The sequence below is a fragment of the Sorangium sp. So ce131 genome, from assembly GCF_051519095.1.
GTDB lineage: Bacteria > Myxococcota_A > Polyangia > Polyangiales > Polyangiaceae > Sorangium.
Genome location: NZ_CP150455.1, coordinates 7,655,010 through 8,577,755 on the forward strand (window position 1 = coordinate 7,655,010; position 922,746 = coordinate 8,577,755).

629 protein-coding genes, 1 tRNA gene and 2 pseudogenes (2 of these 632 running past the window's edge) are annotated in these 922,746 nt (G+C 72.0%); 287 read left to right on the forward strand and 345 right to left on the reverse strand.

Translation table 11 applies throughout. The annotated features are described in order from the left end of the window. The 5 genes in view from WMF43_RS27875 to WMF43_RS27895 are tightly spaced (at most 58 nt apart) and all read left to right on the forward strand, a layout consistent with a single transcriptional unit that may run on beyond the window. Positions 1-68, forward strand: partial view of an NAD-dependent epimerase/dehydratase family protein gene (locus WMF43_RS27875; RefSeq protein WP_437669084.1) — the end only. The gene continues 976 nt to the left of window position 1, outside the view; only the last 68 of its 1,044 coding nucleotides appear in the window; its start codon lies beyond the left edge, outside the window; it ends in the stop codon at positions 66-68. A gap of 58 nt (positions 69-126) precedes the next feature. Continuing rightward, positions 127-2,013, forward strand: a complete 1,887-nt coding sequence (locus WMF43_RS27880) for an FAD-binding oxidoreductase (RefSeq protein ID WP_437669085.1) — start codon at positions 127-129, stop codon at positions 2,011-2,013. Between the two features lie 38 nt (positions 2,014-2,051). Next, positions 2,052-2,213 carry a hypothetical protein gene (locus WMF43_RS27885; protein ID WP_437684096.1) on the forward strand — a complete coding sequence of 54 codons (162 nt, stop codon included), beginning with the start codon at positions 2,052-2,054 and terminating at the stop codon, positions 2,211-2,213. Then, entirely contained in the window at positions 2,159-2,836 is a 678-nt protein-coding gene (locus WMF43_RS27890) for a cytochrome c peroxidase (protein WP_437669087.1), read from the forward strand. Before WMF43_RS27885 ends, WMF43_RS27890 begins: the two co-directional genes overlap by 55 nt. Continuing rightward, positions 2,827-3,081 (forward strand): hypothetical protein, encoded by a 255-nt coding sequence (locus tag WMF43_RS27895; RefSeq protein WP_437669089.1) that lies wholly within the window; start codon positions 2,827-2,829, stop codon positions 3,079-3,081. The genes WMF43_RS27890 and WMF43_RS27895 overlap by 10 nt, the downstream gene beginning before the upstream one ends. Before the next feature lie 524 nt (positions 3,082-3,605). Here WMF43_RS27895 and WMF43_RS27900 read toward each other — a convergent pair. From WMF43_RS27900 to WMF43_RS27910, 3 genes are all read right to left on the reverse strand, one after another. Beyond that, positions 3,606-4,058, reverse strand: coding sequence for a MauE/DoxX family redox-associated membrane protein (locus tag WMF43_RS27900; RefSeq protein ID WP_437669091.1), 453 nt, complete (start codon positions 4,056-4,058; stop codon positions 3,606-3,608). Next, entirely contained in the window at positions 4,055-4,591 is a 537-nt protein-coding gene (locus WMF43_RS27905) for a rhodanese-like domain-containing protein (RefSeq protein ID WP_437669093.1), read from the reverse strand. Before WMF43_RS27905 ends, WMF43_RS27900 begins: the two co-directional genes overlap by 4 nt. Positions 4,592-4,778: 187 nt before the next feature. Further along, complete coding sequence (locus tag WMF43_RS27910) at positions 4,779-6,122, reverse strand: PAS domain-containing protein (RefSeq protein WP_437669095.1); 1,344 nt, start codon at positions 6,120-6,122, stop codon at positions 4,779-4,781. 265 nt (positions 6,123-6,387) lie between these two features. Between WMF43_RS27910 and WMF43_RS27915 the strand changes: the two genes are divergently transcribed. Further along, on the forward strand, positions 6,388-7,248 hold the full coding sequence (locus tag WMF43_RS27915; protein ID WP_437669097.1) for a 3'(2'),5'-bisphosphate nucleotidase CysQ family protein: 861 nt from the start codon (positions 6,388-6,390) through the stop codon (positions 7,246-7,248). A gap of 331 nt (positions 7,249-7,579) precedes the next feature. Here WMF43_RS27915 and WMF43_RS27920 read toward each other — a convergent pair whose 3' ends face one another. Then, on the reverse strand, positions 7,580-7,771 hold the full coding sequence (locus tag WMF43_RS27920) for a hypothetical protein (RefSeq protein ID WP_437669099.1): 192 nt from the start codon (positions 7,769-7,771) through the stop codon (positions 7,580-7,582). Between WMF43_RS27920 and WMF43_RS27925 the strand changes: the two genes are divergently transcribed. From WMF43_RS27925 to WMF43_RS27935, 3 genes are all read left to right on the forward strand, one after another. Next, positions 7,772-8,587 (forward strand): STAS domain-containing protein, encoded by an 816-nt coding sequence (locus tag WMF43_RS27925; protein ID WP_437669101.1) that lies wholly within the window; start codon positions 7,772-7,774, stop codon positions 8,585-8,587. 138 nt (positions 8,588-8,725) lie between these two features. Continuing rightward, positions 8,726-9,124 carry a hotdog domain-containing protein gene (locus WMF43_RS27930; protein ID WP_437669103.1) on the forward strand — a complete coding sequence of 133 codons (399 nt, stop codon included), beginning with the start codon at positions 8,726-8,728 and terminating at the stop codon, positions 9,122-9,124. Beyond that, complete coding sequence (locus tag WMF43_RS27935) at positions 9,121-10,113, forward strand: alpha/beta hydrolase family protein (RefSeq protein WP_437669105.1); 993 nt, start codon at positions 9,121-9,123, stop codon at positions 10,111-10,113. Before WMF43_RS27930 ends, WMF43_RS27935 begins: the two co-directional genes overlap by 4 nt. A 121-nt stretch (positions 10,114-10,234) precedes the next feature. Here WMF43_RS27935 and WMF43_RS27940 read toward each other — a convergent pair whose 3' ends face one another. Next, the gene (locus WMF43_RS27940; RefSeq protein WP_437669107.1) at positions 10,235-12,133 is read right to left on the reverse strand and encodes a hypothetical protein; all 1,899 of its coding nucleotides are present in this window, start codon (positions 12,131-12,133) and stop codon (positions 10,235-10,237) included. Positions 12,134-12,329: 196 nt separating this feature from the next. Between WMF43_RS27940 and WMF43_RS27945 the strand changes: the two genes are divergently transcribed. Beyond that, on the forward strand, positions 12,330-13,661 hold the full coding sequence (locus WMF43_RS27945) for a hypothetical protein (RefSeq protein WP_437669109.1): 1,332 nt from the start codon (positions 12,330-12,332) through the stop codon (positions 13,659-13,661). 1 nt (position 13,662) lies between these two features. Here WMF43_RS27945 and WMF43_RS27950 read toward each other — a convergent pair whose 3' ends face one another. After that, entirely contained in the window at positions 13,663-13,824 is a 162-nt protein-coding gene (locus tag WMF43_RS27950; RefSeq protein ID WP_437669111.1) for a hypothetical protein, read from the reverse strand. Positions 13,825-13,931: 107 nt separating this feature from the next. On the opposite strand from WMF43_RS27950, the gene WMF43_RS27955 reads away from it, so the two are divergent. Together WMF43_RS27955 and WMF43_RS27960 are read left to right on the forward strand one after the other, a co-directional pair. Continuing rightward, positions 13,932-14,195, forward strand: a complete 264-nt coding sequence (locus WMF43_RS27955) for a hypothetical protein (protein WP_437669113.1) — start codon at positions 13,932-13,934, stop codon at positions 14,193-14,195. Positions 14,196-14,437: 242 nt separating this feature from the next. After that, positions 14,438-15,298, forward strand: coding sequence for a class I SAM-dependent methyltransferase (locus tag WMF43_RS27960; protein WP_437669115.1), 861 nt, complete (start codon positions 14,438-14,440; stop codon positions 15,296-15,298). A 186-nt stretch (positions 15,299-15,484) separates the two neighbouring features. Here the strand turns inward: WMF43_RS27960 and WMF43_RS27965 are convergent, their stop codons facing one another. The 4 genes from WMF43_RS27965 to WMF43_RS27980 form a co-directional block, all read right to left on the reverse strand. Then, complete coding sequence (locus WMF43_RS27965; RefSeq protein WP_437669116.1) at positions 15,485-16,426, reverse strand: serine/threonine-protein kinase; 942 nt, start codon at positions 16,424-16,426, stop codon at positions 15,485-15,487. A 658-nt stretch (positions 16,427-17,084) separates the two neighbouring features. Continuing rightward, complete coding sequence (locus WMF43_RS27970) at positions 17,085-18,188, reverse strand: DUF3089 domain-containing protein (RefSeq protein ID WP_437669118.1); 1,104 nt, start codon at positions 18,186-18,188, stop codon at positions 17,085-17,087. A gap of 123 nt (positions 18,189-18,311) precedes the next feature. Continuing rightward, the gene (locus WMF43_RS27975; RefSeq protein WP_437669119.1) at positions 18,312-18,533 is read right to left on the reverse strand and encodes a DNA-binding protein; all 222 of its coding nucleotides are present in this window, start codon (positions 18,531-18,533) and stop codon (positions 18,312-18,314) included. Positions 18,534-18,700: 167 nt separating this feature from the next. Beyond that, positions 18,701-19,594, reverse strand: coding sequence for a glycoside hydrolase family 5 protein (locus WMF43_RS27980; protein WP_437669121.1), 894 nt, complete (start codon positions 19,592-19,594; stop codon positions 18,701-18,703). Positions 19,595-19,607: 13 nt separating this feature from the next. Here WMF43_RS27980 and WMF43_RS27985 point away from each other — a divergent pair, with 13 nt between their 5' ends. Then, entirely contained in the window at positions 19,608-20,297 is a 690-nt protein-coding gene (locus WMF43_RS27985) for a hypothetical protein (RefSeq protein WP_437669123.1), read from the forward strand. A 177-nt stretch (positions 20,298-20,474) separates the two neighbouring features. Here the strand turns inward: WMF43_RS27985 and WMF43_RS27990 are convergent, their stop codons facing one another. From WMF43_RS27990 to WMF43_RS28000, 3 genes are all read right to left on the reverse strand, one after another. Then, positions 20,475-21,887, reverse strand: coding sequence for a B12-binding domain-containing radical SAM protein (locus WMF43_RS27990; protein WP_437669125.1), 1,413 nt, complete (start codon positions 21,885-21,887; stop codon positions 20,475-20,477). 233 nt (positions 21,888-22,120) lie between these two features. Further along, complete coding sequence (locus WMF43_RS27995; RefSeq protein ID WP_437669127.1) at positions 22,121-22,732, reverse strand: GNAT family N-acetyltransferase; 612 nt, start codon at positions 22,730-22,732, stop codon at positions 22,121-22,123. A 250-nt stretch (positions 22,733-22,982) separates the two neighbouring features. Then, positions 22,983-24,197 (reverse strand): C10 family peptidase, encoded by a 1,215-nt coding sequence (locus WMF43_RS28000; protein ID WP_437669129.1) that lies wholly within the window; start codon positions 24,195-24,197, stop codon positions 22,983-22,985. Between the two features lie 467 nt (positions 24,198-24,664). Between WMF43_RS28000 and WMF43_RS28005 the strand changes: the two genes are divergently transcribed. Then, complete coding sequence (locus WMF43_RS28005; RefSeq protein ID WP_437669131.1) at positions 24,665-26,269, forward strand: ferritin-like domain-containing protein; 1,605 nt, start codon at positions 24,665-24,667, stop codon at positions 26,267-26,269. On the opposite strand, the gene WMF43_RS28010 is transcribed toward WMF43_RS28005, so the two are convergent. Together WMF43_RS28010 and WMF43_RS28015 are read right to left on the reverse strand one after the other, a co-directional pair. Continuing rightward, a complete protein-coding gene (locus WMF43_RS28010; RefSeq protein WP_437669133.1) occupies positions 26,230-27,729 on the reverse strand; it encodes a hypothetical protein in 1,500 nt (499 codons plus the stop codon). The two genes, WMF43_RS28005 and WMF43_RS28010, sit on opposite strands and share 40 nt — an antisense overlap. Before the next feature lie 28 nt (positions 27,730-27,757). Next, positions 27,758-28,930 carry a hypothetical protein gene (locus WMF43_RS28015; protein ID WP_437669134.1) on the reverse strand — a complete coding sequence of 391 codons (1,173 nt, stop codon included), beginning with the start codon at positions 28,928-28,930 and terminating at the stop codon, positions 27,758-27,760. Between the two features lie 298 nt (positions 28,931-29,228). Between WMF43_RS28015 and WMF43_RS28020 the strand changes: the two genes are divergently transcribed. Both WMF43_RS28020 and WMF43_RS28025 read left to right on the forward strand, forming a co-directional pair. Continuing rightward, a complete protein-coding gene (locus WMF43_RS28020; protein WP_437669136.1) occupies positions 29,229-30,017 on the forward strand; it encodes a hypothetical protein in 789 nt (262 codons plus the stop codon). Positions 30,018-30,025: 8 nt separating this feature from the next. Then, positions 30,026-31,060, forward strand: a complete 1,035-nt coding sequence (locus WMF43_RS28025; RefSeq protein ID WP_437669138.1) for a DUF7309 domain-containing protein — start codon at positions 30,026-30,028, stop codon at positions 31,058-31,060. 12 nt (positions 31,061-31,072) lie between these two features. On the opposite strand, the gene WMF43_RS28030 is transcribed toward WMF43_RS28025, so the two are convergent. Beyond that, the gene (locus WMF43_RS28030; protein WP_437669140.1) at positions 31,073-31,609 is read right to left on the reverse strand and encodes an FHA domain-containing protein; all 537 of its coding nucleotides are present in this window, start codon (positions 31,607-31,609) and stop codon (positions 31,073-31,075) included. A 499-nt stretch (positions 31,610-32,108) separates the two neighbouring features. Here WMF43_RS28030 and WMF43_RS28035 point away from each other — a divergent pair, with 499 nt between their 5' ends. The 4 genes from WMF43_RS28035 to WMF43_RS28050 all read left to right on the forward strand — a co-directional run bounded on the left by WMF43_RS28035 (position 32,109) and on the right by WMF43_RS28050 (position 45,225). Further along, positions 32,109-34,286 carry a thrombospondin type 3 repeat-containing protein gene (locus WMF43_RS28035; RefSeq protein ID WP_437669142.1) on the forward strand — a complete coding sequence of 726 codons (2,178 nt, stop codon included), beginning with the start codon at positions 32,109-32,111 and terminating at the stop codon, positions 34,284-34,286. Positions 34,287-34,554: 268 nt separating this feature from the next. Then, complete coding sequence (locus WMF43_RS28040) at positions 34,555-41,556, forward strand: thrombospondin type 3 repeat-containing protein (RefSeq protein ID WP_437669144.1); 7,002 nt, start codon at positions 34,555-34,557, stop codon at positions 41,554-41,556. A gap of 164 nt (positions 41,557-41,720) precedes the next feature. Further along, entirely contained in the window at positions 41,721-43,844 is a 2,124-nt protein-coding gene (locus WMF43_RS28045; protein ID WP_437669146.1) for a glycoside hydrolase family 52 protein, read from the forward strand. A 496-nt stretch (positions 43,845-44,340) separates the two neighbouring features. Continuing rightward, on the forward strand, positions 44,341-45,225 hold the full coding sequence (locus WMF43_RS28050; protein ID WP_437669148.1) for a hypothetical protein: 885 nt from the start codon (positions 44,341-44,343) through the stop codon (positions 45,223-45,225). A gap of 128 nt (positions 45,226-45,353) precedes the next feature. Here the strand turns inward: WMF43_RS28050 and WMF43_RS28055 are convergent, their stop codons facing one another. The 3 genes from WMF43_RS28055 to WMF43_RS28065 all read right to left on the reverse strand — a co-directional run bounded on the left by WMF43_RS28055 (position 45,354) and on the right by WMF43_RS28065 (position 49,475). After that, positions 45,354-46,406 (reverse strand): hypothetical protein, encoded by a 1,053-nt coding sequence (locus tag WMF43_RS28055; protein WP_437669150.1) that lies wholly within the window; start codon positions 46,404-46,406, stop codon positions 45,354-45,356. Positions 46,407-46,509: 103 nt separating this feature from the next. Beyond that, complete coding sequence (locus tag WMF43_RS28060) at positions 46,510-47,964, reverse strand: serine/threonine-protein kinase (RefSeq protein WP_437669152.1); 1,455 nt, start codon at positions 47,962-47,964, stop codon at positions 46,510-46,512. Between the two features lie 449 nt (positions 47,965-48,413). Then, positions 48,414-49,475 carry an STAS domain-containing protein gene (locus WMF43_RS28065; RefSeq protein WP_437669154.1) on the reverse strand — a complete coding sequence of 354 codons (1,062 nt, stop codon included), beginning with the start codon at positions 49,473-49,475 and terminating at the stop codon, positions 48,414-48,416. Positions 49,476-49,695: 220 nt separating this feature from the next. Here WMF43_RS28065 and WMF43_RS28070 point away from each other — a divergent pair, with 220 nt between their 5' ends. From WMF43_RS28070 to WMF43_RS28080, 3 genes are all read left to right on the forward strand, one after another. Beyond that, positions 49,696-50,733, forward strand: coding sequence for an NAD-dependent epimerase/dehydratase family protein (locus WMF43_RS28070; RefSeq protein ID WP_437669156.1), 1,038 nt, complete (start codon positions 49,696-49,698; stop codon positions 50,731-50,733). A gap of 306 nt (positions 50,734-51,039) precedes the next feature. Continuing rightward, positions 51,040-52,320: an ABC transporter substrate-binding protein gene (locus WMF43_RS28075; RefSeq protein WP_437669158.1), complete on the forward strand. Its 1,281-nt coding sequence runs from the start codon at positions 51,040-51,042 to the stop codon at positions 52,318-52,320. 73 nt (positions 52,321-52,393) lie between these two features. After that, entirely contained in the window at positions 52,394-53,518 is a 1,125-nt protein-coding gene (locus WMF43_RS28080; RefSeq protein ID WP_437669160.1) for a substrate-binding domain-containing protein, read from the forward strand. Between the two features lie 111 nt (positions 53,519-53,629). On the opposite strand, the gene WMF43_RS28085 is transcribed toward WMF43_RS28080, so the two are convergent. After that, positions 53,630-57,589: a protein kinase domain-containing protein gene (locus WMF43_RS28085; RefSeq protein WP_437669162.1), complete on the reverse strand. Its 3,960-nt coding sequence runs from the start codon at positions 57,587-57,589 to the stop codon at positions 53,630-53,632. A gap of 607 nt (positions 57,590-58,196) precedes the next feature. On the opposite strand from WMF43_RS28085, the gene WMF43_RS28090 reads away from it, so the two are divergent. From WMF43_RS28090 to WMF43_RS28100, 3 genes are all read left to right on the forward strand, one after another. Then, positions 58,197-58,949, forward strand: a complete 753-nt coding sequence (locus WMF43_RS28090; RefSeq protein WP_437669164.1) for a class I SAM-dependent DNA methyltransferase — start codon at positions 58,197-58,199, stop codon at positions 58,947-58,949. A gap of 75 nt (positions 58,950-59,024) precedes the next feature. Further along, a complete protein-coding gene (locus WMF43_RS28095; protein ID WP_437669165.1) occupies positions 59,025-59,666 on the forward strand; it encodes a TetR/AcrR family transcriptional regulator in 642 nt (213 codons plus the stop codon). A gap of 236 nt (positions 59,667-59,902) precedes the next feature. Continuing rightward, a complete protein-coding gene (locus tag WMF43_RS28100) occupies positions 59,903-62,851 on the forward strand; it encodes a phosphoenolpyruvate synthase (protein ID WP_437669167.1) in 2,949 nt (982 codons plus the stop codon). A gap of 50 nt (positions 62,852-62,901) precedes the next feature. Here WMF43_RS28100 and WMF43_RS28105 read toward each other — a convergent pair whose 3' ends face one another. Further along, entirely contained in the window at positions 62,902-63,921 is a 1,020-nt protein-coding gene (locus WMF43_RS28105; RefSeq protein WP_437669169.1) for a DUF2891 domain-containing protein, read from the reverse strand. Between the two features lie 57 nt (positions 63,922-63,978). On the opposite strand from WMF43_RS28105, the gene WMF43_RS28110 reads away from it, so the two are divergent. Further along, on the forward strand, positions 63,979-67,251 hold the full coding sequence (locus WMF43_RS28110; RefSeq protein ID WP_437669171.1) for a protein kinase domain-containing protein: 3,273 nt from the start codon (positions 63,979-63,981) through the stop codon (positions 67,249-67,251). Between the two features lie 135 nt (positions 67,252-67,386). Here WMF43_RS28110 and WMF43_RS28115 read toward each other — a convergent pair whose 3' ends face one another. After that, on the reverse strand, positions 67,387-67,719 hold the full coding sequence (locus tag WMF43_RS28115; RefSeq protein ID WP_437669173.1) for a hypothetical protein: 333 nt from the start codon (positions 67,717-67,719) through the stop codon (positions 67,387-67,389). A 500-nt stretch (positions 67,720-68,219) separates the two neighbouring features. After that, on the reverse strand, positions 68,220-69,668 hold the full coding sequence (locus WMF43_RS28120) for an amidase (RefSeq protein WP_437669175.1): 1,449 nt from the start codon (positions 69,666-69,668) through the stop codon (positions 68,220-68,222). Positions 69,669-71,078: 1,410 nt separating this feature from the next. Between WMF43_RS28120 and WMF43_RS28125 the strand changes: the two genes are divergently transcribed. The 5 genes from WMF43_RS28125 (at position 71,079) to WMF43_RS28145 (ending at position 77,514) form a co-directional block, all read left to right on the forward strand. Continuing rightward, positions 71,079-73,229, forward strand: coding sequence for an ABC transporter substrate-binding protein (locus WMF43_RS28125; protein WP_437669176.1), 2,151 nt, complete (start codon positions 71,079-71,081; stop codon positions 73,227-73,229). Continuing rightward, positions 73,226-74,194: a branched-chain amino acid ABC transporter permease gene (locus WMF43_RS28130; RefSeq protein WP_437669178.1), complete on the forward strand. Its 969-nt coding sequence runs from the start codon at positions 73,226-73,228 to the stop codon at positions 74,192-74,194. Before WMF43_RS28125 ends, WMF43_RS28130 begins: the two co-directional genes overlap by 4 nt. Then, entirely contained in the window at positions 74,194-74,964 is a 771-nt protein-coding gene (locus tag WMF43_RS28135; protein ID WP_437669179.1) for an ABC transporter ATP-binding protein, read from the forward strand. The genes WMF43_RS28130 and WMF43_RS28135 overlap by 1 nt, the downstream gene beginning before the upstream one ends. After that, a complete protein-coding gene (locus WMF43_RS28140; RefSeq protein ID WP_437669181.1) occupies positions 74,939-75,652 on the forward strand; it encodes an ABC transporter ATP-binding protein in 714 nt (237 codons plus the stop codon). The genes WMF43_RS28135 and WMF43_RS28140 overlap by 26 nt, the downstream gene beginning before the upstream one ends. 491 nt (positions 75,653-76,143) lie before the next feature. Further along, positions 76,144-77,514: an RsiV family protein gene (locus WMF43_RS28145; RefSeq protein WP_437669183.1), complete on the forward strand. Its 1,371-nt coding sequence runs from the start codon at positions 76,144-76,146 to the stop codon at positions 77,512-77,514. 53 nt (positions 77,515-77,567) lie between these two features. Here WMF43_RS28145 and WMF43_RS28150 read toward each other — a convergent pair whose 3' ends face one another. The 3 genes from WMF43_RS28150 to WMF43_RS28160 all read right to left on the reverse strand — a co-directional run bounded on the left by WMF43_RS28150 (position 77,568) and on the right by WMF43_RS28160 (position 80,447). After that, positions 77,568-78,179 carry a TetR/AcrR family transcriptional regulator gene (locus tag WMF43_RS28150; RefSeq protein WP_437669184.1) on the reverse strand — a complete coding sequence of 204 codons (612 nt, stop codon included), beginning with the start codon at positions 78,177-78,179 and terminating at the stop codon, positions 77,568-77,570. A gap of 6 nt (positions 78,180-78,185) precedes the next feature. Then, positions 78,186-78,998, reverse strand: a complete 813-nt coding sequence (locus tag WMF43_RS28155) for a DUF3995 domain-containing protein (protein WP_437669186.1) — start codon at positions 78,996-78,998, stop codon at positions 78,186-78,188. Between the two features lie 198 nt (positions 78,999-79,196). Then, positions 79,197-80,447: an NAD(P)/FAD-dependent oxidoreductase gene (locus tag WMF43_RS28160; RefSeq protein ID WP_437684098.1), complete on the reverse strand. Its 1,251-nt coding sequence runs from the start codon at positions 80,445-80,447 to the stop codon at positions 79,197-79,199. Positions 80,448-80,577: 130 nt separating this feature from the next. Here WMF43_RS28160 and WMF43_RS28165 point away from each other — a divergent pair, with 130 nt between their 5' ends. After that, the gene (locus WMF43_RS28165; RefSeq protein ID WP_437669187.1) at positions 80,578-81,609 is read left to right on the forward strand and encodes a hypothetical protein; all 1,032 of its coding nucleotides are present in this window, start codon (positions 80,578-80,580) and stop codon (positions 81,607-81,609) included. Between the two features lie 310 nt (positions 81,610-81,919). On the opposite strand, the gene WMF43_RS28170 is transcribed toward WMF43_RS28165, so the two are convergent. Continuing rightward, positions 81,920-82,861, reverse strand: coding sequence for a GYF domain-containing protein (locus WMF43_RS28170; protein WP_437669189.1), 942 nt, complete (start codon positions 82,859-82,861; stop codon positions 81,920-81,922). Positions 82,862-83,403: 542 nt separating this feature from the next. Between WMF43_RS28170 and WMF43_RS28175 the strand changes: the two genes are divergently transcribed. Both WMF43_RS28175 and WMF43_RS28180 read left to right on the forward strand, forming a co-directional pair. Next, positions 83,404-84,201: a hypothetical protein gene (locus WMF43_RS28175; RefSeq protein ID WP_437669191.1), complete on the forward strand. Its 798-nt coding sequence runs from the start codon at positions 83,404-83,406 to the stop codon at positions 84,199-84,201. A gap of 268 nt (positions 84,202-84,469) precedes the next feature. Further along, a complete protein-coding gene (locus WMF43_RS28180) occupies positions 84,470-85,039 on the forward strand; it encodes an NADPH-dependent FMN reductase (RefSeq protein ID WP_437669193.1) in 570 nt (189 codons plus the stop codon). Positions 85,040-85,052: 13 nt separating this feature from the next. Here the strand turns inward: WMF43_RS28180 and WMF43_RS28185 are convergent, their stop codons facing one another. The 10 genes from WMF43_RS28185 to WMF43_RS28230 all read right to left on the reverse strand — a co-directional run bounded on the left by WMF43_RS28185 (position 85,053) and on the right by WMF43_RS28230 (position 98,190). Then, a complete protein-coding gene (locus WMF43_RS28185; protein WP_437669195.1) occupies positions 85,053-86,552 on the reverse strand; it encodes a M14 family metallopeptidase in 1,500 nt (499 codons plus the stop codon). A gap of 190 nt (positions 86,553-86,742) precedes the next feature. Beyond that, entirely contained in the window at positions 86,743-87,678 is a 936-nt protein-coding gene (locus tag WMF43_RS28190; protein ID WP_437669197.1) for a fibro-slime domain-containing protein, read from the reverse strand. Positions 87,679-88,051: 373 nt separating this feature from the next. Continuing rightward, positions 88,052-89,275, reverse strand: a complete 1,224-nt coding sequence (locus WMF43_RS28195) for an ATP-grasp domain-containing protein (protein WP_437669199.1) — start codon at positions 89,273-89,275, stop codon at positions 88,052-88,054. 7 nt (positions 89,276-89,282) lie between these two features. Next, positions 89,283-90,509: an MFS transporter gene (locus WMF43_RS28200; RefSeq protein ID WP_437669201.1), complete on the reverse strand. Its 1,227-nt coding sequence runs from the start codon at positions 90,507-90,509 to the stop codon at positions 89,283-89,285. Beyond that, entirely contained in the window at positions 90,506-91,549 is a 1,044-nt protein-coding gene (locus WMF43_RS28205) for a methyltransferase (RefSeq protein WP_437669203.1), read from the reverse strand. The genes WMF43_RS28200 and WMF43_RS28205 overlap by 4 nt, the downstream gene beginning before the upstream one ends. Then, the gene (locus tag WMF43_RS28210; protein WP_437669204.1) at positions 91,550-93,616 is read right to left on the reverse strand and encodes an aminotransferase class I/II-fold pyridoxal phosphate-dependent enzyme; all 2,067 of its coding nucleotides are present in this window, start codon (positions 93,614-93,616) and stop codon (positions 91,550-91,552) included. Next, positions 93,613-94,680 (reverse strand): cupin domain-containing protein, encoded by a 1,068-nt coding sequence (locus tag WMF43_RS28215; RefSeq protein WP_437669206.1) that lies wholly within the window; start codon positions 94,678-94,680, stop codon positions 93,613-93,615. Before WMF43_RS28215 ends, WMF43_RS28210 begins: the two co-directional genes overlap by 4 nt. Next, the gene (locus WMF43_RS28220) at positions 94,673-96,010 is read right to left on the reverse strand and encodes an FAD-dependent oxidoreductase (protein WP_437669208.1); all 1,338 of its coding nucleotides are present in this window, start codon (positions 96,008-96,010) and stop codon (positions 94,673-94,675) included. The genes WMF43_RS28215 and WMF43_RS28220 overlap by 8 nt, the downstream gene beginning before the upstream one ends. 758 nt (positions 96,011-96,768) lie before the next feature. Further along, positions 96,769-97,161: a VOC family protein gene (locus WMF43_RS28225; protein ID WP_437684100.1), complete on the reverse strand. Its 393-nt coding sequence runs from the start codon at positions 97,159-97,161 to the stop codon at positions 96,769-96,771. A gap of 315 nt (positions 97,162-97,476) precedes the next feature. Next, positions 97,477-98,190 (reverse strand): SDR family NAD(P)-dependent oxidoreductase, encoded by a 714-nt coding sequence (locus WMF43_RS28230; RefSeq protein ID WP_437669210.1) that lies wholly within the window; start codon positions 98,188-98,190, stop codon positions 97,477-97,479. A gap of 306 nt (positions 98,191-98,496) precedes the next feature. Between WMF43_RS28230 and WMF43_RS28235 the strand changes: the two genes are divergently transcribed. The 3 genes from WMF43_RS28235 to WMF43_RS28245 are packed head-to-tail and all read left to right on the forward strand — an operon-like array spanning position 98,497 to position 101,168. Beyond that, a complete protein-coding gene (locus WMF43_RS28235; RefSeq protein ID WP_437669212.1) occupies positions 98,497-99,540 on the forward strand; it encodes a sulfonate ABC transporter substrate-binding protein in 1,044 nt (347 codons plus the stop codon). Further along, positions 99,537-100,346, forward strand: coding sequence for an ABC transporter permease subunit (locus WMF43_RS28240; RefSeq protein WP_437669214.1), 810 nt, complete (start codon positions 99,537-99,539; stop codon positions 100,344-100,346). The genes WMF43_RS28235 and WMF43_RS28240 overlap by 4 nt, the downstream gene beginning before the upstream one ends. 3 nt (positions 100,347-100,349) lie before the next feature. Next, positions 100,350-101,168 (forward strand): ABC transporter ATP-binding protein, encoded by an 819-nt coding sequence (locus WMF43_RS28245; protein WP_437669216.1) that lies wholly within the window; start codon positions 100,350-100,352, stop codon positions 101,166-101,168. 93 nt (positions 101,169-101,261) lie between these two features. Here WMF43_RS28245 and WMF43_RS28250 read toward each other — a convergent pair whose 3' ends face one another. The 5 genes from WMF43_RS28250 to WMF43_RS28270 form a co-directional block, all read right to left on the reverse strand. Further along, positions 101,262-101,696, reverse strand: coding sequence for a beta-lactamase hydrolase domain-containing protein (locus WMF43_RS28250; RefSeq protein WP_437669218.1), 435 nt, complete (start codon positions 101,694-101,696; stop codon positions 101,262-101,264). A gap of 133 nt (positions 101,697-101,829) precedes the next feature. Further along, the gene (locus WMF43_RS28255) at positions 101,830-103,242 is read right to left on the reverse strand and encodes a heme-binding domain-containing protein (RefSeq protein WP_437669220.1); all 1,413 of its coding nucleotides are present in this window, start codon (positions 103,240-103,242) and stop codon (positions 101,830-101,832) included. An 833-nt stretch (positions 103,243-104,075) separates the two neighbouring features. Next, a complete protein-coding gene (locus WMF43_RS28260) occupies positions 104,076-105,527 on the reverse strand; it encodes a glycoside hydrolase family 26 protein (RefSeq protein ID WP_437669222.1) in 1,452 nt (483 codons plus the stop codon). Between the two features lie 460 nt (positions 105,528-105,987). Beyond that, positions 105,988-106,701: a zf-TFIIB domain-containing protein gene (locus tag WMF43_RS28265; RefSeq protein WP_437669224.1), complete on the reverse strand. Its 714-nt coding sequence runs from the start codon at positions 106,699-106,701 to the stop codon at positions 105,988-105,990. Positions 106,702-106,807: 106 nt separating this feature from the next. Then, positions 106,808-107,293, reverse strand: coding sequence for a hypothetical protein (locus WMF43_RS28270; RefSeq protein WP_437669226.1), 486 nt, complete (start codon positions 107,291-107,293; stop codon positions 106,808-106,810). Positions 107,294-108,153: 860 nt separating this feature from the next. Between WMF43_RS28270 and WMF43_RS28275 the strand changes: the two genes are divergently transcribed. Continuing rightward, positions 108,154-109,896 (forward strand): DUF1592 domain-containing protein, encoded by a 1,743-nt coding sequence (locus WMF43_RS28275; protein ID WP_437669228.1) that lies wholly within the window; start codon positions 108,154-108,156, stop codon positions 109,894-109,896. Between the two features lie 4 nt (positions 109,897-109,900). Then, on the forward strand, positions 109,901-111,373 hold the full coding sequence (locus WMF43_RS28280; protein ID WP_437669230.1) for a DUF1552 domain-containing protein: 1,473 nt from the start codon (positions 109,901-109,903) through the stop codon (positions 111,371-111,373). A 6-nt stretch (positions 111,374-111,379) separates the two neighbouring features. Here WMF43_RS28280 and WMF43_RS28285 read toward each other — a convergent pair whose 3' ends face one another. From WMF43_RS28285 to WMF43_RS28300, 4 genes are read right to left on the reverse strand one after another with little or no spacing between them, the layout of a single operon-like run. After that, positions 111,380-112,582, reverse strand: coding sequence for an ABC transporter permease (locus WMF43_RS28285; RefSeq protein ID WP_437669232.1), 1,203 nt, complete (start codon positions 112,580-112,582; stop codon positions 111,380-111,382). Then, positions 112,576-113,307 carry an ABC transporter ATP-binding protein gene (locus WMF43_RS28290; RefSeq protein ID WP_437669234.1) on the reverse strand — a complete coding sequence of 244 codons (732 nt, stop codon included), beginning with the start codon at positions 113,305-113,307 and terminating at the stop codon, positions 112,576-112,578. Before WMF43_RS28290 ends, WMF43_RS28285 begins: the two co-directional genes overlap by 7 nt. A gap of 1 nt (position 113,308) precedes the next feature. Further along, positions 113,309-114,565, reverse strand: a complete 1,257-nt coding sequence (locus WMF43_RS28295) for an efflux RND transporter periplasmic adaptor subunit (protein WP_437669235.1) — start codon at positions 114,563-114,565, stop codon at positions 113,309-113,311. Further along, the gene (locus tag WMF43_RS28300) at positions 114,562-116,073 is read right to left on the reverse strand and encodes a TolC family protein (protein WP_437669237.1); all 1,512 of its coding nucleotides are present in this window, start codon (positions 116,071-116,073) and stop codon (positions 114,562-114,564) included. Before WMF43_RS28300 ends, WMF43_RS28295 begins: the two co-directional genes overlap by 4 nt. A 115-nt stretch (positions 116,074-116,188) precedes the next feature. Between WMF43_RS28300 and WMF43_RS28305 the strand changes: the two genes are divergently transcribed. From WMF43_RS28305 to WMF43_RS28335, 7 genes are all read left to right on the forward strand, one after another. Next, the gene (locus WMF43_RS28305) at positions 116,189-116,899 is read left to right on the forward strand and encodes a response regulator transcription factor (RefSeq protein ID WP_437669239.1); all 711 of its coding nucleotides are present in this window, start codon (positions 116,189-116,191) and stop codon (positions 116,897-116,899) included. Beyond that, entirely contained in the window at positions 116,896-118,251 is a 1,356-nt protein-coding gene (locus tag WMF43_RS28310; RefSeq protein ID WP_437669241.1) for an ATP-binding protein, read from the forward strand. Before WMF43_RS28305 ends, WMF43_RS28310 begins: the two co-directional genes overlap by 4 nt. Before the next feature lie 121 nt (positions 118,252-118,372). Then, a complete protein-coding gene (locus tag WMF43_RS28315) occupies positions 118,373-119,602 on the forward strand; it encodes an AAA family ATPase (protein WP_437669243.1) in 1,230 nt (409 codons plus the stop codon). Then, a complete protein-coding gene (locus WMF43_RS28320) occupies positions 119,599-120,351 on the forward strand; it encodes a hypothetical protein (RefSeq protein WP_437669245.1) in 753 nt (250 codons plus the stop codon). The genes WMF43_RS28315 and WMF43_RS28320 overlap by 4 nt, the downstream gene beginning before the upstream one ends. Positions 120,352-120,426: 75 nt before the next feature. Beyond that, positions 120,427-123,324, forward strand: coding sequence for a Kelch repeat-containing protein (locus tag WMF43_RS28325; RefSeq protein ID WP_437669246.1), 2,898 nt, complete (start codon positions 120,427-120,429; stop codon positions 123,322-123,324). 41 nt (positions 123,325-123,365) lie between these two features. Next, the gene (locus tag WMF43_RS28330) at positions 123,366-125,243 is read left to right on the forward strand and encodes a CotH kinase family protein (RefSeq protein ID WP_437669248.1); all 1,878 of its coding nucleotides are present in this window, start codon (positions 123,366-123,368) and stop codon (positions 125,241-125,243) included. Between the two features lie 140 nt (positions 125,244-125,383). Further along, on the forward strand, positions 125,384-125,665 hold the full coding sequence (locus tag WMF43_RS28335) for a pyrimidine/purine nucleoside phosphorylase (RefSeq protein WP_437669250.1): 282 nt from the start codon (positions 125,384-125,386) through the stop codon (positions 125,663-125,665). Between the two features lie 120 nt (positions 125,666-125,785). Here WMF43_RS28335 and WMF43_RS28340 read toward each other — a convergent pair whose 3' ends face one another. Next, positions 125,786-126,412: a hypothetical protein gene (locus WMF43_RS28340; RefSeq protein WP_437669252.1), complete on the reverse strand. Its 627-nt coding sequence runs from the start codon at positions 126,410-126,412 to the stop codon at positions 125,786-125,788. A 107-nt stretch (positions 126,413-126,519) separates the two neighbouring features. On the opposite strand from WMF43_RS28340, the gene WMF43_RS28345 reads away from it, so the two are divergent. Then, positions 126,520-127,599, forward strand: coding sequence for a hypothetical protein (locus WMF43_RS28345; protein ID WP_437669254.1), 1,080 nt, complete (start codon positions 126,520-126,522; stop codon positions 127,597-127,599). A 91-nt stretch (positions 127,600-127,690) separates the two neighbouring features. Here WMF43_RS28345 and WMF43_RS28350 read toward each other — a convergent pair whose 3' ends face one another. Both WMF43_RS28350 and WMF43_RS28355 read right to left on the reverse strand, forming a co-directional pair. Next, complete coding sequence (locus tag WMF43_RS28350) at positions 127,691-128,263, reverse strand: hypothetical protein (protein WP_437669256.1); 573 nt, start codon at positions 128,261-128,263, stop codon at positions 127,691-127,693. A gap of 144 nt (positions 128,264-128,407) precedes the next feature. After that, complete coding sequence (locus WMF43_RS28355) at positions 128,408-129,859, reverse strand: hypothetical protein (RefSeq protein ID WP_437669258.1); 1,452 nt, start codon at positions 129,857-129,859, stop codon at positions 128,408-128,410. A 179-nt stretch (positions 129,860-130,038) separates the two neighbouring features. On the opposite strand from WMF43_RS28355, the gene WMF43_RS28360 reads away from it, so the two are divergent. Continuing rightward, positions 130,039-130,659, forward strand: a complete 621-nt coding sequence (locus WMF43_RS28360) for a hypothetical protein (protein ID WP_437669259.1) — start codon at positions 130,039-130,041, stop codon at positions 130,657-130,659. A gap of 442 nt (positions 130,660-131,101) precedes the next feature. Beyond that, a complete protein-coding gene (locus tag WMF43_RS28365; RefSeq protein WP_437669261.1) occupies positions 131,102-132,217 on the forward strand; it encodes a lipase family protein in 1,116 nt (371 codons plus the stop codon). Positions 132,218-132,711: 494 nt separating this feature from the next. Here the strand turns inward: WMF43_RS28365 and WMF43_RS28370 are convergent, their stop codons facing one another. Then, the gene (locus WMF43_RS28370) at positions 132,712-136,587 is read right to left on the reverse strand and encodes a serine/threonine-protein kinase (RefSeq protein ID WP_437669263.1); all 3,876 of its coding nucleotides are present in this window, start codon (positions 136,585-136,587) and stop codon (positions 132,712-132,714) included. Between the two features lie 517 nt (positions 136,588-137,104). Here WMF43_RS28370 and WMF43_RS28375 point away from each other — a divergent pair. The 5 genes from WMF43_RS28375 to WMF43_RS28395 all read left to right on the forward strand — a co-directional run bounded on the left by WMF43_RS28375 (position 137,105) and on the right by WMF43_RS28395 (position 144,564). Then, entirely contained in the window at positions 137,105-137,995 is an 891-nt protein-coding gene (locus WMF43_RS28375) for a serine/threonine-protein kinase (protein WP_437669265.1), read from the forward strand. Between the two features lie 864 nt (positions 137,996-138,859). Next, positions 138,860-140,023 (forward strand): CgeB family protein, encoded by a 1,164-nt coding sequence (locus tag WMF43_RS28380; RefSeq protein ID WP_437669267.1) that lies wholly within the window; start codon positions 138,860-138,862, stop codon positions 140,021-140,023. A 128-nt stretch (positions 140,024-140,151) separates the two neighbouring features. Continuing rightward, positions 140,152-141,333, forward strand: coding sequence for a 23S rRNA (adenine(2503)-C(2))-methyltransferase RlmN (gene rlmN, locus WMF43_RS28385; RefSeq protein ID WP_437669269.1), 1,182 nt, complete (start codon positions 140,152-140,154; stop codon positions 141,331-141,333). A 52-nt stretch (positions 141,334-141,385) separates the two neighbouring features. Further along, entirely contained in the window at positions 141,386-142,789 is a 1,404-nt protein-coding gene (locus WMF43_RS28390) for an acetyl-CoA carboxylase biotin carboxylase subunit (RefSeq protein ID WP_437669271.1), read from the forward strand. Continuing rightward, a complete protein-coding gene (locus WMF43_RS28395; RefSeq protein WP_437669273.1) occupies positions 142,786-144,564 on the forward strand; it encodes a phospho-sugar mutase in 1,779 nt (592 codons plus the stop codon). Before WMF43_RS28390 ends, WMF43_RS28395 begins: the two co-directional genes overlap by 4 nt. 50 nt (positions 144,565-144,614) lie before the next feature. Here WMF43_RS28395 and WMF43_RS28400 read toward each other — a convergent pair whose 3' ends face one another. After that, on the reverse strand, positions 144,615-145,391 hold the full coding sequence (locus WMF43_RS28400; protein ID WP_437669275.1) for a chlorite dismutase family protein: 777 nt from the start codon (positions 145,389-145,391) through the stop codon (positions 144,615-144,617). A 422-nt stretch (positions 145,392-145,813) separates the two neighbouring features. On the opposite strand from WMF43_RS28400, the gene WMF43_RS28405 reads away from it, so the two are divergent. Then, entirely contained in the window at positions 145,814-146,413 is a 600-nt protein-coding gene (locus WMF43_RS28405) for a hypothetical protein (RefSeq protein ID WP_437669277.1), read from the forward strand. Between the two features lie 394 nt (positions 146,414-146,807). Next, on the forward strand, positions 146,808-147,473 hold the full coding sequence (locus WMF43_RS28410; protein ID WP_437669279.1) for a TenA family transcriptional regulator: 666 nt from the start codon (positions 146,808-146,810) through the stop codon (positions 147,471-147,473). A 396-nt stretch (positions 147,474-147,869) separates the two neighbouring features. On the opposite strand, the gene WMF43_RS28415 is transcribed toward WMF43_RS28410, so the two are convergent. The 5 genes from WMF43_RS28415 to WMF43_RS28435 all read right to left on the reverse strand — a co-directional run bounded on the left by WMF43_RS28415 (position 147,870) and on the right by WMF43_RS28435 (position 153,804). After that, positions 147,870-148,253, reverse strand: a complete 384-nt coding sequence (locus WMF43_RS28415) for a response regulator transcription factor (RefSeq protein WP_437669281.1) — start codon at positions 148,251-148,253, stop codon at positions 147,870-147,872. A 389-nt stretch (positions 148,254-148,642) separates the two neighbouring features. Then, positions 148,643-150,253 (reverse strand): 3-dehydroquinate synthase, encoded by a 1,611-nt coding sequence (gene aroB, locus WMF43_RS28420; RefSeq protein WP_437669283.1) that lies wholly within the window; start codon positions 150,251-150,253, stop codon positions 148,643-148,645. A 5-nt stretch (positions 150,254-150,258) separates the two neighbouring features. Beyond that, positions 150,259-151,443, reverse strand: a complete 1,185-nt coding sequence (gene aroC, locus WMF43_RS28425) for a chorismate synthase (protein WP_437669285.1) — start codon at positions 151,441-151,443, stop codon at positions 150,259-150,261. Positions 151,444-151,495: 52 nt separating this feature from the next. After that, positions 151,496-152,419 (reverse strand): glutamate racemase, encoded by a 924-nt coding sequence (gene murI, locus WMF43_RS28430; RefSeq protein ID WP_437669286.1) that lies wholly within the window; start codon positions 152,417-152,419, stop codon positions 151,496-151,498. After that, the gene (locus WMF43_RS28435) at positions 152,416-153,804 is read right to left on the reverse strand and encodes a homoserine dehydrogenase (protein WP_437669288.1); all 1,389 of its coding nucleotides are present in this window, start codon (positions 153,802-153,804) and stop codon (positions 152,416-152,418) included. The genes murI and WMF43_RS28435 overlap by 4 nt, the downstream gene beginning before the upstream one ends. Positions 153,805-153,860: 56 nt before the next feature. Here WMF43_RS28435 and WMF43_RS28440 point away from each other — a divergent pair, with 56 nt between their 5' ends. Together WMF43_RS28440 and WMF43_RS28445 are read left to right on the forward strand one after the other, a co-directional pair. Continuing rightward, positions 153,861-155,813 (forward strand): type VI secretion system contractile sheath domain-containing protein, encoded by a 1,953-nt coding sequence (locus tag WMF43_RS28440; protein ID WP_437669289.1) that lies wholly within the window; start codon positions 153,861-153,863, stop codon positions 155,811-155,813. A gap of 309 nt (positions 155,814-156,122) precedes the next feature. Further along, positions 156,123-156,950: a class I SAM-dependent methyltransferase gene (locus WMF43_RS28445; RefSeq protein ID WP_437669291.1), complete on the forward strand. Its 828-nt coding sequence runs from the start codon at positions 156,123-156,125 to the stop codon at positions 156,948-156,950. A gap of 243 nt (positions 156,951-157,193) precedes the next feature. Here WMF43_RS28445 and WMF43_RS28450 read toward each other — a convergent pair whose 3' ends face one another. From WMF43_RS28450 to WMF43_RS28465, 4 genes are all read right to left on the reverse strand, one after another. Next, complete coding sequence (locus WMF43_RS28450; protein WP_437669293.1) at positions 157,194-157,571, reverse strand: DUF4180 domain-containing protein; 378 nt, start codon at positions 157,569-157,571, stop codon at positions 157,194-157,196. A gap of 45 nt (positions 157,572-157,616) precedes the next feature. Next, the gene (locus WMF43_RS28455; RefSeq protein ID WP_437669295.1) at positions 157,617-159,191 is read right to left on the reverse strand and encodes a DUF2330 domain-containing protein; all 1,575 of its coding nucleotides are present in this window, start codon (positions 159,189-159,191) and stop codon (positions 157,617-157,619) included. Positions 159,192-159,403: 212 nt separating this feature from the next. Next, on the reverse strand, positions 159,404-159,529 hold the full coding sequence (locus WMF43_RS28460; RefSeq protein WP_437669297.1) for a hypothetical protein: 126 nt from the start codon (positions 159,527-159,529) through the stop codon (positions 159,404-159,406). Between the two features lie 167 nt (positions 159,530-159,696). Then, the gene (locus WMF43_RS28465; RefSeq protein ID WP_437669299.1) at positions 159,697-160,269 is read right to left on the reverse strand and encodes a TetR/AcrR family transcriptional regulator; all 573 of its coding nucleotides are present in this window, start codon (positions 160,267-160,269) and stop codon (positions 159,697-159,699) included. Between the two features lie 320 nt (positions 160,270-160,589). On the opposite strand from WMF43_RS28465, the gene WMF43_RS28470 reads away from it, so the two are divergent. After that, positions 160,590-161,795, forward strand: coding sequence for an acyl-CoA dehydrogenase family protein (locus WMF43_RS28470; RefSeq protein WP_437669301.1), 1,206 nt, complete (start codon positions 160,590-160,592; stop codon positions 161,793-161,795). A 60-nt stretch (positions 161,796-161,855) separates the two neighbouring features. Here the strand turns inward: WMF43_RS28470 and WMF43_RS28475 are convergent, their stop codons facing one another. Next, a complete protein-coding gene (locus tag WMF43_RS28475; RefSeq protein ID WP_437669303.1) occupies positions 161,856-163,706 on the reverse strand; it encodes a hybrid sensor histidine kinase/response regulator in 1,851 nt (616 codons plus the stop codon). A 328-nt stretch (positions 163,707-164,034) separates the two neighbouring features. Here WMF43_RS28475 and leuA point away from each other — a divergent pair, with 328 nt between their 5' ends. Then, the gene (gene leuA / locus WMF43_RS28480) at positions 164,035-165,765 is read left to right on the forward strand and encodes a 2-isopropylmalate synthase (RefSeq protein ID WP_437669304.1); all 1,731 of its coding nucleotides are present in this window, start codon (positions 164,035-164,037) and stop codon (positions 165,763-165,765) included. Positions 165,766-165,790: 25 nt separating this feature from the next. Here the strand turns inward: leuA and WMF43_RS28485 are convergent, their stop codons facing one another. After that, positions 165,791-168,073 carry a hypothetical protein gene (locus WMF43_RS28485; protein WP_437669306.1) on the reverse strand — a complete coding sequence of 761 codons (2,283 nt, stop codon included), beginning with the start codon at positions 168,071-168,073 and terminating at the stop codon, positions 165,791-165,793. A 384-nt stretch (positions 168,074-168,457) separates the two neighbouring features. Between WMF43_RS28485 and WMF43_RS28490 the strand changes: the two genes are divergently transcribed. The 3 genes from WMF43_RS28490 to WMF43_RS28500 are packed head-to-tail and all read left to right on the forward strand — an operon-like array spanning position 168,458 to position 172,003. Then, the gene (locus tag WMF43_RS28490; protein WP_437669308.1) at positions 168,458-170,200 is read left to right on the forward strand and encodes a protein kinase domain-containing protein; all 1,743 of its coding nucleotides are present in this window, start codon (positions 168,458-168,460) and stop codon (positions 170,198-170,200) included. Positions 170,201-170,204: 4 nt separating this feature from the next. Then, positions 170,205-171,110: a hypothetical protein gene (locus WMF43_RS28495; RefSeq protein WP_437669310.1), complete on the forward strand. Its 906-nt coding sequence runs from the start codon at positions 170,205-170,207 to the stop codon at positions 171,108-171,110. Beyond that, complete coding sequence (locus WMF43_RS28500; RefSeq protein WP_437669312.1) at positions 171,110-172,003, forward strand: formylglycine-generating enzyme family protein; 894 nt, start codon at positions 171,110-171,112, stop codon at positions 172,001-172,003. The genes WMF43_RS28495 and WMF43_RS28500 overlap by 1 nt, the downstream gene beginning before the upstream one ends. Before the next feature lie 28 nt (positions 172,004-172,031). On the opposite strand, the gene WMF43_RS28505 is transcribed toward WMF43_RS28500, so the two are convergent. Then, positions 172,032-173,975: a M2 family metallopeptidase gene (locus WMF43_RS28505; RefSeq protein ID WP_437669314.1), complete on the reverse strand. Its 1,944-nt coding sequence runs from the start codon at positions 173,973-173,975 to the stop codon at positions 172,032-172,034. Positions 173,976-174,456: 481 nt separating this feature from the next. Next, positions 174,457-175,929: a sigma 54-interacting transcriptional regulator gene (locus tag WMF43_RS28510; protein ID WP_437669316.1), complete on the reverse strand. Its 1,473-nt coding sequence runs from the start codon at positions 175,927-175,929 to the stop codon at positions 174,457-174,459. Positions 175,930-176,237: 308 nt separating this feature from the next. On the opposite strand from WMF43_RS28510, the gene WMF43_RS28515 reads away from it, so the two are divergent. Beyond that, positions 176,238-177,659 carry an endo alpha-1,4 polygalactosaminidase gene (locus WMF43_RS28515; protein ID WP_437669318.1) on the forward strand — a complete coding sequence of 474 codons (1,422 nt, stop codon included), beginning with the start codon at positions 176,238-176,240 and terminating at the stop codon, positions 177,657-177,659. A gap of 46 nt (positions 177,660-177,705) precedes the next feature. Here WMF43_RS28515 and WMF43_RS28520 read toward each other — a convergent pair whose 3' ends face one another. Then, entirely contained in the window at positions 177,706-179,529 is a 1,824-nt protein-coding gene (locus tag WMF43_RS28520) for a hypothetical protein (RefSeq protein ID WP_437669320.1), read from the reverse strand. A 90-nt stretch (positions 179,530-179,619) separates the two neighbouring features. Here WMF43_RS28520 and WMF43_RS28525 point away from each other — a divergent pair, with 90 nt between their 5' ends. The 8 genes from WMF43_RS28525 to WMF43_RS28560 all read left to right on the forward strand — a co-directional run bounded on the left by WMF43_RS28525 (position 179,620) and on the right by WMF43_RS28560 (position 188,046). Further along, on the forward strand, positions 179,620-179,964 hold the full coding sequence (locus WMF43_RS28525) for a hypothetical protein (RefSeq protein ID WP_437669322.1): 345 nt from the start codon (positions 179,620-179,622) through the stop codon (positions 179,962-179,964). 2 nt (positions 179,965-179,966) lie between these two features. Next, complete coding sequence (locus tag WMF43_RS28530; RefSeq protein WP_437669324.1) at positions 179,967-181,037, forward strand: winged helix DNA-binding domain-containing protein; 1,071 nt, start codon at positions 179,967-179,969, stop codon at positions 181,035-181,037. A 302-nt stretch (positions 181,038-181,339) separates the two neighbouring features. Then, entirely contained in the window at positions 181,340-182,959 is a 1,620-nt protein-coding gene (locus tag WMF43_RS28535) for an ATP-binding protein (RefSeq protein WP_437669326.1), read from the forward strand. Continuing rightward, a complete protein-coding gene (locus WMF43_RS28540) occupies positions 182,956-183,909 on the forward strand; it encodes a response regulator (RefSeq protein WP_437669328.1) in 954 nt (317 codons plus the stop codon). Before WMF43_RS28535 ends, WMF43_RS28540 begins: the two co-directional genes overlap by 4 nt. A gap of 53 nt (positions 183,910-183,962) precedes the next feature. Next, complete coding sequence (locus WMF43_RS28545) at positions 183,963-184,823, forward strand: aminoglycoside N(3)-acetyltransferase (protein ID WP_437669329.1); 861 nt, start codon at positions 183,963-183,965, stop codon at positions 184,821-184,823. Between the two features lie 128 nt (positions 184,824-184,951). After that, positions 184,952-186,205 carry a YcaO-like family protein gene (locus WMF43_RS28550; RefSeq protein ID WP_437669331.1) on the forward strand — a complete coding sequence of 418 codons (1,254 nt, stop codon included), beginning with the start codon at positions 184,952-184,954 and terminating at the stop codon, positions 186,203-186,205. Then, positions 186,202-187,557, forward strand: a complete 1,356-nt coding sequence (locus tag WMF43_RS28555; protein WP_437669332.1) for a TfuA-like protein — start codon at positions 186,202-186,204, stop codon at positions 187,555-187,557. Before WMF43_RS28550 ends, WMF43_RS28555 begins: the two co-directional genes overlap by 4 nt. 120 nt (positions 187,558-187,677) lie before the next feature. Continuing rightward, a complete protein-coding gene (locus tag WMF43_RS28560) occupies positions 187,678-188,046 on the forward strand; it encodes a hypothetical protein (RefSeq protein WP_437669334.1) in 369 nt (122 codons plus the stop codon). Positions 188,047-188,135: 89 nt separating this feature from the next. Here WMF43_RS28560 and WMF43_RS28565 read toward each other — a convergent pair whose 3' ends face one another. Then, positions 188,136-188,489 (reverse strand): hypothetical protein, encoded by a 354-nt coding sequence (locus WMF43_RS28565; protein WP_437669335.1) that lies wholly within the window; start codon positions 188,487-188,489, stop codon positions 188,136-188,138. 544 nt (positions 188,490-189,033) lie between these two features. On the opposite strand from WMF43_RS28565, the gene WMF43_RS28570 reads away from it, so the two are divergent. Beyond that, on the forward strand, positions 189,034-189,996 hold the full coding sequence (locus WMF43_RS28570) for a hypothetical protein (protein WP_437669337.1): 963 nt from the start codon (positions 189,034-189,036) through the stop codon (positions 189,994-189,996). 136 nt (positions 189,997-190,132) lie between these two features. On the opposite strand, the gene WMF43_RS28575 is transcribed toward WMF43_RS28570, so the two are convergent. Further along, positions 190,133-190,615, reverse strand: a complete 483-nt coding sequence (locus tag WMF43_RS28575) for an SRPBCC domain-containing protein (RefSeq protein WP_437669339.1) — start codon at positions 190,613-190,615, stop codon at positions 190,133-190,135. Between the two features lie 148 nt (positions 190,616-190,763). On the opposite strand from WMF43_RS28575, the gene WMF43_RS28580 reads away from it, so the two are divergent. Both WMF43_RS28580 and WMF43_RS28585 read left to right on the forward strand, forming a co-directional pair. Continuing rightward, positions 190,764-191,087 (forward strand): ArsR/SmtB family transcription factor, encoded by a 324-nt coding sequence (locus WMF43_RS28580; RefSeq protein WP_437669341.1) that lies wholly within the window; start codon positions 190,764-190,766, stop codon positions 191,085-191,087. A gap of 338 nt (positions 191,088-191,425) precedes the next feature. After that, a complete protein-coding gene (locus WMF43_RS28585; RefSeq protein ID WP_437669343.1) occupies positions 191,426-192,265 on the forward strand; it encodes a hypothetical protein in 840 nt (279 codons plus the stop codon). 36 nt (positions 192,266-192,301) lie between these two features. On the opposite strand, the gene trpS is transcribed toward WMF43_RS28585, so the two are convergent. The 3 genes from trpS to WMF43_RS28600 form a co-directional block, all read right to left on the reverse strand. After that, complete coding sequence (gene trpS, locus WMF43_RS28590; RefSeq protein ID WP_437669345.1) at positions 192,302-193,378, reverse strand: tryptophan--tRNA ligase; 1,077 nt, start codon at positions 193,376-193,378, stop codon at positions 192,302-192,304. Positions 193,379-193,525: 147 nt separating this feature from the next. Beyond that, on the reverse strand, positions 193,526-194,446 hold the full coding sequence (locus WMF43_RS28595) for an aminoglycoside phosphotransferase family protein (RefSeq protein ID WP_437669346.1): 921 nt from the start codon (positions 194,444-194,446) through the stop codon (positions 193,526-193,528). Between the two features lie 67 nt (positions 194,447-194,513). Beyond that, positions 194,514-195,341: a TetR/AcrR family transcriptional regulator gene (locus tag WMF43_RS28600; RefSeq protein ID WP_437669348.1), complete on the reverse strand. Its 828-nt coding sequence runs from the start codon at positions 195,339-195,341 to the stop codon at positions 194,514-194,516. Between the two features lie 208 nt (positions 195,342-195,549). Here WMF43_RS28600 and WMF43_RS28605 point away from each other — a divergent pair, with 208 nt between their 5' ends. The 10 genes from WMF43_RS28605 to WMF43_RS28650 all read left to right on the forward strand — a co-directional run bounded on the left by WMF43_RS28605 (position 195,550) and on the right by WMF43_RS28650 (position 207,002). Then, the gene (locus WMF43_RS28605; protein ID WP_437669350.1) at positions 195,550-196,410 is read left to right on the forward strand and encodes an urea amidolyase associated protein UAAP1; all 861 of its coding nucleotides are present in this window, start codon (positions 195,550-195,552) and stop codon (positions 196,408-196,410) included. After that, on the forward strand, positions 196,407-197,078 hold the full coding sequence (locus WMF43_RS28610) for an urea amidolyase associated protein UAAP2 (protein ID WP_437669352.1): 672 nt from the start codon (positions 196,407-196,409) through the stop codon (positions 197,076-197,078). Before WMF43_RS28605 ends, WMF43_RS28610 begins: the two co-directional genes overlap by 4 nt. Continuing rightward, on the forward strand, positions 197,075-200,824 hold the full coding sequence (gene uca / locus WMF43_RS28615; protein WP_437669354.1) for an urea carboxylase: 3,750 nt from the start codon (positions 197,075-197,077) through the stop codon (positions 200,822-200,824). Before WMF43_RS28610 ends, uca begins: the two co-directional genes overlap by 4 nt. Positions 200,825-200,924: 100 nt before the next feature. Continuing rightward, on the forward strand, positions 200,925-202,490 hold the full coding sequence (locus WMF43_RS28620; protein ID WP_437684102.1) for an amino acid permease: 1,566 nt from the start codon (positions 200,925-200,927) through the stop codon (positions 202,488-202,490). Positions 202,491-202,729: 239 nt separating this feature from the next. Continuing rightward, complete coding sequence (locus WMF43_RS28625; protein WP_437669356.1) at positions 202,730-203,191, forward strand: hypothetical protein; 462 nt, start codon at positions 202,730-202,732, stop codon at positions 203,189-203,191. A 79-nt stretch (positions 203,192-203,270) separates the two neighbouring features. Then, on the forward strand, positions 203,271-203,933 hold the full coding sequence (locus WMF43_RS28630) for a hypothetical protein (protein ID WP_437669358.1): 663 nt from the start codon (positions 203,271-203,273) through the stop codon (positions 203,931-203,933). A 108-nt stretch (positions 203,934-204,041) separates the two neighbouring features. After that, positions 204,042-205,061, forward strand: coding sequence for an STAS domain-containing protein (locus WMF43_RS28635; protein ID WP_437669360.1), 1,020 nt, complete (start codon positions 204,042-204,044; stop codon positions 205,059-205,061). Between the two features lie 87 nt (positions 205,062-205,148). After that, positions 205,149-206,168, forward strand: a complete 1,020-nt coding sequence (locus WMF43_RS28640) for an STAS domain-containing protein (RefSeq protein WP_437669362.1) — start codon at positions 205,149-205,151, stop codon at positions 206,166-206,168. A 161-nt stretch (positions 206,169-206,329) separates the two neighbouring features. Then, on the forward strand, positions 206,330-206,554 hold the full coding sequence (locus tag WMF43_RS28645) for a hypothetical protein (protein ID WP_437669363.1): 225 nt from the start codon (positions 206,330-206,332) through the stop codon (positions 206,552-206,554). Continuing rightward, positions 206,526-207,002 carry a DUF6036 family nucleotidyltransferase gene (locus tag WMF43_RS28650; RefSeq protein WP_437669365.1) on the forward strand — a complete coding sequence of 159 codons (477 nt, stop codon included), beginning with the start codon at positions 206,526-206,528 and terminating at the stop codon, positions 207,000-207,002. The genes WMF43_RS28645 and WMF43_RS28650 overlap by 29 nt, the downstream gene beginning before the upstream one ends. 266 nt (positions 207,003-207,268) lie before the next feature. Here the strand turns inward: WMF43_RS28650 and WMF43_RS28655 are convergent, their stop codons facing one another. The 3 genes from WMF43_RS28655 to WMF43_RS28665 form a co-directional block, all read right to left on the reverse strand. Further along, positions 207,269-208,216, reverse strand: a complete 948-nt coding sequence (locus WMF43_RS28655; protein WP_437669366.1) for an STAS domain-containing protein — start codon at positions 208,214-208,216, stop codon at positions 207,269-207,271. Between the two features lie 291 nt (positions 208,217-208,507). Then, positions 208,508-209,200 (reverse strand): hypothetical protein, encoded by a 693-nt coding sequence (locus WMF43_RS28660; RefSeq protein ID WP_437669368.1) that lies wholly within the window; start codon positions 209,198-209,200, stop codon positions 208,508-208,510. Positions 209,201-209,448: 248 nt separating this feature from the next. After that, positions 209,449-210,366: a pirin family protein gene (locus WMF43_RS28665; RefSeq protein ID WP_437669370.1), complete on the reverse strand. Its 918-nt coding sequence runs from the start codon at positions 210,364-210,366 to the stop codon at positions 209,449-209,451. A 183-nt stretch (positions 210,367-210,549) separates the two neighbouring features. On the opposite strand from WMF43_RS28665, the gene WMF43_RS28670 reads away from it, so the two are divergent. After that, positions 210,550-212,046, forward strand: coding sequence for a monooxygenase (locus tag WMF43_RS28670; RefSeq protein WP_437684104.1), 1,497 nt, complete (start codon positions 210,550-210,552; stop codon positions 212,044-212,046). Positions 212,047-212,284: 238 nt separating this feature from the next. On the opposite strand, the gene WMF43_RS28675 is transcribed toward WMF43_RS28670, so the two are convergent. The 6 genes from WMF43_RS28675 to WMF43_RS28700 form a co-directional block, all read right to left on the reverse strand. Then, a complete protein-coding gene (locus WMF43_RS28675; protein ID WP_437669372.1) occupies positions 212,285-212,680 on the reverse strand; it encodes a hypothetical protein in 396 nt (131 codons plus the stop codon). A gap of 206 nt (positions 212,681-212,886) precedes the next feature. Next, a complete protein-coding gene (locus WMF43_RS28680) occupies positions 212,887-213,621 on the reverse strand; it encodes a hypothetical protein (protein ID WP_437669374.1) in 735 nt (244 codons plus the stop codon). A 77-nt stretch (positions 213,622-213,698) separates the two neighbouring features. Next, on the reverse strand, positions 213,699-213,953 hold the full coding sequence (locus WMF43_RS28685) for a hypothetical protein (RefSeq protein WP_437669376.1): 255 nt from the start codon (positions 213,951-213,953) through the stop codon (positions 213,699-213,701). 4 nt (positions 213,954-213,957) lie between these two features. Continuing rightward, positions 213,958-214,545, reverse strand: a complete 588-nt coding sequence (locus tag WMF43_RS28690; RefSeq protein WP_437669378.1) for an RNA polymerase sigma factor — start codon at positions 214,543-214,545, stop codon at positions 213,958-213,960. An 8-nt stretch (positions 214,546-214,553) separates the two neighbouring features. Further along, on the reverse strand, positions 214,554-214,766 hold the full coding sequence (locus WMF43_RS28695; RefSeq protein WP_437669380.1) for a YgaP family membrane protein: 213 nt from the start codon (positions 214,764-214,766) through the stop codon (positions 214,554-214,556). Between the two features lie 101 nt (positions 214,767-214,867). After that, on the reverse strand, positions 214,868-216,340 hold the full coding sequence (locus WMF43_RS28700) for an endo-1,4-beta-xylanase (protein ID WP_437669382.1): 1,473 nt from the start codon (positions 216,338-216,340) through the stop codon (positions 214,868-214,870). A 199-nt stretch (positions 216,341-216,539) separates the two neighbouring features. Between WMF43_RS28700 and WMF43_RS28705 the strand changes: the two genes are divergently transcribed. Further along, the gene (locus WMF43_RS28705; RefSeq protein ID WP_437669384.1) at positions 216,540-216,875 is read left to right on the forward strand and encodes a carboxymuconolactone decarboxylase family protein; all 336 of its coding nucleotides are present in this window, start codon (positions 216,540-216,542) and stop codon (positions 216,873-216,875) included. A gap of 247 nt (positions 216,876-217,122) precedes the next feature. Here the strand turns inward: WMF43_RS28705 and WMF43_RS28710 are convergent, their stop codons facing one another. Further along, positions 217,123-218,157 (reverse strand): SUMF1/EgtB/PvdO family nonheme iron enzyme, encoded by a 1,035-nt coding sequence (locus WMF43_RS28710; RefSeq protein ID WP_437669385.1) that lies wholly within the window; start codon positions 218,155-218,157, stop codon positions 217,123-217,125. Between the two features lie 595 nt (positions 218,158-218,752). Here WMF43_RS28710 and WMF43_RS28715 point away from each other — a divergent pair. Then, positions 218,753-219,733: a cytochrome P450 gene (locus WMF43_RS28715; protein WP_437669386.1), complete on the forward strand. Its 981-nt coding sequence runs from the start codon at positions 218,753-218,755 to the stop codon at positions 219,731-219,733. A 58-nt stretch (positions 219,734-219,791) separates the two neighbouring features. Here the strand turns inward: WMF43_RS28715 and WMF43_RS28720 are convergent, their stop codons facing one another. From WMF43_RS28720 to WMF43_RS28740, 5 genes are all read right to left on the reverse strand, one after another. Then, complete coding sequence (locus WMF43_RS28720) at positions 219,792-220,019, reverse strand: hypothetical protein (RefSeq protein WP_437669388.1); 228 nt, start codon at positions 220,017-220,019, stop codon at positions 219,792-219,794. A 224-nt stretch (positions 220,020-220,243) separates the two neighbouring features. Beyond that, entirely contained in the window at positions 220,244-220,477 is a 234-nt protein-coding gene (locus tag WMF43_RS28725) for a hypothetical protein (protein ID WP_437669389.1), read from the reverse strand. Positions 220,478-220,536: 59 nt separating this feature from the next. After that, positions 220,537-220,938 (reverse strand): group II truncated hemoglobin, encoded by a 402-nt coding sequence (locus WMF43_RS28730; RefSeq protein WP_437669391.1) that lies wholly within the window; start codon positions 220,936-220,938, stop codon positions 220,537-220,539. 135 nt (positions 220,939-221,073) lie between these two features. Continuing rightward, entirely contained in the window at positions 221,074-222,102 is a 1,029-nt protein-coding gene (locus WMF43_RS28735) for an S-adenosylmethionine:tRNA ribosyltransferase-isomerase (RefSeq protein ID WP_437669393.1), read from the reverse strand. Continuing rightward, the gene (locus WMF43_RS28740; RefSeq protein ID WP_437669395.1) at positions 222,099-222,941 is read right to left on the reverse strand and encodes an SDR family NAD(P)-dependent oxidoreductase; all 843 of its coding nucleotides are present in this window, start codon (positions 222,939-222,941) and stop codon (positions 222,099-222,101) included. Before WMF43_RS28740 ends, WMF43_RS28735 begins: the two co-directional genes overlap by 4 nt. Positions 222,942-223,030: 89 nt before the next feature. Between WMF43_RS28740 and WMF43_RS28745 the strand changes: the two genes are divergently transcribed. After that, complete coding sequence (locus WMF43_RS28745; RefSeq protein WP_437669397.1) at positions 223,031-223,591, forward strand: helix-turn-helix domain-containing protein; 561 nt, start codon at positions 223,031-223,033, stop codon at positions 223,589-223,591. 69 nt (positions 223,592-223,660) lie between these two features. Here the strand turns inward: WMF43_RS28745 and WMF43_RS28750 are convergent, their stop codons facing one another. Then, complete coding sequence (locus WMF43_RS28750) at positions 223,661-224,752, reverse strand: hypothetical protein (RefSeq protein WP_437669398.1); 1,092 nt, start codon at positions 224,750-224,752, stop codon at positions 223,661-223,663. Between the two features lie 142 nt (positions 224,753-224,894). Further along, positions 224,895-225,398: a DUF3291 domain-containing protein gene (locus WMF43_RS28755; protein ID WP_437669400.1), complete on the reverse strand. Its 504-nt coding sequence runs from the start codon at positions 225,396-225,398 to the stop codon at positions 224,895-224,897. 370 nt (positions 225,399-225,768) lie between these two features. Between WMF43_RS28755 and WMF43_RS28760 the strand changes: the two genes are divergently transcribed. Then, positions 225,769-226,185, forward strand: a complete 417-nt coding sequence (locus WMF43_RS28760; RefSeq protein ID WP_437669402.1) for a nuclear transport factor 2 family protein — start codon at positions 225,769-225,771, stop codon at positions 226,183-226,185. A gap of 224 nt (positions 226,186-226,409) precedes the next feature. Here the strand turns inward: WMF43_RS28760 and WMF43_RS28765 are convergent, their stop codons facing one another. The 20 genes from WMF43_RS28765 to WMF43_RS28860 all read right to left on the reverse strand — a co-directional run bounded on the left by WMF43_RS28765 (position 226,410) and on the right by WMF43_RS28860 (position 269,067). Further along, complete coding sequence (locus tag WMF43_RS28765; RefSeq protein ID WP_437669404.1) at positions 226,410-230,600, reverse strand: AAA family ATPase; 4,191 nt, start codon at positions 230,598-230,600, stop codon at positions 226,410-226,412. A 179-nt stretch (positions 230,601-230,779) separates the two neighbouring features. Further along, positions 230,780-231,178 (reverse strand): nuclear transport factor 2 family protein, encoded by a 399-nt coding sequence (locus WMF43_RS28770; protein ID WP_437669406.1) that lies wholly within the window; start codon positions 231,176-231,178, stop codon positions 230,780-230,782. A gap of 105 nt (positions 231,179-231,283) precedes the next feature. Continuing rightward, entirely contained in the window at positions 231,284-236,704 is a 5,421-nt protein-coding gene (locus WMF43_RS28775) for a type I polyketide synthase (protein WP_437669408.1), read from the reverse strand. After that, the gene (locus WMF43_RS28780; RefSeq protein WP_437669410.1) at positions 236,691-241,898 is read right to left on the reverse strand and encodes an amino acid adenylation domain-containing protein; all 5,208 of its coding nucleotides are present in this window, start codon (positions 241,896-241,898) and stop codon (positions 236,691-236,693) included. Before WMF43_RS28780 ends, WMF43_RS28775 begins: the two co-directional genes overlap by 14 nt. A 915-nt stretch (positions 241,899-242,813) precedes the next feature. After that, entirely contained in the window at positions 242,814-244,994 is a 2,181-nt protein-coding gene (locus tag WMF43_RS28785) for a family 1 glycosylhydrolase (protein WP_437669412.1), read from the reverse strand. 5 nt (positions 244,995-244,999) lie between these two features. After that, entirely contained in the window at positions 245,000-246,118 is a 1,119-nt protein-coding gene (galK, locus tag WMF43_RS28790) for a galactokinase (RefSeq protein ID WP_437669414.1), read from the reverse strand. Then, positions 246,115-248,040, reverse strand: a complete 1,926-nt coding sequence (locus tag WMF43_RS28795) for a glycoside hydrolase family 2 protein (protein ID WP_437669415.1) — start codon at positions 248,038-248,040, stop codon at positions 246,115-246,117. The genes galK and WMF43_RS28795 overlap by 4 nt, the downstream gene beginning before the upstream one ends. A 14-nt stretch (positions 248,041-248,054) precedes the next feature. After that, positions 248,055-249,179, reverse strand: a complete 1,125-nt coding sequence (glf, locus tag WMF43_RS28800) for a UDP-galactopyranose mutase (RefSeq protein ID WP_437669416.1) — start codon at positions 249,177-249,179, stop codon at positions 248,055-248,057. Next, complete coding sequence (locus tag WMF43_RS28805) at positions 249,164-250,318, reverse strand: glycosyltransferase family 1 protein (RefSeq protein ID WP_437669418.1); 1,155 nt, start codon at positions 250,316-250,318, stop codon at positions 249,164-249,166. The genes glf and WMF43_RS28805 overlap by 16 nt, the downstream gene beginning before the upstream one ends. A 961-nt stretch (positions 250,319-251,279) precedes the next feature. After that, positions 251,280-251,870, reverse strand: a complete 591-nt coding sequence (locus tag WMF43_RS28810) for a TIGR00730 family Rossman fold protein (protein WP_437669419.1) — start codon at positions 251,868-251,870, stop codon at positions 251,280-251,282. Between the two features lie 134 nt (positions 251,871-252,004). Next, the gene (gene tssC / locus WMF43_RS28815; RefSeq protein ID WP_437669421.1) at positions 252,005-253,489 is read right to left on the reverse strand and encodes a type VI secretion system contractile sheath large subunit; all 1,485 of its coding nucleotides are present in this window, start codon (positions 253,487-253,489) and stop codon (positions 252,005-252,007) included. Positions 253,490-253,492: 3 nt separating this feature from the next. Then, complete coding sequence (gene tssB, locus WMF43_RS28820; protein WP_437669423.1) at positions 253,493-253,984, reverse strand: type VI secretion system contractile sheath small subunit; 492 nt, start codon at positions 253,982-253,984, stop codon at positions 253,493-253,495. Positions 253,985-254,093: 109 nt separating this feature from the next. Further along, complete coding sequence (tssA, locus tag WMF43_RS28825; protein WP_437669425.1) at positions 254,094-255,776, reverse strand: type VI secretion system protein TssA; 1,683 nt, start codon at positions 255,774-255,776, stop codon at positions 254,094-254,096. Positions 255,777-255,942: 166 nt separating this feature from the next. Beyond that, a complete protein-coding gene (tagF, locus tag WMF43_RS28830) occupies positions 255,943-256,938 on the reverse strand; it encodes a type VI secretion system-associated protein TagF (protein WP_437669427.1) in 996 nt (331 codons plus the stop codon). 697 nt (positions 256,939-257,635) lie between these two features. Beyond that, the gene (gene tssM / locus WMF43_RS28835) at positions 257,636-261,349 is read right to left on the reverse strand and encodes a type VI secretion system membrane subunit TssM (RefSeq protein WP_437669429.1); all 3,714 of its coding nucleotides are present in this window, start codon (positions 261,347-261,349) and stop codon (positions 257,636-257,638) included. A 43-nt stretch (positions 261,350-261,392) separates the two neighbouring features. Continuing rightward, a complete protein-coding gene (locus WMF43_RS28840) occupies positions 261,393-262,070 on the reverse strand; it encodes a DotU family type IV/VI secretion system protein (RefSeq protein ID WP_437669431.1) in 678 nt (225 codons plus the stop codon). 34 nt (positions 262,071-262,104) lie between these two features. Continuing rightward, complete coding sequence (tssK, locus tag WMF43_RS28845; RefSeq protein WP_437669433.1) at positions 262,105-263,463, reverse strand: type VI secretion system baseplate subunit TssK; 1,359 nt, start codon at positions 263,461-263,463, stop codon at positions 262,105-262,107. A 151-nt stretch (positions 263,464-263,614) separates the two neighbouring features. After that, entirely contained in the window at positions 263,615-264,388 is a 774-nt protein-coding gene (gene tssJ / locus WMF43_RS28850) for a type VI secretion system lipoprotein TssJ (protein WP_437669435.1), read from the reverse strand. Between the two features lie 64 nt (positions 264,389-264,452). Beyond that, entirely contained in the window at positions 264,453-267,158 is a 2,706-nt protein-coding gene (tssH, locus tag WMF43_RS28855; protein WP_437669437.1) for a type VI secretion system ATPase TssH, read from the reverse strand. Between the two features lie 25 nt (positions 267,159-267,183). After that, a complete protein-coding gene (locus tag WMF43_RS28860; protein WP_437669439.1) occupies positions 267,184-269,067 on the reverse strand; it encodes a transglycosylase SLT domain-containing protein in 1,884 nt (627 codons plus the stop codon). A gap of 169 nt (positions 269,068-269,236) precedes the next feature. Here WMF43_RS28860 and WMF43_RS28865 point away from each other — a divergent pair, with 169 nt between their 5' ends. Together WMF43_RS28865 and WMF43_RS28870 are read left to right on the forward strand one after the other, a co-directional pair. Further along, positions 269,237-270,526, forward strand: coding sequence for a type VI secretion system-associated FHA domain protein (locus tag WMF43_RS28865; RefSeq protein WP_437669440.1), 1,290 nt, complete (start codon positions 269,237-269,239; stop codon positions 270,524-270,526). A 91-nt stretch (positions 270,527-270,617) separates the two neighbouring features. Continuing rightward, positions 270,618-271,313, forward strand: a complete 696-nt coding sequence (locus WMF43_RS28870; RefSeq protein WP_437669442.1) for a hypothetical protein — start codon at positions 270,618-270,620, stop codon at positions 271,311-271,313. 334 nt (positions 271,314-271,647) lie between these two features. On the opposite strand, the gene WMF43_RS28875 is transcribed toward WMF43_RS28870, so the two are convergent. After that, the gene (locus WMF43_RS28875; protein WP_437669444.1) at positions 271,648-272,565 is read right to left on the reverse strand and encodes a hypothetical protein; all 918 of its coding nucleotides are present in this window, start codon (positions 272,563-272,565) and stop codon (positions 271,648-271,650) included. A gap of 511 nt (positions 272,566-273,076) precedes the next feature. On the opposite strand from WMF43_RS28875, the gene tssD (WMF43_RS28880) reads away from it, so the two are divergent. The 5 genes from tssD (WMF43_RS28880) (at position 273,077) to tssG (ending at position 277,767) form a co-directional block, all read left to right on the forward strand. Further along, positions 273,077-273,601, forward strand: a complete 525-nt coding sequence (tssD, locus tag WMF43_RS28880; RefSeq protein WP_437669446.1) for a type VI secretion system tube protein TssD — start codon at positions 273,077-273,079, stop codon at positions 273,599-273,601. Between the two features lie 271 nt (positions 273,602-273,872). Next, positions 273,873-274,358: a type VI secretion system tube protein TssD gene (tssD, locus tag WMF43_RS28885; RefSeq protein ID WP_437669448.1), complete on the forward strand. Its 486-nt coding sequence runs from the start codon at positions 273,873-273,875 to the stop codon at positions 274,356-274,358. Positions 274,359-274,404: 46 nt separating this feature from the next. Beyond that, on the forward strand, positions 274,405-274,827 hold the full coding sequence (gene tssE / locus WMF43_RS28890; protein WP_437669450.1) for a type VI secretion system baseplate subunit TssE: 423 nt from the start codon (positions 274,405-274,407) through the stop codon (positions 274,825-274,827). A gap of 73 nt (positions 274,828-274,900) precedes the next feature. Continuing rightward, on the forward strand, positions 274,901-276,670 hold the full coding sequence (gene tssF / locus WMF43_RS28895) for a type VI secretion system baseplate subunit TssF (RefSeq protein WP_437669452.1): 1,770 nt from the start codon (positions 274,901-274,903) through the stop codon (positions 276,668-276,670). Next, on the forward strand, positions 276,634-277,767 hold the full coding sequence (tssG, locus tag WMF43_RS28900) for a type VI secretion system baseplate subunit TssG (protein ID WP_437669454.1): 1,134 nt from the start codon (positions 276,634-276,636) through the stop codon (positions 277,765-277,767). The genes tssF and tssG overlap by 37 nt, the downstream gene beginning before the upstream one ends. 105 nt (positions 277,768-277,872) lie before the next feature. Here the strand turns inward: tssG and WMF43_RS28905 are convergent, their stop codons facing one another. Then, complete coding sequence (locus WMF43_RS28905; protein WP_437669456.1) at positions 277,873-278,592, reverse strand: hypothetical protein; 720 nt, start codon at positions 278,590-278,592, stop codon at positions 277,873-277,875. Between the two features lie 148 nt (positions 278,593-278,740). Between WMF43_RS28905 and WMF43_RS28910 the strand changes: the two genes are divergently transcribed. Next, positions 278,741-279,448 (forward strand): hypothetical protein, encoded by a 708-nt coding sequence (locus WMF43_RS28910; protein WP_437669458.1) that lies wholly within the window; start codon positions 278,741-278,743, stop codon positions 279,446-279,448. Between the two features lie 103 nt (positions 279,449-279,551). Continuing rightward, a complete protein-coding gene (locus WMF43_RS28915) occupies positions 279,552-280,589 on the forward strand; it encodes a hypothetical protein (RefSeq protein WP_437669460.1) in 1,038 nt (345 codons plus the stop codon). A 30-nt stretch (positions 280,590-280,619) separates the two neighbouring features. Here the strand turns inward: WMF43_RS28915 and WMF43_RS28920 are convergent, their stop codons facing one another. Together WMF43_RS28920 and lon are read right to left on the reverse strand one after the other, a co-directional pair. Continuing rightward, positions 280,620-281,735, reverse strand: a complete 1,116-nt coding sequence (locus tag WMF43_RS28920; protein ID WP_437669462.1) for an FHA domain-containing protein — start codon at positions 281,733-281,735, stop codon at positions 280,620-280,622. A 340-nt stretch (positions 281,736-282,075) separates the two neighbouring features. Beyond that, positions 282,076-284,529 (reverse strand): endopeptidase La, encoded by a 2,454-nt coding sequence (lon, locus tag WMF43_RS28925; RefSeq protein WP_437669464.1) that lies wholly within the window; start codon positions 284,527-284,529, stop codon positions 282,076-282,078. 386 nt (positions 284,530-284,915) lie between these two features. On the opposite strand from lon, the gene WMF43_RS28930 reads away from it, so the two are divergent. After that, positions 284,916-285,722, forward strand: a complete 807-nt coding sequence (locus tag WMF43_RS28930; RefSeq protein WP_437669466.1) for a formylglycine-generating enzyme family protein — start codon at positions 284,916-284,918, stop codon at positions 285,720-285,722. A 64-nt stretch (positions 285,723-285,786) separates the two neighbouring features. Beyond that, complete coding sequence (gene fmt, locus WMF43_RS28935) at positions 285,787-286,725, forward strand: methionyl-tRNA formyltransferase (protein ID WP_437669468.1); 939 nt, start codon at positions 285,787-285,789, stop codon at positions 286,723-286,725. A gap of 19 nt (positions 286,726-286,744) precedes the next feature. On the opposite strand, the gene WMF43_RS28940 is transcribed toward fmt, so the two are convergent. The 3 genes from WMF43_RS28940 to deoC all read right to left on the reverse strand — a co-directional run bounded on the left by WMF43_RS28940 (position 286,745) and on the right by deoC (position 290,332). Further along, positions 286,745-287,713: an aldehyde dehydrogenase family protein gene (locus WMF43_RS28940; RefSeq protein ID WP_437669469.1), complete on the reverse strand. Its 969-nt coding sequence runs from the start codon at positions 287,711-287,713 to the stop codon at positions 286,745-286,747. After that, positions 287,713-289,275, reverse strand: coding sequence for an aldehyde dehydrogenase family protein (locus tag WMF43_RS28945; RefSeq protein ID WP_437669471.1), 1,563 nt, complete (start codon positions 289,273-289,275; stop codon positions 287,713-287,715). The genes WMF43_RS28940 and WMF43_RS28945 overlap by 1 nt, the downstream gene beginning before the upstream one ends. A 103-nt stretch (positions 289,276-289,378) precedes the next feature. After that, positions 289,379-290,332: a deoxyribose-phosphate aldolase gene (gene deoC / locus WMF43_RS28950; protein ID WP_437669472.1), complete on the reverse strand. Its 954-nt coding sequence runs from the start codon at positions 290,330-290,332 to the stop codon at positions 289,379-289,381. 107 nt (positions 290,333-290,439) lie between these two features. On the opposite strand from deoC, the gene WMF43_RS28955 reads away from it, so the two are divergent. From WMF43_RS28955 to WMF43_RS28980, 6 genes are all read left to right on the forward strand, one after another. Beyond that, positions 290,440-291,204 carry a peroxiredoxin gene (locus WMF43_RS28955; protein WP_437669474.1) on the forward strand — a complete coding sequence of 255 codons (765 nt, stop codon included), beginning with the start codon at positions 290,440-290,442 and terminating at the stop codon, positions 291,202-291,204. 201 nt (positions 291,205-291,405) lie between these two features. Next, on the forward strand, positions 291,406-292,329 hold the full coding sequence (locus tag WMF43_RS28960; protein ID WP_437669475.1) for an alpha/beta fold hydrolase: 924 nt from the start codon (positions 291,406-291,408) through the stop codon (positions 292,327-292,329). 94 nt (positions 292,330-292,423) lie between these two features. Further along, positions 292,424-292,495: transfer RNA gene (locus WMF43_RS28965), tRNA-Thr, on the forward strand. Positions 292,496-292,919: 424 nt separating this feature from the next. Continuing rightward, a complete protein-coding gene (locus tag WMF43_RS28970) occupies positions 292,920-293,288 on the forward strand; it encodes a Uma2 family endonuclease (RefSeq protein ID WP_437684106.1) in 369 nt (122 codons plus the stop codon). A gap of 341 nt (positions 293,289-293,629) precedes the next feature. After that, positions 293,630-294,589: a nucleotidyltransferase domain-containing protein gene (locus tag WMF43_RS28975; RefSeq protein ID WP_437669477.1), complete on the forward strand. Its 960-nt coding sequence runs from the start codon at positions 293,630-293,632 to the stop codon at positions 294,587-294,589. Then, positions 294,586-295,254, forward strand: a complete 669-nt coding sequence (locus WMF43_RS28980) for a hypothetical protein (RefSeq protein WP_437669479.1) — start codon at positions 294,586-294,588, stop codon at positions 295,252-295,254. The genes WMF43_RS28975 and WMF43_RS28980 overlap by 4 nt, the downstream gene beginning before the upstream one ends. Here the strand turns inward: WMF43_RS28980 and WMF43_RS28985 are convergent. The 3 genes from WMF43_RS28985 to WMF43_RS28995 form a co-directional block, all read right to left on the reverse strand. After that, the gene (locus WMF43_RS28985; protein ID WP_437669481.1) at positions 295,185-296,447 is read right to left on the reverse strand and encodes a sigma 54-interacting transcriptional regulator; all 1,263 of its coding nucleotides are present in this window, start codon (positions 296,445-296,447) and stop codon (positions 295,185-295,187) included. The genes WMF43_RS28980 and WMF43_RS28985 overlap by 70 nt on opposite strands. 3 nt (positions 296,448-296,450) lie before the next feature. Next, the gene (locus tag WMF43_RS28990; protein ID WP_437669483.1) at positions 296,451-296,654 is read right to left on the reverse strand and encodes a hypothetical protein; all 204 of its coding nucleotides are present in this window, start codon (positions 296,652-296,654) and stop codon (positions 296,451-296,453) included. 315 nt (positions 296,655-296,969) lie between these two features. Continuing rightward, the gene (locus tag WMF43_RS28995) at positions 296,970-298,532 is read right to left on the reverse strand and encodes a serine/threonine-protein kinase (RefSeq protein WP_437669485.1); all 1,563 of its coding nucleotides are present in this window, start codon (positions 298,530-298,532) and stop codon (positions 296,970-296,972) included. A gap of 179 nt (positions 298,533-298,711) precedes the next feature. Between WMF43_RS28995 and WMF43_RS29000 the strand changes: the two genes are divergently transcribed. Both WMF43_RS29000 and WMF43_RS29005 read left to right on the forward strand, forming a co-directional pair. Next, positions 298,712-299,020, forward strand: coding sequence for a hypothetical protein (locus tag WMF43_RS29000; RefSeq protein ID WP_437669487.1), 309 nt, complete (start codon positions 298,712-298,714; stop codon positions 299,018-299,020). Further along, the gene (locus WMF43_RS29005) at positions 299,017-299,751 is read left to right on the forward strand and encodes a sigma-70 family RNA polymerase sigma factor (protein WP_437669489.1); all 735 of its coding nucleotides are present in this window, start codon (positions 299,017-299,019) and stop codon (positions 299,749-299,751) included. The genes WMF43_RS29000 and WMF43_RS29005 overlap by 4 nt, the downstream gene beginning before the upstream one ends. A 146-nt stretch (positions 299,752-299,897) precedes the next feature. Here the strand turns inward: WMF43_RS29005 and WMF43_RS29010 are convergent, their stop codons facing one another. From WMF43_RS29010 to WMF43_RS29025, 4 genes are all read right to left on the reverse strand, one after another. Then, positions 299,898-300,980, reverse strand: a complete 1,083-nt coding sequence (locus WMF43_RS29010) for an AAA family ATPase (RefSeq protein ID WP_437669491.1) — start codon at positions 300,978-300,980, stop codon at positions 299,898-299,900. A gap of 210 nt (positions 300,981-301,190) precedes the next feature. Further along, on the reverse strand, positions 301,191-302,141 hold the full coding sequence (locus WMF43_RS29015) for a hypothetical protein (RefSeq protein ID WP_437669492.1): 951 nt from the start codon (positions 302,139-302,141) through the stop codon (positions 301,191-301,193). Between the two features lie 505 nt (positions 302,142-302,646). Beyond that, entirely contained in the window at positions 302,647-304,815 is a 2,169-nt protein-coding gene (locus WMF43_RS29020) for a hypothetical protein (protein WP_437669494.1), read from the reverse strand. Beyond that, a complete protein-coding gene (locus WMF43_RS29025; protein ID WP_437669496.1) occupies positions 304,812-305,840 on the reverse strand; it encodes a PEGA domain-containing protein in 1,029 nt (342 codons plus the stop codon). Before WMF43_RS29025 ends, WMF43_RS29020 begins: the two co-directional genes overlap by 4 nt. Positions 305,841-305,977: 137 nt before the next feature. On the opposite strand from WMF43_RS29025, the gene WMF43_RS29030 reads away from it, so the two are divergent. Both WMF43_RS29030 and WMF43_RS29035 read left to right on the forward strand, forming a co-directional pair. Then, entirely contained in the window at positions 305,978-307,744 is a 1,767-nt protein-coding gene (locus WMF43_RS29030; protein ID WP_437669498.1) for an OmpA family protein, read from the forward strand. Next, a complete protein-coding gene (locus tag WMF43_RS29035; protein WP_437669500.1) occupies positions 307,741-311,028 on the forward strand; it encodes a Kelch repeat-containing protein in 3,288 nt (1,095 codons plus the stop codon). The genes WMF43_RS29030 and WMF43_RS29035 overlap by 4 nt, the downstream gene beginning before the upstream one ends. Here WMF43_RS29035 and WMF43_RS29040 read toward each other — a convergent pair. The 4 genes from WMF43_RS29040 to WMF43_RS29055 all read right to left on the reverse strand — a co-directional run bounded on the left by WMF43_RS29040 (position 310,945) and on the right by WMF43_RS29055 (position 318,552). Next, the gene (locus WMF43_RS29040) at positions 310,945-311,859 is read right to left on the reverse strand and encodes a hypothetical protein (protein ID WP_437669502.1); all 915 of its coding nucleotides are present in this window, start codon (positions 311,857-311,859) and stop codon (positions 310,945-310,947) included. The genes WMF43_RS29035 and WMF43_RS29040 overlap by 84 nt on opposite strands. Then, a complete protein-coding gene (locus tag WMF43_RS29045) occupies positions 311,856-312,914 on the reverse strand; it encodes a PEGA domain-containing protein (protein WP_437684108.1) in 1,059 nt (352 codons plus the stop codon). Before WMF43_RS29045 ends, WMF43_RS29040 begins: the two co-directional genes overlap by 4 nt. Further along, positions 312,914-314,629 carry a protein kinase domain-containing protein gene (locus WMF43_RS29050; RefSeq protein ID WP_437669504.1) on the reverse strand — a complete coding sequence of 572 codons (1,716 nt, stop codon included), beginning with the start codon at positions 314,627-314,629 and terminating at the stop codon, positions 312,914-312,916. Before WMF43_RS29050 ends, WMF43_RS29045 begins: the two co-directional genes overlap by 1 nt. A gap of 293 nt (positions 314,630-314,922) precedes the next feature. Continuing rightward, on the reverse strand, positions 314,923-318,552 hold the full coding sequence (locus WMF43_RS29055) for an FG-GAP repeat protein (protein ID WP_437669506.1): 3,630 nt from the start codon (positions 318,550-318,552) through the stop codon (positions 314,923-314,925). 418 nt (positions 318,553-318,970) lie between these two features. On the opposite strand from WMF43_RS29055, the gene WMF43_RS29060 reads away from it, so the two are divergent. Then, positions 318,971-321,895: a DNRLRE domain-containing protein gene (locus WMF43_RS29060; protein ID WP_437669507.1), complete on the forward strand. Its 2,925-nt coding sequence runs from the start codon at positions 318,971-318,973 to the stop codon at positions 321,893-321,895. Between the two features lie 91 nt (positions 321,896-321,986). Here the strand turns inward: WMF43_RS29060 and WMF43_RS29065 are convergent, their stop codons facing one another. From WMF43_RS29065 to WMF43_RS29080, 4 genes are all read right to left on the reverse strand, one after another. Continuing rightward, positions 321,987-326,402 carry a kelch repeat-containing protein gene (locus WMF43_RS29065; protein WP_437669509.1) on the reverse strand — a complete coding sequence of 1,472 codons (4,416 nt, stop codon included), beginning with the start codon at positions 326,400-326,402 and terminating at the stop codon, positions 321,987-321,989. A gap of 184 nt (positions 326,403-326,586) precedes the next feature. Continuing rightward, entirely contained in the window at positions 326,587-327,402 is an 816-nt protein-coding gene (locus tag WMF43_RS29070; protein ID WP_437669511.1) for a hypothetical protein, read from the reverse strand. Between the two features lie 3 nt (positions 327,403-327,405). Continuing rightward, a complete protein-coding gene (locus tag WMF43_RS29075; protein ID WP_437669513.1) occupies positions 327,406-329,688 on the reverse strand; it encodes a LysM peptidoglycan-binding domain-containing protein in 2,283 nt (760 codons plus the stop codon). Positions 329,689-329,835: 147 nt separating this feature from the next. Continuing rightward, positions 329,836-329,961: a hypothetical protein gene (locus WMF43_RS29080; protein WP_437669515.1), complete on the reverse strand. Its 126-nt coding sequence runs from the start codon at positions 329,959-329,961 to the stop codon at positions 329,836-329,838. A gap of 241 nt (positions 329,962-330,202) precedes the next feature. Here WMF43_RS29080 and WMF43_RS29085 point away from each other — a divergent pair, with 241 nt between their 5' ends. From WMF43_RS29085 to WMF43_RS29110, 6 genes are read left to right on the forward strand one after another with little or no spacing between them, the layout of a single operon-like run. Continuing rightward, entirely contained in the window at positions 330,203-331,285 is a 1,083-nt protein-coding gene (locus tag WMF43_RS29085) for a DUF2169 family type VI secretion system accessory protein (RefSeq protein WP_437669517.1), read from the forward strand. Positions 331,286-331,310: 25 nt separating this feature from the next. Continuing rightward, the gene (locus WMF43_RS29090) at positions 331,311-331,781 is read left to right on the forward strand and encodes a DUF4150 domain-containing protein (protein WP_437669519.1); all 471 of its coding nucleotides are present in this window, start codon (positions 331,311-331,313) and stop codon (positions 331,779-331,781) included. 18 nt (positions 331,782-331,799) lie between these two features. Then, positions 331,800-332,888 carry a hypothetical protein gene (locus WMF43_RS29095; RefSeq protein ID WP_437669521.1) on the forward strand — a complete coding sequence of 363 codons (1,089 nt, stop codon included), beginning with the start codon at positions 331,800-331,802 and terminating at the stop codon, positions 332,886-332,888. 1 nt (position 332,889) lies between these two features. Beyond that, positions 332,890-333,612 carry an AHH domain-containing protein gene (locus tag WMF43_RS29100; protein WP_437669523.1) on the forward strand — a complete coding sequence of 241 codons (723 nt, stop codon included), beginning with the start codon at positions 332,890-332,892 and terminating at the stop codon, positions 333,610-333,612. A 9-nt stretch (positions 333,613-333,621) separates the two neighbouring features. Then, positions 333,622-334,251 carry an imm11 family protein gene (locus WMF43_RS29105; RefSeq protein WP_437669525.1) on the forward strand — a complete coding sequence of 210 codons (630 nt, stop codon included), beginning with the start codon at positions 333,622-333,624 and terminating at the stop codon, positions 334,249-334,251. Positions 334,252-334,269: 18 nt separating this feature from the next. Continuing rightward, positions 334,270-335,037: a hypothetical protein gene (locus WMF43_RS29110; protein WP_437669527.1), complete on the forward strand. Its 768-nt coding sequence runs from the start codon at positions 334,270-334,272 to the stop codon at positions 335,035-335,037. A 34-nt stretch (positions 335,038-335,071) separates the two neighbouring features. Here the strand turns inward: WMF43_RS29110 and WMF43_RS29115 are convergent, their stop codons facing one another. The 5 genes from WMF43_RS29115 to WMF43_RS29135 all read right to left on the reverse strand — a co-directional run bounded on the left by WMF43_RS29115 (position 335,072) and on the right by WMF43_RS29135 (position 342,341). Continuing rightward, positions 335,072-336,331, reverse strand: coding sequence for a TIGR02270 family protein (locus WMF43_RS29115; protein WP_437669528.1), 1,260 nt, complete (start codon positions 336,329-336,331; stop codon positions 335,072-335,074). After that, positions 336,328-336,786 (reverse strand): DUF6484 domain-containing protein, encoded by a 459-nt coding sequence (locus WMF43_RS29120; RefSeq protein ID WP_437684110.1) that lies wholly within the window; start codon positions 336,784-336,786, stop codon positions 336,328-336,330. Before WMF43_RS29120 ends, WMF43_RS29115 begins: the two co-directional genes overlap by 4 nt. 249 nt (positions 336,787-337,035) lie before the next feature. After that, complete coding sequence (locus tag WMF43_RS29125) at positions 337,036-339,174, reverse strand: type VI secretion system Vgr family protein (RefSeq protein WP_437669530.1); 2,139 nt, start codon at positions 339,172-339,174, stop codon at positions 337,036-337,038. A gap of 188 nt (positions 339,175-339,362) precedes the next feature. Next, positions 339,363-341,264, reverse strand: a complete 1,902-nt coding sequence (locus WMF43_RS29130; protein WP_437669532.1) for a DUF2169 domain-containing protein — start codon at positions 341,262-341,264, stop codon at positions 339,363-339,365. A 45-nt stretch (positions 341,265-341,309) separates the two neighbouring features. Beyond that, positions 341,310-342,341, reverse strand: a complete 1,032-nt coding sequence (locus WMF43_RS29135; protein ID WP_437669534.1) for a synaptic vesicle VAT-1 family membrane protein — start codon at positions 342,339-342,341, stop codon at positions 341,310-341,312. Positions 342,342-342,794: 453 nt separating this feature from the next. Between WMF43_RS29135 and WMF43_RS29140 the strand changes: the two genes are divergently transcribed. Next, the gene (locus WMF43_RS29140; protein WP_437669536.1) at positions 342,795-347,882 is read left to right on the forward strand and encodes an nSTAND1 domain-containing NTPase; all 5,088 of its coding nucleotides are present in this window, start codon (positions 342,795-342,797) and stop codon (positions 347,880-347,882) included. Positions 347,883-347,975: 93 nt separating this feature from the next. Next, a complete protein-coding gene (locus WMF43_RS29145) occupies positions 347,976-350,027 on the forward strand; it encodes a B12-binding domain-containing radical SAM protein (protein WP_437669537.1) in 2,052 nt (683 codons plus the stop codon). Positions 350,028-350,042: 15 nt separating this feature from the next. Here the strand turns inward: WMF43_RS29145 and WMF43_RS29150 are convergent, their stop codons facing one another. Beyond that, on the reverse strand, positions 350,043-350,405 hold the full coding sequence (locus tag WMF43_RS29150; RefSeq protein WP_437669539.1) for a VOC family protein: 363 nt from the start codon (positions 350,403-350,405) through the stop codon (positions 350,043-350,045). Positions 350,406-350,752: 347 nt separating this feature from the next. Between WMF43_RS29150 and WMF43_RS29155 the strand changes: the two genes are divergently transcribed. Next, positions 350,753-351,337, forward strand: coding sequence for a Uma2 family endonuclease (locus WMF43_RS29155; protein ID WP_437669541.1), 585 nt, complete (start codon positions 350,753-350,755; stop codon positions 351,335-351,337). 214 nt (positions 351,338-351,551) lie between these two features. Here WMF43_RS29155 and WMF43_RS29160 read toward each other — a convergent pair whose 3' ends face one another. Continuing rightward, positions 351,552-352,865, reverse strand: coding sequence for a DUF362 domain-containing protein (locus WMF43_RS29160; RefSeq protein WP_437669543.1), 1,314 nt, complete (start codon positions 352,863-352,865; stop codon positions 351,552-351,554). 398 nt (positions 352,866-353,263) lie between these two features. On the opposite strand from WMF43_RS29160, the gene WMF43_RS29165 reads away from it, so the two are divergent. From WMF43_RS29165 to WMF43_RS29175, 3 genes are all read left to right on the forward strand, one after another. Continuing rightward, the gene (locus tag WMF43_RS29165; RefSeq protein WP_437684111.1) at positions 353,264-353,428 is read left to right on the forward strand and encodes a DUF1328 family protein; all 165 of its coding nucleotides are present in this window, start codon (positions 353,264-353,266) and stop codon (positions 353,426-353,428) included. 28 nt (positions 353,429-353,456) lie between these two features. Then, the gene (locus WMF43_RS29170; protein WP_437669545.1) at positions 353,457-353,759 is read left to right on the forward strand and encodes a hypothetical protein; all 303 of its coding nucleotides are present in this window, start codon (positions 353,457-353,459) and stop codon (positions 353,757-353,759) included. 297 nt (positions 353,760-354,056) lie between these two features. Beyond that, a complete protein-coding gene (locus WMF43_RS29175) occupies positions 354,057-358,979 on the forward strand; it encodes a translocation/assembly module TamB domain-containing protein (RefSeq protein WP_437669547.1) in 4,923 nt (1,640 codons plus the stop codon). Between the two features lie 86 nt (positions 358,980-359,065). On the opposite strand, the gene WMF43_RS29180 is transcribed toward WMF43_RS29175, so the two are convergent. From WMF43_RS29180 to WMF43_RS29200, 5 genes are all read right to left on the reverse strand, one after another. Further along, complete coding sequence (locus WMF43_RS29180; protein ID WP_437684113.1) at positions 359,066-359,788, reverse strand: hypothetical protein; 723 nt, start codon at positions 359,786-359,788, stop codon at positions 359,066-359,068. A gap of 432 nt (positions 359,789-360,220) precedes the next feature. Continuing rightward, positions 360,221-362,074 carry a hypothetical protein gene (locus tag WMF43_RS29185; protein WP_437669548.1) on the reverse strand — a complete coding sequence of 618 codons (1,854 nt, stop codon included), beginning with the start codon at positions 362,072-362,074 and terminating at the stop codon, positions 360,221-360,223. 463 nt (positions 362,075-362,537) lie between these two features. Continuing rightward, on the reverse strand, positions 362,538-363,728 hold the full coding sequence (locus WMF43_RS29190) for a hypothetical protein (protein WP_437669550.1): 1,191 nt from the start codon (positions 363,726-363,728) through the stop codon (positions 362,538-362,540). After that, a complete protein-coding gene (locus tag WMF43_RS29195; RefSeq protein WP_437669552.1) occupies positions 363,725-364,465 on the reverse strand; it encodes an RNA polymerase sigma factor in 741 nt (246 codons plus the stop codon). The genes WMF43_RS29190 and WMF43_RS29195 overlap by 4 nt, the downstream gene beginning before the upstream one ends. Beyond that, positions 364,465-365,550, reverse strand: a complete 1,086-nt coding sequence (locus WMF43_RS29200) for a hypothetical protein (protein ID WP_437669554.1) — start codon at positions 365,548-365,550, stop codon at positions 364,465-364,467. Before WMF43_RS29200 ends, WMF43_RS29195 begins: the two co-directional genes overlap by 1 nt. A 74-nt stretch (positions 365,551-365,624) precedes the next feature. On the opposite strand from WMF43_RS29200, the gene WMF43_RS29205 reads away from it, so the two are divergent. Then, the gene (locus tag WMF43_RS29205; protein WP_437669556.1) at positions 365,625-366,002 is read left to right on the forward strand and encodes a hypothetical protein; all 378 of its coding nucleotides are present in this window, start codon (positions 365,625-365,627) and stop codon (positions 366,000-366,002) included. A 40-nt stretch (positions 366,003-366,042) separates the two neighbouring features. Here WMF43_RS29205 and WMF43_RS29210 read toward each other — a convergent pair whose 3' ends face one another. From WMF43_RS29210 to WMF43_RS29230, 5 genes are all read right to left on the reverse strand, one after another. Continuing rightward, positions 366,043-366,624, reverse strand: coding sequence for a hypothetical protein (locus WMF43_RS29210; RefSeq protein ID WP_437669558.1), 582 nt, complete (start codon positions 366,622-366,624; stop codon positions 366,043-366,045). Beyond that, positions 366,608-367,630, reverse strand: a complete 1,023-nt coding sequence (locus WMF43_RS29215; RefSeq protein ID WP_437669560.1) for an AAA family ATPase — start codon at positions 367,628-367,630, stop codon at positions 366,608-366,610. Before WMF43_RS29215 ends, WMF43_RS29210 begins: the two co-directional genes overlap by 17 nt. A gap of 145 nt (positions 367,631-367,775) precedes the next feature. Continuing rightward, positions 367,776-368,654 carry a carbohydrate ABC transporter permease gene (locus tag WMF43_RS29220; protein ID WP_437669564.1) on the reverse strand — a complete coding sequence of 293 codons (879 nt, stop codon included), beginning with the start codon at positions 368,652-368,654 and terminating at the stop codon, positions 367,776-367,778. 1 nt (position 368,655) lies between these two features. Then, a complete protein-coding gene (locus WMF43_RS29225) occupies positions 368,656-369,579 on the reverse strand; it encodes a carbohydrate ABC transporter permease (RefSeq protein ID WP_437684114.1) in 924 nt (307 codons plus the stop codon). A 138-nt stretch (positions 369,580-369,717) separates the two neighbouring features. Beyond that, positions 369,718-371,127 carry an ABC transporter substrate-binding protein gene (locus WMF43_RS29230; RefSeq protein WP_437669566.1) on the reverse strand — a complete coding sequence of 470 codons (1,410 nt, stop codon included), beginning with the start codon at positions 371,125-371,127 and terminating at the stop codon, positions 369,718-369,720. Between the two features lie 927 nt (positions 371,128-372,054). On the opposite strand from WMF43_RS29230, the gene WMF43_RS29235 reads away from it, so the two are divergent. The 3 genes from WMF43_RS29235 to WMF43_RS29245 all read left to right on the forward strand — a co-directional run bounded on the left by WMF43_RS29235 (position 372,055) and on the right by WMF43_RS29245 (position 377,853). After that, positions 372,055-373,335, forward strand: a complete 1,281-nt coding sequence (locus WMF43_RS29235; RefSeq protein WP_437669568.1) for an isochorismate synthase — start codon at positions 372,055-372,057, stop codon at positions 373,333-373,335. 100 nt (positions 373,336-373,435) lie between these two features. Then, entirely contained in the window at positions 373,436-375,583 is a 2,148-nt protein-coding gene (pabB, locus tag WMF43_RS29240; RefSeq protein WP_437669570.1) for an aminodeoxychorismate synthase component I, read from the forward strand. A 104-nt stretch (positions 375,584-375,687) separates the two neighbouring features. Further along, on the forward strand, positions 375,688-377,853 hold the full coding sequence (locus WMF43_RS29245; RefSeq protein ID WP_437669571.1) for an anthranilate synthase component I: 2,166 nt from the start codon (positions 375,688-375,690) through the stop codon (positions 377,851-377,853). Positions 377,854-378,138: 285 nt separating this feature from the next. Here WMF43_RS29245 and WMF43_RS29250 read toward each other — a convergent pair whose 3' ends face one another. Further along, positions 378,139-378,966, reverse strand: coding sequence for a GNAT family N-acetyltransferase (locus WMF43_RS29250; RefSeq protein WP_437669573.1), 828 nt, complete (start codon positions 378,964-378,966; stop codon positions 378,139-378,141). A gap of 218 nt (positions 378,967-379,184) precedes the next feature. Between WMF43_RS29250 and argG the strand changes: the two genes are divergently transcribed. Then, complete coding sequence (argG, locus tag WMF43_RS29255; RefSeq protein WP_437669575.1) at positions 379,185-380,537, forward strand: argininosuccinate synthase; 1,353 nt, start codon at positions 379,185-379,187, stop codon at positions 380,535-380,537. A 122-nt stretch (positions 380,538-380,659) separates the two neighbouring features. Beyond that, a complete protein-coding gene (locus tag WMF43_RS29260; RefSeq protein ID WP_437669577.1) occupies positions 380,660-381,022 on the forward strand; it encodes a phage holin family protein in 363 nt (120 codons plus the stop codon). Between the two features lie 99 nt (positions 381,023-381,121). On the opposite strand, the gene WMF43_RS29265 is transcribed toward WMF43_RS29260, so the two are convergent. Next, positions 381,122-382,108: an aldo/keto reductase gene (locus tag WMF43_RS29265; protein WP_437669579.1), complete on the reverse strand. Its 987-nt coding sequence runs from the start codon at positions 382,106-382,108 to the stop codon at positions 381,122-381,124. 68 nt (positions 382,109-382,176) lie between these two features. Then, positions 382,177-383,874 (reverse strand): MutS-related protein, encoded by a 1,698-nt coding sequence (locus WMF43_RS29270; RefSeq protein WP_437669581.1) that lies wholly within the window; start codon positions 383,872-383,874, stop codon positions 382,177-382,179. Between the two features lie 221 nt (positions 383,875-384,095). Here WMF43_RS29270 and WMF43_RS29275 point away from each other — a divergent pair, with 221 nt between their 5' ends. Next, positions 384,096-385,010 (forward strand): BON domain-containing protein, encoded by a 915-nt coding sequence (locus WMF43_RS29275; protein ID WP_437669583.1) that lies wholly within the window; start codon positions 384,096-384,098, stop codon positions 385,008-385,010. Between the two features lie 117 nt (positions 385,011-385,127). On the opposite strand, the gene WMF43_RS29280 is transcribed toward WMF43_RS29275, so the two are convergent. The 6 genes from WMF43_RS29280 to WMF43_RS29305 all read right to left on the reverse strand — a co-directional run bounded on the left by WMF43_RS29280 (position 385,128) and on the right by WMF43_RS29305 (position 392,163). Continuing rightward, complete coding sequence (locus WMF43_RS29280) at positions 385,128-386,774, reverse strand: protein kinase domain-containing protein (protein WP_437669585.1); 1,647 nt, start codon at positions 386,772-386,774, stop codon at positions 385,128-385,130. 370 nt (positions 386,775-387,144) lie between these two features. Next, positions 387,145-387,933, reverse strand: coding sequence for a class I SAM-dependent methyltransferase (locus tag WMF43_RS29285; protein ID WP_437669587.1), 789 nt, complete (start codon positions 387,931-387,933; stop codon positions 387,145-387,147). Between the two features lie 212 nt (positions 387,934-388,145). Continuing rightward, positions 388,146-389,207 carry a 3-oxoacyl-ACP synthase III family protein gene (locus WMF43_RS29290; protein ID WP_437669589.1) on the reverse strand — a complete coding sequence of 354 codons (1,062 nt, stop codon included), beginning with the start codon at positions 389,205-389,207 and terminating at the stop codon, positions 388,146-388,148. 295 nt (positions 389,208-389,502) lie between these two features. Continuing rightward, entirely contained in the window at positions 389,503-390,150 is a 648-nt protein-coding gene (locus WMF43_RS29295) for an endonuclease III domain-containing protein (protein ID WP_437669591.1), read from the reverse strand. A gap of 34 nt (positions 390,151-390,184) precedes the next feature. Further along, positions 390,185-390,928, reverse strand: coding sequence for a c-type cytochrome (locus tag WMF43_RS29300; protein ID WP_437669593.1), 744 nt, complete (start codon positions 390,926-390,928; stop codon positions 390,185-390,187). After that, the gene (locus tag WMF43_RS29305) at positions 390,925-392,163 is read right to left on the reverse strand and encodes a YncE family protein (protein WP_437669595.1); all 1,239 of its coding nucleotides are present in this window, start codon (positions 392,161-392,163) and stop codon (positions 390,925-390,927) included. The genes WMF43_RS29300 and WMF43_RS29305 overlap by 4 nt, the downstream gene beginning before the upstream one ends. A gap of 260 nt (positions 392,164-392,423) precedes the next feature. Here WMF43_RS29305 and WMF43_RS29310 point away from each other — a divergent pair, with 260 nt between their 5' ends. After that, on the forward strand, positions 392,424-394,061 hold the full coding sequence (locus WMF43_RS29310; RefSeq protein WP_437669597.1) for a metallophosphoesterase: 1,638 nt from the start codon (positions 392,424-392,426) through the stop codon (positions 394,059-394,061). A 27-nt stretch (positions 394,062-394,088) separates the two neighbouring features. On the opposite strand, the gene WMF43_RS29315 is transcribed toward WMF43_RS29310, so the two are convergent. Further along, a complete protein-coding gene (locus tag WMF43_RS29315) occupies positions 394,089-394,826 on the reverse strand; it encodes a 4'-phosphopantetheinyl transferase family protein (RefSeq protein WP_437669599.1) in 738 nt (245 codons plus the stop codon). Then, a complete protein-coding gene (locus WMF43_RS29320; RefSeq protein ID WP_437669601.1) occupies positions 394,827-395,684 on the reverse strand; it encodes a metallophosphoesterase family protein in 858 nt (285 codons plus the stop codon). Between the two features lie 344 nt (positions 395,685-396,028). Between WMF43_RS29320 and gltB the strand changes: the two genes are divergently transcribed. From gltB to WMF43_RS29340, 4 genes are all read left to right on the forward strand, one after another. Continuing rightward, complete coding sequence (gene gltB, locus WMF43_RS29325; protein ID WP_437669603.1) at positions 396,029-400,636, forward strand: glutamate synthase large subunit; 4,608 nt, start codon at positions 396,029-396,031, stop codon at positions 400,634-400,636. Beyond that, positions 400,629-402,071, forward strand: a complete 1,443-nt coding sequence (locus WMF43_RS29330; protein ID WP_437669605.1) for a glutamate synthase subunit beta — start codon at positions 400,629-400,631, stop codon at positions 402,069-402,071. Before gltB ends, WMF43_RS29330 begins: the two co-directional genes overlap by 8 nt. Positions 402,072-402,078: 7 nt before the next feature. Further along, positions 402,079-403,074: an MDR/zinc-dependent alcohol dehydrogenase-like family protein gene (locus tag WMF43_RS29335; RefSeq protein WP_437669607.1), complete on the forward strand. Its 996-nt coding sequence runs from the start codon at positions 402,079-402,081 to the stop codon at positions 403,072-403,074. 102 nt (positions 403,075-403,176) lie between these two features. Next, complete coding sequence (locus WMF43_RS29340) at positions 403,177-403,584, forward strand: hypothetical protein (protein ID WP_437669608.1); 408 nt, start codon at positions 403,177-403,179, stop codon at positions 403,582-403,584. 216 nt (positions 403,585-403,800) lie between these two features. On the opposite strand, the gene WMF43_RS29345 is transcribed toward WMF43_RS29340, so the two are convergent. Together WMF43_RS29345 and WMF43_RS29350 are read right to left on the reverse strand one after the other, a co-directional pair. After that, positions 403,801-405,111 carry a GRAS family protein gene (locus WMF43_RS29345; RefSeq protein WP_437669609.1) on the reverse strand — a complete coding sequence of 437 codons (1,311 nt, stop codon included), beginning with the start codon at positions 405,109-405,111 and terminating at the stop codon, positions 403,801-403,803. A 946-nt stretch (positions 405,112-406,057) separates the two neighbouring features. Continuing rightward, positions 406,058-407,440 (reverse strand): sigma 54-interacting transcriptional regulator, encoded by a 1,383-nt coding sequence (locus WMF43_RS29350; protein ID WP_437669611.1) that lies wholly within the window; start codon positions 407,438-407,440, stop codon positions 406,058-406,060. Between the two features lie 209 nt (positions 407,441-407,649). On the opposite strand from WMF43_RS29350, the gene WMF43_RS29355 reads away from it, so the two are divergent. Further along, positions 407,650-408,297, forward strand: a complete 648-nt coding sequence (locus WMF43_RS29355) for a hypothetical protein (RefSeq protein ID WP_437669613.1) — start codon at positions 407,650-407,652, stop codon at positions 408,295-408,297. A gap of 125 nt (positions 408,298-408,422) precedes the next feature. On the opposite strand, the gene WMF43_RS29360 is transcribed toward WMF43_RS29355, so the two are convergent. From WMF43_RS29360 to WMF43_RS29390, 7 genes are all read right to left on the reverse strand, one after another. After that, the gene (locus WMF43_RS29360; protein WP_437669615.1) at positions 408,423-409,826 is read right to left on the reverse strand and encodes a hypothetical protein; all 1,404 of its coding nucleotides are present in this window, start codon (positions 409,824-409,826) and stop codon (positions 408,423-408,425) included. Positions 409,827-409,907: 81 nt separating this feature from the next. After that, complete coding sequence (locus WMF43_RS29365; RefSeq protein ID WP_437669616.1) at positions 409,908-412,835, reverse strand: TonB-dependent receptor domain-containing protein; 2,928 nt, start codon at positions 412,833-412,835, stop codon at positions 409,908-409,910. Between the two features lie 219 nt (positions 412,836-413,054). Next, entirely contained in the window at positions 413,055-413,495 is a 441-nt protein-coding gene (locus tag WMF43_RS29370) for an ExbD/TolR family protein (protein WP_437669618.1), read from the reverse strand. A gap of 4 nt (positions 413,496-413,499) precedes the next feature. After that, positions 413,500-413,958 carry an ExbD/TolR family protein gene (locus WMF43_RS29375; protein ID WP_437669619.1) on the reverse strand — a complete coding sequence of 153 codons (459 nt, stop codon included), beginning with the start codon at positions 413,956-413,958 and terminating at the stop codon, positions 413,500-413,502. Further along, positions 413,912-414,619 (reverse strand): MotA/TolQ/ExbB proton channel family protein, encoded by a 708-nt coding sequence (locus WMF43_RS29380; protein WP_437669621.1) that lies wholly within the window; start codon positions 414,617-414,619, stop codon positions 413,912-413,914. Before WMF43_RS29380 ends, WMF43_RS29375 begins: the two co-directional genes overlap by 47 nt. A gap of 58 nt (positions 414,620-414,677) precedes the next feature. After that, a complete protein-coding gene (locus WMF43_RS29385) occupies positions 414,678-415,454 on the reverse strand; it encodes an energy transducer TonB (RefSeq protein WP_437669623.1) in 777 nt (258 codons plus the stop codon). A 175-nt stretch (positions 415,455-415,629) separates the two neighbouring features. Then, positions 415,630-416,337, reverse strand: a complete 708-nt coding sequence (locus tag WMF43_RS29390) for a response regulator (RefSeq protein ID WP_437669624.1) — start codon at positions 416,335-416,337, stop codon at positions 415,630-415,632. A 344-nt stretch (positions 416,338-416,681) separates the two neighbouring features. On the opposite strand from WMF43_RS29390, the gene WMF43_RS29395 reads away from it, so the two are divergent. Then, on the forward strand, positions 416,682-417,251 hold the full coding sequence (locus WMF43_RS29395) for a serine O-acetyltransferase (RefSeq protein WP_437669626.1): 570 nt from the start codon (positions 416,682-416,684) through the stop codon (positions 417,249-417,251). A gap of 237 nt (positions 417,252-417,488) precedes the next feature. On the opposite strand, the gene WMF43_RS29400 is transcribed toward WMF43_RS29395, so the two are convergent. The 8 genes from WMF43_RS29400 to WMF43_RS29435 all read right to left on the reverse strand — a co-directional run bounded on the left by WMF43_RS29400 (position 417,489) and on the right by WMF43_RS29435 (position 427,855). Next, positions 417,489-418,664, reverse strand: coding sequence for a PrsW family intramembrane metalloprotease (locus tag WMF43_RS29400; protein ID WP_437669627.1), 1,176 nt, complete (start codon positions 418,662-418,664; stop codon positions 417,489-417,491). A 797-nt stretch (positions 418,665-419,461) separates the two neighbouring features. Beyond that, the gene (locus WMF43_RS29405) at positions 419,462-420,151 is read right to left on the reverse strand and encodes a LolA family protein (RefSeq protein WP_437669629.1); all 690 of its coding nucleotides are present in this window, start codon (positions 420,149-420,151) and stop codon (positions 419,462-419,464) included. 283 nt (positions 420,152-420,434) lie between these two features. Next, positions 420,435-420,974, reverse strand: a complete 540-nt coding sequence (ruvC, locus tag WMF43_RS29410) for a crossover junction endodeoxyribonuclease RuvC (RefSeq protein ID WP_437669631.1) — start codon at positions 420,972-420,974, stop codon at positions 420,435-420,437. 4 nt (positions 420,975-420,978) lie between these two features. Continuing rightward, positions 420,979-422,478, reverse strand: coding sequence for an FAD-binding oxidoreductase (locus WMF43_RS29415; protein WP_437669632.1), 1,500 nt, complete (start codon positions 422,476-422,478; stop codon positions 420,979-420,981). 56 nt (positions 422,479-422,534) lie between these two features. Then, complete coding sequence (locus WMF43_RS29420) at positions 422,535-424,733, reverse strand: hypothetical protein (protein WP_437669634.1); 2,199 nt, start codon at positions 424,731-424,733, stop codon at positions 422,535-422,537. A 38-nt stretch (positions 424,734-424,771) separates the two neighbouring features. Next, complete coding sequence (locus tag WMF43_RS29425) at positions 424,772-424,972, reverse strand: hypothetical protein (protein ID WP_437669636.1); 201 nt, start codon at positions 424,970-424,972, stop codon at positions 424,772-424,774. 142 nt (positions 424,973-425,114) lie between these two features. Next, complete coding sequence (locus tag WMF43_RS29430) at positions 425,115-426,275, reverse strand: hypothetical protein (protein WP_437669638.1); 1,161 nt, start codon at positions 426,273-426,275, stop codon at positions 425,115-425,117. A 29-nt stretch (positions 426,276-426,304) separates the two neighbouring features. Beyond that, positions 426,305-427,855, reverse strand: a complete 1,551-nt coding sequence (locus WMF43_RS29435; RefSeq protein WP_437669640.1) for a serine/threonine-protein kinase — start codon at positions 427,853-427,855, stop codon at positions 426,305-426,307. Between the two features lie 288 nt (positions 427,856-428,143). Between WMF43_RS29435 and pdxH the strand changes: the two genes are divergently transcribed. Continuing rightward, the gene (gene pdxH, locus WMF43_RS29440; protein ID WP_437669642.1) at positions 428,144-428,731 is read left to right on the forward strand and encodes a pyridoxamine 5'-phosphate oxidase; all 588 of its coding nucleotides are present in this window, start codon (positions 428,144-428,146) and stop codon (positions 428,729-428,731) included. A 14-nt stretch (positions 428,732-428,745) separates the two neighbouring features. On the opposite strand, the gene WMF43_RS29445 is transcribed toward pdxH, so the two are convergent. Further along, positions 428,746-429,099 (reverse strand): HNH endonuclease, encoded by a 354-nt coding sequence (locus WMF43_RS29445; protein WP_437669644.1) that lies wholly within the window; start codon positions 429,097-429,099, stop codon positions 428,746-428,748. 115 nt (positions 429,100-429,214) lie between these two features. Between WMF43_RS29445 and WMF43_RS29450 the strand changes: the two genes are divergently transcribed. Further along, positions 429,215-429,628: a secondary thiamine-phosphate synthase enzyme YjbQ gene (locus WMF43_RS29450; protein ID WP_437669646.1), complete on the forward strand. Its 414-nt coding sequence runs from the start codon at positions 429,215-429,217 to the stop codon at positions 429,626-429,628. A gap of 30 nt (positions 429,629-429,658) precedes the next feature. Here WMF43_RS29450 and WMF43_RS29455 read toward each other — a convergent pair whose 3' ends face one another. Beyond that, on the reverse strand, positions 429,659-430,117 hold the full coding sequence (locus tag WMF43_RS29455; protein ID WP_437669648.1) for a globin domain-containing protein: 459 nt from the start codon (positions 430,115-430,117) through the stop codon (positions 429,659-429,661). Between the two features lie 329 nt (positions 430,118-430,446). Between WMF43_RS29455 and WMF43_RS29460 the strand changes: the two genes are divergently transcribed. Next, positions 430,447-432,030, forward strand: coding sequence for a sigma 54-interacting transcriptional regulator (locus tag WMF43_RS29460; RefSeq protein ID WP_437669649.1), 1,584 nt, complete (start codon positions 430,447-430,449; stop codon positions 432,028-432,030). Positions 432,031-432,087: 57 nt separating this feature from the next. On the opposite strand, the gene thpR is transcribed toward WMF43_RS29460, so the two are convergent. Together thpR and WMF43_RS29470 are read right to left on the reverse strand one after the other, a co-directional pair. Continuing rightward, the gene (gene thpR / locus WMF43_RS29465) at positions 432,088-432,675 is read right to left on the reverse strand and encodes an RNA 2',3'-cyclic phosphodiesterase (RefSeq protein ID WP_437669651.1); all 588 of its coding nucleotides are present in this window, start codon (positions 432,673-432,675) and stop codon (positions 432,088-432,090) included. A 26-nt stretch (positions 432,676-432,701) separates the two neighbouring features. Further along, positions 432,702-434,672, reverse strand: a complete 1,971-nt coding sequence (locus tag WMF43_RS29470) for a M2 family metallopeptidase (protein WP_437669653.1) — start codon at positions 434,670-434,672, stop codon at positions 432,702-432,704. Positions 434,673-434,956: 284 nt separating this feature from the next. Between WMF43_RS29470 and WMF43_RS29475 the strand changes: the two genes are divergently transcribed. Further along, the gene (locus WMF43_RS29475; protein ID WP_437669655.1) at positions 434,957-435,997 is read left to right on the forward strand and encodes a phosphatase domain-containing protein; all 1,041 of its coding nucleotides are present in this window, start codon (positions 434,957-434,959) and stop codon (positions 435,995-435,997) included. 107 nt (positions 435,998-436,104) lie between these two features. Here WMF43_RS29475 and WMF43_RS29480 read toward each other — a convergent pair whose 3' ends face one another. The 6 genes from WMF43_RS29480 to WMF43_RS29505 form a co-directional block, all read right to left on the reverse strand. Then, positions 436,105-436,938, reverse strand: a complete 834-nt coding sequence (locus WMF43_RS29480; protein WP_437669657.1) for a glutathione S-transferase family protein — start codon at positions 436,936-436,938, stop codon at positions 436,105-436,107. 41 nt (positions 436,939-436,979) lie between these two features. After that, positions 436,980-438,449 carry an alpha-amylase family glycosyl hydrolase gene (locus WMF43_RS29485; protein WP_437669659.1) on the reverse strand — a complete coding sequence of 490 codons (1,470 nt, stop codon included), beginning with the start codon at positions 438,447-438,449 and terminating at the stop codon, positions 436,980-436,982. Positions 438,450-438,648: 199 nt separating this feature from the next. Further along, entirely contained in the window at positions 438,649-439,587 is a 939-nt protein-coding gene (locus WMF43_RS29490) for an MYXO-CTERM sorting domain-containing protein (RefSeq protein ID WP_437669661.1), read from the reverse strand. Positions 439,588-439,756: 169 nt separating this feature from the next. Beyond that, a complete protein-coding gene (locus WMF43_RS29495; protein WP_437669663.1) occupies positions 439,757-440,362 on the reverse strand; it encodes a hypothetical protein in 606 nt (201 codons plus the stop codon). Positions 440,363-440,421: 59 nt separating this feature from the next. Beyond that, entirely contained in the window at positions 440,422-443,625 is a 3,204-nt protein-coding gene (locus WMF43_RS29500) for a hypothetical protein (protein ID WP_437669665.1), read from the reverse strand. A gap of 20 nt (positions 443,626-443,645) precedes the next feature. Beyond that, a complete protein-coding gene (locus tag WMF43_RS29505; protein WP_437669667.1) occupies positions 443,646-446,978 on the reverse strand; it encodes a hypothetical protein in 3,333 nt (1,110 codons plus the stop codon). Between the two features lie 1,251 nt (positions 446,979-448,229). Here WMF43_RS29505 and WMF43_RS29510 point away from each other — a divergent pair. The 4 genes and pseudogenes from WMF43_RS29510 to WMF43_RS29525 form a co-directional block, all read left to right on the forward strand. Then, a pseudogene (locus WMF43_RS29510) lies at positions 448,230-448,571 on the forward strand (hypothetical protein); the annotation flags it as partial. 67 nt (positions 448,572-448,638) lie between these two features. Continuing rightward, a complete protein-coding gene (locus tag WMF43_RS29515; protein WP_437669669.1) occupies positions 448,639-451,041 on the forward strand; it encodes an RHS repeat domain-containing protein in 2,403 nt (800 codons plus the stop codon). Positions 451,042-451,069: 28 nt separating this feature from the next. Next, positions 451,070-451,396, forward strand: a complete 327-nt coding sequence (locus WMF43_RS29520) for a DUF6968 family protein (RefSeq protein WP_437669671.1) — start codon at positions 451,070-451,072, stop codon at positions 451,394-451,396. A 956-nt stretch (positions 451,397-452,352) separates the two neighbouring features. Beyond that, positions 452,353-453,183: a hypothetical protein gene (locus WMF43_RS29525; RefSeq protein ID WP_437669673.1), complete on the forward strand. Its 831-nt coding sequence runs from the start codon at positions 452,353-452,355 to the stop codon at positions 453,181-453,183. Positions 453,184-453,332: 149 nt separating this feature from the next. On the opposite strand, the gene WMF43_RS29530 is transcribed toward WMF43_RS29525, so the two are convergent. Beyond that, positions 453,333-456,629 carry a hypothetical protein gene (locus WMF43_RS29530; RefSeq protein ID WP_437669675.1) on the reverse strand — a complete coding sequence of 1,099 codons (3,297 nt, stop codon included), beginning with the start codon at positions 456,627-456,629 and terminating at the stop codon, positions 453,333-453,335. A 38-nt stretch (positions 456,630-456,667) separates the two neighbouring features. On the opposite strand from WMF43_RS29530, the gene mug reads away from it, so the two are divergent. After that, positions 456,668-457,237: a G/U mismatch-specific DNA glycosylase gene (gene mug / locus WMF43_RS29535; protein WP_437669676.1), complete on the forward strand. Its 570-nt coding sequence runs from the start codon at positions 456,668-456,670 to the stop codon at positions 457,235-457,237. Between the two features lie 171 nt (positions 457,238-457,408). Here mug and WMF43_RS29540 read toward each other — a convergent pair whose 3' ends face one another. Then, positions 457,409-457,927 carry a hypothetical protein gene (locus WMF43_RS29540; protein ID WP_437669678.1) on the reverse strand — a complete coding sequence of 173 codons (519 nt, stop codon included), beginning with the start codon at positions 457,925-457,927 and terminating at the stop codon, positions 457,409-457,411. Positions 457,928-458,186: 259 nt separating this feature from the next. On the opposite strand from WMF43_RS29540, the gene WMF43_RS29545 reads away from it, so the two are divergent. From WMF43_RS29545 to WMF43_RS29560, 4 genes are all read left to right on the forward strand, one after another. Further along, positions 458,187-460,730: a PAS domain S-box protein gene (locus tag WMF43_RS29545; protein WP_437669680.1), complete on the forward strand. Its 2,544-nt coding sequence runs from the start codon at positions 458,187-458,189 to the stop codon at positions 460,728-460,730. 212 nt (positions 460,731-460,942) lie between these two features. Beyond that, positions 460,943-461,521, forward strand: a complete 579-nt coding sequence (locus WMF43_RS29550) for an OmpA family protein (RefSeq protein WP_437684116.1) — start codon at positions 460,943-460,945, stop codon at positions 461,519-461,521. 374 nt (positions 461,522-461,895) lie between these two features. After that, a complete protein-coding gene (locus tag WMF43_RS29555; RefSeq protein ID WP_437669682.1) occupies positions 461,896-462,393 on the forward strand; it encodes a YtxH domain-containing protein in 498 nt (165 codons plus the stop codon). A gap of 10 nt (positions 462,394-462,403) precedes the next feature. After that, a complete protein-coding gene (locus WMF43_RS29560) occupies positions 462,404-462,952 on the forward strand; it encodes a hypothetical protein (RefSeq protein ID WP_437669684.1) in 549 nt (182 codons plus the stop codon). 581 nt (positions 462,953-463,533) lie between these two features. On the opposite strand, the gene WMF43_RS29565 is transcribed toward WMF43_RS29560, so the two are convergent. Next, a complete protein-coding gene (locus WMF43_RS29565; RefSeq protein WP_437669686.1) occupies positions 463,534-464,655 on the reverse strand; it encodes a CBS domain-containing protein in 1,122 nt (373 codons plus the stop codon). 407 nt (positions 464,656-465,062) lie between these two features. Next, a complete protein-coding gene (locus WMF43_RS29570) occupies positions 465,063-466,373 on the reverse strand; it encodes a mechanosensitive ion channel domain-containing protein (RefSeq protein WP_437669688.1) in 1,311 nt (436 codons plus the stop codon). A gap of 1,471 nt (positions 466,374-467,844) precedes the next feature. Here WMF43_RS29570 and WMF43_RS29575 point away from each other — a divergent pair. From WMF43_RS29575 to WMF43_RS29585, 3 genes are all read left to right on the forward strand, one after another. After that, on the forward strand, positions 467,845-473,709 hold the full coding sequence (locus tag WMF43_RS29575) for a HAMP domain-containing protein (protein WP_437669690.1): 5,865 nt from the start codon (positions 467,845-467,847) through the stop codon (positions 473,707-473,709). A gap of 296 nt (positions 473,710-474,005) precedes the next feature. Then, entirely contained in the window at positions 474,006-474,446 is a 441-nt protein-coding gene (locus tag WMF43_RS29580) for a hypothetical protein (RefSeq protein ID WP_437669691.1), read from the forward strand. A gap of 198 nt (positions 474,447-474,644) precedes the next feature. Continuing rightward, positions 474,645-476,492: a serine/threonine-protein kinase gene (locus WMF43_RS29585; protein WP_437669693.1), complete on the forward strand. Its 1,848-nt coding sequence runs from the start codon at positions 474,645-474,647 to the stop codon at positions 476,490-476,492. A 399-nt stretch (positions 476,493-476,891) separates the two neighbouring features. Here the strand turns inward: WMF43_RS29585 and WMF43_RS29590 are convergent, their stop codons facing one another. The 5 genes from WMF43_RS29590 to WMF43_RS29610 all read right to left on the reverse strand — a co-directional run bounded on the left by WMF43_RS29590 (position 476,892) and on the right by WMF43_RS29610 (position 484,422). Further along, positions 476,892-478,022 carry a phospholipase D-like domain-containing protein gene (locus tag WMF43_RS29590; protein ID WP_437669695.1) on the reverse strand — a complete coding sequence of 377 codons (1,131 nt, stop codon included), beginning with the start codon at positions 478,020-478,022 and terminating at the stop codon, positions 476,892-476,894. A gap of 376 nt (positions 478,023-478,398) precedes the next feature. Further along, a complete protein-coding gene (trmFO, locus tag WMF43_RS29595) occupies positions 478,399-479,814 on the reverse strand; it encodes a methylenetetrahydrofolate--tRNA-(uracil(54)-C(5))-methyltransferase (FADH(2)-oxidizing) TrmFO (RefSeq protein WP_437669697.1) in 1,416 nt (471 codons plus the stop codon). Positions 479,815-479,857: 43 nt separating this feature from the next. Continuing rightward, on the reverse strand, positions 479,858-482,467 hold the full coding sequence (gene topA / locus WMF43_RS29600) for a type I DNA topoisomerase (RefSeq protein WP_437669699.1): 2,610 nt from the start codon (positions 482,465-482,467) through the stop codon (positions 479,858-479,860). 127 nt (positions 482,468-482,594) lie between these two features. After that, a complete protein-coding gene (locus WMF43_RS29605; RefSeq protein WP_437669700.1) occupies positions 482,595-483,572 on the reverse strand; it encodes a DNA-processing protein DprA in 978 nt (325 codons plus the stop codon). Between the two features lie 82 nt (positions 483,573-483,654). Next, positions 483,655-484,422 carry a hypothetical protein gene (locus tag WMF43_RS29610; RefSeq protein WP_437669702.1) on the reverse strand — a complete coding sequence of 256 codons (768 nt, stop codon included), beginning with the start codon at positions 484,420-484,422 and terminating at the stop codon, positions 483,655-483,657. Positions 484,423-484,501: 79 nt separating this feature from the next. Between WMF43_RS29610 and WMF43_RS29615 the strand changes: the two genes are divergently transcribed. Both WMF43_RS29615 and WMF43_RS29620 read left to right on the forward strand, forming a co-directional pair. Beyond that, positions 484,502-485,506 carry a hypothetical protein gene (locus WMF43_RS29615; RefSeq protein WP_437669704.1) on the forward strand — a complete coding sequence of 335 codons (1,005 nt, stop codon included), beginning with the start codon at positions 484,502-484,504 and terminating at the stop codon, positions 485,504-485,506. After that, entirely contained in the window at positions 485,503-486,309 is an 807-nt protein-coding gene (locus WMF43_RS29620; RefSeq protein WP_437669705.1) for a glycerophosphodiester phosphodiesterase, read from the forward strand. Before WMF43_RS29615 ends, WMF43_RS29620 begins: the two co-directional genes overlap by 4 nt. A gap of 9 nt (positions 486,310-486,318) precedes the next feature. Here WMF43_RS29620 and WMF43_RS29625 read toward each other — a convergent pair whose 3' ends face one another. The 3 genes from WMF43_RS29625 to WMF43_RS29635 all read right to left on the reverse strand — a co-directional run bounded on the left by WMF43_RS29625 (position 486,319) and on the right by WMF43_RS29635 (position 490,927). Beyond that, positions 486,319-487,815, reverse strand: coding sequence for a serine/threonine-protein kinase (locus tag WMF43_RS29625; RefSeq protein ID WP_437669707.1), 1,497 nt, complete (start codon positions 487,813-487,815; stop codon positions 486,319-486,321). 152 nt (positions 487,816-487,967) lie between these two features. After that, positions 487,968-488,855 carry a LolA family protein gene (locus WMF43_RS29630; protein WP_437669709.1) on the reverse strand — a complete coding sequence of 296 codons (888 nt, stop codon included), beginning with the start codon at positions 488,853-488,855 and terminating at the stop codon, positions 487,968-487,970. 206 nt (positions 488,856-489,061) lie between these two features. Further along, positions 489,062-490,927, reverse strand: coding sequence for an HTH domain-containing protein (locus WMF43_RS29635; RefSeq protein ID WP_437669711.1), 1,866 nt, complete (start codon positions 490,925-490,927; stop codon positions 489,062-489,064). A gap of 646 nt (positions 490,928-491,573) precedes the next feature. Here WMF43_RS29635 and WMF43_RS29640 point away from each other — a divergent pair. Then, entirely contained in the window at positions 491,574-491,969 is a 396-nt protein-coding gene (locus WMF43_RS29640; RefSeq protein WP_437669713.1) for a hypothetical protein, read from the forward strand. Between the two features lie 198 nt (positions 491,970-492,167). Here the strand turns inward: WMF43_RS29640 and alaS are convergent, their stop codons facing one another. From alaS to WMF43_RS29655, 3 genes are all read right to left on the reverse strand, one after another. Then, positions 492,168-494,915: an alanine--tRNA ligase gene (gene alaS / locus WMF43_RS29645; RefSeq protein WP_437684118.1), complete on the reverse strand. Its 2,748-nt coding sequence runs from the start codon at positions 494,913-494,915 to the stop codon at positions 492,168-492,170. Between the two features lie 160 nt (positions 494,916-495,075). Continuing rightward, positions 495,076-495,915 carry a HEAT repeat domain-containing protein gene (locus tag WMF43_RS29650; RefSeq protein WP_437669715.1) on the reverse strand — a complete coding sequence of 280 codons (840 nt, stop codon included), beginning with the start codon at positions 495,913-495,915 and terminating at the stop codon, positions 495,076-495,078. A gap of 243 nt (positions 495,916-496,158) precedes the next feature. Further along, a complete protein-coding gene (locus WMF43_RS29655; protein WP_437669717.1) occupies positions 496,159-498,429 on the reverse strand; it encodes a TIGR04551 family protein in 2,271 nt (756 codons plus the stop codon). A gap of 560 nt (positions 498,430-498,989) precedes the next feature. On the opposite strand from WMF43_RS29655, the gene WMF43_RS29660 reads away from it, so the two are divergent. Then, positions 498,990-501,089 carry an OmpA family protein gene (locus tag WMF43_RS29660; RefSeq protein WP_437669719.1) on the forward strand — a complete coding sequence of 700 codons (2,100 nt, stop codon included), beginning with the start codon at positions 498,990-498,992 and terminating at the stop codon, positions 501,087-501,089. Between the two features lie 135 nt (positions 501,090-501,224). Continuing rightward, positions 501,225-502,016 (forward strand): OmpA family protein, encoded by a 792-nt coding sequence (locus WMF43_RS29665; RefSeq protein WP_437669721.1) that lies wholly within the window; start codon positions 501,225-501,227, stop codon positions 502,014-502,016. Positions 502,017-502,754: 738 nt separating this feature from the next. Here the strand turns inward: WMF43_RS29665 and valS are convergent. The 3 genes from valS to WMF43_RS29680 all read right to left on the reverse strand — a co-directional run bounded on the left by valS (position 502,755) and on the right by WMF43_RS29680 (position 507,371). Beyond that, positions 502,755-505,445: a valine--tRNA ligase gene (gene valS, locus WMF43_RS29670; protein WP_437669723.1), complete on the reverse strand. Its 2,691-nt coding sequence runs from the start codon at positions 505,443-505,445 to the stop codon at positions 502,755-502,757. Positions 505,446-505,562: 117 nt separating this feature from the next. Next, the gene (locus WMF43_RS29675) at positions 505,563-506,081 is read right to left on the reverse strand and encodes a chemotaxis protein CheD (RefSeq protein WP_437669725.1); all 519 of its coding nucleotides are present in this window, start codon (positions 506,079-506,081) and stop codon (positions 505,563-505,565) included. A 555-nt stretch (positions 506,082-506,636) separates the two neighbouring features. Beyond that, positions 506,637-507,371 carry a ferredoxin--NADP reductase gene (locus WMF43_RS29680; protein WP_437669727.1) on the reverse strand — a complete coding sequence of 245 codons (735 nt, stop codon included), beginning with the start codon at positions 507,369-507,371 and terminating at the stop codon, positions 506,637-506,639. Between the two features lie 1,407 nt (positions 507,372-508,778). Between WMF43_RS29680 and WMF43_RS29685 the strand changes: the two genes are divergently transcribed. The 7 genes from WMF43_RS29685 to WMF43_RS29715 all read left to right on the forward strand — a co-directional run bounded on the left by WMF43_RS29685 (position 508,779) and on the right by WMF43_RS29715 (position 522,319). Next, on the forward strand, positions 508,779-510,011 hold the full coding sequence (locus WMF43_RS29685) for a cytochrome P450 (protein WP_437669729.1): 1,233 nt from the start codon (positions 508,779-508,781) through the stop codon (positions 510,009-510,011). 43 nt (positions 510,012-510,054) lie between these two features. Beyond that, complete coding sequence (locus WMF43_RS29690; RefSeq protein WP_437669730.1) at positions 510,055-511,587, forward strand: hypothetical protein; 1,533 nt, start codon at positions 510,055-510,057, stop codon at positions 511,585-511,587. Positions 511,588-511,713: 126 nt separating this feature from the next. Next, a complete protein-coding gene (locus tag WMF43_RS29695) occupies positions 511,714-512,580 on the forward strand; it encodes a methyltransferase domain-containing protein (protein ID WP_437669732.1) in 867 nt (288 codons plus the stop codon). Then, positions 512,577-513,995, forward strand: coding sequence for a cytochrome P450 (locus WMF43_RS29700; RefSeq protein WP_437669734.1), 1,419 nt, complete (start codon positions 512,577-512,579; stop codon positions 513,993-513,995). The genes WMF43_RS29695 and WMF43_RS29700 overlap by 4 nt, the downstream gene beginning before the upstream one ends. 373 nt (positions 513,996-514,368) lie before the next feature. Then, positions 514,369-514,779 carry a homocitrate synthase gene (locus WMF43_RS29705; protein WP_437669736.1) on the forward strand — a complete coding sequence of 137 codons (411 nt, stop codon included), beginning with the start codon at positions 514,369-514,371 and terminating at the stop codon, positions 514,777-514,779. Positions 514,780-514,803: 24 nt separating this feature from the next. Next, entirely contained in the window at positions 514,804-515,910 is a 1,107-nt protein-coding gene (locus WMF43_RS29710) for a methyltransferase (RefSeq protein WP_437669737.1), read from the forward strand. A 4-nt stretch (positions 515,911-515,914) separates the two neighbouring features. After that, positions 515,915-522,319 carry an SDR family NAD(P)-dependent oxidoreductase gene (locus WMF43_RS29715; RefSeq protein WP_437669739.1) on the forward strand — a complete coding sequence of 2,135 codons (6,405 nt, stop codon included), beginning with the start codon at positions 515,915-515,917 and terminating at the stop codon, positions 522,317-522,319. A gap of 20 nt (positions 522,320-522,339) precedes the next feature. On the opposite strand, the gene WMF43_RS29720 is transcribed toward WMF43_RS29715, so the two are convergent. Continuing rightward, on the reverse strand, positions 522,340-523,320 hold the full coding sequence (locus tag WMF43_RS29720; RefSeq protein WP_437669741.1) for an aldo/keto reductase: 981 nt from the start codon (positions 523,318-523,320) through the stop codon (positions 522,340-522,342). Between the two features lie 49 nt (positions 523,321-523,369). Here WMF43_RS29720 and WMF43_RS29725 point away from each other — a divergent pair, with 49 nt between their 5' ends. Then, positions 523,370-523,981: a TetR/AcrR family transcriptional regulator gene (locus WMF43_RS29725; protein WP_437669743.1), complete on the forward strand. Its 612-nt coding sequence runs from the start codon at positions 523,370-523,372 to the stop codon at positions 523,979-523,981. A 206-nt stretch (positions 523,982-524,187) separates the two neighbouring features. Here the strand turns inward: WMF43_RS29725 and WMF43_RS29730 are convergent, their stop codons facing one another. The 3 genes from WMF43_RS29730 to WMF43_RS29740 form a co-directional block, all read right to left on the reverse strand. Beyond that, positions 524,188-524,799 carry a cytochrome c-type biogenesis protein CcmH gene (locus WMF43_RS29730; protein ID WP_437669745.1) on the reverse strand — a complete coding sequence of 204 codons (612 nt, stop codon included), beginning with the start codon at positions 524,797-524,799 and terminating at the stop codon, positions 524,188-524,190. A gap of 208 nt (positions 524,800-525,007) precedes the next feature. Continuing rightward, the gene (locus tag WMF43_RS29735; protein WP_437669746.1) at positions 525,008-525,412 is read right to left on the reverse strand and encodes a hypothetical protein; all 405 of its coding nucleotides are present in this window, start codon (positions 525,410-525,412) and stop codon (positions 525,008-525,010) included. 345 nt (positions 525,413-525,757) lie between these two features. Further along, positions 525,758-526,162 (reverse strand): VOC family protein, encoded by a 405-nt coding sequence (locus WMF43_RS29740; RefSeq protein ID WP_437669748.1) that lies wholly within the window; start codon positions 526,160-526,162, stop codon positions 525,758-525,760. 525 nt (positions 526,163-526,687) lie between these two features. Here WMF43_RS29740 and WMF43_RS29745 point away from each other — a divergent pair. Next, a complete protein-coding gene (locus WMF43_RS29745) occupies positions 526,688-527,572 on the forward strand; it encodes an alpha/beta fold hydrolase (RefSeq protein ID WP_437669750.1) in 885 nt (294 codons plus the stop codon). 111 nt (positions 527,573-527,683) lie between these two features. On the opposite strand, the gene WMF43_RS29750 is transcribed toward WMF43_RS29745, so the two are convergent. The 4 genes from WMF43_RS29750 to WMF43_RS29765 all read right to left on the reverse strand — a co-directional run bounded on the left by WMF43_RS29750 (position 527,684) and on the right by WMF43_RS29765 (position 530,650). Further along, positions 527,684-528,040, reverse strand: coding sequence for a hypothetical protein (locus WMF43_RS29750; protein ID WP_437669752.1), 357 nt, complete (start codon positions 528,038-528,040; stop codon positions 527,684-527,686). A 3-nt stretch (positions 528,041-528,043) separates the two neighbouring features. Continuing rightward, the gene (locus WMF43_RS29755) at positions 528,044-528,292 is read right to left on the reverse strand and encodes a hypothetical protein (RefSeq protein WP_437669754.1); all 249 of its coding nucleotides are present in this window, start codon (positions 528,290-528,292) and stop codon (positions 528,044-528,046) included. A gap of 447 nt (positions 528,293-528,739) precedes the next feature. Then, positions 528,740-529,513 carry an acyl-CoA desaturase gene (locus WMF43_RS29760; RefSeq protein ID WP_437669756.1) on the reverse strand — a complete coding sequence of 258 codons (774 nt, stop codon included), beginning with the start codon at positions 529,511-529,513 and terminating at the stop codon, positions 528,740-528,742. A gap of 318 nt (positions 529,514-529,831) precedes the next feature. Next, entirely contained in the window at positions 529,832-530,650 is an 819-nt protein-coding gene (locus tag WMF43_RS29765; protein ID WP_437669758.1) for a TetR/AcrR family transcriptional regulator, read from the reverse strand. A gap of 518 nt (positions 530,651-531,168) precedes the next feature. Between WMF43_RS29765 and WMF43_RS29770 the strand changes: the two genes are divergently transcribed. The 7 genes from WMF43_RS29770 to WMF43_RS29800 all read left to right on the forward strand — a co-directional run bounded on the left by WMF43_RS29770 (position 531,169) and on the right by WMF43_RS29800 (position 540,122). Further along, positions 531,169-532,422: a YkgJ family cysteine cluster protein gene (locus WMF43_RS29770; RefSeq protein ID WP_437669759.1), complete on the forward strand. Its 1,254-nt coding sequence runs from the start codon at positions 531,169-531,171 to the stop codon at positions 532,420-532,422. A 604-nt stretch (positions 532,423-533,026) separates the two neighbouring features. Next, entirely contained in the window at positions 533,027-533,944 is a 918-nt protein-coding gene (locus tag WMF43_RS29775) for an SMP-30/gluconolactonase/LRE family protein (RefSeq protein ID WP_437669761.1), read from the forward strand. A 132-nt stretch (positions 533,945-534,076) separates the two neighbouring features. Next, complete coding sequence (locus WMF43_RS29780) at positions 534,077-535,093, forward strand: helix-turn-helix transcriptional regulator (protein WP_437669763.1); 1,017 nt, start codon at positions 534,077-534,079, stop codon at positions 535,091-535,093. Between the two features lie 206 nt (positions 535,094-535,299). After that, positions 535,300-536,955 (forward strand): sensor histidine kinase, encoded by a 1,656-nt coding sequence (locus tag WMF43_RS29785; protein WP_437669764.1) that lies wholly within the window; start codon positions 535,300-535,302, stop codon positions 536,953-536,955. A gap of 49 nt (positions 536,956-537,004) precedes the next feature. Then, a complete protein-coding gene (locus tag WMF43_RS29790) occupies positions 537,005-538,267 on the forward strand; it encodes a hypothetical protein (protein ID WP_437669765.1) in 1,263 nt (420 codons plus the stop codon). Next, the gene (locus tag WMF43_RS29795; protein ID WP_437669766.1) at positions 538,264-539,370 is read left to right on the forward strand and encodes a glycosyltransferase family 2 protein; all 1,107 of its coding nucleotides are present in this window, start codon (positions 538,264-538,266) and stop codon (positions 539,368-539,370) included. Before WMF43_RS29790 ends, WMF43_RS29795 begins: the two co-directional genes overlap by 4 nt. Before the next feature lie 281 nt (positions 539,371-539,651). Then, positions 539,652-540,122, forward strand: coding sequence for an energy transducer TonB (locus WMF43_RS29800; protein ID WP_437669768.1), 471 nt, complete (start codon positions 539,652-539,654; stop codon positions 540,120-540,122). A gap of 181 nt (positions 540,123-540,303) precedes the next feature. On the opposite strand, the gene WMF43_RS29805 is transcribed toward WMF43_RS29800, so the two are convergent. The 5 genes from WMF43_RS29805 to WMF43_RS29825 form a co-directional block, all read right to left on the reverse strand. Continuing rightward, positions 540,304-540,909 carry a hypothetical protein gene (locus tag WMF43_RS29805; protein WP_437669769.1) on the reverse strand — a complete coding sequence of 202 codons (606 nt, stop codon included), beginning with the start codon at positions 540,907-540,909 and terminating at the stop codon, positions 540,304-540,306. Positions 540,910-541,075: 166 nt separating this feature from the next. Beyond that, positions 541,076-542,482: an AAA family ATPase gene (locus WMF43_RS29810; protein ID WP_437669773.1), complete on the reverse strand. Its 1,407-nt coding sequence runs from the start codon at positions 542,480-542,482 to the stop codon at positions 541,076-541,078. A gap of 197 nt (positions 542,483-542,679) precedes the next feature. Then, complete coding sequence (locus WMF43_RS29815; protein WP_437669775.1) at positions 542,680-544,563, reverse strand: hypothetical protein; 1,884 nt, start codon at positions 544,561-544,563, stop codon at positions 542,680-542,682. Then, positions 544,550-545,527, reverse strand: a complete 978-nt coding sequence (locus tag WMF43_RS29820) for a S8 family peptidase (RefSeq protein WP_437669777.1) — start codon at positions 545,525-545,527, stop codon at positions 544,550-544,552. Before WMF43_RS29820 ends, WMF43_RS29815 begins: the two co-directional genes overlap by 14 nt. Beyond that, positions 545,524-546,435 (reverse strand): hypothetical protein, encoded by a 912-nt coding sequence (locus WMF43_RS29825; RefSeq protein ID WP_437669779.1) that lies wholly within the window; start codon positions 546,433-546,435, stop codon positions 545,524-545,526. The genes WMF43_RS29820 and WMF43_RS29825 overlap by 4 nt, the downstream gene beginning before the upstream one ends. A 220-nt stretch (positions 546,436-546,655) precedes the next feature. On the opposite strand from WMF43_RS29825, the gene WMF43_RS29830 reads away from it, so the two are divergent. The 5 genes from WMF43_RS29830 to WMF43_RS29850 all read left to right on the forward strand — a co-directional run bounded on the left by WMF43_RS29830 (position 546,656) and on the right by WMF43_RS29850 (position 551,304). After that, complete coding sequence (locus WMF43_RS29830; RefSeq protein WP_437669780.1) at positions 546,656-547,261, forward strand: hypothetical protein; 606 nt, start codon at positions 546,656-546,658, stop codon at positions 547,259-547,261. Positions 547,262-547,951: 690 nt separating this feature from the next. Then, positions 547,952-548,383, forward strand: a complete 432-nt coding sequence (locus WMF43_RS29835) for a YsnF/AvaK domain-containing protein (RefSeq protein WP_437669782.1) — start codon at positions 547,952-547,954, stop codon at positions 548,381-548,383. 110 nt (positions 548,384-548,493) lie between these two features. Next, positions 548,494-549,270 carry a YsnF/AvaK domain-containing protein gene (locus WMF43_RS29840; protein ID WP_437669783.1) on the forward strand — a complete coding sequence of 259 codons (777 nt, stop codon included), beginning with the start codon at positions 548,494-548,496 and terminating at the stop codon, positions 549,268-549,270. Positions 549,271-549,593: 323 nt separating this feature from the next. Then, positions 549,594-550,715 carry a Nif11 family protein gene (locus WMF43_RS29845; RefSeq protein ID WP_437669785.1) on the forward strand — a complete coding sequence of 374 codons (1,122 nt, stop codon included), beginning with the start codon at positions 549,594-549,596 and terminating at the stop codon, positions 550,713-550,715. Position 550,716: 1 nt separating this feature from the next. Further along, positions 550,717-551,304: a hypothetical protein gene (locus WMF43_RS29850; RefSeq protein ID WP_437669787.1), complete on the forward strand. Its 588-nt coding sequence runs from the start codon at positions 550,717-550,719 to the stop codon at positions 551,302-551,304. Here the strand turns inward: WMF43_RS29850 and WMF43_RS29855 are convergent. Then, on the reverse strand, positions 551,256-553,310 hold the full coding sequence (locus WMF43_RS29855) for an ATP-binding cassette domain-containing protein (protein WP_437669789.1): 2,055 nt from the start codon (positions 553,308-553,310) through the stop codon (positions 551,256-551,258). The two genes, WMF43_RS29850 and WMF43_RS29855, sit on opposite strands and share 49 nt — an antisense overlap. 69 nt (positions 553,311-553,379) lie before the next feature. Between WMF43_RS29855 and WMF43_RS29860 the strand changes: the two genes are divergently transcribed. Continuing rightward, the gene (locus tag WMF43_RS29860; RefSeq protein ID WP_437669791.1) at positions 553,380-554,051 is read left to right on the forward strand and encodes a hypothetical protein; all 672 of its coding nucleotides are present in this window, start codon (positions 553,380-553,382) and stop codon (positions 554,049-554,051) included. 81 nt (positions 554,052-554,132) lie between these two features. On the opposite strand, the gene WMF43_RS29865 is transcribed toward WMF43_RS29860, so the two are convergent. From WMF43_RS29865 to WMF43_RS29915, 11 genes are all read right to left on the reverse strand, one after another. Beyond that, positions 554,133-555,416 (reverse strand): pyruvate kinase, encoded by a 1,284-nt coding sequence (locus WMF43_RS29865; protein WP_437669793.1) that lies wholly within the window; start codon positions 555,414-555,416, stop codon positions 554,133-554,135. Between the two features lie 58 nt (positions 555,417-555,474). After that, complete coding sequence (locus tag WMF43_RS29870) at positions 555,475-557,955, reverse strand: SpoIIE family protein phosphatase (RefSeq protein WP_437669795.1); 2,481 nt, start codon at positions 557,953-557,955, stop codon at positions 555,475-555,477. Positions 557,956-557,973: 18 nt separating this feature from the next. Then, the gene (locus tag WMF43_RS29875) at positions 557,974-558,351 is read right to left on the reverse strand and encodes a hypothetical protein (protein ID WP_437669797.1); all 378 of its coding nucleotides are present in this window, start codon (positions 558,349-558,351) and stop codon (positions 557,974-557,976) included. 258 nt (positions 558,352-558,609) lie between these two features. After that, positions 558,610-561,090 (reverse strand): SpoIIE family protein phosphatase, encoded by a 2,481-nt coding sequence (locus tag WMF43_RS29880; RefSeq protein ID WP_437669799.1) that lies wholly within the window; start codon positions 561,088-561,090, stop codon positions 558,610-558,612. Positions 561,091-561,106: 16 nt separating this feature from the next. Further along, entirely contained in the window at positions 561,107-561,484 is a 378-nt protein-coding gene (locus WMF43_RS29885; protein ID WP_437669801.1) for a hypothetical protein, read from the reverse strand. After that, complete coding sequence (locus WMF43_RS29890; protein ID WP_437684119.1) at positions 561,465-561,920, reverse strand: hypothetical protein; 456 nt, start codon at positions 561,918-561,920, stop codon at positions 561,465-561,467. Before WMF43_RS29890 ends, WMF43_RS29885 begins: the two co-directional genes overlap by 20 nt. A 284-nt stretch (positions 561,921-562,204) precedes the next feature. Beyond that, positions 562,205-564,688, reverse strand: a complete 2,484-nt coding sequence (locus WMF43_RS29895; protein WP_437669802.1) for a SpoIIE family protein phosphatase — start codon at positions 564,686-564,688, stop codon at positions 562,205-562,207. A 17-nt stretch (positions 564,689-564,705) separates the two neighbouring features. After that, the gene (locus WMF43_RS29900) at positions 564,706-565,083 is read right to left on the reverse strand and encodes a hypothetical protein (RefSeq protein ID WP_437669804.1); all 378 of its coding nucleotides are present in this window, start codon (positions 565,081-565,083) and stop codon (positions 564,706-564,708) included. Beyond that, positions 565,064-565,588 carry a hypothetical protein gene (locus WMF43_RS29905; RefSeq protein ID WP_437669806.1) on the reverse strand — a complete coding sequence of 175 codons (525 nt, stop codon included), beginning with the start codon at positions 565,586-565,588 and terminating at the stop codon, positions 565,064-565,066. Before WMF43_RS29905 ends, WMF43_RS29900 begins: the two co-directional genes overlap by 20 nt. 798 nt (positions 565,589-566,386) lie before the next feature. Next, the gene (locus WMF43_RS29910) at positions 566,387-566,842 is read right to left on the reverse strand and encodes a hypothetical protein (protein ID WP_437669808.1); all 456 of its coding nucleotides are present in this window, start codon (positions 566,840-566,842) and stop codon (positions 566,387-566,389) included. Between the two features lie 42 nt (positions 566,843-566,884). After that, complete coding sequence (locus WMF43_RS29915; protein WP_437669810.1) at positions 566,885-571,720, reverse strand: nSTAND1 domain-containing NTPase; 4,836 nt, start codon at positions 571,718-571,720, stop codon at positions 566,885-566,887. 172 nt (positions 571,721-571,892) lie between these two features. Between WMF43_RS29915 and WMF43_RS29920 the strand changes: the two genes are divergently transcribed. Next, on the forward strand, positions 571,893-572,477 hold the full coding sequence (locus tag WMF43_RS29920; RefSeq protein ID WP_437669812.1) for a Uma2 family endonuclease: 585 nt from the start codon (positions 571,893-571,895) through the stop codon (positions 572,475-572,477). A gap of 132 nt (positions 572,478-572,609) precedes the next feature. Here the strand turns inward: WMF43_RS29920 and WMF43_RS29925 are convergent, their stop codons facing one another. The 7 genes from WMF43_RS29925 to WMF43_RS29955 all read right to left on the reverse strand — a co-directional run bounded on the left by WMF43_RS29925 (position 572,610) and on the right by WMF43_RS29955 (position 581,912). After that, the gene (locus WMF43_RS29925; RefSeq protein ID WP_437669813.1) at positions 572,610-572,924 is read right to left on the reverse strand and encodes a hypothetical protein; all 315 of its coding nucleotides are present in this window, start codon (positions 572,922-572,924) and stop codon (positions 572,610-572,612) included. A 284-nt stretch (positions 572,925-573,208) separates the two neighbouring features. Beyond that, complete coding sequence (locus WMF43_RS29930; RefSeq protein ID WP_437669815.1) at positions 573,209-573,709, reverse strand: GxxExxY protein; 501 nt, start codon at positions 573,707-573,709, stop codon at positions 573,209-573,211. A 183-nt stretch (positions 573,710-573,892) separates the two neighbouring features. Further along, positions 573,893-575,161, reverse strand: coding sequence for a lactonase family protein (locus WMF43_RS29935; protein ID WP_437669817.1), 1,269 nt, complete (start codon positions 575,159-575,161; stop codon positions 573,893-573,895). A gap of 488 nt (positions 575,162-575,649) precedes the next feature. Then, positions 575,650-578,178 carry a hypothetical protein gene (locus WMF43_RS29940; protein ID WP_437669819.1) on the reverse strand — a complete coding sequence of 843 codons (2,529 nt, stop codon included), beginning with the start codon at positions 578,176-578,178 and terminating at the stop codon, positions 575,650-575,652. Between the two features lie 200 nt (positions 578,179-578,378). Then, positions 578,379-579,677 carry a hypothetical protein gene (locus WMF43_RS29945; protein ID WP_437669820.1) on the reverse strand — a complete coding sequence of 433 codons (1,299 nt, stop codon included), beginning with the start codon at positions 579,675-579,677 and terminating at the stop codon, positions 578,379-578,381. A gap of 216 nt (positions 579,678-579,893) precedes the next feature. After that, a complete protein-coding gene (locus WMF43_RS29950; RefSeq protein ID WP_437669822.1) occupies positions 579,894-580,562 on the reverse strand; it encodes a hypothetical protein in 669 nt (222 codons plus the stop codon). A 9-nt stretch (positions 580,563-580,571) separates the two neighbouring features. Beyond that, positions 580,572-581,912, reverse strand: a complete 1,341-nt coding sequence (locus WMF43_RS29955; protein ID WP_437669824.1) for an eCIS core domain-containing protein — start codon at positions 581,910-581,912, stop codon at positions 580,572-580,574. A 75-nt stretch (positions 581,913-581,987) separates the two neighbouring features. Here WMF43_RS29955 and WMF43_RS29960 point away from each other — a divergent pair, with 75 nt between their 5' ends. From WMF43_RS29960 to WMF43_RS29970, 3 genes are read left to right on the forward strand one after another with little or no spacing between them, the layout of a single operon-like run. Continuing rightward, positions 581,988-582,986 carry an ABC transporter ATP-binding protein gene (locus tag WMF43_RS29960; RefSeq protein WP_437669826.1) on the forward strand — a complete coding sequence of 333 codons (999 nt, stop codon included), beginning with the start codon at positions 581,988-581,990 and terminating at the stop codon, positions 582,984-582,986. After that, positions 582,983-583,795: an ABC transporter permease gene (locus tag WMF43_RS29965; RefSeq protein WP_437669827.1), complete on the forward strand. Its 813-nt coding sequence runs from the start codon at positions 582,983-582,985 to the stop codon at positions 583,793-583,795. Before WMF43_RS29960 ends, WMF43_RS29965 begins: the two co-directional genes overlap by 4 nt. Then, on the forward strand, positions 583,795-584,601 hold the full coding sequence (locus tag WMF43_RS29970; RefSeq protein WP_437669829.1) for an ABC transporter permease: 807 nt from the start codon (positions 583,795-583,797) through the stop codon (positions 584,599-584,601). Before WMF43_RS29965 ends, WMF43_RS29970 begins: the two co-directional genes overlap by 1 nt. Positions 584,602-584,605: 4 nt before the next feature. Here the strand turns inward: WMF43_RS29970 and WMF43_RS29975 are convergent, their stop codons facing one another. The 3 genes from WMF43_RS29975 to WMF43_RS29985 form a co-directional block, all read right to left on the reverse strand. Further along, positions 584,606-586,318: an amidase gene (locus WMF43_RS29975; protein ID WP_437669831.1), complete on the reverse strand. Its 1,713-nt coding sequence runs from the start codon at positions 586,316-586,318 to the stop codon at positions 584,606-584,608. A gap of 202 nt (positions 586,319-586,520) precedes the next feature. Then, positions 586,521-589,172, reverse strand: coding sequence for a class III lanthionine synthetase LanKC (lanKC, locus tag WMF43_RS29980; RefSeq protein WP_437669833.1), 2,652 nt, complete (start codon positions 589,170-589,172; stop codon positions 586,521-586,523). Between the two features lie 215 nt (positions 589,173-589,387). After that, a complete protein-coding gene (locus tag WMF43_RS29985; RefSeq protein WP_437669835.1) occupies positions 589,388-589,552 on the reverse strand; it encodes a SapB/AmfS family lanthipeptide in 165 nt (54 codons plus the stop codon). Positions 589,553-590,008: 456 nt separating this feature from the next. Between WMF43_RS29985 and WMF43_RS29990 the strand changes: the two genes are divergently transcribed. The 5 genes from WMF43_RS29990 to WMF43_RS30010 all read left to right on the forward strand — a co-directional run bounded on the left by WMF43_RS29990 (position 590,009) and on the right by WMF43_RS30010 (position 596,554). Next, entirely contained in the window at positions 590,009-591,559 is a 1,551-nt protein-coding gene (locus tag WMF43_RS29990; protein WP_437669837.1) for an outer membrane protein assembly factor BamB family protein, read from the forward strand. A gap of 269 nt (positions 591,560-591,828) precedes the next feature. After that, positions 591,829-592,257: a PaaI family thioesterase gene (locus tag WMF43_RS29995; protein WP_437684121.1), complete on the forward strand. Its 429-nt coding sequence runs from the start codon at positions 591,829-591,831 to the stop codon at positions 592,255-592,257. A gap of 318 nt (positions 592,258-592,575) precedes the next feature. Then, the gene (locus tag WMF43_RS30000) at positions 592,576-592,890 is read left to right on the forward strand and encodes a hypothetical protein (RefSeq protein ID WP_437669839.1); all 315 of its coding nucleotides are present in this window, start codon (positions 592,576-592,578) and stop codon (positions 592,888-592,890) included. Continuing rightward, positions 592,887-594,299, forward strand: a complete 1,413-nt coding sequence (locus WMF43_RS30005; RefSeq protein ID WP_437669841.1) for a hypothetical protein — start codon at positions 592,887-592,889, stop codon at positions 594,297-594,299. The genes WMF43_RS30000 and WMF43_RS30005 overlap by 4 nt, the downstream gene beginning before the upstream one ends. Further along, positions 594,296-596,554, forward strand: a complete 2,259-nt coding sequence (locus tag WMF43_RS30010; RefSeq protein WP_437669843.1) for a hypothetical protein — start codon at positions 594,296-594,298, stop codon at positions 596,552-596,554. The genes WMF43_RS30005 and WMF43_RS30010 overlap by 4 nt, the downstream gene beginning before the upstream one ends. Positions 596,555-596,613: 59 nt before the next feature. On the opposite strand, the gene WMF43_RS30015 is transcribed toward WMF43_RS30010, so the two are convergent. Next, positions 596,614-597,978 (reverse strand): RNA polymerase sigma factor, encoded by a 1,365-nt coding sequence (locus tag WMF43_RS30015; RefSeq protein ID WP_437669845.1) that lies wholly within the window; start codon positions 597,976-597,978, stop codon positions 596,614-596,616. A 1,176-nt stretch (positions 597,979-599,154) separates the two neighbouring features. On the opposite strand from WMF43_RS30015, the gene WMF43_RS30020 reads away from it, so the two are divergent. From WMF43_RS30020 to WMF43_RS30030, 3 genes are all read left to right on the forward strand, one after another. Beyond that, entirely contained in the window at positions 599,155-599,667 is a 513-nt protein-coding gene (locus WMF43_RS30020; RefSeq protein WP_437669846.1) for a hotdog fold domain-containing protein, read from the forward strand. Positions 599,668-599,824: 157 nt separating this feature from the next. Continuing rightward, the gene (locus WMF43_RS30025) at positions 599,825-601,315 is read left to right on the forward strand and encodes a hypothetical protein (protein WP_437669848.1); all 1,491 of its coding nucleotides are present in this window, start codon (positions 599,825-599,827) and stop codon (positions 601,313-601,315) included. A 135-nt stretch (positions 601,316-601,450) separates the two neighbouring features. Beyond that, on the forward strand, positions 601,451-603,124 hold the full coding sequence (locus tag WMF43_RS30030) for a glycoside hydrolase family 1 protein (RefSeq protein WP_437669850.1): 1,674 nt from the start codon (positions 601,451-601,453) through the stop codon (positions 603,122-603,124). A 382-nt stretch (positions 603,125-603,506) separates the two neighbouring features. Here WMF43_RS30030 and WMF43_RS30035 read toward each other — a convergent pair whose 3' ends face one another. Continuing rightward, positions 603,507-604,391 carry a hypothetical protein gene (locus tag WMF43_RS30035; protein WP_437669852.1) on the reverse strand — a complete coding sequence of 295 codons (885 nt, stop codon included), beginning with the start codon at positions 604,389-604,391 and terminating at the stop codon, positions 603,507-603,509. A 621-nt stretch (positions 604,392-605,012) separates the two neighbouring features. Further along, positions 605,013-606,323 carry a DUF5690 family protein gene (locus WMF43_RS30040; protein WP_437669854.1) on the reverse strand — a complete coding sequence of 437 codons (1,311 nt, stop codon included), beginning with the start codon at positions 606,321-606,323 and terminating at the stop codon, positions 605,013-605,015. Positions 606,324-606,506: 183 nt separating this feature from the next. Between WMF43_RS30040 and WMF43_RS30045 the strand changes: the two genes are divergently transcribed. After that, on the forward strand, positions 606,507-607,013 hold the full coding sequence (locus WMF43_RS30045; protein WP_437669856.1) for a hypothetical protein: 507 nt from the start codon (positions 606,507-606,509) through the stop codon (positions 607,011-607,013). Positions 607,014-607,077: 64 nt separating this feature from the next. On the opposite strand, the gene WMF43_RS30050 is transcribed toward WMF43_RS30045, so the two are convergent. The 4 genes from WMF43_RS30050 to WMF43_RS30065 form a co-directional block, all read right to left on the reverse strand. Further along, positions 607,078-607,860, reverse strand: coding sequence for a methyltransferase domain-containing protein (locus WMF43_RS30050; RefSeq protein ID WP_437669858.1), 783 nt, complete (start codon positions 607,858-607,860; stop codon positions 607,078-607,080). 67 nt (positions 607,861-607,927) lie between these two features. Next, positions 607,928-608,923 carry an NAD(P)-dependent alcohol dehydrogenase gene (locus WMF43_RS30055; protein WP_437669860.1) on the reverse strand — a complete coding sequence of 332 codons (996 nt, stop codon included), beginning with the start codon at positions 608,921-608,923 and terminating at the stop codon, positions 607,928-607,930. A 96-nt stretch (positions 608,924-609,019) separates the two neighbouring features. Then, positions 609,020-609,250: a helix-turn-helix transcriptional regulator gene (locus WMF43_RS30060; protein WP_437669862.1), complete on the reverse strand. Its 231-nt coding sequence runs from the start codon at positions 609,248-609,250 to the stop codon at positions 609,020-609,022. Between the two features lie 4 nt (positions 609,251-609,254). Then, positions 609,255-609,686 (reverse strand): hypothetical protein, encoded by a 432-nt coding sequence (locus tag WMF43_RS30065; protein WP_437669864.1) that lies wholly within the window; start codon positions 609,684-609,686, stop codon positions 609,255-609,257. 377 nt (positions 609,687-610,063) lie between these two features. Here WMF43_RS30065 and WMF43_RS30070 point away from each other — a divergent pair, with 377 nt between their 5' ends. Beyond that, positions 610,064-610,930, forward strand: a complete 867-nt coding sequence (locus WMF43_RS30070; RefSeq protein WP_437669866.1) for a DMT family transporter — start codon at positions 610,064-610,066, stop codon at positions 610,928-610,930. 529 nt (positions 610,931-611,459) lie between these two features. Here the strand turns inward: WMF43_RS30070 and WMF43_RS30075 are convergent. Beyond that, positions 611,460-612,827 (reverse strand): hypothetical protein, encoded by a 1,368-nt coding sequence (locus WMF43_RS30075; protein ID WP_437684273.1) that lies wholly within the window; start codon positions 612,825-612,827, stop codon positions 611,460-611,462. On the opposite strand from WMF43_RS30075, the gene WMF43_RS30080 reads away from it, so the two are divergent. The 3 genes from WMF43_RS30080 (at position 612,816) to WMF43_RS30090 (ending at position 616,681) form a co-directional block, all read left to right on the forward strand. After that, a complete protein-coding gene (locus WMF43_RS30080; protein ID WP_437684123.1) occupies positions 612,816-613,160 on the forward strand; it encodes a BON domain-containing protein in 345 nt (114 codons plus the stop codon). The genes WMF43_RS30075 and WMF43_RS30080 overlap by 12 nt on opposite strands. A 196-nt stretch (positions 613,161-613,356) precedes the next feature. Beyond that, a complete protein-coding gene (locus WMF43_RS30085) occupies positions 613,357-614,244 on the forward strand; it encodes a glycine zipper family protein (protein ID WP_437669868.1) in 888 nt (295 codons plus the stop codon). A gap of 283 nt (positions 614,245-614,527) precedes the next feature. Continuing rightward, positions 614,528-616,681: a hypothetical protein gene (locus tag WMF43_RS30090; protein ID WP_437684124.1), complete on the forward strand. Its 2,154-nt coding sequence runs from the start codon at positions 614,528-614,530 to the stop codon at positions 616,679-616,681. A 50-nt stretch (positions 616,682-616,731) separates the two neighbouring features. On the opposite strand, the gene WMF43_RS30095 is transcribed toward WMF43_RS30090, so the two are convergent. After that, complete coding sequence (locus tag WMF43_RS30095; protein ID WP_437669870.1) at positions 616,732-618,123, reverse strand: hypothetical protein; 1,392 nt, start codon at positions 618,121-618,123, stop codon at positions 616,732-616,734. 296 nt (positions 618,124-618,419) lie between these two features. Here WMF43_RS30095 and WMF43_RS30100 point away from each other — a divergent pair, with 296 nt between their 5' ends. Continuing rightward, on the forward strand, positions 618,420-622,028 hold the full coding sequence (locus WMF43_RS30100) for a hypothetical protein (protein WP_437669872.1): 3,609 nt from the start codon (positions 618,420-618,422) through the stop codon (positions 622,026-622,028). Between the two features lie 425 nt (positions 622,029-622,453). Next, positions 622,454-623,794 carry a PAS domain-containing protein gene (locus tag WMF43_RS30105; protein ID WP_437669874.1) on the forward strand — a complete coding sequence of 447 codons (1,341 nt, stop codon included), beginning with the start codon at positions 622,454-622,456 and terminating at the stop codon, positions 623,792-623,794. 206 nt (positions 623,795-624,000) lie between these two features. Here WMF43_RS30105 and WMF43_RS30110 read toward each other — a convergent pair whose 3' ends face one another. After that, positions 624,001-626,940, reverse strand: coding sequence for a DUF4215 domain-containing protein (locus WMF43_RS30110; RefSeq protein ID WP_437669876.1), 2,940 nt, complete (start codon positions 626,938-626,940; stop codon positions 624,001-624,003). Positions 626,941-627,461: 521 nt separating this feature from the next. On the opposite strand from WMF43_RS30110, the gene WMF43_RS30115 reads away from it, so the two are divergent. From WMF43_RS30115 to WMF43_RS30125, 3 genes are all read left to right on the forward strand, one after another. Then, positions 627,462-632,807 carry a DNA repair ATPase gene (locus WMF43_RS30115; RefSeq protein ID WP_437669878.1) on the forward strand — a complete coding sequence of 1,782 codons (5,346 nt, stop codon included), beginning with the start codon at positions 627,462-627,464 and terminating at the stop codon, positions 632,805-632,807. A gap of 246 nt (positions 632,808-633,053) precedes the next feature. Further along, positions 633,054-634,262, forward strand: a complete 1,209-nt coding sequence (locus tag WMF43_RS30120; protein WP_437669880.1) for an FIST signal transduction protein — start codon at positions 633,054-633,056, stop codon at positions 634,260-634,262. Beyond that, entirely contained in the window at positions 634,259-635,155 is an 897-nt protein-coding gene (locus WMF43_RS30125; protein ID WP_437669882.1) for a hypothetical protein, read from the forward strand. The genes WMF43_RS30120 and WMF43_RS30125 overlap by 4 nt, the downstream gene beginning before the upstream one ends. 26 nt (positions 635,156-635,181) lie before the next feature. On the opposite strand, the gene WMF43_RS30130 is transcribed toward WMF43_RS30125, so the two are convergent. Together WMF43_RS30130 and WMF43_RS30135 are read right to left on the reverse strand one after the other, a co-directional pair. After that, positions 635,182-635,748 carry a GNAT family N-acetyltransferase gene (locus WMF43_RS30130; protein WP_437669884.1) on the reverse strand — a complete coding sequence of 189 codons (567 nt, stop codon included), beginning with the start codon at positions 635,746-635,748 and terminating at the stop codon, positions 635,182-635,184. A gap of 46 nt (positions 635,749-635,794) precedes the next feature. Continuing rightward, positions 635,795-636,961: a mechanosensitive ion channel family protein gene (locus tag WMF43_RS30135; protein WP_437669886.1), complete on the reverse strand. Its 1,167-nt coding sequence runs from the start codon at positions 636,959-636,961 to the stop codon at positions 635,795-635,797. Between the two features lie 427 nt (positions 636,962-637,388). Between WMF43_RS30135 and WMF43_RS30140 the strand changes: the two genes are divergently transcribed. The 4 genes from WMF43_RS30140 to WMF43_RS30155 all read left to right on the forward strand — a co-directional run bounded on the left by WMF43_RS30140 (position 637,389) and on the right by WMF43_RS30155 (position 641,905). Next, positions 637,389-638,315, forward strand: coding sequence for a hypothetical protein (locus tag WMF43_RS30140; RefSeq protein ID WP_437669888.1), 927 nt, complete (start codon positions 637,389-637,391; stop codon positions 638,313-638,315). 500 nt (positions 638,316-638,815) lie between these two features. Then, a complete protein-coding gene (locus tag WMF43_RS30145) occupies positions 638,816-639,706 on the forward strand; it encodes a hypothetical protein (protein ID WP_437669890.1) in 891 nt (296 codons plus the stop codon). A 769-nt stretch (positions 639,707-640,475) separates the two neighbouring features. Beyond that, the gene (locus WMF43_RS30150; protein WP_437669891.1) at positions 640,476-641,348 is read left to right on the forward strand and encodes a hypothetical protein; all 873 of its coding nucleotides are present in this window, start codon (positions 640,476-640,478) and stop codon (positions 641,346-641,348) included. Between the two features lie 110 nt (positions 641,349-641,458). Then, positions 641,459-641,905, forward strand: a complete 447-nt coding sequence (locus tag WMF43_RS30155) for a CoA-binding protein (protein WP_437669893.1) — start codon at positions 641,459-641,461, stop codon at positions 641,903-641,905. 12 nt (positions 641,906-641,917) lie between these two features. Here the strand turns inward: WMF43_RS30155 and WMF43_RS30160 are convergent, their stop codons facing one another. Beyond that, positions 641,918-642,340, reverse strand: a complete 423-nt coding sequence (locus WMF43_RS30160) for a cupin domain-containing protein (protein WP_437669895.1) — start codon at positions 642,338-642,340, stop codon at positions 641,918-641,920. A 399-nt stretch (positions 642,341-642,739) separates the two neighbouring features. Between WMF43_RS30160 and WMF43_RS30165 the strand changes: the two genes are divergently transcribed. From WMF43_RS30165 to WMF43_RS30175, 3 genes are all read left to right on the forward strand, one after another. Beyond that, positions 642,740-643,918, forward strand: coding sequence for a PA0069 family radical SAM protein (locus WMF43_RS30165; protein WP_437669897.1), 1,179 nt, complete (start codon positions 642,740-642,742; stop codon positions 643,916-643,918). A gap of 128 nt (positions 643,919-644,046) precedes the next feature. After that, a complete protein-coding gene (locus WMF43_RS30170; RefSeq protein WP_437669899.1) occupies positions 644,047-644,826 on the forward strand; it encodes a HAMP domain-containing protein in 780 nt (259 codons plus the stop codon). A 31-nt stretch (positions 644,827-644,857) separates the two neighbouring features. Then, positions 644,858-645,316, forward strand: coding sequence for a TerB family tellurite resistance protein (locus WMF43_RS30175; RefSeq protein WP_104983451.1), 459 nt, complete (start codon positions 644,858-644,860; stop codon positions 645,314-645,316). 21 nt (positions 645,317-645,337) lie between these two features. Here the strand turns inward: WMF43_RS30175 and WMF43_RS30180 are convergent, their stop codons facing one another. Then, entirely contained in the window at positions 645,338-646,894 is a 1,557-nt protein-coding gene (locus tag WMF43_RS30180) for an NFACT RNA binding domain-containing protein (RefSeq protein WP_437669901.1), read from the reverse strand. A gap of 23 nt (positions 646,895-646,917) precedes the next feature. Further along, the gene (locus tag WMF43_RS30185) at positions 646,918-647,370 is read right to left on the reverse strand and encodes a hypothetical protein (protein ID WP_437669903.1); all 453 of its coding nucleotides are present in this window, start codon (positions 647,368-647,370) and stop codon (positions 646,918-646,920) included. A gap of 125 nt (positions 647,371-647,495) precedes the next feature. Between WMF43_RS30185 and WMF43_RS30190 the strand changes: the two genes are divergently transcribed. Beyond that, positions 647,496-648,245 carry a formylglycine-generating enzyme family protein gene (locus WMF43_RS30190; RefSeq protein ID WP_437669905.1) on the forward strand — a complete coding sequence of 250 codons (750 nt, stop codon included), beginning with the start codon at positions 647,496-647,498 and terminating at the stop codon, positions 648,243-648,245. A gap of 68 nt (positions 648,246-648,313) precedes the next feature. Here WMF43_RS30190 and WMF43_RS30195 read toward each other — a convergent pair whose 3' ends face one another. Continuing rightward, positions 648,314-648,955: a hypothetical protein gene (locus tag WMF43_RS30195; protein ID WP_437669907.1), complete on the reverse strand. Its 642-nt coding sequence runs from the start codon at positions 648,953-648,955 to the stop codon at positions 648,314-648,316. A 291-nt stretch (positions 648,956-649,246) separates the two neighbouring features. Here WMF43_RS30195 and WMF43_RS30200 point away from each other — a divergent pair, with 291 nt between their 5' ends. Further along, a complete protein-coding gene (locus WMF43_RS30200; RefSeq protein ID WP_437669908.1) occupies positions 649,247-649,699 on the forward strand; it encodes a GNAT family N-acetyltransferase in 453 nt (150 codons plus the stop codon). Between the two features lie 36 nt (positions 649,700-649,735). Here the strand turns inward: WMF43_RS30200 and WMF43_RS30205 are convergent, their stop codons facing one another. From WMF43_RS30205 to WMF43_RS30215, 3 genes are all read right to left on the reverse strand, one after another. Continuing rightward, complete coding sequence (locus tag WMF43_RS30205; protein WP_437669910.1) at positions 649,736-655,633, reverse strand: nSTAND1 domain-containing NTPase; 5,898 nt, start codon at positions 655,631-655,633, stop codon at positions 649,736-649,738. A gap of 578 nt (positions 655,634-656,211) precedes the next feature. Then, a complete protein-coding gene (locus WMF43_RS30210; RefSeq protein ID WP_437669912.1) occupies positions 656,212-656,466 on the reverse strand; it encodes an addiction module protein in 255 nt (84 codons plus the stop codon). 127 nt (positions 656,467-656,593) lie between these two features. Continuing rightward, positions 656,594-656,944: an AgmX/PglI C-terminal domain-containing protein gene (locus WMF43_RS30215; RefSeq protein ID WP_437669914.1), complete on the reverse strand. Its 351-nt coding sequence runs from the start codon at positions 656,942-656,944 to the stop codon at positions 656,594-656,596. A 566-nt stretch (positions 656,945-657,510) separates the two neighbouring features. On the opposite strand from WMF43_RS30215, the gene WMF43_RS30220 reads away from it, so the two are divergent. After that, entirely contained in the window at positions 657,511-661,692 is a 4,182-nt protein-coding gene (locus WMF43_RS30220) for a serine/threonine-protein kinase (protein ID WP_437669915.1), read from the forward strand. A 51-nt stretch (positions 661,693-661,743) separates the two neighbouring features. Here the strand turns inward: WMF43_RS30220 and WMF43_RS30225 are convergent, their stop codons facing one another. The 13 genes from WMF43_RS30225 to WMF43_RS30285 form a co-directional block, all read right to left on the reverse strand. After that, positions 661,744-663,120 carry a DUF5939 domain-containing protein gene (locus WMF43_RS30225; protein ID WP_437669917.1) on the reverse strand — a complete coding sequence of 459 codons (1,377 nt, stop codon included), beginning with the start codon at positions 663,118-663,120 and terminating at the stop codon, positions 661,744-661,746. Positions 663,121-663,248: 128 nt separating this feature from the next. Beyond that, the gene (locus WMF43_RS30230; protein ID WP_437669919.1) at positions 663,249-667,634 is read right to left on the reverse strand and encodes an amino acid adenylation domain-containing protein; all 4,386 of its coding nucleotides are present in this window, start codon (positions 667,632-667,634) and stop codon (positions 663,249-663,251) included. Further along, positions 667,631-669,262: an MBL fold metallo-hydrolase gene (locus WMF43_RS30235; RefSeq protein WP_437669921.1), complete on the reverse strand. Its 1,632-nt coding sequence runs from the start codon at positions 669,260-669,262 to the stop codon at positions 667,631-667,633. The genes WMF43_RS30230 and WMF43_RS30235 overlap by 4 nt, the downstream gene beginning before the upstream one ends. 57 nt (positions 669,263-669,319) lie before the next feature. Next, positions 669,320-678,538: an amino acid adenylation domain-containing protein gene (locus tag WMF43_RS30240; protein ID WP_437669923.1), complete on the reverse strand. Its 9,219-nt coding sequence runs from the start codon at positions 678,536-678,538 to the stop codon at positions 669,320-669,322. Beyond that, positions 678,535-687,711 (reverse strand): amino acid adenylation domain-containing protein, encoded by a 9,177-nt coding sequence (locus WMF43_RS30245; protein ID WP_437669925.1) that lies wholly within the window; start codon positions 687,709-687,711, stop codon positions 678,535-678,537. The genes WMF43_RS30240 and WMF43_RS30245 overlap by 4 nt, the downstream gene beginning before the upstream one ends. A gap of 78 nt (positions 687,712-687,789) precedes the next feature. Continuing rightward, positions 687,790-689,400: an MBL fold metallo-hydrolase gene (locus WMF43_RS30250; RefSeq protein WP_437669927.1), complete on the reverse strand. Its 1,611-nt coding sequence runs from the start codon at positions 689,398-689,400 to the stop codon at positions 687,790-687,792. 479 nt (positions 689,401-689,879) lie between these two features. Beyond that, complete coding sequence (locus WMF43_RS30255) at positions 689,880-690,686, reverse strand: hypothetical protein (RefSeq protein WP_437669929.1); 807 nt, start codon at positions 690,684-690,686, stop codon at positions 689,880-689,882. Next, positions 690,686-691,693 (reverse strand): hypothetical protein, encoded by a 1,008-nt coding sequence (locus WMF43_RS30260; RefSeq protein ID WP_437669931.1) that lies wholly within the window; start codon positions 691,691-691,693, stop codon positions 690,686-690,688. The genes WMF43_RS30255 and WMF43_RS30260 overlap by 1 nt, the downstream gene beginning before the upstream one ends. Beyond that, the gene (locus tag WMF43_RS30265) at positions 691,683-693,185 is read right to left on the reverse strand and encodes a serine/threonine-protein kinase (protein WP_437669932.1); all 1,503 of its coding nucleotides are present in this window, start codon (positions 693,183-693,185) and stop codon (positions 691,683-691,685) included. The genes WMF43_RS30260 and WMF43_RS30265 overlap by 11 nt, the downstream gene beginning before the upstream one ends. A gap of 392 nt (positions 693,186-693,577) precedes the next feature. Then, on the reverse strand, positions 693,578-694,204 hold the full coding sequence (locus WMF43_RS30270; protein WP_437669934.1) for a DJ-1/PfpI family protein: 627 nt from the start codon (positions 694,202-694,204) through the stop codon (positions 693,578-693,580). Between the two features lie 66 nt (positions 694,205-694,270). Continuing rightward, complete coding sequence (locus WMF43_RS30275; protein ID WP_437669936.1) at positions 694,271-695,530, reverse strand: dicarboxylate/amino acid:cation symporter; 1,260 nt, start codon at positions 695,528-695,530, stop codon at positions 694,271-694,273. A 92-nt stretch (positions 695,531-695,622) separates the two neighbouring features. Then, on the reverse strand, positions 695,623-699,507 hold the full coding sequence (locus tag WMF43_RS30280; RefSeq protein ID WP_437669938.1) for an ATP-binding protein: 3,885 nt from the start codon (positions 699,505-699,507) through the stop codon (positions 695,623-695,625). A 213-nt stretch (positions 699,508-699,720) separates the two neighbouring features. Continuing rightward, positions 699,721-700,266 (reverse strand): ester cyclase, encoded by a 546-nt coding sequence (locus WMF43_RS30285; protein ID WP_437669940.1) that lies wholly within the window; start codon positions 700,264-700,266, stop codon positions 699,721-699,723. A gap of 180 nt (positions 700,267-700,446) precedes the next feature. Here WMF43_RS30285 and WMF43_RS30290 point away from each other — a divergent pair, with 180 nt between their 5' ends. Continuing rightward, positions 700,447-701,460, forward strand: coding sequence for a LysR family transcriptional regulator (locus WMF43_RS30290; protein WP_437669942.1), 1,014 nt, complete (start codon positions 700,447-700,449; stop codon positions 701,458-701,460). 124 nt (positions 701,461-701,584) lie between these two features. Then, on the forward strand, positions 701,585-702,556 hold the full coding sequence (locus WMF43_RS30295) for an aldo/keto reductase (protein ID WP_437669944.1): 972 nt from the start codon (positions 701,585-701,587) through the stop codon (positions 702,554-702,556). Between the two features lie 86 nt (positions 702,557-702,642). Here WMF43_RS30295 and WMF43_RS30300 read toward each other — a convergent pair whose 3' ends face one another. Genes WMF43_RS30300 through WMF43_RS30310 form a run of 3 tightly spaced genes read right to left on the reverse strand, consistent with a single transcriptional unit; the run spans position 702,643 to position 705,943 of the window. Beyond that, positions 702,643-703,530, reverse strand: a complete 888-nt coding sequence (locus WMF43_RS30300) for a carbohydrate ABC transporter permease (protein WP_437669945.1) — start codon at positions 703,528-703,530, stop codon at positions 702,643-702,645. Then, on the reverse strand, positions 703,527-704,570 hold the full coding sequence (locus WMF43_RS30305; protein ID WP_437669947.1) for a carbohydrate ABC transporter permease: 1,044 nt from the start codon (positions 704,568-704,570) through the stop codon (positions 703,527-703,529). Before WMF43_RS30305 ends, WMF43_RS30300 begins: the two co-directional genes overlap by 4 nt. After that, positions 704,567-705,943 carry an ABC transporter substrate-binding protein gene (locus WMF43_RS30310; RefSeq protein WP_437669949.1) on the reverse strand — a complete coding sequence of 459 codons (1,377 nt, stop codon included), beginning with the start codon at positions 705,941-705,943 and terminating at the stop codon, positions 704,567-704,569. Before WMF43_RS30310 ends, WMF43_RS30305 begins: the two co-directional genes overlap by 4 nt. Before the next feature lie 484 nt (positions 705,944-706,427). On the opposite strand from WMF43_RS30310, the gene WMF43_RS30315 reads away from it, so the two are divergent. From WMF43_RS30315 to WMF43_RS30325, 3 genes are all read left to right on the forward strand, one after another. Continuing rightward, positions 706,428-707,669, forward strand: coding sequence for an HlyD family secretion protein (locus WMF43_RS30315; RefSeq protein WP_437669950.1), 1,242 nt, complete (start codon positions 706,428-706,430; stop codon positions 707,667-707,669). 14 nt (positions 707,670-707,683) lie between these two features. Then, positions 707,684-709,267 (forward strand): DHA2 family efflux MFS transporter permease subunit, encoded by a 1,584-nt coding sequence (locus tag WMF43_RS30320; RefSeq protein WP_437669952.1) that lies wholly within the window; start codon positions 707,684-707,686, stop codon positions 709,265-709,267. Positions 709,268-709,634: 367 nt separating this feature from the next. After that, a complete protein-coding gene (locus WMF43_RS30325; protein WP_437669954.1) occupies positions 709,635-710,276 on the forward strand; it encodes a hypothetical protein in 642 nt (213 codons plus the stop codon). Positions 710,277-710,299: 23 nt separating this feature from the next. On the opposite strand, the gene WMF43_RS30330 is transcribed toward WMF43_RS30325, so the two are convergent. The 4 genes from WMF43_RS30330 to WMF43_RS30345 form a co-directional block, all read right to left on the reverse strand. After that, positions 710,300-711,211 (reverse strand): SDR family oxidoreductase, encoded by a 912-nt coding sequence (locus WMF43_RS30330; RefSeq protein WP_437669956.1) that lies wholly within the window; start codon positions 711,209-711,211, stop codon positions 710,300-710,302. A gap of 82 nt (positions 711,212-711,293) precedes the next feature. Next, positions 711,294-712,244 (reverse strand): AraC family transcriptional regulator N-terminal domain-containing protein, encoded by a 951-nt coding sequence (locus WMF43_RS30335; RefSeq protein WP_437669958.1) that lies wholly within the window; start codon positions 712,242-712,244, stop codon positions 711,294-711,296. 99 nt (positions 712,245-712,343) lie between these two features. Further along, positions 712,344-714,797 (reverse strand): substrate-binding domain-containing protein, encoded by a 2,454-nt coding sequence (locus WMF43_RS30340; RefSeq protein ID WP_437669960.1) that lies wholly within the window; start codon positions 714,795-714,797, stop codon positions 712,344-712,346. An 87-nt stretch (positions 714,798-714,884) separates the two neighbouring features. Continuing rightward, positions 714,885-715,892 carry a LysR substrate-binding domain-containing protein gene (locus WMF43_RS30345; RefSeq protein WP_437669962.1) on the reverse strand — a complete coding sequence of 336 codons (1,008 nt, stop codon included), beginning with the start codon at positions 715,890-715,892 and terminating at the stop codon, positions 714,885-714,887. A 254-nt stretch (positions 715,893-716,146) separates the two neighbouring features. On the opposite strand from WMF43_RS30345, the gene WMF43_RS30350 reads away from it, so the two are divergent. Both WMF43_RS30350 and WMF43_RS30355 read left to right on the forward strand, forming a co-directional pair. Then, positions 716,147-717,076, forward strand: a complete 930-nt coding sequence (locus WMF43_RS30350; RefSeq protein WP_437669964.1) for an arylamine N-acetyltransferase family protein — start codon at positions 716,147-716,149, stop codon at positions 717,074-717,076. A gap of 131 nt (positions 717,077-717,207) precedes the next feature. Continuing rightward, positions 717,208-718,047, forward strand: coding sequence for a hypothetical protein (locus WMF43_RS30355; RefSeq protein ID WP_437669966.1), 840 nt, complete (start codon positions 717,208-717,210; stop codon positions 718,045-718,047). Positions 718,048-718,211: 164 nt separating this feature from the next. Here the strand turns inward: WMF43_RS30355 and WMF43_RS30360 are convergent, their stop codons facing one another. The 5 genes from WMF43_RS30360 to miaB form a co-directional block, all read right to left on the reverse strand. After that, entirely contained in the window at positions 718,212-718,976 is a 765-nt protein-coding gene (locus tag WMF43_RS30360) for a hypothetical protein (protein WP_437669968.1), read from the reverse strand. A 65-nt stretch (positions 718,977-719,041) separates the two neighbouring features. Continuing rightward, positions 719,042-720,469: a VanW family protein gene (locus tag WMF43_RS30365; RefSeq protein ID WP_437669970.1), complete on the reverse strand. Its 1,428-nt coding sequence runs from the start codon at positions 720,467-720,469 to the stop codon at positions 719,042-719,044. Positions 720,470-720,702: 233 nt separating this feature from the next. Beyond that, entirely contained in the window at positions 720,703-720,903 is a 201-nt protein-coding gene (thiS, locus tag WMF43_RS30370) for a sulfur carrier protein ThiS (RefSeq protein ID WP_437669972.1), read from the reverse strand. Beyond that, a complete protein-coding gene (locus WMF43_RS30375) occupies positions 720,900-721,487 on the reverse strand; it encodes a gamma carbonic anhydrase family protein (protein ID WP_437669974.1) in 588 nt (195 codons plus the stop codon). The genes thiS and WMF43_RS30375 overlap by 4 nt, the downstream gene beginning before the upstream one ends. A 1-nt stretch (position 721,488) precedes the next feature. Then, positions 721,489-723,018, reverse strand: coding sequence for a tRNA (N6-isopentenyl adenosine(37)-C2)-methylthiotransferase MiaB (gene miaB / locus WMF43_RS30380; protein ID WP_437669976.1), 1,530 nt, complete (start codon positions 723,016-723,018; stop codon positions 721,489-721,491). Positions 723,019-723,331: 313 nt separating this feature from the next. Between miaB and WMF43_RS30385 the strand changes: the two genes are divergently transcribed. The 3 genes from WMF43_RS30385 to WMF43_RS30395 all read left to right on the forward strand — a co-directional run bounded on the left by WMF43_RS30385 (position 723,332) and on the right by WMF43_RS30395 (position 727,091). Further along, positions 723,332-725,167, forward strand: coding sequence for an AMP-dependent synthetase/ligase (locus tag WMF43_RS30385; protein WP_437669978.1), 1,836 nt, complete (start codon positions 723,332-723,334; stop codon positions 725,165-725,167). 136 nt (positions 725,168-725,303) lie between these two features. After that, positions 725,304-726,266, forward strand: a complete 963-nt coding sequence (gene pip, locus WMF43_RS30390) for a prolyl aminopeptidase (RefSeq protein ID WP_437669980.1) — start codon at positions 725,304-725,306, stop codon at positions 726,264-726,266. Positions 726,267-726,590: 324 nt separating this feature from the next. Continuing rightward, the gene (locus WMF43_RS30395; RefSeq protein ID WP_437669982.1) at positions 726,591-727,091 is read left to right on the forward strand and encodes a host attachment protein; all 501 of its coding nucleotides are present in this window, start codon (positions 726,591-726,593) and stop codon (positions 727,089-727,091) included. 6 nt (positions 727,092-727,097) lie between these two features. On the opposite strand, the gene WMF43_RS30400 is transcribed toward WMF43_RS30395, so the two are convergent. Both WMF43_RS30400 and WMF43_RS30405 read right to left on the reverse strand, forming a co-directional pair. Then, complete coding sequence (locus WMF43_RS30400; RefSeq protein WP_437669984.1) at positions 727,098-728,606, reverse strand: OmpP1/FadL family transporter; 1,509 nt, start codon at positions 728,604-728,606, stop codon at positions 727,098-727,100. 5 nt (positions 728,607-728,611) lie between these two features. Next, the gene (locus WMF43_RS30405; protein WP_437669986.1) at positions 728,612-732,421 is read right to left on the reverse strand and encodes a hypothetical protein; all 3,810 of its coding nucleotides are present in this window, start codon (positions 732,419-732,421) and stop codon (positions 728,612-728,614) included. 304 nt (positions 732,422-732,725) lie between these two features. Here WMF43_RS30405 and glmU point away from each other — a divergent pair, with 304 nt between their 5' ends. Next, positions 732,726-734,087, forward strand: coding sequence for a bifunctional UDP-N-acetylglucosamine diphosphorylase/glucosamine-1-phosphate N-acetyltransferase GlmU (glmU, locus tag WMF43_RS30410; protein ID WP_437669988.1), 1,362 nt, complete (start codon positions 732,726-732,728; stop codon positions 734,085-734,087). 92 nt (positions 734,088-734,179) lie between these two features. Here the strand turns inward: glmU and ribA are convergent, their stop codons facing one another. The 12 genes from ribA to WMF43_RS30470 form a co-directional block, all read right to left on the reverse strand. Further along, entirely contained in the window at positions 734,180-734,866 is a 687-nt protein-coding gene (gene ribA, locus WMF43_RS30415) for a GTP cyclohydrolase II (RefSeq protein ID WP_437669990.1), read from the reverse strand. 224 nt (positions 734,867-735,090) lie between these two features. After that, positions 735,091-735,600, reverse strand: a complete 510-nt coding sequence (locus WMF43_RS30420) for a sirohydrochlorin chelatase (protein WP_437669991.1) — start codon at positions 735,598-735,600, stop codon at positions 735,091-735,093. Positions 735,601-735,641: 41 nt separating this feature from the next. Beyond that, the gene (locus WMF43_RS30425) at positions 735,642-737,444 is read right to left on the reverse strand and encodes an acyl-CoA dehydrogenase (RefSeq protein ID WP_437669993.1); all 1,803 of its coding nucleotides are present in this window, start codon (positions 737,442-737,444) and stop codon (positions 735,642-735,644) included. A 109-nt stretch (positions 737,445-737,553) separates the two neighbouring features. Then, on the reverse strand, positions 737,554-737,787 hold the full coding sequence (locus WMF43_RS30430) for a hypothetical protein (protein ID WP_437669995.1): 234 nt from the start codon (positions 737,785-737,787) through the stop codon (positions 737,554-737,556). A gap of 182 nt (positions 737,788-737,969) precedes the next feature. Further along, positions 737,970-738,923, reverse strand: coding sequence for a hypothetical protein (locus WMF43_RS30435; protein ID WP_437669996.1), 954 nt, complete (start codon positions 738,921-738,923; stop codon positions 737,970-737,972). A 204-nt stretch (positions 738,924-739,127) separates the two neighbouring features. Then, positions 739,128-739,316 carry a hypothetical protein gene (locus tag WMF43_RS30440; protein WP_437669998.1) on the reverse strand — a complete coding sequence of 63 codons (189 nt, stop codon included), beginning with the start codon at positions 739,314-739,316 and terminating at the stop codon, positions 739,128-739,130. Positions 739,317-739,464: 148 nt separating this feature from the next. Next, entirely contained in the window at positions 739,465-742,785 is a 3,321-nt protein-coding gene (locus tag WMF43_RS30445; protein ID WP_437670000.1) for an efflux RND transporter permease subunit, read from the reverse strand. Next, complete coding sequence (locus tag WMF43_RS30450) at positions 742,782-744,185, reverse strand: efflux RND transporter periplasmic adaptor subunit (RefSeq protein WP_437670002.1); 1,404 nt, start codon at positions 744,183-744,185, stop codon at positions 742,782-742,784. Before WMF43_RS30450 ends, WMF43_RS30445 begins: the two co-directional genes overlap by 4 nt. Positions 744,186-745,198: 1,013 nt before the next feature. Then, entirely contained in the window at positions 745,199-746,062 is an 864-nt protein-coding gene (locus WMF43_RS30455; protein ID WP_437670004.1) for a hypothetical protein, read from the reverse strand. 11 nt (positions 746,063-746,073) lie between these two features. Beyond that, entirely contained in the window at positions 746,074-747,087 is a 1,014-nt protein-coding gene (locus WMF43_RS30460) for a hypothetical protein (protein WP_437670006.1), read from the reverse strand. Positions 747,088-747,317: 230 nt separating this feature from the next. Then, on the reverse strand, positions 747,318-748,130 hold the full coding sequence (locus WMF43_RS30465) for a hypothetical protein (protein ID WP_437670008.1): 813 nt from the start codon (positions 748,128-748,130) through the stop codon (positions 747,318-747,320). Between the two features lie 594 nt (positions 748,131-748,724). Then, complete coding sequence (locus WMF43_RS30470; RefSeq protein ID WP_437670010.1) at positions 748,725-749,525, reverse strand: hypothetical protein; 801 nt, start codon at positions 749,523-749,525, stop codon at positions 748,725-748,727. A gap of 534 nt (positions 749,526-750,059) precedes the next feature. On the opposite strand from WMF43_RS30470, the gene WMF43_RS30475 reads away from it, so the two are divergent. Beyond that, positions 750,060-750,749, forward strand: a complete 690-nt coding sequence (locus WMF43_RS30475; protein WP_437670011.1) for an HAD family hydrolase — start codon at positions 750,060-750,062, stop codon at positions 750,747-750,749. Between the two features lie 36 nt (positions 750,750-750,785). Here the strand turns inward: WMF43_RS30475 and holA are convergent, their stop codons facing one another. The 3 genes from holA to WMF43_RS30490 all read right to left on the reverse strand — a co-directional run bounded on the left by holA (position 750,786) and on the right by WMF43_RS30490 (position 753,449). Continuing rightward, positions 750,786-751,841, reverse strand: coding sequence for a DNA polymerase III subunit delta (holA, locus tag WMF43_RS30480; protein WP_437670013.1), 1,056 nt, complete (start codon positions 751,839-751,841; stop codon positions 750,786-750,788). A gap of 156 nt (positions 751,842-751,997) precedes the next feature. Then, positions 751,998-752,834, reverse strand: a complete 837-nt coding sequence (locus WMF43_RS30485; RefSeq protein WP_437670015.1) for a hypothetical protein — start codon at positions 752,832-752,834, stop codon at positions 751,998-752,000. A gap of 93 nt (positions 752,835-752,927) precedes the next feature. Beyond that, the gene (locus tag WMF43_RS30490; RefSeq protein WP_437670017.1) at positions 752,928-753,449 is read right to left on the reverse strand and encodes a hypothetical protein; all 522 of its coding nucleotides are present in this window, start codon (positions 753,447-753,449) and stop codon (positions 752,928-752,930) included. 189 nt (positions 753,450-753,638) lie between these two features. Here WMF43_RS30490 and WMF43_RS30495 point away from each other — a divergent pair, with 189 nt between their 5' ends. After that, entirely contained in the window at positions 753,639-754,988 is a 1,350-nt protein-coding gene (locus tag WMF43_RS30495; protein ID WP_437670019.1) for an SLC13 family permease, read from the forward strand. 607 nt (positions 754,989-755,595) lie between these two features. Then, positions 755,596-756,351 carry an SDR family oxidoreductase gene (locus WMF43_RS30500; protein WP_437670021.1) on the forward strand — a complete coding sequence of 252 codons (756 nt, stop codon included), beginning with the start codon at positions 755,596-755,598 and terminating at the stop codon, positions 756,349-756,351. A 66-nt stretch (positions 756,352-756,417) separates the two neighbouring features. On the opposite strand, the gene WMF43_RS30505 is transcribed toward WMF43_RS30500, so the two are convergent. Next, on the reverse strand, positions 756,418-756,741 hold the full coding sequence (locus WMF43_RS30505; protein WP_437670022.1) for an ArsR/SmtB family transcription factor: 324 nt from the start codon (positions 756,739-756,741) through the stop codon (positions 756,418-756,420). A 197-nt stretch (positions 756,742-756,938) separates the two neighbouring features. On the opposite strand from WMF43_RS30505, the gene WMF43_RS30510 reads away from it, so the two are divergent. Next, positions 756,939-757,580 carry a glutathione S-transferase family protein gene (locus tag WMF43_RS30510; RefSeq protein WP_437670024.1) on the forward strand — a complete coding sequence of 214 codons (642 nt, stop codon included), beginning with the start codon at positions 756,939-756,941 and terminating at the stop codon, positions 757,578-757,580. A 43-nt stretch (positions 757,581-757,623) separates the two neighbouring features. Here the strand turns inward: WMF43_RS30510 and WMF43_RS30515 are convergent, their stop codons facing one another. Then, the gene (locus WMF43_RS30515) at positions 757,624-758,472 is read right to left on the reverse strand and encodes a CPBP family glutamic-type intramembrane protease (protein WP_437670026.1); all 849 of its coding nucleotides are present in this window, start codon (positions 758,470-758,472) and stop codon (positions 757,624-757,626) included. A gap of 85 nt (positions 758,473-758,557) precedes the next feature. Beyond that, positions 758,558-759,823 (reverse strand): NAD(P)H-dependent flavin oxidoreductase, encoded by a 1,266-nt coding sequence (locus tag WMF43_RS30520; RefSeq protein ID WP_437670028.1) that lies wholly within the window; start codon positions 759,821-759,823, stop codon positions 758,558-758,560. Positions 759,824-759,986: 163 nt separating this feature from the next. Here WMF43_RS30520 and WMF43_RS30525 point away from each other — a divergent pair, with 163 nt between their 5' ends. Then, positions 759,987-760,781: an iron-containing redox enzyme family protein gene (locus tag WMF43_RS30525; protein WP_437670030.1), complete on the forward strand. Its 795-nt coding sequence runs from the start codon at positions 759,987-759,989 to the stop codon at positions 760,779-760,781. 499 nt (positions 760,782-761,280) lie between these two features. Here the strand turns inward: WMF43_RS30525 and WMF43_RS30530 are convergent, their stop codons facing one another. From WMF43_RS30530 to WMF43_RS30550, 5 genes are all read right to left on the reverse strand, one after another. Further along, on the reverse strand, positions 761,281-762,231 hold the full coding sequence (locus WMF43_RS30530; protein WP_437670032.1) for an OmpA family protein: 951 nt from the start codon (positions 762,229-762,231) through the stop codon (positions 761,281-761,283). A 16-nt stretch (positions 762,232-762,247) separates the two neighbouring features. Next, positions 762,248-762,592, reverse strand: coding sequence for a DUF4398 domain-containing protein (locus WMF43_RS30535; RefSeq protein ID WP_437670034.1), 345 nt, complete (start codon positions 762,590-762,592; stop codon positions 762,248-762,250). 110 nt (positions 762,593-762,702) lie between these two features. Continuing rightward, positions 762,703-764,784: a DEAD/DEAH box helicase gene (locus tag WMF43_RS30540; protein ID WP_437670036.1), complete on the reverse strand. Its 2,082-nt coding sequence runs from the start codon at positions 764,782-764,784 to the stop codon at positions 762,703-762,705. Between the two features lie 232 nt (positions 764,785-765,016). Next, on the reverse strand, positions 765,017-766,951 hold the full coding sequence (locus tag WMF43_RS30545) for a glycoside hydrolase family 9 protein (RefSeq protein WP_437670038.1): 1,935 nt from the start codon (positions 766,949-766,951) through the stop codon (positions 765,017-765,019). Positions 766,952-767,387: 436 nt separating this feature from the next. Then, positions 767,388-768,287, reverse strand: coding sequence for a 1,4-dihydroxy-2-naphthoyl-CoA synthase (locus WMF43_RS30550; protein WP_437670040.1), 900 nt, complete (start codon positions 768,285-768,287; stop codon positions 767,388-767,390). Between the two features lie 135 nt (positions 768,288-768,422). Between WMF43_RS30550 and WMF43_RS30555 the strand changes: the two genes are divergently transcribed. The 4 genes from WMF43_RS30555 (at position 768,423) to WMF43_RS30570 (ending at position 772,959) form a co-directional block, all read left to right on the forward strand. Next, positions 768,423-769,499 carry a fibrinogen-like YCDxxxxGGGW domain-containing protein gene (locus WMF43_RS30555; RefSeq protein WP_437670042.1) on the forward strand — a complete coding sequence of 359 codons (1,077 nt, stop codon included), beginning with the start codon at positions 768,423-768,425 and terminating at the stop codon, positions 769,497-769,499. Between the two features lie 102 nt (positions 769,500-769,601). Next, the gene (locus tag WMF43_RS30560) at positions 769,602-770,177 is read left to right on the forward strand and encodes a hypothetical protein (protein ID WP_437670044.1); all 576 of its coding nucleotides are present in this window, start codon (positions 769,602-769,604) and stop codon (positions 770,175-770,177) included. A gap of 14 nt (positions 770,178-770,191) precedes the next feature. Continuing rightward, the gene (locus WMF43_RS30565; RefSeq protein ID WP_437670045.1) at positions 770,192-770,839 is read left to right on the forward strand and encodes a hypothetical protein; all 648 of its coding nucleotides are present in this window, start codon (positions 770,192-770,194) and stop codon (positions 770,837-770,839) included. 98 nt (positions 770,840-770,937) lie between these two features. Continuing rightward, entirely contained in the window at positions 770,938-772,959 is a 2,022-nt protein-coding gene (locus WMF43_RS30570; RefSeq protein WP_437670047.1) for a protein kinase domain-containing protein, read from the forward strand. Positions 772,960-772,993: 34 nt separating this feature from the next. On the opposite strand, the gene WMF43_RS30575 is transcribed toward WMF43_RS30570, so the two are convergent. Then, positions 772,994-773,917 (reverse strand): hypothetical protein, encoded by a 924-nt coding sequence (locus WMF43_RS30575; protein WP_437670049.1) that lies wholly within the window; start codon positions 773,915-773,917, stop codon positions 772,994-772,996. 186 nt (positions 773,918-774,103) lie between these two features. Then, complete coding sequence (locus WMF43_RS30580) at positions 774,104-778,099, reverse strand: protein kinase domain-containing protein (protein ID WP_437670051.1); 3,996 nt, start codon at positions 778,097-778,099, stop codon at positions 774,104-774,106. An 86-nt stretch (positions 778,100-778,185) separates the two neighbouring features. Between WMF43_RS30580 and WMF43_RS30585 the strand changes: the two genes are divergently transcribed. After that, entirely contained in the window at positions 778,186-779,757 is a 1,572-nt protein-coding gene (locus tag WMF43_RS30585; RefSeq protein WP_437670053.1) for a serine/threonine-protein kinase, read from the forward strand. A 97-nt stretch (positions 779,758-779,854) separates the two neighbouring features. On the opposite strand, the gene WMF43_RS30590 is transcribed toward WMF43_RS30585, so the two are convergent. Next, positions 779,855-780,928 carry a class I SAM-dependent methyltransferase gene (locus WMF43_RS30590; protein WP_437670055.1) on the reverse strand — a complete coding sequence of 358 codons (1,074 nt, stop codon included), beginning with the start codon at positions 780,926-780,928 and terminating at the stop codon, positions 779,855-779,857. A gap of 380 nt (positions 780,929-781,308) precedes the next feature. Between WMF43_RS30590 and cysS the strand changes: the two genes are divergently transcribed. From cysS to WMF43_RS30610, 4 genes are all read left to right on the forward strand, one after another. After that, entirely contained in the window at positions 781,309-782,847 is a 1,539-nt protein-coding gene (gene cysS, locus WMF43_RS30595; RefSeq protein WP_437670057.1) for a cysteine--tRNA ligase, read from the forward strand. 696 nt (positions 782,848-783,543) lie between these two features. After that, entirely contained in the window at positions 783,544-786,090 is a 2,547-nt protein-coding gene (locus WMF43_RS30600; protein ID WP_437670059.1) for a LamG-like jellyroll fold domain-containing protein, read from the forward strand. Positions 786,091-786,545: 455 nt separating this feature from the next. Beyond that, the gene (locus WMF43_RS30605) at positions 786,546-787,877 is read left to right on the forward strand and encodes a DUF1552 domain-containing protein (protein ID WP_437670061.1); all 1,332 of its coding nucleotides are present in this window, start codon (positions 786,546-786,548) and stop codon (positions 787,875-787,877) included. Continuing rightward, complete coding sequence (locus tag WMF43_RS30610; protein ID WP_437670063.1) at positions 787,874-789,505, forward strand: DUF1592 domain-containing protein; 1,632 nt, start codon at positions 787,874-787,876, stop codon at positions 789,503-789,505. Before WMF43_RS30605 ends, WMF43_RS30610 begins: the two co-directional genes overlap by 4 nt. A 149-nt stretch (positions 789,506-789,654) precedes the next feature. Here WMF43_RS30610 and WMF43_RS30615 read toward each other — a convergent pair whose 3' ends face one another. Then, positions 789,655-790,242, reverse strand: coding sequence for a hypothetical protein (locus WMF43_RS30615; protein ID WP_437670065.1), 588 nt, complete (start codon positions 790,240-790,242; stop codon positions 789,655-789,657). A 612-nt stretch (positions 790,243-790,854) separates the two neighbouring features. Between WMF43_RS30615 and WMF43_RS30620 the strand changes: the two genes are divergently transcribed. Then, positions 790,855-796,341 (forward strand): AAA family ATPase, encoded by a 5,487-nt coding sequence (locus WMF43_RS30620; RefSeq protein ID WP_437670067.1) that lies wholly within the window; start codon positions 790,855-790,857, stop codon positions 796,339-796,341. A gap of 20 nt (positions 796,342-796,361) precedes the next feature. Here the strand turns inward: WMF43_RS30620 and WMF43_RS30625 are convergent, their stop codons facing one another. The 3 genes from WMF43_RS30625 to WMF43_RS30635 all read right to left on the reverse strand — a co-directional run bounded on the left by WMF43_RS30625 (position 796,362) and on the right by WMF43_RS30635 (position 799,989). Continuing rightward, positions 796,362-797,435: a type IV pilus twitching motility protein PilT gene (locus tag WMF43_RS30625; protein ID WP_437670069.1), complete on the reverse strand. Its 1,074-nt coding sequence runs from the start codon at positions 797,433-797,435 to the stop codon at positions 796,362-796,364. Between the two features lies 1 nt (position 797,436). After that, positions 797,437-799,227: a type IV pilus twitching motility protein PilT gene (locus tag WMF43_RS30630; protein WP_437670070.1), complete on the reverse strand. Its 1,791-nt coding sequence runs from the start codon at positions 799,225-799,227 to the stop codon at positions 797,437-797,439. A 285-nt stretch (positions 799,228-799,512) separates the two neighbouring features. Beyond that, positions 799,513-799,989 carry a hypothetical protein gene (locus WMF43_RS30635; protein WP_437670072.1) on the reverse strand — a complete coding sequence of 159 codons (477 nt, stop codon included), beginning with the start codon at positions 799,987-799,989 and terminating at the stop codon, positions 799,513-799,515. Positions 799,990-800,894: 905 nt separating this feature from the next. Between WMF43_RS30635 and WMF43_RS30640 the strand changes: the two genes are divergently transcribed. The 6 genes from WMF43_RS30640 to WMF43_RS30665 all read left to right on the forward strand — a co-directional run bounded on the left by WMF43_RS30640 (position 800,895) and on the right by WMF43_RS30665 (position 808,471). Then, positions 800,895-801,671 (forward strand): class I SAM-dependent methyltransferase, encoded by a 777-nt coding sequence (locus tag WMF43_RS30640; protein WP_437670074.1) that lies wholly within the window; start codon positions 800,895-800,897, stop codon positions 801,669-801,671. A 54-nt stretch (positions 801,672-801,725) separates the two neighbouring features. Continuing rightward, positions 801,726-801,959, forward strand: a complete 234-nt coding sequence (locus WMF43_RS30645) for a hypothetical protein (RefSeq protein ID WP_437670076.1) — start codon at positions 801,726-801,728, stop codon at positions 801,957-801,959. 149 nt (positions 801,960-802,108) lie between these two features. Further along, a complete protein-coding gene (gene ilvD / locus WMF43_RS30650; RefSeq protein WP_437670078.1) occupies positions 802,109-803,986 on the forward strand; it encodes a dihydroxy-acid dehydratase in 1,878 nt (625 codons plus the stop codon). A gap of 206 nt (positions 803,987-804,192) precedes the next feature. Beyond that, positions 804,193-805,548 carry a formylglycine-generating enzyme family protein gene (locus tag WMF43_RS30655; protein WP_437670080.1) on the forward strand — a complete coding sequence of 452 codons (1,356 nt, stop codon included), beginning with the start codon at positions 804,193-804,195 and terminating at the stop codon, positions 805,546-805,548. Between the two features lie 132 nt (positions 805,549-805,680). Further along, on the forward strand, positions 805,681-806,745 hold the full coding sequence (locus WMF43_RS30660) for an FAD-dependent oxidoreductase (protein WP_437670082.1): 1,065 nt from the start codon (positions 805,681-805,683) through the stop codon (positions 806,743-806,745). Positions 806,746-807,448: 703 nt separating this feature from the next. Continuing rightward, the gene (locus tag WMF43_RS30665; RefSeq protein WP_437670084.1) at positions 807,449-808,471 is read left to right on the forward strand and encodes a fatty acid desaturase; all 1,023 of its coding nucleotides are present in this window, start codon (positions 807,449-807,451) and stop codon (positions 808,469-808,471) included. Between the two features lie 43 nt (positions 808,472-808,514). On the opposite strand, the gene WMF43_RS30670 is transcribed toward WMF43_RS30665, so the two are convergent. The 5 genes from WMF43_RS30670 to WMF43_RS30690 are packed head-to-tail and all read right to left on the reverse strand — an operon-like array spanning position 808,515 to position 813,367. After that, on the reverse strand, positions 808,515-810,119 hold the full coding sequence (locus WMF43_RS30670) for a hypothetical protein (protein ID WP_437670086.1): 1,605 nt from the start codon (positions 810,117-810,119) through the stop codon (positions 808,515-808,517). Then, complete coding sequence (locus tag WMF43_RS30675) at positions 810,068-810,295, reverse strand: hypothetical protein (protein ID WP_437670087.1); 228 nt, start codon at positions 810,293-810,295, stop codon at positions 810,068-810,070. Before WMF43_RS30675 ends, WMF43_RS30670 begins: the two co-directional genes overlap by 52 nt. Before the next feature lies 1 nt (position 810,296). Beyond that, complete coding sequence (floA, locus tag WMF43_RS30680; RefSeq protein ID WP_437670089.1) at positions 810,297-811,289, reverse strand: flotillin-like protein FloA; 993 nt, start codon at positions 811,287-811,289, stop codon at positions 810,297-810,299. Between the two features lie 48 nt (positions 811,290-811,337). Continuing rightward, the gene (locus WMF43_RS30685) at positions 811,338-811,808 is read right to left on the reverse strand and encodes an NfeD family protein (protein WP_437670091.1); all 471 of its coding nucleotides are present in this window, start codon (positions 811,806-811,808) and stop codon (positions 811,338-811,340) included. Beyond that, on the reverse strand, positions 811,805-813,367 hold the full coding sequence (locus WMF43_RS30690) for an NfeD family protein (protein WP_437670093.1): 1,563 nt from the start codon (positions 813,365-813,367) through the stop codon (positions 811,805-811,807). Before WMF43_RS30690 ends, WMF43_RS30685 begins: the two co-directional genes overlap by 4 nt. A 597-nt stretch (positions 813,368-813,964) precedes the next feature. Between WMF43_RS30690 and WMF43_RS30695 the strand changes: the two genes are divergently transcribed. After that, positions 813,965-816,040 (forward strand): hypothetical protein, encoded by a 2,076-nt coding sequence (locus WMF43_RS30695; RefSeq protein ID WP_437670095.1) that lies wholly within the window; start codon positions 813,965-813,967, stop codon positions 816,038-816,040. A gap of 281 nt (positions 816,041-816,321) precedes the next feature. Continuing rightward, complete coding sequence (locus WMF43_RS30700; RefSeq protein WP_437670097.1) at positions 816,322-818,739, forward strand: thrombospondin type 3 repeat-containing protein; 2,418 nt, start codon at positions 816,322-816,324, stop codon at positions 818,737-818,739. Between the two features lie 28 nt (positions 818,740-818,767). On the opposite strand, the gene WMF43_RS30705 is transcribed toward WMF43_RS30700, so the two are convergent. Further along, positions 818,768-822,784: a protein kinase domain-containing protein gene (locus WMF43_RS30705; protein ID WP_437670100.1), complete on the reverse strand. Its 4,017-nt coding sequence runs from the start codon at positions 822,782-822,784 to the stop codon at positions 818,768-818,770. A gap of 8 nt (positions 822,785-822,792) precedes the next feature. Continuing rightward, positions 822,793-823,518 carry a hypothetical protein gene (locus WMF43_RS30710; protein ID WP_437670102.1) on the reverse strand — a complete coding sequence of 242 codons (726 nt, stop codon included), beginning with the start codon at positions 823,516-823,518 and terminating at the stop codon, positions 822,793-822,795. A 350-nt stretch (positions 823,519-823,868) separates the two neighbouring features. On the opposite strand from WMF43_RS30710, the gene WMF43_RS30715 reads away from it, so the two are divergent. Then, positions 823,869-825,269: a serine/threonine-protein kinase gene (locus WMF43_RS30715; protein WP_437670104.1), complete on the forward strand. Its 1,401-nt coding sequence runs from the start codon at positions 823,869-823,871 to the stop codon at positions 825,267-825,269. Between the two features lie 119 nt (positions 825,270-825,388). Here WMF43_RS30715 and WMF43_RS30720 read toward each other — a convergent pair whose 3' ends face one another. The 4 genes from WMF43_RS30720 to WMF43_RS30735 all read right to left on the reverse strand — a co-directional run bounded on the left by WMF43_RS30720 (position 825,389) and on the right by WMF43_RS30735 (position 828,296). Then, on the reverse strand, positions 825,389-825,928 hold the full coding sequence (locus tag WMF43_RS30720; RefSeq protein ID WP_437670105.1) for a carboxymuconolactone decarboxylase family protein: 540 nt from the start codon (positions 825,926-825,928) through the stop codon (positions 825,389-825,391). Positions 825,929-826,003: 75 nt separating this feature from the next. Continuing rightward, the gene (locus tag WMF43_RS30725; protein ID WP_437670106.1) at positions 826,004-826,468 is read right to left on the reverse strand and encodes a MarR family winged helix-turn-helix transcriptional regulator; all 465 of its coding nucleotides are present in this window, start codon (positions 826,466-826,468) and stop codon (positions 826,004-826,006) included. Positions 826,469-826,501: 33 nt separating this feature from the next. Next, on the reverse strand, positions 826,502-827,428 hold the full coding sequence (gene yddG / locus WMF43_RS30730) for an aromatic amino acid exporter YddG (protein WP_437670108.1): 927 nt from the start codon (positions 827,426-827,428) through the stop codon (positions 826,502-826,504). Positions 827,429-827,513: 85 nt separating this feature from the next. Further along, complete coding sequence (locus tag WMF43_RS30735; protein WP_437670110.1) at positions 827,514-828,296, reverse strand: helix-turn-helix domain-containing protein; 783 nt, start codon at positions 828,294-828,296, stop codon at positions 827,514-827,516. Positions 828,297-828,467: 171 nt separating this feature from the next. Between WMF43_RS30735 and WMF43_RS30740 the strand changes: the two genes are divergently transcribed. The 11 genes from WMF43_RS30740 (at position 828,468) to WMF43_RS30790 (ending at position 844,290) form a co-directional block, all read left to right on the forward strand. Continuing rightward, on the forward strand, positions 828,468-829,937 hold the full coding sequence (locus tag WMF43_RS30740) for a serine/threonine-protein kinase (RefSeq protein ID WP_437670112.1): 1,470 nt from the start codon (positions 828,468-828,470) through the stop codon (positions 829,935-829,937). A 62-nt stretch (positions 829,938-829,999) separates the two neighbouring features. Further along, positions 830,000-831,061 carry a tetratricopeptide repeat protein gene (locus tag WMF43_RS30745; RefSeq protein WP_437670114.1) on the forward strand — a complete coding sequence of 354 codons (1,062 nt, stop codon included), beginning with the start codon at positions 830,000-830,002 and terminating at the stop codon, positions 831,059-831,061. Between the two features lies 1 nt (position 831,062). After that, entirely contained in the window at positions 831,063-832,397 is a 1,335-nt protein-coding gene (locus WMF43_RS30750; RefSeq protein ID WP_437670116.1) for a hypothetical protein, read from the forward strand. Between the two features lie 400 nt (positions 832,398-832,797). Next, positions 832,798-834,339: a hypothetical protein gene (locus WMF43_RS30755; protein WP_437670118.1), complete on the forward strand. Its 1,542-nt coding sequence runs from the start codon at positions 832,798-832,800 to the stop codon at positions 834,337-834,339. A gap of 211 nt (positions 834,340-834,550) precedes the next feature. Beyond that, complete coding sequence (locus WMF43_RS30760) at positions 834,551-835,378, forward strand: TIGR02452 family protein (protein WP_437670120.1); 828 nt, start codon at positions 834,551-834,553, stop codon at positions 835,376-835,378. 90 nt (positions 835,379-835,468) lie between these two features. After that, on the forward strand, positions 835,469-836,191 hold the full coding sequence (locus WMF43_RS30765; protein ID WP_437670121.1) for an MBL fold metallo-hydrolase: 723 nt from the start codon (positions 835,469-835,471) through the stop codon (positions 836,189-836,191). Positions 836,192-836,493: 302 nt separating this feature from the next. After that, the gene (locus WMF43_RS30770; RefSeq protein WP_437670123.1) at positions 836,494-837,462 is read left to right on the forward strand and encodes a rhamnogalacturonan acetylesterase; all 969 of its coding nucleotides are present in this window, start codon (positions 836,494-836,496) and stop codon (positions 837,460-837,462) included. Between the two features lie 359 nt (positions 837,463-837,821). After that, positions 837,822-838,502 (forward strand): hypothetical protein, encoded by a 681-nt coding sequence (locus tag WMF43_RS30775; protein ID WP_437670125.1) that lies wholly within the window; start codon positions 837,822-837,824, stop codon positions 838,500-838,502. Between the two features lie 453 nt (positions 838,503-838,955). Then, complete coding sequence (locus tag WMF43_RS30780) at positions 838,956-839,990, forward strand: aspartate-semialdehyde dehydrogenase (protein ID WP_437670127.1); 1,035 nt, start codon at positions 838,956-838,958, stop codon at positions 839,988-839,990. Between the two features lie 103 nt (positions 839,991-840,093). Further along, positions 840,094-840,468 (forward strand): DUF4406 domain-containing protein, encoded by a 375-nt coding sequence (locus WMF43_RS30785; RefSeq protein ID WP_437670129.1) that lies wholly within the window; start codon positions 840,094-840,096, stop codon positions 840,466-840,468. Positions 840,469-840,597: 129 nt separating this feature from the next. After that, a complete protein-coding gene (locus WMF43_RS30790; protein WP_437670131.1) occupies positions 840,598-844,290 on the forward strand; it encodes a GAF domain-containing protein in 3,693 nt (1,230 codons plus the stop codon). A 323-nt stretch (positions 844,291-844,613) separates the two neighbouring features. Here WMF43_RS30790 and WMF43_RS30795 read toward each other — a convergent pair whose 3' ends face one another. The 3 genes from WMF43_RS30795 to WMF43_RS30805 form a co-directional block, all read right to left on the reverse strand. Continuing rightward, positions 844,614-845,207 (reverse strand): ferritin-like domain-containing protein, encoded by a 594-nt coding sequence (locus WMF43_RS30795; protein WP_437670133.1) that lies wholly within the window; start codon positions 845,205-845,207, stop codon positions 844,614-844,616. 454 nt (positions 845,208-845,661) lie between these two features. Next, complete coding sequence (locus WMF43_RS30800) at positions 845,662-852,144, reverse strand: DNRLRE domain-containing protein (RefSeq protein ID WP_437670135.1); 6,483 nt, start codon at positions 852,142-852,144, stop codon at positions 845,662-845,664. A gap of 639 nt (positions 852,145-852,783) precedes the next feature. After that, the gene (locus WMF43_RS30805; protein ID WP_437670136.1) at positions 852,784-853,224 is read right to left on the reverse strand and encodes a hypothetical protein; all 441 of its coding nucleotides are present in this window, start codon (positions 853,222-853,224) and stop codon (positions 852,784-852,786) included. Between the two features lie 1,105 nt (positions 853,225-854,329). Between WMF43_RS30805 and WMF43_RS30810 the strand changes: the two genes are divergently transcribed. Continuing rightward, positions 854,330-856,357, forward strand: a complete 2,028-nt coding sequence (locus tag WMF43_RS30810; protein WP_437670138.1) for a hypothetical protein — start codon at positions 854,330-854,332, stop codon at positions 856,355-856,357. Positions 856,358-856,498: 141 nt separating this feature from the next. Here the strand turns inward: WMF43_RS30810 and WMF43_RS30815 are convergent, their stop codons facing one another. Continuing rightward, positions 856,499-857,143, reverse strand: coding sequence for a glutathione S-transferase family protein (locus WMF43_RS30815; protein WP_437670140.1), 645 nt, complete (start codon positions 857,141-857,143; stop codon positions 856,499-856,501). A 184-nt stretch (positions 857,144-857,327) separates the two neighbouring features. On the opposite strand from WMF43_RS30815, the gene WMF43_RS30820 reads away from it, so the two are divergent. The 4 genes from WMF43_RS30820 to WMF43_RS30835 all read left to right on the forward strand — a co-directional run bounded on the left by WMF43_RS30820 (position 857,328) and on the right by WMF43_RS30835 (position 865,623). Beyond that, positions 857,328-857,999 carry a TetR/AcrR family transcriptional regulator gene (locus WMF43_RS30820; protein ID WP_437670142.1) on the forward strand — a complete coding sequence of 224 codons (672 nt, stop codon included), beginning with the start codon at positions 857,328-857,330 and terminating at the stop codon, positions 857,997-857,999. 181 nt (positions 858,000-858,180) lie between these two features. Continuing rightward, positions 858,181-858,903, forward strand: a complete 723-nt coding sequence (locus tag WMF43_RS30825) for an SAM-dependent methyltransferase (RefSeq protein WP_437670144.1) — start codon at positions 858,181-858,183, stop codon at positions 858,901-858,903. A 144-nt stretch (positions 858,904-859,047) separates the two neighbouring features. After that, positions 859,048-863,073, forward strand: a complete 4,026-nt coding sequence (locus WMF43_RS30830; protein WP_437670146.1) for a serine/threonine-protein kinase — start codon at positions 859,048-859,050, stop codon at positions 863,071-863,073. 375 nt (positions 863,074-863,448) lie between these two features. Then, a complete protein-coding gene (locus tag WMF43_RS30835) occupies positions 863,449-865,623 on the forward strand; it encodes a cytochrome-c peroxidase (RefSeq protein ID WP_437670148.1) in 2,175 nt (724 codons plus the stop codon). A 402-nt stretch (positions 865,624-866,025) separates the two neighbouring features. On the opposite strand, the gene WMF43_RS30840 is transcribed toward WMF43_RS30835, so the two are convergent. Then, positions 866,026-866,676 (reverse strand): glycoside hydrolase family 11 protein, encoded by a 651-nt coding sequence (locus tag WMF43_RS30840; RefSeq protein WP_437670150.1) that lies wholly within the window; start codon positions 866,674-866,676, stop codon positions 866,026-866,028. A 37-nt stretch (positions 866,677-866,713) separates the two neighbouring features. Here WMF43_RS30840 and WMF43_RS30845 point away from each other — a divergent pair, with 37 nt between their 5' ends. Then, entirely contained in the window at positions 866,714-866,962 is a 249-nt protein-coding gene (locus WMF43_RS30845) for a hypothetical protein (RefSeq protein WP_437670152.1), read from the forward strand. 1,043 nt (positions 866,963-868,005) lie between these two features. Here the strand turns inward: WMF43_RS30845 and WMF43_RS30850 are convergent. Further along, positions 868,006-868,761: a class I SAM-dependent methyltransferase gene (locus WMF43_RS30850; RefSeq protein WP_437670154.1), complete on the reverse strand. Its 756-nt coding sequence runs from the start codon at positions 868,759-868,761 to the stop codon at positions 868,006-868,008. 232 nt (positions 868,762-868,993) lie between these two features. Here WMF43_RS30850 and WMF43_RS30855 point away from each other — a divergent pair, with 232 nt between their 5' ends. The 4 genes from WMF43_RS30855 (at position 868,994) to WMF43_RS30870 (ending at position 878,539) form a co-directional block, all read left to right on the forward strand. Then, entirely contained in the window at positions 868,994-869,617 is a 624-nt protein-coding gene (locus WMF43_RS30855) for a phosphatase PAP2 family protein (RefSeq protein ID WP_437670156.1), read from the forward strand. A gap of 90 nt (positions 869,618-869,707) precedes the next feature. Further along, the gene (locus WMF43_RS30860; RefSeq protein ID WP_437670158.1) at positions 869,708-871,003 is read left to right on the forward strand and encodes a Gfo/Idh/MocA family protein; all 1,296 of its coding nucleotides are present in this window, start codon (positions 869,708-869,710) and stop codon (positions 871,001-871,003) included. 440 nt (positions 871,004-871,443) lie between these two features. Next, positions 871,444-872,430, forward strand: a complete 987-nt coding sequence (locus tag WMF43_RS30865; RefSeq protein WP_437670160.1) for a response regulator — start codon at positions 871,444-871,446, stop codon at positions 872,428-872,430. 124 nt (positions 872,431-872,554) lie between these two features. Continuing rightward, positions 872,555-878,539, forward strand: coding sequence for an AAA family ATPase (locus WMF43_RS30870; protein ID WP_437670161.1), 5,985 nt, complete (start codon positions 872,555-872,557; stop codon positions 878,537-878,539). A gap of 15 nt (positions 878,540-878,554) precedes the next feature. Here WMF43_RS30870 and WMF43_RS30875 read toward each other — a convergent pair whose 3' ends face one another. Next, positions 878,555-881,344: a DUF2961 domain-containing protein gene (locus WMF43_RS30875; protein WP_437670163.1), complete on the reverse strand. Its 2,790-nt coding sequence runs from the start codon at positions 881,342-881,344 to the stop codon at positions 878,555-878,557. A gap of 121 nt (positions 881,345-881,465) precedes the next feature. On the opposite strand from WMF43_RS30875, the gene WMF43_RS30880 reads away from it, so the two are divergent. Beyond that, positions 881,466-883,013 (forward strand): ADP-ribosylglycohydrolase family protein, encoded by a 1,548-nt coding sequence (locus WMF43_RS30880; RefSeq protein WP_437670165.1) that lies wholly within the window; start codon positions 881,466-881,468, stop codon positions 883,011-883,013. A 34-nt stretch (positions 883,014-883,047) separates the two neighbouring features. Here the strand turns inward: WMF43_RS30880 and WMF43_RS30885 are convergent. The 4 genes and pseudogenes from WMF43_RS30885 to WMF43_RS30900 all read right to left on the reverse strand — a co-directional run. After that, positions 883,048-883,926 (reverse strand): annotated as a pseudogene (locus WMF43_RS30885) (ABC transporter permease); the annotation flags it as partial. A 14-nt stretch (positions 883,927-883,940) separates the two neighbouring features. Further along, positions 883,941-885,443 carry a sugar ABC transporter ATP-binding protein gene (locus WMF43_RS30890; RefSeq protein WP_437684125.1) on the reverse strand — a complete coding sequence of 501 codons (1,503 nt, stop codon included), beginning with the start codon at positions 885,441-885,443 and terminating at the stop codon, positions 883,941-883,943. Positions 885,444-885,475: 32 nt separating this feature from the next. Beyond that, a complete protein-coding gene (locus WMF43_RS30895) occupies positions 885,476-886,495 on the reverse strand; it encodes a sugar-binding protein (RefSeq protein WP_437670166.1) in 1,020 nt (339 codons plus the stop codon). A gap of 19 nt (positions 886,496-886,514) precedes the next feature. Further along, positions 886,515-887,573 carry a Gfo/Idh/MocA family protein gene (locus WMF43_RS30900; RefSeq protein WP_437670168.1) on the reverse strand — a complete coding sequence of 353 codons (1,059 nt, stop codon included), beginning with the start codon at positions 887,571-887,573 and terminating at the stop codon, positions 886,515-886,517. 843 nt (positions 887,574-888,416) lie between these two features. Here WMF43_RS30900 and WMF43_RS30905 point away from each other — a divergent pair. The 3 genes from WMF43_RS30905 to WMF43_RS30915 are packed head-to-tail and all read left to right on the forward strand — an operon-like array spanning position 888,417 to position 892,473. Next, positions 888,417-890,054, forward strand: a complete 1,638-nt coding sequence (locus tag WMF43_RS30905; protein WP_437670170.1) for a DUF1592 domain-containing protein — start codon at positions 888,417-888,419, stop codon at positions 890,052-890,054. A 35-nt stretch (positions 890,055-890,089) separates the two neighbouring features. Beyond that, positions 890,090-891,436 (forward strand): DUF1552 domain-containing protein, encoded by a 1,347-nt coding sequence (locus WMF43_RS30910; protein WP_437684126.1) that lies wholly within the window; start codon positions 890,090-890,092, stop codon positions 891,434-891,436. 44 nt (positions 891,437-891,480) lie between these two features. Continuing rightward, the gene (locus WMF43_RS30915; RefSeq protein WP_437670172.1) at positions 891,481-892,473 is read left to right on the forward strand and encodes an NAD-dependent epimerase/dehydratase family protein; all 993 of its coding nucleotides are present in this window, start codon (positions 891,481-891,483) and stop codon (positions 892,471-892,473) included. A gap of 482 nt (positions 892,474-892,955) precedes the next feature. Here WMF43_RS30915 and WMF43_RS30920 read toward each other — a convergent pair whose 3' ends face one another. From WMF43_RS30920 to WMF43_RS30950, 7 genes are all read right to left on the reverse strand, one after another. Next, the gene (locus WMF43_RS30920) at positions 892,956-894,392 is read right to left on the reverse strand and encodes a DUF1552 domain-containing protein (RefSeq protein WP_437670174.1); all 1,437 of its coding nucleotides are present in this window, start codon (positions 894,390-894,392) and stop codon (positions 892,956-892,958) included. 2 nt (positions 894,393-894,394) lie between these two features. Beyond that, the gene (locus WMF43_RS30925) at positions 894,395-896,119 is read right to left on the reverse strand and encodes a DUF1592 domain-containing protein (protein WP_437670176.1); all 1,725 of its coding nucleotides are present in this window, start codon (positions 896,117-896,119) and stop codon (positions 894,395-894,397) included. Positions 896,120-896,347: 228 nt separating this feature from the next. After that, on the reverse strand, positions 896,348-897,163 hold the full coding sequence (locus tag WMF43_RS30930) for an SGNH/GDSL hydrolase family protein (protein WP_437670178.1): 816 nt from the start codon (positions 897,161-897,163) through the stop codon (positions 896,348-896,350). A gap of 325 nt (positions 897,164-897,488) precedes the next feature. Beyond that, a complete protein-coding gene (locus WMF43_RS30935) occupies positions 897,489-898,826 on the reverse strand; it encodes a DUF1552 domain-containing protein (RefSeq protein WP_437670180.1) in 1,338 nt (445 codons plus the stop codon). A gap of 58 nt (positions 898,827-898,884) precedes the next feature. Beyond that, complete coding sequence (locus WMF43_RS30940; protein WP_437670182.1) at positions 898,885-900,387, reverse strand: DUF1592 domain-containing protein; 1,503 nt, start codon at positions 900,385-900,387, stop codon at positions 898,885-898,887. A gap of 560 nt (positions 900,388-900,947) precedes the next feature. Next, positions 900,948-902,003, reverse strand: coding sequence for a LacI family DNA-binding transcriptional regulator (locus WMF43_RS30945; protein WP_437670184.1), 1,056 nt, complete (start codon positions 902,001-902,003; stop codon positions 900,948-900,950). A gap of 272 nt (positions 902,004-902,275) precedes the next feature. Continuing rightward, complete coding sequence (locus tag WMF43_RS30950) at positions 902,276-903,991, reverse strand: glycoside hydrolase family 43 protein (RefSeq protein ID WP_437670186.1); 1,716 nt, start codon at positions 903,989-903,991, stop codon at positions 902,276-902,278. A 477-nt stretch (positions 903,992-904,468) separates the two neighbouring features. On the opposite strand from WMF43_RS30950, the gene WMF43_RS30955 reads away from it, so the two are divergent. The 11 genes from WMF43_RS30955 (at position 904,469) to WMF43_RS31005 (ending at position 917,154) form a co-directional block, all read left to right on the forward strand. Then, complete coding sequence (locus WMF43_RS30955; protein WP_437670188.1) at positions 904,469-906,145, forward strand: ribulokinase; 1,677 nt, start codon at positions 904,469-904,471, stop codon at positions 906,143-906,145. After that, positions 906,145-907,665 carry an L-arabinose isomerase gene (gene araA / locus WMF43_RS30960; protein WP_437670190.1) on the forward strand — a complete coding sequence of 507 codons (1,521 nt, stop codon included), beginning with the start codon at positions 906,145-906,147 and terminating at the stop codon, positions 907,663-907,665. Before WMF43_RS30955 ends, araA begins: the two co-directional genes overlap by 1 nt. Positions 907,666-907,675: 10 nt before the next feature. After that, positions 907,676-908,374 (forward strand): L-ribulose-5-phosphate 4-epimerase, encoded by a 699-nt coding sequence (locus WMF43_RS30965; RefSeq protein WP_437670192.1) that lies wholly within the window; start codon positions 907,676-907,678, stop codon positions 908,372-908,374. Positions 908,375-908,485: 111 nt separating this feature from the next. Then, positions 908,486-909,424 (forward strand): ABC transporter substrate-binding protein, encoded by a 939-nt coding sequence (locus tag WMF43_RS30970; RefSeq protein ID WP_437684127.1) that lies wholly within the window; start codon positions 908,486-908,488, stop codon positions 909,422-909,424. Between the two features lie 65 nt (positions 909,425-909,489). After that, entirely contained in the window at positions 909,490-911,013 is a 1,524-nt protein-coding gene (locus tag WMF43_RS30975; RefSeq protein WP_437670194.1) for a sugar ABC transporter ATP-binding protein, read from the forward strand. 59 nt (positions 911,014-911,072) lie between these two features. Then, a complete protein-coding gene (locus tag WMF43_RS30980; RefSeq protein WP_437684129.1) occupies positions 911,073-912,068 on the forward strand; it encodes an ABC transporter permease in 996 nt (331 codons plus the stop codon). Continuing rightward, on the forward strand, positions 912,065-913,057 hold the full coding sequence (gene yjfF / locus WMF43_RS30985; protein WP_437670196.1) for a galactofuranose ABC transporter, permease protein YjfF: 993 nt from the start codon (positions 912,065-912,067) through the stop codon (positions 913,055-913,057). The genes WMF43_RS30980 and yjfF overlap by 4 nt, the downstream gene beginning before the upstream one ends. 298 nt (positions 913,058-913,355) lie before the next feature. Continuing rightward, a complete protein-coding gene (locus tag WMF43_RS30990) occupies positions 913,356-914,327 on the forward strand; it encodes a hypothetical protein (protein ID WP_437670198.1) in 972 nt (323 codons plus the stop codon). Between the two features lie 293 nt (positions 914,328-914,620). Then, on the forward strand, positions 914,621-915,388 hold the full coding sequence (locus WMF43_RS30995) for a hypothetical protein (protein WP_437670200.1): 768 nt from the start codon (positions 914,621-914,623) through the stop codon (positions 915,386-915,388). Positions 915,389-915,718: 330 nt separating this feature from the next. Beyond that, the gene (locus WMF43_RS31000; protein WP_437670201.1) at positions 915,719-916,498 is read left to right on the forward strand and encodes an endonuclease/exonuclease/phosphatase family protein; all 780 of its coding nucleotides are present in this window, start codon (positions 915,719-915,721) and stop codon (positions 916,496-916,498) included. Continuing rightward, entirely contained in the window at positions 916,474-917,154 is a 681-nt protein-coding gene (locus WMF43_RS31005) for a hypothetical protein (protein ID WP_437670203.1), read from the forward strand. Before WMF43_RS31000 ends, WMF43_RS31005 begins: the two co-directional genes overlap by 25 nt. Positions 917,155-917,273: 119 nt before the next feature. Here WMF43_RS31005 and WMF43_RS31010 read toward each other — a convergent pair whose 3' ends face one another. The 3 genes from WMF43_RS31010 to WMF43_RS31020 all read right to left on the reverse strand — a co-directional run bounded on the left by WMF43_RS31010 (position 917,274) and on the right by WMF43_RS31020 (position 921,166). Then, positions 917,274-918,617: a hypothetical protein gene (locus WMF43_RS31010; RefSeq protein ID WP_437670205.1), complete on the reverse strand. Its 1,344-nt coding sequence runs from the start codon at positions 918,615-918,617 to the stop codon at positions 917,274-917,276. 424 nt (positions 918,618-919,041) lie between these two features. After that, complete coding sequence (locus WMF43_RS31015; RefSeq protein ID WP_437670207.1) at positions 919,042-920,130, reverse strand: cellulose binding domain-containing protein; 1,089 nt, start codon at positions 920,128-920,130, stop codon at positions 919,042-919,044. 298 nt (positions 920,131-920,428) lie between these two features. Continuing rightward, positions 920,429-921,166: a hypothetical protein gene (locus WMF43_RS31020; protein WP_437670209.1), complete on the reverse strand. Its 738-nt coding sequence runs from the start codon at positions 921,164-921,166 to the stop codon at positions 920,429-920,431. Between the two features lie 528 nt (positions 921,167-921,694). Between WMF43_RS31020 and WMF43_RS31025 the strand changes: the two genes are divergently transcribed. Together WMF43_RS31025 and WMF43_RS31030 are read left to right on the forward strand one after the other, a co-directional pair. Next, complete coding sequence (locus WMF43_RS31025) at positions 921,695-922,090, forward strand: hypothetical protein (protein WP_437670210.1); 396 nt, start codon at positions 921,695-921,697, stop codon at positions 922,088-922,090. A 460-nt stretch (positions 922,091-922,550) separates the two neighbouring features. Beyond that, positions 922,551-922,746 carry the start of a GFA family protein gene (locus WMF43_RS31030; protein ID WP_437670212.1) on the forward strand. The gene runs 200 nt beyond the window's last position, so 196 of the gene's 396 nt are visible here — the first part of the coding sequence; it begins with the start codon at positions 922,551-922,553; the stop codon falls past the right edge of the window.

Below are 922,746 nucleotides of genomic sequence, written 5' to 3' on the forward strand. Positions count from 1 at the left end.
GTTCGGGCGTGACCCATCGCGTGCCCTGGAAGCAGGGCGCCATCGGCCTGTTGAAGGCGTTCTTCTGACCCCGTTGGGCCGGGAAAGCGGAGATTCCGACCGGCGTGCAGAGACCGAGGTGATGACATGGATCAGGAGCGAGGGTTGCGGTCGCGCATCGAGCGCGCAGGAGCGAACGTCGCGAGCCGGTTGGGCTGGGTTGCGCGGGGTGGTGGCGGCGGGACGCCGGCGACCGCCGCGCCGCTCGGTGACGAGGAGGAGGCGCTCGACGGCTGGGGCTTCAAGGACACACGCTTCGTCGTGAAGCCCGACGGCCACGTGACGCTCACGGGACGCCGCTACAACATCAGCGGACTCGATCTACCGAAGTTGCTGCCGTGGCTGTCGGGCATTCTTCAGGCTCCGCTCGCCTACGACAACCGCAACGTGCCGCGCTATCCGCCCGCGGTTCCCGCCGCGCGGCGCGACGAGGCGCTGCTCACGGCGCTCCGCGGCTTCCTCCGCGACGATCAGGTGAGTGACGACCCGCTGGTCCGGCTGCGGCATGGCCACGGCCACACCGGGGCAGAGATCTGGGCGATTCGCTACGGTCGGCTCCCCCGCGTACCCGATCTCGTCGTTTTCCCCGAGGCCCACGCCGAGGTGGAGCGCCTCGTCGAGGTGGCGCACGCGCGCGGGGCCTGCCTCGTCCCCTTCGGCGGCGGTACCAACGTCACCGACGCGCTGCGCTTGCCCGTCGACGAAGCGCGCGTCGTCGTCGTGCTGGACATGCGCCGTATGAACAAGCTGCGCTGGGTGGACCCGGTGAACCGCACGGCATGCATCGAGGCGGGCGCCACCGGCCGGCATATCGCCGCCGAGCTGGCCAAGCACGGGCTGACGCTCGGACACGAGCCCGACAGCGCGGAGTTCTCGACGCTCGGCGGGTGGATCGCCACGAACGCCAGCGGGATGAAGAAGAACCGCTACGGCAATATCGAGGACATCGTGCTCGATGTCACGGCAGTAACGACTCGAGGCGTGATCGCACGCCCCGCCGTGGGCCCGCGTGAGAGCGTCGGCGTCAACCCGAAGACCTTCCTGTTCGGGAGCGAGGGTAACATCGGCGTCATCACCAGCGCGGTGGTCAAGGTCTGGCCCCTGCCCGAGGTGCAGCGCTACGCGAGCGTGATCTTCCCGGACCTCGATCACGGCTTCCAGTTCCTCTACGACCTGCAACAGAGCGGCGCCGTTCCTGCGAGCGTGCGCGTGATGGACAACACCCAGTTTCATTTCGGACAGGCACTGAAGCCGGCCTCGAAGGGCCTCGCCGCGAAGCTCAAGAGCCAAGCAGAGGCGCTCGTGGTGACGCGGATCAAGGGCTTCGATCCGCACAAGATGTGCGTGGCGACGGTGGTCTTCGAAGGCACGGCCGCGGAGGTCGCCTTTCAGGAGCGAACGCTCCGGGCCATCGCGGCGCGCCATGGTGGCCTCCAGGGAGGCGCCGCCAACGGGGAGCGTGGCTACCAGCTCACTTTCGGCATCGCGTACATCCGCGATCTGGCGTTCGAGCACTGGGCCATCGCGGAGAGCTTCGAGACGAGCGTTCCATGGTCGCGCGCGCTCGAGCTCTACGAGCGGGTCAAGCGCCGCGTGGAGCTCGAGCACGAGCGCCGCCGGCTACCCGGACGCCCCTTTTTCACCGGTCGGCTCACGCAGATCTATTCGACGGGCGTCGCGATGTACTTCTATCTCGGTTTCTACGCGAAGGGCGTCGCCGATCCCGTTGCGGAGTATGCCGCCCTCGAGCATGCGGCGCGTGAGGAGATCCTCGCCTCCGGCGGCACGCTCTCGCACCACCACGGCGTGGGGAAGATCCGGCAGGGCTTCCTCGACGAGGTGTACTCCGAGGGCGCGCGGACGGCCATCCGCGAGGTCAAGCGCGCGCTCGATCCGGACAATCTCTTCGGCGCGTCGAACCACGGCGTGCGCGGCGCGGTCGCGCTCGCCGGCGAGACGGAGCAGGCGCCGTGACCGGGCATAGGCTCGACTTGCTCGAGCGCGAGGCGCGCGTGCTGCCTGGCCATCAGCTCTGGGTGGATCCGGACTGCGGGCTCAAGACCCGCGGCTGGGAGGCGCGTTCCTGTTCTTCGACCAGCGCCTCTCGGGCAACGGGAACATGGCGTGCGCCTCGTGTCACGAGCGCGACAGGGGGCTTGCCGACGGCAAGGTGATCCCGACCGGCTCGACGGGGGACGCGATTCCGCGCAACGCGATGGGGCTGGCCAACGTCGCCTGGTTCCCGCTGCTCACGTGGGGCAACCCCACGCTGTCGTCGCTCGAGGAGCAGGCGCTCGTCCCGATGTTCGGCGAGAGCCCGGTCGAGCTCGGGATCACCGGTGCCGAGGACGTCGTCCTCGGCCGGCTCCGCGGCGATGAGGCGTACAAAGCCGCGTTCGTCGCCGCGTTCCCCGGCGAGAGCGAGCCGATCACGCTCGACACCGTCGTGAAGGCGATCGCGACGTTCGAGAGGACGCTCATCTCCGGGCGCTCCGCGTACGATCGTTATACGTACGGCGGAGAGGCGGGCGCGATGTCCGAGGCCGCGTTGCGCGGAATGGACCTCTTCTTCTCCGAGCGGCTCGAGTGCTATCACTGCCACAGCGGGATCAACTTCACGACTGCCTTCCGGAGCGCCGAAATGAAGCAGGAGGAGATGGATTTCCACAACACCGGCCTCTACAACCTCGGCCCGGACGGGAGTTATCCGCCCGGCGGAGAGGGGTGTTCGAGTTCACCGGCGACCCGGCGGACAAAGGGGAATACCGCGTTCCTTCGCTGCGCAACGTGGAGCTGACGGCGCCCTATATGCACGACGGGAGCGTGGCCACCCTGGAGGAGGTCGTCGACCACTACGCCGCAGGAGGCAGGACCATCGACGACGGGCCGTTCGCGGGTGTGGGCAGCAAGAACCCGAACAAGAGCCCGCTCATGAGGGGTTTCACCATCACGCCAGAGGAGAAGGCGGATGTCGTAGCCTTCATGAAGAGCTTGACCGATCCGGAGTTCGCGGCCGTGGTGGATGGTGCGCAGGCGCCGTAGCCGGTCGATCGCGGGTCCGTCGCGAGCGCGCGGCCGCGGGACTGCGCGTCGCGCGTCGAACAGAGCGCATGAGAGCGTGTCCTCGCGTCCAGGCGCGGGGACGCGAGCTCGTCCAGCACGCCGGCGTCGAGGCTCTGGAGCGCGAGCCACGGCACCGAAAGGAGTGGTGGAGCGAAGAGTTCGAACAGCGGTGCAAGGGCATCGCGCAGCACAGGCGAGCCTGCGAGCGCCGGGGGGAACAGCCGAGCAGGGTGCGCACCGCGTCCATGCCGACGCGCCCCCACGGGGTCGACGCGAAGCGATCAACCCCGCGAACGTTCGACCGGGGCGGCTGCATGTTCCGACGAGCCGAAATGGTCACGCCCCGACAGCGACGGCGCGGGGAGCGCAGCGACGATCAGGGACGGCGATGCAACCGTTCCTGCGCACACACGCCGCGCACGTCCGTGTGCTCTTCACGCCGGCGCCCGCTTCGCGGCTCGATCAAACCGCGGAACGTCGCTCAACCTGGTGGGTGGGCTCGATCAACCTGGGTGGGGTCGCGCCCGCTCTGCCTGCGGGCCCGCGGGCGGCTCCCCCGCCAGCCGGAAGAGCAGCACCCCGGCCGCGACCAGGACCACGTCGCGCAACACCGTCAGCACCGTCACTGGCCCCGAATCCTCGCCGAAGCAGCCGCAGGTGACGTCCACCCCGCGCGCGACCACGGTGATCACCGCCACCGTGAAGACCAGCAGGAGCAGCGTGGAGGCCAGCGCGCCGGCGCGGAGCCAGGGGCGCGGGCCGGCGATCAGGGCGAGGCCCACGGCGACCTCCACGGTCGGGAGCGTGGCCGCGAGCAGCGGGGCGAGCTGAGGGAACAGCTGGTAGTTGTGGATCTCGATCGCGAACGACGCGGGATCGAGGAACTTCAGCGCCCCGGCCGCGAGGAACATGCCGCCCAGGCCGAGGCGAAGCAGCCAGAGAAGCGCGGTCTTCACGGGGTCGCCTCCTGGGAGCTGGCGCTCGCGCAGTGGCGGCATGGCCCCGAGGCGCAGGCCAGGCCCTCCTGCTCCCAGGCCGCGAACCCGCCGTGCAGGACGCGAATCTCGGCCTGGAGGCCGCGGCGGCGCAGCGTCGCGGCGACCTCGTCGGCCTCCTCGGTCGACTCGCCGTAGACCACGACCGTCTGCGCGTGCCCGAGCCCCTTGAGCGCCACCTCGGCGCCGCTCGCGGTGGCGTCGCAGGGCAGGTGGATGGCGCCGGCCACGTGCCCGGCCGCGAAGCGCTCGGCCGTGCGGGTATCGGCGAAGACGATGCCCGGCTGACCGCAGAGGCCCGAGGCCGCGAGCGGGGTCATCTGGACCACGGGCGCGTCCTGCTCCGGCGCCGAGGTGCAGGTGGTCGGAGGCTCGAAGCTGACGAGGGCCACGCCCGCCGGCCGCGCGGCGTTGACGCCGAGGCCCAGCGCGGCGCCTCCGAGGAGCAGCGCCGCCGCCCGCAGGAGCAGAGGTCGATCGAGCTGCCGGGACATCGTCCCGCGAAGCTAGCGCGGAAGGGGCAGGGAAGCGAGCCACGCAGGCCCCCGCGCTCGTCGGGCGGGAGATACGCGCGGTTGTTGACGTATGCGCCGCAGCAGAGATCCGCGCGCGTGAGCTGCGCGCGGCAATCCAGGAGGTACCGGCGCGCTTCGCGCGCTTCGCGCCGAAGAGCGCAGGCCGCTACGAGCCGGGCTGACGGCGCCCATCACCTCGGCTCAACGACGCGCCCCGCCGCGCGGAGAGGGCGTACGCCACGCCTTGCTCCAGCGTCCCCTGCGTGACGATCCCTCCGAGATCCGCCCCCAGCTCGACGAGCGCCTGCGCCACGCTCGGCCGGATCCCGGTGAGGACCACCTCGGCCCCGAGCAGCCTCACGCTCCGCGCCGTCCGGAGCAGCGCGTCCGTCACCGAGGGCCCTGCCTGCGGGACGCCGGTCACGTCGAGGATCGCGATCCTGGCTTGCTGGCGCGAGATGCCGTCGAGCAGGGTCTCGATCACCTGCGCCGCGCGCTCGCGGCTCACTTCCCCGACGAGGGGCATCACCAGCACCCCGCTCGCGATGGGCAAGAGCGGCGTGGAGAGCGCGCGGAGGGTCTCGTCCTGGATCCGGAGCATGTCCTCCTGGAGCTTCCGGGCCTGCTCCTCCGCGCGCACGCGCTCGGTGATCTCCGTGCCCATCCCGCAGGTGCCCACGACCCCGCCCTCCTCGTCGCGGAGCGCGAACGTGGTCCCGAGATAGACGTGCATCCCGTCGGCCGCCGGGAGGCGGACCTCCGTGCTGACGGGCACCGCGGAGGCGACCGCGTCGGCGTCGATGCCCCGGAGCTCGTCCGCGACCAGCGCGGGCACGACGTCGTCCAGGGTCTTCCCCAGGATCTCGTCCCGGGGCTTGCCCACGAACTCCTCGAGCTTCCGGTTCACGATCCTGTGGCGGCCCTCTCTGTCCTTCACGTAGATGAGCAGCGGCGCGTTCTCGATCACCGCCTCCAGCAGCGCGGCGCTCTGGCGGAGCTTCGCCTCGGCCTCCACCTGCGCCGTGACATCCACGCTCACCGCCGCGACCAGCCGCACGCCGCTCTCGTCGCGGATCGGCACGTACGTCGCCTGCGACCACACCCGCCGGCTCGGCCCCGGGTGCATCGGGCTCGGGACGGTCTCGTAGAAGGTCGGCGGCATCTTCGCCTCTTCCCCGGAGAGCGCCTTCTGGAAGCTCCCGGCGTACCCCCTCGCCACCGCCTGCTGGTCGGCGAGGACACTGAATTTGCCCGCGATGCGCTCGCGCGTCGTCCCGAAGCGCGCGCACTCCGCGTCGTTGAGCGCGATGATCGTGCCGTCGGACCGGTATACGGTGAGCGGGACGGGCAGCGCGTCGAAGATGGCCTGGTACGAGACGCCTTCCAGCCTGGGCTCGGGCGCGCGCTGCGCCCGCGCTTCTTCGAGGCTCCGCTCGAGCTCCGCGACCCGCGCCCGGAGCCGCGCGATCTCCGCCTCCCACGCCCCGTCCCCTTGCGTGCTGGTGCTCACGTGCGTCCCCCCTCGCGTTGGCTCAGCACCTTACCAGGGCCCTGGCGCAGGATCGCAACAGCCGTCACGGGACGTGAGCCACGCCCCCATCGTAACGCGCGGCAGCGCCGACTCAGCGCACGGCCGCGCCGGGCGGAGCGCCCTCGCCCGCGGTGGCGCTGCTGGTCGACCTCCCGCAGCAGCGCCAGCCGCCGCGACAGGGCGTTAGCGAGGTGGCCGACAGCCTGCTTGGTGCCGGCGACCGGGTGCGCTAACCGGTCTGCCCATGTCCAGCTCACGCGACGCGACCACCGCGCCGTACGCCCGCGAGCTCGAGGTCGCGACCGCGGCCGCGCGGGCCGCCGGGGAGGTGATCCTCGGGCTCTACGGGCGCGCCGCGGTCTCCGAGAAAGCCGACGGGACGGTGGTGACGCAGGCTGACTACGCCTCCGACGCGGCCATCCGCGCCGCGCTCTCGTCGGCCTTCCCCGGCGACGCCCTCCTGACCGAGGAGGGCGCGGACGAGCCGGCGCGCCGGGCGAACGACCGGTGCTGGATCGTCGACCCGATCGACGGGACCGCGCAGTTCGTCGCCCGCACCGGCGATTTCGACGTCTTCATCGCGCTCGCCGTCGGCGGCGCTCCGGTGGTCGCCGCCTCCTACCAGCCGACGACGGGGATCCTCCTGAGCGCCGTCGCCGGGAGCGGCGCCTGGATCGAGCAGCCGGAGCAAACGCGCCGCCCGCTCCGCCTCTCCCTCGGCCCCGGGCGGCCCGTCGTCGCCACCAAGGGCTGGCTCGGCGCGCCGGAGAACCTCGCGCGCCTCGAGCGCGTCGCCTCGCGGCTCCAGGCGGCGGATGTCGTCGTCGCGACCCGGAGCCTCTGCGCCCGCGCGCTGCTGCCCGGCGCAGCCTCCGTCGACGTGATCGCCGGCGTCCCCGCCGGAGGCCGCCGCCTCGGCGCCTGGGAGTGGGACCTCGCCGCCGTCGACCTGATCGTCCGGGAAGCCGGCGGCGCCGTGACCGACCTCGCCGGGCGCCCGCTCCGCTACAATCAGCCCACGCCGCGGTTCGATGCCGGCGTGCTCCTCAGCCGATCTCCCGCCCTGCACGAGCAGCTCCTCTGCGCGCTCGCCCAGGAGCCATGAGCTCGGCGAGCCCAGGGAGGCGGCGCCTGCGTCGCGGTCACCGCACTCGAGCGGCGCTCGCTTAGCCCTGGGCCCATGGACTGAGCCTCCACGCGTCTGCGCTCATTCATCACCTCGCCCGACCCGGGCTCGTCGAGGTGCTCATTCATCACCTCGACCGACCCGGGCTCGTTGAGGCGAACACGGCCCGCAAACAACCCTGCGAGCGACGCCGCGGTCCTCGCACCGGTCGAATCGGAACACGCCTGTGCCGCGCAGCTCCGGTCACCATGAACGGACGGTTTTTGATATACAGAACACAATGGGACCCGGGGATGGCACGGATTGTAGTTTAGATCACAAAACCATCGTTACTGAGAGAGATCTGGTCAGCGAGAACGAGCGCCTGCGGCAGCGCGTCGAGGAGCTCGAGCGAGCCGCCGCGGAGCGGGATCACCTCCTTTCGGCGCTGCGCCAGCGCGAGGAGCGCGCCGAGGAGGAGCGGGATCACCTCCGGGCGGCGCTGCTCCGGCGCGAGGAGCATGTGCGCCTCTTCGTCACGTACACGCCTGCCGCCGTGGCCATGCTCGATCGAGACATGCGCTACATCCTGGCGAGTCACCGGTGGCTGATCGACTACGGCCTGAGCGACCGAGAGATCATCGGCCGGAGCCATTACGAGATCTTCCCCGATATCCCCGAGGGGTGGAGGGAGGTCCACCGGCGCTGCCTCGCGGGGGCGTCCGAGGGGCGCGAGGAGGATCCGTTCCCGCGGAGCGACGGGAGCGTCGACTGGGTGCGGTGGAAGATCTACCCCTGGCACACGACGAGCGGCGAGATCGGCGGGATCATCCTGTTCACGGAGGTGATCACCGAGCGAAAGCGGCTCGAGGAGACGCTCCGGAAGCAGGCGAAGACGCTCCAGGAGCTGTCGACGCCCATCGTGCCCCTCAGCCAGGCGGTCCTCGTGCTGCCGCTGGTCGGCGTGGTGGACTCGGTGCGGGCCCAGCAGATGATGCAGCACCTCCTGGACAAGGTGGTCGAGCGGCAGGCGCGGGTGGCGATCATCGACATCACGGGCGTGCCGCACATCGACACGCACTCGGCCGCCGCCCTCGTGCAGGTGGCGCGCGCGGTCCGGCTGCTCGGGGCGCAGGTCGTCCTGACGGGCATCCGGCCCGAGGTGTCCCGGGCCATCGTCGGCCTGGGCATCGACCTCGCCGGCATCGTCACCCGCCGCGATCTCCAGAGCGGGATCGCGTTCGCGGCCGCGACGGCCCCGGAAGCCGCGCCGTCCCCTGCCCTGGCGCGCGCCCCTGAATCGAACGGCACCACGAGGCGCGTCGAGGAGCTGGCGTAGCGCCCGAAGGAGCCGCTCCGCGCCCTCCGCGTCCGCCGGCGCCGCGACGACGCCGCGCGCCGCTGGACCGGCGACGATGGTAAACCGACGTCCGACAGGGGCTCGGCCTCACGAGACCCAGGGCAGGAGGATGGCGGCATGAAGCGTGAGCGTCCCTTTCAGGTCGGCGAGGTGTCGGTGGTCGAGCGCCGCTTCACGGACGAGGACGTCCTCGAGTTCCAGCGCATCTCCGGCGACGCCGGCCGCCACCACGCCCGGCCGGACGCGCAGGGCCGGCGCGTGGTGCACGGCCTGCTCACGGCGACGCTCCCCACCCGGCTCGGCGGCGACATCGATTTCCTCGCGCGGAAGATGCAGTTCGAGTTCCTGAGGCCCGTCTTCACCGGGGACACCATCCGCTGCGAGATGACCATCACCGAGGTCGTGCCGGAGGCGGGGCGCGTGCGCCTCTCGGCGAGCGGCGGCTGCTGGAACCAGGACGGCAAGGAGGTGCTGCGCTTCCAGACCCGAGGCGTGGTGCTGGACGAGGGGGCGTGATCGCGGTGCGACGCGCGCGACCCGTCCACTGGCTCGATCACGCGCACGCCGTCCTGTCCCGCCGCCGCCGGCTGTTCGAGGCCGGCTGGGGGGACGAGGAGGTGATCGCCGAGGTCCCGGCCATCGCGCGGTTCTCGGAGCCGCCGCGCGCCGCGGCGGTCGCGTGGGCGGCGCCGCGGCGCGAGGGGCCCGTCGTCGTGACCGACGGCTCCTTCACGGCCGCGCTCCCGCGCCTGCCGCCCTGCGCGCGCACGGCCTTCGTGCGCCGCATCGCGCCCGCGGCGCCCGAGCGGGGCCGCCGCCGGCCGGTCTACGTGGCGCTGGCGGCGTCGGGCGAGGAGGGCTTCGCGTCGCGGACGCGGCTCTTCCGGCCGCTCGCCGCCCGCGACGGCATCGAGGTCATCCTCCTGGAGAACGCGATGTACGGCCTGCGCCGGCCCGAGGGCCAGCGCGCCACGGCGATCCGCACCGTGGCCGAGCACCTGTTGATGAACCTCGCGACGGTCGAGGAGACCCGCGCGCTCATCGAGCACCTCGCCGGCCATGGATACGAGCGCATCGGCGTGGCCGGCTTCAGCATGGGCGGGACCTCGGCGGCGCTGGCGGCGGCGGTGACGGCGCGCCCGCTCGCGGTCGCCGTCTTCGGCGTGGGGCGCAGCGCCGTGCCGGTGTTCACCGAGGGGATGTTGTCCGTCAGCGTCGAGCTCGAGGCGCTCGGCGGGCCCTCGGCGGCGCGGGCGCGGCTCGGCGCCCTGTTCGGCGTCGCCGACCTCGACCGCCACCCGGCGCCGCGGCGGCCCGACGCCGCCGTGATCGTCGGCGGGCGCCGCGACGGCTACGTGTTCCCCGAGCAGGTCGAGGCGCTCCACGCGCACTGGAGGGCGAGCGAGCTCCGGTGGCTCGACACCGGGCACGCCGGCGTGGTCGTCTACGAGGGGGAGGCGCTCCGCCGCGCGGCGCGCGACGCGATGGAACGGCTCGCCCCGTAGCGGCGGCGCGGCGCCGATCGCCCTCGCGCCGCCCTCGGGCCGCCTCCGGCGAGCCGCGACCCCGAGACCGGCGCCCCCGAGACCGGCGCCCCCGAGCGCGCTACCCGGCCCCCCGAGCGCCCTACCCGGCCCCCCGCGCCGCGGCGGCCGTGACGAGGCGCCGCCAGTGCTCGATGCTCAGCAGGTTGCACAGGCCCTCCAGGTGCCGCCGGTGCGCCCGGTGCTCGTCGAGCAAGCGCGCGACGGCGTCGTGCCCGAGCAGCTCCACGGCGATGCTGTCGCGCGAGAGGAGCACGTCGCGCGCGTAGTCGTGCAGCGGCCCGGCGATCGCGTCGGCGCGCAGCGCGTCGACCGAGCGCTGCTCCCGGACGGCGCGCGCGCGCCACGCCGCCGCCGCGCGCCAGAGCTCCCCCGACACATAGAGCAGGTCGCGCGCCACCTTCCGCGCGAGCCCAGGCCCCTGGAGCGGGAGCAGGGCGTTGTTGTTCACCAGGATCGTCCGCGCCTCCGGCAGAAAGCGGCGCACGGCGGCGTCGTGGACGGCGGCGTAGGTGCCTATCGGCGACGGCAGCCCGTAGGCCAGCCGCACGACCGCCGGGCTCGCGTAGGGAGTCCAGGACTTCCACCAGGTGAAGCGCGACGTGATCGCGCCCCAGCGTCCATAACGCTCGAAGAGGTAGAACTGGTCGAGCACGTCGTGCACGTCGGGCGAGCGCCGGAACATCACCTCGACGGCCGTCTGCACGCGCTCGTGGACGGCGGCGGCCGCGTCGGGCGAGCGCCAGGGCAAGGCGCTCAGCCGCCGCCACTTCCGGACGAACCAGGACGCGATGTCGCCCGCGCTGGCCCGGGCGACGCGCCGGTACTGGCCGGGACGCCCGTAATAGTAACCCCGCAAGATCTCGCCGCCGCCGCCGTCGACGCTCAGGGGGCGCCCCTCGTCCCACGCGGGGTACCGGTCGATGGCGCGTTTCGCGCTCGAGTCGCCGTTCATGTGGAACGCGATGAGGCTCGAGTAGCGCCCGAAATCGTCGCAGACCGGCGGCTCCAGCGCGCGAGGCTCGTGGCGTACGCCCGCGAGCTTGGCGATGCGCCGGGCCACGCGCACGTCGAGGCAGTCGGGCGCGCCGGAGGTCCTCGCGACGATGCGCTCTGCCGGCAGGACCGACGCGAGCAAGGAGAAGGACGCGCGGCTGTCCAGGCCCGCCGTCAGGTCGGCGTTGACCGTATCGTACTCGGCCGCGACGGCGCCCGTGTTCGCGCGCAGGATGTCGACGATCTGCTCGATCCGGCCCTTGACGGCGGCCGTGTCGCGGGCGTCGATGCGGCCCTCGAACAGCCCGAGCGGCGCGGCGAGCCGCTCGAGGCGGCCGCCCTGGAACCGCAGCCAGTGCGCCGGATCACACGGCTCGACGCGCGTGAGCAGGGGGCGCCCGCCGATCGACCAATCGGCGGCGACGATCGAGCACGACGAGCCCCGGTCGATCTCGACGGGGCACGCCCCGGTGGCCGCGAGCGCCACGTCGTGCGCGGAGACGTACAGCGCGCCGCCGGCATGCAGGGTGCGCAACGTCCGGCGGCCGAGCAGATCCGACACCACCGCGACCGTGCGCTCCGCGCGATCGACGACGATCGCGGAGAAGTTGCCGTCGAGCGCGGCGACGGCGTCCCCGCCGCCCGACGTCCAGGCGCTCAGGACGGCCTTCGCGGCCGACGCGCTGGCGCGGCGCTGCAGATCGCCGAAGATCAGGACGGCGTGCGTATCCGTGACCTCCTGTCCGAGCAGGCCGAGCCTCGGCATCGGCTCCGGCAGGAGGAGCGACCAGCCGCCGCCCACCTCGGGCAGCACCGTCGTCGCGATCTGAACGGAAGGGCCCACGGTGGGCATCAGCTCCCGCACGATGAGCGCCGTCCGTCGAAGGAAGGCGCCTGGATCCTGCCCGTCTGCGCCCGGCAAGTTGAAGGCAGCGATGAAGGAGTACACGGGCGCCAGGAAGAGCGATCCCCCGCGAGATGTCAAGGCGGCGACAGGATCCATGACATTGTGACGCGCGCGCTGAGGCCAAACGAGGATGCAAGCGACGAGGACGCAAGCTGGGGGACGGAAGCCGGGCGCGCGAGATGGCGAATCGTCGCGCCCGGGCCGAGCAGCGCCGCGTGATCCGTTTGACAAATAGGCGCGGAATGGCCTTTCGCGCTGGGGCTTTTACCAGCCGATGACGGACAACGAAGGTCGCCCTCGCGGCAAGCTGAAGCGTCTTGGGTTCGGGCTCGCGGCGGCTGCCGCGCTGTTCGGTCTGTTCCGGGTCGGGGCGGCGGCCTGGGGTCAGTCCCGCCTCCGCGATTACCGCGATGCGGCCGAGGCCGAATGGGACGCCGCGCGCGCGCAGATCCGCGAGGGGTCGGGGCCCGCCGGCGAGGGCGCCGCGGGCGACGGCTGCGTGGCGAGTTACGCGAGGACACCGAACGTCCAGCACGGCATCTACAACACCCTCATGAAGCAAGCGCTGGACGCCGGGCCCGGCGCGCCGCTCTCCCCCAAGCTCGTCGCCGAGATCGAGCGGCACCGTCCGGAGATGGACGCCTTCCGGCAGGCGGCGCGGTGCTCCCATTATGAGCTGGCCGACGACGTCGCGTGGGTCGACTATGCTCCGGTGCATCCGATCCTGTTCACGAGCCGCATGGTCGTGATCGAGGGATACGGGCTCGCGGCCAAGGGGGATGTGCGCGGCGCCCTCGACCGGTACCTGACCGTGGCCAAGGTCGGCGAGGACATGTCCGCCGGGTTGACGATCGCCAACCTCGTCGGCAGCGACGCCGCGCAGCACGCCTACCTCGGGATCGCCGCGCTCGCCGCCGGCGCGCCCCGGCTCTCCGAGGCGGAGCTCGCCGCGGTCGACCGCGAGCTCGAAGGGCGGGGGCGCCACCTTCCGCTGCTCTCCGAGGCGCTCCACAACGAGCGTTTGCGGCTCCGGAAGGAGGCGATGAGCCCGAGCGTGCTGGAACCGCTGCCCGAGCATGTCCCTCCTCCCGAGCCGTCGACGGGCGTCGCCGCGCTCGGCTTGCTCTTCCCGACCGAAGCCGTGCTCGGCCATGTGCTCCCCCTGCTGGACGTGCGGCTGCGCCGCGCCGAGCAGATCGCGCGCGACGCGGAGCGCGATCCTGCCGCGGCCGCGCGATTCCAGGAGGTCGCCACCGACCCGCTCGCGATCGAGGCCACGGGGCTCGCCTTCGTCCTGGACCCCGAGCAGCTCCAGCGCCTCGCGAGGCGCCATTGCCGTCTGCGGGCGTCGTACCTCCTCGCGCGCGCGGCCATCGCCGCAGAGCGGGCGCACGCGGACGGCCGTTATCCCGAGGCGCTCCCGGCCGTCGCGCAGGATCCTTGTGGGACAGGCCCTCTCGTGTACAGCCGGAGCCCGGACGGCAGGGGGTATACGCTGTCCAGCGTCGGCGAGAACGGCAAGGCAGACGGTCCGCGCGAGGGCGGCGGCGCGACCGGCGACAACGACGATCTCGTCGTCACCAGGCACCGAGGAGACGTGATGTAGTCTACCGCCGCGACGCGGCGTTGCTGGGCTCGCCGTCCGGCGGGTGCGCCCCGTAGCGCGCGTGGATCTCGGTCGCGAGCCGTCGGACGACGGCGGTCGCGTCGCCGCGGACGTGCAGCTCGAGGCCGGGCAGCAGGACGACGTGATCCCACCGCTCCGGCAATTTCCCCGGCTTGACCCGAGCGCCGCGGGCGCCATGTAGTCCAGGAACGGGCGCCTGGATCGACGGGTGCCCACCTTCGATGCTGTACCCTGCGGTGGAGGAAGCACATGGACGAGCGGAAGATCCAGGAGATCAAGAAAGAGGCCGCGCGTCAGGCGGCGGTGGGCGCCTCGGGCGGGATGGAGCGGGGTGACGAGTACGAGGAGCCGAGCGACATGCCCAAGCCCCCGGTCGCGGAGGAGGCCTCGACGGCGGCGCAGGAGGACGGCGAGCGGCAACCGAACGGGACCGGGAGCGTGCCCGCGACGTCGAGAGAGGCCGGTCGCGATGGCGGACCGGTCAAGGGCGCGCCGGCCGTGAAGCAGCGCTGAACGCGCCCGGGCGAGCGCATCGCCGGAGGTCGACGGCCATCGGCCTGGTGGCCCGCGTGTCGTGGCTTCGTGTCGTGGGCGCGGGCGCCTCGCGCCGTGCACGCTGGTTCAGATCCGTGCACGCTGGTTGAGATCACGCTCCTCATCCACGAGAATCGGCCGCCCGCACGGCGGTCGCCCCGCGGTGAGCGTCGCGCATCGCCGCGGCGCGGGCCGCGCGCGCACCGAAAGGAGCAGGAACGATGATCGAAGCTGCTGGCCCGAACGCCGACCAGATCCGTTACTGGAACGAAGTCGCCGGCCCCAAATGGGTGGTCCTCCACGACATCATCTCGGCGCAGATCCGGCCTCTGGGCCTGCTCGCCATGGATCGCGCCGGGCTCGCCCCCGGCGAGCGCGTCCTCGACATCGGCTGTGGCATCGGCGAGACCACGCTGGAGATCGGCCGGCGCGTCGGCCCGGACGGGTCCGCCGTCGGCGTCGACATCTCGGCGCCGATGCTGGGCAGCGCGCGCGAGGCGGCGCGGGCTGCGGGCGCCGCGAACGTGACGTTCTTGAACGCCGACGCGCAGACCGCGGCGCTGCCCGGTCCGTTCGATGTCCTCTATTCGCGCTTCGGCGTCATGTTCTTCGCCGAGCCCCAGGCCGCCTTCGCGAACCTGCGCGCGGCGCTGCGGGAGGGCGGCCGGCTCGCGTTCGTCTGCTGGCGGTCGCTCCAGGAGAACCCCTGGCTGCGCGTGCCCGCCACGGCCGCGGCCAAACACATCCCGCTGCCGCAGCCCGACCCGCACGCGCCGGGCCCCTTCGCGTTCGCGGACGCCGCGCGCGTGCGGGACCTCCTCTCGCGCGCGGGGTTCGTCCGGGTCCACCACGAGCCGGTCGACCGGGAGCTCTCGGTGGCAGGCGGCAGATCGCTCGACGAGACCGTGGAGTTCCTCCTGCAGATGGGTCCGACGGCCTCGGCGCTGCGGGAGGCGCAGCCCGAGCCGGCGCTCCTCGATCGCGTGCGGGCCGAGGTGCGCGAGGCCATCGCGCCCCACCAGGGCCCCGAGGGCGTGCGCATGGCAGGCGCGGTGTGGGTCGTGACGGCGGCCGTGGACTGACCCTAGTTCCGTGCCTGGCGAGGCTGGCCAGGGATCCCGAGAGATTTCAACGCAAAGGCGCAAAGGCGCAAAGGCGCAAACCAGAATTTCTTCTGTATTTTTGGGCCCTAGCGCCCATCTTCCTCTTGGCGCCTTGGCGCCTTGGCGCCTCATTGCTCGCTCGAGCAACGTGATCGGTGCTCTCGCTCAACGTGGCTCGGGCCGCGCTCTCGACGGGCGTGTCGGCTTGCCGCTCCGCGGGCGTGGGCTCGCCGCGCGCCCCCGCCCGCGGACCGGCGGCCGCCAGGCGACCTTGGCCGTCGCCAGGAAGGCCCGGGCGAGCGCCTCGGCCGTCTGAAACCTCAGCGCGGGATCGATCTGAAACGCGCGCTCGAAGAAGCCGTCCAGCTCAACGGGCAGACCCGGCGCGATCTGCGAGATCCGGGGTACCCGGCCGCCCGAGAGCAGCGTCATCTGCTCGCCCACGGTCTGGAAGGGGAGCCGCCCCGAGAGCGCCTGGTACGCCACGAGGCCGAGCGACCAGAGGTCGGCGCGGTGATCCAGCGCGTCGCCGTCGAGCTGCTCCGGGCTGATGTACTGGAGCGTGCCGAGGAGCTCGCCCGACGTCGAGGTCGCTCCTGGGCCGATCTCCTTCACAATGCCGAGATCCAGGATCTTGATCCTCTCCTCTTCATCCTCGCAGGAGATGAAGAGATTCGACGGCTTGATATCCCGATGCACGAGCCCGATCGCGTGCGCCTCCCGCAGCGCGAGGGCGATCTGTCGCAAAAAGACGGCCATTTCCTGCATGGAGAGCGGCCCGCACCGACGGATCCGCGCATCGAGGTCTTCCCCGCGCAGGAGCTCCATCACGATGAACGGCGTCCCGGCGTCGAGGTCGAAGTCCATGATCTGCACGACGAAATCCGTCTCCGAGCCGAGCTTGGCCGTCGCCCTCGCCTCGCGCGCGAACCTCGCGCGGGCCCGCGCGTCGTAGGCATACCTGTCCGACATCAACTTCAGGGCTACCGGGCGCTTCAGCTTGAGATCCAGAGCTCTCCAGATGGTCCCCATGCCGCCTGCCGAGATCCATCGTTCGGCCCTGTAGCGGCCCGCAAGCAATTTTGGAATGGCGCTGTCATGGATCATAATGTCTCTCTCCTGAGTTGACGGGTGGCCTGAGCCGGTACGTGCGTTACGACGAGCCCGCGCGTGCCTACGCGGCAGGCGCAAGGAAGGCAGAGCCGCCCCTGCGCAGCGCGAGTGTTCCGTTCCTGATGAGCTCGACGCGCCTCAGCGAACGCGCAGCTCCTCACGGGGAGGCGGCGATGCCGCTCCCGGCGTGGAGCGCGCGTGTGGGCCAGGTATGGTCTGAGACGATGGAGACAGGATGTCTACGCCGCGCCGCCCGCTGGAAACTTCGGTGGGGGCGAGTCGGCGGTCATGAACGACATTTGCAAAGCATGTGCCTCGATGCGCGCGCCCCGGCCGAGGCCACCCTTTCTGCGTACGTGGGATCCTTATCCCACCGGGGAGCTTCTCCCGTCGCCGTTCGGCGGGATGCTGGTGCCAGCGCAGCGCTGGGGTGATTCGTCACATCGTGGCAAAACCCTCGTGGCAGATTCGCCCAGTGTGCGGACACGGGTCCGACGGAGCGGCGCAGATCGCGCACCTTTTCGGCGGGTTCTTCGGATAACGCAGGATCCCGACGAGCAACGGTGAGCCGCGCTACGCGGTCCTCGAGGGTGCGCGATCTCGCGTGGTCGCACCGCACGATTTCCACCTGGGCGCGGGGCTGCTCACGCGCTCACGTGGATCCCGAGAGGAACGCGGCGACCCGCGACGCGGCGTTCTCCCTGAGGTTCATGAAGAAGAGCTGGAACTCGATCGCGTGGTAGTTCCCGTCGCCGAGCACGTGATCGAGGACGCGGCTCGGGAGGTCCCGGGGGGCAGCGCCCACGTCGTGGAGGAGGAGCGTGCCGCCCACGCACTGGGCGCCCGCGAACCCGGCGCGCGGCGCCTTGTCGTCGCTCTCGAGGAACACCGCGCCGAGGTTCAGCGCCGCGGGCGCGAGCGCTCCGTCCGTCCGCCACGACAGCGGGTTCGTGCAGAGCCGCTCGCGGGGGTCCGGCCGGTGCATCTCGAAATCGCTCGGCACGTACCCCTCGCCGCGCGCGTTCCACGCGACCACGCAGCGGACGTCATCGGCCGCTCCGCACGCCGGGATGTCGGGCGCGCGCTCGCGCAGCCCGTCGGCGCTGACCGCGCCGCCGATGAGGTAGGCCGCCACGAGCTGGTCCCGGAGCGCGGTGCCGGAGATCGCGTCGTACAGCAGCCGCTCCGCCATCACGGCCCCCTGGCTGTGGGCGGCGAGGAGAAACGGACGGCCGGCGCCGCGCCTCGCGTTGAAGGCGTCGAAGGCCCGCCTGACGTCGCCGTACGCCACCTCGATCGCGCGGTCTCCGTCGGCGGAGGGGCGCGTGAACGCCATGCCGTTCGCCTGCCGGTACCGCGGCGCGTACACCGCGCAGCAGCCGTTGAACGGCGTCGCCTGGATGCCCGTCGCGCCCCGATCGGTCGCCTCGTTGGTCGCCGCGTCCTCCGTGCCGGCGTTCCAGCCGCTGCCCACGTAGGACGTCGAGTGCACGTAAAACACGTCGGCTGCCGCGCGGCGCTGGTCCACGGCCGGCGCGCCGGTCGGCGACGGGTCCCCGGCGTCGTCCCGCTCCGGCAGCGCGCTCCAGCTCCGGGGATCCGCGTAGTCCGGCGCGGGCGGCAGCCCTGCCGCGTCGAAGCGCCCCCCTGGCGTCATCGCCAGCCGGACCAGCGCGCCGACGTTCAGCCACGCGATCGCCCCGATCGCGACGACCCCCAGACCGCCCCACAGCGCCCCTCGCACGGACTTCCTCATGATTGCGCCCCCCTCCCCCGCTCCGCGGCACGAACCCGAACGCCAGCGTGTCCCCATCGTCACATGGCATGCCTGCTCGGCCATTGACCGAAGCGCCCGGAGGGACCATGCGCTCCGCTGTATCTACTCGTCCTCTGCGAGCGACTTCCCCTGCGCGCCCAGGGCAGCCTTGAGGATCCCGACCGCCTTCGGCCCCACGCCATGGATCGCCAGCAGCGCGGCCTCCGTGAACCGCGTGAGCTGCTCCAGGCGGGAGACGCCGACGGCGGCGAGCGCCCGCGTCGCTGGCTTCCCGATGCCCTTCGGCAGCGCGGGCTCTGGTTGTTCCTTCGTTCTGCTCGGCATGCGCGTCCCCTCGGGTCCGTCGCCGCCGGCCGCGCTGGCGTCACGCTCCGGCGGCCCTCGCCCTCTTCAGACCGCGCACCAGGTTGCCAAGGCGGCGGCCGCCGTACAAGGCGGCACGCCGCCCAGCGCGCGAGATCGGGGAGCAGCGCCGGGGGGCGCCGTGCGTCTCAGGGCGCCTGCAGCTTCTCTTTGACCCACCGCCCCGATTCGGTCAGCTGGCCGTCCGACCAGGGGCCGCCCGAGCTCGCCCCTTCCCTGAGCGCGGCGCAGCTCTCGGGCTTGTCGACGATCGACCAGTTGAGCCAGCTGATGTTGTTGCTGCTCAGGAAGTTGAGCCAGGTCTGCGCCTCGCCGAGGTTCAGCGCGCCGTCCCCGCTGGCGGTGCAGGTGCCCCACTCGGTCACGAACAGCGGGAGGCCCGCGGCCAGCGCGTTCCGCGCCTTGGTGCGCAGCGACTCCTGGTGCGTGGCGGCGTAGAAGTGCAGCGTGTAGGCGATGTTCGAATAACTCCTGATCGGGTTCCTGGCGGCCACGTCCACGTCCTGCGACCACGTCGGCGTCCCGACGATCACGAGGTTCTCGGAGCCGGCGCGGCGGATCTCTCCGATCAACTCCTCCGCGTACGCCTTCACCTGATCCCAGCTCTCGTGGTCCGGCTCGTTGAAGATCTCGAAGATCACGCCGGGCTGGCCGCCGTACTCCGCCGCCATCTCCCGGAAGAAGCGCTTCGCCGCCTCCTTGTTGGCGATCGCCTCGTGATCGTGCCAGTCCACGATCACGTAGATCCCCCGGGCGATGGCGGCGTCGACGATCGTCTTGACCTTGCGCTTCTCCGCGTCCGGGTTGCGGACGTAGCCGACCCCCGAGGTGTTGACGGCCATCGCGGCGCGGATGATGCTCACATCCCAGCCGTCCACGAGCGTGTTGACGGCGGAGGTGTTGTAGAACTTCTCTCCCTCCCAGACGCTCCAGAACAGGCTCATGCCCCTGAGCTGGAGCTCTGCCCCGTGCTCGTCGACGACCCGGTTGCCCGTCACCTGCAGGCGGCCATGCTCCTCCACGGGCGTCCCCCCCGTGGCTCCCCCGGCCCCGGTCGAGGTCGTCGCGCTCGAGCTGCTGGCCACGGCCGACACCGATACGTCGCTGCCGCCGCTGCCGCTCGCGCCGCCGGTGCCGCTCGCGCCGCCGCTGCCGCTCGCGCCGCTTGCGGTGGAGCTCACGGCCGACGCCGATACGTCGCTGCCGCCGGTGCCGCTCGCGCCGCCGCTGCCGCTCGCACCGCTCGCGGTGGAGCTCACGGCCGACGTCGATGCGTCGCCGCCCGTCCCGCTCGCGGTGGAGCTCACGGTCGACGTCGATGCGTCGCCGCCGCCGTCACCGCCCGTCCCGCTCGCGGTGGAGCTCACGGCCGACGTCGACGCCTCGCTGCCGCCCGCGCCGCCGCTGCCGCCCGCGCCGCCGCTGCCGCCCGCGCCGCCGCTGCCGCCCGCGCCGCCGCTGCCGCCCGCGCCACCTGCGCCGCCGCTGCCGCCCGCGCCGCCGTCACCGCCGCTCCCCGACGACGCCGAGGTGGATATCGCGGCTGAGGTCGACGTGCCGCCGCTCGCCTGGGACGTCGACGTGGACGGGTTCGCGTCGCCGCCGCCCGACGACGAATCCCCGGGCGAGCCATCACATCCGAGCAGCATCATCGCCGGCAACGCGAGGTGCATGAAGACGCGCGACCACCGCGACCGAGCAAAGGACTCCGTAGTCAAGCCGTGACCCATCGTGCTCTCCAAGTGAAGCTCCCGGTCGATGCGCCTGGCATCGCCCAAGGGGAGTCAAGTTCAGGCATCGTGTGAATGTGAAGAAGAAGGCGGGTCCGCTGCATAGCAGGCCCGGCGCGGAGGGTGAAGGAGAAACTCGGGGGGTCAGCTTTGCTGGCGCGCGGGGGCAGGTTTACGGACGCTCTGCGACCTCCGCCCGCTTAAGGCCGAGGCGCGAGAGCCGGGCCGGGGCGTCCCCGGGCGCGGGGTGCCGGATCGCCCCTCGCGGCTCGAGCGGCGGCGCGGCCGGCTCGTTGCCGGTGACCTGCTTCAGGCCGTAAAAGCCGTTCATCGTCGCCGACAGCATCATCGCGCCGCGGCTCAGGGACCGCGCGCCGCGCGCGAGGCGCTCGAGCACCGCCGCGGGGCTGAAGGCGCGATTCCACATCTGCCGGTGGGCGGCGAGGAGCTGCTCCGGGGACATGCGCGCCGGCCGGAAGGCGACCCCGTAGCCGCTGTAATGGGGCCAGTCGCGCTCTTCCAGGATCCGCCCGTCCCGCAGGTGCTCGTCGTACAGCGGCGTGCCCCGGAACGGCGTGAGGATGCTCAGGAACGGCACGTCGACGCCGATCTCGTTCAGCCGACCGGCCGTGGCGGCGATGACCTCCGGCGTCTGATCGTCGAAGCCGGAGATGAAGCCTGCCATCACGCAGATCCCGCGATCGTGCAGCTTGCGGATGGCCTCGCGGTACTCGCGCACGCGGTTCTGGCGCTTGTCGACGCTCTTCAGATCGGCCTCGTCGAGGCTCTCGATGCCGAGGAAGATGCCGATGCAGCCGGACCGCTCCATCGCGTCGAGTAGCTCCCGGTCCTTGACGATATCGATCGAAGCCTGCGTGAGCCACCAGCGGTCGAGCCCGGCGAGCTCGCGCAGGAGCTCCTTGGCCCAGCGGCGGTGGACGAGCAGGTTGTCGTCCCAGAACCAGGCGACCTTCTCCTGCCAGAAGTGGGGGAAATGCGTGGTGGCGATGTCGCGGATCACCTCGTCGACGGGGCGCACGCGGAAGCCGGGGTTGAGGTCGGGCACCGTGCAGAAGCTGCACGTGAACGGGCAGCCGCGCGTCGCCTGGAGCACGCGGGGGACGAGGAAGCGGCGCTCGAGCAGATCGTAGCGAGGGGTCGGCAGCCCGGCGAGCGAGGTCGGCTCGCCGTGGTAGACGCGCCGGTGTGTGCCTCGCGCGAGATCGCGCAGGACCGTGGGCCAGACGGCCTCGGCCTCCCCGGTGACCACCACGTCCACGTGCTCCAGCGCCTCTTCGATCCAGTACGAAACGTGCGGCCCGCCAGCGACGACGCGCACGCCGAGCGCGCGGTACTGATCGGCGAGCGTGTAGGCGCGCCGCGCGAAGCCGGAGAAGAACGAGAGCGCGACCACGTCCGGCGCGGCGTCGACGGGGACGGGGCGCACCTGCTCGTGGAAGAGCTCGACCTCGTGCTCCGGCGGGGTGATCGCCGCGAGGTGGATCCCGGTGACCGGAGGGACGAAGTGGAAGTGGTGCCCCCTGCGATAACGGGGGACGTAACTCACGACAATCCTCACCTTCATGAGCACCTCCTCGGGGTGATGCGCCTCCTCGGACCGGCCCGCGAGATGACGACGTGGGTCCGCGGGCGGACGGAGTCCGATGAGGCGCGCTCAGCGTAACGGAAGGCGGCCCACGCGGATTCCAGGAGCGGGAGGAGCTATCGTGGAGGGACGGTGATGCGCGCGTGCGGGAGCCGAGGAAGCGAACGTCCCGGGAGCCAGAGGCTCCCTGCCGGGATAACGACGCCGACGGCTCAACGTGCGGGCGTCGGCTCGCGAGCTTTCGAGAGCTGATGGTTGAGGTGGCTGCGCACCGTCGGCCACTCCGAAGCGATGATGCTGTACACGCACGTGTCGCGCAGCGTGCCGTCAGACGCGCGACGATGGCTGCGCAAGACGCCATCGAGCTTCGCGCCCAGGCGCTCGATCGCGCGCCGGCTCTGCTGGTTGAAGAAATGCGTCCGGAACTCCACCGCGATGCACTCCAGCGCCTCGAACGCGTGTTGCAACAGCAGCAGCTTGCATTCGGTGTTGAGCGCGGTGCGCTGCACGCTCTTGCGGTACCACGTCGAGCCGATCTCCACGCGTCGATTGGCTGCGTCGATGTCCATGTACGTGGTCATGCCGACCGCGCGGCCGCTCCGCGCATCGATCACGACGAACGGCAGCATCGAACCGGAGCGCTGAAGGGACAACCGACGCTCGATCTCGTCGCGCATGCCTTCAGGGCGCGGGATGTAGGTGTACCAAAGATCCCACAGCTCGCCGTCGCGCACGGCGTCGACGAGATCATCGTGGTAAGCGTGAGCAAGCGGCTCGAGCGCTGCATGGCGCCCGCGCAAGGTGACGGGTTCCGGCCAGAGCATGCAATGTCCTTCTTGGATGGGGCGGGTACATTTTACCCGAGGGGGCTGCTTGTCAAGTTACCCGCCGGGAGTCGAGAGAGGGCGTCCCGTCGTCGTCGGTCGTGCTCATGCTGGATCACTCCTCGGGGCTCTCCCGCGTTGAGGTGAAGCTGGCCTGTATGAACTGCACGTAATGAGCGCGCATGCGCTCGAACTCCTCGATGACCCTGGGCGCTTTGAACCAGTACATCATCCTGCCGCCGCGACCGGATCACGGGGCGATGCCGACGATCAACTCCTGGTGATAATTGTAGTTCGCACCGCCAGGGTTCAGCCTGTAGGGGTGATACCAGCCATCGTAGCTGCTGGCCCCTTCGCCCTTCCAGCCCCAGTTGACGTGCAGGTACTGATACAAGTAACGGGTCTCGCAGTAATAGTTCTCCTCGTACCCGTCCACGACCCACGCGTGGCCGCCGCAGGTCGGGAATCCCAAGAAGTCACAGTCTCTGGTGCCGGACATGATCACCGGTCTGTTGGCGTCGATCTCTTGCTTCACCGTCGAGAAGCTGAAATCGACGAGCCGCGCAGAGGTGGAGTACCCTAGATCCTCCAGCGCGTCGTCGACGTCCGACATGGAGGCTCCCGAGCCGCTCGCGCCGTAATGCATGCCCACGCGATCGCCGACGCTCCGCAGCAAGCGGGAGGTCTCCGCGGAGCCACTGGAGTCGGGCATGGCCGCCCAGTCGTAGCCGCCAGGATATCGATGGTACTTCATGATCTGCCCCATGGCCACCGCCACGCACCCCGCCCAGGCGCGGCCGCACGGCCCGCCGCTGGCTGTCGGAGCCTCGTCGTTGTAACCGCAGCCCTGGTGCCACCGTGTCTGGACGTTCAACAACTTCGAATACTCGTAATAGTCCGTGCACCCAGGACCGCCGCCGACGACGAGCCCCTGGGTGACGTCATCGGTGAGGCGCTCAGGCGGCTCGTGAGACGACGGAGCCGCGAGCGTCCCGCTCCTGAGGCCGCGGGTGCTCTCCCTGGCGTGGTCCATCCACTCGGCCACCCCTCCGGGCAGCGCCGCCTCCCTGAGCGCTGCCATGTCGAACGCGCCCTCCTCTGCGTAAGCGAGGATCGGGGGTTGCCGCCTGTCCGCGGACACGACGGCAAAGCCGCCTTCCGTGAAGTTGAAGACGTAGAGCACGGGCACGTCGCCGTCGCGCTCCACATGGCTCTCGGCAACCTGCCGACCCCGGCTCGCAGCGGCCTTTCTGGCGAGGAACCCCGCCGCCAAGCCGCTGGCCTCCTCCATCGGGATCAGGTCGGGGTCGGCGCCGAGGACCTCGTCGCGCGCCGTCGTGTCCTCGCCATCCTCACGGTCGCCAAGCTCGACCAGCTCGATCGGCTCGGCCGCGCAGCCCACGTGCAGGAGCACGAGGGCCGTCAGGGAGTAAAGAAATGACCTTCGCTGTCCAACGTTGCGCATGTTCATGATGCTTCCCCTCGAATCCGCTCGATATCCATCGAGCTCTCCGGAGCTCTATCGAGTCGTTCGATTCGTGGCTTCAGCAACGCATGTGCCATACGGCATTGACCGGCTGCGCAATCGCCGTTCGTCGCCGTCGCGGTCCGCGAGAGCGGCGTCTCCGCACGGCCCCGCTCCGCCCGCGCCTCGCGCGGTCGCAGGTGGCCTCCGTCGTCGTCTGCTGGAGCGGACCCGGTCCGCGGCGACGGAGTCCGCTCCAGCGGACTCGGCTGCCCTCTGCCGCGGCGGTGAGCCGGGCTGACCAGGGCGCGACGCCCCCGCCCAATCACGGTATCTCCTCCGCGCCGCTGGTCTCGAGGGCGAGGGCGCAGCACCAGGTCCACGTCGTCCACCCGTGGCGCCGGCGACGAGGTGACGTGGCGACGGGAGCGTGGATCCGGGCTAGGATCTCCGCGCGAGGTGAATCCATGCGCTTGCTCGTCTCGATCGACTCTTGGACTGCGAGGCTCCTCTCGGTGCTGGCGATCACGCCGGTCATGGGCTGCGACGTCGAGGTGACGGACGGCGGCCCGGGTGGAGGCTCGGGCAGCACCACCACCTCCTCTTCCGCCTCCGGAGGGGGCACGGGCTCCGGAGGAAGCACGGGGACCGGCTCCTCCGAGGCGTTCGATTTCTTCTGCGACGATCCCGAGCCCGTCGTCATCGCGGGCCAGAACACGGGGTACGTGCGCTGCGCCGGCGGCTGGCTGCACCGCGCGGAGGTCGTCGCCTGCCCGAGCCCGCTCCCGCGCGCCGAGTCGTGCGAGGACCCGCTCGGCGGCGAGGGGAATTGCAAGAGCGACGCGGACTGCACCGACCAGCCGAACGGCTACTGCGCCACCTCCACCGGAGGCGAGGTGCTCCCGGGGTGCTTCTGCCACTACGGGTGTACGACCGACGCGGACTGCGGCGCGGGGCAGATCTGCCTGTGCGGCGATCCCGTCGGGCAATGCGTGATCTCCTCGTGCACCAGCGACGACGACTGCGGCCGCCTGCTCTGCTCCAGCTACGTCCTGAACCCCGGCTGCGACGGGATCGGCTTCGCCTGCCAGACGCCCGCCGACGAGTGCGCCGTCGACGCGGACTGCCCCGGCGACGAGCAATGCTCGCTGGAGGGCCTGCGCCACACCTGCACGGAGCCGCTCTGCGTGATCGGCCGGCCGTTCCTCGTGGACGGCGTCGAGCGCACCGCCGGGACCGCGGCGCGCGGCGACTGGCGCGCGCCGGCGGCCGCGCTCCCGGGGTCGCCTCGCCAGGACGTGCTCTCGGACACGCAGCGCGCCGCGCTCGCCGCCCACTGGACACGCGCCGCGCTCCTCGAGCACGCATCCATCGCCGCGTTCGCCCGCTTCGCCCTCCAGCTGCTCTCGCTCGGCGCGCCGCCGGAGCTCGTCGCCGCCGCGCAGGCCGCCATGGGCGACGAGACCGAGCACGCGCGCCTCTGCTTCGCGCTGGCGAGCGCGTTCGCCGGCCGCGACGTCGGCCCGGGGCCGCTCTCCATCGACGGCGCGCTCGGCGGCGCAGACCCGCGCGCCATCCTCGTGACCGCCGTCCGCGAGGGGTGCATCGGCGAGACCGTCGCCGCGATCGAGGCGGCCGAGGCCGCCCTCCACGCGACCGATCCCGCGGTCCGGAGCGCCCTCGAGAAGATCGCCGAGGACGAGACGCGCCACGCCGAGCTCGCGTTCCGGTTCGCCGCCTGGATGATCGACCGCGATCCGGCCCTCGCGGGCGTCGTCGCCGACGAGCTCGCCGCCGCCGCGCAGCGCGCCCCCGCCGCGCCCGACGCGCCTGACGACGATCGCGGCGACGCCGCCGGCACGCTCGGCTTCGGCGTGCTCTCGCCACGGCAGCGGCGCGAGATCCGCGAGCGCGCGCTCGCCCAGGTCGTCGCGCCGTGCGCGCGGGCGCTGCTCGCGCGCGCGCCGCTGCCCGGCGATCTCCGCGGCCCGCGATCGGCCGCCGGGGGCGACGCGCCCCGGCCCGGCGCGCCTCAGCGCGACGAGATCGAGAGCTTCGCGACGAAGAGCTGACCTTTCTCGCGCTCCACCGTGCAGTTCAGGAGCTTGAACGTTGCGCTGGAGGAGCCCGCGACGAACACGTCGGTCCCGAAGACGGCGAGCGCCTGGATCTCCTGGTCTCCCGGGCCGCTGAACCCGCCGAGCCACTCCAGCTCGCCGTCCTCGCCCCGGAAGCGCGCAAGGAAGGAGTCCTCGCCCCCGGCCTCGCCGCGCAGCGGCGGGACGTCCCCGCCGAGCCCCAGCCGCTCCTGGAACTGCCCGGCGACGACGACCTCATCGACCTGATCGGCGGCGCCGGAGTCGACGGTCTGCGCCCAGCGCACCGCGCCGCCATCGACGTGGTGCGCCCACCTCACCGCGCCCGCCTCGTCCAGCGAGACAAGGAACCCGTCTATTCCATCACCACTGGAAATAGGCTGCCCTTCGGCGCCGCCGAGGTCGATCTCTCCCTCGAACGAGCCGACCAGGTAACTGCCGGCGCCGTGCGGCGCGACGGACGCGACGCGCTGATCGCCCGGGAGCGACGCGTAGTGCTGGACCCGGAGCTGCGCGCCCTCGCCGACGGAGGCATCGCAGATCCAGGCGGACGGAAACGCGGCCACGAAGGCGTCGGTCCCCTGCGCCGGCCCCCCGCCGGGCGGCAGAAGCTCCTGGGACCCCGGGAACCCGAGCCGGACCCGGCCCTCGAACCCGGAGGCGACGAACGCCTCGCCGGAGAGCACCCGCAGCGCGAACGGCTCGAAGCGCGCGCCCATGAGGCCCGGGAAGACGGCGTCGCAGGGGCCCTCCAGCGTCTGCGCGTCGTAGCTGGACAGGCCCAGGTTCGCCCCGCCCTGGAGCGACGTCAGGACGACGACGCGGTTGCCGTCCACGGCGACGCCGCCCGCGTGGTCCAGCTCGCCGGAGCCGCGCGTCACGCAGGTCGCGACCCCGCCGGGATCGTTCTTGTCGATCCTCGCCAGGAACGTCTCCTCGGCGCCCGCCTCGTCGGGCAACCCGCAGCCTCCGCCGAAGGACAGGCTGCCCGTGAAATCGCCCGCCACGTACACGGCGGCGCCGCCCAGCGCGATCGAGGTGGCCCGATGGACGTGGGTCCCGCTGTCGTTCTGGGCGTTCCCGAAGCGCTTGCTCCAGAGGTGGTTCCCGTCCCGCGCCAGGTGCGCGACGAAGACGTCCTCGCTGTCGCCCCCGGCCCTGAGCTCCTCGCCCCCGGCGACGTCGATGTCGCCCTTGAAGCCGCCCGAAAGCCACAACGTGCCGTCGCGATCGGCCGCGATCCCGCCGAGCCGGGTGTCGGCGTCGCCGAAGGACATCGCCCACTGGCACGTGTAGCCGGGGCCGCTGAACGCGCCCTCGCCGGTCTCCTCCTCGCCGATGTACTGAAGGCCGGCGATCTCGGCGCAGCCCGCGCCGCTCGCCACGACAAGGGCGCTCGCCAGCGAGAGCCGCGCGCAGCGCCGTTCGAACCTCATCTGCATCACGACACCCCGAGGACGGTGATCAGAACACCCCAAGGACCGATCCGCCGAAGACCCCCGGCGCGATCTCGACGCGAGCGCTCGCGCGCGGAGCGGCCTCCGGCAACGTCAGCCAGAGGACGGCGGTGCCGGCGAGCGCCGCGCCCGCGGCGATGAACGAGAAATCGGAGACGGTCGAGTAGGACATCGCCCTGCTGGACAGGTCGTGGACCCGCTGCGGACAGCCCCGGTAACGCGCCGGGTTGTCGCAGCCCGCCGACGCGTCCTCCACCTTGTCCCAGGTGGTGATCGCGAGCACCCCGAACGTGGTCCCGAGCGCGACGCCCGCCAGCGTGAGCCCGCCCGTGACCCACATCAGGTTGCGGTGGATCGGATCCGGCCGCGATCGGTCCGGCGCCGGCCAGCGCCGCCGGACGCTGCCGGACGCTGCCGGCGCGGGCTCCGGCGCCCCCTCGCTGGCGCCCTCGGCCGGCGCGAGCGCTGCGATCTCGACCGCGACGCGCTCGCCCGGCCGGCTCACCTCGACCTCGCGCGTGAAGGTGCGCCTGCCGGGCGCGGTCGCGGTGACCAGGCGCCTCCCCGGCGCGACCGGCTGGGGCTCGCCGAGGCGCCGCGCCGGGTCGCCGTCGATCGTCACCTCGAACCCCGGCAGCTCCTTCACCTCGCCCGACACGCTGATCGTGAGCGCCGGGAGCCGCTCGGCCACCGCCGCCGAGCGCGCGCGCGCCTCCGCGCCCCGCTTCGCGTCGCCGCCCGCCGCCTCGGCCGCGGCGACGTCGGTGTAGAGGGCCCACGCGCTCGCGAGGCGGCCCGTGCTCTCGTGGCACCGCGCGAGCTCGAGCTTCGTCCCGGCCGACGGGACCAGCCGATCGCTCTCCTCGAGCTTCGGACAGGCCGCCTCGGGGCGACCGCTCGCCAAGAGCTCCTGCGCCTGCCGGCGCAGCAGGTCGGCGTCGGCGCGCACCGCGGGGGTCGGCCGGACCGGAGCCGCAGAGGTCGGCCGGACCGGAGCCGCAGAGGTCGGCTGGGCCGGGGCCGCGGGGGTCGGCTGGGCCCGGACCGCGACCGCCGGCGCCGAGGCGGCCAGCGCGCCGAGGAGCCCGAGCGCGGCGCGCCCGAGGCGCCGCCGCGCCGCGGGGCGGGCGCTGCGCGGCGCGGGAGAGCGGCAGGATCCTCTGCTGGTCTCTTCAGGCATCGAGTCCCCTGGACGGTCGGCGAGCAGCAGCGGTGTCACGCCCCGCGCTGGACCGCGACGACCGATAACAGGGCACCGCGGGGATCGCCAGGCGAAAGGCGCCGCGCCGGAGCCGCTGCCCGCAGGGCGGACGCCGGCGCCGGCCGCGGCCGGCCATGTCCACCCCGCTCCACCCCGCTCCACCCCGCGAGGCGCGCGAGACGTGTTTGCCGCGGGCCGACTCCCCTCTATCCTGGCGCGCGGACGCGGCGCGCTGGCGCGCCGCGGCGACGGGAGCCGGAAGAGAGGGCGCGCCCGCATGATCAAGTCCACCACCCCGCCCAGGAAGCCTTCGCCGAAGAGGCCCGCGGCGCCGCCCCGGGCGGCCGCCGCGTTCAACCGGATCGCGCCCGAGCTCGGGGAGCTGAGCGCCGCCGCGCTCGCGCCGATCGCGATCGACCTGCCGCGCGCGGTCGCGCTGGTGCTCGGCGCGCTGCCGGGCCTCACGGCGCTGCGCCCGGCGATCGTGAAGCAGCTGCCCGAGCACAAGATCGCGCTGCTCGACAAGCTGGAGCTCTACGCGCTCGCCGCCTGGTACGCGCACCTGCTCGCGCTGCCCGAGTCGGGCCCGGGCCACGAGGTGAAGCCGCTGCTCGACGAGGCGGTCGCGCTGCGCGCGAGCCTGCTCGACGACGCCGACGATCTCGCCCGGCGCGGGCTGTTCGATAAGGACGCCGTCGACGACATCCGCGCCGGCGAGGGCCACGTCGACACCGCGAACGATCTCGTCGCCCTGTCGGCGCTGTTCAACCACAACTGGCCGGAGATCGCGGGCAGGACGGGGGCGACCGAGGACGAGGTGAAGCGCGCCGGAGAGCTCGGGCCGAAGCTGCTCGCGGCGCTCGGCGTGCGCCAGCACCACGGCGCAGACCCGGGCTCCGACGCCGTCGCCGCCGACCGCCGCGCGCGCGCCGTGGCGCTGTTCGTGCGCGCCTACGAGCAGACGCGGCGCGCGGTGACCTACCTGCGCTGGGACGAGGGCGACGCCGAGCTCATCGCCCCGTCGCTGCAAAAGAAAGAGCGGAACGGCCGCCCGGCGAGCGAGTAGAGTCCCCCATGCCCGCCCCGAAGAAGAAGAAGCGGCCCACCAAGAGCGCGCCTGCCAGGCCCCGCCCGGACGAGGCGTGGATCGGCGGCTTCTTCTCCCTCCGCACCTTCGTCCACGAGGGCGACGAGGCGTACCGGCCCGAGGCGGTCGTCTGGATGACCGAGCGGGGCGCCGTCCTCGGCTGCGTCGCGCTCCGCCCGGGCGACGCCGTGGCGGGCGCGGTCGACAGCTTCGAGGCCGCCGCCCGCGAGCCCATGGAGGGCGAGCCGCGCCTGCCCCGGCGCGTGCGCGTGGCGTCGCCCGCGCTCGCCGACGCGCTCCGCGCGCGGATCGACCCGGCGATCGAGGTGCGCGTCGCGCCGACGCCGGAGATCGACGCCGTGGCCGAGGACCTGGAGGCGCACCTCGGCGAGCGGGACGGCCGGCCGCCGCCGAGCTTCCTCGGGGGCGGCATCGAGGCGGATGCCATGGCGTCGTTCTTCCGCGCGGCGGCCGCGCTCTACCGGGCGGCGCCGTGGAAGGCCGTGCCGAGCGACGCCGACGTCATGGCCCTGTCGATGCCGTCGCTCGGCGCGCGCGACCTCGCGCTCTGCGTCGTCGGGCAGGCCGGCCAGGGCCACGGCGTGCTCCTCTTCGAGGGCGCGCGGGGGTTCGAGCTCTACCTCGAGGAGATCGAGAAGCTTGAGGGCAAGCCCCCCGCGTCGCTGCCGGCGGGCTTCTTCTCGCTGAGCTTCGACCGCGCGGACGACCTGCACCCCGCCCTGCGCGCCGAGGTCGCCGAGCAGCGGTGGGAGCTGGCCGGGCCGGACGCCTACCCCACGCTCGCGATGGTCGACGAGGACCTCATCGGCCGCAAGCCGACGCCGCGGGAGCTCACGGCCTCCGAGGCGCTCGCGCTCGGCCTCGTCGAGCTGATGAAGCGGCGCAAGGAGCTCGCGAAGGCCTTCCGCGGCGGCGACCCGGTGGAGGTGAGCTGCGTCGTCTCGACCCACGCCGGCCCGGTGGAGGTGCTGTTCCGCGCGCCCCACCCGGGGCGCAGCTGACCGGGCGCGCCCTCAGCGGGCGACGAGCCGGTAGAGATCGCCGCTCAGGAGGAACTCGCAGACGACGTTGCCGAAGCGGAGGACGTCGCCGCTGCGGAGGGCCACGCCGTCCGAGAGCGGCTCGAGCGGCCGGTCGTTCAGGAACGTGCCGTTGGTGCTCTTCCGCGCGTGGATCATCGCCGTGGTCGCGCCCTGGACCGAGATGTGGGCGTGGACCTTGGACACGGACGGGTCGCGGAGGACGATATCGCTGTTCAGCGCGCGTCCGACGAGGATGCGATCCTGCCAGGGGCTCTCCGGGCGCTTGATCACCGGCAAGAGCTCGCACTGGCGCGAGGCCGCGTTCATGGCGGACGAGATCCGATGGCGGCTCGCCGACGTGTGGACGCTCGCGCCGGGCGAGGTGCCGGCGAAGACGGTCTTGAACGACGGCGGGGGTTGATCCTCGGGGCCGAGCTCCCGGACCAGCCAGGTGTGGGGGTATCTCCGCTCGAACGCCGCCTGGGAGATCGCCCGGCACTGCGCGGACAGGGTCGCGAAGGTCAACATGACGTGGTCTTCTCGTGGTCTGGGCCGTTCCGCTCGAGCGCGGCGGGCCCGGCCGAGCGGCGCTGCGCCGGCGCGACGGGGACCCGATAGGCCCTTATACCTCAATCCATCACGAGATCGCCGTCGGCCATGGCGTCCCGAGGACGGAACATCGCGGCGCCGCGCCGACCACACCGTCGTCGCGCGTCACACCCGGCGCTCGTCCCCCCCGGCGCGCGGCGACAGCGGACGTCTCGCGGCGACGCCGGCGCACGGGGCGCGCACGGGGCGCGCACGGGGCGCGCACGGGGCGCGCACGGGGCGGCGAGCGCGCGACAGCAGCGCGAGGGGCGCGAGGATCGAAATCGCGCACATGGCACGACGTGGGCGCTTTCCGATTGACGCGCCGAGTCGACCATGCGCAATGAAATCATCGCACCCGAGGAGATCTCATGACCTGGGCTTGCCATCGCGGGCCTCGAGATGGGGTCTGCCGCCAGGTGTGAACTCAGGAGGGACCATGTTTGGTCGCGGCAAGGCGGGACTCGCGCCGCTCTTCGGCGTGCTCGCGGTTCTTTGTCGTCTGGAGCCGGCGCACGCGGCGCCGGAGTCTGTCACGTTCACGATCGGCCACATCAACTGCGAGCCCGTCGGCGGATTTGCGCTGTTCGTGGGCGGCGCGCACATCGGCACGGTGCCGAGCACGAACGCGTGCGTCTGCAACGACACGCCCCTCGTCGCCACGTACACCGATCCCGCGGTGCTCGCGCTGCTCGACCCGTCGCAGTGCGTCGACTTCCGCGTCGAGGCGGCCGGCGGGGCGGAGATCGGGTGGGCGTACGTGCGGGTCGACGTCGATTCGCCGGAGGGCGCGGAGACGGCCTGTCTCTTCGACGCGCGGGCCTGGGCCTCTGGCGGCGACCGCTGCGGCGCGCAGAACGTGTGCGAGGGGTACACCTTCCTGCCGGCGGTCGGCGGGGCCGACACCGACGGCGACGGGGTCGCGTGGGGGATCGGCAGCGGCTGCGACAGCTGCGGTCACGACGCGAACCCCGGGCAGGAGGACGGCGACGGCGACGGGGTCGGGGACGCCTGCGACAACTGCCCCGACGTGCACAACCCCGATCAGCGCGACAGGAACCATAACGGCCGCGGCGACGCGTGTGAATGCCTGGCCCCCGGGGTGACGGACCAGGACGGCGACGGCGTCTGCGACCTCGCGGACAACTGCTGGTACGCCGTCAATCCCGGGCAAGGAGACGGCGACGCCGACGGCGTGGGCGACGCTTGCGACACGTGCGTGGGCGAAGGCGCCTGGGACTACGACGGCGACGGCCTCTGCGACGGCGAGGACAACTGCAGCTCTAGCGGCAACCCGGCGCAGGAGGACAGCGACGGCGACGGCTACGGCGACGCCTGCGACCGGTGCGTCGGCGCCGGCGACGGGGACTACGACGGCGACGGCCTCTGCGACCGGGACGACAGCTGCTTCGGTACCCCGAACCCGGGTCAGGAGGACAGAGACGCCGACGGCGTGGGCGACGCCTGCGACAGCTGCCCGGACACGCAGAACCCCGACGAGCGGGACAGCGACGGAAACGGCGTCGGCGACGCGTGCGACGTGTGCTGGGCGACGGGCCGCGAGGACTACGACGGCGACCGCGCCTGCGACGAGAGTGACAATTGCGTCCCCCTCCACAACCCGGGTCAGGAGGACGCCGACGCCGACGGCTACGGCGACGCCTGCGACATCTGCCCGAGCGTGCCGAACACCGATCAGAGCGGGATCGACTACAACTGGAACGGCGCGCCCGACGCCTGCGAGCCCTGCATGGTCGCGGGCCGGGGGGACTACGACGGCGACGGCGTCTGCGACGACGTGGACAACTGCTTCTTCACGCCGAACCCGTGGCAGGACGACGGGGACGGCGACGGGATCGGCACACATTGCGATTACTGCGTGGGCCCCGGCGACTGGGACTACGGGGACGGCGACGGCCTCTGCGGCGAACTCGACAACTGCGGCGGCGCCTTCAACCCCGGGCAGGAGGACCGCGACGCCGACGGCCTCGGCGACGCCTGCGACAACTGCCCGGGCGTGGCGAACTACGACCAGACCGACAGCGACCTCGACGGCGTCGGCGATGCGTGCGACGAGCCCCCCTGCGGCGACACGTGCGAGCCGGTGTGCGTGACCCTCCAGCGCGGCCTCTCCGGCGACGTCGCCGACGCGACCGTCTGGGCGGCCTACCCGGATTACAACCAGGGTGAGCAGACGTACGCCCACTCGGGGCTCAGCCAGGGCTTCGTCAAACAGGCGCTGTTCCGCTTCGCGCTCGACGCCATCCCGCCCGGCGCGACGGTCACGTCCGCCTCGTTTACGGCGTTCGCCACGAGCTCGGGGGCGCAGACCATCCGCGCGCACCGCGTCACCGCCCCCTGGGACGAGGCGACGGTCACCTGGAGGCGCTTCGCCGGCAGCTACGCTCCGGGGATCGAGGCGGCCATGACCGGAATCCCCTACGGCGCGAGCACCCTGGACCTCACCGCCCTCGTCCAGGCGTGGGTGGACGGCGCGCATCCCAACCACGGCTTCCTCCTCGAAGAGGACGCCGGCGCGCGCACCGCCTACCGCACCAGCGAGCACCCCGTCGCGAGCGATCGCCCCCGGCTCGCGGTCTGCTTCACCCCGTACTGAGCCTCTCCCTCCGCCACGCCCCGAGCCGCCGCGGCGCTCCCCTCCGCGACGCCGGGGCCAGGCTGGCCGCGAGCGTCGGAATCGTGCGCGAGATCATCGAGAGTCGACTCAGATCCCATACATAACGCAGCCTCCCTTCTTTCCCGTTGACGCCGGAGAGGCGCCCAGGCACACGGGACAATTACACTCGAGGAGATCCTCGACCTGGGCTCGGCGTCGCCAGCCATCCGGGTGAGGTCTGCCGCGGGATGTGAACCCAGGAGAGAACATGCTCGTTCGCGGCAAAGCCGGCCTCGCGCCGCTTTTTGGCCTGCTCACGGTGCTTTTGTGCCTCAAACCGGCCCACGCGGCGCCGGAGGCCGTCACGTTCACGATCAACCACGCGGACTGCGCGTATCCGCCCGGCGGCTTCGCGCTGTACGTGGGCGGGACGTACATCGACACGGCGCCGAGCACCAACGAGTGCGTGTGCAACGAGACGCCCCTCGTCGCGAGGTACACGGATCCCGCGGTGCTCGCGCTGCTCGACCCGTCGCAGTGCAACGACGTCCGCGTGGAGGCGGTCGACGGCGCCGAGGTCGCGTGGGGGTTCGTCCGGGTCGACGTCGAGGCGCCGGAGGGCGCGCAGACGGCCTGCGTCTTCGACGCGCGGCCGGGGGGCCCGGGCCAGCTCTGCGCCGACCGCGACCTGTGTGTCGAAGAGGGGTTCAGCTTCGAGGCCTCCGTGGGCGAGGCCGACCTCGACGGCGACGGGATCGTGGCGGGCGTCGGCGGCGGGTGCGACAACTGTAGCGGCGCAGCGAACGCCGGGCAGGAGGACAGCGACGGCGACGGCCGCGGCGACGCCTGCGACAACTGCCCGGGCACGCCCAACCCCGACCAGCGCGACAGCGACCGTGACGGCGTGGGCGACGCCTGCGACGCCTGCGCGAGCGGCGCCGACTGGGACCGCGACGGCCGCTGCGACGGGAGCGACAACTGCATTTACAACGTGAACCCCGGCCAGGAGGACGCCGACGCAGACGGCGTGGGCGACGCCTGCGACCCGTGCTTCGGCGCAGGCCCCTGGGACTGGGACCGCGACGGCCGCTGCGACGGGAGCGACAACTGCACGTACTATTACAACCCAGGGCAGGAGGACGCCGACGCCGACGGCTTCGGCGACCTCTGTGACGGCTGCGCCGGCGAGGGCGCCTGGGACCAGGACAACGACGGGCTCTGCGACGACGAGGACAACTGCTACTACAGCCACAATCCGGGGCAGGAGGACGGCGACGCCGACGGCTTCGGCGACGCCTGCGACAACTGCCCTGAGGCGCACAACCCCGACCAGAGCGACCTCAATTACAACCGCATCGGCGACCTCTGCGATGCCTGCTGGGCGTCGGGCGGATCGGACTACGACGGCGACGGCGTCTGCAACGAGAGCGACAGCTGCCCTGACGCCCGCAACCCGGGGCAGGAGGACGCCGACGGCGACCGCATCGGCGACGTGTGCGACAACTGCCCGGGCGCGTACAACCCCGACCAGAGCGACAGCAACTGGAACCTGACGGGCGACGCCTGCGACGCCTGCTGGGCGTCGGGCGGCTGGGATTACGACGGCGACGGCGTCTGCGACGACAGCGACAACTGCGATCACGATCGCAACCCGCAGCAGGAGGACGGCGACGCCGACGGCCGCGGGGACCGCTGCGACACCTGCGTCGGCCCTGGCGTCTGGGATCAGGACGGCGACGGCGTCTGCGACGAGGGCGACAATTGCTATTACAGCCACAACCCGGGCCAGGAGGACGTCGACGCGGACGGCTTCGGCGACGTGTGTGACGGCTGCCCCGGCCAGGGCACCTGGGACTCCGACGGCGACGGCCTCTGCGATGAGGTCGACAACTGTTATTACAACCACAACCCGGGCCAGGAGGACAGCGACGCCGACGGGTCCGGGGACGCGTGTGACCCGTGCAGGGGCCCAGGAACCTGGGACTACGACGGCGACCACCTCTGCGACGAGAGAGACAACTGCTACGACGTCTATAACCCCACGCAGGACGACGCGGACGCGGACGGCTACGGCGACGCGTGCGACAGCTGCTCGGGCGCAGGCGCCGGGGACTACGACGGCGACGGCCACTGCGACGAGGGCGACAACTGCACCTACAGCGAAAACCCCGGGCAGGAGGACACCGACGCCGATGGAATCGGCGATGCCTGCGACCACTGCGTGGGCCCGGGCGGCTGGGACGACGACCGCGACGGCCTCTGCGACCAGCGCGACAACTGCCCGGATTCGACCAACCCGGGACAGGAGGACACCGACGCCGATGGGGTCGGCGACGCGTGCGACAACTGCCGGAGCGTGCCCAACCCGGACCAGCACGACAGCAACTACAACGGGCGCGGCAACGCCTGCGACACGTGCTGGACCGAGGGTTACGCCGACGACGACGGCGACGGCGCCTGCAACTACGCGGACAACTGCTATCCCGCCTACAACCCGGGCCAGGAGGACGGCGACGCGGACGGCGCCGGCGACGCCTGCGACAACTGCGCGCATGTCGCGAACCCGGACCAGCGCGACAGCGACCACAACGGCATCGGCGACGCCTGCGACGCCTGCTGGCTCTCCGGCGACTGGGACTACGACGGCGACGGGATCTGCGACAGCGCCGACAACTGCTCCTTCGTCTACAACCCGGGCCAGGAGGACGCCGACGCGGACGCCATCGGCGACGCCTGCGACACCTGCGCCGGCGCCGGCGCCGACGACTACGAGGGCGACGGCCGCTGCGATCTCGAGGACAACTGCTATTACATCCCCAACCCGGGCCAGGAAGACGCCGACGCCGACGGCTTCGGCGACGCCTGCGATACCTGCGCGGGCGCGGGCGCGTGGGACTACGACGGCGACGGCGCCTGCGATCTCGCGGACAGCTGCGTTTACGTCCCCAACCCGGGCCAGGAGGACACCGACGCGGACGGGATCGGCGACGCCTGCGACAACTGCGCGGACCTCGCGAACCCGGACCAAGTCGACAGCAACAACAACGGCGTCGGCGACGCCTGCGACGCCTGCTGGAACGCTGGCGACTGGGACTACGACAACGACGGCGCGTGCACCTCGGCGGACAACTGCGCCTTCGTCCCCAACCCCGGCCAGGAGGACCGCGACGCCGACGGCCTCGGCGACGCCTGCGACAACTGCCCGAGCGCGGCCAACCCGGACCAGAGCGACAGCAACTACAACGGGATCGGCGACGCCTGCGACCGCTGCTGGGCGTCGGGCGGCTGGGACTACGACAGCGACGGCCGCTGCGACGACGAGGACAACTGCCTTTACAGTCCCAACCCGGGACAGGAGGACGCCGACGCCGACGAGCTCGGCGACGCCTGCGACCCCTGCGCGGGGAACACGAACTGGGATGAGGACGGCGACGGCCTCTGCGCGGACCGGGACAACTGCTATTACGTTCCCAACCCGGGCCAGGAAGACGCCGACGCCGACGGCTCCGGCGACGCGTGCGATTTCTGCGCAGGCAACGGCGAATCGGACTACGACGGCGACGCGCGCTGCGACCTCGAGGACAACTGCGCCTACGCCGCCAACCCGGACCAGGCGGACGCGGACGCCGACGGGTTCGGCGACGCCTGCGATGCGTGCCTGGGCGCCGGCTTCAGGGACCATGACAACGACGGCCTCTGCGACCTCGAGGACAACTGCGCCTACACCGTCAACCCGGACCAGGCGGACGCGGACGCCGACGGCGCAGGCGACACCTGCGACAACTGCCCCGGCGCGGTGAACCCCGACCAGTTCGACAGCGACTACAACGGCATCGGCGACGCCTGCGACGCCTGCTGGGCCGCCGGCGACTGGGACCAGGACGCCGACGGCCTCTGCGGCGCCGCGGACAATTGCGCTTACTACACCAACCCGGGCCAGGAGGACGGCGACGGCGACGGCGTGGGCGATCTCTGCGACAACTGCCCGAGCGCGGCCAACCCGGACCAGCGCGACAGCGACTACAACGGCCTCGGCGACGCCTGCGACGCCTGCTCGGCCGCTGGCATCGGCGATTATGACCGCGATGGCCGCTGCGACGATATCGACAACTGCCTTTACAATCCCAACCCGGGCCAGGAGGACAGCGACGCGGACGGCCGCGGCGACGCCTGCGACCCCTGCGCGGGGCACTCGCCGTGGGACGACGACGGCGACGGCCTCTGCGAGGACAGGGACAACTGCACCTACGGCTACAACCCGGGCCAGGAAGACGGCGACGGCGACGGCATCGGCGACCGCTGCGACGAATGCCCGGGGCCCGGCGCCTGGGACCACGACGGCGACGGCCTTTGCGACCTCGAGGACAACTGCGGCGGCGCCGCCAACGTGGACCAGGCGGACGCCGACGCCGACGGGTACGGCGACGCTTGTGATGACTGCGTGGGCGCCGGCCCCTGGGACTACGACGGCGACGGCCTCTGCGACCTCGAGGACAACTGCTCTTACGCCGTCAACCCGGACCAGGCGGACGCGGACACCGACGGCCTCGGCGACGCCTGCGACAACTGCCCGGGCGCGGAGAATGCTGACCAGCTCGACAGCGACTACAACGGCATCGGCGACGCCTGCGACGCCTGCTGGGCCGCCGGCGACTGGGACCAGGACGGCGACGCCCTCTGCGGCGCCGCGGACAACTGCGCTTACGTCACCAACCCGGGCCAGGTGGACGGCGACGCGGACGGCGTAGGCGACGCCTGCGACAACTGCCCGACCGCGGCCAACCCGGACCAGCGCGACAGCAACTACAACGGCATCGGCGACGCCTGCGACGCCTGCTGGGCCGCCGGCGGCGGCGATTACGACCGCGATGGCCGCTGCGACGACATCGACAACTGCATTTACAATCCCAACGCGGGCCAGGAGGACAGCGACGCCGACGGGTACGGCGACGCCTGCGACCCCTGCGTGGGCGCATGGAACTGGGACTCCGACAGCGACGGCCTCTGCGAGGACGCGGACAACTGCGTCTACGACCACAACCCGGGCCAGGAGGACAGCGACGCCGACGGCACAGGCGATCTCTGCGACTACTGCTGGGGGGCGGGCGGCTGGGACCACGACGGCGACGCGATCTGTAGCGACGTGGACAACTGCCACGACGTCTCCAACCCGGATCAGGTGGACAGCGACGCCGACGGCCTCGGCGACGCCTGCGACAACTGCCCGGACGCGCCCAACCTGGTTCAGCTCGACAGCAATTACGACGGCATCGGCGATGCCTGCGACGTCTGCTGGGCCACGGGGATCGCCGACTCCGACCACGACGGCCACTGCGACGTCAGCGACAACTGCCGCTACGACCCCAACCGGGGCCAGGAGGACCGCGACGCCGACGGCGTCGGCGACGTCTGCGACTACTGCTCGGGCGCCGGGTACTGGGACTCCGACGGCGACGGCCTCTGCAATGGGGAGGACAACTGCGTTTACTTCGTCAATCCCGGGCAGGAAGACGGCGACGCCGACGGCGCGGGCGACCTCTGCGACAGCTGCGCAACGACGCCGAACCCCGACCAGAGCGACAGCGATCACAACGGCGTCGGCGACGCCTGCGACCCGTGCTTCCTGACGGGCACGGGGGACTCCGACTGGGACACCGTCTGCGACCCGGAGGACAACTGCGCCTACGACGCCAACCCGGACCAGCGGGACACCGACAGCGACGGCGCCGGCGACGTGTGCGACGCGTCCTGCGGCGCGATCATCGACAACGGCACGGTCCAGCTGGGCGTGAACTGCGAGGGCCACCTCAACGTGCCGTTCGCGGGCGACCCGCTCCGGATCGGCACCATGGGCCTGCGCTACATGCCCACGGGCAACGCCGGCCTCGGCGCGTGGTCGCTCTCCGAGGGCTGGGGCGCGGGCGACGCCGCGACCTGGCTCTCCGGCTACGCGAACCGCGGCGTCGACGGCGCGCCGTACACGCTCCAGCGCGTCGGCTTCTCGGCGACGCCGGACAGCGCGGTCTCCACCGTCCAGATCGGCGGCGCGCTCCGCGTCACCCACGATTACCGCCCGTCCGCCGCGACCCCCGCGCTCTACGAGATCGTGGTGACCATCGAGAACACCGGCGAGAGCGCCGCCGACCTGCGGTATCGCCGCGTGATGGACTGGAGCCTCTCTCCCGCCCTCTCGCGGGAGCTCGTCACGATCGATCCGGGCGGCGTCCCCGAGCTCTTCCGGACCGACGCCGGCAGCTGGAGCAGCGCCGATCCCTTCCGCTTCACCGGCTCGCGCCCCGGCCCGGTGACGGACGCGGGCCCCGCCGACCTCGGCGCGCTGTTCGACTTCGACTTCGGCGCGCTCGAGCCCGGCGACGCCCACGTCTTCCGGGTGTTCTACGGCGCGGCCGGGAGCGAGGCCGACGCGCTCGCCGCGCTCGCGGCGGTCGGCGCCGAGGCGTACTCGCTCGCTCAGCCGGACGCGCCCGGAGGAGCGGACCTCGGCGCGCCGAACACGTTCGTCTTCGCCTACGCGAGCGGCGCCGCCGCCCCCGCCTGCGGCGACGGCGCGCTCGACCCCGGCGAGGCCTGCGACGACGGCAACCTCGTCGACGGCGACGGCTGCACCGCGACGTGTGTTGCGTGCGCGGACGCCGACGCGGACGGCGCCTGCGACGACGCCGACAACTGCCCCGAGGACAGTAACCCCGCCCAGGAGGACAGCGACGCGGACGGCGCGGGCGACGCCTGCGATCCGGTGTGCCTCACCTTCCAGCGCGGCCTCTCCGGCGAGGTCGCCGACACGAGCGTCTGGGCGGCCTACCCGCGGTACAACGAGGGCGACATGGCGTACGTCCACTCGGGCAGCAGCGGCGGATTCACCAAACACGCGCTGTTCCGGTTCGCGCTCGACGCCATCCCGCCCGGCGCCACGGTGACGTCGGCCTCGTTCACGACCACGGCCGTGAGCTCGGGCGCGCAGACCATCCGCGCGCACCGCATCACCGCTGCGTGGGACGAGGCGAAGGTCACCTGGAGGAGCTTCGCCGGGAGCTACGCGCCGGAGGTCGAGGCGACCATGATCGGCGTCCCGCACGGCGCGAGCACCCTGGACCTCACCGCCCTCGTCCAGGCGTGGGTGGACGGCGCGTATCCCAACCACGGCTTCCTCCTCGAAGAGGACGCCGCCGCGCGCACCGCCTACCGCACCAGCGAGCACCACGCCGAGGGCGATCGTCCCCGGCTCGCGGTCTGCTTCACGCCGTACTGAGCCCCTCCCCTCCACCACCGGCGGCCGGCCCCTCCACGCGCCGGCCGCCGCCGATCCCATCGCGCGCCGCGCGAAACGGACACCCCCGCGGCAACTCCCATTTTTCGGCCGCCCCCGCCGCTCCGCAGGCGCGCTTCGCGCGGCGACTACGGTATGTTTCCGCCGTGAACCCCTCCTACAATGTCCAGCACGCGCCGGTCGGCGCCTTTGCCTCCTTCACGCTCGGCAGCTTCAACCGCCGGGGCGGCTTCGCCTCGCAGGTGGGCCGCCCGGGCGACTCGAACCTCTACATCGGCTACCGCGAGGGCGACGGCGACCTCTTCTGCCTGCCCTACTTCGAGGCGGCCAGCGGCCCGGAGGTCCCCTTCGGGGTCACCTTGACGCGCGACACGCGGATGCGCCGCGTCTTCGGCGAGCAGGACATCCGCCGCGAGCTCGGCTGGGCGAGCGACACCATCCGCGCCGGCAAGCTCACCCTCACCCTCTTCTCGCCGTTCGGCCCCATCCCGGACCCGCGCACCGCGCCGCCCGCCGAGGTCGCCGCGCGCTGCTGTCCGGCGGTCTTCGCGCGCCTCGAGCTCGACAACACCGGCGGCGCCGAGCCCATGACCGGCCTCTTCGCGCTCGACGCGGCGAGCCTGCGCGACCTCGAGGCGACGACCGACGGTCGCCTCGTCGGCGTCGCGCACGGCCGGCGCTGGGGCCTCGCCTGCCGCCCGGAGCCCGGCGTCACTGCCTTCCAGGCCTTCGCGCCCGAGCACGCGTTCGACGGCAGCCAGGACCGGCTGTTCCGCCTCGGCAAGAGCGGCGGCCTGCGCGTCGAGGTCCCCCCGGGCGCCCGCCGCGAGCTGTGGATCGCGCTCGGCTTCCACGACGCCGGGACCATCACCACCGGAATCGAGGCGCGCTACGCCTACACCCGCTACCACCGCAGCCTCGAGGACGTGCTCTCCTTCGCGCTCGACCACCGCGAGGCGCTCGTCCGCGAGGCCCTCGCGCGGGATGAGGAGCTCGCGCGCGCGCCGCTCAGCCCCGCCCAGAAATGGCTGCTCGCGCAGGCCACGCACGGCTACTTCGGGTCCACCGAGTGGCTCGACACCGCGCTCGACGACGCCTCGCCGCCCGCGCCGCTCTGGGTCGTGAACGAGGGCGAGTACGAGATGATGAACACCTTCGATCTCGCGATCGATCACCTCTTCTTCGAGCTGCGTTACGCGCCCTGGGCCGTGCGCAACATCCTCGACCTCTACGTCGACCGCTACAGCTACCGCGACCAGGTGAAGCGCCCCGGCGCGCAGGGCGAGCTCCTGCCCGGCGGCGTGTCGTTCACGCACGACATGGGCGTCGGAAACCACTTCTCGCCCGCGAGCTACTCCAGCTACGAGCGCCCGAACCTCGACGCCCTCTGCTTCAGCTACATGACGCACGAGCAGCTCACCAACTGGATCTGCTGCGCCGGCGTGTACGTCGCGCGCACCGGCGACAAGGGCTTCCTCGAGCGCCACAAGGGCCTCTTCGCCGAGCTGCTCGAGAGCCTGCTCCACCGCGACGCCCCGGAGCCCGGCGCGCGGGGCGGCGTGATGGCGCTCGACAGCAGCCGCTGCGGCGCCGGCGCGGAGATCACGACCTACGACTCGCTGGATCACTCGCTCGGGCGCGCGCGCGGCAACCTCTACCTCGCCGGCAAGACGTGGGCGTCCTACGTGGTCCTCGCGCACCTGCTCGAGCGGTGCGGCGACTCCCCCCGCGCCGCCGAGGCCGCGGCGGCGAGCCTGCGGTCGGCGCGCGCCATCACCTCCGCCTTCGACGAGGCGTCGGGGTACATCCCCGCCCTGCTCGACGGGAGCTGCCCGAGCGCGATCATCCCCGCGATCGAGGGCCTCTTGTACCCGCACGCCATGGGCCTGCTCGAGGGCCTCCTTGCGCAGGGCGAGCACGCCGAGCTCGTGCGCGTGCTCCGCCGCCACCTGCAGGCGGTGCTGAAGCCCGGGCTGTGCCTGTTCCCCGAGGGCGGCTGGAAGCTGTCGAGCAGCAGCGACAACTCCTGGGCGAGCAAGATCGCGCTCTGCCAGCATGTCGCGCGCGCGATCCTGAAGGCCGATCTCCCCGACGAGGACCGCCACGAGGAGGCCCACGTCCGCTGGCAGATCGAGGGCTCCGGCTACTGGGCCTTCTCCGACCAGATGCAGCGCGGCGTGCCCGTCGGCAGCCGCTTCTACCCGCGCGGCGTGACCGCCGTCCTCTGGCTGGACGAGGCCCCCGGAGGGATCGCGAAGCCGAGCCGCTAGAGGCTCGGTTTCGCGTGCCAGAAACCCCGCCACAAAAACCGGTCGATGACGAGCGGCCGCCGGAAACAGTAGCGTTCATCCCCGAGGGCGACCGCGCGGCTCAGGGTGCTGGCGAGCGAGGCGACCACCGCAGCAGCCCGACGCGCTGGCTCGGTCACGGCGAGCTCCCTGAAGCCCGGGGCTTGGTCCAACCGGCGAGCGTGGGCTGCGAATCGGCGCATCGAGCGCCATTTTGCGGCGGTTGTGGGCCCAGGATGGCGTCAGCCCTACATGGGCCCATGATCCGCCGAGAACCATGCATGCGTGTGCGCTTCTATGGCGTCTCCGTACAATGTTTTTTCTGCATTCGAAACGCCGTCCGCGCAGGTGTCCGGGAGGCAGCGAGCCCGGCCGGCAGCTCCGCGCAGCAACGCCCTTCCCTTTGACGAACTGGTTTCATAAGCTGCACGTGAGAGTATCCGGAGAATTTCGCTCCATGACGTTGAAAGGTACGCGAATGGCCATTCGACATGCCAGTGTGTGCGTCATCGCGATGTCCTGGATCGGGTGTGCACAGATCTTCGGATTCGACAAGGAGTACCTGGTCGTCGAGGATCAAGGAATCGGAGGCGCCGGCACCGGTGGCGCCGGCAGCTCCGGAACCGGGGGAGCCGGAGGCGCCGGAGGCGGGGGCGCAGGAGGTGCAGGCGCAGGCGCCGGGGGCGCCGGGGGCGCCGGAGGCGGCGGCGCCGGAGGCGGATGTGTCGTCGAGATGCCGGCGGGCGAGGCGCCGACCCCGCCGCTCTTGATCGACGATATGGAGGATGGAGACATCAACATCATCCCCATCGAGGACGACGTGAACCCTCGGAGAGGGTACTGGTACGCGGCCAATGACATGAACGGCGAGCAGCTCCCCCGGGCCGACGACTTCTACACGAGCGAGATCGAGCTCCCGCGCGGCGACAGCACGTTGGCCGTGAACTCCGAGGCGGACGTCGGATTCTCGCTATGGGGAGCCCTCTTCGGCTTTCGACTGAACGCCGTCGAGGCCGGGACGGAAGGCGTCTACGACGCCTCCAGGTTCCGTGGAATCGCGTTCTGGGCCTACGCCGAGAGCGGCTCTTACACGAGGATGATCGTGGACGTCGCCGACGTGCAGACATGGAAAGACGGCGGCATCTGCGGCACCAACGGCGTGTGCGATGACCATTTCCGCACGATCGTCGTGCTGACGCCCTGCTGGAAGTACTACGAGATCCCGTTCGCGAACCTCAAGCAGACAGGATGGGGCGAGAAGTTCGACGCGGTGGACGTGACGCAGCTCTGGGCGATCCAGTTTCGCTTCAACTCCAAGCAGAACTTCAACGTCTGGGTCGACGACGTCGCGTTTTACGAGTGAGCGGCTCCCTCGTGGTCGTGCCTCCGCCCGCCGACGCAGGCGTTACCGCCCGGACACGCTGACCCCTGAGGCGCCAGCCGGGCTTCCAGCCGGGCGAGCGGCGCGCCCAGGAATCCGGAGGACGTACCTCACCAGGGGCTGCTCACCACGATGGAACCGCCGGTCGGCCCCGCGAGCAGCGACCAGCTCACCGCGCTCGCCGGCGGGCGGGACGGGGACGGCTCCGTCAGGAAGAGCACCACGGCCGTGCCGGCCAGCACCGCCCCGGCGCTGAAGCCTATCGTGCTCACCAGCCCCAGGTCCTTCGCGCGAGCCCCGGCGTCCTTCCCGACCGGGCTGCACGCCGCCACATCATCGCCGAGATCGGAACACTCCTCGTCCGCCAAGCGGCTCGCGTCGAGCGCCATCCACCCCGTTACCGACCCGACGACCAGCCCGGTCACGGCGAGCCCGCCCGCGACGTAGGTCACCACACGCCGGCCGCTTGGCCCCGCATCCGGCGCCGCCAGCGCAGGGCCGCTCACCCGATGTCCAGATGGCAAGCCAGCCTCCCTGGGCAGCAGCACATCCGCCTTTGGCGGCACATCCGCCCGCCTCTCGGGCGGCGGCTCCTCGACCGGAGGTTTCACCTCGATCTCGATCGTCTTCGACTCGGACCTGCCGATCGTGAACCGCGCCTCGGTCAACGGCCCTCCCGGCGCCTGCGCCGTCACGACGTGTTCTCCCGGATCGACGGGGAGCGCGATGCCGAGCGAAGGTTGCGCCAGGGTGAGGCCGTTGCGCTGCACGACCGTGCCCGCCGGGGCGTCCTTCGGCAGCGACAGCGTGAGCTGCGGCACCTGCGGCGCGAGCGTGTCGCGCTGCTCGCGCGCGATCTTGTAGCGCTTCTGGTGCTTGAACTGCTCAGCCTCCGGCATGCGGGAGTACATCGCCAGGTAGTCGTTGTAGCGCGCGACCGCCGTCGCGATGCGGCCCCACTTGGCCTCACACTCGGCGAGCGTGAACAGCCGCCCCGGGCGAGGATCGAGGCGATGGCTCTCGGTGAGGGCAGGACAGCCTGTAATGTATCGACCTGCCAGCATGTCGGCGAGACCACGGTTGAAGAGCGACTCGGCCGCGGCCACGGCGTCGGATTGTGCGCTGGCCGGAGCGGCGATGGCGGTGCTCAGCAATCCGCTCATGATGGCCCAGGACCAGGAATGGCGCATTCGCAGAAAGAAATACCATGTCTGGTATGGTGTCCCAGGAAAAAAGTCAGGAGGCCCGCTGCCCTTGTCGCTGCGCTCAGTCCGGCGCGTAGAGCGGCTCCTCCGGCCACGTGGATGACGAGGACGCCGGCTGCACGGGCGGCGAGCGCCTGCGCGCGGCGCTGGGCTTCGGCGCCACGCGCTGCGGCGTCGCGCTGGGCTGCGGCACCGCGCCATTGGATAGAAGCGCCGCCGGCGCGCTCGCGCTCGCGGCGACAGCCGCCGCGGTGAGCGCCGCATGGTCGACGTCCACGCGCGGCGCGGAGGCCTTGGGGGCAGGCGCCATGAGGTCGAACGCGATGGGCGCCGCCGACGGCGCGGCGCGGGCGGCTACCGCCGGCGAGGGCGCCGCCTGCGCGGGCCCGGTCGTACCGAGGGCGGGACCGCCATCGCCCAGCGAGGAGAAGGCAAAGGCACCTCCGCCGAGCAGGGCGAGCGCTGCGGCCGCGATCACGGAGCGGTACCTCGGCATCGCGGGCGCGACCTGGGTCTCCGCGCCCGTGCTCGGCTCATCGGCCACCGGCGCCGCCGTCGTCAGCCCCTGGCTACCACGCCCGATTGGCGTCTCCGTCGCCGAGACGAAAGCCGACGGCCTCGCCGTCACGGGGGCCACGTGGAAGACCTCGGCGAGCGCCTCGACCGCGGCCGAGGCGGAGGTGAAGCGCGCCTCGGGCTCGCGCGCGGTCGCCTTCGCGAACCACGGGTCGAACGCCGGGGGCAATTGCACCCCCTCGCTCGCCGCGCGTGCACACGCGGGCTCCTGCGGGCCGAATATCGCGGTCGCCGCGAACGCGAGCGTGTTGCTGAACTCCCGCATGTCGTTCAGCCAGTACGCCTTGCCGACGAGGAGCGTGTACGCGACCATCCCGAGGGCGAAGATGTCCACCGCCTTGGAGATCGATCTGCCGCTGAACTGCTCGGGCGCCATGTAGAGCGGCGTCCCGAGGGCCGCGGTGGTCGCCGCGCCGAGCGCGGTCTCGGCGACGAGCTTGGCAATGCCGAAGTCGAGCACCTTGATCCGGAGCTCGTCATCGTCATCGCTCTGTGCGAGGAAGAGGTTGGACGGCTTGATGTCGCGGTGGACGACCCCGGCGGCGTGAGTCTTGTCGAGGGCGACCGCGGTCTGGCGCAGGTAGGCGACGGTCTCTTCCGGCGACAGGCGCCCGGCGCGGCGGATACGCGTGCTGAGCTCCTCGCCGCGGAGCAGCTCCATCACGAGGAACGGCATGCCGGTCTCCGCGTCGATCCCGGCGTCGAACACCTCGACGATGTGCTCGGTCGCGATGCGCGCAGCGATGCGCGCCTCCAGCTTGAACCGGGCCTGGAACGCGGGGTTCTCGGCGAGGTGCGGGTGCATCACCTTGAGCGCCCGCCGGCGTTCGGTCTCGACGTGCACGACCTCGTAGACGGTGCCCATCGCGCCGGTCGCGATGCCACACACGACGCGGTACCGACCGTCGAACAGCGTTCCTTGGATGAAACCTAGCGACATGGATCCACCGCGTCGAACGAGCGTACACCACGAGGAGGAAGGGGTGCACTCTGGAACTGAGGGCGGCGACGCATCTTACATCGATTACATCGACCGACCCGGTAGGGATCGTTCGCTCGACCTGCATCCATGATCTGGGCCATCGAGTTCGAATTCGATGCGGGGCGAGCGTTCAATCTCAGGATCGAATCGACGGGCTGAGGCCGCGATGCGCGGCGGTAGAGGGGCTATATCGGCTTACATTGGAGCCCATTCGGAGGCGTACGACGTCAACCTCGTCTTCGCCGTCGGGGAGAACCTCGCGCTCGATCAGCGAATACTGAAGCTGCAAGGCCACACGCGCGCCCTCGGGTCTCCGGCCCGCGCCTAGAGGTCGCGCCGACCATGGCCGGACCTCTGGCGGGCGGCGCTAGGCCGCCGAGGCGCAGCGACGCTCCCCGGCGCGCCGATCAGCGCCGCCGGCGCGCGGGCTCCCGCTTGGTCAAGCCGACGGCCTGCCGCAGCGCGTCCGCGAGCGTCTGGTAGGTCCGCACGCCCGAGAGCGAGATCCCGAGCTCCACCATCGTCCGCGCCAGCTCGGGTGACAGCCCGACCACGGCGCACTCGGCGCCCAGCAGCCGCAGCGACGTGACGATCGTCGCGATCTGCCCGGTCGCGGCCTCGTCCACCTCGGACAGGCCGGTCAGATCGAGCAGGACGTGGGTCGCGGCCATCGAGGTCACGCGGTGGAGCAGCTCCTCGCAGATGGGCTCTGCCCGCTCCCGCGACAACACGCCGGCGAGCGGCACCGCGAGCACGCCGTTCCAGACCTGGATGATGGGCGCGGACAGCGCGCGGATCAGCCGCTCTTTCTGCTCGACCTCCTCGTCCTTGCGCCGGAGCTCCTGGGCGGCCTCCGCCATGTGTTGCCGCAGCTCCTGCTGCCGCGCCCGCAGGCGGACGAGCCTCAGCCGGTCGAGCTCGTCGTCGATCGTCCGGTCCGAGGGGTGGACGCGGAACTCCACGGCGGGCCCCGCGCCCCCCGTGTCGATGATCTCGTCGGCCCAGCAGCGCCGCGCGAACGCCTGGTTGAAGAGCCCGATCACCTTGCCCTGCAGGAACGGGCACCCCCAGCTCAGGCGGCCTTCCCCCTGCATGCGGAGCTCCCAGGGGTTCCGGATCCGCACGGTCGCCACGCCCGCCGCGCGATCGAAGGCCGGCAGCTCGAACGCGCCCCACCCGGCCGCGCTGATCGCGCGCCCCCACGCGAGGAGGCCGTGCTCGATCGCGTCGCCCGACTTCGCCACCATGCCCTGGTAATCCTCCTCGGTGCCCAGGCTCGACGAGCGCGCCACGAGGAGCCGGAAGAGATCGACGCCGACCTCCTCCACGAGGGGCGAGAGCATGTGGAAGAGCGAGGGGTTCGTCCAGAAGAGCGCGGAGGACAGCCCTCCGAAGAGCAGATCGCCGTCGTCGAGGCGCCACTCCACCGGAACGTCCTGAACCGTCAGCGTCGGGCGAGGATCGGACATGCTCGCCGAGCTTCGCACGAAAGCCGGGCCGCGCGCGACCGCTCACCGCGGACGAGCGAGGTGTGCCGAGCCCCGCCGGACGGCCTCTACCGAGAGGTCGCCGAGCCGCCGGAGGCGCGCCGCGCTTGACAGGGGAGAGCCGCTCTGGACATGAAGCCGGACGGGCTCGTCCCTGCGCGACGGCGAGCGTCGGACCAGCGCATTCGATCGAGGTGCTTGCATGCGAGTTCTTATCATCGGCGGGACGGGGCTCATCTCGACGGCCATCGTCGAGCAGCTCCTTCAGCGCGGCGATCACGTCACGCTTTTCAACCGGGGAGTGACGGAGCGGCGCTTCGAGGGGGACGTCGACGTCATCGTCGGCGACCGGTGGAAGTACGCCGAGTTCGAGCGCGAGATGCAGCGGCGCACGTTCGACGCGGTGATCGACATGGTGGCGTTCGCGCCCGAGAACGCCGACTCGCTGCTCAGGGCGTTCTCGGGCCGCGCGGGCCACCTCGTCGTCTGCTCGACCGTGTGCGTCTACGGCGGGCCCCTCACGCGCACGCCGGCGACCGACGACGAGCCGCACCGCCCCGTGACGAAGTACGGCCAGAGCAAGTCGCGCATCGAGTCGACGCTGCTCGCGGCGAACGGCCAGGGCGGGCTGAAGACGACGATCCTGCGGCCGTCGTTCACGACGGGCGAAGGGCACACGGCCCTCGGGGCGCTCTACTTCGACGACTCGATGGCCGACCGCGCGCGGCGCGGGCTCCCGCTCATCGTGCACGACGGGGGCGCGGCGCCGTGGGCCATCGCGCACGTCTCGGATGTGGCCCGGGGCTTCGTCAACGCGCTCGGCAACGAGAAGGCTTATGGCCAGGCCTATCACCTCACGAGCGACGAGCACACCACCTGGGCCGGCGTCTTCGCCGCGCTGGAGGAGGCCGCCGGCGGCAAGGCCCCCGTGGTCTCGATCCCGACCGACTGGCTCTACGAGGTCGCCCCGCGCCGCATGGTCGGCGTGAAGTTCATCTATCAGTACGGATCCACGTTCGACAACAGCAAGGCGGCGCGCGACCTCGGCTTCCGGACCACCGTCCCCCTGGTCGAGACCTTCCGGCGCCAGATCGCCTGGTCGGAGCGCGCCGGGAAGTACCGGAGAGCGGAGGAAGAGCCGCTGCAGGACGCCCTGCTCGACGCGTTCTCGAAGGGCGAGAAGCCGGCGCCCGGGAAGGTCCACGACTTCAACCCGTGGGGCAACGAGCCCGAGTCATGAAGCGCCGTCGGGCGCGCCAGGGCGAAACAGCGGAGCATGCCTGACGCGGCGTGACGGCGCGAAGCGGCGCTCGTCGAGCGGCCACACAGGCGCACATGTTCCGCGGTTATCGGGCCGCATACGGCGCTATGGTGTCGTATGCGGCCGCATACGGCCGCATACGTCCACATGAGGCCACGTCAGCCAATGACCGTGGATCCCTGACTCCATCGCTCGCCCATTCCTTCGTGTCCTCTTGACATGGCGGGCCATCGTATGGTCGGTTTAACCTAGACCACCATGCGCTGCACGGAGACCGGGCTGCTTTTGGGACTCGCATCCCTGCTCTCGGCATCTTGCTCGTCCACGGCGCCCGAGCACCCCGGGGACGCGGTCCTCATTGGGGGCCTCCTGCCCTTCTCCGGGAGCGAGTCGGCCATCGGCCGCAACCTCGAGCAGGCGATGCTGCTCGCGATCGAGGACGTGAACGCCGCGGGTGGGCTCGACGGGCGGCCGTTCGACCTCGTGCTCCGAGACAGCCACTCGAGCTGGGACCGTGGGCTGAACCAGCTGCTCGCGCTGGTGTACAGGGATCAGGTATCTTACCTGATCGGCCCCGAGGAGAACGATCTCTCCCGCGAGATCACGCGGGACGTGAAGGAGTTCGATCTCTTCCACATGCTGCCGGGTTACGCCGCCCCCTCCGTGACGCGCAACGAGACGAAGGGGGGCTGGATACGGCTCGCCCCTCCCCCGTTCGCCATCGGCTGCGCGCTGGCGAAATTCGCCTTCCGCGAGGACATCGAGACGGTGAACAGCCTCGCCGCGCTGGACGACTACAACGGCAGCGTCAACAACGAGTTCACGACGCACTTCGCGGCGCTCGGGGGCAGGGTCCTCCCCTCGGTGAGGTTCACGCCGGGCGAGCACACGTACACGACCAAGATCAAGTCCACCTTCGAGACGGGCGCCGACCGCACGCTGCTGGCCGCCTACCCCGCGACCGCATCGACGATCGTGACCGAGTGGACCGTCTCCGGGCGCCCCGGCACCTGGCTGCTCGGCCCGGCGCTGCGCACCGAGGTCCTCCTCGCCAACATCCCTCCAGGCTCGCTCGACGGGCACATCGGGATCGCGCCCTCGCTCAGCCTGCGGGGCGAGTGCCGCGTCGTGGACGAGGCCGAGGACGTGGTCGAGTGCGCGACCGGGAACGCCGCCGCCTTCGCCCGGCACTTCTCCCGCCGGTGGAACGGGGAAGCGCCCTTCCCCGCGGCCCACTTCTATTACGACGGCGTCGTCCTCATCGCGATGGGCCTCGCGTACGCCCAGGCGACGGCCGAGGCGGCGCCCCCGTCCGGACACGCGCTGCAGAGGACCATCCGCGAGCTCAACAGCCAGGGCCACGAGGCCGCCTCATGGACGGACCTGGAGGCGTCGATGGTCAAGCTCCGCGCGGGGATCCCTCTCCGGTACGTCGGGGCCGCCGCCGAGTACGAGTTCGACGAGTACGGGGCAAACAGGCACGATTACATGCAGAGGTGGACCATCCGCGAGGGCGCCTTCGTCGACCTCGCCCCGGTCTCGGTCACGTGCCGGACCGTGCAATGAGCTCGGAGCGAGCGCTTTCTTCACGCAGGAGCACCGCGCACGATCGAACGAACGACGGACGAGGAGGGACTTCATGACGAGGATTGCACGATGGGGGACGACGGCTTTCGGCCTTATGCTGATGACGGCGGCGTGCGGTTCGAGCCAGCCTCACGAGGGCGAGGATTCCACGCCAATACGACGGCACCCGATTCCGCAGAACGAATTCATCCCGGAGGAGATCGAGGCGACGGTCGACAGGCTCATCGTCGAGATCAACGAGAGCTCGCCCGAGCCGATGCAGATGACCGTCGTGCTGAAGGCCGCCGTCGGCTTCTGGCAGCCGGTCGTCAAGGCTGCGAACCAGGCCATGGGCGAGCTCGGGGTCACGGGGAGCGTGCTCGGGTCCCTCACGCCGTCGGGCGATACGGACGAGGCGGAGCAGAACCAGGTCCGGCAGGTCGAACAGGCGGTCGCGGACGGCGCGGAGGGGATCGGCATCGCGGCCTTCGGCGAGAGCCAGACGGCCGCCGTCGACGAGGCGATCGCGAAGGGCGTCCACGTGGTGACGCTCGACACCGACGTCCCGGCCTCGAAGCGCGCGATCTACGTCGGGACCCTCGACGAGGCTTCCGGGGTCACCGCAGGGAAGACTCTGCTCGCGATGCTGCCGGCGCCGCCGGGCACGGTGATCATCCACGGCAACACCGACCCGGCGTGGAGCAACGGGATGGATCGAACGCGGGGGGCCCAGGGCGTGTTCGAGGCGGCCGGTTACGACGTCCTGGTGCGTCACGCGATCTGGAGCTCCACGAGCGAGGCCGAGGACCTCGAGTGGATGACGGCCCAGCTCGATTCCGCGGAGCCGCCCGCCGTGGGGATGATCGGCCTGTTCGACATCTCGTACCGGTGCGCGATGGCCGCGGAGGCCGCGGGCAAGGACCTCCCCATCGTCGCCTTCGACTTCAATCCGACGACCGTCGACTACATGCGCAAGGGGCTCATCAAGGCCACACACACCCAGCGTCAGTACTACCAGGGTTATCTCGTGCCCTACATCCTCTACGGCATCGAGAACATCGGCCTCGACGCGACCAAGGCGATCCTCGCTCCGCACATGGTCGACGATAATCGCGTCAACACCGGCCTCGACGTGGTCCCCGCGGACAAGATCGACGCCTACAACGACTTCCTCGACGTGATCGGCTCGAATCAGTAGCGGTGTCGCGACTGGATTCGTGGCTCCGGGCTCCGCGAGACGTGAGGCCCCCGGCGAGCCCTCACGCCCAGACCAGAGGCGCCCTCGAGCGACGCGGCGCCCGCCGGCGCCTCACGCCACCGCCGCCCCGTCGCCCTCGCCCAGCCACACGCGGGCGAGCGCGAGCGTGCGGGCGTGCTCGGGGACGTTCTCCAGGAAGCTCGCCCGCCACGCCGGGTTCGTGATCCGCGCCGCGCGCGAGAGCAGCCGCTCGCGGGCGTTCGCGATCGCGGAGCGCGCCTCCTCGCGCGCGCCGCACGCCTCGAGGGCCTCCGCGTGCGCCAGGTAGATCAGCGACTCCCCCTCCTCGAGGTGGCCGAGCGACGCGGCGAGCGCGGAGGCGGCCTCGTCGGCCCGGCGCGCGGCCTCGAGGGCCTCGGCGGCGCGCCCCCCGGCGAGCAGCACCCGCGCGAGCGTGGCCTCCGCGCAGGGGATGAGCGGCGGAAAATCCGCGAGGATCTCGCAGCCGCGGCGCGCTTCCTGCTCGGCGCGGGCGATGTCCCCCGCGAGCATCGACACCTCCGCGAGGTACACGTAGGTGCCGCCTTCCAGCCGCCGGTCGCCGGCGGCCGCGAACGTGCGGAACGCGTCGTCGAGCTGCGCGCGCGCCTCGCCGAGCTCGCCGAGCAGGTAGAGCGTGCGGCCGAGGTTCTCCTTCGCGAACGCCATCAGGTACGTGAGGCCGAGCCGCTCCGCGTCGGCCAGCGCGGCGCGGAGCAGGCGCGCGGCGTCGGCGTACGCGCCGAGCTCGTTGCAGTAGTGGCCCGCGTTGATGCGCACGCCGCAGGCGCCGCGCACGTCGCCCGCCGACTCGTAGCAGCGCTCCGACACCTCGCAGAGCTCGCGGGCGGTGCCGACATCCCCGGAGAGGACGGCGCGCTGCACGCGCAGCCGCAGGATGGGCGCGGTCACGGTCGGGTCGTGCCGGAAGCGCGCGAACGACGCGTCGATCCGGGACACCAGCGCCTCGGTGTCCTCGGTCTCGCCGATCTTGTAGAGCAGGACCTGCGCCGCCTGGGCCATCGCGATGAGCTCGGGCCCGCTCACCGCCGGCTCCGACCACCGCGCGCACATCGCCCTGGCGAGCGCGACGACGGTCTCTGCGTGCCCCATCATCGCGCACGCCCAGAACGCCACGCACGCCGCGCGGCACCACCACGCGCCCCCCTCGGGCAGCGCCGGCATCGCCGCGAGCGCGTGCTGCTCGGCCGCCGCGCCCGCGCCGAGGACCCGGAGCGCCTCCGAGAGGAGCGTCTCGATCTCGCCGAGCGCCTCGCCGGCCGCGCCGCAGGCGATCGCGCGCTCGGCGCGCTCGACCGCCGCCTTGCAGTCGCTCGCGCCGAGCGCCTGCTCGGCCGCCCGCCGGTAGCAGCCGATCGCGCGCTCGAGCTCGCCCCCGCGCTCGAAGTGCGTGGCGAGGACCACGGCGTCGGTCTCGCCGGCCTGGGCGAGCCACGCGCCCGCGAGGCGGTGGCCGAGCAGCCGGTCCTCCTCGGTCAGCATCTCGTAGGCCGCGTCGCGCACGAGCGCGTGCCGGAACGCGTACGCCACCTCGCCCTGGAACGTCGGCTCGTGCAGGCGTGTGATGAGCTCGCTGCGCTCGAGCTCCGCGAGCCAGACGTCGAGGTGCGCCTCGTCCCCCTCGGCGCCGAGCAGCGCGCCCGCCGCGCCCCGCCAGAACACGCCCCCGAACACGCTGCCCGCGCGCAGCACCCGCCGCGCCTCCGGCGCGAGCCCCTCCAGGCGCGCCTGCATCATCGCGAGCACCGTCCCCGGGACGCCGTCCCGGTGGCCGTCCGCCGCGGCGCGGACGAGCTCCTCCAGGAAGAACGCGTTGCCCCCGGCGCGCTCCACGATCTGCGCGACGGCCTCGGCGTCGATCGCGCCGAGCGCCTCGCCGACGAGCTTCTCGCACGTCCGCCGCGACAGCCCCGCGAGCCTGAGGTCCGTCAGCGCCCGCTTGCTCCACAGATCCGGGAACACCTGCCGCACCTCGGGGCGCGCGAGCGCGAGCACCATGAGCCGCTCGCCCTCGAGCAGCCGGAGCGCCGCGTCCACGTAGTCGACCGTCGGCCGATCGCCCCAGTGGAGGTCCTCCAGCACGAGCAGGACCGGCCGCGCCCGGCACTCGGCGCGCGCGAGCTCCACCCACGCCGCCTGCATCTGGTCGCCCATGACCTTCGCGTCCTGCCGCGCCGCCCGGAGCAGCACGCTCGCCTCGGGCGGGAACGGCGTGCCCGCCATCTCGCCCAGGAACTCGGTGACCTGGCGCCGGAGCGGCTCCGCGACGTGCTCCGCCACGCGCGCCGCGAGCTTCTGCTGCCGCGCCTCGAGCGGCTCGCCGTCGAGCAGCCGCGCCGCGCGCCGGACGACCTGGCCCAGCATGCCGAACGGCGCGCCCGCCCGCATCGAATCGCCGCGCGCGATCCAGACCTCGAAGCCGTCCCCGCCGCGCGCGGCCAGGCGGCGCGTGAGCTCGTGGCGCAGGCGCGACTTGCCGACGCCCGCCTCCGCGGTGACCAGCACCGCGCGGGCCTCGGACTCCGCGGCGCACTCGTCGAACGTCGACTGCAGGAGGAGCAGCTCGCGGTCCCGCCCCACGCACCGCGTCGGCTTGCCGAGCAGCTTGCGGGCATCGTCCGCGGGCTCGAGCTCGCCGACGAGCGCGAGCGCGGAGCGGTCGAGCGACACCTCGAAGCGATCGCCCAGGAGGTCCGCGGTCATCCGGTCGAGCAGGACGGGGGCCGCGCCGTCCGCGCGGCCGGCCGCGCTCCCCGCGAGCAGCGCGCCCGCGCGATCGATGACCTGCCCCATCGGCTGCGTCCGCTCGAGCTCGTCCCACCCGGTCGAGAGCGCCACGCGCGCGCCGGGCAGGAGGTCGCGGAGGGCGAGCGCGCAGCGCGCGGCGCTGAGGGCGAGGTCCGTCGGCGAGCCCGCGCTGGTGAGCACGGCCGCGAGGGTGCCGTCCCGCAAGAGCTCCAGGTGCGCGCCGTGGCGGACGGCGACCTGCCGGAGCGCGTGCGACGTGTCGTAGAGCGCGCCGAGCAGCGGGGCGTCGCTGAGCGAGGCGGTGATCGCGGCCGAGTCGGCGCGCGTGAGGGCGTGTTTGCCGCCGCCCGCGCCGGGCGCGAGCGCGAGGATGACGCTGACGAGGCGCCGCTCGCGGCGCGTCAGGCCGACCGACACGGGCGGGCTCGGGGTCGCCTCCGCGACGAGCGACGCGAGCGCGCGCAGCTTCCCGAGGGCCGCGATCGTGTCGGGGCGCCCGTCGGGCCGCTTCGCGAGCAGCCGCGTCACGAAGGCGTCGAGCTCCGGCGGGAGCCCTGGCGCGAGCGCGCTCGGGCGGGGGGCTTCCTCGAAGACCACCCTGGCCAGCACGGCGAGCGGGTGCGCCGCGGTGAAGGGCGGCCGGCCGGTCAGGCAGGTGAACAGGACGCAGCCGAGCGAGTAGATGTCCGCGCGGGCGTCGACCTCGCCGTCGCCGATCACCTGCTCCGGCGCCATGAACGACGGCGTGCCCACCGTCGCCCCGGTGCGCGTCAGCGACGACGTCGCGTCCTCGAGGCGCGCGAGGCCCAGGTCGACGATCGTCGCCCGCTCGAGGTCGCCGCCCGGCAGGAAGATGTTCTGGGGCTTGATGTCGCGGTGGATGATGCCCTGCGCGTGCGCGAACGCGAGCCCCTCGGCCACCCGGGTCGCGACCTTGAGCGCGGCGGCGGGCTCCAGCCGTCCGCGCGCGATCCGCGCGCCGAGGTCCTCGCCCTCGAGCCAGTCCATGACGAGGTAGAGCTCTCCGTCCGGCGTGAGCCCGTGGGCGACGTACCGGACGATGCACGGGTGCGAGAGGGCGGCCAGCACGCGCGCCTCTCGCGCGAACCGGCTGCGTTTGTCCTCGGTCGGCTCCCGGAGCACCTTGATGGCCACCGGCGCGCCGCTCACGGCGTCGCGCGCGCGGTAGACCGCGCCGAGGCCGCCCTTCCCGGTCTGCCGCTCGATCGTATAACGCGCCCCCAGACGCTCCCCCGGTGTCATGGCGCCTCGAGTATCTCATGGAATTCCGTCGTGCACGCCAGCGCCGATTGACGCCGGCGGCCGTGAGGTCAGGCGGCGGCATGTGCGCAATGCGCGCTCCCGCGCGGGCGGGGCGCGGGAGGCGCGAGGGGCGCGAGAGGCGCGGGAGGCCGCGTCGGCAGGTGTTGGCCCGCGGCCGCGCGCGCGGGGCAACACCGCAATAGCAATCAAGTTTTCTCGAAAAGCACCAATACCGCCAAGACACGAAATGCCAGTCGCAAGGTCTTGAAGACGCGACCGCTTCGAACAGCGGCCGCACGCAAGGCGCGTATCGGTGGGCTCATCTCCGCCACGGGACGACAGGAGCGCAAAGCGTCGCCGTCGTGACGACGCCGTACGGAGAGCGCGCATCGCACCCCTTGCGCGCCGACATGTCGGCGACCCGCTCGCCCCTCGACGAGCGAGAACGGGTTGGCGAACAACGCAGCCCTTCCTGTACGCTGTGGACGAATGGGCACGTGCGTCCTGAACGAGAATGGGTCCACCGGAGGTCGGCGTTCCTCGTGCGGAGCGGCTCGTGCCCTGAACGCGGCCGGTGGCGACCGGACGCGCCAGCTGGGAGGTTCTGATGTCGAGTCAGTATGACAGCTTTGCACATACCTACCGCAGGCTCGGGGCGATCGACGTCCGTCGCTACGTGGATCAGTTCTCTTTCATGAAGGTGCTCGGCGACATCGAGGGCAAATCGATCCTCGACGTCGGCTGCGGCACGGGCGTCATCACGAGGGTGCTCAAGCAGCGGGGCGCGCGCAGGGTCGTCGGGCTGGACATCTCGGAAGGCATGCTGGAGGCCGCGCGCTGCGAGGAGGGGAAGAGCCCGCTCGGCGTGGAGTACGTGCAGCGCGACCTCATCGACGCGGGCGCGGTTGGCCCGTTCGACATCGTGACGGCCTGCTTCGTCCTCCCGCACGCCGCGTCGCCCGAGCAGCTCTTCGCGATGTGCAAGGGCGTCTCGGAGGCGCTTTCCCCGGGCGGGAGGTTCGTCGCCCTCCAGCCGAACGACGGGTTCGCGGTGAACGACCCCGAGTTCTACCGGGCTTACGGGCTCCGCGCCTCCGTCGAGGGGCGCCTCGAGGACGCGGCGCCGATGACGGTGAACGTGTCGAGCGGCGACATCGAGATCACGATCCTGACGCAGTACTGGACCCGGGCCGGCTACGAGGCCGCGCTGCGGCGCGCGGGGCTCGTGGACATCCAGTGGCGCTCGCCGGAGGTGTCTCCGGAAGGGATCGCGGCGCACGGGGAGCAGTTCTGGAGCAACTACCGCGCTCGCCCTTACGCGATGCTGCTCGAGTGCACGAAGGCGCCGGCGCCGAGATGAGGCGCGCGCCCCTTGACACCCCCGCCGGGCGCCCTATGTAAACGGTACGGTTTCGTTTACTCAGGAGCGGGCGCCATGGCGAGCATCGAGCAGCGCAAGGCGGCGAAGCAGGCGCAGATCAGGGCGGCGGCGCGGCGGCTGTTCCTCGAGCGCGGCGTGGGCGCGACGAGCACCGACGCGCTCGCGGCGGAGGCCGGCGTCTCGAAGCGGACGCTCTACGTCTACTATCCGAGCAAGGAGCTGCTCCTGCAGAGCGTCATCGAGGAGCTCCTCGCCGCATCGGGGCCGCGGGGGCTCGCCCCGGGCGCGCCCCTGCCCGAGGGCGCGCAGGCGTTCCGCGAGGCGCTCGCGGGCTTCCTGCGCGCGGTGCTCGCCACCATGATGCAGCCCGATTACCTCGGCCTGGTCCGGGTGATCGTCGCCGAGATCCCCCGGATGCCCGAGCTCGGGGTGATGGTCCGCGAGACGGTGCCGACGCGCATCCTGGGCGGCCTCAGGCGGCTGCTCGAGCACGGCCAGGCGCGCGGGCTCGTGTCGTTCCCGAGCGTGGACACGGCGGCGCGCATGGCGATCGGCGGGCTGCTCACGCACGTGCTCATGGACGGGCTGCTCGTCGGGGACGGCCCGCCGCGGCCGCCGCCGCCCGAGCGCGTCGACGAGATCGTGAGCCTGCTCATGCAGGCCAGCCTGACCGGCCCACCAGCGCAGCAGCGCTGAGCGGCGCGAGCAGGCCAGTCGGTCGAGACCAGCGCGGCGGCGCATCGACGGGCCCGAGCAGGCCAGTCGGCAGCGACCAGCATCGCAGCGCGGAGAGGAGCCCTATCGCGCGGGGTGAAGACGTCTTCGCCCTATCGAGCCAGCCGTCGTCTTCTTCCTCGCTCGCCGCTCGCCGCGCGCAATTCGAGGTCGGGATCGGCGCCGGGTGACCGGCGTCAGGTGCAATGGAGGAGATCATGAATGCAGCAGCTTCGATTCCCGTGGAACACCCCGCGACGCCCGGCTCCGGCCAGGAGGGCGCTCCCTGGACCCTGCCCTTCGCGCAGGTGCGGGCGCGCGACCTGCCGCAGGTCGGCGGCAAGGGGGCCAACCTCGGCGAGCTGGCGAGCGCCGGGTTCCCGGTGCCGGCCGGGTTCTGCGTCACGACCGGCGCGTACGCCCGCTTCCTCGAGGCCTCCGGGGACGCCGCGTGGCTCTGGGCGCAGCTCGACGGGCTCGATCCGCACGATCTCCCCCGCGTCCAGGCGGCGGGCGCGCGCGTGCGCGGCCGGCTCCTCGAGGTCGCCGTCCCGGCCGAGATCGAGGCCGCGATCCTCCGCGCCTGGGAGGCGGCCGGCGCCGCGCACGCCTACGCGGTGCGCTCCTCGGCGACGGCCGAGGATCTGCCCGGCGCCTCCTTCGCCGGCCAGCAGGACACCTTCCTGAACGTGCGCGGCCGGGACGCGCTCCTCCGAGCGGTGCGGGCCTGCTGGGCGTCGCTCTTCACCGACCGGGCGATCCTCTACCGCATCCAGAACGGCTTCTCGCACCGCGCGGTGCAGCTCTCGGTCGTGGTCCAGCGCATGGTGATGCCGGACGTCTCCGGCATCCTGTTCACCGCCGATCCGGTGACCGGCCACCGCCACCGGCTGACCATCGAGGCGAGCTTCGGGCTCGGCGAGGCGCTGGTCTCCGGCCTGGTCACCCCGGACCGCTACCAGCTCGACAAGCGGCGCCCGGGCGAGGTCGAGATCGCCGTCGCGGACAAGCAGCGCGCGATCCGGCCGCTGCCGGAGGGCGGCACGCGCGAGGAGCCGCTCGAGGGGCCCGCGCGCCGCGCCCGCGCGCTCGACGACGCGCAGATCCAGGCGCTCGCGCGCCTCGGGGCGGCGATCGAGCGGCACTACGGCGCGCCGCAGGACATCGAGTGGTGCCTCGAGGGCGGCGCGTTCAGCGTCGTCCAGTCGCGGCCGATCACGTCGCTCTACCCGCTCCCGCGGCCCGCGCCCGGCGACGATCGGCTGCGCGTGTACGTCTGCTTCAGCCAGCTGCAGGTCATGACCGACCCGATGCCGCCGCTCGCGGTGGCGGTCTGGCGGCGCCTGTTCCCCTTCGGCAAGCAGGGTGATCCCGCCGCCCCGAACCCGCACATGCTCGAGGCGGGCGGGCGGCTCTACATCGACGTGACGCCGCTCTTGCTCCACCCCGTCGCGGGCAAGGTGCTGCCGCGGCTCCTGTCGGCCGGCGACGCGCTCGCCGCCCGCGCGCTCGGCGAGGTGGCGGCGCGGCCGGAGCTCCGCGCCGAGGCCCGGCGCCCCGGGGCCGCGGCCGGCGCGTTCGCCGTGCTGCGCTGGGCGGCGCCCGTCGCCGGCGGGGTGGCCGGCTGGCTGCTGTTCCGCCGGCCGGAGGCGGCGCGCGCGCGGATGGAGGCGCTGGTCGACCGGGCGGTCCGGGACGCGGCCGACCGGCTCGCCGCGGCGCCCGCGGGGCCGGCGCGGCTGCGGCGCGCGTTCGGCGAGGTGCTGGGGGGCGCGCTGCCGCCGTTCTTCCGGCGGGGCGTGCCGATGGTCGCCGCGGGCATCCTGGCCTTCACGGCGCTGCGGCGGCTCGTGGGGGAGCGGGCCCGGCCCGGCGATCTCGAGGCGCTCGGCCGCGGCCTCGTGGGCAACGTGACCACGGAGATGGACCACGCCGTCGGCGACCTCGCGGACGTGGCCCGGCCCTACCCCGCGCTGGCCGAGGCGCTGCGCGCGGCGGCCGCCGGGGCGCCGCTCGGCGCGGCGGCCGCCGGGGCGCCGCTCGGCGCGGCGGCCGCCGGGGCGCCGCTCGGCGCGGCGGCCGCCGGGGCGCCGCTCGAGGGGCTCCGCGCGCTGGACGGCGGGCCGGGCTTCCTCCGGGCCCTCGAGGACTTCCTCGGGCGGTACGGGATGCGCGGCCCCGGGGAGATCGACCTCAGCCGGAGGCGCTACCGGGACGACCCGCGCCTGATCCTGCAGGCGGTGGCCGGCAACCTCACGCAAGGCGAGGTCGGCGAGCACCGGCGGCGGCATGTGCGGCTCGGCGAGCTGGGCGAGGAGGCGGCGGCGCGGCTCGTCGCGGCGGCCCGGGAAGGGCGGTTCGGGGCCGTGCGCGCGCGGGCCGCGGCGCGGCTGGTCCGGATCGCGCGGCACCAGATGGCGCTGCGGGAGCACCCGAAGTACCTGATGATCCAGCTGCTCGACCTGGTCCGGCGCGAGGTGAAGGCCGCGGGCGAGGAGCTCGTCCGCGCCGGGCGGCTGGATGGGGTGGACGACGTGTTCCTGCTCGGCGAGGAGGAGCTGCTCGCGGCGCTGGAGGACCCCGGGGTGGACCTGAGGGGGCCTGTCGCGCGGGCGCGCGCGGAGCTCTCGCGGTTCGAGCGGCTCGCCCCGCCCAAGGTGATGACGTCCGAGGGCGAGTGCCCGGCGGCGACCCACGACGCGGCCGGCCTCCCGGACGGCGCGATCGTGGGGACCGCGGCCTCGGCGGGCGTCGTGGAGGGGCGCGCCCGCGTGGTGCTGGATCCGGCGCGCGAGACGCTGCTGCGCGGGGAGATCCTGGTGGCGCCGTTCACGGATCCGGGCTGGACGCCGCTGTTCATCAACGCCGCGGGGCTCGTCATGGAGGTCGGCGGGATGATGACGCACGGCTCGGTGGTGGCGCGGGAGTACGGGATCCCCGCGGTGGTGAGCGCGGCCGGGGCGACGCAGAGGATCCGGACCGGGCAGCGGGTGCGGGTGAACGGGGAGCTCGGGTATGTGGAGATCCTCGCGGAGAGCGGGAGACGCCGCGCGAGGAGGGGGCGTCATGAGCGCGAATGCCCCTCTCTCCTCTTCTTGTGTCCTCGCGGCGTGACGTCGCGGCGTCGCGTCAGGCGGGCTCTCCGGAAGGTGGCCAGTCCCCCATGACGGCGAGGGTCAACGCGGTGAAGCGGCGAGGGCGCATGAACGGCTCGCCGTCACGGCGCGCCCGCGCCGAGCGCGAGGAGGGCGAAGCTCGCGAGCCAGTGCTCGCCCATGTAGTCGCCGGCGACGTGCGGCAGGCTCGCGTCGAGGTGCCGCTCCGCCGCGTCGAGGGCGCGGGCGCGCACGGGGTCTCCCGCGGGCAGCGCCGCCGCGAGCGAGCGCCAGCAAAAGGCGCGGCTCAGGTTCAGCCCGTCGAGGTGGGCGATCTTGCCGTCGCTCCGGTCGCTGACGATCGCGGGGTCGAACAGGGTCGCGGGCTCGCCCTGCGCCGCGCGCGGCAGGAACCGCGCGAACCAGCCGCGGAACTCCGGTCCTGGCAGGGCCCGGCGCATGCACTCGGCCTCGACGAGCGCGGGAGAGAGGAAGTCGTCCTGCGACGGCTCCCACGCCTGGCAGTCCACGTCGCGGCCGTACCACGCCCGCGCGGCCTCGGCGCAGCCCGAGGACAGCCGCGCGTCGCCCTTCACCTCGGCGTACTCCAGCGCGAGCGCGAGCGCGAAGGCGGTGTTCGTGTGCGCGCCGGCGCGGACCGGGTACGTCGCCCTCTGCAGGAACTCGAGGAGCACCTCGGCGAACGCGCCGCCGAGCGGCGCCAGCGCGGCCGACCACCGGCGGCCTTCCTCGGTGTCGTACCGCGCTAGCTCGGCCGCGAGCATCAGGAGCCACGCCCAGCCATAAGGGCGCTCGAAGCCGCGGCTCGACGGCCGCCGGAGATAGGCCAGCTCGGCGGCGACGTTGTCGCCCGTGAGCTGCGCCGACAGGAGCCCGCGGATCGACGCGGCGCCGGGCGCGCCGGGGAAGAGGCGATGGACCCTCGCGAGCAGCCAGTACCCGTGCACGCACGAGTGCCAGTCGAAGCTGCCGTAGAAGAGGGGGTGCAGGTCGCGCGGGCCCCTCACGTCCGCGGGCCCTTCCATCACGTGATCCAGCTTGTTCGGGTACTCCCGCGTCACGTGCCCGAGCGCGATGACGGCGAACCGTGCGGCGATCTCGGCGGTCAAGGCGTGCGCCATGGGCTTTTGTATACGCCCAGGTTCTCCTGACGCACAGGGACTGGTAGGCTGAACGACATGTCAGACAAGGGTGCCCGCCCGTCGGACGATCCCTGGGTGTCCTCCGCTGGCGAGCGCGGATCGCCCGGGTCCCGGAGCCACCTTGGCGAGGGGGATGTCGTCGGCGAGCGCTGGCGGCTCGAGGAGCTCCTCAAGAAAGGGGGCATGGGCCGGGTCTTCCGGGCGACCGACACGCACCTCGGCGCGCAGGTCGCGCTCAAGCTGATGGATCCGGCGATCGTCGGGACGGAGAAGGCGCGGGCCCGCTTCCTCCGCGAGGCGCAGACCGCCGCGCGGCTGCGGGGCCCGAACGTGGTCCAGATCCTCGACCAGAACATCGACGCGGCCACGCGGGCGCCGTTCATCGTGATGGAGCTCCTCCGCGGCGAGGACCTGGCCGACCGGCTCGCCCGCGGCCCCCTCTCCTACGCCGAGACGGTCGCGATCCTCGGCGACGTCTGCAGCGCGATCGGCAAGGCCCACGCCTCGAACGTCATCCACCGCGACCTCAAGCCGGCCAACATCTTCCTCGTCGACGACGAGGAGCGCCCGCTCTGCAAGCTGCTCGACTTCGGGGTCGTCAAGCTCGGGGATCTCGGGCTCGACCCGAAGGGGACGCCGCAGACCGACGCTGGCTCCACGCTGGGCACCGTGAGCTACATGGCCCCGGAGCAGCTCGCGAACGCCCGCGAGGTCGATCTGCGCGCCGACCTGTGGTCGATCGGCGTCATCGCCTACGAGTGCCTGACCGGGCGCCGGCCCTTCCGCGGCGACTCGCTCTTCGAGCTGGTCCACCAGATCTGCAACGTCACCCCGCTCGCGCCCTCGCGCCTCTCCGACGTTCCGGGCGGCTTCGACGCCTGGTTCGCCCGCGCGACGCACCGCGACCGCGACCGCCGCTTCGCCTCGGCCCGCGAGCTGCTCGAGGCGCTCCGGGCCCTCGCCGGGCGCCCGCCGGAGCCGGTCGTCGACAAGCCCCTCGAGATCCAGCCCGAGGCCACGCACCACCAGAGCTGGGCCTCGGACGCCAACCAGATCGACATCGGCGCCCTCAAGGACCTGACGTTCAAGAACGCCGTGGTCCGCGAGTTCCTCGACAGCGCCAACAAGCATTTCGTCTCGGGGAGCAAGGGGCTCGGCAAGACCCTCTTGCTCACGTACAAGCGCTCGGTCCTCAGCGACATCTACCTGGCGGCGACCGGCCGCGACCGCCGCCACGCCGCCGTGCAGTTCATCCCGGAGGGCCGGCCTTACCTCGACCTGATGGGCGACCTGGCCAGCGTCGACCAGACCCGATCCGACCTCATGTCGGGGCTCTACGAGTGCAAGCGGCTCTGGAGCTTCAGCTTCCGCCTGTCGATCGTCTCGTACCACCCCTCCCTCGTCGGCGATCCCGAGGACCTCGCGCCGCTCCCCCGGGGCCTGCGCGGGTTCCTCGAGGGCCGGCCGGTCGAGCCGACGATGGTGGTGAAGGAGCTCCTGTCGCTGACCGTCCGCCAGATCAACCAGGTCATCGACGCGATGGAGGGCCCGCTCGAGCGGCGGCTGCGCTCGCTGCACAGCGGCACGTACATCTTCGTGGACAAGCTCGATCAGGCGCTCCGGCGCCTGCCGCGGGCCGCCTGGATCCACATGCAAGCGGGGATGATCGAGGCCGCGTGGGACCTGATGAACGCCAACCGGCACGTCAAGATCTTCGCCGCGATCCGCGAGGAGGCGTTCTCCGCCTACGAGTCCGACATCAAGACGAACCTCTTCGGCGCGACGTCGACGCTGCGCTACGCCAAACACGAGCTCTTCGAGCTGCTCGAGAAGCTCACCTATTATTACGAGCGGCTGCCGCTCCGCGAGTTCATCCACCTCGACGTGGTGAGCACCGGGCGCTCGGCGCGCGGCGAGCGGGCCGTCGACTTCCTCTACCGCCACACGCTCGGGCGGCCGCGCGACCTCGTGATCCTCGCCTCGGAGATCTCGCGCAACCGCCGGGCCCTCGACGAGCGGACGTTCACGCGGATCGTGCAGGACACCAGCGCCGGCCTCCTCGTCGCCAACATCTTCGACGAGATGCGGGTCTTCCTCGAGGTGCTCTGCCACCGCGACAAGCGCGATCAGTTCCTCGGCCTGCTCCCTTGCGACGTGCTCACGTACGACGAGGTGGTCGAGGTCTGGTGCCGCTTTCACGGGGTCGATCGCGCGTATTTCGACGCGCACGGCCGGACCTCCGACGACGTCTACCACCCTTTCCGCGAGCTCTTCGAGTGCGGCCTGCTCGGCGTCCTCGGCGGCGATCGGGCGGCCGGGGGCCAGGTCCAGCGCTTCCGCCAACCGCACGACGCGGTGATCGGCTCGCGCCACGAGCTGCCGCGCTCGCGGTATTACCTCCTCCACCCCTCCCTCCGCGCGCTGATCGAGCCGCTCCCCGGCGGCGGCCGGTTCAACGCGATCCGGCACGTCGTCATCGGCCACGGGGAGCCCTGGCCCCGGCACGCGGACCTCGTGGTCGACGTCCAGCGCGAGCTCTTCCGTCGTCCGGACGCCGACGAGGAGATCGCCGAGGCGGTGTTCTCGCTGCTCGATCGCCTGGCGGCCGACGTCGCCGACGGCGAGGCGGTCGACGCCGCGCGGCGGGCGATCGCCGCTTCCCCGGCCTTCGCGCGCCTCAGCGCCGAGCTCGAGCGGATCCACTGGGACGAGCTCCACCTCGCGCTGCTCGATCTCTTCCCTGCCGCGCGGCGGGTCGAGCCGGAGCTGACGAACCGGGTCGAGGTGGCGATGCTGCTCATCGACATCGTCCGGTCGACGCGCATGATCCGCGACCTCGGCGACACCGGCTTCGTCGACCACCTCCAGCGGCTCCGCGGCGCGCTCCGCAGCTCGGCGAACCTCCGCCTGCTGAAGGGCGTCGGCGACGGCTACCTCGCGGTCTATCCCACGGTGGCCCGCGCGCTCGAGGCGGCCCGCACGCTGCGCCTCGCGGTCGACGATCCCGCGCAGCTGCGCATCGTCATCCACTGGGGTCCGGTGCGCATGAGCGATCACGACGTCATCGGCACGGAGGTCCACCGGCTCTTCCGGATCGAGGCGGTCACCGACGACGACCGCGCGGAGGAGCCGGGCGCCGATCGCGCGAGCGCGACGCTGCCGAACCCTGGCCTGGTGACGCTCTCGCGGTCGGCGATCGCCGCGTTGCCCGAGGCCGCGCGCGCGGGCTTCCGCCGCGCGGGGGCGTTCCGGCTCAAGGGGTTCGACGACCCCGAGCCCATCTGGGTGGAGGCGGGCGGCGGCGCGTGAGGGCTCACCTCCAGGGCTCGCGAGCGGCGAGCCCCGTGGAGGACCTCCGTCGTACCGCGGTGGGGTGTTCGCGGCGCGCGGCGCGGGCTTCGCGCCGCGCCGGCTAACCGCGCCGGGATATCCCGGCGGCCTGCATCACTCGAACTCGGTCCAGAGCGCGCAACGCTCGATCTCGGCGCCGAACTGCTCGCATATCTCCCCGCAGAGATCGGTCCCTTCTCGGCAGCATCCGCTGCCCGAGCACCCCTCGGCCACCCCTGCTTCCCCGTTGGTGCACACGTAGTTCCAGGAAGGGCACTCGGACGCGATTTCGCACGTGACACCGCTCGTGCAGTCGCCGCACCCGCTCGCGCCGACCCCCACGCCGAGATAGGTCACGAGCGCGACGAACACCGCTGCCGCCGAGAACCTCGCGATCTTCGACGCCGCACCTCCCCGCGCGGCCGTCGCCCGCGCCTCCCACGACAACGGATGGCGCGGCGCGACTGCCCTCTCCCGATGGCGCGAGTCGTCTCCACCGAGAGCGCCCCCGTCGCCCGCCCTTTCAGTCTCCGCACACGCCTTGTTGGTATTCGCTGGTTGTCTCATGCCGGTACAATTCCGACCAGCGGCGCGCATTTCTCACCCGTTCAACATCGCCCGGCATCGCGAGCTCGCGTGGTGCTCACCGGCACTCCAGCTCATGCACACATCATACCACAACGCCACGAGCACAAGGGGCGGCCGGGACCTTGACGATCGGGGCAGTGCAGCGGGCGCCGCGCCTGGCGGTCGAGGCAGGGAGGAGATCGCGGTCGAACCGCGCCGCGGCGCGGCTGCGTCGTGCACGCCGCGGCGCGGGTGCGTAATGCGCGCTGCGGCGCGGCCGGGTCGTGGTGGCTGCTCCGGCGCTCCGCCGGGCGTGATGCTCGGCGGCGGGCGCCGGTCTCGCTCCCGTGTCGCTCCGGGAGCGACCTGCCGTGCGCCGGCTACGGCGTCAGCTCGGCTTCGATCCGGTGATGGGTCGCCTGCTCGTAGTCGTAAGCGAGCCCCAGCAACGCGGCCTCGCTCCAGCGAGGACCGATGAAGATCAAGCTGAAGGGGGCTCCATCGCTGTACTGACCAGCAGGCACGACGACCCCGGGCAAAGCTGCGATGTTGATCGCAGACTCCGCGGTCGCCGGATAGGTGCCATCGCCGATCAGCGCGGGGATCGTGTCATAGGTCTGCGGGAACACCAGGACGTCAAGATCGTTGTCCTCCATGACGGAGTTGAAGGTGTTCAGGTACTGGTCCCGCAGCGACCAGAAGCCGGACAGGTCGGGCGCGTCGTCGGGGTGGCTCAGCGAGGACGCCAGCACGGGGAGCTTGTCGACGTACCAGGCCAGCGGACCGCCGTTCTGCGCGAACGGGGAGACCCCTGTGATGGCCGAGAGCCCGTCGATCGAGCCCACCACCACCCCCTGGTACGTCACCCCCTTCAGGTACTGCTGGAAGTCGTAGGCGACCGACTCGGTCCCCCGCATGTCGTAGGGCTCGCCGGCCAGAGCCAGATCGGCGAACCCCCTCCCGATGAAGGGATCTTCGACGACGGTCGCGCCTTCGATCTCGAGCTCCTCGACGGCCGCGTCGTAAAGCGCCTGCGTCTCCGGGGACAGGGCGTTGAGGCGCCAGCCCTGGCCGTACAACCCGATCCGCTTCCCGCAGAGGGCGGTCTTGCTCAGCTGGCTCGTGTAACCGTTCGGGGGCAGCTTCCCGATGGCGGCGCTCGTCTTGGGGTCGTCCGGGCTATAGCCCGCGAGGACATCCATCAACACGGCGGCGTCATGAACGGTCTTCGCGATGGGGCCGACCACGTCCCTCGTGCTGGCCGCCAGCGGCACGATGCCCGTCGTGGGGACGAGGGCGAACGTCGTCTTGATGCCGACGAGGCTCTGCGCGCCGGCGGGGTTCTGGATCGATCCCCCCGTCTCCTCCGCGAGGCCCAGCACGGCGAAGTTCGCGGCCACGGCCGTGGCCGAGCCGCTGCTGCTCGCCCCTGGCACCAGGCCCCTGTCCACGGCATTGTACGTGGGGCCAGCCCAGCTGCTGTTCGCCCGGGTGCCGTCGTCGCTGAACGCCGGGATGTTGGTCTTCCCGAGGATGATCGCCCCCGCGTTGATGAGCCGAGCGACGACGACCGAGTTCTTGATCGGGAACAGATCGATGCCGCCCGCCGCCTGGGAGCTGAGCGGCGCCCAGCCAGCCGTCGTCGGCAAGCCGACGTAGTCCATGGACTCCTTGATGACGACGGGGATCCCCGCCAGGGGGCCGAGGACCTCGCCGTTCCTTCGCCTCCTGTCGATCTCGCGCGCCTCCGCGAGCGCGTTGGGGTTCATGGATGTAAAGGCGTTGTAGGACGCCTCGTACTCGTCGATCCTGGCGAGGTACGCCTGCACGAGGGCCTCTGCCGTGAATCGACGGGTCCTGTACGCCCTCTGGATCCCCGAAACCGTGAGCTCGCTTACATCTATATCGTAAGGGCCGAGGGGACCGGCCGCGCCGTGGCTGGTGCCGGGGGCGCCGAGAACGGCTCCGACGAGGATGGCCGTAGCCCACCGGATGCCCAAACGAGTATTGTCTTTCACGTGAATGGCTCCTTCTCGCTCCAGGATATGGGCCGTGCGTCGGTTGAATCTCCGCCGTCGTGATCGGACTCGGGGCCTCGAGATCACAGCTCGCGAGGACCACGAATCAGCGCTCGGCTAGACAAGGAATCGGCGCGCTCCACGCGACGGAGGCTCGAAGATGGCGCCCGTCACGCCCGACGACCCGCACCGCCGCCGCGACGCGGGCGATGCGATACCATCGAGCGAGCCCGTTGATTCCTCTGAACGTCATCGCGATATCCGCCGCGAACGAAATTTTCTTTGCGGATCGTAATGACGCTGCGCGGGGGTTGTCCTCCGCGACCGTTGTACTAGCCGAGCAGTAGAAGCACACGCATAGGCAATGCGCGTCGTTCGGGTTTGACCCGATGAAAGTCGAAGTTTTGTTAGATCTGGGCGATACTTTGAATGTTATAGCAAAGCGGGCTCCGATGCAAGTTTGCCTACCACACTTTTGGATGGGCCAGAGTTCTTTCTCCCTCCCTGAGCGCCCGCGGCAATCCTGCCTCCCTGACACGCACCTTGCAACGCCGCCCGCGCGGCGGTGCCGCGCCGGTGGCGGCGGAGTTGCATAGTCGCCTCCCGTTCATCGCCCTGGGCGCGACGGCGAGGCGCGGCGGCACCTCGCTGACGCCGCTCCGGGCGGCGTCGACCTGCCTCCTCCCTCTTCCCTTCCTCCTCCCCTCCTCCCCTCCTCCCCTCCTCCCCTCCTCCCCTCCTCCCCTCCTCCCCTCCTCCCCTCCTCCCCTCCTCCCCTCCTCCCCTCCTCCAGATAGCAAGAGCCGATCCACGGCTGGGTCCGCCGACGCCTCCTATCGATCACGTCCCTCACTCGTATCGATCCGCGTGCCGCAGTACGCACCGACGTCTCCGGGGGACGCTCGCGCGTTCGCCCACCGCCGTGACCTCCGGCCGGTGAGCCGACGTCGGCGGCAGCCAAAGGAGACAAACACACACATCACCATACCATCCCGGCATGCTCGGCAGCGGCATGAGGCGCTGGTGCCCCCGTACTGGCAGGCCCCGATGCCCGCGTCGGAAGCGGGCGCGCGAGACCTGCTAGGGTCTTGCGCGCGCGACGTCTGGCGAGACGAGGGAAGCAGAGCGAGCCGGGGATGCCAAGAAGAGCCGGCGCGACCGCCGCGCGCGACCGCGGGCGGCGCCTCCTCGGCGGCGGCGCTCCCCGTGTAGGATGCCGCCATGCGGAAGCTCGTGGTGTTCCTCTTGACGCTGATGTCGATCGCGTGGGGCGCGCCCTCGCCTGCGCGAGGGCAGCCTGCGCAGGGCACGGCCGCGGCCCCGTCGAGGACGGCCATCCTCGGGTTCACGGCGTCGCTGACGGGCAACGTCAACGTCGAGTCGACCCGCCAGACCAACGGCATCAGGATGTGGGTGGACGATGTCAACAAGGCCGGCGGCATCCGGCTGGCCGACGGCAGCGCCGTCGCGCTCGACATCAGGTTCTATGATGACGAGAGCAACAAGGATCGCGTCCAGCAGCTCTACACCCGGCTGATCAACGAAGATAAGGCCGACTTCCTCATCAGCCCGTACAGCAGCGGCCTGACGGACGCCGCGGCCGTCATCGCGGAGCAGTACGGCCGCGTCATGATCACGACGGGCGCCTCGTCGGACTCGACGCACGAGAAGGGCTACACGCTCGCCTTCATGACGTACACGCCCGCGAGCCGTTACCTGGCCGGCGCCTTCGATCTCCTGGCCAGCCTGGACGCCTCCGCGAAGAAGGTCGCGATCGTCCACGAGCGCGACAAGTTCTCCACGGACGTGGCCACGGCGGCCAGGGACTACGGCGCGAGCAAGGGCTACGAGGTCGTCCTCTTCGAGGGCTACGCCACCGGCACGACGGACTTCGCGCCGTTCATCAACAGGATGCCTGGTGACGTCGACGCCATCATGGGCGGCGGCCACTTCGCCGACAGCAGCACCTTCGCGAGGCAGCTCTCGGAGAAGGGCATCCGGGCGAAGTTCATCGCGCTCCTGGTCGCGCCGCCGGAGCCGAGGTTCGGGGAGCTGGGCGGGGCGGCGCTCGGCGTGATCGGGCCGAGCCAGTGGGAGCCCGGCGTGAGGTACAGCGCCGAGGCCGCCAGGGCGGCGAACCTCGCCTGGTACGGGCCGCCCGTGAGCGATTTCGTCGCGCGGTACACAGCGCGCTTCGGCGACACGCCGTCCTACCACAGCGCGGGCGGGTACGCGGCGGGGCTGGTCCTGGAGCAGGCGATCGCGCGGGCCGGCTCGCTGGACACGGCGAAGGTCAAGGCGGCGCTCGACGGCACGGACATGCTGACCTTCTTCGGCCACACGAAATACGACACCAGCGCGAAGCGGCACGGGCGCCAGATCGGCCACGAGATGGTGTACATCCAGTGGCAGAAGGATGAGCAAGGCAAGCTGGTCAAGCGGGTCGTCTGGCCGGAAGACGCCAGGGCGGCGGAGCCGCTGTACCCCGCGCGCGCGCAGGCGGGCGCCGGGGTCAATCAGCTGCTCACGTCGGTCGTGGACGGGCTCATGCTCGGGTTCGTGTACGGCATCGCGGCCATGGGGATGACCCTCATCTGGGGGATCATGCGGGTCATCAACCTGAGCCACGGGGCCATCATCGCCCTCGGGATGTTCGCGAGCTATTTCCTGTTCACGCACCTCGGGCTGAACCCCTATGTCGGGCTGCTCGCGGTGGCCGGCGCGGGCCTCCTGCTCGGCCTCTTGATCTACCCCGTGGCCGTGCACCGGGTCATCCACGCGCCACACCACCTGACGACGCTCCTGGCCACGTTCGCCGTCAACATGATCTTCATCGGGCTGGGCACGGCCTTCCTGACCACCACCCCGCGCAACATCGACTATTCCCTCGGCACCGCGCGGCTCGGCCCGGTGGCGCTCCCCGGCACGCGCCTCATGGCGGCGCTCATGGCCGTCCTGGTCGCGTCGGCCCTCACCTTGTTCCTCCGCCGGACGCGGCTCGGCATGGCGATCCGCGCGGTCGCGAGCAACCGCGCGTCGGCGGAGCTGATGGGGATCCCGTCCTCCCGCGTGCTCGGGCTCAGCTTCGGGCTCGGGACGATGCTCGCGGCGGTCGCCGGAGGGCTCATCGCCACCTTCTTCCCGTTCACCATCCTGAGCGGCGAGTCGTACCAGCTGAAATCGTTCGTCATCGGCGTCCTCGGGGGCCTCGGCAACCCCATCGGGGCGCTCGCCGGCGGGCTCCTCCTGGGCATGCTGGAGGGGCTCATCCCCATCTTCCTCCCCGTGAGCTGGGTGCCCGTCGTGGAGTTCGCCCTGTTCGTCCTCGTGCTGCTGGTCCGCCCGAGCGGCCTATTTGGAGCCCGCACATGAGCGCCTACCGACACCCTGCCTTCTGGCTGACGCCCCTCCTGGTGCTGGTCGCGGGCGTCGTCCCGCTCGCGACGCGCGACGACACGCTGCGCGAGACGATGTTCACCCTGCTGACGTTCATCGCGCTCGCCTCCAGCCTGAACCTGCTGCTCGGCTATGCGGGGTACGTGAGCTTCGGCCACATCGTGTTCTTCGGGCTGGGCGGGTACACCGGCTTTTATCTCCTGAGCCAGCGGGGGCTCTCGCTCTACCTCGCGATGCTCGCCGGAGGCCTCGCCGCCTCGGCGCTCGCCGGCGTGCTCGGCGCGGCCATCCTGCGCCTGCGGGGCGCCTACTTCGCCCTGGCCACGATCGGCATCAACGAGGCGGCGCGGGCCTTCGTGAACAACTTCTCCCCCTTCGGCGGCGCGACGGGCATGTCGATCAACTTCTCCGTCTACGGCGAGTACGGCGGCCCGGCCAGCGCGCTGTGGCTGACGTACGCCCTGCTCCTCGCGGTGGCGATCTCGGTGGTGGTCGTGAGCCTGCTGGTGAAGGGCTCGCGGTTCGGGCTCGGCTTGCTCAGCATCCGCGAGGACGAGGACGCGGCGCTCGTGATGGGCGTGAACACGCCGCGGCTGAAGACGCTCGCCTACGTGCTCTCGGCGTTCTTCCCGGGCGTCGTCGGCACGCTCTACTTCTTCAAGAACGGCAATGTCGAGCCGGGCGACGCCTTCCGGCTGCACATGTCGATCGAGGCGCTGGTCATGGTGATGCTCGGCGGCGCGGGGACGGCGCTCGGACCGGTCCTGGGGGCGGCCACGTACGACCGGCTGCGCAGCTTCCTGCTCACGAGCCCCCTCTTCAAGGATCTCCACCTGGCCTTCGCCGGGGTCGTGCTCCTGCTCATCGTCCTCTTCGTGCCCTCCGGGGTCGTCGGCTGGCTGCGCGCCCGGCTGCCGCGCGCGCGGGGGGTGCTCGAGTGATGCTCGCGGTGCAAGGGATCGAGAAGCGCTTCGGCGGCCTCCTGGCGCTGAGCGACGTCGCCTTCGCCGTCGAGGAGGGGGAGATCCTCGGCCTGATCGGGCCGAACGGCGCGGGCAAGACGACGCTCTTCAACGTGATCAGCGGCGTGCACGCGCCGGAGAAGGGCCGCGTCGTCTTTCGCGGACAGGACATCACCGGGCGGCCGCCGTACCGCGTGGCGCAGCTCGGGCTGGCGCGCACCTTCCAGATCGTGCGGCCGCTCCACGATCTCACGGTGCGCGACAACGTGATCCTCGGCGCCTGTTACGGCCGCGAGCGCCACGGGCGCGCCGCGGCGGCCCGGGTCGCGGACGAGGTGCTCGCCCTCGTGGGCCTCGCCGAGCGGGCCTCGCAGCTCTCCGGCAGCCTGAATGTGGCGCAGAAGAAGCGCCTGGAGCTGGCCCGCGCGCTCGCGGCCCGGCCCTACCTGCTCCTGCTCGACGAGGTGCTCGCGGGCCTGAACCCCGCCGAGGTGGCCAGGATGATCGACACGCTCCGCCACATCCGCGGTCAGGGGGTCACGATCCTGATGATAGAGCACCTCATGCAGGCGATGATGAGCCTCTCCGACCGGATCGTGGTGCTGGACTATGGCAAGCTCATCGCCCGGGGGACGCCGCGGGAGGTGGCCGAGGATCCGCAGGTGATCGAGGCGTACCTGGGCGACCCGAAGCTCGCGCAGGATCTGCTGGAAGGAGGCTCGGATGGCGACCGCGCTCGACGTGACTGACGTGGCCTCGGGCTACGGAGAGGTGCAGGTGCTGTGGGGGGTGAGCCTGCGCCTCGAGCCGGGGAAGCTGACGGCGCTCGTTGGGTCGAACGGGGCCGGCAAGACGACGCTCCTGCGCGCGGTGACGGGGCTGCTCCCGGCGTGGCGCGGCTCGGTGGTCTTCGCGGGCCGCGACGTGACGCGCCTGCCCGCGCACGCCCGCGCCGGCGAGGGGCTGGTGCTGGTGCCGGAGGGGCGGCAGCTGTTCGCCGACATGACGGTGCACGAGAACCTGGAGATGGGGGCCTTCTCGAGGCGCGCGCAGCCGCGGAAGCGGCGCAACCTGGAGCGCGTGTTCGAGATGTTCCCGCGCCTCGCGGACCGCCGCCGCCAGAAGGCGGGCACGCTGAGCGGCGGCGAGCAGCAGATGGTCGCCGTGGCCCGCGGGCTGATGGCGGAGCCGGAGGTGCTGATGCTCGACGAGCTGTCGCTCGGGCTCGCGCCGCGGCTGGTGCTCGATCTGTTCGAGTCGCTGCGACGGCTGAAGCGGGAGGGGCTGACGATGCTCCTCGTGGAGCAGAACGTGGCGATGGCCATGGCGGTGAGCGACTACGCGTATGTGCTGGCGGAGGGGCGTATCCACCTGGAAGGGGAGGCGCGGGAGCTGGCGAAGAGGGAGGAAGTGCGGAAGGCTTATCTGGGGGTGTGAGCGGCGGGGGCCCAAGGGCTTGAGGTTTTGCCGGGCGGCGCGGCCCTCGGAGAGGGTGCTCGTGGCGCGGGGTGGGGGCCCCGCCGAACTCGTCGAGCAGAGTGCACCTCCGGCGGAGCCGGAGGCACACTCTGCTCGACTCAGACATCGGCCCATCCCCCACCCCGCGCCACGAGCACCCTCTCCGAGGGCCTACGGTCTTGGTGGAGCCTCGGTGAACCTGGGCGATACGGCGCTGGGATGGGGGAACGGCCGGTGCTACGGTGGCCTTTTGGATGAATTGCCACGTAGCTCGGGCCGGGATCGGGTGTGTCTTGTTGATGGCCGCATGCGCTCCGGCGAGCGTCCCGCGGCGGCACGAGGCGGAGCAGCGGCGCCCGGTCGCGCCGCGCTCGGCGGCGACCGCGAGGAGCGGCGCCGAGCACGGCGCGGCCAGCCCGGCTTCAACCGGGGTCGCTGCGGGCCAGGCCGCTCCGAGCGCGAGCGGTGCCGTGGAGCCCAGCGCAACCCCCTCGCCAACCGTCGAGCCGGGCGCGCCCTCATCGCCAGCCGTCGGGCCCGGCACGCCCTCGTCGCCCTACGCAGGGCTTCGTTATGCCGTCTACGAAGGCACCCTGGGCGATGGGGCACCGTTCGATCTCGTGCTCGAGTGGACAGGCGCGCAAGGCAACGCGCGGTTCGGGTATACCCCGCGAGGGAGCAGCGCGAAGCGCGTGGAGCTCCGGTTCGAGGGCGCGTTTTCCGGGGACCGGGGCGCCCTCTCGAGCGCCGGACCGCGACCCTCCCGCCTTTCGCTCAGCGTCCAGCCGGACGGGGTGGTCTCAGGCGCCTTCGAAAAGGAGGGGGAGCTGACCCTCGCGTTGAACGGACGGCAGCGGCGGCCTTTCCGGGGAGCGCTCAAGCACGAGGCGGCGCTGGCCGGCACGCTCGGCAAGAGCCGGATCCTCTGGTTCAAGCTGAAGAAGGACGGAGCGGCGGTCACCGGCCTCTACCGGTACGGGAACGCGTCGCAGGACCTGCTGCTCTCAGGGAGCGTGACGGAGAACGGCGATTTCGTGCTCGAGGAGCGCAACGAGGCTGGCGCGCTGACGGGCAAGCTGAAAGGCGTGTTCGTCAGCCCTGCCCGGGTGCTCGGGACGTGGTGGAGCCCCGATGAGTCGAAGACGCTCTCGTTCGATTTCCCCTCGCCGTCCAGCTTCGTCGACATCGTACGCGTCGGCGGCACCGTCCGCATCTATCCGGTGCGCCGCTCGGCGGACCTGGAGGAATGCTCCTATTCGACCGTGGTCCCGCAGCTCGCAGGGACGGGGAAGAACGCGCTGGAGCGCTCGGCCAACCGCGCGCTGGACGAGCTCGGCCGAGGTGCCTTGTCGGACGACTGGTGCGACGGCGCCGCCGCGATGGCGCAGGCGGGCCTCGGCTCCTGGTCCGGAAACCGGACCTACTCGGTCACCGGGGTGCGGCGCGGGCACGTGGGGCTGAGGTTCAGTGAAAGCAGCTATCAGGGCGGCGCGCACGACTACCACGAGAGCGACTGCGTCGTCCTCGACACCACCTCCGGCCGCGTCTTCCGGCTGTACCAGCACATCAAGCCCGCGGCCCGCGCGCAGCTCGACACCCTCGTCGCCCAGGCGCTCGACCGGGATCCGAACGTCCAGCGCGCGCGCGCGAACGGCTTCCCCGTCGAGCGAGGCAAGATCTCGGAGGGGACCGACCTCTGCGTCAATGATCAAGGGCTCGCCGTCCACTTCGGCGATTACGAGCTGGCCAGCTACGCCGCCGGGACGTTCACCGTGCAGCTCCAGGCGGCGGACGTTTACCCGCTGTTCGACAAGGCCGTCGCAGATGTCCTGTTCCGCTGACCGGGGTGAGCTCGAGCGCCCCGCCGCAGCGCCGCTGGGCGCGAGCCCAGGACCTAGGAGCGCGTACGCGCGCGGGTCTTTCGTGCAGGCCCCCGGCCGCGTGACGCGCTCGCGGGTTCCTGGTCCGCTGCGAGCAGCTCGAGAGCGCGCTCGTGGGCGAGCTCGAGCGCGCTCTGGCTCTCGGCCGGCAGGTCGGAGAAGAGCTGCTGTGCGCCGATGAAGGCGGCGTACTCCAGCCGCGCGAGCAGCAAGGCGGCGTCGCGCGCGCGCCCCTCGGCGACAAACAGGGACGCCAGGTAGTCGACGCGGCGCGCGTCGACCCGCCGGAGCACGGCCGCGGCGCGCTCGTCGCGGAGCGCCCACGCCCGCACGGCGATCTCGAGCCGGCCGTCCAGCGATTTCACGACCTCCCCGAGCCGCTGCCGCCTCTGCTCCGGGGCTCCGCCGCCCTCGGCGTGGTCGATGGGCGCCGACGTCTGCCGCTCCTCCCAGCGCGCGAGGAGCGCGTCCAGGAACGCCGCGATGTCCTGGAAGTGATGATAGAAAGAGCCCTTGGTTCGACCGAGCCTCGCGCAGAGGCTCTCGATCGTCAGCGCGCCCTCGCCGCCGTCGCGGAGCAGATCGAGCCCCTGATCCAGCCAGTCGTTCCTCGAGGTGCGCGCCATGGGGGGTCAGTCGAGCGTGGCGCCCGCGACCATGGCCGCGAGGGCGAGCGAGAGCGGCGAATAAACGAGGCGGTTCATGCGATGGTACGGCAGCGCGCGGGTGGCTGGCCGCAGGCGAGCCTCGAAGAAGCCGCCGAGGCCCCGCGCCCCGAGCACCAGCGCGGCGGCCCACGCGCCGAGCCGGAGCAGGGCGGCCGGCGCGCCGCGGCCGTACCGCTGCCCCAGCACGAGCGCGGCGGACGACAGGAGGAGGAACGCGACGAGCAGGCACAGGCCGAGCGACGGGAAGCGGCTCCCCTTCGGCAAGCCGACCACGATCTCCACCTTGTCGTGCCGCGCGTCCCCGGGCCAGGCGCCGCCGAGACCCCAGTAGACGTGCAGCGCCGCGAGCGCCGTGAGGATCCCGCCCGACATCCAGGCGAACAGGTCCCCCGCTCGGACCACAACGCCAGCCGCCCGGAGGGCGCACACGAGCGCGAGCGGGAAAAAGAGCACCCACTGCGGCATCGCGAACGGCGTCCCGAACCGGGAGACGCCGAGGACCAGCGCGATGCCCCCGAACAGGACGCTGAGCGCGGCGACGGCGAAAGGCACGATCAGCGCGGCCTCCCCTCCCCTCGCCCACGCGAACGCCAGCCCGGCGGCCATGAGCGCGAGCGTCGCGGTGACGCCGTGCCAGCAAAGCTCGTGCGTGGCGGTCACGAGCCGATCCACCCGCGCGCGATGCAGCGGAGGAAGAACCTCAGGACCACCGACGAATGCATGAATCGCGGCGGTGACGCCGGCGATGACCGTTGCGCTCGAGAGAAGCGAATCCATGAGCACCCTCACCTTCGAAACAAACCATACGGTATGGTTTGTTTCTGGCAAGCTCTGGTGGAGCCGAGCGCCGGGGTGGGGACGAGGCGCACCTGGGTGGGGGACGAGACGCACCTGGGCATCCGCCATCATGGCGCGGCGCTCGGATCGAGCGCGTGGCCGTTCGACCGGGGGACCGAGGCCCCGCCCGCGGCCCGCTCAGCCGCCCAGCGAGGCGAGCGGCACGGTCTCGTCGGCGAGGACCGCCGGATCGATCACCGCCTTGGCCGCGACCAGCTTCTTCGCCGCGAGGAAGTCCGGCGGCCGCCCGATCACATCGGCCGCGAGCAGGTGCCCGCCGGCCAGGTAGAACGCCGCGAACGCCCTGGCCTCCATCGACCCCCGGATCACGCACCGGTCGTACCCTGCCGACAGCCCCACCATCTGCAGCCGCATGCCGTACTGCTCCGACCAGAACCACGGCACGGCCGGCGACGGCGCGGGCTTGCCGAGCAACGTCGCGGCCGCCACGCGCGCGTGCTCCATCGCGTTCGGCACCGACTCCAGCCGGATGCGCCGCCCCGCGTACGCGCTCGGCTGGTTCGCGCAGTCGCCCACCGCGAGCACCGCGGGGTCCGACGTGCGCGCCAGCTCGTCCACCACGATCCCGTCGTGCACCGGGAGCCCGGCCGCGGCGGCCAGCTCGGTGTTCGGGACGAGCCCGATCCCCACGAGCACCACGTCCGCCGCGATGTGCTCCTCCTCGCCGCCCTCGCCCGTCGCCACCACGACCTCGCGCACGGCTTGGCCGGAGGGGTCCACCACGAGCTCCTTCACGACGGCCGACATCCTGAACGTCACCCCGCGCGCGCGGTGCACCCCCTCGATGAACCCCGACACCTCCGGCCCGGTCACGCGCGACAGCACCCGCGGCGCCACGTCGATCACGGTCACCTTCATTCCGAGCTCCACGGCGGCGGCCGCCACCTCCAGCCCGACGTAGCCGGCGCCGATGAGCACGAGGTGCCGCCCGGCCACGAGGTGCGCCCGCAGCGCGTCCACGTCGGGGATCGAGCGCAGGTAGAGCAGGTTCCCGAGCTGCCCCTCGTCCACCCCTGGCAGGCCGAGCCGCCGCGCGCGCCCCCCCGTGGCGAGCACCAGCTTGTCGTAGCGCAGGCGGCTCCCGTCCGAGAGCGCCACCTCCTGCGCCGCGCGATCGATGGCGTCCACCCGCGTGCGCAGCCGGAGCTCGATCGCGGACCGCTCGTACGTCGCCTCCGGCTTGAGGTAGAGCTGCGCGAGCTGCAGCTTCCCGAGCAGGAACCCCTTCGAGAGCGGGGGCCGCTGGTAGGGCGGGTGCGCCTCGTCTCCCACGAGCACGATCCGCCCCTCGTAGCCTTGCTGCCGAAGCGAGCTGGCCACCTCCCCGCCCGCCTGCCCCGCCCCCACGATGACGACCGTCTCTTTCACGTTCACCACTCCTGCTCCGGTGTGCAGCCCGCGCGCACGCGCCGATGGTAGACAAGAAGAGCGCAGAACCACAGGGTAGAGTGCGTCCGCTGCCGCGGCCTGGCGGGGCGCGGCGGAGAGGTGAGGACCGATGAGCGGCGCTGCGCAGAGCCGGAAGATCATGCGGTGGCTCGCCGCGCTCGCGATCGTGCCCTGCGCGTGCTCCGGCGGGGCGTACGCTCCGAGGAGCAGGCCCGCGCCCGTGCACGCCGGCGCCGCGGCCGGCGACGCGCAGCCCGGCCCCGCGCCGCCGCCGGCCCCGGCCGCCGGCCCGCCCGCCGCCGCGGCGACGAGCGCGCAGGCCGCGGCGGCGACCGCGCAGGCCACCGCGGCGAGCGCGCAGGCCACCGCGACGAGCGCGCAGGCCACCGCGGCGAGCGCGCAGGCCACCGCGGCGAGCGCGCAGGCCGCCGCGACGCCGTGGCCTCCGGCGCGCCCTCCGGCCATCGAGACGGACTGGTGCATCCCGGGCGTCGACGCGCTCGACGAGGAGACCTGTTATGTGCTGCCGGACGCGCCGACCCGCACGCTGCTCATCTACCTTCACGGGATCGTCCCGCCGACGAAGGAGAGCCAGCAGAAGACCAACTTCGAGACGGTCGTGGTGCGCGCTTCCCGGCGCGCGGGCGTCGCCGCCCTGATGCCGCGCGGCAAGGTGGGCCTCGCGCCGAAGGGGTTCGCGCGCTGGTGGGGCTGGCCGACGGGCGGGGCCGCGTACCGCGAGCATGCCGCCGGGTTCGTCGCGGCGTTCGCGGAGAAGCGGCGCAAGCTGGAGCAGCTCGCCGGCGTCTCGTTCTCGCGGGTGTACGTCGCCGGCTCCTCGTCCGGTGCGTTCTTCGCCGCGGCGCTCGCGCTCGGCGGCGACATCGAGGCGGACGGGTTCGGCGCGATGTCCGGCGGCGGAGGCCGCGCGACCCCCGAGCTCCCGAGGCTCGCCCCCCGGCCGTTCTACATCGGGTTCGGCACCCATGACGCCGTGGGCGGCTCGGCCCGCGCCCTCGCCGACGTCCTGCGCGGCGCAGGGTGGCCCGTCCGCGTCGCCGAGCACCCTGTGGGCCACGGCGCCAAGGAGATCTACCTCGACGAGGCATTCGCCTTCTGGCGGGAGCACGAGGCGCGATAAGAGGTCGTCAGAGCGCGCGGTCATCTCCGCACCCAGGCTCGCCGCGAGCCCACGCGCGCCGGAGCGCCGGGCGCGGGCGCCTCATTGCGAGAGATCCACGCACGATACACCCGTCGGAATGCTGACACGATATGCCCGTCGGAATGCTGACAACCACGCGCCGGATTGCGACGCTTCGAACGGTTGCCGTCCTGCCGGACGCCCTGTCCGAGCGGCTCGCCCGCCCCTCGGCGATCGCAGCGCGCGCTCCACGCCGCCGCTGACCGGAGCCGTGGCGCGCCGCGCGGCGCACGGCCGCGCGCGCCCCGATCTACCGCGTTTTCCCCGAGGACAACCCGAGCTTCTCCAGCGAGCGCGGGGTGCCGAACCCGGGCCCGCCGAGCGCGGACTCGAGCTTCTGGTAGGCGCGGTCCTGCCCCGCGGAGTGCGCCGCGTCGCGGAGCACGTCATTGCGGTAGAGCGTCACCGCCAGCCCCGCCAGGACCGAGAGCGCGAGCATCCAGCGCTGCGCTCGCCCCGCGCCGCCCGCGCGAGGCGCTGCGCCGGCCAGCCCGTGCCGCGCCGGGACCGCCGCGGGCAGCGCCGGGCTGACCAGGGCGGCCGCGCCCACCGCCGGCGGGTCGAGCGCCGCAGCCCGCGAGAGGGGTGCGGAATCGTTCATCGCCCAGAGCGGGGCGCCGGACGACAGGGGGGATGCGACCGGCGTCGGGTGATCGTCCTCCACGGGCTGCGCCGCCGGGACGGCCGCCGCCACCGGACGGCTCGCGCTCGCCGGGCTCTGGGACCGCGTCGACTCGGGCTCGAGCCCGGCCACCACCCCCAGCGTCTGCCAATCGACCATCCCCTGCCGCCAGATCTTGGTCGACTCGTCGATAACATTGAGGCGAAACAGATCGTCGAGCTGGTCCAGCGTGAGCACCTTCACGTCATCAGGAGCGATCGCGACGTGCCAGAGGCCCTCGCGCTCGTCGTTCGCCGGAGCGGGCGGCGCCTCGCGCCTGGCCGACGCGGGCTGCGGTGCCTCGCGCCTGGCGGACGCGGGCTGCACATCACGCCTGGTCGAAGCGGGCTGCACATCACGCCTGGTCGAAGCGGGCTGCGCGTCGCGCCCGGTCGAAGCGGGCTGCGCAGCGGCCCGCGCCGATTCCGTCGGGGCCGGCTCGAGCAAGGTCAGGTCGCCGATCGGCTGCCATTCGGTCATGCCGGGCCGCCAGATCTTGGTCGACTTGTTGATGACGTTGAGACGACGCAAATCCGAGATCTTCTCTGCCGTAAGCACCTTGATGTCGTCCGGCGTGACCGCGACATGCCAAAGGCTCTTGCTCTCGTCGTTCGCCGCGGGCGCCGGCGCAGCGCGCGTGGGAGCGGGCGGCGCGGTGCGCGGGGGCGGCGGCGGCGGCGCGCCGCGCCTGGTCGGAGGCGGCGGCGCAGTGCGCGGAGGCGGCGGCGCCGTGCGCGGGGGCGGCGCAGGCGCGGCAGCGCGCACGGCCGGAGCAGGCGCGGCGGCGCGCGGGGCCGGAGAGGGCGGCGCGCCGCGCGGGGCCGGAACAGGCGGTGCTGCGCGCCTCGTCGGAGGCGGCGGTGCAGCGCGCGTGGCCGTGGCGGACGGCGATTTCATACAAACGTCCTCCCTTCGATTTCGAGGATGCCACGACACCGTCGCACCTGTACACACCGACATGGCGCGCCCCGCTCTTTCGAGGCAGTGCGGATTTTTCCAGACTTCCGCCGCCGCGCCGTGGTGCTGGCGAGATTTCCGCGGGGCCGGTACGCTCGCGCGCCACGGAGCGAAGCATGGAGGCATTGAGCATGGGTGACGAGGCGATCACGTCCGGCAAAAGCGCTCGGTCCCCCGGCTTCTGGCGCTGGTCCCGGGTGCTCCCGGCGCTCCTCCTCGTCGGGAGCGCGACGTTCGTCGCCGCGTATTACGTGCCGCTCCGCCGCGCTCACCTGCTCCTGATCGCGGAGCAGCAGACCTCCAGTCAAAAGGCCAAGGAGCTCGAACAGACGCTGAGCCAGGTGCGCGGAGAGCTCGACGCAAAGACGGCGCAGGTCGAGAAGCTCGAGGCGGAGCGGCGGCAGATCGAGGCCGCGCGGAGGTCGGGGCTCGACCGGGTCGAGCAGCTCAAGACCGAGCTTTCAGGGAAGCTCGACAAGCAGATCAAGAAGGGAGTCGCAGCGATCGCCGTCGCGGACGGACAGGCCGTGGTCGCGCTGCCGGAGAGCGCGGTGTTCGCTCCCTACAAGCTCGACGTGAGCCCGCAGGGGCAGCTGCTCTTGTGCCATGTCGCGAGCGCCCTCTCCGCCGGCAACGAGGCGCCGATCCGCGTCGGCGCGGTCAGCGGTCCGCCGGACCAGACGCCGCCCGTCCTGCTGCGCGACCATCCGACGCCCTGGTCGCTGTCCGCGGCGCGCGCGGCGAGCGTCGCGCAGGTCCTCGAGGAGAAGTGCGCGGTGAAAGGCGCGCGGCTCTCCGCGGTCGGGCACGCCGGGAACGACCCCGCGGGCGCCGCGCTCGCGGAGAGCAAGCTGCCCGCAGGGCGGGTCGAGCTCGCCGTCGCGCTGCCGAGCGCACCGGCCGACGCGAAGTGAGCCCGCGGCCGCGCGGCGCGACGCCCGCGCGGGACGGCAGCGGGAGGCCGGCGCCAGAGCCGCCCCCGTGACGACGGATTGGCCTTTGTCCAATCCGTTGGCGTGGCCTCTGACAGGATGGACACCGCGGTTTACCCTGGAATCAACTGATTCAGGCGAGCATCGGCAGCGCAGGCGCCGCGCGGCTTCCAGGCTCCATCCGGGCCGCGGGGCCGCTCGCCTGAGCTTCCAGGGCAGGGCGCGCCGGTCGTTGCTGGAGGACGGCACCATGAAGACAGCGATAGTGCTCGGTAGCGTGAGGGCGGGAAGGCAGTCGCACAAGGTAGCCTATTACCTGGAGAAGAAGCTCCGGGAGAGGGGCGTCTCGACGGATCTGATCGATCTGGCGGAGGACCCGTTGCCGGTGCTCGACGAGCGCGCGGGCCGTCACCCGCAGGTCCAGGCGAAGGTCGAGAGCCTGAGCGCGCGCCTCCGCGCCGCGGACGCGCTGCTGTTCGTGACGCCGGAGTATCACGGGAGCTTCTCGGGCGCGCTGAAGAACGCGCTGGATTACTTCTGGGAGGAGTTCAACAAGAAGCCGATCGGCGTGGTCGCGGCCTCCGCCGGGAAGATGGGGGGCATCAACGCGTCGACGCAGCTGCAGCACGTGGTCCTGAGCCTCGGGGCGTTCGCGCTGCCCACGAAGCTGCTCGTCCCGGAGGTTCAGGGGGTGTTCGACGACGCGCTCCAGATCAAGAGCGAGGGCGTCGCGAAGCTGACCACCAGGTTCCTCGACGAGTTCCTCTGGTTCGCCGGCGCCATCGTCCAGGCGAAGCGCGCCGCGTCGGCCGCGGCGTGACGCGGCGGAGCGCTCACCGGAGCCGCCACGCCGGGTGCTCGTCCCCGACCTCGGGCGCCGGCACGAGGCCGTTCTCGACCGCGCCGTCGTCGCTCTCGGGCTCGCACAGGTACACCGCGATCGCGCCCAGCGGCTGATCGGTGTCGACCCGGGACCACCCCTCGGGGGCGCGCCGGGTCTCCTCGCGCCACCGCACCGCCACCTCGCCGACGCGCGCCGCCTCGAGGATCGCGCGGCCGCCCTCGGCGCCGAGCGACGTCACCCGCGCGACCTCGACGTCGTGCGCGCCCTCGGCCGGCCCGACGCGCAGCCCGTGCAGGCGCAGGTGCTCGGCGATGGCCGGCGGCACGAGGTAGGCCCGCGGGCGGTCGACCACCGCCGTCCCGACGAACCGCGCGTGGTGCGGGACCCGCACCGTGACGGGCGCGCCGTCGAACGTCCGCGGGCTGCGCGTGAGGATGTCGACGGGGGTCCTGGTCGGCTCCAGGCGGTAGCGCACGGCGACGCGATCCGGCGGCCGGGAGCTCGCGGCGACGACCTCCCGGACGGCATCGGCGTGCGCGGCGGCCCAGGAGAGGGTCTCGATCTGCCACGCCGACGCGGTCTGCACGCGCTCCTCGAAGGGCAGATAGCTGTAACACTCGAGCAGCAGATCGAGCCGGCCCGTCAGCCCGCGGTAGTTCGAGCCGAAGCGCGGGTGGTGAGGATAGGTCATCCACCCGAGGCCAACCGGCGCGGCCGGATCGACGTCGCTGCCCGCCTCGAGAACGCGCTCGTCCTCGACGAAGTTGCCGTACCAGCCGCTCTCGAAGCCGCGCTTCCGGACCGCGGCGATCACGTCGGGGACCAGCCGGTCGCGCGCCATCGCGATCGGCTCGGCGCGGCCGGACTCGACGGTGTGCGGCACGTCGACGGTCATGTGGAACCGGTGCACCGAGCCGTTCGTCGCGTGGTTGTCGATCGTGAGATCGGGCGCCCAGGGGATGCACACGCGCTGCTGGAGCAGGCGCATCTCGGGGGCGGCCTGGCGGAGGTAGTCGCGGTTCAGGTTGATGCCCTGGCTCTGGGTGCGGGTGCCGACGACGGGCCCCGGCTGGCCGGTGAGCTTCTTCAGGTCGAGGCGGCGGTTCTGCGGGTCGAGCGCGTCGTTGCCGTCGGGGTTGAAGAGCGGAGCCACGAGCAGCACGAGCGTGTCCAGCCAGTCGGGGTGCCGGCCGTCGAGCAGGTCGCGGACGAGCGCGAGGCTGGCCTCCTTGCCCTCCACCTCGCCCGGGTGAATGCCGTCGAGCATCAGCACGACAGGCCGCCGGGCGCGGCGGGCCTCGGCCGGCGTGCGCACGCCGTCCTTCGACAGCACGAGCAGCGGCAGCTCCCGGCCGCCCGGGCTCGCCCCGAAGGTCGTGAGGTGGAGGCGCGGGTCGCCGCGGTCCGCGAGCGCGCGGACGAACCGCATCACGTCGGCGTGCAGGGAGGTCTCGCGGAACCCGGTGGCTTCAGCGCGGGTGAGCAGCATGGAGCACGTTGTACCTCGGGGGCTGGCCGGCGCGAGAGGGGACCGGCGCGGCGGCGGCGCGCTCCCTCGAGGTGTGCTGTGCGGAGGGGCGCGCGGCGCGCTCCAGGCGGGCTGTGCGGAGGGGCGCGCGGCGCGCTCGCGGCTGCCTGTGCGGAGGGGCCGGGAGGGCGATTCGCCTCCCGGGAGGGCCTCACCTCGGCACTTCGACGGGCGTGAAGCAGGAGATGTTCGTCTCGATGTGGAAGTTCGAGCCCTCGGTGTGGCGCTCCGCGTGGAAGATGTCCATCGAGTAGGTCCGGCCCACGGAGATGCCCAGATCGGCGGCCTGGGCGTCGAAGTCGATGACGCCCGTCTCGGGGCCGTGCATGGCGCCGAGGTCGAGCGCGAGCTTGCCGTTGATGAAGATCCACATGTCGTCGTCGCCGATGAACGTGAACCGCTGGCCCCGCGAGTAGCCGAACTTCAGGTGGATCTCGGTGGTGAAGAGGAAGTTCTGGTTCTGCCCGTTGGGCGGGGTGATCCCGAACCCCTCCTGCGGCGTGAGCGGGAAGAAGCTCGTGCTGTCGAAGACGTACTGCCCCGGCTGGGTCGGAGACTCCTGCAGGACGAGCTCCTTCTCGAACGTCATGTTCACCCCGTCCACGTCCCGGTACCACTGGTCGAAGGTCATCGCGTTCATGATGACGGGCTGGGTGACCGTCCCGTCCCTGCAGCCGAGCGGAGTCTGCAGATCCGGGTAGCAGCCCGTCGTATCGAGGAACTGCGGCTTCAAGTCGCCGTCGAGCGTCGGCTTCACCAGGCCGCGGCGGACCCCGTCGCCCCTGAAATCCATCTCGAAGTCGGGGTGTGACTCCTTGAAGTCGCGGTAGATGACCTTGAGGGTGCTGTTGCACTCGCTCCCGCTGCCGCCGCCGCCGCCGGCGCCGATGTCGCCGGGATCGCCGATGTCGCCGGGATCGCCGATGTCGCCGGGATCGCCGACGTCCCCGGCGGTGCCGCTCGACGGCGACCCGTTGCCGGCGCCGGAGGTGGGGTTGTTGTTGTTGTCGTCGGGGGCGCCAGAGGAGCACGCCAGTGCGGCGAACACGAACGAGAGGGAGAGAAGGGCTAAGGGCCGAGGGTTCATCGAGCACGCTCCTGAAGGACGGGAAGAGTGGGATAACCAACCACACGGGCTCGGGGTTGTCAACGTATCCCGTGGTATTCGCTGCATTCTGACGCGATCGCTCGGACGGGAGATGCCTTGTGCGAGAGGGTGGGACAAGAAGACACCTGCCCGGAAGTCAAGGCCTCCCACGGAGACGCCGCGTACAGCCATGCTGTCAGGTTGTGCTGTGGGCGCGCTCGCCTCGCCGGATTCGGGGACGAACGCCCGATCACAGCGGCTTGGCGCCATGCGCAACAGCCATTTGGCGCTACGCGCAACAGCCATGGAGAGCAAGCGAGTCCCGTAGTGGACGCGCGGCGGCAGCTGGGATGGTGAGCAGGCCAGTCGCCCGTCAGCCGTGCGCCGGGTCTCCGGCGCTCAGCACGAGCCGCACCACGTCCCGGGCGCGCTCTGCCCGGCCGAGCGCTTCCTCGCGGTCGGCGCCGATCGCGCCCGCCATCACACGCCGGTTCGGGTACGAAGGGTGTGGGTCGACCCAGGCCCCCGGCGCGACGAAGACCTCGACGTACGCCACGCCGGGCATGCGGCGCGCCTCCTCGACCCCCTCGACGCGCTCGACGCGCCCGGAGCCCGGAGGCAGCGAGAAGCGCACGGCCGCCGCCCTCGGGAACGCCGGCTCCTCGGGGATCTCGCCGAGCACCGACTCGCCCAGCGCCTGCCGCACGACCAGCCCGATGTAGTCGACGTCCGTGGCCAGGCGCACGAGCTCCGCGATCGAGTCGCCCCCGACCCGGGTGTGCGTCTCGATGAGCCGCGGCCCCTGCGCCGTGTACTTGAGCTCCGTGTGGGTCGGGCCGTCGTGGATCTCGAGCGCCGTGAGCGCCGCCCGGACGTAGGCGCGGATCTCCGCGTCGCGCTGCGGGGGGATGGGCGCGGGCACGATGTAGCCGGTCTCGACGAAGCTCTCGTCGTCGTGCCAGAGCTTGCCGGTGACGGCGAGGACGCGGTGGACTCCCCCCTCGGAGAGGGCCTCGACGCTGTACTCCTCGCCCTCGAGGAAGCGCTCGACCACGTACCGCGGCGCGCCCGGGCGCGCGACGATCTCTCCGTGGATCCGGCGGAGGTCGCGCTCGCTCCGCGCCTTGTGGATGGAGATGCTGCCCTGTCCGTCGATCGGCTTGACGATGAGCGGGAAGCCGACGCGGGACGCGAAGGCGAGCAGCCGATCGAGGCCCTCGACCGTCTCGGACTCCACCTCCTCGAACCCGACCGCCCGGAGGTGATCGCGCATGCGCCGCTTGTCGCGCGCGCGCGCGACGATCTCCGGCGCGTGGAGGAAGGGCCGCCCGAGCGCGCGCGCGACGCTCGCGGCGGTGAGCTGCTCCTCGTCGTGGAGGCACACGACGCGATCGAGCGGATCGACGGCGTCGATCGCCCGCGCGCAGCCGGCGATCGCCTCGTCGGGCTCGTCGTCCCGGACGACGAGCACCCGCACGTACGCCGCCGCGAGATCGGGCGCGGCCGCCTTGGAGCGCCGGACGACGTGCGTGACGCGGGCGCGCTTCAGGACCGCAGGGTGCATGGGGCGAGGGCCCCCGATCAGGAGGATGTGCATGGATCGGTTACTCCGTGGCGGGCCGGTCCTTGGGCGGACCGAGGACGAGGAAGCCGAGCGCGAGGGCGGGGCCGAGCGCGAGGGCGACGTGCCAGGGGAGCGCCGGATCGCGCTCGTACAGGGCCGTGCCCGCGATCGGCGCGAGGATGAACGCCGCCGAGAACGTCGCGAAGAACGCCCCCATGTAGCGGCCGGGATCACCCGCGGGCGCGAAGGCCGCCGTCGCGGCCGTCCCGGTGGTGAGCACCAGCATCTCCCCGAGCGTCCAGACGAGGACCAGGACGCCGGCGCCAAAGAGCCCCTGGCACCACGGCGAGAGGCCGAAGCCGAGCGCGACGAGGAGCGCGCCCGCCGCGAGCACGCGGCCCGCGTCGAACCGCTCGGTCGCGTGCACGACCCACATCTCGGCCACGACGCACACGAGCGCGTTCAGCGAGAGGAGCAGCCCGACGCCGCCCGTGTCGAGGCCGAGATCGGTCTTCAGGAACAAGAGGTACGTCGCGTTGACCTGGAAGAAGATCAACATCATGACCCCGAAGACGAGCAGGAACGCGCCGAGCCGCGCGTAGCGCAGCGGCGGCGTGGCCGCGCGGGCGGCGGCGCCCTGCGTCGACGCGGCCTCGACCCGCTCGCGGCCCGCGAACGCGGCCAGGAGCCCGGCCGCGAGCAGGCACGTGGCGCCGTCGATGAGGAACAGGAGCCGGAAGTCCAGCGCCGCCAGCGCGCCGCCCAGCGCGGGGCCGATCGACATCCCGAGGTTCACGGCGGTGCGGTTCAGGGCGAAGGCGCGGCGCCGCGTCGCGGGCTCGGTCCAGGCGGCGAGCGCGGCCGCGTTCGCCGGCCGGAAGACCTCCGTCGCGAAGCTGAGCAGCCCGAGCACGACGAGGAGCACGAGCGTGCCCGAGGCCGCCGCGAGGAGCGCGAGCAGCGCCGCGCTCGCGCAGAGCGACGCGATCTGCACCCGGACCGCCCCGAGGCGGCGGAGCAAGGCGCCGCCGAGCAGGTTGCCGGGGATCGCGCCGACCCCGTAGACGGCCAGCACCTTGCCCGCGTCCGCCGGGGTGTAGCCCCGCTGCTCGGTCAGGTAGAGGACGAGCAGCGGCACGACCATCGTCCCCGCGCGGTTGACGAGCACGACCGCCGCGAGCAGCCAGACGCGCAAGGGGAGGCCGCGGTAGGGCGCGAGGGCGCGCTGCCAGCCGCGCGGGACCGGGGCGGGCTGCTCGTCCGTCATACGCCGGGCTTGGTCGCGACGAGCAGCGTGTGGTCGAGGTAGCGCGCGTCGTGCCGGCGCAGCTGCCCGAACCCGGCGCCCTTCAGCCAGCGCTCGTGCTGGGACGCCGGGTAGGCCATCCCGTGCCCCGAGGCGACCGCGACGAAGTAGATCGACGACTTCGCCGCCTGCAGCCCGCCCGACTCGTCGTCCGCGCAGGTGAGCGTCCACGCGAAGAGGCGGCCCCCGGGCGGCAGCCGCTCGCACGCCTTCGTGTAGAGGAACTGGACCCGCTCCTCCGAGAAGATCTCGACCACGTGCGACAGGAGGACGGCGTCCCCCTCCGGCCACGGGTCGCGGAACATGTCGGCCTCGACGCAGCGGATCCGCGCGGCGAGCCCGGCCGCCTCGACGTTCTTTCGCGCGATCGCGCAGACCGAGGGGATGTCGACGAGCGTGACCGACAGCCCTGGGAACCGCCGGCAGAGGCGCACCGCGTTGGTGCCGTCCCCCCCGCCGACGTCGACCAGCACGCGCGCCGCGGCGAGCTCCTCGGCCTCGATCATCGCCGGCGCGAGGCGGGTGTACGCCGCCATCGCGGTCTGGAACAGCCGCTCGGAGGCGGGGTTCGCCGCGAGCCGCTGGTAGAGCGTGTCCCCGGGGCCGGGGAAGGCGTCGAGCCCGGCGTTGCGGCCCTGGCGCAGCGACTCGGCGAGGTGGTGGCAGCCGACCTGCTGGACCTCATGGTTGAACGCGACGAACGACGCCATCGAGTGCGGCGCGTCGCTGCGCAGGTACGACTCGGCGAGCGCCGTGTTCGTGTACGCGCCGCCCGCGTCCCGCTGGACGACGCCGATCGCGCTGCAGGCGAGCAGGAGGACCCGCGCGCCGTGGGGTGAGACGTCGAGCCCGGCGGCGACGTCCTCGACCGTGGCGCCCGGGCGGCGGGAGAGGAGGTCGAAGAGGCGGAGCTCGCACGCGGCGGCGAGCGCGGTGCTGTGCACCCACCCGTTCATCAGGCCGCAGAGCGCAGTCCAGTCCTGGGGAGAGATCGTGTCCATCTAGAGCTCCTGGGTGTCGATGGTCGCCAGATCGGCGAGCAAATCAAGGAGGCGCTGGCTCGCCTCGGGGCGCGCGACCGAGATCCGGAAGGAGCCCGGGACCACGTGGCCCGCCTCGGCGACGCGGATGTTCTCGCGCGCGAGCAGGGCGCGCATCCTGGCCGGGTCGTGCGGCAGCACGAGGAGGAAGTTCGCCTCGGAAGGGAACACGCGCGCGATCGCCGGGCTCGCCTCGAGCGCGGCGCGCATCCGCTCGCGCTCCCGCCGCACCGCGCGCCACGAGTCGTACACGGGCCCCATGTCGGCGAGCCGCTCGGCGACGGCCGCCTGCGCGGGCGACGAGAACCCGAACGGCACCTGGACGCGCTCGAGCGCGCGCACGATCGCGCGATCGGCCAGGGTGACCCCGCACCGCGCCCCCGCGAGCCCGAACGCCTTCGAGAGCGTGCGCACGAGCACGAGGTTCGAGTGCACGGCGAGGGCGCCCAGGGACGACGGCCGCTCGCTGAACTCGACGTACGCCTCGTCGACGACCACGAGCCCCGGCGCGGCCGCGGCGAGCTCCCGCACCTGCTCGGGCGCGAGCCGGGACCCGACGGGGTTGCTGGGATCACACAGGAAGACGAGCTTCGGGCGGGCGCGCACGATGGCGGCGACGTCGAGCTCGTTCAGCGCGGGCCCGCGCAGCGGGACGGCGGCGACCTCCATCCGGAGCAGCCGCGCCCAGTGGGCGTACGCCTCGAACGTGGGCGGCGTCGTGCAGACCACGTCGCCCGCGTCGGCGAAGGCGAGCAGGAGCAGGAGGACCGCGTCCACCCCCCCGCTCGTGAACAGGACGTTCTCCGGGGACAGCTGCGGGAGCTCCGCGGCGCCCCGCGCGCGGTCGACCTCCGCCGTGATCTCGAGGTACCGCCGCTTCAGCTCGGGCTGGTCGACGTCCGGGTACCGCGCGCCCCCCCCGAGCCACGCGTTCGTGTTGCTCGAGAGGTCGACCTCGTCGAGGCGCGGCCGGTGGCGCTCGCGGAGCGGCCCGGGGATGGGCGCCGAGCGGACCGTGGGGCGCGCGTGGCGCGACGGCGCGTCGTCGACTGGCACCGGCGCCGGCGTGGCGCCGCCGAGCGCCGCGAGCTCGCGCCGCGCGGCCTCGTCGCTGCTCCAGATCCAGTGATCGAGCGGGAGGAACAGGTCCGCGCCGAGCCGCCGCTTCTGGTCGACGCCGCCCCGGCCCAGGTGGACCCAGTCCATCCGGAGCCGCCGCGCCTCGTGGTAGAGGCGGTAGAACGTCGAGACGTACAGGTTGTGCTGGGCGGCCTCGTGGCCGCGCCGGATCGCCTGCGACATGTAGTAGATCCCCTCGCCCGTCTCGCTCACGAGCAGGAGCCCCGCGACGACGACCGCGCCGTCGCGGCGGTCCGCGCGGAACAGGAGGCGCAGCCGCGGCGCGAGCGCCGACTCGAGCAGCCGCTCGATCGACGCGCGCCCGTACGGGTTGTGGTCGCTCCCGTGCCGCCGCGCGTGATCCTCGTGCAGCGCGACGAGCGCCTCGAGGTGCGCGCGGCGGTCGCGCAGGTCGCCGGCGCGCAGGAGCTCCCAGGTGACCTCGGCCTCGCAGGCGCGCTCGCGCCGGCGCAGGTCGCGGAGCTGCCGCGCGCCGATGCGGGCCCGCAGCAGCGCGTCGACCTCGTCTGGGTCGTCGACGTCGGTGGCGCCCGCCAGCCGGACGACGCACTCGTGCCCCGCGGGCACGCTGGAGAACCCGGCCTCACGGAGGGCCCGCGGGTCCTCGCCGCGGCGCACGTGCGGGACGAGGACCTGCGCCGCGGCCGCGGCCGCGGCCGCCTCGCGCAGCGCCGCGAGGCGCCCCGCGGACGGCGCCGGGGTCGAGAAATTCAGCACCGCGCCGGCGCCGATCAGCGTCGGCAGCGCGAGCACGCGCGACGCCGCCCGCGGGACCGGGTAGCCGCCCGCGACGTGGGGGAGCCGCCCCAGCTCGACCACGGGCCGGGGCGGATCCAGGCCGCGGAGGAATACGTCCCGCAGCGCCTCGATGTCGCGGCGCGACCTCACGACGCCTCGGCCGCGCGCCGGATGAGGACCACCATGCGGTCGAGCATCGCCTCGAGCATGTCCCACCCGTCGCGCACGATCGCGCCCAGCCGCTCCTGCGCCTCCGGCGCGAGGTCCCGGAGGAGCTCCTCGCCGAGCTCGGCGTGCCCGTCGTCCGCCTCGCCGTGGACGCTGAAGTACGGGGCGAGGTGGACCTCGCCCTGGAACGCCCGCGCGGCCTCGCTATGGAACGCGTGGGCGCTCACCTCGAGGACGAGGTGGACGAGCGCCGCCTTCTCGGCGTTGTCGCGCGTGAGCATCTGCGCCACGAACCACTCCCCGGTCGCCTCCACGATGGCGTCGCGGCAGCGCGGCCCCGCCCCGAGCGCCGGCACCAGCATGCGATCGTGGCCGATCTCCTCCTGGAGGTGGCGCGAGAACCCTTCGGCGAAGGACGGCTCGACGCAGGTCGCCTGGCGCAGCAGCATCAGCCGCTGGAAGGTCGCCGACCACCGCTGCAAGAGGTCGAGGAACACCGCCCGGGCCTCTGGGCTCCGCAGGAGGCCGCCGCGGAGGAGCTGGAAGTACGGCGTGTTCACGTGCGCCTCGAGGCGGCGCCGGCTGTAGGCGACGAGCTCCGAGAGCGGGTCCGCGGCGGAGGGAGGCCGCACCATCGGCGCCTCGGCGCGCTCGTAGAGGCCGGACTGCTCGAACTGGACCGAGAGGGCGACGATGCCGCTCGGCTCGGAGCCCGAGAACCCGTGGGAGCGCCCCGCCGGCACGAGCACGATGTCGCCTGCCGCGAGGGGGCGCTCGAGCTCGCCGAGCAGGCGCCCCTCGCCCTGGCAGACGATGATCATGGAGGGGATCGGGTGCACGTGCGGCGCGAGGCTCTTGCCGGGGTCGAGCCGGGTCCACGCGACGGCGAGCCGGGCGTTCTCGGGGATGAAGCCGGCCATCGCGGCGTGCCGGCGGAAGTCGCGGTGCTCGCCGAGATCGAACACCGCACCTTCGACCTCGACCGTCGTGATGGCAGGGATGTCGTGTCGCGCGATGACGCGCACACCGGTCGTATCGTCAACCATGAGAGGACCTCTTTGCTGGCGCCGCCCTGCGGAGCCACCGGATGCAAGTGATCGCGCCCGCGAGGACCCGCTCGGCCAGGGTGAGCCCGAGCGCGCCGCGGAGCGCCGCCTGTCGCTGGATGATCCGCCGCGCCTCGGCGTAGGGAAGGTCGCTGTGCGCCACGAGCGCGTACTCGTGGCGCCATAACGAGGGAGCCAGACGCTCCAGCGCGGTGTTGATGAGGTGCCGCCCGTGCTGGCGGGCGGAGGCCGCGTGCTCCTTCAGGTACTCGAAGTGGCCGATCGAGAGCTCGTCGAGCGCGTCGGCGTTGGGCTTCTGCGCGGCGTGGTACTCCGCGAACGCGCGGCGCCGGTCGGACGGGTGGCGCCGCAGCGCCGTCGCGAGCGCGAGCGCGTCCTCCAGCGCCGCGTTCATCCCCTGTCCGAAGAACGGATACACCGCGTGCCCTGCGTCGCCGACGAGGACCAGCCGATCGCCGCTGCACCACGTCGAGACGCGCGTCCTCAGCAGCGCGCTGTACCTGGCGCGCCGCGCCGAGTCGCGCAGGCTGCCGCTCGCCCGGTGGAGGTGGGGGAAATCGGCGAGCAAGGCCGGCTCGATCGCCTCCGCGCCGACGGCCTTGTCCACGATGAAGCAGCACGAGAAGGAGCCGTCGACGTTCGGGATCGCCACGAGCGCCGAGCTCCGTCCAGGCCAGACGTGCAGGGACCGTGGGGAGAGGTCGAGTCGCCGCCCGTCCTCCTGGCTGATGGTGAGCTCCGCATACCCGTGGGAGAACGCCTGTTGCTCGACGACCACCGTCTCCCTTTCGCCGATCGCGTCGCGCACCCACGAGTGGATGCCGTCCGCGCCGACGATGAAGGAGGGCGAGAGGCGCGCGGGGGCGCCGTCCTGCCGGAGAAAACGGAGCTCGCCGGCCGGGCTCAGCGCGTCGAGGGCGACGTTGAACTCCACCTCGACTCCCCGGCTCGCGAGCGCCCGCTCGAGCAGCGCCACGATGAGGTCGCGCCGCTTGAGGGCGTGAAGCACCTGCGATGCGCTCCCGTAAGGCTGGGCCACCTCCCCGCCGCCCGGGAGGTGGACGACGCGCGACGCCATCCGCACCGAGGCGGCGAGCGCCCGCTCGGCGAGACCCAGCCGCTCGAGGACGCGGAGCCCGCGGCCGGACAGGGTGAAGTTGATCGTGCGTCCTTCCTCGTAGGCCACGCGGGGATCCGGTCGTCTCTCGAGCACGCGGACCCCGATCCCCTGCTCGGAGAGCAGGATGGCCAGCGCCAGCCCGGAGATCCCGCCGCCCACGATGACGGCGCGAGGCGGCGGAGACGCCACGTCGTCTTCTTCTAGGGGTCTTGAAGAGGTCTGCATAGCAATGGGGCAGCGCCGCTCGGCGCATACCGGCCGCGGAGCGCGCTGCTCGACCCGAGGGCCCGGGCCGACGCAAGAAATCAGCGGGTTCGGCGTGGATCACGGCGCATTCCGTGACCAGCCAAGCTCCGGCGCGGCGCGGCGCGCAGGCAGCCGGTGCTATCGAGTCCCCGCCAGGTCAGGCCATATTTGATTTGGCCCGGGAGAAGTCAAGTCGACGACAGCTTTTTGTACGCGTCGCGACCATGCCATTCTGGCGCGACCTGATGCAATCACGTCTGTTTCATGCGGAATGCGCACACCCTTGAAATGCCATCAATTCACCATCACCCGTTCAATTTGACGTGGCTGCACGGGAGGTGTCCGGCCGAGGGCTCGACGGCTCGGAGCCACTGCATGCGTCCGCTCGGCTGCCCCCGCGCCGCGGCGCCGCTTCCTCCGCCGTCGCGGCGCCGCCCGGGCGCGCAGCGCTGGACGCACACGAGGGCGCGTCGCCCCCGTGGCGGTGCAGCGACGCCGCGTTATCGGCTGGGCGGCGCCGGGGTGCACGTCCCTGGATGTCGGGAGAGCTGGGTGGTTGGCAACGCCGGTCCGTCGCGCTCTGCGCGGACCGGCGGCCCGTGAGGAGGTCGGGCGCCCTCGCGGCCGACGTCGACCAGCGGCCGCTCGATCGGAGCGGCGCTGGGCCTCCCGCGGCTGCGCAGGCGGGCGAGGCGGGTCGCCTACGCGGGGCCGTGGTAGACGGCCTCGACGTTGTGGCCGTCGGGATCGAGGACGAACGCGCCGTAGTAGTTCGGGTGGTAGATCTCGCGGATCCCCGGAGGACCGAAGTCCTTCGCGCCCGCGGCGAGCGCCGCCTGGTAGAAGGCGTCCACTTCCTCGCGGCTCCGCGCGGTGAACGCCAGGTGCACCGGCGAGATGATCGCGAGCTGCTCGGACTTCTGGTAACTCCCCGGGCCCTTGGCGATCCAGAAGTCCGGCTTGTTGTCCCGGCCGAACCCGCCGGCCACGCCGTACTCCATGAGCAGCTTGACCCCGAGCGGCGCGAGCGCTTTCTCGTAAAAGGCCTTCGAGCGTTCGTAGTCGGACACGTTCAACGATACGTGATCGAGCAGGGTCATTCCGAGATCCTCCGTGGCCGGCCCCATCGCACGGCGGCGCTGCGAGGGCAACGCACTGGAGGTGCGCCCCGCGGCGAGCCCTCCTTCGGCCTCGCCTGCGGCGCCCCTGAAGCGCCAGCCCTCGCAGAGATCGTCGTCCCGGTCACATGCCCAGCTCCTACATCGGCCGGCGACATGACTCCAATTCTTCGTCAGCATGCACCCCATGCAGAGGATGCATATCGGCTCGTTCGGATCCTGCGGGGGGTGGCGCGCGGCGCGCGTCAATCGCGCCCCCCCGGGGGGAGGCGCTGCGGGGCGGAGGGAGGGTCAGCTCGCGGCGGAGGCGGGGCGCGCGTAGTCCTGCGCGCGGAAGAACACCCCGTGGACCTCGCCGTCGACCAAGGCCGGGACGAGCGCGCCGGGGAGGACCGACTCCACGGCGTTCGGCGCCCGCGGGCCGCCGAGGTCGGTGCGCAGCCAGCCGGGATCGAGGAGGTTCATCAGGACGCCTGTGCCGCGCAGCGAGGGGACCGAGTCGCGCACGAACTTGTCGAGCGCGGCCTTGGACGCGGCGTAGGCCATCAGCTCGGGCTGGTCCTGGATGCCGGAGGTCACCTGGATGATGCGGCCCCAGCCGCGCTTCAGCATCCCGGGCAGCAGCCGGTACGTGATCCGGATCGGGCTGATGACGTTCACCTCGAAGCTCAGCCGGTAGTCCTCGGCCGGCGTCTCGAGGTGCGACGCGCGGAAGGGCGTCATGATGGCGGCGTTGTTGTAGAGGATGTCGATCCCGCCCGACGCGGCGAGCGCCTCGTCCACCAGGCGGTCGACCGCCGCCTGATCCGACAGCTCGCCCGAGACGGCGCTCACCCGGATCCCCCGGCCGGCGAGCTCCGCTTCGAGCTCCCGCGTGTGCGCCGCGTCACGGCTGTGCAGGACGAGGTTGCAGCCATGCTCGGCCAGGCCGCGCGCGATCTGCTTGCCGATGCCCCGGCTCGCGCCGGTGATGAGCGCCCATTTTCCTCGGATGTCACAGGTCATGGCCGCGCCTTATGGCAGAGCGCTCGCGGTCCAGCATCAGGAAAGCGACCTTCCGCGCCCGGCTGGACTGCTGCTCCAGAAGCAATTGCTGCTGATCAAGTGCTGCTGGAGCAGCAGCCCCCGACGACCTCTACCGAGAAAGCGCCCCAGCAAACGCATGGAAGGACGATCAGGACTCCTGCGTGGCACGGGGACTGCCTGTTCCCTGAATTTGCATCCATGGGGGGGAATTGTTCGTCGTGTGCAGCATAACTGGAATCCACCAACGCTGTACCCACGAACCGGACGACGCCCAGGAGACCCCCCATGATCAGGCTCACCTCCCCCACGATGCTCCGCGCCGGGCTGCTTGGATGCGTCGCCCTGGCGTGCGCCCTGTCCGGCTGCGACAACCGCGGCGCTGAGCCGGGCGCCGCGGCGACGGCGAGCGACGCGGGGGCTGCGGCGCCCGCAGAGGACCGGCGCGCGGCGGTGGTGGTCCGCCTTGGTTACCAGAAGATCGGCACCCCGTATCTCCTCAAGGACCGCGCGGACAGCCTGAAGAAGGCGCTCGGGGCGAAGAACGCCAGCGCCGAATGGGTCGAGTTCCACGCCGGGCCCCCGCTGCTCGAGGCGATGCGCGCCGGCGCCGTGGACATCGGTCACGTCGGCGAGACGCCCCCTGTCTTCGCGCAGGCAGGCGGGGTGCCGCTCGTCTATGTCGCCACCGACCCGCCGGCCCCGAAGGCCGAGGCGATCATCGTCCCGAAGGACTCGCCGATCACCACCGTCGCGGGCCTGAAGGGCAAGCGCGTCGCCGTCAACCGCGGCTCCAACGTGCATTACCTGCTCGTCCGGGCCATCGAGAAGGCGGGGCTGACGCTGGACGACATCCAGGTCTCGTTCCTCGCCCCGGCGGACGCGCGGAGCGCGTTCGAGAGCGGCAAGGTCGACGCGTGGGTGATCTGGGATCCGTTCCTCGCCGCCGCGGAGATCGCGGGCGCGCGCACCCTCCAGAGCGGCGAGGGGCTGGTCGACAACCACCTTTTCTACGTCGCCCGGCGGGAGTTCGCCGAGAAGCAGCCGGAGCTCCTGCGGACGGTGCTCGACGAGTACCAGAGCCTGAGCCAGTGGGAGGGCGAGCACGTGGAGGAGACCTCGAAGATCCTCGCGGCGTCGTCGGGCGTCGGGTACGAGGCGTTCCTCATCGCCGAGCGCCGGCGCGCCTTCGGCCTGCTGCCGATCACGCCCGAGATCCTGAGCAAGCAGCAGGAGATCGCCGATACGCTCCACCGGCTCACGGTCATCCCGCGCCAGATCCGCGTGGAAGACGCGTTCCTGCCGGCGGCCGCCTACGGAGGCGTGCGATGACGGCCGGCGCGGCAGAGGCCCGCCGCGCGGCGGGCGCGCTCGGCCGGAGCCTAGCCCCCTGGATCGCGCCGATCGTGCTGGTGGTCCTCTGGGAGGCCCTGTCCCGGCTCGGCGCGATCCCGAAGACCCTGCTCCCGTCGCCCTCGGAGGTGGTGCTGGCCGCGATCCACGCCACGGCGAGCGGCGAGCTGCCGGCGCACCTCGGCGTCAGCGCGCTGCGCGCGCTCGGCGGGCTCGCGATCGGCGCCGGCATCGGGCTCATCCTGGGCCTGGCCACCGGGCTCTCGCGCCCGCTCCAGCTCGTGGTCGACGGGCCTATCCAGATGCTCCGGGCGATCCCCGCCCTCGCGCTCGTGCCGCTCGTCATCCTGTGGTTCGGGCTGGGCGAGACGGCCAAGCTCTTCATCGTCGCGGTGACGGTGCTCTTCCCCGTCTACCTGAACACGTTCCACGGCGTGCGCAGCGTGGACCCGCACATCATCGAGATGGCGCGCGTCTACGACGTCCGCGGGTTCGCGCTCTACCGCGAGGTCATCCTCCCCGGCGCGCTGCCGTCGATCCTGGTGGGCCTCCGCTTCGCGGTCGGGCTCGCGTGGCTCGTGCTGATCGTCGCCGAGACGATCGGCGCCACCCAGGGCCTCGGCTACGTCGCGATGAACGCGCGCGAGTTCATGCAGATGGATCTGCTCGTGCTCACGATCGTGCTCTGGGCGATCCTCGGCAAGCTGGCCGATTCCCTGGCGCGGTGGGCCGAGCGCCGCCTGCTCCCCTGGCAGCCTCGATTGCAACGAATGGATGCGAGGTGAACCATGAGCGTACCGGACGATCCCAGGAATGGCGCGCGGGTCCTGCTCGAGCGGCTGGAGAAGCGGTTCGACGACAGGCCCGTGCTCGCGGGCATTGAGCTCGACATCCGTCCTGGCGAGTTCCTGACCATCGTCGGGCGGAGCGGCTCGGGCAAGAGCACCCTGCTCCGCATCCTGTGTGGCCTCGAGTCGCCCACGGCCGGCTCGGCGCGCATCGCGACGGAGGAGGGCAACGCGGGCGCCGCGGCCGTGCGCGTCGTCTTCCAGGAGCCCCGGCTGATGCCGTGGCGAACCGTCCTCCAGAACGTCTGCATCGGCCTGCCCAAGGAGCGCCACGAGCGCGCGCGCGACGTGCTCGACCGCGTCGGCCTGCTCGACCGGCAGGACGAGTACCCCGGCGTGCTCTCGGGCGGCCAGCGACAGCGGGTCGCCCTGGCGCGCGCGCTCGTGCACGAGCCCAGGGTCCTGCTCCTCGACGAGCCGTTCGGCGCGCTCGACGCGCTCACGCGGATCGGGGTGCAGCGCCTCGTCGAGTCGCTGTGGATCCAGCACCGCTTCACGGCCATCCTGGTGACCCACGACGTCCAGGAGGCGGTCCTGCTCGGGGATCGCGTGCTCGTGTTCGACGAGGGCCGCGTCGTCGAGAGCGTCGCCGTGGACCTGCCGCGGCCTCGCCCGCGGGAGCTCCCGGAGGTCGGCCGCATCACCGGCGCGCTCCTCGAGGCGATCTTCGCGTCGGGCGACGGCCCACAGACGCCCCTCCCCTCCCGCGAGGACTTCGCTGCGCCCCTGTCGACGCCGCTCCTCGCCGGCGCCGAGTGAGGGCGAACGAGACGCACGTCCCACGTTCATCAAGCGCGTGGACACGATGACGCCGATCGCCCCGGACCTTGGAGCGATCGCTGCGCGCCGGGCTCACTTGCCTCGGGCCAGCCTCTCGAGGAGCAGCTTGAGGTGCGGCTGCTCCGGTTTCACCCCCGCCTCGCGCGCCCGCTCTTCCAGGCGATGCCGGTCCGCCTTTTCGCGCTCGGCCCAGGCGGCGAGCGCCAGCCCACCCGCCCTGGCGCCCGCCGCGCAATGGAAGAGCACGGGCTGCGGCAGATCGTTCGTCTGCTCGACGACACGGTCGAGGATCTCCTCCGTCGCCTCCACCGGGCTCACCGGCAGGTTGAGGTAACGAAGGCCGGCGGCCTCCACGCGCGCCTGCTCGTCGCGCACGAACCCCTGCTCCGACGGGGAGCGCAGGTTGACGACGGACTTGAACGGCGCGAGACCCGCGCTCGTCAGCTCGTCCTCCCCGGGTTGGTCGCTCGCCGCCAGCGCATCGGAGATCCATTTCACGTTGCTCATCGCCTCGTCCTTTCCGCCGCGTTCACGGCGCGCGCACACGGACCGTCACCGTCCGCACCTCACTCGTCGACATGTCGTCATGTCGTCATGTCGTTATCGGAGCAATGGGTGTGCCCTCCCCGAGGAACCCCTCCTATTTCGCGGCGACCTCGTCCTGGATGACGTAGTTCTCGTTCTCGAAGCGCAGCGCGTCGTTCGCGTGCTGCTGGAAGTCCTTCGCCAGCGTCAGGAGCTCCGCCCGGTGCTGCTCGTCCTTGATGCCGCCGAGCGGCGGCATCTCGTTGTCTTGCAGGATGCGCAGGATCCGGTTGCGCCCCGCCAGCGCCTGGTTCGGGAAGTTGAAGAGCTCGAGGATGCGCATCCCGGCGGCGTTCTCGGGATCGTGGCAGGCGAGGCAATTGTGCTTCCGGAACGCCTCCGAGAGCCTCCGGTAGGACCTGTCGAGGTCCTGCACGTGCGGGTTCTCTCTCGAGAAGAGGTTCTGGTAGAGCGTGAAATGGGGTTCCTCGCCGCCGTCTTTGCCGCGCCAGGTCCACTCGTGATCCCACTCCCTGTGCACCCGCGGCCGGCTCTCGTCGCTCTCGGCGGATCTCAGGGCGCCGATCACCCGGTCTTGCTTCATGACCAGGAGCAGCTCGACCGTGGTCTGGTACGCGTCCCATTTCGCCGGCTGATGCCAGAACGGATACGGGAACGAGCCGGGGTCGAGCTTGTTGCGGAAGTGGTACGGGAGGTGGATGATCGTGAGCCCCCCGATCTTCTCGACCCGGTAGTTGCTCTCGAACGAGAAGATCGACATGTAGACCGTCCGCCAGACGAGCGGGTTCATGAAGGTCGCGCTCGTGTGCTCGAAGCCGAAGTCCCCCTCGTATTTCTGCCGGGACCACAAGAACGGCTCCTTCATCGCGTCGCGCAGGACGTCGAAGCCCTTCAGCCGCTCCGCGCAGAGGTCGCGCGCCTCCTCGTCGTCCGGCGCCGCCGGCGGGCAGGCGGCGATGATCCCCTTCGCGATGACGTGCGGCAGCTCTTCGGAGGGAATGCCGGCGATGGAGGGGCGGACCTCCTGCGTGCCCGAGCGCTCCAGGGAGATCGAGGTCTCCGCTGCCCACCGCAGGATGAGCTCCCGCTCCGCGCTGCTGAGCGCGTGCCCGAGGTGGAGCGTCTTGTAGGCGAGCGGCGGCATGGCGTTCGCCTCGACCGCGTGCTGAATTTTGAAGATGAACTCCAGCGCCGAGCTGCGGCGGCGGTAGGGGAAGTCGTTCGCCACGTCGAAATTCACCCGCGCCCGCTGGATCTTCTCGTCCACGTAGGGCTGCGAGACGTAGCTGACGAGCGGGACGTGATAGAAGAAGGGCCGCTCCTCGGTCGCGCTGTGGCAGGCGAAGCACTTGGCCTTGACGATGGGCTGGACCTGCTCCCGGTACCGTTGCGCCATCACCTCGAGGCTGTCCACCGACGCCGAGTCCGGGAGCTCCTCCGCCTGGAGGAAATTGAGATACCGGTCCCATACACCCAGCGTCCCGAGCAGGACCAGCAAAGAGAGCACAACCGTCGTGACTCTTCGACGAAACAAACGTCGCATGGCTCAGCCTCCAGCGTGAGGGGTGTCGGCGGTGCCTTCCTGCGCAGGCGCGGGCCTTCGCAGAGAGGACGCTGGCCGGTCGTCGGACCGAGTCTCCAAGGGCATGCGCGCCGTGGACGCGCCGACAGGCGCTGGGCACCTGCGCGGCGCCCGCGCTCGACCGAGCGCCATCGCCCCGCGCGACCGCTGCGCGCGCGGGGATTACGATTTCAATTTCCACTGGTGCGCAGCGCTCGATTGCGCGGACAGGCACGCCCGGACGCCCGGCCAAGGCAAAGCCGGCGGCACCTGGACACGGCAGGAGGGCCGCCCAGGCGGGCGTCCGCTTCGCCTCACCGAGCGAGGCGGGCGTCCCGGCCGCAACCGAGCGCCTCGCACGCGGATCGCGGGATCAATCCACGGATGCAGCCATGGAGCCGTGTCAGCTCACACGTCCACATGTAATACAAACCACTTCTTACGTCTGTTATAACGGATTATAGCCTCACCAGGTTAGGCTCATCAAGCGATTTTTGTACGCTTGTCGACGATTACGACGCGCCTCAATCGTCCGTTATAACGGACGACCGGGTACATCCCAAGGGGTGTGCGGGTGGCCGCCGCGGCCAAGGAGGGGCGGATCTATGGAGATGAACGGCGAGCCGCGGGCGGTCGAGGCCGCTCGCCTGGCGATCGAGAGCATCGCGGCGCCGGGCAGCCCGCACGGATCACGGGCTGGCCGACGCGGGTCGGGGGAGCGTCCTGTCGCAGCGGCACGTCATGCCGGGTGCTGCGCCCTTCGCCGGTTGCGCGGGTCTTCAGTCGTGGGGCTGGTTCACGTAGGGGTCGCTGCCCGCGGCCGCGTAGCCCGCCACGGCCTCCGGGCTCGAGTCCACGCTCAGGCGGCAGGCGCTCCTGAGGGTCACGTTCGAGCTGTAGATCTGCACCGCCTTGATGTCGGGGTACCGCTTCAGGGCGTCGACGAAGGTGCGCAGCCACTGGCCCTTGCGCGCCGGGTCCGCCGGATCCTCGTGGCTGGAGAACTCGCTCAGGATGTACGGTTTGTCGCCGTGCCACGCCATCTGCGCCGGCTGGTGCATCCAGTCGTAGTGGCTCCCGATCGTCGTCGCGGGGTCCTTCCATCCGGTGCCGTTGCAGGCGTAGAAGTTGTAGGGATCGTACCCGAGCCAGTCGACGTAGCTGTCGCCGGGGTACAGGCCGGGCAGGCGGCTGCGCGTCCCGCTCCAGCCCATGGGCGTCCAGACCCACACGACGTTGGTCACGCCCGCCGCGCGGAACCTGTCGACGACGCGCCGGTACGCCGCGACGTAATCGGCGTCCGGCCCGTCCGCGCTGTGGACATCCACGTTGTCCATCTCGTGGTCGAAGGCGATCATGATCTTGCCGGGCGCGTTCTTGACCCGCTGCGCGGCCGCGTCGATGACGGCGTCCTGCGAGCCGTTCGCGATCTCGGTCCACGTGACGTTCTGGCCCGCGGAGTACCGGCGCGACTCCCATGACAGGTGGACGACGTAACCGTTATTCAACTGCTCCGTCTCGTGCGCGTCGGGGAAGACGCCGTTGTCGCTCGTGCCCCAGTCGTGGTAGCGGTACACGAGATCGAGCTTGCGGCCAGCCTTCGCCTCGAGGTCCTCGATCGCAGCGCCCCAGTCCCACCCGAAGTTCCTCGCGGGCGCGTACCCTCCCCACCAGGCGCCGTTCCTCGGCACGAGCTTGTCCGACACGGCGGGCTCTCCTCCCGAGGGCTCGTCGTCGCCCGGCGGGGTGACGTCGATCCAGACGACCGAGGAGACGAGGGACCCGCTCGCGGCGGTGTTCTGGAAGACGAGCTCTGTCCGGAGCTGGTTGGCGTTCGCCACGTGGAGCCCGCCGAACGTGTCGCTCAGGTTCTGCTGGCTCGCGCTCAGCGCGCGCGCCGGCCCGGCCCCGATCAGCGTCGCGCCGTCGTAGAGGTTCACGCGGATGGTCCCCGCGCCGCCATTGATGGCCCAGGCTTGGTAGTTGACGACGACCTCGCTCGCGCCGCCCGCCGGCGCGCCCGAGTAGCCGAGCAGCAAGGAGGCGTTCGTGGCCCCCGGCGCGCTCCGCGCGAACGTGCTGCCGCCGTCGCTCGACGAGAACGAGGTGCCGTCGTCGACCAGCTTGTAGATGGGCGCCGTACCGCCGCCGCCCCAGACGTTGTTCAGCGCGACATCGCTCGTCGGCACCAGGCTGGCCGACGACGAGACGCCGGATACGTGGTCGTCCAACAATTCTGAGCCGGCGAGATCTCCCGATGCACAACCGGCAATCAGGAGAGGCGCGGCGCACAGGGTCAGACGTCCAAGGGTCCGGGCGAAGCGAGAAGTTGAGTCCATCATAAGGGACCACAGAAAGCACACATGAGTTGAAGGGCAAGCATTTAGCTGCTTTTCGCCCTTCGTGCAGCGACGCTACACGCTTGAACTTCGACGGTGCACTCTGTGCGACGCCGCGTTCACTCTCGCTTCCGCGGGGCTCGTCGAGCGACACGCATGCTGAGTTGTGAACTAGTGTTAAGGTCCGGGTAAGTTACGGCTCACCTCTCGCTTCCGCGGGGCTCATCACGCGACACGCACGCTGAGTTGTGAACTAGTGTTAAGGTCCAGGTAAGTTATGTAATCCGGCGCCGGCGGCGCCCCCGGCCGCGCGCGGCCCGCTCGCCCGCGCCCGACGTCCCGGGCCACCGGCTCAGCGGGTGATCTCCCAGAGGAGATCGAGCAGCTCGCGCACCGCGGTCCGCCGGGATTCCCAGCGGGAGGCCGGCGCCATGGCGCTCGCCCGCCGGGCGGCGTCCTTGGCGAGCGCCGCCTGCCGGCGCGAGCGCTCGTCGTCCTCGGCCTGCTGCTGCCGCGCCCTCGCCGTTCCGCCGGTCTCGGCGAAGGCGAGGAGCTGGGGGAGCTCGCCGCGGTCGAACCAGGTGCCGTGTTGCCTGCAGATATCGACGATGACGCCGCTCTTGCCGGCGAAATTCTTGCGGTTCATCAGCTGGCGGCAGACCGGGCAGCGGACATAACGCACGCGGACATCGAGGGCCCCCGCGCGCGGCGGCGGGCGCGGCGCGCTCCGGCCGTAGATCTCGCGGTGCGAGAGGAGGTCGCGGAGCAGCGCATGATCGACGAGCTGTCCGCCGCACCGGCCGCAGTCGCGCAGCAGGCCTGTCGCGGCGCGGAACGCGGAGAACGGCTCGTCGCAGTCGAGGCAGCGGAGCGGGTCGGGCTCGGCGATCGGCTCCAGGCCGAGCTCGTGGTCGCAGCCGGCGCAGCGCTCCGCGTCGGGCGGGTTCACCTGGTAGCAGCCGCCGCAGCGCACTGCGGCGCTCGCGCCGGGGCACCGGGGGCAGCCGCGCTCCGCTGCGTCGAGCGCGAGGCCGCAGCCCGGACAAGCCATCCCGCCGGCGAGCATGGCTCATGGTAGAGGAGCGGAGCGCTCGCGGGAAGACGCCGCGCCTGGGCGGATTGCTGCAGGGCGCCGGCGCGCGGCCGCTCCGTGGGAGCTGCGCGACGTTCCGTCAGCGTGTCCTGACGAGCCGCGGCGCGGAAGGACGGGAGCTGTGCGAGCGCCTGAGCTGCGTGGAGCTGCCGCGGTTCAGCCGGGTGGCGAGCTCCTCGGTGAGGTAGGTCATCGCGACGTCCTCCTCGTGGAAGACGGCTACATGGTCGTTCTGCTCCTCACGTAGGAGCCGGTTCACCTGCAGCGCGCCGACCGCGGTCCGCACCACGATGGCGGCGCAGGCGAACTCCTGGACGACCATGGCGCGGGTGCGCCTCGTCGCCGCCTCGAACGCCGGATCGTTGTTCATGGGCACGCGGCGGAGGTCGACCAGGTGGCCGAGGTTCCCGCGGACGAGCGACTCGTAGATCTGGAGCGCCTCGGTGTGGAAGCGGATGAAATCCTCGGGCGAAGGATACGGGCGCTCAGAACGGGTGGTCCGGACGATGTGGAGGGCCGGGTCGGCGACGACCGTCAGGTACTCGTTCTGCAGCAGGACCGTCATGCCCAAGACAGGATAGCTGGAAACGAGCAGCGGGGCGACGTGTGCCGCGGCGATCGTCGCCGTGCGGGCGCGGTTTTCAGGCGAGCTGAGCAGCGTGGGTTTTGGACAGCAGCACACATGTACGCCTGCGATGCCCGGCCCGCACATGGGCGAAGGGCGGCCGTTCACCTGCACGATCGGCGCACAGACGGTCCTGACCGTAAGGCCGGTCCTGATGGCCAGGGTCCGGCAACGGCGACCGGCGGCGCTGGTCGGGGCCACAGGGCCAGTCGCCGTTGCCCCGGAGGGCCATGAAACCGCAAGCCCCTAGGTGACCATGCCATTCAACATCCCAAGCGCGCTGTCGTAGAAATCGGCGCTGGTAAAGGTCGGGCCACCCTTGCCGTCATACCGCTCGCGTCACTCAAGGCAATGACGGCATCGACATGCACGGGATGCATGAACACCATGACTCCTACGAGTTGGCTCGCGCGCACGAAATGGCTAGGTATCCACCCCAGGGACGAGCCCCAGCTCGGCGGTCGCTCGACGCCGTTCGTCGGGCTGCCGAGCGCGGCGCGCACGAGGTGCGGATCTGGGACGACATCTCGTCCTCGGCCATCACCTTCCACACATGGAACATTCCCGGCAGGACGACCTTGGCGACTCCTCGGTTACCCCTCCGCGACGAGGCGGCGCGCCGCTGAGCCGCCGAAGAAGCTCGATGACGACCCAGGCGCCTCCGGACGAGTCGCGGCCACGGATTATATCACTAAAGATGTAACAATTTGACAAATACAGAGACTTTGCTTTGATCTATTGATCTGCTGGCGGGGAGCGGCCTCCTTGCTCTTCCTTATGATCGCGCGAGGACTGAAGCCATGAAGCGGAAGAAGGGTTTGAAATCCCTCGAAGTTCTCGACCTCTGCGCCTCGTCGACGCGACGAGGGACGGCGCTCCTCGGCGCGGTCGTCCTCGCGGCGTCCGGCCTGACCCAGGGCTGCGTCGGCCGCCTCGGCGACGACCGCGACGGGTCCTCGAGCCAGAGCGGGCTGGTCGACGTCGCTCCAGCGGGGATGCGACGGATGACACCGCAGCAGTTCACGAGCTCGATGCGCGACCTGTTCGGCGATCCTGCGCTCGAGCTCGATCTCGACCCGGACGCGGGAGAGGTCGCCTCGCTCCTCGCCGTGGACAAGCTCAACGCCGCGGCGGAGGTGATCGTCGCTCGACGCCCGTCGTGGGGTAAACCGGTGTTCCCGTGCGACACGAGCGGCGCGGAGGACGAAGCGTGCGTGGACAGCTTCGTGCGGACGTTCGGGCGTCGCGCCTTCCGGCACACGCTCGACGAGGCCGAGGTCGCGATGCTCAAGGGCCAGTACGCCGAGGCGCGGAAGGAGCAATCGTTCGAGGACGCCCTCCTCGTCGTGCTCAAGATCATGATCCAGTCGCCCAGCGTCTACTACTTCGTCGAGCTCGGCCGCGAAGGGGACGGGGGCGAGGCGCTCGCCTCCGGCGTCCGCCCGCTGACGGGCTGGGAGCGCGCGGCGCGCCTGTCGTATTTCCTCTGGAACACGACGCCGGACGACGCGCTGCTCGACGCCGCGGAGTCCGGCGCGCTCGATACGGCGGAGGGCGTGCGCGAGCACGCGGAGCGGCTGCTCTCCGACGACCGCGCCCGAGCCACGGCGAGGCGCTTCTTCGTCGATTGGCTCGAGCTCGACGGCACGAAACAACACGACTCGCTCGAGAAGGCGCCGAAGAGCCCCACGATCTACCCCGAGGATTCACCCGCGCTGCGCGCCGCCATGCGCGCCGAGATCGAGGCCCTCGCCGAGCGCGTGCTCTTCGAGGGGGACGGCCGCTTCGAGACGCTGCTCACGACGACGGACGCGTACGTGAACGGGCCCCTCGCCGCGCTCTACGGGGTCAAGGGCCCCGCGGACGACAGCACGTTCTCCTGGGTGTCGCTCCCGCGCGATCAGCGCGCGGGGATCTTCACGAGGGCGGCCTTCCTGAGCGTGTTCGGCAGCATCGAGGTCAAATCGCCGATCCGCCGCGGCGCGTACATCCTGGAGCAGGTGCTCTGCAGCTCCCTCGGCCCTCCGCCTCCCAACGCGAGCGACGTGCCGGTCAAAGGCGGCGCCGTCGAGGAGAACGGCCAGCTGGTGCGCAGGACGATCCGCCAGGATGTCGAGGCCAAGACGTCGAGCGGCGTCTGCGCGACCTGCCATACGGCCATCAACCCCATCGGCTTCGCGTTCGAGCACTACGACGCGCTCGGGCGCTGGCAGCCGCAGGAGGAGGGCGAGGACGCGACCGGCCCGTACACGCTCGACATCGAGGCGCGCGGCAGGCTCCCTGCGATCGGTCCGGACGCGGAGAGCGTGGAGGTCGACGGCGCCGTCGAGATGTCGGCGGCCATCGCGGCGAGCGCCGCGGCGCGCGCTTGCCTCACGAAGCACTTCTTCCAGACGGCGCTCCGACGCGTCCCGATCGACCAGGATCTCGCCTCGATCGAGGCGGCCACGCCGACGCCCGAGAGCGGCGGCAGCCTGCGTGACCTCATCCTCGCCCTCACGACGAGCAACGCCTTCTTGCACCTGCGCCGAGCCGGGGAGTGAACCTATGAAACGCGCCGCCCTCAACCGAAGGAATTTCCTCCGAACCGCGACCGGCCTGTGCATCGCGCTCCCGTTCCTCGAGGCGACGCACGGGGACGTGTGGGCCGCGGACGGCAGGGCCAGACGGTTCATCGTGTTCTTCAGCCACGGCGGTACGATCTCGTCTCGCCACGCGTCGGGGGCGAAAGGGGATCCCTGGAAGCCGGGCGCCTGGAGCATGCTCGACCTCTGGGCTCCCGGCGACGAGGGGCCGGCGCTCGAGGTCCTCGGCGAAGAGATGGCGCCGCTCGAAGCCCACAAAGGTGACATCACCCTGCTCCGCGGCGTCGACGACGCCGCCTCGGTGGCCCAGGCTGATTACGGCGGGCACCACGGCTGCGCCAACGCGACCGTGCTCACCTGCGCCGACACGACCTCAGGCGGCGACGACGCCAAGGCGCTCGGCCCGTCGATCGATCAGGTGATCGCCCAGCGGCTCGCTGGCGAGAGCCCGACGCCGTTCGCGTCCATCGATCTCATGGTCGACGGACACAACTACGGAGAGCCGCTGTACAGCGCGGCAGGGCAGCAGGTCTCCACCGAGGCGGACCCGACGAGCGCCTTCGACCGGCTCTTCAAGGACGTCACGGACTCCCCAGCGGGTCCGACGCCCGAGCAGCTCCGGATACGCGCCCAGCGGAAGAGCGTGCTCGACGGCGTGAGCGAACACCTCGCGGCCTTGAAGGGGCGTGTGAGCGCGGCCGACAGGCACCTGCTCGACGCGCACGCCGAGCACATCCGGAGCCTCGAGAAGAAGCTTGAAGGCGTCGCCAACCTGGCGGCCTGCACGAAGCCGAGCGTCAGCGGCGCGCCCGTGTACCAGGGATACGGATCCTACACGGAGGGAGGGATAAAGGACGTCGCTCCCCTGATGGTCGACATCCTCCTGCACGCGTTCCGCTGCGGCCTCACGCAGGTCGCGACCTTCCAGATCGCCGACGTCCTGACGAGCTGGTTGCCTCAGCCCTACACGACCGATCTCGGCCACAGCCTCGGCCACGCTGGCCTCGATGTCGGCCCGAGCGGCGCGGAGCCCGACAAGCTCGAGGATTGGCGCGCGACGATCCTCGCGAACCGCAACTGGCGCATGGAGATCCTCGCGCGCCTGCTCGACGGGCTGAAGAGCACCCCCGAGGGCGACGGCACGATGCTCGACAACAGCATCGTGCTCTTCACGAGCGAGTTCGGGTGCGGTGGTGGGCACTCGCCCCGCGACATCCCGGTCCTGCTCGCTGGAAAGGCGGGCGGCAGGTGGCCGGGCGGCCGGCACGTCAACTACAACAAGCGCGCGAGCGCGGATCCCGCCCAATCCGACTACGAGACCGACGTCTCGTTGCACAACGTCTACACATCGATCCTGCGCGCCTTCGGCCACGAAGACGCGCACTTCGGGAACGACGCCGCGTACAAGAAGGGTCCCCTGGCGGATCTGCCGTAGAGCGGCTCACTCGAACCGCAGCGCCTCCACCGGATCCAGCCGCGCCGCGCGCCGCGCCGGCCCCACGCCGAACGTGACCCCGATGAGCACGGAGACCCCGAGCGCCAGCCCGATCGCGTACGGCGGAACGATGGTGGCCCACTGCCCGAACTGCGACAGCAGCACCGCCGCCCCGTACCCGAGCCCCACCCCGGCCACCCCGCCCGCGAGCGACACGACCACCGCCTCTACCAGGAACTGCCGCAAGATGTCCCGGCGACGCGCCCCCACCGCCATGCGCACGCCGATCTCGCGGGTCCGCTCCCGCACCGAGACCAGCATGATGTTCATGATGCCGATGCCGCCCACGATCAGCGACACCGCCGCCACGCTGCCGAGCAGCGTCGTGAACGTGCCCGTGATCTGCCCCATCGTCTCGAGCATCTCGGCCTGCGAGCGCACCTCGAAATCGCTCGGCTGATCCGCGCCCAGCCGGTGGCGCAGCCGGAGCAGCTGCTCCAGCTGCGCGATCACCTGGGCCGAGCGATCCTCGCTCGCGAGCTGCAGCGAGATCGTCGAGAGGTGGTCCTGTCCGAACAGGACGGACTCGTGCGTGGACAGGGGCACGAACACCCCGTCGTCCGGCGAGCCCATGCCAGAGCCCTTCTCCGCGAGCACCCCGACCACGCGGAACGCGTTCCCGTTGATCTGGAGCCGCGTGCCGAGCGGCGAGACGCCCGGGTAGAGCTGCCGCGCGACGTTCGCGCCGATCAGCACAACCCGCGCGCGCTGCTGCACGTCGAGATCCGTGAACGGGACGCCGCTCCCCGTCCCGATCGAGCGCACCTCCAGGTACGCCGGCGTGATCCCGGTGACGGACGCGTTCAGGTTGCTCGCCATGTACCGGAGCTGCGCGCTCCCGCTCCGCTCGGGCGCGACCGCCGCCACGCCGTCGAGCGCGCGCAGCGCCTCGGCGTCGCCCTCGGTCAACGTCTTCACCGTGCCGGACCGGACGCCGCCCGCGGACGCCGACCCCGGACGGACCATGAGCAGGTTCGCGCCGAGCGACCGGATCCGCCCCTCGACGCTGCTGCGCGCGCCCTCCCCGATCCCGAGCACGGCGACCACCGCGGCCGTCCCGATGATCATGCCGAGCATCGTCAGCAACGTGCGCAGGCGGTTGCTCGCGAGCGAGCGCCACGCGCTCTTCGCGGTCTCCTTGATCAGCATGTCGCCTCCATCTCGCTCGCGTGGAACGCCGCCACCACCGCGCTCGCCGGGCCGTCGGCCACGATGCGGCCGTCCTTCATGTGGATCGCGCGCGCGAGCGAGCGCGCCACGCCGAGGTCGTGGGTCACCATCACGAGCGTCGTCCCGTCCGCGTTCAGCGAGAGCAGGAGCTCGAGCACGTCGCGCCCGGTGCGGCTGTCGAGCGCGCCCGTCGGCTCGTCGCACAGCAGCATCGACGGCCGCGTCACGATCGCCCGCGCGATCGCCACGCGCTGCCGCTGCCCGCCCGAGAGCTCGGACGGCAGGTGCCGCGCGCGCGCGGCGAGCCCGACCCGCTCGAGCGCGTGCTCCGCCAGCCCGCGGCTGTCCTTCACCGCCCCGTAGAGCAGCGGCAGCTCGACGTTCTCCACCGCGGTCATCCGCGGCAGCAGGTTGAAGCTCTGGAACACGAACCCGATGTGGCGGTTCCGGAGCGCCGCGAGCTCGTCGTCGTCGAGCTCCGCGACGTCGCGCCCCCCGAGCCGGTACGTGCCCTCGGTGGGCCGGTCGAGGCACCCGAGGATGTTCAAGAGGCTCGACTTCCCGCACCCGGACGGCCCGATGATCGCCACCGACTCGCCCCGGCGCACCTCGAACCCGATGCGGTCGACCGCCCGCACCGCGAGGTCCGCGCGATCGGCGTGGTAGACTTTGGAAAGACAGCTTACGAAGACCGGGACGTCCATCTCAGCGCCCTCCCCCCGGGCGCCCCATGCCCATGCCCATGCCGCGCATGGGGTTCTGCCCGCCGCCCGGCCGCTGGCCTTGCCCCTGCCCCTGCCCGGCGGGGGGGGCCGGGGCGGGCGCGCTCGCGAGCACGTCGTCGCCCTCGGTCAGCCCGTCGAGCACGACCATCTGCGAGCCGTCCGTCGCCCCGGTCTGGATCGGCCGCTCCTCGCCGCTCGCGAGCCGCACGAACCGCCGCTTGCCCGCGGACTGCACGGCGAGCAGCGGCACGAGGAGCACGTCCTTCTGCTCCGCGGTCACGATCTCGACGTCCGCGCTCATCCCCGAGCGGAGCAGCGAGGCGTCCTTGTCCTTGACCACGATCTCGACGTCGAACGTGACCACGCTGGACACCTCCTTGCCGAGGGGGCTCACCCGGTCGACCACGCCCTGGAACACCCGGTCCCCGTAGGCGTCGACGCGGATGTCGACCCGCTGGCCCACGGCGACGCGGCCGATCTGCGCCTCGTCGATGGCGCCGACGATGCGCAGGTTCGACAGGTCGGCGAGCGTCATCACCGCGCTGCCGCCGCTCACGTTGGTGAGCGCCGACGAGACGAGCGTGCCCTTCTCCACCGCCACGTCGAGCACCGTGCCCGCGATCGGCGCGTAGATCTGCGTCTCCTTGAGGCGCGTCTCCGCGTCCTGCACCGCGAGCTCGGCGGCCTTCAGCTGCGCCTCGGCCGAGCCCAGCTGCGCCCGTCGCAGCGTCGTGTTGGCGCCCGCGATCTTCGTCGCGTGCGCCGCCGTGCGGGCGGCGTCGGTCGAGCCGAGGCCGAGCTCGGCGCTCTTCTCGGCGACCTCCTGGCTCACCTCGACGTTCTTGCGGTCCAGCTCCGCGACCGAGAGCGACGCCCGCGCCGCCGCGAGATCGGCCTTCACGCGGTCGCGCGCCACGCGCGCCTCGGCGAGGTCGCGCTCGGCGTCCGTCGGATCCAGGCGGACCAGGAGCTGCCCGGCCGCGACCGTGTCGCCCTCATCGACGAGCACCTCGATCACCTGGCCCGAGGCGCGCGACTTCACCTCGACCTGGACGTCGGGCTCGATCTTCCCGGACGCGGCGGCGGTCTCGGTCAGGCTCCCGCGCCGGACCTCGACGGTGGGGCCGGCGGGCGCCTTCGACGGCTCCTGGTACCAGGCGTACCCGCCGATGGCGAACGTCGCGATGGCCGCCGCGGCCACGCCGGAGATCACGTAGCGTTTCCTCTTCCCGTTCATGACGACCTCCTGGAGAGCACCGAAGCGAAGCGATCGAGGAGCGCGCCCGCGGCGTGCTCGAGCTGGAAGCGCGACGCGAGCTCCGTCACGACGGCCCGCAGCCTCCGGAGCTCCGCCTCGCGCAGCGTCTGCTCGGCCTGCACCACGTCCGACGACGTCGCGATCCCGAGCTTGAGCCGCTGCCGCTCCGCCTCGGCGAGCTCGCCGGCCATGCGCGCCGCCTCCGCGGCGAGCGCGACCTGATCCGCGGCGGCCACGAGGCTCACGCGGAGCGAGCTCATCTGCGCCGCGATCGCGTCGGCGCGCGCCTGGTAGCGGGCCTCGGCGGCCGCGAGCTGCGTGCGCGCGCGGGCCGCGTCCGCGGACGCCCGGCCGCCGCCGAACGGCAGCTCGAGGTCGAGCCCGCCGAGCACGCCGAACGCCGGGCGCCCGCCCTGGAGCGCCAGCCCCGTCGCGGGCTCGTTCACCCACAGGGTCCCTACGGACGCGGTCGCGAACAGGTCGAGGCGGACCTGGTCGGCGTCCTCCGCGGCGCGGAGCCGCGCGCGCTGCGCCTCGAGGTCGGCGCGCAGGGCGGCGAGCTCCTGGGAGCGCTCGGTCATGGCGCGCGTCAGCGCGGCGGCGGTGGGCACGGGCCCGAGCGAGGGCGGCTCGCCGGTCGGGGCGAGCGAGGCGGCCTGCTCGGGCGACATGCCGAGCGCGCGCCCGAGCTCGATCGCCTTCGCCGCCCGGTTCGCGCGCGCCTGCGAGAGCGCGTCGGCGATCGACGCGGCCGTGGTCGAGAACTGGAGGACGTCCACCCGCGTGCCGGTGCCGACGACCTCGGCGCGCGCCTTCGCGTCCGCGAGCTGCCGCTGCGCGGCCGCGAGCGCCTGCTCCTGCACCGCGATCGCCTGCTCCGCGTACCAGAGCTCCCAGTAGGCGCCGAGCACGTCGAGCGCGGTCTGGCTCGCCGCGAGGTCGCGGTCCCGCTCCGCGGCGACCGCCGACGCCTCCGCCGCCGCGATGGGCGCGAGCTGGGCGTCGGTCCCGGCGCCGCGGAGGAGCGGCTGCCGCGCGGAGACGTGCGCCTCCGCGTCGTAGTTCGGCCCGAAGGTGCCGTTCGCGATCGGGCTCCCGGTGATGGAGCGCCACGACGTGCCCGTCGACGCGCCCACCTCGAGGGCGGTCCCGACGTCGGTGGTGTACTGGAGGGCCACGCTCGACGTGACGGACTTGTCGACCGTGCGGTTGGCGTCGGCGTCCGTGCCGCCGAGCGTCTCCGCGTAGCGCCCCGTCACCGAGGCCGACAGCACCGGCTTGCGCGCGCCTTGCTCGGCGAGGACGGTCTGCCGCGCGGCGGCGACCTCGAGCAGGGCCGCGCGCAGGGTCGGGTTCTGGGAGGCCGCGCGGCCGACGGCCTGTTCCGCGGAGAGCGTCTCGGCGCGCGCCGCGCTGCTCAACGAGCACGCGGCGGCCAGCGCGAGCGCAGCCAGCCACGGCATGGGAACGGAGCGAGTAAGCGTCATGGACCGCAAGCTAGGGGGCGTCGTCTCAAGAGGTGTCCGGTTCGTGTAAGGATTCGTAAAGACGCTTTTGACCAGCCCTTACACGGCGCCGCGACGCCGGCGCTACAGTCCCGGCATGGCGGATCCCCCTCAGATCCTGGTCATCGACGACGACGCCGAGCTCTGCGAGCTCCTGGCCGAGCTCCTCGGCCAGGAGGGGTACGCGGTCGAGAGCGCGCGCGACGCGATCACGGGGCTCGCGCGCGCGCAGGAGAAGCCGTTCACGCTGGTGGTGCTCGACGTGATGCTGCCCGGGCTCAACGGCTTCGAGGTCCTCACGCGGCTCCGGCAGACCTCCCGGGTCCCGGTCCTGATGCTCACGGCGCGGGGGGAGGACGTGGACCGCATCGTGGGCCTCGAGATGGGCGCCGACGACTACCTGCCGAAGCCGTTCAACCCGCGCGAGCTCGTGGCCCGCGTGCGGGCGCTCCACCGGCGCGCGGCGCCGCCGGCGGGGGCCGGCGCGGCGGACGCCCAGCAGGCGCTCTCGGTCGACGATCTCGAGGTCTTCCCCGCCGCGCGGCGCGTCCGCGTCCGCGGCGAGGAGGTCAAGCTCACGACGGCCGAGTACGACCTGCTCGAGGTGCTGGTGCGGCAGGCGGGCACGGTGGTCTCGCGCGAGGAGCTCGCGCGGCGCGTGCTCGGGCGAAGGCTCGCGGCGTACGACCGCGGCATCGACATGCACGTCTCGAACCTCCGGCGCAAGCTCGGCCCGGGTCCGGGCGGCGGCGAGCGCATCAAGACGGTCCGCAACGCGGGGTACATCCTCGCCCGGGAGCGGGCGTGAAGAGCCTCTTCCTGCGCTTGCTCGTCTCGCTGTGGCTCGCGATGGCGCTGCTCGTCGGCCTGTTCGCGGTGATCCACGGCTGGGCGTTCGCGTCGGAGCCGGGCGCGCTGCGCCGCCGCCTGGGCACGCGGACGCTCGAGCTCCGCGCCGAGCGCGCGATCCTCTGCGCGCGGGACGGCCTCTCCGGGTGCGAGCAGGCGCTCGCGCCGCTCGACGTGCGGGATCAGCGCGTGGCGGTCTACCGGGACGGCGAGCTCGCGATGGGCGAGCCGATCGAGGGCGCCCTCGACGCGGCGGAGCGGGCGCGGAGCGCGGCGGACCGCATCGCCGTCGAGGTCGTGGCCGACCGGGAGGTCACGGCGGTCGTCCTGCGCCGCGACCCGTCGCTGGTCGCGGTCGGGACGAGCCCGGTCCGGTCGCCGTGGGTGTTCTTCATCATGCCGGACACGTTGCCGCAGCGGCTGATCGCGATCGTCGGCGTGACCGGCCTCGTCGCGGTGCTGCTCGCGCGTTACCTGTCGCGGCCGATCCGGGTGCTGCGCGGCGCGACGCAGCGGATGGCGGCGGGCGACCTGTCGGTGCGGGTGTCGCAGCGGCTCACGGGGGCCGACGGCGAGACGCTCGCGCTCGGGCGCGACATGGACCGGATGGCCGAGCGCATCGAGGAGCTGCTCGAGACGCAGCGCCGGCTGCTCCGCGACGTCTCGCACGAGCTCCGGTCGCCGCTCGCGCGCCTCAACATCGCGCTGGAGCTCGTGCGCCGGCGCTCGCCGCCGGACGTGGAGCCGGCGTTCGACCGGATCGAGCGGGAGACGGATCGGCTGAACGGGATGATCGGCGAGCTGCTCACCCTGAGCCGGCTGGAGTCCGGCCGGGGCATGGAGCGCACGGAGCGGGTCGACCTCACGGCCCTGGTGGAGCAGATCGTCGAGGACGCCGCGTTCGAGGCCGAGCAGCAGGGCTGCTCGGTGGAGCTCGGCGCGCGCGACGCCTGCGCGCTGGACGGGAACGAGGAGCTGCTCCGCCGCGCCATCGAGAACGTGCTGCGCAACGCCGTGCGCTTCACCGAGCCGGGCACCGCGGTCCGCGTGGACCTCGAGTGCCGAGGCGGCCTCGCCGAGCTGCGCGTGCGCGACCGCGGGCCGGGCGTCCCGGAGGGGGCGCTCGCGGACATCTTCAAGCCGTTCTACCGGGTCGACGACCACCGCGCGCGCGGCGCGGGCGGCACGGGGATCGGGCTCGCGATCACGCAGCGGGCGGTGCTGCTGCACGGCGGCGAGGTCGAGGCGAGAAACGCGGAGGGGGGCGGGCTGCTGGTGACGCTGCGGCTGCCGGGCGGCGCGGAGGGTTGAGGGTCTTTCCGGAGCTCCGGCGGGAGCCTCGGTCGGATCCGGGGTCGTACGCTCGTCCGGTCCGCCGGCGCTGGGTTATATAGCCCGTGACGCGCGCGGCGCGCGGCAGGCGGCGACGACCATGATCCAGCAGGTCTCCTTCACCAACTTCAAGTCCCTGCGCAGGGTGGACGTTCACCTCGGGCGTTTCATGGTCATCGTCGGGCCGAACGGCTCCGGAAAGACGAGCCTCCTCGACGGCCTGCACTACCTCGCGCAGGCGACCCGAAGGCCGCTTGCGCGGATCATGCAAGGCGTATATGCGCCTCCCAACCTGAAGAGCCGGCGCAGCTCGGGGCCCATGAGGCTCGCGGCCACCGGCACCTTCCATGATGTGACCGCGCAGGTAGAGATCGCCGTCGACTGCGAGGACGACACGAACGGCAGCTCCGGCTGGCGCGGCATCGTCGGGCGACGCTGGGGTGATGCCTTCGAGAAGACCTCCGACACAAAGGAGGGAGTGCGGGTGCTCGGCGAGCCGGGCCCCCTGAGGCCGGAGTCACAACAACCACCACGTCAACAAGGCGCGTCGCAGGCTCACGTCCGCCGCGAAATGGCGGAGCTCGCCAGAGAGCTCGGCTCGGCGCGCAAGCTGCGGCTGGACGTCGCGACGCTCGCAGAGCCTTCATACAGCGAGGAGGAGACGCCCCGCCTTGAGCCGGACGGTGGCGGGCTCGCGTCGGTCCTGGCAGACGCCGCGGGGCGCACCCCGGAGGTATTTCAGTCGATCCAGGAGGCTGCGCGCAACGTCATCCCGACCCTGGAGCGGATCCGCACGCGCCGCGCAAAGGTCCAGAGAGTCGAGCACCAAGAGGTCCGCATCGGGGACGACGAGCCGATCCAGCACGCCGTGGATCGCTCCTACTGGGGCCAACAGCTCTTGCTCGACTTTATGGGTGCTCCGGACGTCCCCGCACCACTCGCGAGCGAGGGCACCCTGCTCGTCATCGGCCTGCTGACAGCGTTGTGGATGGAGCCAAGACCCCGATTGCTGCTCCTCGACGATATCGACAAGGCGCTTCACCCACGCGCGCAGGAGGACCTGATCGCGCAGATCCGGAAGGTCCTGGAGATGGTCCCTGATCTCCAGATCATCGCCACCAGCCACTCGCCTTACCTGCTGGATCATTTCGATGCGCAGGACGTCCTCCTCACCGCGCTCTTGCCCGACGGCTCCACGGCCTGCGCCCGGCTGGCCGACCACCCCGATTTCGACCGGTGGAAGAGCACGACGCGCTCCGGCGAGCTCTGGAGCTTCGTCGGCGAGGACTGGGTCGCGAAGCAGGCGATCGCTCCGCTGGAGCGAGGATGAGCGCGGCGCCGCTCCGCATCGGGGTGATCGTCGAAGGGCCCGATGACGCGAGGACGGTCCCTGGTCTCGTCGACCGGGTCCTCCTCGACGCGGTGCCCGCCCTGGCGGGCAAACTCGACGAGGCGCGAACGTTCCGTGGAATCGACGCGAGCGCGCCGTTCGTCACGTGGAGCGCGGTCGACGAGGAGGTCCGCCGGCACCCCGTGCCGCGGAGGCATGGACATTTCGGCGGAAGGCCGGCCATCGAGGACGCGCGCACAGCCGTGCTCGCGCTCCGCTGCTTCGTCGCGCAGGAGCCGCAGCCGGCCGCCGTGCTGATGGTGCGCGACAGCGACGGCAAACCACAGGAGCGCAGGCGAGGGCTGGAGCAGGCGCGAGAGGATTTCCCCTGGCCCTTCCAGGTGCTGCTCGGCGTGGCTCATCCGATGCGAGAGTGCTGGGTGCTCGCCGGCTTCATCCCGCAGACCAAGGAGGAAACGGCGTCGCTTGCCGACCTCCGGAGGGAGCTCGGGTTCGATCCATCCGCCCGCTCGGACGAGCTCGACGCGTCGAGCAAGACGGCGAAGAGGAGCCCGAAGCGTGTTCTCGGCATCTTGCTCCGCGGCGATGGCGAGCGCGAGGCGCGATGCTGGACGGCGACGGATCTTGGTCATCTGCGCGGGCGAGGAAAAGACAACGGTCTCGCCGCGTTCCTGGGTGAGGTCGAGGCTCGCCTCGCGCCGCTCTTCTCGGACCGACCCCCTCGCTGAGAGCGAGGATGAGGATTACAGACGATAACCTCGCAGCGGGCCCTGAGCTGGGATTGAATGCCGAGAGGACATCCGATGAAGCCCCTCGCCGCGGCCCTCCTCCTCACCCTCGGCTCCAGCGGCTGCGCCGGCCACGGCGACGAGCCCGCGCCCGCCAGCGCGCTGCGGCAGCGCTTTCCGGATCACGCGGCGCTGGTGCTCGAGCAAGACCAGGCGTTCGTCGTCGCCGGAGGCGGTTTTGCGCCGGCCGCGTCGATCGCGTCGGCCGCGCGCGGCGGCTGGGCCGGCGTCGACGTCGCCCTGCCCCGCGACGGCCGGGAGCCGGTGCGCCTGCGCGGCCTCGGCGGCGTCGAGGTGCGGGTGCGCGAGCTCGGCGCCCTCGGCGAGGGCGCGCTCGCGGGACGGGCCGTGGCGTACCCGCGGCAGGGCGGCACGTCGTTCTGGACCGCGGTGCCGGGCGGCGCGGAGGAGTGGCTGCACCTCGAGGCGGGCGCGGTCCGCGCCGGCGAGCCGGCAGCGGCGTGGGAGGTCGAGGGAGCGATCGTGCGGCAGCGCGACCACGGCGTCGAGGTGGTCGACGCGGCCGGCGTGGTGCGGCTCTCGGTGACGGCCCCCAGGGCGTACGCGGCCGGCGGGCGGCCGATCGCCGCGCGGCTCGCCGGGAGCGGGGCGCGGATCGAGCTCCACGTGGACGCGGCCGGGGAGGCGGTGCTGATCGATCCGCTGTGGTTGAGCACGCCGTCGATGCGGGTCGGCCGCGCCGCCCACACCATGACGATGCTCGACAGCGGCAAGGTGCTCGTGGCGGGCGGCTTCGGCAACACCTCCCCCAACAACCTGGCGCACACCGAGCTGTACGACCCGGCCGCGAGCTCCTGGTCCGAGGCCGCCCCGTTGAGCACCGGCCGCGCGTTCCACACCGCGACGCTGCTCGACAGCGGCCGCGTGCTCGTGGCGGGCGGCGACATGCGCGAGGTCCACCCGCCGCGGGCCGCGGCGCTGTACGACCCGGCCACGAACTCCTGGTCGGACGCCGGCGAGATCGGCGCCCTCCGCGCAAGGCACACCGCGGCGCTGCTCGACGACGGCCGCGTGCTCGTGGCGGGCGGCGAGGACGACGAGGACCACGCGCTGCCGACCGCGGAGCTGTACGACCCGGCCACGGACACCTGGTCGCCGGCCGCCCCGATGAGCCAGGCCCGCCTGGAGCACGCCATGATCCGGCTCGAGAGCGGCGAGGTGCTCGTGGCGGGCGGCCTGGATGAACGCGGCGCCGCGCTGGACACGGCGGAGCTGTACGATCCGGCCAAGGATGCCTGGTCGAACACCGCACCGATGAGGCAGGCCCGCGCGGCCCACACCATGACGCTGCTCGGGAGCGGCAGGGTGCTCGCGGCGGGCGGCCAAGGCACGGTCGACTCGACGGTCGCGGAGCTGTACGAACCCGAGACGAGGACCTGGCGCGTCGACAGCGAGATGATCCAGGCCCGCTCGAACCACACCGCGACGCTGCTCGGGAGCGGCCAGGTGCTCGTGGCGGGCGGCGCCCACTTGCTCCTGGGTCGCCTCGCGAGCGCGGAGCTGTACGACCCCGAGACGAGGACCTGGTCGCCGACCGAGCCGATGAGCACGAGCCGCGCAGGTCACACCGCGGCGCTGCTCCGGAGCGGCCGGGTGCTCGTGGCGGGCGGCGCCAGCGCGCCCTTCGGCTACGTGGCGCGCGCGGAGCTGTACCTGGAGCCCCTCGGCAGCGCCTGCGCCGCGGGGGACAGCTGCGCGAGCGGCTTCTGCGCCGACGGCGTCTGCTGCGACGCCGCCTGCGACGCCGGCCCCTGCGACGCCTGCTCGCGCGCGGCCGGCGCCGCGGCCGACGGCGCCTGCGCCCCGCTCACCGGCCCCGCCTGCGACGACGACAACCCCTGCACCGACGCCGACGCCTGCCGCGACGGCGCCTGCGCCGGCGCCCCGCTCACCGGCCCCGCCTGCGACGACGACAACCCCTGCACCGACGCCGACGCCTGCCGCGACGGCGCCTGCGCCGGCGCCCCGCTCACCGGCCCCGCCTGCGACGACGACAACCCCTGCACCGACGCCGACGCCTGCCGCGACGGCGCCTGCGCCGGCGCCCCGCTCACCGGCCCCGCCTGCGACGACGGCGACGCTTGCACCCGGACCGATCTCTGCCAGGCCGGCGCCTGCCTCGGCGCCGACCCGGTGATCTGCGCGGCGCCGGGCCCGTGCCAGACCGCGGGGCAGTGCGACCCGTCGACGGGCGCGTGCGTGAGCGGATCGGTGGACTTCGGCACGCCGTGCGACGACGGCGACGCCTGCACCCGCCAGGACTGGTGCGACGACGGCGTCTGCGTGGGCGGCGACCTCCTGGGTTGCCCGGCGCCGGACCCGTGCCACGAGCGCGGCACCTGCGATCCAGCCAGCGGCGCCTGCTCCGCCCCGGCGCCGAAGGCCGACGGGGCGGCGTGCGACGACGGCAACACCTGCACCCGGACCGACACCTGCCAGGCCGGCGCCTGCGTGGGCGCGGATCCCGTGGTCTGTGAGGCGATGGACGATTGCCACGCCCCGGGCGTCTGCAATCCCGAGACGCGCCAGTGCTCCACCCCGACCAAGCCGGACGGCGCGCCCTGCCAGGGCGGCGCTTGCTTCGGCGGCGCTTGTTTCAAGGGGAGCTCGCCGGGCGGGAGCACGGGCGCCGAAGGCGGCGGCGGAGACCCGAGCGGCGGCGACAGCGCGCGCGACGAGCCCGGATCCGGGTGCAGCGTGGGGCCGAGCCCGACCCCGGCGCCGGTGATGCCGTGGGTTATGCTCGGCTTCCTGCGCTGGCTCCACCGACGCACAAGGGAGCACGTTGGACGAGGGGCGCGGACTCGCTGCGGCGTAGGCTCACCGCGAGACCATCTCGGGATGTTTCGCGGCAGCGGCCGCGATGTTTCTCGACACGTGGTGACTCCATGAGGCGTGCAAGGAGCGAACGCCCCATGTAAAAGAGGAGGAACGTGACAAATTCATTGGCACCTTCCTGGAGCTGGGCCGGGCCGCTCGCGATATCCTTTGCGCTGCTCGCAGCATGCGGCGATTCCTCGGCGGAGCCCCAGCCGAGCGGCGGCGGCGGCGGCGCTGGCGGGGCGGGCGGCCGCGCCAGCACCGGCGGACCTGACGGAGCCGGCGCGTCCGGCGGTCTGGGCGGCGCGGGCGGCGCGGGCGGCGGCACCGGCGGATCCGGCGGCGAGCCGCCCCCGGCCATGGATCCCGCAGAGCCGCTCTTCGCAGGAACGGACATCCCGCGGTTCGAGATCACGTTATCGCGGGGGTCGATCGCTCAGCTCAACGCCGATCCCTACGAGTACGTCCCCGGCGAGCTCAAGGTGACGCTCGCCGGCGAGGAGATCGCGCTCTCCACGGTCGGCGTGCGGCTCAAGGGCGAGCGCGGCTCGTTCCGGACCCTGGACGAGAAGGCTGCCTTCTTGTTGAAATTCGATGAGTTCACCGACGATCAGACCCTGCTCGGCCTGGAGAAGCTCGCGCTCAACAACATGGTCCAGGACCGGAGCATGCTCCACGAGCGCCTCGCCTACACGCTGTTCCGCGCGATGGACGTGCCCGCGTCGCGCGCGGCCCACGCGACGGTCTGGGTGAACGGCTCGCTCTACGGCCTGTATACGGCCGTGGAGGCCGCGGACAACCCTCGCTTCCTGGATCGATGGTTCGGCGACCACGAAGGCAATCTCTACGAGGGGGCTTACGGGAGCGATCTCGACGCCTCGCTCATCGAGACCTTCGATCAGGACAACGGCGACGATGTCGGCTTCGCCGACCTCTACGAGCTCGCGGACGCGCTCGACGGCGTGACGAGCCCGGACGCGTTCCTCGACGAGGCGTCGCAGCGCATCGACATGGATCGTTACCTCGCGTTCGCGGCCACCGAGACGTTCCTCGGCCACTGGGACGGTTATGCTTGGTATCGCAACAACTACTTCATCGCGCGGCGCCCGGACGACGGCCGCTGGACCTTCCTGCCGTGGGGCCTCGACCAGACCTTCGAGGACGATCTCTACCCCTTCGGCGGCGAGGGGCGCCTCCAGCAGATGTGCACCGCCTCGCCGCCGTGCCGGCAGGCGCTCGCGCAGGCGTTCGAGCGCGTGCTCGAGCGCGTGTCGGAGCTCGACCTGGCGAGCGACGCCGAGGCGCTGCGCGCCTCGATCTGGGCCGACGTGCTCGAGGACCCGCACCGGGACGTCGGCCCCGATGTCGTCGGCGCATACATCGACGCCACCATCGCTTTCCTGAACGACCGCCCCGCCAGCCTGCGGACGTCGCTCGCCTGCGTGGACCCGTCGGCGGTCGACGTGGACGGCGACCTCTCGCCCGGCTGCGAGGAAGAGGGCGACTGCAACGACGACGATCCGTCGGTGTACCCGGGCGCCCCCGAGCTGTGTGATTTCGTCGACAACGACTGCGACGGGAGGGTCGACGACGATCCGTCGTGCCCGCAATGTGTCCCGCAGCCGCATCCGGACGGCGGCTCCCTGGCGTTCTGCTTCGCGGCGGCGACATGGGAGGACGCCGAGCTCGACTGCGTGGCGCAGGGCGGACACCTCGTGTCGATCCACGACTCCGCGGAGCAGACGCTCGTCTTCTCGGCCGCCAGCGCGGTCCAGGAGGACAGCTGGTGGATCGGGCTCACCGACGCGGCGTCCGAGGGGGACTTCGTGTGGGCCGACGGCACGCCGTACGAGTACGAGGGCTGGGCCGGCGGCGAGCCGAACAACGCCGGCGACGGCGAGCACTGCGCGCAGATGGCGAGCTGGGCCGACGGCCACTGGAACGACATGCCTTGTGAGTACGCGCTGCCTTACGTCTGCAGGCTCCCGTAACATACGAGTCGTTCCGGCGGAGCTGCACAGGAGCTTCGCGAAGCTGCTCTTCTCCACGTGCGCCTCGCGGCCGCGGCTCCGGCGCGTCTCTGGGCATGTCTCTGCTAGCCTCACGGGGCGTGACGCGGTAGGAGGGCGCCATGCTCCAGCACAACAGCTACTTCAACGGCAACGTCCAGAGCGTCGGCTTCGAGCGCAACGGGCGCCGGCAGACGGTGGGCGTCATCGACGCCGGCGAGTTCCACTTCTCGACCGAGGCGCCCGAGCGGATGACCGTGGTGACAGGCGAGCTCACGATCCGCCTCGACGGCGCCCAGGAGTGGCGCGTGTACCCGGCGGGGACCTCGTTCGAGGTGCCGGGCAAGAGCGGCTTCGACGTCAGGGCCTCTCGGCCGGCCGGGTACCTCTGCGAGTCCCTCTGAGCGCCCCGGCGGCGCCCGGCGCTCCTCCGGCGGTGGCGCCCGGCGCCGCTGCAGCCGGCGCCGCTGCGCCCGGCGCCGCGTCGCTCCCGGGGCGCGCCCCGGCGCACGAGGCCGGCCGGCTCAGCCCTCCACGCGGGTGAACGTGTACCACCACCCCGTCGCCAGCGCGACGAGCAGCAGGAAACGCAGGATCTGGAACGGCAGCCCGAAGGTGCTCGGGCGGGCGCCGGGGATCTCCATGAGCCGGTCGCACACGACCACGTTCCCGATCCTGCCCAGGTGGGCGAAGATCTCGCGCACCTGACCGGCGCGGCGCGCGTCCGTGAGCGCGCCCAGGAGCGCCGGGCTCATCTTCACCGGCAGGACGTGGCCGCCGACGGCGAGCTTCGCGCCGCGCGGCCCGTCGACCACCTCGGCGCGCACGAAGCCGCGGACCTCGCCGCGCATCGCCGCGTCGACGGGCACGAGCGGCGGCGGATCGCGCGGCCGATCGAGGCCGGGGATGAGGCGCAGGCACACCCCCCGCCCGCCCACGCCGAGCATGCCCGCGAACCAGGCGACGCCGCCGCCGACCTGGCCCACGCCGAGCACCGAGAACGAGACCTGGCCGATCGCGACCACGCCCACCGCGATCTGCCCGATCGCGATGAACCCGCGCGCGAACTGGCCGAACGCCAGGATGCCGTGCGCGAACTGCCCCACGCTGAGGACGCCGAGCTCGGACGGGTCGGTCGAGACGAGCTTCACCTCCGCGAGCGTACCACGCTGCGCGCCCGCGCCGGCGCGCCATCCGGCCGAGCCGCCCCCCGGAAAGGGCGCCACGGCGCGCGCGGCCCGCAGTAGGATGGCCGTTCATGGCAAGCGTGGCGCCGGCGTGGAGCGGGATGTCGCCCGGAGGGGTGCAGGTGTGCGGCGGGTGCGGCGTGGTCGCCCCGACGCGGGGCGCGACGTGCGCGGTGTGCCGCCGGCCGCTCGCCACCTCCCGCGCCGCCGCGCCCCGCTCCGGGGACGTCACCTGGGTGGCGCTGCGCTGCGCGATCACGTGCCGCGCCTGCGGCTTCCTCTCGCCGCTCGCGGGCATCGAGCTCGACCAGGGCGTCGACTGCGCGCAGTGCGGCTCGTTCCAGCGGTTCGACAAGGGCGACTGGGGCGGGGCGCTCTCGTTCGCGCACGCCGTCGGCGACCTCGCCGGCCCCGAGCCCGAGGGCCGCTTCCCGAGCGCCGACGTGTGGATCGGCGACCAGAACCCGCACCGCGCGGTCGGCGAGACGTTGACCTTCGCCGAGGACGACGCCGGCGCGATGCACGTCCAGGCGGCGCCCGGCCACCCCGTGTGCCCGCGCTGCGCCGCGCTGCTCGAGCTCCACGTCGCGGGCGCGCGGGTCGCCACGCGCTGCCCTCGCTGCGCCGCGACCGCGCAGTACGAGCTGCCCGCCGAGGCGCTGCACTACGCGGGCGCGCTGCGCGCGGTCGTGGCCGCGGAGCAGCGGATCGACCGCGCCGTGGTCCGCGTGCAGCACACCCAGGCCGGCCTGCTGGCGCTCACCTGCCCGCAGTGCGGGGCGGGCGTGCGGCCCACCGACGCGCAGACGGTCGAGTGCGCCTACTGCCGGACGATCGCGTTCTTGCCCGACCGCGCGCGCCCGCGGGCGGGCGATCGCATCGCGGAGCCCATCGTGTTCTGGGTGGCCTTCCAGGGCAGCTCGCCGAAGCGCGCCGCCCTGGAGCAGCCGGCCGCGCCCGCGGGGTCGGCCGGCGCCGCGGCGCTCGGCCTGCTCTCGCGCGGCCTGCGCCCCCTGCCCGGCATCGAGCTCGCGCCCGTGCGGCCCGGCCTCGACGTGCGGCAGCTCGGCCTGACCACGGCGCTGGCGCTGCTCGCGCTCGCCCTCGGGTTCACCCTCCTGGCGCTCGGCGTCGAGGCGCGGCTCTTCTGACCGCCGCGGCTCTTCTGACCGCCGCGGCTCTTCTGACCGCCGCGGCGAACGCGGAGCGCGGCGCGGCGCGGCTGGCCGCGGCGAGCGCCGGTCATCCGGCTTGCCAGTCGTCGCCGTGGAACTGGGGGAATGACACCTTGCACACGCCCGGCGGGATGCCCTGGAGGAGGGCCTTCCCCTTCTCGTCGAGCAGCCCCTCGCGGACCGACTGATCGGGCAGCTCGATGCGGTATTTCTTGAACGGGACGGGCTGCGGCGGGTTCCCGTCGTCCATGAGCTGGATCGAGACCCAGCTCTTGTCCTCCTCGGCCGGGGGCTCGGGTCCGCCGGACCCGGGGACCTCGGGCGTCGTCAGGATGGGCGCCCCGCCGGAGGTGAACGGCGTGCGGTAGGCGTAGAGGCTCCCCTCGGCGAGCGCCTCCCGCAGCCGCGCGCGGAGCCTGCTCGCGTCGAGCCCGGCGCCCGTGGACACGGGGTGCCCGAGCGCCTCGCCGATCTCCGCGAGCATGAGACGGTTCCCGGCGTCGTCGGAGAACCACGACGCCACGAGCCACGCCGCCTCGAGCGCCGGGAGCACGCTGGCCCCCTCGGGCGGCGGCGCATCGAAGCGCCGCGCGATCCACACCTTCTCAGGGAAGCAGCCGAGGTGCCAGCGATGGTGCATCGTGGAGCGAGCTCGTTCCGGATCCCGATCGCACCATGGCGTGCCGGACGCGTCAACGGCGCGGCCGGCGCGAGTCCATGGCGCGGCCGGCGCGGGTCCGTGGTGCGGCCCGCGCGGGTCCGTGGCGCGGCCCGCGCGAGACGGTCAGTGGAGCGCGGCTCTCTGCTCGGAGAGCTCGTGAAGGAGCATCATCCGGAACACGATCATGTCGCACGTGCTGACGAGGCGCGAGAGCGCCGGAGGGAGCACCTCGTCGGGCACGTCGTGGTCCAAGAGCTCGTCGTCCATCACGTCGTCCTCGTCGTCCTCGTCGTCCTCGTCGTCCTCGGGCGGCTCCTCTGCGTCGTCCTCCCCGGCGTGGAGCTCGTCCTTTTCGGGCAGGCGCGCGAACAAGGTCTCGCTCTCGGCGACGCGCTGGAACATCGCCGCGATCCTCGCGCGCTCGCTGCTCGACCCGGCGCTCCCTTCCTCGGGGATCGCGTGGACGTGCCCGTACATCGCGCCGAAGACCCTGCCCCACAGGTGCTGCTCGAGCGGCCTTCTCCGCGGCGCGTCGCGCTCGGCGCGCGCCAGCTCGCACGCGCGCTGGCCGATGGCGACGAGCTCCTCGGGATCCACGTCGAGGTGCCACCCCGCGGCCACGTCGGCCAGGAGCGAGATCGTCCGCCCGTCGAAGCGCGGCGCCTCGGCCGAGGGGGCCCCGTGCGCCTCGCGGAACAGGCGCACCGACTCGGGGTGCGTCGCGATCACCGCGACCATGAGCTCGGTCATGGCCTCCTCGATGAAGGGCGACATGCTCGTGCGGAAGGGGCCGATCGCCTTCTCGATGAGCCTGCCGCCCACCGGGGCGACCGCGCGGTGGCGCGCGACGGCCGCCTCCGCGTCGCTCCGCGGGCCGAGCGGCGCCGCCTCGATGCGGGCGATCAGCGCGCGCCGCATCCGGTCGATGCGCTCGTGCGGCTCGATGCGCCCCGCCAGCGCGCCGCGCGCGCGGAGGTGCTCGCTGTACGCGGCCGAGTCGCGCAGGCGCTCGTTCAGCCCGGCGAGCAGCCACGGCGCGCGGTGCACCCAGAAGCGGCGCGTGCGCTCCGGGTCGAGGGCGCAGCTCCGGAGCGGATCGGCGACCAGCGCGCCGGCCTTTCGCAGGAGGTCGAGCGCCTTGTGTCGGTCCTCCCGGGCGAGCAGCCGCTCGGCGCGGGTGAGCGGGACGGCGCGCAGCGCGTGCCGGGGAGCGCCGCCGGAGAGGCCGAGATCCAGCGTGCCCTCCCCGGGCGGCAGGAAGAGCACCGCCTCGAACGGCGAGCCCGTCATGGCGTGAGGCACGAGATCGAGGGGCCGATACGCCGCGGCCGCGCCGGCGAGCGCCTCGACGGCGCAATCGAACGGGGCGAACGGCACGGCCGAGGCGAGCACGATCTCGTGACCGGCCGCGCCCATCGACGCGTACACGACGGGTCGCGCCCCCGTCCAGAACCGCAGCACCACGAACGGAGAGGCCCCGTCGTCCTCCCGCCACACCTCGCGGAAATTGAAGAGCTCCCCGAAGTGCGCGCCGTAAACCTCCCGCGTGACATCCGAGCTCCTCGCCGACGGCATGCGCGCGAGTCTAGCCCGTCGGAACGCTCTTGGGTGCAGCAGACAGCACGCCTCGACACCACGCGACGCGGCGCGAAGGCTCGTGATCTTTTGTGAACCAAACGAGAGAATTTTCTCAGCAAATCAACAATGCAGCAGGACTGCGCCACGGCGGAGGGAACAATGCAGCAGGACTGCTCGTGATCCACACCTACCGCCAGGCGGACGCCGCCGGCGCGTTCAGGACCGAGACCAAGGTCCCCGCGGGCGTGGACAGGCAGGCGGCGGAGGTGGAAGCCCGCATGCAGAAGGTCTGCGAGCATTACTTCGACGACGACCCGGAGCTCGGGCCTGTGGTCCGGCGGCTCAGCCCCGGGACAGGCCACCTCGATCGCGCCAACGATCTCCTCGGCTACGCGGAGATCTACGAGGCGCAGGCCGACGTCATGTCGAAGGATCCGAAGCACTACCGGGCGACCGACGTCGCCGACGCCCGGCGGCTCGCGGGGGAGATCATGTCCGCCCTCGCGCTCGTGATGACGCCGAGGGCGCGCGCGTCGTACGAGCTCCTCCAGCGCGCGTGGACGCTGCTCGTGGCGCTCTATTTCGAGGTGCAGACCGTCGGCCTGTGCCTCCTGCGCTACGACCCGCAGCGGAATGAGCGTTTCCCGTCGCTCTACGCGGCGGGGCGCGCGGGCCGGCCGAGGAGGCGGAAGGACGGCGGCGCGACCGGCGCGGCGGCCGCCTGCAGGCGGCGAGGTCCCTTGCGGCGGCGGCGCGGAGGAGAGAGACGACGGCTGAGCGCCCTGGACGCGCTCTGAAGGGCCTCCGACCTGGTCGGAATGGCCCGAAGACGCCGCACACACCGGAATCCAGCGTGTGCGGCGTCTCCCCCAACCGGGCACTATCCCATCAACGAAGGAAGCTCGCGAGGCAGGCAGCGCCGGCGAGACGGCGCGCTCACGAGGCCAGCAGCGCCGGCGAAGGAGGCCGCGCCCGTGAGGCGCGCGCAGCGCCTCCAGCAGCTGCTGCGCCGCCGTTGCACGGCAGCTGCGGCACCGCGGGTGCAACTCCACCGAAAGGCACGTCGGCTCTGGCTCGATCCGGCGCTGGCGCAGGCGGCATCGAGCGCTGGAAGGACAGCGATCCATCCGTCGCCGTCGCAGGCCAGACCGCGGTGAGGCGCGAGAGAAGAGGTGGAGCATGATCATCCAGGGTGTCCGTATCGCGAGACCGGAGCAGGGAGAACACGAGACCGACGTCATGGAGGCACCCCGAAGCCTCCGGGGGATCTCTGCCTGCAGTGAAATCAACATCCCCAATTACATGCTGAATGTAAGGGAGGGAGTCCACGACCGCAACATCGCCAATCTCCTCGGCATAGCGTCCGCGTGGTCGTACTCCGACATCGACACCTTCGCCAGGCTGATACACCGCCGCGGGGTCGCGGAGTACAACGAGACCGTCGGCGTCACCAACGCGAACCCTGCGCTCTTCGTGGACACGACGGCGTACCTGGTCCAGAGCCGCGACAAGAAGCTCGCGATCCTCGTCTTCCGCGGCACCGGGCTGCAGAACACCGTCAACTGGCTGACGGACGCGAGCGCCCGGCCGGATGCCTTCTTCACCGCCGGGCACGTCCATGGCGGCTTCTACCGCGCCGCCCTGGTGCTCTGGCCGACGCTCTCGTCGCTGCTGCTGTCCGCGCTGAAGGGTGAATCGATCTGCAGTGTTGCCAGGCGGGAGAGGGCCGAGGTGAAGGATTGCGTCGGGGCGTCTCGCCCTTGCGGCGAGGCGGAGCAGGCGGACGCCGCGCTCGCGGAAGGAGCGGAGGCGCTGCGCGGTCGCGGCCAGGGTTGCCCATCGGGAGAGGAGGGAGGGATCGAGGCGCTCTACATCACCGGTCACAGCCTGGGCGGCGCCCTCGCGGTCGTCGCCGCGGCGCTGCTCCACGTCGATCCCACGCTGGACGGCCTCCGGCAGAAGCTGCGCGGCGTCTACACGTACGGGCAGCCGATGGTCGGCTTCAGCGATTTCACCGCGCGCTTCGAGGAGGAGTTCGGGAAAAAGCTCTTCCGCCACGTTTACGGCAAGGACATCGTGCCGTGTCTGCCGCCGCGCACGACAGGGCATTTCGTACATTTCGGCAGGGAGTACGGGGCGGGCGACGGGGGCTGGATGTACCGGAGCAAGTCGGTGAGCCAGGTGAGGACGTTCCTCGGCAGCACGCTGGTCGGCGTCCTGGCGTGGACCCAGACGCAGCTCTCCGGGCTGCCTCTCCTCAAGTGGTTGCCCACGCGTTATTCCTGGGGCGATCACTCCCCGCTGAACTACCTGCGCACCTCGCAGGAAGTGCTCGCCGGGTCCGAGTTCAGGTGAACCGGGCGCCGCCCTCCCCTCAGGCGGCGGTCCCCGGGACGCGCAGGCGCGCGTCGAGCACGACATGATCACGCTCGGACGCTGCATGTGTGTTGCTGTGTTAGCTTTCTCGAATTTCTCGACAATCAATGCACATGCCTACGCAGATCCAGAAGCTCGCGAGCAGTGCAAGCGCGAACTGCTTAGATACGGAGCTCGGCTCACTTGCGACACGAGGCGTCCTGGACTTTGAGGGCGCTCCAGACCGCTGGCGACTCATCCCCAAGGACCTATTCTGCCTCCAGTAGGCACGTTCGGGCCGCCGCCGGGGTGCCCATCCTGGGCGCCTGAAGGTGCTTCTACCTGGAGGAGATGAGCCCCTCGCGCTCCAGGAAAGACGATAACAACGAGCATGCGCACGCGCGCGAAGAGGAAAGACGGAGGACGGGAGACGGGCCTCGTGAATCGTTATCGTCCCCCGACCAACGCGCCCTCCGCTCCCCCTCCCCGGCGAGCTACGCCCGCTTCAGCCACGTCCTCTCCAGCTCCAGCGTCGCGACGTTGTCCGGCTCGTTCCCCAAAAACCGCGCCCGCCAGACCGGATCGCTGATCTTCCTCGCCCGGGCCAGCAAGCTCTCCCTCGCCGACGCGATCGCCATCCTCGCCTCCCGCTCGTGACCACAAGCCTCGAGCGCCTCGGCATGGACGAGGCGGACCAGCGATTCCCCCGTCTCCGCGCCCATCGACTCGAGCAGGCAAAACGCCTCCGTCGTCGCCGCCAGCGCGTCCTGCGGGTGCTTCGCGTCGAGCAACACGCGCCCGAGGACGGCGTACGCGAACGCGCGCAGCGGCGGAGCCCCGTACAGGATCGCCACCGCCGCGCGCGCCTCGCGCTCGGCCCCGGCAATGTCGCCCGACAAGAGCAGGATCCGCGCGAGGTACGTCCGCGACGCGCCCTCCATGCGCGCATCGCCGAGCTCCTGCGACGTCGCGATCGCCTCCTCCTCTACCCTCCGCGCCTCCTCGATCTGACCGCACCCCGCGAGCACCGGGCCCAGGTTGTGGAGCACCCCGAGCCGCGCGTCCGACAGGCCCATCCGCTCGGCGTCCGCGAGCGCCGCGCGCAGCGCCGCCTCGGCGCCCTCGAAGCCGCCGAGCTCCGCGTAGCAGAAGCCCAGGTTGTTCCTCGCCCAGCACGCGTTGCGGCGATCGCCCGCCTGCTCGAACGCCGCGAGCGCCCCCTCGAAGCCCGCGAGGCAAGCCCCGGGATCGCCGCTCGCCATCGCCCGGTACGCGCGCGCCTGGTGCAGCTGCGCCAGCACCTCGGCCTCCTGCGCGCTCTCCTCGGCCTCCTGCTCGATCGCGTCGAGCAGCTCGTCCGCGAGCTGGTACCTGCCCCCGAACACGAGGCGCCCCGCCCCGGCGCACAAACACACGCTGCGCGCGGGGCGCGCGGCCGCCGACAGCGGCTCGGTCGCCTGCGCCATGTGCAGCCAGCGCTCCACCTGGTCGTGGTTGCTGCGCTTCGACGCCGCGATCACGAGCTGCGTCAGCGCCGAGAACCAGGCCGCCGAGCCCGGCGTCAGCCGATCCAGCGCCTCCGCGCCCCGCCGCTCCGCCAGCGCGAACTCGCCGCGCCAGAGGTGCGCCTCCGCCTGGCACAGCCGCAGCGCCCCCGCCGTCGTCTTCACCGCGCCGCACGCGATGCCCCGCTCCACGCGATCGATCGCCGCGCCGAGGTCGTTGCCGAGCAGCGCCTGCTCGGCCGCCCGCAAGTACGACGTCGCCGCCCGCGCCGGCTCGCCGCCGCGCTCGAAATGCTCGGCCAGCGCCATCGGATCCGCCGCGCCGGCCCGCTCGAGCCAGCTCCCGGCCAGCCGGTGGCCGAGGCGGCGATCGCTCTCGGTCAACATCCCGTACGCGGCCTCGCGCACGAGCGCGTGCCGGAACCGGTACTCGACCGCGTCCTGCGCCCCCTCCACCGCGCGCCGCACGATGAGCTCCCGCGCCTCGAGCTCGTCGAGCAGCGGCTCGACCTCCGCCCGGCCGACCAGCGCCGCGACCCCGTTCCGCGAGAACGTCTCGCCGAAGATCGCCCCGGCCCGGAGCAGCCGCCGCGCCCCGACGTCGAGCGCGTCGAGCTCCGCCTGCACCATCGCCAGCACCGTCTCCGGCAGGTCCGCGCCCTTGCCCGCCGCCGCCGCGCGGATCTGCTCCTCCAGGTAGAACGCGTTGCCGTCCGCCCGCTCCACCAGCGTCGCTACGAGCGCCGCGCTCCCGGCGTCGCCGAGCACCTGCCGCACGAGGCGCTCGCTCGACCGGCGCGAGATGCCCGCGAGCCGCAGCTTGTGCCCGCGCCGCTCGTCCCACAGCTTCGGGAAGATCTCGTGCACCTCGGGCCGGCCGAGCGCCATCACCATGAACGGCCGGTCCTTCAGGTTGCGGAGCGCGCCGTCCACCATCGTGACCGTCGGCAGATCGCCCCAGTGCAGGTCCTCGAGCACGAGCAGGACCGGCTGCACCGCGCACTCGGCCCGCAGGAAGTCCTCCCACGCGAGCCGCAGCTGGTCGCCCATGAGCATCGGGTTGCGGCGCGCCGCCCGCAGCTGCACGTCGTCGTCCGGGAACGGCGCGCCGACCAGCTCGCCGAGGAACGTCGCCACCCGCCCCGCGTCGAGCGCCGGGTGCCGCTCGACCCGCGCCCGCACCTTGCGCCGCCGCTCCTCGATCGGGTCGCCGTCGAGCAGGCCCATCGCCCGCCGCAGCGCGTGCGCGAGCAGCCCGAACGCCGACCCGGCGCTCATCGGGTCCACCTGCCCGAGCCACACCTCCACGGGCTCGCCGCCGTTCCGGATCCCGCGCACGAGCTCGTGGCGCAGCCGCGACTTGCCGATGCCCGCCGGCCCCGTCACGAGCACCACGCTCGGGGTCGACTCCTCGATGCAGCGCGCGAGCTCGTCCCGGATCAACGCGAGCTCGCGCTCGCGCCCGACGCACGGCGTGACCCGGCCGAGCAGGTGGGGCACCGCGTCCGGCTCCTCGCGCGCGCCGTGCAGCCAGCGCCCGCCGTCGTCGTCGGACGTCACCTCGAACCGCGCCCCGAGCAGCCCCGCCGTCACCTCGTCGATGCGCACCGCCGCGCGGGACGGGGCGCGGCTCATCGGGAGCAGCTGGACCACGCGGTCGATCAGGTCGCCGATCGGGAGGCGCGAGGCGATCTCCGCCCGGCCCGTGACGACCGCGACCGGCACGCCGCCGAGCAGCGCCTGCATGGCGAGCGCGCAGCGGGCCGCCTGCGCCGCGAGGTCGGTCGTCGCGCCGGCGCCGGAGAGCACGACGAGCGGCAGCCGCGCCTCGATGAGCTCGAGCTGGCCCCGGTGGCGCGCCGCCAGGGCCGAGAGCGCCTGCGCGCGCTCCTGCTGGTCGACCTCGGCCTCGCCCGCGCCCCCATCGCGCGCGAGCACGAGGCACATCACCTTGCGCTCGCCGGTCGTGAGCTCCGGCGGGCGGACGGCCGAGACGGGCGGGATGGAGGCGCTCACCGCGCTGATCGGGCCGGTCGGCCCGGGGAGGCCCACGAGCGCGGCGAGCTCGGCGGCGACCGCGCTGCCGTCGCTCGGCCGCCCCTCGGGCGCCTTCGACAACATCCGCATGACCAGCTCGTCGAGCGCCTCGGGCACCTCGTCGGAGAGCCACCGGAGCGACGGGGGCTCCTCGATCAGCACCTTGACGAGCACGGCGAGCCCGCGCGCCCCGCGGAACGGCGCGCGCCCCGAGATGCACTTGTAGAGCACGCAGCCGAGCGCGAAGACGTCGGCCCGCGCGTCGACGTGCGCCTCGCCGCGGGCCTGCTCCGGGGCCATGTAGCCGGGCGTGCCGAGGATGGCCCCCGGCATGGTGAGCTCCTGATCCAGGCCGGACATGCGCACCACGCCGAAATCGATGAGCGTGACGCGCTCGATCGCCCCGTCGACGAGCAGCAGGTTGCTCGGCTTGAGGTCGCGGTGGACGACGCCGAGCCGGTGCACTCTCCCGAGGGTGATCGCGACGCGGTGGACGAGCCGGAGGCTCTCGTCGAGCGAGAACGCCTGGCGGGCGAGGCGCTGGGAGAGCGTCTCGCCCGTGAGCCACTCCATGGCGAGGTAGGGGTGGCCGAGGTCGGTGAGGCCGTGCGCGATGTAACGCACCACCCCCGGCAGCCGCAGCGTCGCGAGCGCCTGCGCCTCGCGCGCGAGGCGGCCGGAGTCCTGGGAGCCGGCGTTCTGGAGCACCTTGAGGGCCACGATCTCGCCGGTCTTGAGGTCGTGCGAGCGAAAGACGTGGCCCATGCCGCCGGCGCCCGCGAGCTCCACGATCTCGAACCGGCCGTCGATGACGTTTCCCGCGCGCATTGCCCCTGCTGCCGTACCCCCGAGGACGCCGTCCGTCCTAAGTGGGAGCTACGCGAAGTTCACCTGGATGGCCAGCGGTTCGGGGTGGAGGCGTGTCGCGCGAGGTGGGGCGCTGTCGAGTCTCCCACCCCCTCATGCAATCACCGCCGAGCGCCGCGCTTTAGTCGCTATCGTCGCCATAGAGCGCCGAGAGGGGCAACTCTACAGCGTCGAAAGGGCCCGCGCGCGGGTTCTCCCGCGCCGCGCGCCGCGACGCCGGCTGGTACAGGGTTGCTTCCGCCGGCCGCCCTGGCGCCGCGGAGCGACGCCGCCTTTCGTCCAGGCGGCCTCTGGCGCAGCGGCCGGGCCGCCGGCGGCGCGGGCGGCGCGCGGGGGCCAGGGCCGCTTCTTCGCACGCTCGCGCCGCTTCCTCCGCCACGCCCTCATGGTAAATGACCAGAACTGGGGAGTGGGGGGAGGCGACCGGAACGCGCTGGACCCCTTTTTGTCAAGCGAAGGGAGGCCGCTCTTGTCAATCGTGCCTGGAACCATCCTGCTCCAACGCTACCGCGTGCTGCGGCACCTCCGCCGCGAGGGGCTCGGCGACGTGTTCTGCGCCGAGGACACGAGCGCCGGCCGACGCGTGGCGGTGAAGGTGCTCGGCGAGCTCGAGGAGCGCGTGGACCCGTTGAAGGTGCTCGGCGCCCCGGAGCGGATGTCCCTGGCCGAGGCCGCGGCGCGCTTCCGGCGCGAGGCGATCGCGTGCGCGCGGCTGCGCGGCCCCCACACGCTCCCGTCGATCGGCGGCGGCGACGATCCGGAGCGCGGCCGCGTGATCGTGTTCGAGCTGCGCGAGGGGGAGCTCCTCGTCGATCGCCTCGCCCGGCGGGGGTCGATCCCGCTCGCCGCCCTGCACCCGCTGGTCGAGCAGCTCTGGCTGGCGATCGCCGAGCTCCACGACATTGGCATCCTCCACCGCAACATCTGCTCCGCGAACGTGCTGCTCGATCGGGGCCCCGAGGGCGAGCGGCTGACGCTGCTCGATCTCGGCTCGTGCAGGTTGCCTTCCGCGGACGGCGACGAGGAGCCGCCCCTGAGCGGCCGCAAGCTCGGCGACGTCAGGTACGTGCCGCCCGAGCAGATCGCGAGCGCGAAGGCGGTGGATCACCGGGCCGACATCTACGCGGCCACGACGGTGGTCTTTCAGGCGCTCACCGGCGAGCTGCCCTACGCCGCGCGCAACCTCATGATGCTCGCCGACCTCAAGGCGAGGACGGCGCCGCGCCGCCTCGGCAACTTGATGCCGCCGCCCGTCGACCGCGAGGTCGAGGTCTTCGTGAACCGCGGTCTGGCCCACAACCCGGACCGCCGCTTCGCGAGCATCGCCGAGGTGATCGAGGGCTGGCAGGCGCTCCGCCCCGCGACCTGAACGTCACGGCCGCTCTCGCGCGGCCCCTCGCCGCTCGAGCCTGGACGACCCAGGCCCCCGCCATTTGCTCGAGTGCGCCGATTTCTCGGCGATCTTCCCCGCGATCACGGAATACCCGCCGAGCCCGCCGAGCCCGCCGGCCACCGCGCCTCGCCGAGCCCGCCGGCCACCGCGCCTCGCCGAACCCGCCGGCCGCGCGGCTCGCCGAGCCCGCCGGCCGCGCGCCTCTCTCCTTGAGGACCCCCGCCGCCTCGGGCCGCCATTCCCGCGGCTGCCGCCGCCTGCCGGGCCCGCTGCGCGACGTCTCACGACAAAAGCTGCTCCGGCGTTCCCGAGCAGGGTCTGCCCGCTGCGCTTCGTTCGGAGCCGCTCGCAGGCGGCTGGATCCACGCCGCGCCCCCATTGCGACGACATCTCTAACTTTCTCGTCCACGCTCCCGATTAGTCCGTTCCGGAATCGCTGCCCGGTTTGCTGCACAATCGACGGTCGCGCGCTGTGCTTTCCGCAGGAGCACCTCGGACTCTCGGCGCCGTTTGCGCTTTACCACTCTTTCTCATCATGAGATCAGCCCGGGCATTACGACCTGGGTTCTGGCGAAGAATACGCACCTTCAGTCCAGAAACAGCATCTCACAGGATTGCAGAGCGAGAGCACGCATGTTAATCCGGGTTCGTTCGCTCGCCCGCCGCCGCGCCCGCTCGCGCGGCGCCAGGGCCACCGGAGCGACGTGCTGATCCGACCTGCGCGGGCGCAGGAGAGGCCACGATGGGCCTCCCCGGCGCCGCCGCGGAGCGCCGCGGGACCGGGCTCGTCCGGGCTCAGCACGTCTCCCGGGATCCTTCAACCCTCGCTGCCACCACGTTATGACGACACCTACCTACCGTTACGTCTTTCTCGGGCTCTCCATCACGTCTTCGTGGGGCAATGGCCACGCCACGACGTACCGGGCCCTCCTCCGGGCGCTCGCGTCCCGCGGCCACCAGGTGCTCTTTCTGGAGCGGAACCTCCCCCTCTATGAGCAGCACCGCGACATGCCCAACCCGCCTTACGGCCGGACCGAGTTGTACTCGAGCATTCCCGAGCTCCGTGATCGATTCTCACGCGCGGTGCGCGAAGCCGATCTCGTGATCGTCGGCTCCTTCGTGCCGGAGGGGGCGATCGTGGGGGCGTGGCTCACCGAGGAGGCGCGCGGCAAGGCTGCGTTTTACGACCTCGACACGCCGCTCACGCTCGGCCGGCTGGCGCACGGCGACCACGCGTACCTCACGCCGGCGCTGATCCCGCGGTACGACCTCTATCTCTCGGCGACCGGGGGGCCGACGCTGGAGCGGCTCGAGCGCGGCCACGGCGCGTTGCGGGCGCGCGCGCTCTACTGCGCGGCCGACACCGACGTCTATTATCCGCAGCCGGCGCCGATGCGCTGGGACCTCGGCTATCTCGGCACCTACAGCGACGACCGGCAGGCGGCCGTCGAGCGGCTGCTCCTGGAGCCGGCGCGGCGCATGCGCCGGGGGCGTTTCACGGTGGCGGGCGCGCAATACCCGTCGTCGCTCACGTGGCCTGAGAACGTCTCCCGGACGGAGCACCTGCCGCCGGACGAGCACCGGATCTTCTACAACGCCCAGCGGTTCACGCTGAACCTGACCCGCCGGGCGATGGTCGAGTCCGGGTGGTCGCCGAGCGCGCGCCTGTTCGAGGCGGCCGCGTGTGGGACGCCGGTCCTGAGCGACGCCTGGCCCGGGATCGAGACGTTCTTCCAGCCTGGCGAGGAGCTCCTCCTCGTCCGGTCGCCGGAGGACGTGCTCCGGAAGCTCCGGGAGATGAAGGAGGACCGGCGCCTCACGGTGGGCCAGCGCGCGCGCCAGCGCGTCTTCGCCGAGCACACCGCGATGCACCGGGCCGAGGCGTTCGAGCGGTACACACGCGAGGTGCTCGACGCCGCGAGCCGCGCCCGGGCGGCGCGCCGCGAGCGCGACGGGCAGCCCCCGTCGATGCGCCTGGAGAGCCAAGAGAGCCAGAGCGGCTGACGCAGCGGCCGAGCCGAGGCGGAGGGCCGAGGGCCGAGTCGGAGCGCGGCGGCGACGGGGTGACGCCGCGCGCGCGGCCGCGCTCGTGCTCCCTTGCCGCTCGGCGCGGCGCGCATTACGCCACGGAGGTGCGATCCGCCCCGCTTCACCCCGTCGCTCGCCTGCCTGAAGAGTGGTCGGCCTCCCTGGCCGCCCGCGGCGAGCGGTCGTTCGCGGCCAAGCAGGTCTTCCACTGGATCCACCGCCGCGGCGTCCTGGATCCGGGGGCGATGACGAACCTGTCGGCGCGGCTGCGCGAGCACCTCGCCGCGGAGGGGCTCGGCGACGTGGTGACGCCCGAGCGGGTCCACCGCTCCGAGGACGGCACGCGCAAGCTGCTCCTGCGCCTCCGCGACGGCGCGACGATCGAGACCGTGCTGCTCCCGGCGGTGTCGGGCGCCGGCTCGCGGGCGCAGCTCGACGCCGACGCGGCGGCGGCCGACCTGGACGACGACGAGGACGACGCGGCCGAGGAGAACGCCCCGGAGGGCAACGCGGCGCCGCACGTCCGTGTCACCCAGTGCATCTCCACCCAGGTCGGCTGCGCGATGGGGTGCACCTTCTGCGCGAGCGGCGTGGCGGGGCTCAAGCGCCACCTCGGGCCCGAGGAGATCGCGGGCCAGGTGCTGCTCGGGCGCGCGATGCTCGACGAGGGCGAGGAGCTCCGCAACGTCGTCTACATGGGCATGGGCGAGCCGCTCCACAACTACGAGGCGACGGCGCGCTCGCTGCGCCTGCTCACGCACCCCGAGGGGATCAACCTCTCGACGCGGCGGGTCACGGTGTCGACGTCCGGCCTCGTCCCGGAGATCGCGCGGCTCGGCGCGGACTTCGGCGGGCAGATCGCGCTCGCGATCTCGCTGCACGCGTCGGACAACGAGACCCGCTCCCGGCTGATGCCGATCAACCGCAAGCACCCGCTGGACGAGCTGATCGAGGCGCTGCGCGCCTACCCGCTGCCGCGGCGCCGGCGCATCACCATCGAGTACACGCTCGTCGCCGGCCAGAACGACGATCCGGCGGAGGCGCGCCGGCTGGCGAAGCTCCTCCGGGGGCTCCCGGTGAAGATCAACCTCATCCCGATGAACCCGATCGAGGCCTCCTCGCTGGGTCCGCCCGGCCTGGAGCGCGTGGCGGCTTTCCAGGACGTGCTCACGCAGGCGGGTTACTCGTGCTTCGTGCGGCGTCGGCGCGGGGATGATGTGTCCGCCGCGTGCGGGCAGCTCGTGCTGCTCGGGGCCAAGCCCAAGGTGCGGCGAGCTCTGGCTTGACGGCGCGCGCCGGTCCCTTGACGCCCCGCCACGCGGGGGCGTAGCTGTCGGCGTGCTGAAAAAGATCCTCGTCGCCAACCGTGGAGAGATCGCCTGCCGCGTGCTCCGGACCTGCAAACGGCTCGGGATCGCGACGGTCGCCGTGTACTCGGACGCCGACGCGGGCGCGCCGCACGTGACGCTGGCCGATGAGGCCGTGCGCATCGGGCCGCCTCCGGTCCGGGACAGCTACCTCGTCGTGCACGCGATCGTCGAGGCCGCGCGCGCGACGGGCGCCGACGGCGTCCACCCCGGCTACGGGCTGCTCAGCGAGAACCAGGCCTTCGCCGAGGCCGTGCTGGCCGCGGGCGTCACGTTCATCGGCCCGCCGCCCTCCGTGCTCCACGTCTTCGGCGACAAGATCCTCGCGCGCGACGCCGCGCGCGCGGCGGACGTCTTCCCTCCGCCGGGCACCGGCGGCCCGGTCGATCCCGCCGACGTCGAGGCGGCCCAGCGCGCCGCCGAGAGCATCGGCTACCCGCTGCTCGTCAAGGCCGCGGGCGGCGGCGGCGGCATCGGCATGCAGGTCGTCGCCGACCCGGTGAAGCTCCCGCGCGCGCTGACCGCGTGCTCCGACCGCGGCCGCTCCGCGTTCGGCGACGCGCGCGTGTACCTCGAGCGGTACATCGAGCGCCCGCGCCACATCGAGGTGCAGGTGCTGTGCGACGGCAAGGGCGGCGCGGTCGCGCTCGGCGAGCGCGAGTGCAGCGCCCAGCGCCGGCACCAGAAGATCATCGAGGAGACGCCGTCGCCCGCGTCGTTCTTCCAGGGGGACGCCGGCGACGCCCGCAGGAAGGCGCTCCACGAGAGCGCGCTGCGCGTCGTGACCGGCGCGGGCTACGTCGGCGCCGGCACCGTCGAGTTCGTCGCCGCGGAGAGCGGCGAGCTCTTCTTCCTCGAGGTCAACGCGCGGCTCCAGGTCGAGCACTGCGTCACCGAGATGTGCACCGGGCTCGACCTGGTCGAGCACCAGATCCGCATCGCGTCGGGCGAGCCGCTCGCGCCGGAGGTCCTCGGCCACACGTACCGCGGCCACTCCATCGAGGCGCGCCTCTACGCGGAGGATCCCGCGAAGAAGTTCGCCCCGCAGCCGGGCCGCATCGCCGCGCTCCGCTGGCCCGACGCGGGCGACGACCTGCGGATCGAGACCGGCGTCGCCGAGGGGCTCGAGGTGACGCCGTTCTACGACCCGCTGCTCGCCAAGATCGTCGCCCACGGGCCCACGCGCGAGGCGGCGATCGCCCGGCTCGATCGGGCGCTCGCCGAGACGACGATCGAGCTCGCCGGCCCGGCCGGCCCGGCCGCGACGAACCTCGCGTTCCTGCGCCAGATCCTCGGGCACGGCGACTTCCGGGGCGGACAGTACGACACGCACTTCGCCGAGGCGCTCGCCGCGGGGAGGAAGGCGGCGTCGTGAGCCACGACTTCGTCCTCGAGCCCGCCGAGCGGTGGCTCGCCCACGACCCGGATCCGGAGACCCAGGGCGAGCTGCGCCGCCTCATCGACGCGGCCAGGGCGGGCGAGGAGGGCGTCCGCGCCGAGCTGGCCGAGCGCTTCGCCGGTCCGCTCGAGTTCGGCACGGCCGGCCTGCGCGGCGTGCTCGGCGCCGGCGAGAGCCGGATGAACCGCGCCGTCATCCTCCGGACGACCGCCGGCCTCGCCCGCTACCTGCTGAGCACGCTGGGCGACAAGGCGCGCAGCGCCGGCGTCGTCATCGGGTACGACGCCCGCCGGAGGAGCCGCGAGTTCGCGGAGGACACCGCGTGTACGCTCGCCGCCGCCGGGATCCCGAGCCACCTCTCGCCGGTCCCCTGCCCCACCCCGATCGCCGCGTTCGCGGTCGGCCACCTCGGTGCGGCCGCGGGCGTGATGGTGACGGCGAGCCACAACCCGCCCGAATACAACGGCTACAAGGTCTACTGGGACAACGGCGCGCAGATCGTCCCGCCCCACGACACGGGCATCGCGACGGCGATCGACGCGTCCCCGCCGGCGGATCAGGTCCCCCGCATGCCCTTCGACGAGGCGCGCGCGAAGGGCCTCGTCCGCGACTTCCCCGAGGCGCTCGAGCCGGCGTACCTCCGCGCCATCCGCGGCCTCGCCGTGCGCGACGACGGGGATCGCGACTTGCGCATCGTGTACACGCCGCTGCACGGCGTGGGCGGCCGGCTCGTCCGCGCGGCGCTCGAGCAGGCCGGGTTCACGCGGGTGACGACCGTGCCCGAGCAGGCTGAGCCGGACGGCGCCTTCCCCACGGTCTCCTTCCCGAACCCCGAGGAGAAGGGCGCCATGGACCTGGCGCTCGCCCTCGCGAAAAAGGAGGGGGCCGACCTCGTCCTCGCCAACGATCCCGACGTCGACCGGCTCGCGGTGGCGGTGCGGCGCCCGGACGGCGAGTACGTGCAGCTCACGGGCAACCAGGTCGGCGTGCTCCTCGGCCATTACCTGCTCACCGAGGGGAAGGCCCCCGAGGGCGAGGGTGGTCGCCGCCTGGTCCTCTCGTCGTGCGTCTCGACGCCGATGCTCGGCGTCATCGCCGCGGCGCTCGGGGTGCATTACGAGGAGACGTTGACCGGGTTCAAGTGGATCGCGAACCGGGCGATGGACATCGAGCGCTCGACCGGCGCCCGCTTCGTGTTCGGCTTCGAGGAGGCGCTCGGTTACACGATCGGCTCGGTCGTGCGCGACAAGGACGGCATCGGGGCCGCGGCGTTGCTGGCCGAGCTCGCGGCGGTGCGCAAGGCCGAGGGCAAGACGCTGCTCGACGCGCTCCAGGAGCTCGCGCGCAGCTATGGCCTCTATGTGAGCGGGCAGCGCGCCTACACGCTGCGCGGGGTCGACGGCGTCGAGAAGATCGCCGCCATCATGGCCGCGCTGCGGCAGAGCCCGCCGGCCGAGATCGGCGGCGTGCCGGTCGTGGCGTGGCGCGATTTCGAGGCGCGCACGCGCACGGTGCGCGACGGCGGGACCGCGCCGCTCGTCCTGCCCGCGAGCAACGTGCTCGTGTACGAGCTCGAGGGCGGCAGCCGGATCATCGCGCGCCCGAGCGGCACCGAGCCGAAGATCAAGTTCTACGTCGACGTGCGCGAGGAGGTCGCGGCGGGCGAGCCGCTCGACGCCGCCGAGGCGCGCGCGGCGGCGCGGCTCGACGCGCTCGCGAGGGCGTTCTCCGGCCTGGCCGGGATGGGCTGACGGGCGCCGGGGTCCCTCCCGCGGCGGCTCCAGCGGCCGGCGCGGCGGGCTCAGCGGCCGGGGTTGCGGAAGGCGGCGCGGCCGACGAAGAAGGGGCCCATCTGGCTGATGAACTCCGAGGTCTGGCGCGTCTTCCGCATGGTCTGCACGATGTGCGAGAGCGGGTGGAGCTCCTTGCCGACGAGCCCGATCACGAACTCGTTGTCGCGGGCGTCGAGGCCGTGGCACGCGAGGCGGATGTCGTGCGCGAGGTCCTGCGCGCCGTAGGCCCGGCCGATGGTGCCGTGCTCGCGCAGGATGCTGCCCTGCTCGCGTCCGTCGAGCTTTGAGAACGCGCCGCTGCGGCGGAGCGGATACCACACGGCCCACGACCACGCGGGGTTGAGCACGGTCTCGGGCGGGCGCCGGAGCATCCAGTACTCGAGCTCCTGCTCGTAGCCGGTCGAGTACGTGCGCCCCAGCATCGTGAAATCGGGGCGAAGCTCCAGCGCCCGGAGCTCGGCGCGGTTGAGCGCCGGCCGGACCGTCTGGACGAAGAAGGCGGGGTCCTCGGCCCAGGTGAGCACCGCGATCCCGCGCGGATCGCTCACGTCCTCGTACACCACCGCCGCGGCGCCGTGCTCGGTGAGGGCCCGGCCGACCGCGTTCGTCAGCGCCGCCGGCTCCTCGGCGGAGGGACATCGGAACACGAGCAGCTGCATGAACAGCCGCCGGTCCATGACCTGCGGCCGCCCTTCGCGCGGCGCCCCCCGCTCGGCAACGTCGATGTGCGGCAGCTCGGGCTCCGCGTGGCCGGCGGCCGGCCGCCCCGTCGTGGATTCACTCATGGCGTAGGGGTACCGAGGTTCGGAGGGGACGGCAACAGCGAGGCGCGACGTGCAGACGCCGGTGACGGCGCAAAATTCCGTCATGAAGGCGATGTCTGTCGTCACCCGGATTACGGGAGGCCCTTCCTAGAGTCAGGAAATACCTGAATTCGCGTCGAGGAGCTCCTTCCCCAGGGGGGCGAAAAGAGAGCTGGATAACCAGCTGGGATTGTAAAGCCTGCTGGATATGTCGCGCGCCTGCTCGCGCGTAATCATCTCTTGCCATCCAGGCGAACTCACGCTCCCCTGCAAAGTACAACCACGACTCCTGGAGTCGCCTCGACGATGCGCCCCCGGGCAGGGCTTCCCGCCCGGGGTCGCACGCGCCGCGCCCGCGATCGGGCGCGGCCTCGCCGGGGCCTTGCCGCCGTAGGTTCGCCGCGATGAAGACGTACGACACGAAGAGCAAGATCCCCGCCGGACGGTGCAAAGGAACGTTGCTGGTCAACCTCCGGTCGTTCGTCACGACCAACCGCGACGCCGGCGCCTGGGAGCGGCTGGTGACGTCGCTTCCCAAGTCAGACCGGGACGTACTCTATCAACCGCTGCTCGCGAGCAGCTGGTATCCGATCGGCGTCTGGAACCGGGCGCTGCGAACGCACGTGCGGTCCGCCAATGACCAGGCGGCGGAGGTCAAGAAGTTTGCTCGCTTCGTGGCGGATCGCGACCTCAATACGGTGTTGAAGTTCGCGCTCTCGATTGCAATGCCCGACACGATCGTGGCCCGCACCGGGATGATCTGGTCACGCTACTTTGACGCCGGGCAGGTCGTGCCGCGGATGGTGAAGCCGCGCGAGTGGGTGCTGACGATCACGGGCCCGACCGGGGACGACGAGGGGCCGTCGGCGATGAACTGCGGAGATGGCGTCTGCGGCTGGGTCGAGCAGGCGCTGCTCCTGTGCGGCGCGTCGACGCCCAAGGTGACGCACCAGCGGTGCCGGTTCCGCGGCGCGACCGAGTGCCTCTCCGAAGTCGTGTGGTGACGGACGCGGGCGCCGTGAGAGGAAGAGCACAACACGCGGCGCGCTGAAGCGCCGGGACGCCCCCGTTTGCCTATTGACTTGAGGGTTCTCTCCGATCAAGACTAGGTGCAGGCGGGACACATGTACACGAAGCCTCCAAGGGTGAGGTCAACGTGCTGGCCTATCCTCCTTGTGCGCTCGGAGGCCAGCATCCTGTCCGCGCCGCGACCCGTCTTCTGACGGCCGCCTGGCCGGTCAGCCTGACGGATGCAGGCGGGCATTGACCGGCGGCAGTCACGAGGGAGACCGCACCAGCCGAACCCCAGGGAAATACATGCTGTCACCTCGCTCACAGCGGCATAAGGAAGTCAAGGACAGCCTTAAGGCCACGCCACACCCGGTCTGGGTCGAGGACATGCTCGAGTCGCTGGCCGACCAGTGGAAGGCAGCGGTGTACACGCCTCCGGTCGCGCGGACGATGACGGAGCCTATCGATGAGGCGACCTGGGGCGTGCTCCTCCGGGAGTTCTTCTGCGTGGTCGAGGCGTTCCCGAAGTACATGGGGCTCAGCCTGGCCAAGACGACGTACGGGCAGTCGCCGCGGGATTTCCTCGTGCGGGACTGGCTGATCGGCAACATCCGAGTCGAGGCGCTGCACGTGCGCTGGTACCTCGACTGGGCGGCGGGGCACGGCATCAGCGCCGCGGAGATCACCGGGCACCGGCCGAGCCCCGAGGTCGCGTCGCTGTTCGAGTGGCTCTGGTCGGTGTCGTACCGGGGCTCCCTCGCGGAGGCGGTCGGTGCGGTCAATTACGCGATCGAGGGGATCACGGGGGAGTGGTCCCGCGTGGTGCTGCCGGGGTTCACCAAGCTCTACGGCGAGGGGAGCAAGTCGCTGACGTGGCTCGCGGCGCACGCGAACTACGATGATGCGCACCCGCGCGAGGCGCTCGAGATCGTGAAGCTCGCGACCACGTCGGCGGACGAGATCCGGCGGGTCCATTCGAGCATCTCGCGGTCGCTGGAGCTGTTCGAGCGGGCGTTCAAGGCCGCCACCTTGACGGCGCGCAACGGGAGCTAGGGGCCTCGCGGCGGCGGCTGCGACAACGCAGCGCGGCGGCGGGGGGAGGGCGTGCCGAGCGGACGCGCCAGCGGGTGGGGCCGCGCTCGCCGGCGTGGCGCGGGCGGGCGCTCGCCAATCGGCAAGACTGGAGGCGGAGCGCTTGCGCATGAGAACACCGCCCGGCATGTCTCCCTTCGGGCCATGCCAGCTGAGACGTTATGGTGCGCGCCACACAAGGCGCGCCTGGGACGTGGAGCTAACTGAAGCCTTATGGCACCTCAGGTCGGTGCTCGGCGCGCCCGCCCGCGCCACGCCGGCGAGCGCGGCCCCACCCGCTGGCGCTGACGGTGGGAGGCGGCGACGACGGCGAGCGCGGGGGGAGGCGCCGGTGGGATGGAAGGAGCGACTGAACGGCTAGCGGCCGTAGACGGCCTTGCGGACCTTCTTCTTGAGATCGTCGAGGACGAAGGGCTTTGTGATGTAGTGACGGGCGCCAGCCTGGATGCCAGCGACGATATCCATCGGATCGGACTTCGCTGTCAGGAAGATGATGGGCACCCGACGCATCGGCTCGTTCTCGCGCAGGCGCTTCGTCATGCTCACGCCGTCGAGCTTCGGCATCATGATGTCCACAATCACCAGATCAGGACGGGGCTCCTGCTGAGCCAGCGCAAGGCCGTCAACGCCGTTCGTCGCGATCACGGTGTCGAACTCGTCGCTGAGAAAACGGGCGATCATCGCCGCCGTGTCCTCCTCATCCTCCACCACCAGGACCCGTTTTTTTGTCGCGGTCACCATCTGCGCCGGGAAGAATAGCGCGAAGCGGACGGGGCGGCGGAAACAGGGCGCTTTTCCGATTCATTGGAACCACACTGGATTTGTCCACCGTCGCCACAATTTCGGGCGGGCCCGGCAAGGAACACGCACGAGAACACGACGGACCATCGACACCAGGGCGCCTGACACGAACAGCGCTGTCTCAGGCACACCGCGCGAGTCCACGACAGGAGGGCATTGCCCAACCTCCCGAGCCACTCAGCGAGGGAAACCCAGTGGAAACGACCCGAGCAGCGCGCGAGAGACACGGGGGATGCGCTGTCGGAGCGCCACATGACACGTCGTCGGGAGAATCCCGGCGTGACTACGATGGTCGCTGCAGGAAGCAGGGGAACGGACGGTGGCGGAGCTCAGGCCGCGGCCGTCGCAGCACGCTCGAGCAGCGCGGCCAGACGATCCAAGGGCATCGGCTCCGCGAAGGTGCTGCCGATGTCGCGGAGCAGGATGGTGCGGACGGATGAGCCGCGGCGCTTCTTGTCGAGGGACAGGAAACGAAGCGCGGCGGAGACCGGCTCGTCCTCGATCCGGGTGGGGAGGCCCAACCGGGCGAGCAGGCGGACCACCCGGTCGGCAGCGGCGCGGTCGGTCGCGCCGAGCTCGCAACCGACCCGCAGCATCGCCACCATGCCGAGGGACACCGCCTCGCCGTGGGCCAGGCGGACGAAGCCGCCCTCGGCCTCAAGGGCGTGCCCGAGCGTGTGGCCGAAGTTCAAGAGGGCACGGTCGCCCGACTCGCGCTCGTCACGGGCGACAATGGCCGCCTTCACGGCGACCGAACGGCGGATGACCTCGGTGAGCAGGACGGGATCACGCGCGAGGACGCGGTCCGCCTCGCGCTCGAGCAGCACGTGCAGGTCCGGGTCGCCGATACACGCCGACTTCACCACCTCGGCGAGGCCGCTCCGGAAGGCGCGATCGGTCTCGGTCGCGAGCGCCGCCGGGCTCGCGACGACCGCGGACGGCTGGTGGAACGTGCCGACAGCGTTCTTCGCAGGGCCGAGATCGACCCCCGTCTTGCCGCCCACCGAGGCGTCGACCATCGACAGGAGCGTCGTCGGCGCCGCGATCCAACGGACGCCGCGGAGGAGCGTGGACGCGGTGAAGCCGCCGATGTCGGTCACCACACCGCCGCCGTGCGCGAGCACCAGCGCGTCGCGGTCGGCGCCGGCGTCGATCATCGCCGTGAGCGCCGCCTCGACCGCCGCGAGCCGCTTGTGCTCCTCGCCCGGCCGGAGCACCGTCACCGCGGCGGCCGGCTTGCCCTGCGCGGCGAGCGCGGCGAGCAGCGGCGCGCCCCAGAGGCGGCTCACGTTCTCGTCCGTGACGACGAAGACCGACGAGGGGGCGAGCGCAGCCACGGCGTCGGCCACGGACGCCGGGCCGTCGGGCGCGAAGCGCACCGCGTAGCTCTTGTCGCCGAGCGGCACGAACAGCGGACGATCCGCGTAGACCCGGAGCACCCGCGCGGCGACCTCCTCCGGCGAGACGCCGTCCGTCACCACCCGCGCGTGCGCCTGCGCGTAGACAGCGGACCGCGCGGACAGGAGCTCGCGGATCCGCGCCTCCCGATCGGGGGCGCCGTCGAGCAACGGGCGGGCGCCGCTCGCCGTGCGCGCGGCGATGGTGCGCGGGGTCGCGCCGAGCGCGACGACACAGCCGCGCTCGATCGCCTCGCCGCGGAGCGCCGGGTCGACCAGGGCGCCGCCGCCGAGGGCGATGACGCGCGGGCCCGGCGCCGCGAGCAGACGGCGCAGGACCGCCGCCTCCAGGGCGCGGAAGCCGGCCTCGCCGCGCGAGGCGAAGAGCGACGGGACGCTCTCGCCGGCCTCCTCCACGATCGCGTCGTCGAGGTCGAGGAACGGGAGGCCCGCGCGCTGCGCGGCGAGGCGGCCCACGGTGGACTTCCCGGTCCCCATGAAGCCGGTGAGCAGGAGCGGAGGTGCTTCGGAGCGGAGTTCCATGATCATCAGTAAGAGCGGACCTGCTGGAGGTAGCCGTCGATGTTGCGCGCGATCTCGGAGAGGCTGTCGCCGCCGAACTTCTCGAGCAGGGCGCCGGCGAGCGTGATCGCCACCATCGCCTCCCCGACGACCGAGGCGGCCGCGACGGCGCAGACGTCGCTCCGCTCGAAGGCGGCGTCGAACTGCTCCTTGGTCCTCACGTCGACCGAGGGGAGCGCGCGCTTCAGCGTGGCGATGGGCTTCATGGCCGCCCGGCAGACGAGCGGCATGCCGTTCGTGATGCCGCCCTCGAGGCCGCCGGCGCGGTTCGACGGCCGGGTGAACGCGTGGGCGCCCTCGTCGTACCCGATCGGGTCGTGCACCGAGGAGCCCGGGACGCGCGCGGCCTCGAAGCCGATGCCGATCTCGACGCCCTTGATCGCCTGGATGCTCATCAGCGCCTGCGCGAGCCGGCCGTCGAGCTTGCGATCCCACTGCACGTGGCTGCCGAGCCCGGGCGGCAGGCCGGTGGCGATCACCTCGAAGACGCCGCCGAGCGTGTCGCCCCGGTGCGCGGCCTCGCGGATCGCGTCGCGCATGGCCTGCGCGGCCTCGGCGTCGGCGCACGCGAGGTCCGAGGCGCGGGCGCGCTCGCGCAGCTCGGAGAGCGAGAGCTCGCCGCCGCCCGACGCGGCGGAGACCTGCGCCGCGACCGGGCCGATGGAGAGGACGTGGGCGAAGACCTCGACGCCGACCGACCTGAGGAGCTTGCGGCACACGCCGCCCACGGCGACCCGCGCCGCCGTCTCGCGCGCGCTCGCGCGCTCCAGCACGTCGCGCAGGTCCCGCCGGCCGTACTTCAGGCCGCCGGCGAGATCCGCGTGGCCCGGCCGCGGGCGGGTCAGCGCCTCGGGCGGCTCAGGGAACGGCTCGGGGCCCATCCGCCCGGCCCAGCTCGCGTGATCGCGGTTCTCGATCACCATGGCGATGGGGCCGCCGAGCGTCTCGCCGCCGCGCACACCGGCGACGAGGCGGACGCGATCGGTCTCGATCTTCATCCGCCCGCCGCGCCCGTAGCCGCGCTGGCGTCGCGCCAGATCCTCGTCGACGTCCTCCGCGAGGAGCGGCATGCCCGCCGGGATGCCCTCGACGGTCGCCACGAGCTCCGGGCCGTGCGACTCGCCGGCCGAAAGCCACCTGAGCTGCGTCATCGTGTGGAAAACCTCCGCTGCGCCCGGACCCCCGGGCCGAAACCGTTGCCTCTTACAGGTCGATCTGCTCGACGTCGATACCACGGGGAGGCGCCTGGCCGCCGTCCGTTCCACCGTGGGCCGGGGAGCGGCTCTCGCCGTCCGCTCCAACATGGGTCGGGGAGCGGCGTTCGCCGTCCCCTCCGATGGCCTCGCCCAGGAACCGGGACGCCACCGCCGCGAAGCTCTTCGGGAGATCGGTGACGAGCAACGCGAGGCTGCCCGCCCCGGCGCGGGACGTCGCGAGCCCGCGCTCGGCCAGGAACGACGCGACGTCCTCCGCCGTGGCCGACGCGCTGTCGACGATCGGGATCGGGCCGCCCGCGAGCGCCGCGGCCTCGGCCTCGATCGGGGCGCGAAGGAGCGGGAAATGCGTGCAGCCGAGCACGATCGAGCGGGCGCCGGCGCCGATCAGCGGCTCGAGGTACCGCCGCGCGACGAGCCGCGGGACCTCGCCCTCGAGCCAGCCCTCCTCCGCCAGCGAGACGAGCAGCGGGGCCGCCTGGCCGGCGACCTCCGTGCGCGTGCTCAGCGACGCCACCGCGCGCGGATAGGCGCCGGACGCGATCGTCCCCGCCGTGCCGAGCACGCCGATCGTCGCGCCGCGCGACGCGGCGACCCCGGCGCGCGCGCCGGGCAGGATCACCCCGAGGACGGGCAGATCGAGCTCGACCCGGAGCATGTCGATCGCGACGGCGCTCACCGTGTTGCACGCGACGACGATCGCCTTCACGCCGCGGCCGATCAGCACGCGCGCGCAGCCGAGCGCGTAGCGGACCACCGTCTCGGGGGAGCGGGTGCCGTACGGGACCCGCGCCGTGTCGCCGAGATAGACGATGTCCTCCGCCGGGCAGCGCCGGCGCAGCGCGCGCACCACCGTCAGCCCGCCGAGCCCCGAGTCGAAGACGCCGAGCGGCGCGTCGGCGTGGGACGTCACGTCCCCTCGATGCGGAAGAGGCGCACCGGCTCGCGCAGGAACTGCTCGCGCGCGATCGCGTCGAGCGCGCTCCGCACGAGCCCCTCCCGCGCGTCGTGCGTGATGAGCACCACGTCGACCGCGGCGTCGCCGGCCGCGCCCGCCAGGGTGGGGCCCTGCTGCACGATCTGCTCGATGCTGACACCCGCGTCGCCGAGCGCGCCGGCGAGGCGGCCCATCACGCCGGGGCGATCCTCGACCGCGAAGCGCAGGTAGTAGCGGGAGACGATCTCGGCGAGCGGGCGGACCGGACGCGGCTTGATCGACATGCCGCGGCCCTGCATGCCCGCGACGCCCGACGCGATCGACCGCGCGACGTCGAGGATGTCGGAGACAACGCTGACCGCCGTCGGCAGGTCGCCGGCGCCGCGGCCGTAGACGAGCGACGGGCCGACGGCGCGCCCCTCGAGCAGCACGGCGTTGAGCACGCCGGAGACGTTGGCGAGCACGCTCTGCTTCGGGATCAACGTCGGGTGCACGCGCAGCTCGATCGACGAGCCGAGGTCGCGGCCGATCGCGAGGTGCTTGATGGTGTAGCCGAAGCGATCGGCGTAACGGTGGTCGGCCTCCTCGATGCTGCGGATCCCGGAGGTGTGCACGTCGTTGCTGTCGACCTGCGCCCCGAAGGCGAGCATCGCGAGCACGATCAGCTTGTGGGCGGCGTCGTGGCCGTCGACGTCGAGCGTCGGGTCGGCCTCGGCGTAGCCGAGCGCCTGCGCCTCGCGCAGGGCGGCGTCGAACGAAACGCCCGTGTCGCGCATCTGCGTGAGGATGTAGTTGCAGGTGCCGTTCAGGATCGCCGTGACGCGCTCGACCCAGTCGCTCGCGAACGCGTCCCGGAGCGTCCGGATGATGGGGATGCCGCCGCCGACCGCCCCCTCGAACGCGAGGTCGACCTGGCGCGCCGCGGCCCGCGCGAGGAGCGCCGGGCCGTGGGCGGCGAGGAGGAGCTTGTTCGCGGTGACGACGCCCTTGCCGCGGTCGATGGCGCGCTCGATCAGCGCGCGCGCGGGGGTGTCGCCGCCCATCACCTCGACCACGAGGTCGATGGCGGGGTCGTCGACCACCTCCTCCGGCCGCGTGGTGAGCAGCGTGCGATCCAGGGCCGAGACGCGCTCCTTCTCGAGGTCGCGCACGACCACGCGCTTGACGACGAGCGGCACGCCGGCGCGCTCGGCCAGGTAGCCGGCGTTCTCGGCGAGCAGGCGGAGGACGCCGCCGCCGACCGTCCCGCAGCCGAGGAGGCCGATCTGGATGGGGGCACCGCCGCGGAGGCGCCTGCGATCGCTGGCGGCGTGGGGTTCAGGGTTCAAGTTCAAGGGAGAACCGCCTTCCGTCTTCTGCATGCGCGCGGAGCTTAGCGCTTCTCGCGCCGCGTGGTGACGCCTATGCTTCGCGGGCGATGGCGGAAACGATCAAGGGCGTTCTGGGCGAGAAGTTCGGGCTCAACGTGGGCGACGACGCGGGCCCGGCGGAGCGGGGGCCGCTGCTGCCGCTCCGGGTGCTCGTGGTCGCCGATCTCACCCCGCGCGATCCGCACAACGCCGGGGCGAGCCCGCCGGCGGGCTCGATCCGGGTGGACGCAAGCCGGTTCGATCACCTGTTCACGGTGCTCCGGCCGCGGATCGCGATCGACGTGCCGAGCGTGCTCGCGGGGGGCCGGCCGGCGCGCGTCGACCTCTCGCCCGCCGGCCTGAAGAGCTTCCGGCCCGACGCGCTCTGCGCCGAGGTCCCCCTCCTGCGCTCGCTGCTCGACGGCCGCCGCGTCCTGGACCGGCTCCGCGACGGGTCCGCCACGGCCGAGCAGGCGCGCGTCGAGCTGGATCGGCTCTGGGGCGGCTCGCCGCTCGTGCGGGACATCCTCGGGCTGCTCCCGGACCGCGAGGGCGCCTCGCCCGCCCAGCCCGCGGCGCCCGCGGCGGCGGCAGCAGGGCGCCCCGCGGCGCCGGCGCCGGCGGCCGGCGCCGACGTGGACGCGCTGCTCTCGCTGGTCGACCTCGGCGGGGGCGACGCCGCGGCCGCGGCGCCGGCGGCGCCGGGCGGCCCCGGGCAGCAGCCCGCGGAGGAGAGGCGCGCGGACGCAGGGCGGTTCTCGCAGCTCATCGCGACCGTGGCGGCGAGCGCGCGCCCCCGCGCGGGGCAGCCCGCGCGCCCCGCCGAGGCGATCGCGCAGATCGAGCGTGCGATCGGCGCGCAGATCGGCGCCATCCTGCAGCACCCCGAGGTGCGGCGGCTGGAGGCGGCGTGGCGCGGCCTGAGCCTGCTCGTCGACCGCGCGAAGGCGGCGCCCGGGGTCAGGATCGAGGTCGTCAGCGCGCGGCCGGACGAGGCGGCCGGCGCGCTCGCGCGGGCGCTCGCGCAGACGGCGAGCACCGAGCCGCCGGCGTCGGTCGCGATCGTGGACGTCGCCATCGACGGCAGCGCCGCCTCGCTCGCGCGGCTCGAGGAGATCGCGCGCGTCGCCGAGGCGCACGCGCTGCCCGCCGTGGTCAGCGGCGAGGCGGGGCTGCTCGGGGTCGAGGATCTCCGCGGCGTCGAGCGGCTCGACAACAAGGGCGCGCTGTTCCGGGCGCCGCACCGGGCGCCGTGGCGCGCCGCCGCGGCGCGGCCCCCGATGCGCTGGGTCGCGATCGCCATGAACCGTGCGCTCGGGCGGCTGCCCTACGACAAGTCGACCTCGCGCGTCCGGGAGGCGGCGATCGTCGAGCAGCCGAGCGACGAGGGCGGCCGCGTGTGGCTCTCGCCCGTGTACCTGGTCGGCGCGCTCGTCGCGGGGAGTTTCCGCGAGACGGGGTGGCCGTGCCGCATCGCCGGCGCCAAGGGCGGCGGCGTGCTCGGGGATCTCCCGGTGCACGAGGTGCAGGGCGCGTACGAGGGCGAGGAGGGCGTCGCGATCCCGACCGAGGCGTTCGTGTCGACGGACACCCAGCGCGAGCTCGCGAAGAGCGGCGTGCTCCTCCTGGCGGCGGCCCCGAACAGCGACGCGGTGTACGTCCTCGCCGCACCGACGGCCTACGTCCCGCCCGAGAAGCTCACGTACGAGGGCTCCACCGCCGAGCCGGAGGAGCGCCTCGAGCGCGTCTCGCTCGTCGATCAGCTCTTCGTCGCGCGCGTCGTCCAGTTCCTGCGCGCGCTCACGACGAAGCTGCCCGCGGACAGCGACCCGGCGGAGGTCCAGCCGGTGGTCGAGGGGGCGCTGTGGACGTTGTTCGAGGGCGCGCCGCCCGCCAGCATCGAGCTCGCGGCGAAGGCGAGCCGCGGCGAGGGCGGAACGCAGGTCGCCGTCACGGTCCGCCCGCGCCGCTTCCTCGGCGTCGGGCTCGACGAGGTGTCGCTCGAGGTGCCGCTCGGCTGAGGCCGCGACGCGGCGGAGCGGCGGAGCGCGACCGAGGTGCCCGTCGGCCGGGGTCGCGCAGCGGCGGAACAGGCCGGCTTCCGCGGAGTTGACGCCGCGGGGCCGCGGTAGCATGGATGCGGCTCATGCAGGTACGCGTCGCGATCCTGATGGCTGTCCTGGCCTCCCTGCTGACGACCTGTGTGAAGCCGGCCCCGCAGGCGGCGCCTGCGGCGGCTTGCGGCTGCCGCAAGAAGTAGCGGCCGCGCCGGCGCGGGCTCGACAGGGTGTAATGCCGCCGGCCCCGGCGCGTCGGCCATGGCAAGCGCCATGAGCCACCTCGATCCCAACAAGACACGCACCGCGGCCACCTACTCCGCCGCCGCGGATCACTTCGACGCCCCGCCGCTCGCGTTCTGGGCCCGCACCGGCAGGAGGACGGTGGACCGCGTTCCCCTCCGGCCCGGCCACCGCGTGCTCGACGTGTGCTGCGGCAGCGGCGCCTCGGCGATCCCCGCCGCCGGCGTCGTTGGTCCCACCGGGTCCGTGCTCGCCGTGGACCTGGCCGAGCCCCTGCTCGAGCGCGGCCGCGCCAGGGCGCGCGCCCTCGGCCTCTCGAACATCGAGTTCCGCTGCGCCGATTTCGAGGCGCTCGGGCTCGCGCCCGGCGAGCTCGACGCCGTCGTGTGCGTGTTCGGCATCTTCTTCGCGGAGGACATGCCCGCCGCCGTACGCCGGCTCTGGCGGTGGCTCAGGCCGGGCGGATCCCTCGCCATCACCACCTGGGGTCCCGACGTCCTCGAGCCGGGCAACAGCGCGTTCTGGAACGCCATCCAGGCGCACCGCCCGGGGCTCTACAAGACCTTCCGCCCCTGGGAGCGCATCGACAGCCCGCCCGCGCTGCGCGCCATGCTCGCGGCGGCCGGCGTGAACGACGTCTCCATCGAGAGCGACGCGTGGCAGCAGCCCCTCGCCTCCCCCGACGACTGGTGGACGATCGCCCTCGGCTCAGGCTACCGCAGCACCATCGACCAGCTGGACGCGCCGGGGCTCGAGGCCGTCCGGCGCGACACGCTCGCTCCGCTGCGCGCGCGGGGGGCGCTCGCGGCCCAGGTCAACACGATCTGCGCGGTCGCGGAGAAGCCGGCGCGGGCGTGAGCGTCGTGCCCCGGGCAGGGGCTCTGCGCTGCCTGGCGCCCAGGGAGGGTGATCGCCCCGCGGCTAGCTCCGTGCCTCACGGGTTTGGCCAGGGATCCTGAGAGATTTCAACGCAAAGGCGCAAAGGCGCAAAGGCGCAAAGGCGCAAACCAGAATTTTCTCTGTATTTTTGTGCATTGCGCCCTCGTGTTGAAGTTCCTCTTCTCTCGCCGTGATCCCTGCCAGGACTTCTGACAGGCCGAACTAGCCGGCGTCGGACGATTGGCGGAGCCATTCGATGGCAGCGACACGCGTCTCGAACACCCCGAAGTGCTTACCGCGGCGCTCCTCGGCCAGCATCTCACCGAAGCGGCTGCTGAAGCCGGCATCCCCCGGCGGGCACACCACGGCGAGGCGAATCCGGTAGTTTCTCAGCTTTTGCAGGATCTCGCCTGCCTCTCCAGAGCTGAGGTCGAAGAAGGAGGCCGTGAGGTTCGCCGGGTAGAGGAGCGCAGCATCCAGCCGGTCCGAGAAGCAGGCCTCGATCACTCGATTGGCATCTTGGACGCTCGACATGAGCCTCTGGTCCGGCTGGCCCTCCACGAACTTGACACCACGCTCGTCGACTCCCGTCAGCTCCATCACTTCCCTCGATTTGAAATGTCCTTGTTCCGAACCCGTCTGTTCCTAGGAGCGCGCGCGGCGACGGCGGCGCGCGGCGCGGCGGCCGAGGCCGAGGACCAGCGCGGCGCAGGCGGCGCCCGTCTCGAAGCCGCGCGACCGGCCGCCCTGCGAAGGGCGGGGCGGCGCGGCGAGCGCGGCCGTGCCGCCGGCGCCTTGCGCGGCGCTGCCGCCGGAGCCCTGCGCGGCGCTGCCGCCGGAGCCCTGCGCGGCGCCGGGAATACACGCCACGTCCCCGTTCTCGCCCTTCTCGACGAAGAGGTGGTTGCTCACCTCCCCCGTCGCCGGCGGCGTGAGCATGCCGCCCGGCGCGAGCTCCAGGTCGTTCGCGAGCGCCTCGACCGGGAGCCGGGCGTCGAGCCGGGTGAGCCAGACGTCGGCCGGGTGCAGGCCGACCAGCGCCACGCCGAGGTCGTCCAGCGCCTCGCCGCACGTGAACACACGGGCGTCGACCTCGCCCGGCCCGAGCTCGGCGCAGGGCGCGTCGTCGGCCGGACAGAGATCCACCACCTCGTCCTTGGCGAGCGCGGCCTCCTCGAAGGACGTTGACGAGCACACCTCCGCGACGTCGCCGTTCGCGTGAGCGCGGGTGAAATACAGGTCGGCGATCGTGTCCACCAGCACGCCGTCCGGGCCGGCGAGCTCGTGACCCTGCCGCGGCGTGAGCAGCGTGGCGCCGAGCGCGTAACCCGTGAGCCACGGCGCCTCTCCGCCTTCCGGGGAGAGCTTCGCGGCCCGGACGTCCGGGTAATCCGAGCGGCGTTCGACGAATTCCCAGGTCACCTCGGCAGGATCGAGCTCCGCGCCCGGGAAGCCCTGCACGCCCACGCGGCCCTCGGCGACGACGAACACCGAGAGCGCGACGGTGTCCTTCACGCCCACGGAGAGCATGCGCAGCGGGAAGGTGGTGACCAGGCCCGGCGTGACGACGCGCAGCGGCTTCATCTGGTCCACGCCGGCGGTCGGCCGGAGGCGAACGGCGATGAAGTCGAAGCCCGCCGCGACGTAATCGTCGAGGATGGGCCGCGCGCCCTCGGGGATCCCGAAGCCGTGCTCGGTGAGCCACACGTCGAGCGCGCCCTCGGCGTCGGTCGATAGCGTGTACGTCTCGTAAGGTCCGACGGCGCGGCTGTGAACCACCGTCACTTGCTCGGGATCGGGGGTCCTGTACTCCGGAAACTTGAGGATGAACGTGCCCGACATCCCGACGTCCCTGCAGGCGCAGCTGGAGGGCTCATCCCCGCCGCAGTCGAGAGGCGGCGGGTGGACCACAGGGGTGGTCGCGGCGTCGAGGGCCTCAATCCAGGCGTCGGCGCCGATCTCGAGGCGAGCGCCGGGCTTGACGGGCAGGACCCAGGCGAACTCGGAGGGGTCGCCGTCGTACTGGACCTGATCCCAGAGCACGGTCTGCGTGCTCGACATCGAGATCACGACGCGATGCCCGGTCACGCGCGTCAGCTCCGCCTCGGAAGGCCGCGTGAAGAACCCTCCCCCGCACGCGTGCGCGTCGTTCGAGGGGGCTCCAAGGACGGCGAGCGCGAGGGCGATCCCGCCCGCGACAAGGGAACGACGAGGCGACATGAGCACCTTTCCGCGCAGAGGCGCGCTGGGACAAGCGGCGTCGCCGCGCCCCGCGAGCGGACCGCGGCCGGCACATTGGAGACCCGCCGGGCGCGCGCGTCGAGCGCCGCGTCGCGGCGGAGCAAAGAGCACCCCGAGCCGCGGCCCGCTCCGGCGCCGCGGACCCGGAGCGCCCCGCATGCCGCGCGCGGCGCGGCGTGCGCTCCGACGGATCAGAAGCGGCCCGCGAGCCCGAGCCCGGCGCTGTTCCTGCCGAACGTCATCGGCACCGGGACCGCGAACGGCCTCGCGAGATCGTCGCGGACCAGGACCTTCTTCGGGACGGCGAGGCCGGGCACGAGCAAGGCTGCGCCCGTGATCTGGATCGGTCCTGTCCTCTGATCTGCTTTCGCTCGCCATCTCGCACGCGTGTTCTCCTCGCGCTCGCAGGCACCCCAGCTGTAATTGTACACGAGGCGCTCTCGATGGAAGCGCTCGCCGGACACAGCCGCGCCCGCGGCGCGCGCTAACGCGACGGGCGGCTCGGCTTGAGCAGGCCGTCGAGCAGGCGCGCGTGGGCGTCGTCGACCACCTGCCGGAGCTCCAGCGGCCCGGCCTTGGCGAGGGACCCGGACGTCGCGAGGCCCGCGAGGCCGTGGTGCATCGCCCAGATGGGGACCGCGAGCGCCATCGGATCGCCGGGCGGGAACGCGCCCGCGCGCTGCGCCTCGCCGACGAAGTCGAGGAGCATCCCGAGGTTCCGCGACGTGGCCGCCTGCACCCGCGGGTCGTCCCGGTCGACCTCGCTGGAGTAGATGACGTGGAACGGCGCCGGGTGCTCCAGCGCGAAACGGACGTAGGCGAGGCCGGCGCCGAGGAAGCGCGCCCGGAGGTCGCTCCCGGCCGCGTCGAGGGCGGCCGCGATCTGCGCCCCGAGCGCCGCGCCCGCCTCGATCGCGAGCTCCGTCATGAGGGCGCGCTTGTCCGCGAAGTGACGGTAGGGAGCGGTGTGAGACACGCCGATGCGCCGCGCGACCTCGCGCAGCGTGAAGCCCGCGTTCCCCTGCTCCTCGATCAGCGCGAGTGCCTCCTCCAGCACGGCGCGCCGGAGGTCCCCGTGGTGGTACGGCCGGCTCTGGGGGCGCGGCGCGGCGACAGGAGGGGTGCGCGCGCGCGGGCGGCGGCGCTTCGAGGGGGAAGCCACAGCGCTGCCGCGCACGATACCACGAAGGCCCCCGGCCGGCGGCCAGGCCACGCGCGCCCCGCGCGAGGGCGGGCGCGCGTGGCCTGGCGCGGGCCGGACGGCCCGGTGGAGCAAAAATGTAGACGGTGGAAACTTCGCGGTGTCGCGGGTGTCTTCCTCGACGCGCGGCCGACCTGAGCAGGCGGGCGCGCGGCACAACCCGAAAGGAGCCCCGCATGTCCGAGCCCCGTCGATCCCCAGAGCGCGAGCGCCTGCTCGCGGCCGTGGAGCGCGTCAGTCCCGTCGCGATCGCCCACGCCGAAGCGTCGGAGCGGCTACGCACGCTGGCGCCCGCCGTCGTGGACGCGCTGCACTCGAGCGGCCTGCTCGCGACGGTCGCGCCGCGCGCGCTCGGCGGCGCCGAGAGCGATCCGCTGACGCAGCTCGAGGTCTTCGAGGCGATGGCGCGCGCGGACACCTCGGCGGGGTGGTCGCTGATCATCAGCGCGGGGATCGCCGCGCTCGCGGGGGCCTACCTGCCGGACGAGGGCGTCCGGCAGGTGTTCGCGGGGCCCTTCCCCACGTTCGCCGGGCTCCAGGTCCCGAGCGGGGTCGCGCGGCGCGTCGCGGGCGGCTACGTGGTCGAGGGGCGCTGGGCCTTCGGCAGCGGCGTGCGGCACGCGCGCTGGGTGTTCAGCGGCGCCGTCGTGGCGCCGGAGGACGGCGCCCCTCCGGAGGGGCCGCCCGAGATGATCAGCGTCGCCGTGCCGCGCGAGCAGGTGGTGATCGAGGACACGTGGGACGTCGCCGGCCTGCGCGGCAGCGGGAGCGAGCACTACCGCATCGAGGGCGTGTTCGTGCCCGAGGCGCTGACCTGCGCCTTCCCGAACGCCCCCCGGCGCCGCGGCGGCGCGCTCTACGAGATCCCCCTGGTGGCGCTGCTCGCGCCCTGCCACGCCGGCTTCGCGCTCGGCGTCGCGCGGCGCGCGCTCGACGAGATCACGGCGGCGGCGCCGCGCCGCATCAAGGCCTGGCCGCGGCTCCCGCTGGGCAGCCACGCGGCCTTCCACATGGACCTCGGGCGCGCGGAGGCGAAGCTCGCCGCGGCGCGCGCCTACGCCTTCGACGCGCTCGGGCAGACGTGGGACCACACGCGCGCCGGCGAGCCGCTCACGCTCGAGCACTGGGCCACGATCCGGCTCGTCCAGACCTACACGACCGACGTCGCCGCCGAGGTCGCGAGCTTCGCCTACCGCGCCGGCGGCGGGAGCGCGCTCTACGCGGCGAGCCCGCTGCAGCGCTGCTTCCGCGACATCCACGCGGCGACGCAGCACATCGGCGCGACGGACGACGCCTACGAGTTCGCGGGGCTCGCGCGGCTCGGCACGGCCGAGCTTCACCCGCTGCTCGCCCCGCGGCCGGCCGCGCCGGGCGGCGCCTAGGACCGCCGCCCGCGCCGGGCGGCGCCTAGGACCGCCGGCCGCGCCAGGCCACCACGGCGCTCACTCCGGGACGGCGCGCGCCGCGACGGGCGCGGACGGCAGCTCGGCGAGCAGCCGCTCCAGCGTCGCCGGCGTCACCGGCTTCGTCACGTGGGCGTCGAACCCCGCGGCGTGCGCGCGCCTGCGGTCGTCCTCCTGGCCGTACCCGGTGAGCGCGACGATCGACGTCCCCGTCATGCCGCCCTCGGCGCGGAGCGCCCGGACCACGCCGTAGCCGTTCAGGACGCCGGGCAGGCCGATGTCGCAGAGGATCACGTCGGGCGCCGAGAGGCGCGCGGCGGTCACGCCGTCCGCGCCGCTGTGGGCCACCGACACGGCGTGGCCGCGGCGCTCGAGCAAGAGGCGCAGGCTGTCGGCCGCGTCGACGTTGTCCTCGATGATCAGGATGCGCCGCGCGCCGCCGCCCCCGCGCGCGGCGACCGCCGGCCCCGGCGCGCCCTCGCCCCGCTCGACCGGCGAGCCCAGCGGCAGCGTGATCGTGATCGCCGCGCCGCGGCCGACGCCCGCGCTCGCGGCGCGCGCGCTGCCGCCGTGGAGCTCGACCACCCCCTTGACCAGCGCGAGCCCGAGGCCCAGGCCGCCGCGGCTCGCGCCGGGGCCCTGCTCGGCCTGCGCGAACGGCTCGAAGATGCGCTCCAGGATGGCCGGCTCCATGCCGATGCCGGTGTCCGCGACCTCGACGGAGACGGCGCCGCGCCCGTCGGGCGCGCGCTGGGGCGCGACCGAGACGCGCACCACGCCGCCTTCGTCCGTGAACTTCCTCGCGTTCTGGAGCAGGTTCCCGAGCGCCTGCGTGAGCCGCGTCGCGTCCGCGTGCAGCCACACCGGCGCGTCCGGCAGCGCGAGCTCGAGGCGCACGCCGCGCGCCTCGAGCAGCGGCCGGTAGTCGAGCGCCGCGGCGCGGACGAGCTCGACCAGGTCGAGGCGCGCGAAGGACAGCGCGATCTTGCCGCGCGAGATGCGGGAGATGTCGAGCAGGTCGTCGACGAGGCGCGTCATGTGCCCGACCTGGCGCTCCATGATCGTCCGCGCGCGCTCGACGATCGACCCCTGCGGGCCCGCCACCTTGAGCAGCTCCACCGCGTTCAGCAGCGGCGCGAGCGGGTTGCGCAGCTCGTGGGCGAGCATCGCCAGGAACTCGTCCTTGCGCCGGTCGGCCTCCCGGAGCGCGTCCTGGGTCTGCTTGAGCTCGGCGACGAGCGCGGTGAGCTGGCGCTCGCGCCCGCGGAGCGCCTCCTCGGACGCCCGGCGGTGCGCGATCTCCTGCTCCGCGACCTCGTGCCAGCGCACCCGCTCGATCGCGAGCGCGCATTGCTGGGCGATCGAGACGAGGAACGCGTGATCGTCCGCGTCGAGCTCGCGCGACGCAGGGAAGCAGAAGCCGAGCGAGCCGACCGTCTTCTCCTCGACGATCAGCGGGAACGCGACCACCGCGCCGCCGTGCTCCACGCCGTGCACGGCGGCGAGCACCGGGTAGCGCGCGTTGCGCTCCTCGCGCGTCCGCACGACGACGGGCGCGCCGAGGCGCGCGGCCTCGGCGACCGGCACCGGCGAGTCGACCGGATACTCGGCCCACGCCGCCTCGGTGTCCGTCGGGACGCCCTTGAAGCCGAGGTTGCGGAGCGCGGCGCCGTCGGCCGAGAGCACCGCGACCACGCCCACCTCGGCCTCGAGCGCCGGCATCCCCTGATCGATGATCGTGCCCGCGATCTCCGAGAGCGTGCGCGCCCCGGCGAGCGCCGCGGTGATGCTCTGCAGGCGCAGGAGCCGCTCGACGACGCGCTCGTGGCGGCGCGCGGCCGCCTCGGAGACGGGCCCTGCGGCGGTGGGCTGCCCATCGGTGGATCGCATCGAGGTCGTGACCGACGCAGAGCGTAGCGCAGACCGGCGCGCGAGCATGCCGTTCCGTCGCGGCTGCGCATTACCATTGATGCTCGGGCCCTGCCGTCCCGCGTCGCGCCCCTCTGGACAAACAAGCGGACGTCCGCTAGAGTCCGCCGCGATGTTCGTCCCTCGCGCGCGCTCGCTATGCCCCTGCCTAGGCCTCTGGCCTAGGGGGCTTTGCGCGCGCTGCTGACGACGTCGTCCCTCGCAGCTTGCCCCCTCGGTTCATGATCCCGATGGGGGTTTCGCATCGTCGTCGCGACGACTCCCATCTTTGCTTCCGGGAGTCTTCGTCATGTCCACGATGCCTGTCCACAAATACAAGCCGTTTCAACCCATCCATTTGCCCGATCGGCGCTGGCCCAGCCGCGTGGTCGAGCGGGCGCCGCGCTGGTGCAGCGTGGACCTCCGCGACGGCAATCAAGCCCTGGTCGAGCCCATGGGCCCCGAGCGCAAGCTGCGGATGTGGCGCGAGCTCTTGCGCATGGGCTTCAAGGAAGTCGAGGTAGGTTTTCCCAGCGCGTCGCAGCCCGATTTCGATTTCGTGCGCCGGATCATCGACCAGCAGCTCATCCCGGACGACGTGACGATCCAGGTGCTCACGCAGGCGCGCCCCGAGCTGATCGAGCGCACCTTCGAGGCCATCCGCGGGGCGCGCCGCGCCGTCGTGCACCTGTACAATTCCACCTCCACGCTCCAGCGGCGCGTGGTGTTCGGCCTGGATCGGGCCGGGATCGTGGAGATCGCCGTGCGCGGCGCCCGCCTCGTGAAGGCGCTCGCGGGGCGCATGCCCGAGACCGAGGTCGTGCTCGAGTACTCCCCCGAGAGCTTCACGGGCACCGAGCTCGATTTCGCCAAGGAGATCTGCGAGGCGGTGATGGACGTGTGGGGGCCGACCCCGGAGCGGCAGATGATCGTGAACCTGCCGGCGACGGTCGAGATGGCCACGCCCAACGTGTACGCGGATCAGATCGAGTGGATGCACCGGAACCTGAAGCAGCGCGACTGCATCGTGCTGAGCGTGCACCCGCACAACGACCGCGGCACCGCCGTGGCGGCGGCGGAGCTCGCGGTGATGGCGGGCGCCGACCGCGTCGAGGGCACGCTGTTCGGGAACGGGGAGCGCACGGGGAACGTCGACCTGATCACGCTGGCGCTCAACCTGCTCTCGCAGGGCGTCGATCCAGAGCTCGAGATCCGTGACATCGAGGCGCTCAAGGAGATGGCCGAGCATTGCAATCGCCTGCCGGTCCACCCGCGCCACCCGTACGCCGGAGAGCTCGTGTACACCGCGTTCTCGGGGTCGCACCAGGACGCGATCAAGAAGGGCTGGCAGGCGCTGCGCGAGGGCGGGAGCGCGCTGTGGGAGGTCCCCTACCTGCCCATCGATCCGCAGGACGTCGGCCGCAGCTACGAGGCGGTGATCCGCGTGAACAGCCAGTCCGGCAAGAGCGGGGTGGCCTACGTGCTCGAGCAGGACTACGGCTACGCGCTGCCGAAGGGGCTCGCGGTCGAGCTGAGCCAGGCCGTGCAGCGCGAGGCGGAGCGCACCGAAGGCGAGGTGCCGAAGGCCGAGATCCTCGCGATCTTCGAGCGCGAGTACGTGAACCAGGGCGCCCCGGTGCGCGTGGTCGGGTACAGGAGCACGAGCGAGGGCGCGGACGAGCGGCACGAGTTCCAGGTGGAGATCGACGGCGAGGCGCGGGCGCTCGGCGCCCGGGGCGGCGGGCCCATCGACGCGTTCGCGCGCGCGCTCTCGCGCGAGGCCGGGGTCGCGCTCGCGGTCGAGGACTACGCAGAGCACGCGCGCGGGAGCGGCGCGTCCGCGGAGGCGGCGGCCTATGTGGCGGTCTCGATCGGGGGCGAGCGGAGCTTCGGGGTGGGGACACACCGCAGCATCGTCATGGCGTCGCTCGCGGCGGTCGCGTGCGCGGTGAACCGGGCGCAGCGGGCGGGATCGGGGAGGGCGCGCTTTCGGCGGAGCGAGCGGCGGGCCTCTCCCGGGGGCCTCCCCTCGTCGATGTGAGCCCGGACGACGCTGCGAGGCCGGATCAGGTCCTCAGCACGACGACGGAGTAGCTCTCCGATGGAGTCGGCGTGATGGAGCCGGAGGAGCTGTTCGTGAAGGTGACGGCCAGCTCCCCCGGCCCGCCCACCCTCCACCCGACGACGTGAAGCCCATCCTGAGGCAACGGCTTGGAGACGGAGAGGACGGCGTCCGCGGCGGACAAGCCGGGGACGGCGAGGGTCGCTTCCGCCGTGCTGTTCGGCCCGACGGCGCCGGGGGATGACGACATGACGCCGGTGTGGACCGCGAGCTGCTTGACCAGCGCGCCTTCGGGGCCGATGCGCAGGCCTCCGGCGAGATCGATCGGCTTTCCGTGCCGCGCGCCGTAGGTGCCCTCGGCGCGGGGCTCGAGCGCCGCGACCTGGGGGTTCAATCGCTTCGTCGGCAGGTACGGGGTGTCCTCGTCCGACACCTGGAGCGCGGAGACGTACACGGTTCCGTGGATCGGGCCCTTGTAGCTCGGGTAGATGCGGAAGCGCGTGAACGCGGCGTCGGGGTTCAGCCCGGCGAAGCAATGAGCGTAGTACTCCCACCGGTCCGTGAGGTTGAAGGTCTTGAACTCGTGCAGCCCGCCGGGGACGTCGTGGAGGGTCACCGTCAAGTCCGACGCCGTGCCCGCCTTCGCCCAGAAGCTCACGACGACCTGCTTGCCGAGGTTGGTCCTGTCGATGAGCGCGAAGATGTTGATGGCGCCGTTCGCCCCGGGCCCCGAGTTGCGCTCGAGCTTGAAGGCGTTGGCGTTCGTCGGGCCGAGCCCCGCCGGCGTGACCGAGACCTGATCCGGCCCGGTCCCGACGCCGCTCCACACGTCGCCGCTGAGCCCCTCGGAGTCCGGGAGCCGATTCCTGAGCTCCGCAGCCTCGTGACGGACGGGGCGCCAGCGCTGGCGGGCGTCGATCGACGCGAGCGGGTCCTCGACGACAGCGAAGCCGCGGCCGCCCTTCGTGAAGACGACGGGCGGACGCGGGGGGGAATCCGCGGTGCTCACATAGTACACGCGGTTGCCCACGAAGACGTTGTTGTTGGGCTTCTCCGCGATCGAGGAGAGCTCCTGGCGGTCGTGCACGAGGGTGGCGAAGCCGGAGAAGTAGTTGTCCGACACGGACGACTGGCCGAGCGGGGTCAAGAGCTCGATGCACGTCTGCTCGCCGCCCAGGCCGATGAAGGTGTTCCCCTCGACGCGGATGTTCTCGGCCACCTTCGACGTGCGCGCCCCCGTGGTTTCGTCCAGGGCCTCGACGCGGATCTTCACGCGGCCCGCGTTCTCGCCCTCTCCGCCGAACTTGTTGTGGCGTATCAGGATGTAGCCGTCGCCGTCCACCTTGGGGGAGATGTGGATGTCGGGGCCCGTCGGCGCGACCCCCCGGTTCGAGTGCCAGTTGAGCTCGAAATCGTTCTCGTGGATGCTGGTCGCCGAGGAGCCTGCGGCGTAGATCCTGGGCTTGTCCTGGACGGTGACCGCATCGGTCGCGCGGTTCGCGGCGCACCACTGGAACTGGTTCGCGTAGACCTCCAGCTCCGAGTAACGATCGAACTTGATGTCGCCCACGTTGTAGGTGAAATTGTTGAAGCAGATCGTGACGAAGTAGGTCGAGCGGCCGAGCTGGAAGGCGTAGCTGCCGAATCCGGTGATGATGTTGTTGAGGAACTGGTACTGCCCGCCCGCGAACAGGTTCTTGGGGTCGGCGAGCGAGTCGGGCGTCACGAAGCATCGCGACGAGTCCACCGTCGGATCCACGTCAGGGTCGAGGGGCTTCGACGGCGACAGGATGCGGCTGCGGCCTCCTTTGAGGATCATGCCCTCGCAGCGGAAGAACCTGCAATGCACGGCCATGCTCTTGCCATCGAAGAGCGTGCCGTCCACGGCCGCGATGAGGGTGGATTGCCCCCGCATCCCCTCGATCCAGAGCTCGGCGCGGATGGAGAACGCGACCGCGGCCTCGCAGTCGATGGTGACGGCGCCGAAGAGGATGTGCACGGGGCGGTGGACGTCGACGGTCTCGCCGATCACCTGGGAGCCCGTGAGCGCCCGGCAGTCGATGACGCCCCCCTCCGGGAGCTCGCCGATGGCATGCGCGATCTTCTCTCCCAGGTCATCGCCCGGGGTGGCGTGGCTGACCATGTAGACCCGGTTCACGGGGCCGGTGAACGTCGACGCGCCGATGGCGTCGAGCCTCTGGATGAAGGCGTGATTCCACCGCTGCGCGGGCGAGCCGATGTCCAGGTCCGCTGAGCCCGGCAACACGGTGTCGGTAAAGGTCGGCATGTCAGTTCATTCCTTGAAGTGAAGGGTGGATTCCGATCGTCGTCCGGGCCGGCGGAGGATGCCGCGATCCGGAGATGCTCCGGCGAGCGCGGGCAGGGCCGCTCCACGGCGGGCCGGGCTCGTCGCTCGCTTGAGGTCGATGACAGTGCAGGCGCCGAGCCAACGTGGTTCAGCGCGGCCGCGACAGCGCAGCTCCCGCGGCGATACGGCACGTCGGACGCCGAGCGCGCTGGCACGTCGGCACGTCGACAGGCTGGCACGCTGGCACGGCCGGTCTCAGGGATCGCGCGGCGCGGAGGGCGACGCGCGGCGCGCTGCGGAGGCCGCCCGGAGGTGATGACAGGACGCCACGCGCGCGTGGGCGCCGTGTATCATCCGCCGCTCATGAACCCCGAGGCCCCGCAGCCCAGGCGGATCGGTCGATACCTGATCGACGGGCCGATCGCGTCCGGCGGGATGGCGTCCGTGCACCTCGGCCGGCTCGTCGGCGAGGCGGGGTTCTCGCGGACCGTGGCCATCAAGCGGCTGCACCCCGAGCTCGCCGCGGCGCCCGAGATCGCCGAGAGCCTGCTCGACGAGGCCCGCATCGTCGCGCGCATCCAGCACCCGAACGTGGTCGCCACCGTCGACCTCCTGCTCGACGGCGAGGAGGTGTTCCTGGTCATGGAGTACGTGCGCGGCGAGTCGCTCGCGCGGCTGCTCCGGGCCGCGCGCGCGCGCGGCGAGCCGGCGCCGGTCCCCGTCGTGGCGAGCATCACCTGCGGCGTGCTCCACGGGCTGCACGCGGCCCACGAGGCGCGCAGCGAGTCCGGCGAGCCGCTCGGCATCGTGCACCGCGATGTCTCGCCCGAGAACGTGCTGGTCGGCGCCGACGGGACCGCGCGGCTGCTCGACTTCGGCATCGCCAAGGCGCGCGGGCGGCTCAGCACCACCCGCGGCGGGCAGCTCAAAGGCAAGCTGCCGTACATGTCACCCGAGCAGGTGCTCTGCGCGGACGTGACGCGCAGGACCGACGTGTTCGCGGCGGGCGTCGTCCTGTGGGAGGCGCTCGCGGGGCAGCGGCTGTTCGACGGCGCCGACGAGGCGGCGATCGTCGCGGCCGTGCTGGAGCGGCCCATCCCGCCGCCGAGCTCGGTCGCGGCGCACGTGCCGCCCGCGCTCGATGCGATCGTGCTGCGGGCGCTCGAGCGGAACGCGGAAGGCCGCTATGCGACGGCCCGGGACCTCGCGATCGCCGTCGAGGATGCCGTCCCGCTCGCGTCGCCCCGCGCGCTGGGCGAGTGGGTGGAGCGGCTCGCCGGCGAGGTGCTCGCGAGGCGGGACGCGCGGGTCGCGGCGATCGAGAGCGCGTCGGCGGCGGGCCCGAGCGGCCCCGGGGGGCCGGTCCGCGCCGGCGCAGCGACGCGCGACGGCGGGCGCGCGGCGGCGCCGAGCGAGGCGGGGGCCTTGGAGGCGGCGCCGGGGGCGCGGGAGACCGCGCCGGGGGCGCGGGAGACCGCGCCGGGGACGCGGGAGACCACGCCCGCGAGACCGGCCGGCGCCCGCCAGCTGGTGGCGCTCGCGACGGACACGCCCGAGTCCGGGATGCCCAGCGGAATCGCCGTCGTGCCCGCTGCGCGCGGCGGGGAGGCTCGCACGGTGAGAGCGCCGACTCGCCCGCTGCTCGCGCTCAGCTTGGGCGCGCTGCTCCTCGGGAGCGCGGTCGCGCTCGCGGCGCACTGGTCTCGGCGCAGCCCGACCGGACCGGAGGACGCGGCGCGCTCCGCGGCCAGCGTGGCTCCGGCGCCCGCGTCCAGCACCGCCCCGGCGCCTGTGGCCAGCACCGCCCCGGCGCAGCCCGCGCCCAGCGAGGCGTCGAGCGCGCCGGCCGCAGCCCCTGCGCCAGCCGCTTCTACCGCGACGCCTGAGCCGAGCGGCCCCGCGGCGCCAGCCGCCGAACGCACCGCGCGCGCGACGCCGGACGCGCCCGCGACGCGCGCCCCCGCCCCCGCGAGGCGCACCCCTGCCCCCGCGAAGCGCACCTCCACGCCGGCCACGCGCGCCTCGGGCGCCGCGGCGAACCGCTGCACCCCGCCCTATACCGTGGACCGCGCCGGCATCCGCCGGCTCAAACCCGAGTGCCTGTAATCCGATGAACGCCCGTTCGCCCGCGCGCGCGCGCCGCGCCCTCACGCTCGCCCTCACCGCCGCGCTCGCGCTCGCCGGCACGCGCGCCCACGCCGACAAGCAGGCCTGCGCCGCCGCCTACGAGCGCGCGCAGGACCTCCGCCGCGAAGGCAGGCTCCTCGACGCCCGGGAGGCGCTCATCACCTGCTCGCAGCCGAGCTGCCCGGCGGCGGCCGTGGCCGACTGCGGGCCGTGGCTCGCCGAGGTGGAGCAGAGCCTGCCGTCCGTGGTCATCGCCGCGAGGGACGCGCGCGGGCGAGAGCGGCTCGACGTGCGCGTGCTCGTGGACGGGCGCCTCGTCGCCCCGGCGCTCGACGGCAAGGCGGTGCCGGTCGATCCGGGCGCACACACGTTCCGCTACGAGCCGGCGGGCGGCCCCGCCGTCGAGGAGCACGTCGTGATCCGCGAGGGCGAGAAGAACCGCAGGCTGACCGTGACCCTGGGCGCGCCGCCGGCCGGGGCCGACGCGCGCGCGCCGCAGCCCGAGCGGCGCGAGAGCCCTGCCGCGAGCCGCTCGTCCGACGCGCCGGCGAGCTCGGTCCCCGCCCTCGTGTGGGTCTTCGGCGGCGCCGGCGTGGCGGGGCTCGCCGTGTTCGCCGCCGCCGGCGCGATGTCGCTGGGCGCCGAGGCCGATCTGCGCGCCTCGTGCGCGCCGCGCTGCGCGGAGGGCGACGTGAGCGCCATCCGGGTGCAGCACGCCGTGGCCGACGTCGGCCTCGGCGTGGGCGTCCTCTCGCTGGGCGCCGCGGCGTGGCTCTACTTCACCCGGCCCGCCGCGGCGGCGCCGCCGAAGGCCCGCTCGGGGGCGCCGCGGCCGGTGGTCCGGCCGTTCATCGCCGGAGCCGCCGCGGGCGTCGAGGGGACCTTCTGATGGGCCTCCGCGCGACGCTCCGCGCCGCGGCCGCCGCGGCGGGCCTCGGCGCCGCGACCGCGGCCGCAGCCGCCCTCGTCTCGGCGTGCACGCTGCTGCGCCCGCTCGACGGCCTCACCTGCGAGCCCGGAGCCGGAAACGCCTCGTGCCTGTACGGCGATGCCTGCGAGGCCGACGCCGACTGCGCGACGGCCTCCTGCGCGGCGTCCACCTGCCAGTGTCCCGCCGGCATGGTGACGATCCAGAGCACGTTCTGTATCGACCAGACCGAGGTGTCGAACGCCGCCTACCGGCGCTTCCTGGAGACGGGGCCGGACGTCGCGGCGCAGGAGCCGTTCTGCGCGTTCAACGACAGCTTCGCGTTCGACGAGACCGTCGACGAGCCCGGGGACATGGTGCCCCCCGACTGCCTTACCCGCCGCAGAGACGACGACTACCCGGCCACTTGCGTCGACTGGTGCGACGCGCACGCGTACTGCAAGAGCCTCGGAAAGCGCCTCTGCGGCAAGATCCACGGCGGAGCGCTGCCGTACGGCGGCGACACGGACGGGGCGCAAGGCGAGTGGTACGAGGCCTGCAGCAAGGGCGGGACCCGCGCTTACTCCACCGGGGAGCTCGATCTGCAGTGCAACGGCGATGGCCAGGAGCCGGTGGCGGTCAACGCCGGCGCCGCGTGCGAGGGCGGGTATCACGGGCTGCTCTACATGAGCGGCAACGTCCGCGAGTGGGAAGACTCGTGCTCGGGGGACGTCGGCCCCGAAGACGACTGCACGACGCGCGGCGGATCGTTCGACAGCGGCGACTCGCCCGAGCAGCTCCAGTGCAGCGCGCGCGAAGGGAGCAAGCGCGCCGACACCTACCACGGGATCGGGTTCCGCTGCTGCAGCGGGTAGCGCCGGCCGCGCGCCGCGCAGAGGGCGCCTACCACCCGCACGTCCTGCCGCGGTTCTGCGCGTCGAGCCAGGACTTGAGCGGAGCGAAGTAGTCGAGCATCGCCGCCGCGTCCATCTGCCGTGATCCCGTCACCACCTCGAGCGCCGCCGGCCACGGGCGGCTCCGCCCCATTTCCATCATCCGCCGGAGCCGCTCGCCGGCCTTCTCGCTGCCGTAGATCGTGCAGCGGTGGAGCGGCCCCTTGTACCCGGCCTCCTCGCAGAGCGCGCGGTGGAGCTGGAACTGGAGGACGTGCGCGAAGAAGTACCGGATATAGGGGACGCTCGCCGCAACATGGTACTTCGCGCCGGGATCGAAGTCCGACTCGGAGCGGGGCACCGGCGGCGCGACGCCCTGATACCTCGTCCGTAGCTCCCACCAGGCCTGGTTGTACTCGGGCGGCGCGATGTCCCCGGAGAAGACGCCCCAGCGCCACCTGTCGACCAGGACCGCGAACGGCAGGAAGGCCACCTTGGCGAGCGCGTCGCGGAGGAGGAGCGAGAGATCGCTCGACGCGGGCGGCAGCTCGGCCACGAGCCCGATCCGATGGAGATACTCCGACGTGACCGACAGCCCGATCGTGTCGCCGAGGGCCTCGTGGAACGCGGGGTTCGGGCTGTCGCGGTAGAGGAGCGGCAGGCGGCGGTACGCCCGCTGGTAGAAGCTGTGGCCGAGCTCGTGGTGGATGGTGTGGAAATCCTCGGCCGTGATGTCGATGCACATCTTGATGCGCAGATCCTCCTCGTCGTCGATGTCCCACGCGCTCGCGTGACACACGACGTCGCGATCCCTCGGCTTGACGAAGAGCGACCGCTGCCAGAAGGTGGCCGGGAGCGGCTCGAACCCGAGCGAGACGAAGAAGCGCTCGCCGGTCCTCACCATCTCGACCGGCGTGAGCCCCTTGGCTCGGAGCGCCGCGTCGAGATCGTAGATGGGCGCGGCCCCCTGGGGCGCGACGAGATCGTAGACGTTGCTCCAGTCCTGCGCCCACATGTCGCCGAGCAGATCGGCCCGGATGGGACGCGCGCCGGGCACGACGCCCTCGCCATACCGCGCGGCGAGCCGGCCGCGCACGTAACAGTGGAGCGCGTCGTAGAGCGGCTTGACCTGCTCCCAGAGGCGATCCACCTCCCGCGGCAGGGCGCCCTGCGGCAGCTCGTATTTGGCGCGCCAGGCGTCGCCCGTGTCCTCGAACCCGAGATCGCGCGCGCCCTCGTTCGCGAGCTCCACGAGCCGCGTGAAATCGGCGCGCATGGGCGCGGACACCGTGCGCCAGCCGACCCACGCCCGCTTCAGCTCCTCGGGATCGCGGCTCTTCGCGATGATCCTGCTCAGCGCCTCGAGATCGAGGCACTCGCCGCTCGCCGGGCAGTACTTGCCCGCTCCATAAGCGGCCTCGAGCCTCGACGCGATGGTCGTGAGCTCCTTCGTCCTCGCCGGATCGGCGGGAGCGTACAGCGTGAGGGAGGTGCGCAGGAGATCGAGCCGCCGGCGGACGTCATAGGGCACATCGAGACTGCGGTACCGGTCCGCCTGCTTCGCGTAGTCGGTCTGCGCCGCGAGCAGCTCCGCGGCCGCCGCGGCCGCGAGGATCTGGGTATCCTCGGTGATGTACGTCGACGCCACCCACGCCGCCTGGTTGCTGTGGGTGCTGAGCTCATGGAGGCTCGACTCCGCCGCGTCGAGGAATCGCTTGGCCTCCTCCGGCGTCGGCGGCGGAGCAGGCTGCGGCTCCGCGGGCGTCGCGGGAGGGACGGGCCGCGGCTCCGCGGGCGTCGCGGGGGGGACGGGCCGCGGCTCCGCGGGCGTCGCGGGGGGCACGGGCCGCGGCTCCGCGGGCGTCGCGGGAGGAGCAGGCTCGGAGCAGGCCGCCATGAGCGCGAGAGCGCCGCAGGGCAAGGCGATGACGAACATCGGAACCGTGCGCACCATTTCCGCCGCTCCTCGATCGCGGGCATCTCCGGGGCGCAAAGATCCCTCCACCCCGGACGCGCAGGCGGCGCGGGGTGCGCTTCGGCGCCGCGATCCTGGTGGGGCTCTAAGGCCGCTCGCCGGCTTCAGCAATCCTCAAGGGCACATGGCAGCGAGGGGCTGACATGCGGCGAAGTCCGCGCATTTCACGTCATCGCGCCCGCGTGGAGGATCCATCTTCCTGGATACGGCGGGTCGCGCGAGAACCCCCTGATGCCTGGATGATGTTCCATCCGAGAGACATGGACCAGCCGCGCGCGCCTGAACCGCCGTCCGGCAGAATTCCAATGCGAATTGAACCGCTGTTACCGCCCCCCACGCGCAGAGCGCGATCGAGCAAAGCGGTTGCGCGACCGTTTTGACAGCGAGGATGGTCAATGGACAGGCGAGGACGGTCGCGCTCCGCGTATCGCGCTCGGCACCCCGAGCGCATCCCCCACGCTCACCGCCGGATGCCGTACTTCTCGAGCTTGTAGAGCAGCGCGCGCCGCGAGATGCCGAGCCGCTTCGCCGCGCGCGTCTGGTTGTTCCCCTCGGCGGCGAGCGCCTCCTCGATGCTCTTCTTCTCGAGCTCGGCCAGGCGCGCCGGCATCGGCCCGCCCTCCGCCAGCGCGCCGGACGCGCCCACGCTCGCCGGCGCGCCCGCGCTCACCGGCGCGCCCGCGCTCACCGGCGCGCCCGCGCTCACCGGCGCGCCCGCGCTCGGCGGGGCCGCGTCGCCCCCGGTCACGGACGCCGGGAGGTGCTCGACCTCGACCACGCCGCCCTCGGCCAGCACGACCGCGTGCTCGACCGCGTTGCGCAGCTCGCGCACGTTGCCGGGCCACGCGTGCGCCTCGAGCACCCGCATCGCGGCCGGCGCGAAGCGCGGCGCCCGCTCGCCCATGCGCTCGGCGACCTGGCGCGCGAAGCGGTGCACGAGCAGCGCGATCTCGGCGCGCCGCTCGCGCAGCGGCGGGACACGGAGGACGAACGTGCTGATGCGGTAATAGAGATCCTGCCGGAACCGCCCGGCGGCCACCTCGGCCTGGAGATCCCGGTGCGTGGCGCAGACGACGCGCACGTCGAGATCGATCTCCTGCGTGCCGCCGATGCGCGCCACGCGGCGGCTCTCCAGAACGCGCAGCAGCTTGGCCTGCATGGCGAGCGGCATCTCGCCGATCTCGTCGAGCAGCAGCGTGCCGCGCTGCGCGGCCTCGAAATAGCCGATCTTGCGGCGGTCCGCGCCGGTGAACGCGGCCCGCTCGTGGCCGAAGAGCTCGCTCTCGAGCAGCGCCTCGGGCAGCGCCGCGCAGCTGAGCCGCACGAACGGGCCCGCGGCGCGCGGGCTCTGGCGGTGGATCTGCTCGGAGACGACCTCCTTCCCAGCGCCCGTCTCGCCGAGGACGAGCACCGTGGTCTGGGCGCGGGCGAGGCGCTGCACCACCTGGAAGACCTTCACCATCGCCTCGTCCGCCACGATGAAGTCGGCGTCCGAGGAGGCGCCCGCCCCGGCCTCCAGCGCGGCGTCCGGAGCCGCCTGGGCCGACGGCGGCGCGGCGATGGCGACGACGATCTCGGCCGGGCCGACGCGGATCACGTCGCCGCCGGCGAGGGCCCGCTCGGCGCCGCGCACGACGGCGCCGTTCGCGGACGTGCCGTTGCGGCTCCCGAGGTCGACGAGCGCGACGAGGTCGCCGCGCCGCTCAATGCGGGCGTGGTGGCGCGACACGCGGGCGTCGTCGACGCAGACCGCGGACTCCGGCGCGCGCCCGATCGCGATCGCGTCGCCGTCGGTGAGGTCGATTACCCGCGCTGCCCCGTCGCCGGGCCGGACGATCAGCGAGACCTGGCCGTGGGGCGCCCCCTGGCCGGGCGAGCTCTCGGCGGCGTCGAGCTCGGTCGCGATCTCGGCCGGGGCGGCGGGCAGCTCCACGCCCGATCGAGGGGCTGCGTGTCGAGGATCTCGCTCCGCCATGCCGTCCGAGGGTTGCGCAGTGTACGACCTTTGCGCAACCCCCGCGAACGCCGCCGCGCGGATCCGCGCCGATCCGCGCGGCGGCGGCGCTGGCGCCCGCCTTGCAATACCTGCTCGGCGCGCACGCGGACGACGCGGGGCCGCCCTCGCGGCGAGCCGTCCCCGAGAGCCGTCGCGGACCGAGCGCCTTCGGGCGCGTCGCCCCGCGTGCGCGGACCTTCACGCACTTATGAGCGAGCTCGGGAACGAGCTCAGGAGGAGAGATCATGCCTTATTTCGGCCGCCCGACGTCCCCCCTCGCGCGCTGCAGCGCCCTCCCCCATGCCCTTGCCGGCCTGACCATGGCGTTCGCCGCGGGCGGGTGCCGCATCGACGTGGACCCGGGGGCGGAGGTCGCCTCGTCGAGCGGCGACGCGCTCGCGGGCGAGATCGCGATGACGTGCTCGAAGCTGACGTTGAGCCGGGGCCGCATCGGCGCCGGCCAGACGGCCGCGGCGCTGGCGGAGGGCGGCCTCACGGGCGAGCAGGACGAGTGGGACAGGTACGTGGAGTTCGCGCCGCGCTCGAGCGCGACGTGCGAGTACACGCTGCCCGCGGGCACCACGGCGGCCCAGCTCGCGTCGCTCTCGCTGGGCGTCAACTACCTCGGCCCGGCGAAGTCCGCGATGCGCTGGACCTTCGAGGCGTGGGACGCGGCCGCGGGCGCGTGGGTCGTGGTCGGCGACAACACGTTCGCGCGCAGCTGGACCTGGACGAACGCGACGCTGAACCTGCCGGCGCCGTACGGGCGGTTCGTGTCGGGCGGGGCGCTCAAGATCCGGTACGCGACGAGCAGCTCCGCGGACAGCTCGGCTCTGGATCAGCTGATCCTCAAGGGAACGACCACCGGCGGCGGGACCACCGGCGGCGGGACGACCGGTGGGGGGACCACCGGCGGCGGCTCCACGGGCGGCGGGACCACCGGCGGCGGCTCCACTGGCGGCGTCTGGACCCCCGCCCCGGGCACGACGTGGCAATGGCAGCTCACGGGCACCATCGACACGAGCCTGGACGTCGCGATGTACGATATCGACCTCTTCGACGCCCCGCAGGCGACGATCGACGCGCTGCACACGGCCGGGAAGAAGGTGGTCTGCTACTTCAGCGGCGGGAGCTACGAGGAGTGGCGCAGCGACGCCTCGAGGTTCCCCGCCGCGGCGCTCGGCAGGGCGCTCGACGGCTGGCCGGGCGAGCGGTGGCTCGACACCCGAAGCGCCGAGGTGCGCGAGATCATGAAGGCCCGGCTGGATCTCGCGAAGCAGAAGCGCTGCGACGGCGTGGAGCCGGACAACGTCGACGGCTACGACAATCGCCCTGGCTTCCCGCTGACCGCGGCGACGCAGCTCGACTACAACCGCTTCCTCGCCGCCGAGGCCCACGCGCGCGGCCTGTCGATCGGGCTGAAGAACGACCTCGCGCAGGTGAGGGACCTCGTGGGGAGCTTCGACTGGGCGCTCAACGAGGAGTGCTACGCGTACGACGAGTGCGACATGCTCACGCCGTTCATCCGCGCCGGCAAGGCGGTCTTCCACGCGGAGTACGTCGATGCGTCGCAGGCGAGCGCCGTCTGTGCGGCCACGAAGCCGCTCGGCCTGTCGACGGTGATCAAGCAGCTCGACCTCGACGCGTGGCGCGTCGGCTGCCCCTGACCGACGCGCGAGCGGCGGCGCGGGCTCCCCTCGGCGCGGGCCCCCCTCAGAGCGAGAGCAGGTACGCCGCGATCACCGCCGACCGCGAGCCCTCTCGCTCGGCGAGGAACGCGCCGACCTCCTCGGCGAGGCCAGCGCGCCGGCCGAGCTCCCCGAGCGCCCGGAGCCGGGCGTTCGCCACCTCGACCGCGGGAAGGTGGGTCGCCGTCGCCCCCGCGGCCGCCTTGCCCGCGCGGAGGGACTCCATCCACGCGCGCAGGATCGCGGCCGCCGCCTCCGGCCGCGCGTCCGGGGCCCCGGAGGTGTGCCACGCGACCACGCGCTCGAAGGCGGGCTGGAGCATGCTCCACCGCGCGGCGGCCGCCCTGCCGGTCGGGATCGGCGCGGCGGCGGCCTGCGCGAGCCACGCGCGCAGGTCCGCGTGGCGCTCGACCCAGCCGAGGTTCCGCGCGAGCGCGCGCGCGGCCACCTCGCCCACGGGCTCCTCGTCCGCCGGCCAGCCCATCGCCGGGCCGCGCTCGTCGCCGCTCCGGTCGCGCGCGCCGATCTGCTCGGGCGCCGCGGACAGCAGCCGGAGGAGGAGCTTCACCCGCCGCGCCTCGTCCACCCCGCTGAGCCGGAGCGCCACGCCCAGGCGGCAGAGGGTCTCGGTGCTCACCCGGATGTGGTCGCCGTCGAACGCCGGGGCGACGAGCGCGTCGAAGCGCCGCGGCGCCTCGTCCGGCGGGAGCCACTGGCCGAGCTCCTCGATCACGCGGCAGCGGGGCGCGTAGAAACGCAGGGAAGCGAGCTCGCCGTCGAGGTCGCGCACCCGCGCGAGCGCGTCCGCCGCCGGCACCTTCCCGCCCGCGGGCTCGGCGTCGAGCCAGTCCCGCCACACGGAGAAGGGGTCGCGCCGGGGCGGCGGCAGGGCGGCCTCGGAGGCCGGCGGCAGGGCGGCCTCGGAGGCCGACGCCTGCGGCGCCTCCAGGTCGTGGAGCGCCCCGCGCGCCACCTCGGCGAGGTCTCGCGCCGCGCCGGGGATCCCCTGCGCGATCGGGAGCTCGCCGCGACGGGCGACGATGTCGCCCACGAGCGCGCGGGCCTCGGGACCGGCCCCGAGGCCCGCCGCGTACGTCCCCACGTCGGCGAGCCGGAGGAGCACGAGCTCCAGCGAGGCGCGGTCCGCCGGGCCCGAGAGCCGCCGCGCGAGGTCGGGCAGCCACGCGCGCAGGAGCGACGGCCCCTCGCCGCCCTGCGCGCGCGCGGGGTCGCCCCGCAGCGCCTCCCGGAACAGCGCGGCGGCGCCGCCGTGCACGAGGATCAGCGCGCGGGCGTCGCCGCCCGCGCGGAGCCGGTCGAGCACGAGCCGCCGGGCCTCCGGGTCGTTGTTCACCGCCCACGCCGCGGGGATGCCCGCGAGGGCGAGGTGCCTGACGAGCGATCGCGGCGGGGGCGCTCCCGGCTCGTCGGGGCCGCGCTGGTACGGGGTGATGCTCTGCTCGCTCCGCGCGACGAGCGGCAGGAGGAGCCGGACGTCGTGCACGGTGCGGAGGCGCGCGACGAGGAGGCGCGAGAACACGAGCGGAGCGCCGCGGAGCGCCGCCGCGTTCTCGTCGTGCAGCTCCGCGCCGCAGCGCGGGGCGAGGGCGAGGTCGCCCACGCTCGGGAAGAGCGCCGGGAGGGCCTCGAGGATCCGGGCGCGCACGAGCGGCGGCGCCCGCTCGGCGCGCTCCCGCTCGCGCCGCGTCAGCGCGAACAGCTCGTCCCGCGCCGGCCGGCCCACCCTCGGAACGGGGCCGGTGAAGCAGCGCGGGGCGCTCGGGGGCGCGCTGGCGGCGCAGGCGCACAGCGCGAGGGCGAGGGCGGCCAGGGCGGCGAGGCGTCTCACGTCGCCCCTTGTACCAGCAGCGAAGCCGCGGTTCCTCCGCGAGGGCGACGGCTTGACGGGCGGCCCCGCCCGGTCGAAAGCTGTCCCTGCGTGTCGCGTTTCTTCAACACGGCCGGCCCGAACGAGCCCGAGCGCCACTACACCGTGCCCGTGCTCTCCCGCCTGCCCCGCGATCGGGCGCGGGCGGATGGACCTTTGCGTGCGGTACCGGGGGAGACGCTGGCCATCGAGATCAAGGTGTGGCGCCCCAGGGAGGCGGATCCGCTCGACGAGGGCCTGAGGCAGATCGACGGCTACCTGGCCGGCCTGGGCCTCTCGACCGGGTGGCTCGTGCTCTTCGACCGCCGGCCGGACGCACCGCCGCTCCCGGAGCGCCTCGGCGCGGCGCCGGCGACCACGCCGGGAGGACGGCAGGTGACGGTGATCAGGGCCTGACGGTGCCTCCCCTCGATATCGCCCGCCAGCGGCTCCACAACGAGCGCCTCGTGGGGCCCCCGTGCGAGAGGCCCGAGGACGTGGTTCAATGGTTATGCGCGGTGCAGGCCCAGGATTACGCCGGGGCGAAATGGGCCATCGCGCAGCGGACCACGGGCGTCACGGAGGCCGATCTCGATCGGCTGTTCAACGACGGCAAGATCCTCCGTACCCATCTCCTGCGGCCGACGTGGCACATCGTGATGCCCCGGGACATCCGCTGGATGCTGGCGCTCACGGCCCCGCGCGTGAACGCCGCGAACGCCGCCATGTATCGAAAGCTCGAGCTCGACGACGCCGCGTTTGCCAGGAGCAGCGACGCGCTCGCCAGGGCATTGCAGGGCGGCGCCCAGCTGACGCGCACCGAGATCGCGCGGGTGTACGAGGCGGCGGGCATTACCGCGAGCGGCCTCAGGCTCGCCTACCTGCTGATGCGCGCCGAGCTGGACGGCCTGCTCTGCAGCGGCGCCCTGCGCGGCAAGCAGTTCACCTATGCGCTGCTCGACGAGCGGGTCCCGCGGACGAGGGCGCTCGGCCGCGACGAAGCGCTGGCCGAGCTCACGCGACGCTACTTCGCGAGCCACGGGCCGGCGCTGGCGAAGGACTTCGCCTGGTGGTCGGGGCTCACGATGGCCGAGGTCAAGGCCGGGATCGAGATGGCAGGGACGCACCTGGAACACGAGGCGATCGACGGCAAGGCGTACTGGCGCGCGAGCGGACCGGCGATGACCCCGGGGCTCAAGGCGCCGCTGGTTCACCTGCTACCCAACTACGACGAGTACGTGATCGCCTACAAGGACCACAGCGCGACGCTCGACCCCGCGCGGCTGAGCGCATCCAGCGGCGCGCTCATGGCGCACCTCGTGGTCCTCGACGGGCTGGTCGTCGGCGGCTGGCGCCGCAACGTCAAAGGGAAGACCGTCGCCATCACCCTGAATATCCCGGTGCGGCTCAAGAAGAGGGAGCACGCCGCGCTGCAGCTGGCCATCGAGCAGTACAGCCGGTTCCTCGGGATGCCTGTCACCGTCTCGTGACGCCCGCGGGTCCGGAGAGAGCATCGGAGGCAGGGGTCTTGCCGGCCCTGAAGGATGCCGAGGATCGACGCGGGGCGCCGAGCAAACCCGCGGGAAAGGCGCGGGGCCGGCGAGTGCACGCTCCGCCGCGTCGAAGCGAGGCCCCGGGGGTATGACGTCTCCGGAGCCCCTCGCCCACAGAGGCACCGCGACCGCTTCCACCCCCAGGCCGGGCCGCCGCTTCGGCGGTCCAGCTGGCCGTCCGAGCTGGTATATGGCTTGTCGAGGTTGACACCGGTGAGCGTGCGGCATGATGTAGCCGCATGGGCTTCCTGGAGCGGCTTCGAGCCTACCTGGAGCGTGTCGAGCGCGCCCCGGAGGGCGTCCCTGCCTTCCGCGCCGATCTCGCCGCGCACCGGAGGCACTTCGCCACCTGCTACGATCGCGACGTCGAAGAACGCCCCGAGCGCCTCCGCCAGCAATCCCCGGAGATGCAGCAGAAGATCTGGCAGGAAGAGGAGAGGCAGATCGAGGAACTGAGGGAGTCGTTGCCCGCCTTCGTGGAAGAGGTCGCCGATCAGATCCTGGAAACGCTGGCGCCCGACGCGTCGTCGGAGGAGCTCACCCGTCTGGTCAATGTCGCGATCAGCTGGCAGCTCCATGTGGCGAATGCATCCACCGGCTCACGAGGTCTCGATGAAGAGATCGGACGGCTGGCGGATACAGCACGATCGCAGCAGAGGCAGCGAAGATCGCGCGATGGATGGCAATCTCCCGTCCGGTACGCATTCGAGATCAGGGCTACACGCAGACAGAAAGAGCGTCATGTCCTCACCAGGATCGGCGGTGCCTTCCTTGAGCTGCCGGGCAGCGACGCCGTCCGCTGGCTCCTCGCGCTGGAAGCAGCCCAGTCGCTTGGCCCAGCCGACGAGTGGCGAGCCTCGCCCGAGGTCGCGGCGCAGCTGCTCAAAGAACCAGAGCGCGAGATCGACCTGAACGAACTTCTACATGGCGACTGGAATTACTCTCTGTCCAGCATCCGCCGCCTTGGTGCCATGCGGCTGCTTCGTTATGAAGGCCAGGATCCAAGCCTTGGCAGGATGGGCTGGTCGTACGCCGTGTTCGAGCAAGCCCGGCCGCTCCTCGAGGAGATCGCCGAGCAACGCCCGACGCCGTTCGCCGTCCTGGCTAACGCGCTCCTGCGCGATGAGGTCGCGCATACGCTCGACAGCGCGCGGCCGGACTCGGAGCGCGCGATGCGCGAGAGCGCGGCAAGCGCGACGGCGCTACAAGCTCGCATGGTGGTCCACGAGATCAGAAACGCGCTCGTTCCGGCGCACAGCGCCCTGTCGCGGCTCGTTCGAGACCTCGGGGACGCGGCGCACGTCGAGCCGCTACGCCGGCATCGGGACCGCGTGGATGCAGGTATCCAGCGCGCCCTCGCGTTCGCTGAGGAGATGCTCCGGGTCGCGAACCTCGGCGTCGAGGCGGAGGCGCCCTTCGACGCCGCCGCCGCGGTGCGCGACGCCATCGCCGGCGTGTCCGCCGAGCTGAACGGCAGCCTCCGCTACGTCCCCCCCGATGGAACGCCCTCAGCGGTTGGCCCTCGCGCGCGGTTCGTGCTCGCCGTTACGAACCTCCTCCGTAACGCCGCCCAAGCCATCGCGGGGCGGGAGAGCATCGTCGAGGTCTCGATGCAGGTGGAAGAGCACCGGATCGTGCTGCGGGTGGACGACAGCGGCCCGGGCGTTCCGCCGGAGCAGCGCCGCGCGATCTTCGAGCCCGGGGTCGCGCTGAGGCCCGGCGGCAGCGGACAGGGGCTGGCGCTGGTGCGGCAGGTGCTCGAGGGAGAGATGCATGGCACCGTAACCTGCGGAGACAGCCCGCTCGGCGGCGCCCGATTCGAGATCGTGATACCAGCCAGGGACATGAGGGATAGATGAACGGCTACGGGCGCATCCTGATCGTCGATGACGATCCGGGCTTCCTGGAGACCTACGACGATGTGCTCTCCTCCGAGGGCTACACGGTCGAGACCGCCAAGAGCCACGCAGAAGCGCTGCGACGGCTGGATGAGCCGGGCTGGAGCGTGATCCTGGTCGATCAGAAGCTCCAGGGTCCCGGCGGTCCTGACACCGGCCTCGACCTCATCGCCGAGTCGCGCCGCGGCGCGCCCGGGGCCAAGGTCCTCCTGTCGACCGCGTACGCCTCCAAGGAGGCCGTCGAGCGCGCCTTCCGCGAGGGGGCCTACGACTACCTCGAGAAGACGCCGGTGTTCGAGGCGCTGCTCCGGGTGAAGGTGCGCAACGCCATGGAGGCCGTGCGGGAGCGCTGGCTCGGCTCGCTGGACGCGGACGAGACGGAGCAGGCCATCCAGGAGACGTGGGCATCCGCTCAGGCCGAGCGCGATCGGAGCCGCCGGGGCCTCTTGCTCGAGCGGCTGATCGCGCTGCTCCTCAAGAGCATCCCCGGGTTCGAGCGGCTCGACAGCCGGCTCAGAAACGAGGTCGAGGAGCTCGATATCCTGATGCAGAACAGCTCCGCCGACCCCTTCTGGCAGAAGGAGTCGCCGTACATCCTCGTGGAGTGCAAGAACTGGTCGAAGCACGTCGGGACGAAGGAGCTGCGCGACCTCTGGGGCAAGATGGAGGGGCGATACCGTCGCTGCCGGCTCGCCCTGCTCGTCGCGCCCGGCGGCCTCGCGAGCACGGTGCGCACGCTCCAGCTCCGGAAGGCGGAGAAGGACATGCTGGTGGTGCTGATCGGCCCCGGGGATCTCGACGAGCTGGTCCGGCGCAGGGACAGGAGCGACGCGCTGAAAGACATGCACCGCCGCGCCGTGGTCGCCGCGTTCGAGCGCAAGGACGACGAGGACCCCTCGGCGGGAGGCTGACTCGATGCTCCGGTGTTGATCCTCGCGGCGTGGAATGCAATCACCGGGCCGCCATGAGCGAAGATCAGATCATCCGGACGTACCCAGACGTACCCGTCACCATCCCGTCGCTGGTCGAGGATCTCACCGCGCTGGGCGTTCGCCCCGGCATGACCTTGCTGGTCCACTCATCGCTGAGCAAGCTCGGCTGGGTCTCGGGCGGGCCGGTCGCGGTGATCCTGGCGCTCGAAGAGGTCCTGTCGCCCGAGGGCACGCTGGTGATGCCGACCCAATCGACCGGCCTGTCCGACCCGGCGCTCTGGCAGGAGCCGCCCGTGCCGGAGTCGTGGTGGGAGCCGATCCGGAGGACCATGCCGGCCTACGACCCGGACCTCACGCCGACACGGCTGATGGGCGCCGTCGCCGAGACGTTCCGCAAGCAGAAGGGCGTGCGCCGCAGCGCGCACCCGCACACGTCGTTCGCCGCCTGGGGCCGGCACGCCGAGGCGGTGACGGCGAACCATCCGCTCTCGCCCGCCCTCGGCGACGGATCGCCGCTTTCGCGCATCTACGATCTCGACGGCTGGGTGCTGCTGCTCGGCGTCGGCCACCTCAACAACACCTCGCTCCACCTCTCCGAGCACCGCTCCGACTTCGCGGGCAAGCGGCGCACGGTGCACCACGCGCCCCTCCTGGTCGACGGGGTGCGCCAGTGGGTCGCCTTCGAGGACCTCGCGACCGACAGCGCCGACTTCGACCGCGCCGGCGCGGATTTCGCGAGGGATACCGGCCTGGAACGCCGCGGCCGCGCCGGCGCCGCCACGGCCCTGCTGATGCCGCAACGCGCGCTCGTGGACTACGGGGTCGAATGGCTGAAACGAAACCGCAGGGAGGACCACGGCGACGCCGCAGGCGCGCCTCCCGCAGGGCAATGACGGCGCGCCGGCCCTGGAGCGACCCCGGATGCGCGTACGCTTGCTTGACGCCCCTCAGATGGCGAGACGTGCGCGCCGGCGCGAGCGATCCGAGGGCCGAGTCGTCGTGAATCTGCGTTGGAGGCGACATGCATCTCCGGTTCGATCCGAGCGCGATGGACACCCCGGTCCCCAAAGGCTACTTCGCCGGCACTCACCGCCAGGTAGAGCCCGAGGAGACGCTGCGCCGGGTGCGCCGCCTGATGCCCGTCATGGGCATCACCCGCGTCGCCAACGTGACCGGCCTCGACAACATCGGTATTCCGGTCGTGATGGTCTGCAGGCCGAACTCCCGCTCGCTGTCCGTGTCGCAGGGCAAGGGGCTGGACCTCCCGGCGGCCCAGGCGTCCGGCCTCATGGAGTCGGTCGAGTCCTACCACGCGGAGCGGATCGACCTGCCGCTCAAGCTGGCCTCGTATGAGGAGCTCCGCTACACCCACCGCGTCGCCGAGGTCGAGGCGCTCCCGCGCATCGCCGGCGCTCAGTTCCACGCCGACCTGCCGATCCTCTGGGTCGAGGGGATTGACCTGCTCCAGCGCGAGCCGGCGTGGGTGCCGTTCGAGGTGGTGCACACGAACTACACGGTCGCGATGCACCGGACCATGGTCGGCTTCGTCGCGAGCTCGAACGGCCTCGCCTCCGGCAACGGCGCGCTGGAGGCGATCAGCCACGGCCTGTGCGAGGCGGTGGAGCGCGACGCGACGACCCTGTGGCGGCAGCGCAGCCCGGCGTCGCGCGCGGCCACCCGGATCGAGCTCGACAGCATCCCGGAGGGGGCCTGTCGCGCGGTGCTGGACAGGTACGAGCGCGCGGACGTCGCGGTCGGCGTCTGGGAGATCACGTCGGACATCGGCATCCCCGCCTTCCTGTGCAAGATCTGCGACCGGCACGACAACCCCCTGCGGAGGCTCGGCGTCACCGAGGGCATGGGCTGCCACCCCGCGCGGGAGATCGCGCTCCTGCGCGCGTTGACCGAGGCGGCCCAGAGCCGGCTGACCCAGATCGCCGGCTCGCGCGACGACCGCTACCCCAGCCAGTACGTGCGGCAGCGCGACCCGAACGTCACCGCGGCTGCCCGTGAAGAGCTCGGGCGCCCCGGCCCGCGGCGCCCCTTCGCCGAGGGCCCGACCTTTCACGCCGACACCTTCAACGCCGACGTCGCCTGGGAGCTCGATCGTCTGCGCGCCGCGGGGGTGACGCGGGCGATCGCGATCGAGCTGACCCGACCGGAGCTCGGGATCCCGGTCGTGCGCGTGGTGGTGCCCGGCCTGGAGCCGCTGTCCGGCGACCGCAGCTATGTGCCCGGCGCGCGCGCCCGGGCGCAGCGGGGGCAGGCCGGATGACGGTCCACCTCTTCCTCGGACCGACCCTGGCCGCCGCCGACGCCGCCGAGGTGCTGGACGCGGTGATCCTGCCGCCGGTGGCCCACGGCGACGTCTACCGCGCGGCGCAGCGGGGCGCGACCGTGATCGGCATCGTCGACGGCTACTTCGAGGGCGTGCCGGCGGTCTGGCACAAGGAGATCCTGTGGGCGATGCGCGAAGGGGTCCACGTGTTCGGCAGCGCCAGCATGGGCGCGCTGCGCGCGGCGGAGCTGTCGCCGTTCGGCATGGAGGGCGTCGGCGCGGTGTTCGAGGCCTTCCAGCGGGCCGAGCTGGAGGACGACGACGAGGTCGCCGTCGCGCACGCGCCGGCCGCCTACGGCTACCGCGCGCTCTCGGCGGCGATGGTCAACATCCGCGCGACGCTCGCGGCGGCGGCGGCGCGCGGGATCCTCCGGCCGGCGACCCACGCCGCGCTGCTGCGGATCGCGAAGCAGCTGTTCTATCCGGACCGCAGCTACCCGCGGCTGCTCTCGGAGGCCTCCGCCCAGGGGCTCGACCCGGACGAGCTGTCGGCCCTGAAGCGCTTCCTTCCGGGAGGCCAGGTCGATCAGAAGCGCGCGGACGCGCTCGCGATGCTGCGCGCGATCAGGGCGAGGCTCGAGGCCGGGCTCACGCCGAAGCAGGTGCGTTACCACTTCGAGGCCACGATCTTCTGGGACTCGCTGCGCCAGGCCGCCGCGCCGCTCGGCGAGCCGCTCGCCGAGCCGGGGGAAGGCTCGTGGATGCAGAGCGCGCTGCTCGACGAGGCGCGGCTTCACCCCGTGGCCTATGCGCTGGCGCGCAAGGGCGCGCTGACGCGGCTGCTCTCGAGGGCGCTCTCGGACGAGCAGACGCCGCGCCCGCTCGACGAGGAGGTCGACGCGACCATCCTGAGCTTTCGTCGCGCGCGCGGGCTGCTGACCGCCGAGGCGATGGAGGGCTGGCTCCGCGCGAACGGCCTCAGCGCCGAGGAGTTCGCGCGCCTCATGGAGAGCGAGGCCCAGGTCGCGGCGGTGCAGCGCTGGGCGGCGCCGCACCTCAGCGCGCACGTCGTGGACCAGCTGCGCCTCGACGACCTCTATGTGTGGTGCTGGGCGCGCGCCCGCGAGAAGCAGCGCTTGCTGGAGGAGGCCGGCCTCGCCGACCCGGATCTGGCCGCGGCGCCGCTGTCGCGGGGAGAGCTGCTCGCGTGGTACATCGAGCGGCGCGGCGAGGGCGCCGCGCCCCGGGACCTCGCGGAGGCCGCGCTCCAGGCCGGGTTCCGCGACGAGCCGATGTTCCTGCGCGCGCTGCTCCGCGAGTACCACTATGTCCGGCTGCGCGAGCGCTAGTTCCGCCTGTGGCGCTTGTGGAGCGCCTGGCGCTGTCCTAGAATTGTCGATGGTGGCCTAACTCCCGTGTTGGCCGCTTCTCGGCGACGTCGACGAGCCGTCCTAAGGAGGACCTGATTCATGGCGGAGCAACAAGCAGCAAAGACGCTCTCGGTTGACGCGGAGGCCCAAGAGCCGGTGTCCGACGCGCGCCCGCGAGTGCACGAGGGCAAAGAGCACGTATCGGGCACGCTCTTCCGCGGCGCGGACGGCGATCTCTACTTCATCCCGGATCATCGGCTGCCGCTCTTCCGTGTCTTCGACACGTCGAAGGCCCGCGTCGAGCCGCTGCTCGGCGAGGAGCCGAACAGGCCCGCGGCGGACCGCTCGTCCGCGCGGCTGAAGGCGGTCTACGCGACCATCGAGATCGACGATCCCAGGAACGCGGACGGCTCGCCCGCCGAGACGGACGGCATCATCTCCGCGTCGGTGCGCCCCGAGACCGATTGACACGCTCGCGGCAGGGCATGGATCGGCGGCGCCGCCGCGCTGCGGCGCGAGCGGCCTCCAGCGCGCCGCGCGCTCTCGCGCGTTGCGCCTCACTCGCAGTCGATCCGTGCAAACAAGCTCCTGCCCTCGTGGTCCGTCCACCGATGGACGAGGATGCCACAAGCGCCTAGCTCCTCGAGCGCCCAGGCGGCGACCTTCCTCTTGCTGTAGGTAGCTGACCAGTACGTGGAGCGGCGGAGACCCCTGTCCCTGCAGAACTGATCCGCGACCTCCTGGGCGGAGTCGTCCCCGCAAGCGTCAGCGCCGCTGTACCGCGGCGAGGCGTAGCAGCGCTCGATCCTGCGCCCATCGTGGACGGGCGGAGAGAACGTCCTGGCAGCGTCTGCGGCGCTCGCGCCGACAAGCCCACTGCCCCAGAGGATGAGCGAGATCAGCGGTTTCATGCGGGCTACACTGCACGATGATTGCGTGGACGGACGGAGACCCAGAGCTCGCGCCGACCGTTCGGAGCACTTGCAGGGCGTGTACCGATCTCATTCTGAGACGGTCGTGCACAACGTCGTGAAGACACCGTCCCCACGACGCGCTCGCCACGTGGGGTGATCGGCAGGTTGCCCCAGGATTTCCGGGTCTTCCGGATCAGGCCCACACGAAGCGGCGGACACAAGGGACGCTCGGCGGCCACCTCGGTTTGCGTTGCAGCACCACGCGATTGTTGCAGATGGACTCCGGCTGGGGCAGAGGTGACCACCTCGCTCGCCTCGCGGGATGACGTGACGGTCCGCGGCGTTCACCACGCGCTCCGCCTGCTGCTCAGTCTGCCGTCAGGACCGGAGACGTGCGCGAGCGGTTATGGCCCTGCGTCCTGCGCAGGGCGCAAAACATCACCCTCACAGGATACGCTCAGCACGCCGGCGGTCGATGTTGCAGGGGACCGTGCTACACGAACGGGTAGGGCACGACGCCCCGAAGGAGAAGGAGTTCGGCATGGATCTCAGGGCATGGTGCGCGGGGCTCTGCGCAGGGATGATTGGTCTCGCGGGGTGCGGCGGGACCTCGGGCGAAGGCCAGAGCAGCGGCTCGCCGGGCGCCTCAGGCTCGGACGGCGCGGGAGGCCAGGGGCAGGGGGATGACATCTTCGGGCAGGGGGGTGACCCCCTCGGCCTCGGGTCCGGCGGAGCGGACAGCGGCGGGACAGGGACCGACGGCCCGAACAGCTCGGGGTGCGAGCACATCGACATTGTGTTCGCGCTCGACAACTCCCAGAGCATGAGCGAGGAACAGGAATCGATGCGCGAGGTCGTGTTCCCGGCCTTCGCGGAGGCGCTGCTCCAGATGGACGGTATCAAGGACTTCCGCGCGGGCGTGCTCGACGCCTGCCCCCGTCCCGCGAATTTTCACACACGCGGCGCCGCGGGCGAGTGCTCGTTCCAGAGCGGAAAGCCGTGGATGGAGAGCTCGAGCACCGAGATCACGCGCGAGTTCCAGTGCGCCGCAGACCTCTACGGCGACGACGTCGAGTGCAGCGGCGACAGCGACGACGAGCAGCCCGCGTCGGCCGCCGCCGCCGCGCTGGAACCGCCGTTCTCGACCGGCGAGAACGCCGGGTTCCTCCGCGACGATGCGCTGCTCGTGGTGGTGGCGATCACCGACGAGGACGAGCAGCCCGTCCCGCGCCAGCAGCCGCAAGCGATCCACGATCGGCTCGTCGCCGCGAAGGGCGACGCAAAGAACGTCGTGTTCCTCGGCATCGGCGGGAAGACCGATTGCCAGGGTGCTTACGGGAGCGCGGATGAGGCCGAGAACATGCAGCGGCTCGTGGACACGTTCGCCTCCGACGGCCGTGGCTTCTTCTGGGACCTGTGCGAAGGTCGCCTCGAGAACGGCCTCACGAACGCCCTCACGGCCATCGAAGAGGCGTGCACCGAGTTCGTGCCCATCCCGCGGTGACGCGCGGCGCCTCGGCCTCGAGGCGCTCCGGCAGCTTCGACAACCTCCGGCGCGGTGCTCGGCGCCGGCGCCGAGGCGGTGACGAGGCCAGCCGTGCGGCCCTGCGCCGGCTGCACGATGACGTGCAGCCTCCGGCTCAGAACGAGCCCTCGCGCAGGTTGATGCCGTGCTCGATGTACGCCTTCAGACAGCAGGCCATGTGCATCCAGCCCTGGCAGTTCCCGTAGGAGGCCTGCAATCCCTCCGCGGTCTGCTTCCAGCCCGACTCGGCGATACGGACGAGCGTAGCGCTCGGGCCCAGGGCCTCGAAATGCATCTCCACCTTCGTGTTGTAGGGGAGCTCCTTCACCGGTTTCCCGTCGCTGTCATGGTCGGGCTCGCCGGCCGCCCACTCGAAGGTGATGAGCTTGTCGGGGATGACCTGCTTGACGTAGACAGGGAAGGGCTTGCCTCCATCGAAGTCGGCGAAAGCCCACATGACGGTCGTCCCTTCGTCGAGCGGCCCGCTCGCGCCGCCCGTCGTGAAGTACCCGCTTAGCTTCTTCGGGTTGTAGACCGCATCGAAGACTTCGTGAACGGGCTTCTGAATCTTCGTCTGCACCTGAAATTTGAGCTCCATGCTGCCTCCTCTTCGCGGCGACGCCTCGACTGCGCCGACGCGCCGACGACGCACCGGCGCGCCGACACACCGACACGGACGCACCGCCCGCATCGGCCACCTACACGCTCCCGTTGACCGTCGTCGCATCATGTTATATTCTTATAACATGTCAAGCGCTGATCCGGATGACCTCGTCTTCAAGGCGCTGGCAGACGGTCGGAGGCGAGAGATCCTGGACCTGCTCGCGGACGGGCCGAAGACCACGGGCGAGCTCTGCGCCCACTTCGCCGACTGGGATCGCTGCACGGTGATGCAGCACCTGGGCGTGCTGGAGAAGGCCGAGCTGGTGATCGTCAAACGTGAGGGGCGCCACCGCTGGAACTACCTGAACGTGCTCCCCATCAAGCGAATCCACGACCGGTGGATCAGCCGCTACGCGTCGGTCGCGGTCGATCTCCTCGAGCGGCTGAAGCGCGATCTGGAGACGTGAAGCGGGAGGCCCGGCGCGTGCAATCTGGCGCGGCCGCACAGGAGTGGCACGTGGCACGCTGGCACGTGGCACGTACGTCCCACCGTGCAGCCACGCTGCACGTGTCGGTTGACGTCGAGGGCCCTTCGCGTTCCGACACCCTATGGAAAGCTAATTATTTCAACATCTTACTGAGCTTCCCGGAGCTTTCAGCGGGGGTCCAAGCCGCCGAGGGCTCCCGGGCCGCCGTGGGCTCAGTTACTGCACCGAAGCGCCGAGAAGCCCGTCCGGCGGCCCCGTCGATGGCCATCGGCGCGGCGGCGAGGCGGGCTTAACATTTGCCCGGGAGAAGTCCCGGATTGGAGTCGACAGGACCGATGATGAAGAGCACGTTCGTGATGATCTTTCCGCTGACGCTCGTGACAGCCTGCGGGGCGACGGGGGCGCCGGACGACCAGGAGGACGCCCCGGAGATCGCCGCGTCGCAGGAGGCGATCTTCGCCTCGCCCGATTTCACCGCTCGGTACCTCGACTGCGCCGAGTTCGCCGGTGTGGGGCTCGCCCCCTTCGCTTCCGTGGCGCCGCTCGTGCCGGACGACTACACCGTGATCGAGGCCGTTCCCGGAATGGCCATCGTGGTCGCGCAGTCGGCGGACTGCGCCGAGATCAGCGTGAATGGTCACCTCGCCCAGCCGGGCGTCTTCGCGCAGCTCGGGGTCGGCGTCGTTCCTCCGACGGGCGCTGGCGATCGCAGCTTCTACCAGATCGCGTTCGCGACCACCCACCCGATCCTCGCCGCTCGCCTCCGCCTGCTCGGCGTGAACGCGCGCTACACGCCTTTCATGTCGTACGAGATCACGAACACCTCGGGCACCCAGGCCGACCTGGCCATCTCCGTACCGCGCCCCGTCGGCCTCGCGTTCGACCTGGAAGGGCCCATCACCCTGCCTGATCCGTCAGCGCCGTCGAGCCCGCTCACCACGTTCAACTACTGGCATCAATCCGCGGGGCACGGGAACATCCTCCAGGAGAACGCCGTCACCGGCATCCGCCTGGGAGAGGGGAGCGGGGTGACGCTCACGGCCGTGGGCGACGATCTCGAGGCGATCCTCGGCAGCTCGACGCTGAGCTTCCCGTTCTTCTCGCACCCCGAGATCTTCGACGAAGCCGCGCTGACGGTCCAGACCGACGCTTTCTGACGCGCGCGGACATCCGCCTCTTCGCCGCGACGATCCTCAGATCTTCATGTTCATCACGTCGCGGACCTCGTCGAGGGTCGCGGCGGCGAACTTCCTCGCCTCCTCGACGCCCTTCCTGAGCACGGCGTGGATATAGTCTGGATTCGCCTCGAGCTCGGCGCGGCGCGCGCGGTGGGGCGCGAGGTAGGAGTTCAGGCTCTCGGTGAGCATCGACTTCAGCTTGCCTCCCCCGCCGTCGCCGATCTCGTCGGCGATCGCCTGCGGCTCCTTCCCGGTGGAGAGGGAGATGAGGGTCAGGAGGTTCGCGACCTCGGGCCGGTTCACGGGATCCCACGTGATGACGCGCTCGGAGTCCGTCTTCGCCCTCTTGATGAGGGCGGCGGTCTCGTCGGGGGTGGCGCTCAGCATGACCGCGTTGTTCCGGCTCTTGCTCATCTTCTGCGAGCCGTCGAGCCCGAGGACGACCGGGGTCTTGCTCAGGAGCGGCTGGGGCTCGGGGAACACGGCCTTCTTCGCGGCGAAGCGCTCGTTGAAGCGGCGCGCGATCGTGCGGGTGAGCTCGAGGTGCGGGAGCTGGTCCTTGCCGACGGGCACGACGTTCCCCTTGCAGAAAAGGATGTCCGCGGCCTGGTGCACGGGATAGGTGTACATCCCGGCGTTGATGCGGCTGAGGCCCGCGGCCTGGATCTCTTCCTTGACGGTCGGGTTGCGGTCGAGCTCGGCGTTCGTCACCAGGGTGAGGAACGGCAGCAGGAGCTGGTTGAGCTCGGGCACGTGGCTGTGAGGAAAGATGACGGTCTTTCCGTCCTCGGGATCGATCCCCGCGGCGAGGTAGTCGATCGTCAGCTGCTTGATGTTCTCGGCGATGTTCTCGAAGGTGTCGCGGTCGGTGAGGACCTGGTAGTCGGCGATCAGGATGAAGGTGTGGACGCCGAGCCTGTGGAGGCGCACGCGGTTCAGCAGGGAGCCGAACAGATGGCCGATGTGGAGTTTGCCCGTCGGGCGGTCGCCGGTCATCACCCGGTACTTGCCCGGATTCGCGGTGAGGTCGGCCTCGAGCTTGGCGCTGCGCTCAAGGGCAGCCTCGTAACTTCCTGCGTAGATCTCGTCCATGAGGTGTCTCCTGCGACGGCGGCACTATACGGAAAAACGCCGCCTTTGTCACCGGACGGCGGCCAGAAGCAGACGTCCTGCTCCCGGAGCTCCATCACCGTGCCTTCGCCCGAGGGGCGGAAGGAGGGAAAAACAAGACGATTGGCTCTAACCCGCCGATCGCTCGATCGCGCGCGCCAGCGCCACCGCCTCCGCCCCGCTCAGGCCATACGCGCGGCGCGTCGTGCTCGCCGCTTGCGCGAGGCGCGCGACGAGCCAGCTCCGGACCCTCTCTGCGCTCACGCCGAGCAGCGCTGCGAATCGGGAGACGGTACCCCAGGGATCGGCGGACAAACGCGGCACACAGTTCAACAGGTGCTGAGTGGCGTCGTAGGCGGCGTCGCCGATGTACGGCTTCGGGTCGATGACGAGCCAGGGCTCGCGGCGGGCGGCGAGCACGTTGCCCGCGTGCAGATCCGTCGCGAGCAGCACCTCGCCGCCGCGCGGCAGCGAGAGCTCGCGCAAGAGCTCGAGGCCCGCGCGGCCAAAGCCGCGATCGGGCCAAGTGTGCTCGCGCGCGCGCGCGGCGTCCGCCCAGTAACGGGTCATGTCGCGCAGCGGACGAAACGGGTGTGGCGGCGGCGGCGCGCGCCAGAGCCGGCGCAGGCAGCGCGCGATGACCTCATCCTGCACGGGCTCGGGCTGCGTCGAGAGCGGGGTGCCAGGCTCGCAGCGCTCGATCAGCATCGCGCCCGAGGCGCGATCCGACTCGAGCACTCGCACGCTGGGATCGCCATCCCAGAACAGTAGGCCCTCGATCTCGTGCTCGGACTCGGGCTCCGGCAAGCCGATCTTCAGCGCGGCTCTCTCGCCGCCGCTCCGGTGGACGAGCGCGACGAACGAGCAGGTGGCGTCCGTCCCGCCCGGGCTCGCGTCGAGCGCGAGCGACCAGCGCCGCACGAGCTCGGCGACGAGCGCCGGCAGCGCCGCGAGCCAGGCTCGACCGTGGCTCGACTGCTGGCACGTCGCCAAAAGCCGCGGCGCGAGCGCGAGCGGCGGCGCGCCGGATCCTGGCTCACGCGTGGTCATGGAGCGGCCCTCGCCGCCGCGGCCCCAGAGCAGGTCATTGCACGTCGCAGGCTCCCTCTCCGCCGGTTCATTCCGCCCTCTGCCCATGTTCGCCCGCCGCGATCACCTTGCGCCGCAGGGCCGCGAGCCTCGACGGCCGCGCCAGCAGCCCGCCCACGGTCTGGTCCGCCACGAGCTCCGCGATCTGCTCCGGCCGGTAGCCCGCGGCCGCCGGATCCCCTCCGGCGAGCGGCTTCACGCCGCGGGCCCCCGACGGCCGATACCAGTTCTGCACGCTCTCGTCCTGCGCCAGCACCGTGAGCGCGCACAGGTAGGCGTCCACCTCGCGGAACGTCCCCTCCCCTACCCCGCGCCCGATGATCGCGGCCACGGCCTCGGTCAACGCGCGCCGCTCGGCCCAGTACGTCGCGAACGCGCCCGGATCCCGATCGCTGAAGCGGTGGATCTCGGTGATCTCCAGCGGGAAGCCGCACACCGTCTGCACGTCGAAGCGCACGAATCGCCAGAGCTGCACGTCCGCCGCGCCGCCGCTCGCCTCGATCCGCCGCACGTAGCCGAGCGGCAGCCGGTTCACCTGCTGCAGGATCTCCGCGACGATCGGCTCCTTGCCCCGGAACCAGTAGTACAGCGACGACTGGCGCAGGCCCGCCGCCCGCGCGATCTCGAGCATCGAGACCTCGACGACCCCACGCTCCGCGAACAGCCGCCCCGCCGCCGCGAGGATCTGCTCGCGCGGCGCGAGATCGCTCGGCTGCGGCGCCTTGCGCGGCCGGCCCATGCGGCGCGGCCGGCCCTCGGCGCCCTGCCCGGCGTCCGCGCGCGGCCCGGCGCCCGACGTGACCTCCGCGCCCGACCCGAGCTTGTGGCGCCGAGGAGGAGAACTCGCTGTCTTCACATCGTCTCTCATCTTGCGCGCATCCCGAGGAGCACCGCCGCACGACCTCGCGGCCCGGTGCGCGCCCACGGCGCGCTCGCCTCCCTGTACCCGCGCGCGCGAAAAAACGCTCGCACCTTGCATTTCATCGCCTGGAAACAGACCAGAAACCCGGCCCCCGGATAGTCGTCCTCGCAGTTTCGATTGTCTATCGAAAGTGAGGCGGGCGATGTCGGAAACGGCTACAACGTACGCGGCGCGCGCGCATGCGCGCGCCCAGGAAGGCAGCGTCGTCGAGACGCAACCCACGGTGCCGAGCACGTCGCTGAGCGACCCGCCGGCCGGCGTGGAGGCGCGCGACGTCCTGTGGGAGGAGACGATCGGCGCCGGCGGCTACGCCGCGCGCGTGTTGCCCGCGGGCAGCCGGCTCCGGATCGTCGATCTCGAGGGCGACACCTGCGTCGCGCTGGTGCTCCACCGCGCCGACCGGCCCATCGAGCGGCTCTGCATCCCGGACACGGTGAAGCTCCAGTGGCAGGCCTATCCCGGCCCGGGTTACCTGCTGCTCTCGGACATGGGGCGCGTCCTCGCCTCCATGGTCGAAGACACCGCCGGACGCCACGACACCTTCTGCGGCACCTCGCTCCCGGGCGAGGTCGAGGCCCGCTACGGCAGCGACGCCCACGGCGGCGCCCTCCGCTCCGGCCGCGAGCGGCTCCTGCTCGCCCTCGCCAAACACGGCCTCGGCGAGCGCGACCTGCCCCCGCCCGTCAACCTCTTCAAGGGCGTCCGCATCGAGCCCGACGGCGCGATCACCTTCCTGCCGGACGCCTCGCGGCCCGGCGCCCACGTGCTCCTGCGCGCCGAGCTCGACCTGCTCGTCAGCGTCGCCGCCGTCCCGCACCGCCTCGACCCGCGCCCCGCGTACCGCGCCGGCAAGGTCCGCCTCACCGCCTGGCGCGGCCGACCGGCGGACACGGACGACCCCGCGCGCAACGCCACGCCGGAGGCGCGCCGCGCCTTCGAGAACACCGCCGAGGAGCTCGCGCTCGGCCTCTCGTCCCTCGCCTTCCGGGGAGGTGCGCGATGACGCCCGCCGCGCCCCGTAAGGCCGTCGCCGCCCTGCGCGACCCCGCGCTCGCGGGCCTCGCCGGCGCGCTCGTCTCCGACGAGGTCGTCCCGGCGCGCGCGCCCTGGGCCAAGATCGTCCGCGCCGGCGAGATCCTCCGCGTCGTCGACCTCGAGGGCAACCAGGCCGTCGACTTCCTCGCCTACGTGCTCGCCGACACCGCCGAGCGCTACAGCGCCGCCGACACGATCGTGGCGCAGCGGAACATCTTCCTCACCACCGGCGCCCGGCTGCGATCGAACCGCGGCCGCGTGATGATGACGATCGTCGACGACAGCTGCGGCCGGCACGACACCTCGGGCGGCGCCTGCTCCTGCGAGTCGAACACGGTGCGCTACGGCCACCACACGAAGCACCAGCACGCGTGCGTCGAGAACTTCCTCATGGCCGCCGCGCCGTACGGCCTCGGCAAGCGCGACCTCGTCGGCAACATCAACTGGTTCATGAACGTCCCCGTCGAGGCCGACGGGACGCTCGGCATCGTCGACGGCCTGTCCGCGCCGGGCAAACACGTCGACCTGCGCGCCGAGCTCGACCTGCTCGTGCTCGTCTCGAACTGCCCGCAGATCAACAACCCCTGCAACGCGTTCAACCCGACGCCGATCCGCATGGTGGTGGTGCGGCCATGAGCGCGCCGTCCGCCCCGCCGTTCCGGCGCGTCCTCGTCGCCAACCGCGGCGAGATCGCCTGCCGGATCCTCCGCACCCTGCGCCGCCTCGGGATCGAGTCCGTCGCCGTGTTCTCCGACGCCGACCGCGCGGCGCAGCACGTGCGGCTCGCCGACCACGCCGTCCGCCTCGGCGGCCAGACGCCCGCGGAGAGTTACCTGCGCGTCGACGCGGTGGTCGACGCGGTCGTCCGCTCGGGCGCCGACGCCGTGCACCCGGGCTACGGATTCCTGAGCGAAAACGAAGATTTCGCGCGCGCCGTCGAGGCGGCGGGCGCGGCCTTCATCGGGCCGACGCCGGCGCAGATGGAGGCCTTCGGGAGCAAGCACCGGGCGCGGGAGATCGCCGTCGAGGCCGGGGTGCCGCTCCTGCCGGGCACGGGCGTGCTCCGGGACGCGGCGCACGCGGCCGCCGAGGCGGCGGCCATCGGCTACCCCGTGCTGCTCAAGGCGAGCGCCGGCGGCGGCGGCATCGGCATGGCCCGCTGCGACGCGCCGGAGGAGGTCCCGGCCGCGTTCGAGCGCGTGGAGCGCCTCGCGCGCGCGAACTTCGGCTCGGGCGACGTCTTCCTCGAGCGCTTCCTCGCCGCGCCCCGGCACGTGGAGGTCCAGATCGCCGGCGACGGGCGCGGCAACGTGCTCGTGCTCGGCGACCGCGACTGCTCGGTGCAGCGGCGCAACCAGAAGGTCATCGAGGAGGCGCCCGCGCCCGACCTGCCCGCCCGGCTGCGCGCGGCGCTCGCGGCGTCGGCCCGCGCGCTCGCCGCCAGGGTCGCCTACCGCAACGTGGGAACCGTCGAGTTCCTCGTCGATCCGGCCCGCGGCGAGCACTACTTCCTCGAGGTCAACACGCGCCTCCAGGTCGAGCACGGCGTCACCGAGCTGTGCGCGGGCGTCGACCTCGTGGAGTGGATGCTGCGCATCGCCGCGGGCGACGCCGCGTTCTTCGCGGGCGGGGATCCGCCGCTGTCGGGGCACGCGATCGAGGCGCGGCTCTACGCCGAGGACCCGGCGCGGGGCTTCCTGCCGAGCGCGGGGCTGCTCACCGAGGTGCGGTATCCGGACGGCGGGGGCGCGCGGCCCTTGCGGATCGACGGGTGGGTCGAGACGGGCACCGAGGTCTCGGCGCACTACGACCCGCTGCTCGCGAAGCTGCTCGTGCACGGCCCGGACCGGGCCGCGGCGGTGAGGGCGCTGCGCGAGGCCGTGGGGGAGACGCGGCTCGCCGGGATCGAGACGAACCGCGAGTGGGTCGCGGCCGCGCTCGACCACCCCGACTTCCGCGGGGTGCGGCACCACACGGGCACGTTCGCGGCGCTGCCGTTCCGCCCGCCGACGATCGAGGTGACCGCGGCGCCGGGCGCGGTGACCGTGCAGGACTGGCCGGGGCGGCTCGGCCTGTGGTCGGTCGGCGTTCCGCCGAGCGGCCCCATGGACGACCTGTCCTTCCGGCTCGGCAACCGCGTCGTGGGCAACCCGGCCGGCGCCGCGGGGCTCGAGTGCGAGGTGCACGGGCCCACGCTGGTGTTCCACCGGCGCGCGGTCGTCTGCGCGGCGGGCGCGGCGATGCGCGTGCTCGTCGACGGCGTCGAGGTCCCGCCGTGGACGCCGGTCGAGGTCGCGCCGGGCGCGACGTTGACCTGCGGGCCGGTGCGGGGGCCGGGCGCGCGCGCGTACCTGCTCTTCCGCGGGGGCCTCGACGTGCCGGCGCACCTCGGCAGCCGCGCGACGTTCACGCTCGGCGGCTTCGGCGGCCACGCCGGCCGGCCGCTGCGCCCCGGCGACGTGCTGCGCCTCGGCGAGGAGGTCGACCCCGCGCTCGATCCCGCGGCGCTGCCGCGCGAGGCGCAGCCGGAGATCGGCGCGTCGTGGGAGCTCGGCGTGCTCGACGGGCCGCACGGGGCGCCGGATTTCCTCACGCGCGAGGGGATCGAGGCGTTCTACGCGGCGGAGTGGGAGGTGCACTACCACTCGGCCCGCACCGGCGTCCGCCTCGTCGGGCCCGCGCCGACGTGGGCGCGCACCGACGGCGGCGAGGCCGGGCTGCACCCGTCGAACTTGCACGACAACGCCTACGCGGTCGGCGCGGTCGACCTGACCGGCGACATGCCGGTCCTCCTCGGCCCGGACGGCCCGAGCCTCGGCGGGTTCGTGTGTCCGCTCGTGGTGGCCGCGGCCGAGCGGTGGAAGCTCGGCCAGCTGCGCGCGGGCGACAAGGTGCGGTTCCGGTCGATCATGCCCGCGGAGGCCGACGCGCTGGCGCGGCGGTGCGAGGCGCTCGTCGCGCGGCGCGGCCTCGCGGCGGCGAACGGGGCCACCGCGGCGAACGGGGCTGCCAACGGCGCCTCCGCCAACGGCGCCTCCGCCAACGGCGCCTCCGCCAACGGCGCCGCCGCACACGGGGCTACCGGAAGCGGCACCGCCGCGCCGCGCGGCGAGCCCGTGCTGGGGCGCGTGCCGGAGCGCGACGGGCGACCCGCGGTGGTCTTCCGGCAGAGCGGCGACCGCTACGTGCTCGTGGAGTTCGGCCCGCCCGTGCTCGACATCGACCTGCGCGTGCGCGCGCACCTGCTCATGACGCGGCTCGAGGAGCTGCGCGTGCCCGGCGTGGTCGACCTGACGCCCGGCATCCGCTCGCTCCAGGTGCACGTCGACGGCGCGCGGCTCACCGTGGCGAAGGCGATCGACCTGCTCCGCGAGGTCGAGGCCGACCTGCCCGCCCCGGAGGAGGTCCGGATCCCGAGCCGCATCGTCCACATGCCGCTCAGCTGGGACGACCCGGCGACGCGCGAGGCGATCGCCCGCTACCAGCGCGCGGTCCGTGACGACGCGCCCTGGTGCCCGAGCAACCTGGAGTTCATCCGCCGGGTCAACGGGCTGCCGGACATCGCGGCCGTGCAGGAGATCTTCCTCGCGGCGAGCTACCTCGTGCTCGGCCTCGGCGACGTGTACCTCGGCGCGCCCGTCGCGACGCCGATCGACCCGCGGCACCGGCTGGTCACGACGAAGTACAACCCGGCGCGCACCTGGACGCCCGAGAACGCGGTCGGCATCGGCGGCGCGTACCTGTGCGTCTACGGCATGGAGGGGCCGGGCGGGTACCAGTTCCTCGGCCGCACCGTGCCGGTGTGGAGCCGCCACCGGCCGTTCCGCCAGACGACGCGCGAGCGCCCGTGGCTGCTCAGGTTCTTCGACCAGCTCCGCTTCCACCTCGTGTCGCCGGAGGAGCTGCTCGAGCTCCGGGCCGACATGGTGGCCGGCCGCGGCGAGGTGCACATCGAGGAGGCGACGTTCGACCTCGGAGCGCACCACCACTTCCTCTCCGAGAACGCGGCGGGCATCCGCGTGGCGCAGGCGCGGCAGCGGGCCGCGTTCGACGCCGAGCGCGCGCGGTGGGAGGCCGACGGCGAGTTCGACCGGGTGCGCCGCGCGGGCGCGCGGCTCGAGGGCGCAGGGGCGGCGGTGGAGGGCAGCCTCCCGGCCGGGCTCTCGCCGGTCACGGCGCCGCTCACGGCGAGCGTGTGGAAGGTCGACGTGGAGCCCGGGGAGCGCGTCGAGGCCGGGCAGCGCGTCGCCGTGCTCGAGGCGATGAAGATGGAGTTCGCCGTGGTGGCCGAGGTGGCCGGCGCGGTCGACTGGATCGGCTGCAGGCCGGGCCAGATGGTCAGCGCGGGCCAGGCGCTCGTGGGGGTGTCGGCCGATGTGTAGCGCGATCGCGACGGGGGCGCCGGGCGGCCGCGGGGCGCCGCGGCGCGGCGCGAGGGACGAGGGCGGCGGCGAAGGCGGCGGGAGCGAAAGGAGCGCGGGCATGGCGCAGGTGGACGTTGGATCGAGCGAGGCGGCCGCGGCGGCGGCGGACCGGAGCGACGCCGAGGACCTCGCGCGCCTCGGCTACCGGCAGGAGCTGAAGCGGGATCTCGGCAGCCTCTCGGCCTTCGCGGCGGGCTTCTCGTACGTGTCGATCCTCACGACGGTCTTCCAGCTGTTCGTGATCGGCTACGCGTTCGGCGGCGCGCGGTTCTTCTGGACGTGGCCCGTGGTGTTCCTGGGCCAGCTCGCGGTCGCGCTCAACCTCGCCGAGGTGGGCTCGAACTACCCCGTGGCCGGCTCGGTGTACCAGTGGGGCCGCCGCGTCTGGTCGGGCTACCCGGGGTGGCTCGCGGGGTGGCTCAAGCTCGTCGGCGACGTCGTGAGCGTCGCGGCGGCGGCGATCGCGCTGCAGGCGATCTTGCCGAGCCTCTGGGGCGGCTTCCAGCTGCTCGGCGGCGACCCGTCGCTCACGTCGCGCGACGGCGCGGCGAACGCGGTGCTGCTCGGCGCCGGGCTCGTCGTGCTCACGACCGCGATCAACATGGCCGGCGTGAAGGTCATGGCCTGCGTGAACGACCTCGGCGTGCTGGCGGAGCTCGGCGGGGTGGTCCTCCTGATCGGGGCGCTGCTGCTGCACGCGGTGCGCGGCCCGGAGGTGGTGCTGGCGCCGGTCTACGGGCCGCCGTCCTCGCTGGGCACGGGCGTGGCGGGCCTGCTCGCGGCCGCGCTGATGCCCGCCTACGTGCTGTACGGGTTCGACTCGGCCGGGTCGCTGGCCGAGGAGACGCGGAGCCCGCGGCGGATCATCCCGCGGGCGATCCTGAAGGCGATCGTGGCGTCCGGGGTGGGCGGCGCGCTGCTCATCGTGGCGGCGCTCATGGCGGCGCCGAGCCTCACGGACGGCCGGCTGTCGACCGAGGGCCTCTCGTACGTGGTCGTGGGCGCGCTCGGCCCGACGCTCGGCAAGGTGTTCCTGGCCGACGTGGCGCTGGCGGTGTGCGTCTGCACGCTGGCGATCCAGACCGGCGCCTCGCGGCTGGCCTTCTCGATGGCGCGGGACGGCGCGCTGCCCGGCGCGGCGGCGCTGTCGCGGGTGTCGCCGCGCACGAGGACGCCCGTCGCGCCGGCGATCGCGGTGGGCGCGCTCGCGTGCGGCATGCTCGTCGTGAACTACGGCGAGGCGCAGCTGTTCGTGCTGATCACCGAGTCGGCCGTGCTCCTCGTGAACCTCTCGTACCTGCTCGTGACGTCGGGCATGCTCGTCCGCAGGCTGGGCGGCTGGCCGGGGCGCGCCTCTGCCCGCGGCGAGGTGTTCTCGCTCGGGCGGGCCGGGATCGCGCTGAACGCCGCGGCCGTGCTCTGGGGGATCGCGCTCATCGCCAACATCGCATGGCCGCGGCACGGCGGCGGGTCCTCGTGGATGCAGTACTTCCCGGCGCTGAGCGTGATCGGCACCGTGGCCCTGGGGCTCGCGCTGCACGCCGCGACGCAGCGGCCGCGCGGCGAGCGGGAGGGGCGCGAGGTCCCGGCGCAGGGGGCGAGCTCGGCGTCGATCCCGCTGTGAGGCGCTCCGCCGCGGCGCGTGTTCCAGCCGCGGCGCGTGTTCCGGTGCGGCGCGCGCGCCGATGTCCCCGCGGCGTCGCACCGGACGAGGGCGGCGGCGGGAGATTGCCCCCGTGCTGTCGCAGCGCACGCGGCGAATCCCGTGAAAACAGGCGATCTCCCGCCCGGCACGGCGCGTGCTGAATGGCGCAACGTCGCGATCACGCGATGAATCGAATCGCCATTCAGAAGGAGATCCCCATGAACCGTATCGTGAAGAGCGCCCTCATCGCCGCCTCCGCCGTCGCCCTGGCCGCCGTGGCGCTGCCCGCCTCGGCCCGCAGCACCGTCGCGTTCATCGGGCGCGCCCAGAACCCGGCGGACGCAGGCTGCTTCGGCGAGTGGTATGGCAGCATGGTCAACAACTGCAGCAGCGAGAAGCTCCTCATTCTGCCGCTCGTGATGGATCCGGGGCCGTTCAACAACTGGGCGAACGTCACCGTGACCGCGTATGGGACGAACTCGGCCAGCAATGTGAGGTGCGCGACGATCGGCGTCGACCGGGCCACGGGCGGCATCTGGGGAGATGCATACAGGAACCTGCCCGCCTTCGGGTCGCGGCAGGACATCGTGCTTCCCGGCACCTTCTACAACCCCGACAGCACCGCCTACGCCGCCTGCTTCGTCGGTCCTGGCGGTCAGGTGAACCAGGTCCGTTACTGAGGTCGATCGACCGCGCCTTTCCGTGGGAGCCGGGGGGCTCCCGCGGAAAGGCGCTGTTTGCCGCGCAACGGAGGTATCCATGAAGAGGATCTGGCAGGGCGCGTTCGCCGCGGCGGCGATCGGCGCAGCGACGATGTTCGTGCTCGAGCGAGGGCGCCAGCAGGAAGAGATCGCGCGCATGCGCGACGACATGGGCGCGCTGTCGCGCGACCTCGACGAGGCGCGGAGCGAGGCGGCCAGCGCCGCCGCCGTGCGGCGCCTCGCGCGCCGGATCGAGGCGGCCGAGCGGACGTCTCCCGCGCCCCCGCCGGCGCCTGAGGAGCGAGCCGCCGCGCCGACGCAGCCCGGCGATGAGCCCGAGGGGCCCGCGGCCGCCGAGCAGCGGACCGCCACCATGGCCGAGGTGAGCGAGCGGCTTCAGGACGTGTTCGCGGGGGAAGGGATCGACGCGCAGTGGACCGCCGCCGCGCGCGAGACGGCGCGCGACAAGCTGAGCGCCGCGCTCCCCGACAGCTCGTCCCTGCGCTCGCTCGAGTGCCGCAGCTCGATGTGCCGCATCGAGACGGAGCACGCGGATCTCGAGCAGTTCCAGCGGTTCGTTCAGGGCGCATTCATGGATCCGCAGAAGAAGCCGTGGAACGGTGGTTTCTTCGCGATGCCTGTCAGCGATCCGTCCGATGGAAAGGTCGTCGTCGTGTCCTACCTCGCGCGGGAGGGCGAGCCGCTGCCGATGTCTCTCTGATGCTCGCGCCGGTGGTGCTGTGGTTCGCCGGCGGCGCGAGCGGGCGGGTGGACGAGGAGCCCTCCGGCGGCTGGACGGCGCTGCGTGTTTCGGGCGAGACTCCACCGTATGGGACGAGAGGAGGACGAGGATCGGGCCGAGCTTCTCCGCAAGCTGGAGGCGCTGGAGCGCGAGGTCGGGTCGCTCCGGGACGACGCGCGCCGGTGGCGCGCGCTGATGAAGGCGCGCGACATCAGCGTGAGCCTCTACCGCCCCGACGGGAGGCCACGCGACGTCAACCCAGGGTGGGAGAAGCTCTGGCAAGCGCCTGCAGCCGCTTTCCTGGCGTCCTCCTTCAACGCGCTGGAGGACCAGGAGACCGAGAGGAGCGGCGCCATGCGCTACATCGAGCGGCTCTTCCGCGGCGAGGAGGTCGCGCTCCCGCCGATGTTCTACGACACCCGCAAGGTCGAGGTGGTGGCGGACAAGGCGGGCGTGGCGCACTGGATTTGCTGCTACGGGGTGCCGGTGCGCGACGCCGACGAGCGCCCGAGGGAGCTCGTGATGTTCCACTTCTCCGTTCCGGAGGGGGCCACGATCCAGCGCAAGTACGAGGCGCTGTTCGAGGAGCAGCAAGCGCTCCGCGCGTCCCTGGAGGCGCGGAACCTGGAGCTGGAGCGGACCGTGCAGCTCATCGAGGCGCAGCGCGACGCGATCCAGGCCATGAGCATTCCGGTCATCCGCGTCGGCGACGGCGTGCTCTGCGTTCCGCTCGTCGGCATGATCGACGACGCGCGGGCCGGCCAGCTCCTCGAGCGCCTGCTGGAGGCCATCGCCGCCCAGCAGGCCGCGGAGGTGCTCGTCGACATCACCGGCGTGCCCGCGCTCGACGCCCAGGCCGCAGCGCAGCTGCTCAAGGCCGCCTCCGCCGCCCGCCTGCTCGGCGCCGCGTGCACCATCGTCGGCGTCTCGCCCTCCATGGCGCAGACCCTGGTCGAGCTCGGCGTCGACCTCGGCGCCCTCACCACCGCCGCCACGCTCGCCGAGGGCCTCGCCCAGGCCCTCGCGCGGCGCGACGCCAAGGCGCGGGCGAGCCGGCGCCCGGGGCGCCGCGGTTCACCCGGAAGGGCCGGAGAGACGCCCCTGTGATCGCTCGTTTTTGACCACGCGCGCAGCGAGCACGCGTGTCCTCCCATGGCTGGACGGCGCTGCGCGTCTCGGGCGAGACTCCGTCGCATGGGGAACGAGGGGGACGAGGAGCGGGCAGAGCTTCGCCGCAGGCTGGAGGCGCTGGAGCGCGAGGCCGGAGCGCTCCGCGAGGACGCCCATCGGTGGCGCACGGTGATGAGGGCGCGCGACATCAGCGTGTGCCTTTACCATCCCGACGGGAGGCCACGCGACGTCAACCCCGGGTGGGAGAGGCTCTGGCAGGTGCCGGCCGCCGCTTTCCTGAGGTCGAGCTTCAACCAGCTAGAGGACCGGGAGACCGAGAGAAACGGCATGAAGCCCTACGTGGAGCGGCTCTTCCGCGGCGAGGAGCTCGCGCTCCCCCCGAACTTCTACGACACCCGAAAGGTCGACGAGGTCTCGGAGAAAGGGGGCGTGGCGCACTGGGTCTGCGCCTACGGGGTGCCGGTGCGCGACGCCGAGGGGCGCCTCCTGGAGATCATGATGTTCAGCTTCTCCGTTCCGGAGGGGGCCACGATTCAGCGCAAGTACGAGGCGCTGTTCGAGGAGCAGCAAGCGCTCCGCGCGTCGCTGGAAGCGCGGAACCTGGAGCTGGAGCGGACCGTGCGGCTCATCGAGGCGCAGCGCGACGCGATCCAGGCCATGAGCATTCCGGTCATCCGCGTCGGCGACGGCGTGCTCTGCGTTCCGCTCGTCGGCATGATCGACGACGCGCGGGCAGGCCAGCTCCTCGAGCGCCTGCTGGAGGCCATCGCCGCCCAGCAGGCCGCGGAGGTGCTCGTCGACATCACCGGCGTGCCCGCGCTCGACGCCCAGGCCGCAGCGCAGCTGCTCAAGGCCGCCTCCGCCGCCCGCCTGCTCGGCGCCGCGTGCACCATCGTCGGCGTCTCGCCCTCCATGGCGCAGACCCTGGTCGAGCTCGGCGTCGACCTCGGCGCCCTCACCACCGCCGCAACGCTCGCCGAGGGCCTCGCCCAGGCCCTCGCGCGGCGCGACGCCAAGGCGCGGGCGAGCCGGCGCCCGGGGCGCCGCGCTCCGCCCGGAGGAGCCGGAGAGGCGCCGCCGTGAAGGCGCAGCGCGGAGCCACGCGAACTCTGCCGTCCGAAGCGGGACGACTGCGACGGGCGTACGTAGTCAGGGTGACGCCCGACGGTCGTCCTGGGGACGCATGCTCGCTCGCTGTCGTCAAGTGTTGCCGCCATGGTAGAGTGGGTCAGGAGCCCGATCCGATGCGTGACCGCCAAGCCGAACCGACAGAGGCTGACACGTTCGACGCCGAGAAGAGCTGGGACCAGCGGATCCTTGAAAGAATCCCTTCCGGGGTTGATCCATCGCTCATTGCCGAGAACCTCCGATTGACTCCCACAGAAAGGGTCGAGCGGATGCGGAAGGCGCTGGAATTCATCGAAGAGGCAAAGGCAGCCCATGGTCACCGACTTCCGGCGCATCGTTGAGGCGCTCACCGGCGAGCGCGTCGACTTCGTGATCATCGGCGGGCTCGCGCTGGTGATCCAAGGCTCGAGCCGCACGACCAACGATATCGATCTCTGCTACTCGCGCACCCGCGAGAACTTGCGTCACCTCGCGCACGCGCTGGCCCCATTCCATCCGACGCTCCGCGGATTTCCTCCTGAGCTGCCCTTCTTCTGGGACGAGCAGACGCTGTGGAGCGGGCTCAACTTCACACTGAGCACAGATATAGGCGCGGTGGACCTGCTGGGCGAAGTGCCCGGAGTAGGTAGCTTTGACGACGTGGTGCAGGGCTCGGAGGAAATCCAGCTCTACGGGGCTGCGGTGCGAATCTTGGGGCTTGACGCACTTGAACGCGCAAAGCGCGCGGCCGGTCGGGCCAAAGATCTGCTCGATCTCGGTGAGATCGCCGCCATCCGCGCACGCCGGTAGTCTCCAGGAAGTGGCGATGAATACGACCCGCGCTGGCCGCACCCTGGTGCTCGTGAAACTAGTCACTTCATCGATGATATTTACGGTCTTGATGCCCGTCAGAGCGATACCTCGCGCCGGCTGCGGGCCGCCGCTCAGCGGGGGTGCGCGACTTCGCCCAGGATCGTCCTCGAAGCCACCTCTGCCGCGAGCACAGCGCGGCGCCGGCTCACCGCAGGCGCTTCTCCGCTCCCAGCGACCCCTCGCTCTGGCGAGGTCCCGCGCAATCACCGCGCCCGCACGCCGCCCTGCATCGCGTACGCGATCCCGGCTTGCAGCGTTCCGCGGGTCACGATGTCGGGCAGGTCGGAGCCGAGATCGACGAGGCACCGCGCGACCTCCGGGCGGATCCCCGTCAGCACCACCTTCGCCCCGAGCAGCCGCACCGCGCTCGCCGCCTGGAGGATCCCCTGGGTGGCCTCCGCGTCCATCCCCGGGACGCCGGTGATGTCCAGGATGGCGACCCTCGCCTGGCGCCGTGTCAGCTCGTCCAGCAGCGCGCCCGTGGCCTGCTGCATCCGGGCCCGGTCGATCGCTCCGATGAGCGGCATGACGATGACGTCGTCGCTGATGGGGATCACCGGCGTGGACAGCTGCACCAGCATGGTCATCTGCGCGCGGATCGTCTCTTCCTTGCTCTGGCGCAGCGCTTCCTCGGCCCGCTTGCGATCCGTGATGTCCAGGAGCGACACGAAACAGCGCTCCCACGTCTGCTCGGCGCCCGCGCTCATCGCGAGCCGGAGCGTGACGGTCCTCAGCTCACCGTCGAGCGTGGAGATGAAGGACTCTTCCTCGAAGGACGTCGCCCCGTTCCCCAGGGCGACGAGCTCGCGGCGGAAGGTCGCCACCGCGGCCTCGACGAAGATGACCGACAGCCCGGCGAGGATCTGCTCCTTGCTCGCGGCGCGGCAAAGCTCCAGCGTGGCCTTGTTCACGTCGAGGATCTTCACCAACCCGATGCCCGTGAAGACGTCGTCGATATGGGCTCGGAAGTGCGCGTCCAGATCGGTGACGCCCGACGCGATGATCCGGTCGAGGTGCTGCCTGACCGCAGACCAGTCCTCCTCCCAGAGGGAGATCGGGGAGCTCTCGAAGATACCCCGGTAGCGCGCCTCGCTCCTCTCGAGCTCCTCGACCCGCCGGCGCAGCTGCGTCAGCTCGTCACTCGTATTCATTGGTGTCATGCGCGATCGGCTGGCTCCCGGAGCACAAGCGCTCAGGATCAGGATGCCACGCCGGCCCCCTCACCGTCACCGTCACACATCGACGGGCCGCTACTCCGCCTCCGACGGAACTGCGCTGCTCCTGGTCAGGCGGCCAACCAGATCAAGGTATGAATCGAACCGGGAAAGGAATCGCCCCTACCCCGCGAACTCATCTCGGTTGGCGCCCGGCGCGCCAGGCGAATACGAAGCACCGACCACAGTCAGAGCGCGACGACCACAATCAAAGCGCGCCAACCACAGTCAGCCCACCGACCGCTGCCGTCCTCGCCGGACGAGGGCGACGTCCTCGAAGCCTCGTTCGCTCCGTCGCTCGCCCGCGCGGCGCGCCGGTCGCCTCGCGCTCGACCAGCGAGCCGCGCTGGCCGTGCTCGCCGAAACCGCCATGGCCCGGAGCGCGCGCATCTCGATATCATCGGCGATCCGCTCTTCCAGGAAGCGCATCGGCGATCCCGGCATTCGCGCGCTCGCCCACAGCAGCGCCGCCGCCTCCGTCGATGATGCTGCGGCGCGTGCGCCCGCCCAGCGCGCCGCGAGCTCCGCGACGCAGAGCCCAGGGTGCCTGCACACCTGGGACCCGGCGACGAGCGCGGCATCGAGCGCGCCCGCGAGCCGGCGCGCCGCGCGGGCGCTCGTCATCACGCGGTCGATGAGCACGCGCAACACCTCGCCGGAGAGCTCCTCGGCGGCCTCACCGCAGTCCTCTCTTCCCACCAGGACGCCGATCTCCTCGCGGGAGAGCGCGAGCGCCGCGATCATCCGGAGGACACGCGGCGAGCAGTGCCACGGCCGCGGGCCGGCGAGCCCGAGCGGGCTCCTCGCGCGCGCGAGCGAGCCCGCCCGCTCCGCGCCGCGCCGCGGCTCGTCGTTCTCCCAACGCTGGAGAGCCGCCGGGCGGCCGCGACCGAGCAATCCCGGCGCCGCCGGCTCCCTCACGACCACCTCCCCCCTCTGCACCCGACGCCGGGAAATACGCGCCGACCAGCGCCTCGACCCGCCACCTGCCGCCCGAAATCGCGGGCCACCAGCCCACCCGCGGAACCCGCCAGATCCCACGCCGAATTGAAAATGATTTTCATTTTCTAAATATGTAGGACAGCGCCGCGGTGCAGGTCAAGCCGTTTCGTGAACAGCCCCCGCTCGATGGAGGTGGACGGAACGCCGCGTCGGCGCCGGCGGCGCCCTCAGGCGTCAGGGAACGGGATGAACTCGACCTCGTCGCCCGGGACCTTGGGGAAGCGCCCGGCCTTCCAGTCCTGCTTCGCGCGCTCGATGCGCTCCCGTGAGCTCGAGACGAAGTTCCACACGACGTGGCGTTCGCCGTCGAGCGGGGCGCCGCCGAGCAGCATCACGCGGCTCCGGGAGAGCGCGTGCAGCACCGCCGGCGCTCCGGCGCGGAACACGAGCATCGCCCCCTCCTCGAACCGCTGGCCGTCGCAGCCGACGGCCCCTTCGATCACGTAGGCCGCGCACGACGTGTGGCCGTCGGGCAGCGGGAGCGCCGCGCCCGGGTCGAGCTCGGCGTGCACGTAGAGCGTCGGCGACAGGACGCCGACCGGCGAGCGCGCGCCGTACGCCTCCCCCGCGATCACGCGCAGCGACGCGCCGGGCCGGGTGACCACGGGGATCGTGGCCGCGGGGTGGTGCTCGAAGCGGGGAGCGTGCTCCTCGTGCTCCACCGGCAGCGCGATCCAGCACTGGACGCCGTGGAGGCGCGTCTCCTCCGCCAGCCGAGCCGGGTCGCCGCGCTCGGAGTGGACGATGCCGCGCCCGGCGACCATCCAGTTGACGTCGCCAGGGCGGATCAGCTGCGCGGTGCCGAGGCTGTCGCGGTGGAGGATCTCCCCCTCGAACAGGTAGGTCAGCGTCGCGAGCCCGATGTGCGGGTGAGGGCGCACCGAGATCCCCTCCCCTGCAGCGAAGCTCGCCGGACCCATGTGATCGAAGAAGACGAAGGGGCCGACGAGGCGGCGGCGGATCGACGGCAGCACGCGGCGCACGGTGAAGCCGCCCAGGTCGCGGGGGCGCGCGTCGATGACGAGCTCGATCGCGTCCGCGGGCGAGTCCACACACGCAGGTTCATGGTCAGGGTAGCGGCTCATCGAAGTCTCCTTTGCAGGGCGGGGCCGGACCGCGGGGACCCACGCTCGATGCGCGACTCTACCCGCTCCAGCGGGGATGCCATGGCGCTTCGAGCCCGCACGACGGGCCGCCGCCTTGACTCTAACACCGTTCGATTTACTCTAACGGTGTTCAAGTTCTTGGCCCTGGAGGTCTCAATGGCGGTGGACGCTGACGTGCTCGTCGTGGGCGGAGGTCCGGTCGGTCTGATGCTGGCGTGCGAGCTCGCGCTCGCGGGGGTCCGGGTGTGTGTGCTGGAGCAGCTCGCGGCGCCGACCGAGCAGTCGCGCGCGCTCACGCTGCACCCTAGGAGCCTCGAGATCTTCGATCAACGCGGGATCATCGATCGTTTCCTGCGCCGCGGAGCGCCGGTCCCGGCTGGGCACTTCGCGCTGCTCGAGCCGCGGCTCGACTTCTCGCGCCTCGACACGCGGCACCCGTACACGCTGTTCCTGCCCCAGGTGCAGACGGAAGAGCTCCTGGAGGAGCGGGCGCGCGAGCTGGGGGCCGAGATCCTGCGCGGGCACGCGGTCGTCGAGGTCGCGGAGAGCGAGGGAGGCGTCGCGCTGTGGATCCAGGGCCCCGAGGGGCGGCTCCGCGGGCGCGCGCGTTACGTCGTGGGCTGCGACGGGGCCGCGAGCGTGGTGCGGCGCGCGATCGGCGTCGGCTTCCCGGGGAGCGACGCGACGCTGACGGCTCTCCTCGGCGACGTCGAGATCGCGGAGGGCGCAGGCAGGCCAGCTCCCCGCACGGGCCCCCACGGCGCAGTGCTGGCGGCGCCGCTCGGCGGCGGGCTCTACCGCTTCGTCGTGTTCGATCCGCTGCGGATGCACGCGAGCAAGTCCGAGCCGGTCACGCTCGACGAGCTGCGGACCTCCGTGCAGCGGATCCTCGGGACGGACTTCGGGATGCGCCGCGCGCGCTGGCTGTCCCGCTTCGGCAACGCGACGCGGCTGGCCGAGCGCTACCGCGTCGGGCGCGTGTTCCTCGCGGGTGACGCCGCGCACATGCATTTCCCGGCCGGCGGGCAGGGGCTCAACGTGGGGCTGCAGGACGCGACGAACCTCGGCTGGAAGCTCGCCGCCGCGGTCAAGGGCTGGGCGCCGCCCCACCTGCTGGACAGCTACCATGACGAGCGCCACCCCGTCGGCCAGGCGCTCCTGCGCAACACCGAGGCGCAGACCAGGCTGCTCGACGTGTCAGGGCCCGGCCTCTCGCTCCGGGGCGTGATGAGCGAGCTGCTCTCCATGGATGTGGTGAACAGGCACCTCGCCGGGCAGATCAGCGCGCTCGACGTCGCGTATCCGCCCGCCGAGGGCGCGGCGGCGCACGCCCTGTCCGGCCGGAGGGCGCCCGACCGCGGGCTCGAGACGGCGCGCGGCGCGACGCGCCTGTACGAGCTGCTCCACGCGGGCCGGTACGTGCTGCTCGACCTGGTCGGCGACGCGCGGATCGAGGCCGCGGTCGGGGCGCGGCGGGATCGCGTCGAGCTCGTCCGCGCGACGGTCGCCGACCGGGAGAGCGAGCTCGCCGGCGTCGAGGCGCTCCTCGTGAGGCCGGACGGCCATGTCGCCTGGGCGAGCGACGCGGCGCGGCGCGCGTGGCGCATGGCCGACCTCGGGGACGCGCTCGAGCGCTGGTGCGGGCGCGCGCGGCCGTGAGCTCGGAATAGGCATCGCCGGCGCTCGGCAGGGCGCGACGATGGCGCCGGCCGACGGTCCTGCCGGAGCGCGGCGCCCTCGGCGGCGGAGCGGCGACCGCGGCGCACGCGCGCGGCTCACGGCCCGCGTCACCGGCAGGATAACGCTCTCCTTCACGGCACCTCGGTGTTCGGGCGGCCGCCCTCGCGCTCCCCCTGCGCGAGCCCCGCTCAGGAGCCGAGCGCTGCGCGAGCCCCGCTCAGGAGCCGAGCGGCGCGCCGCAGCGCTCGCACTGCTTGGCGCGGTACGGGTGCTTCGCCTGGCAGTTCAGGCAGAGCTTCGGCAGGAAGTAGAGGATCGCGAGGCCGACGCAGGTGAACAGGCCGAGGAGGCCAAGGGCGCCGTTCCGGCCGCGCATCTTCGCGTAGTTCACGAGGGCGATGATGAACAGGACCGCCCCGCCGGCCGAGAGGAGCACGTTCTCCGTCGTGCGGCCGATCGACTGCAGCACGAGCCCCGGCAACCCGAACGCGAAGCTCATCGTGTTGAGGCGCTTCAGCTGCCGCTGGATCTCGGCGCGCCGCTCCGGGCTGATCTGCTCGCCGGGCGCGGGGCGATGCTCGGTGGGTGCGGTCGGAGGTGCATACGGGTTCATGCGATCTTCCTTCTCGGTGCGCGTTCCGGCGTGGTCTCGCGGCGCGCCGCAGGGCGACGCTCTCAGGCTATGCGCCCTCCCCGAGGCGGAACAGCGGGATCCGCCCCGCGCCAGGCCTCACCCCCCGAGAGGACCAGCTCGCCTCGACGCGCACACACGGCGCGATCCACCTCCGGCGGCGCGCGCAGCCCGCGCGCAGCGGGCGCTCAGAATGCCACGCGCAGCCCCACGCCCAGGGCCCCTGCGCCGCCCGGCGCGGCGACGGCGCCCGGACCGACGAGGAGGCGCGCCGCGGCGGCAGGCTCGCCGGACTCGGGGCCTTTCCGCACCCTCTGCTTGCCGATCACGTAGAGCGGCAGGCCGACGGCGACCGCGGCGCCCCCGACGAGCGCTGTTGCGACCGCTTCATCGTATCCGTCGCGGCGCTCGTCTGCGCCCACGGGGCGATCGTGCGTCGCCGCGATCAGGACAACGCCGCTGACCAGGGCGACCCCTCCGAGGATGGCGACGCCGAGCCCGGAGAACATCAGGACGGCGCTGCGCCGCTCCGTCGTCCGCTCCATGAACTCGCCGAGCTCCTCCTCGGTCGCCTCGAGATCCAGCTCGAGCCTGCGCCTCCTGGCCCCATTTCTCTCCTCGTCGGAGCCGGCCTGATCGAGCAGGCGCAGCTGGCGCTCGATCCCGGCGATGCGGGCCTCGTACGCGGCGAGCGCCTCCTCCCACGTCGCCCCCGGCGGGAGCCCCGGCGCGGCGTAGGGCGCGGCCGGCGCGGCCGGCGACGGGAGCGGCGCCGCAGGCTCCCCCGCCGTCTGCGCGGCCGCCGTCGACGCGAGGGCGACGGCGCCGAAGGCCAGCCCCCACGCCGCGAGCCAGCCGCGCGCCCTCGGGCGGCGCGCCGGCCGCGGCGGTGGAGGTGCGGGATGGGGATGACCTCGTTCCATGGAGTCCGGGGCAGGGCCTAGCAGAGGTTCCTGCTCACGGGAACGCTCCGGGCGCCGCGCGTCGGGCCGCGGGCGCCTCAAGGTCGATTCGGCGCGCAGCTGCCATCCTCGCAGCTCCCCTCGGCGCGCCGCCCGCGCGCCCTGGCGAGGACGGTCTGGATCAGCCCGAGCGTCCAGCACGTCGGGCAGCCGCGCAGCGCCGCGAGCGCGACGGCGACCAGCGCGATCGCCGCCCACGGGGACGCTGGCGCGAGGTGCACCGCGAGCGCGAGGGCCCCGAAGCCGATCGCCCCGCGCGCGAGGTGCGCCGCGACGCTCCTGCTCGCGAGCATCCCCCTACCCTCCCCGCGCGGCCGGCGGCGCGTCCCGCCGGAGGATCTCCGTGCGCACGGCCTGCCGCGCCCGGTGGAGCCGGCTCTTCATGGCCGCCTCGCTGAGCCCCAGCGTCGCGCAGACCTCCTCGCCCGTCAGCCCCTCGACGTCGCGCAGCACGAGCACCTCCCGGTAGGGCGGCTCCAGGCCGGCGATCGCCTCGTGCACGGCCCGCACGAGCCGCCAGCGCTCGAGCGCCGCCTGGGGGTCGAGCTCGGCGAGCGCGTGGACGACGTCGGCGTCGGCGTCGTCCACGCGCTCGCCGAGGCGCGCGCGCTCCCGCGCGAACGGGCGCAGCATGCGCAAGCACAGGTTCCGCACCACCGTCATCAGCCAGGAGAGCACCCCCGGGTGGCTCGCGACGTCGGGCCGGCGGGCGAGCTTCGTGAAGGCCTCCTGGACCGCGTCGTCCGCGTCGGAGGCGTCGCGGCACACGCGCAGCCCGAAGCGGTACACGCGGTCGTGGTAGGCGCGGACGAGCAGCTCCAGCGCGCCGTCGTCGCCGCGCGCCGCGGCCGCGAGCACGGTGTCGTGGGGGGTCGACGCTTCCATGCAGCGCCTCAGCCGCGAGGGGCAGGGCAGCTCGACCTGCCCAGGAGAGTGTACCCGAGGCACGTGCCCGCGAGGGCCGTGAACATCACGTAGACGCCCGGCAGGCCGAACGCGGCGAGGCGCGCCGCGAGCGGCAGCGGCGCCGCCCAGGCGCACGCAAAGAGGGCGAGCGCGCCCAGGCCACGGAACAGGCGATCCATCTTCCCGACGTTACATTTCATGAGCTCCTCCGTCCTGTCACCCGGGAGAAGCCCCGGCGCGGGACGGAGGATTCAGGAAATCGTCACCGGAGCGCCGCCCGCGCGGACGGCGCAGCGGCCCGTCAGCGGCGGCCGAGGTAGTTCATGAGCCAGGTCATGGCCGGCCGCATGGCGCCGCTCGGCTGCTGGAGGCCGGTGTTGGCCCTCCAGGTGGCGCCCACGATGTACCCCCAGAGCGTGATGCCTTTGACCTCGGGGTGGTTCCAGAACATCGTGAACTGACTCTCCATCACCCTGCGCTGCTCTTCGTCGTTCGCGATGCCGATGTCGTACTCGGTGATGTACACGGGCTTGCCCAGCGAGGCGAGCCTGTCGATGAACCCCTTCACGGTGGGAGTGCTCAGCTTGTAGGCGTCGTGGGCCTGCGCGCCGAGGGCGTCGACCGGGGCGCCCGCGTTGATCACCGCCCTCGCGATCCTCATGAAGTTGTTGTGATCGCCCTCGTACTCGATGTTGTTGTAGTCGTTGAGGATCAGGACCGCGCCCGGGCAGTACTCGCGCGCCCACTTGAACGAGTTGACGATCCAGTCGTAGCCGCTGCCGCCGTCGCCGCCGATGCCGTCCTTGTACGAGGGCGTGGTGTGGGGCGGCGGCTCGTTCACGACGTCGATGTACTTCACCTGGGGGTAGCGCGCGCAGAACGACCGCATCCAGTCCTTCACGGCGGCTTGCTGATCCGCCCTGGAGAGGCTCGCTATCCAGCTCGGTTGCTGGCTGCCCCACACGAAGGTGTGCCCCTTGAACGGGATGTTGTTCGTCTGCGCGTACCTGTAGATCGCGTCGAGCTTGCTCCAGTCTTTCACGCCGCGGGACCTCTCGACGTCGCCCCACTTGCCCTCGTTCTCGGGCGTGATCTGGTTCCAGTACCTCGCGAAGCCGTCGCGCACCGCGCCGTTCGTCGTGATGTTGCCCACGAACTTGGCGCCCGTCGAGGTCCCGCCGCCGGAGCCGCCCCCGCCGCCCGAACCACCAGCGCCGCCGGCGCCGCCTGAGCCCCCCGCGCCGCCCGAACCGCCAGCGCCACCCGCACCACCGGCGCCGCCCGCGCCGCTGCTCGACGAGGAGCTCGAGGACGAGCTCGAGCTGCTGCTGGAGGAAGAGCTCGCGCTGGTGCTCGATCCGCCGCTGCCGGTGACCGAGACGAGCGTGGGCCTGCCGGTGCCGTTCGCGCAGAAACCAAAGCTCGTCGCGTCGCGCGGGGCCAGCCCTCCGTTGTAGGACTCGTTGGTGGCGCTGAGCTGCCCGCCCGACGGCGAGGTGCGCGCGTTCCACGCGCTGCTCACCGTCGATCCGTTCAGCCCGACGACCACGCCCCAGCCGGTGGTCCGGGCGGCGCTCGCGTTCGTGATCGTCACGTTCGCGCAGTACCCACTGCCCCACTGCGACTGGATCGCGAGCTCCGCCGTGAGCGCGGAGTCCGGGCTGCTCAGCTCGGACTCCAGGGAGTCGCTGTACTCCTCTTCAAGCGACCCGACGGTGCAGGCGACCAGGCAGCATGCGAACGAAGCGGACAAGCACCCAAGCAAGCGAGTCATGCGCATCGTAATTCTCCATGGCGGACCGTCCGAGCCGCGGGATTTGCTCAAGATGGATAAGTGAATCAGAAGGATACCCGCGCGCTCCGCCGCTCTACGGGTTTGAGTCGACGAGATTCCCGGACAGCAGCTTTTTGATCACGATCCTGTCCGCTCGTTTGCGCCGATCGCGCGCCCTGCGATCGTTCCTACAGCAACGTTGCAATCTCTGGCTCGCGGCATAACATCCGCTCCGCAACGCTGCGATCCCATTCGCCAGGAGAAGGACCGTGAGCCACGCTGTGTTCGACGCCCGGGCCTCGACCTGCGGACTCGGCTGCTGACCGCCGTCGCCGCCCTGGCGGCCGTGGGCGACTCGGAGGTGCCGCTCGGCAACCACATCCGCTACGCGCTCAACGTCGGTTGCACGCGCGAGGAGATCGTCGAGACGGTCATGCAGGTATCGGTCTACGCGGGGTTCCCGCGCGCGGTGAAGGGGCTCGCCGTGGTCGAAAAGGTCCTCGCGGAGCGGGGCGGCGAGCGCGGCTCCCGGTGAGCTCGATCGGGTGGAGTCGCCGCCGGCGCCTTGCAGCGCGCCGGCGCCGTCGGGCGCTGCTGCGCTCGCGTACAGTTGCCCGCAGCTGCGGTCAGGGCGCCGAGGGCTGCATCACGCACCCGGGGGGCCGCGCCGCCTGCCGGGGAGGAGCGCGGCCCTCACCCACGGGACGGGCGAGGCGCGCACCCTCTTCGGGCCGCCCCTCGCCCGTGCGTCCCGGGGGGTGTTTGTCGCGGGTCCGCCGCGTTCACTCCACGGCCTGCGGCTCGGCGTCCGCGCAGCAGCGGAAGCCGACCTCGTAGCCGTAGTCGTCTTCCTTGTGAAAGGTCGTCATCGGACGGCACTGGCTCCGGATGGGACCCCACCATCCGCCCTTGAGCCCGCTGCGGTAGGGGGCCTTCTGGTCGGTGCGCACCACCCACTCGTTGACGTTGCCGTTCAGGTCGAAGACGCCCGCCCACGAGGCGCACGCCGCGCGCGCGCCGGCCGGCTCGCGGCCGTCCAGGCGCGCCAGCTCGGCGGCGCACCGCTCGTTCTGCTGGCACGCTTCGTAGTGGAGCAGCCGCTGCGAGTGGTCGGGAAAACGGTAGTCCCGGTCCTGGTTGCACGTCTCGGCGTCCCGCTCGTAGCCGTAAGCGTAAGGCAGCTGCTCGGGGCCCTCGCAGGCGAAGTTGAACTCGGCCTCGGTGCACAGCCGCTTGCCCTGCGCCGCGCAGAGATCCGCGGCCTGCTCCCACGAGGTCAACGTGCGCGGCAGCTCGCCCGGCACGTTCGGGTACTCGTAACGGTCCATGCAGAAGGAGAGATTCTCGTTCTTCTTGGCGACGCACCGCGACGGCTCACGGAAACGCAGGCACCGGGCGGCCACACCCGGCTCGCCGTGGCGTTTCGTCCACTCGGGGTGGTATTCGAGGCATTCTTGCACCACCGCGGGGCAATACTCACCCTCCACCCTCACCATCCCGCCGGGGCAGCCATCGGTCCGTCCAGGCAGAGCGGCCGCCGCCTCGCTCGCCGTGGGCTCGGCCAGCGGCCCGTCGGTGTCCGTCTGCAGCGGCCCATCGGTCGCCGGCTGCGCCTCCGCCTGCGCCGGCTGCGTCTCTGCCTGCGCCGGCGGCGTCTCCGCCTGCGGAGGCGCGGCCTGCGAAGCGCCGGACATCTCCGCCGACAGATCGCGAATCTCGACGCTTCGAGCGTCGCCCCCCTCCGTGTCCGAGTGACTGCCGCAGCCGTAGGCCGCGACGCCGAGCAGTGTCAGTACTGTGAAGCCCAGGGTTCGCACGTCTACCTCTTCCCACTCTTGGCTACACCAGCGCACATGCGCGGGCCAAGATCGAGGCTGTACCGGGCTCGCCTTCATTTCCCTGCGAGCGTCGGCAGCCGGCTGTAGAGATTGCAAAATCTCGGCCTGATATCGGGCGCGGAGATCTCGGGCCACATGGCTTCTCCGCCTGGTGTCGGCCCGCCGCGTGGCCGTCCCGTCGGCCGGAATGGCCGGCCAGCGCACGGCCATCTGGGCCACCATCCGGGCCGCGACATGCGCGCCCTACCTCGTGTTGCGCGCGGGCCTCGCTTGGATGTCTCGACGTCTCAACCGGTTGCCGCGGCCACGGCCACGGCCACGGCGGCGGCTTCCCTCACCGGGCGGAGCCCCTGCGCGCGCGGTCACACGGCCGACGAAGTCGCGCCCGCATACCACATAGAGGAGGAGGTGAGCAAAACGCGGGCTGCAGGCGCGCCGACGATGACGCGCGCCGGGCGCGCCGGCGCCGCGCGGGTGCTGCTGTTCCTCGTCGAGGCGAGGCGTGGCGCGGCGCGGCGCGGCGCGGCGCGGCGATGGACTCGCGCGCGCCACGCGCCAGACGCAGGAGGATCCCATGACCGAGCACCTTGGCATCGATCTCACGAGCGAGCGCTTCTTCGCCGACCCGTTCCCCACGTTCGAGCGGCTCCGCGCCGAGGCGCCGATCTACTTCTTCGAGCCGACGCGGTGCTTCCTCCTCAGCGCCCAGGCCGACATCGAGGCCATGGTGAAGCGGGACGAGGGCGAGGTGGACGTCGTCTCGGGCCTCGCCGAGGTCGTCGCCATCACCACGATCGCCGACATGTTCTCGATCCCCGACGCCGATCGGCCGATGTTCATGCGCTGGTCGACCGACATCGTGAAGCCCACGGGCGGTAACCTCACCTCGGACGAGGTGAAGAGGACGGTGAAGCAGAGCACGAGCGACATGGCCGATTACATGGCGCGCCTCGTGGAGGAGCGCCGGAAGGCGCCGCGCGACGACGTGGCGAGCCGGTTCATCGCGGCGGAAGAGGAGAGCCCGGATCTCCAGGGGGAGGCGGCGGTGCAATGCTTCCAGATGGTCGGGGCCGGGTTCGTCACGTCCATGAACCAGATCGCGAACACGGTGGTCGCGCTCCTCAAGCACCCGGAGGAGCTCGCCAGGCTCCGCCGAGATCCGGGGCTTCTGCGGGGCGCCATCGAGGAGGGCTTGCGCTGCGAGCCCGCGATCCTCTCGATCAACCGCCTGTGCGCCGAGGACACGGAGATCCGCGGCGTCAAGATCGCGAAGGGGGAGTTCGTGTTCGCGATGACCGCGGCGGTGGGCTGTGATCCCGAGCTGTTCCCGGAGCCGAGCCGCTTCGATATCACCCGCCAGCCGAACCGGCACATGACCTTCGGGAGCGGCGTCCACTACTGCCCGGGGGCTCCGCTCCTCCGCATCGAGGCCGAGGAGGCGCTCCGCGGGCTGCTCTCCCTGCCGCGGTGGGAGCTCGCCGAGGAGAGGCTGAGCTACGCGGGATCCAATTTCCAGGACCGGGGTCCGCAGTCGCTGCGCGTTCGCTTCTCGTGAGCGGTCAACGAAGGACGTTCACGTAGCGAACGTCGCGGGGCTCCCCGGGCGTCCGACGTCAGCGGCGACAGCAGATGCCGCCTTCGATGCCGAATTCCACGTTCCCGAGGAGCTCCTCGCCCGCGGGGCAGCCGTCGCGCTGGCTGCTGCCGTCGCCGGGGTCGGGGATCGTGTAGCCGCCAGCGTCCTCGCAGTCCTCGGGAGAGAGCGCGTCGGAGGAGTCCCCGCAGGCGCCGAGCAACAGACCACAGGCGAGCGACAAGATAACGAATCGAAGAGCGCGCATTGAAAAACCTCCATCGAAGCCGCGACCAACCGTACCTTGGAGCGCGCGGAATGCCTATTGGACAGCAGCTTTTCGATGGCGCCGGCCCGGTCTGCGCGGTGTAGGTCGGCGCGGACGACGCGCCGCTCGGCGCTCAAGCGCCGAAGACAGGTCGCTGAAGGCACGGGCGGAGAGCCCGAAGGCTTCCACCTAGGTTCGGCCCTCCGCTGAGCGGATCGGACAGGCTATTTGCCGGAGTCCTCGTCCTCGCCGAGCGCGCCGCCGATCAGACCGCCCGTGGCGCCGATCGCCGCGCCGGCACCACCTCCGAGCAGGCCGCCGGCCAACGCTCCTTTGGCAGCGCCGCCGGCCGGGTCGCCCTCGGTCGACTCCTTCGCCTGGTCCTCCCCCGCGGCGGGCGCCGCCTTGTCGCGCCCGGGGATCGTCCTTGCCGGCTCGTCCTTCTTCGGTGTTTTCATGCTGAAGTTTTCAGCAAGACCCGCGCCAAGCCGGGTACGATCCGGGGCTCGCACCTGGATCAGCCCGGTCGATTGCGCATGAAGTCCGCCACCTCGCCGAGGCGCTGGTCGAGGAAGGCGCGGAGGGGCTCGGGCACGTCGAGCTCAGCCATGGCCGCACGCATGCAGCGCATCCAGGCGTCGCGCATCGCCACATCGACCGGGACGCGGGCGTGGCGCATGCGCAGCCGCGGGTGGCCGTGCGCCGCGATGTAGTCCTGCGGGCCGCCCAGCCAGCCGATCAGGAAGAGGGCGAACCGGTCGCGGCTCTCGCGGCAGACCTGGCCGCCCTCGTCGCAGACGTGGAGGCGCGCGAGCGCCGGCTCGTCGCGGGCCATGAGGTCATAGAAACGCTCGACCAGCCGGCGCACCGCCGGCTCGCCGCCCAGCAACGTGAAAGGGGTCTCGTGCGGTTCGACCATGGACAGCGCCATCCTCTACCGGATCCGCCCCGTCGCCGCACCCTGCTTCCGGGCGCCGCCGGACGGGGGCAGGCGGCGCGTCACGGCGGTTCCTCCTTGCCTCCCGCCCCCGTGATTCCATTCACCTCCAGGCGCTCAGCTGAGGACAAGGTACGAGTCGCCGAACTCGTGGCAGAGATACCCGGCCTGCTCGGCGTGGGCGTTAGCGCGGTGGAGCAGCTCTGCCGGCGCGAACGCCTCGAGCAGCCGGAAATGGCTCTCCGTCGGGTCGTGCACGCCGGTCAGGAGCCCGTCGACCACCCTGGGACGGAAGCCGGGGCGCAGGACGAGATCCGTCACGCCCGGGCCCGCGCGGAGCTCGCCCCCGTGCTGGGCGGCGCAGCCCTCGAGGGCGCGCGTGACCGTGGTGCCCACCGCGACGACCCGGCGGCCTGCCGCCTTGGCCTCGCGCACCGCCGACACCGTCTCTTCCGGGATGTCGAAGCGCTCCGGCAACGGGAGCAGGGCGTCCAGGGCCGGATCGCCGGTCGACGAGATCCCGGCGGCGTGCGTGAGCGAGGCGACGCGGACGCCGCGGCGGATCAGGTCGAGCAAGAGGCTCCACACGAGCGGACGGCCGGCCGAGGGGAGCTCGGCGCAGAGCGGGCGGCTCGCGTAGCGCGTCTGCGCGTGCCAGATCTCGAGCGGGGCCGCGACGTACGCGTACTGGATCGGGCGCCCACGCCGGTAGAGCGCCGACCAGAGCGACGCGCCGCGCTCGCGGAAGGCGATCTCGACGAGGCGCGGCGAGGCCGCCGAGACGCGCTCGACCGCGGCCGAGAGATCGTCGCCGAAGCGCACCACGTCGCCCGGGCCGAGGGCGGGCGGCGCCGGGCGGTCCTCGGTGCGCGTGCGCCAGTCGCCGGCGCCGAAGAGGAGCGCCGCGTAGCGGCCCTCGTCGGCCAGCTCGCCGATGAGGCGCACCTCCACCGGCGCGCCGCCCTCGGTCGCGCCGCGGAGCGAGGCCGGCAGGGTGGCGCCGTCGTTGACGACCAGGAGATCGCCCGGCTGGAGCAGCGCGGGCAGGTCTGCGATGCGCCCGTCGCGGAGGCGCCCGAGGCGCGGATCCACGTGCAGGAGCCGCTCCTCGAGGGGGTTGTCGCGCGGCCAGGTGGCGGGGCTCATGGCGCCTCCGGGAGGCGCGAGGCCTCGACGCGGGCGCCGCTCGGCACCTCGCCGGCGCGGGCGACGAGCGCGACGATCCGGCGCGCGACGTCCGCGGGATCGGCGAGCGCGCTGGGATCCGCCTCGGGGATGGCCTCGGCGTGCATCCTCGTGTTCATCTCGCCGGGATCCACCGAGTAGAACGAGACGCCCGTGCCCTCGAGCTCGGCGGCCCAGGTGCGGGAGAGGTGATCGAGCGCCGCCTTGGAGAGGCCGTAAGCGCCCCACCGCGGATAAGCGTTCACCGCCGCGTCCGAGCTGATGTGGACGACGACCCCGCGCCGCCGGAGCGCCATCGCGCCGGCGATCACCTTGGTGAGGCGGAAGGGGCCGACCACGTTGACCTCGAGCACCCGGCCGAGATCCTCGCACTCGGTGTCGAGCAGGATCGGCAGCGGCGTCCTGCCGAGCGTGCTCGCGTTGTGGACGAGCAGATCGATGGGCCCCACGAGCGCCGCCGCCGCGCCGGCGATGGCGTACGTCTGGCCCTTGTCGCCGATGTCCGCCGCGAGCGCGTGCGCGACGCCGCCCTGCGCGTTGATCTCGGCGGCCACCGCCTCGAGCGGCGCGCGCTCGCGCGCGACCAGGACCACCTGCGCGCCCCTCCGGGCGAGCTCCTTCGCGAGCGCCGCGCCGAGCCCCCGGCTCGCCCCCGTCACGAGCGCCGCGCGCGGCGCGAACGGCGCGGCGTGGACGTCGCGCGCGGCGTGGACGTCGCGCGCGGCGTGGACGTCGCGCGGCGCCGCCGGGATGTCGCCGGCCTGGATGAGCGTCTCGCTTCCGGTCGATTCGTTGTTCATCGTGATTCCTCCTCGAGCACACCCTAACGCGCGCCCGCTCATGTGTTGGACAGGTCTCCAACGCATTGGAATCGTGCTAATGTCCGGGCATGGACCAGGATGTGGCGCTCTCAGGGAGGCTCGCGAAGAACATCAAGCAGCTGCGCGAGGCCCGCGGGCTGACGCAGCAGCAGCTGGCCAAGCTCGCCGGCGTGCCCCGGGCGACCTGGGCGCACCTCGAGTCCGGCGCGGCGAACCCGACGCTCGGCGTCCTGCACCGCGCGGCCGCGGCGCTCCAGGTCTCGATCGAGGAGATGCTCGCCGCGCCCCGCGCCGCCTGCCAGCTCTACGCGCGCGACGGGCTGCCCACGCGCTCCCCAGGGCAGGCGCTGGTGCGCAAGCTGCTCCCGGACCCGATCCCGGGCATGGAGATGGATCGCATCGAGATCCCGCCGGGCGGCAGGATGACGGGGGTCCCGCACACCCCCGGGACACGCGAGTACCTGACGTGCGAGACAGGCACGCTCGAGCTCGTGGTCAGCGGCGAGCGGTTCTCGCTGGGTGCGGGCGACGTCGCGGTGTTCCGCGGGGACCAGCGCCACTCGTACCACAACCCCGGCAAGCAGCCGGCGGTCGGCTACTCGGTCGTGGTGCTGGCGCGGGTGGTCTGAGCGGCACCGCCGGCAGCGCGATTCAGCACCTCCGGCAGCGCGCCTCAGGGCCCTCCGACGGAGCCCGACTCAGCGCTTCCGTCGCCCGACCAGCGCGGCCCAGGCGAGCAGCGCGAGCGCCGCGCCCCCGAGGGCCCCACCTCCGGCCGCGCCGTCGCTGCCGGCCGCCCGGCAGCTGCAGCCACGCACGATCGTGTCGTCGTCCAGGCTGCCGCCGTCGTCGCCAGCTCCGCCGTCACCTTCGCCTTCGCCGTCGCCGCTGTCGCCCTCCCCGCCGCCGCCGCCGTCTCCACCGGCGCCGGCCCCCTCCCCTGGAGCGCACGTCCCTCCGGGATAACGATCCGCGGACGTCCACTCCGGCTCGTCCGGAGGGCTCGCTTCGATCGGCCCAGCTCCCTCCGGATCCGTTCGGTAGTTGCACGGCTTGCAGGCGTGCACCGCCCCGCTCGCGGCGTTCCCGGCCGCGTCGGTCGCCTGGATCCTGAAGCACAGCGCCTCCGGGGCGTCGGTGCCGCCGAGCACGTCTCTGGTCGCGCGGAGGTTCATCTCGACCGGCGAGGCCTCCACGAGCTGGTTCCACGAGAACGCGAGCTCCGTGAACGTGTCGTCCCGGAACCCCTCGACCTTGTAGATCACGGGGCTCTCTCCAGCGCCCGCGGCCTCCCCCGCGGCCGTGATCCACCAGCTGATGCTGCTGGGCGACTCGCAATTGTTCGGCGCGTGGGCAGCGTGTTGGTAGACGTCGAACGAAAGCGCCGCGGGCGCCGGTGGAGCGGTCGTGTCGGGGTCGCCGGCCGTGAGCTCGATCCTCGTCACCCCGCACGACGGCTCTGGCGCGCAGAAGTCGCCCTCGATCACGATCCCCTGCCCCTTGCCGGGCGTCGGCTCGATCCGCCCGGCGAGCGTGTACCCGGCCAGGACGTCCGGCACGGCCACGAGGCGCGCGGGCTCGCCGTCCACCGTCACGGACACCCCCTCCAGCGAGATGTCGTACCCCTCGAAGAAGATCGCCGCGTTCGCAGGGTACGTCGCACCGCTCTCCGGCAAGGTGCCCTGGAGACCCGACGACGAGGCGCCGCACGCGTCCGCGCTGGACTCGAGGGCGATCAACGAGGCTGCGGCGGCAAGCAGACCAGCAGTCCAGCAAGTCAATCTCATCATCGGCGCGAGCATACCGAGGACCCCCCGGGGACACGCCGAGGAGATCCGCCGGAAGCTTGCTCTGCCGCCCGCGCGCGACGACGCGACGATCTCGGCCCGCGCGCCGGGCATGTCCAGGACGAGGCGCGCCGCGAGCGCCCGTTCAGCCGGCCGGACAGCGCAGCGCCTCGTCGCCGGGGACGGGGGCGGCCAGCACGTCCGGCGCGGAGAACAGGTGGCGGAAGGTGAACGCGCGGGGCGTCGGTCCGTGCCGGCGGAGGTGCTCGAGCCGCTCCTCGGCCTCGGCGACGGTCGGGGTGTGCCCGGCCGGGACCCACCACAGCGCGGTGATGGCCTCCCGCATCGGGACGAACCACTCCCGCCTGCGGCGCATCACGGCGGCGTGCTCGGGATTGCGGAAGACGAAGTCGGACAGGGCCTCCGCAGACTCCCACACCGACATGTTGACGAGGATCCGATCGTCGCCGAACGCCCGCACCGCGGTGGCGTTGCCGCCGTATTCCTTCAGCCGCCACACGAACCCGGGCGCGGCGTCGGCAAGCGCGTTGACAGGGTCGAGCGCGGACACGAAATCGGCAAGCAACGCCGAGTCCAGCGGCTCCAGGGGCAAGGCGATGTTGACCTGAGCGAGGTGGTGAGGCGGCATCCAGCCGAGATTATCACCTCCCCTCGGGTCGGGCACGAGGCGGCCCAGAGGCGTTCACATCCTGCCGCGTGGGCGCGTGGACCGGATCAGGGCGCCGGGAGCTGGCCCTCGGCGGCGCCCGCCTCGTGTCTTCCGGGCTCTCGGCCGTGAACCGGCCGCAGCGCGCAGGCCCTGACGGCGCGGCTCGGTCCGCCCGCGGGCGACCCGCCGGCACACGGGCGAGCGGGCTGCACAGGGACGCCGGGGTCGCGCGTCGCCCCGGCCCGTCGTATTCTCGGCCGAGATCAGGCGTCGTCTCGACGCGGGAGCAGCCAGTCGTATGGAGTCCTCGGAAAGACAACCGGCGAGCCCCGAAGGTTCGGTTCGCCAGATGCTCATCGATTTCGCCCGCGCCTTCGCACAAGGCGATCTCGACGCGCTAGGCGGAATGTTCGTTCACGATGACGCGCTGATCTTCTACGGCACGCACGACAAGCTGCATTTCACCCGGTGGGCCGACGTCGAGCGCTCCTTCCGGCGACAGAGCGAGGTCCTGAAGGCTCTCGAGTGCAGGATCACCGGTGACATCCACGTGCGCCTCCTGGCCGGTGGGGCGGCAGCGTGCGCCGGGACGGCCGGCTTCGGCATCCACACCGAGATGGCCGGCGTGCGCTTCGACCTGCCCGCCCTCCGTCTGACCTGCACGGTGGAGCGCCATGAATCCCGCTGGCGTTTCGTGCAGATCCACCTCTCCGTGTCGGACAACCCGTTCCTCGCCCGCGTGGGCCACGTCCTCGAGGGCGCCTAAACCTCGCCCCCGACTCCACCCGACCGCAGGCCCCCAGCGAGGGTGGCCGCCGCGCGGCGCGGGGGACGGGCTGTTGTTTGAGCCCAGATGACGTCGTGTCTCCGGAGTGCGCAGCACGGAGGGGACACGACGTCCAAGGCGAGTTCAGCCCGTCCCCCGCGCCGCGCGGCGGCCACCCTCGCTGGGGGCCGCCCAGCTCGGCAGGCCCCCCGAGCTTCACGAGCTCACGAGATCACGTCGGCCGACTCCGCCAGATCCCGCAGCGCCTTCTCGCTCCGGCGCAGCGCCTCCTCGGTCCGCTGGCGCCTGTCCACCTCCTGCTCCAGCTCGCCGCGGAGCACGGTGTTCTGCAGCGCGAGCGCCGCCAGGAACTCGAGGAGCGACAGCCGGCGCAGGATGAACGCGCCGTGCACCAGCCGGTTCTCCAGGTACAGGAGCCCGCCCACCTCGCCGGGGCTCTTCATGAGCGGCATGCAGAGCACGGACTTCGGCCGCTCCCGCACGAGGTACTCGTCCGTCGCGAAGGCGCTGCTCGCCGCCACGTCGCTGAGCAGCACCCGCTCCCGCGTCCGCTCCACGTAGTTGACGATCGACGCCGGAACGCGGGTCGCGACCGGCGCCGTGCTCCGCTCGAACACGCGGATGCTGGTCCCTTCGCGGTCCACCACGGCCTCGGCGGCGAGCCGCAGCCCGTCCCCGGTGAGGAGCAGACAGCAACGCTCCGCCCCCTCGTGCTCGACGACGAGCCGCATGAGCGACTCCATCATCTCCTTCGGGGTCATGTCGCTCGACAACGTCCGCGAGACCTTCACGGCGGTCTGCGCGTCGATCGCCTCCGCGGCCATCGCGATGACGCTGCTGCCGGTGGCGCGGTGCTGCTCCTGATCCAGGACGAGCGCGTGCCGCTGCTCCAGCTGCCTCACCTTGGCGCTCGCGCCCCAGCGGGAGTACGCCGCCACCGCCTCCCTCAGGTAAAGCCCGGGCAGGCCGGTGTAGCCGCGATCCAGGTAGAAGCGCGCGGCGAGCTCGCTCGCGATGGCCTCCTGGTGGATGAAGCGGCTCTCCCTGAAGGCCACGATCGCGCGGTCGTAGAGCGCCGCCGCGTCCAGGTGCCTGCCCTCGACCCGCGCGATCTCCGCGGACACGAGCGCGTGTTTGCCGGCGAAGTTCCCGGGGCAGCTCTCGGCCCACACGCCCAGGCGCTGCTCGTGGCTCGCGAGCGAAGCCCGCAGCGCGGCCTGCGCCTCCTCCGGGGCGAGCGCCGCATAGGACGCCCTGGCGAGCGCCGCGTAATACTCATGCTCGGCGGACAGGATCATGCCGTTCCCGCCCGAGATGTTGCGCTCCGCGGCGTCGGCGGCCGCGGCCGCAGCCTCGTAGTCGCCCGAGAGGAGGTGCTGCGCGGTCTTCATCACGTAAAGGACCAGCCGCACGCTCGGGAAGCTCTCCTTCTCGAGGCGCTCCGCGAACGCCTGCTCGTCGAAGTCGTCCCCGCTCAGCGTGCCGAGCTGGCGCGTGAAGCCCTGGAGCGCCTGGGCGAAGCGCTGCATGCTCGTCACCGCGTCCACGATGAACATGATCTTCGCCTTGGTCGCGAAGTCCACCGCGCTCACGGTGACCTTGTACGTCTCCTCCAGCGGGTCGCCCCGCACGATCTGGGCGAGCGCGAGCTGGAGGTAGTTGAAGCTCCCCCACGTGAGGTTGCCGACGTCGTTCGAGGCCTGGATGCCGACGCGGGAGTAGCTCACATAGGCGTCGACGTGGCGGGTCCACACGGAGATGACGGACGCGAGCATGTTCGTCACCTGAGGCTTGTACTCGACGGCGCCGAGCGCCTCCGTGAGGTCGTACCCCACCTTCCCGATCCGGTCGCCGTCCCGGTACGCGTTGAGCCTCACGCACAGCGCCTTGCCCAGGCTCGCATACCCGATGCCGGAGGCGTTCGCGTTGCCGTGGCGCAGGCTGAGCCGGACCATGTGGCAGACGAGCAGATCGTTGAGGTTCGGGTCCGTATAGAACGACGAGGCGTACATGACCGCCATCACGCTCATGGCGGTGATGATCGACGGCTCCGTCATCCTCGGCTGGGCGAGGATCTGCTCGGCGGTGTGCTCGCGGAGCGCGTCGCGCAGGCGCGCGAGCTCCTCGAGCACCTCCGCGTCGGTCGGGTGAGGCTGGATCTCGATGCCGAGGAGCGAGAGGCACACGAGCCCCACGGCGACGCAGTGATCGTGCGCGGAGCGGGCCGTGTGGTTCTGCATCAGGACGGAGTAGACCGCCGCCTTGTCGAGCCGGGTCCGCGCGCGCTCGAGCAGGAGCGAGCACAGCCGGATCGACGTCTCGAACTCCCCGTTGACGCACGCGCTCTCGGCGCGCTCGAGGTGGAGTGCGAAGGCGAGCGTGTCGTCGTCCTCCGCCCAGTCGTCCTCTCCGATGAGCGACGCGCCGGCGGAGAAGTAGCTGACCGCCGATCCGTAGGCGCCGGAGGCCCTCGCCTTCCTGCCGGCGCGGAGGTTCAGGCCGGCCACCCTGCGCCGCTCGCCCGGATCGCGCACGAGCGACGAGCCGATGTTGAGCTGGTTCGTGATCTCGAACAGCCGATCCTCCAGCGAGTCCTCGGGCGTCTGCACGAGGAGCAGGCGGCCGATGCGGAGGTGCGTCTCGGCGCGCTTCTCCTCGGGGATGAGCAGGTAAGCGGCCTGCTGCACGCGGTCGTGGAGGAACTTGTACGTCTGGTCCCGGCTCGCCACGAGCCCATCGCGGATCGCCGGGGCGATGGTGGCGTGGGTCGTCTGCGGCGACTCGCCGTAGAGGTCCGAGAGCACCTCGGCGTCGATGCGCGTCCCGAGGCACGCGGCGATGGTGAGGACGCGCTGCGCCTCGGCGTCGAGCCGCCGGAGGCGGCTCAGCACCAGGTCGACGACGTTCTCGGTCAGGTTCTGCGCGGCGATCGCCTCGATGTCCCAGTACCAGACGGCGCTGTCGGTATCGAGCCGGACCAGCTTCTCGCGATAGAGCTCCATCAGGAACTGGCCCACGAAGAACGGGTTGCCGCCCGTCTTCTGGACGAGGAGCCGGGTGAGCGGCGCCGCGTGCTCGTCGTCGCAGCGGAAGGTGTCCATGACGAGCTGGAGGACGTTCTCGTGGGGCAGCGGCTCGAGGCTGATCGTCGAGATGCGCGCGCCGGCCGCGCGGATCTGCTGGAGCGCGCCCGTGAGCGGGTGCGAGGGGCTCACCTCGTTGTCGCGGTAGGCGCCGATGATGAGGAGGTGGCGCTTCTCGGGCACGGCGACGATATCGCGGAGGAGCCGCAGGCTCGCCGGGTCCGCCCACTGGAGGTCGTCCACGAACAGCACGAGCGGGTGCCGCTTGCGGGCGACCGCCCCGAGGAAGGCGTGGAACACGCGGACGAGCCGGTTGCGCGCCTCGGCCGGCGCGAGCGGCGGCACCGGCGGCTGCTCGCCGATGACGAGGGCGAGCTGGGGGATGATGTCGGTGATGAGCGCGCCCTCCTCGCCGAGCGCGTCCCGCAGCCGGTACTGCCACGCCGCGAGGGCCTGCGGGCTCTCCGTCAGGATCTGCCGGACGAGCTCGCCGAACGCCTGGGCGATGGTGCGGTACGGGATGTCGCGCTGGAGCTGCTCGAACTTGCCGGAGATGAAGGCCCCGCGCTCGCGCACGATGGGCTCCTGCACCTCCCGCACGAGGGACGTCTTCCCGATGCCCGAGTAGCCGGCGACGAGCACGAGCTCGGCGGTGCCCGTCGCGACCACGCGCTCGAACGCCTCGAGCAGGAGCGCGCGCTCGCGCTTCCGACCGTAGAGCTTCGTCGGGAGCTGGAGCCGGTCCGGGATGTCCGACGTCCCGAGCGGGAAGATGTCGATCATCCCGAGCTCCTCCAGCTCGGTGAGGCACATCTGGAGGTCCGACCAGAGCCCGAGGGCGGTCTGGTAACGATCCTCCGGCGCCTTCGCGAGGAGCTTCATGACGATCGCGGCGACGACCCCGTGGACGTTCGGGACCACCTCCGAGAGCGGCACCGGGGGCCTCGCGATGTGGGCGTGCGCCCACCCCGGCGCGTCCTCGGCCTCGTGAGGCCGCTTGCCGGACAGGATCTCGTACAGCGTGACGCCGAGCGAGTACAGATCGGCGCGCTCGTCGATCGGCCAGTCGACACGCCCCGTCCGCTCGGGGGCGACGTACGGCAGCGAGAGCGGGTTGATCTTCGTATGGTCGGAGAGGCCCATGTCGCCGCGCGACGCGCCGAGGCCGCCCTGGAGCGCAACCTCCCCGGTCTCCGGGTGCGTCGAGATGTTCGCTGGGCGAATATCCAGATGCAGAATGCCCGATCGATGAAGTTTCGACAGCGCCGCTGCGATCTGGACCGCGTGCGCCAGGAATTGACGAAGATCCATAGGAACCCTGGTGATCGTGAACGAGACGATCCTAGGTGGACGGTACTAGAAGCAAGATCCCTGTCAATCGCTCCTCCGGCTTTTCGGGCGCGGGGCTCGGTCGCGGGAGCGCGCAGGGCGGCGCGGCGCGACGCCGCCGGAGCGGCGGTGTCGCCCGGGGGCGCCGCGGGGGCGTGGATTCAAGAGGCGTCCGAAATCTTCGTCGTGTGGTGCACGATCGACTTCCACACGCCCCCCTGGTTCTCCCAGACGGAGCAGCAGTGGATGGTGTTATCGAGCTTGACATCTCCCTTGAGCTCGGCAGTGGATCGGTAGATCCCGCTCACGACGGCGACGCCGTCGCCGAGGATGCGCACGTCGAACCGCCGGATCTCCTGCGTGTACGACAAGATGCGACCGACGAGCTCGAGGTACTCGTCCTTGCCGCGCTGCACGCCGCTGTAATCCACGTACCGCCAGCCTTCGGCCAGGTGGCGGTCCATGAAGCTGTAGTCCTTGACCGCCCCTACCGCCTTCGTCCACGCCTGGAAGAGCGCGATGAGCTCCTCTCGCGCCTGCTCCGCGTTGATCTTCGACATTCTCCACCTCCGCCGCGCGCCCGTGCCGCGCCGGCGCTCCGCCTCGTGCGCCGAGGACTCGCCCTCGCCTCGCCCCGCCAGGGTAAAGAGCCAGACGGCTTCACGTCAACAAGAGCCCTGATGTCCCGCGGCCGACAGGACGGCGCGCAGGCGGTCGCCCATGACTTGCACGTTCGGCAGCAAATTCATGGTGATGTGATTGCCGGGGACCTCGTGCACCGTGAGCTCGCCCTGGATCAAATCGCGCCATCCTCGGGACGGCTTGTCCACCGTCATCTCGTCGCGCTCGCTCGCTTGGAAGAAGAGCACGTCGCCCGGGTAAGGGCGGGCGGCATAACTCAGCATCGCCTGCATGTTGGTGGTGACGATCTTGCGGAAGGTGGCGAGCTCCTGGAGCGCCAGCTTCGGGAACATCCGGGAGACGCCCTTCTTGCGCCGGAGCACGTGGAGCAGCTGCTCGTCGGGGGAGAGGTGCCGCAGCTCCTCCGCGGGGACGGGGGGGCTCGCCTCGCCGCTGATCAGGTAGGCGAGGCGCTCGGGGCTGTCGAGATCCTCGGGGAACACCGCGGTGGGCGCGGGCGTGTCGATCATCATGAGCAGCGCGACGCGCTCGCCGCCGGAGAGGAGCTGGTGCGCCATCTCGAAGGCGACGATGCCGCCGAAGGACGACCCGCCGAGCACGTAAGGGCCCTCCGGCTGGATGTGCCGCCGCACCGCCTCGAGGTAACGCGCCGCCATCTCCTCGACGCGGGTCAGCGGCGGCGCCTTGCCCTCGATGCCCTGCGCCTGGAGCCCGTACACGGGCTGCGCCGGGTCGAGGCAGGTGGCGAGATCATGGTAGAAGTAGACGTGCCCTCCGACGGGGTGCATCAGGAAGAGCGGCCGCTCGGTGCCCGGCTTGATGCGCACGAGCGACGCGGGCAAGAAGCGCGCGGGGGAGCGCCGCGACAGCGACGTGGAGGAGGGTGAGTCGGACTGCGCGATGAGCTCGGCCAGCGCCGCCACCGTCGGCGCGTTGAGCAGGCTGTGGCCGGGCAGATCCATGTTCACGACGCTGCGCAGCCGGGAGATCAGCTGGACGGCGAGGAGCGAGTCCCCGCCGAGCGCGAAGAAGTCGTCGTGGACGCCGATCTGCTCGATGCCGAACAGCTTCTCCCAGGTCTCGGCGACGGCGCGCTCCAGCGGGTCGCGCGGGGCCACGTAGGCCGTGTTGAGGTCGGGCCGGGGGTGCACCGACCTCGGCATGCTCTCGGACTCGATCTCCCGCGAGGGCGGCGCGACCGAGCTGCTCGAGGGCTTCTGCTTCGACTGCGCGTCCCGCTTCAGGACGAGGACGTGGGGCGTGGGGCTCGTGAGGACGCGCATGAAGGCGTCGAGCGCCTCGTCGCGCGAGAGGCCCTCCTCCGCGGAGGGCGCGCGCTCGGGCGCCTCGCCGCGCGCGGCGTCCTGCCGCTGCCACGGGTCCCACTCGATCGCGATCGTGAGCGGGCCGTTGCCGGCGGCCCGCCGCTGCGCGAAGGCGTCGAGGAACGCGGTCGCGGCGGCCTGGCTCGAGAGGCCGGCGCCGCGCACGCTCGCCGTCCGCGCGGCGCACAGCGCGACGAAATCGGGCCGGACGGCCCGGACCGCCTCGTCGAGCACGAGCGCGCCCTGGAGCTTCGGGGCGAGGATCGCCGCGCTCTCCTCCCGCGTCATGCGCGGGAAGGGCACGGCGCGGTGGACGCCGGCCGCGTGGATCACGCCGTCGATCCGGCCGAAGCGCTGGAGGGCCTCGGCCACGACGCGCTGCATGTCGTCGAGGCGCGTGACGTCCGCCGTCGCGAGGAGCACCTCGGCGCCCAGCCGCTCCATCTCGAGCACCGCGGCGATCCGGCGCCGCCGCTCGTCGCGGGGGGCGCCCGCGGCGGTGAGGCCCTCCCAGGCCTCCCGCGGCGGCAGCGCCGTCCGGCCCGCGAGGACGAGCTTCGCGCGCGCGACCCTCGCGAGGTGCTCGGCGAGCGCGGAGCCGACGACGCCGAGCCCGCCGGCGATCAGGTAGACGCCGCCCTCGCGGAGGCGCGGCGGCAGGCCCTCGGCGCGATCCATGCGCGCGGGCTCGAAGATCCGGACCCAGCGCTCGCCGTTCCGGTAGGCGATGACGGGCTCGGTCTGCCCCAGCGAGACCTCCGCGAGGAGCTGATCGATGAGCCGGCCCTCCTGGAGCGTCCGCGGCTCCGGCAGGTCGATGTCGATGCTGATGCACGAGATGTTCGGGTACGCCCTGGGGATGGCCTCGCACGGGCCGAGCAGCGCGGCCTTCTCCGGGCAGAGCACGGCCGGGTCGGTCACCTTCTGCATGTGGCTCGTCACGACGCCGAGCCGCACCTCGTCGCGGATGCCCGCGTCGCCGATGCCCTGGGCCAGCGCGACGAGGCTCGCGAACCCGAGCCGCTGGGCCGCCTCGAGGCGGGCCGCGTCGAGCGGCGCGCGCGGCGGCGTGGTCACGCCCCAGAGGAACATGATCCGCGACGGGGACACGCCCGCCGCGCGGAGCGCGCCGAAGAGGGCCGCGTAGTCCGCGCGGCTCGCGGGGTCGACGGTGAACTCGCCCTCGCCCGTCGCGGCGAAGCCGTCGCCCGGCCGCACCGTGACGACCTTGTGGCCGTCCCGGCGGAGCCGCATCTCCATCCGCGCCCCGAGCCCGTAGCTGTCCGCGAAGACGAGGCAGCACCGGCGCCCGAGCGGTCCGGCCGAGGACTTCATGGACCCGGACAGGACCGAGCGCTTCCAGGCCAGGAGGTGGATCAGGCCGGCGGGCTCGGGCGCGCTGCGCTGCGGCCGGCGCGCGGAGCTCGCGGCGGCGGGCGCCGGCGGGTCGATCCAGTACCGCTTCCGCTCGAACGGGTAGGTCGGCAGGGGCACGCGGCGGCGGGGCTCGTGGGTGTAGAAGCCCGACCACTCGACCGGGACGCCGGAGAGCCAGAGCTGGCCCAGCGTCTCCAGCAGGAAGCCGATGTCGGACTGGTGGTGGTGGACGTGCCGGATCGACGAGAGCATCACCCGGCGGGCGCCGCGGGCGGGGTGCTGCTTGGCCAGCGTCGAGAGCACCCGCCCCGGGCCGACCTCGAGCAGCGCGCGCGACGGATCGGCGAGCACCTCGCCGAGGCCCGCCATGAAGCGCACCGGCTCGCGCACGTGCCTCGCCCAGTACTCGGGGCTCTGCGCGTCGGCCGCGGACAGCCAGGAGCCGGTGACGTTCGACGCGATCGGGATCTTCGGGGCGCTCGGGCGCGCGCGGGCCACGACCGCGGTGAACGCGGCGAGCATCGGCTCCATCATGCGGGAGTGGAACGCGTGCGAGGTCTGCAGGCGCTGGCACTCGATCCCGCGCTCCTCGAAGAGCCGATCCGACAGCGCCTCGACGGCGTCCTCGGGCCCGGACACGACGCACGCGGACGGGCCGTTGACGGCCGCGAGCGAGAGCGCGCCGCCGTCGAGCAGCGCCTGCACCTCCTCCTCGGGCAGCGGGACCGCGAGCATCGCGCCGGGCGGCATGCCCTGCATCAGCTTGCCCCGCCGGGCGACGATCCGGAGCGCGTCCTCCAGCGCGAAGACGCCCGCGAGGCAGGCCGCGACGTACTCGCCGAGGCTGTGGCCGATCATCGCCGCGGGCCGGACGCCCCACTCCATCCAGAGCGTGGCGAGCGCGTACTCGATCACGAAGAGCGCCGGCTGCGCGTAGCGCGTCTGCTTGAGCAGCGCCGCGGCCTCGGCCTCCCGCTCCGGGGGCGGGTAGAGCAGGTCGCGGAGATCCAGCCCGAGCTCCGGCTGGAGCATGGCCGCGCAGAGATCGACGCCGGCGCAGAACGTGGGCTCCCGCTCGTAGAGCTCCCGCGCCATGCCGGCGTACTGCGTGCCCTGCCCCGGGAACATGAACACGACCGGGCGGTCGACCGCCTCCTCGACGTGCGCGAGGACCCGCCGCTCCCCGAGCGTCGACAGGAGGGACACCGCCTCCTCGGCGTCGTTGCAGACGAGCATGCGGCGGTGCGGGAACGTCTTGCGGCCGACCTGGAGCGTGAAGGCGACGTCCGGCAGGCTGACGTCGGGGTGCGCCTTGAGGTAGCCGACGAGGTTCTCGGTGACCGTGTCGAGCGCGGTCCTCGTTCGCGCGGACAGGAGCAGCAGCTGCCACGACCGCCCGCCCGGCGCCGCGGCGGCGTACGGCGCCTCCTCGAGGATGGCGTGGGCGTTGGTGCCGCCGATGCCGAACGCGCTCACGCCGGCGCGGCGGGGCCCGTCGCCGGGCTCCCAGTCGGCGAGCGCCGCATTGACGTGGAAGGGGCTGCTCGCGAAGTCGATCTCCGGGTTCGGCGTCTTGAAGTGCAAGGTGGGCGGGATCTGCCGGTGGCGGAGCGCCTGGACGACCTTGAGCAGGCCGGTGATGCCCGCCGCGACGTCGAGGTGCCCGACGTTCGGCTTGGCCGAGCCGAGCGCGCACCAGCCCTTGCGCTGGCCGCGGGAGCGGGCGCGGAACGCCCGGGTGAGCGCCGCGACCTCGATGGGATCCCCGAGGCGCGTGCCCGTGCCGTGGGCCTCGACGTAGGAGATCGTCTCGGGATCGGTGTTCGCCATCGCGAGCGCCTGCGCGATGACCTGCGCCTGCCCCTCGACGCCCGGCGCGGTGAAGCCGATCTTGCCCGAGCCGTCGTTGTTGACGGCCGAGCCGCGGATCACCGCCTCGATGTGATCGCCGCTGTCGAGGGCGTCCTCGAGCCGGCGCAGCACGACCACGCCGGCGCCGTTGCCGATGACCGTCCCCTGCGCCTCGGCGTCGAACGCGCGGCAGCGCCCGTCGGGCGAGAGGATCATGCCGTGCCGGTAGAGGTAACCCGACCGCGTCGGGACGTTGACCGCCACGCCGCCGGCCAGCGCGATGTCGCACTGGTACGTGAGCAGCGCCTGACAGGCCATGTGGACGGCCACGAGCGAGGTCGAACAGGCCGTCTGGACCGCCACGCTCGGCCCCCGGAGGTTCAGCTTGTAGGCCGTCCGTGTGCACAGGAAGTCCTTGTCGTTGGCGACGTAAACCTGGTAGTCCATCGCGTTCCTGAGCTCGTGATTCGGATACAGGTTGCTCAGGAAATACGTGTCGTGCCCGCTCGCGCCCGCGTAGACGCCGATGGATCCCTTGAACGCCTCGGGGTTGTACCCGGCGTGCTCCAGCGCCTCCCAGACGCACTCCAGGAAGAGGCGGTGTTGCGGGTCCAGGATCTCGGCCTCTCTCGGGGTCATCCCGAAGAAGGCGGCGTCGAACCACTCCACGTCCTCGAGCACGGCCCGCGCGCGGACGTAGCTCGGGTCCGAGGCCACCTCCGGGGGCACGCCCGCCGCGGCGAGGTCCTGGTCCGAGAGCGCGGCGATCGACTCGACGCCGTCGCGCAGGTTCTGCCAGAAGGCGTCGACGCTCCTCGCGCCCGGGAAGCGGCCGGCCATCCCGATGATCGCGATCTGGTCCTCGGGGACGGGTTGATCAAGCGGATCCATGCTGCCTGCTCTTCGCTGCCAGCTTCTTGCGCTTCAGGATCTCTCGCTGCTTCATCGCGCGCGCGTCGGCCTCCGAGATCTCGTTCCTCTCGCCCCCTGCTCCGCCGCCGCTCGCGAGGAACGCGGCGAGGGCGGTGATGGTCGGGCGCGCGAACAGGTCGACGATGGAGAGGTCGCTGCCGAAGGCGTCCCGGATGCGCTCGTGGAGGCGCATCAGGAGCAGCGAGTGGCCTCCCAGGTCGAAGAAGTTGTCGTGCACGCTCACGCGCTCGAGGCCGAGCACGTCCTGCCAGAGCGCGGCGAGCCGCTCCTCGAGCGAGCCCCGCGGCGCCACGATCGGCGCGCCGGCGGGGCGGAGCTCGTCGGGGGCCGGCAGGGCCTCCCGGTCCACCTTGCCGTTGCCCGTCAGCGGCAGCGCGTCGAGCAGCACAATGGCCGACGGGTGCATGTAGTCGGGCAGCCGCTGCTGGACGAAATCGCGGAGCGCGCGCTCGATCCCGCCCGGCGGATCGACGTCGGAGGGGCGCGCCCTCTGCCCGGGCCGCCGGGACGAGGGCTCCGCCCTGCCGCCGTGCGGGACGACGTACGCGACGAGGCGCTTGTCGCCCGAGCGATCCGGGCGCGCCGCCACGACGACCTCGCGCACGCCCGGGTGCGCGCCGAGGACCACCTCGATCTCGCCGAGCTCGATGCGGTAACCGCGGACCTTCACCTGATGATCGATGCGGCCGAGGAACTCGAGCTGTCCGTCGGACATCAGGCGGACGCGATCGCCGGTCCGGTACAGTCGCCCTCCCGACGCGCAGCCCGTGGGATCCGGGATGAACCGCTCCTCCGTCAGGTCGGGCCGGCCGAAGTAGCCGCGCGCGAGGCCCTCGCCGCCGATGTACAGCTCCCCGGGGACGCCCGCCGGGACCTCGTTCCGGTGCTCGTCGAGCACGTGCGCGCTCGTCCCCGGGATCGGGCGGCCGATGGGCACCGTGTGGCCGACCGGGCCGGTCACCGTGGCGCAGCAGGCGAAGGTCGTGGACTCCGTCGGTCCATAACCGTTGATGATGCGGCACCCGGGCAGCTCGGCGAGCGCGCGATTGACGTGCTGGGGCGACAGGACATCTCCCCCGGCCAGGATCTGGCGCACGCCGCGCAGGTCCGCGACGCGCTCGTCCACGAGGAGGTGGAAGACGCCCGCCGTGAGCCACACCGTCGTGACGCCGTGCTCGCGGATCACCCGGAGCAGCCCCTCGATGGATGGCGGCGTGGGGGGCATGACGACCAGCCGGCCGCCGTTGAGGAGCGCGCCCCAGATCTCGAACGTCGCGGCGTCGAACGAGACGGACGCCAGCTGCAGAAAGACCTCCTCCGGCGCGAAGCTCGCGTACGTCGTGCCCTTGACGAGCCGGGCGATGCCCCGGTGGGGCACGGCCACCCCCTTCGGCCGGCCGGTGGAGCCCGACGTGTACATGACGTAGGCGAGCTGGTCCGGCGACGCCGGCAGGGCCGGGTTGTCGTCGCGCGCCCGGCCGATCTCCTCCCACCCCTCGTCCAGGCAGAGGACACGCGCGCGGCCCCCCGGCAGCACCTCGCCGACGCGGGCCTGGGTCAACATCACCCGCGCCTGGGTCTGCTCCAGCATGAACGCGAGGCGCTCGGTGGGGTAGGTCGGATCCAGGGGCACGAAGGCGAGGCCCGCCTTCAGCACGCCGAGGAGCGCGACGATCATCTCGATCGATCGGTACATACACACGGCCACCCGGTCCTCGGGCGCGACGCCGCGCTCGCCGGGCGCGCGCGTCGCCCCGGACGCCGGCGCCTCGCGCTCGCCGAGGCCGAGCAGGGTGTGCGCGAGCTGGTTGGCCCTCCGGTTCAGCTCCCGGTACGTAAGCGACGTTACATTCCCTGCGCCGTCGTCGAAGACGACGGCGACGGCCTCGGGGGAGCGCTCGACCTGCGCCTCGAAGAGGTGGTGGACGCAGGCGTCCGAGCCGGGTCCGGGCGGCGCGACGGCGAGGGCGCGGAGCTCACGCTGCTCCGCGGGCGTGAGCAGCGGCAGCCGGGAGAGGCGCTGATCGACGTCGCGCGCGGCGCCTGCGAGCAGCGCCTCGTAGTGGCCCGCCATCCGCTCGATGGTGCGCGCGTCGAACAGCGCGGTGCTGTACTCGATCCGCCCGATGATGCCGTCCTCGCGCTCGTCGAGCTCCAGCATCAGGTCGAACTTGGAGGCGCCCGTGTCCACGTCGAGCTGGCTCAGGCTCCAGCCCGGATCGATCGCCGGCACGGGCGGCTCCAGCACGAAGGCGACCTGGAACAGCGGGTTCTGGCCCGGGACGCGCTTCGGCTGGAGCGCCTGCACGAGCGTGGCGAACGGTACGTCCTGGTGCGAGAGCGCGGCCTGGCTCACCGCCCGCACGCGGCCGAGCAGCTCCCGGAACGTGGGGTCTGCGCGCAGGTCGGTCCGCAGCACGAGGGTGTTCAGGAAGAAGCCGAGCAGGTCCTCGGTCTCCGGCGGGTGGCGGCACGAGGCGGACGTGCCCACGACGATCTCGTCCTGCTGCGCGTACCGGTGGAGCAGCACCTTGAAGGCCGAGAGCAGGACCACGAAGAGCGTGACGCCTTCCTCCCGGGCCAGCGCCTTCAGCCGCCGGGTGAGCTCCCGCGGCAGCGCGATACAGTGGCGGGCGCCCGCGAGGTCCGCCGCGGCCGGGCGCGGCCTGTCCGTCGGCAGCTCCAGGGTGGGCAGGTCGGCGAGCTGCCGCCTCCAGTAGTCGATCTGCGGCTGCAGGGCGCCGCTCAGCTGCTGTTCCCGCTGCCAGACCGCGACGTCGGCGTACTGGATCGCGAGCTCGGGCAGCGGCGACGGCTTGCCCGCGGCGAACGCCTGGTAGAGCGCGTGGAGCTCCCTCGGGAGCACGTCGAAGATGGAGATCCCATCCATCAGGATGTGGTGCACCACCACGAACAGCACGTGATCGGCCTCGTCGAGGCGGACCAGCGTGGCCCGGAGGAGCGGGCCGCGGGCGAGGTCGAAGGGGCGCCGGGCCTCGTCCGTGGCGAGCGCGACGGCGCGCTCCCACCGCGCTTCGGACGATGGCGCCGGCAGCTCCGAGAGCTCCACGCGCCGCAGGTCGAGCGGCGCCGGGGGCTGGATCTGCTGCACGGGCTCGCCGCCGACGACGGCGAAGGTGCTCCGCAGGATCTCGTGGCGCCGGAGCAGCTCGTCGAGGGCGCGCCCCAGGGCGTCCGCGTCGAGGGGGCCGGTGAGGCGGAGGGAGAACGGCTCGTTGTAGAACAGCGCGCCCGGGTGGAGCGAGGCGTGGAGCCAGATCTGCCGCTGCCCGTGCGAGAGGGGGATGGGCCGGTCGCGCCGCGCCGGCCGGAGGGGCGCGGGGGCGCGGTGCCGCTGCCGGGGGAGCGACTCCACGACCCCGGCCAGGGCCGCGACGGTGGTCGCGTCGAACAGGCTCTGGAGGGGGAGCTCGACGCCGAGCGCGGCGCGCAGCCGGGACAGCACCCGCCCGGCGAGCAGCGAGTGCGCCCCGAGGTCGAAGACGTCCTCGTGGATGCCGACCCGCTCGAGCCCGAGCACCTCGGCCCACGCCGCGGCGATCGTCGCCTCGATCCGGTTGCGCGGGGCGACGAGCTCTCCGGCGCGATCGGACCGGACGGCGTCCGGCGCGGGCAGCGCCGCGCGGTCCACCTTCCCGCTCGGGTTGAGCGGCAGCGCGTCGAGGAGCACGAACGCCGAGGGGATCATGGGCTCGGGCAGGATCTTGCCGAGGAAGCTCCGCAGCGCGGGCACGACGGTCCGGGGGTCCGGCGGCGCGGCCTCCGGGTCGGGGCGCGCGACGACGTAGGCGACGAGGCGGCCGTCGCGGGCCGCGGCCACCGCCGCGCGGACGTCGGGGTGGCGCCCGAGCGCGGCCTCGACCTCGCCGAGCTCGACGCGGTGGCCGCGGATCTTCACCTGGTGGTCGACGCGCCCGAGGAACACGAGGTCCCCGCCGGGCAGGCGGCGCACGAGATCTCCCGTCCGGTAGAGCCGGTCCTCGGGGGCGGCGCCGAACGGATCGGGGACGAACCGGGCCGCCGTGAGCCCGGGCTGGCCCAGGTAGCCCCGGGCCAGCCCGGGTCCGCCGAGGTAGAGCTCGCCGGGCTCGCCGTCCGGGACCGGCCGCATCGCCGCGTCGAGCACGAGGCAGCGCGTGTTCCTGATCGGCTGGCCGATGGAGGGGGGCTCGCCGCCGTCGCGCCCCGCGTCGAGCCCCTCGGCCATGGTGGCGCACACGGTGTACTCGGTGGGGCCGTAGGCGTTGATGAACCTGCGCCCCTCGGCCCAGCGCGCGGCGAGATCGGCCGGGCAGGCCTCGCCGGCGACGATCAGGGTCCGGAGCGCGGGCAGCGAGCGCTCCGCGCCCTCGGGGAAGGCCGCGAGCGCGGAGGGCGGGAAGGTGGCGATCGACACCTCCTCGGCGCGCATCCGCTCGAGCAGCGCGGGCCCGGGGATCCGCTCGGCCGGCGACCCCATCACCAGGGTGCCTCCCCGGGCGAGCGCCATCACGATCTCCCACACCGACGCGTCGAAGCTGAGGGACGCGAACTGGAGCACCCGGCTGCCCGGCCCCACGTCGAAGCGCTCGGCCAGCGCGCGGGCGAGGTTCGTGAGCCCCCGGTGCACGATCTGGGTGCCCTTGGGCCGTCCCGTCGACCCCGACGTGTAGATGACGTACGCGAGGTCGTCAGGGCCCGCGGCGCACGGCGGGTCCTCGTCGCCCGAGCCCGCGAACACGTCGCGATCGCCGTCCAGGAGGATCGCGCGCGCCCCGTGGCGCGGCAGCGACGGCAGCAGCCGCGCCTGGGTGAGCAGGACGGTCGCCCCCGCGTCATCGAGCATGAACGCGACCCGCTCCCGCGGGTACGAGGGGTCGATCGGGACGTAGGCGCCGCCGGCCTTGAGCACCGCGAGCAGCCCGATGAGCGCCTCCGGGGAGCGCTCCGCGGCGAGCGCGACGAGGACGTCGGGCCCGACGCCCAGGCCCCGCAGGTGGTGCGCGAGCTGGTTCGCGCGGCGATTCAGCTCCTGGTAGGTGAGCCGCTCGGCGCCGGAGGACACGGCCACGGCCCCGGGCGTGCGCCCGACCTGGAGCTCGAACGAGCGATGGAAACACAAGTCCGCAGAGCTGCAATCGTGATGGGTCATGTCGTATACCGTGGCAGATGCCTCGAGGAGGACGGGAGATCAGCCGCCGTGTGCGAGCCTCAGCGTCGGCCCGAGGACGTCGCGCGCCTCCCGTGCAGACCCGTCGCGAGAGCGCTGGAGTGGCGTCGTGGACGGCGTCCGGCGACACGGCCGCCGCCTCGATGTTTCGTGGGCGTAACCGCCGCCGTCACCGCCCCGTGACACGCCGGTATCCACGCCTCGAAGGGCGCGTCGTTCAACGCCGTCGCGGGTTGGCGGTTTACAATCCAAGGCTACTCGCAGATCATCTGATTACACACAATCAGGGAATGAAGGTCAAGCGGGACGTTATTTTTGACCCATGGAGCGGCGCGTGGTCGTGGCTGTTTTTCGCGCTGCGCCATGGCCGTTCGTCCGGGCCGGCAGTCCGGCGCCGCGCCGCGCGGGTGTCGCGCGTCGGTTCGTAGGGAGCGCCTCAGGGCCGTTCAATGTGGAGGGATGTCTCGAGCCGGCCGCGGTCACCACACGCCGGCTCCTGGTGCCCGCGCATATCTCACCGGACCGCGCGCGCCCTCCCCCTCACCGCGCGAGGCGACAGCCAACGACGTTATCGATTCGTTATCGAATCCCCCTCAGCCATCGAATCGGACAAGGCCGCTTCGAGCAGGCGAGTCCCCCTTCCCCACCTGGTTCCGCGACGCCCTCCCGCCCAGGGGGCCGCCCCGCTCGGCACGGCCTCCCGCGCCCGCAGGGTCGATCGAGCCCCCGCGCCCTAGTTCCGCCTGTCAGCAGCCTTGGCAGGGATCACGGCGAGAGAAGAGAGGATTCAACGCAAAGGCGCAAAGGCGCAAAGGCGCAAACCAGAATTTCTCTGTATTTTTGCGCCTTGCGTTAAAATCTCTCGGGATCCCTGGCCGAGACGTGTGAGGCCCGGAGCTAGCCCGCCGCCAGCACGGCGTCCGCCCGGTGCTTCACGTAGTGCTCCAGCGCCTCCGGGAGCGTCGGCAAGGTCGCGCGCCGGCGGCTGTGGAGCCCCCCCTGGCGCGGCAGGTTGGCCCGAAGCCCGAGGCTCTGCGCCGGACAGGCATGCACCGCCCAGGAGGGCAGGCCGAACGCGTCGCACATCATCTTCGCCCACGAGGCGAAGCTGAGCACCCCGTCGTTCGCCAGGTGCCACACCCCCTCGGCCTGGTCGATCGCGAGATCCAGGCAGGTGTGCGCCAGGTGCGGCAGGTAGGTGGGCGACACGAACAGGTCGTCGGCCGCGTGGAAGAGCTCCCCGCGCTGCACCACCGCGAGCGCGAGCGCGGCGAAGCTGCGCGCCTCGCACGGCCCGAAGAGGCTGCCCGTGCGGACCACGAGCGCGCTCGGCAACACGTCGAGCACGCTCCGCTCCGCCTGCGCCTGCGCCTCGCCGTACGCGTTGATGGGCGCCACCGGATCATCCTCGACGTACGGATCCGATTTGCTCCCGTCGAACACGAAGGACGACGAGAACATGAGCAGCCGCGACGCATGGCGCCGGCACGCCGCCGCCAGCAGGGTCGGCCCGACCACGTTCGCGCGGCGGCACGCCTCGACCTCGTCCTCGGCCTCGTGCACGCGTGTGTAACGCGCGGCGTTGATCACCAGCCACGGGCGGACCTCCGCGATCGCGCGCTCGAGGACCGCCTCGTCGGCGATGTCGAGCTCGCTGCGCGTCATCGCCCGCACGTGGATCCCGCGCTCCTCGCATGCGCGCACCAGCGCCGCGCCGAGCGACCCGCCAGCGCCGGTGATCAGGATCGGGCGCTCGCGCGGGCGGCAGATCGTCCGGGTCGACGAGCGCGGCGCACCGTAGAGCAGCCGCTCGTCGCGCCGCCACCAGCCCGGGGCCGCGGCGAGCGGGTGCTCGGAGCGGCCGGTGAACGCGAGCTCCTTGGCCACGGCCGCCAGCGCCGTCGGCCGCGGCGCGGGGCCGCGCACGTCGAAGACCCCGGGCTCGTAGTGGCCGCGCGCCTGCGTGACGAGGCTGTCCCAGTCGCACGCGCCGAAGGCGGACCACAACGTGATCGCCCTGACGTCGGCGCCCTCCGCCCGGGCGGCGTGCGCCGCCTCCCAGGCCTCGACCAGCCAGCGGATCTGCTCCTCGGGCGTGCACCCGAGGTGGACCTCGGTGACGGCGATCGGCGTCTCGTACCGCTGCCACACCTCGCGCAGCACGTGGTGGTGACCGAAGATCCCTTCCTCGCGGACGCGCACCGCCTCCACGTCCGCGTACCTGTGGCGCCCGTTCCCGCCGTGCGTCCACGCGGGGTAGTGCTCGAGGCGGTGATCGAGGAACCTGTCGCTCGTCAGGTAATAGTTCACGCCGATCACGTCCGCCGGGCACGGCTCGGCCTCGATCCGCGCGAGCTCGGCCGCGGGGACGCCGTGGTCGAGGAAGTAGCGGCGGAGCGGGTGCGCGCGGCCCACGCGCCCGGCCAGGAGATCCAGGCTGAGCCAGCGCCGCTGGTTCTCGAACTCGGCCTGGTAGGCGAGCTCGGGCGTGCTGTCGACCGCGCCGAAGTCCTCCGTCTGCACGAGGCGCGCGTCCGGGCGCACCCGCCGGATCGCGCGCATCGCGGCCGCGGTGGCGCGCGTCTCCACGAGCAGCGCGCGGAGGAACGACGCGTCGTCGCGGCGGTGCGGGTACCAGTGCCCGTACAGCGCGCTGAAGCGCGCCGTCGTGAGCGGCTCGTTGACCGGCGTGAAATCGCGCACCCAGGGGTAACGCTCCGCCACGGCGCCGGCGAACTCCTCGAGCCCGCTCACGAAGCTGTCGTCCATCAAGCTGGTCCCGAGCGGCCCGCTCCCGTGGTGGACCAGCCCGACGATCACGTCGATGCCGAGCTCCTTCAGCCGGTGCAGCCGCTCGTCGGCCCAGGAGAAATCCGCGCTCCCGACGCCCCGGGGTGCGGTGCGCTCCCACAGGACGGGGTACCTGACGGCCTTGACGCCGAGCTCGGCGAGCCGATCGAGATCCGTGATGCGCGCGTAGTGCCCCGTGCGCTCGAGCTGATCCAGGTGCTGGTCCCCGACGCGGTTGACCGTACACTCCACCCCGCCCCAAAGCTCGATCCCGGAGTGTTCTCTCATGAGCTCTACCCTCCTACGAGCAGCGTGGCCCGGCGGCCCGGCGTGCGCGCGTAGTCGGCCACGACGGCCTGCCCTACCTTCGCCGCGCTGCCGCGCTTCACTAGGGCCACGATCGAGCCGCCGAACCCCCCTCCGGTCAACCTGGCGCCGTAGACGTCCGGCTGCGCCCGCGCGCTCTCCACGAGCGCGTCGACGGCCGGCACCGACACCTCGAAATCGTCGCGCATCGAGCGGTGCGACGCGTCGAAGAGCCGCCCGAGCTGGGCCAGATCCCCCGCGCGCAGCGCCGCCACCGCGGCGAGCACGCGCGCGTTCTCCGTGACGACGTGGCGCGCGCGGCGGTCGAGCGGCGCCGGGAGCGACGCGATGCGCGGCTCGACCGACGCGTCCACGTCGCGGAGCTGCGGCACGCCGAGCAGCTCGGCCGCGCGCTCGCACTCCGCGCGCCGCGTCTTGTAGTCGCCGCTCGCGTGCTGGTGCGCGACCCCGGAGTTCACGACGAGCAGCTCGGCCTCCGCGGGCAGGGGGATCCGCTCGAACGCGAGCGTCCTCGTGTCGAGGAAGAGCGCCGTGTTCTCGTCGGCCAGGCTCGCGGCCATCTGGTCCATCATCCCGACGGGCGCCCCCACGAAGTCGAACTCGGCCGCGTGCGCGATCCGGGCGATCTCCACGTCGTCGATGGAGAGGCCGACCAGCGCGCGCAGCGCGCGCGCGAGCGCCACGAGCAGCGACGCGCTCGACGACAGGCCGCTGCCGAGCGGCACCGTCGACTCGATCCGCGCGTCGAAGCCGGGCAGCGAGGCGCCCCGGGCGCGGAGCACCGCGGTGATCCCCTGCACGTAGTCGAGCCACAGCCCCCGCCGCGCCTCCTCCCCGGCGCGGTAGGAGAGCCGGGCTCCGCCGTTCACGTCGCCCACGTTGAGCGTCGCGACCTCGATGAGCCCGTCGTCTCGAGGCGCCACCTCGACGCGCGTCTTCTGCGGGATCGCCGTCGGCAGGACGTAACCGCCGCTGTAGTCCGTGTGCTCGCCGATCAGGTTCACGCGCCCGGGCGCCTCGGCCCGGAGCTTCGCCGGGCGTCCGAAGATGGCCTCGAACGCCTGCCCCTCGCCGGTCGTGGTCATCGCGGCGCACCCATGTCCACGAGCCCCGGCATGTCCGCCAGCTCGGGCATGTCCGCGAGCCCGGCGTCGCTGAGCGACGACGGCGTCGCGTTCGGTCCGACGAACGGCAGCCCCTGCGTCGCCGCCGCCATCTGGTGCAGCGGGAACTTGGGCGTCCGATCGGCGTAGAGCAGCCCGTTCGCCTCCTGGTACGTGTCGGCGAACTGCGTGTAACAGAAGCCCGCGAGGAGCTCGAGGGAGTTGATCACCTTCATCAGCCGAGTGTAGCGCTCCGCGAACTCGTCCGAGGTCCGGCACGCGGAGTACCCCCACGTCCCGTCGCTGCCGGGCGCGACCGCGATCCCGCCGAACTCCGACAGCACGATCGCCGTCTCGTGGCTGACGGACGGGTCGAGCACGAGGGCGCGGCCGCCGGGGCGCTCCCGCTTCAAGAGCTTCGGCACCACGTCGTGCGCGAAGTAGCGGCGGGCGATCCGCTCGGGAGAAGGATCGTAGTCGTGGATCCCGATGATGTCGGTCGCGACGCTCTCCCAGCCGTCGTTGCCGATGACGGGCCGCGTCGAGTCCATCGATCTCGTGAGGTGGTAGAGCGCCTGCACGTAGTGGCGCTCGTGGGGGTTGTCCGGCAGGTTCGGGACGCCCCACGACTCGTTGAACGGCACCCACGCGACGATGCACGGGTGGCTGATGTCCCGCCGGATCGCCTCCAGCCACTGCGTGGTCAGGCGGGCGATCGACTTGCGCGTGTGGCGGTAGGCGCTCGGCATCTCCTCCCAGACGAGGAGGCCGAGCTTGTCGGCCCAGTAGAGGTACCGCGGATCCTCGATCTTCTGGTGCTTGCGCGCGCCGTTGAAGCCCATCTGCTTCGTGAGCTCGACGTCGCGGCGGAGCGCTTCGTCGTCGGGCGCGGTGATCCCCGTGTCCTGCCAGTAGCCCTGGTCGAGCACCAGCCGGAGGACGTACGCCCGCCCGTTCAGGAGGAAGCGATCCCCGCGCACGGCGACCGAGCGCAGCGCCGTGTAGCTCTTCACCCGATCGATCGCCATCCCCGCCTGGTCGTAGAGGACGACGTCGGCCTCGATCAGCGTCGGGCGCTCGGGGCACCAGAGGAGCTCGTTGCGGAAGTCGTCGATGCCCGGATCGGAGAGCGAGATGCGCCGGTGCACCTCGCCGGCGACGACGGTGTACTGGTCGTTCGCGATCGTCATGTCGCCGACGCGCAGCCGCACCCCGACGCGCGCGCCCTCCACCGGCGCGTTCGCGACCCGGACCTCGACCGCGATCTCCCAGCGCTCGAGGTTGGGCGTCCACCGCAGGTACTCGACGTGCATCCGGGGCACGCGCTCGAGCCACACCGTCTGCCAGATCCCCGTCGTCCGGGGGTACCAGATGGAGTGCGGCTCGAGCTTCCAGTCCTGCTTGCCGCGGGGCTTGGCGAGGTCCGCCGGATCGTCCTGGGCCTGCACCACGATCGTGACGCTGCCGCGCCCCCGCACGTGCTCGGTGATGTCCAGATAAAAGGGCGTGTAGCCGCCCTCGTGCTCGCCCGCGAAGCTGCCGTCGACCCACACCCTGGCCACGTAGTCCACGGCCCCGAAGTGCAGGAGGAGCCGCTCGGACGCGCCGAGCTCCGGCACGTCGACCCGCCTGCGGTACCAGCACGCCTTGTAGAAGCTGGCGTCGCCGATCCCGCTCCGCGGCGTCTCCGGGGCGAAGGGCACCTCGATCGTCTTGTCGAAGCGCGCGTCGCTCGGGGAGCACCACTCCCCCTTGGGATCGAAGGCAAACTCCCACGGCCCGTTCAGCGACGTCCAGTCTTGTCGCCGGAGCAGGGGCCGGGGGTAACCCTGGGCGTTGCTGCCGTCCGCGGACGGCGGCACCGACCCAGGGATGCCGATCTGTGCGAGGTGCGAGCGGGGCATGGCTGTCTCAGGCATCAGGCAGCGACGGTCACGGTGGTGGAGTCGAGCTGGGATTCGCGGATGTGGTCGAAGGTCGCGAGGGCCTGGCCCACGACCTGATCCATGTTGTAGTACCGGTACGTCGCCAGGCGCCCGACGAAATGCACGTTCGGCGTCGCGTCGGCAAGCGCTTTGTAGCGCCGGTAGAGCTCCGCGTTCTCGGGGCGCGGCACCGGGTAGTAGGGGTCGCCCTCGGCCTGCGGATACTCGTACACGACGCTCGTCTTCGGGTGCTGCTGCCCGGTCAGGTACTTGAACTCCGTGATCCGCGTGTACGCGTGCTCGTTCGGGTAGTTCACGACCGCGCCCGGCTGGAACACCTCCTTGTCGTGCGTCTCGAACTTGAACTCGAGCGAGCGGTAAGGGAGCTTCCCGTAGCGGTAGTCGAAGAACGCGTCGACGGGCCCGGTGTAGATCATCTCCTTGAAGCTCACCTCTCCCATGATGTCCCGGTAGTCGGTGTTCGTGAGGACCCGGATCTTCTTGTGATCCAGCATGTTCTCGAACATCCGGGTGTAGCCGTGGAGCGGCATCGCCTGGAACTCGTCCGTGAAGTAGCGCGCGTCGTAGTTCGTGCGCGCCGGCACGCGCGAGGCGACCGAGGCGTCGAGCTCCGACGGGTCGAGCCCCCACTGCTTGCGCGTGTAGTTGCGGAAGAACTTCTCGTAGAGCTCGCGCCCCACCTTGCTGACGACGGCGTCCTCGCTCGTCTTGCAGTGCTTGATCGGCTCGGCCACGCGCGCGAAGAACGCCTCGACCTCGGCGGGCGAGTAGCTCGTGCCGTAGAGCGCGTTCACCGTGTCGACGTTGATCGGGAACGGGACGAGCTTGTCGTCCACGGACGCGAGCACGCGGTGCTCGTACGGCCGCCACTGCGTGAACTGGGAGAGGTAACGGAAGATGCGCGGCGACGCCGTGTGGAAGATGTGAGGCCCGTACTTGTGGATGAGGATCCCCGCCTCATTGTAGTAGTCGTACGCGTTCCCTCCGATGTGGGGCCGCTTGTCGCACAGGAGAACGGACTTGTTCATCTGCGACGCGAGGCGCTCCGCGAGCACGCCGCCTGCAAACCCAGCTCCTACGATCAGATAGTCGAACACGGTACGTTCCCTTCCGTCCGGATGGCCGCCGAACGCTTCGTTTGGAGTGCATCGTTGATGAGCTTCGACATCGAGCGCCACGTCTTGTCCCAGGACGTCGCGCTCACCATCTCGTCGGCGATCGCGAGGCGCGCCGCCTTCGGCTCCGCCAGCGCCGCGTCGACGGCGGCCGCGAACGTGGTCGCGTCGGCGATGTGCACCGCCTTCCTCTCGCCGTAGGGCGTCACCACGTCGCGGATCGCGGTCGAGACGACCGGCTTGCCCGCCGCGAGGTACTCGAGCGTCTTCGTGGGGCTGATGAACCGCGTCGACTCGTTGAGCGCGAACGGCATGATCGCGACGTCCCAGCCCGCGAGGTAGGCCGGCAGGTCCTTGTAGGACTTCTGGCCGAGCCAGTGGATGTTCGGCCGCCGGGGCAGCGTGGCCGGGTCGATCTTCACGACCGGCCCGAGCATCACGATCTGGAAGTCGGGCCGCTCCTCGGCCAGGCGGGCGATCAGATCGAGGTCCATGCGCTCGTCGATCACGCCGAAGAACCCGAGGCGAGGCCGCGCGACGCCGCGCTGGTCCTCCGGGTCCTCGATCCCCTCGCGGGCCCGCCCGAAGTGCGCCGCGTCGACGCTGCTCGGGAACGCGTGCACGGACGGGTGCTGGGCGCGCTTCGCCTCGTAGAGGCTCTGGCCGCCGGTGAACACGAGGTCGGCGCGGGAGAAGAGCTCGCGCTCGCGCTCGCGGAGCGCCGGCGGCGCGCCGCGGAAGGCGGAGAGCTCATCCATGCAGTCGTACACGATGACCGAGGGCTCCACGTCCGCGGCGATCGGCAGCGACATCGGCGTGTAGAACCAGAGGATCGGCTGCCGGATGTCCTGCTCCCGCACGAGCGAGCCGATGAGCCGGCGCTGGTGCGCGAGCGACGCCTCCTGATCGGTGCCGGTGGTGAGGTGAGGGACCACGATGGTCAGGTTGGCCTCTATGTGCTTCGTCTCGAGCCTTGGGGGCGCATCGTCGAACACGGGCTCCTCGACGAAGTAGACCCGCTTCTCCCGCGCGAAGCGGCTCATCAGGTGGTTGGGCCGCTGGAAGACGAAGTTCCAGCGTAGGTGCGACAGACAGATGAGATCGGGCCCGGCCTGCTTCATCTTCACTCCAATGGGGGGATGCAAACCTGTTCGTGGCGTCTGTGGAGGCGGTCGAGCTCTTAGCAAGACGCGGGCCGACGCCGGGATGCAGCCATCGACGCGGGGCTCACGAGCGAGCGTGAACGCGGCCCACGAACCGCGCGGCAATCCGCTACACGCGTTCAACGAAGCGTGAAACAGCGGGAGGATCTGTGCTGAGCTCCGCACGGCGGCCGCCAACGGACGAACCTGCCACAGTGGGGCAAAATGCGCCGAAGCCAGGATTTTCCTGCTGTGTGCCAGTCGTTCGGCAACACGCTTCGGCGCAGCCCGACGAGGCTCTCGCGGTGCGATCACGTCGCCCTCGCCGCCCGTGGAAGCGCTCATCCGGACGGTGATCGCCGCGCGATCTCCATGTGTTTAAGGGCGCAGCCTCAAGCGCGGCAGCGCGATGGATGAGCTGCTGTGTGGCAGGTGCGCGCGTGCGTCCGGCGAGGGAAACAGGCCGCCTCGGCGACATGGATCTACAGAGCTCCCCGAGTCAAAACTAGGACATTCCTTAAGGAAACCACCGCAGAGAGGCGCGATTTTTGGCTGCTTCGCGCGAGGCGCTTGACGGTGGACCGCGCGCCATGGTCAAAGTCGGGTGGAGAGCGAGTAATAGCTGACGAGCGTTTGGGGCTCGCTTCGCGGCGGGCGAGCGCCAAAGCTGCACATGCAGGTCATGCCCTGTACAAAGCTGCGTGTGCTCACCCGCCGCGAACCCAGGATTCGGGCAAGGGTGCTCTTGCATCACCCGTCGAGCAAGGGTGCTCTTGTATCGCCCATGCATCGGAAGGCGTGGGCCGACATCCCTGTTGAGGAGCCCTGAAAAGCGCCCTGAAGCTGGACAGCGGCTCTCCGAGGCAGCGCCGGCGAGCCCGGACGGCGCCGTGTCAGCCGACGGCCGCCGCCGCGGCGCCCTCGCGCCGCGCCCGGGCGCTCAGGTCTCGCCGGGCGTCATCCACTTGGCCTCGACCACGGGGCGCCACGCGGCGAGCCGGTCCACGAGCGTCGCCGCGTCGTCGGAGACCTGGAGCATGGCGCGGTGGCCGGGCCGCAGGAACTGCTCGGCCACGATGTGATCGAGGAAGGCGATCAGCGGTCGGTAGAACCCTTGCACGTCGAGCAGCCCGACCGGCTTCTCCTGCGACCCGAGCTGCGTCCACGTCCAGACCTCGAACATCTCTTCGAGCGTGCCGATCCCGCCCGGCATCGCGATGAACGCGTCGGAGAGCGCCGCCATCCTCGCCTTGCGCTCGTGCATCGTGTCGACGAGCACGAGCTCCGTCAGGCCGTGGTGATCGAGCTCCCGCTGCTTGAGGAAGTGCGGGATCACGCCGATCACCTCGCCGCCGCGCGCGCGCGCCGCGTCCGCGACCGCGCCCATGAGGCCCACCCGGCCCCCGCCGTAGACGAGCCCGATGCCGCGCTCGGCGAGCAGCTCCCCGAGCCGCACGGCCGCCTCGCGGTACGCCGGCGACGCGCCCGCGCTCGACCCGCAGTACACGCAAATCCTGGAGAGATTCCTCATGCCCCGAGGCTACGCCGGCGGGCGAGCCCGTTCCAGCGGGCGAGCGGAGGCGGCGGCGGGGCCCTGCCCGGCGCTCGCGTCCGGGCGCGCGGCGCTGCGCGTGCCGCGCGCCGCGCAGCGCCCGGCGCGGGCCGCTACTCCTTGTCGAGCTTGCCGACGAGGCTCAGCGTGAAGAAGGCGCCCATGTACTTGAAGTGCGGGCGCACCTGCATGTCGACCTTGTACCAGCCGGCGTTGCCCGGCACCTCGGTCACGATGATCTGCGCCTTGCGGAGCGGCCTGCGCCCGCGGGTCGCCGCGGAGACGACGTCCTGATCGGCGACGTACTGGCCGATCCAGTCGTTCAGCTCCTTCTCGAGGTCGGCGCGCTCCTTCCACGTCCCGATCTGCTCGCGCTGCAGCACCTTCAGGTAGTGCGCGATGCGGCACATGATGAACATGTACGGCAGCTGCGTCCCGAGCCGGTAGTTCATCTCGGCCGCCCTGCCCTCCTCGCTCTGCCCGTAGTACTTGGGCTTCTGCGCGGAGTTCGCCGAGAAGAAGCAGGCGTTGTCCGAGTCCTTGCGGAACGTGAGGCCGATGAAGCCCTCCTCGGAGAGCTCGAACTCGCGCCGCTCCGTGAGCATGATCTCGGTCGGGATCTTCGTCTGGATCTCGCCCATCGCCTCGTACTGGTGGAGCGGCAGGTTCTCCACCGAGCCGCCCGCCTGCGGGCCGATGATGTTCGGACACCAGCGGTACTTGGCGAAGCTGTCGGCGAGCCGGGTGGCGAAGGCGTACGTCGCGTTGCCCCAGCAGTACCCGTCGTGTTTGCCGACCACGTCCTCTTCGTAGTTGAACGCCTTCACCGGGACGGTGTTGGCGCCGAAGGGCAGCCGGAGCAGGAAGCGCGGCATCACGAGCCCGACGTAGCGCGAGTCCTCGGTCTCGCGGAACGCGTTCCACTTCGTGTACTGCGGCCCCTCGAAGAGCGCCTTCAGGTCCTTCAGGTTGGGCAGCCCCATGAAGTCCTTGAGGCCGAAGAACTGCGGGCCGGCCGCCGCGATGAACGGCGCGTGCGACATCGCCGCGACGGCGGCGCACTTCTGGAGCAGCGCGATGTCCTGGGGGCCGGGGCCGAAGTCGTAGTTCGCGATGATCGCGCCGACCGGCTTGCCGCCGAACTGGCCGAACTCCGCCGAGTAGACGAGCTTGTACAGGCCGCTCTTCGGCACCTCGGGGGCGTCCTCGAAATCGGCGAGGAGGTCCTCCTTGGAGCAGTTGAGCATCTCGACCTTGACGTTCTCGCGGAAGTCGCAGCGGTCGATCAGGAACTTCAGGCCGCGCCAGGCGGACTCGAGCTTCTGGAATGTCGGGTGGTGGAGGATCTCGTCGATCTGTCGCGAGAGCTTGATGTCGATCTCCGCGATCAGCGCGTCGACGAAGGCCTTGTCGACCTTCTCGCCCTCGCGCCGCGGGGCGACGAGCTCCGAGATGAAGGCCTGCACGCCCCGCTTCGCGATCTCATACCCCTCGTCGCCGGGCGTCATCTTCGTCTCGGCGAGGATCTCGTCGAGCAGGGACCCTCCCTCGAGCGTCTGGACGCCTGCGCTCCCGGCGGCCCGTGTCTCTGTCGCCATCGCTCACTCCCCTTCCTTGTCGAGCCCGAGCTCGCGCACGATCTTGTTGCGCTGGGCCGGGTCGCTCAGGATCTGCTGAATCTTGCTGCGGAACGCCTTCTCGTTCCCGAGCGGCCCCTTGAGGGCCGTCAGCGCGGCGCGCAGGTCGAGCAGCTTCTTGAGCTCCGGCACCTGGTTCGCGATCGCCTCGGGCTCCATGTCGCTCAGCCGGCGGAACTTGAGGTTGACCGTGAGCTCGCTGTTCTCCTGCTCGGAGAGGACGTCCTTGACGTTGAAGGTGAGCGCGAGCTTCTGCTCGCTCATGACCTTCTGGAAGTTGTCCTTGTCCACGTTGATGGGCTTGCGGTCCTCGAGGGGCCGCGGATCCGGCCGCTGCGTGTAGTCGCCGAGCATCAGGAGCTTCAGCGGCAGCTCGACGTCCTCCTTCGCGTTCCCCGTGGCCGGCTTGTACGTGATGTTCACGCGCTCCTTCGGCGCGACCGATCCCTCTTTCATCGCAGGCTCCTTTCCCCGTCGGCAGCGGGCGGAGCGCCCGCAGGCCGCACGAGCATAGACCAAAACGCCCGCCTACCGGGCAACCTTCTCGGAGCGACGCGCATCCGCCTCAGACCCCCAGCGAAAGCTTCAAGGCGAGCGCGGCGTCCAGCTGGCAGACGCGCTCGAAGCAGAGCGCCTCCTTGGCCCTGGCCTCGGGGGTGGCCTCGAAGCTCTGGTGAAGCACACGGTAGCATGTGTGGAGCGCGGCGTAGACCTCCGCGCAGAGATCCGGCTGCCACGTGGTGAGTCGGTGGTGGTCGATGATCTGCTCCAGCGCCTCGAGCTGCGCGCGCGCCGAGACGAACTGGGACAGCTCCATGTTGATCTTGGCCATGGCGAGCCTCACGCGGAAGCGGTCCAGCGCCGACGGAGCTGCGGCCGCGGCCTTGTCGAGGAGCGTCATCGCCTGGATGGGCTGCTGGTTCACGAGGAGCCCGCGGGCCTCGGAGAGGGGCTTGTCGAGGTAGCTCGCCGGCTGCGCCGCGGCGCCGGCGCCGTTTCCCCCGGCGCCGCCGAGGGCGGGCTTCACCTCGCTCGAGATCCAGGCCTGCGTCGCGTCGTCCGCGAGCGGCGTGCCGTCGTTGAACTTGAGGCCCGGCAGCAGCGGCGCGCGCAGCAGCAGGACGCTCAGCTCGAGGAGCACCGCCTGCCGGGCCTCGGCGTAGTCCTCGCCGAGCTGCGCGAGCGCGTTCGCCACGTGCCGGTGTGGATCGAGCCAGAGGGGGTAGCTCTGCGCGTACTCGTCGGCGATCGGCAGCAGATCGGCGAACGCCCCCTGGCGCGTGAGCGCCGGCAGCGCCCGCAGCGCGTGTTCGGGCGGCGGCGCGATGACGGTCACGCCGCCCTGGGCCCAGGCGCCCGGATCGCTGAGGATCTGGACCCAGAGCCCGACCCGGAGGATGCGGTACGCGGCCGCGCGCTTCGGATCCGCCGCCCGGAGCACGCTGCCCGCGCGCGCGATCAGCGGCGCACAGTCGCCGAGGGCGGTGATCGCGGCGTTCTCGTCGACGATCGCCTCGAAGCTGGGCGCCGGGTTCGCCGTGACGACGACCGGCGGCGGGGCGGGCGCCGGCGTGACGATGACCGCCGTGGCCGCCGGCGCCTGCACCAGCGCCGTCTCGACCTTCGGCGGGTCCGCCTTGGGCGGGGGAGGAGGTGGCGGCGGTGGCGGCGGCGGCGCCTCTGCGGGCAGGCTTGCGACGAGGCTGCGGATCGCGCCTCGTAGCTGGCCGAACCCGGCGTAGGCGTCGCCGAGCTTGCCGCTGAGGTCGGCGTCCACGGCGCGGCACAGCTGGTCGATGGCGTTCACCACGTCGCGGTCCGCGGCGGTGGGCGTGAGGCCGCTGAGCGCCCCTGCCGCGATGTCTCCGAACCAGGCGCACAGGTTGCCGCGCGCCTTGGGCCGCTTGAGCGCGGGGTACATCGTGTCCCAGAACGCGTTGTTCAGCTCCTGCACGACCACGAGCCCGTCGAGCAGGCCGGGCAGCTTGTCGAGCTGCGCCTTCGACGCCGCGTAGTAGAGCGCGACGCGGAAGTCCTTCGACTTCTCGCTCAGGAGCTCTTCGGCGCCGCTCGCGACGCGCGCCCAGTCGACCTTGCCGCCCGAGAGCGACTGCAGCTTGTCGGTTTCGTTCTTGAGGGCATCGAACGCCTCGTCGTAGGTGACGTCGACGCCGACGCCGCCGTTGATCGGCGCGAACAGCGCCTCGACCCGCGCTTTGGATTGCTGGATGGCGTCTTCAGCGGCCATGGGGCGCGAAGAATATCAAGACGTCTCGGGCGTGGACGGCGAATCGGACGGCAAATCGCACGGCAAATCGGACGGCAAATCGCACGGCGAATCGGACGGCGACGACGCGGCGAGCCGGGGCGACGGCGCATGCGGCGGGTGGGGGATCGTGTGCTCGGGCACGGGCTCAGCCGAGGGCTTCCAGGAAGCTGTCGAGCGACAGGTCGGTCCGGGCGACGAGGGCATCGAGCTCCGGCCCGAGCGCGTGTCGGGAAACGTGCTCTTCGACCGGCGGGGGTCCGCAGAGGTCGGCGATGTGCTCGGCCTGGGTGGTGGGGGCGATCATTTCGCGGAACGAGCCCACGTGGGGGGGTCCGAGGTGGAGGAGCAGGGTGCGCTGGGGCGTCCAGAACGCATTCATCAGCGTGCGTCCCCATTTGGACAGGCGGAGGGTCATGTCCATCCACACGGCGGCGGCGTAGGCGTCGCCGGCGCCGAGCGGCAGTCGGAGCGCGAGCCCGGTTTTCGGGAGCTCGTGGCCGCGGAACGGCATGACCGAGTCGAGGATGTTCTGGACGACCCAGAAGCGGCTTGCGTCGGTGCCGAATCCGGCGTCCCAGAGCGCCTTCATGGGCTGGGTCTTGAGCCATGCGCGGTAGCCGGCGGTGGACGCCTCGGGGTCGTCGAGCGACGGCGGCGAGATCTGCGCGACGCGCTGCAGGAAGGCGTCGACGGGCATGGTGCGGCCGTTCGCGGCGAGGTCGTGGGCGGCGGCGAGGAGCGGGAAGAGGGCGATGGGGAGCGCGGGCCCGGCGGAGACGAGCTGGTCGTAGTCGTAGGAGCCGAACACGATGATCGGGTAGAGCCGGCCGGCGTTGTCGCCGCTTGCGGCCCATGCGCCCACGAGCCCGCGCGCGGGCGGCTCGTCGCCTTTGGCTTCGCCGTGGAAGACGAAGAGGCCGAGCGCCGTCTGGTAGTAGGCGTCGAAGTGGGGTCCCATGGCGCGCCGGGCGAAGTCGATGGACGCGCCGAGCCATCGGTCGAAGGCGGCGAGCTCGTCTCCACCTGCGTTCAGCCGGATGAAATCGCCCGTTGCGGGCAGCTTGCCGAAACAGCCGATCTGCGGCGGAGCGGCAGGGCCCTTCTTGCGGCGCCAGAACATGACCGGCAGCAAGTGAACCACGAACCGCGGACCGAGCGCTACCACCTTGCCGGCGGCGGCGCGGGGGCCTTGCCGGTCGCGGGGGGCGCCGGCGGGGAGGGGGTGCCCTGCGCGCGGGGGCGGCGGGGGCCCCTCCCGCGAACTCGCGCCTTGTGGTGGCTATGGCATCGGGAACGGATGCGCCGAGATCATGAGCGACCCGCTTCGCTGCGGGCCGGCGCTCGGGTTCGCGGGGCCCTACCCCGCCGCCCCCGCGCGCAGGGCACCCCCTCCCCGCCGGCGCCGTTCCAGATCAGCGGGACCGAGAGGGGCGCTCTTCAGGACGACGGCTCTTGAGGAGAGCCCTTCCAGGGGCAGGCGGCGCGTCGAAAGGAAGGAGCCCTTCCGAAGGAGGACGGCTCTTCGGAGGGCGGGAGCCCTTCCAAGGGCGGACGACGTTTCGGTGCGGCCTTTAGGCTTGGCGTCCGCCGTCGTGTAGACCGTCCTTCTTTCCGCCCGCATTCACAAAGAGGCGGCGGGGGAGGGGGTGTCGTGCGGGGGGCCGGCGGGGTAGGGCCCCGCGAACCCGAGCGCCGGCCCGCAGCGAAGTGTGGCCGTCTAGCCTAGGCCCCTCCGTCCCCGACGCCATAGCCACCACAAGGCGCGAGTTCGCGGGAGGGGGCCCCCGCCGGCCCCCCGCACGACACCCCCTCCCCCGCCGCCTCCGTTGCTGATTTGCTCACCCCTTACCGAAGCGATCCCCGATGCTGGGAGGGCAGTTCATCGCCCGGAAGAAGCTCGTCGGAAACGGATGGTTCCCGCGCGTCGGCCGCACCTCCATGGTGACCGTCACCGGCGGCGCGGTCATCTGCCATGTCACGGTGAACATCTCGTCGTTGTCCTTCTGGGCGGTCGTCGTCCCGGCCTCGAACAGCCGGAAGATCCCCCACGGCCCTTCGCGCACGAGCTCCTCGTCGAGCCCCCCCGCCCCGCGCACCTGGATCCTGGCCCCCTTCGCCCCTTCTCCCGGCCAGTTGAAGGTGTGCCAGAACTCCTTCTCGTTGCGATAGAGCCTCTTCTGCCCGTCGACCTCGAAGGTCACCTCGCTCACGATCGGGCTGACCGTCTTCATGTTGATGTGGAAGACGACCTTGGGCTCCGCGCCCCCGCCGAAGAGCGCGTCCGTGATCTCGTCCGCGCGCCGCAGGCAGTTGTAGAGGTTCGGGTTGAACGGCGTGAACGGCTTCGCCGCCTGCGGCTGCCCCGCGAGGTGCGCCTTCGGGTAGTACTCGTGCCCGACCTGGTAGTGGAAGCCCTTGAGGTACGACTCGTAGAAGCCCCAGAGCACCCCTTCCTTCGGCTTGAAGAAGGCCATCGCGTCCTCGATCGAGGCGTCGCGCGACGAGGCGAGGTTGAACGGATACCGGTCCTTGATCTTGTCGCGGTAGTGCGGCCAGACCTCGACCTCCCAGATCCCGCTCGCCGCGCCGCCCGCGCGCCGCACGACCGCCTTGTACGCCTGCCGGAGCGGGTTCATGAGCAGCGGGGTCATCAGCCGCTGTCCGGTCTCGTCCATCGAGAGCAGGAGCCCCTCGGCCTCCTTCACGGCGTTCTGGAACGCCTCGGTCGCCTTCGACGTGTCCGTGTCCGGCGGCCCGTCCTCGACCACGCCCATCTCCCCGGCGAGCCCCTCGAGCAGCCCGACGTACCGGTTCAGCGGGGGCGCCGCCGGCGGCGGCTGCCCCTCCGCCGCCGGCGCCGGCACCCCGAAGTTGACCATCGACTCGAACTTCTTGGGCACCGGATCGTAGTGCTCCGGCCGCTTGCCGGCGACGAGCTTGTCGAGCTGCGTGCCCGTCTTTTGCTCGGCCTTCCGCTGGAGCATGCTCTTCGCCTGGTCGATCAGGCCGCCGTCCGCGGTCAGCACGCTCGGCTTCTCGTCCCGCGCGAACTGCGTCTCGTCCGAGAGCCGCTGGAGCAGCCGCCGGTACGGCCAGTCGGGCGTCGAGAGGATCCTGAACTCCTGGATCGCCTGCCGGTTCGTCGCCGGCACGTCGACCTGCACGTCGCGGAAGAACGCCTCCCAGTGCGCGATGTACGCGTTGTCGTAGTCCTGCCGGACGCGGTCGAGCTCCTTCTGGATCCGGTCGCCCTGCCGCTTCTCCTCCTCGGACAGCGGGAGCACCCAGAGCTCGCGCTCGAGCGTCTTCCTCCCCTCCTTGAGCGACTCGAGCACCTGCGCGTGCCCCTTCGCCGTGTAGGGCCCCGGCACCTCGAACCACGTCCCGGTCCGGTTCTTCTGCGCGCTGTGCACGACCGTCAGCACGTCGGGCCGGTCGGCGAACATCTCGTTGAGGTTCACCGGCGGGTACTTCAGGTTCTCGCGCGTGTTCGGCCCCGCCTCGTCGTACTTCTCGTCGACGAGGCTCGTCACGAACCGATCGTAGTAGCGCTTCGTCGGATCGACCCGCCGGAGGTCGTCGCGCGCCTTCTGGATCAGCGGATCGTTCAGGGTCTCGCCCTTGAGCACGCCGCGCCGCACGAGGTCGACGTAGTAGGCGACGTGCGGCGTGAGCCGCGCCTTGAGCTCGCTCTCCGGCAGATCGGTCGACGGCTTCAGGATGTCGGCCCAGACCTGGGTCAGCCGCCCGACCTGCCACTTCGCCTCCTCGTCGAGGTGCACCCGGTGCTCGATGCGCTCGTCGAGCAAGAGGTAGCTGCGCAGGGCGTTGTAGCCGTCCAGGTACTCCGCCTCGCGGACCCGGTCGAGCTTCCGCTCGAGCTCCCGCTTCGCCGGCGCGACGAACCCCTCCTGCAGGCTCTTGATGTACTGCTCCAGCGTCGGAGGGAACAGCTTGTCCCCCTGGAACATGAACCAGCCGTACCCGACGGGCGTGTCGTCGACGTAGCGATCGAGCAGCTCCACCTGGTCCTTCAGCCGGTCGAGCTTCTCGACGTTCGCGGCCACGTTCGGCGGCGCGTTGCCCTCGCGCGAGGCCCACCGCACGAGCGCCACCTCGTTCGAGATGCGCCCCGTCTCGGCGACGAGCGCCCTGTTGTTGGAGTACGAGAGCACCGCCGGCACGATGAACAGGAGCGCGAGCAGCGCCGCCGCTGCCGCCGCGGCGATCCGCTGGAGGCGCCGCCGCCGCAGCTCCGCCTCGGTGCGCGCCGCGAGATCCTGATCGGGGAAGGCGACCTTCGTGAAGACGTCGTGGAGGAAGAAGCTCTTCGACTCCTTCGGGAGCGCCGCGTCCTCCTCGCCCTCGCCGAGCGCCGCGCGCAGCCCGAACGCCCGCCCCATCGCGCCGACGACGCGGTCGAGCGGCCGCCCCTCCTGCACGCCGCTCGTGAAATAGAACCCGCGCAGGATCGGCGCGGGCATCGCGCCGGCCGCGGGCGAGAACGCCGACGCGACGAAGTCGGACAGGTTCCGCTTCACGGCCGCGAACTCGAGCGGGAACTGGTAGATCCGCTCCTTCGCCTCCCGGTTGCGCTCGCCGATGAGCCGCTTCGTCAGGCGCGTGTGCAGCCGCTCGACGAGCACGTCGAACTCGCGATCGAAGATCTTGCCGGGCTCGTCCTTCCGCTCGTCGAGGCGGATCGTCGCGCCCCAGGGCTGCGCGCGCTCGCTCTTCTTCAGATCGCCGAAGTACTCGCTGAAGCCCGCGACGAGGTCGCTCTTCGTGAAGAGCACGTAGACCGGCAGCACCATGTGCAGCGTCTGCTGCATCTCGTCGATGCGCGCGCGGATCTTCTTGCCCGTCTGGTCGATCTGATCGTCGCTCGCGTCGAGCAGCTCGCTCAGGCTCACCGCGACGATGATGCCGTTCAGCGGCTTGTGCTCGCGGTACTGGAGCAGGAGCTCGAGGAACGCCATCCACTCGTCGTGGTCGTCGCTCTCGGTCGTGTACCGGCCGGCGGTGTCGAGGAGGATCGCCTCGTTCGTGAACCACCACTCGCAGTTCCTCGTGCCGCCGACGCCGCGCACGCCGGTGCGCTCGGGATCGATGTACGGGAACACGAGCCCCGAGTGCCGGAGCGCGGTCGTCTTGCCGGCGCCGGGCGGGCCGACCATCACGTACCAGGGCAGGACGTAGAGCGCGTCCGCGCCCCGCTTGCCGCCGCCGAGCTTCGAGGCCTTGAGCGCGGCGATGCCCTCCTGCATCTGCCGGTGGAGCTCCTGGATCTCCGCGCGCCGCTCAGGCTTCGCGTTGACCACCTGCTCCTGGGCCTGCTGCGCGATCGCCTTCTCGAGCGCCCGCGCCGCGCGCGCCGCCCGGATGCGCCGGTACACCGCGAGCCCGGCGAGCAGCAGCACGACCGCCCCCGTCGCCACGAGCGGGATTGCGGTCGGGAACGCCTCGGTCCCGTCCCCTCCCGCGGGACGCAGCACAAACCACACTCCCCACACGACGGCGAGGAACAGGGCGCTCAGGATCCACAGCCACATCGGAAGTCTCCCTCTGGAACAGCAGAGGACGGGCGCAGTCCGCCTAGGTTCCTGTGCTGATCAGCTTCTTGATCGAGTCGGCCACGTCCTCCGCGTCCGAGGCGACGACGAGCCGGAGCACGATGACCACGAGGACGGCCAGCACGAGCAGCCCGAGCGCGATGGCGAGGTAGGGCAGCTCGCGGCGCACCGCGCCGGCGCCGCCGTCCTTGCGCTCGGCGTTCGGCGCGAGGGCGTCGCCGCCGCCCTCGGCGACCGCCACGTGGTTGCCCACGCCCTCGATGACCGCGCCGAGGCCCTCCTGGTGGCGCAGACGATATTTCCCCTGGAAGCCGAGGGCCAAGCAGAGGAAGTAAATTTGCGCGACGTGGTTGCGCCCCCGCTGCCCGTAGAGGTTGTCGAGGTTCGTGAAGAACCCGTCGCCGGCGGTGTTCAGCTGGAAGAACTGGAACTGGAGCGGGTTCTGGAGCCACTGCGTCCTGCCCGGCCAGCTCGAGTTGAAGATCACCTCGTCCGCGAAGGCGGCGAGCGCGAACTTCGCGTCGATCATGTCCTGCTCCGGGATCCGCGCCTCCCGGCCGTTCTGCATCATCGTGTCGAACAGCCCGAGGACGCGCCGCTGGAGGATGTCCGGCGCCGGCAGATCGCGGGAGTTCCTGAGCTGCAGGATCAGCGACAGCACGTCGGAGCAAACAAAGTACATCGTCTGCGAGAGGCTCATGGGCTCCTCACCTGGAAGGGACGGCCCGGCACGGTCACTTCCCTGCCGGGACCGCGATCAGCCGGAGGTCGACCTTCTGCGGCTCGATCGGCTGGTAGATGGCGATCGTGCCAGAGCCGAGGATGTCGTTCCAGTAATCGCCGGACTGGTTGACGCGGAGGTAGACGAGCCCCGGCTTGACCGGGATCGCGCCCGGCGGCCGGTACTCGATGGCGACGTTCACGCCGGGCGTCGCCGAGTGCAGGATGTGCCCGATCTGCGTCCACGACCCGATCTTGAGCAGGCGCGGGAGCCGCTCGCGCAGCGTGCCCTCGTCCGTGCCCTTCGCCTCGAGGAACATCTCGTGGCTGCGCGGCAGCTTCGGGTCCTCGAACCGGCCGAGGTACATCCCGTCCTCGCGCTTCTCCAGGGGCACGATGACGTACTGCTCCGCGACGAGCCCGCTGATGAGCGCGATCGCCCGCTCGAACATCGGGTCGAAGACGTCGGTGAGCTCGAGGTAGTTGAACCTGGGGATCGTCGTCGGATCGCTGTCCGCCGAGAAGGTGCAGAGCTCGCCGATGAGCGAGCCGAGGACGATGAAGCACTGCTCCGGGTGCGCGCGGCCGTGGTCGACGAGGTGCGACACGACCGGGATGTACGAGTTCACGGTGTGGAGCAGCCAGAACTTGGTCGCGTCGGACGCCTGGAAGTCGACCGACGCCGCGGTGCGCATGCGCCGCCCCTCGACGAGCGACTTCTGCTTGCCCACGAGCGCCGAGAGCACCCGCCGGAGCCCGGCCATGATGTGGTCGGACGCGTTGATGCGGAGGACCGACGGGATGAAGCTCTTGCGGAGGACGATCGCGCCGGCGCGGTCGCGGACGAGCTGCGCGATCCGCACGGTCTGGTACGCGTCGCGCGGCTCGGTGCCGAAGACGAGGCGCAGGTTGCCGCGGGCCCAGGTGATCGAGGTGTCGTTGCGCCCCGTGTTGACGTCCGGGGTCGTCGCCTGCGACGCCACGAACCGCTGGGCCGGCCCCACCTTGCTCGGATCGAGGCTGATGTTCGCGGCCGTCTCGCGCAGGTTCGGGATGCCGAGGAAGACGTCGAGCGCCTCCATGGCGGCCGGGAACGCGCCCTCGATCGGCCGCGCCTCGACCTGGTCCTCGCCGCGGTCGCCGATGAAGAACGGCGTCCCGTCGGGGAAGACCCCGTGGCACTTGACGATCTTGACCTGCCCGGCGGAGAGCGCGCGCTCGTCGAACTGCGCGGCGGTGATGCCCCAGTCGTAGCCCACGACCGCGTTGATGCGCGCGTGGACCAGCGTCTCGTGGTAGAGGTCCGACTGCTGCAGATGCTGAGGGGTCATGAAGAGCCCCTCGGTCCAGACAGGCTTGCGCGGGTGAATCATGTCGCCCGTCCAGTCTTACCAGATGTGCCGCGCGCCGCGGCGCGAAAGCTGGGCGCGCGCTGGGCGCCGCGCGCGCGCCCGGCTCCCGCGCGCGCGCGCCCGGCTCCCACGCGCGCGTCGCTTCCAGGACGGCCGGATCGCCCCATCGCCGTTACTTCCTGGCGGCGGGCGCCTCGGGCGCGGCCGCCTTCTTCGGCAGGCTCACCCGGCGCACGGAGCTCGAGTTGGGGAACATCGACTCGTCGAACTCGACGCCGTTATCGATCTTGGTCGAGTCGATGAAGAACGCGACCCTCGGGTCGGCCACGGGCGGCCCCGCGTCGGCCTCGCGGCCGCCGCACTGCGCCTCCCCGGGCGGGAGCGGGAACTCGTAGAACGTCTTCCAGCTGCTCCCCTTCGGTCCATGGAACAGCGCGACGCCGGCGAGGTGGCTCGCGTCCTTCAGGCGCTCGAACTTCACCTCGACGAGGTCGCTCGGGAAGACCTCGACCTCGTCGACCTTGGCGAGGTCGTCCCCGAGCGTCTCCTTGTCCCGGAGGAGGATCTGGTCGTACGTCGCGTTCTCCATCGTCCCGCTGCTCTTCAGCTGGTAGAGCCGCACGACGACGGGCCGCGGGTTGCCGTTCTCGTTGGGGTTGATGTTGTCGGCGGCGTAGATCGAGAGCGTCACGATCTGCACGTCGCAGGGCTCGGGGGCGGCCGCCGGAGGCGGCGCGCTGGACGTGCAGGCCACGATCGCGGCCGGCAGGGCGGCGCCGAGGCCGACGGCGAAGAGCCCCGCGGCGAGGCTCCCGGCGATCTTCGCCGCGCTCACGCCGGGGAGGAGCTGCGCCGGCCGCGGGCGGGGCCCCGGGCCCTCCCCTTCCGGCGAGCGCGGCTCCCCGATCCACATCCAAAGCTGTCGGAGCTGGGCGAACGCGACCATGCTCCAGCTTTTTAAGCGGAACCTCGCGTCCCGTACAACTTTCGGTGCGCGAGCCACGGCCGGCTCAGTCCGAGAACGCGATCGTGAAGTTCTTCTCCGCGTCGACCCCGATCTGGAGCCGCTTCGGGAGCGGCCCCTCCGCCATCTTCTCGAGGACGGCGACCGAGAGCTGCGGCAGGAGCGACGCCCGGAGGATGTGATCGATGTTGCGCGCCCCGGTGTCGACCTCGGTGCAGCGCGCCGCGATCGTGTCCACGAGCGCGTCCGAGTACGACGCCTCGATCCGCTGGCTCTTGCGCAGGCGGTCGACGAGCCCGTCGAGCTTGAGCCGCGTGATCTCCCCGAGCGCGTCCGGCGAGATCGGCAGGTACGGCACGGTCGTCATGCGGGCGAGCAGCGCCGGCTTGAAGTGCGCGGACAGCGTCGGCTTGATCGCCTCGACGATCTCCTTGATGAACTCGCCGTCCTCGTCGAGCCGCCGCTTCGGGTCCTCCTCGCGCGCCGCGATCGTCATGTTGGTGATCTTGTCGGTCGCGAGGTTGCTCGTCAGGATGATGACGGTGTTCTTGAAGTCGACGAGCCGCCCCTCGCCGTCGCTCAGCATGCCCTTGTCGAACACCTGGTAGAACAGGTTCATCACGTCGGGATCGGCCTTCTCGACCTCGTCGAGGAGCACGACCGTGTAGGGCCGCTGGCGCACGGCCTCGGTGAGCATGCCGCCCTCGCCGTAGCCGACGTAGCCCGGGGGCGAGCCGATGAGCCGGGAGACGGTGTGTTTCTCCTGGAACTCGGACATGTTGATGACGGTCATCATCCGCTCGCCGCCGAACATCAGATCGGCGATCCCGAGCGCGGTCTCCGTCTTGCCGACGCCGCTCGGCCCGACCAGCAGGAACACGCCCTGCGGCGTGCTCAGCGGCTTCAGCCCCGCGCGCGCGCTGCGGAGCTCCTTGGCGATGGTCACGATGCCGTGGGACTGCCCCTTGATCCGCCGGGTCAGCCGCCCCTCCATCTCGAGGAGCGCCTTCACGTCGTCCTGGACCATCTTGCCGACGGGGATGCCCGTCCAGGCCGCGACGACGCTCGCGACCATCGCCTCGTCGACGTCCGGCCGGATCAGCGGCACCTCGCCCTGGCTCTGCTTGAGCTCGTCGAGGGCCTTGACCACCTCGCGGCGGGCGGCGTCCCGCTCCTCGGTCGTCTTGGCCTCGTCCATCTTCTTGCGGGCGTCGATGACCCGCTGCGTGCCCGCCGTCTCCTTCGCGTAGTCGGCGCGCACCGCCTCGAGCTCGGCCTTCGCCTTGGCGAGCTTGTCCTTGAGCTCGGCGACCCGCTCCTTGTCGATGTGCACGCCCTTGTCCTGATCCCGCTCGAGCGCCTTGAGCTCGGTCTCGGTGTTCACGATGAGGATCTCGGCGTCCTCGACCGCGGCGGGCCGCTGCTGGAGCGCGACCTTCACGCGGGCCGCGCAGGTGTCGAGCAGGTCGACGGCCTTGTCCGGCAGCTGCCGGCCGGTGATGTAGCGCGCCGACAGCCGCACGGCCGCGGTCACCGCCTCGTCCTGGATGATGACGTTGTGGGCCTGCTCGAACTTCGGCCGGAGCCCGCGGAGCATGACCACGGCCGCCGGCTCGCTCGGCTCGTCCACCTTGACCGGCTGGAAGCGCCGCTCCAGCGCCGCGTCCTTCTCGAAGTACTTCTTGTACTCGCTCCACGTCGTGGCCGCGATCGTGCGGAGCTCGCCGCGGGCGAGCGCCGGCTTGAGCAGGTTGGCCGCGTCGCCGCCGCCCTGCTGCCCGCCCGCGCCGATCAGCGTGTGCGCCTCGTCGATGAAGAGGATGATCGGCTTCGGCGACCCCTTCACCTCGGAGATCACGCCCTTCAGGCGGTTCTCGAACTCGCCCTTCACGCCCGCGCCCGCCTGGAGCAGCCCCATGTCGAGCCCGAGGATGTCGACGCCCTGCAGGAGCGGCGGCACCTTCGGGTTCTCCGGCGTGCTCTCGACGATGAGCAGCGCGAGCCCCTCGACGAGCGCCGTCTTCCCGACGCCCGCGTCGCCGACGATGATCGGGTTGTTCTTGCGCCGCCGGGCCAGGATATCGATGACCTGCCGGATCTCGCGCTCGCGCCCGAAGATCGGATCGATCTGCCCCGCGCGCGCCTTGCCCGTGTAGTCGACGCAGAACTTCGCGAGCGCCGAGTCGGGCCCGGCGCTCGCCATCCCGGTCGGGAGCTTCCCTGCCCCGGGCGCGCCCGCGCCGGCCGACGCGGCGACGGCCTCGGCTTCCTCCTTCGATCCGGAGACGATCTTGGGGAGGTTGGTCTTGATGTCGTCCTTCGAGATGCCCTCGAGGTACGCGCCGATGCCGCTCACCGAGTAGCGGGTCGGCTGCTGCACGAGGCGCTGGAAGAGCACGCCGCTCCGGACGCGCTGGTAGCCGTACTCCATGGATCCGACGAGATAGGCGTCCTGCATCCACTCGAGCATGGTCGGCGAGAGCACCGGCCTGCCGGCGTTGCCCTTCCTGAGCTCTTCCAGGCTGCGCTGGAGCGCGGCGCGCAGGTGGGACGCGTCGAGATCGTAATGGGAGACGAGGAATGCGATGTCGGAGTTCGCGTCGTCGAGCAGCGCGAGGAGCAGGTGCTCGAGCGTCACCTCGTAGTGGCGCGCGTTGACACACTGGCCAATCGCCGCCTCGAGGGCAGAGGTGCAGTTCTTGGTGAGTCGCTTGACGATGGCCTTGGTATCGACGAGCTGCATGCGCGGCATGCTAGCCGAGTCGCGCCCCCCGCCGTCAACCGCGGGCTTTGCGCTTCTTCTCGTCGCCCTCTCGCGCGCTGCTCCCGGCCTCGCCGCGCCCCTTCGCCTGCGGCTTCGTCGCGCCGCCGGCCGCCTCGGTCCGCTGCGCCGCGCCGCGCGACGCCGGTGTGGCGGCATCTGCGGCCTTGTCGTCCTTCCCCGGCGCGGCGGGGCTTCGGGCCTTGTCGTCCTTTTCTGGCGCGGGCGGCGGCTCGGCCAGGGCGACGCGGCTCACCATGTCGGGCCGGACCCGGAGCTTGAGGAGGGCGCCGGCGCGGAGCTTCTGATCGGGCTCCAACCCGTTATCGCGCGCGACATCCTCGATGTCTATTGCGAACTGCCGCGCCACGCCGATCAGCGTATCGCCTGGCCCGACGCGATAGAGCATCACCTCGCGCGCGGCCCGTCCGGCCCGTCCTTGCCCTCGCGGCGGGCGCGGCGCGTCGATTTCGTCGTCGACGGGCGCCTCCTCGCCGTCGTCCGGCGCGGACAGGGCCACTGGATCGCGCATCGCGCGTCGCTTCTTTGCTGGTTTCGGCAGGAGGGAGAGCAGGCTCTCGTCCTCGCCGTTCACCGTCCGCGTCCGCCCGGTGAACTCGCGTCCGCCGAGCAGGTCGACCGGGTCGAGGATGGACGCGTCGTCCGTGGCGAGCGGCTCCGTGCTGAGCAGCGACGGCAGCGCCGCCTGCGCCCGCGCCAGCGTGTCCGGCGGGACCATCACGAGGAAGTCTCCCCGGCCCGGCGGCACCCGGTCCCCGAGGATGTCGGGGTTCAGCTTCCGCAGCGTCGAGGTCGCGACGCCGGCCGCCTTCGCGAGCGTCTTGAGCGGCGTGCCCGGCGGCGCCGCGATCTCGGCGGCGTCGATCGGCCGGCTCACCTCGACCTGGTCGAACCCGAACCGCTCCAGGTTGTTCGCGACGATGGCCGCCGCGCCGATCTTCGGCACGTAGGCGGCCGTCTCGGAGGGGATCGCCTCCTGGCGGGCCAGCTCGTTGAAGTCCGACGTCCCGTACCGATCGATGCGATCGAGCAGCTGCTCGTAGCCCATGTTGTAGGCCGCGAGCGCGAGGTCCCAGCTGTTGAAGCGCAGGTAGAGATCGCGCAGGTGGTGGGCCGCCGCCTGGGTGGCGAGGCGCGGGTTCTTCCGCTGATCCAGGTGGCGCGACTGCTGGAGCCCGTAGACCGCCCCGGTGGCCGGCATGAACTGCCAGAGCCCCACGGCGCCGACCGGCGACCTCGCCCTCGGGTCGAAGCCGCTCTCGATCATGGCCACCCAGATGAGATCCTCCGGCAGCCGGCGTTCCCTGAGCTCGGCCTGGATCATCTCCTGGTATCGCCCGCTCCGCTTCAGCCAGGTCTCGAACATCTGCCGCCCGCGGTCGGTGCGCGTGAAGAAGCGGACGTACTTGAGCGTCCGGCGCGACACGGAGAGCCGGAGGTCCGGCAGCTGCAGCTTCGAGAGCGCCTCGGCGCCGGCCGTGTCGAGGTCGTCGACGTCGTCGGCGTAGCTGCCCTCCGCGGAGAACGCGCGCGGGGGCCGCGAGTAACTCGGCCGATCCAGCTCGCAGGCGGCCCCCTCCCCGCCGTGCGCCGCGACGTCGCGCAGCCGCGACAGCTCCCTCGACTCGCTCCCCGGCGTCGCCACGAACCCGCGCGCCGGCGGCGCGTAGGACGCCGGCGGCGCGTACGCCGTCGGTGCGGCCACGAGCGCCGCCAGGGTGGCCGGCGCCCCGGGCGCCCCGGCCCGCGCTCCGCCCAGCTGGTAGGTCGCGACCGCCGACTGCACCGACGTGATCGCCGACTGGGGCGCCGCCATCCCAACCCCGTAGCCAAACGCCAGGGCCGAGACCATGGGAGGGATCTTGTGGACGAGGCTCATGTGTGCTCCAAGGTCGCACCATGTAGGCAAGTGGGTCAACAAACCGGGTGCGGCGGGGAGCCCTCGGCGCTGCGGGGTTGTGATCGGGCCCTCGGAACGTGGGGTCGCGCGGTGCGGGTGGGCGTCAGGCCCTCCCGTGCGGCGAAGAGGGTCTGCTAGTCTGCACGGCATGCCGGCGGCGCTCTCGGCCCGCGTGTCCGACACCCAGGCCAACCAAAGCTTCGAAGCTTCGTTCGAGCGCTTCCCTGTCCGGATCGGCAGGAACCAGCTGAACGATCTCCACATCGACCGGCCGTACATCTCCCAGTTCCACGCGGCGGTGGACATCCGCGATCGTCGGATCCTCGTCCGCGACCTCGGCTCCACGAACGGGACGATGTTCGCCGGGCACCGGCTGGCGCGCGACACGTCGGTCGACGTGAGCGGCCAGCCGGAGATCACGATCGGCCCGATCCAGATACGGCTCGCGATCATCGAGGCGCCGCTGAAGTCGGAGCCCCCGAACGACGGCACGCTGCTCGGCACGGGCGGGGAGAACCTCTCCGCGATGCTGCAGCCGCAGAAGCGCGCCGCGCCTGCCGGCGAGGACCCGTACCTGCGGCAGGTGGTCCCGTACCTGGAGGCGTACCGGACCGCCTGGGCCGCGGTCTACCGGATGATCTGGGATCACCTCGCGCGCCTCCCGCCCGACGCGCGCCAGAGCTACCTGCGCCGGCTGGGCGAGGAGCACCCCGCGGTGCTCGTCGAGAAGGACTTCCAGAAGATCGCGCAGTACTACGGCGTCGACTACCGCACGCTCGGCGAGCTGGCGCCGTCGAACGCCGCGTTCGCGGCGCTCTCCGAGCTGGCGGGCGCCCTCTCGCCCGGGACGAAGCCCCCGGACGACGTGGCCGGCATCGTCAACTTCGCGCGGCGGCTCCGCGACACGATGGAGGTCTTCCTGAAGTGCTTCGTGAGCCTGCGCGACGGCTACCAGGAGTTCGAGGCCGAGGTGCTGGCGCGCGATCGTTCCGCGGAGACCGACAAGGTCGCGACCGCGAAGGACGCGAAGGAGCTCGGCACGGTCCTGCTGACGCCGGTCGGGGGTCCGGACGCCGCGCGCCAGCTCCACGAGATCTTCGTCGACGTGATGAGCCACCAGATCGCGCTCCTGAACGGCGTGATGGGGGGCGTGAGGTCGCTCCTGGTGAAGCTCGCGCCGAAGACGCTCGAGGAGAAGCTGGAGCGCGAGGGCAAGCGGGGCGGCCTGTTTTCCAGCAAGTACGAGGAGCTGTGGAGGCTCTACGAGCGCCGCCACGGCGACTACTCGGGCGAGGACAAGGAGACGTTTCGGGAAATATTTGGCGAGCAGTTCTCCCGGGCGTACGCTGCGAGCGCCGCGGAGGACTACGGGTCGTCCGGCGAGCCGGGAAACCGGAACATCCGCTTCCCCGTCTCTGGCAATCCGATCAAACGGTAGCGCCCCTCGACGGCGGGGCCTCTGCGCGGCGAGCCGCGCCTTGGGCACGCCGGTCTTCGCTGGAGGCGCAGCCAAACGCGAGGCGCCGTTCATGCGAATCAGGGAGAAAGTCGTAGCAGCAGGTTGTCTGGCCGTCGCCGCGTGCCTCCTCGCCCCGCGCGAGGCGGCCGCGCAGGTGACGAAGGTCGAGCGCGATGAGAACTGGGCCACGGTCTCGGACGTGAGCCTCGTGCTGGGAACCTCGGTCGTCTTCCTGATGCCGCGCGTCTATTACAGCGATCCGGAGTCCACGGTCGGCTGGAAGGGCCGCTGGCATTTCTCGGTCCTGGCGCCCGCCATGACGATGACGGCGCTGACGCTGCTCGTGGACCTTCCGATCAAGAGCGCGATCGAGTCGACCCGCCCTGGTTGCAGCGTCGAGGAGACGAAGACGGCCCTGGCGGACTCGGGCTGCGAGTCCTTCGGCGGCCCGTCGACGCACGCCTTCGCGTCGTGGGGCGCGACGGGCGCCGGCACGGGCATCTTCCTCGTGGACACGTTCCGTTACTCCGATGGCCGCTTCAATGCCGGCGGTTTCATCGGCAATGTGGCCCTCCCCCTCACCGCGTCGGTCGTCACCTCGATCGCCCGCGGCGTCGCCCCCAGCGGCAAGAAAGAGCACGAGACCGCGGGCCAGATCGCGATCGGCGGAGCCACCGGCTTCCTGAGCGGCCTCGCCATCGGCACCGCCTACGCGTTCCTGCAGCGCCCCAACTGCGGTTACGGCAACGCGCTCTTCTGCTGGTAGCCGCCGCCCTTCGGGCGGGTGTTCCTCCCTTGCCGGCGAGCGTCTTCCTCCTCGCCGGCGGGCGTCTTCCTCGCCGGCGGACAGCCCTCATTCCCAGCTACAGACGGATCAACGTCACCCGAGCGGGACCGCCCCCTTTCCTTCCCTTGGTGGAGCGGGCAGGGGGCAGGAGAGGGAGCGCGGGGGGGGCGGGCGGGGACGGGCCGATGTCCGAGCAGATCCACGCGCGTCTCGTCCGCGCTCCGCGCGGGCGAGGCGCGCGTCCTGCGAGTTCGGCGGGCCCCCGCCCGCCCCCCCGCGCTCCCTCTCCTGCCCCCTGCCCGCCGCTGCAGTTCTAGTCCTGTCCGACGACGCGCTCCCAGAGCGGATCATTCGACGAGAAGAGCGTATCCCGCTCGACCCGGAGGAACCGCTGGAACTCCACGCGGCGCAGCTCGCGGTCGCTGTCGCGGTTGCCGTCCTCGTACTTCACGATCTTCACCCGCACCTGCTCCAGCAGCTGAATGCCGTTCGGCTTGTAGGAGACGTCGGTCCGCAGCATGTAGCGGGCGTAGAGCCCCCGCTCGGTGACGGACGGGATGATCGCGGTCCGCTCCAGATCGACCGAGGCCGCCTCGATCAGCCGCCCTCGCCGCGCGAGGTAGAAGTGGGCCCGCTGCCGGCAGTCGTCGGGGTCGGGGCAGGTCTTCGTCTCGGCCACGACGAGGTTGTCGTTGCCGATCCGCACCGGCTGCAGCTTGGTCCCCTTCGCGGGCGCGCGGAAGCTGCCGACGCCGAAGACGTCCGCGCGGTCGCCGGCGGCGCGCACCAGCGCGACCAGACCGCCCTCGTCGCCGTTCTCGAACGTGAGCACGCGCAGCCAGACGGTGCGGAGCCCCTCCGGCCCCGATCGGATCTCGACCTCGTCGGGATCGATCTTGCGCGGCCACCCGGATTTGGAGATGCCGCCGCGCAGCGTCTCGTTGGCGAACACGTAGTGGCCGGTGCAGTCGACGTCGGTCGGCCCGATCCCGCGCTCCTCGCTGTAGGTGGGGACGATGACCGCCAGCCACTGGTCTGGGTCGAGGGTCCGGACGGCCGCCTTGTTGCCTGCCGCGCGGCGCGCGGGCGGGAGCTGGGTCGTGCAGACCGGAATCGGGTTCTGCTTGCGTGTCTGCAGCTCGCCGTGCGGCTGCTCGGGGTACGCACCGCAGCCCGCGAGGGCGGCGGCGAGCCCCAGACCGACGACGGAGACGAAGCGAACGATGCTCACGCGACCTTCGTATCATGCAAGGCCTCGCCGAGGCGAGTTCGCGACCGAACCCCCTGGCCGGCCACCGTCGTTGGCCGGCCACCTCCTGGCCGGCCACCTCCTGGCCGGCCACTCCGGTCGAGATGGTCGACCGGAGAACCGGCGCGCGCCGTGGTGCAAGCGCTGAAGAACCGCTGCATCGCCGCGGCCCCGGCATCTCGACGGCGCCAGCGGCGCCTCGGCACACCTCTACACTCATGCGCTCCACGGCGAGCGGCGGAATGTTGCGACTTCATCAAGAACAGAACGAAAGCCGACGGCACACGCCGATCTGGGATACAAAAGTCTTGACGCTCCGCCATAGGGAGTTACCCTCGGGACTCCCTGGGAAATCAGGGATAGAGACAGGGTGTCAGCCCTGGCTCTATGATTCCAGACCTGTACTCCCTGAGAGGGCGGACCTTCTGCCAGCGCGCAATGGGGCGTAGACTGAGCCCAGGCGGTGAGTCCTTGACGGAAGAGGTATGTGACCATGGCAATGCAGGCATATCTGAAGCTGAAGGGCCTGAAGCAGGGTGAGATCAAGGGATCGGTCACCCAGGCGGGCCGCAAGGACAAGATCGGCGTCGTCGCGGTGAACCACACCATCGTGAGCCCGCGCGACCCGGCGACCGGGATGCCCAGCGGGAAGCGCCAGCACAAGCCTCTCACCATCACGAAGGAGCTCGACAAGTCGACCCCCCTCCTCCTCCAGGCCCTGGTCACCAACGAGACCATCTCGGAGTGGGAGCTCCAGTTCATCACCACGGCCATCAGCGCCCAGACGGGCGTCGGCGCCGAGAAGAACCACTACACGATCAAGCTCGTCAACGCGACGATCGCGAGCATCGATTTCATCATGGATCACACCCGCAAGAATGCGGATGTGGCCGCGGGCGGCTTGGCCACGCAGCAGCAGGAGACCGAGAGGGTCTCCTTCACGTACCAGAAGATCATCTGGACGTGGACCGACGGCGGCATCACGGCGGAGGACGACTGGGAGACGCCGGTCACGTGATCAGCGGCTTCTAACGCCTCTGGCTTCATCGCTCCGGGCGGCCTTCGGGTCGCCCGGTTGCGTTTGTTGTTCTGGGTCGGACCGGCTAGGCTCTGTCTGACGAACGTCGCGAGCGGCCCGAGCCTAGGGAGAGCGAGCAAGGAATACTGCAGTATTCCGAGCGAGCTCGACCGACGGATCGGGCCGCTCAGCAGTTCGTCAGGCAGAGCGTAGGGTGGGTCGCTCGTGATCTAGAGATGGCCGCTACGCGCAGCAGGACCAGAAGTTTGGCATGACCCTGAACGCCTACCTCAGAATCGTCGGCGAGCGACAGGGGGAGGTCAGGGGTTCTGTCACCCAGAAGGGGCGAGAAGGCAGCATCCTGGTCACCGGGGTATCCCACTCGCTGATCGGGCCGCGCGACCCGGTGACCGGGCGCCCGACGGGCAAGCGGATGCACAAGCCCTTCGTCGTCACGAAGCACCTCGATCGGTCCACCCCGTTCCTCCTCAACATCCTGGTCCACAACGAGAACATCCCTCGCTGGGAGCTCCAGTTCTACCGGTCGATCGCGCTCGGCGTCGAGAGGCCGGTCTTCACGGTCCAGCTCGTCAACGCGACCATCTCGAGCATCCAGTTCCACATGCTCAACGTGAAGAACCCGGCGCAGGCGCGCGTGCCCGAGCAGGAGGAGGTCGCGTTCACCTACCAGAAGGTCGTCTGGACCTGGCACGACGGGGGCGTCTCGGCGGAGGACGACTGGCTCACGCCGCGCTGAACGGGCGGGCTTCCTCTCGGGGCGCGACCTGATCTACGCTTGCGCCGTGGCCGGCGCTTCGCTCCTTGCCCGCATCCTGCACGCGGCCGACCCGCACTCGACGGAGCGGCACACCAACCGGGATCACGACCTCGAGTCGGCCATCCTGGCGCACCTCGGGCACATGCTGAACACCCGGCAGGGCAGCTCGCTGACCTGCCCGGACTACGGCCTCATGGAGGTCTCCGAGGTGCTGCACGAGTTCCCCGAGGCGATCGGCCTGGTGCAGCGCTCGCTCAAGAACTGCATCCAGACCTATGAGCCGCGGCTGAAGAACGTGCAGGTCCGGCACATGCGCAGCGACGCGGCGATGCAGTCGATGGTCCTGGAGTTCGAGATCACCGCGCAGGTCCAGTTCCCTGACGGCCGGCGCCAGGCGCTCCGGCTCGGCGCCGTGGTGGACCAGAGCGGCAACGTCCGGATGACGTAGCTTCTGTCCGGCGGCCGAGCTCACGGCGGTTGACACGCTTCGGCCTCGGCGGTCGACTGGCGGTGACCAGAGGATGTTCAACAAATACTACCAGGACGAGCTCAGCTACCTGCGGGATCTGGGGCGGGAGTTCGCCGCCGCCTACCCCGGGATCGCGCCCATGCTCGCGGAGCGCGGCGGCGATCCCGACGTCGAGCGGCTGCTCGAGGGCGTCGCCTTCCTGACGGGCAAGATCCGCCAGAAGCTCGACGACGAGCTCCCGGAGGTGATCCACTCGGTCGCGTCGCTCCTCTTCCCGCACTACCTCCGCCAGATCCCGGCGACGTCGATCATCGAGTTCACGCCGCTGCCCAACGTGGTCCGCGAGAAGCTCGTCGTCGCCCGTCACGCGGAGGTGGGGTCGGTGCCGGTCGACGGCGTGTCGTGCCGCTTCCGGACGACGCAGGACGTCGAGCTCGTGCCGCTCACGGTGGAGGACGTGCGCGTCGACACGGGCGCGCAGCTCGCGCAGACGCTGCGCATCGAGCTCCGCCTGACCGGGGGCGCCGCGCTGGCGGGCCTGTCGCTCTCGTCGCTCCGCTTCTACATCCACGGCGAGCGGCGGCTGCAGGACGACCTCCGCCTCTGGGTCGGCGCGCACGTCGACACGGTCGCGCTGGCCGCGGTGGACGCCGCGGGGCGCGACACGACGATCGCGTCGCTCCCGGCGCGCGCCGTGCGGCTCACCGGCTTCTCCGACGAGGAGGCGCTGATCCCGTACCCGAAGACGGTCTACCCCGGGTTCCGGCTCTTGCAGGAGTTCTTCACGCTCCCGCAGAAGTTCGCGTTCTTCGAGGTCACGGGCCTCCAGGCGCTCACCGCGGACCGGGTCTCCGATCGGTTCGCGATCCTGCTCCAGTTCAGGGACGGGCTGCCGCCGGGCACCCGGGTCGGCAGGGACAACCTCCGGCTGTTCTGCTCGCCGGTCGTGAACCTGTTCGAGCACACGAGCGACCCGATCAAGCCCGAGGCGACGAAGCACGAGTACCTGTGCCGCCCGGCGGGCGCGGCGCCCGCGGCCTTCGAGATCCACAGCATCGACAAGGTCGTCGGGATCGCCCGGCGCACGAGCCAGCGCGTCGAGATCCCCTCCTTCTTCAGCTTCCAGCACGAGCTCGATCCCGAGGCCGCCGCGCGCACGATCTTCTACCAGACGCACCTCCGGCCGGCCGCGATCGGCGACGGGATCGACATGTACCTGTCGTTCGGCTCGCCGCAGGACGCGGGGGCGCTCCCCGAGTTCGACGTGATCAGCATCGAGGCGACGAGCACGAACCGCCGCCTCCCGGCGCAGCTCAAGCTGGGCGACCTCCGGGTGCCGACGGCGACCTCGCCCGCGGTGGCGAGCTTCACCAACCTCACCGGCGTCACGGCGCCCCTGCCGCCGCCGATGGGGCGCGAGCTGCAGTGGCGCGTGCTCGCCCACATGGCCATGAGCTACCGCTCGATCACCGAGCTCGAGGTGCTCCGGGCGACCGTCGACCTCTACAACTTCCAGGCGATCGTCGATCGCCAGGCCGCCCGCGCGAACCAGCTCCGCCTCGCCGCGATCAAGTCGATCCGGGTGCGGCCGACCGATCGGCTGTACCGGGGCGCGCCCGTGCGCGGCGTGGCGGTCGACGTCGAGATCGACGAGGGCGGGTTCGTCGGCGAGGGGGAGATGTACCTGTTCGCGAGCATCCTCAACGAGATGCTCGGGTCCTACGTCTCGCTCAACTCGTTCACGCAGCTGACGGTCACCGGCACGAACACACGCGTGGTGCACAAATGGGAGCCGAAGAGCGGCAGCCTGACCTTGATCTGAGGGCGCCGGCGCCGAGAGGCGCGGCGAGCGCCGACCCCGCCGTGCTGGAGACGCTCCGGCGCTTCGAGGAGTCCGCGCCGCGCTTCTCGTACTACCGCCTCATCTACCTGCTCGAGCGGCTCTTCCCCGCCGCGCCGCCCGTGGGCCAGCTCGGGCCGGTGCAGGACGAGCGCATCCGGCTGCGCGGCGATCCGTCGCTCATCTTCGCGTCGAGCGACGTGAGCGAGCTCGCGCTGACCAAGTACCCGGACGCGGTGCAGCGGGCGCGCGTCTCGGCCACGTTCCTCGGCCTGTACGGCTCGGTGTCGCCGCTGCCCGCGTACTTCGTCGAGCAGATCGCGCTGTCGGACTACCAGGGCGGCCCGCAGCCCATCCGCGATCTGCTCGACGTGCTCCACCACCGGCTCCTGTCGCTCCTCTACCGGGCGTGGACGAAGTACCGGCTGCCCGTCACCTACCGCAAGCAGGGCACCGACGCCTTCTCGCGCAGGATGTTCTGCGCGGTCGGCCTCGACGGGTTCCGCGACCACGAGACGCCGCTCGATCGCTTCTTCTTCCTCCGCTACGCGCCCATCCTCGCCTCGAAGTCGCGCTCGGCGCGCAACCTCGAGACGGTGCTGGGCGAGATGCTCGGGGGCATCGGCGTGCGGATCGAGCAGTTCGTCGGCCACTGGACGCTGATCGAGAAGCCGTTCAGGAACAAGCTCGGCGTGATGAACCACCAGCTCGGCGAGAGCCTGACGCTGGGGCGCTACGTGTTCGACGGCTCGGGGCGCTACAAGGTCGTGCTCGGCCCGGTCGGCTACGACGAGTACCTCTCGTTCCTGCCCGGGGGACGGCGCCAGGAGCTCGTGCGCGGCATCATCGAGACCTTCACGCCGGGGATCCACGACGTGATGCTCGAGATCCACGTGGACACGGAGCAGGCGCCCCGGTTCCAGCTCGGGTCGCCGCGCGCCGCGACGCTGAAGCGCACCGCGTGGATCGGCGGCTCGGCGGCGGAGCGGCTCGTGATCACGATCCCGCTCGACGAGAAGCACCTCGCCGGCAGCGCCGACGCGGACGACGAGGATCGGGGCGAGCCCCCGCCGATGTGAGGGCGCGCGGCGCGGCCGCGAGGCGCGGCGCGCCCGGTCGTCGCGCCCGGTCGTCGCGCCCGGTCGTCGCGCCCGGTCGTCGCGCCCGGTCGTCGCGCCCGGTCGTCAGTAGACGGTGAGGCTCTGCAGCGCGGCGGCGATCTCGTCGGCGCTCGCGTCCACGTTCTCGTTGTGCACGATCTGCACGAGCAGGACGCGGCGAGGGCTCCGGACGAGGATCTCGTGCGCGAACGCCTCGGACACGGGCTTCGAGGGGATCTTCGCCTTCACGAGGTAGCTGCGCCCCTGCGTGTTCGCGGTGGCGACGGGCGCGCGGCCGGAGAGGATGTGCGCGCCCTGCTCCTCGAGATCCGCCTCGTAGCGCTTGAGCACGTCGGGCCACGGGTCCTCGGGGCTGTCGATGCGCTCGTAGATCGAGAACAGGAACTGCCGCGGCGACTGGTACGTGATGAAGCGGTGCTCCGGCGTGTTGTCGGCGCCGCCGACGTTCCAGTCGATCGGGCGGCTCATGCGGACGTCGCCGTCCATGAGGCCGACGCCGATCCGGCGAGGCACCCGGTCCGTCGCCGGGGCGTCGAGCGGCGGGAAGTACACCTCGAAGCTCGCCTTGTCCTTGCTGAGCATCCCGCTCGCGCCGTGGAGGTAGAAGACCTCGTCCTGCCTGGGGGCGGTGGGCGATCCGCCGCAGCCGGCGAGCAGCGCGAGCGCCAGCGCAGCGGTGGCGGCGGCGCGTGACGCGCCGGCGCGCCCCATCGCCGCTGCGAGCGGGCGCCGGGCGCGGTGGGCGGGGGCGTGGGCGAGCGTCGGCCTTCCGAGGAGCCTCATCACGGCGAACTCTAGGCCAGCGGGGGCGCGCCAGCCAAATGTTCGCAGAGGAGTTTGCCTCCGAGGCGTCCGCCATTGAATGATTGCCCGGCCCGGGCAGCGCTGCGCCCGCCGATCGGGGCGGTGCCCCACGTGCCGCGAGAGAGCCATGTCGAACGAAAGCAATCCGAGTCGCAAGGGCGCGCCTGCCGGAGCACCGGCGCCCGGCGCGCCGTGCCCGCCCAGCAGGCCGAGCCCCCACCGCGCGCGTCCGGCGTCGAGCCGCCGCGCGCCCCGACGCCCCGCGCTCGCGGCGGCGTTCACGCTTGCGCTGGGAGGCGCGGCGTGCAGCGGCATCGACGCCGGGGTGGAGTACCCGGACGATCTGCCGGACATCGATCGACAGGTCGTCACGCCCGAGAACGGCCCGGACCCGTCGATCACGCTGGGGGCGTTCAAGATCAGCCCGGAGGCGTGCAAGGGGATCGACACGCACACGGTCACCGAGAAGCTCTCCCCGGAGGATCTCAGCCGCTTCCTGGAGGCCCAGGGCGCCAGCGGCATCACCCCGAAGCTGGCGCGGTCGAACCTGTACTGGTTCGACTTCCCCGCGAGCGACAAGTCCTTCGTCCGGCTGCGCCTCGCGGTGCTGGACAGCTCCCAGCACGCCACGCAGGACCTCCACGACGCCCTGCTGCAGCACGGGCCGGGCTGGTGGGGCGTCCGGCGCTCGAACCTCGCCGTGCTCGCGCCGAAGGCGAGCCTGAGGGAGGCGATGGCGTTCGCGATCAAGTACAAGCTCGTCTGCTGGGGGGTGTTCACGTACGCGGGCAACGACGACGCGTACGTGGTCCCGGGTCCGTACGCCGAGCTGTGACCCGAGCCGCGCGGCCGGCGGAGGAGGCGCGCGCCGTCGCCGCGCCGCCGGCCGACCTCTGCGAAGCTGGCCCCCGCGCGGCAAGAGCGCGTAGACTGCGCCCATGCGCCGTTACGTCTTGTTCGCCGCCGCCGTCGCACCGATCCTCGCCGCGGCCGCAGCCGTCACCGTGCCCGGCTGCGGCGAGGAGTTCGAGAACATCTGCGCGTTCCTCGACGACGCGAACAGCTGCTATCACCAGTTCCGCGACGAGACCTCGGAGCAGTGCTGGACGTCGGACGCCGAGAGCTCACCGAGCGGCATCTTCGCGAGCCGGGAGACGCTCGACGTCTGCTTCCTCGATGTCGGGCAGATCGTCTTCGATCCGCCCCTCGACATCGCGGCGTTCCCACCGACAAGCGTCTCGTTCAAGCGCCTCGACGGTCTAGCGGCGGAGTGCGGCGCGGTCACGTTCTCTGGAGAATATAGCTACTCGGTGACGGTCCAGGTGCCGTGCACCGCCGATGTGGACGCCGGCGCAGCGGAGTGCCCGGATGCGGGCGCGGACGGCACCGGCACGATCGGCAGGACGATCACGCTGACGACCCCGGAGGGCAGGAGCACCCTCGACGTGAGCTGCGCAGACGGGACATCGCACCACTTCAACCGGGTCGACATCCAAGAGTGCGCGGACGAAGGGCAAGACCAGCTGCTGCCTCGCGCCGTGCTCGAGGCGAGCGCGGGCAACCAGCCTCCGCCGGACGCCGCCCCCACGGAGACGGAGGCGTACGACGGGTTCGTCAAGCTCAGCATCCATTACCCTCAGAGCGGCGCGACGGTGGCGAGCGGGGAGAAGAAGTCGGTCACGAAGGACGCTGTCGTGGTCGAATACTTCAACTGCCGTATCCCTGCTCCCACGCCGCTTTGCTTCGACGGCGAGAAGGACGGCCTGGAGACAGACGTCGACTGCGGCGGCACGCTCTGCGCGAAGCGGTGCGGGGCGGGAAAGTCTTGCGCTTCGGAAGCGGACTGCGATGGGCTGCCCTGTGAGCCGGACACGGACGGATTCCGCAAGTGCACAGGCGCGGCGGAGGGTAACGCGGGCGGTGGCGGCAGCGGCGGTAACGGCGCTGGCGGCAGCGGCGGCGCTGGCGGAGAGTAGCCTCCCGCCGCCTCGAGGCGGCCTTCCCGCCTACGCCACCAGCACCTTCACCACGAACGTCGTGCTCCCGAGCCGCAGCCGGTCGTTGTCGCGCAGCTGGCGGCGCTCGCCCTGCGCGAGGCGCTGCTCGTTGACGAACGTGCCGTTGCGCGAGCCGTCGTCCTCGATGAAGACCTGGCCCGTCGTCGGATCGGCGTGGAGCGAGGCGTGGCGCGAGGACGCGCTCGCGTCGGCGAGCCCGATCTCCGTGGCCGGGTCCGCCCCGGCGCGCCCCACCTGCATGCGGCCGCTGTACATCGGCCAGAAGCTGCCTCCAGGGTCGTTCTGGAACGTCACGAGGAAGCCCACGAGGACCCGCGACGGCTGCGCCGTGATCGGCTGCACGACGCCCGGGACCGCGCCATGCACGGCCTGCGGCGCGACCGAGGCCGGCCTGCCCTGCACCAGCGGCGGCGGCGCCACCGCGCCCCCACCCTGCACCAGCGGCGGCGGCGCCACCATCCCGGGCATCGACGTCGGCACGACCGCGGGGACCCCGCCCTGCACCAGCGGCGGCGGCGCGACCGCGCCCATCCCGCCCTGCACCAGCGGCGGCGGGGCCACCATCCCCGGCGTCGCCGACGGCACCACCATCGGCGGAGGCGCGACCCGCTGCGGCGGCGCGCCGAACACCGGGCCGCCCTGCTGCATCGGCTGCTGCCCCATCGCGCCGCCCCCCAGGCCGCCGATCGGCGACGCGATGGGCGGCGGAACCGGCGCGACCCCGGGCGTGTTCATCGGAGGGGACGACGGCTGCGACGAGAGCCCGCCCGAGGGGGCCGCGCGCGCCCAGGGAGACACCGGAAAACCAGCCTCCCCACCGCCGGACGAGAACGCGCCGCCGCCCATGCCGACCGCCTGAGGCGGCGGTGGATAAGCGCCCTGCCCGCCTCCCATCCCGGCGTAGCCCGGGGACACCACCGGCGGCGGCGCCGCGCCCCCGTAGCCACCCGCGCCCGGCTGCCCGTACCCCGGCGGGCCCGGCGGGGCATACGCGTCGCCCCCGGCCTGCACCGGCGGCGGCGCGATCGGCGCGGAGGCCCCAGGAGACGCGCCGGCCACGCTCGTGCCGCACATCGAGCAAGCGTTGTCAGTCTCCTTGAGCATCCACGCGCAGTTCGGACACGGCCTCATGCGCTGTCGAGGCTACCGATTCGCTTGACTTCCGTCGAGACGAAAGGCCGCCCGCACACGCGCGCATGCTCGGCCCCGACGCGCGCGGCGCGGCCTCAGAAGCGGCGCGACGAAGCAGCGCGCCTGCAGGCGCGGCGCGACGGAGCAGCGCGCCTGAAGGCGCGGCGCGACGGAGCAGCGCGGCCCGGAGAGACGGAGACGTCGAGCGCATCGAAGCGGCCGGCGCCGCGCGATCCGATGAACAAAGAAAAGGCGCCGCGCGTCATCGCCGCGCGGCGCCCCGGCAGGCCGATCGATCGTCGATCAGCCGAGCTCAGTTGCTGGCGATCGAGCTCTTCTCCGACTTCTCCAGGTCCTTCTTCTCGCCGTCCTTGGACTCCTCCGTGACGGCCGTGGGCTCGGGCATGTGCTCGAGCGCGGCCTCGAGGACCTGCTCCATCCGGCTGACGAAGAAGAACTGCAGCTCGTCCACGACCTCCTTCGGGACCTCCTCGAGATCCGCCCGGTTGCGCTCGGGGACGATGATGCGCTTGATGCCGGCGCGGTGCGCCGCCAGCACCTTCTCCTTCAGGCCGCCGATCGGGAGCACGCGGCCGCGCAGCGTGATCTCGCCCGTCATCGCGACGTCGTGGCGGACCTTGATGCCGGTGAGGAGCGAGACGAGCGCCGTGAACATCGTGACGCCCGCGCTCGGCCCGTCCTTCGGCATCGCGCCGGCGGGGATGTGGATGTGCAGGTCGCTCTTCTCGAGGAAGTCCTTCGCGATGCCGTACCTCGCCGCGTTGCTGCGCACGAAGGACAGCGCCGCCTGCGCCGACTCCTTCATCACGTCGCCCAGCTGGCCAGTCAGCTGGAGCTTGCCCGTGCCGTACATCCGCGTCGCCTCGATGAAGAGGATCTCGCCGCCGACGCTCGTCCACGCGAGGCCCGTCGCGACGCCGCTCTCGGCGGTGCGCTCCGCGACCTCGCTCGTGTACTTCGCCGGGCCGAGGAACTCGTGCAGGTCGTCCTCGTTGTCGACGCGCCGCTTCTGCGTGTCGCCCTCGGCCACCTTCACGGCCACGCCGCGGATGACGCCCGCGATCTGCCGCTCGAGCGAGCGGACGCCGGCCTCGCGCGTGTAGTGATCGATGATCTCCTCCAGCGCCTTGTCGGTCACCTCGAGCTGCTCGGTCGTGAGCCCGTGCTCCGACAGCTGCTTCGGCAGGAGGTGCTGCCGCGCGATCGCGAGCTTCTCCTTCCGCGTATAGCCGGGGATCTCCAGGATCTCCATGCGGTCGCGGAGGGGCGGCGGGATCGGATCGGCCACGTTCGCGGTCGCGACGAACATCACGTGCGACAGGTCGTACGGGATCTCCAGGTAGTGATCCGCGAACGTGTTGTTCTGCTCCGGGTCGAGCACCTCGAGCAGCGCCGCCGAGGGATCGCCGCGGAAGTCGTGCCCGATCTTGTCCACCTCATCCATCATGAAGACCGGGTTGATCGTCCCCGACTTCTTCATGCCCTGGATGATCTGGCCCGGGAGCGCGCCGACGTAGGTGCGCCGGTGGCCGCGGATCGCCGCCTCGTCGTGCACGCCGCCGAGCGAGACGCGGTGGAACTTGCGGCCGAGGGCGCGCGCGATGCTCCGGCCGAGCGAGGTCTTGCCGACGCCGGGCGGGCCGAGCAGGCAGAGGATCGGGCCCTTCTTGTCCTGCTTCAGCTTGCGCACGGCGAGGTACTCGAGGATGCGCTTCTTGACCTTCTCCAGGCCGTAGTGATCCTCGTCGAGCACCTTGCGGACGCTCCCGATGTCGAGGTTGTCCTGCGTCGACTGCGTCCACGGCACGTCGAGGATCCAGTCGAGGTACGTGCGCACCACGGTGTACTCGGCCGACCCGACCTGCATCGTGCGCAGCCGCTTCAGCTGCTTCTTCGCGACGGTCTCCGCCTCGGTGGGCAGGTTGGCCTTCGCGATGCGGTCCTCGAGCCCGTCGAGATCGCCCTGATCGCCGTCGTCCTCGCCGAGCTCCTCCTTGATGGCCTTGAGCTGCTGGCGCAGGACGTACTCGCGCTGGTTCTTGCCCATCTCCTCCTTGATCTGGGAGTTGATGCGCTCGCGCATCTTCAGGATCTCGAGCTGCCGCGTGAGCAGCCGGAGCACCTTGCGGATGCGCTCCTTCACGTCGATCGTCTCGATGAGCTGCGCCTTCTCCTCGACCGGCGCGTCCAGGTTCGCCGCCACGAGGTCGGCGAGCGCGCCGGGCGCCTGGATCGAGTCGATGAGCGAGCCCGCCTCGCGCGGGAGCTCGGGCATCAGCTGGATGACCTGCTTCGCGATGTCGCGCAGGCTCATCGCGAGCGCCTCGGCCTCGACGTCCTCCGTCGCCGGCTCGTCCATGCGGCGGATCTTGGCGCGCAGGTACGGCGTGTGCGCCGTGACGCTGTCGAGCCGGATCCGGGTGAGGCCCTGCAGGATCAGCGAGTAGTTGCCGGAGCTGTGCTTCAGCGCCTTCAGCACGCGCGCGGCGCAGCCCATGGGGTAGAGATCTTCAGCCCCGGGATCGTCGGTCGACGGATCGCGCTGGGCGAAGATCGCGATGACCGGGCCGGGGAGGTTGTCGACATCCTCGACCAGCGCGACGGACTTCTCGCGGCCGACATCGAAGGGCGCGACGGCGCCCGGGAACAGGACCGCGTTGCGGATCGGCAGAACCGGCAGCTCGTCGCCGAAGACGACCTCTTCCTCGGAGCGCGGCGGCATCGGCGGGTTCTTTTTCTCGGACATGGCGATCTCCTCTAGGCACCCGACCGGGGGAGGTAAACCCCTTCATGAGCCTGCGGCCGGGCCGCGCGCTCGACGCGCGCGCCCCGGTCATCTTGGCTTGGATCTCGACGGATGAGAATTGTGCGACCTTGGCGCCTGCTGGCGAGAATTTTGCCAGCAGGCCCACGGAAAACCACCATAGACACGTCGCATGCGGCGTGCCACAGCCCTGGTCATTTTTTTGGACGAGGGTACGCTCGGCGCTGGCTTCCCCGCTCGCCCTCTCGCAACGCGCGCTGCAGCGCTCGCTCGTCAAGCCGAGACGGAGGCGCCGCCGGGCGCCGCGCCGGAGGGCCGGCGGCGCGAGGCGATCGCCGGAGCCCTCGCTGAACGATGCCCGCTGAACGATGATCGATCCCCTGCTCGGCCTCGGCGCGCTCGCGCTCGCGATGCTCACGCTGCCAGCGGCGCCCGCGCTCGATCCCGGGCCGAGCCCGATGTGTCCGCCGGACATGCGGCTCGTCACCGGCACACACCATGACGAGGTGCAGCATGTGTGCGTCGAGGCGGTCCAGAGCGGCAGCGCGACGCGCTGCTTCGCCTACTGGGAGGGCATCACCGCCGAGGAGGGCGCGGCGACCGAGATCTCGGTGTGTATGGACCAGTTCGAGGCGCCGAACCAGCGCGGGGCGAAGCCGCTCGTGATGCAGTCGTTCGAGATGGCGAGCGCGTGGTGCGCGGCGCGCGGCAAGCGGGTGTGCGCCGAGCAGGAGTGGGAGCTCGCGTGCGAGGGCCCGGAGCGGCGCCCGCTCGTCTACGGCTGGCGCGTCGACAAGGCGATCTGCAACAGCGGCAAGGCGTGGCGGCAGGTCGACGAGCGGAAGCTCGGCGCCTCGGGCGAGGTGGCGCGGCGCGAGGTGGAGCGGCTCTGGCAAGGTGCCCCGAGCGGCTCGCACCCCGGGTGCGTCTCGGCGTTCGGCATCTTCGACATGATGGGGAACGTCGAGGAGTGGGTCGCCTCGCGCCGCGGCCGGAGGTGGCCGGGCGCGCTCATGGGCGGCTTCTGGGCGAAGCCGTGGACGGGCTGCCGCGGGACCAACGACGCGCACGAGCCGCGGTTCGCGTTCTACGAGACCGGGTTCCGCTGCTGCGCCGATCCGCGCGGCGCCGCGCCGCGCAGCGCAGGGCCGGACGACCGCGGCGCGCGGCCCTGAAGCGGGGCCGACGCGCGTCGAAGAAGGCCGCGTGGCGCGGCGCCGCTCCTGCTAGAGCTAGGGCGTGCGCGCGCTCTTCTTCGGAACCCCCGCCATCGCCGTCCCCTCGCTGGAGGCGCTCGCGTCGATCGCGGACGTCGTCGGCGTCGTCTGCCAGCCCGACCGGCCCGCCGGGCGCGGGCTCGAGCTGAAGGCGCCGCCGGTCAAGCTCAAGGCGATGGAGCTCGGCCTGCCGGTGGTGCAACCCGAGAAGGTGCGCACGGCCGAGTTCGCCGCGTGGGTGAAGGGCGCGGAGGCCGACGTCGCGCTGGTGATCGCCTACGGCCGGATCCTGCCCAGGGCGGTGCTCGACGCGCCCCGGCGCGGCTGCATGAACCTGCACGCGTCGATCCTGCCGCGCTACCGCGGCGCGGCGCCGATCACGTGGGCGATCGTCGGGGGCGAGGCCGAGACGGGCATCTCGCTGATGCAGATGGACGAGGGCATGGACACGGGGCCGGTGTACGCGGTGCACCGGACGCCGATCGGCCCCGACATGACGGCCGACGAGCTCGCCGTCGCGCTCGGGGCGCTCGCGGCGCGCGTCGTGCGCGAGGATCTCGGCCGGGCGGTGGACGGCGCGATCGAGGCCGCGCCGCAGGACCACGCGGCGGCCACCCACGCGCCGCTCCTGAAGAAGGAAGACGGGCGGATCCGGTGGGATCGGAGCGCCCGGGAGGTGCACGATCACATCCGGGGGATGACCTCGTGGCCGGGCGCGTTCACGACGATCCAGGGCAAGGCGCTGAAGGTCCTGGCCACGCGCGTCGAGAGCGAGGCCAGCCGCGGAGAGGCGCCGCCCGGCACCGTGGTGATGGCCGGCCGCGACATCGTGATCGTCGCCTGCGGCACGGGCGCGATCCAGATCCTGCGCGCGCAGGCCGAGGGGCGGAAGCCGCTCGCGGCGGCGGAGCTCGTCGCCGGGCGGACGCTGCAGACGGGGATGGTGCTCGGCGGCGGCTGAGCGCCGCGCTCGCCCGGGGCTACGGCCCCGCCGGGTGCCAGATCGTCTTCATCTCGACGAACCGCTCGATCCAGCGGGGGGACGTCGCCGACGCGTCGTCGAACCACGCCGCCTCGCCGAGCGCGCGGGCGCGCACCCGCTTGACGCTGCCGGCGGCCGCCTCCTCGAGGCGCTTCTGCAGCGCGGGGTCCACGGCGTGCAGATCGAGCGCGGCGACCTCCATGTGCGCCGCGAGGTGCGGCAGCACCTCGGCGAGCTGCCCGGTGAGGACGTTGACGACGCCGCCCGGCAGATCGCTCGTGGCGAGCGCCTCGCTGAAGACGAGGGCGGTGCGCGGATCCACCTCGCTCGCGAGGACGACGCAGGTGTTGCCGGCCGTGATCACCGGCAAGAGGGAGCTCGCGAGCCCGAGCAGCGCCGGGCGCGGCGGCGCCGCGATGACGACGACCCCCATCGGCTCGGGCACCGTGAACGTGAAGTGCGGGCCGGACACCGGGTTCAGGCTGGAGAAGAGGCTCTGGTACTTGTCGGCCCAGCCCGCGTAGGCGACCGCGCGATCGATCGCGGCGAGCGCCTCGCGCTGCGCGGCGGCGGCGTCGAGGCCGCCGCGCTCGAGGGAGCCGGCGAGCTCGGCGCGCCGCGCCTCGAGCATCTCGGCGAGGCGGTAGAGGATCTGCCCGCGGTTGTAGGCGGAGCGCGACGACCAGCCGCCGAACGCGCCGGACGCGGCGGACACGGCGTCGCGCGCGTCCTTGCGCGACGCGCGCGGGATGTTCTCGACCGCGAGAGCGCCGCCCTGATCGCGCACCTGCGTGTACCTCCCGGACTCGGAGCGCACGAACGCGCCCCCGACGAACATCTTGTACGCCTTGCGCACGCCGACGCGCGCGCCCGCGTCGTCGAGCGCGTCGCCGCCGGCGCCGTCCGGCGCGCCGCCCTCGCGAGCGCCGCCCTCGCGGCCTTTGCCGTCCTGGTTGCCGAGCGCCATCAGTCCACCTCGAGGTAGGCGAGCAGCCCCTGGCGGCCGCCCTCGCGGCCGAAGCCGCTCTCCTTGTAGCCGCCGAACGGCGAGCTCGGGTCGAACTTGTTGAAGGTGTTCGCCCAGACGACGCCCGCGCGGAGGCGCTGCGCGACCCAGAAGCTCTTCGATCCCTTGCCGGTCCAGACGCCGGCCGAGAGGCCGTACATCGTGTTGTTCGCCTTCTCGATCGCCTCCTCGGGCGTGCGGAAGGTGAGCACGGAGAGCACCGGGCCGAAGATCTCCTCGCGCGCGATGCGGTGCGACTGCGCGACGCCCGTGAAGAGCGTCGGCGCGAACCAGTAGCCGCGCTGCGGGAGCGCGCAGCTCGCCGAGAAGCGCGCGGCGCCCTCGCGCTCGCCCGCGGCCACGAGCTCCTGGATCTTCTCGAGCTGCGCCCGCGAGTTGATGGCGCCGACGTCGGTGTTCTTGTCGAGCGGGTCGCCGACCCGCAGCGTCGCCATGCGCTCGCGCAGCTTGTGGAGGAGCGCGTCGTGCGCGCTCTCCTCGACGAGGAGGCGCGAGCCCGCGCAGCAGACGTGGCCCTGGTTGAAGAAGATGCCGCCGATGATCCCCTCGACGGCCTGGTCGAGCGGCGCGTCCTCGAAGACGATGTTCGCGGCCTTGCCGCCGAGCTCGAGGGTGAGCTTCTTGCCGGTGCCGGCGAGCGCGCGCTGGATGCGCTTGCCGACCTCGGTCGATCCGGTGAACGCGACCTTGTCGACGCCGGGGTGGCCGACGACCGCGGCGCCCGTCGCGCCGGCGCCCGTGACGACGTTGACGACGCCGGGCGGGAGGTCGGCCTCCTCGACGATCTTCGCGAGCAGGAGCGCGGTGAGCGGCGTCGTCTCGGCGGGCTTGAGGACGCACGTGTTGCCGGCGGCGAGCGCCGGGGCGAGCTTCCACGCCGCCATGAGGAGCGGGAAGTTCCACGGGATCACCTGGCCGGCGACGCCGAGCGGGCGCGGGTCGCGGCCCGGGAAGGCGTGGGCGAGCTTGTCGGCCCAGCCCGCGTAGTAGAAGAAGTGCGCGATCGCGAGCGGGACGTCGACGTCGCGGGACTCCTTGATGGGCTTGCCGCCGTCGAGCGACTCCACGATCGCGAGCTCGCGCGCCTTCTCCTGGAGCGCGCGGGCGATGCGGTAGACGTACTTGCCGCGGTCGAGCGGGCGCAGGCGCGACCAGTACTTCTCGTAAGCGACGCGGGCCGCCTGCACGGCGAGATCGACGTCGCGCTCGCCCGCCTCGGCGAACTCGCACAGCTTCTCCTCGGTGGAGGGGTTGATGCTGTCGAGGTAGCGGCCGGACTCCGGGGCGCGCCACGCGCCGCCGACGAAGAGGTCGTAGCGCGGCGCGATCTTCACGTGGTCGCGCGCCTCGGGGGCCGGCGCGTAGCGCCACGCGTCACCGAACACGACGGCCGCGTCCCGGGCCGCCGAGGAGGCGGGCTCGGCGCTCGCGCCCGGCGCGGCGCTCGCTGCGCGGGGCGAGCCGCCGTCGCCGCCAGCGGCGGCGGTGCTCTTGTCGCTCATGCCGCGCACTCTACGCCCGCGGCCGCTGATTCACCACCACCCTCACCCGGGCGCCCTTCGTCACCACGCTCGCCCGGCGCCCCTCGCCGGGCCGCCACACGCGTCAGTCCTTGCTGAAGTAGTCGCCGCTCTGGTAAGCGCCCGTCCGCTCCTTCTCGAGCTGCATGAGCACGTCGTTGAGGAGCGTCGAGGCGCCGAAGCGGAACAGGTCGCTCGTGAGCCAGGCGTCGCCGAGGGTCTCCTTGACCATCACGAGGTAGTGCAGCGCCTGCTTCGCGGTGCGGATGCCGCCGGCCGGCTTCATCCCGATCCGCTGGCCGGTCGCCTGCGCGTGATCGCGGATCGCCTCCAGCATCACCAGCGTCACCGGGGGCGTCGCCGCGGGGACGACCTTCCCCGTCGACGTCTTGATGAAGTCGGCGCCGGCGAGCATCGCGATGCGGCTCGCCTTGCGGACCTGGTCGTAGCTCCCGAGCTCGCCCGTCTCCAGGATCACCTTGAGGTGCGCCCGCCCGCACGCTTCCTTCGTGGCGGCGATCTCGTCGTAGACCGCGTGGTGCTCGCCGGCGAGCATGGCGCCGCGATCGATCACCATGTCGATCTCGTCGGCGCCGAGCTCGACCGCCTGGCGCACGTCGGCGAGCTTGACCGCGAGCGTCGAGAGGCCGCTCGGGAACGCGGTCGCCACACTGGCCACCTTGACGGTGGACCCTTCAAGCGCGCGTTTCGCGACGGACACGAGCTTGGGATAGACGCACACCGCCGCACACGAGGGGATGTCCGCGCGCTCGTGCGGCCGCAGCGCCTTCTGGCAGAGCTGTTGGACCTTTCCCGGGGAGTCTTTCCCCTCCAGCGTGGTGAGATCCATCATGGAGATGGCGAGCTTGAGGCCGGCGACCTTGGCCGGGCCCTTGATGCTGCGCTTGCCGAGCCCGGCCGCGCGCTCTTCGACCATGACCTTATCGACGGTGGGCGAAGAGAAATCGGGGTAGGTGATTCCCCTGCCCTGGCGCACCGCGTGCGGGGTGATGCCGCTGCCGTTGCCGAAGATCGCCATCGGTCTCGTCTCCTCGGGCGCAACGTACCAGAAGCGTCGGATCGATCCTACCGAGTGCGTGCTAACGTGGCGCTCTGATGAAGAGACGCTTCTCGACTGCTCTCGTTTTGTTCGTCGTTGCTGTCGTCTTTGCCTTCGTGTCGCTCGCGTGTGGCGCGGCCCAGCGGCCCGATGGCGGCGAGGGGCTGCTGCCGGTCGGCTCCCAGGCGCCCGACGTCTTCGCCGCCGATCAGCACGGCGCGATCCAGCGGCTGTCGGATCAGCGGGGCCGGGCCGTGGTCGTGTACTTCTATCCGAAGGACGGGACGCCGGGCTGCACGGAGGAGGCGTGCGCGTTCCGCGACGCATGGGATCGCTTCAGGCAGGCGAACGTGCAGGTCTTCGGGGTGTCGAACGACACCCGCGAGTCGCACGAGCAGTTCTCCAAGGAGAACAAGCTGCCGTTCCCGATCCTGGTCGACACGGATCAGACGTGGGCGCAGGCGTTCGGGGTGCCCACGCGGGCCGGGATGACCGCGCGCGTGACGTTCCTGGTCGATCCCGACGGCAAGATCGCGAAGGTGTACCCCGAGGTGGATCCGGGCGTGCACGTCGACGAGGTGCTGCGGGACGCCGCGCAGCTCACGGGCGCGGCGCTGCCGACAGAGCCGGCGGGCGCCGGCAGCGCGGCGCCTGCGGGCGCGGGCAGCGCGGCGCCGGCAGGGTCGCCGGACGGCGCGGCGCCGGCGGCACCTGGCGCGCCCGCGGCGCCGCCGGCCGCGGGCGCTCCGGCCGCGGGAGGAGCGCCGGCGGCGGGCACGCCGACGCCGGTGGCGACGGGGATCATGCTGCCGGCGGCGTCTCCTGCGACGCCGTCACCGTCGAAGCGGTGAGCGCGGTGGGCGCGGTGGACGCGCGCGGCGAGCGCTGCGCGCGCGGCGACGGATGCGCGCGCGGCGAGCGCGGCGCGCGCAGCGGACGCGGCGAGCGCGGCGACGGATGCGCGCGCGGCGGGCGCGTCGCGCGCAGCGGATGCGGCGAGCGCGGCGGGCGGAGCGATGGCGGGGGCCTCGTCCCGCGGGATGGCGCGCGCGGTGCGTAGGTCGTCGGAGACCTGGAAGGTCAACGGGCTCGACCTGTGCGTGCACCGCTTCCGCGGCGAGCACGTGCGGCCGACGGGCCTCACGTTGCTGCTGCTCCACGGCTTCCTCGACGCCGGGAGCACGTGGGACCTCGTGGCCGAGCCGCTCGCGCGGGCAGGGCACGACGTCGTCGCGCCCGACCTGCGCGGCTTCGGCCAGAGCGCCCGCGTCCCCGCGGGCGGCTACTACCACTTCCCCGACTACGTCGCGGACATCGCGGCGCTCGTCGACGCGCTCGCGCCGGAGCGGCTCGGCGTGGTCGGCCACTCGATGGGGGGCGCGGTCGCGGTGTACTACGCGGGCGCGTGCCCCGGCCGCGTCGAGCGCCTGGCGCTGCTCGAGGGGATGGGGCCGCCGTCGAACGGGCTCGACGCCGCCGTCGCGCGCGTGCAGACGTGGCTGCGCGAGATGAAGCAGCTCGACCGGACGCCGCGGCGGCTGTCGTCGATGAAGGACGCGATCGCGCGGCTCGTGGCGAACCACCCGCGCGTGCCGCGCGAGGTGCTGGTGACGCGCGCGCCGCTGCTCACGCGCGAGGAGCCGGAAGGCGGGCTCGCGTGGGCGTACGATCCGATGCACCGGACGACGTCGCCGATGATGTTCCACGTGGAGGTGTTCACGGCGTTCCTGGAGCAGATCACGTGCCCGACGCTGATCGTGAGCGGCGGGCCGACCGGATGGCACCCGCCGGACGAGGCGGCGCGGGTGGCCCGGCTCGCGCGCGCCGAGCACGTCGAGCTGCCCGACGCCGGGCACATGATGCACTGGTCGGCGGCGGAGGCCCTGGCCGAGCGGCTGGGCGAGTTCTTCGGCGCGGGGGGCCTAACCGAAGCGGGGGGCTCGGCCAAGCGGGAGGCCGGTCGCGGGGGAACGTGAAAGCGCTCCGCCCGGGGAGCGCCGTGAATGGAATAAAAGAGCTTGACTCGGTGCGGTGAATGGGTAATCTGCGCGCCTCCTCGACGAGAGGCGTGCCACCTTAGCTCAGCGGTAGAGCAACGGTTTCGTAAACCGTAGGTCTCGGGTTCAAATCCCGAAGGTGGCTCAAAGAAAATACCAGCGAGTTCGCGCGCCTGTGTGGTGAGCAGGAGACCGCTGGCTGGGAGCTCGCGTAGCGAACCTCTCGCTCGGGTGCTTGTGAGCTCGCAAGCGGCGGATCAGGAACCGTTGCGCCACGGCTCGTCCTGGGAGCCGCGCGACCGCTGGTCGCGCTGCCGCAGTCGCTTTATGGTCGCGCTCATGTCGAGCGCCGCGCCTGGACGCCGCCGTGCGACGGTGGAGGACCTTCTCGCCATTCCCGAGGCGGAGCGCTTTCACGAGATCGTCGACGGCGAGCTCGTCCGCAAGGCCATGCCGGGCCCACGCCACGGCGCGGCACAGGCGGAGCTGACCACCGAGATCGCCGGTGCGTACGGGCCGCGCGCCCGGGGGCGTGGACCAGGGGGCTGGATTTCACGACGGAGGTCGAAATCGTCTTCGAGGCCCCACAGGTCTACCGCCCGGATGTGTCCGGATGGCGACGCGAGCGGGTTCCTCGGTTGCCTGATGAGAGCCCGATCGCGATCCGGCCGGACTGGGTTTGCGAGATCCTCTCGCCCTCGAACAAGCAGAACGATCTCTTCAAGAAGCTGCGCACCTACCAGCGCTGCCAGGTGCCGCACACTTGGATCGTCGATCCGGAGGTGGAGGTGCTGGCCGTGTACCGCTGGACGGCGGAGGGGTACCTCCTCGTGACGACGGCGGAGGGCCAGGAGCGCGTTCGGGCCGAGCCGTTCGATGCGGTCGAGTTCTCCGTGCGCAGCCTCTTCGTGGGGGACGAGGACGATCCGGGTGAGTAGATGGAGGGAGATGAGCGCGTCAAGGCCCGGTGGCGTGGCGCAGGCGTCACCAAGGAGCGTGTCCTGACCGGAGCGCCGCAAGCTCCGGCCTGAAGCTGCTCGCGCAGCACCCTCACCGCGACCTTGCCGTCGGGCGCGCCGGAGATCGCGATCAGCTCGTCGCCTGATCGCGATCTGCCCCTCGCGCCCTCAAGGGCCGATATTTCCCTGAATTTCGCTCTTGATCGAGCCGGCACGCCAGCTGCTGAAGAGCCCGCCCGGGCGCAGCTGGCGTGTACCCGTGCCGGAGCGATGAGCGCTCTGCATGTGCAGGCCCACGCGCGCCCGAGGTGGGATGAACCATGCCGAGGAATTGGGATCAGACACTCAAAGACTGGGCCGAGACGATCAACGCCACGGACGAGGCGCGGGGCAGCCGCGCCCACGACGCCGTCCGGGAGGCGATTCTCAGCGCGACCAAGCTCGCTCATAAAAGGATCGATGTCTTCGTCACCGGCTCGTACCGGAACAACACCAACACGCGGGCCGACAGCGACATCGACGTCGCCGTCGTCCTGCGCGACGCGGCTTTCTACGAGGTTCCTGACGACAGTCCGGCGACGCGCGCGAGACTCCATCTCCCGAGCGCCGACGAGTCGGTCAATGTCTTCAGCAGATTCCGCGACGACGTGGCAGAGGCGCTCCGGGCCCGCTTCGGCGCCAGCAACGTCAGCGCCGGCAACAAGGCCTTCGACGTGCGCGCCTCGGGCGATCGTCTCGAGGCCGACGTCGCGGTGTTCCTGGAGCACCGTCGTTGTACCGGCAAACGGACGGCGAACGGACAGTTGGAGTGCGACAGCGGCGTCGAGCTGCGCCCGCGCAGCGCGCCCGCGCAGCGGATCATCAACTGGCCGGAGCAGCACGACAATCGCGGCATCGCGAAGAACAAGGCGACGAACGGGCGGTTCAAGCGCATGGTCCGCATCTTCAAGCACCTGCGCGCCGACATGGCCGCGCAGGGGGACGCCGAGCAGAAGAGCGCCGCCGGCCAGGTGCGCGCGTTCGTCCTCGAGTGCCTCGTCTACAACGCGCCGGACGAGCACTTCAACCAGCAGGATGGCGGTTACCTCAAGGACACGGAGGCCGTCCTGGGCTGGCTGTTGCGCGCCACCCAGCCGGGTGTCGCCGGCCACAAACTGACGGAGGTGAGCGGGATGCAGCCGCTCTTCTACGGGCCTGCGCAGCGGACGCCGCAGCAGGCGTACGCGTTCCTGAAGGCGGCATGGCGGCGCGTCTTCGGCGCGAAGGAGCTCCCGCGATGAGCCGCGCGCCGCTCACGATCCTCGCGCTCTTCTGCGCCGCCGTCTGGGCGCTCTACCTGAGCGGGCACGGCTGGGTCCTGCCGCTGTCGTTCTTCTCGCCGCTCTCGGTCGTGGTGTCGGCGCTGTCGATCGCGCTGCTGCTCTGGGACGCGTGGCTGTGGCGGCTCGGCCTGCTGCACCCGTGGCCCGTGAGCCAACCGGTGCTGCGGGGCACCTGGAGCGGCGTGCTCACGCGCGCGGACGCCGAGCCGCTCACCATCTACCTCGTCGTCGAGCAGACCTTCTCCAGGATCAGGACCCGGACCTTCACCGCCGAGTCCCGCTCCGCGAGCATCTCTGCAGGCCTCGACAAGGCCGATGGCGACTTCCTGCTCGCGGCCATCTACCGCAACGAGCCGGACCTGCGCGTCCAGGATCACAGCCGCATCCACCGCGGGGCCGTGTACCTCCGGGTCCACGGCCCTAGGCCGACCGAGCTCCGGGGCTGCTACTGGACCGACCGGAATACGAAAGGTGAGCTCCACTTCGAGCGCGTCTCCCCGGAGCTCGCCAGCGACTTCACGAGCGCCGCCGCCCTCGCGCCCCCGGCGCAGGCTCAGGCGAGCCCGAGCAGCCGGCGCAGCTTGCCCCGCGAGACGCCGAGCCGGCGCGTCGCCTCCGACTGATTGCCGCCGCACGCCGCGAGCACCTGCTCCGCCGCCTCCCGCGTCAGCGCCACCCGGGCGGCGGACGGGCCGAGCACGCGCTCGACGCCGTGTTGCGTGAGCGGCGCCCAGGGGTCGATCATCGCCGCGAGGCGATCCACGTCGCGCACGTTCGCCGGCCACCTCTCCAGCATCAGCCGCTCGACGGCCTCCACCTCGGCCATCCGCACGTCGAAGGGCGCACCCCGCCGCTCGCGCAGCGCCTGGAGCACCGCGAAGACGTCCTCCGGCCGCTCGCGCAGCGGCGCGAGCTCGAGCCGCACCAGGAACCGCGCCAGGAGATCGCGGCGGAACGCGCCCCGCTCGACCATGGCCTCCAGGGGGCGGTTCGTGGCCGCGATCAGCGCGACCTCCACGCGCGCCGGGCGGTCCTCGCCCACCGGGAGGATCTCGCGGTTCTCGAGCAGGCGCAGGATCTTCGGCTGCACTTCGGGCGGCAGCTCGCCGATCTCGTCGAGGAACACGGCGCCGCCCTGGTGCGCCCGGAGCACGCCGCGGCTGTCGCCCACCGCGCCGGAGTAGGCGCCCTTCTTCCAGCCGAAGAGCTGCCCTTCGAACACGCTCGCCGGGATGCCCGCGACGTTGACCGCCGCGAACGGCTTGCCCCGGCGCCCGAGCGCCTCGACGACGGCCTCGGCGAGCAGCTCCTTGCCCGTGCCGGTCTCCCCCTGGAGCAGGACGTTGAGCTCGCGGCGCGCGCCCAGGGCGGCGAGCTCCGCGCGGACGGCCGCGAGGCCCCACGGCCCGACGAGGCGGCCGAGCGGCGGCGCCGGCGATAGGGCGCCGGTGAATGCCTCGCGGTAGACGAGGAGCGTCCTGCCGAGGCGCAGGACGTCGCCGTCGTCGAGGCCGACACGTTGCCCGGCGCGCAGGCGGGCGCCGTTGAGGAACGTGCCGTTGCGCGAGCCGACGTCCTCGACGTGAAGGCGACCTCCCGCCCGCGGGAAGCTGAGATGCCGCCCGGAGACCTCGGTGTCGGGGATGCCCGCCGACACGAGCCAGCCGCGGCCGACGACCTCGCCGGGGGCGGGGACGGCGACGGCCGCGAGCCCAGGGAAGGCGGCGAGGAGCACGGGACGGCCGCAGCCGCCGTCGCCGGCCGAGGGGGGCCGGTGCTCCTCGGTCGTGGGCTGAGAGCGACTGTCGGCAGGCATGGCTCAGGGCACCTCGCTGGTCCTCGGGTCGAGGTAGACGGAAAGCTTGAGGCCGTCCCTCTCGGGATCGCCGACGTACATGTAGAGCCCTCCGCACAGGGCTGGCCCGCGCTCATCCCCCTCCACCGGCGTACGCAGCTCGGCTACCAGGGCCCCGGCACTGCTGCTGCTGTTCTTGGCCATCGTCGATCGGCGAGGATCGTTCACATGGTACGGCTTGGCTGCAACCAGCACAATCGTGCGCGTGGGCCCCGGAGCACAGGCCTCCGGAGCTTTTAAGCCGAGACCTCGGTGTGTGCTGTGGACAGGGACGTGTCGGCCGTACCGAGCTTGGAAGAACGATTGAAAAGGCGGAGGGGGTCGAGCCTTACGGAGGGATCAACCTCGTGCAGTCCGTGACGTTGAGCAGCGAGGACGGCAGGCGCGTCCGGGCTGAGCGCTTCGGAGCGGACGCTCTTTCGGTAAGCTGCTTGCTGCCGACGATGTCGATCGCCGTCCAGCCTTGCCGATTCATCCGTCGCCTCACCCCCGCGCGAGCCTGACCACCACAACGGCAAGAAGCGCCGCCGTCAGACCGAGCACGAGCACCCCGACCACGACCAGCCCCCAGCTCGCCCGCCGAGGCGCCACGCTGACCCCCACCACGCCAGCGCCAGCTCGTGTCTGTGCCTCCCGCCAGGGCTCCGTCCTCGCCAGCCGCCCTTCTCGTGCCACTCCCGCCAAGACCGCCTCCGCCCCTTCCCACTTCTCCGTGCTCACCAGCGTGCTCGTCTCCGCACCGTACGCCGCGGTCCCCGCGCCCAGCCGCGTAGCTTCGACCGCCATCACGCCAGCGTCGGCCGGCAGCACCGGCGCGGGCACCGGCAGCACCGGCTCCGGCGCCGGCAGTTCCGGCAATGGCCTCCGGGTCGCTGCATCCCCACCCTCGGTCCCCTCCCCCGCGCGCGCGACGCTCAACCCCCACGCCGGCTCCACCTTGAACCGCTGCGCCATCGCCAGCCTGCTCCGCGCCCCTGCGCCCCCCGCCGCCGCGCCTCGTGCCGGCCCTCTCTCCGCGGGCACCGCCGCCACAAGCCGCACCAGCTCCCCCTCCACCCCCGCCCGCAGCGCGCTCCCTCCTCCCCGGATCGCCCGCTCCCGCGCCGCATCCTCCGCCTCGCGCAAGAGCTGCCGCGCGCTCGCCTCCTCCAGCGCCGTCAGCGCCGTCTCCGCCGGCATCACCTGCCGCGCCACCTCACGCAGCGCGCTCGCGAGCTCCTCCGCCCGCGCAAACCTCTCTTCCGGCCGCTTCGCAAGGCACCTGGCCACCGCCCGCCACAGCGCCTCCGGGCAGTCCGGCAGCACCTCCGGCAGCGGCCTCGCCTCCATGTGCACGTGCGCCGCCAGGATCTCGGTCTCTCCGATCCCCGACGCCGCGTCGATCACCGCATACGGGTGCGCCCCCGCCAGCATCTCGTACGTCACCACGCCGAGCGCATACAGATCCGCGCGCCCATCCGCCGCCGAGCTGCCGCTGATCTGCTCCGGCGCCATGTAGCGCGACGTCCCGACCGCGCTCCCCTGCCGCGTCAGCCCGAGGCCGCGCGCGTCCTTCGCCACGCCGAAATCGAGCAGCCGCGCGTGCACGCCCTCGCTCACCAGGATGTTCTCGGGCTTCACGTCGCGGTGCACGAGCGCGGCGTCGTGCGCCGTCGAGAGCGCGTCCGCGATCTGGATCGCGACGTGGAGCGCGCGCACGACGTCGAGCCGCGCGCCGCCGGCGATCATCTCCCGGAGCGGGACGCCGAAGACGCGCTCCATGACCATGAAGAGCCGCCCGCTCCCCGTCGCGCCCGCGTCGTACAGCCGCACGATGTTCGGGTGCGCGACCCGCGCGACGAGCTTCATCTCCCGGAGGAAGCGCCCGGCGTAGCGCGCCTCCCCCGCGAGCGCGGGGTGGATGACCTTGATCGCCACCGGCCGCTCGAGCGCCGTGTCGAGGGCGGCCCAGACCTCGCCCATGCCTCCGCGCCCGAGCAGGCGCTCGATCAGAAAACGCCCCTGGAAGAGCGCCCCGGGGCTCAGGTGCTCATCGACGCTCGTCACCTCGACCTCGCGACACCTCACCTCGCGAGACGCCCCCTCGCGACACCCCGGTCATCCTTGCTTCTCTACCCTTGTTGCGCCTCCCCGGTAAAGCTAGCGTCGGGTGTTGATCGTGCTTGCGCGTTCATCGCGCCGAGCGCCCGCGGCGCCGGCGAGCCGCGCGCCCCCCCGGAGTCCTCATGTCGAGCCCGCGCCCCGAACCCGACGACGCCGATCCCATCCTCGAGGCCCGCGTCGCACACGCCGTCACGCCCTACGCCGATCTCCTGCCCGCGCACGATCTCGAAGCGCTGCGCGCCTTGACCGAGCGCTTCCTCGCGACGCACCCCGTCGCCGCGCCGCTCGTCGAAAGGCTCCGCCCGCGCACGCCGCCCGCCTCGAGCGGCGAGGTCGAACGGCGGGATCCCGCGGCGCTGGCGGAGGCGGCCCGGAGGCTCGCGGCGAAGGCGGGCGCCGCGGCGGGGCGCCGCCGAGGGGGTCGCCAGTGAGCGACGGCGACGGGGCGCGGAGGCCCCTGAGCCCCAGCCAGCAGGCGCTCGTCGCCGAGGCCGTGCCGCTCGCCGAGAAGCTCTGCGGTTATTTCCTGCGGCGCACGCGCGCGCACTACATGGCCGAGGATCTCCGGTCCGCGGCGCTCCAGGCGCTGCACGAGGCCGCGCTCGCCTACGACCCGACCCGCGGCGTGCCCTTCGCGGCCTTCGCGTGGCGGCGCATCGACGGCGCGCTCTCGGATGCGCTGCGGCAGGAGTCGAAGCACTGGCGCGCCGCCCGCGAGGACGGGTACGACGCCGCCGAGGTGGTGGAAGACACGAGCGACGCCCTCGCCGACAGCGACGCGGCGACGACCGCGCAGGTCGACGCCATGGGCGATGAGGTCGCGGCCGCCGCGGTGCTCGGCCTGGTGGGCCGGGCGCTGCGGGCGGAGGGCGAGGAGGGCGAGCGGCTCCGCGCCGCGTACGACCGCGCGATCCGCGCGGTGGAGGCCGCGCTGTCGCGGCTCCCGGACGAGGAGCGGCGCGTCCTCGTGCTCCACCACGTCGAGGAGCGGACCTGGCAGGCGATCGGCGCGGCGCTCGGCTGCTCGGAGCGGACCGCGAAGCGGCGCGGGGTGGAAGCGCGGAAGCGGTTCGCAGAGGCTCTGCGAGAAGAGCGGGAGCGCGCGCAGGGCGGCGCGCTCGCGGCGGATCGGGCGGGGATCGCCGGCGCGACCTCCGGATGAGGCGCGGGGCCTGACCCGCCGCCGCTACGCCCATCTGCGCGGGCGAGCTTGCTACGGGCCTGCAGGCGAGCCCTCGGACAGCGGCACGACGCGCTCCTTCACCTCCTCAACGAACACGCGCAACCCCTCGCAGAAGACGAGGAGTCTCACGGATCGGTCTCCGCGAGCACCCAGTCTCGCTCCGGATCGAGGCTCCAGAGCTGCCCCGTCGAGAGCGCGCCTGTCATCTGTTCCGCCTGCGGGTGATCGGAGAGGCGCTTCTGCGCCACGGTGCCGTCCTTGCGGAGCGCGAAGGCGACGACCTGGGAGGGATCGAGCTCGTCGAGGATATAAGGGGAGTGCGTCGTGGCGACGATCTGGAGATCGCTGAGCTCGTTGAGCATGCGCTTGACCAGCCGAACGAGGTCCATCTGCGCCTGGGGGTCGAGCGACTCGGCGAAGTCGTCGAGGAGCAGGAGGTTCGGGCGGCTCGGGCCGTACAGCACGGTCAGGAGCGCCAGCGTGATCAGCGTCCCCTCGCTCGCCGCATGCGCGGGGACGCCGGGAGCGCCGCGGAAGTCGAAGAACACCTTGCTCCCGACGACCTCCTCGGCCCTCTGGGGCATGGCCGGGTTCGGGCGCTGGACCTTGGCCTGCCGGATGCGGACCCGCTCCACGTTCGGGATGATCTGGCGGATAGAGTCTTCTATTCGCTCGAACACCTCATCGTGACCGAGCTTGATCGAGGCGAGGGCAACAGCGGTGTTGGCCCCGTCGTAACCGACGCCCGGCGCCAGGTCATCGCTGTACGCAGCAGCGGCGATGTGCTCCGCATTGAGTTTGTACAAGGTTGCAGGCGGGAGAATCTTGTCGATCAGCGGTACGGACCCGCGGAGGGGCAGGTAGCCGGCACCGGCCCAATGCCGATCATCCATGCCCCGGTTCCAGTGGTTTTCCATGGACGAGCCCGTGAATACGGTCCTGAAGCTCCAGGCCTCGTCGTCCCACGTGCCCGACGAGCTCAGCACGATTGGCCCCTGGGCTCCCCGGCGTAGCAGATCGCCGGGCGACGAATCACCGCGAAGCACCTCTTGGAACGTGTAGTTCACGACGTGGCTCTGAAGCGAGAGCGCCTCGAGCACGCTCGTCTTCCCGGACCCGTTCGGGCCGACGAGCACGGTAAACCGATCGAGCGTGACGGTGCTGTCCCGGTGACCCTTGAATTCCTGGAGTTGAACGGACGTGATCATGGGAAGGTGCGGGTGCGGACGGAGGACGAGGACAGGAGCCTCTGGGTTCGCCCGCCGCCTCAGGAGCCACGGGCGGATGGGAAGGTACGCCCGTGGCTCCACCTGGTGAAGCCTGTCCTGTCAAACCGTCGCGGTGTGCATGCCCGGCAGCGCCCGCCGCCGCCCTCGCACGTTCCCGTCCGGCGCGCTGGCCGGCGCCCTCGCCCCGGCTCAGCTCGGGGTCGCCGCCTCGCCCACCGGCAGCGGCATCACCTCCGTCTCCTCCCCGCCGCCGTCGCTCACGCCCCCGGCTCCGCTCCCGCCGCTCCCCTCCCCCTCGTCCCCCTTCGGCGCCGCCTTCCTCGACCGGCCCACGTTCGGCCGGCCCGCCGCGAAGAGCGACGGGAACCGCTCCTGCGCGCGCGCGTTCCTCCGCCACAGCCACAGCCCCGCCGCCCGCACCTCGTCGTAGCGCTGGCTGAGCAGCGTCCAGGCGCGCACGTAGCGGTCGTAGGCCTCACGGGCCTTCGGGGTCATCGCCGCCGAGAGCTTCTGGATCATCGCCCCGGCCAGCTCCCGCGCGCGCGCAGCGTCGCCGGCCCGGTAGTGCCTGCGGTCCGCCTTCACCACGTCGGCGCGCAGCTCGTAGATCCGCGCGTAGCCGAGCAGGTCGTTCGCGAGGTCGCGGTGACCGGTGCCCGGCCGGAGCCGGTCGAGCTCCGGCTTGATCGCGGGGTCGTCCGCGAGCTGGTACTCGCAGAGCGCCTGCATGCGCGCCTCGACCTCCGTCGCCTCGGCGAGGAGCGCGACCGGCAGCCGCGCGTCGGTCTCGAGCGCGCCCGCGGACCGGGCCTCCGCGATCGCGTAGAGCGCGGCGAAACACGCGAGCCCGAGCTCGTCGACGTGGGCGATGTCGAACTCCTCCCGGGGCAGCCGCGCGAAACGCGCGCGCACGTCGGGCGAGGACACGAATCCGGCGACGCCGAGGGCCGCGTACGTGGCCGCCTCGACATCCATCTTCACGGTGACGAGCTCGGCCTCGGAGAGGCGATCGAGCTCCGGGGCGAGCGCCTCGAGCGCCTTCCTCCCGGCGAGAGGCGTGTAGATGGGCGGGGCGTACTGCGGCTCGCCAGCGGCCGCGGCGGTCACGGAGCCCTTCTTCGTCTTCGTCACAGCAGGCATATCTCTCCTCCTGAAGTCTCCTCGGAAAGGGAGGCCGTCGGTTGCGATCAGCCCAGACCACCGCCTCGACGCGCACGCGGGGAGCGCGATGGATCAAGGCGACGGGCAGAGCGCGCCGCGCGAGGGGCCGTCGCCCCCCGGCGTGCTGCTGTCCCGTCGAAAGGGTAAATCGGGAGCGCGACCCCGATCGGGTCACGGAAATCGGCGGAGGGCTGTTCTTTTTGTCCTGTCGGAATCCTGCGCGTCCGGGAGTTCCGCCGGAACGAGAAAAAGTGGGTTCCGGGAGCTCTCGACAGCCTCCGGGTTGAATTTCAATTCACCCGGCGGTTCTCGACAGCCTCCGGGCTGAATTTCAATTCAACCTGGGGCCTCCCGGCAGACTCCAGGTTGAATTTCAATTCAGACCCGAGCCTCTCGACGGCCTCCGGATTGAATTTCAATTCACCCGGCGGCTGTCGACAGCCTCCCGTTTGAATTTCAATTCAACCTGAGGCCTCCCGGCAGCCTACCTCTCCGGTCTCAGCGTGAGGCGCATGACGGCCCCGTCGCGCTCCAGTGGTCCTGGCGAGCCCTCATTGATCCAGTAGAGCGCATCGCGGTGGACCGCGATCGCCCCCGGCCGGCGCTGGTCCCGCGCCAGCGGCTCGATCTCCACCACCTCGCCCGGCGTCCTTGGCTTCCGGGCCCGGAGCACCGTCCCATCGAGCTGGCTCGTCCAGTAGATGTGCTCTGCGTCGGCCGCGATGCCGCTCGGGTACGCCTGCCCCGTCGCCACCCGCACGGGCGCGAAGTCCACGGGCTCCGCGCCGCCGAGGCCGCCGAGATCGACCGAGAAGATCGCGCCGTCCGCGTCGTAGGTCGCCCAGTAGAGCTGCAGGTTGCCCGGGGTCTCGCCGTCGAGGGTGAGCGCCCGCGGCAGCACCTGATCTGCGGCGACCACCTGCACGGCGCCGCCGCCCGGCGGCTGGCAGGCGACCGCCCCCGCCGTCCGCGGCTCCAGCTGCCCCTGGTAGACCCAGCACACCACGTCGCCAGCAACGGCCACGCGGTAGGGCGACTCGAACCCGGGCTCCCCACCCACCCCGGCGCCGGTCAAGGGGGTCGCCGGCCCCACCACCGTGTCGAGCCCTGCGCCCGCCGTGCCGAGCCCGGCGTCCTCCGTGCCGAGCCACTCGTCGGTCAGCGTCGCCTGGAACACGCCGCCGGTCGACTCCTCGGTCCAGTAGAGCGTGTCCCGCGTCAGCGCGATCCCCTGAGGCCTGCCCAGCATGGGGAAGGGCAGCGTGAGTCCCCCCTTCTCCCCTCGCTCCGGCTCCACGATCCGGATCTCCCCGTCGGCCACGCCCGCGCCCGGCATTGTCCAGAAGACCAGCTCGGGGCGCACCTCCTGCTGCCCGGGCGCGTTCTCGCGCGGGCGCACCTCCAGCGGGCGCACCGCCAAATCGCGCGGAGCCGACAGCTCGTCGGCAAGGACCAGCGGGTTTCCTCCGCCGAGCGGGACCCATTTCACCGCCCCGTGCCTGGGCTGGATGCGCCCGTCGACCTCCTCGAACGTGCCCGTCTCGGTCCAGTACACCCCGCTGTCCGTCACGGCGATCGCGACCGGATGCGCGAGCCCCAGCGCGAGCGGCGTCGACACCTCGCCATCGGGAACCGTGTACTGGTCCCCGCCGGAGGCCGACCATGGACCGCACGTGGGCAGCGAGGAGCCCTTCCGCTGGCAGGTCCCTCCACCGGACCGCACCGCAGCGACCCCGCGCAGCTCCCCGGTGAGCGCCTTCGCGCACACCGCGTCTGGCAGCCTGATCCGTCCTTCCGCCGCGGTCCGCCAGCCCACGTCGCTCTCCGCGTCGAGCGGCGTGTAACACTCGGATTCCGAGCAGATCCCGCCGCCCTGAGTCAGAAGCGCCAGGTTGATCTCGCCCGCAGCGAGGATCCGCTGCACGCCCTCGAGGTCCGGTGCCGCCTCGTCGGCCACCGCCCAGCAGGTGTCCCGGACATCCGGGTCGAAGGCGTCGAGGTCGAGCTGGATCGGGACGTGTTCCTCGCCCTCGAAGCACCGCGTCGTGTCGAAGCAGAGCCCATCGCCGTCGCCACTGCCGCCACCGAACACCTGCGCCTCGATGTAATCGGGCAGGTCGACCGACTGGATCTCGCGCGGGGCGCAGTTGCCGGCCACGCACGTCCTCCCCTCGCCGCAACGGCTCCGAGGCGAGCCGAGGTCGTCCCGCCGGATGGCGCCTTGCTCGTCGCGCTCCACCTCGTCCCGGCCGTAGCAGAGCAGCTGCACGGGGACGTCGAGCACCGCCGTGCGATCCTCCGGCACCGTGGTCACCACCTCGCCCATCAGCCGCACGTTCTCCTCGCCGCCCTGCGTGGCGATGAGGCGGAGGTGGAGCGCCTGGGTGGGGTCGTCCGGCGTGTAGAAGCCGAGCGTCGCCGGGAGCCGGATCCCCTCGTCGGTCCCCAGCCGCTGGAACGTCTCGTCGTAGACCACCGCGCCCGCCAGCGTGATGAGCACGCGGATGGCGTCGATGTCCTTCGGGAGCGACATGTCCGTCTTGAAGACGAACATCATCTGCCCCTTGGTCCCGGAGCAGCCAACGGGCACGGCCGCGGCGGCGCCGCACGCGAGCAGCGCCGCCGCCAGGCACGATCGGGCGCGCGCCCTCACCGGCGCCCTCCCGGGGTGCCGAACGAGAGCGGGAACGAGCCGAGCGTCCCGAGCTTCGCCGGCCTCCCCGGCTCGAACACGACCGCTCCAGCGACCAGCGCGCCCGCGAGCAGCGCGGCGCCGCCGCCGATCCACAGCCAGGGCATGCCTCGGTCCACGGTGTCGTCCAGCGTCACGTCGATGCGCCGCGTCTCGCCGTCCTGCACCAGTACCTCCGCCTGATGCGCCAGCATCCCCGGCGCGGTCACCCGGAGCACGTGCGCTCCGGCGGTCAGCGATCCTTCCCATGCGCCGCGCCCGACCACCTGGCCGTCGATCGCGATCACGTCGCTCGGTCCGGCGGCCACCCGGAGCCGCCCCCGCGGAGCGACCTTGTCGAGCGTCACCGAGAACGCGATGCGACCCCCACCAGCGACGGTCTCTGTACGCGTGATCTCCTTGAATCCTGGCTTCACGATCCGGATCTTCCGCTCGCCGATGTCCACGGGCACCGGCTCCGGAAAGGGCGTGGTCCCCACGCGCTCGCCGTCGACGAACACCTCGGCGCCCGGCGCGCTGGTGAGGATCTCCATGCGGCTCACCAGCCGCTCGGCGAACGCTCGGAGCGCGACGATGTCCTGCCGCTCCTGATCCGAGAGCGCAGCACCGGCCTCGGCCTCCATCTGGTCGAGCGTCCCGAGCAGCCGCGCGTAACGGCGCAGCTCCTTGTGGCAGAGCGCCACGTCCCACAGCAAGCGGTGATCCCGGGAGAGCTCGTAAGCACGCTGGAACCGCACGCTCGCGTTCTCGTAGTCGCGCTGCTGGACGAGCACGCTCGCGACCGTGTACTCGGCCTTGGCCTCGCCCTGGAGCGACAGGGAGAGAGGTGGCCGCTCCGCCTGCAGCGCCGGCGCTGGCGGCGCGGTCGCGGAGGACGGCGCTGGCCGAGGCTGCGCCGTGGCATCAACCGCCGTGATCCCGAGCCCCGTCGCCAGGAGCAGGGTCCATAACCCCCGGCCGCCACGCCGCGATCCGCTCGCCCTCATGTGTCCTCCGACGGAAGCCCACCCGCTTCCGCGGGGCCGCATCCTAGATCCTGGACGGGCACAAACGGGGAAAATCGTGAGCGCCGCCGCACGCGCCCTGTCTGGCTGACACGCGGGTGCATTAGCATCGCGCGTCCATGAGGCTCTCGCTCGGGACGGCACTGCTGCTGGCCACGCTCCTTCTGCCCTCGCCTGTGGCGGCGCAGTCGTCAACCGCCATCGCGCTGGACCAGCTCGACCCGTCCCCGGCCGGCGATCCCTTCTCCGGGGTTCCGTCACCGTTCGTGGACGGCCACCTCGTCCCGCGGGGCCACGCGTCGATCAGCTACGCCGACGCGCCGCTGGCGCTCGCGCAGGGCGAGCGCCAGCGCGAGGTGGTGGGGAGCCAGGCAATCCTGCACCTAGGTGCGTCGCTCTCGCTGTGGGATCGGTTGCTCGTGGCCGCTGCGCTGCCGCTCGCGGTCGCGCAGACCGGCGACGGCGCGGCGGTGCCAGGCGAGCCGGCGGCGCCGGGCGAGCCGGCGCCAGGTGCGCCGGACTCGCCTGCCGTCGGCGATCTGCGCCTCGGCGTGCGCATCCGGGCGCTCGGGGAGGAGAACGGGCCGGTACAGCTCGGCGCCAGCTTCGGCGTGCACCTGCCAACCGGCGAGACCGACGCGTACATGGGCGAAGGGGCGGTCCGGGTCACGCCGCAGCTCCTCGTCGGCGGGCGCGTGGAGCGGCGCTTGGTCTGGAGCGTGGCGGCGGGCGCCACGTTCCGCAGCTCCGGGAACCCCTCGACGGTGATCTACGGCGGCGGCGCGGCGCTGCTGCTCTGGGACGAGCGGCTGCAGGTGGGGCCGGAGATCTACGCCGCCACGCCGATCCAGGGCGGCTCGCTGGGCCTCTCCGACCGGACGCGGGTGGAGCACTCGCGCGCGACGCGCGCTGAGGTGCTGCTCGAAGCACGGGTGCGGCCGCTCCCTGGGACGCCGCTCGGCAGCCTCATGGTGGGCGCCGCCGGGGGACCGGGGCTCGGGGAGGGCCTCGGCACGCCGGCGTTCCGGGTAGTGGGCATGCTGGCCTGGGCGCCGCCCGCAGGCCGCGAGAACGCGGCGGCGATGGCGGATACGGACGGGGACGGGCTGCTCGACGCGGAGGAGGCGTGCCCGTATGCGGCCGGGCCGCGCAGCGCAGACAGCAAGCGCAACGGGTGCCCGGCAGAGGACCGGGACGAGGACGGGGTGACGGACCCGGACGACGCCTGCCCGGAGAAGCCAGGCGAGGCAGGCGCGGCGGGCGAGACGAGCGCGCGCCGGGGGTGCCCGCTGGATACGGACGCAGATGGATTACAGGACGCGCTCGACTTCTGCCCGAAAGACCGCGGGCCGACCGACGGCAAGGACACGAAGCCGGGATGCCCCGCGCCGCCACCGCCGCCGCCGGTCACGGATGCGGACGGCGACGGGCTCCTGGATCCAGACGACGCCTGCCCGAGGGAGAAGGGGCCGGCCAGCGAGGACGCAGGCGCGCGCGGCTGCCCGACGCGGGTGCGAGTGCAAGGCGAGGAGGTCGTACTGCTCGAGCCGATCGGGTGGAAGGGGGTGCAGGCGCTGCAGCCGGCGATCGACAAGCGATCGATGCCGGTGCTGGAGGAGCTGGCGGCGGTGATCCAGGACCACCCGGAGTGGGCAAGGATCGAGGTGCAGGCGCACACCGACAGCACGGGGGACCCGAAGTTCAACGAGATGGTCTCCGCAGCGCGGGCGGAGGCGGTGCGCAAGTGGCTCGTCGAGAAGGGGATCGCGCCGGAGCGGCTCGTGGCGAAGGGGTACGGCGCGAGCAAGCCGCTCGCGGACAACACGAAGGCGGAGGGGCGGGAGAAGAATCGGCGGGTGCAGTTCCTCGTGCTGGAACGGAAATGACGACCTCCCGCCTCGGTGGGAGACGGCGGCGGTCCGTCGCACTGGAGCTCGCACCTGCGCTCGCCCTGGCGTGCAGCGCAGGGATCGAGATCTCGCCGGCCGCGGCAGCCGAGGCCGGCGCGACGCCTGGCGCGGCGCGCTCATCCCCCGACAGCGATGCGCTGCGCGTCGCGTTCCCCGGGCTCGCCGCGCACGTCCTGGAGCCTCCCGGCGGCCACGCGTTCGAGGACCGGGGTGATGCCTTCGCCCTCCGCGCTGCCGAACACGGCCCGAGCGGCCGTCTGGATGCGTACATGCCGCGCGCCGGTACCGAGGAGATCGTGATCCAGGCCGCTCAGGGCTTCACGGTGCGCGTGCGCGCCCTAGGCATGGCCGAGCAGGCGCGGCCCGCAGGTCGTGCCCTCGCCTACGCGCGATCCGGGGGCACGTCGTTCTGGAGCGCCACGCCCGAGGGACTCGAGGAATGGCTCTACCTGGAGCGCGGCGTGGTCCGCGACGGCGATGTTGTCGCCGCATGGGAGGTCGACGGCGCAGCCTCCGTGGCGCAGGACGGCGCGGCGGTGCGGATCAGCGACGCAAGCGGGGCGGCGCGGATATGGGTCTCGGCCCCCGCCGCCTTCGCCGAGGGGGACCGGTCGATCCCGGTCCGGCTGGAGACGGACGGCGCGCGCATCACCGTGCGCGTCGAAGAGGTCCACGGCGAGGCGGTGCTCATCGACCCCTCGTGGACGGCGGCGGCGCCCATGAGGACACCGCGCCAAGGCCACGCTGCGACGCTGCTGGCGGACGGGCGGGTGCTCGTGATGGGAGGCTACGGCGCCGATCTCACGACGGCCACGACCGCGGAGATCTACGACCCGACCTCGAACACCTGGTCGGATGCAGCGCCGATGACCTACGGGAGAGCGAGGAATCATGCAGCGACGCTGCTCCCGAACGGCAAAGTCCTCGTAGTCGGCGGCGAAGCCACAGAGCTGTACGACCCGGTCACCAACAGCTGGACGCCAACCGGCCGGAGCCACGGCGCGGGCTCAGCCATTCTCCTCGCAGACGGCACCGTGCTCGTGGCGGGAGCAGGCCCTACCGAGCTCTACGACCCCGTCACGAACGTCTGGACCGCACGGACCCCTGGAGGTCGGGGCGCTGCGGTGCGCCTCGATGACGGCCGCGTGCTCTTTGCATATGACAGAACATCGATGGTCTACACGCCGCCGACCGACACCTGGAGCGGTCCCTTCTACAAAGATCATCCCCACACGGAGCCCAAAATGGTCTTACTGCCGAGCGGCCGGGCTTTCGTGCTCGGCGGGCCGGCCGAGGATCGACCCGAGTATTACTATCAGCGCGCCGAAGAGTTCGACCCGGCGACGAACACATGGGCGCTGTCGAACGGGTTTTCTCGCCTGGGCGGCATACTCCAGCCCACGGTGACGCAGCTGCAGGACGGCACCACGCTCATCGCCTGGGGAATGGAGATGCTCCTGGGCGACGGGTATCGCACGATGAACACCGAGAACGTCCGCTACGACTCGATCGCAGGGAGGTCCCTCGGCGTCGCGCCCGGCGGCCAGCCGCGCGCGGGCCACACGGCTACGCTGCTCCGAGACGGCCGTGCCCTGTTCGTCGGCGGCAACGGGGCGGCGATGGCAACGGACCTCCTGCGCAGCGTCGACCTCTACAATCCGGGCACCCTCGGCAGCGGATGTCTCGCGACGGCCGACTGCGACGGTGGCACCTGCGTCGACGGGCGCTGCTGCGCCAGCGAATGCATGGACACATGCTACGCGTGCAACGTGCCTGGCCGAGAGGGAACATGCTCGCCGGTGTCCGCCGGTACGCCGGACGCCTGCCCGCCGAGGATGGCCTGCGACGGCGCCGGAGAGTGCAGAGCAGCTGGCGCAGAGAAGGGCCAGGCGTGCGCGGACGGTTCGGACTGCCTGAGCGGCTCCTGCGCTGACGGCGTCTGCTGCGAGGACGACTGCACCGGCACGTGCGAGCGCTGCGGAGCCGACGGCGCCTGCAGGCCCGTCCCGGAAGGCACCGATCCGGACGCGGAGTGCGATCCCGGCGAGACCGCCTGCGGCGCCCCCGGCCTCTGCGACGGCGCCGGGGCGTGCCAGCGGCCGCCGCCCCCCGGAATCGCGTGCGGGCCTGCCGCGTGCGACGGCAGCACGCTGAAGCTCGCCGACACCTGCGATGGAGAGGGGACCTGCGCGCCAGGCGGCGAGCAGAGCTGCGGCCTGTATCGGTGCGCCGGCGACGCGTGTCCATCGCGCTGCGACGACGACCTCGAGTGTGTCGAGGAGGCCTATTGCAGCGCAGCGCAGTGCGCCGAAAAGCGCGACGTCGGCGAGCCGTGCGAGACGCCCAGCGCGTGCCGGCGCGGGACGTGCTTGGAGAACCGGTGCCAACTGGACGCCGACGGCGACGCGATCCCGGACGACCGAGACAACTGCGACAGGCCGAACACGACGCAAGACGATGCCGATGAGGACGGCGTGGGCGACGCCTGCACGGACGACGACGACGGCGATGGCCTTGCCGACGACGCGGACAACTGCCCCGTGACGCGGAACGCGGACCAGCGGGACGGCAACGGCGACGGCGTGGGCGACGCGTGCGACTGCGCCAGTCCTGGTAAGGACAACGGCGACCCCTGCGACGACGGTAACGCGTGCACGGTGGGCGACACCTGCCAGGGACATGTATGCGCCAGCGGGGAACCGTTCGAATGCCCGCAGCCGGCGGTCATCGACTGCAGCGAGCGCATTTGCGTGCCAGCGAGCAGCACGTGCGCGCTGATCTACAGGCCCGACGGCACGCCTTGCCAGGGTGGATACTGCCTCGCCGGAGGCTGCTTCGAGCCGGACGCGCCGGCGGCGAGCTCGAGCGCGGGCGCCGGCGGCTCCGGGGAGGGCGGCCAGGAAGGCACAGCAGCAGGCGGGACGAGCGGCGCGAGCGGCACAGGTGGCCACGGTGGAGTGCCGGACGCGGGCGGCGCGACGGGTGCGCCCGGCGCAGCGGAGGACACGACGACCCGCTTCCGCGGGAACGGGTGCGCCCTCGGGCGGCAGGAAGGCTCCCCCGGGCAGCAGGAAGGGCGCCGCGCGCTCTGGGTGATCGCCGGCCTGCTGATCGCCCTGCGGCGCCGGCGCGCGACGCAGCATGCCCGGCGGGTGGGGCAGAACGCCGGCGGATCCCTACCCGCCGCCCACCGCCGACGCCGGCCCGCAGGTCGGCTGCGCCAGGACCTTCTGCGCGCAGGCCTCGCCCACCGGCGTTGATGCCGCCGGCATCCACCACACCTTAAGCACCTTGCCCTCAGCCTTTTGGGTGCAAACCTCCGGCGGCAGCGCGACGACGCCGTCGTGCTGGCGAAAGCCGGCCTCGCCGCCCGCATCGAGCGCCACGAGGCAACGCGCGTGGTCGTCACAGTGGCCGCGCAGGGAGCCTCCCGGCGCCGTCTCCAGCGCGACGTTCACCGGATCCTTCGCCTCGAAGGAGCAGTCGCCGCCGAGATTCGCGATCTCAGTGGCCCCCGCGAAGCAGCGCGCCACGTCGAAGCACCCGGTGCCTTCCTGGCCGCTGCTCCCTCCGAACACGTCCTCGGGCGCATAGTCGGGCAGCAGTGCCGAATCCACCTTGGCCGCGACGCAGGCGCCCGCCACGCAGGTCTCGCCTGCGCCGCACTCATCCTCGACGTCGATCGCGCCGAGGGGGCCTCCCCCCATGCGCGCCGAGCCGCCGCACAGGAAGTGCAGCGGCAGATGCACCAGCGCCACCCGCTCCTCCGGGACCGTGGTCACCACCTTGCGCAGGATCCGCGGCTCGTTGGTCGCCCACGCGATCGCATGGAGCGTCACCTCGACCCCGGGCTCCTCGGTCACCACGCCGAGCGTGAAGGGGAGCCGGGCGCCGGCCTGCTCGCTCCCGAGGCGCTCGTACTTCCGCAAGAACTTCACGTCGCCGCCGCGCCGCACCTCGAGCTGAACGGCGTCGATGTCGTCAGGCACGCTGAGATCGGTATGGACCGCGACCATCAGCTCGCTGGGCGAGGAGCACCCCCCGACGGCGATCAGCCCGAGGGCCACCGCGACGCGCGCCGCCCGCCTCATCGAGGCTCCCCGAAGCGCAGCGCGAGCCCGCCGCCACGGCCGGCCACCCGTACGGTGCGCGGCTCGACGCTGCCCGGCACTGGCGGCTCGGGGAGAAAGACCAGCGCGCCCGCCACGACGGCGCCCGCGAGGAGGGCCGCGCCGCCGCCGGCCCATAACCAGCGCTCGAAGCCGCCGTCGTTTCGCGGCGTGAGGCGCACGTCGATGCGGCGCACCTGGTCGTCCTTCAGCATGACCTCGGCCTGGTGCGCGAGCATACCCGGGGCTGTCACGCGCAAGGTGTGGCCTCCGCTCGGGAGCGAGCCCTCCCACCCACCGCGGCCAACCACCCGGCCGTCGATCGCGATGAGGTCGTCCGGCTCGGCGGCCACGATCAGGCGACCGCGGTGGATCTCCTTCTCGAGCACCACGCTGAGCGCCGTCTCTCCTCCTCCGACGACCTTCCGGGTGATCGCGACGTCCTTGAACCCCGGCTTCGCGACGCGGATGTTCCGCTCGCCGACGTCGAGGAGCACCCGCCGCTCGAGGGGGGTTGTCCCGACCGCCCGGCCGTCGACGAAGACCGCCGCGCCTTTCTCGCTCACCAGGAGGTCGAGGCGGCTCACGTAAGGCTTGGTGGCCTGGATGAGCGCCTCGGCATCCTGTCGCTCCTGGGGCGAGAGATCCGGGCCGCGCTCGCGGAGCAGCTCCTCGATGGTCGCGAGCACCTGGCTGTACCGCTTGAGGTGCCACTGGCAGAGGGCGATGTCCCAGAGCACGCGCGGCTGCTTCTGCGACAGCTCGTAAGCGCGCTCGAACTTGATGATCGCGTTGGCGTAGTCGCGGTCCTGGAACAGTACGAGGCCGGCCTCGTACTCTGCGCGGGCGAGGCCGGTGAGCACCTCGACGAGGGGCCTCGCGGATGCCGCCGTGTCGGCGGTCGCGGGCTGCGCCGGCGCAGTCTGCGCGGCGGCCTCGCCGGCAAGCGCGACGGCGGTCGCGATCGCCGCAGCCCAGCGCACGCTCGTCGGCAGCGGTCGCCCCCTGCGTGCGAGATCGATGCGGCGTAGGGACATCACGGGGTGGCCTTCCCGCCCGAGTTCGGCTGCTGATTCTGGCTCGCCTGTCGGGTCAGGATGTCGAGCGGGTTCTCGGGGCGAGGTGGCGTGTTCGAGACGGTCGAGGCCCCGGCTTGCGCCCGCGAGGTCGTCGAGGTCGGCGCCGCGACCGGCCTCGGCGCGGGCTTCGGCTGCGGAAGCGACGCGCTCGCGACCTGGTTGCGAACCGGCGGCGTCGCGGGATTCGACGGCGCGGGCGGCGGCGAGGTCGTGGAGGTCGGAGCCGCGTCTTCCGTCGGGGCCGACGGCGCCGGTTCGACCTTGGCGGTCTGCGAAGGCAGCTGTGGATCGGGCACCGGGGCCGGCAGCACCTGCGACGCCGTGTTCTCCGGAGACAGCTCGGGCTTCGGAGACAGCGCGGCGTTGTCCGCGTTGCGCGCCCAGAGCTGCGAGACGACGACCACACCACCGGTCATCGTGAGGAGCGCCACGACGACCGCGGCGACGAGCCCCGCCGCCCCGCGCCGCGCGGCCGACCGGGCGCCCGGCGCGGCCGCAGCGCCCGCCTCCGCGTCCGGCGAGAGGCTGCTTCCAGGGCCCGAGGTCACCTGCGCCGTGCGCGCCACCGCTCCCGGCGGCACCGAGGCGCGGGCGGGAGGTTGCGAGAAGGAATGGCCCGGCACGGCCTGGCTGGCGGGACCTGCCTGGCCTGGCGGCGCCGTGGAGACGCCCGACGCATTGAACGCTGAGAGCGAGGGCCGCGAGCCGAACGGCATCGAAGGGCGCCCGCTCGAGGGCGAGGCCGCCGTCAGGCCGAGCGTGCGCAGGATCCTCGGGACCGAGACCTGCGCCTCGACCGAGGCGAAGGGGGCGAGCGCCTGCACCAGCTCGCCCATGTTCTGGAAACGCTCCTCGCGCGGCTTGCGCAGGCAGGCGAGGATCGCCGAGTCGAGCTCCTCCGGGAGGTCGGGGCGGAAGGCCCGGGGAGACGTCGGCGGATGCATGGTGACCATCGCGAACAGCTCCCCGAACTCGGTGGTCTCGAACGGGAGTCGGGCGGTGAGCAGCTGGAAGAGGACCACGCCCATCGACCAGATGTCCGCGCGGGCGTCGACCGAACGCGCCGACCGGAGCTGCTCCGGGGACATGTAGAGCGGCGAGCCGACGATGGCCGTGGTGCGGGTGAGCGCCATGGCCGGCTGCCCGTCTGCGCCGGTGTCGCCCGGCGCGTCCACGAGGGCCTTCACGATGCCGAAATCGAGGACCTTGACCATCTGCGAGCCGTCGGCCGCCGTGGTGAGGAACAGGTTCGCGGGCTTGAGGTCGCGGTGGACGATGCCCGCGGCGTGCGCCTCGGCGATCGCCTCGCAGGCCTGGAGCACGTAGGTGACCGCCTCGTCGATGGCGAGCGGGCCTGTCTGGCGGATGCGCTGCGAGAGGTCGGCGCCCTCGAGGTACTCCATCACCATGTAGGGCGTGCCGTCCTCGAGCGTGTCGACGTCGGTCACGCGGGCGACGTGCTCGCTCTTGAGCCGCACGGCCGCGCGGGCCTCGCGCAGGAAGCGGTGAATCGTCTCCTGCGTGGCGCCAGGGAGCAGGAACTTCATCGCCACCCGCTGCTGGAGCTGCTGGTGCATGGCGGCGACCACCATGCCCATGCCGCCCTTGCCGAGCACGCGCTCGACCCGGTACTTGCCTGCCAGAACCTGGCCCTCGATGATCGGTGCGCTCACGGCGAAACTCCCTGCGGCGGCGGCTTCGAGAGGAAGCCAGGGGGTACGTTATGCGATCGGGGAGCGGGTACCAAGACGGTAGAGGAGGGCGCTCGGGAAGATGTCGCGGAATGACGCGGAGGCGTTCAGGCGAAGAGACCGGCCGCTGACACTAGGCGTGTGCGAGGCGGGTCGGTAAAACGGGTGTTCCGGCGCGGCGCTTCCGGAGCGACGCGCGAGGTGCACATGCGGTGACGCGTTACGCCGGGTGCAGCTGGTGTTTTGCGGTCGTCGGTGCGCGCTGCTGGCTCGGATCAACGCGCGCTGCTGCCCCGGACGGCTCGTGCCCTCGGGCGGACGCGGCGCGCGGCGAGCACCAGGCCGACGAGGAGGGAGGCGAGTTCGCCGTCGGAGGCGCGTGGGCTCCGGGTCGCCAGCGCACAGCCGCTGCCTTGGAGGCGCAGCGGGGCGCTCTCCGAAAGGTCGGCTGTCGGCGGTGCGCCGCCGGCGCCTCCGCCCGCTGCGGCGGTCGAGGAGCTCACTGCGTCCGCGCCGGCGCCAGCGCCAGCGCTGCCCCCCTCACCGGCCCCGCCGCCGCCGGCGGTCGTGGTGACGGCGGACTCCCGGATGAGGCAGCCGCCCGCGACGCACTCGCCGCCAGGGCACGGGGTGCCGTCGATCGCATGGCTCAGCACGCAGGCGCCCGTGGCCGGAATGCACTCCGCGATCCGGCAGGCCACGGGCGCGGGCTGCGGGCAGATGAACGGGTAAGACCCGACACATACGCCGCCCTGGCAGGTGTCCGCCGAGGTGCAGCGATCACCGTCGTCGCAGGCGGCGCCATCCAACTTCGACGGGTCGCCGCAATCGCAGGCGTCCCCCTCGCGATCGCCGTCCGCGTCAGCCTGCTCGGGGTTGGCGGACAAGGGGCAGTTGTCGTCGCCGTCGACGCGCGTATCGTTGTCGTCGTCGCTGTCGCAGGCGTCTCCGTCGCCGTCACCGTCGGTGTCCGTCTGGGTGGTGTCCGGGTCCGAGGGACAGTTGTCGTCGCCGTCGGCGACGGCGTCGCCGTCCGCGTCCACGGCGCAGCGGCCAGCGAGGCAGGCGCCGCCGAGGCACTCTTTGGGGAACGCGCAGCCGGCCGCCAGCGGCTTCTTCGAGAGGCAGGCGCCGCCCGCGCAGTAGGCGGTATCGACGCAGTCGGTATCGCGATAGCACGCCGAGGGGCAAGCACCTGCGGTGCAGCGGTAATCGCCGCAGGCCATGGGGTCGCCCGGAACGCAGGCGCCGAGTCCATCGCAGGTGGGCGCGGGCTGGAGCGCCGGGCCGCTGCACGACGCCTCGCCGCAGACGGTCCCCCGCGGGCGCTGCGCGCAGGCGCCCGCGCCGTCGCACGCGCCGGTGGCGCCGCAGAGCAGCGTCTCCTCGGCGCAGTCGTCGTGAGGATCGCCCCCGGCCCGGGCGGGTCCGCAGACGCCGTCGGGGCCGTCGGCCTTGAGGGCGGCCGCGCAGGCCATGCACGGGGCGTCGCAGGGGAAATCGCAGCAGACGCCGTCGACGCAGAAGCTGAGCGCACACGCGGCCGGGCTGTCGCAGGGAGCGCCGATCCCGGTGCAGAGGCCGCCGAGGCAGAAGCCGCCGGGGCAGGGTGCGCCATCGGGCCGAACCGGATCGGAGCAGAGGCCCGTCGCGGGGTCGCAGACGCCCGCGTCGTGGCAGGCGTCGCGCGGCGCGCACACGACCGAGTGCTCGCCGGCGCAGACGCCGCTGGCGCAGACGTCCGAGGTGGTGCAGGCGTCGGCGTCGTCGCACGGCGTCCCATCGGGGCGCGGCAGATTGGAGCAGAGGCCCGTCGCGGGGTCGCAGACGCCCGCGTCGTGGCAGGCGTCGCGCGGCGTGCACACGACCGAGTGCTCGCCGGCGCAGACGCCGCTGGCGCAGACGTCCGAGGTGGTGCAGGCGTCGGCGTCGTCGCACGGCGTCCCATCGGGGCGCGGCAGATTGGAGCAGAGGCCCGTCGCGGGGTCGCAGACGCCCGCATCGTGGCAGGCGTCGCGCGGCGTGCACACGACCGAGCTCTCGCCAGTGCAGGTGCCGGCCCTGCAGACCTCGGAGGTCGTGCACGCGTCGCCATCATCACACGCGCGTCCATCCTCCAGGACGGCGCAGATGCCTTCGACCGGCGCGCCAGCCGCGATCGAGCAGGCGTCACAGGTGCCGCCATCACAGGCGCTATCGCAGCAGACACCATCGACGCAATGACCGCTGGCGCACTCTGTATCCATGGCGCACGAGCCACCGTTGAGCGTGAATACGTACGCCGAGCCGGCATTCGAGCCGCCGTCGTCATGCAGGGAAGCCCCCGCGAGGGCAGTGTCACCCGACAGCGCGACCGGGGCGCTGAAGTTGTCGCTCGCTGCCAGATCGAGCGGAACGATCTTCGCCTGCTCGGTCCACACGCCGTCGGTCCGCACGAACACGTAGGCCGAGCCGGCGTTCGAGCCGCGGTCGTCATCCCCGACGGCTCCGACGAGCGCCTTGTCGCCCGACAGCGCGACCGACCAGCCGAAGCCGTCGCCCGCGGCCGCATCGCTTGCCCGGAGGATCGGCTGCTCGATCCACGCCTCGCCGCTCCGCGCGAACGCGTAGACCGAGCCCGTGCTCGTGCCGCCGTCGTCGTCCTGGTAAGCGCCCACGAGCGCGCTATCGCCCGATAGCGCGACCGAGGAGCCGAAGCGGTCGCCTGCGGCCGCGTCGCTCGCCCGGAGCTTCTGCTGCTGGGTCCACGTATCACCCGTCCTCACGAACATGTAGGCCGAGCCCGAATCCACCAGACCGCCGTCTTCCCCGTACGCTCCCACGAGCGCGGTGTCGCCCGAGAGCGCGACCGACCAGCCGAAGCTGTCGCTCGCGGACGCGCCGCTCGGCCGGAGCTTCTGCTGCTGGGTCCACGTACCGCCCGTCCGCACGAACACGTAGGCCGAGCCCGAGTTCGCGGCCCCGTCGTCATCCTGGTAGGCGCCCACCAGCGCGGTGTCGCCCGAGAGCGCGACCGACCAGCCGAAGTTGTCGTTCGCCGCCGCATCGCTGGCCCGCAGCTTCTGCTGCTGGGTCCACGTACCGCCCGTCCGCACGAACACGTAGGCCGAGCCCGCATTCGCGGCCCCGTCGTCGTCGCCGTACGCTCCCACGAGCGCGGTGTCGCCCGACAGGGCGACCGCGTAGCCAAAGTTGTCACCTGCCGCGCCATCGTCCGCGAGGAGCTTCGCTCCCGGGATCCAGGTGCTGCCGACCCGGGCGAACACGCGAGCTGACCCCGCGCTGTCCCCCTTGTCGTCGTCGCCATAGGCTCCCACCAGGGCGGTGTAGCTCGACAGCGCCACCGCGCAGCCGAACAGATCACTCGCCGCGCCGTCGGGCGCGCGCAGCTTCGCCTGCTGCACCCAGATCAGCGGATCCACCACCACGGGGTACGCCGCCCCTCGGGCATCGACGTGGATCGCCACGATGTCGCGTTCTGCCGTGAGCCACGCCGGCAGAGGTCTGCCCGTCGCGTCCTCGACGTGGAGATCTCCGTACTGCATGCGCCTCGCGCCGCCCGGCTCGCGCAGCACCACGGTTCCGCCCGAGTTCGAGAGCTCCGCCTCCACCTCGCCGTGCAGCGCGAGCGCGATCACAACCTCGTCGCCCGGGCCTGCCGCACGGCACCCCGGCGCTGCCGGCAGGGTATACCCATGCTCCAGCCCGCGCGGACCATTCACGTACCACTCCACCAGCTCGCCGGCCGAGCCGGCCTGTCGGTGGTATTTCACGACATCGTCATCGGTCACCGGCGCCGCCCCATCGAGCGGCTGGAGGTATCCAGCACAGCCATACAGCGTGCTCGTGAGTCCGACGTACCAGTCTCGATGCTCCACCCGGACGACATCCGGCGCGAAGGTCACCTCGAATCCTTGCCTGGGATTGTACGCCCGCAGCACGTCACCCGCCGACGCCGGCCGGTACACGTCCGGCGCCAGCACAGGTTCCAGGCGCGCTGCCCCAAGCGCTGGCGAGGGCGACCGCTCCGCCGCCGCTGCGCGCTCGTCGGTTGCGCCCCGCGGCCCGTCGCTTCCGCACCCCAGCGTCGACCCGCACACAAGGGCCAACCACAGCGATCCGCGCGTGCGCCGCATCCGTATCCCTCCAGCCCAGCGGCGCGCAGCATCCCACAAAACCAGAGTAGAACCAAGGATTTGTGCGATACGCATCACAAACCCTGACGGGAGCATCGACGGTTCCGCTAGACTGCCGCGATGCACGTCCGGACGTCGGCGTGTCCCGGTAGCAGCCGACCCGCGTGCACTGGAACAGGAGCAAGGTATGAGACGTCTCGGTGCTGCGAGCGGCGAAACACGGCGCTCGGCACGGAAAAGAACCCTTGGCGCGGCGACGATCGCCCTCCTCGCGGCCACGGCGGTGACGACGGGCGAGGTAGCGGCGCAAACGACTCCGGTGCCGCCGAGCTCGGCGATCAGACAAGATCCCGGATGCAAGGAGAACCCGCTGCCCGAGACTGATGATGAGCTCTTTGGTCCCATCCCCCTGGCTGACCCTGACGACGAGCCATTCACGGTTCTGTTCGGCGGGATGTTTTACTCCCATGTGTACATTCACAACAATGGGTTCGCAACCTTCGAGGCACCCATCGGCCCGTGGTGGAGGCTATGGCGAGATACCGCTCCAATCATGCCTCTCATCGCAGCGTTCCTCGCGGACGTCGACACGAGAGGTGAGGGATCGTCGACAGTGACCTACGGACATATCGCTCTCGAAGGCCGCCGCGCGCTGTGCATCAACTGGATCGACGTCGGTCGCTTCGAGAGACAGGCTGACAAGCTGAACAGCTTCCAGATGCTGCTCATTGAGACGCCGGCGCTCGGAGCGGGGGGATTCGAGGTAGAGCTCAATTACGACAGAGTCGAGTGGGACTACGCCGTCGACCCAGCCTACGCCGCGCGAGCCGGCATCTTCGATGGGGCGAGCTTCCTAGATGCGCTGCCGTATTCCGGGAACCCGGACGGCCTTTTGCTGGACGAGAACGGAGGACTCGTCGAACAAAGCATAAATTCGACCCAGCGCGGCCGATATCGATACCCAATGACCAACGAAATCGCTACGTCGTCCACAATCGTGACCGGGACGGTACTCGATCCGAACAACAACCCTATCGGCGGAGGTCTTGTCACAATATGCCCGTTCCCCCTCTTGGATCCATCGCGATGCAAAATCACCCGCTCCGACAAGAATGGCCGTTTCCTCGAGAAGGGGTTCGACCCAGCGATCCTTGCAGACTCCCCCCGATGGACTGTCGTCGCGGACCCCCCGGACGATGCGGATCTCCCGGACGATGAGAGCCGCTACTTCCGGTCCGGCGAAGTACACATCGAACTGAGCGACGGCGAGATCGTCGCGGACATAGAGACGTTTCTCTCTGCTAAGGCGGGAGTACCTGCCAACACGGCGATATCCCCATCCGTGCTCGGCCACAACCGCACGCCAACGGTCTACTGGGACTCGACCATCAATCTCAGGACCGAGGGGTGCGAGGGCGCCACGGCGACGTATACGATCGAGGGAAGCGACGGGGTGTTGACGGGGGCGATGTCCCAGGCGTCTCCGCCTGGAACGTACGTGGCAGATGTTGCGCTGCAGCGGCAGCTCCATGGCTGGGTCCAATTCACGCTCGCTCTCGTCTGCCCTGATGGCACTTCTGGGGACTACCGATTTGACGTGTACATCGACCCGAGCGGCTGGGTGCGCAATACCCGCGGAGAGCCGCTCGTGGGCGCGACCGTCACGCTCCTCCGGGCCGACGCGGCCTACGGTCCCTTCCTCCCGGTCCCTGACGGGAGCGCCGTCATGTCGCCGACGAACCGCGCGAATCCGAGCGTGACAGACTCGGAAGGACATTTCGGCTGGGATGTGGTGCCGGGCTATTACGTCGTCCACGTCGAAAAGGACAATTGCGTATCACCCGTGGATCCAGCGCAGGCGTATGTCGAGACCGAGGTGCTGCCCGTTCCTCCGCCCTGGTTCGATCTCGATCTCGTGCTCGACTGCGACGGCACGACGCCGCCCGCCATCCACGTGCCGGGAGGCGTCGTCGCCGAGGCGACCAGTCCCGAAGGCGCGGCGGTCTCCTTCGTCGCCACCGCGGAGGACGATGTCGACGGCACGGTGCCGGTCGCCTGCGCTCCGGTCTCGGACAGCCTCTTCCCGCTGGGGGTGACCACGGTCGTATGCACGTCGGTGGACACGGCCGGCAACGCCGGCGCGGTGAGCTTCGAGGTGACGGTAGTCGACACGACGCCGCCGGTCGTGACCGTCCCTGCCTCCGTGGCGCTGGAGCCCGAGGGGGCCGCGGGAGCGACGGTGTCCTACAGCGCGGCTGCGGTGGATCTCGTGGACGGTCCCCTGCCGGTGGTCTGCGTCCCACCGCCGGGGAGTGTATTCACGACGGGCGGGACGACGGTGGTCTGCAGCGCCGCCGACGCCCAGGGGAACGCGGCGACGGCGTCATTCGATGTCGAGGTGTACGCGTTCGTCGATGACGATGGCGATGGGCTGAGCGAAGGGGTGGACAACTGCCCGGCTGCCGCGAACGCGAGTCAGGCGGACGTTGATGCCGACGGTGTCGGCGACGCGTGCGACAACTGCGCCATCGACGCGAACCCAGACCAGGGCGACATCGACGGCAACGGGGTCGGCAACGCGTGCGACCCGGTCTGCGTGAGGATCGAGCGCGGCGTCTCCGGAGGCGTCCAGGACGCGTACATCGCGACGGGCGAGCCGAGGAACCGGGCTGGCGCGTACGAGTTCCTCGCCACCGGACTGCACTCCTCGGGCGAGAAGATGAGCCTCCTCGCGTTCGATCTCGGCGCGATCCCGGAGGACGCCACGGTCGAGTCGGCCACGCTCTCGATCTCGATGCAATGGGAGGCGACGTCGGGCACCGTGGACGTGCACGCGGTCACCGCCCCGTGGTCGGAGGCGACGGTCACCTATGCGAGCTTCGGCGCCGCGTTCGATCCCGCGGTGGAGGCCTCGTTCGTCGCGCCTGCCAGGATCGACGCGCGGCAGTCATGTGATTTGACCGCGCTCGCGCAAGCGTGGGTCGACGGGTCGCAACCGAACCACGGCATGCTGCTTCGCGAGCTCGGGGCCAGCAAGCACAGCTTCCGGGCGAGCGAGCACGCGAGGGCGGACGCGCATCCCAGGCTCGACGTCTGCTACGTCACGCCCTGAAAGTGGCGCATCCCGCAGGTTGCCTGCTCCCCGGACCAAGCTGGGCCGGCGTCGCGTCGAGCCCCTGCGTGGAGCACTGCTTCGCGGATGCTCAGTCCGGCCGACGCCGTCGTGCGGCGAGCAGAACGCTGATGAGGAACCAGTGCACGCCGCGTGCATCGGCACGGCCGATGTCGCAGCCGTTGCCTTGAAAGCGCAGCAGTTCAACGTCCGGACCGTCAGCCGATGCCGCCGGCGCCCCGCCGACGCCGATCGACGAGGAGCTCAACTCGCCGGCTGTCGAGGAGCTCGATTCACCAACCTCCAGGAATCCGCCCTGGCTGGTCGCGCCGCCGCTGCCCGAGGCCGCGATGCCGGTAGTCTCATACGTGATGCAGCCGCCGGCAAGGCACTCTCCGCCAGGGCAGGGTGTGCGGTCGATCTTGAACAGCAGAACGCACGCTCCATTCGCCCGGTTGCATGCGGCGAACTTGCAGTCACCTGACGGAGGCTGCGAGCACTTGACCGGGTTCGCACCGGTGCATACACCTGCGACGCAGGTGTCAGTCTGCGTACATGCGTCGCCGTCGTTGCAAGAGAAGTCCTTATCCTCGATGGTCGAGGTGCAGTCGCAACGATTGCCGATGCCATCTCTATTGTTGTCGGCCTGATCAGGATTGACAATGAGAGAGCAATTATCCGCACTATCGACGACGCCGTCGTTATCGTCGTCAGGATCGCAGACGTCCCCGAGGAGATCCCCCGTGAGCATAGAGCTGTCCGTGTTGGTTTGCAGTGGGTTCACGTCGACGGGGCAGTTGTCGTCCTCGTCGGGGATGCCATCCCTATCGGTGTCGAGCCGGCAGACACCGGCAATGCAAGCGTGGGTCTCGCATTCTACTGCCACACCGCAAGAGACGCCCTCCGCCTTCTTGGACATGCAGACTTCGTCGCCGCAATACGCGGTCGCGACGCATTGTGCGTGGCTCTGGCATCTCGACAAACAAGCGCCGGCGACGCACAGGTAGTTGCCGCAATCCCGGGTGGCGCCGTCGACGCAGGTGCCGTTGCCATCGCACGTGTCAGCCGCCACAAGGGTGCTGCCGTGGCAGGACGACGGGAGGCAGACGGTGCCGGTCGGCTGCTTCTGGCACGCGCCGGCGCCATCACAGAACCCAGTGTTGCCGCAGGCGGAGAGCCCGGTCGCACATTCCTCGTCGGGGTCGTGTCCGGCCTGGATGGGGCCGCACATGCCGTCGGAACCGCTGAGCCGCTTGGCCCGGGTGCATGCGCGGCAGAGGCCGAAGCAGGGGCCGTCGCAGCAGACGCCGTCGACGCAGAATCCGCTGGCACAGTCGGCGGGCGAGGAGCAAGGCGTGCCGTTCGGCGCGGATCCCGTAACGCAGACGCCGGCGGCGCAGGTGCCCATCGGGCATGGGGAGCCGTCAGGTACGGGGCTCATGCCGGTGCACGCGCCCGACAGGCATAGGTCGGTCTGGGTGCAGGTCTCGTTATCGTCGCAAGCGGTGCCGTCCACCTGGTTCCGGTTGGAGCATGCACCCGTGGCAGGGTCGCAGACACCCGCGACATAACACTGGTCCAGTGCGGTGCAGCTCACCGGGTCGCTTCCGAGGCAAACGCCCTCCTGGCAGGTGTCAGTCTGTGTACAGGCGTCACCATCATTGCAAACCGGACCGGTGAACAGCACGCAGATGCCGTCCGTCGTAGCGCCGGCTGCGATAGAGCATGCGTCGCAGGTGCTGCCGTCGCAGGCTGCGTTGCAGCAGACGCCGTCAGTGCAGAAACCACTGAGGCAATCGCCGTTCACGCTACATGGGGCCCCTACCGGGGTGTACAGCTCCGCGCCTGCCACAACGCCAGCGCCGCCGATGCCGCCGGCCACCAGCACCTTGCCGTCGCCGAGTAGTGTCGCAGTGTGACCAGAGCGGTCGGCTCGCATCGTTCCGGCGGCCACCCACGTATTGCCCACTGGGTCGTAGAGCTCCGTGCTCGCCCGATAGCCGGCGTCGGCAGCGCCGCCCGCCACCAGCACCTTGCCGTCTCCAAACAGCGTCGCTGTGGGGCCAGAGCGGCTGGTGCTCATCGACGCAGCGGTCTCCCACGCGTTGGCCACAGGGTCGTACAGCTCTGCACTCGCCGTAGAGCGAACATCGCCAGCGCCCCCCGCCACCAGCACCTTGCCGGTCCCCAGCAGCGTCGCGGCATGAAGATACCGACCGGTGGTCATCGACGCAGCGGTCACCCACGCGTTTGCCATCGGGTCGTACAGCTCCGCGCTTGCCAGAGCGCCAGCGGCACCATATCCACCCGCCACTAGCAACCTGCCATTGCCCAGCAGCATAGCGGTGGAATAGGCGCGGCCGGTGACCATGCGCCCTGCGGAAGTCCACGCGTTGGTCACCGGGTCGTACAGCTCCGCGCTTGCCAGAACACCTGAATCACCAGAACCGCCCGCCACGAGCACCTTGCCGTTGTCGAGTAGTGTCGCGGTGTGACTAAAGCGGCCGGTGCTCATCGACCCAGCGGTCGTCCACGCGTTGGTTACAGGATCGTACAGCTCTGCGCTCTCTAGATAGCCACCGCTACCAATGCCGCCCACCACCAGCACCTTGCCATTGCTCAGCAGCGTCGCGGTGTGGAGGTGCCGGCCGGAGCTCGTCGACGCTGCCGCCGTCAACGTGTCGGCCACCGGGTCGTACAGCTCCGCGCTCGCCAGAACGCCATCGTCATCAAGACCGCCCACGATCAGCACCTTGCCATTGCTCAGCAGCGTCGCGGTGTGAAGATGGCGACCGGTGCTCATTGGCATGGTGGTCATCCACGCCGCCGCGGGATCCATAGCGTGATAGAGATCCACGCTGACTGCGACGCCAGCGCCGCCGATGCCGCCGGCCACCAGCACTTTGCCATCGCCGAGCAGTGTCGCGGTATGACCAGAGCGGTCGATGCTCATCGTTCCGGCGGCCACCCACGTATTGCCCACTGGGTCGTAGAGCTCCGTGCTCGCCCGGTAGCCCGCGTTGGCAGCGCCGCCCGCCACCAGCACCTTGCCGCCTCTAAGCAGCGTCGCAGTGGGGCCAGAGCGGCTGGTGCTCATCGACGCAGCGGTCTCCCACGCGTTGGCGACAGGGTCGTACAGCTCGGCACTCGCCATAGAGCCATCATCGCCAGCGCCACCCGCCACCAGCACCTTGCCGTTCCCCAGCAGCGTCGCGACATGAAGATAGCGACCGGTGGTCATCGACGCAGCGGTCACCCACGCATTCGCCATCGGGTCGTATAGCTCCGCGCTTGCCAGAGCGCCAGCGGTACCATATCCACCCGCCACTAGCAACCTGCCATTGCCCAGCAGCATAGCGGTGGAATAGGCGCGGCCGGTGACCATGCGCCCTGCGGAAGTCCACGCGTTGGTCACCGGGTCGTACAGCTCCGCGCTTGTCAGAACACCTGTATCACCAGAACCGCCCGCCACGAGCACCTTGCCGTTGTCGAGCAGTGTCGCGGCGTGACTAAAGCGGCCGGTGCTCATCGACCCAGCAGCCGTCCACGTGTTGGTTACAGGGTCGTACAGCTCTGCGCTCTCTAGATAGCCACCGCTACCAATGCCGCCCACCACCAGCACCTTGCCATTGCTCAGCAGCGTCGCGGTGTGGAGGTGCCGGCCGGTGCTTGTCGACGCTGCGGCCGTCCACGTATCGGCCACCGGGTCGTACAGCTCCGCGCTCGCCAGAACGCCAGCGTCATCAAGACCGCCCACCACAAGCACCTTACCATTGCTCAGCAGCGTCGCGGTGTGAAGATGGCGACCGGTGCTCATCGACCCAGCCACCGCCCAGAACGGGTCTACTAACACCATTTCTCCGTCGGCATCGACCGACAGCTCAATCCTCCCCCCGCGCCCCTCGATCCGCGCCCTGACCACCCGCCCTCCCGCCGCATACGCCGTCGGCGCCGTCACCCGTAGCCGCACCCATCCATCTTCATCAACCAACTCCACGGCCTCTCCCTGCTGCCGCACCCTCGCTCCTTCCACCTCCCACGCCGCGACCACCTTCCCTTCGCGGGCCACCCCCGCTTCGAGATGCAACCACTCTTCCACTCCGTGCGGCGCTGCTGCCCAGAACGACGTTCCCCCCGCTCGCCGATAAGCCACCGTCCGCTCCACGAGCAGCGCCTCGCCCTCGGCCCCGATCTCCCGCACCCATACATCGACCCCTCGCCCTCGAAGTCGAATTGCCCCCGCCGTTCCTCGAAGCAGTTCTGCCTCGAGTTCCCTCCCTGACTCCGGCTCCGTCCCGCGGGCCAACGCAAACCCCTGCTCGGTCGCCACGAACGCTTCCTGTTGCTGGAGCACCTGCCGCGCCTGCTCCGGGAAGTTCCGCCGCAGTGCCATCTCAGGCGCTGCCAGATCCTCCCCGGCACAGCCGAAACCTCCTGCGAGCAGCCCCGCAACGAAGGCGAGCACGACCAACGTCCAGAGGCGAGCGAAGAACATCGCGATTCGCATGAACCAAAAGGAACCTCGTCGCACTGTGGCGTCAATGATGAAGAGCCGGCAGTAGGAGGAGATGCCCGCTGGTGTTGCCTCTCCTGTGAGCATCACCGCGAAGGTTGCGCGCGAAGGCCGTGGGGGTGAGATTACTGGGCGAGCTATGCTGGCGGCCTTGATCGGCCTGCCAGGAAGACGGCGGTCAGCGCACGACTTCGAGCCGGTCGCCGATGCGCGCGAGGAGAATCGGGTACGGGACGGGGCTTCCGTCCTCCGGATCGCGGAGCCGCAGGCTCGGCTGGAAGTCGTCGTCGACGCACTGGAGGACGCGCCCTCCGGCGACGAGTCGGAAGTCGTGGCGCTCCTCCCGCAGGGCGAATACGGGTTCCGACGCGCCCTGGCGGTAGAGCGCCAGGAAATCGCCCAGCTCCGTCCGAGCCGCCTCTTCGTCGAGCGCGGGGTAGGCCCGGATGGCCTCGCGGATGCGCACCTCCGTCGCCGCCCAGAAAGCCCCGAGATCGCCGGCGCGAATCGCCGCTGCCAGCCGCGCCAACGCTGCGCCCGCTTCGGCGACGAGAGCGTCGTCGAGCGTAAGCGCGGGCGCGTCCTGCCAGGACCACCGGCCGAGGAACGCGCCCAAGTCGACCTCCGCCTCGAGGACGCGCGGGAAGAGTTCCTCCGCGTCGGTGGATTGCCACTCGAGCTGCGCGAGCACCTCGCCGTTCTCCGGCTCGATGAACGCCCCCGCCGGATAACGCACCAGGCGGCTTGTTGCCACGGCACCGGCCGGCATCGACTCCCGACGCTGCGCCCGGGCGAGCGACGGCTTCGGGCCCGGCTCGATCAAGAGCTCGATCCGGTTCTTGCCCGGAACGAGGTATTCATGCGCCGCGCGGGTCCCGAACACCCCCGCAGTGCGAGCCAGGTACGCGACAGGCAGCCCGTTGACGCGGAGCTCGGCCGCGCACGCGCGGCGCTCGAGCTCGGCGTAGATGACTGAATCGGTCGGCAGGATCATGGTTCAGAATGAACAGAGGTCGGCCGCCGGGAACACCTCGCGCCTGAACGAGCGCACGGAGCCCACGGCGGACTGGAAATGGCCCTTGAACACGGTCGAGTTGCGCTTGATCTTGCCCGTGAGCCGGAGGGTGCGGCCCGGATCGACGATGAACTTGCCGTCGACCGTGAATCCCCCGTCGAGGCTGACCTCCGCGGAGATCAGGCTCCAGCCGAACAGGCTCGCCTCGGCCGTCGCCTTGAACTCGCATGTGAGCTTCGGCTTGAGCTTCACGTCGAAGGGGTCCCGGGATTTGTAGACATTGGCGGAGAGCGGGACGCTACAGCCAATGGCGCCGCTCGCCTTGAGGACGAACCTGGTGCCGAGACCGGCGTCCGCCTCGAAGCCGAAGGAGATCTCGGCCTCGATGTCGATGATCTTCAGCTTGGCGTCGAGGCTGTAGATGGTCCTGGCGGGCAGATAACGATCGCCGACGGCGTCGTCGATCATCTCCTTGCCCCAGCTGAGCTTGAGCGAGCCCGCCAGGATCGAGAGCGAGAAGGTGAACTTCCAGCCGACCTGCGGGAGGCGCTCGAGCGCCTCGAGCGCGTCCTCGATGGTCTCGGCCAGGTCCTTGATGGCCTCGAGGATCTTCTCTGCCTCGTCGATGCACTTCAGCTTGCGGTCGTTGCACTTGACGACAAGCTCGATGCTGCTCGGCTTCTTGAGCTGCTTGTCCTTCGGCAGCAGTCGTCCATGGCCGTCGCCCTCTTCGGACCAGCCGTCGCCCTCCGGGCGCTTCCCGCTCGTGCTCCAACGGAACTCGCGTCCTTCGCCGTTCGCGCCCTGTTGCTTGCCGTGGAAGTAAGCCCCTGACTTCTTGGTGCCGGTCGTCACCGAGCTCGCCGCGCCCTTGGCATAGCTGGTCTCGGTGCGCCTGGTCGTCGTGGTGCCGTCGCCAGCCGTCTTGGTCTTCGTCGATATCTCACCGCGGTGACGACCCGCGGAATACTCGGTCTCGGTCTCGCGCCTCTTCGTGCCGGTTGCGAGATCGCGCGTGCGGGAGTACTCGTGGGAAACTTTGCCGATCGTTGGGATCTTGAGCGAGATCTCCCACGAGTCGTTCCGGAAGATCCGGACGAGCGCGTTCAGGCTCTGGAGGGGAGTTCCGCCGGCTGCCGCCCGGCGCCCGCAGCTCCGCGCCTCCAGGTTGAGGAGCTTGCCGCTGTCCTCGCGGAAGAACTGGGAGATGAACCGGAAGAGGAGGCCAAAATCCCCGCCGAATTGGTTGAAGTCCCAGGTAACGCCTCGCGCATAGAACTCCCTGGGCTCCGACGACGGGGCGTTCCACGAGAGGCCGCCCAGCGCGCCCTTCAGCTCCTCGACGCTGCCGATCGGCTGGAGCACGAGAAGAGGGTGCTCCTGCTCCGGGCAGGTGCCGCCGTGGTACTCGGCCCGGCCCTCGATCTTCACCTTCTCCTCCGGTGCTGCGTCCTCCTTGGAGGGGTACGCGGCCACGGTGTCGATCACGAGGTCGTAGCTCCGCAGCAGCGAGGCGACCTCCTGGGAGACGCCGCTCGGCGCCGGCCTGCCGCGGAGCCGCCGGGTCGCCATCAGGCGGCGCACCGCGGGCTCCGCACCGAGCACGGTGGCCGTGACGACGAGTTTCTGGACGTCGCACGGCTCCCGCGTCGCGGCCGAGCGCTGCGGCCCCGGCTCGCGGTCCGGCGTGGCATCGGCGGCGCGGGGCTCCTCCCCGGCTGCCGCCGCGGGCAGCGACATGTCGAAGGGCACGGCGGCGACTGGCTCGAAGGGCACGACGACGACTCGCCCGCTGTGGAGCGCCCTCGCGAGGTCCTGCTTGAGAGCGCGCGCCGCGTCGTCGCTGGAAGGGGGCCACGCCCGGCCTTCGAGCTCGCAGCAGAGACCGTGCAGCGCATCGCTCGGGTCGCCTTCGACCCAGCCCTCAGAGAGCCAGGTATCCACCAGGAGGGCGGCCTCGTCCTCGCTGAGCGACCGGTCGCTCAGCGCCGCGTTCCAGGCCTCGTGCATCGCCTGCCATGGATCCCTCAGCTCGAGCTGAATGCCGTCCGAACGACGGAGGGGCCATCGCCGCCCGCCGGTCCGGCGGTGCGGCGTGGGTTCAGGGATGAAGATCGTCTCGCCGGGGTGGATGAGGTCCGGCCCGCGGTTCTTGAAGAGCGCTCTGTTCTGCGGGTGCTCGTAGATGCTGTGCCAGTCCTCGACGCCGTGCGCCTTCGCGATCCCGCTGAGCGTGTCCCCAGGATTCACGACGTAGTTCGGCATGGCTCGTTCGCGCTCCGTTCCGCCCAGGTGACCAGGTCATCATGTTCGGCGAAGGGTAGGGCCCGATCAAGGACTTCGTGCGCCGCGCCGGCAGCGGGAGTCGACCGAAGTGCGGAGCCACGAGAATGGCAGGCGCTTGGCTTCCGATCAGGCCTTGGTGATCTCGGGGCCCGCGGCGCGCCGCGAGGAGTAGCCCTGCAGGAGCCACGGCACGCGGATGTCTCGAACCGAGACGCCGGTCAGAGCGGTCCGCCGGTTTCCATGGGAGCGCACGGTGTCACTCCTCTCGTCCACCACGGCTGTACCATGCCGGCCCCGGCGCCGTCGACTACACTGTATGTCCCTGAAGAGCCCGCCTCCACACCCGGAGCAGCGGCGACGAGGAGCGGCGGCGGCGCTCAAGGGATCCACCCCGGGGGTGAGGTGTCGCAGCCAGAGGGCGGATTGCGGTCTGGCGCGATGAGTTCGCGGAATCTGTTGCGCCGCCCTGGCCGATCGGGGATCCTGCGCGTGCATGGGGCATCCTGCGATCGACAACACGACGCCGTTTGCCTTCGAGCCCCTATTCCTTGCGGACGAAGAGGGCCGCCCGCTCCTCGTCGTGCTGGTGCAAGCGACCTTCGTCCTCCACCCCGTGCGCGGCCTCGAGCGCGCCGAGCAGCAAGTTCCGCCGAGCCTCACGGGCGAGCTCTGGGGGCCTGACGCCTCCACGTCGAGCTACAAGATCGAGCCCGTGTTCGCCTTCCTCAAGCCGGCGACCGATGTCGTGCTGATCGGCCACGCGCAGGCCCCGCGCCATGCGGTCCCTGAGCTCCAGGTGGTGTTCCGGGTCGGCCCAGTTAAGAAGGCCGTCCGCGTCCTCGGCGATCGGGCGTGGGTTCGCGGCGCGGGCGCGCTCGTCCCATCGCGACCTCGGCCGCTCGATCGAATCCCGCTCAACTACGAGCATGCCTTCGGGGGCTGGGACCGGAGCCACCCTGATCCGGCGAGGCACGCGCTTGAGCCGCGCAATCCCGTGGGGCTCGGGTTCCGGGCGCCGGACGCGGCGCCCGAGGAGGGTCTCCGCTTGCCGAACATCGAGAGCCCGGACGATCCCATCGAACGCTACGGCCAGGTAGTCGCGCCTGCGGGCTTCGGTTTCCTCTCGCCGAACTGGCAGCCGCGGGCCGCGCTGGCCGGAACGTACGACGAGGCGTGGTCGAAGGAGCGGATGCCGCTCCTTCCGAAGGACTTCGACCGGCGCTTCTTCAATGCCGCCTCGCCGGGGCTCGTCGCGCCGGGATATCTGAGGGGCGACGAGCCGGTATTGGTGGAGAACGCGTCATCGTTCGGGCGGCTCTCGTTCCGCCTGCCGGGGCTCAGCGCCCCGAGATGCCGGGTGGAGCTCGCGCGGCAGGGGGATGCCCCGGTCGAGACCCGGCTCGACACGGTGATCGTGGACACCGACGCCGATCACGTGATGCTGCTGTACCGAGGGCATGTCGCGCTCTGGGACGGGCCGCACGACGTGCGCACGATCCTCGTCGAGGACGATCCGGGCGCTGTGCGGAGACAGGTCCCCTCGGGGTGGTCGCTAGAACGAGCACGGTCGCAGTGAATAACGACCTCATGAGGAGACGACGATGGGCGTGACGGTAGGCGTGAACATGATGTCGGTGGTCCACGCGCAGAGCGGCGGGATCAGCGTGGCGTTCCCGAACATGTGCAAGACGCCGTCGCCGCCGGGACCGCCCCTGCCGATCCCTTACCCGAACATCGCCAAGAGCGGAGACACAGCGAAGGGCACTAAGAAGGTGAAGTGCGACGGGGAGTCGGTCTGCGTCAAGGACTCGAACTTCAGCACGAGCACGGGGGACGAGGCCGGCTCGATCGGCGGCGTCGTGTCGGGCAAGACCAAGGGGAAGGCGGAGTTCGTGAACTTCTCGTTCGACGTGAAGTTCGAGGGGAAGAACGTGGCGAGGGCGCTCGACCTGATGCTACACAACGACAAGAACACGCCGCCGTCCCCCGTAATGCAGGGGCCGGTGGTGGTGGTCCTGCCTGCAGCGCAGTCGTCGAAGCGGGTATGCGCCGTGTGCGGGAAGGAATATTGAGAGAGGGCTCGGAGCTCGATGGGGTACCCCGAGGCGGTGGCGATCATGGGGTCAGGAGCGTGCACCTCACTGGGCAACGCGGTGCGTGCCGCGGCGGCGATGCGGGCTTCGATCGACAGCGGCCACGAGATGCCGGACTGGCCCTACAACGATGCCGCTACCAACACGGAAGCTCTCCTCGTCGGTCATCCCGTTTCCGGGATCACCGACGGATTCGAGGGGATCGGCCGGCTCGTGCGCCTCGGCGCTGCCGCGCTCGCCGACCTCCGGCCGCTCCTTGAGGAGCGAGCGCTCTCCTCGCGCCGCTCCAGCCTTTTTGTCGCGCTCGATCCACTCACCGCCAGCGCGGAGTCCGGGCTGGACGGCGACAGTGAGGAGAGCATCCCCGTTTTCGGGCCGTGGGCGGCGCGCTTCGCGCAGCGTTGCTGCGAGCAGAGCGGCATCGCGACGATCCCCGAGCAGCGCCGCTACTTCGTGGGCCGGTACGGCTTCGCGCGCGCCCTCACCGCGGCGATCGATGCGCTCCGCGGGCAAAGGCTAGATCATTGCGTGGTGGGGGCCTGCGATAGCGAACTCGATCCCGATCGCGTCGACGCAGGGCTAAATTCGGGCCGAATCAAAACAACGGGCAATCCTGTAGGTTATGCTCCGGGCGAGGCGGCCGCCTTTTTGCTGCTCGAGCGCACCGGCGCGAGCCCACGAGGACAGAAGCCCCAATCGATGCTGCTCGCCCCCTCCCTTGCGGAGAGGGCCGGCACCATGGCGGGCGCCGCGCTCGCGCAGGTGATGACCGAGGCCGTGGGACGTACGGGACCCGACGCAACACGTGAGGGGACTGTCTACGTCGACCTTAACGGAGAGCCTGCCCGCGCCGCTGAATGGGGTCACGCGCTGGTGCGCCTCGACGAGGGCTCGGTGCTACACTCATGGAAGCACGTCCTCCCGGCGGCGTCCTTCGGGGAGACGGGGGCAGCAGCAGGCGCGCTGGCGATGTGCATCGCTGCTCGCGGGCTGTCCCGTGGCTACGCGGGACGGCAAGCGCTCGCTGTCCTCTCGGACCGGGAGGGTTGCGCTGCAATGCTGATGCTAGCTCCGGAGATACGGTAAAATGGGAAGAGAAGATTGCGTAAACAACGACAGCGAAAACATCGCCGTGCTGCACCGCGAACACTACACAGCATACAGAGCGAATGGCATTAAACACATCAGCGGCAACGGCGGCAGGAGGGCGGTCTACGACAGCATAATGACCATCCGACGCGGGTTGGAGAGACACAAGCCGGAGGGAAAACTAGAGAAAAGAAACGAGGAACGAGTCCCCTGGACCAATCAGCACGCGGAGGGGTACACCTTCAAGCACTTCGCGGTAAAAGCAGGCAAGCCGTACCCGAACGAAGCCCACCACATGATTCCAATCGAATTCTTCTCAAGCATGCTTGGAAAGAATGAAGTCGATATCTTAAGAAAGATCGACTACAACGTCAACAACGGCGAAAACATCATTTTCCTGCCACAAAAGTACGAGCACAGGTTTATTCATATGTTACCGGTACATTTTCGCATTCCCAAAAAGAAGGGCCACCCCGAATACTCAACATTCGTAAAGACCGAGGCGGCGAGGCTCCGACAGAGGCTGCAGAAGGGGATCAACGAAGACAGCAGCCACACGAAGTGGAGCCCGTCGAAAGACATCGTCGCAGAGCTCAAGAGCCTACAGAAGGCGCTCTGGAATTTTGCGGTGCGCATGGTGGGGCTTCACATGTCGCATATTAATGACGTCGAGAAGCAGAAGCTCGCCCCCAACGCGGCCCCCCCCGACGCGGGGAGCTGAGTGCAGGCGATGCGCTTCTACGTCTGGACCTACGCCGAGACGGATCCATCCTTCGCATGGATCGACGCGTTGCCCGACGGCATCGCCGATAGGAGCTACCTACTGAATGAGGGCGAGCCGTGCGTTGGTTGGTTCCCGGCGGACGAGGAGCTGGGAATCTCCGACGATTACGGCATCAAGCTTCCGGACGCTATTCCAAACACCGTCTTAATCCATGTGATCTCGCAAAAAATGCGAGTGTTCCTGGAGGATCGCTCCGGAGCGTTACTTGAATTCCTACCCGTGCGGATCCTCGACAAGAAGCGGCGGCCAGACAAGCGCCCTTACCATGTGATGAACCTGCTCGGGAGCGTCGCTTGCGTGGACAGGACGCGTTCCGAGTTTGACGTTAGCCACGTCTTGAAGGATCAGATAGCGCGCTTCAGAAATCTCTCGCTGGACGAGACACGAATCGGACCTGACGCAAAGATGTTTCGGCTGGCCGACATGCCGGATCTCGTGCTCGTTCGTGAAGATTTGGTGGCCGAGATACAGGCGGCGGGTTGCACCGGGATAACGTTCCAGAGAATCGAGGACTACGGCAGCGAGTACAGAGATCTCCCCGAGGCCGACGGATCAGACGTTCCGGGTGAACCGTGAGCATAAAAGGCCTGCTGTGTGTTGAGACTGGAGCCGTCGGAGCCGGAGGAAATGAGGCTACGTCTGGTCAGAGAAAATTTACTCTTCCTGCTCGATGAAGTTTCGCAGCGGCTGACGCTCGCGAATCCGCCTGCGGTCGCGCTGGAATTGCTTCACGAGGCATCGCGCCTCCATACCCTTGCTGCATTGAGCAGCCTACTGTCAGAGGCCGACACACGCGAATTCCGCGACCGCCTCCTTCAGGCCGGAGGGGTGCGCGCCCAGTTACTTGGGTTCGCACGGCAGCGGGCGTTACACCAACACCGTCTATGCTGCGCGAGCCTACTGGATCCGCTCCTCGGCTGTGTTGCTACCGGCGCCTTCGACCTGGCACGGCGCATCGCGGAGGTCGCACCGCGGGAACCAATCCTAGACGAGGAGTACGAAGAAGATTTCTGGTATGCTCACGCATTGCACATGCTGGTGTCGGGGTCGGTGCGCGAGCTCCCCGCCGCGATCGAGCGATTCGAGGTTGCGCTGGCGGGGATGGCTGCGCCGCGCCTACCAATGCTGAAGGGACTCTCGGGACGGGACCAAAGACGCTTCGATGCCGGGCTCGAGCAAATGATAGAGGAGCGCGAGCAGTACTTCGAGCGGAAGCGGGGGACGCTCGTACGCGATGCGATGGCCTATGCGACGGAGCGGCACATCTTCCTCGAAGGGGCGGCGCTGCTGGTCTTGGCAGAACAGGCCGGCCTCAAGACGCGACGAGAGTACCGCTTCATCCCTCGAATCGCGCGGCAATAAAGTGACCATTGTGGGCAGTGCATCGTGCGCTCGATCAGCGGGGAAGAGGCTGCCGACCACGCCACCGCACCGGCGCGCGCACCTCGACCATGCCTCGCCGCGCACCTCGTAGCGCGAGTTCCAGGCCCGCCGCCGTCCGCGCCGGCTGGCTCCCCCTCTTCAGCACCTCCTCAAGCCACTCCACCGCCATCGGCCTCCCCAGCAGGTACCGCGTCCCCCTCCTGAACTCCCCGCCCCTGCCCCTCCACCAAGACGTCACCTTTACCCGATCCGGCCACGGCAAGCTCTGGTCCGGATCCATCGTGACATCCATGTCCTCCGGATCGTCGCTCGGCCCGCTCCGAAACCCCTGCGGCGCCGCCCCACGCAGCTTCGCCTCTTCAAAATCCACCCCGGTGATCATCACAAACGCCCCTCCCGCGACCCGCGCCAGCTCCGGCGTCCCCATGCACTCGATGATCCACGGCATCACCCCCGGGTCCCCCAGCGCCGCCGCCCCTGCCAGCGCCACCCTCGCCCCGGCCTCCGCGCCCGTCCCCGCCATCGAGTACAGCCACGTATACGCCGTCCCCGGATCCATCCTCCGCATCGCCATCGCGCACGCCCGCTCCGCGAAGCGCCCACCTCGCGCCGCGATCCCCCACAGCACGCGCACCGCCGCGCTGTCCCCGAGCACCGCCGCCGACCACGCCGCCGCGAACCGGCAAGCCTCGTCCGCGGCGCCCAGCGCCGCCCGCACCTCCTCCAGCAGGTCCCCTCGCCCGAGCTCCCCCACCGCCCGCAGCGCCCGCGTCCTCAGCCGCACATCGCTCGACATCACCGCGTACCCCAGGGCCGCCCCCGGATCCTGCCGGTGGACCGCGCATGCCGCGATCCCGATGGTGTGCAGCTCAGGCCCGACCCGGTGCGAGAGCAGCCCCGGAAGGATCCCTCTCACCTTATCGAAGCTCACCCACCCCAGCCCCGACACAATGGCCCGCGCCAGCGCCGGCACGCTTCCGCCCACGTCCAGAACCTCGGCGATGCCTTTCAGGTCCCTCCGCTCCACGGCGAGCACCATCGGCGCGAACAGGCTCCCCGGCTCGTCCTTGTCGATCGCGCTCCTGCAAATCTCCCACCCCGCGTCGCCGGCGAGCCGGAGGCCGTCGACGTGCGCCTCCAGCCGCTCGTCCAGCTCGCGAAGGCTCTCGAGATCGTAAAGCGGATCCACCACCGCCGCATCCCGATACGACCACAAGAACGCCGCCTCCAAGGCGTGCTGTTCGAAGACCTCGGCCTCGATCGTCGAGATCAATTGATCTGCACCGAGCCGCCCTGGATCCGGTTCACGCCGGAGGACCGGGTCAGCAGGTAAGCGCCTCGGATCAAGATCTTCCCGGCGCGCGTCAGCGTGATGCTGGCCTTCCCGCACTGGAGCACGATCTCCTTCTCCGCCGTGAACACTAGCCGCTCGTCGTCCGCGGTCGCGGTCGCCTCGGCGCGCCTCGCCGCGCCCGCGCTCTCCCCCGCCACGTGCATCCGCCCCATCACCACGGGCCGGTCGCGCCGCCCTCCTTCGAACAGCAACGCCACCTCCCGTCCCTCGTCTTCCAGCCCGAGCGCCGTCATCGCCCGCGCTGGCACGCCGCCGCTCGATCCCTCTCCGAGGACAGCGGCCTCCACAAGCGGCTCGCCGTTCGGCCCGAACCCCACGATCCGCCCCACGACGACCCCATCGATCGGCCCAGCCTTCGCCGCTTCCGCCGCGATGCGCGCCTCGTGCGCCGCGACCACCAGCTCGAGCAGCCCCTCCGCCCCCTCGATCGCTCCTTCCCCCGTCTCCCCGGCGCCCTCGCCCGCCCCCTCCACGCCGGCGGTCACCGCTTCTGCTTCCCCCTCCTCGATCAGGATCGCCTCGCCCCCCAGCTCGGCCGCCGGTGCCCGCCCATCGTCCTTCATCGCCCGACTCCTCTGCTCCTGCTTCCGCTCATCCCCCGCCGCCTCGATCTCCCGCCCGCCTCAGTTCACCCCCACGTTGCTCCCCTTGATCTTCACCTTCCCCGACGCCTCGACGTTCACCGCCCCCTCGCTCTTCACGTCGAGCTTCTTCCCCTCCACCCGGACCGGCCCCTCGCCCTTTACCGTGATCTTCTTCCCCTGCACCGTCACGTTCCCGTTCTTCTCGACCGTGATCGTGGCGTCCCCGCACTGGATCGCGAGCTTCTCCCCGATGATCATCGTCTTCTTCTCCTTCACCTCCTCCTTCACGTTCTTCCCGATCGTCACGGTCATGTCCTTGCCCACGGTCAGCTTGTATCCCTCGTCCACGCTCGTCGATTTCCCCTTGGCGACGTTCTCCGAGCTCGCTCCCCCCACCGACTCGCTCTTGTCCCCGCCGATCGACGCGCTCTGGTCCTCGCCCACGTCGATCGACTGGCTCCCCGCGACCGACTCCGTGTGATCCCCGCCGACGCTGACGTCCCGGTCGACGCCGACCGAGAGGCTCTCGTTCTCCCCGATGCTCTCCGTGTGGTTCTTCGCGACCTCGATGCTCTTGTTGCCGCCGATCACCTCGCTCTGATCGTTCCCCACCACCTTGCTCCGGTCGTGGGCGACCTCGAGCATCTCGTCGTTCCCGATCCACTGCCGCTTGTCGTGCTCGATCGCGATGCTCCAGTCCTTCTGGCCGTGCAGGAAGATCTCCTCCGAGCCCTTCTTGTCCTCGAACCGGAGCTCGTTGAACCCTCCGCCCCCCGTCGAGCTGTTCGACTTGATCGTGCTCTTCGTCCGCTCCGCGGGGAGCGCGTACGGAGGCACGTTGGTGCCGTGGTAGACGCTCCCCACCACGAGCGGCCGGTCGGGATCGCCCTCCAGGAAGTCGACGACCACCTCATGGCCGATCCGCGGCAGGAACACCGCGCCCCAAGCCGAGCCCGCCCAGATCTGGCTCACGCGGATCCAGCACGAGCTCTGGCTGTCCCTCTTGCCCTCCCGGTCCCAGTGGAACTGGACCTTGATGCGGCCGTGCTCGTCCGTAAAGACCTCCTCGTTGGGAGGGCCGACCACGATCGCCGTCTGGATCCCCTTGATCGTCGGCCACGGCGTCACCGACGGGGGACGGAAGGGGACCTCGGCGGGGACGACCTGAAACCGGTTCCCGTAGCGCGGAGCGTCGTCCTCGGAGCCCGAGTCGAGCCCCGGCTCATGGCCGTGGTGGTGCACGGACACGATCAGGTAGTCGCGGTTGAAGCCGTCACGCCCGTGATCCGCCAGCGTGAACCTCTGCCCGGGGAGGAAACGCGGGCACACGCTCTCGCCGCTGCCGGTCTTGCGCGATGTCTGGATCTGCTCGAGGCGGATCCTGGCGATGCTCGATCCCGCGCCGGGCGTGTCGTAGTCGCCCGGGTAATCGTAGAGCTCGAGATCGTCGTCCGCGTCGGCCTCGGCCTTGGTCTCCAGCGACAGGCCGGGCTTCTTGAAGTTGTAGTCGCGCAGCGTCACCTTCCCCGAGCGCACCCGCTCGGCGTAGCGGAAGCGGGAGACGTGCTCGCCCTGGAACAGCGCGCCGAGCGGCGGCCGGAACACGACCGTGCTCTCCCCCGCGATCGGGCCGTGGGCGGAGGGGCCATCCGCGAACACGAGCACGTGGCCGTCCTCGTCGTGCTCGAAGAAGTAAGAGATGCCCTCCTCCTCGAGCAGGCGCGACATGAAGGCGAAGTCGCTCTCCCGGTACTGCACGCAGTACTCCCTCGCGCGGTAGCCGCCGCTCAGCGCAAAGCGGTACCCGCTGCCCGGGATCCCTGCCGTCTTGAGCACCTTCTCGATGATCTCCGGCGTGGAGAGCGCCTGGAAGATGCGGCTGTTCCTTCGGTGCTTCAGGCGGGAGACGTCGGGCACGACCGTGGCGTGATAGGCCGTGAGCCGCTTGCCCTCGTCGCCCTGCTCGAAGCTCGCGACGACGCCGTGGACGTGCCGGGGCTGCTCACCGATCCGCCAGGTGAGCAGCGCGGTCTTGCCCACGACGTCCTCGAAGGCGATGTCCTTCTCCTGGGAAGCGACGAGGACGTCGAAATGAAACAGCTCGGAGATGGCCTCTCGGCCCTCGAACCGCGTCACGCGAAGCTCGTGATCCAGCCCGTCGACCTGAAACAAGTGCATCGGCTCTTCCCCTGTGCACAGCGCGGGCGCAGACGGACCGCGGCCAACATGCAGCGTGCGGCATCGTACAAGCTGCGCGCTTTCGGCCGCAAGGGCCACCGCCCGCCGTGCTGGCGAGCCGCAGCGATCCGCGCGCGAATCATCGAGCGATGCGGCGGCCGGCGCCCGCGCTGGCGCCCATGAGTCTTCTAGCCGGCAGGTGGATCCATGTCCGCCATCGCTGCGAGGAACTGGGCTCCGAGCCCCTTCGGCAGCGCGCTCGCGGCGCCGAGACCCGGAGGCGGCGCGACGGGCTGCGCCGCGGCGCTCGGCGGCGCGACGGGAGGCGACGGCGCGAGGTGCATGTCACGGGGCAACGGCGGCGGACGGGAAGGAGCGCTCGCAGGCTCTACCCCTGAGGACGACCCGACGTGCGCGGAGATCGGAGCACGCTTCGCGTCGAACGGCGTCGCCGCCGAGGCGCGCAGCCTGGCGGCTTCGTCGGGGCTTATCGGGTTGGTCCCCTCGAGCGCGCTCCCGCCGCCGTGCTGTCCCGGCGCGGCGACGTCGGCGCGCGGCGCGGTAATGTTGGCGCGCGGCGGGGCGGACGGCGGCCCCACCGCCGCAGCAGCGGAGCGCGCGAGTTCCGCGGCCGTGCGGCGCGCTTCGAAGGGCGTCGCCGCCGAGGCGGACAGCCTGGCTGCCTCCTCGGGGCGGATCGGGTTCGTCTCCAGGAGCAGGTTGCCGTCGCTGGCCGGCCGCGTCGGCGCCGCCGGGGCAACCCGCGTGGCGGCGGCCGTCGACGACGTCGCCGCCGTGGCCGGGCGCGCGAGCGCGGCCGCGGCCGGCGCGCGACGGGCGTCGAACGGCGTCACCGCCGAGGCGAACAGCCTGGCCACGTCCTCCGGGCGGATCGGGTTCGTCTCCAGGAGCGGATTGGCCTCCGCGACCAGCGCCGTCTTCTCGAGCGGGTTGGTCCCGTCCAGCATCGCGGTCTCCGCGAGCGGCCCCTCGCCGCCGCGGCTCGGCTCCGGCAGCTCGTGGCGACGCGACGCTGCAGCGGCCGTGAACGTCGCCGCGGGATGCGCGCGCCGTGCGTCGAAGGGCGTCGCCGCTGCGGCGAGCACCCGGGCGACCTCCTCGGGCCTCAACGGGCTGGTTCCGCCCAGCCGATCGCCCTCCTCGCCTTGCGGTACGGCCGGTCCCGCGGGCGCGGAGGGAGCAGGGGACACACGGGGCGTGCTGCCGCCCGCGAAGGGATCCTCCCACGCGAGCGGCTGCGCCGGGGTCTCCACGCCCGCGAGCACGCGTAACGACGCGAGCTCCGCCTCGCCCACGGGCGCGTGGCCACGCCAGACGATGGCACAGCACCGCCGGTCCACGTCGACGTGCACGGTGTCCGCGCGGAGCGGGATCGGATCTCCAGCCCGCGGCGCCGCGCGGTCGCTCCGGTACAGCCGCGCGGCGCCGCGGACATCCGGCAGCTGCGTGCGGAGCCTCGGCCGCTGCGCGAACATGCCCCCGAGCACGAGCCACTCGTCGCCGCGCAGCGCGCCGAGGCGCTGATCCGCCGGCGCTGCCTGGAAATAGCCCCCGTCGAGGCCCTCGGGGATGTCGAGCCAGAGGCCCACGAGGCGCCGTGGATCCGCCGCGCCGAGCAGCCGGCTGCGCTGCGGCGACGCGCGGCCGAGAGGCCCCATGCCGTCGATGCGCACATGGGAGCGGGCCACGCCGACCCGCGCGGAGGCATCGAGCAGCGCCTGCTTGTCGATGCAGACCTGGCCTCCCTGCACCACGGCGAGCCGCACCACGACCTCCGGCGACGAGAAGCCCGGCGGCAGCTCGGCATGGCCGGTCACCAGGACATCGCACTGCCCGAGGTACGGCGCGAGGTCGCCCGCGGTCCGAAGCCCCCGACCGGAGGGATCCGGCTGCTCGTCGGGCGCGATGGGTTCCGGCTTCACGAGGGACATGCGTCCCTCGGGGACCAGCGCGAACGTCGCCTTCACGACGACGGTGACATGGAGCTGGCCCCGCGCGCGCCATGTCACTGTCGCAGCGGCGGCCGGGCCGAGGGATGTGAGCGCGACGTGCTGCGTGGACGGGTTCATCAAGGCCCGCGGCATCATGCCATCACGACGGCCCCGGCATCCACGCTACATCGTCAGCACCAGCTTGCCCACCGTGCCGCCCGACTCCAGCGCCCGGTGCGCCTCCCCGACCCGCTCCAGCGGGAACGTCGTCACCGGCGGCGCCGCGATGCGCCCCTCTTCCACCCAGCCCACGAGCCGCTCCATGGCCTCGCGCAGGATCTCCGCCTTGTGGAACAGGTACGAGAGGTTGAAGGCGAGCACGCTCTTGTTGTCGTTGCAGAGATCGAGCGGGTTGAAGCGCGGCATCCGCACGAAATCGAGCGCGAGCTTCGGGTAGCTCGGCCGCCCGCCCTGCCGCGGCAGCATCGTGTGGAAGCCGTACACGACGAGCTTCCCGGCCGGCGCCAGGTGCCGGTAGCTCTGCCGCAGCGTCTCGACGCCGTTCGCGTCGAGGATCACGTCGTACCCCTCGGGCGCGAGCCGCTCCGCCGCCGCCCAGAGCGGCTCGCGGCCTTTGTCGATCACGGCGTCGGCCCCAAGGCGCTTCGCCGTCTCGACCTTGTGCGCCGCGCCCACCACGCCGATCACCCGGCAGCCGGCGATCTTTCCGAGCTGCACGAGCGCGCTGCCCACGCCGCCGGCGGCCGAGTGCACCAGCACGACCATGCCCGGCCGCAGCCTCAGGAGCTCGTAGAGCGCGTAGTACGCCGTCATGAACACCGCCGGAAACCCGGCCGCCTCCTCCGGCGTGAGCCGCGCGGGCAGCGCATAGACCTGGTGGCGCGGGACCACGACGCGCGAGGCGTACCCGCCGAAGCGGGTCACGCCGAAAACACGCGCTCCCGGCGCGAGATCGGAGACCCCCTCGCCCGCTGCGGCGACGATGCCAGCAAACTCGAAGCCCGGCGTGATCGGCCAGCCGACGTACTTCTTCGCCGACTCGTAAAGCCCCATCCGAACGACGCAGTCGGCGTAATTGACGCCCGCAGCCTGCACGTCGACGAGCACCTCGCCGGGCGCCGGGCTCGGGTCGGGGTGCACTTCGAGGCGAAGCTTGTCGTGGCTGCCGGGCTCGTGGACGACGATCTTGCGCATGGGCACCTGTCTCGGAGGATGCCCACGCGATACGGCAAGCTCGCCCGAGCCGCCAGCGCGTCGCGCAGGGTCGAGCGCGAGGCCGCCGCGCCGCTTCCGCCAGCGCCGGCCGTGCCGCTTCCGCCGGCGGCGTTCGCGCCCCCGCGCGCCTCGACCTCCGTCCCGTCCGTCGCGCCCGCGCCCCGCAGCCGCGCGTCCGTTTCGACGCGCTTGCGTCAGCCCACACGATCGCAGCCCCCCTCGACGCCGCCCTGACCCCATCAGCACATCCCGCGCCCGGCGCTGACGCCGTCCAGCGCCCCACAATCCGGCGCTGCCACCGTCAGCGCAACCCGGGCGCCGCCGCGGCTCCCCTCCCTCGCACACCGCAGGAAGCGACCGGCACAGGCATTGCCGTACAGCGCGGCATCCCTCCTCGCCGGCGCGGCTGGCGAGACCAAGGAGATGCCCCTCATGGTGACCGCAACGCACGGCGCGGACATCACGTCCGCAGCGCCCTGTGAAATCGTCCTCGAGCTCCTGCGCGCGACCGAGACCGAACATCCCTTCGCGTTCGTGCTGGAAGAGCACTCCTACGTGCGCCACCTCGACGGCGGCACGGGCCGGAGCGGGAGCTTCCCCTGGAGCGAAGAGGTGCTCCATCACCTCGCCGCCGTCCAGCGGGAGCGGGCCGACCCCGAGGCCGCCGCCTGGCTCGCCGAGGAGCTGCGCCTCTTCCTCGAGAAGCTCGGCTGGGAGCTCGACGAGCAGAGGATCCGCCTGGCGCTCGACGCAGGACGCCCGGTCCACCTCACCCTGCGGCTCGGCGCGGCCGAGCTCTACGCGCTGCCGTGGGAGCTCGTCCCGCTCGGCGCCGCGGGGCTGCCCCTCGGCAGCGTGCCCGGCGTCTTCCTCCGCTACGAGTGGCCCGACACCCGGACCGCGCGGCCCGAGCCCGATCCCCCGCCGGAGGGCGGCCGGATCCTCTTCGCCTGGTCCGCGGCCGGCGGCGGCGTCCCCGCGGAAGAGCACCTCGCCGCCATCCGCCACGCCAGCCTCGACGGACGCCACCCCGACTTCGACCGGACCCGCGACGTCGTCCCCCACGCCTCGCTCGGACGCCTCCGCGAGGCGATGCGGGCCGCGCCCGTCGCCGTGCTCCACCTGCTCTGCCACGGCGCCCAGCCCGACGCCGACGGCGGCTCGTACCGCCTCGTCCTCGACGCCGACGACCGGCCCGGCACGGAGCTCGTCGACGCCCGCACCCTCCAGGTCGCGCTCGCCGATCACCTCGGCTCCCTGCGGCTCGTCGTGCTGTGCGCGTGCCACGGCGGCGATCCCGGCGCCCTCGACAGCCGCCTCGGCAGCGTCGCGCAGGCCCTGCACCGCGCGGGCGTCCCGGCCGTGGTGGCGTCCCGCTACCCGCTCGCGGTCGACACGTCGGTCGCGCTGACCGAGGCGCTGTACCGGGCGCTGCTCGTCGAGGCGCGCTCGCTCGCCGACGCCTTCCTCGGCGCCCGCGACCGCCTGCGCGAGCACACCGCCCGCGCGGGCTGGGCGTCGCTCCAGATGTACGCCCGCGCGGCGGACGGGCCGGACCTCCGGCCCATCGTGCACCGGCCCTACCGGGGCCTGCTCGCGTTCCAGGAGGAGCACGCGCGCTACTTCTTCGGACGGGACGCCGAGGTGGAGGAGACGCTCGGGGACCTCCTCTCCCTGGTGGCCGCGAACGACCCCGCGAGGCCTCGCTTCGTGGTCTGCACGGGCGCCTCGGGCACGGGCAAGTCGTCGCTGGCGCTGGGCGGCGTGGTCCCGGCGCTCCGGGCGCGCGACCCGCGATGGGTCGTGGCCACCATGCGCCCGCACGAGGGCTGGAAGGCGTCGCTCCAGGCGGCGCTCGCGTCGCGCCCCGCCCCGGACGCGCCGCTCCTGCTCGTCGTCGACCAGCTGGAAGAGCTGTTCACGATGATCCCGAGACACGCCGAGCGCGAAGCGCTCGTGCGGGACCTGTGGGCGCTGACCAGCCACCCTGGATCCGGCGTGAGCGTGCTCGCGACCCTGCGCGTCGACTTCCTCGCGCGCTGCGGGGAGATCCAGCTCTACGGCGGCGAGCGGTTCCTGGAGGACATGGTCTACGACGAGACCCACCGCGTCTTCCTCCGCAGGATGAAGGCGAGGCACCTGCGGAGGACCATCGAGGGGCCCACGGAGCGGGCCGGCCTCGCGCTCGAGGAGGGGCTCTGCGAGCAGATGCTCAAGGACGCCGGCGACGAGCCCGGCGCCCTCCCGCTGCTCGAGTACACGCTGGACCGGATGTGGCAGCAGCGCCGGGGGCGCCTCCTGACCTGGGAGCAGTACAACGAGCTCGGCGGCGTGGGAGGCGCGCTGGAGAAGAGGGCGGACGCGATCCTCGCGGGCTTCGACGACCCCCGGCGGCAGGCGGCCCGGCGGCTGCTCGTGCAGCTCGTCAACCTCGACGGCGACGCGCGGCTCGACCGACGCCGGCGGGTCCCGCTCGACACGCTGCGGCGGGGAGCCCCCGTCGATGCGGCGGTCTTCGGCGAGGTGCTGGACACGCTCGTGCGCGAGCGCCTGCTGGTCATGAGCGGCGCGGACGAGGGCGCCGGCCCGATGAGCGCGCGCGGGGAGCTCGCCGGCGGCGCGGACGCGAGCAGGTGCCCGGTCGTCGAGGTCGCCCACGAGCAGCTCATCCGGAGCTGGGGCCAGCTGCGCGCCTGGGTCCGCGAGGACCGGCAGATGCTCGCGGAGCTGCAGCGGCTCGACCGCTGGGTGGAGGAGTCGAAGGGCTTCCCCTGCTACGTGCTCGACGGCGACCGGCTCGGCCACGCGCGCGACCTCCTGGCGCGGTACCGCGGCGACGTCTGCGAGACCGCCCGCGAGCTCATCCAGCGCAGCGAGCAGGCCGCGGCGAAGAAGCACCGGGCCGACGTCTGCACGGTCTTCCTGGCCTTCGTGGCGGCGGCGGTCATGGGCGTGCTGGCGATCTGGGCCATCGACCAGCGGAACGAGGCGCAGGCGGCGCGGGACGCGGCCGAGAAGGCGGGGACGCAGGCGGAGGCAGCCAAGAGGGCGGCGGAGGAGAACGCCCAGCGGGAGAAGGAGGCCCACGAGGAGGCGAACCAGCAGGCCGCGCTGGCGACGCAGGCCTCCGAGGAGGCGAAGCGACAGGAGAAGGCGACGCTGGAAGCCCAGCTGAAGGCGATGAGGCAGGCCGAGTGGGCGCGAGACGCCGCGGAGGAAGCAAAACACCACGCCGCGCAGGCGGAGAGCGCCCGGGCCGTCGCGGCGCAGCAGACCCGGCGCGCGCGGGACGTTTCCCTGGTCGGCAGCGCCCGCGATCTGCTCACGCGCCACCAGACGGGGCCTGCGACGGCGCTCCTCCTGGCCGTGGACGATCCCGACAGGGCGGACGCGTGGACCCAGCTCACGCTCGACGTGCAGGCGCGAGGAGTCCCGAGGAGCACGCTCCGCGGCCACCTGGCTCGGGTCAACGCCGTCGCGTTCAGCCCTGACGGCAAGCGCGTCGTCACCGCGTCCGACGACAAGACCGCGCGCCTCTGGAACGCCGACGGCACCGGCGACCCGATCGTGCTCGCCCGCCACGGCATGGGCGTGCGCTCCGCGGCCTTCAGCCCCGACGGCGCGCGCCTCGTCACGGTGGACAGGAGGTTCAACGCGTTCGTGTGGCGCGTCGACCGTCCGGGGGACCCCGACCTCCTTCAGACCCTGTCCGACGTGCGCTCTGCGGCCTTCAGCCCCGACGGCAAGCGCATCCTCACCGTGGAGAGCTGCGTCAAGGCGAGCCGCTGCCCCGCGCATCTGTGGGACGCCGACGGCTCAGGCCCGCTCGTCACCCTCGGAGACGAGGCGACCGGGATCGACGCCGCCGCGTTCAGCCCCGACGGGGCGCGCATCGTCACCACGGACCGCTCCACCGCGCGCGTGTGGAACGCCGACGGTCAGCCCACCCCCGTCGCCCTCGAGCACACGTCGCCCCTCCACGACGCCATGTTCAGCCCTGACGGCAAGCACATCCTCACCCTGTCCCATGGCACCCTGTTCCTGTGGAACGCGGACGGTTCGGGGCCCCCGACGGCCCTCCGTCGCCACGAGTCCACGGTGAAGCTCGCGTCCTTCAGCGCCAGCGGCCGGTACGTCGTCACCGCCTCGTCCGACAGCACGTGGGTGTGGGACATGTCGGCCTTGCATGACCCGCTCGCCCTCATGCCGCGTGACGCCGAGGCCACGCCGCAGGACGCCGAGGTCAACGCCGCCGCCCTCAGTCCGGATGGCGAGCGCATCGTCACCGTGTCGAGCGACGGCGCCGCGCGCGTGTGGACGAGATGGCCGGCCTCTCGGACCTACCGGAACACGCGCCTCCTCCGGATGCAGGAGGCCGAGCTCATCGCGGCCGCGTTCAGCCCGGATGGCGAGCGCATCGTCACCGCCTCGGCCGACGCCGCGGCGCGCGTCTGGAGCACGGCCGCGCCGGGCAACCCGGAGGTCCTCGTGGTCTCCGCGCGCAGCATCAACGCGGCGTCGCTCAGCCCGGATGGCGAGCGCATCGTCATCACCTCGAACGACAGGACCGCCCGCGTCGTTCGCGCCGACGGCTCGGGCGCCGCCGTCGTCCTCGAAGGCCACACGGGTGTGGTCACGTCCGCCGCCTTCAGCCCCGACGGCAAGCGCGTCGTCACCACGTCGCGCGACGACACCGCGCGCCTCTGGAACGCCGACGGCTCGGGCGCCCCCGTCGTCCTCGAAGGCCACACGGGCGTGGTCACGTCCGCCGCCTTCAGCCCCGACGGCAAGCGCGTCGTCACCACGTCGCGCGACAAGACCGCGCGCCTCTGGAACGCCGACGGCTCGGGCGCCGCCGTCGTCCTCGAAGGCCACACGGGTGTGGTCACGTCCGCCGCCTTCAGCCCCGACGGCAAGCGCGTCGTCACCGCGTCGAGCGACAAGACCGCGCGCCTCTGGAACGCCGACGGCTCGGGTGCTCGCGTCGTCCTCGAAGGCCACACGGGCGTGGTCACGTCCGTCGCGTTCAGCCCCGACGGCAAGCGCATCGTCACCGCGTCGAGCGACAAGACCGCGCGCGTCTGGAGCGCCGACGGCTCGGGTGCTCCCGTCGTCCTCCGCGATCACAAGGCGATGTTGACCCACGCGGCGTTCAGCTCGGACGGTAGGCGCGTCGTCACCGCGTCCAAAGACGGCACGGCGCGCGTCTGGAGCGCCGACGGCTCTCGCGCGCCCCTCGTCCTCGACAGCGGCCCTTCCCCGACGGCGCTCTCCTTCGCGGCCTTCAGCCGTGATGACAAGCGCATCCTCACCGCGTCCGAGGACGGCGCCGTGCGGGCCTGGACGATCTCGGCCGAGGCCCTCCAGCGGCGCCTCCGAGACGCGACCCGCGACTGCCTCCACCCCGAGCTGCGCCAGGTCTACCTGTACGAATCCGCGGCCGAGGCCCGGGCGCGTTACGAAGCGTGCGCGCGAGAGCACCGCCGGACGCCGCTCTCTCCCGCGGAGGAGCAACGCTGACCGGCGCCGGGCGCTGGCGACCTGACAGGCCGAAGCAGGCCTCGTTCGCGCTCCCGGACGCTCCCCCCGCCCTGTGCTAGACCGCCGCCGCAAATGCGCGTCGCGCTCGTCTACCCGCCGACCTGTGACCCCACCGCGCCTTACCTCGCGGTGCCGATGCTGACCGGCTTCCTGCGCGCGCACGGCGTGGAGGTGCTGCCGATCGATGCGAACATCGAGGCCTTCGACGCCCTGCTCTCGTCGCGGAGCATGGACGGCCTCCTCGATCGCCTGGAGACGCGCATCGCCGAGCTCGACCGCCGCGCCGCCCTCCCGCACGTCGAGCAGCTCGAGCTCGCCGCGCTCGCCCGCGCGCGCGGCGACGCGCACGCCGTCCCCGGCGCGATCGACGCCGCCAAGGCCACCTTCCGCTCCGAGGCCGCCTTCTTCGATCCGGACGCCTACGCGCGCGCGGTCGCGACGGTCGAGGCCGCCCTCGGCGTCGTCTCCGCCACGCACCACCCGCTGAAGCTCGACTTCACCGCCTACCGCACGCCCTTCGGCCTCACCTCGATGGCCGAGATCGCCCGGTCCAGCCGGCCGGAGCACGACCCGTTCGACGGCTGGATCCGCGAGGCGCTCCTCCCGCGGCTCCGCGACGCGCGCGCCGACATCGTGGGCCTGTCCGTGTGTTTCCCGGGCCAGCTCCAGCCCGCGTACACGTTCGCCCACAAGATCAAGGAGGCGCTGCCCGGCGTGCACGTCACGTGCGGCGGCCCCGGCGTCACGCAGATGCTCCTCCGGCTCTCGGGCGAGCGGCTCGCGCGCGCGCTCGGCCCCTTCGACTCGGCGTGCCTCTTCGAGGGCGAACACACCCTGCTCGCGCTCGCGCGCGCGCTCGACGAGCGCCGGCCCCTCCGCGACGTGCCGAACGTCGTCGCGCGCGACCGCCTGATGGGCGCGCGCTGGGCGTCCGGCCACGGCATGGAGGACCTCCGGGCGCTCCCGGCGCCCGACTTCGACGGGCTCCCGCTCGACGCGTATTTCGCGCCGGCGCTCGTGCTCCCCTACGACCCCACGCGCGGCTGCTACTGGGGCAAGTGCACCTTCTGCCACTACGGCCTCGCCGAGGTCGGCACGGCGGCGTACCGCGAGCGCGCGGTCGAGACCGTCGTCGCGCACGTCCGGGCGCTCGCCGAGCGGCACAAGACACGCCACTTCTACTTCTCGCAGGACTCGGTCGCGCCGAAGACGCTGGTGAAGATCGCGCAGGGGATCCTCGACGCCGGCCTCGACGTACGATGGGCGACCGACCTCAAGCCGGAGAAGTACCTCACGCAGGAGCGCGCCGAGGTGCTGCGCCGCGGGGGCGCCGTCGCGTGCGCGCTCGGCGTCGAGTCGGCGTCGCCGCGCGTGCTCGGCCTCATCGACAAGGGCGCGCCCGTCGAGGTGGTCTCGGACGTGATCGACCACCTCGCGGGCGCCGGGATCGCCGCCGAGGCGATGTGCTTCACGGACTTTCCCACCGAGACGCACGCCGAGGCGGTCGCGACGCTCGACTTCCTCCGCGAGCGGCGGGAGGCGCTCGCGGTCTACATCGTCGGCGAGTTCGGGCTGACACACGGCTCGCTCGTCGCGCAGACCCCGGAGCGCTTCGGGATCGACGAGGTGTTCGCGCTCGAGGGCGACGAGCTCGGGCTCGGCCTGTTCTTCCTCCCCAAGGAGCCGTGGAAGACCGACACCGAGCGCGCCGACGTCGACGCGCGCCTCGACGACCTCTCCCGAGGCTGGACGCTGCGCCGCTACCCGTGGGCCGGCGCCGTGTCGACCGCGCACACGATCCTCCAGTACGACCGCTTCGGCCCCGGCGTCTTCCGCGACCTCGCGGCGCGCCGGCCCGCCGAGGTCGTGCCCGGCGCGGTCGCCATCGAGCGCGGGATGCGCTTCGATCCGCGCGCCGCCGAGCAGGCGGAGGCGCGCGAGGCCGAGATCTGGGCGACGCTCGTCTACGAGGAGCGGCGCGTGGGGCGCGACGCCTACGAGGCGCTCGCGCGCGCGCTGCCGCCGCTCCGCCCGCGGCCGGTGCGCCTCCGGTTCGCCGCGGGCGCCGCGCCGGCCGTGACGTCGGGGCGGCGGCCGTCCCACGCGACGAGCGCGGCGCGCTGAGCGCCGCTCGCGGCGTCAGCGGCGGTGGCTCACCTCGACGAGCACGCCGCCCGGCGCCCGCGTGTAGAACGCCGGCCCGCCGCGGACGTCGCGCAGCGGAGACACGTTCTCCGCGATTGCCTCCTTCATCCGCTCATACGCGTCCTGGACCGCCGCCTCGCTGTCGAGCAGGAAGCCCACGTGGAACTGGGCCGGATAACTCGTCGGGTCCCCGGCGCGCAGCCGGCTGATCACGAGGGTGAAGCCAGCCTCGTCCTGCAGGATGGCGAGGGCGTCGCGCCCCTTCTCCCGCTGGCACCGGAAGCCGAAGAAGCGCTCGAAGAACTCGCTGGTCTCCCGGACGTCGGGTACGCACAGATCAAGGTGGTTGAGATGCATGTGTCGGGTCCTTTCAGGGGGTTGAAAGGTCGGGACCCGCCATGCGCGAACGCCCCGGCACCGGCGTGCGCCGGCGCGTGTTCCCGCAGGATGCTGGTGATGGTGTTGCTCGCCCATGGATGCCCCGACCAGGGCGCAGCGCAGACTGCGCCCTTTCGTCGTGGGTCCTGGCGCTGGTGCGTCGGACAGAGCTTCCCGGAGGAAGCGACCGGGCTCACCGAACCGGTCCGCCTTTTTCGACTCCCTTCAATCAAAGCGGACGGCCCCGGTCCTGTCAAGCTGGTCATGGTCCACGAGCACGAGCGGCCCGGGGGCCGGGGCATCCGGTAAGGGTGCTAAGGTCCCGCATGGCCCAGAAGGCGCCCCCGGCGAAGCTCTCCCCGGAGCAGTATCTCGCCTTCGAGCGGTCCTCCGAGCAGAAGCACGAGTACGCGGGCGGCGAGGTGTTCGCGATGGCGGGGGGCACACGCGAGCACAGCCTCATCGCGGCGAACGTGGTGGGCGAGCTCCGGAGCGCGCTTCGGGCGCGCCCGTGCGAGGCGCACGCGTCCGATCTGCGGATCAAGAACGCAACGACAGGCCGTTACGTCTACCCGGACGCCTCGGTCGTCTGCGGTCAGGCCCTCTTCGAGGACGACCACCGCGATACGCTGCTCAATCCCACGGCCGTCTTCGAGGTCCTCTCCGATTCGTCAGAGAGCTACGACCGCGGCGGCAAGTTCGCGCTGTACCGGGGCATCCCGTCGATCACCGATTACGTCCTCCTGTCCCAGAAGCAGGTGGAGATCGAGCACTTCCGCCGCCAGCCCGACGGGACGTGGCTGCTCCGCGTGCTCGGCCCGGGCGAGCGGCTTCACATCACCTCCATCGGCTGCGACCTGGCCGTGGACGAGCTCTACCTGAAGGTCTTCGCGCCGCCAGCGGTGGGCTGAGCGGCCCTCTCGGCCGGGCGCCGCTCGCCTCGGAGCGGCGCCGTGACACTCTCCGCCGCGCCCACCCCCCCGACACACGAACGCCCGGCGCCCGCAAGTGCAGGCGCCGGGCGCTGCGCAACGTTCCCGCGGCAAGAGGCTCCCCCCTCGCTCCGGGCGGCACGGCGCCCGGGCGCCGCGCTCCAGGCCGGAGCGTCGGGGCAGCCGCCGGCGGCTACACCGCCGCCGCCCCGCCCCCGCCGGCGCCGGCCGCGCGCGCCCGCGCCCGCTTGCGCACCGTGATCTCCGGCGACTCCGCCACGGCCATGCCCACGAGGCGCATGCCCTCCAGGAAGTGCCGGATCCCGCTCCGGACGAGCTCGTGGCTCGCCTCCCCCACCTCGGGATAACCCCGGCCCTCGGCGTCGGGCTGCACCTTGCCCCAGTTCGCGAACAGCCGGCCCCACGGGCTCTCCAGCACGGGCGCCATCTTCTCCTTCGCATAACGCGGGTACCAGAACATGTCGTGGTACGTGACCGACGCCACGTAGGCCCAGGGCGCGAGCCAGGTCTTGAGCGACCACTCCACCGGCTTCTTCAGCGGACCCCAGTAGATGCGGTGCTGGTTGCGCGAGGCGAACGTCATCTCCTTGAACGGTCCCTCGAAGTTCCACTGCTCGTTCGCCGCGTCCACGTCGCCCACGAGCTCGATGTCGCGCACGTCCCCGCACCCGAGGCCGAGATCGTGCGCCAGCCGCACGAACTTGAGGTCGCGCAGCGGGTCGAACCCCATCAGCTTCGCCGCCACCGCGTCGATCGCCACCTGATCCGCGGACGCGAGCAGCACGTTCTTCACGTGGGGCACCATGCAGCGCGGCCCGGGCCCGTCGCCCGCGAAGGTGCCGTCCATCACCGCGAAGACCCCGCGGTGGATCTTCTTCTGGATCATCAGGAGATCCACGAGCGTCTCGTGGATCACCGGGTGCGTCCAGTGCCGGTGCTCGTTCAGCAGGCCGCCGAACGCGTTCTTCATCGCCCCCGTCGTCGTCGTGAAGATGTGGGTCTTCACCGTGGGCAGGTGGATGATGTTCTCGCCGATGAAGCGCTTCGGTATCGAGAACCCCTTCGGGTACACCTCGTTCAGGCAGAGGAACTTCTTCTGCAGGTCGCCGACCGCCTCCCCGATCGGGATCCACTCCTCCCCCTCGTAGAGGTGGACGTTCCGCAGCCCGTGCGCCTGCACCACGTCGATCTGCTTGTTCTCGCGCTCGCCGAGGTGGGCGTCGATGACGACCGTGCGGTTGTGACAGGCGTGGATCAGGTCCTTCGAGTACCCATCCTGCTTCATCGCCCGGATGACACCCTCGAGCTGCCAGGGCGTCGTGGATGAGCTCGGGTAGAAGAAGTGCCACGAGATGTTCACCTTGAGCGCCGTGTCGGCGTCCTTGGCGACCACATCCTGGTAACCGGCCAGGTTCATCAGCCGGTGGTAGTCCGAGAGCACCGTCGCAGGGGACGTGCGGATGACAGCGACCTTCGATTTCGGCATGGCCCGGGTGTTATAGCCCGTCCCGGCTCGCCCGATCCGGGAACTTGCAGGGGGGCCGCATGGAGCCTCGGTGCACGCGCGGTGAACGCGTCCCCGCGCGTTCCCGCGTGTCCCCACCGCCTCCCCGGCCGCGCTGGACCGCCGCGCGCGCCCGCACAGGTCCACCCTGTCACGGTCGGGGCATCGTGCCCCAGGGGACGGAAGGCCGCCGCGGTCCCGGACGGAACCGCGGGCGCTGCGCGAGGCCCCGCGCGGCCGCGTTCTGCCCCTGGAGCGCCTGGGAACACGCGGGCCGCCGGCCTCAGCGGCCTTCGGCACGGCAGCTGCAATCAAGGCCTCTCGTTGAGGTCGTCGCCTACAGACAACGGACCGACCACCCCGAACCCTTGGAGGACATCATGCTCGGCTGGAGTGTCACCTTCTTCATCATCGCGATCATCGCTGCCATCTTCGGTTTCGGCGGGATTGCCGCCAGCGCCGCGTCGATCGCCAAGATCCTGTTCATCGCCTTCCTGGTGCTCGCCGTCATCGCCTTCGCGCTCGGGCGCCGCGTGCCCACGTGATCTGAGCAAGTGAGAGTGAGGTGGAGCCATGAACTCAGCGTCGCAACAGCAGGCCGGTGACGTCTGGCGGCCGGGCGTCCCGCAGCCGATGACGAGCTCTCCCGGCGAGCAGCCCGGGCAGCCGGAGCAGCCCGGGAAGCCCGCGGGGCCGCACGTGGCCCCGGATCGCGAGATCCAGCTCCCGGACCCCGGCCACCAGCCCGGCGGCAGCCCGGCAGAGCGCCGGCACCCCGAGGTCCCCGGGAGCCCGTACACCCGCGAGATCCCGGAGCCGCCGCCCCACGAGGTCCCCGCGCACGACCCGACTCGCGCGGGGATGGCCGGCGAGTAACACCTCCCGCGCACGTCTGCCTCTGCGCCGCCCCCGGCGTGCACGCGCGCCGCGCGCCGCGCCACGAGAGCAGACGGCACGCTCGAGGCGCCCTGCCTCGAGCGGCGGGGAACAGAGCCCAGCCCGCCCGCGGCCTGGGCTCTGTTCCCCGTGCGGCCTGGGCTCCGCTCCCCGCGAGGTCGCCCGCCGCGACGCCCTCAGGGAGCACCCGCGCGAGGCCATCGGGCCTCGCTGGGTTTGTGAGTTCATCGGGCCCGCGGCGATGCGGTCCTGACCTCGTTCCCTAGCTAGATCCCTATGTTGGAAGATCCCCACCTGCCTCCAGTACCCAGCGCCCCCGCCCCGCACCGGCACGGACGCTTCCGCCGGGCGCTCGCCCGCGCGGCCGCCGTGCTCGGGCTCGGAGGGGTGTTCGTGGCCGCGGTGGGGGTCGGCGCCGTCGTCCACCTGAACGCCGCCCCGACGCGCAACCTGACGAAGCAGCTCGTCAACGACATCCTGCGGTCCAGCCTGGAGGGCCAGATCGAGATCGCGCACATCGATCGGATCGGCCTGTTCACCGCCGACGTCGCCAAGGTCACGGTGCGCCACCCGAACGGGACGGAGCTCCTGCACGTCAGCGGCGTGCACGCGGACTTCAACGCGCTCGCGATCCTCAAGGAGGTCCTCCTCGGCAGCGGGGACCTCGCGATTGCGATCCCGCTCGTCCGGGTCGCCGACGCCGACGTCCTGCTCGCGCAGGACGAGAGCGGCGCGCTCACGCTCGGCCAGGCGTTCACGCCCAAGCCCTCCCCGGAGCCCCCGGCGGAGGACGGCAGGCCGCTCCGCCTCGAGCTCTCGCGCGTCGAGCTCGATCACGCCGCGGTCCACGGCACCGTCGCGCCCGAGAGCCCCATCGACGCGACCGTCGAGGCGCTCGCCGGCACGCTCGTCGTCGCGGACGACAGCCGGTACGCGCTCGAGCGCGTGCGCATCACCGAGCGGCGGCTCCTGCCGGTGCCCGTCGAGGCGACCAGCGTCGCCGGCAGCGTGAACGTCCCCCTGAACGCGCCGATGGAGCTCTCCGCGAAGCTCGAGGGCAGCGTCGGCGCGATCCCGATCTCGGCCGAGGGCACCCTGAAGGACGAGCGCCTCTCGGCGCGGGTCTCGTCGGCGCGCGTCACCCCCGAGGCCGCCCTCGCGATCGACCCGAGCGTCCCGCTCGCGCGGCCGGTCTCGGTGACGGTCACCGCCGACGGGGAGCTCTCGGACCTCGCGGTCGCGGCGCGCGTCGCGGTCATCGACCCGCTCGTCACGGACGACGCCGTGACCGGCGAGATCACCGCCCGCGCCCGGCTCGACGCGCTCGATCCGAAGCGCATCACGGCCGAGCTCCGCGTGACCGAGCTCGACCCCCGCGCCTTCGCCGGCGCGGCCCCGGCCGCCCGGGTGAGCGCGGAGGCCCGCGGCGAGATCTTCCTCGACGACGAAGGCGGGCCGCGCGTCGTCGCCGAGGCCAAGACCGAGCCGTTCGAGGTCGTCGGGCAGCGCGTGCCGGCCACCGAGGCGCGCGCGACCTTCGAGCGCGGCGCCCTGCGCGCCGCCGCCCAGATCCACGAGCCGGGGGCGCCGATCGACGCCGACGTCGTCCTCTCGAAGGAGGGCGAGGTCCGCTTCGACGTGCGCAGCGAGATCCCCTCCCTCGGCGCCGTGCAACACGTCCCGGCCGGCATCCACGGCAGCGCCGCGCTCCACGTCGAGGGCGCGCTCAAGGGCGACGCGCTCGACGCCAAGGCCACCGTGCGCGTCGCCGGGCTGCGCGTCGGCGAGGGCGTGCGGCTCGGGCGCGGCGAGGTCCGCGCCAAGGCCGCGGGACCGCTCGACAAGCTCGCGATCCAGGGCACGTTCCAGGGCGCGGATCTCCGCGCGCAGGGGTACACGTTCCAGAGCGTCGCCGCGAGCGCCTCGGGCCCCGTCACCGCGCCGCACGTCCGCGTCTCGCTCGCCAGCGCGGAGCGCCGGATCGCGGCCTCGGCCGCGCTCGACATCGAGCGCAGCGAGGCGCGACAGGTCCGCGTGGACCTCGCGCGCGGCCAGGACGACCTCACCGCCGAGGTGGCCCGCGTCGCGTGGGACCGCGGCGTCGCCGTCCGCGGGCTCGCGCTGCGCGGCGACGGCGTGGGAGAGCTCACCGGGAGCGTCTCGCTCGCGGGCGACGAGATCGAGGGCGACCTCCGCGGCGCCGCGATCGACCTCGCGCGCATCGAGGAGATCGCCGGCGTGCCGCTCGGCGTCGCCGGCCTCGCCAACCTCGACGTGTCGCTGCACGGCCGGGGGGCTCGCCGGAAGGGGCACGTGCAGATCGAGCTCGAGGACGGCGCCGTGCCCGGCGTCGCGCCCCGCCTCTCGATGAACGTGACCGCGCGCCTCGACGGCGAGGCGATGACGGCGGACGGCCTGGTCCGGCTGATCGCGCCGCCCGAGCCGCCGCCCGGCGCGCGGCAGGCCCGGGTCGAAGGCGCGCCGCCGGGCGAGCCGTCGGCCACGCTCGGCGACCTGGCCCGGCGCCCGAAGGCGCCGCCCCCGCCGGTGTGCGAGGGCGCGATCGCGCGTGTGCTCGTCGGCGGCAGCGCCGCCAAGGTGCGCGGGTCGCTGCTCTCCGGGCGCACCTGGCAGACCGTCACCGGCTCGGCGCGCATGGAGGCCGACGCATGGAACATGGGGTGCCTGGCCCAGGCGTCGCCGGTCAAGCTCGCGCTCAGCGAGCTCGCGGGCCGGCTCACCGCGCGCCTCGCGGTCGCGCGCGAGGACGGCCAGCGGCTCCCCTCGGTGCGCGACTTCCTGGTCCGCACCGACGGGCTGCGCGCCGCGGGGCCCATCGACGAGAAGACGGGCGCCCCGGCGTGGGTGTCGCGCAAGCTCGACGTCCGCGCCGCCGGCGCCCTCGACGCGAAGACCGGCGACGCGAACGTCGTGCTCTCGGTCTTCGACAAGCGGCTCGTCGCGGAGCTCTCGGCCGGGTTCGACGCGGACCTCCCGGCGCTGCTCGCCGACCCGATGGAGGCGCTCCCGCGCATGCCCGTCGCGGCGCACCTCGCCGTCCCGCGCCGGAAGCTCAACGATCTCGCGGAGCTGGCCGCCATGGGCAAGCGCACGCCGGTGCTCTCCGGCGGCGCGGGGCTCGACCTCTACGTCGCGGGCACGCTCGCCGAGCCCAGGGTCGTGGCGCGCGCGACGGCGGCGAACGTGGGCTCCGACGGCAGACCCTCGCCGCTCGGCAAGCTCCGGGTCGACACGCTGCTCGTCTACGACGGCCGCGACGCCCAGCTCGACGCCTACGCGTTCCGCGGCGCGCGCACGTACCTGACGGCCAAGGCGAAGGTCGGCGCGAACGCCGCCGCGCTCCTCGGCGGCGGCGGGGGCGCGCCGCTGCTCAGCGAGGGCAGCCTCGAGGCGAAGATCGACGACCTGCCGCTCGCGGAGGTCCCGATCCTCGCCGACATGCAGATCAGCGGGCAGGCCCGCGGCGAGGTCGCCGTGCGCGGCCTCTTCCGGGCGCCCGAGGTCGACGCGCGCCTCGAGCTCCCCGGCCTCCGGCTCGGCCCGGACGTGCAGTACGACACCGCCGAGGTGTCGCTCACCATCCCGAAGGCGGCCGGCGCCGCGCAGACCACGGCCGTGGCGAACGTGCGGCTCGCCGGGCGGAGCGGCGGCCGGCTCGAGGCCAAGGCGCAGGCGCCCATGACCTGGGAGGCCGGCGCGATCCCGACGCTCACGAACGACAAGAACGCCGAGGTGTCGCTCGCGGTCGAGCGCTTCCGCCTCGCCGCGCTGGAGCCGTTCGTCCAGGGCACGGTGAACCGGCTCGACGGCACGCTCGACGGCGACGTGCGGCTCGGCCTCGGCGCGGAGGTGGGCTTCTCCGGTCAGATGCGGCTCACGGACGGCCTCGTCCACATCGCCACCATCGGCCAGCCGTTCGAGAACGCCTCGTTCCGCGTCACGGCGACCCCCTCCGGCGAGCTCCGGATCGACGACATCCGCGCCCAGGCCGGGAGCGGTCAGGTCCGCGGCAAGGCGACGCTCCAGATGGAGGGGTTCGCGTTCCGGAGCGCGCGCGCCGAGCTCGAGATCCCGAAGGACCGGGAGCTCCCGATCGCGCTGGAGGGCGTCCCCATGGGCGACGTGCGCGGCAAGGTGCTGGTCTCGGCGCAGGGCCGGGACGACCAGATCGCCGTCCGCGTCGACGTCCCCACGCTCGACCTGGAGCTGCCGCCCACGATCGGCCGGAGCGTCCAGCCGCTCGACGAGAACGAGGACATCACCACCTCGGCGCCGCTCAGCCGGGAGGAGTACGAGGCGCGGCGGGCGCCGGCCGAGCCGGTGGAGCAGGCGCAGCGGAGCGCGAACGCGAAGCCGCTCGTCATGGAGGTCCACCTCGGCAGGATCGGCGTCGAGGGCGACATGGTGCAGGCCTCGCTGTCCGGGGACAAGGCGCACCCGCTCCGCATCAACGTCGCGGACAAGATGACGATCCAGGGCAACGTGAACATCCTCTCCGGCAGGCTCGAGGTGATCGGCAAGGAGTTCGAGATCGAGCCGGGCGTGGTCGCGCTGCGCGGCGATCCCTCGAACCCGTACCTGAACGTCAAGGCGTTCCACGACACGCCCGAGGGGACGCGCATCTACATCGACTACGTCGGCGAGCTGAACCCGATCACCGAGGAGAAGATCACCTTCCGCTCGGAGCCTCCGCGCCCGGAGAACGAGGTCATCGCCGAGCTCCTGCTCGGCAAGGCGTACGCGGAGGGCACGCTGGCGGGCGGCACCTCGACGGAGGAGCCCTCGTCCGGCAGCGGGAGCGGCGGCGCCACGAGCGGGGTCGCCGCCGGCGTGGGCACGGGGCTCGCGGCCGCGCAGATCAACATGATCCTCCAGAGCATCGGCCCGCTGCAGAACTTCGAGACGCAGCTCAACACGACGGAGGGAGGCGCGCTGAAGACCACGGTGGGCTACCAGCTCGGCCAGCGGGTCACGGCGAGCGCGAGCTACGAGGCGGGCGGGTCAGCGCAGGACGGGCAGACCACCTCCGCGAGCGACGGCGCCGGCGCCAAGGCCCGCACCGAGGTGAGCCTCGAGTGGCGCTTCCGCCGGGAGTGGTCGCTGCGGGCGGGGTTCGCCACCGCCGGGGAGGAGGCGGCGGCGACGACCCTCGATCTGCTCTGGAAGCACCGGTACTGAAGCGGAGCCGCCGCCGCGGGCGGCCGGGCGCGCGGCGGCGGCGGCGGAGGAAGACGCCGGACCGCGCGCCTCCGTGGCGCGCCCGCTCAGCGCCGCACGCAGATCCCGCCGCAGTCCGCGCCGGTCGCCGGGTCGCAGGTGTCGCGCGGGTCGTCCACGCACTCCAGCCCCTCGGGGCACGGCTGCCCCGTGATGCCGCCGCACGCGGGCGACGTGGGCTCGGCCTTCACGCAGATCCCGCCGCAGTCCGCCCCGCCGCGCTCCGGGTCGCAGCCGTCGTGCGGGTCGTCCACGCACTCGAGCCCCTCGGGGCACTCGAGCCCGGCGAACCCGCCGCAGAACGTCGGCTCCGGCCTCGGCTCCACGCAGATCCCGCCGCAGTCCGCCCCGCCGCGCTCCGGGTCGCAGTCGTCGCGCGGGTCGTCCACGCACTCGAGCCCCTCGGGGCACTCGAACCCGGCGATCCCGCCGCAGAACGTCGGCTCCGGCCTCGGCTCCACGCAGATCCCGCCGCAGTCCGCCCCGCCGTGCTCCGGGTCGCAGTCGTCGGACGGATCGTCCACGCACTCGAGCCCCTCGGGGCACGGGAACGAGGCGATCCCGCCGCAGAACCTGCGCTCGACGCACACCCCAGGGCAGTCGGCCCCGCCGCGCGCCGGGTCGCAGTCGTCCGAGCGATCGTCGACGCACGTCAGCCCGTCGGGACAGCTCGTGCCGAGGAACCCTCCGCACGACTCGCCGGAGACCGGCCCGGGCGCCTCTCCGGTGTCGCTGCCGTCCTCCCCCTTGCACCCGACGAGGCCGATCACGATCAACAAGAAAGCCAGTCCTTTATGGCGCATCACACCCTCCGAGAGTTGCCTGTTTGAACCCGACGCGGCCACCGGCGGCGCGGTCGACCGTGCCACCCGCAGCGCGACCGTGGCCTGCGCTCCCCAGCAGAACGTCTCTCCGGGGGCGGCGTCCCATCGCGCCGCGTTCAAGCAGCTTCGGTGCCACTGGAAAGCCGCGGTGATTCGCGCGGAGCGCGCGGCCTCCGGCGCGTGCACCGCGATCGGAATGTCTGGCTGTGTCTCGGTTGTGCCAACCCCCGCGAGGGCGGGTTGGCGGCGGCGTGTGAGGGGGTCCTCCCCCCATGTGTGCGCCGGTGTTGCGCACGGGCGGCGCTTGCATGGCGCGCGCCACCCGTGCGCGTGTCTCCTCGGTCGATCGCCGCCGTCAGGGCAGCGCGGCGCTCGCCGTCAGAGCAGCCCGTCGAGCCGCTCCATCAGGGCTCGCACGACCGGCCGGTAGCCGTAGTCGACCTGCGCGGCGTCGCTCAGCTGCGCGGGGCAGATCGAGGCCGCGACGCCCTGGTTCCCGAGGCTCTGGATCAGCTGGAGCTCGCGGAGGCCTGGGTAGGCCTTGCCCCGCACCTGGAGCGTCCTGTCCCCGCCGTCGGCCGGGTTCGGCGCGCAGAGGGGGTTGTCGTTGCTCGGATCGCGGCAGTCGCAGCTGGCGCTGGTGGCATCACACGACCGCGACGTGAGCAGGGGGAAGATGCAGGCATACTGCAGATCACCCGTGCTGCTGGCGGGGATGGAGTACTCGCTTCCGTTGATCGGATTCAGCCCCGAGCCGGGCAGCGTGATGGCGTCCCCGGTGATCGGGTTGACGCCGGAGCGCGGCGCGATCGACTCGACCATGAAAGGATCCTGGGGCGGGACGTAGTCCGCCGGGTCGCCGAGGATCACGTCCCACGTCGTCGCGCCGCTCGCGAGCGGCTCGGAGAGCTGCGCCGCGTTCTTCAGCCCGTCCCCGATGTCGGCTGGATCGCGCGCGATATCCTGCCACGGCACCCCGACGATGCCGGTGAACACGACGTGCTGCGGACCCCGGACCCGCGAGTTGCCGTCGCTCGGGTCCAGATCCGAGAAGATCGGGTTGGGCACGAGCTCCTTGTCCCGGTTGAGCACCTGGGGAGAGGTGAGCGCCTGGGTGTACCGCTCGATCGGGTAGAGGAAGTCGTACCCGAAGCGGCGCTTCTGGTCGAAGCACCGGAGGTTCAACGGGTCTTCCGCCGCCGTGAGCCTGGCGGCGTTGCCGTCGGGGCCCGTGCAGGCCGGGTCCGCGGGGCACCCGGCGGGCACGATCTGGTTGCAGGACGCGCAGCACGGGTCGTTCGGGTTGGTGGCGCACTCGCTCCGGGGCCGCCACAGCCGGAAGGCGTTCCTCGTCTCCGCGACCAGGTAGTTCCTGCCCTCGTCCCTGATCGAGCAGTCGTTCTCGTCGGTGAGCATCACGATGAGGAGGAGCGAGTCCGGCCGGAGGAACTCCCGCCGCTGCATCAGCACGGTCTCGTCGATCCCCAGCTGTCGGACGACGCTGTCCTCGACGACGAGCTCCTGGTACGGCTCGGGCTCGATGAGGAAACGATAGAAGCTCTCCAGCGGCGCCTCGAAGCCGCACCCCTGCTGCCCGACGCCGCGGATGATGTTCGTCAGCTTGTTGGTGAGGGTGAGCAGATCGGAGTCTCCCGCCGGGACGAGTGTCCCGGCCGCGTCCCACGCGAGGAATCCCTTGCTCTGGTAGGTCGGCAGATCGTTCGCGACCACGGGGCTGGACCGCGCGAGGAGGTGGCCCATGTCGGCATTCGAAGGGGCGAAGGAGGAAGGACAGGAGCTCGCCCCGTGGCCGCCGAGGCTGCTGCTGATGACGCCGATGTGCATGTCGTGCACGGGCGGGCGCGTGCGCGATGAGCCCTCCGGACAGTCGCTCAGCGCGTCCGGCTGGTGCTCCACAGGGACGCCCGCGGCGTCCACGCAAGGCGGGTTGATCAGGCCGCCCAGGAGGTCGTCGAGCGCCCTGTCCAGCACCTCTTGTTTGTCCGCCATCGAGCCGGAGTTGTCGACCACGAGGAGGAGATCGACCTTGTCCGGCGTGAACGACGGAGCTCCTCCGCCGCCGCCTCCCCCGCCGCCCTCTCCACCGGAGCCGCCTCCGGAGCTGATTCCGCCTCCGGTGCCTCCGCCGGAGCTCGAGCTCGTCCCGCCTCCGGGGCCTCCTCCGGAGCTCGAGCTCGACTCCGTGCCCGCTCCACCGAGGGAGACGTCCACCTTGCATCCAGCGAGCGCGACCGCGCTCAAGACGAGAAAGGGCGAGAATGTTCGTGAGAGCCTGAATGACATGATTCCTCCCTGGACCGCCCCGGAGGGCGCCGCCGAAGGCCGGCCGTGATGGAGCATGAGTGCGCGCTCGGACTGCTCCCCATTTCAAAAAACGCATCTCGTCGGATCGACGGAGCTCCGGAGCGCCGCCCCTCCGTCATGGAAGCAGCGCGACGCCGCGAGGACGCGGGTGTCCAGCGGAGTCGAGCGGATCGATGTGCGAGGGGAGCAGGGGAGTCGAGCCGCGGGGCGCGGAGGACGGAGAGGAAGAGAAGAAGGAAGCGAGGTGAGGAAGTGCGCAGTGTCCTCTGCGCCCTGCGGTCGCGTGATGTTGCGGGGCGCCGGGGCGTTCGCCGCGGCGCCCCGGCGCGCGCGGCCCGAGGCCTGTTTCCTCGGGGCTGCGCCGCCAGGGCTACCGCGTGAACGCCTGGAGCCGCTCGACGTGCGGGCTCGACGGGTAGGCGATGAGGAAGGCCGCCGCGCGCTGCGCCGCTGCCCCGCGCTGGCCGGCGTGCCAGAGCGCCTCGATGGTGAGCGCCTCCCGCTCCTGCGCCAGCGCGCCGCCCGGGAAGCGGCGGCGCGCCTGCTCGGCGATCGTCAGCGCGCGAGCCGCGTCGCCGCGCCGGAGCGCCGCGCGCGCGTCGCCGAGCAGCTTCAGCTCCTCGCGCAGCCGGCTCTCCGGCGCCGCCGCCGGGCTGGGCGCGCCGTCCGCGCCGTCCACCCCCGCCGCGACGCCCTCGGCCGGCGGCGCGGCCGCCGCGGCGGCCTCTGTCTCGGCCGAGGACGGCGCGCTCGCCGCCTGTTCTGGCAGCGACGATCCGTCGAGCTTCGCAGGCGCCGCTGCGGTCCCGGTCGCGCGGGGCGCGCTCGGCGCGGCGGCGCTGCCCGGCGCAGCCGCGCCGGCCGGCGAGGAGTCGTCCGCAGGCGCCGCCGCGACGGCAGCCGCCGCCTCCTCGACCCGCGGCGCGACGGCGGCGGCCGGCGTCTTCCGGAGCGCCGGCGCCGCCTCCATCGCGAGGGCCGGCGGCGCGACGGCGACGACCTCCGCCTGCGGCGCCGGGCTCGACGGATCCACGACCGCGTAGCCGGCGAGGAACAGGCCGCCGCACGCGGCGCCGAAGAGCATCGACTTCACGATGCTCGCGAGGCCCGCGGCCCCGGCCGCCCCCGCGAGGCCGCCACCGCCGCCCACGGCGGACACCGTGCCCGCGGCGGCGGACGCCGCCTTCACCGCGGGTGCCGCGGCCGTGACGATCTTGGCCGCGCCTGCGGCCACGCTCGCTTTGCCCGCGCCCGCGGCCGCGCTCGTTACGCTCGCCTTGCCCGCGCCCGCAACCGCGCTCGCCTTGCCGGCGCTCGCGGCCACGCTCGCCTTGCCCGCGCCCGCCGCGCTGACGGCATCGGCGGGAAGCGCCGCGCCCCCGGCGCCCTGGGCGCCGCCGAGCGACGCCGCTCCGGCGAGGCCGAGCTGCGCGGCCATCGCCGCCCACACCCGGTCCTGCGCGCCGTCCGGCGGGTCCACCGGCGGGGCCGCGCGCAGGAGCTCACGCTCGGTCTCGAGCGCCCCGCCCTCGGCGTCGAGCCATCGCACGGGGTCGTTCATCGCCCACCTCCTGCGCTCTTCCAGAGCGGTTGTCGCTCGGCGCCCGGCAACGCGCGGACCGCCGAGGGCGGCCCCGGCACCGGCGAGCGCTCCGCCTCGGTGAGCCCCGCGCCCGCGGCCACCGCCTTCATGACGGGCTGCGACCTCGCAACCGCGCGGCCGCCTGCCCGAAACTGGTCGCGCGCGTGGAGCCGCGCCACGGCGCGGCGGAACGCCTCGCGCGCGAGGCGGAGGCGCGAGTAGACGGTCCCGAGCGGGACGTCGAGCAGCTCGGCGACCTCCTCGCCGCCCATGCCGTCGAGCTCGAAGAGCGTGAACACGGCGCGCTGCTCGAGCGGCAGCTCGTCGAGGATGGCCTCGAGCAGCGTGATCGCCTGCCGCCGCTCCGCCTCGGCGCCGACGTCGGCCCGGTCGTCCGCGCAGTCGAGCAGCGGCTCGTCGTCGTGGGCGCGCCGCCTCATGTGCGCGAGCTTGCGCCGGTCGCGGGCGACGTGAAAACAGATGCTGTAGAGCCAGGTCGTAATCTTCGACCGCCCCTCGAACTCGGGCAATCGCCTGTGGACGACCAGGAACACGTCCTGGACCGCGTCCGCGGCGTCGCTTTCGGGCACGCCGAGCCGGCGCAGCGACCGCCACACGAACCGGAAGTGCTCTGCATAGACCTCTCCGAAGGTCATCCTGTCCTGCCGCGTCTGGTCATGCTCACCCCCTTCGTGGTGGGTCGCCTGCCTCGCCATCACCAAATCGACACCCGGGCGCTCACGCCCACGAGCAGCCCGACCGGGGCGGGGTCGAGCACGGCGTCCGTCGTCACCGGCGCGCCGGCCTCGCCCCCCGCGCGGCGATCGACGGTGAAGCGCGCCTGTGCGACGGGCACGAGGACGGTCGCGCGCGCGGACCAGCCCAGCGCGCGCGCGCCGAAGAGGGAGCCCTCGGCGAGGGCCGTGCCGCCGACGGCGATCCAGGGCGCGCTGTCCTCGCGGTCCGTGGCGAACCCCCTGCCGGCGCCGTGGACGGCGCCGATCAGCGACGCCGCGCAGGCCGAGAGCCGCAGCCCGTCGAGCTCGCCGGCGATCGTCGCGCAGCCGCGGGCCGTGGCCGCGGCGAGCCCGAGGTGGACGGTGCCCGGGGAGAACGGGATGTCGTGCGCGGGCAGCCACACGGCGCCGAGGCCGACCGACCACGCGCGCGTGCGCAGCGACACGTCGCCCATGGCGGCCGCCCAGAAGGGCTCGAGCAGGCCCACGCTCTCCGCGGCGCCGAGCTCCACCGCGACGTCCCAGCGCGGGGGCTGGGGGGCCGGGCGCAGCGGCGGCGCGGCCGGCGGGGTCGGCGCGGGCGCCGCGGGCGGCGGCGGCGGCGCGGGCGCCGGGGTCGGCGCGCGCGTCGGGGTCGGCGGCGGCGCGGGCGCCGGGGTCGGCGCGGGCGGCGGCGCGGGCTCGCGGTCGAGCAGGATGGCGATGGTCAACGCCAGCGCCTCGACGAGCTCGTCGCACGAGGCGCCCTCCTCCGACGAGAGCTGCCGGGCGCGGCCGCCGGCCTGGAGGACGGCGGTGTAGGTGGACCCGGCGCGCAGGATGTGGACCTCGAACTCGGGCGCGCGGCCGTCGGCGTCGCCCGGGTCGAGGGCGGGCCGCTTCATCTCGCGTTCGACCGCGGCGGCGAGCGCCGTCGCATCGGGGCAATCGGAGGCCTCGGGCGCCCGGTGGACGACGAGCCGCGGGAGCGGCGCGGCCGAGGCGGCGCGCGGCGCGCCGAGGGCGAGAGCGCACAGGCAGAGGACGTGGAGCGCGCCGCAACGCGAGGGACGAGGGCAGGTCACGAGGAGGCCTCTCTTTATCGCAAGGAACCCGAGGCCGGCACCTGGATCCGCGGAGATCGGGTAGAGTGGCGGCCATGAACGCTTACGAGCTGGTCACGTGCGCGAGCTGTTACGGTGAGGGAGAGATCAACACCGACTCCGGCCCCTACCTTTGCAAGGACTGCCACGGCAACGGCCGCATTCTTCCGACCGGGGAGCAGATCGAGGAGCGCATCCGCGAGATCGAGGTCGAGCTGGAGCGCCACCCCCTCGAGGCGCGCCCGGAGACCCGGTGGCTCCTCTTCGAGCTGCGGCGCACGCGCAAGCTCCTCTGGCAGATCCGGTCGTACTGCGAGGAGGCGCAGACGGAGGAGGAGCAGGCGATCCTCGTCAAGGTCCGCGACCTCGCCGACGCGGCCGTCGCCCCGAGGAGCCCGGCGCTCCCGCGCGAGATGTTGCCGGAGGACGGCTGAAGGGCGCGCGGCGGCGGCGCGGCCGGGCATGCCGCGGGCCCTACCCGTCCGGCGGGGCAACGGTCACGCGCCGGACCGGGAGCCCCATCTTCTGGGCGATCTCGAGGGTCACCACGGCGACCGCCTCGATCCCGAACAGCGCGAGCTTCCCCTTCAGCTTCGCGTTCAACGCGTCCCGGACCGGGGTCAAGAGCTCGCGCTTGCCCTCCGGGACGTCGACGAGGAAAACGAGCTTCACCTTGTTGTCCCCGGGGTAGACCCGCGACTCCGACGGTAGCGCCGCCAGGATGTCGGCGCAGGCCGCTGTGCCGGCCCACGCGGCCGACAACATGAGCAGCGAGTCGATGGCCTTCTGGCCGCAGACCTCGATGAGGTGGGACGATGCCTGCGCCTCGCCGACCCGCGCAGCGTCCCAGACCTCGCGGCCCTTCAGCTCGAGCAACACGAGCTTATGCCACCTCTGGTCCCACCACCCGAAGTCGATCTCCTTCAGGTTCTTGCCCGAGAGGGAACGGTACGCGCCGATGTCGCAGAAGCGGAACCCGCCTGCAGGTAACGCTACCTCGAACCCCGACTCGGCGACGGACCGCGGGGCGGCGCTCGCCTCATCCGCCGAAGTCACGCGCCGCCTCGCGATCGAAGATGCTGAGGAAAGTTTCGCGGATGGCGTTCGGATGGACCTCGTCGAGCGTCGCTGAGGTCGACACGCTCACCCCCTCCCCGGCTGCCGGGCGGAACAGAGCATGGTACGCGACGGGCTCCTCGGGCGACGCGCGAAGGGCGAGCTCCTTCAGGAAGGCATAGTCGTGCGTCGCGGCGAAGATCTGCACCCCGAGGCGTCGCAGCTCGAGCAGGATCTCGGCGATGGTACCCATGACCGCCGGATTCAAGTTCGTCTCGGGTTCGTCCCAGAACAGCACGGAGCCGCTCAGCAACGTGCCGTTCTGGATGAGGAGCCAGATGAGCGCGAGCTTCCGGAGCCCCTCTGCCAGCAGCGAAAACTCGAGGTTTCCAGCGCTGCTCCTCAGAAAGAACTCCTCTCCTTGAACGAAGACCGTCCCCTGCATCTGCTCCTGGATGATCTTGAGGAGCTTCCCCCGGTTTTCATCGATCGGGCCGCGCAGCTTCGGCAGGTACGCCCTGGTCACGAGATCGGCGTAAATTTCCTCGAAGTGGATCTCCCGTGTCTCGTACAGCGACCGGAACCCCGGTGCGTGAGCGAGCATCTCCTTGACGGGGATGTAGGCGCACTCCATGGGGCGAGCGCTCCAGCGCGTCGCAGCTGTCGTCGCCTTGTCAGCGCGCTGCGTCTGGTTGGCGAACGTCACGGAGACGTTGTCAGCTCCGCGGTGGACGGTCACCGACGCGGACGAGCCGCCCTTCTGTCTGCGCACGAGCCGACCGATGCTGCCCTGCGACGGCATGAATACGCGGCCGAGCTTGTCCGCGAAGGTCCGCTCCTCCAGGCGCGAGACGTCGCAGGCGGCATAGAGGACCTTGAGCAGGTGGGTCTTGCCGGTGCTGTTCGTGCCGATGAAGACGTTGATGCCCGGCGACAGGTCGAGAGCGAGGTCGGCGAACGCCGTGAAGTTACGGAGCTCGACGCGCGTGAGCGCTGCGTTCGTCATGGGCCGCACCCAACGTACGATGGCAGCGGGACGGCGACAAGGTTTGGTGGCGCCGGGCCACGCTCCTGAGGCAGCCCGCGAGCCTGGCGATCGGCGTCGACGATGGAGACGATCTCTCTCTAGCGGAGCGCGCAGCCTGGCGCCCTCAGCCCTTCACCGCGCCGGCCGTGAGCCCCGCGAGGATCCGCCGCTGGAACACCAGCGTCAGCACGACGAGCGGCACGGTCACCACGATGGACGCCGCCATCGTCTGCCCCCAGGGGATCTCGTACATCCCGCTGGTCGAGGTCGAGAACGACTGGATCGCGTAGGTCACCGTGCGTTTGTCCGGCGTCTGGGTGAAGGAGAGCGCGAACAGGAACTCGTTCCAGGCGGCGATGAAGGCGAGGATCCCGGTCGTCGCCATGCCCGGGACCGAGAGCGGCAGCATGATCTTGGTGAACACCTGCCATGGCGTCGCGCCGTCGACGTAGGCCGCCTCCTCGACCTCTCCCGGGATCGCCTTCAAGAAGCCGGTGAGCACCCAGACCGTGAACGGGAGCGTGAAGATGAGGTACGTCAGGATGAGCGCCGGGAGCTGGTTGTAGAGCTTGAGGAAGTTGATCATCTCGAACAGGGCGCCGAGGACGGCGATCTGCGGGAAGATCGTCATCGCGAGGACCACATAAAGCACCACGCTGCGCCCGCGGAACCGGAACCTCCCGAGCGAGTACGCGGCCAGCGAGCCGACGGCGAGCGAGACCACGGTGACCGTGACGGCGACGATCACGCTGTTCACGAGCGCCTCCTGGAACTCGCCGTTCTCCAGCACGAGCCGGTAGTTGTCCAGGGTCACGCGGCCGGGCCAGTAGCGGACCGGCGTCGTGAAGAGCTCGTCGTCGGGCTTGATCGAGGAGATGAACGCCCACACGAAGGGGAACACGGTGAACACGACGACCACCGCGACGAGCAGGTAGAACAGGGCGCGCAAGGCGATCTGCGCGCCGCGCCCGCCCTGCCGAGGACCCGAAGGAGAGCCGTTCATCTCACGCCTCCTCGGTGCGGAACACCGCGAGATAGATCATGATGAACACCGCGATGATCAAGAACAGCGCGACCGAGATCGCCGAGCCGTAACCGATGTTCGAGACGCTGACGAGCGTCTGCTGGGCGTAGGTCGCCATCGTCTGCATGTCCGGCCGGTTGCCGAACATGACGAAGAAGATGTCGAAGACCCTGAGCGCGTCGAGCGTGCGGAAGATGAGCGCGACCAGCATCGACGGCCTGAGGAGCGGCAGGGTGATGCGGGTGAACTGCTGGAGCGTCGTCGCGCCGTCCACCCGCGCGGCCTCGTAGAGGTCGCCCGGGACGAGCTGCAGCCCGGCGAGGAGGAGGAGCGCCATGAACGGCGTCGTCTTCCAGACGTCGATGACCGCGACCGCCCAGAAGGACACGCCCGGATCGGCGACGAACGCGACGTTCCGGTCGAGGAGGTGCAGGCGGTTCACGAGGAGGTCGTTGAAGACGCCGTAGACGTCGTTGTACATCCACTTCCACATCTGGGCGGAGATGACGGTCGGGATCGCCCAGGGGATGAGCATGGCCGCGCGCACCGCCGAGCGGCCCTTGAAGCGGGAGTTGACGATGAGCGCGATCGCGAGCCCGAGGGCGAGCTCGCTCAGCACGGTGACGACCGTGAAGAGGACCGTGAGCAGGACCGCGTCGTGGAAATAGCTGTCCTGCACGAGGTCGACGTAGTTCTGCGCGCCGACGAGCCTCGCCGGCTCCCCGGCGCCGAGGCGCGCGTTCGTGAAGCTCAGGTAAAACGTCTGGGCGAGCGGATAGAGGGCGACGAACGCCACGACGAGCAGCGTCGGCACGAGGAACAGCCACGCGAGCCGCTCGCGCCGCTTCTCGAGCGACGCGCCCGCCGCGCGGCCCGCCGCGCGCATGTCCTTCAGATCTTCCATCGTGCTCATGGTGCGCTCCGTCCTCGCGAGGTGCGGTGTCCGGGAGATCGGGTATCTGCGCTCCGCGGGCCGCGCCGGAGGCGCGCGCGGCCGGCGGCCCCGGCGCGCGGCCCCGGCGCGTCACCGGCGGTCGGGGGCCTACCGGAGCGCGCGCGTGAGGCGCTGCTCCACCTGCCCGAGCACCTCCTTCGCGTCCTTGCCCTGCAAGACCTGGCTCACCCCCTGGAAGAACGCGATCGACGCCTCGTTGTACCGCGCGCCGGTGCTGTTCGAGGGGCGCGGGACCAGCGCGATGTCCTTCGCGCGCGAGAGGAACGGCATCGACTTCACGACGTCCGGATCCTCTTGCACCGAGCGGACCGTCGGGATGAACGAGCCCGCGGTCGCGCGGAACTTCTGCGCTTCCGGGCTGGTCAGGTAACGGACGAGCTCGATGGCCGCGTCCTTCTGCGCCGAGAACTTCGAGACGGCGAGCTGCCAGCCGCCGACGGTGCCGGCGCTCTTCTGTCCGGGCTCGTGCGGCAGCGGGGCCACCCCGAACTTGCCCTTGATCGGCGACTTCTCGGCGTTGCCCGCGGCGTAGGCGTACGGCCAGTTCCGCATGAACGCGGCGTTCCCGCCCTGGAACGTGTTGCGGGCGTCCTCCTCCTCGTAGCTCGTCACGCCCGCGGACGAGATGGTGCCCACCCAGCCCTTGGCGCGCGCGAGCGCCTTCTGGGCCCCCGCGTTGTTCACCGTGATCTTGCCGTCCTCGATGATCGCGCCGCCGCCGTGCGACGCGATCCACTCCAGCGCATTGCAGGTGAGGCCCTCGTAGGCCTTCCCCTGCCAGACGAAGCCGAGGAAGTTCGGGCTGCTCGCGCGCTCCCCGTCCTGGATCTTCTTCGCCATCTGCTCGAGCTCGTCCCACGTCTCCGGCGGCTTCGAATAACCGTATTTCTCGAGTAGATCGGTGCGGTAATAGAGCAGCCCGAAGTCGGTGAACCACGGCATGGCCACGAGCTTGCCGTCGACCGTGTTGTTCTGAACGATGCTCTCGACATGCTGCTTCGCCGCCTCGCCGAGCTTCTCGCGCAGGTCGACCAGGTTCTGCGCGAAGGCGCCGGGCCAGATGACGTCGAGCATCAGCACGTCGATGTCCGCCGACTGCCCCTGGAACAGCCGCTGGTAGACGGCGTAGGTCTCGGTCGCGTCCTTCGGCCGGGGGATGAGGGTCACCTCGATGCCGGTGTCCTGGTTGAACTGCTTGATCAGCACCCTGTCGAGCTCGGCGCCCACGCCCACCGACTCGCTGTAATATTTCAGCTTGGCCCCGCTGTATTTCTTCGCCTCGGCGGCGTTCGGCACCGCGGGGGGCTGCGCCTTGATCGCGGTGTCGCCCGGCGCCTCGGCGACGGCGGGCTTGCTCGTGGCGGTCGCGGCGGCGCCGGGGCGGCTCTCGCCCGCGGGCGGCTTCTTGTCGCCCTGACAGGCGCACAGGCCGACGACGAAGAGGAGCAGCGCTATGGTTCTCCATGCGCGGAGATCATGCTGCCGAGTGATTTCCATCGCGGGTTCCCTTTCTGAGGTCTCGATCCGAACGGTTTCGCCAGGGCCCCTCCGCTCGGCGGCGGCGCCGACGACGCGGGCGGCGCCGACGACGGGGGCGGCACCGCCGACGCGGGCGGCGCCGACGACGCGCCGACATGCGCCGCGCATGAGCGCCGCGAGGAGCCAGGCCCGCGGCAGCATCGAACAGAGTCGCGCTCCAGGGCAAGGGATAGCGCCGCGATTCCACCGGATCTGCGCCGCGCGGAGAGTGTCAGACGGGGAGGAGTACGGAGTTGCCTTACTGGCCTACTGCCGACGGCGTACTTCACGAGGAGCGTACGCGAGAGGAGCACACATCACACGACGTGCGCGCGGTCGACCAGGCGGCGCGGCGGGCCGTCGTCGCGCTGGCCCAGAGAGGGCTCGCATGGTGGAGGGAAAATGGTCAGTCGTCGCCCGCCTTCCTGTTCACATGCGATCATCACCACGCCCTCCGCGCGATGAGCATTGCGCCGAGCGATGGGCATGCTCGCGCCACGCCCTCCGCGCGATGGGCGTCGTTCACCGCGCCCTGCGCGCGTTGAGCATTGCGCCGCACGATGGGCATGCTCGCCACGCCCTGCGCGCGTTGAGCAAGCGCCGCGCGATGAACCATCGCTGCGGCGTCCGCGCGGGCGCGCAGGCTGGCGGCGCGGCGGCGGGATCGCCATGGCGCACGCTGCCGGAGCCTCGACGGAGCAGCCCAGGAACGCGACAGCTTTGCGCTTGCGGACCCCTTCCGGAGGCGGTAGAGCCGGTCTGCGTGGCCGGTGATCGCATTCCGGCATGAGCCACGGGCGTCGCCCTCGTCGCCCATCTCGCTCTGGTAGCTCTGCTTGCCCCGTGTCGGCTCCAGGTTGGTCCTGCCCGAAGCGGGCGAGCCGACCCCGGTCTGCGCACGGCAGTATGGCTCCCCTGACGCTCTCTTCTTCGGCCGATGCGCCCCACCTGGCCGCGCGGCTGGTCGCACGCACCCTCCGGCTCGACGCGGACGCGCTCGGGAAGATGCCCGGCGGCGTCTCGTCCCTCGCCGGGGAGAACGCCCGCGTCTGGCTTCACCCGACCGCGCAGCTGGTCGCGCACGGGGTCGCCGCCCGGCTGGAGCTGCCCCACGGCATCGAGGGCGGCGTCTCGTGGATCCGGGAGGTGCTCGCGGCCATCGGCGCCGCCGACGCCCTCGGCCGCCCGGGCAGCGGCCCGATCGCGCTCGGCGCCCTGCCCTTCGACCGGACAGAGCCGGCGTCGCTCGTCATTCCAGCCCAGATCGTCGGCGCGGCGCCCGACGGCACCACGTGGGTCACCACCATCGGCGAGGGCGCCGCCCCGGCGCCGCACCTCGCGCCGGCCGAGGTCCACCGACGCTCGCCCGACAGCTTCACGCTTCGCTCGGCGATCCCGCACGAGGAGTGGTGCGCGCGCGTCGCCCACGCGATCGCCGACGTCCAGCGCGGGGATCTTTCCAAGGTCGTGCTGGCGCGCCCGGTCGACGTCGAGGCGAACCGGCCCATCGTCGTCGAGGAGGTCCTGCGCCGGCTGACCGCGCTCTACCCCTCGTGCGCGATCTTCCACTGCGACGGCTTCCTCGGCGCGAGCCCCGAGCTCCTGATCTCGCGCCGCGGCCGCGCCGTCTCCTCGCACCCGCTCGCGGGCACGTACGCGGTCTCTGCCGACGTCGACGCCGACCGCCGGTTCTCCGAGGTCCTCCGGAAATCGGCCAAGGACCAGCGCGAGCACCGCTTCGTGGTGGAGGCCGTCGCCGCGGCGCTCGGGCCGCTCTGCGCGTCGCTCGACGTGCCGAGCGAGCCGTCGATCCTGAGCCTCCGCAACGTGATGCACCTCGGCACGCCGATCCACGGCGTGCTCGACGAGGGGGCGCCCGACGCGCTCTCGCTCGCCGCGCGGCTGCACCCGACGCCCGCCGTGTGCGGCACCCCGCGCGACGCGGCGAAGGCCTGGCTGGACGCGCACGAGGGGTTCCGGCGCGGGCTCTACGCGGGGCTCGTGGGCTGGGTCGACGCCCGCGGCGACGGCGACTGGTTCATCGGCATCCGGAGCGCCACCGTCGACGGCGCCCGCGCGCGCATGGTCGCCGGCGTCGGCGTCGTCGCGGGGTCGAGCCCGGAGGCGGAGCTGGTCGAGACGCAGCTCAAGCTCCAGGCCATGCTCGCGGCCCTCATCCGCCCCTGACGCCGAGGGCCCCCGGCCCGGCGACCGGACAGGGCGCCTCGCGCCGCGCTGCGCGCCCGACGCGCCCGGGCCAAAGCGCGAGCCCCACGGGAGCGACGCCGTGAAGACACTGCTGATCGACAACTACGACTCGTACACCCACATCCTCGGGCAGTACCTCTGGGAGGTGAACGGCGAGCAGCCGATCACCGTCAGGAACGACAGCCTCTCGCTCGCCGAGATCAAGGATCTGGAGATCGACAGCATCGTCCTCTCGCCCGGCCCCGGCCGCCCCGAGCGCCGGGCCGATTTCGGCGTCTGCATGGAGGTGATCGACGCGCTCCCCGGGACACCGATCCTCGGGGTGTGCCTCGGCCACCAGGGGCTCGCGGCCCGCTTCGGCGCGCGCGTGCGCCACGCCCCGCGGGTCGCGCACGGCAAGATCGCCGAGATCGAGCACGACGGCGCCGGCCTGTTCGAGGGCGTGCCCAGCCCGTTCAAGGCCGTGCGTTACCACTCGCTCCTCGTCGACGACGGCGATCTCCCGGCGGACATCGAGATCACCGCGCGGACGCGCGGCGACGGGCTCGTCATGGCCCTCAAGATCAAGGGCCGCCCGTTCTACGGCGTGCAGTTCCACCCCGAGTCGATCGGCACCGAGCACGGAAGAAAAATCCTGAGCAATTTCCGTGACATCGCGGCGCGCGTCGCGCGCGCCCGGCGCGCGCCTGCGGCGCTCGGGGACGCAGATCTCGACGACCGCGGGCGCGCGCCGGGAGTGCGCCATGTGCGGCTCCCTTGGGTCGACCCGGAGCGGGCCTTCGCCGGGCTGTTCGCCGACGCGCCGTACGCGTTCTGGCTCGACTCGAGCGCGCCCGGCGCGGACGGGCGCTTCTCGTTCATGGGGAGCGCCGAGGAGGCCCTCGAGAGCCGCGGCGAGCGCCTGACGCGGCGGCGCGCCGCCGGCCCGGAGGCCCTCCACGCCGCGGCCGAGTCCACGGGGAGCCCGTTCGCGGCGCTGCGGCAGGAGCTCGCGCGCGGCGCCGTCGCGCCGAGCGGCCTGCCCGTCCCCTTCACGGGCGGCCTCGTGGGGTACCTCGGCTACGAGCTGAAGGAGCACCTGGGCTTCGGCGCGACCGCCCACGGATCGCGCGCGCTCCCGGACAGCACGATGATGATCGCGCGGCGCGTCCTGGCCTTCGACCACGCCGAGCGCGCGGTGTACGCCTGCGCGAGCGGCGCGGACGAGCCGCCGCTGCCGCCCGCGCCGCCGCTGTCCGTCGACGCGTGGCTCGACGCGATCGCGGCGCGCCTCCGCGACCTCCCGGAGCTCGCCGAGCCCGCCCTCGCGCCCGTCCCGGAGGGCTTCGCCGATCGGCTCGCGGTCGCGCAGCGGCTCTCGCGCCGGGAGCACCTCGACGCCGTGGCGTCGATCCTCGCCGAGATCCGCGACGGCGAGACGTACGAGGTCTGCCTCACGAACGAGTTCCGGGTGCAGACCTCGCTCCCGCCGTTCGCGCTTTACCGCGTGCTCCGCCGCGCGAACCCCGCGCCCTTCTCGGCCTTCCTCAAGCTGCCGGACGGCGCGGTGCTGTCGTCCTCGCCGGAGCGGTTCCTCGCCGTCGACCGGGCGCGCCGCGTGCGCAGCGAGCCGATCAAGGGCACGCGCCCGAAGGGCGCCACCGCGGAGGAGACCCTCGCGCTGCGCCGCGAGCTCGCGGAGAGCGAGAAGGACCGCTCCGAGCTCCTCATGATCACGGACCTCGTCCGCAACGATCTCAGCCGCGTCTGCGCGGTGGGCTCGATCGACGTCGAGGAGCTCCTGCGCGTCACGGAGCACGCCACCCTGCTCCAGCTCTCCTCGGTCGTCACGGGCGCCCTGCGCGAGGGCAAGGGCGCGCTCGACGCGCTCGAGGCGTGTTTCCCCGGCGGCTCGATCACCGGGGCGCCCAAGCACCGGACGATCTCGATCATCGACCAGCTCGAGCGGCGCGCGCGGGGCGTGTACACGGGCGCGATCGGGTACCTCGCTTTCGAGGGGACCATGGACATGAACATCGCCATCCGGACCCTCGTCGCCGACCGCGATGGGCTCAGCTTCGGCAGCGGCGGCGCGGTGGTCGCCGAGTCGAGCCCGGAGGCCGAGTACGACGAGGTCCTCGTCAAAAGGTACCCGCTGCTCCGCGCCGTCTACCTCGCGGAGCTCGCCGAGGGCGCCGGCGGTATGCCCGCGCCGGGAGCACGTCCGGCGAGGGCGTCGCGGGGCTGACGCGCGCACGCGCTCACGTGCGCGTCGGAACCAGGCTCCCGGCGGCGAAGCCGGTGCGGCGCGCGGCGCACCGCGTATACTCGCCGGCCAAAGGAGACGCGATCTTGAAACGAGAGAGCAACGTCACACGGGGGGGAGTCGCGGTGCAGCGGGTGGCCGAGGAGCTCGCCGTGAGCGGCGCGATCCAGCCCATCGTCGAGGCGCTCGACAGCCACCTCGGCGTGGTCCTGGCGTCCAGCTACGAGGTCCCCGGCCGGTACACGCGCTGGGACATCGGCTTCGTCGACCCGCCGCTCGTGCTCGTCTCCCGGGGCCGCGATTTCCGGTTCACCGCGCTGAACGAGCGCGGGCGCGTGATCCTGCCCGCGATCGACGAGGCGCTCCGGGATGTCGCGGAGGTCGCGTCCGTCGAGCGCCGCGGCGACGAGGTGGTCGGCGCGGTCCGGCCGCCGGGCGAGCGGGTGCCCGAGGAGCTGCGCAGCCGCCAGCCGTCCATCTTCTCGGTGCTGCGGCGGCTCATCGAGCTCTTCAAGGTCCCGGGCGACGCGCTCTTCGGGCTCTACGGCGCGTTCGCGTACGACCTCGCCTTCCAGTTCGAGCCGATCCGGCTCCGGCACGAGCGCCCGGCCGATCAGCGGGACCTCGTCCTCTACCTCCCCGACGAGATCGTCGCCGTCGATCATCGCCGCGAGCGCGCGACGCGTACGCGGTACGAGTTCACCTGCGGCGATCGCTCGACCGAGGGGCTGCCGCGCGAGGGCGCGGCGCGGCCGTACGTAGGCGCCGATCGCGCGCCGCAGAACGAGTACGCGCCGGGCGAGTACGCCGAGCTCGTCCGGACGGCCCGGGAGGCGTTCAAGCGCGGCGATCTCTTCGAGGTCGTCCCGGGCCAGACGCTCTTCGAGCCGTGCCCGGTCGCCCCCACGGAGCTGTTCTACCGCCTGCGCGAGCGCAACCCGGCGCCCTACGGCTTCCTGATGAACCTCGGCGACGCCGAGTACCTGGTCGGCGCCTCGCCCGAGATGTACGTGCGCGTCGAGGGCGACCGCATCGAGACCTGCCCCATCTCGGGCACCATCCCGCGCGGCAGCGACCCGATCGCCGACGCGGCGCAGATCGCGCGCCTGCTCGCGTCCGCGAAGGACGAGTCGGAGCTCACGATGTGCACCGACGTCGACCGCAACGACAAGTCCCGCATCTGCGTGCCGGGGAGCGTCCGCGTGATCGGCCGGCGGCAGATCGAGATGTACTCGCGGCTGATCCACACGGTCGATCACATCGAGGGCCGGCTGCGCGAGGGCTTCGACGCGCTCGACGCGTTCCTCGCGCACACCTGGGCGGTCACGGTCACGGGGGCGCCGAAGGCCTGGGCGATGCAGTTCATCGAGGACCACGAGCGCTCGCCGCGCGCGTGGTACGGCGCCGCGGTCGGCGCGATCGGCTTCGACGGCGGCATGAACACGGGGCTCACGCTGCGCACGATCCGGATCAAGGACGGCGTGGCCCAGGTCCGGGTGGGCGCGACGCTGCTCTTCGACTCGGACCCCGAGGAGGAGGAGCGCGAGACGCACGTGAAGGCGTCGGCGCTGCTCGACGCGATCCGGCGGCCGCGCGGCGTCGCCGCGCCGGCGCCGGCGGCGATCAGCCCGGTGCCGGGCGGCAGCCGGAAGATCCTGCTCGTCGATCACCAGGACTCCTTCGTGCACACGCTGGCGAACTACCTCCGGCAGACGGGCGCCGAGGTGGTGACGCTGCGCGCCGGCTTCCCCCACAGCGAGCTCGACGTGTACGCCCCGGACCTCGTGGTGCTCTCGCCCGGCCCCGGCACCCCGTCCGACTTCGACGTCTCGGGGACGCTCTCGGCGCTGCTCGCGCGGCGGCTGCCCGTCTTCGGCGTCTGCCTCGGCCTGCAGGGCATGGTCGAGCACTTCGGCGGCAAGCTCGGCGTGCTCGACTACCCGATGCACGGCAAGGCCTCGAAGGTGAACGTGCTCGGCGGCCGCCTCTTCGAGGGCCTCCCGCGCGAGTTCCGCGCGGGGCGCTACCACTCGCTCTACGCCCTGCGCGACGCGCTCCCCTCGTCGCTGAAGGTCACCGCCGAGAGCGAGGACGGGGTCGTGATGGCGATCGAGCACGCGGAGCTCCCGGTCGCGGCCGTGCAGTTCCACCCCGAGTCGATCCTCTCGCAGGACGACAACGTCGGCCTCCGGCTCGTGCGCAACGCCGTCGCCGAGCTCCGGCGGGGCGAGGCGACGCCCGCGGCGCGCTGACAGAGAGCTCCCCGCGCGAGGGCCAGCGCGGCCCTCGCGCGAGGGCCAGCGCGGCTTCACGAAGCACAAAATGAAAAAGCGCCGCCGGGGCCTTGGGGGGGGAAAGGCCACGCCAGCGACGCTGGTCCTAGCTATTGCACCGGACATGCCATGACGGCCATCCGTCTTCACCGGGCATTTCGAATGGATGTCCGGGACGATCCTTTCGCTTTTGCACGAGCGGCCCTGCAATCCTGAATCCCGCGTGGCGCGGGCTCGCGCAGCGCGGGCTCGCGCGGCGCGCGCTCAGCGCGATCCTGGCGAGCCCTCGCCCCGCCGCGCGAGGATGCCCTTGCTGTAGGCCATGAAGAACCCGAGCCGCATGGCGTTGCGTTCGGTGGGGATGCCGGGGCTCGCGCTGATACACGCCAGCAGGCAGCCGAGCTCGCGCGCCCGCTCGAGCCGTCGGACGATGAGCGCCTGCTGGATGCCGCGCTCGCGGAACCGGGGGAGCACCGAGACGCCGAAGAGCGCGGCGCCGTCGGGGTGGACCTCCACGCTGCCGGCGCCGGCCGGCTCGCCGTCCACGAGCGCGAGGAACGAGTCGCACCGGGGGTACGCGACGATGCGGCGGCTGATATCGAGGTGCGCAGGCGCGATCGGCGCGCCCTCGGGCCGGAAGCCGCTCGTCGAGACGTCGATGAACAGCCGGACCTCTGCCTCGTCGCCGGGATCGATGCGCGCGATCTCGAGCCCCCTGGGCCAGCCGTTCGGCACGAGCGCCCGCAGGTCCTCCTCCGGATCGATCTCGCGCGCGAGCACGTTCACGAACTCCACCAGCACGAACCCCCGCTCGGCGAGGCCGCGCACGAGCGACGGGTGCGCGAAGGGACAGACGATGATGCGCGGCTCCGCGCCGCGCGTGGTGTAGAAGTCGACCACGCGATCGAGCTCCGCGCCGGAGACGGGGCCGTCGAGCCCGAGCCCGACGGCGAAGTTGCCCCACGACCCCTCGCCGTCGAAGACCATGCTCCCGCCCGCGACGGGCTCCGCGCAGGCGACGACGGCGGCGGTGGCGCGCGCCAGGCGGAGCTCCTCGACGCGCGCGATCTCGGCGTAAGACATCTTCGGCATGGGATGCACCTCATCGGGCGAGCAGGGTCGCGCGGGACGATGTGTAGGGGTTGCGCTGCGGCGTGGCGGCATCCTAGTCGGTCGAGCCCCATTTGGGCAGGAGAGCGCTCTTCCAACGCACCGCACGCACCGCCCGCGCCGGCCGCGCCGCCAAGCGCCCCGCCGCCCCGCGATCTCCGCTCGCGCGTGCGCGGGCGTTGAGATTATGCTGCGCCGCCATGAGCAGGATCTTCCGTTCACTCCCCCCGGCGGGCACCCACCTCGGCATCGCGTTCTCGGGCGGCCTCGACACGCGCTGCGCGGTGGCGTGGCTCTCGCGCAACGGGCTCAAGGTGCACGCCTATACCGCCGACCTGGCGCAGCCGGACGAGGCCTCTCCGGGCGACATCCCGCCGATCGCCCTGCAGCACGGCGCGGTCTCCGCCAAGCTGGTGGACTGTCGCGAGGCGCTGGTCCGCGAGGGCATCCTCGCCATCCAGTGCGGCGCATTCCACCTGTCGACCGGCGGCAAGAAGTACTTCAACACGACGCCGCTCGGCCGCGCCGTGACGACCACCGCCATCGTGCGCGCGATGCGCGACGACGACGTCCACGTCTTCGGCGACGGCAGCACGCACAAGGGCAACGACATCCAGCGGTTCTATCGTTATGGCCTCTTCGTCGATCCCTCGCTCAAGATCTACAAGCCCTGGCTCGACCCGAGGTTCGTGGGCGAGCTCGGCGGGCGCAAGGAGATGAGCGAGTACCTCGAGCGCCACGGGCTCCCCTACCGCATGGGCACGGAGAAGGCCTACAGCACCGACGCCAACGTGCTCGGCGCGACGCACGAGGCGAAGGACCTCGAGCGCCTCGACACCGGGATCAAGATCGTCCAGCCGATCATGGGCGTCGCCTCCTTCCGGCCGGAGGTCGCCGTCGAGGCCGAGACCGTGACCCTCGGGTTCGAGCGCGGCCTCCCGTCCACGATCAACGGCAAGCGCTACGGCTCGCTGTTCGAGCTGTTCGTCGAGTGCAACCGGATCGGCGGGCGCCACGGCCTCGGCATGAGCGACCAGATCGAGAACCGCGTCATCGACGCGAAGAGCCGCGGCATCTACGAGGCGCCGGGCATGGCGCTCCTCCACGCCGTGTACGAGCGCCTCCTGTCCGCCATTCACAACGAGAACACCCTCGACGTGTACTTCACCCAGGGACGGCGCCTCGGGCGCCTGCTCTACGAGGGCAAGTGGTACGACCCCGAGGCCATGATGCTGAAGGACGCGCTCTCCCGCTGGATCGCGCCCGGCGTGACCGGCGAGGTGACGCTCGAGCTGCGCCGCGGCGACGATTACAGCATCCTCGACACGCGCGCGGACTACATGGCCTATGGGCCGCACAAGCTCTCGATGGAGAAGGTCGAGGAGGCCTACTTCACCCCCGAGGACCGCATCGGCGCGCTCGAGCTCCAGAACCTCTCGGTCTCGGACAACCGCCAGTTCCTGATCCACCTCATCGAGAGCACCCAGGCGCTCGGCCCGGGCGGCGCCCCCGCCATCGGCGAGCTGCTCGGCGGCGACAAGCCGAAGGAGTAGAGCGGGTTGCGCGGGGCGCCGGCCTGGGTCACCACGAACCAGCGAAGCCGGCCCGCGACGCGTCGCCGCCGAGGCGGCGCTCTCCCACGGCGGAGCGGCGCCGGCCCAGGGAGGTGCTCACCATGATCAAGACGTTCCTCATCCAGGCGATCGCCGCGGGCGTCGCGGTCCTCGTCGGGGCGAAGCTCATGCCCGGCGTGCGGCTCCGCAGGACCAAGACGGCGGTCGGCGTCGCCGCCGTGTTCGCGCTCCTCAACCTGCTGCTCGGGTGGCTCGTGACCTTCCTCGTGAAGGTCGCGCTCCTGCCCGTCGCGTTCCTCACGTTCGGCCTGGCCTACCTGTTCCTGGGCATCCTCGTGAACTCGGTGTTGCTCTGGGCGACGGACAAGCTCATCGACGATTTCGACGTGAAGGGGTTTGGGCCGCTCCTCGGCACGGCGTCGCTCATCTCGCTCGCCGGCTGGCTCCTGCCGCGCCTCTTCTGATTCCGAGCACGGCGCGCGCCGCCGCGGCTCTTGCTCTTGGAAGCTAGAGGCCGCGAGCCGCGAGCCGCGGCGCGCGCCGCGAGCCGTGGTGCGCGCCCGTCACCAGCGCTGGTGGACCAGCGGCTTGAGCTGCCGGTCGTAGATCTCGCGGATCTTCGCCATCGTCTCCAGCGGGAGCGGCGGCAGGTATGCGGCGTTCATGTTGTCGTCCACCTGGGCCGGCCGCTTCGCGCCGGGGATGACACACGTCACCGCGTCCTCCATCAGGATCCAGCGCAGCGCCCACGCGGCCATGCTCACGCCCTCGGGCACGAGCTGGCGGAGCTCCTCGACGATCGTGAGGCCCAGGGCGTAGTCGACGCCCGAGAACGTCTCGCCCCGATCGAACGCGGCGCCCTCGCGGTTGAAGCTGCGGTGATCGTCGGCGGCGAACGCCGTCTGGGGGCTCATCTTGCCGGCGAGCAGCCCCGAGGAGAGGGGCAGCCGCGCCAGCACGCCCACCTCCCGGCGCTTCGCCTCGGCGAAGAACAGGTCGGCCGGGCGCTGCCGGAAGATGTTGTAGATGATCTGCACCGACTGCACGCCGGGGTACTCGATGGCCTTGAGCGCCTCTTCCACCCGCTCGACGCTAACCCCGTAGTACCGGATCTTGCCGTATTTCACGAGCTGCCCGAGGGTGTCGAACACCTCGGGCATGTAGTAGACGTCCGTCGGCGGGCAGTGCAGCTGGACCAGGTCGAGCGCCTCCACCTCGAGGTTGCGCAGGCTCCGCTCCACGAAGGCCGTGAGGTTCTCCTCGGTGTAGCCGGCCGCCACGTGCGGGCTCAGCCGCCTGCCCGCCTTCGTGGCCACGATGAAGCGCTCGTCGGGACGCTCCCGCCGGAGGCGCGCGAGCAGCCGCTCGCTCCGGCCGTCGCCGTATACGTCCGCCGTGTCGAAGAAGTTCACGCCGCGGTCGAGGGCCCGGTGCAGCGCGGCGAGCGACTCCTGGTCGTCGACTTCGCCCCACGTGCCGCCGATGGCCCACGCGCCGAAGCTCACCACGGAGACGTTCAGGCCCGTTCTGCCGAGAGGTCGGTATTCCATGGCGGCGCATACAACCAGATTTCACCCGCCGGGGCGAGCGCGCGCGACGCCGCGCCGCCCTGCCGCCGTCAGCCGGGATCCGCCCCGCGGCGGCGGTGCGCGCGCTTGCTGCGCTCGACCAGCGCGACGAGCTCCTCGCGCGTCACCCCGAGCCGCGCCGCCGTCCGGTGCGCGAGCGAGGTCCGGGCGACCCCCGGGACGAACTGGTACGTCGGCCACTGCTGCGCATCGAGCTCGACCTGCAGGAACACCAGCCGGTCCACCGGCCGCTCCCGCTCGAGCCGCGCCGCGAGCTCCAGGAAGTGGGTCGTGATGAAGGCCTGGGGGCGGAGCTCCGAGAGCAGCGACACCACGAGCTGGAAGATCTCCTCCCCCTCGGACGGGTTCGTGCCGGAGCAGAGCTCGTCGAGCACCACCATGTCGCCGACCTGCATCGCCTCGAACAAAGACCGGATGCGCAGGAGCTCCATCCCGAGGCGGCCCTCGCTGTGATCGGCCTGCGCCTGCTCGATCAGCGACACGAAGAGCCCCTGGCACGGCGAGAGGCGCGCCGCCGCGGCCGGCACGAGGAAGCCCGCCTGGCCCAGCATCTGCGCGAGCGACAGCGCCTCGAGCAGCCGCGTCTTCCCCCCGGAGTTCGGCCCGGTCACGATGAACGTCGCGTCGTGGCGCTCCGCCGCGATGTCGCACGCGACGATGCGCTCCGAGGTCGCGAGCAGGAGCGGGTTGAACAGCCCCTTGAGCTCGCGCCCGCGCGGCTCGTCGAGCGCGCCGCTCGCCCACGCGAGCTCGGGCAGGCACGCCGACAGCCCCGCCGCGCGCGCGCGGTCGTGGAGCGCGAGGCCCGCGAGGTAGAACTCGAGATCCCCGAGCAGCTGGACGAGCGCCACGAGCTCGTCCTCGATGCCCTCGAACACGCTGTTCACGTAGCGGACGAGCAGCTCGTCCTCGCTGAACCGGTACCCCCGGAAGAGCATCACGAGCCTCGTGACGAGGCGCCCGATCGGCGACCGGTAGAAGCGGTTGTCCTCGTTCTCGCGCACCGACAGGGCGCGGAGGTCGCGGACGTGGCCGTCCGAGCCGACGCGGATCCGCACGTCGAGCGTCGCGATCTCCTCGTCGTACGCGAGCAGATCCGCGAGGCGCCGGTACGCCTCGGTCCCGCGCACGGCCGCGCCGAACGCGGGGATCCGCGCGAGGCCGGAGCGGGCGCCCGCGAACCCGTCGGCGAGCGTGTCGAACGCCTCCTTCGCGGCGGCCAGGATGTCCAGCCGGCGCCGGCTGCCCTCCCGGCGCGAGATGGAGATCGTCTCGAGCTGGCCCACCCAGCGGCGCAGCGCCGCGTAGGCGCGCTCGAGGTCGCCGCGCAGCGCCTCCGAGCCGATGAGCTCCCGGAAGATCTCGCGCCGGAGCTCGACGGTGTCGCGGTCGCTCGGCGGCCGCGAGAGCGCGCGGCCGAGCAGCGCCGGGCTCGGGATGTGCGTGCGCCCCTCGACCGTGAAGCGCAGGCAGCCCGCGATGAGCTCCGGCAGGAAGACGTGCTGCGCGAAGCGCTCCGGGTTCCAGCTCGACGGGGGCAGCGACGCCGACTCGACGTGGCGATCGAGCGCCCCGCCGGGCGCGCCGGTCGCGAACGCGAACGTCAGCGACTGTTTGATCGCCTGCGCGTCGACCCGGAGCCCCGGCCGGTTCGCGAGCAGGTCCGGCGCGGCGCGCGGCCCCGGCAGGGCGTCGGACGGGGCAGGTTCCGGCGACGCCGCGCTCACGCCCTCGAGCCTACGACGGCTCTGGCCGGAGCGCCCGTCCGGTGTCCGGTGTCGCGGCCGCGCGGTGGCCAGGGAGGAGGGGCTCGCCATGGCGTTCCCGACACGCACGCCGGGCGGTTGTTCCTGAACACGCGCGCGCCGCGGGGAGAGACGAGTCCGCCCATGGCATGACGTCTGCCTCGGCGTGGGGCCGGAGATGCACCATGAGCTACCGCTGCACGATGAGCACGACACGTTGGTTCTCCTGCTCGGCGCTCGCGCTCGCCCTCCTGGGCGCGGCCTGCAGGACCGAGAGCGAGCGCGCCGAAGGGGCGGTCCGCGAGCCGGGGGCTGAGCCCGGCGGAAAGGGCGCGGCGCCCGCCGGCCAGGAGCGATCGTTCGGCCAGGAGGCGCGCGAGCAGGCCGACAAGGCGCGCGAGCAGGCCGAAAAGGCGCGCGCGCAGGCCGACAAGGCCGGTGGGCAGGCCGAGCAGGCGCGCGAGCAGGCCGAGCGCGCGATCGGCCAGGAGGCACGCGAGCAGGCCGACCGGGCGCGCGAGCAGGCCGACAAGGCGCGCGAGCAGGCCGACAAGGCCGGTGGGCAAGCCGAGCAGGCGCGCGGCCAGGCCGACCGGGCGATCGGGCAGGCCGAGCGAGGGGGCCAGGCGGGCGCCGCCAGGCCGCAGGGTGGAGGCGCACGCGAGGCGCAGGGCGCCCGCGAGCAGACCGCGCCGCCCGCGGGTGGCAGGGACCAGGCCGCGCCGCAGGGCGGCGGGCGGCAGGAGCAGGCCGGAGGCGCGAACGACAAGGCGCAGCCCGCGGACGCCGCCGCGGCCGCGCGCGACGCCTGGACACGCGCGGCGAAGGAGAACGACTACCAGGTCACCTTCGGCCGCGACGGCTCCGTCATCGCCACCAAGGAGTCGCCGAAGCCGGGCAAGCGCCTGCCCGACGACGCGCTCCGCAACACCGTGGCCGGCAAGCTCGCGGACAGCGACCACGAGCCGGTGAAGAAGCTGAACGTCTCGGTCCGCGACGGGGTGGTCACCCTGCAGGGCAACGTCCCCAGCGTGAAGGAAGCGATCGAGGCGATGAAGGCGGCGATGAGCGCCGACGGGGTCACGAAGGTGATCTCGACCGTCCGGTACGAGAAATGACAGGTACCTGCCTGCCTCCTCCACGGCGGCCGGAGGGCCCCCGCGAAGGCACCTCGACCCTTCGCGACCTCGCCGCAGGCGTGCAGGTCGACGACGGGGCGGGCCTCGGGCCAGGGCTCAGTTCTTGGGCCGCAGCTTGATGGTGCGCTCGACCGCCTCGCCCGACGCGAGGTCCAGCATGAGCGTCCCTTCGAAGCAGTCGGATCGCGACACGAGGACGACCTGCATGCCCAGCGGCAGCTCCGTCTTCAGCGGGGTCTTGCCGAGGACCTTCCCCCGCCAGCTCACGGTCGCGTCGGGCGGCTCGCTCGCGATCGCCACGCTCACCTTGGGCGCCTCCGCGGGCCCCTTCTCCGGCGCGTTCGCGGGCGCGCCTTCGGGAGCGGCGGCGGTGGCGGGCGCGGCGGGCTCAGCGGCGGCCACCGATGCGCGTTTGCTCGAGAAGTACACCGCGCCGGCCGCCATCGCGGCCACCGCGACCAGGCTGGCCGCTCCGACGAGGTAGCTGCGCCGCCGCCGCCGCCGCGTGGTCGACGACGGCATCGTGGCCCCGCGCAGGCTCGCGGAGTCGCTCGGCGGGGCGACGCGCCGCTCGACGCCCGAGTGCCCCTGGTTGGGCTCGCCGAGGTAGGGGAGTTTGCCTCCCAGGGCCGAGCCCGACCCCGAGCTCGAGCTCATGGGGGCCGCCGCGATGCCGATGCCGCTCATCGTCACCGGGCCGGACACCTCGAACAGGCTCCCCACGCTGTTCACGCGGTGGATCTGCGTCCTGATCTGCTGCCGGATGTTCGCCCTGCTCTCGGCGAAGATCGCCTGCATGCAGGCGCCGAGGTGCTCGCTGCGCACGTCCTCGCCCGACCACTGCAGGTAGTTCTCGATGACGTCGCACATCTCCTGCGCCGTCCCGAAGCGCCGCGACGGCTCGCGCTCGAGCGCCTTCGCGACGATCTGGTCGAGCGCGATCGGGATCCCCGGGACGAGGGTGGAGAGCCGCGGGATCTTCCCCATCAGGAGCTGGTGCATCACGCTGATCTGGTCGCCCTCGAACAGCCGCCGGCCCGCGAGCAGCTCCCAGAGCACGACGCCCACCGCGAAGAGGTCCGCCCGCCGATCCACCGTCTTGCCCGACGTGATCTGCTCGGGGGCCATGTAGGTGATCTTCCCTTTGAAGGTGCCGGTCTCCGTGTGAGAGGAGTTGCCCGAGGCCTTCGCGACGCCGAAGTCCACGAGCTTCACGGCGCCGTCGTACGTGAGGAAGATGTTGTGCGGGGAGACGTCGCGGTGGACGAGGCCGAACGGCCTGCCGTCGTAATCGCAGAGGTCGTGCGCGTACTGCAGCCCGCGGAGCACCTCGGCGACGATCCGGAGCCACGCGCCGCGGCTGAGCCCGCCAGTGCCGGGCTCGCGCTCGCTCACCGCCTTCATCACGCGCTTGAGGGTCTGGCCCTCCAGGTACTCCATGATGATGAAGTAGCCGTCCTCGTCCCCCCCGACCTCGTAGGTCTGCACCACGTTCGGGTGGCTCATGCGGGCCGCCAGCTTGGCCTCGTCCATGAACATGAGGACCCGGCGATCCTCCTCGTCGGCGACGTTCCGGAGGCGCTTGACGACGACCAGCTTGTTCACCGACGCCGGCCCGTGCGCCATGGCCAGGAAGACGTCGGCCATTCCGCCCCGGCCGAGCTTCGCGATGGGACGATATCGGCCGACCCCGAGCTGGGTCGGCGTGTCTCTCAAGATCGACGCTCCGTAGTCTCCGGTCACACCCACCTCAGTATGCAAAATTCATTATTTCAGCGTCCAAGTCAATGCAAAGAGTTTGGGTTTCGGGCGTGTCGTCGCTTTTTTCATGTTTTGGCCGCGCTTGCCTCGCGGCTCATTTTTTTCCCTCGTCCTCCTCCGCTTCCCCCGCTTCCTCCGCTCCATTCGCTGCCATTTGCCACGCCGGCCGTTTTTTGCCGCCGCGGCCGCCTCGGCGAGCTGCGCAGAGGCCGCCAGAAGAGCCGGTGCCGTGTGGGCGAGAAGAGGAGAAAGCGGACATCCGAGCACAGGCGCATACCGTTGAGTCTGCGCGTTATGCGGGAGAGACAGGCCCGCTCCCGAGGAGGCTCCCGGGCAGCGCGCGCGGCGCTTCTTATCGCCGGGCGGCGATGACGCCGGCGAGCTCGAAGTCGAGCGGGACGCCTTCAGTCTGCCGGTATTCCTCCAACCGGGCTGCAAACACCTCACAGAGCGGCTGGAGGACCTCCGGGGGGAACTCCCGCAGCGCCGCGTGGGTCACGAACCCGCTCTCCTGGAGCCATCCTGCCGCCTGCGCGCCGGAGCCGAACCAGAGCCGGAAGCGGTGGGTCCACGCTTCCACGGTGGAGAGGCCGCCGCGGTGGAGCGCCTCGCTGATCTGCACGGCGCCGTCGGGGACCGGCAGCGCCACCTTGACCAGGCCGAGCTCCTCGGCCATCCGGCAATAGACCGCGTACGCTTGCGGCGTGCTGCTCGAGAGGTTCGAGAGGACGCCGGCGCGGCCCCCGGGCCGGAGGATGCGCCCGAGGCGACGCAGGGCCGAGCCCCAGTCCAGGTAGGCGAGGCAGAAGCGCAGGGTGACCACGTCGAAGCTCGACGGCTCCGCGAGGTGGAGGAACGGCTCGGCCTCCGCGCACGTCGTCGAGAGCGGGAGCCCCGCGGCCGCGGCCCGGGCGCTCGCGGCCCGGAGCATCTCCGCGGAGCAGTCGACCGCGACCACCTCGCCGGGCGCGACCTGCCTGGCCATCTCCACGGTCTCGATGCCCGTGCCGCACCCGATGTCGGCGCACCGCGCCCCGGCCGCCAGCCGGAGCCCCGCCGTGAGCCGATCCTGGGGCTGCCGCAGGTGGCGGCCCCACTGATCGTCGTACCGCGCCGCGATCCGATCGTAGATCGATCGCACCAGTTGATTTGCGCTCTGCACCCCCGCCGTGCTCCTTCCCTGCCCAGACGGCCGAGGGCGCCGCGCGCGCGGCAGCAGCACACCCCTCGGCCAGCGCGAGGGAAAAGCGAGAACGGTGCCACGCCGGCGCGCGGCGCTCGGGCACGTCGCGCCGGCGCGGCGCTCGAGCCCGGCGTCACGCGGCCCCGGGCGAGCCGGTCAGCGCGTCGACGTCAGAGCTTCCAGAGCGCGCAGCCCCAGTGGACCCCCGTCCCGAGGGCGAGCACCATGGCGAGCTGCCCCTTCTTCAGCCTGCCGGCGCGCATCTCCTCGTCGATGAGGATGGGCACGGTGGCGCCGCTCGTGTTGCCGAAGCGGTCGATGTTGCTCGGGAGCTTCTCGACGGGGACCCCGAGATCCTTGCGGATGTGCTCGTTGATGCGGCCGTTCGCCTGGTGCGCCAGGAACACGTCGATCTGATCGATCGTGAGGTTGTGCGCGGCGCAGAGCTCTCGCGCGGTCGCGGGGAGCTTGGTCACGGCGAACTTGAAGAGCTCGCGGCCATCCATGCGCGGGATGTGGGCGTCGTCCTCGAACGAGCCCGCCTTCCAGTAGGGGCGCGAGCGGAAGCCGCCGCCGGGCACGTAGAGCAGCTCGGCGAAGCGGCCGTCGGAGCAGATCTTGTGGCCGCGCAGGCCGGCGTCGCGATCGGTCGCGCGCAGGACGAGCGCGCCGGAGCCGTCGCCGAACAGGACGGCGAGGTTCCGGTGGCGGTCGGCGCGCTCGCGGGCCTCCGGCGTGGCGGACCTGCCGTTCTTCGGGTCGAGCGCGCCCCAGTCCTCCCAGGGCATGAAGCCGGCGTGCGCCTCCGCGCCCACGAACAGGATCGTCCTGGCGGCGCCGGTCTGGATCAGCCCGTCGACCGTCTGCAGGCCGAACAGCATGGCCGCGCACTGCTGCCGGATGTCGAGCGCGGGGACGCCGGGAATGCCGAGCTTCGCGCCGAGCAGCGCCCCGGAGCCGGGGAAGATGTAGTCCGGCGTCATCGTGGCAAACAGGATGTGATCGATCTCGGACGGCGAGATGCGCGCGGACTCGATGGCGCGCTTCGCCGCCTCGCACGCGAGATCGCTCACGCCGACGCCGTCCGGCGCGTAATGCCGCTGGCGGATGCCGGATCGCTGGTAGATCCACTCGTCGGAGGTCGTGATAACCCGCGCGAGGTCGTCGTTGGTGACAGGCTCTCCGGGCACGTAGTGCCCTGTGCCGATGATCTCGAACCCGGTCTTGGCCACGGAGGTGCCTTACTCGAACCGCACGCCCGAGGCGAGCGGCGAGGAAGAAAACCGCACGCCACGCCGAGAGGCAGGCGCACGCCGCGGCGCGGCGGATGCAATCGACGCCGGCGGCGCGCCCGCAGGTGTACACGCCGCGCCGCGCCGCGCCGCTACAGCGCGATGCGGCGGTGCGGCACGCGCCTACCAATGCGCCCGCGGTCTTGACGACACGAGTCGTCCCGGATACCCTCGCGCCCTTGGCGGCGGCCGAAGAGGTGGTGCTCCGCCGGCGGGCGTGCTGGCCGATGGGCTGCTAGGCGCCGCGCCCGCGCAGCCGGCGCGCCGAGGCCGCCCAGCTGCAGATGGGGCAGCGGGTCATGTCGTGGCGCAGCGCCGGGCAGTGCTCGCGGCCGAAGTAGATGATCTGCAGGTGGAGCTTGTTCCACTGCTCTGGGGGGAACGTGCGCTTCAGGTCGCGCTCGGTCTCGACGACGTTCCTCCCGGACGACAGCCCCCAGCGGAACGCGAGCCGGTGAATGTGGGTGTCGACCGGGAAGGCGGGGTGACCGAACGCCTGCGCCATGACCACCGAGGCCGTCTTGTGGCCGACCCCCGGGAGCGCCTCCAGGCCCTCGAACGAGGCGGGGACGACGCCGCCGTGCTCGCTCGCGATCCGCTCGCTCAGCGCCTTCAGGTTCTTCGCCTTGGTGGGCGCGAGCCCCACGGTCCGGATGAGCCGGGCGATCTCCTCGACGGGCACGGCCGCCATCTCGGCGGCAGTCCGGGCGCGGGCGAGCAGCGCCGGCGTCACCGCGTTCACCATCTTGTCCGTCGTCTGGGCGCTGAGCATCACCGCGACGAGCAGCGAATATGGATCCTCGTGGGCGAGCGGGATCGCGGGCTCGGGGTACAGTCGATTGAGGACGTCGGCGATCCTCGCCGCTTTCTCGGCGCGCTTCACGGGGCTTCGGGGGCAATCAGGGCGACGAGGGCCATCAGGGCAAGAGAAACGCGAGGAGATCGCCGAGCTCCTGGTCGGACAGCACCTCGAGAGAGAACGGCGGCATCTGCCCGCCGTAGCCGACGAACGAGCCGTGCCGCACCTTCTCGACGAAGACGAGCCGCCGCTCGAGCTCCGTGTACTCGCTGGGCGGGTGATCCTCGAGCCACTCCTCAGGCATCACCGGCGCCGAGTTGACGAGCCGCTGCTCCCCCGAATGCGCTTGCCCGTGGCAGGACGCGCAGCCGCGCTCATAGAGGCGCTCTCCCTCGCCCGCGTCGCCGGGCGGCGGGTCGCTCAGCGTGTACACCGGCGTGAACGCGGCGGCCTCGGTGAGCGCTCCGTCGCCGGGCAGCGACTCCAGGAACGCGTACATCGCCTGAGCGTCGCCGTCGTCGGCGGTCCAGGGCTCGTCTCTGCGCATGAAGTAATAGAGGCAGTGGTTGATCGCGCCGAGGAGATCGGCCTCCTGTCCGCCCCAGTAAAACGGCCTGTCCACGGCGCCGGCGAGCGGGGCGCCGGGCAGGAGGGCGTCCCCCGCCTCGCCGGGGCGCGCTTCATGGCACGTCGCGCAGGTGTAGGCGTTGAAGGTCGTCCCCGCGACGGACGGGTCGCGGAAGAGCGCCGCGCCGTGCTCCGCGGCCGTGGCGTCGACGATCTTCGTCTCGGGCTCGCCCGGACAGCCGCACAGGAGCGCCGCGCAGGCGAGCGCGGCCGCGTGACCGCCCCGCGCCCTCACTGCGCCTCCGCGGCGACGCGCACGAACGCGTCGGGGTAGAGGCCCACCGTGGTGTCGCTGCGGGTCTCCAGCGTCCCGGGATCCAGCCGGAGCACCTTGCCGGGCGTCTCGCTCTGATCCCCCTCGCAGACGACGAACAGCCCGTCGCCCCCGTCGAAGTCCGCGATGTGCGGCTTGTCGCATTCCCCGGTGAGGTCGCGGTAGACGATCGCGTCGGGTCCCTCGTCCAGGTCGAACAGCGCGATCGCGTCGGGCGACTGGGTCGGCACGTAGAGGCGGCGCGCGTCGGGCGACCACGCGACGAAGTACGGCGCGCCGAGCATCAGCAAGCTCGACTCGGGCTCGTGGAACTTCCCCGACGCGACATCGAAGAAGCGCACGTCTTTGCTCTTGGTGTTGCTCACGGCGATGGTCTTCTGGTCGGGGGACATGACCGCAGCGTAAGGTCCGTAGTTGGGGTCGGGCGACGGGGACGGGCTCGGCCCCACGGGCACGCGCACCACCTCGGCGGAAGGGTCGGTCAGGTCGACGATCGCGAGGGAGTCCTCGCCATAACAGGCGACGTAGGCGCGGGCGCCGTCAGGGCGCGAGAGGGCGACCCCGTGGGCCATCATGCAGACCGGGATGAACACCGGCTGAGCGGAGCCCGTGGGCAAGACCTCGTCGGGGCTGATCACCGCGAGGGAGGAGCGCGCCGCCTCTATATCGCGCGGGTTGTCGAGCACGCGCTTGAGATCGTAATGAGAGACGACGACGCGGCTGCCGTCCTCCGAGATCACGATATCACCCGGGTTCGGCTCGACGCGCACCTGCCCGAGGACACGCATGTCGTCGAGCGCGAGCTTCTGGACATAACCGTACATCGCGCTCGATCCGTGGCTCGCGTGGGGGCCGACCGCGCCGGCGACGACCGGGTACGACAGCGCGACGTAGAGCGCGTTTCCCGGGGCGTCCAGCGCCACGTGGTGCGGCCCGTCGATCGTCACGGGATCGCGGCCCACGGGGTAGACGCCGAACCGCTCCCCCGTCGCGAGCGAGAGGAGGGAGATCGTGTCAGAGCGGCTGTCGCTCACCACGCCCATGCCCCCCTCCGGAATCACGATCTTGGGACGCCGGTTGGGATAGGCGTCCCCCTCGTAGGCACCATAACGGGTCTCGATGTTCGGGTCGGGCTCGGCGCAACCCGCCAGCGTCGACGCCGCGAGCGCGCAGCCCAGAAATCGCGAAATGGCCATGAACAACCTCGAGAAGGCACCCGGGCTCCGGACGCGCCGCATCGTAGCAGCAGCCGCCGGCGCGTCAGGACACGACCAGCGCCCTAGCACGGTCCAGCCCGCCCGCATCGACAGACTGATCCCAGCGGGCCCGTCGAGAAAAAAGTAGGCTAAATTACTATCTTTCCGGACGCTCTCCTTTCACAGGGTCTCACCGTGGGTGCTACCGTACCAGTGTACATTTCTTGATCGTTCGCTGTTGCGTGGCCATCCATGGGTCGATGACCCACACACGAGCTGTACGCGTCGCAGCGGCCGAGTTCGGCCGGCCGGCGGTCGAGGAAGGCCGCCGCGGGCGCCGCGGGGCGCGCCTCTCCCTCCCTCTCCTCCCCGCGCTTCTGCTGCTCGCGCCGGCGTGCGCGCCGGAGGAGGCCATCTCACCGCTGCCGCCGCCCGCGCCGACGCCGCTGCCGCCGCTCGAGGGCGCGCCGCCGCTGACGACCGAGCGCACGCTCGAGGTGGTCTCCGCGGTGATCGATCCGCCGGCCAGGGACCCTTCCGTGCCGGCGGACATGGAGCAGCTGCTCGCGGAGGGCTACGGCGAGATCGCGATCGGGCCCGGCCAGCCGCTCGTTCCGGCGACGCTCGACGGCGCCCCGCCGCCGCCGCGCGGCGCGCGGCCGAGGCTCCTGAGCCGCTTCGTCCACCTCGCCGACACGCAGCTCGCCGACGACGAGTCGCCCGCCCGGCTCGCCGTCTTCGACGCCCCCGGCGTGTTCGCCTCGGCGTTCCGCCCGCAGGAGGGGCACGAGTGCCGGATCCTCAACGCCGCCGTCCGGACGATCAACGCGGTCCACCGGAGCGCGCCGCTCGACTTCGTCCTGCTCGGCGGCGACAACGCGGACAACGCGCAGACGAACGAGATCTCGTGGTTCATGGACATCCTCGACGGCGCCGAGCACGTCGAGTGCGACTCGGGCGACGACGACGACCCCGTGCGCGGCCCGGACAACGATCCCAAGGATCCGTTCGTCGCCGAGGGGCTCGCCGTGCCGTGGCGCTGGGTGACGGGCAACCACGACGTGCTGCACCAGGGGAGCTTCCCGATCGACGAGGGCCGCAAGGCGCTCGCGATCGGCGGCATGTCGACCGGCGGCACGCGCGACTGGTCGCTCCCGGGCGCGCCGGTGGTCACGGGCGAGGTCGTGCCCGATCCGGGGCGAGCGCTGCTCAGCCGCCCCGCCCTGCTCGAGCAGGTGGGGGCCACGGGCGACGGGCACGGGATCGGAGCGGACGAGCGGGCGTACGGGAAGGCGTTCTACGAGTTCGACGTGAAGGACACGCCGCTCCGCGTGATCGTGCTCGACACGTCGTCCGACACCGGCGGGTCGATCGGCGTGATCCTCCAGGACGACGTCGACCGGTTCATCCGTCCGGCGCTCGATCGCGCGAAGCTCGAGAAGCGGTGGGTGATCCTCGCGTCCCACCACGCGTCCCGCGTGCTCGGCGACGGGTCGTTCGCCCCGGCGGGCGTCGACGCGAACCCTGGCGCGCTCAGCGTGGCGGCGTGGCAGTCGCTCGTGGGCGGCTACGACAACGTCCTGCTCCACCTCGCGGGGCACACCCACGTGCACCGGTGGACCCGGGTCGAGCCGAGCGGCGGGCACGCCTACTGGGAGCTCGAGACCTCCGCGCTCGCCGACTACCCGCATCAGGTGCGCGTGATCGAGATCTGGGACGACGACAACGGCTTCGTCTCCATCCGGGGCACCGCCCTCGACTACGCCGTCGACGGCGACCCGGTAGCCGAGGACGGGCGGCGCCGGGGCGTCGTGGACCTCACCTCCGGCTTCGGCAGCGACGGCAGCGGCGAGCCCGCGTGGCGCAACGTCGAGCTCTCGATCCAGCGGCCCGACTGAGATCGCCGGCCAGCCGCTCGACCGGGATCACCGGTCGAGCAGCGGCACCGTCTCCTTCAGCTCGATCGACAGCGGAGGATCCCCGCCCCGGCGGATCGCGGCCGCCATCGTGTGCCGCGCCGACGGCCGGTAGAGCGCGAACTGCCAGGCGGCGCGGTCGTCGTCGAGCCGGGGGTCGAACGAGATGCCGATCTCCGGCCCGTCGTCGAGGTGGAACGAGAAGTGGTCGAGCGGGATCGCGAGCCCCAGCCCGCGGGCCTTGATGTACGACTCCTTGAGCGTCCAGTACTCGAAGAAGCGCGCCCGCCGCCGCGCCTCGGGCAACGCGCGCAGCGCGCGCACCTCGGCGGGCGAGAAGAACCGATCGGCGATGTCCACGGCGCCGCCCGCGCGCTCGGTGTCCTCGACGTCGACGCCGACGTCGCGGTCCATCGCGACCAGGCACGCGATGAGCCCGCGCGTGTTGGACAGGTTGAACCGGAGCGGCGGCACCCCGGGCGGCCCCGCGATCTGCGGCCGGCCGTGTGCGTTCCGGACGAACGTCCACGCTTCGGGCGCGACCGGCGCGTACTTCGAGAGGACGGCGCGCACGAGCGCCCGCGTGAGCAGGTACTCGTGCCGGTGCTCGGGGAACACGAAGCGCGCCTGCTGGGCCGCCTCGTCCGGCGCCATCAGCCGGTGGTAGGCCGCGAGCAGGGCCTCGTCGCGGACCGGATCCGAGAAGACGTACCAGAGGTGCGCGACGTCGGGACCGAGCTCGAGCATCTACGTCGTCCCCAGCGGAGCCGCGTCGGCCGGCCCTGGCAAGATCTCCCGCAGGCAGCTGTCGGCGGTGCGATCGATCGGCCGCTGCCGCGGATACCCAAACGACACCTCCTCGAAACGGACACCATCGATCCAGTCCGTGCGGGGGATGTGGAGATGACCGGACACGACCACGCGCGCGCGGAACCGCGTGTGCCAATCGTGGGTGCGCCGGGTGCCGCACCAGATCGAGAAACGCGGGATGTGCCGCAAGCGCACGAGCTCCTCGCGCAGGGGGAAGTGGTTGATGAGGATGGTCGGGTGCGCGCCGGCGGCGCTCGAGGTGATGGCGGCGAGTCGCGCCTCCGTCTCTGCGACGCGGGCGCGGCACCACGCGGGCCGGCTCGCGTACGGGCTCGGGTCGAGCAGCTCCTCGTCCGTGCAGAGGACGCCGCTCTCCATCGCCCACGCGACCGCGCCGCTCTCGGGCACGCCGTCCGGCCGGAAGCTGTAGTCGTAGAGGAGGAACATGGGCGCCAGCACGTGCGGCCCGCCCTCGCCCTCCCAAACGACGTACGGGTCCTCGGGCGTGATCACCCCGCGGCTCCGGCAGATCTCGATCAGGCGCTCGTACCGGTCTCGCCCGCGCGGCGCGCCGCGCTCACTCGGCATCCGATAGAGCTCGTGGTTGCCGGGAACCCACAGGAGCTGCTTGAACCGCGGGCCCAGCGTGTCGAGCACGTAGAGCAGGTGCTGCTCCGTCTCCCCGAGGTCGCCGGCCAGGATGAGCCAGTCCTCCGGCCGCGGCGTCATGCGCTCGATGGCCCAGCGGTTCTCCGCATAGCCGACGTGGAGATCACTGAGTGCGAAGAGCTTCATCGTCGGATGACACGTCGCCCGCGGCCGGGCCAGCGTCAACAACCAGCCTCATCCACCGCGGCGGCGGGCGTCCGCCGCCGCCCACCACGTTCACCTGCCGCGCGCCCGGCGCCGCGTTCACCCGCGCGCGCGCTCCGCGCCGCGATGGCCTGCCGCGGGGTTCGCGCTCGCGCCGCGCTCGCGCCGCGCTCGCGCGACGCCCCTGCCGGGTCCCCGGCGCCGGGCCGCGACCGGGGACCGTTACCCCGGGTTTTTGGGCCGATTCCGCCGGAGCTGGCGCGGCGCATTAAAGTAGGGCTCCAATCCTTCTGCCACATGTGCTACGCGCGTGTGAAGTCTGCACCATGCCTCTGCCCCAACGACAAGGTCTTTACGATCCGGCTTTCGAACACGACGCATGCGGGCTCGGGTTCGTCGCCACGCTACGCCGTGAAGCGACGCACGAGGTCGTTTGCCAAGCGCTCGAGATCCTCGAAAATCTAACCCATCGCGGCGCTGCTGGCTGCGACCCCTGCACCGGCGACGGCGCGGGTGTCCTGCTCCAGATCCCGCACGAGCTGTACGCCGCCTCCGTGGCGGCCCAGGGCATCGATCTGCCCGCGCCCGGCGACTACGCGATCGCCACGGCGTTCTTCTCCCAGAACCCGTCGCGGCGCCGCCAGTGTGAAGCGATCCTCGAGGCCGCGGTCGTGCACCACGGCCAGCGCGTCCTCGGCTGGCGCGACGTGCCCATCGACGACGGCGCCATCGGTCCGGTCGCGCGCGACTCGCGCCCCGCGATCCGGCAGCTGTTCATCGGCAGGGTCGCGCCCCGTCAGTCCTTCGAGCAGGTCCTCTACGCGATCCGCAAGCGCGCCGGCCGCACCGCCCACGCGGACGACTTCTACATCACGTCGTGCTCGTCCCGGACGGTCGTCTACAAGGGCCTGATGCTCGCGGAGCAGGTCTCGGCGTTCTACCCCGACCTGTCCGACAAGCGCGCGGTGTCGCGGCTCGCGATGGTGCACTCGCGCTTCTCCACGAACACCTTCCCCACGTGGGAGCGCGCCCACCCCTACCGCGTGATCGCGCACAACGGCGAGATCAACACCCTGCGCGGCAACACCGCGTGGATGTCGGCGCGCGAGGCGCTGCTCAAGAGCGATGTCTTCGCGAACGCGATCGAGGACTTCAAGCCGATCATCCGCCCCGGCGGCTCCGACTCGTCCGCGCTCGACAACGTCGTCGACTTCCTGCTCGCGAGCGGCCGGTCGCTCCCGCACGTGATGATGATGCTCGTGCCCGAGGCCTGGGCGCACGACCCGGACATGTCGGCCGAGAAGAAGGCCTTCTACGAGTACCACGGCTGCCTGATCGAGCCCTGGGACGGCCCCGCGGCGCTCTGCTTCACCGACGGCCGGCTGATCGGCGCGACGCTCGACCGGAACGGCCTGCGCCCCGCGAAGTACGTCGTGACGAGCGACGGGCTCGTCGTGCTCGCGAGCGAGTTCGGCGTGCTCGACATCGAGCCGTCGCGCGTCATCCAGAAGGGGCGCCTCCAGCCCGGCAAGATGTTCCTCGTCGACACGAGCGAGGGCCGCGTCGTCAGCGACGACGAGATCAAGCGCCGGGTCGCGACCCAGAAGCCGTACGCGGCGTGGGTCGCCGAGAACAAGATCGACCTGCGCGCCCTCGAGGACGTGCCGAGCCTCTACACGATCCCGCACGCGGAGCTCCGGACCCTCCAGCAGGCCTTCGGCTACACGGAGGAGGACCAGCGGATGATCCTCGCGGCCATGGCCACCCTCGGCGAGGAGCCGGTCGGCTCGATGGGCATCGACATCCCGCTCGCCGTCCTCTCCGAGAAGCCGCAGCTGCTCTTCCGCTACTTCAAGCAGCTGTTCGCGCAGGTCACGAACCCGCCGGTCGACCCGCTCCGCGAGGAGATCGTGATGTCGCTCGTGAGCTGCGTCGGCGGCGAGGGCAACCTCCTCGAGGAGACGCCCCGCCAGTGCCGGATGCTCGAGCTGCCGCACCCGATCCTCACCCAGGACGATCTGTCCAAGCTGCGCAAGAACGTCTTCCCGGATTTCCGGGCGGCCACGCTGCCGATGTACTTCTCAGTCGACGGTGACCCGGAGGACAACCTGCGCACCGCGCTCGCGAAGCTCTGCAAGGACGCGAGCCGCGCGATCGCGGACGGCGCGAGCATCCTCATCCTCAGCGACCGCGGCATCGACGAGACGCTCGCCCCCATCCCGAGCCTGCTCGCGATGGGCGCCGTGCACCACCACCTCATCAACGAGGGGACACGCACGCGCGCCGGCGTCATCGTCGAGACCGGCGAGGCGCGTGAGGTCGGCCACATGGCGCTGCTCATCGGCTACGGCGCGGGCGCGGTGAACCCGTACCTCGCGTTCGAGTCGATCGCGGCGATGTGCCGCGACAAGACCCTCGGCGCCGAGCTCTCGCCGTCCGCGGCGAGCTCGCGGTACGTGAAGGCGCTCAAGAAGGGCATCCTCAAGATCATGTCGAAGATGGGGATCAGCGCCCTCTCCAGCTACCAGGGGGCGCAGATCTTCGAGGCGATCGGCATCGATCAGATCGTCATCGACGCGTACTTCACCGGCACGGCGTCGCGCATCCGCGGCGTCGGGCTGCGCGAGATCGCGGAGGAGGCGCTCGCGCGCCACCAGGGGGCGTACGGCGAGCGGGCGAGGTCCGTCCTCGACGTCGGCGGCCACCACCACTACCGCGTGTTCGGCGAGCGGCACCTCTGGACGCCGCAGTCGATCTCGACGCTGCAGCGGGCGGTCCGCCTCGACGACGCGAAGAGCTACGAGGAGTACGCCGCGATCGTCAACCGGCAGGAGGAGCACCCGATGTCGCTCCGCGGGCTGTGGGACTTCAAGCCCGCGGGCCCGCCGGTGCCGATCGAGGAGGTCGAGCCCGCCACCTCGCTCGTGAAGCGCTTCGCCACGGGCGCCATGTCCTTCGGGAGCATCTCGAAGGAGGCGCACGAGACGCTCGCCGTCGCGATGAACCGCATCGGCGCGCGCTCGAACACCGGCGAGGGCGGCGAGGACCCCGCGCGCTTCCTCCGGCTCGCGAACGGCGACTCGAAGCGGAGCTCGGTGAAGCAGGTCGCCTCGGGGCGGTTCGGCGTCACGGCCGAGTACCTCGTCAACGCCGACGAGCTCCAGATCAAGATGGCCCAGGGCGCCAAGCCCGGCGAGGGCGGCCAGCTCCCGGGCCACAAGGTCGACGCGGTGATCGCGAAGGTGCGCCACTCCACGCCCGGCGTGACGCTGATCTCGCCGCCGCCGCACCACGACATCTACTCGATCGAGGACCTCGCGCAGCTCATCTTCGACCTGAAGAACATCAACTCGAAGGCGCGCATCAGCGTGAAGCTCGTCGCCGAGGCGGGCGTCGGCACCATCGCCGCGGGCGTCGTGAAGGCGCACGCGGACGTCGTGCTCATCAGCGGCGACTCCGGCGGCACGGGCGCCTCCCCGCTCACGTCGATCCACCACGCGGGCGTGCCGTGGGAGCTCGGGCTCGCCGAGGCGCACCAGGTGCTCGTGATGAACGGGCTCCGCGGCCGCGCCATCGTGCAGACCGACGGGAAGCTCCTGACGGGCCGGGACGTGGCGTTCGCCGCCCTGCTCGGCGCCGAGGAGTTCGGGTTCTCCACGGCCCCGCTCGTCGCGGCCGGCTGCATCATGATGCGCAAGTGCCACCTCAACACCTGTCCGGTGGGCATCGCCACGCAGGACCCTGAGCTCCGCAAGAAGTTCACGGGCACGCCGGAGCACGTCATCCGCTTCTTCTTCTACGTGGCGGAGGAGCTCCGGCAGATCATGGCGAGCCTGGGCTTCCGTACGTTGACCGAGATGGTCGGGCGCTCCGACTGCATCGTGCAGCGGCGCACCGGGCTCCACCCGAAGGCGCGGAAGATCGACTGCTCCGAGGTGCTGTACCGGCCGAAGGAGGCCCTCACCAGCCCGACCCACTGCGTCGAGCTGCAGGACCACAAGCTCGACCGGGTGCTCGACCTCAAGCTGATCGAGCAGGCGCGCGCGACGATCGACGGCGGCCCGCCCGTCGTGATCGAGACCCGCGTGAAGAACTCCGATCGGACGCTCGGCGCCATGCTGAGCGGCGAGATCGCGCGCCGGCACGGCGGCGCGGGGCTGCCGGAGGACAGCATCGTGGTGCGGTGCGCCGGCAGCGCCGGCCAGAGCTTCGGCGCCTTCGCCTCGCGGGGCATGACGCTCGAGCTCGAGGGCGACGCGAACGACTACGTCGGCAAGGGCCTCTCCGGCGGCGTGGTCGCGGTGCGCCCGCCGCGGGAAGCTCCGTTCCGGGCGGACGACCAGGTCATTGTCGGCAACGTCGTGCTCTACGGCGCGACGACCGGCCGCGCGTTCTTCAACGGCCGCGCGGGCGAGCGCTTCGCCGTCCGGAACAGCGGGGCCACCACCGTCGTCGAGGGCGTGGGCGACCACGGCTGCGAGTACATGACGGGCGGCACCGTGATCATCCTCGGCACCACCGGCCGCAACTTCGGCGCCGGCATGAGCGGCGGCCTCGCCTACGTCTTCGACGAGGACGCGCTCTTCGAGGCGCGCTGCAACAAGGAGATGGTCGCGCTCGAGACGATGACCGCGGCCGACGCCGAGTCGGTGCGGGCGCTGCTCGAGGAGCACGTGCGGCGGACGGGCAGCCGGAAGGCGCTCGAGCTGCTCGACAGCTGGCAGACCGTGCTCGCGAAGTTCGTGAAGGTCGTCCCGAGCGAGTACCGGCGTGCCCTCGAGGCCGCGTCGGCGCCCGCGACGAACGGTGCGGACGGGACGAACGGGCTCGTGTCCCTCCTTTCACCCTCCACCCCCTACGTTTCCACTGGACGTTACGTCCCCGCCAACGCGGGCCCCGCGAGCGCGGGAGAGAGGTCGGCCGCCCATGGGTAAGGTACGAGGCTTCCTCGAGATCCAGCGGGTCGACATCAAGAAGCGGCCCGTTTCCGAGCGTTTGAACGACTGGCAGGAGTTCGAGCTCCCGATCCCCGATCCGGAGCTCAAGGATCAGGCCGCGCGGTGCATGGACTGCGGCATCCCGTTCTGTCACGACGGGTGTCCGCTCGGGAACCTCATCCCGGACTGGAACGATCACATGTACCGCGAGCGCCTCCCGGAGGCGATCGCATCGCTGCACGCGACGAACAACTTCCCCGAGGTCACCGGGCGGGTCTGCCCGGCGCCCTGCGAGGCGGCGTGTGTGCTGAACATCGAGGGCAAGCCGGTCACGATCAAGAACGTCGAGCGCGGCATCGCCGACCGCGCCCTCGATCGGGGGCTGGTCGCGCCGATCGTCCCGAAGCACCGCACCGGGAAGAAGGTGGCGGTGATCGGGTCCGGCCCGGCCGGCCTCGCGGCCGCGCAGCAGCTCGCGCGCAAGGGGCACGACGTGACCGTCTTCGAGCGGGACGATCGCATCGGCGGCCTGCTCCGGTACGGCATCCCGGACTTCAAGATGGAGAAGGACCTCATCGACCGCCGCATGGAGCAGATGCAGGCCGAGGGGGTGACGTTCCGCACGGGCGTGCACTGCGGCGTCGACATCACCGGCGACGCGCTCCGCGAGATGTACGAGGCGATCGTGCTCTGCGGCGGGGCGCGCCGTCCGCGCGACCTGCCGGTGCCGGGCCGGGAGCTCAAGGGCATCCACTTCGCCATGGATTTCCTGACCCAGCAGAACAAGCGGGTCGCCGGCGACGTGATCCCGGATAGCGAGGCGATCCTCGCGACGGGCAAGCGCGTGGTCGTCATCGGCGGCGGCGACACCGGCTCGGACTGCCTGGGCACGAGCCACCGCCACCGCGCGGCGCACGTGACGCAGCTCGAGCTCCTGCCCCGCCCGCCCGACCAGCGCTCCGTCACGAACCCGTGGCCGGCGTGGCCGCTCGTCCTGCGCACCTCGTCCTCGCACGAGGAGGGTGGCGAGCGGGACTGGTCGGTCTCGACGACGGCGTTCCTCGGCGACGAGCGCGGGCACGTGCGCGCCCTCAAGGCGACGCGCGTGAGCCTGGAAGGCGGCAAGTTCGTGCCGGTGCCGGGGAGCGAGTTCGAGATCCCGTGCGAGCTCGTCCTGTTCGCGATGGGCTTCGTCGGCTCCGAGCGCGAGGGGCTGATCGAGCAGCTCGGCGTCGCGATGGACGTGCGCGGCAACGTGAAGGTCCAGCAGGGCGGGCGCACGAGCGTCGAGGGCGTCTTCGCCGCGGGCGACATGTCGCGCGGCCAGAGCCTCGTCGTCTGGGCGATCGCGGAGGGGCGCCGGGCCGCGGAGTCGGTCGACGTGTACCTGATGCAGCCGGCGAAGCGCCGCCTGGCGATCGCGGCGGGTTAACGCCGCCGTGCGAGCGCTGGTCTGGGACGGCACCACCGCGCGTGTCGTCGACCGCGCCCCCCCCTCGACCACGGCCGGCATGGCCGTGGTCGAGGTGCGGTGCGCGGGGATCTGCAACACAGATCTCGAAATCACCAAAGGTTACGCTGGCTTCCGCGGCACGCTCGGCCACGAGTTCGTCGGGGACGTCGTGGAGGGGCCGCCCGCCTGGCTCGGGCGGCGTGTGGTGGGCGAGATCAACTTCGCCTGCGGTCGCTGCGGCATGTGTGCGCGCGGGCTCGGGCGGCACTGCTCGGCGCGCACGGTGATGGGCATCGTCGGCGCCGACGGCGCGCTGGCGGAGCGCGTTGCGGTGCCCGTGGCGAACCTTCACGCCGTCGACGACCGTGTGGGCGACGAGGAGGCGGTGTTCGCGGAGCCGCTTGCGGCGGCGTACGAGATCCTGGAGCAGGTGCGGGTGGTGCCGCGCACCTCGGCGCTCGTGCTCGGCGACGGCAAGCTCGGCCTGCTGGTGGCCCAGGTGCTCCATCAGGCCGGCGCCCGCGTCGTTGCGGTCGGCCGGCATGACGAGAAGCTCGCCCTGCTGCGTGCGCAGGGCATCGCGACCGAGCACATCCCCCGGCCGTCCTCGGGCCAGGTCGCCGCCGGCGCCGGACCGGCGCAGCCAGCCTGGACGGGTGAGCCTGCGGAGCTGGTGGTGGAGGCCACCGGCACGGCCGAGGGGTTTGCGACCGCGGTCCGGGCGACCCGTCCGCGGGGCACGCTCGTGCTGAAGAGCACGGTGGCTGGTCTCTCCAGCGTCCACCTGGCCGAGCTCGTCGTCCAGGAGATCACCGTGGTGGGATCCCGCTGCGGCCTGTTCGAGCCGGCGCTTCGCGCCCTCGAGACCCGCAGCGTCGATGTCCGTTCCCTCGTCTCGGCCCGGGTCCCGCTGGAGCGCGCCGACGAGGCGCTGCGCCTCGCTGCGGCGCCCGGGGCGCTCAAGGTGCTCGTGACGCGCTGAGCCGGGGTATTCCGTCCCCCCGTGCACACAACGTGAGAACTTCGCTCGGGTGGTGGGAATAGTCCTGGCAGACGCGCAGCGCGCGGCACCTCAGGAGCAACGATGAACACCAAGGACACCCCCCCCCCGTCCGACCCTGGTCGGCCTGGCGCGCACGAGGGGCGAAGCGAGCGTGAGATCTGGGAGCACCAGAGGCTGCAGGAGTTCGGCCTCAACGAGCGCGCCGGGGAGGCGTCGACGTTTTGCCTCGATTGCCGCCGCGAGATGCTGGATCGGCTCGCGCGAGCCCAGGCGCGCGGTTCCGCCCTGTTCCAGGTGGTTCGCCGAGAAGGTTTGAGCTCTCTCCCCCCCGGTCACCTGGCGCCCGAGGACGAGCTCCTCTTCGAGTACAAATCGTGGCTCCAGTCCAGGCTCACACGCCTTCGCAGCCGCCGCACCCGCCGTCTCGTCGCCGCCGCCGCGTTCGTCCTCTTGATGCTCTGGACGGCCCTCGACTCCTTGCCCCATTAACGGCGAGGCGCGATCCGCGAGCCCCCAAATCCGCTTGTCCCCACGGCCCCCGCCTAGAGCGGCTTCCCCCCGTCTCTCGTACCTGCGTCCCAGAGCGACGGTCACCCGCACAGGAGACGGGCCCAGATCGGCGTTTTCGGCGCGCAGGCGCACTCCTGTGCGCTGAGCACCGAAAACGCCGAGGTGGGCCCGTATCCGAAGCGGGTGACCGCCGCTCTAGGGTGTGCGGCGGAAGAGGCCAGAGATGAATCGCGACGGCGGCGGGACCTGCCGCGGCCGCCACGCCGACGCGGCCACCAGGGAGACCCCGTTGCGCATGAGCAGCAGCGCCGGCTCGTCACCCCGGACGTCGAACCCCTGGCTGAGCCGGAGCGCGCCGCGGACCAGCGACTCGTGCGGCGCGATGCGGAGCGGCTCGAAGCCGTTCATGCGGAGGCGGCGCTGCCAGGCGCCCCGGCGCTCGTGCCGTTCGACCCGGGCCGCTCCCTCTCCCACCACGACGTTCATCACCTCCTGCCCGAAGAAGACCTGCTCGATGGTCTCGCGCGCGGCGATATGGGGCGGGAGCAGCGCCTCCAGCGCCTGGAAGACCGCAAAGTAATGGCCGATCGCCTCGGACAGCCGCGGGAGGAATTGCAACGCGTTGTGCTCCACGTCCGGCTCGATCAGCGTCAGCACCCGGGGAGAGAGCGCCCGGATCTTCGTGAGAATGGCGTCGCGGTTCGCGGTCGGGTGCACCGACGCGTCCGGCACGTGGTGCAGTGCAAAAGCAGCGTTGACGGCGATGGGCGCCGACGAGCGCGACGCGATGCGGCTCCAGTCGACGCGCTCCACCGCGGAGGCGACCCCGTGGAACTCGAAAGGCACCTTGAGCCGCTCCGCCCAGCCCCCGATGAAGGCGCCCGCCCAGCGCAGCCGCTGCTCGGGATCCGGGCCCCGGCACGGCAGGTCGATCCCGGTGAGGCGGACCCGCGGGGGGCCGCCGGGCCGCGCCGCGAGCCGGTGCAGCAGGAACGGCCACTGCGTGCCGCCGCCGACGCCGATGTCGATGAGGTGGAGCTCGTCCGCGTCCTGGAACGCCTCGACGATGGCCGCGTTCGCGCTGAGATAACCGAACCGGATGAGCGGCGTCGCGTGCACGAGCAGCTGAAAGGCCGCGAGCATGTCCCGCGGGCCGGCGCTGCGCAGGTACAGGTTGCCGTCGCCCGAGCGGTCGCCGTCCAGGCGGGCGAGCAGCGCCCGGCCGAACACGCCCGAGATGCGCTCGGAGGCGTCCCCGGTGTCGGGCTCGGCGCGCAGGATGCCCTCGACGAGGGACCTCGCGCGCCCGCAATCCCCCGCGTCAATCGCCTCGCCCGCCGCGAGGAGGCGGCTGAGGAACGGGCGTCGCCGGGTGTGCGTCTGTCGGGTGCCGGAGCTCGGGTGCTGCCCGAGCCCGGCCGCGGCCGAGCTCGTGGGCGCCTCGTGGTGCGCTCGTAGGCTGACAGGCGCCTCTTCGGCTGATGCGTGTCTACGGATCGCGTTCATGGTGTCCAGGGCTGTTCAAGCAGGCAGCCCGCCGTCCTGGCTAAGCTCTCCGCGATGCGTCGAGTTCAAGCGCGAACGCATGACGCCGATCACACCGCCGGAGCCGGGGGGTTTCGATGGTCGCTGATACCGGTGCGGGAGGCCCCGACGGCGAGCGAGGAGCGGACGCCGAGCAGCAGCGCCCGCGGCGAAGCCGCGGAGCGCGGCGCCCGCCCGTGACGCGATGGAGACAGGGCTCGCACGAGGGCTCGACAGACAACTCTCTGTACATCGATGAAGCCGCCGGTCCGGTCAAGCCCAAGAAGGTCATTGCACATCGCGCTCCCTTCCTCCTCCCGTCCGAGCATGTCTCTTGCGGCAGACGTACGCTCTCGTAGGCATACAACAAGGTGTCCGACGGCTCACCGCAGCGGCGATCCCCGCCGCGGCGAGGCGCGCTGTCGCCGCGGCGCGCGCGGGACACGCCAGCGCGCTCCGCCGCGCGATCGGCGGCTCGCCCCGAGCAGGCGCGTCGTGTGGGCCGGGTTCGTCGGGCTCTCCGTGGTCGTGGCGTCGTGGCGTCGTGGCGTCGTGGCGTCGTGGCGTCGTGGCAGCACCTCGGCGGGATGTGGCTTACACAATACATTACATTCCGCATCATCACATCTGTAAAGTCGCGGCGCCTGCGCGTCCGGCCGGGCCGGCGGGGCGCCCCCGCGTCGGATGGAGGCAGCCCTGCGACAACCGGGCTCTTCTTCGTCCATGAAACGAGCCCGAGGCGGCGCGATGCGCTCGGAGAGACAGGCCCCTTGCCGGAGGTGATGTGGGGAATGGCCGCCCCTCCGGCCCTGTGGCCCACGCCAGGCGAGACCGTGAGCCGAGGCGCAGCGCCCGGGAAAGCGCGCTCCGGCGGCGTGCGGCATTGACGTACTTGTGTACCTGTGCCTACGACGCCGGCGCTCCCGGCTCACTCGTTATCGGGCAGATCGCCGCCTTCGGCGAAGTAGGAGCGATCCACGCCATTCTTCTCGAGCCAGCGGCGAATTCGATTCCTGTGCACGCCGAGCCGGCTGGCCGCGCGCGACACATTGCCCCGCTCGAGGCGAAGCGCCTCGGCGATCTCGTCTTCAGGCGGCGGCGGGTGGCCTCCGCGCGCCCCGCGCACGTCGCTCCCGCTCTGCCGGGCTCGCGCGTCGAGCGTGTCCTGGCTCAGCCCCACGCCCGCGAGCGGATCCAGATCCTTCGCCTCGACCGTGCGCCGCCCCTCGTCGAGCGCGCGCGTGACGGCGCGCCGCGCCTCGCCCACGAACTCGCGCAGATTGCCTGGCCAACGGCGCAGCGCGCACGCGATGATCATCGAGGGGTGGATGGCCGGCGGCGCCCCCTGGGCGACCGCCTTGGCGCACTGCGCGAGCAGCCACGGGATCTCTTCCAGCCTCTCCCGGAGCGGCGGCAGGCGGACCTCCGGCCGGCCGATGCGATAGTAGAGGTCGTCACGGAAGCGGCCTTGGGCGACGCGCGCGCGCAGGTCGTGTGTCGCGGCGCAGATCCGGATCTGGACCGGGCGCGGCGCGACCGCGCCGAGCTCGAGCACCTGCCGGGTGTCGATGGTGCGCAGGAGCTTCGCCTGCACGGCGGCGTCGAGCTCCGCCACCTCGTCGAGGAACAGCGTGCCCCCGTTGGCGGCCTGCACGTACCCCTCGGTGTCGTGTGTCGCGCCGGAGTAGGCGCCGCGCCGCGCGCCGAAAAGGAGCCGCTCCGCCAGGCCTTCCGGGATGGCGGCGCAGTTGACGGCCACGAACGGGCCGCGCGCCTGCGGCCCTGCCTCGTGGTACGCGCGCGCCGCGAGCTCCTTGCCCGTGCCGCTCTCGCCGGTCACGAGGAGGCTGTCGCCCCCGGCCGCCGCGCGGGTGATCGTGTCGTAGGTCTGCTGCAGCCTCGGACCGAGCACGCTGTCCTTCTCGACGCGCACGCCCCCGCGGGCGAAGCTCCGGATGTCCGGGAGCGCGAGGAACACCGACGTGCCCGCGCCGACGACCTGGATCGACTCCCTCCGGACCTCGCCCCGGATGGGCTCGCCGTTGACCATCGTCCCGTTGGTGCTGCCGAGGTCCTCCACGGTCCAGGCGCCGCCGTCGAACGCGATGCGCGCGTGCCGGCGCGACATGAGCGCGTCGTCCCCCAGCGGCACGCCGGCGACGCCGCCGCGCCCGATCACCACGGCCCCGGCGTCCAGAGGGATGGGCGCGCAGCGCGGCTGATCCCCCGAGAAGATCAGGACGATGCCGGGAACAGGCTCGGCGACCGATGGCTCAGGGACGATCGCGACCCGGACAGTGGAGTAGTCCATCGGGCGTCATCTTACTCGTTCATTGACCTGGCCGGCCAGTGGCCGGCCACTTCCAGCGGCTCGCGGCCGGCTTCTTGAGCAGAAGTCCCGCCAAATCCGGGTTGCCTGGATCGCCCCATTTTGGCACGAGTTGTGCTTTGTATCCGGGTATGGTGGCCTCTGCAAGAGCTCGCATCACTCGGGATCGGGGGTCCGCCCCTGAGGTAAACATGGGTTCCGGCCGCAATACCGAGGAGGGGAGCCGCCGTCCCCCGCGTCGCCTGCACACATCGCGCACCCTGCCGAGCTTTCCCACCCACCCCGGCCTACAGAGCATCACCGGGCTGCGCGGGGCGCTCGAGTTCCTGGAGTGGCCGGCGGCGGAGTGGACGGTGAAGGACCTCCAGGACTGGTTCACCGACCACCTCGTCACCCCCGGCCTGATGAAGCGGCCCCAGATGGTGCGCGAGCCCGGCGCGACGCCCGTGATGCTCGATCCGCGCACCGACGCGGGCTCGAACCTCGAGGACCTGATTTACAAGGCGCGCAGCCGCGTCCTCACGGCCCTGCGGGGGCTCATCGCGCCCGTCGCCGACGACCGGTTCCTGAACGCGGCCATCTACGGGGGCAGGGTGCGCCGGGCCGCCGTGGGCGGCCGCCCGGTGTGGGTGGCGTCGCCGCGCGAGATCGATTTCCTCGGGGACATCGTGCTCAGCCTGCTCGCCGCCGACATCCTGCTCGATCGCGAGTTCTATCGCGCACACCTATGCATTTGCGAGGTGTGCGGGAGGGTGTCGTTCAAGGACAGCCCGGACGCGCGAGGCGTATGCAGTGAGCATCGGAGTGCCATCTCGGGGTTCACGCCGCGGGTGCGGTGAGCGGCTGAGGCGGAGCAGCGCTGTCAGAGACGATAAGGCCGGCCGGCGAGCCGGCCTTCGTCATTTGGAGCGGAGCGGACGCGGCCCGCCCTGGGCGAGCGTCGGCCGAGGCGGACGGCGCCGCCTCAGTCGGCGTCGAACGAGACCCAGGCGCCCGTCGCCCAGGTGTCATCCGCCTTGAAGGCGCCGATATAGCTCGCGTTGTCGTCGAAGAAGCCGTCGTCGGGCGGCGTCGCCGCGTTCTCGGCGAGCGTGGCCGCAGGGCGGAAGTCCGGCGTGGCGGCGAAGCAATCCGCGATCTGCGGGTCCTCGACGCTGTTCTTGGACGCCTGGTCCTCGAACCACGCGACCTCGTCCAGCCCGCCGTCGTCGTCGTCGTCGAGCGCCGATTCCGTCGCCTCGGCGGTGTCGGCCTCGTCGTAGGCGATGTTCTGCTCGCCGTTGCCGAAGAAGATGGAGCTCGCGAGCTCCACCTCGGTCCCCTCGTTCCTGACGTCCACGCCCGCCTCGAAGCCGGTCACGATCGCGTTGAAGATATGGGCCTTGGTCGTGCGGCGCAGCAGCATGCCGTACTGCTGCTTGTCGACGTCCTTGTCCTTGCCGCACAGGGTCACGTTGTAGATCGTGGGCTCGCTGATGGGAGCGTTATCGGACCCGTCGCCGTCGTTGTCGCCCTCGAAGCCGTTCGTCTCGTCGGCGACCGTGGGATCCTGCTGGAGGGCGAGGAACTGGAGCTTTCCCGTGTACCCGAAGTCCCAGTCGAAGCCGTCGTCGCCGTTCTGCGCGCAGAGGAGGTGCTTCGCGTTGACGGTGCCGCCGAAGAACTCGAAGCAGTCGTCGAGCGTGTGGTGCACCATCACGTGGTCGATCTTCGTCTTGGAGCCCACGCCGGCCAGCGTGAGGCCGTTCACCTCGTTGTTCTCGGAGAGCAGGATCCCGCTGAACTCGATGCGAACGTACTCGAGGACGCCGCTGTCGTCGTCCTCCACATCACCGCCGTACTCGACGCCGACGATGCCCTCGACCTCCGCCTTGCCGCCAGGGACGTTGATGGGCGCGTTTCCCAGCAGCAAGACGCCGCCCCAGTCGCCCGCGGAGCGCTCGCCCTTCGGGCTCTGGCTCGTGAACACGATGGGCTCGTCGGCGGTGCCCTTGGCGTCGATCCTCGCGCCGGGCTTCACGACGAGCGTCGCGAGGGTCTCCTTGTCGCCCATGATCGTCGTGCCGGGCTCGATGGTGAGCGTGGCGCCGTCCTCGACGAGGATGGTGCCCTTCATGAGGTAGCAGTTATCGGCGCTCCACGTCGTGTCGGCGTCGATCGCCTCGGTGACCTCCACCGGGGCGGCGCAGTCCGGGCCGTCGCCGCCGCCGCCGTTGCCGCCGCCGCCATCGCCGCCATTGCCGCCGGTGCCGCTCGTCGTCGACGTGTTGTTCGAGGTCGACCCGCCGTCGTCGTCACCGCCGCAGGCGGCGGCCGTCGCGACGGCGAGCGCCGACGCGCAAACCAAGGCAACCCTCAATGTCCTCATAAGATTCATCCTCCTTGGATAAGGATGGTCCGTACTGGCAACATCGTGGAGTTCACCCCGTGACGATTACGTGGCACACGGTCAATAGGTCAGTGCCGCGCTCAAGGTCACGGTCGTACCAGCGTTGTACTCGAGCACGATGTTGTCGTCCGTGCCCTCTTTGCCCTGCGTGACGCGGACTGGAGCATCGATGAGGTTCTCGCCGGCCAGCTTCAGCTCGACGTGCTCGCCGAGGCGCTGCGCGACGGTGAGATCGATCTGGTGCCGCGGCTGTTCGTACTCGTCCGGCATGTTCTTGCCCACCGTCCTGAGCCGGGCGCCGAACACGTTGTAGAGGAGCCGCGCGCTCGTGCCGGTCGACTCGACGCTGCAGTCGAGCCCCAGGTTGATGACGAACGGGGATTGCCCCTGAAGCGGGTGCGTCGCGGTGCTCTGGATCGCGACCCCGCCCTCCTTCGGCTCGGGGTTGATCTCGACCTCCGAGGTCACGAGCGTGATGTTGCCGAGCGCCGTGACGTCCCGGAAGAGCGGGTCGATGAAGCCCAGGCTCTTCCGGATCTCGAGCTCGACGCCCGCGGCATAACCGCTGTCGCCGTTCGTCCAGCTCAGCCTCCCCTTGCCGCTGCTCGGCTTGATGATCTCCTCGATCGGGTCCTCGAAATGCTTGTAGAAGACGCTGGCCGCCATCACCTCGCCGGCCGTCGGGAAGAGCTCGAAGCGGACATCGCCGTTCATCACCCTCGTCCGCTCGAGGTCTGGATTGCCCTCGACCTCCCTCGCGCTGTATCCCGGCTGGGACAGCGCCGGGCTGAGCTCGATGAGCTGGGGGCGGGCGAGCGTCCGCGTCACGCTGAACCTCAGGTTCGATTGAGGGGTCGTCTTGAAGACGAGGCTGGCCGCGGGCAAGAGATCCACGTCGTCGTTGTCGACGTCCTTGTCGGGGTTGTCCGGGACATCCATCGACAGCAGGGAGGCCTCGACGCGCGCGCCGAGGATCGCCCGGAGCCACCGCGTGACGTGGGTGTCCGTCATCACGTAGCCCGCGTAGAGATCGGTGCTGGCCGTGTAGTCGTCCGTGTCGCGCGTGGTCTCCTCCAGCTCGAAGAGGGCGCCGATGTTCTCGTCCGAGAACAGCGGGCCCGGATCCTGTCGCAGCACGGTCGTGTCGGCGAGCCGGAGCGCCTTGAACCGGAACCGGCGCGCGTCGAACTGGCGCTCTCGAAAATTCAAGAGGCCGCCCACCTTCAGGCGGGTCGGGGCGTCTCCGCGGCGGAGCGGCAGCGAGTAAGAGAGCTGTCCGCCGTAGTTCGTGTCGGCCAGGTCGATGAAGACGTGCGAGCCGCTCAGCGTGCCGTCGTCCCACGAAAAGGCGCCGCTCGTGTCGTCCCTGGCGTAGACGTTCTCCCTCGTGTCGGGCTCGTCCGAGGTCGCGCGGGAGACCCACGCCTTCCAGTCGAGCGTCCCGTTCCCGAGCGCCGCGATGCGATGCTCCCCCGCGAGCTGGCCGAGGGCGAGCGCCCGGGAGACGAAGCGCTGCAGCGTGTCGCGGTACACCGCCCCGCCGCTCTCCTCGATGAGCTCCCGCGACTGGAGCGCCACGTCGTCCGATGAGCGGCTGTAGAGCCCGGTGAGCGTCACCTTGTGATCCCGGTGGGGCGTGTAGGTGGCGCTGGCGAAGCCGCCCCAGGACACCTGATCGCGGATGCTGTCCAGCGTGGAGTCGTTGAGCTGCCGGAGGCCGCTCTCGCTCCTGGGATCGAACGCGTAGGTCCGGTTGATCTCGTCGGCGCGCGGGGCGAATTTCCGGCCGTAACTCAGCGTGGCGAGGTAGCCGAGGCGCTGCTCGCCGCGGAGCTTCAGGGTGTCGCCGACGACGACGCTGCCGCTGCCGTTCGGCGGGGTGAACGACCGGCGGGTGGCCATCGACGAGTTGATCGCCCTCCCGTAGGCCGCGATCTCGTCCCTCGTGATCGGCGTGCCGTCCGGCCGGCGGATCCCGCGGGCCACCTTGTGCTCGGGGAACCCGTCGGGCAACGCGCGCGCGCCGTCGTCGATCCCGAGCCAGTCGGTGCTCGATCCGGAGTACGTCAGGCGATCTCGGAGCGTGCTCCGGGTGTTCGCCGCGAGCGACGCCGACGCCTGCAGGAGGAACTCGGTCGGGAGCTCGCGCGTGTTGATCTGGACCGAGCCGCCCACGAAATCCCCGGGGACGTCGGGCGTGAACGTCTTGACGACGGTGATGTCGCTGAGGACCAGCGACGGGAAGAGATCGAGCGGGACCGCCTGCCGGTCGGGCTCGGGGCTCGGGAGCGGCGCGCCGTTCAGGAGGGCGTTCGTGTAACGATCCCCGAGGCCGCGCACGTAGACGTACCTGCCGTCGACCACGGTCGCGCCGACGACGCGCTTCGCGGCCTCCGCGGCGTTGCGATCGGGGGTCTTGGCGATCTCCTTCGCGCCGACGGCGTCGCCCACGTGGGGGGCGTTCTTCCGGAGGAGCAGCTGCGCGGCGACGCTCGCGCGCTCCGGCTCGAACTCGACCTCGATGACCTCCTCCTTCTGCTGGTCCGGATCGAGGCCGACGTCGACCTGGACCACCTGCCCGGCGGCCACCCGCACGTCCTGCACGCGCTGAGGCGTATAGGCCTCGTACCAGATCCTCAGCTGATAAGTCCCCGGCGGGAGCTCCAGGCGATAACGCCCGTCGAGATCCGCGATGGCCTTGATCTTCGTCCCGACGACCGACACCTGGGCGTCGAGCACGGGCTCCCTGGAGGTGGTGTCCGTGACGACGCCCCACACCGCGCCCCTGCCGGCGGGAGGCGGACGCGACGGGCTCGGCTCGTCGGCGGCCGCGAGATCCTCGGCGGCGGGGCCGGCGTCGGCCGGCGCGGCCGCCCCTCCGGGCGGCGGCGCGGCCGCCCCGGGGTCGTCCTGGGCGAGGGCCGTCGCCCCCCAGCAAAGCGGCGTCACGAGCGCCGCGATTACCCCCGAGATCCTTCTGCGAATCATGCACCTGTCCCTTCGCGCGCCCCGAGCGCGGGCGCGCAGATCGATCCCCGGGCGCGCCGCGGCGCCCTTCCACGAGGCGGCGGAGAGCCAGCTCCCCGGCGCCCTTGTCCCCGTTCATCCCCGTTCACCGCGCCGCGAGCGCTCGTCGACGCGCTCGGTGCGCGCGCGGGCGCCCGCGCCCCGCGGCGACGCCGCGCCCGGCCTGAGCTCCGCTCGGGCTCAGCGCCCGGCCTTCTCTGTCAGGACGGCGATCGTCTTCGCCCCGCCCATGCGCGCGGCGTCCATCGCCTCGACCGCGACCGCGTAGGCGGCCTCGTCGTCCGCATCGAAGTAGAGCACGTCGTCCGAGCGCGCCGCGAAGATCCGGGCGAGCCGCTCCTTCAGCTCGGCGCGCTGCACCTCGGCCTGGTTGATGCGGATGACGCCGCGCTGGTCCACCGTGAGCACCACGGGCTTGCTGGCGTCGTCCGGGGGTGGCTCGAGCTTCGCGGCGTCGTCCTTCTTGGGCAGGTTCAGCCAGAGCTGCTTCGCGAGCAGCGGCGTCACGACCATGAAGATGATGAGGAGCACGAGCACCACGTCGACCAGCGGCGTGACGTTCATGCTCGGCGCGACGCCGCCTCTCCGGCCCCCGCCGCCTTGCGGAGCGCTCATCCCCATGGCGTCACCCCTCCTCCGGCCCGGGGGCCGCGCCGCCGCCCCGCTGGCTCACCTGCAGCGAGATGCCGGAAAAGCCGACCTCCTGGCAGAGCGCGAAGGTCTCCCGCACGCGGCCGTATTTCGCCGAGGAGTCGCCCTTGATGACCACGCGGCGCTCCGGTTCGCTCTCGCGGATGGCCCGGAGCCTGTCGCCGAGCGCGCGGAGGTCGGACATGGGCTCCTTCTCCAGGAACACGTTGCCTGCGCCGGTGACCGTCACGTAGATGGGGTCGAGCTTCGACTTCGACCTCGGGTCCGGCTGGAAGACCGCCGGGAGCTCGACCCGCTCGCCGTGCTCCATCTGGGGCGCGATGACCATGAAGATGATGAGGAGCACGAGCACCACGTCGACCAGCGGCGTGACGTTGATCTCCGGCTCAGGCGGCTGCCGACCCGATCTCTTGCTCTCCGCTCGAACGCCCATGCTCGTTCTCCATCTCGTCGATGAGCTCACCCGCGCTGCGCTCGAGCGCGAGCTCCACCGCGGCGATGCGGGTGGTGAGGTAGTTGAAGCAAAGCACCGCCGGGATGGCGACCCCGAGCCCGAGGGCGGTGACGATGAGCGCCTCGGCGATGCCGGCGCTCACGGCGCCGAGGCCGCCCGAGCCGGTCGAGGCGATGGTCTGGAAGGCGGTGATGATGCCGATGACGGTGCCGAGCAGCCCGACGAACGGCGCCACCGAGCCGACCGTGGCGAGCACGGAGAGGCCGCGGCGCAGGTCGGCGGAGATGGCCTCGCGGCGCCGCGACACCTCACGGCGCGCGAGCTCCACCGGGGGCACGCCGCCCTCGCCCGCGTCGATGGCGCGCTTGAAGCGGCGCACCGCCGCCGCGACGAGGCGGGCGAGCGCGGAGCGGCGGTGCCGATCGGCGATCTCCACGAGGCGCGCCGTGTCCCACGCCTCCATCACCGGCCGGGCCTCCCTCGCGAAGCTCCTGGTCTCGGACGCCTGGCGCGCGAGCGCGATGAGGCGCTCCACCACGACAGCGACGCTCGCGAGCGCCATGAGCACGAGCGCGAACGCGACGAGCTTGCTCAGCAAACCCATGCTCGCCCAGATGTGCCCGAGATCGAACTGCATCATCGTCGTACGCTCCTTCGTCCCTCTCGCGCGGGGCCGCCTCCGCGGGGATGCGCGAGAGTCATCTCTTGGCCCTGAAGGGGATCCTGACCGTCTTGAAGGTCGACACCGGTCTCCCCTCGTGAATTGCCGGCTTGTAACGCCACGTCTTCACCGTCGCGAGGACCACGTCGTCGAAGAGGGGGTGTCCCCGGACGATGGTGACGTTCGAGACCTCGCCCGTCTCGGTCACCACGAACCGGACGACCACGGTGGCCTCTATCCCAGCGCTCCGCGCCGCCTCGGGGATGGGAGGGAGCGCGTTGGAGAGCGCGACCGGCGGGGTCGCGTTCTCGGGGAGGTGAATCGGCCCTCTCGGCGGCGGCGGGGGCGGCGGGGGTGGCGGCGGCGGCGGCAGGGCCGCGGCGACGGCCGTGCCCGTGCCTCCCGGCTGGCCGCCTGGGACGCCGCCGGGAGCGCCGCCCGGCTCGCCATACGTGTCGTCGTCGCTCGGCTTGGCCTCCCCCGGATCGGCCTCCGGCGGGCTCTCCTTGGGCACCGCGGTCGGCGCGACGAGCGCCGGGCGCCGGGGCGCCGGGGCGCGCGGCGCCGCGGCGGCCGCCGCGGGGGGCGGCGGGGGCGCCGGCGCCGGCGCGGGGGGCGGCGTCTCCGGGATCTGGGAGGTGAGCTTGACGTCGACGACCTCCTCCTCGGGCTCCGGAGGCTTGATCGCGCCGCTCAGGCGCGCGGCGGAGAGCGCGATGCCCGCGAACAGCAGGAGCCCCGCCATGGCCCCGATCGCGAGCCTCCTCGCTCTGTCAGGGTCGGCCTCCCCCGCGCTCCACGTCTCAAGATGCATCGAGGCTCCCGGCGCCATCCAGTGAAGAGAACGAAGCTCCGCCCGGCCACGAGAGGGCGAGCGGCTCCGAGCGGCCCGGCTCGTTCCTCGAGGGGCGGAACGAACTCTGCTGTTCTCATGTTGCGGCGTATTGACAGACCAGCAACGTTTACCGCGATGCGCGCGGCCGCTGCGATCACGCGCTGCGGGTCTCCGGGACGTCGGGCGAGGCCGCGAATCGGTAACCGATGCCTCGGACCGTCTGGATGTAGTCGCCCGCGCGGCGCAGCTTGTCGCGCAGCCGCTTCACGTGGGTGTCCACGGTCCTCGTCGTGATGCTCACGTCGATCCCCCAGACGCCGTCGAGGAGCGCGGTGCGCGTCTGGACGCGCTCGCGCGCCTCGTAGAGCGCGACCAGGAGCTTGAACTCGAGCAGCGTCAGCTCGACCTCCTCGCGGTCGACCCATACGCGGTGGGCGCCCTCGTCGACCCGCAGGCAGCCGAACTCGATGCACCGATCCGCGGCCGAGGAGGACTTCGCGCGGCGGAGCACGGCTTGCACCCGCAGCACGAGCTCCCGCACGCTGAACGGCTTGACCACGTAATCGACGGCGCCGAGCTCGAAGCCGACGATGCGGTCGACCTCGTCTCCGCGCGCCGAGACGATCATCACCGGGATCCGCTGGGTGCCTTCGCTCTGCTGGAGCGCGCGGCACACCTCCGTCCCCGAGAGGTCAGGCAGCATGAGATCGAGCAGGACGAGATCGGGCCGTTGGTCCTGCGCCAGCCGGACCCCCTCCCCTCCCTGGCCTGTGACGAACACCTCGTGGCCGGCCTGCCTGAGGTTGTAGTCGAGCACCTTTTGAAGCGCCGGCTCGTCTTCGATGACCAAAATCCGCGCCATACTGAAGAGCGCGTGTACCCGAGCGATGTGACGGCCCCATGACCAGATGGCAACAGGGCGGTGCGGCGCCTTGATCCGGTGAGAATTCGCCGTCGTTCGCCCTCACGGCATGCCCCGCCGGTCGATGTGTGTGCACCACGCCCGGACGCCGCGCGCGGCGCGGGCGTCGCGAGGCCGCGGCGCGGGGGTCGGCGAGCGGGGCGAGCAGGAGCGGACGCAACGGACGCGCGCCGAGGTGGCGGCGAGCCGAGGCAGCGCGGACGCGGAAGGGCCTCGCGGGCGCGCGCGCGAAAGCTCGCACGAGGAAGCCGAGATGCGCTATTCTTCCCGGGATGCTGCGGACTTTGCAACTCATCGCCGCCGACGTGCGCCAGAAGGCGACATGGTGCTATGGCAACGCCCAACCGCCCACGATCCTGAAGACGCTGGCCACCGACGGCACGGCGGCGATGATCCTCTACCGGTGTACACAGGCCGCGCGCGTCCACCGGATGCCGGTGGTTGAGATGCTCCTCAACAAGGCGACCAACCTCGTCGGCGGCTGCGTCATCGGTCGCGGCGCGGACTTCGGCCCCGGCTTCGTGCTCATCCATTCGGACGGCGTCGTCATCAACGGCAACGTCCGCGGCGGCTCGAACGTGCTCATCGAGCACCAGGTCACGATCGGCGCCGATCGACGGCAGACGCCGGTGCTCGGCAGCGACCTGTTCATCGGCGCCGGCGCGAAGATCATCGGCGCCGTCACGGTCGGCGACGGCGCCCGGGTCGGCGCCAACGCCGTCGTCGTGCACGACGTCGCCCCGAACTCCACGGTCGTCGGCATCCCCGCCCGCCCCGTGCAGCGCCGCGAGGACCGCGCCGCCCAGGCCGCAGCGCGCCCCGCCACCGACGAGACGACCACCCCCCGCAGCTGACCTGCGGCGCGAACCTCGGCAGCTGCCCTGTGCAGCCGCGCCGACCGACAGGTAAAGCCGACGCCAGCGACGGCGTCGGAGCTCGTCCTCATCCGCCTTGGCAAAGCCGCCGCCGAGCGGTCGTCACCCGCACAGGAGACGGGTCCAGATCGGCGTTTTCGGCGCGGAGGCGTACTCCCGTACGCCGAGCACCGAAAACGCCGAGATGGGCCCGTATCCGAAGCGGGTGACGGCCGCTCACCGGGGCGCCCGGGCGAGCAGCTCTTGCCGGAGCTGCGCGATCTCGTGGCGGAGCGGCGCGATGAAATCCGCGCTGATCGTCCGGTTCTGGCCCGCCAGCGCGCGCGACGTGTGCCACTTGCTGAGCGCCAGCCGCGCGCCGGCGCGGATGAAGCTCCGGCCGGTCGCCCCGCGCCAGCCCAGGGTGCACCGGAGCCGGCCGACCGGAGAGCAGACGAGCTCGAGCTCGTCCTCGGTGAGCATGCCGAGCGCTACCTCGTCGCGCAGGTGATCCCGGATCACCCACCCCTTGCGGATCACGAGCGCCACGATGATCCCGAAGAACGACGCGACGAAGCACAGCCAGAGCAGGAGCCACGGCATGAACACCTCCCCCATCGCGCGCCCGAGCGCGGCCGGGAGGAAGTTCCACACCGCGTGCAGCGAGACGCCGAGCAGGTAGCCGGCGATGGGGGCGACGACGCGCACCCAGGTCTTCGACGACTCCCGGGCGAGCCCGAAGCCGATCCCGGTCATCGAGGTGAAGAGGGGATGAAGCCACGGCGTGAACACGCCGCGCAGGACGAAGGTGCCGGCGAGCACGTCGCTGCCCTGCATCGAGGCGCGCGCGTAATAGAGGACGTTCTCCACCGCGGCGAAGCCGAGCGCGCAGAAGGTGGCGTAGATGATGCCGTCGACGATGCCGTCGAACTCCCGGCGCAGGAAGTAGAAGAAGCCGAACACCCCGAGCCCCTTGAAGAGCTCCTCGGCGAACGGCGCGCTGATCGACGCGCTCACGAGCTCGCCCATCGGCTCGCCGAAGCTCCGGGACACGCCGACGTGGACGCCGGTGTTGATCAGGATCGAGAAGCCGGTCGCCGCGAGCGCTCCCCAGAGGAACGCCATGAGCAGGCACCACCACGGCTCCGGATCGTACCGGTCGATGACCATGGGGACGAAGAGGTAGAGGACGAGCGGCGGGAACGCGAAGAGCGCGCCCACGAGCATGGCGCTCAGCATGCTCCCCTCGGAATCGAGCACGCCGAAGAGCGTGAAGATCACGTTGAGGACCACGCCCGCGAGGAGGCCGTTGGCCCAGAGCCACAACCCGGCGACGCGCCGGCGCCGGTCCGGATCGGGCTTTCGAAGCGCCGCGGGGTGACCGGCGCGGTGCAGCGCATAGGCGAGAGGCAACTGCGGGGCACCTTGCGGCGCGTAGGCGCCGTGGGGCGGGTGGCCGTAGCCTGGCATCGGCGTGGCGCTCGCGGGCCAGTGCCCCTGGGGCGGGTACCCGGGCGGCGGGTACCCACCGGGCGGAGGTCCCGGGGGCGCAGCCCCGGGCGACGGGTATCCAGGCGGCGGATAGGCCGCCGCCGCATGTCCAGGCGGCGGCGGATAGGCCACGGGCGCATGCCGCCCAGGCAGCGGATAAGCCGCCGCCGCATGCCCAGGCGGATACCCCGGAGCCGCATGCCCAGGCGGATACCCCGGAGCCGCATGCCCAGGCGGATACCCCGGAGCCGCATGCCCGGGCGGCGCGTAGCCCGGCGGCGAGCCCCCCTGCCCCGGCGGCGCTTGCCCATGGCCCGGCGGCCCATGCGGCGACGGCCCCGAGGAGGTGTGTCCCGCGCCGTGCGCCGGATACCCCTGCGGGACATGCCCGGCCGCCGGCGGCGCATGCTCGCTCGAGCGCTCCCCAGGCCGGGGCTGCGGCGGCGCGCCGGAGGAGCCAGGGCGATGTCCGTACGGGTTGTTCATGGATCGAGCGCCCTCGCGGCGCCCTCGTGACAGCAGGCGTCCGCCGCGCCGCGACCCGCCCTCGCCGCCCACATACCTCCGAGACGAGCGGCGTCGATCGGCAGGAGAGGGCGGCAGGCGCAGTGCTGTCGTTCAGACCCGTAGGACCGTGGCACCACATCATTTCTACCACGGCGGGGACGCGCGGGGCATACATCCCGGCGAGGCCACGGGAGGCCGGCGCAGCGCCAGCGTCAGGGGCGGACGACGCGCGTGCCGGGAGGCGGCGTGAACTCGAACTCGGTCTTCGTGACCGGCTGGTTCACGACCGGGGACGTGAAATCGAACCGATTCCTGTTGCCCTGCGCGTCCAGGATGAGCACGCGGCGGACCTGGTGCGTCTGCGCGTCGACGTAGAGGAGCATCTTCTGGTAGGCGGGCGTCGCCTCCTTCGGCGTGCCCTCGAGGACGTAGCCGCCCTCGAACTTCATCTGCGCAGGGTCGAGCAAGCGGAGCGAGAAGTCCTTCGTGAGCTGCCCCTTGCCCATCAGGAACGCGAGCGCCGCCGGGTACTGCGAGCCCTTCACCGGCGTCTCGAACATCTGCTCGTTGTCCTTCTCGTAGACCTTGATCGTGACGCCGTCCGAGACGACGCGGTTGCCGTTCGGCGCGTCGTAGACCCAGCTCATCTTGCCGGGCTTCTCGAAGGTCACCTTGCCGGTGGAGACCTTCTTCACGTCCTGGACCTTGATCGTGTACGTCTGCGTGAAGCTCGCCTTGAAGGTCTTCGTGGAGTCGTAGAACTGCTGGACGCGCCGGCCGATCTCCTCGGCGGTGGGGCCCGCGGCCTGGGACTCGCCTTCGGTCGCGACCACGACCGTGAGGGGCGCCGCCAGCCCGATGAGGCACGCAGCGGCGAGGCGGTAAAGTGAGGTTCGCGTCATCCTTCCCGATCTCCTTTGAACGCCCGAGGCATCACCCGGGCCCGTCGTGAGACAGGGGCGCCGGCGATCGCTCGCCGGCTCCCCTGGCGGCCGGCGCCCTCGCAGGAGGCCGGGGCGTGCCGCATGTTGCAGCATTGGACGCGGCGCGGGCGCGTCCGATGCACGCTCCATAGCACACGGTGTAGGCGCCCGGACCGCCTGCGCGGCGCGGCGCGAGCGGCCGTCGTCGACGCCGCGTGCCGCGTGCCGCACGCGACCGAGCGGCCGGACGCGGCGCGCGCGCTCAGGCGAGGCGCGCCCGGCGCGGGCGGGCCCGGGACGGCGCAGGCGCGCCCGAGGCCGCCAGCGCGGCCGCGAAGCCGGCGGCGCTGAGGTGCGTCATGGCGATCGCGAGCGCGTCCGCGGCGTCCGGCCGCGGCGGCGCGGCGAGCCGCAGGACCGCGGTCATCACCTGCGCGACCTGCGCCTTCTCGGCCGCGCCCCGGCCGACCACGGTCCGCTTCACCAGCGCGGGCGGATACTCCGCGATCGGCAGGCCGGCGCGCGCCAGCCGGAGCAGCACGACCCCGCGCGCGTGGCCGAGCTTCGCCGCGCTCTGCGCGTCCTTCGCGAAGAACAGGCTCTCCACCGCCGCCGCGTCGGGGGCGTGCGCCTCGATCACGCGCCCGAGCGCGTCGTCGATCTCCACGAGCCGGCTAGCGAACGTCCCGCTCGTGTCGATGTCGATCACGCCGTGCGCGACGTGCTCGACGCGCGTGCCCTGCCGCACGAGCAAACCCCAGCCGAGGTGGCGCGAGCCGGGATCGATGCCGAGGACCCGCATCGGCTCAGCAGGCCCCGTGCGAGGGGGCCACGGCGCGGGCCGGGAAGCCCGGGGCGCGCTCGCCGCGGTCGTCGCGATCGACGGCCTCGAGCGCGCGCCGCGGGAAGATCTTGTGCGGGTTGAGCAGGCCCTTCGGGTCGAACACCGCCTTGATCCGGCGCTCGATCGCGATGAGCTCCGGGGACTGCTCGAGCGCGAGGAACTCGGCCTTCGAGGTCCCGATGCCGTGCTCGCCGCTCAGCGTGCCGCGCATGCCGATCACCGCGCGGAACAGGCGCGAGAGCGCGATCTCCACCTGCGGGACGAGCTCCGGGTCGCTCCAGAGCAGGTTGACGTGGAGGTTGCCGTCGCCGGCGTGCCCGTAGGTCAACATGCGGACGCCGGTCGCCGCCGAGATCTCCGCGACCACGTCGAGGAGCGCGGGGATCTTGTCGCGCGGGACGACGACGTCCTCCGAGATCTTGAAGCGCGCCATGGCGCGCGTCGTCGGCGAGAGCTGCCGGCGCGCCTCCCAGAGCCGGTCGCGCTGCGCCTTGTCCTGCGCGACGAGCACGTCGAGCGCGCCGGCGTCCATGCAGACCTCCCCCACCCGCTCGGTCTGGACCTCGCAGTCGGCGGGCTCGCCGTCGACCTCGATGATCAACATCGCGCCGGCGCGCTCGTCGACGCCGACGCCGCGCGCGCGCACCGCGTCGAGCGTCGGGCGATCGAGCAGCTCGAGGCAGCGCGGGACGACGCCGGCGGCGACGAGCGCGCTCACCGCGCGCCCGCTCGCGTATACGTCCGGGAACAGGCAGAGCAGCGTCATGACCGACGGGGGCTTCGCGATGAGCCGGAGCGTCGCCTCGGTCGTGATCGCCAGCGTGCCCTCGCTGCCGACGAGCAGCGCCGTGACGTCGTAGCCCGTGACGCCCTTCACCGTGCGCCGGCCGGTGCGGAGGCGCGTGCCGTCGACGAGGATCGCCTCCAGGCCGAGCACGTACTCGCGCGTGACGCCGTACTTGAAGGCCCGCGGCCCGGCGGCGTTCTCGGCGATGTTGCCGCCGAGCGCGCACATCTTGAGCGAGTTCGGATCCGGCGGGTAGAAGAGCCCCTCGGCCTCCACCGCGGCGTGCAGGTCGGCGAGGATCACGCCGGGCTCGACGACCGCCACCTGCTCCTCGCGGCTGATCTCCTTGATGGCGTTCATGCCGATCGTGGCGATGACGATCCCGCCCGCCACCGGCACCGCGCCGCCCGACTTGCCGCTGCCGGCGGCGCGCGGCACGACCGGCACCTCGGCCTCGCTCGCCGCCCGCACCGCCTTCTCGATGTCGGCCGGCGACGACGCGAGCACGACCGCATCCGGGCTCACCGGCGGCTGATCCGACTCGTCCCCCGCGTAGGCGGCGCAGCCGTCCGCCGACGTGATGACCTTCGAGGGGCCGAGCGCGCGCTCGAGCAGCCGGCGCGCCTTGTCGACGGCCGCCGCGGAGGGGCGAGGGAACGTGGGGTGCAGTCGCATGGCGCCTATTTACCGCGGATCGCGCGGCGGCGCTGCGCCTTACCAGGGCCCGGCCGTCAGAGCAGATCCAGGAAGGCGAGCAGCGCCTCGATCTCGCCCGGATCCAGCGCGGCGAGGCCCTCGGGCGCGACGACCGCGCCCGCGGCGTCGTGGAAGAAGGCGCGCTGCGACGGGCCGGCCGCGCCGCCCGCGCCGCCCGCGCCGCCCGCGCCGCCCGCCTCGCGATGGTCCTCGAACCGCGCGCGCTCGAGCACGTCGCGCAGCGTCTTCGCCGAGCCGTTCGTGAAGTACGGCTTTTTCTTGTAGAGCCGCCGGAGCGACGGCACCCGGGCCCCCTCCTCGTGCACGTACGGCACGACGCCCGTCTTCTCGTAGCCGCTCCTCCCCCACACGATCGCCCCCTCGGGCGCGAGCACGAGCTCCTCCCAGCGCTCGAACGGGACCGCGGAGCCCGGGTCGTCGCTGCGGAGCACGGGCGCGTGGCAGCGCGCGCAGCGGCCCTGAAACACCTCGGCGCCGGCGCGCTCCAGGGCGGTGAAGCGCGAGCGGCCGAGGGCGGCGGGGTTGCGGCGGTGCGAGAACTCCATGAGGAAGCTCATGAGCGCGCGGCGGAGCGCCTCGGGGGAGCGCGCCTCGCCGGAGAGCCCGAGCTCCGCGAGCCACGGCGCGTCCTCGGCCGAGAGCGAGAACCAGGGGTCGTGGCCGCTGAGCGCGCCGGCGACGCGGAACTCGTTGTCGGCGACCGTGGTGAGGTCGGGATCCAGGGCGCGGGAGAAATGAGGGCGGTTGTTGAAGAGGCCGAGCAACGGCTTGGTCGTGGCGCGCACGTCGCCGCGGCCCGTGTGGTGGGTGCGGCCGTCGACGTAGCCCTCGAAGTGGCACGTCTCGCACGTGAACCGGCTGAGAGGGCCCTCGGCCTTGTTCCAGGGCGCCATCAGCGACGTGAAGAACAGCGCCTCGCCGAGGCGGACCTCGCCAGGGCGGGCGTCCTCGCCGTCGCTCACGCGGGTCGTCGCGACCGCGCCGCGCGGGTCGCCGGGGTCGAGCTGCCACGCGTCGAGCAGGGGGTTCGCATACACGAACGCGCCGCCGCCGAGCGCGGCCATCGCGGCGACGCCGGGGGCGAGCGGGCGTGTCGCGACCTCCGGCGGATCCGAGAAGGGGCCGGCCGCGGCGCCGCGGAAGACGAGCTCGGCCCGGCGATCGCCGCCGTAGCCGGTCGCGACCACACGCACGCCCGCGGCGCCGGGGAGCGGCGAGAGCGCGAGCGCCTTCGGGGTGATGACGCCGAGCTCGGAGACGTTCACGGCCGCGAGCCGCGTCACCCGCGCGACCTGGCGCGCCGCGCCCGCGTCGACGCGGTAGAGGAAGACGAACGAGTCGATGTAACCGAACGAGCCGCCGGTCCGGTCGAGCCGGTGATCCTCGACGCCGCCCGCGGCGAGCAGGAGGCCGCCCTCGGCGCCGCCCAGCTCGAGCGCGTCGAAGCTCCAGATCGGGCCGTCGTGGCGGATCCGCGCCGCGCGGCCTTCGAGCGGGCGGCCGTCCGGGCCGACCGGGAGCACGACGAGCGTGTGGTCGAGGAGGCAGGCGACGATCAGGTGGCGGCCGACGCGCGCGACGCGGAACGGGCCAGCGCCGATCGGCGCGTCGGTGCGCTCCACGTCGATGCGCCCGCCCGCGCGGGCGGGCCCGGGGCGCAGGGTGAGGAGCGCCCCGGCGCGCTCGTCGAGCGCGTAGAGCACGCCCTCGGGGCCGGCCGCGAGGTCGCGGACGCCGCGCAGGCCGGCGAGCTCGATGCGCCCCGCGGGCTCGAGCGAGGCGCCGCGGACAGCGTAGCGGAAGAGGACGGGCGACGCCTCGCCGCCCGCGAAGACCTCGCCGGAGGGCATCACCGCGACGCCCGTCGGCGAGGCGGGCGCGGGGGCGCGCGAGAGCTCGCGCAGCGACGTGTCGAGCAGGACGAGCGCGTCGCGGCCGCGGAGCGGCGAGAGCAGCGCGGGCGCGCCCGGCGCGGCGGGGCGGCCGAGCGGATCCACGGGCCGGAGCGCGATCGGGTCGGCGCCGAGCTGCCGGTCGGAGCTCGGCAGGCGGGCGAAATCGGCGGACGCGCGGCGGGCCGCCTCGAGCCGCCGCAGCGGCTCGAGGCGATCGGGACCTTCGCCGCCGCCGTGGGCCGGCGCCCCGGGGCGGCGGTCACACGCCGCGGCGGCGAGGCCGATCGAGAGCGCAAGCGCGAGGCGCAGGGCGTCCATGCTCGAGGCTCACGGGGCGGCGGGGCGCGCCGCGCGGATCACCAGCCGCCGCTCGTGCTCGCCGGCTTGGCGCTCTCGGCCGCCGCGGGCTTCGCCGGCTCGGCCTTCGGCGCGGGCTTCGCCGCCTCGGGCGTGCTCGCGGGCTTCGCCGGCTCGGGCGTCACCTGCTCGGACTTGCTCTCGCAGCCGAAAACACACAGGGCGCCAAGCGCAACCAGGACTGTCAACGCATTCTTCATGAGGATCCTCCTGATGGACGGGCGCAGCGAAGCACATCCGCCGGGCACTCGGTAGGGGTGGGGATCCAGGTTTTGAAGACTCTTCATGGGGAGCCCGCGCCCGCGTCACGGCCGGGCGGGCGTCGGGCTGCGCGATGGCCGCCTAGAACTTCCCCTCGATCCACACGTTGCCTGGACCGAGGCCGACGCGCGCCTGCCACGGCGCGGTCCGGGCGTCCCCGCGCCCGCGCGCGGACGCCGTCTCGGCGACGTCGGACGACGATGGCGCCGTGAGCCAGAGGACCGCGCCGCCCGCGGCGAGGACGGCCCCCGCGATGAACACCGCCGTGCCGATGTTGCCCTGCGTGACCGCGTCGTCGCGCATCGTGATCCCGATGGCGTTCTTGCAGTTGCCCGCGTCGTCGCACTCGCCCTTCTCGTTGGCCTCGTCGAAGGTCGATTTGGCCATGAAGCCGAGCACCGTGCCGGCGCCGAGCCCGGCCACGCCGAGCCCGACAGCCACCATGCCCAGCGGCCGCTGGAGGCCTCCTCCCTTCGCCTGCGGCGGGGGCGGCGGGGGCGGCTTCGGCCGGTCGGCAGGCGGCTGCTCGGCCGGCGGCTTCGGCGCCTCGGTCGAGGCGGCGGCGGCGCCAGGGTCGCGGGCGAGCGGCGGGACCTGGATGCTCACCACGCCGGGCTTCTCGAGGACGACCTTCGACTCCCAGGTCTTGTACCCGGGCGCCGCGGCGGCGATCCGATGCTCGCCCGGGTCGAGCGGCACCGCGGTCCCCCAGAGCGCCCGCCCGACGATCACGCCGCTCCGCGTGAGCTCGATCCCCTCCACCGCCGTCTCCTGCGGGACCACGATCTGGAGGCGCGAGAGCCGCGGCTCGAGCGCGGCGGCCCGGGCGCGCGCCACCCGCTCGCGCTCCATCTGCCCGGCGGCGAGCGCGGCGGCCGCGACGTCGCGGAAGCCGATCCACGCGGTCGCCGTCCTGCCGATGCGCTCGTAGCAGTCGGAGAGGTTGAAGAGCGTGCCGATGCCCGGGTCGATCCGCTGGCTCTCGGCCAGCTTGGGGCAGGCCTCCGCGTGTTTGCCCGCGGCCATCAGCGCGCGCCCCTCATCGAACAGCGCGACGGCGGCCGCGCGCTCGTCCCTGCTGGGCGGATCCGCGGCGCGCGCGTCCGGCGCGAGGGCCGCGAGCACCACGAACGTCGACAGGAGCGCGCGGGCGCCGCGGCGCGCCCTCAGGGCCGCGCCGGAGGCCGCAGCGCCGCGGCTCGGCTCCGGGCAAGCGCAGGGGAAGCGAGGAGGGCAGAACAAGACGGGACCTCTCTTGGGCTCACGTGGCGTCATCGCGGATCGGCGAAGGGGTCTCGTACCGCGGGCGGGCGCCCGCGTCCTGACGTCGACGACCGCGCGGGCCCCGGGCTTCGTGGTCCCGCGGCCGTCGCGCTCGCCGCCGGCGCGGCCGTCGCGCTCGCCGCCGGCGCGGCCGTCGCGCTCGCCGCCGGCGCGGGACCTCCGTCCAGCAGCGCGGCCGTCTCGTCGGCCGCGAGCCCGACCGCAGGCGCCACCTGGGCGGGCAGCGGCGCCTCCTTCGCGGTGTCGCCCCGCGGAGGCGCCTCCGGCGCGGCGGGGGTGGCCGCGTCGGCGCCGGCGTCCGCGACCGGCGCGACGGCGTGGAGCGCGAGCCACGTGAACCCGCCGCCGGCGACGAGGGCCAGCGCCACGCCCGCCGCGATGCCGAGGGCGCGCGCCCCGGTGCGGCCCTGCCCCGGAGAGGCGCGCGTGCCGCCCCAGGAGCGATCCGTGGCCGCGCCGTCGGCGAGCAGCGCCGTGGGCGCGCCGCCCCACCCGGACGCAGCGGGCACGCCCTGCGCGTTCGGGGTGCCGCCGGACGACGGCGCCGCGCGATCCGTCGACGAGGGGAGCGAGCCGCGCGGCGCCGCGGGCGCGACGCTCCCCCCGGCGCTCGACTGGGGGCGGACCCGCAGCACCCGCGCCGCGCGCTCGGCCAGGATCTGCGCGTGCGGCGGCGCGAACGCGGCGAGCTCGGCGGCGAGCTCGGCGATGTTGCCGAAGCGATCGGCGGGGTTCTTCTGGAGGCAGCGCTGGACGGCGCGCTCGAGCCGCTCCGGCACGTCGGGGCGCAGCGCGCGGAGCACCGGCGGCCCCTCCAGGATGCGGTCGTAGATCTCCATCACGGAGTCGCCCCGGAACGGCGTCGCGCCGGTGAGCAGCTGGAAGAGGATGGCCCCCATCGACCAGACGTCGGCGCGCGCGTCGACGTTCTTCGACGAGACCATCTGCTCGGGCGCCATGTAGAGGGGCGAGCCCAGCATCGCCGAGGACTCGGTCACGTCGGGCCCCTTGATCCTGGCCGGCTCCGCCTCGAGGGCCATCTTGGAGATGCCGAAGTCGATGACCTTGAGCAGCGGGCTGCCGTCGGCCCGCTGGCTCAGGAAGAGGTTCCCCGGCTTGAGGTCGCGGTGGATGATGCCGATCGCGTGCGCCTCCGCGAGCGCCTCGCACGCCTGCAGCAGGTGCTCGCATGCGAGCTCGACCGGCAGCGGCCCGTCCCGGCGCAGGACGGCCTTCAGGTCGGTCCCCTCGAGGTACTCCATGACCAGGTAAGGCTCGCCGCCCGCGAGCGTGCCGACGTCGTACACGCGCGTCACGTGCTCGCTGCGGATGCGCGCCGCGGCTTGCCCCTCGCGCAGGAAGCGGCCCACGAGGTCCGCGCGCGACAGCGCCTGCGGCAGCAGGAACTTGATCGCCACCCGCTCGCCGAGCCGGAGGTGGCGCGCCGCGACGACCACCCCCATCCCGCCTTCGCCGAGGACGCGCTCTACCTGGTATTTCTCCGCGAGGACGTCCCCCACGTTCACCGGTGCGACCATGCGATGCGCGTCCTCGCTCTCGCCCTCCGATGTACCAAAGCAGGCAGTCCGCCACAACGCGAGCGTTCCCGTGGAAGCAAACGCGCGCGCTGCCGCCGCGCGGCCGGCAGCGGCGCCGCTGCAAATCTTCACGCGCCGCCGGGGCGCCGCCGGGACGTCCACCGCGCGCCGCGACGCCGGGCGCGGCGCGCTCTGCCGGGCGTGGACGTCGCGCGGACACCTGACCGAAACGTCGCGTCGCGTTCGCCATGCGCCGCGGTTGCCGGTATACACAGCGGCGATCGTTCCATGACCCCCCACCCGACAGATCCTTTTGCCCTCGCGCGCGAGCTCCTCGCGCAGCGGCGAACCACCGAGCCGACGGACGCGACCGCCATGACGCTGGCCACCGCGGACGCCTCCGGTCGCCCCTCCGCGCGGGTCGTGCTGCTGAAGGGCATCGACGAGCGCGGCTTCGTGTTCTTCACCAACTACGGGAGCCGCAAGGCGGCGGAGCTCGGGGCGAACCCGTTCGCCGCGCTGTGCATCCACTGGGCGAAGGCGGCCGAGCAGATCCGCGCGGAGGGCCGCGTCGAGCGCGTCAGCGACGCGGAGTCGGACGCCTATTTCGCGAGCCGCCCGCGGGGCAGCCAGATCGGCGCGTGGGCGTCGCGGCAGAGCGCGCCGCTGCCCTCGCGCGAGGCGCTGCTCGAGCGGGTGCGCGAGATCGAGGCCCGCTTCGAGGGCCGCCCGGTGCCCCGTCCGGCGTTCTGGGGCGGCTACCGGCTGGTGCCCGATCGCGTCGAGTTCTGGTGGGGTCAGGAGAGCCGCCTGCACGACCGCGCGCTCTACCTCCGCGACGGCGACGGCTGGCGCGTCGAGCGGCTCTACCCCTGAGCGGCCCCTCGGCCCTACGGCCCCGGGCGGCGCAGCCGGCTCGCCTTGCGCTCCTTGAGCCGCTCGATCACCGCGGTGAGCTTCGGGTCGTCGCGGCGCCGCGCGTCGAGCCGCATCCCCTTGAGCGCGTTGCAGCGCCCGCACGCGAGCGCCACGTTGTCGAGCGCGTCCGTCCCCCCGTGCACGCGCGGCACGATGTGCTCGATGGTCGCGCGCTGGATCGGCTCGCCGTCGAGCCCGACCACGACGTGCGACAGGCAATGGATGCACTTGCCCACCCACGCCGCCTGGCCGCGGATCTCGGTGCGCTCGAACGTCGCGTCGTTCGCCACGATGTCGAGGATCAGGCGTCGCCGCGCGGCCTTCACGGTCCCCGAGCGTAGCCCGTCCGCGCGGCCCCCGCACGCCGCTCGCGCCGCCCCGTCACAGGTGGGTTATGGAGCGCTCGCGCCGGCGGCGCGGTCCGCGCGCGAGGGAGGAGCCATGAAGTCGAAGACCGAGTATTTCCACTTCGAGACGAAGGCGAAGCGCGAGCTCATCAACATCACCGATCGCGTCGCCGCCGTCGTCGCGGCGAGCGGCGTGAAGGAGGGCATGGTGCTCGTGAGCGCGATGCACATCACCGCGGGCGTCTTCGTGAACGACCACGAGCCCGGCCTCTGGGAGGACATCTGGGAGTGGCTCCAGGAGCTCGCCCCCGAGGGCCCCGATTACAAGCACCACCGGACCGGCGAGGACAACGGCGACGCCCACCTCAAGTCGATCCTCGTGCACCACCAGGTGATCGTCCCCATCACCGCAGGGAAGCTCGATCTCGGCCCCTGGCAGCAGATCTTCTACGCCGAGTTCGACGGCAAGCGTCGCAAGCGCCTCGTCGTGAAGGCGATGGGCGAGTGACCCCCCGGCGCGCCGCGCCGGCCCGGCGCGTTAACCGCCGGCCTGCGCCGCGAGCGCCGGCGCGTCGGGCCGGTCGGCGCAGTACACCCTCGCTCCGCGCTGCATGAGCGAGGCGATCGCGTCGAGCGCGTCCGTCCAGGCCTTCCGGTGCTCGGGCGTCCAGTCGGCGGCGGCGACCTCGGCCATCGCGGTGATCAGCGCGTCGGCGACCCAGGGGTACATCGCATCCGTGACGCCGTAGTCGACGTGCTTGGCCCCCATCGCCATGAGCTTCTCCTCGATCCAGGACGCATCCTCCAGCCGGTCGATGACCGCGACGAGCGCCTCCGCGAGCATCTTCTCCTGCTGCTCCGCGCTGTTGCGCCCGAAGAGCGGCTTCACCTGCGGATACCGCGAGAACAGGATTCCGTAGAAACGGTGTGTGAGGTTGGGCTCCCTCTCGATCACGAGCGCGAAGCTCTCCCGCAGCAGGTCCACGTTCAATCCCATGACAACCCTCCGAGCCGGGCGCTGTGCCCGCGCGCCAGTAGTCTTCGCCGTCCAGTTCAACCGCCGGCGCGCGGGATATCGCACGGGCCGTGCCAGGGGCGTTTCTCCGGCAGATCACGCCGATCCCGCCGGGCGGGCGCGCGCCGCGACCGGCGACGGTTTCCTCCGGGAAACCCGGTCCGCGGCCGCGCGCGGCAGCCCGGCGGCGCCACGCCCGCGATATCCCGCGAAATGCCCTGGCCGCGCTTGCCCCGCCGGACCCCAGGGTGTTTCCTGCGGTGGTTTCCGGAAGGAAACCGCCGTCGTATCCGTCTCCTCGAGGAACCCGCGTGACCCTGCTCGACGCCGTGCTCAGCCTGTCCGAAGCGACCGCCCGCGACGAGGTGCTGCAGCGGATCCTGCGCGCGCTCGCGGAGGTGACGGCGGCCGACGCGCTCTCGGTGCTCGCGGCCGCCGAGGACGGGTCGGTCGGCGTCGCCGCGCAGATCGGGCTGTCGCCAGCCGCCCTGGGGATCAGCTTCCGGCCCGCAGAGCACCCGCGGCTCCGCAGGGCGACGCTCGCGGACGGGCCGATCCGGTTCCTCGATCCGAGCGAGCCCGACCCGTACAGCGGCTGGCTGCTCGGCAGCGCCGGCGAGATCCACCCGATCCACGCCTGCATGGCCGTCCCGCTCCGCGTGCAGGGCCGCCTCGCCGGGCTGCTCACGCTCGACGCCTGCGATCCCCACGGCCTCCGCGGCCTGCGCGACGAGGACGCCCGCGTGTTCGCGGGGCTCTGCGCCGGCGCGCTGCGGCTCGACGCCGGCCCCGCCCCAGCCCTCGCCACGGAGGCGCGCCGGGCGCCCGGCCGCGCGCCCGGCGGCCCGGCGCTGCCCGGCCGGTCGGCGGCGATGCAGCGGATCGAGCGCGAGATCGCGGCGCTCGCTCCGCTGCCCGTGCCGGTGCTCGTCACGGGCGAGACGGGTGTGGGCAAGGAGCTCGTCGCCCGCGCGCTCCACGAGCGGTCGCCCCGGGCGAACCGAGCGCTCGTGATCGTCAACTGCGCGGCGATACCGGCTCAGCTGGTCGAGTCGGAGCTCTTCGGCCACAGGAAAGGCGCCTTCACCGGCGCCACGGCGGCGCGCGCCGGCAGGTTCGAGGCGGCGCACGGCGGGACGATCTTCCTCGACGAGATCGGCGAGCTCCCGCTCTCGGCCCAGGCGCAGCTCCTGCGCGCGCTGCAGGAGGGGGAGATCCAGCCCGTGGGCGAGGATCGGGCACGCCGCGTCGAGGCGCGGGTCGTCGCGGCCACGAACCGCGATCTCCGGCGGGAGGTCGCCGAAGGGCGCTTCCGCGCCGATCTGTTCCATCGGCTCTGGGTCTATCCGATCTGCGTGCCGCCCCTGCGCGAGCGGCGCGAGGACATCCCGGCGCTCTGCGAGCGCTTCGCCGCGGAGCTCGCGGCCGAGCTCGGCGCCGAGCGCGTGGACTTCACCGAGCCAGCGCTGCTCGCGCTCGCGCAGGGCGCCTTTCCAGGCAACGTCCGCGAGCTGAAGAACACCGTGGAGCGCGCCGTGCTGCGCCGGATGATCGCGGAGGGCAAGGGCGCCGCCGGCAGGCGGCTCGTGCTGCGGCGCGAGGACGTCGCCCCCGTCGAGGCCGTCGTCGGGGGCGCGGCCGAGCGCTCCGGCGCGCCGCTGGTCGCCCCCGCCGGAGAGCCGCTGTGGCTCGGGGACACGCCGCGCGAGGAGCCCGTGGAGCCGCTGGTCGAGACGCTGGAGAGGGCGCGTCGTGAGGCGTTCGTGCGCGCCTTCCGGGCGGCCGGCGGCAACGCGGCGATGGCGGGCCGGCTGCTCGGGCTGAGCCGCTCGTTCGCCTACAAGGAGGCGGTGCGCCTCGGGCTCGTCCCCGCGCCCAGGCCGCGCCAGCGCTGAGCAGACCGCGCCAGCGCTGAGCAGATCGAGAGACGCCGTCTCCTCGACGGGCGAAGCTCAGCGCCCCTGCTCCGGCACGCCGATCCCCTCGAGCGGCACCCGCGCGAGCGCGGTGTAACGCGACCCCTTCGGGGTCAGCTCGCTCTGGTAGACGATGAGCTCGCGGATCTGCGTCTCGCCGAAATCGACGCCCCCGATCGCCTGCGCGCACGCGTCGAGCGCCGGATCGCCGCGCGGGTCGCGCGATCGCGCGAGCGTGAGGTGCGGCTCGAACGGCCGATCCTCCGGCACGTACCCCGTGGACAGCGAGAGCGCCTGCTCGAGGTCGCGGTGGATGGCGGTCAGGGCGCTCACGGCGCCGCCGACGCCGAGCCAGAGCACGCGCGGCCGGCGCCGCGTGCCGAACGCGCCGCCCTTCTCGATGCGCAGCGTGAGCGGCCGATGGAAGGCGGCGACGCTCCCGGCCGCGGCGATGACGAGCGGCAGCCGCTCCTCTCCGATCTCGCCCATGAAGGCGAGCGTGATATGCAGCCCGGCCGGCTCCACCCACTTGGCGGACGGAGCCCGCGGCGAGAGCTCCCGGAGGAGCTCTCCGACCTTGGCGAGGAGCTCGGCTCCCGGATCAACAGCGACGAAGACGCGCACAGCTCACCTACGCACCCTAGGCCCGATTACCACCCACAGACTTCACCCTTGTTCTGCTCCTTGAGCCACCTCCACAGGGGCTCGAAATACTCCAGCATCGCGCCCGGGTCCGCCTCGGACTCGCCCGTCATCGCCCGCATCGCCTCCTGCCACGGGCGGCTCGCGCCGAGCGACAGCATGGCGCGCAGCTTCTCGCCCGCGGCCTTGTTGCCGTAGATCGAGCACGCGTGGAGCGGCCCCGTGTGCCCGGCCGCCTTGCACAGCGCGCGGTGGAACTGGAACTGGTAGACGCGCGCGAGGAAATACTGCGTGTACGGGCTGTTCGCGGGGACGTGGTACTTCGCCCCCGGATCGAAATCCGCCTCGGTGCGGGGCACCGGCGGCGCGACGCCCTGGTACCGGAGCCGCAGCGCCCACCACGCCTTGTTGTAGTCGGCCGGCCTCGTCTTGCCCGAGAAGACGTCCCACCGCCACTGATCGATGAGCTTGCCGAACGGGAGGAACGCCACCTTGTCGAGCGCCTGCTTGAAGAGGAAGTTGATGATCCCCTTCTCGCCCTCAGGCACCTTGTCGAGCAGCCCCAGCGTCTTCAGGTAAGCCGGCGTCACCGAGAGGGCCAGCGTGTCCCCGATCCCCTCGTGGAAGCCGTCGTTGGCGCCCTCCTGGAAGAGGATCGGGAGCTCGTGGTACTGGTGGTAATAGTACACGTGCCCGAGCTCGTGGTGGATCGTGATGAGATCCCCCTCGGTGATCTCGGTGCACATCTTGAGGCGGAGATCGTCCCGAGCGCCCACGTCCCAGGCGCTCGCGTGGCAGACGACGTCGCGATCCGCGGGCTTCTTGAGGAGCGACCGCTCCCAGAACGTGGCCGGCAGCGGGTCGAAGCCGAGCGAGGTGAAGAACCGCTCGCCGAGCGAGACCATCCGCTTCTCGTCGAGCTTCTTCGCCTTGAGCTTCCTCGTCACGTCGAGCGAGGGCTGGCCCTTGTACGGCTCCATGAGCGCGTAGACGTTCGACCACTCCTGAGCCCACATGTTGCCGAGCAGGTGGGCCGGGATCGGGGCCCTCTCGCCGATCCTGTCCTTGCCGTAAATCCCGCGCAGCCGCGCGCGCACGTAGCAGTGCAGCTCGTCGTAGAGCGGCTTCAGCTTGCCCCAGAGCCGCTCGGTCTCGGCCTCGAACGCGTCCGGGGGCATGTCGTACCCCGCCCGCCAGAGCGCGCCCACGTCGGCGAAGCCGACCTCCGCGGCGCCCTTGTTGCCGAGGGCGACGTACCGCTCGAATTTCGGCCGGATCGGCGGCGCGATCGCGTGCCAGCCCGTCCACGCCTCGAGCAGCTCGTCCCACTTGCGGCTCGTCTTCAGGATGTTCGAGAGCTCGTCGAGCGCGAGGCACCTCGGGGGCGTCATGCCGCTCACGGTCCCGGGCCGCTCGGCCTTGCCCGGAGGGCAGTATTTGCCCTTACCGTACAGGCTCATCATCTCGACCGCGAGCGCGGCGAGCTCCGCGCGCTCCGCCGGGTCGCCCGGGGCGGGCAGCGTGGTCGAGGTCTTGAGCAGCGAGAGCTGGCGCGCGAGTTCCCCGGGCAACACGAGGCCGTCGAAGCGCCTCGCCGCCTTCATCGTGCGGTTGAGGTACGCCATGACCTCCTCCTCGGCCGAGGCGGAGATCGCGTCCGTGTCGTCGGTGAGGAAGGTCTGGTTCACCCAGGCCGCACGCGACGCCCGGAGGTGCAGCCGGCGCAGCTCCCTGTCGACGCCGGCCAGGAAGGCCTGCGCCTCCGCCGGGCTGGGGGGCGCGGGCTCGGACGGCGCGGCTCTCGGCGTTGCGAGCGTCGCGGGCGCCGCCGTGGGCTCGATCGCCGCGGGCGCCTCCGCGCTCGGGCCCGGTGGATCCGCCGGGGGCGACGCGGCCCCGCTGCAGCCCGGACCGACGCCGAGCGCGGCGAGCACCAGAAGGGGCAGGATCGCCGTCCGGGCGAACGCGTAACGGACCACGGGCCCTTCATACACGCCGGGCCGTGCCGAGGGAACCAGGAGCGACGTGCGATCGGTGCCGCTCGCTCCGCGGCTGCCCCCGCCCACGGCCGGAAGCAACCGCCCGCAGTGACAGGTGCCAAGCCGCCGTGAACTGCCGTTAGAATGTCGCCCCACGATGAGGAATGCGCTCGCATCCAGGCCCACGACCTCGACGGTCCGCGACCTCGCCGCCCCGACCGGCGCCTCGCTCGCCAGCGACCGCGGAGGCGAGCCGCCGCGCGCGCGCGCACCGGGCAAAAACCATGAGTGAGATCGAGAATTTCTCGTTCGTGATCGCGGGCGAGCTCGCCGGGATGGCCTACCCGCATGCGCCGGGCGCGCTCGACGAGCTCGCGGCGCTCGGCTTCCGCAGCCTCGTGTCGCTCTCGCGGCGGGCGCCGCCGCCGCACGCGCTCGGGCCGCTGATCCACCTGCACTGCCCGCTCGCCGACTTCACGCGCATCCCGAGCGTGGACCTCCTGCGCGCGGTGGCGTTCCTCGGCCGGGCGCCGAAGCCGGCCGCCGTCCACGGCGAGGGCGGCGTCGGGCGCACCGGCGTGGTGCTCGCGTGCCGCCTGGTGTCGCTGGGCCGGTCGTCGGCCGAGGCGATCGCCGAGGTGCGGCGCGCGCGGCCCGGGTCGATCGATCACCCCGAGCTCGAGACGTCGGTCGAGGAGTTCGAGCTCTTCTACCGGAGCGAGCAGGAGCAGGCGACGCCGGTCCCCTTCAACTTCGCGCCCGCGTCGCCGCTCGACCGCGTCGTGCACGGCGCGGAGCGCCCCGGCTTCGGGATGCCGCTCTGGTCGACCTCCGGGATCCGCTCGTCCGTGCTCGCGCCGCCGAGCACCGCCGACGCGCCCGATCCGAGCGACACGCCCGTGGAGTCGTGGCTCGGCTTCATGGCCCGGCAGGGCATGCGCGAGGTGCTCTGCCTGCTCGACGAGGGCGAGCTGGCGTCGCACCGGATCCCGCTGCTCGGCCGCTACCAGCGCGAGTTCCTCCGCGTGACGCACGTGCCGCTCGAGGGCGGCGCGCTGCCCACGCCGGAGGCGCTGGAGAGCGCGCTCGCCGCGCTGCGGCGCGCGGAGGCGGGCGGCGCGCCCATCGTGGTGCACTGCGCGTCCGGCGCCGGCCGCACGGGCGTCGTGCTCGCGGCGTGGCTGCGCGCCCGGCACGGCCTCGCCCCCGACGCGGCGATCGCGGCCGTCCGCGAGCACGCGCGGCACTTCGGCGCGCGCCGCGAGCCGCTGAAGGCGGGCCCGGGGGTGCGGGATCTGCTCGCGAGCGTGCCGGCGCGCGGGTGAGCACGTCCCACGCGACGCGGGCGAGCCTGGCTCACGCGTCGCGCGGGCGAGCCCGGCTCACCCGGCGCGGGTGAGCCGGGCCCACGCGTCGCGCGGGCGAGCCTGGCTCACGCGGCGCGCGTTTCCCCGGCCTTCAGCGCCCGCTGCTCGCGGTACATGCGCAGGGCGAACGCGCCGGCCGGCTCGGCGCGCAGGGCCTCGACGAGCGCGCCGAGGGCGGCCGGCACCTCGCCGGGGGCGGGGAGCGGCACCGGATAACCGTCGGGCAAGATCACCGGGGCGGCGAGCGCGGCGAACGTGAGATCGGCGGCCGAGAACCGGTCGCCGGCGAGGAACGGGCGGCCGTCGCGCAGGCGCTCGTTCACGGCGTCGAAGACGGCGCGGAGCTTGCCGAGCGAGCGCTCGGCGCCGGCGGCGTCGATGCGCATCGCGCGGTTCATGAGCGCGCGGACGGCCGGGAAGTACACGCGGAACGCGCCGCGCCGGAGCCACCAGGGCGACGCCGCGCCGGCGCCCTCGGGCAGGGGGAACGACCGCGCGAGCAGCGTGTACGAGAGCGCCTCGTCGGGCAGCAGGTGGTAGTAGACGACGCGGCGGGTCGCCGGGCCGAGCTGGCGGTCGAAGCGCTCCTCGAGCGACGCGACGTCGTCGCGGCGCGGGTCCGGCTCGCGGAAGAACAGCGCGTGCTCCGACGGGACGAAGCCGTCGGCGTAACGCAGGATGTCGGTCGAGTCGCGGAGCGCGCCCGCGCGGGTGACGAGCACCGGGACGGTGCGGCCGCCGCCCGCGCGCAGCGCCGGGACCGCGTGGCCGAGCGGCGGGTAGGCGTCCTCCCGGTACGGCACCCCGGCGCGATCGAGCGCCCACCGCGCCTTCTCGCAGTAGTGGCTGAACGGGATGGTGACGAGGCGGAAAGGCGCGCCGGCGCCGGGCTCGGACATGAGGACCTCCGCGGTCGTGTGCGCGCCCTCCGGGGCGCGCGTCAGCGCCGGATCTCGAAGAGGTGGATGCCGTACGCGGGCAGCTCGACGCCGAGGCCGCGCGACTGGTCGACGAGCTCGTCGCCGTCGCGCGGGTGCTCGTTGCCGCTCATGAGGTCGACGAGCAGGACCTTGCGCCCGGCGATGCCGGCGATGTCGAGCGGGATGCGGCACCCGCTGCGCGACGGGGCAAAGTTGACCACCGCCACGAGCGGCGGGGTGGCCCGCGGCGCGCCGCGCGCCGGGACCGGCTCCCACCGGTACGCGACGAACGCGTCGCAGCCGGCGCCGCGCGGGGTGAGCGTCGCGAAGCTCCCGGTGCGCAGGATGGGGCGGCGCACGGCGGCGAGCAGCCGCTCGTGGAACGCGAGGCACGCCTGATCGACCGGCTCCTCGGCGGCGCGGGCGAGGTGGAGCGAGGCGCGCACCTGCCGCCCCTCGAGCTGGCCGTGGTGGATGAAGCGCATGCCCGGCACCGTCGCGGCGATGAACTCCGCGGCCCGGCGCCGGTCGGGCGGGAGCACGGCCGCGATGCGCGGCTCGTCGTGGTGCTCGATGAAGCGGATGCTCCGCCGCTGGTAGTCGGGCGTCGCCGCGAGGTGGCCGCGGACCGAGGACGCCGAGGCGTGGCTCAGCCGATCGTAAAGGCTCTTGTCGAAGGTATAGTCGAACCCGAGCATCTGCAGGTTCCACTCGAGGTCGCCCTGGGCCTCGGCGAGGAAGGCGAAGCTCGGGTGCTCGCGGCGCACGGCGTCGATGGCCTCGGCCCAGAACTCGCCGCTCGCCTCGGCCTGCCGCGGCGCCGGCGGCCGCTTCGACCAGGTGCGCCGGAAGACGTCGTCGAGCACGAGCGCCGCCATGTCGCAGCGCACGCCGTCGCAGCGCGACGCGACGCTGCGGAGCGCCTCGATCGAGGCGGCGCGCGTGGCGGCGAGGCGGTAGTCGAGCTGCGCCGTGTCAGGCCACGGCGGGAAGTAGGGGTCGCGCCCGGCGAGCGGGGCGCCGTCGTCGCCGCGGAGGAAGTACTCCGGCTTCTCCTTCACCCAGTGGTGATCGCGCGCGACGTGGTTGGGCACGAAGTCGAGGACGAGCCCGACGCCGCGCGCCGCGAGGCGCCGGCGCAGATCGGCGAGCGCGGCGTCGCCGCCGAACGCGGGGTTCACCTCGTACCGCGCGACGGCGAACGGGGAGCCGACCACGTCGGCCTCCGTCCAGTCCGGGAGCACGCGGTCGTACTCGGCGCGGAGGTCGGGGTTCGCGAGCGACAGGCGCGGGCCTTCCTGCCCGAGCGTCCACACGCCCATCAGGTACACGTAGTCGACGCCGAGCGCGGCGAGCCTGTCGAGCGCCGCGTCGGGGACGCTGGCGAGCGTGACCCTGGCCTTCGCGGCGCGGGACAGCTCGTGGAGCCAGACGCGCGCGAACACGGCGTACAGCAAGGGGTGCTGGTGGGCAGGGACTAGGGAGCTCATCGATTGAGTTGGGACGGCGGGCCCGCGAGGCAGTCGTGGGCAGGCGGCGTCGGCGGGGATTGTCTGCGCGCTCGGGTGGTCACCGCAAGGGCGATCGCGCGGCGCGCGATCGCCGACGAGCCGCGCGCGGACGTCCCGCGCGGAGGTCGCTGCGCGGCGGTCCGTCCGCCCGGGCTTCCGGCGGCGGCGCTCGGGCGCGTTACAGCGATCCGCGGCGCGGGCGGCGCCTGCGGGCGAGCGCGGCCACCGCGCCCAGCGCCGCGATCGGCAAGGCGAGCGGCGCCGCGCCGTCCTCCGGCGAGAGCCGGCAGCCGCAGCCGCCCTGCTTCGGCTCCACCGGGGGCGGCGCCTCGTCGGGCGGAGCGTCGCCGGACGGCGTCTCGTCGGACGGCGCCGAGGCGACGGGCTCGGTCTCCGACTCGGAGGATCCCTTCTCGCCGCCGGCGGCCTCGCTCTTGTCGCCGCCGGCCGCGTCCGCCTTCTCGTCCTTCTTCTTTTTCTTCTCGCCGGTGAAGACGATCGCGCGGCGATCCATGATCTCGTTCTCGCCCTGCAGGGTGATCTTCTGCTTCGGGCCCATCTGCACGCCGTCGCTGACGCGCTTGATCACGAGCTCGTACTCGCCGGCCTCGAAGCCGTGATCGCGCCGGAGGACGAAGTCGAACTTGGTGATCGCGAAGACCTTGCCGGTGCCGTCGGAGAAGCCGACGTCCATGCTCTCGTTGATCGACTGCTGGTTGTGGAGCGGGATCCGGTTGAGGATCGGCTTGTCCGGCGACTGGTCGGTGAGCGCCCGCTCGTAGTGCACCGTGGGCGTGAACGAGAACAGCATCGGGATGTGCCCGAGGTGCGGCGTCCCTCCGTAGTTGATCGTCATCTTGAGCTTCCACCGCCCGTCGGTCTCGGTGGGCGAACGATCGGCGATGGTGACGGTGCCGGCCGCGCGCGCCGCGCTCGCGGGCAGCCACGCCCCGAGCAGGGCGAGCGCGGCGGCGACGAGGCGCGCGAGCAGGAGCCGGCGGCCGCCGCCGGGGAGGCGGCGCGCCGCGCGGGGATGGGCGTGAGATCGAGGCTCCGCGCGCTGACGACGCGCGCCGAGCTGGTGCAGGTGACCGGTTCGAGGTCGGGCGGTTCGCATGCGCAGCACGCTACCAGGGATTTCGGGAGAGCGAGGCGCACACGAGAGGGCCCGGCGGCGCGCGGGGCGCGGCAGAGGCGACGGCCGCGACGCGCATCTCCGCCGCGCATCGCGGCCACCTCAGCCCGGGGACGAGCGCTGCGCGTGGGCGACGCGCGCCGCGTCCACCTCAGTCCGGGAACCAGAGCAGCGCGTCGGACGTGGGCTGGTAGCAGGCCTGGCGGCCGGCTTCCTCGTTGTCGGTGCAGCTCGCCGTCTCCAGGCAGTCGACGATCTCGTAGCGGCCGGAGGCGTTGTAGATGGTCGTGAACATCGCCCGCTGGGCCGACTCGAGCTTGCTGAAGGCGCTCTTGCAGGTGGCGACCGGGACGTTCTCGCAGCGCAGCATGCGCGCGCAACGGGCCTCGACCACGGGCTTCGCCACCGGGTCGTCCGGGTTGATGTTGACGGCCACCTCGTCGTTGCACTCCAGGATGATCTGGCTCCGGTCCGGCGAGCTCTCGGTGGCGGCCTCCATGCGGCGCGAGAAGCAGCTCGTCATCGCGCGGAGGTACGTGGGCGACGCGGTCGGGAACGCGGCCTTGCAGGCGTTCATGTGCTCCCAGGATTTGCCGGCGCGCTGGAGCTTGGCGAGCGCGGCGCACCACTCGGCCTGGGCGGCGATCACGCCGTCGCGGTCGGGGAAGTTGGTGGGCCTCTGCGGACAAGCGGTGAGCAGGCCGAACATCGACGCGGCCACCGCGATCGGCAGGGCCAAGGATCGAAGGGCGGGCATGGGGCGACCCTAGCACGAGTGCACCGCCGGCGCGGAGCCTCCGAGAGCCACGCCGTCGCTCAGGGCCGGTCCGGCAGGAGCGAGCACCGGAGCCGGGCGCCTCCGCCCTCGCGGGGGCGGAGCGCGGCGGCCCCGCCGGGGCCGAGGACCGCGCTGAGGTCCGAGGGGGCGGAGGCGCCCGCGGCGACGGCGCGGAGCTCGATGGCCTCCACGCACAGGGCGCCGCGGCCGCCGGCGAGCAGCGCCGTCGCGGGGGCGTCCTCCTCGAGCAGCGGCGCCCCGCTCCTCGAGGCCACGCGGAGCGTGGCGGGCAGCTCGGCGAGGAAGCGGTAGGATGGCCGCGCGCCGCCGCAGCCCTCCGGGCCGATCTCGGCGAGCGACGCGAGGGAGCCGAGCGGCTCGAGCGGGCCGACCTGGCCGCGCTCGACGTCGAGCGGCCCCGCGAACACCTCCCCGGAGGCGACGGAGTAGCCGGCGACCGCGAAGCCGGGCGCGTCGAGGCGCCGGGCGAGCGTGAGCCGCGCGCCCGCGACGCCGGAGACGGGCGCGAGGCCGGCGATCTCGAGGGTGCCGTGCCGCCCGGCGAGGAGGAGGGTCCGCTTGCCCGCGTCGAAGGCGAGCAGGTCGCCGCCCGGCAGCTCGCCCGTGGCGGCGATCGCGCCGGCGTGCTCGAACGGAAGCAGCGCGGGCGCCGCCGCGCCCGCCCGCGCGCGCCGCCCGGGCGGCCCGCGGAAGAGCAGCAGGAGGTCGACCGGCGCCGCCGCGCCGGGCCCGAGCAGCACCGGGACGACGGCGCCGGTGGGGTCGGCGAGCGAGGCGCCGCGGATCGACAGGCGCCGGGGCGCGGCGGCGCCGGCGAAGGGCAGGAGCACGCGGGCGGAGAGCGCGCCGTCGCGGGGCGCGCCGAGGGGGGAAGACGGGGAGGTCCACAACGAGATGACCGGGGGCGCGGCGTCCGGGGGCCGGATCGCGGCGGGGGCGCCCGGGGCGGCGGCGTGAGGAAAGGACGCGGGCCGGCGCGGCGCGGCGGCCGGCGCAAAGGACGGGGGGTCGTCATCGAGCCGGCAGGAGAGGAGCGGCGGGGGGGCGGCCGGGGGCGCGGGGCTCGCGGCCGGGGTGTAGGGCGGCGGCGCGCGGCGCGGCGGCGGCGGAGGCCCGCCCCAGCCGAGGCGGACGAGCCCTTGATCCCCCATGGCGCAGCCGATCGACGAGCAGGCGAAGGGGGTGCCCGCGTCGAGCGGGGGCTCGATCCCGCGCGCGGGGGGCGCCTCGACGGGGCGCCACGAGCTGCCGCCGTCGGTCGACTCGAAGAAGGCGGGCGGGTCGGCGGCGGTGGCGGCGAGCGCGAACCGGCCGCCGACGACGACGTGCGCGACGGCATCCGGGAGGGCGAAGACCGCGACGGCGCCGTCCGCGCCGACGCGCACGCCGGCGACGCGGCCGCCGCGGCGGCGCGAGAGCGGAGGCGCGGCGGCCGCGGGCGAGGCGTCGCGCGCGGGCTCGTCCAGCCCGGGCGGCGCGCCGCCGGCGGGGGCGCCGGCGTCGGCCGCGTCGGGCAGGTGGATCCAGCCGCGCACGGCGCCGTCGTCGTCCTCCCAGAAGTCGGTGTCGACCAGGCGCGGCGACGCCGCGGGGTCGGCGAGCGCGGGGAAGAGGCCGCCCCGCAGCGCCGGGTCGTCGCCGCGCGCGTGGATCATGCGGACGCCCTCGGAGGAGCGCGCGGCGCGCCGCTCGCTCCGGCGGGCCCGCGGGCCCAGCACGAGCGCGGTGACGGCGCCGCGCTCGCCGGGGATCCAGCGGTAGAGGCCGCGGGCGTCGTCCCCCTCGATCCAGCGCTCGACCCAGTGGCCGTCGCCGACGCGCACGCACACGCGCGCGGCCTGATCCTCGCCGGGCTCGCGCCGAGGGGGCGGCGGCCGGGCGGCGGTCCAGGGCGACCGATCGTCGTCGTCCGGCGCGGCCTCCGCCGGGCGCTCCGGGAAGTCGTGCAGCCCCGGCGGCGTGCTCCCGCACGGGCCGGCGAACGCGAGGCGGCCGCGGTCGTCGCCGAGGAAAGCTGCAGGCGGGGGCGCGAGCGGATCGGGGTCGAGGCCGCGGGAGGGGAACGTCGCCTCCAGGGTCGGCGCGGAGAGCGTCGTCTCGAGGCGGAGCACCTGCGCGGCCTCGTGCGCGCACGCGAGCAGGACGCCGTCGCCGGCCCGGAACGGCTGGCAGCGGGCGTAACGCGGGTCGAGGCCGGCGATCGCCGCCTCGTCGAGGGGCCGCGCGGTCGCCGCGGCGAGGACGGCGAGGTCGCCGTCGCGGGCCACGAGCACCCTGCCGCCGGGGAGGAGGGCGCCCGTCGCCGCCGCCAGCGCGACCACCTCGGGGGCGCGCGCGCGGCGCGCGGAAGCGTCGCCCAGCGGGTCCGGCGCGGGCGGGAGGTGCAGCGAGGCCGGCGGCGCGTCGCGCGGCGGAGCGGGCGGGGCGGGCACGAGGCCGGCCGCGGTGACGTGGAGCGCGGGCCCGCCGGACGGCGCGAGCAGCGCGACGGCGCCGCTCGCCTCGGACAACATCGCCGTCGCGAGCCCGCGCGCCTCCAGCACGTCGATCCAGGAGGCGCCCCCGTCGAGCGTCACCGTGGCGCGTCCGACCATGTCGAGGCGCGCGGCGCGGCGCGCGTCGAGGGCCACCGCGTCGGCGACGCCGGCGACCCCGAAGCGGCGCACGGAGAGCGTGGCCGGGTCGACCTCGAGGAGGCCCCGGTCGCTGCGCAGGAGGATCGACGCGAGGTACGGCCGCGCGCCCCCGGGCGCGCCGACGTCGGCGATGGGCGCGAGCTCGCCGAGGAACTCGCGGGCGCGGTAGACGCGGCCGTCGGACCAGAGGACGAACCCGCCGCCGAGGCGCGCCGGGATCGACCGGAACCCGCGGAGCGGCTCGGGCGCGGGCGCGGCGGCGAGCACGACGCCGCCCTCGAGGCGCACGCGGAGGCCCTCGTAGAGCGCGGGCTCGGGGCGGGGATCCGGCGAACCGTCGCCGTCGGCGCCGGCGCCGTCGAGGAGGACGCCGGCGCCCTCCGTGAGGACGTAACGCGCCGGAGAGGGCGGCGGCGGCGCGGCGGGCGCGGCGGCGCGGGGCGCGGCGGGCCGGGGGGAGCGCTCCGGTGCGGCGCTGCAGGCGGCGGCGCCGCACGCGGCGGCGCCGCACGCGGCGGCGAGCGCGAGCGCGGCGAGGAGGCCGGCGCGGGAGGTCGGCGCGGCGGCGCCAAGCGCGCGGCGCACGAGGAGATCGCCGCGCCGCCTCACCGCGCGACCCCCGCGCACCGCACCGGCTGCCGGATCTCCTGCCCGTGCAGGACGAGCACGAGCGTGCCCGCGCCCGCCGCCCGCGCCGGCTCGGCTCGCACCGCCCGAGCCGGGTCCGGGCGCCCGCGCGCGCCCCGGTCGGCGAGGCCGCCGGGCGCGTCGAGGGACGCGACGGGCGACGGCCCCGCGAAGCGCGCGATGAGCTTCTTCACCGTCCCGGCCGGCTCGTAATAGCCGAGGTCGGGCTCGTAGCGCTCGTCCCGCACGTTGATCTCCACCGCGTCGAGGCACGCGCGGTCGCGCGACCACCGGATCACCGCGACGCCGGCCGTGCCGGCCCCGGTGATCCCCGGCAGGGTGCCGGGATCGAGGCCGATCTCCGAGGCGAACGGCAGGACCACGCGGGCCTCGTCGCGGCGCGGCGCGCAGCGCGGATCGTTCCCCGCGACGATCTCGCCGAGCGGCGCGAGCGCCTCCTCGGGACCGAAGGTGCCGCGCTCCGGATCGACGGGCGAGAGCACCGCGCCGCCGGCCCCGTCCACCGCCACGAAGACCGGCTCGCGAGACGCGCGCGCGCCCGCGCCGTACACGAAGCGCGCGCCCGCGCCGTGCACGAAGGGCGCTCCCTCCGGCGCGGTCCGCACGTCGCGCGCGGTGCGCTGCACGTAGAGCTCCCGGAGCGCCGGCGGCGCGGCGCCGCTCGCGTGCGGCGCGCCCGCCGGCCCCGCGCGCCGCGGCCCCGCGCCGCCGCGGAGCTCGGCCGCGAGCACCGCGAGCCGGTCGTGCCAGGGGCTCAGGAGCACCACGCGGTCGCCGAGATCGACGCCGACCGACGGGCGAGGGGCGCAGCCGCCGATCGGCCGCGTCACGCGCGCGGCGTCGAGCAGGTCGGCGAGGCACACCTCCTCCGGGCCGACCGCGACGGGGGCGACGCGCCCGCCGCCGTCGATCACGAACCCGAGCTGCGCCTCGTACGGACGGTAGACGAGGCTCGCGAGCCCGGCGCCCGGGAGCGGCACGCTGGCGCGGCGGATCTCGGCGCGCGCGTCGAGCGGCGCGATCCAGGCGAGCTCCGCGTCGGCGCCCGGCGCGAGCGGCGCGCCGATCGAGGCCGGCAGCGTCAGCGCCCCGAGCGTGCCGAGCCGCAGCGGGCTCGTGCGCAGCGCCGGCGAGCGCGCGGCGACGGCGCCGAACCCGTACGACTCCGGGACGCGCGCCGCCGCGACGGGCCCCGCGAAGGTGCACGCGAGCCGCGCGAGCGGCGGCGGAGGCACCGGCCGCGCCGCGCGCGAGGCCACGCCGCGCCCCGCGGCGCCGCGCGCGGGCGCGGCCGCGGCGAGCGGCTCCGGCGCGACCGCGCCGGGCGGGTGGGCGGCGCCCGGCGCCGCGGCGGAGGGCGCCGCCGACGCCCACCCGAGCCGGAGGAAGGCGCCGACGCGGCAGCCCACCGCGGAGCAGCGCTCGATCGACGAGGACGACGCGGGCGACGAGGACCACGCGGGCGACGCGGGCGCGCTGCCCGGCGGCGGCGCGACGGGCACCCAGCGCTCGCCCCGGTCGGTCGTCTCGAAGAGCTCGCCGCGCTCGGTCTCCACGAGCGCGAACCGACCGGACGCCGCCATCGTCCGCGCCCGCTCGGGCAGCGGGCGGCGGCGCAGCCGGCCCGCGGCGTCGATCGCGAACGGCGCGAGGCCCCCCGCGCTGCCCGGGGCGGGGAGCCAGCCCTCGACGGCGCCGTCCGCGAGCGCGACGAGCGCGCGCGAGAGCAGCTCCGGGCTCCCGGCGGCGTACCGCGAGAGCGAGAGCGGCGGCTCGCCGCGCGCGAGGCGCACGACGCGCAGCGCGCCGCGCGCCTCGACGCGCTCGCCGTCGCGCAGGAACGCGCCGGGCCGCGCGACCAGGGCGACCGCGCCCCCGCCGCGGCGCGGGATCCACGCGAACACGAAGGTCGCGTCCGCCGGATCGAGGTGGTGCTCGACCCAGGCGCCCGGCCCGCGCCGCACGCAGAACACCGCGCTCCGCTGCGTCGAGCCGGGGACGATCGCCCCGCGCGAGATCGCGTCGAGATCGAGCTGCGGCCTCGGCGGCCCCTCGCACGGGCCGACGTAGCCGAGCGCCTCGCCGTCGACCCCGACGAAGCGGTCCTCGTCGCGCTGCGTTCCGGCCCGCAGCTCGAACGTGCGCTCGATCCGGAGCGCGCGCGCCGCGTCGCCGGCCGAGAGGTCCACCACGCTCGCGCGATCCGGGCCCGCGCAGACGGCGAGCAGCGCGTCGTGCGCGCGGAACGGCGCGCACTCGCCGCTGCCCGGCGGCAGGGCTGCGGCGGAGGTGGCGCGCCCGGTCGCGAGGTCGATCCGCCCGACGACCCCGTCCGCCGCGAGCACGGCCCCGCCGTCGGGCAGCGGCAGGCCCGAGGCGACGGCGTCGGCGAGCAGCGCGAACGGCGCGCGGCGGAGCCACCCGGGCTCGACGTCGACGGGCGGCGGCGCGCGCGGGGCGCGCGGCGCGCCCGGCCGGCCGCTCGGGTCGATGGCGCGCTCGAGGCCGCCGTCCAGCGTGACGACGATCTCGTCGCCGCGCACGTCGAGCGCGATCGCGTCGCCGAGCTCCGCGGTGACGTCGCGGTAGGAGGCGCCCGCGTCGAGCGTGAGGATCGCGCGCCCGAAGGCGGTGAGGCCGAGCGCGCGGCGCTCGCTCGCCGCCGCGGCGGCGACGATGGACGGCAGGCCGAGCGGCCGGAGGTCGCCGCTCCCGCCGCGGACGGCGAAGCTCCCGGCCGTCGTGATCAGGCCGATCCCATCGAGCCAAGGGAAGGCGCTGACCACGTCCCCCGGCAGGGCGGCGAGCTTGCGGAGCTCCCCGGAGAAGCTCTCGGCCGCGTAGACGTCGCTGCCGCTCCAGAACAGGTAACGCGCCGCGGGCGGCGCGCCGGCGCCCGCGCGCGCGCCTGACCACGAGGGGAACGCGGCGCCGCCGGTGAGCTCCGGTCCGCCGGAGCCCACCGGCTCCATCCGCTCGAGGCCGTACAGCTCGAGGCGGCGGCCGTCGAGGACGACCCGGTCGACGCCCTGGCCGCCGCCGTCCGCGGCCACACGCTCGACGAGGCCCTGCTCCGGCGGCGCGACGTACCGCGCGGGCCCCTGGGCGACGAAGGGGGGCGCGGCGCCGGCTGGCTCGGGCGCGCCGCGCGGCGGGGGCGCCGGCTCGGCCGCCCCGCAGGCCGCGAGCGCCGGCGCGGCGAGGAGCGCGAGCCGGGAGAGGGCGCGCGACGGCGCCCGCGGGGAGGCCGAGCCGGCGCTCGGGGCGCCCTGCCCTTTCCTTCTCCTCATCGTGTGGCGCGGGGTCCCGGGGGCGTTCACGGGGGGTGAGGGGACGGTAGCGCGAAGGGGAGCTCGGGAGGGTGGATTGCATCGTCGCGGGCGGTGCGGCGACGGCCTCGCGCAGGGCGGCGCGGCGCGCCGAGGCGCCGCTCCCGGGCGAACCGCGCCGGAGAACCATGCGAGAAGGCCGCTCGCGAGAAAACGACGTGGCCCCGGCTCCGGGGCGCCGCGTCGACCTTAGTCCGGGCGAAGACGACGCGGCCCGCGGCGAGGGCTGCGTTCCCCGCAGCCGAGGGTTCGACACGCCGAGGCGCCGCCCCGCGCGTGGACGGCGGCTGCCCGATGTCGAAGTCCAAGCAGGGACCTTTTCCCCGGAGAAGAGATCATGAGCTCAGTGGCCCCTTCTGTCCTCATTCCTGCGGCTCTCGTGTCCTCGCCCGCGTTCGGCTTCAGCTGCAGAGGCGCGGCGTCCGTAAGGAGACGACACTGCAAGCGGCGCGCAGCCGATCGAGAAGGAGATCGCGTACACGATCATCGGTGATGACGGGGCGAAGACCACCCTCCCCTTTGATGGTTTGCGGTGTCGTGGCTGTCCGGGATCGGCTCGCCTCCGAAAGCGACATGAGGATCGTGCTGTGAGGACGGACCTCGAGATAGCCGCATCGGAGCGGCATCACGTTGACGACGTGTTGTCGACGAGAATACGGTGCGCACCGCTGGGAGGTTCGCAACGATCGCTGGAGGATGGTCATGGCTTCCGTGAGCAGCTATCGTGCCCTGGTCCTGCCTGTCGCCTGGGGGATGCTCGCCGCGTGCGGCAATGGCTCTTCCCCGCCGGATCCGGCGCCGGTGACGACAACACCGCCCCGTCCGCCGGGTACGCCCGGCGGGCCTTGTGAGGTGCGTCGTGTCGATTCGAGCGCGACGGCGGTCCCAGCCGGTACGCCGTGTCCGGACAGCGATGTATGCAACGGCGACGAGACCTGCGACGGGAGAGGCGTGTGTGTCGCCGGCACGCCGCCTGCGGTCGATGATGGCAAGCCATGCACGGTAGATAGCTGCGATCCAGCGACCGGCGTTCGACATACACCGGTCCCGCGCGGCGCATCGTGCGCGGACGGCGATGCGTGCAATGGCGACGAGACCTGCGACGGCGCCGGCGTGTGCGCGGCTGGCACGCCGCCGGTGGTCGATGACGGGGACCCGTGCACGCTCGACACGTGCAATCCGAGCGCGGGGATCGCGCGCGTCTCGTGCTCGATGCTCGATCGAACGATCGCGACGGCGCTCGTCGACGCCTCCGCGTTCCTGTACAGCGGACCGAGTCCGGTGCAGATCGGCGTCGCGCCGGGCGTCATTGCACCGCACCGGGCGGCGGTCGTCCGCGGGCTGGTGCGCGGCACGGACGGCGCGCCGCTGTCCGGCATCACCGTCTCGATCGAGGGGCACCCCGAGTACGGCACCACAAGGACCCTCGCGGACGGCGCTTTCCTGATGGTCGTGAACGGCGGCGGACCGCTCCGGGTGATCTACGAAGCGGATGGCTACCTGCGCATGGCGAGGCTCGTCGACGTGCCATGGCAGGACTACGCGACCGCCGGCGATGTCGTGATGACCCCTTACGACAACCGATGTGCAGCCGCGCGCGGCCGGCACACCGGCGCGCTCCGTGGATCTGCCGAGCGGCCTTCGCGGCGCCGCGACCGGGGGCGCGGGCAGCGCCGTGCGCATGAGCCTGCCGGATGGTCGCGCGCTGACCTGGACCCCGGGCGCGGATCCGCGCTTCGGGATGTTGTCGCCGTTCGCCAGGCTGGAGACGATCGCGACGCCGGGCGGAAGGACGATGTCGATCGCGCGGAGCCGCGCCGCGGACCTGGCGGACCCGGCGGACGCGCTGAGCTTTTCCTCGCTCGTGGACACGACGACGATCAACGGGCTGAGCTTCGTCGAGGTCTTCAGCAAGGCGACGCGCACGGTCACCCGCAGGACGCCGGCCGGCCGCGAGGTCACGACCACGCTCGACAACCGGGGGCGGCCGGTCAAGATCGAGGTCCCGGGGATCCTGCCGGTGGACCTGACGTACGACGCCCGCGGACGGCTCGAGACGACGGTGCAGGGCGAGCGCACGTCGCGGCGGTTCTACGGTCCGCGGGGCTACCTGGAGGGCGCGGTGGACCCGCTGCTCCAGACGACGGTGTTCGCTACCGATGCGGTCGGGCGCGTGCTCGCGGAGACCAGGCCGGACCTGCGCACCGTGAGCTTCGGCTGGGACGACGCGGGCAACCTGGAGTCGCTCGCGCCGCCCGGCCGGCCGACCCACCGGTTCGGCTTCACGCCGGTCGATCAGCTCGAGTCCTACACCCCGCCCGCCGTGCCGAGCGGGCCGGCGCCCACCGCGTGGGGCCGCGACGCCGACCGCAAGCTCGGCGCGATCACCAGGCCGGGCGGCGTCGTTGTGGACTTCGGATACGACGACGCCGGCAGGCGAACCAGCGCGACCTTCCCGGGAGGGGCGATCACCTGGAGCTACGACCCGGCCACGGGCAAGCTCGCGGGCGTGAGCGGCCCCGCGGGCGTCAGCGTCGCGTACGGCTACGACGGGCACCTGCTCACGGACGTCAGCTGGTCGGGCGCCGTCGCGGGCGCGGTCCACTGGACCCATGACGACGGCTTCCGCGTGCGCTCCGAGACCGTCAACGGCGCCTTCGCCGCGCATTTCGGGCACGACGACGACGGGCTGCTCACGGCCGCCGGGGCCCTGGTCCTGCGCCGCGATCCGCGCAACGGACGGCTCACCGGCACGGCGCTCGGCAGCGTGACCGAGATCGTGGAGTACAACGACTTCGGCGAGCTCAGGCGGCGCGAGGCGAAGCTCGGAGGCATCACCGCGCTGGTCGTCGAGGTCGTCGAGCGGGATGCGCTCGGCCGGATCGTCGAGCGGACCGAGACCATCCAGGGCGAGACCCGCGTGAACCGCTTTGGCTACGATCCCGCCAGCCGGCTGACCGACGTGTTCGAGGGCGGCGTCTTGGCGGCGCATTACGACCTCGACGAGAACGGAAACCGGCTCGGTAGGACCACCGCAACCGCGAGCGAGGTAGGCGCGTACGACGACCAGGACCGGCTGCTGAGCTACGGCACGAAGACGTACGCCTACCAGGACAGCGGCGAGATCCTGCGCCGATCCGACACCGCGACGGGGGAGACGACGCGGTTCGACCACAGCGCCCTGGGTCAGCTGCGCGGGGTGACCCTGCCGGGCGGCACGGTGATCGAGTACGTGCTGGATGGCCTGGGGCGGCGCGTTGGAAAGAAGGTCGACGGTACCCTCGTCAAGGGGTTCCTCTACGAGGGCGCGCTCAGGCCTGTCGCCGAGCTCGATGGGACCGGCGCCGTCGTGGCGCGGTTCATCTATGGCGAGCGCGTCAACGTGCCCGACGTGATGATCCGCGGCGGCGTGACGTACCGGCTCTTGACCGACGCGCTCGGCAGCGTGCGGCTCGTGATCGACGCGGCGGCGGGCACCGTGGCGCAGCGGATGGATTACGACGAGTTCGGCAGAGTCGTGCTCGACACGAGCCCGGGGTTCACGCCGTTCGGGTTCGCCGGAGGCCTCTACGACCCGGACACCGGGCTGGTGCGGTTCGGCGCGCGCGACTACGACCCCGAGGTCGGGCGCTGGACCGCGAAGGACCCGCTGCTGTTCGATGGCGGCGACACGAACCTGTACAACTACGCCCTCGGCGATCCGGTGAACCGGACCGACCCGGCCGGGAGGTCGGCCACCGCCCTGCCATGGAGAGAGATGGCCGTAGGGGCGGGCGCCGTCGCCGCGGCGTCGGCCGCCGTGGGCACCGGCATCGTCGGGCTCTGCATCCTGCTCGCGTTGACGCTCGAGAGTGACAGCGCGGACGACGAATGGTCCGACAATCCGGCCTGCAACGAGCAGTACAATCGCGATCGCGTAGTCTGTCGCCGAGCGAAGACTGCGGCTTGCTGGGCCTCCCAGGCGGAACGCCTTGCACACTGCAACAGAACCGGAATCACCGGATTTCCGCCGCTGAAACAATGAGTTCCGGTCTACGCCCCGAGGGAATGCAATGGCAACCCGGTTTGATATCATCGCCACACGCGTCATCGACGTTCTGGATGACACAGGGAAACCGTCGCGCCAGATACTTGTGCATATTGGCAGACCTTCACAGGAGCCCACCGGCGAGTGGTCGCTGCCATATCAGATAGTAGGGATCCGCAAAGACCGAATTTTTCGCGTGCTCGGCCTCGACGCTGTGCAGGCGTTGCAGCTTGCACACATTGTCATTGGCAGCGTGCTCGCGAGCTCGGACGAGGCAAAACAAGGCCGATTACGCTGGAATGGTCACACGGACCTCGGCTTCCCAGACTCCCTATCGTCGCCGCCTGAATGACAACGTGGACGATCCTGAGGTCGGGCGCTGGACCGCCAAGGCCCCGAGCTTCGTCGAGATCTTCAGCAAGGCGACGCGCATGGTCACCCGCAGGACGCCGGCCGGCCGCGAGGTCACGACCACGCTCGACAACCGGCGGCGGCTGGTCAAGATCGAGGTCCCGGGGATCCTGCCGGTGGACCTGACGTACGACGCCCGCGGCCGACCCACCAGGTCGGCTTCACGCCGGTCGATCAGATCGAGTCGTACACCCCGCCCGCCTCGCCAAGCGGGCCGGCGTCCACCGCGTGGGGCCGCGACATCGTCAACGGCGCCTTCGCCGCGCGCTTCGGGCGCTACGACGACGGGCTGCTCACGGCCGCCGCGGTCCTGGTCCTGAGCCGCGATCCGCGCAACGGACGGCTCACCGGCACGGCGCTCGGAACCGTCACCGAGACCGCGAAGATCAACGCCGCCCCGGCGATCCGAACCCTCCCCGGGCGTCCGGACCCTCCCGGGCCACCGTCACGACGCCGCCCGGGTGTCCGGAGCCCCCCGCGCCGCCGTCGCGACGCCGCTCGGGCATCTGGACCCTCCCGCGCCGTCGTCGCGATGCCACCCGTGAGGTCCCGACCTCCGCGGCGCCTCCACGGCAGCCCACGGCGGGGTAGCGACCTCTTCACTTGTAAGAGAGCAATCATTTTTTTTGGTCGGAACCTCCTCGCTGGCTGAAATTCATCCTCGGCGACAGGTCGTGTCCCCTCCTCGGCCTCGCTCACGAGCGCCGGCGCCGATCGCCACCTCCCCGGCACCTCCTCTTTACCCGGACGGGTTGGTCTCGCGCGTCACGCGCGACGCCTGCATCGCGCGTCTCCTGCATCACGCGGCGCTCGAAACCTGCGGTCCGCTTGACGGGCTCGGCCGTGGCGTCATCTCCTGGCCGGACACGCTTTACCCCGGACAAGGAGGTCTGTGCGATGTTGAAGCACCTGACGATTGAAGAGATGGTCGCGCTCATGGCCCCGTGGGTCGAGAACGCGCAAAGGAAGCGGCTCTTCCTCTCGATCCCGGAGATCGCCGGGCTGCACTCCAAGGTGGCCCGAGCCTACGAGTCCGTGCTCGCGGTGCGCCCGGCCAAGACCGGCCCGTCCGGCGCGATGAGCGCCCTGAACGAGGAGCTCGCGCGGACCGACGCGCGGCACGATCACCTCGCCAAGGCCGTGTGCTGGGGCATCGACGCGCACCGGGAGCATTGCCTCGGAGAAGACCCCCCGGACGCGGATCGCGCCGCGGCCTGCGATGACGTGCAGCCGAAGCTGTTCCCGAGCGGGCTCGCCATCGTCAAGGCCTCGCCGGCCGCCGAGGCGGGCAACACCGCGCGGATCGCCCGCCTCCTCGAGGAGGAGCCGTCGATCGGCGCCCTCCTGAAGGCGATCCCGGCGCCCGGCAAGACCACGCTGCTCCACACCACGCAGCGGTGGATCAAGGTGGGCAAGGAGCTCGCGGCGATCGAGCACCGGCGGGACGAGCTCGCCGCAAAGGAGAAGACAGCGCCCGTGACCCGGGCGACGATCGCCGCCGCGCGCAGCCAGTGGTTCCGGGTCGTCTCCGCGGTCCTCTCCAACCTGGAGCTCTCCGACGCGCCCGCCGAGGCGATCGAGACGATCCGCGGACCCGTGCTGAAAGCCTCGGAGCGGGCCGGAAAACGGTACGCCGGCGGATCGACGGCCGAGGAGCCGAGCCCGGAGGCGCCGGCGGCGGAGGCGCTCGAAGAAGAAAGCGCCGAGGACGACGAGCCCGTGCGCTGAGCCGGCCCCCGCCGGCGCCGCACCCGCGCCGCCGCCATGACGGACGGCGCTAGACTCCCCCACACACCGGCTGCGCGCTGGCATGGCACAGGCAGGGTGTCTTGGCGCCGACGACGAGCCAGTCCTGACCTCACTTCACACAGCCAGGACTACCGGTTCTCCCTCTGGGCTTCTCTCCCCGCCGAGCACGCGAGCCGCTGCACCATCGCCGTCGTCCTCAGCACGCCTTCCCCAGCAGCGCCGGCGTCGCCTCGCGCCGCGCCGCCTCCCGGAGCGCGCGGCGCCGCCCACCGGGCGACCAGCGCCGCGCTCACGGCGGCCTCGCCGCGCCGCCTCGAGTCGGAGACCACGACGTGCAGCGCCTCGAGGCAGACGCGCTCCCGCCCCCACCTCACCTGCGCGAGGCCCTGATCCCCGAGCGCGATCGCCGGCAGCGCGCGGTGGTCGAGGCGCAGCGCGGCCGCGGGATCGATCGCCACGAGCGCGCGCCAGGCCCCTGTCATGGCGCGGCAGCGCGGATCGTTCGCCTCGGTCAACGTCGCCCAGGGCGCGAGCGCGACCACCTCGCCCACCGTGCCGGCGACGCGATCGAGCGGCGCGGCCCCCGCGGCCTCGGGGGCCCCGCCGTCGAGCACCAGCACGCCCGCCTCGCCGTCGTCGCGGAAGGCGAGCGTCATCGGCCTGCCGCGCAGCTCCTCGCGATCGAGCCCCACGACGCGCGCGGGCTGCCGGGGCTCCGGCGTGTGCTCCTCGAGGGCCGCGCGGCGCCCGAGGTCTCCGAGCACGAGCGCGCTGCTCGGACCGAGCAGCAGCCCCGAGGCCCCGCCGACGGCGCCGTCCGCGACGCCCCGGCGCGGCTCGAACGCCGGCAGCGCCCGCGCGCCCTGCGGGCGGAGCAGCAGCTCGGTCGCCTCGGTCAGCACGAGCAGCGCGACCTCGCCGCTCGCGGCGAGCAGCGGCACCGACGCGACGTGCTGGGCGCCGCGGCCGCCGCCGGGCGCGAGGTCGGTCGCGCCGAGCCGCAGCGCCTCGCCGCGCAGATCGAACGGGGGGCGAAACAGCACGCTGTGCGTCCGCCGCGCGACGCCCTTCGCCGGCGCCGCGTCGCCCGGGGGCGGCGTCGCTCCGTCGGGCTGCGTCGCCGCATCCAGCGCCGCCGCCTCGCGCGCTGGCCCCGCCGCCTCGCGCGCTGGCCCCGCCGCCTCGCGCGCGGGCCCCGCTGCGTCGGCGACGATCTCGATCGCCTCGCCGTAAACCGTCGCCGCGACCGCTCGGTCAGCGTCGAGCGCGGGCGCACCTCCCGGCAGCGGCGCCGGGAGGCCGACCGGCGCGCACGACAGCATCGGCAGCACTTCCGGCGGCTCCGGCGGCTCCGGCGGGCTGCCGACGCCGGTCGAGCACGCCGCCGCGGCCGCGCCCGGGGCGGCGCCCGCGCCCGGCGCCTCCGCCGCGTCGCACGTGGTGGAGACGGCCGGCGCGAGGTCGCCCGCGCCCCAGCCGAGCCGCACCGCGCCGGAGAGCGCGCAGCCGAGCGCCGAGCACGCGCCCTGGAACGACGACGGCGGCACCGGCGAGCGCCCGGCGGCGCGCCACGTGCGGCCGTGATCGAGCGTCTCGTAGAGCTCCGCGCCGCGCCCCACGAGCACGCCGTGATCGCCGGTCACCACCATCCCCGCCGGATCGGGCGGCAGCACGTGGGGCTCGACCGCGCCGTCCGCCGCGACCGTGACGCCCAGACTCGCCCGCCGGACCACGTCGGGCCACTCGACCGACGAGAGCCACGCGTCGACGCCCCCGTCGTCGCGCGCGCGCAGCCGCCGGTCGACGAGCACCGGCGCGCCGTCGCGCGACGGCGGCGTCCAGTACCAGCCGGGGACATCCCGCGCGATCCGCACGACCTTCGCGCCCCCCTCGTCGCGGACCCGCGAGGCGCCGGCAGGCGCGGGCAGCGCGTCGCGCTCGCCGCGCACGAGCGCGACCGCGTCGCCGTCCCGGCGCGGGGCCCAGCCGACGAGCACCTCCGCGCCCCCGAGCGACGCCGCGCGCTCGACCCAGGCGCCCGGACCGCGCCGGACGCAGATCCTCGGGTGGACGACGACCTCGCCGAAGCGACGGTCGCGCTCCTCGTCGCTCACGTAGCGCTCCTCCGCGCCGCAGCCGCCGACGAAGCCGACGGCGCCGCCGTCGTCGGCGACGAAGAAGCCCTCGTCGCTGAAGGCGCGCTCGATCCGGGGCGGCTCGCCGCGCTCGGAGCGCAGGACGAAGCTGCCGTGGCCCTCGTAGTCGTCCCACGCGCACAGGAAGAGCAACCCGTCCTCCGCGCGCGCGGGCGCGCAGGCGAGCCCGTCCGGGAGCCAGCCCGCGGAGCGCTCGCGCGCCGCGCCCGTGCGCGCGTCGATCCGCGCGGCGCCGCCCGGGAGCACGCCGAGCGCGGTCCCGTCCGGCAGGAGCGCGCCGGCGGAGACGGCCGCGGCGAGCAGCGCGAGATCCCGCGACGCGGCGGCCTCGCGCTCGCCGTCGCGCGCGCCCTCGACGTCGAGCTCGAACGCGCCGCCCGCGGACGGCGCGCGGACGTCGCCGTCGGGGCGCCCGAGCGAGCCGTCCGGCAGGACGGCCACCCGCCCGAGCGCCGTGTCGATCGAGAGCGCGTCCGGCGCGACGCCGAGGCCGCGCGCGGCGAGCCCGATCCGGCGGCCCACGTCGATCCACGTCGCGCCGCCGTCGACCGTGGTCGCGGCGCGGCCGAAGACGTCGAGGCGCGCCGCGCGCGCCGCGTCCAGCGCGGCGAGGTCGTGGACGGCCGGCGCCTCGAGCGCGCGGCCCCGGTCCTCGCCCGGCGGCAGCGCCCGCGGCCCCTGATCCGTGAAGATCACGACGTCCCGCAGGCCGTTGCGCGCGCCCCGCACGGCGCGCGCGCCGCCGCCGAGCGCCACCTCCGCGAGCGGCCCGGTGAAGTCGCGCGAGCGGAACGCCCGGCTCCGGGTCCAGTGCAGGTAGCCGCCGCCGAGGCGGGGCGCGATCGCGAGCGATCCGATCACCGGATCGCCGGCCGCCCACAGCTCGGCCTCCCAGGCTGCCGCGACGACGCGACCGTCGCCCGCGAGCTCGAGCCGCGCGCCCCCCGCGACGATGCGATCCTGGGCGGCCGCTGCCGGTCCGCCGTGGGTCACCCGGAAGGTGCCGTCCGCCGTCCCATGGAAGTAGCGGGCGCCCGCCCCCAGTGCGCCGGACGCGGCGGGCCCGGACGCGGCGGGGCCGGACTCGGCCGGGCCAGGCGCGTCCGGACCAGGCGCGCCGGAGGCCGAGCGTGCGCCCCCGGCCCCGTTCCTTCGCGCTCCGTCGCGCTCCGGGCTGGCCGCCGGCGCGAGCGCACAGGCGGCCACGGCCGCGGACGCCGTCAGAGCCGTGAGCAGACCGAGGGCGCGCGCGAGCATCGGGGAAGGCACGACGGTATCCTCTGCAGCGGCGCCGTCCAGCGCCGCCCGTGTCCACCCCTCGCCGCCCCACGAAAGAAGAGCTGCTCGCCGCCGCCGGAAAGACGGTGCCGGACGTCATCGCGCCCGACCTCGTCGTCCTGTTCTGCGGCATCAACCCTGGCCTCTACACGGCCGCCGTCGGCCACCACTTCGCCCGCCCCGGCAACCGGTTCTGGCCGGCGCTGCACGCCGGCGGCTTCACCGATCGCGTGCTCTCGCCGTCGGAGGAGCGCGATCTCCTGGCGCTCGGCTACGGGATCACCAACGTCGTGGACCGGGCGACCGCGTCCGCGGACGAGGTGTCGCCCGACGAGCTCGCCGCAGGCAAGCTGCGGCTCGAGGCCAAGGTGCGGCGCTACCGCCCGCGGTTCCTGGCCGTGCTCGGCCTCGTCGCCTACAGGATCGCGTTCGGGCGGCCCCGCGCCGCGCCCGGCCCGCAGCCGGAGGTGCTCGGGGCGACGCGGGTCTGGGTGCTGCCGAACCCGAGCGGGCTCAACGCCAGCTACCAGCCGCGCCACCTCGCGGCGATGTTCCGCGCGCTGCGCGAGGCGGTCGCCGTAACCGCCGGCTCGCCGTGAGCGCCGCAGACCACGAGCCCCGCTGTCCCGAGACGTGGTGGGTTATCTTCCCCGGTCGCGCGATATCCCTCCTGCGCTGACTCGGCACCTCTCACCAACCCAAGCTCAGCAGCCCTCGCCGCCGACAAGCGGTCTCCCTGAGAGGTCGCGCCGGCCCGCCCGCCGGCGCGCTCACTCCGGCGGCGCGTTCTCCTCCTCCTGAGGCACCTTCGCGCGCGCGCTGCGGGCGTCCTCCCGGAGCGCGGCGAGGCCCGGCGGGCCGATGACCGCGCGCGCGCCGCGCCCGCCCAGCGCGGTGAGCCACGAGAGCGGCGAGGGCGAGTCGGAAAGCCCCCGCGCCGTGGTGAGGAGGACTCCGCGCGTCGCGTACCGCGCACACCCCTCTTCGCACACCGGCAGCACCACGCTGAGCCCCCCGCCGCCTCGGCTCATGAGGGGGACCACGCGCACGTGCGCCGGGTCCGGGGCGACCATGACCTCGATCGCACGCTCGACCAGCTGGAGGACCGAGCCGGGAGACGTCTCGGGCGGCAGCGAAGGCGTCGCCGCGCGGTCGGTCGGCGCGGGGCGGCTCGGCGGCAGGGCGAAGAGCCCCGCCCCGTCCGCCGCGTTCGCCTCGCTCGCCGCCGAGAGCGCGAGCCCGCCGGCGAGCGCACCGACAAGTAACGCCAGGTTGGGTCCGAATCGCATGCCCTGATCCCTCGCCGACAGGTTCAGCAGGCCTCATGCCAGGCGCCGGGCCGGCCGCGCAGCCGGCGTCCGCGGCCCGCAGCGCGACCCCCGCGCGCGCCGCCCGGGCCCCCGCACGTGACAGATCACCACAGCGTGGCGACCGCGGTCCCCCCGCGCCGCGGACTGCGGGGAAGCTGGACAGTCGCGGCGGCGCTGGAAGCGCCGGAGCGCCAGTTTCGCTTGCCAGACGGTCCGGGCGCCGTTAACCGTCTTCGATATGCCCGAACACAAGCCAGCGCTGAGCCCTCACGCGGTGAAGGCCACGCAGCCTGGCGCCTCGCTCCCTTCCGCTCCCTCCGAGCCGGTCGCGAGCATTCTGCTCGTCGACGATCACCGCCCGAACCTGCTCGCCCTCGAGGCCGTGCTCGATCCGCTGCGCCAGCGGCTCGTCACCGCGCAATCGGGCGAGGAGGCGCTCGAGCGCCTCGCCCGCGAGGAGTTCGCGCTGATCCTCATGGACGTGAAGATGCGGGGTATCGACGGCTTCGAGACGGCCGCCCGCGTGAGGGGGCTCGATCAGGCCAGGCACACGCCGATTATCTTCATCTCCGGCCTGCCCGAGGACGAAGACCGGCTGTATCGCGGCTACGCCCAGGGCGCGGTCGACTACGTCGTCAAGCCGTTCAACCCCGACATCCTCCGCGCCAAGGTCGCGGTCTTCGTCGAGCTGCACCGCCGGGCCGAGCAGATCAAGCGCCAGGAGGCGGCGCTCCGCCAGCTCGAGCGCGAGGCGAGCGACGAGGTGTTCCGCCGCATCATGGACACGAGCATGATGGGCCTGCTCTTCAGCGACTACGAGGGGCGGGTGATCGAGGCGAACGACGCCTTCCTGTCGATGCTCGGCTACACCCGCGAGGATCTCAAGGCGGGGGTGCTCGCCTGGCAGCAGCTCTCCCCGCCGGAGTACGAGCACGTGCACCACGCCGCCATCCAGGAGCTCAGCGCCCAGGGCGTCACGCGGCAGTTCGAGAAGGAGTACATCCGCAAGGACGGCACGCGCGTGGCGGTCCTCGTCGGCTCGGCCCGCGTGGAGAAGCAGCGGCGCAACCTCACCTACGTGCTCGACATCAGCGAGCGGAAGCGCGCCGAGGCGAACGTCAGCCTGCTCGCGAGCGCGGGCGAGATCCTCTCGTCCTCGCTCGATTTCCGCGAGACGCTCGCGCAGCTCGCCCGGCTCGTCGTCCCGGTCCTCGCCGACTGGTGCGCGGTGGACATCCAGGCCCAGGACGGGGCCATCCAGCGCGTCGCGGTCCTGCACACCGACCCGCGCAAGGTCGAGCTCGTGCAGCAGATCGAGGAGCGGTACCCGGTCGATCCCGCCGCCTCGCGCGGCGTGCCGAACGTGCTCCGGACCGGCGAGACCGAGTGGACGCCCGAGATCACCGACGCCGTGCTCGTCGCGAGCACGCGCGACGAGGAGCACCTCCGGATGGCCCGCGAGCTCGGCCTCCGCTCGGCCGTCGTGGTGCCGCTGGCCGCGCGCGGGCGCGTGCTCGGCGCGATGACGCTCGTGCAGGCGGAGTCGGGCCGGCGCTACACGAAGGCCGACGTGCAGTTCGCCGAGGAGCTCGCCCGGCGCGCCGCGCTCAGCGTCGAGAACGCGCTGCTCTTCGAGCGCGAGGTCACCGTCCGCAAGGAGGTGGAGACGCTCGCGGAGGAGCTGAAGCACAGCGAGGCGCAGTTCCGGCTGCTCGCCGAGACGATGCCGCAGCTCGTGTGGACGAACCGCCCGGACGGCCACCACGAGTACTTCAACCAGCGCTGGTACGACTACACGGGGATGAGCCCCGAGGACACCGCGGGCGAGGGCTGGAGCCGCATGCTGCACCCCGAGGAGCACGAGCGGGCGATCGAGACGTGGCGGCAGGCGCTCCGCACCGGCGAGCCGTACGAGAGCCAGTGTCGGCTCCGGCGCGCCGACGGCGCCTACCGGTGGTTCATCGGCCGGGCGGTCGCCGCGCGCGACGGGTCGGGCCGCATCGTCCGGTGGTTCGGCACGTACACGGACATCGACGACCAGAAGCGCGCCGAGGAGGAGCGGCAGCGGCTCGTCCAGGCGCTCGAGCGCAGCAACAAGGAGCTCGACCAGTTCGCGTACGTCACGAGCCACGACCTCAAGGCGCCGCTGCGCGGCATCGCCAACCTGTCGCAGTGGATCGAGGAGGACCTGAACGACAAGATGACGGACGAGAGCCGGAAGCAGCTCGATCTGCTCCGCGGCCGCGTCCACCGGCTCGAGAACCTGATCGACGGCATCCTCAGCTACTCGCGCGCGGGTCGCATCCGCGAGAAGCCCGACGCGATCGACGTCGGCAAGCTGCTCCGGGAGATCGTCGAGCTGCTCGCGCCCCCGCCGGAGACGCGCGTGGAGATCGCGCCCGACATGCCCGTCGTCGTCACCGAGCGCACGCCGCTCCAGCAGACGTTCCTGAACCTCATCAGCAACGCGCTGAAGCACGCGGGCCGCGCCGACCCGGAGGTCCGGATCGGCGTCCGCGACGCCGGCCCGTACTGGGAGTTCTCGGTCTCCGACAACGGCTCGGGCATCGCGCCCGAGTACCACGACCGCATCTGGGGCATCTTCCAGACGCTGAAGGCGCGCGACAAGGTCGAGGGCACCGGCATCGGCCTGTCGGTCGTGCAGAAGATCGTGCAGAGCAAGGGCGCGCGCGCGTGGGTCGAGTCCGCCGTCGGCGCCGGCGCCACGTTCCGGTTCACCTGGCCGAAGATCGAGGCCCGCGAGCCCTCCGTGCCGGGTTGATCCTGCCGAGATCGCCGCGCCGCGCCGCGCCGCGGGGCCGTTGCGCCGCGACGCGGGCCCGGCACGAAGTTTGAACACACCCGAAGAACCCAGGTGGATTGAAACGAAGTGAGCGCCGGTGAGGGCGAGTCCGGGGGAGCGCTGCCCCTTTGCTCTTCTCGCGTCATGTCGCTCTCCATCGAGCCGTTCACCGCGAAAGGAGGGTGTTCGTGATGACAACGTTCAACCTGCCCAGGTTGTCCCTGGGCGCGCTTGTGCTTTCGCTCTTGTGCGCGTGCGCGTCGGCCCCGCCGCCCGAGCCGGCGCAGGCCGAGCCGCGGCTGCCGAACCCTGGCCCGGATGGGGTCTACAAGGTCGATTGGCCTGATCTGAGGGAGGGAGAGTTCCGGTACATCGGGCTGACCCTCGGGGCGGACCTCGCGGATGTCTGCCGCCTGCCGAAGACGAACTTCGCCTTCGACTCCGCCGAGCCGCTGCCGCAGGAGCACCAGGAGCTCCGGGCGGTCGTCGACTGCCTGCGCTCCTCGAACCTGAGCAACGCGAGGATAGAGCTCGTCGGCCGGGCCGATCCGCGCGGGACGGCGGCCTACAACCAACAGCTCGCGCAGCGTCGCGCCGACCGGGTGAAGGAGCTCCTCGTGAAGGAGGGGATCCCTGCGGAGCGCATCTCGACGCGCTCGACCGGCGCCGCCGAGGCGGTCGGCACGCAGCCGATGTACTCCTATGGCTACGATCGCAGGGTCGACGTCGTGCTGCTCGGCGTGGTCCACGCCCCGGGTCGAGGCCGCTAGCCCCCCGCCCCTCCTGCGCTGCGCGCGCCCGCGCGGGGCGTTTTTCCCTTCATCTCCCTCTTCCCCGCTCTTCCCCCGGCGCTCGCTCGTCCGGCCCTCTCCTCTTCCGTTGTCGACGGCGTCGCGCCCTGCGCTGGGCCTGCGTCCTGGCCGCGCGCGGCGTCGTGGGCTCGCGCCCGTGTGGCGCGCGGCATCACGCGCCCGAGGCGCGCCACGACAGCTGTGGCATTTCGTCACGGGCTCGCCACGGACGGCGCCCGCTGTGTCCGTGGCCTGCGGTCGTCCGGCGCGCTCTTCCGGTTGGTCCAGCGCATGCAATGTCTCCCGGCACGAACCGGTGGACGCCACGTCCGCCACCCAAGGAGACAAGGGCCATGACGAAACTGAATGATGCCGTGGGGACTGCGAAGGTTGTCTACGAGACCGCCAAGGACGGCGCGGGTGTCGCCGCCGTGGGCGCCAAGACGACGGCGCTGGACGTCGCGAAGGCGGTCGCCGGTGTCGCCGCGACGATCGGCGCGATCGGCTTCGACGACGTGCTCGGCTGGGTCGGGCTGGCGCGCAAGCGGAGCCCCTTCAGCACGCTCGCGATCCTGGGTGCCGGCATCGTGGTGGGCGCGGGCGTGGCCATGCTCCTCTCGCCGACCTCGGGCGAGGCCCTGCGCCGCGACATCCTGAACCGCCTTGACGGCATGAAGCGCCAGGCGGGCCGCGGTCTCGATCAGGCCGAGCGCAAGGTCCAGGAGAAGGTGAGCGGCGCGGTCGACGCGGTGAAGGGCGCGGGTTCTTCGTCGGAGGCGGCCCCTGGGAACTCGATGTACGGGCTCGAGGGTGGGCGCCAGGGCGGCGAGAGCGGTCATCACCTGAGCTGAGGCGCCGGCCGTGTGGCTAGAAGCCATCATCACGCGGGAGGATCTCGCCCAGATTCTGGGCGAGTTCCTTCCTGTCAAGATTCACCTCGACGATGACGACAAGACGGACCGCTGGCTCTACCTCGACAAGGCGACGGAGATCACCTTGCTCGAGGACATGGGCTTGCGCGTCAGCTGTCCTGCGGAGCTGAAGTGGTCCATCGCGGGGGTGAACCCCTCGATCAAGCTGGATCAGCTCAAGGTCCTCATTTCCCCTGAGATCATCGAGAGGAACAAGGGGAACGTCCTCGCGTTCAACGTGGAGCTCGAGGAGGCGGACATCCGCGGGATCCCTTCGCTCATCGATCACACGATCATGAAGGCGGTGAACGCGGCGCTCGCGAACAAGAAGCCGGAGTGGAACTTCACGAAGACGCTCACGAACACCGTGAAGCTGCCCTCCAACCTCGAGCCGATCGATGGGCTTCACATCGGGGTTGCTTGGGGCAAGCGGCGCATCAGTCAGGACGCGCTCGTGCTCGTGGTCTCCTTCAAGCTCAACTTCGTGCGCAACGACTGACTGACTGACTGACTGACTGGCTCACTCGTTCGGTTAATCACGGTCAGCCCTCCGCCCTTTCCACGGGGCCGCGCCTGCGGGCGGGGTCGCGCGGCGGGGGCGGGGGGCGCTGGCCATTCGGCAAGACTGGGACGAGGGAGCTTGCGCTGGGAACACCGCCCGGCATGTCTCCCTTCGGGCCTTGCCAGCTGAGGCGTTTCGTTGCGCGCCACACAAGGCGCGCCTGCAGCCTCGAGCCCCCTGAAGCCTTATGGTACCTCGGTCGGTGCTCGGCGCGCCCCCCGCCCCCGCCGCGCGACCCCGCCCGCAGGCGCTCCAGCGGTCAGGAGGGGCCGAGTCCAGCCAACGATAGCCTGCGCCACGTCGAACAACCCCCTTTCACTTTCAAGATGGGCCGCGGCCTCGTCGATTTGTGACGGCGGTAGGCCCGAGGAGGGGGTGGTCGTGGAGCGGGGCGGGGGATGGGCCGATGTCTGAGTGGAACGGCCATGAGCCTCCGGCGCAGCCGGAGGTTCATGGCTGTTCCACGAGTTCGGCGGGGCCCCCGCCCCGCTCCACGACCACCCCCTCCTCGGGCCGGGCTACCCGGCTTGTGGCACGAGGCCGACGCGCCCCAGCCTCCCCCCCCGACCACGCAGGAGGGCGCCGGCGATGTCCGAGTGCTTCACCAGGCCGAGGTAGCTCTCGCCGTTGAAGACGGCGACGACGGGCGTGTTCTTCTGCACCATCGTCCGGCCCACCTCGTCGAGCGAGACGTCGGCGGCCACCCGGGGCACGTCGCATCGCATGATCCAAGCGATGAACGAGCCCCCCTCCCCGGCCGCCAGCGCGCGCATCACGTCGGTGCGCGTCACGATGCCGATCACGCGATCCTCGTAGACGACCGGGAAGTCGGGCTCGTGGCTCGCGAGGACGCGGTGCGCAGCGTCGCTCACCAGCTCGCCAGGCCAGAGCTGGACGACCCTGCCCTCGAGCGGACGATGGTCGGGCGGGGCCTCCGACGGAGCCATCACCGCCTGCGCGGCGCTCCACTCGCGCCTCGCGCCCACGAAGAGGAGCGCCGACAGGACGCAGAGCAGCGCGTGGCCGCCGAACAGGCCGACGAAGAACAATACCGCCGCCATCGCCTGACCGAACGTCGCGGGCACCGACGTCGCGAGCCACGTGCCCGTGAGCGGCGAGAGCGCCTCGCGCAACACCCGGCCTCCCTCGAGCGGCAACGCGGGGATCAGGCCGAGCAGGGCAATGCCGAGGTTCGCGCTCGCGATCCAGACGAACGCGGTCTCGCGCGAGGGCGCCTCGACCGCCTCGAGCACGGAGATCCAGGGGAGCTCGCCCCCACCGTGCCGGGCGCCGACGATCATGAAGAACACCACCGCGAGGACGACGTTCGCCGCAAGAGCGACAAGGCCGCTCTGCGCGAGCCCCGCGCCGCGGCGCGAACGGCTCGCGACCGCGCCGAGCGGCGAGAGCATGACCTCGCTCAGCCGGAGACCGAGCCGCCTCGCCACCAGCCCTTGCACGAGCGCGTGGAGCGCCACACAGGCGAGCAACGCCGCGCCGAGCGCGCAGCCGAACAGCGCGCCGCTCCCCCCGTGCCGCGCCCCCCACTGGAGCGCGCCAAGAGGAATGAGCAGGCCGAACGCCGCGTGCGCAACCACCTCGATACCGCCAATCCGCGTGACCTTGATGACCCAATTCATGGCGTGATGCTCCTGGATGCTCGCGCAGGCCCCTGGGCAGAGCGGTAGGAACAGGTCGAAGTGCCATCGCCCCCTCCCCCAGGGGCGCAGCGAGAACCTCGTCACGCGGTCGGCAGCTGACGGGAATTTTGCTGGATCTTTCTGTACTTGCTGCAAAACACATGCCGCTTTCCTGCTCCGGGGCCGGTGCGTCACGCACCCGCCCGCAGGCGGTCGCTGCGCGGGAAAGGCAAAGGCGCGGACCCGGCAAAGTGCCTGTCCGCGCCTCCCAAGGTGTCGCGACAGCGACGGGATGCGATCCACGTCACGGATCTCGCTGCGGGACGACGAGCGGTCCACCCAGCGCGCCCGCCGATTCGCGACATGCCGGGATGTCGCGGTGTGGCGTTTCGCTACGTAGCGGCCCGTCACCTCGCCACATCTGCAACGCCGTCGTTCGAACCGACCCGACGCGGCCCGCGGCCCGACGCCGGGCCGCGGCGCTCGTCGGCCTCGGTGAGCGGCGACGCCCGGGTGAAGCGCTCCTGCGGCAGGTACACTCCCTCCTCCAGCTCCCGGACCCAGCGGAGCATCTCCTCGCGCAGCCAGCAGCGCAGATCGAAGAGCTTGCCCGAATCGCTGGCGGACACGAGCAACCGCACCTCGATGGTGCGCTCCGTCACGTTCGTGACCTGGACGGCCTTCACGCGGCCGTCCCAGAGCTCGCTGTTCGGCAGGATGGACTCGAAGCGCTGGCGCACGGCGTCCACCGGCGTGCGGTAATCCACGTAGATCTCGACGGTGCCGAGCTTCTCCGAGCCGCCCTTCGTCCAGTTCTCGAACGACTGGTCGAGCAGCCGCGACGTCGGGAGGATGAGCCGGCGCTCGTCCCAGAGCTTCAACACCACGTGGGTGAGCCGGATCTCCTCGACGGTCCCGAACTCCTTGTCCACCACCACCTTGTCGCCGAGGTCGACGACGCGGGTGAACAGGATGTGGAGGCCCGACAGGATCGCCCCGACCGGCTTCTGCGCGGCGAGGCCCAGCACCACGCCCGCGATGCCGGCCGACGCGAGCAGCGAGACGCCGACGTTCCTCACCGACTCGAAGTTCAGGAGCACGAGCGCGCCCGTCACGACCACGATGATCACCCGCGCCACCCGCGAGAGCACGCGCGCCTGGGTCCGGAGCCCCCGGGACGACTCGCTCCCCTCGGCGAGGTGCCGCAGGGCGCGCGCGTCCAGCACGTCCGAGAGGATCCCCACGACGCGCATGAGGAACCAGGCCACGCCGCCGACGAACAGCGCCGAGAGGAGCGGCGCCACGTCCTTCACGAGCTCGTGCCCGAGCCGCGTCAGCCGGGCCAGGTTCGCCGTCAGGACGACCCCGAGACACAACGTCAGCGGGCCGATCGACGCGTCGAGCGTCTTCTCGTCCCACGGCGTCGACGTCCTCCGCACGATGGCGGAGCCGATGCTCCGGAAGACGGCCACGATGAGCCGGGCGACCCCGAGGCCGATCGGGATGCTCGCGGCGACGAGAAGCCACTGCCAGACGCCGCCGGTCGGCATTCCGAGCCGAGCGAGGAACGATTCGAGGGGGTAGTGCTGCATCAGGTCTGCTCCTTCAATCAGCGCCGCGCGCAGCGGCAGGCTGGAGCGCCCGGAAGCCGGGAACACCTCGCTGCGCACGCGCGAGCGCGGCAGGACGGTCCGTGACGCGATGTCCACCGGACTCATCCACCGTTTGTCGCGCCGCGGTACGGCACGCGCCGTGCCGCCCTCCACGCCCCCGGTCCTACCCGCCGGAGATCCGCAACAATTCGGGCTTGCTGACGAGGTCGCGCGACCCGCGTGGAGGCAACCTTGCCACGCTGCGACAATCCGCCACACGCGTGCACAGTTCCGCCTTGTACGTCCTACTCAACGGACCTCCCGCGGCGCGGCATGTGTCGTGCAATGATGCAATCCAGAGAGTCGAGCTCAGCTGAAAGTAACAGCAAAGGACCTCGTTTATGTCAGAGCGCAGATGCCAGGTCGATGACTTCACGCGGCTCACGGAGGAGACGGAGCGCCTCGCGAAGCATGTCGAGGACCTCCGCCTCCGGATCGCCGCGACCACCGCCAAGCGGCGGGCATCCTCCGGCATGTTGCCAGCGCAGAGCGGCGCCGAGGCCCACCACGGCTCGCCGTCCGAGGTTCCGCCGCACAGCCCGGCAGAGCGGTCCCACAGCCCGGTGCCGGAGCGCTCCCACAGCGCGCCCCCGGAGCGGTCCCACAGCCCGGTGCCGGAGCGCTCCCACAGCGCGCCCCCGGAGCGGTCCCACAGCCCGGTGCCGGAGCGCTCCCACAGCGCGCCCCCGGAGCGGTCCCACAGCCCGGTGCCGGAGCGGTCACACGTCTCGGAGCGGCCTCAGGGCGCACCGGCGGAACGGCCTCACGGCGCTGAGCGGCCTCACCAACACGCCACACCCCCCACCGAGCGCCCGTCGTGCCTCGCCAACGTGTCGCGGTGGCTGCCGCCGATCAGGCCTGCACGGGAGGTCACGGAGTCCGGGATCCACGAGAAGCTCTCGTCGGAGGCCGGGCGCTACTGTATCGTCTCGCCGCGAAAGAGGCCGAGAGCGGTCCCGCGCCCCCCGAAGACCGACGTGGCCTGACACGGCACACCGCGCGCACGCGCTGCGCCTCGCGCACGTGTTGCGCCCCGCGCGCCCCGCGATCACCTCCATCAGGCCGGCCTCGAGGGCCCACCGCCGCAGCACACGAAGGTCGCCCCGTGGGCTGCGCGCGACGCGTCATGCCGCGGGGCGCGCGGCCGCGGCGCTTGCCCGGCTGCGCGCCTGCGTAGTATACGAACGCATGCTACCGCGCGGTGCGTGCGGACGCGCATGGCCACCGTGCCCGAGAGCCAACCCATCGATGGGACCCGGCGGAATCTTTTCAGTCGGGCAGCGGGCGCCTCGCCCCTCCAGCCCGCGGCAGCCCGCGCCGATCGACGCCTCCGCCCTCAAGGCGAGACGGCCTCTCGTCGCGTGGTCCTCTCGATACCTCGCCATGGGAGCAGGGCGCCCACGGGGTGCGCCTGGATACCTGGCCAGACCGACGACCGCGCGCCGGGGCACCGCCATGCCCGGCGCGCGCCCTCATTTCCTCCAACAGATCGACCCGATCGACCCCGCCGGGCAGGACGGGTCAGGAGAACAGCCGCATGGAGCAGCGAAGCGACCTCGACAAGACGTCCCGCAAGGCGAGGGCTGTCAACGGCAAGAGCAAGAAGGGCGCTCCTGAACAGAGGTCGCACGGCGCCGTCCGGGCGAAGAGGGCCCCCTCGGCCGACGGGGCGCGGGCCGCGCCGCACGTCGTCGAGGGCGACGCGCTCGACCGACGCCAGCTGCTGCTCGCGCTGACCGCGCTCAAGAAGGGCGACTTCTCGGTGCGGCTGCCCCTCGACTGGGCCGGGCTCGACGGGAAGATCGCGGACACCTTCAACGACGTCGTCGAGCTCAACGACAAGCTGGCCAAGGAGCTCCACCGCCTGAGCCGCGTGGTGGGCAAGGAGGGCAAGCTCTCGCAGCGCGCCTTCATCGGCGAGGTGAGCGGCTCGTGGGCCGACCAGATCGCGTGCATGAACGCGCTGATCGGCGATCTCGTGCACCCGACCGCCGAGACGGCGCGTGTCATCGGGGCCGTCGCCAAGGGTGACCTCTCGCAGATGATGGCCCTCGAGGTCGACGGCAGGCCGCTCGACGGCGAGTTCCTGCGGACCGCCAAGACGGTGAACACCATGGTCGAGCAGCTCGGCTCCTTCGCCTCCGAGGTCACCCGCGTCGCCCGCGAGGTCGGCACCGAGGGCAAGCTCGGCGGACAGGCCGACGTCCGCGGCGTCGCAGGCACCTGGAAGGACCTCACCGACTCCGTCAACTCGATGGCCGGCAACCTCACCGCCCAGGTGCGCAACATCGCCGCCGTCACCACCGCCGTCGCCACGGGCGACCTGTCCAAGAAGATCACCGTCGACGTCAAGGGCGAGATCCTCGAGCTCAAGGACACCATCAACACGATGGTCGATCAGCTCCGCTCCTTCGCCTCCGAGGTGACGCGCGTCGCCCGCGAGGTCGGCACCGAGGGCAAGCTCGGCGGGCAGGCCGACGTCCGCGGCGTCGCAGGCACCTGGAAGGACCTCACCGACTCCGTCAACTCGATGGCCGGCAACCTCACCTCGCAGGTGCGCAACATCGCCGCCGTCACCACCGCCGTCGCCAACGGCGACCTCTCCAAGAAGATCACCGTCGACGTCAAGGGCGAGATCCTCGAGCTCAAGAACACCATCAACACGATGGTCGATCAGCTCAACTCCTTCGCCTCCGAGGTCACCCGCGTCGCACGCGAGGTCGGCACCGAGGGCAAGCTCGGCGGACAGGCCGACGTCCGCGGCGTCGCGGGCACCTGGAAGGACCTCACCGACTCCGTCAACTCGATGGCGTCGAACCTGACGGCCCAGGTGCGCAACATCGCGACCGTCACCACCGCCGTCGCGAAAGGGGACCTCTCCAAGAAGATCACCGTCGACGTCAAGGGCGAGATCCTCGAGCTCAAGAACACCATCAACACGATGGTCGATCAGCTGAGCTCGCTCGCGGCCGAGGTGACGCGCGTCGCCCGCGAGGTCGGCACCGAGGGCAAGCTCGGCGGACAGGCCGACGTCCGCGGCGTCGCAGGCACCTGGAAGGACCTCACCGACTCCGTCAACTCGATGGCCGGCAACCTCACCGCCCAGGTGCGCAACATCGCCGCCGTCACCACCGCCGTCGCCACGGGCGACCTCTCCAAAAAGATCACCGTCGACGTCAAGGGCGAGATCCTCGAGCTCAAGAACACCATCAACACGATGGTCGATCAGCTCAACTCCTTCGCCTCCGAGGTCACCCGCGTCGCGCGCGAGGTCGGCACCGAGGGCAAGCTCGGCGGACAGGCCGACGTCCGCGGCGTCGCAGGCACCTGGAAGGACCTCACCGACTCCGTCAACTCGATGGCCGGCAACCTCACCGCCCAGGTGCGCAACATCGCCGCCGTCACCACCGCCGTCGCCACGGGAGACCTGTCCAAGAAGATCACCGTCGACGTCAAGGGCGAGATCCTCGAGCTCAAGAACACCATCAACACGATGGTCGATCAGCTGAGCGCCTTCGCGGCCCAGGTGACGCGCGTCGCGCGCGAGGTCGGCACCGAGGGCAAGCTCGGCGGGCAGGCGGAGGTGACCGGCGTCGCGGGCACCTGGAAGGACCTCACCGACTCCGTCAACTCGATGGCCGGCAACCTCACCGCCCAGGTGCGCAACATCGCCGCCGTCACCACCGCCGTCGCCAACGGCGATCTCTCCAAGAAGATCACCGTCGATGTCCGCGGCGAGATCCTCGAGCTCAAGGACACCATCAACACGATGGTCGATCAGCTCCGCTCCTTCGCCTCCGAGGTGACGCGCGTCGCCCGCGAGGTCGGCACCGAGGGCAAGCTCGGCGGGCAGGCCGACGTCCGCGGCGTCGCAGGCACCTGGAAGGACCTCACCGACTCCGTCAACTCGATGGCCGGCAACCTCACCTCGCAGGTGCGCAACATCGCCGCCGTCACCACCGCCGTCGCCAACGGCGACCTCTCCAAGAAGATCACCGTCGACGTCAAGGGCGAGATCCTCGAGCTCAAGAACACCATCAACACGATGGTCGATCAGCTCAACTCCTTCGCCTCCGAGGTCACCCGCGTCGCACGCGAGGTCGGCACGGAGGGCAAGCTCGGCGGACAGGCCGACGTCCGCGGCGTCGCAGGCACCTGGAAGGACCTCACCGACAACGTGAACTCGATGGCGGGCAACCTGACCAACCAGGTCCGCGGCATCGCCAAGGTCGTGACCGCGGTCGCCAACGGCGATCTCAAGCGCAAGCTCGTCGTCGACGCGAAGGGCGAGATCGCGGCGCTCGCCGACACGATCAACGGCATGATCGAGACGCTCGCGACGTTCGCGGATCAGGTGACCACGGTGGCGCGCGAGGTCGGCGTCGAGGGCAAGCTCGGCGGGCAGGCGAGCGTCCCCGGCGCGGCCGGCACGTGGAAGGACCTCACCGACAACGTGAACCAGCTCGCGGCGAACCTCACGACCCAGGTGCGCGCGATCGCCGAGGTCGCCACCGCCGTGACCAAGGGCGACCTCACCCGGTCGATCAAGGTCGAGGCGCAGGGCGAGGTCGCGGCGCTGAAGGACAACATCAATGAGATGATCCGGAACCTCAAGGACACGACGCTGAAGAACAGCGAGCAGGACTGGCTCAAGAGCAACCTCGCCAAGTTCTCGCGCATGCTCCAGGGGCAGAAGGATCTGCTCACCGTCGGCCGGCTCATCCTCTCCGAGCTCGCCCCCGTCGTGACGGCGCAGCAGGGCGTCTTCTACATCATGGACTCGTCCCGGGAAGAGCCCGTCCTGAAGCTGCTCGCGAGCTACGCGTTCAAGCAGCGCAAGCACGTGGACAACCAGTTCAAGCTGGGCGAGGGGCTCGTCGGCCAGTGCGCGCTCGAGAAGGAGAAGATCCTCCTCGTCAGCGCGCCGCCCGACTACATCATGATCACGAGCGGCCTCGGCGAGGCGCCCCCGGTCAACATCATCGTCATGCCCGTGCTCTTCGAGGGGCAGGTGAAGGCCGTGATCGAGCTCGCGTCCCTCGAGCGCTTCAGCCCGACGCACCAGGCGTTCCTCGATCAGCTCACCGAGTCGATCGGCATCGTGGTCAACACGATCGAGGCGAACATGCGCACCGAGGACCTGCTCAAGCAGTCCCAGTCGCTCGCGCGCGAGCTCCAGAGCCAGCAGGAGGAGCTCCAGGAGACGAACGCCGCGCTCGGCGAGAAGGCGCGGCTGCTCGCCGAGCAGAACGTCGAGGTCGAGCGGAAGAACCGCGAGGTCGAGCAGGCGCGCCAGGCGCTCGAGGAGAAGGCGCGGCAGCTCGCCCTCACCTCCAAGTACAAGTCGGAGTTCATGGCCAACATGTCCCATGAGCTCAGGACGCCGCTGAACAGCCTGCTCATCCTGTCGGACCAGCTCTCCAGGAACAACGACCAGAACCTCACGGCGCGTCAGGTCGAGTTCGCGAAGACGATCCACGCCTCGGGGACCGATCTGCTGGCGCTCATCAACGACATCCTCGACCTCTCCAAGATCGAGTCGGGCACCGTGGTCGTCGACGTGGGCGAGATCAGCTTCAAGGATCTCTCGGATTACGTCCAGCGGACGTTCCGGCACGTCGCCGAGGCGAAGAAGCTGGAGTTCGAGCTCGCCTTCGCGCCGGAGCTGCCGCCGTCGATCCTCACCGACGCGAAGCGGCTTCAGCAGGTGCTGAAGAACCTGCTCTCGAACGCCTTCAAGTTCACCGAGCGCGGCAAGGTGGTGCTCGAGGTGACGGTCGCCCGCGAAGGGTGGAGCCCTGAGAACGAAGTGCTCAGCCGGACCGACATGGTGATCGCGCTGTCCGTGCACGATACGGGCATCGGGATCGCGCCGGACAAACAGCAGATCATCTTCGAGGCGTTCCAGCAGGCGGACGGGAGCACGAGCCGCAAGTACGGCGGCACCGGGCTCGGGCTCGCGATCAGCCGCGAGATCGCGCGTATGCTCGGCGGCGATCTCGGGCTGATCAGCGTGCCGGGCCGCGGAAGCACGTTCACGCTCTACCTGCCGCGCACCTACCGGCCCGTGCGCGCGGTGGCGCGGCGGCAGCCGTCGAACGTCCTCGACGCCCCCACGCCGGTCGCCGAGGAGTCTGTCCACAGCAGCCGGCAGTCGGACCGCATGTCGGGGCTCGTGGACGTCCAGATCATCGACGACAGCGAGAACGTCCGCCCCGGCGACCGCACGCTCCTGATCGTGGAGAACGACACGATCTTCGCCCGCTTCCTCGTGGACGTCGCGCGGGAGCACGGCTTCAAGGCGGTCGTGGCGGTCCGAGGCGCGACCGCCCTCTCGCTCGTGCGGGAGCTCAAGCCGGTGGCGATCACGCTCGACATCAACCTGCCGGACATCGACGGGTGGCGCGTGCTCGACTGCCTGAAGCGCGATCTGGCGGCGCGGCACATCCCCGTCCAGGTGATCACGACGGAGACGGAGGAGGAGCGGTCACGCGCGCGGCGGATGGGCGCGATCGGGCTGCTCAACAAGCCCTTGAGCAGCAGGACGGCGCTCGACGACGCGTTCGCGCGGCTCGGCGCGCTGGTCGGCACGCAGCGGCGCCGGCTGCTCCTCGTCGAGCCGGAGGCGGGCGCGGGCGATCCCGTGGCCGATCTGCTCGGGGACGACGAGGTGACGATGTCCTGCGTGCGCACGGGCAAGGCGGCGCTCGATGTGGTCGAGCGCGAGCCGTTCGAGGCGGTCGTGCTCGGGCTGCGCCTGCCCGACATGCCGGGCTTCGATCTGATCGAGCACCTCGACCGCGCGGGGCGCTTCGCCGATCTGACCGCGATCGTGTACACGCCGGCCGACATCGCCGGGGACGACGAGGTGCAGATCGCCCGGCTGGCGCAGCGGCTGCCCGTGAAGCACGTCCAGTCGAGGGAGCGGCTCTTCGACGAGGTCGCGCTCGCGCTGCACCGCCGGGTGTCGGACCTGCCGGAGCCGAAGCGGCAGATCGTGGAGCAGCTCCACGAGTCGACCGCCGCGCTGTCCGGCAAGTGCGCGCTGATCGTCGACGACGATTTCCGCAACATCTATGCGCTGAAGACCGTCCTCGAGAGCCACGGGATGACCACCCTCGCCGCCGATACGGGCAGGGCCGCCATCGAGCGGCTGGAGAAGACGAGCGGGATCGACGTCGTCCTCATGGACATCATGATGCCGGAGATGGACGGATACGACACCATGCGCGCGATCCGCAAACGGTCCGCCTTCCAGACGCTGCCGATCATCGCCGTCACGGCGCGCGCGATGAAGGGCGACCGGGAGAAGTGCCTCGAGGCGGGCGCGACCGACTACATCTCGAAGCCGGTCGACACGGAGCAGCTGCTCGCGCTGCTCCGGATCTGGCTGCATCGCTGAGTCCGCCGGCGCCTCGCTGTTCGGGGCGTCGCGCGGCGCCCCGCCCCTGCCCCTCACCACGGTTCGTCTGGGTCGCACCGATGCCTCAGTGTGGCGTCTCTGCACCGGTGCGTGCGCGGACCGTCCCCAGCCGACAGACAGGATCCCTGCGGAAACGTGGCACTTCGGCGTGGCACGCGGCCTGCTAAACCCTCCCGGTTGGTGTGGGACTCCGGAATACAGAGAGACATGCGCCGGGGAGAGGCGATCTGTTCCGAAAGGAGAATCGCGTGAGGGCAACGCTTGTGGCCGGTCTCATGAGGACGCGGTCAGACGCCGATGGGGTGGTCGAACGGCTCATGGGCTGTGGGTACAGGCGCGAGGCGGTCAGCCTGGTGACGCTGGACGCGCCCCGCACCCAGGACGTGTGTGGACCGATGGGCGGGGCGCTCTCGGCGGCGGTCGCGAGCGTGGTCGTCCCGGGGCTCGGGCTGGTGGCGGCGGGGCCGGTCGCGGCTGCGCTCGCCGGCGCGGGCAGCGCGGTGGGCGGGATCGCCGGCGCGCTGGTCGTCGCGGGCGTCCCTGAGGGGCGCGCGCAGGTCTACGAGGCGGGGCTGAAACAGGGCGCCGTCCTCGTGTGTGTCTACGCGTACTCCGAGCGGGACAAAGAGATCCTCGAGATGCTCCTCGAGTACGCCGGGGCCGAGAACGTCCGGAGCGAGAGCCTCCAAGAACGCCCCTATGATAGCTTTATTTAATGTGTTTCCGATGGGCGCTCGCGCTCGGCGCGTGGCAACTTGCCCCGCCGAGGCGCGCTGCCGCCCGGGTTCCTGCGCGTATTTCAGGCGATCCCCGAGCGGGATCCCCTGGCATGGGCGATGCTCCAAATCCGGGATGGAACACGGGCAGTGGCGTGGTGAGCTGTCGGATGGCCGGAGCAGGCGGCAGGAGAGCGCATGTCGAGCAACATGACCCAGGATTTCGAGCACGCCTCGGGTGAACGCTTCGAGTCGGGCGCGATGATCGGCGACAAGTACCAGCTCCTCCGCAAGGCGGGTGAGGGGGCGATGGGCTCCGTCTGGGTCGCTGCGAACATCGCGCTCGAGGCGAACGTGGCGATCAAGGTGCTGCGGCCCGAGATGCGCTCTCCGGCCATCGCGGAGCGCCTGCTGCGCGAGGCGCGGGCGGCGGCCAAGCTCAGCCACCCTGGGATCGTGCGCGTCTTCGATCTCGGCAAGACGGCGAGCGGCACTCCCTACATCGTGATGGAGCTCCTCGAGGGCGAGGCGCTGCGGGACGTGCTCTGCCGGGAAGAGCGGCTGCTCCCGGAGGCGGCGATCGCGATCCTGCTGCCGGTCGCGAGCGCGATGCACGCGGCCCACGAGCGGGGCATCGTCCACCGGGATCTCAAGCCGGACAACGTGATGCTGGCGGAGCTGGGCGGCGGGAGGATCCAGCCCAAGGTCGTCGATTTCGGGATCGCGAAGGTGACCTGGCGAGAGACGGAGTCGGGCTCGACGGGCACGGCCGTGATCGGGACGCCGCACTACATGCCGCCGGAGCAGGCGCTGGGGCACGGTCACATCGATCATCGGGCGGACGTCTGGGCGCTGTGCACGATGCTGTACGAGGCGATCGCGGGCGAGACGCCCTACGCCGAGGAGCAGGGGTTCGGGACGCTGCGCGCGATCGTGCAGGATCCGGCGCCCTCGCTCGTCGAGCGGTGCGGCACGGACCCGGCGCTGTGGGCGATCATCGAGCGCGGGCTGCGCAAGGACCCGGCGGAGCGCTGGGGGAGCATGCGCGAGCTCGGCGTGGCGCTCGCGACGTGGCTGCTCTCCCGGGGCGTGTCCGAGGACGTGTGCGGCGCGTCGCTGCGCGCGCAGTGGCTGGACGAGCGGACGAGCCAGATCCCGGTCCCGGCGCAGTCGCCGCGGGCGGCGGTGAGCTCGACGCCGACGCTGCACTCGCGCCGCGCGGAGGATCCGATGGAGCGGCCGCTGCCGGCCGTCGCGGCCTCGCGCAGGGCTTCCGCGGGGGCGGCGCGCCGGGTCGTGGAGGAGAGCGGCGAGCGGGCGTGGTCGGAGTCGACGGTGGACCTCCGCAACAGCGCGGCGGCGGCGTCGATGCAGCCGTCGTCGCGCGGGCGCTTCCCGTTCCGCCGGATCGCGGCGGCGGGGTTCGTGCTGATGGCGGGCGCCGCGGCGTGGAGCGTGGCGCCGGTCACCGGGGGGCGGGACGCGGAGCTGAGCACGGCGACGCCGGCAGCACCTGCGGCGACCGTCGCCGAGACGCCGGCGCCGGAGCGGCCTGCGGCGGAGGTAAGCTCCCTCAAGGCCAGCATGGCGCGGGGGCTCGTCGCGACGCCGCCGGCGGCGGACCCGGTGCCGCCGAGGGCGGCGCCGCGCGTCGTGAAGGCGGCGGCAGCGGCGGTGGCGGCAGCGCCGGCGGCGGCGAGCAAACCGGCGGCGGCGGCGGCGTCGAGCGCGCTGCCGGAGCTGCCGGCGGTCGCGGACGCGGGCGCGGGGACGACGGACGCGCGGATGATCCTCGCGCAGACGGGCGCCCCCGGGACGGCGCTGGAGACCGGCAGCGCGCCTTGCCCTGCGCCTGGCGGAGAGACGGAGAGCGGGGGGTCGACGGCCTGCAAGCCGCAGGCAGATGCCGCGGGGAACGGGCACGAGGTGTACGAGGACGCCGCTGCGCCCAAGCAGGAGCCCGAGGTGTCCCAGCCGGCGCTCGAAGAGACGCCGGGGAAAGACGCGCCGGGCAACGACGCGCCGAGCGCTCAGGCGGCCCAGTAAAGAAGCGACGCGACGCGCAGGACGGGGGGGTGGTCCCAAGCGGGACGCGCCGTCGGGTGGGTCCGCGCGCGCCGACGTGGCGCGGGCGGGCGCTGGCCAATCGGCAAGACTGGGACAGGGGAGCTTGCGCTGGGAACACCGCCCGGCATGTCTCCCTTCGGGCCACGCCGGCTGAGAGCTTATGGTGCGCGCCACACAAGGCGCGCCTGAGACGTCGAGCCGGCTGGGAGCTTATGGCACCTCGGTCGGTGCTCGGCGCGCCCGCCCGCGCCACGTCGGCGCGCGCGGACCCACCCGACGGCGCTTGCCGTTGGTCATGAAGGAGAGGGAGGGTGGTTTGACTTCGGCAGGGCCGCAGCCGGGCAGCTCGGCAAGAGCGCACAATGAGGGGATGAGGGGTCAGACGCCGAGGGCCTGCAGGAGGCCGCCGCCCTCGCGATCACACAGCTCGCGGGTGGCAGCGACGGAGGCGTAACGTGGCTCGAGGAGATCCAGGCTGAGGCTCCAGAGCGCGTTTCTGAGACGCGCGAGCGGGCTCTGCTTGGGCAAGGTGCTGAGACAGACGGCCTCGCTCCGGGCCATGTCGCGCTCGAACAGGAGCGCAGCATCCCTCACGAACGCAGGCTGCTTGACGATGAGGTTGGCCTCGCTCACCCAGCGAAGGCTCGTGGGGTTCACGTTGAACGTGCCCACCGTCGCCCAGTCGTCGTCGATGACGGCGAACTTCGAGTGGAGCATCGACGGGAGGAACTCGTAGATCTGGATGCCGCTGTCCAGCCACGACGTGTACCTCGCGAGGCTCGCGTGGCGGATGCTGGGAAGATCGGAGTTGCGGGGGACGATGATCTTCACGTCGATCCCGCGGCGGGCCGCGTCCATGAGCTCGCGCTCGAGGCCGCGGGGCGGGCAGAAGTAGGCGTTCTCGATCCACACGCGACGCCGCGCCGCGCGCACACGCTCCAGGTGACGCTCGTAGATCACCGCCGGCGGCGTGGGGGCGTCGGTGATGAACTCGACGTCCTCGTAGACGCCGCCCGTCCAGTAATCGAACGAACGGCCTCCGGGATCGTCAGCCAGCATCCAGCGGTACTCGAACGCCCGCTCCATGTCGGCCACACACGGGCCCACCACCCGGCTACAGACCTCGTGCCAGCCACCCCCGCCCTGATCGCGCGGCAGCCACTCGTCAGCCCACGCAGCGCCGCCGACATAGCCGGCGCCGTCGATGACCACGATGCGCGAGTGCTCCCGGGGAAACAGGGCGCGCCCGCGGAGCACGGTGCGCAGCGGGCGGTAGGCGCGGGCACGGATGCCCCGCGCCCGCATGTCCTCGAAGAACGCTTCAGGCGTCGCGTGGCTGCCGAGCGCGTCGTACAGGAGCCGCACGTCGACGCCGCGCCGTACGGCGTCGGCGAACGCGTCGGCGAAGCGATGGCCCATCAGATCGTTGCGGTAAATGTACGTGGAAATCCAGATGCGATCCCGGGCGCGCGCGATGTCGTCGAGCAGCGACTCGAGCACCATCGTCATCCCCGGTAGGAGACGCGTCGAATGGGGAGAACGAGCGCTGTCCGTCGCGTGAGTTGGTCTCGAGTTCGCCCTGGAGCCTGGAAAGGTCAGCACCGAGCAGGTCATGTTCATCCGTGAACGCCGAGCGGCCACAGCTCGATTGCCGCAGCGGCTCGCGCGCCGTCGGCGCAAAGGCGAAGCAGACCGTATGCCACGTCGCCAGGGGCGCGATCGCCCAGAGAGGACGGCAGAGGGCGATTCGCGACGTGGCAGACTGCCACGCGCGACAGCTGCGCCACACCGCCCACGGCGTACGCGACGTCGCGCGGCCTACGCGCTGACGCCGGGCTGCCCGTCACCCGGGGCAGGCACCGGGACGCCGGCGTCTCACCGGCGTCTAGGCGGCCCCTCGGCCCTCGGCCTCGGCCCACCACACGTCGAGGTCGCGGAGCGCGCGCTCGGCCATCACCTCGTAGCGGGCGCGCTTGCGCAGCTTGCCGTGCGCGGGCTCGAGCGGCGCGATGTGCGCCCAGGTGATGTTCGACGGCTGGTACGACGGCTGCGGGCGGCCGAGGTGCGTGAGGATGCCGCCGAGCGCCGTGGTGGGCGGCGGCGGACGGAGCGGCTCGCCGCGCAGCCGCTGCGAGAGGAGGACCGCACAGACGAAGCCCGCCGCGGCGCTCTCGACGTAGCCCTCCACGCCCGAGATCTGACCGGCCAGGTGCACGCCCGGGAGCGCGCGCAGCTCCATCGCCGGGCCGAGGAGCACCGGCGCGTTGACGAACGTGTTGCGGTGCACCGAGCCCATGCGGAGGAACTCGGCCTCCTCGAGGCCAGGCACCATCCGGAACACCCGGAGCTGCTCGGCGTACTTCATCCGCGTCTGGAAGCCGACCAGGTTGTACGCGGTCGCCGCCTCGTCCTCCGGGCGCAGCTGGAGCACCGCGTAGGGGCGCCGGCCGGTGCGCGGATCGGTCAGGCCGACCGGCTTCATCGGACCGAACGCGAGCGTCTGCTCGCCGCGCGCGGCCATCACCTCGCACGGCAGGCACCCCTCGAAGTAACGCACCTCCTCGAAGGCGCGGGCCTCCACCTTCTCGGACTCGACGAGCGCGCGCACGAACGCCTTGTACTGCGCCTCGTCGAAGGGGCAGTTCACGTACGCCTCGTCGCCGGCCTCGGCCTCGTCGCGGCGCTCGGCCGCGTCCTCCGCGGGCGCAGGGCGCTCGCCTCGGGCGACGACACCCTTGCCGTAACGCGACTGCTTCCACACGCGCGACCAGTCGATCGAGTCGGCGCTGACGATCGGCGCGATCGCGTCGTAGTAGGCGAGGTGCTCCGCGCCGACCGCCGCGGCGAGGCTCGCCGCGAGGGCGTCGGACGTGAGCGGGCCGGTCGCGAGGATCACGGGCCGCGCCGCGGGGATCTCCGTCACTTCCCGCCGCTCCACCGCGATGCGCGGGTGGGCCTCGATCGCCCTGGTCATCGCCTCGGCGAACCGCTCGCGGTCGACCGCGAGCGCGCCCCCGGCCGGCACCGCGGTCTCGTCGGCGCACCGCAGGGCGAGCGAGCCCACGCGGCGGAGCTCTTCCTTGAGCAGCCCCACGGCGTTGCTGAGCGCGGCGCCGCGCAGCGAGTTCGAGCACACGAGCTCCGCCATCCGGTCGCTCGTCTGCGCCGGCGTCCTCTTGTGCGGCTTCATCTCGACGAGGCGCACGTGCAGCCCGCGCTGCGCGAGCTGGTAGGCGGCCTCGCAGCCGGCCAGGCCGCCTCCGACGACGGTGACGTCGCGCGGGGTCTCCGCTCCGTTCATTGAGCTCTCCAGGAAGACAGGATGGGTCGATCGCGGGCCGTCGTCAGCTCGCGGTGCGGCGGGCGCGCGCCGCCCGCGCCGGTTTCTCGGCCGCGTCCTTGGCCGCGCCGGGGGTCGGCGCCGCAGCCTCGGCCCGCTCGGCCGGCGCGGCCGCCGGCGCTGCGGGGCGCGCGGCCGGCGCCGCCGCGGCGACCGCCGAGAGGGCCGCCGCGGCGTCCGGGGAGGCGCCGCCGCCTTCGCCGTCCTCCCCTTCCCCTTCGACGATCTCCTGCTTGAAGCCGCAGTCCTTGGTCGCGCAGACGAGCATCGCCTTCTTGCCGGCGGTGCGGGTGACGAACTTCGCGCCGCACTGCGGGCACGGGACCGGCACCGGCTTCTGCCAGAGCTTGAAGTCGCACTTCTGCTCGGCGTTCCAGTTCGAGCAGCCGTAGAAGGTGCGACCGCCCTTCTTGCGGGGCCGGATCTCGATGAGATCGCCGCCGCAGTTCGGACAAGCGACGCCGAGCGGCACCGGGCGCGTGTTCTTGCAGGCCGGGTAGCCGGTGCACGACAGGAAGTCGCCGAAGCGCCCCGTCTTGATGATCATCGGCTTGCCGCACTTGTCGCACGAGATGTCGGTCTCGCGGACGGCGGCGCTCCCGCGGGTGTCCGAGAGGTCGCGCGTGGCCTTGCACTTCGGGTAGCGCTCGCAGCTCAAGAACCAGCCGTTCTTGCCCCACTTCTTGAGCATCTGCGAGCCGCACTCCTCGCAGACGAGATCCGTCTTCTCGGCCTCGGGCTTCCACGGCGCGAGCTTCTTCGACTTGTCGAGCTGCTCCCGGAACTTCTTGTAGAAGCGCTTGAGCAGCTGCTCCCGCTTGAGGTTGCCCGCGCCGACCGCGTCGAGCTCCTCCTCCATCTGCGCCGTGAAGTTCGGATCCATGATGTCGAGGTTCGATCGGACGAGCCCGTCGACCACGAACTTCCCGAGCAGCGTCGGCTGGAACGCGCCGCCGTCCCGCTTCTCCACGTACGCGCGCTGCTGCACCTTGCTGATGATCTCCGCGTACGTCGACGGCCGGCCGATGCCGCGCTTCTCCAGCTCGCGCACCAGCGAGCCCTCGTTGTAGCGGGGCGGCGGCTGCGTGAACTTCTGATCCGTGACGACGCCCGGGGGCGACGACACGACGAGCGCCTCGCCCTCCTTCATGTCGGGCAGGAGCGCCTCGGCGTCATCGTCGGCCGCGGGCCCCGGCGCCGCGCGCTCCGCGTCGGCCGCCGCCGCCTCCGCGGCCGGCGCGGCCGCGGCGCCGTCGGCCGCCCCTGCGGCCGCGGCGCCGTCGGCCTCGTCCTCGCCGGCGAACTCCTGCTGGCCCTCCGTCACCTGCAGCCAGCCGGTGAACTTGAGGATCCGCCCGCTCGCCCGGGCGAGGTAGCTCCGGTGCGCCGGCTCCGCGACCGTCGGCGCGACGTCGATCTCGACCGTCGTCCGGTCGTAGACCGCCGGGTTCATCTGCGAGGCGACGAAGCGGTTCCAGATGAGCTTGTACAGCTTGTACTGCTCGTCCTTGAGGTGCTTCTTGATCGAGTCCGGGTGGATCTCGACGCTCGTCGGCCGGATCGCCTCGTGCGCGTCCTGCGCGTTCTTCTTCGACTTGTAGACGTTCGGGCGCTCGGGGACGTACTCCTTGCCGTACCGCTTCGCGACCACGCCGCGCACCTCGGCGATCGCGTCGTCGCTCACGCGCGTCGAGTCGGTACGCATGTACGTGATGAGGCCGACCGGGCCGCCGTCGCGCTTGAGATCGATGCCCTCGTAGAGCGCCTGGGCGATCTGCATCGTCCGCTTGGCGCCGAAGTGGAGGTAGTTCGTCGCGTCCTGCTGGAGCTTCGACGTCGTGTAGGGCGCGGGCGGGTTGCGCTTCTGCTCGCGCCGCACGACCTTCGCCACCCGGTAGCGCGCCGTCTCGAGATCGGCGCGGACCTTCGCGGCGACCTCGCCGTTCGTCACCTCGAGCTTGCGGCCGTCGGCGGCGGCGAGCTTCGCGACGAACGGCGCGCGGGCCGGCGGGCTCGCCGCGGCGAGGCCGACCGCGATGTTCCAGTACTCCTCCGGGACGAACGCCTCGACCTCGCGCTCGCGGTCCACGATGAGCCGCAGCGCGACCGACTGCACGCGGCCCGCCGACAGGCCGAACGCGAGCTTCGACCACACGAGCGCCGAGACGTCGTAGCCGACGATGCGATCGAGCACGCGCCGCGCCCGCTGGGCGTCGTAGAGGTTCTCGTCGAGCTTGCGCGGGTTGTGGACGCCGTGGTCGACGCCCTTCTTCGTGATCTCGTGGAACTCGACCCGCGCGACCTTCAGCTTCGGGTTCTTGATCTCCTCCGAGATGTGGAACGCGATCGCCTCCCCTTCGCGATCGGGGTCGGTCGCGAGGAGCACCTCGTCGGCCTTCTTCGCCGCCGACTTGAGCTCCTCCAGGACCTTCTCCTTGCCCTCGATCACCTCGTAGGTCTCGGCAAAATCGTTCTGCACGTCGACGGCGTTCTGCTTCTTGGGCAGATCCTTGACGTGCCCCTTGGAGGCGAACACCTCGTACCCGTTGCCGAGATACTTCTTGATGGTCTTCGCCTTCGCCGGCGACTCCACGATGACGAGCGTCTTGGCCATCACCACCTTCTGAGCAACGCGATCGGGGCTTGTGTGAAATGAAGGGCGACCCTCGGAACTGAGGGAGCCCCCCGCTTGGGGGCGGCCACCCGGAAACCGCACTGGGTGGGTGAGCCGGCGCGCCCCTTCAACGAAGAGCCCGCCGAAACAACCCGGCGGGCCCCTCTACTACTACGGCCTGGAGCGTCAACGTCAAGAGTGCCTCCACGGCGAGCCTGGGCGGAAGCCCCGTCTTCTCGCATACCTCATCCACGTGCGCCGGGCGGGCGCCCAGGGCGCTGAAAACAGCGCGTTCCTCGGCAGTTAGGGCCGCCGGGAGCGCCCCTCCTTCGGTCGGGACGTCCGGCCGCGCGGCGAACGCCGCGTCCGGCAGCGGCAGCGTGGCGGCAGCGGACGGGCTTGTGCGTGGGGCGCGCCGCGCGCGCGGCCGCCGGCCGGGCGGAGGCGCAGGGCCGCCGAGCACGTCGATCACGTCGGTCGCGCGCGTGACGGCGCGCGCGCCGGCGACGAGCTCGAGCGCGCAGCCGATCCCGCGCGGATCCCACGGGGCGCGGGGGACGGCGCAGAGGTGGCGGCCGAGGCGGCGAGCGGCCGCGGCGGTCGAGCGGGCGCCGCTCTCGATGCCCGCCTCGACCACGACGGTCGCGACGGTGAGCGCCGCGAGGACCACATTGCGCTGGAGGAACAGGGCCGGCATCGGCGGGGTGTCGTCGGGGACGCGGGAGAGCAGCGCGCCGCCCGCGGCGACGACGCGGTCGAAGAGCGCCGCGTGCTCCCGAGGATAGGGGTGCGCGTGGCCGCCGCCGCTGACGACCACGGTCGGCGCGCGCGCCGCGAGCGCGCCCTCGTGCGCGGCCGCGTCGACGCCGCGCGCGCCGCCCGACCAGATCGAGAAGCCGGCCGCGCCGAGCGACGCGGCGAGCTCGCGGGCGAACCGGAGCGCCTCGTCGCTGGCGGCGCGCGTGCCGACGATCGCGACGCCCGGCGAGGTCGGGAGCGCGCCGCGCAGGTAGAGCGTCGGCGGCGCGGCCTCGGACTCCGTCACGAGGGCCCAGAGCGGCGCGGGGTAGGATGGATCGGCGGGGTGGATCTCGATCGACGCCATACGCCGGGTGTCGACCGGCGCGCGCGCCGAGTTGCGCGCGGCGAGGCGCCCATCGCCGGCGCCGCGCCAGGCGGCCGCCGGATCAAGGGGAAGAGCCGGACGGCGACGCGCCCGCCGCGGACGACCCAGGCGGCGACGCGCCGGGCGGCGCCACGCCCGGCGGCGACGCGCCGGGCGGCGCGGCCGTGCGCGGATCGCGGAAGCCCTGCACGAGCACGACGCCGGCGCCGCGCCGCGCCTGCGCGTGGAGCTCCAGCACGAGCGGCGCGGCGCCCGGGTTGCGGAAGCACGCGCCCCGGCCGCCGATCACCGCGATCGGCCCGCTGTCGGCGTCCTGGGCGACGATCTCCAGCGCCGGCGACGCGCCCTTCGTGAGGAAGAGATCGACCTCGATCACGCCGAGCCCGCCCTGCGCGATGAACACCGCGCACTCGCCGGGCGCGACGGGCGCGCGGATCGCGCTGCTCTGCCCCTCGGCGAGCGCGATCGACGCGACCTCGCCGCGGGGCTCCATCCCCCTCGCCTCGCCGCGCGCGGTGTTGGCCAGCGCGAGCGCCGTGACCCGCGGCACCGGCGCGCTCGCCGCGGGCGGCTGCTGCCCGGCGCGGCTCAGGAACATCCGCGCCGCCTCCGGATCCGGCGCGGGCGCATCGCTCGGCGGCGGCGGGTTCCGCGGCTCGGGCGCGGGCGAGGGCGCCGGCGCGGGCGGAGGGCTGGGCCGCAGGACCTCGGGGCCGCGCCCCGACGCGCCGCCGCCGCAGCCCGACGCGGCGAGCGCGATCGCCGCGGCGAGCAAGCGGCGCGGCGGCCTGAACGGATGCGAATGGAGGTGAGCGAGGGCGCGCCGCACGCCGCGGAGCGTACCAGAACCGCCGCGTCATGCTCGGCCCGCGAGCGGCCGGCCGAGGAGCGTGCTACCCCCTCGCCCGATGAAACCCAGGGACGTCGTCGTCGCGACGCACGGCCACTGCTTCGACGGCATGGCGAGCGCGGCGCTGTTCACCCGCTTGATGCAGGCGCTGCGCCCCGGCGAGCCGCTCGCGCTCCGGTACCGCTCCTGCGGCTATGGCCCCGGCATGACGATGATCCCTCCCTCGTGGCTCGACGGCGACGAGAACGCGATCCTCGACTTCCGCTACACGCCGTCGAAGAAGCTCACGTGGTACTTCGACCACCACGTCACCGGGTTCGGCTCGGACGAGGAGCGCGACGCGGCGCTCGCCGGCGCCTCGCGCTCGCAGGGCGCGGACGGCGCGCCGCACGTCTTCTACGACGCCGCCTACGGCTCGTGCACCAAGCTCATCGCGGACGTCAGCCGCGATCGCTTCGGCGTCGAGATGTCCGGCGTCGACGAGCTGGTCCGCTGGGCCGACCTCATCGACACCGCGCGCTTCCCCTCGGCCGAGGCCGCCGTGAGCCGGGAAGAGCCGATCATGCAGCTCGCCTCCGTCGTGGAGCACCACGGCGACGGGCCGTTCCTCGCCTCGGTCGTGCCCCGGCTCGTCGACCAGCCCGTGAGCGAGGTCGCGCGCGCGACCGACATCCAGGAGCTCTGGCGGCCGCTCGCCCTGTCGCGGCAGACGTTCGTCGGGCGCATCGAGCGCGGCGCGCAGAAGATCGGTCGCGTGGTGCTCGTCGATCTCTCCGACGCGCCGCTCGAGGCGGTCGGCAAGTTCATGACCTACGCGATGTTCCCGGAGTGCGTGTACTCGGTCACGCTCTCCCGGCACAAGCAGCACTACAAGCTCTCGATCGGCTATAACCCCTGGTGCGGCGTCCCGCGCGATCGCGACATCGCCTCGATCTGCCGCCGCTACGACGGGGGCGGCCACCCGGCCGTGGGCGCGGCGTCCTTCCCGCTCTCCGCGCTGGAGCGCGCGCGCGAGGTGGCCCGCACGGTCACGGAGGAGCTCAACGGGGAGCCGCCGAGGTGACCTGGGCCGAGCTGCGCTTCCGACGGAGCGCGCGCGAGGCGGCGAAGGAGGCGGCCTCGCCGGGATCCCCCGCCGCGGCGGGCGCTCGCGCGCCGCTCATCTTCGGGCACCGGGGCGTGCGCGGCGAGGACGCGCCCCCGGAGAACACCCTCGCCTCCTTCGAGGAGGCGGCCGCGCAGGGGGCCGACGCGATCGAGCTCGACGTGCGGGTGTGCGGCTCGGGCGAGGTGGTCGCGCTGCACGACCCGGACCTCGCCCGGGTGACCCGCGGCGCGGACACGCGCGCGGCCGCGTCGCTCTCGTGGGACGAGCTCCGGCGCGTCGACCTCGGCGGCGAGCGGGTGCCGCAGCTCGCCGAGGTGCTCGCGTTCGCGCGCGCGCGGCGGCTCGCGGTCAACGTCGAGATGAAGCGGGACGTGCCCGACCGCGCCGCCGTGGTGCTCGCGACCGCGCGGCTCCTGCGCGCATGGGATCCGCGCCACGCGGTGCTGGTCTCGTCGTTCGATCCGGTGATGCTGGCGTCCTTCAAGGTGATGGCGCCCGGCGTCCCCCGCGCGCTGCTCGTGCACCGGAGCCGCTACCACGACGCGGCCGTGCGCCTCACGCCGGCGCTCGCGCCGTTCGCCGCGCACATCGAGCGGACGATCGCGTCGCCCGAGCGCATCGCGCTGCTCAAGCGGCAGGGGCGCGTGGTCAACGTGTGGACGGTGAACGATCCGCGCGAGGCGCGCGACCTCGCGGCGCTCGGCGTCGACGGGCTGATCACCGACGCGCCGCGCCGCATCCGCGACGCGCTCGCGTAGCGGCCCGCTCTACCTCCGCTGCCAGGGATCGACGACGTCGCTCTGCCGGAGCAGCCGGCGCGGCGAGGGCCGCGCCGACGCCGCCGAGCTCGCGGCGGCCGGCGGCTCCGCCGACGCCGGCGCCGCGCGCGACGGCGCGTCGGCCTCCGCGGCGCTCTCCGCGACGGCGGCGACGGCGGCGCCTCGCAGCGTCGCGCGGGTCACCTCCACGGGCGGCGGGGCCGGCACGGGCGGCGCGGCGAGGCGCTCGGCCCCGTGCTGGCGCTGGACCGGCGCGAGCGCGGGCGCGGCCCGCTCCTCGGCGATGGGCGCGACGGGCCGCAACGCCGTGATCGCGGCCGCCCCGCTGACGACGGAGAGCGCGGCGCACGCGAGGAGCCAGCGCCGCGTCCCGCCCGCGCCGGGCTTGCGGGGAGGGTGGACCTCGACGGCCGCGGCGGCCGTCAGGGTGCCGGGCTGGAACGGATCGGGCAGCGGCGTGAGCGCGGCGCCCTGCGGGCGCGGGGCCTCGGCCTCCGACCAGGAGAGCGCGCCGAGCTCCCCCGGGCGCTCCGGCTCGGCGGCGCCCCCGGGCGAGAGGCCGAGCAACGTCCCCGTGCGCGACGTCGAAGGCGCCGCCCGCGGGGCCGACGGCGCGGGCAGGGGGACGCCGACGTCGCCCGCCGCGGCGACGAACGCGTGCGCCATCTCGTGCGCCGACTGGAACCGCTGGGCGCGGTCGCGCGAGAGCGCGCGGGCGAAGAAGGCGTCGACGTCCGCCGGCAGATCGGGCGCGATCTGCGTGGGCTGCGGGATCGGCTCGACGAGGATCCTCGACAGCACCGCGCCGAGCACGTCGCCCTCGAACGGCAGCCTGCCGGTGACGGCGCGGAAGAGGATGACCCCGAGCGACCACAGATCGCTCCGCTCGTCGAGATCCTTGTCGCCGCGCGCCTGCTCCGGGCTCATGTAGAACGGCGACCCGAGCAGCTCGCCGGTCTTCGTGGTCTCGCCGCTGAGGAGCTTGCCGGTGAGCTGCTTCGCGATGCCGAAGTCGAGGACCTTGACGATCTCCTCCTCCTCGTCGACGCGCGCGAGGAACAGGTTGCCGGGCTTGAGGTCGCGGTGGACGAGCCCCGACTCGTGGGCGCGGCGCAGCGCCTTGCCGGTCTGGAGCGCGATGCGCGCCGCCTCGGACAGCGGGACGCGCCGGACCCGCTTGAGGCGGCGGCTCAGGTCCTCGCCCCGGAGCAGCTCCATGACGAGGTACGGCACGGCGCCCTGGATCCCGTAGTCCTGCACGCTCACCACGTGCGGGCTCCCGAGGTTCGCCGCCGTGCGCGCCTCGCGGTAGAAGCGCGCGCGGAACTCGGGCGAGGCCGCGTGCTCCGGGTCCATGAACTTGATGGCCACCGGCGCGCCCAGCTGGACGTGCCTGGCCACCCACACAGAGCCCATCCCGCCCCGTGAGAGCGGCGTCTCCAGGAGGTATTTCTCGCCGACGATCGTTCCCGGCTCGACGTCCATCGCCGACTCCTCCCGCCGCCATGGCGAGGTGGATTGCAGATTACTAAACGTTCGCCGGAGCGGCGTCTACGTCATCCGGCCAAACGAGGACGCCTGAGAGAGCACGGGGAGCACCTGACCGGGATGTTCAGGAATCCCCCGACAGCGTCGGTTCAATCCTGGCAATCGACGTAACGACGGATGACCCCGCCGGGGACAGGCTGGGTGAACGCGCCCGAGAGGAGGGGCGGATTCCACTTCGCGTCCTTGTATTGAAAGATGACATCGTCCTCGGTGTTCGGGACCCGCATGCGGATCGAGCGAGGGATCTCGGCGTGGCAGACTCCGCCGCTCGGCGGGATCGGATCGTCGATGCCTTCGGGGTCGACGCGCGGCGCAGCGGTGTGGACCGCCTCATGCTGGCTGAGCTCGGCGTGATAGAGGTCCACGCCGCGCTGGGTGACCCGGACGTCTCTGACGCGCAGGCGCTGCCGATCCCACGGGAGGAGCCAGTCCTCGGGGCGCGGCTCGAGGTGGATCTCCTCCGTCGCGTCGCGGGTGCTCTGGAGGAGGACGCGGTAAAAGCCGTCGCCGTCCCACGAGATCGAGGCGCCCGCGGGCTCGTGCACGAGCACCGGGGCCTCGCCGCGCAGCAGCGAGACGAGCGCGTGGCCGGGAATGGGCACCTGGGTGAGGCGCGCCAGGTTGCATGCGGTCGCGGGCCCGTGCAAAAGCTGCTTCTCTCCGACGTCGAGCATCTGGAACAGGGTGCCATTCGACGTGAGCGTGTAGAGCGTCGCGCCGAAGGGGCTCACGATGTCGAAGCGGACCCGATCGGGATTGACCGCCAGGATGTAAACGTCGCCGCGGATCCTCCCGCGGCGCGAGAAGTGATCGATCTTGGCGGTGCCCTGGACGCCGTTCACGCAGGCGTAGGTCTCCTTCATCCGGTCGAGCGCCGCGTCGGCGGTCGGAAACCGGGACGGCGGCGGGGCCACGGAGGCACAGCCGGTCACGAGCACGGCGAGGGTCGCGGTCCAGGCGATCGCGCGATGGCGCATGGGCGCGGACGCTGACAAGGATCGCCGACCACGTCAACCGCGGAAGCGGTGCGCGGCGCGTCTCTTCAGAGGACGTGGGTGGGAAAGTCGAGGAGCGAGAGCGCGGAGGCCGGGATCCGCCCCGCGCTCGGCTGGTGTGCCAGAGCCGGCTCACCCCACGCGCGGCCGGAGGGGCGAGCCTCCGGCCGGACAGGGGTGATCCACGCTCAGGACGCCCGGAGCGCCTCGAGCAGATCGACGTCGGGGATCGCGATGGGGAGGCGGGCGCGGAGGACGGCGACGTCGTTGTCCTCACAGAGGCGAGCGACCGCGAGCCCGTCAAAGAGGGAGATGGGCGCAGTCCCCGGAATCGCGGCCTCCTCACGCGCGCCCGAGAGCATCTGACCGGCGGTCAGGATCCAGCCGGCGGTCGCGGGGCCGTAGTGGTGGAGCGAGCCGCGGAGCTCGGTGACCCGCTCGCGGCCGACCTCGCGGCCGTCCCGCCGGATCACCAGCGCGAGCTTGATCTCGTCGCCCGCGGTGCGGAGCGCCCCGGAGAAGTGGCTCTCGCCGCCCGGCGCCCCGGCGCGGCGCACGGCGCGCAGCTGGCCCAGCCCGATGCGCTCGAGGGCGAGGACACAGATCTCGACGAAGGCATGGCCCGGCAGCTCGGAGAGCTTGCGCACGAAGGCGCGCCGCGCGGCGTCCCGGTAACGCTCCACCGCGGCGAGCGCCTCCTGCTCCAGCCGCGCGAGGTCGCCCGGAAGCAGCCAGTCCGTCAGCGCGATCCTGCCGCCGGCGAAGCGGAAGCGAGCCCGCTGCCCCGCGGCGATCCGGCGCGCGTTGTCGGCGCGCACGGCCGCCGCGACCTGCGACTGCACGAGCTGCACGTCGCCGGCGAGCCGGCCGCGGCGCTGCGCCGTCTCGGCGATCTGCCGGAGCGAGACCGCGCCCGCGTTCCGATCGAAGGTGGAGAGGATGCCCGCGACGGCGTCGGCGAGGTCGCGGCCGGCCAGGTCGTCGAGCGCGTGCCCCTCGCCGCCCGTGAGCTCGATCACCTGCGGGCCGCGGTAGACCGGCTCGGCGCCGAAGCCCTCGGCGCGGTCGGTGCGCTCGACGCGGTCCGCGCGGTCCGCGCGGTCCAGGCGCTCCACGCGCTCCACGCGCTCCACGCGCTCGAAGCGATCGCCGCGGTCGGAGCGCGGCGGCTCGCGGCCGTTCTCGCGCCGCGCCTCGATCACGGGCGTCGCGACGTACGACGGCAGCCCGCCGGCGCTCGCGCCGGCGTCCGTGGTCCCGCGCCCGCGGCGGCGGCGGCGGCGGCGGCGGCGGCCCTCGCCCTGCTCCCCGAGCGCGCCGGGCGCCGCCCGGTCCTCGCCGCCCAGGATCGGCTGGTCGTCGTCGTCCTCTTCGTCGAAGAGCTCCGCCGCCCCGGCGACGGCCTCCGCCCGCATCGCCTCGTCCGGGCCCGGCGGCTCGGCGTCCTCGAGCTCGCCCTCGTCCTCCTCGAGGTAGGCGGCCGCGGCGCGCGGCGACGACGGCGCCGGCGCGGGCGCAGGCTCGTGCGCCTCCGCGGCCTCCACGCCGTTCAGCCCGGCCGGGCTGATCACGCTGGTCACGATCTCGTCGCTGGGAGGCGCCGCCTGCGCCTCGTCGTCGTCCGCGGCGTCGGCCTCCGCCTCGGCCTCGGCCGGCTCCGCCTCGGCCTCGACGGCCAGAGCGCCCGTATCGCCCTCTTCCGTCGGCTCGTCGTCCGCGACCACGTCGAGCGCGAGCTGCTCCCCCTCGTCCTTGCGCGCCTTGGCCGCCTCGGGCTTGCCGCCGCGCTTCCCCTTCTTGCCGTCGAGCCCGGACTTGATCGTCTTCTCGTCCCACTCGCGGAGCGCGAAGACGCCCGGCTTGACCCGCACGAGGGGGTTGTCCGCCGTGTCCTTCTTCAGCGTCGCCGCCAGGCGGGCGCCCATCGTGACCTCTGGGCTCTTTCCAACGTGGCTAAGGAGGTTCTTCTCGATCGCGATATCTGTGATCTCTTTATAGTGAAGCGGTCTGCCGACGAGGCGAAGCACCTCGGCGGCTGCATCCGTAAACGTCATTTTGTTCGCCCTTCGGGCGCGCCGCCCGGCGGGCGCCCTCCGTCGTCCCCATCGCGGCCGCCCCGTCCACTGTGGCTGACGAAGCGCGCGGGATACCCCACCGCAGCCGGGAAACGCACATTCGCTCCCACTCGGCCACGACGCGCGGAACGGCGTGCTCGTAGCATGCTCGCCGGCTGCGGTCAACGGTGAGCGCGATCCGCCGCGAGATCGGCCGCGGGCCGATCCGAGGCGCGGCGAACCAGGCCGCGGGCGGCGTGAAGCCCAGACCGGCTGCGCGCTGCGGCTGCGCGCTGAGGATCGAGCGGCCGCGAGGCGGCAGCGCGCTTCGACGACCGGGGCGGGCGGCGCGCGAGCGAAGGAGGGACCCGGACAAGCGCGCTGTGCGGCGCATCAGCGGCTCTCGGGCCGGCCCGGCGCGCGGAGTCGGACGAGGGCCAAGACAGGGGAGACGGCGGAGACGGCGGACGGGCGCGCGGAATCCTGCGCTGAGGGCAGCGGAGAGCGCGAAGGCGGGAGATGAGTTTGAGCGCTCATCGCGGCGCGGTGGGCGGCGAGCGGCGAGCGGCGAGCGGCGAGCGGCGACAACCGACAACATCGCTTTTGCGCTTTGCGCTCTCCTCGATAAGAGGGTTACGCTGGGGTGGTGGAGCTTTCGCGGTTGCTGGATGAGCTCACCCTGGCGGCCAACAGGGTCGGCATCGCCGTCAGGATGGAGGCGTTCGATCCGCACCTCTCCGACGCTCGCAATCCGCGCGGCGGGCTCTGCAAGGTGCTCGGCAAGCGGCTCATCCTTGTCGACGCCAACGCGTCGCTGCCCGATCGCATCGCCACGGTCGCGGCCGCGCTCGCACGCGTGGATCTCGAGTCCGTGTTCCTGCCGCCGATCGTCCGCGCCACGATCGGCGCGCACGCCCCCGGCGCGCGGGCGCGCGCCGCCGCGCCGGGCGAGCCCGCGCGGCTGCCGGTGCGCCGCGCGAAGGGCGGGAAGGCGCAAACGCTGCTCCCGCTCGCGCGCACCAAGTGGCGTGATATCCGGTGATGGAGGCCCCGCCGGCTCTCCGGCCGCCGGCCCTCGGGGCGCCGGCCTCCGGGGCGCCGGCCCTCCGGGTCGAAGAGCGACAGGCCATCTGAGCCGCGAGGGCGCCGAGGAGACGTGCGCTCCTCGGGCGCTCCTCGGCATGGGGGTCCGCCGCTGGGGTGGATGCGCGCGGCGCGCTACGTGGGTGCGCGCGGCGCGTTACGAGGCGAGCGCGCGCTCGACCTCGACGTACGCGGCCTCGATCGCCGCGTCGAGCTTCGCGACGTCGGTCCCGCCGGCCTGCGCCATGTCGGGGCGGCCGCCGCCCGAGCCGCCGACGATGCGGGCGATCGGCTTGATGAGCTCTCCGGCCTTGAGCCGCTCGGTCGCCGCCTTGGAGAGCATCACCGCGAGCTGCGCCTTGTCGCCGACGGCCGCGCCGAGCAGCACCGCCGCGCGGTCGCCGAGCTTGTCGCGCAGCTTCTCCGCGAGGTCGCGCAGCGCGCCCGGGTTCGTGCCGTCCGGCACCCGGCGCGCGAGCACCTTGATCCCGCCGATCTCCCGGGCGCCCTCCAGCATCGCGTCGATGCCGCCCCCGCCGCCGCCCTGCGCGGGGCCCGCGCCCTCCAGGATCCGCCGCTCGAGCTCGGCGATCTTCTTCTCGAGCTCCCGCTCGTGCGCGACGATCTTCCCGATCTTCTCGGCGAGATCGCCGCCCTGCGCCTTCGCGGCCTGCCGCGCCCGCGCGAGCTCGGCCTCGACGCTCCGGGCGTACGCGAGCGCGTTCAGCCCGGTCGACGCGAAGAGCCGGCGCACGCCCGCGGCCACGCCGCCCTCGCTCGTGATCTTGAACAGCCCGATGTCCCCGAGCGACCGCGCGTGGGTGCCGCCGCAGAGCTCCACGACCTCGGGCGTCATCGTCAACATCCGGACCGTATCGCCGTATTTCTCCTCAAAGATCGCCATCGCGCCCCGGCGGCGCGCCTCGTCCATCGGCAGGATCTCGGTCGTGACCTTCGCGTTCGAGAGCAGCTTCTCGTTCACGAGGTCCTCGATCCGCGAGATCTCCTCGCGGGTGAGGGGTTTGTTGTGCGTGAAATCGAAGCGGAGCAGGTCCGGGCCGACGCGCGAGCCCTTCTGCTGCGCGTGCTCGCCGAGCACCTTGCGCAGCGCCCAGTGCAGGACGTGCGTCGCCGAGTGGTTGCGGCGCGTCGCCGAGCGCGCCGCGTGGTCCACCTCGAGGTGCACGCGCTGCCCCACCGCGATCGCCCCCTCGCGGACCACGCCCTCGTGCACGACCAGCCCGGCGAGCGGCTTCTGCGTGTCCTTCACCTCGACGCACAGGCCGTCCGCCGTCACCTCGCCGACGTCGCCCACCTGGCCGCCGGACTCCGCGTAGAACGGCGTCTGGCGCACGACGAGCTCGACCGCGGCGCCCGCCTCCGCGCGCTCGACCAGCGTCCTCACCTTGCGCGCCCGCTCGCCCTCTCCCTCGACGTCGACCCGGATCACGGCGACGACCTCGCTGTCGCCCTCCTCGTGCTCGTACCCCGTGAAGACGACCGGCTGCCCGAGCCGCCCCCGGGCCTCGCGGTGCGCGGCGTCCACGGCCGCCGTCGGGTCGATCGGGCCGTCGGCCTCGGTGCCCCCGCGGATGATCGCCTCGGCGCCCTGGACGTCGACGTCGAAGTTCGACTCGGCGCAGATGACCTGCGTCAGGTCCAGCGGGAATCCGTAGGTGGTGTAGAGATCCGCGGCCGGGCCGGCCGGCAGCGTCCTCTCGCCCGACGAGCGCATCTCGGCGAAGCGCTCGTCGAGGATCTTCATGCCGCGCTTCAGCGTCGAGCGGAAGCGGACCTCCTCGTCCTCGGTGGCGCGGGCGATGAACTCGCGCTTGTCGCGGAGCTCCGGGTACGTGTCGCCCATCCTCCGGACGACCTCGAGCGCGACCTCGTGCAAGAACGGCCGCTCGATGCCGAGCCGGTGGCCGTGGCGGATCGCCCGGCGCATCACCCGGCGGAGCACGTACTCGCGCCGCTGCCGCTCCGGCATGATGCCCTCGGCCATCAGGAACGCGGTCGTCCGCGCGTGATCGGCGATGACGCGCATCGACACGTCGTCGTCGGCGCTCCCGCCCGTGTACGGCTTGCCGCTGATCTCGGCCGCCTTCTCGACGAGCCCGCGGAGCAGGTCGGTGTCGTAGTTCGACGTCACCCCCTGGAGCACGCTCGCGATGCGCTCCAGGCCCATGCCGGTGTCGATGCTCGGCGCCGGCAGCGGGACGAGCGGGCCGCCCTTCTCCACGCGCTCGTACTGCATGAACACGTTGTTCCAGATCTCGGTCCAGCCGGTGCCGTCGATGCGGGGCTCCTCGCCGAAGCGCGAGACGTCCGGCTCGTTCCCGTGGAAGAAGTGGATCTCCGAGCAGGGGCCGCAGGGGCCGACGTCGCCCATCGACCAGAAGTTGTCGGCCAGGCCGAGCCGGATGATCCGGTCGTCCCCGAAGCCGGTGACCTTGCGCCAGATCGCCGCGGCCTCGTCGTCGGCGGGGAAGCCCCCCTCGCCGTTGTAGATGGTGACGACCAGCCGCGACGTCGGGACCTCGAAGACCTTGGTCAGGAGCTCCCAGGCGAAGGCGATCGCGTCTTCCTTGAAGTAGTCGCCGAAGCTGAAATTGCCGAGCATCTCGAAGAACGTCTGGTGGCGCGCGGTGACGCCGACGTTCTCGAGGTCGTTGTGCTTGCCGCTGATCCGGATGCACTTCTGGCTGGAGGCGGCGCGCTGGTAAGGGCGCTTGTCCTTGCCGGTGAAGACGTCCTTGAACGGCACCATGCCCGCGTTCACGAACATCAGCGTCGGATCGTTCTGGGGCACGACCGCCGCGCTCGGGACGACCTCGTGCCCGCGCTGGGCGAAGAACTCGAGGAACGTGCGGCGGATCAGGTCGGAGCTGGCAGGCGTTTCGATGGGCATAGGAGGACGCGCGGTCTAGCACGACCGGGGGGCGGCTTCCGCAGGCTCGAGGCCGCCGGCGCAGCCGGCGCGGCCGCCGGCGGCGGCGACGAGCCGGGGGCTGCGGCGGCCGTCCGGCGGAGCGCGCGGGCCGCCATCTCCGCGCCGCCGGGGCTCAGCGGCCGGCGGGGACGACGCTGTTGCCGGCGGCGGCCTCGAGGGCGAGCGGCGCCCCCTTGAGCGCGCTCTCGATCGCGCCCGCGACGGCGTCGCTCTGCAGCTGGGCGATCTCCCGCCCGCCGCGGGCCCGCGCCGCGTCGGCGACCGCCTGGGCCGAGCCGCTGATCGAGCCCTTCAGCGACTGGCTGGGCATCTCGCGGATCACGAACTCGACCTTGGCCGCGAAGCCGACCCCGTCGGCCCCGTGGCGCCTGTTCAGCTGCGTGACCGAGCCGTCGAGCTTGAACGCGGGCAGCTTGCGGTTCTTGCCCTCGGCCGCCACGTCGGCGCCGTCGGCCACGACCTCGATGTCGGCGAACTGCGTCACGAGGTCCCGCGTGTGCTGCCGGAGGAGCGACCCGAGCCGCGCGTCCTTCACGGCGGAGCGGTTCTCGAACTTGCCGAGGCTCACCAGGAAACGCGCCTTCGGGGACGCCGCCGAGAGCCGGGCGATGGCGCCCTCGATCTGGCGCTTCACGCTGGCCGAGGACTCCGAGCCCAGCGCCGCCTTGAGCGCCGGGACCGCCGCGCTGCTCCCGAGCACGCCGAGCCCGGCCACGGCCGCGGCGCGCACCGCCGGGTGCGGATCCTTGAGCGCCCGCTCGAGGGCGGGCCGCGCGCCGGGGCTCCTCGACTTGCCGAGCGCCAGCGCCGCGGCGACCCGCAGCCGGTAGTCCTTGCCCACCGCCAGATCGCGGAAGGACGAAGCGTCCTTGTCCTGTGCCGTCGAGACGGAGGTCGAGCCGAGCACCGTCGTGGCCGTCAACAACATCGCAACGAGGAGACGACGAACCATCACGTCCCTCCGGAAAAAGGCGGGAATCCGTCCCTCTTCCACGGTGAACCCATCCAGTCCGGCGACACGTTGCCGCTCAGACGGCCTTATCCTTGGCCAGGACGGCCGCGGGATCAAGGTTTCTGTGGGCGAGATAGCTCATGCAGGACTCATGACGACCGCCGATCGGTGGTCGGCCCGCGCCATTTTGCCGCCCTCAGCGCTTATTTACAGACACACTGCGACGGCTGAGCCTGATTCATTTCAGAAGAGGATTCCGAGATACCAGCGCACCGTCTGTGCGGTGTCGAGGTCGACCGGGTCTTCCGTCTCACCAGGGAGGTGGCCGAGCCCGCCGAGCGGGAAGAGCACGCCGTACTGAAGGGCCGTGTAGAAGCCGCCCATCTTGTCCGGGTTGTCGTTGAGCGTGCCGTCCTTCGACTGGAAGTACAGCTGGGCGTTCAGCTCGACGCCGAGATCCCGGGCGTTTCCAGGGGCCTGGACGAACTCCGAGGCGCGGCTCCAGATGATCGAGGCGCCGCCGCCGAGCCGCTGGCCGTTCTTGTCACGGGCGAAGTCGTACTCCACACCAGGGCGGAAGTAATAGGCGCCCTGCACCCGAGACAGGATGTTCCTGAACAGGATCTGGTCGATCCTGTAGTCGGGGTGGAAACGGAAGGTCGAGTAGGTGCGGTCGGCGGAGTTCTGGGGGTCGACGGCGCCGAGGGCGCTGCCCTGGGGCTCGAGCGAGGGCGCGTCGTCGTCGCCGGTGGCGTAGCCGAAGCCGAAGTTCACCCGGAGGCGGTCCTCCATGGCGGTGAACTCGGTCTGCGTCGCGATCCCGAACTGCCGGATCCCCCAGCCGGTGTCGCTCGGCGAGAGGGGGTTCTGGTAGTCGGTGTTCTCCTGCGTGCGCGTGTCGAGGGAGCCGTAGATCATCGCCGCCTCGAGCTCGAAGCGGAACTTCTTGTAGAGGAGCTGGAACCACACGTCGGGGAGGATCATCTCCGCTCCCCGGTGCACGTACCCCTGCGCGACGTTGTCGCCCGTCTGGCCGAGCGAGGCGGCGTTCGCGGGCTCGGTGCTGTCGTTCGCGAGCGTCTGCTTCCGGTAGGCGAAGTAGACGCCGCCGTTCATGACCGCGTTGCCGCGGGCGAGCTCGAGCTTCTGGAGCTCCGGGTTCTTGCGCCGGACGGCGACGAACACGTACTGATCGACGTCATCGCCCTGGGCGAGGTCGTAGGGCTGGCCCTCGAGCTCCTGGAGCGAGGCGCTCGTCGCGCCCTCGTTGGCCCAGTCCCACGCGCCGGCGAAGTAGAGGTCGTATTTCTTGATGCCGGTGACGAGCATCAGCCGGTCGACGGTCGACTGGTAATCCGAGTCGTACCCGTCGCCGCTGTTCGCCACCATGCCGAGGCCCCAGTGGTTCGGCATGCGGCCGAAGCGGAGGAGGCCGATCGGGGTCATGTACTCGCCCCAGATCCGCTTGACGGAGATCGAGTCGGTCGTCGAGTTGACGCCGGCGCGCGGCGCCCACTGGGTGCCGGCGAAGGCGCCGAGCGGCGAGTAGCCGCCACGGCCGACGACCTCGTAGCCGCCCCCCGCGCCGGGGCGGTTGGCGTAGCCCTCCGGCGTCGAGCCGAGCACCACGTTGTCGAGCAGATCGACCTGGGAGAGGATGCGCAGGTTGTCGCTGATGTGCAGCTCGGGGTTGAGCCGGAACCGCATGTTCGCGCCGGCCTGGGTGTCGCTCTCGCACCGCCGGAACGTGCGCGTGCCGTCGCTTGCGTCGCTCGGGTCGCAGAGGTTGACCGCGCTGGCGGCGCTGTAGGAGTTGTCGAGCGGCTGCGGCCAGAGCGCCCGATCGCGCGTGTCCACGCGGCCGAGGGCGAAGCTGTTGAAGAGCTCCCACCGGAGGCGGTAGTAGCCGTGGAACTCGAACGTGGGCCGGGCGTGGGACCACCAGTCCTCGGCGTAGACCTCGCTCGGCCGGGCGCCGATCTCGCCCTGGGTCGCCTTGCGCTCCGGCTGCTCGGCGACGGCCGGCCCCGCGGAGGCCGCCGGCGTCTCCGGTTGGGGCGCGGTGGGACCGGCCGCGGGGTCGGTCTGCGGCAGGAGCGGCTCGCGCGTCGCCGCGGGGGGCTCCATGGCCTCGACGTCGCTGCCGCCGGCGGGCACCTGGGGCGCGGTCGGCTGCGCGGGGGCTGCGCCGGGCTGCGCGGGGGCGGCCCCAGGCTGCGCCGGGGTCGGAGCCGCGGCGCCAGGTTGCGCCGGGGTGGGCTGCGCTCCGCGCGGCTGCGCGGGGGCCGTGGCCGGCTGCGCGGGGGCGGCAGGTGCGGCTCCGGGCTGCGGGGCGCCCGTCTGCCCGGCCGGCGGCTGCGCTGGGGCCGCGGGCGGCTGGGCCGGGCGGCGGGCCGGCTGGGCCGACGCGGTGGACGCGCCCAGCACGAGCGCGAGCGCGAGCCCCGACCGGAGGCGGCGGCGAGGGATGCCAGGGCTGCACGAGGTTCCCGGAGACCGCAACGAGATGGGCATCTGCTTGGTTTCGTTCGCGCGTTTTCTGCCCCGCGCGCAGGATGAGGTTGAAGGTCCGAGGCCCGGTGGCCCGGGGGCCGGGCGCCGATGTCTCACGCCCGGCTTGTGTGGTCAAGGCACCGCACGGCCCCGGCCACCGGAAGCAGTCGGGGCGTCACCCGGAACGCACCGAGCCGGCGCCTGAAAGCGGACCGACCCCAACCCAGGTCGGCCCGATCCCAACCCTGGTCGGCCGGATCCCAACCCCGGTCGGACCGACCCCAACCCCGGTCGGCCCGATCCCAACCCCGGTCGGGCTGACAACCAGCGGGCAGCCGCCGGTCAGGCGGCGCCGTCGCCCTTCGCGCTCCGGTGGGGCCGCGCGACCATTTTTCGAGCCCTCTTGGAAATCTGAAAGATATCCGAGAAGATTCCGAGCACGTCGCGGTGGATGCCGCCGCGCGGCACGGCTGCCGTACTCGCCTCACCGCCCGCGCGGAGCGCTTCTGTCCCGGCGCACGTCCGCCCCGTTGCCGTGCACGCCATGAAGGCTCACCGGGAAGATGCCTGAAAGGGGATAGATGAGAACGCTGCGAGCGCTGTGTCTGCTTTCGATCGTGGGCGCTGGGGTGGGGCTCGCCCCGGGCGCGGCGCACGCGCAGGAAGCGGCCGTCGAAGGGGAGTTCTCGGCGCAGCGGTTCGAGCCGGCGCCGGGCTCGAAGAACTACCTGAGCGTCGAGGGCGCCAGGATGGAGGGGGGCTTCGGGATCACGGCCGGCCTCGTGTTCGACTACGCCCGCGAGCCGTTCGTCGTGACGAGCTGCGTCTCGGCGACCGACTGCTCCGCGCCCGACGCGCAGGGCCAGCGGGACGTGCCGGTCGTCTCGGACATGCTGACGTGGAGCATGCTCGCGTCGATCTCGCCGACGCAGTGGCTCCAGGCCGGCCTGCGCTTCCCGGTCGCCTACGTGCGCGGCGAGGGCATCGGCGCCGCCACCGGCGCCGCGGCCGCAGAGGAGCTCCGGGCGTTCGGCGTCGGCGACCCGACGCTCGAGGCCAAGGTGCGGTTCCTCGGCGAGCCCAGCGACCCGCTCGTGCTCGGCGCCGCGGCCGACGTGAGCTTCCCGCTCGGGCACGCGACCAGCAAGGGGAGCTACCTCGGCAGCTCGTCGCCCGTGACCGCGGGGCTGCGCCTCATCGTCGACGGCAACGCGGGGCCGCTATCCTTCGCGCTCAACCTGCGCGGCAAGCTGCTGCCCGAGACGGCGCGCATCTCGACGACGGAGGTCGGCCCGGTCGAGTTCCGCTACGGCGGCGGGGTCGGCTATCAGATCACGCCGGCGCTCCGCGTGCTCGCCGAGGGGTACGGCGCGACCCAGTTCAGCGCGCAGGGCGGGACGAACTCGCTCGAGGTCGACGGGGCGATCCAGATCGCGCCGCGCGACCTCGGGCTCGCGTTCACGGTCGGCGGCGGCGCCGGCGTCGTCGAGGGGATCGGGGTGCCGACCGCCCGCGCCATCGCGGGGATCCTGTTCGTGCACGAGCCCGGAGACGAGGACGGCGACGGCGTGAGCAACGCGGTCGACCAGTGCCCGGCCCGGCCCGAGGACAAGGACGGGCTCGCCGACGAAGACGGCTGCCCGGACGACGACGCCGACAACGACGGCGTGCCGGACGAGGCCGATCGCTGCCCGGCCAAGGCGGAGGTCATCAACGGGCTGGACGACAAGGACGGCTGCCCCGACCAGGTGGCCGACCGCGACAAGGACCGCATCCCCGACGCCGAGGACAAGTGCCCGGATGAGGCGGGCAACGTGCGCCTGCCGGAGCACTACGGCTGCCCCGACAAGGACGAGGACGGCGTGCCCGATCGGGTCGACCAGTGCGCCGACGCGGTCGAGGACACCGACGGGTGGCAGGACACGGACGGCTGCCCGGATCCCGACAACGACGCCGACGGCATCCTCGACGGGCAGGACGAGTGCATCGACCAGCCCGAGGTCAAGAACGGCTTCAAGGACGAGGACGGCTGCGCCGACGAGCTGCCCGACACCGACGGCGACGGCATCCCGGACGACCGGGACAAGTGCCCGAAGCAGCCGGAAAACCTGAACGGTGTCGAGGACTTGGACGGCTGCCCGGACCGCGGCGCGAGCCTGGTGCAGGTCGGCGAGGAGGACATCAAGATCCTCCAGCGGATCGAGTTCGCGATCAACAGCGACAAGATCCAGGGGGCGCAGAGCTTCGCGGTGCTCGACGCGGTGGTCTCCGCGCTGAAGCTCCACCCGGACATCTTCAAGGTCGAGGTGGCGGGACACACGGACAACGCCGGGCCGGCCGACATGAACCGCGCGCTGTCGCAGAAGCGCGCCGAGGCGGTGGTCGCTTACCTCACGACGAAGGGCATCGACCCGAAGCAGCTCGTGGCCAAGGGCTACGGCCCGGACAGGCCGATCGACGACAACAAGAGCGCGAACGGGCGCCAGAAGAACCGGCGGGTCGAGTTCATCATCCTGCACTCGGTGAAGAAGCCACAGCCGGCGGCGGACGATCCGGCGACGGCCGCGCCTGCGACGGCCGCGCCTGCGACGGCCGCGCCTGCGACGGCCGCGCCTGCGACGGCCGCACCTGCGACGGCCGCGCCTGCGCCGGCCGCGCCTGCGCAGCCGACGAAGCCCTGAGCCGCCCGCCCCCTCGGTCCTTGGCCGCAGGGACGGCCGGCGCTCGCCGTCCTCTCCTCTGGATCTCTCGCCCGAGCTGAGCGAGGCTGCCGCCCGCACATCCCGCTCCGCCTCGGAGCCATGGAGAAAGCGCTCATGAAACGGACACTCATTGCACTCACCCTCGGCCTATCGTCGCTGCTGGCGGCGGGCTGCGGCCACTCCGAGCAGGAGTGGAAGGCGCAGCTCGCCAAGTACAACGACCTCCAGAACCGGAGCCAGAAGAGGGAAGCCGATCTCGAGAAGGAGCTCGCCGCGGCGAAGCAGCGCGTCGAGGAGCTCGAGAAGCAGCTCGCGGACCAGGGCGCCGACATCTCGAAGATGAGCTCGACGCTCGAGGACCGCGAGAAGGCGCTGGCGGAGTACAAGGCCCGCGCAAAGCAGCTCGAGGCGATCCAGGCGCGGTTCGACCTGCTCCGGAAGAAGCTCGAGGAGCTGGTCAAGCTCGGCCTGGAGGTCCAGGTCCGCAGGAACCGGATGGTCATCTCGCTGCCCGGAGACGTGCTGTTCGACTCGGGCAAGGACACCCTGCGCAAGGACGGCCAGGAGATCCTGAAGAAGATCGCGGACGTCATCCGCGGCGACAAGTCGCTGGCCAACCGCGACTACCAGGTCGCGGGGCACACCGACAGCCAGCCGTACAAGAACGGGCCGTTCCACGACAACTGGGGGCTGTCGCTGATGCGCGCCCGGGCGGTGCTGCTCTTCCTGATCGGGAAGGAGGGGCAGCTGCCGACGAGGCACTGGAGCGCGGCGGGGTTCGCGGACACGGATCCGATCGCCGCGAACACCACGCCGCAGGGGATGCAGAAGAACCGGCGGTGCGACCTGGTGGTGCTGCCGGACGTGGACGAAATGCTGGACCTCACGAAGCTCGCCAGCAAGTAACGGCGGGGCGGAGTTCCAAGCGGGACGCGCCGGCGGGGGGCTCTGCGCGGCGGGGGCGGGTGGGCGCTGGCCATCCGCCGAGGCGGGGGGCGAGGAGCTTGCGCTGAGAACACCGCCCGGCATGTCTCCCCTCGGGCCATGCCAGCTGGGACGTTATGGTGCGCGCCACACAAGGCGCGCCTGAGGCGCCGAGCCCTAGGAGGCCTTATGGCACCGGGGTCGGTGCTCGGCGCGCCCACCCGCCCCCGCCGCGCAGAGCCCCCCGCCGGCGCTTTCGTCTCGGAATACGCGGATGCTGTCGGCGTGACTGGGCCGCGCGGGGCGCGCAGCGTCGGCGGCCGAGCCACTGGCGGCCAGAACGAAGGTGCGAAGGCTGGCGGGATTACGCCGGATACCGCCGCTTTGTCATGGAATCGCCTGTTCACCATCGCGACGGAGCATGGCGAGGACCGCGGCCGGCGAGCCGACGCAACCGGGATCGCGACGCTGGCGACCAGCCGTTCGACGACCCCAGCCCCAAAGAGGAGCCCCTTCCCCCTTCAGCACGACGGTAGGCCCGAGGGGAGGGAGCTCGTCGCGCGGGGTGGGGGATGGGCCGATGTCTGAGTCGGCTCATGGCTCCTCCGGCTTGCCGGAGGGGCCATGAGCCGACGAGTTCGGCGGGGCCCCCACCCCGCGCGACGAGCTCCCTCCCCTCGGGCCGATCAGCCCAGCAGGGCCCTCTCCTCCCCTACTCCGTCACTCCGTCGCCGCCGCCTCCGCCGCCGCGCCCCCCGCCGCCGGCTCCACCTCGCACCGCACCACCTCGAACTCCCCGCTCCCGAGCTCCGCCCGCTCCACGAGCTCATGCCCCCCCGCCCGCACCGCCGCAAGCACGTCCCCCAGCGCCCCCCGCACCCGCGAAAGCGTCATCGCGTTCGCCCCCAGCGCCAGATCCGACACGACCCGCCCCACGCTCGCGCCCTTCTCGCCCTTCCGCTTGTTGACCGCCGACATCGCCGACGCCGCGAGGTCCAGCAGCCCAGGATCCAACGGCGCCGCCACCTCCGCGAAATCCGACGCCCCCGGCCACGGCGCCCGGTGGATCGACGGATGACCCGTCTCCTCCGCGTACACCCAGCGCCAGACCTCCTCGGTGATGTACGGCAGCATCGGCGCGAAGAGCCGGAGCAGCACGTTCAGACCGAGCCGCAGCGCCGCCACCGCCGAGCCGCGCGCCGCCTCGCCGGAGCCAGCCTCGCCCCGCGCCCGCGCCTTCACGAGCTCCAGGTAGGCGTCGGTGAACCAGCGCCAGAAGAAATCCTCCGTGCGCTCCAGCGCCGCCGCGAACTCCTGCTCCTCGAACGCGCGCGTCGCGTCCGCCACCACGGCCGACAGCTTGTGCACGAACGCGCGGTCGAGCTCCTCCGAGATCGGGTGCACCTCCGCAGACTGGCTCAGCACGTACTTGCCCGCATTCCAGATCTTCGTGACGAGGCGCTTCCCGATCTTCAGCACCTTCTCGTCAAAGGCCGTGTCCGTACCGAGCCGCGCGCTCGCGGACCAGTAGCGGACCGCGTCGGACGAGTACGTGTCCAGCAGATGCATGGGCGTGATCACGTTGCCCTTGCTCTTCGACATCTTCTTGCGATCGGGATCCAGGATCCACCCCGAGATCGCGATATGACGCCACGGGACCGCCCCCTCGTGCAGCATCGCCTTCGCGATCGTGTAGAACGCCCACGTCCGGATGATATCGTGGGACTGCGGCCGCAGATCGGCCGGGAACAGCCGCGCGTGGCGCTCCGGATCGAGCCCCCAGCGCGAGCTGATCTGGGGCGTGAGCGAGCTCGTGAACCACGTGTCGAAGACGTCCGACTCCGCCGTGAAGCCGCCCGGCCGGTCGCGCTGCGACGCCTCGTACCCGGGCGGCACGTCGACCGTCGGATCCACCGGGAGCATCGCCCGCGCCGCGAGCAGCGGCCGGGCGTGATCGGGGTTGCCGTCCGCGTCGAGCGGGTACCAGACCGGGAACTGCACGCCGAAATAACGCTGGCGGCTGATGCACCAGTCGCCCTGCAGCCCCTCGGTCCAGCTGCGGTACCGGTGGCGCATGAAATCGGGGTGCCACGTTATCCGCTCGCCGTACTCCAGGAGCTCGGCCTTCTTGTCGGCGAGCCGGACGAACCACTGCCGCGTCGGGATGAACTCCAGCGGCTGGTCGCCCTTCTCGAAGAACTTCACCGCGCGCTCGATCGGCCGCGGCTCGCCGCGCAGCGCCGGGCCCGCGCCGGCAGCCGCGGCGTCGCCGCGGCGGAGCAGCTCGACCATCGCCGCGCGCGCCTGCTTCACCGTCTTGCCCACGAGCGGCGCATAAGCCACGTTCGCCGCGGCCGGATCGCGGCTCTGCCACTCGCCCTCCCCGAACGTCACCGGGACGACACGGCCGTTCTTGCCGAGCATCTGCCGGAGCGGTAGCCCCTGCTCCCGCCACCAGATCACGTCCGTCGCGTCGCCGAACGTGCAGACCATCAGGATGCCCGTGCCCTTCTCGCGATCGACGAGCGCGCTCGGGAAGATGGGCACCGGCGCGCGGAAGACGGGCGTCAGCGCGACCTTGCCGAAGAGGTGCCGGTACCGCGGATCCTCGGGGTGCGCCGTCACGCCGACGCACGCGGCGAGCAGCTCCGGGCGCGTCGTGGCGATGACGAGCTCCTCGCCCGTCCCCTCCACCACGAACGCGATGTCGTGGAACGCGCCGGCCTGCGGGCGATCCTCGACCTCCGCCTGCGCGACCGCGGTCTGGAAATCCACGTCCCACATCGTGGGCGCGAAGACCGAGTAGAGGTGGCCCTTCTCGTGCAGATCCAGGAACGAGAGCTGCGCCGTCCGGCGACAGTGGTCATCGATCGTCGCATACTCGTGCTGCCAGTCCACCGAGAGGCCCACGCGGCGGAAGAGCGCCTTGAACACCTGCTCGTCCTCGCGCGTGACCCTGTGGCAGAGCTCGATGAAGTTCGGCCGCGACACGACGCGCGGCGGATCCTTCTTGATCACCTCCGGCGCCGCCGGGGGGAGCGTGAGGCCACGCTCGTACGGCGTGCGGACGTCGGTGCGGACGTGGAAGTAGTTCTGCACGCGCCGCTCCGTGGGCAGGCCGTTGTCGTCCCAGCCCATCGGGTAAAAGACGTTGAGCCCGCTCATCCGGCGCTGCCGGACGACGACGTCCGTGTGCGTGTAGCTGAAGACATGACCGATGTGCAGCGAGCCCGAGGCGGTCGGCGGCGGCGTGTCGACGACGAAGGTCTGCTCGCGGGGGCGCGCCGGGTCGTAGCGATACGTGCCGTCCGCCTCCCACGCGTCCGCCAGGCGCTGCTCGGCGGCGGCCGCGTCGAAGTGCTTCGGGAGCGTCGCGGGATCGATGGTGCGGAACGTCTTCTTGGTCGTCACGTGGTCACCTGCCGAGCAGCCCCCGCAGGAGATGCGGCGGGGACGGCATCCTACGTCGTCCCCCAGACGCCGCTCAAGCCGCGGCGCGCAGGGTCGCTGCGAAGCAGCACGTGACGGTCACAGAGGCTGGACGGTGGTGCTCCCGTCGTCGGTCCGGAAGACGAGCTTCCGGCCCTGGCCGCCGCCCGTGTCCTCCTGGACGATCCGGATCCCGGCGGCGCGCAGCAGCGCCACCCCGACGTCCACGTTCTGCTGCCCGAGCGGCGACGCCCGCTCCCGGAAGGCGGAGATCATGCACGCGCCGCCGACGATGCGGGCCTGGAACGAACGGCTCGAGGCGCCGAGCGCGGTGAGCCGCTCGAGGAGGAGGGCAAACGCGGAGTCCCCGAAACGTCCGGAGGCGAGCTCCGGATCGGGACAGCGGGGGAGCAGGTAGTGGCTGATGCCACCTACGCGGAGCGTCGGCTCCCAGAGGCAGATGGCGACGCTCGATCCGACGATCGTGGTGATGGTGGTCGGCTCGCTCGCGGCGAAGACGTTGCCCGCCGTGAGGTAATGAGACTGCGGGCCGCTCGGGATCACGCTGAGCCGCTGGCCGACGGCGGCTCGTCGCGGTGCCGGGGAATGCTTGAGCATCGTCAGGAGACTCCCAGCAAGCTCGGGCGCTTCCCTACGACGGCAGACGATCTCCCGAACGCGTCGATCGGGGCGATCCTTTTCACGATGAGGGCCGCGCCGGTGCCCGGAAGGGAGCAGCCCACCTCACGCGTCCGCGGGGGAAGAGGCCGCCGGCCAGCGAGGATCTTCTTCCGAGTCATCATCACCTCCCTGCGGACGCAGAAGGCGCTCGAGCCCTCGCACGCACCCGCCGCGTGGCCGCCCAGGCTTCACCCAGCGCCTGCGCGCCGCGCTTGTCCAGGGTGCGTGTAATGTAGGATCCGGAGACGATTCATCAAGCAGAAACCACATTGATAAAAAACCGCACAGTCGCCGGGTATTCTGCTCAGGATTCTCCTGTCCCCTCTTGCAATGAAATACCGGAAGGAGATGACCTTCGCGGGCTCGTCCGCCTGGCCAGAAGGGTTGCAGAAGGACTGGACGGCGTGAACGGAAGCGCCGTGGGGTGGTGGCGGCGACCGCAGCGAGGGCCGGGAGGTCGCGGGTCGAGGCGGGCTCTCGAGCCGGGGGAGCTCAGTCGTAACGCTCGACGTGGACGTGTTTGCGGGGGACGCCGAGCTCGCTCCGGGCGAGCTCGCGAACGGAAGACACCATGCGATCGAGACCGCAGATGAAGACGTGCGGGGCCGGGTCGCCGCTCGCCGCGGCGAGCTCCCGGTAGAGCGCGGGGACGTGGGCCTGCACGTACCCGCGGCGGCCGGGCCACGCGGGGGCGCCGCGCGAGAGCGTGATCGCGTAGCGGATCCGGTCCGAGCTCTGCGCGAGGGCCTCGAGCTCCTCGCGATAGATGATGTCCTCCTCAAAGCGGGCGCCGAACAGGATCCACAGGTGGGGGGCCGCGCCCGCGCGCAGCGACGCGCGCAGCATGCTCCGGAGCGGCGTGATCCCGGTGCCGGTGGCCACGAACAGCGACGGGGCAGGATCACCTGGGTCGCGGGTGAAGAGGCCGTGCGGGCCGATGGCGCGGAGGGTGGCGCCCGGCGCGATCTGGTGCAGGAGCTCCGAGCCGGCGCCGCCCTCGACGCGCGTGACGGCCAGGTCGAAGCGCGGCGAGCCGTCGGGCGCGGACGCGATCGAGTAGGCGCGCTTCACCTCGCCCGCCGGGAGCGGCAGGACCAGATTGACCCACTGGCCGGGCTGAAAGTGGAATGCCCTCGCGTCGGTGCGCTCGAACGAGAGCTCGCGCACGAAAGGGCTGAGCGGCCGCGCGGCGACCAGGCGGGCTTCGAACGGTTCGGCGTGGATCATGGCTCGACGATCCGGGCGGCCGCGGATCTGCGCGGCGACTCGGGGTCGCGACGTCCTTACCGCATCCGTCGCCGCCTCACCACGGTGGCGTGCAGGCGCGCGCAGGGGGAGCACGCGCGCCGGGAGCGCCGGAGCGCCGGGACGCGCCGGAAGCGCGCGGGGACGCGGGTAGCGGACAGCAGGTGTCCCCGCGCGCGGGAGCCCGGATCAGACCTACGCGGCGCCCATGCGGCGGCGCTGCGGGATCATCGGCGTCGGCCGGGAGCGGTCCATGCTGGGAGGCCGGCGCGGCGGGTACGGATCCCGGCGCGCGGGCTTCTGCGCAGGGGCCGGCCCCCGCGGCGGCGGCCGGCGCAGGGGAGACCTGGCCGCGCCGAGCTCGAGGGGGGAAACCGGGAGATGCGCGTGTCGTCGAGAAGAAGCATCCATAAGACCTCCGATCGCAGCAGGAAGACCAGCGAGGTTGAACGACACAATCGAAGAGCCGGCTCTCATACACCCTCCATTCATCACAAGACGTCGGACAGAAGACAGACCGATGCCGCGAGGAGCGCTGGCGCTGAATGCCATCCTCCCCCACCGCGCTCCGCCGGCGCGTGCTCGAAGCACCTTCACGCCTGGCCCGTGAGCGGACGGTCCGCCTCGCCACACGCTCCCTGACGAAGCACACCAGCGCTCCGCGGCCAGGAGAAGGCGAGTCGGGCCCGGCGCGCCACGAACCTTCCGGCCCGGTGCTTCGCGCGAGCGGCGAGCGAGCGAGAGGCAGCACCCAGCAGGTCAACGACCTCCAGGGCCTCGGATCGTTCGCTGTTCAGCCCCGCTCCGTCCTCGGGAGCCCACGACGCGAGCTCACGCGGAGAACCGCGGGCGCTGTCGGGGCTGCTCACGCGCGAATACGCAGAGGCGTCGCACCCACCTTGGGTGGCTCGACGTTCAGCCCTGACGGCCGCGTGGCGGAGCGGTTGGCTTCAGGATCAGACGCGCATAGTTGACGCGGGCGACGCGTCGAGAGGAACGGTAGCACCCGGTGCGGAGCATGCCAATGAATTTGTGAGCTCGGCGAGGGACGCAGCGCGGCCAGAGGCGACGCGTGCTCGGGGTCGATGCCGCACGCCGCGTGCCGCGTGCCACGTGCCACGTGCCAGCGTGCCACCCCGCGACGAGGCGCCGCCCGGGCCCACGTTCCCCCGTGTTCCTGGGAGAGCTCCGGGGACAACGAGCGCAAGAACAGGCAGCTTTCTCCCGTGCGCGGCCGTCCGCGACAGCGCGGCCCGGCGGTTGCTTTTCGGAGACACGAACGGTCCTCGCGCCAGCGCCGGCCACGCTCCGGAGGAGCACGGCGCTCCGTCGCGCGGAGCCCCTCGATCCCTCCACTGCGCTCTCCCGCGCGAAAGGGCGATTCCCTCCATGACCTCGACCGCCCCCTCGCAAAACAACCACGTCTACGACCTCCGAGAACCCTCTCTCTTCCTCGATCCACACCCGCTGCTCCACCGGATGCGCGAGGAAGCCCCGGTCTACTTCAGCCCGCACCTCGACTCGTGGGTCCTCACCAGCTACCAGGACGTCTGCGCGGCGCTCCGCGATCCCCGGCTCTCCGTCGTGGAGGAGCTCAAGCGCATGGAGGCGCTGCCCGCGTCGGACCAGCTCGCGCTGGGGGCCCTCCGGCGCACCTTCCTCGCCTGGGGTGACCGCGGCAATCCGGAGAGGCACGCGCTCTTCCTCAAGCTCCTCAAGCGCCACTTCACGCCGCAGCACGTCGAGGCGCAGCGCCCGCGGATCCAGGCCATCCTCGACCGCCTGCTCGCGGCGGCGTCGCAGCGGGGGGAGATGGATCTCGTCAACGACATCGCACACCCGCTGGCGATGACCGTCGTGGCCGGGGTGACCGGGGTTCCGGAGGAGGAGGTCGATCTCTACCTGCGCTGCTCGAACTACATCTCTCAGCTGCTCGAGATGGGAGATCGCGAACAGCTCTTCCTCTGCCAGCGCGGGATGGTCGAGCTGTCCGACTTCCTTCGGCCCATCGTCGAGCGGCGGAGGCGCGAGCGCGGCGCCGACCTGCTCGGCGCCTTCATGGAGGCGGACCCCGACGGGGTCCACTTCAGCGACGATCACATCGTCGCGCAATGCATCATGTTCCTCGTGGTCGGATACCACACGACCGCGAACCAGCTCTGCAATGGAGTGCAGATCCTGTTCGACCACCCCGAGGCGCGCGCCAGGCTGACGGCCGATCCCGCGCTGCTCCCGAACGCCTTCGACGAGATGATGCGGTACCACGGCGCGGTCGCCTCGGTGCGCCGGATGGCGACCGTCGACCTCGCGATCCGCGGCCGGCACATCCGCGCCGGGGAGACGATCGTGCTCGCGCTCTGCGCGGCGAACCGCGATCCCAAGGCGTTCCCGGCCCCCGACCGGCTCGACATCACGCGCGAGGAGGCGAGCCGCCAGGTTGGATTCACCATCGGCCCGTACTCCTGCATGGGGCAGGCGCTGGCGCGCCTCGAGGCGCAGGTCTTCTTCCGCACCCTGCTCGGCCGGTTCCCTCGCCTCCGGCCCCGGGACGCCGCCCCGGACTGGATGGTGTTCCGCCCGCTCGGCCGGGAGCTCCGGACGCTGCAGGTGCTGTTCGATTGACGAGGACGGGCGACGGAGCGCCGGCCAGCCGCGGAGAAGGCACATGAAGCACGTCATCGAGCTCATCGAGCAGAAGAAGCGAGAGATCGCCGCCCACCCGTTCTACCGGTGGATGGCGAACGGGCCGACGTCCCTCGAGACCCGGTTCGATTTCGCGCCCATCCTCGTGAACTTCATCATGTCCTTCAGCGACATGAACAAGTGGTTCATGAGGTACCCCGCGCCCGCGGGCGACCTCGAGCGCACCATCAACCGGCACACGCGCGAGGACGAGACCCACTCCAGGCTCTTCCTCGAGGACTGGCGGAAGCTCGGGCTCGATCGGCGCCTCGGCTGGAGCGCGAGCGACATGATCGGGTGGTACTACGCGGGCGCCGAGACCGACGTCTTCCGGGAGTACGGCATGGAGATCATGCAGATGTGCACCCTGAACCAGGATCCGCTGGTCCGCTTCGCCGTGATGCAGTCGATCGAGGCCTGGGGGCACGTCTTCTTCACGGCCTCGGCCGGCGTCGCGGACGCGCTCTCGCAGCGCTCCGGCGTGGAATACCGCTACTTCGGGCCGTACCACCTGAGGCGGGAGGTGGGGCACCTGCTCTTCGACGGCCAGCTCTTCGCGCAGGCGGAGCTCGACGAAGGCCGGCGGGCGCAGGCCTGCGCGCTGGTGCGCCGGCTCTTCGACATGATCCTCGTGAAGAGCGACCGGCTCCTCCGCTACGCGGAGCGGGTCGCCCGCGACGACGAGCCGCCGTCCACGATCCGGAGCCCGACCGCCGCGCCCCACGGCCCGCGACCGGACCCCGGGACAACGGCAGGGAGCCCTGTCCGCCGGCGGAGCGAGCGCGTCGCGCCGGAGCAGGAACGGGTGCAGCAGGTCCTCGAGCAGCGGAAGCGGGCGGCGGCCGAGCACCCGCTGTTCGCCTGGATGCGGGCGCGGGACGGGCAGGATCCCGAGGAGAAGCTCCGGCGCATCGCGCTGTTCTGGACGCCGGACTGCATGGGATACCGCGACCTCAACGTGCACGCCCTCGCCTACCGGCGGCCGGCGGACCGGTTCGAGCGGGCCATCAACCGCTGGGCCCTCGACCTGCAATCGCACCACGAGCTCTACCTGCGCGACTGGATCGCGCTCGACATGGATCGGCGCCTCGGCTGGAGCGCGAGCGACACGCTCGAGTTCTACTGCGCGAGCAAGCACTCGGAGGCGCAGCGGCGGAGCATGTCTTCCTTCGTCAAGCTCGCGTTCGCCTACCCCGAGCCCGTGCTGCGGTTCTGGCTCATGGAGGCGCTGGAGGCGAGCGGGGAGGCGTTCTTCGAGAACACCCGCGCGCTCGCGCGCCGGGTCGAGGCAGAGCGGCCGCTGCGGCTCGATTACCTCGCCGACCGCCACGCGCTGTCGCACCCCGCGCTCGATCCGGACGACGAGGCCGACGCCGTCGCCTTCAAGGCCGAGGCGCTCGGCGACAGCGGCCAGGAGATCGCGGTGGGCATGATCAACACCGTCTTCGATTGCCTCGAGCTCCAGTTCTCGCTCTCGCTCGAGCTCTCGAAGAGCAAAGCGGCGCTGACCGCCTGAGCGCGCGGCGCGGTGAACGGCCGGCGACCCCGATCGACCGAGCCATCGCCGCCCATCGCGCTCCTCGACGCAACTCGATTGGATGGGGAGGCCTTCCCGAGGGCGCATCCCCGGAGGACACACGCCATGTTTCTGCGCAGAGCTTTGCTCGTCCCCACCCTCCTCCGCAGCGCGCTGCGGGCGCCCCGAGACCGGCGCGACGCCTGGGAACGCTACTGGCGGGACATCCGGCGCACCGGCCCCGGCGGCGAGGTGCTCTGGGACGGGGGCGCCCGGGAGGAGCTCGACTGGGCGATCGACCTGGCCCGCCGCACCATGGATACCACCCGCCCCGTGGTCGACGTCGGCTGCGGCAACGGGCGTTATACGCGCGCGCTCTCGCCCTGGTTTCCCGCCGCGATCGGAATCGACATCTCGGTGCAGGCCGTGGCGCGCGCCGAGCGGGAGACCCTCGCAGAGGCGCCGGGCGCCGCGGATCCCGCCGGCGCGGCGAGGGGCAGCGCCGGGGCGACCTCGCGCCGGCCGCGCCCCGTGTTCCGGGCGCTGGACATGACCGAGCCGGGCGCCGGGAAGCGCCTGCGCGCCGAGGTCGGCGCCGCCAACGTGTTCGTCCGCGGGCTCTTCCACACCCTCGACGTTGCGCACCGCGACCGCCTCGTCGCGAGCTGCCGCGCGCTCGTGGGCCAGCACGGCACCCTGCTCCTCGTCGAGACCGACTATCCGGGGAGCGCGCTCTCGTACCTCGATTTCCTCGGCGCCCGGGGCGGCGACTTTCCGGAGCCGATCCTGCGGTGCCTCGAGGCGGGGCTCCCGGCGCCGGCGCGCTTCGGCGCGAAGGAGGTCGCGCGCCACTTCCCCGAGGCGGCGTGGGAGCGCGTCGAGGCCGGGAGCGCGGAGCTGCACCCGGCGGCGCTGCGGCCGGGCCAGCGGCAGCAGCCGATCCCGGCGTTCTTCGCCGCGTTGCGCGCGAAGACGGACAGGCTGTCGTCATGAGCGGCCCGGCGACGGCGCAGGGCGCGGCGCCCGGCGCGCCCGCGGCCCCCCGCGGCCTGCGCGCGAGCCTGCGGAACGCGGACGCGTTCAAGGCGAACCCGCTCGCGTTTTACATGCGGCTGACCAGGGACGACGAGCGCGGGTACCGCCGGGTCGCGCCGTTCGATCTCTTCGGCCCCAACGTCCTCGTCAACGACCCCGACGAGGCGTGGCGCATCCTCACGAGCGCCGTCGACCGGGGGGGCTACACGAAGGACGGGCTGCGCTTCTTCGAGGTGATGCGCCGCCTGCTCGGGCAAGGGCTGTTCACCGCCGAGGGCGACGGCCACCTCCAGCGGCGCCGGCTGATGCAGCCGTCGTTTCAGCCGAGGAAGATCGAGGACATGGCGGACGGCATCACGCGCGCGGCGGCCGAGGTCGGGGCCCGGTGGTCGACCCAGGTCGGCGCGGTGCTGGACGTCGAGGGCGAGATGCGGCGCCTCGCGCTCGATCTGCTCGCCGAGGCGCTGATCGGCGCCGATCTGCGCGACGACGTCCACGAGCTCGGCGCGCTCGACGAGGAGATGGAAGCGCGGCTGCTCGACACGATGGGCGCGCCGCTCCTGGTCCCGGCCTGGATCCCCACGCCCGGCAACCGGCGCTTCGCCAGGGCGGCCTCGCGGATGCGCGCCGTCGTGGCGCGCCTCATCGCGCGGCGGCGGGCGAGCCTCGCGGCGGCGCGCGCGCCCGACGTGCTGCTCACGCGCCTGCTCGCGGACGAGCTGAGGACCGGCGCCCTGGGAGAGCGGCAGTTCGAGGACGAGATCGCCACGCTCCTCGTGGGCGGCTACAAGACCACGGCGCTCGCGCTGACCTGGACATGGTATCTGCTCGCGACGCACCCCGACGTCGCGCGGCGGCTCCACGCCGAGGTGTCCGCGCAGGTCGGGGCGCGGCTCCCCACGCCCGAAGGCGCGCGCAACCTCCGCTATACCCGGAGGGTCGTCCTCGAGTCGATGCGCCTCTATCCGCCGGTATGGGTCATGAGCCGCGTGGCCGCCCGCGCGGACGAGGTGGCCGGCGTCGCCGTCCCGCGCGGCGCGGTCGTCGCGATCAGCCCGTACACGCTGCACCGCCACCCCGCGCACTGGTCGCGGCCGGACGGCTTCTACCCCGAGCACTTCGCGGAGGGCGTCGCCCGGCCCGCGCACGTGTACCTGCCGTTCGGCGCCGGCCGGCACAAGTGCATCGGCAACCACTACGCCATGGCCGCGGCGACGCTCACCCTCGCGACGCTGGCCGGGCGGTACACGTTCGAGCCGCCCGCGCACCCAGTCGTCGCGAACACGCGGGCGTTCACCACGCCCGACCCCGGCCTGCGGATGCGCCTCGCCGCGGCGCCGGGGCGCGTCCTCGAGGGGCGAGACGCGGCCTGAGGAAGCCGCCACCGGCGCCGCTCGCGCAGGCGCGCCGCCGCGCGTGGTCCCGCCGCGGCCGCAATCGCTTGTAATCGCCTGTAATCGCGAGCTCGTTGCGTGCTGGACGGGACGCCGTATCTTGGGAGGATGAACCGAGTCCGGCCGAGGAGTCGGCCGGCGCGAGTTGTCTCCTCGGCGGATCGGGACCAGGTGAGCGCGTCCCGTATCGCCTGTTGTGCGGTATCGCCGTCTCCGAGCGGCCCATGATGGCCCCACCTGTGCGCGGTGTACGCCGGCTGAGGCGCGCCTCCGCGGAGCGGAGCGCGCGGCCCGGCCGCGCGGCGCGCAGGGTGAGCGTGGACGTGCGGTGAACACCCCAAGGACGTGGGCAATGACGACCAAACGTTATCAGCGACTCATCTCCAGCGGGCTCGTGCAGCCCCTCGACGCGGTGCGCTTCCATGGCGGGGAGGCGCCGCTCGTCCGGCGGCTGATGGCCGGCGCGGCGGTCCTCCCCCAGGCGAACCAGCACATCGCCGTGCACGAGATCCGGGGCGCGGCGCGCGAGGAGCGGGGCTACTGCGACCCGCACCGCCACGACTGCGCCGAGCTGAACCTCTTGCTCACCTGGGATCGGCTCCTGTTCCGCGTCGCGCTGGGCGACGAGGTCTACACCGTGGAGGCGCCGGCGACGATCTACATCCCTCCGAGGTTGCTCCACAGCGCCAACGTGGTCGAGGGGACGGGGTTCTACATCGCCATGCTGGGGAACAGCGATTACGAATCCACCTTCGTGGAGTGAGGACCCATGTCCGCGGCGCCCCCCATGTCCACAGCCACCCCCATGTCCACGGCCAACACCATGGTGCGCATGCTGACCGCCTACTGGGTCAGCAGGGCGCTTTACACCGCCGCCAAGCTCGGGGTGGCGGACGCCGTCCGGCAGCTCGGCGACGGCGCCGCCGTCCCCGTCGAGCAGATCGCGCGGCAGCTCGCCGTCCACCCCTCGGCGCTGCGCCGGCTGCTGCGCGCGCTGGCGAGCGCCGGTGTGTTCCGCGAGGAGGGCGGCCCCGGCGGCCCCCGTTATGGCCTGAGCCCGCTCGCGGAGCACCTCCTCTCGGACGCGCCGTGCTCTCTCCGCAACGCCGCGCTCATGTACGGCGAGGAGATGTCGCTCGCCTGGCACGATCTGCCCTCCGCCATGAAGGACGAGCTGCCCTCCTGGGACAGGGCGCTCGGCGTCGATCACTTCGGCTATTACCAGCAGCACCCCGGGCCGGCGAGGATCTTCGATGAGGCGATGAAGGAGCTCGGCAGGGCGATGTACAGCGACAGCGCCGTCGCCGAGAGCTACGACTTCGCCGGCGCGCTCGGCCCGGGCGCGACCGTGGTCGACGTCGGGGGCGGCCTCGGGCGCCTCCTCGCTTGCATCTTGCAGCGCGACGTGTCCCTCCGAGGCATCCTCTACGACCTGCCGCACGTGATCGACGGCGCGCGGCGGTTCCACGAGGGCTCGCCCGGCGAAGCGCCGCTGTCCGCGCGCCCCGAGCACCTCGCGCGGCTCTCCTTCGAGGCGGGGAATTTCTTCGAGCGCGTGCCGGACGCGGCCGACGCCTACGTGCTGAAGAGGGTGCTGCACGACTGGCCCGACGACAGGTGCTCGGCCCTGCTCGCCAACATCGCGCGGGTGATGAAGCCCTCGGGCCGGGTGCTCGTCATCGAGGCGGTGATCCCCTCGGGCAGCGAGGATCATTTCGGCAAGTGGCTCGATCTGAACATGATGGTGGTCACCGGGGGGAGAGAGCGGACAGAAGCGGAGTTCGCGGCGCTGTTCGAGGGGGCCGGGCTGGAGCTCGCCGGGGTGTTCGGCTCCCCGACGGCGCTGTCCGTCATCGAGGCGACGAAGCGGCCCTGTCCAGCGCGAGGAGCCTGAAGTCATGTCGAGCGTCTTCTATGTCTTCAACCAGGTCGCGACGACGTACGAGCAGTTCGGACGGCAGGTCCACCGGCGCGCGCTGGCCCTCCGCCCCTGGCGAGGCGGCGTCGTCGCCTTGTGGGCCGACAACGACCCCGATTTCGTCGTCAACCTGTTCGCCATCTGGAAGGCGGGCGCCGTCCCGTTCCTCGTCTCGCGGCGCCTCCCCTGGACGACGGTCTCGACGCTGCTGGAGGTCGCCGGCGCCAGCGTGCTCGCGACCCCGGACGTGAGCCGCTGCGACCCCTCCCCCGTGCCCGTGATCCCCTCCGCGTGCGGCGCCGACGGCGGGCCCGCGGAGGCCGCCGGCCAGCCCACGGACCCCCCGGCGATCGGCTCCGACGAGCAGGAGGTCGCGGTCATCCTGCACACCTCGGGCACGACGAACCTGCCCAAGCTCGTGCGGTTTACCCGGGAGAACCTGCGCGCGTCGCTGCGCCTCGAGGAAGCGCGGTGGCGCGGCGCGTGGACCGCGGAGGACGCCAGCCTGGGGTGGCTGCCGCTCTTCCACGCGTTCGGCCTGATCTCCGAGCTCTTGCACGGCTACCGCACGAGGAGCCGCTACTACTTCGGCGAGGCCAACCCCCGCGCGCTGCTCCGGCTGCTCGAGCAAGCCCCCGTCACGATGTTCTCCTCGGTCCCCTGGATGCTGGAGCAGCTCCTCGACCTCCCGGGCGGCGCGGCCGCGCTCGCGCGCCTGCGCTGGGTCGTCGTGGGCGGGGCGGTGCTCGGCGAGGCGCTCGGCGAGCGGCTCTCCTCCGCCGGCGTCCGTGTGGTCCAGCAGCACGGCATGACCGAGCTCGGCGCCGTGTTCCGGGGCTCGCCGGACGGCGGAGACTGGCGGGACATGACCCCGGTGATCCCCGAGGCCTTCTGGCACCTCGAGGAGGGCACCGGGCAGCTCATCGTGCATGGAGACTGCCCGACGCTGGCCAGCTCGCCCGGGCAGGACTTTCCCACGAGGGACACGTTCCTGCGCGCCGCCTCGGGCGCGTACCGTTACCAGACCCGCCTCGACGACATCGTCGTCCACGTGAGCGGCGAGAAGAGCAACGCGCTCGCCATCGAGCAGGCGCTGCTCGGCCGGCTCCGCGGCCGCGTCGAGCACGTCGCGGTGGTCGGCGCGGGCCGCCTCCGGCTGGCCTGCGTGGTCCAGTGGCGCGACGAGCCGACCGCCGAGGACCGAGGGGCCCTGTCGGACGCCCTCGCCCACGTGAACGCCGGCCTGCCCGGGCACTCGCAGCTGCACGAGGATCTGGTCCTCTCGCTCGCGCCCTCGAGCGGCGCGCGCCTGCCGATCAGCCCGAAGGGGACGGTCCTGCGAAGCCGGGCGGAGCAGGAGCTCGCGGCCGAGCTCGAGCAGCTCTACGGCGAGCGGACGCCGGCCCCCGTGCCGCCGCCCGGCGAGCCTCCCCCCGGGGGGACGCCGCGCTCCCCGAGGCCCACGCGCCCGGAGCTGCGCGCGCTCGTGCGCGCGATCGCGGCCGAGGCCCGCGGGCTCGAGGGCCCCGGCGGCGTCGACCCGTCGCGCGGCTTCGCGGAGCAGGGCTTCGACTCGCTGATGGCCATGCAGCTCCGCGCCCGGCTGCAACGGGCGCTCGGCGTGGCCCTGCCGGCGACGCTGGCCTTCGACCACCCGACGATCGATCGCCTCGCCGAGCACCTCGCGGCCGACGTCCTCGGCCTGGAGACGCGCGCCGCGCCGCGGGCCGCCCGGGGCGCGGACCCCGGCGAGCCGATCGCGATCGTCGGCGCCGCCTGCCGCCTGCCGGGCGGCGCCGAGGACCTCGACGCCTACTGGCGGCTCCTGACCGACGGCCGCGTTGTCGCGACCGACGTGCCGGCCGACCGGTGGGACTCGGCCGCGTGGTACGACCCCGATCCCCAGGCGCCGGGCCGCACCTACGTCAAGCGAGGCGGCTTCCTGCGCGACGTGTGGTCGTTCGACGCGGCGTTCTTCCGCATCGCGCCGCGCGAGGCGAGGACGCTGGACCCGCAGCAGCAGCTGCTCCTGGAGGTCGGCTGGGAGGCGCTCGAGCACGCCGGCGAGGATCCGGAGGCGCTGCGGGGGAGCGCGACGGGCGTGTTCGTCGGGGTGAGCGCCGTCGAGCACGCCGAGGCGCAGGACGTCGCGGGCGACTCGGCGCTGTACCTCGTGACGGGCAACGCCCCGAGCGTCGTGGCGGGGCGGCTGTCGTTCTTCCTGGGGCTGCACGGGCCGAGCCTCGCGGTGGACACGGCGTGCGCCTCGTCGCTCTCGGCGGTGCACCTCGCCTGCCAGAGCCTGCGCCAGGGGGAGTGCGACCGGGCGCTCGTCGGCGCGGTGAACGCGCTCCTCTCGCCGAGGTCGTTCGTGACGCTCTCGCGGCTGCGGGCGCTGTCGCCCGACGGGCTCTGCAAGCCCTTCTCGGCGGCGGCCGACGGCTTCGGCCGGGCCGAGGGCTGCGCGGCGGTGGTGCTCAAGCGGCTCTCGGACGCGCAGCGCGACGGCGACCACGTCCTGGCCGTCATCCGGGGCACCGCGATGAACCACGACGGCCCGAGCAGCGGGCTGACGGTCCCGAGCGGGCCGGCGCAGCAGGCGCTGTTGCGCGCAGCGCTCACGCAGGCGGGGCTCGAGCCGGCGGCGGTGGATTTCGTGGAGTGCCACGGGACGGGGACGCCGCTCGGCGACCCGATCGAGGTGCAGGCGCTGGGCGCGGTGTATGGCCAGGGCCGGCCTCCGGAGCGGCCGCTGATCCTGGGCGGGGTCAAGGCCAACCTGGGGCACCTGGAGGCGGCGGCGGGGCTGGCCGGGCTCGTGAAGGTGGTGCTCTCGCTGCAGCACGAGCAGCTCCCGGCGCAGCCGCCGCTCGGCGCGCTCAACCCGCACATCGCCTGGTCCGAGCTGCCGGTGTCGGTGGCGCGCGAGCGCCGGGCGTGGCCGCGGGGCGGCCGGGCGCGTGTCGCGGGGGTGAGCGCGTTCGGGCTGAGCGGGACGAACGCGCACGTGATCCTGGAGGAGGCGCCGGCGGCCGAGCCGCGCCCCGCGGCGCCGGCGCGCGCGGCGGAGCTCTGCGTGCTGTCGGCCAGGAGCCCGGAGGCGCTGCGCGCGGCGGCCGGACGGCTGCGCGATCACCTGCGCGCGCACCCGGAGATCGGCCTCGGCGACCTGGCGTTCAGCCTGGCGACCACGCGCGGCCACCTGGAGCACCGGCTCGCGGTGGCCGCGCCCTCGCGCGAGGCGCTGGAGGCGGCGCTCGCGGCCGCGGCGCAGGGCGAGACGCCGGCCGGCGACGCGCGGCAACCGGCGCGCGGCGCCGAGCCCTCGGCGGAGCTCGCGGCGCTGGGGGCGCGCTACGAGCAAGGCCACGCGCTCGACTGGGAACGGATTTTTCCAGCACGTGGCCGGCGCGTTCCGCTGCCGAGTTACCCCTGGCAGCGGCAGCGGTGGGTCGAGCCGCGGGGGGGCGCACGGCGGGCGGCGGAGGATCTCCGGGTGGACCGCGAGCGGGGGCCGGCGGTGAGCTCGCTCGCGGACTGCTACTACGAGGTCGCGTGGCAGCCGCAGGATCTCGCTGAGCTGCCCGCGCCGCCCGCGCCGCAGCCGTCCCAGGCTGCGCCCGGGAGGTGGCTGCTCCTGGCGGACGGCACCGGCGTCGCCGACGCGCTCGGGGCGCAGCTCGCGGTGCGGGGCGAGGCGTGCACCTGGGTGGTGCGGGGGGCGTCGTACGGGCGGCTCTCCCGGGACAAGCTCTGCGTGGACCCGGCGCGCCGCGAGGATTTCGAGCGTCTTCTCGCGGAGTTCCTGGAGGCGGGCGGCGGCCCGGTGCGCGGGATCGTGCATCTGTGGAGCCTCGACGCGCCCGCGCCGGACGCGCCGGAGGCGGCGCTGGACGCCGCGGCGGCGCAGGGGTGCGGCCTGCTGCACCTGATCCAGGCCCTCTCCCGGGCGCGCCGCCCGGGGCTGCCGCGCGTCTGGCTGGCGACCCGGGGCGCCGCGCCCGTCTTCGCGGCGTCGGGCGCCGTGGGCTTGCTCCAGGCGCCCATGGTGGGCCTGGGGAAGGTCGTCGCCCTGGAGCACCCGGAGCTCTGGGGGGGCCTCATCGACCTGGATCCCGCGGCGGCCGGGGGCGACGCCGCGCTGCTCTGCGCGGAGCTCCGGAGCGCCGCCGGGGAGGACCAGGTCGCCTTCCGAGGTGGGCGCCGCTGCGTCGCCCGCCTCGAGCGCCGCCGCCCGCCGGAGACCGGGGGTGTTCCCGTCTCGCCGGACGGGGCCTACCTCGTCACTGGAGGGCTCGGCGGCATCGGGCTCAGGGCGGCGCGGTGGCTGGTGGACTGCGGCGCGCGCCACCTGGTGCTGCTCGGGCGCCGGGGGGCCTCCGAGCGAGCGCAGGCCGCGCTTCGCGAGCTGGAGAGCGCGGGCGCCCGGGTGGAGGTCGTGAGCGCCGACGTCTCCGACGCGGCGGAGATGGCGCGGGTGTTCGAGGGCCTGGCGCGCGCCGCGACCCCGCTGCGCGGCGTCCTGCACGCGGCCGGCGTGGGCAACCAGCAGGCGATCGAGCACCTCGATCGGGGCGCTCTGGTCTCCGGGCTGCGCGCCAAGCTGGCGGGGTCCTGGATCCTGCACCGGCTGACGCAGGGGATGGACCTCGACTTCTTCGTCGGCTTCTCCTCGGTCGCGTCGCTCTGGGGGGGCCGGGGGCTCGCCGCGTACGCCGCGGCGAACCAGTTCCTCGACGCGCTCATGCACGAGCGCCGGCGCCTCGGTCTCCCCGGGGCGACGGTGAACTGGGGTCTGTGGGAGGGCGACGGGCTGGGGACGCAGGAGTACCGGCGGCACCTGGAGCGCACCGGCATGGGGGAGCTGCGCGCGGACGAGGCGTTCGCGGCGCTCTCCGGGCTGCTGGCCGCGGGCACCGTCCAGGCGGCCGTGGTCCGGGTCGATCCTCGCGTGTTCAGGGAGCTTCAGGAGGCGAGGCGGAGGTGGCCGCTCCTGGAGCGGATGGGCGTGGGCGCGCCGCAGGCGGTGCCCGGCGCGACCGCATCGCCGGCCGGCGCCACGGTCACGACGGCCAGCGCGACCGCATCGCCGGCCGGCGCGACCGCATCGCCGGCCAGCGTGACCGCGGCGCCCCTCGATCCCGCGTGGCGGGAGCGCTCCGCAGGCGAACGCCGCGGCGCGCTCGTCTCCTGGCTGCAGGTCCAGGCGGCGAAGGTGCTGGATATGCCAGCTTCCCAGGTCGATCCGCAGCGCGCCTTGAACGACCTGGGGATGGATTCAATGACGGCGCTCGAGCTGAGGGACGGCCTCCAGCGCCACGGCATCGGCGTCGGGCTGCAGTTCCTGCTCGACGACACGAGCATCGCGGCGCTGGCCGACGTGGTCCTCCCTCAGCTGGACGCAGCGGCTTCGTTTCCCTCACCGGCCGATGGCGCCACCCCCGGCCAGGGGCCGAGCGGCGCGCGACACGAGTCGGCGGCGCCCTCCTCCACGGCGCCAACGACGCCGGCGGCGCCCTCCTCCACGGCGCCGGCGACCCCGGCGGCGCCCTCCTCCAGGGCGCCGGCGGTCCGCGCCATCGACCTCCCCGCGCCGGCGCTGATGCGCAATCCCTGGGTCGTCGTCCGGCGCCCCAACGAACAGGCCTCGATGCGGCTGCTCTGCTTCCCCTACGCGGGCGGCGGCCCTGCCGTGTTCAACGGCTGGCCCGAGGGCCTGCCGAGCTCCGTCGAGCTCGGCGTGGTCCACCTCCCCGGACGCGGGAGCAGGCTCGGTGAGCGCCCCTTCCTGCGCATGGAGCCGCTCGTCGAGGCGCTGACCCCTTCCCTGCTGCCTTATCTCGAGGGCAAACCGTTCGTGTTCTTCGGCCACTGCCTGGGCGCGCTGATGATGTTCGAGGTCGCCCACCGCCTCCGCCGGGAGCACGGCGTCGGGCCGGCGCGCCTGTTCGTCTCCGGCGCGCGCGCGCCGCACGTGTACCACCCCGAGCAGATCCAGAACGATTACAGGCAATACAGCCCGGTCCCAGGGGTGCCGGGCCACCTCGTGCCGGATCTGGATCTGCTCGATATGCTGCGCGATCTCGGCTTCGACTCGAGCCGGGCCGTCTACGAGGACGAGGAGATGAGGCGGCTCGTGCTCCCCGCGGTCCGTGCCGATTTCGAGATCAACAACACGTACACGTACGCGGAGAAGCCGCCGCTCGACATCCCCATCACCGTGGTGGGCGGCCGCGTGGATCCTTTCGTCAACGGGGAGCAGATCCTGGGGTGGCGCGCCCATACGACAGGCGAGTTCTCCGCGACCTTCCGCCCGGGAGGCCACTATTTCATCGAGCGAGAGCGGCCCTTCTGGGCCGAGGTGCTCACGCGGGCGCTGCGCTGAAGGCGCTGTAGCCCGGTCGCTCAGCGCGCCGCGTACTTCATGACGAACGAGGGGTACCGATCGCCGACGATCGCGCCCGGCGCGAACGCAGCGTCGAGCAGCGCGAGCTCGTCCGGGGAGGCGCGCACGTCGAGCGCCAGGAGGTTCTCGTCGAGCCGCGCGCGCCGGCTGATGCCGACGAGCGGCACGATGTCGTCGCCGCGCGCGCGCAGCCACGCGATGGCCAGCTGGGCTGGCGTGCAGCGCTTCCGGGCGGCCATGTCGACGAGCGGGCGAGCGGCGCGGACGTTCTGCTCCAGCGCGTGTCCTTCCATCCGCGGCGCCACGAAGTGCGCGCCAGGGCTCGGCGCCGTCGCTCCGCTGAGCAGCCCATCGGCGAGCACGCGGTAGGCGACGATGCCGATCCCGAGCTCGCGCGCGGTCGGCAAGATCTCTGCTTCGATGAAGCGGCACGCGAGCGAATACTCGATCTCGAGCGCGGTGATGGGGTGCACGGCGTGCGCGCGGCGCAGGAGCTCTACCCCGACCTCGGACACGCCGACGTGACGGACCTTGCCCTCGCGCACGAGGTCGGCGATGGCGCCGATCGTCTCCTCGAAGGGCACGTCGGGATCGGGCCGCCCGGGCTGGTAGAGGTCGATCTCGTCGACGCCGAGGCGCTGGAGCGAGTAGGCCGCGAACGTCTTCACCGTGGCCGGGCGGCCGTCCATCCCGAGGAACTTCCCGCCCGGGGTGCGCAGCATGCCGAACTTCACGCTCACGAAGGCCCGGTCGCGCCGGCCTTTGATGGCGCGTCCGATGAGCGCCTCGTTGTGCCCCATGCCGTAGAAGTCGGCGGTGTTGAGGAGGTTCATCCCGGCGTCGAGCGCCGCCTGGATCGTGGCGACGCCCTCGGCGTCGCTGTCGGCGCCGCGGCTGGGCGACATCCCGCCGCAGCCGAGGCCCAGCGCGCCGACGAGCGGACCGTTCTTGCCGAGATGCGTGCGCGGTATCGTGGGCATCACTCGACCCCTCAATGTTAGAGCGAACGCTCTAGCAATGGATCGCCGCATGCGCACCGTCAACCCCGAACAGCACGAGAAGAAGCGTCGCGAGCTCCTCCGCGCCGCCCAGCGCCGCTTCGCCGCCGAGGGCGTGCAGGCATCCATCGCGAGCATCTGCGCCGAGGCGGGCGTCAGCCCTGGGCACCTCTACCACTACTTCTCGAGCAAGGAGGCCATCCTCGAGGGCCTCTTCCAGCTCGTGCTCGACGAAGCGGCCACGCACCTCTCGGGTGACGTGCAGGACGCGCGCGACCTCCCCGCGCTCGTGGCCGACCTCTACAGCGGCAAGGGGCCGTCCCTCCTCTTCGACCTGCTCGCCGAGTCGCAGCGCAACGCCGCGATCGCGGATCGGCTCCGGCGCCACAGCGCCGAGATGAAGCAGCTCCTCGCGAGCGCGATCGCGCGCGGACAGGCCGCCGGCGTCGTCGACGACACGCTGCCGGCGGCTGGCCTCGCGACCATGCTGCTCGCCGTGCTGGACGGCAGCAAGGCGATCCGGCTACGCGATCCAGCCGTCGACCGCGGCCGCGCGCGCGAGACGCTGATCGCGCTCGTGTCGCGCGTGCTCAGCCCGCTCGGTGGTCGGCCGGGTGCAGGCGTGGGGCGGCAACGAGCATGAGATCCGCCCAGACGACCACCACGTCGGGCGTGTCGCCGGAGGCCACGCAGAACGGCGACCGTCAGCGACTCACGGAGCTCCTCCGCCGCGTGATCGACGTGGCGGAGGGGAGGGCGTCCCCGACCAGGAGCGGCGAGGGGACGTGCGGCGTGGGAGCCGGACGCGCCGAGCGACCACCGCGCCACGGGCGCCCAAGTACGGCGCGCTCACGCGTCGCGCTCCCGGAGCTCGTTGTCGAGGCGCTCGTCATACTCATCGCGAACACCCGTCGTGACGGCGACGTCGGACGGAGCAGGCTGCTCGGCGCTGCGCCTCCACGAGCGCAGCAGGGCGAAGACCCCGAGAAAGGTCGCCGCGATGCCGAGCATCAAGCCCAGGGCGACCTTGCCGAGGAGGCCTGACGAAGGCGCCGCGCGGAGGCGGTCGCCATAACGCGCGACGAGGTCCTGCTCGATGGCGTCCGCGGCCTCTCCCCGACGGAGGCGGGCGCGGATCTCGCGACGAAGAGCGCTCGCCACCTCCGACTCGTGGACATCGAGCGTCTGATCCCAGCAACAGGGCGCGAGCAGACGCGCTGCGAGCGCCCGCTCACCGGGCGCCGGGGTCGAGTCGACGAGCTCGGCCTCGGCCTGCCCGGGCGTCGCGGGCTCGGCCCTGGCGTCGAGCGCCACGCTCGCGGCGACGGCGGCCATCGCCGCCGCGCGGCGCCAGCGCGAGCTCCGCAGGGGCCGGAGACGCAACGGCGAGCTCACCTCGCCCGCGCCGTGAGGGGAACGGTCCGGGTCCCTCGCGGCCCCGCCGTGCTCTCGCTGGATCATGGCGAGACAGGCTAGCGCCTCCGGCCGCCGAGGCCCTGCGACACGATGTCGCGCACGTCGCCGTACCGCCATGTCCGAGCGAAGGCCGGGGACACACGGAGGCGGCCCGCCGCGGCCTCGGCGCACGCGGCGTCACCTCCCTCGATTCGTCACACGCAGCCTCCCCTCCCTCGATGCGAGACCGGCGCGAGCAGCGCTCGAGGCGACCTCACATCGAGACGTCCACCCTGGGCGTCTCGTCCTTCGTCCAGTCGCTCGAGCTCGGGAAGTAGGTCGTCTCCTCATCGCCGCCCTGGCTCGTGTGGATCTGGTATCGACGGTTCGCGCCGCAGCCCAAGAGCGCCCCGTAGACGATCGACTTCGTCTGACCCGCTCCGACCACCTCGGACGAGTTCCTCGCGAGCTTGTCCCACGTGCCGCCGGACACCTTCACCTTGCTCTCGTCCCAGTGCACCGTGAACGCCTGATTCCCGGTGTTGCGCACGCTCACCGTGATCTGGCATCCGGCGACGGCATCCTTCGGCATGCTCGTGGCGACCGCTGCGCCGATGGGCACCACGGCGGCGATGGCGATGAGGGCGCGGCGGATGAGCACGGATCGTTCGAACATCATGTCGAGTTCTCCCCTTCTGGTGTGGCCGTCGACTCTTCGCGACGGCAGCGCCCTCCGCCTCAGCAACCGGCAGGCCAGGCGCGGAAACCCGCCGATGCCCGAGGATCGAGCCCCTCTCGGGAGCACGCGCCGCGCTTTCGGGTTGCGTGGAGCCGCGCCGTCCAGGTCCGCGCTCGGCGGGCCGACGGGAAACGCGCTGTTTCCTCGGAGCACGGCGGGTGACACACTGCCACCGGGTGCCCGGTGACACCCTGTGGCAGGTGACGGCCGCCGGCGCCGGCCTGGCTGCCGGGCCGGGAGAGCAGAGGGCTCTTCAGGCCCTCTCAGCGCGCTCCGGCTGGCAGCTCAGGCTGCGCCCTGCGTCGGCCCCACCCCGTTCGCCCACTCCACGAGCTCGTAGACGATCCCGTTCGGATCGGTGACCTGGAAGAGCCGCTCGCCCCAGGGGTCCTCTCGCAGCGGGAGCGTGATCTCGACCCCCTCGCCGCGCAGCCGCGCCTCCTCGCCCTCCAGCCCGCGGACGACGAACGCGACGATCACGCCCGCGGCGCACTGATTGCGATAGGCCTCCGGCAGCACCTCGATCCCGCGGCGGAGGAACACGATGTTCATCCCAACGTCCTCCCGGGTGAGGGCGACGAACCCGTCCGCGGACATCTCCTCGCGAAACCCGAGGTGCTCGACGAGGAACACGCTCGACGCCTTGACGTCGACGACCGTGAGAGAAATGGCAGATGCGGTGATCTTCATGGTTCTCCTCTCTTCTCTGGACGAGCGCTGACGCGAGCTGCCGCGCATCGAGCCGACACCCCCTTCGTCGGCTCGCACGGGCGCCATGTCCGGCGAGGGCCTTCCGGCCGAGGTACATCCGAGCACCTCGCCGCCCCAGCAGGACAGACCGCCGCGGCAGCCCCCGCGGGGCGCGCCGTGCCGCAGCGTTCCGTAACGTGTCCCGTACACTGTACGGGTTCGGAGAGATCTGTCAAGCCCGGCCGCTTCGGGGCTCCTCATCGCGCTCGCCGGCGGCGCTGCGCCGCTCTTCCTGTGGCCGCCGCGCAGCTGGCCGCCGCGCAGCGGGAGCTGCTCCGCCGGGCCCTGATCCAGTCCGGGTCGTGAGCCCTCCCCGCCCTCGCCGCCATGCCCGCTGGACCACCGACGGGCCGCGGCGGACGGCGCGAATCATCTGCTTGACACCCGCAAACGTGTTCGCGTCTCCTGGCCGCCGCACCGCGCTGCGGCGCGACCCCAGCGCGCCTGTCCCTGAAGGAGCGGCTCATGACCTTGCGACGCCCCGAAGACTTCAAGCATCATTACGCTCAGCTCGCAGATATCCGCCTTCACTTCGTGCGTGAAGGGCGCGGAAGGCCGCTCCTCCTGCTCCACGGGTGGCCGGGCTTCTGGTGGGAGTGGCACAAGAACATCGGCCCCCTCGCCGACGGCTTCGACGTCATCGTGCCCGACATGCGGGGTTATGGCGACTCCGAGAAGCCCGATCTCTCGCGCATCGAGCTCTTCCACCTCGATCGCGTCGTGGAGGACATCGCCCAGCTGCTCGACAGCCTCGGCATCGAGCAGGCCTTCCTCGTGGGCCACGACTACGCCGCGATCGTGCTGCACAAGTTCGTGCGCAAGCACCGCGACAAGGTGATCGAGGCCGCGATCATCAACCCCATCACGCCGGGGTTCGAGGGGCGGTACCTGAGCCCCGGGCACTTCCCCGAGTCGTGGTACTCGCAGTTCCACCAGCTCGACATGGCCGTCGAGCTGGTCGGCTCGAGCCGCGACGCGTGCCGCACCTACTTCCGCCACTTCCTGAACCACTGGTCGTACGACAAGGGCCTCTTCCAGGGGGAAGAGCTCGAGATCTACGTCGACAACTTCATGAAGCCGGGCAACATCCACGGCGGCTTCAACTTCTACCGCGCCAACCTGTCCATCACGAGCCAGCCCTGGACCCCGCTCGACCGGACCATCTCCGACTGCCCCGTGACGTTCCTGCAGGGCATGGGAGATCCGGTGGTCCCGTCCGTGTGGACCGACCTCGTCACGCCCTGGTACAGCCGTTACACGATGAAATACGTGCAGGATGGCGGGCACTTCTTGATGCGCGAGAAGCCGGGTTACGTCAACCAGCAGATCCGGAATGCCTTCCTGAAGTAGGCGAGCCGGCGCCGCGGGGGCTCGTCCACGGAACGGCGAGGATCACGCTGCGGCGCAGCGGCGCGCTCGACCGGCGCGCCGCGAGCATGGGGTGTTCGCGCTGCCGGCCGGTCAGGCGCTGCCGCTCACCTTCGCTGCGCGGGTATTGCCGTCGAACCACGATTCGATCGTGTACCGCGCGCCGTAGTAGTCGATGCTCCCGTCCTCGCTCAGGCTTCCGCCGCGCAGCACGTTGGCGGCGCTCTCGTACAGGAGGAACGGGACCATGCCGACGGGCAGCGCGCTGGACAAGGTCCAGGTGCCCTCTGCTCCGCCCGACGCGATCACGAGGAATTGCTGCGCGCCGGACGCGTCGACGAGCACGCCGAGCGTCGAGCCGCTCCGGTCCCGCGACGTCGCGCGGAAGTTGAGGTGGGCCGCGGTGGCGAGCAGCTCGGCGGAGGTGACGGGCTTCTGGGGTAGGGGCATGGCCTACGCCCCGGACCCGGCGATCGCGCTCTTTGGCTGCCAGGTGAGCCCGTTGTATTTCCGGGGTGAGCCCGAGCGGTCCAGCCGCAGGAACGTCTCGCCCTGCTTGAGGTGCCGCTGGCGGTCGCGGTCGAACGGGCCGCGCGAAGCGCTGGCAGGCTCGTAGGTGGCCTCGCTCTTCCCGTGCACCTGGAAGCGCCAGCAGAGCCGCTCTTCCACTCCATCCACGACCCGCGACAGACTATCTTTCATGGCGTCCACTTTCCTTGTGCTCGGCCCGCGCGCTGGACGAGCGAAATCAACCGACACGTGACGCGACCGGACCGGCGGGCGCGGCCTTCCAGGCCTCACCCGGACCGCCGCGTGCGCCGCATCGAGACCGAGGAGACCGAGGAGACCGAGCCGAGGTACCGGGTTTCTCTCGAACGTGGAAGGCACGCCGGGGGAGCGCTCCCGGAGCTTCACGCAGGAGCTGCCTCGATCGGCTCTGACGGCCTCGTCTATCGCTCGGCCTCGACGGGGCCGGACGGCACGTTGTTCAACTGCGCATCACCTTCGCTGCGCGAGCACCAGCTATACCAGAGAAAGAGCCGCGGCACCACGAAAGTTCATCATGGACACGCCGATGTCGTCGATGCGGTGCTTTTTCACGATCCTGCGCGCCGGGCGTCAGGAGACACCCCCGTCCGGGGGTGGCGTTCACCCCTCGACACGCGCGGACCCGGGCTCCAGCCGGGCGACCTGGCGCTGCTCGGGGAGCTGGAGGACGCCCAGCCAGGCGAACACGCGGATGACCTGATAGGCCGGGTCGATCTCGAACCAGCGCACCGCGAAGTTCGGGCTCATCGAGTACTTGTGGTGGTTGTTCTGGAAGAGCTCCCCGAGCGTCACGAGGTCGAGGGTCAGCGTGTTGCGCGAGTCGTCGTCGCTGTTGAAATTGCGGTAGCCGTAGCGGTGGCCGCACCAGTTCACGATGGCGCCGTGCAGCGGGCCCATGGTCCAGTGGAGCGGGAGGAACAGGAGCTGCCACCACTGCGTGGCAAAGGCGATGTAGAAGAGCGCGTAGCCCGTGCCCCAGGCCAGGCGGCTGGTCCACGAGTTCCCGATGCGATCGAGCGTCGGCCACTCGGGGTAGCCGCCGAGGAACCGCGGCTCGACCTCGGCCGTGCCGTCGCACAACGCGTCGTAGCGCTTCTTGGTCGCCCACATCATCGACGCGGGCCCCGCGAAGTGCCGCGGCGAGTGCGGGTCCTTCGGCGTGTCGCTGTACGCGTGGTGCATGCGATGCAAGATCGCATACGCCCGCGGCACAAGGTACGAGGACCCCTGCGTGAGGTACGTGAGCAGGTGGAACGTCCGCTCCCAGCGCCTCGACATCGTGAACATCCGATGCGATGCGTACCGATGCAGGAAGAAGGTCTGAAAAAAGACCGAGAGCGTCGAGTGGGCAATAAGGACAATTACGAGCTCCATGCCCGGCTTGTACACCGGATCTGGCCCGGCGACGGTCAGCCCCAGGTCACGATTTGCAGGAGCTTTGCCAAAGCCTTGTGTTGAGCTCCCGTTCGGTTATGTCCCGCAAGCAAGGTTTTCCGTCCGTGACGACGACCAGGCCATGGGGCCGTGATGCGCCCGTGAGTTCTGCGTGTCCCCTGTGTCCGCGGCGAGCTGGGCTCGACTTCGTTGCGCGCCGAGCCCGCGCTGTCACGGACAGGCCGTTCGGGCGTACGTCGCAGACGCTTCGCGCGCTCGCGCCGCCGCGCCGTCGCGACGAGGCGCGGTCAGGCCCGGTCAGCGCGCCGTGGGATCGCGCCGCTCGGAGATCAGGAGCCCCACCCCGTCGAGGATGCGATCGAGGCCGAAGCCGAAGGCGTGCTCTGGGCTCGACGCCCCCTGATGCGCCTGCCCCGCCGACTGCCCGACGCGGGTCGCGACGGGGAACCGCCTGGCATCCACGACCTTGTCGAGCAGCGGCGCGGTGGCGACCCACCACTCCACGTCGGTCATGCCGCTCTCCTGGCGGGTGCGCCTCGCGCTCGCCTGGGCCCTCGCGGCGCCTTCGACGTGCGTGAGCAGGAGCGTGAGCACCGAGTCCATCTCCACGTCGGTGAGGCCCAGGTCGTCGAGCGGGCGCAGCTCGGCCTCATATTTGAGCGTGGCGTTCGGGCCGAGCACGGGGCGCGCCGCGACGATCTCGAGCAGCCACGGGTGCCGCTGGTAGAGCTCCCAGTTGCGCGTGGCGATGTACCTGAGCGCCCCGCGCCACCCGCCCGGCTGCCGCGACGGCGCGTCCACGTCGTCGTAGAGGCTGCCATAGACCGTGTCGACCATGAGATCGGTCAGCTCGGCCTTGCCGGGGACGTGGGTGTAGAGCGACATCGTCCCCACCTCGAGCAGGTCGGCGAGGTGACGCATGGAGACGGCCTCGAGCCCTCCCGCGTCGGCGAGCTCGATCGCCGTCGAGACGATGGCGCGCACGGTCAGCCCCGATCTCCCCGGCTTGCCGTGAGAGCCCCAGAGCAGCGCGAGGCTCCGGGCAGGGTCGGCTCCCCGCCCCTCCCTCTCGCGCGGCGGCGGCTTGCTGGCCCGCTTCGCAGGGGTCTTCTTCATCGCGACGCCCGCGCGCTCCCACGTCCGCCGGCACCAGGTTCCGTACTACGTACGATACCTGCTACGGAACGCCTCATGGGCTCACTATGCGCGCCGGCGACGGAGCACGTCAACGCGCGCGTCGCGGCGGCGCGGCCGACCTGCCGCCGCCCAACCCGTGTTCCGTCCTACACGGAATATTTTGTTGTGAACGGGATCACTTCGTAAAGAAAGATTTCTAACAATCCTTCACGCGTGCGAGCCGAATGTTTCAGGATCGAAAAGCAAGCGCTTCCGTAGGCGACGCAACGACCCGGTTCTCGGGTTGCTCCGTATGGCACGGACCGTGCTCTATTCCCGGCCAGTGCCGCCGGTGTGGTCTTCGCCCCCCTGAGACCCCGGCGGCGCTGATTATTTTGTGGTCGTGATCCGACCCGCCCCGCTCGCCCGGCCCCATCGCCGGGCGAGCGGGCGCCACGTGCCTTCGGCGCGCCGCGGCCGGGCGCCTGTCCACGCTGCGGTGTATCGTCCCGCCGCGCATGGCGACGAAGCTCTCCTCTCCCCCGAACCAGCGGTTCGAGTGCCGCGACTGCCCGGCGCGGTGCTGCCGGATGCCCTGGAGCATCCGCTTCAGCGGTGAAGAGGCCAAACGGTACCTCGACGAGCCATGGGTCCGTGAGCGCGCCGGGAGCGAGGGGGCCGAGGTCATTGCGCGCGGCGTCCTGCCCATGCGGGAGAAGGACGGCCGGCTCCAGTGCGTCTTCCTCGACGACGACATGCTCTGCGGCATGCAGAAGCAGTTCGGCCACGAGTACATCCCGCGCGCGTGCCAGGCCTTCCCCTTCGGCTTCGTGCGCGACGAGAAGGACGTCGTCGTCGCCCAGCTCTCCCACCTGTGCCCGTCGATCCGCGACAACTACGGCCAGCCGGTGGACCGCCAGCTCAAGGCGAAGCTCCAGCAAACGGGCGGGGCAGAGCGGATGTCGACGGCGCTCGCGACGCTGAGCGGGACCATCGTCCCCCAGTCCTCGTACCTGCGCGTGGCGAAGCAATGGGAGGAGCAGCTCGGGGCCGACACGTCGCCGGCGTCGACGCTGGCGCGGCTCTACGACGTGACCACCGCCTTCGAGCGGGCGCTCCCCCCAGGCGCCGAGCGCGCGACGGACGCGCCCGTCGAGGCAGCCCTGCGGCAGGCGCTCGGCCAGGAGGTCGAGCCGCTCACGCCGCGCGCCAAACCTTCCTTCTATGCCCGGGTGCTCTTCGCCTACCTGCTCGGCGGCCTGTGTTATCCGTCGCGGGTCCGCGGGACCCAGCGGGTCGGAAAGGCCCCGTGGACCGCGTTCCACGGGCTGCGCAGCTTCTGGAACAAGGTCGCCTGGATGCTCGGCCGGGGCACCCTCGACATGCTGTTCGTGGCGAAGCCGTTCAAGCTGCAGCGGGTGCGCACGGTCGACCGCTTCCTCGGCGACGCGGAAGGGGCGCTCGTCCGGGACTACCTGCGCCTCGTGCTCCAGCGCCGGCACATCTTCTCGACGCCCCGCCACCTGCTCGCCACCGTGCTCGATCTCTCGCTCGCCACCGTCGTGATCTCCCGCTTCGCCCGCTGCCGCGCGGCGGCCGACGGCCGGACGAAGGTCAGCCACGAGGACGTGCGGGAGGGGATCGGCGTCGCCGAGCTGCTCCTGCTGAGCCACGCCGCCCTCTCGGAGCAGGGCAAGCTCATGAAGAACCTGCGCTGGCTCCTGCTCACGAAGCGCGAGAGCTTCCGCGCCCTGCTGGCCTCCGAGGCCTGAACCAGCCCCGTTGCTCCCGGCGGCGCGCTGGCGACAGCCGGGCTCTTCGGGCCACGCGGGGCGGGCGTGGGCAGGCGCTGATGCGTCGGATCGCCGGTGAGGAGGTGCGTGAGGACGCGCTGCACGTGAACCGTCCGCGGCGGCGCGGTGAACTCCTCGACGGCGCGGGTCGTGAGCTCCTGGAGCCGGGCCGCAACGGAAGGGCCGTCCACGGGCTCGGCGAGGCCCTCCAGGCCCAGCGTCCGCTTGTCCGGGTCCGCGACCGCGACGACGTGCACCTCGCTGCCCGCCTCCTCCGAGTTCGCCAGCCACAAGGCCCGGAGCAGGACCCCTCGGCTCGCGGGCGAGAGATCGATCCCCGCCAGGACGCTGAATGGCTTCATCTCGCTCGAGACGTTCGACTCCATGGCTTCCTCCTGTGGAATGTGGGTTGCCCCGGGGTCAAGCAACGCCCGTGCCCTGCGCGCCGTCCGCCGCGCTGCGCGGGTGAGCGTTTCGGGCGCGTCAATGAGCTCCGCGGGCGCGCACCGCGCGCGCCTCGGGCGCACGGTTAGCGCACGTTCCGGCGCGCCGCCGGGCGGTTTTCCCCGAAGGAGCCACGACCATGACCTCGCGCCAGAAGTTCCTCGCCACAAGCCTCGCCTGCCTCTCCGCCGCCCTCCCGGCGTGCGCGGAGGGACCGTCTCAGGAGGCGCCGGGGCGGCGCACCGCCTCCGGGTTCAACACGCCGGAGTCCGTGCTCCACGACGAGGAGCGCGACGTCTACCTCGTCTCGAACATCGACGGTTCGCCGGTCGACAAGGACGGCCGGGCGTTCATCTCGCGCGTCTCGCCCGCCGGCGAGATCCTCGATCTCGCGTGGATCGATGGGGCGTCGGAGGGCGTGACCCTGAACGCCCCCAAGGGGATGGCCATCGCCGATGGCAAGCTCTACGTCGCCGACATCGACGTGGTCCGCGTCTTCGACGCGCGCGACGGCGCGCCGCTCCAGGACATCGAGGTACCCGGGGCGAGCCTGCTCAACGACGTCACGGTCATGCCCGATGGGTCGATCCTGGTCTCGGACACCGGCGTGACCCTCGAGGGCGACGCGATCACGCCGACCGGCTCCGACGCGCTCGTCGTGATCGCGCCCGACGGGCAGGCCTCGCGGCTGCTCTCCGACCCCGCGTTGCCGCACCCGAACGGCGTGGCCTCCGCGACCGACGAGATCTGGGTCGCCTACCTGGGCGCCGCCCGGCTCGACGCGTTCGACGCCTCGGGGGCCAAGCGGCGCGAGATCACCCTGCCGGCCGGCACGCTGGACGGCCTCGTGCGCCTCGACGACGGCCGGCTGCTGGCGTCGAGCTGGGACGCGAGCGCCGTCTTCGAGGTCGACCTCGCCGGCGAAGGGGCGCCGCACATCTCGACGATCGCCGCGGATCTCCCGAGCCCCGCCGACATCGGCTGGGACCGCGCGCGGAACCGCCTGCTCGTGCCGCTCTTCAACGACGGCGAGCTCGTCCTGCTCGACATGAAATGAGCCCCCGGAGGGGCGCTTCGCCCTGCGGACGACGCAGGGTAAGATCACCCGATCTCGCCGGCCCCGAGGCGCGCCGCCCGCCTCGGGAGAGCTCCGCTCCACAACACAACCCCAGAAGGATCCACGCCGACGATGACGACCCAGCTCACCCGGTTGCTCGAGCCCAGCGATCACGCCGAGGCCTGGCGATCGCTCAAGGACGCCCTGGGCCGCCTGGAGCGCGCGTCGTCCTCGAGCGGCGCCGGGCAGGCCCGGTGGATGGAATTTTTCACCCGCACGCGCGAGCGGATGTCGATCAAGCAGCTGCCGCGGCCGATCATCGCGCTCCTGCTCGACGGGTCGAAGCGGATCCTCCTGGACGGTCCGCACGGCAACACGCAGCTCGTCGCCCGCGAGGGGCAGATCCTGCTCATGCCGCCGGGCGTGCCGCTGGAGGTCGTGAACGAGCCCGATCCGGAGCGCGGCGTCTACCGGACGTTCGCCATCGAGCTGCTCTGCGAGGTCGACGAGCGGCTCCAGCGGCGGTACCCGACGCTCTGCGTCCAGCGGGGGCTCGGCGGCTTCGAGGCGGACAGGCCGCACCTCTTGCGGTCGGCGCTGCCGTCGATCCAGGCGCTGATCCACCTCGTGAACACGCTGCTGCTGCCCGGCGCCCACGCGCTGCTCATCACCCACCGGCTGGAGGACCTCGTGCTGACGCTGCTGCTCCAGCACCGGGAGCAGCTCGAGGAGGCGCGCACGGCGTCCTCGACCCTGGCGCTCGATCCCACGCTCGCGGTGAGGACGCTGGTGCGCCGCGACCCGGCGCGCCCGTGGACGGTGGAGGACGTGGCGCGCGCGCTCGGCGTGAGCAACGCGACGCTGCGCCGCCGGCTCGGCGCGCGGGGGCTGTCGTTCCGGGCCCTCCTGTGGAAGGAGAGGCTCGACCTCGCCAGGACGCTCCTGCGCTCCGGGCGCCACGGCGTGCTCGAGGTCGCGACCGCCTGCGGGTACGACTCGGCGTCGCGCTTCGCCGAGCAGTTCCGGCGCTCCGAGGGCGTCAGCCCCTCGGAGTACCGGGCGCAGCACCGCGCGAGCTCGCCGCACGAGCGCCCGCACGACGGCGCGCGCGAGCGGCCCGAGGACGCGCCCGCCCTCCGCGCGCTGTGAGGCGGGCGCGGGGCCGCAGGCGGGCCGCGGGGCCGCGCGCTCGGCCGCGAGGCAAGGGTCCACGGGCGGCACGCCGGAGGCGCCGCGGCCGAAATGCGCTCCCGGCGCGGGTCACCTCGGCGATAATCGCGCCCCCTACCCCATGGCCAAGATCCTCTTCGTCGAGGACGACGCCGCGCACCGGGCCCGTCCCTGAGGCGATCGGCGTGCGCGCGCTCCGCCTCCTGCGCGCCCTCCGCGGGCGCACCGCCGGCGCCCTGCTGCAAGAGGGGGCCCACGCCGTCGAGCGGCGGAGCTCGCTGCGCGGCCGGGCCTACGCCCTCGTCGTCGCGGTGGTGCTCGCGCCCGTCGCGGTGATCTTCGGCGCGCGCCAGCTCGACGAGATCGAGGCCGAGCAGATGCTCGCGAGCGCCCGCCGCGCCGCCGAGGCGGCGGGCGCCGCGATGGCGGCGCCCGCCTCGGCCTCGGCGGAGGGCGGGACGGCCGCGGCCTCGGCGAAGGGCGGGACGGCCGCGGCCTCGGCGAAGGGCGGCGGGACGGCCGCGCGCCTCGCGGCGATCCAGGAGGCCGCCGCGCGGGAGGGCGCGCGCGTCCGCGTGCTCGACGGCCGCGGCCGGGTGATCGCCGACCGCGACGGCGAGCCGGCCACGTCGCTGCGCGACCGCGCCGGGGATCTGTTCTTCGGCCCCGAGGGCGCCCCGACCCTCCGGGACCACGACGCGGCGTCGGCGCCGCTGCCCGAGCGGGCCGAGATCCAGCGCGCGCTCGAGCGCGGGCGGGACGAGGGCTGCGCGAGCGCGCTCGGGGGCAAGCTGCTCGTCTGCCACGCGGCGCTCCGGATCGACGCCGAGGACGGGCCCGTCGTCGCGCTCGCGCAGAGGGGCTCGCCGCGCGCGATCCGGGCGCTCTACGACGTGCGTTACCCGCTCCTGAAGCTCTCGCTGTACGCGCTGCTCTCCGGCCTCGCCCTCTGCGCGCTGCTCGTGCGGCGCATCGTGCGGCCGATCGAGGCGCTGCGGGACGAGGTGCTGAGCCGCGCCGAGGCGCCGCTGTCCGGCGAGGGCATCCTCTCTCGCGCGCCGCGCGCGCCGCGCGAGATCGGCGAGCTCGCCGACGCGTTCAACGCGCTCTTCGCGGCGATCGCCGAGCAGAGCCGGAGCAACCACGCGTTCATGGTCGACCTCGTCCACGAGCTCAAGAGCCCCGTCGCCGCCGTGCGCGCGGCCGCGGACACGATGCGCGGCGGCGGCGACCTGCCCGCGGCGCGCGCCGAGCGCCTCGGCCGGGCGCTCTACGACAGCAGCCAGCGGCTCGACGCCGTCGTGAGCCAGTTCCTGGAGCTCGCGCGCGCGGAGGCCGGCCTGCCCGACGAGGAGCGCGCGGTGATCGACGCCGGCGAGCTCGTCTCCGGCCTCGCGCGCGCCCTCTGCGAGGACCCGCGGCACGCGACGCTCCGCGTGGACACCGAGGTCGCCGAGGCGCACGTGCGCTGCGTCCCGGGGCGGCTGGAATCGGCGATCCAGAACGTGCTCGAGAACGCCGCGTCGTTCGCGGGCGAGGGCGGCGCGGTGCGCGCCCGGGTGCGCGCGCGGGGCGGGGCGTGCGAGATCGAGGTGACGGACACGGGGCCCGGGATCCCGGCCGAGGACCTGCCCCGCGTCTTCGACCGGTTCTTCACCCGCCGCCGCGGCGGCCAGGGCACGGGCCTCGGGCTCGCGCTCGCCAGGGCGATCGTCGAGGCCCACGGCGGGACACTCGAGGCGGCGTCGCCGCCCGGCGAGGGCGCCCGCTTCACGATCCGGCTGCCGCTCGTTTCACACGGCGTCCACACGAAGCCCGCGGAAGATTCACCCGGCGCCTAGCGCGAATTTCAAGGAGGGGTCGCAACCTCTTGCGTCGAGGGAGGTTGCGATGCGGATCGTCTGGCTCGCGGCCGCGGATGCCCGCGGTCACCTGATGCGCGCTCACCTCGCGCGGCGCCTGCTCGCGCGCGTGGGGGTGCGCGTGACGCTGGTCACCACGTCGGAGGAGGGGCGCGCGTTCCTCGCGGCGCTCGGGGCGCCGAGCGAGGTGCTGTCGTGCCATTACAGCGTCGCGTTCGACGCGCGGCAGAACATGGCGCGCGCCGCGACCGAGGCGTGCGTGCTGCGGTACATGGTCACGCCGAGCCGCGGCCCGAGGGACCTCGCGCGGCTCTCGGACCTGTGCCGCGGGGCGGCGTACGTGGTGAACGATTTCCACCCGCTGCTGCTCCTCGCCGGGGCGCGCGGGCACGGGGGGGCGCACGCGCTGCCCTGCCCCGTGGTCCACGTGCACGGCGAGAACCTGTGGCGCGCGATCGAGGGGAACTTCCACGGCCGCTGCCCCGCGCTGGTCGACCGCGGCTTCGGCGCCCTGGTCCGCGCGCTGCGCGGCCGGGCCCACGCGCGGATCGAGCACACGTTCGACGCGCCGTTCGCGGGCAGCCGCGATCCGTCGCGCCGGAGCTACCGGCTGCTGCCGCTCATCGCGGCGCCCGGGCGCTCGGCCGCCGAGGTCCGGGCCGAGCTCGGCGTCGGCGCGGATCGGCGCCTCGCGGCGGTGTACCTGAACCCGCACTTCGCGGACCCCGCGCTGGCGACGGCGCTCTCCCGCGCGCTCGCCGCCGAGGGGTACGCCGTGCACGGCGTGGCCGAGGGGCTCGCCCAGTATCCGGGCTTCCGGCCCTACGACGCGCGCTTCGCCGACGTGGCGGCGGCGGCCGACCTGCTCGTGTCCGCGCCGGGCATGGGCGCCGTCGGCATGGCGCGGCTCTTCGGGGTGCCGTTCCTGGCGCTGCTCACCGACCAGCCGGAGCAGCGGGAGAACGTGCGGTTCCTCGCCGCGCCGTCGGGGGGCTCGGCGAGCGCGGCGAATGCGGCGAGCGCAGCGCGCTCGAGCGCCACGTTCGCGACGGTGGATCTCGCCGCGCCCGGAGGCCTCGAGCGCCGCCTGCGCGAGGCCGCGGCCGAGCTCGCGGCGCGCGGCGGCAGGGCGCTCGACAGGCCGTCTCCCGCCGCCGTGGTCTCCGCCATCCACGGCGTGTGGACCGACGTCCTCACCGGGCTCGCGCCCGCCGCCCCCGCGGCGGGGCGGGCTCGCTTCGCATCTCATCTCGCATCGAACAAGGCAGCACCCAAGGAGGTTCACCCATGACATCTCACGATTCCCACCCGGTCGACACGGCGGCTCACGCCGCGCGCCCGACGACCGCCCTCGTGCTAGAGACCAACAACCTGCGCGGGACGAGCGATCCCGCGCGCGTCGTCGCGAGCCTCGAGCGGCTGCTCCGCCACCTGTCGGCGCAATCGTTCCCGCTCGGCGATCTCCGGGAGCTCGTGATCACGCACGACGGCCTCGACGAGCGCGACGCGGCGCGCCTCGAGGCGGCCGCGGGGAGGGGCGTGCGGTTCGTCCGCCTCGCGGACGACACGGGCTATTACGAGGCCAAGAACCAGGGGTTCGACGCGACGACGGCCGACGTCGTGGCCTTCGGCGACGCCGATTGCTGGCCCGACCCGGCGTGGCTCGAGCGCCTGTTCGCGCCGTTCCTCGCGGACCCCGCGACGCGCGTCGTGGCGGGGCGGACGACATACCGCGACGACCTCCTGGGCATCGCCGCCACGTCGATCGATTTCATGTACTTCCCGAGCCCGCTCGGGGAGGGCGCGACGCGCAATTTCTATGCGAACAACGTGGCGTTCCACCGCGACGTCTTCGCCGCCCGGCGCTACCGCCCGGCCGAGGGCATCTACCGGGGCCATTGCCAGATCCTCGGCATGCGCCTGGAGGCCGACGGCGTGCCGATCCGCTTCGAGCCGCGGGCGCACACGACACACCGCTTCCCCGACGGCGCGCGGGAGCTCCTCCGCCTGCGCCTGCTCCGCGGCGCCGATACGGTCGAGATCACCCCGCACCTCGGCCGGGCCTTCCTGCCGTCGGAATGGCGATGGCTGAGCCGCCTCGGCCCGGTCTCGCCGCTGCTCGTGCTCGCGGTGCGGCTCGGCTTCAGCGCCCGCGCGGTGGGCCGCCAGGGCCTCTCCGACACCCGCGGGGCGCGCCGCGCCGCGGGCATGGCGATCATGGGCGGGATCGCCGCGGCGGACGCGGTCGGCGCCCTCGCGCGCGCGGCCGCGGGCGCGGACTTCGGGGTCCACGACGGGGGGTTCAAGCGAGGCGCGCTGTCGTATCACGGGAACGGAGATCGGCTGTCCGTCGCCGCGGGGGGCAACACGAGGAGCGCCGCGGAAGCGAGCTGAGCCTCGCTTCAGGTGCGCCGGCGCGCCGCCGCGCAGCGCGGCGGCGCGCCGGCCCGCCCGGCTCGATCATAGACTGCGGGCGCTCAAAGCCCTAGATCGACGTCAATAACTTCAATGCTGGCGAAAGGCGGCGGCGCTCCCGTGCCCCAGGGCAAGGCCTCCACCCCCACGCCGGCCTCCTCGGGACGGCCGAGCCACACGTCGATCCGCCCCCCGCGCCACGACAAGCCGTAGCGGTTGACCGGCGGACTCGTTCCTGGTTAGCGTGAAGGCCACATCGAATGAGACCGAAGCCCACGCGGGCGCTGCTCTCCGGAGCCGCCGCTGTCGTGTCCCTGTACCTCCTCGCGGCGTGCGGCGGCACGGCCGCGTCCGCCCCGGGCGGCGTCGGTACGAGCGGAGCCTCACCGCAGGAGCGGTCGAGGATCGCGCCGGCCAAACACGGCATCAGCAGGCCGATACGGATCTCCGGTCGAAACCCGGTCTACACGCAGGAGGCGCTCGAAGCCGGGATCGAGGGGCTGATGGTCGTGAAGTGCGTGATCCGGACTTCGGGTGAGCTGACCGGTTGCAGGGTCATCAAGTCGCTGCCGTACCTCGATCAGGAGGTGCTCGACGCGACGAGGACATGGCGCTACACGCCGGTGCTCTTCAAAGGAAAGCCAACGGCGGTCGACTACGTGTTCAACCTGCGGTTCAGGCTGCCGCCACGACCACCGCCGCAGGCCGTCGCCCCTGGCCCTGTCCCCTGACGCCGTGCCTCGTCTGGGCACATGATGCCGAGGACCCGACACCCCGCGCTGCCTCCTCCGGCCAGCCGAACCGCGGGTCGATCGGCACATCGCCCGGCCCGAGCGCGGCGGGTTGCGCGAGCAGCGCGCGGCTTCGCGGAACCTGGGGACGGACCTGGCGAACGGTACCAGGCAGCCTTGATCAAGGGGAGGACGGGCGGAGCGCGGTGCGGGTCATGGATGCGTACTCGGCCTCTGCGACGACGCTCCGCGCGAGCCAAGCGCTGGCCTCGGCGCGCAGCGCTGGTGGGACGTCCGGCATGTTCGCGATCTCCTGCAGCCTGCGAACGTGGGCGAGGTGGTCGCGACGGCGCTCGAGGAGCGACGGGCGGTCGTTCAGCCGCAACACCTCGTTGACGGTGACCTCAGCGCGCTGGTCGCCATCGATCGCATAGGCGTACTCGTCACGGTAGCCGATGAGCTGCTCCGGCTCGTCTTGCGCGGGATGTACGAGCAGCGGCTCTTCCGCCGAGAGCTTCGCGCGTCGGGAACGAGCGCGAGCTTCGGGGTTACCGAGCGGGAACAGATTTCGCTTGTGTGTGCCGTTGCAGATCCCGCATGAGAACAGGAGATTGTCCCACTCGTAGGCGAGCCAGTAATACCCGGGCCGCTCGACGGGAGCCGTGCGCGCCTGCTGGACGGCCGCTTTCGGCCGGTAATGCTCGACGTCGCCTGCCGCGACATGCTTCACTTTCGACTCGCAATAGCAACACTTGCCGTGGTGCGCCTCGTCGAGCGCCTTCTTCACGGACTGGTGGGCATAGAGGCCGCGGTCGAACGCGAGCGTCGCCTCTCCGCGCCGGATCGCGGCGCGGGCGCCCCGGCACGCGGCGGAGACGGCCGAGCGCGCTGCGGCTGCTCTCTCCCGCAACACCTTGGGGGCCTGGGCGGGCTTGTTGACGTGGATCATCGGCTCACACGGCCCCGCCGCCAGCTTTCTTCAGAGAGCGCGCTGCCCGCGCGATGATGTCCATCGCCTCCATCTGCTCGGGGGTCTCGCCGGTGGGGAGCTCGCCGATCTCCTGCTCGATCCGATCGAGCGCCCGGCGATCGGCGGCGGAGAGGCGCGGCTTGGTAAGGAGCTTCCGGCGCTCCGCGAGCAGCGGATCCAGCGCAGGGGGCCGCGCGCTCGGCAATCCGAAGAGATCGCTGGTCAGGATCTGGTCGACACGCCAGCTGCGGACCGCCGCGGCGCCGTTGTCGATGACCACGTGGTCGCCCTCGCGCCGGAGGACGACGACGTTCGCGTCGGTGGCGGCCTGCACGACGAGCGGGCTGTGGGCGGTGACGACGAACTGGACGTTGGGGAAGCGTCTGGAGAGATAGTCGAGCAGGGTGCGCTGCCAGGCGGGGTGGAGGTGCAGGTCGATCTCGTCGACGAGCACGACAGCCGGCTCGGCGAGGGAGTTCTCGCTTTCCGGATAACGCTCGTAGAGCCGGCTCGCGAGGTCGACCATCCAGGCGAGGAGGGTCTTGTAGCCGAGGCTCAGGCCCTGGAGGGGCACCCAGCCATAAGGCGTCTTCAGGCGGATGCCGGGGCGGGGGCGCGCGGGGTTGTCGGCGAGGTCGGCGAGGATCTCGATGTCGTCGACCTCGGGGAGCAGGTCGATGAGCATGGATCGGACGGCGTCGCGACGGGCGCGGGCCCGTTCCTGGTGCGGCGAGGGCTTATTGGCGACGTAGTCGGCCTGGAGGAGCCACTCCTCGGCATTGCGCAGGGGCACATCATCGCGAAACAGCGTAGAAATGGATGTATCAGCGCCTGTACCGCTCAGGGCGCTCGCGCCCATCCGACGGGTAGCGCCATAACCGAAGCAGCAGAGGTTCGTGAGCTCCAGCTCGTCTAATACGTAACCACCATTCCCATCTTCGCTATCGAACCAGCTCTTGAGCTCGTACTGCTGGAATTCCACGCCGCCACTCAACAGCGCATCACCGAGCGCGATCCTGGCATCGATGCACGCAACCGTTCCCTTCGCCCTCAACATCTCATTGCTGTCGACGGGGAGGGAACTCTCTCCAAGCAAACTCATGACATGCTTGCTCGAGCCACGATGATTAGATGTTATTTCCACCGGCGCGCTCCCCGCGAGCGCCTGAAGCAGCGTAGTCTTCCCGACACCGTTGTTCCCCAAGATGACGGTCCATTGCCGCGGCCTCCCCATGCCGTCCGTCATATCGAGCGTCTGGGCTGGGCCGAAGCAGCGCACGTTCTCCAGCGTCAGCGACAGGAAATAGGCGGCCCTCGCTCCCTTTCGGCCTTCCGCCGTCCGCGTCGTCCGACGCCTCGCCGCGCTCCCCGCCGCTTTCTTCGCCGCCATCAGGTCCCCTATCGCCCAGCCACCCGTCCCGCGCAATCCCGGAGGCCGACCATGCCAGCGCCCCACAGCGCGCTCAAGCGCTCGCTCGCCGCTGCCGGAGCTGCCAGAGGAGATGGGGCGCGGGAGCTCGGAGCGGCAACTGTCCGCGCGGTCCGAGCAGGTGCATCGATCTCACGACTTGTGGAAACGGCAGCGCCTCAGCGCACCACGACGAACCCCAGGCCGTCCACCTTCGCGCCTACCTCCTCCGGCCAGCCGAGCCGCGCGTCGATCCGCACCTCGCCCGGCCCGAGCGCGGCGGCCTGCGCGAGCAGCGCGCCGACCTCGACCGCCTCCATCTCGGCGCCGACGTCGCCCGCGAAAGGCGGGCAGAGCACGCGGCCGCCCGGCGCGAGCGCGAGCGCGGCGCGCGGCGCCTCGCCGAGCGACTCGCACAAGTCATTGAGATCACACAAGATCCCGGCGGGCGCCGCCGCCGCCGGCCAGATCCAGACGGCGAGCCCCGGCAGATCGGCCACGCAGGCCGCCGACGCGCGCTCTCTCGGGAGCGCCAGCCCGCCGACGCCGAGCTGCGGCGACGCGATCGCGGCCACGACGAGCCCCGGCGGCGCGAGCGTCAGCGCCGCGAGGCGGCCGAGGTTGCGCTGCGCCGCGGTCCGGCGCGCGGCGATCGCCGCGAGGTCACCGGGCCGGTCGTAGACGAGCTCGACCTCGCGCTGCACCGCGAGGTGCGGCGCGGTCTGCGCCGCGGCGGCGAGCGCCCGCTCCGCGGCCTCACGGGCCGGCGACGGGCGGTCCGCCTCCGGGCCCAGCACGGCCTCCTCGAGCTCCCGGCGCTCGCCGAGGAGCTGCGCCACCCGCGCAGGCAAGCCCAGCGAGCCGAGCGCCCAGGCAGCGGAGAACCACCCGCCCGCCGCGCCCGCCGCGGGCTCCGCGCCCGCCGCGGGCTCCGCGCCCGCCGCGGGCTCCGCGCCCGCCCCCACCGCAGCCGCCCCGGCAGCAGCACCCTCCCACGCCGCCAGCGCCTCGAGCGAGGCGCGATCCCACGCCGCGAGCGCCGCCCCGAGCGGATTGCCCAGCGCGCCGAACAGCGCCGCCGCCTCGCCGAGCGCCGCCGCGGCGCCAGGGTCGCCGAGGTCGCGCCGGGCGCGCCCGATCGCCCGCGTCGCGTACGCGATCCAGATGCGGAGCGGCGGCGCCGCGCGCTCGGCCACCTCGCGGGCCGACGTCGCGAGCGCGAGCGCGTCGTCGGCGCGGCCGAGCTCCAGCGCCAGCTCCGAGAGGAACGTGAGCGCGCGGGCGCGGCCGAACGCGTCGCCGAGGCGCGCCGAGAGCCACTCCTGCCGCTGCAGCGGGGCGCGGGCGCGCTCGAGCGCGCCGAGCCCGAGCGCCGCCGCCCCGAGCTGCCCGCAGGCGATCGCCTCGCCCACCGCGTCGCCGCGGCGGCGGTGGAGCTCGGCGGCGTGCTCTAGCAGCGCCTCGGCCGCGCCGTGGGCGCCGAGCGCCACGTAGAGCGTGCCGAGCGAGTTCAGGATCTGCGCCCGCTCGTCGAGGAACGGCTCCGAGCGGCGCAGCGCCGCGAGCAGCGTGCGCTGCGCCGCCGCCGCGTCGCCGAGGAGCCGCTCCGCCGTGCCCCGGTAGTGCGTCGCGACGACTGCGGCGCGTCGGCCGGGATCCCCCCCGGCCACGATCGCGTCGAGCTCCGCGATCACATTGGCGCACGCGGACCGCGCGCCCTGGCGCAGGCGCGCGAGCGCCGCCTCGCAGCGCGCGAGGTCCCGAGCCTCGATCGTGCTCGCGCCGCCCTCACGCCCGTACGCGGCGGCGGCGCCGTCGAGGTGCTGGGCCGCGGCGTCGAGCGCGCCCTCGCGCAGCGCGAGCGCACCCCGCGCGAAGCCGAGCGCCGCCGCGACGAGCGGGCCCCCGGAGAGCGGCGCGCCGGGGGCCGCCGCTGGATCACGGGGGTCGCCGCCGGCGAGCGCCTCGACGCGCTCGATCTCGGCGCGCACCTCGGCGCCCGGGGCGCTCCGGAGCAGCCGAGAAAGGGGCGACACGCCCTCGAGCGGCTCAAGCGGGAGCACGGCCCTCCTCCGGGTGCTCCGCGGCCGCCGGCGCGGGCCGCGCCCCCGCCGCGGCCGCCTCGGCGCTCCGCTCCGCCCCGCCCGCGCGCTCCTCCGCGCTCCGCTCCGCCCCGCGCGCGATCTCGTGCAGCGCCGCCTTCACCGCCTCGATCGAGAGCTCCGGCCGCGCCGCCCGGAGCCGCGCGACGTGCGCCGTCACGTGGGGGGCCGCGAACGAGGTGCCGGTCCAGCGCCGCTCGCCGCCGCCGGGGGCCGGCGCGAGCACGTCGTCGCCGGGCGCGAGGATCTCGTGGTCGAGCGTGAGCTCGCTCCGGAGCGCCTCGGGGTCCCGGAACGGCGCCCTGCCCACGCCGATCAGCGACTTGAAGCGCCCTGGATAGGTGCGGAACGACGCCACGTTCGGGCCGGCGGCGACGAGCACGACCTCCGCGGTGTACGCGGCGTCCGCGACCTCGTAGAGCTCGACGATCGAGCGGTGGTCGCCGGGGCGGAGCGGCGCGCTCCTCGGGATGTCGATGCCGAGGCTCAGGTTGACCACGCTGAAGCGCTCGCGGACGCAGAACCGCAGCGCGGCGATGAGCCCGTCGCGCGAGCACCGCCCGTCCTCGCCGAGCGCGCGCACGCTCGTGATCTCGGCCCCGGGCGCCATGCGGTGGAGGATGCCCGCGCAGGCCGTCCCGTGGCCGCCAACGTCACCCGGCTCGACAGGCAGCACCTCGTGCTCGCCGCCGCGCCGGACCAGCGCGACGTGGCGCAGCGCCGCGCCGCGCAGCGCCGGGTGCGCGGCGTCGACGCCCGAGTCGATGAGCGCGACCCGCACGCCGGCCCCGGCGCGCTCGCCGGCGCCGGCGCGCTCGCTGGCGCCGGCGCGCTCGCTGGCCCCGGCGCGCTCGCCGGCGCCGGGCGAACCGCCGGCCCCGCCGTCCGCCCCGCCGCGCGGCCCTGCCGGAGCGGGCGCGGTCACGCGGCACCCCCCTGCCCTTCGTCGAGCGGCCCCCGCGTGTCCTCGTCGCCGCCGCTCGTGTAGGCGTCGATCCGCGCGAGCAGGTCGATCGCGAGCCGGGCCTCCGCGTCGCCGCGCTCGGCGAGCCGCCCCACCACGGCCGCGAGCTCGAGGCGCCGCCGGTACTCCGGCGTGAGACGGAGCGCGCGGATGTGCCGCTCGAGCGCCGCGCGGAGCGAGGTCGGCGTCGCGGACGCCCCCGGGGGAGCCTCTTCGCGCGGCGCTCCCGCGAGCAGGTCCGGCATCGCCCGCGCGAAGAGCTCGAACACGACCCGCTCGGTGCGGAACGACTCCACCGTGAGCGCCAGGACCTCGGCGAGCCGCTCGGCCATGTCGAGCTCCCGCCCGCCGAGCGGCGCGCCGTGGGAGAAGAGGGCGGCGCCGCCCACGGTCGCCGCGCCCACGCGGATCGGCACGAAGACCGCGGCCGCCGGCGCCGCCGACAGCAGCGGGCGCAGCGGGCCGAGGATCGGGTCGCCCTCGGCGAGCGCGACCGCATGCCCGCCGCCGCCGCCGAGCAGGTACGCGAACGGGGTGCCGCTCGGCGGGAACGCCGCGCCCGACGCGCGGAAGCCGGCCGCGTCCGCGACGACGGGCACCGTGAGCCGCCCGAGCGCCTCCATCTCGAGCGCGACGAGCGCCTCCGAGCACGGCAGCGCCAGGCAGGCGAACCGCAGGTGCTCCCCGAGCCCGCGCACGCGCGCCTCCACGGCGCCGAGCAGCGCCGCCGACTCCACGGTCGAGAGCAGGTCGCGGAGGCGCGCGGTGAAGGGGGCGAGCGGCGAGCGCAGCGCGTGGGGTGTCGGCGAAGCGGCCCGCGCCGGGGCCGGCGCAAGGGCACCCGGCGCGGAGCGGTCGGCGAGCGGCATGGGGCGCCGATGTTACCTCCGGACGGCGCCGGAGCGAACCGCCGCGCCCCTTCACGGTCGGCGGCCCTCGCCGCGAGGTTCGCGGTTGACGTGCCCCCGCGCTCTCCTAGCATGAAGAGGCCATGCGGCGATCTGGCTGCCCAGCGCACCGTCCCAGGCGTTTGCCCGCGCGCGCGGCGCTCGGGTCGCGGCGCGCGGCCTCCAGGCGGGCGCAGAGCCGATGAGCCCGGACGCCCGCGAGCAGCGGCGCCGCCTCGCCGTCGTCCTGTGGGGCGTGCTCGGCGTCGTGTTCGTCCTGGTCGAGGCCATCTACCGCCTCGGGGCGACGGCCGCCGGCATCCTTTCCTCGCAGCCGCTCACGACGGGCCAGCTCGTCCTGCTCGCGGTCTGGACGGTCGCGATCGCCTATTTCGAGGGATACCGCGGCTTTCAGCAGCACTTCTCCCCGCGGGTCGTCGCGCGCGCGCTCCACCTCGCGGAGCACCGGCGGCCCCTCCACGTCGCGCTGGCGCCGCTCTACTGCATGGCGCTCTTCCACACCACGCGCCGCCGGCTGATCGCGACGTGGGCGCTGATCGCGGGCATCGTCGCGCTCATCGTGCTCGTGCGGCAGATGTCCCCGCCGTACCGCGCGATCGTCGACGCGGGCGTCGCCTTCGCGCTCGCCTGGGGGACCACATCCATCCTCGTCTTCCTCGCGCGAGGGCTCGCGAACCGCCCGCCCGGCGTGTCGCCGGAGGTGCCGGAGGAGGCGACGAGCCCTGCCGAGGCTGCGCAGGCGCTCGCACATCCGTCCGCACAAGCGGGCAACCCCTGCGACTCGTGACGCCGAGACTACCGAGCACGGTACTCGAGCGAGAGATGAGCCGCCAAGGGCACCAGGGACACTAAGCCACCATCATTTTCTTATTCTTCTTGGCGTCCTTGGCGTCCTTGGCGTTTCGAAACTCCGCTCGTCTCATACGGATTCACCCCACCTGTCGCTCTGCTGTCCAGGCGGGCAGCCCCTGCGATTCACGACACCTCCCCGTCCAGGCGGGCAGCCCCGGCAATTACGCTCTCGTCCGTTCAAGCAGGTTGTCCGCCCTTCGTAATATACAACGCGAAGACACACCACAGAACAGCAGCCGCCCCGGCGAGCCCATGCAGGCTGTCCGCCCTTCGTGATATACAACGCGAAGACACACCACAGAACAGCAGCCGCCCCGGCGAGCCCATGAGTCCACCTCACGGATATGCCCTGAGCTGAACCGCGTTGCTGTCTCACCTGTGGCCTTCTGGTCATCACCTCCGACGCCGCGCTCCTCGGCATCACACCCGTCGTAGAAAAATCTCTCCTTGCTGCACCTGTGGCGCGATGCCCCGCTGCGGGTGGTACGAGGCGTCAGCGAGCGCCCTTTGCGGGCGTCCGATGCGTGTTGCCGTCGCTGGCCCGAACGATGCTTTGCCCGGGGAGCGCTCGCGGAGAGCGCGCCAGTGGGGACCGAGCAGCGCCATCGAGCGTGGACGAGGCATTGTGCAGGACTCGATCAGCAAGCAAGGACCGCCTGAGGCGAAGGGTGAGGCTGCCGGCGAGCTCATCGTGCCTGTCGTGGCGCAGGAGCTCGAGGTGAACAAGCGCACGGTCGAGTCCGGGCGCGTCCGCATCACCAAGGAGGTCCACGAGCGCGAAGAGGCGGTGCAGGAGCCGCTCGCCCGCGAGCAAGTGTTCGTCGAGCGGGTGGCCATCGATCGGGTGGTCGCGGAGCCGCCGGTCACGCGGCAGGAGGGCGACACGCTCGTCGTCCCTGTCGTCGAGGAGGTGCTCGTCGTCGAGAAGCGCCTCTTGCTGAAGGAAGAGCTCCGCATCACCCGGCTTCGCTCGATCGAGCGCAGCCCGACGGCGCACGTCACGCTCCGCAGCGAAGAGGTGCACGTCGAGCGCGTGCCCCCGCGCGACGGTCAATGAGATGTCCCGCCGGGCGGCCAGCGTCGCTCGTCCGGCGACACAATCCCCACCCTCGCGCGTGGTGCGCGAGGGGGCGTGGCCACAGGCCACAACAACCATGGAGGGCCATCATGAACAACAGTGAACGAGCCGTAACCCCGTCCCAACGAGCCCAGCAGCTGAGCAGGTCGCAGCAGCAGACGACGAAGAGCGCCACGGCGAAGACCGATGAGCTCCGGGCCGACGTCCTGCAGGAGCAGGTCGCCGTCCCCGTGATGGAAGAGGAGCTGCAGATCGGCAAGCGCGAGGTGAACCGCGGCGGCGTCCGCGTGTCGAGCCGCCTGGTCGAGCAGCCGGTCGAGGAGGCGGTGAGGCTCCGCGAGGAGCACGTCCACGTCGAGCGGCACCCCGTGGACCGGCCGGTCCAGCCGGCGGCGCTCGACACCTTCCAGGGCGGCACCGTGGAGCTCGTCGAGACCGACGAGGAGGCCGTCGTCGCGAAGAAGGCGCGCGTCATCGAGGAGGTCGTCGTCAGCAAGGCGGTGACGCAGAGGACCGAGCAGATCCGCGAGACGCTGCGCCACACGGAGGTCCACGTCGAGCCGGTGAGCGCGACCGGGCGCAGCGCCAACGGCGCGAGAGGCTACGAGCAGTACGACGCCGACTTCCGGAAGCACTACGAGTCGGGCGCCTACGCGAAGAGCGGTTATGCCTACGACCAGGTCGCGCCGGCCTACCTGTTCGGGTACCAGCTGGGCACGTCGCAGAACTTCAAGGGCCATGACTGGGCGACCATCGAGGCGGAAGCCGGCAAGGCCTGGGAAGAGCGCAACCCCGGCACCTGGGAACACCTGAAGACGGCCGTACGCCACGCCTGGGACAAGGTCTCGGGGCGGAGCGCCAGCTAGCTAGCACCTCGTCGCCAACGTTCGTCCCTGGTTGCGCGAGAGATCTCGCCGAGTGCCCGGCCCGAGGAGCCGCAGTTCCTCGGGCCCACGGCCTTCCCAGCGAACGCCTCGCCGATCAGACGACAGGAGCCAGCGCCCAAGGGGTGCTGCTCGGCGACCCGCTCCATAACGTGAGCAGATCGTCGGCCTTGTGGCTTCAAGCTGGCACCCCCAAGAATTCTCCAGGCCTCGGTCCTGCTCAGCCGCACGCCGGTGTCGAGCCGGCGATCGCGGCGTTGCGGCGCGCTGGAAGCGACGCCCTCGATCACGTCGGAGGGAGTCTCATGTCTCAGAGCCGTGTGGAAGAGTTCTTTATCCGCGCGAGGTCGGACGTGGCGCTGCTTGCGCGGCTCGGGGCCGCGGCCGACATCGCGATGGTCGTGCGCATTGCGCGCGAGGAGGGATTCGCCTTCTCCGCCGACGATCTTGCGGAGGCCGCGCCCCGCTTTCGACCGGGCGGGCTCGCGCTGGAGGAGCGGCGCCAGGCGCGCGACGCCGCGCGGGCGCTCGCCGTCGCGGTCGCCGGGCGAGCCGCCGGGGACACGGTCTATCTCATGCCGGAGGGCGGCGGGGGCGGGACCGGCGATCCTCCGCCGGTGCTCGAGGACATCACCGTCCTGAGCTTCCGCGTCACCCCGCCCTCGATCCGGCCAAGGTCCGGAGGCGCGGAGATCTCGTGGTCGCTGGACGTCCCCGCCGGCCTCCACGCGGACATCACGCTCAACGACGCGCCGGTCGGCCCGAGCGGCTCGATGCGCGACGATCCAGTGGCCAGCAAGACCTACTGGCTTGCGGCCTCGCGGCCGGGCGCGACCCGGATCCTCGGCTGGGCGACGCTCGGCGTGGACAACACGGGCTGCACCGACGACGACAACATCGAGCTTTCACTGATCCAGACCCTCTCCGCCCACACCGCCTTCGTCGCCAAAGGCTTCCGGGAGGGCGTCTCGTACGACGTGAGCGGCATCACCGTGGTGGCGACGATGGGCTCGCTCAGCGACCTCACCGTCGTCGAGGACGGCGGGCTCGTGCTCTTCACCCTGAACCTGTCGCTCGCGGTCGCGGGCATCCCCGGCGGGAGCGTCAGCACCAAGGTGTGGGTCCGCCCCTTCGCGCATGACGGCGCGGTCGAGCACTTCGTCGATCGCTCCGACACATCCTATGTGCTCCCCGCTGCAGCGTGGGCGCTCGCGATTTTCGGGGGGCCCACCGCGATAACGCTGACCGCGGCCATCCGTGAGCTCATTCGGAGGAAGATCGACCCCCTCGTCCGCGACGCGATCGACGGGGGGTCCTCGGTCATCGACGGCTTCTTCCACAATGTCATATCCGTCGCTGTGGTCCCGGCATCCGGCGACGGTGGCGCTTCCATTCGCGCCGTTATCCGCAAGAAGGAGTGCCTCTGACATGCGCCTGCCGCCTGACTCCTTCGTTGGCCGGGTGAGCGCTCTGCCCGTGGTCGGTTTCCCTCGGCCGGCGCTGATCGGAACCGAGCTCGCCGACATCGTCGAGGTGAGAGGAGGGGCCGTGGCCGTCGGCTCGTCCGTGCAACTGGCGTCGGAGCGCGAGGCGTCCTTTCCAGGGCTCCTCGTGCTCAAGCTGGGCAGAGCGGGGGTGATATGGAGCCGCTCCCACGCGCTCTGCCCGCATCGGCTCGACTGCCACGCTTGGAGCCTGCGCCCCGCGGCGATCACGCCGTTCGGCGATGGCTTCGCCGTGGCGGGCACCGCGACGGCGCCGGGCGACGGCGAGCATCACCTCTTCGTCGTGCGTCTCACCGGCGACGGCGAGATCGCCTGGGTCAAGGTCCACGATCGTGCTGGTAGTCCGGCCTCGATCCAGGCCGAGGCGGCGGGGATCGCAGACGTCACCCCCTCCGGCGGCGGGCCGCCGCGCCTCCTCGTTCTCGGCGGCCCCTCCGCCGCCTTGCGGCAGCGCGGACGCGCTCAGCTCCCCTCGGACCGCCGCAGCGCCTCGGCCAGGAGCGACCGGTAGAGCGGCGAGCTCTCGCGGAGGACCTCGTGGGCGCCCACGGCCGCGACCCTGCCGCCGTCGAGCAGCACGTTGAACGTCGACCGGAGCAGGTGCGGCGCGTGGGTCACCACGATCGCGGTGCGCCCGGCGGCGACCTCGCACGCCGTGCGGAGGACCGCCTCGGCGGTCGCTCCCGGCAGGCCCGCCTCCGGCTCGTCCAGCACGAAGACGCGCGGCTCGCGCAGCAGCACCCGCGCGAGGAGCAGCCGCCGGGACTCGCCGCCCGACAGGCTCGGCGGAGACATGTGCACCTCGGTGGCGAGGCCGCGCGATGGCCGCGCCCCCGCCGGCTCGCCCGGCGCCCCGGCCAGCTCGTCGAGCTGCACCCGGCGGAGCGCCTCGCGCATGTGGTCCTCCGACGGCGCAGGCGCGAGGCCGAGCGCGAGGTTGTCGGCGATGCTCCGCTCGAACAGCCGCGCCGACTGGCTCACCACGCCGAAGAGCCGCGGCAGCTCCTCGGGCGGGATCCGCCGTAGATCCACGCCGCCCACCGCGATCGCGCCCGACGACGGCTCGTCGAGGCGCAGCAGCAGGCGCAGGAGCATCGACTTTCCGCTGCCGGAGCGGCCGCAGACGCCGACCACCGCGCCGGCGGGGACGGAGAACGACACGTCCTCGAGGACGGGGCGGCTCGCGCCGGGCGGGGTGAACGTGACCCGGTCGAAGGTGATCGCCAGCGGACGCCTCGCCTCGCTCTCCGGATAGGCCGGACCGGCGGCCTCGCTTCCTGGACGGGTCTCCCCGTTTCCTGGACCGGCCGCCTCGTTTCCTGGAACCCGGGCGGCCGCTTCCGGAGCCGCCGCGGCGTCGGCCTCCGGGCGCGGCGGGTGCTCCGGCAAGCGGAGCAGCGCGAGCGTCGCGCGCAGCAGCGGGGCGCGCTCGATGAAGCCGGCGCGGAGCGCGTCGAGCGCCTCGAGGCGCGCCATCAGGAGCGGCACCACGAGCAGGAGCTCGCCGACCTCGCCCGCGCCGGCGTCCCCGCGGGAGACCGCGATCGCGGCGACGATGACGAGCGGCGCGAGCGCCGCGAACACGCCCTTGATCTGGCCGGAGACGGCGAGCGCCTGGCCGAAGCGGCGGCGCGCGTCCGCAACCCGGGTCGCGGCCAGCGTGAGCTCGCTGACCGCCTGGACGCGGGCGCCGAGCAGGCGCAGGTCCTCCGCGCCGGCGAGCGCCTCGCCGAGCGCGCCGAACACCGCGGTGTCGGCGTGCTGCACCTCGCGCATCGCGCGCCCGACGCGCCGAGACGCCCGGTCCGCGGCGAGGCGCGAGGCGGCGAAGAGCGCCGCGCCGCCCGCGAGCACGAGCGCCATGCCGCTCGAGACGAGCGTCGCCGCGAGCACCACGAGGGTCGCGACCGCCTGGGGCAGGCCGGTCGCGAAGGCGACGCCGAAGTCGGCGACGAGGCCGGCGTCGCGCGCGATCGCGAGCCGCACGACCTCGGCGCCCCGGACGGCGGGCGCGGCCGGCGCAGCCTTCGCGCCGGCCCCCGCGGGCGGCGGCGAGGGGCCGCCCGCGCGGCCCGGGGGCGATGGCGCGGGCCCCGGGCCGCGCGCCTCCACGAGCGCGCGGCCCGCCGCGTCGACGTCGCGGGGCGAGGCGTGGAGCGCCGCCCGGAACAGCGCGACGCGCAGCGCGGCGGTGAGGTCGCCGGCGAGCTCGGAGCTCTTCCGGCCGGACAGCACCGCCACCGAGGCGGACAAGAGCGTCGCGCCGAGCGCGGCGAGGACCACCACGGCCGGCGAGGCGCCGGCGAGCAGCCGGGCGAGCGCGCCGCCGAGGCCGCCCGAGGGCGGCGGCGCGGCGCGCCCGGCGACCGCGCCGAGGGCCACGCCCGCCACCGCCGGCAGCAGGCCGGACAGCGCGCCCGCGAGCGACGAGAGCGCCACGACGAGGGCGAGGCGCGCGCCGGGCGCGGCGCCCAGCGAGCGAAGGCCGAGCCGCAGGATCGCGAGGAGCGCGCGCATCGACGTGCGCGGCTACGCTACACCGCGGGCGCGGTTGCGCGCGACGCGCATCCGATCGACCCTCTCCGCGTGCGCACCGCGCTCGTGGTCCTGCTCCCGCTGCTCGCCGCCTGCGATCGCCCGGAGCCCGCGCCGCCGGCGGCGGGGGACGCCGGCAGCCTCGCCCCCTGGTCGCGCGATGCCGCGGCGCCCGGCGAGCGCGCCGCCCGCGCCGGGACCTCCGGCGCGCCGCCCGTGAGCTCCGCCGACCCGGCCGCGCTCGAGGAGATCCTGGCCGCGGCGCGGGCGGCGGCGAAGCCGCCCGGCGACGGCTCGACCGCCGCGAAGATCGGCACGAGCACCGGCGTCGCGGCGCCCTCGGCGAGCGCGCTCCCGCCCGATCCGGGGCCCGCGCCGGCCCGGGCGCCGCGCGTCGAGATCGGCCTGCCCACGGCGCAGGCCAGCATGTCGACGCCCGCCATCGAGAAGGCGGCGCGGGCGCAGCTCTACTGGGACCTCGTGCAGCGCTGCCGCGGCCCCGACGGCAAGCGGCTGCCGCCCGACGCCGTCCGGGTGGAGTTCAACATCGACGCCGAGGGGTACATCGTGGCGACGTCGATCATCGGGAGCGCGTCCGACCCCCGCCACGACGAGGCCGCCACGTGCATGCGGCGGGAGCTCGCCGGCGCGACGTTCCGCGCGCCGCCGGGCGCGCGCGGCCAGCCGACCCGCGTGACCGCGACCGTCCCGTCGGTCGATTGACCCGGGCGAGGCCACCTCTCCCGCCGCCGCCGCCCCCGCCGGCGGGTAGCCTCCGGAACCCCGCACCCCCGGCGCCCCGCCTCACTCGAGCCGCGACACGCTGAGCGGCCGCATCAGCGCCCGCTTCTTGTCCTGGTGCTCCTGCATCCGCTTCAGCACGTCGACCACGAACGCGACCGTCGCGACGATGTTCTCGCCCTGGTTGAGCATCACGCACTCGGCGCGCGAGCTCATCGCCGCGTCCGTCACCTCCCCGCGCGTCGGCACGCCCGTCTTGTTCAGGCTCTCCAGCACCTGCGTCGCCCAGATCGCCGGCACCAGCGCCGCCTCGCAGAGCCAGAGCAGCTCCTCCTGCACCTCCGCCAGCCGCACGAACCCCATCTCGACGGCCATGTCCCCGCGGGCCAGCATCACCCCCACGCGCTCGCTGCGCATCGCCGCGAGCAGGAGGCGCGGCAGCTGCTTGAACGCGGGCGTCGTCTCCACCTTGAGCACGATCCCGAGGTGCGCGGCCCCGCGCGCCTCGAGCTCCGCCCGCACGCGCTCCACATCGGAAGGAGACCTTACGAAGGAGAGCCCCACCATGTCCGCGCTCCGGGCGATGAAGTCGAGATCCGCGAGATCCTTCGGCGTGAGCGAGGGGATCCCGAGCTCGGTGTCCGGGAAGTTCAGGCCCTTTCCGGGCTTCAGCTTGACCGAGCCCTGGCGCGCGAAATCCACCTCGACGAGCGCGGCGCCGTCGGCGACCAGCTTGACCGTGCCGGCGAGCTTGCCGTCGTCGTAGAACACCCGGTGCCCGGGCCGGAGGTCGTCGATGATCTCCGGGATGGTGCAGCCGACGACGAGCGCGTCGCCGCCCCCGGCGTCGCCCGCGACGCCGAGCGACGCGCGCGTGTTCTTCACGTCCTTGCAGAGCCAGAGCCGCGGCCGCGCGCCCGACTCCGGCAGGGTCACCCGCGGCGGATCCCCGGGGATCTTGCTCACGCGCGGGTTCGGGCCGGCGATGTCGCACAGGATCTTGCAGCGGACCCCGAGCTTCTGCGCGACGCCGCGGAGCCGCCCGACGAGCTCGGACCACTCGCCCGCGTCCCCCTTCGAGCAGTTGATCCGCGCGATGTCCATGCCGCCCTCGAGCAGCCTCCTGAGCTCGCCCTTCCCCACGTCCGTGGGGAGCGTGACCATCACCCGCGTCTGCCGCTCCGGCCGGCCCTCGCCGAGCAGCGCCTCGGTGTGCTCGTCGAGCAGCGACTCGCCCGACGTGAACGTGGTCGGCGGCTCGCCGGGCGCCCGCCCCTCGGGGCGCCGCGCCAGCGCGTCGAGGGCGCAGAGCACCGCGTCCAGCGACGCGAGCGCGCAGCGCTCCATGCGCCCGAGGGAGCTCAGGCCGAGCGAGGCGAGCTCCGCGCGGCGCGGGCGCCCGGCGCTACGGGGGCGCGCTGTACCGCGCCACGACGATCGTGATGTCGTCGTCCGGGCTCGGGGACCAGCCCTCGACCTCGCTCAGGATCCGGTCGCGGATCACCTCCACGGGCGACGCCTGGACGGCCTCGATCGTGGCGCAGAGCCGCTCCAGGCCGAACTGCTCGTGGTGGGCGCTCCGCGCCTCCGTCACGCCGTCGCTGTAGAGCACGAGCACGTCCCCGTCCTCCAGCACGAGCTCGGCGTCCCGCGTCATCGCGTCGACGTCCGGCAGCGCGCCGATCCAGACGCCCGTGCTCGGGATGCACTCGCACCGCCCGGTGCGCGCGCGGCACACGACGATGTCCTCGTGCGCCCCCGCGAACGTCACCCGCCCGCTCCGCTCGTACCGCAGGAGCAGCAGCGTCGCGTGCTCGTCCCGCTTCAGCCGGCCGCGGACGTTCTTGTACACGGCCCGGTTGAGCGCGACGACGAGCTCCCGCGGGCCCGCGCCCGGATCCTTGCTCGTCAGCGCCGCCACCATGCTCTGGATCATCAGCATCACGAGCCCCGCCGCGAGCCCGTGCCCGGCGACGTCGCCGATCCCGAGCCAGCCGCCCCCGGGCGTCGCGATGACGTCGTAGTAGTCGCCGCCGACCTCCGCGGCCGGCTTCATCGCCGCGCAGACCTCGAGCGCCTCGATCGCCTGCTGCTCGGGCCGCTCCGGCACCAGCGTGGTCTGGATCCGCGCCGCGACCACGCTCTCCTGGCGCCCCCGCTCCTGCTCCAGCCGCTCGCGCAGCTCCACCTGCCGCACCACCTCCCGGTGCAGCGCCACCGTCTTCACCGCCGAGCCGAGCTGCAGGCGCAGCGCGTCGTAGACCATCTCGTTCACGCCGCTGTCGAGCGCCATCACCCCGAAATGTTCGGTGTTGCCGAGCGTGATCGGCATCACCACCATGGTCCTGCGGCGCTCGTCCGAGCGCAGGATCCCGGGCGGGGCGAGCTGCTGGACCGGGAAGCTCTCGGAGGGGGCCTCCACCTCGCGGCCGTCCTCCATCACATAGAGCGGCCGGAGGGCGGTGCGCTGGGCGTCCTCGTAGAGCGAGATCGCGACGCGCGTGAAGTGCAGCCGCGGCATCTCCGAGGCGAGCATGCGCTTCAGGAGGGGCAGGCTCAGGCACGTCGAGAACCACCGCCCGCTCCAGCTCAGGTCGATCGAGGCGACCTCGACCTCGAGGCGCTGGTGCCCCTCGGCGCGCACGGACGCGCTGCCGATCACGACGCGGCACGCGTGCCAGAGCTGCTCCAGGGCCTCGTTGGTCGCGGCCGCGGCCGGGTCCTCGGGCGGCCGGCGGAGCCGCGCGCGCAGCAGCGTGATCACGCCCTGGAACAGGTCGAGGAACACCCCCTCGCGCGCCGCCGCGTCGAGCAGGCGCTCCAGCGCGCGCAGGAAGCGGCCCTCGCCGCCCGCGAGCTCCTCCTCGAGCGCCGCGAGCAGCGCGGCGGGCCAGGCGCCGAGCGACGCGGAAGGGATCCCCACGGCGAGCTCGAGCGCGCGCTCCAGGTCGTCCCGGCGGCCGCCGAGCGCGAGCGCCCCGGCGCGCGGCGACCCCGCCGGGGCCTCAGAGGCCGCCTGGAACGCGCAGCCGCACGACTCGCGCCGCGTGAGCTCGATCTGCTGGAGGTTGCGCTCGGGCACCGCCTCGCCGTCGAGGAGGCGCAGCACCGTCTCGAGCGCGAGCGCGCCGAGCCGCTTGATGGGCTGGCGCACCGTCGTCAGCGACGGCTTCGTGTAGCGCGCCACGCCGACGTCGTCGAAGCCGCACACGAGCACGTCCTTCGGGACGTCGCGGCCGGACGCCTTGAGCTGCTCGATCGCCCCGAGCGCCATGTTGTCGTTCGCCGCCACCACGGCGTCGAACGCGACCCCGCGGCCCAGGATCTCGGCCATGGCGGTGCGGCCGGTGTCGATCGTGAACTCGCCGATCGCGACGAGGCGCTCGTCGTACGGGATCGCGCGCGCGAGCAGCGCCCGCCGGTACGCCGCGGCCCGGACGCTCGCCTCCCCGTTGTGCGTCGGGCCGCCGAGGTACGCGACGCGCCGGCGCGCGTGGTCGTCGATCAGGTGCCCGGCCGCCATCTCGATCCCGAGCCCGTTGTCGACGACGACGCTGGGGACGCCCTCCAGCGCGAGGCCGATGCTGCAGACGGGCAGCGGCGCGTAGTTGCGGCAAAAGCTCCGCATCCCCTCGACGCCCACGTGGTTGCCGAGCGTCCCCGAGGCGACGACGACGCCGTCGACCAGATCGGCGCCGACGAGGCGGTAGATGCGGTTCGTGGCGGACTCGGACGGGCCGTGGCCGGCGAGCGTCTCCCCGACGGCGATGACGAGGTCCACGTCGTGCGCCTCGGCCGCGCGCTCTACCCCGATCCGCAGCGCGGACTGGTACTCGCCGCGCACGTAGTCCATGAGGAGTGCGATCGTCCGGCGCCGCTGCGTCATCGCCTGAGGCCCCCCGGGTCAGGTGTCCGTGATCGAGACGAGCTCGGGGGACATGCGCTCTAGCGCCGTCAGGCTCCTGCGCTGCCACCCGAGCCGCGCGTCGGTCATGAACAGCACCTTGCACTTCATGCCCAGGTTCGCGAGCCCGCAGATGAAGCTGATGAACGCCTTCAGGCAGCTCGAGTTCAGGAAGTAGAGGGCCCGAACGTCGAACTCGACCGCGTGGATCGAGAGGCGTATCACCTCGGTGTGAAGGACCTTGAAATAGGTGTTCAGCGGCCCGGCCGCCGCCATGTCGCCCGTCCCGCTGAGCTTGACGACAAGGGTGTCGTCCCTCAGGTCCGGCTCGATCCCGAAGCTGTCCGTCACGACAGACTCAAGCTTTAGGCTGCTCATCTACCTCCACCTCCCGACCGGCGCATGCGCGGTGATCGTCAGCTCGTCCCCTTCTACCGTGTAGTCCACGTCGAGGCCCCCCTCGGGCCGGACCCGCGCGAGGCGCCGGCCGGAGCACCCCGCTCGCCGCCTGCTCGCTCGGAGAGAACGTGACGCACAGGAACAGTGAACCACGCTGGCTCGGCTCGGGCGCTGTCACGGTCTGGCGAGCCTACGTGGTTCTCGCGCCGGATCCAATCCCCCTCCGCGCGCGGGGCTTCAGCGGAGCGCGCGGTATCTCGCCACCACGACCGTGATGTCGTCGTCCGGGCTCGGGCACCAGCGCTCGACTTCCCTCAAGATCCGGTCGCGGATCACCTCCACGGGCGACGACTGGGCGGACTCGATCGCGGCGCAGAGCCGCTCCAGCCCGAACTGCTCGTGGTGGGCGCTCCGCGCCTCGGTCACGCCATCGCTGTAGAGCACGAGCACGTCTCCGTCCTCGAGGACGAACTCGGCGTCTCGCGTCATCGCGTCGATGTACGGCAGCGCGCCGATCCAGACGCCCGAGCTCGGGATGCACACGCACCGCCCGGTGCGCGCGCGGCACACGAGGATGTCGTCGTGCGCCCCCGCGAACGTCACCCGCCCGCCCCGCTCGTACCGCAAGAGCAGCAGCGTCGCGTGCTCGTCCCGCTTCAGCCGGCTGCGCACGTTCTCGTACACCGCCGCGTTGACCGCCGAGATCACCCTGGCCGGGCTCTGGCCCGGATCCCTCCGCGTCAGCGCCGACACCATGCTCTGGATCATCAGCATCACGAGGCCCGCCACGAGCCCGTGGCCGGCGACGTCGCCGATCCCGAGCCAGCCGCCCTCGGGCGCCGCGATGACGTCGTAGTAGTCGCCGCCGACCTCCGCGGCCGGCTTCATCGCCGCGCAGAGCTCGAGCCCCTCGACCTCCAGCTGGTCCGGCGCCAGCGTGGTCTGGATCCGCGCGGCCACCTCGCTCTCCTGGCGGACCTTCTCCTGCTCCAGCCGCTCGCGCAGCTCGACCTGCCGCACCACCTCGCGGTGCAGCGTCACCGTCTTCACCGCGGAGCCGAGCTGGAGGCGAAGGGAGTCATACACCATCTCGTGCGCGCCGCTGTTCAGCACCGCGATCCCGAACCGGTCGACGTCGCCGAACGCGACCGGGACCACGGCCACGGTCGTCCGCGAGGGCGTGTCCAGGAACCCGGCCGGCGCGAGCAGGCGCGCCGGGAAGCTCACGGGCAGCGCGTCCACCTCGCGGCCGTCCTCCATCAAGAAGAGCGGCTGCATCGTCGTGCGCTGCGCGTCGTCGTAGAGCGACACCGCGACGCGCGAGAGGTGCAGCCTCGGCAGCTCCGCCGCCATCACGCGCCTCAGGTTGGGCAGGCTCAGGCAGGTCGAGAAGTTCCGCGCGCTCCAGCTGAGGTAGAGCGAGGCGAGCTCCACGCTGAGCCGCTGCTCGCCCTCGGCGCGCGTGGACGCGCTCCCGATCACGATCCGCGCCGCGTGCCAGCGCCGCTCCAGGGCCTCGTCGAGGGCCCGGTCGCCGCCCTCCTCGGGCGGCGGCTGGCGGAGCCGCTCCCGGAGCAGCGAGATCGCCCCCTGGAAGTGCTCGAGCAGCGCGCCCTCGCGCGCCGCGGCCTCGAGGATCACCTCGAGCGCCTGGAGGAAGCGGCCCTCCGCGCCCGCGATGTCCTCCTCGAGCGCCGAGAGCAGCTCGCCGGGCCAGCCGAAGAGCGCGCCCGTCGGGATCGTCACGCACCGCCGGAGGCCGCGCTCCAGCGATCCCCGCTGCCCCGCGAGCGAGAACGCCCCGCCCCGCGCCAGCATGGCCGGCGGCGCGAGCGAGGAGCCCACCTCGGAGGCGCAGCCGCAGGACTCGCGGCGCGTGAGCTCGACTTGGAGGAGCGACCGCTCCGCGACCGGCGCGCCGTCGATCAGGCGCGCGATCGTGTCCACGGCTATCGCGCCGAGCTGCTTCATGGGCTGGCGGACCGTGGTCAGCGACGGCTTCGCGAAGCGCGCGATGACCGCGTCGTCGAAGCCGCTCACGAGCACGTCCTCGGGGATGCGCAGCCCCCGCTCCTTGAGCGCCTCGATGGCCCCGAGGGCCATCTTGTCGTTGGCGGCCACCACAGCCTCGAGATCGACCCCACCGTCCAGGATTTGGCGCATCGCGTCATAACCGCTGTCGATGGTGAACTTGCCGCAGGCGACGAGGCGCGGGTCGAAGGGGAGGGCGCGCGCCGCGAGCGCCCGGGCGTACGCCTCGGCGCGCGCCTCGGCCTCCTCGTTGCCGGGCGGCCCGCCGACGAACGCGACGCGCTGGCGGCCGTGATCGTCGACCATGTGCGCCACCGCCATCTCGATCCCGGAGGTGTTGTCGACGAGGATGCTCGGGATCCCGTCGATGGCGAGCCCGATGCTGCAGACGGGCAGCGGCGCGTACGAGCGGCAGAACGCCCGCATGCCCTCGATCCCGACGTGGTGGCAGAACGTCGCCGCGGCGACGACGACGCCGCTGACCGTCTCCGCGCCGATCAGGTGATAGAAGCTGCTCGGCCCGGCCGCCCCGCCGGGGCCGCTCGCGGCGAGCGCCTCGCCGAAGGCGATCAAGAGGTTGAGATCGTGCGCCTCGGCCGCCCGCTCGACGCCGAAGCGCACCTCGGACTGGTAGTCTCCGCCCACGGCGTCCATCACGAGCGCGATCGTCCGGCGCTTCTTCGTCATGGCCTGAGCCCCCCGGTCAGGTGTCGGCGATCGAGACGAGCTCCGGCGACATGCGCTCGATCGCCGAGAGGCTCCGCCGCTGCCACGGGAGCCGCGCGTCGGTGAGGAACCGCGTCCTGCACTGGAGGCCGAGGCTCGCGAGGCCGTAGACGAAGCTGATGAACGCCTTGAGGCAGCTCGAGTTGAGGAAGCCGAGGGCCCTCACGTCGAACTCCACCTCGCTCACCGAGAGGCGTATCACCTCCGGCTGAAGGGCCTTGAGGTAGTCCCCGAGCGGCCCGGCCGCCGCCATGTCGCCGGTGCCGGTGAGCTTGACGCCGAGGGCGTCGCCCCGCTGGGCCGCCTCGATGCCGAAGCTCTCCCTCACGACGGGCTCAAGCCTTAGGCTGCTCATCGCCCCTCCACCTGCCGATCGGCGCGTGCGCGGTGATCGTCAGCTCGTTCCCTTCTATCGTGTAATCCACGTCGAGCCCCCCCTCGGCCCGGACCCGCGCGAGGCCCAGCCCCGATACCCCTTCTACCATCGCCGTCTCGCAGATGAGCGCGTCATAGTGCTTCACCGGGTCGTCCGCGGTCTTCAGCGAGAGCAGCCGCCGCTCGACCTCGCGAAGCCGCTCCGGCGAGGCCTCGTTGCGCGCCCGGATCTTCATCACGCACGAGCTCTCCGCCCCCTCCAGCGCGAGCTCCAGGCTGACGCGCGGGCCGCACGAATACTTGGTGATGTTCTCGGCGAGCTCGTGCGCCGCCATGTAGAACCGCGAGCTCACGTTCGCGTCGTCCAGCACCATGCTGCAGAAGCTGGAGACCAGCCGGAGCACGCCGCTCGCCATCCGCTCGTTCGGGAAGAACGTGATGCACAGGAACAGGGAGCCAGCCTGGCTCGGATCGGAACCGGACACGATTCCACCAGCCTACGTCGTTTTCGATCCGAATCCAATCCCTTCTGCACGCGGGGGCGCACAGGCGCTTATGTAGGCGAGGAGGGCGACTCCAGGTCTTTATCCGTGCTCGCGTGCTCGCATCCCGCGCTCGCATCCCGCGCTCGCATCCCGCGCTCGCATCCCGCGCTCGCCGGGAGCGCCGCGCCGCGCCGGGGGTCGAGGCGGCCGACGGCTCAACGGGGCGCGCGGTACCTCGCCACCACGACCGTGATGTCGTCGTCGGGGCTCGGACACCAGACCTCGACTTCCCCGAGGATCCGGTCGCGGATCACCTCCACGGGCGACGACTGGGCGGACTCGATCGCGGCGCAGAGCCGCTCCAGCCCGAACTGCTCGCGATGGGCGCTCCGCGCCTCGGTCACGCCGTCGCTGTAGAGCACGAGCACGTCCCCGTCCTCCAGCACGAACTTGGAGTCTCGCGTCATCGCGTCGATGACCGGCAACGCGCCGATCCAGACGCCCGTGCTCTTGACGCACACGCACCGCCCGGTGCGCGCGCGGCACACGAGGATGTCGTCGTGCGCCCCCGCGAACGTCACCCGCCCGCCCCGCTCGTACCGCAAGAGCAGCAGCGTCGCGTGCTCGTCCCGCTTCAGCCGGCTGCGCACGTTCTCGTACACCGCCGCGTTGACCGCGGAGACGATCTCGCCCGGGCTGGCCGTCGGCTCGCTGCGCGCCAGCGCCGACACCATGCTCTGGATCATCAGCATCACGAGCCCCGCCGCGAGCCCGTGCCCGGCGACGTCGCCGATCCCGAGCCAGCCGCCCCCGGGCGTCGCGATGACGTCGTAGTAGTCGCCGCCGACCTCCGCGGCCGGCTTCATCGCCGCGCAGAGCTCGAGCCCCTCGACCTCCAGCTTCGCCGGCACCAGCGTGGTCTGGATCCGCGCCGCGACGACGCTCTCCTGGCGGACCTTCTCCTGCTCCAGCCGCTCGCGCAGCTCGACCTGCCGCACCACCTCCCAGTGCAGCGCCGCTGCCTTCACCGCGGAGCCGAGCTGCAGGCGCAGCGCGTCATACACCATCTCGTTGGCGCCGCTGTTCAGCACCGCGACGCCGAACTTCTCCGCGTCGCCGAAGGCGACCGGGAGCGCGATCACGCTCCTGCGCTCGGCGCCGAACAGGAACCCCTCCGGCGCGAGCTGCCGCGCCGGGAAGCTCGCGGGCGGCTCCTCCACCTCGCGGCCGTCCTCCATCATGAAGAGCGGCTTCATGGTCGTGCGCTGCGCGTCGTCGTAGAGCGACACCACGGCGCGCGAGAACTGCATCCGCGGCAGCTCCGACGCCATCATCCGGTGGAGGATGGGCAGGGAGAGGCACGTCGCGAAGCTCCGCGCGCTCCAGCTGAGGTACAGCGCGGCGAGCTCCACGTTGAGCCGCTTCCGGCCCTCGGCGCGCACGGACGCGCTCCCGATCACGATGCGCGCGCCGTGCCAGACGCGCTCCAGCGCGTCCTCCAGGGCCGGGTCGCGCCGGCCCCCCGGGCCGCCGAGGAACCGCGCGCGGAGCAGCGTGATCACGCCCTGGAAGTGCTCGAGCAGCGCGCCCTCCCGCGCCGCGGCGTCGAGCAGCGCCTCGAGCGCGTGGAGGAAGCGGCCCTCCTTGCCCGCGAGCTCCTCCTCGAGCGCCGAGAGCAGCGCGCCGGGCCAGCCCTGGAGCGATCCGGCCGGGATCGCGACGCTCTGCTCGAGCAGGCGCGCGAGCTCCTCCCGCTCCTGCCGCGGCGCGGCGAGCGCGGGCGGCCCGCGCCGCGCCGCCCTGCTCGGCGGCGCGCCCGCGGACTCGACCTGCATGCCGCAGCCGCAGGACTCGCGCAGCGTGAGCTCGACCGGGAAGAGGCTGATCTCCGGGACCGGCTCGCCGTCGAGCATGCGCACGATCGTGTCGACGGCGCGCGCGCCGAGCCGCTTGATGGGCTGGCGGATGGTGCTGAGCGACGGCTTCCCGAAGCGCGCGATGACCGCGTCGTCGAAGCCGCACACGAGGACGTCCTTCGGGACGCGCAGGCCGCGCTCCTTGAGCGCCTCGATCGCGCCGAGGGCCATGTTGTCGTTGGCGACGACGAGCGCGTCGAACTCGACCCCGCGCGAGAGGATCTCGCGCATGGCGTTGCGCCCGCTGTCGATCGTGAACTTGCCGAAGGCGACGAGCTCCGGGTCGTGGGGGAGAGACCGCGCCGCGAGCGCCCGGAGGTACGCGCGGGTGCGCGCCTCCGCCTCCTCGTTGTTGGCCGGCCCGCCGATGAACGCGACGCGCCGGCGCCCGTGGTCGTCGACCATGTGCCCCACCGAGATCTCGATGCCGGAGGCGTTGTCGACGACGAGGCTCGGGACGCCGCCGATCCCGACCCCGATGCTGCAGACGGGCAGCGGCGCGTAGGACCGGCAGAAGCGCTGCATCCCCTCGACGCCGACGTGATGGCAGAGGGTCGTCGAGGCGACGACGACGCCGTCGACGGTCTCCGGGCCGATGAGGTGATAGATGCTGTTCTGCGCCGCCTCGGCCACGCCGGGGACGGCGAGCGTCTCGCCGAAGGCGATCACGAGGTTGACGTCGTGCGCCTCGGCCGCGCGCTCGACCCCGAAATGGACCTCGGACTGGTATTCGCCCCGCACGAAGTCCATCAGGAGGGCGATGGTCCGGCGCTTCTTCGTCATGGCCTGAGCCCCCCGGGTCAGGTGTCGGCGATCGAGACGAGCTCCGGCGACATGCGCTCGATCGCCGCGAGGCTCCGCCGCTGCCACGGGAGCCGCGCGTCGGTGAGGAACTCCGTCCTGCACCGGAGGCCGAGGCCCGCGAGGCCGCTGACGAAGCTGATGAACGCCTTCAGGCAGCTCGAGTTCAGGAAGTGGAGGGCCCGCACGTCGAAGACGACCGCGCGGGCCGACAGGCGCGCCACCTCCTGCTGGAGGGCCTTGAGGTGGCCGCCGAGCGGCCCGGCAGCCGCCATGTCGCCCGTCCCGGTGAGCCGCACGGAGACGGTGTCGTCGCGCAGGATCGTCTCGGCCCCGAAGCTGTCCAGGGCGACGGGCTCAAGCCTTAGGCTGCTCATCGCCCCTCCACCTGCCGACCGGCGCGTGCGCGATGATGGTGAGCTCGTTGCCTTCTATCTTGTAATCGACGTCGAGGCCGCCCTCCGCCCGGACGCGCGCGAGGCCCAGCCCGGACACGCCCTCCACCATCGCCGTCTCGCAGATGAGGTCATCGTAGTGCTTCACCGGGTCGGTCGCGGTCTTCAGCTCGAGGAGCCGCCGCTCCACCTCGCGCAGCTGCTCCGGAGACGCCTCGTTGCGCGCGCGGATCTTCATGATGTACGCGCTCTGGTCCTCCTCCAGCGCGAGCTCCAGGCTGACGCGCGGCCCGGTGGAGTACTTGGTGATGTTCTCGGCGAGCTCGTGCGCCGCCATGTAGAACCGCGAGCTCACATTGGCGTCGTCGAGCACCATGCCGCAGAAGCTCGACACGAGCCGCAGCACCGCGGTGGCCAGGCGCTCGTTGGGGAAGAACGTGATGCAAAGGAAGAGCGATGCATTCTGGCTCGGTTCGACAGCTGACACGATTCGAACAGCGTACTTCGTTCCCGGACCGGAGCCAATCCATTTGACCGTCGCTGCGGCGGAGCTCATGTAGGTGAGCGGTGGCCCTGTGAGAGTCGACTGACAGGCGGGCGCCGCGGTGAATCGCGGGCCAGGTGATTGGCGCGTGGTGATGCCCAGGGCGGGCGTGTTCATCGCCCGGTGAGCGCGGATACGAGCGCTCGGGGGCTGCGGTGCGTCATGGGCGAAGGCGGGGCGTGTCGGCGGAGAATGGGTGAGCTGGAACGCTCAGCGCGAATGGTGACGAGCGACACACCGCGGCAGGTGGGGAGTCAGGAGAGGTGTCGAGAAGGGCGGCGGGCGGGCGGGCGAGCCGGCCAGGCAGGGGGCCTGGCGCAGCTCGCCGCACAGGGGCCGCGGATGTGCTCAGCGGGGCGAGGCATCCTCCGAGCGCCGTGGCGAACCGCGACAGCTCAGGCCTCCGGGAACTGCATACCGGGCTCGCAGTCGTCCTCCTCGAGACGCCAAGGGCGCCAAGAGCGCCAAGGACGCCAAGAGGAGAGGGAAAGATCGTCCGGGATTTTCTCCTCCTATCTCCATGGTTTCTTGGCGTCCTTGGCGTCTTGGCGTCCTTGGCGCTTCGAACCCCGGCTCAGTCTTACCGCAGCAGAGCCAGCGCGGGTCTTCGTGAGCCGCCAAACCCCGCCGCGCCTGCGGGAGCCGTCACCGGAGCTTCACGGCACGGTTTTCTGACAGGCCCTTTGCCGTCATCTCGAACAGCGACCTACAACGTCGAGCCCAAGGACCAGGCTCCGCACGTCACCCCGCGGGACGTGTGATCACGAGCCCTCGCGCCCTTATCTCCTTCAGGTACGCGATGGACCTCATCTCCGGGCAGCGCAGGACGGCCTGCTGGAAGGCCGGAGGCGGGCGATAGTCGTGGGCATCGATGTAGTGCGCGATCAAGCTCGGAGCGACGTGTACCCCATCGCTCGCAGGGACGAATAGGTTGTTCGCGCCGACGCGGATCGCCGTCCCCTCATATCGAAGCTCGCGCGGCCCGCCCGTGAATCGGCAGTAAGGACATCGCTGACTTCCGCCGGCGGCGACGGGCTGCCACGGTTCGGAGAGGAGCCGCACCAGCGCTCCGAAGAGCTCCTCGGGCACCGGGCCGGTCGCGAACGGATGGCCCGGCTCGAGCCATCCGACCGCCCGCAGGACATCCTGCCAGCGACCGAAGTAATCACACGGGCTCAGGTCAGCATAGTAAGCCACGGCACCTCCGGAAGCAGCATCCGCCCCCTCCCCTCGCCCCCGCTACTGCCGCGCCACGAGCCGCTTGCCCTGCGCCCGCAGGTTCGACACCGCCTCGCCCACGCGCTTCGCGAGCGGCAGCCCGCGCGGCACCACGATCCCCGTGGGCCCGCCGGCCCGGCCGAACGACCACGAGAGCGCCGAGCCCTCGGCGTCCCACGGCGCGAGCCGCTCCCGGCCCTCGGACGGCATCGCGCCGACGATCTCGCGCCGCATCAGGTCGAGCACCACGATCCGGTCGGCCGACGCGAGCAGCATCGTCTTGCCGTCGGGCGCGGCGGCGATGTCCTCCCACTCCGCCGCGCTCGACGCGTCGAGCACCCGCTCCGCGACGCCGCCCTGCCGCACCACGACGACCCCCGTCGCGTCGGCGAAGGCCGCGTCGCCCGGCAGCGGGCCGTCGGCGATCGCGCTCGCCCGCGGCGTGGCGTACCCGAGCACGCGCACCTCGCCCCGCTCCTCGTCGAGGCGCGCCACCGCGCCCGAGCTGAACGCGAGCCACAGGCCAGGGCCGACGCCGCCCCGCGCGGGGCTCGGGCGCGCGTCGTAGACGTAGCCGTCGGTCACCGCGAGCGTGCGCGACGAGAGGTCGCGGAACGACGTCGCGACGAGGTTGCCGTCGAGCTCCTGCGTGAAGAGCGTCCGGCAGGCGGCGTCGACGCCGAGCACGAACGCCGGCGCCCTCGGCACGAGCTCCAGGGTCGCGTCCGTGAGCGCGTCGAACACCCGCCACACGCCGACCTCCTGGCGGTACGCCGCGAGGCGGCCGTCGTCGCAGCGGCGCAAGAGGTGCCCCCTGCGCGCGGCCATCCGGCGCCGGGTGCCCTCGTCGTAGAGGCGCACCTCGCCGCCGATCTGGAACGCCACCGTGCCCCCGCTCCGCAGCGCCGCCGCGGCCGAGGCGCCCGCGTCGAGCGGCTCCGGGCCCCCCGCCGCATCGCGCCCCTCGAACCCGAGCAGGCGCTCCGCCGCGGGCGGGCCCGGGGTGAACAGGACCAGGTCGCGCGTGAGCATGCGGCCGTCCGGGAGCCGCCACCCGCCGAGGAACATGTGCGGCCCGACGTCGCGCTCGGCCACGTCGTTCGCCTCGCCGCGCGAGCGCAGCGGCCGCGGCGCGCGTTTCCCCGGCGTCGCCTCGCACGGCGAGCCCTCGGGCGGCGGATCGCCGGGGGCGCGCCCGCCCGCGCGGAGGTAGTGCCAGACGCTGCCGCCGCCGCCGCAGACGCCGAGGTCGAGGCCGCCCGCGTCCCAGCGCGCCGACGCGGGCGCCGGATCGGTGTCGAGCTCGAGCAGCGGCGCGCCGGGGCGGTCGAACGCGTAGATCGACGTCCTGCCCTGCTGCACGAGCGCGATCACGGGATCGCGCGGGCTGAACCGCCCGAGCACGGCGGGCGAGACCAGGGCGATCTCGGCGCTCCTGCCGGGCGCGGCGCCCGCGGCCGCGCCGCCTCCGCCCGCGGCCGCGCCGCCTCCGCCCGCGGCGCCTGGCTCCCAGAGCAGCGCCCTGCGCCCGAGCACCGCCGCGACGCGCTCGCCGTCGGGCGAGACGCCGAGCACGTTGCCGCGGAACGGGTGCCGGTCGACGGCGCCCGCGCCGCCGCCGCGCCGCATGTCCCAGCGCGCGACGCCGCCGTCGGTGGAGCACGCGAGCACGGGCGCCGCCTCGGCGACGTGGACCGCGCTGCTGCAGCGCACCGGCGAGACCGCCGCGAGCGCGACCGTGCCGCCCTCCTGCAGCCGGAAGACGTGGACCTCCCCGGTGACCGAGCGCGTGGCCACGGCCGTGTCGAACGCGAACGGCGCCCGCTCGACGTGCGGCGCTTCGTGCGGCCTGAACGACAGCACGCGCGGCGACTTGGCGCGCGCGACGCTCTCCGGGTCGGCGTCGAGCTCCACGCCCTCGATGACCTCGGGGTCCGGCGGGATCAGGTCGGCCACGATCATCGCGCCCCCCGGCCCGCCGGCGATGACCCAGCGGTCGTCCCACGGCAGCGCCGGCGCCGTCGCGCCGTCGAGCGTGAGGAAGTGCGCGCGCGGCAGGCCCCGCGCCGTGGCCGCGAGGTCGAGCGGCAGCGCGCCGTCGTCCGCGCGCCGCTCCATGGCCGCGGCGATCCAGGCGGCGCGGTGGTACGGATCCTCGGTGCGGCGCGATTTACCAATAATTTCCGCGAGATCGGCGCGCTCCTCGGCCGCCCGGCGCGCGGCCTCGGCGCCCGCCTGGCGCGCCGCGAACCACCGCTCGGCGGCGACGGCGGCGCCGAGCGCGAGGCCGATCGCGGCGGCGGCGCCGAGCTTCTTGGCGTGCTGGATGCGGGCGCGCCGCAGGCTCTGGCGGGCGAGGGCGCGCTCGCGCCGCGGGAGCCGATCGACGTCGACGGCGCCGGCCTTGATCTGGTCGAGCAGGTCGCGGCGGAGGAGGAGCTCGGGCTGCTCGCCGGAGCGGTCCCACGCGTCGGCGGCCTCGCGCAGGCGCTCGAGCAGGATGAGGCGATCCATGTGCGTCGCGCGCGTGGCGGCGAGGTGGGGCCAGCTCGAGACGAGCGCGTCGTGGGCGAGCTCCACGGTCCGGTCGCGGCGGGTGAGCAGGCGCGCGCGCTCGAGGGCGCCGAGTACCTCCGCGGCCTCGGCGGGCGAGGAGGTGGTCTCGACGAGCTCGTCCTCGGCCCAGCGGACGCGCGACCCGTCCATGGCGCCGAGGCGGAGCAGGAGCTCGTCGGCGACGGCGCGCCTGGGCGCGTCGAGGGCGGCGAGGGCCGCGTCGGCGTGGCGGGCGAGGGCGCCGCGGACGCCGCCGAGCCGGTCCCAGGCCTCGGCGTGGAGCGCGCCGGAGGCGTCGCGGGCGTCCCACCACGCGTCGAGGGCGAGCGCGACGAACGAGAGCGCGGCGCCGCCGCTCCGGAGCTCGCGCTGCACCTCGGCGGCGACGTGACCGAGGCCGCGCACCTCGGCGCCCGCGAGGGCCGCGGGCCGCGCGACGAGGTCCTTCACGGCGGCGGCGGCGGGAAGGCCGACGTAGCGCAGGGCGGCGCGGATCCCCTCGCCGGCGGGCGAGGCGAGCAGCTCCGCGGCGCGCTCGTCGGCCTCGTCGAGCACGCCGATGAGCCGGAGCCCCCGCGGCGTCTCGCCGGTGGCGAGGGCGGAGACGAGGGCGGCGAGCCGGCCGGCGCCGAGGGGCGCGATCGGGTCGACGACCAGCGCGACGCCGACGGGGGAGGCCATGCAGAACGTGGTGAGGGCGGCGAGGTCCGCGGTCTCGAGCTCGGGCGAGACGGCGGCGAGGGCGCGGGCGAGGGCGGCGTCGGGGTCGCCGCTCGGGGTGGCGGCGGGATCGCCGCTCGGGGCGGCGTCGGAGGCGCTGGTCGGGGCTGCGTTCGGCGTGACGCGCGCCTCGATCCAGTCGTCCTTGTGGTCGACGTGGCGGCGCGCGAGGTGGGGCACGAGGCCGGCGGAGGCGAGCGACGTCTTGCCGGAGCCGCGCGGTCCCTGGAGGATGACGCACGGCTCGAACTCGAGCTCGCGCCCGAGGCGGGCGATGTCGTCGTCGCGCCCGAAGAGGAGCCCTTCGTCGGTCGACGAGAGCGGGGCGAGGCCGCGGTACGGCGGGTCGGGCACGCCGTGGGGGCGCTCCCAGACCTCGTCGAGCAGCTGCTTCAGCCTCCCCGGCGCGACCCGGCGGTGCGCGGGGTCGATGGAGAGCAGGCGCACGAGGAGCGCGACGAGCCCGCGCGGGAGCCGGGCGGGATCGCGCGCGAGGTCGCGCATCGCGCCGCGCAGGGTGGCGGCGCGGAGATCGGCCCACCAGGCGCTCACGCGGGCGGGGTCGGCGACGTCGTCGGGCTCGGCGGGGACGTCCTGCGGGAGGCGGCCCGTCGCGAGCTGCACGATGCAGACGGCGAGCGCATAGGCGTCGGTGGCGGCGGTGGGCTCGGCCATCTCGAGCACCTCGGGGGCCATGAAGCCCGGGGTCCCGATGACGCTTCGGGCGGCGGCGGGGTTGTTTGCGCCGGCGAAGGCGCGGCGGGTGGAGGCGTAGACGTCGCGCTCGGCGAGGAAGGCGGCGGTGCCGACGTCGCCGAGGGCGCCGGGGGGCGTGACGGCGCCCGGGGAGGCGGCGGCGCGGGGAGAGGCGGCGAGCAGCGCGGCGCCGCCGGGCAGCGCGGCGCCGCCGGCGAGAGGGACGGTGCCGGCGAGGGCGACCGCGCCGTGGGCGGCGCCGCCGACGAGCGCCGGGGCCGCGCCGGCGGCGCGCGAGACGGGGCCGGACGGCGTGGGGCCGGCGCGCCGCGAGATGCCGAAGTCGAGCACCTTGAGGGCGCCGTCGTGCGTGAGGAACAGGTTGGCGGGCTTGAGGTCGAGGTGGACGACGCCGCGCGTGTGGATGACGTCGAGCGCGCCGGCGACGTCGCGCGCCCAGGCGACGACGCGGCGCCACGGGATGCGGCCGCGGTAACGGATCAGGTCGGCGAGGTTGCGGCCCTCGAGGAGCTCCATCGAGACGAACGGCGTCCGCGGGGTGCCCTGGAGGATGCCCGCGGCGTAGATCGTGACGAGCGACGGATGGCGGAACGAGGCGAGGAGCTTGGCCTCCTCGGCCCAGTCCGGGGCCTCGACGAAGTCCGAGACGAGCAGCTTGAGGGCGACCTCGCGGAACGGCGTGCCGTCGGGCAGGAGCTCCTCGGCGCGCCAGACGTCGCCGAAGCCGCCGCGGCCGAGCCTGACGCGGAGGAGGTAACGGCGGTCGAGGACGTCGCCCGGGGCGTGCGCGAGCCCCCCCGGCGGCATGGGGACAGGGCCGGGATCGCGGGAGGAGCTGCCCTCATCGACGAGCGTGCGGTCCATCGCAGGACGACGGTATCACCGGCGCGGGGCGAGGTGGACGGCCGTCCCCGTCCCGCGTCCTCCCGCTCCCGTGCGCGTGCGCTGGCTCGCCCCACGGCGCGGCCCCTCGCGCGGGCGCGCTCTGCCGGTCTGCTCATGGACATCGCCAACCTGGCGCGCGACGCTGTCGCTCATGGGCGTGGCACCTCGACGGAGACTCTCGCCGGAGGAGTACCTCTCCCTCGAGCGCGCATCCGACGTGAGGCACGAGTACGCGGGCGGCGAGATCTTCGCGATGTCCGTCGGCACCTTCGAGCACAGCGCCGTCGCCGCGAACATCGGCCGGCTGCTCCGCAACGCGCTGGGTGATCGCGGGTGCACGGCGCTGAACTCCGACATGCGCATCAAGATCCCTGCCGCGCATCGTTATGTCTACCCGGACGGCTCGGTCGTCTGCGGTCGTCCAGAGTTCGAGGACGAGCGGCGCGATACGCTCCTGAATCCGGTCCTCGTGGTCGAGGTGCTCTCCGAGTCGAGCGAGGCCTACGACCGCGGCGACAAGGTCGCGCACTACCAGACCGTGTCGTCGATCCGCGAGGTCGTCCTCGCGTCGCAGAAGGCGCCTCGGATCGAGGTCTTCACGCGCCAGGCGGACGAGAGCTGGGTGCTCCGGGTCTACGGTCCCGGCGACGGAGCTGCGCTGTCCTCGGTCGGGTGCGAGATCGCGGTGGACGACGTCTACCGTGGCGTGTTCGAGGCGGCGGTCCCGACGGGCTGAGGCCGCTCACGCTGCGCCCGTCCGCGGGACACGACACGACCCAGGCGCCATCACCGGCGCGGGGAGCGGGGGCACGGCTGTGGGGGGGCGTCCAGCGGCGTGCCGGAGACGCGGCCCGTGGAACGCCCGAGATCACCTGCACGAGCAGTTGTATCCGCCGGCCATCGTGTCCAGGGAATACAGACGACCGCTGGAGCCGCCGTCGTACTGGCGGCCGTCGACAAAGACGGTACAGCCGGCCACGACGGAGAGCCTCGTGACCCTGATAGACACGAAATAGTCGACGGCCACGTTCTCGCGGACCACCGTGGCCCGGGGCGGTGACCCGAGGAAAATCCGGCCGCATACCCGCGACTGCGCGCGATCGTCGGCGGCCGCGTCGGCCGCGAGCAGGATCGAGGGCAAGGTGAGGACGAGCGTGGCAATTGCCTTCGAGACGAGCTGCATGATTCACCCCCTGGCGGACTTGTGGGGCCGAGGATCCCTCGCCGGCAGGGCCTTGCGACGGGAACACGGTCCGGCTTGTCCGTGCGATCCTGCCACTCGGCTGCGGCCGCTTCGGTCCCCGTCTCCCGTCTCCCGTGCGCGATCCTTTCCGTGGCCGTCAACGATCTCCCATCAGCACCCGACGATGCGTATCGTCTTGTTCCCGCTCGCGACCACTACTGCGGATGCTCATCACGGAAAGAGAGAGAACGCCAAGAACGCCAAGAACGCCAAGAACGCCAAGATTATGAGAGAAGAACCACGCGCTTGATGCCGGTGCGGAGGACGGCCACGTTGAAGGTGATCACGAGACCAAGTCGAAGTCTTGCCGCCTTGAGATATGACAGGACCTGCGCGACGTGGATCGGGGCGATACACTCGGTGGCCTTGAGCTCGACGACGAGCTGACCATCCACAACGAGATCCATACGAGCCCGGCCCACGAGATTCCCCTTGTAGTCCACGCGGATGGGCACTTGCCGGGCGAACGGTATACGGCGCAAGGACAACTCGACGCACAGCGCTTCTTCGTAGATGGCTTCGAGGAAGCCAGGGCCGAGAGTTCGGTGCACTTCGATCGCGGCGCCGATGACGCAGCGGGCGAAGCGATCCAGCTCCGCGCCGGGCTCGCCCCTATCCTCTTTCTTGGCGTCCTTGGCGTCCTTGGCGTCCTTGGCGTCCTTGGCGTCCTTGGCGTCCTTGGCGTCTTCAACGTCCTTAGCGTCCTTGGTGTCTTGGCGGCTCATCTCATGTCTATCGACACACCCCCGCCCTCTGTTGCGTACTCCGCCGCAAAATTCGGTTGGCGCTCTGGATAGGGTGAGACACCTTGACGGTAACACAGAGGAACGCGCTGCCGCGTGCTGCGCGAGCAGCTCGCCCACCTCGGCCTTGGAGAGGGGCCTGCCCGGTGGGCGCTCCCGCTCCGCTCAGCGGTCGATGTCGACGATGAGCATGCCCATCACGCCCGTGGACGCGAGATCGTCGGGTAGCGCCAGCGTCTGCACGTGGGTCAGCCCGCCGCGCTCGTTCTCCTCATCCACCCGGAGGACGTGGATCTCGGGCACAATCGGGTTCTGCCCCAGCGAGGGCACGTCGAAGGCCCGGAGCTGGTAGAGGAATTTGCCGGCCGGATCGAGGGCGATGTCCGTCGCGCCCGGCCCCGTCTGACCGGGATCATAGACGCCGCTCGCGGCGATCGCGCCGTCCGCCGCGATCGTGTACCGCGTCAACGTCCTCGGCAGGAACGCCGCCGCCCAGAGATATCTGCCGTCCGGCGAGACGGCCAACCAGCACGGATCGAACTGATCGGCGTCCGTGATCACGTTGTTCAGGCCGAGGGTGCCGTCGTCTGCCAGCGTATAGGCGGCCACGCCGGGCGCAGGCAGGCCCGCCTGCCCGTCGGCGAGCGCCACGAAGATCTGGTCCGGCGCGGTCGGGCTGAACGCGAGCGCGAACGCGGCAGGGGTCTCGCGCTGGTCGGTCCGCTTGAGCGCGCCGTCCGCGCCGACCTCGAAGCTGTCGAGGAAGCTGCCCGCCGGCCGCGCCGCGACGAGCCGGCTGCCGTCATGGTTGAACAGGATATCGCTCGGGCTGTGCCCCTTGTCGACCGCGACGGTCGCCCCGGGGATGGGCTCCAGCGTTCCGTCGCTGCGCACGGTGAACCCGGCGTAGCTGGCCTCCACGAAGTCGCTCGGATCCGCGCCCGGGGGGTTGCCCTCGTTCACCACGAAGAGCCGATCGGCGTGCAGCGTCAGGCTGACAGGGCGCCTCCCGCCGGAGGGCGATGTACCGAGGAGCGTCAGCGAGCCGTCGTCCTCGATAGCGAACGCGGAAATCTCGTCGCTGCCGGGGTTCACCGCGAACACGCGCTCGCCGTCGGAGACCAGCGCGTGCTGCTCCGCGCCGCCCGTGAACGGATCGCCCTTGCCGCCGGTCATGGTCCGCCCGAGGTGGGTGAGCCTCCCCGTCTCCGGGTCGCGCGCGAACGCCTCGATGCCGTTCTCGCCGTCGGGGTTCGTGATCGTGTAAGCGAAGCTCTTCTTCGCGTTGCCGGGCGCGCCGCCGGAGCCGCCGGAGCCTCCTGCGCCGCCGGAGCCGGGCGCTCCCGCAACGCCGGAGTCACCGCACCCGACCAGCGCCAGCGACGTGCTGACGATCGCGACCGCACCCAGCCAATGACCCATCCGTTTGTTCATGGTCCCACCTATCGCGTCAATCCGCGTGGTTCTTGTCAGAGCGCACGTTCGTGTGGCTCGCGCGGTACTACGCGGCGGCGCGGTAGGGGTTTCGCGAGGCGCGCCCGGGCGCGGCGGAGGTGGCGCGCAGGGGCGTCGAGCGCCCCTCGTCGTCGCGCGACCACGCCGCCGCTCGGCGAGGGCACGGAGCGCTCCCGGATGAGGCGGTGATCGGCGATGTCCGCAGGGGCTCAGAACATGACCGCAGGCGGATCAGGGGGCACCACGATCCGTGGACCGGTGGCATCAGCGAGCCGCGTGAAATCCTGTTCGTTGAACGTAAGCAGCACGCCGGCGCCGGCCGCCTCCGCCGTCGCCAGATGAAGCGCATCGAAGATCGCCCCGGACGCGCAAAGCGAACGGGAGTCGACATCGTGCTCGGACGATGGGCTCCGTTCTTACTCCCACGCGGCGCGCGCTCTCCGCCCCGCGCGCTCCCCTTCCCCGCTTTACCCGCCCGCCGCCTCGACCAGCGCCCTCAGCAGCGGCGGCATCCTCCGCGCGTCACACGGCGCCTTCACCGCCCTCCCCGCCACGACCGCGCTCAGCTGGCACATCCCCTGTCGCGGCAGGTGGTCCATCCAGTAGAGGTCGAACCTGTCCTCGTGCAAGAGCCGCTTCACCATCGGATCCAGCGGCAGCATCAGCCCCTCGCGGAAGCGGGCCAGATAGACCACGTTCGACAGCCGCACCGGCGAGTTCAGCCCGATACGGCGCCGCGTCCCGGACGCGAACGGCCCGGTGTGATCGATGAACTCCACGGTCTGGAGATCTCCATAGAGATCCGGCTCGGTCTTCTCGACCGTCACCAGGGTCCACGCGCAGAGCGGGCGCTGCGCGCGGAGCAGCGCGCGCGTCATCTGCTCGAAGTCGGGCAGGTCGGCGGCCGCGCGCGCCTCGGTGTAGTGGCCGTGCGCGAACTGGTTGCGCTCGGCCTGCATCAGGTTCGAGAGCGTCTCGAACGTTTGGTTGTGCGACAGCTTGACGTCGAGCACCTCCCTCGCCATCGAGCCGATCGGATCGTCGCGGTCGCCGAACGCGCGCGCCGCGGTGCGCGCGAGCTCGCGCCACGCGCCGAGCGCGAGGCCGTCGCGCGTGCGCGTGCGGCCGTAGAAGTCGAGGAGCGCGCCCCAGCCCTGGGGAACGCCGCCCCCGGCGCCCGAGCCCCCCGCCCCGCTCGGGCTGCTCTCCCTGCCGCCGCTCGCCGGGCCGAACGAGCCACGGCCGCCGCCCGCGCCGCCCCCGTCGCCCGATCCGCTCGCTCCGGCGCCGCCCCCGCTGCCCCCGCCGCGCCCCGCCCCGGGGGCGCCGCTGCCGCCGCTGAAGTAGGCCGACACGAGCACCGTCGCGATGAAGCGCCACGTGCCCTCGAGCACGTCGAACAGCATCTTCACGCGCTCGATCGCGCTCGACGCCCCGATCGCCGCCCGCACCCGACCAGCGATCGGGTACGGCAGGCCGCCGCTCAGCGCCGAGAGCACGCCGTGCGGGTCGCTGCACTCGCGCGAGATCTCCGCCGCGCGCGCGCCGGCGTCGGCCTCGTGCAGGAGCTCCCACGACAGGGTCCGCGCGTGCTCGACCTTGCCGTCCAGGATCGGCGGCCGGGCGTGCCAGTCGCACTGCACCGCGCTCGCCATCGCCGCCGGATCCGCCTTCCAGGGGACACACGCGGCGACCACGCCGGCCGCGAGCGGCGCGATCAGCGCCCCGGGCCCCGCGTGGCTCGCGACCACCGCCGCGAGCTCCTGCGCGAGCGCCCCGATCACGTGCGGGCCGACCGCGCCGAGCGCGCTCTGCTCCTCGATGCCAAACAGGACCGTCGCGCGGCGCCCGCTCTGCGACGCGCCCAGCACCTCGGACGGCGCGGCGAGGCGCGCGCTCGCCGCGCCGCCGCGGAGCTCCGCCGCGCCGGAGGGGCCCGGGGCGCCCCGCGCGCGCTCCGCGGCGAGCGTGGTGATGGCGTGCACCGCGAGCTCGACCTCCCGGCCGGCGGCGTCGGCGTTCCCCGCGAGCGTGAAGTAGCCGCACACGAACGGCCCGACCCCGGCGGCCCCCACCGCCTCCGCCGCGCGGCGGGCCGCGGCAGACGCCTCCGCGGCGCCCCCGCGCACGAGCGCCGCGGCGGCGCCGTCCGCGTCGCCGACCGGCAGGTCCGGCCACAGGCGGTGCAGCGCGACCAGCGCGGCCGCCGCGCGCGAGGCGGCGCCCGGAGGCGGCGCCGCGGCCTCGTCCGTGCGCGACGCCGCCCCCGGAGGCGGCGCCGCGGCCTCGATCGGCCGGACCAAAACCAGCGCCCCCTCGCGCCCCCGCGAGAGGAGCGTCGCGCACTCGTGCTCCAGGCCCGCGCGCGCGAGCAGGCCCGTCGCGGGATCCACCGTGCCGGCGGGGACCGACAGCGCGGCGTAGCGGCGATCGAAGAACGTCGCGCGCATGCCGCCGACACACACGAACGTGCCGTGCACGAGCGGCGACTCCTCCCCGCGCGCGAGGTGCCGCGCGCCGACCTGCACGGGCACGCTGCACTGCTCGCGGCGGCGCAGCCACCAGCGCACGCCATCGTGACGCAGCGTGGCCGCGAGCCGCGACGCCGCGTCGGGGACCACGAGCTCGTTGCGCTCGTCGCCCACGCGCTCCGCGCGGCCGAGCCGCAGCACCCCGACCGGCTCGAGCCGGAGCTCGTGGATGTACCCGTCGCGCCCCTCGATCCGCAGGCGATCCGGCGCCGGGATCTCGCCGCGCCACAGCGAGAACCCGGGCGACTGCGTGAGCCAGAGCGTCGCGCCGTTCGCCGCGGTCGTGCGCAGCTCGGCCCCGGGCGCGCCCCCGGCCTCGCCGCCCCCGGCCCCGCCGCGCCGGGCCCCGTCGCCCTCGGCCGGCGGGATGCTCTCACCCGCCGCGGGCGGCATGCTCTCGCCCGCCGCCGGCGGGATGCTCTCGCCCGCCAGAGGATCGCCGCCGCTGCCTCCTGCGGCCGTCACGCGTGCCTGTCCATGGTCATGCCCGGCGCGCGATCCACGCCGGGGATCCCCGCCGGGTCCACGCCGCGCACCGCCCGAGCCCCCGGCGGGGTCATGCGCCGATTACCGCACCGCGCCACGGCAAATTCAACGCAAATGCGCCGCGACGTCTTTCCCGAAGCGCCGCGGTCGCGCCCGCGGGCGTCATCCCACCCCCGGCCTCAGGCCGGCGCCGGCCCCTCCGGGCCGGGAGCCCGCTGCCCGAGCAAACGCGCCAGGAAGATCGCGTCGACGGCGATGAGCAGGAGGTCGAGCGGCAGGCGGAAGCGGATCCTGCTGAAGAACACCGCGTGGGCGAACGCGCTCGCGACGTAGATCGCGACGAGCCTCTTCTCGAGCGGAAGCAGCGGGAAGCGCCGAAAGAGCGCGAGTCGAGCCACGAACAGGAGCAGGAGTGGGCCGTACGTCGCGAGCATGACCAGATCTTGCCAACCTGCGCCCTCGCCCTCCGTCGCCAGCTGGTTCCGGAAGGCGAAGTAGTGGAGCACCTTCGAGAAGTAGAGCCCGAGCGCGTCCAGCTTGTTCTCGAGGACGTACCGCACGCCCTGCGATCGGAGGTAGGCGTCGCGCTCGATCTCGTTGAGGCCCGCGGCGGCGGCGTCGCGCAGGTGATGGCTGATGTCGACGTTCACGCCGGAGCCGCCCGTGGCCTGCTCCGAGTTCCCGAGCAGGAAGTTCAGCCCCGAGTTCGACGAGACGAGCACGAAGGAGTCGAACGCCAGGTAGTTGCGCACGGACCAGGCGCCCACCACCGCGACCAGCGCGGCCGCCGCCACCACGGCCGAGCGGAGATCCGGCCAGAGCAGCAGGAACAGGAGCGGCAGCAGGAACAGGAACGTCGGCACGACGAGCGTGAGCGCGCCCATCGCGACGCCCGCGAGCGCCGCGCTCCAGAGCCGCGCGCGGCCCGCCCCGCGCGGCAGAGGCGCAGGATCCGCCGCGCCCGCTCCACGGAAGAGCAGCGCCAAGGAGAGCACGAGCAGGAACGCAGCCACCGTCTGCGGGTAAAGGGTGCCTGCGGTATAAAAGAACACCGGGTAAGCCAGCGCGAGGCCGACGGCGATGAGACCGGCCCGGACGCCGGCGGCGCGCTTCACCAGGTGGTGTGTCAGGAGCAACGAGCCCGCGAGCAGGACGAAGTTCGCGAACCGGATCAGGACCACGCCGGCGCCCGAGAGGAGCAGCGCCGCGATCAGCGCGGGATATCCGGGCGGCCGGAACGCGGTGGGGCCATCCCTGTTCAGCGTGTACTCGCCCCGATCCGCGAGGTAACTCGCGATCTTGAAATACTCGCGCTCATCGTAGTACCGGAGCGCATCGCCGAGCCGGAGCGAGTACACGAGCCCGGCGATCAGGAGCAGCGCAATACACACCCCGACGACGTGGCGCTCTCGGAGCTCGAGCCACGAGAGCGGGCGCTCGATACGGCGAGAAGCCCACGCGGCCGCCCGGTTCAGCATGAGCGCCCGAGACTATCGACGGCCGGAGCCGCGATCAAGCGGGATCGCGCGCGGTTTCGAGGTGCTCCAGGACGTTTCGGAGACGTGAATTCCGAGCTGCGCGACGGCCGCGGCAACGCGCTCACTGCGTCAGGTAGAACCAGCCGAGGCACATCTCGTCGCCCGTGACACTTCGGTCATGGGAGGAGGGCGCGTCGCGCGGGCGCCGATCACAACTCACCTCAGCAGCAGGCTGTACTCCTGGTCCGCCCAGCGCTGAAGGTCGCGCTCCATCCTGGCCACGTCCGCGACGCCCGGAGCAGCGGCCACCGCCTGCTGGTCCAGGAACTCGACCAGCGCCAGCCACTCCGCCCGTCGCGTTCGCCGGGCGGCCTCGTTGTCCAGCGCGGTGCGCCCCTCGAGCAGCGACGCCAGGTCTTGCCCCTGGAGATCGGCTTGCCCCGCCCAGAGGCGCACCGCCTCCGGATCGTCTTGCTCCCATACAGCCACGAAATGGGCATCAATGCCCCGGTCCGCGCAGTACACGCACGACGAGGTCAACACGCCGGGTTCTTCCTGCCGCGAGACGGCCACCACCAGGGCGTCGCAGCCCTCCAGGAAGGCCGCGTCGGCCGGCCCCGTCTCGCCCGGCTCATCGGGCAGGGCGAGGTGATTCTGAGTCAGCCATGCCGCCGTATCCGCCAGGAGGTGGCTGGGCCAGGTGATGCCGGGCCAGCGCTCCTCGAACGCTCGCAGGTAGCGGCGCATCGGGAAGCGCGCCGCGTCCAGCTGCAGCGTTGCGGGCAACCCATAAAGCAGCCGGAAAAACGCCCCTGGGACAGCGTCCCAGTCCATGCCCGACGCTGCCTGCCTGAGCTGCTGGAGTGCGGCCTCTCTGTCCCTCATGGCGCAAGCCTAGACGATGCCGCAGCGGTTGGTAAGCCGCGGGCCCGTCGGACTATCCTGGCAACACGGGCAGCAGACGATGCTGGCCACGTAGTCCCGGCCGCTGCGGACGTTGTAGTGTCTTCCGCGCCCAGCGCACGGGCCCCTCGTGGCGACCGCGGGAGAGCGCAGGCTCAGGCTGGGATTGCCGGTCCGCGCCTTGAGCGCCCGGAGCGCTGCTTGCTCGCTCGGGTAAGTATAGAAGGTCGGCAGCCCGTCGCAGAGGATCTCGCCCGGGTGCTGCGTCGCGCAGCTCGCTGCGGTACGCGGCGGCGAATCCACGCGTGGCTCGCTCCGCTCTCCGGTCCTTGTGGCCGCGTCCGGCGCGGGGGTGGTCCCCGTCGGAGAGGCGGTTGCCTCGATCCAACGCCGAAGCATCTCCGCCTGCTCGGCGTCCGGAATGCGCGGGAAGAGGTCGCCCGGGGGGAACGAGCGGCCGAGATCAGGGGCGCGCGGCGCGGGCGAGGTGTGACACCCGCCGATGCAGACCTGGAGGGGATCGTCCAGCACCGTGTACCCGAGATCCTCCAGCGCTCTGCGCAGCTGCGAGATCTGCCACTCCTCGTGGAGCCCGATTCCGAGGAGCACCGCGAGGAGCGCGACGACCGCGACCCCGGCGACGACGATGCCCATGCCGACCGCTGCGCCGCCCCCTGCAGCGCTCGCGCCGGTGCCGGCGGCGCCCACGCCGGTGCCGGCAGCCGTCCCCGTGCCGACCGCAGCACCGCCGAGGGCCGGTCCCGATGCCACGAAACCGAGGGTGATGAACTCAGGCCCAGCAAGACCCCTCCTGATCGTCTCCTCGTCGCCTCCCGAGGAGCGCGCCAGGTTGTAGAGCGCGCGGAGCTGCGCGTTCGTGATCACCATTCCACACCGCCTCTCGGTGCGGCAACGGCGGATCGCATCCGCGCGTCGCGTGTCTCCGCGCCGCCGGTAGGCGGCCTCGAGCGTCTCCGACGTCGCCTCTGCGGGGACGGGCCGCGGCTCGCCCTCCGGCGCCCGCTGCACGCGCTCGCGGCCCTGCGGCAGGTGCTCCTGCTGCATGACATGCACCAGCTCGTGCGCGAGGAGCGCCTGGCCACCCGGCGATTTCGGCGCGTATTGACCCGACGCAAAGGCGATGTGGCGACCGACCGTGAACGCGCGCGCGCGGAGCGCGCCCGCCGCAGCGGCGGCGGCGGCGTCGGCATGGATGCGGACGCGGCCGAACGCGAAGCCGAGCTGGCGGCCGAAGAACGATTGAAGCGACGCGTCGAGCGGGGCGCCGCCTCCCTCGAAGCCCTCGATCGTGGCGGCGGAGGCTGCGTCCATCGCCGCCCGCGACGCTTTTCAACCGGCGCAGGTCCTGTATGCTCCCGCGCCCTCCGCAGGACCGCAGTCGCCGCCATGCCGATGATCGTCGTCGAGGATCTACGCAAGACCTACCGGGTGGCCGAGCGCCGGCCGGGCGCGTGGGGCGCCGTCGCCGGGGTCCTGCGCCCGCGTTACCGCGCCGTCGACGCGCTCGCGGGCGTCTCGTTCTCGCTCGAGCGAGGCGATCTCGTCGGGTACATCGGGCCGAACGGCGCGGGCAAGTCCACCACCGTCAAGATCCTGGCGGGCATCCTCGTGCCGGACTCGGGGCGATGCGAGGTGGCCGGCCGCGTCCCCTGGCGCGAGCGCGTCGAGCACGTGCGGCGGCTCGGGGTCGTCTTCGGCCAGCGCACCCAGCTCCTCTGGGACCTGCCGGTCATCGACTCCTTCGAGCTCCTCCGGGACATCTACCGCGTCGGCCCCGCGGACTACGCCCGCGCGCGCGACGAGCTCGTCGCCATGCTCGACCTCGCGCCGCTGCTCGGCACGCCGGTGCGGCAGCTCAGCCTCGGCCAGCGGATGCGCTGCGACCTCGCGGCCGCGCTGATCCACGCGCCCGAGCTGCTCTTCCTCGACGAGCCCACGATCGGCCTCGACGCCGTCTCGAAGCTCGCGGTGCGGCGCTTCGTCCAGCGGCTGAGCCGCGAGCGCGGGGTCACCGTGATCCTGACGACGCACGACATGGACGACATCGAGGCGCTGTGCTCGCGCGTGATCCTCATCGCCGGCGGGCGGGTGCTCTCGGACGGCTCGCTCGAGGCGCTCCGCGCCCAGGTCACCGCCGAGCGCTGGCTCATCGTGGACCTGACCGACCCGGCGGCGGAGATCGCCGAGCCGCACGCCGAGGTGATCCGCCGCGAGGGCGACCGCGTGACGCTGCGCTTCGACCCGGCCGCCGTCTCGACGGCGGAGCTCATCGGGCGCGTCACGGCCCGCTACCCCGTGCGCGACCTCCTCGTGCAGAACCCGCCCATCGACGAGATCGTGGCGCGGCTCTACGGCGAGGGCGGCGAGGCGGGCGCGCGGTCATGAGCCCTCTCCGCGCGTACCTCGCGGTGCTCCGCGCGCGCTTCCGCGCCCTCCTGCAGTACCGCGCGGCGGCGGCCGCCGGGTTCGGCACGCAGCTGTTCTGGGGGCTGCTCAAGGTGATGGTGCTCGATGCGTTCTACGGGAACGCGGCGCCGGGCGCGCCCCAGCCGATGGCGCTCGGGCAGGCGGTCACCTACACCTGGCTCGGGCAGGCGTTCTTCCAGCTGCTGCCGTTCTCGACGAACCCCGACCCCGAGGTGCGCGAGATGATCCGCACCGGCGCCGTGGGCTACGAGCTCGCGCGCCCGCTCGACCTGCACGCGCTCTGGCTCACCCGCGCGATCGCCGCGCGCGTCGCGCCGACGGCGCTGCGCGCGCCCCTGATGTTCGCGGTGGCCGTGCCGCTGCTCGGCATGTCGCTGCCGCCGTCGCTCGCCGCGGCCGGCGCGTTCGCGGCGGCGATGGTCGGCGCGGCGGCGCTCGTGGGCGCGTTCGCGGCGGCGGTGACGTCGACGATGCTCTGGACCACGTCGAGCGACGGCATCGCCCGGCTCGCGCCGTCGGTCGTGCTCATCACCTCCGGCATGATCATCCCGCTGCCGCTGTTCCCGCCCTGGGTGCAGCCCTGGTTCGACGTGCTGCCGTTCCGCGGCATGATCGACGCGCCGTTCCGGCTCTACCTCGGGCACCTGCCCGCGGGGGCGCTCCCGGGCGTGCTGCTGCACCAGGCGCTGTGGACCGCCGTCTTCGTGGCGCTCGGCCGGGCGATGGTCGCGCGCGGGCTCGGGCGGCTCGTGGTGCAGGGCGGCTGATGTCCCAGGGCGCGCTGAAGCTCTATTTCCGGCTCGCCGCCGCGTCGCTGCGCGCGCAGATGCAGTACCGCGCGTCGTTCGCGATGTGGTCCGCCGGGCAGTTCATCACCGTGGGCATCGAGCTCCTCGGGGTGTGGGCGCTGTTCGACCGGTTCGGCGCCGTGAAGGGGTGGCGCTTCGCGGAGGTCGCGCTGCTGTTCGGCCTCGTCAACGTCTCGTTCGCGCTGGCGGAGTCGTTCGGCCGCGGGTTCGACACCTTCTCGACGCTGGTGCGGTCCGGCGACTTCGACCGGCTCCTCCTCCGCCCGCGCTCGACGGCGTTCCAGGTCGCGACCCGGGACTTCCAGTTCCTGCGCGCCGGGCGGCTCGCGGTCGGCCTCGTGATGCTCCTGTGGTCCGCCGCCGCGCTGGACGTGGGGTGGACGGCGGCCAAGCTCCTGCTGCTCGCCGGCGCGATCGCCGGCGGCGCGTGCGTGTTCTACGGGCTCATCGTGCTCCAGGCGACGATGTGCTTCTGGACGGTCGAGTCGATCGAGATCATGAACGCGGTGACGTACGGCGGAACGGAGGCCGCGCAGTACCCGCTGAGCCTCTACCGCGACTGGTTCCGGCGGTTCTTCACGTTCGTCGTGCCGCTCGGGTTCGTGAGCTACATCCCCGCGGGAGCGCTGCTGGGCCGCCCCACGGTGCCCGCGCTGCCGGAGGCCGCGCGCTGGGCGTCGCCGCTCGTCGGCGTGCTGTTCTTGCTCGTGTCGCTGCGGATATGGCGCCTCGGCGAGCGCCGGTATCAGTCGACCGGGTCGTGAGCCGTCAATCCGGCGGCAGCAGGTCGAAATGCACCTCCGGCCGCCGTCGCGGCGCGCCGCGCTCCACCACCTCGGCGAGCCGGAGGAGCAACGCCTCCTCCCACGGCCGCCCCATCAGCTGGACCCCGATGGGGAGCCCGCGCGCGTCATACCCCGCAGGCACGCTGATCGCCGGGTATCCCGTCAGGTTCGCGGGGAACGCATACCGCATCAGCGCGCTGGTCACCTCGAGATCGCTCTCGCCGGAGGGCATGACGTCCGCCGCGATCGCCGGCGCCGTGGTCGCGCACGCCGGCGTCACGAGCGCGTCGATCCGCTGGAAGGTGCGGTGGAAGCTTGCGAGCGCGCGGGTCCGCACCTTCTGGGCGGCCACGTAATCTCGGCTCGTGAGCGAGCGGCCGATCGCGAGGTTCACCCGCACCCCGAGCCCGTAAGCGCGCCGGTGCTCGGCGTCGTGAGGCTCGGCGAACGACGCCATCTCCGACAGGATGGTCACCGCGTGCGCGACCCGCGCCCGGTCGAGCTCCGGCACCTCGACCTCGACCACCTCGCCGCCGCGCGCCGCGAGCGCCGCGAGCGCCGCGCGGCACGCCGCCGCGACCGCGGGCGCGGCGTCCTCCATCCAGGCCGTGTAGACCCCGAGCCGTACGCCCGCGAGGTCGGCGTCGCCGAGCCCCGCGAGGCTCGGCGGCGGCTGGAGCAGCGAGCCGGGGTCGCGCAGATCGGGCCCCGCGACCGCCGCGTAGGCGAGGGCGACGTCCCGCACGCTCGCGCCGATCGGGCCCACGTGCCCGACGCTGTAACAGAGCGGCACGACGCCGTGCTCGCTCACGCGGCTCCACGTCGGCTTGAGCCCGGCCACGCCGCAGAGCGCCGCCGGGATCCGGATCGAGCCGCCGCCGTCGGCGCCGAGCGCGATCGGGCAGAGCCCCGCCGCGACGGCGGCCGCCGATCCGCTCGACGACCCGCCGGTGTAATGGCCCGGCGCGTACGGGTTCCGCGGCGTGCCGTGGTGGGGATTGAACCCCGTCGTGTCGATCCCGATCTCGTGCATGTTGGTCTTGCCGAGGATCACGGCGCCCGCGGCGCGCAGGCGCGCGACGACCGTCGCGTCCTCCCGGGCGACCGCGCGGAGGAACCGTGTGCCGGCGGTCGTGGGGTATCCCGCGACGTCGATCTCGTCCTTGATGGCCACGGGGATGCCGTCGAGCGGGCCGAGCGCGGCGCCCGCGCGGCGCCGCTCGCCCGAGGCGCGCGCCTGGGCGCGGATCTCGTCGGCGCGGCTCGCGATGAACGCCCGGAGCGGCGGGTCGCTCCTGTCGGCGCGCTCCATCGCCTCGATGGCGCGCTCGGCGACCTCCTCCGGCGTGGTCCGTCCCGACGTGTAGGCTCGCGTGATGTCGGCCGCCGTCTCGAACGCGAAGCCGTTCGCGGGGGGCGCCCCGGCCGCGATGGCCCCGAGGTCGATCGCGGCGGCCTGCGTGGCAGACATCGACGCGGGACGGGGCAGGACAGGGCACACGGAAGGCGGCTCCGGGAGCTCGGCGCGCCGCATCGCGAGGACGCCGACGTCCTTGTGCAGCTTCTGCAGGAGAAGCGCGCCGGCGGCGGGGTTGTCGAGCGCGGCGGCGAACGCTTGCAGTGCGCGGCCCGCGAGGCGCGGGGCGGCGGCGGTCTTGAGATCGTAGGGCATGGGCGGACCGCTCTTGTAGCGCAAGCAGCGGCTCCTGCGGCGCAAGCAGCGGCTCCTGCCGCGCAAGCAGCGGCTCCTGCCGCGCAAGCAGCAGCTCCTGCTCTCTTCTTGGCGTTCTTGGCGCTCTTGGCGCTCTTGGCGTTTTATTCCCCGGTCGGCTCAACGTGATCGGTGTCCAGAGGTGGACCACTCAGGTCGACGGAGCCAGCCTATCTCCTTGGCACGGTCAGAAGTCGAAGTACGGGAGCCCGCCGCCCGCGACGACCCGGTGGATGAACATCCCTATCCCGGCGGAGCCCGTTCCATAATCGGTGGAGACGCGGAGGAGCTCCTCGCCGGGGAAGACGAGGCCCGCCGGCCTCGCGATCGCGAACAGCATCACCCGGTCGACGAACCGGCGGGCTTCCTCGAGGTACCGCGCCTCTTCCGTGCGGCGGTGCATGTCCACGAAGAAGTTCCCGATCCCCGCCATTCCCGCGAAGTTCGTGGGAAAGACGGTGTACGCGCCTTCCAGGTGGAGGGCGATCTTCCGGGCCATGTGGAGGTATCGCTCGTCCCCGAGCGCCGCGTGGAACCGCAGCGCGACGGCGCCGATCCCCGCGCCGCCGATCCGCCAGTAAGGGTAGCGGACGCGCTCGTCGGCAGAGCGCCTGAAAGCGACGCTCCCGTCCTCCTGCTCCTCGGCGCTCGCGAGCTCGTACTCGAGGAGCGCCCGCGCGATCTCGAGGTGCTCCTCTCGCCCGGTGGCCCGGTGGAGCCGCAGCATGAAGTAACCGATGCCCGCGGCGCCGTGCGCGAGGCCGTGATAGACCGCACCCGTGTTCTCGTAGCAGGCCCCTGCCCTGTCTCTCCGGAGCTCCGGCGCGATCCGCGCAGACGCCTCCAGCGCGCGGGCCAGGTACTTCTCGTCGCCGAGCTGCGCGAAGAAGAAGAGGTTAGCGAGGCCCCAGCCGGCCGCTCCGTAGAACATGTCGGCGTTCTCGAAGAGGAGCGGCGACCCGGCCGCGACGTCCATGAGCCGCTCGGCCTCCCCTCGCATCCCGAGCTCGAGGAGCGTCCACGCGACCCCGGAGCTGCCCACGTAGAGCCCGGGCGCGTAGCCCCCGTCGCCGATCCTGGACGCCTCGCGCACGAGGGCGTCGAGGAACACTCCGGGGACCTCTCCCCGCGTGCGCTTCAGGTAAAGCGCGACCCCCGACGCGCCGTAAGCGACGCTGAGCGGGTTCGTCGCGAAGCGCCGGTAGTCGGTCGGCAGATCCAGCGGGTCCTCGCGGCGCTGGATCTCTGCAACGATGTAGCTCCCGATCGCGGCGACGATCTCCCGGAGATCGCCGTCGGTCCGGAGGGGCGGCATCGGCGCGGCCCCGGTGATGCCGTCGATGCTGCGCTCGGCCTCCGCGAGCAGCTCGTCCACCCGCCCGGGCTGCTCGCCCACGCCGAGGACGAGCCGCAAGAGCGCCTCCGGGGCGCCCTTCTCCTTGGCAAAGTGCGCCAGCATGGGCGCGCGGAGCTCCGGCGCGAGCGTGAAGAAGGGCGTCGGAGGGTACAGGAGCTCTCCGAGGATCCGGCTCAGGGCCTTGTGGTCGTCCGCGACGGTCGGCGGCTCCCCCATCCTGCGCGCGGCGCCGAAGCCGGGCGTGACGATGGGGACGAGGAGGCGCTCCGCGTCGTCCTGGTCGACATAAGCCGCCTCGAAATCGATGAACGTCACCTTGCCCTGCTCCGGGTCGAACAGGATGTTCCGCGGCGAGATGTCCTGGATCACCACGCCGTGCGCGTGGATGGCCCGCGCCGCGGCGAGGATCTTCCTCGCGATGGCGAGGAACTCGTCGCAGTACCTCCGCACGTCGTCGGCGCTCGGATGTCCCTTCAAGAGGAGGGAGGAGCGCCACGAGGCCAGGTAGGGACCGAGGGGCACGCCGCTCGCGAGCTCCATGGCGACGAAGCTGTGCTCCCACTCCTGGAAGAGCTCGATGGGCCGAGGCGTCACGCCCGTGCCCGCGAGGCGCTTCAGGATCCGGTATTCGTTGTGCAAGCAGGCGACGGCGTCGTGCGGGTTGCTCCGGCCCCTGTTCACGAACGGCCGGGCCTCCTTCACCACCACCTCCGTGCTGGTCTCGAGATCGAGGCATCGGTAGACCCCGCCCTTGCTGGAGGTGCTCAGCGCGTCGATCGCCTTGTACCTGCCGTTGAGGGCGAGCTCGTCGTCATCCTCCTCCGCGTCGGGGAATGGATCGTCCACCCCGTCGGGCAAGGCGAAGTAGGGCAGCCGTTCGTCCGGGATCAGCTGGCCGTCGGCGGTCCGGAGGAGGGCCATCCGCTCGCCGTACACGTTGAGTCGATGCGCCTTCTTGAAGGCGCCGTAACGATAGAAGAGCACCTTGCTGTCCTTGTACCGCCTGTCGGACAGGATGTACGGCCCCTCGAACGATCGCGTAGCCTCGTGGACGCGCTCCGCGATCCGCTCGAGCCTTGCGGCGCCCTCGGGATAGATGGTGATGAACTTCCCGCACGCCCCGCGGCCCCACGTGGTCGAGTTGCCGAGGTCGAGGATCCGCTCGTCGACGAGCACCTTGAACGACGCGCCCTCCTCCACGAGGACGGGCGCGACCGCTGCCAGCATCTCCCTCGCGCGCTCGTGCGTCGTCGACAGGTGGAGCTTGAACCCGGCGTCAGGGAACCGGGCCTCCGGCGGGTGTGCCTCGCACCATGGGCCCGGGCCCTCTCCTACCACCCAGCCCGCCGGCAGGAGGTGCTTCAGCAGGATCCTGAAGTCCGCGCGCTCCGACCGGTAGCCGTCCAGACCTCCATAACGCTCCGGGTGAACCAGCGTGAAGTTGACGATGCGATCTCTTGCTCTTCTGTCGATGCCTTGCATGATCCCTCGATGAGCACGCAAAAGAAAACCGAGGCTCCTCCGGAGCTTGATGTGCCGGAGAAGCCTCGGCCGCTGCGGTGGCGCGCGCATCGATCGCCGCTGGGCCAGCGGACGCCGCGTCCCCTGAGCTCGTTACTGGACCTCAGGTAGGACAGGGAGGCACGCCGTGTTCCCGGCCGTCGCCCGCGCGCCGCGCGAGCGAGAGGTCAGGAGAATCAAGCGTTAGAAAGACAGAGAAGAAGGCTGGCGGCCGAACCCGGTCCATCGTCGCAAATGAGCAAGCTTATGGTCGATACGGCTTCGTCCGTCCCTTCGCTGCTGGAGTTCTTCTTGCCGTTCACCGAGAGCTTCTGGAGCGACAAGATCTTCTTTTTCTTCATACCGTTGACCTCCTTTGCCGTAGGCACCGGCGAGCTCAGCAAGTGCCGTACCGCGGCGCGGCCGGTGGTGCGGCGGGGACCGAAGCCCCGCAAGAGCGCGGGATTCGCGGACAATCGCAGGCGGACCGGGTCCGCTCGCGATGCTCTTGGAATTTTCCACCAACAACCCTGATGGCGGGAGCAGGCACTGCTGCGTGCTCGAGCACGCACCTCAATCGCTCGCAGATCGCCGCGACAGCCTCGCATGCGTCCGGACGCACCTCGATGTTCCGGGCGCCCGCTCCTGGACCGCCCTGAACGCCGCCGCGATTCGCGCCGAAAATTCGCGCTATCCAGGTTGGCGAGCTCTTCCGCTTCGCGCCATCTCTCCTCCGGCGCCGTGTTGAAGCGGCGGCGGAGCTGGTCTTTCCGGCTCGCCGTTCGCCGCCGCCTCCGGCGCCCCAGGGGAGGACCGTCATGAAGTGCATCTTCCGGGTGCGGCCCGCGTTCGTGGCCGCCGCAGGTCTCGCCGTGCTGCTCATCGTCCAGGGCCGCGCGGCCACGGGCATGGGCGCCGGCCGCTGGACCGTCTTTGGCAAAGATCTCGCGAACACGCACAACGCGGCCGACGAGGACGACATCGGACCAGCGAACGTCGCGTCGCTCTCCGTGAAGTGGGCCTTCACCACGAGCGGCAATGTGTCCGCGACGCCGGCCGTCGACCGCGGCGCCGTCTATTTCCCGGACTGGGGCGGCGGCCTGTACAAGCTCGACGCCGCGACCGGGCTCCCGCTCTGGACGCGCACGATCGCCGGACTCACGGGCACGGCCAGCGCCGTCTCGCGCACGAGCCCCGCGCTGCACGGCCACATGCTGTTCCTCGGCACCCAGGACGGCGCGCACGTGCTCGCCGTGGACAGCCGCACCGGAGATCTCCTGTGGAAGACACAGGTCGATCCGCACCCCGCGGCGATCGTCACGCAGTCTCCGGTCGTGCACGGCGGCCGCGTGTACGTCGGCGTCTCGTCGCGCGAGGAGCTCTTCGCGTCGGACGAGGGGTATCCGTGCTGCACGTTCCGCGGCAGCGTGGCCGCGCTCGACGCGGTCACCGGGGAGCTCCTCTGGCAGCGCTACACCGTCCCTGACGGCTACAGCGGCGGCGCCGTCTGGGGCGGCGCGCCCGCGATCGACCTCGGGCGTCGCGCGCTCTACGTGACCACCGGCAACAACTACACCGTGCCCGCGGCCGTCGCCGCGTGCGCCGAGGCCGCCGGCGACGACCCCGTCGCCGCCGAGGCCTGCCTCCCGGAGGACGACCACATCGACGCCGTCCTCGCGCTCGACCTCGACAGCGGCGCGGTGAAGTGGGCGCGGCGGCTCCAGGGCTTCGACGCCTGGACGGGCGCGTGCTTCTACGGCTACGACTGGTGCCCTTCCCCGACGGGCCCGGATTACGACTTCGGCACGGGCGCCACGCTGTTCTCGGCCTGCGCGGGGGAGGGCCGCCGCGATCTGGTCGGCGCCGGCCAGAAGAGCGGGATCTTCTGGGCGCTCGACCGCGACGACGGGACCGTGGTGTGGAGCACGCTGGTCGGCCCCGGCGGGATCCTCGGCGGCATCATGTGGGGAGTCGCCGTGGACCACAGCAGGCTTTATGTGCCCGTCAGCAACAGCGACCAGATCGCGTATACGCTGCACCCCTCCGGGGAGATCATCACGTGGGGGTCGTGGAGCGCGCTCGATCCCGCCACGGGCGACATCCTGTGGCAGACGCCCGATCCCACGCCGGGCGCGCAGGACAGGGGGCCTCTGACGGTGGCGAACGGCGTGGTCTACGCCGGCTCGATGAGCGGCGACGTGCTCGCGCTGAACGCCGCGACGGGCGCCGTCCTCTGGAGCCACCCGGCGGACGGCTCCGTCAACGCCGGGCCGGCGGTGGCGGGAGGCACGGTGTACTGGGGCAGCGGTTACGAGAGCTTCGGCGTCGGGACGCCGGGCAACACGCTCTTCGCGTTCGCCTTGCCGTAGCGCTCCCCGGCTGCCCCGGACGTCGCGCGGCCGATCGACCGCGGATCCCCGCCGCCCTTAGAGCACCCGATCGCGTTGCTCGAGCGAGAAATGAGCCGCGAAGGCGCCAAGATATTGTCTTCTTCTTGGCGTCCTTGGCGTCCTTGGCGTCCTTGGCGTCCTTGGCGCCGCGAAGCTCTGCTCATCTCAGGTGATTCCAATCCGTTTGTCGCTCTGGACGCAGCGATGGGCGGCCGCCCCCCGGCCGTGGCACAACGGGCGTCGCCATGATCCCGCGCGACCCCGGCTTCACCGAGCGCACCCGCGCCCTCTTCGACGCAACCCCATTCCTGCGGCACCTCGGCGCCGAGCTCGTCCGGTGCGAGCCGGGCCGCTGCGAGGCGCGCCTCCGCGTCGCGCCGTGGCAGCTCCAGCAGGACGGCTTCATCCACGCCGGCGTCCAGGCCACGCTCGCCGACCACACGGCGGGCGCGGCCGCGGGCACGCTGCTCGCCGCGGACGAGGTCGTCCTCACCGTGGAGCTCAAGATCAACCTGCTCCGCCCCGCCCTCGGCGAGGAGCTCCGCTGCGCGGCCGTGGTCCTGCGCCCCGGCGCGCGCATCACCGTCGCCGAGGCCGAGGTCTTCGCGCGCCGCGGCGCCGAGGAGAAGCTCACGGCCAAGGCCATGATCACGCTGACCTCCGCCCCCACCCGCTGAGGCGGGGGCGAAGATCGCCCGGCGGCCGTGCCGTGCGACGCGCGAAGCGAAGAGCTGCCGAGCGCCGCCGGAAGCCGGTATGCTGGCACCAGCGCGACGCCTCGGTGGTGCCCCAGGTTGCTCCGACCGGGCTCGCAGAGGCCGGTGGACCAAGCGGAACATGGATCTCTTCTTCGTGTCTCCTCGTCTGCCTGCTCCGCTCAGGACCCGGAAAGCGAAGCGACAGCGCCGGTCCGGGCCGCGCGTCCGCGCGCGCCGCGGCCTTGATGCCGCCCCTCTGCATCGCCGAGATGGCGCCTTGCTCCAGGAGAGAGCTCCATGACCAGCCCCGTTGACAGCAGCGACGTGTTCCTCATCCCGATGCCCGGCCGCGGCGTGGCGCGGGTCCCGCGCGCGGTCCTCGAGCGCTACGTCGATGAGGCGGCGCGCCTCGCCCACGACCCGTGTCCGGCGGAGAACGACGTGACCGCCCACTCGATGTCCGTCGATCCCGCGACCGGCGCGAGCGCCTGGCACACCGAGTGGGAGCTCGGGCCGTGCGACTACACCGACGAGAGCGGGTTCCCGCAGAGCGCCTATACGTGGCATCGCCACCCGCTCGGCACCGAGTACACCGAGATCTACCAGAAGTGAGCGCGCACCGACCGGCATCGCCCCGCGCGCACCGACCGGCATCGCCCCGACCGGCATCGCCCCGACCGGCATCGCCCCGCGCGCACCGCGCCCCCCGGCGGCGGCCGGCGGCGCCCCTGCTCGCCGCGGCCCCCCTCGCCGCCGCGCTCCTGCTCGCCGCCGCCTGCATCGAGCGCGGGTACCCGCTCGCCGCGAGCGGGCAGGTCGACATCCGCGCCGACGTCGCCGGGCCGCTGTTCGCGGCCGACACGCTCGACGTGGAGGGCAGGCCGGTGCCGCCCCGCCAGAGCCCGTGGCGCACCGCGGTCTCGCTCCAGCTCACCGAGACGAACGAGCCGGCGTACGGCGCCTATGTCGAGGTCCGCGTGGTCCCGAGCGAGGCGCTCGCGCTGCACGCAATCAACGACGAGAGGGGCGACGACGTGAGGGGCGAGGACGAGGCGGGCGGCGAGGCCGACGACGGCGCCTCGTGCGGCGTGCGCGACGGCGCGTTCCGCTGCGTCGCCGGCACGCAGGGCTACGCCCGGTTCATCGCCGCGTCCGAGGGCGACTGGTCCGGCGAGGCGCGGCTCGTCGTCGCCTGGGCCGACCGCACCGAGGAGCTCCCGATCACCGTGCTCCCCGCGGGCCTGCCGGAGGACGCCACCAACTTCGCGCTCATCGCGGGCGGGCTCGGCGAGAACGACCGCGTGCTCGCGACCTACCTGCCGCTCACCTGCACGCTCGGCCCCCTGCCGGACGACCTCGGCGCCACGTGGCGCCCGGGCGCGATCCGGGCGCGCGAGGCGCGCGTCCGCGCGTCGCCGCCCCAGAACGCCCCCGGCGTCGTGGAGCACGCCCCCGTCATCGTCGAGTCGCTGCACAGCGAGGCCGCCCTCTCGCTCGCGCCGGACTGCAGCGAGCGCACGACGCGCCTGCGCGTGCTGCTCGGCGCGACGGGCGAGAGCCCGCCCTTCAGCCTGTGCTTCAGCGACCTCGGCGGCGACGTGACGCTCGCCGTGAGCTCGGGGCAGAAGGTGATCGAGCCGGCCCCGGCGCTCACCGTCGACCCCGAGCCGCGCCTGCTCCGCGTGCGCGCCCTCCGGAGCGTCGTGACCGCGGGGACGCCGGGCGACCTCTTCGAGGTGAGCGCCTACAACGCCAAGCGCGTGCGCATCGCCGTCCCCGTCGACCTCCGCGCCGGCGACGACCGGGTGATCGCGCTCGGCGAGGCGTCGGTCACGCTGCGCGGCGAGGACAGCGAGGCCACCATCATCCAGGGCGTCGCGGTCGCGCCGGGGACGACCGAGCTCCGGGTGACGCCCCGCCTGCTCGCGAGCCCCGAGTGCACCTCCGAGCCCGTCACCGTGGTCGCGCCGCCGCCGCCGGACCCGGAGCCGGAGCCGGGAGAGGAAGAGGGGTCGCCGTGAGCGCGCGGCGGCCCGCGTTCTTCCTGGCGAGCGCCGCGCTCGCGTTCGCCTTCGCGGCGCCCGCGCCGGCGCCGGCGCAGGACGACCCGGACGAGGGCTCCGGGGAGCCGAGGATGGAGGCGCCCGACGCGACGCGGCCCCCGCCGGCGCAGCGGAGCACGTCCGCGCCCCCGCTCGCGGTCCCCGCCGACTTCGGCGGCAGCCTCCAGGTCGTGCGCGGCCCGGCCAGCGCGGGCGGCGCGGGCGGCGCCGCGGCGCCGGCCGGGCCGGAGATCTTCCCGGACGCGCGCCGCGTGTGGATGAGCGTCCGCGACACCGATCCGGTCCCGATCGAGGCCGCGCGCCGGGGCGGCCGCTGGCTCTGCAGCGACGGCGGCTGCGCGGCGCAGACCGGCGATCCGGGGCAGAGCCCGATCGGCGATCAGATGCTCCGCTCGATCAAGCTCCAGACCCCGACGCTGCCGCTCCCGCTCACGGTCTGGGGTCGGCTCGGCGAGGACGGCCAGCGCCTGCTCGACTTCGATCCGGTGCTCCTCGGCCGCCGCTCGTACCGGCACGTCTGCGCCTACCGGCCCGTGGCCGAGCCCGCGAGGGCGGCCGCGGGCGGGCCCGCCGGGGCGCCGCCGAGGTCGTCGCCCTCGCCGGATCACGTCGAGATCTGCCGCGACGGCCGGCCCGAGCCGCCGCCGGCGGACGCGGGCGAGCTGACGCTCGGCATGCAGTGGCCGAGGCAGTCGGAGATGGCCGACTTCCACTACCTCGCCATCGTCGACAGCTGCGGCAACGCGCGGGTGCAGCCGTTCCAGCGCACGTTCACGGTGCCGGTCCTCGAGGTGGCGTCGGGCGGCTGCGGGCGCCCCGACGGCAAGGTGCTGCGCGTGTTCCCGGGCGGCGGCTGGCTCCGCGTCACCGCCTTCAACCTGCACGAGCCCGCGGCGGGCAACGTCGTCAACGCGACGTACCGGGTCACGATCCCGCCGCTCGAGAACCTGGTCGAGTCGAACCCCGCGCGGCTGCTCTTCCCCGATCCGCTCGCCGACGACCTCAAGGTCGACTGCGGCCCCGCGCCGATCGCGCCGCGCGTGGATCCGGCGAGCCTCCCGCCGCCGCCGGGGAGCGCTCCCCCGCCCGGGCCGCCGGGGCTCGCCGCGGCCCCACGGAGAGGCCAGCGGCCCACGCCGCTGGGGCAGGCCCAGGGCGGCGCCGGCGCGCCAGCTCAGGGCGGCGCCGGTCCACAGCCGGCGGGCGCTGGCCAGGCCGCCCCCGCGACGGCCGCGCCGCCGCCGCCCCCGCTGGCCGCGCCGCCGCGCCCGCGGCCCGACCTGGAGCCGTCGCGCCCTGGGCCGCAGCCGCTCGCGCACGGCGCCGTGGTCATCTCGCCGACGCCGCTCCGGCTGGGGAACTGCCGCATCCGGCTGACCGGCCAGACCAAGCACCGGCTCGTGGCGCCGCTCGCGCTCCACGTCTCGCTCACGCGCACCGACGTCCTGCGCGGCGGCGCGCCGATCGAGCTCCTGGCCGAGGGCACGTGGATCGTCACGCCGAGCAACGCGGAGTTCCCGCTCCCGCCGCTCGCCGAGGATTTCGACGGCGACGCGCGGCTCCGGCTGGCGGTTCACAGCGATCCGCTGAGCCCTCTCGGCAAGGTCGTGCTGCTCTCCGACGCGGGGCGCGTCGCGAGCTCGCTGCGCTCGAGCGAGCCCTCCGACCCGGAGCGCGCCCGGCGCCTCGTCGGCTCGGTCGCCATCCACTCGGTCCCGCTGTGCGGCGAGGACAACTTCGAGACGCTCGAGGCCGCGGGGAGCTGCTTCCGCGCGTACCTGACCGTCCCGGCGATGCTCGCGACCCTGCAGATCACCCGGGCGCCGTGGCTCGAGAGGCCGCTCGTCACGCGGAGCGTGCTCAGCGCGGTCGGCGTCGCGCTCGCGGTCGACCGGTACGACCCGGTGGAGCGCCGGGCGTTCCCGATCGCGGCGCAGCTCGGCGGCTTCGTGCAGACGCTCGGCGAGGGCCGGGTGGGCCTGCTCGGCTACGTGGGCGTGGCGCCGACGGTCCCGATCCTCGGCTCGGGGGGCAACACCACGTCGTTCGGCTTCCTGGCGGGGATCGGGCTGGAGTACATCACGAACGAGGCCGGCCCCGACGAGGGGCTCAAGCCGGCCGCGTTCGTCTCCGCGGTCGTGCAGATCGGCCAGGCGGCCCCGCAGGTCTCCACGACCGGCCGGGCGAGCTTCGGCACCTACGCCGGCGACTGAGGGCCGGCCGGCGCCGCGGCGACGGGCGCCGCGGCGACCGGTGCCGCACCTCGATCGGCTCACCGCCCGGCGAGCCCCTGCTCCAGCTCATCGAGCAGCCGGCGGTCGATCGCGCCGCTCGCCCGTGCGCGCGTGATCCTCGCGCGCGCCTCTTCGTGGCGCCCCGCGAGCCGGAGCGCGCGGATCCAGAGCACCGCCCGCTCCGACGCGAAGGAGCTCTGCGGCACGTCGCGCTCGTAGCGCTCGAGCGCCTCGAGCGCCGCGGCCCCGTCGCGCCGCTGCACCGCGCCGGTGCAGGTCTCGAGCAGCGTCAGGTCGAGGCTCTTGCCCTCCATCGCCGGCTCGGGCGCCGGTTCGGGCGCGGCGACGGCCGGCGGCGGCGGCGAGCGCGGGTGCTGCACGGGGCTCCTCCGCGGCAGCGGGGCGGGCGCCGAGGGGGCCGCCGGCGGCGCCGGCGACCGCGGCGGCGGCGGGGCGACCGAGGGCGCCGCCGGCCTGGAGAACGCGGGCGCGGGGGGCATCCCCTGCAGGAGAGGCGGCGAGCCCTTGGGCTTCCCCGCGAGCGAGAGCGCGCCCACGGCCGCCGTCGCCGCGGCGGACGCGAGGACGACGAGGGCCGCGCTCGACAGCACCTTCTGAGCGGCCTTCACGAGCGCCCGCTTGCCCCACATCGCCGCGTCGCCCAGCACGTCGCGGGCATCGACGATCAGGCCGCCCGCGCCGCCCGCCTCGATCGGGGGCGCCGACTCCGCGATGCCGCGGATGATCGAGCGCCGCACGTCGTCGGGGAGGCGGGGCGCGACCCGGGCTGCGGCGACGATCGCCGCCACGTCCACGGGCACCGCGCGGAGCCCGCCTCGCCGCTGCTCCTCGCGCCGCCGCTTCACGGCGATGTCGTGGAACAGGGAGAGCGCCCGCGCGCGCCACTTGTACGCCGTCGACAGCGGGATGCCGCGCTGCCGCGCGATCTCCGTCATCGGGATGCCGTCGAGGTCGTGCGCGACGAGGATCGAGTGCGCCTCGACGTCGAGCTGCTGGAGGAGCTCGAGCACCATGAGCCGCTCCTCCTCGGAGATCAGCATCTCCTCCGGGCTCCGGGACTCGTCGACGAGCCTCGGGATGTCCTCGTCGGGCACGAGCTCCTCGTACCGGTGCTGGGCGCGCTCCCGGTAGTGTGCGGAGGCGTGGACCGTGATCCTGTTCAGCCACCGCTCCGGCCTGGAGATCTCGGGCTGGTAGCTGTCGAAGCTCAGGTACGCGGACAGGAGGATGTCCTGCGCCAGGTCCGCGCGGTCGCGCAACGGGATACCCAAGCGCGTCAGCCAGCGCCAGACAAGCTCGAACGTCCTCTCGCGGAAGAGCAGCTCGAAGGCTCGCTCCTTTTCGGGGGGGCCGCCGTGACCGGGGCGGCGAGGTCGCGTCATACCGGGCCAATTCCGCCCGCCAACGAAGATTTGCGTTGAGGGGCCGGGAGCTCACCGACCGGTACGGGCGAGCCAGGCCGAACCCATGGGGCGCAGGGGCCAAAGCTCACGAAACCACGCATTTTTTGTGCGGCGGCGCCGGCGGAAAAGCATCACGAATACGAATTGTTTATTGTATTCACATCCACGAGGTGGATAGGTCTCGATTTGGTGGGATTTTCCGCACCGAAATGACCCCCTGACGCGCAATCCCTCCCGGCGTGGGCTGCAGCGCTCAGCCCCCGGGACACGCGCCGCGGCCGTGGTCGGACGGGCACTGGGCACGGGCGCGAGGACTTGGCCGGCGAAGCCGCCGCCCTGAAGAAGCGCGCCGAGCCGATGTTTATGCGTCACGCGCCGCGGCCTTCCGCGCGCGGCGCGGCGAGGACGATCCAGGAGATCAACGCGCCACGCGCGGCACGGGGACGCGCCGCGGCCTGTTGCGTGGAGAACGTGCCGGGCGAGGACTGTCGACGTCCCACGGCGCCGCGGCAAAGGCGCGGTTCACCCCGGAAGGGGGTATGGTCGGGGCAGCGGAGCCTCTCGGCGGCGACGCGGACAGCCCTCCGCGGCTGACCTCGACAGGCGCCTCGGCGAGCTCCCGCCGCGCTCTGACCTTCGGGGGAGATGCCATGAGCCCCGAAGGGTGGTGCGGGATCAGCGCAGGCAGCATCGCAGAAGATTTGAGCGCCAAGAACGCCAAGAACGCCAAGAACGCCAAGGAATCAAATTCATTGACTTTCTTGGCGTCCTTGGCGTCTTGGCGTTCTTGGCGTCTTCGGGGTTCACCCGTACCACGCCTTCGGGCAAAGCACCGCACTCCCCGCAGACAGCTGGTGCTCGGATTCACCCTTGAGGCCGAGGAGGCCGGGAGAGGTCGACACAAGAGTGCCAATCATCCGCCCGCGTCCCCATGGAGTCGATTGCCCCTCGGCCAGCGGTCGTCTCGGCACGTTCGCCTCGGCTGGAGGAGCCCGCGCCGTCCGTACCACGGGTTACACAATCCGGACGGACATGGCGCCCGCCCACGGCAGCTCGGCAAAGGCGCCTCCCCGGACCGCGTCAATTCAGGTGCGCTTGCCGGGGATCTGGGGCACTGTGCCGCCGCCGCCGCCGCCGCGCCGGCGGAGCCACCCTATGAAACTCGCCGACCTCTCCCTCGCTTCGATCGCCGCCACCTCGAACCGCAACACGTTCCGCGACCTCTGGGACAAGCTGCACCGCCTGCCCGGGGGCAAGCGCCTGTTCAGCGGGCTCATCGGCGTCATGGCGCCCTATACGGCGACGATTCATGCCCACGTCGAGGTCCTCGAGCGCGGCCGCGCCGAGGTGACCATGCGCGACCGGCCCGGCCTGCGCAACCACCTGAGCTCGGTCCACGCCGTCGCGCTCGTCAACCTCGCGGAGCTCACCGGCAACACCGCGCTGTCGTACGCGCTGCCCGACGACGCCCGGTTCATCGTCGCCGGCCTCTCCATCGAGTACCTGAAGAAGGCCCGCGGCGACCTCCGCGCCGTCTGCGAGTGCCCCGTGCCCGCCACCAGCGAGCGCGCCGAGTACCAGATCCCCGTCAGCATGCGCGACGCGACCGGCGCCGAGGTCGCCCGCGCCGTCCTCCGCAGCCTCGTCGGTCCGAAGAAACAAGCCTGAGAACCGGCACAGGAGCACGCTCCGGAGAGCCGCCTCACGACGCCGGCGACTCCCGAAGATTCCTACCCTGTACGACAGCGGTGCGACACGTGCGCTCGCGCGAGCGCGCGCAAGCCAAGCCTCGACAAACGTCGTTCGGGGTGTTTCGATTCATCGTATGAGAAACCGCTCAACGATGGTGGCGCTCGCCGCGACGGGGGTCAGCGTGATCTTCGCGGCGTGTGGTGGGTCCGGCGGCACGGCCGGCGGCGGCGACGGAGCCGGCGGAGCGACGGCGTCGGCCGGCGCGAACACGGGCACCAACACGGGCGCGAGCTCGGGCGCGAACACTGGATCTGGCGGCAGCACGGACTCGGGGTTCGGCGTCGACGGCCTCGGCGGGTCCGGCGGGACGAGCAGCGGCCCGGGTGACGGCGCCGGCGGCGACGCGTCGTGCGCGGGCGAGACGAGCACGGCGGAGCTCGTGCCGCTCGACCTGTACATCATGCTCGACGCGTCGGGCTCGATGGACGAGCGGCTCGCGAACGGCGACACCAAGTGGACCGCGGTCACCGGCGCGCTCGAGGCCTTCTTCACGGATCCGCAGTCCGAGGGGCTCGGCGTCGGGCTCCAGTACTTCCCGCTGGAAGACGACGACGTGCCCTCGAGCTGTACCAGCAACGCGCAGTGCGGGGACAACGGTCCGTGCGCGCTCCGGGTCTGCCGCAACTCGTTCTCCACGGCCATCGAGGTCTGCGTCGAGGACGCGGACTGCTCGGACGGGGACACGTGCGTCGACCTCGGCGTGTGCTCCCGGAGCCGCGAGCTCTGCGCGCCCGCGGGCGGGACCTGCGCCGGCGGCGGGGGCACGTGCCAGCGGGTGACGAGGAGCACCTGCGCGAACCCGTACTCGTGCACCGCCGAGGACTACGCGACGCCCGCCGTCTCGATCGCGCCGCTCGACGCCAACGTGTCCGAGGACCTCGTCCGGTCGATCAGCCTGAAAGAGCCGAGCGGGGGCACGCCTACCTCCGCCGCCCTCTCCGGCGCGCTCGCGCAGGCCCGCGCCTACGCCGAGGCGAACCCGACCCACCGCGTCGTCACGGTGCTCGCCACCGACGGGATGCCCACACACTGCGACCCCGTGGCGGCCGACGGCATCGCGGCGCTCGCGGGGGAGGCGCTGAGCGGCTCGCCGAGCATCTCCACCTTCGTGATCGGCGTGTTCGACGGCGACGACGAGGGCGCCCAGGCCACGATGGACCTCATCGCGCAGGGCGGCGGGACGGAGTCGGCGTTCTTCATCGACGTCGCCTCGGGCGCCGACGTGAGCCAGGCCTTCCTCGACGCGCTCACCGCCATCCGGGGCCAGAGCCTCGCGTGCGAGTACCAGGTCCCGGCGCCCTCCGCCGGGCAGACGCTCGACTACGGCACGCTCAACGTCCAGCACACGCCGACGGGCGGCGACCCGACGACGATCTTCTACGTGGGCGACGAGGCCAGCTGCGACCCGACGGTCGGCGGCTGGTACTACGATGTCGACCCCGCGAGCGGCGGCACGCCGACGAAGATCGTGATGTGCTCCGCGACCTGCACGCAGTTCCGCGAGGGCGGGCAGGTCCAGCTCCGCGTCGGCTGCAAGACCGAGGTCCCGCCGCCGCCCCGCTGACCGCCCCTCCCCCGCAGCGACGCCCGGGCCGGCCTGCCGCGGCCCCTCCCCGCAGCGACGCCCGGCTCGCCTGCCACCGCCCTGCCACGCGCCGGACGCGACCCGGGAGGGCCGCGCCGGTAGGCTGCTCGCCCGATGTACACCCATCGTCCGCAAGGCCGCGCGGCGGGTCGCGCCGCGCTCGCCGCGCTCGCCGCGCTCGCCCTCGCCGCCCAGGCCTGCTCCGAGGAGACCGTCGCCCCGGCGCCGGGCCCGACGCCGCCCGGCATCCCGTACGCCGGGCCGGGCTCGCTCTCGGCCGCCTCCGGCAAGGGCAGCTTCCGCCTCGGGGCGGCCAGCGCCGCGACGCAGATCGAGGACCGGAACCCCGCCACCGACTGGTACGTGTTCACGCTCCCCGAGGACGAGGGCGGCCTCGGCAAAGGCGCGGCGTTCGTGGGCGACGCCGCGCGCGGCTACACGAAGGCGATCGAGGACGTCGCGCTGCTCCGGGAGATGGGGCTCGACTCGTACCGGTTCAGCGTCGAGTGGGCCCGGATCGAGCCGCGGCGCGACGCCGTCGACGAGGACGCGCTCGCCCATTACGACCGGCTCCTCGACGCGCTCGTCGAGGCGGGCATCCGCCCCGTGATCACCCTGCACCACTTCTCGAACCCGGTCTGGATCGACGACCCGCGGCACACGGACTGCGCGCCCGGGCCGACCGACGAGAACCTCTGCGGCTTCGGGCACCCCGAGGGCGGCCCCCTCGTGATCGAGGAGCTGGCCGAGCACGCGGCCCTGCTCGCCGAGCGGTTCGGCGACCGCGTCGACGACTGGGGCACGCTGAACGAGCCGTTCAACTACCTGCTCGCCGCCTACGGCGCCGGGACGTTCCCCCCGGGAAAGGCGACGCTCTTCGGCGACCTGCTCGGCGACTTCGTGCCGGTGCTGCGCGACTACCTGCTCGCGCACGGGGCGGCGTACCGGGCGATCAAGGCGGCCGATCGGGGCGACGCCGACGGCGACGGCGAGGCCGCGGACGTGGGCCTGTCGCTGTCGGCCGCCGACTGGGTCGCCGCGCGCGACCACCAGCCGAGCGACGACCCCGAGGACGTCGGGGCGCGCGACCGCATGGCCTACGTCTACAACCACCTCGTGGTCGACACCGTCCTCGGCGGCCAGCTCGACAGCGATCTCGACGGCGCGCCCGATCTGGAGCTGCCCGGCGTCGCGGGCACGCTCGACTGGCTCGGCGTCCAGTACTACTTCCGCGCCGGCGTGACGGGGAAGCTCGGCGGCATCGTGCCGGTCCTCGCGCTCACGCCCTGCGTGAACGGGCTCGATTTCGGCGCGTGCCTCGCGCCGGTCGACCCGACGTTCTGCGTGCCGGCGATGCGGTACGAGCACCACGCACCCGGCCTGTACAACGTGCTGACGGACCTCGGCGAGCGTTACCCCGCGCTGCCGCTCGTCGTGACCGAGTCGGGCATCGCCACCGAGGTGGGCGCGCGGCGCGCCGAGGTGATCGTGCGCGCGCTGGAGCAGATCGAGCGCGCGCGCGCCCTGGGCGTCGACGTGCGGGGCTACTACCACTGGAGCCTCTACGACAACTTCGAGTGGGCCGAGGGGTTCGCGCCCAGGTTCGGGCTCTACACGGTCGACTACGGCACCTACGAGCGCTCGCCCACGCTGGGCGCCGAGGTCCTCGGCGAGATCGCGCGCGGGCGCGAGCTCACGGGCGCGCTGCGGGCGGCGCACGGCGGCGACAGGCCGATGACGCCCGAAGCCACCGCGCCCGAGGGCCTCGAGCGCTGCCTCGGGAACTAGCGTTCCTCGTGGCGGCCCAGACCGGCACCTACCGGGTCAAGCTCCAAGGCGAGACCCGGAACGGTGACGCTGGGAGCTCACCCTCCACGACGGCTTCGTGCCCCGTGTCCTGCACCTGAAGAGGTGACCATGTCGAGGGTCCTGAGCTGGATCGACACGCTGTTCCGTACACCAAGGATGGTTACCGAATCTTGAAGTATCCACCCCTGGTATCATCGTTCTCGCCTATCCGATGCTTCTTGGGAGTGGGCTGCTGATCGGCCAAAGCTACCGGCGGCAGACATCACGGCCAGAATGTGGGCGTGGCCCAGACATCTACGGAAGGGACATCGGCGGCAACGGGCGCTCGACAGCCTGAGGCCTGAGGATCGACGGCGTTTGTTCAGGAGCCGGTCGTTGCGAGGAGCTCCCGGGCGTCGCTGACGACGACGGCCCGGCGAAGCCAGCGGTCCAGCTCGCCCAGATCGGTGCTCGCGAGGACGCGCTCCCGCACCTCTGCGGGGACCTCCAGCCCGCGGACTTCGAACACGGCGAGCACGTCGTGCGCCTTGGCTTCGAGGATCCCCTCCAGCCGGCCCTTCGCCACGTAGCTGCGCGCGAATTCACTCTGAAACTCGTATCCGCCCTTCATCATCGCCTCCAACGTCCGCCTCGCCGCTTCGTTCAGCGAGGATAGCACCAGGTCCCCGTACAAGGCGCGGCGCTCCTCATCGAGCCCGGCTGCCGCCGCCAGGAACGCCACGCCGATCGCCTCCCCGACCTCCTCCTGCCCGTGCGCCATGGCCGAGAGCACGACCACCTCGGGCGCCGCCTTCGCCTGCTCGGCATCCGTGACGACCGGGACGCCCTGGGGGCCGAGCACCAGCGGCGTCAGGATCCAGCCGGGGTGGCCCGTGTCGATCGGCTGCGAGCACCACCGCGCCATCTTCGGGTCGATCGTCACGGCCAGCAGCCGGGTCGGGCAGCGGTGCCGGGCCCTCGTCTGGGTCACGTACACGGGCCAGACGTATGGCTTGTCCAGATCCACGCCGAGCTGGACCTCGACGACGATCGCCATTGCGGGCCGCTCCTGCTCGCCGACCAGCAGCACGATGACGGCATCCGCCCGGCGGTCCGAGGGAACGATCTCGGCGAGGTCGGAGGATTCGACGCGCGCCTCCGTGAAGGCCGGGATCGGCTGGCCGAGCGCGTCCTGGAGCAGCTCGGCGGCCAGGGTCGGGCGGTTCTTGAACAGCTCCACCAGGGCTTCATGGGTTACTGAGGGCATCGGGTCGTCTCTCGGTTGGGTACAGTCCTATTGGATTCTCAAGCGGCTTGCCAGGCTCATGGGGTGGACCCCCTCAGGGACCGCGCAGCCGCCTCTCACTCTTCTATTCCGGGCAGCCCGCCGGGTTCGTCACGCTGTGTGAACTGCATGTGCCCCGACGCCAGGGCACGGAGCTCCATGAGAGGGCACTCGGGTATACGAGAGGAATCGAGCCCTCGATGGCCTCCAACACCGCTCCGACGCGTCCGACGCGGCGATCGCCGTATCTCTCGTGCATCTGCCCCGCAGATTCGTCTCCGGGTTCGATTGCCGGCGCCTCCACCACAGAGACACGGCTCTCGCCGTGACTTTCCTCATACGTGTGCCCTGCGTGTGACCTGATGAGGTTTAGAGTGGCTTTCTGCGCGGCCGGACGGGCAGGCCCACCGGGCGCGGGCGCAACAGGCGACGCGCGGGTACGGAGTTCCACGCCCGCGTCGGATCCACGCCTATCGAGGGAGGCGATCCGTCGTCACGTTCCCCCCAAATCCAGGAGGATCGGAAGGAGCGCGACGGTTCGCGGTCGTCAAACAGTCCCGCCAGGGGTCGCTGGTGCGCGGAACGAGTCGTCCACGGCGCGCCTCAGGCGCCCGGCGCCGGCCTCGCCGCGCGGGCGCGGCTCGCGGCGGGGCCGCGCGCGCGCAGCCAGAAATACCCCGCCGACGCGGCGAAGAGCGCGCCGCAGGCGAGCGCGGTCGCGTAGCTGAAGCCGAGGAAGAACTCGAGCCACGAGAGCTTCGCCTGGCCGAAGCTCTTGTAGAGCAGGACCGCCACGCTCCCGAGGTAGCCGAAGGCGTCGGCCGCGGTGATCAGGAAGCCCGCGGTCGCCACCGAGCCGAGCGCCGCGATGAGCCGGTCGAAGAGCACGCAGTTGTACGGGACGTAGCCCACGTAGAGCCCGAGGCCGACGCTGATCATCCAGCCGACCGGGCCGATGACGCCGGCCTGGTAGAGCGCGGTGCTCACCCCGGCGAGCGCGGCCCCGGCGAACATGATGCCGTGGACCGCGAGCAGCGCCGCGCGGTTGTCCCGGATGCCCATCACCAGCGCGACCGAGAGGAGCGCGCCCAGGGCCACGGGGAGCTCGGCCGTGGTCAGGATCGCCGCCTGATCGGCGTACCCCACGGCGTCCCAGATCTCGCGGGCGAAGTTGTCCCGGAAGTCGCGGTAGGCGGAGAGGACGACGTACCCCACGACCAGGGTCGCGAGCCCGCCCGCGTTCGCCAGGAAGAACGCGCGGCGCGCGGCGCGATCCATCGGCGCGCGCCGGGTCTGGAGCGCCTCGTCGGCCGCGGACGGCGGCGGGATCTGCGCGAGCATCCACACGGAGGCGAGCAGCGGCGGGAAGAACAGCGCGCCGGTCGCGGCCGGCATCCACGCCTCCGGCACGCCCCAGCCGAGCGTGAGCTTTCCGACGGTCTTCATGAAGCCGCTCGCGACGATGAAGCTCACGCACAGCCCGGCGCCGAGCAGATCGCTCACGCGGCGCCCCTCGAGGAAGCCGAAGACGAGACCCCAGACCATGCCGAGCGGCAGGCCGTTCAGCACCAGGAACACCGCGGAATAAGGGGCCGGCGCGAGCGCGAACAGGACGAGCGCGGCCTCGCTCACCCCGATGCACGCGACGATCGCGAGGGCGCGCCGCTCGGGCCGCATCTCGGAGACGACCTTGATGCCGAGGAACTTCGAGGCGCAGTACCCGATCACCTGGGCGATGAGGAAGAAGCTCTTGAGATCGAGCGGCGGCAGCAGCGGCAGCGCGATCGACCCCTTGAAGGTGCCGACCGCGAGCGGCTTGCGGAACGCGTACATGCAGAAGTAGGTCGCGAACGCGGCGAGCACGGCGAAGGCCATGAACACCGGCGCGGGCGCCCGCTCGAGCCATCTCGTCACGCTTCTCTGGGCCGCCATGGGAGCTCCGGGGTTGCGCGAGGGTAACCGCGGGGCGCGCCGCAGGCGCGTGAAATCTGGGCGACGCGCGGCCGGTCCCGCGGGGCCGGTTCCCTTCCGCCCGCGTCCGTGCGAGACATGAGGGCAGGGTTATGGCCCGCGCCGGGGCGCGGGGGAGGGCGCGCCTTGGGAGACCCGTCACCGCTCGCCGCGAGGCAGATCATCGACCACGCCGCGGCCGCTGCCCTGGGCCGCGACGCAAGGCTGCGCGGCGCCGTCGCCCTGGTCGCGATGGGCCTCGCCGCCGGGGGCGCCGGGGAGCTCTCGTACGACCAGCTGAAGCAGCGCTTCCGGGGCGCGGTGGCGCGCGACTCCATCGACTCGCTCGCGACGTTGATCCTCGGCGGCGGCTACCTCTTCTACCTCGCCGAGCGCGGCGAGAACCCGCGCTGCGCGACCGTGCTCGACGCGGTCCTGTTCCTCGCGACGTGCGTCTCGGTCGGCTACGCCGAGGTCCACGCGTGCACCCCGGCGGGCAAGGCGATCGCGGCGTTCGCGATGTCGTTCGGCCCGACGCTCGCGGCCTCCGCGCTCGGCGCGCCCGCCGGCATGCCGAGGGAGGCGCAGGACCAGAGCCGCGCGATCCTCGATCGCCTGGACGCCATCCTCGAGGCGCTGCGCGCGCCGCGGTGAGCGGCGGTGAGCGGCGGCCCCGGCCGGCGCCGGGCGCGTCCGCTGCGGCCGACGGCCGGGCGCCTCAGGGCCGGGTCCCCTCGACGGCCCGGAGCACCACGTGCTGGCGCTCCGCGGCGCCGCGGCAGAACGCCTGGTAGTCGCGCTCGGCCTCGTCGCGCTCGGCCTCGGTGAGCGCGCCGGCGGCGATCATCGCCGGGCCGCAGCTGTGGATGACGTGGAGCCAGAGGTCGACGGCGCCGTCGAAGCCGGGGTCGCCGCGCCGGGCGATCTCGTCCTGGTTCGTGACGCGGATGTCGCGGAGGCCGCAGGCCTCGAAGCGGCCGGCGAGGGTCTCGCCGAGGAGGTTGTCCATGCCGAGGGCCGCGCGCCACGCGAGGAACGCGGCGTAGAACCGGGCCATCGAGGCCGGCGGCTCGGGGCTCCAGCGCAGGCGCTCGTGGCTGTAGTCGAGCACGACGACGGCGCCGCCCGGCTTCGCGGCGCGCACCATACGCGCGAGCGCCTCGTCGACCCGCGGCACCCACTGGAGCGCGCGGGCGGCGGTCACCACGTCGAAGTGGTCCTCGGCGGTCAGCGCCAGGACGTCGCCGCACACGAACGACAGGCCGGGCTGGCCGGCGAAGCGCTCCACGGCCCGCGCGATGTGGTCGGCGTCCCGGTCCATGCCGAGCGCCGTGCCGGTCGGCTGCACGGCCTCCGCGACGCCGCGGGTGATCGAGCCGGAGCCGCAGCCGACGTCGAGCACCGAGAGGCCGGGGCGGAGGATCTCGGCGAGGCGGCGGTGGTCGCGGGCCAGGGTGCGGTGGTCCAGGACGGCGGGCGAGGAGCGGTGCTGTTGAGACATGGGCGGGGGATGCTCGGGAGCGGACGGGCGGGCGTCAACTGAGCTGACGCTGCCGCGACGGCCCTGGTCAGGCGCTCGCCGTCGCGCCGCCGCCGAGGGTCACGACGACGCTCCCTCTCTTGTGCCCTCGCTCGACATAAGCGTGCGCCTCGGCCATCCGGTCGAACGGATAACCTCGATCGATCACCGCGCGAATCTCGCCCGCCTCGACCAGCTCGTTGAGGAGGACGAGGTCCCTGGCCTTCTCCCTGGGCGACCTCAGGCCCGTGGTCGCCAGGATGGCCCTCTTGCCGCGCGATCTGGACGTCCACAGCATCTGAGCGACGATCGCCAGCGACGGCACGGTGGAGAGATAGACGCCGCTCGGCTTTAGGGCGCCCCGGCACCGCCAGAACGAGCTCTTGCCGACCGCGTCGAAGATGACGTCGTAGCTGTGCCCGGCCCTGGTGAAGTCCTCCCGGGTGTAGTCGATGACACGATCGGCCCCGAGAGACTTTACCAGGTCGAGGTTCGCCGTGCTGCACACGCCGGTGACCTCCGCTCCGAAGTGCTTTGCGAGCTGCACCGCGATGGTGCCTATGCTCCCGGACGCGCCGTTGATCAGGATGTTTTGCCCTGCCGTGAGCTTGCCCTCGTCCCTGAGAAACGGCAGCGCCGTCAGGAATCCCTCGCAAATGCCCGCGGCTTCCCCGTGGGTCACGCGGCCCGGCTTCGTGGCCAGCGCCGCGTCCTCGGGCAGGCACCTGTACTCGGCGTACGCACCGAATTCGGCGCCGGTCGCTCCGAACACCTCGTCGCCGACCTTGAACCGCGTCACCCCCTTGCCCACGGCCACGATCTCTCCGGAGAGGGTGCTGCCGGGGACGGAGATCCTCGGCCTGGTGAAGCCGAGGAAGAACCGCACGATGAAGGGGTCGGCCCTTCGCATGGCGCATTCGGCGAACGAGACGACGGTCGCGTGCACCCTGATCAGCACCTCGTTGTCCTTCGGGACGGGCTTCGGCACCTCCCTCGGCTGGAGGACATCGGGCGGTCCGTATTTCTCTTGCACGATCGCCTTCATGGGAAGCTCCTCTCGTTCGTTCGAACGGTGAAAAGGTCGTCGTCAGGACACGAGCGCCCGCCTCGGCACGAGACCTGCGCGCGGCTCGCGCCCTGCTCACCCGAGCGGCTCGCCTTTCCACTGAAAGACCTGCTCGAGCGGCACGCCGAAGACCGCCGCGATGCGAAAGGCGACCTCGAGGGAGGGCGAGTAGCGGCCCTGCTCGATGGCGACGATGGTCTGGCGGGTGACGCCGACCTTCTCGGCCAGCGCCGCCTGGGTCATCTCGTTCGCCTGAAATCGCAGCGCGCGGATCGTGTTGGTGATCTGAGGCTGTCCCTTGCCCACCGTCTCACCCGATGCGGTAATAGACGAGCTTCGAGATCGAGTCCGCGGCGCCCCCCAGCATCAGCGCGGCCAGGAGCGCGTACGCCCCGAGGGCAGGGCTCCCACCCAGCGCCAGGAGGAGGAGGACCGCCCCGCCACTGCTGGAAAGAACGAGGTAGCCGTTTCGCATGCTCCTGGCGAGGATGGCCTTGTCGCGCTCGTCGGCCCGCTCGTCCTTGAGCTGCTCGCGCCGGATGACGCTGACGAGGATCGTCACGACGATCGTGGCCACGACGTTGAATGCGACCGACGCGAGGAGGGCCCAGAGCAGCCGCTGCGACACCGCGGACACGGGCGCGTCCCACCCCTGCGTCGTCACGGCATCGAACACCAGCCAGCCGGCGATCATCATCTGGCCGGTCAACATGATCGCCGCGTTCCACTCCTTGAACGTCATCTCGCCCTCCGACGCGGCCGTGTGTCCCTGCGCATGGATACTAGTAACTCGAGATCTCAGTACATGTCAAGTTTTTTTGACACAAAGTCGAAAATACAAGACTTTTGGTCCGTTTTTTGTGACACCTGGCCGCGCGAAGCTGACCCGACCAGCCGGCTTCGGACGCTTCAGCATCCACCACGGCGGCGCGGCAGCGTCGCTCCTGGTCGGGGCTTCTGCTCCAGGGCCGCGGCGACCTCGACGATCGTCACCGCATCTCTTAATCCAAGCATCAAAGGCGCGAGTCGACGACGGATGCTCCTCCTGAACGCGCCGGTTGCGATGCTCCGCGCCATGCGGTAACACCGCACGCCCAGCCTCGTCCTGCCCTTCGTTTCATGCCCTCCCAGCGCCTCGCCCGCATCGCGCCTCCGCTCTTCGTGGTCATCTGGTCGACGGGCTTCATCGTCGCGCGGCTGGTGGCGCCTCACGCGGAGCCGCTCACCTTTCTTCTGGTGCGCTACACGCTCGCCGGGCTCGTGCTGGCCGTCATTGCGCTCGTGGCGCGCGCGCAATGGCCGAGATCCGCGCGGTCATGGCGGGACGGCCTCGCGGCCGGCGCCCTGCTGCACGGGTTCTACCTCGGCGGGGTGTTCTGGTCGGTGAAGCACGGGCTCCCGGCGGGCATCTCGGCGCTGGTCGCGGGGCTGCAACCGCTGGTCACGGCGGCGCTCGCCGGCCCGCTGCTGGGCGAGCGGGTCTCGCCGCGCCAGTGGCTCGGCATCGGGCTCGGCTTCCTGGGGGCCTCCCTGGTGGTGTTCCCGAAGCTCGGGGCCGGCGTACCCGCGCCCTCGCTCGGCGTTGCGTTCCTGGGGATGTTGTCGATGACGCTCGGCACCCTCTGGCAAAAGCGCACGGGCGGCGGGGTCGACCTGCGCGTCAACGCCGTCATCCAGTACATCGGAGCCGCCCTCGTCACCTTGCCGATGGTGCTGCTGACCGAAACGTGGCGGATGGAGCTCACGCTCCCGCTCTGCGCGGGGTTGCTCTGGGCGGTGTTCGGGCTCTCGATCGGGGCGGTCGGACTCCTGCTCTATCTGATCCGGCAGGGCGCGGTGGTGGGCGTGGCGACGCTCCTCTACCTCGTGCCGCCGGTCGCGGCCCTCATGGCGTTCGGCCTCTTCGGCGAGACCTTGAGCCCGATGCAGGTCGCCGGAATGGGCCTCGCGGCGCTCGGTGTTTACGGGGTCGTGCGTCCGACCTGAGGCGCCCACGGATCGCGACGGTCCGCTGCCGCAAGTTCGTCCTTGTGGCACCCAGTCCGGTGCTCGGCGCCCCTCCCGCCCCCGCCGCGCGGGCCCCAGTCCCCGCGCTCACGGGACGAGGGCGTGGCGACCGCGGAGGAGCGTGATGGCCCGATAGCTGTATGGGCAGGAGCCGTTGTCCGAATGGAGACGAGGGGCCACTGGGTTACTCCGTAAGGAATGCTCAGGAGTGCCCTTAGGGTGGTGTTCGGGCGTGGGGCACAACGTCTCGATGGGACGCCTTTGCGATTTCGCGGTGGGGCAGTTTGCGACCGAGAGCCCCGCGGCGGAGGAGTGCATCTTCCTGAAAAGTACGTGAAACGTCGACCTCCCTGGGTGGAACGGGCCTTGCGACCCCCGGGTCCCGCTGGGGCACAGGGGCCCCGGATTTCCCCGGTGACGCGATGCCAGGAACACAGATAGCGGCGGGCTCTGCAAGCGACGCCCGCGCCTCGAGCGTCAGCCGGGTTACGAAGAGAGCGATACAGTTTCATGACCGTGTCACTCGTGTCGCAGCGATAAAGACGGAGGAGTCATGCCTAATCGTCAGGGATGGATCGACGACGAACACAGCTACGGGCGGGGGCGCGACGACGATCAGAGGTCCGGGCGACAGCGAGGGGAGGAAGGGTATCGCAGCGAGCGCGGCGCGTCCGGCGATGCTAACTACGGGCATCGCGGTAATTATGAACAAGTTCTTCAGCGAGACGATCACCGCCAGGCCCAGCGAGGCGGGCAGGACGACTTCCGCGGCGGATGGGAACAGCGCGACCAAGGAGGGCGCGGGTTCGAGGGCGAGTTCGGCGGACGCGGGTACGACCGTGACCAGGGCGGTCGCGGGTTCGAACGAGACCAGGGCGGACGCGGGTACGGCGAGCACAGCTGGCAGGGACGGCAGGAGCGCGGCGGCTGGGGTCAACACGAGGACTCCGGCTACCGCCAGGCGTCGGGCGGCCAGCGCGATGACCTCCACCGAGGAGGTCGCGACGATCTTGGCTCCCGGCGCGGCTACGGCGGCGGCCAAGGCAGCTTCGGTGGCAGCCAGGGCGGCTTCGGCGGCGGCCAGGGCGGTTACGGCGGCCAAGGTCACTTCGGCGGCAGCCAGGGCGGCTACGGCGGCCAAGGCGGCTACGGCGGCGGCCAAGGCGGTTTCGGCGGCGGCCAAGGCGGATTCGGCGGCAGCCAGGGCGGTTTCGGCGGCCAGGGCGGCGTCGGTGGCCAGGGTGGATACGGCAGCCAGGGCGGCCATGGCGGCCAGGGTGGATTCGGTGGCGGCCAAGGCGGCTACGGCGCTGGCCAGGGCAGCTTCGGCGGCCAGGGGCAGCCCGGAGGTGAGCGAGGATTCGGCGGCAGCCAAGGCGGCTTCGGCGGTCAGGGCGGCTTCGGCGGCCAGGGTGGATTCGGTGGCCAGGGCGGATTTGGTGGCGGCCAGGGCGGCTTCGGCCAGGGCGGCTTCGGCGGACAGCGCGAAGACTACGGCGCGCGCGCCGGACAGCGCTGGGGCGACGAGGACCGCGGATGGAACGAGCGGTCGGGACAGCACCGCGGCCACGAGGGATGGAGCGAGCGGCCAGGACAGCACCGCGGCCACGAAGGTCATGAGCCGCGCTTCCGGGGCGACCAGGGGGCTCTTCACCACCAGCAGGGTGGACAGGGCTTCGGCGGCCAGGGTGTTGGCGGCCAGGGATGGCAGTCCGGACAGGGCTACGGCGGCCAGGGATGGCAGTCCGGTGGACAGGGCTTCCAGTCTGGACAGGGCCAGGGCGGACTCAGCGGCTCCCGCGGCCGCCCGCCCAAGGGATACAAGCGCTCGGACGAGCGGATTCGCGAGGATATTTGCGATCAGATCTCCGATCACCCGGATCTCGACGCGAGTGAGGTGGAGGTGAAGGTCCAGAACGGCGAGGTCATCCTCTCCGGGACCGTGCGCGAGCGCCGCTTCAAGCACCAGCTCGAGGTGCTCGCCGAGCGGATCTCGGGCGTGAACGAGGTGCGGAACGAGATCCGGCTGCAGCGCGAGCAGCAGCAGAACGAGACGAAGACGAGCGCCGGGCAGTCGACGAGCGAGCGCACCACGAGCGCCGGCTCCGCCACGAGCGGCTCCAGCACCAGCGCGTCCGGCTCGACGGGCTCGCTCGGCGCGACGTCCTCGGAGCCGAAGAACAACGAGTCGCGCCGGAACGCCTCCTGACCGAGGCGCCCCCGGAGACAGACCGCGAGGGCGCGGCGCCGTCGGCGTGATGGCGGTGTCAAGCCTTTTCGGCGGAGCGCCGGACGGCGGAATTTGGCCCCATCCTTCCCCTCCCTGTGATCCTATCGAACGCGCCGGTCGCGGGCGCCGCATCGCGCATGCTCCACCTGCGCCTGCGCCCTGCTCGCGTCTGCTTATGGCCGAGGTGCTCGCCGCGTCGCTCGCGTTCCCTGCCGTGATCTTCACGGTCGTGCTCGCGCTCGCGCTCATCTACTGGCTGTTCGTCCTGATCGGCGCCCTCGACCTCAACCTGCTCGGCGGCGCCGGCGTGCCCGAGCTCGACGGCGTCGCCAAGGGCGCCATCGAAGGCGTCGCCAAGGGCGCCATCGAAGGCGTCGCCAAGGGCGCGCTCGAGGGCGCCGCCAAGGGCGCCGCGGAGGGGCTGGCCGACGGGGGCACGGACGCGCACGGCGTGGGGTCGCTGCTGGCGGCGCTCGAGCTCCACCGCGTGCCGGCGACCGTGACGCTCACGCTGATCGCCGCCTTCGGCTGGTTCACCAGCGCGCTCTCGGCCCTGCTCGTCGAGCCGCTCTGGACCTCCTCGGGGCTGCCGCGCTGGGCCCTCGGCCTCGCGGTGCTCCTCGTGTCGCTCACCGCCGCGCTCCTGCTCACCTCGCTCGCGGTGCGGCCGCTCGCGCCGCTCTTCGTCACCCGGCACGCGCAGTCGAAGAAGGACCTCGTGGGGCGCATGTGTGTCATCTCCACCGGGCGCGTGGACGAGCGCTTCGGCCAGGCGGTCATCGACGAGGGCGGCGCGAGCCACATCCTCGACGTGCGCTCCGACACACCGGGCGCCCTCCGCCGCGGCGACCGCGCGCTGCTCGTGAGCTGGGACCCGAACGCCGAGGTCTTCAGCGTCGAGCCGCTCGACGCGCTGCTGGGCCCGCCGCAGCCCCTCGCCGCGCGTGTTGCGTCCCCTCTGCACGACGCGACCGCCGCGAGCGCCTCCCTGGGCGCAGAGGACGAGGCGAAGGCCGCCGCGGCGGGCGCCGACGAGGCGCGCGGACGCAGCCGCGGCGGCTGACGACCTCGGTCGCCGCCGCGCCGCCCTGCGGCCCACGGCGCGCGCACGGTCGCAGCAACCGAACGACCCCGTCGCCCTGGCGGTTTCGTGTACGCTCGTCCCCTCAGGGGGCGTCATGAGCCCCCCGACCCGGCTCGGAGCGGGCCCGGGGCACGCCCGCGATCAGGCGATGCGGGCGCGCGCCCCTCCCCTCCCCAGCAACGCGAAGGAGCTCCGCGTGCCCACTGGAACCGTCCCCCTCGTCCTCATCCTCGTCGGCGTCCTGGCCTTCGTCGCCCTCGGGATGCTGGTCATGTACGCCAAGTTCTACCGGCAGGTGGATCAGGGCAAGGCGCTGATCATCAACACGAGAGGCGAAGATCCCATCGTCACCTTCACGGGGACCATGGTCCTGCCGATCATCCACCGCGCCGAGTACATGGATATCTCGGTCAAGACGATCGAGATCGACCGGCGCGGCAAGGAGGGCCTCATCTGCAAGGACAACATCCGCGCGGACATCAAGGTCACCTTCTTCGTGCAGGTGAACAAGACCCAGGACGACGTGCGCACCGTCGCGCGGACCATCGGGTGCGCGCGCGCCTCGAACCCCGAGACGCTCGAGCAGCTGTTCGCGGCGAAGTTCTCCGAGGCGCTCAAGACGGTCGGCAAGCGGCTGAACTTCGAGGACCTCTACAAGGAGCGGCAGAAGTTCAAGGACGACATCCTCGACGTCATCGGCAAGGACCTGAGCGGGTTCGTGCTCGCCGACGCCGCCATCGACTACCTGGAGCAGACGCCGGTCGAGCTGCTCGACAAGGACAACATCATGGATGCCGAGGGCATCCGGAAGATCACCGAGCTCACCGTCGCGCAGAACGTCCTGACCAACGAGCTCCGCCAGAAGGAGCGGATGGAGATCGGCAGCCAGAACCTGAACTCCGACGAGGCCGTCTTCCGCTTCGAGCAGCGGCGGGCCGAGGCCGAGGCGAAGAAGGCGAAGGAGATCGCGGTGGCGCAGGCGCGCGAGCAGAACGAGGCGGCGCGCATCACGAGCGAGGAGCGCAAGAAGACGCTGCTCCTCCAGGAGAAGAACGACGAGGAGGCGCTCGTCGCCCGCGAGACGAGGGAGCGCGGCGTCCAGGTCGCCCAGAAGAACAAGGAGCGGGAGGTCGCCGTCGAGGTCGAGCGCGTCGAGAAGGCGCGGCAGCTCGAGATCGTGAGCCGCGAGCGCGACGTGACCCTCCAGCAGATCGCCCGGGAGAAGGAGCTCGAGCTCCAGAAGAAGGACATCGCCGACGTGATCCGGGCGCGGATCGCGGTCGAGAAGACGGTGGCCGAGGAGGAGGAGCGCATCAAGGACGTGCGCGCCGTGGCCGAGGCGACCCGCCTGAAGGACGTCGTGCGCATCAACGCCGAGGCCGAGGCGCAGGAGCAGCTCGTCAAGCAGATCAAGAACGCCGAGGCGAGCGAGGAGGCGGCGAAGTTCCGGGCCCGCGAGAAGCTCATCACGGCCGACGCCGAGCTCGAGGCGAGCGACAAGGCCGCGCGCGCGAAGATCCGGCTCGCCGAGGGCGTGCAGGCCGAGTCCGCGGCCGAGGGGCTGGCGCGCATCCGGGTGAAGGAGGCCGACGCCCAGGCGATCGAGAAGCAGGGGTTCGCCGAGGCGCGCGTGACGCTGGAGAAGATGCAGGCGGCCGCCTCCGGCGAGGAGAAGCAGGGCCTCGCGCGGGTGATCGTCAAGGAGGCCGAGGCGCAGGCGATCGAGAAGCAGGGTCGCGCCGAGGCGCTCGTGGCGAAGGAGCGGCTGCTCGCCGAGGCCGCCGGCATCGAGCAGAAGGGGCTCGCGGAGGCGAGGACGCGCGAGGCCGAGGCGCTCGCCCTGGAGAAGCGGGGCCTCGCCGAGGCGACCGCGATCAAGCAGCGGCTGCTCGCCGAGGCCGCCGGCACCGCCGAGAAGGCCGCGGCCATGAAGGCGCTCGACGGCGTCGGCCGCGAGCACGAGGAGTTCCGCCTCCGCCTCGAGAAGGAGCGGGCGGTGGAGCTCGAGTCGCTCCGCATCCGCGCCGATGTCGCCCGCGCGCAGGCCGAGATCCTGCGGGGCGCGTTCGAGCACGCGAAGATCAACATCGTGGGCGGCGACGGGGCGTTCTTCGACCGCTTCATCAAGGCGGTCACCCTCGGTCAGTCCGTCGACGGCATGGTCGACCAGAGCGCCACCGTGCGCTCCCTGGTCGGCGATTACCTGAATGGAAACGCGAGCTTGCCGAACGATCTGAAGCAGCTCGTCACCCAGCCCGCGCCGCTCGGGCGGCCGTCGGACGCGACGCTCTCCGGGCTGCTCAAGTCGCTGCTCCCGAGCGCGGACGACGACGGCAAGAAGAAGATCCAGGCGCTCGCCGACCGCGCGCGCGAGCTCGGCCTCGACGACCTCACGCAGCGCTCCCAGCAGGTCTGAGCCGCGCGGCCCGCAGGCGCCGCGCGGCCCGCAGGCGCCGCGCGGGGCCGTTACTTTTTCTTCGTCAGGTAAATCAAGGCGCCGAGGCACATCTCGTCGAGCGTGCTCTCGCCGAGGTGCACGTCCACCGGGCTCGGGAGGCGCTGCTCCTTGAGGGCCTTCACGAGGAACGGATTGCTGGTGGAGTTGTTGTAGACGCAGCGCATCGTGAGCAGGTCGCCCCCCTTGAGCCGCGGGAGCTCCTCGATGGGCGCGTCGTAGTAGAACCCGCGCTGCCAGGAGAAGTCCCACTTCGGCGTCTGCACGAGGCACATCTCCTCGGGCTCGCCGGCGCTGCTCGCCTCGCGTGTGAGGGAGAACTTCATGTCGGTGCCGACGTAATGCATGTGGGTGCCGGCGCCATAAAGGTATACCTCGGACTCGGACACCGACGCGGGCATCCGGAACTGCATCGTCTCGACGTGGGCCTCCGCGCCGGCGGGGATCAGGAACTCCACGCCTTCCGCGTCGTTCGGCCCGGGCAGCAGGCTGCCTCCCTTGTCGGAGGGCGAGTTGAAGTTGCCGATCAGCGCCACCCCCATCTGGTACTCCGGCACCTCCTTGGTGAAGCGCATCTGCACGCGCGTCGTGTCGGGCTCGGCGGTCGCGCCGGCCGGGTGGTAGTGCACCTGCATGACCAGGCGCGCGCCCGGGGGGATCTCCGCGCCGATGTTCGGCTCGAACTCCAGCGGCACGCCCCCCGGCGCCCACGCGGTGAGGAGCTCGCCCGCTATCCCGGGGCCGCCGAAGCAATCGTATCCTCCGTCCTGGTCCGCGAGCTCCTCGGCCGCGCCTTCCCGGTCGAGGAACACGAGCGCGTGGTGCACGACCTTGGCGTTGCCCGGGACGATGTGAACGCCGTTCAGGTAACGCGTCTCCGTGATCCCGGGGTCCATGACAAAACACCGGAACTGGTCGGCCTCGCCGCTCGCGACGAACGGCGTCCGCGGCGCGGCCTCGAGCTCGACGCCGCGGAGCCCGCCGGCCTCGGGGACGAACGCGGGCGGCGCGTCCGCCGGGTCCCCCTGCGGGGCGCCCGCGGCCGCCCACGCGCCCACGAGGGCGATCTCTTCGTCGGTGAGCCGGGCATCCTCCTTCCAGCCGTGCGGGGGATGGCACTCGTCGGTCTCCGCCGCGTTCCACGGCGGCATCGTGCGCTCTCGCGTCGCGGTCGCGATCAGGGGGGCCACCGTGCGCGCCTCCTCGTACGTCGTCAGGCCGAACGGGGCGATGTTCCCGGCCGAGTGACAGCTCATGCAGCGCTCCTGGAGGAGCGGCTCGACGTCGCGGTGGAACGTCGGCGCCTCGGCCGCGGGGCTCGGTGTGTCCTCGCCGGAGCAGCCCAGGAGGAGCGGCGGCGTGAGCGCGAGCAGCGCGAGCGCGCCAGAGATCGAATTTCGCATGGAACTCCTTATTGAGTGACGTCCGCCGCGCGCGCTCCGCCCGCCCTGGGAAGGCTTCACCGCAGGGAAGCTCGCCGGACCGACGGCGCGGGCGCGCACAGACGGTGTGACAGCCCACCCTATAACGCAGCATCGGCCGGCGAAGGAAAGAGAGCACGGGTGAGACCTCCGGCGCTCGGCGCGGCGGGGCCGCGGCGTTTTCGTGGTCCATGCGAGAGCTGTAGACACCGCAAGGGCCCTGAGCTCCACTGGTTTTCATGGCGCGAGATCGGGGTTTTCTGCGTCCGCAATTCGCTTTGTTCACCGTTCGGCTGGCGCTCCTCGCCGCCGCGCTCACCGCGGTCGGCTGCGCTGCGGAGAGCTCGGAGGTCGCGACGAGCGGCCCGTACGGCACGGGCGGCGGCGGCGGCGCGGGCGGCGGCGGCGGGGCAGGCGCCGGCGGGGCGGGCGCCGGCGGGAGCGGGAAGCTCGAGCTCTGCGTCCTCAACGACGGTGGGCCGACGGATCCGTGCGTGAGCCCCGAGGTCCTCGATTTCGAGGCGGTTCCGGCGGGCAGGCAGCGGACGCGCCTCTTCCGCGTCGACAACGAGACCGCGCAGGACGCCGTCTTCACCGCGGCGGCCGTGGCCAGCGCGGACTTCGAGGTCGCGGCGGTGCGCTTCGAGCCCGACCCGGCGAACCCGCTCGCGACGATCCGCGCCGTCGAGACGCTGCCGGTGCTGCGCGCGCCGGGCTCCGCGCTCCATTTCGAGGTGACGTACACCTCGCGGGGCGTCGCGGGGCCGCTGCCCGCCGACCGGGCGATCGTGGAGGCCGACGTGGGCGGCGCCGCCGCGCCCGACATCGTCGTGCCCCTCATCGGCCGGTCGAACAGCTGTCCGTCGGGCACGGGGGCCTGCGACGACGATCCCGACAACGGCTGTGAGACCGATCTCCTGACCAGCGCGGCCCACTGCGGCGCCTGCAGCCAGCTCTGCGTCTCGCCGAACGGGACCACGGGCTGTATCGACGGGCTCTGCACGGTGTCCTCGTGCGAGAGCCCCTTCGCGGACTGCGACGGCAACGCGACGAACGGCTGCGAGTCCAACCTGCTCACCGGGGTGGAGACGTGCGGCGCGTGCGGGACGAGCTGCCGCAAGGAGCACACGGACTCGTTCTGCAACGGGGGCAACTGCAACATCCGCGGCTGCGCGCCGGACCACGCCGACTGCGACCTCGACCCGCTGACCGGCTGCGAGACCGACCTCCTGACCAGCGAGGACCACTGCGGGGGCTGCAACATCGCCTGCGACTTCGCCAACGCGAGCGGGACGTGCGCGGAGGGGTCGTGCGAGTTCGGGGCGTGCGACGCCGGCTACGCCGACTGCGACGGCGACCTGACGAACGGCTGCGAGGTGAACCTCGAGGCGAGCCTCGACCACTGCGGCGCCTGCGGAGAGGCGTGCGGCTTCCCGGGCGCCGCCGAGTCCTGCCTCGCGGGCGTCTGCGTGATGGGCGCCTGCGACCCCGGCCGGGCCAACTGCGACGGCAGCGCGGCGAACGGCTGCGAGGTCGACACGACGCGGGACCTCACCCACTGCGGCGGCTGCAACATCCGCTGCTCGCTCGCGAACGCCGCCGAGTCCTGCGTCGACGGCGCGTGTGTGCTCGGCGCCTGCGGCGCCGGGTACGCCGACTGCGACCGCAACCCGGCGAACGGCTGCGAGGTCGACACGGACACGAGCCTCGCCCATTGCGGCGGCTGCGGCGCCCGGTGCGCGCTCCCGAACGCGGCCGAGTCGTGCGAGGGCGGCGTGTGTGTGCTCGGCGCCTGCGAGGCCGGGCGCGCCGACTGCGACGGCGACCCGACGAACGGCTGCGAGATCAACACGGACACGACCCTCGCCCACTGCGGCGCCTGCGGCGCGGCGTGCGACGTGGCGAACGCCGGCGAGGCGTGCCTCGGCGGCACCTGCGTGATGGGCGCGTGCAGCCCCGGGTTCGCGAACTGCAACGCGAGCGCGCTGGACGGCTGCGAGGTGAACACGCTCGCCGACGTCGCGAACTGCGGCGGCTGCAACCTGGCGTGTGCGCTCCCGAACGCGGCCGAGGCGTGCCTCGGCGGCACCTGCGTGCTGAGCGCCTGCGACGCCGGCTTCGGCGACTGCGACCGCGCCGTGGCGAACGGCTGCGAGGTCGACACGCGGACCAGCCTGGCCCACTGCGGCGCCTGCGGCGCGGCGTGCGACCTCGCGAACGCATCCGAGACGTGCGCGCTCGGCTCCTGCGACCTGGTCGCCTGCAACGCGGGCTTCGCGAGCTGCAACGGCGTCGACTCGGACGGCTGCGAGACGAGCACCGCCACCGATCCGGCGCATTGCGGGTCCTGCGGTACGGACTGCGCCGCGCTGATCCCCAACGCGGTGGTCGGGTGCGGCGCCGGGGCGTGCACGTTCGAGGGCTGCCTGCCGGGCTACTACGACGCCGACGGGGTGGCCTCGAACGGCTGCGAGTACGCGTGCACGTTCGTGAGCGACGTCGACCTGCCCGACGACGGCTTCGTCGACGCGAACTGCGACGGCATCGACGGCGACGCGGAGCTCGCGGTCTTCGTCGACGTGGTGCGCGGGAACGACGGCAACGACGGGACGCGGCAGAGCCCGGTGGCCTCGGTCGGGGGCGGCATCAACCGGGCGGTGCTGAACGGCAAGACGCACGTGTACATCTCGCAGGGGACGTACACCGCCAACCGGGTGAACCTCACGAGCGGGATCTCGCTCTATGGCGGCTACAACGCCGCGCTCCGGTGGGCGCGCTCGGCCGCGTCGGTCGCGGTCGTGCGGTCGACCGGCAGCGTGGTCGGCGGTTATGTCGCGGCGCTCGAGGGCAACAACATCATGGCGCCGACGACGATCGACCGGCTGACGATCCAGACCCCGAACACGACCTCGACGGGCGCGTCGAACTACGCGATGCGCTGCGTGGGCTGCACGGCGGTGACGTTGAAGAACAGCGTCCTGCAAGCGGGTTCGGCGGGCCCGGGCTTGGCGGGGACGAACGGCGGGACCGGCGCGGCGGGCAGCAACGGCTCGAGCGGCGGGGCGGGCAGCTGCGACGGGAACGGCACGCGCACCGGCGGCGCGGGGGGCCTGTCGAGCTGCGGGCGCACCGGCGGCGCGGGCGGAGACGGCGGGAGGGCCGGGGCGAACGCCGGCGCGGACGGCGGCGTCGGCGCCGGCGGGACCCCCGGCGGCGACGGCGGCCCCGGGGGCGCCACCGGCGGGCACGGCGGCGTGGGCGAGATCGGCGCCACCGGGGCGGCCGGGGCGAACGGCCCCGGCGGCAACGGCGGGAGCGTCGCCAGCGGGACCTTGCTCTGGACGGGCTTCCCGGGCAACGCGGGCGTGATCGGCGTCCACGGCAACGGGGCGGGCGGCGGCGGCGGCGGCGGCGGCCAGGGCGCCGCCTGGGTCGTCGACGGCGCCGGCAACGGCGGCGGCGGCGGCGGCGCGGGCGGGTGCGGCGGCGCGGGCGGGAACGGGGGCAGCGCGGGCGGCGGCTCGTTCGGTCTGTTCCTCGCGAACTCGACCGGCTTCCGGCTCACCACCAACCAGATCACGAGCGGCAACGGCGGCGCCGGCGGCGCTGGCGGCAGCGGCGGCAACGGCGGCAACGGCGGCGCCGGCGGCGCCGGCGGCAGGACGTGCACCGGCGAGGTCGGCGCCGGCGGCGACGGCGGCCGCGGCGGCGCCGGCGGGCGCGGCGGCTACGGCGGCGGCGGTGCCGGCGGCGTGTCGTACGGCGTCTACCGGTTCAACACGACGCTCTCGACCACGGGCAACGTCATCACCAGCGGAACCGGCGGCGCCGGCGGCACCTCGCTGGGCAACAGCGGCGTCGCGGGCGCCTCTGGCAACGTGTTCTGAGGCCGGGCAGGGCCCTCCGGCATTCTGTTCTGATTCCGCGCAGGGATGTCCGGCATCCTGTTCTGATTCCGCGCAGCGGCGTCGTCCCTCAAGCCCCCACCCGCCGTGGGCACGCCTGCGGGACGTTGCCCCGGGTCAGCAGAAAAAAACGCCAAGGACGCCAAGACGCCAAGACGCCAAGAGGAGGGGGAAAGCGTCGCCCCTGCATTTCCTCCCATCTCACTGGTTTCTTGGCGTCATGGCGGTTCGCATTCCAGCCCAACTTTCCGCAGCTCCTGCGCCCGACCTCGTACGGCAGAAGCTCGGGTCGGAGCGCTCGGCATCGTGAGTCCAGGCGCCGCTTGGGCTGCTCAGATTTGCGTACCTTTAGCAATCGTTAATCTTGCAACCCCGGGCGCACTCCGCATACAGTCGGTATCTCGCCAATGGCAGATGACGGGCTGGGGGAAATCGGGCGGCTCAGGGCAGAGATCGCAACGCTGCAGGCGCGCGTCCAGGAGCTGGAGAGCGCGCTGGCGGAGCGGTCGAGCGTCCGCGCAACCGAGGGAGTAGCGCCGTGCGACGCGGCGAGCGCGGACGAACACGCAGCGCTCGCGGCGCTCGCGTGGCTGTTCACGCCGGGGCCGGCGCAGATCCGCTGGCGCCCCGATGGCACGGTGACGCACTGGAACGATGGCGCAGCACGCCTCTTTGGCTGGAGCGAGGGCGAGGCCGTCGGCCGCAGGCTCTCCGACCTCGTGGCTGCAGATCCCGTGTCCCCCGACGCGGTGCGTGCGCTCGTGCTCGACTGGACGGAGAACCAGTTCGCCTCGGTCACGAACGAGGGCAGGACGAAAGACGGGCAGGCTCGCCTCTGCCGGTGGAACCACGCGGTGCTGCGCGACGACCGCGGCGCCGCGCGTGAGATCGCGGCGATCGTCGAGGACGCCAGCGACCCACCGTGGAGCGAGCACGCGCTGCTCGGGCGGCTTCAGCTGCTCCTGAAGCTGCTGGACCACTCGCGCAACTCCATCTTCGTCAAGGACGTCGACGGACGTTATGTGTTCGTCAACCGCGCGCACGCGGAGGTCTTTCAGAGGCACGCCGTAGAGGTCATCGGCAAGAATGAACATGAGTTGAGCCCCCTGGCCTTCGATGCCATCGAGGAAGTCGTGGAGAGAGAGCGCGGCGTGCTCGCGGGGGGCAAGGCGATGCAGTACGAAGAGATGCTACAGCTCGGCGACACGCAGATTCATTTCGCCACCGTCAAATTCCCGATCCTCGACGGGCGTGGCGAGCCGATCGGCCTCGGCGGCGTCGTCACCAACATCACAGCGCTGAGACACGCGGAGGCCGAGCGGGCCGCGCTGCAGGAGAAGATCATCGCCGCCCAGCAGGCCGCTCTCCGGGAGCTGTCCACGCCCCTCATCCCGATCGCCGACCGGGTGGTGGCGATGCCGCTGGTGGGGACGATCGACAGCGCGCGCGCAGACCAGATCACGGAGACGCTGCTCTCCGGCATCAGCAACCAGGGCGCCCACACCGCGATCCTGGACGTCACCGGCGTGCGTGCGGTCGACGCGCACGTCGCCGATGCGCTGACGCGGACCGCGCGCGCCGCCCAGCTGCTCGGCACCCGCGTGGTGCTCACGGGCGTCCGCCCGGAGGTGGCGCAGACGCTGGTCACGCTCGGCGTGGACCTCTCCGGGATCACCCCCTTGAGCACCTTGCAAAGCGGCATCGCGCACGCCCTCCGCGACACGGGGCGTCATCGCCAATCGGATTGAATCCGTCTTCAAGAGCAGAAGCTCGGACCGAAGGCGTCAAGGACGCGGACAACAGGATGTTCTCCCGGCGAAGCTCAGCGCTGCGCCGCGGCTGCCAACGCCAGCCGGGCGAGCCGGTGAGAGGACGTGATGGAGACGGGAGAAAGGGCACGCGGCGGCCCGTGAGAAGAGCCGCCGCGTGAGCGGGCGTCACGCCCCGGAGAAGGTCAGTTGACCTCGCTGCGGCAAGCAGCGCTGCACCCGTCGCCGCTCCGGTTGTTGCCGTCGTCGCAATCCTCGCGCCCGGACTGGAGCACGCCGTCGCCGCAATGCGGCCCGATCACGCAGCCCGGCGCGCACTCGCCGTAACCGCCGTCGTTCGTCCCGTCGTCGCACTGCTCCGGCGGCGTCTGCGTCACGCCGTCACCGCAGTGCGGCCCGTACACGCAGCCCGGCGCGCACTCGCCGTAACCGCCGTCGTTCGTCCCGTCATCGCACTCCTCTCCGAGCGCCGCCTGGGGGCTCCCGTCGCCGCAGTACGCGTCGAACCGGCACCCGGTGCAGCCCATGCTGCCGTCGTTCACCCCGTCGTCGCACTCCTCGCCGAAGTCCGCCTGGACGACGGTATCGCCGCACCGCGGCGCGAGGTCGCACTCCGGCGAGCAGCCGCCATAACGGCCGTCGTTCACGCCGTCGTCGCACTCCTCGCCCGACGTCGTCTGGGGGACCCCGTCGCCGCACCGCGGGCCGATGGAGCAATCCGGCGAGCAGCCGTTGTACCGGCCGTCGTTCACCCCGTCGTCGCACTCCTCGCCGAACTGGCTGTTGATCGCGCCGTCCCCGCACCCGGGCGCCAGCACGCAGCCCGGCGCGCACGCCCCGGAGCCGTAGCCGCCCAGGTTCACGCCGTCGTCGCACTGCTCGTACGGCCTCGTCGTGGTCCTGTCGCCGCAGTAGAGCCCGAGCGTGCAGCTCGTGGAGCACTCGCCGTAGTCCGCGCCGTTGCGGTCGCCGTCGTCGCACTCCTCGTCGGGCGTCACGATGCCGTCGCCGCACACCGGCTCGCAGCGCGACGGCGCCGCGTTGAAGCCGGCGAGCGTCAGCTTGTAGCTGGACGCCGTGACGTGGCGCTCCGCCTGGAACACGGCGACCTCGTACACCCGGCCCACCGTCAGGCCGAGCGCGGCGTCATCCATGCGCACCGTCCCGCGGTTGTCCACGACCGTGCCGACCTGGCCGGTCCCCACGGGCCCGTGGATGCCGCCGAGGTCGAGGCGGAGCCGGTTGTTGACGAACACCCAGACGTCGTCGTCCCCGTAGAACTCGAGCTCCTCCCCGCCGTGGTACTCGAACCAGTAGCGGATCTCGCTCGTGAAGTAGAAGTTGTGGTTGCCCGCGCCGGCCCAGCCGTTGAACGGATCGTTCGCGGGGAGGAGCGCCTCGCGCTGCGCCGCGGGGACCGTCGGGTCCCGCCAGCCCCGGTCGTCGAGCGGGAAGAACGTGTGATCCTCGAACAGGTACACGTCCGTCGCCCCGATGCGCGTGAGCGTGAGCTGGTCCACGACCCGCTTCGAGATCGTCGAGTCGCTGTACCAGCGGTTGAAGTCCGTGGCGTTCGTCAGGAAGGCGTTCGGCCGCGCCGCGGCGAACTGGGGCTTGCGGTTCGTGCCGAGCATCGCCTGCACGATGCCCGTCACGATGGCGTCCGGCGGGTTGGTGCCAGGCTCGAAGTTCGGCGCGTCCTCCTTGAAGTCGCGGTACACGATCGGCACGCGCAGCTCGTCGCCCAGCGTCGTGTCGTTGGTGCAGGTGTACCCGGGCTCGATCCGGCACGTGGACGAGCAGCCGTCCCCGTCCCTCGTGTTGCCGTCGTCGCACGCCTCGGAGCTCAGGCGCAGGCCGTCGCCGCACGCCGAGGTGCAGCCGGTGTCGCTGCAGGTCGGCTCGACCTGGCAGAACGGCGTGCAGCCGTCGCCGAGGTCGCCGTTGCCGTCGTCGCACGGCTCGGAGCCCTCCCGCGTGCCGTCGTTGCAGACCGTGTTGCGGCAGACGTAGCCGCCGGCCGGGGCCGGCGTGCACACCAGGCCAGGCTCCCACGTGCACTCGGGGCTGCAGCCGTCGCCGGCCGCCGTGTTGCCGTCGTCGCACGTCTCGCCGGCGACGACCCGCCCGTCGCCGCAGACCGCCGCGCAGCGGCGCCCGACGCGCGCGCAGTCGTAGCCGGGCTCGGGGTGGCACGAGGCGTCGCACCCGTCGCCCGCGACCGCGTTGCCGTCGTCGCACGTCTCGTCGCCGCCGATCTGGCCGTCGCCGCACCGGACCGTGTACGAGCAGGTCCTCCGGTCCGGGCACACCCAGCCGGCCTCGATCCGGCAGTCCGGCGAGCAGCCGTCGCCGCCCTCCACGTTGCCGTCGTCGCACGCCTCCGAAGGGCGCAGGTTGCCGTCGCCGCAGCGCTCGACCGGCCGGCACGGCTGGCCCGGCCGCGGGCAGACGATGTTGCCGGGGTCCTCCAGCGCGCAGGTGGCCGAGCAGCCGTCGCCGGAGGCCGTGTTGCCGTCGTCGCACGCCTCCCCGGTGGAGATGCGCCCGTCGCCGCACGCGTACAGCCGCACGCACGGCTCGCCCGGCGTCGGGCAGGTGCAGTCGCAGCCCGGCTCGATCTGGCAGCGATCGCTGCAGCCGTCGCCCGCGGCCGTGTTGCCGTCGTCGCACGTCTCGCCGGGCTCGAGGGCGCCGTTGCCGCAGACGATGGTCGAGTGACAGCCCGCGCCGGGCTCGCAGGCGCAGTTCGGCTCCACCTTGCAGGCGCCGGAGCAGCAGTCGCCGGGCAGGCTGTTCCCGTCGTCGCACGTCTCCTCGAGCTCGGGGTTCACCTCTCCGTCGCCGCACGCCGGCTCGACCGCCGCGCACTCCGGCGGGGCGTCCGGCCCGTCGCACGGATCCTGGCTGCCGCCGGCGCCTCCCCCGCCCTCCTCCGGCGGGAGGAAGTCGCCCGAGCTGCTGCTGGTCACCGAGCCGCTGCCCGTGCTGCCCGCGCCGCCTGCGCCGCCCGAGCCCGTCGGGTCACCGCCCCCGCTGCTGCCGTCGCCGCTGCCTCCGCAGGCGAGGAACGAGCCCGCGACCAGGACGACGAACGTTGAAGAAAGCCTGCTTCTTAAGCCCATTGCTGCACCATCCCAACCCGCTTCAAAAGAGCGTCACCTTGTCCCGCCAATCGAACGATGCGCCTCGACCGAACCGATAGAGAAGCGCCGCTGAAGCCGGTGTCGGCAGGCGCCGCACAGGGCCCTCGCGCGCGGGGCCGAACGTCGCGGCCGACCGGATCTCAGGACGTCGCACTGAAGTCGCCCTCGTCCGCGGTGGATCGCAACCCAAAGCCCACGAGCTTGCAAGCAATTTTCAAGTCACAGCCGATTTGTGGCGCGCGGCGACGCCCCGAGGCGCCGTCGGCAGGGGAATTCCGCGGCCCGCGCGCGGGTCGACGTGCGGCCGGGGGCAGGCCGCCGGGGCTTGACTTCCCGGCGCGCGCCCCCGCAGCGCCGCGGGCCGCGCCGTCTGCCGCGGGCCGGGCCATCTCGCTCCCCGGGCGCCGCGGAAGCGCTGTACGCTGGCCGCGGGCGGGCCGGGGTCGAGCCGATGGGAACGGCGGAGCGTGGACCCTCGGGCCTGATCCCACGGAGCATGCATGGTGTCGACAGGGGCCTTGGAGGGCGCGGCCCGGAAGGCGGGGGCTCCGCCTCCGCAGGCGGCCGAGACGCTGGACGGGGGCAATTACGAGGTCATCCGGCGGCGGCTCGTCGAGCGCGCCGAGGAGCTCGGGCGTCGCGCCGAGGCGCTGAACGCCCGGCGCAAAGAGGTGTTCGGCGGCTCGGACCTCGCGCTGCTCGAGAACGCGCGCGTCCGGACCGAGAACAACTGCCTGCCGCGCGACATCGTGAGCATCCGGGGCAAGCTGCTCGTCGGCTACCTCGTGTTCATGGGGCTCAAGGAGGTGAACGTCGGCGACGTCTTCAGCCTCCACCGCTTCGCCAAGGCCGACGGCGGCTTCGACCTGTCGCCCGTCCCGCTCGGCGACGGCGACGCGGTCAGCGAGAGTGCGTTCCTCGGCGACCCCGCCTTCGTCAAGGAGTTCAAGGACCTCCACCGCTACGTCAAGGAGCCCCGGCTGCTCCAGCTCCGGCGCAGCGACACGCGCCTGCTCGCCATCTTCCAGGTCGGCGCGGGCGAGCGCGACGTCAAGGTGTTCCGCTGGAGCATCGACGCGACCGGGCGCGTCCGGTACCTCGACGCCCGCGGCGAGGAGGACAACGTCCGCCCGCGGCCGCACGACTTCGCCTGGACCCAGAGCACCCGCGACGACCACGTGCCGGGCAAGCACCCGCACGTGTCGATCCTCGGCGAGATCTTCGTCGAGACGGTCGGCGGGGACCTCACCGTCAAGATCGAGAACAACACGACGACGGGCCTCGGCATCTACCGTGAGCCCGTGGACGACGCGGGCCAGGCGCTCGACGACGCCGACATCCAGTACGCCCGGCTCGGGCCGCTGATCCTGCTCAAGATCAAGCCGTTCCGCGAGCCGTCGTACCGCTACCTCGTCTACAACGGCCGCACCCGCAAGGTCGTGCGCATCGACGCGATCGGCCTCGCCTGCCTGAGCCTGCCCGAGGACCAGGGCATCGTCTTCCCGAACGGCTATTACCTCGTCACCGGCGAGACGAAGCGGTTCGAGGGGAGCACCGACAGCCTCGTGTTCGAGCGGGCCATCCGCTCGCCGAACGGGGAGGACGTGCTCTACGTCTTCCACCAGATCGTGGAGGGCCGGTACGTGCTCTTCCCGTACAACCTGATCCGCAAGGAGGTCGCGAACCCCATCCAGTGCCACGGCTACAGCCTCTTCGACGACGGCAAGATGGTGATCTTCCGCGCCGCGAGCGACGAGGCGACGCGCGTCCACCCGATGCAGATCTGGCAGACGCCGTTCATGACCGCGGAGTTCGCGGCGTCGGCGCCGACGGACGGGTCGTACCTCGCGAAGGTGGGCAACGCCGACCTCGTGCGGGGCATCTCCGACGCCCTCAGCATGCGGCGCGCGGCGCTGGACGGCGCGCCGACCCGGCAGACGTACGAGGACCTGATCAAGACCGCCGAGCGGATGACCGACGCCTTCTACTGGCTCGGCCACGCCGAGGCGGGCGACCTCCTGTCGACCGTGAACGAGCTCCGGGCGGTCTCGGAGAGCATCGTCGACGAGTTCGAGAAGGTCGAGGCGATCAAGGCGCGCGCCCAGGCCGCGCTCGCCGAGACCGAGGAGGCGCAGCGGCAGCTGCTCGGCGGGGTGCGGCCGGAGGACGCGGCGAGCGTCGACGCGTTCCTCAAGGCGCTGACCGCCCTGCGGAGGCAGCGGGGCCACCTGATCACGCTCCGCGAGCTCAAGTACATGGACCTCGGCCGCGTCGACGCGCTCGAGGCCGAGGTCGTGGCGCGGGCCGACGAGGTGAGCCAGGCCTGCGTGACGTTCCTGCTCGGCGAGCAGGCGTTCCGGCCGCTCGTGGACCGGCTCGCGTCGCTGATCGCCAAGATCGAGGCGGTCGCGCGGTCGCCCGAGCTCGCGCCGTTCGCGGCGGACCTCGACGCGGTGAACGAGGGGCTCTCGGTGCTCGCCGACATCGTGGCGAGCCTCAAGGTCGACGACCCCACGGCCCGGACCCGGATCCTGGAGGGGATCAGCGAGGTGTACGCGCAGCTCAACCGGGCGCGCGCCACGCTGAGCGCCCGCGGCAAGGACCTCCGTGGCGCCGAGGGGCGGGCCGAGTTCGGGGCGCAGTTCAAGGTCTTCGGCCAGAGCGTGGCGAGCGCGCTCGCCGTGTGCGACTCGCCCGAGCGCTGCGACGCCGAGCTCTCGAAGCTGCTCGTCCAGCTCGAGGAGCTCGAGGGGAAGTTCGGCGAGTTCGACGAGTTCCTCGGCGAGCTCGCGGCGAAGCGCGAGGAGGTGAACGACGCGGTCGCCGCGCGGCGGCAGGCGCTGCTCGACGAGCGGCAGCGGCGCGTCGCGAACCTCGTCGCCGCGGCCGACCGCATCGTGCAGGGGGTCGCGCGGCGGGCGCGCGCGTTCGCGAGCGCGGACGACCTCAACGCGTACTTCGCGTCCGATCCCATGGTCGCGAAGCTGCGCGACCTCGCGGCCGACCTGCACGCGCTCGGCGACGCGGTGAAGGGGGACGAGGTCGAGGCGCGGCTCAAGGCGGCGCGGCAGGACGCGCAGCGGTCGCTGCGCGACCGGGAGGACCTGTTCGAGGGCGGCGGCGACGTCATCAAGCTCGGGCGCCACCGCTTCAACGTGAGCACGCAGGCGCTGGAGCTCACGCTCGTCCCGCACGGCGACGGGCTCGCGCTGCACCTCACCGGGACCGACTTCTTCGAGCCGATCGAGGACCCGGCGCTCGAGGGCGCGCGCGACCTCTGGGGCCAGGAGCTCGCGAGCGAGACGCCGGCGATCTACCGGGGCGAATTCCTCGCGGGCGCGATGCTCGCGGACGCGGAGGCCGGGCGGCGCGGGCTCACGATCGACCGGCTGCGCGAGGCGTCGCTCGGCCCGGGCGGGCTGCTCGGCGCGGTGCGCGCCTACGCCGAGGGCCGGCACGACGAGGGCTACGAGCGGGGGGTGCACGACGCGGACGCGGCGCTCATCCTGGACCGGCTGCTCGCGCTCAGGTCCACGGCGGGGCTCCTGCGCTTCGGCAGCGCGGCGCGGGCGCTCGCGTGCCTCTACTGGGCCGGGCTCGACGCGCGCGGCCGGGACCTCGCCCACCGGCGGGCGCGCAGCCTCGGCCGCCTCGCGGCGCAGCTCGGCGAGAGCGAGGCGCGGGCGGCGCTCGCGGCCGCCCTGTCGGAGGGCGTGGCCGCCGCGGCGGCGGCGCATCGGCTCGCGCCGGCCGCGGCGGACGTGCGCGCCGCGGGGCGGTACCTCGCCGAGGAGCTCGCGGCGGACCGGATCCGGTTCGTGACGAGCGCCGCGGCGCTGTCGCTGCGCGACGCGCTGCTCACGCGCCTCGGCCACGAGGGCGGCCGCGCGGCCTTCGAGGAGGACCTCCGGCAGCTGGAGAAGCACCCGGCCGAGCGCCTCGAGCTCGCGCTCGCGTGGCTCACGGCGTTCGCCGAGAAGGGCGGCGGGCCAGACGTGCACCTCGGCCACCTCGCGCTCGAGGCCGCCGTCGCGCTCGTCACGGAGCGGCAGATCGAGCGGGAGCCCAGCGCGGCCGTGACCGAGGCGCGCGTGGAGGGGCTGCTCGGCCAGCACCCGCGCATCAAGGAGCGTGCGCTCGCGCTGCGCCTCGACGAATTCCTGAGCAGGATCGAGGACTTCCTGCACGAGCGGGCGCCGCGGTACCGCGCTTATCGCAAGCTCCGGAGCGAGATCGTCCACCGGGAGCGCAAGCGGCTGCGCCTCGAGGAGTTCGCGCCGCGGGTGCTGACGTCGTTCGTGCGCAACCGGCTGATCGACGAGGTGTACCTGCCGCTCGTCGGCGCGAACCTCGCGAAGCAGCTGGGCGCGGCCGGCGACACGAAGCGCACCGACCTGATGGGCATGCTGCTGCTCATCTCGCCGCCGGGTTACGGCAAGACGACGCTGATGGAGTACGTCGCGAGCAAGCTCGGCCTCGTGTTCATGAAGGTGAACGGGCCGTCGCTCGGCCACGAGGTGACGTCGCTCGATCCGGCGGACGCGCCGAACGCGACGGCGCGCCAGGAGGTCGAGAAGATCAACCTGGCGCTCGAGATGGGCAACAACGTGATGCTCTACCTCGACGACATCCAGCACACGAACCCGGAGCTGCTCCAGAAGTTCATCTCGCTCTGCGACGGCCAGCGCCGGATCGAGGGCGTCTGGCGGGGCCGGACGCGGACGTACGACCTGCGCGGCAAGAAGTTCTGCGTGGTGATGGCGGGCAACCCGTACACGGAGTCGGGCGCGCGGTTCCAGATCCCGGACATGCTCTCGAACCGGGCCGACACCTACAACCTGGGCGACGTCCTCGACGGCAAGGAGGAGCTCTTCGCGCTGAGTTACCTCGAGAACGCGCTCACCTCGAACCCGACGCTCGCGCCGCTCTCGGGCCGCGCGCCGGGCGACGTGCACAAGCTGATCCGCATGGCGCAGGGCGAGGCCGTGGCGCCGGCGGAGCTCGAGCACGCGTACTCGGCGGCGGAGGTCGCGGAGATCGTGGCCGTGCTCGAGCGGCTCTTCCGGGTGCAGAAGGTGCTGCTCTCGGTGAACCTCGAGTACATCCGGAGCGCGTCGCAGGACGACGCCTTCCGGACGGAGCCGCCGTTCAAGCTGCAGGGCAGCTACCGGAACATGAACAAGCTGGCCGAGAAGGTCGTCGCGGCGCACACGCCCGAGGAGATCGACCGGCTCATCGACGACCACTACGTGAGCGAGTCGCAGACGCTCACCACGGGCGCCGAGCAGAACCTCCTCAAGCTCGCCGAGCTGCGCGGCCGGATGACGCCGGAGCAGGCGGCGCGCTGGGAGGAGATCAAGAAGGGGTACCAGCGGATCAAGCGCATGGGCGGCAAGGAGGACGACCCGGTCGTCCGCGTGACGGGGACGCTCTCGATGCTGGGCGAGCAGCTCGAGGGGATCCGCGGGGCGATCGGCAAGGCGGCGGCGGCGGCGCAGGCGGGCGACGCGCGCGCGCGGGAGATGAAGCAGTGGCTCGCGCCGGAGATGGAGCGGCTCGCCGCGGCGCTCCGCGGGGTGGCGCAGCCGAAGGTCGAGGTGTCGGTGGAGACCGATCGATCCGTGTCCGAGTTCGTCGGCCACCACCTGTCGCTGGTGGAGCGGATCGTGGCGCCGCTCGCGAAGGCGACGACGCAGAGCGCGTTCGGCATCCGGGCGATCGAGGCGCAGATCTCGGAGCTCGGGCAGGCGCTCCGGTCGCTCGACGAGCGGGTCCGCGGGGCGGCGCGGCCGGGTGGGGGCAACGGAGGAGGCGTCGATCGGGGCGACGGCCGAGGCGACGGCTGAGCTCGTGCGCGACAGGGGATCTGCGCCGGCGCGGAGGTGCGCGCGCCGGCGACGGCAGGAGGAGCGCGGAGACAGACCGCGGCGCGCGCCGCACATCCGCGAGCGGCCGTGCTCGGCAGAAGCCGCCGAGGGGGGGTAGAGCGGCGTCCCGCGCGCGTGGTATCAACGTCCCGCGGCGCACAGCCAGCGGATAGCCTGGACTCGAAGCCTCGCGCTCCGGCGCTGGGCAGGCAGGAGCTTCGGCGCATGAAGATGATGACCCTCGGACCCTTTGAAGGGAACGCGTGGCTCCTCGGCCGGAAGGTCGAGCGCACGGTCGCGGAGTGGAAGGAGCCCGCGCGCCTGGCGATCGTGGCCTTGCCCAGCGGGGCGCGGCACGAGGAGTACCTCGCGGCGGTCGAGGACGCGACGGGCGTGCCCGTGGTCGGGGCGACGACGGGCGGGGCATCGTTCACGGAGCGCGGCTTCACGAAGAGCGGGGTGGCGTGCGCCATCCTCGGCGGGGCGAACGTCGAGGTGGGGTGCGCGGCGGCGCGCGAGCTGCGCGCGGATCACGGCAAGAGCGTGCGCGCGGCGCTCTCGGAGATCGACGAGGCCACCTCGAGCGGCGGCCCGCGGAGCGGCGCGCCGAACTCGATCCTGGTGCTGGCGGACGCGTTCGCGTGCGACGGCGACGAGCTGGTCGCCGCGCTCCGGCAGAGCGTGCCGCCGCACACGCGGGTGTTCGGCGGGACGGCGGGCGACGGCTGGACGTTCGAGGGGGCGCGGGTGTTCCTGGGCCGCAAGGCGCTCACGGACGCGGCGATCATCGTGCGCCTCAGCCACCGGCACCGGGTGAACATCGACGTGCTCCACGGGTTCCGCGCCGCCGAGGGCGGCCGGGATTTCACGATCACGGACATCGAGCGGAACGTGCTGAAGACGCTCGACGGGCAGCCGGCGGCGCGGGTGTACGAGGAGGAGCTGTCGCGGCTCGGACTCCGGTCGAGCGGCGAGGGGCTGCTCCAGACGATGGCGAAGCACGCGCTCGGCGCGAAGACGCCGTTCGGCGAGGCGCTGAAGATCCGGTCGCCGCTCGCGATCCGCGGCGACGGCGCGGTGGTGCTGACCGGCGGCCTCGCGCGCGGGCAGGTCGTCCGGGTGGTGAACGCGGCGAGCGACTCGCTGCTGCAGGCGGCGAAGAGCCTGGCGACGAAGGTGCTCGGCCCGCTGCCGGCGGTGTCCGGGTCGCTCGTGTTCGACTGCGCGTCGCGGCTCCGCCTGCTCGGCGATCGCTACCGCGAGGAGGTGCGCGCGCTCCAGTCGCCGAACAGCCCGTCGCACCCGACGTTCGGCATGGCCTGTTACGGGCAGATCGCGAAGTTCGGCGGCAGCGTGGAGGGGTTCCACAACACGAGCGCCGTCATGGTGGCGTGGGGCGAGTCGGACCAGGGAACGGGGCCAGCGAGCGGATGAAGCGAACGAGGCGGGGGCACGGCGCGGCGGCGGCAGGGATCACGTCCGGCGCGGGGCTCTGCGTGTTGTGGCTGGCGGGGTCGGCCGCGGGGTGCGGCGGGAGCGTCGTCGTGGACGGGCCGCGCGCGGACGAGGAGCCCCCCGTGCAGCCGCCCCCCGAGGAGGAGCCCCCCGTGCAGCCGCCCCCGGAGGAGGAGCCCGCGGGCGAGTGCGCGGGGACGAGCGACCGGGTCGACATTCGCTTGCAGCTCCCCGACGGTTCGCTGCACGGCTGCTTGCCCACCGGGGCCGCGCTGGGCCCGGGGATCGACGGGTTCGGGCTGAGGGGCACGGTCGCCCTCCAGCAGGGCGATATCTTCTTCATCGACGAATGCCCGCCCAGCATGGTGGGCTGCATGGCGCAGGTCACGACGGTCCGCGTGAGCGGGCCAGGCCTCGTCCCGAGGCTGCCCCTCGGCACGATCGTCGATGTCACGCTGCGCGCCACTGCGGACGAAGAGGGCTGCGGCGCGCAGATCGAGATCAGGAACGTGCCGGTGTGGGAGGGCAGGATGAGCGCCGGAGGGACGGCGCCGACGCTGCTCCTCGCCGCGGCGGACGGCGTCCTCAACGAGATCTCCGGTTCGCCGTTCGCGGTGGCGGTGAGCCCGGATTGCATGATCGATCCCGAGGATCCCGCGAAAGGGTCGGTGTTCGCTCTCCAGTTCTTCGACGTGGCGAACCCTGCCGACCAGGGCATCAAGGTCAGGCAGGGCGAATGGGTGGAGTGGCGGCCGGGGTCGCTCGTCCTCGAGCCGATATGGAGGGTGCGGAACGTGCGCGCCTTCGTGGGCGAGCCGTCGCGGTTCGGCCGCAGCTGGGCTTACTGGGTGGAGCCTGCGCCGAACGACTGAGCGTCGGGTCTCCGCGCGGCGCTCGGTCAGGCCGCGGCGCCGGCGGCGTCGCGGCGGAGGAGCCCGTACACCGCGGTGTCCGTGAACTTCCCTTCGTAATACCAGTTTTCGCGGAGCAGCCCCTCGCGCGCGAAGCCGAGCCGCTCCAGGAGGCGCCCGGAGGCGCGGTTCTCGGGATCGAGCTGCGCCTCGACGCGGTGGAGGTCCATCGACGCGAAGCCGAAGGACAGGACGGCCCTCACCGCCTCGGTCATGATTCCCTGATTCCAGAACGCGGGCAGGAGGTCATACCCGATCTCCGCCCATCGATGGGGCTTGTTCCATCGCCAGAACCCTACGCTCCCGATGAGCTCTCCGCCCTCGCGGAGCGCGACGCCCCAGCGGATCGAGGTGTTCTCGCGGACGCCTTTCTCTATCTCGGCGACGCGCCGCTCCGAGTCGGCGAGCGCGCGGTCGCCCGCTCGGCCGAAGTAACGCGTCACCTCCGGGTCGGACTGGATGCGGAAGATGCTCTCCACGTCGCCCGGCGTGATCGCCCGGAGGCGCAGGCGCTGCGTTTCGAGCGCGGGAAAGGGATCGAAGGAGGCCACCATCGCCCCGGGATCGGCCGGTGAACGCCGGGCGTCAAGCGCGCGGCGCTCACCCGTCGATCGCGCTGCGGGCGGCGGGGGCCGGCGCCGCGGCGGGGGCGGGCGCCGCCGCGATGGCCGGCGCCGCCGCGATGGCCGGCAGCACCTCGACCTGCATCGCCGGATCTCCGGGGCGCGCGCCGAGGGTGATCGCCGGCTGCGCGGCCGCGGGGCTGAGCGCGACGCCCTCCTCGCGGCACGCGATGAAGAACGCCCTCATGACCGCCGACTCCAGGATGTCGTGGCGCTCGAAGTCGTCGATCCAGAACTTGATGACATAGCGCTGGAAGAGCGGCGTGACCGCCGCGAGCCAGAGCCTCGGCTCGGGCTCGTGGAGCACGCCGTCCACCTGCGCGCAGGCGCGGCGCGCCGCGCGCTCGACGGCCTCGGGCGGCGCCGCGAGCGCGACGAGCATCTCGATATTGCGCGCGCACGTCCGGTCCGGCGCGCAGAAGTTCTGCACGCGCGCCTTGGCGATCACCGAGTTCGGCAGGATCACGATGTCCCCGGAGAACGTCCTGAGGCGCGTCGACCGCCACCCCACATAAACCACCTTCCCCTCGATCCCGTCGACGAGGATCCAGTCGCCCACGCTGAACGGTCGCTCCGAGTGCAGGGCGAGCCCGGCGAACAGGTTGCCCAGCGTGTCCTGCAGCGCGAGGCCGAGGACCACGGTGATCACGGTCGAGGTCGCGAGCACCGGCACGAGGTCGATCCCCGTGACCGCGCCGACGATCGAGAGGCCGGCGACCAGGTAGACGATCGTGAGCAGGAGGTGCCGGACCAGCGCCGGAAACTGGATCTGCCTGCGCTCGCCGAGCCAGTAGTCGATGACCATCGTCTCGGTGATCTCGATCGCGAGGTACGCCGCGAGCGAGAGCTCGACCATGAGCACGCCCTTCTGCAGGGTCGGCAGCTCGCCCCCGCGCAGGATCGCGTAGGTGTGCAGGGAGACCAGCGCGACCAGCATCCGCGCCGGCAGCCGCATGCGGCGGACGAGCACGTCGTCGAGCGAGGTCTCGGTGACCCGCGCCAGCCGGGCGAGCAGCGAGAAGAGCAGGCGGTAGGCGACGATTCCGAGCGCGAAGACGGCGAGCGCCGCCGCCAGCGCGACGGGCAAGGACGCGGGAACGCGGGAGAGGTCGGCCCAGAGCGAGGAGAGCCGGTCGAGGTTCACGGGCCGAGTCTGCCACAACGGGCGGGCGGGGAGCGCGGCAGGAGCCGGCGGAGGGCTGATTTTGGCGATCACCGCCGAGGCGCACGCGCCCGCCGGCCCTCGATGGGAGCGCGACAGTCGAGGTGATCGGCCGGACGAAGGTGCGTGGCGTGGGCCTGCGCGAGGTGCCGCTGGCGTGAGGGTGCGGCCGCCCTCGGAGGGCCCACGTCGCGTCGCGTGACGGCCGCCGAGGCCCTGCGGCAGGTGTCGGCTGGCAGCGTCGGCGGCTGTTGATACGATATCGGCACGAGATCGATGCGGTGTGCGTAATAAGGTTGTTTCTGCACTTCAGCGCGCCTGAGCTGCCGCGCGAACCGAGCATTTCCGCGCATGGCGCCACAATTCGCTTGCCGATGCGCGCGCGACCGCCCATGGTTGCTGCCGAGTCATGCGCAGCAGATTCGACGCCTTCGGCAAGAACGTCTTGCGCGACACCCTCGCGCGCGTCGGCGCTGCCGACACTGGGGTCGAGGTCATTGCCGCTTCCCAGACGATGGATGTCTGGTACGTTCCCGATCCTGCCCGTGCAGCGTCGCTCGCCGAGCTGGGCCTGCTTGGCGAGCTCGCGGCCGACCCGTGTCAGTTCGAGCCTTTCCACGACACCCCGGGCCCGGGTGAGCTGCGTGGTTGTGTCCGGAAGCAGCTCCACTGGCATCATGAGCTCGAGCGCCGCGCCGGCGGCGAGGCGCCGTTCCCGCGGCTGTGCATCCTCAGCAGCGGCCGCCCCGGAACAGTGCTCGACGCGTTCGGCTTCGGTCCGGTCCCCGGGCGCCCCGGCCTGTACCGCGCCGCGCCGGGCTGGCGCGTCGACGTCGTCGTCATCGCCGAGCTGCCGCGCACCCGCGAGACGTTGCTCCTGCGGCTGCTCGGCGCCCGCGCCGTGCTCCGCGACGCCATCCGGGAGCTCGCCGCCCTGCCCGAGGACGCCTGGGAGAGGGGCATCGCCCTGCCCTGGCTGGTACGCTTGCGCTTCGAGATGCCGGCGGAGCCCTCGGCGCGCGCGGCCGAGGATGCGGAAGAGGAGGAGATCGTGACGGAAGTTCAGCGGTGGTTCGAGCAGCTCAAGCAGTCGCTCCAGGACGAGGCGCTCGAGGCGGGCCGCATGGAGGGCCGCAAGGAGGGCCGCAAGGAGGGGCAGATCGAGGCGCTGGCGAGGCAGTTCGAGAAGAAGCTCGGCCGACCGCTCGCCGAGACCGAGCGCTCCGTGCTGGCCGAACGGTTCGATCGCCTCGGCCTGGATCGCCTCGACGACGTCCGGCTGGAGCTGTCCGCGGACGCGCTGGCCGCGTGGCTGGCGGATCCCGCGGCACGCTGAGGACAGGCATGTCCTCTTTCCGGCGATGTCTCCGATGGCGCAACCGGCTCGCGGCGTAGCCTCGACTGGCGACGTCACGATCGCCGGCCTGGCCGTTCTCCTGCGCCGCCCCACCGCCCGACACTGGCTCCGATCTCAGTCGAACGTGCTGCCGAAGCCCAGGCCGATGGGGAACCAGCGCACCGCGTCGGGGTCACGCGTGATCTCGCGCCGGCCGCGACATCGAGCCGGGCGCCCAGGCTGATCTCGCCGAGCAGACCGCCGATGAGGCCGAGGGAAACGCTGCCATCGCCATATCCCGGCGTGCGCGGCGCCGGCGGCATGCGCCGTCAGGCAGCGCGGCGATACGATATAAGCACGACATCGATGCGGTATGCGTAATGGGTGCTCCTGCACCTTGGCGCACCGGAGGATCCGTGGCGCACGTCGCGCAAGCCCGCGTGTCGCGCCACAATTCGCTTGCCGATGCGCGCGCGACCGCCCATGGTTGCTGCCGAGTCATGCGCAGCAGATTCGACGCCTTCGGCAAGAACGTCTTGCGCGACACCCTCGCGCGCGTCGGCGCCGCCGACACTGGGGTCGAGGTCATTGCCGCTTCCCAGACGATGGATGTCTGGTACGTTCCCGATCCTGCCCGTGCAGCGTCGCTCGCCGAGCTGGGCCTGCTTGGCGAGCTCGCGGCCGACCCGTGTCAGTTCGAGCCTTTCCACGACACCCCGGGCCCGGGCGAGCTGCGCGGTTGTGTCCGGAAGCAGCTCCACTGGCATCATGAGCTCGAGCGTCGCGCCGGCGGCGAGGCGCCGTTCCCGCGGCTGTGCATCCTCAGCAGCGGCCGCCCCGGAACAGTGCTCGACGCGTTCGGCTTCGGGCCGGTCCCCGGGCGTCCCGGCCTGTACCGCGCCGCGCCGGGCTGGCGCGTCGACGTCGTCGTCATCGCCGAGCTGCCGCGCACCCGCGAGACGCTGCTCCTGCGGCTGCTCGGCGCCCGCGCCGTGCTCCGCGACGCCATCCGGGAGCTCGCCGCCCTGCCCGAGGACGCCTGGGAGAGGGGCATCGCCCTGCCCTGGCTGGTACGCTTGCGCTTCGAGATGCCGGCGGAGCCCTCGGCGCGCGTGGCCGAGGATGCGGAAGAGGAGGAGATCGTGACGGAAGTTCAGCGGTGGTTCGAGCAGCTCAAGCAGTCGCTCCGGGACGAGGGCCGCAAGGAGGGGCAACTCGAGGCGCTGGCGAGGCAGTTCGAGAAGAAGCTCGGCCGACCGCTCGCCGAGGCCGAGCGCTCCGTGCTGGCCGAACGGTTCGATCGCCTCGGCCTGGATCGCCTCGATGACGTCCGGCTGGAGCTGGCCGCGGACGCGCTGGCCGCGTGGCTGGCGGACCCGGCGGCGCGCTGAGGACAGGCGCCTCCTCCGGCGGTGTCTCGGCTGCCAGGGCTGGTGCACCCGGCGCGCGGCGCAGCACGGTGCAGACCTGCCGGAAAGCGCTCGCCTCCACGTAGGGCCGGCGGAAGAGCGTTGCGCGCTTGCTCGTGCGCCAGGAGCCGGGTCGTCGTCACACCGCCGATCGACAGACCGTCCGCTCCGCTCCCGGATCGACCCGCACCCCCCCGAGGCCCTCTTCTTCGGTCCCAGATCGACCCGCAGCCCCTCCGAAGCCCTCTCCATGCGGTCCCAGATCGACCCGCACCCCTTCCGAAGCCCCCTCCTCCACATCGCGACCTCGCCGCGCACCTTCCGAGCCCACCCGTTCGGGTCCCCAATCTGCCCGCCCCCTCTCCGAAGGCCCCTCCTCCACATCGCGACCTCTCCACACCCCCCTTGGACCCCGCCATCTCGAGCCCAGATCGACCCGCATCCCCTTCGAAGCCCGCTCCGCCACATCGCGACCTCTCCTCGCCCCCCTCCGAGTTCCGCGCGGCACATCCCCACGTCGCCCAACGTGCCCTCCAGAGACTCTTCCCCATCCGCGCACAGCACGCCCTCGCCCCACCACGCTCCCCCCACAGCACGATTCCTCCACAGCACGATTACCCCTCCCCCCACAGCACGATCCCCACCCACCCCTCACCTTGACGCACAGCCCCCCAGGACTTCCTTTGCCCCTTCCTCTGCAGCGCTCCCGTCAAGCGCTGTCCGCAACAGCCCCCTTCAGGAGGTGTCTCTCATGCTGAAGCATCTGAACCTCGACGAGATGGTCGCGCTCCTCACGCCGTGGGTCGAGGACCCGAAGCAGCGCAAGCTCTTCCTCTCGATCCCCGAGATCGCGGCGCTCCACCCGAGGGTCGTCGAGGCTCACGAGACCGTGCTCGCGGTCCAGCCGAGCGGCGGCGGCGGCGCGTCCTCGAAGATGCGCGCGCTCGTCGACAAGAGCAACGACGTCGACCGGCGCCACGATCACCTCGCCCGGGCCGTCTCGTACTGTATCGATGCGCACCGCGAGCTCTGCCTCGCCGAGGACCCGGCCGACGCCGAGCGCGCCGCCCGGTGCGACGCCGTCCAGAAGCAGCTCTTCCCGAGCGGCCTCTCCATCCTCAACGCCTCGCCGCTCGCCGAGGCGGGCAACACCGCGCGCATCGCCCGCCTCCTCGAGGACGAGGCCGGCCTCGCCGACTTCCTCAAGGGTATCCCCGCCCGCGGCAAAGCCACGCTGCTCGATATCGTGAAGCGCTGGCTCGGCACGGGCCGCGAGCTCCATACGATCGAGCGCGCCCGCGCCGAGCTCGAGGCCGACGAGACCACCACGCCCCCCACCAGGACCACCATCCAGTCCGCCCGCAGCCAGTGGTTCAAGATCGTGTCGCTCGTGCTCTCCAACCTCGAGATGTCCCGCGCCCCCGCGCGCGATATCGAGACCATCCGCGGCCCCGTGCTCCGCGCCTCCGGTCGCGCAGGGAAAAGGTACGTGAGCGGCAATCCCGGAGAAGCTCCTCGGGAGGAAGCGGAAGCCGCTCAGGAGCAAGAGGAGGACACATCGAGCCTCGCCCCCGCGCCAGACGCAGCAGAGACAGAAGACGACGGCGCGGGCGATCTGTCCTGACGTCGAAGCGGCGGTTGGCGCGCGGCGCGCGGCGGCCCCGCGGCGCTCGCGTCGCTCCCCCGGACCGACGCCGGGGTGCCGCGCTGGCCTGAACAGCGTACACTCCCCCCATGAACGACGTTCGCGATATCAGCCACGACGAGGCTCGGGTGGCGGAGCTGGTCCGCTCGGCGCGGCGCGTGGCCGTGCTCGGCATCAAGACCGAGGCGCAGGCGGATCAGCCCGCCTTCTACGTCCCGAGCTACCTGCAGAGCGCGGGCCTGGAGGTGATCCCCGTCCCTGTCTATTACCCCGAGGTCAAGGTCATCCTCGGCCAGCAGGTCTACCGCCGGGTGGCTGATGTCCCGAGCCCGGTCGACATCGTCGACGTCTTCCGGCGCGGCCAGGACGTCACCGGGCACCTCGACGACCTGCTCGCCGCCCGGCCGCGCGCCGTCTGGCTCCAGAGCGGCATCCGCAACGACAAGGTGGCGGAGCGCCTGGTGGAGGCCGGCATCACCGTCGTGCAGAACCGCTGCCTGATGGTCGACCACCGCCGCTTCGCCGGGCGAGGCTGAGGCCCAGCGCCGCTACAGCGGCCGGTGCTGCGTCCCCTTGCCGTACGTGATCGACAGGAGGTCCCCCGGCTCGCGGACGATGATCCGGTGCCACGCGCCTTGCGGGACCTTGCACGTCGCCCCGGCGACCAGTCCGACGACCCGCTCCCCGCCCTGCTCCTCCAGCACGACGTCGCTCGCGCCGGACAGGAGGACCAGGATCTCGTCCCCGGCCGGGTGCATCTCCCACTGCGGCGTGTCCTCGGTCAGGGGAAACCGAATCACCAGCCAGCCTCCGTCGTCCGTGATCCGCCGGATGTCCGCGGCCTTCGAGTCGCCGGACATCAGCTCTTGCCAGAACGTCGGCCTGACCTCGATCGGCAGCGCATCGCCCCCGTCCGCGAGGTGAAGGTACGTGCTGCGGAGATCGAACCCGGGCTGTCTCGGATTGGCCATCTTGTCCCTCACGTCGCTCCCTGAGCGCCCGCATGCCAGCAGGCCCCTCCTCGGCTGTCAATCCGCTCCCCCCGGGGCCCCTTGCCAGGTCGCGCCCGCCATACCCCTTCCCAGGTCGCGCCCGCCCTACCTCTCCCTCTCCCAGGTCGCGCCCGCCGTAGAGGTCGCGCCCGCCATACCCCTCCCCAGGTCGCGCCCGCCCTCCCAGGTTGCGGCTGCCGGCGGCCACCACCGCAAGACACTGCCGCCCAGCCCGTCACGACGGCGCCCACCGGGCTCCACTGAACAAACGCTCCCACCCCGCCCAGGACGCGCTACACTCCTCCCCCCCCGGTTCCACGCCGGCCCCCGCACCGCCGGCGCCCCGCGCTTCGCCCCTCGCCCTACGCCTGCACCGCCATGCCGCGCCCCATCAACAACCCTCCGAACCCGTGGTCGTCGACGCAGGTGGAGTACCTCGAAGAGGCGCCCCCGGCGACGCTGCAGATCTTCGAGGAGCAGGCCCGCTCCATCATCGCCGCGAACGACAGCCCCGACCTGCCGTTCCGGTACAGCGTCAACCCGTACCGCGGGTGCATCCACGCGTGCGCCTACTGCTACGCCCGCCCCTCGCACCAGTACCTCGGGTGGGGCGCCGGGACCGACTTCGACCGCAAGATCGTGGTCAAGACGAACGCGCCCGAGCTCCTCGAGAAGGAGCTCAACCGCCGCAGCTGGCAGGGCGACACGATCGTGTTCTCCGGCAACGTCGACTGCTACCAGCCCGTCGAGGCGAGCTACGCGCTCACCCGCCGCTGCCTCGAGGTGTGCCTCGCGTTCCGGAACCCCGTCGGGCTCATCACGAAGGGCGCGCTCGTGCGCCGCGACGCCGCGCTCCTCGGCGAGCTCGCGCGGCGCGCGCGCGCCCGCGTCCACTTCAGCATCCCGTTCGCCGACGACGCGGTGGCCCGCAAGATGGAGCCCTACGCGAGCCGCTCGTCGCTGCGCTTCGAGGCGATGCGCGCGCTCTCGGACGCCGGCGTGCCCACCGGGATCTCCCTGTCGCCCATGATCCCCGGGCTGAACGACAGCGACATCCCGGAGCTGCTCGAGCGCGCCCGCGACGCCGGCGCGGACAGCGCCTTCATGATGCCGCTGCGCCTGCCGCGCGAGGTGCTCCCGGTCTTCGACGAGCGCCTCGAGGAGGCCTTCCCTGACCGCGCGGGCAAGGTCCGCCGCGCCATCCAGGAGATGCGCGGCGGCAAGATGAACGAGGCCGCCTTCGGGGCGCGCTTCCAGGGCGCGGGCCCGCGCTGGGCGGCGATCCAGCGCCTCTTCGAGGTGCACTGCCAGCGCCTCGGCCTGAACGCCGCGCGCGTAGGCGACGAGAACGCCCCGCGCGTGCGCGACGAGAACGCCGCGCGCGTGCGCGACGAGGCGCGCGGCGACGGAAGCAGCGAGGCGCGCGGCGACGGAAGCAGCGAGGCGAGCAAGGACGGAAGCAACGGCCTCAGCGGAGGCAACCACGGAAGCAACGACGGAGAAGCCCGCTCGACCTTCCGGCGTCCGAGCCGCCAGGGAACGCTGTTCGACCTCTGATTGGGCCTTGCGACCCACGCGGGGGATGCGGTACCAGTGAAACCGCAGTGCGTTTCCCGGGGGTCGCACGGCGCGGCCCAGCTCTTCCCGAGCATGTGGTGAATCCGCCCGCCCGCTGACGAGACTTCATGACCTCTCCCGCCCAGGATCGCGCCACGCAGCGCCCGACTGCCCGCCGCAAGCTGCTCCTGAACCCGCGGTTCCAGCTCAAGTACACGGGGCTCCTGGTGTCGGTGGTGCTCGCGGTCATGCTGGTGCTCGGACTCGTCATCTGGCAGACGGCGGGCGTCGCGACCGAACAGGCGCAGCGGGCGGCCCACGAGGCGGAGCGCGCGCTCGACGAGGCCGAGAAGAGCGCGCGCATCCTGAAGATGAGCGCCACCGATCTCGGCGGCGAGGGGTCCGAGCTCGCGAACACCCTCGACGAGGAGCTCGCGCAGACGAAGCGCGAGCACGAGCGCAAGCTGGCCGAGGTCGCGGCGGGGCGCGCCGAGGTCGAGTCACACCAGCGGCGCCTGCTCTACATCCTGCTCGGCGGCGGCGCGATCGTCCTCGTCACCCTCGGCGTGCTCGGGCTCTTCATCACCCAGCGCATCGTGGGGCCGGTGCACCAGATGAAGCGCCTCTGCCGCCAGGTCGGGACGACGCGGCTCACCATCGGAGAAGGGCTGCGCAAAGGGGATGAGCTCGGCGACCTGTTCGACACGTTCGTGCAGATGACGTACTCGCTCAAGGCGCTCCAGACAGGCAGGCTCGCGACGCTCGACGCGGCCATCGAGAGGGCCGAGGCCTCCTCCGCGTCCGCGGAGGTCCTCGCCGGGCTGCGCGCGCTGCGGGCGCAGCTCTGCCTCGGCCTCCCCGAGGCCGATACGGTGCGGCGCCGCGCGCCGCGAGAGGGGAAGTCATGAGGCGAATCGCCGGCGTGGAGGCAGAGGCGCGATGAAGCCCCCGGTGCTGGTCCAGCAGGCCGCCGGCCTGCTCAGGGCCCGTTTCGATCTGAACGAGTACAACCCGACCCCGATCGTCGACCTCGGCGCGCTCGTGGCGAACGCCGACGGCAACGTGGACGCGGAGGAGGTCGACGCCCTGCGGCAGCTGATCGAGCCGATGCTCGGCACCGAGCTCAACGCGGAGCTCGTCCGTTATCTCATCGAGGCGAGCCTGAAGGTGATCGCCGCGGCGGGCGTCGAGCCCCGGGTGCGCCTGCTCGCGGAGATCCTGATGGATTGCGACGCGGTGGAGGAAGGGGTCATCGTCGCGCTGGCCGTGGCGCACGCGAGCGAGGGCCTGTCGGCCGCGGAGCGGGCGATCATCGAGTCGCTCGCCCGGGCAGCGGAGCTCCCCGCGAGCCGGCTCGAGCGCCTGAACGAAGAGGTCCGGGCCGCGTTCGCCGCCTGAGCGGCGGCCGCCAGGGCGGCGTCAGCCCTCTTCCTTGGTCGCGAGCAGCCGCGCCAGGCGATCTCCCTCGATGCGGACGGCGATCACCTTCTCGCGCTCGAAGGTCACCGCGCCCGGCGCCGCGCCGCGCGGCTTGCGCACGTAGCGGCGCTGCACGTAGCTCACCTCGCACACCACGTCGCCGCGCGCGTCGCTGAAGTGCGCCGCCAGGGTCGCCGCGTCCACGAGCACGTCGGCGGGGCAGCTCGCTCCCTTGGGGAGCGGCACCACGACGTGCGCTCCCACGACACCTTTCGCGTGCAGCCACAGGTCGTGCGGCCGCGCGTGTTTGGTCGTGAGCGCGTCGTTGTCCTCGGCGCCCCGGCCGACGAGGATCGCGGCGCCGGAAGCGCTCCGGTACACGTGGAAGGGCCGCCGCGGCGCCTCCCGGCCCGCCCGGGGGCCCTGGGTCCTGGCCGGGCCGGGCTCCCCCGGCGCCGCGAGGTCGGCGAGCGCCGCGCGCGCCACGCCGAGCGAGATCGCGCGCTTCGCGAGCGGCTCCAGCGCCTCCGGCCGCGGCGCTGCGGCCGCGACGTCCGCCTCGAGCGCGGCGATCGCCTGGAGGGCGCGCTCGGTCTCGGCGAGGCGGGCGCGCATGACGGCCTCGCCGCGCTGGTAGCGCCGCGCCTTGGCGAAGAAGGTCTCGGCCTGCGCCTTCGCGGGGCGCGCCGGGTCGAGCGCGACCTCGAGCTTGCCGCCGGTCTCCCAGTCGTCGAGGAGCGCCTTCGCGGCGCCGCGCGGCACACGCGCGCCCTGCGCGAGCAGCAGCTGCCCGGTCTTCTGCAGGCGGGCGACGCTCCCCAGCCGACCGAGATCGCCGCGCACCGCCTCGGCCCTGCGCTCGAGCGCCGCGCGCCGCGCCTTGACCGCGCGCGCGAGCGCCGCCTTCTCCTGCCCGGCCGCGGCGTCGTCGCTCGCCTCGACCAGCGCCGCGCCGGCGGCCAGCGGGTCCGCCGCGTAGACGACCTCCGCGGGCGGCGCCCCGCCCTGCGGCGGCCAGCGGACGATGAGGTTGCCCGCGCCGTCGAGCAGCCGCGCCTCGCCGCGGCGCCCCGGCGCGAGCTCCAGCCGGGCGGCCGCCGCGCGCCCCTGCCCCGCCGGCGCACGCTCCGCCTGCGCCGGCGCGCCCCCCTCCCCTTCCACCGCGCGCCCCTTCCCCGCCTCGGCCGCGCTCGTCTCCCCGATCTCGCCCTCGTCCTCGCCTTCGTCCCGGGGCAGATCGCCGGCCACCACCGCGAGGCCGTCGCTCCGCACCTCGATCGCCAGCACGCGGCGGCCCACGAGGTGCGCCCGCATCGCGGCCACGAGCGGGTGCGCCGCGGCGGCGCGGAGCCGAGGCAGCCGCGGCAGCACCCCGACGCCCGCGACGCGCGGCCCGATGCCGGCGCCGAGCACGCGCCGCGCCCCGGCGTACACCGCGAGCGCGACGAGCCCCGTCGCGGGGTTCGCGTGCGCCGCGTCGATCCGCGCCCCCACCCAGCCCGCGACCTCCTCGGCGAGCGCGCCCCCTGCCGCTGCGCCGCCTTGCCGGTCTTCCATGGCGAACGTGCTCCCCTGTCCCGTCAGGGGCGCCCGTCGCCGCCGCTGCCGGAGCACTCGCCCTGCCGGCAGCGGAGCCCGGGTCCACACTGCGCCCAGGGCTGCAGATCCGCGTCGCACCCGGACGGGCGGATGTCGCCGCACTGGTTCGCGTTCACGCTGTCCGTCGCGCAGTTCAGGAACGGCAAGAGCAGGTCGTTGCACTCCGGCGCCTGGACCAACAGCCAGTCACAGAGCGCGCGGCACTCGTCGCCTCCATACCCGCATGTCTCCTCGAAGAGGCCGCAGTAGACCTTACACCGCGCGCCGACGTCGCCCCCGCCCTCCCCGGTCGAGCCCGAGGCCGTCGCGCTGGTGCTGGTCGCGTCGGGGGTGCCCGCCCCGGCGCCGTCCGCGCCGCTAGAGAAGCCGTCGACGACGACGTTGCCGCCGCAGGCGCCCGCCCAGGCGAGCGCGGCCAGCGAAGGTAGGCACATCCTAAGCAGCGTCCTGTTCATGGCCGCGAGACTACCCCGATGAGCGCGGGAGCGCGAGCGCGCGGGGAGACGCAAAGCTGCGCGTGCGGCGCGCGCCGCGTTGGGATAGAGAGCCGCGAGATCGCGTGCTCTTCGACGTCCTGCTCGCCCAGCTGCTCGCCCAGGCCGGCGCGCTGCCCGCCCCGCCGCCCGCCCCGAAGGCCGCGGCGGTCTGCCCGCCCGACATGGTGCTCGTCGAGGGCACGCACCACGAGAACGTCCAGCGGATCTGCACGAGCTACCAGGGCGGCCATTGCTACCGCTTCTTCCCCGGGCTGTTCGCCGCCGAGCCGCGCGCGACGCCGGTGCGCACCTGCATGGACCGCTACGAGTGGCCGAACCGCGCCGGCGCGCTGCCGGTCGTGATGCTGCGCTTCGTCGAGGCCGAGAAGGAGTGCGCGGCCGCCGGCAAGCGCCTCTGCACCGAGTTCGAGTGGGAGCTCGCGTGCGAGGGGCCGTCCGCGCTCCCGTTCCCGTACGGCTACGCGCAGGACGCAGCCGCGTGCAACGTGGGCAAGCCGTACCGGGGCATCAGCGAGCGGCGGCTCGCGTCGGACGACCCGGCGGTGCGGGCGGCCGAGACGCAGCGGCTCTGGCAGGGAGAGCCGTCGGGGTCGTATCCCGCGTGCGTGAGCCCGTACGGCGTGATGGACCTCGTCGGCAACGTGGAAGAGTGGGTGGCCACGTCGCGGCCCGAGTGGCCGCACCGGTCGTCGCTGAAGGGGGGATACTGGTCCAAGCCGTGGGCCGGGTGCCGCGGGACGAACGAGTCGCACGGGCCGATGTTCCGGTTCTACGAGATCGGGTTTCGCTGCTGCAAGGACGCGGGCCCGTGAGGTGAGACGCCCGGGCCGCAGGGGAGCCTGGATCACGCGAAAGGTTCGCCACCTGCTGGAGCTCGGCGCTACCTGCCGTGCTTCAGGGCGTCCATATTCCCGCGAGCCCGCATGCTGTTCGATGCGAGCTTGTTGGACACACGAAAGAGGTAGGTCACCAGCGTGCAGGTCCACTGCGTCCACGGGGTTACGCCGCAGCCACGCCAGGTCCCGGCGAACACCGGCGCCTCCTCCTCGTCCTCGCCGTCGTAGTACGCGACCTCCCCCGAGGGGCCGATGCTGATCCAGACGCTCGCATCCTCCTTCAGCCACGCCTTGGAGACCTCGATGACGCCCCACAGGCTGTCGTTCGGGCCGATGAGCCGCCCGTCGGGCATCATCAGCGCGTAGGGCTTCGTCTGGATATCGGAGGCATCGCGAGCAGCCGACTCGGTGGATCCATATTGGAACGGCCACTGCTCACCGGGAAGCAGCTCCGCAGACACACGGCCCCGGTGATCCACGGTGAGCACGTGCCTGCCGTTCCATGACACCATTCCGTTCGAGTAGATCACAATCCGATCTTCCTTGCTGATCTCCCACATCGCGTCAGGAATCTGCATGGGGGCGCCGCCGTCCGCCCACTCGGACGGAGGGGCCAGGCCCATGCGGCACGCCACGAGCGAATGACTCAGCGCTGCGATCGCCACCACGCAGAGAAGATGCTTCATGGATTCATACTACATTCCGGCTGCCAGCAATTCCAAGAGGTGCACGGGGGTGGAACCGAGCCGTCTCACGGCCGGCGCGCACCTCGCGGAGGGCCCGCCGTCGACGAGCGCCACCGCCCCGCCTCGGCCTGCGTCGCTCGCCGTCGGATCTCCACGTCTGAGTCCAGTGCGGGCGGCCGGATCTCCGCCGGGCGGAGGCGGTCCGGGCTCCGGCAGGCCGCGCGCCTGCGCAGCGCTGGCTGACCGCGCGCCGCCTGGGGTATCTGTCGCTGACAGACGGAGAGCAAGACCATGTGGAAGCGCCTCGCACCGGAAGGTTTCATCGCCCCTACGACCCTCGAGACGAGCAGGCTCCGCCTGCGTCCGCTCACGGTCCACGACGTGGTCCGCGACTACGACGCCGTCATGACGAGCGTCGAGCACCTGGCCGGGCTCGGGATGTTCGGCGAATGGCCGCGCGGCTTGACCCTGGAGCAGAACCTCATCGATCTCGGCTGGCACCAGAAGAACCACGCGATCGGCGCGGCGTTCACCTACACGGTGCTGTCGCTCGACGAGCGCACGTGCCTCGGCTGCGTCTACATCGAGCCGACCGAGGTCCCGGGCTGCGAGGCGGAGGTCCTCCTCTGGGTGCGCCAGAGCGAGCTCGCCTCGGGGCTGGACGAGCACCTGTACTCGGCGGTGCGCGAATGGTTGTCGAGCGCCTGGCCGTTTCGACGGGTGTGTTATCCCGGCCGGGAGTGACGCGCGCCGCGGCGGTCGGCGTCATCTTGCGTGTTGTTATTGGTCCAAGGAGCCGAGCGGTTGGCCGGCCGGATCCGTCCGGTGTTCCGGGGCGGTCGCGCGTGCCTCGTTCACGTGGCGCATGCAGGCTTCCATGTCGGCTCGGGCCGTAGCTTCATCCACGCCGAGGATCTCCAACCTCTGCTCGATTGGCATGCAGTAGGCGGTCGCGGTCCACAGCCTCGGGTCTTCGACACCATGAAACGGATCGAGGTCGGTCCATACACTCACCGCGCATTTACCGGACGCGGCGTCAGTGGACGCGGTGGCGATGCGCTTGCCATCGGGGCTGAACGCCACGGCGATGAATGAGACGATGTCTGAGGGATCGGAGCCGGGCAGGACCAGGGGCTCCCCCGTGCCGTCGGCATTCCATACCTGCACCGGGTCGTCTATTGACGCGCTGACGATGCGCTTGCCGTCTGGGCTGAACGCCACGTTGTAGCCGGGCAGGACCAGGGGCTCCCCCGTGCCGTCGGCATTCCATACCCGCACCGGGTTGCCTCGTGACCATGTGGCGATGCGCATGCCGTCAGGGCTGAACGCCACCGAATCGACATCACTCTCGTGACCGCGAAGCACCAGGGGCTCGCCCTTGCCCTCCGTGTTCCACACCCGCGCGGTCTTGTCCCGTGATGTGGTGACGATGCGCTTGCCGTCAGGGCTGAACGCCGCCGAATCGACATCACTCTCGTGACCGCGAAGCACCAGGGGCTCGCCCTTGCCCTCCGTGTTCCACACCCGCGCGGTCTTGTCCCGTGATGTGGTGACGATGCGCTTGCCGTCAGGGCTGAACGCCGCCGACACGACCCCATCCTTGTGACCGCGAAGCACCAGGGGCTCGCCCTTGCCCTCCGCGTTCCACACCCGCGCGGTCCCGTCGTAGGACGCAGTCACGATGCGCTTGCCGTCAGGGCTGAACGCCGCCGACACGACCTTATCCTTGTGACCGCGAAGCACCAGGGGCTCGCCCTTGCCCTCCGCATTCCACACCCGCGCGGTCCCGTCGTAGGACGCAGTCACGATGCGCTTGCCGTCAGGGTTGAACGCCGCCGACACGACCCCATCCTTGTGACCGCGAAGCACCAGGGGCTCGCCCTTGCCCTCCGCATTCCACACCCGCGCGGTCCCGTCGTAGGACGCAGTCACGATGCGCTTGCCGTCGGGGCTGAACGCCATCGAATGGACCGCACCATCGTGACCGCGAAGCACCAGGGGCTCGCCCTTGCCCTCCGCATTCCACACCCGCGCGGTCCCGTCGTAGGACGCAGTCACGATGCGCTTGCCGTCAGGGCTGAACGCCGAACGGCTGTAACCTCCGTGACCGCGAAGGACCAAGGGCGCGCCCTTGCCGTCCGTATTCCACACCCGTGTGGTCTTATAGGACGCAGTCACGATGCGCTTGCCGTCGGGGCTGAACGCCGCCGAATAGACACCACTCTCGTGACCGCGAAGGACCAAGGGCTCGCCCTTGCCCTCCGCATTCCACACCCGCGCGGTCTTGTCCTGGGACGCCGTGACGATGCGCTTGCCGTCAGGGCTGAACGCCGCCGAAAAGACATGACCCTCGTGACCACGAAGGATCAAGGGCTCGCCCGTGCCGTCCACATTCCACACCCGCGCGGTCTTGTCCTGGGACGCCGTGACGATGCGCTTGCCGTCAGGGCTGAACGCCGCCGAATAGACACCACTCTCGTGACCACGAAGGATCAAGGGCTCGCCCGTGCCGTCCGCATTCCACACCCGCGCGGTCGTGTCGAAGGACGCCGTGACGATGCGCTTGCCGTCAGGGCTGAACGCCGCCGAAAAGACATGACTCTCGTGACCACGAAGGATCAAGGGCTCGCCCGTGCCGTCCGCATTCCACACCCGCGCGGTCGTGTCGAAGGACGCCGTGACGATGCGCTTGCCGTCAGGGCTGAACGCCGCCGAAAAGACATAACTCTCGTGACCACGAAGGATCAAGGGCTCGCCCGTGCCGTCCGCATTCCACACCCGCGCGGTCTTGTCCCATGATGCGGTGACGATGCGCTTGCCGTCAGGGCTATAGGCCGCATCAAAGACGGTAGTTGGATGGCTGAACACCTCGCGAGCGACCCCGCCGTACAGAGCCGAGCGGGTGAGACTGGCCCACCCTCGTGGTATGTCCGGCGGCTCGATTTCACGCAGGAGCGCGAGGGCGGTGGTAGGATCCGCTTGCTGCTCGCGCGCCGCGGCCACGCGGGTGGCGTTGCGCGCTTGCCGGGCGCCGGCCTGCGCACGAGCCGCCTCCAGGTCTGCACGCGTCGCCTGCTGCTCGGCGCGCGTCGCCTGCTGGCCGGCGCGAACCGCCAGGTACGATACCATGACCGCGATCGCCGTGAGCGCGGCGATCGCGCCCGTGGTGAGCCGCCAGCGAAGCCGGCGTGCGCGCTCGGCGAAAGTCACGACGGCAAGCAGGTAGCGCTCTTCGCGCTTGCCGAGCCCGATACGCCACTCGGGCCCCTGCGCAGCGCGGCGGCGCTGGTGCCACCCCCGGGCGTCCTCCGCGGCGCGCTCGCGCCAGAGTAGCCCATCGGCCTGATCGCTTGCCTCCCACTGCTGGGCCGCGGCGCGCAGCCGGGCCAGGAACTGTGCGTCCTGCTGGCTCTCGTCGAGCCACTGCCCGAGCCTTGCCCACCGGTCGATCAACGATTCGTGGACCAGCTCCACCGTCGTGCCCTCGCGCTCGCCGCCGGGCTCGATGAGCACGAGCCGCGCGCTGGCCAGGTGCTGGATCACCCGCGGGATCCCGTCGTCGCTGTGCTCCTCGCCGTCCTGCTCGATCTCGCAGAGCTCGTCCAGGCTCACCACCGCGCGCGTCCGCTCGGGCGTGACCAGGCGCAAGAACACCGCCCGCGCCAGCCGCTGCTCGCGCACCGGCAACGCCGAGAGCACCGCGTCCGCGTGGGCGGACAGGGCACCGGCCACGCCGCCGAGCTGTTCATAACTCTCTCGCGTCAGGAGCCGGCGCTCGCGATCCCGCGTCTCCCACAGCTTCGTGGCCGTGAACTGCAAGAGGGGCAAGGGGCTGCGCGTGCTCTCCAGCGTGCGGAGCATGTCCTCGACCATCTCCGTCGTCTCGAAGCGATGCCCGGCGGCCTCGATCGGCCGCGCCAAGGCCTCGCGCTGGCCCTCGCGCCCCATCGGTGGAAGGAACCAGAGCCCGCGGGTCGCGTCGTTGATGAAATTGCGGTCCTCGGCCATTCGGTCGAGGAAGTCCGAGCGGATGGCGAGCAGGACGCGCAGGGGCGACGAGGCGTCGTCGGCCGCGCCTTCCAGGCAGGCGAGGAACGCCGCGCGCTCCTCGGGCGCCGCGCCGAGCGTGTGGAGCTCCTCGAGCTGATCGACGAAGAGCAGGATGCGATTCCCTGGCCCCTCACGCCGACAGCTGGCCCGCAACCGAGCGCCCAGATAACCCGGCTGCGCGCGCAAGGTGGCCACGAGCCGGTCGTGCTCGGACAGCTCGGGCGAGCCCGCCGCTGCGCCAGCCGTCGTGGGCGCCGTCTCGGGGACCTGCACGAGCACGTCGGCGAGCGCGGACAGCGGACGGCGCCCCGGGCGCAGGGTGAACGCCTTCCACCGGTCCTCCGAGCGCTTCAAGGCCGGAATCACGCCCGCGCGCACGAACGACGACTTGCCCGCCCCCGAGGGCCCCGCGACGACCAGGAGCGGCTGGTTGCGCAGCCGCGCCGTCGTGGCGGCGATCTCGCGATCGCGGCCGAAGAAGCGCGCAGCGTCCGCCTCCTGGAAGGCGGACAGGCCGGCGAACGGGCTCTCGTCCTCGCCGAGCGCGATCGGCCTTCGGCTGGGCAGGAGCGCCTCGAGCCCGGCGAGCAGCTCCCTGGCCGAGCCGATGCGCTCGTCCTTGCGCTTCTTCAAGCAACGATCGACGAGCGCGCCCAGCGCACCGAGCCCTGGGCGACCCTCGCTCAGGCTGGGCATGGGAACATCGAGGTTCACGATGTCCGAGATCCGCGCAAGGGAGAATGGATCCAGCGGGTGCTTTCCTGTGAGCAGCTCGTACAGCATGATGCCGACGGCCCAGAGGTCGGTGCGATGATCGACGCCCCCGCCCAGCAGCTGCTCGGGCGACATGTACGGGAGCGTGCCGACGGGCGCGCTCGTCCGAGGCTGGCCAGCGCCTCCGGCGAGCGCCGACCGCGCGCCCGAGATCGTCGCGACCCTTCTGGCCTCCATCCGCTTGGCGATGCCGAAATCCAGCACCTTGGTGCATCCGGCGTCATCCAGGAGGATGTTCTCCGGCTTGAGATCGCGGTGCACGATCCCGAGGTCGTGCGCGCAGACCAGCGCGCGAGCGACAGGGATCATGAGCTCGAGCGCGACGCTGGGCGCTCGCTGGCCCGGCGGCGTGCGGGCGTCGGGCGCTTCGGTCGCGCCGGGGTGCTCGCGCTGGGTCATCCACTGGCGCAGCGTGGAGCCCTTGATGTACTCGAGCACGAGGTACGGGTACCCGCGAAACTCGTCCACCTCGTAGATGACCACGATGTGCTCGTGCCGGCAGCGCGCCGTGGCCCGCGCCTCGGCGAGGAATCGCTCGCTCTCGCGCCCGCCGTACCGGAGGAGGAGCTTGATCGCGACCAGGCGTCCAAGCCTCGTGTCGCGGGCCAGGAACACGACGCCCATGCCGCCCTGGCCCAGCTTGCGGAGGATCTCGTAATGCTTGATCGTGCTGCCGACAGCCGGGGGCAGGGCATCGACGACGGGCTCCGCCGGCGTCGCCCAGGCCTCCAGCGGAGCGGACATGCCTTCCTGCGCTCGCTCCTCGGGCATCGGGTTTGCCGCGTCTTCACCGAGAGGTGTGTCGACGAACGCGGGCGTGCGCTCCTCGACGGCTTCGACCGAAGCTCCGGGCGAGCTGCTGCACGCCGAGGGCGCGGCGCACCGGTTCCCCTCTTCCCGGGCGTCCCGGTCCTGCTCCTGCCGCACCTCGGCGCCGCTCGGCGCGTCTGGCTCGATGAGGTCCTCCCGGCGGAGCCCGTCCACCTCGCAGATGCCGAGCTCGCTCAGGAGGCCGTCGGCCGTGACGACCCGCGCCGCGACATCCTCGTCCGTCGCGCGCCGCAAGATCGCGCCGAGCGGATGCTCGAGCAGCGCGGCAGGGATCCGCGCCGGCGCGCGGCCTTTCCGCGGAACGCCCCCTGCCGCCGGCGGGCTGCCGCTTCGCGTGCGGCGACCCGTGAGGGACTCCAGAAACACGAGCGCCCAGGCGTACAGGTCTGAGCGCGCCGTCGGCGGAAAGCCCCGGATCTGCTCCGGCGCGGCGTAATCGTGAAAGGCCGGGAGCGCCTCGCCGCGACGGGCGAGCGCGTCGTCCTGGCGGGCACGCGCGCTCGCGGCGAACGTGCCGAAGCCGAAGTCGAGCACCAGCGCGTTCCGCGGCGCCCCCCCGGGCGCCACCATCACGTGGGTCGGCCTGAGATCCCCGTGGACGATGCCTTGCCGGTGCGCGCAGCCCAGCGCACTCAGGACTTGCAGCATCAGGTGCCGCGCTTCGGGCGGCTCGAGCGCGCCCTGCTCGGCCAGCAGCTCGGCCAGGCTCTGCCCGGGCACGAGCTCGAAGACGGCATACAGAGGCTCCTCATCCGTCCCCCCGGACTCGATGAGCCGGACGATGCTCGGATGCTGGAGACGCGCGCAGGCGCGCATCTCCCGCAAAAACCGCATGCGGTAGCGCCGCACCAGGGCCGCGGAGCCTCCGTCCCGGACCAGGCGCACGACCTTGAGGACGATCGGCTGCGCGCTCGCGATCTGCCGCCCTCTGTAGACGTCGGCGACGCTGCCCTCCCGGATCAACGAGAGGATTTCATAGCGGCCCTGGAACACCATCCCTGGAGCGAGGATCTCCGGGTTCATCGCAGCCCCTCCCGTCGCTGCACATCCCACGGCATCATCGGGCGAGCGGTCCGCGTCGCGGCATCCGCGCCGCGATCCCGGCGTCCAAGCCCGTGCCGCGCCCGCCGAACGCGCTCGACGAGGAGGCGGGCCCGATGCTCGGGCAGTCAGCCTCGCTGCCCCATCGTTCCTATGGGGTCATCCCCGCCCATCGTCCAACGCCCAGCATTCCGCAATGGGGTGTCCCAACCTGCGGCCGCGCGCCGGCTCCTGGAGTTCGCCACCGCGGCGCGGCGGAGCCTTTGGTCAGGAGATTCGGCTTTTCCAGTATCCAGGCTCGCGACGAGCATGCATCACGGCGATGACGACGACGTGCTCGCTCGAGAGGAGATAGATCAAAGCCTAGGGGAATTTGCGTAGATTCCACCTCCGCACGTCCCCCTCGACGCGCGCCGCAGCGTCCGGATTCCGCCGCACGAAGCCAACCGCCGCCTCGAACGCATCGACGAACCGCGATGCCACGTCGGGCGATAGGCCGAGATAGTGTTCGACCGCCTCTTCGAACTCCTGAAGAGCACGCGGGTGGAACCGAAACCGCCTCACCGCCGGCGCGCGTCGATCCGGGCGCGCGCCTCGCGGAGCACGTCGTCGCCGTCCACGAGCTCCACCGTCCCCGCCTCGACCTCCGTCGCTCGCCTCCGGATCTCCTCGAGCTGCTCCGGTGCGAGCGGCCAGCTCTCCTCCGGGTGGAGGCTCTCCCAGATCCTGTAGGCCACGAGCTCGCGCAGCGCCGGGGGAAGCGCGAGCGCCAGATCCGTCAACCTGTCCACTTCGGCGGTAACGTCGGCAGGCATGCGATCCGAACTCCTCGTACGGAGCGCGATCCTACCACGGACGGCGACGTCGGCGACCCACCGACGAGAGCGACCACGGACGGGCTCCACTGCGCGGTTATCCCCGGCCGGGCGTGACGTCCGCCCCTCACGGCCCGCCGGCGCCCGGCCCTCGCGCGCCCGCAGGCGCTGCGCCTGCGCCGGGCGGTCCGTCGCCGGGGCTCAACCTGATCGGGTACACGACGCTCACGATCCCGCCTTGGGGCGCTGGAAATCGCAGGGTCGCGAGCACCTTGTCGATGCAGTCGCGCACGACCGGATCCGGGATCGTCCCGGGGTCTTCCGCCGGACCGGCGACCTTGTGTGCGCCGACCGCGCCGTCCTTCTCAATCACGAAACACGCCGTGACCTTGCCCGCAAGCTTCGGATCTCGCTTCAGCCCATCGTCGTAACAGGCCCGCACCTGTTCGAAGTGGGCTCGCACCTCGCTCTGGATCACGGGGGGCGGCAACCGCCCTGCCTGGGCTTGAGGCTTGCCAGCGTCCGCCCCGCCGCGGGGCGCCGCGCCGTGCTGTGGGCCCCGGGAGGGGGTCGCGCCGACCATCGGTCCGATCATGGGCGCACACGGGTGCGAGACGGGCGAGGAGCTCTCCTTCGGAACGGGCGCTGCGGGGCCCGCCGCAGCAGGAGGCGACGCGGAAGGCGCTGATCCGGCGAGAGGCGCCTCGGCCGGAGCCGGCGCGGAGGCTGGCGACGCCGCCGCGGTCGACGCGAGGGCGGGCGACGCCGCTGGGGCCGCTGCCGCAGGCGTCGGCGCCGCCGGAGAGGCGACGGTCGGCGCCGCCGGAGAAGCAACAGGAGGACGCGAGGACGAGCAGGCCGCCGTGGAGAGGGCGAGGAGCACCGGAACGGAAAGGCGCATCGCGCGACTCTACCATTGCCCTGCTGGCGAGTGCGCCTCACGCCGAGAGCCACCTCCGTGCGCCCCGCGCAATCGTGCTCTCCGCCGGCCAGCCCCCGAGACACACTCCCCGCCGCCCCGGCCCCGGGTGATACTGCGCCGCGATGCGCCAGGGAGAGGTGATCGCCGACCGCTTCGTCGTCGAGGAGCTCGTCGGCGCCGGCGGCATGGGCCAGGTCTACCGCGCGCGCGACCGGCTCTCCGGCGCTCCGGTCGCCGTCAAGGTGCTCTCCGAGCGCCGCGGCTCCGGCCGGAGCGAGGAGCGCTTCGCGCGCGAGGCCGAGGTGCTCGCCGACGTCGATCACCCCGGCATCGTCCGCTACGTGGCCCACGGCACCACCTCCGCGGGCGTCCCCTACCTCGCCATGGAGTGGCTCGCGGGCGAGGACCTCGGCGCCCGCCTCCAGCGCCTCCCGCTCACCGTGGACGAGGCGGTCGCGCTCGTCTCCCGCGCCGCCGGGGCGCTCGCCACCGTGCACGATCGCGGCGTCGTCCACCGCGACGTGAAGCCGAGCAACCTCTTCCTCGTCGAGCGCGACGTCGCCCGGGTGAAGCTGCTCGACTTCGGCATCGCGCTGCGGCCGGACATCACGCGCATGACGCAGACCGGCGCGCTGCTCGGGACCGCGGGGTACATGGCGCCGGAGCAGGCCCGCGGCGCCGAGCAGGTCGACGCGCGGGCGGACGTGTTCGCGCTCGGCTGCGTGCTGTTCGAGTGCCTGACCGGCGCCCCGGCGTTCGTCGGGAAGGACGCCATCGCCGTCGTCGCGAAGATCGCGTTCGACGAGGCGCCGCGCCTCGGCGATCTCCGCCCCGACCTCCCCGCCGCGCTCGACGCGCTCTGCGCGCGCATGCTCGCCAAGCAGCCCGACCTCCGCCCGCGCGACGGCGCGGCCGTGCTCGAGGCGCTCGCCGAGGCGCTCGCCGGGGCCGCCGGGCCCGCCGAGCCGCCCGGCGGCGCGGGCGCGCGCCGGGCGGCGCTCACCCGGGGCGAGCGGCGCACGCTCGGCGTCGTGCTGGTCGGCGCCCCCCCGGCGGCGGAGCAGCCCACGGTCGAGGCGCTCGGCGCGACGCTCCGCCGGACGCACCGCCGGACGACGCCCCTCTCCCCGGAGGACGACGCGCTCCGCAGGGAGGCCGAGGCCCACGGCGGGCGCGTCGAGCGCCTCGCCGACGGCGCCGTGGCGGTCACGCTCGCCGGGGCGCAGGTCCCGACCGACCAGGCCGCGCAGGCCGCCCGCTGCGCCCTCGCGATCCGCGCGTGGTACCCCGACCGGCCGATCGCGCTCGCCATGGGCAGGGCCGCCGGCGACGGGCTCAGGCCGTGGGGCGACGCGATCGTCCGCGCCGCCGCCCTGCTCGCGCGGCCGGCGCCCCCGCGCGCGCCCCTCTGCCCGCCGGGCGGCGCGGCCAGCGCGCTCGACGCTCCCAGCGCGCTCGACGCGCCCAGCGCGCTCGACGCGCCCAGCGCGCTCGGCGCTCCCAGCGCGCCCATCACGCCCATCGCGATCGACGAGATAACCGCCGGCCTGCTCGACGCTCGGTTCGACGTGCGCGAGGGCGAGCTCGGCCTCTCGCTCGCGGGAGAGCGCGCGATCGCGGCCGAGGCGCGCACGCTGCTCGGCAAGCCCACGCCGTGCGTGGGGCGCGACTGGGAGCTCGCGGCCCTGGAGCGGCTCTTCGCCGAGTGCGTCGAGGAGCCGGCCGCGCGCGCCGTGCTGGTGACCGCGCCGGCGGGCATGGGCAAGTCGCGCCTCGCCCACGAGCTCCACGGCCGGCTCCGCCAGCGCCGCGAGCGGCCGGCGATCTGGATCGGGCGCGGCGACTCGCTCCGCGCCGGCTCCACGTTCGGGCTGCTCGGGCAGGCGCTCCGGGGCGCGCTCGGCATCCAGGGCGGCGAGCCCGCCGAGGCGCGGCGCGAGAAGACCAGGGCGCGCGTCGCCGAGCACGTCGCGGCCGCCGACCAGCGCCGCGTCGCCGAGTTCCTCGGCGAGCTCACGGGCACGCCCTTCCCCGACGAGGACAGCCTCCCCCTCCGGAGCGCCCGGCAGGACGCGCAGATCATGGGCGAGCAGATCCGCCTCGCCTGGGAGGACTTCCTCGACGCCGAGACCGCCGCGCGCCCGGTCGTGCTCGTGCTCGAGGACCTCCACTGGGGCGACCTGCCCACGGTGCGGCTCGTGGACGGGGCCCTGCGCAAGCTGAAGGAGCGCCCCTTCATGGTGCTCGCGCTGTCGCGCCCCGAGATCCACGCAACCTTCCCGAGGCTGTGGGCCGAGCGGGACGTCCAGGAGATCCGGCTCAAGGAGCTCTCGCGCAAGGCGAGCACCCGGCTCGTGCGGCAGGCGCTCGGCGACGCCGTCGACGAGGCCACGGTGGAGCGGCTCGTGGCGCGGGCCGACGGCAACGCGTTCTACCTGGAAGAGCTGATCCGCGCGACCGCCGAGCGCCGCGGCGACACGCTCCCCGAGACGGTGCTCGCGATGGTCCAGGCCAGGCTCGACGGCCTGGAGGACGCCGCGCGCCGGGTCCTCCGCGCCGGGAGCGTGTTCGGCGAGGTGTTCTGGCGCGGCGCCGCCCTCGCGCTGCTCGGCGGCCCGGCGCGGGCGGGCGCGACCGACGCGCCGGGCCCCGCGTCGGGCTGCGCCGCCGCCGGCGCGCTCGACGAGGAGCTCGGCAGGCTCGAGCGGCGAGAGTGGATCACCGCCCGGCCCACGGCGAGGTTCCCCGGCGAGCGGGAGCTCGTCTTCCGGCACGCGCTCGTGCGCGAGGCCGCGTACGCCATGCTCACCGACGAGGACCGCGCCCTCGGCCACTGCCTCGCCGGCGAGTGGCTCGAGCAGGCCGGCGAGCCCTCCGCGGCCGTCGTCGCCGAGCACTTCGATCGCGGCGGCGACCCCGCGCGCGCCGCCGCCGGCTACCGGCGCGCGGCCGCGCAGGCGCTCGCGGGCAACGACCTCGGTGCGGTATTTTCCCATACAGATCGCGCCCTTGCGCTCGGCGCGCGCGGCGAGGCGCTCGGCGAGCTCGCGCTGCTGCGGGCCGAGGCGCACCACTGGCGCGGGGACATCGCCGAGGCGCTCCGCTGGGCGCGGGTCGCGGCGGAGGCGCTGCCGCGGGGGAGCGCCCGCTGGTACGCGGCCGTGGGCGAGGTGGGGCAGACGGCCGGCCGGCTCGGGCTGCACGACGACCTCGCGGCGCTCGCCGGCGAGCTCGCGCGCGCGGCGGGCGGCGCGTCGGCCGGGAGCGCCGGGGGCGAGGCGACCGGCCCGGCGGTGATGGCGGCCACGCGGCTCGCCGTGCGGCTCTTCTACGCGGGGCGCTACGACCGGGCCGAGGCGCTGCTCGCCTGGATCGAGGCCGTCGCCGGGCGCTTCGCGGGCGACCCGGCCGTGAGCGGCCCGGTCTTCCGGGCGCGCAGCGTGCGCGCGCTGTTCGCGGGCGACCTCGACCGTTACCGGGCGCTGACCGAGGCCTCGCTCCGCTGCTTCGATCAGGTGGGCGACGTGCGCAACGTGTGCGTCGCGCGGGGGAACCTCGCGGAGGCGGAGTGCCGGCTCGGCGCGTACGCCGAGGCGGTGGCGCTCCTCCGCGCCGCGGTCGCCGACGCCGAGCGCATGGGGCTGGAGCGCGCCGTCATCACCGGCCGGCACAACCTCGGCCTCGCCCTCGGCCGCCTCGGCGCCCTCGAGGAGGGGCTCGCCGTCGAGGCGGAGGCCGTCGCGGCCGCGGTGCGGGGCGACTGGCGCAGCATCGAGGGCGTCTCGCGCGCCTACCTCGCGTGGCTGCTCCGGAGCGCGGGCGACCTCGACGCCGCCGAGGCCGAGGCGCGGCGCGGCGTGGCGCTGCTCGACGCGGCGGGGCCGTTCCAGGTGGTGGCCCGGGGGACGCTGGCCGAGGTGCTGCTCGCGCGCGGGCGGGCGCCCGAGGCGCTGGCCGAGGCGCGCGAGGCGATGGCGCAGCTCGCGTCGCTCGGCCAGGTCGAGGAGGGCGAGGAGCTCGCCCGGCTCGTGTACGCCGAGGCGCTGGAGGCCGCCGGCGATCACCCGGCGGCCTGCGCCGCGATCGCGGACGCGCGCGCGCGCCTGCTCGCGACCGCGGCGCGGCTCGACGACCCCCGCCGGCGCGAGCGCTTCCTGTCGTGCGTCTCCGAGAACGCGCGCACCCTGGAGCGCGCCGCGCAGTGGCTCGGCCCCGCGGCCCCGATCGCCGGGCTTCACGGGAGCTCCTGCGAGGAGCGCGGCCCCGCGGAGCTGCTCCGGAGCCCGCCGCGCCCGCGGGCTTGATGCCTCTCGGAGCGGCCGAGCGACGTGCGCGCTTGGTGAGCCCGGAGGGCGTTACGGCGCGCCCAGCCCGGGGAAACACGCCGTGTGCACGGCACGGGTGCCCTCGATCCCCTTGAGGTCGACCTCCGCCGCGCGGAACGCCGCCCACCCTTCGGCGGCCAGCAGGTCGACGAGCCCGGCGTCGGCGGCGAGCGCCGCGGACACCGTGAGCTCGCCGCCGCGCGAGACGCCGAGCAGGCGCGCGGCCCTGTTCACCGTCCGGCCGAAGTAATCGAGGCGCTGGTTCAGGTTGACGAGCAGCGCCGGGCCGCGGTGCATCCCCGCCCGGAGCACGAGGCGCTCGCCCTCGGGCCGGCCGGCGTTGAGATCCCGCAGGCGGCGCATGGTCGCGCTCAGGGCCATCGCCGCGGACCGCTCGTCCAGGAACGTGGCCATCACCGCGTCGCCGATGGTCTTGACCACGGCGCCGCCCCGCTCTTCCACCGCGCCGATGAGGAGCTCGAAATGATCGCGCACCAGGTTGTACGCGGGGGCGTCGCCGATCCGCTCGTAGAGCCGCGTGGAGCCGCAGAGATCGGTGAACACGATCGCGACCGAGCGGACCGTCAGCCGCTCCCGCGCCGAGAGCACCATGCCGCCGAAATAGCGCCGGTACTCCGGGACGTGGAGCAGCTCCAGCCCGCTGAGCCGCCGCGGCAGGCTCGACGCGTCGAGCTCGTCCGTCAGGGCGTCGTGATGGACGATGAAGCCGCATATCGGCCATCCGGCGTTGGTGATCGCGATCTGGAGCGGGCCGGGCCGCGCCGCGATCTCCTTGACGTCGTAATGCGGCCCGGCGAGCTGCGCGACCGCGGCGGACTGCACCTCGTCCGTGGGCTCGCCCTCGACGCGGAGAACGCCCTTGGCGCGGGTCAACGGGCAGAAGTACCGGTAGCGGCCGGGAGCGAGCACCTCCGTCGCCGCGGCGGTCTCGCCGAGCGCGGCGGTCATGCCGTAGCGCGGGTGGAGCGCCGAGGGCGGCGGGCAGGCGGGCGGAAAGCCGAGGTCCTCGATGGACGGGTGGAGCGAGAAGGTCACCTCGACGCGCTCCGAGAAGTCGACGTCGAAGGAGCGCTCGCACATCGGGCAGAACGCGACGGCGGCGGCCGCGGCGAGGTCGTCGATCTCGTCGGTCAGCATGTTGCAATGGCCGCAGTGGACGTCCCAGTGCATGTCGAAGAGGCCTGTCTGGGTGCCGTGGAGCAAGACGCGGATGGCCGCGGCCGCGTCGAGCGCGGCGTCCGCCGCGACCACGTGCGGGTTGATACGGTAACGGCGGATGAGCGGCGCGCCGAGCAGCCACCGCTCGACCGCGCCGATCTCGCCCGCGCTCGCCGGGTGCTGCTGCCTGAGGCGCTCGAAGAGGTTCACCAGGAGGTCGGTGTCCATGGCTGTTCCCGGAGCATGCCCACGTCTCGCGCGCGCTGGAAGCGCCACGATACATACCGGGCCCGATCTGCTGATTCTGGGGATGAAATCGCGCACGATCGGGCCGAGCCGGCCGGAGCAACCACGGGTCAGGAGCTCGACGTGCGTGGTCCGCAGGCCCTCGCAGGCCCGAGCGGGGCCAGCGCAGCTGACGCGCCGGAGGAGGGCGCGGCCGCCTCGTCATCCAGGAAGGCGGCCAGGCCGCGGATCGTGGGGTGATGCAGGAGGTCCATCAGGGTGAACGGCCGCGCCAGCTCACGGCGCAGGATCGTCTCGAGTCCGACCAGCTTGATGCTGTGGCCTCCGACCATGAAGAAGTCGTCGTCCAGGCCGAAGCCGTCGTGTCCGAGGACCCTGGTCCAGGCGCTACGCAACGCGCGTTCCGTCGGAGAGCCAGGCGTCGCAGGCTTGGTCTCGAGGAGGGCGTCGACCGACCTCGGCTCGCCGCGCGCGGGGAGAGGGATCTCGGGGCCGGTCAGCCGTCGCCCCGCCTCCCCCGCTTCGCGAGCGTCGATCCACTCGATCGACGCGATGCGCCTCGTCGGGTCGGCGACCATCGATTCGAGGATGCGCAGGTAGGCGCGGGCGATACGCTCCATGTCGGAGCGCCGGTACGTGGGGTGGTGGTGGCTCAAGCAGAGGCGGAAGCCGCGCGAGCCGCCGCTCACCGTGACGTCGAGCGCGTAGCTGGTCGGCTCGTGGGCGCACACGCCGGTCTCGCGGACCTCCATGGCGTCGGCGCTGCGAACCGCGGCGCGGAAGTCGATGTAATTGAAGAGGACGTCGAAGAAGGGGTTCCGGTCGGGGCGCAGCTGGAACACTCGCGCGATGTCGGCGAGGGCCAGCGCCTCGTTGGGGCGCATCTCTTGGAGCCGGGCACGCACGGCCCGGATCAAGCTCTCGACAGGGGCGGCCGGATCCTGGCGGATGCGAAATGGACTGGCGTTGATGAAGTTCCCGATCAAGCGATCGCCGTCAGCGACGGCAGGCCTGAAGCTCGTGACCAGGCCGAACGTGAGATCGTCGGATCCGGTGAGGACCGCGAGCAGGACGGAGAAGGCGGCCAGGTGCACGTGCTTCGCCCCCACCTCGAGGCGCTGCGCGAGCGCCTCCAGCCGGTGGTTCAGCGCCGCGTCGGATTCGATCTCGTATCGCTCGACCCGCGCGCTCCCTTCGCCCGGGCGATGGACGCGCTGCAGCGGCAGGGGCAGGCGGACGTAGCCCTCCAGCGCCCGCCTCCAGAAGGCGAGCCGGCTGCCTGTGTCGGTGTCGGCGAGGCGCCGGATGAGGTCGTCGGCGAAGCGGACCGCGAGCGGCTCGGGCCGATGGGCAGGGTCGCGCCCGAGCGCTCCATAGAGACGGAAGAGCGCGTCCAGCAAGATGTTGTGGCTCCACCCGTCAAGGATGAGGTGGTGCGAGACATTGAGCAGCGTATAAGCGCTGTCGGAGCGGCGCAGCAAGTAGAAGCGCAACAGCCCTGGACGCGCGAGATCGAAGGGGCGGCCGCGGTCACGCTGCATCAAGTCTTCAATCTCAGCCAGCTGGCGGTCACGCCCGCCGAGCGGTCGGAGGTCGAGCCAATGGAGTTCGGGGACGACGGCCTCGGCGCGGTAGACGATGTGGGCCACCTCGCCGGAGGCGCTGCGGCGGTACCCGGAGCGCAGCATGTCGTGCTCGCGATAGAGCAGGGCGAGCGCCCGACGGAAGCGCTCGGGATCGAAGCGCGGATCGATGAAATCGAGGCAGAACTGGTCGTGGTAGACCGACAGTCCAGGCTCGATCAGGCTCTGGAACAACATCCCACCCTCGATCGGGGTGAGCGGGTAGATCTCCTCCCACGAGTCGGTCTCTTCCGTGTCGCCCGCCTCGCGCAGCGTGCGCACCTTGAACTCAGCGAGCCGGAGGCGCGTCTCGTCGAGCGGGTCCTTGCGCGCGGGATCGTCGTCAGGCGCCCGGTCCATCACCTCGGTGAGGCGTTGCGCCATGGCGCCCACGGTTGGATATCGGTAGACGTCGTCCACCGTGAGCGGCACGCCGAACTCCCTGCTGGCCTTGCTGAGCAGGCGGATCACGTTGATCGAATCGCCGCGCAAGGAGAAGAAATCGTCATCCAGGCCAACGCGCCTGCAGTCGAGCGTATCCGCCCAAATTGCGGCCAGGCGGATCTCGGTGGGCGTCCGCGGGGCGACGTGGGCGCGAACCGCCGATCCGCCCGCGTCCTCCGCGGACAGCGCTGCGACGTCGATCTTGCCGCTGGGGGTGCGGGGGAAGCTCTCGAGCCGGATCAGCAAGGCGGGCACCATGAAGGCGGGGAGCAGCGCCTGCAGCCGGGCCTTCACGGCCTCCGCGTCGATGGATCCCGCGGCGGTGAACCAGGCGACGAGCGCGGTCTTGCCGCTCTCGAGCGTGCGTCCCCGGACGACGGCGCGCTCGATCCCCGTGATGCCGCGCAGGGCGTGCTCGACGTCGCCGGGCTCGATGCGGTAACCGTTGACCTTGATCTGCTCGTCGATCCGACCCAGGAATTCCAGCTTGCCATCTTCGCGGATGCACCCGAGATCGCCGCTGAGGTAGCCCCTCGCGCCCCCGTCCGGCCCCTCCACGTGAACGAACCTTGCGTCGGTCAGGGCGTCAGCGCGCCAGTAACCGCGCGCCAGACCCGGGCCACCCAGGACGATTTGACCGGCGATGCCGGGCGGGAGGAGCGCCATCTGGGGATCGAGGATGCGGACGGTCCCGTGGTCGATCGGCGTTCCTATGCCGATGTAGGGCGCGTCGGGACGCAGCGTTTCGGCGGTGGAGCAGACGGCGTTCTCCGTCGGTCCATATTCATTGATCAGGCGCGTGTGGGGCAGGCGTTCGTGGTGACGGACGACGAGCTTGTGAGAGCACGCCTCGCCCGCCACCGTCACCGCGACCAGCCCGTCCATCGCGGAGCCGGCCTCCTCGAGGAGCGCCTCGTAGAAGCTCGGGACCAGGAGCAGGTGGGTCACGCCAGCGGCCCCGATCAGACGTTTCAAGGCGGCCAGATCGTTACGTTCGCGCTCCGTGGGGAGCAGGAGCGTTGCCCCCGAAGAGAGCGGCGTGAAGATGTCCTCGACCGAGCTGTCGAACGCGACCGAGGCGAACTGGAGCGCCACGTGTCCGGGCCCGAAACCGTAGTGGCGGCGGCGCCAGCGAACGGTGTTGACGATGCTCCGGTGCTCGATCATCACGCCCTTGGGCGTGCCGGTGGAACCGGAGGTGTAGATAAGGTACGCCAGCGAGCCAGGATCGAGCTGATCGGCCTGGAAAGGCTCGGCCTCGGGCAAGGTGTCGAGCTGCAGATCCATCACGAAGATTTCGCCCTCGAAGTCCTCGATGCCGAACATGGTCGCCGAGTCGATGAGCAGGACGCTCATCCGGGAGTCGCGGAAGATGGCCTGGAGGCGCTCGGCGGGATAAGCGGGATCGAGGGGGACGTAGGCGCCTCCGGCCTTGAGGACGGCCAGGACGGCGACGATCATCCGAGGGGACTTCTCCAGCTTGACGCCTACGAGCGGGCTCTGCTGGAGGCGGCTGCCCTCGCGGAGGTGGGCGGCCAGATTCGCGGCCAGGCGGTTGAGCTCGGCATAGGTGAGGGACTGGTCCTCGAAGCGCACCGCGATCTGGTCGGGCGTGCGGGCGACCTGCTCCTCGAAGAGCCGCACCAGCGTCGTGGGCTCGAAGGGCCCCTCCTCGGCGCCGCGGACCACCGCGGCGGACTCCTCGTCCCCGGGCAGGAGCAGGGAGCACTGGCTCAGCGCGCGCGCCGGCTCGTGACCATGGTCGAGGAGGCGCTCGAGGTGACGGCAGAAACGAGAGACCGAGCCGCGCGAGAAGCGCTCGGGCCGGTAGCCGAGCTCGATCTGCATGCCGTCGCCGTCGCGACGGAGCGAGAGCGTCAGATCGAAGGCATCGAGGTCGCGGAACGGAGCATGGACGGCCTCGTCGCAGAAGAGGATGTTGGAGGCGCGGGCCGGGCTGCCGAAGGCGGGGTCGACGAGCGAAAGCGGATAGTCCTGGAGCTGGTAGCTCTGCGTGATCACCCGCTTGGTCGCGAGCATCCACTCCCTCAACGAGCCCTCCGCGGCCACCTCGGCCGCGAGCATGACGAACGGCGCGGCGGCCGATTCGCCCTCTTCAGGGAGGAAGGGCGGGGTCGCGATCGCGACGGTGCGGGTGTAGGTATATTTGGAGAGCAGGAGGAAGAGGGCCGACAGGACGACGACGTCCTGGCCCAGCGGGCTCTCCCCACCGATGCCGCGGACGGCGCCGACGGCGCTGACGGAGAGCTCCCACGTGAAGGACGCGAAGCCCCCGGCCGACGGCCGGTCTCCCGCCGCGCGTCCGGGGTCGCGCAGGCGGAAGGGCGAGGGGACCCTTTCGCAGGCATCGAGCCAGAATCGACGATGTTCGGCGAAATCCCCGCTTGTATAGAGGCTCAGGTCGCTCACGGGCACCGTCCGTAGGAGGTAAGATTGAAGCGTTTCGCGCTGGAGGCGGGAGGAAAGACGATCTCCTTCTTTGCGTAGAGGGGCTCGACCGCGACGCCGCGCTCGGAGCAAGCGGAGGTGAATGCCTCGATCTCGCGGGCTGACTGGCTCTGATGCTCCGGATGGAGGGCCATGAGGTAGCTCAGCCATGGTTCGAGACCCATGGCGTAGAGGAAGACGCGCTTGCACTGGAAGATCTCCGCGATGCGGAGTGCCGAAGCGCTGTCGGCGCCGCTCGAGCGGCGCTGCTGATCGAGGGCGCGGTCGAGCTTCTCCGGGAATAGGGGGCCATAGGCCCAGGACATCGGCGCCCCGGTGGGCTCCAGCCCTAGCAGCATCAGATCCGCCTTGCCCGCCTCGCGGCGGACCCGCTCGTAGACTTCGGGCGAGAGGCTGCTGGAGTCGGCGAAGACGACCGCGGTCTGGCCCGCCATGCGCAGCAGGTAGGCGGTCTTGGCCCGGATGTTCAGGTCGCAGTGCTCGCCCAGGAATGGGATCGCCTGGACGAAGCCGTCCGGGAGCGAGAGGCTCTCCATGTCGTCGATCTCTACGACGCGCGAAAACCCGACGCGCTGCAGGGCCAGCTTGAGGCTGGGATCCTGGAGCAGGCCTTGGCCGGCGCGCGGCACGACCAGGGTGCCGATCCGCTGGCGCAGCTGGAGCAGGCTCTCGAGCACGAGGTGGTCGTGGTGGGCGTGGGTGATCAAGACGTAGTCGATGACGGGCGGCAGGTCCTCGAAGGTGAACCGCTCGACCGGCGACGGGTAGCCGTAGCTGATCAAGGGATCGATGAGGATCGAGACGCCGGCGCTCTCGAAGAGGACGCATGCGTGGCCGAAGTAGCGCATGCGCAGGCCCTCGCCGTCGTAGGCCGGCGTGCGCCGGGGCGGGCGTTGCCACAGGAAGGAGGTGAAGGTCTCCTGCTCGCTCCGCGGCACCTCGAAGCGCTCCAGGATCTCACCCAGCGGCGCGGGCTGCCGCCGGAGCCGGCACAGGTCGTCGAGCCGAGGAGAATCGAAGCGCAGGGGGAGGTGGACGACGTCGGGGCCGGGCAGGCGCGGCGTGCTGAAGATGAAGGCGCGCTGGTCGCTCTCGAGGTGCGTGAGCGCGACGCTCTGGCGGGAGGCGTCCTGGAGCGGCTCACCGTACAGGAGCGGCTCGAAGAAGCGGAAACCAGGCTGGTGGCGCAGGTCGTAGAACAGCTCGACGAGGCCCCTCAGCGCCTCCGGGATCTGCGCGTAGAGCGCGGCGAGGGGCTGGCCGTGGGCGTGCTGTCCGAGCAGCCCGAAGAGCTCTTTGATGGCGTCGGCCAGGCCGAGCAGAGCCCCGGAGCGCCGCTCTGTATCGGCCTTGAGCGCGCGGACCTCGTCCACGCGCTGGCCCTTGAGGTCGATGAAGGGGCCGCCCACCTTGGCAGGGTCCTTGAGGGCCGCGGCGTGGGCCATCGGCATCTGAAGATAGGACTTCAGGACGCCGAGCTGGGCCTGGGTGAAGAGCGCCGCCACCTGGGGTGCGATGAGGAAGAGGTGAGCATGCCACTGGTTGACGAGGGGCTCGATCTGAATGTTGGGCTTGAGGTAGAGACTCACAAGCGACTTCCTTTCATGATGCCGCCGGTCGGCTCGCGGCGCCCCCCGTCCTGGCGTTCACAGCGAAAGATCGATCTCGAGCTTCCGGGTCGTGGGCCTGTCTTGGGCTCCGAACGAGAAGCGGTTGAGCGGCATGTCGCGATGTTCGACGATCTGGCGCAGCAGGTCATCGAGGCGCTCGAGCAGGGTGCGCGCCGTCGCCTCCTTGAAGAGGCTGGTGCTGTATTCGAGCAGCCAGCGGATGCGGTCACCGACCAGCCAGGCATGGAACCAGAGGTCGGTCTTGGCGAAGGGATAACGGACGGGAACGGCCCTGAGGGACACGGAGGCGGTGGACGGATGCACCTCGCTGCCGTCGTGGTAGGTGAAGCCGACGTCGAAGAGGGCCGTGCGCTCCGACGGATCGCGGCGTCCTGCGTGGCGCGCCATGAGCGAGGTGGGGTACTGCTGGTGCTCGAGCGCGCTCCAGACGGTCTCCTTCACGCGTTCCAGGAGCTCGGCGAAGGTCATGTCCGGGCTCGTCTGGACGCGGATCGGAAGGACGTTCATCAGCAGGCCGACCACCGCATCGTGCTCGGCCACGACGCGGTTGGCGAAGGGGCTGCCGATGAGGAGATCGCCCTGGCCGGTCTGGCGGAAAAGCAGGACGCTCAAGGCGGCCAGGCAGACGGCGTAGAGGCTGGCGTCGGCCTCGACGCGCAGGGCGGTGACGGCCGCGGTGAGCTCGGACGTGAGCGAGTGCCCGACGCTCGCTCCCTGGAGGGACACGGCGGTGGGGCGCGCGAAGTCCCGCGGCAAAGACGAGGGGCGCGGCTCGACGCCGCGCAGCTGCACGCGCCAGAAGTCGGCCAGCGCCTCGCCTCGCGGACCGGCGAGCAGCTCCCGTTCGTAGGCCACGACGTGGCGGTATTGCGGGACCGGCCCGGCGGGCGCGGCGCCGGCGGGCTCGGACCCGAATGCCATGGGCACGAGCTGACGCATCAGCACCTGGAGCGAGCCTTCATCGAACACGATGTGGTGCACGCAGAGCAGGAGGTAGTATTTCCGATCCTCCAGCCGCATCAGCGCGGCGCGCGCGAGCGCGGGTCGGGTGAGATCGAACGGCGTCGCGGCGATGCGTGCGCCGATCTCCTCCGCCGTCGCGAGCGGCTCGGCTGCACCGCGCAGGTCGTGCAGCTCCAGGACGGACGCCGCGTCGCGCGGCTCATGGACGCGCTGCCAGAGACCGTGCTCGTCATCGAAGAAGCTGGTGCGCAGGCTCTCGTGGCGCGCCAGGAGCGCGCGCCACGCGTCCTTTACCCGGTCCGGATCGAGCTCGCCCTCGACGAGGTAGGCGACCGGCATGTTGTAGGCGGCCTCGCCGGTGGCGGACTGGGCCGCCCAGAGGCCGCGCTGAGCATGGGTCATGGGGAAGATCGCGGCGCCGTCCGGCGCGGTGGGCCGAGGTGGCGTGGTCGTCTCCCCGCGGCGCGCGCGCTCGATGGCGCGCGACATGTCGCGCAACCTCGGTTTGAGGAACACGTCCTTGACCGGAAGCAGGACGCCGACGTCCCTCTGTATGCGGGCGAGGAGCTTGACCGCGAGCAGGGAGTGGCCGCCGAGCTCGAAGAAATGGGCGTCGCGGCCCGGGATCTCGACGCCGAGGACGTCGCGCCACAGGTCGGCCAGGCGATGCTCGAGAGCTGACTGGAAGCCGAGCGTCGCCTCGGTCTCGGTAGCTGCCGAGCCGGCGTCCGCCAGGGCGGCGAGGGCCTTGCGATCGATCTTCCCGTTATGCGCCAGCGGGAGCTGGTCGAGCACGGTCCACCGCGACGGCAGCATGTAGGCGGGCAACATTCCGCTCAGCTGGTCGTGCAGGCGGTCGAGGTTCAGACGGTCACGCCCGACCACGAAGGCCTGGAGCCTGCGTCCAGTGCCTGCGCCCACGGCCAGAACCACAGCGCGCGCCACGCCTTCGCACTGGTGGAGCCTGGCCTCGATCTCTTCCAGCTCGACGCGGAAGCCGTGGATCTTGACCTGGAGATCGATGCGCTCCAGGAATTCAATCTCGCCAGAAGGGAGGAGCCGGACCAGGTCGCCTGTTCGGTACATGCGCGCGCCGGGATCGGGGTAAAAGGGATCGGGGAGGAACTTCTCCGCGGTGAGCTCGGGCCTTCGGTGGTAGCCGCGCGCCAAGCCGTCGCCGGCGATGAAGAGCTCTCCGCTGACGCCGGGAGGCACGGGGCGCATCCGATCGTCGAGAATGTAGAGCCGGGTCTGATCGATAGGCTCACCGATCGTCTCGTAGGCGCGAGCGGGGCGAGACCCCGATTTGTCGGCCTTCACCTGGCGGGCGGCCGACCAGATGGTCGTCTCGGTTGGTCCGTACATGTGCCAGAAGGCAGGGAGGCGCTCCAGGAGCTCGCGAGAGAGCTCGATGGGCAGCGCGTCACCGCCGCAGAGCACCGTCAGGTCACGGCGCGGGCGCCAGTCCGAGTCGACCAGCATCTGCCAGGTCGCGGGAGTGGCCTGCATGAACGTGATCCCTCGATCCTCGATCAAGCGCTTCAAGCGGAAGGCATCGCCGGCGGTCTCGCGGTCGACGATCACCAGCCTGGCGCCGCCGATCAGCGGCAGCAGCACCTCGAGGATCGAGATGTCGAACGATATGGTGGTGAGGAGGAGCGCGACGTCGTCGGGACGAATGCCCGGCCGTTTGCCCATCGCGCAGAGGAAGTTGGCGAGCGCGCCGCGGGTGACCATGACGCCCTTGGGCTGGCCGGTCGAGCCGGAGGTATAGAGCATATAGGCCAGGTCACCCGGCACGGAGCAGCGCTCGGGCGCCGTCTCGGGTTGGCTCGACAGGAGTGAATCGAGCGCGTCCAGGGCGATGATGTCGGTGCTCCCGAGCCCGGCGGCGGGCGCGCTCCTCGCGTCTGCGAGCAGCAGGCGAAGGCCGGAGTCGCGGACCATGTGCCCGAGACGCGAGGCGGGCAGCGTGGGGTCGAGCGGAAGCCAGGCCGCGTCGGCCTTTTGCACGGCCAGCAAGGCCACGATCAGCGCCAACGACGGACGGCAGGCGATGCCCACCAGCGCTCCGCGGCCGACGCCTCGCGCGCGCAAGAGGTGCGCCAGCCGGTTGGAGCGGCGGTCGAGCTCTCCGTAGGTCATGGTCGCGCCGTCGTGCTCGAGCGCAGGCCGACCCGGCTCGCGCTCGGCGTGGAGGGAGAAGAGGGAGAGCGGCTCCGGCGGCGCCGGCGCCGCCGGGTCGTACGACTCCAGGCTCGCCGCGATCGCGGCGCGCTCCCGGTCTGTCATGGGCTCGAAGGCCGCGACGGGCCGCTCGGGATGCGCGACCATCTGCCGGTAGAGCTCCAGGAGATAACGCTTCAGGCGCTCGATGGTCTCGGCGTCGAAGAGGTCCGTGTTGTATTCGAAGGCGCAGTCCAGGGCTCGTTCGGCGATGTGGATGTAGAGGGAGAGCGCGAATTTCGAGGTCCCGCTGGGCAGGTCCACGGGCTCGACGCGCACGTCACCGACCTCGAAGCCGGAGACGGGGGCGTCCTGGACCACGAACAGCACCTGGAACACGGGTGAGTGGCTGGGATCGCGCGCGATGGAGAGCGACTGGAGGAGCTTCTCGAACGGCATCTCGGCGTGGGCGAAGGCCTCCACCGCGCGGCTCTTGACCTGGCGGATCAGGTCCGAGAGGCTGGCGTGCTCGTCGAGCGCGAGGCAGATCGGCAACGTGTTGAGGAAGAGACCGAACAGGTCCTCGATCTCTTCGCGGCTGCGATTGGCGACCGGTGTTCCGATCACGAGCTCCCGTTGACCCGAGATGCGGGCGAGGAGCAACGAGAACCCGGCGAGCAAGGTCATGAAGAGCGTGGCGTCGTGGTGGCGGGCGAGCGCCTTGAGGCCGTCGGCGAGATCCGGAGCGATGGAGAAGCGGGCGAGCTCGCCCCGATGGGTCTCGACGGCCGGCCACGGCCGATCGGTGGGGAGGCGGAGCTTGCTCGGGGCGCCGTCCAGGCGCTCGCGCCAGTACTCGACGAGCGCACGCCGCCGGCCGCCCTCGAATTGCTCGCGCTGCCAGACAGCGTAGTCCTTGTACTGGATCGCGGGGACGGCGAGATCCTGGGCCGCGCCCGCGCGGTGGAGGCGGTAGCCCTGAGCGAGCTCCTGGACCAGCCGAGCCATCGACCAGCCATCGCCGAGGATATGGTGGACGGTGATCAGCAGGATCACTTCACGGTCGGAGGCTCGGAAGATCGTGGCGCGCCAGGGCGGTCGCTCCTCGAGCGAGAAGGGGCGGCTCGCCTCGGCGACGAGGACTTCAATCTCGTGCTCCCGCCCGGAGGTCTCCACGCACCGCAACGGCAAATCCAGCTCGGGCAGGATCCGCTGGAGAGGCGCGCCGTGCTCGTCCACGTGGAAACAGGTGCGCAGCGACTCGTGCCGACGCACGACGTCTGCCAGGCTCTGCTTCAAGGCATCGAGATCGAGAGGGCCGGTGAAGCGCAAGGCCAAGGGCATGTTGTAGAGCGCGTCGGGGCCCTCGAAACGGTGGAGAAACCAGAGGCGCTCCTGGGCGAACGAGAGGGGCGCGGGTCCGTGGCCCGGCGTGGGTCGGATCGGCTCCCAGTCGGATCGCACCGCTCCGGGCCCCTCCGGGGGCGGAGGGGCCGCAGGCGCCGATCGTTCGGCCAAGACCCGGTCGACGTGGCCGGCGAGCTCGCCCAAGGAGGGATGCTCGAAGACCTGGTTCACGCCGAAGCTGTGGCCGAATCGCTCGCCGAGGCGGGTCATCAGCTTGACCGCCATCAAGGAGTGCCCACCCAGATCGAAGAAGTTGTCCTCGCCCCCCACCCGATCGAGCCCGAGCAGCTCGCACCAGATCCGGGCGACGGCCTGGGCGGTGGGCGTCTGCGGGACCTCGGAGGCCGTCGCGCGGCCGCGCGATGGCCTCAGCGCGCGCAGGCGCCGACGATCCACCTTGCCGCTGGGGGACAGCGGGAGCGCCGTCAGGACCTCGAGCTGCGCGGGGAGCATGTAGTCGGGCAGCTTCTCCTTGAGATGATGGTTCAGGGTCTGCTTGAGCGGGCCGGCCCATTTGATGTGCAGCGGATGATTCGCCCATCGTTCCCAGCGGGGCGCTTCCGCGCTCTGGGACGCGGACAACGCCTGGCCCGGCAGCGGCTGGCGGCTGAGGTACACGTCATAACACTCGGGCCGGCGCGAGAGCGGGTAGCGGAGCTCGACATGAACACCGGCTTCCTCGCCGAGACGCCAGAGCTGCTCAGGATCGAGCCCCGCCTCGCCCCGCTGCTGGAACCGCGCTCCCGCGTCCTGAAGCGTGATGTCTGGGTGGCCGGTCCGAATCCAGTCATCGATGAAGATCTCGCGCGTCAGGCGTGCGTTGGGCACGTCCAAGACGCGGAGCGGCGCGTCCGGCGCGCGGCGCAGCTCGGCGAAGAGCGCCTCGCTGCTGAGCGCCTTCGACCAGCGCAGGTCCCGGTAGCCGAGCTCGGTCTGGGCTTCGTCCACGCCGATCACCAGGTCGTAGCGGAACCGCACCAGCTCGTTGTTGTGGGCGCCGCGCTTGAGGAGGAGCTTGACGCTGGTCACCCGCTCGAAGGCGGACCGGAGCGCGACGAAGAGCGCGGGATCGATGACCAGCTCTTCTTCGCGGGCCGTCTCCTGCAACAGGAGCGCTTCCAGGTCGCCGCAGAGGGTGGCGCCCTGGTCCTTCAACCACGCCTTCGCCTGGTAGAAGGCGCGCTGCCAGGGGAGGGAGCGGACGTCGCCGATGAAGACGCGGCCGCCGGGCCGTATCACCTCGATGGCCCCCTTCAGGACGTCGATCAGGTAGGTGACGGACGGAAAGTACTGGACGATCGAGTTCATCACGACCGTGTCGAAGGAGCGGGGCGGCAGCCCGGAAAAGTCGTGCGCCGCCCGGTGGATCAGGGAGACCCGATCCCGGTAGGTCGCCGGCAGGTGCTCGGCCACGTAGTCGAGGGCCTGGCGGGAGAGATCGGTGGCCACGTACGCCTCGCAGGAGGACGCGACGCGGTGGAGCAGCAGCCCCGTACCGCAGCCCAGCTCCAGGATCCGCCGTGGATTCAGCGCCAGGATTCGCGCCACGGTCTCATGGACCCATTGCGCCATCTCCGCGGCGTCGATGGGGTCGCCGGTGAGGGTGCTGTTCCAGCCTGAGATGTTGAAGGTCGGATCCGCCATGGCCGCGGGGAGCAGGTAGGAATCGTCGAAGACCTGCTCCCATTGCTGGAGCTGCTCCTGCTGCAGCCGACCGTCGAGGGCGCCCGCGCCTCCTTTTTCGGCCAGCTTGGCGTAATCGGGTACCACGAAGGCGGCGATGCAACGGTCGTCATCGCCGATGTCCTGGAGAGCGACCGCGGCGTCGCGGACCAGCTCGTGCTCGCTCAAGACCGCTTCGATCTCGGCGAGCTCGATACGGTAGCCATGGAGCTTGACCTGCTGATCGACGCGCTCCAGGAACTCGATCGCGCCGTCGGCGCGGAAGCGGGCGAGGTCGCCGGTGGCATAGAGCCTGCCGCGGGGCTCGTAGGGATCGGGGAGGAAACGGGCAGCGGTGAGCTCGGGGGCGTGGAGATAGCCGCGTGCCACCTGGATGCCTCCGAGGAAGAGCTGGCCGGGTACACCCGGCGGGACCAGCTGCAGCAGGTCGTCGAGCACACGCGCGGTGGTATTGCAATGTGGCACCCCGATCGGAACGGCGGCTCCGCCTGTCGCGTCGACCCTGTGCTTGACGGTGCCGACAGTGGCTTCCGTAGGTCCGTAGGCATTGAAGAAGCACCGGCCCCTGCTCCACTTGTCCGCGAGCGCGGGCGGGCATACCTCGCCGGCCACCATCACCGTGTCCAGGTCCGGCAGCTCGGCATCGGGCATGACGGCCAGCGCGGAGGGGGGCAGGATGACCTTGTTTACGCGCTCGCGGATCAGGACGTCGACCAGTCCGGCGTCGGGCATGAGCGCAGCGCGAGACTCGAGCACCAGGCAGCAACCGGCGCCGAGCGCGGGGAAGATCTCGGCCACGGAGGCGTCGAAGGAGGAGGCGGCGAATTGCAGGACGCGCTTGCCCGGCTCGAGCGCGAGGGACGCGGCGAAATCGACCATGAGGTTGCACAGCGAGCGATGTTCGATCGCGACGCCCTTGGGTCTCCCGGTGGAGCCGGAGGTGAAGATGACATAGGCGAGCTGGTGGCCTTCGATGGGGAGATCGAGATCGTCGCCGATCTCGGCGTCGATGCCGCTCTCGAGGTCGAGGCACACGAGGCTGACGCGCTCCGGGTCGACGTCGATCTTGCCGGACATGAAGATGGAAGCGTGCGTGACGAGCAGGCGCATGTCCGATTGCCGGACCATGTAGGTCAAGCGATCGGCGGGGTAGGAAGGGTCGAGGGGGAGGTAGGCGCCGCCGGCCTTCAGCGCGGCGAGCATGGCCACGATCATGTCGACGGATCGATCGAGGCAGACGCCGACGATGGAGTCCGCGCCGACGCCGCGCGCGCGCAGGGAGCGAGCCAGCCGGTTGGCGCGGCGGTTGAGCTCGGCGTACGTCACGCGCTCGCCAGGGGCGATCGCGGCGAGCGCCTCGGGAAAGCGCGCGACGGCCGACTCGATCATCCGGTGGGCGACGTCGTGCTCGAGGGCGACGCGGGGGCCCTTTTGCCAGCGGTCGAGCAGCAGGCGCGCCTCGGCATCGGTGACCATGGGGACGGCGTGGACCTTCCGCCCGACGTCTTCGGCCAGCGCGCGGAGGAGGAGCTCGTAATGGCCGATCATGCGGCGGATGGTGGCCGCCTCGAAGAGCTCGACGTTGTATTCGATGATGCCGCTCAGCCCTCCATCTTCCTGTTTGAGGGAGAGCCATATATCCTGTTTGGACGTGCCGCTCTCGACGAAGAACGGCCTCAGGCGGACTGGGCTGCTCTTCTCCTTCTCGTCGGGGACGTTGTGGAGCACGAAGACGACCTGGAACACGGGCGGGTAGTTGAGCCCGCGCTCGGGAGAGAGCTCCTCGACCAGGCGCTCGAAGGGCAGGTCCTGGTGCTCGTAGGCGGCGAGCGTGGCGGCCTTGACCCGCTGGATCAGCTCGGCGAAGCTGGGGTCGCGGCGCAGGTCGACCCGGAGCACCAGGGTGTTGACGAAGAAGCCGATCAGCGGCTCGATCTCGACGCGGTTGCGGTTCGCGATGGGCGAGCCGATGACCAGGTCTTCGGTGCGCGCGTAGCGGGCGAGGAGCGCGGAGAAGCCGGCCAAGAGGGTCATGAAGAGGGTCGCGCCCTGGCCCTGGCCGGCCCGCTGGAGCCCATCGGTGAGGTGGGGATCGACGTGGAACCGCTCGACGGCGCCGCGAAACGACGGACGGGCCGGGCGGGGTCGGTCGGCGGGGAGCTGGAGGAGCGGTGGTGCACCCGCGAGCTCTCGTCTCCAGTAGTCCAGCTGCTCCTCGAGCACCTCGCCGGAGAGCCATTGACGTTGCCAGCGCGCGAAATCCTTGTACTGAATGTCCAGAGACGGCAGGGCGGCGGCGACGCCCTTGGCCTCCGCGCCGTAGATGTGCTCGAGCTCGCGCATCATCAGGGTCACCGACCAGCCGTCGGCCACGATGTGGTGCATGCTGAGGAGGAGCACGGCCCGCCGGCGGGAAAGGCGGCAGAGGTGGACGTAGAGCAGGGGGCCCCGCTCGAGGTCGAAGCGCCGGCCCGCCTCGAGCGCGACGCGCTCGCGGAATGCCTCCAGGGCTGCGTCCTCGCCGCCAGGAGGCGGAGCGCCTTCGTCGAAGCCCCCGTCGAAGACTGGGGCAAGCGCGTCGTGGACCACCTGACAGGCACTGCCGTCGCGGTTTACGAAGGTGGTTCGTAACGGCTCGTGGCGGGCCACGAGCGCGAGGACGGCCTTCCGGAGAATCCCGGCGTCCAGCTCGCCTTCGATCTCGAAGGCGGTGAGCATGTTGTACATGCGGTTGTCGGGATCGAGCTGGTGAATGAACCAGAGCCGCTGCTGGGCGAAGGAAGCGGGATAGTGATCCCGAGGCTCTTGCCAGCGGCGGATGGTCCAGGCGTCGTCCCGGGCGGGATCCGCTCGTCTCAACGCCTCGATCAGCTGCGCCTTCGAGGCGCGGAGCTCGGCCTTGAGCTCCGCCGTCATCCGGCCCTCGGGCGCGCGGAATTTGAGCTGGTCCGCCTCGAGCCAGAGCTCGATGTCCTGAGCGCGGAGCGCTTCGAGAAGCTGAGCGACGTCCTTCATATCAACCCTTCTTCCATCGATCGGCCCTCGGGCGCGCCGGCGCGCTCCAGGAGCTCGGCGAACCGTTCGATGTCGCTGGACAAGACGCGACTCATCGCCATCGAGAGCCCGAAAGTTTGTTTCACACGGGAAATGACCTGGGTGGCGAGCATGGAGTCTCCGCCGAGGTCGAGAAAGGAGTCGTGGATGCCGACGGGCTCGACGCCCGTCACGTCCTGCCAGATGGACACCAGGCGCTCCTGCGTGGCGGTCCGCGGCGGCGCGTAACCTGCGGCGAGCGGCGGTCGCTTGTGGCGCGGAGCGACGTGGCGCTGGGGTTCGCTCGAGGGCGCGGACTCGCGCGCGGGTCCTCGAGCGGGGTGCTCGGCCGAAGCAGGGCGGCTCAGATCGATGACGGAGAAGGCGAGCTGGGGCTCGGGCCGACGGAGCAGATCCAGGAAGGCGCGTTTCCCCTGGGCATCGCTGATGGCGCCGGGCCGTTCCCGCTCGCGCCGCGCCGGGTCGAGGGAGCGCAGCCACTCGTGATGCATGCCCGCATCACGCCAGGAATCCCAGTTCAGGCTGAGGACGGGGTAGGCCAGCCGCTGGTTCGCCCAGACGGAAAAGGCGTCGAGGAACGCGTTGGCCGCGGCGTAGTCCGCCTGGCCCGCGTCGGGCAGGAGCGCGGCGAGCGACGAGCAGTTCAGCCAGAAATCGAGTTCGCGGTCGTGGAAGAGGTCATAGAGGACCCTGGCGCCCTCGACCTTGGGCCGCAGCACGCCGCGCGCCATCTCGTCGCCCTTGAGGTGGATGCTGCCCGCTGCGGGGAGCCCGGCAGCGTGGACAAGGCCGGTGACGGCCCCGAGCCGATCTTCGATGTCCGCGACGACGGCGCGCATGGCGCGGGGATCCGCCACGTCGACAGCCACGCAGTGGACCTCGGCGCCCCGGGCTTCGAGCGCCTGGAGGGCGCGAGCCCGACGGACCTTCTTCTCGTCTCCGGAGGCCAGCCACTCGGCTCGGCGATCGCGAGGTGGCGCGGCGGTACGCGAGAGCAGGACCAGCTTGGCGGGCACCTGCTCGGCGATCGCGCCTGCCAGGGCGAGCGCGACGCCCCCTAGACCGCCGGTGAGGAGGTACACGCCGTGTTCCCGGAGGGGGATGGCAGGTTCGCCGGACGCGCCCTCGGCCAGCGGCTCGAAGCGACGGCCAAAGAGGCGGTCCCCTCGGAGCGCGAGCAGCCATTCGGGAGGTTCGCCGAGGATCAGCCGTGTGATCTTCTCGAGCGCCTTGGGCCTTTGCCCGGTGTCCCCGGGGGCGAAGCCGAGGTCGAGGAGCCGGCAGCGGAGGTGCGGGTACTCGCGCGGAATGCTCATGATGGGCCCCTGGGCGAGCGCCTGGAGGGGGTGGCAGGCGTCGCCGCCGGCGAGGTCGAACATGCGGTGGGTGAGCAGGAGCAGGTCGTACTCACGACGGGCGGTCTCGCCGTCGCCGAGCACACGCGCGAGCGCGAGCGCGCACCGGAACGGGACCGCGCTGCGCGGATCTTCGAGGCGAAGCTGGTCGCCGGAGTCGCCGTCGAAGACGCCGGCGAGCACGATCCGAGTGGGCGTGACGAGGCCGGCGTGGGCGCGATCGTCGAACCAGCGACGCCAGGCCCGCTCCGAGCCGATATCGAGCTTGAACCGGCTTGCGCCTGTTCGGCGATGGGTCCCGGCGGGGTGGATCTGGATCACCTCGGTGCCGCTCCGCTCAATCCGTCGCTGGAGCGCGTCGTAGAGGTCGCCTTCCGGAGCGATGAGGAGCGTCGGGCCGGCGCCGCTGGGCGCCACCGCGCCGAAGTCGAAGGAAGTCGGCCGCCAGACGGGCTGGAAGAAGCGTGGCTCGGCGGTCACGTCGGACGCAGCCCGAGGCGGCGAGGTGTCGCTGCGCGCAGCGCTCGAGCCGGCGGGCGGCTCGATCCAGTGCCGGTGGCGTGCGAAGGGGTAGCTCGGCAGGCTCAGGCGGCGGTGGCGCTGGCCGTTCCAGCGCGCCCGCCCGTCGATGGGCGCGCCTAGCTGCCAGAGCTGGCCGAGGCTCTGGAGGAAATGGGCGCGGGCTCGGTCACGCTGATCGCGGTGAGGCAGGGTGGACAGGATGGGGGCGCAATCCGCGCCCAAGCAGGCCCTGGCCAGGCTGCTCAGCTGGGTCCCGGGACCCACCTCCACGAGGGCGAGATCGGGCAGCTTCGCGAGCGTCCGCAGCCCCGCGGAGAACTGAACCGGCCGCCGCATCTGCGCGGCCCAGTAGTCGGGCGAGCAGGCTTGATCCTCCGTGATCCAGTCGCCGGTGACGCAGGAGATGAAGGGAATGCGAGGCCTGGAGCGCTCGACCTTGGCCACCTCGCAGCGGAGCGGTTCCATGGCGGGATCCATGTCCGCGGAATGAAAGGCATGCGAGGTCGAGAGCGACGCGTAGCCGATGCCGAGCTGATCGAGCTCGACCTGGAGGCGCCGGATGTCCTCCTCGGAGCCCGAGACGGCCAGCGAGGCAGGTGCGTTGACCGCCGCGAGCGAGAGCCCCCGGCCCAGAAGGGGCTCGATCCGTGCTTCCTCGGCGAAGACGGCGAGCATGCACCCGCGCCGTTGCGCCTGCATGAAGCGCCCGCGCGCGCAGATCAGGGCAGCGGCGTCCGCCAGGGAGAAGACCCCCGCGACACAAGCCGCGCTGAGCTCGCCCAGGCTGTGGCCGAGCATGGCCGCGACGGGCATCCCCCAGTCGAGCAGGAGGCGCGCGAGCGAGACGTGAAGCGCGAAGAGCGCCGGCTGCGCGTGGCTGGTCCGCTTCAGGGCCGCAGCGGCGGTCGGGGAGCCTTCGACGAAGATGGACGCGCGGATATCCTCGCCGAGGTGGGGTTCCATCAGGGCCGCACAGGCATCGACGTGCGCGCGGAACTGCGGCTCGCTCCGGTAGAGCGGGCCAGCCATGTCGAGATACTGGCTTCCCTGGCCCGTGAAGAGCAGGGCCAGCCGCGTCCTCTCGTCGGCGCGTGAGCTCGACGCCGCCAGCACCCCGCCGGCTCGCAACACCGCCGCCGCTTCCCCGGCGTCCTGCGCGACCAGCGCGAGGCGGTGGGGCAGGGTCTTGCGTCCGACATTGAGGGTGAAGGCCAGGTCGTCAAGCCGGGTGGTCCCGCGTTCGGACAACCACCCGGCGAGCTCCAGGGCCATCCGCTCGAGGCTCTCTGGCGAGTGCGCGGAGAGCGCGAGCAGCTGCGGTTCGCAGGGCACGCCGCCGCCCTCGGAGCCCTGGTTGACCGTGCTCCCGAAGGTGGCCTCTCCGAGGGTCACGTGCGCGTTGGTGCCGCCGATGCCGAAGGAGCTGACGCCGGCGTGCAACGGGGCCAGGCGGTCTGACAGATCCACCAAGCGCTCATTGAAGTGGAAGCGCGCGCGATGGAGATCCAGCTCGGGATTGGCTCGACGGAAATGAAGGACCGGCGGGACCTTCCGTCGCTCCAGCACGAGCGCGGCCTTGATCACACCTGCCACGCCGGCCGCCGTGTCCGCGTGCCCGATATTGGCCTTGAGTGCGCCGAGGATGAGCCCTGGGTCAGGGAACGACGTGCCGGCGAAGACGTTGGCCAGCGCGCGGATCTCGATCGGATCGCCGAGCGCGGTGCCTGTGCCATGGGTCTCCACGAAGCAGAGCGAACGGCGTGGCACGCCAGCCTCCGCCAGGGACCGCGAGATCACCGCCGTTTGGCCCTCCACGGACGGCGCGGTGTAGCCCGCCTTGCGGTCGCCGTCGTTGTTGACGGCGGAGCCCAGGATCAGGGCGCGGATCGGGTCGCCTTCGGCCTCCGCCCTGGAGAGCCGGCGGAGGACCACGACACCGACGCCGTTGCCGACGATCGTGCCGTTCGCGGCGGCATCGAAGGGGCGACAATGGCCGTCGGCAGAGGTGATCATCCCGTCGCGGTGGCGGTAGCCTCGCCGGTGGGGAACCTGAATCGAGACGCCGCCGGCCACGGCGAGGTCGCATTCGCCTCGTCGCAATGCCTGGATCGCGAGGTGGATCGCGACGAGGGAGGTGGAGCAAGCGGTCTGAACGGTGACCGCCGGCCCGTCCAGGTGGAGCTTGTAGGCAACGCGCGTGGACAGAAAGTCCTTGTCGTTCGCGATGGCGAGCGGGAAGAGCCCCACCTCTTCCAGCAGCTCGCGGCTCGGGTAGAGGTTGTTCAGGAAGTAGTAATTCAGGCCGCAGCCGGCGAAGACCCCGACCCGATCATCGCCCGATCCGGGGCCGTGGCCGGCGCTCTCGAGGGCGACCACGGCTTGCTCGAGGAAGAGGCGGTGCTGGGGATCCAGGAGCGCGGCTTCCCTCGGCGAATAGCCGAAATAGCTGTGATCGAAGCGCTCGATGTCGGAGAGGGGCGCGGCGGCATTCACGTACTGGGGATGTGCGCGCTCGTCGTGCGGGGCCGGATCGACGTCGGCTTGTGGACCGATGGACTCCACGCCCCCGCACAGGTTCCGCCAGAAGGACTCCACGTCGTCCGCGCCGGGGAACCGGCATGCCATTCCGACGATCGCGATCGGCTCGTGACCGCCGGGTGCCCCCCCAGGACGGGCCTCTTCATCGCGCACGCTCGGGACCGCAGCGACGTCCGCCTGTGCCGCGTTGCCCTCGCCGCGGTCCAGGCGCGCGATGTGGTCGGCGAGCCGCCTCGGGGTGGCGTGCTCCAAGACGTCGAGCTGGCTCAGCCTCACCCCGAACCTGCGCTCCAACGAGGTCGAAATCTTGAGCAGGAGGAGAGAGTTCACGCCGATGTCGAAGAAATTGTCGTCGGGCTGGATCCGGTCGTGGCCCAGCGTCTCGGAGAGGATGGCGGTGATGGTCGAGAGCGCCCCGTCTTGTCGCGGTCGTGCGCGCTTCTCCTGGCCGCGATCTCGCTCCCATTCCAGCAGCGTCGCGTAATCCTTCTTGCCGTGGTGGGTCAGGGGAAGGGCATCCACGATGCGGAGCGCGTCGGGCATCATGTACCCGGGCAAGGTGCTGGCGAGATGGGCCTGGAGCTCCCCGCGCAACACCTCCTGATGATCGGCGAGCCCGCGAGCCCTGCCCCGCTCGTCGAAGAGGCGGCGGTAGAAATCGTTGTGGCGAAAGACGGCCTTGAAGTGATGGGAGTCGTAGCGAAACGGGATAGGATCGCCCTGGCTCCTGAGGATCCGGCCCTCGAGGTGGAAGTCGGGATTGAGCCCGTTCTCGCAGAGGCGCCGCGAGCAGCGCATCTCGATCCAGTCGCCTACCTGGACGTGTCGGGCGCCGGGAAAGACGGGCAAGAAGACGGGCAACCAGCTGTACTCGTGCTCGAGGGTGTCGATGACCAAGTCCTCGGCGGTGAAGAGGTTCAGCCAGAGCAGGAAGCCATGGATGGGAGCGTCTCTGGTGATTTCGAGCCGGATGGTCGTGTCGGACGCCGTGGGGACCTCGCCGTTGAAGCAGAGGTCTTCGAAGACGTCGGCCGTCGAGGCGAGCAGGGACGTGTCGGTCCCCTTGACGCAAATGCGGACGTCGAAGGGGTGCCCGACCTCGGCGAAGATCTTGCGCAGATAGTGCGAGGGTACGTCCTTGAAGTGAGGGTCTTCGAGCAGGTCTCCGGGCATGGAGACGGCCGCGATCCTGGTCGTGGCGCGGCAGGGAATGAAGGTGGCGTCCTCGACCACCCAGCGACGGGTGGCGTTGACGATCACGGCGGCTCCTTCGCAACCGCCGATCGGGCCGACGATCTCGGAGAGGTGGACATCGCCCTTTTCGGGCAGCTCCAGGCTCGTCGCGTCGCCGTGGATGACGACGATGCGATCCTCGAGACCCAACCTGCGCACCGTCTCGAGCGCCTTTGCGGCAGCCTCGGCCCCCTTTTCCACGGCGTAGACCCTGGAAGCGCCGGCCTCGATCGCGAGCCGGGCCAGGATGGCGTCCTTGCCGGTCCCCACCTCGACCACGATCTTGCCGGCCGCGACCCTGCGGAGCGCGGCGCGGTAAACCTCGTTGCGGCGATGGTCCTTGCTGAGCGAGGTATACAGGATGTCGTCGTAGACGTAGAACTCGGCCGTGGATGGCCAGAGCTCCAGGCCGCGGGCGAAGGGGCGGCTTTGTACGTAGGCCAGGAGGCGGCGCTGGTGGTGCTCGCCCGCGGCGAACACGGCGGCGCTGCGGACCCGAGGGTGTTCTTCGAGGTGGGTCTCGATCTCGTCGGGCTCGATCCGGTGACCGCGCAGCTTGAGCTGACGATCGCGCCGGCCCGCGAAGACGAGGCGCCCGTCGTCGAGCTGGCGGGCGAGATCGCCCGTGCGGTAGAGCCTCGGATGGGCGCCGGCGACGGCGCTCGGACCCGAGGCGAACGGGTTGTCGAGGAAGTGCTCGGCCTCGCTCTCGGGTCGGTTGAGATAGCCGCGCGCCAGACCGACGCCGGAGACGTAGATTTCACCGATCTCGCCGGGTGGAACCGGGTTCAGGTACGGATCGAGGACGTAGATCTGGACATTGCCGATCGGGCGGCCAATGCTGACGAGCTCGTCCTCGGGACGACAATCGCCGAGGGTGGCGCAGACCGTGATTTCGGTCGGGCCGTAGGCGTTGATCAGCCGGCGGCCGCGAGCGAAGCGCGCGACCAGCTCTCTCGGGCAGGCCTCGCCGGCGACGATCAACGTATGAAGACAGGCCGGCAGGGACTCCGGCTCGAGGGCGAGGAGAAAGGAGGGGGGAAAGGTGGCGTGCGTGATCCCGTCCTTCGCGAGGACTTCCAGCAGCCTGCGCGGGTCGCGCGCGGCGTCGGGAGGCGGGAGGTGGAGCGCCGCGCCCGAGCCGTGGGCCATGACGATCTCGGAGATCGACGCATCGAAGCTCAGGGCGGCGAACTGCAAGACCCGACTCGCGGCGTGGACGCCAAAGCCCTTGATCTGCTCGAGGGCGAGGTTGACGAGGCCGCGATGGGTCAAGAGCACGCCCTTGGGCCTGCCCGTCGAGCCGGAGGTATAGATGACGTAGGCGAGCTCTTCCGGGGCGCATTCGCGCTGCGGGCCGAGCTCGGGACCCGAGTCGACGGCGCGCTCCAGCTCGCTCCAGAAGGTGAGTCCGGGACGGGAGCCAGCGAAGCGATCCGCATCGGCCTCGCGCGCGAGCAGGACGGCGACGTTCGCGTCTTCGACCATCACGCGAAGGCGCTCCGCGGGGAGCGCCGGATCGAGCGGGAGATAGACGCCTCCGGCCTTGAGGCAGGCCCAGAAGGCGATGATCCCCTCGATCGTCTTGCCCAGGCAGACCCCGACGAGCGCCTCCCGGCCCACGCCGAGGGAGCGCAGCCGGTGGGCCAGTCGGTCTGCGCGGGCATTGAGCTCGGCATAACTCAGCTGGTCCTCGCCATGGACCAGGGCGATCCGATCGGGGAGCTCCGCCGCGCGTGCTTCCAGGAGCTGATGGGCGCAGAGGCGCTCGTCGAAGGGAACGGCGGTCTGGTTCCAGTCGTGGACGATCCGTCGCCAGGCGCGCTCGGGGAGCAGGTTCGCGCTGGCTACAGGCCGCTCGGGATGCGCGCGGAGCGAGGCGGCAAACGCCTCGATGGAGGGGGCGAGCTCCTCCGCGTGTTGCCCCGACCCTGCGGCTTCGTCCGAGGCGAGCCATACGAGCCGCTCGTCCCGATCGACGAAGAACGTCAGGGGCGCGTGGAGCACATCGAGCTCGCTCGACGACGACGAGCCCAGGACGATGCTCACGGGCAGGTCACAGGGCGTCTGCACGCCGGACATCCGGAGGCGCGGAGCCAGGTCGCGGCAGCAGGGGCCGTGTTCACCCATCGCGCGCAGGGCGGCCGCGGCCCGTTCGGCGAAGGCCGTCCAGGGAAGCGTGGGAGCCGCTTCGGGATGGAACGGGAGCGACGTCGTGAAGAAGGCTTCGAATCCCTGGATATCGGCGAGGTGGCGTGGCTCCACGACCCCGAGGCCCGGGAGGACGCCGCCGTGCCGCCTCATCTCGTAGGCGGCGATCACGGCCACGGCGAACGCCTCGTACGCGAGCCGACGATCGTGCGGCTCGCCGATGTTGAGCGCGACGCGCGCGCAGCCGGCAGGTCGCGCGGGCGCGCTCGCGGCGCGCGGCGCCTGATCGCGGGGGACGGCGGGCGCGAACGCTCGATAACGCGTTATCCACCGGGGCTCGTGGCGCGCGGCCCGCGTCGAGAGCTCCTCCAGCCGCTCTGCCCTCCCCTGCTCCATGCGACCGAGCGCGACCCCCTCCACGAAGCCGCGCGCGCGCAATTCCCCGGCGCCGGACAGGGGCGCACCGTCGATCGTGGACAGCCCGGTCAGGCGCACGGGCACATCGCTCGTGCTCACGACGAGCCCGAGCGCGTCGACCGCCAGCAGCGTTCCGGGCGCCGTCTCGCCCGGGGACGCCGGCGCGGAGGCGAGTGGCTCGACCGCGCCGACGAGGAAGAGCGCGCCGTCGTGGAGCAGCTTGGGCAAGCTCAGAGGGTTGAATCGACGCCCGAACTGCAAGGCGGCGACGAAACACGCCGCGGCCTCCGCGCCGCGGTGGAAAGGCACGAGGCCCCCGCTCGGCGGGCGCTTGGTACGACCGTGATAGCTCCGCTTCCGCGAAGACTCCGGCAGCACCTCGAGGCGACCCTGCTCCAGGCCGTCCAGGAGCCGCATGAAGCTGTCGATCGCCGCCGCGTGGCACTTGCGATCGAGCGATTCGACCGTCTCGCCCCGCGCGATCTGGATGGGCGTCTGGACGAGGAGCCGGCCTGCGTCGATCCGGCGCGTCATTTCGTGCCAGGTGACGCCATGTTCCCTGTCCCCGTTCATCAGGGCCCAGCTGGTGGCGTGGACGCCGGCGTGTGCTGGCAGCAGCGCGTCGTGGTAGTTGATGGCCATCCGACGCGGCGTGGCCAGGACTTCCTCCGAGAGGACCAGCGGGTTGACGATGCTGAGCAACAGGTCGTACGGCTGCGCCGTGAGGAGCGGCGTCAGCGGCTGATCGGGCGCATGGCACACGACCCCTCTTGCGCGCGCCCAGTCCGCGACCGTGACATCGTCCGAAATGACGCCGAGGACCCGATGACCGCGCTCCCGCAAGATGTCGCAGCACTGGACGGGCAGCGTCGTTTGCCCGATCACGTACACGGATAATTCAGCGGCGGATCTAGCCATTCCTCCTCCGGTCCCAGAGAACGCAAGAATCTTCGGCTTGTGAGGCGACTCGGGCTGCTCCGATGAGGGAACGTCTCGTCAGGCGTCGGCGCGCACCTCTGTGGATCGGCCTTCGAAGTGGAACTCGTGCTTTCCGTACAGGCGTCGCGCGTCGATCTTCTGCTTCTGACACCATGCGATCAGCTTGTCGGACGCGACGATGGGGTCGGACTCGGGCGTGTAGGAGTAAGCCATGATGTATTTGAGCCAGGGCTCCATGCCCATGGCGTAGACATAGGCTTCCTTGAAGTGAAACGTCTCGACGAGCCTCCGCGCACGCTCGAAGTTGCAGCCCCTGAGGCGGCGGGAGGCGTCGAGGGCGCGGGGGATCTCCTCGGTGTAGAGCGCGCCGTAGATCCAGGACAGCGGGGCGCCGTCGCACTCCATGCCCAGGAACAGGACGTCGATGTCTCCGCAGATCCGCTGCACGTGCCCGTAGAGCTCGGGCGAGATGTTGCAGGCGTCTGCCGCGAAGAGCAGCGATCGATCCGCCGTCCTCACGAGGTAGGCGAGCTTGGTCTGGATCTCGAGATCGCAGTGCTCGCCGAGGAAGGGGATGCCCAGGATCTCGACGTCGCCTGCCTGGAGCGCATCCAGCTCGTCCAGCTCCAGGATGCTCGTAAAGCCGATCTGGCGCAGCATCAGCTTGAGGCTGGGATCCTGCAGGGTGGTGCGCTTGCTCGCGGGGACCACGATGGTCCCGATCTTGTGCCTCAGCTTGAGCAGCGACTCGATGAGCACGTGATCCTGATGGTTGTGGGTGATCAGGACGTAGTCGATCGTCTCGGGGAGGTCGGCGTCCGTGAAGCGCTCGACCTCCGCCCGGTAGTCGTAGCTCACGACCGGATCGATCAAGATCGATACCCCACGGGTCTCGATCAGCATGCACGCATGGCCGAAATAACGGACCCGCGCGCCCGCCCCGTGGTAGCGCTCGCGCCCGGGCATGGGTCGATCGGTGAAGAACGTCTCGAACAGCGCGATCTTCTCGTGCGGGATCTCCAGCAGGTCGCGGATGCGTGACAGAGGGTGGGGCTCCCGCTTCATCTTGAAGAGCTGGTCCAGGCGCGGATCGGCGAAGGGTATCGGCAGGTGGACGCTCGTCGCCCCGTCCAGGACCGGCGTGCTGAGCACGAAGGGACGATCGTCGCTGTCGACGATCGAGAGGGCGACGGACTGGAGGTCAGGCCGGTAGAGCTCGCTGTGGTAGAGCAGGGGCTCCACCAGGCGATAGCCTGGCTGATGGTTGAGATCGTAGGTGAGCTCCACGTAGCCCTTCAGGAGCGCAGGCACGCGGTTGTAGAGCGGCTCGATGGAATGGCCCTTCGCCTCGTGGGTGATAAGGGTGTTGAGGCTCTCGACAGCGGCGGCGAACTCCAGCATCCGCGCCGCCTCTACCCTGGTTTGCTCGTAGAGCTCACGGATCCGCCCGACCTGCTTGACGTCGATGTCCATGAAGGGACCGCCGAGCATCTTGGGGTCCCTGCAAGCCATCGCGTGGATCATGGGTGCCTTGATGAAGGACTCCATGATTTTCAGGTGACGCCCTTTGACGTTCATGCAGGCCGTGGCGGGCGAGACGAGGTGCGACCATGCATACCACCTCTGGAAGAGCGGCTGAACGACGAGGCTGGATCTGAGATAAGGCATGTGCGCTTTCGGAGATTGGAGCGACCAGAACGCCGACGGCTCCACCGGCAGCGACCATCGTTCCATCCGTGCACCTCCGGACGCGGACGAGATCATGGCGCGGCGAGGCCATCAAACCTTCCCTCGAAGCGACAGGGACTGTCGAAAATTAGCCTGGTCGGTGCTCTAGAATCACGTCCGGAGTATGCGGCGATACCCTGGACGGCGCCAGGCGGCGTTCTGGAACGGCCGCGTTCCACAGGTGAAACATTGCGAGAGCTCGAGGATCTGCCTGGGTTGGCAATGTTCGCGCGCATCGACGAGGGAGGTCCTCTCCGCGCGACCGGCAGGGCGCTCGGCCTGCCCAAGGCGACGATCCGCCGTGACCTCGCGTCGCTGGAGGAGCGGCTCGGCGCGTCGCGGTGGATTCGCTCGACGCACGCGCTCAGCCGCGGATACGGGCAGTCGCTTCTTCCCGGCGAGTCAGCGGCGCGCCGCGCTCACGGGACGAAGGCGATGTCGTCGACGAGGAAATCGAACACCGTCGATTTCGCCGTGTGGAACTCCACCGAGTAGGCGTGCGCAGCGTCGAACGCGGCCGGCGCCGGCACGCCCCAGCCGTCCGTGCTGAGGATGGCGAACATGACCGTGTACTGCGCCCACTCGGTCGTGATGTCGAGTCCTTCGCCGAAGTGGTCGCCGCAGCCGGAGCCCTCGCACACGCCGCCCTCACGATCGGTGTTGCGGTCGGGGAAGTTCACGTAGATGTGCGTCGGCGCCGCCGCCTTGGCCCAGAAGGTCAGGCCCGAGTAGGCGAAAGCGTCGTAGCTCAACTTCGCTCCTCCGGGGGCGAGGTTCAGGTCGAACCCCATCCCGGCCCCCCTCGAGACGAAGCCGCTCCCCGCGACGTGGGCGGCGTAGTTGCTCGGGTCGTGCCCGGGCGAGACCGGCACGAACGGGCGGCCGGGCAGCGGCGTCTGCGTGCCGCTCCGGGTGCCGTCGTTGTACGTGTACCAGCTGCCGACACGGTCCTTGCACCGGACGATCGCGCCGTCGCCGTCCTCCAGGTCGTCGAGGAGCGCGGTGCAGGGAGGCGGCTCGACCTCCGCGTCCGGCGCGCCGGCGCCCCCGGCACCTCCTGAGCCCCCGGGGCTGCCGGCGCCGCCGGCGCCCCCGGCGAGGCCGAACGGATCAGGGTCGTACTCGCCGGGCGAGATGCCGAGCACGAGACCACACCCGTTCACGAACGCCGCCGCGCAGAGACCGACGACGAGACCCTGGAGACGCATCAGAAGCTGCCTCGTCATCAGAAGCTGCCTCGCACGAGCGCGCCGCCCACCGTGGGAACCAGCCCGATCGACGCGCCCTGCGCCGGGCTCTTCGCCGTGAGCCACAACACGCCGCCTCCGGCGATGGCTGCGAGGCCGACGCCGAAGACCACCGTCGCGACGTTCGCGCGGGCCACGGCGCTGTCGCGGAGGTCCATCCCGCGCTGATTGCAGCGGTCGCCGTTGCAGAACGGGCGCGACTCGTCGAACGTCGACTTTGCCGCGAAGGCGAGCGCCGTCCCGACGCCCACGGCCACGACGCCCGCGCCGCCCGTCACGAGCGCGAGCGCGCGGCGCCCGCTGCCCGCGCCGCCCGCGTCGCCCGCGTCGCCCGACGCGGGGTCGTCCTCCAGGGCGCGCACGACGAGGGTCGACGTGGCGCCGTCCGGCTTCACCTCGACCCGCGCCGTCCACGCGCGTTTGCCCGGCGCGCTCGCCTCGACGACATGGGTCCCCGCATCGACCGGCATGGGCACGCCCCACTGGCCTGGACCGACCGGCGCGCCGTCGCGCTTCACCTCGAGGCCCGGCGTGCTCGCGGCCTCGACGACCACCGCGAGGCGAGAGACCTTCGGCTGCACGGCCGCCGCGCGCTCGCGCGCCTTCGCTTCCTTCGCCCGGTCGCCGCTCGCGTGCACCCGGGCGGCGACCTCGAGGAACTGCGCCCACGCGGAGGCCATCTTGCCGATGCGCTCGTAGCAATCGGCGAGGAAGTAGCGGGTATTGGCGCTGTCGTAGAGGCGCAGGCTCTCTTCGTACTTGGGGCAGGCGCGCGCAGGCTGGCCGGCGTCGACGAGCGCCCCCGCCTCCCTGAACAGCGCCACGGCGCCCGCCTTGTCCTCGGCCCTCGCCGCGCCCCCTCCCGCGATCGACGCCGCGAGCAGGGCGCCCACCGCGCAGAGGCGTGCGACCCGTGCGCGCCCGCGCCGGACTGGGCTCCTCGTGTGCCGCGGCGTCGTCATCGCCGCGAGGATATCAGAAGACATCGCGCGAGAAGGGATCGGCGCCAGAGGGCCGCTTCGCCGGCGGCGCGCTGCGCTTCGGGGGAGCCGAGCCGCTCGGCTTCGCGGGCCTCGGCGCCGCGGTGGCCGCCGCGCGCGCCTCCGACGCCGCGGTGGCCGCCGCGCGCGCCTCCGGCGGCGACACCTCGTCCGGCGCGCCGGGAGCGGCGCTGGGTGGCGGCGCGGCGCTCGCGGAGGGCTCGACGACCGCGGGCGGCGCGGCCGTCAGCGGCGCGGCGCGGGGCTCCGCCGACGCGCCCGGAGCCGCCTCCGCCGGCGCGGCCTCACGCTCGGCGTGCTGCGGCGCCCGGTGTGACAGGCTCCGGAGGAACAGGCCGCCGCTCACGACCGCCACGCCGATCCCGAGCGCGATGGCGGCGGCGCGCCGCTCGAACGACGCCTGCCTGCGGTTCGTCGTGCCGACCGGCGCGATCGTGAGCGCTCCCGCGCCGAGGGGCAGGGTCGCCGCGGAGGTGGGCGGCCCGGCCGCCGAGGCCGAGAGCGGGGCCCCGCCCTGCGAGGCCGCGACCGGGAGCGAGGCGCGCAGCGCGGCGAAGAGGCGCTCGGCGGCCGCCCGCGTGTGCTGCGGGGCGAAGGGCACGAGCGCGAGCGCGAAATCCGCGACGGTCGCGAAGCGGCGATCGCGATCGCGCGCGATCGCCGCGAGGATCACCTGCTCCAGCGGCTCCGGGATGTCCGGGCGCAGCGCGCGCGGCCGCTGCGGCTCCCCCTGCGTGACCAGGTAGACGAGCTGCGCGAGATCGTGCGCGACGAACGGCGGCCGCCCGGTGAGCAGCTCGAAGAGCACGACCCCCAGCGAGTAGATGTCCGCGCGGCCGTCGACGTCGCTCGCGGAGCGGAGCTGCTCGGGAGACATGTAGAGCGGCGAGCCGAGCACTCCCCCCACCCGCGTGAGCGCGTGGTCCTCTACGTGCGTCATCTTCGAGATCCCGAAGTCGAGCACCTTGACGCAAGGCGAGCCGTCCGCGGCGCTCGTGAGGAACAGATTGCTCGGCTTCACGTCCCGGTGGACGATGCCTTGCGCGTGCGCCTCCGCGAGCGCCTCGCAGGCCTGCAGCACGAGCTCGATGGCCAGGGGCACCGCGAGGCGCCCGCTCTGCGCGAGCACGGCGGCGAGGTCCTTCCCCTCGAGGTGGTCCATCACCATGTACGGCGCGCCGCTCTCCAGGGTGCCGACGTCGGCGACACGCACGACGTGCCGGCTGCGAATGCGCACGGCGGCGCGCCCCTCTCTCAGGAAGCGCTGGAGGATCTCCGCGTCTCGCGCGTACTTCGGCAGGAGCACCTTGATCGCGACGCGCTCGTCGAGCGCGAGGTGGCGCGCGGCGACGACGAGCCCCATGGCGCCCCGCCCGAGGACGTTCTCCACGCGGTACTTGCCGAGGAGGACGTCTCCGGGGGCAATCGGGTGAATCGCGTGAATCGCGTGAATTGCGTTCTCGTCGAGGGTCGACATGGTCGGGACGGGGTGGCGCAGGGCCGTCCACTATGCCATAAGTAGAGGTTCCTGCAATTCCACCGCATCGGCCTCTCTACCGAGCCGTCGTGGACCTGGCGACCGAGGTCGGTGCCCCCGCCTCGTGTTCCAGCCTCGCTTAGCCAACATGCTCCACGCCCGAGCCCCTGACTTCCACGGTGTTTCCTCCGCTTTGGCTCTAGGACACCGATCGCGTTGACCGAACGAGAAGAGGAGCCGCCAAGGCGCCAAGGACGCCAAGGACGCCAAGACAATATCTTTTTCTTGGCGTTCTTGGCGTTCTTGGCGTTCTTGGCGTTCTTGGCGTTTCGAAATTCTGCTCGTTTCAGGCGGGTTCAACCCGTTTGTCGTTCTAGGGTTTGAGGCCAGCTTCACTGTGGCGACGGGTCTACTGTTATGGACGCTCTACGCCAGTCGAAATCCATCTGCCGGGCCGTGCGTCTGGCCAGCTCGCTGGTCTCTAGCCGTTCCACCAGGTGGAGAGACATGTCGATCCCGGCCGCGATTCCGCCCGAGGAGACGATCGAGCCTTCGTCGACCCAACGAACATCGCCCACGACCTTCACGGATGGAAATAATCTCTGCAGATCGTCGATGTCTTCCCAGTGCGTCGTCGCCGTCTTCCCGTCCAGCAGCCCCGCCTTCGCGAGGAGAAACGCGCCGGTGCAGACCGATGCGGTGATCCGCGTCTTGGGCGCAGAGCGAGCGATCCAGTCGATCAGGTCCGCTCGCTCGAGCTCCGCGGCGACGACCCCGCCCGGGATGATGAGGACGTCGATCGGTGGAGCATCGCTCAGTTGATGGTCGGGGGTAAGAATGAACCCCGCCCTGGCGCGCACAGGCGAGCGAGTCCGCCCTACCATGAAGACGGAAAACAGGGGACCGGCCGCAGGGTTGTCGCGCTCGTGCATGCGCGAGGCAGTGGCAAACACCTCATAAGGTCCGGCAACGTCGAGGATCTCAGCGTCGTCGAAGATATAGATACCTACTGTAGTCATCGTGGCGGAGTCCTCCGATGGGTTGACGTACGCAGGGCGAGCTCGCCCGTCCAGAACCAAAGCCTATCACGGCGTAACCAGGTCCGACCCGTCCCCCTCCTGCTGCTCCCACCCCGGCCCATCGAGCACGCGGGCGACCATCATGCAGCTCACGTTGTCGCCCACCGCGTTGACGAGCGTGGCCGGGGGATCCACGAGCGCCCCCACCGTGGAGACGATCGGCAGCGCCTCCACCGGGAACCCGAACAGCGAGACGATCACCAGCTCTCCGATGAACCCTCCGCCGGGGATACCGCTCATCACCGTGCCGCTCAGGATCGCGACCCCCACCACCGCGAGGTAGGTCTCCACCCCGCCGAGCTCGCGGCCGAAGAGCCCGAACAAGAGCGCCGTCTTGAGCACCGCCGAGAGGCACGAGCCCTCCATGTGGATCGTCGCGCCGACCGGGATGATCACCTCCGCGATGTCGTCGGGCACCCCGCAGCGCCGCGCCGCCTCCAGGTTCGACGGGATGGTCGCCATGCTGCTCGACGTCGCGAGCGCCGTCAGCGCCGGCGCCGGGATGTGCTTCCAGAACGCCCTCACCCCGCGCCCCCGGCCGGCCAGCCACGCGTACAGCGTGAAGGCGAGGAAGAAATACGCGACCGCGACCGGGTAATAGAGCCCGATCGCGCGTGCGTACGAGCTGAGCAGCGTCGGACCGAAGGCCCCCACGAGGTGGGCGAAGTAGGCGCACAGGCCGATCGGCGCGTAGTACATCACGAGGTCGACCAGCTTGAGCATCACCTCGTTCGCCGAGGCGAGCAGCCGCGCGAACGGCTGCCCGCGCTCGCCCGTCGCCGCGGTCGCGACGCCGACGAGGAAGGCCACCACGATGAGCGGCAGCACGTTCTTGCGGGAGAGCAGATCGCTGAAGTCCCCCACGCTGACCGCGCCCACCAGCCGGTCGCCCAGGCTGACCGGCGCGACCTCGGGGCGGTCGGGCAACACGACGGAGAGCCCCTCCGCGGGCGGGTAGAGCTCGACCGCGACGAGCATCACCACCGACGCGGCCAGGCCGGTCGCGACGAAGACGCCCAGCATCGCGGCCATGATGCGGCCGAGCCGCCGCAGGCTGCTCATGCCCGCCACCGCGGAGGCGATCGAGAAGAAGATCAGCGGCACCACGACGGTGAACAGCAGGTTGAGGAAGAGGTCGCCCAGCGGCTTGAGCGCCGCCGCCCGCTCCCCGAGCGCGAGCCCGAGCCCCGCGCCCGCCGCGATCGACGCGAGCAGGAGCAGCGTGAAGCCGTGGGACTTGAGCAGGGTCCGAAGTGGTCTCGTCATGGCTCCTCACCGGTCCAGCGCGAGCGCCGCGAGGCGCGGAGCGCGACGGCGGAGCGCTTCCCGGACGCCTGGCGCGCCTCCGCCGGCGCGTGTTACCCGCGCCGCCCGGCGAGCGCCTGCTGCAGCCTGGCGACGCCCACGGGCTTCGTCAGGTGCAGGTCGAAGCCGGCCCGCTCCGCGCTGGCCTGGACCTCGGGCCCACCATACCCCGAGAGCGCGACCAGGTAGAACGCCTCGCCGCCCGGCGCGGCGCGCGCCCGGCGGGCGACCTCGTGGCCGTCGATGCCGGGCAGCCCGATGTCCACGAAGGCCACCTCGGGCCGCAGCGAGAGGAGCTTCGCCACGCCCTCCAGCCCGTCCACCGCCACCGTCACCTCGTGCCCCAGGGCCTCGATGAACTCCCGCATCACCCGGCGCACGTCCTCCGCGTCCTCCACGACGAGCACCCGGCGCCGCGGGGCCGCCCGCCGCGGCGGCGCCGGCGCCTCCGCGCGCGGCGCGACCGCCTCCGCGCGCGACGCGACCGCCTCCGCGCGCGGCGCCAGCGCCTCCGCCGCGCCCCCGCCGAGCGGGAGCCGCACGGTGAACTCGCTGCCGCGACCCGGCCCCTCGCTCGCCGCCACCACGCTGCCGCCGTGCATCTCCACCAGCCGCCGCACCAGCGTCAGCCCGAGCCCGAGGCCGCCCGTGCCCCGGTCGATCGTCTGATCGACCTGCGTGAACAGATCGAACACCTTCTCGAGCATCGCCGCCGGGATGCCGCGGCCCGTGTCGCGCACCCGCAGCACGGCCTCGGGCGCGCCGCCCCCCGCCTCGCGGGTGAGGCGCACCGAGATCGTCCCCCCCGGCGCGGTGTACTTCGCGGCGTTGGTCAGGAGGTTCGTCACCACCTGCTCCAGCCGCGTGGCGTCGGCCCGCATGCGGAAGTCCCCCGCCCCCACCGAGAGCGACAGCTCGTGCTGCCGCGCCTGCACCACCTGCCTCACCGCCACGACGGCGCCCTGCACCACCGCCGCGAGATCGATCTCCTCGACGCGCAGCTCCACCGCGCCGCGCGTGATCCGCGACACGTCGAGCAGATCGTCGACGATCCGCACGAGGTGGCCCATCTGCCGCCGCGCGATCTCCCGGTAACGCGCCGACTTCGGCCCGTCGCCCTCCAGCTCCTCGAGCAGCGACAGCGACAGGCTGATGGAGGCCATCGGGTTGCGGAGCTCGTGCGCGAGCATCGCGAGGAACTCGTCCTTGCGCTGGTCCGCGAGCTGCAGCGCCTTCACGAGCGCCTCCACGCTCTGCCGGGCGTTCGCCTGATCGGTCACCTCGAAGGCGAACACGAAGATGCCCTCGGTCGCCCCGTCGCGGTCGCGCATCGGCTGGTAGACGAAGTTGAAGAACATCTCCTCCGTCGCGCCGCTCCCCTGGCGGTCGAGCCGCACGAGGAGCTCCTTGCCCACGACGGGCTCGCCGGTGCGGTACACCTGGTCGAGCAGGCTCCAGATCGGCTGCCCTTCGAGCTCCGGGAGCGCGGCCCGGATGGGCTTGCCCACGAGCGCCCGCCCGCCGACGAGCTGCTGGTAGAGCGGGTTGACCACCTCGAAGACGTGCTCCGGCCCGCGGAGGATCGCGATCGGCCCCGGCGCCTGCATGAAGAGATCGTTCAGGTACTGGCGCTGCCCTTCGGCCTCGCGCCGGCGGCGCGCGAGCTCCACGTGGACGCGGACCCGCGCGAGGAGCTCCTTCGCGGAGAACGGCTTCACGAGGAAGTCGTCGGCGCCGGCCTCGAGGCTCTCGACGCGCGACGCCTCGCCCGCGCGCGCGGAGAGCATCATCACGGCCACGCCGCGGGTGCGCTCGTCCGCGCGCAGCGCCCCGAGCAGGCCGAAGCCGTCGAGCCCCGGCATCATCACGTCGGTGAGCACGAGGTCGGGGGCGTGCGCGCGGGCGCGCTCCAGCGCGTCGTTGCCGTCGGCCACGGCCTCCACCGTCCACCCCTGCGCGACGAGCAGCCGCTCCAGGTACTCGCGCATGTCCGCGTTGTCGTCCGCGACGAGGATGTGCCCCGGCACCTTCACGGCCGGCCCTTCGCCCGCCGCGGGGCCGCCCTGCGCCGCCTTCGCCTGCGCGCCGCGCACCCACTGCGCGGCCTCGTCGAGGAACGGCGCCGCGCCGCGCCGCCCCGAGGCCGGCGACGAGGCCGGCGCGACGTGGTCCTCCGGCAGGTGCGCCTTCCCGAGCGGGATCGACACCGAGAAGCGGCTGCCCGCGCCGAAGCGGCTCTCCACGGCCACGCTGCCGCCGTGCAGCCTCGCCACCTCCTGCACCAGGGCCAGGCCGATGCCGCTGCCCTCGTAGCTCCGCCCCCGGACCGCCTCGGCGCGGTGGAACCGCTCGAACAGGTGCGGCAGCTCCGCCTCCGGGACGCCGGTGCCCGTGTCCGCGACCGACAGCACGGCCCACCCGCCGGCCTCCTCGAGCGACACCCGGATCCCGCCCGCGAAGGTGAACTTGAAGGCGTTCGAGACGAGGTTGAGCACGAGCTTCTCCCAGAGATCCCGGTCGACGTAGGCCGGCTCGGAGAGCGGCGGGCACGCCACGGTCAGGGAGAGGCCGGCGCGCTCCAGGAGCGAGCGGAACGAGCTCGCCAGGTCCGCGGTGAAGGTGCCGAGATCGGTGGGCTGGTAGCGGGCCTGGATGCGGCCCGCCTCGATGCGCGAGAAGTCGAGCAGCGTGTTCACGAGCCGGAGGAGCCGGAGGCTGTTGCGGTGGACGAGCTCGAGGCGCTCGCGCTGCCGCGGGGGCAAGGGCTGCTCGACGTCCGCGAGGCCGTCCTCCGTGGGCCCCAGGATCAGCGTCAGGGGCGTGCGGAACTCGTGGCTCACGTTGCTGAAGAACGCCGTCTTGGCGCGGTCGAGCTCGGCCAGCGCCGCGAGCCGGCGCTGCTCCTCCTCGCTGGCCCGCGCGTTCTGGAGGGCCGTCGCGCAGTGCCCGGCCACGAGCCGCAGGAAGGCGCGGTAGTCGTCGTCCAGCACGAGCCGCGGGCTGACCCCCGCGACGAGGAACCCGGCCGGCCGCGCCCCCGCGCCCGCGCGCGGGAGCGGCAGCACCACCGCCCGCCGCGCCGGGTCCGGCCACGGCCCCCCCGGCAGCGCGCCCGCGCCCGCGGGCAGCTCCGACAGATCCACCTCCACGTCCTCGCGCAGCGCGCGGTGGAGCGGCCACACCCCGACGCCCGCCGCGGGCTCGAGGCCCACCGCGGGCGGCGCGGCGGCGTGGCCCGGGTCGAGCCCGGCCGCGCCGGCGAGGGAGGCCTGCGCGCCGTCGTCGTCGGCGAGGTAGATCAACGCGAACGGCAGATCGCTCCCGGCGTCCGCGAGGGTCTCCATCGCCACGCGGCAGGCGTCCTTGAGGTTCCTCGCGTCGGCCGCCCGCGCCGCCAGCGTCCCGAGCAGCTGCAGCCGCCGCTGCCCGAGGATGTGCCCGGTGCTCTCGGAGCACGCGACGAAGACGCCCGCGACAGCGCCGCTCTCGTCCCGGATGGGGCTATAGCCGTAGTTGAAGTAGCACTCCTCCAGGAAGCCATTCCGATCGAGGAGGAGCAGGCCGTCGCGGATGTACGTGGCCCCTCCCGAGAAGACCTTCTCGATCATGGGCCCGATGACGTCCCAGATCTCGCTCCAGCACGCGCGGCCCTCTTGCCCCATGGCCGCCGGGTGCTTCGTCGAGCCGAGGATGGGCCGGTAGCCGTCGTTGTAGAACTGGATGAGATCCCGGCCCCACCAGAGGAACATGGGGTGCTCGGACGAGAGCAGGATGGACAGGGCGGTGCGCAGCGACGGCGGCCACGCCTCGACCGGACCGAGCGCCGTCCTCGACCAGTCGATGGAGCGGATGAGCGCCCCCATCTCCCCGCCGCCCGAGAGCGCGGCGCCGGCTGGATCCAGCCCTCTCCCGGCGCCCGCCGCCTCGATCCGGCTCATGCCGGTCTCCGCTCCTCGACCCCCTCGAGATGCCCCTCGCGCTGCGCTGTCATGGCGACGCCCGGGTTTACCATACCTCCGGGTCCCGCGGTCGTCCGGCGCGGGTGCGCGCGATGGTCCGCCTGGATGGCTGAGCCCGTCGAGCGCGTGCAACGCTCGTGAAACAACGCCTCTGGTCGCGTCGTGACGAGTCCGTCCGCATCTCGCCGGGGTTTACCGGCTCACGACGCCGAGCTGCTGGAGCAGCGTCAGGTTGTCTTCGATGTGCCAGTTGTCGGTGACCCGGCCGCCCTCGACGCGCAGGATATCGGTGGCGATGAAGTCCACCTCCTGCCCTGCGCCCTTCCGGTCGCCGAAGGTGCCGGTGAAGTGGCCGCGGAAGCGCAGGTGCGCCACCACGCGATCGCCGGCGACGATCAGCTGATCGATCTCGCAGCGGAGGTCCGGCACCGCGGCGCGGAACCCCTTGGACGCGAACGCCGGGCCGTCCGGGCCCTGGGGGCGCCCCTCGGGCAAGGTGCGGTCGGTGAAGCTCGGCGCGATGGCGGCGTCGAGGTAGCTCGCGTCGCCGGTGTTCCAGAACGCGTAGAAGCGGCGCGCCGCGAGGATCTCGGCGTCGGCCTGCGCCTTCGGCAGGCTCGCGTCGACGACCGTCGACCGCGGCTCGGGCAGATCCTCCGCGCCTGCGCCGACGGCGGAGCAGGCGATCGCGGCGAAGAGCGAGAGGGCGAGGGCGCTGGCGAGGACTGGCTTTCTCATGTCGGTGTCTCCTTGAGCGGCGGGCCCCTCGGCCGTCGTGAGCCAGGAGGAGCCCTGTCGGGCAGCGATGGAGTCGCCGCGGCGAGCGCGGGAAGGCGCGCTGCAAGCGACGGGTCGAGCATGATCCTTTCCCCTGGAGATGAGAATGGTCGCTACCGCCGAACCAGCTTTTCCGAAAAGTTGAAGATCCCGCGCGGCGCGGCTACCCTCGGCGGGATCGCGGCGGGTGTGTGGATGGTCGAGCTCGAGGACATGCGGCTGTTCGTGTGTGCGGTCGGGAGCGGCAGCCTCTCGGCGGCGGGGCGGGAGCTCGGGTTCTCGCCGGCGGTGGCGAGCAAGCGCCTGTCGCGGCTGGAGGCGGCGCTCGGCGTGCGCCTCCTCCAGCGCAGCTCGCGGCGCCTCGCGCTCACGGGCGAGGGCGCGACGTACTACGAGCGCTGCGCCGCGATCCTTGCCGACGTGGACGAGGCCGCGCTCGCGGTCTCCGCCGGCCAGGCCGAGGCGCGCGGCCGGCTGCACGTGTCCGCGCCGGTGGATCTCGGCCGCCAGTGGGTCGGCCCGGCGGCGGCCGAGTTCGCGGCGGCGCACCCGGCGCTCGCCGTGCGTGTCAGCCTGTCCGACCGGGTGGTGGATCTGTTCGAGGCCGGCGTCGACGTGGCGGTGCGGCTCGGCGCGCTCGACGACTCGCGCCTCGTCTCGCGCAGGCTGGCCAGGAGCCGCCGCGTCGTCTGCGGCGCGCCCGCCTACCTCGACCGCCGCGGGGCGCCGCGCACGCTCGCGGATCTGGCCGATCACGAGTGCATCGCGCTCGAGCGCCCCGGCATGCGCCCCCTCTCCTGGACCTTCCGCACCGAGCGCGGCCTCGAGGTGGTCCGCGTGGGCGGCCGCCTCGCCGCGGGCAGCGGCGACCTCGTGCGCGACTGGGCCGTGGCCGGCCACGGGCTGGCCTTCAAATCGATCTGGGACGTCGCCGCCGACATCGCCGCCGGGCGCCTCGTGCCGCTCTTGACCGACCTTCCCGCGCCGGCGTCGGCCGTGCACGCCATCTATCCGAGCCGGCGGTTCGTCCCGGCGAGGGTGCGGCTCTTCGTCGACCTCCTGGAGCGGCGCTTCGCCGCGCACGAGGCCGCGGTGCTGGCCGCGGCCGCGCCGCCGGGAGACCGGCAGTCCGCGCCGCGGCGCCGCCGGGATTGAAGCGCGGGAGTCGCGCCGGCGCGGCGCGGAGCATCGCTGTCGGACTCTGCTGCTCTCCCTGCTCCCCGTCCCGACGTGAAATCCCGGGCGGCCCTTCCGGCTTCGTGTACTACCCTCCCGGCCCATGGACTACCGCAATCTCGGACGCACCGGCCTGAAGGTGAGCCCTCTCTGCCTCGGCACGATGAACTTCGGCCCGGAGACCAGCGAGCCCGACAGCTTCGCGATCATGGACAGGGCGCTGGAGCACGGGATCAACTTCTTCGATACGGCGAACGTCTACGGCCGCAAGCGCGGCGAGGGGGTCACCGAGCACATCATCGGCCGCTGGCTGGCCCAGGGCGGCGGCCGGCGGGACCGCATCGTCCTCGCCACGAAGGTCTACGGCCTCATGGGCGAGGGGCCGAACGACCGGCGGCTCTCGGCCTACCACATCCGGCGCGCGTGCGAGGGGAGCCTGCGCCGCCTGCAGACGGATCACATCGACCTCTACCAGATGCACCACATCGACCGGGAGACGCCCTGGGACGAGATCTGGCAGGCGATGGAGCAGCTCGTCCGCGAGGGCAAGGTCCTCTACGTGGGCAGCAGCAACTTCGCCGGATGGCAGATCGCCCAGGCGAACGGCCTCGCGGCCCAGCGCCATTTCCTCGGCCTGGTCTCGGAGCAGAGCCTTTACAACCTCAACGCGCGCACGGTCGAGCTCGAGTTATTGCCCGCGTGCCGCGCGTTCGGCCTCGGCGTGCTCCCCTGGAGCCCGCTCGCCGGCGGCCTGCTCGGGGGCGCCCTCGAAAAGGCGAGCCAGGGCCGGCGCGCCTCGCCCGAGGCGCAGGCGCGCATCGAGAAGAACCGCCCCAAGCTGGAGGCCTACGAGGGGTTCTGCCGGGAGCTCGGCGAGAAGCCGGCCGACGTGGCGCTGGCCTGGGTGCTCCGGAACCCCGTCGTGACCTCGCCGATCCTCGGCCCCCGCACCATCGAGCAGCTCGACGGCAGCCTGCGCGCGCTCGAGATCAAGCTCTCTCCGGAGCACCTCAAGCGGCTCGACGACATCTTCCCGGGCCCGGGCGGCGAGGCGCCGGAGGCCTACGCCTGGTAAACGCCGCTCCCGGCGACGGGCTCATGAAGGAGCTCGCGCGCGAGCCGCGCTGAACGGCCCGGAAGAGCCGCGCCGGCGGGGGCCGCTCACCCCTTGAGGCCGGTGCGGGCGACGCCCTCGATCACGTACCGCTGCGCGGCGATGAAGACCGCGAGGATCGGCGCGCTCGCCACCACTGCGCCCGCCATGACGAGGGCGTAGTCGGTGGTGCGGGCGCCTTGCAGCAGCGCGAGGCCGGGCGAGAGCGTGAGGTGCTCGGGGCGATAGAGCACGTAGACAGGCCAGAGGAAGTCGTTCCAGCTGCCGAGGAGGCTCAGCACGGCCAGCGTCGCCAGGGCCGGCTTCGACAGCGGCAGCACGATCTTCCAGAACACCTCGAAGCGGCTCGCTCCATCGAGCATGGCCGCCTCCTCGAGCTCCCGCGGGAGGCCGAGGAAGAACTGGCGCAGGAAGATGACCCCGAAGGCCGACGCGGCCGGCGGCACCACGAGCGCCGGCATGCGGTCGAGCCAGCCGAGGGCCCTGACGATCAGGTAATTCGGGGGCAGGAAGATGATCGGCGGGATGAACAGCGTCGAGGCGACGGCGGCGAGCACGAGCCGCTTGCCGCGGAACTCCATGCGCGCCAGCGCGTACGCCGCCGGGGCGGCCGTGGCCAGCACGAGCAGCGCGTGGGCCGCGGCGGAGACGACGCTGTTCAGGAGCCAGCGCAGCACCGGCGCCTCGGAGCTCGCGCCGGCGAGCGCCCGGTAGCTCTCGACGGTCACCCGCGAGGGGACCATCGTGGGCGGCATCGCCGTCGCCTCCGGCGAGGACTTCAGCGAGGTGAGCACCATCCAGAGGATCGGCGCGAGGTACACCGCGGTGAGCAGCGTCAGCGCGGCATACGACAGGGCCCCTCCGGATCGCGACAGGGCCCTTCCGGACCCAGCGCGGCGCGCGGGACGGCCGCTCGCGGGCCGCCGGAGCTTCACCCTCGCTCCTCGCCGCGGCGGCGGCCGGAGAGCAGCGCGAACAGGCCGAGGCCCACGAGCGCGAGGAAGAGGGCCTGCACGTAGCTCATGGCCGCCGCCGCGCCGAGCCGGAAGTTCCGGAACCCTTCGTCCGCGATGACCATGATGGTGGTGCGCGTCTCGCTGCCGGGCCCGCCCCCGGTGACCAGGTAGGCCTGCCCGAACATGTTGGCCGAGCCGAGGAAGGTCGTCATCACGACGAACACGAACACCGGCCGCAGCCCCGGCAAGGTGACATGACGGAACTGCTGCCAGCGGCTGGCGCCGTCGATGCGCGCGGCGTCGTAGAGCTCCCGGTGGATGTTCTGCAGGCCGGCCAGGTAGATCACGGCGTTGTACCCGAGGGTCCACCACACCGTCATGCCCACGAGCGAGATCCACACCCAGGGAGTCGCCGTGGTCCACCCCGTGTCCGAGGGCAAACCCAGCTTCCCGAGGAGGTGGTTCACCACGCCGATATGGGGATCGAGCAGCAGCCGCCACATCAAGGCCACCACGGCCACGCCGAGCACATAAGGCGCGAAGAAGATGGCCCGGAAGAACGTTCGGCCGGGAAAACGCCGGTTCAGCGCGAGGGCGACGAGCAGCGGGACGGTCACGAGGACAGGCACGCTGAGCGCCGTGAAGATCGCGGTGGCGCGCAGCGATCGCCAGAAGTTGCCGCGGATCGGCGAGCCGGACCGGAAGAGATCGGCGTAGTTGTCGAGGCCCACCCAGGGCCGCGCCGGCAGGAACTGGTCCCAGTCGTGGAGGCTGATCCACAGGCCGAGCAGGATCGGCGCCGCGACGAAGAGCGCGAACAGCGCGAGGTACGGCGCGAGCAGCAGGTAGGCAGTCCACCCCGACGAGCGCGAGAGGCCCGACGAGCGCGGGAGGCCCGACGAGCGCGAGAGGCCGCGCCGGACCCGGGAGGCCGAGGGCGCGCTCTCGGGCGCGCCCTCCGCCGCGGCCGGGCCGGGATCCACGAGCGGCGCGTCGATCGACGAGACGGGCGACGTCACGAGGCCCTCCCGAACTTCTTCAGGTTGCTCGCGAGCAGCGCGTCGGCCTCGCGGGCGGCGCGGTTCAGGGCCTCTCTCGGCGCCATCCGCAGCAGCACGGCCTCGTTCACGGCGAGGTCGAGGGTGGACGCCCGCACCGCGTCGATCCCGGCGATCGCCGGCGGGAAGCGGACCGCCGGGATCTGCTCGGCGAAGATCGCCTGCTCCGTCATGCGCTGGAACGCGGCGCTCTCCCGGGCCTCCCGCCGGGCCGGCACCATGCCCGCCTTCGCCCACTCGAGGGAGTGCCTGCTGAGCCAGTCGACGAACACCACCGAGGCCTTGAGTCGGCCCTGGCCGGCGCCGGTCGAGGGCTGGCGCGGGAGCACGAGGTTGTGCGAGTTGCCCCAGACCGCCCGCTGCGCGCCGAGGACGGGCACCGGGAGGACGCCCCACTGGAGCCCGGGGATCGCCCTGTAGGCGTTGATCATCCAGATGCCGTTCCAGATGAAGGCGTTGCGGTTGTTGGTGAACGCGATGCTGTCGGCGTCCTGGCCGACGTCGCGCGGGCTGTAGCCCTGCTTGATCAGATCGAGCATGAAGCTCAGCGCCTCGACGCCAGCCTCGGAGTTGAACGTGGCCCGGGCGCCGTCCTCCGAGAACAGCTCGCCGCCGGACTGCCAGAGGAGCGACTGGAACATCAGGCCGCCGGTGTACAGGACCGGCGACACCCACGATCCCTGGATCCCCCTCCCCTTCAGGTGCTCGAGCACCGCCAGGTAGTCGCGCCGGGAGCGGGGCAGCGCGGCGTCGCCGAGGCCGGCGTGGGCCAGCACAGCGCGGTTGTAGTAGAGGCCGAGGGGGTGCACATCGAGGGGAATGCCGTAGCGGCGCCCCCGGAAGACGCCGGCGTCCCAGAGCGTCCGGGAGAAGTCGCCGGCGCCGAGGCCGAGCGCCTCGGCCACCTCGTCGAGGGGGAGGATCGTGCGGTGGACCGCCGCCGTGGCCAGCTGATCCGCGTGCATGACGGCCACGTCGGGCCCATGGCCGCTGTCGACCGCCGCCGGCACCTTCTGATAGAAGTCGCCCCAGCGGGTCACGCTCATCCGCACGGTGATGTTGTCGTGCTCGCGGTTGAACCGCTCGATGAGCCGCTCCATCGGCGGCCGGTCGCCCCCGGTGAAGCCGGTCCAGAACGCGAGATCGAGCGCCGGGCCCGCATAGCCACGGCTGCCGCCGGCCGCGATCGCGGCCTGAGCGCGCACGTCGATGGGGTCGCCGCGGCAGCCGAGCAGCAGCAGGCCCGCGGCAGCCCCCGCGCCCGCGAGGAGGTCGCGGCGGCTCGGCTGCCGCTCAGGATCTCCGCTTCCCCCCGGTGCTCGCGCTCTCTGCATCTGCCCTCTGCTCACGCGCTCTCGCCGCAGAGGGCTCGCCTGTGGCCTGTCGCCCGCGACCGAGCTGAGCCGTAACTCACCCTCGGTTCCCCGGCTGCCGCGGCGATTTACACCGATGTCACCCACCGTCCAGAGGAATATTCCCGGGGCGCATGGCTGACCACATGATCATCCTGAGTTGCCTTTTATCTCACCTTTTCGAGGAACGATTTTATCCATCGATTCGCCGGTGACTTCGATGGATGCGCGGGCGCGCCGCCGGATCAGCGCTGGTCCGGACCGCGCGGCGGCGCGGCCCCCTGCGGCGCCTCCGGCGCGGCGGGCAGCGGCGCGCGGCGTGGAGGCGGCTCGATCCAACTATGGCAACCATGAGTTGCCTTTGGTAGCCGTCGTGGTAATTCTCTATCGCAACAAGATGTTGCCTTCGCGACACGGCGCTCCTTGCGCCTGCTGTCCGGAGGGCGACGAGGAGCAGGCGGCGACCATGTCCACGACGACGAGCGTTCTCCCTGGAGAGCCGGAGGCGGCCCCCGCGGCGATCTCCGGGGCGGTCAAGGCCGGGAGGCCGAGCAAGGCGGTCGGCATCACGGCGGCGGCGGTCGCGCTGGCCGCCGCGGCGGGCGTGGGCTGGTACGTCACGCACCGCGGGATCGAGGCGACGGACGACGCGCAGATCGACGCCGAGGTGGTGTCGGTGCCCGCGCGCGCGTCGGGCCTGGTGGTGAAGGTCCTCTTCGCGGAGAACCAGGCGGTGAAGGCGGGCGACGTGCTCGCCGAGCTCGACGCCGAGCCCGCGCGCGCGCGGCTCGCGCAGGCCGAGGCGAGCCTCTCCGCGGCCAGGGCGAGCGCCGACGCGGCGGACGCCGACGAGCGCATCGCCGAGACCAACGCGCGCAGCAACAAGTCGGTCGCCGAGGCCTCGCTGCACGGCGCCGCCAGCAGCGCGAGCGCGTCGAAGCAGCAGATCGCCGAGGGGGAGGCGCAGGTCGCCTCGACGACGGCGACCCTGGAGCAGGCCACGCTCGAGCGCGACCGCGCGCAGAAGCTCGTGGGGACCGGGGCGCTCGCCCAGGCCCAGCTCGACCAGCTGCAGGCGTCCGTCGACGTCGCCCGCGCGTCGCTCGATCAGGCGAAGGCCCGCCTCGCGGCGCTCCGGGCCACGACCACGGAGGCGTGGAGCCGGGTCGAGGAGGCGAACGCGAAGGTCCAGCAGGCGAGCAACGTCGACGCGTTCATCGCGCAGGCCCGCGCCCGCGCCCGCGTGGCGCACGCCCAGGTGGAGACCGCCCAGGCCGCGCGGGACCTGGCCGCGCTCGAGCTCTCGTACACGCGCATCGTCGCGCCGCAGGACGGGGTCGTGTCGAAGAAGACCCTCTCCGTCGGGCAGATGGTCTCCCCCGGCCAGGCCGTGGGGATGCTCGTCCCCGCGCGGCAGGTCTGGGTGACCGGCAACTTCAAGGAGACGCAGCTCGCGCACATGCACGCCGGCCAGCCCGCGAGCGTGGCGGTGGACGCCTACCCCGGCGTGACCGTGCGCGGCGAGGTCGAGAGCTTCTCCGCGGCCACCGGCGCGCGCTTCAGCCTGCTGCCGCCGGACAACGCGACCGGCAACTTCACCAAGGTCGTCCAGCGGGTGCCGGTGCGGATCCGCGTCCACGACGTGCCGCCGGACCTCGTCCTGCGCCCCGGGATGAGCGTCGAGCTGACCGTCGACGCGAGCAAGTAGGGAGGGGAGGAGCCATGGCAGAGGCGGCAGTCGCGGCCCCGCCGGCGTACGCCGGCGCGCCCGCCAGCGCGAACAGGTGGCTCGTGGCCGTGGCCGTGGCCCTCGGCGCGCTGCTCGAGATCGTCGACACGAGCATCGTCAACGTGGCGCTCACCGAGATGCAGAACTCGCTCGGCGCCACGCTCACCCAGGTGAGCTGGGTCGTCTCTAGCTACGCCATCGCGAACGTCATCATCCTGCCGCTCACCGCGTGGCTCGGGCATCGCTTCGGAAAGAAGCGTTACTTTGTCTTCTCGCTCATCGCCTTCACCGGCGCCTCGGTCCTCTGCGGCGTCGCCCACAGCCTGCCGATGCTCATCGTCGCCCGCGTGCTCCAGGGGCTCGGCGGCGGCGGCCTGCTCGCGAAGGCGCAGTCGATCCTGTTCGAGACGTTCCCGAAGCACGAGCAGGCGATGGCGCAGGGCTTCTTCTCCGCCATCGTCATCGCCGGTCCCACGATCGGTCCGACGCTCGGCGGCTACATCGTCACGAACATCGACTGGCGCTGGATCTTCTTCATCAACGTCCCGCTCGGCATCGGGGCCGTGCTCATGTGCCTGGCCTTCCTGCCGCCGGACGCCGCGGGCGAGCGGGAGCGCGGGGGCGTCGACTGGATCGCCATCGCCCTGCTCGCGGCCGGCGTCGGCTCGCTGCAGACGGTGCTCGAGGAGGGCCACGCCGAGGAGTGGTTCGACTCGCCGTTCATCGTCACGTTCACCGTGATCGCGGCCGTGAGCCTCGCCCTGTTCATCCACCGCGAGCTCTCGTCGAAGAGCCCGATCGTGGACCTGCGCGTGCTCCGGCACCGCTCGCTCTGGGCGGGGAGCCTCCTGTCCGCCGTCATCGGCATGGGCCTCTACGGCACGCTCTTCGCCGTGCCCATCTTCGCCCAGTCGATCCTCCGCTACACGTCGCAGCAGACCGGCCTGCTCCTGCTCCCCGGCGCGCTCGCCTCCGCCTTCTCGATGCCGCTCGTGGCGCGGCTCCTGGGCCGGTTCGACCCGCGCACGCTCATCGTCGCGGGCGGGCTCATCCTGCTCGCCGCGCTCTTCCAGCTCCAGACGCTCACCCCGATGACGGGCGCGGGCGACCTGTTCTGGCCGCTGATCATCCGCTCGTTCGGCACGACGTTGATGTTCCTGCCGCTGAGCATGGCCACGCTCGGGCCGCTCCCCAAGAAGGACATCGCCGCCGCGACCGGCCTCTACAGCCTGACGCGGCAGCTCGGGGGCAGCGTCGGGGTCGCCTTGCTCACCACCGTGCTCGCCGACCGGCAAGCGTTCCACCGCGCGGTCCTGGTGAGCGACATGGGGGCGAGCGACCCGAGCACCCTGGAGCGCCTCGCCGCGTACGCGTCGGCCTTCGTCGCGAAGGGGTTCGACGCGGTGGACGCGCGCAACAAGGCGCTCCACCTCCTCGACGGGATCGTGAACCTGCAGGCCGCCGTGATGTCGTTCAACGACACGTTCTGGGTGACGGCCGTCCTCGTCATCGCCACGCTCCCGCTCGTGTTCTTGCTGGGGAAGGGCCGTGGCGGCCCCGTGTCCGCCGGGCACTGAACCGCCCGCGGTCGGGCCGCGCGGTCCGCATGACGTAACCCGCGGCGCTCACGAACGGACGCGCCACGCCGAACCATCGCGACCACGGCGCCCGCGCGAGCCGCTGCGGCCCAGGGCCCCCTCCGCTGGCACTGGCACTGGCACTGGCACTGGCACTGGCACTGGCACTGGCACTGGCACAATCGATTGCGCCAATCTGAGCCACACTGCTGATTGCTGTTAAAATCCGCCAGAGAGCCGGACGATAGATGCTGGATCACCAATTGCTTGACGTGGTGGCGCACCCACGCTGGACCAGTGGCAGACCATGGCACACACGGCCGCTGGTGCCGAGCGGGGCACTTAGAGGGGAATTAGCATGAACAAAATGATCAAGAGTTTCGGGTTGTTTGCGGCGGCCAGCGTGTTCCTCACGGCCGGGATCACCGGATGCCAGTCGCCGGCTGGCGGACAAGAAGCTGAGCTCGGCTCGATCAGCTTGCCGCTCGCGGCGCATGCGCCGTCCGGCGTGCAGTATCGGCTTCGCAACGCCACGTTCGAGATCCGGGACCGCGACTACGTTTACGGCGGGGCGGGCGGATATGACGGTGGTTACGGCGGCTGGGACCCTGGCCCCCAGACCGTGATCACGGTCGACTCGGAGGACTACGATCCGGAGGCGAGCTCTATCCTCGTCGATCTGGAGCGGGGCCCGTACAACGTCCGGCTGCTCCCGGGCTGGAGCTTCGATAAAATCGAGGACGGCACGGCGACGAACGTCGAGGCCACGCTGCTCTCGCAGGAGACGGTTTACATCTATGTCTCGCCGCATTCGACGAGCTGGGCCCAGTATAACTTCGGTATCGGGGACAGCTCGCTGTGGCTCAACGGCAAGCTGAACCTCGACATCAACGTCTACGATGATCCGGACCAGTACTACGGCGGCGCTGGCGGCTCTGGCGGCGAGGGCGGATACTCGACCGGGGGCGGGTGGGGAGGGGTCGGAGGAGCCGGCGGCGGCGGCTGGTAGGGGCGAGCGAGCACGGACAGCGCTCAGCGCGCTGGTCCTCGTCCATTGTCGATCCAGCTTGAGATCTCCTTCCGCGGCTCCGCCTCATGAGCGAGCAGCTCCCGCAACCTCGACGCGAAGGACACGGGCGGCCGCCCGAGGACCGCCCCGAGGAGCGGATCCACGACGGACGCCTCGCCCGCCTCCAGCGCCGGATACGTGGATGCCCAGAACCTCGCGACATCTCCATGCGCGCTGTGCCGGCGCACGAACTCGTCTCGGCTTACCACCGAGAAGCGTATCCCGCGGCCGAGGATCGACGAGACGAGCGCCGTCGTCTGCTCGAGCGTGTACGCCTCTGGCCCGGCGAGGGTTATCGTCTCGTCGTCGTACCCGCCCCCTGCGATGATCCTCGCCGTCGCCTCTCCGAGGTCGTCCCTCGCAGCCCAGGCGACCCCCCCGTCGCCCGGCACGATCACCTCGTCGTCCCCGGCGCCGAAGAACCCGAGGAATATGGGGTAGCTCTCCATGTAGACGCCCTCTCGAACAATCGTGTAGGTGACCCCGCGCGATCGCAGGTAGGCCTCCGTGTCGAGGTGCGCCTTCATCACGGCGGCCTTGCTCTCTGACCCGAAGGCGAGCGAGGTGTAGTAGATGTGCCTCACCCCTGCCTTGACCGCTGCGTCGATCGCGTTCCTGTGGGACGCGACCCGCAGCTCGTCGGAGAAGGACGGGCTGGAGACGATCAGCAGCTTGTCTCCGCCTCGGAACGCGTCTTCCAGGGATCTTGGATCGGTATAGTCTCCAGCCCGCACCTGCGCTCCCGTCTTCTCGATCTCCTCGCGCGCAAGGCGGTTGTGCAAGGAGACGATGATCTCGGAGGGTGGGACCAGCTTGAGGATGTGCTTGAGGACGGACGAGCCGAGGTGCCCCGTGGCGCCAGTGAGGATGATCATGGCGGAGAGCCTAGGATCGCGCCCGGGGGTGCGGCGAGGGCGAGGGCTGCGCTTCTCTTGCCAGATCCTGCGATCCGACGCGCTACGGCTCCCGGAAGCGCGCCGCGTAGTCGCCCGGCGCGGCGCCGAAGCAGCGCTTGAAGTCGCGGGTGAAGTGCGAGGCGCTCTCGTACCCGGCGCGCTGCGCGACCTCGCTCGCGCGCAGGCCCGAGAGCAGGAGGGCCCGCGCGTGCAGGAGGCGCAGCTGCTTCAGGTAGCGCATCGGAGAGGCGCGCGCGACGGCGCGGAACCGATGGGCGAAGTGCGAAGGGCTCATGGCGACGTGCCGCGCCACGTCCTCCACGGACAGCGGCCGCTCGAGGTTCGCGCGGAGGAAGCGCATCGCCGCCTGGATCTTGTCCGCGTCGCGATCGCGCCGCACGGCGCCTCGGACCATCGCGGCGGCCTCCGAGCGGAGCAGGCGAAAGACGAGCTCTTCGAGCGCCAAGGGAGCGACGATCCGGCGCTCCACCGGGTCGCGGATCGCGCGGAGCAGCCGGACGACGGCGTCCTCGATCGGCGCGTCGAGGTCCGAGACGAAGGCCGTCGCCGCCTCGGCCGCAGGCTCGGCGCCCGCGTCGGCCAGCGCGAGCAGCACCTTGGCGATCGCGTCGGGCGGAATCTCGAGGCTCATGGCGAGGTAAGGAGAGGCGCTGTCGGCCTCCGTCACCGCTTCCTCGAAGGCCGCCTCCGTCGCCACGACGGCGTAGCGCGAGGCGTCGTACTCGAGCTCGTGGTCGCTGAAGCGCGCGGTCGTCCTGCCCTGGCCGACCACCATGAGCGTCGGGCCGAGGGCGTGCAGGATCCGACAGGTCGAAGGGCGCGACACACGGACGAACCTCATGCCGGGGAACGCCGCGTCCGTGCATCCTTCGGCTTCCGCCTGGCTGGCGATGAGCGCGGAGCGCTCGCCGGCCGGCGCCGCACGATGGAGCCCGGCGGCGCGCGGGCGCTCGGGCCCGCGCCGGGACCGAGCCTTGGGTGTTTGCAGCATGCTCCAGCGTACCCCGCGCCGCGCAGCTCGCCATTGCGCGAGATCCGGCGCCTCAGGCGCTGACGCCGGTCGATCCTGGCCGCCCCGTATCGACTCGGCTCAGAAGGGCTGGAGGTGCGGTGAGCGGCGATAGACGATCTGGCCGCCGGTCTTCGACAGCGCGTAGCCGAACCCGAGCTCCAGGGTCGAGCGGGTGACGACGCTCCCGAGGTCCACGCCCTGCTCCACCATCAGCCGCGCCGCATCCGGCCGGATGCCGACGAGCACGACCTCGGCGCCGAGCAGCCGCGCCGCCCGCGCCGCGCGCAGCAGGTGCTCCACCGACGCGGCGTCGACGACCGCCATCCCCGTGACGTCGACCAGCACCACGCGCGCGTGGCGCTCGGTGATGTCTTGCAGCATCGACTCGATGAAGCGGCCGGACCGCTGCGCGTCCATCGTCCCGACGATCGGCATCACGAGGATGCTCTGCGCGATGGGAACGACCGGGCTCGAGAGCTCGAGGATCGTGTCGAGCAGCGACTCCTGGTGCCGGTTCGCCTGCTCGAGCTCGACCGTCCGCTCGGTGATCCGGCGGACGAGCCGCTCGTTCTGGATCGCCACGGCCATCGTGTCGGCGACCCGCTCGATCATCGTGAGATCGTCGAGCGAGCACGCGGCACGGCGTTCGCTCTCCAGGACCAGGGCGCCGAACGCGGACCCGCCGGCGAGCAGCGGGACGCCGACCAGGGTGTGCCCCCCCTTCCCGCGCGCCTCGACGACATCGGGCGCGTCGTGGAGCTCGCTCGAGTGCGTGTCGACGATCATCGACCGGGCGGTGCTCAGCACCCGCCCGACCATCGACCTCGCGTCGAGGGGGGCGCGCTCCTCGCGGAACCACTCTTCCCCCGCGTCGACGGTGATGAAGAGGAGGTCCATCGCATGGCTGTCGTGGGGGAGCTGCTCCCTCCGCTTCGCCGCCTTGCGGTTCGTGTCCAGGGCCAGGTAGTCGGACAGGGGGAGCGACCAGGGCGTGCGCTCGATGGTCACGACGTCGATGCCGGTGTCGATGAAGCGCAGCGCGGACCCTCCCCCGGAGCCGGCGCGCGTGGGCAGCCCGGCCAGGGCCGCCTCGACGCCCTTCGATGCCATGCCGTGGAGCAGCTGCACCGCGCGGTAACCCATCTCGTGCTCGCGCTGGACCAGGGCCGCGTGGATGGTCCCTTCCCGGAGCAGCGCGAGCGTGTCCGTGAGGAGATCGAAGGCGACGATCTTGAGCTCCCCCGCCCGCCCCAGCGCCCTCGCGGCCGCACCCCATGCCAGGCCGTTCTCGGCGCAGACGCCAAGGGCGCCGGCAATTCCTCCGGTCTGCACGGCCTCCCGGGCGAGCCGCATCCCGCGCTCGCAGTCGAACCGGTCCTCGTCCGGCGGCAAGAAGTCGAGGGGCGTGCCGGAGACCGTCGCGCGGAATGCCTCGATGCGCTCGCGGCTGTTGATGGCGCTTTCCCAGAACGTCAGCGCGCCGACCTTGCCTCCGCCCGGGAGCAGCCGGGCCATCATTTCCGCGGCGAGCCGCCCCGCCACCACGTTGTCGGTGCCGATGTAGGCTTGAGCGCAACTGCCCTCGACGGGCGGCGTGTCGATCGTGACCACCGGGATCCCGGCCTGCACCGCCCGGCCGATCGCCGGCTCGAGGACCTCCGGGTTGAGCGGCACCAGGGCGATCCCGTGCACGCCCCGGTTGATGGCGTCCTCGAGGAGCGCGCGCTGCTCGGCGGCGTTGCCCCCGAGGGCGTTGCGGACGTCCACGTGGATGCCCAGGTTGCGCGCCGCGACGACGGCGCCGTCATGCATGTTGTTCCAGAACGAGAGCGGCGCCCGCGGCCGGACGCGGTAGATGCGGAGCTCGCGGGCGGCGGCGTCGCCGCGCGAGCCCCCGGAGGGCGCGTCGCCCAGCAGGACGAGGTGCACGGAGCGCCATTGCGGCCTGAGCTGCACGCTCTTGATGCCTTTCGAGATCATCTCGATGAGCTCATGCAGGCTGGTCTGCGCGGCCACCGCGCTCAGCACCGCCTCGAGCACGCGCACTTCCTGGGCCGACCGCGCCTTGTCGTTGTAGAGCTCTCGCCGCTCCAGCGCCGCGCCGGCGCTCTCGGCCAGCGCGCGGAGCCGCGCCCAGCGCTCGCGGGAAGGCGCCTGCCCGTCCGGCTGCTCGACGGCGAGCACGCCGATCGTCTGTCCCTGCACGCGCACCGGGGTGAGGACCACGACCGCGCCCGCGGGCACGAGGTGCAGCGCCGGCGCGCCCGGCAGGTGCTCGCGGTACCAGTCGGCGGCCGCCATGACCCGAGCGCTGTCCTCGGCGTCGAGCGTCGCGATCACGGCGGCCGGCCCCGCGTCGCCGACGACGTCCTGCGGGCTTGCCAGCACGCCAGCGAGGCCGACGGAGGCCTTGTAGACCAGCTGCTCCCCGTCGCGGGCCAGGAGGCTCCCGCGCTGCGCGGCGGGCAACGTGCCCACCGCCTCCATCACGATGCGGTGCAGGGTTGCATGAAGATCGAGACCGGTGACCATACGTCTTGCCTCCCCGCATCCCTCCCCGACGGCGGCGCGGGCCCACGCCAGCAGGCGTGATCGAAGGGCGCCTTGTCAAGGCGTGACCTAGCCGCCGGGGGCGCCGCTCACCTCCTTCGCCCGGTGTCCGGAGGGAGATCGCGCCCGGGCTCGTTGACCGGAGGGCTCGACGCTTGAGCCGGCGCGAGATGTCCCGCGCCCCACGAGCCGCGGGACCTCGATCGCAAGGAAGTCTGCGAGCGCGCGCACCGCCGGGAGCTGTCCACGGCGCGAGGGCACCAGCATCGTCACGCGGTGATCGCCGACGTGCCACTCGGGCAGCACGCGCCGCAGCTCCCCGCGCGCGCGCTCATGCCGGCACGAGTAGTCGGGCAGCGCGACGATGCCGAGGCCCGCCACCGCCGCGCTCATGATCGCCGCGGAATCGTCGGAATGTAGCCGCGGCACGAACGGGATCTCCTCGGCCGCCTCGCGGGAATGCAGCCTCCACACCGCGCGTGAGCTCGCCCCTCCAAGCAACAGCCCGGGATGTGTGCGGAGCTCGTCCGGCGTCGCGGGCACGCCGCGCGCATCGAGGTAGCGCGGCGCGGCCATGAGCACCCATGGCGTCGGCGAGAGCAGCCGCTGCACCAGCGCGGTGTCGGGCAGCGGGCCGCCATAACCGCGGAGCGCGAGGTCGAAGCGCTCCTCGACCAGATCCACGAGGCGGTTGGTCGCGTGCAGGAACACGTCGACCTTCGGATGGCGCGCCATGAAGCGCGGCAACAGCGGCGCGACGAGGTGCTTGCTCATGCCGATCGAGCAGGTGACGCGGATCGTCCCGCTGGGCTCCGCGACGCGACGGCGCGCCACGCTCTCGACGGCGTCCGCCTCGACGCGCATCGCGCGCGCGTGCTCGAGCACCTCTTCGCCCACGGCGGTGATGATGAACTTGCGCGAGGTGCGCTGGACGAGCCGCACCCCCAGCCGTTCCTCGAGGAGCTGGAGACGCCGGCCCAGGGTCGACTTGGGCACGCCGAGCGCGCGCCCCGCCGACGACAGCCCGCCGTGCTCCGCGATCTGCACGAACAGCGCGAGATCGTTCCATTCGTCCATCGGCCTGGGATCGTACCACCTGGTGGACGATCCGTACAAATCAAGCCTCTGGCGGCTCAATCGTCCATGTAGCAGGATGATCACATGAACGATCCGTCCCTGCTTCGAATGATCGGTATGTCCAGCAGCCCTCGGGCGCGCTCGCTCACCACCGCCCTGCTGCACGCCGTTGTCGGGCGCGCGCCGCGCGACGTCGCGGGTCTGGCCGGGTGGGCGCGGCCCCTCGGGCCGCGTCGCGCGCGACAGGAGGCGGCATGATCGCGCTCGACGCCTATCTCGCGCGCATCGGCCACGACGGCCCGCGCGCGCCGACGCTCGATACGCTGCGCGCCATCAGCGTCCTGCACCTGCGCGCGATCGCGTTCGAGAACCTCGACTCGTGGTCGGGACGCCGCGTCGACCTCTCCCCCGCGGCGATCGAACGCAAGCTCGTGCACGGCCGCCGCGGCGGGTACTGCTACGAGCAGAACGGGCTGCTCTCGCGCGCGCTGCGCGCGCTCGGGTTCGAGGTGCGCGGCCTCGCGGCGCGCGTGCGGTGGGGCTTGCCCGAGGGCGAGATCCGGCCGCGCAGCCACATGCTGCTCCGCGTCGAGCTGGCGGAGGGGCCTTACCTCGTCGACGTCGGGTTCGGGGCGAGCGCGCCGGTCGCGCCGCTCAGGCTGGTGCACGACGTCGAGCAGAAGACGCCGCTCGAGACCTTCCGGTTGCGCGGAGAGGATGGCGGTCAGGTGCTCGAGGTGAAGTCGGGTGAGGCGTGGCGCGCGCTGTACTGGTTCGATTTCACCGAGCAGCTCGCCGCCGACTACGACCTCTTCAACTGGTGGGTCTCGACGCACCCCGAGTCGCTCTTCGTGCGGAGCCTGGTCGCGGCGCGACCGACCGCCACCGGTCGCATCACGCTGCTCGACCGCGAGCTCACGTACCGGCACCGCGACGGAGCCGTCGAGCAGCGCACGCTCGCGAGCGCGGACGCGCTGCGCGGCGTGCTCGAGGGGGAGTTCGGGCTCGACCTTTCAGGCCTTGACGGGATCGACGAGGCGTTGCGCCGCCTCGCAGAGGGGTCGAGCGCGCGCGGCGAGCAAGCTTCGCTGCGCGGCAGCGCGCGCCTTTTCGCGGGGGATCGTCACGCCCTCACGCCGGACGACTCGCCTGCGCGGCGCGACGCCGCGCACGGCGCCGCGTAGGCGGCGGGCGTGAAGCCGACCTGGGCCTCGTCCCGCGCTCCGCGACGAGGTGGGTCAACACCGGGCCGTTCCTCCTGGGCGCGAACGGCCGCGGGACGCTGCTCGTCGAGCAGGGGGCCCAGGCCTTCACCGTGGGCGCGCGGATCGAGACCTACTCCTCGTCTCCTCTCTACGCGTCGAGCTCGGCGATCGTGCGCGGCTGGGACGCCGCCTGGACCAACGAGGGGCTCCTGCGCATCGGGACCGTGGGTTACGGCGAGCTCACGGTCGGCGCGTATGGGACCCTCGTGACGGAAGACACGGAGATCCGCTCCGAGTTCGGCGGAGGGTTCGTCCGGGTGAACGAGCCCTACACGTCATGGCGCAACAGCGGCGACGTGACGATCTTCGCGTCGTGGTCGACGTCCCCGTCGCTCCTCATCGACGGGCGGGGCCGGGTCGGCATCGGCGGCCTCCTGCGGGCTGCGCCGCTGAGCGAGGGCGCCGAGCCTGGTCCGGGGCCTGTCGTGCGCCTCGTACGCGGGGAGCTCGAGGCGGGCGCCATCGAGGTCCGGGAGGGCGATCTCGACTTCGCCGGCGGCCGCCTCAGCACCGGCAGCTTCGTCGGCGATCTCATCAACACGCAGGCCGGCGAGCTCTCCGTGGGAGAGGTTTACCCGTCGACGGGCGTGGCCGGCGATTACAGCCAGGGCCCGAGCGCCGCGCTGCACATCGCCGTCGCAGGCCCGGACGCGGCGCCGCTCCTCGAGATGGACGGGGACGTGCGCCTCGATGGCGTCCTGGAGGTGCTCCCGGCAGGCGACGCCGTGTCGTTCCAGGCCGGCGACACGGTGGCCCTGCTCGGCTGGAGCGGCGAGCTCACAGGCACCTTCGCTGAAGTGACCATCTCCCTGCCGCTCGCCCCTGGGCTCGCCTGGGACACCTCCGCGCTGTACACGACCGGGGAGATCACCGTCGTGCCTGACGTCTAGTTCCGTGCCTCATACGTTTGGCCAGGGATCCGGAGAGATTCAACGCAAAGGCGCAAAGGCGCAAAGGCGCAAACCAGAATTTTTCTGTGTTTTTGCCCCCTTGCGCCTTTGCGCCTTGGGTTCTCGCCATCGGCGCCGCGCGGACCCGGGACGAGAACGGCCCGTCACAGCGGGCGACACTTTGGATTGACGGAGTGCACGAGCTGGTCGGCGTCGCCGTGGATCTCATCGATGGCGGTCCCCGTCGGGCACTTGACCACGTACGATGTGCTGTTGGCAGTGCCGAGGCCAGGGACGACATTGGTGCTGCCGTCGCCCATCTTCCACGCTTCGATCGTCTGGCACAGCAGCTCGATCCGGTAGACCAGGGAGTCGACCCAGATGTGGATCCCGACCAGGACCTGGCTCGCAGGGCAGATCACGCTGCCCGGCGAGCCGCCGTCGCCGCCGGCGCTCACGGTCTGGAAGGCGGTGCCCAGGGTGCCGTCGCCGGCGAGCGGCGCGCAGATCAGGCCGATACGGTCGATCGAGAAGCCGCTCCGGCCGTGGACGCCGACGGCCACGTTGCCGCTCCCACAGGGGATCTCGTAACCGATGTCGCCGGCCGCGCCGCCCGCGCCACCAGCGCCGCCCGTGCCGCCGGCGCCGCCCGTGCCGCCCGTGCCGCCGGCGCCGGCCGTGCCGCCCGCGCCGTCCGCGCCGCCAGCGCCGCCGCTGCCCGCGTCACCGCCGGCCGTACCACCGCCGGCCGTACCGCCGCCGCCGCCGGCTGCGCCGCCGCCCGTCGTGCCGGCGGTGCCCGAGAAGTCGAGCTCGTCGACCCCCGAGATCGCGTTGCATGCCGCGCTCCCGCACAGGAGGGCCAGCGCCGCGGCCATCACCGCCGCGCGCTGGCTCCTCACCACGAACACAACATCGCCCAGGTTCATCGCCAGCTCCTCGAAGACGCGGGCCCCGAGCGCCCTCGCTCGGGACCGCTCAGCACGGCAATCGCTCACATCGAGAACCCGTCGCCCTGCCCCTCCGGCGGCGGCTCTTCGCCTTCCAGCCGCTCCTCCACCGCCTTCGCGTGCTCCGGGAGCTCCGGGAGCGCCTGCGGATCGTAGTCCGGCGCCACCCAGAACACCTCCGGCGCCGGCTTGTACTCGCTCGTATAACTCCGCTCGCCGACGCGGCCGTCCTTGTAACGGACGGTCACGAACGACCTCACGTCGTACCCGCACGAGCCCTTCTGGTGGCGGCGCACCTTGCCCTCCGACAGCTCGGACTTCACGTAGATCCGCCGGATGAAATCGTCGGTGTGCTCCGCGTCGATCTGGTGCGCGACCTCCGCCACCGGGTCGCCGCCCAGGATCTCCACGCGGATCACCGTGGGCGACGGCAGGTACGCGTGGATCATGATCGGGAAAGGGAGCGTGTTCTTGATCTTCAGGTCCGACTCCGGATAGGTCACCATCGCGTCGAGGCCCATCGGGATGTAGGCGCTCGGGCGGGAGTGGCTCTGTCGGTCCAGCGTGTCGAGCGCGCCGAAGAGCGCCGCGGCGAAGAGCGTGCTCGAGACCTGGCACGTCCCCCCGCCGTAGCCGGGGACGGTCTCGTCCCCGAGGATCTCCGGCGCGATCGTGAACCCGTTCTTGCGCGTCCGCGGGCCGACGCGGGTGTTGAACGAGAACGTCTCGCCGGGCGCCAGGATGGTGCCGTCGATCCGCGACGCCGCGTTCGCGATGTTCGCCGCGCGCCCCGCCTCCTTGCCGTGCCGCTTGAACTTCGTCTCGTACGCCGCGACGACCTTGCTGACGTCCACGCTCACGAGGTCCGCGACGACCACCGCCGCCGACAGGTGCCGGACCTCGAGCGCGATCGTCTCCTCCTCGCCGTGCTCCCCGGCCCGCAGCGCCTCGATCGAGGCCTCGACGTCGAGCTCCCGGCCGGGCTGCTCCGGGATCTTGCGCCGGTTCGCCAGATCGAGCCGCGCGTCGACCGGCGCCCGGTACACCTGGGGGGCGAGCCGCTCGAGCAGCGCGCGGGCCTTCACCTCGTCGACCGACCAGACGAGCGGCACGTCGATCTCGCCGCGCCGCGCCCGCCGGGCCTCCCGGATCCGGTGCGACCACGGGCCCTCGTGCCCCACGACCGACGCGGCCGCGAGCGTCGCCGCCACGTCGACCTCGACGCCCGCCTCCCCGAGCGTCGCGGTGAGCTCCACGTCGTCGTGGCGGAGCCGGACCACGCGCGCCCGGAGCGCGTCGCGCCGCGCCGCGAGCCAGGTCCCAGGCGACGCCCCCTCCGGGATCACGCGCTCGCCGATCGAGAGGCCGCGGACCACCGGCGAGGCCGGCAGCTGGTCGCGCACCAGCACGGCGGCGCCCACGCCCGCCGAACCGCCGAGCGCCAAGACCAAGACGAGGGCCCTCGTATCCACGGCAGCTCGGCATGCTAGCCGGATCGCGTACGAACTGGAAGATCGCTAGGACGTCGAACGGCCGGAAGAGGGGAGAAAAAAACGCAAAGGCGCAAGGCGCAAAGGCGCAAGAACAGAGAAGAAAATCTCTTAATTTCTCTGGCTTTTTTGCGCCTTTGCGTCTTTGCGCCTTTGCGTTTTTTTCTCCCCCTCCACAGAGGGCTCGCGGCGAGCGTCAGAGCCGCCCGCCGGACTCAGCCGCCGCCGACGAAGTGGACGATCTCGATCACGTCGCCCTCGGCGAGCTTCGCGGCCGTGTGCTCGGCCCGCGGCACCACCTCGCCGTTGCGCTCGACCGCGACCGGCCCCTCGGTCAGCCCGAGCAGCTCCACGAGCCCCCGCACCGTGACCGCCGCCGGCACGTCGCGCGCCTCCCCGTTCACCGTGATGTTCATGGCTTCTTCACCTCTCCCGTCGCGGCGGCGCTCGCCGGGGCCCCGCCGGCCACCTGCGCGGCCGCGGCGAGCGCCTCCCGGAAGCGCCTCGCGTTCTCCACGTAGCTCGCGGCGCCCATCCTGCCGAGCTCGGCCTGGTCCGGCCGCACCTCCCCCATCACCTGGGCCGGGTTGCCGCGCACCAGCGACCTCGGCGGGATCACCTTCCCCGGCGGCACCACCGCGCCCGCGGCGATCACCGAGCCCTCCCCGATCGAGACGTTGTCGAGCACGATGCTCCCCATCCCGATCAGGCACCCGTCCCCCACGGTGCAGCCGTGCAGGATCGCGCCGTGCCCGATCGTCACGTCCGCGCCGATGATCGTCTCGGAGACGCCGCCCGTCAGGTGCAGGCACGCGAGGTCCTGCACGTTGGTCCGCGGCCCGACGCGGATCGCGCCGATGTCCCCGCGCAGCACCGCCCCGAACCACACGCTCGCCTCGTCCCCGAGCACCACGTCGCCGATCACCGTCGCGTTCGGCGCGAGGAACACGTCGCGCCCGAAGCGCGGCGACATGCCGCCGAGGTCGAGGACGAGCGCCACGTCAGCCCCCCTCGGCGGCGATCACGGGCAGCACACGCCGGATCGGCCGCGCCGCCTCCGCGCCGGCCGCGACACCCCCGCCGGCCGCAACCCCCGCGCCGCCCCGCTGCCTCGGCCGGGCCGCCGCGCGCGCCGCCTCGGTGAGCTCCGCCTGGAGCGAGTGCTTGTTTGCCCGCGCGATCGCGACCTCCACGACCTCGCCGAGCAGATCGAGCTCCCCCGCGCCCTCGATGTGCACGATCTCGTGCCGCCCCGTCCGCCCGGACCAGAGCGTGCCGCCCGCGCCGCCGTGACCGCGCTCCTTGTCGCGGCCCTCGACGAGCACCTCCTGCGTCGTCCCCACGAGGCCCTCGAGGTGGGCGGCGAGCAGCGCCTCGCTCGCCTCGAACAGGCGCGCGAGCCGCTCCCCCTTCACGTCCTCGGGCACGTCGTCCGGCAGCTTCAGCGCGGGCGTGTGCGGGCGGCGCGAGTACTTGAAGCCGAACAGCCCCTTGAAGCCCACCTCGCGCACGAGCGACAACGTCGCCGCGAAGTCGTCCTCCGTCTCGCCGGGGAAGCCGACGATGATGTCGGTCGAGAGCGTCAGCCCCGGGACCGCCTCGACGAGGGCCCGCGTCCGCGCCACGTACTCGGCCCGCGTGTAGCGGCGGATCATCCGCCGGAGGATCCGGTCGCTGCCCGACTGCACCGGCAGGTGCACGTGGCGCGGCAGCACCGCGAGCTCGGCGTGGGCGCGGATCAGCGAGGGCGTGAGGTGCCGCGGGTGCGGGCTCGTGTAACGCAGCCGCGCGAGGCCGGGCACGGCCTCCGCGATCCGGCGCAAGAGCGCCGCGAACTCGCTCTCGTCCGGGTCGTCCTCGCTCGCCCCCGGCGCCCGCGGCAGCGCGCCGAGCGGGTCGCGGTAGCTGTTCACCGTCTGCCCGAGCAGCGTGACCTCGCGGACCCCCGCGGCCACGAGCGCCGCGATCTCGGCCACGACCTCGTCGCTCGGCCGGTACCGCTCCGGCCCGCGGGTGTACGGGACGATGCAGAACGAGCAGCGCTCGTCGCAGCCCTTCATGATCGTGACGAACGCCGCGGGCGCGCCCGCCTGCGCGCCCGCGCCGGGCGGCGGCGACGCCATCAGGAACCGGGGCGCGTCGACGTCGAACACCGTGCGCGCGACCGGCAGCCCGCCGAGGGCGAGGTCGCCGAGCAGGCCGGGCAGCTCCGGGATGTTGTCCGGCCCCACCACGACGTCGATCGCCCGCATCTGCTTGAGGAGGCGCTCCCCCTCCTGCTGGGCCACGCACCCGGCCACGACGAGCACCCGGTCGCCGCGCTCGCGCTTCCAGCGGGCGAGCCGCCCCACCTCGCTCCGCAGCTTCTGCTCGGCCTTCTCGCGCACGCTGCACGTGTTCAGCACGAGCACGTCGGCCTCGTCCGGGCCGCCGGCCTCGGTGTAGCCGGCGCGGCGGAGCACGTCGTGCATCCGCTCGGAATCGTGCACGTTCATCTGGCAGCCGAACGTCGTGATCGCGTACCGGGGCATGGAAGCGATGACCCTGTAACAGAAGGGGCCCGAGGCCGCCACCACGCGTGTGGCCCAGGCAGGCGCAGCCAGGACGGCGAGCCCGGCGACGCGCCGCGTCCCGGCGCCACGCCCTCTCTCTCCATGCCCGCGCCCGCGCCCACGCCCGCGCCGCGCAGCGCGGCACGCCGCGCGCGCACACCCCACGGCGCACCGCGCACGGCACAGGGACAGATCCGTGGCCCGGCTTCGCCGACCACGCCGCCGCGCGCCGCGGAAACACTGCAGGCGCCGCACGGCAACATGGTAAAAAAACGGCCGAGGAGGAGGCCCAATGGCGAACCTGGAGAACCTGGTAGAACTGCTGGATCGCTCGATTCACCAATACGGCTCACGGCCGCTGTTCGGCACCAAGACGGAGGGCCGCTGGGACTGGATCACCTATGCGGAGTTCGGTGAGCGCGTCGCCAGGTTCCGCGGCGGCCTGGCCTCGCTGGGCGTCCAGCGGGGCGATCGGGTGGCCTTCATCTCCAACAACCGGGTCGAGTGGGCGGTCGCGGCGTACGCCTGCTTCACGCTCGGCGTCTCCGTCGTGCCGATGTACGAGGCCCAGCTCGCGAGCGAGTGGGAGTTCATCATCAACGATTGCGAGGCGGTGGCCGCGATCGTCGCCACGCCGCAGCTCCTCGCGAAGTGTGAGGAGCTCTCCGCGAGGGCGCCGTCCCTGAAGCACCTCATCTGTCTGTCCGAGCCGAAGGGCGACGGCGGCGGCGCCTCCGGCGCCAAGACCACCTCGTACCGGGCGCTGCTCGACGCGGGCGAGAAGAGCCCGGCCCCGGCCATCCAGCCCTCCTCCAAGGACACGGCGTGCCTCATCTACACCTCGGGCACGACCGGCAATCCCAAGGGGGTGATCCTCTCGCACGGCAACATCACCTCCAACGTCTGCGCCGTGCTCTCGAGCATCCCGTTCGGCGGCGGGCACCGCAGCCTGTCGTTCCTCCCGTGGGCCCACGCGTTCGGCCACACCTGCGAGCTCCACCTGATGATCGCGGTCGGCGCCGAGATGGCGCTCTGCGAGTCGATCGACAGGATCGTCCTGAACCTCGCCGAGGTGAAGCCCACCGTGCTGATGAGCGTCCCCAGGATCTTCAACCGGATCTACGAGGGCGTACACAAGCAGATCGCGGAGAAGCCGGCGATCGTCCGGAGCCTGTTCCGCGCCGGGCTGCGCGCCGCGGCGAAGCACCAGCGCGGCGAGGCGCTCGGGCTGGTCGAGCGGCTCACGCTGGCCGCGGCGGACCGGGTCGTCTTCTCGAAGCTCCGCGCCAAGTTCGGCGGCAACCTGAAATACGCGATCAGCGGCGGCGCGGCCCTCTCGCGCGAGGTGGCCGAGTTCGTCGACGCGCTCGGCGTCACGGTCTACGAGGGCTACGGCCTGACCGAGACCTCGCCGATCATCACGGTGAACACCCCGGACGCCCGCCGCCTCGGCAGCGTCGGCAAGCCGATCCCCGGGGTGAGGGTCGTCATCGACACGTCGCGGTCGCACGACCCGGCGCAGGGCGAGATCGTCGTTTACGGGCCGAACGTCACGGCGGGTTATCACAAGCGCGACGAGGAGAACCGCGCCGCCTTCACGGAGGACGGCGGCTTCCGCACAGGCGATCTCGGCTACTTCGACGGCGACGGGTATCTCTTCATCACGGGCCGCATCAAGGAGCAGTACAAGCTCGAGAACGGCAAGTACGTCGCGCCCGCGCCGCTCGAGGAGAAGCTCAAGCTGTCTCCGCTGATCAGCAACGCGATGGTCCACGGCGACAACCGCCCCTTCAACGTGGCGCTGATCGTCCCCGACATGGCCTCGCTCATCGTGTGGGCCCAGGGCAAGGGCCTCTCGTTCGACGGGTCCGGCGCGATGCTGAAGGACCCGCGGGTGGTCGCGCACGTCCAGGAGGAGGTCGACAAAATCTCCTCTGAATTCAAGGGGTTCGAGAAGATCAAGAAGATCGCCCTCGCGGCCGAGGATTTCACGGCGGAGAGCGGGATGCTCACGCCGACCCTGAAGCTGAAGCGCCGCGCCGTGATGGAGAAGTACGGTCCCGAGATCGAGGCGCTCTACGGCGGCGCGTCGAAGGCGGCGCCGCGCCAGGCCGCGCGGGTCGCCTGAGCCGCCGGCGCCCGCCGCGCCGCGCCGAGCGAGGCCGCGCGAGGCCGCGCGGCCAGGGTGCCCCGCGGAAGGTCCTCTCCCTTCCCGCCGCCGGTTGGCGTAGGCTGCGCGCGCACGTCCACGGATGGGGAGCGGGATGACGACGACAGGCACGCCCAGACGAACGCTGTACCCCGAGATCGAGCCTTACCGCGCCGGGAGGCTCCGCGTCTCCGACCTTCACGAGATCTATTTCGAGGAGTCGGGCAACCCGCGCGGCAAGCCGGTGGTCTTCGTGCACGGCGGCCCCGGGGGCGGCACGGAGCCGAAGCAGCGGCGCTTCTTCGACCCGGCCGCCTACCGGATCGTGCTGTTCGACCAGCGGGGCTGCGGCAGGAGCACGCCGCACGCGTGCCTGGAGGAGAACACCACCTGGCACCTCGTCTCGGACATGGAGGCGCTGCGCGAGCACCTCGGCATCGAGCGCTGGCAGGTGTTCGGCGGCTCGTGGGGGAGCACACTCTCGCTGGCCTACGCGGAGAAGCACCCGGATCGGGTGACGGAGCTCGTGCTGCGCGGCATCTTCCTCCTGCGCAAGCAGGAGCTCGACTGGTTCTATCAGCGCGGCGCGGGCGCCATCTTCCCGGACGCCTGGGAGGAGTACCTCGCGCACATCCCGGAGGCCGAGCGGGGCGACCTGCTCGGCGCCTACCACCGGCGGCTCACGAGCCCCGACGCCGAGGTGCAGCGGCGCGCGGCCCGCATCTGGAGCGTCTGGGAAGGGCGGACGAGCTGCCTGTTCGTGAGCCAGGACCTCGTCGCGAAGACGGCGGCGGAGGACTTCGCGCTCGCGTTCGCCCGGATCGAGTGCCACTACTTCATGAACAAGGGGTTCTTCACGACGGACACCCAGCTGCTCGACGACGTGCACCACATCCGCCACATCCCGACGGTGATCGTGCACGGCCGCTACGACATCGTATGTCCGGCGGAGAGCGCGTGGGCGCTGCACCGGGCGTTTCCCGAGGCCGATCTCCGGATCGTACCGGACGCGGGTCACTCGGCGATGGAGCCGGGCATCCTGCACGAGCTGGTGGAGGCGACGGACAGGTTCCGTTGACGGCGCGCGCGGGTGGCTAACGCCGCCCGCGGGTGGAGCCCCGCAGCCGAGCCCGGCGCTCGAGACTACACCGAGCGCCGTAATCGACATTCATCCTCTTCCCGACAGGCCCTCTCCATTCCAGCGTGATCCCGCGCCGTCCCGGGCGCGTTCAAATTCAGGGCCACACGCGCCGCCATCGCCGATGAGCCTGCCAGTACCCTGAGGCCAGGTGCACTCCGGTCGAATCTCGTCGGTTTGGTCTCTTTGGCCGCTTGCGCTGGGGGGGGTCGGTCTCTAACGTAAACGTAGACAACGGGAAGAGTTGATCACCTGTGGAGGCTTATGGCGAACAAGGCAGCACGGAAGACATGGATCCTGGTCGCTGACGCAAGCCGGGCTCACCTCTATCGCGAAGAGTCTGCGGGCAGCAGCTTTGCCCTCCTCGACTCCTTCAGCCACGAGGAGAGCCGGGCGCGCGTGCGGGATCTGATGGCCGACGCGCACGGCCGGAAGCCGAACGGCACCCCGGGCGGGAACGGCAACATCAGCGGCGGCGGGGGTGGACCCTACCTCGGCCGCCCGGGCGCCGCGCCGGACACCGATCCCAAGGAGGTCGAGAAGCAGAAGTTCGCCCAGGAGCTCGCCGAGACGCTGGAGAAGGGGCTGAACGAGCACGCGTACGAGTCGCTGGTGATCATCGCTCCGCCGCACTTCCTCGGCCTGCTCCGCGGGACCGTGAGCAAGCAGGTCAGCAACCACATCGAGACGACGGTGGACAAGGACCTGAGCGGGCTGGACGCCCCCCGGCTCACCGAGCGCCTGCGCGAGCTGCGCGCCGGATAACCGGCCTCACTCCCTGGTCGCCGGAGCGCCGGCCGCGCCCTTCGCGGCCGGCGCTTTCGCCTGCGCGGGCTCGAACGTGTAGGCGAGCCCGAGCCCCAGCACGTTCGCGCGGGTGCTGTACGCGCCGCCGTTGATGGTGTTCGGGTTCCGCGGCGGGTTCGCCCGCACGGGGCTCACCTGCGCGAGCCGCGCGTCCCTCGGGTCGACGAGCACGTCGGAGACGAAGACGTGCGCGTAGGTCACGTCGAAGCGCCACGGGCCGAGGTGCACGCCGACGCCGGCCGCCGCGGTCACCTTCGTCGCGTCGAGGGTCATCACCGAAAGGTACGCGGGCGGGACGGCGCTCTGCTCGACGCTGAGCCCGGCGCGCAGGTCCCACGCCCGGTCGAGGAGCTGGATCGTGTACTCACCGCCGAGCCTGGCCGAGAGCGCGTTCTCGAACTTGCGGGGAACGGCCACCGGCGGGACCCGGTACTCCTCGGGGAACCCGGCGACGTTCCGGAGCACAACGCCGTCCGGCTCGACGAGGATCTCGTCGTGCATGCCCCAGCCCTCGACGCCGACCCCGAGCTCGACGCGCAGGTCGTCCGTCGGGCGCGCCTCCACGCCGGCGCGGAGGATCCAGGGCAGCTCGAACGACACGTCGGCGTCCTCGCCCTCCTGGACGGCGCGCTCGAAGACGGGCGCCGCGGGGAGCCGCGTCCGCATCGCGGCCGGGGCGCGCACCCAGACCGGCAGCTGGAAAGACGCGCCGATACGCCACCTCGGGCTCGGGATCACGAGCGCGCCGAGCTGGCCCGTCGGCGCGACGATGGGCCCCACCTCGAGCTCGGAGTGGATGTCCCACTCCGGATCTTCGGGCGCGCAGAACATCCGCTCGGGGACGCAGCCCGAGAGCGCCACCCTGCTGTTGAGCGCGCCGACCAGCGCCCCCAGCGCGGCGCCGAGGCGGACCGAGCGAGACGGCGCGTAGGCCGCGCCGGCGCCGAGGAACGCGAGCGTCGAGCCCTCGATGTTGAACAGCGCGTACCGCTGCGGCGCGGGCATGCCCCGCACCTGCTCCGGGTAGCTGGCGAGCGCCGCGTACGGCGCCCACACCCCGCCCCAGACGACCCACCGCTCGTCCACCTTGAACGACGCCGCGAGCGTGGGGATCGGCAGCACCGGCGCGCTGCCGGTCACCGGGTCCATCGTCTGCACGAAGCTCGTGCCCGTCGGCTCGCCGGTGTTCGGGTCGACCTGCCGCAGCAGCGCCTGGCGCGTGTACTCGCTGCGCCACTCGAACAGCCCGACGTCGAACAGGACCTGGGCGCCGGCCTCGTAGACGCCCGCAGGGTTGTAGGCGATGGCCCCGAGGTCGTCGCCGCCGGCGATGAACGCCCCGCCGCGGGCCAGCGGGCGGACGCCGCGATCGGTGACGTAGATCCCGGCCCCGCGCGCGTCGCCCGGGGACGCCGCGAGCGCCGCCGCGGTCGAGGCCGCGAGCAGCGCGGCGCGGATCGTGGGCTTCTTCACGCGGATCACTCGTGGGGCCGCTTGGTGAGGATGGCGTAGATCTGCTCGAGCCCGCGCGTCTCATCGAGCAGGAAGTCCCGCGTCGAGCGGAGCACCTGGCGGTAGTCCTCGGCCGAGAGCGGCTCGGCGCTCGCCGCGTCGACGCGGTTCACGTCGGCGATCGCCTCCAGGAAGACCTGGATTGGCGCGCGGCCGTCCGCCATCGGCGCCACGAGGCCCGGGAGCACGTGGTCCATCACGTGGTGCTCGTCGAACTGATCCTCGCCGAGGGCCTTGAGCACGCTGAGCCCGGTGTCGGCCGCGCCCGGCCCGTCGGGATCCCCCTCCGGGGCCAGCGCCACCGCCCCGGCCTTGAGGATCGGCGCGAGCGTCTCGTCGTCGGCGAGCACCTGGACGCCGTCGATCACCGTCGCGAGCAGCGCCTGGAACACCTCGCCGTCTCCTCCCGCGTCTTCCGCGTCGAGCAGGTAGGTGAGGAATTTCTCGAGCTCCCGCCGCGCCGGCTCGTGCGCCCGGACCGACTCCGCCACGTCGACGAGGCCGGCGAAGAGCGGATGACTCACCAGGTCGACCACCTTGGCGCCGAGCTCCTTGCGCGCCCACGGGCACTTCGCGGTCGACTCGCGATCGGGGCAATGTGCGTTCAGCTGCTCGCGGAGCACGCGCAGGACCGCGGCGCCGATCGTGGGGATCGCGCGGTTCTTGAACCGGGTCTGGTCCCCTTCGCCCTCGACGGCGAGGAGCGCGTCGACGAGCTCGCCCGTGGCGCGGTCCCACTGGCCCTTTCGCGTCGCGGCGTCGGGCGTGGTGCTCTGCGCGAAGCGGGCGTCGATGCGGTTCAGGGCGTCCGCGAGGAGGGTGAACACGGTGAGCTGGTCCTGGGTCCGGCCGTCGGCCCAGGTGGCCGTCTTCTTCCCCCATCGATCGACCAGGCCGACGCTGGTCGCGTAACGGGTGCTGAAGAAGATGCGCGCGAGCTTCTCGATCACCTGCGCCTTGGTCCACGTCACCTGACCGGCCCCGGGCCCGCGCTGCACCGGGATCTTCGCCGACGCGTCCGCCAGCATCTGCGAGAACGCGACCGTGGACTCCATGACGTCGTCGGCCTGGAGGGCGTCGGCGAGGAGCGGCTCATAGGAGTTGCCCCCGGCCTCCGAGCAATAGGCCGGGTTGGTCTGGGGCGTGCCGCTCTTGCCGCACTCCGGGCCGTGCTCCTTGCCCGGCCAGTGCCGGTAAAGCGTGCTGAGGAGATCGACGAGGAGCTCCTCTCCGGTGGTGTCCGGGGCGACGTCGGCGAACGGCTCGACGAGGGGGCCCAGGTACGCGCCCAGCCCGAGCCGCTCCAGCAGGAAGGTCGTGCCCGGGTGGCGCACCCGGATGAGGCCCTCCGGGGAGGTACACTCGTTGACGCCTTTGCCGTTCTTCGGGCAGAGGTTCGTGCCGGCGGGCTCGAGCGACCCTGAAATGAACTCGTTCGTGCGCTCGTTATCGAGCGCACGCAGCGGATCGAGGTCGAGCAGGTCGCCGGAGAACCTCTCCGAGTCTGCCCCGAAATAGATGAGCCGGCTGAGCGCGGACGGCGTCGGGTGGCTCGTCAGGCCCGTGATTCCGCTGGAGTCCTCGAGCACGCCGTCCGTGACGAGGAGGCCGATGGCCGTGGGCTTCACGTCGAGCTCGGCGCGTTTGTCGTGGTCTTCGGGAAGGAGCGAGTCGAGGTAGAAGGCGGCCAGGTTGTCGATCTGGAACAGCTCGCACTCGTCGTACGTGAGCAGGGGAATCGTGACGCCGAACGCGATGAGCTCCGCGTCTTGCTTGTTGCACTGGCGGACGCCCGCGGTGTCGTGGATGAGGTGAATCAGCCGCTCCATGGCCGAGCGGTTGTCGCCGATCTTGGGCTTCTTCTGATCCACCGGCGTCCGCGGGTCCGCCGGCGCCGGCGGCTCGACCGTGAGGTTGATCGCCGGGCCGTTCAGGTTCTCGGGGTCGTACGCGAACTGGTCGCGGGTCGTGGCGAGGGTCGCGATCGCGTCGCCGAGGTGCCGCGCGCCGCCGCGCGGCGTGAGCAGCGCCTCGGCGTCGAACGCCTCGAGCAGGCGCGCCACGAGGCCCGGCTGGTCCGCGATCCGGCCGAGCACCGCCGCGAGCTCGTCCCAGAGCGGCGCCCCCTCGGCGATCTGCGCGGGCGCCTCCTTGCCCTCGGCCGCCAGCCGGTCGTGCTCGCGGGCGACGTCGCGGATGCGCAGCGCCGAGCCCATCATGCGGGCGAGATCCGCCTCGTGGTTCTCGAGCAGGTCGATCAGCGTGACGAGCAGGACGTCCGACTCCCGATCGGCGAGCACCTGGCCGAGCGCGTGCGCGAGGTCCGCGAGCGGCGAGTCCTCGCCCCGGAAGCGCCGGTACGGCAGGCAGCCCGCGCACGCCGTGCCCGGCGGCTCCACGGCGCCCCGGGCGAAGTCGTACGTCGCCTCCTCGCGGTCGCCGTAGAGCAGGTAGGCGCCGGCGAGCGTGTACATGAGCCCCTCGTGCTCGGTCTTCCAGGGCTCCGCGTCGCCTTCGCCCACGTAGCGGGTCGCGTCGACCAGCGGCACCACCGAGCGCAGCGCCGCGGCGGCGAGCGTGCGGGAGGTGTCGATGTACTCGTAAAGATCCGGCGAAAGCGGCGCGAACGGGTCCACGCCCTCCGCGAGCGCGGTGACGCCCGGGATGGCGAACGGCGGATCGACCTCGGCCGGGGCGCCGGACGTGCCCACGAAGCGGCCGAACGTGTCGACGTCGGCGAGGCCGTCGCCGTCCTCATCGGCGAACGGCGCGGGGAGGCTGTCAGCGACGCGCGCGACGAGCGCGAAGCCGCGCCGGTCGCGGCGCACGACGGGGCGCGGCGGGGCGCCGTCGCTCGCGGCGAAGCGCGGGTCCTCGGCGAGCGCGACCGCGCCCGCGAGCTCGATCAGGGTGCGCGGCCGGCTCGGCTGCGCGGTGGCCTGCGCGACCACGAGCGGCGCCTCGCGCGACGTGTCCGGCTCCATGGCGCGCAGCTCGCCCTTGCCGGCGGCGAGCAGCGCCTGGAGCGCCGGCGCGCCCGCCCCGCCGGGGCCGAGGACCTCGAGCGACGCCCGCGTCATCGCGCGGAGGTCGGGGTACTCGAGGGCCGCGCGCGCCGCGCCGAGCGCGACGTTCGCCGGCCGGTAGCCCCGCCGCTCGCCGATCTGCGCGAGCTTCCCGGTCGCCTCCTCGCTGCCCCCCAGCGCCTCCGTGAGCCGCCCGAGCGCCCGCGTCGACGCCGGCACGACCGCCGGCCCCTCCGGATCGAACGGGTTCGTCTCGTAGAGCGGCGCCAGCGCGTGCGACATCTCCAGGAAGGCGTCGTGCAGCCGGATCGTGCCGCCCTCGCCGGGCGCGCGGCTCTCGATCTCGATGTCCGGCACCGCGGCGTTCACCGCGCGGATGAGGTCGCTCCGCCAGCGCGCCATCGTCTCGACCTTCGCCACGCCGAGCCGGCGCGCCTCTTCCGCCCGCTCCCCGCGGACGGGCGGCAGCAGCGAGAGGTCGACCTTGTCGTCGTAGCGGAACGCGCCGTCGCTCTCGTAATAGTGGCAGACGCGCTGGTACGAGGCGCCGAGGTGGTCCTCGTACAGGCTCGACGCGCCCACGCGGTCGCAGAGCACGCCGAAGACGTCGTCGCCGAGCGTCGCCTTGGGGGGCGCCTGCCGCGCCGTATCGAGCGGCTCGTGACACGACGCCGCAACAGCGCCGGCTGCGGCGAGCGCGGCCAGCCGAAACACTCCCGCGGCCGAGAAACGCAACGTACGCCGGCGCATGACAACCTCCCGAAGGCACCTTCAGGGTAGACGATTCCGCTCCGGGTGCGTAGCGGCTTCGTGTCGGCCCACGCGGCGCGACGGCGCGACGGCGCGACGGCGCGGCCGCGGCGAGCGGCCGCGGCAGTAACGCGCCGCGCTCCGTTCCGCGTCATCGCTGCCGCGACGGACGCGGGCGGGTGTCATCGGCGCTACGACGATGAGCGCGGCGGCGGGCCCGAGGGTGATAGGCTGCGGGGCGATGGCGAACGCCCAACAAGCCCCGCTCACCGCTGTCGTACTCGCCGCTGGACAAGGAACCCGGATGAAGAGCGCCCGACCGAAGGTGCTCCACGAGCTCTGCGGCCGGCCGATGATCCACTACGTCGTCGACGCAGCGCTCGCCGCCGGCGCCTCGGACGTCGTGGTCGTCGTCGGCCACGGCCGCGACGAGGTCTCCGCCTATCTGGACAGGGCGTTCGGCGCCCAGGGGAAGCGCGTCCGCACCGCGCTCCAGCCGGAGCAGCGCGGCACGGGCGACGCCGTGCGCTGCGCCATGCCGCACGTCCAGCCGAACGCCGAGGTGGTGCTGATCCTGTGCGGCGACACGCCGCTGCTCGACCCGGAGCAGCTCACGTTGCTCCGCGGGGCGCTCGACGGCGCGAGCGACGCGCCGCTCGCGCTGCTCACCGCGGTGGTCGCCGATCCGACGGGCTACGGGCGGATCCTGCGCGACGGCGCGGGCCGCGTGGTCGGCATCCGCGAGCACAAGGACGCGAGCGCCGAGGAGCGCGCGATCACCGAGGTGAACCCCGGCGTGTACCTCGCGCGCGGCGCGTTCCTCGAGCGCGCGCTCGCCGCGCTGACGACCGACAACGCGCAGGGCGAGCTCTACCTGACCGACGTCGTCGCCCAGGCGGCGAAGGCGGGCGGCGCCGCCGCGGTCGTGGCCCGGGACGTCGGCTCGCTCGTCGGCATCAACGACCGCGCGCAGCTCGCCGCGGCCGAGGAGGTGCTCTACGGCCGCATCGCCGACCGGCTGCGCAAGGGCGGCGTCACGGTCCGCGCGAGCGCCCGGATCGACGCGGGCGTGGTCGTCGAGCCGGACGCGGTGATCGAGCACGCGGTCGTGCTGCGGGGCCAGACGCGCGTCGGCGCGGGCGCGCGCGTCGACGTCGGCTCGGTCCTCACGGACGTGGTCGTCGAGGCGGGCGCCTCGCTGAAGCCGTACTCCGTCGCCTCGCAGTCGACGATCGGCGTGGGCGCGCAGATCGGGCCGTTCTCGCACCTCCGCCCGGAGAGCCAGATCGAGGCGGACGCGCACATCGGCAACTTCGTCGAGACCAAGAAGACCGTGGTCAGGAAGGGCGCGAAGGCGAACCACCTCGCGTACCTCGGCGACGGCGACATCGGCGAGGGCGCGAACGTCGGCGCCGGGACGATCTTCTGCAACTACGACGGCTTCAAGAAGCACCGGACCGAGATCGGCCCCGGCGCCTTCATCGGCAGCGACTCGCAGATCGTGGCCCCGGTGAAGGTCGGCGCGGGCGCGTACGTGGCCACGGGCACGACGGTGACCCGCGACGTGCCGGCGGACGCGCTGGCGATCGGCCGGGTGAAGCAGGAGAACAAGGAAGGTTACGCCGCGAAGCTCAAGGCGCGGCTGAAGGACGCCGCGAAGAAGTAGCGGCCGGGGGAGCGGGCGCGGCGGCGGGGGCGCCGCCTGCGGAGCGGGCGCGGCGGCGGGGGCGCGCCGCCAGCCGCCCGCCGGGTCCGGGGCTACTCGGCGTCGCTGGGCGCGGCGCTCTCGCCGCCCGCGCTGTCGCGCAAGGACGGGATGGCGTGGCCCATCCGGAGGCGCTTCGCCTCGAGGTAGGGCGCGGAGAAGGGGTTGGCCTGGATGATGGCCGGAGCGCGCGAGGCGATCTGCACGCCGAGCGCGCGGAGCGCCTCCACCTTGTCCGGGTTGTTCGTGAGGAGCCGGATCGACTCGATCCCGAGGTGCTCGATCATCGCGGCCGCCGGCTCGTAGCCGCGGGCGTCGTCGGGCAGCCCGAGGATGCGGTTCGCGTCGACCGTGTCGTGGCCGAACGCCTGCAGCTGGTACGCGCGGATCTTGTTGGCGAGCCCGATGCCGCGCCCCTCCTGCCGCAGGTAGAGCACGACGCCGAGCCCGCGGCGCCCGATCTCGGCCTGCGCCGACTCGAGCTGCTCGCGGCAATCGCACTTCAGCGATCCGAACACCTCGCTCGTCAGGCACTCGGAGTGGACGCGCAGCGTGACATCCGACTTGCCGCGCACGTCGCCCATGATCAGCGCCACGTGATCGGGCGAGAGGCCTTGCTCGGGGCTCGTCGTCGCGCCGAAGCGGAAGACCAGCATCTGGAAGAGGCCGAACCGGGTCGGTACGGGCGCCTGGGCGCGTATGTCGAGCTGAGGCCGGATCGCCGTCGTCGGGACGTACATCTCGCTCTCCTGGTGGAGGTATTTCGGGTCTATTGTCAAGCGGTTAGCGACATGTCGACCCGGGTCGCCACGCAGCGTCCGTCCAGTGACGACCTGGTCTCGTGGCGCCAGTCAGGTAGCGTAAGCACGGAACAGGGACAAGGTAACCTCTCCAAGTTGTTGCTCCAGGGACAGACGAGGGAATCCTTCCCTGCTCCGCCGTTCCGGTGGGGAGCTCCGGGGTCCTACTCGAGGTCCCGCGCGAGCTGCGCGGCGAGCAGGCGAGCGACCTCGGCGAGGTCGAAGGGCCAGGCGTAGCGGAGGGCGACGGTCGGGTGCTCGGCGCGCAGGCGCGCGATCGCCTCGGGGATCTCCACCTCGGAGTGCACGCCCCCGGGGGTGAGCATCGAGGGGACGACGGCGATCTCGGTCGCGCCCCGCTGCACGGCGGTCGCGACGGCCTCGGGCAGCGTCGGGGCGCAGAACTCGTTGTAGGCGACGAGCAGCTCGGCGCCGCCGAGGAGGGGCGCGAGCTCGGCGGCGAGGCGCTCGATGCCGGCGCGGTAGGGGTCGTTCTCCGGCGTGCGCGGCCACGCGCGGATCTTCGCCTCCAGGTCGCGCTCCTCCGGGCTCGGCGCCGCGCCTGCGCCGGCCGCCGCGCGGCGGCCCTCCAGCGCCTTGAGCCGCGTCACGAGCTCGCGCGGGCAATCCGCCGCCGGCGCCCCGTGCCCCACCAGGATGACTGCACGTTTCATTCGGTCGCTCTCCTTTTTACCGATGACCGGTCGCGCGCGCGTCAGAACCACTCCGGCCGCATCCTGGCGTACGCGTCGTCCCCCGAGCGGCAGAGCGCCGCGAGCGCCTCGACGCGGGGCAGCTCGGTCGCGAACCAGTACTGCGCCGCGCAGAGCTTGCCCTCGTAGAAGCCGGCGGGCGAGGCGCCCCGGGTGAGCCCCTCCCGGGCCGCCGCGGCCATGGCGAGCCACTGCCAGGCGACCACGATCACGGAGGCGAGCTCGAGGTAGTCCGCGCTGTGCCGCAGCATCAGCTCGACCTCACCGCGCAGGCCCGCCCCCGCGAGCTCCGCCGTCAGCTCGCCGAGCAGGGAGACCGACGCGGCGAGGCGCTCGCACCACGCCGGCTCGACCCCGGCCCGCTGCGCCCTGCCCACCACCTGCTGGATCTCGTCGCCGAGCGCGAGCAGCGCGGCGCCGCCCCCGGCCACGATCTTGCGGCCGAGGAGGTCGAGGCCCTGGATCCCCGTCGTCCCTTCGTGGATCGAGTTGAGCTTCTGATCCCGGAGCCACGCCTCCGGGAGGTACTCGCTCGAGTAGCCGTAGCCCCCGTGCACCTGGAGCGCGAGGGCGTTCGCCTCGAACCCCTTCTCGGCGGGGAAGGTCTTGGCGATCGGGGTGAGCAGGTCGAGCAGCCGCTGCGCGCGCTCCCGCTCGGACGCGCCCTCGGCGTGCGCCGCGAGGTCGGCGTAACGCGCCGTCGCGGCGACGAGCGAGAGGCTGCCCTCCACGATGGCCTTCTGCCGGAGGAGCATCCGGCGGACGTCGGCGTGCTCGACGATCGGCACCTGCGGCGCCTTCGGATCCTTCGCGCCGAGCGGGCGGCCCTGCGGCCGCGCGAGCGCGTAGCCGAGCGCCTCGTGGTAGGCGACCGAGGCGGTCGCGGCGGCGTTGGCGCCCACCATGAGGCGGGCCTCGTTCATCATCTGGAACATGTAGGCGACGCCCTGGTGGGGGCTGCCCACGAGGTAGCCGTGGCAGTCGCCGCGCTCGCCGAAGCTGAGCGAGAGGCTCGGCAGCCCGCGCCAGCCGATCTTGTGGATCACGCCGGCGACCTCGACGTCGTTCGGGACGAGCTCCCCGCCCTGGATCCGCCGCTTGGGCACGGCGAACAGGCTCACCCCTTTGATGCCCGGCGGCGCGCCGTCGATGCGCGCGAGCGCAAGGTGGACGATGTTCTCGGTGAGGTCGTGGTCGCCCCCCGAGATGAAGGTCTTCGCCCCGCGGATCAGGTAGTGCCCGGCCTCGGTCCTGGTTGCGCGCGTCTGCACGTCGGCGAGGCTCGAGCCCGCCTGGGGCTCGGTGAGCGCCATCGTGCCGGTCCACTCGCCGGCGTACAGCCGGGTCATGAAGGTGGCCTTCAGGGCGTCGTCGCCGAACGTCTCGAGGAGGTGCGCCGCCCCGGCCGTCAGGCCGAGGTAGCTGCACACGCTCAGGTTGCCGGCCATCAGGTACACGTTGGCGAGCGTCGCGACGAGCAGCGGCAGCTGCTGGCCTCCCACCTCGGCCGGCCGCGTCGCGCCGATCGTCCCGAGCTCGACCAGCGGCCGGATGAGCTCCGGGAGGGCGGGGTGCACCTTGACCGCGCCCCGCTCGAAGACGGGCGGCGCCTCGTCCATCGGCTTGTACGCCGGGAAGAGCACCTCGCGCGCGAGCCGCCGACAGCTCTGGAGGTAGAGGTCGAAGGTGTCCCGCGAGTGCTCGGCGAAATACGGGAGCTCCGAGAGGCGGGGCGCGTCGAGCACCTCGTAGAGGAGGAACTCGACGTCGCGGTCGTTGAGCAGGGGGTTCTGCCAGGGGGTCATGGTGTCTCGCCGGAGTTTGCGCAGACTGTACGAGCGCTTGTCGAGAGTCGCGTGGGATCGCCAACCAGCCAGAGCAACGCGCAGGTATCGAGGAGTACGCGCACGATCGTCAGCGCTCGGGCCAGTCTTCGGGGTCGAGCGGGAGCGATGGATCCTCGTGGAAGACGATCTTTCCTAGCACGGGATGAGGCTCCAGCGTCCTCGTGGTTACGCCGGGACGCTCGCTCGGAGCTCGTGTGGCGAGCACGATCACTTCTGCGGGGCCGGGTGGGAAATCCTCGGGGAGACGGATGGCGATCTCGTGATCGGCCGGGATGATGATGTTCAGCTTGTGCGCGTGCATGGCGACGTCCAGACCCTACCACCTCGGCCCTGCGGCCTCACCGAGGCCGATCTGCCGGCGCTCATCGGCGCGGGACGTGGGGCTTCCTCTGGCAGCGGTTCCACGAGGACTCGACGTCCTGGTGAGCCACCGGATCGCTCCGGGTCCGCTTCATCGCCGTGTCGGGCCGTGTCCCCGAGCCGTCAGGAGAGCACTTCAGCGGCGGTCTTCGCTCCAAGGACGTTATCGACCCAGCGGTCGAGGGTCGCGATGTCCGTGCATGCCTGGATGCGCGCGCTCTCGTGGTCGGTGAGCGCGATCCCCGCACGCGCGAGCAGGCGCAGCAGCGTGTCCGTCTTCCCCTTGAGTTCGCCCTCGCGGATGCCCTCGAGCTTGCCCTCGCGGATGCCCTCGAGCTTGCCCTCGCGGATGCCCTCGAGCTTGCCCTCGAGTTTGCCGCGATCGATGAGCTTTTGCACGAATGAGGGGAACGTCGCCTCACCTTCGATCTGTCGTTCCATGACCAACGCCTCCAGAGCCCGCCGCATGGGCTCGCGCAACCCGTTCCAGATAACTTGAAAGTATACCGCCGCGTGCTCCTGGTCGAGCCGCTCGAGAGCAACGAGCGCCGCGTGGACGACGGCGAGGCCGTTCGGCCCGTTGCCGTGGGCCACCGCCGAGAGCACGGCGAGCTCCGTCTCCTGCTCCGCCTCGGCTGGATCCGTGATCTCAGGCACGACGGCCGGACCGAGCACCAGCGGTCTGACGTGGCCCAAGCCCAGGCCGACGTCGATGTTCTCCGCCGCCCAGGCGGCCACGTCGGCGCCCGGTGCGACCACGAGGACGACCGTGCCACAGCGCTTCTTCGCGCGCACGACCGTGACGTAAACCGGCCAGGAGAACTTCTTGTCCGGGTCCTCGTCGCGCTGGACCTCGACGACGATCGCCAGCACGAGCGTGCCGTTCGTGTCCCGGAGCTCGAGCACCAAGTCGGCGCGGAACTCCACCGGGATGAACTGGTCGAGCGAGGACTCGACCACCGCGACCGAGGCATGCCGCGGCACATCGATATGAAAGAGGCTCTCGAGGAAGTGGGGCGCGAGCTCCGGGGTCTCCCGGAACATCTCGACGAAGGCGTTGTGCTCGAGCGTCGGCATGACGCTGGGCCCCTCGCACACGCCATGCCGGAGCGAACCGCCGGGAGAACGCGAGGAAGACTTCCCGTCAGGGGTGGCGGCGCCATGGCGGAGAGGGCGGCCGCAAGCCCACGGCACATCGGCCGAGCGGCCTGCCGCGGCGCGACGTGCGGCCGGCAGCAGCGGCTTGTTAGACCGAGAATGCCGTTCTACGCAGCTCGGCGCTCACAGCCGAGCTTTCCACGCGTCCGCATGGTGGTGCAGATTGATCACCGCTATCACGAGCACCAAGGGTTCTTCGAGGAGGAAGAAGACACCATGAGGGTGGACACGAACCAGCGCCCGACGAATGCCAGGCTCGATCTCAGGTAACTGGAGAGGGTTCTCTACGGCACGGCGGATCGTGACATCCACGTCCGACTCGAATCGGAATCCGAGATCACGTCGCTCCCGCTCGTTGCGAAGCGCGGCATCGAAGATTTCGGCCCCGCGGCCGAGCTATGGCTACGCTATCGTCGCGGGTGCCCGCGCCCTCTGCTGGCCGCGAATCCAACGACCGCCCCTAGCGCTCGGGCGCGGCCGGCTGCGCCGGGCCCACGTGGTGCGCGCGGCGCCGCGCCCGGAACCGCGCGACGGCCGCCTGCGCGTCGTCCGCGAGCACGTAGAACGCCGGCACGACGAGCAGGCTGAGCGCCGTCGAGACGAGCAGCCCGCCGATCACCGCGGCCGCCATCGGCGCCCGGATCTCGGCGCCGGGGCCGAGCGCCAGCGCCGACGGCACCGCGGCCATCAGCGTCGCGATCGAGGTCATCAGGATGGGCCGCAGCCGCACCGGGCCGGCGCGCAGCATCGCCGCGCGCGCGCTCATGGCCTCCCCGGCCCGCTCGGCGCGCCCGCCTTCGCGGTACATCCCGGCGTCGCTCACGCCCTCGCGGTACCCTTCGCGCCCCGCCTCGCCGTGGGCGTCATGCCCCGCGCGCCCGCCGTCGCTTCGCATCTCCTCATGGGTCGTGCGCCCGCCCTCGCGCCTCACCTCGATCGCGTGATCCACGAGGATGATCGAGTTCTTCTTCACGATCCCCATGAGCAGGAGGATCCCGATCATGCTGAAGATGTTCAGCGTGTGCCCGGTCAGGAACAGCGCGAACGCGGCGCCCGCGATCGACAGCGGCAGGATCGTCAGCACCGTGACCGGGTGCAGGAACGAGTTGAACTGGGACGCCAGCACCATGTAGGCGACCAGGATCCCGAGCACGAGCGCGAAGATGAGGCCGCCCATCGACTCGCGGAACGTCACGCTCGCGCCGCCGAGCACCAGGCGGTAGCCGGGCGGCAGGTCCCGGCCGAGCTCCTCGACGCGCGCGACCGCCTCGCCCTGCGAGCGGCCCGGCGCGACGTTGCCGAAGATCGAGATCGCGCGCTCGCGGTCGCGGCGCGTGATCGCCTGGAGCGCGGGGCGCTCCTCGTAGGAGACCACCGACGTGAGCGGCACCAGCGCGCCCGACGCGCTCCTCACCTGGATGCGCGCGAGGTCCTCGGGGCGGCTCCGCTGCTCGGCGAGCAGGCGCGCGCGCACGTCGATGCGGCGCCCGTTGTCGTTGTACTTCGCGATGCGCCCGCCGCCGATCAACGTGTTCAGCGTCGTCGCGATCGCCTCGACGCTCACGCCGAGATCCGCCGCGCGCGCCCGGTCCGGGACGATGCGCAGCTCGGGCATGCCGAGCTGGTAGTCCGTGTCGAGATCCACGACGAGGCCGCTCTGCGCGAGCTCGGCGCGGATGCGCTCGCTGTGCTCCGTGAGCTCCTCCCAGTCGGGGCCGCGGACCGAGAACTCGACCGGGAACCCGCGCTGGGCGGTGAAGCCCGACTGCGAGAGATCCTGGACCACGGCGCGCAGGCCCGGGTAGCCGTTCAGCTCCTTGCGGAGCACGCCCTGGAGGTCGGCCTGGGACAGCGACCGCTCGCCGTCCGGCTTCATGGTGACGAACAGGATGCCCGTGTTCACGGCGCCCCCGCCGAAGCCGCCGATCACGGAGAAGACCCGCGACACCGCCGGGCTCTCGCCCACGAACTTCTCGGCGCGCTGGAAGAGGCGATCCGTCTCCTCGATGTCCGAGCCGATCGCCGTCTGCAGGCGGACGAGGAGCCGGCCCTGGTCCTGCGACGGGACGAACTCCGTCGGGAGCCGCTGCAGCGTGACGACCGCGCCGGCGAAGAGGAGCGCGCCGAGCAGGACCACCGCGACCGGGAACCGGAGCGCCCGGGCCAGCGTCCAGCTGTAGCCGCGCGCGAGCGCCTCGAAACCGCGATCGACGAGCTGCCCGACGCGGCTCCGGCCCTCGCGGGAGACGTCGAGGATCTGCGCGCAGCGGGCGGGCGCCAGGGTGATCGCCTCCAGGTACGAGAGGAGCACGGCGATGCAGAGGGTCACGCCGAACTGGAGGAAGAACCGGCCGACCACCCCCTCCATGAAGATGATCGGGATGAAGATCGCGACGACGGCGAGCGTCGCGGCGAGCGCCGCGAAGGTGATCTCGGCCGTGCCCTCGCGGGCGGCGCGGACGCGGTCCTTCCCCCCCTCGGCGTGCCGGTGGATGTTCTCGAGCACCATGATGGCGTCGTCGACGACGATGCCGACGGCGAGCGAGAGCCCGAGCAGCGTGAAGGTGTTCAGCGTGAAGCCGAGGAAGTAGATCGCGGCCACCGTGCCGAGCAGCGACATCGGGATCGCCAGGACGACGTTGATCGTGCTCGAGAGCGAGCCGAGGAACATCCAGCAGACGAGCGCCGTGAGCGCGACGGCCATGCCGAGCTCGAGCTCGATCTCGTGGACCGACTCCTCGATGAACTTGGTGGAGTCGAAGTTGACCCCGACCTCCATCCCCTCGGGCAGCGTCTTCTGGACCTCCGCGAGCGCGGCCCGGACCCCCTTCGCGACCTCGACGGCGTTCGAGCCGCGCTGCTTCCTCACGCCGAGGCCCTGCGCGGGCTCGCCGTTCACCCGGGCGAGCCGGCGGACGTCCTCGAAGCCGTCCTCCACGAGCGCGACGTCCTCCAGGTACACCGTGGCGCGCGCCGACGACGGGGGGCCCGCCGCCTGGACGCCGGCGCCCGCCGGGGGCGCCGCGGCGGCGCCGGGATCGCCCTCGCGGACGACGATCTTCTTGAAGGTCGCGAGGTCGAGCGCCTCCCCCATGACCCGCACGTTCACCTCGCGCCCCTCGGTCTCGAGGCGGCCGGCGGGCAGCTCGATGTGCTGGCGCCGCAGGGCCTCGGTGACCTCGGCGACGGTGAGCCCCTGCGCGGCGAGGCGGTCAGCGTCGAGCCAGATGCGGACGTTGCGCTCCAGGTAGCCGCCCAGGGTCAGCTCGCCGACGCCGGGCACCGTCTGGAGCTTCTCCTTCAGCCGGTAGCGCGCGATGTCGGCGACGAGCTGGGGGGAGAAGGGGCCGGAGAGCCCGACCCACATGATCGGCTGGTCCTCCGGGTTGCTCTTGGAGACGACGGGCGGGTCGAGGTCGAGCGGGAGCTGCCGCTGCGCCTGGGAGATCTTCGTCTGCACGTCCTGGAGCGCGACGTCGACGTCGCGCGACAGGTCGAGCTCGATGGTGACCGAGGCGCTGCCCTGGCGCGCCGTCGACGTGATCGACCGGATCCCCTCGACCTGGACGGCCGCCTCCTCGAGCGGCTCGACCACGTCGTGCTCCATGATCTCGGGGGCGGCGCCCTCCAGCGAGGCGGAGATGGTGATGGTGGGGAAGTCGACGTCGGGGAACTGGCTGATGCCGATGCGCGACACGGCCACGAGGCCGAAGACGATGGTCGCCGCCATCAGCATCCAGGCGAAGACCGGCTTCCTGAGGCAAGCTTCGGTGAGGCTCATTGCGCGCTCCGCGTCGAGCTGGCAGGGGAGGTCGCCGGCGCGGAGCCGGCGGGTGAAGCGGGCGCCGCCGCGCCGGGGGCGGCAGGCGCCGCTGCGCCGGGGGCAGCGGGCGCCGCCGCGCCGGGGGCGGCAGGCGCCGCTGCGCCGGGGGCAGCGGGCGCCGCCGCGCCGGGGGCAGCGGGCGCCGCCGCGCCGGAGGCAGCGGGCGCCGCGCCGGGGGGAGAGCCGGGCGGCGCGGTACCGCCCTTGCCGCCGTGGCCCGCGGCGTCGCCCCCGGGCATGCTGCCCGGCGGCCCGACGCGGACCTGCGCGCCCTCGCGCAGCGCCTCCGCGCCGCGCACCACGAGGCGCTCCCCCGCGGAGAGCCCCGACTTGACCTCGACGCGCCCGTCCGGCGTGCGCAGCCCCAGCGAGAGCACGCGCTCGCGCGCGGTGGTGCCGTCGACCACGTACGCGAGGAACCCGCGCTCGCTCGGCCGCACGGCGGTCAGCGGGATGACCGGCGCGTCGCCGCTCGCGCCCACGGGCACGGTGACCTCGGCGAAGGTGCCCGGGCGGAGCAGGTCCTTGCCCTCGCCCTGCACCTCGCCGGTCACCGCGACCATGCGGGTCGCGGGATCGGCCGCGTCGGCGACGTGCGTCAGCTTCGCGGCGTGGGTGCGCGCGTCCCCCTTGATCTGGAAGCGGGCCTCCATGCCGGGCCGGACGCGCGGGGCCTCGGCGGCGGGGATCTGGAAGCGGAGCAGGAGCGGGTCGCGGCGGAGGAGCGTGGCGAGCACCGTGCCGACGGCGACGTGCTGGCCGGTCTGCACGGTGCGCGTCTGGATCTTCCCCTGGATCGGGGCGCGCACGTACGCGTCGCGGAGGTTGAGGAGCGCCTGGTCGACGGCGACCTTCGCCTCCGCGACCTGGGCCGCCGTCGTGGCCGCCTTCGAGCGCCAGGACGCGATGTCCTCCTTGCTGAACACGCCCTCGGCGCCCTCGGCCTCGCGCCGCTCGAGCCCCGCGGCGGCCTCGGCCTGCGTGGCGGTCATGCGGTCGAGCGTCGCGCGCGCGGCGCGGACCGCGAGGTTGTACCGCGCCGGGTCGATCTCGACGAGCACCTGCCCCTGCTTGACCTCGTCGCCCTCCATGAACCGAACCGCCTCGACGACGCCGGCGACGCGGGCGGTGAGCTGCACCTGCTCGAACGCCTCGACCGACCCGACGGCGGACACGGCGTACTCCACCCGCTCCGCCGAGACGGGCACGACCTCGACCGGGAAGCTCATCGCCTGCTTGCCGGGGCGGCGCCCCTGCTCGGGCGAGGCCTCCTCGCCCTTCTTGCAGGCCGGAGATCCGAGGAGTGCAAGCCCCGCCACAAAGGCGAGCGTGGAGATGCGAAGCGAGTGGAGCGCCATCGGGGGGAAGGCTTAGCGCAAGTCGCGGCCCCGCGCGCGGGGTGTGGGCGCGCGGCGCGCACCCCGGCGGCGGGCGCTGGCACGTCGCGAGGTGTCGCAGCGGCCCTCGGAGGGCGGGGCGGATTGCTCCAAACCGAGTCGGACCGACTCGGAGGGGGGCGCGGCGAGGTCGCGACATGGCGCAGCGGCCTCCGAAGGGCCGACGGCTCGATCTGGCCCGCGAGAGCCCACCTCGGAGGGGGGCGCGGCGAGGTCGCGACATGGCGCAGCGGCCTCCGAAGGGCCGACGGCTCGTTCCGGAACCGATACGGACGGCCTCGGAGGGCCGACGGCTCGTTCCGGAACCGATACGGACCGCCCCTCGGAGGGCCGACGGCTCGATCTAGAAGGGATCCGCTACCACTACCCCCTCGCGCGGGCCCCGATCGACTGGGTCGACTGCATCCCCGAGGGTCGACTCGCGAGGCCGGCCGGCAGACGCCGGCGACGCCCACGGCCTCACGGAGCCGGGCGTCCACGGGACCGGGGCAGCCCCGAGGTGTCTCACGGCGTGGCTTCACAGTCGCTGATGGGCCGACACGCCCGTTCGCAGATGTCCCCGTTCTCCTCCTTGGCGCCGGGCCTGCAGCAGGTCTTCTCCTCGGGGTCGGGGCACAAGCAGCGCCCGTGGATGCACTCCGTCCTGGTCCTCTCGGGATCACACTCCGCCGTTGAATCGCACGGAGGCGGCGTCTCCAAATCGACGTAGGCGTCGCCGCGGCAGGCCGCCAAGAGGAAACCCGCCAGGGCGGCTGCCCAGGAGACACACAGATGCCGATTCCAGATCCGCACCATGACACCAAACTCCTCGCTCAGAAGGATCCCGTAGATTCGAAGCAAGCGTCGAGCGTAGATCACGTTGCGCCTCGACCCCTTGTGGATGCCAGACTCGATGGTCCCGCGGCGGCCGCGGTGGAACCCCCAAAAGACGTGGCACGGGCGGCGGGAAGACAGACCCCGCCGGCGAGCTCTCGCTAATTGCACGGAGGGCAGTCCCCGCCACAATCTGCGTCCTCCTCGTCCCCGTTCCGCCGTCCGTCGCTGCACGTGCGTGGCTGGCACTTGCCACCGAAGCAAACGCCGCTCTCGCAGGTCTCGTCACCCCGGCACTTGTAGCCGTCGGCACAGGGATAGCAGCCGTAGCCGCAATCCACGTCGGTCTCGTTGCCATTCTGGACTCGATCGAGACACCTGTCCACGGAGCATACCCCGTCGGGTCCGCACACGCCCGTGATACAGTCGTACTTGTCGTTGCATGGCTGCGTTATCCTGCACGGGTCGCAGCGCCCGCCGCAGTCGGCGTCAGTCTCCCCGATGTCGTCGTCGAGCACGCCGTTCTTGCACTCGAGGGGGACGCAGTTGCCGTCGATGGAGCAGTAGAGCGCAGCGTCCGCGCAGTCTGCGTCGTACACGCATTCAACCTCCTTTCCATAACCGTTGCAGAACCCAGCGCCAGAAGGCGCAGGAGAAGGGGGCACATCCCTGTTGAAAGGCCCTGTGGGCTCGCAGACGTCGTCCGTGCACGGATTACCGTCGTCCCACACATCCTCGTCATCGCGCTCGAGGACGCGCCGGCCGTCATGACACAGGACGATCTCACAGTCGCCTCGGTACTGGCTCCTCGACACCTCGAACAGCTCGAGCTCGCAGGCGCCGTCGATGCAGGCCATCTGGCTGCACCGCGGGTCCACATCGGAAGGCAGCGCGCAGTCCGCTGCGGTCCTGCACTCCGGCGGCGGTTCGTAGGGGGGCGGCGGCGGGCTGTCCGAACAAGCGACCCATAACGGCGCGCTCATGAGTGCGCCGAGGGCGGTGACGAAACTTCTCCTCGTGTTCATAGATCCTCATGTCAGATGTCTACGTAGTCGACGTAGAGCGGGCACGCGACGCAGAGCCCGCCGCAGTCGACGCCAGCCTCATCGCCGTTCATGACTCCGTCGCCACAGGTCGCCGCGCGGCACACGCCGTCCACGCATACGCCGCTCTTGCAGGATTCGTGCGAGTTGCACCTCTTGCCGGCATCGCAGGCAGGACAGGATGGCGCGCCGCAGTCGACGTCGGTCTCGACGCCGTTGCGGACGCTGTCCCAGCATGTGGGGAGCGCGCACTTCCTCTCCTCTGTGCAGACCTGATCCTGACAGTCTCCCATGGTCAGGCATGCCTGCCCCGCGGTGCATGGATCGCAGGCGCCTCCGCAGTCGGTCGCTGTTTCCCCGAAGGGAGCATCGAAATCCCCGTCCACGCACCACTGTGGAACACACCAGCCGCGCCGAGAGCAGGCCACGGAAGATGGATTGCCGCAATCGCCTTCCGTCAAACACTCAACCAGGTTACCCTCGCCGTCGCAGCGCCCAGAGCTCTCCTCGGCCCTCCCCGCTTCTCTCGGGTGGTGCACGCCGACCCCGCTCGCACACGTGTCGACCGTACACTCGTTGCCGTCATTGAACGCGTCGCCCTCATCGGGTTCTTCAACGACCCGGCCCGCTTCGTCGCACCGTAGGGTCACGCAATCGCCAGGCCGCTGGTCCTGGATTTGCTCCGGCAAGGCGAGCCTGCAGACGCCGGCGATGCACGCGGCCTCGCCGCACCGGGCGTCGACGGGACCGGGGCAGTCCCGAGGCGTCTCGCAGCGCGCGGCCTTGCACTCGCCGATGGGCCGACACGCCCGCCTGCACTCGTCCCCCTCCTCCTCCCTCGCGCCGGGCTCGCAGCAGATCTCCTCCTCATCGGGGTTCGGGCACTGGCAGCGCCCGTCGATGCACTCCGTCTTGGTCCTCCCGGGATCGCACTCCGCCGTCGAATCACACGGAGGCTCCTCTTCCACATCGACGTAGGGGTCACCGCTGCAGGCCGCCCAGAGCACACCAGCCAGGGACACCGCGCACGAGACACGCAGATGCCGATTCCACATACAAGCCATGATACCAGGCTCCTCGTGCAGAAGGATCTCGCAGCGTCGAAGCGAGCTTCGAACGTCGAGCGCAGATCGCTTTACGGCGACAGCGCTCGAATTGCCTACGAAAGTCGATTGCCGCTGAAAGCGAGGGGGGGCGGCGTCACGCCGGGGCACGCCTCTGGCTGGGTAGATCAGGGCTACCACGGGAAGGAGAGCGCCACGCTGGGGGCGGTGCCGACGGCGGCCTCCACACGGACCTTGGCCTCCGGCGCGAGCAGGAACCCCGCCGCGACGGCGCCGCCGGCCGCGAGGCCGGTCCCGACGAAGGCGCCCACCGAAAGGGCCGTGAAGGTCTTCGCGCGCCGGTCGGCCTCCGCATGGGCGTCGCAGGCGGGGAGCGCCGGACGGCAACGGAAGACCTTCCAGCGCGCCCGGACGAAGGCGGCGTCCCGATCGCCGGCCGCGTCGTTCGCCTCCGCGACGGAGACGCCCCCGAAGGCGCCGAGCGCGACCGACGTGGCCGCGAGACCGCCCACGACCCACCACCGCAGCGCAGGGCGTTGTGTGGGACGAGGCGGCGCCGCGCCGGGCACGTCGACGGCCTCGCTCGCCAGGGGACGGGCCTGCGCGCCTTCGCCGGCGCTCCGGACGATCAGCCAGACGGTCCGCTCGCCGCCCGCGTCGACCACCACCGGCTCCTCGACCCGTGTACCACCGAGCTGCGCGCTCACGCGATGCCGGCCGGGTGCGACGAACACGGGGAGCGTGAGCGGGGAGACGCCGATCTGCCGCCCGTCCACCAGCACCGCAGCGCCCGGATCACTCACGCGCACGTCGAGCGCGCCGATGTGCCGGCGCGCCTCCGCGAAGTTGGCCCGCGCCAGCTCGTAGCTCTCCTTGAAGCCCGGCGGGACCCAGATCTTGGGTGCGTCGGGCGTTCCGACCATGTCGAAGTAGATCGAGAGAAACTCCGCCGCCGTGCGGAAGTCGCCCAGCCTGAAGGACAACATCCCCACACGAAACGCGTCGGAAGCGCTCTTTGTGAGCCGCCACAAGGTCAAGTGGATGTCACGCGCGTCCGCGATCCGTCCTTGATCCAGCAGCCGCTTGGCCTGGTCCAGCATCTCCCGCTCCGGCGCCGTCGACGGAGGACGCCGTGGGAGGGGCTCTGCCCCGGCGAGCGCCGGGCACGCCAGCAACAAGAGCGCAGCGGTCGCGCTGGTTCGTGAGCGTCGCATGATCTTGTCTCCCGGGACATCCACAGCGCCAAGAACCCCCTGTGCAGCGTGCGCGGCGCGGCGCTCCTCGAGCCCATGATGCAAGGGATCGCGCCGACGATCTCACGCCGTCGACCGGGCTGTCTTACCAGAGATCGCCGCACGGCTGCTGCATCAAGAACGCTGGAAAGGAATGCAGAGCTCGCGCTCGACACGCATTACGTCGAGCAACCAAACATTCTCACAATCACGAGGCACTACCCCGACAGGGAAGCTCACCCGTGCGAGGTGCGCCGTCGAGCACGCCTTCGGCAGATGCAACTGCTCACCCGCCCTGCGGCAAAGGTGGAGCTCGATCCCAGCCGAACAGGGGCCGCGCTGCCCGCGCTAAGGTCTCAGCGTCATCTGAACTTCGTGGTACTGAAAGCCGGAGATCGCTCCCATCGGGATGCCCGGATCCATCGTCCCGTCGCGACCACGCCTCAGATAGAGGGAGACCCGGCACCCCTCGGCGGGGAGGTCCGCCGGAAGCGCCTCCGGGGGGACCACGAACGAGCCCTCGTCGTCCATCGACCCCGAGGCGTGGTCCCAGGATACGTCGTCTCTGCAGGGGCTCGGCGCGTCGGCGTCGAAGGGCTGGAGGGACCACGCCATCTCATCGCCCTTGCCCAGCGGCTCCCACGCAAGGACCAGGTCCTCGCCGGACGCCACGCTGAGCTCGCTGTCCTGCTCCGGAGACGAGAGCGTCGGGCGCTCGGGCATCAGGACCACGGAATCATGGAACTCGTTGAACGTGACGCGGACTTCGCGGCCGGGCGCGGCATCCAGGAAGGGAGCACGGCACATGGCAGCGACGAGCTCGTCCTCCGGGTAGCTGTCCTTCCACAGGAAGCAGCGCAGCTTCGCCTCCTCCGAGCCGCTGTGCACGACGAAGGTGTCGGGGAGGTACTCGCCCTCCTGGTTGTCCCTGACGCCGAACGCGTTGATGTTGTCGACGTGCTTGAGGTGGGCCTCCGCCTCGGCGCGGAACTCGACCCCGTCGCGGAGGAAAGGGTCGCTGTATCCGTACACGCTGACGCGGACGAAGTCGCCCTCCCCGAGCGGCCTGTACTCGTCCGGCCCCAGACAGGCCGCGCCCGCGAGGACTGCGGCGAACACTCCAGCCAGCCGCCCGACGTTCTTGAGCACGGTGCCCCTCCTCACGACTCGGCGCCAGGTGCCCCGGGGAGGCCTGCCACGGGTACCACGCCCGAGGCGCTCAGTTGCCGCTTGCCCATGCGCGGTACGTTAACCGGCATCCTCGCGTATCGATCGTGGAGACTCCGTGGCGTAACTCAAAGTCGCAAGCGATGTCATTTACGTTTTATGAACATAAATTACCGACAAAAATAAGCGGCATGGCGAGGAAATATTTGTCGTCTCATGGGAATGGTTTGTGGGGGCAGTTATTGAGGAGGCGTGTCCGGGCACCGTGCCGGCTGACGAGCGCCAGGCTGACCCGCAGAGGAGCGCCGGGCGGATCGGTGTCCCGCGGCGCGAGCCGCTGAGTTTCGGCCCGGTGGCCGGTGCGCGCGGCGGGGCGCGACGGGCAAGCCGGCGCGGCCTGATGAGGCCGCCGTGACACGTCACCCTCGCCGCTGCGACGCGGGGCCGTTACGATGAGAGGGCGCCCTGCCGTCCGCCGCCTCGACCGCGCCGGACATCGCGCCCAGGAGCTCCCGGATGAGACACCACGGAACCGTCCTCCTCTTCGACATCGACGGCACCCTGCTCTCCACCGGCGGCGCAGGCCGGCGGGCCATGGAGCGCGCGTTCGAGCGGTGCGCCGGCCGGCGCGACGCGTGCGAGGCGTTCTCGTTCGCCGGCATGACCGACCGGGCGATCATCCGGGCCGGGCTCGAGGCGATCGGGCGCGAGGTCACCGAGGCCGCGATCGACGCGCTCCTCGCGATCTACGTCGAGCTCCTCGCGGAGGAGATGGCGGTCACCGGCGAGGCCCGCGTCCACCAGGGCGTGCTCGAGGCGCTCGACGCGGCCGCCCGGCGCTCCGGCTGCGCCATCGGGCTCGGGACGGGGAACGTCCGCGTGGGCGCGCAGGCGAAGCTCACGCGCGTCGGCATCTACGACCGGTTCGCGTTCGGCGGCTTCGGCTGCGATCACGAGCGCCGGGACGAGCTCCTGCGCATCGGCGCGGCGCGCGGGGCAGCGACGCTGGGGGCGCCGCCCGAGGCGTGCCGCGTCGTCATCATCGGCGACACGCCGAAGGACATCGCGGCCGCCCAGGCGATCGGGGCCGAGTCGATCGCGGTGGCGACCGGGACGTACGACACCGCGGCGCTGGCCGCGTGCGGCCCGACCCACTGTTTCAGCGATCTCGGGGCGAAGGGCGCGCTCGAGGCGCTGCTCGGGTAGGCGCGCCGTACCTCGCCCGGCGCGGGCGCGTCCCGCTCAGCGCGAGCACATCTCGATGAGCATCGTCTCGAGCACCGCCTGCGCCGGGCGGCGGCTGCTCTTCAGCGCGAGGTCGGTCTCGGCGAGCGTGCGCATCCAGCCGCCGAGCGCGCCCTTCGGGAGCGTGCGGAGGGTCTGCGCGTACTCGCCGGCCTTGAACGGGGCCACGCCGGCGCGCTGGGCCGCCTCGGCCTGGCTCGCGCCCGCGGCGAGCGCCGACTCGAACTTGACGAGCTGGCGGACCGACCACGAGACCGCGCCGAGCAGGCGCAGCCCGCCGTCGCGCGGGTCGTACGCGTCGGCGAGCGCCGCGAGGGCGCGGTCGAGGCGCCTCCGGCCGAGCGCGTCGATGAGCTCCCAGACGGTGCTCTGCCGGACGCGGATGACGACCTGCGCGATCGCGTCCTCGGTGATCGGCTGCTTCGGGCCGACGTAGAGCGAGAGCCGCTCGATCGCGTCGACCACGTAGCCGAGCTCGGGCCCGGCGAGCTCGGCGAGCTGGTCGGCCACGTCGCCCGAGATCGGGTTGCCCTTCTCGCGGGCGATGGCGGTGATGAAGCCGGGCAGGGCGCGGCGGTTCAGGGGCTCGCACGCCACGAGGAAGTCGCCCTTCTTGGCGGCGGTGACGATGCGGCGCTGGCCGTGGAGCTTCGTCGCGACGAGCACGAGCACCGCGCTCGGCGAGGGCGCCTTGGTGTACTCCGCGAGCGCGTCGAGCGGGCTCGCCTGCTTCGACGCTCCCCGCTTGCCGCCGGCGCCGCCGCGCTCGTCGTCCCCGCCCTCGCCGTCGTCGCCCTCGTCCTTCTTCTCCCAGCGGTCGACGCCGCGGACGAGCACGAAGCGGCGCGGGGCCATCATGGGGAGCATGCGGGCGGCGCCGAGCACGGACTCGACCGGCGTGTCGCCCGCGGTGAACTTGTCCTCGTTGAAGCCGGCGATTCCCCCCTTCGCCGCCGCTTCCCGGATCGCGGCCACCACGCGGTCGACGAACCAGCGCTCTTCCCCCAGCACGAGGTAGACCGGGCGAAGGTTGCCTGAGGCTGCTTCCTTCAACGCTTGGTCGGGCGTCACCGCTCCGGCATCGGGCGTTCAGGCGGGTGCGTCAAGGCCGACGCGACGACCGGCCGCGCGGCGGCTCGGATCGCGGGTCCGGCGCGACCTGCGCGGTGCCGCGCCGAGACGCGCAGGGTCGCCGACGTGGGGTGGTCGTCAGTGGCGGAGCTTCATCTCGAGCTGCTCCCGGGCCTCTGGGGGAAGCGCATCGAGGATCTGCTCGACCGTGAGCCCAAGCAGCCGCTGCTCCGGCGTGAGGCCCCGGACGCGGAGCTCGGGAGGGATCTGATCGATGATCTCGGCGAAGACCTCTTCGTAGCTCTTCCGGGCCGCATCGATGTCCCTGATCGCCATGTTACCCCGCTTCTTCCGGAACTGCTCGACCTGCTGGTACAGGGCAGTATAGACCCGCGCCTCCTCTGCATCCAGCGGCAGGATCCCTTCCGGCACCGTCAGGTAGGCGCGCGAGAACGCATACAGCAGCCGCTCCGTCGCTCCCCCGCGGCACGCGTCGCGCGTCTCCACGCCGTGCAGCAACAGGCCCGCGAGCTCGCCGCGCCACAGCCCGCCCCCCGTCGGGACCAGGCTGCCGCGCAGCCGCTCCACTTGCTCGACGAACCCTGAGGGGATTCGATCACAGACCACCATGAGGCACAGCTCCGCCGGGTCCCCGACCTTCGCCATCCGCATGTACTGCGCAGCGTAGCCGAGCAGCGTCAGCGCATCGCCGGGCTCGAGATCGTCGGTCGGACCCTTGTGCTCGATCAGCGTATGAGGGCGCAGGTGAGCGAGGATGCTGCGGATCTTGCGCGCCGTGCCGGCCGCCTCCTGCACGCGGCGCACGACGACGATGTCCACGCGCTGCGGGAGGCGCGTCAGCAGGAACTCGGGCAAGAGCTGCCAGCCCTCGGGCAGGTACAGCTCGAGCAACGCGACCAGCATCGGATGCCACGCGGTGGTGCTCTCGACCTCGGGGAGCTCTGCTTCGGCCATCGCAGTCCTCGGGCTTCTAGGCCCAGGGCGCCCACCAGGCCAAGTCCGTCGCGCCAGGTCGTGCCAGCGCTCCGACCTCTCCTGCGCCCCTCGTCACGGCAGCGAGAACGGGACGTCCACGCGCACGCGCGCGCCTGGCGGCGGAATCGAGAGCGGCGGGAGCGCGGTGGCCAGGCAGGCCGTGACCTCGGGGCGCGCGGTCTCGCGATCCTCGATCACGCCGCGCGCGATCTGCCGGCCCTGCGCGTCGAAGGTGATGTTGAAGATGTACTTCACGACCGGCCGGTCCGGCTGCGCCGCCATCGCCGGCGTGTAGCAGCGTTGCGTCAGCGCCGCGCGGTGCGCCTCGAGCGCCTCCACCGCGCGCCGCGCGACCTCATCGCGCGGCGCCGCGCTGGGCGCCGGCGTCGCGTCAGGCGCCGGCGTCGCGCTGCGCGCCGGCGCGTCGGCTCCGGGCGCGCGCTCGTCGCGGCGCGCCTCCAGCTCGCGCGCCTCCGGCTCGCGCGCCTCCGTCTCACGCGCCGCCGGGCCGTGGCGGAGGCCGAGGTAGACCGCGGCGGCGATCATCGCGCTGCCGAGGAGGATCGCCGTGGAGGTCGAGAGCTGCCTGCCCATGCCTTGTGTTCCCGCGGAACCCAGGGTGAGCGCCGCGCCGGCGCCGGTCCACGGCCGCCGCTGCTTACCCGGAATTCACGCCGGCGGCGAGACGGCTCCGGACCGCGGCGGCGCCGCCGCCTCGGGCAAGTCCGCGCGCCGCCACGGCCCGTTTGACAGGCGCGCGCGCGGCCGCTCAGATGCGCCGCCGTGTGGTCCGTCCTCCTGGTCTTCGCCGCGACGTACATCCTCATCGGGGCGCGCCGCCTGTCTATCCTCCCCATTGGGCGCCCGGCCGGCGCGCTCGCGGGCGCGTGCGGCATGGTCCTCCTGAGCGTGGTCGACCCCGGCGCCGGCCTGACCCCGGAGGCGGCGTTCGCCGCGGTCGAGCCGAACACCATCGGCCTGCTGCTCGGCATGATGCTGCTCTCGGCGTCGCTCGACATGGCCGGGGTGTTCGAGCGCGCCGCCGCGTGGGTCGCGCGGCGGCGCCTGTCGCCGGTCCGCCTGCTCTACCTCGTCACGCTGGCCTCCGGGCTGGCCTCGGCGGTGCTGCTGAACGACTCGGTCTGCGTGATGCTGGCGCCGCTCGTCGACAGGACCACCCGGCGCGCCGGGCTCGATCGGGTCCCGTACCTGCTCGCGCTCGCGATGGGCGCCAACGCCGGCAGCGCGCTCACGCTCGCGGGCAACCCGCAGAACATGCTCGTCGGCCACCTCTCGGGCATCTCCTACCGCACCTACCTGCTGGAGGCAGGCCCGGCCGCGCTGATCGGGCTCGCCGTGACCGCGGCGATGTTGCACCTCCTGCTCCGGCGCCGCATCGCGGCGCGGGCGCCTTCGCTCGACCTCACCCCCGAGCCCGCGAGCGACCCGGCGCAAGGCCCGGCGCAAGGCGCGGCGGCCCCACCCGGGAGCTCGCGGCCGAGCGCCGCGGTGCCGGGGAGCTCGCGGCCGAGCGCCGCGGTGCCGGGGAGCTCGCGGCCGAGCGCCGCGGTGCCGCTCGCCTGCATCGCGGTCGTGTCGGTCCTGTTCGTGCTCGGCGCGAACCTCGCGTGGACGGCGATCGGCGGCGCCACCGCGGCGATCCTCCTGCACCGGCGCGACGCGACCGGCCTGTTCGACCGGGTGTCGTGGACCGTGCTCGTGTTCTTCGGCGCCCTGTTCATCGTCGTGGCCGGCCTCCAGAAGACCGGCATGCCCGAGCAGGCGCTGCGCGCCGCCAGCCCCTACCTGCCAGCCGGGCCGGCGATGGGCATCCTCGGGCTGAGCATCGCGATGCTCGTCGGCTGCCAGATCGTCTCCAACGTCCCCTTCATCCTGCTCGCGGAGTCGTACATCCGGAGCCAGCCCGATCCGCACCTCGCCTGGATCGCCACGGCGCTGATCTCCACCCTCGCGGGCAACTTCACGCTGCTCGGCTCCGTGGCGAACATCATCGTCGTGGAGACGGTCGGCGCCGAGCGGGAGATCGGCTTTCGCTCGTACGCAAAGGTGGGTGTCCCCGTGACGCTCGCCTCGTGCGCCGCGTCGCTCCTCTGGCTCCTGCTCGTGCGCTGAGCCGCGGCGGGGTCGCGGCGCGCGCCCCGCCGACGCGCGCGGCCCCGCGGCGCGTCACGCGCCGTGCCGCGCCCAGCGCGCCTCGCGCTCGCGCTCGCGCCGGGGCGGGAGCCCACGGCGCGCCGCGGGGCGCGCGCCGCGACCCCGCCGCGGCACGTGGAGATGGCGGCCGAGCCACGCATGGATCAGGGAGACCCCCACCGCAGCACAGAAAGCCGGACCCACGAGGAGATGCACCATGGACCGCAGCGCTCGTTGAACTGGACGCCTATCCATGTAGGTCAGCGTACCATGTCCAACGTTTGCGTCGCGGCGCATCGCGTTAATACACCCCCCACGGCCGGTTCGAATGGATCGATCCGGCAACTCGGCGACGAAAACGACGGAATGTTCTTGTATTGCTGGATCACCGTCGTTTACACCTGCCGCGATCGACCTCCACGCTCGCCCGCGGCCGACCTCGATGGGCTGAGCGCGCCACCCGGCCATCCCGCGCCGGGGGGGCTCCCGGTCACGTGCGCGGCGCGGCCGCGCGCCTCCTCCGCCCGGCGCACGGGCTGGAGGCGGTCGTTGTCCCCCACCTCCATTCCCCTGAAGAGGCCCTCTCATGGCGCATGATCTCTCCGAACGCGTTGCCCTCGTCACCGGCGCTTCCCGTGGCCTCGGCGCGGCCATCGCCCGCACGCTAGCGGGCGCCGGCGCGCGGGTGGCGGTCAACTACTTCGGCAGCGCCGACCGGGCGGCGCGCCTGGTCGAGGACATCCGCCGGAGCGGCGGCCAGGCCGAGGCGTTCCAGGCCGACGTGCGCGACGAGCAGGAGGTCGCCCGCCTCGTCAGCGACGTGCAGGGCCGCCTCGGCCCGATCGACGTCCTCGTGGTCAACGCGACCGGCCCGCAGCCGTACGTCAAGCTCGAGGAGCTGACCTGGAAGCACTGCCTCGACCAGCTCGAGTTCTTCGTGAAGAGCCCGGTGCTCCTCGCGAAGGCGGTGGTCCCCGGGATGAAGGCGCGCCGCGCCGGCCGGATCATCCAGATCGGCTCCGAGGTCTTCGAGCAGGGCGTCCCCGAGTTCTCCAGCTACGTCTCGGCCAAGGGCGCCCAGCTCGGCCTCACGCGCTCCTGGGCGCTGGAGCTCGGCCCGTGGGGGATCACCGTCAACCTCGTCGCGCCCGGCTGGATACCGACCGAGCGCCACGAAGGCGAGGTGAACGCCAACAAGGAAGCCTACGCCGCCGGCGTGCCGCTCCGGCGCATGGGCGTGCCGACCGACGTGGCCGAAGCCGTCGCGTTCCTCGCGTCCGACGCGGCCGGGTTCATCACGGGCCAGAAGCTGTCCGTGAACGGCGGCAGGACGCTCGCCTGAAGACGACCGTCGGCCCGCGACGCCGCCGGGCGCGCCGTCGGCGTCGTCGCCCGCGGGCCGAGGCCCTCAGTGCCTCTTCTTCCGCTCCGCCTCCTCGACGGCCGCCGCGTGGAAGGCGCCGAGGACGTCGTCCCAGAAGCTCTCGACGTACGAGCGCAGCGCGCTCAGCCCCTCGCGATCCACCTCGTAGAAGTTGTGGCGGCCGCGCTTGTGGCACCGGAGCAGCCCGGCGTCCTCCAGGACGCGCAGGTGCTGCGACACCGCAGGACGGCTCACGCTCACCGTCCTGGCGATATCGCCCACGGAGAGCGGCTGCGCGCGCACCCGCTCGAGAATCTGCCGGCGCGTCGGATCAGCGAGCGCCGCCAGCACCGCACCGACGGGATCCATGCCTCCCAGCATGCGCAGGCGCACGGGTCGCCACAACAACGATCTTCCGCTTGACCGGGGCCGACACAATCGGTAAGTATTGGCTTACGCATCACGACACGCGAGGAGCCGCGCGGCGCAGCGGAGAGCCGGGCCGCGCGCGCGTGTTCACGTGTTCCCTTGCCGAGAATGCCGAGAATGCCGAGAAGGAGCTCGAGATGTCGCGCACGATCCTCTACGGGACGCCTGGATCCACCTATGTCTGGAGCGCGCAGATCGCGCTGGCCGAGAAGAAGATTCCTTATGAGTTTGCCGAGGTCGCCTTCGGCGCGCACCGGGAGATGCCGCACCTCGGGCGGCACCCGTTCGCGAAGGTCCCCGCGTTCGATCACGACGGCTTCGTCCTTTACGAGACGCAGGCGATCCTGAGGTATCTCGATCAGGTGGTCCCCACCCCTCCCCTCCAGCCGAGCGATCCGCGCGAGGCGGCGCGCATGAACCAGACGGTCGGGATCGTCGACGCCTACTTCTGGCGCGCCGCGGGCCCCGGCATCGTCGGGCAGCGCCTGTTCGCGCCGATGCGGGGGCTCGCGCCGGACGAGGCCGCGGTGGCGGCGGCGGTGCCGGTCGTGCGGACGAGCCTCGCCGAGCTCGATCGGCTCCTCGGAGAGCGGCAGTTCCTGGCGAGCGATCAGCTCACGTTCGCCGACATCATGGTGTTGCCGATCGTCCGTTATCTCCAGCTGACGCCCGAGGCGTCGCTCCTCGAGCCGCACCCGCGCCTCCGCGCCTGGAGCGAGCGGCTGTCGGCCCGGGAGAGCGTGCGAAAGACCGAGCCGCTGCTGGCGCGGAAGCGCTGAGCGGGCGCGGCGCGCCGCGCCGCACCGCGCGGGAGGCCGCAGATCAACGCGCGATGAGCCCCTGATGCCAGAGGGAGAGCAGATCCATCGACATCGCGACGGCGACGTGGATCGCGCAACCGCCCCAGATGGAGTCGCTCTTCAGGCTCACCGTGCCGAGGACGAAGCCGGCGAGCACCGAGCCGAGGGTCTCGGGCAGGGGCTTGCCGAAATGGATCATCGTGTAAGGCACCATCATGGCGAAGATCGACGCGTAGCCGAGCACGCGGCGGAGCCCGTGGAGGAAGAAGCCGCGGTAGAAGAACTCGAGCGCGGCGAACTGCGCGGCGTAGAGGGCCTCCCACGCCCAGAACCACGGCCACAGGGCCTCGCCCGGCGCGAGCTTGTAATAGGGATATTTCGCCTGGAACGCCGGCGCGAGGGACGCGGCGTAGAGGACCGGCGCGAGGACGGCGAAGAAGAACGCGTAGACGGGCAGGTGCCGGGCCGTCCCGCGGACGCGGAGGCCGAAGCTCCGGAGCGGCTCGCGCAGCACGAGGCGCGCGACGAGCAGCGTCGGGACGAGGTACCCGACGAGGCGGCCGGCCGCCCAGACGACGCGCTGGTGGAAGCGGCGGTCCGGCGAGGTGTTCAGCGCGTCGTGGAGCCACGCGGCGGCGTCGTCGAGGCCCGCGGCGCGCAGGCCCTGGACCATCCAGCGCGTGTCGTTCTCGTTGCCGGCGAAGCGGACGAACGTGAGCACGCCGATCACCGTGAGGAACACGCTCACCATCCGGCGCGTGACCTCCCCCGCGGGCGTGGTCGTCCGGTAAAGCAGGGCCTCGGCGTCGATCCGGTCGCGCAGATCGACGGCGTACTCCTGCCAGATTCCGCGGAAAAAACGTGCGATCACGCGCAGTGATTACCAGAACCCGCGCGCCCGGCACAATCCGGAAGGCCGCCGCCCCGGCCCGCGGCGCGGCCCGCTCCGCGGAGCGTCAGGAGTCGTCGCCGCCGTCGCCCTCGTCGACGGCGGCCGAGGTCGTGCCGAAGATCCCGACGAGACGCAGGATCGACTGGGCCTCGTTCATCATCTCTGTCACGATCTCGGCCGCAGGCTTGATGCTCCGGACCGCGAGGACGCTCTCCGAGCCAGCGGGCATATCCATCTCTTCCAGGTCGGCCACCGTGTCCGGCGTGGGGATGGTCGCGCTGAACTTGGGCATCGCGTAAGGCACGTCGAGGACCCCGGGGAACAGCACGGTCGTGCCGATGGTGGCCGGCGGCGGCGGCGGGCTCGGGATCCTCGACTCCCTCCCGGCCCACTGCCTGACGACGCGGTTGCGCAGGACGCGCTGGCGCGCGTTCGGCCACTCCGGGCCGAAGAACGTCTGGAGCGCAGTGGCGTCGCGCCCCGCCGCGACCAGGCGCGCCTTGTAGTCGGGGTGGGCATACGCCTCCGTGGAGGCGACGAAGCGCGTCCCGGCGACGACCCCATCGGCGCCGTTCGCCAGCGCCCGGACGACGCTGGCCCCGTCGGCGATGCCCCCCGCCGCGAGGAGCAGCGGCGGCTTGACCTGCTTCTTGATGTCCTTGACGAGCTTGCTGGTGTCGATCGTGGCCCGCGCGTGGCCGCCGGCCTGGACCCCCTGCGCGATGATCCCGTCGATCCCGAGGGCCGCCGCCTGGCTCGCGGCCGTCACCGAGCCCACCTGGGCCCAGACCTTCGCGCCCGCCGCGTGGAGCGCGTCGACCCACGCGGCGTCCGGGAGGTTCCAGTGGAACACCACGAGCCGCACGCCCTCGGCGACGCAGACGTCGATATGCTCCTGCGTGGTGAGCGGCCCCGAGGTCGCGGTCTCGACGATGAAGTCCACGCCGAAGAGGTTCGAGGTGAGCGCCTTGATCGCCAGGATCCTCGCCTGCACCACCGAGGCGGGCTCGATCGCCGCGCCGAGGAGGCCGATGCCCCCGGCGTTCGAGACCGCCGCGACGAGCGGAGGCAGGCTGACGAACGCCATGCCGGCGCTGACGAGCGGGTACCGAACGCCGTAGTCCGCCGTCAGCTTGGTCGAGAGCGAGGGCGCGAGGGCGCTCGACCCTTCCGACAGCCCCTCATCGCCCTCGCCAGGCTCGCCCGCCCCGTCGCCCGGCGCGCAGCCGGCGCCGAGCGCGAGGGCGAGACCACCTAGCCCGAGGACGTCCAGAAACGTACGCCGATCGAGCCCCTGCACCACGTCCTTCGTCTTCTTCGTCGTGCTCATGCTGTACTCCCGCGCGACCTGAGCGGTCGGCAATTACCTGGCAACGGATTTCACTGTGAGACGTCCGCTGGTGAGCCGGACGCACACGATGACGGCACGTATTTTGCTGAATTTCCTGACGATCCCCGGCCACGCCATTGCCCCCCTTGGAGATGACCAGGCCATGAAAATCGTCCAGCAACACATCGCGCGACATCAGACGCGCTTTCACGACCATCCATTCTTTGCGCGCCTCGACAAGGATCCGCCCCTCGAGCAGCTCGCCCCGTTCCCGTTCTGCTTTACGTTCTTCGCGCTCACCTTCCAGGAGATCTTGCGCGCCTGCGACGAGCGGGTGACGGATCCGGACATCAAGCGCATGGTTCACCGCCACCGGCTGGAGGATGCCGGGCACGACCGCTGGTTCCTCGCCGACCTGGCGACGCTCGGCATCGAGCCGCCCACGGGGACGCAGCTGTTCGGCCCGCCTCACGACGCCGCTCGTCAGGCGAGCTTCGCCCTGATGTCCGAGGCGCTCGGCGCCCGCCACGACGCGTGTGTGCTCACGCTGCTCCTCGCGATCGAGTCGACTGGACACGTGTTCTTCGAGCGTATCGCGCGCTACATGGCGCGCATCGGCGAGACGCGCCGCCTGCGTTATTTCTCCCAGTCGCACCTCGACGTCGAGAAGGCGCACGACGTCTTCGATGAAGACACCGACGCTCAGCTCGAAGCGCTCGTCCTGGCTCCGGAGGTGCGGGACGAGGCGCTGCAGCTCGTCGACCGCTGCTACCGCGACCTCATCGCCATGTACGACGGCATCGAGGCGCAGATCGCGGCCCGCGCGGCGGGCGCCCCGTCGGTCCGATCCAGGCCTCGCCCGGCCATTGGCGCGGGGCGCCACATGTCGAGCGCGCCTCCCCCGCGGCCGTTCGCGCGACATGCTCTTCCTCTGGAGGTGGCGCGCCGCAGGCGATGACGTCCAGCCGGACGCCTGGCCATGGACGGCCAGACCTCGTGGTGTCTCAAAATGCCTCACTGAGCCGCGGTCTGGCTGGGGCGAAATGGCTCGCTCCAGAGATCACGAGACGTCCGGCGATGAGCCGCCGGGCGTGCAGCCACGGACGTCCGGAGGCGCTCGGCGGAGAGGAGGCATAAGCCGACCACGTCGTTCGAGCGACCAATGAAACGCCGAGGCGCCAAGGACGCCAAGGCGCCAAGAGAGCCAAGAGGACAAGACATCATCTTCTTCTCCTTGGCGCCCTTGGCGTCCTTGGCGCCTTGGCGGCTCGAGATTCTGCTCGTTTCAGTCGGATTCAGCCCGTCGGTCGCTCCAGGGCTAAACTGGCACGGCCGTGCTCACCAGGCGCGCACCTGCGCGACGTGAGCTCACGCGGCGGCGATGGGCCGGCGACGGCCGGCGGGTGACCCGACGCCGCGGGCCGACGCCGGGAGGCGCGCGGCCCGCGGGGCACGGTTCACTGCGCCGAGGTGGGGTTGACGATGATCTCGACGCGCCGGTTGTTCGCGCGGCCTTCCGGGCTCTTGTTGTCCGCGACGGGGCGGTCCGGGCCGTGGCCGACGGTCGCGATCTTGTCCGCGGGCAGCCCGACGCTGATGAGGTGCGCCTTCACCGAGTCCGCCCGGGCGAGCGAGAGCTTGCGGTTCGCGTCGGCGGAGCCGGTCGAGTCGGTGTGCCCCTCGATCCGCAAGGGCGGCGACCCCTGGTCCTTCAGCGTGGTCGCGATCTGGTTGAGCTTCTCCTTCGCGATCGGCAGGAGCTCGGACTTGCCGGAGGCGAAGAGCACCGCGCCGGAGAGCGTGATGACCACGCCGCGCTTCTCCTCCTTGACCGCCGCGACCTCCTTGAGGCTCGCGAGCGCCGCGTTCGCGACCCGCTCGGCCTCGCGCCGCGCGTCCTCGGCCTCCTTGCGGGCCTTCTCGGCCTCGGTGCGCGCGCTCTCGGCCTGGAGCCGCGCGCTCTCGGCCTGGGCGCGCGCCTGGCGCTCCCGCTCGATCTGCTGCTGGCCGGTCTGCAGCGCGTCCTTCGCGCTGGCGAGCTGCTGCTGCGAGAGCTCCTTGAAGTTGTTCTCGGCGGCCGCCTTGTCGCGCTGCGCCTGCTCGATGGCCGCGGCCGCCTCGGCCTCGCGCGCCTTCCGCTCGGCGACGTAGGCGAGATCCCGCGTCTGCTGGGACTCGGGGTCCTCGTTGAACGCCCCCTCGGCGCGGGAGAGCGCCTGCCGCGCGTTGTCGAGCTGGGCGGGCGCGAGGGTCGACGCGGGGCCCTGGTTCGCGCGCGAGTAGCTCGACCGCGCGTCGACGAGCTCCTTCGGGGGGAGCGCCGAGCTGCACCCGGACGCGGCCAGGAGCACGGCGGCGAGCCCGAGCGATCGGCCTGGGAACGACAGCATCATCAATCTGGAAGGCATCACCTCACCTCTCGCTTCACGGGGCCCCCGCCTGCTTCAGCTTCTCGACCTGCTTCAGCGCCTCCTGCGCCTCGGCCTGCGTGGCGCGCTGCTTGGCGAGCGCCAGCGCGAGCTCCGCGTCGGCCTGGGCGCGCAGGAGCAGGCGATGGGCGGCCTCGTTCTCCTCGTTCTGCATCAGCGCCTTCGCCTGATCGATCTGCTCGCGGGCGAGCTTCAGGTGGAGGGTGGCCTGAGGGTCGGACCGGGCGCCCACCTCATCCGCCGCGCGGAACGCGGCCTCGGAGGAGGCGAGCTGCTGGTTCGGCGGGGGCACGGTGCCGCCGCAGGCCGTGAGGGCGAGAGCGAGCAATCCCGCGAGCACGGCGGCCGGGCTCGCGAGACGGCGTCTGGCTGGCTTGTGGTTCGTGCTTCGGTTCACCCGACGTATGTACAACACGTCGAGGCGGACAAGAAATCAGGAAAGCCCTGGCTTTACGGGCATTCCCTTTCTGTAAATCGCGAGCGCGCGCTCGCGCGCCGCGCCGCCTCGCGCGGCGGCGCCGCGAAATCGCCCCCGGTCCCCGGCGGATCGAGCCGCATCGAGGTCGCGCGGACGATGCGGATCCGCGCGTCGCGCGCGTCGGGCCTGTTCACGGCGCGCGCGAACTCGGGCGCCGCGGGAGAGGCCACCTCGACGACCGACGCGGTGCTGCCGATCCGGATGGCGCCGATCTCCCGGCTCGACACGCCGCCGCGGCGGCACACGAGGGCGAGCAGGCGCCGGGGGTCGGCGCCGTGGCGCTCCCCCCAGTTCACCTGGAAGGGCACGAAGGGCAAACGCGGGGCGTGCTCCGGGTCGTCGCGGCGCATCCCGGGGCGGGCGTGCTCCGGGTCGCCGCGCCGCATCGCGGGGCGGGCGTGCTCCGGGTCGCCGCGCCGCATCCCGGGGCGGGCGTGCTCCGGGTCGCCACGCCGCATCCCGGGGCGGGCGTGCTCCGGGTCGCCGCGCCGCATCCCGGGGCGGGCGCGCGTCGGCTCGGCGCGCGGCGGGGCGACGACGGTGACCGGCTGCGGCGCGCAGGGGCCGGTGTGTTTCGCGCGGGCGAGGAGGGCCGCGACGAGCTCGGTCGCGTCCATGTCCGCGAGCAGACGCGCGGCGAGCTGCTTGAGCCGCGCCTCGGGCGCGCCCTCGCCGGCGCTCTTGACGCCCCCGCCAGCGCTCGCGGCGCTTGCGGCGCCCTCATGGCGCGCGGCGCGCTCGGCGCCCTCGCCGTCGCTCTCGGCGCCGCCCTCGCCGTCGCTCTCGGCACGCTCGGCGCCCTCGCCGGCGGCGCTCGCGGCGCGCTCGGCGCCCCGGCACGCGGCAAGCTCCGCGGCGAGCCGGTCGTCCGCGGCGCGCAGCACGTCGGCCGGCGACGGGACGGGCCGGAACACCGCGTCCACGCCCGCGCGCCGCAGCAGCCGCAGCGCGTGCTCGCGCGCGAACGGCGCGACGAGCAGCACGCTCGTCCCCTTGCGGCCCGCCCGCCCGGTGCGGCCGCTCCGGTGCGTGAAGATCTCCGGGTCGCCCGGGGGATCGGCGTGAATGACACGGCCGACCTCGGGCACGTCGATGCCGCGCGCCGCGACGTCGGTCGCGACGAGGGTGGTGATCGCACCGGAGCGGAACGCGTCGAGGGTGCGCGTCCTCTCCCGCTGCTCGAGGTCGCCGCTCAGGGCCCCCGCGGGCAGGCCGAGGGCGGTCAGCCTGTCCGCGAGCTCGGCGGCGCCCTCGCGGGTGCGCACGAAGACGAGCGTGCGTTCGCCCGGCGCGAGGAGCAGGAGGTTCACGATCGCCGCCTCGCGCTCCGCCGGCAGCACGAGGTGCGCGACGTGCGCGATGTCGCCGTTGGCGGCGCCGGGGCGCGTGCCCTCGACGCTCACCGCGCCCTGCTGGAAGCGGTCGGCGAGCGCGCGGACCTCGCGCGAGAAGGTCGCCGAGACGAGGTGGGTCCGGCGCTCGGCGGGCATCCGGCCGGCGATCGCCTCGAGCTCCTCGCGGAAGCCGAGATCGAGCATCTGATCCGCCTCGTCGAGGACGAGGGCGACGACGCCGCGCGGGTCGATCGTCCCGCGCTCCAGGTGGTCGAGCAGGCGGCCGGGCGTCCCGGCGATCACGAGGGGCTCGCGGCGCAGCGCGCGCGCCTCGGCGCCGAAGCTCGTGCCGCCGGTGACACACGCGACGCGCGCGCCGAGCGGCGAGAGCAGCCAGCTGAGCTCTCCGGCGATCTGCGCGGCGAGCTCGCGCGTCGGGGCGATGAGCACCGCGGCCGGCGCCGCCGTGGTCCGCGGCGCGCCGTCGGGCGCCGGCGCGGCCGCGCGCTCGGCGAGGGCGCGCTCCAGGGAGGGGGCGAGGGCGAGGCCGACGGCCACGGTCTTCCCCGAGCCGGTCTGCGACGAGATGCGGAGATCCCGGCCGGCGAGGTCGGGGCCGAGGACGGCCTGTTGAACGGGCGTGAGGGAGGTGAAGCCGCGGCGGGCAAGCGCGCCCGCGAGCGGCGCGGGCAAGGCGTCGAACGTCTGGTCTGGATTCATGAAAGCCGCGCAACCTAGCAGACCCCGCGCGGTTGTCGCGCGAGATCCGCGGGCTGCGCGGCCCTCGGGTTCTGGAGGGCCGCGAGCGGCCCTCGCGGTTCATGGAGGGCCGCGAGCGGCCCTCGCGGTTCATGGAGGGCCGCGAGCGGCCCTCGCGGTTCATGGAGGGCCGCGAGCGGCCCTCGCGGTTCATGGAGGGCCGCGAGCGGCCCTCGGGCTCAGCCGCCCAGGATCACTGGGACGACGCCTGGCCGCCCTTCTCGTCGAGCCAGGCCACCGTCCACGCGAGCGGGCTGTTCCAGTTGATCGTGATCTCGTTGAGCGACCACGCCTCGATGTGATCGATATAGCACTTCTGCGGCGCGCACTCCGGATCGACCGGCGGCGGATTTTCCCCCGCATCGTTCTGGGCGATCGGATCCTGCCGCGCGGTGTTCGGCCCGCCGGAGACGCACCCGGGCGGGGCGGCCGGATACTCCGTGCTGAGCTGGGCGGCCCAGAAGCGGTGGTGCGGATTCCGGAGCGGGTTCTCGCCGTAACCGGAGACGTAGGACTTGTCCATCGCGTTGCGGCCGAGGATGTAATCCGCGCCCGACGCCACGCCGTTGAAGTACTTCGCGTCCCCGGTGAAGTCGTGGGCGAGCGCCAGCACGATCATGTTGTTGAGCACGAACGAGTTGGAGCCCCAGGGGTATCCGTTCTCGTCCGCCCGGAAGGGCACCCGGTACCCCTCGGCGCCGATGACCTCGAGGTACTTGTCCGCGATGGCGACCAGCTTGGCCTTGGCCGCCTCGCTCTCCGCCGCCGTCGCCTCGGTCCCGGCCACGGCCAGCGAGATGGCGCCCAGCCCGTCGACCTGGCCCCACGTCATCGCGCTGAACGAGCCGCTCGCGCCGATGAGCGCCTCGGTGAAGTCCGAGGCCGCGAGCGCCTCCTTGTAGACGCTCTCGCCCGTGGTGATGAACAGCTCGGCGGCCGCCCAGTAGAACTCGTCGCTCGCGTCGCTGTCGGGGTAGCCGCCGCCGCCCTCGACCGCGCTCTCGTTCGGGAAGACCTCCGGGTTCGCCTCGGCCGCCGCCCACGCCCGCTCCGCGGCCGCGAGGCAACGCGCGGAGAAATCGGCGTCGATGCCGCGCCAGATGCGCGCGGCCTGGGCCGCGGTGGCGGCCAGGTTGAGCGTCGCCGGCGTGCTGACCGGGCGCAGCATGCGCGGCTGCGGGTCGTCGGCCGGCGCCAGCGGCAGGCCGGTCCACTTCTCGTCATGCACCTTGTGGTGCACCATGCCCGCCTTGGCGCGGCCTTCGGGCACCTGCATCTTGAGCATGAACTCGAGCTCCCAGCGCGCCTCGTCCAGCAGATCGGGGACCCCGTTGCTGTTCTCGGGGATCTTCATCTTGCCGTCGCCGAACGCCGCGGTGCTCCCGAACTTGGCGAAGCGCTCGTACTGGTTCAGCAGGGTCCAGACGGAGATACCGCCGTTCACCACGTACTTGCCGTGGTCGCCGGCGTCGTACCACCCGCCCGTGACGTCGAGCCCCGCGTAGTCGCACCCGACGTCCTCCGGGCAGGGCGCCTCCAGCGCCGGATCCGCGTGCCCCGCCGCGCGCGCGTACTCCTGGCCGACGTACTCCGCCAGGATCTCGATGCCCGAGCGGTTGTGGTAGAAGTACGCGAGCGCGTCGTACTTCATGGTCGAGTAGATGCCCGGGCCCACGTCGAACGGGTGGCTCGTCACCTCACCGACCCGCAGCTTGTAGCCCTGACCGACCGTGGAGAAAGCGCTGAAGTTGATGACGTGCACGTGCTCGCCGGAGCTCGCGTCGTCGCCCACGACGTGCGTCGCGCCGCTCAGGAGGACCGCGTCGTCCGCGCCGATGAGCTCCCACGCGTGCGGCTTGTCCGCGGCGGCCACGACCGTGGCGATCTTCTCCGCGGCCGGCAGGTAACCGACCTGGTTGACGCGGATCAGCTCGCTGCCCGACGGCGGGACCGTCTCGACCGGCGTGCCGCCGCCGCCGCCCTCGCCGACGTCGCCGCCGCCGCCGCCGTCGCCCGTCCCGGCGCCAGCGCCGCCGTTGCCGCCGTTGCCGCCGTTGCCGTCATCGCCGCAGCCGACCGCGCCGAGGCCCCCCACGAGCGCGAGGAGGAGCGAGCCCCCCAAAGACAACCACGACCGCTTCCAAGAAGCCGATCTAGAGGCACTACGCATTTAGTAAAGTCTCCAAACAAACTAAGGTTGACCGTCGAGCAACACTGACGATGCCGACAGTGCTTTTCAGCGGCGCTACATTCATTGGTGGGAAGGGAGATGTCAAGAGCAGAGCTGCATCCGCGTCGCGGGCAATCCCACGACTCGGTGAACTCGAGATCGCGCGGCGCGGCGCGGCGAGTCACGTCGCGTTATGTTCGACCACGGCGGAATTCTACAAAACCACCACCTGGGTAACGGCCGGTACCGCAGCGCCGCACATGCCTGCACGTCCCGGTTTCGTGGCTGTTTCTGCGTGTTCTCGCGCGCGGTGCGCCTCCGGGCGGGCCGCCGCGCGCCCACGGGACACGCGGCCTGTCGCCGCCTCCCGGCGTATCCTGTCCGTATCCAGTATTCAGTAGTGCCAGGGAAAACGCGTGAAGTCCGGACGACGCTTCTCCAGGAAGGCGTCCCGCCCCTCTCTGGCCTCGTCCGTGCCGTAGGCGAGCCGCGTCGCCTCGCCGGCGAACAGCTGCTGTCCGACGAGGCCCTCGTCGGGCAGGTTGAACCCGTACTTCAACATGCGCATCGCCGTCGGGCTCTTCGAGTTGATGATCGCCCCCCAGCGCAGCGCCTCCTCCTCGAGCTCGGCGTGGGGCACGACGGCGTTGACCATGCCCATCGCCGCGGCCTGCTCCGCCGTGTAATCGAGCCCGAGGAAGAAGATCTCGCGCGCCTTCTTCTGCCCGACCTGCCGCGCGAGCAGCGCCGAGCCATAACCGCTGTCGAAGCTCGCGACGTCCGGGTCCGTCTGCTTGAACATCGCGTGCTCGCGGCTCGCCAGGGTCATGTCGCAGACGACGTGGAGGCTGTGGCCGCCGCCGGCCGCCCAGCCGGGCACCACCGCGATGACCACCTTGGGCATGAACCGGATGAGCCGCTGCACCTCGAGGATGTGGAGCCGGCCGAGCCGCGCCGGATCCGCCTGGCCGGCGCTCTCGCCCTCGTACTTGTAGCCATCCTTGCCGCGGATGCGCTGGTCGCCGCCGGAGCAGAACGCCCACCCGCCGTCCTTCGGAGAGGGGCCGTTGCCGGTGATCAGCACGCAGCCGACATCCGAGGTCGTGCGCGCGTGCTCGAGCGCCGTGTACAGCTCATCGACGGTCTTGGGGCGAAACGCGTTGCGCACCTCCGGCCGGTTGAACGCGATACGCACGGTGCCCTGGTCCACGGCGCGGTGGTAGGTGAGGTCCTCGAACGAGAACCCGTCGACCTCACGCCAGCGCGCCGGGTTGAAGATTGCAGAGACGGTCATGGTCCACTCCTTTTCGCGCGGACCCTACCCGCCTCGCCGTAGGCTGGCAACCAGGGGGAGGCCGCGCGCACGAGGGCGGCGCGACCGCCGCCGCGCGGCCCGGCGACTGGTGTATAGAGGACCGGGCGCGTGTTCATGCCCACGGAGAGTCGCATGATGATGCTCGGGAAGGGTTCGATCGCGCGAGCCTGCTGCGCGGCCGTCGCGCTGCTCGCCGCCGCGCCGGCCTGCTCGACGAAGGTGCGGAGGTTCGGTGACGTCGGCGCCGGCGGCGGCGGCGGGGACAGCGCGACGGCGAGCGCCGGCGGCGGCGGCGCCGGCGGCGAAGGAGGCGGCGGGCGCGCGTGCGAGCCCGGCAGCCAGGACGCCTGTTACAGCGGGCCGCCGGACACGCTGAACCGCGGAGTCTGCCGGAGCGGCGTGAGGGCGTGCGACGGCGACGGGGTCGGCTACACCCCGTGCGCGGGCGAGGTGCTGCCCGCGGAGGAACGCTGCGACACCGCCGACGACGAGGACTGCGACGGCCTGGTCAACGAGGGGTGCCGCTACGCGAGGTGCGGCGACGTCCCACCCGGCTCGCCGAGCGGCGTGTACCTCCTCGATCTGGACGGGGCCGGACCATCGCCGGAGTTCCCCGTCCGCTGCGACCTGGAGACGGACGGCGGGGGGTGGGCGCTCGTCTACAACAGCGTCGGCTCCGACGAGGGGACGACGCTCCCGTTCTGGGCCATCCCGTTCGAGCAGCGGCTCGGGGTGAAGGGGGAGCCGTCGCTCGACGGGAACTTCTACCGCGGATCCCTATACTTCGTGGGCCGGGAGTACCGCGACGAGATCGTGGATCTCGAGGGGACCGCGATGGACGTCATGCGCGCCACCGCGGAAGGCATCGACTCGGCCACGATGAAGCTCGTGAGCCCGTCGCATGTCTCCGGGGACGCCGATATCTACTTTTCACACTTCTTCTCGGGGTGGTCGTCACCGGACTTCGACGGCGATCCTTACGAGGAGAGCTGCGCGGAGAGGTACCAGAACGTCACGCAGCACTACGCGCAGTGCTGGGCCTACAACCTCGGCGCAGACGGGGACGAGCCGCTCGACGACGGCGGCTGGGGTCCCCACCTCGCGGCGCACGTCGCCGAGCGTATTGGGCTCGCCGGCGACGGCTCGCGCCACACCCGCGTGCGGAGGATCTCCCGCTGGACGAGGTGGTGAGGCCGCTCTGCGCGTGACGGCGGCGGCGAGGAGACGAGGAGCCGAGGAATCTTCGCGGATTCCGTGACACCTCCGGCGCCGGTGCGCTATGCTGCCGCGGCCATGCGCTTTTATGCAATGATACTGCTCACCCTCTTCGCGGGCCTCGGCCTGGCGAGCTGCTGGAGAAGCGGCGCCTGCGTGGATGGGGATGCGTGCGAGTGCTCCGACGGCGACGACTGCTACCTCGGCTGTGATGGTGGCTTTTGCGACCAGCGTTGCTTCCAGATGGAGCACAGCTGCGGCGCCGTCTGCGACAACGGGTGTTCCTTCGAGTGCTTCGACGTGAGGGAGTGCTCGTCGTCCTGCGGCGACGAGTGCCAGCTCGACTGCCACAACACCACGTCGTGCGGCGCCTTCTGCGGCCGCGACTGCAGGTACGACTGCCACGACACCGACCGGTGCGGCGTCGTCGTCGGGTCGGGCAGCGTCGTGAGCTGCCGCAACACCACGACCTGCGTCATCGAGTGCGAGGGCTCGTGCGACGTGTCCTGCGCGGCCGTGAGCGAGTGCACCGTCGCCTGCGACGGCCCGTGCCAGGTGTCCTGCGAGTCCGTGGCCGGCTGCAACGTCACCTGCTCCGACGGCACCCCGGCGGAGACGTGCTCGGACACCCTGCGCGCGTGCGGTGGATGCTGAGGAGACCGAGACCAATGCAGAGAGCGACGACATCGCAGCTTCTCACGCCGCGCCGGCTGGCCGCGGCCCTCTCGTTCGCGGCGCTGACGATCGGATGGGTCGAGAGCGGCGCCGCGCAGATGACGATCCGCCGCCCGGGCGATCGCCCCGACTACAAGGTCGAGCTGGAGCCGCACCTGCTCGTGGCGCCGTTCGAGCCGGTCGGCCCCGGCGTCGGCTCCGGCGTCGGCGCCGGGTTCCGCGCCACCATCGATATCGTCCCCGACGGGTTCATCTCGCGCATCAACGACTCGGTCGGCCTCGGCTTCGGCCTCGACGCCCTCCACTACGGAGGCAACGGAGACTTCCGCGGGGAATGTACGAACTTCGAGCGCGGCCCGGCGGGCACGCAGATCTGCACGGAGGTCGACGCGTACGGGGACGCCACCGACTACGTGTTCGGCGAGGTCGTGATGCAGTGGAACTTCTGGCTCCACCGGCGCTGGTCCGTCTTCGGCGAGCCGGGGCTCTCGTTCTACCTCGGCGATCTGAGCCACCGCGGGTATTTCGGGGTCTCACCGGTCCTGTTCGCCGGCGGACGGTTCCACTTCACGGAGAACGTCACGCTGACGATGCGGCTCGGTTATCCCGCGTTCTCGCTGGGCGTATCGTTCCTTCTGTGAGGGGCGCCGCGCCGCCTCCCGGGGGCGCGCGGCGCCGCCTCCCGGGGGCGCGCCGCTCCTGTTTCCCGGGGCGCCGGCCGACCTGATATCCTGCGCGCATGCGGGAGACGCCTCGTTCCGAAGAGCCGCCGGGCTCGGCCGCCACCGACGATCCCAGGGCGAAGGGGCCCGGAGCGCCGGCCGAGCCTTCCATGGCGGAGCTCTCGAGCTCGGCGCTCGTGGAGGAGATCTCGTCGATCGAGGCCCTGGGCGCGCGCGGGAGCTCGCTCTCCGGGGGCGCGAGCGGAGACGTGCTGATCGGGAGCCTGATCTCCGGGCGCTACCGGGTCCACGAGCTCATCGGCGAGGGCGGGATGGGCGCCGTGTACCGCGGCGAGCAGGTGCACCTGCGCAAGCAGGTCGCGATCAAGCTGCTGCGGCCGGTCGCGCGGAGGATGCCGGAGCTCGTGGCGCGGTTCGAGCGGGAGGCCGTTGCGGGGGCGCACATCCGGCACCCGAACATCGTCGCGGTCATCGACTTCGGGCAGTTGGAGGACGCATCGTTCTTCCTCATCCTCGAGTACGTCGAGGGCACGCCGCTGCGGGACGTGATCGCGAGAGGGAGGCTCCCGCCCGGGCGGGCCCTGCGGATCGCGCGGCAGCTCGCGTCGGCGCTCGCGGCGACGCACGAGAAGGGCATCGTGCACCGCGACGTGAAGCCCCACAACGTGCTGATCGACGCGGACGATCAGGTCAAGCTCATCGACTTCGGGCTCGCGAAGGTCAATGTCGATCTCCTGGCGAGCACGGCCCGCAAGACGGCCGCGGGGCCGAGCCCGGCCCTCACCAGCGCGGGCGAGGTCTTCGGGACGCTCGCGTACCTCGCGCCGGAGGCGCTGCGCGGGATGGACGCGGTGGACGCGCGCGCGGATCTCTACGCGCTCGGGCTCGTGCTCTACGAGATGCTCACCGGGCAGCACCCGTTCGACGTGAAGAACGTGGTGGCGCGGCTCAAGGAGCAAGGGCCGTCGGGGCCGCCGGCGCTGAGCCTGCGGGCGCCGGACCTCCGGGTGCCCGCGGAGGTCGAGCAGGCGGTGGCGCGGCTGATCCAGCACGACCCGGCGCGCAGGTACACGACGGCGGCGGAGGCGGTCGCGGCCATCGATGCGGGGATCGCGGCGGTGGAGCGGGGGCAGGCGGCGCAGGGCGCGCAGGCGGCGCAGGGCGCGCAGGCGGCGCACGACGCGCAGGGCGCGCAGGTGGGGCAGGCGGCGCACGCCGCGCAGGTGGGGCAGGCGGCGCAGGGCGCGCAGACGGCGCCCCGAGGCAAGCCGTCGCCCGGCTGGAAGGGGCCGCGGGCGACGCTGCTCGCGCACGCGCACCGGCCGGCAGCGGCGTCGGGCCGCTGGGCGCTCCTCGCCGCCACGGCGATCGCGGCGCTCGCGCTCGGCGGCACGGCGGTATGGCTCGCCTTCCGGCGCCCCGCGACGACGGCGCCGGCGCCCGCAGCCGCCCCGGCGGAGCCCACACCCGCGACGAGTGAGCCGCCCCCGGCGGCCTCGGCAAACACACCGCCCGAGGAAGACGACCGCGGCGCCAGGGGGCTGCGCGCGCAGCTGAGCCGCGCCGTGGCAACCAGGAACTGGGTGCTCGGGGCACGATCGATGGTGGCGCTCGCGCAGGTCGACCCCGAGATGCTCCTGAGCAAGGGCCTGCGCGAAGAGGTCCTCTCCATCGTGGCAGGCATCGGGTTCGAGGAAGACCACGAGGCGGCTGACGAGGTGTTCGAGCTGCTCACGAGCGGGCTCGGCAGCGGAGGGCTCGACGTGCTGCTGGACGTGGTGCGCGCGCGCGGAGGCACGAAGGCGGCGCGGCGCGCGAGCGAGATCCTCGCGCAACCCGAGGTGATGGCGCGCGCGACGCCGGCGCTCCGCGTGACGTTCGCGTTCCGCAGGGCGACGTGCAGCGGGAAAAGGGCGCTGTTCGGGCGCGCGGCGGCCGAAGGAGATGAACGAACGCTGTTTGAGCTCCAGGTTCTGCACGGGGCGAGGTGCAGGAGGAGAGCGGATCCGTGCTGCTTTAGGGAGGACAAGGCGATCGCGGAGGCGATTCAGCAGCTGAAGGCGAGGCTCGGGACGTAGGGAGACGAGAGACGGAGGACGGGAGACGGGGTTGTCAGAGCAAACCGCAACTGCCGTAGAGCGGAACGATATCACTGTCGTGTAGTTCGGTCCGGATCGTCTCCGAGTACGCGGGGGCTGTGATCTGACCGAGCAGAGGACCAAGGACCGCGGCCAGCGGGAACGAGCCGCACGTCTGGTCTCCGTTCGCGTCCTCCGTGCAGGCCAGATTGCACAGCCCGACGAAGGAGACCCCGCACAGCAGCGACGTGTGGCCGCAGAGGCGCTCCAGCACGAGCAGGTTGAGGTCGAGCGGGCAGCTCAGCGACAAGCCCGAGAGGACCCCCGAGAGATCGGGATCGATGCACGCATAAGCGACGGTCGGCCTGTCCAGGAAGGCGTTGCCAAACATGGTGGCATCCCGAACGTTGAAATTGACGAACGGCTCCTCGTCCCTGGAGCACGCGAGCGAGGAATGGCGACCCTCCAGCAAGATTTCGACGTGTTCGCCGGATCCGTTCAGGTGCTGAAAGAGGCACGCCGAGACCCAGCGCTGCTCCGAGGTGGCGAGCCCGCGCCCGGCCCACTCCGGCGCGAGGCCGAAGGCGCCGTAGAACTTCTTGCCGTCCGGACCCTGCACGACCTGGCCGTCGGACAGGGCGCAGCGGACCGTGTGGTCGAGCACGCTCCTTCCAGCCTCCGTGTCGAGCAGGGGCGTCGCGGTCAGCACAGCGCCGCTGAGGAGCGGACCTCCGCCGAGCGCGCGGAGGGCCGCGCGGTTCTCCGGCGCCCAGAAATCAGCTGGATCCAGGCCGTTGAGGCCGATCGGGACCGTGTAGCGGATGCGCTGGCTCATCACCTCCTCGGCCACCTCGGCCGGAAGCTCATCCGAGGGCGCCGAGGTGTCATCCGGGCCGATGCACCCCGGCATGAACACACCTGCGCCCAGGATCCCCAAGGTGATGGATCTAATTAGCATTCTGATCTTCCTCCGGAGGTCAAACGGAGCCGAGAGTGCTCCTCACCGTTCGGCCCAACATTACGCCTTGTTACATTTTTCCGAAAGGCACGCAACTCCGGAAAGGGGCGATTCCTCGCACACGGCGCGCAAAAGAGACCTTTACGGAAGCTCCCGATCAGGACGAGGAGAACACCCTTTGTTGTATCAGGGTGAGAGGGTTGGTGGAGCGTCCGGACTCCGCGGTAGATCCGCGAGCGCGCGCTCCAGCTCGTCGAAGCGAGGCAGCCACATCGGGCACTCGGCCCGGTGCTCTCGCGCGCTCGCGAGGGCGCCTCGGGCCTCATCGCTACGTCCTTGACGAAGAGCCACTCGAGCACGCCAGTAGAGCATTCGCACCATCGTCTCTATCGAGAGCTGCTCTCGCGCGAGCTGGATGGCCTCGCTCCACGTCGGGGGCGGCGGGCTGTGCGGGCGGAGCCCGAGGTCCGAGAGGACCAGCCGGAGCAGCGCGTAGTCCGGCATGTCGCGCGGCCCGAGCTCGCAGGACCTCTCGACCCAATCGACGAGGTGGTTCGCCTCTTCGTACTCGTCGAGCGAGAGATGAATCGCGGCGAGCAGGATCGCCGTCTGGGGCATCGGGCGGTCCGAGGACTGCTCCTCCAGCCACCTGGCGCGCCTCGCGAGCGCCTGCGCTTCCCGCTGCCTGTCGCTCCAGTAGAGCAGCACGGAGACGTTGTAGGAGGCGACCTTCTCCAGCCACGGATTGCCGAGCTCGCGCGCCAGGTCGACGGCGCGGCGCATGTCGTCGACCGCCCCCGGCAAAGACCACCGCAAGGCCCACAGCGCGATGCGGTTGATGTACGCCGCGCAGAGGTGGAACAGGTCGCCGGCCGCCGTCAGCTGGTCGATGAGCTGGCGGAAGGCGGGCTCGGACTCCTCCAGGCGGCGCGCGGACGCGAGCTGGAAGGGCAGCATCATCAGGGCGAGGACGCGAGCGTCGTAGTCCCCGAGCTCCGCGGCGCGCTCGGCGCAGGCGGTGAGCTCCGCGATCGACTCCTCGAGCCGCCCTCGCCGCCACAACGTCCGGGCCTCGGCGACCCGGAGCCGCAGCTCGAGCACGGGCGAGCGCTCCGCCTCGACGAGCGGCCGCGCCTGCTCCACCCGCCGCGCCGACGCCTCGAACTCGAACGCCCAGTCGAGCGCGGTCGCGTCCTCCAGCAAGAGCGTCGCCGTGAGGCGGGCGTCTCCGAGCGACTCGGCCAGCGAAAGCGCGTCGCCGAAATCGGCGCGGGCCTCCTGGACGCGGCACAGGCGGTACCGGCTCCTGCCGCGGCCGGCGAGCGCGCGCGCGCGCCGGCGCGCGTCGCCCTCCTCGATCACGTGGAGCGCGGCGTCGTAGCTCTGGTCCGCCTCGACGGTGCGGTGCCGCGCGGACGCGAGATCGCCGAGCGCGAGGTAGGCGTCGGCGGCGTCCGCGCGCTCGCCGCACGCGGCCGCGTGGCGCGCGAGCGCGCGCAGCGCGCCCGACGATCCGCCGGCGGACTGCGCCCTCCAGTACGCGAGGGCGCTCCGGTGGATCTCGGCGCGGTGCTCCGGGTCGAGCATCTCGTACACGGCCTCCTGGAAGACCGCGTTCTGGAACGCGTGCCACTCGTCGGCGCGGCCGCCGCGATCGCGCTGCAGGACCCGCCGCTCGACCAGCGCCGAGAGCCCGAAGCCCGCGTCGACCATCGTGCCGACGGCGCCCGCGCGCTCGAGGCCGTCGAGCACCGCCTCGAGCTCGACGCGGTCGAACGACATCCCGAGCGCCGAGCAGACGCGGGCGCACGCCGCGAGCTCCGACGGCAGGTCGTCGAGCTGCCGCGCCGCGAGCCACTGCCACGCCGGCGAGGGCGGCAGCGCCTCGACCTCCGCCGTGGCGACGTAATAGCCGCCGCCGGCCCGCTGGCGCACGACGCCCGCCTCCTTCAGGGAGCGGACGATCCGCCGCAGGCAGTCCGGGTTGCCGCCCGCCCAGTCGGTCAGGCGGCGGAGGGTCTCCGCGGGCGGGTACTCCGCCGGCAGGAGCAGGCGCGAGGCGAGCTCCATCGCCGGCTTCTCCGCGAGCGGCGCGAGCGTCGCCCGGGTGTGGCGCTGACAGCGCTGGCCCCAGCCGGGGCGGGCCTGCTCGAACGGGGGGCGCGCGGCCACCACGGCCCAGAGCCGGATGCCCTCGCCGTCCAGCGTGGCGTACTCCAGGGCGCCCAGCAGCACGTCGTCCGCTTGATGGGCGTCGTCGAGGACCACGGCAAGGGGGCCGAGGCGCGCCCGGCCGCGGAGCGCCTCGGCGAGCGCGAGCATCAGGACCTGGCGGGACGCGCCGGGCGACTGGGCGCTCCTCGCGGAGCTCCAGCCGAGCGCCGCCGCCACGGCCTCCCAGGCCGCGTCGCCGAGCGCCTCGCCGAGGCGCTCCACGCAGAAGGCCCGCGGGTCCGGGGGCCTCTCGTCGGGGGCGTCGAGCGCGACCCGCAGGAGCGCGCGCACCGCCTGCGCGGCGCCGCCGTGGATGGGGTGGAGCGCGCGCACCGCCGCGACGCACACGTCCGCGGCCGTCACGCCCGCGATGCTCGCGGCCTCGGCCGCGAGGCGGGTCTTGCCCAGGCCGGCGTCGCCGATCATCGTGAACAGGCCGGGGCACGTGCCGTCGAAGGCCTCGGCCGCGCTCGCGGCGAGCGCGGAGAGCACGTCGTCGCGGCCGAGCAGCGGCGGCTCGCCGGCGCTCGCCGGGTCCAAAGGCGGCATGGACGGGCTGCCTGGCGGCGTGGGCGCGCTGCCCGGCGGCGTGGGCGCGAGCACCTCGTCGGGCATCGCGCGCTGGAACTCGTCGGTCATCGCGAGGCCACACCACGGCTCGGGAGGCAGCCACGTCTCGGGGCGCTCGACCGGCGCGCCGTAGACCGCGTGCAGCCCGCCCGGCGCCCGGCGGAGGCGCACGCTGGCCAGGTGCAGCCCCACGCGCACGCCGCCGGCCTGCGCGAGCTCGCGCGCCGCGGCGATCGCGGCGCGGGCCGGGTCGTCGACGTCCCTCGCCGGGAACACGGCCACGCAGCGGCTCCCGCGCTGCCGCGCGAGGAACCCGCGGCGGGCGTTCACCGCCGCCATCACGAGCGGCGCGCCCGCCTCGGCGTACAGCAGCGCGACCGGCTGGCGCCCCTCGGCGGCGGCCGCGGCCGCGGGGCCCACGAGCCGCCGCGACGACCGGGGCGCGGACGGCGGGGGGATGGTGTCGGCGGGCGGCCGCGCGCGCAGCGCGCGCCGGAGCGCGGCGGCGCTCTCGGGGCGGCGGCTCGGGTCCTTGGCGAGGCACGCGAGCGTGAGCTCCTCGAGCGCCTCGGGGACCTCCGCGAAATCGCCCGGGCGCGGCGGGCGCAGCGCGAGGTGGCCGTGCTCGATCGCGTCCTCGCCCCCGACGAACGGCGGGCGCCGCGTGAGCAGCTCGAACAGGATCACGCCGAACGCATAGAGATCCGCGCGCACGTCGGCCTGCGCGGCGTCGCCCCGGAGCAGCTCCGGGGCCATGTACTCCGGCGTGCCCACGACGTCGCCGGCGCGCGTCGCGGCGAGGGTCTCGCCCGCGTCGCCCGCGTCGCCGACGCGCTTCGCCAGGCCGAGGTCGAGCAGCACCGCGCGGCCGCTCGCGCCGATCAGGAAGATGTTCTCGGGCTTGAGATCGCGGTGGACGACGCCGCGCGCGTGCGCCGCCTCCAGCACCGCGAGGATCGCGTCCGCGCGCTCGACGGCGCGGCCCGGATCGAGCGGCGCGGGCAGCGCCGCGAGCTCCTCGGCCAGCGTCAGGCCGAAGAGCCGCTCCATCGCGATGTACGGGCGCCCGTCGGCGAGCTCGCCCGAGCCGTACAGCTGCGCCACGTGCGGCACCCCGACGCGCTCGAGCAGCGCGGCCTCGCGCCGGAACCGCACGCGGACGGCCCGCGTCGCCTGGCGCGCCACCTTGACCGCGGCCGGGGCCTCGTCGTCGTCGCGCTGCGCGGCCCAGACGTCGGCGAAGCCGCCTCGGCCGAGCGGACCGAGCAGCGTGAAGCCCTCGACGCGCGGCGTCGCGCGCTCCTCGTCGCCGTTCCCGCGGGGCGGCGGCGTGAAGCCGTCGCGGGCGCATGACGCGCCGGGAAGGAGCCGCCCGTGGCATACGGCACAGCGGTGCATTGTCCGGCTCTCGATGACAAAGCAGAGCGTCGGGTTGGACGCCGGCGTAGGGCTACAGTAACGCGCGATGTCAGCGGCTGTCATGTATGAACAAGCGACCCGAAGCAGATGAGTCGCCGCCTCGCGCGGCGCCGGCCGAAGCGCCCGCCGCGGTCGAAGCGCCCGCCGGGGACGAACCGGCGGCGGGCTCGGCGCCGACGTGGGACCAGCGCACGTTCGACACGCGCGACCGAGACGGCGACCATCCCAGCATCCCGGCGGCCGCGGCGCTGAGGGCCGGCGAGTACCTGCTCGACGGCGTCATCGCCGAGGGCGGGTTCGGCGTCGTCTACCGCGCGGTGCACGCGACGAAGGGCACGCCGGCGGCCGTGAAGATCATGCACGCGGAGCTGATCACGCGCCCCGACGTGGTGATGCGCTTCCAGCGCGAGGTGGACGCGATCGGGCGGATCCGGCACCCGAACGTGGTCGAGATCCTCGACGTCGGGCGGGTCGAGGACGGGCGGCCCTACTTCGCGATGGAGCTCCTGCAGGGCAGGAGCCTCGAGCAGCACCTGTTCTCGCGCGGCCGGCTCCCGGCGGACGAGGCGCTCGCGATCCTCGACCCGCTCTGCAGCGCGCTCGCCGCGGTGCACGCGGTCGGGATCGTCCACCGGGACGTGAAGCCGTCGAACGTCATCCTGTGCGAGCAGGGGGCGGGGATCAGGGTCGTGCTGCTCGACTTCGGCATCGCGAAGCTGCTCGACACGACGGAGCTCGCGCTCACCTCGTCGCGGCACGTCGTGGGGACCCCGGCGTTCATGTCGCCCGAGCAGCTGCTCAACCGGCCGGTCGACATGCGGACCGACGTCTACGCGCTCGGCGCCCTGCTCTACACGATGATCGCGGGCTCCATGCCCTTCTCGGCGAGCGCTTACCCGGTGCTGCGGCACCTGCACCTGCACCAGGCGCCGCCCCGCCCGAGCCTGCACGCGCCGGTCGATCCGGCCTTCGACGACATCGTCGTGCGGGCGATGAGCAAGGACCCCGCGGGTCGCCACCCGGACGTGACCACGTTCCTGGAGGAGGTCCGGGCCGCCACGGCGCGGGTCGCCCGCACGGAGACGAAGGTGGCCGGGCGCATCCGGCGGCTCGCGATCGGGCTGCTCGTCGAGGTCCTCGCCGAGCTCCGCGCGCTCGAGGCGCCCACCGACTCGTTCTTGACCGACTTCGAGTCCGTGCTCCCGCAGGTGATGACCGAGCTCTCGGCCGCCGGCTTCGCGACCCTCGCCGTCACGAGCACGAGCGTGCTGCTCGCGGCGGACTGGCCGCGCGACGAGCGGGAGGCCGCGGAGGCGCGGCGCCGCGCGATCTCGGCCGCGCTCTCGCTGGCCGAGCGCCTCGATCGGTCGAGCGGCCACGACCGGCGGGTGGGGGTCCGCTTCTGCCTGCACGCCGGCGAGGTGGTGGTGACCGAGGACGGCTCCGTGGTGGGCGGGAACGTGCTCGAGCTCTCCTCGTGCCTGCCGGACACGGCGGAGCAGGGCGTCTACGCGTCGCCGGCCATGCTGGAGGGCCTCGGCTTCACCTCGCACCGAGCCACGGGGGCGCCCGGCGCGTCGATCCCGATGCGCCGCGTGGCCGCCCGGCAGCCGGCCGGCCCCGCGGAGCCCGCCTAGGCTGCGCCGGGCGAGCGCGGCGCGGCGCCCGCCGGCGCGGCGCCCGCCGGCGCGGCGCCCGCCGGACCGAGCCGGGCGCCGCCTCTCGCGATCTCCGTCAGCGGGCGGGCTTGACGAACTTGAGCGTCATGCGGTCGCTCTCGCCGATGGCCGCGTAACGCGCGCGGTCCTTCTCGCCGAGCCGGAAGTTCGGCGGCAGCGTCCAGACCCCTTCCGGGTAGTCCTTCGTGTCCTTCGGATTGGCGTTCACCTCGGACTTGGCGCCGAGCTTGAAGCCGGCCGACTCGACCTTCTGGATCACCCACGGCTCCGGGAGGTATCCCTGCTTGGCGCTCTCGTCGGGGTTCGCGTCGGGCTTCGCGCGGTGCGCGACGACGCCGAAGACGCCGCCCGGCTTGAGGGCCTTGAACACCTCCGCGACATAGGTGTCGAACTTGCCGTTCCGGTGCCAGTTGTGCGCCTCGCGAATGGCGAGCACGAGGTCGACCTTGCCCTCGATGCCGAGCTTCGGCGTGTCTCGGTCGATCACGACGACCTCGACCTTGCCGAACAGGTCGGGCGACTTCTCGAGCATGCGCTTCAGCCGCTTGCCATAGAGCGTGTTGCGCGACTCCGCGGGGCCGTTCGGGTCGAAGGACGTGACGATGAGCTTGCCCTTCTTGGAGAGCACCGGCGCGAGCAGCTCCGTGTACCAGCCCTCGCCGGCCCCGAGCTCGAGCACGGTGCTCGTCGGCTTCAGGCCGAAGAACTCCAGGGTCTCGACCGGGTGCCGGGCCGGGTCCCGCTCGGCGTTGCCGGGCGTGCGGTGCTTGCTCTTGAGCGCCGCGCGCAGCGCCGCGCCGGTGTTCGGGTAGTTGGCCGCGACGAGCGCCTTCACCTCGGCCTTGAGGGCGTCGTTGAACCGCGCCGCCTCCTCCGCGGCTTTGGCCTCCATGGCCTTCGTGTCCTCTTCGAGCTTCGCGAGCTCCGCCTTCTTCTTCTCCTCTGCCGGGTCTGCCTTGGGCGGCGCCGCCGCCTCGGGCTGCGCGGTCGCCGGCGCCGCGGGCGGGGGCGCCGCGGGGGCCGTCGGGGCGGCGGGCGCGGCGCCGCTCTCGACGGGCGGCGGGGTGGACGCGCACGCAGCGAGCGCGCCGGCGAGGACGAGCAGGATGGATCGGGAAGTACAGTGCATGCCGGCGTGCCTAGACTGAAGGACGTACGGCCGCAAGCGGCGACCACGGGCGGGCAGGCCGTCGGACGAGGCGACGAGGCGACGAGGCGCGAGGCGCGAGGCGCGAGGCGCGAGGCGCGAGGCGCGAGGCGCGAGGCGCGAGGCGCGAGGCGCGAGGCGCGAGGCGCGAGGCGACCAAGCGACCGCTCGACCCCGCGCGAGGTGAAGAACCGAATCCGCGCGCGGCGCGGCGACATCGCAGCGCGGGGCCGCCGTCCAGGTTTCCCGGCATGCAGCGCTGTCGGGCGTCATCGGCCCACGGATCGGCGCGTTGACCCGCTGGCGCGCCCAGGGTAGCGTACGCGGTCCCCCGAGAAGCCCGCACATCACGCAGGTCGCCGATGCCGCTCAAGGTTCATAATACGCTCACGAGGAAGAAAGAGCTCTTTGTCACGGCGCAGCCGAAGGTCGCCCGCATCTACACGTGCGGTCTCACCGTCTATGCCCCGATGCACATCGGTCATGCGCGCACCTACTCCTTCTGGGACGTCTTCCGCCGCTACCTCGAGTACCGCGGCTATCACGTGGTGAGCATCATCAACTACACGGACATCGACGACCGGATCATGCAGCGCGCGAACGAGCGCGAGGGCGCGATCGACGTCGCCGAGCGGAACATCGCGGCGTTCCGGCGCGACTGCCGCAGGATCCATATCAAGGACTACGCCGTCTACACGCGCGCCACCGACTTCGTCGACGAGCAGGTCGACATGGTGAAGCGCCTGATCGGCAAGGGCCACGCCTACGCGGTGAACGGCGAGGTCTTCTACGAGGTCAGCACCTGCCCGTCGTACGGAGAGCTCTCGGGCCGCAAGGTCGAGGAGCAGGAGGTCGGCGCGAGCGGGCGCGTCGAGGAGGACTTCGCGCGGAAGCGGAGCCCCGCGGACTTCACCCTGTGGAAGCCGAGCGAGGCGAGCCAGCCGAGCTGGCGCACGGGGGAGGACGCGTGGCCGGCGGGGCGCCCGGGCTGGCATATCGAGTGCTCCGCGATGAGCACGGCGCTGCTCGGCGACCACTTCGACGTCCACGGAGGGGGCATCGACAACATGTTCCCGCACCACGAGAACGAGATCGCGCAGAGCGAGCCGCTCTGCGGGAGGCCCTGGGTGCGCTACTGGCTCCACCCCGAGCACCTCGATCTCAAGGAGGTGAAGATGTCGAAGAGCCTCGGGAACGTCATCAGCGTCGAGGAGCTCGTCTCGAGGCACGGGCACGACGAGGCGCGCTGGTTCTACGTGACGCACCACTACCGGTGCAAGCTCCCGTTCAGCTGGGAGCTGCTCCAGCAGGCGTCGCAGGGCTACGCGCGCATCAAGAAGCTCGCGTCGGTGCTCGCCGAGAAGCTGCGCGGCGGCGCGGAGGAGCCGCTCGCCCCGGGCGTGTACGCCTCCCAGCGGTCCGAGGACGAGCGGATTCCGCGGATGCGGCACATTTACACCCACGGTCAATTCGGGGAGCACACCGAGCGCTTCATCACGCGCTTCATCGAGGCGATGGATGACGACCTGAACACGCCGAACGCGGTGGCCGCCTTCTTCGACTACGTGGGCGCGCTCTACTCGGCGGGGATCGAGCAGTGCGGCGACCGCGCCTCGCTGCTCGCCGTGTACCGCGCCATCACGCGTCACCTCGCGGTGTTCGGGGTGGAGATCGCAGAGCCGGCGCTCTATCCGGCGCTCGTCGTCGACTACGCGCTCCCCCCGGCGGAGGGCGCGGGCGGGCGCGGGGGCGACGCCGCCGTCGACCGGCTGATCGCGCTGCGCCAGGCCGCGCGCAAAGCCAAGGACTTCGCCAAGGCGGACGCCATCCGGAACCTGCTCACCGAGGCCGGCGTGGTGCTCGAAGACACGCCGCAGGGCCCGCGCTGGAGCGTCGGTTAGTCACGCCTCGGTCGTCCGTCGCGCGGCGCCGCGGCGCCCGTTGATCCCCCTCCCCCTCCCCTCCGCTCGTCAGGTCCCCCTCATCCCTCATAAGGAGGGCCGGCCTCCTGGCGCCTCACTCGTCAGGTGCCCCTCCCTAGAAGGAGCGCCGGTCTCTCGCGTCACTCGTCAGCAGGTGCCCCTCTCCATAAGGAGCGCCGACCTCCTGGCGCCTCACTCGTCAGGTGCCCCTCCTTATAAGGAGCGCCGGCCTCCCGCGTCACTCGTCAGGTGCCCCTCCTTATAAGGAGCGCCGGCCTCCCGCCTGCTTTTGAGGAGGGCGGTATGGCGCGATCAATGACAGGCGCGCGTCGTTCGAGACGAACATCGCCGCATTTCGACGCGCGCTCTAGGCGATCGCGTTGGAAGCTTGCTGGTCAGGGGTCAGGCGCCTGCAGCCTGATGTATGAGGAGATTGTGCCAGGTGTGCCAGCATCGGATCTCCGAGACATGGCCACGTGTTCACACCGGCAGCGCGTCAGGGGAAAACTCGCTGCTTAGACCGGGCACATCAATTGCCAACTGACTGAATCGCAACAGCGCCCAAGCCCGAACAGCCCAGTCGGGTCCGATGGACGCCTGCTCCGTCACCGGTCGCAACCTGCGTTGCGACCGGCGGGCGCTCGTGCAGGTAACTCCTACCCAACGAGAACGTAGATGCGGAACCTCTCCTTCGGCTTCGCCCACCCTCTATCAATCAAAACCAGCTCGGCTGCGGTCCTCGCCCTGTTCGCCGTGGGCGTCGCCGCATGCGGAAGTTATGGCGCGGATGAAGGTGCATTCGACGACGCAGCGCAGACGCTCGACGAGCAGGGCGGGCCGATCGGCAGCGCCGTCAGCGTCGGCGTGAGCTCCAGCGTCGGCACCGGCGGCTTCGGCACCGGCGGCGGTGGCACCGGCGGTGATACCGGCACGGGCGGCTCCGGCACCGGCGGTGATACCGGCACCGGCGGCGGCGAGGGCGGCGGCGTCGTCGACCCGCCGCCCGTATTCGGGCCGCCGGGCGTCGGCTTCTGGAAGTTCGACGATTGCGACAGCGCGACGACGACCCTGAGCGACTCGTCGGGCAATGGCAACGACGCCACCCGCTCGACCGGCGCCGCCTGCGTCGCGGGCATCAGCGGCCCGGGGGTCGAGTTCAATCACAAGAACGACACGGTCACGGTCGGCGACGATCCCTCGTTCACGTTCGGCAAGAACCTCGCGGTGGCCGCGTGGGTCAAGCCGACCGCGGTCACGGGCACGCAGGTCATCGTCCAGGAGCGGGGCACGGGCTCGAGCGACACGAGCTTCACGCTCAGCATCAAGAACGGCAGCGCGCAGTTTGCCGTGAGGCTGAGCAACAGCCAGACGATCACCTCCTCCGCGAAGATCGACGCCAACGTGTGGACGCACGTCGGCGGCATCTACGACGGCAGGTTCGTGCGCCTCTTCCTCAACGGCGAGCAGTTCGGGCAGATCAGCGTGCCGAGCGCGGCCACGGTCACGCTCAACGACATCAGCGCGCCCATCCATATCGGCCACAACCCGCAGAACACGAACCAGCGCTTCAAGGGCCTCATCGACGAGGTGTGGCTCTCCGCCAGCCCGTCGACCGGCGCCACGATCGCCGAGCTCTCCTGCATCAAGCAGCCCGCGACGATCGCGGTCACCCCGCCGACCGCCGGCCCGGTCCCCGCGAACACGCCCGTGTCGTACGATATCGCGGTCACCAACAACAACGTCGGCGCGTGCGGCAACGCGAACTACTTCCTGAGCATCTTCGGCGGCGCCCCGGGCGTCAACATCTTCCCGGACACGACGTTCGTCCCCGAGGTCGCGTCCGGCAGCACGGCCCACTTCCCGGTCACGGTCAGCGGGACCGAGGAGGCCGAGCCCGGCGTGCACGAGATCCCGTTCCAGATCGACGACTTCTTCGTGGGGGAGTTCATCGGGTCAGGCTCGCTCAGCTTCGAGTCGGCCGCGCCGACCGGCTGCTTCGTCCGGACGGGCCGGGAGCTCTTCGTGAAGCACCTCAGCGTGGTCGAGGATCCCATCCGCACGACGTTCGACGGCCCGCCGGAGGACCCCCGCACGGGCGCGTGGACCTTCGCGAAGCTGATGGAGGACATGGCGCCCACGCCGGAGGCCGCGCCGGCCATGGTCGAGCAGCTGTTCGATACCTGGCGGACCGATCAGGTCGTGAACGGCTTCACGATCCCGGCGCGCCCCGCCATCCAGAACGCCGTCTTCGATTTCTGGCCGAGGAGCCCCGACGGGTCGCTCGATCTCAAGCAGGCGCCGCTGCGGCTGCTCGGCATCGTCAACCGGATCGACGTGCGGAACCTCGCGGAAGGCAACGCCGGCGAGGGGCGGTTCGTGTTCAACGTCGTCGGGGGCTTCGAGCAGCAGTTCACCGTCATCCTCGAGTACAAGCTCCCCGCGTCGACCGAGGCCGACGTGCTCCAGTGGGCGAACGACTGGCACGCGCTCGGCAACCTGCCCTTCCCGTCCGAGGAGTACAACGCGGCCCTCCAGGCGATCACCACGCGGTTCGCCGGCCGGAACGCCGCGCCCGGCAAGCCGAACGGGAGCTCGCTCGGGCAGCTCCGGACGAACGAGATCTCGCTGGCGCCCGTGTGGGAGCTGCGCGAGTTCAACCTCTCGCCTGTCACCGGCTTCCTGGAGCCGACGACGGTGAAGCTCACGCCGGACCTCAGCTTCGACGGGACGGCCACGCTCGCGGACTTCGTGAACCAGAACGAGGCCGCGATCGTCGCCGAGCAGCACACGGTGCCCGAGACGTTCCAGGGCGCGCCGTTCCTCGCCGGCGCGATCCTCAACAACCTCACGGCGTGGCGGGCGCCGGGCATCGTGAACAACGAGGCGCGGCACAAGTTCTCGCTCAACACCTGCAACGGGTGCCACGGCTCCGAGGAGACCGGGACCGGGTTCCTCCACGTGTTCCCGAGGCCGGTGGGCGGCGAGGCGCAGCTGTCGGGCTTCATGACGGGCATCACCATCGGTGACCCGGTGACCGGCGAGCCGCGCACCCTGAACGACCTGGGGCGCCGGAACGCGGATCTGAAGGCGCTCGTCTGCGAGCCTGCCCCGACCGCCGTCGGGGAAGCCGAGGGCGCGCCCGGCTCCCGGCTCGCCGCGCCGGCCAGCAGGGCCGCCAGCCGCTCGGCGTTCATCCGCCGCGGCATCGGCCGCGTCCACTGAGACCCCGCCGCGCGGCGCGGCGAGCGTGGCCATCGGGCCGCGCCCGCCGCGCCGCCGCGCCCCGCCCGCCTCCCCCGGGGTCCGCCTCGCGACCTCCCCTCCCCCGACCACCTCGCCAGCCCCCTCCGCCGCGCCCGGGGCCGCCCCGCGGCGCCCTCAGGAGGACACCGTCGCCGACCCGCGCCCCGCCGTCGCGACAGGCGCTCTCCAACGTCGCTTTCCTGCCACACCATTGCGCAACGCATTGCAACGAATCAATGGCGCGGCCCGCGAGTCGCGACGATCGCGGAAGCGAGTTGCTTCGCGCGAGCGCCGTGAGATAATGCGCCCGCCTGTCTTTCTTTGCGAGCAACAACGTTCATCCACAGGGCGCACCTGCTCGCCCGATTGGAGATGACGCAATGCGTTTGCCGGAGAAGAAACATAAAAAGAGCGATCTTGCTTTGGGACGCCGCGTGTTCCTGAAAGCGCTCGGGATCGGCGTCGCGGCGCCGCTGGCCTTCCGGATGAGCAACCTGGCGATGGCCGAGCCGAGCTCCGCGCCGGTGCGGCTGTTCATCTACTTCGTCCCACACGGCATGCCGATGGAGTTCGCCGAGCCTTACGGCTCGGGGGCGGACTTCCTCAAAGGATCGACGGTGCTCTCGCCGCTCGCGCCGTTCGGGAAATACATCAACGTCTGCCGCGGCCTCGGCATCAACGGCTTCGGCAACCACGAGGCCGTCTCCGGGGTGCTCACGGGCGTCAAGGACGGCGCCGGCGCCGACTCGATCGATCACACCATCGCTCAGGCGCTGGGCGTCGACGCCTACAACCTCGGCGCGAACCCCTACCCGAGGAACCAGGACGGGACCGGGTTCGACAAGAACTCGTACCTGATCCGGCACGGCGGCGTCTGGGTGCGCCCGACGGAGGACCCCGCGGCCGCGGCGGCGGACATGCTCGGCGCCGTCGGCGGCGGGCAGCAGGGCGGCGGCGCGCCGGAGGCGGACGAGACGGCGTTCCGCAACGAGGCGCTCGGGCTCACCGAGCGCCAGCTCGAGAGGATGCAGGGCGCGCTGTCGGGCCTCACCAAGGAGCAGAACAAGCTCGGGGTGCACCTGGAGTCGGTGCGCGCGCTCAAGGCCGCGGGCGACAGGCCGGTCGTGAACGGCTGCGCGACGAGGCCGGCGCTCCCGGCGCTCGACGCGCTGGCCGGCAAGAGCGTGTTCGATCAGGCGAACCTGCGGGGCGTCATCGACGCGCACCTGGAGGTCGCCGCGACCGCGATGGTGTGCGGCACCGCGCGTGTCGTCACGATGCAGAACCTGTGGGTCAACTGCGATCTCCCCATGAGCTTCGCCGGCGGCCCGGGGAGCTCGAACCCCTACCACGGGGCGACGTCCCACTCCCGGGACGCGGCGGGCCGGATGGAGTTCGCGTCCATCCAGAGCTGGTTCTTCTCGCGCCTCGCGGAGAAGATGCTCACGATCCTCGACCAGCCCGATCCGCTCGACCCGGGCAACACCGTCCTCCACAACTCGCTGATCTACGTGTGCAGCGAGATCGGCGACGGCGCGGACCACAACTCCGATGTCCACGACGTCTATCTCGGGACCGGGATCGTCCACTCGTACCTCCCGGCGATCCTGATCGGCAACGGGGGCGGCCGCCTCGCGAGCCAGCGCGTGGTCGACGTCGACACGTACCACGTCGACATGCTGGCCACGCTCGGCGACGTGATGGGCGTTCCCCTCAACAAGATCGGCGGGCAGGACGCCAAGCCGATCCAGGAGCTGAAGTCATGATGCGCTGGCGAACGTGGGTGCTTGCCGGGCTCTCTTCATCGCTCCTCGCGTGCGGCGCGGGCAGCCTCGGGGGAGAGGACGATCCCGAGAAGGGGCCGGTCTTCGAGGGGAGCTCGTGCGAGGAGGCGCGGGTCGGCGCGCCCGTGCTGCGGCGGCTCTCGGCCCTGGAGCTGGAGAACAGCCTCCGCGACATCTTCCCCGAGCTCGGCGCGTCGTGGTCCGGCGTCCGGCTGGGGACCGACCCGACATCGACCTTCGGGTTCACCAACGACGCGGGCACGCTGCAGGTCGGCGCGCAGACCGCCAAGGAGCTCCTCGGCACGGCGGAGGACGTCGCCGACATCGTGACCGCGGACGCCGCGCTGGCCGCCTCGCTCCCGTGCGCGGCGACGCAGCCCGGGCCCGAGTGCGCGGCGGAGTTCATCACGCGGTACGGCCTCCGGCTGTTCCGCCGGCCGGTGAGCGAGGAGGAGAAGGGCGAGTTCCTGGCGCTGCACGCCTCCGTGAGCGGGAAATCCGACTTCCGGCGCGGGCTGAAGTGGACGCTGGTCTCCATGATCCAGTCGCCTCATGCCTTCTACCGCTCGGAGATCGGCGCCCCGAACGGCGGCCGCTACGAGCTGACGCAGCACGAGATCGCGACGGCGCTGGCCTACAACTACACGGGCACGACGCCCACCCCGGAGCTGCTCGACAAGGCGGCGCGCGGGGAGCTCGGCTCGCCGGAGGCGCTCGTCGCGGAGGCGCGCGCGCTCTTGAACACGCAGCGCGGCCGCGAGGCGATGAGCCGCTTCCTGCAGCAGTGGCTCAGCTACGGGAAGGTGAACGGCATCGCGAAGGAGAAGATCCCCGATTTCAGCACGTACGGCGCCCTCATGCAGGACGAGACGCGCCTCTTCCTCGAGGACGTCATCTACACCCGGGGCGCCGGCGTCGGCGAGCTCTTGACCGCGCCGTATACCTTCCTGAACGACAAGCTCTCATCGTTCTATGGATACGGCAACGTCACCGGCGCCGAGTTCCAGCGCGTGGACCGGCCTGCCGACTGGGGCGTCGGTCTGCTCGCCCAGGGCTCGATCCTCGCCGGGAACGCGCACATGGACGGCTCGTCGCCGACCCACCGGGGGCTGCTCGTCTTCCGGCGGTTCCTCTGCGGCACGGTCCCCCCGCCGCCGGAGAACATCCCGGCGATCAGCAAGCCCGACCCGGGGAGGACGACCACGCGCGCGCGCTACGAGACCGTCCACATCTCGGCGCCAGAGTGCAACAAATGCCACCAGAACAGCGACCCGACGGGCTTCGCGCTGGAGCACTTCGACGAGATGGGGCGTTATCGCGCCGACGAGGGCGGGCTCCCGATCGACGACTCGGGCTACATCGCCGTCGGGAACGAGCGGCGGCCGGTGGCCGGCGCGAAGAGCCTGGCCGAGACGCTCGCCAGCTCGCCGGAGGTGACGACGTGCGTGAGCAGCCTCGCGGCGACCTACACCTACGGCGGAGCGCTCGGGGCCCAGTGCGCCATCGATGAAGTCCAGCAGGGGCTCGCGAGCGGGGAGTACGGGATCCTCGAGTTCGTCGCCCGCCTCGCGGGAACCGAGCACATGCGCGCCCGCGTCCGGCGCGAATAGGCACGGCGCGCGCCGCCGCGAGCGGCGGCGCGCGGCCTCCTCTCAGCCGCCGAGTCCCCCGCAGGAGATCCGCGCTCCGGCCGGGAGCCCCGGCCCGGAGTGGCCTCGAAGGACGGCGGCGATCTCGCCGTCGTCGAGCTCGACGCTGCTCACCAGGTGATCCGGTAGGTGCACGAGTCGGCGCCGTGCTTGCGAGAAGGGCGGGACTCGTCGAGCGTGACGTCCACGCGCAGCTTGAGCGCGCGCGGGGCGGCCCGCCGCGCCGTGCCGAGCAGGATCCCCCGATCCAGCTCCGAGGGATAGGGCGAGTCGCAGACCATCACGACCTCCCGGTCCCCCTGCGGGTAGCAGCGGTAGTGGCCGATCCCTTCCTTCATGACGCCGGTCTCGGGGTCGACCATGATCTCGCCGTCGAGCCGGTTATTCATGTGGTAGGCCACGTCGACCATGGCGAGGGACGCCTCGATGGTCGACGGCATGGCGGGCCATACCGCCCGCTCCACGATCATCTTGCCGATCGCGAGCAGCGTGTGATCCCCGCTCGCCTGGGCCACGCCCTTCAGCAGATCGAGGAACAGCTGGAGAGGATACCAGCCGCCCTCCGCGATCTCCGGCACACCGAGCGTCGAGAGCACCTTCTTCGCGACGGCGCCGTGGGTCCCCAGGGCCTCGATGACGAGCGCAAACGGGGTTCCCGAGACCTCGATGCCAGGGTGAGGTGCGATGTACTGGGGCATGTGGTCCTCCCGTGGAGCGCGCTCCTCCACGCCAACCATCCACCCTATCGGACGCCGCGCGCCGCCGCAAGGCACCGCGCTTCCGCGCGCGCCGCGCCGCGGCGGCAGGCCGGCTGGCCCTCGCGGGTCTCGTTGGTCTCTCGTTGGTCTCGTGGTCTCGGTGGTCCCGTTGGCGTCGTTGGCGTCGTAGGCGTCGGGTGCATCTCGGGCCCGAGCTGATTTGTCAGGGACGTCCGGATCGTCGGTTATCCCAGGAGGCTGGAGGCCCTCTCGACAAACACTCAACAAACGCTCGCTCGCGCGGAGAGCGCTGGGCCGCGGGGGCGCCGCGGTCGCGCAGCGCTCTTCCCGGGGTTCGCGGGGGCGATCGATCGCTCCCGCGCCGACCTGCCTCGCTCGCCTCAATGCGCTGACCTCGCTTGACCATCATTGCACCGGCCCGCACACTACCCACCACACAGTGGCGCCCGATTTGTACCAAGCTACGGTAGAGAGCGCCCGGTTGCTCCCTGCACAAGGTCGGTCCCGGGGCGCCGCAACGGGCCGCGCGGCCGAGCGATGGCGGCCTCGGCAGCTCTCCCGGCGCCGCCCGTCCGCCGCTCGTTGAGCGCCATGGCCCCGTCGGACCGCTATACCCTCACCGAGATCCTCACCGAGGGGACCAGGTTCGTCGTCCATCGCGGCGTCCGGAACGAGGACGGCTGTCGGGTGGTGATCAAGACCCCTCGCGCGGCTCACCCCGATCGCCGCGACGCCGCGCGCCTCCGCCACGAGCTCGAGATCGGGCGCAGGCTCGACAGCCAGTTTGCGCTCAAGCCGTGCGCCCTCACGACGCACCGGGATCGACCCGCGCTCGTCCTGGAGGACTTCCGCGGGTGCTCGCTGGATCGATTGCTCGGCGCGCCGATGGAGCTCGGCCCATTCCTCGCGGTCGCCGCGCGCATCGCGGCCGCGCTCGCGGACGTCCACGCAAAAGGGATCATCCACAAGGACATCAAGCCGCACAACATCCTCGTCGACGTCGCCTCGGGAGAGGTGAAGATCGCGGATTTCGATCTCGCCTCCCTCGCCCCGGTCTACATTACCCCGGCGAGCCTGAGCGACGGGCGGAGCCCGCACGTCATCGAGGGGACCCTCGGCTACATATCCCCGGAGCAGACCGGGCGCATGATCCGGGCGATCGACCACCGGAGCGACCTCTACTCGCTGGGCGTCACGCTCTACGAGATGCTCACCGGCGTCCTGCCCTTCTCGGCCGGAGACGCCCTGGAGTGGGTCTACTGTCACACCGCCGTGTTCCCCCGGCCTCCTTCCGAGCTCGTCCCCGGGCTTGCGCCGCCGGTCTCCGCGATCGTCATGAAGCTCCTCGGCAAGGCCGCGGAGGACCGCTACCAGAGCGCGCGCGGCCTCGCGCTGGACCTCGAGCGATGCCTCGAGAGCCTCACGACGACAGGGCACATCGCGCCCTTCTCGCTCGGAGCGCACGACTTCTCCGGCCGGTTCCGGATCCCCCGGAAGCTCTACGGCCGCGAGCGCGAGGCGGGCGCGCTGCTCGACGCCTTCGAGCGCCTCGTCGCGCGCGGAGGCCCCGAGCTCCTGCTCGTGTCCGGGGGCGCCGGGGTCGGCAAATCGTCGCTGGTGCGCGAGCTTTGCGAGCCCATGGCGCGGGAGCGAGGCTCCTTCGCGACCAGCAAGTTCGATCAGGTCCACCGGCACGTCCCCTATTCCACGATCTCGCGGTCGCTGCGCGATCTCGTCCTCGGGATCCTCGGCGGGAGCGAGGCGATCGTCGGCGCGTGGCGCGCCCGCCTCTCCGCCGCCCTCGGCGAGGGCGCGCGGCTCATGGTCGAGATCATCCCCGAGCTCTCGTTCGTCCTCGGCGAGCAGCCGCGCGCGTCCGACCTGCCGCTCTCCGATCTGCCGGAGACCGACGCGCAGGCCCGGTTCGCCGCGGCGTTCCGGCGTCTCCTCGGCGCGTTCTGCGAGGAGCGCCCGCTCTGCCTCTTCCTGGACGACCTCCAGTGGGCAGACCCGGAGAGCCTCGCGCTGCTCGAGCAGCTCGTCACCCACCCGGAGGCCGGATGCCTGCTCGCGATCGGCGCCTACCGCGATGACGAGGTGGGCCCGCCCCACCCGCTGCGGCTCATGCTCGACCGCGCGCGGAGCGCCGGCGCCTCGATCCGCGAGATCGAGCTCTCCCCGCTCTCCGCCTCGGACGTCGAGCGGCTGATCGCCGACACGGTCGAGCGGAGCCTCGACGACGTCGCCCCGCTCGCGCGCCTCGTCCACGAGAAGACCGCGGGCAACCCGCTCTTCGCCACGCAGTTCCTGACGATGCTCCACGGCGAGGGCCTCATCGAGGCGGACCTCCGCGCGGGCGCGTTCCGGTGGGACATCGACGCGATCCGCGGCAAGGGCTTCGCGGACAACATCGTCGATCTCATGATCACGAAGATGAGGCGCCTCCCGCGGGGCGCCCAGCGGGCGCTCACGCTCGCCGCGTGCGTGGGGAACACCGTGGACGCAGCCACCCTCGCCGTGGTCCGCGATCGGCCGGAGGACACGATCCACGAGGACCACGCCGAGCTCGTGCGCGAGGGGCTGCTCCTCAGGTCCGGCGACACCTACCGGTTCCTCCACGACCGCGTGCAGCAGGCGGCGTACGCGCTCGTGCCGGACGAGGAGCGCGCCGCCGTGCACCTCCGCATCGGCCGGCTGCTCTCGTCCCACCTCCCGCCCGAGATCGCGGAGGCGCGCCTCTTCGAGATCGCCGGCCACCTCAACCTGGGCTCAGCGCTGGTCACGGACCAGCGCGAGCGGGACCGGATCGCGCGGCTCGACCTGATGGCCGGCCAGCGCGCCCGGGCCTCCACCGCCTACGCGGCCGCCGCCGGCTACCTCGCGGCGGGCATGGCGCTGCTCGCGGACGACGCGTGGGAGACGGATCGCGCGCTCGCGCTCGACCTCCACCGCGAGCGCGCGTGGTGCGCCTTCCTGACCGGCGACTTCGCCGAGGCCGAGCGGCTCATCGAGGCGCTGAAGCGGCGAGCCCGGGATCGCCTCGATCTCGCGGAGATCTGCCGCATCGAGGTCGATCTCCACACGACGACGGCCGATTTCGAGCGGGCGGCGCGGAGCGCGCTCGCGTGCGTGAGCCGCTTCGGGATCGACGTCCCGCTCCGCCCGGCGCGCGACGAGGTGGAGGCCGCGGCGCGCGAGGTCTGGGGCGAGGTCCGCGGCCGCCGCCTCGAGGCGCTCGCCGACCTGCCGCGCATGCGCGATCCGGACACGAGGGCCGTGATGGCCCTCCTGTCCACGGCGCTCCCGTCGGCCTATTACACGGATCCGGGCCTGTACGGCCTCATCGCGTGCCACATGGTCCGGCTCAGCCTCCGCGCGGGCAACTCGGACACCTCCCCGCCGGGGTACGTGGCGTTCGGCGGGACGATCGGCCGCGTCCTCGGGCTCTACCGGGAGAGCTACGGCTTCGGCGAGCTCGCCTACGCGCTGCTCGAGCGCGAGGGCCGGACGGGGAGCCGGGCGCAGATCCTCCACATGATCGGCACCTTCATCGACCCGTGGATCCGGCCGTTCCGGGACGTGCTCGGCCTCTTCCACCGGGCCTTCGACGAGGCCGTCGCGACCGGCGCGCTGATCTACGCGTCCTACTGCTGCTTTCACATCGTGGCGCTGCGCCTCGCGTCGGGCGATCCCCTGGAGGACGTCGCCGCGGAGGCCGAGCGCCGCCTCGAGTTCACGCGGCGGTCCCGGTACCACGCCGTCCACGACCTCCTGGGCACCCTCTACCGGCTCGTGCAGACGCTGCGCGACAAGGTCCCGGACCCGGCCGCCGCGGACGCCGGCGGCGCGGCGCCGCGCGAGGTGAAGGCGCCGCTCACGCCGTTCTACGAGCGCCTCTACCGGGCCCAGGCGGCGCTCGTGCTCGGGAGCTACGGCGAGGCCGTGGCGGCGGCGCGCGCGGCGGGCGAGCTGCTCGGCATGGCGACGGGGCAGCTCCAGGTCGCCGAGCACTGCTATTGCTCCGCGCTCGCGCTGTCCTGCCACGCCCGCGCGCTGCCGGCGGAGCAGCAGCGGGAGCTCCTCCCCACCCTGCGCGCGCACGAGGCGGCGCTCCGCGGCTGGGCGGAGATCCAGCCCGAGAACCAGGAGGCGCGCCGCGCGCTCGTGTCCGCCGAGATCGCGCGCGTCGCGGGCGACGAGCTCGCCGCCATGCGCCTCTACGAGCAGGCCATCTCCACCTCGCGCGCGGGCGGCTGCCTCCAGAACGAGGCGCTCGCCCAGGAGCTCGCCGCGCAGTTCTACCGCGACCGGGGCTTCGACCTGATCGCCGACGCCTACCTGCGCGCGGCGCGCTCGTCGTACGCGCGCTGGGGCGCCGACGCCAAGGTGAAGCAGCTCGACCGGATCTTCCCGCACCTCGGGGCGCGCCCGCTCGCCTCCACGGCCACGGTCACGATGCCCGCCGAGGAGCTCGACCGGCTCGCGGTCGTGAAGGCGTCGCAGAGCATCTCGGGCGAGATCCTGGTCCCGCGGCTGGAGGAGGCGCTGCTCCGGGTCGTCCTCGAGCACGCGGGCGCGCAGCAGGGCTACCTCCTCGAGGCCGCCCGCGGCGGCGTGACGATCCGGGCGCGGGCGCGGATCGAGGGCGGCAAGGCGTTCGCCGAGGCGCTCCCCGACGAGGCGCGCGCGCCCGCGCCCGCCGCGATCCTGCCGCTGTCGATCGTCAACTACGTCGTTCGGACGCGCGAGCCGGTCATCCTCGACGACGCCGTCCACACGCGCTTCGCCGCGGACGAGCACGTCGCGCGGGCGAGGCCGCGGTCGGTCCTGTGCATGCCGGTCGCGCGGCGAAAGGGGCACGAGGCGCTCCTCTACCTGGAGCACGGCCTCCTGCGCGGCGCGTTCTCCGAGGACACGCTCGCGGTGCTCGATCTGCTCTCGTCGCAGGCGGCCATCTCGCTCGAGAACGCGTCGCTCTACGCGGCGCTGCGCAAGAGCCAGGAGGAGCTCCAGGCGATCATCGACAACTCGCCGGCGGTCATCTACGTGAAGGACCGCGAGGGCCGCCTGCTCCTCATCAACCGGCGCTTCGAGCAGGTGTTCCACCTGCCGCGGGAGCAGGCGCTCGGGAAGCGGGATCACGACATCTTCCCGCGCGAGGCGGCGGACCTGTTCGTGGCGCACGACCGCCGGGTGATCGAGGCGGGCGGGTCGCTCGACATCGAGGAGGTGGTCCCGCAGGACGACGGGCTGCACACGTACCTCTCGCTCAAGTTCCCGCTGCGCGACGCGGCCGGCGCCGTCTACGCCGTCTGCGGCATCTCCACGGACATCACCGAGCGCAAGCGGGTGGAGGTCGACAACGCGCGCCTCTACCGCGAGGCGCAGCGGGCCGTGGAGCTGCGCGAGGAGTTCCTCTCGGTCGCCTCCCACGAGCTCCGCACGCCGCTCACGCCGCTCAAGCTGAAGCTCGGGCTCCTGCGGAAGAAGCTCGAGGCCGAGGGCGCGAGCCCGGCGCTCGACGGCCTGGTCGCGTCGAGCCTGGGGCAGGTCGAGCGGCTCGAGCGGCTCGTCGAGAGCCTGCTCGACGTCGCCCACGTCGGCCGCGGAGGGCTCGTCCTGGCGCTCGAGGAGGTGGACCTCGCCGAGCTGACCCGCGGCGTCGCGCGCGAGTTCGATCAGGCGCTCGCCCGGGCGGGCTGCCGCCTCGACCTCGACGCGCCCCGCCCGGTGCTCGGCCGCTTCGACCGGCTCCGCGTCGCGCAGGTCCTCCGGAGCCTCCTCGGCAACGCGGTCAAGTTCGGCAGGGGGCGCCCGATCGAGGTGGGCGTCGAGGGCCGCGGCGACGCCGCGCGGGTGACCGTGCGCGACCACGGGCTCGGCGTCGCGCCCGGGGACCAGGAGCGCATCTTCAAGCGGTTCGAGCGGGCCGTCTCGCCGCGGTCGTACGGGGGCCTCGGGCTCGGGCTCTACATCGCGCACGAGATCGTCCGGGCCCACGGGGGCACGATCCAGGTGGCGAGCGTCGAGGGCGAGGGGGCGCGCTTCACCGTCGAGCTGCCCCGATCGGCGCTCTAGGAGCTGCCCCGATCGGCGCTCTAGGAGGGCGCCTGCGCGTCCGGGAAGAGGCGCTGGAAGGTGTCCTTGTCGATCGCCTTCTCGAGCGCCGCCTGGGCGGAGATGACGTCCTTCTTCACGAGCCGCTCCAGCGCCATGTCCATCGTCTGCATGCCGGCGGACCGGCCGGCCTGCATCAGGTTCGTGATCTGGAACGTCTTGCCGTCGCGGATCATCGAGGACAAAGCGCTCGATCCGACGAGGATCTCGTGCGCGGCGACGCGGCCGCTGCCGTCCTTCGTGCGGAGCAGCTGCTGGGCGATGATCGCGGCCAGGCTCTCGGAGAGCATGCCGCGGACCTGGAGCTGCTCGTCGGCCGGGAACGCGTTGATGATGCGGTCGATCGTCGAGGCGGCGCTGTTCGTGTGCACGGTGCCGAAGACGAGGACGCCGAAGCTCGCGAGCTGCAGGGCGAGCTTCATCGTCTCGTTCGTCCGGAGCTCGCCGATCAGGATCACGTCGGCGTCCTCGCGGCCGGCGCTCCGGATCGCGCTCGCGAAGCTGCCCGCGTCGGGGCCGACCTCGCGGTGCGTGACCTGGGCCTTGATCGGCGTGTGCACGAACTCGACCGGATCCTCGATCGTGAGGATGTGGCAGGCGCGCGAGCGGTTGATGTGATCGATCATCGCCGCGAGCGTCGTGGATTTGCCGGAGCCCGTCGGGCCCGTGATCAAAATGAGGCCGCTCTGGCGATCGGACAGGCGGCGGACGATCTCGGGGCAGCCGAGGTCGTCGAGGGAGAGGATCTTGCTCGGGATGGTGCGGAAGACGGCGGCGAGCCCCGTGGTCTTGTAGAAGTAGTTGGCGCGGAACCGGGCCTTGTCGGCGTAGGAATAGGCGAAGTCGAGGTCGAGCTCGCCCTCGATCCGCCGCCGCTCCTCGGGGGTCGTGATCTCGAAGAGCAGCGCGTCCATCTCGGCGGCGTCGAGGGGCGTGTCGCGCACCGGGATGAGCTCGCCGCGGGCGCGGACGAGCGGGGGGTAGCCGATGCCGAGGTGGAGGTCGCTGCCCTTCCTGGACAGGAGCTCGTCGAAGAGGCGGTCGATCTTGGCCACGTCAGCCCCCCTTCTTTCCGAAGAGCGCGCCCGCGCGCTCGAGCAGGCCCTTGCCCGCCTCGGGCGCGGCGGGCTTCGCCGCGTCCGCCGGCGGCGGGGCGGGCGGCCGCCGGTCGGGCGGCAGCGCGGGCTGCCTCCGGCCGGCGAGCACGGCCTCGAGCTCGTCCGGGGCCTCCGCCACGGCGAGCGCGGCCTCCAGCGTGGTCTTGCCCGCGCGCACGAGCTCGGCGAGCGAGTCGTCGAGGCGGATGATCCCGAGGCCCTTGCCCCGCTGCTGGAGGCTCGGGATCTGGAACGTCTTCGAGTCGCGGATGAGGTTCCAGAGCGCGACCGAGCCGGGCAGGATCTCGGCGGCGGCGACCATGCGCTTGCCGCCCTCGCTCGGCAGGAGCCGCTGGCTGACGATGAGCCGGAGGCCGCCCGCGAGCGTGACGCGGACCTGCTGCTGGTCGCCGGGCGGGAAGAGATCGATGAGCCGGTCGATGGTCTTCGCCGCGCTCGGCGTGTTCATCGTGCCGAGCACGAGGTGGCCGGTCTCGCTGGCCGCCAGCGCCATGCGCACGGTCGCGGTGTCGCGGAGCTCGCCGACGACGATGACGTCGGGGTCCTCGCGCAGCGAGGCCTTGAGGGCGTTCTCGAACGAGCGGGTGTGGGTGCCGACCTCGCGCTGGCTGATCATCGCCTTGCCGCGCGCGTGGACGAACTCGACCGGGTCCTCGACCGTGATGATGTGGTGGCTCGTCTCGCGGTTGAGGATGTCGACGATCGCGGTCAGCGTCGTGGTCTTGCCGTGGCCCGTCGGCCCGGTGATCACGATGAGGCCCTGGTGGTGGCGGGTGGCGAGCCCGATGGCGTCGGGCAGGCCGAGCGACGCGAGGGTCGGGATGCTGCGCGCGATGAGGCGGAAGCAGCCCTTGTAGCCCCGTCGGTGGCGCGCGATGTTGACGCGGAAGCGGCCGAGGGCGCCGAGCTCCAGGGCGAAGTCGCACGAGCCCTCGGCCTCGAGCGCCGGCGCGAGGCGCGCGGGGACGCGGGGGAGCAGGAGGGCCTCGACGGCCGCCGGGTCGAGCAGGTCGCCCTGCGGCTCGAGCTCGCCCGCGATCCGGAGGAGCGGCGGGCGGCCGGCGACGAGGTGGAGGTCGCTCGCGCCCTGGTCGCGGGCGGCGGCGAGCAGCCCCTCGAGCGCGTCCGGGACGTCGGCCGACGAGGGCCGCGCCCGCGCGCCGCCGCGGGGCCGCGGCTCCAGCGGCGCGGCGGGGGCCGGCGCGGCGGGCGCGCGCGCGGCGGGCGCGCCGCGGGGCTCGGCGGGCGGCGGCGGGGCGCCCCGGAGATCGAGCGCGAGCTCGGGGGAGCTCGTGCGGGGGGCCTCGGGGTCGCGCGGCGCCGGCCGCTGCGCCTCCTCGGGGGCGAGGTGCTCGCGCATGGAGAACTGCTGCGAGGGGCGGGCCTGCGGCGCGGCGCTCCCGGCGGCGGCGCCCCCGGCGGCGGACGGCTGCAGCCGCGTCATGCGGGCGTGCACGAGATCCCCCTGGCGCGCGGCGACCACCGCGATGGCGCCGATGCCGTCGATGCGGATGTGCCACTGGGAGGGCTTCGCGCCGAGCGTGTCGACGAAGCGGCCGCCGCCCAGCGCGCTGAGCAGCATGAGGATGTCTTCGGTGGAGAGCGCGGCTGGGTCGACGGCCTGGAAGGCGCCCGAGACCTTGACGCTGGGCATACGCCCCGTGGCCACGGCGAACTCCGTCACCTCGGGGCGATTCAGTTGCGAGAGCCAGGATCGAAGGGCGTTCATCGGCGTCGCTTGTCTCCGCCCGACGACTCTATCAACAACGCTAGCGCGCGGCGTTTCAAAATGTTGAGCGGTCCCGGGGAGATCCGCGGTGACGCCGCGCCCTCGCCGCCCCGCCGCGCCGGGCATGGCGGCCGCGTCGCCCGGCGCGCGCGGCCGCGGCGGCGCGCCGCCTCGCGCCGCCGCGCGCCGCCGACGGCCCAGCCCGCGCGGCCGTGCCGGGCGCGCTGGGCGGCGCGGCTCACGCCTCCGGCGCTCTCCGGAGAGGCGACATGGAAGCTCGTGTGGTCACTCGATAGCCAGCTTGAGCCGCGCGCCTTTGACGAAGTGGCCCGAGGCCTTGCCGCTCGCGCCGACCGTCGCCTGGGGCTCCGAGTCGATGGTGAGCTGCATGTTCCCGGTCGGCTCGATCTTCCTCATGGTGACCCTGGCGATCTCCACCCATTGCACCGGTGTGGAGCTCTTCGGATCCCCGATCCTGCGGAAGAGCACGGCCTTGGTCCCGGCGGCGACCGGCGTGGCGGAGGTCGCGACGAGCGGGAGCAGCGTCGCGACCTTCCCCGCGCGCGAGACCAGCATGCCGTAGACCTCGACGGAGTAGCTGTCCCACTCGGGGGCAGGCGCGGAGTCCGCGACGGGCGCGCCCTCGGGGGCCGCCGCGGGCGCCGCCCCTCTCGGGGAGCCCTGCTGCTCTGCCGAGGCCCCCGTGGGCGTGACAGACAGGAGCGCGGCCGCGGCCGCCGCGACGAGCGATCGCGAGCACATGGAGAGCCAATTACTTACGGTGTTGCGCATGCACTTCGCTCCTTCACTCGACGTGTTCACGCGGCCATCGTCCGACCGGAAGCGCCGCGGACGCCTCGGATACAAACTCTTCATCGTACCTTGAACTGGCACGTTCCTCAACCCTTTTCTCTCCGCTCCGCCGGCTGATTTCCGACTCGCCTCGCGGAGTCCCCCCTCGCCGAATCCCCTCGCCGAATCCCCTCGCCGAATCCCCTCGCCGAATCCCAGGGAAGCTCACCGGCGCTGCGCGCTGGCGTCGCGCGGCCCGCGCCGGCCCGGCTCGCCCGGCTCACCTGGTCTCGGAGTCCCCGTGGCTCGTGTCACCGAGTCATCAGGCTGCCGAGCTGCCAAGTCGCCCGCCGAGCCGCCGAGTCGCCCCGGGCTCTCTTGACCGCTTGCCCAGCTCAACTGGCGTCGTCGCCGGAGGTCCGTCAGCGCGCTTCGCGAGGGGCGCCCTCGAAGGGCGCCGAACCTGCGCGAGCGATCGGCGCGCTCCGCACGAGGCGAGCTCGCCGCATCTCATGGTGACCCGTCCGACCGAACCAGCTGCGCAAAGCAGCGCGACATCTCCCTCCTAACATCGCTCCGGGATGCTCTCCGGTGCCTTCCAACATCGTCGACGCGAAGCTCGATGTCGGAGTGAAAGTCGCCTTTCAACCAAGATATCATGGCTCCTTCAAACCAGAACCGAAATTTTCGAGTCCAGGCGAATTCTGGTGCGCGCTCGTGCGACATGGTCGACGTCGTCGCTCGCCTCGCCTCGCCTCGCCTCGCCTCGCCCCGCCTCGCCCCGCCTTCCGAGCGACGCGGCTGGCGCGGAGCGGCGGGGGAGCCGTGCGGGGCGCGGCGCGCGGGAGGTAGGATGGCCGCGGAGGACGAAGCGCATGCCCACGGTCACCGATCACTACGACACGCTGCTCGCCGAGTTTTACTCGAGGATGTTCGGGGATTACGCCGCCAAGGTCGCCGAGCAGCGCGCGCTGCTCGAGCGGCTCGGCCTGCGCCCCGAGGGCTCGTCCGAGGCGATCGACCTCGGCTGTGGCTCCGGCTTCCAGTCGATCGCGCTGGCCGAGCTCGGGTTCAAGGTGACCGCGGTCGACCTCTCCGAGCGGCTGCTCGGCGAGCTCGCCGCCCGCCGGGGGCAGCTCGCCATCGAGGTAGCGCGCGGCGATCTGCTCGAGGCGCTCGAGCGGCCGGGCCCGCCCGCCGAGCTCGCCGTGTGCATGGGCGACACGCTCCCTCACCTCGGCAGCAAGGCCGACGTCGAGCGCATGTTCGCCGGCTGCGCCCGGCGGCTCACGCCCGGCGGGCGGCTCGCGCTCACGTTTCGCGACCTCACCCGCGAGCTCGAAGGGGTCGACCGGTTCATCCCCGTACACGACTCGGCGGACGTGATCATGACTTGTTTCCTCGAGTACGAACTGGAGACCGTGAAGGTGCACGATCTCGTTTACACGCGAGGACAGGAGGACGGCCGGTGGAGGCTGTCCGCGAGCTTCTATCGCAAGCTGCGCCTCTCCCCCGACTGGGTCTGTGAGCGGCTCGAAGCGGCCGGCTTCCGCGTCTCTCACCGCGACGTCGCGCGCGGGCTCGTCACCGTGGTGGCGCGGCGCGACACCGAGGTAGGCCGGGATACGAAGGCTGTTGAAGCCCATGAATAGAAGTTGATGAATCGGGCATGACAGCGTTACTTTGGCTATGGGAGGATGAGACCCATGTCCGATGCAGCGATGAAGACAGTCACGAAGGACGCCGGAGAGATTGCGGCTCTCCGGACGTCGCGGGATGAGGTCCAGGATCTGCGGCGCGAACGGGACGAGGCGCGCCAGCTTCTGACCACGCTCCTCGCGGGGCTCAAGCGGGCCTCGTTCCGGCACGGCACCTACATCGACGGGCTCGGCGCCGCGATGATCGCCGTGGATCGGTGGTCCAAGCCGCCGGGGCGGTAGCCGCGCTGTCCCGCAGCCCCGGCCTCTGCGGCGCCGGGCCGGCCCCCGATGGGCCCGCCGCCGGGGCCCACGTGGGTCGAGGTCGCACCCCGGCGCCCGCCTCGCCTGTCGGCTAGGCGCGGAGGCTGGAACGGAGTAGGGTCCGGAGCATGGCCGGATACCGTAGTCGTACATCCACCCAGGGACGCAACATGGCAGGGGCGCGCGCGCTGTGGCGCGCCACCGGCATGAAGGACGCGGACTTCGAGAAGCCGATCATCGCGATCGCCAACAGCTTCACGCAGTTCGTCCCCGGGCACGTCCACCTCCACGACGTGGGGCAGCGGGCCAAGAAGGTCATCGACGCCGCGGGCGGGTGGGGGGTCGAGTTCAACACGATCGCGATCGACGACGGCATCGCGATGGGCCACGCCGGGATGCTCTACTCGCTGCCGAGCCGCGAGCTCATCGCCGACAGCGTCGAGTACATGGTGAACGCGCACTGCGCGGACGCGCTGCTCTGCATCTCGAACTGCGACAAGATCACGCCCGGCATGCTGCTCGCGGCCATGCGGCTCAACATCCCGACCGTCTTCGTCTCCGGCGGGCCCATGGAGGCGGGCAAGATCGTCGGGACGCACGATCGGGACGGAAAGCCGCTCATCCGGAAGCTCGACCTCATCGATCCGATGATCGCCGCGAGCGACGACAAGGTGACCGACGCCGATCTCGCCGCGATGGAGCGGTCCGCGTGCCCGACGTGCGGGTCGTGCTCGGGCATGTTCACGGCCAACAGCATGAACTGCCTCAACGAGGCGCTCGGGCTGGCCCTGCCGGGCAACGGGACGCTGCTCGCGACGCACGCGAAGCGCTGGGACCTCTTCGAGCAGGCGGCGAAGCGCGCCGTCGAGCTCGCGCAGAGGTACTACGTCGACGGGGACGCGTCGGTGCTGCCGCGGAGCATCGCGACCTTCGAGGCGTTCGAGAACGCGATGGCGCTCGACATCGCGATGGGCGGCTCGACGAACACCGTGCTCCACATCCTGGCGGTCGCGCGCGAGGCGCAGGTCGACTTCAAGATGTCGGACATCGACCGGATGTCGCGCCGCGTGCCCAACATCTGCAAGGTGGCCCCGTCGTCGCACCACCACGTCGAGGACGTGCACCGCGCGGGCGGCGTGCTGACGATCCTCGGCGAGCTCGACCGCGCGGGCCTCATCCACCGGGAGGTCGGCACCGTGCACACGCGCACCCTGGGCGAGGCGATCGACGCGAACGACCTCCGGCGCCCCACGGCCACGGAGGCCGCGAAGAAGCGCGCGCTCGCCGCGCCGGGCGGCGTCCCGACGACGGTGGCGTTCTCGCAGGACAAGTACTTCGCCGACACCGACGACGACGCCGAGAAGGGCTGCATCCGCGACGTCGCGCACGCGTACAGCAAGGACGGCGGCCTCGCGGTGCTCTACGGCAACCTGGCGAAGGACGGCTGCATCGTGAAGACCGCGGGCGTCGACGAGGCGATCTGGAAGTTCGAGGGCCCGGCGCGGGTGTTCCACTCGCAGGAGGCGGCGTGTGACGCGATCTGGGACAACCAGGTCCGCTCGGGCGACGTGGTGGTCATCATCTACGAGGGCCCGAAGGGCGGGCCCGGCATGCAGGAGATGCTCTATCCGACGTCGTTCCTGAAGGGGAAGGGGCTCGGCAAGGCGTGCGCCCTCATCACCGACGGCCGGTTCAGCGGCGGGACGTCGGGCCTGAGCATCGGGCACGTCTCGCCCGAGGCGGCCGAGGGCGGCACGATCGGGCTCGTCGAGGAGGGCGATCGGATCCGGATCGACATCCCCGCGCGCAGCGTCGAGCTGCTCGTCAGCGACGCGGAGCTCGAGCGCCGCCGCCGCGCGGCCGAGGCCCGCGGCGCGGACGCGTTCAAGCCGAACCGCGACCGGAAGGTCTCCGCCGCCCTGCGGGCCTACGCGCTCATGGCCACGAGCGCCGCCAACGGCGCCGTCCGCGACGTCGGCCAGATCGAGCCGAGTCAGCGCAAGTAACGGACGTTGGGTGACGTCGGGTGACATCGAGTCACCCGGGTCGCTGAATCCAGCCAAGACACCCCCACCCACGCACGCGCCGGAGGCCGATTTTCCGGGCGCGACGGCCGCCCGGAGCGTCGCGGGCCGCGCGCCCGCCGCGCTGCCCGCGACGTTCGGTCGTCTCCGCTACGACTTGCTGAGCTCGATAGCGTAGGATGCAGCACATGAGGAAATTTGTGCTCATCACGGCGCTCTCCCTCCTGGCGGGGTGCTCTCCGAAGAAGCGTGACTTCGGCAAGGCGGCGAGCAGCGGAAGCGGCGACGGCGGGGGCGGCAGCAACAGCAGCAGCCAGGGTAGCGGCGGCGACGGTAGCAGCAGCGGCGGCGACGGCAGCGGCGGCGACGGTAGCAGCGGCGGCGGCGGCGATGGCGCGAGCAGCAGCAGCGGCGGGTCCGGGGGCTGTGTCAATGCGGTCAGCGACTGCCCGCCGCCGCGGAGCGCGTGCGTGGACCCGGTGTGCCGGGAAGGCAGGTGCGCCGAGCTGTCGCGGCCTGAGGGGACGCCGTGCGGCGAGAGCGGAAGCGCGGCGTGTGACGTGGCCGGCGCCTGCGTGGAGTGCGCCGGGGGGACGACGTGCGGCACGTGCCCTGCGCCGGGCTGCCCGACGGTGTGCGGCTCGGAGGATGTGGCGGCCACGCCTCCTAGCTGCAGATCTGGCACCGCGAGCGTTTGCGGGTCTGGCGAGGGGAGCTGCTGCGACAACCGGCTGGTCCGCTGCGGCAACTACCTGAGGAGCTACGATGGCGTCGTGCACCGCGACACGTCGCACCCGGCGGCCGTCAGCGATTTCCGGCTGGACCGGTACAAGATCACCGTCGGGCGATTCCGGGAGTTCGTGAAGGATGGGCGAGGCGTGCAGGCGAACCCACCCATGGTGGGCGTCGGCGCGCACCCTCGGGTCTCCGGCACCGGGTGGCACCAGAACTGGAAGAATTACCTCGCGCTGACCACGGCCGAGCTGAAGGCGGCGCTCCACTGCGATTTGCACGGCATCTCGACGTGGACCGACGAGCCTGGCCCGAACGAGACGCTGCCGATCAACTGCATCAACTGGTACGAGGCGTTCGCGTTCTGCGCGTGGGACGGCGGCAGGCTGCCGTCGGAGGCCGAGTTGAACTACGCGGCGGCGGGAGGCGACTGGCAGCGAGAGTACCCATGGGGGTCCGGGATCGACGGCGAGCACGCCGTGTACCGCTGCACGGCGGATGGGAGCGTCGCCGGCGACTGCACCCTCAACGACATCCTGCCCGTCGGGTCGATGCCGCTCGGGGACGGCCGGTGGGGTCATTCGGATCTGGCCGGCAACCTGTGGGAGTGGGCGATGGATTGGTGGAGCGAGGAGCTCTTCTTGCCGTGCCTCGACTGCGTGTTCATCGGCGCCGACACCGAGCTGCGGCGGGTCACCCGCGGCGGGAGCTTCCGCGCGCCCGAGGGCGATCTGCGCGTAGCCGAGCGCGACAAGAGCGGTCACGAGGACCGCGTCAACAACATCGGGGCCCGGTGCGCGAGGGACCCGTGAGGGACACGCGCGTGACGTACGCCTGACCGCACGCTCGCGGACGCACGCCTAACCGCACACGGAGAACAGCGGCGCACGTGGAGCCGAGCGCCGCGCTCTCGCCTCGCAGCGCGCAGGCAGCCGCGCTCCTCCGTGCCGGTCAAACGGGCGGCCGGCCGCGATGCGTGGTGTTCGCGGCGCGGGCCGAGCGCGCTCGACGCCGAGGTGCCCCGTGCTAGAAGCGCGACGGTGCAGCGTCCTCACGATCACGCACAGCAGATCACCGTCGTGGGCGCAGGGGTGATCGGGTTGACCACGGCGGTCGTGCTCCAGCGCGCCGGCCACCGCGTGCAGGTGATCGCGGCGGCCCGCGGCGAGGGGACGACCTCGGCCGTCGCGGCTGCGCTCTGGTATCCATTCCAGGCGAACCCGCCCGACCGCGTGAACGCTTGGTCGCGCACGAGCTTCGATGAGCTGACGCGCATCGCCCGGGAGCACCCGGAGGCCGGCGTGGATGTCCTGACGTGTCGCGAGGCCGCGGACGACCCCGCGCTGCCCTGGTGGGCGCCGTGCGCCCCGGACCTCTCGCTCGATCCCACGCCGCACCCCTTCGGCGCGCCGTACAGCTTCCGGTTCACGGCGCCGCGCATCGAACCCGCGCTGTACCTCCCCTGGCTCGAGGCGCAGCTCGCGAGTCCGGTGCGGATCGAGCACGTGACATCCCTCGACGCGGTCAAGGGAGATTTCGTCGTGAACTGCGCCGGGCTCGGGGCGCGCGCGCTCACCGGCGACACGGAGCTCGTCGGCGTCTACGGACAGGTCGCCATCACCGAGCCAGGCGATATCCCCCTAGATGTCGCACTGGGTGATGAAAGGGACGAATCCTCACTTGTCTACATTATCCCACGACGTCGCGAGATCGTTGTCGGCGGTTGCGCTGTTCCCTCCCCCGACGACCGCCCGCTGACGCCGGATCCCGACCGTACTGACGCGATGCTCCAGCGCGCGCGTGCCGGCGGGCTCAGCCCGGGAAACCTGCTCCGTTCGCGCGCTGGACTGCGTCCTTGCCGGAGCGCGGTGCGGCTCGAGCGCGAAGGCCGCGTCATTCACAATTATGGCCACGGTGGCGCAGGGTACACGCTGGCGTGGGGTTGTGCGGCAGAGGTAAGCGAGCTCATGAGAGCCGCCCCGCAGGGCGGGGCGACGCACCGCGCCTGAGCTCGCGGCGGTCGCGACAGCACTGTTCTGACGCGTCCCGTGTCTCTACCGTACTCATCCGTGGGCCGGGTCACGAAGGACTGCGCCTCGCCCCTTATGGGCGCTCGGCGCCAAACAGGAAACAAACGGCGCTCGCGCGGGTTGTCGCTGGAATCCAGCGAGACTCCATCCTATGCGCTGCTCGCCTGGACGTCTGGACGTCTGGACGTGGCGCGCGGCGCACCTGGTCCGGCAAGGACGACGTGCCCTGGAGGCGGCGCGCCTGTCGCGGCCGGCGCAACCGGCGCAACCGGCGCAACCGGCGCGACTGACGCGGCTGGAACAAGCCCGAGCCCCCAACGCGTTGCTCCGAAAGCTCGTTGTGCTCGTGTTGCGAGGCTGCTAGATTGGAATCGTGCTCGTCTTCGAGCAACTCCCGTTGTTTCTCGGGATGGAAACGCCCTCGGCGCTCCCCTGTTCATTCATGGGCATGGCCGTGGGGGAGCGCGCGCTGGAGATCGCTGGAACCTGACGACCTCTCGCTGCGGTCCCCGAGGAGCGCGATCCCGAGGTGGTCGAACGTTCGCTTGCGCTTGATCCGGCGACCATCGTCCGCTCGTAAAATGAAGACCCGACGCTTCCCCTGGGAGTTTTGAACGCCATGAACTACGACGAGAACCGACTCAGTCGTCCGACGGGAAGGCCTGCGGCCTGGAGTGTCACGATGACCAACGACGAGAGTCGCCCTGGTCGCCCTTCGGGGCGGCCCTCGGGGCGGCCTTCGGGGCGGCCCTCAGGGCGGCCGTCAGGACGGCCGTCGCTCTGGAGCGTCCTCCCGCTCGACAGCGGGCTGCTGCAGACGCGGCCGATCGAGTGGCCCACGGTGGCGCTCTTCGGGGCGTCCTACGCGCTCTGGGCGGCGGCGGTCGCCGCGGGCGTCGCGGGCTGGGTCTCACCCCTCTGGGCCGTGCTCGCCGCGGCCGTGGCCGCGTACGCCGTGTTCACGCCGATGCACGAGGCCGCGCACCGGTCGCTCGCGCGCTCCGCGCTGCTCAACGGCGTGCTCGGGCGGCTGTCCGGGGTGCTGCTCATGGCGCCGTTCCTCGCGGTGCGCCACTTCCACGTCGAGCACCACAAGCACACGAACGAGGCGGACCGGGACCCCGACCACTGGAGCGGGCGCGGCCCGTGGTGGCTCCTGCCGCTCCGGTGGGCGACACAGGACCTCTACTATTACTATCTATTTTTGCGCTCCTACCGCGCGCAGAAGCGCGGCGAGCGGCTCGAGACGGTCGCGACGATGGCGGTCTTCCTGGGGCTCGTGGCGCTGGCCTTCGCGCTCGGGTACGGCGAGGTCGCGTTGCTCTACTGGATCGTGCCGGCGCGGGTGGCGATCTTCTTCCTCGCGTTCGCGTTCGACTACCTGCCTCACTATCCCCACGGGATCACGGCCGCGCAGGACCGGTACCGGGCGACGCGCGCGGTCGACAGCGCGCTCTTCAACGTGCTGCTCTTCGGGCAGAACTACCACCTGATCCACCACCTCTACCCGGCCGTGCCGTTCTTCCGCTACCGGACCGTGTGGAAGTACCAGCGCGAGGAGCTCCTCAAGCTGGGAGCCGCGGGCTTCGCCTCGCCGCAGGAGCTGCTCAAGCTCGGGGCGGCGAGCCTCGCCGCGCCGCGGGCGCCCACGATCCACGCCGCCCCCGCGGTGCAGGCGGCGCCCGAGCTCGACCCCCTCGCCTGAGCAGCGCCGCCCGGCGGCCTCACAGGCACGCGCGACGGCGGCCTCACAGGCGCGCGCGACGGCGGCCTCGGAGCGCTCGGGGCGGCAGCAGGGCCTCGCGCAGGATCAGCGCCTCGGTCACGTCGCGGCGGGTCAGCGCGGCGCCGGGCGCGGCCGCGTCCGGGGCGAACGCGTCGGCGCGCCGCTCGCTCGTGCCGACCGCCGGGATGGCCGCGCGCGCGTTCGCCAGGATCGCGATCGCCTGCCCGGGGTAGTCCTGCGCCGCCAGCACCGCGCCCGCGACGATCGCCCGCGCGTCTCGGGCGGAGGGGACGCGGCCGGCGCGCAGCACGTCGCGCGCGCGCAAGGCCTCCATGTGCATGTGCGGGCCGTAGTCGACGCCGCGGACGTCCCGGAGCCCGAAGCCGGACAGGGACACGAGCGGTCCGGCGTGGAGGCGCTCCACGATCGACGCGGACGCCTCGACGAAAGGCGACAGCGGGACCGGGCGCCACCCGCGCCTCGCCGGGAACAGCAGGGCGTCGAGCGGCGCGCCGGCGTGGCGCCGCGCCCAGCCCTCCGAGATGGCGCGCGCCTGGGCGGGGAATCCGCCCCGCTCCAGGGCCATGCAGCCGATGAGGACGCGCAGGTGCGGCGGCGGGTGCGGGTCGTAACGCGCGCCGGCCGCGTCGGTGTGCACCGCGATCACCTCGTACGGAGCGTCCTCCCGGGCGAAGAGCGAGCTCATGGTGAGCACGTAGGCGGGGCCGAGCATGGACGTGCCGAAGACGTCGCAGAAGATCTCCTCGAACCACGCGCCGAGCGCCGCCGTGAGCTCGGGCGCCGCGATGTCGTCGCCGTCCAGCGCGCGCAGGCGCGCCGGCCGCGCGCCGCCGGGCAAGCCGAGCTCGCGGCGGAGCGCGGGCTCGAGGCCCTCGACCGAGGCGAGGAAGTCGTGGCCGATCTCGTGCGCGATCGCCGGCCAGTACGCCGGGGTGGAGAAGAAATCGGGCGGGAGGAAGATCGGCGCGATCGACGTCGGGAGGAAGCCTGTCCAGAGGGCGAGGTCGAAATCCGTGAGCTGCGTGGCCGGGGCTCCGCTCCGGAGCGGCAACCCCTCGGCGCGCGCGAACGCGATCACCGGGGCGTAGCAGGCGTCGGCGAGGGCGTCCGCGTCGCCGAGCTGGGCGAGGAGCGCGGGGTCGCGGCGCTGCCGGACGAGCACCGCGATCTCGCCGAGCACGAGCTCGAGGGTGTCGGCCGCGTCCTCCGCCTCGCCCGCCGGCAGGCCCGCGGCGACGGCCGCTCGCGCGCGCGCGATCTCCTGCGGGACGTAGCCGGTGAGCACATCCACGAAGCGCCGGTTCGCCCGCTCGTGGCGCACCGCCTCGCCGAGCGAGAGCGCGCCCCGCTCGAGCGCGTCCAGCCGGAAGAGCGCCGCCTGCCGCCGCTCGGCCTCGATCGCGCGCGGGGCGCCGAACGGGACCTCCCGCGGCGGCGCCTCCCGCGGCGGCGCGATCTCGTCGGGCGACGCGCGCTCGTGGGCGGCGGCGCGCTCGGACCACGCCCGGACGAGCGCGCCGCCGTTCCAGCCCATCGCCTTGGCGATCTGGACGATCAGCCAGAGCGCCGCGACGACGAGGCCGAGGTAGCTCTCGAGGTCATCCATGGCGCCCGTCCGTCGTCGCCCACGGGCGGCTCCCCGGCCGCGCCGCCGCCGGGGGGCAGCCGCGGCGACAGCGCCCGCGGCGGGCCGAGCACCTCGGCCAGCACGAAGCGCCGCACGAGCGCCTCGCGGCGGCCGAGCCACTCCCAGCGCGGGCCCGCTCCGTCCCGCGGCGGCACCTCACGACTCCCCGACGGGGTCGGGCTTGGCCCCCGTGGTGCCGGCGATGCCCTGGCGCATCTCGGTGTCGGCGATGACGTTGCGCATGTTGTAGTAGTCCATGACGCCGAGCTTGCCCGTGCGGAGCGCCTCCGCGACGGCGAGCGGGATCGTCGACTCCGCCTCGACGAGCTTCGCCCGCATCTCCTGCGTCCTGGCCTTCATCTCCTGCTCCTGCGCGACCGCGAGCGCGCGCCGCGACTCCGCCTTCGCCTGCGCGACCTGCTTGTCCGCCTCGGCCTGCTCGGTCTGGAGCTTCGCGCCGATGTTGGAGCCGACGTCGACGTCGGCGATGTCGATCGAGAGGATCTCGAAGGCCGTCCCCGCGTCGAGGCCCTTCTTGAGCACGTTCTTCGAGATGGTGTCGGGGTTCTCGAGGACGTGTTTGTAATCGTCGGCCGAGCCGATGGTCGAGACCACGCCCTCGCCGACGCGGGCGAGCACCGTCTGCTCGCCCGCGCCGCCGACGAGGCGCTCGATGTTGGCGCGCACGGTCACGCGCGCGATCGCGAGCAGCTGGATGCCGTCCTTGGCCACCGCCGAGACCTTCGGGGTCTCGATGACGCGCGGGTTCACGGACATCGCCACCGCCTCGAGCACGTTGCGGCCGGCCAGGTCGATCGCGGCGGCGCGCGAGAAGTCGAGCTCCATCCCCGCCTTGCCCGCCGAGATGAGCGCGTTGACGACCGCCTCCACCCGCCCGCGGGCCAGGTAGTGCGCCTCGAGCATGTCGACCGTCACCCCGTCGAGCCCCGCCTTCACGGCGCTGATCCGCGCGTTGACGATCTGATCCGGGGGGACCCGGCGCAGGCGCATCGCGATGAGCGTGAGCATCGAGACCCCGGCGCCCGACGCCTGCGCGGCGATCCACAGCCGGAGCGGCACCATGTACAGGATCGCGATGACGGCGACGAGCACGAGCCCGCCGAGCACAATGACCGAAACGATATCCATATCCCCTCTCTCAAGGTCCCTGCGCGCGGCTCCCCGCCCGCGTCGCGGCTACGTCTTTCGCGGCTCGACGACGACCCGATTCCCCTCCACGGCCGCGACGCGCACGGGCGTGCCGGCCTCCACGTAAAGGCCGTCGGTCACGACGTCGACCGCGCGATCCTCGATCTCGACGGTGCCGGCAGGGCGGAGCGGCGTGAGCGCCTTGCCCTCCCTGCCGACGAGCGCGGCGAGCCGCGGGTCGGGGCCGCGCCCGCTCGTCTGGGCCTCGAGCACCATCTTGCGACCGACCCGGGTCCTCGGGAAAGCCCAGAACAGGAGCCCCGTCGCGCAGGCGCCGGCGGCGAGGGCGAGCAGGCCGTAGCCGACCCCGAGGGTCGCCCACGCCAGCGCGACGGCGCCGAGCACCGCGGCGCCGCCGAGCAGCCCGACGAGGCCGACCCCAGGGATCACGAACACCTCGATGGCGAGCAGCACGAGCCCCGCCATGAGCAACAGGATGACGAGGAGCGCCGGGGTCACGCGCGCCCCTCCTCGGCCGCGCCGCCCGCGTCCCCCACGCCGCCCGCATCCGCCACGCCGCCCGCGTCCCCCACGCCGCCCGCGTCCCCCACGCCGCCCGCCAGCGGACGCACGACGATCCGGCCCCCGTCCGCGCGGATCACGCGAACGCGGGTCCCCGCCTCGACATACCCGCGCTCCGACAGCGCCTCGACCCGCCGGCCGTCGAGCACGACCTTGCCCGAGGGGCGCAGATCGGTGGCCGCCGCGCCGATCTGGCCCACGCGCGAGGCGGGCGCCGCGGCGCCCCCGGACGGGCCCCCCGTCGCGACGCCCCGGATCGCCGCGTCGAGGACGAGCCGCCGCCCGAGCCACGTCCGCGGCGCGAGGCGCGCGGCGGCCACGGCGAGCGCCGCCGTCGCGGCGAGGGAGACGGACACCGAGGCGAGGGCGCGCGGGAGCCAGCCGGCGTGCCACGCGACCTCGACCGGGACGCGCTCGAGGTCGATCAGCGCCAGGATCAGCGCGCCCGCCACGCAGAGCGCGCCCGCCACGCCGGGCACGACGTGCCCTGGGGCGAAGAGCTCCACCGCGATGAGGACCGCGCCGGCGACGAAGAGCGCGATCTCCTCCCACCCGGCGAGCTTCACCACGTGGTGGCCGAAGAAGAAGAGCGCGAGGCAGATGATCCCGACGGCGAGCGAGAGGCCGTGCCCCGGCGAGTAGAGCTCGAGGAGGACGCCGAGCATCCCGAGCGTCATGAGGATCCCCGCGAGCGCCGGATCGGAGAGGACACGCGCGAGCTCCTCGGCGAAGCTGAGGCGCGGGCGCGCGATCTCGCCGGGCAGGGCGCGGCCCAGGGCGCGGAAGAGCGCCGCCTCGTCGCCGGCCTCGACCTCGGCGAAGCCCCACGCGAGCGCCTGCGCGCCGTCGAGCGTGAGCAGCTTCCCCTTCTCGTCGAGCCCGGAGACCTCGACGTCGGCGTCGACCATGGCCTCGGCGACGTCGCCGCGCCGCCCCTTCGCCTCCGCGGTCGCGCGCATCTCCTTGCGCATGTACGAGACCACCTTCTCGGCGACCGGCTTCATCCCGCCGTCCTCGCCGATCTGCACGGGCGTCGCCGCGCCGATCGTCGCGCCGGGGGCGACCGCGATGACGTCGCAGGCGAGCGCGATGAGCGCCCCGGCCGAGATCGCGCGCGGGTTGACCCAGCACACCGTGCGCCCGCGGGCCCGGAGCAAGGCGTCCCGGATGGCGAGCGCGGCGTCGATGCGCCCGCCGAGCGTGTTGATGTCGAGCACCAGGAGGTCGCTCGCCCCCTGGGCCGCGACGACGCGCTCCAGGAACGGCGAGAGGCCGAGATCGATGGCGCCCGCGATCGCGACGACCGTGACCCGCTCCGCGCCGAGGCTCGGCGGGAGCGGCCCCGGCGGCGCAGGGGCGTCCACCGTGGAGCGCCCGCCCGGCTCGGCCGCGCTCGCCGCGGGCGGCGCCTCGCCCCGCGCGAAGCTGCCTGCGATCATCGCCGCGGCCAGCGCGAGGAGCGCGATCGCGCGCCCCGCCGCGGACCGTCCCAGCACGCGCCCAAAGCCCGTCAAGCCCCACCCCCTGTCGCGGCGCCGCGGCCCGCGCCGCGCTGCCGAGGTCCACGCTGAAAACGCCAGCACGATGCTAGCGCACGCCGGCGCGCCCCGATACCCCCTGGCGCGCTCGCCGCCGGGATCATCCATCCTGCCGCCGCGCGAGCCGCCGCGCGAGCCGCCGCTCGGCCGCAGCGCGATGCGCTCCGGGAGCGCGCGCGAGCTCCGGAGGTCGCGCCATGCGCCATCGCGGCTCCCCTCAGGGAAGCTCTGAACGGCCGAGTCAGGAGTCAGGCGCTGCATGACAGGAGCACGAGGATCACGCACGGCGGATGCCGTGTGACGGAATGACGCAGAGCGCGCGGCGCGCCGCCAACCGTGAAAGCCGGGAAGGCTGTTGAGCCCTCCCTGCGCCGCGCTAAGCTCCTCCAGGACAGCAGCAATCTCCAGGCTCATGGGAATACAGCAAGCATGGTGTCACCGGCAAAAGCCCGGTGAGCTGCTCGGATAACCAGTCATTCCATCATGGATAGAGGCTAAATGTTAAGGATCCGCTCCACTTCCGGAGATCGGAAGACAGCTGTGCTCAGGGTCCCGGTGCGCTCTCCCCTCTCGGTGCCCGTCGCGCTGTCCGTCCTCTCTCAAGGTGCATGGGGGACGGACGAACCGCCGGCCGCAGAGGCGCAGTGGGCGTACGCGCTCGTCGCCGCGCTCGGGTACCTGCCCCCGGCGATCGAGATCGCCGCGGCCACGCTGCGGCGGACCGCGACGTCGTGCGAGGTGTACCTGCGGAGGAACGCGACCCGCCTGGATCCCGGGGGAACCGAGGAGGACGTCGTGGGCGTGGTCCTGGCGGACGCGCTGGCGTCGCTGGGAGCGGACGCGCCCGGCATGCTGCACGCGCTCGCCGCCCTGCCGGCGGCGGACGCCCCGCTGGACGTGGTCGCCGCCGCCGCGGGGAAGCCGGCGCCCTCCGCCGCCCGGCCGCTCCAGGCGCTCGTGCACGGCCGCCTGGTGTCCTTCCAGCAAGACTCACAGACCTACCGCCTCTCGCCCGTGGTGCGCGCCGCGGTCCGCAAGGCCGCGGCCGCCGACCCGGCGCGCTGGGACGCGCTGCACCGGGGCGCGGCGGACGCGATGCAGGCGCTCTTCTTCTGGACGGCGGCCATGGAGGGACGGCCCGCGGCGGCGATGCGCCGGCGCGTCGCCGCCGAGCTCTTCGCCGCGCTGGACACGGTCCCCTTCCAGGACGGCCGGCGCGGCGCCGAGGTGCTCGCGCGGGTGCTCGTCGACGCGTGCACGGTGCTCGATCTCGGGCTCGCCACCGACGTCCAGCAGCGCTTGCTCGAGGAGGCGGCGCGGCTCTCGGGCGAGGCGCTGCCCGCGCTCCACGCGCGGGCGCTCGCGGCGCTCGCGGCGCTCGAGCGGACGCGGCGTTCGGCGTCGGAGCTCGCGGGCAAGCGGCGGGGCCTCTTCGGGACGCTCCGGGTGTCCCCGGCCGCCCGCGACCGCAGCCGCCCGGGGCACCGTGACGTCCTCCGCAGGGCGCTGCGCGCGAGCGCGCAACGCGCCGCGTCCCGGCACCCGCCGCCGGCGCCGGCGGAAGAAGAGGACGGCCTCCGCGGCGCGAAGGAGCTCCTCGCGCGCGGCGCACTGCGCTGCCGCGAGGGCGCGCTCGAAGCCGCCGCGGCGCACTACGGCGAGGCGCTCGCGCTGTTCGAGGCGGCCGGCGACGAGCGCGGGCAGGCCCACGCGCTCCTGCTCCGCGGCGATCTGCGCCGCAGGCACGGGGAGCCCGCGGACGCCGCGCGCGATCACGAGCGGGCGCTCTCGCTCTTCCGGACAGCGGCCGACCGGACCGGGGAGGCGATCGGCCTGTTCGCGCGGGCGGCCCTGCGGCTCGATCAAGGCGACGCGGAGGGCGCGGCGAGCGATTACACCTGCTCGCTCACGCTCCTCCGGGCCTGCCGCGATCGCGTCGGCGAGGCCAACGTGCTGAAAGCGCGCGCGGATCTGTGCTTCCAGGAGGGCGATCTGGCGGGCGCGGCCCGCGATTACGACCGGGCGCTCTACATCCTCGAAGGCGTGGAGGAGCGCGTCCTCAGCCAGCTCCGGCTGCCCGCCGGCATCCGCGAGGAGCGGCGCGGGCCGGGCGCCGGCGCCCCGTCCCGGCGCGAGTACCTGCCGCAGGCCGAGCTGCTCTCGACCCTCGGGTGCGAGCAGACCCACGCCCGCACGTGGCAGGCCCGCGGCGACCTGCGCCTGCGAGAGCGCCAGACGGCGCTCGCGGCGCGCGACTACGGCAACGCGATCCTCCTCTACCGGGAGGGCGGCGACCGCCGCGGGGAGGCCGCCGCGCTCAAGGTCCGCGGCGATCTGCGGCGCCACCGGGGCGCGCTCCCGGGGGCGCAGCGCGACTACGACGATGCGCTCCACCTGCTCGAGGGGCTCGGGGACGGCGCCGGCCAGGCCGCCGTGCTCAAGGCGCGCGGCGATCTGCGGTGCGAGCGAGGCGACATCGCGGGAGCGGCGCTCGACTACACGAGGGCGCTCGCCCTCTTCGACGCGACGGGCGATCCGGCGGGTCAGACGAGCGTAAAGCACGTTCTCGCGGGCATCTCCCGCCGCGACGAGGACCCGCCGCGCCCCGCCAGAGCCGCTGTCCCGCGGTGAGGTGGAGAGTGCCCCTCGCCCCTCTCGGGCGACCTGCGCGCCTCGCGCCGCGACATCGGATACGCCGGCGCGCCGCGCGCCGCGGCTGAACGCGGGGCTCAGCGCGAGTCGATGGAGGTGCGAGAGGGCGCCTCATGAGCGCTGAATTGATCTCCCGCTTTGTGACTTCGTTGTTTGTCCGTCCTGCGCTAGGGTTCACTTGTCCGGATATTCCGTCCCGGCACCGAGGTGGCCCCGTGCGACGACACCGTTCCTCTGTCGGTATCAGCTTCACTTGCCTTTTGCTCCTCCCCTCGACGGCGCTCGCCTTGCCCACCGTGACCGGCTCCGCCGCAGAGCTCGGCGCGTGGGACCCGCGGCGCGGCGTCGCCCTGCGCGACGACGGCGCCGCGCCGGACGCGGCGGCCGGCGACGGGATCTTCACGGCGGCGGTCTCGTTCGCGGCGCAGGGCGCCGTCGAGTACCGGGTCTCGCGGAACGGCATCGATCTCGGCGACGGCGGCGTGGGCACGGCCACGGGCGAAAACCTCCGCTTCACGCTGGCCGGCGGGACAGCACCTTACCAGGTCACCTTCTACTACGACACGCGCGATCGCACCGCGGAGGGGTTCAGGCCGGCGAACGAGTCCGCCTCGGACTCGCGCAGCGCGTCCACCAAGGTGGACGGGTCGACTCAGGTGTGGGTCGCCGTCGGAAACTGGCAGGGAGCTGTAGGCGACGCCGACTGGAACCCGGAATCCACCCTCACGGTCGCGCGCGACGACGGCCTCCGCGGCGACGCCGTCGCGGGCGACGGCGTCCACACCTACCGCTTCGCGGCCCGGACGGCGCTCTCCGGCGCGCTCTTCAAGTTCGCGGCGCAGGGCCCGTGGAGCACGAAGCTCGGGGCGGACGGCTGGAGCTACGACCCCCAGGACTCGTCGGACGGCGCGTTCAGCGCGGCGGCCGGTCAGGTCGTCACGCTGGAGCTCGACGCGCGCCACGGCCGCATGCGCGCGCGGGTGTCGAGCCCGGCGAAGCTCCTGCTCACGGAGCTCGTGGTCCACCCGGCGTCGGCGGAGTTCGTCGAGATCTACAATCCAGGAAGCGCCCCTGTCGATCTGTCGGACTACTACCTCGCTGATTACAGGGCTTATTACCAGCTCGTCGCGGCGGCCGCCGCCACGCTCCCGAACACGAACGATTTCCTGGTGCGCTTCCCGGCCGGCGCCGAGATCGGCCCCGGCGAGATCCAGACCGTCTCGCTCGCGGGCGCCGCGTGTTTTCGCATGGGGTGCGAGGAGACGAGGACGTTCGGCGGCTGGGGCTCGCTGCCCACGTACGAGATCTACAATGCAGGCACCTTCGGCGCGGGCGAGAGCAAATCGGCCGCCGCCGTGCCCGACATGCTGCCAGCGCTCCCGGGATCGGTGGGAGAGACGCGCGGGCTCACGAACGACCATGAGTGTCTCATCCTCTTTTATTGGGACGGCGTGAGCGACCTCGTGAAGGACGTCGATTACGTCTTTTACGGTACGGGGGGGCCGAACCTCCCTGTCGACAAGACGGGGGTCTCGGTCGACGGCCCGGATCCCGGGACCGCGTCGACCGCTTATCCGGACGACGCGCCGGACGACGTCGCCCTTCACGTGCCGCTGTCGAGCAGCGGCGGGAGCTGCCGGAAGGACTTCACCGAGGGCGCCCAGATCGCGAGCGGGGGGAGCGGGGTGACGGGCGCGGTCGAGACCAGCGAGCCCTGGTCGTCGACCTGGGCCGCGTGCGCCGCCGCGACGCCCGGGCAGATCGATTTCGACGGCGACGGCGTGCTCGCGGGCGACAACTGCCCGATGACGGCGAACCCGTTCCAGGAGGACCTCGACGGAGACCGAGCGGGCGACGCCTGCGACCCGGACGACGACAACGACGGTCGCCCCGACGGCGCCGACAACTGCCCCGGCGCGGCCAACCCGCGCCAGACCGACAACGACGGAGACGGCGACGGCGACGCGTGCGACCCGGACGACGACAACGACGGAGATCTCGACGGCGCCGACAACTGCCCTCGGACGGCGAACCCCGATCAGAGCGACAGCGACATGAACGGCCACGGCGACGCGTGCGACATCGACGACGACATGGACGGTGTCATCAACGATGACGACAACTGTCCTCAGGTGGCCAATCCGGGCCAGGCCGACGCGGACGACGACGGCGTGGGCGACGCCTGCGACGAGGATTTCATCGACGCCGACGCCGACGGCGTGCACGACGAGGAGGACAACTGCCTTGGCCTCTCCAATCCGGAGCAGACCGACGTCGACGACGACAAGGTGGGCAACGCCTGCGACAACTGCCGCACGACCCAGAACCCCGATCAGACCGACACGGACGACGACACGGCGGGCGACGCCTGCGACACGGACGACGACAACGACTTCGTGAGCGACATGTACGACGACTGCCCGCTCGAGGCCGGTCCGCTCTCGAACCAGGGTTGTCCCGAAGGCAGCGGCAGCGGCGGCGGCGGCGGCGCGGCGGCGGCGAGCACGAGCGTGAGCCAGGCCGCGGCGGCGGGCAGCGGCGGCGGGTTCGCGGGCGACGGCAGCTGCGGCTGCCGCGCCGCGGGCGGCGCGAGCGCCCTCTCCGGGCGCGCGCCGGCCCCGTGGCTCGCGCTGCTCGCCGGCGCGCTCCTGATCGCGCGCCGGAGGAGGGGCGCGTGACCGCCCGTGTCGTGCGTCGGGCGCGGCGCTAGCTCGCTCGCTGCCGCTCGAGCCGCTCCTGCATCACGTTGGGGATCCTCCCGGCCGCCTCGATCGCCCGCGCGAGCGCCGCCTGCGCCTCGGCGTGGCGACCGCGCCGCGCGCGCGCCATCGCCCGCGCCTCGATGACCTCGATCTGCTCCTGCCCCGCGAAGAAGCGCGCCGACCGCGCCTCGAGCTCGTCCCACGCGTCGTCGCCCGCGTCCCGCGTCGCCAGGTCGATCATCGAACACTGCACCTCTTCCGCGGGCGACATCTCCATGTCCCCGCGCCCCTCCGCAGCGGCCTTGGCCTGCTGGCTCCGGATCGCCTCGATGATCTCCCGCGCCCTCCCCTCATCGCCCCGGTAGAGGAGCAGCCTCGCCAGGAGGAGCTGCACGACCGGCCGCGCCTCCTCCCCCCGCTGCTGGCGCTCGAGGGACACGGCCCGCTCCACGTGCGGCATCGCGATGTCCAGGTTGCCCGTCATGTAGAGGTGCTCGCCGAGGTTGAACTCCCCCGCGAGCTCCATCGCGCCGAGGCCCAGCTCGCGCGAGATCGCGAGCAGACGGCACGTGTCCAGGATCATGCCCTCGTGATCCCCGACGCACGCGCGCAGGAGCGCCCGGCTGTTGATGGCGGACCCGAGGTGCAGGAGGTCGCCGCGCGCCTCGCACATCCGGATCGCCCGCTCCAGGACGGCGCCGGCCTCGTCGAGCTTGCCCAGCCCGGGATAGACGTAGCCGAGCAGGAGCAGCGAGATCACCAGCGTCTCGTAGCCGTCGTCGCCCACGGCCTCGGCCTGCGCCGCGGCGGTCTCCAGCGGCGGCGCCGCCGCGTCCTCTCGGCCCTCGCGCAGCAGCGAGCGCGCCTCGCCCATCGACAGGCGCGCCGTGAGCGCCGGCGGCAGCTCCCCCTGCACGAGCGCCCTGGCCTGCTCCACGCGCTCCTTCGATCGCCCGTACTCGTTCATCCAGTCGAGCGCCGTCGCCTCGTCGAGCAGGAGCTCGATCTGCTCGATCCTGTCGCCCGCGAGGGCCGCCATCGCACGCGCGCGCTCGAGATCGCCGAGCGCGTCGTGGTAGCGGCCGAGCCGGTAGCGCATCAGCCCCCGGCCCCGGTACGCCGCCCTCCGCCGCGCGTCGCCCCCCGCGGCCGGCTGCGCGAGCGCGCGGCTGTAGTGGAGCTCCGCCTCGACGTAGGCGTGGCGCGCCCGCGCCCGCTCCGCGAGCTCCAGGTAAGCCTCCTCCGCGACGTCCGCGAGCCCCGCCTCGGCCGCGTGGTACGCGATCTTGAACCGCCGCTGCTCCCGGCTCTCGTGCGCCGCTTGCCGGTGGTGCTCGTACGCCGCGAGGTGGATCCGCCGCCGCTCGGCCTCGGCGACGCCCTGCGCGATCGCCTCGCGCACGAGCGCGTGCCGGAAGCCGAGCCGGCCCTTCCGGTCGGACACCAGCACGCCGGCCTTGAGCAGCCGCTCGGTCCCGACCCGCGCGTCGAGCGGGAAGGCCGCGCCCTCGCCGCGCCGGTCGAGGTGGTCCAGCACGCCCGCGATCTCGTCGAGCGACACCTCGGCGCCGAGCAGCGCGACGAGCCGCGCGTGGGCGCCGAGCGCCGGCCCGAGCGCCGCGATCTCCCCCTGCGCGAGCGGATCGAGCTGCGGCAGCATGGGCAGGCGATCGAGCTCGTCGGTCGCCAGGTACCACGCGTCGCCGCGCGGGTGCCGGCGCAGGATCCCCTCGCGCTTGAGCCCGTGCACGAGCTCCACGAGCAGGAGCGGCACGCGCTGCGAGCGCTCGAGCAGCCGATCGATCGCCTGCTCCGGCACGTCCCGCGCCGGCAGGAGCAGCCGCCGGCACAGCGCCCGCGCGCTCTCGGCGTCCAGCGGATCGAGCCGGACGACCTCGCGCCGCGCCGCCCGCTCGCCCCAGGACGGGTGCGCCTCGGCGAACGCCGGGCGCCCCATCGCGCAGATCCACACCGGGACCGGCCCGTCGGCGAGCGCCGCGTACTCGAGCGCGGCGAGCGTCGCGTCGTGCGCGAACTGCGCGTCGTCGAGGAGGACGAGGACCGGCGCGGAGGCCGCGCACCGCCGCAGGCACTCGCCGGCCGCGCGCACGCGCGCCGAGCGCAGCGCGCCCGGCGCGGCCTTGAGCGCCTCGATCTCGGGGAACACCTCGCTGCCCGTCCGCTCGTCCACCCACCCGAGCGCCATGGCCAGCCCCGAGCCGAGCTCCTCCCCGAGCGCCGGGCCGAGCCGCTCCTCGATCACCGCGCGGACGCCGCTCTCCGGGGGCGCGTCGGGGACGTCGAGCGCCTCGCGCACGAGCTCTTGCAGCGTCGCGTCCTCGGCGCCGCTCGTGGGCTCCTGCCCGCGGAGATCGATCACCCTGGCCTCGGGGAAGAGCTCCCGGAGCTTCTTGCCGAGCTCGTGGAAGAGGCGGCTCTTCCCGTACCCCGGCTCGCCGACCACGGACACGACGGTGGGCAGCCTCCGGCGGATCGCCTCCCCGGCGTCGTGGAGGAGGTGCTCGAGGATCTCCCGGCGGCCGATGAACGCGCCGGGGAGCGTCGCCTCCCGCGCCTCGTCGTCGGGCCGCGGCTCCGGCTCGCGCGGGAGCTCGTCCGGCGCGGCGAAGGGCGCCTCGGGGAGCGCGGCCTTCGCCGCGGGCGTGAGGAACGGCCCGGGCGGCCCGGAGGCGGCCGGCCACCGCTCGGGGCGCGAGAAGAGCGGGCTCAGGAAGCGCCGCGCGCCGCCCGGGCGGACCTGGACCGAGACGGGCGCGAGATCGATCAGCACCCGCGCGCACAGCCCCGCGCGCAGGAGCTCGTCGGCCGCGCGCTGCGCGTGGCGCGCGGGGCTCGCCGCGCCCTCGTGGCCGAAGACCGCCGCGTAACGCGCGCCCGAGGCGTGCGCGAGCTCGCCGCCGAGCGCCCGGATCCGCCGCTGCACGGCCATGCGATCCGCGGCGCCCTCGAAGAACAGGAGCCCCACGGCGCGGCGCTCGGCGCCGCCCGCGGCCTGGGTCCCGTCTCGCTCGCCCGCCTCGAGCTCGTCCCCGAGCGCGCGCTCCAGGGCGCGGCGGAGGTCGGTGGCGCTCTCGAACCGCTCGCTCCGGTCCTTGGCGAGGCAGCGGTGCACCACCTCCTCGATCGCCCGCGGCACGGCCGCGCGGGCCGACAGGCGCGGGGGCCTGCGGCTCCGGTGGTCCTCGAGCACCGCCGCGCGCGGCCCCCAGAACGGCGGCCGCCCCGCGAAGAGCTCGTACAGGATGACGCCCATCGCATAGATGTCCGCGCGCGCGTCGAGGTCGGCGCGCCCGGCGGACTGCTCGGGGGCCATGTACTCGGCCGTCCCCAGGGCGAGCTCCTCGTCGTCCACGCCGCCGCGCCGCCCGACCACGCGGGCGATGCCGAGGTCGATGAGGGTCGCCGCCCCCGCGCCGTCGGCGAAGAGGTTCTCGGGCTTGAGGTCGCAGTGCACGTACCCGCGCGCGTGGACGACCTCGAGGGCCGCGAGCGTCGCCAGGCCGAGCTGCGCGGCCTCCTCGAGCCGCGGCCCCGGGCGGGCGGCGAGGCGGGCGGCGAGCGTCGGCGCCGAGACGCGCGTGAGCACCACGTACGGCGAGCCGTCGTCCAGCGCGCCCGAGGCGAGCACGGCCGGCACGCAGGGGGCGCCCACGGCGAGGAGCGCCTCGATCTCGCGCTGGAGGCGCGGCCCTGCCCCGCGGCGGTCGGCGCGCGCGACCTTGATGGCCACGGGCGCCCCGCCGCCCTCGGGCTCGGCCTCGTACACGGTGCCGAAGCCGCCCCGCCCGAGGATCCTGGACGTCCAGTAGCCGGGGAAGCGGGGCAGCGAGACGGCGACGACGTCGGTGATGTCCGGCGGGCTCGCCTCGTCGGGCGGCGGCGGGTCGAGCGCGGGGCAGTCCGGGCACGCGCCCTGGTTCCGCCGCCCGCAGGACGGGCAGCGCCGGCCTTCGAAGGGCCCGCCGTCCGGCGCCTCTCCCCGCAGGGCCTCGGAGCGCATCGCCGCCCCTACGGGGGCAGGAACGAGGTGATCACCACTTCCGTGCGCGCCGAGGACGAGATCGCGGGATTCTCGAGACATTTGCTGTAGCTGCCGTCGCTGGCCACGGTCGCGCAGAGCGTATCGCACGAGCCCGCGAGCGCGATAGGACCACACGCCTGCGTGACCGTCGCCCCGGTGGCGGGGTCGGTAGCAAGGTGACCTGCCGCACAGTCACGCTGCAAACTCCGCGCACGGGTGACGCCCGGGGGCGAGTGGCAGGAGCGCAGGAACGGCGTCGAGCTGAACAGGTTGCCCCAGAACGCGCCCTCCCTCGTCGGGTAGGATGAGCGCTCCGTGGAGGACGAGGCCAGCGACGTCTGGCTGCCGCGCAGGGAGAGGTTCACGGAGACGCCGTAGAAGTTCGTGCGCGCGGCGAGGCACGCGGAGATCCAGCGCTGGTAGAAGGAATCGGCCAGCGGACCGTAGGCCCACCAGTCCGCCATCCCGAGGTGGCCGGCGTATGTTTCCGTGTGGACGACCCCGCTGCTGTCGGTCCACGAGAACGAGAACGACTGGTCGGACCTGAGCGCGCAGCCGACCACGTACTTCAAGAGCTCCCTTGACAGGGTACCGTCTGTTCCAGGATTCTGGATGGCCGCACGCGCGCTCGAGGGGAGGGTGCCCGGGGTCAGCGCCTGCTGACTGAGGGTGAGCGGCGTCAGCGCCGTCTGCGTGAGGGCGTTTAACACCATCTTGTTGGCAAACAAGCTGTTCGTAGAGGTGGCCGCCCCTTCGGCCTCCGCTAGGAACTCGTCCGGTTCTTCGTCGACTTCGGCTCCAATGCAGGCGGTAGTAACCAGAGGTACTGCGAGGAGGGCTACAGTCCGAGCACAGCAAAGAACCATCATGGTCCCCCTTTCGGCAATGGGTCCCAGCATTCCAGAGTCGGGTGGTGGCAAACTTTAAGTTACCACCAGGAAATATTTCTGCATATATTCTTTTATCAAATCTCTTTCTCATAGGCGGAAGCGGAAACAGAATCGCGGGGCGGCGCGCTGACACGCGCGGGGCGGCGCGCTGACGCGCCGCGCGACGAGGAGAGATGACGAGAGAGGACGAGACGAGGCCGTTTTCGGAGGGCGAGCGCGCCGCCGCGCGGGGCGAGCTGCCGCCCGGCACCCTGGCCGGCGAGTACATCCTCGAAGGGTTCATCGCGCGCGGGGGCTGCGGCGTTGTCTACTCGGCGAGGCACACCCGTTCAGGGAAGCCGGCCGCCGTGAAGGTCCTCAGCGAGGCGGTGGCCCACTCCCGCCGTGTGGTCGAGCGGTTCGCGCGCGAGATCGAGGCGCTGCAGTCGATCTCCCACCCGAGCATCGTAGAAATTTACGAAGTCGGTGAGCTGAACGGCCATCAGCCCTTCTATGTCATGGAGCGCCTCGTGGGGCAGACGCTGGACGCGCTGATCCGGGCCGAGACGCGGCTCCCGCCGCGCGAGGTGCTGGAGCTGTTCGAGCCCATCTGCGCCGGGCTCGGGGCGGCGCACGCGGCCGGGATAGTCCACCGGGACGTCAAGGCGAGCAACATCTTCATCTGCACGGGCCAGCCCCGCACCGTGAAGCTGCTCGACTTCGGCATCGCCAAGCTGATGGGGCCCGAGGAGGGCTCAACGTGGCTGACCACGGCGGGGCGAATGCCCGGGACGCCGTCGATCATGGCGCCCGAGCAGATCCTGGGCGGGCACATCGACGCGCGGGTGGATGTCTATGCGCTCGGCGTGCTCCTCCATCGCATGCTGGTGGGGAGGTTACCCTTCCTCACACACGACATGGATGAGATGGTGCGCAAGCACCTGGAGGAGCCGCCGCTGCCGCCGAGCCTCCGGGTGCCGCTCCCCCTCGAGCTCGACGCGGTGGTGCTGCGGTGCATGGAGAAGCGGCGGGAGCGGCGGTTCGGCTCGGTCGAGGAGCTGATGCGGGCGCTGCGGGAGGCGATCGGCGGGCCCGCGTCGGGCGTGCAAAGCGGGGTCGATCCGGCGGTGCCGGGGGTGGCGGTGTACCTGGAGATCAAGACGCGCGGCGGCGCCGACGAGATCGACGACGCGCTGACGGCCGACGTCGGGCAGGTGCTCGACATGGCGGAGTCACACCTCTCGCGCGCGGGGTTCATCCTGGCCTCGACCACCGGCAACGAGGTGCTCGGCGTGCGCCTCTTGCCGGCCGAGGCGGGCGAGGAGCGGCGGGCGCGGCGCGCGGCGCTCGGGGTCGCGTCGGCGCTGCACGAGGCGCTGGGGCGGCGCGCGGGGGCGGATCCGCGCGTCCATGTGAACGTGAGCGTTCACGCGGACGACGTGCACGCGCGCGCGGTGGGGGGGGCGGCGGCGCAGCCCGAGATCACGGGGGGAGCCTTGATGTGCGCGGGGTTGTGGGCGCCGGAGGGCGAGGTGCACGAGGTGTTCGCGACGCCGAGCGCGAAGGCAGGGCTCCTGAGCGACGAGCTGCCCTAGGAGGAGTCGAGCGCGCGGCGCGGGGTGAGCCGGGCTGAGCGGCCCCCTGGGAGGGAGGCCGCGCGCGGCAGCCTCCCTCCCAGGGGGCCTGCGGTCTCCTCGGGACCGGGGAGCGGCGCTCAACGAAGCGTGTGGGTGCGGGTCATGCGGTTGGCGAAGGTGGACAGCGTGTAGGTGCCGATGCCGACGATCACCTCGAGGGCCTGCTCGGGGGTGAAGCCCGCCTGGACGAAGGCGTCGAGCTCGGCGTCGGAGACCTCGCCCCGCGCGCGGAGCGTCGCCTCGGTGAACACGGCGAGCGCCTGGAGCCGCGCGTCAGGCACCGGGCGCCGCTCGAACAAAGCCGCGGCGACGGCGGGCGGGGCGCCCGCGCGCAGGAGCAGGCCGCGGTGCATGTCGCGGCAGAGATCGCAGCCGTTGTGGCCGGCGACCACCATCACCAGCACCTCGCGCTCCACGGGCGAGAGCGTCGCCTCCTCGAAGAGCGAGAGGAGATCGTCGAACGCGCGGACCAGGAGCGGCGAGGTCGCGAAGCGGGCGGAAGGGAGCGGGACGAAGCCGAACTTGCGCGCGGTCCGCTCCAGCACGGGGCGGGCCGGCCGAGGCGCGGTGTCGAGCGTGTGGGCAGGGAAATGCGGGGAGGAAGCAGGCTGGGGCATGGCGGTGTCTCCTGGTTAGTTGTCAATACAAGCAATTGAGCGAGAAGGGACCGAAGGTCGGGGGCGGGGCCGCGGTCAGCGCTCGGGCTCGATGTTCGCGAGGATGCGCTGGAGGGTGCGGCGGGTGACGAGGAGGTCGTCCTCCGGGATCCCGGAGAGCAGCTCGCCCACCATGGCCCTGGCCTCGCTCGACAGCGCCTTCTGCAGGTGACGCCCGCGCGCCGTGAGGTAGACGAGACGGGCGCGCCGGTCGGTCGGGTCCTCACGGCGCGCGACGAGGCCGTCCCGCTCCATCAGGGCCAGGATCCGGCTCATCGTGGGCACGTCCCGGAACGTGCGGCCGGCGAGGTGCGTCTGCGTGACGCCCTCCTGCTCCCACAGCCGGACGAGCACCATCCACTGCTCGGGCGTGATCTCGACGCCGTGGGCACGGAAGCGCCGGTACATCTCGGCGCGGCTGGCGAGGTACACGCGCGCCACCCAGTAGCCGAACGCGTTGTCGAGGACGATCGCCCCTTCGGCCGTGAACTGATCGCGCATCGCGAGGGAATCATGGCACGACCGTATTAGTTGTCAATGCAACCAATCATCCTCTCGTCCGGGGCGGGGCCGGGGCGCGGAGCGGGCCGTCGCCGCCAGGCCGCCGGCGGTCACGAGGGCGCAGGCGGCGAAGAGCTGGGGGCTCGCCTCGGCGCGGCCGGCGAGGCAGAGCAGGAGCGTCGAGAGCACCGGCGCGGCGTAGGAGAGCACCCCGAGCAGCGGCAGGTCGCCGTGTTTGGTCGCGTGATCCCACGCGAAGAACGCGGCGCCGAGGGGGCCGAGGCCGAGCGCGAGCAGGCCGAGCGCCTCGCCGGCCGTGGGCACGACCGTGCGCTCCAGCGCGAGGTGGCCGGCGAGGCCCAGGGCGGCCGTGGCGGCGCAGGTGCCGGCGAGCGCCTCGGCCGGGACCTCGGCGAAGCGGCGCTGGAGCACCGAGTACGCCGACCAGAGGAGCGCGCAGCCGAGCGCGGCGAGGTAGCCGGGCGCGTGCGCGGCGCTGAGGCTGCCGGTGTCCCCGGCGGTGAGGACGGCCCAGACGCCCGCGAGCCCGAGCAGCGACCCGACCACGTGCCTCGCGCGAAGGCGGCCGCCGGGCAGCGCCGCGGACAGCAGGACGATGAGCAGCGGCCACAGGTACGCGATGAGGCTGACCTGCACGGGCGGCGCGGCGGAGAGCGCGTAGAAGTAGAGGGCGTGGTAACCGAACAGGCCGCCCACGCCGAGCAGCCAGCCGGCCAGCGGCTGGCGCAGCGCGCGGAGGCCACCCCGCCCGCGGCGCGCGATCCGCGCCCCGCCGAGCAGCGCCGCGACGGCGAACGTGGAGGCGAGCACCTGGAGCGGCGGCAGGCGCCGCACCGAGGTCGAGAGCAGCGCCAGGCTGCCCCAGAGCGCGATGGCCAGGGCGCCCGCCAGCGCGGCGGCCCGCCGCGAGGAGCGCGTGGCGGAGGTCGTGTCGGACATGCCGCGGAGGGTGCAACGCAGGCCCGCCGCGGTCTTGGCCGAGGCTCCGCTCCGCTGTGCCAGGGCTCGGGTCGCGGCCCCCCGGTCACCCGCCGCCGCGCCCGGGACCGCCCGGCCTCGCGGCGCGGGCCGCGCGGCGCAGGGCCGCCGGGGTCACGCCGTGGCGGCGCCGCAGGCTGCGCGTCAGGCAGCTCTGATCGGCGTAGCCGCAGCGGAGGGCGATCTCGGCGATCCCGAGATCGGTGCGGGAGAGCAGCTCGGTCGCGCGCGCGAGGCGCAGCTCCGCGATGCGCGCCTGCACCGTCGTCCCCAGCACGGCGCGGAACAGGTGGTGGAGGTGCCCCGGGCTCAGCTCCGCCCGGGCAGCGACGTCCGCGACCGTGAGCGGCTCGTGCGCGTGCTCCTCGATGAAGCGGAGCGCGCGGCGGAGCTTCGCGGGCTCGCGGCCCGGCGCGCGGCCGGCGCGCTCGACCAGCGTGAGCACGAGCAGCCCCGCCCACTGCCGGCGCAGCGCCGCGGAGCCGCCGGCGTCGAGCTCGGCCGCGGCGGCGCGGACGAGGAGCGCCGCGGCGCCGTCCAGCGCGATCGGGCCGCCCGCGGCGCGCTCGATCCACGGCGCGGCGCCGAGCGACTCGGCGGCGGCGGGCGGGACGTCGATGACGAGGAAGCGGTTCGGGTCCGGCGCGGCGAAGGCGTGGCGCGCCTCGCCCGGCACGAGCACGCCCGAGAGCCCCGCCGCCCGGAGCTCGCGCCCGCCCACCGAGAGCGAGAGCGCCCCCTCGACGGGGAGCACGAGCTGGTGGTGCGCGTGCCGGTGCGCGATCACCTCGGCCGAGTAGCGCTGGACGCTGAGATCGACCTCGGGCATCGGGCGCCATCGTCCCACGGGCCGCCGACGTGCGCCACCGCCGCGCCGGTCCGCGCCGGGGCGCTTGACGGCCCGGCGCGACCGGAAAATCGTGGCGCCCATGCCGGGGCATGGACGGAGGCGACGCGCGGCCGCCGCGGGGCGCGCTCGCGGCGCGAGGGGTGGGCGCTGATGTCGTTCGCGCTCGAGGAAGGGACCCTGTTCGCCGGGCGGTACCGGCTCGGCCGCGTCATCGGGGTCGGGGGCATGGGCGCGGTGTACGAGGCGGTGCACCTCGAGACGAACCGGCGGCGCGCCCTCAAGATCATGCACCCGACGCTCTTCGAGAGCCCGGACCTCCGCGAGCGGTTCCAGCGCGAGGCGAAGATCGCCGCGGAGATCGAGAGCGAGTTCATCGTGGAGGTCTTCGACGCGGGCGTCGACGAGCAGACGCGGATGCCGTTCCTCGTGATGGAGCTCCTGCGCGGCGAGGACCTCGATCACCGCGTCGAGCGCCTCGGCAGGCTCTCGAAGGCCGAGGTCGTGACGTACCTCCACCAGGTGGCGCTGGCGCTCGACAAGACGCACAAGGCCTCGATCGTGCACCGCGATCTCAAGCCCGAGAACATCTTCGTCACGCAGCGCGAGGACGGGCTGCCGCGCGTCAAGGTGCTCGATTTCGGCATCGCCAAGCTGCTCGCGGAGCGCTCGAGCGTCGGGCGCGCGACGCACGGCGTGGGCACGCCGCTCTACATGGCGCCCGAGCAGTTCGACGGGGCCGCGGTGAGCGGCGCGACGGACGTGTATGCGCTCGGCATGGTGGCGTACACGCTGCTCGTCGGCGCGTCGTACTGGGCGAAGGAGGAGAAGACCGGCAACCTGCTCGCGATCCTCACCGCGGCGTCGCGCGGGAAGCCCGAGCCGGCGAGCGCGCGGGCCGCCGAGCAGGGCGTGGCGCTGCCGCCGGCGTTCGACGCGTGGTTCGACAGGGCCACCGCGCTGCAGCCGGGCGCGCGGTTCCAGGCGGCGAGCGCCGCGGTGCGCGCGCTCGCCGAGGCGCTGGAGATCGCGCCCCCGCCGAGCGTCGGCAGGATGCCGGCGTGGCTGGCCGATCTCGAGACGGGCGCCACGGTCGCGTCCGTGCCCGCCGGCACGCCGATCCAGGCGCCGTCGCCGTCGCGCTCGCGGCGCGACGCCGACAAGACGCCGCTGCCCCCGGGCGCCTCGCGCGGCGAGGCCGCGGCGAGCGCGCGCCCGCGGGTGGGGCGGGTCGCGGGCCTTGCGCTGGCGCTCGGCGTGGGCGGGCTGCTCGGCGCCGTCGTCTACGCGACGCAGGCGGGCCGCGGGCAGGCGCCGGCGGCAGGCGACGCGCCGGGCGCCGGGGCGCGCGCGACGGCGGTGGAGCTGCAGCCGACGCCAGGCGCGACGCCCAGCATCGCGCCGATGGGCGCCGCGGGCGCCGCGGAGGCGGCGGCGCCCGCGGCAGGCGACGCCGCCCCCGCGGCGCCGGCGGCGAGCAGCGCAGCCTCCGCGGCGTCCGCGGCGAGCGGCGCCACCTCCGCGGCGTCCGCGGCGAGCGGCGCCGCCTCCGCGGCGCCGGGCGCGCAGCCGCCTCCGAGCGGTCCGGCGTCGACGAAGAGGAAGAGGTGGACGCGCGACTGAGGTAGGCTCGCCGCCGCGCCGATCCGGCCAGCCCCTCGACCACGCCATTCCCCGAGCGCCCGATGAACACCGCGCGATACGCCCTCTCCGTCGCATGCTTCTCGAGCGCGCTCGCCGCCGCAGGCGCGGCCTCGGCGGAGCCCGATCCCGCCCAGGCCGCGTTCGATCGGGGCGTCGCGCACATGGAGGCGGGGCGCTTCGAGCAAGGCTGCCCCGAGATCGCGCAGAGCCACGCGCTGGATCCGCGGCCCGGGACGCTGTTCACGCTGGCGGAGTGCGAGGCGCTGCGGGGCCGGCTGGCGACGGCGATCGCCCGGTTCGACGAGTACCTCGCGCTCTACCCGACGCTCACGCCGCAGCAGCGTCGCAGCCAGGGCGATCGCGAGCGGAGCGCGCGCGCCCAGCGGGCGGCGCTCGCGCGCGACGTGCCCGAGCTCAAGCTGGCGCTGTCGCCGGGCGCGCCGGCCGACGTGGTGGTCGAGCGCGACGGCCAGGTCCTCCCGCGCGAGGCCATCGGCGCCTCGGTGCCGGTGGATCCGGGAGAGCACGCGATCAAGGCGCAGGCGCCCGGAGGGCCCGCGCTGGAGCTCCTCGTGCGCGTCGACAAGCGCGAGAAGAAGACCGTAACGCTCGAGGTGATGCCGCCCCTGCCCCGCCAGCGCCCGCCGGAGGTGCCGCCCCCGGAGAAGCCGGCGGTCGAGGAGAAGAGAGGGGCCGGCGGCGCGGCGGCGATGGCGCCGCCCGCCGCGAAGGCGCCCGACACCGGCGCGGGCGGGCGCCGCGCCGCGGTCTACGTCGCGGGAGGGCTGGGGCTCGTGGGGCTCGCGGTGGGCGGCGTGACCGGCGCGCTCGCGATCCAGAAGAAGGGCGTCGTCGACGAGCGCTGCGCCGGCACGGCGTGCGACGCCGACGGCATGGCGGCGGCCGACGCGATGAAGTCGCTGGGGCTCGCCAGCACGATCGGCTTCGCGGTGGGCATCGCGGGGGCCGGCGCCGCGGCGGTGCTGCTGTTGACCGAGCCGGAGCCCGCGAGCACGGGGGCGTCCGGCGGGGCGTGGGTGGCCGCGGGCGTGGCGCCGTTCGGCCCGGGCGGCGCCGCGCTCGAGGTGCGGGGAGCCTGGTGACATGGAGGTGTTGCACGTGCGCTGGATGATCGCCGCGGGCCTCGTGCTCTCGCCGGCCTGCACGACCCTCATCGGAGGGGACAAGGACTACTACGAGGTCGTCGACGGTCAGGGCGGCGCGGGCGGCCAGGGCGCGGCCGGCGCAGGCGGCCAGGGCGCGGCCGGCGGCGGAGGGAGCGCCTCCGGCGGAGGCTCGGGCGGCGCGCCGCCGGGGCCGTGCACCTCGGCGGACGAGTGCCCCGGCGGCGCGGCGTGCGAGGTCGCGGTGTGCGACGGCAACGTCTGCGGGCTCGCGCCGGCCGAGGACGAGACGCCCTGCGGCGGGGGCGGGGTATGTGAGGACGGCGCGTGCGTATGCCCGTCCGGCGAGTTGTACTGCGCGGGGGAGTGTGTCGACACGGCGGCCGACCCGCTCCACTGCGGCGCGTGCGGCCACAGCTGCCAGGGCGGCGACTGCGAGGCGTCGCGGTGCCAGCCGTTCGTGCTCGCGGACGGGTTCCGGCACGCGGGCGACGTCGTGGTGGACGCGGCGCGCGTGTACTGGACCAACCACTTCGGCGGCTTCGTGATGTCCGTCCCCAAGGACGGGGGCGAGCCGACCTTGCTGGCGTCGGACGGCGCATCCAGGCCGTGGGCGATCGCGGTGGGCGGGCAGTACGTCTACTGGTCCGACGATTCCGATGGTCAGGTGTACCGGGCGAGGAGCGACGGGGAGGGTGATCCCGAGCTGCTCACCGATCCGTCGAGGCCGACCTTGCTCACGCCGAGGCCGGCCGCGCTGGCGGTGGACGCGACGCACGTCTACTGGACCGATCCCCAGGTGAACGAGATCAGCAAGGTGCCGATCGAGGGGGGCGAGGTGGTGACGCTCGTCAGCGATCAAGAGGACCCGTTCGGGATCGCGGTGGACGCGGGGTATGTTTACTGGACGGTTCGGCTGTCGGGGCAGGACGCGGTGAGGAGGGTTCCGCTCGACGGAGGCGAGGTGGAGGAGATCGCGGCAGGGCAGTACGAGCCGTGGGGGATCGCGGTCGACGCGGGGTACGTCTACTGGGCGGATGCGCCTGACGCGATCCGCCGAGCCACGGTGGAGGGAAGGGACGACGAGCTGCTCGCGGAGGAGGGGTACGACCTGCGGAGCGTGGCGGTGGATGGGGAGCATGTCTACTGGACGTCGCCGGAGGAGGGGGTGGTGAGGCGCGTGCCGATCGAGGGGGGGATCGCGGAGACGATCGCGGAAGGGCAGGAGGCGGTCTGGGAGATCGCGGTGGATGAGACGAGCGTGTACTGGATCAACAATACGGATCCAGGGCGAGTGATGAAGCTCGCGAAGTGATGAGTGGCCCGTGGGGTCCGCGGAGGACGAGGGAGGGAGAGGAGAGAGGATTCGCGGTGGGGAGCTCGCGAATTCGCCCGTCTTTCGTCTCCCGTCTTTCGTCTCCCGTCTTTCGTCTCCCGTCTTTCGTCTCCCCTCCCTCGTGCTCGTCCTCGTGATCGTGATCGTGATCGGGCTTGCTGCGACTTGCTCTTGCTCGGCCCAGAATCGTCCCTTTCTCAACCACTAGAATCCTCTACAGATCCGAGAGCATGGCTTCCCTCAATTATATCGATCACGATCACGATCACGAGGACGAGCACGAAAGACGAAAGACGAAAGACGAAAGACGTGGGAGCGCCTGGTTCCAGACCGTTACCAATCCTCGTGGCCTCACTTTTTCATGTAAACTCTCCCCTCCATGACGGCCCCCCCTGACGCGCTCCCACCCCCTCCCGCGCGCCTCTCCCGGGCCGATCTCGCCTACGGAGCGACGGTCTTCGCGCTGACGCTGCTCTCAGCGCTGCCCTTCTGGCTGACCGATCTGCTCCCCATGATGGATTACCCCCCCTTCCTGACGTTCGTCCGCGCGTTCCAGGACTACCGCGATCCCTCCTCGCCCTTCCACGGCACCTACACGATCGGCTGGCCCCTCTCCCCTCTCCTCCTGCCGCTCGTCGTCATGCGGCTGCTCGCCGCCGTGACCTCCATCGAGATCGCCGGCAAGATCCTCCTGACCCTCTACGCCATCGCCCTCCCTGCCGCCTCGATCCACCTCCTGCGCGTCCTCCGCAGAGATCGCTGGTGCGTGCTCCTCGTCTTCCCCCTCGTCCACTCGTACTGGGTGAGCGGAGGCTTCTTCGCGTTCGCGACGGCTCCTCCCCTCCTCGTGCTGGGCCTCGCGATCGCGGTGCGCTGGCTCGACCGCCCGTCGCCGCGCCTCGGCGCCGGCCTGGCCGCCGTCGCGGTCGCCCTGTTCCTGTGGCACGCGCTCGCGTTCGCGCAGCTCCTCCTCGACTTCGCGCTGCTCTGGGCGCTCTCTCGCGCCCCGGGGCCGCGGGCGCGGTGGAGGGCGCTGCTCCCGGCCGCGCCGTCGCTCGTCCTGTTCGCGATCTGGATGGCCACGATGGTGCTCGCGAAGCCCTCCGGCGGCGGAGCGCCGGGGCCGGTCGCGGCGTGGCCCCCCTTCCTCGAGAACGCGGGACAGCTCCTCGAGTTCGTCGGGGTCCTCCTCCCCATCTCGACCGCGTACGTGCTCCTCTTTGCGCTCCTCGTCCTCGCCGGCGCCGCCGCCACGCCCGACCGGCCGCACGAGGCGCCCGATTCCCCTTCCCCGCTCGCCCGGTACCACGTCCCGAACCCCTTCGCCGTCCTCGCGCTCGCGAACGTGGCCTGTTACCTCCTCCTCCCCTCGTATTGCCTCGGCGTCGAGGGCATCAACAACCGGCATCCGTGGGTTTCGGCGCTGCTCTTCACCTTCGCCTGGAGCCTGCCGGCGCGCCCCGTGTTGAAGGCGGGCCTGCTCGCCTCGACGGCGATCGGCAGCGGCCTCCTCCTCCTCCACCTCTGCGAGCGCTTCATGGCCTTCCACGAGGAGACGGTCGGGGCCTCCCGGCTCATCGACAGGCTCTCTCGGGGGCAGACGCTGCTCGCTCCCCTCGACGCGTGGGGGGCGACGGCGGCGTTCCCGGTCAAGCCGCTCCGCTCGCTCCAGGAGATCGCCACCGTGCGCCACGGCGGCTTGCCGAACCACTCCTTCGCCGGCTACGGCATCAACATCGTCCAGTATGTGGGCGGAAGGAACCCGATGCCCGGGCTCGGCCAGAACTGGCTGAGCCACCCGGAGCTCGCGCGGTTCGACTACGTGCTCCTCCGCTCGCCCTCGGCCGCGCTGCTCGCGCACGAGCGGATCGAGCTCGTCGCCCGCGACGGGCGGTGGGCGCTGTTCGCCGTGCGGCGCTGACGCTTCGCCGTGCGCCGATGACGCTTCATCGCGCGCCGGCGGGGCGGTCGCGGCCGAGCCACCGGCTGCGGTGCACACGAGCGACCGGCTGCGGCGCACACGAGCGACCGGCTGCGGCGCACGGCACATCCAGGGTGATTCCGCGCGCGAACGCGCGGTCCGGGCGCGCGTGGCGCTGGACGTTCCGGCGCCGCTTGTGGATCCTTCGACCATGAAGCTCACCGGCGTCGCCACCGAGACCGTGCAGATCCTGAACCGGGGAGAGTACGTCGCGCCCTCGGGCGCGACGGTCCGCATCCGCGACGGCGTGCGCGCCGCCGTCAAAGGCACCGTCCTGTACCGGCCCGGATCGCTCGACGCGTGGGAGCCCACGGAGCGCCTCGCGCAGCCGCTCCGGATCGAGGTGACCGACGAGACCACGGGGGCGGCGGGGCGGCGGCTGGTCCAGAAGGAGGGCGAGACGCGCGTCGTGGCCCTCAACTTCGCGTCCGCAAAGAACCCGGGGGGCGGGTTCCTGCGCGGGGCCAAGGCCCAGGAAGAGGACCTCGCGCGGTGCTCCGCGCTGTACGCGTGCCTGACCGAGCACCGCGAGTACTACGATCAGAACCGCGCGTCAGGGACGCTGCTGTACACCGATCATCTCATCTACTCGCCGGACGTGCCGTTCATCCGGGACGAGCAGCTCGCGCTGCTGGAGCGTCCCTTCGATCTGTCGCTCATCACCGCGCCGGCGCCGAACGCCGGAGAGGCGATCCAGCGGGACGAGTCGCTGGATGGGGAGATCCGCGCGACCCTGGAGCGCCGCGCGGGCCTCGTGCTCGCCGCGGCCGGCGCGCACGGGCACCGCTGCCTGCTCCTCGGCGCGTGGGGATGCGGCGTCTTCCGCAACGACCCGCGCGAGGTCGCCGACGTCTTCGCCCGATGGCTCGAGCACCCGCGCTTCCGCGGCGCCTTCGCGCGGGTGGTGTTCGCGGTGTACGACCGCGGGCAGGATCGGCCGAACTACGGGGCGTTCCGCGAGCGGTTCGCCGGCGCGTAGGCGGCCGGACGCGCCGCGGCCGCGCGCCGTGATACCGTGCGGGGGCGGCGCCCGGCGCAGCGGCCCGGCGCGGCTGGAGAGGAGAAGCAGATGACGAATTTGCAGGGGGACACCCGGGTCGCCGAGGTGGCCGATGGGGTGTACCAGATCCACACGCCGGTCGGGACTGGCAAGGCCGCTTTCTCGTTCAACCAGTACCTCGTGATCGACGACGCGCCGCTCCTCTTCCACACGGGGCCGCGCAGCCTCTTTCCCGCGGTGCGCGCCGCGATAACGCGGGTGATGCCCGTCGAGCGGCTTCGGTACGCGGCGTTCTCGCATTGCGAGGCGGACGAGTGCGGATCCATGAACGCGCTGCTCGACGCCGCCCCGCAGGCCGAGCCGGTGTGCGGGCGCGTCGCCGCGATGGTCGACGCGGACCTGTTCGATCGCGCGCCGCGGGCGCTCGCCGACGGCGAGGTCCTCGCGCTGGGCCAGCGCCGCGTGCGCTGGCTCGACGCGCCCCACCTGCCGCACGGCTGGGAGTGCGGCTACCTGTTCGAGGAGTCGACCGGGACGCTGCTCTGCGGCGACCTGCTCACGCAGCCAGGCGCCGACCACCCCGCCCTCACGCGCAACGACATCCTCGGGCCGAGCGAGGCGATGCGCCGCGCCATGGATTACTACGCCCACGGCCGCGACGCGCCCAAGCACCTCGAGAAGCTCGCGGCCACGTCTCCCCGCGTGCTCGCCTGCATGCACGGCAGCGCCTACGAGGGCGACGGGGCCGCGCTCCTGCGCGCGCTCTCCCGCGCGCTCGCCGGCGAGAGCTGAGCGGCGCCCGCCGGCGGCCGGGTTCGAACAGGAAGGCGGGGATACGACCAGCCTGCAGCGATTTCCTTCCTCATCAAAAAAGTATCTTCCGGCGCGATCGCGCCGCGGCTCCACGAGAAACTCGATCGACCCGTGATTGATCCAGGGCGCTCCAGCTCACGGGTCGAAGCGGGGCGGCGCTCGGCGGTCGTCTCGCGACCCGTTCGCCTGGACGAAAGTTCTATCATCATAATCCCCGCGCTCGGCGAGCGCGTTCCCCGAGGCGCTCTCGTGATTGACCTGTCTTCTCGCCGGAGTCTGTGATGCGCATGCGACCCGTCTTCTTGACCATCGTGCTCTCTTCCTCGTTCATTGGCCTCGCTTCGGGGGGCTGCGACGCGGCCGACGTCGGCGACACGCCCGCCGAGCAGAGCAACAGCAGCAGCAGCACCGGCAGCAGCGGCGTGGACGGCGCGAGCAGCACCACGTCCGCGAGCACCACCTCCGCGAGCAGCACGGGCGCTGGCGGCGCAGGTGGAGGCGGCGACGGCGGCGGCGCGGCCGGAGGCCCGGCGAACGAGGGAGGCGGCGGCGGGAGCGCCCCGCTGCCGGACGTGTCGGTCTACATCGCCGGGGACTCCACCGTGCAGACCTACACGAACAGCCCCATTCACCAGGCGGGCTGGGGCCAGTTCCTGGGGGAGTTCTTCGACGCGCGCGTGCACATCGAGAACCGGGCCATCGGGGGGCGGACCGCGCGCCGGTTCATCGACGAGGGGCGGCTGGCCGACGTCCTCGACGAGATCCAGCGCGGAGACTACTTCCTGGTGCAGTTCGGTACCAACGACAGCAACAGGAACGCCACGTACGAGCACGACGGCGCCACCATTCCCTATTACCTGGATCCCGCGACGGACTTCAAATCGTACCTGACGCAGTACATCGAGGGCGCGCAGGCGCGCGACGCCATCCCGGTGCTGGTCACGCCGCCCCCGCGGCGCTCGTGCACCGGGGACAGCCACGAGTTCGGCAACGGCCTGGCCGCGCACTCGCAAGCGATGCGGGAGCTCGGGAGCGAGCTTCACGTGGCCGTCATCGATCTCAACGAGAGGACGCTCGCCCACCTCCGGACGATCGGATGTGAAGCCGCGGGCAGGGACTTCTTCCTCGTCCGCGCGGACGGCTCGGTCGACGGCACCCATTTCCAGGAGACCGGCGCCCGCTTCATGGCGGGCTTCGTGGCCGACGGCGCCGCAGACGCCGGCCTGCTGCTCGGGCAGTACCGGAACTGAGGCCGCGCGACGGCCATCGTGCGCTCCGCTGGCCCTGGCAGCGGGGCTCGCGGCGAGGCGGCCGGGACGGTCAGCGTCAACAGAAGTCGGAATACCTCGCGGCGCGATCGTCCTCCAGGACCCAGCCTGGGTCACGCGTCGAAAAAAGACACCGGCCTTGTCAGAGGCTGAAGCCCCTCCGCGTACAGAGAGGCAAGGGCAACGAGCGAGACCCGGGGTGCATCCGCGGCCCCTGGGCGGCGGGATGCGCGCATGGGGCGCGCGCCACGCGCCAGGGGCATGACCTCTCCTCGATGCTCTTCGATGCGCCCATCGGCTGGCGCGCCGTGCCGGGCGCCTGCGCGCCTGAGGAGCTTCCCATGAAGATGCAATCGATCCTGCTCGCTCTCGCGGTGACACACGCTCTCGTCGGCTGCAGCGCCGGGGACGAGCCCGTTGCAGACGGCGATCTCGCGCGCGTCCGGGAGGCGCCTGCGTCCTTGCAGCGCCACGGAGTCGTGCGTTACGCCGCCCGCGGCGGCGCGGACATGGCCGAGCTCACGCTCCTCTCGGACCGTGGAGAGGCGCTCGGGACTTTGTCCGCGGTCAAGGACGCCGCGAACGAGTCGCTCAAGATCGCGCTCGCCTTGCCCGGGCACGATCTCACGATCTCGCGATCGAAGCACGAGGCGTCGATCACGCTGAACGGCCGCGCGGCGTCGCTCGCAGAAGCGACGCCGGAGCTCGACATGACACGCGCGCTCCTCGTCGAGGAGGGCTTCCTGGAGGAACCGGGCGAGCCGGTCAGCCAGGAGAACGAGGGCGCGCCGACGCTGGAGAGCCAGGCGTCCACCTCGGCGCAGAGAGGTGGTGGTTGCGTCAAGCCGTTGCGGTCGGGCTGTTACAGGTCGTCCAACCAGGCATGGGCCTGCGCCCAGGCGGTACCGGGGACCTGCACCACCGGCTATTGCTCCGAGTCCTGCAGCTGCAGCGACGACACGCAGTGGTACGAGTGGCCGTGGACAGTGTACGTCTGCTGCTCTTACGAACGCTGCTATTGAGGGTCTGCCGAAGAGCAGGCGCCGAAGGGGCGCGCGCGTTCGGGCCTCCAGCGCGCCGCCGCGACGGTCGCCGGGCAGAGCGCCGGGGTGGCCAGGAACCGGAAACGCCTCACCCGATCGACACGCCGCACATGCGTCCGTCTTGTCCGACCAGGGCCGACCTCTCTGGCGCTGGCCGTACGGGGTCGGCGCCTCGGGGCCGTCGCGCGGGTCGCCCGCGCGACGGAGGCCGCGCCGTCGCCCGGCCGAGGTTCCCGTCCTTCCACCCTCCTGCCCCGCCCCTTCTTCCACATGACGCCCTGCTCTTCCGCTGCTGACGCTCTGCCGCCCCCGACGCGCCCCGACGCGCCGCCGCCCTGCGCCATCCACACGCCCGGGCCTTCCGTCCCTCCTCATCCGGCCGCCCGGCGCTGCCCTCTCGTCGGCTGCGCCGGGCTCTGCTAAATGCGCGCCATGCGAATCTGCATTCTCGGCGCTACGGGCCTCGTCGGTCGCGAAACCATCACCCTCATCGCGCGGGCGTGGCCCGACGCCAAGCTCGCCCTGTTCGCGAGCCGGGACCAGGAGCTCACGCTCGACGGCAAGTCGTACGAGGTGCTCGGCGCGTCGCGCCTCGAGGCGCAGGACGCGCCGCGCGGAGACCTCGCGTTCGTCGCCCTGGATGACGAGCACAGCAAGCGGTACGTCCCGCGCCTGCTCGAGCTCGGGTACCGCGTCATCGACAAGAGCAACACCTACCGCGGCGACCCGAAGGTGCCGCTCGTCGCGGCCGGGGTGAACTCGAACCTCGTCGACGACTCGGTGCGGCTCGTCGCGAACCCGAACTGCACGACCATCCCGCTCACCCTCGCGCTCTCGCCCCTCCGCAAGGAGTACGGGCTCAGCGCGGTCACCGTGAGCACCTACCAGGCCGTCAGCGGCGCCGGCATCGTCGCCCTCGACGCGTTCCTCTCGGACGCGCGCGAGGGATACCAGGGCCTCGATCGCCTGGGGCTCCCGTTCAAGGCGAGCGGCTACGCCGGCAACACCGTCCCGCACAACGGCGGCACCGACGACAGCGGCTTCTCCTCGGAAGAGCGGAAGCTCATCTTCGAGAGCCGCAAGATCCTCGATATCCCGGAGCTCGGCATCTCCGCGCAATGCTGCCGCGTCGCCGTCGCCGTCGGCCACTACGAGAACGCGTGGGTCACGTTCGAGCGCCCCGTGGACCTCGAGCGGGCCGCGAGCATCCTGAGCGATCCGGCGCGCTCGCCGTACGTGAAGCACCTCCCCGGCGCCGCAGGCGAGGGCCTCAGCGCCCTGCACTGCGTCCAGGACCGCGACCGCGCCCTCGTCGGCCGCCTCCGCCCCGACCCGCGCGACCGCGACCGGAAGACCATCTGCCTCACGGTCGTCGGCGACAACCTCCGGCTCGGCGCGGCCACCAACGCGGTCCGCGTCGCGACGCGCTGGTTCAAGAGCGCCGACCAGGAGCTCCAGGCCCCGTGACGGCGCAGCCCCTCCGGGCCTAGACTGCCGCGGCAGGCCGTCGTGGCGCCGCGCAACGGCGCGCGGCCCACGACGCTCCCCCGCCCCGGAGGTCTCGAACGTCATGCCCGCCTCCCCGTCCCTCATGATCCTGGTCGCCGGCCCTTACCGCTCCGGCACCAACGATGACCCCGCCAAGATCGCGGCCAACGTCCACGCCATGAACGACATGGCCCTCGCCCTGTTCCGCGCGGGCCACCTCCCCGTCCTCGGCGAGTGGTACGCGCTGCCGCTCATCGAGCACGCGGGCTCGCGGCAGATCGGCGACGAGATCTTCAACGAGATCTTCCACCCCGTCGCCCGCCGGCTCGTCGCCCGCTGCGACGCCTGCCTGCGGATCGGCGGCCCCTCGAAGGGCGCCGACGAGATGGTCGAGCTGTCGCGCTCGCTCGGCAAGCAGATCTTCTTCAGCCTGAAGGACGTGCCCGGCTGCGGCTGACCCCTCCGCGGCGCATCGCGGACAGGCTCATCCCTGCATCAAGCTGAGCCCGTTGCCGCGCGCCGCGGCTCGCTCGCGCCGCTCGGATGGGTCCTTGAGCTTGCCTGCGGGCTTGGCCAAGGTGAGCTCATGAGCCAATCGTTCCAGAGCGACACGGCCGACGCCCCGCCGGGCAAACCCAGCCCGCGCGACGGGGTGACGGCCGACGAGCTGGCACGCCGCCCGTCCCGGCAGCCCGACCACGCGGCCGAGAACCGAGCCCTGCTCGCCCTCGCCGCGGCGATGGCCGGGCCCCCGCAGGGCGTGCTCCCGAAGCTCGTGTCGCTCGCCCGCGAGCTCTGCCGGGCCGACTCGGCGGGCGTCAGCCTGCTCGAGGAGGACGACGGCCACGAGGTGTTCCGCTGGCACGCCGTCACCGGGGCGTTCGCGCCGAACACCGGCGGCACGGTGCCCCGGAACGCGAGCCCCTGCGGCGTCGTGCTCGAGCGCAACGCGACGCTCCTCTTCGTGCACCCCTCGCGCCAGTTCCTGCCGTCGTCCCCCGCGGAGCCCGCGGTCGTCGAGGCGCTGGCCGCCCCCTTCCACGACGGCGAACGACCGGTGGGCACGGTCTGGGCCCTCTCCCACTCCGACGAGCGGAAGTTCGACGCCGAGGACGCCCGGCTCCTCTCCAGCCTGACGCGGTTCGCCGCCAGCGCCGCCCAGGCGATCGCCCGGGCGCGCGCCAGCAAGCAGACGGACGTGCTCCTCGACGGGCAGAAGCAGGTCCTCGAGCGGGTCGCCCGCGGCGAGCCGCTCGAGGAGGTGCTGGCCGATCTGTGCCGCCTCGTCGAGCAGCACGCCGACGGGAAGGCGAAGGCCGCGATCCTCCTCCTCGACCCGGACGGCCGGCGGCTGCGGCACGGCGCGGCCCCGAGCCTGCCCGACGCGTACAACCGGGCGGTCGACGGGATCGAGATCCGCCCGGACGTCGGCACCTGCTGCATCGCCGCGCACCGGCGGGAGGCCGTGGTGACGCCCGACATCGCCGCCGATCCCGCCTGGGGCCAGCTCTGCCACCTGCCGCTCGGCCTGGGGCTCAAGGCGGCCTGGTCCATGCCCATCCTCTCCGCCGCTGGGGACCTGCTCGGGACCTTCGGCACGTACTTCTTCACGGCGCGGCGGCCGACGACCTCCGAGCGGCGCAACGTCGAGATCCTCGCCCGGACCGCGGCGATGGCGATCGAGCGGCGGCGCGCGGACGAGGCGCTCCGCGCCAGCGAGGGCCGGCACCGGTTCCTCGCCGAGCTCGCCGCCGCCACCCAGCCGCTCGCCGACCCCGACGAGGTCATGGCCGTGACGGCGCGCCTGCTCGCCGAGCACCTCGGCGTGGACCGGTGCGCCTACGCCCAGGTCGAAGACGAGCGCGTCTTCGTCATCACGGGCGACCACCCGCGGGGTGTCCCGAGCATCGTCGGGCGGTGGCCGGTCGCCGACTTCGGGCCCGAGGTCGTGCGGCTCATGCTCGCCAACGAGCCGTACGTGATCGACGACGTCGACGCCGACCCGCGCGCCGGGCAAGACCTCGCGGCGTACCGGGCGACGAGGATCCAGGCGGTCATCTGCGTGCCGCTGCACAAGGCCGGCAAGTTCACGGCGGCGATGGCGGTCCACCAGAAGACGCCGCGGCACTGGACCCCCGAGGAGGTCGAGCTCGTCCTGCTCGTCGTGGACCGGTGCTGGGAGGCCATCGAGCGGGCCCGCGCGGCCCGGGACCTGCGGGAGCGGGACGAGCGGCTCGACTACGCGGTCCGGCTGTCCGGCGTCGGGTTCTGGCACTGCGATCTGCCGTTCGACGAGCTGCTCTGGGACGAGCGGACCAAGGACCACTTCTGGCTCCCGAAGGACGCCCGGGTGACCATCGGCACGTTCTACGATCACATCCACCCCGACGACCGGGAGCCGACCCGGCGGGCCATCGACACGTCGATCCGCGACCGGACCGGGTACGACGTGGACTACCGGACCGTCGATCCGGCCACGGGGGCGATCAAGTGGGTCCGGGCCCTGGGCGGCACCGCGTACGCGCCCGACGGCACGCCGCGGCGGTTCGACGGGGTGACGGTCGACGTGACCGCGCGCAAGGTCGACGAGGAGAAGCTCGCGCGGCTGCTCGAGCGGGAGCGGGAGCAGCGGCGGCTCCTCAAGGAGGTGGCCGACGCGGCGCTCACGATCCACGCGGCCGGCTCCCGCGACAACGTGCTCCGGGTCGTCGCCGACGAGGCGCGGCGGATCCTCGGGGCGCACGTGGCGCTCACGAGCCTGACCACCGGGGACGACTGCGCGCAGGCGGTCACCACCACGTCGCTGTCCGGGAAGTACGAGCGCTGGCGCGGCGACGGCGCCCCGGTGCCCAGCGAGGGCCTGGCCGCGGTGGTCTGCCGGGCGAACCGGCCGATGCGGCTCACCCAGGCCGAGCTGGAGGCCCACCCGGCGTGGCAGGGCGCGCGCGGCGAGGGCGACCGGCTCCCGCCGCTGCGGGGGTGGCTGGCCGCACCGTTCGTCGACCGGCGCGGGACGAACCTCGGCCTCATCCAGCTCTCCGACCGGCGCGAGGGGGAGTTCACCGAGGACGACGAGGCGATCCTCGTCCAGCTCGCGCACATCGCGAGCGTCGCGCTCGAGAACGCCCGGCTCTACGACGAGCTCCGCGATCAGGACCGGCGGAAGGACGAGTTCCTGGCGACGCTCGCCCACGAGCTGCGCAACCCGCTCGCCCCGATCCGGACGGGGCTCGAGGTGCTCCGGATCGCCGGGAGCGGGGACCAGGGCCGGAAGACGCGGGAGATGATGGAGCGGCAGGTCGGGCACATGGTCCGGCTGGTCGACGATCTGCTCGACGTGTCCCGGATCACGCGCGGGAAGGTGGAGCTGCGGCGGGAGCGGGTCGAGCTCCGGGCGGTCCTGAACAGCGCGCTGGAGACGAGCCGGCCGCTGATCGAGGCGGCGGGGCACGAGCTCGCGATCCGGCTGCCGGCGGAGCCGCTCGCGCTCGACGCGGACCCGACCCGGCTGGCCCAGGTGTTCGCCAACCTGTTCAACAACGCGGCCAAGTACACGCCCGCGGGCGGTCAGATCCGGCTCGCCGCGCAGCGGGACGGGGGCGAGGTGGTCGTGCGGGTGGCGGACACCGGGGTCGGCATCCCGGCCGAGATGCTGCCGAAGGTGTTCGACATGTTCACCCAGGTGGGCCGCTCGATCGACCGGGCCCAGGGCGGGCTGGGGATCGGGCTCACCCTGGTGCGGCGGCTGGTCGAGCTGCACGGGGGGACGATCCACGCCGAGAGCGAGGGGCCGGGCCGGGGGTCGACGTTCCTCGTGCGGCTGCCGCTCGCCGCGCCCGAGCGGGCTCGGGCCGCGGCGCCGCGGGCCGGGCAGCCGGCGGCGGACGGCCGCCCGGCGGGGTTCCGCGTGCTCGTCGTGGACGACAACGTGGACGGGGCGGAGAGCCTGGCCGCGCTCCTCCGCGTCTCGGGGCACGACGTCCGGACCGCCCACACCGGTCCCCAGGCGCTGGCCGCCGCCCGGGAGCTCGGTCCGGGGATCGTGTTCCTGGACATCGGCCTGCCGGGCATGAACGGGTACGAGGTGGCCCGGCGGCTGCGGGCGGAGCCGGACTTCGCGGGGCTCGTCCTCGTCGCGCTCACCGGCTGGGGGACGGCGGAGGACCGGCGGCAGGCCCGGGAGGCGGGGTTCGATCACCACCTGACCAAGCCGGTGGACACGGCGGAAGTGCACCGGCTGATCGCGCTCGCCGCGGCGGCGCGGTCGCGGGGCGGCTAGCTCCATGCCTCACAGGGCTGGCCAGGGATCCCGAGAGATTCAACGCAAAGGCGCAAAGGCGCAAAGGCGCAAACCTGAATTTCCTCTGGGTTTTCGCGCCCCCAGGTCGAACAGGGAGGCGGGGAGACGGGGAGGCGGGGTTAGACGCCACGAGGTTAACACCCCTCCACCCCGTCTCCCTGCCTCCCTGTTCGACCCTCCGGGTTAACCTGGCGTCTACCTGCGGTGAGCGCGCAGCGGGCCGCGAGCCGCGGTGAGGCCTCCACCGACGGTCCCGGGTATCCGCCGCGTCCTCCCGCGGCGGTGCCGGGGAGGCGCTGCGGTCAGGCCACTTCGGCCAGCGTCGAGGGCAGCTCCGGAAGCTCCCAGCCGCGCGTCCGGATCTCCTCGGTGATCCAGCGGATATGGCGCCGCTCGTCCTGCCAGTTCGCCTCGACCAGCTTCCGGAGCTCCTCGGGCAGCTCGCCCGCCAGCGCGGAGGCGTACGCGTCGTTCGTCAGCTCCTCGTTGCCGCGCATGGCGACGAGCGCCGTGCGATCTTCCCGCGCCGACAGCTCGGTGTAGCGCTGGATGGACATGCCGCGCTCATCGGGCTGCTCGGGCGGCGCCACGCCGAGCGCCTTGGAGAGCTCGCGCACGTGCCGCTCGTGATCCTGGCGGAACGACTCGAGCTGCTTCTTGATGTCCGGCGCGCGGCAGGCGCGGATCGCCACGGCGTAGGCCTCGACGGCCGCCATGTCGAGCAGGACCAGCGCGGTGAGCGGCTCCAGGGCGGGCCCGCCGGCCGCGCCGGCTGCCGCCTGCTCGCCCGACGAGCCCTGCTGTTCCGCGCCGCCAGCGGCGTCGAGCTCTTCCTGTCCAGCGGACCCAGCCTTGTTCGGAGCATTCTGCGCCTCGCGGGATGATGCCTTGGCCATCTCGAACCTCCTTCGGCGAAACCCTGTAAAGCCGCCCGCGGCCCATCGGAAGGTGGTGCGGTCGCGAAGGCCGATTTTCTCCCGGCGCCTGCGCATTCCGGTTTGTCGCCTTGGTTTCCACACCTTCGAGTGCGGCACTTTTGCTGGATGGAGATGCCCTCGCCCGCTCGGATCGGGCCGCCCGTGAGCTCGCGCCCGGACGGCGCCGGCGTGAGCGCGCCGGGCCGAATGGTGGTCATGGTCAGGTCCAGGCCGCGGGGGATGTCAGCGCGTCAATGATCCGGAACGCGGGGCTGGAACATCGATCGCGTTGATGGAGCGAGGAGTGAACCGCCAGGCGCCGCGTACGCCATGAGAAAGCGACGCCGTGAGTAAAGAAGATGCCTTGGCGTCCTCAGCGCCTTGGCGGCTCGAGCTTCTGCTCGCTTCATGCGGGTTCAACCCGCTCGTCGCGCTAGGGCCTCCAGCACTCGATTCCGAACACCGCCGGCCGCGGATCCTGGGTCATCTCGACGATCTTCACGCACTTCTCGGAGCCCTGGTGGCACCCGATCTCGCAGTCGCTGGCCTTCTCTTCATCGTCGATGCAGACGACCCCTGACTTCGGCGGCAGGTCGTCCCTCCTGGTCCGCGGCTTCGGATACTTCTTCTCGCAGCAATCCATGCAATCGGCGAGCTTCTGCGCGCATACCCGGAGTCCGGGGAGATCCTCGGGGATGTCCTCGTCGCCGAGCCACTCGGAGAGCAGGTAGATGCCGATCAGGACGGCCCCGCCAACCAGCACGGCGCCCGCGCCGGCGGAGGCCGCGCCGGCGAGAGCGTAGTTGCCGTTCGGATCGATGAAGTTCACCGGGTCCGAAAGGACATACCCGTACAGGTTGGTGTCGCCCCCGTCGAAGCCCATCGGATCCCGCGCCGTCCACCGCCCGGTCTTCGCGTCGTAGTCGCGCGCGCCGAACCGCACGAGCTTGGTGTCAGGGTCGTACAGCCCGCCGGCGAACCCGAACGGCTGGAAGCCCGGGTTCGTGTCGAGCAGCACGTTACCGAACTCGTCGTAGTCGATCCGCTGGGCCACCGCGCCCGTCGCGCTGTTGACCACGAGCCTCGGGCTGCCGCGGTGGTCGGTGACGATCCGGTAGGTGACGCCGCCCTTGATCATCACGTCAGGAACGTTGTCGCGGCTGGCGTAGATGAAGCGGGAGACGACGCCGCCTGCGCCGCTCAGCTCGGCGGCGATGCGCCGCTCGTCGATGTAGAGGAACCCCTGGCTGGCCACGCCGTTGACGCGCTTCTGGACCCGGTGCCCCGCCCCATCGACGACGTAGTCGATGACCGTCCCGCTCGGCAACGCCACCGAGCGGAGGTTGCCGAGCGCGTCGTACTCGTACGTCGTGACGTCGCTCCCGTTCTCCGTCTTGCTCTCCAGCTCGCCGCCCACGCCGTAGGTGTACGTCGTGGTGCCATACGTCGTGAGCCGGTCCTGGTCGTCGTAAGTCGGCGACACGCTGCCGGAGATCGTCGTGTGCCCGATCCGGTTGCCGTTGGCGCCGTAGTCGTAGTGGCTGATGAGCACCGCGTCCTTGAACACATCCGTGAGCCGCCCGGCGGCGTCGTAGTCGTACACGAACGTGTGGGTCTCGCCCTGGATGGTCTCGGTGACGGCGTGAATGCGCCCGACCGCGTCCGGGGTGTAGTCCGCGCTGAAGAGCGGCGAGCCGCCGGCCGCGAGCGAGTACAGATCCACCTCGCCGTGATCGGTGTAGCTCACCGAATCGATGACGCTCCCCAGCGTGCTCCCCGTCTGGAACCCGTTCTGCGGGTCGCGCGTGATGGTGAGCGCCCCTGCCTGCGTGAGCAGCCCGTCGTCGTCGTACCCGAAGCTCACGAGGCTGGCGCCGTTCACCCTCTCCGAGTCGACGCGGAAATCGTTGTTGTACATCGAGCTCACGTTGCCCGTGACAGCGCCCGACCACGTGCGCCGGGTGAGGAGCCTTCCATCGTACTGGTAAGCGACAGTGACGCCGTCAGGGCCGGCGACGCTGGAGATCCTGCCTGTCGTCGGGGAGTACTGGTAGACGAGCGCTCCGTGCCCCGCCGGGAGGGTGATGCCGGAGAGGCGACCCGTCGTCGGATCGCGGTCGTAGATCACGGTGGAGAGATCCGGCCGGATCTTCGCCGTGAGCGCTCGATCGAGGTCGTAGTCGAACGTCGTCGTGGTCGATCCCGACCCGAGGCCGGGCGGCGTCTCCGTGTGCAACAGGTTGACAGGGGTGTACGTGAACACGTGCGCCGGGCGCCCGGGCGGGGTCACCGACGTGCGGTTGCCGTTGTCGTCGTAGCCGAACGACGCGATCGCGGCGTCGGGCCGGGTCTCGCTGAGGATCCGGCCGGTCGGGTCGGTGCTATACGTCGTCGCCTCGTTCAGGGGGTTGGTGATGGTCTCGAGATAACCGCCCGGCGTGTACGTGTAGGTGGTGATGCGGTCCCCCTGCGTCCTCGTCCACAGCTGCCCGGTCGCGGTATAAGCCTGCTCGATCGGCAAGAGCCCGGGCACCTGGAGCTGGGACAACCGCCCCTTCTCGTCGAGGACGATCGTCGTCTGCCGGCCTTCCGGCGTGGTGATCGTCCACGTCCTGGATGCCTTGTCGAACACCCGGGTGGTGGTCTTTCCGTTGAGGCTCGACGTCTCGGTGAGCGAGGCCAGGCTGAGCGCGTCGATGGCGTTCGCGAGCGTCACGGACCGCGAGCGGCGCACGACCTGGGTGCGCCCCTGCGGCGTCACGGTGGTCTCCTGGCTGATGAGGGGCGCCTGCATGCCGAAGCGCGGATCGCCGATCACCTCGGTCGTGACCGAGATGCCGTCAGGCAAGGTCGCCGTCGTGGTGCCGCTGGAGCTCGTCTGCTCGTTCGCCGAGAGACCGGTCGCGCCGGTGTGGGTGCGCTGCTGGGTGTCGGCGGAGATCCCATGCGATTGTGTCCTCCCCATCGCCGTGGTGAGCGTCACGTTGTGCCCAGACGAGGTGCTCACCCGGTCGAGCTGCTTGAATCCGCCGGCCGGGTCGGTGTCCCTGGTGAGCCGCCCCAGCGCGTCATACTCGAACTCGTAGAGGTGGCTCTCCGCGTCGAGCAAGGATCGCAAGAGACCGGCCTCCGGGTAATAGGTGAGCGTCGTCGTCTCGCCCGCCGGGTTCATGACCGTCCAGAGGTGGCCTTCCGCGTTGACCGCGAGCTGCGTCACCTGTCCACCGGGCGCCACGATCGCCGTCGGAGCTCCGCTGCTGTCCCGCTGGATGGTGGTCACCTGGTTGTCGACGTCGGTGATCGTCGCCAGCCTTCCCGCTGCGTCATAGCCGAACTGGTATCGCGGGATGCCGAGGAGCGTGTCCAGCGTGCTGACATGCCGCCCGTCGTTGAACATGTAGACCTCGGAGCCGCCCTCGCTGGCGATGGCGAAGTCATCCTGGCCGACGAGGTCCGGCATCGCCGATCGGATGCGCGCGATCATCGAATAATCCCACCCAGCCTGGCTGGCTACGAACACGGCGCCGTCTGGCCCGGTGGCGATCCCGCCCACCATGAGGAGCCTGGCCTTCGTCGGGGGGCCGTTCAGGCCGCAATGGTTCCCGCCGCAGACCGGATCGAACATGCGCTGTTCACCGGTCCCCGCGAACACCTTCGAGCTCCCATCGAAAGAGAGCCGGTAGATCACGCTGTACTTGGACGACCTTTCCAATCCACTCTCGACGTAGAGACCGCCGGCGTCGATCGCGATGGCTCCGGGATCGCCGATGACGGCCAGCTGGTGCAGGAGACCAGCCGTATCGACGGAGTAGATGCGGTTACGCCAGTTGTCGGACAAGTAGACGCGACCATCGGGAGCCAGCGCGACGCCGGAGATGGAGCAGAGGTTGGCTTGCAGCGCGGGGGTACCGGACGGGGGGTGGTTGGTCACCGAGTCAGGGCACGACCCCGAGCCTGCCACGGTCGTGACGATCCCGTTCGGCGCCACCTTCCGCACGCGACCACCGGTCGCGATGTACAACGTGCCGTCATCCGCCACCGCCAGCGCTCGCGGAAGACTGATAAACCCAGATGTGGCAAGAACACCGTCAGGAGCTTCAGGACCAAATGTGCCGGTGCCAGCGACCGTGGTGATGACGCCCAAGGGTGAGATTTTTCGAACCCGATTGTTCTCGGTGTCGGCGATGAAGATGCTGCCGTCCCTACCGACCGCGACGGCGCGCGGGCGCGCTATGCTCGCGCTGGTCGCCGGCCCGTTGTCGCCGCTGTATCCATAGGAGCCGGTACCGGCGACGTTCAGGACGTGCCCATCCGGCGTGATCTTGCGGAGGCGGTGGCTCCAATGATCCGTGAAATAGAGGGTCCCATCGGGCCCCGCCGCGATCGCGTGGGGTACGCCGACCGACGCGGCTTGCACGTCGATGTTGTTGGCGACGGCCGCTGCGCTGTAGGGGACATCGCCCGCGACCCGCTCGAGGATGCCCAGCACCTGCCCGCTGCTCCGCCGCGTGCCGTCCCCTTTGTACAGCCTTAGGGCGTTGCTATCGTACGTGTGATGCGGGCTCAGGCTCCAGCCCCCGAGCGCGTCCGCCTGGTTATGCCACGTGCCGAGGAACTGCTCCCATTCGCGCCACAACGAGATCTCCTGCCGTGCCGGGGAGTTCGAGAGCAGCACGCCGGCGGCTGAGAGCGCGCCGAACGCCTGGTCCAGCTCGGCGGGCTCCATGTAGTAGGCGTGGTAGGTGTACCCCAGCCTGATCGTCGCCCGCTGAGGTCCATGGATCAACCGCCCGAAGCGATCCTTGCCGTCCCACTCGATCACGTGCTGCTGGTTCGGCTCGCAGGGGCAAGTGACTCGGTGGCGCAGGAAGCGCCCGGCGATGTTCACCTCGACCTCGGCGCTCTTGAGGTCGGGAGAGACGCTCGCCGGGGTGATGGGGACGGTGAGCCGGTACGGCTCCCTGCGTCCCACCGTTCGATCGCTCTGGTAGTGCAGGTCGAACGGCGTGCCGGCGACCGGCAGCTTCTCCCCGAGGATCTGGCCTTCGCACTCGATGATCGATCCGGGCTCCGGGCAGCGCTTGTCCGGCGGGGGCGGCGGGGGCGGCGGGGGCGGCGGGGGCGGCGCTGCGCCGGGTCCCGGCCCATAGGGCCAGTTGCAGTCGTACGGGGTGAAGTGGTTGACGCGCGAGCGCCAGAGGCTCGTTCCGGGCGTGTACAGCGAGCCGAGCTGCGCGAGCTCGTCCGCGGTGATCCCGAGGCCGGTGAGGGCGCTGCCGCTGTCGGCGACGCCATCGCCGTCGACATCGACGGACGCGACGCCGCCGCTCACGGCGACGACCTCCACGACGCGCCCGTTGTCGGACGGGATCCACGCGCCCTTCCGTGCGTCGTAGTAACCGATGGGCACGGCCATGCCGACCGGGAAGCTCAGGAAGTTGTCGACGTAAAACGAGACGGGCTGGCTGAACTGCACGTCGGTGGCGCCGGCGGCGACAGCCTCATCGAGGCCGAGCTCGACCGCGTAGGTGTAGGCGCTGGCAGGCGGGAGCGTCCCTGGCATGCTCTCGGGGCCGCTCGGACCGACGGTGTACTCGGTCGCTCGCACGTGCACCTCACTCGGCAGGGGCACCGTCATGGTCGCGCCAGGAGGCCCGTTCGGGTCCGGCACCGTCATCGTCCCGGTCGTGCCCGGGGCGAAGACCAGGGTCGCCTGCCGCTCGCCGCTGTCATCCGACTGGACGCTCCCGCGGGCCACCTGGGCTCCCGTCGCGCTGCCCAGGGCGACGGGCGTCACGGCCGGATCGCGCTCGATCAGGGCCACCTCGGGCGCCTCGGACCAGTGCCGCCACCGTGGAGTCACGTTCCGCTGCACCGGGAGGTAGCCCGGCTTCTCGTACTGGATCGTGAGCGGCTTGCCTCCGCGCACGACCAGCTCGAACGCGCCGTCGGCGCGGGTGAGCACCTGCCCATAACTCTCGGCGTCCCCCGCGCCGTGGTGCAGCACGCTCACCTTGACCCCCGAGAGCGGCCCCCCTGCCCGGGTGGCGACCTTGCCCGTGACGACCGCGACCGAGGCGGCGTCGATCGTCGCCGTGACGCCGGTCTGGGGCGCGCCGGGCCCCTGGTAAATGCAGCTGGCCGCGTCGATGAGCTGCGTGGGGACGGTCGGATCGAGCGCCGCGCAGGCGACGTGCGCGACGGCGCCGGTCGCCGGGTCACACGTGTCGATCGTGCTCGGGTCGCCGTCATCGGTCGAGAGGGGCGTGTGCAGGATGCCCAGCTCGGGATCGCACGAATCGATCGTGCATGCGTCGCCGTCGTCGAGGGTGCCCGAGCAGGCCGCCGACGTCGTGTAGCAGATCTCGAGGCTGGGCCGCTCGGAGATCACGGGGCCTTCGCTGCTCCGGAGCTGAGTGTCGAGGACCGGCGCCTCTTCGAGCAGCACACCGTGGTTCGGGAAGGTCCCGTCGAGCCACGCGGCAGCCAGGGCGGTCAGGTCGGCGGTGCGGACCCCGGCCGCGGGGAGGGACGTGAACGAGGCCGCGATAGCCGAATCGAAATTGCTCCCGTTCCCGAAGCTCTGCCAGCTCACCGTCGGCTCGCTCCAGGCCGACGTGATCCGGTGAATGTTGACGGTGCTGGTATCGGTCCCGCCGCGCCAGACCTGGAGGAGGCGCAGCGTCGCGGAGGAGACCGTCGCGCCGGCGGGCACGGGGGATAGATCGAAGCGCACGAGGGCGTGTCGCACGCCCCATCCGGCCAAGGTGCCGGTCCGTATGAGCGTGCTCGTGGTCGAGTCGATCCAGCCGGGGAAGTCCTGCCAGATCGTGGCATCCTCCACGGTTCCGAGCGTCCCTCGCTGGATGGTGACGCAGGTCGTGCCCTCGGTTGCGGCCAGCTTCGCGTCCCTCACCGATTCTTCCGGCGGCGCGTCCGAGGTGCAGGCGACGCTCGTCAAGAGGGCGCTGAGGAGGGCGCCGCCCGTGATCGCGGTGCATCTCGTCCGGGGCAGGCGGGCAAATTCATGCAATGTCCTTGATCCGAAGCGCAAGCGATACATGTTTCGCATGAGCAAAGATCCTTTCCATCAAAACGCTCCTGGCGTCGTCCTGCTCTCGACTGGCCCCACAATGTCCTTCGCCGTGCACGAGAGCGGCGCAATGGTCGCGCGCGAATGCAATCCAGGTGCCAGACCTCAGGAGAGCGGCCCGACGCGTGGGCCGCCGCTATGGTCCCCCGGCGAGGCGCCAGACAGCACCGCTCGTCTCGGGTTATCTTTCGGGCTACACATTGACGTCACGGCCATGTCACACGAACGATTGCAGAGCGCCTGATGTCGCGCTGACCTCTTCGGGGCGCACCTCGGGCAGGGCGACATCCGCGATCGCGAGCGCCCTCCGGCCCGCGCGGTCAGGCGCAAGCCCGTGCCACCGTGCCACCGTGCCACCGTGCCACGTGCCACCGTGCCACCGTGCCAGCGTTCATTCGAGTCGTGTTGGAGCGCGTGCCCCTCAGGCTGTGACCGAGGTTCGAGGCCGCCGGCGCAGGCCCCTCAGGCGCGCTGCTTGGCGGCGCCTTCGCCGGCCTGCGGCCCATCCGGAGGGGGCAGCGCGACCGTCAGGGCCTCGATCCGGGGCAGCTCGCGCCGGAGGCGGGCCTGCTGGAAGTCGGGATCGAAGGATCCCTTGAACCACAACACGAGCACGTAGATACCCCCGAACGACGCCGCCAGATACGAGTCCTCGGACGGCTCGGCGGGGTGAGCCACGCGAAGCCGTCCGCCTCGACGCAGGGCAACACGTCGGTGCTCGGCGAGCTCGCGCTCGAGAAAGCGTTCGGCAAGCGGGAGCGTCGTAGACGCGACGGGCCAAATGCACCAGAGGCTGCCAGACGCGTCAACGACGGCCGCGGCGCAGCCGCCGGCGCGGGTGACGAGATCGCGCAGGGCGTCGCGCAGCGCCTTCCACTCCGGGACCTCGTCGCCGAGCGGCATGGGTCGAATGTAGCACGACGGCTCCAGCTCCCCTCGACGAGGTGGACCCGGCGCTGAGCCCGACGGTCGAGGGCGGGCAGCTCCGCCAGCATCATCGTGGCGTCGAGGCCCAGACGGAGGGACAGGATGCGCTGGCGCACAAAATCCGACAATTTCTCACACATAAATGTGATATAAATTACCAAAAATTGCTACGTAAAAAATCGACGCGACCGCCGTCGATCGCGTGAAGGACCAGCGAGCTCACCAGCATTCAGCGGTCATGCGGAGCTGCTCGACGATCCTGGCCCAGCGTTCGGCGCCCTGGCGCCCGGCGCCTTCGGCCTGGGTTGTCAGCCCTCGCCGGCCGGCCTCCGACGTCGCCCCCAACGTCGGCTACGCGCCGGGCGCGAGCACCCGCTCGACATCTCTCACGCCAAGCGCGATGGCCGCGGCTCGAGCCTCGCGTCATCCACCATGCTCCGGAGCACCAGCGGCGAAGCGATCGTGATCTCCACATAACCGCATCGCCGCTCTACCCCGCCGGCGCCCCGCGTCGCCCGGCGAGCGCGCAGCGCACCACTGCAGGCGAATCCACGGACCGCTCCGGCGCGGCGCCGCCATCCCTCATTTTGTGGGCCTATCCAGCAGATTTTGCGGCGGCGCGCTCGCCCTGAACAAGACATCTCGCGAGAGATGTTATTCCTTGCCCTGACAGCAAATCTCGTTAACATCCCTGTCGCGCTCGGCGCCGGCTCATCGCCGGAGGGAGCCGCGCGCGAGCAGGTCGTCTCAAGATCGTCAACGCGACGAGTCGATGAGGCCATGTTGTCATGACAGCGTGGCCGGCGGCGGCGCATGCCCGTGAACGGGCGAGCGCGCCCGATCGGCTCGCCGGGCAGCGCGCGGCGTTCTCCCGCGCTCGCCTGGACTCCGTGTCTCTTCGTCTTCGTCCGTGAGCGCGCGCCCACCGACGGGCGCGCGCTCGTCATCGTGGCCGTTTCCTGGAGGTTTCATGCTGTCCAATCGCTCGAGTTCGAACATCCCGGTGCGCACTTTGTCTGTTCTCCGCTCCGCCGGCGCATGGCGGAGGGCGCGGTACACCGCGCTGGCCGCGCTTGCGCTCATGCCCGCGGCGTGCGCGGACTTCGAGCCGGGCGACGGCGATCTCGACGATGTCAGCGAGCTGTCCGAGCTCTCGGAGGGCGAGCTCGGCGAGGCCGCCCAGGGGCTCACGCTGCCGTTCCCGATCGACGAGCGCAAGTCGCTCATCGTCACGGACGTCGACATCGTGTCCGCCTTCTCGCTGCAGGCCGTGCTCCAGCAGCTCATCACCCAGTCGGGCGCCACGGGCCTGACGCCCAGCCTGCTGCATCGGCAGCTCATCGACACCTTCCGGACCGACGCCAACGGGCTCTTCTCCGCCGTCCAGCATTGCGACGAGGTGCCCGGGAACCAGGGCGACATCTATCCGATCTTCGATCCGAGCGCCGTCAATCCCGGCGTCCCCTTCGAGCAGCAGGTCCCCACCGGCTCCAGGAACGGGTGGCCGATCCTGTGCCCCCGGCAGATCGGGGCCGAGGCCGCCCTCGATCCCTTCGCGAATGCGAACGCCGATCACGCCTACTTCGCCACGACCCTGTCGAACCGCTTCGACCTCGCCCCGCCGGACGGCTCCGACTGCGGTGAGTACCGGATCGTCTTCGCGAGGAAGGGGGGCTTCCCTTCGCCCACCTCGACCAACTCGTCCGCGAACCTCCAGCGCAACTTCATCATCTTCGAGGCCCGGCTGCCCAACCCGAACCCGAGCCAGGGCCGCGCGGCGTGCCTCCCGGTCGCCCAGTTCTGGCAGAACCAGTCGGATCCGGCGAAGAGCGTGACGACGCGGAAGAACGAGCTCCTGAACTTCTACTTCAACGGCCTGACCGGGTTCGCGCCCGTCTTCCACATCAATCATTACGGCCACGCTGCCGGCCCGAACCACGGTCAGATCCGGACCAACGAGTTCGTGTTCTTCCCCACCGGTCCGCTCAACCCCACCTGGTCGCTCCGGGAGTACCGGCTCATCCACGGCACCAGCTCCAGCCCCTCGCTGAGCATCACCCCGTCGTTCGTCAAGGACAACCCGGCCGCGAGGCTCTTCTCGCCGGCCGCGTCGAGTGATCCGCGGGTCACGAGCTTCCGCAGCACGGTCTTCCCGGACGTGGTGGAGAGGCTCGCCGCCACCGACGACGTCAACCGCTTCGCGTACCCGTCGGCCCTGCCCGACGCCGTCAACGCGGGCGAGAGCCTGATGATCCCGCTCCAGAACAACTACCTGAACGCGCTCGGCACCGGGTCGTCGACCCTGCGGACCAACATCGCGAACAAGCTGACCGCGCTGGGCAGCAACCTGTCCGGCACGACCGGCAACCTGTCCGTGGACCAGGTCGTGGCCCGCGCCCAGACCCTCGCCTGCTCCGGGTGCCACGAGCCGCAGGACGCCAACGGCAACGGGACGACCTCCTTCGACGTCGGCCTGAGCTCTCCGTTCCCCAACACGCTGACGTTCACCCACACCTCCGAGGAGCAGGAGCCGATCAACCCCAGCAACCCGAGCGGCCCGCAGCGCTTCAAGATCTCGCCGGCCCTCACCGGCGTGTTCCTCCCGTTCCGCAAGCAGGTGCTGACCGATTACCTCCTCAACAACCCGACGCTCGGGTTCGAGAAGCCGGGCGCGTGGACCTCGTCGCAGGCGCTGCTCGCGGTCCACACGGGCCGGGTGAAGGAGGGCATCTCGTCGCTGGAGGTCCGGACGCCCGCGTCGTTCAACGCGATCGTCAGCCCGAACTTCAGCACCGCGGGGCTCACGCCGGTGGGCAACAAGGTCAAGGTCGAGATCTTCATCTCGAAGGCGCAGCCGAACCCGAGCTGGATCGGCACCATCGAGACGCTGATCTCGATCCCGTCCGCCGGCATCAACAACCAGTGGATCGGGAACGTCGTGCTCAACGGCCTCAACAAGGGTCAGTTCAACACGGTCTCGTTCTCGCTCCCGGCGGCCACCATCACCGCGCTCAACGCGGCGCCGAGCGACGTGAAGCTGCAGTTCAACCTGAACGTCACCGCCAACTCCGGCCCCTACTACCTGGACCAGGTCCGGTTCGAGAACTGAGCCTCGTCGCGATCGCGAGCGTCGTCCCCGAGCGCTGATGACCGGCGCTCGGGGGCTCGAGGTCGTCGCGATCGGCGGGGAGAACCCCGCGGGCGCGGAGGGGGCTGCGGAGGAAGGGCGATCGTTCGAGGAGCGCGGGCCTCAGGCCTCCCGTTCCTCGAACGACGCCAGCTGATCCGCGAGCGCCTTCTGGAACGCCGGCCGCGCCTCACACCGCTCCTTGTAGGCCGCCAGCGCGGGCTCGGCGTCGAGCAGGTCGGTGTGGCGCAGGATGCGGAGCACCGTGCACATCATGAGATCGCCGGCGGTGAAGCGGCCCTCCAGGTACTCGCGATCGCCGAGCCAGGCGGCGAGCTCGGCCAGCCGCTGCTTCACGGCCGCCGCTGCGCCCGGCCGGCGGCTCTTCGCCCACGGCTGGTCGGCGTAGAAGAGATCGAGCGCGGCGAGCTGCTGGACGGCGACCTCGACCGTGTTGAGCGCCGCGAACACCCACGTCACCGCGCGCGCCCTCGCGCCCTCGTCCGCGGGCAGCAGCGCCTCGCACCGCGCCCCGATGTGGAGCACGATCGCCCCCGACTCGAAGAGGGCGAGGCCCCCCTCCTCGTACGTCGGCACCTGCCCGAACGGCTGGAGCGCGCGATGCTCGACGGACTCCTTGTCGGCGGCGTCGATCAGCCTGACCCGGTAGGAGAGGCCAGCCTCCTCGAGCGCCCACCGCACCCGGAGATCGCGCACCAGGCCCCGCGCGAACGGCGGCACCCATTTGAAACCGGTGATGGTGATCATGTCTCGGAACCTCCTTGTCGCTGTCTCGCCCCGTCCGCCGCGAGCGGGGGCGCGGCGGCGCGCGCGCGATCGCTGGCCCGCTCGTGCGACGGGCGGGGTCGAGGGGAGACTCTTGCCGCACGCCAAAATATGCTCAAGAACATATTTTGCCGCCCGCTAGGCTCGGGGGCCTCGGAGGACCGTCATGCCCTACAGTGCCGAGCACAAGGCGCGCACGCGCGCGAGGATCGTCGAGAGCGCGCGCCTCCTGTTCAACCGCCACGGCTTCGAGCGGGTCTCGATCGACGACATCATGAAGCGCGCCGGCCTGACCCGCGGCGGCTTCTACAACCACTTCGCGAGCAAGGAAGAGCTCTACGCCGAGGCCGTGCAGAGCGTCATGACCTCGCACCTCCTCGTGCGGCGAACGCTGGCCTCGGCCGGGACGGCGGCGCTCCCGCCTCGGCGGCTCGCGCGGGCGTTGATCGAGCGGTATCTCTCCGACGAGGTCCTGGGCGACGTCGATCAGCACTGCCCCCTCATGGCGCTCCCTTCCGACGTGGCGCGCGCCGGCCTCAAGGTGCGCGGCGCCTACACGTCCGTGGTCGAGTACCTGGCGCGCATCTTCCGGGCCGCCTTCCCCGCGGACGACGTCGAGGCCGAGCGCAAGGCGCTGCTGATCGTCAGCCTCTGCGTCGGCGGGATGGTGATCGCGCGCACGACGGACGACGTGCGCCTGCAGGGAGAGCTCCGCGCCGTCGCGCGCGCCGAGGCGCTCGCCGTGCTCGAGCGCTCGACGGCTGCGCGGCCGCCGGGCGGGCGGCGACGCGCGGCGAGCAGGCGCCTCCTGGCCGAGCGGGACACACGCTCCGCCTGAAGGTGCTTGAGTCGGACCCGCGAAGATCTTCCGGGGCACGCACCAGCGGCGTCCGGCAGAGGGCGGGTCGCGACAGAAAGCCCCGCCGATCGGATCGAAAGCCCCGCCCTGTCGGGACGGCGCGAAGGGCGGTACTCCTCTGCGGAAGGCGGTCCGGGCGACCGTCCGCCGAGGAGGCGTGATGAAGACGGACGAGCACGGAAACCACGCAACACATTTCGGGCGTGATCGCGCATTGAGCTACGACGACACGGTGCACCGCTTCTGGGCGGCTTATGGCGCCATGCAGCAGGTCATCGCCGAGGTGATGGCCGCGGCGCTCCTCGACAAGGAGGCTGCGTCGCTGCTGGTCGTCGGCGTCGGGACCGGGAGCGAGGTGAAGCAACTCGCGCGCTACACGGGGGCCGGCGTTCGTTTCACGGGCGTCGATCCCTCGCCGGAGATGCTCGCCGTCGCCAGGGAGAAGCTCGCGGCGGAAGGCCTGATCGAGCGGACGAGCCTGCATGCCTGCGAGCTGCGCGCTCTCGCGCGCGGGCCCTTGTTCGACGGCGCCCAGATGATCGGCGTCCTGCACCATGTCCCGGGCAATGAGGCGCGCCTCGAGCTCTTGCGGGAGATCGCCGGACGGCTGAAGCCGGGGGCGCCCTTCGTGATCGGCTGTCGGACCGGAGACGATCCGCTGCTGAGGGCCGTCGAGGACCGGCGGGCCCTCGCGGAGGGGATGCCGCCCGAGGCGGCGGAGCAACGACGGAAGGCGATGGCGTCGTTGAAGATGCCGGCCTCGGACGCCGAGGTCTTCGCGCTCCTGGCCCAGGCAGGCTTCATCGCGCCTTGCCTGATCTTCTGCGAGCTGCACATCAAGGCCTGGGTGACGCGTTACGAGCCATCCACGATCGGCGCGTGACGTGGCGACACGCGGGGCCGCGGCCCCGCCCGATGTCGCTCCCATTGAACCTGGCATCGACACGCGCGCAGCGAGACCTCTGGCCGGGCGGCGCCCCGGCGCGCTCCATGGACTTCCCCACCGGGCACGCCGATACTCGAGCCAATGCAGCGAGGGGACGTGCTCGGGGGCCGATTCGAGATCGAGCGCCGGGTCGGCGCGGGCGGCATGGGCGCCGTCTTCCGCGCCGTGGATCGGCGCTCGGGCGACGTCGTGGCCGTCAAGGTGCTCCTCGACGAGCGCGGCGCCGGCGACGACCTGCGGTTCTCTCGCGAGTCCAGCGTGCTCGCGGACCTCTCGCACCCGGGCATCGTGCGCCACGTCGCGCACGGGCTCGACGCCTCGGGCGCGCCGTGGCTCGCCATGGAGTGGCTCGAGGGCGAGGATCTCGAGCAGCGGATTCGACGCCGCGCGCTCTCCGTGGACGAGGCCATTGCGCTCGCCGCGCGCGTCGGCGCCGCGCTCGCGGCGGTCCACGCGCGCGGCGTCGTCCACCGCGACCTCAAGCCGGGCAACCTGTTCCTCGTGGACCGCGACGCCGCGCGCGTGAAGCTGCTCGACTTCGGGATCGCCGGGGTGTCCACGGCCACGCGGCTCACCCGGTCGGGCGTGCTCCTCGGGACGCCGGCGTACATGGCCCCCGAGCAGGCCCGGAGCGGGCAGGACATCGACGCGCGCGCCGACGTCTTCGCGCTCGGCTGCGTGCTGTTCGAGTGCCTCACCGGCCAGCCGGCCTTCTCCGGCGCGAACCTCATGGCCGTACTCGCGAAGATCCTGCTCGAGGACGTGCCGCGGCCGAGCGCCCTGCGCCCCGACGTCCCGCCCGCCCTCGACGCGCTCTGCGCCCGGATGCTCGCCAAGAGCCCGGAGCACCGCCCCCGCGACGGCGCGGAGGTCGTCGCGGCGCTCGCGGCGCTCGCGGCGCGCGCGTCGATCGACGCCTCGCACGCCTCGCACGCCTCGCACGCCTCGCACGCCTCGCACGCCTCGCACGCCTCGCACGCCTCGCCGCCGGCGCCCTCCACCTCGTCGCCGGCGCCGCCGGACACGCGCAGCCCGTCCTCGCTGACCCGCAAGGAGCGCCGCGTGCTCTCGGTGGCGCTGATGGGTCCGGCGCCGCGGCTGTCCACCGAGCCGGCGAGCCCCGACGCTGAGACGCAGCCCGCGGCCGTGTCGCCGGATCTGCGCCGGGACGTCGAGGCGCTCGGGGCGTGCCTCGAGCTCCTGGCCGACGGGTCGGTCTTCGCGACCCTCCTCGAAGGCGGCGTCGCCACGGATCAAGCGGCGCAGGCGGCCCGCTGCGCGCTCCTGCTCCGCGCGGCCGGCGGGGGCCGGCCCGTGGCGCTCACGACTGGCCGGGTCGAGGTCACGGGCCGCCTGCCCGCCGGCGACCTCGTCGACCGCGCCGCCCGGATGCTGGCGCAGCCCGGGCCGGCGCTGCCGGGCGCCCCGCTGCCGGCCGGAGGGCGCGGGGCGCCCGTCGCGCCCGTCGCTATCGACGAGGTGACCGCGGGGCTGCTCGACGCCCGCTTCCAGGTGGCCGAGACCGAGGCGGGCCTGTGGCTGCTCGGCGAGGAGCCGCTCGCCAGGGGCGCGCGCCTGCTGCTCGGCAGGCCCACGGCCTGCGTCGGGCGGGACGGGGAGATCGGCTCCATCGAGGCCCTCCTCGCCGGGTGCATCGACGAGCCGCGGGCGCGCGTGGTGCTCGTCACCGCGCCGGCCGGCGTGGGCAAGTCGCGCATCGCCTACGAGGTCGTCCGCCGCGTCCGCCAGCGCGAGGAGCCCGTCGCGGTCTGGATCGGCCGCGGCGACCCGCTCCGCAAGGGCGCCGCGTTCGGCATGCTGCGCCAGGCGATCCAGGGCGCGTGTGGCATCCGCGACGGCGAGCCGCTCGAGGCGCGCCGGGACAAGCTGCGCGCGCGCGTGGCCGAGCGCGTGCCCCGGGAGGACGCGCAGCGGGTGGCGGAGTTCCTCGGCGAGCTGCTCGGCGCGCCGTTCCCCGACGAGGGCAGCACGCCGCTGCGTGTCGCCCGCGGCGACGCCCGGGTGCGCGGCGACCAGATGCGCAGGGCCTGGCTCGATTTCGCCGCCGCTTCGTGCGCCGCGCAGCCGCTGCTCCTCGTGCTGGAGGACTTGCACTGGGGCGACCTGCCCACGGTCCAGCTCGTCAACGACGCCCTGCGCCAGCTCCACGACCGGCCCCTGCTGGTGCTCGCCCTGGCGCGCCCCGACGTGCACGCGCTGTTCCCCGGGCTCTGGGACGGCAGGGACCTCCACGAGCTGCGCGTGAAGGAGCTGAGCGCCCGGGCGAGCGAGCGGCTCGTGCGGCAGGTCCTCGGCGACCGCGTGAGCGCCGACACCGCGGCGCGGCTCGTGGCGCAGTCCGACGGCAACGCGTTTTATCTGGAGGAGCTCATCCGCGCGACCGCCGAGGGGAGCCCGGACGTGCTCCCGGAGACCGTGCTGGCCATGGTGCAGTCCCGGCTGGAGCGCCTCGACGGCGCCGCGCGGCAGGTGCTGCGCGCGGCGAGCGTCTTCGGGCGGGTGTTCTGGCCGGGCGCGGTGGAGGCGCTGCTCGGCGGCCCTGGCGGCGCGCCGGCCGTCGCCGAGCACCTCGAGCGCCTCGAGCGGCTGGAGTGGATCAACACGCGCGACGAGGCGAGGTTCGAGGGCGAGCGGGAGCTCGTCTTCCGCCACGCCCTCGTGCGCGAGGCGGCCTACGGGATGCTCACCGACCACGATCGCGCGCTCGGCCACCGGCTCGCGGGCGAGTGGCTGGAGCGCGCCGGCGAGCCCTCGGCCGCGGTGGTCGCCGAGCACTTCGATCGGGGCGGCGAGCCGCTGCGCGCCGCCGCCTGGTACCAGCGCGCCGCGGCGCAGGCGCTCGCGGCGAACGACCTCGCCGCGGTGCTCTCGTGGACCGGGCGCGCCCTCGAGCTCGGCGTGGAAGGCGAGGCGCGCGGCGAGGTCCTCCTGTACCGGGCCGGGGCGCACACCTGGCGCGGCGAGGGCGCCGAGGCTGCCCGCTGGGCCACCATGGCCGTGGAGGCGCTGCCCCGGCGCAGCGCGCCCTGGTACGCCGCCGTGTCCGAGGCGGCGAACGCGATGTGCGCGCTGGCGCAGCACGACCGCCTCGCCGCGCTCGCGCGTGAGCTCGCGGACTCCTGGGACGGGGAGGCGGTGACCGGCGCGCTGGTGACGGCGGCCGCAACGACGGCGACCCTCATGGCGATCAACGGCCAGAGCGCGCACGCTGCGCCGCTTCACCCCCGGATCGACGCCGTCGCCGAGCGGTTCCAGAGCGACCCCACCGTATGCGGGGCGGTCTTCCGCGAGCGCTCCTACCGCGCGATGTACGCCGGCCGCCGTGCCTCCGGCCGAACATGGATGGAGCGCACGGTCGCCGCCTACGAGCGCGCCGGGGACCTGCGCCAGGCCTGCTTCTGCCGGATGGAGCTCGGCGTCCAGGAGTTCGCGCTCGGCGCGTACGCCGAGGCGGCGGCGCGCCTCCGCGCCGCGCTCGCCGACGCCGAGCGCATGGGCCTCGAGGGCTACATGGGCCTGGCGCGGGTTTTCCTCGGCGCGTCCCTCTTACGCCTCGGCGCGCTCGACGAGGCGCGCGAGGTCCTGCCGAAGGCCATCGCCTTCTTCGACACGCTGGGCGATCGGCGGTGCGCCGGCATGTCGCGCGCCATCCACGCGGGCTACCTGCGGCGCGCGGGCGATCTCGCCCGGGCCGAGGCCGAGGCGCGGCGCGCGATCGACCTGCTGGAGGGGTGGCCGGTGCTCGTGCTCGCGCGGGCGATCCTGGCCGGCGTGCTTCTCGCGCGCGGCCGGGCCGCCGAGGCGCTCGTCGAGGCGGGCACGGCGATCGCGCTCGTCGACGCGCTGGGCACGGTCGAGGCGGGGGAGCCGCTCGCCCGCCTCGTGCACGCCGAGGCGCTCTTCGCCGCCGGCGATCTCCCGGCGGCCCGGTCCGCCATTGCCCGGGCCCGCGCGAGGCTCCTCGACGTCGCGGCCCAAATCGACGACGCCGCGCAGCGCGAGCGTTTTCTCCAGGCCATCGAGGAGAACGCCCGCACGCTCCAGCGCGCGCGGGAATGGCTCGACGAGGGCGTCTCGGCCAGGTGAGCCGACGATCTCGGCTCTCTGAGAAATTCGGCCTCGGCGTCATCACCCCAGCATCTGTCCGCCGAACTCGCATTATTCCATCAAACTTGCCTCGAATAATCCGACATCGTCGTTTTCAGCCTGTAGATGGCACAATCAGGCTCAAGCACGGCAATCGCCGTCAGGCACGGAGCGCAGCAATCGCCAGAAACGCCTGAGTTTCCCCCTCCCTTGGCCGATCGTCTCGACGTGCCAACTCAATGGTAATCTCGCCGACTCCGCATCGACGCGGAGCACGAGCGCGGAAACGCCGCCATGGCACGACGATGGCTAAACGTTGCGAAGCTTTTGGCGTTTCATCTCCATCAAAAGATTGCGCGAGGAAAGGCAGGAGCGATGGTAGCATACGAGGCGAGGACGGAGGACGGCGTGCGCCTGCGGCTGGAGGCGAGCGGCGCGACCACCGAGGGGATCTCCGCGGCTGGGATGGCGCCCATCCATGCGATCCGGCTCATCGTCGGGTTCCTCCTCGGGGGTATGGCGCTGTCCGCGTGCGGCGGTGAGTCGAGTGATGTCATGAGCGGCGTCGCGCTCGAGCGCCGGCCCCAGGCGATCGATACGCCGCCGGAAGAGGTCCCGGAGGGCGAGTGCGCAGAGGCCGAGGAGTTCTTTCCCGACCCGCAGCAGCCGAAGATCCCGCTCGGCGCGATCCGCGTCCCCGAGCCGAGCAACCTGGACGAGTTCGTCAAAGACAAGCGCGTCGCCGTTGCGCTCGGCAAGGCGCTCTTCTGGGACATGCAGGTCGGCAGCGACGGCGTCCAGGCCTGCGCCTCATGCCATTTTCGCGCCGGAGCCGACCCGCGCTCGAAGAACCAGCTCCACCCCGGCAATCCGCAGGCGGGGAACGAGGACTTCACGTTCGGAGGGCCCAACTACCAGCTCGTCGCGTCGGATTTTCCATTGCGCAAGCTCGCCGACGCCGAGGATCGGACGTCGACGGTCGTCCACGACCGGCCGGAGATCGTGGGCTCGCAGGGCATCGCGTCCCGGACCTTCGTCGGGACGGAGCGTGGGCATAACGTCGATCTCGGGGCTGCGCGACCGGACCCCGTGTTCCATGTCGGCGGCGTCAACGTCCGCCGCGTCGAGCAGCGCAACACGCCGACGGTGATCAACGCCGTCTACAACCTGCGCAATTTCTGGGACGGCCGAGCGCAGGCGTCGTTCAACGGGGTCAATGGGTGGGGCGACCGCGATCCGGACGCCAAGGTGCTGCACGCCTCCACGCCGGGCTCGCTGGAGTTCGTGAGGGTGCGGCTCCTGGACTCCTCGCTCGCCTCGCAGGCCGTGGAGCCGCCGCTCAGCAATCGTGAGATGTCGTTCTTCGATCGCCCCTTCCGCGACATCGGAAAGAAGCTGGTGAGCGCCGTTCCGCTCGCCTACCAGCAGGTGCACCCGCGCGACAGCGCGCTCGCCCTCTACGTGCTCGACTCGCGCCGCCCTCGTCCGGGGCTCCGCCTCAGCTACCAGCAGCTCATCGAACGAGCGTTCCACCCGCGCTGGTGGAAGTCGGACAAGATCGTCCGAGTCGACGCCGAGGGCAGGCCGCAGATCGTCGCGTGCCCCGATCGAGGGCTGGCGGCGAACGAGTACACGATGATGGAGTTCAACTTCTCCTTGTTCTTCGGCCTCGCCGTCCAGGCGTACGAGGCCACCTTGGTCTCGGACCGGGCTCCCATCGATCGTTTCATGGCCGGCGAGACGTCCGCGATCAGCGATCAGGCCAAGCGTGGCTTCGAGCTCTTCGAGGACAAGGCCGGGTGCATGGGCTGCCACAGCCCGCCGGAGTTCACCGGGGCGACGGTCCAGAAGCTGGCGGAGAACTGCGACGACCAGGCCGCGCGGACGTGCGAGCCGATCGAGCGCATGCACACCGCCAACTGCGAGATCGGCCTCTATGATCAAGGCTTCTACAACATCGGTGTCCGACCGACCGAAGAGGATCTCGGAGCGGGCGTGAACGACCGGTGGGGAAGCCCGCTGTCCATGGCCGTGCTCGCGACGGAGGATCGCTTCGGGCTCGGGTACCCCTACGCGGCGACGCCGCCCAACCTGATCGGCGGCCGCCCAGCGCTCGAGCCCGCGGTCCCCGGAGAGCGCACCATCCACCGGGGCGTCTTCAAGACGCCCACGTTGCGGAACGTCGAGCTCACGGCGCCCTATTTTCACAACGGCGGCCAGCTCACGTTGCGGCAAGTCGTCGAGTTCTACAACCGGGGAGGCGATTTTCACGATCAGAACAGCGACATGCTCGATCTCGGCATCGGGCGTCGGCACCTGTCCCCGAGCGAGATAGACGACATCGTCGCGTTCTTGCTCACGCTCACCGACGAGCGGGTGCGCCGCCAGCAGGCGCCTTTCGATCATCCCCAGCTCTTCGTCCCCAGCGGTCACATCGGCGACACGGCAGCGGTGCGGCCATCGCGGTATGGAGTCGCGGAAGACGAGGTGCTCGACATCCCCGCGGTCGGCGCCGATGGCGGGCGGCTGCCGCGCGGCTTCCTCGAGTGACGTCGCGGCGGCGGGCTGGGAGCTCGTCGCCCAAGCCCGTCGCGCGGACGCATCTGGAGAGCTCCTGCTGAGAGCTGGAGAGCTCCTCTACTTGGATGCACTTCATGCAGGAGCCGAGCACCCGGCGTCCGTCTTCGCGCTCCGCCGCGTCGACGGCGGCTGCGACAACGCCACGCTCACGGCCTGAACCTCCTTCAATTCCCCATTGATCGGATTTCGACCGGGCTCGCCGCGCTCAGGCGAGCGCCATCGGGGAAGGAGCAAGCATCAAGCCCACCTCGGCTCGCCTCGCCCGGGCGTCAGCACACGAGCGCGCCGCGCCCCAGGGTGATGATCCGGCGGCACACGGCGACGCCGCTCGGGACCGTGATCATCCTCCTCTAGTGCCACATTTTCTTTCGATTAGGGCGTCTCGTCCCAAACGCGACCAGATGCAGTTCCATTGCTACCGGGGTTGAACACCTCGACGGCCATGACCTGATAGGTGGGATCGTCACTCGCGTCCAGATTGTTCATGTTCGGAACAATCCAGCCGGTGTCGGCCCATGCCTTCACGTGATCGCCGAATATGATTTTATGGTCCTGTCCGAGGGCCTGCGGCTGAGCAGGCTTGCTCCAGTATTGGTAGAAAGTGGAGCGACCATTGATAGAGGGCTGCTGCTGCCGCGTCGAGCGGTAAGTGGAATACTCAACACCATCGCTCACGAAGGTCTTGCCAGGAGTAGCACCCTGGCTGGGGTCATAACTCCATCGTTGCAGAATATAATACTCCACCAGGTGTGCCGGGTCTGAAGTGGGCATACTCTTGTCGTACCCCCAGCCGTACAAGGCGATATAGCTCGCACCGCTGTCGTTATCGAGGCGGTAGCCGATCACCCTGTTCTCATCTCCGTAATGCCATCCTGGACCACCGACATAGTTATAGCCACCGCCCTGCCAGGTCACGCTGAATTCGCCATTCGGGTCCACAGTCAAAGATGTCGAGCCGCCATCTTTCCAGTGAGTGAAGAAAAAATCACCAACATGACCCGTTGCGTGATTTGAATTGATCACGGTTTTGTCAGTGTATTTCTCAGTATAGGCTGGATACTTGGAGAAATCAGGGGTAGGCGTACCCGTTGTATCCCCGCCTCCAGCAGAACCAGAAGAACTAGAGCTGCTCGAAGACGAACTAGAGCTGCTCGAAGATGAACTAGAGCTGCTCGAAGATGAACTAGAGCTGGAGCTGGAGGATGAAGAGCTGCTAGAAGACGATGAGCTGCTCGAGGACTCTGTGGCATCGGTACCACCGCCACAGCCTGCTAGCGCGACTGACGCGAACGCCAGTATGAACCAATGAGAGGACCGATTCTGCTGTAAATTTTTCATAGACGCTTTCCAGAATTGCTTGCTGACGATTGTTATCATATGATGTCTCACGGCTTATACCTTCGTCCATTCTCGAGGATGAGCTTCTCAGCGAGCGCGAGCTTCTCCTCGAGCCGCGCCGAGCGCTTCTCGAGCTCGGCATGCGCCGGTCCTTCGCGTCCTGCTTCGGCTTGCGACCGGGCTTGCGCTCCGCGAGAGCCTCGCTGCCGTGGAGGGCGAGCTGCTTGCGCCACGCCGCCAGGAGGGAGCTGTAGATGCCCTCGCGGCGCAGCAACGCCTCGATGTCCCCGCGCTGGGTGCACGCAGCCGCCTCGCGAGCGATGCGCAGCTTCTCCGCCGCCGAGAACTTCCGCCCCTTGCCCGGCTTCGGCACGCTCTCGACGGCGGCGCCGCTCGGGCGGGGCGCAGCGCCCTGCGCCGCTGGGGCGGGGGTAGGATCGACGGATCGGAGACGGGAAGGCTTCGGCACGGGTCAGGTCCATTCTCCGCCCTCTCACCACAGATTTCCAGGGGCAGCTTGTCTCACCCGACGCTGGCACAGAGGGGAGCGCACTGGAACGTCGGTGGGCTCGCCGAGCGCGGTGAGGAAGCGGGCGATGCTCCTCGGCTCGGTGAGCATGGCGACGAGCTTCATCCTGCCTTTGCAAGCTGGACGCGCGAGGACATCGATCACAAGCGTGCGGCGCAGAAGCTCGGCCCATGGCCGGTAGGCGCCCCGCTTGCGTCTGGGAGCGGGCTCGTCGTCCGCCCTCGTGGGCTCTATGAGCTTCGCATGGCGCGGTCCGACGCACTGCACCGAGCTGACCGACGTTCACCTCGACATCTGCGACGGCCCTGAGCGTGCCCAAGTAGACGACGGCGGCCCCGAGTTCGTGCCCGGGGCCTCGACGCCGGCGAGACGTGGAGCAACACTCCGACCGACGCCCGCGCCGCGGCGAGGGACCACGCCGATTGGCTCCGGCGCAGGAGGGTATGGCTGTATCGCCCTCGCGGCCACGCCGCGGAGGTGGCGCCTCAGCCGGGCTTCCGGGCCCACGCGCCGAAGACCATGTCGCTCACGTACGTGGCGTTCGCCTTCGCCCGCTCCTCCAGGAGGCGCGCCTCGAGCGTCTCGACGTCGATCTCGGCCTCGGTGGCGACGCCCTGCTGCACGATGCGAGGCAACATCGCGCGGACGATGGCGCCGGTGCGGTGGAGGATCTTCGGCGTCTGCACGACGGCCTCCGCGCGCACGCGCTCGACGGCGAGGCCCGCCTGCTCGAGCACGGTCGCGAGGTGGAAGCCCATGTGGATGTCGGCGCCCTCCCGCTCCACCGTCCGCCAGATCCAGTGATTCACGCGCTCGTGGAGCGGCAGGGGCTCGACGGAGGCCGGCACCATCGTGGCGTCGTGCTCCTGAAAGACGACCAGGCCGCCGGGGCGCAGGGCGCCGGAGAGCCGGCGCACGGCCGCCACGGCGTCGGGCTGGTACATCAGGACGCGCCGGCCGACGACCCCATCGAAGAGGCCGAGCTCGGGCGAAGGCGCGCCCAGGTCGCCCTCGGCGAAGGTCACGTTGGAAAGACCGAGCTCGCGGGCCCGGTCTCGCGCCGCCGCGAGCGGCTGCACGTCGCGGTCGATGCCCACGACCTGCCCTTGCGCCCCGACGCGCTGCGCGACCATGAAGGAGACATCCCCGCGACCGCAGCCCACGTCGAGAACACGCATGCCGGCGCCAATACCTGCATCGGCCAGCAGCCGCTCCGTCATCTCGGCAACCATGTCATTCATGGCTTCAAGGGGTAACGCGAGCGGCCCGCCCGTGGAATGGCGCCGCTTGCGCCCGGCTCGGCGCATCTTTCGATCCCGGGACGGGGCGCGCCCGGGCCTCGCCCTGGATGGAGCGACGTCCCGCGAAGCGCCAGTGCATCGCCGGGATGGCATCGCAGCTGCATCGCGGCCCCGGACGGGGCGCCGCGCCCGCGGCTCCGCGGCGGGGCGCCCGGCTCAAGCGAGGTCAACGATGCCGAAGAAGAACGTCGCCGCCGCGGCGACCTTGATCGGTACAGCGGTCGCCGCCGCGCTCGGATTCGGGCTGCTCGCCGGCCGCGTGGCGGAGCGCGAGACGTGCGACGGGGACAAGCGCGCCCGGCGGAAGGCGAAGAAACGCGCGAAGCGCAAGATGCAGAAGGCCGCGGCGGCCGTTGGCCCGCTCGGCAAGTGGTACACCCACGCGCCGCTGTCGCTGCTCGCGGCCGGCGCGCTCGAGCGGCAGGGCAAGACGGGCGGCGCCTTGACGGTCGCGGGCGCCTCGCTCGGGGCCGCTGCGCTGAGCCGCATCCTCGACCGCGCGGTGAAGCACCGCGCGCCTCCCCCGGGGCGAAAGGAGCCGTGGGAGCAGAGCTTCCCGAGCGGCCACGCGCTCGAGACGACCGCCGCGGCCATCGCCGGCGGGTACGTGCTCGTGCGCGAGGGCGTCGCCGGCCCCTGGCTCGCGGTGCCGCTCGCGCTCGCCTCGGCCGCCTCCGGGCTGAGCCGCCTGGTGCTCGACCGGCACTGGGCGAGCGACTCGCTCGGCGGATACCTCGCCGGCATCGCCCTCGGCAGCGCGTCCGCGGGCGTCTACGAGCTCACCCGCCCCGGGTGAACGCGCGGCGACTCGGCCACGGAGCCTGTGGCAACACGTCACGAGGTGGGGCGGAATGCCACCATCCCAGCACGAGAAGGAGCGACTCGAATGAGCGGATCCGGAGACATGGTATCCCGGCGCGGCCTCCTGCGGACGGCCGGCGGCGTCGCTGTCGCGGGCGCCCTCGCCAAGCTGACCGTCGCGTGCGCCAGGGCCGAGAGCGGCGCCGGCGCGTCCCCGGACTCGCCCGCGCCCGTCAAGCTGCCGCGCCTGATGGCGCCCACCGAGCGTGAATCGGAGCTGATGCCCGCGCCGCTCGCCCCGGACAAGCGCGTCGGGTACGCCATCGTCGGGCTCGGGCGGCTCTCGCTGGAGGAGATCCTCCCCGCCTTCGGCCAGTGCAAGTACTCGCGGCCCACGGCGCTCGTCAGCGGCGACGCGCAGAAGGCGGCGCAGGTCGCCGGGCAGTACGGGATCGACCCGAAGAGCGTCTATAGCTACGAGACGTTCGACCGCCTGAAGGACAACAAGGCCGTCGACATCGTCTACATCGTGCTGCCCAACAGCATGCACCGCGAGTACACGATCCGGGCTGCGCAGGCGGGCAAACACGTGCTCTGCGAGAAGCCGATGGCCAACACCTCGGCCGAGTGCGTGGAGATGATCGACGCCTGCAAGAAGGCGAACCGCAAGCTGATGGTCGCCTACCGGCTCCAGTACGAGCCCCACCACCGCGAGATGATCCGCCTCTGCCGGGCGAAGGAGATCGGGCCCATCAAGACGATCATGGCCGTGAACGCCCAGCACCAGGGCGACCCGAACCAGTGGCGGCTCAAGAAGGCGCTGGCCGGCGGCGGGGCGCTCCCGGACATCGGCATCTACTGCCTGAACGCGGCGCGCTACCTCACGGGCGAGGAGCCGATCGAGGTGCTCGGCTCCGCGTACAGCACGCCCGACGACCCGCGGTTCCGCGAGGTCGACGAGACGGTCGACTTCTTCCTGCGCTTCCCGAGCGGCGCGCGCGCGGTCTGCTCCACGAGCTACAGCTGCCATCAGTCGAAGCGCTTCCGCGTCATGGGCCCTGAGGGCTGGGCGGAGATGGATCCGGCGTTCCCGTACCACGGCCTCCGCATGCGCGTGTCGCGCAAGATGAAGGACAGCCCCATCGAGGACGCGAGCGAGCGGAAGCTAGAGGAGAAGAACCACTTCGCCCTGGAGATGGATCACTTCTCCCAATGCGTGCTCCGCGACAGGCCCGCGCACACGCCGGGCGAGGAGGGGCTGCAGGACATGCGGCTCATCGAGGCCATCTACACGTCCGCGCGCGAGGGGCGCCCGGTGAAGCTCGCGCCCGTAGAGGGGCTCGACGTGTTCCGCGGGCCGCCGCCCGAGCCGGGCTCATAGGCCGTCCGCACGACCGATGAAGCCAGCAGGAAGCGGTCTCTCTTCATGACGTCTCCTCCAGAAGGCTCGCCGCGCCCGCGCCCTCCGAGCTCGCCGCGGCCTTCCGCACGGGCGCTGCTCCGGTCTACGCCGTGGCCTGGCAGCCGCCTGCCCCTGCGTGTCTGTGCGCCGCGGGGCTACCGCGCCTGACAGGACCGGCGTCGTGTTCGGCGCGGGCCTCAGACCAGCCCCTCGCGTGGCGCAGCCAACGTCCCCTCTGCCGCGACAAAACCCGTGTCAACGCCGGCCCATCCCGTGATATGGGAGGATGTAATGGGGGTGAAAACTTTGGAGACAGCGCCGTCCTCGCACAGCGTGCGGCCTGCGCGATCGCCGTCAGGTCGGAGTTGCCGGTCGCGCGGAGGACGGTGGCTCGGCCACGGTGAGATCGTCGTAAATCCATGCAAGAGCAAGAAACGCCGCCCCCTGGGCTCGTCCTCATCGCGGACGACAGCTCGGACAACCTGCATGTGCTCTCGAGCGCGCTCATCGCGGATGGACTCGAGGTCGCCGTCGCGTGCGACGGTGAGGAGGCGATCGAGCTGGCGAGCCGTGCTCGGCCGGACCTCATCTTGCTCGACGCGCTGATGCCCGGCCTCGGCGGGTTCGAGGCGTGCCGGCTGATCAAGGCCGATCCGGCGACGCGGAGCATCCCCGTCATGTTCATGACGGCGCTCGCGGAGGCGAAGTTCAGGATCCAGGGCTTCCGCGTGGGCGCCGTGGACTACGTGACCAAGCCGTTCGAGAACACCGAGCTCCTGGCGCGGGTGCACACCCAGATCTCGCTCCGGCGCGCGACGAGGGCCCTCGAGGAGCAGAACAGGAGGCTCTCGGACGAGATCCGGGAGCGCGCGAGGGCCGAGGAGGCGCTGGCGGAGGCCGTGCAGAGCCTGAGCGAGGCGAACGCGCAGCTCGCGCGGCAGCTGACCGAGCGCGAGCGCGCCGAGGCGGAGCGGGGGGCGCTCCAGGAGCAGATCATCGCGGCCCAGCGGGAGCGGCTGCTCGAGCTCTCCGCGCCGCTCATCCCGATCATCGACGGTGTCCTCGTGATGCCGCTCGTCGGCACGGTGGACGTCGAGCGCGCCAGGCAAGCGGTCGAGGCGGCGCTGCGCGAGGCGAGCGGGCGCGGCGCCGACCACCTCATCATCGACATCACCGGGGTCAAGGCGGTCGATGAGACCGTCGCGAGCATGCTCCTGCGCGCGGCGCGGGGGCTCGCCCTGCTCGGCACCCGGACGGTGGTCACCGGCATCCGCCCCGAGGTGGCGCAGACGCTCGTGCGGCTCGACCTCGGCCTGGGTGGCCTCGTGACGAAGGCCACGCTCCAGTCGGGCGTGGAGCACGCGCTGCGCACGCGCGGCGTCGGGCAGCGCCGGGGCGCGCGCTGAGCGGCGGGCGAGCCCGCTGCGCGCCCGGCATCTCGGCCGGAAGATTGAGCGGGGCTGAGCGGGGCTGAGCGGGGCCGAGATGAGCTGAGGGGAGCTGAGGGGAGCTGAGAGGAGCTGAGACGGGATGGAGCTGGCAGACTACGCGGTGGGGGAGGTCGTGTACGAGGGGAGCGAGACCCGCGTGTGCCGCGCGGTCCATCGCCCCTCGGGCGACCGGGTGGTGCTCAAGCTCCCTGCGGCGGCCGCGCCGAGCTCGCGCGTGACAGGGCGCATGATGCACGAGCACCACATCCTGACGCAGCTCGGGGCGGTGCCGGGGGTGGCGCGGGCGCGGGGGCTCCTGCAGCACGGCGGCGCGGTGGGGCTCGTGCTCGAGGACCCCGGCTTCCGGTCGCTGGATCGCCTGCTGGCCGAGCGCGGGCGCTTGCCGGTGGAGGCGGGGCTCCGGCTGGGGGCGCTGCTCGCGCGGGTGCTCGAGGCGGTGCACGCGGCGGGCATCACCCACAAGGACGTCAAGCCGCAGAACGTGCTGGTCGACGCGGCGTACACGCAGGTCACGCTGCTCGACTTCGGCATCGCCTCGTCGCTGCCGCTGGAGGCCGCGGCGGCGAGCATCCCCGAGGGGATCGAGGGGACGCTGGCGTACGTGTCGCCGGAGCAGACGGGCCGCACGGCGCGGGCGATCGACGCGCGCTCCGACCTCTACTCGCTCGGCGTGACGCTCTTCGAGGCGCTGTCGGGGCGGCTGCCGTTCACCGAGCGCGACCCGCTGGCGCTGGTGCACGCGCACCTGGCCAAGGAGCCGCCGCCCCTCGACGAGGTGGCCCCCGAGGTGCCCCGGGGCCTCTCGGCGATCACGTCCAGGCTCCTGGCGAAGAACGTCGACCGGCGTTACCAGACGGCCAAGGGGGCGGCGGAGGACCTGGAGCGAGCGCTGCGCGCCTTCCGCGAGCGCGGCACGGTGGAGCGCTTCCCCCTCGGGACCAAGGATTTCTCGCGCAAGCTGCGGCTGCCGGACGTCCTCGTCGGGCGCGAGCGCGAGCGCGAGCAGCTCGGCGCCGCCTTCGCCCGCGCCGCCCAGGGCGCGGTGGAGCTCGTGCTCATCGGCGGCCCCTCCGGCATCGGCAAGACGGCGCTGGTGCGCACCGTCTACCGGGACATCGCGCGGGCGGGGCGCGGGCTCTTGATCTCGGGCAAACACGACCAGCTGGCGCGGTCGACGCCCTACGCGGCCATGGCGCAGGCGTTCGGGGCGCTGATGCAGCAGTGGCTGGCGAGCCCGAGGCCGGTGCTCCGGGCATGGCAGGAGCGGATCAGGCGCGAGGTGGGGGACAACGCGCGGCTCATCGCCGACGTGGTGCCGGAGCTCGACCTCGTCATGGGCAAGCTCGCGCCGGTGCCGCCGGTGCACGGCGACCAGGTGCTCGCCCGGCAGCGGCTGACCTGGCTGAGCTTCGTGCGGGCGGTCGCGGCGCCGAACGCGCCGCTCGTGATGTTCCTCGACGACATGCAGTGGGCCGACGGCGCCACGCTCGAGATCCTGAGGACGCTGCTGACCGACGCGGAGCGGAGGGAGCTCCTCTTGATCGCCGCGTACCGCGACAACGAGGCGCCCCCCGAGCACCCGCTGTGGAAGCTCGTCGCCGCGGTGGACGAGAGCGGGGCGAAGGTGACGAGGATGTCGGTGAGCCCCCTGCCGGAAGAGCACGTGCGGGCGTGGGTGGCCCGGGCGCTCGGCGGCGACGCGGCGCGGGTCGAGCCGCTGTCGCGGGTCGTGTGGCAGAAGACGCGGGGAAACCCGTTCTTCATGGAGCAGCTGCTGCTCTCCTTGCACCGGCAGGGCAAGGTGGTCAGGGACCCGGAGAGCGGCGCGTGGCGCTGGGACCAGAAGGAGCTGGAGCAGGCCCAGGTCACCGACAACGTCGTCGCCTTGCTGACGGACAAGGTGCTCGAGATGCCCGAGGCGACCCAGCAGATCCTGGGGCTCGCGGCGTGCGCGGGGCACACGTTCCACCTCCACGACCTGGAGCGGCTCAGCGGGTGGGAGCGCGCCCGGGTGACCGCGGCGCTGTGGCCCGCGCTGCAGGAGGAGCTCGTGGTGCCGACCGACGGCGCCTACCGGACCGCGCAGGCGCTGGGCCAGGCCGGAGAGGGCGCGCTCGACGCCGAGTACCGCTTCTTGCACGACCGCGTGCAGCAGGCGAGCTACGAGCGGGCCGCGCCGGAGCAGCGCGTCCTGGCGCACCTGGAGATCGGCCGGCGGCTGTGGGCGCAGCGCCGGGCGCACGGGGGCACGCCGCAGCAGCTCCTGGAGCTGGTGCGGCACCTGAACCTGGGCTCGGCGCGGATGGAGTCCGCGGAGGAGCTCGAGGCGCTGGCGCGGCTGAACCTCGAGGCCGCGCGCGCCGCGAAGGCGGCGAGCTCGCACCGTCTCCTCGCGAGCCTCGCGGACACGGCGCAGGCGTTGCTGGACGACGGCGACCACGGCGGTGACGCCGACGACGGCGGCGACGGCGCGCGGCGCGACGACCCGGCGCTGTCCGCGGAGATCGCGCTGGAGCGGCTCGAGGCGGCCTTTCTGCTGCGGGAGTTCGACGACGTCGAGGCGCGGTGCGAGCGGCTGCTCGCGATGCCGCTGCCGGCGCTCGCCAGGCTCTCGGCGCAGGAGCTCCGCGTCCGCAGCTGCCAGGCGGCGGGCCAGTTCGCGCGCGGGGTGGAGCTCGGGCTCGCGGCGGTCGCGGAGCAGGGCATCGTCTTCCCGGCCGCGGACGAGGCGCGCCGCGCCGCGCTCCTCGAGGAGTCCGCCGAGCTGGATCGGTGGTTCGAGCGCGCCCCGGACGCGTTCGAGCGGATGCCCCCCGATCCCTCCCCGGAGCACGTGCTCGTCGACGCGCTGATGATGCACCTCATGGTGTGCGCGGCGATCGGCGGTCAGCCGGTGCTCTCCACGCTCGTGGTCACCCGCGCCGTGCAGGGCGTGCGGCAGCGGGGCGTGCTCACGCCCGTCGCCCCCTTCATCATCGTCTGCTTCGCGAACGTGTGGTCCTTGACCACCGGGATGTACCGCCGCGCCGCGAGCTGGGTCGGCCCCGGCGTGCGCGCGGCCGAGCGTGTAGGGTCCCTCTTCCTGGCAGAGTGCCTGTCCTTCCAGGGGCAATACACGGCCTACTCCCGCCCCGCGGACGAGATGGCCCCGATCTTCGAGCGCACGTGCGCGGCAGGCCTGAAGATCGGCTCGTTCCAGGGGACGAGCTGGGGGCTGGAGGGCGACCTGGTCTATCACCGAGCGTGGCGTGGCCAGCCGCTCGGCGAGATCGAGGCGCACCGGGCGTCTCGCTGGGGGCTGATGCAGCGCGCCGGGACCGCGCTCGGACACCACTTCTTCGAGGCGATCGCCTCGTGGTGCGACCTCCTGATGACCCCGGGCCGGGCGGGGATGCTCCTCGCGGAGGAGCCGCTCTCGCGCGGGTCGCGCTCGCTCCTGGCCGACGGAGACGGGATGACGGCCGAGCTGGCCCGCATCCTGGAGGCGCACCTGTTCCTCGTCGCCGGCGCGTACCCGAGGGCGCTCGCGCGGGCCCGGGAAGCCGAGCAGTTCCGCACGTCCATCTTCGGCTTCCCGCCGGTCACCGACGTGCCGCTCTGGCTCGCGCTCGCGGCCGCGAGGTGCTGGGGCGAGGCCGCGGGCGCGGAGGAGCAGGAGAGGCTCCGCGAGCACGTCGAGCACGGCCTCGCGCGCCTCTCGTACTTCGCCGAGGGCTGCCCGGAGAGCTTCCTGCACAAGCTGCGCCTCCTCGAGGCCGAGCACGCCCGCGTGCAAGGCAAGACCGACGAGGCCATGGCCAGGTACGACGAGGCCATCGAGCTGGCCCGCGCGCAGCGCTTCTGGCACATCGAGGCCCTCGCCGCCCAGCTCTGCGCCGAGTTCCACCTCGGCGCGGGGAGGAGCCGCATCGCGGCGGTGTACCTGCGCGAGGCCAGGGACGCCTATGTCCGCTGGGACGCGCACGCCGTGGTGGCCCACCTGGAGGCGAGGTGGCCCGCCCTGCTCGGCGCCCCTGCCCCGCCCGCGGCCGTGGAGCGCCGCATCACGGCGAGCACCGTCACGTTGACCACCACGGGCGCGACCGGCAGCGCGGAGCTGGACGTGAGCACCGCGGTGCGCGCGGCGCAGGCGCTCTCGAGCGAGCTCGACCCGGAGCGCGTCGTCGGCCGGCTGATGGAGCTCGTGCTGGAGAGCGCGGGGGCGCAGCGCGGCGTCCTCCTGCTGGTCGACGGAGAGGAGCTCTCGGTCGTGGCGCGGCTGTCGGTGGAGGGGGGCCGCATCGAGACGGGCCTGTCCGAGCCGCTCTCGGAGAGCGGCGAGGTCTCGCCGACGGTCGCGTGTTACGTCGCGCGCACGAGCGAGCCGGTCGTCGTGGACGACGCCCGGGCCGACGCGCGCTTCGCGGCCGATCCGTACCTCGCCTCGCGCGCCGTCCTCTCGCTCCTGGCGCTCCCCCTGTCGCACCGAGGGCGCCTGCTCGGCGTGCTCTACCTCGAGCACCGCGAGGTGCCGGGGGCGTTCCACGAGAAGCGGGTAGAGCTCCTGTCGGTGCTCGCCTCGCAGGCCGCCATCGCCGTGGAGAACGCCCTCCTCTACCGGGACCTGGAGGCCAAGATCAAGGAGCGCACGCTCGAGCTCCGCGTCGCCAAGGAGGCGGCGGAGCGCGCCAACCAGGCCAAGAGCGACTTCCTCTCCAGCATGAGCCACGAGCTCCGGACGCCGCTCAACGGGATCATGGGGTATGCCCAGATCCTGGGGCGATCCCCCGATATCCCGCCGAAGTGGCGGGAGGCGCTGCACGTCATCCAGAAATCGGGCGAGCACCTGCTCTCGCTCATCAACGACGTGCTCCACCTGGCCAAGATCGAGGCGGGCAAGGTGGACTCCGTCGTGAGGGAGATCCAGCTCCCTGCCTTCCTGCAGACGGTGGTCGGCCTGTGCCGGGTGCGCGCCGAAGAGAAGGGGCTCACGCTCACCCACGCGCTGCGCGGCCCCGCGCTCAAGGTCGTCCACGCCGACGAGAAGAAGCTGATGCAGGTGCTCCTGAACCTCCTCGGCAACGCCCTCAAGTTCACCGAGCGGGGGGGCATCTCCCTCCACGTCGAGGCGCTGGAGGAGGTCGTCCCTGCGGGGCGGATGGTGCGCTTCCGCGTCGAGGACACCGGGCCTGGGATCGCCGCGGAGCACCTGTCGCGCATCTTCGAGCCGTTCGAGCAGGTGGGGGAGCAGCGCGCGAAGAGCGAGGGCACGGGGCTCGGCCTCGCGATCACGAAGAAGCTCGTGCAGCAGATGGGCGGGGTGATCGAGGTGCAGAGCGAGGTCGGCCGGGGCAGCGCCTTCACGGTGACGCTCCCCCTCGCCGAGGCGGAGCCGGCGGCGAGCCCGGGCGAGGCCGAGCCGTCGGGCGCGATCGTCGGTTATCAGGGCGAGCGCCGCGCGATCCTCGTCGTGGACGACAACCCCGACAACCGCGCCGTGGCGCGCGAGCTCCTGGCCCCCCTCGGCTTCGAGGTCCGCGAGGCCGACGGCGGTGAGGCGGCGCTGCGCATGGCCGCCCAGCACACGCCGGCGCTCGTCCTGATGGACCTGTCCATGCCGGGCATGGATGGTTACGAGACCACCCGCCGACTCCGGCGGATGCCCGAGCTCCGGGGGGTCTCCGTCCTGGCGTCGTCGGCGAGCGTCTCCGAGGCCGAGCAGGAGAAGAGCGCCCGCGCCGGCTGCGACGACTTCCTGCCCAAGCCCATCCAGGCGAGCGCGCTCCTCGACAAGGTAGCGCGCTTGCTGGGCGTCGCGTGGATCCGCCGCGAGGAGGCGGAAGCCCTGGACACGTCCGCAGAGCGCGCCGCGGACGGCGGGCGCCTCGTCGCGCCTCCGGCCGAAGAGCTGGCGGTCCTGTCGACGCTCGCGGACAAGGGGCTCGTCCACAAGGTCCTGGAGGAGGCGGAGCGGATACGGCAGCTCGACCCGCGCCTCGGCCCCTGGCTCGACCAGCTCGCGGCGCTCGCGCGCGGCTACCAGACCCGAAAGCTGCGGGAGTTCGTCCGGTCGGCTTCCAGGTGAGCCGCGCCGCGCGGCTCAGAGGCCGTAGAGCTCCTTCAGGAACACGCCGCCCTTCCCTCGCCCGGCGTGCGTGAAGAACAGCCGCCCCGCCTCGAGGCCGCCCCCCTCCCCGACCCACTCGGCCGCGTGCGCGCGCAGCCGGGCGATGGGGTGCGGCGGGAACGAGAACGGCGACCGCGAGCGGTAGACGAACGTGGCGTCGTAATCGACGGGGTAACTCGTGACCGTCAAGTAGAACCACCCCTGCCGCGAGAACACGAACGGCGACTCGGTATGACCGCTGTTGTGCATCGCGGTCTCCGGCCCGAGCGTGAGCGCCATGGCCGGCGGGCCCCAGCGGGCGAGATCCGGCGACGTGCGGTAAGCGACGCCGCTCCGGCGTGATTCCAGCGACGCGCAGCGCGTGTAATAGACCACCCACAGCGCGCCGAGCCGGACGAGCATCGGATCGCGGGCGACGCAGAAGTCCTCGAAGAGCGTGCGCGCCTCGCGGGTCCAGGTGAAACCGTCGCGCGAGCGCGCGATCCGGAAGCCGGACCGATCGGGATCGGGCGTGCCCACGTGGAAGATCATGACCAGGCTGCCGTCGCGGTCGCGGACCACGTGCGGGGCCCAGATCCAGCGCTCGTCGGGCAGAGCGCGGGTGGAGAAGCGCTGGGGCGAAAGCGAGAAGCTCGGCGAGGCCGCGTCGTGCCACCGCGCGGGCCCGGGCCCGGGCGCGGTGGCGAGCACGAACACACGCTCGGTCTCCGGCGGCTGGCCCGCGGCGTTGAAGATGCCCGTCAGCAGCCAGCGGCCGTCGGCGAGCTGGATCATCGTGTGATCGTTCACATAAGCCGCGCCCTCGGGCAGGTCGTCGGTGTCGAGGATCTCCACCGCGGGGCCGTGCGTGAGCGCTGGCGCGGGTGGCCCCGAGAAGAACCGCAGCCTGTAGCCGCCCTCGCTCCACGGCTCCGGCGAGCCCGTCGCGTCGACCTCGATGACCGGGCGCCTGCCGGCGCGGCATTGCCCGGGGCGCAGGTCGATCCAGAGCGCGTCCTCCGCGATCGACCGGACGGGGTTCGCCTGCATCTCGTGGATTGTGCCGACCTCCCGCCCGTCGAGCCGCACGCGCGCCGTCTGCGGGGCTTTCGCCGCGGAGTACACGCGCAGGAGCAGGAGCCCGCGCGCCTCGGGCGGGCACGCGACCTCGATCCGGGTGATCCCGCGGCCCTCGCGGAACCGGAAGATCCGCGGCTTCTCCGAGCGCTCCGCGTCGACGGCCGAACGCACGCGGCGCCGCCGCCCTTGCACGTGGACCTCCTGCTCGCCGATCACGCCAACCTCCGAGAACGTGTAGGCGAGCCCCAGCGAGCGCACCTGGAGCGGCGTGTAGGCGCCGGTCGGCCCGGCCTCGATGCCGAAGCGCAGCCCGGAGCGGCTCACGATCGGGTCGGCCACGTGCAGGCGGTACAAGGAGTGGACGAACCGGGCCCGCTTCCAGCCCTCCTCGGGATCGATGACGAGGAAGCGGTGCAGTCCGCTCAAAGCATTGCTGTGTGCGCCCAGGAAGTAGAAGCCGCCGTTGAAATAGTCCTCGGTGCCGGTCCCGATCTGCAGCGGGTGCGCCATCCCGTCGGTCCGGATCATCTCGTCGCCCTCGAGGTAGGTCCGGTCGCTCGGGCGGCCGCCGCTCAGGTGCTCGATCAGGGCGACGAGCTGGAGCGGCTCGTCGCTCTCGAAGAGGGGCATCGTCGTCTCGCGCCCGGGGGCCGCCTGGTCGCGGTACTGCGCGAGCAGCCGCACGCCGCGGCGGGCCGGCGCGAGGTCGACGGCGGCTTCCAGGCGCGTGATCGACGCGTTCGACGCGTTCGACGGACTGCGCGCGACCTCGAGCGAGAGCGCCTCTCCCTCGGCCAGCGGAACGGGCAGCCGCGTCGCGAGCCTGCCTGTCCCGGCCGCGTCGGGCGCCCAGGCGGCGTGCAGCGCGCTCCGGAACGTGGCCCATCCGCCGTCGCTCTCGGCGCTCGTGCTCGCCAGGCCGAAGAAGAAGGACGCGGGCACGGGCGGCTGCCCGCCGATCCTCACGTCGAGGTCCTTCAGGCTCGCCGCCGGGATGCGGAGGTCGATGCCCGAGACCGTCGCGGGGCCTTCCGCCAGGACGAGCGGCGCGCCGGGGCGCGGGGCCTCTCGGCGCGACGGCGCCGGCAGGGCCGCGGTCCAGTCCTCGGCCATGAACTGCGCGAGCTCCTCGGCCGACGGCCCCGACGCGGCGCCGGGGCCCTCGCGGTAGGTGACCTGGTAGTAGATGGGGACTCCCTTGAACCGGATCTTCGCCTCGCTGGACCAGGCGAAGGGGACGTAGCTGGTGAATGCCCCCGAGCTCGCGTCGACGCCGAGCGCGAGCGGCGACGTCCAGAGGTCCCGCCCCTCGAAGAAGTCGCGGTGTGGCCCGCGGAATACCGTGCGTCCGTCGATCTCGATCCAGAGCTCCTGGCCCGGCTTCTCGAGCTCCGCGCGCGGCGCCGTCATCCAGATCCGCGTGATTCTCCCCTCGCCGCGGGCGTGGAACAGGACCCGGTGCTCCCCCTCGAGCGCGACCCCGGGGCGATATCCATCGTCGTTGCCGCCTGCGGGGTCGTGTGTGGTCACGCTCCGGGTGATCCACCCGGGATGAAAGGACAGGAGACTCTCCAGCACCGGATGGATCGACGCGGCGCCCGGCGTGATGGCGAGCGACGCGCCGAGGAGATGACGGGCCGCGCGGGAGACAAAGGGTTCCAGGCGCGCCCCCGCCGCGCGCGCGTCGCGATATCCGGCGTTCATGATCTCAACCTAATCGTGGGGACGGCGCCGGGGGAGCGGGCTCGGGCGGGTATCTCCCTTGCAACGACGCCTGTCGAGGCCACGCGCGACGCGCCGGGCGTACACTCGAGAGGAGCAATTCATGCGCACTCGCGGCCATCGACGCCCTGTCCAGGGATCGCCCCGGCTCGCGCCTCCAGCGCGAGGGCGCGGCCTCGCGCTGGCGCTCCTCTTGACCTTGCCGACCTCGCCGAGCTTGCCGGGCTTGCCGCTCGCGGGCGCGGCGCCGAGCCGCGCCTACGCCGAGCCCGTGGAGCAACACGGCGCGCCGGGGATGTCCTCCGGTCCGCGCGTGCGGCTCGATCGCGCGGCGTACGCCGAGCGGCTCCGCGCGATGTGGATCGGCGCGTGTATCGCGAACTGGACGGGGCTGCGGACGGAGGGTGTGCGCGTCGAGCGCCCCTTCTTCACCGACGCCGACTGGGGGAGCCCGCGGGGCCGCGACGGCGCGCGGATCGACTTCGTCCTCCTCGACCCCTGCCCTTCCGACGACGACACCGACATCGAATACGTCTACTTGCACCTCATGACCGGGGCCGGGACGCTCTTCCTCTCTCCCGAGATGATCCGGGACGGGTGGCGCGCGCATCTCAACGATTTCATCTGGGTCTCCAACCGGCGGGCGCGTGATCTGATGGAGCGGGGCGTGCTGCCCCCCGCCACGAGCGATCCGGCGCTCAACCCGGACGCGCTCCAGATCGACGCGCAGCTCACGACGGAGATCTTCGGCGCCCTCGCGCCCGGCATGCCGGAGCTCGCGCTGCGGATCGCCGACCTCCCCATCCGGACCACGGCGCGCGATCACGCCGCGCACGCCGCGCAGTTCTACGTGCTCCTCTTCTCGCTCGCGGCGACCGTCGATCCGGAGAAGCCGCGGCGAGAGGAGATCGTCCGCATCGTCCGCGAGGCCAGGGGTCATCTCCCGGACGCGTCGAAAGCCGCCGACGTCATCGACTTCGTGCTCGCCGCGTATGAATCATCCGAGGATCACAACGACTGGGAGCGCGTCCGCGACGCCATCGCGCATCGTTACCAGGAGCGCGCCGCGGCGTACGGCTTCGTCTACCGAGGGTTCACGGAGTCCGCGATCAACCTGGCGACAGGGACGCTGGCCCTCCTGTTCGGCGAGGGCAGCTTCGCGCGGACGGTGCAGATCGGCGCGTTGTCAGGGTGGGACTCCGACAACGGCACGGCGACCATGGGCGCGCTCGTGGGGCTGCTCGGCGGCATGGACGAGCTGCGCCGGGCCTTCCCGGGGGCGCGTCTGCCCGAGCGTTACCGCATCCACCGCACGCGCCCCACCCTGCCGGATCGACTGCCGGAGGACGGCGAGGCCGAGGACACCTTCGCGGACATCTCGACGAGGATGCTCCCGCTGGTCGACCTCGCCGTGGAGGCGGGGGGCGGCCGAGCGCGCCTTTCGCCGACGGGCAGCGGGTCGAGGCTCAGGCGCTTTCGCGCTCGGGCCCTCGCGCGGCCGGCGGCGCCGCAGCGCCGACGGCCGCGGCCGCCTGGAGGATCTGCGCTGCCTCGGCGGCTCCTGCGGAGGCACGCCGGATGCGCCGCTTCGCCTGCACCCTGTGCACGATCTGATCGAGGATCACGGCGACGAGGATCACGCCGCCGATGATGATGAACGTCCAGTTCGGGTCCAGGCGCCAGGTGCGTTGAACGCCGTCAGCGTCCTCGTACGGCAGCTGGAACATGTTGATGCCGTTGTCGATGACGCGCATCACCGCGGAGCCGATGAGGACGCCGAGCACCGTGCCTTCACCGCCGCGGAGCGAGCATCCGCCGAGCACGGCCGCGGCGATCGCGTACATCTCGTACGCGACGCCGACCTGCTGCGACATCTGCCCGATGTACGACGCGTAACAGACGCCGGCGACGCCGGCGAGCCCCGCCGAGATCACGTAGGTGGACGTCTCCACCCGCTTCACGTTGATGCCGGAGTACTCCGCCGCGTCGCGATTGCCGCCGATCGCATACACGTAACGGCCGAACACCGTGAAGTGCAGCGCGTAGGTCGCCGCGCCGATCACGGCGAGGAACATCAGGAGCGGATACGGGACGAGCGCGTCGCTCCCGGCCTTGAGCAGCCCCCCGTTCGCCAGGTCGAGCAGCGGCGAGCCCCCGAGGCTCAGGGTGCCCCCCTGGGCGATGGTCTGCGAGGCGCCGCGCAAGAACAACATGCCGCCGAGCGTGACGATGAACGGCTGCAGCTTGAGCCGCGTGATCAAGAGGCCCTGGCCGAGGCCGATCAGCAGCGCCACGCCGAGCGCCACCGGAACGCCGATCCACAACGAATAGCCCAGGCCGCCGGCCTGGCCCGACGAGAGCTTCGCGATCAGGACGCCCGTCAGGCCGATCACGGACCCGATCGACAGATCGATGCCGCCGGCGACGATGACGAAGCCGATGCCGATCGCGAAGATCCCGAGCATCGAGATCTGCCGCAGGAGGTTGATCGCGTTCGACTGGCCGAGGAAATCCGGGTTCGAGACGTAGAGCCCCAGACACATCACGACGAGCGCGACGGCCATGCCGAGCTCGCGCCTCACGACGACGCCCCCTCGCCGGCGTGGCCGGTCATCAACGCCGCGATCCGCTCCTGGCCGAGCCGCTCCCGCGTCAGCACACCCTTGATGCGCCGCTCGTGCATGACGGCGACGCGATCGCTCATCCCGATGATTTCTTCCATGTCCGAGCTGACCATCAAGATCGTGATGCCTTCCTCCGCGAGGGCGGCCATGTGGCGGTAGATCTCGGCCTTGGCGCCGACGTCGATGCCGCGCGTCGGCTCGTCCAGGAGGAGCACGCGCGGGCTCATGGCGAGCCACTTTCCGAGCACCACCTTCTGCTGGTTTCCGCCGGAGAGGTTCACGACGCGCTGGTGAATGTCAGGCGCCTTCGTCCGCAGGCGCTTCACCTCCGATTCGGCGACGCGGCGCTCCGCCTTCCTGTCCAGGAAGCCCCAGCGGTTATAGCTGCCGATGCTGGGCAGGGAGGTGTTCTCTGCGATGCCGAGCGGCAGCACGAGGCCGTGCCGCTTGCGATCCTCCGGCGCCAGGTAGACGCCACGGTCGATGGCGTCCCTGGGTCGTCGAGGAGCGAACTCCCTGCCTTCGAGCGCCATGCGTCCGCCGAGCGCCGGCGTGACCCCGAAGATCGTCTGCATGAGCTCCGTGCGGCCCGAGCCGACCAGCCCGGCGAAGCCGAGGATCTCCCCGCGTTCGGCCGAAAACGAGACCGGCGCGGGCGCGCCGGGCACGATGAGGCCTTCGACCACCAGCACGGGCTCGGTCGACCTCCGCGGCCGCCTCTCGGGGAAGTAGTGCGCGCTGAGCTCGCGGCCCACCATCATGGCGACGATCTTCTCGTGCGTCGCCTCTGCGCGCGTGAGGTCCCCGACGTAGCGGCCGTCGCGCAGGACCGTCACCCGGTCGGCCAGCGCCATGACCTCTTCCATGCGGTGCGAGATGTAGACGATGCCGATGCCGTCCGCCCGGAGCTTGCGGATGATCTGGAAGAGATGCTCGGACTCACCGCTCGTGAGCGATGAGGTCGGCTCGTCCATGACGATGATACGCGCCTTCAGGGCGAGCGCCTTGGCGATCTCGACCAGCTGCATCTGCCCGGCGGTCAACGCGGACACGGGGGTCGAGGGGGGGAGCGTCAAGCCCACCCGCTGGAGCAGCTCCTCGGCGCGGGCGACCATGTCGCCCTTCGGCAGCGGGCGGAGCAGCGGCCCGGTCCCGCCGCCTTCGTTGCCGAGGAAGATGTTGGCCGCGATGTCCAGGTTCGGCGCCAGCATCAGCTCCTGGTGGATGAGCGCGATGCCGAGGCGCTTGGCGGCGCGCACGCTCTCGAGGGCGACCTTCTCCCCTCGGATGCGGATCTCGCCTTCGTCAGGCTGCTGGGCGCCGCCGAGGATCTTCATGAGCGTGCTCTTCCCGGCGCCGTTCTCGCCCATGAGGGCGAGCACCTCGCCTGGCCTCAGCGAGAGCGAGACGCCCTGAAGCGCGACCACGCCGGGAAACCGCTTCGTGATCGCGCTCATGGCGAGCAGCTCCGGCTCGGGCGCAGCCACGCTCACTTCTTCATTTCGGCGAGCTTCTTCTTGAAGTCCGCCACGTTGGTCTGTTCGATCAGATCGATGCCGGTGTCGATGCTCTTGTTCGCCGGGATCTGCGCCATCGCCGCGTCGGGCTTGGTCGCGAGCTCATGCGCCCACTTGCTCGCCAGGTAACCGAACTGAAACGGCTTCTGGACGACCGTGGCCGAGATCGTGCCGCTCTCGATGGCCCTGAGCGTCTCCTCTTCCTCGTCGAACACGGCCGCCAGGACCTTGCCCTTCTTCCCGAGGGCCTCGATGGCCGCCGCGATGGCGGGACCGTTGTACGACCACAGGCCCGCGACGAGCTTCAGGTCCGGGTGCGCGTTGATGATGTCCTCCACGTTGGAGCGCGCCTTCGCGCGGTCCGTGTTGTCCTCGCGCTTGTCGACGATCTCGATGTTCTTGCCGGCGATCGCGTCCTGAATGCCCTGCAGGCGCTGCTTCGCGTTGTCCGCGGAGAGCGTGCCGACGAACACGGCCATCTTGCCGCCGTCCGGGAGGAGCTTCGCGATATGGGCGCCGAGCGCCTTGCCGGCCTCGTAGTTGTTGGTGCCGATGTAGAGCAGTCGGCTCGACTTCGGGGCGTCCGAGTCGAACGTGATCAGCTTGCTCTTCTCGGCCGCCTTGTTGAGCACCGGCACCTGATCGTTCGGCGCGATGGCGCTCACGGCGATGGCGTCGTAGCCCTGGCTCGAGAGGTTCTCGACGATCTGGTTCTGCTCCTCCGTGGTGCCGTTCGGCGGCATCTTCACGTCGACCTGGACCTTGCTCTCTTGCTCGTATTTCCGGATGCCCGCCTGAGCGATCTTCCAGAACTCGCTCGCGTTGTTGGTGATGAAGGCGAGCTTCACGCTCTTCGGCTTCGAGCCGCCCCCCTCGGCAGGCGCGGCGCCCGTCCCCGCGCCCTCGTTGCTGCACGCCGCCATCGCCAGCAGCGCAAACAGGAAGGGCGCGACGACCGCCCACCCCTTGCCCCAGGACTTCGTCTCTCTCACGGCAAGTCTCCTTCCTGATTCACTTTCGGAAATACATTGCTTCAATGCGTGACGTCGCGGTCACCCGGCCGGCTCGCCCGAAGCCCAGCGCGTCGCGCCAGGTATCCATGACGTGCATGTTCCCCAGGGTGTCTGCCCAGCTCATCGCGGGCCACTCCGGCTCGAGGCCAGGCAGGCTGTCGGCGACGATCTCGGCCTCGATCGCGTGAACCGAGCTCTCCGTCGGGAACGTCAGCTCTTGGGGCGTATGGCCGTCGCGGTGGACCGTAAACGTATTTTGACAGCCCTGGCGGTCACCCCCTGGAATCCACGGATCCGGCAGCACGATGCGGCCGCGCTCGCCATGGATCACCGCCGTCGTTCCGATGGCGTAGGCGATCGCGCTCGTCACCTCCGCCGTGAAGCCCGACGGAAAGGTCATGGCGGCGCTCGCGAGCTCGACCGCGCCCGTGGGTCCGAATCGCCCCCACGCAGAGAGCTTGGTAGGCTCCGCGAACGGCGCGCCCTCCGAAACTCCAGCGAGCAGGCGCGCGAACGACACCGGGTAGCTGCCGACGTCGAGCACGCTGCCGCCGCCCCGCGCGGGGTCGAACAGCCGACCGGAATCGCGGTTCGCGCGGAAGCCGAAGTCGGCGCGCAGGTGCAGGATGCGCCCGATCGCGCCGCCCTTCAGGCACTCGAGGAGGCCGCGCAGCATCGGGTGGCAGCGGTACATGAACCCTTCCATCAGGAAGCGCCTCCGGCGGACAGCCTCGGCGATGACGCGCTGGGTCGACGCGGCGTCGAGCGTCAGCGGCTTCTCGCACAGCACGTGTTTGCCGGCCGCGAGGCTCGCCAGCGCGTGCTGCTCGTGCGCCGAATGCGGCGACGCCACGTAAACGGCGTCCACGAGCGGATCCTCGAGCAGCTCCTCCACGGTCCGCGAGGACGCTCGGAGCCCCCACTCCGCCGCGAAGGTCCGCGCCTTGCTGGCGGAGGTGCCCGCGACGTTCACGACCCGGCAACGCTGGCTGTCCTGAAGCGCGCGCGTGAAATCACGGGCGATCCCCCCCGTACCGATGACGCCGAAGCCAAGCATGGCCGCCCCTCTCACTCCGCCGTGAAGCGAGAATCACTGTGTGTTTGTAGGCCCGTCCCGGCTCGAGATCGGCTGCTCTCGCCAGGCCGGCACGTCGATCGCGCTCCGGGACATCTGGCTCTCCAAGCGAAGCGCTCAGGTGCAATGTGAGCGTTCACATCGTCCATGTCAACAACGATTGACCGTGTCGCGATTATCCTCCGAGGGAGGATAATTCTAGCGGTCGTCCTCCGGAGCGTCGCGTCAGGGGCAACGGGGCGCCGGACCGCGGTCATCACCGGCCCGCCCCCCGGAAACGACGCGGCATCGACGGTGATTCATCCATCCATGGGGCCCGCCCTCGTGCCCCGGCGGGAGCCGGCGGGAGGCCGAGGCAGGCAGGTCGATCGGCGTTGACACCGGCCATGTGATCGTTCACATTGGCCCAAGCGGTATCCTTTGGTTTCGTCTCGGTAGAAGGTCATACGCGCCGAGCTCTTCGTCGTCCGACCAATCTCGGCGCCGATCCCGCTCGTTCGATCGTCGGGGACGTAATTGCCGTTCGATGATGCTTGGCATTTTGCCAAGGGTCTGCCGCGATGCAGACCGCGGGGACGCCCACTCCGACGGGGAGCAGGGGGAACGTCGGACGCTCGATCGACGACGACGGCCCCGACACGTCTGCCCAGCGGCAGGCCCCGCCAGGGACTGCGCCGTAATCATTTGACTATCTCGTAAGACAGGGGGTGTTTGATGATAGGGCCTCAGCGTGCCCAGAGGTGGCGAGGAGCGGCATCCAGTTCCCGGTCCTCGAATCATGAGCGGACGTGTCCTCTCAGAGGCCGTTCGTCGGCGATCCCGTTCGTGTTGCTCCTGGCCGCCGGCTGCACGGGAAACGTCGGCGAGCCCGGCGCCGAGCCCGGCGCCGGGGATCCCACCACGACGGCCCCGCTCGCTTGCGAGGACGGCGTGGTGTACCCCGGGCGCGCGCCGCTGCGGCGGCTGACGCGCTTCGAGTACAACAAGACCGTTCGTTACATCTTCGGCGACACGACGGAGCCAGCCTTCTCGCTGCCGGCCGAGGAGGTCGGGAACGGCTTCGGCAATGACGCGGACGCGCTGTCGGTCGCCAGCCTGCTGGCCGAGCAGTGGGGCACCGTCGCGGAGGGCGTCGCCCAGCGTGCCACCGCGAGCCCGGAGGCGCTCGCGAAGCTCGCGCCGTGCGCGAGCGGCGTGCAGATCGACGGCGAGGACGCGTGCGCGCGCACGATCGTCGAGAGGATCGCGCCGCTCGTTTACCGGAGGCCCCTCGCCGACGGCGAGGCGAACGAGCTCCTCGCGCTGTACACCGTCGGGCGCAAGGACGCGACGTTCGCCACCGGCATCGCGACGGTGATCGAGGCGCTGCTTCAATCGCCGGATTTCCTCTACCGCATCGAGTGGGGCGCGCCCGACCCCGAACGCCCCGAGCTCCGCCGGCCGACGGGCGACGAGATGGCGACGCGGCTCTCGTACCTGCTCTGGGGCACGATGCCCGACGACCGCCTGCGCGAGGCCGCGCAGGCAGGCGAGCTCTCGACGAAGGAGGGCGTACGTGCGCACGCCGAGCGCATGCTCGACGATCCTCAGGCTCGGCCCGTCCTCCGGTTCTTCTTCGACAACCTGCTCCCCATCAGCAACCTCACGGATCTCGAGCGAAAGGCGGAGTCGTTCCCGACCTTCTCTCGCGCGATCGGCGCGCTCATGCGGGAAGAGACGCAGCGATTCCTGGAGCACGAGATCTTCGAGGGGACCGGGACCTGGCCGTCCATCTTGACGGCCCCGTACACGTTCATGAACGGCCCCCTCGCGGCGTTTTACGGCGTCTCCGGCGTGACGGGCGACCAGTTCCAGGAGGTGCAGCTCGACACGACCCAGCGCCTCGGGCTCCTCACCCAGGCGGGGATGATGGCCGGGACGACGCACTCGAACATGACGAACCCCGTGCAACGCGGCTCGTTCGTGGTCCAGAAGCTGATGTGCCGGACGATCCCGCTCCCCACCGGCGCGATCGCGGAGCGGGTGAAGCCGCCGGACCCGTACAGCGGCGCGACGGCGCGGGAGCGCTACAGCAAGCACAGCCAGGACGCGGTCTGCGCGACGTGCCACCGGCAGATGGATCCGATCGGGCTGGCGTTCGAGAACTACGATGCGGTCGGGCTGTTCCGCACCACGGAGAACGACGTCACCATCGACGCGAGCGGCGGGGTGCCGGGCACGGAGGGCACCGTGAACGGGCCGATCGAGCTCGTGCGGAAGCTCGCCGAGACCGAAGAGGTGCAGGACTGCTTCGCGACGCGCTGGGCCGAGTACGGCTACGGCCTCACCCTGCGCGCCGAGGACGAGTGCACCGGGAAGGCCGTCAAGGCCGCCTTCAAGGAGTCCGGGTACAACGTGAAGCAGCTCTTGATCGAGCTCACGCAGACCGACGCTTTCCACTACCTGGCTTCAGGAGAGGAGTGATGGTTATGTCGAAATTTCGTTTGAGTCGACGTGCCATGCTGCGGGGCGCCGGCGCGATCGCCGTCTCCCTCCCCTGGCTGGAGATCATGGGCACCGAACGCGCGGCGCACGCGCAGCCCGCCCCCGCCAAGCGCTTCCTCGCCGTCTACACGCCTGGTGGAACGGTGATGGACCGCTGGCGGCCGACCGGCTCCGAGACGAGCTTCACCCTGGGCCCCATCCTGGCGCCGCTCGCGCCGGTGCAAGATCGGCTGCTCGTCGTCGACGGCCTCGACATGAAGAGCGCGCGCGGCGAGCAGCACCAGAGCGGGATCATCGCCTGGCTCACGGGCACGACCCAGGAGGGCTCCTCGAACAACGGCTATGGGAGCGGGCCGTCCATCGATCAGGTGATCGCCTCCCGGATCTCCGCTGGCCAGAAGGCGAAGGCGAGCATCCAGATCGCGGTGCGCTGGGCGACGGGCAAGTCCCACGGCCTGCTGTCGCCGATGAACGCCGCGAACTTCGAGGACAGCGCGCCGCACCAGCCGATCCCGCCGCGCCTCGATCCGGTGGAGATCTTCACCCACCTCTTCGGCACGCTGAACCCCGGCGACGGCAACGACGCCGCCCGTCGCCTCGAGCGAAAGCAATCGATCCTCGACTTCCTCGACCGGCGCTACGCCACCCTGTCCGCGCGGCTCGGCGCCGCCGACAGGCAGAAGATCGACCAGCACCTGACGAAGATCCGCGAGATCGAGCGGAGCCTCAGCAACGTTCCCGTCGCGACGAGCGCTTGCAAGGTCCCCACAATGGTCGACACGTCCGACTACAACCCGCGCACGGGGCTCAACTCGTCCGACACCGGCTCGATCAAGGACACCTCGACCGACGCGGCGATCCCCAAGGTCGGCAAGCTCTTGACGGACATGCTGGTGATGTCGCTCGCCTGCGACATCACCGCGGTCGGCACCCTGCAGTGGAGCGACACCGAGGCGAAGCACACCTTCCCCTGGCTCAACTTGTCCGAGCACCACCATTTCTACCAGCACGACGGCGGCTTCAGGGCGGCCGAGTGCGAGCGCATCTGCAACTGGTACTCGAAGCAGCACCTCTACCTCCTGGAGGAGATGGAGAAGGTCGACATGGGCGGGCACTCGCTGCTCGACGAGAGCGTCGTCTTCTTCGGCTCCGAGATCTCGGACCCGCCGACGCACAGCAAGACGAACATGCCGTTCCTGCTGGCCGGCGGCGGCGGCGGCCTGCGCACCGGACGCTGGGTCCGTCACCCCGGCGTCTCGCACAACAACCTGCTCGTCTCCATCTTGAATCTGTTCGGCGACACCCGGACCACGTTCGGCGACCCGCGGTACTGCACCGGGCCGCTCACGAACCTGACGTAGCCACTCCGGAGGCGCTCGATCCGGGTTGAGCGAGGAGCGACGAGATGCGTGGAACAAAACGAGTTCTGGTCACCGGGGCGGCAGGGAAAGTCGGGCAGGCCTTCATCCGCCGGTTCCTGTCGGACCCCAGGTTCGAGTCCTGGGAGGTCCGTGCGTTATGCCACAACCGCATGCTGGAGCGGACGGCGCGCCTCGACGTGGTGCGTGGCTCGATCGAGCACAACGCCGTGGCCAAGGAGGCGGTCGAGGGCGTGAGCCACGTGCTGCACCTCGCGACCAGCAAGGAGACCCCCGACAGCGTCATGGATGTGGCCGTCAAAGGCATGTTCTGGTTGCTCGAGGCGTGCCGCGTCAGCCCTGCGTTCGAGCAGTTCATCCTGATCGGGGGCGACGCCGGGGTGGGCCACTTCTTCTATCCACATCCCGTCCCGGTCACGGAGACGCAGAAGCACAGCGCGTACCCGGGTTGTTATGCGCTGTCCAAGGTGCTCGAGGAGATCATGCTCGAGCAGTACTACGTCCAGTATAACCTGAACGGGTGCTGCCTGCGCGCGCCGTGGATCATGGAGAAGGACGACTTCAAGGCCCAGCTGTCGTTCGGAAGCGACGTGTTCGGGGGGCCGAGGTGGCGCGATTTGGTCGGGGCTGAGGCGGCAGACGGTTACGTCCGCTCGGGCGCCGTCCCTGTCATGCTCGACCCTGACGGCAGGCCGGTGAAGCGGAACTTCGTGCATGTGGAGGATCTCGTCACCGCGATCCTCATGGCGATCGACAACGAGAGGGCCCGCCGGCAGACCTTCAACGTCTGCATGGATGAGCCGGTGGACTACGGGGAGCTGGCGTCTTACCTGAAGGCTACCCGGGGCCTGCCGAGCGTGATGGTGAAGACGCCATACCGTTCGACCTGGCTGGACAACACGAAGGCCAAGTTTCTGCTCGGCTGGCGGCCGCAGTACAATCTGGCGCGGCTCGCAGACGCCGCCTTCGACTACGTGCGCGCGCCCGATGATCCACGGATCACGTGGTACCCCGGTTGACGAGCGTCACCATCGAACCGTGGCCTGAAGCACGAGCCGGGGGCCTGGTTCCGTGCCTCACGAGGCTGGTCAGGGATCCGGAGAGATTTCAACGCAAAGGCGCAAAGGCGCAAAGGCGCAAACCAGAATTTTCTCTTTTTATTTAAACGCAGAGGCACAAAGTAAAATTTCTCTGTCTCTCTGTTTTTTTGCGCCTTTGCGCCTTTGCGTTGAAATCTCTCTTCTCTCGCCGTGATCCCTGCCAAGACTTCTGACAGGCCGAACTAGGCCGACGGTGTCGGTCGGCCTAGAACATCGATCGCGTTGCTCGAGCGAGAAGAGGAGCCGCCAGTCGCCAAGGACGCCAAGACAATATCTTCTTCTTGGCGTTCTTGGCGTTCTTGGCGTCCTTGGCGCCTTGGCGTTTCGAATTTCTGCTCGTTTCAGGCAGGTTCAACCCGTTCGTCGCTCCCAGGGACCGCGGGCCACGACGGCCTGAACGCTCAAGCCGGCGCGAACAGGCCCGAAATTGCCGTCGTGTGGAGGTCGTTGTCCCCGATGACGAAGTCCGGGAGGCCGAACGCCCCTGCGCACGCCATCCACACGTCGTTGGTCGACCGGAGGCCGCGGCCGCCGTTGTCCCACACGCGCCCGCCGAGGAGCCCGGTGTTCGCGCCGCCGAAGATCACCCAGGGCATCCTGTCCCAGTTGTGCGTGCGGGTGCCGACCTCGGTCACGTAAGGGACGAGCGTGTTGTCGAGCAGCGTCCCGCCGTTCACGTCCTCGGTGTCCGCGAGCTCCTCCAGGAATCCCGCGACCTTGGTGGCGTAGAACTCCTCCACGCGCGTGAGGAACTCGAGTGTATCTCTCGTGTCGGGATCGTGGCTCGTCGTGTGGTGGACCTTGAAGACGTTCGAGTCGGGCGGCCAGTAATCGCCGAAGCTCACGTGGTTCGTGCCCGGGGCCCACTGGAAGGTCACGACGCGCGTGATGTCGCACCGGAAGGCCGCCTTGAGCACCGCGAAGTGCAGGGCGCCGATGCGCGCGTGCTTCTCGTCGTCGCGCTCGCGCACGACGTGGTTCGAGGAGTAAGGGTCGATGTACTCGCTCACGGAGATGACCTCCGGCGGCTGCTCCATGCCGCAGAAATCGGCGCTGCGCGGGTCGGCGTCGAACTCCTTCTCCACCTCGCGGATCGCCTCGACGTGCGCGTCCAGCATCTCGCGCTGCGCGCTCGGCGCGAGCTCGTGGAGGCGGCCGAGGTCCCTCCTCGCGAAGTCGAGCACGCTCTTCTTCTGCCGGCGCGCCCTGGCGAGCGCCTCGAGGTTGTCGCTCGTCGTCCCGCCGGGCATCAGCGTGCCGAACACCCGCTGGTAAACCTCGAGCGGCTGGTAGTACGGCGTCATCGGGGTCCGCGGGCCGGAGTACGACATGTGGCGCGTCGACACCTCCGGCGTGTCCGCGCGCTTGTCGCACGAGACCTGGAGCGACGCGATCGGCGCCCCCTGCAGATCGGCCGACTGCTTCACGAGCAGCTGGTCGATGCTCGCCCCCTCGGCCATCGGGTCGTCACCGCCGTTGCCGGGGTAGAGCTGCTTGGTCCGCCGGCCGGTCGCCATCAGGACGGTCCCGCGCTCGTGGCCGCCGCCGACCGACCCCTCGTAAGGCAGCTTCAGGTCGCGCAGCACCACCATCCGGTCACGCACCGGCTCGAACGGGCGCAGGATGCGCGACAGCGTGAAGTCGGTCCCGCTCCCTTGCGGCCACCAGTTCTCGTACACGGTGCCCACCGGCCGCTGGATGATGAGGAGCCGCTTCGGGCTCGGCGCGCCCTCCGCGGCCCGCTCGAGGCCGCGGAGGATCGCGAACATCCCGGCAGCGGCGCCGACGCCCTGGAGGAAGCGACGACGGGACGAGGCATAGGGCAAAATGCGGTTCATGGTCACTCCTCCTCGCTCTCGGTGCGGTCGGTGAGCACGCTCGACATCGCGATCGCCTTCACGATGGCCGGCAGGGTGCGCGCGCCCTCCGGCAGCGCCTCCACCACGTCCGCGACCTGACAGTCGTCCGGCGCGAGCCGGTCGTCGTCGGTGCCGTACGTGATGAGGTTCCGCGTCAGGCACGCGGCGAACTCCTTTTTTTGCGCGATCGCATCGGCGAACTCGACCGCGTTCGCGTAGCTGCCGGCCACCCCGGGGAGCCCCTTCAGCTCGCCGCGCGCGTCGATGGGCTCTCCCGCGAGCGTCTCTCGATAACGGCCCAGCGGATCGTAGTTCTCGAGCATCAGGCCAAACGGGTCGATCCCCCGGTGGCACGCGCCGCAGGTCGCGTTCATCGCGCGCACATCGGCGCGCTCTCGCTCGGTCATGTCGGCGTTGAGCAGGTCCGTCACCGCGTCCGCGAGCGTCTCCGGCGGGGACGGGAGCTTCGGCAGGCAGAGCAGCGCGCCGCGGACGAATAGCCCTCTTGCGACCACGCTCGTGTTGTCCGTGCGGGAGAGCGTGGCGAGGACGGACGCCTGCGTGAGCAGCCCGGCGCGCTGATCGGCGGGCAAGGTGACCGGCGAGAACTCCTCCGGCGCGCCGTCGTGCTCCACGCCGTACACCTCGGCGAGCGGCCCGTTCGCGAACGTCTCCCGCGACGAGAGCAGCTCGGAGACGTCCGCGCCGCGCTCCCAGAGCGTCGCGTCCAGGAACAGCTCGGTCTCGTGGAACATGCTCGCCTGGAGCGCGGGGCCGTACTCGGGGAACATCCCCGGATCCTTCTCCGTGCCAAACAGGTTGCTGAGCCCCCACGCCGCGAGCAGCGTGGTGCTCAGGCTGCGCCGCGTCGCCGGCAGCGCGAGCAGCCGCTCGGTCTGCCGTGTGATCTCCTCCGGGTCGCGGAGCGCCCCGGATTCGGCGGCGGCCATGAGCTTGTCGTCCGGCTGGCTGTCCGTGAGGAAGAACGAGAGCTCGCTCGCGATCTCGTGCGGCGACAGCCTCACGACGCCGTCGCGCCCCTTCTCCCCGAGCTCCGTCCGGTAGCTGAAGGAGGGCGACGCGAGGATGGCCTCGACGGCGAGCATCACGCCGCGCTCGTAGCTCTCCTCCCTCCCGAGCGCGAACACCTCCCACAGGTCCTCGAGCTCGGTCGCGCTGACCGGCCTCCGGAACGCCCGCGCCGCGAACCGGGTCAGGAAGTCGCGGGCGCACGTGTCGTCCCCGTCCGGAGCGCAGCCCGTCACCTCCTCGAAGCGCCCTTCGAGGCTCTCCGCGGCGTAAGCGGCCCTGTCGAGCCGCGCGTGCACCAGCGATGTACCGACGGTGATCCCCTTCTTCGTGAAGGGCTTGGTCCGCTCGTCGGGCGCCTGATCGGCCCGCACGGCGGCGTCCCCGAGCAGCGTCCGCACGGAGTTCGTGAACTGAAAGTCGGTGAGCAGCACGATCCGGCGCGCGAGCCGCGGCGCGCACTGCGCGTTCGCGCCAGGCGGCTCGACGCCTGGTTGCTCCTCGCCGTTGCCCCCGAGGGTGCCCGTGCACCCCGCCGCCGCCACGACGGCCGAGGCGCACGCGGCGAGCCACGCCCAGCGGCGCCGCCGGCCGGAGCGCTCCCGGGCGGCCTGCCCCTCCCCCGAGGCGGGGGACGCCGTGCGCCGAATCCGATCCCAGACCCGAGGTCGATGCATGAACAAGCCTCCCAATCTATCCCGCAGCGCGGGTGTCCGTTCGGCCCACCAGCGCTCGAGATCAGCCATGCGACATGGGACTTACCGACGTGACGATACTCGGTCACATGCGATCACTAGTCAAACTCAAACCGTTATGGCTCAGGCGTTCGGCCCGGAAGCCAAGTTTACGTCAAGGCAGCAAGCTGCGGGCTTCCGTGAACGGCGAGGCGAGGGCGCGACGCCACCTCACGGCAGGAGGTCGCCGATCGCTCCGTACCAGACGTTCGCCATGCGCACGTAGCCGGCCTCGTTCGGGTGCACCGAGTCCGGGAGCTCCGACGCAGGAAACCCGGAGTGCATGTCCACGAGCACCACGTGCCGCCCTGCGGATGCCCGGGCTTCCACGATCCCGCGGATCGCGTTGTTGTAGCTGACCACCGCGGCGTCGGAGAAGGTGACCGGAATGAGCTGCGCCACGACCACGAGCGCGTCGGGCGCCGCGGTGACGATCTTGTCCAGGAGGGCTCCCAGGCGCTGCGGCGCGTTGGAGAGGTTATCGTTCTGGATCACATCGTTGGTCCCCGCCATGAGCAGCACGATGTGCGGGCGATCCGCGAACGCGGGGGTCGGCACCAGCCCCGCGATCCCGTCGATCCTCCAGCCGCTGTGCCCCTCGTGGTTCCGCGGGAACGGGGCGCCGTCGACCATCGTCGGCCCGTTCACCAGGGATCCGACGAACGTGATGTTCTGGCCGGCGGCCCGCGCCTTCTTGAACAGCTCGATGCGGTAACCGCCGCCGCCCTGCACCCCGACCCCGTCCGTGATGGAGTCGCCGAGCGGCAGGATCTTGCAAGGATCCCCGTTCGTCGGGCACGGCGTGAACCCGCCCGCGCCTCCCCCGCCTCCCGCACCTCCCGCCCCGCCACCGGTGCCGGAGGCGTCGCCGCCGCCGCCGCCGTCGCCGCCGCCGCCGTCGCCCCCCGAGCCCGTCGCGCCGCCCGTGGTGACCCCGCCTCCACCGCTCCCGCTGGTCACGCCGCTGGTCACCCCCGCGCTGGTCACGCCCGGCGCAGCGCCCCCGCCGCCGCCGGAGCTGGTCGATGCCGCTCCTCCGGGCTCATCGGAGCACCCGCTGAGCAGCGCTGCCAGCGCCGCGGCCCCCGCCAGCGCGGCCCACGTCGAGCGGCGCGGTCTGCGACGCTCCGCATCACTCCGTTCGTGCCGCCAACGCCGTGAACAATACACTCGATCCCGATTCATCCCATTCCTCCATGCCGCCTGCGCCGGACGCCCGGCCCCGTGGAGCATTATGTGAACGTTCACACGGGGAGCTCGCCGCGCGCCCGCCGCCAGGCATCGATGTCGGCGACGATGCGCGGCGCCGCGCTCAGACCTGGACGCCCGCGAGCGGCGACGTGACCCGCCCGGCGTCGATGCCGATCTCCGTCGCGCTGGATCCCATGATCCGGACGATCGTCAGGAGCGCTTTGCTCAGGTTGTCGTTGGGGAAGTTGTGATGCTCGTCGCCGCGCAGCCGCCCTCCGGCCTTCCCCGCGAAGAGCACCGGCCATTCCGCCTTCGTGTGGACCTTGCCCCAGGCGGTGTCGGACGTGACGTACACGAGCGCCTGGTCGAGCAGGTTCGAGCTGCCGTGCGGCGTGTCCTTGAGCTTCGTCAGGAACTCGCTCAGGCAGCGCATCGTGTAGATCACGCCCTTGTCGACGCGAGGCTGCCCCGATTGATCCCCGGCATCCCCGTGACAGATGGTGTCGTGGAAGTCGTCGTTCATGTCCGACGCGAGGTGCCGGTAGTAGACGTGCGCGGCGGGCAGCGAGAACATGAACGAGAGCACGCGGGTCCTCTCGCAGGCGAGCGCGAGCGCCGAGAGCTCGACCATGGCGGTGTTCACCGCCGGGGGGGCCTCGCTCTGCGCATCCTTGCCGACGCTCGGGGCCGTCGGGCTGCTGCACGCCGCCGTCGAACCGCTCCCCGAGGTCATCGTGTCGAGGCGCCGCTCGATGGCGCGGATCGACTCGAGGTGCTGCTCCACGCGCTGCGTGTCGGCCGCCCCGAGCCGCTTCTTCAGGCTCGCGCCGTCTTGCAGGATGGAGTCGAGCACGCTCTTCCGGACCTTCGCGAGCTTCGCGGCCTGGTCCGCCCCGTCATCGCCGGGGTCGGGCTGCGCGCCGCCCGTGAACAGTCGATTGAACAAGGCCCTCGGATCGAACTCCGGGTTGTTGCGCGAGTTCGGCCCCTTGTGCGAGACCGTATGCAGCGAGTCCTGAGGGCCGGCCGGGGTCGCCGGCGTCACGCCCACCTCGAGAGAGCGGTACGGCGCCCCCGCCGAGATGCCGTCCGCGACGACCTGGTCGATGGATGCGGCCCGCACGGCGTTCCCGCTGAGCGGCGCGCCGGTCGTGGCCCCCGCCGACCCCGTGGGGTGCTCGATGCCGGGCGTCACGAGCTTGTTCTCGAGGCCCGTGATCACCGTGAGGTACGACTTGAGCGCCGCGAGCGGCTGGAGCTGGGGGCTGAGCTCCCAGGCCGAGCCGGAGCCCGTGCGCGCCGGCTTCCAGCGGCCGGGCAGGGTGCCGTTCCCGAAGAACCAGGTGACGTAGATCGGCGGAACCGGGGTGTTCGGCTGAGCGTACGCCGTGCCGCTCTCGTTCAGCATGATCTCCAGCAGCGGGAGCGGGATGGTGACGGCCGCGCCCGTCGCCAGCATGCCCCGCAGAACAGTTCGTCGGTCCAAAGCTTTGATGGTCATGGGGGGTACCGTGCGATTAGGGTTGGGGGGCGACGGACGAAAAGGCCTCGCTGGTCACGACGTCGAGGACCAGCTCGCGCAGCCTGAACCCCGACGCCTCGAACGAGGCGGCCAGCGTGTTCAGCACGCTGCCATCCACGACTCGCTCCTCGTGGCCTGCTGCATACGTGTAGTACTTGCGGACGAGGCACCGGGCGACCAGCTCGCTCGAGCTGATGGCCGCGCCGAGCTCACGCGCGTCGGCGACCGGCTGCCCGTCGAAGTCGCCGCTCGGGTCGATCGGCAAGCCATGGTCGGTCGTGCGGTAGCGGCCGATCGCGTCGAAGTTCTCGAGCGGCAGGCCCAGCGGGTCCATCAATCCATGACAGCCGGCGCAGGTGGGCTCGGTCCGGTGGATCTCGAGCCGCTGACGTTTCGTGAGGGGCTTGTCCGCGGGCGGCTCCTCGAGCACGATGTCGATGTTGCCGGGGGGCGGCGGGATGGTCCTGCACATCAGGGCGTCGCGCATGAACTTGCCGCGCAAGGTGGGGGACCCCTCTTTCTGGTTCGCGAACTGCGAGAGGAAGCCCGCCTTGCTGAGGATCCCGAGGCGCGGGCCGTCCGCAGGCAACGAGCGGAGCTCGAAGGTGCTCGAGCTGAGGCCGGTCGTGTCGATACCGTAGAGCTGGGCGAGCTCCGTGTTGACGACGACCTTGGGGGTCGAGAACAGGTCGAGCGCGCTCGCTTGCTCGTCGAACGCGAGCGCCTCCCAGGTGCCTCGCATGTCGCGGACCATCCCCTCTTGCAGCGCGGCGCCGTACTCCGGAAACAACGTCCGATCTTTCGCCTGCGTGCCGAGTCGATCGAGCCGCATGTACTCCTCGGCGAAGGCGCCGACGGCCTCGCGTCCCGCGGGCTCGTCGAGCATCCGCGTCGCCGCCGCGCGGATCCCCTCCGCCGTGTCGAGCGTCCCGCTCGCGGCCTCGTCGAGCAACGCCTTGTCCGGCAGGCTGTTCCACACCAGGAACGCGAGCCGGGACGCCATCTCGTAGCCCGTCAGGCGAAGCGACCCATCGGCGCTCGGAGCGCCGAGCTCCGCCCGATACAGGAAGTTCGGAGACGTGAAGAGCGCCACCGTCGCCCAGCGGACCCCCTCGACGGGGCTGCCGAGCTCGGTCGCGGCGTCCGCGGCGATCGTCGCGAGCCGGTCGAGCTCGGCGGCCTCGAGCGGGCGGCGCCACGCGCGGCGCCCCTGCGCCTGGATGAAGCCGCGCACGCAGGCGTCGTCCTGCGCGCCGCTCGGCGTACAACCGATGAACTGCGCCCGCTTCACGGAATCCGCGAACACCACGTCCACGGCGCTCTCGATGGCCGCGTGGTACTGCTCGACGCCTCGCTCCGACGTCACGACGGTCGAGGCGCCGATAACCGCAAAATTTCCATTCCAGCTGTCGGCATCGAGCTCATTGATATCGACGTCCACCTGGAACACGTCGCGCACGGCGTTGCGGAATTGCGTTCTCGTCAGACGGCGCAGCATCCCGGCCGCGGGCTCGAATGGCGGAGGGTCCGTCGCCCCGGCCGAGCCCGTCGACGGTCCAGCGTTTCCCGCGCCGCCCAGCGGGTCATCCAGCGTGCCCGTGCACGCGGCCGCGGACGCGAGCGCGCAGGCGGCGACGACTCTTCTCGAGGAACGGAGCCCGTTCCAGGACGATTTCCTCATCTCGTACTCCGATCGTGCAACGGGTTGACGACGCACGGGAACCCGCACTGGGGACCATGCCTCAGGGCAACAGCTCGCACCGCGAAGCCCGCCTCGCCCGGCGCAGCCTTGGCGAGACGGCAATCACCATCAATCAACGATCAACGCCGCGACGACCGAGCGGACATGGCCGGCGCGCAGCTCGATACCGGTCCCCAGGTGACGAAGGGCCCGGGCACACATGGCCCCCCTCCATGACAAAGCAAAAGGATAGCCCGGGACGAGATTGTGAGCGTTCACATGGCCGATGTCAAACAAAACCGACGGCGCGCGGCCCTCCCCGGAGCCACCCGATGGATGGCCAGGCCGGCGGGTCTACGCCGGAGGCTCGCGCGAGCTCATCGGCCCCGGGGGACGGCGGCGGCGGCGCTCTTGCGCAGGACCAGCTCGGCCTCGACCACGACGCGCGCATCGGAGCGCTGTCCGCTCTCGATCTGCCCGAGCAGCAGGTGGAGGCACCGGCGCCCGAGCTCGGAGAAGTCCTGGCGGACGGTGGTGAGCGGCGGCGTGAAGTAGGCCGCCTCCGGGATGTCGTCGAAGCCGACGATGCTGATGTCCCGCGGCACCTCGCGGCCGATCTCGTGGAGGTAGCGGAGCAGGCCGAGCGCCATCTGGTCGTTGGCCACGAACACGGCGGTGACGCCTGGCGTGCGCGAGAGCTGCGGGGCGAGCTCGTAGCCCGAGCGCGCGCTCCAGTCGCCGCGCAGGAGGGGCGGCACCTCGACGCCGGCGGCCTCCAGCACCGAACGCCAGCCGTCGATGCGCTGGTCGGCCTCGAGCCAGTCGGGCGGACCGGCGATGTGCCACACGGTCCGGTGACCCAGGTCGAGCAGATGGCGGGTCGCGGCCGCCGCGCCGCCGTGCTGGTCGACGGCGACCACCGGGACCGAGTCGTCCGGCCCCCCCTCGACGGCGACCACCGGCACGTTGGAGGTGACGTGGCGGAGCGCGTCCACCGCCGACCGCTGCGGGGCGATGACGACGATGCCGTCGGCGCCCTGATCGCACAGCCGCTTCACCGCGTCGACCACCGGCGCGCGGCTGAACGACTTCAGGCTGGCGATGCTGACGCCGTACCCGGCGTCGTGCGCCGCCTCCTCGATCCCGAGGAGCGTCGACGCCGGGCCGTAGAGCGTCGTGTCGAAGCTGACCACGCCCAGCGTCCGCGAGCGCCCGGTCACGAGCGCCTGCGCCACGGAGCTCGGGCGGTAGTCGAGCTGGCGGATCGCCTCGAGCACGCGCTCCCGCGTGTCGGGGTGCACGTGGGGGCTGTCGTGCAGGACGCGCGAGACCGTCTGGTACGAGACGCCGGCGAGCTTGGCCACGTCGACCATGACCGCGGCCCGGCGCCCGCCTCGCTTGACGCGCCGCTCCGGTGGAGACTTGTCAACCATCGGGGCCGGAGCTTAGTCGCGGCCGGGCGGATTGGAATCCACATCGAGCACGACCGCGGCACGGCGCCCGCGCCGCTTGACGCGCCGCTCCGGAGACGACGAGCCGGCCGCCGGAGCACGAGCTCGGCAGAAACCGGCGGACTGGCGTTGACGGCGGACAGGTGAACGTTCACAGGAAGGTCTCCTTCTCCGGCTTCGCCCTAAGAGGGCCGTTCTGCGCGCCGAGCTCGTCGTCGTCGGGGTCGATCTCGGGATGGCCGCCCGGTGGTTCTCTACATGCAGCGGAGATCTCCGGGGGCCCCGCGGCGACCGGCTCGTCGCGCACGACGCCGCCGCGCGACGACCGCGCCCAGCGCGACCATGGCGCCGACCACGCCCGCCGGGGAGCTGGGCCCCGAGCCGGTGCGGAACGAGCACCCGCCCCTGTGCTCGCTGCCGCCGCCCTCCGGGGCGGCGCCACCGCCGCCCGTGCCGGACCCCGCCGTTCCTCCGCTGCCGGTTGTCGCTGCGCCGCCGTCGTTCCCGCCCCCGCTGCCCGTCGCACCCCCGCTCCCCACACTCGTGGAGCTCCCGCTCGTCGGATCCGGATCCGGATCCGGAGCGTCGAGCGGAGTGAATTTCCACCAGTTGAAGTTGAACAGGGAGCCGCCTCCACCGGTGAACTTCAGGTACAGATCGTGGACCCCCGTCGCACCGTCGACCGTGCAAGAGGTGGTGACCCACGTCTGGGGGCCGCCGGTACCCCCGACCGCGCAGGTCCCCACCAGCGTGCCGGCCGCGCCGTCGAGGCGCAGCTCGATGTTGCCGCCGCCGGTCGCCGAGGCGACCCTCGCGTCGAAGGACACCGCGCCGGTGCCGAAATCGACGCCCTTCACTTTGATGTAGTCGCCGTTCTCGATCGATGTGACATTGATCCCGCCCTCGCTGCATGCCTCGGTCTCGACGCCGGACTCCCAGGCGATGGTCTCGGCCTCCGTCATGACGTACGGGTTCAGGTTGCCGGCGCCGGGCGGCCCCTCCTCGGTCATCGAGATCGTCGGGAATGTACCATCGGCGTTGAAGGTGAACCCCTCGACGGCCGCCGAGCGGTGAAAACCGTGACCGCCCGGCAGAGCGCCGTTGTGATAGAAGAAGTACGAGTTGCCCTTGAAGTCGATGACGCCAGCGTGATTGGTGAAACTGCCGCCTTCCGTGGGCATGATGACCCCCCGGTAAGTCCACGGGCCGGTCGGGCTGTGGCTCGTGGAGTAGGCGATGTACTCGGGGATGCCGCCGGCGGCGTATACCAGATAGTACAGCCCATCACGTTTGTAGAGCCACGGGCCTTCCTCGTACAGCGTCTGACGATCACCGTTCCCGGTACGCCGCCCGAAGCTCTCCGTACGCATGGGCACGCGCACGACGTCTCCCTGGTACGAGATCATGTCCTCGTTCAGCTTCACGTAACACAGGCTGGGGTTTCCCCAGTACAGGTAGGCTTGGCCGTCGTCGTCGATGAACGGCGTCGGATCGATGTCGCCGCAGTTGGCGGTGATCAACGGCCGTCCGAGGGCATCCTCGAACGGACCGGTGGGGCTGTCCGACACGGCCACGCCGATGGTCATCCTGCCGAGCGACCTGCTCGTCGTGGGAACATAGAAGTAGAACTTCCCGTTCCTGTGGATGGCCTGACCTGCCCACGCGTCTCCCTTCGACCAGCTGAAGTCGCTGAACTTCAGCGGAGATCCGTGGTCCGTCCAGTTCACGATGTCCGTGGACGAATACACCCTCCACTCGTTCATCCCGAACCAATCCGTAGCGCTGTCCTCGTCGTGCCCGGTATAGAGATATACCGTGCCATTGTGGACCATGGGTGCAGGATCGGCGGTATAGATGGTCTGTACGATGGGATTGTCCGCCCGGGAGATGGACGGGAACGCGGTCACGCCACCAACCAAGAGCGCCGCAATGCTGCGCTTACGCTGCAAATATACAGCAATCGTAGCCATTCTTGGACCTCGCTGCTCTGCTGCAACTTCGCCAGGCATCGCCGGGTGACGCAGATCGCTCAGGCGCTCACGCTCCCGGCGCTCCTCGGGTCTCCGGATGCGCGCAGGCGTCGCGCTCGGCGCGACGAGGGGGGCGCCGAGCTGGATCGAAGGATGAAGCTCGCGGCGCGCGTGACGGCCCACGCAGGGCGAAGCAAAAGGATACCGCTCAGGCTTATTGTGAACGCTCACATGGCGCCCGTCAATCGCAAATCGACCGTGAATCGACCGGCCCGAGGGACGACACGAGCACGCTGGCGCCCGTCGCTCTTGACGCGCCGCTCCGGAGCGGACCTGCCAGCCGTCCGGACCCGAGCGCAGCGGATGGACCAGCCGACCGGACCCGAGCGCAGCGGACGGATCGATTGGCGTTGACATCGTGCGTGTGAACGTTCACAGTGACACTTCCTCCTTCGACTTCGCCCTGAGATGGCAGCCATGAGCACCGGGACCTTCGTCATCGGGATCGATTTCGGCACCGACTCCGTTCGTTCGGTCGTCGCGGACGCGCAGAGCGGCGCGCTCGCGGGGGCGGCGGTCGCGCCCTACCCGCGCTGGGCGCAAGGTCGTTACTGCGACCCGCACGCGCACCGGTTCCGCCAGCACCCGCTCGACTACCTGCACGCGATGGAGGTGTCGATCCGGTCGGCGCTGAGCCAGGCGGGCGGCGACGTCGCCTCGCGCGTGCGCGGGATCTCGGTCGACACCACCGGCTCCACGCCGGTCCTCGCCGACGCGAAGGGCAGGCCGCTCGCGCTCCACCCCGGCTTCGAGGAGGACCCGGACGCGATGTTCATCCTCTGGAAGGACCACACCGCCGTGGCCGAGGCGGCGCGCATCAACGAGCTCGCCCGCGCCTGGGGCGGCGTGGACTACACGAAGTTCTCGGGGGGCGTGTACTCGTCCGAGTGGTTCTGGGCCAAGGCGCTCCACGTCCTCGAGGTGAACCCGGCGGTCGCGCGCGCGGCGGTCACCCTCCTCGAGCACTGCGACTGGATCCCCACGGTCCTCACCGGCACCGAGGAGCTCGGGCACATCCGGCGGAGCCGCTGCGCCGCAGGCCACAAGGCGATGTGGCACCCGGAGTTCGACGGTTACCCGTCGAGCGATTTCCTGGCGAAGCTCCACCCGCGCCTGCCCGCGCTCGGGGCCACCCTCGGCTCGCGGACCTGGACCGCGGACGAGCCCTTCGGGACGATCTCGCCCTCGTGGGCCGCGACGCTCGGCGTTCCGGAGGACACCGTGGTGGGCGTCGGCGCCTTCGACGCGCACATGGGCGCGGTGGGCGGCGACATCCAGCCTCACCACCTGCTCAAGGTCATGGGCACGAGCACGTGCGACATGCTCGTCGTCCCGAAGACGGGCGCGCCGGAGGTCCTGGTCGCCGGGATCTGCGGCCAGGTCGACGGCTCGATCCTCCCGGACGCGATCGGCTACGAAGCAGGGCAGTCCGCCTTCGGCGACGTCTTCGCGTGGTTCAAGCAGCTGCTCAGCTGGCCGCTGCGCGCGCTCCGCCCGGCCGACGCGGGGGCGTCCGATCCTTCCTGGGACGCCGCCGCCGACGCGCTCATCGAGCGGATCATCCCCGAGCTGGAGAAGGCCGCCGCGCAGATCCCGCCGGCGCGGAGCTCGGTGCTCGCGCTCGACTGGTTCAACGGGCGGAGGACGCCGGACGCGGACCAGCGGCTCAAGGGCGCGCTCGTCCGCCTCGATCTGGCCACCGACGCGCCGCGGGTCTACCGCGCGCTCGTCGAGGCGGTCGCCTTCGGGTCGCGCGCCATCGTCGAGCGCTTCCGGGCGCAGGGGATCCGCATCGACGGCGTCATCGGCATCGGGGGGGTCGCGCGCAAGAGCCCCCTCACCATGCAGGTCCTGGCGGACGTGCTCGACATGGCCGTCGAGGTCCGCGCCGGCGAGCAGCCGGTCGCCCTGGGCGCGGCGATGTTCGCCGCGACGGCGGCCGGCCTGCACGCTACGATCGAGGACGCGCAGCGCGCGATGTCGCCCGGGACCGAGGCCCGTTATCGGCCGGATCCCGCGCGCGTGAGGCTCTATGACGCGCTGTACAGGGAATATGTCGAGCTCGGTTCCTTCGCGGAGAAGGAGCTGACGTGATGAGCGGAGTCACCATGCAGGATCTTCGAGAAGGCTTCGAGGTGTGGTTCTTGACCGGCAGCCAGGATCTCTACGGCGAGGAGGCGCTGAAGCAGGTCGCCGAGCACTCGCGGGAGATCGCCGAGCACCTCGACGCCTCGGGCAAGCTCCCGGTCAAGGTCGTCTGGAAGCCGACGCTCAAGAGCCCCGAGGCGGTCCTCGCCGTCTGCCGCGAGGCGAACGCGTCGCCGCGGTGCGCCGGCGTGATCACGTGGATGCACACGTTCTCGCCCGCGAAGATGTGGATCGCGGGGCTCATGCGCCTGGAGAAGCCGATCGCCCACCTGCACACGCAGTATAACCGCGAGCTCCCCTGGGACAGCATCGACATGGACTTCATGAACCTGAACCAGTCCGCCCACGGGGACCGCGAGTTCGGGTACATCGGCGCGCGCCTGCGCATCGAGCGGAAGGTCGTCGTCGGCCACTGGAAGGACGACGACGTCCTCGGCAAGCTCGACGTCTGGTCGCGCGCGGCCTGCGCGCTCGTCGACGCGCGGCGGCTCAGGATCGCCCGCTTCGGCGGCATGAACATGAGAGAGGTGGCCGTCACCGGCGGGGACCGCGTCGAGGCGCAGGTCAAGCTGGGATGGTCGGTGAACGGCTACGGCGTGGGCGACCTCGTCGGGCGCATCGCCGACGTCGACGAGCGCGAGGTCGATCGGCTGGTGGCGGAGTACGACGAGGCGTACTCCGTCGCTCCCGCCCTGAGGAAGGGCGGCGAGCGCCGCGGCGATCTGCGTTATGCGGCGAGGCAGGAGGCGGCGCTGCGCACGTTCCTCCAGGAGGGCGGCTTCGGCGGGTTCACGACCACCTTCGAGGACCTGCACGGGCTCAAGCAGCTCCCCGGCCTCGCGGTGCAGCGGCTCATGGCCGAGGGCTACGGCTTCGGGGCCGAGGGCGACTGGAAGACGTGCGGCCTCGTCCGCGCCCTGAAGGTCATGGCGACCGGGCTGCGCGGGGGCGTCTCCTTCATGGAGGACTACACCTATCACCTCGTCGATGGCAAGGAGCGAGTCCTCGGCGCCCACATGCTCGAGGTCTGTCCGTCGATCGCCGCACGCAAGCCGTCGCTGGAGATCCACCCGCTCTCCATCGGCGGCAAGTCGGACCCGTGCCGGCTGGTATTCGACGCCGGGACCGGGCCCGCCGTGAACGTGGCCATGATCGACATGCGCGGCCGCATGCGGATGGTCGCTAACGAGCTCGAGGCGGTGCCGCCCGAGGAGGAGATGCCGAAGCTGCCGGTGGCGCGCGCGGTGTGGATCCCGAGGCCGGACTTCAAGCTCGCGTGCGAGGCCTGGATCCTCGCGGGAGGCGCCCACCACTGCGCGCACAGCCGCGCGGTGACCATGGAGCACGTGGAGGACTTCGCCGCCATGGCCGGCGTGGAGCTGGTCCGCATCGGCGTCGGGACCGAGATCCGCGCGCTGAAGAACGAGCTCCGCTGGAACGACATCGCCTACCGGCTGGCGCACTGAGGGCCCCCACGTGAGCGCGACCTACCGAGAGCTGCGAGAGCGGGCCTGGGCGGCGAACATGGAGATCCCGCGCCGGGGGCTCGCCATCTACACGTTCGGCAACGTCTCCGCGTTCGATCGCGACCGGGGCGTCCTCGCCATCAAGCCGAGCGGCGTCGCGTACGACCGGCTGTCGGTCGACGACATGGTGGTGGTCGACCTGGAGGGGAACGTGGTGGAGGGCCGCCTCCGCCCCTCCTCGGACACCCGGACGCACATCGTCCTCTACGCGAACTTCCGCGGGGTGGGCGGCGTCGTCCACACCCACTCGACCTTCGCGACGAGCTGGGCGCAGGCCGGCACGCCGATCCCGATCTACGGGACGACCCACGCCGATCACCTGGCCGAGGACGTGCCGTGCACCGAGGTGATGCGCGCGGACGCCGTGTCGGGCGACTACGAGACCGAGACCGGCAAGCAGATCCTCGAGTGCTTCAGGGAGCGGAGCCCGCTCCACACGCCGATGGTGCTGGTGGCGGGGCACGGCCCCTTCGCGTGGGGCGAGGACGCCGACAAGGCGGTGTACAATGCGGTGGTGCTCGAGGAGATCGCGCGGATGGCGTTCATCACCCGCACCATCCACCCGGGCGCCGCGCGGCTGCCCGAGGCGCTCGTGCGCAAGCACTTCGACAGGAAGCACGGCAAGGGCGCGTATTACGGCCAGAAGTGACGGCCGGACGTCAGGGAACGAAGGCGAGCGGGCCGTCCGGTGGACGGGACGCGTAAGACAGAGAAAAGGAGCTGCGCCATGAAGAGGAGCCGTGCTTTCGCTGCGGTGGTGATGGTCCTGGCCGCGCTGGCCGTGATCCTGGGGGGGCTGGGCTGCCAGGAAGAGAAGAAGAAGATCACGCTGGGGTTCTCGCAGATCGGCGCGGAGAGCGAGTGGCGGACCGCGAACACCAAGTCGATCGAGGAGGCCGCCAAGGCCGCCGGCATCGAGCTCAAGTTCTCCGACGCGCAGCAGAAGCAGGAGAACCAGCTCAAGGCCATCCGCTCGTTCATCGCCCAGAAGGTGGACGTCATCGCCTTCTCGCCCGTGGTCGAGACCGGCTGGGAGCCCGTCCTGCGTGAGGCCAAGGCGGCCAATATCCCCGTCATCTTGACCGATCGCGCCGTGGACACCAAGGACGAGAGCCTCTGGGTCACCTTCATCGGGTCGGACTTCGTCGAGGAGGGCCGCCGCGCCGCGAAGTGGCTGGTCGAGAAGATGAAGGACCCCCAGGGCACCGTCAACATCGTCGAGCTGCAGGGCACCGTCGGCTCGGCCCCCGCCATCGACCGCAAGAAGGGGTTCGAGGAGGTCCTCAAGGACAAGCCGAACTTCAAGATCATCCGCTCGCAGACGGGCGACTTCACCCGCGCCAAGGGCAAGGAGGTCATGGAGGCGTTCCTCAAGGCGGAGGGCAAGAACATCAACGTCCTCTACGCCCACAACGACGACATGGCGATCGGCGCGATCCAGGCCATCGAGGAGGCCGGCCTCCGCCCCGGCCAGGACATCCTCATCATCTCGATCGACGCGGTGAAGGGCGCGTTCGAGGCGATGATGGCCGGCAAGCTCAACGTGACGGTCGAGTGCAGCCCCCTGCTCGGGCCGCAGCTCATGAGCGCGGTGAACGACCTGAAGGCCGGCAAGACGCTGCCGAAGCGCATCGTGACCGAGGAGGGCGTCTTCCCGATGGAGACCGCCGCCCAGGAGTTCCCGAAGCGCAAGTACTGAGCGCGGTCGGCGGAGCGCGGTCGACGGAGATCTCGGCGCGGAGGCCCGAGAGGAGGACGTGAGCGATGGTCAGCGACGCCGTGCCCGTGCTCGAGATGACGAGGATCTCCAAGGGGTTTCCCGGGGTGCAGGCGCTCCAGTCGGTCGACTTCCGCATGCTGCCCGGCGAGGTGCACGCCCTCATGGGACAGAACGGCGCGGGCAAGTCCACCCTGGTCAAGGTCCTCACCGGCGTGCACCCCGCCGACGGCGGGCACATCCTCCTCGAGGGCCGGGAGATCAGGCCGACGAGCCCGCTCGAGGCGCAGAAGCTCGGCATCAGCGCCGTGTTCCAGGAGGTGAACCTCTGCACCAACCTGTCGGTCGCCGAGAACATCTGCCTCGGCCGCGAGGGGTCGAGCCCCTTCGCCCTCCGGTGGGGGGAGATGCGCCGGAGGGCCGCCGCCGTGCTCGCGGATCTGAACGTTCACATCGACGTCGCCGCGCCGCTCTCGGGCTTCTCGCTGGCCGTCCAGCAGATCGTCGCGATCGCCCGCTCCCTGCTCACCAGCGCCAAGGTCCTCATCCTGGACGAGCCGACCTCGAGCCTCGCCGAGGACGAGGTCAGGCGGCTGTTCTCGGTCATCCGGCGCCTGAAGGCGCAGGGGATGGCGATCCTGTTCATCTCCCACTTCCTCGACCAGCTGTTCGAGATCTCGGACCGGATCACGGTGCTGCGGAACGGCCAGCTGGTCGGCGAGTACCCGATCGCCGAGCTGTCGCGCATGCAGCTCATCACGCACATGGTCGGGCGGGAGGTCGCGGACGAGGGCCCGACCCGGGCCGGGCGCGCCCGGGCGGAGCGGCCGGCGGGCGGGGGCGCGCCGCTCCTGCGGACGCGCGGCCTGGGCAAGAAGGGCTCGGTCCGGGACATCGATCTCTCGGTGATGCCGGGCGAGGAGCTCGGCATCGCGGGCCTCCTCGGCGCCGGAAAGACGGAGACGGCGCGGCTGCTCTTCGGGGTCGACGTGGCGGACGAGGGCACCATCGAGATCGACGGCGCGCCGGCGCGCATCGGCTCGCCGCTCGACGCGATCGCGCGCGGGCTCGGGTTCTGCCCCGAGGACCGGAAGGCCGAGGGCATCCTCGGCGACCTCTCGCTGCGCGAGAACATCGTCGTCGCCCTCCAGGCGAAGCGCGGCATCTTCCGCAACCTGTCCCGGGCCCGACAGGACCACATCGCCAGGAGCTACATCCAGCGGCTCGGCATCGTGGCGGCCGACGCGGAGGTGCCCATCTCCAAGCTGAGCGGCGGCAACCAGCAGAAGGCGCTCCTCGCGCGCTGGCTGGCGACGAACCCGCGCATGCTCCTCCTCGACGAGCCGACCCGCGGCATCGACGTGGCCGCCAAGGGCGAGATCATGGGCCAGGTCATGGACCTCTGCGACCGGGGAATGGCGGTGGTGTTCGTCTCCTCCGAGATGGCCGAGGCGCTGCGCTACGCGGACCGGGTCGTCGTCCTGCGCGACCGGCGCAAGGTGGCGGAGCTCGCCGCGGACGAGGTCGACGAGCAGGCGGTGTACCGGATCATCGCGGGGGGGTACGCGTGAGCGCGATCGCGGCTCCCCTGCGCCGGCTCGCCGGGAGCAGCACCTCCTGGCCGGTGGCGATGCTCGGCCTGCTCCTCCTCTTCAACCTCGTGAACAACCCGGGGTTCTTCGCGGTCACGGTCAAGGACGGCCACCTCTACGGCAGCGTCGTCGACATCCTGAACCGCGCGTCGCCGCTCATGATCATCGCCATGGGGCTCACCCTGGTGATCGCCACCCGCGGGATCGACATCTCGGTCGGCGCGGTCGTCGCCATCTCGGGCGCGGTCGCGGCCGCGCTGATCGGCGGCGAGCTCGTGCTGAGCGGCGGGACCGGCATGGCGGACGTGACCCAGGTCCCGCTGCCGCTCGTCCTCTGCAGCGCGCTGGGCGTGGCGCTGGCGCTCGGCATGTGGAACGGAGCGCTGGTGTCGCTGCTCGGCATGCAGCCGATCATCGCGACCCTGATCCTGCTCGTCACCGGCCGCGGCATCGCCCAGCTCATCACGGGCGGCCAGATCCTGACGATCTACTACAGCCCCTATTACGTCATCGGCAACGGCTTCCTCCTCGGCGTCCCCGTCGCGTTGTTCATCGTGGCGGGCGTGGGCGCCGTGCTCGGGCTCCTGACCCGCAAGACCGCGCTCGGCCTGTTCATCGAGGCCATCGGCATCAACCCGGTCGCCGCGCGGCTCACCGGGATCCGCGCGCGCTCGATCACCTTCGCCTGTTATGCCGTGTGCAGCCTGTGCGCCGGCATCGCCGGGCTCATCGTGAGCTCGAACGTCAAGAGCGCCGACGGCAACAACGCCGGCCTGCTCTTCGAGCTGGACGCCATCCTGGCCGTGGTCCTGGGCGGGACCTCGCTCTCCGGGGGCAAGTTCACGCTGGCGGGGAGCGTCATCGGCGCCCTCACCCTCCAGACGCTCACCACCACGATCTACGCCGCCGGCGTGCCGCCCGAGGTGAACCTGGTGGTGAAGGCGCTCGTCGTGTTCCTGGTCAGCATCCTGCAATCGCGGAAGGTCAGGGATCTGCTTGGAAAGCAGCGGCCCCGGAGGGTGGGCGCGCAATGAGCACCGCCGCCGCGACCGGGCGCGCCTTCCGCGTGAGCCCGAAGCACCTGCCGCTCGTTGTCACCGTCGGCCTGTTCCTGCTCCTGTTCGGGGCCGGGTCGCTCCTGTTCGACGGGTTCTTCTCGCTGCAGGTGTTCCTCAACTTCTTCATCGACAACGCGTTCCTGGCGATCACCGCCGTCGGGATGACGTTCGTCATCCTCTCCGGCGGGATCGACCTCTCGGTCGGCTCGGTCATCGCGCTGACCACGATGGTCTCGGCCTCGCTCGTCGAGAAGCACGGCGTCAGCCCGGCCGTGGTGATCCCGCTCGTCCTGGCCATGGGCGCGGGCATCGGCCTCGTGATGGGGGCGATCATCCAGTACTTCGAGGTCCAGGCCTTCATCGTCACGCTGGCGGGCATGTTCCTGGCCCGGGGGCTTTGTTACCTCATCAGCATCGACTCCATCACCATCACCCATCCCTTCTACGTCGACGTCTCGTCGCACCGCATCCCGTTCCCGTTCGACACCGCGATCACCTGGAACGTGGTCATCGCGCTCTTCGTGTTCGTCGCGGCGCTCTACCTCGCGCACTACACGCGCTTCGGCCGCACGGTCTACGCGATCGGCGGCAGCGAGCAATCCGCGCTGCTCATGGGCCTCCCGGTGCCGAGGACCAAGGTGCTCATCTACACCTTGAGCGGGTTCTGCTCGGCGCTGGCGGGCGTCGTCTTCACGTTCTACATGGCGTCCGGCTACGCGCTGCACGCCGGCGGGATGGAGCTGGACGCCATCGCCGCCGTCGTCATCGGCGGCACCCTGCTGACCGGCGGCTCCGGCACGCTCGTCGGCACGCTGTTCGGCGTGCTCATCTACGGCGCGATCCAGACCCTCATCATGTTCGAGGGCACGCTCAGCTCCTGGTGGACGAAGATCGTCATCGGGCTCCTCCTGCTGTTCTCCTGCCTGCTCCAGCGGGTCTTCGAGCGGCGCGCCCGTCCGGCGTGACACGAGGGGGATAGCAGCAAGCGGGAGGGGCGCTCGGAGGCGTCCTGGGGCGCGGGGGCTTGCCGAGGTGGGCGGCCCCCGAAGGCCGGGGGCGAGCTCGGGCGCGGCGTGATCGTTTGATCCGGTGGCTTGATCGTTCGATCCATCGAGCGACGGGCGGGCTTGCGCGGAGGGACGTGCACCTCGGCGAGCAACACCTCTTCGCCGCAGCGAGGGCGGTGCCTCGCCCGCGGAGGCGGGCGGGACTGCTTGCGGCACGCCACGTGCTCTATCCGGCCACGGAGGAGACGGGCACAGAATGAAAGCGATGACGTGGATGGCGGCGGCGCTGGCGCTCCATGGGATCGGCTGCGTTTCGCTGCCGAAGATGGATGCGACGATGCCGATCGAGATCGACCGTGGGTTCCTCGCGCCGCGGTACAAGCAGGCCGGCCACCCCATTGATCACGGGGACATGGTCGCCAAGCTCAAGCGGGAGCCCTCGGCGGAGCCCGCCGCGAGCCGCGGAGAGGGGCTGCGGGTCTTCTCGTCGATCATGGCGACGGCCGCAGGCGCGCTCATCGGGTGGCCCCTCGGGGAGGCGATCGCCGGCGAGCGCAAGCCCATGTGGGCGCTCGCGGGCGTGGGTGCAGGCGTGTTCGCCGTCAACATCCCCATCGCCATATGGGCCGATAGCAGCATGGATAACGCGGTCGAGGCGTACAACAAGACCCGCACGTCCTCGGACGACACGCCCGCGGAGCCCGAGGTGTCCGCGAAGGACACGCGGGCGCCCGGAGCGCGCGCCGGAAGCGCGCCCCCGTCCGGGCCGCGGGGGGCCTTCGGCTTCGCGTTCGGCGCCTCGAAGGAGGCGAGCGCCGCCGCGTGCCGCCAGGGCGGCCACACGTGGAGCGAGGAGGAGGGCGCCGGGCGCTGCAGCGGCGCTCCGGCCGAGGGGCTCGCCGGCGCCGCGGCGCAGCTCGACTTCACGGGCGACCGGCTCACGGCCGTCGAGCTCGTCATCCGCCCGCCGGACGACGCGCAGGGCTGGGCCGGCGCCTTCCGCGAGACCGAAGCGGCGCTGGTCAGGACGCACGGCAAGCCGGGAGAGCGGACCTTCGTGGTCCCGGACGACTGCAAGGCGGAGGAGCAGTTCCTCGCCTGCGTGGCCGAGGGCAAGGTGACCGGCAGCACGTCGTGGTCGCTCGACGACGGCCGCTCCGTGGTGCTCTCCATCGCTGGCTCCCCGCCGCCGTCGACGATCCGCGTGCGCGCCCGATCCGGGCCGTGACCACGCCGGCGGAGCAAACCTCTTCGCAAGGGAAAGCCCGCAGCAGAGAGACATACACGTCCTCCCGCGCGCCGCGTCGACTACAACGTGGTGGTATACGTTCACCCTGGATGAACGCTGCGCCGACCAGCGACCCCAGGTGGGTGGAGCGCGGCCCTCCGCGCCGAAGAAGGCGATCCACCCCATCTCGCGATGGATGGCGTTGGCCCGGCGATCCAAATCCTGCTTCGCATACCGTGCGCGCCTCGCCATGTCTTATGCTCGGCGGTCCTTTTCATTTCAGGAGGTCCAGCATGGCGAGATCGATGTTTGTGAAGCTCGGGTTCGCGGCGTGTCTCGCGGCGGCGCCGCTGCTGCCGGCGTGTTTCAGCGGCCCGGACGGGACTGAAGACGTGGAGTCCACCGGCCGCGCGAGCATGTCCCTGGTCACGCAGACCAACGGCCGCGTGTACCGGCTGAGCAACGCGATCTTCGCGATCGAAGGGCCGGTCTTCACCTACCTCAGCAGCACGGACGATCCGGACGAGACGAGGCTCACGGCGGCGCTGCCCACGGGCGACTACCTCAGCAGCCTGCAGCCTGGATGGGTCTTGGAGCGCGACGACGGGGGCACGTTCGTGCCCGTGCAGGCGACGCTCGCCTCCGGCAATCCGGTGCCGTTCACCATCTTCGATGGGACCACGACGCAGCTGGTCTATCAATTCCAGACGGACGGCACGATCATCACCATCGGCGACGGCCAGCTGGACATCGCCATCGAGGTGACCGAGGTCGGCGGCGGTGTGTGCACCCCGTTCGGCGCCGGCTGCGCTGCCGGCGAGTGGTGTGTCCCTGGAGAGCTCGCGGATGGGAATCCCTTGTGCTACGGGGCAGGCGAGATCCCCGTCGGCGGGTCCTGCGAGGACCCTTCCCTGGGGTGTGTGACCAACGCGCTCTGCGGAGACCTCGGGACCGGCCTCATCTGCCTCGAGCTCTGTCCGGTGAGCCAGCTCGGAGAGCTGTGCGCGAACGGCGGGCGCTGCAACGAGGTCGGCTACACCGAGTTCGGGATCTGCTTCTGATCGGGGGCCCGCCCCGCCCGGAGCCGGACCAGCGGCGCGACCTGGCCGGGGTCGGGCTGACACGCGAGCGCCGAGCCGCTCACGGAACCACGTAACAGACCGCGCCTTCGTAAGCCTCCCCGAACGCTGCGTATCCGGCGTCGTCGCGCCTCGTCGCGCCGACGTGGTCCGTGAGCGCGCCGCTCCAGCACCTGTGGAGCGGCGCCGTTCCCTGGTACTGTCTCGGGAAGCAGTACGCTTCCACCCGCTCGGCGTGGCCCGTGCGGCGCCATGACGAATGAACACATGGCGCGCGGTCGTCGCGCGCCGGCATGAAGGAAGGAGACCTGTGTGGGAGATCGGATCTACACGAGACGCGAGGTCTCGGACCTCCCTGCCGCTGCAGCGGTCGAGCCAAGCCATCACGTGGTCCTGGTCGGGAGCACCGGCATCGACGTGGACCCCACCCGGAACCACGAGCTCGCCGCGGACTACGACAGCGAACGCCGGATGCAAGGGCCGTCGCTCTTCTCCTCCGACGGTGCGTGGGCCCACCTCCAGGTCCTCGGCGTTCACGGCCAAGACCGGGTCAACTACCCGACGGAACGAGAGCGCGACCACTGGGCCGGCTGTATGCGCCGGACCCTCGCCGGCTTCTGGACCGGAGGTCCGCTCGTCGTCCTCGGCGACATGAACGCGAACCCGTTCCATGACGAGATCACCGGGCGTGAGGGGCTGTACGCGCTCCGCAAGAAGGACGGCGTCGGCATCAGCCGGAAGGTCTCCAACGAGAAGACGCATTCGGTCTCGTTATACAATCCGATGTGGTCGCTGCTCGTGGACGGCGGCGGCGAGGCGCCAGGAACCTACTATTTCCACCGCCGAACGCGCACGGAGCTCCTGTGGCACTGCATCGACCAGATCATCGTCAGCGCGCACCTGGAGCCCCGCCTCGTCGGGAGGCCACGTGTCTGCACCAGCTTGATGGGAGATACAGATATCCCGCTCTTGAACGCCGAGGGCGTGCCTCTCCGCGTCGATGACAAGCCAGTGTACAGCGATCACCTCCCTGTACAGATCCCTATCGACATCAAGAAGGTGGAGTCATGCAGAATTTCCGCGATGCCGTGAAGCAGGCGCTCCGGGGGCAGGCCGTCGACATGAAGACGGAGACCCAGTGGGACGAAGTGCTGCGTGAGTTCGTGACCGGGATCAACGAGTCAGAGCCATTGATCCATGCCTTCGTGCGCCGCGGGGCGGCGCCGTCCGTTCGCCACCTCGTCCTCGCTCCCAAGGGTCGACGTGATCAAGCCCACATCGTGCTTTCGCTCGAAGCGACGCCCAGGGCCGTCGTCGTCCTCTCGGGAGATCGACGCGAGTTCACCGAAGTGGATGACTTCCAAGAATTTCTGATATATTTCGCGGGGCTGGCTGACTTCCGTTCAACACTCAAGACGCTCGGCAAGGTAGCGACCGCCCCGGTCACCGGGTTCCTTCGCTTCGGTCCTGTCACGGATCGGAGTCCATCGCGGGACATCGTGGTCGAGGTCCCCTACCATGAGCAGCATAACCTGGCGGACGCAGCCGAATCGGCTCAGCGGGCGGAGGTCAAGATCTACGTCGACCCCAAGGGGCCGTCGCCGCTGGGCCAGGGGGTGTATGATCCGAAGTATCCGCCGCGCTGGCTGGTCGCCGGCGGCTATGCGCTCGAGATCGAGCACCATAACGCCGAGCTCGGACGGATCATGGTGCGGGGGACGCCCCTGGAGCCGCTCAACGAGGAGTGACGTGGCAGCGTGACAACGAGCGAGCCCCTTTGCTCCGCCGGAGGGCAGCCCGTGAGCGCGGCGGCGAAGCGCGTGAGACGCGGTCGATGAGCCTGCGAGCCGTCGCGCGGGCCGGCGGCTCAGGGCCGCCCGGGCGGGCGCCGCGAGAGCCACGCCGCGAGCGACGGGCGTGTCCTCACCGTGAGGCGCATCGGCTTGATCCCGGCGGGGAAGGCCGCCTCCGCGAGCGCGGGCAGGAGCGCCTCATCGATGTTCTTGAGGGCGACCACGCGCTCCTCCCGCCGCTCGATCCAGAGGAGCTCGCCGTCCTCGGCCCGCCCGAGCCGCGGCTCGCCCTCGTCGATCACCTTGCCGCCGTGGAGCGCCCAGAGCGCCGACTCCACGCCGGCGGCGGCCCCGGCGTCGTCCCAGGCCGAGGCCCAGGCCGCGCCGGTGGCGCCCGTCTGCCGGTCGCGCACGAACAGCGCGCGATCGCCGTCCCAGGTCGCGGCGAGCGCGCGCATGTCGCCGAGATCGGGTGTGCCGTCGAGCGGGTACAGGAGCAGGTAAGAGAGCCACTCGCCCAGCGAATCCGCGCTGATCGGCTCGAGCCGATCCGCGAGGCCGGAAGGCACCTCCTCCAGGCCCACATGCACCTCGGGGTCGTGCCGGTCGAGGGTGAGGATCTGCTGGGTGGTCGCGGGGACACGATCCGAGAAGAGCGCGTCTTCTCGTGACCAGTCGAACGGGAAGGGCTCCTGGGGGAAGGGCTCCTCCGCGCTCGCGCCGGTCAGGTTGTGGGCGCAGTACGCGAACCCGAAGCCGTAGGCGAACGATGGATACTGGACGAACAGGACGGGAACCTCGCTCTCGGCGAGGATCCTCCGCTCGATCTCGAGGAGCCCGCCGATCGTCGGGGCCCAGTCGAGATCGTCCAGATCGCCGCCGTTGTGCTCCTGCTGGAAGAAGCGCGCCTCGGCGAGCATCGCGTCGCCCTCGGCGACCGCCCTCAGCGCGAGCATCGCGTCGCTCGTCGGCGCCGCCCCGAGGAGCGCGCCGAGGTCAAAATGCTGATCCTGAAGCCCGTGCACGTACTCGTGGATGAGGACGCTGTCGTCCACCTCGCCGATGAGCGTGATCGCCTTGTTCTCGGAGGAGTACCAGGCGCCGACCAGGTCGTTCGCGTGGCCGAGGATGCCCCGCAGATCGGCGTCGGCCGCAAAATAGCCGAGCCGGCCGTAGGTGGCGGCGAGCGCGGCGAGCTCCTCCTCCGCGGCCGCCGCTGCGTCCGCCTCCGCCTGCGCGTCGACCTCCTCCCTCGTGACCGTGCGGACCGGCACCTCGCGCTTGAAGGACAGCTCGCGCACGTCTTCGGCGCGCCTGGCGAGCGGGGCCAGGTCCAACTCCCCATCGCCGCAGCCGGTGACCGCGGGAGCTGACGCCAGCAAAAGAACAAGCGCTGATCGCTCGACGAACTGATTCATGCTCTGCCACCTCTGACACCTGTGTGTCGACCTGGGTCCGCGGAGGGATCCGAGCTCCTTCCGCGCTTTTTTGGCGAGCGATCACCATGGTTCGCTTCGGCGGAGCGCGTCAACGCCACGCGCGCCATCGCACGGTTTGTAGTAACCAATCTTACAGATCGAGCGCCAGGCGCTGAGGTTCATCACCTCCTCAGCCGACGGGGCGATGAGACACCCGCCGTGCCACGCGGCGTGAACGTGCTGGTGGAGCCATGCCCCGTCGGGCGAAGAGATCGGTGCGCTCGAGGGCTCGCGGTCGGCGTGAGCCGTCGATACCGGCGTCACGCATCGGCGTCACGCTGGGAGCCGGCGCAGGCGGGCGCGCAGCGCGGCGCCGGAGAGGGCGCGCTGCGCGGCGCCGGAGAGGAGGAGGGTCAGGCGGCTCTCATTCGTCGGGAGCGCCCGCGCAGATCCAGTCGGTGATCGTCTTGATCTCGGTCTCGGCCAGCGGCGTGCCCGGGGGCATCTTGCTCTCGCTGGCGCTGCACAGGTCGACGTTCCTCAGCTTGTTGATGATGTAGCTGCTGCTCGGCATGTACGGCACGACGAGCGCGCGCTCGTCGGAGCAGGCGGCGCTCTGCCGGCCGATGAGCTCGCCGACCGCCGCGCTCGCGCGGAGGTCCAGCCCGGCCGACGGCGCGTCGGGGCTGCCGTGGCAGAACTCGTTCGCGCATCGCCGCGTCAGGATCGGCTCCACGTCGGCGAAGGCCGCGACGTCCGAGCCGCAGGCCGGATCGCCCGGCGGCGCGCCGCCGGCGCCCGTCCCCGTCGTGGTGGTGTCGCCGCCGCCGCCCTCGCCGCCCGAGCCCGCGCTCGTCGTGGTGGTGGTGGTCCCGCCGCCCTCCCCGCCCGTGCCCGCGCTCGTCGTGGTGGTCGTGGTGGTCCCGCCGCCCTCGCCGCCCGAGCCCGCGCTCGTGGTGGTGGTCGTGGTGGTCCCGCCGCCCTCCCCGCCCGTGCCGGCCGTGGTCGTGCCGCCGCCCTCGCCGCCTGCGCCGCCGCCGCCGGTGCCCGGAGCGCCGCCCTCGCCGCCTGCGCCGCTGCTCGCCGAGGAGCTGCTCGCCGAGGAGCTGCTCGTCGTGACCGGGCCTCCGGTCCCGTCGACCGAGACGACCGTCGGCCTCCCGCTCCCGGTGGCGCAGAACCCCCACAGCGTCGAGCCGCCCGGCTGCAGCGTTCCGTTGTAATGCTCATTGATGGCGCGCACCTGCTCGCCCTGCGGCGTGAGGCGCGCGTTCCATGCGTTGTTGATCGTCGAGCCGTTGAGCGCGAGGGCCATGCCCCAGGCGGTGGCCCGGCTGGCGCCCGTGTTCCTCACCGTCACGCTCGCGCAGTACCCGACTCTCCAGTCCGACTGAATGACGATGTCCGCGGCCATCGTGCCGTCCGGGCTGGTCAACCCGGCGCCCAGGGAGTCGCTCTGCTCGTGGCCCGAAGGCGCGGTGCTGCATGCGAGCAGACCGCATGCGAACGACATGGACAGGCAGCCAAGTAAGCGGTGTGTGATCATTAAGATTCTCCAGGTCAGTTCGGCGTCGGCGCAGGGTTCCACTCAAGATGGATAAGTGAATCAGTGTGACGCCCGCGAGCTTCGCCGCTTCAAGGGTTTGAGTTCGTGATTCCCTGCCAGCGCTGATTTGATCACGGCTGTGCCCGCCGTTCTTCTTCGATCGCCCGCGTCTCCGGCGACTTTGTGGTCATCGGAGCGACTCGGGCGCACAGAAGCCTCCTCGGAGAGGGGATTGCGCCGCAGGGCACGCTGAGACGGAAAGCCTTCAATTGTCAGGCGCGCCAGCGCAGATCCAGTCGGTGATAGTCTTGATTTCGGCCTCAGGCAAAGGCGTACCCGGAGGCATCTTGGTCTCTCCGGAACCGCACAGATCGACGTTCTTGAGCTTGTTGAGGAGATAGCTGCTGCTCGGCATGAACGGCACGACGAGCGAGCGACCGCCGGAGCAGGCGGAGCTCCCCTGATTGACGAGCTCGCCGACCGCCGCGCTCGCGCGGAGGTCCAGCCCGGCCGACGGCGCGTCCGGGCTGCCGTGGCAGTACTCGTTCGCGCATCGCAGCGTCAGGATCGGCTCCACATCGGCGAAGGCCGCCGTGTCCGGGCCGCAGGCCGGATCGCCCGGCGGCGCGCCGCCGCCCTCGCCGCCCGTGCCGGCCGTCGTCGTGCCCCCGCCCGCGCCGCCCGTGCCGGCCGTCGTCGTGCCCCCGCCCGTGCCGGCCGTCGTCGTGCCCCCGCCCGTGCCGGCCGTCGTCGTGCCCCCGCCCTCGCCGCCTGCGCCGGTGGTGCCGCCGCCGCCGCCGTCGCCGCCTGCGCCGGTGGTGTTGCCGCCGCCGTCGCCGCCTGCGCCCGTGGTGCTGCCCCCGCCCGTGCCCGCGGTGGTGGTGCCGCCGCCCTCGCCAGCGCTGCTGCTGCTCTGGCCGGAGCCGCTGCCGCTGCTGGTCGCGCTGGAGGCGCCGCCGCCGCCCGTGCCGAGATCGCCGAAGCCTCCGGGCAATTCCCCCAAGCAGGCCGCCGTCGAGAGGCCGACGGCCAGGCAAAATACCAATCTAAGCGGAGTGTTGTGGTGAAGCAAGGTGACCTCGTCATGAAGTTGGCCGCGCGACGCTTCGCCGTGCAAGCAATGAAGGAGAGATTAAAAGCATGCGAACGCAAACGATGCAACGTGCGATGACGGACAAGGCGATCTTGAGCCGACGGCACCACTGCAATGCAATGACATCGCTGAAATATGATGTCCGCCGGACCATGCCATCGCGGCGAGCCAACGTGATCTCCTTCTCCTCTCCTGGGATTGTTGTCGTCTCGACGGTCTTCTCCGCGCCGCCGCAAGAGCTCCGGCGCTGACTGCCCTACGTCGCCCGACATGCGCCGCGAGCGGCATGCGCCACGAGCGGCCGCTCGCGCGCAGCGGCCAGCGGCTAGCGGCCAGCAGCCAAGGAGGCGCGACAGGCCGGCCGAGCGGCGGCGCGCGCGCCGAGGCGACGACATCCGCGCAGATTCCGGTTAGGATGGCTGCCATGAGAGGATACCCTTGATCCACTTCGACGAGCGGTGGGTCACCATCTCCTGGGACGCCGAAATTCAGGCGGTGCTGGCCGAGTGGAAGGCGTTCGCCGACACCCGGGAGCTGCGCGAGGCGCTCGAGGCCGCGCTCGATCTCATCCGCAAGAAGAAGGCGACCCGCTGCCTCGCCGATTGCCGCCTCGCCGGGCCCACCACGCAGGACGACCAGCGGTGGGCGCTCGAGAGCTGGCTCCCCCGCACGGCCGCGCTCGGGGTGCGCCATATCGCCTACGTGATGCCGCGCTCGGCGATAGCGCGCATGTCGCTGACGCGGTCCGTGACCAGGTTCGACGACCAGGATCTCGCCCAGATGCTGTTCGACGACATCGACGCCGCCCGCGCCTGGCTCGCCGCCGCGCGCTGAGCGCCGCCGCGAGGCCGAGGCCGGCTGGCGGCGAGACACCTCGCGCTCACCCTACCAGCATGCATGAGCCAGGGGAAGCCGGGCGCGAAGGGCCAGTTGATAAACAGTATTTATAAAATATGCCTCGTGTCCGAGCTTGATTTCTCCAGGGCGGCCGAGCTCGACCAAAAAATCCTTCACGGCTGCAGTTGCTGGCCTATCGACACACCCCATCGGCCGACGAAAATTCCATGTTCGTTCATCCGTCACCTCACCATCCTCGAAAGGGGCGGCAGGGCGCCCGCCCCTCCGGACTGGAACGTGACGGGCGTCCGCTCGACGAGCATCGGGCCGTCGGGATACCATGCAGCGAGGAAAAAAAAGAAGCCATCATGAAGTACGTTTGCCTCCTACATTTCGCCACCGGATCGCCGCGCTCGTGCAGCGACCTGGAGCGGCGATCGAGGGAGATGGGGGAACCATGCTGAAGGGCAGCTGTTACTGCGGCGTCGTGCGGTTCGAGGTCGAGGATGCGTTCGGCTACGCGTTCTTCTGTCATTGCTCGCGGTGCCGGCGGCGCACGGGCGCCGCCTGCGCCGCCATCGGCGGGATCGAGATCGACCAAGTCCACGTCACGGAGGGCCGAGAGCACCTCTTGAAGCTCGGCGAGTCCGAGG

Coding starts and splice junctions, on each gene's coding strand:
- WMF43_RS27880 (WP_437669085.1), top strand. CDS start 127: ATGGATCAGGAGCGAGGGTTGCGGTCGCGCATCGAGCGCGCAGGAGCG.
- WMF43_RS27890 (WP_437669087.1), top strand. CDS start 2,159: ATGGCGTGCGCCTCGTGTCACGAGCGCGACAGGGGGCTTGCCGACGGC.
- WMF43_RS27905 (WP_437669093.1), bottom strand. CDS start 4,591: ATGTCCCGGCAGCTCGATCGACCTCTGCTCCTGCGGGCGGCGGCGCTG.
- WMF43_RS27915 (WP_437669097.1), top strand. CDS start 6,388: ATGTCCAGCTCACGCGACGCGACCACCGCGCCGTACGCCCGCGAGCTC.
- WMF43_RS27920 (WP_437669099.1), bottom strand. CDS start 7,771: ATGCTCCTCGCGCCGGAGCAGCGCCGCCCGGAGGTGATCCCGCTCCTC.
- WMF43_RS27930 (WP_437669103.1), top strand. CDS start 8,726: ATGAAGCGTGAGCGTCCCTTTCAGGTCGGCGAGGTGTCGGTGGTCGAG.
- WMF43_RS27945 (WP_437669109.1), top strand. CDS start 12,330: ATGACGGACAACGAAGGTCGCCCTCGCGGCAAGCTGAAGCGTCTTGGG.
- WMF43_RS27955 (WP_437669113.1), top strand. CDS start 13,932: ATGGACGAGCGGAAGATCCAGGAGATCAAGAAAGAGGCCGCGCGTCAG.
- WMF43_RS27960 (WP_437669115.1), top strand. CDS start 14,438: ATGATCGAAGCTGCTGGCCCGAACGCCGACCAGATCCGTTACTGGAAC.
- WMF43_RS27965 (WP_437669116.1), bottom strand. CDS start 16,426: ATGATCCATGACAGCGCCATTCCAAAATTGCTTGCGGGCCGCTACAGG.
- WMF43_RS27970 (WP_437669118.1), bottom strand. CDS start 18,188: ATGAGGAAGTCCGTGCGAGGGGCGCTGTGGGGCGGTCTGGGGGTCGTC.
- WMF43_RS27975 (WP_437669119.1), bottom strand. CDS start 18,533: ATGCCGAGCAGAACGAAGGAACAACCAGAGCCCGCGCTGCCGAAGGGC.
- WMF43_RS27990 (WP_437669125.1), bottom strand. CDS start 21,887: ATGAAGGTGAGGATTGTCGTGAGTTACGTCCCCCGTTATCGCAGGGGG.
- WMF43_RS27995 (WP_437669127.1), bottom strand. CDS start 22,732: ATGCTCTGGCCGGAACCCGTCACCTTGCGCGGGCGCCATGCAGCGCTC.
- WMF43_RS28000 (WP_437669129.1), bottom strand. CDS start 24,197: ATGCGCAACGTTGGACAGCGAAGGTCATTTCTTTACTCCCTGACGGCC.
- WMF43_RS28005 (WP_437669131.1), top strand. CDS start 24,665: ATGCGCTTGCTCGTCTCGATCGACTCTTGGACTGCGAGGCTCCTCTCG.
- WMF43_RS28010 (WP_437669133.1), bottom strand. CDS start 27,729: ATGAGGTTCGAACGGCGCTGCGCGCGGCTCTCGCTGGCGAGCGCCCTT.
- WMF43_RS28015 (WP_437669134.1), bottom strand. CDS start 28,930: ATGCCTGAAGAGACCAGCAGAGGATCCTGCCGCTCTCCCGCGCCGCGC.
- WMF43_RS28020 (WP_437669136.1), top strand. CDS start 29,229: ATGATCAAGTCCACCACCCCGCCCAGGAAGCCTTCGCCGAAGAGGCCC.
- WMF43_RS28025 (WP_437669138.1), top strand. CDS start 30,026: ATGCCCGCCCCGAAGAAGAAGAAGCGGCCCACCAAGAGCGCGCCTGCC.
- WMF43_RS28030 (WP_437669140.1), bottom strand. CDS start 31,609: ATGTTGACCTTCGCGACCCTGTCCGCGCAGTGCCGGGCGATCTCCCAG.
- WMF43_RS28035 (WP_437669142.1), top strand. CDS start 32,109: ATGTTTGGTCGCGGCAAGGCGGGACTCGCGCCGCTCTTCGGCGTGCTC.
- WMF43_RS28040 (WP_437669144.1), top strand. CDS start 34,555: ATGCTCGTTCGCGGCAAAGCCGGCCTCGCGCCGCTTTTTGGCCTGCTC.
- WMF43_RS28050 (WP_437669148.1), top strand. CDS start 44,341: ATGGCCATTCGACATGCCAGTGTGTGCGTCATCGCGATGTCCTGGATC.
- WMF43_RS28055 (WP_437669150.1), bottom strand. CDS start 46,406: ATGAGCGGATTGCTGAGCACCGCCATCGCCGCTCCGGCCAGCGCACAA.
- WMF43_RS28060 (WP_437669152.1), bottom strand. CDS start 47,964: ATGTCGCTAGGTTTCATCCAAGGAACGCTGTTCGACGGTCGGTACCGC.
- WMF43_RS28065 (WP_437669154.1), bottom strand. CDS start 49,475: ATGTCCGATCCTCGCCCGACGCTGACGGTTCAGGACGTTCCGGTGGAG.
- WMF43_RS28070 (WP_437669156.1), top strand. CDS start 49,696: ATGCGAGTTCTTATCATCGGCGGGACGGGGCTCATCTCGACGGCCATC.
- WMF43_RS28080 (WP_437669160.1), top strand. CDS start 52,394: ATGACGAGGATTGCACGATGGGGGACGACGGCTTTCGGCCTTATGCTG.
- WMF43_RS28085 (WP_437669162.1), bottom strand. CDS start 57,589: ATGACACCGGGGGAGCGTCTGGGGGCGCGTTATACGATCGAGCGGCAG.
- WMF43_RS28090 (WP_437669164.1), top strand. CDS start 58,197: ATGTCGAGTCAGTATGACAGCTTTGCACATACCTACCGCAGGCTCGGG.
- WMF43_RS28095 (WP_437669165.1), top strand. CDS start 59,025: ATGGCGAGCATCGAGCAGCGCAAGGCGGCGAAGCAGGCGCAGATCAGG.
- WMF43_RS28100 (WP_437669167.1), top strand. CDS start 59,903: ATGAATGCAGCAGCTTCGATTCCCGTGGAACACCCCGCGACGCCCGGC.
- WMF43_RS28105 (WP_437669169.1), bottom strand. CDS start 63,921: ATGGCGCACGCCTTGACCGCCGAGATCGCCGCACGGTTCGCCGTCATC.
- WMF43_RS28110 (WP_437669171.1), top strand. CDS start 63,979: ATGTCAGACAAGGGTGCCCGCCCGTCGGACGATCCCTGGGTGTCCTCC.
- WMF43_RS28125 (WP_437669176.1), top strand. CDS start 71,079: ATGCGGAAGCTCGTGGTGTTCCTCTTGACGCTGATGTCGATCGCGTGG.
- WMF43_RS28130 (WP_437669178.1), top strand. CDS start 73,226: ATGAGCGCCTACCGACACCCTGCCTTCTGGCTGACGCCCCTCCTGGTG.
- WMF43_RS28135 (WP_437669179.1), top strand. CDS start 74,194: ATGCTCGCGGTGCAAGGGATCGAGAAGCGCTTCGGCGGCCTCCTGGCG.
- WMF43_RS28140 (WP_437669181.1), top strand. CDS start 74,939: ATGGCGACCGCGCTCGACGTGACTGACGTGGCCTCGGGCTACGGAGAG.
- WMF43_RS28150 (WP_437669184.1), bottom strand. CDS start 78,179: ATGGCGCGCACCTCGAGGAACGACTGGCTGGATCAGGGGCTCGATCTG.
- WMF43_RS28155 (WP_437669186.1), bottom strand. CDS start 78,998: ATGGATTCGCTTCTCTCGAGCGCAACGGTCATCGCCGGCGTCACCGCC.
- WMF43_RS28165 (WP_437669187.1), top strand. CDS start 80,578: ATGAGCGGCGCTGCGCAGAGCCGGAAGATCATGCGGTGGCTCGCCGCG.
- WMF43_RS28175 (WP_437669191.1), top strand. CDS start 83,404: ATGGAGGCATTGAGCATGGGTGACGAGGCGATCACGTCCGGCAAAAGC.
- WMF43_RS28180 (WP_437669193.1), top strand. CDS start 84,470: ATGAAGACAGCGATAGTGCTCGGTAGCGTGAGGGCGGGAAGGCAGTCG.
- WMF43_RS28185 (WP_437669195.1), bottom strand. CDS start 86,552: ATGCTGCTCACCCGCGCTGAAGCCACCGGGTTCCGCGAGACCTCCCTG.
- WMF43_RS28190 (WP_437669197.1), bottom strand. CDS start 87,678: ATGAACCCTCGGCCCTTAGCCCTTCTCTCCCTCTCGTTCGTGTTCGCC.
- WMF43_RS28195 (WP_437669199.1), bottom strand. CDS start 89,275: ATGCACATCCTCCTGATCGGGGGCCCTCGCCCCATGCACCCTGCGGTC.
- WMF43_RS28200 (WP_437669201.1), bottom strand. CDS start 90,509: ATGACGGACGAGCAGCCCGCCCCGGTCCCGCGCGGCTGGCAGCGCGCC.
- WMF43_RS28205 (WP_437669203.1), bottom strand. CDS start 91,549: ATGGACACGATCTCTCCCCAGGACTGGACTGCGCTCTGCGGCCTGATG.
- WMF43_RS28215 (WP_437669206.1), bottom strand. CDS start 94,680: ATGGTTGACGATACGACCGGTGTGCGCGTCATCGCGCGACACGACATC.
- WMF43_RS28230 (WP_437669210.1), bottom strand. CDS start 98,190: ATGACCTGTGACATCCGAGGAAAATGGGCGCTCATCACCGGCGCGAGC.
- WMF43_RS28235 (WP_437669212.1), top strand. CDS start 98,497: ATGATCAGGCTCACCTCCCCCACGATGCTCCGCGCCGGGCTGCTTGGA.
- WMF43_RS28240 (WP_437669214.1), top strand. CDS start 99,537: ATGACGGCCGGCGCGGCAGAGGCCCGCCGCGCGGCGGGCGCGCTCGGC.
- WMF43_RS28245 (WP_437669216.1), top strand. CDS start 100,350: ATGAGCGTACCGGACGATCCCAGGAATGGCGCGCGGGTCCTGCTCGAG.
- WMF43_RS28250 (WP_437669218.1), bottom strand. CDS start 101,696: ATGAGCAACGTGAAATGGATCTCCGATGCGCTGGCGGCGAGCGACCAA.
- WMF43_RS28265 (WP_437669224.1), bottom strand. CDS start 106,701: ATGCTCGCCGGCGGGATGGCTTGTCCGGGCTGCGGCCTCGCGCTCGAC.
- WMF43_RS28270 (WP_437669226.1), bottom strand. CDS start 107,293: ATGACGGTCCTGCTGCAGAACGAGTACCTGACGGTCGTCGCCGACCCG.
- WMF43_RS28275 (WP_437669228.1), top strand. CDS start 108,154: ATGAAGCGGAAGAAGGGTTTGAAATCCCTCGAAGTTCTCGACCTCTGC.
- WMF43_RS28280 (WP_437669230.1), top strand. CDS start 109,901: ATGAAACGCGCCGCCCTCAACCGAAGGAATTTCCTCCGAACCGCGACC.
- WMF43_RS28285 (WP_437669232.1), bottom strand. CDS start 112,582: ATGCTGATCAAGGAGACCGCGAAGAGCGCGTGGCGCTCGCTCGCGAGC.
- WMF43_RS28290 (WP_437669234.1), bottom strand. CDS start 113,307: ATGGACGTCCCGGTCTTCGTAAGCTGTCTTTCCAAAGTCTACCACGCC.
- WMF43_RS28295 (WP_437669235.1), bottom strand. CDS start 114,565: ATGAACGGGAAGAGGAAACGCTACGTGATCTCCGGCGTGGCCGCGGCG.
- WMF43_RS28300 (WP_437669237.1), bottom strand. CDS start 116,073: ATGACGCTTACTCGCTCCGTTCCCATGCCGTGGCTGGCTGCGCTCGCG.
- WMF43_RS28305 (WP_437669239.1), top strand. CDS start 116,189: ATGGCGGATCCCCCTCAGATCCTGGTCATCGACGACGACGCCGAGCTC.
- WMF43_RS28315 (WP_437669243.1), top strand. CDS start 118,373: ATGATCCAGCAGGTCTCCTTCACCAACTTCAAGTCCCTGCGCAGGGTG.
- WMF43_RS28320 (WP_437669245.1), top strand. CDS start 119,599: ATGAGCGCGGCGCCGCTCCGCATCGGGGTGATCGTCGAAGGGCCCGAT.
- WMF43_RS28325 (WP_437669246.1), top strand. CDS start 120,427: ATGAAGCCCCTCGCCGCGGCCCTCCTCCTCACCCTCGGCTCCAGCGGC.
- WMF43_RS28335 (WP_437669250.1), top strand. CDS start 125,384: ATGCTCCAGCACAACAGCTACTTCAACGGCAACGTCCAGAGCGTCGGC.
- WMF43_RS28345 (WP_437669254.1), top strand. CDS start 126,520: ATGGCAAGCGTGGCGCCGGCGTGGAGCGGGATGTCGCCCGGAGGGGTG.
- WMF43_RS28350 (WP_437669256.1), bottom strand. CDS start 128,263: ATGCACCATCGCTGGCACCTCGGCTGCTTCCCTGAGAAGGTGTGGATC.
- WMF43_RS28355 (WP_437669258.1), bottom strand. CDS start 129,859: ATGCCGTCGGCGAGGAGCTCGGATGTCACGCGGGAGGTTTACGGCGCG.
- WMF43_RS28365 (WP_437669261.1), top strand. CDS start 131,102: ATGGAGGCACCCCGAAGCCTCCGGGGGATCTCTGCCTGCAGTGAAATC.
- WMF43_RS28370 (WP_437669263.1), bottom strand. CDS start 136,587: ATGCGCGCGGGAAACGTCATCGACGGCCGGTTCGAGATCGTGGAGCTC.
- WMF43_RS28380 (WP_437669267.1), top strand. CDS start 138,860: ATGACGACACCTACCTACCGTTACGTCTTTCTCGGGCTCTCCATCACG.
- WMF43_RS28400 (WP_437669275.1), bottom strand. CDS start 145,391: ATGAGTGAATCCACGACGGGGCGGCCGGCCGCCGGCCACGCGGAGCCC.
- WMF43_RS28405 (WP_437669277.1), top strand. CDS start 145,814: ATGAAGACGTACGACACGAAGAGCAAGATCCCCGCCGGACGGTGCAAA.
- WMF43_RS28410 (WP_437669279.1), top strand. CDS start 146,808: ATGCTCGAGTCGCTGGCCGACCAGTGGAAGGCAGCGGTGTACACGCCT.
- WMF43_RS28415 (WP_437669281.1), bottom strand. CDS start 148,253: ATGGTGACCGCGACAAAAAAACGGGTCCTGGTGGTGGAGGATGAGGAG.
- aroB (WP_437669283.1), bottom strand. CDS start 150,253: ATGGAACTCCGCTCCGAAGCACCTCCGCTCCTGCTCACCGGCTTCATG.
- aroC (WP_437669285.1), bottom strand. CDS start 151,443: ATGACGCAGCTCAGGTGGCTTTCGGCCGGCGAGTCGCACGGCCCGGAG.
- WMF43_RS28435 (WP_437669288.1), bottom strand. CDS start 153,804: ATGCAGAAGACGGAAGGCGGTTCTCCCTTGAACTTGAACCCTGAACCC.
- WMF43_RS28440 (WP_437669289.1), top strand. CDS start 153,861: ATGGCGGAAACGATCAAGGGCGTTCTGGGCGAGAAGTTCGGGCTCAAC.
- WMF43_RS28445 (WP_437669291.1), top strand. CDS start 156,123: ATGAGCCACCTCGATCCCAACAAGACACGCACCGCGGCCACCTACTCC.
- WMF43_RS28450 (WP_437669293.1), bottom strand. CDS start 157,571: ATGGAGCTGACGGGAGTCGACGAGCGTGGTGTCAAGTTCGTGGAGGGC.
- WMF43_RS28455 (WP_437669295.1), bottom strand. CDS start 159,191: ATGTCGCCTCGTCGTTCCCTTGTCGCGGGCGGGATCGCCCTCGCGCTC.
- WMF43_RS28470 (WP_437669301.1), top strand. CDS start 160,590: ATGTCCGAGCCCCGTCGATCCCCAGAGCGCGAGCGCCTGCTCGCGGCC.
- WMF43_RS28475 (WP_437669303.1), bottom strand. CDS start 163,706: ATGCGATCCACCGATGGGCAGCCCACCGCCGCAGGGCCCGTCTCCGAG.
- leuA (WP_437669304.1), top strand. CDS start 164,035: ATGTCCACGATGCCTGTCCACAAATACAAGCCGTTTCAACCCATCCAT.
- WMF43_RS28485 (WP_437669306.1), bottom strand. CDS start 168,073: ATGCCGACCTTTACCGACACCGTGTTGCCGGGCTCAGCGGACCTGGAC.
- WMF43_RS28490 (WP_437669308.1), top strand. CDS start 168,458: ATGAACCCCGAGGCCCCGCAGCCCAGGCGGATCGGTCGATACCTGATC.
- WMF43_RS28495 (WP_437669310.1), top strand. CDS start 170,205: ATGAACGCCCGTTCGCCCGCGCGCGCGCGCCGCGCCCTCACGCTCGCC.
- WMF43_RS28500 (WP_437669312.1), top strand. CDS start 171,110: ATGGGCCTCCGCGCGACGCTCCGCGCCGCGGCCGCCGCGGCGGGCCTC.
- WMF43_RS28505 (WP_437669314.1), bottom strand. CDS start 173,975: ATGGTGCGCACGGTTCCGATGTTCGTCATCGCCTTGCCCTGCGGCGCT.
- WMF43_RS28515 (WP_437669318.1), top strand. CDS start 176,238: ATGCCTTATTTCGGCCGCCCGACGTCCCCCCTCGCGCGCTGCAGCGCC.
- WMF43_RS28535 (WP_437669326.1), top strand. CDS start 181,340: ATGGGCTTCCTGGAGCGGCTTCGAGCCTACCTGGAGCGTGTCGAGCGC.
- WMF43_RS28540 (WP_437669328.1), top strand. CDS start 182,956: ATGAACGGCTACGGGCGCATCCTGATCGTCGATGACGATCCGGGCTTC.
- WMF43_RS28545 (WP_437669329.1), top strand. CDS start 183,963: ATGAGCGAAGATCAGATCATCCGGACGTACCCAGACGTACCCGTCACC.
- WMF43_RS28550 (WP_437669331.1), top strand. CDS start 184,952: ATGCATCTCCGGTTCGATCCGAGCGCGATGGACACCCCGGTCCCCAAA.
- WMF43_RS28555 (WP_437669332.1), top strand. CDS start 186,202: ATGACGGTCCACCTCTTCCTCGGACCGACCCTGGCCGCCGCCGACGCC.
- WMF43_RS28560 (WP_437669334.1), top strand. CDS start 187,678: ATGGCGGAGCAACAAGCAGCAAAGACGCTCTCGGTTGACGCGGAGGCC.
- WMF43_RS28565 (WP_437669335.1), bottom strand. CDS start 188,489: ATGAAACCGCTGATCTCGCTCATCCTCTGGGGCAGTGGGCTTGTCGGC.
- WMF43_RS28570 (WP_437669337.1), top strand. CDS start 189,034: ATGGATCTCAGGGCATGGTGCGCGGGGCTCTGCGCAGGGATGATTGGT.
- WMF43_RS28575 (WP_437669339.1), bottom strand. CDS start 190,615: ATGGAGCTCAAATTTCAGGTGCAGACGAAGATTCAGAAGCCCGTTCAC.
- WMF43_RS28580 (WP_437669341.1), top strand. CDS start 190,764: ATGTCAAGCGCTGATCCGGATGACCTCGTCTTCAAGGCGCTGGCAGAC.
- trpS (WP_437669345.1), bottom strand. CDS start 193,378: ATGGACGAGATCTACGCAGGAAGTTACGAGGCTGCCCTTGAGCGCAGC.
- WMF43_RS28595 (WP_437669346.1), bottom strand. CDS start 194,446: ATGACCACGCGTGAGCCAGGATCCGGCGCGCCGCCGCTCGCGCTCGCG.
- WMF43_RS28605 (WP_437669350.1), top strand. CDS start 195,550: ATGTCGGAAACGGCTACAACGTACGCGGCGCGCGCGCATGCGCGCGCC.
- WMF43_RS28610 (WP_437669352.1), top strand. CDS start 196,407: ATGACGCCCGCCGCGCCCCGTAAGGCCGTCGCCGCCCTGCGCGACCCC.
- uca (WP_437669354.1), top strand. CDS start 197,075: ATGAGCGCGCCGTCCGCCCCGCCGTTCCGGCGCGTCCTCGTCGCCAAC.
- WMF43_RS28620 (WP_437684102.1), top strand. CDS start 200,925: ATGGCGCAGGTGGACGTTGGATCGAGCGAGGCGGCCGCGGCGGCGGCG.
- WMF43_RS28625 (WP_437669356.1), top strand. CDS start 202,730: ATGAACCGTATCGTGAAGAGCGCCCTCATCGCCGCCTCCGCCGTCGCC.
- WMF43_RS28630 (WP_437669358.1), top strand. CDS start 203,271: ATGAAGAGGATCTGGCAGGGCGCGTTCGCCGCGGCGGCGATCGGCGCA.
- WMF43_RS28635 (WP_437669360.1), top strand. CDS start 204,042: ATGGGACGAGAGGAGGACGAGGATCGGGCCGAGCTTCTCCGCAAGCTG.
- WMF43_RS28640 (WP_437669362.1), top strand. CDS start 205,149: ATGGGGAACGAGGGGGACGAGGAGCGGGCAGAGCTTCGCCGCAGGCTG.
- WMF43_RS28645 (WP_437669363.1), top strand. CDS start 206,330: ATGCGTGACCGCCAAGCCGAACCGACAGAGGCTGACACGTTCGACGCC.
- WMF43_RS28650 (WP_437669365.1), top strand. CDS start 206,526: ATGGTCACCGACTTCCGGCGCATCGTTGAGGCGCTCACCGGCGAGCGC.
- WMF43_RS28655 (WP_437669366.1), bottom strand. CDS start 208,216: ATGAATACGAGTGACGAGCTGACGCAGCTGCGCCGGCGGGTCGAGGAG.
- WMF43_RS28665 (WP_437669370.1), bottom strand. CDS start 210,366: ATGAGCCGCTACCCTGACCATGAACCTGCGTGTGTGGACTCGCCCGCG.
- WMF43_RS28675 (WP_437669372.1), bottom strand. CDS start 212,680: ATGAACCCGTATGCACCTCCGACCGCACCCACCGAGCATCGCCCCGCG.
- WMF43_RS28680 (WP_437669374.1), bottom strand. CDS start 213,621: ATGGAACGAGGTCATCCCCATCCCGCACCTCCACCGCCGCGGCCGGCG.
- WMF43_RS28685 (WP_437669376.1), bottom strand. CDS start 213,953: ATGCTCGCGAGCAGGAGCGTCGCGGCGCACCTCGCGCGCGGGGCGATC.
- WMF43_RS28690 (WP_437669378.1), bottom strand. CDS start 214,545: ATGGAAGCGTCGACCCCCCACGACACCGTGCTCGCGGCCGCGGCGCGC.
- WMF43_RS28695 (WP_437669380.1), bottom strand. CDS start 214,766: ATGAAATGTAACGTCGGGAAGATGGATCGCCTGTTCCGTGGCCTGGGC.
- WMF43_RS28700 (WP_437669382.1), bottom strand. CDS start 216,340: ATGACTCGCTTGCTTGGGTGCTTGTCCGCTTCGTTCGCATGCTGCCTG.
- WMF43_RS28715 (WP_437669386.1), top strand. CDS start 218,753: ATGACCGAGCACCTTGGCATCGATCTCACGAGCGAGCGCTTCTTCGCC.
- WMF43_RS28720 (WP_437669388.1), bottom strand. CDS start 220,019: ATGCGCGCTCTTCGATTCGTTATCTTGTCGCTCGCCTGTGGTCTGTTG.
- WMF43_RS28725 (WP_437669389.1), bottom strand. CDS start 220,477: ATGAAAACACCGAAGAAGGACGAGCCGGCAAGGACGATCCCCGGGCGC.
- WMF43_RS28730 (WP_437669391.1), bottom strand. CDS start 220,938: ATGGTCGAACCGCACGAGACCCCTTTCACGTTGCTGGGCGGCGAGCCG.
- WMF43_RS28735 (WP_437669393.1), bottom strand. CDS start 222,102: ATGAGCCCCGCCACCTGGCCGCGCGACAACCCCCTCGAGGAGCGGCTC.
- WMF43_RS28740 (WP_437669395.1), bottom strand. CDS start 222,941: ATGAACAACGAATCGACCGGAAGCGAGACGCTCATCCAGGCCGGCGAC.
- WMF43_RS28745 (WP_437669397.1), top strand. CDS start 223,031: ATGGACCAGGATGTGGCGCTCTCAGGGAGGCTCGCGAAGAACATCAAG.
- WMF43_RS28750 (WP_437669398.1), bottom strand. CDS start 224,752: ATGATGAGATTGACTTGCTGGACTGCTGGTCTGCTTGCCGCCGCAGCC.
- WMF43_RS28755 (WP_437669400.1), bottom strand. CDS start 225,398: ATGCCGCCTCACCACCTCGCTCAGGTCAACATCGCCTTGCCCCTGGAG.
- WMF43_RS28760 (WP_437669402.1), top strand. CDS start 225,769: ATGCTCATCGATTTCGCCCGCGCCTTCGCACAAGGCGATCTCGACGCG.
- WMF43_RS28765 (WP_437669404.1), bottom strand. CDS start 230,600: ATGGATCTTCGTCAATTCCTGGCGCACGCGGTCCAGATCGCAGCGGCG.
- WMF43_RS28770 (WP_437669406.1), bottom strand. CDS start 231,178: ATGTCGAAGATCAACGCGGAGCAGGCGCGAGAGGAGCTCATCGCGCTC.
- WMF43_RS28775 (WP_437669408.1), bottom strand. CDS start 236,704: ATGGATCCGCTTGATCAACCCGTCCCCGAGGACCAGATCGCGATCATC.
- WMF43_RS28780 (WP_437669410.1), bottom strand. CDS start 241,898: ATGACCCATCACGATTGCAGCTCTGCGGACTTGTGTTTCCATCGCTCG.
- WMF43_RS28785 (WP_437669412.1), bottom strand. CDS start 244,994: ATGAGAGAACACTCCGGGATCGAGCTTTGGGGCGGGGTGGAGTGTACG.
- galK (WP_437669414.1), bottom strand. CDS start 246,118: ATGACCACGACCGGCGAGGGGCAGGCGTTCGAGGCCATCTTCGGACGC.
- WMF43_RS28795 (WP_437669415.1), bottom strand. CDS start 248,040: ATGCCCCGCTCGCACCTCGCACAGATCGGCATCCCTGGGTCGGTGCCG.
- WMF43_RS28805 (WP_437669418.1), bottom strand. CDS start 250,318: ATGAAGCAGGCCGGGCCCGATCTCATCTGTCTGTCGCACCTACGCTGG.
- WMF43_RS28810 (WP_437669419.1), bottom strand. CDS start 251,870: ATGAGGAATCTCTCCAGGATTTGCGTGTACTGCGGGTCGAGCGCGGGC.
- tssC (WP_437669421.1), bottom strand. CDS start 253,489: ATGGCGACAGAGACACGGGCCGCCGGGAGCGCAGGCGTCCAGACGCTC.
- tssB (WP_437669423.1), bottom strand. CDS start 253,984: ATGAAAGAGGGATCGGTCGCGCCGAAGGAGCGCGTGAACATCACGTAC.
- tssA (WP_437669425.1), bottom strand. CDS start 255,776: ATGGCCGCTGAAGACGCCATCCAGCAATCCAAAGCGCGGGTCGAGGCG.
- tssM (WP_437669429.1), bottom strand. CDS start 261,349: ATGTGGCTGTGGATCCTGAGCGCCCTGTTCCTCGCCGTCGTGTGGGGA.
- WMF43_RS28840 (WP_437669431.1), bottom strand. CDS start 262,070: ATGAGCCTCTCGCAGACGATGTACTTTGTTTGCTCCGACGTGCTGTCG.
- tssK (WP_437669433.1), bottom strand. CDS start 263,463: ATGATTCACCCGCGCAAGCCTGTCTGGACCGAGGGGCTCTTCATGACC.
- tssJ (WP_437669435.1), bottom strand. CDS start 264,388: ATGGTCGCGTTCGCCCAGCTCCGACAGCTTTGGATGTGGATCGGGGAG.
- tssH (WP_437669437.1), bottom strand. CDS start 267,158: ATGCCGCGCATGCAGCTCGTCGATACCAAGGCCATCGTCAAGCGACTC.
- WMF43_RS28860 (WP_437669439.1), bottom strand. CDS start 269,067: ATGAGCCTCGTCCACAAGATCCCTCCCATGGTCTCGGCCCTGGCGTTT.
- WMF43_RS28865 (WP_437669440.1), top strand. CDS start 269,237: ATGCCGGCGGCGCTCTCGGCCCGCGTGTCCGACACCCAGGCCAACCAA.
- WMF43_RS28870 (WP_437669442.1), top strand. CDS start 270,618: ATGCGAATCAGGGAGAAAGTCGTAGCAGCAGGTTGTCTGGCCGTCGCC.
- tssD (WP_437669446.1), top strand. CDS start 273,077: ATGGCAATGCAGGCATATCTGAAGCTGAAGGGCCTGAAGCAGGGTGAG.
- tssD (WP_437669448.1), top strand. CDS start 273,873: ATGACCCTGAACGCCTACCTCAGAATCGTCGGCGAGCGACAGGGGGAG.
- tssF (WP_437669452.1), top strand. CDS start 274,901: ATGTTCAACAAATACTACCAGGACGAGCTCAGCTACCTGCGGGATCTG.
- tssG (WP_437669454.1), top strand. CDS start 276,634: ATGGGAGCCGAAGAGCGGCAGCCTGACCTTGATCTGAGGGCGCCGGCG.
- WMF43_RS28905 (WP_437669456.1), bottom strand. CDS start 278,592: ATGAGGCTCCTCGGAAGGCCGACGCTCGCCCACGCCCCCGCCCACCGC.
- WMF43_RS28910 (WP_437669458.1), top strand. CDS start 278,741: ATGTCGAACGAAAGCAATCCGAGTCGCAAGGGCGCGCCTGCCGGAGCA.
- WMF43_RS28915 (WP_437669460.1), top strand. CDS start 279,552: ATGCGCCGTTACGTCTTGTTCGCCGCCGCCGTCGCACCGATCCTCGCC.
- WMF43_RS28920 (WP_437669462.1), bottom strand. CDS start 281,735: ATGCTCAAGGAGACTGACAACGCTTGCTCGATGTGCGGCACGAGCGTG.
- lon (WP_437669464.1), bottom strand. CDS start 284,529: ATGTCCGAGAAAAAGAACCCGCCGATGCCGCCGCGCTCCGAGGAAGAG.
- WMF43_RS28930 (WP_437669466.1), top strand. CDS start 284,916: ATGATCGATCCCCTGCTCGGCCTCGGCGCGCTCGCGCTCGCGATGCTC.
- WMF43_RS28940 (WP_437669469.1), bottom strand. CDS start 287,713: ATGGCGCTCGGCAACCAGGACGGCAAAGGCCGCGAGGGCGGCGCTCGC.
- WMF43_RS28945 (WP_437669471.1), bottom strand. CDS start 289,275: ATGAGCGACAAGAGCACCGCCGCCGCTGGCGGCGACGGCGGCTCGCCC.
- deoC (WP_437669472.1), bottom strand. CDS start 290,332: ATGGCGATCTTCGGCAACGGCAGCGGCATCACCCCGCACGCGGTGCGC.
- WMF43_RS28975 (WP_437669477.1), top strand. CDS start 293,630: ATGCCGAGGAATTGGGATCAGACACTCAAAGACTGGGCCGAGACGATC.
- WMF43_RS28980 (WP_437669479.1), top strand. CDS start 294,586: ATGAGCCGCGCGCCGCTCACGATCCTCGCGCTCTTCTGCGCCGCCGTC.
- WMF43_RS28985 (WP_437669481.1), bottom strand. CDS start 296,447: ATGCCTGCCGACAGTCGCTCTCAGCCCACGACCGAGGAGCACCGGCCC.
- WMF43_RS29000 (WP_437669487.1), top strand. CDS start 298,712: ATGTCGAGCCCGCGCCCCGAACCCGACGACGCCGATCCCATCCTCGAG.
- WMF43_RS29010 (WP_437669491.1), bottom strand. CDS start 300,980: ATGATCACGTCCGTTCAACTCCAGGAATTCAAGGGTCACCGGGACAGC.
- WMF43_RS29015 (WP_437669492.1), bottom strand. CDS start 302,141: ATGCCTGCTGTGACGAAGACGAAGAAGGGCTCCGTGACCGCCGCGGCC.
- WMF43_RS29025 (WP_437669496.1), bottom strand. CDS start 305,840: ATGAGGGCGAGCGGATCGCGGCGTGGCGGCCGGGGGTTATGGACCCTG.
- WMF43_RS29030 (WP_437669498.1), top strand. CDS start 305,978: ATGAGGCTCTCGCTCGGGACGGCACTGCTGCTGGCCACGCTCCTTCTG.
- WMF43_RS29035 (WP_437669500.1), top strand. CDS start 307,741: ATGACGACCTCCCGCCTCGGTGGGAGACGGCGGCGGTCCGTCGCACTG.
- WMF43_RS29040 (WP_437669502.1), bottom strand. CDS start 311,859: ATGAGGCGGGCGGCGCGCGTCGCGGTGGCCCTCGGGCTGATCGCCGTC.
- WMF43_RS29045 (WP_437684108.1), bottom strand. CDS start 312,914: ATGTCCCTACGCCGCATCGATCTCGCACGCAGGGGGCGACCGCTGCCG.
- WMF43_RS29060 (WP_437669507.1), top strand. CDS start 318,971: ATGAGACGTCTCGGTGCTGCGAGCGGCGAAACACGGCGCTCGGCACGG.
- WMF43_RS29065 (WP_437669509.1), bottom strand. CDS start 326,402: ATGCGAATCGCGATGTTCTTCGCTCGCCTCTGGACGTTGGTCGTGCTC.
- WMF43_RS29070 (WP_437669511.1), bottom strand. CDS start 327,402: ATGATCCTGCCGACCGATTCAGTCATCTACGCCGAGCTCGAGCGCCGC.
- WMF43_RS29075 (WP_437669513.1), bottom strand. CDS start 329,688: ATGCCGAACTACGTCGTGAATCCTGGGGACACGCTCAGCGGGATCGCG.
- WMF43_RS29085 (WP_437669517.1), top strand. CDS start 330,203: ATGGGGCATCCTGCGATCGACAACACGACGCCGTTTGCCTTCGAGCCC.
- WMF43_RS29090 (WP_437669519.1), top strand. CDS start 331,311: ATGGGCGTGACGGTAGGCGTGAACATGATGTCGGTGGTCCACGCGCAG.
- WMF43_RS29095 (WP_437669521.1), top strand. CDS start 331,800: ATGGGGTACCCCGAGGCGGTGGCGATCATGGGGTCAGGAGCGTGCACC.
- WMF43_RS29100 (WP_437669523.1), top strand. CDS start 332,890: ATGGGAAGAGAAGATTGCGTAAACAACGACAGCGAAAACATCGCCGTG.
- WMF43_RS29105 (WP_437669525.1), top strand. CDS start 333,622: ATGCGCTTCTACGTCTGGACCTACGCCGAGACGGATCCATCCTTCGCA.
- WMF43_RS29125 (WP_437669530.1), bottom strand. CDS start 339,174: ATGCACTTGTTTCAGGTCGACGGGCTGGATCACGAGCTTCGCGTGACG.
- WMF43_RS29130 (WP_437669532.1), bottom strand. CDS start 341,264: ATGAACCCGTCCACGCAGCACGTCGCGCTCACATCCCTCGGCCCGGCC.
- WMF43_RS29135 (WP_437669534.1), bottom strand. CDS start 342,341: ATGCGCAAGATCGTCGTCCACGAGCCCGGCAGCCACGACAAGCTTCGC.
- WMF43_RS29140 (WP_437669536.1), top strand. CDS start 342,795: ATGGTGACCGCAACGCACGGCGCGGACATCACGTCCGCAGCGCCCTGT.
- WMF43_RS29145 (WP_437669537.1), top strand. CDS start 347,976: ATGCGCGTCGCGCTCGTCTACCCGCCGACCTGTGACCCCACCGCGCCT.
- WMF43_RS29150 (WP_437669539.1), bottom strand. CDS start 350,405: ATGCATCTCAACCACCTTGATCTGTGCGTACCCGACGTCCGGGAGACC.
- WMF43_RS29155 (WP_437669541.1), top strand. CDS start 350,753: ATGGCCCAGAAGGCGCCCCCGGCGAAGCTCTCCCCGGAGCAGTATCTC.
- WMF43_RS29160 (WP_437669543.1), bottom strand. CDS start 352,865: ATGCCGAAATCGAAGGTCGCTGTCATCCGCACGTCCCCTGCGACGGTG.
- WMF43_RS29165 (WP_437684111.1), top strand. CDS start 353,264: ATGCTCGGCTGGAGTGTCACCTTCTTCATCATCGCGATCATCGCTGCC.
- WMF43_RS29170 (WP_437669545.1), top strand. CDS start 353,457: ATGAACTCAGCGTCGCAACAGCAGGCCGGTGACGTCTGGCGGCCGGGC.
- WMF43_RS29175 (WP_437669547.1), top strand. CDS start 354,057: ATGTTGGAAGATCCCCACCTGCCTCCAGTACCCAGCGCCCCCGCCCCG.
- WMF43_RS29190 (WP_437669550.1), bottom strand. CDS start 363,728: ATGAACGACCCCGTGCGATGGCTCGACGCCGAGGGCGGGGCGCTCGAG.
- WMF43_RS29195 (WP_437669552.1), bottom strand. CDS start 364,465: ATGGCGAGGCAGGCGACCCACCACGAAGGGGGTGAGCATGACCAGACG.
- WMF43_RS29205 (WP_437669556.1), top strand. CDS start 365,625: ATGAACGCTTACGAGCTGGTCACGTGCGCGAGCTGTTACGGTGAGGGA.
- WMF43_RS29215 (WP_437669560.1), bottom strand. CDS start 367,630: ATGACGAACGCAGCGCTCACGCGCGTCGAGCTCCGTAACTTCACGGCG.
- WMF43_RS29220 (WP_437669564.1), bottom strand. CDS start 368,654: ATGAACGGCTCTCCTTCGGGTCCTCGGCAGGGCGGGCGCGGCGCGCAG.
- WMF43_RS29225 (WP_437684114.1), bottom strand. CDS start 369,579: ATGGAAGATCTGAAGGACATGCGCGCGGCGGGCCGCGCGGCGGGCGCG.
- WMF43_RS29230 (WP_437669566.1), bottom strand. CDS start 371,127: ATGGAAATCACTCGGCAGCATGATCTCCGCGCATGGAGAACCATAGCG.
- WMF43_RS29235 (WP_437669568.1), top strand. CDS start 372,055: ATGGCTCCCCTGACGCTCTCTTCTTCGGCCGATGCGCCCCACCTGGCC.
- WMF43_RS29250 (WP_437669573.1), bottom strand. CDS start 378,966: ATGCCGAAGATGTCTTACGCCGAGATCGCGCGCGTCGAGGAGCTCCGC.
- argG (WP_437669575.1), top strand. CDS start 379,185: ATGAGCAGGATCTTCCGTTCACTCCCCCCGGCGGGCACCCACCTCGGC.
- WMF43_RS29260 (WP_437669577.1), top strand. CDS start 380,660: ATGATCAAGACGTTCCTCATCCAGGCGATCGCCGCGGGCGTCGCGGTC.
- WMF43_RS29265 (WP_437669579.1), bottom strand. CDS start 382,108: ATGGAATACCGACCTCTCGGCAGAACGGGCCTGAACGTCTCCGTGGTG.
- WMF43_RS29275 (WP_437669583.1), top strand. CDS start 384,096: ATGAGCACGACACGTTGGTTCTCCTGCTCGGCGCTCGCGCTCGCCCTC.
- WMF43_RS29305 (WP_437669595.1), bottom strand. CDS start 392,163: ATGGCCATTTCGCGATTTCTGGGCTGCGCGCTCGCGGCGTCGACGCTG.
- WMF43_RS29310 (WP_437669597.1), top strand. CDS start 392,424: ATGACCCACACACGAGCTGTACGCGTCGCAGCGGCCGAGTTCGGCCGG.
- WMF43_RS29315 (WP_437669599.1), bottom strand. CDS start 394,826: ATGCTCGAGCTCGGTCCCGACGTCGCGCACCTCTGGTACGTCTTCTCG.
- WMF43_RS29320 (WP_437669601.1), bottom strand. CDS start 395,684: ATGAAGCTCTTCGCACTCAGTGATCTCCACGTCGGCTATGCGGAGAAC.
- gltB (WP_437669603.1), top strand. CDS start 396,029: ATGCCTCTGCCCCAACGACAAGGTCTTTACGATCCGGCTTTCGAACAC.
- WMF43_RS29330 (WP_437669605.1), top strand. CDS start 400,629: ATGGGTAAGGTACGAGGCTTCCTCGAGATCCAGCGGGTCGACATCAAG.
- WMF43_RS29340 (WP_437669608.1), top strand. CDS start 403,177: ATGAACACCAAGGACACCCCCCCCCCGTCCGACCCTGGTCGGCCTGGC.
- WMF43_RS29345 (WP_437669609.1), bottom strand. CDS start 405,111: ATGAACGCGATCCGTAGACACGCATCAGCCGAAGAGGCGCCTGTCAGC.
- WMF43_RS29350 (WP_437669611.1), bottom strand. CDS start 407,440: ATGGACTACTCCACTGTCCGGGTCGCGATCGTCCCTGAGCCATCGGTC.
- WMF43_RS29355 (WP_437669613.1), top strand. CDS start 407,650: ATGGGTTCCGGCCGCAATACCGAGGAGGGGAGCCGCCGTCCCCCGCGT.
- WMF43_RS29360 (WP_437669615.1), bottom strand. CDS start 409,826: ATGAGGACATTGAGGGTTGCCTTGGTTTGCGCGTCGGCGCTCGCCGTC.
- WMF43_RS29365 (WP_437669616.1), bottom strand. CDS start 412,835: ATGATTCGCAGAAGGATCTCGGGGGTAATCGCGGCGCTCGTGACGCCG.
- WMF43_RS29370 (WP_437669618.1), bottom strand. CDS start 413,495: ATGGGGATGAGCGCTCCGCAAGGCGGCGGGGGCCGGAGAGGCGGCGTC.
- WMF43_RS29375 (WP_437669619.1), bottom strand. CDS start 413,958: ATGGGCGTTCGAGCGGAGAGCAAGAGATCGGGTCGGCAGCCGCCTGAG.
- WMF43_RS29380 (WP_437669621.1), bottom strand. CDS start 414,619: ATGATGCAGTTCGATCTCGGGCACATCTGGGCGAGCATGGGTTTGCTG.
- WMF43_RS29385 (WP_437669623.1), bottom strand. CDS start 415,454: ATGCATCTTGAGACGTGGAGCGCGGGGGAGGCCGACCCTGACAGAGCG.
- WMF43_RS29390 (WP_437669624.1), bottom strand. CDS start 416,337: ATGGCGCGGATTTTGGTCATCGAAGACGAGCCGGCGCTTCAAAAGGTG.
- WMF43_RS29405 (WP_437669629.1), bottom strand. CDS start 420,151: ATGACGCGAACCTCACTTTACCGCCTCGCCGCTGCGTGCCTCATCGGG.
- ruvC (WP_437669631.1), bottom strand. CDS start 420,974: ATGCGGGTCCTCGGCATCGATCCCGGCTCGCGCCACCTCGGCTGGGGT.
- WMF43_RS29415 (WP_437669632.1), bottom strand. CDS start 422,478: ATGCGACTGCACCCCACGTTCCCTCGCCCCTCCGCGGCGGCCGTCGAC.
- WMF43_RS29420 (WP_437669634.1), bottom strand. CDS start 424,733: ATGGACGCCCTGCGCCTCGCGCTTGCGCTCTCGATCGGCCTCGCCGCC.
- WMF43_RS29425 (WP_437669636.1), bottom strand. CDS start 424,972: ATGAAGAATGCGTTGACAGTCCTGGTTGCGCTTGGCGCCCTGTGTGTT.
- WMF43_RS29435 (WP_437669640.1), bottom strand. CDS start 427,855: ATGGTCGCACCGGTGAACGTGGGGGACGTCCTCGCGGAGAAATACCAG.
- pdxH (WP_437669642.1), top strand. CDS start 428,144: ATGACCCCCCACCCGACAGATCCTTTTGCCCTCGCGCGCGAGCTCCTC.
- WMF43_RS29450 (WP_437669646.1), top strand. CDS start 429,215: ATGAAGTCGAAGACCGAGTATTTCCACTTCGAGACGAAGGCGAAGCGC.
- WMF43_RS29455 (WP_437669648.1), bottom strand. CDS start 430,117: ATGGGATTGAACGTGGACCTGCTGCGGGAGAGCTTCGCGCTCGTGATC.
- WMF43_RS29475 (WP_437669655.1), top strand. CDS start 434,957: ATGAGTGAGATCGAGAATTTCTCGTTCGTGATCGCGGGCGAGCTCGCC.
- WMF43_RS29480 (WP_437669657.1), bottom strand. CDS start 436,938: ATGTCCGAGCCCGGCGCCGGCGCGCCTTTCCGCCTCGTCACCATCCCG.
- WMF43_RS29485 (WP_437669659.1), bottom strand. CDS start 438,449: ATGAGCTCCCTAGTCCCTGCCCACCAGCACCCCTTGCTGTACGCCGTG.
- WMF43_RS29490 (WP_437669661.1), bottom strand. CDS start 439,587: ATGCGAACCGCCCGACCTCGAACCGGTCACCTGCACCAGCTCGGCGCG.
- WMF43_RS29495 (WP_437669663.1), bottom strand. CDS start 440,362: ATGCCCGCCCTTCGATCCTTGGCCCTGCCGATCGCGGTGGCCGCGTCG.
- WMF43_RS29505 (WP_437669667.1), bottom strand. CDS start 446,978: ATGAGGAGAAGGAAAGGGCAGGGCGCCCCGAGCGCCGGCTCGGCCTCC.
- WMF43_RS29520 (WP_437669671.1), top strand. CDS start 451,070: ATGGCAACCCGGTTTGATATCATCGCCACACGCGTCATCGACGTTCTG.
- WMF43_RS29525 (WP_437669673.1), top strand. CDS start 452,353: ATGTTGAAGCACCTGACGATTGAAGAGATGGTCGCGCTCATGGCCCCG.
- WMF43_RS29540 (WP_437669678.1), bottom strand. CDS start 457,927: ATGCGATTCGGACCCAACCTGGCGTTACTTGTCGGTGCGCTCGCCGGC.
- WMF43_RS29545 (WP_437669680.1), top strand. CDS start 458,187: ATGCCCGAACACAAGCCAGCGCTGAGCCCTCACGCGGTGAAGGCCACG.
- WMF43_RS29550 (WP_437684116.1), top strand. CDS start 460,943: ATGACAACGTTCAACCTGCCCAGGTTGTCCCTGGGCGCGCTTGTGCTT.
- WMF43_RS29555 (WP_437669682.1), top strand. CDS start 461,896: ATGACGAAACTGAATGATGCCGTGGGGACTGCGAAGGTTGTCTACGAG.
- WMF43_RS29565 (WP_437669686.1), bottom strand. CDS start 464,655: ATGAATTGGGTCATCAAGGTCACGCGGATTGGCGGTATCGAGGTGGTT.
- WMF43_RS29570 (WP_437669688.1), bottom strand. CDS start 466,373: ATGAGTCCGGTGGACATCGCGTCACGGACCGTCCTGCCGCGCTCGCGC.
- WMF43_RS29575 (WP_437669690.1), top strand. CDS start 467,845: ATGGAGCAGCGAAGCGACCTCGACAAGACGTCCCGCAAGGCGAGGGCT.
- WMF43_RS29580 (WP_437669691.1), top strand. CDS start 474,006: ATGAGGACGCGGTCAGACGCCGATGGGGTGGTCGAACGGCTCATGGGC.
- WMF43_RS29585 (WP_437669693.1), top strand. CDS start 474,645: ATGTCGAGCAACATGACCCAGGATTTCGAGCACGCCTCGGGTGAACGC.
- WMF43_RS29590 (WP_437669695.1), bottom strand. CDS start 478,022: ATGACGATGGTGCTCGAGTCGCTGCTCGACGACATCGCGCGCGCCCGG.
- trmFO (WP_437669697.1), bottom strand. CDS start 479,814: ATGAACGGAGCGGAGACCCCGCGCGACGTCACCGTCGTCGGAGGCGGC.
- topA (WP_437669699.1), bottom strand. CDS start 482,467: ATGGCCAAGACGCTCGTCATCGTGGAGTCGCCGGCGAAGGCGAAGACC.
- WMF43_RS29605 (WP_437669700.1), bottom strand. CDS start 483,572: ATGGCGTCGATCGAGATCCACCCCGCCGATCCATCCTACCCCGCGCCG.
- WMF43_RS29615 (WP_437669704.1), top strand. CDS start 484,502: ATGAAACCCAGGGACGTCGTCGTCGCGACGCACGGCCACTGCTTCGAC.
- WMF43_RS29625 (WP_437669707.1), bottom strand. CDS start 487,815: ATGGACGTCGAGCCGGGAACGATCGTCGGCGAGAAATACCTCCTGGAG.
- WMF43_RS29630 (WP_437669709.1), bottom strand. CDS start 488,855: ATGCGCCATCGCGCGATCGCCTGGACCGCGACCCTCGCCGTGCTCGTG.
- WMF43_RS29635 (WP_437669711.1), bottom strand. CDS start 490,927: ATGACGTTTACGGATGCAGCCGCCGAGGTGCTTCGCCTCGTCGGCAGA.
- WMF43_RS29650 (WP_437669715.1), bottom strand. CDS start 495,915: ATGGTTCGTCGTCTCCTCGTTGCGATGTTGTTGACGGCCACGACGGTG.
- WMF43_RS29655 (WP_437669717.1), bottom strand. CDS start 498,429: ATGCCCATCTCGTTGCGGTCTCCGGGAACCTCGTGCAGCCCTGGCATC.
- WMF43_RS29660 (WP_437669719.1), top strand. CDS start 498,990: ATGAGAACGCTGCGAGCGCTGTGTCTGCTTTCGATCGTGGGCGCTGGG.
- WMF43_RS29665 (WP_437669721.1), top strand. CDS start 501,225: ATGAAACGGACACTCATTGCACTCACCCTCGGCCTATCGTCGCTGCTG.
- WMF43_RS29675 (WP_437669725.1), bottom strand. CDS start 506,081: ATGCTCAAGCATTCCCCGGCACCGCGACGAGCCGCCGTCGGCCAGCGG.
- WMF43_RS29680 (WP_437669727.1), bottom strand. CDS start 507,371: ATGATCCACGCCGAACCGTTCGAAGCCCGCCTGGTCGCCGCGCGGCCG.
- WMF43_RS29685 (WP_437669729.1), top strand. CDS start 508,779: ATGACCTCGACCGCCCCCTCGCAAAACAACCACGTCTACGACCTCCGA.
- WMF43_RS29690 (WP_437669730.1), top strand. CDS start 510,055: ATGAAGCACGTCATCGAGCTCATCGAGCAGAAGAAGCGAGAGATCGCC.
- WMF43_RS29695 (WP_437669732.1), top strand. CDS start 511,714: ATGTTTCTGCGCAGAGCTTTGCTCGTCCCCACCCTCCTCCGCAGCGCG.
- WMF43_RS29700 (WP_437669734.1), top strand. CDS start 512,577: ATGAGCGGCCCGGCGACGGCGCAGGGCGCGGCGCCCGGCGCGCCCGCG.
- WMF43_RS29705 (WP_437669736.1), top strand. CDS start 514,369: ATGACGACCAAACGTTATCAGCGACTCATCTCCAGCGGGCTCGTGCAG.
- WMF43_RS29710 (WP_437669737.1), top strand. CDS start 514,804: ATGTCCACAGCCACCCCCATGTCCACGGCCAACACCATGGTGCGCATG.
- WMF43_RS29715 (WP_437669739.1), top strand. CDS start 515,915: ATGTCGAGCGTCTTCTATGTCTTCAACCAGGTCGCGACGACGTACGAG.
- WMF43_RS29720 (WP_437669741.1), bottom strand. CDS start 523,320: ATGCCCACGATACCGCGCACGCATCTCGGCAAGAACGGTCCGCTCGTC.
- WMF43_RS29725 (WP_437669743.1), top strand. CDS start 523,370: ATGCGCACCGTCAACCCCGAACAGCACGAGAAGAAGCGTCGCGAGCTC.
- WMF43_RS29730 (WP_437669745.1), bottom strand. CDS start 524,799: ATGATCCAGCGAGAGCACGGCGGGGCCGCGAGGGACCCGGACCGTTCC.
- WMF43_RS29735 (WP_437669746.1), bottom strand. CDS start 525,412: ATGATGTTCGAACGATCCGTGCTCATCCGCCGCGCCCTCATCGCCATC.
- WMF43_RS29740 (WP_437669748.1), bottom strand. CDS start 526,162: ATGAAGATCACCGCATCTGCCATTTCTCTCACGGTCGTCGACGTCAAG.
- WMF43_RS29745 (WP_437669750.1), top strand. CDS start 526,688: ATGACCTTGCGACGCCCCGAAGACTTCAAGCATCATTACGCTCAGCTC.
- WMF43_RS29750 (WP_437669752.1), bottom strand. CDS start 528,040: ATGCCCCTACCCCAGAAGCCCGTCACCTCCGCCGAGCTGCTCGCCACC.
- WMF43_RS29755 (WP_437669754.1), bottom strand. CDS start 528,292: ATGAAAGATAGTCTGTCGCGGGTCGTGGATGGAGTGGAAGAGCGGCTC.
- WMF43_RS29760 (WP_437669756.1), bottom strand. CDS start 529,513: ATGGAGCTCGTAATTGTCCTTATTGCCCACTCGACGCTCTCGGTCTTT.
- WMF43_RS29765 (WP_437669758.1), bottom strand. CDS start 530,650: ATGAAGAAGACCCCTGCGAAGCGGGCCAGCAAGCCGCCGCCGCGCGAG.
- WMF43_RS29770 (WP_437669759.1), top strand. CDS start 531,169: ATGGCGACGAAGCTCTCCTCTCCCCCGAACCAGCGGTTCGAGTGCCGC.
- WMF43_RS29775 (WP_437669761.1), top strand. CDS start 533,027: ATGACCTCGCGCCAGAAGTTCCTCGCCACAAGCCTCGCCTGCCTCTCC.
- WMF43_RS29780 (WP_437669763.1), top strand. CDS start 534,077: ATGACGACCCAGCTCACCCGGTTGCTCGAGCCCAGCGATCACGCCGAG.
- WMF43_RS29790 (WP_437669765.1), top strand. CDS start 537,005: ATGCGGATCGTCTGGCTCGCGGCCGCGGATGCCCGCGGTCACCTGATG.
- WMF43_RS29795 (WP_437669766.1), top strand. CDS start 538,264: ATGACATCTCACGATTCCCACCCGGTCGACACGGCGGCTCACGCCGCG.
- WMF43_RS29800 (WP_437669768.1), top strand. CDS start 539,652: ATGAGACCGAAGCCCACGCGGGCGCTGCTCTCCGGAGCCGCCGCTGTC.
- WMF43_RS29810 (WP_437669773.1), bottom strand. CDS start 542,482: ATGGCGGCGAAGAAAGCGGCGGGGAGCGCGGCGAGGCGTCGGACGACG.
- WMF43_RS29825 (WP_437669779.1), bottom strand. CDS start 546,435: ATGCCGCTCGCCGACCGCTCCGCGCCGGGTGCCCTTGCGCCGGCCCCG.
- WMF43_RS29830 (WP_437669780.1), top strand. CDS start 546,656: ATGAGCCCGGACGCCCGCGAGCAGCGGCGCCGCCTCGCCGTCGTCCTG.
- WMF43_RS29840 (WP_437669783.1), top strand. CDS start 548,494: ATGAACAACAGTGAACGAGCCGTAACCCCGTCCCAACGAGCCCAGCAG.
- WMF43_RS29845 (WP_437669785.1), top strand. CDS start 549,594: ATGTCTCAGAGCCGTGTGGAAGAGTTCTTTATCCGCGCGAGGTCGGAC.
- WMF43_RS29850 (WP_437669787.1), top strand. CDS start 550,717: ATGCGCCTGCCGCCTGACTCCTTCGTTGGCCGGGTGAGCGCTCTGCCC.
- WMF43_RS29855 (WP_437669789.1), bottom strand. CDS start 553,310: ATGCGCGCGCTCCTCGCGATCCTGCGGCTCGGCCTTCGCTCGCTGGGC.
- WMF43_RS29865 (WP_437669793.1), bottom strand. CDS start 555,416: ATGGAGCGCTGCGCGCTCGCGTCGCTGGACGCGGTGCTCTGCGCCCTC.
- WMF43_RS29870 (WP_437669795.1), bottom strand. CDS start 557,955: ATGACGCAGCGGCGCCGGACGATCGCACTCCTCATGGACTACGTGCGC.
- WMF43_RS29875 (WP_437669797.1), bottom strand. CDS start 558,351: ATGAGCAGCCTAAAGCTTGAGTCTGTCGTGACGGACAGCTTCGGGATC.
- WMF43_RS29880 (WP_437669799.1), bottom strand. CDS start 561,090: ATGACGAAGAAGCGCCGGACGATCGCGCTCGTGATGGACGCCGTGGGC.
- WMF43_RS29885 (WP_437669801.1), bottom strand. CDS start 561,484: ATGAGCAGCCTAAGGCTTGAGCCCGTCGTGAGGGAGAGCTTCGGCATC.
- WMF43_RS29890 (WP_437684119.1), bottom strand. CDS start 561,920: ATGGCGAGCGGCGTGCTCCGGCTGGTCTCCAGCTTCTGCAGCATGGTG.
- WMF43_RS29895 (WP_437669802.1), bottom strand. CDS start 564,688: ATGACGAAGAAGCGCCGGACCATCGCCCTCCTGATGGACTTCGTGCGG.
- WMF43_RS29900 (WP_437669804.1), bottom strand. CDS start 565,083: ATGAGCAGCCTAAGGCTTGAGCCCGTCGCCCTGGACAGCTTCGGGGCC.
- WMF43_RS29915 (WP_437669810.1), bottom strand. CDS start 571,720: ATGGACCGCACGCTCGTCGATGAGGGCAGCTCCTCCCGCGATCCCGGC.
- WMF43_RS29920 (WP_437669812.1), top strand. CDS start 571,893: ATGGGCGTGGCACCTCGACGGAGACTCTCGCCGGAGGAGTACCTCTCC.
- WMF43_RS29925 (WP_437669813.1), bottom strand. CDS start 572,924: ATGCAGCTCGTCTCGAAGGCAATTGCCACGCTCGTCCTCACCTTGCCC.
- WMF43_RS29930 (WP_437669815.1), bottom strand. CDS start 573,709: ATGAGCCGCCAAGACACCAAGGACGCTAAGGACGTTGAAGACGCCAAG.
- WMF43_RS29935 (WP_437669817.1), bottom strand. CDS start 575,161: ATGAACAAACGGATGGGTCATTGGCTGGGTGCGGTCGCGATCGTCAGC.
- WMF43_RS29945 (WP_437669820.1), bottom strand. CDS start 579,677: ATGCTGAACCGGGCGGCCGCGTGGGCTTCTCGCCGTATCGAGCGCCCG.
- WMF43_RS29950 (WP_437669822.1), bottom strand. CDS start 580,562: ATGAGGGACAGAGAGGCCGCACTCCAGCAGCTCAGGCAGGCAGCGTCG.
- WMF43_RS29955 (WP_437669824.1), bottom strand. CDS start 581,912: ATGGACGCAGCCTCCGCCGCCACGATCGAGGGCTTCGAGGGAGGCGGC.
- WMF43_RS29960 (WP_437669826.1), top strand. CDS start 581,988: ATGCCGATGATCGTCGTCGAGGATCTACGCAAGACCTACCGGGTGGCC.
- WMF43_RS29965 (WP_437669827.1), top strand. CDS start 582,983: ATGAGCCCTCTCCGCGCGTACCTCGCGGTGCTCCGCGCGCGCTTCCGC.
- WMF43_RS29970 (WP_437669829.1), top strand. CDS start 583,795: ATGTCCCAGGGCGCGCTGAAGCTCTATTTCCGGCTCGCCGCCGCGTCG.
- lanKC (WP_437669833.1), bottom strand. CDS start 589,172: ATGCAAGGCATCGACAGAAGAGCAAGAGATCGCATCGTCAACTTCACG.
- WMF43_RS29985 (WP_437669835.1), bottom strand. CDS start 589,552: ATGAAGAAAAAGAAGATCTTGTCGCTCCAGAAGCTCTCGGTGAACGGC.
- WMF43_RS29990 (WP_437669837.1), top strand. CDS start 590,009: ATGAAGTGCATCTTCCGGGTGCGGCCCGCGTTCGTGGCCGCCGCAGGT.
- WMF43_RS30000 (WP_437669839.1), top strand. CDS start 592,576: ATGACCAGCCCCGTTGACAGCAGCGACGTGTTCCTCATCCCGATGCCC.
- WMF43_RS30015 (WP_437669845.1), bottom strand. CDS start 597,978: ATGACGCGACCTCGCCGCCCCGGTCACGGCGGCCCCCCCGAAAAGGAG.
- WMF43_RS30020 (WP_437669846.1), top strand. CDS start 599,155: ATGAAACTCGCCGACCTCTCCCTCGCTTCGATCGCCGCCACCTCGAAC.
- WMF43_RS30025 (WP_437669848.1), top strand. CDS start 599,825: ATGAGAAACCGCTCAACGATGGTGGCGCTCGCCGCGACGGGGGTCAGC.
- WMF43_RS30030 (WP_437669850.1), top strand. CDS start 601,451: ATGTACACCCATCGTCCGCAAGGCCGCGCGGCGGGTCGCGCCGCGCTC.
- WMF43_RS30035 (WP_437669852.1), bottom strand. CDS start 604,391: ATGCCCTCAGTAACCCATGAAGCCCTGGTGGAGCTGTTCAAGAACCGC.
- WMF43_RS30050 (WP_437669858.1), bottom strand. CDS start 607,860: ATGTCTCAACAGCACCGCTCCTCGCCCGCCGTCCTGGACCACCGCACC.
- WMF43_RS30055 (WP_437669860.1), bottom strand. CDS start 608,923: ATGAAGGCGATCGTGCAAGAGAAATACGGACCGCCCGATGTCCTCCAG.
- WMF43_RS30065 (WP_437669864.1), bottom strand. CDS start 609,686: ATGACGTTCAAGGAGTGGAACGCGGCGATCATGTTGACCGGCCAGATG.
- WMF43_RS30070 (WP_437669866.1), top strand. CDS start 610,064: ATGCCCTCCCAGCGCCTCGCCCGCATCGCGCCTCCGCTCTTCGTGGTC.
- WMF43_RS30085 (WP_437669868.1), top strand. CDS start 613,357: ATGGCCGAGGTGCTCGCCGCGTCGCTCGCGTTCCCTGCCGTGATCTTC.
- WMF43_RS30090 (WP_437684124.1), top strand. CDS start 614,528: ATGCTGGTCATGTACGCCAAGTTCTACCGGCAGGTGGATCAGGGCAAG.
- WMF43_RS30095 (WP_437669870.1), bottom strand. CDS start 618,123: ATGCGAAATTCGATCTCTGGCGCGCTCGCGCTGCTCGCGCTCACGCCG.
- WMF43_RS30105 (WP_437669874.1), top strand. CDS start 622,454: ATGGCAGATGACGGGCTGGGGGAAATCGGGCGGCTCAGGGCAGAGATC.
- WMF43_RS30110 (WP_437669876.1), bottom strand. CDS start 626,940: ATGGGCTTAAGAAGCAGGCTTTCTTCAACGTTCGTCGTCCTGGTCGCG.
- WMF43_RS30115 (WP_437669878.1), top strand. CDS start 627,462: ATGGTGTCGACAGGGGCCTTGGAGGGCGCGGCCCGGAAGGCGGGGGCT.
- WMF43_RS30120 (WP_437669880.1), top strand. CDS start 633,054: ATGAAGATGATGACCCTCGGACCCTTTGAAGGGAACGCGTGGCTCCTC.
- WMF43_RS30125 (WP_437669882.1), top strand. CDS start 634,259: ATGAAGCGAACGAGGCGGGGGCACGGCGCGGCGGCGGCAGGGATCACG.
- WMF43_RS30130 (WP_437669884.1), bottom strand. CDS start 635,748: ATGGTGGCCTCCTTCGATCCCTTTCCCGCGCTCGAAACGCAGCGCCTG.
- WMF43_RS30140 (WP_437669888.1), top strand. CDS start 637,389: ATGCGCAGCAGATTCGACGCCTTCGGCAAGAACGTCTTGCGCGACACC.
- WMF43_RS30145 (WP_437669890.1), top strand. CDS start 638,816: ATGCGCAGCAGATTCGACGCCTTCGGCAAGAACGTCTTGCGCGACACC.
- WMF43_RS30150 (WP_437669891.1), top strand. CDS start 640,476: ATGCTGAAGCATCTGAACCTCGACGAGATGGTCGCGCTCCTCACGCCG.
- WMF43_RS30155 (WP_437669893.1), top strand. CDS start 641,459: ATGAACGACGTTCGCGATATCAGCCACGACGAGGCTCGGGTGGCGGAG.
- WMF43_RS30160 (WP_437669895.1), bottom strand. CDS start 642,340: ATGGCCAATCCGAGACAGCCCGGGTTCGATCTCCGCAGCACGTACCTT.
- WMF43_RS30165 (WP_437669897.1), top strand. CDS start 642,740: ATGCCGCGCCCCATCAACAACCCTCCGAACCCGTGGTCGTCGACGCAG.
- WMF43_RS30170 (WP_437669899.1), top strand. CDS start 644,047: ATGACCTCTCCCGCCCAGGATCGCGCCACGCAGCGCCCGACTGCCCGC.
- WMF43_RS30175 (WP_104983451.1), top strand. CDS start 644,858: ATGAAGCCCCCGGTGCTGGTCCAGCAGGCCGCCGGCCTGCTCAGGGCC.
- WMF43_RS30180 (WP_437669901.1), bottom strand. CDS start 646,894: ATGGAAGACCGGCAAGGCGGCGCAGCGGCAGGGGGCGCGCTCGCCGAG.
- WMF43_RS30185 (WP_437669903.1), bottom strand. CDS start 647,370: ATGTGCCTACCTTCGCTGGCCGCGCTCGCCTGGGCGGGCGCCTGCGGC.
- WMF43_RS30195 (WP_437669907.1), bottom strand. CDS start 648,955: ATGAAGCATCTTCTCTGCGTGGTGGCGATCGCAGCGCTGAGTCATTCG.
- WMF43_RS30200 (WP_437669908.1), top strand. CDS start 649,247: ATGTGGAAGCGCCTCGCACCGGAAGGTTTCATCGCCCCTACGACCCTC.
- WMF43_RS30205 (WP_437669910.1), bottom strand. CDS start 655,633: ATGAACCCGGAGATCCTCGCTCCAGGGATGGTGTTCCAGGGCCGCTAT.
- WMF43_RS30210 (WP_437669912.1), bottom strand. CDS start 656,466: ATGCCTGCCGACGTTACCGCCGAAGTGGACAGGTTGACGGATCTGGCG.
- WMF43_RS30220 (WP_437669915.1), top strand. CDS start 657,511: ATGCGCCAGGGAGAGGTGATCGCCGACCGCTTCGTCGTCGAGGAGCTC.
- WMF43_RS30225 (WP_437669917.1), bottom strand. CDS start 663,120: ATGGACACCGACCTCCTGGTGAACCTCTTCGAGCGCCTCAGGCAGCAG.
- WMF43_RS30240 (WP_437669923.1), bottom strand. CDS start 678,538: ATGAAGGACGTCGCTCAGCTTCTCGAAGCGCTCCGCGCTCAGGACATC.
- WMF43_RS30245 (WP_437669925.1), bottom strand. CDS start 687,711: ATGGCTAGATCCGCCGCTGAATTATCCGTGTACGTGATCGGGCAAACG.
- WMF43_RS30250 (WP_437669927.1), bottom strand. CDS start 689,400: ATGCCTTATCTCAGATCCAGCCTCGTCGTTCAGCCGCTCTTCCAGAGG.
- WMF43_RS30255 (WP_437669929.1), bottom strand. CDS start 690,686: ATGACGAGGCAGCTTCTGATGCGTCTCCAGGGTCTCGTCGTCGGTCTC.
- WMF43_RS30260 (WP_437669931.1), bottom strand. CDS start 691,693: ATGTCTTCTGATATCCTCGCGGCGATGACGACGCCGCGGCACACGAGG.
- WMF43_RS30265 (WP_437669932.1), bottom strand. CDS start 693,185: ATGTCGACCCTCGACGAGAACGCAATTCACGCGATTCACGCGATTCAC.
- WMF43_RS30270 (WP_437669934.1), bottom strand. CDS start 694,204: ATGACTACAGTAGGTATCTATATCTTCGACGACGCTGAGATCCTCGAC.
- WMF43_RS30275 (WP_437669936.1), bottom strand. CDS start 695,530: ATGACGAGACCACTTCGGACCCTGCTCAAGTCCCACGGCTTCACGCTG.
- WMF43_RS30280 (WP_437669938.1), bottom strand. CDS start 699,507: ATGAGCCGGATCGAGGCGGCGGGCGCCGGGAGAGGGCTGGATCCAGCC.
- WMF43_RS30285 (WP_437669940.1), bottom strand. CDS start 700,266: ATGAGAAAGCCAGTCCTCGCCAGCGCCCTCGCCCTCTCGCTCTTCGCC.
- WMF43_RS30295 (WP_437669944.1), top strand. CDS start 701,585: ATGGACTACCGCAATCTCGGACGCACCGGCCTGAAGGTGAGCCCTCTC.
- WMF43_RS30310 (WP_437669949.1), bottom strand. CDS start 705,943: ATGCAGAGAGCGCGAGCACCGGGGGGAAGCGGAGATCCTGAGCGGCAG.
- WMF43_RS30315 (WP_437669950.1), top strand. CDS start 706,428: ATGTCCACGACGACGAGCGTTCTCCCTGGAGAGCCGGAGGCGGCCCCC.
- WMF43_RS30320 (WP_437669952.1), top strand. CDS start 707,684: ATGGCAGAGGCGGCAGTCGCGGCCCCGCCGGCGTACGCCGGCGCGCCC.
- WMF43_RS30325 (WP_437669954.1), top strand. CDS start 709,635: ATGATCAAGAGTTTCGGGTTGTTTGCGGCGGCCAGCGTGTTCCTCACG.
- WMF43_RS30330 (WP_437669956.1), bottom strand. CDS start 711,211: ATGATCATCCTCACTGGCGCCACGGGGCACCTCGGCTCGTCCGTCCTC.
- WMF43_RS30335 (WP_437669958.1), bottom strand. CDS start 712,244: ATGCTGCAAACACCCAAGGCTCGGTCCCGGCGCGGGCCCGAGCGCCCG.
- WMF43_RS30340 (WP_437669960.1), bottom strand. CDS start 714,797: ATGGTCACCGGTCTCGATCTTCATGCAACCCTGCACCGCATCGTGATG.
- WMF43_RS30345 (WP_437669962.1), bottom strand. CDS start 715,892: ATGGACGAATGGAACGATCTCGCGCTGTTCGTGCAGATCGCGGAGCAC.
- WMF43_RS30350 (WP_437669964.1), top strand. CDS start 716,147: ATGATCGCGCTCGACGCCTATCTCGCGCGCATCGGCCACGACGGCCCG.
- WMF43_RS30360 (WP_437669968.1), bottom strand. CDS start 718,976: ATGAACCTGGGCGATGTTGTGTTCGTGGTGAGGAGCCAGCGCGCGGCG.
- thiS (WP_437669972.1), bottom strand. CDS start 720,903: ATGAACATCACGGTGAACGGGGAGGCGCGCGACGTGCCGGCGGCGGTC.
- miaB (WP_437669976.1), bottom strand. CDS start 723,018: ATGCCCCGGTACGCGATCACGACGTTCGGCTGCCAGATGAACGTGCAC.
- WMF43_RS30385 (WP_437669978.1), top strand. CDS start 723,332: ATGGCGAACCTGGAGAACCTGGTAGAACTGCTGGATCGCTCGATTCAC.
- pip (WP_437669980.1), top strand. CDS start 725,304: ATGACGACGACAGGCACGCCCAGACGAACGCTGTACCCCGAGATCGAG.
- WMF43_RS30395 (WP_437669982.1), top strand. CDS start 726,591: ATGGCGAACAAGGCAGCACGGAAGACATGGATCCTGGTCGCTGACGCA.
- WMF43_RS30405 (WP_437669986.1), bottom strand. CDS start 732,421: ATGCGCCGGCGTACGTTGCGTTTCTCGGCCGCGGGAGTGTTTCGGCTG.
- glmU (WP_437669988.1), top strand. CDS start 732,726: ATGAAGAGCGCCCGACCGAAGGTGCTCCACGAGCTCTGCGGCCGGCCG.
- ribA (WP_437669990.1), bottom strand. CDS start 734,866: ATGTACGTCCCGACGACGGCGATCCGGCCTCAGCTCGACATACGCGCC.
- WMF43_RS30420 (WP_437669991.1), bottom strand. CDS start 735,600: ATGAAACGTGCAGTCATCCTGGTGGGGCACGGGGCGCCGGCGGCGGAT.
- WMF43_RS30425 (WP_437669993.1), bottom strand. CDS start 737,444: ATGACCCCCTGGCAGAACCCCCTGCTCAACGACCGCGACGTCGAGTTC.
- WMF43_RS30430 (WP_437669995.1), bottom strand. CDS start 737,787: ATGCACGCGCACAAGCTGAACATCATCATCCCGGCCGATCACGAGATC.
- WMF43_RS30435 (WP_437669996.1), bottom strand. CDS start 738,923: ATGCCGACGCTCGAGCACAACGCCTTCGTCGAGATGTTCCGGGAGACC.
- WMF43_RS30445 (WP_437670000.1), bottom strand. CDS start 742,785: ATGAGCCTCACCGAAGCTTGCCTCAGGAAGCCGGTCTTCGCCTGGATG.
- WMF43_RS30450 (WP_437670002.1), bottom strand. CDS start 744,185: ATGGCGCTCCACTCGCTTCGCATCTCCACGCTCGCCTTTGTGGCGGGG.
- WMF43_RS30455 (WP_437670004.1), bottom strand. CDS start 746,062: ATGAACACGAGGAGAAGTTTCGTCACCGCCCTCGGCGCACTCATGAGC.
- WMF43_RS30465 (WP_437670008.1), bottom strand. CDS start 748,130: ATGTTGTCCTTCAGGCTGGGCGACTTCCGCACGGCGGCGGAGTTTCTC.
- WMF43_RS30475 (WP_437670011.1), top strand. CDS start 750,060: ATGAGACACCACGGAACCGTCCTCCTCTTCGACATCGACGGCACCCTG.
- WMF43_RS30485 (WP_437670015.1), bottom strand. CDS start 752,834: ATGGCCGAAGCAGAGCTCCCCGAGGTCGAGAGCACCACCGCGTGGCAT.
- WMF43_RS30490 (WP_437670017.1), bottom strand. CDS start 753,449: ATGGGCAGGCAGCTCTCGACCTCCACGGCGATCCTCCTCGGCAGCGCG.
- WMF43_RS30500 (WP_437670021.1), top strand. CDS start 755,596: ATGGCGCATGATCTCTCCGAACGCGTTGCCCTCGTCACCGGCGCTTCC.
- WMF43_RS30505 (WP_437670022.1), bottom strand. CDS start 756,741: ATGGATCCCGTCGGTGCGGTGCTGGCGGCGCTCGCTGATCCGACGCGC.
- WMF43_RS30510 (WP_437670024.1), top strand. CDS start 756,939: ATGTCGCGCACGATCCTCTACGGGACGCCTGGATCCACCTATGTCTGG.
- WMF43_RS30520 (WP_437670028.1), bottom strand. CDS start 759,823: ATGAGCACGACGAAGAAGACGAAGGACGTGGTGCAGGGGCTCGATCGG.
- WMF43_RS30525 (WP_437670030.1), top strand. CDS start 759,987: ATGAAAATCGTCCAGCAACACATCGCGCGACATCAGACGCGCTTTCAC.
- WMF43_RS30530 (WP_437670032.1), bottom strand. CDS start 762,231: ATGCCTTCCAGATTGATGATGCTGTCGTTCCCAGGCCGATCGCTCGGG.
- WMF43_RS30540 (WP_437670036.1), bottom strand. CDS start 764,784: ATGAATCCAGACCAGACGTTCGACGCCTTGCCCGCGCCGCTCGCGGGC.
- WMF43_RS30550 (WP_437670040.1), bottom strand. CDS start 768,287: ATGACCGTCTCTGCAATCTTCAACCCGGCGCGCTGGCGTGAGGTCGAC.
- WMF43_RS30555 (WP_437670042.1), top strand. CDS start 768,423: ATGCCCACGGAGAGTCGCATGATGATGCTCGGGAAGGGTTCGATCGCG.
- WMF43_RS30560 (WP_437670044.1), top strand. CDS start 769,602: ATGCGCTTTTATGCAATGATACTGCTCACCCTCTTCGCGGGCCTCGGC.
- WMF43_RS30565 (WP_437670045.1), top strand. CDS start 770,192: ATGCAGAGAGCGACGACATCGCAGCTTCTCACGCCGCGCCGGCTGGCC.
- WMF43_RS30570 (WP_437670047.1), top strand. CDS start 770,938: ATGCGGGAGACGCCTCGTTCCGAAGAGCCGCCGGGCTCGGCCGCCACC.
- WMF43_RS30575 (WP_437670049.1), bottom strand. CDS start 773,917: ATGCTAATTAGATCCATCACCTTGGGGATCCTGGGCGCAGGTGTGTTC.
- WMF43_RS30580 (WP_437670051.1), bottom strand. CDS start 778,099: ATGCACCGCTGTGCCGTATGCCACGGGCGGCTCCTTCCCGGCGCGTCA.
- WMF43_RS30585 (WP_437670053.1), top strand. CDS start 778,186: ATGAACAAGCGACCCGAAGCAGATGAGTCGCCGCCTCGCGCGGCGCCG.
- WMF43_RS30590 (WP_437670055.1), bottom strand. CDS start 780,928: ATGCACTGTACTTCCCGATCCATCCTGCTCGTCCTCGCCGGCGCGCTC.
- cysS (WP_437670057.1), top strand. CDS start 781,309: ATGCCGCTCAAGGTTCATAATACGCTCACGAGGAAGAAAGAGCTCTTT.
- WMF43_RS30600 (WP_437670059.1), top strand. CDS start 783,544: ATGCGGAACCTCTCCTTCGGCTTCGCCCACCCTCTATCAATCAAAACC.
- WMF43_RS30610 (WP_437670063.1), top strand. CDS start 787,874: ATGATGCGCTGGCGAACGTGGGTGCTTGCCGGGCTCTCTTCATCGCTC.
- WMF43_RS30615 (WP_437670065.1), bottom strand. CDS start 790,242: ATGCCCCAGTACATCGCACCTCACCCTGGCATCGAGGTCTCGGGAACC.
- WMF43_RS30620 (WP_437670067.1), top strand. CDS start 790,855: ATGGCCCCGTCGGACCGCTATACCCTCACCGAGATCCTCACCGAGGGG.
- WMF43_RS30630 (WP_437670070.1), bottom strand. CDS start 799,227: ATGAACGCCCTTCGATCCTGGCTCTCGCAACTGAATCGCCCCGAGGTG.
- WMF43_RS30635 (WP_437670072.1), bottom strand. CDS start 799,989: ATGTGCTCGCGATCGCTCGTCGCGGCGGCCGCGGCCGCGCTCCTGTCT.
- WMF43_RS30640 (WP_437670074.1), top strand. CDS start 800,895: ATGCCCACGGTCACCGATCACTACGACACGCTGCTCGCCGAGTTTTAC.
- WMF43_RS30645 (WP_437670076.1), top strand. CDS start 801,726: ATGTCCGATGCAGCGATGAAGACAGTCACGAAGGACGCCGGAGAGATT.
- ilvD (WP_437670078.1), top strand. CDS start 802,109: ATGGCCGGATACCGTAGTCGTACATCCACCCAGGGACGCAACATGGCA.
- WMF43_RS30655 (WP_437670080.1), top strand. CDS start 804,193: ATGAGGAAATTTGTGCTCATCACGGCGCTCTCCCTCCTGGCGGGGTGC.
- WMF43_RS30665 (WP_437670084.1), top strand. CDS start 807,449: ATGACCAACGACGAGAGTCGCCCTGGTCGCCCTTCGGGGCGGCCCTCG.
- WMF43_RS30670 (WP_437670086.1), bottom strand. CDS start 810,119: ATGGATGACCTCGAGAGCTACCTCGGCCTCGTCGTCGCGGCGCTCTGG.
- floA (WP_437670089.1), bottom strand. CDS start 811,289: ATGGATATCGTTTCGGTCATTGTGCTCGGCGGGCTCGTGCTCGTCGCC.
- WMF43_RS30705 (WP_437670100.1), bottom strand. CDS start 822,784: ATGCGCTCCGAGGCCCTGCGGGGAGAGGCGCCGGACGGCGGGCCCTTC.
- WMF43_RS30710 (WP_437670102.1), bottom strand. CDS start 823,518: ATGGTGTTAAACGCCCTCACGCAGACGGCGCTGACGCCGCTCACCCTC.
- WMF43_RS30715 (WP_437670104.1), top strand. CDS start 823,869: ATGACGAGAGAGGACGAGACGAGGCCGTTTTCGGAGGGCGAGCGCGCC.
- WMF43_RS30720 (WP_437670105.1), bottom strand. CDS start 825,928: ATGCCCCAGCCTGCTTCCTCCCCGCATTTCCCTGCCCACACGCTCGAC.
- WMF43_RS30725 (WP_437670106.1), bottom strand. CDS start 826,468: ATGCGCGATCAGTTCACGGCCGAAGGGGCGATCGTCCTCGACAACGCG.
- yddG (WP_437670108.1), bottom strand. CDS start 827,428: ATGTCCGACACGACCTCCGCCACGCGCTCCTCGCGGCGGGCCGCCGCG.
- WMF43_RS30735 (WP_437670110.1), bottom strand. CDS start 828,296: ATGCCCGAGGTCGATCTCAGCGTCCAGCGCTACTCGGCCGAGGTGATC.
- WMF43_RS30740 (WP_437670112.1), top strand. CDS start 828,468: ATGTCGTTCGCGCTCGAGGAAGGGACCCTGTTCGCCGGGCGGTACCGG.
- WMF43_RS30745 (WP_437670114.1), top strand. CDS start 830,000: ATGAACACCGCGCGATACGCCCTCTCCGTCGCATGCTTCTCGAGCGCG.
- WMF43_RS30750 (WP_437670116.1), top strand. CDS start 831,063: ATGGAGGTGTTGCACGTGCGCTGGATGATCGCCGCGGGCCTCGTGCTC.
- WMF43_RS30755 (WP_437670118.1), top strand. CDS start 832,798: ATGACGGCCCCCCCTGACGCGCTCCCACCCCCTCCCGCGCGCCTCTCC.
- WMF43_RS30760 (WP_437670120.1), top strand. CDS start 834,551: ATGAAGCTCACCGGCGTCGCCACCGAGACCGTGCAGATCCTGAACCGG.
- WMF43_RS30765 (WP_437670121.1), top strand. CDS start 835,469: ATGACGAATTTGCAGGGGGACACCCGGGTCGCCGAGGTGGCCGATGGG.
- WMF43_RS30770 (WP_437670123.1), top strand. CDS start 836,494: ATGCGCATGCGACCCGTCTTCTTGACCATCGTGCTCTCTTCCTCGTTC.
- WMF43_RS30775 (WP_437670125.1), top strand. CDS start 837,822: ATGAAGATGCAATCGATCCTGCTCGCTCTCGCGGTGACACACGCTCTC.
- WMF43_RS30780 (WP_437670127.1), top strand. CDS start 838,956: ATGCGAATCTGCATTCTCGGCGCTACGGGCCTCGTCGGTCGCGAAACC.
- WMF43_RS30785 (WP_437670129.1), top strand. CDS start 840,094: ATGCCCGCCTCCCCGTCCCTCATGATCCTGGTCGCCGGCCCTTACCGC.
- WMF43_RS30790 (WP_437670131.1), top strand. CDS start 840,598: ATGAGCCAATCGTTCCAGAGCGACACGGCCGACGCCCCGCCGGGCAAA.
- WMF43_RS30795 (WP_437670133.1), bottom strand. CDS start 845,207: ATGGCCAAGGCATCATCCCGCGAGGCGCAGAATGCTCCGAACAAGGCT.
- WMF43_RS30805 (WP_437670136.1), bottom strand. CDS start 853,224: ATGCCGCTCGGCGACGAGGTCCCGGAGTGGAAGGCGCTGCGCGACGCC.
- WMF43_RS30810 (WP_437670138.1), top strand. CDS start 854,330: ATGCCCGCGGCGTGCGCGGACTTCGAGCCGGGCGACGGCGATCTCGAC.
- WMF43_RS30815 (WP_437670140.1), bottom strand. CDS start 857,143: ATGATCACCATCACCGGTTTCAAATGGGTGCCGCCGTTCGCGCGGGGC.
- WMF43_RS30820 (WP_437670142.1), top strand. CDS start 857,328: ATGCCCTACAGTGCCGAGCACAAGGCGCGCACGCGCGCGAGGATCGTC.
- WMF43_RS30825 (WP_437670144.1), top strand. CDS start 858,181: ATGAAGACGGACGAGCACGGAAACCACGCAACACATTTCGGGCGTGAT.
- WMF43_RS30830 (WP_437670146.1), top strand. CDS start 859,048: ATGCAGCGAGGGGACGTGCTCGGGGGCCGATTCGAGATCGAGCGCCGG.
- WMF43_RS30835 (WP_437670148.1), top strand. CDS start 863,449: ATGGTAGCATACGAGGCGAGGACGGAGGACGGCGTGCGCCTGCGGCTG.
- WMF43_RS30850 (WP_437670154.1), bottom strand. CDS start 868,761: ATGAATGACATGGTTGCCGAGATGACGGAGCGGCTGCTGGCCGATGCA.
- WMF43_RS30855 (WP_437670156.1), top strand. CDS start 868,994: ATGCCGAAGAAGAACGTCGCCGCCGCGGCGACCTTGATCGGTACAGCG.
- WMF43_RS30860 (WP_437670158.1), top strand. CDS start 869,708: ATGAGCGGATCCGGAGACATGGTATCCCGGCGCGGCCTCCTGCGGACG.
- WMF43_RS30865 (WP_437670160.1), top strand. CDS start 871,444: ATGCAAGAGCAAGAAACGCCGCCCCCTGGGCTCGTCCTCATCGCGGAC.
- WMF43_RS30870 (WP_437670161.1), top strand. CDS start 872,555: ATGGAGCTGGCAGACTACGCGGTGGGGGAGGTCGTGTACGAGGGGAGC.
- WMF43_RS30875 (WP_437670163.1), bottom strand. CDS start 881,344: ATGAACGCCGGATATCGCGACGCGCGCGCGGCGGGGGCGCGCCTGGAA.
- WMF43_RS30880 (WP_437670165.1), top strand. CDS start 881,466: ATGCGCACTCGCGGCCATCGACGCCCTGTCCAGGGATCGCCCCGGCTC.
- WMF43_RS30890 (WP_437684125.1), bottom strand. CDS start 885,443: ATGAGCGCGATCACGAAGCGGTTTCCCGGCGTGGTCGCGCTTCAGGGC.
- WMF43_RS30900 (WP_437670168.1), bottom strand. CDS start 887,573: ATGCTTGGCTTCGGCGTCATCGGTACGGGGGGGATCGCCCGTGATTTC.
- WMF43_RS30910 (WP_437684126.1), top strand. CDS start 890,090: ATGCTGCGGGGCGCCGGCGCGATCGCCGTCTCCCTCCCCTGGCTGGAG.
- WMF43_RS30915 (WP_437670172.1), top strand. CDS start 891,481: ATGCGTGGAACAAAACGAGTTCTGGTCACCGGGGCGGCAGGGAAAGTC.
- WMF43_RS30920 (WP_437670174.1), bottom strand. CDS start 894,392: ATGAACCGCATTTTGCCCTATGCCTCGTCCCGTCGTCGCTTCCTCCAG.
- WMF43_RS30925 (WP_437670176.1), bottom strand. CDS start 896,119: ATGCATCGACCTCGGGTCTGGGATCGGATTCGGCGCACGGCGTCCCCC.
- WMF43_RS30935 (WP_437670180.1), bottom strand. CDS start 898,826: ATGCTGGCGACGGGCGCGGCCGTCACCATCCCGCTCCCGCTGCTGGAG.
- WMF43_RS30940 (WP_437670182.1), bottom strand. CDS start 900,387: ATGCTGCGCCGTCTGACGAGAACGCAATTCCGCAACGCCGTGCGCGAC.
- WMF43_RS30945 (WP_437670184.1), bottom strand. CDS start 902,003: ATGGTTGACAAGTCTCCACCGGAGCGGCGCGTCAAGCGAGGCGGGCGC.
- WMF43_RS30950 (WP_437670186.1), bottom strand. CDS start 903,991: ATGGCTACGATTGCTGTATATTTGCAGCGTAAGCGCAGCATTGCGGCG.
- WMF43_RS30955 (WP_437670188.1), top strand. CDS start 904,469: ATGAGCACCGGGACCTTCGTCATCGGGATCGATTTCGGCACCGACTCC.
- araA (WP_437670190.1), top strand. CDS start 906,145: ATGAGCGGAGTCACCATGCAGGATCTTCGAGAAGGCTTCGAGGTGTGG.
- WMF43_RS30970 (WP_437684127.1), top strand. CDS start 908,486: ATGGTCCTGGCCGCGCTGGCCGTGATCCTGGGGGGGCTGGGCTGCCAG.
- WMF43_RS30975 (WP_437670194.1), top strand. CDS start 909,490: ATGGTCAGCGACGCCGTGCCCGTGCTCGAGATGACGAGGATCTCCAAG.
- WMF43_RS30980 (WP_437684129.1), top strand. CDS start 911,073: ATGCTCGGCCTGCTCCTCCTCTTCAACCTCGTGAACAACCCGGGGTTC.
- yjfF (WP_437670196.1), top strand. CDS start 912,065: ATGAGCACCGCCGCCGCGACCGGGCGCGCCTTCCGCGTGAGCCCGAAG.
- WMF43_RS30990 (WP_437670198.1), top strand. CDS start 913,356: ATGAAAGCGATGACGTGGATGGCGGCGGCGCTGGCGCTCCATGGGATC.
- WMF43_RS30995 (WP_437670200.1), top strand. CDS start 914,621: ATGGCGAGATCGATGTTTGTGAAGCTCGGGTTCGCGGCGTGTCTCGCG.
- WMF43_RS31005 (WP_437670203.1), top strand. CDS start 916,474: ATGCAGAATTTCCGCGATGCCGTGAAGCAGGCGCTCCGGGGGCAGGCC.
- WMF43_RS31010 (WP_437670205.1), bottom strand. CDS start 918,617: ATGAATCAGTTCGTCGAGCGATCAGCGCTTGTTCTTTTGCTGGCGTCA.
- WMF43_RS31015 (WP_437670207.1), bottom strand. CDS start 920,130: ATGTCGTTCGCATGCGGTCTGCTCGCATGCAGCACCGCGCCTTCGGGC.